The organism is Chromobacterium phragmitis (assembly GCF_003325475.1).
GTDB lineage: Bacteria > Pseudomonadota > Gammaproteobacteria > Burkholderiales > Chromobacteriaceae > Chromobacterium > Chromobacterium phragmitis.
Window position 1 is genome coordinate 1,406,878 of sequence record NZ_CP029495.1, and the last position, 897,947, is coordinate 2,304,824.

At 64.5% G+C, this 897,947-nt stretch carries 866 protein-coding genes, 16 tRNA genes, 6 rRNA genes, 1 other RNA gene, 5 pseudogenes and 3 riboswitches (1 of these 897 running past the window's edge); of the genes and pseudogenes, 481 read left to right on the plus strand and 413 right to left on the minus strand.

All coding sequences use genetic code 11. From position 1 onward, the window contains the following. Positions 1-76: 76 nt before the first annotated feature. Both aceE and DK842_RS06680 read right to left on the minus strand, forming a co-directional pair. Entirely contained in the window at positions 77-2,740 is a 2,664-nt protein-coding gene (gene aceE / locus DK842_RS06675; RefSeq protein WP_114060760.1) for a pyruvate dehydrogenase (acetyl-transferring), homodimeric type, read from the minus strand. 302 nt (positions 2,741-3,042) lie between these two features. Beyond that, positions 3,043-4,488, minus strand: a complete 1,446-nt coding sequence (locus DK842_RS06680) for a M48 family metalloprotease (protein WP_232538616.1) — start codon at positions 4,486-4,488, stop codon at positions 3,043-3,045. Positions 4,489-4,621: 133 nt separating this feature from the next. On the opposite strand from DK842_RS06680, the gene DK842_RS06685 reads away from it, so the two are divergent. Together DK842_RS06685 and DK842_RS06690 are read left to right on the plus strand one after the other, a co-directional pair. Further along, positions 4,622-5,605 (plus strand): DUF2804 domain-containing protein, encoded by a 984-nt coding sequence (locus tag DK842_RS06685; protein WP_114060761.1) that lies wholly within the window; start codon positions 4,622-4,624, stop codon positions 5,603-5,605. Positions 5,606-5,614: 9 nt separating this feature from the next. Beyond that, positions 5,615-6,373: a hypothetical protein gene (locus DK842_RS06690; RefSeq protein ID WP_114060762.1), complete on the plus strand. Its 759-nt coding sequence runs from the start codon at positions 5,615-5,617 to the stop codon at positions 6,371-6,373. Between the two features lie 55 nt (positions 6,374-6,428). On the opposite strand, the gene DK842_RS06695 is transcribed toward DK842_RS06690, so the two are convergent. Continuing rightward, positions 6,429-6,989, minus strand: coding sequence for an acetate uptake transporter (locus DK842_RS06695; RefSeq protein WP_114060763.1), 561 nt, complete (start codon positions 6,987-6,989; stop codon positions 6,429-6,431). A gap of 304 nt (positions 6,990-7,293) precedes the next feature. On the opposite strand from DK842_RS06695, the gene DK842_RS06700 reads away from it, so the two are divergent. From DK842_RS06700 to rlmH, 4 genes are all read left to right on the plus strand, one after another. Then, positions 7,294-7,875: a beta-class carbonic anhydrase gene (locus DK842_RS06700; RefSeq protein ID WP_114060764.1), complete on the plus strand. Its 582-nt coding sequence runs from the start codon at positions 7,294-7,296 to the stop codon at positions 7,873-7,875. Beyond that, the gene (nadD, locus tag DK842_RS06705; RefSeq protein ID WP_114060765.1) at positions 7,872-8,510 is read left to right on the plus strand and encodes a nicotinate-nucleotide adenylyltransferase; all 639 of its coding nucleotides are present in this window, start codon (positions 7,872-7,874) and stop codon (positions 8,508-8,510) included. The genes DK842_RS06700 and nadD overlap by 4 nt, the downstream gene beginning before the upstream one ends. Positions 8,511-8,588: 78 nt before the next feature. Continuing rightward, positions 8,589-8,957, plus strand: a complete 369-nt coding sequence (rsfS, locus tag DK842_RS06710) for a ribosome silencing factor (protein WP_114060766.1) — start codon at positions 8,589-8,591, stop codon at positions 8,955-8,957. Between the two features lie 66 nt (positions 8,958-9,023). Further along, complete coding sequence (gene rlmH, locus DK842_RS06715) at positions 9,024-9,494, plus strand: 23S rRNA (pseudouridine(1915)-N(3))-methyltransferase RlmH (RefSeq protein WP_114060767.1); 471 nt, start codon at positions 9,024-9,026, stop codon at positions 9,492-9,494. A 102-nt stretch (positions 9,495-9,596) separates the two neighbouring features. Here the strand turns inward: rlmH and DK842_RS24070 are convergent, their stop codons facing one another. From DK842_RS24070 to DK842_RS06745, 6 genes are all read right to left on the minus strand, one after another. After that, positions 9,597-17,453: a calcium-binding protein gene (locus DK842_RS24070; RefSeq protein WP_114060768.1), complete on the minus strand. Its 7,857-nt coding sequence runs from the start codon at positions 17,451-17,453 to the stop codon at positions 9,597-9,599. Between the two features lie 22 nt (positions 17,454-17,475). Next, positions 17,476-18,726, minus strand: a complete 1,251-nt coding sequence (locus DK842_RS06725) for a glycosyltransferase family 4 protein (protein WP_114060769.1) — start codon at positions 18,724-18,726, stop codon at positions 17,476-17,478. 1 nt (position 18,727) lies between these two features. Next, positions 18,728-20,149, minus strand: coding sequence for an HlyD family type I secretion periplasmic adaptor subunit (locus tag DK842_RS06730; RefSeq protein WP_114060770.1), 1,422 nt, complete (start codon positions 20,147-20,149; stop codon positions 18,728-18,730). Between the two features lie 6 nt (positions 20,150-20,155). Next, a complete protein-coding gene (locus DK842_RS06735; RefSeq protein WP_114060771.1) occupies positions 20,156-22,300 on the minus strand; it encodes a type I secretion system permease/ATPase in 2,145 nt (714 codons plus the stop codon). Positions 22,301-22,664: 364 nt separating this feature from the next. Beyond that, positions 22,665-23,723, minus strand: a complete 1,059-nt coding sequence (locus tag DK842_RS06740; protein ID WP_168194829.1) for a calcium-binding protein — start codon at positions 23,721-23,723, stop codon at positions 22,665-22,667. Positions 23,724-24,511: 788 nt separating this feature from the next. Further along, positions 24,512-25,387 (minus strand): LysR family transcriptional regulator, encoded by an 876-nt coding sequence (locus DK842_RS06745; RefSeq protein WP_114060773.1) that lies wholly within the window; start codon positions 25,385-25,387, stop codon positions 24,512-24,514. A 150-nt stretch (positions 25,388-25,537) separates the two neighbouring features. On the opposite strand from DK842_RS06745, the gene DK842_RS06750 reads away from it, so the two are divergent. Further along, positions 25,538-26,689: an MFS transporter gene (locus tag DK842_RS06750; protein ID WP_198414650.1), complete on the plus strand. Its 1,152-nt coding sequence runs from the start codon at positions 25,538-25,540 to the stop codon at positions 26,687-26,689. Positions 26,690-26,733: 44 nt separating this feature from the next. On the opposite strand, the gene holA is transcribed toward DK842_RS06750, so the two are convergent. The 6 genes from holA to DK842_RS06780 all read right to left on the minus strand — a co-directional run bounded on the left by holA (position 26,734) and on the right by DK842_RS06780 (position 32,919). Then, positions 26,734-27,738, minus strand: a complete 1,005-nt coding sequence (gene holA / locus DK842_RS06755) for a DNA polymerase III subunit delta (protein ID WP_114060775.1) — start codon at positions 27,736-27,738, stop codon at positions 26,734-26,736. Then, positions 27,719-28,273, minus strand: coding sequence for an LPS-assembly lipoprotein LptE (locus DK842_RS06760; RefSeq protein WP_114060776.1), 555 nt, complete (start codon positions 28,271-28,273; stop codon positions 27,719-27,721). Before DK842_RS06760 ends, holA begins: the two co-directional genes overlap by 20 nt. 135 nt (positions 28,274-28,408) lie before the next feature. Further along, the gene (leuS, locus tag DK842_RS06765; RefSeq protein ID WP_114060777.1) at positions 28,409-31,027 is read right to left on the minus strand and encodes a leucine--tRNA ligase; all 2,619 of its coding nucleotides are present in this window, start codon (positions 31,025-31,027) and stop codon (positions 28,409-28,411) included. 162 nt (positions 31,028-31,189) lie between these two features. After that, positions 31,190-31,573: a hypothetical protein gene (locus tag DK842_RS06770; RefSeq protein ID WP_145963985.1), complete on the minus strand. Its 384-nt coding sequence runs from the start codon at positions 31,571-31,573 to the stop codon at positions 31,190-31,192. Between the two features lie 64 nt (positions 31,574-31,637). Then, entirely contained in the window at positions 31,638-32,447 is an 810-nt protein-coding gene (locus DK842_RS06775) for a sulfite exporter TauE/SafE family protein (RefSeq protein WP_114060779.1), read from the minus strand. A 1-nt stretch (position 32,448) separates the two neighbouring features. Continuing rightward, positions 32,449-32,919, minus strand: coding sequence for an EVE domain-containing protein (locus DK842_RS06780; protein ID WP_114060780.1), 471 nt, complete (start codon positions 32,917-32,919; stop codon positions 32,449-32,451). A 121-nt stretch (positions 32,920-33,040) separates the two neighbouring features. On the opposite strand from DK842_RS06780, the gene DK842_RS23355 reads away from it, so the two are divergent. Then, entirely contained in the window at positions 33,041-33,208 is a 168-nt protein-coding gene (locus tag DK842_RS23355) for a YajG family lipoprotein (RefSeq protein WP_168194830.1), read from the plus strand. Here DK842_RS23355 and DK842_RS06785 read toward each other — a convergent pair. The 8 genes from DK842_RS06785 to DK842_RS06820 form a co-directional block, all read right to left on the minus strand. Beyond that, entirely contained in the window at positions 33,205-33,534 is a 330-nt protein-coding gene (locus DK842_RS06785) for a DUF1294 domain-containing protein (RefSeq protein WP_114060781.1), read from the minus strand. The genes DK842_RS23355 and DK842_RS06785 overlap by 4 nt on opposite strands. Next, positions 33,531-34,142 carry a 5-formyltetrahydrofolate cyclo-ligase gene (locus DK842_RS06790; RefSeq protein WP_114060782.1) on the minus strand — a complete coding sequence of 204 codons (612 nt, stop codon included), beginning with the start codon at positions 34,140-34,142 and terminating at the stop codon, positions 33,531-33,533. Before DK842_RS06790 ends, DK842_RS06785 begins: the two co-directional genes overlap by 4 nt. 14 nt (positions 34,143-34,156) lie before the next feature. After that, positions 34,157-34,339, minus strand: a non-coding RNA gene (ssrS, locus tag DK842_RS06795) — 6S RNA. A gap of 28 nt (positions 34,340-34,367) precedes the next feature. Continuing rightward, entirely contained in the window at positions 34,368-34,679 is a 312-nt protein-coding gene (locus DK842_RS06800) for a cell division protein ZapA (RefSeq protein WP_114060783.1), read from the minus strand. After that, the gene (locus tag DK842_RS06805; RefSeq protein ID WP_114060784.1) at positions 34,676-34,885 is read right to left on the minus strand and encodes a hypothetical protein; all 210 of its coding nucleotides are present in this window, start codon (positions 34,883-34,885) and stop codon (positions 34,676-34,678) included. The genes DK842_RS06800 and DK842_RS06805 overlap by 4 nt, the downstream gene beginning before the upstream one ends. A gap of 21 nt (positions 34,886-34,906) precedes the next feature. Then, positions 34,907-35,785 carry a cobalamin-binding protein gene (locus DK842_RS06810; protein ID WP_114060785.1) on the minus strand — a complete coding sequence of 293 codons (879 nt, stop codon included), beginning with the start codon at positions 35,783-35,785 and terminating at the stop codon, positions 34,907-34,909. Beyond that, positions 35,782-36,309, minus strand: coding sequence for a bifunctional adenosylcobinamide kinase/adenosylcobinamide-phosphate guanylyltransferase (gene cobU, locus DK842_RS06815; protein WP_114060786.1), 528 nt, complete (start codon positions 36,307-36,309; stop codon positions 35,782-35,784). Before cobU ends, DK842_RS06810 begins: the two co-directional genes overlap by 4 nt. Before the next feature lie 10 nt (positions 36,310-36,319). Then, positions 36,320-38,149: a TonB-dependent receptor domain-containing protein gene (locus tag DK842_RS06820; RefSeq protein ID WP_114060787.1), complete on the minus strand. Its 1,830-nt coding sequence runs from the start codon at positions 38,147-38,149 to the stop codon at positions 36,320-36,322. A 128-nt stretch (positions 38,150-38,277) separates the two neighbouring features. Next, a riboswitch (cobalamin riboswitch) is annotated at positions 38,278-38,480 on the minus strand. Positions 38,481-38,600: 120 nt separating this feature from the next. Between DK842_RS06820 and cobT the strand changes: the two genes are divergently transcribed. Genes cobT through cobS form a run of 3 tightly spaced genes read left to right on the plus strand, consistent with a single transcriptional unit; the run spans position 38,601 to position 40,953 of the window. Then, positions 38,601-39,635, plus strand: a complete 1,035-nt coding sequence (gene cobT, locus DK842_RS06825; RefSeq protein ID WP_114060788.1) for a nicotinate-nucleotide--dimethylbenzimidazole phosphoribosyltransferase — start codon at positions 38,601-38,603, stop codon at positions 39,633-39,635. Next, positions 39,632-40,234 carry a histidine phosphatase family protein gene (locus DK842_RS06830; RefSeq protein WP_114060789.1) on the plus strand — a complete coding sequence of 201 codons (603 nt, stop codon included), beginning with the start codon at positions 39,632-39,634 and terminating at the stop codon, positions 40,232-40,234. Before cobT ends, DK842_RS06830 begins: the two co-directional genes overlap by 4 nt. Then, a complete protein-coding gene (gene cobS / locus DK842_RS06835) occupies positions 40,222-40,953 on the plus strand; it encodes an adenosylcobinamide-GDP ribazoletransferase (RefSeq protein ID WP_114060790.1) in 732 nt (243 codons plus the stop codon). The genes DK842_RS06830 and cobS overlap by 13 nt, the downstream gene beginning before the upstream one ends. 223 nt (positions 40,954-41,176) lie before the next feature. On the opposite strand, the gene speB is transcribed toward cobS, so the two are convergent. The 19 genes from speB to recQ form a co-directional block, all read right to left on the minus strand. After that, positions 41,177-42,145 carry an agmatinase gene (speB, locus tag DK842_RS06840; protein ID WP_011134045.1) on the minus strand — a complete coding sequence of 323 codons (969 nt, stop codon included), beginning with the start codon at positions 42,143-42,145 and terminating at the stop codon, positions 41,177-41,179. A 205-nt stretch (positions 42,146-42,350) separates the two neighbouring features. Next, complete coding sequence (locus tag DK842_RS06845) at positions 42,351-43,157, minus strand: YoaK family protein (protein WP_114060791.1); 807 nt, start codon at positions 43,155-43,157, stop codon at positions 42,351-42,353. Between the two features lie 97 nt (positions 43,158-43,254). After that, positions 43,255-44,061 carry an SPOR domain-containing protein gene (locus DK842_RS06850; RefSeq protein WP_114060792.1) on the minus strand — a complete coding sequence of 269 codons (807 nt, stop codon included), beginning with the start codon at positions 44,059-44,061 and terminating at the stop codon, positions 43,255-43,257. Then, a complete protein-coding gene (locus DK842_RS06855) occupies positions 44,061-44,774 on the minus strand; it encodes a type III pantothenate kinase (protein ID WP_114060793.1) in 714 nt (237 codons plus the stop codon). Before DK842_RS06855 ends, DK842_RS06850 begins: the two co-directional genes overlap by 1 nt. After that, positions 44,771-45,736 (minus strand): biotin--[acetyl-CoA-carboxylase] ligase, encoded by a 966-nt coding sequence (locus DK842_RS06860; protein ID WP_114060794.1) that lies wholly within the window; start codon positions 45,734-45,736, stop codon positions 44,771-44,773. The genes DK842_RS06855 and DK842_RS06860 overlap by 4 nt, the downstream gene beginning before the upstream one ends. Further along, positions 45,733-46,233, minus strand: a complete 501-nt coding sequence (gene rfaE2 / locus DK842_RS06865; RefSeq protein ID WP_114060795.1) for a D-glycero-beta-D-manno-heptose 1-phosphate adenylyltransferase — start codon at positions 46,231-46,233, stop codon at positions 45,733-45,735. Before rfaE2 ends, DK842_RS06860 begins: the two co-directional genes overlap by 4 nt. Before the next feature lie 122 nt (positions 46,234-46,355). Next, positions 46,356-46,913, minus strand: a complete 558-nt coding sequence (locus tag DK842_RS06870) for a GspH/FimT family pseudopilin (protein ID WP_145963986.1) — start codon at positions 46,911-46,913, stop codon at positions 46,356-46,358. 10 nt (positions 46,914-46,923) lie between these two features. Beyond that, complete coding sequence (locus DK842_RS06875; RefSeq protein ID WP_114060797.1) at positions 46,924-47,331, minus strand: type IV pilin protein; 408 nt, start codon at positions 47,329-47,331, stop codon at positions 46,924-46,926. 10 nt (positions 47,332-47,341) lie between these two features. Then, complete coding sequence (locus tag DK842_RS06880; protein WP_114060798.1) at positions 47,342-50,992, minus strand: pilus assembly protein; 3,651 nt, start codon at positions 50,990-50,992, stop codon at positions 47,342-47,344. Positions 50,993-50,999: 7 nt separating this feature from the next. After that, positions 51,000-51,560, minus strand: a complete 561-nt coding sequence (locus tag DK842_RS06885; RefSeq protein WP_114060799.1) for a pilus assembly PilX family protein — start codon at positions 51,558-51,560, stop codon at positions 51,000-51,002. After that, positions 51,557-52,621 carry a PilW family protein gene (locus tag DK842_RS06890; protein WP_168194831.1) on the minus strand — a complete coding sequence of 355 codons (1,065 nt, stop codon included), beginning with the start codon at positions 52,619-52,621 and terminating at the stop codon, positions 51,557-51,559. The genes DK842_RS06885 and DK842_RS06890 overlap by 4 nt, the downstream gene beginning before the upstream one ends. Beyond that, positions 52,618-53,058 (minus strand): type IV pilus modification protein PilV, encoded by a 441-nt coding sequence (gene pilV, locus DK842_RS06895; RefSeq protein WP_168194832.1) that lies wholly within the window; start codon positions 53,056-53,058, stop codon positions 52,618-52,620. The genes DK842_RS06890 and pilV overlap by 4 nt, the downstream gene beginning before the upstream one ends. A 268-nt stretch (positions 53,059-53,326) precedes the next feature. After that, positions 53,327-53,441: ribosomal RNA gene (rrf, locus tag DK842_RS06900) — 5S ribosomal RNA — on the minus strand. Between the two features lie 125 nt (positions 53,442-53,566). Beyond that, positions 53,567-56,456, minus strand: a 23S ribosomal RNA gene (locus DK842_RS06905). A 255-nt stretch (positions 56,457-56,711) separates the two neighbouring features. Beyond that, positions 56,712-56,787: transfer RNA gene (locus DK842_RS06910), tRNA-Ala, on the minus strand. 86 nt (positions 56,788-56,873) lie between these two features. After that, positions 56,874-56,950 (minus strand) — tRNA-Ile (locus tag DK842_RS06915). Positions 56,951-57,132: 182 nt separating this feature from the next. Further along, positions 57,133-58,670, minus strand: a 16S ribosomal RNA gene (locus DK842_RS06920). The 16S, 23S and 5S rRNA genes sit together here with 2 tRNA genes alongside, the layout of an rRNA operon. Before the next feature lie 451 nt (positions 58,671-59,121). Then, a complete protein-coding gene (gene argJ, locus DK842_RS06925) occupies positions 59,122-60,339 on the minus strand; it encodes a bifunctional glutamate N-acetyltransferase/amino-acid acetyltransferase ArgJ (protein WP_114063653.1) in 1,218 nt (405 codons plus the stop codon). A gap of 77 nt (positions 60,340-60,416) precedes the next feature. Beyond that, the gene (recQ, locus tag DK842_RS06930; protein WP_114060802.1) at positions 60,417-62,213 is read right to left on the minus strand and encodes a DNA helicase RecQ; all 1,797 of its coding nucleotides are present in this window, start codon (positions 62,211-62,213) and stop codon (positions 60,417-60,419) included. 270 nt (positions 62,214-62,483) lie between these two features. Here recQ and DK842_RS06935 point away from each other — a divergent pair, with 270 nt between their 5' ends. Genes DK842_RS06935 through DK842_RS06950 form a run of 4 tightly spaced genes read left to right on the plus strand, consistent with a single transcriptional unit; the run spans position 62,484 to position 67,267 of the window. Then, complete coding sequence (locus DK842_RS06935) at positions 62,484-62,963, plus strand: surface-adhesin E family protein (RefSeq protein ID WP_114060803.1); 480 nt, start codon at positions 62,484-62,486, stop codon at positions 62,961-62,963. Between the two features lie 59 nt (positions 62,964-63,022). Next, positions 63,023-63,799 (plus strand): ParA family protein, encoded by a 777-nt coding sequence (locus tag DK842_RS06940; protein ID WP_114060804.1) that lies wholly within the window; start codon positions 63,023-63,025, stop codon positions 63,797-63,799. Between the two features lie 11 nt (positions 63,800-63,810). Beyond that, positions 63,811-66,387: a sensor histidine kinase gene (locus DK842_RS06945; RefSeq protein ID WP_114060805.1), complete on the plus strand. Its 2,577-nt coding sequence runs from the start codon at positions 63,811-63,813 to the stop codon at positions 66,385-66,387. Further along, positions 66,377-67,267: an ATP-binding response regulator gene (locus DK842_RS06950; protein ID WP_114060806.1), complete on the plus strand. Its 891-nt coding sequence runs from the start codon at positions 66,377-66,379 to the stop codon at positions 67,265-67,267. The genes DK842_RS06945 and DK842_RS06950 overlap by 11 nt, the downstream gene beginning before the upstream one ends. On the opposite strand, the gene DK842_RS06955 is transcribed toward DK842_RS06950, so the two are convergent. Then, complete coding sequence (locus DK842_RS06955) at positions 67,254-69,524, minus strand: DNA internalization-related competence protein ComEC/Rec2 (RefSeq protein ID WP_114060807.1); 2,271 nt, start codon at positions 69,522-69,524, stop codon at positions 67,254-67,256. The two genes, DK842_RS06950 and DK842_RS06955, sit on opposite strands and share 14 nt — an antisense overlap. A 168-nt stretch (positions 69,525-69,692) precedes the next feature. Between DK842_RS06955 and DK842_RS06960 the strand changes: the two genes are divergently transcribed. After that, a complete protein-coding gene (locus tag DK842_RS06960; RefSeq protein WP_114060808.1) occupies positions 69,693-70,280 on the plus strand; it encodes a phage tail protein in 588 nt (195 codons plus the stop codon). A gap of 100 nt (positions 70,281-70,380) precedes the next feature. Then, entirely contained in the window at positions 70,381-70,716 is a 336-nt protein-coding gene (locus tag DK842_RS06965) for a hypothetical protein (RefSeq protein ID WP_114060809.1), read from the plus strand. A gap of 62 nt (positions 70,717-70,778) precedes the next feature. On the opposite strand, the gene DK842_RS06970 is transcribed toward DK842_RS06965, so the two are convergent. The 6 genes from DK842_RS06970 to DK842_RS06995 form a co-directional block, all read right to left on the minus strand. Next, positions 70,779-71,306, minus strand: a complete 528-nt coding sequence (locus DK842_RS06970) for a GNAT family N-acetyltransferase (protein WP_114060810.1) — start codon at positions 71,304-71,306, stop codon at positions 70,779-70,781. A 40-nt stretch (positions 71,307-71,346) separates the two neighbouring features. Continuing rightward, complete coding sequence (locus DK842_RS06975) at positions 71,347-73,446, minus strand: HlyD family efflux transporter periplasmic adaptor subunit (protein ID WP_232538618.1); 2,100 nt, start codon at positions 73,444-73,446, stop codon at positions 71,347-71,349. 3 nt (positions 73,447-73,449) lie between these two features. Further along, positions 73,450-74,775 (minus strand): efflux RND transporter periplasmic adaptor subunit, encoded by a 1,326-nt coding sequence (locus DK842_RS06980; protein ID WP_114060811.1) that lies wholly within the window; start codon positions 74,773-74,775, stop codon positions 73,450-73,452. A gap of 3 nt (positions 74,776-74,778) precedes the next feature. Next, positions 74,779-75,519, minus strand: a complete 741-nt coding sequence (locus tag DK842_RS06985; RefSeq protein WP_114060812.1) for an efflux RND transporter periplasmic adaptor subunit — start codon at positions 75,517-75,519, stop codon at positions 74,779-74,781. Next, a complete protein-coding gene (locus DK842_RS06990) occupies positions 75,516-76,991 on the minus strand; it encodes a TolC family protein (RefSeq protein ID WP_232538619.1) in 1,476 nt (491 codons plus the stop codon). The genes DK842_RS06985 and DK842_RS06990 overlap by 4 nt, the downstream gene beginning before the upstream one ends. Positions 76,992-77,121: 130 nt before the next feature. After that, on the minus strand, positions 77,122-84,213 hold the full coding sequence (locus tag DK842_RS06995) for an Ig-like domain-containing protein (RefSeq protein ID WP_114060814.1): 7,092 nt from the start codon (positions 84,211-84,213) through the stop codon (positions 77,122-77,124). 212 nt (positions 84,214-84,425) lie between these two features. On the opposite strand from DK842_RS06995, the gene DK842_RS07000 reads away from it, so the two are divergent. After that, on the plus strand, positions 84,426-85,202 hold the full coding sequence (locus DK842_RS07000; RefSeq protein WP_114060815.1) for a class I SAM-dependent methyltransferase: 777 nt from the start codon (positions 84,426-84,428) through the stop codon (positions 85,200-85,202). On the opposite strand, the gene DK842_RS07005 is transcribed toward DK842_RS07000, so the two are convergent. From DK842_RS07005 to DK842_RS07015, 3 genes are read right to left on the minus strand one after another with little or no spacing between them, the layout of a single operon-like run. Beyond that, positions 85,194-85,541 carry an antibiotic biosynthesis monooxygenase family protein gene (locus DK842_RS07005; protein WP_114060816.1) on the minus strand — a complete coding sequence of 116 codons (348 nt, stop codon included), beginning with the start codon at positions 85,539-85,541 and terminating at the stop codon, positions 85,194-85,196. The genes DK842_RS07000 and DK842_RS07005 overlap by 9 nt on opposite strands. Further along, positions 85,538-86,632 carry a cytochrome P450 family protein gene (locus tag DK842_RS07010; RefSeq protein WP_114060817.1) on the minus strand — a complete coding sequence of 365 codons (1,095 nt, stop codon included), beginning with the start codon at positions 86,630-86,632 and terminating at the stop codon, positions 85,538-85,540. The genes DK842_RS07005 and DK842_RS07010 overlap by 4 nt, the downstream gene beginning before the upstream one ends. Next, positions 86,629-87,255 carry a DUF6058 family natural product biosynthesis protein gene (locus DK842_RS07015; protein WP_114060818.1) on the minus strand — a complete coding sequence of 209 codons (627 nt, stop codon included), beginning with the start codon at positions 87,253-87,255 and terminating at the stop codon, positions 86,629-86,631. The genes DK842_RS07010 and DK842_RS07015 overlap by 4 nt, the downstream gene beginning before the upstream one ends. A gap of 80 nt (positions 87,256-87,335) precedes the next feature. Here DK842_RS07015 and DK842_RS07020 point away from each other — a divergent pair, with 80 nt between their 5' ends. Continuing rightward, positions 87,336-88,049, plus strand: a complete 714-nt coding sequence (locus DK842_RS07020) for an ArsR/SmtB family transcription factor (protein ID WP_114060819.1) — start codon at positions 87,336-87,338, stop codon at positions 88,047-88,049. A gap of 149 nt (positions 88,050-88,198) precedes the next feature. Further along, on the plus strand, positions 88,199-88,696 hold the full coding sequence (locus DK842_RS07025) for a GAF domain-containing protein (protein ID WP_114060820.1): 498 nt from the start codon (positions 88,199-88,201) through the stop codon (positions 88,694-88,696). 71 nt (positions 88,697-88,767) lie between these two features. Here the strand turns inward: DK842_RS07025 and DK842_RS07030 are convergent, their stop codons facing one another. Together DK842_RS07030 and DK842_RS07035 are read right to left on the minus strand one after the other, a co-directional pair. Continuing rightward, positions 88,768-89,163 carry an acyl-CoA thioesterase gene (locus DK842_RS07030; protein ID WP_114060821.1) on the minus strand — a complete coding sequence of 132 codons (396 nt, stop codon included), beginning with the start codon at positions 89,161-89,163 and terminating at the stop codon, positions 88,768-88,770. A gap of 274 nt (positions 89,164-89,437) precedes the next feature. Further along, positions 89,438-89,737, minus strand: coding sequence for a DUF2325 domain-containing protein (locus tag DK842_RS07035; RefSeq protein ID WP_232538620.1), 300 nt, complete (start codon positions 89,735-89,737; stop codon positions 89,438-89,440). A 200-nt stretch (positions 89,738-89,937) separates the two neighbouring features. On the opposite strand from DK842_RS07035, the gene DK842_RS07040 reads away from it, so the two are divergent. The 3 genes from DK842_RS07040 (at position 89,938) to DK842_RS07050 (ending at position 92,343) form a co-directional block, all read left to right on the plus strand. Then, complete coding sequence (locus DK842_RS07040; protein ID WP_114060822.1) at positions 89,938-91,251, plus strand: Na+/H+ antiporter family protein; 1,314 nt, start codon at positions 89,938-89,940, stop codon at positions 91,249-91,251. 10 nt (positions 91,252-91,261) lie between these two features. Next, complete coding sequence (locus DK842_RS07045; protein ID WP_114063656.1) at positions 91,262-91,480, plus strand: SlyX family protein; 219 nt, start codon at positions 91,262-91,264, stop codon at positions 91,478-91,480. A gap of 356 nt (positions 91,481-91,836) precedes the next feature. Next, a complete protein-coding gene (locus DK842_RS07050; RefSeq protein WP_114060823.1) occupies positions 91,837-92,343 on the plus strand; it encodes a hypothetical protein in 507 nt (168 codons plus the stop codon). A gap of 48 nt (positions 92,344-92,391) precedes the next feature. On the opposite strand, the gene DK842_RS07055 is transcribed toward DK842_RS07050, so the two are convergent. Both DK842_RS07055 and DK842_RS07060 read right to left on the minus strand, forming a co-directional pair. Further along, positions 92,392-92,967 carry a GNAT family N-acetyltransferase gene (locus DK842_RS07055; protein ID WP_114060824.1) on the minus strand — a complete coding sequence of 192 codons (576 nt, stop codon included), beginning with the start codon at positions 92,965-92,967 and terminating at the stop codon, positions 92,392-92,394. Positions 92,968-92,986: 19 nt separating this feature from the next. After that, positions 92,987-93,904, minus strand: coding sequence for a DMT family transporter (locus tag DK842_RS07060; protein ID WP_114060825.1), 918 nt, complete (start codon positions 93,902-93,904; stop codon positions 92,987-92,989). 53 nt (positions 93,905-93,957) lie between these two features. Between DK842_RS07060 and dapC the strand changes: the two genes are divergently transcribed. The 9 genes from dapC to DK842_RS07105 all read left to right on the plus strand — a co-directional run bounded on the left by dapC (position 93,958) and on the right by DK842_RS07105 (position 100,693). Continuing rightward, positions 93,958-95,163, plus strand: coding sequence for a succinyldiaminopimelate transaminase (gene dapC, locus DK842_RS07065; RefSeq protein ID WP_114060826.1), 1,206 nt, complete (start codon positions 93,958-93,960; stop codon positions 95,161-95,163). Between the two features lie 67 nt (positions 95,164-95,230). Beyond that, positions 95,231-96,052 (plus strand): 2,3,4,5-tetrahydropyridine-2,6-dicarboxylate N-succinyltransferase, encoded by an 822-nt coding sequence (gene dapD, locus DK842_RS07070; RefSeq protein ID WP_114063657.1) that lies wholly within the window; start codon positions 95,231-95,233, stop codon positions 96,050-96,052. A 347-nt stretch (positions 96,053-96,399) separates the two neighbouring features. Next, positions 96,400-97,218, plus strand: coding sequence for an ABC transporter ATP-binding protein (locus DK842_RS07075; RefSeq protein WP_168191837.1), 819 nt, complete (start codon positions 96,400-96,402; stop codon positions 97,216-97,218). Further along, positions 97,211-97,996, plus strand: a complete 786-nt coding sequence (gene mlaE, locus DK842_RS07080; RefSeq protein WP_114060827.1) for a lipid asymmetry maintenance ABC transporter permease subunit MlaE — start codon at positions 97,211-97,213, stop codon at positions 97,994-97,996. Before DK842_RS07075 ends, mlaE begins: the two co-directional genes overlap by 8 nt. A gap of 11 nt (positions 97,997-98,007) precedes the next feature. Continuing rightward, positions 98,008-98,475 (plus strand): outer membrane lipid asymmetry maintenance protein MlaD, encoded by a 468-nt coding sequence (gene mlaD, locus DK842_RS07085; RefSeq protein WP_114060828.1) that lies wholly within the window; start codon positions 98,008-98,010, stop codon positions 98,473-98,475. Between the two features lie 70 nt (positions 98,476-98,545). Then, on the plus strand, positions 98,546-99,175 hold the full coding sequence (locus DK842_RS07090; RefSeq protein WP_114060829.1) for an MlaC/ttg2D family ABC transporter substrate-binding protein: 630 nt from the start codon (positions 98,546-98,548) through the stop codon (positions 99,173-99,175). Further along, the gene (locus tag DK842_RS07095) at positions 99,175-99,462 is read left to right on the plus strand and encodes an STAS domain-containing protein (protein WP_114060830.1); all 288 of its coding nucleotides are present in this window, start codon (positions 99,175-99,177) and stop codon (positions 99,460-99,462) included. Before DK842_RS07090 ends, DK842_RS07095 begins: the two co-directional genes overlap by 1 nt. A gap of 2 nt (positions 99,463-99,464) precedes the next feature. Continuing rightward, positions 99,465-100,271, plus strand: a complete 807-nt coding sequence (locus DK842_RS07100; RefSeq protein ID WP_114060831.1) for an MlaA family lipoprotein — start codon at positions 99,465-99,467, stop codon at positions 100,269-100,271. Between the two features lie 83 nt (positions 100,272-100,354). Beyond that, positions 100,355-100,693, plus strand: a complete 339-nt coding sequence (locus tag DK842_RS07105; protein ID WP_114060832.1) for a zinc ribbon domain-containing protein YjdM — start codon at positions 100,355-100,357, stop codon at positions 100,691-100,693. Between the two features lie 58 nt (positions 100,694-100,751). Here DK842_RS07105 and ycaC read toward each other — a convergent pair whose 3' ends face one another. Both ycaC and DK842_RS07115 read right to left on the minus strand, forming a co-directional pair. Further along, positions 100,752-101,372: an isochorismate family cysteine hydrolase YcaC gene (gene ycaC / locus DK842_RS07110; RefSeq protein WP_114060833.1), complete on the minus strand. Its 621-nt coding sequence runs from the start codon at positions 101,370-101,372 to the stop codon at positions 100,752-100,754. A gap of 108 nt (positions 101,373-101,480) precedes the next feature. Then, positions 101,481-102,344 (minus strand): pirin family protein, encoded by an 864-nt coding sequence (locus DK842_RS07115; protein WP_114060834.1) that lies wholly within the window; start codon positions 102,342-102,344, stop codon positions 101,481-101,483. A gap of 119 nt (positions 102,345-102,463) precedes the next feature. Between DK842_RS07115 and DK842_RS07120 the strand changes: the two genes are divergently transcribed. Then, entirely contained in the window at positions 102,464-103,369 is a 906-nt protein-coding gene (locus DK842_RS07120) for a LysR family transcriptional regulator (RefSeq protein ID WP_114060835.1), read from the plus strand. 60 nt (positions 103,370-103,429) lie between these two features. Here the strand turns inward: DK842_RS07120 and murA are convergent, their stop codons facing one another. From murA to DK842_RS07145, 5 genes are all read right to left on the minus strand, one after another. After that, positions 103,430-104,683, minus strand: a complete 1,254-nt coding sequence (gene murA / locus DK842_RS07125; RefSeq protein WP_114060836.1) for a UDP-N-acetylglucosamine 1-carboxyvinyltransferase — start codon at positions 104,681-104,683, stop codon at positions 103,430-103,432. A gap of 13 nt (positions 104,684-104,696) precedes the next feature. Beyond that, positions 104,697-104,942 (minus strand): BolA family protein, encoded by a 246-nt coding sequence (locus DK842_RS07130; RefSeq protein ID WP_114060837.1) that lies wholly within the window; start codon positions 104,940-104,942, stop codon positions 104,697-104,699. Positions 104,943-104,972: 30 nt separating this feature from the next. Continuing rightward, on the minus strand, positions 104,973-105,728 hold the full coding sequence (locus tag DK842_RS07135) for an ABC transporter permease (RefSeq protein WP_114060838.1): 756 nt from the start codon (positions 105,726-105,728) through the stop codon (positions 104,973-104,975). After that, complete coding sequence (locus DK842_RS07140; protein WP_114063659.1) at positions 105,725-106,627, minus strand: ABC transporter ATP-binding protein; 903 nt, start codon at positions 106,625-106,627, stop codon at positions 105,725-105,727. The genes DK842_RS07135 and DK842_RS07140 overlap by 4 nt, the downstream gene beginning before the upstream one ends. 84 nt (positions 106,628-106,711) lie before the next feature. Next, a complete protein-coding gene (locus DK842_RS07145) occupies positions 106,712-107,359 on the minus strand; it encodes a TetR family transcriptional regulator (protein WP_114060839.1) in 648 nt (215 codons plus the stop codon). Between the two features lie 210 nt (positions 107,360-107,569). Here DK842_RS07145 and DK842_RS07150 point away from each other — a divergent pair, with 210 nt between their 5' ends. The 3 genes from DK842_RS07150 to DK842_RS07160 are packed head-to-tail and all read left to right on the plus strand — an operon-like array spanning position 107,570 to position 113,314. Next, on the plus strand, positions 107,570-108,757 hold the full coding sequence (locus tag DK842_RS07150; RefSeq protein WP_114060840.1) for an efflux RND transporter periplasmic adaptor subunit: 1,188 nt from the start codon (positions 107,570-107,572) through the stop codon (positions 108,755-108,757). A 20-nt stretch (positions 108,758-108,777) separates the two neighbouring features. After that, complete coding sequence (locus DK842_RS07155) at positions 108,778-111,921, plus strand: efflux RND transporter permease subunit (protein ID WP_114060841.1); 3,144 nt, start codon at positions 108,778-108,780, stop codon at positions 111,919-111,921. Further along, on the plus strand, positions 111,914-113,314 hold the full coding sequence (locus DK842_RS07160) for an efflux transporter outer membrane subunit (RefSeq protein WP_114060842.1): 1,401 nt from the start codon (positions 111,914-111,916) through the stop codon (positions 113,312-113,314). The genes DK842_RS07155 and DK842_RS07160 overlap by 8 nt, the downstream gene beginning before the upstream one ends. 114 nt (positions 113,315-113,428) lie before the next feature. On the opposite strand, the gene DK842_RS07165 is transcribed toward DK842_RS07160, so the two are convergent. From DK842_RS07165 to DK842_RS07265, 23 genes are all read right to left on the minus strand, one after another. Then, the gene (locus tag DK842_RS07165) at positions 113,429-113,998 is read right to left on the minus strand and encodes a DUF4376 domain-containing protein (RefSeq protein ID WP_145963987.1); all 570 of its coding nucleotides are present in this window, start codon (positions 113,996-113,998) and stop codon (positions 113,429-113,431) included. Positions 113,999-114,054: 56 nt separating this feature from the next. After that, positions 114,055-115,488, minus strand: a complete 1,434-nt coding sequence (locus DK842_RS07170; RefSeq protein ID WP_114060844.1) for a gp53-like domain-containing protein — start codon at positions 115,486-115,488, stop codon at positions 114,055-114,057. Next, positions 115,488-116,063, minus strand: coding sequence for a phage tail protein (locus DK842_RS07175; protein WP_114060845.1), 576 nt, complete (start codon positions 116,061-116,063; stop codon positions 115,488-115,490). The genes DK842_RS07170 and DK842_RS07175 overlap by 1 nt, the downstream gene beginning before the upstream one ends. 658 nt (positions 116,064-116,721) lie before the next feature. Then, entirely contained in the window at positions 116,722-117,189 is a 468-nt protein-coding gene (locus tag DK842_RS07180) for a hypothetical protein (protein ID WP_198414652.1), read from the minus strand. 9 nt (positions 117,190-117,198) lie between these two features. Further along, positions 117,199-117,939 carry a hypothetical protein gene (locus DK842_RS22915; protein ID WP_145963988.1) on the minus strand — a complete coding sequence of 247 codons (741 nt, stop codon included), beginning with the start codon at positions 117,937-117,939 and terminating at the stop codon, positions 117,199-117,201. Between the two features lie 100 nt (positions 117,940-118,039). Further along, complete coding sequence (locus DK842_RS07185; protein ID WP_114060846.1) at positions 118,040-118,786, minus strand: phage tail-collar fiber domain-containing protein; 747 nt, start codon at positions 118,784-118,786, stop codon at positions 118,040-118,042. Further along, a complete protein-coding gene (locus DK842_RS23655; RefSeq protein ID WP_232538621.1) occupies positions 118,783-119,484 on the minus strand; it encodes a phage tail protein I in 702 nt (233 codons plus the stop codon). Before DK842_RS23655 ends, DK842_RS07185 begins: the two co-directional genes overlap by 4 nt. After that, on the minus strand, positions 119,477-120,643 hold the full coding sequence (locus DK842_RS07195; protein WP_114060847.1) for a baseplate assembly protein: 1,167 nt from the start codon (positions 120,641-120,643) through the stop codon (positions 119,477-119,479). Before DK842_RS07195 ends, DK842_RS23655 begins: the two co-directional genes overlap by 8 nt. Positions 120,644-120,668: 25 nt before the next feature. Further along, positions 120,669-121,061 (minus strand): GPW/gp25 family protein, encoded by a 393-nt coding sequence (locus tag DK842_RS07200; protein ID WP_114060848.1) that lies wholly within the window; start codon positions 121,059-121,061, stop codon positions 120,669-120,671. Between the two features lie 36 nt (positions 121,062-121,097). After that, positions 121,098-121,835, minus strand: coding sequence for a phage tail protein I (locus DK842_RS07205; protein WP_114060849.1), 738 nt, complete (start codon positions 121,833-121,835; stop codon positions 121,098-121,100). An 86-nt stretch (positions 121,836-121,921) separates the two neighbouring features. Then, positions 121,922-122,521: a phage tail protein gene (locus tag DK842_RS07210; protein ID WP_145963989.1), complete on the minus strand. Its 600-nt coding sequence runs from the start codon at positions 122,519-122,521 to the stop codon at positions 121,922-121,924. A 15-nt stretch (positions 122,522-122,536) separates the two neighbouring features. Then, complete coding sequence (locus DK842_RS07215; protein WP_114060851.1) at positions 122,537-124,453, minus strand: phage tail protein; 1,917 nt, start codon at positions 124,451-124,453, stop codon at positions 122,537-122,539. A gap of 41 nt (positions 124,454-124,494) precedes the next feature. Continuing rightward, positions 124,495-125,172, minus strand: coding sequence for a phage baseplate assembly protein V (locus DK842_RS07220; protein WP_232538622.1), 678 nt, complete (start codon positions 125,170-125,172; stop codon positions 124,495-124,497). Continuing rightward, positions 125,169-126,215, minus strand: a complete 1,047-nt coding sequence (locus DK842_RS07225) for a phage late control D family protein (RefSeq protein WP_232538623.1) — start codon at positions 126,213-126,215, stop codon at positions 125,169-125,171. The genes DK842_RS07220 and DK842_RS07225 overlap by 4 nt, the downstream gene beginning before the upstream one ends. After that, the gene (locus DK842_RS07230; protein WP_114060853.1) at positions 126,212-126,427 is read right to left on the minus strand and encodes a tail protein X; all 216 of its coding nucleotides are present in this window, start codon (positions 126,425-126,427) and stop codon (positions 126,212-126,214) included. Before DK842_RS07230 ends, DK842_RS07225 begins: the two co-directional genes overlap by 4 nt. A gap of 3 nt (positions 126,428-126,430) precedes the next feature. Continuing rightward, positions 126,431-127,345 carry a phage tail protein gene (locus DK842_RS07235; protein WP_114060854.1) on the minus strand — a complete coding sequence of 305 codons (915 nt, stop codon included), beginning with the start codon at positions 127,343-127,345 and terminating at the stop codon, positions 126,431-126,433. 28 nt (positions 127,346-127,373) lie between these two features. Then, on the minus strand, positions 127,374-129,923 hold the full coding sequence (locus DK842_RS23360; protein ID WP_114060855.1) for a hypothetical protein: 2,550 nt from the start codon (positions 129,921-129,923) through the stop codon (positions 127,374-127,376). A 110-nt stretch (positions 129,924-130,033) separates the two neighbouring features. Beyond that, a complete protein-coding gene (locus tag DK842_RS24075; RefSeq protein WP_268877696.1) occupies positions 130,034-130,168 on the minus strand; it encodes a hypothetical protein in 135 nt (44 codons plus the stop codon). A 19-nt stretch (positions 130,169-130,187) separates the two neighbouring features. Next, positions 130,188-130,442 (minus strand): phage tail assembly protein, encoded by a 255-nt coding sequence (locus tag DK842_RS07245; RefSeq protein WP_114060856.1) that lies wholly within the window; start codon positions 130,440-130,442, stop codon positions 130,188-130,190. A gap of 170 nt (positions 130,443-130,612) precedes the next feature. Beyond that, a complete protein-coding gene (locus tag DK842_RS07250) occupies positions 130,613-131,137 on the minus strand; it encodes a phage major tail tube protein (protein WP_114060857.1) in 525 nt (174 codons plus the stop codon). 2 nt (positions 131,138-131,139) lie between these two features. Continuing rightward, complete coding sequence (locus DK842_RS07255; protein ID WP_114060858.1) at positions 131,140-132,567, minus strand: phage tail sheath subtilisin-like domain-containing protein; 1,428 nt, start codon at positions 132,565-132,567, stop codon at positions 131,140-131,142. Positions 132,568-132,569: 2 nt separating this feature from the next. Next, the gene (locus tag DK842_RS07260) at positions 132,570-132,764 is read right to left on the minus strand and encodes a hypothetical protein (protein ID WP_114060859.1); all 195 of its coding nucleotides are present in this window, start codon (positions 132,762-132,764) and stop codon (positions 132,570-132,572) included. After that, the gene (locus DK842_RS07265; RefSeq protein WP_168194833.1) at positions 132,761-133,219 is read right to left on the minus strand and encodes a Gp37 family protein; all 459 of its coding nucleotides are present in this window, start codon (positions 133,217-133,219) and stop codon (positions 132,761-132,763) included. Before DK842_RS07265 ends, DK842_RS07260 begins: the two co-directional genes overlap by 4 nt. 236 nt (positions 133,220-133,455) lie before the next feature. Between DK842_RS07265 and DK842_RS07270 the strand changes: the two genes are divergently transcribed. Together DK842_RS07270 and DK842_RS07275 are read left to right on the plus strand one after the other, a co-directional pair. Further along, positions 133,456-133,776, plus strand: a complete 321-nt coding sequence (locus tag DK842_RS07270; protein WP_114063661.1) for a Mor transcription activator family protein — start codon at positions 133,456-133,458, stop codon at positions 133,774-133,776. Positions 133,777-133,913: 137 nt separating this feature from the next. Then, a complete protein-coding gene (locus tag DK842_RS07275) occupies positions 133,914-135,068 on the plus strand; it encodes a branched-chain amino acid ABC transporter substrate-binding protein (RefSeq protein WP_114060861.1) in 1,155 nt (384 codons plus the stop codon). 125 nt (positions 135,069-135,193) lie between these two features. Here DK842_RS07275 and rrf (DK842_RS07280) read toward each other — a convergent pair. The 5 genes from rrf (DK842_RS07280) to DK842_RS07300 form a co-directional block, all read right to left on the minus strand. Next, a 5S ribosomal RNA gene (gene rrf, locus DK842_RS07280) occupies positions 135,194-135,308 on the minus strand. A gap of 125 nt (positions 135,309-135,433) precedes the next feature. Next, a 23S ribosomal RNA gene (locus DK842_RS07285) occupies positions 135,434-138,323 on the minus strand. A 255-nt stretch (positions 138,324-138,578) separates the two neighbouring features. Continuing rightward, positions 138,579-138,654 (minus strand) — tRNA-Ala (locus DK842_RS07290). An 86-nt stretch (positions 138,655-138,740) separates the two neighbouring features. Further along, a tRNA-Ile gene (locus DK842_RS07295) sits at positions 138,741-138,817 on the minus strand. A gap of 182 nt (positions 138,818-138,999) precedes the next feature. Continuing rightward, positions 139,000-140,537: ribosomal RNA gene (locus DK842_RS07300) — 16S ribosomal RNA — on the minus strand. Between the two features lie 507 nt (positions 140,538-141,044). Here DK842_RS07300 and DK842_RS07305 point away from each other — a divergent pair. Next, on the plus strand, positions 141,045-142,361 hold the full coding sequence (locus tag DK842_RS07305) for an MFS transporter (protein ID WP_168194834.1): 1,317 nt from the start codon (positions 141,045-141,047) through the stop codon (positions 142,359-142,361). A gap of 68 nt (positions 142,362-142,429) precedes the next feature. Here DK842_RS07305 and hslU read toward each other — a convergent pair whose 3' ends face one another. Together hslU and hslV are read right to left on the minus strand one after the other, a co-directional pair. Beyond that, positions 142,430-143,776, minus strand: coding sequence for an ATP-dependent protease ATPase subunit HslU (gene hslU / locus DK842_RS07310; protein WP_114060863.1), 1,347 nt, complete (start codon positions 143,774-143,776; stop codon positions 142,430-142,432). Between the two features lie 44 nt (positions 143,777-143,820). Continuing rightward, positions 143,821-144,372: an ATP-dependent protease subunit HslV gene (gene hslV / locus DK842_RS07315; RefSeq protein WP_011133956.1), complete on the minus strand. Its 552-nt coding sequence runs from the start codon at positions 144,370-144,372 to the stop codon at positions 143,821-143,823. Positions 144,373-144,514: 142 nt separating this feature from the next. Between hslV and DK842_RS07320 the strand changes: the two genes are divergently transcribed. From DK842_RS07320 to DK842_RS07350, 9 genes and pseudogenes are all read left to right on the plus strand, one after another. After that, positions 144,515-145,207, plus strand: a complete 693-nt coding sequence (locus DK842_RS07320) for an energy transducer TonB (RefSeq protein ID WP_114060864.1) — start codon at positions 144,515-144,517, stop codon at positions 145,205-145,207. After that, positions 145,204-145,881, plus strand: a complete 678-nt coding sequence (locus DK842_RS07325) for a MotA/TolQ/ExbB proton channel family protein (RefSeq protein ID WP_114060865.1) — start codon at positions 145,204-145,206, stop codon at positions 145,879-145,881. Before DK842_RS07320 ends, DK842_RS07325 begins: the two co-directional genes overlap by 4 nt. After that, on the plus strand, positions 145,868-146,278 hold the full coding sequence (locus DK842_RS07330; protein WP_114060866.1) for an ExbD/TolR family protein: 411 nt from the start codon (positions 145,868-145,870) through the stop codon (positions 146,276-146,278). The genes DK842_RS07325 and DK842_RS07330 overlap by 14 nt, the downstream gene beginning before the upstream one ends. 119 nt (positions 146,279-146,397) lie before the next feature. Further along, positions 146,398-146,565: a hypothetical protein gene (locus DK842_RS23870; protein ID WP_232538624.1), complete on the plus strand. Its 168-nt coding sequence runs from the start codon at positions 146,398-146,400 to the stop codon at positions 146,563-146,565. A gap of 65 nt (positions 146,566-146,630) precedes the next feature. Beyond that, positions 146,631-146,840 (plus strand): annotated as a pseudogene (locus tag DK842_RS24230) (TonB-dependent receptor plug domain-containing protein); the annotation flags it as partial. A 161-nt stretch (positions 146,841-147,001) separates the two neighbouring features. Next, positions 147,002-147,058 (plus strand): hypothetical protein, encoded by a 57-nt coding sequence (locus DK842_RS24235; protein WP_168191966.1) that lies wholly within the window; start codon positions 147,002-147,004, stop codon positions 147,056-147,058. Positions 147,059-147,145: 87 nt separating this feature from the next. After that, on the plus strand, positions 147,146-148,999 hold the full coding sequence (locus tag DK842_RS07340) for a DUF3857 domain-containing transglutaminase family protein (protein WP_114060867.1): 1,854 nt from the start codon (positions 147,146-147,148) through the stop codon (positions 148,997-148,999). Between the two features lie 186 nt (positions 149,000-149,185). Beyond that, positions 149,186-149,746 carry a PAS domain-containing protein gene (locus tag DK842_RS07345; RefSeq protein WP_114060868.1) on the plus strand — a complete coding sequence of 187 codons (561 nt, stop codon included), beginning with the start codon at positions 149,186-149,188 and terminating at the stop codon, positions 149,744-149,746. Beyond that, the gene (locus DK842_RS07350; RefSeq protein ID WP_114060869.1) at positions 149,743-151,161 is read left to right on the plus strand and encodes a methyl-accepting chemotaxis protein; all 1,419 of its coding nucleotides are present in this window, start codon (positions 149,743-149,745) and stop codon (positions 151,159-151,161) included. The genes DK842_RS07345 and DK842_RS07350 overlap by 4 nt, the downstream gene beginning before the upstream one ends. An 86-nt stretch (positions 151,162-151,247) precedes the next feature. Here the strand turns inward: DK842_RS07350 and DK842_RS07355 are convergent, their stop codons facing one another. Beyond that, positions 151,248-151,955 carry a class I SAM-dependent DNA methyltransferase gene (locus DK842_RS07355; protein WP_168194835.1) on the minus strand — a complete coding sequence of 236 codons (708 nt, stop codon included), beginning with the start codon at positions 151,953-151,955 and terminating at the stop codon, positions 151,248-151,250. A gap of 271 nt (positions 151,956-152,226) precedes the next feature. Continuing rightward, the gene (gene adh, locus DK842_RS07360; RefSeq protein WP_114060871.1) at positions 152,227-153,732 is read right to left on the minus strand and encodes an aldehyde dehydrogenase; all 1,506 of its coding nucleotides are present in this window, start codon (positions 153,730-153,732) and stop codon (positions 152,227-152,229) included. 274 nt (positions 153,733-154,006) lie between these two features. Between adh and DK842_RS07365 the strand changes: the two genes are divergently transcribed. Beyond that, a complete protein-coding gene (locus DK842_RS07365) occupies positions 154,007-155,839 on the plus strand; it encodes a sigma-54-dependent Fis family transcriptional regulator (RefSeq protein WP_232538626.1) in 1,833 nt (610 codons plus the stop codon). Positions 155,840-155,857: 18 nt separating this feature from the next. Here DK842_RS07365 and DK842_RS07370 read toward each other — a convergent pair whose 3' ends face one another. The 3 genes from DK842_RS07370 to DK842_RS07380 form a co-directional block, all read right to left on the minus strand. Next, positions 155,858-156,937, minus strand: coding sequence for a bifunctional transcriptional activator/DNA repair enzyme AdaA (locus DK842_RS07370; RefSeq protein WP_114060872.1), 1,080 nt, complete (start codon positions 156,935-156,937; stop codon positions 155,858-155,860). Next, positions 156,924-157,697, minus strand: a complete 774-nt coding sequence (locus DK842_RS07375; RefSeq protein ID WP_114060873.1) for an isocitrate lyase/PEP mutase family protein — start codon at positions 157,695-157,697, stop codon at positions 156,924-156,926. Before DK842_RS07375 ends, DK842_RS07370 begins: the two co-directional genes overlap by 14 nt. A 221-nt stretch (positions 157,698-157,918) precedes the next feature. Continuing rightward, on the minus strand, positions 157,919-158,623 hold the full coding sequence (locus DK842_RS07380; RefSeq protein WP_114060874.1) for a pseudouridine synthase: 705 nt from the start codon (positions 158,621-158,623) through the stop codon (positions 157,919-157,921). 100 nt (positions 158,624-158,723) lie between these two features. Between DK842_RS07380 and DK842_RS07385 the strand changes: the two genes are divergently transcribed. Continuing rightward, complete coding sequence (locus DK842_RS07385; RefSeq protein WP_114060875.1) at positions 158,724-159,707, plus strand: FUSC family protein; 984 nt, start codon at positions 158,724-158,726, stop codon at positions 159,705-159,707. Here DK842_RS07385 and DK842_RS07390 read toward each other — a convergent pair. Together DK842_RS07390 and DK842_RS07395 are read right to left on the minus strand one after the other, a co-directional pair. Next, complete coding sequence (locus DK842_RS07390; RefSeq protein WP_168194836.1) at positions 159,689-161,596, minus strand: sensor domain-containing diguanylate cyclase; 1,908 nt, start codon at positions 161,594-161,596, stop codon at positions 159,689-159,691. The genes DK842_RS07385 and DK842_RS07390 overlap by 19 nt on opposite strands. A 110-nt stretch (positions 161,597-161,706) precedes the next feature. Then, positions 161,707-162,591, minus strand: coding sequence for a diguanylate cyclase domain-containing protein (locus DK842_RS07395; RefSeq protein ID WP_114060877.1), 885 nt, complete (start codon positions 162,589-162,591; stop codon positions 161,707-161,709). Between the two features lie 102 nt (positions 162,592-162,693). Between DK842_RS07395 and DK842_RS07400 the strand changes: the two genes are divergently transcribed. Further along, the gene (locus DK842_RS07400) at positions 162,694-163,263 is read left to right on the plus strand and encodes a TetR/AcrR family transcriptional regulator (protein ID WP_114060878.1); all 570 of its coding nucleotides are present in this window, start codon (positions 162,694-162,696) and stop codon (positions 163,261-163,263) included. Here the strand turns inward: DK842_RS07400 and DK842_RS07405 are convergent. Further along, a complete protein-coding gene (locus DK842_RS07405) occupies positions 163,251-164,042 on the minus strand; it encodes a substrate-binding periplasmic protein (protein ID WP_198414653.1) in 792 nt (263 codons plus the stop codon). The genes DK842_RS07400 and DK842_RS07405 overlap by 13 nt on opposite strands. A 136-nt stretch (positions 164,043-164,178) precedes the next feature. Then, positions 164,179-165,594 (minus strand): DEAD/DEAH box helicase, encoded by a 1,416-nt coding sequence (locus tag DK842_RS07410; RefSeq protein WP_114060879.1) that lies wholly within the window; start codon positions 165,592-165,594, stop codon positions 164,179-164,181. Positions 165,595-165,826: 232 nt separating this feature from the next. Between DK842_RS07410 and DK842_RS07415 the strand changes: the two genes are divergently transcribed. Together DK842_RS07415 and DK842_RS07420 are read left to right on the plus strand one after the other, a co-directional pair. Beyond that, a complete protein-coding gene (locus tag DK842_RS07415; protein ID WP_114060880.1) occupies positions 165,827-166,486 on the plus strand; it encodes an MliC family protein in 660 nt (219 codons plus the stop codon). A gap of 75 nt (positions 166,487-166,561) precedes the next feature. Beyond that, positions 166,562-167,098 carry a YaeQ family protein gene (locus DK842_RS07420; RefSeq protein WP_114060881.1) on the plus strand — a complete coding sequence of 179 codons (537 nt, stop codon included), beginning with the start codon at positions 166,562-166,564 and terminating at the stop codon, positions 167,096-167,098. Here DK842_RS07420 and DK842_RS07425 read toward each other — a convergent pair. Next, positions 167,062-167,292: a hypothetical protein gene (locus DK842_RS07425; protein WP_114060882.1), complete on the minus strand. Its 231-nt coding sequence runs from the start codon at positions 167,290-167,292 to the stop codon at positions 167,062-167,064. The two genes, DK842_RS07420 and DK842_RS07425, sit on opposite strands and share 37 nt — an antisense overlap. 148 nt (positions 167,293-167,440) lie before the next feature. On the opposite strand from DK842_RS07425, the gene DK842_RS07430 reads away from it, so the two are divergent. The 3 genes from DK842_RS07430 (at position 167,441) to DK842_RS07440 (ending at position 169,021) form a co-directional block, all read left to right on the plus strand. Next, entirely contained in the window at positions 167,441-167,971 is a 531-nt protein-coding gene (locus DK842_RS07430) for a GNAT family N-acetyltransferase (RefSeq protein WP_114060883.1), read from the plus strand. A gap of 44 nt (positions 167,972-168,015) precedes the next feature. Then, the gene (locus DK842_RS07435) at positions 168,016-168,459 is read left to right on the plus strand and encodes a M48 family metallopeptidase (RefSeq protein WP_198414654.1); all 444 of its coding nucleotides are present in this window, start codon (positions 168,016-168,018) and stop codon (positions 168,457-168,459) included. 70 nt (positions 168,460-168,529) lie between these two features. After that, positions 168,530-169,021: a YgjP-like metallopeptidase domain-containing protein gene (locus DK842_RS07440; RefSeq protein WP_114063664.1), complete on the plus strand. Its 492-nt coding sequence runs from the start codon at positions 168,530-168,532 to the stop codon at positions 169,019-169,021. 142 nt (positions 169,022-169,163) lie between these two features. On the opposite strand, the gene DK842_RS07445 is transcribed toward DK842_RS07440, so the two are convergent. From DK842_RS07445 to DK842_RS07455, 3 genes are all read right to left on the minus strand, one after another. Further along, positions 169,164-172,253, minus strand: coding sequence for a TrlF family AAA-like ATPase (locus tag DK842_RS07445; RefSeq protein ID WP_114060884.1), 3,090 nt, complete (start codon positions 172,251-172,253; stop codon positions 169,164-169,166). Between the two features lie 114 nt (positions 172,254-172,367). Then, a complete protein-coding gene (locus tag DK842_RS07450) occupies positions 172,368-173,780 on the minus strand; it encodes a Shedu immune nuclease family protein (protein ID WP_114060885.1) in 1,413 nt (470 codons plus the stop codon). Between the two features lie 218 nt (positions 173,781-173,998). After that, positions 173,999-174,801, minus strand: a protein-coding gene (locus DK842_RS07455) for an IS5 family transposase (protein WP_114060661.1) whose coding sequence is annotated in 2 segments (ribosomal slippage) — positions 173,999-174,474 and positions 174,474-174,801 — 804 coding nt in all. Because the reading frame shifts where the segments join, the coding sequence is not laid out codon by codon here. Positions 174,802-175,030: 229 nt separating this feature from the next. On the opposite strand from DK842_RS07455, the gene DK842_RS23880 reads away from it, so the two are divergent. From DK842_RS23880 to DK842_RS07475, 4 genes are all read left to right on the plus strand, one after another. Next, on the plus strand, positions 175,031-175,162 hold the full coding sequence (locus DK842_RS23880; RefSeq protein ID WP_232538627.1) for a DUF45 domain-containing protein: 132 nt from the start codon (positions 175,031-175,033) through the stop codon (positions 175,160-175,162). A gap of 104 nt (positions 175,163-175,266) precedes the next feature. Next, positions 175,267-175,857: an alpha/beta hydrolase gene (locus DK842_RS07465; protein WP_114060887.1), complete on the plus strand. Its 591-nt coding sequence runs from the start codon at positions 175,267-175,269 to the stop codon at positions 175,855-175,857. A gap of 38 nt (positions 175,858-175,895) precedes the next feature. Further along, positions 175,896-176,840, plus strand: a complete 945-nt coding sequence (locus tag DK842_RS07470) for a substrate-binding domain-containing protein (protein ID WP_114060888.1) — start codon at positions 175,896-175,898, stop codon at positions 176,838-176,840. Between the two features lie 78 nt (positions 176,841-176,918). After that, on the plus strand, positions 176,919-177,461 hold the full coding sequence (locus tag DK842_RS07475; RefSeq protein ID WP_114060889.1) for a DUF2059 domain-containing protein: 543 nt from the start codon (positions 176,919-176,921) through the stop codon (positions 177,459-177,461). Here DK842_RS07475 and DK842_RS07480 read toward each other — a convergent pair whose 3' ends face one another. Further along, the gene (locus tag DK842_RS07480; RefSeq protein ID WP_114060890.1) at positions 177,462-177,680 is read right to left on the minus strand and encodes a hypothetical protein; all 219 of its coding nucleotides are present in this window, start codon (positions 177,678-177,680) and stop codon (positions 177,462-177,464) included. Positions 177,681-177,774: 94 nt separating this feature from the next. Between DK842_RS07480 and DK842_RS07485 the strand changes: the two genes are divergently transcribed. The 3 genes from DK842_RS07485 (at position 177,775) to DK842_RS07495 (ending at position 180,116) form a co-directional block, all read left to right on the plus strand. Beyond that, on the plus strand, positions 177,775-178,590 hold the full coding sequence (locus tag DK842_RS07485) for a substrate-binding periplasmic protein (protein WP_168194837.1): 816 nt from the start codon (positions 177,775-177,777) through the stop codon (positions 178,588-178,590). Between the two features lie 53 nt (positions 178,591-178,643). After that, positions 178,644-179,525, plus strand: coding sequence for an NYN domain-containing protein (locus tag DK842_RS07490; RefSeq protein WP_114060892.1), 882 nt, complete (start codon positions 178,644-178,646; stop codon positions 179,523-179,525). Positions 179,526-179,591: 66 nt separating this feature from the next. Continuing rightward, positions 179,592-180,116 carry a GNAT family N-acetyltransferase gene (locus DK842_RS07495; protein WP_114060893.1) on the plus strand — a complete coding sequence of 175 codons (525 nt, stop codon included), beginning with the start codon at positions 179,592-179,594 and terminating at the stop codon, positions 180,114-180,116. Here DK842_RS07495 and DK842_RS07500 read toward each other — a convergent pair. The 3 genes from DK842_RS07500 to pyrB all read right to left on the minus strand — a co-directional run bounded on the left by DK842_RS07500 (position 180,076) and on the right by pyrB (position 182,939). Next, complete coding sequence (locus DK842_RS07500; RefSeq protein ID WP_168191843.1) at positions 180,076-181,380, minus strand: chloride channel protein; 1,305 nt, start codon at positions 181,378-181,380, stop codon at positions 180,076-180,078. The two genes, DK842_RS07495 and DK842_RS07500, sit on opposite strands and share 41 nt — an antisense overlap. Positions 181,381-181,540: 160 nt before the next feature. Beyond that, positions 181,541-181,999, minus strand: a complete 459-nt coding sequence (pyrI, locus tag DK842_RS07505; RefSeq protein WP_114060895.1) for an aspartate carbamoyltransferase regulatory subunit — start codon at positions 181,997-181,999, stop codon at positions 181,541-181,543. A 19-nt stretch (positions 182,000-182,018) separates the two neighbouring features. Next, entirely contained in the window at positions 182,019-182,939 is a 921-nt protein-coding gene (gene pyrB / locus DK842_RS07510; RefSeq protein ID WP_114060896.1) for an aspartate carbamoyltransferase, read from the minus strand. A 436-nt stretch (positions 182,940-183,375) separates the two neighbouring features. Between pyrB and DK842_RS07515 the strand changes: the two genes are divergently transcribed. After that, on the plus strand, positions 183,376-184,590 hold the full coding sequence (locus DK842_RS07515) for an HD-GYP domain-containing protein (protein WP_114060897.1): 1,215 nt from the start codon (positions 183,376-183,378) through the stop codon (positions 184,588-184,590). Between the two features lie 143 nt (positions 184,591-184,733). Here the strand turns inward: DK842_RS07515 and DK842_RS07520 are convergent, their stop codons facing one another. Continuing rightward, entirely contained in the window at positions 184,734-185,459 is a 726-nt protein-coding gene (locus DK842_RS07520) for a 16S rRNA (uracil(1498)-N(3))-methyltransferase (protein WP_114060898.1), read from the minus strand. Positions 185,460-185,553: 94 nt separating this feature from the next. Here DK842_RS07520 and DK842_RS07525 point away from each other — a divergent pair, with 94 nt between their 5' ends. Further along, positions 185,554-186,345 (plus strand): inositol monophosphatase family protein, encoded by a 792-nt coding sequence (locus DK842_RS07525; protein ID WP_114060899.1) that lies wholly within the window; start codon positions 185,554-185,556, stop codon positions 186,343-186,345. A gap of 3 nt (positions 186,346-186,348) precedes the next feature. On the opposite strand, the gene DK842_RS07530 is transcribed toward DK842_RS07525, so the two are convergent. The 4 genes from DK842_RS07530 to DK842_RS07545 form a co-directional block, all read right to left on the minus strand. After that, positions 186,349-186,540 (minus strand): Lar family restriction alleviation protein, encoded by a 192-nt coding sequence (locus DK842_RS07530; protein WP_114063665.1) that lies wholly within the window; start codon positions 186,538-186,540, stop codon positions 186,349-186,351. A gap of 78 nt (positions 186,541-186,618) precedes the next feature. Next, a complete protein-coding gene (locus DK842_RS07535; protein ID WP_232538628.1) occupies positions 186,619-187,953 on the minus strand; it encodes an SGNH/GDSL hydrolase family protein in 1,335 nt (444 codons plus the stop codon). 230 nt (positions 187,954-188,183) lie between these two features. After that, positions 188,184-189,197: a class I SAM-dependent rRNA methyltransferase gene (locus DK842_RS07540; RefSeq protein ID WP_114060900.1), complete on the minus strand. Its 1,014-nt coding sequence runs from the start codon at positions 189,195-189,197 to the stop codon at positions 188,184-188,186. Between the two features lie 110 nt (positions 189,198-189,307). Next, positions 189,308-190,651 (minus strand): SGNH/GDSL hydrolase family protein, encoded by a 1,344-nt coding sequence (locus DK842_RS07545; protein WP_232538629.1) that lies wholly within the window; start codon positions 190,649-190,651, stop codon positions 189,308-189,310. 299 nt (positions 190,652-190,950) lie between these two features. Here DK842_RS07545 and DK842_RS07550 point away from each other — a divergent pair, with 299 nt between their 5' ends. Both DK842_RS07550 and DK842_RS07555 read left to right on the plus strand, forming a co-directional pair. Next, a complete protein-coding gene (locus DK842_RS07550) occupies positions 190,951-191,826 on the plus strand; it encodes an HD domain-containing phosphohydrolase (protein WP_114060901.1) in 876 nt (291 codons plus the stop codon). Between the two features lie 88 nt (positions 191,827-191,914). After that, positions 191,915-192,853: an alpha/beta hydrolase gene (locus tag DK842_RS07555; protein ID WP_114060902.1), complete on the plus strand. Its 939-nt coding sequence runs from the start codon at positions 191,915-191,917 to the stop codon at positions 192,851-192,853. 69 nt (positions 192,854-192,922) lie between these two features. Here DK842_RS07555 and gmhA read toward each other — a convergent pair whose 3' ends face one another. Together gmhA and DK842_RS07565 are read right to left on the minus strand one after the other, a co-directional pair. Continuing rightward, on the minus strand, positions 192,923-193,507 hold the full coding sequence (gene gmhA, locus DK842_RS07560; RefSeq protein ID WP_114060903.1) for a D-sedoheptulose 7-phosphate isomerase: 585 nt from the start codon (positions 193,505-193,507) through the stop codon (positions 192,923-192,925). 81 nt (positions 193,508-193,588) lie between these two features. Beyond that, entirely contained in the window at positions 193,589-194,341 is a 753-nt protein-coding gene (locus DK842_RS07565; RefSeq protein WP_168194838.1) for a S24 family peptidase, read from the minus strand. Positions 194,342-194,674: 333 nt separating this feature from the next. Between DK842_RS07565 and DK842_RS07570 the strand changes: the two genes are divergently transcribed. The 20 genes from DK842_RS07570 (at position 194,675) to DK842_RS07665 (ending at position 211,278) form a co-directional block, all read left to right on the plus strand. Beyond that, positions 194,675-195,094 carry a Mor transcription activator family protein gene (locus DK842_RS07570; RefSeq protein ID WP_114060905.1) on the plus strand — a complete coding sequence of 140 codons (420 nt, stop codon included), beginning with the start codon at positions 194,675-194,677 and terminating at the stop codon, positions 195,092-195,094. 82 nt (positions 195,095-195,176) lie between these two features. Further along, entirely contained in the window at positions 195,177-195,581 is a 405-nt protein-coding gene (locus tag DK842_RS07575; protein ID WP_114060906.1) for a M15 family metallopeptidase, read from the plus strand. Positions 195,582-195,583: 2 nt separating this feature from the next. After that, entirely contained in the window at positions 195,584-195,805 is a 222-nt protein-coding gene (locus DK842_RS07580; RefSeq protein WP_114060907.1) for a hypothetical protein, read from the plus strand. Next, positions 195,802-196,362, plus strand: coding sequence for a hypothetical protein (locus DK842_RS07585; protein ID WP_114060908.1), 561 nt, complete (start codon positions 195,802-195,804; stop codon positions 196,360-196,362). Before DK842_RS07580 ends, DK842_RS07585 begins: the two co-directional genes overlap by 4 nt. Then, positions 196,359-196,556 (plus strand): TraR/DksA family transcriptional regulator, encoded by a 198-nt coding sequence (locus DK842_RS07590; protein ID WP_114060909.1) that lies wholly within the window; start codon positions 196,359-196,361, stop codon positions 196,554-196,556. The genes DK842_RS07585 and DK842_RS07590 overlap by 4 nt, the downstream gene beginning before the upstream one ends. 10 nt (positions 196,557-196,566) lie before the next feature. Further along, entirely contained in the window at positions 196,567-196,782 is a 216-nt protein-coding gene (locus DK842_RS07595) for a hypothetical protein (protein ID WP_114060910.1), read from the plus strand. A gap of 57 nt (positions 196,783-196,839) precedes the next feature. Beyond that, a complete protein-coding gene (locus DK842_RS07600; protein ID WP_114060911.1) occupies positions 196,840-197,502 on the plus strand; it encodes a phage tail protein in 663 nt (220 codons plus the stop codon). 85 nt (positions 197,503-197,587) lie between these two features. Further along, the gene (locus DK842_RS07605) at positions 197,588-198,280 is read left to right on the plus strand and encodes a DUF1834 family protein (RefSeq protein ID WP_114060912.1); all 693 of its coding nucleotides are present in this window, start codon (positions 197,588-197,590) and stop codon (positions 198,278-198,280) included. A gap of 68 nt (positions 198,281-198,348) precedes the next feature. After that, the gene (locus tag DK842_RS07610) at positions 198,349-199,773 is read left to right on the plus strand and encodes a phage tail sheath subtilisin-like domain-containing protein (RefSeq protein ID WP_114060913.1); all 1,425 of its coding nucleotides are present in this window, start codon (positions 198,349-198,351) and stop codon (positions 199,771-199,773) included. A gap of 125 nt (positions 199,774-199,898) precedes the next feature. Further along, positions 199,899-200,273, plus strand: a complete 375-nt coding sequence (locus DK842_RS07615) for a phage tail protein (protein WP_114060914.1) — start codon at positions 199,899-199,901, stop codon at positions 200,271-200,273. 185 nt (positions 200,274-200,458) lie between these two features. Then, positions 200,459-202,471 (plus strand): hypothetical protein, encoded by a 2,013-nt coding sequence (locus tag DK842_RS22920; protein WP_145963990.1) that lies wholly within the window; start codon positions 200,459-200,461, stop codon positions 202,469-202,471. After that, positions 202,471-203,775 (plus strand): DNA circularization protein, encoded by a 1,305-nt coding sequence (locus tag DK842_RS07625; RefSeq protein WP_114060916.1) that lies wholly within the window; start codon positions 202,471-202,473, stop codon positions 203,773-203,775. Before DK842_RS22920 ends, DK842_RS07625 begins: the two co-directional genes overlap by 1 nt. Further along, the gene (locus tag DK842_RS07630; RefSeq protein ID WP_232538630.1) at positions 203,759-204,805 is read left to right on the plus strand and encodes a phage baseplate assembly protein; all 1,047 of its coding nucleotides are present in this window, start codon (positions 203,759-203,761) and stop codon (positions 204,803-204,805) included. The genes DK842_RS07625 and DK842_RS07630 overlap by 17 nt, the downstream gene beginning before the upstream one ends. A gap of 10 nt (positions 204,806-204,815) precedes the next feature. Next, positions 204,816-205,442, plus strand: a complete 627-nt coding sequence (locus DK842_RS07635; RefSeq protein WP_114060917.1) for a phage baseplate assembly protein V — start codon at positions 204,816-204,818, stop codon at positions 205,440-205,442. Between the two features lie 59 nt (positions 205,443-205,501). Then, entirely contained in the window at positions 205,502-205,852 is a 351-nt protein-coding gene (locus DK842_RS07640) for a phage GP46 family protein (RefSeq protein WP_031295414.1), read from the plus strand. Next, complete coding sequence (locus DK842_RS07645) at positions 205,852-206,940, plus strand: baseplate J/gp47 family protein (protein ID WP_114060918.1); 1,089 nt, start codon at positions 205,852-205,854, stop codon at positions 206,938-206,940. Before DK842_RS07640 ends, DK842_RS07645 begins: the two co-directional genes overlap by 1 nt. Continuing rightward, positions 206,937-207,515: a YmfQ family protein gene (locus DK842_RS07650; RefSeq protein WP_114060919.1), complete on the plus strand. Its 579-nt coding sequence runs from the start codon at positions 206,937-206,939 to the stop codon at positions 207,513-207,515. Before DK842_RS07645 ends, DK842_RS07650 begins: the two co-directional genes overlap by 4 nt. 103 nt (positions 207,516-207,618) lie before the next feature. Beyond that, on the plus strand, positions 207,619-209,466 hold the full coding sequence (locus tag DK842_RS23370) for a pyocin knob domain-containing protein (protein WP_168194839.1): 1,848 nt from the start codon (positions 207,619-207,621) through the stop codon (positions 209,464-209,466). A 10-nt stretch (positions 209,467-209,476) separates the two neighbouring features. Beyond that, positions 209,477-210,142: a hypothetical protein gene (locus tag DK842_RS07660; protein ID WP_114060920.1), complete on the plus strand. Its 666-nt coding sequence runs from the start codon at positions 209,477-209,479 to the stop codon at positions 210,140-210,142. A 176-nt stretch (positions 210,143-210,318) separates the two neighbouring features. Then, positions 210,319-211,278, plus strand: a complete 960-nt coding sequence (locus DK842_RS07665; RefSeq protein ID WP_114060921.1) for a phage tail protein — start codon at positions 210,319-210,321, stop codon at positions 211,276-211,278. Positions 211,279-211,336: 58 nt separating this feature from the next. Here the strand turns inward: DK842_RS07665 and DK842_RS07670 are convergent, their stop codons facing one another. From DK842_RS07670 to DK842_RS07680, 3 genes are read right to left on the minus strand one after another with little or no spacing between them, the layout of a single operon-like run. Further along, a complete protein-coding gene (locus DK842_RS07670) occupies positions 211,337-212,224 on the minus strand; it encodes a DMT family transporter (RefSeq protein ID WP_232538631.1) in 888 nt (295 codons plus the stop codon). After that, positions 212,224-212,868 carry an alanyl-tRNA editing protein gene (locus tag DK842_RS07675; protein ID WP_114060923.1) on the minus strand — a complete coding sequence of 215 codons (645 nt, stop codon included), beginning with the start codon at positions 212,866-212,868 and terminating at the stop codon, positions 212,224-212,226. Before DK842_RS07675 ends, DK842_RS07670 begins: the two co-directional genes overlap by 1 nt. Continuing rightward, positions 212,843-213,304, minus strand: a complete 462-nt coding sequence (locus tag DK842_RS07680; RefSeq protein ID WP_114060924.1) for a GNAT family N-acetyltransferase — start codon at positions 213,302-213,304, stop codon at positions 212,843-212,845. Before DK842_RS07680 ends, DK842_RS07675 begins: the two co-directional genes overlap by 26 nt. Before the next feature lie 196 nt (positions 213,305-213,500). Between DK842_RS07680 and DK842_RS07685 the strand changes: the two genes are divergently transcribed. Both DK842_RS07685 and DK842_RS07690 read left to right on the plus strand, forming a co-directional pair. Continuing rightward, complete coding sequence (locus tag DK842_RS07685) at positions 213,501-213,788, plus strand: superinfection immunity protein (RefSeq protein WP_114060925.1); 288 nt, start codon at positions 213,501-213,503, stop codon at positions 213,786-213,788. Between the two features lie 59 nt (positions 213,789-213,847). Beyond that, positions 213,848-215,041 carry an amino acid aminotransferase gene (locus tag DK842_RS07690; protein ID WP_114060926.1) on the plus strand — a complete coding sequence of 398 codons (1,194 nt, stop codon included), beginning with the start codon at positions 213,848-213,850 and terminating at the stop codon, positions 215,039-215,041. A gap of 56 nt (positions 215,042-215,097) precedes the next feature. On the opposite strand, the gene DK842_RS07695 is transcribed toward DK842_RS07690, so the two are convergent. From DK842_RS07695 to DK842_RS22925, 5 genes are all read right to left on the minus strand, one after another. Beyond that, entirely contained in the window at positions 215,098-216,078 is a 981-nt protein-coding gene (locus DK842_RS07695; protein WP_114060927.1) for a questin oxidase family protein, read from the minus strand. Between the two features lie 102 nt (positions 216,079-216,180). Beyond that, positions 216,181-217,284 (minus strand): KPN_02809 family neutral zinc metallopeptidase, encoded by a 1,104-nt coding sequence (gene ypfJ / locus DK842_RS07700; protein WP_114060928.1) that lies wholly within the window; start codon positions 217,282-217,284, stop codon positions 216,181-216,183. Positions 217,285-217,470: 186 nt separating this feature from the next. Beyond that, on the minus strand, positions 217,471-218,016 hold the full coding sequence (locus DK842_RS07705; protein ID WP_198414655.1) for a GNAT family N-acetyltransferase: 546 nt from the start codon (positions 218,014-218,016) through the stop codon (positions 217,471-217,473). Positions 218,017-218,258: 242 nt separating this feature from the next. Next, the gene (locus DK842_RS23375) at positions 218,259-218,399 is read right to left on the minus strand and encodes a hypothetical protein (protein ID WP_168194840.1); all 141 of its coding nucleotides are present in this window, start codon (positions 218,397-218,399) and stop codon (positions 218,259-218,261) included. A 346-nt stretch (positions 218,400-218,745) separates the two neighbouring features. Next, positions 218,746-219,120 (minus strand): hypothetical protein, encoded by a 375-nt coding sequence (locus DK842_RS22925; protein WP_145963991.1) that lies wholly within the window; start codon positions 219,118-219,120, stop codon positions 218,746-218,748. 180 nt (positions 219,121-219,300) lie between these two features. On the opposite strand from DK842_RS22925, the gene DK842_RS07710 reads away from it, so the two are divergent. Beyond that, positions 219,301-220,103 (plus strand): IS5 family transposase gene (locus DK842_RS07710; RefSeq protein WP_114060661.1). Its coding sequence is split into 2 segments (ribosomal slippage): positions 219,301-219,628 and positions 219,628-220,103, totalling 804 coding nucleotides; the frame shifts between segments, so codons are not numbered across the junction. Positions 220,104-220,449: 346 nt separating this feature from the next. Here DK842_RS07710 and hutH read toward each other — a convergent pair. The 5 genes from hutH to hutC all read right to left on the minus strand — a co-directional run bounded on the left by hutH (position 220,450) and on the right by hutC (position 226,910). Further along, complete coding sequence (gene hutH, locus DK842_RS07715; protein ID WP_114060929.1) at positions 220,450-221,982, minus strand: histidine ammonia-lyase; 1,533 nt, start codon at positions 221,980-221,982, stop codon at positions 220,450-220,452. Between the two features lie 105 nt (positions 221,983-222,087). Next, the gene (gene hutU / locus DK842_RS07720) at positions 222,088-223,758 is read right to left on the minus strand and encodes a urocanate hydratase (protein WP_114060930.1); all 1,671 of its coding nucleotides are present in this window, start codon (positions 223,756-223,758) and stop codon (positions 222,088-222,090) included. A 38-nt stretch (positions 223,759-223,796) separates the two neighbouring features. Then, positions 223,797-224,726 carry a formimidoylglutamase gene (gene hutG / locus DK842_RS07725; protein WP_114063670.1) on the minus strand — a complete coding sequence of 310 codons (930 nt, stop codon included), beginning with the start codon at positions 224,724-224,726 and terminating at the stop codon, positions 223,797-223,799. 65 nt (positions 224,727-224,791) lie between these two features. Further along, positions 224,792-226,033: an imidazolonepropionase gene (gene hutI, locus DK842_RS07730; RefSeq protein WP_114060931.1), complete on the minus strand. Its 1,242-nt coding sequence runs from the start codon at positions 226,031-226,033 to the stop codon at positions 224,792-224,794. 160 nt (positions 226,034-226,193) lie between these two features. Beyond that, entirely contained in the window at positions 226,194-226,910 is a 717-nt protein-coding gene (gene hutC / locus DK842_RS07735) for a histidine utilization repressor (protein ID WP_198414656.1), read from the minus strand. An 88-nt stretch (positions 226,911-226,998) separates the two neighbouring features. Here hutC and DK842_RS07740 point away from each other — a divergent pair, with 88 nt between their 5' ends. The 3 genes from DK842_RS07740 to DK842_RS07750 all read left to right on the plus strand — a co-directional run bounded on the left by DK842_RS07740 (position 226,999) and on the right by DK842_RS07750 (position 228,996). After that, the gene (locus DK842_RS07740; RefSeq protein WP_114060933.1) at positions 226,999-227,439 is read left to right on the plus strand and encodes an Mpo1 family 2-hydroxy fatty acid dioxygenase; all 441 of its coding nucleotides are present in this window, start codon (positions 226,999-227,001) and stop codon (positions 227,437-227,439) included. Between the two features lie 76 nt (positions 227,440-227,515). After that, on the plus strand, positions 227,516-228,367 hold the full coding sequence (locus DK842_RS07745; RefSeq protein WP_114060934.1) for a D-hexose-6-phosphate mutarotase: 852 nt from the start codon (positions 227,516-227,518) through the stop codon (positions 228,365-228,367). A 77-nt stretch (positions 228,368-228,444) separates the two neighbouring features. Beyond that, the gene (locus DK842_RS07750; protein WP_114060935.1) at positions 228,445-228,996 is read left to right on the plus strand and encodes a hypothetical protein; all 552 of its coding nucleotides are present in this window, start codon (positions 228,445-228,447) and stop codon (positions 228,994-228,996) included. Positions 228,997-229,019: 23 nt separating this feature from the next. On the opposite strand, the gene DK842_RS07755 is transcribed toward DK842_RS07750, so the two are convergent. The 7 genes from DK842_RS07755 to DK842_RS07780 all read right to left on the minus strand — a co-directional run bounded on the left by DK842_RS07755 (position 229,020) and on the right by DK842_RS07780 (position 234,727). Next, positions 229,020-229,352 (minus strand): hypothetical protein, encoded by a 333-nt coding sequence (locus DK842_RS07755; protein ID WP_114060936.1) that lies wholly within the window; start codon positions 229,350-229,352, stop codon positions 229,020-229,022. Positions 229,353-229,509: 157 nt separating this feature from the next. Next, positions 229,510-231,384 (minus strand): M3 family metallopeptidase, encoded by a 1,875-nt coding sequence (locus tag DK842_RS07760; protein WP_114060937.1) that lies wholly within the window; start codon positions 231,382-231,384, stop codon positions 229,510-229,512. A gap of 142 nt (positions 231,385-231,526) precedes the next feature. Continuing rightward, complete coding sequence (locus tag DK842_RS07765; protein ID WP_114060938.1) at positions 231,527-232,669, minus strand: AAA family ATPase; 1,143 nt, start codon at positions 232,667-232,669, stop codon at positions 231,527-231,529. Then, on the minus strand, positions 232,666-233,505 hold the full coding sequence (locus DK842_RS07770; RefSeq protein ID WP_114060939.1) for an RNA ligase family protein: 840 nt from the start codon (positions 233,503-233,505) through the stop codon (positions 232,666-232,668). The genes DK842_RS07765 and DK842_RS07770 overlap by 4 nt, the downstream gene beginning before the upstream one ends. A gap of 68 nt (positions 233,506-233,573) precedes the next feature. Further along, positions 233,574-234,068, minus strand: coding sequence for a GNAT family N-acetyltransferase (locus tag DK842_RS23380; protein WP_168194842.1), 495 nt, complete (start codon positions 234,066-234,068; stop codon positions 233,574-233,576). Then, the gene (locus tag DK842_RS23385) at positions 234,062-234,247 is read right to left on the minus strand and encodes a hypothetical protein (RefSeq protein WP_168191848.1); all 186 of its coding nucleotides are present in this window, start codon (positions 234,245-234,247) and stop codon (positions 234,062-234,064) included. Before DK842_RS23385 ends, DK842_RS23380 begins: the two co-directional genes overlap by 7 nt. A 177-nt stretch (positions 234,248-234,424) precedes the next feature. After that, positions 234,425-234,727 carry a hypothetical protein gene (locus tag DK842_RS07780; RefSeq protein WP_114060941.1) on the minus strand — a complete coding sequence of 101 codons (303 nt, stop codon included), beginning with the start codon at positions 234,725-234,727 and terminating at the stop codon, positions 234,425-234,427. 306 nt (positions 234,728-235,033) lie between these two features. On the opposite strand from DK842_RS07780, the gene DK842_RS07785 reads away from it, so the two are divergent. Both DK842_RS07785 and DK842_RS07790 read left to right on the plus strand, forming a co-directional pair. Beyond that, positions 235,034-240,070, plus strand: coding sequence for a retention module-containing protein (locus tag DK842_RS07785; RefSeq protein WP_168194843.1), 5,037 nt, complete (start codon positions 235,034-235,036; stop codon positions 240,068-240,070). Between the two features lie 84 nt (positions 240,071-240,154). Beyond that, a complete protein-coding gene (locus DK842_RS07790; protein WP_114060943.1) occupies positions 240,155-241,339 on the plus strand; it encodes a tetratricopeptide repeat protein in 1,185 nt (394 codons plus the stop codon). A 76-nt stretch (positions 241,340-241,415) separates the two neighbouring features. Here DK842_RS07790 and DK842_RS07795 read toward each other — a convergent pair whose 3' ends face one another. Then, positions 241,416-243,317, minus strand: coding sequence for a bifunctional diguanylate cyclase/phosphodiesterase (locus DK842_RS07795; RefSeq protein WP_114063671.1), 1,902 nt, complete (start codon positions 243,315-243,317; stop codon positions 241,416-241,418). 21 nt (positions 243,318-243,338) lie between these two features. Continuing rightward, positions 243,339-243,950, minus strand: a complete 612-nt coding sequence (locus DK842_RS07800) for a transglutaminase-like cysteine peptidase (RefSeq protein WP_232538632.1) — start codon at positions 243,948-243,950, stop codon at positions 243,339-243,341. A gap of 221 nt (positions 243,951-244,171) precedes the next feature. On the opposite strand from DK842_RS07800, the gene DK842_RS07805 reads away from it, so the two are divergent. The 4 genes from DK842_RS07805 (at position 244,172) to DK842_RS07820 (ending at position 250,026) form a co-directional block, all read left to right on the plus strand. Then, positions 244,172-245,653 carry a TolC family outer membrane protein gene (locus DK842_RS07805; RefSeq protein WP_114060945.1) on the plus strand — a complete coding sequence of 494 codons (1,482 nt, stop codon included), beginning with the start codon at positions 244,172-244,174 and terminating at the stop codon, positions 245,651-245,653. Positions 245,654-245,845: 192 nt separating this feature from the next. Next, complete coding sequence (locus DK842_RS07810; protein WP_114060946.1) at positions 245,846-248,014, plus strand: type I secretion system permease/ATPase; 2,169 nt, start codon at positions 245,846-245,848, stop codon at positions 248,012-248,014. A gap of 1 nt (position 248,015) precedes the next feature. Further along, positions 248,016-249,425: an HlyD family type I secretion periplasmic adaptor subunit gene (locus DK842_RS07815; RefSeq protein ID WP_114060947.1), complete on the plus strand. Its 1,410-nt coding sequence runs from the start codon at positions 248,016-248,018 to the stop codon at positions 249,423-249,425. Between the two features lies 1 nt (position 249,426). Continuing rightward, complete coding sequence (locus DK842_RS07820) at positions 249,427-250,026, plus strand: helix-turn-helix transcriptional regulator (protein WP_114060948.1); 600 nt, start codon at positions 249,427-249,429, stop codon at positions 250,024-250,026. 62 nt (positions 250,027-250,088) lie between these two features. On the opposite strand, the gene rarD is transcribed toward DK842_RS07820, so the two are convergent. After that, positions 250,089-251,000 (minus strand): EamA family transporter RarD, encoded by a 912-nt coding sequence (gene rarD, locus DK842_RS07825; RefSeq protein WP_114060949.1) that lies wholly within the window; start codon positions 250,998-251,000, stop codon positions 250,089-250,091. A gap of 364 nt (positions 251,001-251,364) precedes the next feature. Here rarD and DK842_RS07830 point away from each other — a divergent pair, with 364 nt between their 5' ends. Together DK842_RS07830 and DK842_RS07835 are read left to right on the plus strand one after the other, a co-directional pair. Beyond that, on the plus strand, positions 251,365-254,850 hold the full coding sequence (locus tag DK842_RS07830; protein WP_114060950.1) for an indolepyruvate ferredoxin oxidoreductase family protein: 3,486 nt from the start codon (positions 251,365-251,367) through the stop codon (positions 254,848-254,850). Positions 254,851-255,031: 181 nt separating this feature from the next. After that, the gene (locus DK842_RS07835; protein ID WP_114060951.1) at positions 255,032-255,595 is read left to right on the plus strand and encodes a hypothetical protein; all 564 of its coding nucleotides are present in this window, start codon (positions 255,032-255,034) and stop codon (positions 255,593-255,595) included. A gap of 12 nt (positions 255,596-255,607) precedes the next feature. Here DK842_RS07835 and DK842_RS07840 read toward each other — a convergent pair whose 3' ends face one another. Then, positions 255,608-256,504, minus strand: a complete 897-nt coding sequence (locus DK842_RS07840; protein WP_114060952.1) for a LysR family transcriptional regulator — start codon at positions 256,502-256,504, stop codon at positions 255,608-255,610. A 95-nt stretch (positions 256,505-256,599) separates the two neighbouring features. On the opposite strand from DK842_RS07840, the gene DK842_RS07845 reads away from it, so the two are divergent. After that, entirely contained in the window at positions 256,600-257,217 is a 618-nt protein-coding gene (locus DK842_RS07845) for a short chain dehydrogenase (protein WP_114060953.1), read from the plus strand. Positions 257,218-257,259: 42 nt separating this feature from the next. Here DK842_RS07845 and DK842_RS07850 read toward each other — a convergent pair whose 3' ends face one another. From DK842_RS07850 to DK842_RS07865, 4 genes are all read right to left on the minus strand, one after another. Next, complete coding sequence (locus DK842_RS07850) at positions 257,260-258,000, minus strand: NAD-dependent protein deacylase (RefSeq protein ID WP_114060954.1); 741 nt, start codon at positions 257,998-258,000, stop codon at positions 257,260-257,262. Positions 258,001-258,049: 49 nt separating this feature from the next. Further along, on the minus strand, positions 258,050-258,382 hold the full coding sequence (locus tag DK842_RS07855) for a nucleotide pyrophosphohydrolase (protein WP_114060955.1): 333 nt from the start codon (positions 258,380-258,382) through the stop codon (positions 258,050-258,052). An 81-nt stretch (positions 258,383-258,463) separates the two neighbouring features. Continuing rightward, positions 258,464-260,065: an NAD(P)-binding protein gene (locus DK842_RS07860; protein ID WP_114060956.1), complete on the minus strand. Its 1,602-nt coding sequence runs from the start codon at positions 260,063-260,065 to the stop codon at positions 258,464-258,466. Further along, positions 260,065-261,576, minus strand: coding sequence for a polyamine aminopropyltransferase (locus tag DK842_RS07865; protein WP_114060957.1), 1,512 nt, complete (start codon positions 261,574-261,576; stop codon positions 260,065-260,067). Before DK842_RS07865 ends, DK842_RS07860 begins: the two co-directional genes overlap by 1 nt. A gap of 61 nt (positions 261,577-261,637) precedes the next feature. Between DK842_RS07865 and DK842_RS07870 the strand changes: the two genes are divergently transcribed. The 5 genes from DK842_RS07870 to speD are packed head-to-tail and all read left to right on the plus strand — an operon-like array spanning position 261,638 to position 265,108. Next, positions 261,638-262,039 (plus strand): DUF350 domain-containing protein, encoded by a 402-nt coding sequence (locus DK842_RS07870; RefSeq protein ID WP_114060958.1) that lies wholly within the window; start codon positions 261,638-261,640, stop codon positions 262,037-262,039. Between the two features lie 38 nt (positions 262,040-262,077). Beyond that, the gene (locus DK842_RS07875; protein WP_198414699.1) at positions 262,078-263,112 is read left to right on the plus strand and encodes an SPFH domain-containing protein; all 1,035 of its coding nucleotides are present in this window, start codon (positions 262,078-262,080) and stop codon (positions 263,110-263,112) included. Between the two features lie 8 nt (positions 263,113-263,120). After that, positions 263,121-264,599, plus strand: coding sequence for a DUF4178 domain-containing protein (locus DK842_RS07880; RefSeq protein ID WP_114060960.1), 1,479 nt, complete (start codon positions 263,121-263,123; stop codon positions 264,597-264,599). Beyond that, positions 264,600-264,758, plus strand: a complete 159-nt coding sequence (locus DK842_RS23390; protein WP_168191696.1) for a hypothetical protein — start codon at positions 264,600-264,602, stop codon at positions 264,756-264,758. Continuing rightward, a complete protein-coding gene (gene speD / locus DK842_RS07885) occupies positions 264,755-265,108 on the plus strand; it encodes an adenosylmethionine decarboxylase (RefSeq protein ID WP_114060961.1) in 354 nt (117 codons plus the stop codon). Before DK842_RS23390 ends, speD begins: the two co-directional genes overlap by 4 nt. A gap of 51 nt (positions 265,109-265,159) precedes the next feature. Here speD and DK842_RS07890 read toward each other — a convergent pair whose 3' ends face one another. The 4 genes from DK842_RS07890 to DK842_RS07905 form a co-directional block, all read right to left on the minus strand. Then, the gene (locus DK842_RS07890; RefSeq protein ID WP_114060962.1) at positions 265,160-267,064 is read right to left on the minus strand and encodes a bifunctional 2',3'-cyclic-nucleotide 2'-phosphodiesterase/3'-nucleotidase; all 1,905 of its coding nucleotides are present in this window, start codon (positions 267,062-267,064) and stop codon (positions 265,160-265,162) included. A gap of 132 nt (positions 267,065-267,196) precedes the next feature. Beyond that, on the minus strand, positions 267,197-267,808 hold the full coding sequence (gstA, locus tag DK842_RS07895; protein ID WP_114060963.1) for a glutathione transferase GstA: 612 nt from the start codon (positions 267,806-267,808) through the stop codon (positions 267,197-267,199). A 102-nt stretch (positions 267,809-267,910) separates the two neighbouring features. Further along, positions 267,911-268,171 carry a VF530 family protein gene (locus DK842_RS07900; protein ID WP_114060964.1) on the minus strand — a complete coding sequence of 87 codons (261 nt, stop codon included), beginning with the start codon at positions 268,169-268,171 and terminating at the stop codon, positions 267,911-267,913. 61 nt (positions 268,172-268,232) lie between these two features. After that, a complete protein-coding gene (locus tag DK842_RS07905) occupies positions 268,233-270,476 on the minus strand; it encodes a TerB family tellurite resistance protein (RefSeq protein WP_114060965.1) in 2,244 nt (747 codons plus the stop codon). Between the two features lie 190 nt (positions 270,477-270,666). On the opposite strand from DK842_RS07905, the gene DK842_RS07910 reads away from it, so the two are divergent. The 3 genes from DK842_RS07910 (at position 270,667) to DK842_RS07920 (ending at position 273,368) form a co-directional block, all read left to right on the plus strand. After that, entirely contained in the window at positions 270,667-271,119 is a 453-nt protein-coding gene (locus DK842_RS07910; protein WP_114060966.1) for a Spy/CpxP family protein refolding chaperone, read from the plus strand. A 307-nt stretch (positions 271,120-271,426) separates the two neighbouring features. Beyond that, a complete protein-coding gene (locus DK842_RS07915; RefSeq protein WP_114060967.1) occupies positions 271,427-271,615 on the plus strand; it encodes a hypothetical protein in 189 nt (62 codons plus the stop codon). A 130-nt stretch (positions 271,616-271,745) separates the two neighbouring features. Next, positions 271,746-273,368: a methyl-accepting chemotaxis protein gene (locus tag DK842_RS07920; RefSeq protein ID WP_114060968.1), complete on the plus strand. Its 1,623-nt coding sequence runs from the start codon at positions 271,746-271,748 to the stop codon at positions 273,366-273,368. A 223-nt stretch (positions 273,369-273,591) separates the two neighbouring features. On the opposite strand, the gene DK842_RS07925 is transcribed toward DK842_RS07920, so the two are convergent. The 5 genes from DK842_RS07925 to DK842_RS07945 all read right to left on the minus strand — a co-directional run bounded on the left by DK842_RS07925 (position 273,592) and on the right by DK842_RS07945 (position 275,827). Continuing rightward, a complete protein-coding gene (locus DK842_RS07925) occupies positions 273,592-273,981 on the minus strand; it encodes a YkgJ family cysteine cluster protein (protein ID WP_114060969.1) in 390 nt (129 codons plus the stop codon). Between the two features lie 72 nt (positions 273,982-274,053). Continuing rightward, positions 274,054-274,590, minus strand: coding sequence for a P-loop NTPase family protein (locus DK842_RS07930; protein WP_114060970.1), 537 nt, complete (start codon positions 274,588-274,590; stop codon positions 274,054-274,056). Further along, the gene (locus DK842_RS07935; protein WP_114060971.1) at positions 274,587-274,940 is read right to left on the minus strand and encodes a nuclear transport factor 2 family protein; all 354 of its coding nucleotides are present in this window, start codon (positions 274,938-274,940) and stop codon (positions 274,587-274,589) included. Before DK842_RS07935 ends, DK842_RS07930 begins: the two co-directional genes overlap by 4 nt. A gap of 25 nt (positions 274,941-274,965) precedes the next feature. Then, positions 274,966-275,256 (minus strand): putative quinol monooxygenase, encoded by a 291-nt coding sequence (locus DK842_RS07940; protein WP_114060972.1) that lies wholly within the window; start codon positions 275,254-275,256, stop codon positions 274,966-274,968. A 115-nt stretch (positions 275,257-275,371) separates the two neighbouring features. Beyond that, positions 275,372-275,827, minus strand: coding sequence for an NUDIX domain-containing protein (locus DK842_RS07945; RefSeq protein ID WP_168194844.1), 456 nt, complete (start codon positions 275,825-275,827; stop codon positions 275,372-275,374). 139 nt (positions 275,828-275,966) lie between these two features. On the opposite strand from DK842_RS07945, the gene DK842_RS07950 reads away from it, so the two are divergent. After that, positions 275,967-276,269 carry a DUF6506 family protein gene (locus tag DK842_RS07950; protein WP_114060974.1) on the plus strand — a complete coding sequence of 101 codons (303 nt, stop codon included), beginning with the start codon at positions 275,967-275,969 and terminating at the stop codon, positions 276,267-276,269. Here DK842_RS07950 and DK842_RS07955 read toward each other — a convergent pair. Next, the gene (locus tag DK842_RS07955; protein ID WP_114060975.1) at positions 276,227-277,024 is read right to left on the minus strand and encodes a helix-turn-helix domain-containing protein; all 798 of its coding nucleotides are present in this window, start codon (positions 277,022-277,024) and stop codon (positions 276,227-276,229) included. The genes DK842_RS07950 and DK842_RS07955 overlap by 43 nt on opposite strands. Before the next feature lie 73 nt (positions 277,025-277,097). Then, entirely contained in the window at positions 277,098-278,279 is a 1,182-nt protein-coding gene (locus DK842_RS07960; protein ID WP_168194845.1) for an alkaline phosphatase family protein, read from the minus strand. Positions 278,280-278,462: 183 nt separating this feature from the next. Here DK842_RS07960 and DK842_RS07965 point away from each other — a divergent pair, with 183 nt between their 5' ends. Continuing rightward, positions 278,463-278,777, plus strand: coding sequence for a glycine zipper domain-containing protein (locus DK842_RS07965; RefSeq protein ID WP_114060977.1), 315 nt, complete (start codon positions 278,463-278,465; stop codon positions 278,775-278,777). A gap of 71 nt (positions 278,778-278,848) precedes the next feature. On the opposite strand, the gene DK842_RS07970 is transcribed toward DK842_RS07965, so the two are convergent. Continuing rightward, positions 278,849-279,853 (minus strand): MBL fold metallo-hydrolase, encoded by a 1,005-nt coding sequence (locus DK842_RS07970; RefSeq protein ID WP_114060978.1) that lies wholly within the window; start codon positions 279,851-279,853, stop codon positions 278,849-278,851. Positions 279,854-279,933: 80 nt separating this feature from the next. On the opposite strand from DK842_RS07970, the gene DK842_RS07975 reads away from it, so the two are divergent. Further along, entirely contained in the window at positions 279,934-280,866 is a 933-nt protein-coding gene (locus tag DK842_RS07975) for a LysR family transcriptional regulator (protein ID WP_232538633.1), read from the plus strand. Here the strand turns inward: DK842_RS07975 and DK842_RS07980 are convergent. The 8 genes from DK842_RS07980 to DK842_RS08010 all read right to left on the minus strand — a co-directional run bounded on the left by DK842_RS07980 (position 280,854) and on the right by DK842_RS08010 (position 286,833). Continuing rightward, entirely contained in the window at positions 280,854-281,150 is a 297-nt protein-coding gene (locus tag DK842_RS07980; protein ID WP_145963992.1) for a hypothetical protein, read from the minus strand. The two genes, DK842_RS07975 and DK842_RS07980, sit on opposite strands and share 13 nt — an antisense overlap. Before the next feature lie 157 nt (positions 281,151-281,307). Beyond that, positions 281,308-281,430: a hypothetical protein gene (locus DK842_RS24080; protein ID WP_269779789.1), complete on the minus strand. Its 123-nt coding sequence runs from the start codon at positions 281,428-281,430 to the stop codon at positions 281,308-281,310. Positions 281,431-281,479: 49 nt separating this feature from the next. Continuing rightward, positions 281,480-281,680 carry a DUF3079 domain-containing protein gene (locus DK842_RS07985; RefSeq protein WP_114063673.1) on the minus strand — a complete coding sequence of 67 codons (201 nt, stop codon included), beginning with the start codon at positions 281,678-281,680 and terminating at the stop codon, positions 281,480-281,482. A gap of 100 nt (positions 281,681-281,780) precedes the next feature. Continuing rightward, entirely contained in the window at positions 281,781-282,179 is a 399-nt protein-coding gene (locus DK842_RS07990) for an MAPEG family protein (RefSeq protein WP_114060980.1), read from the minus strand. A 30-nt stretch (positions 282,180-282,209) separates the two neighbouring features. Continuing rightward, the gene (locus tag DK842_RS07995; RefSeq protein WP_168194846.1) at positions 282,210-282,980 is read right to left on the minus strand and encodes a GNAT family N-acetyltransferase; all 771 of its coding nucleotides are present in this window, start codon (positions 282,978-282,980) and stop codon (positions 282,210-282,212) included. Positions 282,981-283,005: 25 nt separating this feature from the next. Continuing rightward, the gene (locus tag DK842_RS08000; RefSeq protein ID WP_114060982.1) at positions 283,006-284,061 is read right to left on the minus strand and encodes a linear amide C-N hydrolase; all 1,056 of its coding nucleotides are present in this window, start codon (positions 284,059-284,061) and stop codon (positions 283,006-283,008) included. Between the two features lie 143 nt (positions 284,062-284,204). Continuing rightward, positions 284,205-284,678, minus strand: a complete 474-nt coding sequence (locus DK842_RS08005; protein ID WP_114060983.1) for a GNAT family N-acetyltransferase — start codon at positions 284,676-284,678, stop codon at positions 284,205-284,207. Between the two features lie 178 nt (positions 284,679-284,856). After that, positions 284,857-286,833 carry a peptidase U32 family protein gene (locus DK842_RS08010; RefSeq protein WP_114060984.1) on the minus strand — a complete coding sequence of 659 codons (1,977 nt, stop codon included), beginning with the start codon at positions 286,831-286,833 and terminating at the stop codon, positions 284,857-284,859. Positions 286,834-287,040: 207 nt separating this feature from the next. Between DK842_RS08010 and DK842_RS08015 the strand changes: the two genes are divergently transcribed. The 8 genes from DK842_RS08015 (at position 287,041) to DK842_RS08050 (ending at position 298,608) form a co-directional block, all read left to right on the plus strand. After that, positions 287,041-288,738 (plus strand): methyl-accepting chemotaxis protein, encoded by a 1,698-nt coding sequence (locus DK842_RS08015; RefSeq protein ID WP_114060985.1) that lies wholly within the window; start codon positions 287,041-287,043, stop codon positions 288,736-288,738. Between the two features lie 767 nt (positions 288,739-289,505). Continuing rightward, a complete protein-coding gene (locus DK842_RS08020) occupies positions 289,506-290,921 on the plus strand; it encodes an OprD family outer membrane porin (RefSeq protein WP_114060986.1) in 1,416 nt (471 codons plus the stop codon). Positions 290,922-291,007: 86 nt separating this feature from the next. Then, on the plus strand, positions 291,008-292,264 hold the full coding sequence (locus DK842_RS08025; RefSeq protein WP_114060987.1) for an extracellular solute-binding protein: 1,257 nt from the start codon (positions 291,008-291,010) through the stop codon (positions 292,262-292,264). 73 nt (positions 292,265-292,337) lie between these two features. Then, on the plus strand, positions 292,338-293,207 hold the full coding sequence (locus tag DK842_RS08030) for a carbohydrate ABC transporter permease (protein WP_114063674.1): 870 nt from the start codon (positions 292,338-292,340) through the stop codon (positions 293,205-293,207). Positions 293,208-293,216: 9 nt separating this feature from the next. Then, positions 293,217-294,083, plus strand: a complete 867-nt coding sequence (locus DK842_RS08035) for a carbohydrate ABC transporter permease (RefSeq protein ID WP_114060988.1) — start codon at positions 293,217-293,219, stop codon at positions 294,081-294,083. Continuing rightward, positions 294,080-295,597 carry a beta-N-acetylhexosaminidase gene (nagZ, locus tag DK842_RS08040; RefSeq protein WP_114060989.1) on the plus strand — a complete coding sequence of 506 codons (1,518 nt, stop codon included), beginning with the start codon at positions 294,080-294,082 and terminating at the stop codon, positions 295,595-295,597. Before DK842_RS08035 ends, nagZ begins: the two co-directional genes overlap by 4 nt. 1 nt (position 295,598) lies before the next feature. Next, positions 295,599-296,714, plus strand: a complete 1,116-nt coding sequence (locus DK842_RS08045) for an ABC transporter ATP-binding protein (RefSeq protein WP_114060990.1) — start codon at positions 295,599-295,601, stop codon at positions 296,712-296,714. A 271-nt stretch (positions 296,715-296,985) separates the two neighbouring features. Beyond that, the gene (locus tag DK842_RS08050; protein WP_114060991.1) at positions 296,986-298,608 is read left to right on the plus strand and encodes a methyl-accepting chemotaxis protein; all 1,623 of its coding nucleotides are present in this window, start codon (positions 296,986-296,988) and stop codon (positions 298,606-298,608) included. A gap of 22 nt (positions 298,609-298,630) precedes the next feature. On the opposite strand, the gene DK842_RS08055 is transcribed toward DK842_RS08050, so the two are convergent. Next, the gene (locus DK842_RS08055) at positions 298,631-299,287 is read right to left on the minus strand and encodes a B3/B4 domain-containing protein (RefSeq protein ID WP_168191852.1); all 657 of its coding nucleotides are present in this window, start codon (positions 299,285-299,287) and stop codon (positions 298,631-298,633) included. Between the two features lie 159 nt (positions 299,288-299,446). Between DK842_RS08055 and DK842_RS08060 the strand changes: the two genes are divergently transcribed. Further along, positions 299,447-300,388, plus strand: coding sequence for a YopT-type cysteine protease domain-containing protein (locus DK842_RS08060; protein ID WP_114060993.1), 942 nt, complete (start codon positions 299,447-299,449; stop codon positions 300,386-300,388). 51 nt (positions 300,389-300,439) lie between these two features. On the opposite strand, the gene glpD is transcribed toward DK842_RS08060, so the two are convergent. The 5 genes from glpD to DK842_RS22930 all read right to left on the minus strand — a co-directional run bounded on the left by glpD (position 300,440) and on the right by DK842_RS22930 (position 306,669). After that, complete coding sequence (glpD, locus tag DK842_RS08065; protein ID WP_114060994.1) at positions 300,440-301,951, minus strand: glycerol-3-phosphate dehydrogenase; 1,512 nt, start codon at positions 301,949-301,951, stop codon at positions 300,440-300,442. A gap of 170 nt (positions 301,952-302,121) precedes the next feature. Then, positions 302,122-303,465 (minus strand): glycerol-3-phosphate transporter, encoded by a 1,344-nt coding sequence (glpT, locus tag DK842_RS08070; protein WP_114060995.1) that lies wholly within the window; start codon positions 303,463-303,465, stop codon positions 302,122-302,124. Between the two features lie 193 nt (positions 303,466-303,658). After that, positions 303,659-304,366, minus strand: coding sequence for an MIP/aquaporin family protein (locus DK842_RS08075; RefSeq protein ID WP_021474963.1), 708 nt, complete (start codon positions 304,364-304,366; stop codon positions 303,659-303,661). A gap of 108 nt (positions 304,367-304,474) precedes the next feature. Then, on the minus strand, positions 304,475-305,977 hold the full coding sequence (gene glpK, locus DK842_RS08080) for a glycerol kinase GlpK (protein ID WP_114060996.1): 1,503 nt from the start codon (positions 305,975-305,977) through the stop codon (positions 304,475-304,477). A gap of 389 nt (positions 305,978-306,366) precedes the next feature. Then, positions 306,367-306,669 (minus strand): hypothetical protein, encoded by a 303-nt coding sequence (locus DK842_RS22930; protein ID WP_145963993.1) that lies wholly within the window; start codon positions 306,667-306,669, stop codon positions 306,367-306,369. A 46-nt stretch (positions 306,670-306,715) separates the two neighbouring features. Here DK842_RS22930 and pyk point away from each other — a divergent pair, with 46 nt between their 5' ends. Together pyk and DK842_RS08090 are read left to right on the plus strand one after the other, a co-directional pair. Then, positions 306,716-308,122, plus strand: coding sequence for a pyruvate kinase (gene pyk / locus DK842_RS08085; RefSeq protein WP_114060997.1), 1,407 nt, complete (start codon positions 306,716-306,718; stop codon positions 308,120-308,122). A 118-nt stretch (positions 308,123-308,240) separates the two neighbouring features. Further along, positions 308,241-308,999, plus strand: a complete 759-nt coding sequence (locus tag DK842_RS08090) for a substrate-binding periplasmic protein (RefSeq protein WP_114060998.1) — start codon at positions 308,241-308,243, stop codon at positions 308,997-308,999. 3 nt (positions 309,000-309,002) lie between these two features. Here DK842_RS08090 and DK842_RS08095 read toward each other — a convergent pair whose 3' ends face one another. Beyond that, entirely contained in the window at positions 309,003-309,410 is a 408-nt protein-coding gene (locus DK842_RS08095) for an ester cyclase (RefSeq protein ID WP_114060999.1), read from the minus strand. Positions 309,411-309,575: 165 nt separating this feature from the next. Then, positions 309,576-309,947 (minus strand): VOC family protein, encoded by a 372-nt coding sequence (locus tag DK842_RS08100; protein ID WP_114063675.1) that lies wholly within the window; start codon positions 309,945-309,947, stop codon positions 309,576-309,578. A 129-nt stretch (positions 309,948-310,076) separates the two neighbouring features. On the opposite strand from DK842_RS08100, the gene DK842_RS08105 reads away from it, so the two are divergent. Beyond that, positions 310,077-311,285 (plus strand): winged helix-turn-helix domain-containing protein, encoded by a 1,209-nt coding sequence (locus DK842_RS08105; RefSeq protein WP_114061000.1) that lies wholly within the window; start codon positions 310,077-310,079, stop codon positions 311,283-311,285. Position 311,286: 1 nt separating this feature from the next. Here DK842_RS08105 and DK842_RS08110 read toward each other — a convergent pair whose 3' ends face one another. Then, on the minus strand, positions 311,287-311,646 hold the full coding sequence (locus DK842_RS08110) for an EthD family reductase (RefSeq protein ID WP_114061001.1): 360 nt from the start codon (positions 311,644-311,646) through the stop codon (positions 311,287-311,289). 156 nt (positions 311,647-311,802) lie between these two features. Here DK842_RS08110 and DK842_RS08115 point away from each other — a divergent pair, with 156 nt between their 5' ends. The 3 genes from DK842_RS08115 to DK842_RS08125 all read left to right on the plus strand — a co-directional run bounded on the left by DK842_RS08115 (position 311,803) and on the right by DK842_RS08125 (position 313,970). Further along, a complete protein-coding gene (locus tag DK842_RS08115) occupies positions 311,803-312,108 on the plus strand; it encodes a hypothetical protein (RefSeq protein WP_114061002.1) in 306 nt (101 codons plus the stop codon). 97 nt (positions 312,109-312,205) lie between these two features. Further along, positions 312,206-312,775: a PTS sugar transporter subunit IIA gene (locus tag DK842_RS08120; protein ID WP_114061003.1), complete on the plus strand. Its 570-nt coding sequence runs from the start codon at positions 312,206-312,208 to the stop codon at positions 312,773-312,775. 67 nt (positions 312,776-312,842) lie between these two features. Beyond that, positions 312,843-313,970: a GGDEF domain-containing protein gene (locus DK842_RS08125; RefSeq protein WP_114061004.1), complete on the plus strand. Its 1,128-nt coding sequence runs from the start codon at positions 312,843-312,845 to the stop codon at positions 313,968-313,970. Here DK842_RS08125 and DK842_RS08130 read toward each other — a convergent pair. The 3 genes and pseudogenes from DK842_RS08130 to DK842_RS24240 form a co-directional block, all read right to left on the minus strand. After that, positions 313,967-315,115, minus strand: a complete 1,149-nt coding sequence (locus DK842_RS08130; protein ID WP_114061005.1) for a GGDEF domain-containing protein — start codon at positions 315,113-315,115, stop codon at positions 313,967-313,969. The genes DK842_RS08125 and DK842_RS08130 overlap by 4 nt on opposite strands. 72 nt (positions 315,116-315,187) lie before the next feature. Further along, a complete protein-coding gene (locus DK842_RS24085; protein WP_114061006.1) occupies positions 315,188-315,763 on the minus strand; it encodes an aminotransferase class I/II-fold pyridoxal phosphate-dependent enzyme in 576 nt (191 codons plus the stop codon). Positions 315,764-315,839: 76 nt separating this feature from the next. Continuing rightward, positions 315,840-316,556, minus strand: a pseudogene (locus DK842_RS24240) (aminotransferase-like domain-containing protein); the annotation flags it as partial. Here DK842_RS24240 and DK842_RS24095 point away from each other — a divergent pair. The 4 genes from DK842_RS24095 (at position 316,494) to DK842_RS08160 (ending at position 318,870) form a co-directional block, all read left to right on the plus strand. Beyond that, positions 316,494-316,625, plus strand: coding sequence for a hypothetical protein (locus DK842_RS24095; protein ID WP_269779791.1), 132 nt, complete (start codon positions 316,494-316,496; stop codon positions 316,623-316,625). The pseudogene DK842_RS24240 and the gene DK842_RS24095 overlap by 63 nt on opposite strands. A 135-nt stretch (positions 316,626-316,760) precedes the next feature. Then, complete coding sequence (locus DK842_RS08150) at positions 316,761-317,807, plus strand: FAD-binding oxidoreductase (RefSeq protein ID WP_114061008.1); 1,047 nt, start codon at positions 316,761-316,763, stop codon at positions 317,805-317,807. A 33-nt stretch (positions 317,808-317,840) separates the two neighbouring features. Then, positions 317,841-318,524: a M24 family metallopeptidase gene (locus DK842_RS08155; RefSeq protein ID WP_114061009.1), complete on the plus strand. Its 684-nt coding sequence runs from the start codon at positions 317,841-317,843 to the stop codon at positions 318,522-318,524. A 10-nt stretch (positions 318,525-318,534) separates the two neighbouring features. Continuing rightward, positions 318,535-318,870 carry a gamma-glutamylcyclotransferase family protein gene (locus DK842_RS08160; RefSeq protein WP_114061010.1) on the plus strand — a complete coding sequence of 112 codons (336 nt, stop codon included), beginning with the start codon at positions 318,535-318,537 and terminating at the stop codon, positions 318,868-318,870. Between the two features lie 73 nt (positions 318,871-318,943). On the opposite strand, the gene DK842_RS08165 is transcribed toward DK842_RS08160, so the two are convergent. The 3 genes from DK842_RS08165 to thiC form a co-directional block, all read right to left on the minus strand. Further along, positions 318,944-319,183 carry a DUF2789 domain-containing protein gene (locus DK842_RS08165; RefSeq protein ID WP_114061011.1) on the minus strand — a complete coding sequence of 80 codons (240 nt, stop codon included), beginning with the start codon at positions 319,181-319,183 and terminating at the stop codon, positions 318,944-318,946. A gap of 93 nt (positions 319,184-319,276) precedes the next feature. Then, on the minus strand, positions 319,277-320,017 hold the full coding sequence (locus DK842_RS08170; protein WP_114061012.1) for a sporulation protein: 741 nt from the start codon (positions 320,015-320,017) through the stop codon (positions 319,277-319,279). 104 nt (positions 320,018-320,121) lie between these two features. Next, positions 320,122-322,020, minus strand: a complete 1,899-nt coding sequence (gene thiC, locus DK842_RS08175; protein ID WP_114063676.1) for a phosphomethylpyrimidine synthase ThiC — start codon at positions 322,018-322,020, stop codon at positions 320,122-320,124. A 77-nt stretch (positions 322,021-322,097) separates the two neighbouring features. Continuing rightward, positions 322,098-322,245, minus strand: a riboswitch (TPP riboswitch). A 323-nt stretch (positions 322,246-322,568) separates the two neighbouring features. Here thiC and DK842_RS08180 point away from each other — a divergent pair. The 5 genes from DK842_RS08180 to aac(6') all read left to right on the plus strand — a co-directional run bounded on the left by DK842_RS08180 (position 322,569) and on the right by aac(6') (position 326,321). Then, entirely contained in the window at positions 322,569-323,228 is a 660-nt protein-coding gene (locus DK842_RS08180) for a protein-L-isoaspartate O-methyltransferase family protein (protein WP_114061013.1), read from the plus strand. 2 nt (positions 323,229-323,230) lie between these two features. Beyond that, positions 323,231-323,557: a rhodanese-like domain-containing protein gene (locus tag DK842_RS08185; protein ID WP_114061014.1), complete on the plus strand. Its 327-nt coding sequence runs from the start codon at positions 323,231-323,233 to the stop codon at positions 323,555-323,557. A 111-nt stretch (positions 323,558-323,668) separates the two neighbouring features. After that, positions 323,669-324,391, plus strand: a complete 723-nt coding sequence (locus tag DK842_RS08190) for a uracil-DNA glycosylase (protein WP_114061015.1) — start codon at positions 323,669-323,671, stop codon at positions 324,389-324,391. Between the two features lie 81 nt (positions 324,392-324,472). Further along, positions 324,473-325,783 (plus strand): hemolysin family protein, encoded by a 1,311-nt coding sequence (locus tag DK842_RS08195; protein ID WP_114061016.1) that lies wholly within the window; start codon positions 324,473-324,475, stop codon positions 325,781-325,783. A gap of 73 nt (positions 325,784-325,856) precedes the next feature. Further along, a complete protein-coding gene (gene aac(6') / locus DK842_RS08200) occupies positions 325,857-326,321 on the plus strand; it encodes an aminoglycoside 6'-N-acetyltransferase (RefSeq protein ID WP_114061017.1) in 465 nt (154 codons plus the stop codon). Positions 326,322-326,327: 6 nt separating this feature from the next. On the opposite strand, the gene DK842_RS08205 is transcribed toward aac(6'), so the two are convergent. The 3 genes from DK842_RS08205 to DK842_RS08215 form a co-directional block, all read right to left on the minus strand. Continuing rightward, the gene (locus DK842_RS08205; protein WP_168194848.1) at positions 326,328-327,323 is read right to left on the minus strand and encodes a S66 family peptidase; all 996 of its coding nucleotides are present in this window, start codon (positions 327,321-327,323) and stop codon (positions 326,328-326,330) included. An 80-nt stretch (positions 327,324-327,403) separates the two neighbouring features. Continuing rightward, entirely contained in the window at positions 327,404-327,850 is a 447-nt protein-coding gene (locus DK842_RS08210; RefSeq protein WP_168194849.1) for a GNAT family N-acetyltransferase, read from the minus strand. Positions 327,851-327,907: 57 nt separating this feature from the next. Next, the gene (locus tag DK842_RS08215; protein ID WP_332835405.1) at positions 327,908-328,678 is read right to left on the minus strand and encodes a glycosyltransferase family 2 protein; all 771 of its coding nucleotides are present in this window, start codon (positions 328,676-328,678) and stop codon (positions 327,908-327,910) included. Between the two features lie 490 nt (positions 328,679-329,168). On the opposite strand from DK842_RS08215, the gene waaC reads away from it, so the two are divergent. Beyond that, complete coding sequence (waaC, locus tag DK842_RS08220; protein WP_114063677.1) at positions 329,169-330,128, plus strand: lipopolysaccharide heptosyltransferase I; 960 nt, start codon at positions 329,169-329,171, stop codon at positions 330,126-330,128. After that, positions 330,125-331,393 carry a lipid IV(A) 3-deoxy-D-manno-octulosonic acid transferase gene (waaA, locus tag DK842_RS08225; protein WP_114061021.1) on the plus strand — a complete coding sequence of 423 codons (1,269 nt, stop codon included), beginning with the start codon at positions 330,125-330,127 and terminating at the stop codon, positions 331,391-331,393. The genes waaC and waaA overlap by 4 nt, the downstream gene beginning before the upstream one ends. Before the next feature lie 55 nt (positions 331,394-331,448). Here the strand turns inward: waaA and DK842_RS08230 are convergent, their stop codons facing one another. Beyond that, complete coding sequence (locus DK842_RS08230) at positions 331,449-332,219, minus strand: transporter substrate-binding domain-containing protein (protein WP_114061022.1); 771 nt, start codon at positions 332,217-332,219, stop codon at positions 331,449-331,451. Then, positions 332,216-332,926 (minus strand): chorismate--pyruvate lyase family protein, encoded by a 711-nt coding sequence (locus tag DK842_RS08235; RefSeq protein WP_232538634.1) that lies wholly within the window; start codon positions 332,924-332,926, stop codon positions 332,216-332,218. The genes DK842_RS08230 and DK842_RS08235 overlap by 4 nt, the downstream gene beginning before the upstream one ends. Before the next feature lie 158 nt (positions 332,927-333,084). On the opposite strand from DK842_RS08235, the gene DK842_RS08240 reads away from it, so the two are divergent. From DK842_RS08240 to DK842_RS08255, 4 genes and pseudogenes are all read left to right on the plus strand, one after another. After that, on the plus strand, positions 333,085-333,687 hold the full coding sequence (locus DK842_RS08240; RefSeq protein ID WP_114061023.1) for a CBS domain-containing protein: 603 nt from the start codon (positions 333,085-333,087) through the stop codon (positions 333,685-333,687). An 80-nt stretch (positions 333,688-333,767) separates the two neighbouring features. Further along, positions 333,768-334,241: a DUF1203 domain-containing protein gene (locus DK842_RS08245; protein ID WP_114061024.1), complete on the plus strand. Its 474-nt coding sequence runs from the start codon at positions 333,768-333,770 to the stop codon at positions 334,239-334,241. Between the two features lies 1 nt (position 334,242). After that, a complete protein-coding gene (locus tag DK842_RS08250; protein WP_114061025.1) occupies positions 334,243-335,127 on the plus strand; it encodes a methylated-DNA--[protein]-cysteine S-methyltransferase in 885 nt (294 codons plus the stop codon). Between the two features lie 59 nt (positions 335,128-335,186). After that, a pseudogene (locus tag DK842_RS08255) lies at positions 335,187-335,965 on the plus strand (DMT family transporter). On the opposite strand, the gene DK842_RS08260 reads toward DK842_RS08255, so the two are convergent. Continuing rightward, a complete protein-coding gene (locus DK842_RS08260) occupies positions 335,962-336,825 on the minus strand; it encodes a LysR family transcriptional regulator (protein ID WP_114061026.1) in 864 nt (287 codons plus the stop codon). The pseudogene DK842_RS08255 and the gene DK842_RS08260 sit on opposite strands and share 4 nt — an antisense overlap. Positions 336,826-336,925: 100 nt before the next feature. On the opposite strand from DK842_RS08260, the gene DK842_RS08265 reads away from it, so the two are divergent. Next, entirely contained in the window at positions 336,926-337,348 is a 423-nt protein-coding gene (locus DK842_RS08265; protein ID WP_114061027.1) for an EamA family transporter, read from the plus strand. Here the strand turns inward: DK842_RS08265 and DK842_RS08270 are convergent. Both DK842_RS08270 and ompR read right to left on the minus strand, forming a co-directional pair. Next, positions 337,308-338,642 carry an ATP-binding protein gene (locus tag DK842_RS08270; RefSeq protein WP_168191855.1) on the minus strand — a complete coding sequence of 445 codons (1,335 nt, stop codon included), beginning with the start codon at positions 338,640-338,642 and terminating at the stop codon, positions 337,308-337,310. The two genes, DK842_RS08265 and DK842_RS08270, sit on opposite strands and share 41 nt — an antisense overlap. A 3-nt stretch (positions 338,643-338,645) precedes the next feature. After that, positions 338,646-339,377: an osmolarity response regulator transcription factor OmpR gene (gene ompR, locus DK842_RS08275; RefSeq protein WP_114061028.1), complete on the minus strand. Its 732-nt coding sequence runs from the start codon at positions 339,375-339,377 to the stop codon at positions 338,646-338,648. A 347-nt stretch (positions 339,378-339,724) separates the two neighbouring features. Here ompR and DK842_RS08280 point away from each other — a divergent pair, with 347 nt between their 5' ends. Both DK842_RS08280 and DK842_RS08285 read left to right on the plus strand, forming a co-directional pair. Beyond that, on the plus strand, positions 339,725-340,063 hold the full coding sequence (locus DK842_RS08280; protein WP_114061029.1) for a hypothetical protein: 339 nt from the start codon (positions 339,725-339,727) through the stop codon (positions 340,061-340,063). Positions 340,064-340,135: 72 nt separating this feature from the next. Next, positions 340,136-340,492 carry a hypothetical protein gene (locus tag DK842_RS08285; RefSeq protein ID WP_114061030.1) on the plus strand — a complete coding sequence of 119 codons (357 nt, stop codon included), beginning with the start codon at positions 340,136-340,138 and terminating at the stop codon, positions 340,490-340,492. Between the two features lie 6 nt (positions 340,493-340,498). Here the strand turns inward: DK842_RS08285 and DK842_RS08290 are convergent, their stop codons facing one another. Together DK842_RS08290 and DK842_RS08295 are read right to left on the minus strand one after the other, a co-directional pair. Then, the gene (locus tag DK842_RS08290; protein WP_114061031.1) at positions 340,499-341,473 is read right to left on the minus strand and encodes a quinone oxidoreductase family protein; all 975 of its coding nucleotides are present in this window, start codon (positions 341,471-341,473) and stop codon (positions 340,499-340,501) included. Between the two features lie 80 nt (positions 341,474-341,553). Beyond that, entirely contained in the window at positions 341,554-342,147 is a 594-nt protein-coding gene (locus DK842_RS08295) for a YqiA/YcfP family alpha/beta fold hydrolase (RefSeq protein ID WP_232538635.1), read from the minus strand. A gap of 173 nt (positions 342,148-342,320) precedes the next feature. Between DK842_RS08295 and DK842_RS08300 the strand changes: the two genes are divergently transcribed. The 3 genes from DK842_RS08300 to DK842_RS08310 all read left to right on the plus strand — a co-directional run bounded on the left by DK842_RS08300 (position 342,321) and on the right by DK842_RS08310 (position 343,803). After that, positions 342,321-342,728, plus strand: a complete 408-nt coding sequence (locus DK842_RS08300; RefSeq protein ID WP_114061032.1) for a hypothetical protein — start codon at positions 342,321-342,323, stop codon at positions 342,726-342,728. 99 nt (positions 342,729-342,827) lie between these two features. Next, the gene (locus tag DK842_RS08305; protein WP_114061033.1) at positions 342,828-343,283 is read left to right on the plus strand and encodes a MarR family winged helix-turn-helix transcriptional regulator; all 456 of its coding nucleotides are present in this window, start codon (positions 342,828-342,830) and stop codon (positions 343,281-343,283) included. 91 nt (positions 343,284-343,374) lie between these two features. Beyond that, positions 343,375-343,803 (plus strand): organic hydroperoxide resistance protein, encoded by a 429-nt coding sequence (locus tag DK842_RS08310; RefSeq protein WP_114061034.1) that lies wholly within the window; start codon positions 343,375-343,377, stop codon positions 343,801-343,803. A gap of 124 nt (positions 343,804-343,927) precedes the next feature. On the opposite strand, the gene DK842_RS08315 is transcribed toward DK842_RS08310, so the two are convergent. The 5 genes from DK842_RS08315 to DK842_RS08335 all read right to left on the minus strand — a co-directional run bounded on the left by DK842_RS08315 (position 343,928) and on the right by DK842_RS08335 (position 351,010). Next, entirely contained in the window at positions 343,928-345,445 is a 1,518-nt protein-coding gene (locus DK842_RS08315) for a sensor domain-containing diguanylate cyclase (RefSeq protein ID WP_114061035.1), read from the minus strand. Positions 345,446-345,550: 105 nt separating this feature from the next. Continuing rightward, complete coding sequence (locus tag DK842_RS08320) at positions 345,551-346,276, minus strand: LytR/AlgR family response regulator transcription factor (protein ID WP_114061036.1); 726 nt, start codon at positions 346,274-346,276, stop codon at positions 345,551-345,553. Next, the gene (locus tag DK842_RS08325; RefSeq protein ID WP_232538636.1) at positions 346,264-347,979 is read right to left on the minus strand and encodes a tetratricopeptide repeat-containing response regulator; all 1,716 of its coding nucleotides are present in this window, start codon (positions 347,977-347,979) and stop codon (positions 346,264-346,266) included. Before DK842_RS08325 ends, DK842_RS08320 begins: the two co-directional genes overlap by 13 nt. A gap of 66 nt (positions 347,980-348,045) precedes the next feature. Next, a complete protein-coding gene (locus DK842_RS08330) occupies positions 348,046-350,187 on the minus strand; it encodes a UvrD-helicase domain-containing protein (RefSeq protein ID WP_114061038.1) in 2,142 nt (713 codons plus the stop codon). Between the two features lie 64 nt (positions 350,188-350,251). Next, on the minus strand, positions 350,252-351,010 hold the full coding sequence (locus DK842_RS08335) for a substrate-binding periplasmic protein (RefSeq protein ID WP_114061039.1): 759 nt from the start codon (positions 351,008-351,010) through the stop codon (positions 350,252-350,254). Between the two features lie 122 nt (positions 351,011-351,132). Between DK842_RS08335 and metH the strand changes: the two genes are divergently transcribed. Genes metH through DK842_RS08345 form a run of 3 tightly spaced genes read left to right on the plus strand, consistent with a single transcriptional unit; the run spans position 351,133 to position 355,367 of the window. Beyond that, positions 351,133-354,846 carry a methionine synthase gene (metH, locus tag DK842_RS08340; RefSeq protein WP_114061040.1) on the plus strand — a complete coding sequence of 1,238 codons (3,714 nt, stop codon included), beginning with the start codon at positions 351,133-351,135 and terminating at the stop codon, positions 354,844-354,846. Between the two features lie 12 nt (positions 354,847-354,858). Beyond that, entirely contained in the window at positions 354,859-355,092 is a 234-nt protein-coding gene (locus tag DK842_RS23410; RefSeq protein WP_168194850.1) for a hypothetical protein, read from the plus strand. Further along, entirely contained in the window at positions 355,029-355,367 is a 339-nt protein-coding gene (locus DK842_RS08345) for a DUF2878 family protein (RefSeq protein WP_168194851.1), read from the plus strand. Before DK842_RS23410 ends, DK842_RS08345 begins: the two co-directional genes overlap by 64 nt. A gap of 72 nt (positions 355,368-355,439) precedes the next feature. On the opposite strand, the gene DK842_RS08350 is transcribed toward DK842_RS08345, so the two are convergent. The 4 genes from DK842_RS08350 to DK842_RS08365 form a co-directional block, all read right to left on the minus strand. Next, positions 355,440-356,699 (minus strand): MgtC/SapB family protein, encoded by a 1,260-nt coding sequence (locus tag DK842_RS08350; protein ID WP_114061042.1) that lies wholly within the window; start codon positions 356,697-356,699, stop codon positions 355,440-355,442. Between the two features lie 215 nt (positions 356,700-356,914). Continuing rightward, positions 356,915-357,283: a nuclear transport factor 2 family protein gene (locus DK842_RS08355; protein ID WP_114061043.1), complete on the minus strand. Its 369-nt coding sequence runs from the start codon at positions 357,281-357,283 to the stop codon at positions 356,915-356,917. Beyond that, complete coding sequence (locus DK842_RS08360) at positions 357,280-357,669, minus strand: VOC family protein (RefSeq protein WP_114061044.1); 390 nt, start codon at positions 357,667-357,669, stop codon at positions 357,280-357,282. The genes DK842_RS08355 and DK842_RS08360 overlap by 4 nt, the downstream gene beginning before the upstream one ends. Before the next feature lie 108 nt (positions 357,670-357,777). After that, the gene (locus DK842_RS08365; protein WP_114061045.1) at positions 357,778-358,470 is read right to left on the minus strand and encodes a helix-turn-helix transcriptional regulator; all 693 of its coding nucleotides are present in this window, start codon (positions 358,468-358,470) and stop codon (positions 357,778-357,780) included. 106 nt (positions 358,471-358,576) lie between these two features. Between DK842_RS08365 and DK842_RS08370 the strand changes: the two genes are divergently transcribed. From DK842_RS08370 to DK842_RS08380, 3 genes are all read left to right on the plus strand, one after another. Then, positions 358,577-358,846: a hypothetical protein gene (locus DK842_RS08370; RefSeq protein WP_114061046.1), complete on the plus strand. Its 270-nt coding sequence runs from the start codon at positions 358,577-358,579 to the stop codon at positions 358,844-358,846. A gap of 74 nt (positions 358,847-358,920) precedes the next feature. Next, complete coding sequence (locus tag DK842_RS08375; protein WP_114061047.1) at positions 358,921-359,538, plus strand: glutathione S-transferase family protein; 618 nt, start codon at positions 358,921-358,923, stop codon at positions 359,536-359,538. A 79-nt stretch (positions 359,539-359,617) separates the two neighbouring features. Continuing rightward, a complete protein-coding gene (locus tag DK842_RS08380; protein WP_114061048.1) occupies positions 359,618-360,289 on the plus strand; it encodes an O-methyltransferase in 672 nt (223 codons plus the stop codon). Positions 360,290-360,355: 66 nt separating this feature from the next. Here DK842_RS08380 and DK842_RS08385 read toward each other — a convergent pair whose 3' ends face one another. Further along, on the minus strand, positions 360,356-361,087 hold the full coding sequence (locus DK842_RS08385) for a BPSS1780 family membrane protein (RefSeq protein ID WP_114061049.1): 732 nt from the start codon (positions 361,085-361,087) through the stop codon (positions 360,356-360,358). A 239-nt stretch (positions 361,088-361,326) separates the two neighbouring features. On the opposite strand from DK842_RS08385, the gene tkt reads away from it, so the two are divergent. The 8 genes from tkt to moaE all read left to right on the plus strand — a co-directional run bounded on the left by tkt (position 361,327) and on the right by moaE (position 369,593). After that, a complete protein-coding gene (tkt, locus tag DK842_RS08390; RefSeq protein ID WP_114061050.1) occupies positions 361,327-363,315 on the plus strand; it encodes a transketolase in 1,989 nt (662 codons plus the stop codon). Between the two features lie 94 nt (positions 363,316-363,409). Then, the gene (gap, locus tag DK842_RS08395) at positions 363,410-364,420 is read left to right on the plus strand and encodes a type I glyceraldehyde-3-phosphate dehydrogenase (protein WP_114061051.1); all 1,011 of its coding nucleotides are present in this window, start codon (positions 363,410-363,412) and stop codon (positions 364,418-364,420) included. A gap of 250 nt (positions 364,421-364,670) precedes the next feature. Then, entirely contained in the window at positions 364,671-365,846 is a 1,176-nt protein-coding gene (locus DK842_RS08400; RefSeq protein ID WP_114061052.1) for a phosphoglycerate kinase, read from the plus strand. A gap of 112 nt (positions 365,847-365,958) precedes the next feature. Beyond that, positions 365,959-366,789 (plus strand): hypothetical protein, encoded by an 831-nt coding sequence (locus DK842_RS08405; protein WP_114061053.1) that lies wholly within the window; start codon positions 365,959-365,961, stop codon positions 366,787-366,789. A gap of 9 nt (positions 366,790-366,798) precedes the next feature. Further along, entirely contained in the window at positions 366,799-367,428 is a 630-nt protein-coding gene (locus DK842_RS08410; RefSeq protein ID WP_114061054.1) for a LysE family translocator, read from the plus strand. An 83-nt stretch (positions 367,429-367,511) separates the two neighbouring features. Then, positions 367,512-368,576 carry a class II fructose-bisphosphate aldolase gene (fba, locus tag DK842_RS08415; protein ID WP_114061055.1) on the plus strand — a complete coding sequence of 355 codons (1,065 nt, stop codon included), beginning with the start codon at positions 367,512-367,514 and terminating at the stop codon, positions 368,574-368,576. A gap of 299 nt (positions 368,577-368,875) precedes the next feature. Then, complete coding sequence (gene moaD / locus DK842_RS08420; protein ID WP_114061056.1) at positions 368,876-369,127, plus strand: molybdopterin converting factor subunit 1; 252 nt, start codon at positions 368,876-368,878, stop codon at positions 369,125-369,127. Between the two features lies 1 nt (position 369,128). Continuing rightward, complete coding sequence (gene moaE / locus DK842_RS08425) at positions 369,129-369,593, plus strand: molybdopterin synthase catalytic subunit MoaE (protein ID WP_114061057.1); 465 nt, start codon at positions 369,129-369,131, stop codon at positions 369,591-369,593. Positions 369,594-369,698: 105 nt separating this feature from the next. Here the strand turns inward: moaE and DK842_RS08430 are convergent, their stop codons facing one another. The 7 genes from DK842_RS08430 to DK842_RS08455 form a co-directional block, all read right to left on the minus strand. Next, complete coding sequence (locus DK842_RS08430) at positions 369,699-370,520, minus strand: class I SAM-dependent methyltransferase (protein ID WP_114061058.1); 822 nt, start codon at positions 370,518-370,520, stop codon at positions 369,699-369,701. 126 nt (positions 370,521-370,646) lie between these two features. Further along, positions 370,647-371,036, minus strand: coding sequence for a hypothetical protein (locus DK842_RS22940; RefSeq protein WP_145963995.1), 390 nt, complete (start codon positions 371,034-371,036; stop codon positions 370,647-370,649). 18 nt (positions 371,037-371,054) lie between these two features. Next, on the minus strand, positions 371,055-371,726 hold the full coding sequence (locus tag DK842_RS23660; protein WP_198414658.1) for an META and DUF4377 domain-containing protein: 672 nt from the start codon (positions 371,724-371,726) through the stop codon (positions 371,055-371,057). Between the two features lie 140 nt (positions 371,727-371,866). Next, positions 371,867-373,240, minus strand: coding sequence for an NAD(P)(+) transhydrogenase (Re/Si-specific) subunit beta (locus tag DK842_RS08440; RefSeq protein ID WP_114061059.1), 1,374 nt, complete (start codon positions 373,238-373,240; stop codon positions 371,867-371,869). A gap of 3 nt (positions 373,241-373,243) precedes the next feature. Further along, complete coding sequence (locus DK842_RS08445; protein ID WP_114061060.1) at positions 373,244-373,543, minus strand: proton-translocating transhydrogenase family protein; 300 nt, start codon at positions 373,541-373,543, stop codon at positions 373,244-373,246. After that, positions 373,536-374,705: a Re/Si-specific NAD(P)(+) transhydrogenase subunit alpha gene (locus DK842_RS08450; RefSeq protein ID WP_114061061.1), complete on the minus strand. Its 1,170-nt coding sequence runs from the start codon at positions 374,703-374,705 to the stop codon at positions 373,536-373,538. The genes DK842_RS08445 and DK842_RS08450 overlap by 8 nt, the downstream gene beginning before the upstream one ends. A gap of 385 nt (positions 374,706-375,090) precedes the next feature. Further along, positions 375,091-375,852, minus strand: a complete 762-nt coding sequence (locus DK842_RS08455) for a substrate-binding periplasmic protein (RefSeq protein WP_114061062.1) — start codon at positions 375,850-375,852, stop codon at positions 375,091-375,093. Positions 375,853-375,950: 98 nt separating this feature from the next. On the opposite strand from DK842_RS08455, the gene DK842_RS08460 reads away from it, so the two are divergent. From DK842_RS08460 to ybgF, 9 genes are all read left to right on the plus strand, one after another. Then, positions 375,951-376,928, plus strand: a complete 978-nt coding sequence (locus DK842_RS08460; protein ID WP_168194852.1) for a sensor histidine kinase — start codon at positions 375,951-375,953, stop codon at positions 376,926-376,928. Between the two features lie 61 nt (positions 376,929-376,989). Next, positions 376,990-377,580 (plus strand): TMEM175 family protein, encoded by a 591-nt coding sequence (locus DK842_RS08465; protein ID WP_114061064.1) that lies wholly within the window; start codon positions 376,990-376,992, stop codon positions 377,578-377,580. A 64-nt stretch (positions 377,581-377,644) separates the two neighbouring features. After that, a complete protein-coding gene (locus tag DK842_RS08470; protein ID WP_114061065.1) occupies positions 377,645-377,824 on the plus strand; it encodes a DUF3460 family protein in 180 nt (59 codons plus the stop codon). 61 nt (positions 377,825-377,885) lie between these two features. Then, entirely contained in the window at positions 377,886-378,551 is a 666-nt protein-coding gene (locus DK842_RS08475) for a class I SAM-dependent methyltransferase (RefSeq protein WP_114061066.1), read from the plus strand. 385 nt (positions 378,552-378,936) lie between these two features. Continuing rightward, on the plus strand, positions 378,937-379,350 hold the full coding sequence (locus DK842_RS08480) for a biopolymer transporter ExbD (RefSeq protein WP_021478825.1): 414 nt from the start codon (positions 378,937-378,939) through the stop codon (positions 379,348-379,350). Continuing rightward, positions 379,347-380,228, plus strand: coding sequence for a cell envelope integrity protein TolA (locus tag DK842_RS08485; RefSeq protein WP_114061067.1), 882 nt, complete (start codon positions 379,347-379,349; stop codon positions 380,226-380,228). Before DK842_RS08480 ends, DK842_RS08485 begins: the two co-directional genes overlap by 4 nt. Before the next feature lie 28 nt (positions 380,229-380,256). Further along, the gene (gene tolB, locus DK842_RS08490; protein ID WP_114061068.1) at positions 380,257-381,543 is read left to right on the plus strand and encodes a Tol-Pal system beta propeller repeat protein TolB; all 1,287 of its coding nucleotides are present in this window, start codon (positions 380,257-380,259) and stop codon (positions 381,541-381,543) included. Positions 381,544-381,556: 13 nt separating this feature from the next. Next, a complete protein-coding gene (locus DK842_RS08495) occupies positions 381,557-382,075 on the plus strand; it encodes an OmpA family protein (RefSeq protein WP_114061069.1) in 519 nt (172 codons plus the stop codon). 114 nt (positions 382,076-382,189) lie between these two features. Beyond that, positions 382,190-382,933 carry a tol-pal system protein YbgF gene (gene ybgF, locus DK842_RS08500; protein ID WP_114061070.1) on the plus strand — a complete coding sequence of 248 codons (744 nt, stop codon included), beginning with the start codon at positions 382,190-382,192 and terminating at the stop codon, positions 382,931-382,933. A gap of 69 nt (positions 382,934-383,002) precedes the next feature. On the opposite strand, the gene DK842_RS08505 is transcribed toward ybgF, so the two are convergent. After that, positions 383,003-383,770: a DeoR/GlpR family DNA-binding transcription regulator gene (locus DK842_RS08505; protein WP_114061071.1), complete on the minus strand. Its 768-nt coding sequence runs from the start codon at positions 383,768-383,770 to the stop codon at positions 383,003-383,005. A gap of 142 nt (positions 383,771-383,912) precedes the next feature. Further along, complete coding sequence (locus DK842_RS08510; protein WP_114061072.1) at positions 383,913-384,923, minus strand: zinc-dependent alcohol dehydrogenase family protein; 1,011 nt, start codon at positions 384,921-384,923, stop codon at positions 383,913-383,915. A 144-nt stretch (positions 384,924-385,067) separates the two neighbouring features. Between DK842_RS08510 and DK842_RS08515 the strand changes: the two genes are divergently transcribed. Both DK842_RS08515 and DK842_RS08520 read left to right on the plus strand, forming a co-directional pair. Next, positions 385,068-385,870, plus strand: a protein-coding gene (locus DK842_RS08515) for an IS5 family transposase (protein WP_114060661.1) whose coding sequence is annotated in 2 segments (ribosomal slippage) — positions 385,068-385,395 and positions 385,395-385,870 — 804 coding nt in all. Because the reading frame shifts where the segments join, the coding sequence is not laid out codon by codon here. 24 nt (positions 385,871-385,894) lie between these two features. Further along, a complete protein-coding gene (locus DK842_RS08520) occupies positions 385,895-386,806 on the plus strand; it encodes an AraC family transcriptional regulator (protein WP_114061073.1) in 912 nt (303 codons plus the stop codon). A 6-nt stretch (positions 386,807-386,812) separates the two neighbouring features. Here the strand turns inward: DK842_RS08520 and DK842_RS08525 are convergent, their stop codons facing one another. The 10 genes from DK842_RS08525 to DK842_RS08570 form a co-directional block, all read right to left on the minus strand. Then, on the minus strand, positions 386,813-387,508 hold the full coding sequence (locus DK842_RS08525; RefSeq protein WP_168194853.1) for an aspartate/glutamate racemase family protein: 696 nt from the start codon (positions 387,506-387,508) through the stop codon (positions 386,813-386,815). A 75-nt stretch (positions 387,509-387,583) separates the two neighbouring features. Next, positions 387,584-389,125: an EAL domain-containing protein gene (locus DK842_RS08530; protein ID WP_114061075.1), complete on the minus strand. Its 1,542-nt coding sequence runs from the start codon at positions 389,123-389,125 to the stop codon at positions 387,584-387,586. 120 nt (positions 389,126-389,245) lie between these two features. Further along, positions 389,246-390,625 carry an argininosuccinate lyase gene (argH, locus tag DK842_RS08535; RefSeq protein WP_114061076.1) on the minus strand — a complete coding sequence of 460 codons (1,380 nt, stop codon included), beginning with the start codon at positions 390,623-390,625 and terminating at the stop codon, positions 389,246-389,248. Between the two features lie 77 nt (positions 390,626-390,702). Further along, positions 390,703-391,443, minus strand: coding sequence for a substrate-binding periplasmic protein (locus DK842_RS08540; RefSeq protein ID WP_114061077.1), 741 nt, complete (start codon positions 391,441-391,443; stop codon positions 390,703-390,705). A gap of 172 nt (positions 391,444-391,615) precedes the next feature. Beyond that, a complete protein-coding gene (locus tag DK842_RS08545) occupies positions 391,616-392,350 on the minus strand; it encodes an amino acid ABC transporter ATP-binding protein (protein WP_114061078.1) in 735 nt (244 codons plus the stop codon). A 5-nt stretch (positions 392,351-392,355) separates the two neighbouring features. Next, complete coding sequence (locus DK842_RS08550) at positions 392,356-393,021, minus strand: amino acid ABC transporter permease (protein ID WP_114061079.1); 666 nt, start codon at positions 393,019-393,021, stop codon at positions 392,356-392,358. After that, a complete protein-coding gene (locus DK842_RS08555; protein ID WP_114061080.1) occupies positions 393,021-393,761 on the minus strand; it encodes an amino acid ABC transporter permease in 741 nt (246 codons plus the stop codon). Before DK842_RS08555 ends, DK842_RS08550 begins: the two co-directional genes overlap by 1 nt. A gap of 142 nt (positions 393,762-393,903) precedes the next feature. Beyond that, positions 393,904-394,803: a glutamate/aspartate ABC transporter substrate-binding protein gene (locus tag DK842_RS08560; protein ID WP_114061081.1), complete on the minus strand. Its 900-nt coding sequence runs from the start codon at positions 394,801-394,803 to the stop codon at positions 393,904-393,906. A 114-nt stretch (positions 394,804-394,917) separates the two neighbouring features. Then, a complete protein-coding gene (gene rsmA, locus DK842_RS08565; RefSeq protein ID WP_114061082.1) occupies positions 394,918-395,706 on the minus strand; it encodes a 16S rRNA (adenine(1518)-N(6)/adenine(1519)-N(6))-dimethyltransferase RsmA in 789 nt (262 codons plus the stop codon). 110 nt (positions 395,707-395,816) lie between these two features. Then, positions 395,817-396,983 (minus strand): Bcr/CflA family efflux MFS transporter, encoded by a 1,167-nt coding sequence (locus DK842_RS08570; protein WP_114061083.1) that lies wholly within the window; start codon positions 396,981-396,983, stop codon positions 395,817-395,819. A 276-nt stretch (positions 396,984-397,259) separates the two neighbouring features. On the opposite strand from DK842_RS08570, the gene DK842_RS08575 reads away from it, so the two are divergent. Beyond that, the gene (locus tag DK842_RS08575; RefSeq protein ID WP_114061084.1) at positions 397,260-397,856 is read left to right on the plus strand and encodes a Maf family protein; all 597 of its coding nucleotides are present in this window, start codon (positions 397,260-397,262) and stop codon (positions 397,854-397,856) included. 14 nt (positions 397,857-397,870) lie between these two features. Beyond that, complete coding sequence (gene rng / locus DK842_RS08580; protein ID WP_114063682.1) at positions 397,871-399,367, plus strand: ribonuclease G; 1,497 nt, start codon at positions 397,871-397,873, stop codon at positions 399,365-399,367. A gap of 638 nt (positions 399,368-400,005) precedes the next feature. On the opposite strand, the gene DK842_RS22945 is transcribed toward rng, so the two are convergent. From DK842_RS22945 to DK842_RS08585, 3 genes are all read right to left on the minus strand, one after another. Further along, positions 400,006-400,473, minus strand: coding sequence for a hypothetical protein (locus DK842_RS22945; RefSeq protein WP_145963996.1), 468 nt, complete (start codon positions 400,471-400,473; stop codon positions 400,006-400,008). A gap of 508 nt (positions 400,474-400,981) precedes the next feature. After that, positions 400,982-401,212 (minus strand): hypothetical protein, encoded by a 231-nt coding sequence (locus tag DK842_RS22950; protein ID WP_145963997.1) that lies wholly within the window; start codon positions 401,210-401,212, stop codon positions 400,982-400,984. A gap of 52 nt (positions 401,213-401,264) precedes the next feature. Next, the gene (locus tag DK842_RS08585; RefSeq protein WP_114061085.1) at positions 401,265-402,854 is read right to left on the minus strand and encodes an anti-phage dCTP deaminase; all 1,590 of its coding nucleotides are present in this window, start codon (positions 402,852-402,854) and stop codon (positions 401,265-401,267) included. 796 nt (positions 402,855-403,650) lie between these two features. Between DK842_RS08585 and DK842_RS08590 the strand changes: the two genes are divergently transcribed. Further along, complete coding sequence (locus DK842_RS08590; RefSeq protein WP_114061086.1) at positions 403,651-404,319, plus strand: BRO-N domain-containing protein; 669 nt, start codon at positions 403,651-403,653, stop codon at positions 404,317-404,319. 494 nt (positions 404,320-404,813) lie between these two features. On the opposite strand, the gene DK842_RS08595 is transcribed toward DK842_RS08590, so the two are convergent. From DK842_RS08595 to DK842_RS08605, 3 genes are all read right to left on the minus strand, one after another. Further along, complete coding sequence (locus DK842_RS08595; protein ID WP_114061087.1) at positions 404,814-405,317, minus strand: DUF2867 domain-containing protein; 504 nt, start codon at positions 405,315-405,317, stop codon at positions 404,814-404,816. 205 nt (positions 405,318-405,522) lie between these two features. Beyond that, positions 405,523-406,911, minus strand: coding sequence for an aminopeptidase P family protein (locus tag DK842_RS08600; protein ID WP_114061088.1), 1,389 nt, complete (start codon positions 406,909-406,911; stop codon positions 405,523-405,525). Between the two features lie 97 nt (positions 406,912-407,008). Next, complete coding sequence (locus tag DK842_RS08605) at positions 407,009-408,214, minus strand: benzoate/H(+) symporter BenE family transporter (protein ID WP_114061089.1); 1,206 nt, start codon at positions 408,212-408,214, stop codon at positions 407,009-407,011. Positions 408,215-408,346: 132 nt separating this feature from the next. On the opposite strand from DK842_RS08605, the gene DK842_RS08610 reads away from it, so the two are divergent. From DK842_RS08610 to DK842_RS08640, 8 genes are all read left to right on the plus strand, one after another. Further along, positions 408,347-408,676: a DHCW motif cupin fold protein gene (locus DK842_RS08610; protein WP_114061090.1), complete on the plus strand. Its 330-nt coding sequence runs from the start codon at positions 408,347-408,349 to the stop codon at positions 408,674-408,676. Positions 408,677-408,680: 4 nt separating this feature from the next. Then, complete coding sequence (locus DK842_RS08615; RefSeq protein WP_114061091.1) at positions 408,681-410,102, plus strand: aminotransferase-like domain-containing protein; 1,422 nt, start codon at positions 408,681-408,683, stop codon at positions 410,100-410,102. Further along, positions 410,099-410,611 (plus strand): GNAT family N-acetyltransferase, encoded by a 513-nt coding sequence (locus tag DK842_RS08620; RefSeq protein WP_114061092.1) that lies wholly within the window; start codon positions 410,099-410,101, stop codon positions 410,609-410,611. Before DK842_RS08615 ends, DK842_RS08620 begins: the two co-directional genes overlap by 4 nt. A 10-nt stretch (positions 410,612-410,621) precedes the next feature. Continuing rightward, positions 410,622-411,713, plus strand: a complete 1,092-nt coding sequence (locus tag DK842_RS08625) for an NAD(P)/FAD-dependent oxidoreductase (protein WP_114061093.1) — start codon at positions 410,622-410,624, stop codon at positions 411,711-411,713. 44 nt (positions 411,714-411,757) lie between these two features. Next, positions 411,758-412,522: a DeoR/GlpR family DNA-binding transcription regulator gene (locus tag DK842_RS08630; RefSeq protein ID WP_114061094.1), complete on the plus strand. Its 765-nt coding sequence runs from the start codon at positions 411,758-411,760 to the stop codon at positions 412,520-412,522. A 132-nt stretch (positions 412,523-412,654) separates the two neighbouring features. Next, positions 412,655-413,434: an EAL domain-containing protein gene (locus tag DK842_RS08635; protein ID WP_114061095.1), complete on the plus strand. Its 780-nt coding sequence runs from the start codon at positions 412,655-412,657 to the stop codon at positions 413,432-413,434. Positions 413,435-413,670: 236 nt separating this feature from the next. Then, positions 413,671-414,075 (plus strand): hypothetical protein, encoded by a 405-nt coding sequence (locus DK842_RS22955; RefSeq protein WP_145963998.1) that lies wholly within the window; start codon positions 413,671-413,673, stop codon positions 414,073-414,075. A 112-nt stretch (positions 414,076-414,187) separates the two neighbouring features. Next, entirely contained in the window at positions 414,188-414,673 is a 486-nt protein-coding gene (locus DK842_RS08640) for a hypothetical protein (protein ID WP_114061096.1), read from the plus strand. A gap of 158 nt (positions 414,674-414,831) precedes the next feature. Here the strand turns inward: DK842_RS08640 and DK842_RS08645 are convergent, their stop codons facing one another. Then, positions 414,832-416,049: an MFS transporter gene (locus DK842_RS08645; protein WP_232538637.1), complete on the minus strand. Its 1,218-nt coding sequence runs from the start codon at positions 416,047-416,049 to the stop codon at positions 414,832-414,834. A gap of 111 nt (positions 416,050-416,160) precedes the next feature. Here DK842_RS08645 and DK842_RS08650 point away from each other — a divergent pair, with 111 nt between their 5' ends. Beyond that, entirely contained in the window at positions 416,161-417,042 is an 882-nt protein-coding gene (locus DK842_RS08650) for a LysR family transcriptional regulator (RefSeq protein ID WP_114061097.1), read from the plus strand. Positions 417,043-417,131: 89 nt separating this feature from the next. Here DK842_RS08650 and DK842_RS08655 read toward each other — a convergent pair whose 3' ends face one another. Beyond that, positions 417,132-417,758: a bifunctional 4-hydroxy-2-oxoglutarate aldolase/2-dehydro-3-deoxy-phosphogluconate aldolase gene (locus DK842_RS08655; protein ID WP_021478905.1), complete on the minus strand. Its 627-nt coding sequence runs from the start codon at positions 417,756-417,758 to the stop codon at positions 417,132-417,134. Between the two features lie 64 nt (positions 417,759-417,822). Next, positions 417,823-419,655, minus strand: a complete 1,833-nt coding sequence (gene edd, locus DK842_RS08660) for a phosphogluconate dehydratase (RefSeq protein WP_114061098.1) — start codon at positions 419,653-419,655, stop codon at positions 417,823-417,825. A gap of 256 nt (positions 419,656-419,911) precedes the next feature. Between edd and zwf the strand changes: the two genes are divergently transcribed. The 6 genes from zwf to DK842_RS08690 all read left to right on the plus strand — a co-directional run bounded on the left by zwf (position 419,912) and on the right by DK842_RS08690 (position 426,238). Then, complete coding sequence (gene zwf, locus DK842_RS08665; RefSeq protein WP_114061099.1) at positions 419,912-421,390, plus strand: glucose-6-phosphate dehydrogenase; 1,479 nt, start codon at positions 419,912-419,914, stop codon at positions 421,388-421,390. A gap of 133 nt (positions 421,391-421,523) precedes the next feature. Then, positions 421,524-422,201 carry a 6-phosphogluconolactonase gene (gene pgl / locus DK842_RS08670; protein ID WP_114061100.1) on the plus strand — a complete coding sequence of 226 codons (678 nt, stop codon included), beginning with the start codon at positions 421,524-421,526 and terminating at the stop codon, positions 422,199-422,201. Next, a complete protein-coding gene (locus tag DK842_RS08675) occupies positions 422,182-423,219 on the plus strand; it encodes a glucokinase (RefSeq protein WP_114061101.1) in 1,038 nt (345 codons plus the stop codon). The genes pgl and DK842_RS08675 overlap by 20 nt, the downstream gene beginning before the upstream one ends. Then, the gene (hexR, locus tag DK842_RS08680) at positions 423,212-424,060 is read left to right on the plus strand and encodes a transcriptional regulator HexR (protein WP_114061102.1); all 849 of its coding nucleotides are present in this window, start codon (positions 423,212-423,214) and stop codon (positions 424,058-424,060) included. The genes DK842_RS08675 and hexR overlap by 8 nt, the downstream gene beginning before the upstream one ends. An 11-nt stretch (positions 424,061-424,071) precedes the next feature. Beyond that, a complete protein-coding gene (gene pgi, locus DK842_RS08685) occupies positions 424,072-425,715 on the plus strand; it encodes a glucose-6-phosphate isomerase (RefSeq protein ID WP_114061103.1) in 1,644 nt (547 codons plus the stop codon). 154 nt (positions 425,716-425,869) lie between these two features. Then, positions 425,870-426,238 carry a hypothetical protein gene (locus DK842_RS08690; protein WP_114061104.1) on the plus strand — a complete coding sequence of 123 codons (369 nt, stop codon included), beginning with the start codon at positions 425,870-425,872 and terminating at the stop codon, positions 426,236-426,238. Here DK842_RS08690 and thiE read toward each other — a convergent pair. Both thiE and thiD read right to left on the minus strand, forming a co-directional pair. After that, entirely contained in the window at positions 426,225-426,848 is a 624-nt protein-coding gene (thiE, locus tag DK842_RS08695) for a thiamine phosphate synthase (RefSeq protein ID WP_114061105.1), read from the minus strand. The two genes, DK842_RS08690 and thiE, sit on opposite strands and share 14 nt — an antisense overlap. Next, positions 426,832-427,677 carry a bifunctional hydroxymethylpyrimidine kinase/phosphomethylpyrimidine kinase gene (thiD, locus tag DK842_RS08700; protein ID WP_114061106.1) on the minus strand — a complete coding sequence of 282 codons (846 nt, stop codon included), beginning with the start codon at positions 427,675-427,677 and terminating at the stop codon, positions 426,832-426,834. Before thiD ends, thiE begins: the two co-directional genes overlap by 17 nt. A gap of 74 nt (positions 427,678-427,751) precedes the next feature. Here thiD and DK842_RS08705 point away from each other — a divergent pair, with 74 nt between their 5' ends. The 17 genes from DK842_RS08705 to DK842_RS08785 all read left to right on the plus strand — a co-directional run bounded on the left by DK842_RS08705 (position 427,752) and on the right by DK842_RS08785 (position 438,863). Continuing rightward, a complete protein-coding gene (locus tag DK842_RS08705; protein ID WP_011133707.1) occupies positions 427,752-427,916 on the plus strand; it encodes a rubredoxin in 165 nt (54 codons plus the stop codon). Further along, the gene (locus DK842_RS08710; RefSeq protein WP_114061107.1) at positions 427,916-428,737 is read left to right on the plus strand and encodes a M48 family metallopeptidase; all 822 of its coding nucleotides are present in this window, start codon (positions 427,916-427,918) and stop codon (positions 428,735-428,737) included. Before DK842_RS08705 ends, DK842_RS08710 begins: the two co-directional genes overlap by 1 nt. Before the next feature lie 5 nt (positions 428,738-428,742). After that, positions 428,743-429,087 (plus strand): MmcQ/YjbR family DNA-binding protein, encoded by a 345-nt coding sequence (locus DK842_RS08715; RefSeq protein WP_114061108.1) that lies wholly within the window; start codon positions 428,743-428,745, stop codon positions 429,085-429,087. Between the two features lie 29 nt (positions 429,088-429,116). Further along, positions 429,117-429,533 carry a CopD family protein gene (locus DK842_RS08720; protein ID WP_114061109.1) on the plus strand — a complete coding sequence of 139 codons (417 nt, stop codon included), beginning with the start codon at positions 429,117-429,119 and terminating at the stop codon, positions 429,531-429,533. 33 nt (positions 429,534-429,566) lie between these two features. Further along, positions 429,567-430,028 (plus strand): CYTH domain-containing protein, encoded by a 462-nt coding sequence (locus tag DK842_RS08725; protein WP_114061110.1) that lies wholly within the window; start codon positions 429,567-429,569, stop codon positions 430,026-430,028. Positions 430,029-430,100: 72 nt separating this feature from the next. After that, a complete protein-coding gene (locus DK842_RS08730) occupies positions 430,101-430,391 on the plus strand; it encodes a hypothetical protein (protein ID WP_114061111.1) in 291 nt (96 codons plus the stop codon). 82 nt (positions 430,392-430,473) lie between these two features. Then, positions 430,474-431,697, plus strand: coding sequence for a molybdopterin-dependent oxidoreductase (locus DK842_RS08735; protein WP_114061112.1), 1,224 nt, complete (start codon positions 430,474-430,476; stop codon positions 431,695-431,697). Continuing rightward, the gene (locus DK842_RS08740; RefSeq protein WP_114061113.1) at positions 431,694-432,011 is read left to right on the plus strand and encodes a cytochrome c; all 318 of its coding nucleotides are present in this window, start codon (positions 431,694-431,696) and stop codon (positions 432,009-432,011) included. The genes DK842_RS08735 and DK842_RS08740 overlap by 4 nt, the downstream gene beginning before the upstream one ends. 75 nt (positions 432,012-432,086) lie before the next feature. Next, positions 432,087-432,908 carry a CPBP family intramembrane glutamic endopeptidase gene (locus DK842_RS08745; protein ID WP_114061114.1) on the plus strand — a complete coding sequence of 274 codons (822 nt, stop codon included), beginning with the start codon at positions 432,087-432,089 and terminating at the stop codon, positions 432,906-432,908. A 124-nt stretch (positions 432,909-433,032) separates the two neighbouring features. Further along, positions 433,033-433,521, plus strand: a complete 489-nt coding sequence (gene purE / locus DK842_RS08750; RefSeq protein ID WP_114061115.1) for a 5-(carboxyamino)imidazole ribonucleotide mutase — start codon at positions 433,033-433,035, stop codon at positions 433,519-433,521. Continuing rightward, a complete protein-coding gene (locus tag DK842_RS08755) occupies positions 433,521-434,651 on the plus strand; it encodes a 5-(carboxyamino)imidazole ribonucleotide synthase (RefSeq protein WP_114061116.1) in 1,131 nt (376 codons plus the stop codon). The genes purE and DK842_RS08755 overlap by 1 nt, the downstream gene beginning before the upstream one ends. Positions 434,652-434,695: 44 nt before the next feature. Next, the gene (gene fos, locus DK842_RS08760; protein WP_114063684.1) at positions 434,696-435,112 is read left to right on the plus strand and encodes a fosfomycin resistance glutathione transferase; all 417 of its coding nucleotides are present in this window, start codon (positions 434,696-434,698) and stop codon (positions 435,110-435,112) included. Further along, positions 435,112-435,801, plus strand: coding sequence for a DNA alkylation repair protein (locus DK842_RS08765; protein ID WP_114061117.1), 690 nt, complete (start codon positions 435,112-435,114; stop codon positions 435,799-435,801). The genes fos and DK842_RS08765 overlap by 1 nt, the downstream gene beginning before the upstream one ends. Beyond that, a complete protein-coding gene (locus DK842_RS08770) occupies positions 435,801-436,679 on the plus strand; it encodes a phosphoribosylaminoimidazolesuccinocarboxamide synthase (RefSeq protein ID WP_114063685.1) in 879 nt (292 codons plus the stop codon). Before DK842_RS08765 ends, DK842_RS08770 begins: the two co-directional genes overlap by 1 nt. A 96-nt stretch (positions 436,680-436,775) precedes the next feature. Next, complete coding sequence (locus tag DK842_RS08775; RefSeq protein ID WP_114061118.1) at positions 436,776-437,357, plus strand: GNAT family N-acetyltransferase; 582 nt, start codon at positions 436,776-436,778, stop codon at positions 437,355-437,357. A 17-nt stretch (positions 437,358-437,374) separates the two neighbouring features. Continuing rightward, positions 437,375-437,911: a cysteine hydrolase family protein gene (locus DK842_RS08780; protein WP_114061119.1), complete on the plus strand. Its 537-nt coding sequence runs from the start codon at positions 437,375-437,377 to the stop codon at positions 437,909-437,911. A gap of 16 nt (positions 437,912-437,927) precedes the next feature. After that, positions 437,928-438,863, plus strand: a complete 936-nt coding sequence (locus DK842_RS08785; RefSeq protein WP_114061120.1) for an alpha/beta hydrolase — start codon at positions 437,928-437,930, stop codon at positions 438,861-438,863. Positions 438,864-438,917: 54 nt separating this feature from the next. Here the strand turns inward: DK842_RS08785 and DK842_RS08790 are convergent, their stop codons facing one another. Then, a complete protein-coding gene (locus DK842_RS08790) occupies positions 438,918-439,484 on the minus strand; it encodes a carbonic anhydrase (protein WP_114061121.1) in 567 nt (188 codons plus the stop codon). 183 nt (positions 439,485-439,667) lie between these two features. On the opposite strand from DK842_RS08790, the gene DK842_RS08795 reads away from it, so the two are divergent. From DK842_RS08795 to DK842_RS08805, 4 genes are all read left to right on the plus strand, one after another. Beyond that, positions 439,668-441,689 (plus strand): NADPH-dependent 2,4-dienoyl-CoA reductase, encoded by a 2,022-nt coding sequence (locus DK842_RS08795; RefSeq protein WP_114061122.1) that lies wholly within the window; start codon positions 439,668-439,670, stop codon positions 441,687-441,689. A 247-nt stretch (positions 441,690-441,936) separates the two neighbouring features. Continuing rightward, on the plus strand, positions 441,937-442,152 hold the full coding sequence (locus DK842_RS23665; protein ID WP_198414659.1) for a hypothetical protein: 216 nt from the start codon (positions 441,937-441,939) through the stop codon (positions 442,150-442,152). 9 nt (positions 442,153-442,161) lie between these two features. Then, positions 442,162-442,323, plus strand: a complete 162-nt coding sequence (locus DK842_RS23670) for a carboxymuconolactone decarboxylase family protein (protein ID WP_198414660.1) — start codon at positions 442,162-442,164, stop codon at positions 442,321-442,323. A 163-nt stretch (positions 442,324-442,486) separates the two neighbouring features. Continuing rightward, positions 442,487-443,479 carry an extracellular catalytic domain type 2 short-chain-length polyhydroxyalkanoate depolymerase gene (locus DK842_RS08805; RefSeq protein WP_114061123.1) on the plus strand — a complete coding sequence of 331 codons (993 nt, stop codon included), beginning with the start codon at positions 442,487-442,489 and terminating at the stop codon, positions 443,477-443,479. A 68-nt stretch (positions 443,480-443,547) separates the two neighbouring features. Here the strand turns inward: DK842_RS08805 and aroG are convergent, their stop codons facing one another. The 6 genes from aroG to DK842_RS08835 all read right to left on the minus strand — a co-directional run bounded on the left by aroG (position 443,548) and on the right by DK842_RS08835 (position 447,968). Then, entirely contained in the window at positions 443,548-444,609 is a 1,062-nt protein-coding gene (gene aroG, locus DK842_RS08810) for a 3-deoxy-7-phosphoheptulonate synthase AroG (protein WP_114061124.1), read from the minus strand. Between the two features lie 132 nt (positions 444,610-444,741). After that, positions 444,742-445,152: an RNA polymerase-binding protein DksA gene (gene dksA / locus DK842_RS08815; RefSeq protein ID WP_011133729.1), complete on the minus strand. Its 411-nt coding sequence runs from the start codon at positions 445,150-445,152 to the stop codon at positions 444,742-444,744. A gap of 285 nt (positions 445,153-445,437) precedes the next feature. Next, on the minus strand, positions 445,438-445,743 hold the full coding sequence (locus tag DK842_RS08820) for a c-type cytochrome (protein ID WP_114061125.1): 306 nt from the start codon (positions 445,741-445,743) through the stop codon (positions 445,438-445,440). An 81-nt stretch (positions 445,744-445,824) separates the two neighbouring features. Beyond that, entirely contained in the window at positions 445,825-446,406 is a 582-nt protein-coding gene (locus tag DK842_RS08825) for a YggT family protein (protein ID WP_114061126.1), read from the minus strand. Between the two features lie 9 nt (positions 446,407-446,415). Continuing rightward, positions 446,416-447,219, minus strand: a complete 804-nt coding sequence (gene proC / locus DK842_RS08830) for a pyrroline-5-carboxylate reductase (RefSeq protein WP_114061127.1) — start codon at positions 447,217-447,219, stop codon at positions 446,416-446,418. A gap of 53 nt (positions 447,220-447,272) precedes the next feature. Next, on the minus strand, positions 447,273-447,968 hold the full coding sequence (locus DK842_RS08835; RefSeq protein WP_114061128.1) for a YggS family pyridoxal phosphate-dependent enzyme: 696 nt from the start codon (positions 447,966-447,968) through the stop codon (positions 447,273-447,275). A gap of 130 nt (positions 447,969-448,098) precedes the next feature. On the opposite strand from DK842_RS08835, the gene DK842_RS08840 reads away from it, so the two are divergent. The 5 genes from DK842_RS08840 (at position 448,099) to thpR (ending at position 454,187) form a co-directional block, all read left to right on the plus strand. Further along, entirely contained in the window at positions 448,099-449,136 is a 1,038-nt protein-coding gene (locus tag DK842_RS08840; protein ID WP_114063686.1) for a type IV pilus twitching motility protein PilT, read from the plus strand. Positions 449,137-449,201: 65 nt separating this feature from the next. Continuing rightward, positions 449,202-450,338: a PilT/PilU family type 4a pilus ATPase gene (locus DK842_RS08845; RefSeq protein ID WP_114061129.1), complete on the plus strand. Its 1,137-nt coding sequence runs from the start codon at positions 449,202-449,204 to the stop codon at positions 450,336-450,338. A 28-nt stretch (positions 450,339-450,366) separates the two neighbouring features. Further along, positions 450,367-451,980 (plus strand): response regulator, encoded by a 1,614-nt coding sequence (locus DK842_RS08850; RefSeq protein WP_114061130.1) that lies wholly within the window; start codon positions 450,367-450,369, stop codon positions 451,978-451,980. Between the two features lie 37 nt (positions 451,981-452,017). Then, on the plus strand, positions 452,018-453,631 hold the full coding sequence (locus DK842_RS08855; RefSeq protein ID WP_114061131.1) for a response regulator: 1,614 nt from the start codon (positions 452,018-452,020) through the stop codon (positions 453,629-453,631). Between the two features lie 4 nt (positions 453,632-453,635). Next, entirely contained in the window at positions 453,636-454,187 is a 552-nt protein-coding gene (gene thpR / locus DK842_RS08860; RefSeq protein WP_114061132.1) for an RNA 2',3'-cyclic phosphodiesterase, read from the plus strand. On the opposite strand, the gene DK842_RS08865 is transcribed toward thpR, so the two are convergent. Beyond that, entirely contained in the window at positions 454,168-454,899 is a 732-nt protein-coding gene (locus tag DK842_RS08865) for a glycoside hydrolase family 16 protein (protein ID WP_114061133.1), read from the minus strand. The two genes, thpR and DK842_RS08865, sit on opposite strands and share 20 nt — an antisense overlap. A gap of 206 nt (positions 454,900-455,105) precedes the next feature. Between DK842_RS08865 and DK842_RS08870 the strand changes: the two genes are divergently transcribed. Next, positions 455,106-455,927 (plus strand): HDOD domain-containing protein, encoded by an 822-nt coding sequence (locus tag DK842_RS08870; RefSeq protein ID WP_114061134.1) that lies wholly within the window; start codon positions 455,106-455,108, stop codon positions 455,925-455,927. Between the two features lies 1 nt (position 455,928). On the opposite strand, the gene DK842_RS08875 is transcribed toward DK842_RS08870, so the two are convergent. Beyond that, positions 455,929-457,584, minus strand: coding sequence for an AMP-binding protein (locus DK842_RS08875; protein WP_114061135.1), 1,656 nt, complete (start codon positions 457,582-457,584; stop codon positions 455,929-455,931). Positions 457,585-457,791: 207 nt separating this feature from the next. On the opposite strand from DK842_RS08875, the gene DK842_RS08880 reads away from it, so the two are divergent. Continuing rightward, positions 457,792-458,376, plus strand: a complete 585-nt coding sequence (locus DK842_RS08880; protein WP_114061136.1) for a TetR/AcrR family transcriptional regulator — start codon at positions 457,792-457,794, stop codon at positions 458,374-458,376. 79 nt (positions 458,377-458,455) lie between these two features. Next, positions 458,456-459,319 carry an NAD(P)-dependent oxidoreductase gene (locus DK842_RS08885; RefSeq protein WP_114061137.1) on the plus strand — a complete coding sequence of 288 codons (864 nt, stop codon included), beginning with the start codon at positions 458,456-458,458 and terminating at the stop codon, positions 459,317-459,319. A 124-nt stretch (positions 459,320-459,443) separates the two neighbouring features. On the opposite strand, the gene DK842_RS08890 is transcribed toward DK842_RS08885, so the two are convergent. After that, positions 459,444-461,318 carry a ribonuclease catalytic domain-containing protein gene (locus DK842_RS08890; RefSeq protein ID WP_114061138.1) on the minus strand — a complete coding sequence of 625 codons (1,875 nt, stop codon included), beginning with the start codon at positions 461,316-461,318 and terminating at the stop codon, positions 459,444-459,446. Between the two features lie 117 nt (positions 461,319-461,435). Here DK842_RS08890 and DK842_RS08895 point away from each other — a divergent pair, with 117 nt between their 5' ends. Beyond that, positions 461,436-463,031: a GGDEF domain-containing protein gene (locus DK842_RS08895; protein WP_232538638.1), complete on the plus strand. Its 1,596-nt coding sequence runs from the start codon at positions 461,436-461,438 to the stop codon at positions 463,029-463,031. An 88-nt stretch (positions 463,032-463,119) separates the two neighbouring features. On the opposite strand, the gene DK842_RS08900 is transcribed toward DK842_RS08895, so the two are convergent. From DK842_RS08900 to DK842_RS08920, 5 genes are all read right to left on the minus strand, one after another. Next, positions 463,120-463,893: a nucleoside-specific channel-forming Tsx family protein gene (locus tag DK842_RS08900; RefSeq protein WP_114061139.1), complete on the minus strand. Its 774-nt coding sequence runs from the start codon at positions 463,891-463,893 to the stop codon at positions 463,120-463,122. A gap of 245 nt (positions 463,894-464,138) precedes the next feature. Further along, positions 464,139-464,456, minus strand: coding sequence for an MGMT family protein (locus tag DK842_RS08905; protein WP_114061140.1), 318 nt, complete (start codon positions 464,454-464,456; stop codon positions 464,139-464,141). Then, positions 464,456-465,106: an MBL fold metallo-hydrolase gene (locus DK842_RS08910; protein ID WP_114061141.1), complete on the minus strand. Its 651-nt coding sequence runs from the start codon at positions 465,104-465,106 to the stop codon at positions 464,456-464,458. Before DK842_RS08910 ends, DK842_RS08905 begins: the two co-directional genes overlap by 1 nt. Positions 465,107-465,173: 67 nt before the next feature. After that, positions 465,174-467,084, minus strand: a complete 1,911-nt coding sequence (locus DK842_RS08915) for a B12-binding domain-containing radical SAM protein (RefSeq protein WP_114061142.1) — start codon at positions 467,082-467,084, stop codon at positions 465,174-465,176. An 88-nt stretch (positions 467,085-467,172) separates the two neighbouring features. Continuing rightward, entirely contained in the window at positions 467,173-467,529 is a 357-nt protein-coding gene (locus DK842_RS08920) for a carboxymuconolactone decarboxylase family protein (protein ID WP_114061143.1), read from the minus strand. 113 nt (positions 467,530-467,642) lie between these two features. On the opposite strand from DK842_RS08920, the gene DK842_RS08925 reads away from it, so the two are divergent. From DK842_RS08925 to DK842_RS08935, 3 genes are read left to right on the plus strand one after another with little or no spacing between them, the layout of a single operon-like run. Further along, the gene (locus DK842_RS08925; protein ID WP_114061144.1) at positions 467,643-467,963 is read left to right on the plus strand and encodes an ArsR/SmtB family transcription factor; all 321 of its coding nucleotides are present in this window, start codon (positions 467,643-467,645) and stop codon (positions 467,961-467,963) included. Beyond that, the gene (locus DK842_RS08930) at positions 467,963-468,391 is read left to right on the plus strand and encodes a YeeE/YedE family protein (protein WP_114061145.1); all 429 of its coding nucleotides are present in this window, start codon (positions 467,963-467,965) and stop codon (positions 468,389-468,391) included. The genes DK842_RS08925 and DK842_RS08930 overlap by 1 nt, the downstream gene beginning before the upstream one ends. A 9-nt stretch (positions 468,392-468,400) precedes the next feature. Then, positions 468,401-468,823 carry a YeeE/YedE family protein gene (locus tag DK842_RS08935; protein WP_114061146.1) on the plus strand — a complete coding sequence of 141 codons (423 nt, stop codon included), beginning with the start codon at positions 468,401-468,403 and terminating at the stop codon, positions 468,821-468,823. Between the two features lie 123 nt (positions 468,824-468,946). On the opposite strand, the gene prfA is transcribed toward DK842_RS08935, so the two are convergent. Continuing rightward, complete coding sequence (prfA, locus tag DK842_RS08940) at positions 468,947-470,023, minus strand: peptide chain release factor 1 (RefSeq protein ID WP_114061147.1); 1,077 nt, start codon at positions 470,021-470,023, stop codon at positions 468,947-468,949. Continuing rightward, positions 470,023-471,276, minus strand: coding sequence for a glutamyl-tRNA reductase (hemA, locus tag DK842_RS08945; RefSeq protein ID WP_114061148.1), 1,254 nt, complete (start codon positions 471,274-471,276; stop codon positions 470,023-470,025). The genes prfA and hemA overlap by 1 nt, the downstream gene beginning before the upstream one ends. 401 nt (positions 471,277-471,677) lie before the next feature. Here hemA and DK842_RS08950 point away from each other — a divergent pair, with 401 nt between their 5' ends. Further along, a complete protein-coding gene (locus tag DK842_RS08950; protein WP_114061149.1) occupies positions 471,678-474,236 on the plus strand; it encodes a TonB-dependent receptor in 2,559 nt (852 codons plus the stop codon). A gap of 73 nt (positions 474,237-474,309) precedes the next feature. Here DK842_RS08950 and DK842_RS08955 read toward each other — a convergent pair whose 3' ends face one another. Then, positions 474,310-474,768, minus strand: a complete 459-nt coding sequence (locus tag DK842_RS08955) for a GNAT family N-acetyltransferase (protein ID WP_114061150.1) — start codon at positions 474,766-474,768, stop codon at positions 474,310-474,312. A gap of 98 nt (positions 474,769-474,866) precedes the next feature. Here DK842_RS08955 and parC point away from each other — a divergent pair, with 98 nt between their 5' ends. Genes parC through DK842_RS08970 form a run of 3 tightly spaced genes read left to right on the plus strand, consistent with a single transcriptional unit; the run spans position 474,867 to position 480,077 of the window. Further along, entirely contained in the window at positions 474,867-477,218 is a 2,352-nt protein-coding gene (gene parC / locus DK842_RS08960; protein WP_114061151.1) for a DNA topoisomerase IV subunit A, read from the plus strand. Continuing rightward, on the plus strand, positions 477,218-478,768 hold the full coding sequence (locus tag DK842_RS08965) for a sensor histidine kinase (RefSeq protein ID WP_114061152.1): 1,551 nt from the start codon (positions 477,218-477,220) through the stop codon (positions 478,766-478,768). The genes parC and DK842_RS08965 overlap by 1 nt, the downstream gene beginning before the upstream one ends. Further along, entirely contained in the window at positions 478,761-480,077 is a 1,317-nt protein-coding gene (locus tag DK842_RS08970; protein WP_114061153.1) for a sigma-54-dependent transcriptional regulator, read from the plus strand. The genes DK842_RS08965 and DK842_RS08970 overlap by 8 nt, the downstream gene beginning before the upstream one ends. Before the next feature lie 12 nt (positions 480,078-480,089). On the opposite strand, the gene DK842_RS08975 is transcribed toward DK842_RS08970, so the two are convergent. From DK842_RS08975 to DK842_RS23420, 5 genes are all read right to left on the minus strand, one after another. Continuing rightward, positions 480,090-481,469, minus strand: coding sequence for a radical SAM/SPASM domain-containing protein (locus DK842_RS08975; protein ID WP_168194854.1), 1,380 nt, complete (start codon positions 481,467-481,469; stop codon positions 480,090-480,092). A 166-nt stretch (positions 481,470-481,635) separates the two neighbouring features. After that, complete coding sequence (locus tag DK842_RS23415; protein ID WP_168191860.1) at positions 481,636-481,809, minus strand: hypothetical protein; 174 nt, start codon at positions 481,807-481,809, stop codon at positions 481,636-481,638. A 90-nt stretch (positions 481,810-481,899) separates the two neighbouring features. Then, complete coding sequence (locus DK842_RS08980; protein ID WP_114061155.1) at positions 481,900-483,201, minus strand: hypothetical protein; 1,302 nt, start codon at positions 483,199-483,201, stop codon at positions 481,900-481,902. Positions 483,202-483,236: 35 nt separating this feature from the next. Further along, positions 483,237-484,514, minus strand: coding sequence for a cupin domain-containing protein (locus DK842_RS08985; RefSeq protein ID WP_168194855.1), 1,278 nt, complete (start codon positions 484,512-484,514; stop codon positions 483,237-483,239). Positions 484,515-484,629: 115 nt separating this feature from the next. Continuing rightward, a complete protein-coding gene (locus DK842_RS23420; protein ID WP_168191861.1) occupies positions 484,630-484,788 on the minus strand; it encodes a hypothetical protein in 159 nt (52 codons plus the stop codon). A gap of 505 nt (positions 484,789-485,293) precedes the next feature. Here DK842_RS23420 and DK842_RS08990 point away from each other — a divergent pair. The 10 genes from DK842_RS08990 (at position 485,294) to DK842_RS09035 (ending at position 500,184) form a co-directional block, all read left to right on the plus strand. Next, entirely contained in the window at positions 485,294-486,544 is a 1,251-nt protein-coding gene (locus tag DK842_RS08990; RefSeq protein ID WP_114061157.1) for an HlyD family secretion protein, read from the plus strand. Position 486,545: 1 nt separating this feature from the next. Next, entirely contained in the window at positions 486,546-488,717 is a 2,172-nt protein-coding gene (locus tag DK842_RS08995; protein WP_114061158.1) for a peptidase domain-containing ABC transporter, read from the plus strand. 85 nt (positions 488,718-488,802) lie between these two features. Further along, entirely contained in the window at positions 488,803-490,080 is a 1,278-nt protein-coding gene (gene hemL, locus DK842_RS09000) for a glutamate-1-semialdehyde 2,1-aminomutase (protein WP_114061159.1), read from the plus strand. 151 nt (positions 490,081-490,231) lie between these two features. Further along, a complete protein-coding gene (locus DK842_RS09005; RefSeq protein WP_114061160.1) occupies positions 490,232-491,524 on the plus strand; it encodes a hypothetical protein in 1,293 nt (430 codons plus the stop codon). Positions 491,525-491,727: 203 nt separating this feature from the next. Next, entirely contained in the window at positions 491,728-493,053 is a 1,326-nt protein-coding gene (locus DK842_RS09010; protein ID WP_114061161.1) for a hypothetical protein, read from the plus strand. Between the two features lie 73 nt (positions 493,054-493,126). After that, complete coding sequence (locus DK842_RS09015) at positions 493,127-494,449, plus strand: hypothetical protein (RefSeq protein ID WP_114061162.1); 1,323 nt, start codon at positions 493,127-493,129, stop codon at positions 494,447-494,449. Between the two features lie 331 nt (positions 494,450-494,780). Further along, positions 494,781-495,875, plus strand: a complete 1,095-nt coding sequence (locus DK842_RS09020) for a hypothetical protein (RefSeq protein WP_168194856.1) — start codon at positions 494,781-494,783, stop codon at positions 495,873-495,875. A gap of 109 nt (positions 495,876-495,984) precedes the next feature. Next, the gene (locus DK842_RS09025; protein WP_114061164.1) at positions 495,985-498,717 is read left to right on the plus strand and encodes a DEAD/DEAH box helicase; all 2,733 of its coding nucleotides are present in this window, start codon (positions 495,985-495,987) and stop codon (positions 498,715-498,717) included. Positions 498,718-498,916: 199 nt separating this feature from the next. Continuing rightward, on the plus strand, positions 498,917-499,381 hold the full coding sequence (locus tag DK842_RS09030; RefSeq protein ID WP_114061165.1) for a hypothetical protein: 465 nt from the start codon (positions 498,917-498,919) through the stop codon (positions 499,379-499,381). Further along, entirely contained in the window at positions 499,378-500,184 is an 807-nt protein-coding gene (locus DK842_RS09035) for a DUF2145 domain-containing protein (protein WP_114061166.1), read from the plus strand. The genes DK842_RS09030 and DK842_RS09035 overlap by 4 nt, the downstream gene beginning before the upstream one ends. Here the strand turns inward: DK842_RS09035 and DK842_RS09040 are convergent. Beyond that, on the minus strand, positions 500,178-501,095 hold the full coding sequence (locus DK842_RS09040; RefSeq protein WP_114061167.1) for a DMT family transporter: 918 nt from the start codon (positions 501,093-501,095) through the stop codon (positions 500,178-500,180). The two genes, DK842_RS09035 and DK842_RS09040, sit on opposite strands and share 7 nt — an antisense overlap. Before the next feature lie 92 nt (positions 501,096-501,187). On the opposite strand from DK842_RS09040, the gene DK842_RS09045 reads away from it, so the two are divergent. The 5 genes from DK842_RS09045 to DK842_RS09065 all read left to right on the plus strand — a co-directional run bounded on the left by DK842_RS09045 (position 501,188) and on the right by DK842_RS09065 (position 507,209). Beyond that, on the plus strand, positions 501,188-502,087 hold the full coding sequence (locus DK842_RS09045) for a LysR family transcriptional regulator (protein ID WP_114061168.1): 900 nt from the start codon (positions 501,188-501,190) through the stop codon (positions 502,085-502,087). A 145-nt stretch (positions 502,088-502,232) separates the two neighbouring features. Next, positions 502,233-503,057, plus strand: a complete 825-nt coding sequence (locus DK842_RS09050; RefSeq protein WP_114061169.1) for a S1/P1 nuclease — start codon at positions 502,233-502,235, stop codon at positions 503,055-503,057. Positions 503,058-503,151: 94 nt separating this feature from the next. Then, positions 503,152-503,793, plus strand: a complete 642-nt coding sequence (gene pdxH, locus DK842_RS09055) for a pyridoxamine 5'-phosphate oxidase (RefSeq protein ID WP_114061170.1) — start codon at positions 503,152-503,154, stop codon at positions 503,791-503,793. 583 nt (positions 503,794-504,376) lie between these two features. Further along, positions 504,377-505,855, plus strand: coding sequence for a M4 family metallopeptidase (locus DK842_RS09060; RefSeq protein ID WP_114061171.1), 1,479 nt, complete (start codon positions 504,377-504,379; stop codon positions 505,853-505,855). Between the two features lie 103 nt (positions 505,856-505,958). Continuing rightward, on the plus strand, positions 505,959-507,209 hold the full coding sequence (locus DK842_RS09065) for a M28 family metallopeptidase (protein WP_114061172.1): 1,251 nt from the start codon (positions 505,959-505,961) through the stop codon (positions 507,207-507,209). Between the two features lie 112 nt (positions 507,210-507,321). On the opposite strand, the gene ppc is transcribed toward DK842_RS09065, so the two are convergent. Beyond that, entirely contained in the window at positions 507,322-510,018 is a 2,697-nt protein-coding gene (gene ppc / locus DK842_RS09070) for a phosphoenolpyruvate carboxylase (RefSeq protein WP_114061173.1), read from the minus strand. Between the two features lie 233 nt (positions 510,019-510,251). Here ppc and hemC point away from each other — a divergent pair, with 233 nt between their 5' ends. From hemC to DK842_RS09110, 8 genes are all read left to right on the plus strand, one after another. After that, positions 510,252-511,181, plus strand: a complete 930-nt coding sequence (gene hemC / locus DK842_RS09075) for a hydroxymethylbilane synthase (RefSeq protein WP_114061174.1) — start codon at positions 510,252-510,254, stop codon at positions 511,179-511,181. Between the two features lie 31 nt (positions 511,182-511,212). Beyond that, positions 511,213-511,743: a DUF1697 domain-containing protein gene (locus DK842_RS09080; RefSeq protein WP_168194857.1), complete on the plus strand. Its 531-nt coding sequence runs from the start codon at positions 511,213-511,215 to the stop codon at positions 511,741-511,743. Beyond that, positions 511,740-512,471, plus strand: a complete 732-nt coding sequence (locus tag DK842_RS09085; RefSeq protein WP_114061176.1) for a uroporphyrinogen-III synthase — start codon at positions 511,740-511,742, stop codon at positions 512,469-512,471. The genes DK842_RS09080 and DK842_RS09085 overlap by 4 nt, the downstream gene beginning before the upstream one ends. Continuing rightward, positions 512,468-513,505: a uroporphyrinogen-III C-methyltransferase gene (locus tag DK842_RS09090; RefSeq protein WP_114061177.1), complete on the plus strand. Its 1,038-nt coding sequence runs from the start codon at positions 512,468-512,470 to the stop codon at positions 513,503-513,505. Before DK842_RS09085 ends, DK842_RS09090 begins: the two co-directional genes overlap by 4 nt. Before the next feature lie 3 nt (positions 513,506-513,508). Beyond that, positions 513,509-514,717 (plus strand): heme biosynthesis HemY N-terminal domain-containing protein, encoded by a 1,209-nt coding sequence (locus DK842_RS09095; RefSeq protein ID WP_114061178.1) that lies wholly within the window; start codon positions 513,509-513,511, stop codon positions 514,715-514,717. A 362-nt stretch (positions 514,718-515,079) separates the two neighbouring features. Further along, positions 515,080-516,000, plus strand: a complete 921-nt coding sequence (gcvA, locus tag DK842_RS09100) for a transcriptional regulator GcvA (protein ID WP_114061179.1) — start codon at positions 515,080-515,082, stop codon at positions 515,998-516,000. Between the two features lie 88 nt (positions 516,001-516,088). Then, positions 516,089-517,672 carry an MDR family MFS transporter gene (locus DK842_RS09105; RefSeq protein WP_114061180.1) on the plus strand — a complete coding sequence of 528 codons (1,584 nt, stop codon included), beginning with the start codon at positions 516,089-516,091 and terminating at the stop codon, positions 517,670-517,672. After that, positions 517,665-518,090, plus strand: a complete 426-nt coding sequence (locus tag DK842_RS09110) for a MarR family winged helix-turn-helix transcriptional regulator (protein ID WP_114061181.1) — start codon at positions 517,665-517,667, stop codon at positions 518,088-518,090. The genes DK842_RS09105 and DK842_RS09110 overlap by 8 nt, the downstream gene beginning before the upstream one ends. Before the next feature lie 32 nt (positions 518,091-518,122). On the opposite strand, the gene DK842_RS09115 is transcribed toward DK842_RS09110, so the two are convergent. The 3 genes from DK842_RS09115 to cysE all read right to left on the minus strand — a co-directional run bounded on the left by DK842_RS09115 (position 518,123) and on the right by cysE (position 521,702). Continuing rightward, positions 518,123-519,670, minus strand: coding sequence for a sensor domain-containing diguanylate cyclase (locus DK842_RS09115; protein ID WP_114061182.1), 1,548 nt, complete (start codon positions 519,668-519,670; stop codon positions 518,123-518,125). 148 nt (positions 519,671-519,818) lie between these two features. Then, on the minus strand, positions 519,819-520,661 hold the full coding sequence (locus DK842_RS09120; RefSeq protein ID WP_114061183.1) for an isopenicillin N synthase family dioxygenase: 843 nt from the start codon (positions 520,659-520,661) through the stop codon (positions 519,819-519,821). 258 nt (positions 520,662-520,919) lie between these two features. Then, complete coding sequence (gene cysE, locus DK842_RS09125) at positions 520,920-521,702, minus strand: serine O-acetyltransferase (RefSeq protein ID WP_114061184.1); 783 nt, start codon at positions 521,700-521,702, stop codon at positions 520,920-520,922. Between the two features lie 131 nt (positions 521,703-521,833). Between cysE and DK842_RS09130 the strand changes: the two genes are divergently transcribed. Further along, a complete protein-coding gene (locus DK842_RS09130; RefSeq protein WP_114061185.1) occupies positions 521,834-522,499 on the plus strand; it encodes a tetratricopeptide repeat protein in 666 nt (221 codons plus the stop codon). On the opposite strand, the gene DK842_RS09135 is transcribed toward DK842_RS09130, so the two are convergent. Further along, on the minus strand, positions 522,469-523,329 hold the full coding sequence (locus tag DK842_RS09135) for an MBL fold metallo-hydrolase (RefSeq protein WP_114061186.1): 861 nt from the start codon (positions 523,327-523,329) through the stop codon (positions 522,469-522,471). The genes DK842_RS09130 and DK842_RS09135 overlap by 31 nt on opposite strands. A gap of 121 nt (positions 523,330-523,450) precedes the next feature. Here DK842_RS09135 and DK842_RS09140 point away from each other — a divergent pair, with 121 nt between their 5' ends. Next, on the plus strand, positions 523,451-524,236 hold the full coding sequence (locus DK842_RS09140; RefSeq protein ID WP_114061187.1) for a sulfite exporter TauE/SafE family protein: 786 nt from the start codon (positions 523,451-523,453) through the stop codon (positions 524,234-524,236). A gap of 2 nt (positions 524,237-524,238) precedes the next feature. Here DK842_RS09140 and cyaY read toward each other — a convergent pair whose 3' ends face one another. Beyond that, positions 524,239-524,559 carry an iron donor protein CyaY gene (gene cyaY / locus DK842_RS09145; protein WP_198414707.1) on the minus strand — a complete coding sequence of 107 codons (321 nt, stop codon included), beginning with the start codon at positions 524,557-524,559 and terminating at the stop codon, positions 524,239-524,241. Between the two features lie 86 nt (positions 524,560-524,645). Between cyaY and lptM the strand changes: the two genes are divergently transcribed. From lptM to DK842_RS09160, 3 genes are all read left to right on the plus strand, one after another. Next, positions 524,646-524,810: an LPS translocon maturation chaperone LptM gene (gene lptM / locus DK842_RS23675; protein ID WP_198414661.1), complete on the plus strand. Its 165-nt coding sequence runs from the start codon at positions 524,646-524,648 to the stop codon at positions 524,808-524,810. A gap of 91 nt (positions 524,811-524,901) precedes the next feature. After that, a complete protein-coding gene (locus tag DK842_RS09155; RefSeq protein ID WP_114061190.1) occupies positions 524,902-525,996 on the plus strand; it encodes a pyridoxal phosphate-dependent aminotransferase in 1,095 nt (364 codons plus the stop codon). Between the two features lie 53 nt (positions 525,997-526,049). After that, a complete protein-coding gene (locus tag DK842_RS09160; protein ID WP_114061191.1) occupies positions 526,050-526,472 on the plus strand; it encodes a hypothetical protein in 423 nt (140 codons plus the stop codon). Positions 526,473-526,480: 8 nt separating this feature from the next. Here the strand turns inward: DK842_RS09160 and DK842_RS09165 are convergent, their stop codons facing one another. From DK842_RS09165 to DK842_RS09180, 4 genes are all read right to left on the minus strand, one after another. Further along, positions 526,481-526,924, minus strand: a complete 444-nt coding sequence (locus DK842_RS09165; RefSeq protein ID WP_114061192.1) for an RES family NAD+ phosphorylase — start codon at positions 526,922-526,924, stop codon at positions 526,481-526,483. Further along, a complete protein-coding gene (locus DK842_RS09170; protein ID WP_168191863.1) occupies positions 526,921-527,385 on the minus strand; it encodes an antitoxin Xre/MbcA/ParS toxin-binding domain-containing protein in 465 nt (154 codons plus the stop codon). The genes DK842_RS09165 and DK842_RS09170 overlap by 4 nt, the downstream gene beginning before the upstream one ends. A gap of 70 nt (positions 527,386-527,455) precedes the next feature. Continuing rightward, positions 527,456-529,138, minus strand: coding sequence for a nicotinate phosphoribosyltransferase (locus DK842_RS09175; RefSeq protein ID WP_114061194.1), 1,683 nt, complete (start codon positions 529,136-529,138; stop codon positions 527,456-527,458). Between the two features lie 32 nt (positions 529,139-529,170). Next, on the minus strand, positions 529,171-529,983 hold the full coding sequence (locus tag DK842_RS09180) for a ribose-phosphate pyrophosphokinase-like domain-containing protein (protein WP_168194858.1): 813 nt from the start codon (positions 529,981-529,983) through the stop codon (positions 529,171-529,173). Positions 529,984-530,148: 165 nt separating this feature from the next. Between DK842_RS09180 and DK842_RS09185 the strand changes: the two genes are divergently transcribed. The 4 genes from DK842_RS09185 to DK842_RS09200 all read left to right on the plus strand — a co-directional run bounded on the left by DK842_RS09185 (position 530,149) and on the right by DK842_RS09200 (position 535,017). Continuing rightward, complete coding sequence (locus DK842_RS09185) at positions 530,149-530,847, plus strand: NUDIX hydrolase (RefSeq protein ID WP_114063688.1); 699 nt, start codon at positions 530,149-530,151, stop codon at positions 530,845-530,847. 50 nt (positions 530,848-530,897) lie between these two features. Beyond that, a complete protein-coding gene (locus DK842_RS09190; protein ID WP_114061196.1) occupies positions 530,898-531,935 on the plus strand; it encodes a YHYH protein in 1,038 nt (345 codons plus the stop codon). 136 nt (positions 531,936-532,071) lie between these two features. After that, positions 532,072-534,054, plus strand: a complete 1,983-nt coding sequence (locus tag DK842_RS09195) for a methyl-accepting chemotaxis protein (RefSeq protein WP_114073644.1) — start codon at positions 532,072-532,074, stop codon at positions 534,052-534,054. A 135-nt stretch (positions 534,055-534,189) separates the two neighbouring features. Next, positions 534,190-535,017, plus strand: a complete 828-nt coding sequence (locus DK842_RS09200; protein ID WP_145964000.1) for a hypothetical protein — start codon at positions 534,190-534,192, stop codon at positions 535,015-535,017. Positions 535,018-535,035: 18 nt separating this feature from the next. Here the strand turns inward: DK842_RS09200 and DK842_RS09205 are convergent, their stop codons facing one another. After that, complete coding sequence (locus DK842_RS09205) at positions 535,036-535,920, minus strand: LysR family transcriptional regulator (protein WP_114061199.1); 885 nt, start codon at positions 535,918-535,920, stop codon at positions 535,036-535,038. Between the two features lie 139 nt (positions 535,921-536,059). On the opposite strand from DK842_RS09205, the gene DK842_RS09210 reads away from it, so the two are divergent. Then, positions 536,060-536,926, plus strand: coding sequence for an MBL fold metallo-hydrolase (locus DK842_RS09210; protein ID WP_114061200.1), 867 nt, complete (start codon positions 536,060-536,062; stop codon positions 536,924-536,926). 48 nt (positions 536,927-536,974) lie between these two features. Here DK842_RS09210 and DK842_RS09215 read toward each other — a convergent pair. From DK842_RS09215 to DK842_RS09225, 5 genes are all read right to left on the minus strand, one after another. Further along, a protein-coding gene (locus DK842_RS09215; protein WP_114060661.1) for an IS5 family transposase occupies positions 536,975-537,777 on the minus strand; the annotation gives its coding sequence in 2 pieces (ribosomal slippage) (positions 536,975-537,450 and positions 537,450-537,777; 804 coding nt in all). 155 nt (positions 537,778-537,932) lie between these two features. After that, entirely contained in the window at positions 537,933-538,520 is a 588-nt protein-coding gene (locus DK842_RS22960; protein ID WP_145964001.1) for a hypothetical protein, read from the minus strand. A 60-nt stretch (positions 538,521-538,580) separates the two neighbouring features. Continuing rightward, positions 538,581-539,072, minus strand: a complete 492-nt coding sequence (locus DK842_RS22965; protein WP_145964002.1) for a hypothetical protein — start codon at positions 539,070-539,072, stop codon at positions 538,581-538,583. Beyond that, complete coding sequence (locus tag DK842_RS09220) at positions 539,072-541,240, minus strand: M23 family metallopeptidase (protein WP_114061201.1); 2,169 nt, start codon at positions 541,238-541,240, stop codon at positions 539,072-539,074. The genes DK842_RS22965 and DK842_RS09220 overlap by 1 nt, the downstream gene beginning before the upstream one ends. A 12-nt stretch (positions 541,241-541,252) precedes the next feature. Continuing rightward, entirely contained in the window at positions 541,253-543,877 is a 2,625-nt protein-coding gene (locus DK842_RS09225; protein WP_114061202.1) for a type VI secretion system Vgr family protein, read from the minus strand. A gap of 541 nt (positions 543,878-544,418) precedes the next feature. Between DK842_RS09225 and DK842_RS09230 the strand changes: the two genes are divergently transcribed. The 4 genes from DK842_RS09230 to DK842_RS22980 all read left to right on the plus strand — a co-directional run bounded on the left by DK842_RS09230 (position 544,419) and on the right by DK842_RS22980 (position 549,865). Next, positions 544,419-547,157, plus strand: a complete 2,739-nt coding sequence (locus DK842_RS09230; RefSeq protein ID WP_114061203.1) for a type VI secretion system Vgr family protein — start codon at positions 544,419-544,421, stop codon at positions 547,155-547,157. Positions 547,158-547,165: 8 nt separating this feature from the next. Then, positions 547,166-547,918, plus strand: coding sequence for a hypothetical protein (locus DK842_RS22970; protein WP_145964003.1), 753 nt, complete (start codon positions 547,166-547,168; stop codon positions 547,916-547,918). A 1-nt stretch (position 547,919) separates the two neighbouring features. Continuing rightward, positions 547,920-548,375 carry a P-loop NTPase family protein gene (locus DK842_RS22975; protein ID WP_145964004.1) on the plus strand — a complete coding sequence of 152 codons (456 nt, stop codon included), beginning with the start codon at positions 547,920-547,922 and terminating at the stop codon, positions 548,373-548,375. A gap of 968 nt (positions 548,376-549,343) precedes the next feature. Beyond that, positions 549,344-549,865, plus strand: coding sequence for a hypothetical protein (locus tag DK842_RS22980; RefSeq protein ID WP_145964005.1), 522 nt, complete (start codon positions 549,344-549,346; stop codon positions 549,863-549,865). 233 nt (positions 549,866-550,098) lie between these two features. On the opposite strand, the gene DK842_RS09235 is transcribed toward DK842_RS22980, so the two are convergent. The 3 genes from DK842_RS09235 to DK842_RS09245 form a co-directional block, all read right to left on the minus strand. Then, positions 550,099-550,482 (minus strand): DUF1484 family protein, encoded by a 384-nt coding sequence (locus DK842_RS09235; protein ID WP_114061204.1) that lies wholly within the window; start codon positions 550,480-550,482, stop codon positions 550,099-550,101. A 70-nt stretch (positions 550,483-550,552) separates the two neighbouring features. Beyond that, the gene (locus DK842_RS09240; protein WP_114061205.1) at positions 550,553-550,954 is read right to left on the minus strand and encodes a DUF1484 family protein; all 402 of its coding nucleotides are present in this window, start codon (positions 550,952-550,954) and stop codon (positions 550,553-550,555) included. A gap of 274 nt (positions 550,955-551,228) precedes the next feature. Continuing rightward, the gene (locus DK842_RS09245; RefSeq protein ID WP_232538639.1) at positions 551,229-551,549 is read right to left on the minus strand and encodes a DUF1484 family protein; all 321 of its coding nucleotides are present in this window, start codon (positions 551,547-551,549) and stop codon (positions 551,229-551,231) included. Between the two features lie 720 nt (positions 551,550-552,269). On the opposite strand from DK842_RS09245, the gene dcm reads away from it, so the two are divergent. From dcm to DK842_RS09260, 3 genes are read left to right on the plus strand one after another with little or no spacing between them, the layout of a single operon-like run. Further along, positions 552,270-553,370, plus strand: coding sequence for a DNA (cytosine-5-)-methyltransferase (dcm, locus tag DK842_RS09250; RefSeq protein ID WP_198414708.1), 1,101 nt, complete (start codon positions 552,270-552,272; stop codon positions 553,368-553,370). Between the two features lie 7 nt (positions 553,371-553,377). Then, a complete protein-coding gene (locus tag DK842_RS09255) occupies positions 553,378-553,899 on the plus strand; it encodes a very short patch repair endonuclease (RefSeq protein WP_114061208.1) in 522 nt (173 codons plus the stop codon). Next, positions 553,845-555,152, plus strand: coding sequence for a type II restriction endonuclease (locus tag DK842_RS09260; RefSeq protein ID WP_114061209.1), 1,308 nt, complete (start codon positions 553,845-553,847; stop codon positions 555,150-555,152). Before DK842_RS09255 ends, DK842_RS09260 begins: the two co-directional genes overlap by 55 nt. 101 nt (positions 555,153-555,253) lie before the next feature. On the opposite strand, the gene DK842_RS09265 is transcribed toward DK842_RS09260, so the two are convergent. The 4 genes from DK842_RS09265 to dnaA all read right to left on the minus strand — a co-directional run bounded on the left by DK842_RS09265 (position 555,254) and on the right by dnaA (position 561,763). Beyond that, entirely contained in the window at positions 555,254-556,336 is a 1,083-nt protein-coding gene (locus tag DK842_RS09265; RefSeq protein ID WP_145964006.1) for a hypothetical protein, read from the minus strand. A gap of 350 nt (positions 556,337-556,686) precedes the next feature. Continuing rightward, a complete protein-coding gene (gene gyrB, locus DK842_RS09270; RefSeq protein ID WP_114061211.1) occupies positions 556,687-559,077 on the minus strand; it encodes a DNA topoisomerase (ATP-hydrolyzing) subunit B in 2,391 nt (796 codons plus the stop codon). Positions 559,078-559,207: 130 nt separating this feature from the next. After that, positions 559,208-560,317 (minus strand): DNA polymerase III subunit beta, encoded by a 1,110-nt coding sequence (gene dnaN / locus DK842_RS09275; RefSeq protein ID WP_046155229.1) that lies wholly within the window; start codon positions 560,315-560,317, stop codon positions 559,208-559,210. Positions 560,318-560,359: 42 nt separating this feature from the next. Beyond that, positions 560,360-561,763, minus strand: a complete 1,404-nt coding sequence (gene dnaA, locus DK842_RS09280; protein ID WP_114061212.1) for a chromosomal replication initiator protein DnaA — start codon at positions 561,761-561,763, stop codon at positions 560,360-560,362. A gap of 330 nt (positions 561,764-562,093) precedes the next feature. On the opposite strand from dnaA, the gene rpmH reads away from it, so the two are divergent. The 5 genes from rpmH to mnmE all read left to right on the plus strand — a co-directional run bounded on the left by rpmH (position 562,094) and on the right by mnmE (position 566,139). Continuing rightward, positions 562,094-562,228, plus strand: a complete 135-nt coding sequence (gene rpmH / locus DK842_RS09285) for a 50S ribosomal protein L34 (protein ID WP_021477546.1) — start codon at positions 562,094-562,096, stop codon at positions 562,226-562,228. 4 nt (positions 562,229-562,232) lie between these two features. Beyond that, complete coding sequence (gene rnpA, locus DK842_RS09290; RefSeq protein ID WP_114061213.1) at positions 562,233-562,598, plus strand: ribonuclease P protein component; 366 nt, start codon at positions 562,233-562,235, stop codon at positions 562,596-562,598. Then, positions 562,574-562,783, plus strand: coding sequence for a membrane protein insertion efficiency factor YidD (yidD, locus tag DK842_RS09295; RefSeq protein WP_021477548.1), 210 nt, complete (start codon positions 562,574-562,576; stop codon positions 562,781-562,783). The genes rnpA and yidD overlap by 25 nt, the downstream gene beginning before the upstream one ends. Before the next feature lie 19 nt (positions 562,784-562,802). Continuing rightward, complete coding sequence (yidC, locus tag DK842_RS09300) at positions 562,803-564,440, plus strand: membrane protein insertase YidC (RefSeq protein WP_114061214.1); 1,638 nt, start codon at positions 562,803-562,805, stop codon at positions 564,438-564,440. 346 nt (positions 564,441-564,786) lie between these two features. After that, positions 564,787-566,139, plus strand: coding sequence for a tRNA uridine-5-carboxymethylaminomethyl(34) synthesis GTPase MnmE (gene mnmE / locus DK842_RS09305; RefSeq protein ID WP_114061215.1), 1,353 nt, complete (start codon positions 564,787-564,789; stop codon positions 566,137-566,139). Between the two features lie 28 nt (positions 566,140-566,167). On the opposite strand, the gene DK842_RS09310 is transcribed toward mnmE, so the two are convergent. From DK842_RS09310 to DK842_RS09360, 11 genes are all read right to left on the minus strand, one after another. Then, a complete protein-coding gene (locus tag DK842_RS09310; RefSeq protein ID WP_114061216.1) occupies positions 566,168-566,710 on the minus strand; it encodes a cytochrome b in 543 nt (180 codons plus the stop codon). A gap of 168 nt (positions 566,711-566,878) precedes the next feature. After that, positions 566,879-567,265, minus strand: coding sequence for a cytochrome b562 (locus DK842_RS09315; RefSeq protein WP_168194859.1), 387 nt, complete (start codon positions 567,263-567,265; stop codon positions 566,879-566,881). Positions 567,266-567,568: 303 nt separating this feature from the next. Then, positions 567,569-568,288, minus strand: a complete 720-nt coding sequence (locus DK842_RS09320; protein ID WP_232538640.1) for an ABC transporter permease — start codon at positions 568,286-568,288, stop codon at positions 567,569-567,571. An 8-nt stretch (positions 568,289-568,296) separates the two neighbouring features. Then, on the minus strand, positions 568,297-569,226 hold the full coding sequence (locus DK842_RS09325; RefSeq protein WP_114061219.1) for an ABC transporter ATP-binding protein: 930 nt from the start codon (positions 569,224-569,226) through the stop codon (positions 568,297-568,299). Beyond that, positions 569,223-570,362, minus strand: a complete 1,140-nt coding sequence (locus DK842_RS09330) for an ABC transporter permease (RefSeq protein WP_114061220.1) — start codon at positions 570,360-570,362, stop codon at positions 569,223-569,225. Before DK842_RS09330 ends, DK842_RS09325 begins: the two co-directional genes overlap by 4 nt. Positions 570,363-570,381: 19 nt before the next feature. Then, positions 570,382-571,299 (minus strand): glycine betaine ABC transporter substrate-binding protein OsmF, encoded by a 918-nt coding sequence (osmF, locus tag DK842_RS09335; protein WP_114061221.1) that lies wholly within the window; start codon positions 571,297-571,299, stop codon positions 570,382-570,384. 238 nt (positions 571,300-571,537) lie between these two features. After that, complete coding sequence (locus tag DK842_RS09340; RefSeq protein WP_198414662.1) at positions 571,538-571,786, minus strand: GIY-YIG nuclease family protein; 249 nt, start codon at positions 571,784-571,786, stop codon at positions 571,538-571,540. 37 nt (positions 571,787-571,823) lie between these two features. Continuing rightward, positions 571,824-573,407: a TerC family protein gene (locus DK842_RS09345; protein ID WP_114061223.1), complete on the minus strand. Its 1,584-nt coding sequence runs from the start codon at positions 573,405-573,407 to the stop codon at positions 571,824-571,826. Between the two features lie 132 nt (positions 573,408-573,539). After that, a complete protein-coding gene (gene ccsB, locus DK842_RS09350) occupies positions 573,540-574,685 on the minus strand; it encodes a c-type cytochrome biogenesis protein CcsB (protein WP_114061224.1) in 1,146 nt (381 codons plus the stop codon). Next, entirely contained in the window at positions 574,685-576,706 is a 2,022-nt protein-coding gene (locus DK842_RS09355; protein ID WP_114061225.1) for a cytochrome c biogenesis protein ResB, read from the minus strand. The genes ccsB and DK842_RS09355 overlap by 1 nt, the downstream gene beginning before the upstream one ends. Before the next feature lie 128 nt (positions 576,707-576,834). Next, positions 576,835-577,449, minus strand: coding sequence for a c-type cytochrome (locus DK842_RS09360; RefSeq protein WP_114061226.1), 615 nt, complete (start codon positions 577,447-577,449; stop codon positions 576,835-576,837). 91 nt (positions 577,450-577,540) lie between these two features. Between DK842_RS09360 and yihA the strand changes: the two genes are divergently transcribed. Then, positions 577,541-578,161 carry a ribosome biogenesis GTP-binding protein YihA/YsxC gene (yihA, locus tag DK842_RS09365; RefSeq protein WP_114061227.1) on the plus strand — a complete coding sequence of 207 codons (621 nt, stop codon included), beginning with the start codon at positions 577,541-577,543 and terminating at the stop codon, positions 578,159-578,161. Positions 578,162-578,363: 202 nt separating this feature from the next. Here yihA and DK842_RS09370 read toward each other — a convergent pair whose 3' ends face one another. The 3 genes from DK842_RS09370 to DK842_RS09380 form a co-directional block, all read right to left on the minus strand. Beyond that, the gene (locus tag DK842_RS09370) at positions 578,364-579,176 is read right to left on the minus strand and encodes a septal ring lytic transglycosylase RlpA family protein (protein ID WP_232538641.1); all 813 of its coding nucleotides are present in this window, start codon (positions 579,174-579,176) and stop codon (positions 578,364-578,366) included. 103 nt (positions 579,177-579,279) lie between these two features. Next, entirely contained in the window at positions 579,280-579,744 is a 465-nt protein-coding gene (gene trmL, locus DK842_RS09375; RefSeq protein WP_114061229.1) for a tRNA (uridine(34)/cytosine(34)/5-carboxymethylaminomethyluridine(34)-2'-O)-methyltransferase TrmL, read from the minus strand. 40 nt (positions 579,745-579,784) lie between these two features. After that, positions 579,785-580,381, minus strand: a complete 597-nt coding sequence (locus DK842_RS09380) for a ComF family protein (protein ID WP_232538642.1) — start codon at positions 580,379-580,381, stop codon at positions 579,785-579,787. Positions 580,382-580,593: 212 nt separating this feature from the next. Here DK842_RS09380 and bioB point away from each other — a divergent pair, with 212 nt between their 5' ends. From bioB to DK842_RS09430, 10 genes are all read left to right on the plus strand, one after another. Next, positions 580,594-581,577, plus strand: coding sequence for a biotin synthase BioB (gene bioB / locus DK842_RS09385; protein ID WP_114061230.1), 984 nt, complete (start codon positions 580,594-580,596; stop codon positions 581,575-581,577). Between the two features lie 113 nt (positions 581,578-581,690). Beyond that, positions 581,691-582,842 (plus strand): 8-amino-7-oxononanoate synthase, encoded by a 1,152-nt coding sequence (bioF, locus tag DK842_RS09390; RefSeq protein WP_114061231.1) that lies wholly within the window; start codon positions 581,691-581,693, stop codon positions 582,840-582,842. Positions 582,843-582,957: 115 nt separating this feature from the next. Continuing rightward, on the plus strand, positions 582,958-585,798 hold the full coding sequence (locus tag DK842_RS09395) for a bifunctional diguanylate cyclase/phosphodiesterase (RefSeq protein ID WP_114061232.1): 2,841 nt from the start codon (positions 582,958-582,960) through the stop codon (positions 585,796-585,798). Further along, on the plus strand, positions 585,788-586,405 hold the full coding sequence (locus DK842_RS09400; protein WP_114061233.1) for a class I SAM-dependent methyltransferase: 618 nt from the start codon (positions 585,788-585,790) through the stop codon (positions 586,403-586,405). The genes DK842_RS09395 and DK842_RS09400 overlap by 11 nt, the downstream gene beginning before the upstream one ends. A gap of 24 nt (positions 586,406-586,429) precedes the next feature. Then, positions 586,430-587,194: a pimeloyl-ACP methyl ester esterase BioH gene (gene bioH / locus DK842_RS09405; RefSeq protein ID WP_114061234.1), complete on the plus strand. Its 765-nt coding sequence runs from the start codon at positions 586,430-586,432 to the stop codon at positions 587,192-587,194. Next, positions 587,191-588,099 (plus strand): malonyl-ACP O-methyltransferase BioC, encoded by a 909-nt coding sequence (gene bioC, locus DK842_RS09410; protein ID WP_114061235.1) that lies wholly within the window; start codon positions 587,191-587,193, stop codon positions 588,097-588,099. Before bioH ends, bioC begins: the two co-directional genes overlap by 4 nt. Before the next feature lie 35 nt (positions 588,100-588,134). Continuing rightward, positions 588,135-588,686, plus strand: coding sequence for a GNAT family N-acetyltransferase (locus DK842_RS09415; RefSeq protein ID WP_114061236.1), 552 nt, complete (start codon positions 588,135-588,137; stop codon positions 588,684-588,686). A gap of 15 nt (positions 588,687-588,701) precedes the next feature. Further along, positions 588,702-589,601, plus strand: coding sequence for a patatin-like phospholipase family protein (locus DK842_RS09420; protein ID WP_114061237.1), 900 nt, complete (start codon positions 588,702-588,704; stop codon positions 589,599-589,601). Between the two features lie 84 nt (positions 589,602-589,685). Continuing rightward, positions 589,686-590,336, plus strand: coding sequence for a glutathione S-transferase family protein (locus DK842_RS09425; RefSeq protein WP_114061238.1), 651 nt, complete (start codon positions 589,686-589,688; stop codon positions 590,334-590,336). A gap of 188 nt (positions 590,337-590,524) precedes the next feature. Further along, a complete protein-coding gene (locus tag DK842_RS09430; protein WP_114061239.1) occupies positions 590,525-591,406 on the plus strand; it encodes a sterol desaturase family protein in 882 nt (293 codons plus the stop codon). A gap of 201 nt (positions 591,407-591,607) precedes the next feature. Here the strand turns inward: DK842_RS09430 and DK842_RS09435 are convergent, their stop codons facing one another. Further along, positions 591,608-592,318, minus strand: a complete 711-nt coding sequence (locus DK842_RS09435; protein WP_114061240.1) for a glycine zipper 2TM domain-containing protein — start codon at positions 592,316-592,318, stop codon at positions 591,608-591,610. Between the two features lie 349 nt (positions 592,319-592,667). Here DK842_RS09435 and DK842_RS09440 point away from each other — a divergent pair, with 349 nt between their 5' ends. The 3 genes from DK842_RS09440 (at position 592,668) to DK842_RS09450 (ending at position 597,268) form a co-directional block, all read left to right on the plus strand. Continuing rightward, entirely contained in the window at positions 592,668-594,038 is a 1,371-nt protein-coding gene (locus tag DK842_RS09440) for an amino acid permease (RefSeq protein WP_114061241.1), read from the plus strand. A 323-nt stretch (positions 594,039-594,361) separates the two neighbouring features. Then, a complete protein-coding gene (locus DK842_RS09445; protein ID WP_114061242.1) occupies positions 594,362-595,738 on the plus strand; it encodes an amino acid permease in 1,377 nt (458 codons plus the stop codon). A 216-nt stretch (positions 595,739-595,954) separates the two neighbouring features. Beyond that, complete coding sequence (locus tag DK842_RS09450) at positions 595,955-597,268, plus strand: sodium-dependent transporter (protein ID WP_114061243.1); 1,314 nt, start codon at positions 595,955-595,957, stop codon at positions 597,266-597,268. On the opposite strand, the gene DK842_RS09455 is transcribed toward DK842_RS09450, so the two are convergent. From DK842_RS09455 to DK842_RS09470, 4 genes are all read right to left on the minus strand, one after another. Beyond that, a complete protein-coding gene (locus tag DK842_RS09455) occupies positions 597,263-597,586 on the minus strand; it encodes an AzlD domain-containing protein (protein ID WP_114061244.1) in 324 nt (107 codons plus the stop codon). The two genes, DK842_RS09450 and DK842_RS09455, sit on opposite strands and share 6 nt — an antisense overlap. After that, positions 597,583-598,293, minus strand: a complete 711-nt coding sequence (locus tag DK842_RS09460; RefSeq protein WP_114061245.1) for an AzlC family ABC transporter permease — start codon at positions 598,291-598,293, stop codon at positions 597,583-597,585. Before DK842_RS09460 ends, DK842_RS09455 begins: the two co-directional genes overlap by 4 nt. Before the next feature lie 96 nt (positions 598,294-598,389). Further along, the gene (locus DK842_RS09465; RefSeq protein WP_232538643.1) at positions 598,390-599,079 is read right to left on the minus strand and encodes an AraC family ligand binding domain-containing protein; all 690 of its coding nucleotides are present in this window, start codon (positions 599,077-599,079) and stop codon (positions 598,390-598,392) included. Positions 599,080-599,164: 85 nt separating this feature from the next. Further along, positions 599,165-599,812 carry a MarC family NAAT transporter gene (locus DK842_RS09470; protein ID WP_114061246.1) on the minus strand — a complete coding sequence of 216 codons (648 nt, stop codon included), beginning with the start codon at positions 599,810-599,812 and terminating at the stop codon, positions 599,165-599,167. 187 nt (positions 599,813-599,999) lie between these two features. On the opposite strand from DK842_RS09470, the gene DK842_RS09475 reads away from it, so the two are divergent. From DK842_RS09475 to dinB, 3 genes are all read left to right on the plus strand, one after another. Next, positions 600,000-600,455, plus strand: a complete 456-nt coding sequence (locus DK842_RS09475; RefSeq protein ID WP_114061247.1) for a copper chaperone PCu(A)C — start codon at positions 600,000-600,002, stop codon at positions 600,453-600,455. A gap of 360 nt (positions 600,456-600,815) precedes the next feature. Beyond that, complete coding sequence (locus DK842_RS09480) at positions 600,816-601,115, plus strand: SelT/SelW/SelH family protein (RefSeq protein WP_114063690.1); 300 nt, start codon at positions 600,816-600,818, stop codon at positions 601,113-601,115. A 6-nt stretch (positions 601,116-601,121) separates the two neighbouring features. Beyond that, positions 601,122-602,249: a DNA polymerase IV gene (dinB, locus tag DK842_RS09485; RefSeq protein ID WP_114061248.1), complete on the plus strand. Its 1,128-nt coding sequence runs from the start codon at positions 601,122-601,124 to the stop codon at positions 602,247-602,249. A 1-nt stretch (position 602,250) separates the two neighbouring features. Here dinB and DK842_RS09490 read toward each other — a convergent pair whose 3' ends face one another. From DK842_RS09490 to DK842_RS09515, 6 genes are all read right to left on the minus strand, one after another. Further along, entirely contained in the window at positions 602,251-605,010 is a 2,760-nt protein-coding gene (locus DK842_RS09490; protein ID WP_114061249.1) for a M16 family metallopeptidase, read from the minus strand. 109 nt (positions 605,011-605,119) lie between these two features. Continuing rightward, complete coding sequence (gene rodA, locus DK842_RS09495; RefSeq protein ID WP_114061250.1) at positions 605,120-606,214, minus strand: rod shape-determining protein RodA; 1,095 nt, start codon at positions 606,212-606,214, stop codon at positions 605,120-605,122. Beyond that, complete coding sequence (gene mrdA, locus DK842_RS09500) at positions 606,195-608,135, minus strand: penicillin-binding protein 2 (protein WP_114061251.1); 1,941 nt, start codon at positions 608,133-608,135, stop codon at positions 606,195-606,197. The genes rodA and mrdA overlap by 20 nt, the downstream gene beginning before the upstream one ends. A gap of 14 nt (positions 608,136-608,149) precedes the next feature. Beyond that, on the minus strand, positions 608,150-608,653 hold the full coding sequence (mreD, locus tag DK842_RS09505) for a rod shape-determining protein MreD (protein WP_114061252.1): 504 nt from the start codon (positions 608,651-608,653) through the stop codon (positions 608,150-608,152). A 6-nt stretch (positions 608,654-608,659) separates the two neighbouring features. Continuing rightward, positions 608,660-609,568 carry a rod shape-determining protein MreC gene (mreC, locus tag DK842_RS09510; RefSeq protein WP_114061253.1) on the minus strand — a complete coding sequence of 303 codons (909 nt, stop codon included), beginning with the start codon at positions 609,566-609,568 and terminating at the stop codon, positions 608,660-608,662. A 61-nt stretch (positions 609,569-609,629) separates the two neighbouring features. Further along, positions 609,630-610,673 (minus strand): rod shape-determining protein, encoded by a 1,044-nt coding sequence (locus DK842_RS09515; protein ID WP_011137903.1) that lies wholly within the window; start codon positions 610,671-610,673, stop codon positions 609,630-609,632. A gap of 354 nt (positions 610,674-611,027) precedes the next feature. Here DK842_RS09515 and gatC point away from each other — a divergent pair, with 354 nt between their 5' ends. The 21 genes from gatC (at position 611,028) to moaC (ending at position 633,186) form a co-directional block, all read left to right on the plus strand. After that, entirely contained in the window at positions 611,028-611,315 is a 288-nt protein-coding gene (gene gatC, locus DK842_RS09520; RefSeq protein ID WP_114061254.1) for an Asp-tRNA(Asn)/Glu-tRNA(Gln) amidotransferase subunit GatC, read from the plus strand. An 82-nt stretch (positions 611,316-611,397) separates the two neighbouring features. Continuing rightward, positions 611,398-612,849: an Asp-tRNA(Asn)/Glu-tRNA(Gln) amidotransferase subunit GatA gene (gene gatA, locus DK842_RS09525; RefSeq protein ID WP_114061255.1), complete on the plus strand. Its 1,452-nt coding sequence runs from the start codon at positions 611,398-611,400 to the stop codon at positions 612,847-612,849. Positions 612,850-613,003: 154 nt separating this feature from the next. Next, positions 613,004-614,431 carry an Asp-tRNA(Asn)/Glu-tRNA(Gln) amidotransferase subunit GatB gene (gene gatB / locus DK842_RS09530; protein ID WP_114061256.1) on the plus strand — a complete coding sequence of 476 codons (1,428 nt, stop codon included), beginning with the start codon at positions 613,004-613,006 and terminating at the stop codon, positions 614,429-614,431. Between the two features lie 401 nt (positions 614,432-614,832). Next, positions 614,833-615,279, plus strand: a complete 447-nt coding sequence (mraZ, locus tag DK842_RS09535) for a division/cell wall cluster transcriptional repressor MraZ (RefSeq protein WP_048403606.1) — start codon at positions 614,833-614,835, stop codon at positions 615,277-615,279. Further along, positions 615,276-616,238: a 16S rRNA (cytosine(1402)-N(4))-methyltransferase RsmH gene (gene rsmH / locus DK842_RS09540; protein WP_114061257.1), complete on the plus strand. Its 963-nt coding sequence runs from the start codon at positions 615,276-615,278 to the stop codon at positions 616,236-616,238. Before mraZ ends, rsmH begins: the two co-directional genes overlap by 4 nt. After that, positions 616,235-616,507: a cell division protein FtsL gene (ftsL, locus tag DK842_RS09545; protein WP_114061258.1), complete on the plus strand. Its 273-nt coding sequence runs from the start codon at positions 616,235-616,237 to the stop codon at positions 616,505-616,507. Before rsmH ends, ftsL begins: the two co-directional genes overlap by 4 nt. Beyond that, entirely contained in the window at positions 616,507-618,258 is a 1,752-nt protein-coding gene (locus DK842_RS09550) for a peptidoglycan D,D-transpeptidase FtsI family protein (protein ID WP_114061259.1), read from the plus strand. Before ftsL ends, DK842_RS09550 begins: the two co-directional genes overlap by 1 nt. A 4-nt stretch (positions 618,259-618,262) precedes the next feature. Next, positions 618,263-619,744, plus strand: a complete 1,482-nt coding sequence (locus tag DK842_RS09555) for a UDP-N-acetylmuramoyl-L-alanyl-D-glutamate--2,6-diaminopimelate ligase (protein ID WP_114061260.1) — start codon at positions 618,263-618,265, stop codon at positions 619,742-619,744. Continuing rightward, positions 619,741-621,102 carry a UDP-N-acetylmuramoyl-tripeptide--D-alanyl-D-alanine ligase gene (locus DK842_RS09560; protein WP_114061261.1) on the plus strand — a complete coding sequence of 454 codons (1,362 nt, stop codon included), beginning with the start codon at positions 619,741-619,743 and terminating at the stop codon, positions 621,100-621,102. The genes DK842_RS09555 and DK842_RS09560 overlap by 4 nt, the downstream gene beginning before the upstream one ends. Before the next feature lies 1 nt (position 621,103). Then, a complete protein-coding gene (gene mraY, locus DK842_RS09565; RefSeq protein ID WP_114061262.1) occupies positions 621,104-622,189 on the plus strand; it encodes a phospho-N-acetylmuramoyl-pentapeptide-transferase in 1,086 nt (361 codons plus the stop codon). A gap of 11 nt (positions 622,190-622,200) precedes the next feature. Continuing rightward, entirely contained in the window at positions 622,201-623,565 is a 1,365-nt protein-coding gene (gene murD, locus DK842_RS09570) for a UDP-N-acetylmuramoyl-L-alanine--D-glutamate ligase (protein WP_114061263.1), read from the plus strand. Continuing rightward, complete coding sequence (gene ftsW / locus DK842_RS09575) at positions 623,562-624,719, plus strand: putative lipid II flippase FtsW (RefSeq protein ID WP_114061264.1); 1,158 nt, start codon at positions 623,562-623,564, stop codon at positions 624,717-624,719. The genes murD and ftsW overlap by 4 nt, the downstream gene beginning before the upstream one ends. A gap of 5 nt (positions 624,720-624,724) precedes the next feature. Beyond that, positions 624,725-625,834 (plus strand): undecaprenyldiphospho-muramoylpentapeptide beta-N-acetylglucosaminyltransferase, encoded by a 1,110-nt coding sequence (gene murG, locus DK842_RS09580; RefSeq protein ID WP_114063691.1) that lies wholly within the window; start codon positions 624,725-624,727, stop codon positions 625,832-625,834. Positions 625,835-625,844: 10 nt separating this feature from the next. Further along, positions 625,845-627,239: a UDP-N-acetylmuramate--L-alanine ligase gene (murC, locus tag DK842_RS09585; protein WP_114061265.1), complete on the plus strand. Its 1,395-nt coding sequence runs from the start codon at positions 625,845-625,847 to the stop codon at positions 627,237-627,239. A gap of 48 nt (positions 627,240-627,287) precedes the next feature. Beyond that, entirely contained in the window at positions 627,288-628,199 is a 912-nt protein-coding gene (locus tag DK842_RS09590) for a D-alanine--D-alanine ligase (RefSeq protein ID WP_114061266.1), read from the plus strand. Continuing rightward, complete coding sequence (locus DK842_RS09595; RefSeq protein ID WP_114061267.1) at positions 628,189-628,914, plus strand: cell division protein FtsQ/DivIB; 726 nt, start codon at positions 628,189-628,191, stop codon at positions 628,912-628,914. Before DK842_RS09590 ends, DK842_RS09595 begins: the two co-directional genes overlap by 11 nt. 19 nt (positions 628,915-628,933) lie before the next feature. Next, the gene (gene ftsA, locus DK842_RS09600) at positions 628,934-630,175 is read left to right on the plus strand and encodes a cell division protein FtsA (protein ID WP_114061268.1); all 1,242 of its coding nucleotides are present in this window, start codon (positions 628,934-628,936) and stop codon (positions 630,173-630,175) included. A gap of 99 nt (positions 630,176-630,274) precedes the next feature. Then, a complete protein-coding gene (gene ftsZ / locus DK842_RS09605) occupies positions 630,275-631,462 on the plus strand; it encodes a cell division protein FtsZ (RefSeq protein WP_114061269.1) in 1,188 nt (395 codons plus the stop codon). A 112-nt stretch (positions 631,463-631,574) separates the two neighbouring features. Continuing rightward, complete coding sequence (lpxC, locus tag DK842_RS09610) at positions 631,575-632,486, plus strand: UDP-3-O-acyl-N-acetylglucosamine deacetylase (protein WP_168191971.1); 912 nt, start codon at positions 631,575-631,577, stop codon at positions 632,484-632,486. 4 nt (positions 632,487-632,490) lie between these two features. After that, entirely contained in the window at positions 632,491-632,673 is a 183-nt protein-coding gene (locus DK842_RS09615; protein WP_114061271.1) for a hypothetical protein, read from the plus strand. 33 nt (positions 632,674-632,706) lie between these two features. Beyond that, positions 632,707-633,186, plus strand: coding sequence for a cyclic pyranopterin monophosphate synthase MoaC (gene moaC, locus DK842_RS09620; RefSeq protein ID WP_114061272.1), 480 nt, complete (start codon positions 632,707-632,709; stop codon positions 633,184-633,186). A 77-nt stretch (positions 633,187-633,263) separates the two neighbouring features. Here the strand turns inward: moaC and DK842_RS09625 are convergent, their stop codons facing one another. Next, on the minus strand, positions 633,264-634,136 hold the full coding sequence (locus tag DK842_RS09625; RefSeq protein WP_114063692.1) for an AEC family transporter: 873 nt from the start codon (positions 634,134-634,136) through the stop codon (positions 633,264-633,266). A gap of 408 nt (positions 634,137-634,544) precedes the next feature. Here DK842_RS09625 and DK842_RS09630 point away from each other — a divergent pair, with 408 nt between their 5' ends. The 4 genes from DK842_RS09630 (at position 634,545) to DK842_RS09645 (ending at position 639,473) form a co-directional block, all read left to right on the plus strand. Then, positions 634,545-635,990 carry an FAD/NAD(P)-binding protein gene (locus tag DK842_RS09630; RefSeq protein WP_168194860.1) on the plus strand — a complete coding sequence of 482 codons (1,446 nt, stop codon included), beginning with the start codon at positions 634,545-634,547 and terminating at the stop codon, positions 635,988-635,990. A gap of 221 nt (positions 635,991-636,211) precedes the next feature. Next, positions 636,212-637,264: an ATP-grasp domain-containing protein gene (locus tag DK842_RS09635; RefSeq protein ID WP_145964007.1), complete on the plus strand. Its 1,053-nt coding sequence runs from the start codon at positions 636,212-636,214 to the stop codon at positions 637,262-637,264. 52 nt (positions 637,265-637,316) lie between these two features. Continuing rightward, on the plus strand, positions 637,317-638,582 hold the full coding sequence (locus DK842_RS09640) for an MFS transporter (RefSeq protein WP_114061275.1): 1,266 nt from the start codon (positions 637,317-637,319) through the stop codon (positions 638,580-638,582). 24 nt (positions 638,583-638,606) lie between these two features. Then, positions 638,607-639,473: an arylamine N-acetyltransferase family protein gene (locus DK842_RS09645; RefSeq protein WP_145964008.1), complete on the plus strand. Its 867-nt coding sequence runs from the start codon at positions 638,607-638,609 to the stop codon at positions 639,471-639,473. 25 nt (positions 639,474-639,498) lie between these two features. Here DK842_RS09645 and DK842_RS09650 read toward each other — a convergent pair whose 3' ends face one another. From DK842_RS09650 to DK842_RS09660, 3 genes are all read right to left on the minus strand, one after another. Continuing rightward, a complete protein-coding gene (locus DK842_RS09650) occupies positions 639,499-640,104 on the minus strand; it encodes a hypothetical protein (RefSeq protein WP_114061277.1) in 606 nt (201 codons plus the stop codon). A 68-nt stretch (positions 640,105-640,172) separates the two neighbouring features. Continuing rightward, the gene (locus tag DK842_RS09655) at positions 640,173-640,679 is read right to left on the minus strand and encodes a CNP1-like family protein (RefSeq protein ID WP_168194861.1); all 507 of its coding nucleotides are present in this window, start codon (positions 640,677-640,679) and stop codon (positions 640,173-640,175) included. Positions 640,680-640,691: 12 nt separating this feature from the next. After that, complete coding sequence (locus tag DK842_RS09660; protein WP_114061279.1) at positions 640,692-641,456, minus strand: NRDE family protein; 765 nt, start codon at positions 641,454-641,456, stop codon at positions 640,692-640,694. Between the two features lie 123 nt (positions 641,457-641,579). On the opposite strand from DK842_RS09660, the gene DK842_RS09665 reads away from it, so the two are divergent. From DK842_RS09665 to DK842_RS09710, 10 genes are all read left to right on the plus strand, one after another. After that, on the plus strand, positions 641,580-641,810 hold the full coding sequence (locus tag DK842_RS09665; RefSeq protein WP_114061280.1) for a sulfurtransferase TusA family protein: 231 nt from the start codon (positions 641,580-641,582) through the stop codon (positions 641,808-641,810). A gap of 63 nt (positions 641,811-641,873) precedes the next feature. Next, the gene (gene pyrC, locus DK842_RS09670) at positions 641,874-642,908 is read left to right on the plus strand and encodes a dihydroorotase (protein WP_114061281.1); all 1,035 of its coding nucleotides are present in this window, start codon (positions 641,874-641,876) and stop codon (positions 642,906-642,908) included. Between the two features lie 421 nt (positions 642,909-643,329). Then, positions 643,330-644,946, plus strand: a complete 1,617-nt coding sequence (locus tag DK842_RS09675) for a peptide ABC transporter substrate-binding protein (RefSeq protein ID WP_114061282.1) — start codon at positions 643,330-643,332, stop codon at positions 644,944-644,946. A gap of 149 nt (positions 644,947-645,095) precedes the next feature. Beyond that, positions 645,096-646,016, plus strand: a complete 921-nt coding sequence (gene oppB, locus DK842_RS09680) for an oligopeptide ABC transporter permease OppB (RefSeq protein ID WP_114061283.1) — start codon at positions 645,096-645,098, stop codon at positions 646,014-646,016. Positions 646,017-646,030: 14 nt separating this feature from the next. Continuing rightward, positions 646,031-646,945, plus strand: coding sequence for an ABC transporter permease subunit (locus DK842_RS09685; protein WP_114061284.1), 915 nt, complete (start codon positions 646,031-646,033; stop codon positions 646,943-646,945). Between the two features lie 23 nt (positions 646,946-646,968). Next, positions 646,969-647,970 (plus strand): oligopeptide/dipeptide ABC transporter ATP-binding protein, encoded by a 1,002-nt coding sequence (locus DK842_RS09690; RefSeq protein ID WP_114061285.1) that lies wholly within the window; start codon positions 646,969-646,971, stop codon positions 647,968-647,970. Then, positions 647,963-648,952, plus strand: a complete 990-nt coding sequence (oppF, locus tag DK842_RS09695; protein WP_114061286.1) for a murein tripeptide/oligopeptide ABC transporter ATP binding protein OppF — start codon at positions 647,963-647,965, stop codon at positions 648,950-648,952. Before DK842_RS09690 ends, oppF begins: the two co-directional genes overlap by 8 nt. Before the next feature lie 105 nt (positions 648,953-649,057). Further along, positions 649,058-649,480: a DUF3224 domain-containing protein gene (locus tag DK842_RS09700; RefSeq protein WP_114061287.1), complete on the plus strand. Its 423-nt coding sequence runs from the start codon at positions 649,058-649,060 to the stop codon at positions 649,478-649,480. Positions 649,481-649,730: 250 nt separating this feature from the next. Further along, positions 649,731-650,459: a 2-phosphosulfolactate phosphatase gene (locus DK842_RS09705; protein WP_114061288.1), complete on the plus strand. Its 729-nt coding sequence runs from the start codon at positions 649,731-649,733 to the stop codon at positions 650,457-650,459. A 34-nt stretch (positions 650,460-650,493) separates the two neighbouring features. Then, complete coding sequence (locus DK842_RS09710; protein ID WP_114061289.1) at positions 650,494-650,841, plus strand: YbjQ family protein; 348 nt, start codon at positions 650,494-650,496, stop codon at positions 650,839-650,841. A 12-nt stretch (positions 650,842-650,853) separates the two neighbouring features. Here the strand turns inward: DK842_RS09710 and DK842_RS09715 are convergent, their stop codons facing one another. From DK842_RS09715 to DK842_RS09735, 5 genes are read right to left on the minus strand one after another with little or no spacing between them, the layout of a single operon-like run. Beyond that, on the minus strand, positions 650,854-651,759 hold the full coding sequence (locus tag DK842_RS09715; RefSeq protein ID WP_114061290.1) for a GNAT family N-acetyltransferase: 906 nt from the start codon (positions 651,757-651,759) through the stop codon (positions 650,854-650,856). After that, positions 651,756-653,018 (minus strand): phenylacetate--CoA ligase family protein, encoded by a 1,263-nt coding sequence (locus DK842_RS09720; protein WP_114061291.1) that lies wholly within the window; start codon positions 653,016-653,018, stop codon positions 651,756-651,758. Before DK842_RS09720 ends, DK842_RS09715 begins: the two co-directional genes overlap by 4 nt. Before the next feature lie 42 nt (positions 653,019-653,060). Next, positions 653,061-655,466 (minus strand): acyl-CoA reductase, encoded by a 2,406-nt coding sequence (locus tag DK842_RS09725; RefSeq protein ID WP_114061292.1) that lies wholly within the window; start codon positions 655,464-655,466, stop codon positions 653,061-653,063. A gap of 1 nt (position 655,467) precedes the next feature. Then, the gene (locus DK842_RS09730) at positions 655,468-656,598 is read right to left on the minus strand and encodes a LuxE/PaaK family acyltransferase (protein WP_114061293.1); all 1,131 of its coding nucleotides are present in this window, start codon (positions 656,596-656,598) and stop codon (positions 655,468-655,470) included. 29 nt (positions 656,599-656,627) lie between these two features. Continuing rightward, a complete protein-coding gene (locus DK842_RS09735; protein WP_114061294.1) occupies positions 656,628-657,884 on the minus strand; it encodes an MdfA family multidrug efflux MFS transporter in 1,257 nt (418 codons plus the stop codon). A gap of 297 nt (positions 657,885-658,181) precedes the next feature. Between DK842_RS09735 and DK842_RS09740 the strand changes: the two genes are divergently transcribed. Beyond that, on the plus strand, positions 658,182-658,943 hold the full coding sequence (locus DK842_RS09740; protein ID WP_114061295.1) for a CDP-diacylglycerol diphosphatase: 762 nt from the start codon (positions 658,182-658,184) through the stop codon (positions 658,941-658,943). 111 nt (positions 658,944-659,054) lie between these two features. After that, on the plus strand, positions 659,055-659,447 hold the full coding sequence (locus tag DK842_RS09745; RefSeq protein ID WP_114061296.1) for a VOC family protein: 393 nt from the start codon (positions 659,055-659,057) through the stop codon (positions 659,445-659,447). Between the two features lie 355 nt (positions 659,448-659,802). Here the strand turns inward: DK842_RS09745 and DK842_RS09750 are convergent, their stop codons facing one another. Beyond that, complete coding sequence (locus tag DK842_RS09750; RefSeq protein WP_114061297.1) at positions 659,803-660,579, minus strand: tRNA threonylcarbamoyladenosine dehydratase; 777 nt, start codon at positions 660,577-660,579, stop codon at positions 659,803-659,805. Between the two features lie 280 nt (positions 660,580-660,859). On the opposite strand from DK842_RS09750, the gene DK842_RS09755 reads away from it, so the two are divergent. After that, the gene (locus tag DK842_RS09755; protein ID WP_021475044.1) at positions 660,860-661,084 is read left to right on the plus strand and encodes a hypothetical protein; all 225 of its coding nucleotides are present in this window, start codon (positions 660,860-660,862) and stop codon (positions 661,082-661,084) included. A 127-nt stretch (positions 661,085-661,211) separates the two neighbouring features. On the opposite strand, the gene DK842_RS09760 is transcribed toward DK842_RS09755, so the two are convergent. After that, on the minus strand, positions 661,212-661,547 hold the full coding sequence (locus tag DK842_RS09760; RefSeq protein ID WP_114061298.1) for a darcynin family protein: 336 nt from the start codon (positions 661,545-661,547) through the stop codon (positions 661,212-661,214). Between the two features lie 102 nt (positions 661,548-661,649). Here DK842_RS09760 and DK842_RS09765 point away from each other — a divergent pair, with 102 nt between their 5' ends. From DK842_RS09765 to DK842_RS09790, 6 genes are all read left to right on the plus strand, one after another. After that, positions 661,650-662,255, plus strand: a complete 606-nt coding sequence (locus tag DK842_RS09765; RefSeq protein WP_114061299.1) for a TetR/AcrR family transcriptional regulator — start codon at positions 661,650-661,652, stop codon at positions 662,253-662,255. Between the two features lie 13 nt (positions 662,256-662,268). Further along, positions 662,269-663,297, plus strand: coding sequence for a low-specificity L-threonine aldolase (gene ltaE, locus DK842_RS09770; RefSeq protein ID WP_114061300.1), 1,029 nt, complete (start codon positions 662,269-662,271; stop codon positions 663,295-663,297). Positions 663,298-663,336: 39 nt separating this feature from the next. Further along, on the plus strand, positions 663,337-664,053 hold the full coding sequence (locus DK842_RS09775) for a substrate-binding periplasmic protein (RefSeq protein ID WP_168194862.1): 717 nt from the start codon (positions 663,337-663,339) through the stop codon (positions 664,051-664,053). A gap of 11 nt (positions 664,054-664,064) precedes the next feature. Next, entirely contained in the window at positions 664,065-664,292 is a 228-nt protein-coding gene (locus DK842_RS09780) for a hypothetical protein (RefSeq protein ID WP_114061302.1), read from the plus strand. A gap of 69 nt (positions 664,293-664,361) precedes the next feature. Beyond that, positions 664,362-666,395 (plus strand): prolyl oligopeptidase family serine peptidase, encoded by a 2,034-nt coding sequence (locus DK842_RS09785; RefSeq protein WP_114061303.1) that lies wholly within the window; start codon positions 664,362-664,364, stop codon positions 666,393-666,395. Positions 666,396-666,578: 183 nt separating this feature from the next. Then, a complete protein-coding gene (locus DK842_RS09790) occupies positions 666,579-668,594 on the plus strand; it encodes a M13 family metallopeptidase (protein ID WP_232538644.1) in 2,016 nt (671 codons plus the stop codon). A 55-nt stretch (positions 668,595-668,649) separates the two neighbouring features. Here the strand turns inward: DK842_RS09790 and DK842_RS09795 are convergent, their stop codons facing one another. The 7 genes from DK842_RS09795 to DK842_RS09825 all read right to left on the minus strand — a co-directional run bounded on the left by DK842_RS09795 (position 668,650) and on the right by DK842_RS09825 (position 676,054). Continuing rightward, positions 668,650-669,984 (minus strand): CsgG/HfaB family protein, encoded by a 1,335-nt coding sequence (locus DK842_RS09795; RefSeq protein ID WP_114061304.1) that lies wholly within the window; start codon positions 669,982-669,984, stop codon positions 668,650-668,652. Positions 669,985-670,011: 27 nt separating this feature from the next. Further along, the gene (locus DK842_RS09800) at positions 670,012-670,653 is read right to left on the minus strand and encodes a hypothetical protein (RefSeq protein WP_145964009.1); all 642 of its coding nucleotides are present in this window, start codon (positions 670,651-670,653) and stop codon (positions 670,012-670,014) included. A gap of 43 nt (positions 670,654-670,696) precedes the next feature. After that, on the minus strand, positions 670,697-671,758 hold the full coding sequence (locus DK842_RS09805; RefSeq protein ID WP_198414663.1) for a hypothetical protein: 1,062 nt from the start codon (positions 671,756-671,758) through the stop codon (positions 670,697-670,699). Continuing rightward, a complete protein-coding gene (locus DK842_RS09810) occupies positions 671,755-672,921 on the minus strand; it encodes a hypothetical protein (protein WP_145964010.1) in 1,167 nt (388 codons plus the stop codon). Before DK842_RS09810 ends, DK842_RS09805 begins: the two co-directional genes overlap by 4 nt. Before the next feature lie 236 nt (positions 672,922-673,157). Continuing rightward, a complete protein-coding gene (locus DK842_RS09815) occupies positions 673,158-673,688 on the minus strand; it encodes a YfaZ family outer membrane protein (protein ID WP_168191869.1) in 531 nt (176 codons plus the stop codon). A 137-nt stretch (positions 673,689-673,825) separates the two neighbouring features. After that, positions 673,826-674,455, minus strand: coding sequence for a YceH family protein (locus DK842_RS09820; protein ID WP_168191870.1), 630 nt, complete (start codon positions 674,453-674,455; stop codon positions 673,826-673,828). A gap of 66 nt (positions 674,456-674,521) precedes the next feature. Beyond that, entirely contained in the window at positions 674,522-676,054 is a 1,533-nt protein-coding gene (locus tag DK842_RS09825; protein ID WP_114061310.1) for a glycine betaine uptake BCCT transporter, read from the minus strand. Between the two features lie 394 nt (positions 676,055-676,448). On the opposite strand from DK842_RS09825, the gene DK842_RS09830 reads away from it, so the two are divergent. Next, a complete protein-coding gene (locus DK842_RS09830) occupies positions 676,449-677,195 on the plus strand; it encodes a TlyA family RNA methyltransferase (protein WP_114061311.1) in 747 nt (248 codons plus the stop codon). Positions 677,196-677,242: 47 nt separating this feature from the next. Here the strand turns inward: DK842_RS09830 and DK842_RS09835 are convergent, their stop codons facing one another. From DK842_RS09835 to DK842_RS09905, 15 genes are all read right to left on the minus strand, one after another. Further along, complete coding sequence (locus tag DK842_RS09835) at positions 677,243-677,719, minus strand: universal stress protein (RefSeq protein ID WP_168194863.1); 477 nt, start codon at positions 677,717-677,719, stop codon at positions 677,243-677,245. Positions 677,720-677,976: 257 nt separating this feature from the next. Then, complete coding sequence (locus DK842_RS09840; RefSeq protein ID WP_114061313.1) at positions 677,977-679,323, minus strand: glutamine synthetase family protein; 1,347 nt, start codon at positions 679,321-679,323, stop codon at positions 677,977-677,979. Between the two features lie 233 nt (positions 679,324-679,556). Then, complete coding sequence (locus DK842_RS09845) at positions 679,557-681,167, minus strand: methyl-accepting chemotaxis protein (protein ID WP_114061314.1); 1,611 nt, start codon at positions 681,165-681,167, stop codon at positions 679,557-679,559. A gap of 153 nt (positions 681,168-681,320) precedes the next feature. Continuing rightward, positions 681,321-682,715, minus strand: coding sequence for a DUF2252 domain-containing protein (locus DK842_RS09850; RefSeq protein ID WP_114061315.1), 1,395 nt, complete (start codon positions 682,713-682,715; stop codon positions 681,321-681,323). 248 nt (positions 682,716-682,963) lie between these two features. Further along, positions 682,964-683,332 (minus strand): hypothetical protein, encoded by a 369-nt coding sequence (locus tag DK842_RS09855; RefSeq protein ID WP_114061316.1) that lies wholly within the window; start codon positions 683,330-683,332, stop codon positions 682,964-682,966. An 81-nt stretch (positions 683,333-683,413) separates the two neighbouring features. After that, entirely contained in the window at positions 683,414-683,890 is a 477-nt protein-coding gene (locus DK842_RS09860) for a WbuC family cupin fold metalloprotein (protein WP_114061317.1), read from the minus strand. Between the two features lie 388 nt (positions 683,891-684,278). Continuing rightward, a complete protein-coding gene (locus DK842_RS22985; protein ID WP_145964011.1) occupies positions 684,279-684,914 on the minus strand; it encodes a hypothetical protein in 636 nt (211 codons plus the stop codon). A 15-nt stretch (positions 684,915-684,929) separates the two neighbouring features. After that, positions 684,930-686,189: a glutamate-5-semialdehyde dehydrogenase gene (locus tag DK842_RS09870; protein WP_114061319.1), complete on the minus strand. Its 1,260-nt coding sequence runs from the start codon at positions 686,187-686,189 to the stop codon at positions 684,930-684,932. Positions 686,190-686,274: 85 nt separating this feature from the next. Beyond that, the gene (locus DK842_RS09875) at positions 686,275-687,876 is read right to left on the minus strand and encodes a mechanosensitive ion channel family protein (RefSeq protein ID WP_198414664.1); all 1,602 of its coding nucleotides are present in this window, start codon (positions 687,874-687,876) and stop codon (positions 686,275-686,277) included. A 79-nt stretch (positions 687,877-687,955) separates the two neighbouring features. Further along, positions 687,956-688,366 carry a lysozyme inhibitor LprI family protein gene (locus tag DK842_RS09880; protein ID WP_114061320.1) on the minus strand — a complete coding sequence of 137 codons (411 nt, stop codon included), beginning with the start codon at positions 688,364-688,366 and terminating at the stop codon, positions 687,956-687,958. A gap of 76 nt (positions 688,367-688,442) precedes the next feature. Next, the gene (locus DK842_RS09885; protein WP_114063695.1) at positions 688,443-690,095 is read right to left on the minus strand and encodes an acid phosphatase; all 1,653 of its coding nucleotides are present in this window, start codon (positions 690,093-690,095) and stop codon (positions 688,443-688,445) included. A gap of 105 nt (positions 690,096-690,200) precedes the next feature. Beyond that, positions 690,201-690,629 carry a DUF721 domain-containing protein gene (locus DK842_RS09890; RefSeq protein WP_114061321.1) on the minus strand — a complete coding sequence of 143 codons (429 nt, stop codon included), beginning with the start codon at positions 690,627-690,629 and terminating at the stop codon, positions 690,201-690,203. Positions 690,630-690,726: 97 nt separating this feature from the next. After that, the gene (locus DK842_RS09895; protein ID WP_114061322.1) at positions 690,727-692,040 is read right to left on the minus strand and encodes an ABC transporter ATP-binding protein; all 1,314 of its coding nucleotides are present in this window, start codon (positions 692,038-692,040) and stop codon (positions 690,727-690,729) included. A gap of 13 nt (positions 692,041-692,053) precedes the next feature. Then, entirely contained in the window at positions 692,054-693,793 is a 1,740-nt protein-coding gene (locus tag DK842_RS09900; RefSeq protein WP_114061323.1) for an ABC transporter permease, read from the minus strand. A 354-nt stretch (positions 693,794-694,147) separates the two neighbouring features. Continuing rightward, positions 694,148-696,175 carry an alkaline phosphatase D family protein gene (locus DK842_RS09905; protein ID WP_114061324.1) on the minus strand — a complete coding sequence of 676 codons (2,028 nt, stop codon included), beginning with the start codon at positions 696,173-696,175 and terminating at the stop codon, positions 694,148-694,150. Positions 696,176-696,440: 265 nt separating this feature from the next. Between DK842_RS09905 and secA the strand changes: the two genes are divergently transcribed. Together secA and DK842_RS09915 are read left to right on the plus strand one after the other, a co-directional pair. Beyond that, the gene (gene secA / locus DK842_RS09910) at positions 696,441-699,152 is read left to right on the plus strand and encodes a preprotein translocase subunit SecA (protein ID WP_114061325.1); all 2,712 of its coding nucleotides are present in this window, start codon (positions 696,441-696,443) and stop codon (positions 699,150-699,152) included. A 262-nt stretch (positions 699,153-699,414) separates the two neighbouring features. After that, positions 699,415-699,942, plus strand: coding sequence for a DUF2087 domain-containing protein (locus tag DK842_RS09915; RefSeq protein ID WP_114061326.1), 528 nt, complete (start codon positions 699,415-699,417; stop codon positions 699,940-699,942). Positions 699,943-699,988: 46 nt separating this feature from the next. Here the strand turns inward: DK842_RS09915 and DK842_RS09920 are convergent, their stop codons facing one another. After that, positions 699,989-700,642 (minus strand): hypothetical protein, encoded by a 654-nt coding sequence (locus DK842_RS09920; RefSeq protein ID WP_114061327.1) that lies wholly within the window; start codon positions 700,640-700,642, stop codon positions 699,989-699,991. 105 nt (positions 700,643-700,747) lie between these two features. Next, positions 700,748-701,227, minus strand: a complete 480-nt coding sequence (locus DK842_RS09925; protein WP_114061328.1) for a TlpA family protein disulfide reductase — start codon at positions 701,225-701,227, stop codon at positions 700,748-700,750. A gap of 120 nt (positions 701,228-701,347) precedes the next feature. Here DK842_RS09925 and DK842_RS09930 point away from each other — a divergent pair, with 120 nt between their 5' ends. From DK842_RS09930 to DK842_RS09950, 5 genes are all read left to right on the plus strand, one after another. Then, positions 701,348-702,292, plus strand: coding sequence for a carbohydrate kinase family protein (locus DK842_RS09930; protein ID WP_114061329.1), 945 nt, complete (start codon positions 701,348-701,350; stop codon positions 702,290-702,292). Between the two features lie 183 nt (positions 702,293-702,475). After that, complete coding sequence (gene gshA / locus DK842_RS09935; RefSeq protein WP_114061330.1) at positions 702,476-703,762, plus strand: glutamate--cysteine ligase; 1,287 nt, start codon at positions 702,476-702,478, stop codon at positions 703,760-703,762. Between the two features lie 18 nt (positions 703,763-703,780). Continuing rightward, complete coding sequence (gshB, locus tag DK842_RS09940) at positions 703,781-704,725, plus strand: glutathione synthase (protein WP_114061331.1); 945 nt, start codon at positions 703,781-703,783, stop codon at positions 704,723-704,725. A 79-nt stretch (positions 704,726-704,804) separates the two neighbouring features. Beyond that, complete coding sequence (locus DK842_RS09945) at positions 704,805-705,185, plus strand: diacylglycerol kinase (RefSeq protein WP_114061332.1); 381 nt, start codon at positions 704,805-704,807, stop codon at positions 705,183-705,185. Positions 705,186-705,269: 84 nt separating this feature from the next. Then, entirely contained in the window at positions 705,270-705,638 is a 369-nt protein-coding gene (locus tag DK842_RS09950; protein WP_114061333.1) for a DUF1622 domain-containing protein, read from the plus strand. A gap of 1 nt (position 705,639) precedes the next feature. Here the strand turns inward: DK842_RS09950 and DK842_RS09955 are convergent, their stop codons facing one another. The 5 genes from DK842_RS09955 to DK842_RS09975 all read right to left on the minus strand — a co-directional run bounded on the left by DK842_RS09955 (position 705,640) and on the right by DK842_RS09975 (position 711,333). Then, complete coding sequence (locus tag DK842_RS09955) at positions 705,640-706,017, minus strand: hypothetical protein (RefSeq protein ID WP_114061334.1); 378 nt, start codon at positions 706,015-706,017, stop codon at positions 705,640-705,642. 248 nt (positions 706,018-706,265) lie between these two features. After that, positions 706,266-708,575 carry a type I DNA topoisomerase gene (gene topA / locus DK842_RS09960; RefSeq protein ID WP_114061335.1) on the minus strand — a complete coding sequence of 770 codons (2,310 nt, stop codon included), beginning with the start codon at positions 708,573-708,575 and terminating at the stop codon, positions 706,266-706,268. A 156-nt stretch (positions 708,576-708,731) separates the two neighbouring features. Further along, positions 708,732-709,190: a DUF494 family protein gene (locus DK842_RS09965; protein ID WP_114061336.1), complete on the minus strand. Its 459-nt coding sequence runs from the start codon at positions 709,188-709,190 to the stop codon at positions 708,732-708,734. Positions 709,191-709,219: 29 nt separating this feature from the next. Continuing rightward, positions 709,220-710,299 (minus strand): DNA-processing protein DprA, encoded by a 1,080-nt coding sequence (dprA, locus tag DK842_RS09970; RefSeq protein ID WP_114061337.1) that lies wholly within the window; start codon positions 710,297-710,299, stop codon positions 709,220-709,222. Next, positions 710,296-711,333, minus strand: a complete 1,038-nt coding sequence (locus DK842_RS09975; protein WP_114061338.1) for a LysM peptidoglycan-binding domain-containing protein — start codon at positions 711,331-711,333, stop codon at positions 710,296-710,298. The genes dprA and DK842_RS09975 overlap by 4 nt, the downstream gene beginning before the upstream one ends. A 125-nt stretch (positions 711,334-711,458) precedes the next feature. On the opposite strand from DK842_RS09975, the gene def reads away from it, so the two are divergent. The 8 genes from def to DK842_RS10015 all read left to right on the plus strand — a co-directional run bounded on the left by def (position 711,459) and on the right by DK842_RS10015 (position 720,021). Beyond that, a complete protein-coding gene (def, locus tag DK842_RS09980; protein ID WP_114061339.1) occupies positions 711,459-711,962 on the plus strand; it encodes a peptide deformylase in 504 nt (167 codons plus the stop codon). A 69-nt stretch (positions 711,963-712,031) separates the two neighbouring features. Next, positions 712,032-712,955, plus strand: a complete 924-nt coding sequence (gene fmt / locus DK842_RS09985; RefSeq protein ID WP_114061340.1) for a methionyl-tRNA formyltransferase — start codon at positions 712,032-712,034, stop codon at positions 712,953-712,955. Between the two features lie 42 nt (positions 712,956-712,997). Then, a complete protein-coding gene (gene htpX, locus DK842_RS09990) occupies positions 712,998-713,852 on the plus strand; it encodes a zinc metalloprotease HtpX (RefSeq protein WP_114061341.1) in 855 nt (284 codons plus the stop codon). 67 nt (positions 713,853-713,919) lie between these two features. Continuing rightward, a complete protein-coding gene (gene rsmB / locus DK842_RS09995; RefSeq protein WP_114061342.1) occupies positions 713,920-715,170 on the plus strand; it encodes a 16S rRNA (cytosine(967)-C(5))-methyltransferase RsmB in 1,251 nt (416 codons plus the stop codon). Then, a complete protein-coding gene (locus DK842_RS10000) occupies positions 715,157-715,729 on the plus strand; it encodes a DUF4390 domain-containing protein (RefSeq protein ID WP_232538645.1) in 573 nt (190 codons plus the stop codon). Before rsmB ends, DK842_RS10000 begins: the two co-directional genes overlap by 14 nt. Further along, positions 715,729-717,840 carry a sensor histidine kinase gene (locus DK842_RS10005; RefSeq protein ID WP_114061343.1) on the plus strand — a complete coding sequence of 704 codons (2,112 nt, stop codon included), beginning with the start codon at positions 715,729-715,731 and terminating at the stop codon, positions 717,838-717,840. The genes DK842_RS10000 and DK842_RS10005 overlap by 1 nt, the downstream gene beginning before the upstream one ends. Beyond that, positions 717,840-719,108 carry a sigma-54-dependent transcriptional regulator gene (locus DK842_RS10010; RefSeq protein ID WP_114061344.1) on the plus strand — a complete coding sequence of 423 codons (1,269 nt, stop codon included), beginning with the start codon at positions 717,840-717,842 and terminating at the stop codon, positions 719,106-719,108. The genes DK842_RS10005 and DK842_RS10010 overlap by 1 nt, the downstream gene beginning before the upstream one ends. A 148-nt stretch (positions 719,109-719,256) precedes the next feature. Further along, entirely contained in the window at positions 719,257-720,021 is a 765-nt protein-coding gene (locus DK842_RS10015) for a HesA/MoeB/ThiF family protein (RefSeq protein ID WP_114061345.1), read from the plus strand. Positions 720,022-720,372: 351 nt separating this feature from the next. Here the strand turns inward: DK842_RS10015 and DK842_RS10020 are convergent, their stop codons facing one another. From DK842_RS10020 to DK842_RS10040, 5 genes are all read right to left on the minus strand, one after another. Next, positions 720,373-720,858 carry a TlpA family protein disulfide reductase gene (locus DK842_RS10020; RefSeq protein ID WP_114061346.1) on the minus strand — a complete coding sequence of 162 codons (486 nt, stop codon included), beginning with the start codon at positions 720,856-720,858 and terminating at the stop codon, positions 720,373-720,375. 26 nt (positions 720,859-720,884) lie between these two features. Continuing rightward, positions 720,885-721,298 (minus strand): acyl-CoA thioesterase, encoded by a 414-nt coding sequence (locus DK842_RS10025; RefSeq protein ID WP_114061347.1) that lies wholly within the window; start codon positions 721,296-721,298, stop codon positions 720,885-720,887. A 34-nt stretch (positions 721,299-721,332) separates the two neighbouring features. Next, the gene (locus DK842_RS10030; protein ID WP_114061348.1) at positions 721,333-721,710 is read right to left on the minus strand and encodes a VacJ; all 378 of its coding nucleotides are present in this window, start codon (positions 721,708-721,710) and stop codon (positions 721,333-721,335) included. A gap of 13 nt (positions 721,711-721,723) precedes the next feature. Next, positions 721,724-722,557, minus strand: coding sequence for an energy transducer TonB (locus DK842_RS10035; RefSeq protein ID WP_114061349.1), 834 nt, complete (start codon positions 722,555-722,557; stop codon positions 721,724-721,726). A gap of 86 nt (positions 722,558-722,643) precedes the next feature. Continuing rightward, entirely contained in the window at positions 722,644-723,111 is a 468-nt protein-coding gene (locus DK842_RS10040) for a Dps family protein (RefSeq protein ID WP_114061350.1), read from the minus strand. Between the two features lie 76 nt (positions 723,112-723,187). On the opposite strand from DK842_RS10040, the gene DK842_RS10045 reads away from it, so the two are divergent. Beyond that, complete coding sequence (locus DK842_RS10045; RefSeq protein WP_114061351.1) at positions 723,188-723,484, plus strand: DUF167 domain-containing protein; 297 nt, start codon at positions 723,188-723,190, stop codon at positions 723,482-723,484. On the opposite strand, the gene DK842_RS10050 is transcribed toward DK842_RS10045, so the two are convergent. Next, positions 723,478-723,918, minus strand: a complete 441-nt coding sequence (locus DK842_RS10050) for an FxsA family protein (RefSeq protein WP_114061352.1) — start codon at positions 723,916-723,918, stop codon at positions 723,478-723,480. The two genes, DK842_RS10045 and DK842_RS10050, sit on opposite strands and share 7 nt — an antisense overlap. A gap of 31 nt (positions 723,919-723,949) precedes the next feature. Between DK842_RS10050 and cutA the strand changes: the two genes are divergently transcribed. The 12 genes from cutA (at position 723,950) to DK842_RS10110 (ending at position 731,696) form a co-directional block, all read left to right on the plus strand. Then, a complete protein-coding gene (gene cutA, locus DK842_RS10055; protein ID WP_232538646.1) occupies positions 723,950-724,264 on the plus strand; it encodes a divalent-cation tolerance protein CutA in 315 nt (104 codons plus the stop codon). A 133-nt stretch (positions 724,265-724,397) separates the two neighbouring features. Then, positions 724,398-724,473, plus strand: a tRNA-Lys gene (locus DK842_RS10060). 37 nt (positions 724,474-724,510) lie between these two features. Further along, positions 724,511-724,586: transfer RNA gene (locus tag DK842_RS10065), tRNA-Lys, on the plus strand. 27 nt (positions 724,587-724,613) lie between these two features. Beyond that, positions 724,614-724,689, plus strand: a tRNA-Lys gene (locus DK842_RS10070). 35 nt (positions 724,690-724,724) lie between these two features. Continuing rightward, positions 724,725-724,800, plus strand: a tRNA-Lys gene (locus DK842_RS10075). A gap of 40 nt (positions 724,801-724,840) precedes the next feature. After that, positions 724,841-724,916, plus strand: a tRNA-Lys gene (locus DK842_RS10080). 128 nt (positions 724,917-725,044) lie between these two features. After that, positions 725,045-725,542 carry a sigma-70 family RNA polymerase sigma factor gene (locus DK842_RS10085; RefSeq protein WP_114061353.1) on the plus strand — a complete coding sequence of 166 codons (498 nt, stop codon included), beginning with the start codon at positions 725,045-725,047 and terminating at the stop codon, positions 725,540-725,542. Further along, the gene (locus DK842_RS10090) at positions 725,539-726,504 is read left to right on the plus strand and encodes a FecR family protein (protein WP_114061354.1); all 966 of its coding nucleotides are present in this window, start codon (positions 725,539-725,541) and stop codon (positions 726,502-726,504) included. Before DK842_RS10085 ends, DK842_RS10090 begins: the two co-directional genes overlap by 4 nt. A gap of 90 nt (positions 726,505-726,594) precedes the next feature. Next, the gene (locus tag DK842_RS10095) at positions 726,595-729,501 is read left to right on the plus strand and encodes a TonB-dependent receptor (RefSeq protein WP_114061355.1); all 2,907 of its coding nucleotides are present in this window, start codon (positions 726,595-726,597) and stop codon (positions 729,499-729,501) included. Positions 729,502-729,588: 87 nt separating this feature from the next. Beyond that, complete coding sequence (locus DK842_RS10100) at positions 729,589-730,170, plus strand: biliverdin-producing heme oxygenase (protein ID WP_114061356.1); 582 nt, start codon at positions 729,589-729,591, stop codon at positions 730,168-730,170. After that, positions 730,167-731,264, plus strand: a complete 1,098-nt coding sequence (locus DK842_RS23430) for a TonB family protein (protein WP_114061357.1) — start codon at positions 730,167-730,169, stop codon at positions 731,262-731,264. Before DK842_RS10100 ends, DK842_RS23430 begins: the two co-directional genes overlap by 4 nt. Positions 731,265-731,366: 102 nt before the next feature. Continuing rightward, complete coding sequence (locus tag DK842_RS10110; RefSeq protein ID WP_114061358.1) at positions 731,367-731,696, plus strand: hypothetical protein; 330 nt, start codon at positions 731,367-731,369, stop codon at positions 731,694-731,696. Here the strand turns inward: DK842_RS10110 and DK842_RS10115 are convergent, their stop codons facing one another. Both DK842_RS10115 and pyrE read right to left on the minus strand, forming a co-directional pair. After that, complete coding sequence (locus DK842_RS10115) at positions 731,697-732,278, minus strand: DUF4124 domain-containing protein (protein ID WP_168191873.1); 582 nt, start codon at positions 732,276-732,278, stop codon at positions 731,697-731,699. It lies immediately after the preceding gene. Position 732,279: 1 nt separating this feature from the next. Continuing rightward, a complete protein-coding gene (gene pyrE / locus DK842_RS10120) occupies positions 732,280-732,924 on the minus strand; it encodes an orotate phosphoribosyltransferase (protein WP_114061360.1) in 645 nt (214 codons plus the stop codon). 74 nt (positions 732,925-732,998) lie between these two features. Here pyrE and DK842_RS10125 point away from each other — a divergent pair, with 74 nt between their 5' ends. Both DK842_RS10125 and DK842_RS10130 read left to right on the plus strand, forming a co-directional pair. After that, positions 732,999-733,775 carry an exodeoxyribonuclease III gene (locus tag DK842_RS10125; RefSeq protein ID WP_114061361.1) on the plus strand — a complete coding sequence of 259 codons (777 nt, stop codon included), beginning with the start codon at positions 732,999-733,001 and terminating at the stop codon, positions 733,773-733,775. Continuing rightward, positions 733,775-734,371 carry an alpha/beta hydrolase gene (locus DK842_RS10130; protein ID WP_114061362.1) on the plus strand — a complete coding sequence of 199 codons (597 nt, stop codon included), beginning with the start codon at positions 733,775-733,777 and terminating at the stop codon, positions 734,369-734,371. The genes DK842_RS10125 and DK842_RS10130 overlap by 1 nt, the downstream gene beginning before the upstream one ends. Before the next feature lie 69 nt (positions 734,372-734,440). On the opposite strand, the gene DK842_RS10135 is transcribed toward DK842_RS10130, so the two are convergent. Continuing rightward, complete coding sequence (locus DK842_RS10135; protein WP_114061363.1) at positions 734,441-735,280, minus strand: sulfurtransferase; 840 nt, start codon at positions 735,278-735,280, stop codon at positions 734,441-734,443. Positions 735,281-735,505: 225 nt separating this feature from the next. On the opposite strand from DK842_RS10135, the gene DK842_RS10140 reads away from it, so the two are divergent. Then, the gene (locus tag DK842_RS10140; protein ID WP_168191874.1) at positions 735,506-737,152 is read left to right on the plus strand and encodes a methyl-accepting chemotaxis protein; all 1,647 of its coding nucleotides are present in this window, start codon (positions 735,506-735,508) and stop codon (positions 737,150-737,152) included. Positions 737,153-737,159: 7 nt separating this feature from the next. On the opposite strand, the gene DK842_RS10145 is transcribed toward DK842_RS10140, so the two are convergent. Beyond that, positions 737,160-737,561, minus strand: a complete 402-nt coding sequence (locus DK842_RS10145; protein ID WP_114061365.1) for an HIT family protein — start codon at positions 737,559-737,561, stop codon at positions 737,160-737,162. 159 nt (positions 737,562-737,720) lie between these two features. On the opposite strand from DK842_RS10145, the gene DK842_RS10150 reads away from it, so the two are divergent. The 3 genes from DK842_RS10150 (at position 737,721) to DK842_RS10160 (ending at position 741,307) form a co-directional block, all read left to right on the plus strand. Continuing rightward, positions 737,721-739,037: a hemolysin family protein gene (locus tag DK842_RS10150; RefSeq protein ID WP_114061366.1), complete on the plus strand. Its 1,317-nt coding sequence runs from the start codon at positions 737,721-737,723 to the stop codon at positions 739,035-739,037. Positions 739,038-739,168: 131 nt separating this feature from the next. Beyond that, positions 739,169-739,423, plus strand: a complete 255-nt coding sequence (locus DK842_RS10155) for an acid-shock protein (RefSeq protein WP_114061367.1) — start codon at positions 739,169-739,171, stop codon at positions 739,421-739,423. Positions 739,424-739,690: 267 nt separating this feature from the next. Then, positions 739,691-741,307, plus strand: a complete 1,617-nt coding sequence (locus DK842_RS10160; RefSeq protein ID WP_114061368.1) for a glycosyl hydrolase family 18 protein — start codon at positions 739,691-739,693, stop codon at positions 741,305-741,307. A 60-nt stretch (positions 741,308-741,367) separates the two neighbouring features. Here the strand turns inward: DK842_RS10160 and DK842_RS10165 are convergent, their stop codons facing one another. The 8 genes from DK842_RS10165 to DK842_RS10200 form a co-directional block, all read right to left on the minus strand. Beyond that, positions 741,368-741,892, minus strand: a complete 525-nt coding sequence (locus DK842_RS10165) for a cysteine hydrolase family protein (protein ID WP_114061369.1) — start codon at positions 741,890-741,892, stop codon at positions 741,368-741,370. Positions 741,893-741,945: 53 nt separating this feature from the next. After that, complete coding sequence (locus DK842_RS10170; protein ID WP_114061370.1) at positions 741,946-742,917, minus strand: D-2-hydroxyacid dehydrogenase family protein; 972 nt, start codon at positions 742,915-742,917, stop codon at positions 741,946-741,948. A 40-nt stretch (positions 742,918-742,957) separates the two neighbouring features. Further along, positions 742,958-744,430, minus strand: a complete 1,473-nt coding sequence (locus DK842_RS10175; RefSeq protein ID WP_114061371.1) for a sensor domain-containing diguanylate cyclase — start codon at positions 744,428-744,430, stop codon at positions 742,958-742,960. Positions 744,431-744,646: 216 nt separating this feature from the next. Continuing rightward, a complete protein-coding gene (locus tag DK842_RS10180) occupies positions 744,647-745,444 on the minus strand; it encodes a MerR family transcriptional regulator (protein ID WP_114061372.1) in 798 nt (265 codons plus the stop codon). 99 nt (positions 745,445-745,543) lie between these two features. After that, positions 745,544-749,398, minus strand: coding sequence for a DUF3683 domain-containing protein (locus DK842_RS10185; protein WP_114061373.1), 3,855 nt, complete (start codon positions 749,396-749,398; stop codon positions 745,544-745,546). Between the two features lie 163 nt (positions 749,399-749,561). Further along, the gene (pdxA, locus tag DK842_RS10190) at positions 749,562-750,536 is read right to left on the minus strand and encodes a 4-hydroxythreonine-4-phosphate dehydrogenase PdxA (protein WP_114061374.1); all 975 of its coding nucleotides are present in this window, start codon (positions 750,534-750,536) and stop codon (positions 749,562-749,564) included. Then, positions 750,536-751,825: a peptidylprolyl isomerase gene (locus DK842_RS10195; RefSeq protein WP_198414666.1), complete on the minus strand. Its 1,290-nt coding sequence runs from the start codon at positions 751,823-751,825 to the stop codon at positions 750,536-750,538. The genes pdxA and DK842_RS10195 overlap by 1 nt, the downstream gene beginning before the upstream one ends. A 12-nt stretch (positions 751,826-751,837) precedes the next feature. After that, the gene (locus DK842_RS10200; protein WP_114061376.1) at positions 751,838-754,099 is read right to left on the minus strand and encodes an LPS-assembly protein LptD; all 2,262 of its coding nucleotides are present in this window, start codon (positions 754,097-754,099) and stop codon (positions 751,838-751,840) included. A gap of 73 nt (positions 754,100-754,172) precedes the next feature. Between DK842_RS10200 and amgK the strand changes: the two genes are divergently transcribed. From amgK to ruvC, 4 genes are all read left to right on the plus strand, one after another. Then, entirely contained in the window at positions 754,173-755,207 is a 1,035-nt protein-coding gene (amgK, locus tag DK842_RS10205) for an N-acetylmuramate/N-acetylglucosamine kinase AmgK (RefSeq protein ID WP_114061377.1), read from the plus strand. Positions 755,208-755,592: 385 nt separating this feature from the next. Continuing rightward, positions 755,593-755,925, plus strand: coding sequence for a hypothetical protein (locus DK842_RS22995; protein WP_145964012.1), 333 nt, complete (start codon positions 755,593-755,595; stop codon positions 755,923-755,925). 10 nt (positions 755,926-755,935) lie between these two features. Next, entirely contained in the window at positions 755,936-756,634 is a 699-nt protein-coding gene (murU, locus tag DK842_RS10210; RefSeq protein WP_198414667.1) for an N-acetylmuramate alpha-1-phosphate uridylyltransferase MurU, read from the plus strand. Further along, on the plus strand, positions 756,631-757,161 hold the full coding sequence (gene ruvC, locus DK842_RS10215; RefSeq protein ID WP_114061379.1) for a crossover junction endodeoxyribonuclease RuvC: 531 nt from the start codon (positions 756,631-756,633) through the stop codon (positions 757,159-757,161). The genes murU and ruvC overlap by 4 nt, the downstream gene beginning before the upstream one ends. 27 nt (positions 757,162-757,188) lie before the next feature. Here ruvC and DK842_RS10220 read toward each other — a convergent pair whose 3' ends face one another. Beyond that, positions 757,189-757,818 carry a hypothetical protein gene (locus tag DK842_RS10220; RefSeq protein ID WP_114061380.1) on the minus strand — a complete coding sequence of 210 codons (630 nt, stop codon included), beginning with the start codon at positions 757,816-757,818 and terminating at the stop codon, positions 757,189-757,191. A 132-nt stretch (positions 757,819-757,950) separates the two neighbouring features. Continuing rightward, entirely contained in the window at positions 757,951-758,706 is a 756-nt protein-coding gene (locus DK842_RS10225; RefSeq protein WP_114061381.1) for a trypsin-like serine protease, read from the minus strand. A 508-nt stretch (positions 758,707-759,214) separates the two neighbouring features. Here DK842_RS10225 and ruvA point away from each other — a divergent pair. Both ruvA and DK842_RS10235 read left to right on the plus strand, forming a co-directional pair. After that, positions 759,215-759,808 carry a Holliday junction branch migration protein RuvA gene (gene ruvA / locus DK842_RS10230; RefSeq protein ID WP_114061382.1) on the plus strand — a complete coding sequence of 198 codons (594 nt, stop codon included), beginning with the start codon at positions 759,215-759,217 and terminating at the stop codon, positions 759,806-759,808. Positions 759,809-759,863: 55 nt separating this feature from the next. Next, positions 759,864-760,658: a substrate-binding periplasmic protein gene (locus tag DK842_RS10235; RefSeq protein ID WP_114061383.1), complete on the plus strand. Its 795-nt coding sequence runs from the start codon at positions 759,864-759,866 to the stop codon at positions 760,656-760,658. A gap of 103 nt (positions 760,659-760,761) precedes the next feature. Here the strand turns inward: DK842_RS10235 and DK842_RS10240 are convergent, their stop codons facing one another. The 6 genes from DK842_RS10240 to ribB form a co-directional block, all read right to left on the minus strand. Next, on the minus strand, positions 760,762-761,109 hold the full coding sequence (locus DK842_RS10240) for a BON domain-containing protein (RefSeq protein WP_168194864.1): 348 nt from the start codon (positions 761,107-761,109) through the stop codon (positions 760,762-760,764). A gap of 283 nt (positions 761,110-761,392) precedes the next feature. Then, positions 761,393-762,733 carry a sigma 54-interacting transcriptional regulator gene (locus DK842_RS10245; protein WP_114061385.1) on the minus strand — a complete coding sequence of 447 codons (1,341 nt, stop codon included), beginning with the start codon at positions 762,731-762,733 and terminating at the stop codon, positions 761,393-761,395. Continuing rightward, entirely contained in the window at positions 762,730-763,221 is a 492-nt protein-coding gene (locus DK842_RS10250; RefSeq protein WP_114061386.1) for a hypothetical protein, read from the minus strand. The genes DK842_RS10245 and DK842_RS10250 overlap by 4 nt, the downstream gene beginning before the upstream one ends. Next, positions 763,218-764,621 (minus strand): sensor histidine kinase, encoded by a 1,404-nt coding sequence (locus tag DK842_RS10255; protein ID WP_114061387.1) that lies wholly within the window; start codon positions 764,619-764,621, stop codon positions 763,218-763,220. Before DK842_RS10255 ends, DK842_RS10250 begins: the two co-directional genes overlap by 4 nt. A gap of 79 nt (positions 764,622-764,700) precedes the next feature. Next, positions 764,701-765,411, minus strand: coding sequence for a riboflavin synthase subunit alpha (locus DK842_RS10260; protein ID WP_114061388.1), 711 nt, complete (start codon positions 765,409-765,411; stop codon positions 764,701-764,703). Between the two features lie 11 nt (positions 765,412-765,422). Next, positions 765,423-766,055, minus strand: a complete 633-nt coding sequence (gene ribB, locus DK842_RS10265; protein ID WP_114061389.1) for a 3,4-dihydroxy-2-butanone-4-phosphate synthase — start codon at positions 766,053-766,055, stop codon at positions 765,423-765,425. Between the two features lie 132 nt (positions 766,056-766,187). Next, positions 766,188-766,336: riboswitch (FMN riboswitch) on the minus strand. A gap of 77 nt (positions 766,337-766,413) precedes the next feature. On the opposite strand from ribB, the gene ruvB reads away from it, so the two are divergent. The 3 genes from ruvB to DK842_RS10280 all read left to right on the plus strand — a co-directional run bounded on the left by ruvB (position 766,414) and on the right by DK842_RS10280 (position 768,529). Next, positions 766,414-767,451 carry a Holliday junction branch migration DNA helicase RuvB gene (gene ruvB, locus DK842_RS10270; RefSeq protein WP_114061390.1) on the plus strand — a complete coding sequence of 346 codons (1,038 nt, stop codon included), beginning with the start codon at positions 766,414-766,416 and terminating at the stop codon, positions 767,449-767,451. 87 nt (positions 767,452-767,538) lie between these two features. Then, a complete protein-coding gene (locus DK842_RS10275; protein ID WP_114061391.1) occupies positions 767,539-767,955 on the plus strand; it encodes a hypothetical protein in 417 nt (138 codons plus the stop codon). Then, entirely contained in the window at positions 767,945-768,529 is a 585-nt protein-coding gene (locus tag DK842_RS10280) for a nucleotidyltransferase family protein (RefSeq protein WP_198414668.1), read from the plus strand. Before DK842_RS10275 ends, DK842_RS10280 begins: the two co-directional genes overlap by 11 nt. A gap of 42 nt (positions 768,530-768,571) precedes the next feature. On the opposite strand, the gene DK842_RS10285 is transcribed toward DK842_RS10280, so the two are convergent. The 4 genes from DK842_RS10285 to DK842_RS10300 form a co-directional block, all read right to left on the minus strand. Then, positions 768,572-769,645: an ABC transporter substrate-binding protein gene (locus DK842_RS10285; protein ID WP_114061392.1), complete on the minus strand. Its 1,074-nt coding sequence runs from the start codon at positions 769,643-769,645 to the stop codon at positions 768,572-768,574. Positions 769,646-769,739: 94 nt separating this feature from the next. After that, the gene (gene proB / locus DK842_RS10290) at positions 769,740-770,858 is read right to left on the minus strand and encodes a glutamate 5-kinase (RefSeq protein ID WP_114061393.1); all 1,119 of its coding nucleotides are present in this window, start codon (positions 770,856-770,858) and stop codon (positions 769,740-769,742) included. Positions 770,859-770,933: 75 nt separating this feature from the next. Then, entirely contained in the window at positions 770,934-772,436 is a 1,503-nt protein-coding gene (locus tag DK842_RS10295; protein WP_145964013.1) for a hypothetical protein, read from the minus strand. An 82-nt stretch (positions 772,437-772,518) separates the two neighbouring features. Further along, positions 772,519-773,865: an adenosylmethionine--8-amino-7-oxononanoate transaminase gene (locus tag DK842_RS10300; RefSeq protein ID WP_114061395.1), complete on the minus strand. Its 1,347-nt coding sequence runs from the start codon at positions 773,863-773,865 to the stop codon at positions 772,519-772,521. 30 nt (positions 773,866-773,895) lie between these two features. Between DK842_RS10300 and DK842_RS24100 the strand changes: the two genes are divergently transcribed. The 3 genes from DK842_RS24100 (at position 773,896) to DK842_RS10315 (ending at position 778,382) form a co-directional block, all read left to right on the plus strand. Further along, entirely contained in the window at positions 773,896-774,630 is a 735-nt protein-coding gene (locus DK842_RS24100; protein ID WP_269779794.1) for a pilin, read from the plus strand. A 54-nt stretch (positions 774,631-774,684) separates the two neighbouring features. Beyond that, positions 774,685-776,505, plus strand: a complete 1,821-nt coding sequence (locus tag DK842_RS10310; protein ID WP_114061397.1) for a PglL family O-oligosaccharyltransferase — start codon at positions 774,685-774,687, stop codon at positions 776,503-776,505. A 92-nt stretch (positions 776,506-776,597) separates the two neighbouring features. Next, positions 776,598-778,382 carry a PglL family O-oligosaccharyltransferase gene (locus DK842_RS10315; RefSeq protein ID WP_114061398.1) on the plus strand — a complete coding sequence of 595 codons (1,785 nt, stop codon included), beginning with the start codon at positions 776,598-776,600 and terminating at the stop codon, positions 778,380-778,382. A 79-nt stretch (positions 778,383-778,461) separates the two neighbouring features. Here the strand turns inward: DK842_RS10315 and rpoH are convergent, their stop codons facing one another. The 4 genes from rpoH to ftsY form a co-directional block, all read right to left on the minus strand. Next, the gene (rpoH, locus tag DK842_RS10320; protein WP_114061399.1) at positions 778,462-779,325 is read right to left on the minus strand and encodes an RNA polymerase sigma factor RpoH; all 864 of its coding nucleotides are present in this window, start codon (positions 779,323-779,325) and stop codon (positions 778,462-778,464) included. A 129-nt stretch (positions 779,326-779,454) separates the two neighbouring features. Then, positions 779,455-780,363, minus strand: a complete 909-nt coding sequence (ftsX, locus tag DK842_RS10325; RefSeq protein WP_114061400.1) for a permease-like cell division protein FtsX — start codon at positions 780,361-780,363, stop codon at positions 779,455-779,457. Further along, positions 780,360-781,013, minus strand: coding sequence for a cell division ATP-binding protein FtsE (gene ftsE / locus DK842_RS10330; protein ID WP_114061401.1), 654 nt, complete (start codon positions 781,011-781,013; stop codon positions 780,360-780,362). The genes ftsX and ftsE overlap by 4 nt, the downstream gene beginning before the upstream one ends. Before the next feature lie 55 nt (positions 781,014-781,068). After that, on the minus strand, positions 781,069-782,202 hold the full coding sequence (ftsY, locus tag DK842_RS10335; RefSeq protein ID WP_114061402.1) for a signal recognition particle-docking protein FtsY: 1,134 nt from the start codon (positions 782,200-782,202) through the stop codon (positions 781,069-781,071). 226 nt (positions 782,203-782,428) lie between these two features. On the opposite strand from ftsY, the gene rsmD reads away from it, so the two are divergent. The 49 genes from rsmD (at position 782,429) to rplQ (ending at position 815,591) form a co-directional block, all read left to right on the plus strand. Beyond that, on the plus strand, positions 782,429-782,983 hold the full coding sequence (gene rsmD, locus DK842_RS10340) for a 16S rRNA (guanine(966)-N(2))-methyltransferase RsmD (RefSeq protein WP_114061403.1): 555 nt from the start codon (positions 782,429-782,431) through the stop codon (positions 782,981-782,983). 109 nt (positions 782,984-783,092) lie between these two features. Continuing rightward, positions 783,093-783,344 (plus strand): YfhL family 4Fe-4S dicluster ferredoxin, encoded by a 252-nt coding sequence (locus DK842_RS10345; protein WP_114061404.1) that lies wholly within the window; start codon positions 783,093-783,095, stop codon positions 783,342-783,344. Between the two features lie 139 nt (positions 783,345-783,483). Further along, positions 783,484-783,568: transfer RNA gene (locus tag DK842_RS10350), tRNA-Tyr, on the plus strand. 53 nt (positions 783,569-783,621) lie between these two features. Next, positions 783,622-783,695: transfer RNA gene (locus tag DK842_RS10355), tRNA-Gly, on the plus strand. A 26-nt stretch (positions 783,696-783,721) separates the two neighbouring features. Then, positions 783,722-783,796, plus strand: a tRNA-Thr gene (locus tag DK842_RS10360). A 38-nt stretch (positions 783,797-783,834) separates the two neighbouring features. Continuing rightward, positions 783,835-785,025 (plus strand): elongation factor Tu, encoded by a 1,191-nt coding sequence (tuf, locus tag DK842_RS10365; RefSeq protein ID WP_114061405.1) that lies wholly within the window; start codon positions 783,835-783,837, stop codon positions 785,023-785,025. 7 nt (positions 785,026-785,032) lie between these two features. Beyond that, positions 785,033-785,108, plus strand: a tRNA-Trp gene (locus DK842_RS10370). A gap of 65 nt (positions 785,109-785,173) precedes the next feature. Beyond that, positions 785,174-785,530: a preprotein translocase subunit SecE gene (secE, locus tag DK842_RS10375; RefSeq protein ID WP_114061406.1), complete on the plus strand. Its 357-nt coding sequence runs from the start codon at positions 785,174-785,176 to the stop codon at positions 785,528-785,530. After that, the gene (nusG, locus tag DK842_RS10380; protein ID WP_011137745.1) at positions 785,530-786,063 is read left to right on the plus strand and encodes a transcription termination/antitermination protein NusG; all 534 of its coding nucleotides are present in this window, start codon (positions 785,530-785,532) and stop codon (positions 786,061-786,063) included. Before secE ends, nusG begins: the two co-directional genes overlap by 1 nt. A gap of 100 nt (positions 786,064-786,163) precedes the next feature. After that, entirely contained in the window at positions 786,164-786,595 is a 432-nt protein-coding gene (gene rplK / locus DK842_RS10385) for a 50S ribosomal protein L11 (RefSeq protein ID WP_021479134.1), read from the plus strand. 1 nt (position 786,596) lies between these two features. Continuing rightward, the gene (gene rplA / locus DK842_RS10390; protein WP_114061407.1) at positions 786,597-787,292 is read left to right on the plus strand and encodes a 50S ribosomal protein L1; all 696 of its coding nucleotides are present in this window, start codon (positions 786,597-786,599) and stop codon (positions 787,290-787,292) included. 177 nt (positions 787,293-787,469) lie between these two features. Then, positions 787,470-787,544, plus strand: a tRNA-Thr gene (locus tag DK842_RS10395). 86 nt (positions 787,545-787,630) lie between these two features. Beyond that, positions 787,631-788,125: a 50S ribosomal protein L10 gene (gene rplJ / locus DK842_RS10400; protein ID WP_114061408.1), complete on the plus strand. Its 495-nt coding sequence runs from the start codon at positions 787,631-787,633 to the stop codon at positions 788,123-788,125. 36 nt (positions 788,126-788,161) lie between these two features. Beyond that, complete coding sequence (gene rplL / locus DK842_RS10405; RefSeq protein ID WP_114061409.1) at positions 788,162-788,533, plus strand: 50S ribosomal protein L7/L12; 372 nt, start codon at positions 788,162-788,164, stop codon at positions 788,531-788,533. A 154-nt stretch (positions 788,534-788,687) separates the two neighbouring features. Next, positions 788,688-792,863, plus strand: coding sequence for a DNA-directed RNA polymerase subunit beta (gene rpoB, locus DK842_RS10410; RefSeq protein WP_114061410.1), 4,176 nt, complete (start codon positions 788,688-788,690; stop codon positions 792,861-792,863). A 57-nt stretch (positions 792,864-792,920) separates the two neighbouring features. Continuing rightward, positions 792,921-797,111 (plus strand): DNA-directed RNA polymerase subunit beta', encoded by a 4,191-nt coding sequence (gene rpoC, locus DK842_RS10415; RefSeq protein WP_114061411.1) that lies wholly within the window; start codon positions 792,921-792,923, stop codon positions 797,109-797,111. Positions 797,112-797,275: 164 nt separating this feature from the next. After that, positions 797,276-797,647 carry a 30S ribosomal protein S12 gene (gene rpsL / locus DK842_RS10420; protein ID WP_011137738.1) on the plus strand — a complete coding sequence of 124 codons (372 nt, stop codon included), beginning with the start codon at positions 797,276-797,278 and terminating at the stop codon, positions 797,645-797,647. Between the two features lie 111 nt (positions 797,648-797,758). Continuing rightward, positions 797,759-798,229, plus strand: coding sequence for a 30S ribosomal protein S7 (gene rpsG, locus DK842_RS10425; protein ID WP_011137737.1), 471 nt, complete (start codon positions 797,759-797,761; stop codon positions 798,227-798,229). A 27-nt stretch (positions 798,230-798,256) separates the two neighbouring features. Beyond that, the gene (fusA, locus tag DK842_RS10430) at positions 798,257-800,353 is read left to right on the plus strand and encodes an elongation factor G (RefSeq protein WP_114061412.1); all 2,097 of its coding nucleotides are present in this window, start codon (positions 798,257-798,259) and stop codon (positions 800,351-800,353) included. A gap of 82 nt (positions 800,354-800,435) precedes the next feature. Next, entirely contained in the window at positions 800,436-801,626 is a 1,191-nt protein-coding gene (tuf, locus tag DK842_RS10435) for an elongation factor Tu (RefSeq protein WP_114061413.1), read from the plus strand. A gap of 17 nt (positions 801,627-801,643) precedes the next feature. Beyond that, on the plus strand, positions 801,644-801,955 hold the full coding sequence (rpsJ, locus tag DK842_RS10440) for a 30S ribosomal protein S10 (RefSeq protein ID WP_011137734.1): 312 nt from the start codon (positions 801,644-801,646) through the stop codon (positions 801,953-801,955). Between the two features lie 157 nt (positions 801,956-802,112). Further along, positions 802,113-802,757: a 50S ribosomal protein L3 gene (gene rplC / locus DK842_RS10445; RefSeq protein WP_114061414.1), complete on the plus strand. Its 645-nt coding sequence runs from the start codon at positions 802,113-802,115 to the stop codon at positions 802,755-802,757. Continuing rightward, positions 802,757-803,377, plus strand: coding sequence for a 50S ribosomal protein L4 (gene rplD, locus DK842_RS10450; RefSeq protein ID WP_114061415.1), 621 nt, complete (start codon positions 802,757-802,759; stop codon positions 803,375-803,377). The genes rplC and rplD overlap by 1 nt, the downstream gene beginning before the upstream one ends. Continuing rightward, positions 803,374-803,682, plus strand: a complete 309-nt coding sequence (gene rplW, locus DK842_RS10455) for a 50S ribosomal protein L23 (protein WP_114061416.1) — start codon at positions 803,374-803,376, stop codon at positions 803,680-803,682. The genes rplD and rplW overlap by 4 nt, the downstream gene beginning before the upstream one ends. 11 nt (positions 803,683-803,693) lie before the next feature. Continuing rightward, positions 803,694-804,527 (plus strand): 50S ribosomal protein L2, encoded by an 834-nt coding sequence (rplB, locus tag DK842_RS10460; protein ID WP_114061417.1) that lies wholly within the window; start codon positions 803,694-803,696, stop codon positions 804,525-804,527. A 6-nt stretch (positions 804,528-804,533) separates the two neighbouring features. Continuing rightward, positions 804,534-804,812, plus strand: a complete 279-nt coding sequence (gene rpsS / locus DK842_RS10465) for a 30S ribosomal protein S19 (protein ID WP_011137729.1) — start codon at positions 804,534-804,536, stop codon at positions 804,810-804,812. Between the two features lie 9 nt (positions 804,813-804,821). Next, positions 804,822-805,151, plus strand: coding sequence for a 50S ribosomal protein L22 (gene rplV, locus DK842_RS10470; protein ID WP_011137728.1), 330 nt, complete (start codon positions 804,822-804,824; stop codon positions 805,149-805,151). A gap of 10 nt (positions 805,152-805,161) precedes the next feature. Further along, entirely contained in the window at positions 805,162-805,863 is a 702-nt protein-coding gene (gene rpsC, locus DK842_RS10475; protein WP_114061418.1) for a 30S ribosomal protein S3, read from the plus strand. After that, complete coding sequence (rplP, locus tag DK842_RS10480; RefSeq protein ID WP_011137726.1) at positions 805,847-806,263, plus strand: 50S ribosomal protein L16; 417 nt, start codon at positions 805,847-805,849, stop codon at positions 806,261-806,263. The genes rpsC and rplP overlap by 17 nt, the downstream gene beginning before the upstream one ends. Next, a complete protein-coding gene (rpmC, locus tag DK842_RS10485; protein ID WP_011137725.1) occupies positions 806,263-806,451 on the plus strand; it encodes a 50S ribosomal protein L29 in 189 nt (62 codons plus the stop codon). The genes rplP and rpmC overlap by 1 nt, the downstream gene beginning before the upstream one ends. Before the next feature lies 1 nt (position 806,452). Further along, positions 806,453-806,716 carry a 30S ribosomal protein S17 gene (gene rpsQ, locus DK842_RS10490; RefSeq protein WP_021478361.1) on the plus strand — a complete coding sequence of 88 codons (264 nt, stop codon included), beginning with the start codon at positions 806,453-806,455 and terminating at the stop codon, positions 806,714-806,716. A 208-nt stretch (positions 806,717-806,924) separates the two neighbouring features. Continuing rightward, complete coding sequence (gene rplN / locus DK842_RS10495) at positions 806,925-807,293, plus strand: 50S ribosomal protein L14 (RefSeq protein WP_011137723.1); 369 nt, start codon at positions 806,925-806,927, stop codon at positions 807,291-807,293. Positions 807,294-807,302: 9 nt separating this feature from the next. Continuing rightward, positions 807,303-807,617 (plus strand): 50S ribosomal protein L24, encoded by a 315-nt coding sequence (rplX, locus tag DK842_RS10500; protein WP_011137722.1) that lies wholly within the window; start codon positions 807,303-807,305, stop codon positions 807,615-807,617. Between the two features lie 9 nt (positions 807,618-807,626). Beyond that, positions 807,627-808,166 (plus strand): 50S ribosomal protein L5, encoded by a 540-nt coding sequence (gene rplE, locus DK842_RS10505; protein ID WP_043627125.1) that lies wholly within the window; start codon positions 807,627-807,629, stop codon positions 808,164-808,166. A gap of 4 nt (positions 808,167-808,170) precedes the next feature. Further along, complete coding sequence (gene rpsN, locus DK842_RS10510; RefSeq protein WP_103903478.1) at positions 808,171-808,476, plus strand: 30S ribosomal protein S14; 306 nt, start codon at positions 808,171-808,173, stop codon at positions 808,474-808,476. A gap of 15 nt (positions 808,477-808,491) precedes the next feature. Then, positions 808,492-808,887, plus strand: coding sequence for a 30S ribosomal protein S8 (gene rpsH, locus DK842_RS10515; RefSeq protein WP_114061419.1), 396 nt, complete (start codon positions 808,492-808,494; stop codon positions 808,885-808,887). 9 nt (positions 808,888-808,896) lie between these two features. After that, positions 808,897-809,430: a 50S ribosomal protein L6 gene (gene rplF, locus DK842_RS10520; protein WP_114061420.1), complete on the plus strand. Its 534-nt coding sequence runs from the start codon at positions 808,897-808,899 to the stop codon at positions 809,428-809,430. A 13-nt stretch (positions 809,431-809,443) separates the two neighbouring features. After that, positions 809,444-809,797 carry a 50S ribosomal protein L18 gene (gene rplR / locus DK842_RS10525; RefSeq protein ID WP_114061421.1) on the plus strand — a complete coding sequence of 118 codons (354 nt, stop codon included), beginning with the start codon at positions 809,444-809,446 and terminating at the stop codon, positions 809,795-809,797. Between the two features lie 13 nt (positions 809,798-809,810). Continuing rightward, a complete protein-coding gene (rpsE, locus tag DK842_RS10530) occupies positions 809,811-810,329 on the plus strand; it encodes a 30S ribosomal protein S5 (protein WP_071109264.1) in 519 nt (172 codons plus the stop codon). Next, positions 810,322-810,507 carry a 50S ribosomal protein L30 gene (gene rpmD / locus DK842_RS10535; RefSeq protein WP_043627110.1) on the plus strand — a complete coding sequence of 62 codons (186 nt, stop codon included), beginning with the start codon at positions 810,322-810,324 and terminating at the stop codon, positions 810,505-810,507. The genes rpsE and rpmD overlap by 8 nt, the downstream gene beginning before the upstream one ends. Positions 810,508-810,510: 3 nt before the next feature. Next, complete coding sequence (rplO, locus tag DK842_RS10540) at positions 810,511-810,942, plus strand: 50S ribosomal protein L15 (protein WP_047238189.1); 432 nt, start codon at positions 810,511-810,513, stop codon at positions 810,940-810,942. Positions 810,943-810,953: 11 nt separating this feature from the next. After that, a complete protein-coding gene (gene secY, locus DK842_RS10545) occupies positions 810,954-812,273 on the plus strand; it encodes a preprotein translocase subunit SecY (protein ID WP_114061422.1) in 1,320 nt (439 codons plus the stop codon). A 23-nt stretch (positions 812,274-812,296) separates the two neighbouring features. Further along, positions 812,297-812,515, plus strand: coding sequence for a translation initiation factor IF-1 (infA, locus tag DK842_RS10550; RefSeq protein WP_031296780.1), 219 nt, complete (start codon positions 812,297-812,299; stop codon positions 812,513-812,515). A 37-nt stretch (positions 812,516-812,552) separates the two neighbouring features. Beyond that, positions 812,553-812,666, plus strand: a complete 114-nt coding sequence (gene rpmJ, locus DK842_RS10555; protein WP_011137711.1) for a 50S ribosomal protein L36 — start codon at positions 812,553-812,555, stop codon at positions 812,664-812,666. Between the two features lie 83 nt (positions 812,667-812,749). After that, the gene (rpsM, locus tag DK842_RS10560; protein WP_114061423.1) at positions 812,750-813,112 is read left to right on the plus strand and encodes a 30S ribosomal protein S13; all 363 of its coding nucleotides are present in this window, start codon (positions 812,750-812,752) and stop codon (positions 813,110-813,112) included. A gap of 17 nt (positions 813,113-813,129) precedes the next feature. Continuing rightward, on the plus strand, positions 813,130-813,525 hold the full coding sequence (gene rpsK, locus DK842_RS10565; RefSeq protein WP_011137709.1) for a 30S ribosomal protein S11: 396 nt from the start codon (positions 813,130-813,132) through the stop codon (positions 813,523-813,525). 18 nt (positions 813,526-813,543) lie between these two features. Beyond that, the gene (gene rpsD, locus DK842_RS10570) at positions 813,544-814,164 is read left to right on the plus strand and encodes a 30S ribosomal protein S4 (RefSeq protein ID WP_114061424.1); all 621 of its coding nucleotides are present in this window, start codon (positions 813,544-813,546) and stop codon (positions 814,162-814,164) included. A 23-nt stretch (positions 814,165-814,187) separates the two neighbouring features. Next, on the plus strand, positions 814,188-815,171 hold the full coding sequence (locus DK842_RS10575) for a DNA-directed RNA polymerase subunit alpha (protein ID WP_043627098.1): 984 nt from the start codon (positions 814,188-814,190) through the stop codon (positions 815,169-815,171). A 24-nt stretch (positions 815,172-815,195) separates the two neighbouring features. Next, on the plus strand, positions 815,196-815,591 hold the full coding sequence (gene rplQ, locus DK842_RS10580) for a 50S ribosomal protein L17 (protein ID WP_103903487.1): 396 nt from the start codon (positions 815,196-815,198) through the stop codon (positions 815,589-815,591). 91 nt (positions 815,592-815,682) lie between these two features. Here the strand turns inward: rplQ and DK842_RS10585 are convergent, their stop codons facing one another. Continuing rightward, a complete protein-coding gene (locus DK842_RS10585) occupies positions 815,683-816,597 on the minus strand; it encodes a glutaminase (RefSeq protein WP_114061425.1) in 915 nt (304 codons plus the stop codon). Positions 816,598-816,630: 33 nt separating this feature from the next. Beyond that, positions 816,631-817,428: an MOSC domain-containing protein gene (locus DK842_RS10590; RefSeq protein ID WP_114061426.1), complete on the minus strand. Its 798-nt coding sequence runs from the start codon at positions 817,426-817,428 to the stop codon at positions 816,631-816,633. A 380-nt stretch (positions 817,429-817,808) separates the two neighbouring features. On the opposite strand from DK842_RS10590, the gene DK842_RS10595 reads away from it, so the two are divergent. Together DK842_RS10595 and DK842_RS10600 are read left to right on the plus strand one after the other, a co-directional pair. Then, positions 817,809-819,686: a methyl-accepting chemotaxis protein gene (locus tag DK842_RS10595; RefSeq protein ID WP_114061427.1), complete on the plus strand. Its 1,878-nt coding sequence runs from the start codon at positions 817,809-817,811 to the stop codon at positions 819,684-819,686. A 175-nt stretch (positions 819,687-819,861) separates the two neighbouring features. Beyond that, positions 819,862-821,505, plus strand: coding sequence for a methyl-accepting chemotaxis protein (locus DK842_RS10600; RefSeq protein WP_114061428.1), 1,644 nt, complete (start codon positions 819,862-819,864; stop codon positions 821,503-821,505). 65 nt (positions 821,506-821,570) lie between these two features. Here the strand turns inward: DK842_RS10600 and lnt are convergent, their stop codons facing one another. The 12 genes from lnt to DK842_RS10660 form a co-directional block, all read right to left on the minus strand. Next, on the minus strand, positions 821,571-823,061 hold the full coding sequence (gene lnt / locus DK842_RS10605) for an apolipoprotein N-acyltransferase (RefSeq protein WP_114061429.1): 1,491 nt from the start codon (positions 823,059-823,061) through the stop codon (positions 821,571-821,573). A 62-nt stretch (positions 823,062-823,123) separates the two neighbouring features. Next, complete coding sequence (locus DK842_RS10610) at positions 823,124-823,975, minus strand: HlyC/CorC family transporter (protein WP_114061430.1); 852 nt, start codon at positions 823,973-823,975, stop codon at positions 823,124-823,126. 3 nt (positions 823,976-823,978) lie between these two features. Next, positions 823,979-824,485, minus strand: coding sequence for an rRNA maturation RNase YbeY (gene ybeY, locus DK842_RS10615; protein WP_114061431.1), 507 nt, complete (start codon positions 824,483-824,485; stop codon positions 823,979-823,981). Continuing rightward, positions 824,472-825,431: a PhoH family protein gene (locus DK842_RS10620; RefSeq protein ID WP_114061432.1), complete on the minus strand. Its 960-nt coding sequence runs from the start codon at positions 825,429-825,431 to the stop codon at positions 824,472-824,474. Before DK842_RS10620 ends, ybeY begins: the two co-directional genes overlap by 14 nt. Next, on the minus strand, positions 825,428-826,099 hold the full coding sequence (locus tag DK842_RS10625) for an HAD family hydrolase (RefSeq protein ID WP_114061433.1): 672 nt from the start codon (positions 826,097-826,099) through the stop codon (positions 825,428-825,430). Before DK842_RS10625 ends, DK842_RS10620 begins: the two co-directional genes overlap by 4 nt. Beyond that, a complete protein-coding gene (locus tag DK842_RS10630) occupies positions 826,096-826,383 on the minus strand; it encodes a YciI family protein (protein WP_114061434.1) in 288 nt (95 codons plus the stop codon). Before DK842_RS10630 ends, DK842_RS10625 begins: the two co-directional genes overlap by 4 nt. A 79-nt stretch (positions 826,384-826,462) precedes the next feature. Then, the gene (gene miaB, locus DK842_RS10635; RefSeq protein WP_114061435.1) at positions 826,463-827,797 is read right to left on the minus strand and encodes a tRNA (N6-isopentenyl adenosine(37)-C2)-methylthiotransferase MiaB; all 1,335 of its coding nucleotides are present in this window, start codon (positions 827,795-827,797) and stop codon (positions 826,463-826,465) included. 31 nt (positions 827,798-827,828) lie between these two features. Continuing rightward, positions 827,829-828,209: a hypothetical protein gene (locus DK842_RS10640; RefSeq protein WP_114061436.1), complete on the minus strand. Its 381-nt coding sequence runs from the start codon at positions 828,207-828,209 to the stop codon at positions 827,829-827,831. A gap of 72 nt (positions 828,210-828,281) precedes the next feature. Beyond that, the gene (locus DK842_RS10645) at positions 828,282-829,490 is read right to left on the minus strand and encodes a cation:proton antiporter domain-containing protein (protein WP_114061437.1); all 1,209 of its coding nucleotides are present in this window, start codon (positions 829,488-829,490) and stop codon (positions 828,282-828,284) included. Between the two features lie 166 nt (positions 829,491-829,656). Beyond that, positions 829,657-830,358, minus strand: coding sequence for a S4 domain-containing protein (locus DK842_RS10650; protein ID WP_114061438.1), 702 nt, complete (start codon positions 830,356-830,358; stop codon positions 829,657-829,659). A gap of 69 nt (positions 830,359-830,427) precedes the next feature. Continuing rightward, a complete protein-coding gene (locus tag DK842_RS10655) occupies positions 830,428-831,372 on the minus strand; it encodes a DMT family transporter (RefSeq protein WP_114061439.1) in 945 nt (314 codons plus the stop codon). Continuing rightward, entirely contained in the window at positions 831,359-832,576 is a 1,218-nt protein-coding gene (locus tag DK842_RS10660; RefSeq protein WP_232538647.1) for a tetratricopeptide repeat protein, read from the minus strand. Before DK842_RS10660 ends, DK842_RS10655 begins: the two co-directional genes overlap by 14 nt. Before the next feature lie 108 nt (positions 832,577-832,684). Between DK842_RS10660 and DK842_RS10665 the strand changes: the two genes are divergently transcribed. The 4 genes from DK842_RS10665 (at position 832,685) to DK842_RS10680 (ending at position 838,126) form a co-directional block, all read left to right on the plus strand. Beyond that, positions 832,685-833,590, plus strand: a complete 906-nt coding sequence (locus tag DK842_RS10665; RefSeq protein WP_114061441.1) for a LysR family transcriptional regulator — start codon at positions 832,685-832,687, stop codon at positions 833,588-833,590. Between the two features lie 126 nt (positions 833,591-833,716). Further along, positions 833,717-835,414 (plus strand): hydrogenase maturation protein, encoded by a 1,698-nt coding sequence (locus tag DK842_RS10670; protein ID WP_114061442.1) that lies wholly within the window; start codon positions 833,717-833,719, stop codon positions 835,412-835,414. Positions 835,415-835,509: 95 nt separating this feature from the next. After that, on the plus strand, positions 835,510-836,370 hold the full coding sequence (locus tag DK842_RS10675) for an AraC family transcriptional regulator (RefSeq protein WP_114061443.1): 861 nt from the start codon (positions 835,510-835,512) through the stop codon (positions 836,368-836,370). A gap of 112 nt (positions 836,371-836,482) precedes the next feature. Continuing rightward, positions 836,483-838,126: an acyl-CoA dehydrogenase family protein gene (locus DK842_RS10680; RefSeq protein WP_114063699.1), complete on the plus strand. Its 1,644-nt coding sequence runs from the start codon at positions 836,483-836,485 to the stop codon at positions 838,124-838,126. A 376-nt stretch (positions 838,127-838,502) separates the two neighbouring features. On the opposite strand, the gene DK842_RS10685 is transcribed toward DK842_RS10680, so the two are convergent. Further along, positions 838,503-839,483, minus strand: a complete 981-nt coding sequence (locus DK842_RS10685; protein WP_114061444.1) for a glycosyltransferase — start codon at positions 839,481-839,483, stop codon at positions 838,503-838,505. A gap of 860 nt (positions 839,484-840,343) precedes the next feature. On the opposite strand from DK842_RS10685, the gene DK842_RS10695 reads away from it, so the two are divergent. Then, positions 840,344-841,675 (plus strand): tyrosine-type recombinase/integrase, encoded by a 1,332-nt coding sequence (locus DK842_RS10695; protein ID WP_114061445.1) that lies wholly within the window; start codon positions 840,344-840,346, stop codon positions 841,673-841,675. 53 nt (positions 841,676-841,728) lie between these two features. Here DK842_RS10695 and DK842_RS23000 read toward each other — a convergent pair whose 3' ends face one another. Next, the gene (locus tag DK842_RS23000) at positions 841,729-843,447 is read right to left on the minus strand and encodes a hypothetical protein (RefSeq protein WP_145964014.1); all 1,719 of its coding nucleotides are present in this window, start codon (positions 843,445-843,447) and stop codon (positions 841,729-841,731) included. Between the two features lie 307 nt (positions 843,448-843,754). On the opposite strand from DK842_RS23000, the gene DK842_RS10705 reads away from it, so the two are divergent. The 4 genes and pseudogenes from DK842_RS10705 (at position 843,755) to DK842_RS10720 (ending at position 848,100) form a co-directional block, all read left to right on the plus strand. Further along, entirely contained in the window at positions 843,755-843,943 is a 189-nt protein-coding gene (locus tag DK842_RS10705) for a DNA-binding protein (RefSeq protein WP_114061447.1), read from the plus strand. After that, on the plus strand, positions 843,940-845,445 hold the full coding sequence (locus DK842_RS10710; RefSeq protein WP_114061448.1) for a YfjI family protein: 1,506 nt from the start codon (positions 843,940-843,942) through the stop codon (positions 845,443-845,445). Before DK842_RS10705 ends, DK842_RS10710 begins: the two co-directional genes overlap by 4 nt. A gap of 648 nt (positions 845,446-846,093) precedes the next feature. Then, positions 846,094-846,705, plus strand: coding sequence for a YagK/YfjJ domain-containing protein (locus DK842_RS10715; protein WP_114061449.1), 612 nt, complete (start codon positions 846,094-846,096; stop codon positions 846,703-846,705). 463 nt (positions 846,706-847,168) lie between these two features. Further along, positions 847,169-848,100, plus strand: a pseudogene (locus DK842_RS10720) (IS5 family transposase). A 175-nt stretch (positions 848,101-848,275) separates the two neighbouring features. Here DK842_RS10720 and DK842_RS10725 read toward each other — a convergent pair. The 3 genes from DK842_RS10725 to DK842_RS10735 all read right to left on the minus strand — a co-directional run bounded on the left by DK842_RS10725 (position 848,276) and on the right by DK842_RS10735 (position 850,702). Continuing rightward, a complete protein-coding gene (locus DK842_RS10725; protein WP_043581279.1) occupies positions 848,276-848,779 on the minus strand; it encodes a DUF1269 domain-containing protein in 504 nt (167 codons plus the stop codon). 49 nt (positions 848,780-848,828) lie between these two features. Next, positions 848,829-849,482, minus strand: a complete 654-nt coding sequence (locus tag DK842_RS10730; protein ID WP_047238261.1) for a BON domain-containing protein — start codon at positions 849,480-849,482, stop codon at positions 848,829-848,831. A 323-nt stretch (positions 849,483-849,805) separates the two neighbouring features. Further along, positions 849,806-850,702 carry a slipin family protein gene (locus DK842_RS10735; protein WP_047238262.1) on the minus strand — a complete coding sequence of 299 codons (897 nt, stop codon included), beginning with the start codon at positions 850,700-850,702 and terminating at the stop codon, positions 849,806-849,808. 235 nt (positions 850,703-850,937) lie between these two features. On the opposite strand from DK842_RS10735, the gene DK842_RS10740 reads away from it, so the two are divergent. Beyond that, a complete protein-coding gene (locus DK842_RS10740) occupies positions 850,938-851,651 on the plus strand; it encodes a Crp/Fnr family transcriptional regulator (RefSeq protein ID WP_114063700.1) in 714 nt (237 codons plus the stop codon). Positions 851,652-851,659: 8 nt separating this feature from the next. Here DK842_RS10740 and DK842_RS10745 read toward each other — a convergent pair whose 3' ends face one another. The 3 genes from DK842_RS10745 to DK842_RS10755 all read right to left on the minus strand — a co-directional run bounded on the left by DK842_RS10745 (position 851,660) and on the right by DK842_RS10755 (position 853,083). Next, positions 851,660-852,058, minus strand: a complete 399-nt coding sequence (locus DK842_RS10745; protein WP_053006844.1) for a TraR/DksA family transcriptional regulator — start codon at positions 852,056-852,058, stop codon at positions 851,660-851,662. A 13-nt stretch (positions 852,059-852,071) separates the two neighbouring features. Beyond that, positions 852,072-852,287, minus strand: coding sequence for a hypothetical protein (locus tag DK842_RS10750; protein WP_114061450.1), 216 nt, complete (start codon positions 852,285-852,287; stop codon positions 852,072-852,074). Between the two features lie 232 nt (positions 852,288-852,519). Next, complete coding sequence (locus tag DK842_RS10755) at positions 852,520-853,083, minus strand: lipid-binding SYLF domain-containing protein (protein WP_047238264.1); 564 nt, start codon at positions 853,081-853,083, stop codon at positions 852,520-852,522. A gap of 271 nt (positions 853,084-853,354) precedes the next feature. Here DK842_RS10755 and DK842_RS10760 point away from each other — a divergent pair, with 271 nt between their 5' ends. Continuing rightward, positions 853,355-854,638, plus strand: a complete 1,284-nt coding sequence (locus DK842_RS10760; RefSeq protein WP_232538648.1) for an SAM-dependent methyltransferase — start codon at positions 853,355-853,357, stop codon at positions 854,636-854,638. A gap of 95 nt (positions 854,639-854,733) precedes the next feature. Here DK842_RS10760 and DK842_RS10765 read toward each other — a convergent pair whose 3' ends face one another. The 3 genes from DK842_RS10765 to DK842_RS10775 all read right to left on the minus strand — a co-directional run bounded on the left by DK842_RS10765 (position 854,734) and on the right by DK842_RS10775 (position 856,045). Continuing rightward, the gene (locus DK842_RS10765; RefSeq protein WP_080509379.1) at positions 854,734-855,063 is read right to left on the minus strand and encodes a BON domain-containing protein; all 330 of its coding nucleotides are present in this window, start codon (positions 855,061-855,063) and stop codon (positions 854,734-854,736) included. Between the two features lie 170 nt (positions 855,064-855,233). Beyond that, positions 855,234-855,452 carry a hypothetical protein gene (locus DK842_RS10770; protein ID WP_114061451.1) on the minus strand — a complete coding sequence of 73 codons (219 nt, stop codon included), beginning with the start codon at positions 855,450-855,452 and terminating at the stop codon, positions 855,234-855,236. A gap of 158 nt (positions 855,453-855,610) precedes the next feature. Continuing rightward, positions 855,611-856,045, minus strand: a complete 435-nt coding sequence (locus DK842_RS10775) for an FtsX-like permease family protein (protein WP_047249836.1) — start codon at positions 856,043-856,045, stop codon at positions 855,611-855,613. Between the two features lie 213 nt (positions 856,046-856,258). Here DK842_RS10775 and DK842_RS10780 point away from each other — a divergent pair, with 213 nt between their 5' ends. Further along, a complete protein-coding gene (locus DK842_RS10780; RefSeq protein WP_047238267.1) occupies positions 856,259-856,666 on the plus strand; it encodes a PRC-barrel domain-containing protein in 408 nt (135 codons plus the stop codon). Between the two features lie 241 nt (positions 856,667-856,907). Further along, complete coding sequence (locus DK842_RS10785; RefSeq protein ID WP_145964015.1) at positions 856,908-857,132, plus strand: hypothetical protein; 225 nt, start codon at positions 856,908-856,910, stop codon at positions 857,130-857,132. Between the two features lies 1 nt (position 857,133). Here DK842_RS10785 and DK842_RS23895 read toward each other — a convergent pair whose 3' ends face one another. After that, positions 857,134-857,409, minus strand: a complete 276-nt coding sequence (locus DK842_RS23895) for a hypothetical protein (protein WP_232538704.1) — start codon at positions 857,407-857,409, stop codon at positions 857,134-857,136. On the opposite strand from DK842_RS23895, the gene DK842_RS10790 reads away from it, so the two are divergent. The 3 genes from DK842_RS10790 (at position 857,377) to DK842_RS10800 (ending at position 858,822) form a co-directional block, all read left to right on the plus strand. Next, positions 857,377-857,472, plus strand: coding sequence for a lmo0937 family membrane protein (locus DK842_RS10790; protein ID WP_232538671.1), 96 nt, complete (start codon positions 857,377-857,379; stop codon positions 857,470-857,472). The genes DK842_RS23895 and DK842_RS10790 overlap by 33 nt on opposite strands. A gap of 91 nt (positions 857,473-857,563) precedes the next feature. Beyond that, positions 857,564-858,499, plus strand: a complete 936-nt coding sequence (locus tag DK842_RS10795; protein ID WP_047238269.1) for a DnaJ C-terminal domain-containing protein — start codon at positions 857,564-857,566, stop codon at positions 858,497-858,499. 5 nt (positions 858,500-858,504) lie between these two features. Next, positions 858,505-858,822 carry a chaperone modulator CbpM gene (locus DK842_RS10800; protein ID WP_047238270.1) on the plus strand — a complete coding sequence of 106 codons (318 nt, stop codon included), beginning with the start codon at positions 858,505-858,507 and terminating at the stop codon, positions 858,820-858,822. Here the strand turns inward: DK842_RS10800 and DK842_RS10805 are convergent. Continuing rightward, positions 858,819-860,135, minus strand: coding sequence for an NRAMP family divalent metal transporter (locus tag DK842_RS10805; protein ID WP_198414669.1), 1,317 nt, complete (start codon positions 860,133-860,135; stop codon positions 858,819-858,821). The two genes, DK842_RS10800 and DK842_RS10805, sit on opposite strands and share 4 nt — an antisense overlap. 132 nt (positions 860,136-860,267) lie before the next feature. After that, positions 860,268-860,438, minus strand: a complete 171-nt coding sequence (locus DK842_RS10810; RefSeq protein ID WP_076098031.1) for a CsbD family protein — start codon at positions 860,436-860,438, stop codon at positions 860,268-860,270. A 487-nt stretch (positions 860,439-860,925) separates the two neighbouring features. Here DK842_RS10810 and DK842_RS10815 point away from each other — a divergent pair. After that, a pseudogene (locus DK842_RS10815) lies at positions 860,926-861,885 on the plus strand (IS5 family transposase). A gap of 133 nt (positions 861,886-862,018) precedes the next feature. Here the strand turns inward: DK842_RS10815 and DK842_RS10820 are convergent. The 6 genes from DK842_RS10820 to DK842_RS10845 all read right to left on the minus strand — a co-directional run bounded on the left by DK842_RS10820 (position 862,019) and on the right by DK842_RS10845 (position 867,101). Further along, on the minus strand, positions 862,019-862,903 hold the full coding sequence (locus tag DK842_RS10820) for a DUF3396 domain-containing protein (RefSeq protein WP_168194865.1): 885 nt from the start codon (positions 862,901-862,903) through the stop codon (positions 862,019-862,021). A gap of 183 nt (positions 862,904-863,086) precedes the next feature. Beyond that, positions 863,087-863,887 (minus strand): IS21-like element helper ATPase IstB, encoded by an 801-nt coding sequence (istB, locus tag DK842_RS10825; RefSeq protein ID WP_114060181.1) that lies wholly within the window; start codon positions 863,885-863,887, stop codon positions 863,087-863,089. Continuing rightward, on the minus strand, positions 863,880-865,373 hold the full coding sequence (istA, locus tag DK842_RS10830) for an IS21 family transposase (RefSeq protein ID WP_114063594.1): 1,494 nt from the start codon (positions 865,371-865,373) through the stop codon (positions 863,880-863,882). Before istA ends, istB begins: the two co-directional genes overlap by 8 nt. A gap of 306 nt (positions 865,374-865,679) precedes the next feature. Continuing rightward, positions 865,680-865,756 (minus strand) — tRNA-Met (locus DK842_RS10835). 35 nt (positions 865,757-865,791) lie between these two features. Further along, positions 865,792-865,868, minus strand: a tRNA-Met gene (locus tag DK842_RS10840). Positions 865,869-865,943: 75 nt separating this feature from the next. Then, positions 865,944-867,101, minus strand: coding sequence for a class I SAM-dependent methyltransferase (locus tag DK842_RS10845; protein ID WP_114061453.1), 1,158 nt, complete (start codon positions 867,099-867,101; stop codon positions 865,944-865,946). 81 nt (positions 867,102-867,182) lie between these two features. Between DK842_RS10845 and DK842_RS10850 the strand changes: the two genes are divergently transcribed. The 21 genes from DK842_RS10850 (at position 867,183) to DK842_RS10950 (ending at position 886,181) form a co-directional block, all read left to right on the plus strand. Then, the gene (locus DK842_RS10850; protein ID WP_114061454.1) at positions 867,183-867,941 is read left to right on the plus strand and encodes a pteridine reductase; all 759 of its coding nucleotides are present in this window, start codon (positions 867,183-867,185) and stop codon (positions 867,939-867,941) included. A 76-nt stretch (positions 867,942-868,017) separates the two neighbouring features. Beyond that, positions 868,018-868,986 carry a tRNA 2-thiocytidine(32) synthetase TtcA gene (ttcA, locus tag DK842_RS10855; protein WP_114061455.1) on the plus strand — a complete coding sequence of 323 codons (969 nt, stop codon included), beginning with the start codon at positions 868,018-868,020 and terminating at the stop codon, positions 868,984-868,986. Continuing rightward, positions 868,976-869,776, plus strand: a complete 801-nt coding sequence (locus DK842_RS10860) for a polyamine aminopropyltransferase (RefSeq protein WP_114061456.1) — start codon at positions 868,976-868,978, stop codon at positions 869,774-869,776. Before ttcA ends, DK842_RS10860 begins: the two co-directional genes overlap by 11 nt. A gap of 205 nt (positions 869,777-869,981) precedes the next feature. Then, positions 869,982-871,292 carry a nucleotide sugar dehydrogenase gene (locus DK842_RS10865; RefSeq protein WP_406850480.1) on the plus strand — a complete coding sequence of 437 codons (1,311 nt, stop codon included), beginning with the start codon at positions 869,982-869,984 and terminating at the stop codon, positions 871,290-871,292. Between the two features lie 3 nt (positions 871,293-871,295). Further along, positions 871,296-871,877, plus strand: a complete 582-nt coding sequence (locus DK842_RS10870; protein ID WP_114061458.1) for a YdcF family protein — start codon at positions 871,296-871,298, stop codon at positions 871,875-871,877. Further along, positions 871,874-872,932: a Gfo/Idh/MocA family protein gene (locus DK842_RS10875; protein ID WP_114061459.1), complete on the plus strand. Its 1,059-nt coding sequence runs from the start codon at positions 871,874-871,876 to the stop codon at positions 872,930-872,932. Before DK842_RS10870 ends, DK842_RS10875 begins: the two co-directional genes overlap by 4 nt. Before the next feature lie 10 nt (positions 872,933-872,942). Next, positions 872,943-873,209, plus strand: coding sequence for a hypothetical protein (locus DK842_RS10880; RefSeq protein WP_011137673.1), 267 nt, complete (start codon positions 872,943-872,945; stop codon positions 873,207-873,209). Next, on the plus strand, positions 873,206-873,784 hold the full coding sequence (locus tag DK842_RS10885; protein ID WP_114061460.1) for an acyltransferase: 579 nt from the start codon (positions 873,206-873,208) through the stop codon (positions 873,782-873,784). Before DK842_RS10880 ends, DK842_RS10885 begins: the two co-directional genes overlap by 4 nt. Positions 873,785-873,882: 98 nt before the next feature. Continuing rightward, a complete protein-coding gene (locus DK842_RS10890) occupies positions 873,883-874,980 on the plus strand; it encodes a DegT/DnrJ/EryC1/StrS family aminotransferase (protein ID WP_114061461.1) in 1,098 nt (365 codons plus the stop codon). A gap of 4 nt (positions 874,981-874,984) precedes the next feature. Then, on the plus strand, positions 874,985-876,256 hold the full coding sequence (locus DK842_RS10895; protein WP_114061462.1) for a lipopolysaccharide biosynthesis protein: 1,272 nt from the start codon (positions 874,985-874,987) through the stop codon (positions 876,254-876,256). Continuing rightward, complete coding sequence (locus DK842_RS10900) at positions 876,253-876,834, plus strand: acyltransferase (RefSeq protein WP_114061463.1); 582 nt, start codon at positions 876,253-876,255, stop codon at positions 876,832-876,834. The genes DK842_RS10895 and DK842_RS10900 overlap by 4 nt, the downstream gene beginning before the upstream one ends. Beyond that, on the plus strand, positions 876,827-877,909 hold the full coding sequence (locus DK842_RS10905; protein ID WP_114061464.1) for a glycosyltransferase family 4 protein: 1,083 nt from the start codon (positions 876,827-876,829) through the stop codon (positions 877,907-877,909). The genes DK842_RS10900 and DK842_RS10905 overlap by 8 nt, the downstream gene beginning before the upstream one ends. Positions 877,910-877,914: 5 nt before the next feature. Next, positions 877,915-879,009, plus strand: coding sequence for a glycosyltransferase family 4 protein (locus DK842_RS10910; protein ID WP_114061465.1), 1,095 nt, complete (start codon positions 877,915-877,917; stop codon positions 879,007-879,009). 3 nt (positions 879,010-879,012) lie between these two features. Further along, positions 879,013-880,242, plus strand: coding sequence for a glycosyltransferase family 4 protein (locus DK842_RS10915; protein WP_114061466.1), 1,230 nt, complete (start codon positions 879,013-879,015; stop codon positions 880,240-880,242). A 16-nt stretch (positions 880,243-880,258) separates the two neighbouring features. Then, complete coding sequence (locus tag DK842_RS10920; protein WP_145964016.1) at positions 880,259-881,017, plus strand: alpha/beta fold hydrolase; 759 nt, start codon at positions 880,259-880,261, stop codon at positions 881,015-881,017. Continuing rightward, entirely contained in the window at positions 881,014-881,370 is a 357-nt protein-coding gene (locus DK842_RS10925; protein ID WP_145964017.1) for a lysozyme inhibitor LprI family protein, read from the plus strand. Before DK842_RS10920 ends, DK842_RS10925 begins: the two co-directional genes overlap by 4 nt. A gap of 47 nt (positions 881,371-881,417) precedes the next feature. Continuing rightward, complete coding sequence (locus DK842_RS10930; protein WP_145964018.1) at positions 881,418-881,918, plus strand: hypothetical protein; 501 nt, start codon at positions 881,418-881,420, stop codon at positions 881,916-881,918. 87 nt (positions 881,919-882,005) lie between these two features. After that, positions 882,006-883,169, plus strand: a complete 1,164-nt coding sequence (locus DK842_RS10935; RefSeq protein ID WP_114061470.1) for a DegT/DnrJ/EryC1/StrS family aminotransferase — start codon at positions 882,006-882,008, stop codon at positions 883,167-883,169. After that, positions 883,166-883,834, plus strand: coding sequence for a sugar transferase (locus DK842_RS10940; RefSeq protein WP_269779796.1), 669 nt, complete (start codon positions 883,166-883,168; stop codon positions 883,832-883,834). Before DK842_RS10935 ends, DK842_RS10940 begins: the two co-directional genes overlap by 4 nt. Beyond that, positions 883,831-884,298, plus strand: coding sequence for a GNAT family N-acetyltransferase (locus DK842_RS10945; protein WP_114061471.1), 468 nt, complete (start codon positions 883,831-883,833; stop codon positions 884,296-884,298). The genes DK842_RS10940 and DK842_RS10945 overlap by 4 nt, the downstream gene beginning before the upstream one ends. A gap of 2 nt (positions 884,299-884,300) precedes the next feature. Beyond that, complete coding sequence (locus DK842_RS10950; RefSeq protein WP_114063703.1) at positions 884,301-886,181, plus strand: polysaccharide biosynthesis protein; 1,881 nt, start codon at positions 884,301-884,303, stop codon at positions 886,179-886,181. Positions 886,182-886,213: 32 nt separating this feature from the next. On the opposite strand, the gene DK842_RS23435 is transcribed toward DK842_RS10950, so the two are convergent. After that, on the minus strand, positions 886,214-886,765 hold the full coding sequence (locus DK842_RS23435) for a hypothetical protein (RefSeq protein ID WP_168194866.1): 552 nt from the start codon (positions 886,763-886,765) through the stop codon (positions 886,214-886,216). A gap of 132 nt (positions 886,766-886,897) precedes the next feature. Between DK842_RS23435 and DK842_RS10965 the strand changes: the two genes are divergently transcribed. From DK842_RS10965 to DK842_RS10985, 5 genes are all read left to right on the plus strand, one after another. Beyond that, on the plus strand, positions 886,898-887,806 hold the full coding sequence (locus tag DK842_RS10965) for a LysR family transcriptional regulator (RefSeq protein WP_114061474.1): 909 nt from the start codon (positions 886,898-886,900) through the stop codon (positions 887,804-887,806). A gap of 149 nt (positions 887,807-887,955) precedes the next feature. Continuing rightward, positions 887,956-889,359, plus strand: coding sequence for an aspartate ammonia-lyase (aspA, locus tag DK842_RS10970; protein WP_114061475.1), 1,404 nt, complete (start codon positions 887,956-887,958; stop codon positions 889,357-889,359). 145 nt (positions 889,360-889,504) lie between these two features. Next, positions 889,505-889,858 (plus strand): hypothetical protein, encoded by a 354-nt coding sequence (locus DK842_RS10975; RefSeq protein ID WP_114061476.1) that lies wholly within the window; start codon positions 889,505-889,507, stop codon positions 889,856-889,858. 59 nt (positions 889,859-889,917) lie between these two features. Further along, entirely contained in the window at positions 889,918-890,157 is a 240-nt protein-coding gene (locus DK842_RS10980; protein ID WP_114061477.1) for a DUF2164 domain-containing protein, read from the plus strand. Between the two features lie 69 nt (positions 890,158-890,226). After that, positions 890,227-890,826 (plus strand): YdcF family protein, encoded by a 600-nt coding sequence (locus DK842_RS10985; RefSeq protein WP_114061478.1) that lies wholly within the window; start codon positions 890,227-890,229, stop codon positions 890,824-890,826. Between the two features lie 102 nt (positions 890,827-890,928). On the opposite strand, the gene DK842_RS10990 is transcribed toward DK842_RS10985, so the two are convergent. Further along, entirely contained in the window at positions 890,929-891,288 is a 360-nt protein-coding gene (locus DK842_RS10990; RefSeq protein ID WP_114061479.1) for a YggL family protein, read from the minus strand. Between the two features lie 185 nt (positions 891,289-891,473). Here DK842_RS10990 and DK842_RS10995 point away from each other — a divergent pair, with 185 nt between their 5' ends. From DK842_RS10995 to DK842_RS11015, 5 genes are all read left to right on the plus strand, one after another. Continuing rightward, entirely contained in the window at positions 891,474-893,225 is a 1,752-nt protein-coding gene (locus DK842_RS10995; protein ID WP_114061480.1) for a M30 family zinc metallopeptidase, read from the plus strand. Then, positions 893,225-893,530 (plus strand): hypothetical protein, encoded by a 306-nt coding sequence (locus DK842_RS11000; protein WP_114061481.1) that lies wholly within the window; start codon positions 893,225-893,227, stop codon positions 893,528-893,530. The genes DK842_RS10995 and DK842_RS11000 overlap by 1 nt, the downstream gene beginning before the upstream one ends. A 250-nt stretch (positions 893,531-893,780) precedes the next feature. Next, positions 893,781-895,457 (plus strand): M30 family metallopeptidase, encoded by a 1,677-nt coding sequence (locus DK842_RS11005; protein ID WP_145964019.1) that lies wholly within the window; start codon positions 893,781-893,783, stop codon positions 895,455-895,457. Between the two features lie 41 nt (positions 895,458-895,498). Continuing rightward, positions 895,499-895,768 carry a hypothetical protein gene (locus DK842_RS11010; protein ID WP_145964020.1) on the plus strand — a complete coding sequence of 90 codons (270 nt, stop codon included), beginning with the start codon at positions 895,499-895,501 and terminating at the stop codon, positions 895,766-895,768. A 113-nt stretch (positions 895,769-895,881) separates the two neighbouring features. Then, on the plus strand, positions 895,882-896,454 hold the full coding sequence (locus DK842_RS11015) for a HutD/Ves family protein (protein ID WP_168191876.1): 573 nt from the start codon (positions 895,882-895,884) through the stop codon (positions 896,452-896,454). 60 nt (positions 896,455-896,514) lie between these two features. Here DK842_RS11015 and ubiD read toward each other — a convergent pair whose 3' ends face one another. Continuing rightward, positions 896,515-897,947: the 3' portion of a 4-hydroxy-3-polyprenylbenzoate decarboxylase gene (ubiD, locus tag DK842_RS11020; RefSeq protein WP_114061485.1), read on the minus strand. Its footprint extends 43 nt past the window's final position; the window shows 1,433 of its 1,476 coding nt (coding positions 44-1,476); its start codon lies off the right edge, out of view — the gene reads right to left on this strand; the stop codon is at positions 896,515-896,517.

Sequence of the window (897,947 nt, forward strand, 5' to 3'; positions counted from 1 at the left end):
CCGGATATCCGCTACAGATTCGCTTGCCTTGCCAAAACGGAAGCTCCCGGCCTGGGCCGGGGCTTCCGTTCAGGAATTACACCTTCCAGCTCGGCAGCTTGTCAGTCTTGATGCCGTACTTGGCGATGGCTTCCGCCACCTTGGCGCCGTCGATCTTGCCGTCGCGGGCCAGGGCGGACAGGGCCGCCAGCGCCACGTGGTAGCGATCCACCTCGAAGAAGGAGCGCAGGTTGGCGCGGCTGTCCGAGCGGCCGAAGCCGTCGGTGCCCAGCACGACGTAGCGGCCCGGCACGTAGGCGCGGATCTGGTCGGCGTAGTTGCGGATGTAGTCGGTCGCGGCGATCACCGGGCCGCTGCGGCCGGCCAGCTGCTGTTCGACGTAGGAGGACTGGGCCTCGGCGGTCGGGTTCAGCAGGTTGTGGCGCTCGGCTTCCATGCCGTCGCGGCGCAGCTGGTTGAAGGAGGTCACGCTCCAGATGTCGGCGCCGATGCCGAAATCGGCCTTCAGCAGATCGGCCGCGGCCATCACTTCGCGCAGGATGGTGCCGGAGCCCATCAGCTGCACCTTGACCTTGGCGTCGCCGCCGTCCTGCAGCAGGTACATGCCCTTCAGGATGCCCTCTTCCGCGCCTGCCGGCATCGCCGGGTGAACGTAGTTTTCGTTCATCAGGGTCAGGTAGTAGAAGACGTCTTCCTGCTCGGCGTACATGCGGCGCATGCCGTCCTGCACGATCACGGCCAGCTCGTAGGCGAAGGTCGGGTCGTAGCTGATGCAGTTCGGGATCAGGCCGGCCTGGATGTGGCTGTGACCGTCTTCGTGCTGCAGGCCTTCGCCGTTCAGCGTGGTGCGGCCGGCGGTGCCGCCCAGCAGGAAGCCGCGGGCGCGCATGTCGCCAGCCGCCCAGGCCAGGTCGCCGATGCGCTGGAAGCCGAACATCGAGTAGTAGATGTAGAACGGAATCATCGGCTGGCTGCTGTTGGCGTAGCTGGTCGCCGCGGCGATCCAGTCGGCCATCGCGCCCGGCTCGTTGATGCCTTCCTGCAGGATCTGGCCGTCCTTGGATTCCTTGTAGAACATCAGCTGGTCATGGTCCTGCGGCACGTAGTTCTGACCCTGGGTAGACCAGATGCCGTATTGGCGGAACATGCCTTCCATGCCGAAGGTGCGGGATTCGTCCGGCACGATCGGCACCACGCGCTTGCCGACGTTCTTGTCCTTCATGATGGTGCCCAGCATGCGGACGAAGGCCATCGTGGTGGAGAACTCGCGGTCGCCCGAGCTTTGCAGCTGCGCGTCGAAGGCGGACAGTTCCGGCACCGCCAGCGGGTGGTTGACCGGCTTGCGGGCCGGCAGGTAGCCGCCCAGCGCCGCGCGGCGTTCGCGCATGTACTTCATTTCCGGGCTGTCTTCGGCCGGCAGGTAGTACGGCACCTTGGCCAGGTCTTCGTCGGACACCGGAATGCCGAAGCGGTCGCGGAAGTTGCGCAGGCTGTCCAGGTCCATCTTCTTGGCCTGGTGCGCGATGTTCTTGGCTTCGCCGGACGCGCCCATGCCGTAACCCTTGATGGTCTTGGCCAGGATCACGGTCGGACGGCCGTTGGCGTTGTAGGAGGCTTGGTGGTAAGCCGCGTACACCTTGTGCGGGTCATGGCCGCCGCGATTGAGATTCCAGATCTCTTCGTCGGACATGTTGGCCACCATTTCGCGCAGCTCCGGATACTTGCCGAAGAAGTGTTCGCGAACGTAAGCGCCGTCCTTGGACTTGAAGGTCTGATAGTCGCCATCCACGCACTCGTCCATGCGCTTCTTCAGCAGGCCCTTGGTGTCCATGGCCAGCAGCGGGTCCCAACGGGAGCCCCAGATCACTTTCAGCACATTCCAGCCGGAACCGCGGAAGTCGCCTTCGAGTTCCTGGATGATCTTGCCATTGCCGCGCACCGGGCCGTCCAGGCGCTGCAGGTTGCAGTTGATCACGAACACCAGGTTGTCCAGGCCTTCGCGGGCGGCCATGGCGATGGCGCCCAGCGATTCCGGCTCGTCCATCTCGCCGTCGCCGCAGAAGCACCACACCTTGCGGCCCATGGTCTTGGCCAGGCCGCGGCTTTCCAGGTACTTCAGGAAGCGGGCTTGGTAGATGGCCATCAGCGGGCCCAGGCCCATCGATACGGTCGGGAACTGCCAGAAATCCTTCATCAGCCACGGGTGCGGATAGGAGGACAGGCCTTGGCCGTCCACTTCCTGGCGGAAGTTGTCCAGCTGGTCGGCGGACAAGCGGCCTTCCATGAAGGCGCGGGAATACACGCCCGGGGCGATGTGGCCCTGGAAGTAGATCAGGTCGCCGTCCTGGTTTTCATTCTGGGCGCGCCAGAAATGGTTGAAACCGACGTCGTACAGCGTGGCGGAGGACTGGAAGGACGCGATGTGGCCGCCCAGCTCCAGATCCTTCTTGCCGGCGCGCAGCACCATGGCCGCGGCGTTCCAGCGGTTGATCGAGCGGATGCGGTGCTCCATCTCGTGGTTGCCCGGGGATTTGGCTTCTTTGCCGACCGGGATGGTGTTCTGGTAAGCGGTAGTGGCGTCGAACGGCAGGTGGGCACCGCGGCGGCGCGTGCGCTCGACCATGGTCTCCAGCAGGAAGTGGGCGCGTTCCGCGCCTTCGTTGTCCAGCACCGATTCCAGCGCTTCAGTCCACTCCTGGGTTTCCAACGGATCGATATCGTCAGGGAAAGTTGCAGCCATCTCTGGTCCTCACAGCGGGTGACATCGGGGACCGAGTCTCGAAACCGGCCGGTCCCGCGTTTTATGCTATCGGCTCAGAAGCGAGCCAATTATTTGATTTGCGATTATAAACGAACAGATTCGCAAATAAAAATGTTCATTTGCGAATAGGTGTAAAGCAACCCCGCCAGTGTACGACTGGATGGATTCGCAAAGGAATAGCCGTCGACGGCTAAGACGGCTGGAAGTCGCGAAAAAAACAGATGCTGCGCCGCATCATGTTGTTTTTTTGCGATAAGCCGCGCGATCCTGAAACCATTGTTTCAATTCCGCGCGGCTTTGCGTTCCTCCTTGGCCAGCCTGTCCACCTCCCGCAGACGGGCCTCCAGCATGGAACGGAGATAGAAATCATCGCCCTTGGCCTTGCTCGCCAACTGGTACTGCTCCTGAGCCGCGCCATAGCGTTGTTCGTAATAGAACGCATTGCCCAGCGCGGCGTGGTAGCGCAGCGGGTCCTGGTCGGCATACAGCTTGGCCTCGCGCCGGTACAGCGCCGGGTCGTCCCGCCTGTCGTTCAGCATCTGGGTCAGCAGCGTCAGCGCGGCCTTGCGGTCGCCGCCGTCCAGCGCCGCGTCCACCTGGGCCAGCCGCAGCGAAGCGCTGCGCGGAAAAGCCGCCAGGCCATTCCTGGCCGCGCGGGCGGCGGCGGCCCAGTCGCGGCCGTCGCGGGCGATCTCCACCTCCAGCCCGTACAGCATCGCGTTGTCCGGCAGCCTGGCCCGGGCCTTGGCCAGCGCCGCCGCGGCGCCGGCTCGATCATGCTGCAGCAGCCTGGCCCGGGCCAGGCCGTACCAGCTGGCGCCTTCGCTCAGATACAAGCCGCGCTGCAGCGCGCTGTTGTAATAAGACGCCGCCTCTTCCGGCGACAGGGTCAACACCCGCAGCTTCTCGCGCACCAGCAGATAGTCGACGCTGTCGGCGCGCATCTTCACCGGGTAGTCCAGCGCGCGGTTCTGCGCCTCGCTGATCCGCTCCAGCGTCACCGGGTGGGTGCGCAGGAAAGCGTAGGCGGAGTTGTCGCTGTAGCGGCTGGCCTGCTCCAGCCGCTGGAAGAAGGAGCCCATGTAGCGCACGTCGAACCCGGCGGCGGCCATGTATTGCATGCCGACGCGGTCGGCCTCGCGTTCGAAGTCTCGGGAAAACGCCAGCTGGCGCGAAATGGACAAGCCCATTCCGGCCGACACCGCGCCCACCGCGCCCTCTCCGTTGCCGGCCTTGGCCGCCAGCGCGGCGGCGACGATGGTGCCCAGCAGCAGCAAAGGGCTGGTGGCGCTGTTGGCCGCCTGCATCCGCGCGATGTGGCGCTGGGCGACGTGGGCTGTCTCATGGCCCAGCACGCCGGCCAGTTCGCCCTCGCTCTGGGTGGCCAGCATCAGGCCGATATTGATGCCGACATAGCCGCCGGGCATGGCGAAGGCGTTGATGCCGGAATCGGCGACGCAAAAGTAAGTGAAGCGCACGCCGGGCACCGCGGCGGCGGCGGCCAGCCGGCCGCCGACATCGTTCAGGTAGGCGTTGACCTCGGCGTCGTCCACCACGTCCCCGGCCTCGCGCATCGCGCGCAGCGCGTCGCGGCCGATGCGGGCCTCGTCGGCCAGGGACAGCGAGGCGTCCGACACCTCGCCCAGATCGGGCAGGTCGGCGCGGACAGTCAGCGGCTGGGCCAGGACGGAGGCCAGCAGCGCGCACAGCAGGCGGCGTTTCATCATGGCGCTATGATAGCCGCGATCCTCTCGCCATGGCATGCGCCGGATTGTGCGCAATGCTAAACATTTGTAGCAGGCTGCCACGGCGCGCGGATTCGGCTAGACTCGATCGCAATCCCCGCACCGGAGCCGCGCCATGCCCGCCTTGCCCTCCGCACCATCCCGCCTCGCGCTGCCGGACGGCCGCGCCGCCTTCGGCGTCTACCAGGGCATCGTGCCCGATCTGGACTGGCGGCTGGCACTGACGCCGATGCAGCGGCTGACCCGATGCCTGCGCCACAAACGCTGGCAATACGCGGCCCTCGCCCATGACGACTTCCTGATCGCCATGGCCGTCGTGGATGTGGGCTGGAACGGCACCGCCTTCTCCTATCTGTTCGATCGCCGCCAAGGCAAGGTGCTGGCCGCCGCCAGCGCCAACGGCCTGCCGGGCTACGCCGCCAAAGTGGAGAACCGCGCCTTTGGCGACGCCCGCTTCGAGCGCTTCGGCCAACGCTTCGTTTTCGAACGCGCCGGCGACGCGCTGCGCCTGCGCGTGGCGAGCCGCGGCCTGAGCCTCGAAGCCGAGATCGACCTGTCCGCGATGCCGCCGGTGCTGGCGGTGGTGGCCCCGGCCAACTACCTCGCCCACAGCACTCACAAGAGCGGCGGCCTGCCCGCGCGCGGCGAAGCGCGCTGCGCGGCCGGACGCTACGATCTATCCGCGGCGACCGCCTCGCTCGACTACTCCAACGGCCTGCTGGCGCGGGAAACCAGCTGGCGCTGGGCCAGCGCCCACGGCCCCGGCATCGGCTTCAATCTGCAACAGGGTTATATGGGCAGCGAGGAAAACGCGGTGTGGCTGGACGGCCGCCTGTGGCGCGTGGGCGCCGCCGACTTCGACTACCAGCCGGACGCCCCCTTGGCCCCGTGGCGCATCCGCAGCGCCGACGGGCTGGTCGACCTCGTTTTCACGCCGGAAGGCGCGCGCCGCGAGGACAAGAACCTGATCGTCGCCGCCAGCCGCTACGTGCAGCCAGTGGGCCGCTTCGACGGCGCGCTGATCGATCCGGACAGCGGCGCGCGCCACCCGGTGCGCGCGCTGGCCGGCGTGGCGGAAGACCATGTTTCGCGCTGGTAGGACACACAGATGCTGTTATTGAAATTGCTGCTGGTGCCGGCGTTGATCTGGCTGATCACCGCCGCCGCCAGAAAATGGGGGCCGGGCGTGGCCGGCGCGCTGGCCGGCTTCCCGGTGATCACCGGCTCCATTCTGCTGATCCTGACGCTGGAACAGGGCCCGGACTTTACCCGCCAGGCCGCGCTGGCCTCGGCGCTGGGCGCCGCCGCCAACGTGGTGTTCGGCATCGCTTACAGCTGGGCGGCCTTGCGCTGGCGTTGGCCGCCTTGCCTGGCGCTGGGCGTGGTCGGCTACGCGCTGGCAGTCGCCGCCAGCCCGTCGGCGGCGGCCGCGCCATGGCTGGCCGCCTGGCTGGCGCTGGCCTTTCTGCCGCTGGCGGGCCGGCTGTTCCCCGCGCCGCCGGCCGCGGCCGCGCAAGGCGCGCCGCGCGAAGCCGGCATGGCGCCGCGCATGCTGGCCGGCGCGCTGTTGGTGCTGATCATCACCAGCCTGTCGCACAGGCTGGGTCCTGCGCTCAGCGGCGCGCTGGCGGTGTTTCCGGTGCTGGCCAGCGTGCTGGGCGCCTTCACCCATGCCAGCGCCGGCCCCGCCGCCGCCATCCGCCTGCTGCGCGGCATGGTGCGCGGCTTCTACGCCTTCATCGCCTTCTGCCTGGCGCTGGCCGGCTCGCTGGGACAGCTGCCGGCCGCTTCCGCTTTTCTGCTGGCGCTGAGCCTGGCCGCGCTGGTGCAACTGGCTGTGATGTGGCTGGGGCGACATCGCCATTGAGCATCAAATGAAAAACGCCCCATGCGGGGCGTCGGAATGCGGGGCCGGATCGCGCTCAGCGCGCGCCCACCGGCCACACGGTGCGGCCGTATTGCTCGTTGAGCACGGTGGCCATTGCCAGATAGATGGCGCTGGCGCCGCAGACAATGCCCTCGAAGCCGGCGATCATGCCGATCAGCTTGCTGCCGGTGAAGTCGCGCGCCGCCAGCAGGAAGAACAGCACGGTCAGCGAGGCGAACACGAACTGCTTGACGCGCGGGTAGTTGACGGTGCCCACCAGCATGAACAAGGTGAACACGCCCCACATCAGCAGATACCAGCCCATGTAGCCTTCCGGCGTCGGATCGGCCAGGCCGGTCTTGGGCAGCACGATCAGCAGCACCAGGCTGAGCCAGAACAGGCCATAGGACAGAAAGGCGGTGACGCCGAAGGTGTTGCCGCGGCGGAATTCCATGATGCCGGCCACGATTTGCGCCAGGCCGCCGTAGCACAGGCCCATCGCCAGGATCATCGCGCTGATCGGGTAGAAGCCGGCGTTGTGGATGTTGAGAAGGATGGTGGTCATGCCGAAGCCCATCAGGCCCAGCGGGGCCGGGTTGGCCAGTTTTTCGTTCACGAAGCGCTCCAGAATAAGCAAGCAGTAATATTTAAAGAGGCGCGATTCTAGGCAAGCCGGCCGGCTGCGGCAAGGACATTCGTCAAACTCTGTATAATCAATGACAAGACAAAGCCAGGCTTGCAATCCCCGCCGCGGCCCCCACCTTCACCAGCCGGCTCAAGCGCGAATTTACGCCCCGCTCCAGCCGACTGGTGGTAGCATGCCGCCCGAACTAGAGCAAAACCTCCAGAGCGAATTCACCTGTGCGCCCGCCGGACGCACAGGTGAATCCGTCCCGATATCCGCACAGGAAACCGTAGCCATGGACCGACTGAATACCCTGCTCGAACACAACCGCGCCTTCGTGGAAAACCGCGAGTACGAGCAATACAAAACCGACAAATTTCCCGGCAAGGGCCTGGCCGTGCTGGCCTGCATGGACGCCCGCCTGGTGGAGCTGCTGCCCAAGGCCATGGGCCTGAAGAACGGCGACGCCAAGCTGATCAAGAACGCTGGCGCGTTGATCACCCACCCCTGGGGTTCGGTGATGCGCAGCCTGATCATGGCGGTGTACGAGCTGCGCGCCGACGAGATTTGCGTGGTCGCCCACCGCGATTGCGGCATGCGCGCGGTCGATCCGCAGCGCGTGCTGGAGCACGCGATGGAGCGCGGCGTGTCGGAAGACACCATCGCCACGCTGCGCGCCGCCGGCATCGACCTGGACGGCTGGCTGAAAGGCTTCGACAACGTATCCGACAGCGTGCGCCACACCGTGCAAACCATCCGCAACCATCCGCTGCTGCCCAAAGACGTTCCAGTGCACGGCATGGTGATCCACCCGTCCACCGGTCGGCTGGAGGTGGTGATCAACGGCTACGGCGACGAGGAAGCGCCGGCGGCATGAACGCCCGCGTCGGCGTGTTCGGCGGCACCTTCGACCCCGTCCACCACGCCCACCTGCGCATGGCCCGCGCCTTCGCCGGCGAGCTAGGCCTTGACCTCGTCAGGCTGATTCCAGCCGGCCAGCCCTATCACCGCGCGGAAGGTCCGCGCGCCAGCGCGGCCCAGCGCCTCGACATGGTGAAGCTGGCCATCGCCGGCGACGCCAAGCTGCTGGCGGACGGACGGGAAATCCGCCGCGCCCGTCCCGCCTATACCGTGGACACGCTGCGCGAGCTGCGCGCCGAGCTGGGCGCCGCCGCCGAACTGTGGTTCCTGATCGGCGGCGACTCGCTGGCCGCGCTGTCCTCCTGGAAAAATTGGCGTGAACTGTTCCGCCTCGCCAACCTCGCCGTCGCGATGCGGCCCGGCTTCGATCCCGCCGCCCTGCCCCCCGAAGTTTTCCAGGAATGGAAGACTCGCCAAGTCTCTGATTTTTCAAATCGAACAGCTTCCGGTACAATCCGCCCCCTGGCCCTGCCGCCGCTCGACCTGTCCGCCACCCGCTTGAGGGCGCTGCTGGCAGCCGACGAGCCGGTGGACGGCCTGATCGATCCCGCCGTGCTGGCCTATATCCGCCGGCAGCGGCTATACCGGTAAGGCAGCGCCTTACCCGCTCTTTTTGGTACCTCTTGCCGGCGCCTGTGCCTGCTATGTACCGGCACAGGAAAAGGAATCATGGAAATCCAAGAAATCAGCAAACTGGCAGTGGAAGCCCTGGAAGACGTCAAGGGCAAGGACATCATCGAACTGGATACCAGCTCGCTCACCTCGTTGTTCCAACGCATGATCGTCGCCACCGGCGACTCCAACCGCCAGGTGAAGGCGCTGGCCAACAGCGTGCAGGTGAAGCTGAAGGAAGCCGGCGTGGACATCGTCGGCAGCGAAGGCCACGAAAGCGGCGAATGGGTGCTGGTGGATGCCGGCGACGTGGTGGTGCACGTGATGCTGCCCGCCGTGCGCGACTACTACGACATCGAAGCGCTGTGGGGCGGCCAGAAGCCCAGCTTCGCGCCGGGCGCCGGCAAGCCGTGGTCGGCGGTGTAAGCCGGCTCACCTGAAGAGGGCGGGTTTTCCCGCCCTTTTGTTTTCTCCTCAGCCAACGTTTCCGCCATGAAGATCACCATACTCGCCGTCGGCACCAAGATGCCGCGCTGGGTCGACGAAGCCTATTCCGACTACGCCAAACGCTTCGGCCGCGACATTTCCCTTGAGCTGAAAGAGATCAAGCCGGAGAAGCGCGGCGGCGGCGTCACCGCCGAAAAGGGCATCGCCGCCGAACACGAGCGGCTGATGGCCGCCATCCCGCCGCGCGCGCGGCTGGTGGTGATGGACGAGCGCGGCAAGAACTGGACCTCGGTCAAGCTGGCCGAGGGCTTGAAAGACTGGATGGCGGGCGGCGACGACGTGGTGTTCATCATCGGCGGCGCCGACGGCCTGTCGCAGGAGCTGAAGCAGCGCGCCGACGTGCTGCTTCAGCTGTCGGCGATGACCTTGCCCCATGGCATGGTGCGGGTGATGCTGGCCGAACAGATCTACCGCGCCTACTCGATACTCAACAACCACCCTTATCATCGCGAATAGCGCACCACCGCTCTGCCATGAAAACAGCCCCGCGGCCTGAGCCGACGGGGCTGTCGTTTTTGCGGCTCCCGCCGCGCGCCAGACGCGGCAGGGACTAGACGCTTACTTCCAGCTGGACGCCATCACCGGCTGCAAGGCCGCCTGGTAATCGGCCGGCAGCGTCATCTGGCCCGCCGCCGGCGGGTTGAACGCCGCCATCGCGGTCACCAGCGCCTGCACCTGCGAAGCCGCCAGCGCCTTGCCGTCGCCAGAGCGAATGGTTTCCAGCTGGTTGGCGGCATTGCCGAACCAGTTGTCCACCACCACCTTGTCGCCGCCGCCGATCACGCTGACTTCCAGACTATTGTTCTGCTTGCGGAACCACAGCTGGCTGGCGTCGATGCCCTTGTCGAACTCCAGCGCGTCCTGCCCACCGGAATCCTGCACCAGATCCGCGCCGTCGCCGCGGCCGAAACGGTAGGTATCGTTGCCGTTACCACCATTCAGCGTATCGTTGCCCAGACCGCCCTTCAGCGTGTCGTTGCCTTCTTCGCCGTACAGGCCGTCATCGCCTGCTCCGCCTTCCAGCAGGTCGTTGCCGTTGCCGCCGTACAGCGAGTCGTTGCCGCCGTTGCCCAGCATCCAGTCGTCGACGTTGCCGCCGCGCAGCGTGTCGCCCAGCTCGGTGCCCACCAGCGGCACGCCTTGCTTCATCAGCTGGTCCGCCGTCCACTTCACGCCGCTGGCGAAGGTGATCTGCTCGACCCAATAGTTCCTGTCGGCAAACCAGTCCTTCACCGTCACGCTGTCCTGGCCGTTGATGTGGCGGAACACCATGTCGTTGCCGCTGCGAACCACCTGGATGTCGGTGTCCTTGATGTCGGCGCCGAAACGCAGCTCGTCGTTGTAGTCGCCGGCCCCGCGTCCTCCATTGTCCCTTTCGATGATCAGGTCCTGGCCATCGCCCAGATTGAACAGGTAGATGTCGCGCGCGTAGCTGCCTCGCAGCGTGTCGTTGCCGGCACCGCCTTCCAACACATTGTTCCAGCCTTGGGAGGCCGCGATCAGCAGGTCATTGCCCGCGCCGCCCCTCAGGGTGTCGCGTTCTTCGCCCCAGCCGCCGTCGCCGCCGAACAGCGTGTCGTCGCCCTCGCCGCCTTCCAGCAGGTCCGAGCCATTGCCGCCGTTCAGCGAGTCGTTGCCCAGACCGCCCTTCAGCGTGTCGTTGCCTTCTTCGCCGTACAGGCCGTCATCGCCTGCTCCGCCTTCCAGCAGGTCGTTGCCGTTGCCGCCGTACAGCGAGTCGTTGCCGCCGTTGCCCAGCATCCAGTCGTCGACGTTGCCGCCGCGCAGCGTGTCGCCCAGCTCGGTGCCCACCAGCGGCACGCCTTGCTTCATCAGCTGGTCCGCCGTCCACTTCACGCCGCTGGCGAAGGTGATCTGCTCGACCCAATAGTTCCTGTCGGCAAACCAGTCCTTCACCGTCACGCTGTCCTGGCCGTTGATGTGGCGGAACACCATGTCGTTGCCGCTGCGAACCACCTGGATGTCGGTGTCCTTGATGTCGGCGCCGAAACGCAGCTCGTCGTTGTAGTCGCCGGCCCCGCGTCCTCCATTGTCCCTTTCGATGATCAGGTCCTGGCCATCGCCCAGATTGAACAGGTAGATGTCGCGCGCGTAGCTGCCTCGCAGCGTGTCGTTGCCGGCACCGCCTTCCAACACATTGTTCCAGCCTTGGGAGGCCGCGATCAGCAGGTCATTGCCCGCGCCGCCCCTCAGGGTGTCGCGTTCTTCGCCCCAGCCGCCGTCGCCGCCGAACAGCGTGTCGTCGCCCTCGCCGCCTTCCAGCAGGTCCGAGCCATTGCCGCCGTTCAGCGAGTCGTTGCCCAGACCGCCCTTCAGCGTGTCGTTGCCTTCTTCGCCGTACAGGCCGTCATCGCCTGCTCCGCCTTCCAGCAGGTCGTTGCCGTTGCCGCCGTACAGCGAGTCGTTGCCGCCGTTGCCCAGCATCCAGTCGTCGACGTTGCCGCCGCGCAGCGTGTCGCCCAGCTCGGTGCCCACCAGCGGCACGCCTTGCTTCATCAGCTGGTCCGCCGTCCACTTCACGCCGCTGGCGAAGGTGATCTGCTCGACCCAATAGTTCCTGTCGGCAAACCAGTCCTTCACCGTCACGCTGTCCTGGCCGTTGATGTGGCGGAACACCATGTCGTTGCCGCTGCGAACCACCTGGATGTCGGTGTCCTTGATGTCGGCGCCGAAACGCAGCTCGTCGTTGTAGTCGCCGGCCCCGCGTCCTCCATTGTCCCTTTCGATGATCAGGTCCTGGCCATCGCCCAGATTGAACAGGTAGATGTCGCGCGCGTAGCTGCCTCGCAGCGTGTCGTTGCCGGCACCGCCTTCCAACACATTGTTCCAGCCTTGGGAGGCCGCGATCAGCAGGTCATTGCCCGCGCCGCCCCTCAGGGTGTCGCGTTCTTCGCCCCAGCCGCCGTCGCCGCCGAACAGCGTGTCGTCGCCCTCGCCGCCTTCCAGCAGGTCCGAGCCATTGCCGCCGTTCAGCGAGTCGTTGCCCAGACCGCCCTTCAGCGTGTCGTTGCCTTCTTCGCCGTACAGGCCGTCATCGCCCGCCCCGCCTTCCAGCAGGTCGTTGCCGTTGCCGCCGTACAGCGAGTCGTTGCCGCCGTTGCCCTGGATCCAGTCGTCGACGTTGCCGCCGCGCAGCGTGTCGCCCAGCTCGGTGCCCACCAGCGGCACGCCTTGCTTCATCAGCTGGTCCGCCGTCCACTTCACGCCGCTGGCGAAGGTGATCTGCTCGACCCAATAGTTCCTGTCGGCAAACCAGTCCTTCACCGTCACGCTGTCCTGGCCGTTGATGTGGCGGAACACCATGTCGTTGCCGCTGCGAACCACCTGGATGTCGGTGTCCTTGATGTCGGCGCCGAAACGCAGCTCGTCGTTGTAGTCGCCGGCCCCGCGTCCTCCATTGTCCCTTTCGATGATCAGGTCCTGGCCATCGCCCAGATTGAACAGGTAGATGTCGCGCGCGTAGCTGCCTCGCAGCGTGTCGTTGCCGGCACCGCCTTCCAACACATTGTTCCAGCCTTGGGAGGCCGCGATCAGCAGGTCATTGCCCGCGCCGCCCCTCAGGGTGTCGCGTTCTTCGCCCCAGCCGCCGTCGCCGCCGAACAGCGTGTCGTCGCCCTCGCCGCCTTCCAGCAGGTCCGAGCCATTGCCGCCGTTCAGCGAGTCGTTGCCCAGACCGCCCTTCAGCGTGTCGTTGCCTTCTTCGCCGTACAGGCCGTCATCGCCCGCCCCGCCTTCCAGCAGGTCGTTGCCGTTGCCGCCGTACAGCGAGTCGTTGCCGCCGTTGCCCTGGATCCAGTCGTCGACGTTGCCGCCGCGCAGCGTGTCGCCCAGCTCGGTGCCCACCAGCGGCACGCCTTGCTTCATCAGCTGGTCGGCCGTCCACTTCACGCCGTTGGCGAAGGTGATCTGCTCGACCCAATAGTTCCTGTCGGCAAACCAGTCCTTCACCGTCACGCTGTCCTGGCCGTTGATGTGGCGGAACACCATGTCGTTGCCGCTGCGAACCACCTGGATGTCGGTGTCCTTGATGTCGGCGCCGAAACGCAGCTCGTCGTTGTAGTCGCCGGCCCCGCGTCCTCCATTGTCTCTTTCGATGATCAGGTCCTGGCCATCGCCCAGATTGAACAGGTAGATGTCGCGCGCGTAGCTGCCTCGCAGCGTGTCGTTGCCGGCACCGCCTTCCAACACATTGTTCCAGCCTTGGGAGGCCGCGATCAGCAGGTCATTGCCCGCGCCGCCCCTCAGGGTGTCGCGTTCTTCGCCCCAGCCGCCGTCGCCGCCGAACAGCGTGTCGTCGCCCTCGCCGCCTTCCAGCAGGTCCGAGCCATTGCCGCCGTTCAGCGAGTCGTTGCCCAGACCGCCCTTCAGCGTGTCGTTGCCTTCTTCGCCGTACAGGCCGTCATCGCCTGCTCCGCCTTCCAGCAGGTCGTTGCCGTTGCCGCCGTACAGCGAGTCGTTGCCGCCGTTGCCCAGCATCCAGTCGTCGACGTTGCCGCCGCGCAGCGTGTCGCCCAGCTCGGTGCCCACCAGCGGCACGCCTTGCTTCATCAGCTGGTCCGCCGTCCACTTCACGCCGCTGGCGAAGGTGATCTGCTCGACCCAATAGTTCCTGTCGGCAAACCAGTCCTTCACCGTCACGCTGTCCTGGCCGTTGATGTGGCGGAACACCATGTCGTTGCCGCTGCGAACCACCTGGATGTCGGTGTCCTTGATGTCGGCGCCGAAACGCAGCTCGTCGTTGTAGTCGCCGGCCCCGCGTCCTCCATTGTCTCTTTCGATGATCAGGTCCTGGCCATCGCCCAGATTGAACAGGTAGATGTCGCGCGCGTAGCTGCCTCGCAGCGTGTCGTTGCCGGCACCGCCTTCCAACACATTGTTCCAGCCTTGGGAGGCCGCGATCAGCAGGTCATTGCCCGCGCCGCCCCTCAGGGTGTCGCGTTCTTCGCCCCAACCGCCTTCGCCGCCGATCAGCGTGTCGTCGCCCTCGCCGCCTTCCAGCAGGTCGGCTCCGTTGCCGCCGTTCAGCGAGTCGTTGCCGGCGCCGCCGAACAGACTGTCATTGCCGTCCGCGCCGATCAAAACATCGTCGCCGCCCAGGCCGAAGATCACATCGTTGCCCTTGCCCCCGGTCAGCGTATCCTTGCCCTCGGTGCCGGTCAGCGTCGCACCGGACAGGCTGAGCAGTTCCACCAAGCTCCAGTTGGCGCCGCCGGCGAAGGCGATGTGGCCGCCCCAGTTGGCGTTGACGGTCAGCGCGTTCTGGATGGTGATGCTGTCTTGGCCGTTGCGGTGCTTGAGGATCACGTCCAGGCCGCTGCGCACCACGACGATGTCGCTGACGGCGATGCCGACGCCGAAGCGGATTTCGTCGCCGGCGCTCCAAGCCGCCGCCGTATTGCTGCCGTCGAAGCGGATCACGTCCTGGCCGTCGCCCAAGTTGAAGATGTAGACGTCGCGTCCCGCGCCGCCATCCAGCACGTCGTTGCCGGCTCCGCCCTTGAGGGTGTCGTCGCCGCCCAGGCCGATCAGGGTGTCATTGCCTGCGCCGCCGTCCAGCACATCGTTGCCGGCTCCGCCCTGCAGCAGATCGTCGCCCGCGCCGCCGGTGATGACGCCGCAGGCCCACTGGCTGATCTGCGCCGAGGTCCAGCTGGTGCCGTCGGCGAAGATCACGCTGCCCACCTGGGCGGAAGTCGCGCCGAACCAGTTCTGGATCAGGATGGAATCGCTGCCGTTGACGTGCTTGAGGATCACGTCGTTGCCGGCGCGCACCACCACGATATCCGAAACCGAGATGCCCACGCCCAGGCGGATTTCGCTCTGGTGGCTGACGGAAACGTTGACCGAGTTGTTGATGATGACGTCGTTGCCGTCGCCCAGGTTGAACACGTAGATGTCGCGGCCCGCGCCGCCCTTCAGCGTGTCGTTGCCCCTGCCGCCTTCCAGCACGGCGCTGCCGCCTACGCTGATCAGCACGTCGTTGCCGGCGCCGCCTTGCAGCGTGTCGCTGACATTGCCGCCGATCAGGATATCGTTGCCGTCGCCGCCGACATGCAGACCGTTCGCCCACAGGCTGATCTGCACCGAAGTCCAACTGGTGCCATCGGCGAAGATCACGCTGCCCACCTGGGCGGAAGTCGCGCTGAACCAGTTCTGGATCAGGATGGAATCGCTGCCGTTGACGTGCTTGAGGATCACGTCGTTGCCGGCGCGCACCACCACGATGTCCGAAACCGAGATGCCTACGCCCAGGCGGATTTCGCTCTGGTGGCTGACGGAAACGTTGACCGAGTTGTTGATGATGACGTCGTTGCCGTCGCCCAGGTTGAACACGTAGATGTCGTGCGCGGCGCCGCCTTTCAGCGTGTCGTTGCCCTTGCCGCCTTCCAGCACCACGGTGCCGCCGACGCTGACCAGCACATCGTCGCCGGCGCTGCCCTTGATGGTATCGTTGCCGCCGACCACGATCAGCTTCTGCAGATCGGCCGCGCTCCAGCGGACGCCGTCGGCGAACACCACCTCGCCGGCCCAGCCCATCTTGTCTACCGCGCCGTTCTTGATGGTGATGCCGTCCTGGCCGTTGGCCAGCATCAGCACCAGATCATTGCCGGACTTCAACACCTTCACATCGGCCGCCTTGATACCCGCCAGGAAGCGGATCTGGTCGCCCTTGCTGTACTGCGCCATCTTGGCCGCAGCCACACCGTAGTTGATCTGGTCGCGGCCGCCGCCCAGGCCGAACTCGAACACGTCGCGGCCCTTGTTGCCCACCAGCACGTCGTTGCCGGAACCGCCGCGGAAGGTATCGTCGCCATTGCCGCCGATCAGCGTGTCGTTGCCGGCGCCGCCGTCGAGAATGTCCGCGCCGTCCTCGCCCTGCAGCAGGTCGTCGCCATCAGTGCCGTTCTGCATGCCCACCACGCGCTGGATCAGCTCCGCGCCCAGCCACACGCTGCCGTCGGCGAACACGATCTGGCCCTGCCAGCCGTGCTCGATGCTGAAGCCGCCCTGGATGGTGATGGAGTCGCTGCCATTGACGTGGAGCAGCACGATGTCGTCGCCCACTTGCTGCACGCGGATGTCGGACGCCGAAATGCCGACGCCGAAGTGGATCTCGTCATGCAGCGTCACCGCCACGTCCACATTGTGCGCGGCGATCACGTCATGGCCGTAGCCGGCCTCGAACACGTACACGTCGCTGCCGGCGCCGCCCACCAGGGTGTCGTTGCCGATGCCGCCGATCAGGGTGTCCGATCCGCCGTTGCCGATCAGCACATCGTTGCCCGCGCCGCCGATCAGCACATCGCTGCCTTCCCAGCCGGTCAGAGTGTCGTCGCCGTCGGTGCCGGTCAGCGTTACGCGCAGATCGGCCTGGGTCCAGACCGTGCCGTCGGCGAACACGATGCGCTCCACGCGGCTGCCGACTGCGGCGAAGTAGCCTTCCACCTTCACGCTGTCAATGCCGTTGGCGTGCTTGAGCACCAGGTCCATGCCCACCCGCACCGCAACCATGTCCTTGACCGCGATGCTCGCGCCGAAGCGGATTTCGTCCTGCACCGAGACATCCACGTTGGCCGTTTCGCGGATCACGTCCGCGCCGTCGCCCAGATTGAAGATGTAGACGTCGGCGTCCGCGCCGCCGATCAAGGTATCGTTGCCCTTGCCGCCTTCCAGCACATTGCGGCCGCTGCCGCCATCCAGCAGATCATCGCCATCGCCGCCTTGCAACGTGTCGTCGCCATCGCCCCCCAGCAAAATATCGTTGCCGCCCAAGCCGATCAGATGATCCTTGCCTATCCAGCCCTTCAACTTGTCCTTGCCCTCGGTGCCGGTCTGCACCAGCACCTGCTGCGCCAAGTCGGCGATCGTCCAGTTGGTGCCATCGGCGAAACGGATATTCTCGATCCAGAATGCCTTGCCTGCGAACCAGTTCTGAATGGTGACGGAATCGTCGCCATTGCGGAGTTGCAGCACCAGATCGTTGCCGATATGTTGCAAAACGATGTCTTGGGGCGCGATGCCGGCGCCGAAGCGCAGTTCGTCGCGATAAGCCGGGTCGGTGTCGGCCGCATCGGCCTTGTTCAGCGCGTTGTCCAGAATCAGATCGCGCCCGTCGCCCAGATTGAACAGGTAGACATCGCCGTCCACCCCGCCCACCAGCGTATCGTCGCCGCGGCCGCCGGCCAGCGTGTCATGTCCGTTGCCGCCAGTCAGGCTGTCGTCGCCGTCGCCGCCATCCAGCAAATTATTGCCGGGGCCGCCGTTCAGCGTATCGTCGCCGCCGTAACCGTTCAGGGTATCGTCGCCATCCCCCGCGCTGATCAGTTCTCCTTTATCGGTACCGTTCCACGTCTTGCCCGTTCCGGCGCCTGCATTGCCTTGCGAAGTCGTCATTTTTTACCTTTCTGTTATCGGACTACTGCCTAAACCAGGCATCGCTTTCCCGCGCGGCCACTCCATCCGCCACATCAGAAGCAGCGATGCCCAGCAAATTCCTGTAAGCGTCCAAGCCCTGCTCGACGCTGTACCGCTCCGCCGTCCGCCGCGCCTGCCGCCGCATTTCCGGCGCGTCCTCGCGCAACGCCTCTCTCACCCTCTCGATCAAGGCCTCCCGGTCGAAGAAGCCCACCAGATTTCCGTTCACGCCATCGCGGATCACTTCCCGCAGCGGCGCGGTGTCCGACGCCACGATGCGGCAGCCGCTGGCCATCGCCTCCAGCAAGCTCCACGACAGCACGAAGGGATAGGTCAGGTAGACGTGGACCGCCGACACCTGCAGCGCCTTGCGGTAGACCTCGTACGGCACCTTGCCGAGGAAGTGCACGCGGCTCGGATCGACGGGGTTTTCGCGCAGCAGCTTTTCGCGCCAATTGGCCGCGTCCGTCGGCGCGCTGCCGTAGCTGACGCCGTCGCCGCCGACGATCACTACCTGGCAATCGGGCTCGGCGCGCAGCAGCTCGGGCAGCGCGCGCATGAAGACGTGGAAGCCGCGGTAAGGCTCGAGGTTGCGCGCGACGTAGGTGACGATCTTCTGCCCGGCGCGCAGCGCGCGGCCGTTCGGCAGCGCCAGTTCGGCGGCCGGATCAGGACCCAGCAGCTCGGTGCGGATGCCTTCGTGCGCGACATGCAGCTTGTCGCGGTAAGCGGCCGGATGCAGGCTGTGCTGCCAGTGGGTGGGACAGATGCCGGCGTCGGCGTTTTCCAGGTTGAGCAGGTGCAGCGCGTTGCGGGCGCGCAGCCGCGCGGCGCCGTCCAGGCTGAGCGGGAATTCCCGGTCGAAGTCGGCGTCGGCGCCGTGGCCGTGGTAGAAGAATTCGCAGTAGTGGATCAGCCGCGCGTTCGGAAACAGGTCTTTCAGAAACAACGTCTCGCCCCAGCCGGGATGGGCGAGGATGACGTCGGGCCGGTAGCCGCGATTGGCCAAGGGCTGCAAGCTGCGCAGCACCGCCTGGCCGTGCAGCACCGCGTCCTCGTAGCTGTACAGATAGGGGTGGGCCTGGCGGCTGGGCTGGCGGTGCGGCTTGTAGCGCAGCAGCCGCACGCCCTGCAGGCCGGGCGCGGTGTCGCGCCCCACCGCCAGCAGGTCGATGCCTGGCCGGGTTTTCAGATCATCGGCGATGTGGCGCAGCTGGCCGGGGAAATTCTGGTGGATCAGCAGGATCTTCATCTCAACGCTCCCGCATGCCTTCGCCGACGTGCTCCTGCAGCGGGCTGAGGAAGTAGTCGATCACCCGGCGCTTGCCGGTCTTGATCTCGGCGCTGACCGCCATGCCGGCGCTCAAGTTGACGCGCGCGCCGTCTATCACCAGGTGGCTTTGCTTCAGCCGGATGCGGGCGGGAAACAGCAGGCCGCGCTTTTCGTCCTGTTGCGCGTCGTGGCTGACGGTTTCCACCACGCCGTCCAGATAGCCGTAGCGGGTGTAGGGAAAGCTTTCCACTTTCACCGTCACCGCCTGGCCGGGCCGGACGAAGCCGATGTCCTTGTTCTCGATCTGCGCTTCCACTTCCAGCGTCTCGTTGGCCGGCACCACGGCCAGCAAGGGCTGCGCTTCGGTCACCACGCCGCCGACGGTGTGGATGGCCAGTTGCTGCACGCTGCCGGACACCGGCGCGGTGAGCTGGGTCAGCGCCTGGCGGCGGCCGGTCTTCTTCACTTCCTCGCCGGACTGGGTGGCCTGCTCGCGCGCTTCGCGCAGCTTGTCCAGCGCGTCGCTGCGGAAGTTGGCGGTCAGCGCTTCCAGCTCTTCGCGCTGGCTGGCGATGGCGGCGGCCAGTTCCTGGATGCGGCTCTGCTGGCTGGCCAGGTCGCCCTGCTGCTCGATCCGCGCCTGCTGCTTGTCCAGGTAGGCGTGCTTGGAGATGAAGTTCTTGTCCAGCAGCTCCTGGTAGTCATGCTCGCGCGCTTCGGCCAGCCGCACCGTGCCCTGCAGCTTGATCACCTGCTGGCGGGTGGTGGACAGCTCGGCCTCGCGCTGGCGCAAGGTCGCCTGCAGCGCGTCGCGCTTGGCCTGGTAGGCGCGCCACTGGCCGACGGCCAGCGTTTCCTCGCTCAGTTGCTTGGCCGGGTCGACGCCGTCCAGCGTCTCCAGTTGCGGCAGCCGGCCGTTGTCCAGCGCCGCCAGCAGCGCCTGGTAGCGGGCGGCGGCCAGGCGCGCGGTTTCCAGCGCGTCGCCGGCCTTGCGGTTGTCGGCGCCGGCGGCGGTGGCGTCCAGTTCGATCAACAGCTGGCCGGCCTTGACCAGTTGGCCGTCGCGCACGTGGATGGCCTTGACCACGCTGGGCTCCAGCGGCTGGATGATCTTGGTGCGGCCGCCGCTGACAGTCTTGCCGCCGGCGACGGCGACGATGTCCAGCTGGCCGACCAGCGCCCACAGCAGCGCGCAGGCGAACAATGCCACGATCACGCGCATGCTCCAGCGCGGCAGGGGCGAGGCCGGGCTGTCGGTCAGCTCCAGGTGGGCGGGCAGGAAGGCCAGCTCGTCCTCGCTGCGCGGCTTGGGGTCGAGCTGGTGGCGGATGGACCAATGGTCGGCGAAGGCCTGGCGGTAACGCCGCAGGAAGCCGCGCATCGCTTCTATCTGATGTTTCATCGCGGCTTATCCTTGCTGCAGGCTGTGGAGATGGGCGTAGTAGCCGCCCGGTTTCTGCGCCAGCTCGGCGTGGCTGCCGGCTTCGACGATCACCCCCTTGTCCATCGCGATGATGCGGTGGGCGCCGCGCACGGTGGACAGGCGGTGGGCGATGATCAGCACGGTGCGGCCCTGGCAGATGGCGCGCATGTTCTGCATCACCGCGCGCTCAGACTCGTAGTCCAAGGCGCTGGTGGCCTCGTCCAGGATCAGGATGCGCGGGTTGCAGACCAGCGCGCGGGCGATGGCGATGCGCTGGCGCTGGCCGCCGGACAGGCTGGCGCCATGTTCGCCGACCATGGTGTCGTAGCCCTCGGCCAACTCCATGATGAAATCGTGGGCGCCGGCCAGCTTGGCGGCGCGGATTACCGCGTCCAGCGACATGCCCGGATCGGACAGCGCGATGTTGTCGCGCACGCTGCGGTTGAACAGCAGATTCTCCTGCAGCACCACGCCGATCTGGCGGCGCAGCCAGGCCGGATCGGCCAGGGCCAGGTCGTTGCCATCCACCAGCACGCGGCCGGATTCCGGCACGTACAGCCGCTGCACCAGCTTGGTCAGCGTGCTCTTGCCGGAACCGGAGCGGCCGACGATGCCCACCACCTCGCCGGCGCGGATGTCCAGGCTCAGCTTGCGCAGGATCTCCGGACCGTCCGGGCGGTAGCGGAACACCACTTGGTCGAACTCGATCTTGCCCTGGATGGGCGGCAGCGCCGCGCGGCTGGCCGGCAGCTCGGTGCGGGTGTTGAGGATGTCCCCCAGCCGCTCCACCGAGATGCCCACCTGCTGGAAGTCCTGCCACAGCTGGGCCAGGCGCACCACTGGCGCCGCCACCTGGCCGGCCAGCATATTGAAGGCGATCAGCTGGCCGACCGACAGATCGCCGCCGATCACCAGCTTGGCCCCCAGCCACAAGGTGGCCACCGTCACCAGCTTCTGGATCAGCTGCACGCCGTTCTGGCCGATATTGGCCAGCCGCGTCACCCGGAAGCCGGCGGCCACGTAGGCCGCCAGCTGGTTGTCCCAGCGCCGCGTCATGTGCGGCTCCACCGCCATCGACTTGATGGTGCCGATGCCGCCCACCGACTCCACCAGAAAGGACTGGTTGTCGGCGCCGCGGGCGAACTTCTCGTCCAGCCGCCGGCGCAGCACCGGCGTCAACAGCGCCGACCAGGCGGCGTAGCACGGCAGCGAGATCACCACGATCAGCGTCAGCCAGCCGCTGTAATAGAACATCACCGCCAGGAACACGAAGGAGAACAGCAGGTCCAGCACCGTGGTCAGCGCCTGGCCGGTGAGGAAGTTGCGGATGCTGTCCAGCTCGCGCACCCGCGCCACCGTATCGCCGACGCGGCGCGCCTCGTAATAGGCCAGCGGCAGCGCCAGCAGATGGCGGAACAAGCGCGCGCCCAGCTCCACGTCGATGCGGCTGGTGGTGTGGGCGAACACGTGGCCGCGCAAGGCGGACAACACCACATTGAACACCGACAGCGCCAACAGGCCGACGGCGATCACGTCCAGCGTGTTGAAGGCGCGATTGACCAGCACCTTGTCCATCACCACCTGGAAGAACAGCGGCGTCACCAGCGCGAACAGCTGCAGCACAAAGGACACGCCCAGCACCTCCAACAGCAGCTTGCGGTACTTGACGATGGCCGGCACGAACCAGGTGAAATCGAACTTGACCAAGGCCCCCGCCGCCGACGCGCGCGAGGCGACCACCAGCAGCCGGCCGTCGTAGCGCGCCGCCAGCTCGTCCAGGCTCAACACCGCGGGACGGCCCTGCTTCAGATCGTGGATCAAGACTTTGTCGCCGTCGCAGCGGGCGACGATGAAGTGCTCGCCATTGGCCGCCAGCGCCAGCGCCGGCAAGGCCATCAGGCCGATGCGGTCCAGCGGCTGCTGGACGATCTTGGCCTTCAGTTCCAGATGCTTGGCGGCGAGGAGGAGATCGGTTTCGGAGAAGGGTTCGGCGGAGCGGCCGAATTGGTGGGAAAGCTGCTCGGGGTCGGCGGCAATGCCGTGAAACTGGGCCAGCAGCACCAGGCCGAGCAAGCCGTGGTCCGGCGCTAATGCCCCCGCCGCGGCTTGGCCGCTAATAGGATCTGACATGTTTTTAATTGAACTGGCAAAAAGGATGGGGATTTGCAAAGGAAAATACCGGCTTTTCCTTTAAACAAAAATGTTAATTTTTACCAATTAAAAAATTGCCAATCCACCAGCGAAGTCAAACAAAGGCTGATTACCATAGAATTTCCATCTTTGATCAACCACCCCGAATCAGACAGGCCAAAACTACCCTCGTCATTCATTCCGTTTTATCGCTAGACCGGCACAAATCACGCCGCTGTTGATACGTATCACTACTTACATAGCTAAAACTCTAAATATCTCCTCCTCCATTCACCTGTCGCCAAAAATAAAAAACCACGCATCTGCATGCGTGGCTTTGCCATCAAACATCAAACCTGTTCAATTACTTCCAGCTGGATGCCATCACCGTCTGCAAGCCGGCCAGATAATCGGCAGGCAGCGTCATCTGACCGGCAGCCGGCGGATTGAACGCCGCCATCGCCGTCACCAACGCCTGCACCTGCGAAGCCGCCAGCGCCTTGCCATCGCCGGAGCGGATGATTTCCAGCTGATTGGCGGCACTGCCGAACCAGTTGTCCACCACCACCTTGTCGCCGCCGCCGATCACGCTGACTTCCAGACTGTTGTTCTGGCGACGGAACCACAGCTGATCGGCGTTGACGCCCTTGTCAAACTCCAGCGCATCCCGCCCGCCGGAATCCTGCACCAGGTCCGCGCCGTCGCCGCGACCGAAACGGTAGGTGTCATTGCCCTCGCCTCCGTTGAGGGTGTCGTTGCCCGCGCCGCCCTCCAGCCAATCGTCGCCCTGGCGGCCGTTCAGGGTGTCGTTGCCGGCCAGGCCGATCAGGTGGTCCTTGCCCATCCAGCCGGACATCGCCTCTTTGCGGTCGGTGCCGGTCTGAATGATCACCCGCTGCGCCAGATCGTCTATGGTCCACAGCGTGCCGTCGGCGAAGCGGATCTGCTCCACCCAGTAGCGCTTGTCGACAAACCAGTTCTGGATGGTGACGGAATCCTCGCCATTGCCATGCTGCAGCACTAGGTCATTGCCCACATGCAGCAGCTCGATGTCTTGCGGCATGATGCCCGCGCCGAAACGCAGCTCGTCGCGGTAGGCCGGATTGACGTCGGCCTCGTTGCGCTTCTCCAGCGCGTTGTCAAAGATGACGTCGTTGCCGTCGCCCAGATTGAACAGGTAAAGATCGCCATCCACGCCGCCAAACAGGCGGTCGTCGCCACGGCCGCCTTCCAGCATGTTATGTCCGGCATCTCCGAACAGGGTGTCGTTGCCGTCTCCGCCTTGCAGCGTGTCATCCCCCTCGTAACCGTTCAGCACGTCGTCGCCCGCTCCGCCGCTCAATACATCCGCCTGCGGCGTGCCTTCCCACTCCCCGCCTTCTTGTTCCATCACCGCGTCGGCGCTATTTTGCGAAGTCGTCATTTTTTGTGCCTTCTGATTGATTGATCGTGTTTTATTCTTCGTTCTCAGCGTGAGTCCGCGCGCTACCCCCGCGCGCGCCATCTTGGGCAAACGATGCCTGGGTCGAGTCAGACGCAAGCGTTCCGCCCGGCAATAATCGCTGGGTGTTTACCGGTAAAAGAGAACTGGACAGCAAAGACACGGCAGGCAAGCCGCTGAAAGAAAAGAGTCCGTGAAAAAGCTCAGGCCTGGGCCGGGAGGACCGAGTCGCCGCATGGACCTGGCATTGAAGCCGAGCAAGGTTTTCACTGACGGAATCAGACATGTTTCCACTGAAATGGACAATATTTCAGGTTGGCATTTTATAGCCCTGAATAGCAAAATCCGATCTAATGAAGGGTGTTAATTTTAACCTACGGTAATAATTCACAAAGCCAATGTCCATAAAGCTTCCGCCACGCTGCAATCCCACGCTCAGCGAGATGTGGAAACATCAATTTTACTCCAGCGATTCAGTTGATTAGCGCGCATGCCGGAGAATTAAACTTATCGCTCTAAATAAATAATCAAAGTAGCAGAAATAAAATAATATTAACAATTAGGTGAAATTACTTAGACGTTTGCGCATCACTACGCCGTAGAACACCCTGCCTGGCAAACCAGGATATTCATTCCGTCGCTCAGAAAAATCCCGCCTGACAAAACAGAAAACGGGCTTACGGCTTTCCTCCACAAAACATGCCAGCCCGAGCGGCATTCGATCCGTCCCCCGTCCGCCGCTGATTTATCCACAGCATCCCACCATTCGATTATTTATCCACAGACTGCCATCGGCCAATAAACGCCAGCCACGCCTGCAATCGCGCCGGCGCGCCACGCGACGATGGCCACAGCAAGCGCAATGGCGTTTCTTCGCCATGCTCGCTGCCCAGCAGGGGGCGCAGCGCGCCAGCAGCCAGCTCGCGGCGAATGGAAGCGTCCGGCAAGCAAGCGATGCCATGCCCTTGCAACGCGAACTCCAGCCTCGCATGCACGCTATTGCACACCAGCGATGTCGGCAAGGCCGCGCCCCCCACAGGCCAGGACTCCAGTTTGCCGCTGTTGGGCGAGCGATAGTGGATCAGCCGGTGAGCCGCCAGATCGCCAGCGTGCGATGGCTCGCCGCTGCGCGCCAGATAAGACGGCGCCGCCACCAGCAGGCGTTTGAAACCGGGCAACGGCAGGCTCCGCAGCTTGCCCTCCTCTGCCGCGCCCGCCCGGACCGCCGCATCGAAGCCCTCCTCGATCAAGTCCACATTGCGATCGCTGTAATCCAGCTCCAAGGCCAGCCGCGGGTGGAGATGCTGAAATTCCGACAATTGCGGCATCAGCAATCCGCCTATCGGCGGCAGGCTCAGACGCAACACGCCCTCGGGATCGTTTCGCGACTGCGCAGCCTCTTCCCGCATGGCGACCGCCTCCGCCAGGATGGCGCGAGCGCGCGCCAATGCCCTCTCCCCCTCCAGAGTCAGGGTCAGCGCCCGCGTGCTGCGGTGGAACAACCTCGCGCCAAGCGCCGCTTCCAAATGGCTGACCCGCTTGCCCACGGCCGACGCCGACACTCCCAGCACCCTGCCCGCGCCGACGAAACTCCCTTGCCCCGCCACCTCGACAAACACCGCCAACTCGCTCAATGACTCCGGCATAACCTCTCCTCCGCCCGCCAGTGCAGCCAGATTCCTGCCGTTCGGCTCCGCAAAGTGCGGCGGAGCACCCTGCTTTTTCCCCCTGAATGGAAGAACCTAATCTGGCCGGCCATCCACTCCGGCCCCATGCCGGCCACGAAGGTCGTCCCCATGTCCAATACCCGTTTGTCCTCCCCCGCGCTGCTGGCGCTGGCCGTCGCCGCCTTCGCCATCGGCACCGCCGAATTCGTGATCATGGGCCTGCTGCCCGCTATCGCCGCCGACTTGGCGATAGACCTGCCCCGCGCGGGCTACCTGGTTTCCGCCTACGCGTTGGGCGTGGTCGCTGGCGGGCCGCTGCTGGCCGGCATGGTTTCCCGCCATGAGGAGAAACGCGCCTTGAGCGGCCTGATGCTGATCTTCATCGCCGGCAATCTGGGCTGCCTGCTGGCCCCCGGCCTATACAGCCTGCTGCTTGCGCGCATCGTCACCGCGTTCAGCCATGCCAGCTTCATCGGTGCGGCCGCCGTGCTGGCCGCGAGGCTGGCGCCCGCCGGCATGGCCGGACGCGCGATGGCCTTGATGTTTTCCGGAATGACGCTGGCCAATATTCTGGGCGTGCCCGGCGGCGCCCTGCTGGGACAATGGGCCGGTTGGCGCGCCACCTTCGCCGCGGTGATGGCGCTGGGGCTGTTGGGGCTGTTGGGGCTGTTGACGCTGCTGCTGCTGCGGATCTGCCTGCCCGGGCAAGTCTGGCTGGCATTGGGCTGCAGCGTGCTGGCCTCCTGCAGCATGTTCAGTTTCTTCACTTACTTATTGCCGATATTGCGGACGCAAAGCGCTTTGCCGCCAGCGCAGGACAGCCAGGCGCTATTGCTGTGCGGCCTGGGCATCGCCGCAGGCGGCTGGCTGGGCGGCTGGCTGGGCGGCAGGCTGGCGGATTGGAGGCTGGCGCCCAGCCTTGCCGGCAGCTTATCGACGACAGGGCTCAGCCTGGCGCTGTTCCATCATTTCGCCGCGCAACAGTCCGTCGCCTTGGCGCTGGTGGCGGCTTGGGGCGCCGCGGCTTTCGCCGTATGCATGTTGCTGCAGGCCTGGATCATCCGCCTGGCCGGTTCGGCCGCGTCGCGCGCCTCCACCTTGAACATCGGCGCGTTCAACCTGGGCAATGCGCTGGGCGCCTGGGCAGGCGGCCTGGCCTTGGAGCATGGCTGGGGATTGTCCAATCTCAGCCTGCTGGCGGCGGCCTTCGCCTTGACCGCGCTGCTGGCCGCTTCCGCGCTGAGCGTCGCCCAAACCGCGCCCTCCCCGGCGCAGACATGAAAAACGGGCCGCGGATGCGGCCCGTTTCGGGAGAGATAGGACGGTCAGGCGGCAAGGCCGACGGCCAGCGCCCGCATGGTCTGCCAAGGCTCTCCCGGCTCGACGCCCTTGATCTGGCGATCAATGCGCGCGCACTCAGACAAGGCTGCCATCAGCTTGCGCGGGCCGATGCGGCGCAGCGCCGGCTCCGCCAGCTTCTGCTTCTCGCCCCATAGCCGGAGCTCGCGCGCCATGTCGCGCGGCTGGCGGCCATCTTTCAGGCCCTGCCGCAGCTTGAGCAGCATGCGGACGTCTTCCGCCAGCGACCACAACACCAGCACCGGCGCCTCGCCTTCGGCCATCAACCCGTCCAGCATCCGTGTCAGCCTGGGCGTGTCGCCGGACAGCCAGGCTTCGGACAGCTGGAACACGTCGAAACGGGCGACATTGGCCACCGCCGCCTGCAGATCGGCCAGGCTCAGCTCGCCCTTGGGATAGAGCAGCGCCAGCTTGTCCACCTCCTGGCGCGCGGCCAGCAGATTGCCTTCCACCCGGTCGACGAAGAACGCCAGCGCCTCCGCGCCCAACTGCTGGCCCTGGGCCTTCAGCCGGCGGGCAATCCAGCCCGGCAGCTCGGCGCGGCCCACCGGGCGCGCCTCCACCACTTGCGCCGCTTTTTCCAGCGCGGTGAACCACTTGCTCTGCTGCTGCGCTTTCTCCAGCTTGGGCAGCGTGATCAGGGTAATGGTGTCCTGCGGCGGCTGGGCGGCCAAGCGCTGCAGCGCCTCCGCGCCCTCGACACCCGGCTTGCCGCCGGGAATGCGGATTTCCAGCAGCTTCAGCGAGGCGAACAGCGACACGCTGGACATGGAGTCGGTGAGCTGCGACCAGTCGAAACCGGCCTCCACCGTCAGCACCTCACGTTCCTGGTAGCCGGCCGCCTGCGCGGCGCGGCGCACGGCGTCGGCCGCCTCCAGCGCCAGCAGCGCCTCTTCGCCATGCACCAGGTACAGCGGCGCCAGGCCTTTGCCCAGCGCCGCGCTCAGCGCGTCAGGGCTGAGGGACGGCATCGGGCTTCACGCTGATCGGACCCGCCAGCGGCGCGGCCGGCACTTTCAGATAAGCCATGCGACGCACGACCTGCTCGGCGGCGTCGCGGCGCGCGTCGGCCCACAGCAGGTCCTCTTCCTGCTGCTTGCCCAACACCTGATTATCCGAGTAGTTCAGGCTGCGGCGCACGGTCACCACCATGTCCGGCTCCACCGGCACGCCGCCTATCACCGTGCGCACCACCGCGGTATAAGTCAGCTGGTACTCGTTGATGCGGCCGCCGGTATTGATGGTCAGAATGTCCTTGGACTGATTCTCGCTGACCACGCTCACCACCGCCTGCGCGCCCTTGGGCGCAGGCATCACCGTCAGCTTGGGATCGCGCGCGAACACCGTGCGCAGATCCGGCTCGATGCTCTTGCCGCCGGCCTCCAGGAACATCGTGGAGAACGGCAGCGGCTTGAGCGTGCCGCCCAGGCCGCGCAGATGGAAGCCGCAGGCGGTGAGCAGCAAGGCCACGCCGGCCAGCAGCGCGTAGCGCAGAGTTTTTTTCATTGCATTCCCCATGGCGGATCACCCGCCAGTCAAAACGGCGCGGAAGCGTCTGCCCCGCGCCGCATAGCCGACATCGGCTCCAGAGTGGCTGGCAGCCCCTTACGCCGATCGGCATCAAGGGCTGGTTCCGCTGCGTTAGACGACGATGTTCACCAGGCGGCCCGGCACCACGATGATCTTCTTGGCCGGCTTGCCTTCCATGAACTTGATCACGTTTTCGTGCGCCAGCGCGGCGGCTTCGATCGCGTCCTTGGAGGCGTCCGCGGCCACGGTCACGCTGCCGCGCAGCTTGCCCGCCACCTGCACCATCAGCTCGATCTCGCTCTTCACCAGCGCGGCTTCGTCAACTTTGGGCCAGGCCTGGGCCAGCAGCTCGGTGCCCGGCTTCAGCTCGCTCCAGATGCCGTCGCAGACGTGCGGCACGATGGGCGACAGCAGCAGCGTCACGGCTTCCAGCACTTCCTGCGCCACGGCGCGGCCGGTCTCGCCTGTGGTGTCGGCCTTGTCGTAGGCGTTCAACAGCTCCATCACCGCGGCGATGGCGGTGTTGAATTGCTGGCGGCGGCCGTAATCGTCTGCCACTTTCTGGATGGTGCTGTGCAGCTTGAAGCGCAGCTCCTTCTGGCTGGCGTTCAGCTCGCCCGCTGCGTACGGCGCGGCCACGCCGGCCTCGACATGCTCGCGCGCGCTCTTCCACAGGCGCTTGAGGAAGCGGAACGCGCCTTCCACGCCGGCGTCGGACCACTCCAGGCTCTGCTCCGGCGGCGCGGCGAACATCATGAACAGGCGCGCGGTGTCGGCGCCGTATTTCTCGATGAATTCCTGCGGGTCCACGCCGTTGTTCTTGGACTTGGACATCTTCTCGATGCCGCCCACCACCACCGGCAGGCCGTCCGCGCGGTGCGTGGCCGCCACGATCTTGCCCTTGGCGTCGCGTTCCAGGATCACGTCCTGCGGCGCGATCCAGTCCTTGGTGCCGTTGGGCAGGTCGCGGTAGAAGGTTTCGCACACCACCATGCCCTGGGTCAGCAGGCTCTTGAACGGCTCGTCCGACGACACCAGGCCTTCGTCGCGCATCAGCTTGTGGAAGAAGCGCGCGTACAGCAGGTGCAGGATGGCGTGCTCGATGCCGCCCACGTATTGGTCAACCTGCAGCCAGTAGTCGGCGGCTTTCTTGTCCACCATCGCGGTGTCGCACTTCGGGCTAGCGTAGCGGGCGTAGTACCAGCTGGACTCCACGAAGGTATCCATGGTGTCGGTTTCGCGCTTGGCCGCGCCGCCACACTTCGGGCAGCTGGTTTCGTAGAATTCCGGCATCTTGGCCAGCGGGCTGCCTGCGCCGTCCGGAATCACGTTTTCCGGCAGCGTCACCGGCAGATCTTTTTCCGGCACCGGCACGTCGCCGCAGCTGGCGCAGTGGATGATGGGGATCGGGCAACCCCAGTAGCGCTGACGCGAAATGCCCCAGTCGCGCAGGCGGTACTGGGTTTTCTTCTGGCCGTGGCTCTTGGCCTGCAGGTCGCCGATGATGGCGTCGAACGCCGCCTGGTAGCCCAGGCCGTCGTACTTGCCGGAGTTGACCGTCTTCACGCTGTCATCCTTGGCGCCGTACCATTCCTGCCAGTTGGCGGCGTCGTACTCTGCGTCGCCGGACGCCAGCATAATCACCTGTTTGATCGGCAGCTGGTATTTGTTGGCGAACTCGAAATCGCGCTCGTCGTGCGCCGGCACGGCCATCACCGCGCCTTCGCCGTAGCCCCACAGCACATAGTTGGCCACCCATACCGGCAAGCGTTCGCCGGTCAGCGGGTGGATCACGAACAGGCCGGTGTCCATGCCCTTCTTTTCCATCTTGGCCATGTCGGCCTCGGCGACGGAGCCCGCCTTGCATTCGGCGATGAAGGCCTGCAGCTCGGCGTTGCCGGCCGCGGCCTGGGTGGCCAGCGGGTGCTCGGCGGCGACGGCGACGTAGGTGGCGCCCATCAGCGTGTCCGGACGGGTGGTGTAGACCTTCAATTCGCCGCCGTGGCCGATGCTGGCCTCGTCGTACGGGAACACCACGTCGGAGCCGTAGCTCTTGCCGATCCAGTTGCGCTGCATGGTCTTGACCTGCTCCGGCCAGCCGTCAAGCTGGTCCAGGTCTGCCAGCAGCTGCTCGGCGTAGTCGGTGATGCGGAAGTAGTACATCGGGATTTCACGCTTTTCCACCAGCGCGCCCGAACGCCAGCCGCGGCCGTCCACCACTTGCTCGTTGGCCAGCACGGTCTGATCTACCGGGTCCCAGTTGACCACGCCGTTTTTCTTGTAGATCACGCCCTTTTCGAACAGGCGGGTGAACAGCCACTGCTCCCAGCGGTAGTAGTCCGGCTTGCAGGTGGCCAGCTCGCGCTCCCAGTCCAGGGCAAAGCCCAGACTGTCCAACTGGGTTTTCATGTATTCGATGTTGGCGTAGGTCCACGCCGCCGGCGCGCCGCCGTTCTTCATCGCCGCGTTCTCGGCCGGCAGGCCGAAGGCGTCCCAGCCCATCGGCTGCAGCACGTTGAAGCCCTGCAGGCGCTTGAAGCGGGCCAGCACGTCGGTGATGGTGTAGTTGCGCACGTGGCCCATGTGCAGCTTGCCGGACGGATACGGGAACATCGACAGCGCGTAGTACTTGGGACGCGAAGCGTCTTCCACGGCCTTGAAGGCGGCAGTCTTCTGCCATTTCTGTTGGGCGGCGGCTTCCACCGCCCGCGGGCTGTATTGTTCTTGCATGGCGATCTTTGTCTGGACTCTGAAATACAAAAGGCGGGCTGCCCGGGGCGCGATCCGCGCGCATGCATCCGGTCAGCCCGTCCGCAAAATGATTGCCCCATTATAACGGCGTCTTCGCATCGGCGATAAGACCCAAAAAACAAATGCTTGGCGCGCCCGGTATCAGGGGCAGGCCTTGACGCCCCAGCCCTTGCGTCCGCGCCAGCAGGAGAAGTCTTCCTTCACCGCGCGCAGCGTCCAGACGTTTTCCTCGCGGCTGAGCTCAAAGCGCTGACGCACGCCCTTGACGCTGTCGTCCATCAGCCCTTCGCGGATCAGCGTGATGCCTGCCTGGTCGAAAGCCTCGGGCTTACTGGTCTGAATGACCTTGAGCGTGGCGTATTCGAAGCGGCCGTCCTCGCCCAGCCTATCCTTGGCGAAACGCAGCGCCACCTCCAGCGGCAGCTCGCCCGGCTGGCCGGCGAAGGGCAGCCGGCCCTCGTCGGTATATGCCCAGGCCGGCGCCGCCAGCGCCCCCACCATGCATGCCATCGCGATCTTCAACACGCGCCATCCCTCCGTGATCAAACCAGTTTCGACACGCGCGGACGGCACAAGGTTGCATGCGGCCTCAGCCGCGCAACAGGCTGTACAGCATCTGGCTGGCCATCACCGTCATCAACACGGCGAAAGCCTTCTTCAACCGCGCCACCGGCAGCCGGTGCGCGGCCTTCGCGCCGACCGGCGCCAGCAGCACCGTCATCAGCATCAACGCCAGCATCGCCGGCAGATAGATGAAGCCGGCCGATCCCGGCGGCAATCCCGCCGCGCCCCAGCCGCTGTACAAGTAACCGAGCGCGCCGGATACGGCGATGGGCCAGCCTAGCGCCGCGCTGGTGGCGATGGCGGCATGCACCGGCACATTGCACCAGCTCATGAAGGGCACGCTCATCGAGCCGCCGCCTATCCCCACCCAGCTGGACACCATGCCGATGGCGCCGCCGGCCATGCCCTGCCCGGCCGCGCCAGGCATCTCGCGCCCGCCCTTGGGCTGGCGGCCTATCATCATCTGCGCCGCCACCGCGTAGGCGTAGGCCACGAAGAACCAGCGCAGCGCCAGGCCGGATATCCAGCCGGCGACCAGGCTGCCCAACAGCGTGCCCGCCACCATCGCCGGCGCCATGCCGCGCACGATGCGCCAGTCCACCGCGCCCTTCTTATGATGCGCGCGCACGCTGGACAAGCTGGTGAACACCATCACCGCCAGCGAGGTGCCCACCGCCAGATGCTGGGCGTGCTCGCCGCCCAGACGCGCGGCGGACAGCACCGCCAGCACCACCGGCACGATGATCAGCCCGCCTCCCACCCCCAGCAGGCCGGCCAGAAAACCGGCTGCCGCCCCACAGGCCAGCAACGCGGCCCAAAGCTCCCACGACAGCATGTCAGCCCCCCTCCATGCCCAGCAGCTCCATCAAATACAACCACTCCTCCGCCGCCACCGGCGTGATCGACAAGCGGTTCCCGCGCTTAAGCACAGCCATGCCCTCCAGCGGCGGATGCTGGCGCAATTCGGCCGGCTGCAACAGCCGCGTCTTCCGGACAAAGCGCACATCCACGCACAGCCAGCGCGGACTGGCGGGGTCGGACTTGGGATCGTGATAGGGGCTGGCCGGATCGAACTGGCTGGAGTCCGGATGCGCGGCGGACGCCACTTCGGCGATGCCGGCGATGCCCGGCTCCGGACAGGACGAGTGCCAGAACAGCAGCAAATCGCCGGGCCGCATGTCGTCGCGCATGAAATTGCGCGCCTGGTAATTGCGCACGCCGGTCCATTCGAACAGCCGACGGGGTTCGGCGGCCAGGTGATCGATCGAGGTTTCGTCCGGTTCGGACTTCATCAGCCAGTAGCGCATGGGCAATATCTGTTAATCGCTGAGTGGATGGAGAAAGACTTGCTCAATCTTACTGGAAAGATTGCCTCGTATGCTGACGCTCATGAGACAGGCCCCCTGTCTGATGTCGAGGAGAGCGAAGATGAAACAATGGATTCTGGCCGCCGCCATGGCCAGCGGCCTCGCCGGCTGCGTAGTGGAGCCGCCGCGCGTCGCGATGGCGCCGGTGGTGGTGCGCCCCGCCGCGGTAATGGTGCCGGCCGCGCCGGTTTATTACTACGGCTACGGTCCGCGCCATGGTTGGCGCTAGGCGCGGCTACGCAGCCATAGCCAGCCCAGCGGCAAAGCCGCATTCGCCAGCGCGCCGAGCCAATACAGCGCCAGGAAAGGCTGCTTGCGGGTCTTGTGGCGGAAGGCGCGCTGCGCGAACCAGGCGGCAGGCCAGCCGCCGGCCAGATGCAGCAGCTGCAGCCTAGCCTCCGGAATGCGCCAGCGGCCGCGCAGCGCCGCGCGCTTGTCCAGCCAATAAGCCAGCAGCGTGGGCGCGGCCATCACGGCATACGGCAGCCACCACCACCAGGCCAGCCCGCCCAGCAAGCAGGCGACGAGCAAGGGCAGCAACAGCAGCAATATCATGCCCCCTCCTTCGGCAACGGCAAGCGGCGCAGGCCGGATTCGGTCAGCAGCCAGTCCAGCCTCACATCCCATGCCTCGCGCGGCACCGCGTCCACCAACTGGCAGTCGAAAGCCACGCCGACCAGCAGCGGCTTGCCGCTCAAGGCATGCCGGCGGCGGAAGGCCAGCGTGCTGTCATAGAAGCCGCCGCCCTGCCCCATCCGGTAGCCATCCCGGTCCACGCCCAACAGCGGCACGAACAGCAGGTCCAGCCGTTCGGCGCGCAGCCGCGCGCCGGCGTATTCGAGAATCCGATAACGGGGATGGAGATACCAGCGATCGGCGGCGTCCAGCCGGGTGAACCATAGCCGGCGGCCACGCCGGGGAATCTGCGGCAGATAGATTTTCGCGCCGCGCCACAGCGCCGCGTTCATCAATTCGGCCAAGTCCAGCTCGGAGCCGGCAGCCAGATAGCCGCCGATGCGCTTGCCGCGTTTCAACAAACGCGACGCATGGCGGGCGATGGCGCGCGCGGCGGCGGCGCGGCAAGCGGCCGGCAAAGCCATGCGCGCGCGGCGAAGCTGGCGTCTCAGCGCCGGTTTGTCGATTGCGGGATCAAAGGAGGCCATGGGAGGAAGGGGGGGAGACCCCCGCGAGTGCCGTTCGGGCTAAATTCGCTTGTACCCTGTTTCCAGGAGGGGCCGCCTGCCAGACATTTCGGGCGCGTCCACAAGGGACGCGGCACGCCCATGTCTCACGCTGGCAGCCAAAAGCGAACGCATTGGTACAAAGGAATTGTGTGCCGTCACGAACACCGCAGGGGATAAACTGACCTTTGGTGCGCCAGCGCCGTTTTAGAACAGCGGCTGCTGGCTTTGGCTCAGCGCCTGGTCGGCAGCCTCGCTCATGCCGCGTATTTTACGCTGAAACGCCGCCATCTCCAAGCCCTCTCCCACTTTTGTCTTCAACAAATCGTGGGCGATGTTCAGCGCGGCCATGATGGCGATCTTGTCGGCGTCCATCACCTTGCCGTGCTGCTGGATGGTGGCGATCTTGCCTTCCAGCAGGCGCACCGCCTCCAGCAGGGTTTCCTGCTCGCCTTGCGGCGTGCCGATGGTGAAATGCCTGCCCAGCAGCTCGATGTCGACCTGAACCACGTCGCTCATTGCTCATTCTCCGGCGCGGCGGGCAGGCGCGCCACCAGGGCCGCCACCCGACTGCGGGTTTCGTTGACGCGGAAGTTCAGCTCGGCGTTTTCCTTCAGCGCTTCGGACAGCGCTTCGGCGAAACGGCCATTCTGGACTTCCAGCTCCCGGATGCGGCCGATCAGCGCCGCGACTCGGGATTCGAGGTATTCCAGTTCATTGTCCATGGCGGCGAGGATAACGGGCGGCTATCGGGCCGTCAAACCCAGCCGCTGCCGCGCTGTGTCCAGCCGGGCACACAGTTGCTCGGCGCCGTCCACCAGCCGGGGGCCGGGGATGGCGATGGCGTCGCCGCTCAAGGCCAGCAACGCCCCGCTCGCCACCGCGGGCAGCGCCTGCCAGCGTTTCCACATCGCCAGCGTGGCGTCGTCTCCCGCCACGATGGCCTGCGGTTGCGCCGCCACTACGGCGGCGGTCGACACCTGCGGCGCGGGCAGCGGCAGATCGGCGAATACGTTGACGCCGCCGCAGACGCGGATCAACGCGTCGATATAGCTTTTGCCGCTGACGGTGAAGATGGGCGTCTGGCTCAACTGGTAGAACACTCGCACCGGCGCGCGGCCGCCGTAGCGCTGCCGCAGCGTCGCCAACTTTCGGCGATACCCCGCGGCCGCCCGGGCTGCCGCGGCGTCAGTGCCGGCCAGTTTGCCCAGCTCGACCATCTCCCTGGCCACGTCGTCCGGCTGCAATGGATGGCTGATGAACACCGGCACCCCCATGCGCCGCAGCCGCTCCAATTCGCGCGGCGTGCCGCCATCCTGCCAGGCCACCACCAGATCCGGCCGCTGGCGCAGCACCGCCTCCAGGCTGAAGCCGGTGAAACCGCCGACGCGCGGCAGTTTTTTCGCTGCCTCCGGGTGATCGCTGTAATCGACGGCGGCCACCACCTTGCCCCCGGCCCCGGCGGCGAACAACAGCTCGGTGGCGTGCGGCACCAGGCTGACGATGCGCGCCGCCGGCCGGTCCAGCGCGATGGCGTTGCCGGCGCCGTCCACGGCCTGAACCGCGGCCTGGCCGCAGGCGGACGCCAGCAATAGCGCCCAGCCGAATCGGCTCGCCAGCCTCATGCGGATGGCTCCTTCAAAACCAGCGGCAAGCCGCAGGCTACCAGCGTCACCCGCCGGCAGCGCGCCGCCGCCAGCTGGTTGAGCCGGCCCAGCTCGTCGACGAAGCGGCGGGTTTCGGCGTCGCTGGCCACCACGCCCCAGCCCACTTCGTTGGACACCAGCAACGCCTCGCCCTTGAGCCGCCCCAGCGCGGCCAGCAACGCGTCGCGCTCCACCGCGTACTCGGCCTCGTCGAAGCCTTGCTCGCCGAAGAAACGCATCAGCCACATGCCCAGGCAGTCGATCAGCAGCAGCCCGCCTGGCGCGTCATGGGCGGCGATGATGGCCGCCAGCCCGCGGCCGGCCTCCGCCACGCTCCAGTGCGCCGGCCGCTGCGCGCGGTGAAGCGCCACCCGGCGCGCGAACTCGGCATCGCGCACCTCGGCGGTGGCAAGGTAGCACACCGGGCCGCCATGCCGGCGGGCCAGGTCTTCGGCGTGGCGGCTTTTGCCGCTGCGGGCGCCGCCGGTGATCAAGTGGGGCATGGATGGCTCCTTACTGGCTGTAGCGCACGCCGATGAAGGCGCCCAGGCCGCCGGTGTTGTAGCCGTAAGCGGTTTCGTATTCGCGATCGAACAGATTGTCGACGCGGGCCGTCGCGGTCCAGTTCTTGGCGAAGCGGTAGTTGGCGAAGGCGTTGGTCACGCCATAGCCATGCAACATCGTATTGGAGCTCACGTCGTAACGTACGGAGACAACGCGCTGTTCGACGCCCGCAGTCCACAGGTTCCAATCTCTGCTGGCCGTGAAATTGGCGCTTTGCCGCGGACGCAGCGGCAACCATTGACCGGTTCCGCCATCCCTCGCATCCACCAACGTGACGTTCATGCCCAGACGCGTCCCTTTCAAGCTGGTCTCGGCCTCAAGCGTCACCCCCTTGATCAATGCCTTGTTCGCATTGCTTGGGCTCCAAAAGAAAGATCCCGGCGAAACCGGCGCCCAGATAATCATCTGGTCGACATCATTCCGGAACGCGGTTGCGCTGAATACATCCTGCCCCTTGCGATATTGCACGGCCAGCTCTGCATTACGCGATCGCTCCGGACGCAACGACGGATTCCCGCCATACGGCGAATACAGATCATTGAACGTTGGGGCCTTGTAAGCCGTGCCATAACCCGCGCGTGCCAGCCAGCCATCGGCAAAGCGGTAGCCATAGTCGATCTTGCCGGTTGTCTTGCCGCCGAACTGATCGTCGCGGTCACGCCTGACGCTGCCTTGCAACGCATGCCTGCCCACCTCCAGCTGGTAAGTCAGGAATACCGCCTTGGTGCTGCGGGTATTCTTGGTAAACACGCTGTCGCTGTCGACCTTCTGATTGCCGCGCATCGCTCCCACGATGAACTTGCCGATGCCCGTCGACACATCGTTTTGCCACAGCCACTCGTTCTGCGTGGTTTGGTACAGGCTGTCGCGCCGGCCGCCAGCCGCGTCGCTGAAGGTTTCTTGCTTGTCTTGTCCATGGCTGAATCGCAACGTGCTGGTCCAAACATCGGCAAACTGGTTCTTCGACTCAAGGCTCTGGCCAGTCAAACGAGTCTTGCCCCAATCCTGGCCCGTTCCATTTTGGTCAAAATCAGCCCTGGCAAAGCTCTGGAATAAACGCACCGTCAAATCATGGCCCGGCGCCACGGCCTGGGTCACATTCGCGCTGTAACTATCGTTGTTGTAGCCATCGCGATCCGGGTTGTAGCTGGAACTCTTGGGATTCGTCGCCGAAAAGCCGTCAGCTTGATCATGGCTCCACTGCAGGTTATAAGCGGTGCCGCCAGATTTGCCGCCCACTCCGGCGCTCAGCTTGCCGCTTCCTCGCGTGCCGGCCTCCACCGCCGCGTTGAAACGCGGCGCTCCCTCGCCCTTGCGGGTGAAGATTTGTATCACGCCGCCAATGGCATCCGCGCCGTACAAACTGGACCCCGGCCCGCGCAGTATTTCAATCCGCTCCACTTGCTCCAGCGGAATGTTCTGAATCGCAGTGGTGCCTAATGTCGCAGACGCAATGCGGATACCGTCCACCAGCACCACCGTGTGATTGGAGTTGGCGCCGCGCATGAAAATGCCGCTGGAAGCGCCTGGGCCGCCGTTGCTGGTAATCGTGATGGCCGCCTGGCGCGACAACACCTGCTGCAGCGTTTGCGCGCCGCTTTCCTCGATTTCGTCGCGGGTGATCACGCTGGCGTCGGCCAAGGTCCGGGACAAGGGTTGCGCGATGCGGCTCGCGGTGATGATCACCGGGTCGCCGACGAACTGGGGCACGCCGTCGGCCAGGGCCAGGCTGGAACAGGCCAGCGCCGTCAGCGCGGCGCAGGTTTGAAGCTCGAACATGTAAAGACACACTCCACGATAAGGGCAACGTTGAGTGCGAAGAGGGCAACAGCAGCAAAGGACGGCACGGCAGAGCCGGAACGCCTGTCGAATCGCCTCCCCGCGAAACTCCAGTAGTCCGCCGGCTTCCGGCCGGGGCGACGCAGGCCGGTCTCCGGGCTGGGCCTTGCCGGCGGCGCGCCTTCCCATCCTGCGGACAGTGGCCATGCGCCGCCTGGACGCTTGCGCGCCAGGCCTTACCGTTGCGGGGGCAGCGCCGGCTTCGCACCGGCTTCCCGTTTCATCCGAGCGCCGCCTGGCGGGCGCGAACACCTGCTGATCGGCGGATTATAACCCGCCGGACTTTTGGCGGCACCGGCCAAGCAGTAATATGCTTAGAGTCCAACCGGCGTCCCGCGCCGGCTCCCACTCAACGGCCGGACCATGTCCGCCTCCGCAGCAGGCCCATACCATGAACAGCAGCAAACCCCTGGATCTTTCCGCACGCAACGCCGCCCGCGCCCGTCAAGCCGTACTGACCAAGCCGCCCGGCAGCCTGGGCCTGCTGGAGGAACTGGCTTGCCGCTTCGCCGCCTGGCAAGGCCGGGCCCTGCCTGAGGCGTTGCGTCCGGCCATCGCCGTATTCGCCGCCGACCACGGCGTCACCGTGGAGGGCGTCTCCGCCTTTCCGTCTGCGGTCACCACCGAGATGGTGCGCAACTTCGCCAACGGCGGCGCCGCCATCTGCGTGCTGGCGCGCGCGCTGGACGCGCGGCTGGAGGTCGTGGACGTGGGCGTGGCCGGCGACGTGTCGGCGCTGCCCATCGTCCACGCCAAGGTGAAGCCCGGCAGCGCCAACCTGGCCAAACAGGCGGCGATGAGCGCGGAAGAAACCGAGGCCGCGCTGGAAGCCGGCCGCGCCGCCGCCCGCCGCGCGGCGGAGGCCGGCGCCAACCTGTTGATCGCCGGCGACATGGGCATAGGCAACACCACCGCCTCCGCCGCGCTGATCTGCCGCCTCACCGGCGCCAGCCCGGAGCTGGTGGTGGGCCGCGGCACCGGGATCGACGACATCGGCCTGGCCAACAAGCGCCGGGTGGTGAAGACCGCGCTGGCGCGCGTAGCCTGGGAAAACCTCAGCGGCTTGGACACCCTGTCCGAACTGGGCGGCCTGGAAATCGCCGCCATGGCGGGCTTTTACCTGGAAGGCGCGCGCTTGGGCGTTCCCCTGCTGGTGGACGGCTTCATCGCCAGCGCCGCCGCGCTGTGCGCCAAATCGATCGAGCCCTCGCTGCACGACTGGCTGCTGGCCAGCCACCGCTCGGCGGAGTCCGGCCACGAGCTGGCGCTGACCGCGCTGCAGCTGCACCCGCTGGTAGACCTGGGCATGCGGCTGGGCGAAGGCTCCGGCGCCGCCGTCTGCGTGCCGCTGCTGCAGATGGCGGTGAAGCTGCATGCGCAGATGGCCACCTTCGAGGAGGCCGGCATCAGCGGCAAATCGGCATGAACCCTTACACCCTGACCCTGCTGCGCCATGGCGACATTCCGCACGACGGCCGGCTGATCGGCCTGACCGACCTGCCGCTGACCGAACTGGGCCACCAGCAGCTGGAACATAGCTGGAAACGCATCAGCAACCTGGCGCCGGTCACCTGCATCGCCACCTCGCCGCTGCAGCGCTGCCGCGAGTTCGCGGTCAAGCAGGCGCTGGCCGGCTCGCTGACGCTGAAAGTGGACCCGCGCTTCGCCGAGATGGACTTCGGCGGCTGGGACGGCCAGCCGGTGGCCGATCTGGAGCGGGAGCACCCCGGCTGGGGCGCGGACCTGGCAAACGGCAGGCTGTCCCCGCCCGGCGGCGAAAGCTTCGAGCAATTCCGCACCCGCGCGCTGGCCGGCCTGGCCGACTGGATGACCGAAGCCCGAGGCAGCCACCGGCTGCTGATCACTCATGGCGGCGTGATCACGGTGCTGATGGCCGAGTTGCTGGGCACCGAATTTTCGGTGGCCAAGCTGATGACGGTGCAGCGCGGCGGCTTCGTACAGCTGTCGATGCTGGAAGGACATCCGGCCTACCTGCTGCGCCTGGAGTCCGCATGCGCGGACTGATCCTGGCGGTGCAGTTCCTGACCCGGCTGCCCACGCCGCAGCTGGCCGCGTTCAAACCCGAATGGCAGGCGGCCAGCGCGCGCTGGTTTCCCGCCGTCGGCCTCATCGTCGGCGCGCTGCTGCTGGCCTCGCTGCGCCTGGGCGGCCAGGTCGATCCCTGGCTGGCGGCGCTATTGGCGCTGCTGGCCTGGGTGATGGTCACCGGCGGCCTGCATCTGGACGGCCTGGCCGACCTCTCCGACGCGCTGGGCGCGGCCCACCGCTCGCGCGAGCGCTTTTTCGAAGTCTTGAAAGACCCGCACCTGGGCAGCTTCGGCGTCCTCTCCCTGATTCTGGCCATCGTCGCCAAGCTGGTCTTGCTGATGCTGATCGCCCGCCAGGGCGGCCCGGCCTGGGGCTTGCTGCTGGTTCCAGCCTGGGCGCGCGGCTTCGCCGTGGCCTGGTCCGCCACCTTGCCGGCCATCGCGCCCGGCAGCGGCGAGCGCTTCGCCTGGCAAAAAGACTGGGCCGGCATGGGCCTGAACCTGGCCGCGCTGCTGGCGCTGTCCGCCTGGCTGGCGCCGGCGCTGCTGCTGGCCCCGCTGGCCGGCCTGGTCTGGCGAGCCTTCCTGAAACGCCGCCTGGGGGGCATGACCGGCGACTGCCTGGGGGCGGGCGTGGAGCTTTGCGAAATCGGGATGCTGGGCTTGCTGCTGTGGCGGGTGCCGGGGTGGCTTTGATGCCCCGTCCGCAATCTGGGCGGCATCAGGATCGACAGGCAAACCTGATCTGAGTCCCCCGCGCGGGCATGATTTACACGGCGAGGCTGCCCGCCAGGCAGGCCAAGGGGTTCTTGGCGGCTACCGACCAGCCCTGTACGGTTAACCACCTTCGGCACCCCAACAAAAAATGCCGCGCGCCGGGACTCCAGCGCGACGGCATTTTCTTAAAACGGCCAACCGCTTACAGCGTGCCCGCCACCTTCTTGTTGCGCATCAGGCACAGCATGTCACAGGCGATGTGGGCGGCGGCGATGGCTGTGATTTCGCTCTGGTCGTAGCTGGGAGCCACTTCCACCACGTCCATGCCGACGATGTTCAGATCGCCCAGGTTGCGGATGATCTTCAGCGCCTGCGCGGTGGTCAGGCCGCCGGGTACCGGCGTGCCGGTGCCCGGCGCCGCGGACGGGTCCAGACAATCGATGTCGAAAGTCACGTAGACCGGCGCGTCGCCGATGGTCTTCTTGATCTCGGCGATGGTGGCGTCGACGCCGTTGTCGTGCACCCACGGCGCGCCCAGCACGTTCAGGCCCATGAAATCGTCGTTCCAGGTGCGGATGCCGACCTGCACCGACTTCTTCGGGTCGATCAGGCCTTCCTTCACCGCCTTGTAGAACATGGTGCCGTGGTTCAGGCTGTCCGGGCTGTCGTCCGGCCAGGTGTCGCAGTGCGCGTCGAAGTGCAGCAGCGCCAGCGGCTTGCCGTACTTCTCGGCGTGCGCGATCAACAGCGGGTAGGTGACGTAGTGGTCGCCGCCGAAGGTCAGCATCTTGGCTCCGGAGGCCAGAATGGTGCGGGCGTGCTCGATGATGGACGGCTTGATGGTCAGCGGATTGTGCGCGTCGAACCAGCAGTCGCCGTAGTCCACCACAGCCAGGTCTTCGAACGGATCGAAGCCCCACGGATACGGCTTCAGCTCGGCCAGCTGCACGCTGGCGGCGCGGATGGCCTGCGGGCCCATGCGCGCGCCGGAACGGAAGGTGACCGACAGGTCCAGCGGAATGCCGGACACCGCCACGTCCACGCCTTCCAGGTCGCGGCTGTAATTGCGGCGCATGAAGGACAGCACGCCGGCGTAGGTGTTTTCGATGGAAGAGCCATACAGGCCCTGACGGCGGATAGCGCCGTCGCCATAGATCATTTCATCACTCATGCCACTCTCCAGGCGAGAGTACGCCGCTGCGGTCAAACAATTGATTCCGCATGGTTTCGCGACGATTACCGTCCATCTTGCACAGCCGACGGCTTGAGGCTGCCGCGCCCCGTGGCGCGGAAAACCCGAAGTGTGCCGCGATGGCGCGACAGGTTCAAGTCAAGACTAAAAATAGACGGGGAAACGCCGCGAACGACAGCCCGATTCAGCCATGCTGCGCAGCCACGCGCGCGCGGCGCGCCGACCAGCGGCCGCGCCACCAGCGCCAGCGCAGCTTGACGTCATACCAGGCGGGCCGGAGGCCGAGCAGAAACAGGAACAGCGCCAAAGGCAGCGTGAAGCCGAAACCCAGGTGCTTGAAACCCAGCGCGCCCACCACGCCGCCGATGAAGAAGGCCAGCAGGATCAGCGCGTAGACGCGGAATTTCTTGCGATTGGAGCGCACCGCGGCCACTCTCGGGTTGGCCTGGCGGTTGTAATAGCTCATCTTGGCCAGTTCGATGCCCAGATCGGTGGCGACGCCGGTCATGTGGGTGCTGCGCAGCAGGCCGCCGGACAGCTTGGTGACGATGGTGTTGTGCATGCCCATGATGAAACACAACAGCATCACCGTCGGCGGCGTGAACAGACCCTTGTGCAGCGACAAGCCCGCGCCCAGCAAGCCGAACACCAGCAACAACAGCGCCTCCTCCATCATCGACACCCCGTAGCCGCCGCGCAGCCGCTGCCGCCTCGCCCACAGGATCAACCAGGTGCTGTGCATCGCGCCGCCGACGAAACAGCACAGCATCACCAGCAGCGACAACGCCAGGCGGATCTCGCCGGTAGCCCAGGCGTCGGCCATGCCGGACACGATGCCGGACACGTGCGAGGTGTAGCGGTGCACCGCCAGGAAGCCGCCGGCGTTGATGGCGCCGGCGATGAAGGCCATCGACCAGCCCAGCTGGCGCAATACCCTGTCGTTGAAGCGGCCGCGATCCAGCAGCCGGGTGATGTGAAAGTGTCTGGACATGTAATTAGGACAAGCAAAACGGCGACTGGTTGTCGCCGTTGGAATATTGCACCGCAACATGCTTGCCGGGCAAGCCGCTGGATCAAACTTTATCCAGCTAGCAACCCTTCAGCGGAATACCCGGCGTCAAGCGCTTCTGCAACGCCTGCAGCCGCTCGGCCTGCGCCGCGTCCAGATCTTTGAACGTTAGCGCACTCACCTTTGACGGCTGGTCCTTGGACTTCACCACCGCCTTGTCGTAGCCGGCCGCCTTCAACCGCGCCGCCAACGCTTTGGCCGCGTCCTCCTTGCCGAACAGGCCCAGCGACAGGTTGCCCTTGAATTCGGCATTGCTGACGATGTAGTTGTCGAAGCCCTTTTCCTTCATCTCCGCCGACAGGGTCTTGGTTTCGGACTGAGTGGCCAGCGGCGGGTAGTACACCCAGAAGCGGCCGGCGCCCTTGCTCTCTTCCTTGCTTTCTTCCTGCAACTGGCCGGACTTCAGCTTCAACTGCGGCACGCCCCCTTTGACCCTGGCCAGCAGGCTGTCGTTGAGGCCAGCCCAGCGGTAGCAAGCCGACGCCTCTGCCTTCCTGTCCGCCGCCGGTTTTTCCTGCGGCTTATCGGCCGCCTTGGCCGCGGGTTTCGAGGCCTCCGTTTTGCCCGCGGCTTTAGCCAGGGCCTGAGCCGCGCTGGCCGCCGCCTTGGTCTCATGCAAAGGCTGGGCGGCGGGCGCGGACGCGGCCGGCGCGCTGGCTTGCGCCTTGGGCGCGGACGCGTCCGGCCTCCAGTTGGCGGGCAGCAGTTTCACCTGCCCGGGACTGACTTCCTGGGCATGCACGTCCAGCGGCGGCCGCTGCTTCAGCGAGCCATACATCGCCACCACCAGATTCAGCACCACCACCAGCGCCACAAACCACTTCATCACGCGTTCGCCACCTTGAGTAAACCCATCAGCACCAGATTATCCACGATCTGCAACGGCGCCGCGAGCCATGGCGCGATGCGGGCGGCGTCGCCGCCGGTGAGAATCACCGTGGCCGGCGCGCGGCCGGTGCGCTCGGCCAGCCGCCGGCGCTGCTCGGCGATGGCGCCGCTCAGCGCCGCCATCGCGCCGCTGGCCAGCGCGTCCTGCGTGCCTTGCGGAAAATCCACCACCTCGCCGGCCTGGCGGTTCAGGTTGGCCGTTCCCTGGGCCAGGCTTTGCAGCATCAGGCCATGGCCGGGCAGGATCAGCCCGCCCAAGTAATCGCCCTCCTCGGTCAGGGCCTCCACCGTCAGCGCGGTGCCGGCGCAGGCGACGATGACGTCGCCTCTGCATAGTTCGCGCGCGGCCAGCACCGCCAGCCAGCGGTCCGCCCCCTGCTCGGCGGTGTTGCGATAATGGTTACACACGTCGCCGAAGCTGCGCTCTGCGTGCACGCGGTGCAGCGGGCACGGCGCGGCGGCGGCCAACGCGTCAGCCACGTCCTTCTTCGCCACCGACGACAGCCAGGCGCCTTCCAACGGCCGTCCGCGCCAGGCATCGGCCAGGCCGGCCAGTTCTCCGTGCTCGGCCGCGCCCTGCTCGACGCAGTCCGCGCCCTGGTACAGCGCCCACTTCACCCGGCTGTTGCCGGCGTCTATCAGTAATTTCATTGGCGCTCCCTGAGGCTGACCTCGCCGATATGGAAGGTCCGCACCCCTTGGGCCGTTTTCACCTGCAGCGCGCCGTTGTCGGCCACGCCGATGGCCATGCCGTCCACGGGCTCGCCGTGGGAAAAACTCAGCCGCACCGCTGCGTCGCGGTGCGCGCACAGAGCCCACCACTCCTCGCGCAGCGGCGCGAAGCCGTCGCGGTCGAAATCGGCCAGCACCTGCGCCAGCTCGTTGAGCAGCGCGGACAGCGTCCGGTTGCGATCCGGCTCGACGCCGGCGTGCGCCAGCGCGGCCACCGGCTGGTCCACCTCGCCAGGATCGGCGACGTTCAGACCGATGCCGATCACCGCCGCGGCAGGGCCCAACGCGTCGCCCGATACCTCGATCAGGATGCCGGCCAGCTTGCGGCCATCCAGCAACACGTCGTTGGGCCACTTCAACGCCACCGGCGCGCCCAACGCACGCAACGCCCGTCCGATCGCGACGCCCACCGCCAGCGACAGGCCCGCCAGCTCGGCCAAGCCGCGCTCGAAACGCCACAGCAGCGAAAAGGTCAGCCCGGAGCCCAGCCTGGCCTGCCAACGCCGGCCCAGGCGGCCGCGCCCGGCCGTCTGCAGCTCGCAAGCCAGCACCAATCCATGCAGGCCGCCGTTGCCGGCGCGCGCCATCAATTGCGAATTGGTGGAGTCCGTGCGCTCCGCCACCGCCAGCGTGTAGGTTTCCGCGGCGCGCTCAGACAGCCCAGCCCGCACGGCGGCCACATCCAGCCAACCGAACGGCTGCGCCAGCCTGTAGCCCTGGCCGCGAACGCTGAACACAGTCAGACCCAACTCGGATTCGACCGCATGCACCGCTTGCCATACCAGCGTGCGGGAACAGCCCAACGCCTGGGCGATGTCTTCGCCGGAGTGGAAACGGCCATCGGACAGATGGCGCAGCACCGCGAACGCGTGCTCGCTCACGCCTTGCCCTCGGCGGCGCGGATTCGCTGCAGCGTCTTAGTGGTGGAGGTATCGAACAAAAACGGAATGGAGTGGACCTGGCCGCCGCGCGCCAGCGTTTCGCTGCTGCCGACGATCTTGTCCACCGTCCAGTCCCCGCCCTTGACCAGAACGTCAGGTCTGACCTGCTCGATCAGCTCGGCCGGCGTATCGGTGTCGAACCAGGTGACCAGGCTCACGCTCTCCAGCGCGGCCAGCACCGCGGCGCGGTTCAGCTCGTTGTTGATCGGCCTGTCGTCGCCCTTGCCCTGCCGCCGCACCGAAGCGTCGGTGTTCAGCCCCAGCACCAGGCTGGCGCCCAAGGCGCGCGCCTGAGCCAGATAGGTCACATGGCCGCGGTGCAGGATGTCGAAACAGCCGTTGGTGAACACCAGCGGACGCGGCAGCGCGGCCAGGCGCTCGGCCAGCCGCTCGGGCGGGCAGACCTTGTCTTCAAACGACGGCGACGGGTAACTCATGCTTTTCCTTGCTCGGATGCCGGCGACGGCGGCATGGCATGCCGGGGCCGCCGCGGCGTCGTGAAACGGAATGGATCGCGAAGCATACCACCGTCCCCGGTAGCTGCCCAACTCGGAACGCGTCAAGGGCAGGCGAGCGCGGCGCCGGCCAGCGTGTAGCCCGCCCTGGAAGACTGCTGGATATAGCCCGTGCTCAACAAATTGAAGGACAAGGCGTAGCTCGCGCCGCGGCTGTCGCAGATGCGGAAGTCTCCGCTCTGGGCTGCCGCGACGTAGGGGGGCCGAGGGTTGAAGCTGACGCTGGCGATCGCCGCGCCGCCGGTGGTGGCGACGTTGATGGTAGGCGCGCCGGCGCTGAGGGGCCGCGCCTGCGTCAACACCATGCTGGCGCTGCCCTGCGGCAATTCAAGGATGGCCCAGCCGGCGCTCCAGCTGCCGCCGCATGTCGTCGGCGACGCCGCGTTGTACGGACAGACCGTCACCACGTCGTCGTTGCTGATGGATAGCGAGCGCGCCTGGTTCAGCGCGTTGATCAACTGGTCCCGCGTGCTGTTCAGCCTCTCGTTCTGGACGAATACCTGCCAAGCCGGCAAGGCGACGGTCAACAGCAGCACCGCCACGGCGATGGTCACCAGCATTTCCACCAGCGTGAAACCGCCTCCGCCCGCCCGCCCCCTCACGGCCCGCGCCTCAATGCGGCCAGCAGGCGTTGGAGGTATCCGCGCCCTGAGCGTTCTGGGCGCTGCGGCTGCCGCTGTTGCCGACGCTGAAGCTGTTGCAGCCGGTATCGGAGGCCTGGACGCCGGAAGACACCGCCGTGGCCGTCAGCGTATAGGTGCTGGCATTGGTGGACGAGGCGATCTGCACCTGGTAATAGCCGCTGGGAGACGCCGCCGTCACGGCGCAGGCCGCGTTGTTGTAAGCGAAATACTGCGCGTAGCACTGCTCCATCTGCGCCTGCGCGGTGGTCAAAGCCTGCCAGGCGTCGCCCCGCCTGGATTTCTGCACATAGCTGGAGTACATCGGATAGGCGATGGCTCCCAGAATGGCCACCACAGCCAGGGTAATCATCAACTCGACCAGCGTCACGCCTCGCATACGCTCCCCCTCACAAGATCTGCCACCATCCACTCCAAGAATAGTATTGCTGCGACGGGCTGCTGCTGGTGCAGCTGAGCTTGCCGTTGGCGCAATTGTTGCGGCTGGAGCTGTTGCCGCCGCCCACCAGGATGCTGGCGGTGAACCCTCCCTGGCTGGACATCACGAAGGCCGGGGTGGAGGCGAAGAAGCTGCCCAGCTGCACCCCAGACAAAGGTTGCTGGTTGTAGACGTCCTGCCCGTTGACGACGCCGTCGCCAGTGGCGTCGAGGAAGGGCTGGGCCGGGGGACCGCCGGTCGCGTAATTGGACGACATCAGGAAAGAAACGCCGCCGGCGGTGCACGGCGATGTCGGCGGCGAGAACGTGGTGTACACCACATTGCCGGCGAATATCTGCGGATTGGTCAGCATCCGGGTTCCGCTGCCGGCGAAACTCAGGTTGTAATACCAGCCGTACAGCGTCGGACAAGTGCGGCCGACCACGCAATTGAGCGGCGGGTTCGGACTCTGCCAGTTGTACAGGCTGGACGACACCGTGGTGCTGGGGAAGCCTGACACCGAGGTGGCGATGGCTGTCTCCGTCTGCTGCAGCAGATTGGATGGCGTCAAGCCGGTGATGTTCATATTGTCGTAAATCGCATAGAAGGACTGGGTGTTGCTATTGGTCAGATCGGCCTGCGCCAGCAATTGGCCGGTGCCGACATACACCATCATCCCTTTCTGCTTGGGAAAGTTAGGGTTGAGCGTCGCCGCCGGCGCGGCGGTGATGGGCTGATGGTTTCCGCTGCTGTCCGTAGCTGTGAACAACAGGCGCACCGACCAATTGGCCGGATTGGAGCTGGATACGTTGATCGCCCACAGATTGCCTTGCAGATCGCCGGCGTACACGGTGTCCACCGCAGCCCCTGCGTTGCCGCTGCTGTTGATCGCCACCACTTCGGACAAGCCCTGCGGCGCGCTGCTGTTGCAGGCCGCGGGCACTGCGCTGCACAGGTCTATCTTGGCCAGGGTGGCGCCGGTTTGCGGATTCACCGCGTAGAAAATGGCGTGATTGCCGCTGCTGGCGTAGCCGTTGCCGAAAAACACCGCGAAAGCGTTGCTCGCGCCGTTCAGCCTGGCGATGGTCGGCCTGCCATAGGAATAGCCCATGCCGCTGTCGCTGAACTCCCACAAAGCGGCGTTCGCCACCGCCGTCTCGGTGGTGAGACTGGATGGCGTGGTGATGTCCAACGCATAGATGGTCTTGCCGCCGCCGCCCAGCCCGCCCACCAGAATGGAATGCCAGGCGTTGTCGGAGAACTGCACGTCGCCGGCCTGCGGCGAACCATCGACGAAATAAATGTGGTTGCTGTTGTAAGAGGTGCCCGTCAGCTGGTACAGGTTGGCGAACACGCCATTGGGGATGAAAGCGAAGGCCTCGTTGCCGGTGCTGGCGTTGAGTGCGTGCACCATCCCGTCGTTGGCCCCGAAGTAAAGCATGGGCGCGCGATTGGCGTTATTGCTGATGAAGGTCTGGTAGCTGGTGTCGATATAAGGCCCGTCCGGCTTGGCGACATAGGCCGGCCCGCTGTCGACCACGTCGCCCAGCAGATGGCTGCGGCTGCGGAAGCCGCCGCCATTGCGCGCCTCTTGGGAAGCGTCTCCGCGCAGATAGTTGAGCCTCAGGCTGCCCTTGGTGTCGGATGGCTGCAACTGCGACTGCTGGGCGCTGTTGATGCCGGTCACCCCGGCGGCGGGCCAGCGGAAGGGCACGCCTCTGCCATTGGCCGCGTCCCAGGTGGCGATCAGACGCGCGCTCTGCCAACCGCTGCCGCCAGCCAGCGCATCCAGCTGCGTCTGCGCGCTCCAGCTGGCAGAACTGCTGACATTCAACCCGCTGCTGGTGCCCAGCGCGTAGGCGGACAGATCGCCGGTCCAGTCGCTGTACGGCGTGTCGCTGGGATTGAAGCTGGCCAGGAAGGCCTGGGTATTGGTGCTGAGCGTGGTGCTGTTCAGAGCCACCGACGCCTGGTCGTAACTGCCCTTCTGAATCTGCACCAGGATGGAGCCCAGCGCGTTGCTGAAAGCTGATGGATCCACCGCCGGATAATAGGCACCGGTGTTGCCCGCCACCGCCATCGCCGTCAGCGTTTGCGCCGCCGTCGGGTTGGTGGCGGGCGCCACCCCAGCGCCGAGGCCGATCACATAGGTCTTGATGCCGGCGCTGGCCAGGGTCTGGATCTGACTGATCGCATCCAGCAGCGCCTGATCGTTGGTCCCCCCCGTATTCAACGAGCCGTCGGCGTTGAAACTGGCGGTCACCCCATAGCCCGCGGCCGCGGCGCTGCCCGCCGGCGGCCAGTAATAGCCGTTCTTGTCCTGGGTGGGCAGGCCGTCCGTGATCAACACCACGTACTTCTGCGGCGCGCAGCCGCTGCTGGACGAAGTGCTGGTGAACGAGGTCTGCGCCGTCTTCAGCAAGGCGTAAATAGGCGACTGTCCCGCCGCCGCCTTGATTTCCGAGGTGCTGGTGGAGTTGGTCTCCGGCTGCAAGAAAGGCGAGAAGGAGTTGTAGGCGCTGGAGAGTTGGCTGGCTGACGGGCTGCCCAGATTGGTCATCGCCACATTGGTGGCGGCGGCGCTGTATGACTGCGACCCCCCGTAACCCCAGCCGCGCTGCGCGTACAGCACTTGCGGCGCGTATGGCACATAGCCGGCATTGGTGGGAGAGGTGCTCCAGCCGCCGCTGTTCGGCGCGACCTTGCTGTACGACACGGAAATCGAACCGTTTTTGTAACTGCTCAGCGAAAAATAGCTGTAGGGATTGCTGGGACTGACCGTGCCATAGGTCATGAACACCGGGTTAAGACTGGAAGCATACAGCACGTCGTTGATGCTGGCGTCGTCGCTGGTGGCTGCCACCGTCATGTACTGCGAGCCGCTCACCGTGCTGCTGCTCGCGCCCAGCGCGGTGACGATGGAGCCGCAATTGCTTTTCACCGTAGACGACGAGGACGAACTGTAGCCGTAGCATGGATTAAGGACCGTGTCGGTGCTGCTGGTGGCCGTCGGCGTGTTGGTGAAGCCGAAGCCTCCGGTCGGCGACATGTAATACACCCAGGTGGTGTACAAGGAGGTGCGGCTCATCTGATAAGACAGCAAGGCGAAATCGGTGGTGGCGAGATAGGTGTTCAAGATCGATAGAATGCCGGCCTTTGCCACATTCAGCCGCGACGGGCTGTTATCCGCCAGCTGGCCGCCGGACAAGGCCGCAGTGTACGGCTGCATGCTGCCCGCGGCTCCCCCGCTGACCGGCGGCGTGAAGTTGGACGGCACCGGGTAGTTGATCGGCGAAGCCGAACCGGTCAACCCGCTGACCGCGCCGGAGCCGGTCAACAACGCGCCGCCGCGGCCGGTGTAGCTTGTGGAAAAGCCACTGCTGCAATTGGCCCCGCTATTGCCGGTGCCATTGCAATAGGTGATGGTGCTGCCGTCCATCGATTCGGAATTGGTCACCGCGATCACCACTTGCGGCCGGGCCGGCGTGGTGATTGTCAGCGGCACCTGGGAAATGGCCAGCGTCGCCGTGGACCCGCCACCCCATGCCCAGAACGCCGCGAGCCCCGCCACCACGGTCAGCAGAACCAGGGCTACGCGCAATATCGGCACTCTTCGCGTCATCTCCGCCTCACTGAGTGAAAATGGCCTGCACCACGACAGGGCTGGCGCCGCTGCTGGTCGCCACTCTCGCCGTCACCCGGTAGTTGTTGCCACCGGCCTGTTGCCCATAAATGCCGCGGTTGCCGCAGCTGGTTCCCGCCCGGCAGGCGTCAGGCATGCTTTCCACCACGTAGCTGCTAACGATGCCGGCAACCGGCGGCGTGCCGGCATAACCCGCTATGGCCTTGGCGCTGTCGCTCCAGAACGAGGCGTTGTACAGATTTTGCTGCCATGCCGGCGTGGCGCTGGCATTGAACTGGTAATAGCCGTTATTGCCGGAGACGGTGAACGTCTGGCTGGAAAAGCCGCCTTGCAGCATCGAGGCGTAAGCCTGGCGCAGCGTCCCCTCCGCCAGTTCCAGATTGCTCTGGTACTGCGCATTGTTGCTGGCCATGTGCAATTGGCCCAAAGACTGGCTGCTGCCAGCCAAGCCCAGAATCATGATCACCAGCATGAAAATCAGCGCGACGATCAACACCACGCCCGCCTGATCGCCCCGCGAGCCATGAACATGTGGCAGAGTCTTCATAGACCGGCATTCCGCAATGAAACCGTCATCGTGTAGACATGGCGCAAACGGGTGTCGCAAGGCACCACCACCGTGCTGCCCAGCACAGTCCAGTTGGTCTGGTTCGCGCAACGTCCCCCGCCCGTTGCCGGAGCGGAACCCAATGGCCCCTCCAGCAAGGCTGCGATCCTCAAACTATTGACCTGGGCCCAGTTGCCGACCTGCCCGGCCGACAGATACTGCGTGGTCGCGCCAGGCGCGCTGCCCACGCCATACCATATCTGCAGCGCATCCACGCCCGGCACTACCGGCGTCAACTGCCAGCTGCCCGTCGTGCCGTCATACACCGCCTGATACAGCGCGCTTTGGGTGCCGGCGGCCTGGGCCACGAAATAAGCCGTCTGCGACAAGGGTGCCGCCACCGAGCCTACAGGGAAGTCCGCATCCAGCGCCTGGCGCAAATTGATCACGCTGTTGTTCCCCGCGCTGCCGATATTGCTGACTTGCATGATGGAGGAATGCCCGCAGTTGGAAACCGACAACAAATCGTTGGCGGCCACGCCTGAAGCAGACAGCGTCTGCAGGGCGGTGCTGCCCGCCGAAGCGTATGCATTCACCCAGACTGGCACCGAACCATTGGTCTGTCCGCTGAAAACCAGCACATCGCTGCCTTTGGCCACCAGTCCCTGCAGGCTGCTGTCCAGAGTCGGCGTCCAGTCGGTCAACGTGGCGTCGTTGCTCCCGTTCAGCGAGCTTAAGGTCAACGTGGATGAAGCCAACACCGCGTCGAACCCGATGACCGGAGTGTTGAAATTGCCCAGCAAACCATTCGCCGCCACCAGCGTATTCGAGGTGGTTGCGCCGGAGCAGCCGAAAAAACCCGCCGAGCGCGCGGTCTGCGAAATCACGCTAGACAAGGTGGCGCCAGCGTTTTGCAGCATGCCCTGGCCGGTATTCGTGGAATAATCCTTGCGCCCCCCCACCATGATGCCGATCAGCGAGGTCAGCAGCAGCAAGCCGATGGTGATCGCCACCATCAGTTCCACCAGCGAGAAACCGCTCCGCGCGCGCCTCGTCTTCACATGATGGTCCTCACCGTCACCGACTGCTGCGTTCCGCCGCTCACCGCGTTGCCATCCGTCCACCATATCTGCACAATTCGCTCACTGCCTCCGCCGTTGGTTGGCTGGTAAACGCTGCCGGTGCCGCCCGGCAGATTGTTCTGCACATCGCTTAGCCACTGGTATTTGTCGTAAGTCGCCATTGTCGCCGTGCTGCAGGCGGCAGTGGCGCAATCGCTCTGAAAGGTGGCAGGACTGGTGCCGGAAGCCACATCGTAGCTTCCCGCGCTGACCTGCGAGGAGTTGGCTCGCATACGGTCAATCATGTCGTAGGCATACTGATTTGCCATCTGGCGCAAGTAAGCGGAGCTGCTGGCCCGCTCTGCGTTCACCATCACTGCGATCGCCGCCAATACTCCCATCGCCAATACCAGCAAGGCGATCAAGACCTCCAGCATGGTGAAGCCTCCTATCCCGCGACTCGCTCGGCAACGCATCTCCATCTCCAGATGTAGCCCTGCTGTCAGCATAGGGCGTAGCCAAGCTCGAAGCCCTCTTGAACCGACCAAAGGGCTTGCGGCGGCGATGGACGGACTGGCTCCGAAGCCTGAGACATAAGCAACGCAGCCCCACCGGTTTCCCTGGCGGAGCTGTCGCTTGAAATAAGAATCTGGACGGGAGAAAGCACAAAGCCCAGCTCGATAGAGCTGGGCTTGTGTATGAGGCGTCTGGCGGTGTCCTACTTTCACATGGCGAATGCCACACTATCATCGGCGCTAAGATGTTTCACGGTCCTGTTCGGGATGGGAAGGCGTGGGACCATCTCGCTATGGCCACCAGACATAAACTGGCACAAACTGAAAGAAGCCTGAACCAGAGATGTTCTCTGATTCTGAATATTCGGTATCTGATCGTGTCGCACACACTCTATCTTCGTCACTTAGCTCTCTAAGTCACTCAAATGATAGGATCAAGCCTCACGAGCAATTAGTATCGGTTAGCTTCACGCCTCACAGCGCTTCCACACCCGACCTATCAACGTCCTGGTCTCGAACGACTCTTCAGGGAGGTCAAGCCTCCAGGGAAGTCTCATCTTCAGGCAAGTTTCCCGCTTAGATGCTTTCAGCGGTTATCTCTTCCGAACTTAGCTACCCGGCAATGCGACTGGCGTCACAACCGGTACACCAGAGGTTCGTCCACTCCGGTCCTCTCGTACTAGGAGCAGCCCCCGTCAAACTTCCAACGCCCACTGCAGATAGGGACCAAACTGTCTCACGACGTTTTGAACCCAGCTCACGTACCACTTTAAATGGCGAACAGCCATACCCTTGGGACCGGCTACAGCCCCAGGATGTGATGAGCCGACATCGAGGTGCCAAACACCGCCGTCGATGTGAACTCTTGGGCGGTATCAGCCTGTTATCCCCGGAGTACCTTTTATCCGTTGAGCGATGGCCCTTCCATTCAGAACCACCGGATCACTATGTCCTGCTTTCGCACCTGCTCGACTTGTCGGTCTCGCAGTTAAGCTACCTTTTGCCATTGCACTATCAGCACGATTTCCGACCGTACCTAGGTAACCTTCGAACTCCTCCGTTACACTTTGGGAGGAGACCGCCCCAGTCAAACTGCCTACCATGCACTGTCCCCAATCCGGATCACGGACCAAGGTTAGAACCTCAAACACACCAGGGTGGTATTTCAAGGACGGCTCCACCAGAACTAGCGTCCTGGCTTCAAAGCCTCCCACCTATCCTACACAAGTCTGTTCAAAGTCCAATGCAAAGCTACAGTAAAGGTTCACGGGGTCTTTCCGTCTAGCAGCGGGGAGATTGCATCTTCACAAACACTTCAACTTCGCTGAGTCTCAGGAGGAGACAGTGTGGCCATCGTTACGCCATTCGTGCGGGTCGGAACTTACCCGACAAGGAATTTCGCTACCTTAGGACCGTTATAGTTACGGCCGCCGTTTACCGGGGCTTCGATCAAGAGCTTGCACCCCATCACTTAACCTTCCGGCACCGGGCAGGCGTCACACCGTATACGTCCACTTTCGTGTTGGCACAGTGCTGTGTTTTTGTTAAACAGTCGCAGCCACCGATTCTCTGCGACCTGTCAAAGCTTCATCCGCAAGGGACTACACCTCAACAGGCATACCTTCTCCCGAAGTTACGGTATCAATTTGCCGAGTTCCTTCTCCTGAGTTCTCTCAAGCGCCTTAGAATTCTCATCCTGCCCACCTGTGTCGGTTTGCGGTACGGTTCTTGTGTAGCTGAAGCTTAGTGGCTTTTCCTGGAAGCGTGGTATCAGTCACTTCAGGTCCGTAGACCCTCGTCATCACTTCTCGGCGTTAAAGAAGAGCGGATTTGCCTACCCTTCACGCCTACCGGCTTAAACAGACTATTCCAACAGTCTGATGACCTAACCTTCTCCGTCCCCACATCGCACTACACAAAAGTACGGGAATTTTAACCCGTTTCCCATCGACTACGCTTTTCAGCCTCGCCTTAGGGGCCGACTCACCCTACGCCGATGAACGTTGCGTAGGAAACCTTGGGCTTTCGGCGAGCGGGCTTTTCACCCGCTTTATCGCTACTCATGTCAGCATTCGCACTTCTGATATCTCCAGCATCCCTTACGAGACACCTTCACAGACCTACAGAACGCTCCCCTACCACGCACAGTAAACTGTGCATCCGCAGCTTCGGTTATCAGTTTGAGCCCCGTTACATCTTCCGCGCAGGACGACTCGACCAGTGAGCTATTACGCTTTCTTTAAATGATGGCTGCTTCTAAGCCAACATCCTGGCTGTCTAGGCCTTCCCACTTCGTTTACCACTTAACTGATCATTTGGGACCTTAGCTGGCGGTCTGGGTTGTTTCCCTCTTGACAATGGACGTTAGCACCCACTGTCTGTCTGCCAAGCTCGCACTTTCCGGTATTCAGAGTTTGCCATGGTTTGGTAAATCGCAATGACCCCCTAGCCATAACAGTGCTTTACCCCCGGAAGTGATACTTGACGCACTACCTAAATAGTTTTCGGGGAGAACCAGCTATCTCCGAGTTTGTTTAGCCTTTCACCCCTATCCACAGCTCATCCCCTAGTTTTGCAACACTAGTGGGTTCGGACCTCCAGTGCGTGTTACCGCACCTTCATCCTGGCCATGGATAGATCACTCGGTTTCGGGTCTACGCCCAGCAACTAAAGCGCCCTATTCGGACTCGGTTTCCCTACGCCTCCCCTATTCGGTTAAGCTTGCTACTGAACGTAAGTCGCTGACCCATTATACAAAAGGTACGCAGTCACGGAACAAGTCCGCTCCCACTGTTTGTATGCATCCGGTTTCAGGTTCTATTTCACTCCCCTCCCGGGGTTCTTTTCGCCTTTCCCTCACGGTACTGGTTCACTATCGGTCGATCATGAGTATTTAGCCTTGGAGGATGGTCCCCCCATCTTCAGACAGGATTTCTCGTGTCCCGCCCTACTTGTCGACTGCCTAGTTCTTGCGATGCGTTTTCGTGTACGGGGCTATCACCCACTATGGCGGTCCTTTCCATGAACCTTCCACTAACGCAACTCATAACACAGTCAGGCTGTTCCGCGTTCGCTCGCCACTACTTACGGAATCTCGGTTGATTTCTTTTCCTTCAGCTACTTAGATGTTTCAGTTCGCTGAGTTCGCCTCCTCTGACCTATGGATTCAGTCAGGGATCTCCTTGCGGAGGGGTTTCCCCATTCGGACATCGCGGGATCAAAGCTCTATTGCCAGCTCCCCCGCGCTTTTCGCAGGCTTACACGTCCTTCATCGCCTATGATCGCCAAGGCATCCACCAGATGCACTTAGTCGCTTGACCCTATCATTTCAGTAACCTAAATTACCGCAACAACAGAGAGTGTTTGTGCGACGACTGCACCGCCCCTTTTGATATGGCGACGCAGCCTTAGATACAATCAAATACCCAAGATGACGATTCATTCAACATGCAGAATTAACTCCATGTCGTTTGTCTCGCCGTCTTTATATATTCGGCTTCTTCAGTTTGTTAAAGATCGGGCGTTTATACAACGCAAACAGAATCCAACTCTTCCGAATTCGATTTTGTTTGCGATGGTGGAGGATGACGGGATCGAACCGACGACCCCCTGCTTGCAAAGCAGGTGCTCTCCCAACTGAGCTAATCCCCCTCTTTTTGGGTGATGCTGCGTTGCTCAGTCGCTCATGTGCATAAGCACATGCCGCTCCTTCGCGCCTTGCCTGACCCAAAAAATACTGGTGGGTCTGGTAGGACTCGAACCTACGACCCCTGCGTTATCAACACAGTGCTCTAACCAGCTGAGCTACAAACCCAGTAGTCGTTTGATACCACATCCTTTTCGATCAAAATCCAGCAGATCCAGGCGAAAGCTGACGACGTGTACATCGAGTACACGAGGAAGCTTTCAACGCAGAGCTGCGCCGATTTTCATCGAAAATGCCCTTAACTTGAATAACCGATAGGCTGTAAGTACTTGGCAATCGCCATTCTCTAGAAAGGAGGTGATCCAGCCGCAGGTTCCCCTACGGCTACCTTGTTACGACTTCACCCCAGTCATGAATCCCACCGTGGTAAGCGGCCTCCTTACGGTTAGCCTACCCACTTCTGGTGAAACTCACTCCCATGGTGTGACGGGCGGTGTGTACAAGACCCGGGAACGTATTCACCGCAGCATGCTGATCTGCGATTACTAGCGATTCCGACTTCACGCACTCGAGTTGCAGAGTGCGATCCGGACTACGATCGGTTTTCTGAGATTAGCTCCACCTCGCGGCTTGGCAACCCTCTGTACCGACCATTGTATGACGTGTGAAGCCCTGCTCATAAGGGCCATGAGGACTTGACGTCATCCCCACCTTCCTCCGGTTTGTCACCGGCAGTCTCATTAGAGTGCCCAACTTAATGATGGCAACTAATGACAAGGGTTGCGCTCGTTGCGGGACTTAACCCAACATCTCACGACACGAGCTGACGACAGCCATGCAGCACCTGTGTTACGGCTCCCTTTCGGGCACCAAGATATCTCTACCAAGTTCCGTACATGTCAAGAGCAGGTAAGGTTTTTCGCGTTGCATCGAATTAATCCACATCATCCACCGCTTGTGCGGGTCCCCGTCAATTCCTTTGAGTTTTAACCTTGCGGCCGTACTCCCCAGGCGGTCAACTTCACGCGTTAGCTACGCTACCAAGGATTCAAACCCCCAACAGCTAGTTGACATCGTTTAGGGCGTGGACTACCAGGGTATCTAATCCTGTTTGCTCCCCACGCTTTCGTGCATGAGCGTCAGTGTCATCCCAGGGGGCTGCCTTCGCCATCGGTATTCCTCCACATCTCTACGCATTTCACTGCTACACGTGGAATTCTACCCCCCTCTGACGCACTCTAGTCGTGCAGTCTCCAATGCCGTTCCCAGGTTGAGCCCGGGGCTTTCACATCAGACTTGCACAACCGCCTGCGCACGCTTTACGCCCAGTAATTCCGATTAACGCTTGCACCCTACGTATTACCGCGGCTGCTGGCACGTAGTTAGCCGGTGCTTATTCTTCAGGTACTGTCATCCCCGCCAGGTATTAACCAGCGGGATTTCCTCCCTGACAAAAGTCCTTTACAACCCGAAGGCCTTCTTCAGACACGCGGCATGGCTGGATCAGGCTTGCGCCCATTGTCCAAAATTCCCCACTGCTGCCTCCCGTAGGAGTCTGGGCCGTGTCTCAGTCCCAGTGTGGCGGATCATCCTCTCAGACCCGCTACTGATCGTCGCCTTGGTGGGCTCTTACCCCACCAACTAGCTAATCAGACATCGGCTGCTCGTATAACGCGAGGTCTTTCGATCCCCCGCTTTCCCCCTCAGGGCGTATGCGGTATTAATCCGGCTTTCGCCGAGCTATCCCCCATTACACGGTACATTCCGATGCATTACTCACCCGTTCGCCACTCGCCACCAGGAGCAAGCTCCCGTGCTGCCGTTCGACTTGCATGTGTAAAGCATGCCGCCAGCGTTCAATCTGAGCCAGGATCAAACTCTTCAGTTCAATCTCAAGCAAATTTTCTGGCACGCAAGTTCAAAGAAATAAACAAGTATCTCTTGTCTCTTGCAGTGCAAGTATTTGGCTTTCACCAAGCACTTACACCTATCGGTTATTCGTTCTGTTAAAGAGCAGTGCTTTCGCTGCCTTCGTCACACCGGAGAACCGTTTCGTTCCCGCTGCTTCGTTCGCTGCGTCAGCTGAGGAGACGAACTATACCTGCGCCCTCACCCTCGGTCAACAGGTTTTTTGAGAAAAACATCAAAAATCCGAAAAATCGACAACAACCCTTTGATATAAAACACATCACGCAGAAAGCCTTCTTTCCACAGGCTGCCGCGCTTTGCCGTGCCAGCACTCGCTCAGCCCATTTTGCCAACGGAAAATTGAAAAAGCCGCGATATTTCGCGGCTTTTTTCTATATGAGGATATTTTGCAATTTATCTAGCGCGCTCCGCTAGCTGCGGTAGTCGGCATTGATACGCACATAGTCATAGGAGAAGTCGCAGGTCCAGACCTTGCCGCTGGCCGCGCCGCGCCCCAGCTCCACCCGCACCGTGATTTCGCTCTGATTCATCACCGCCTGGCCCTGCTCTTCCTTATATGTCGGATTTCGGCCGCCATCGCAAGCGACCAGCACATCGTCGAGATATAAGGCGAGACGATCGACATCCAGATCGGCCACGCCGGCGTAGCCGATGGCGGCCAATAATCGTCCCAGGTTCGGATCGGATGCGAAGAAGGCGGTTTTCACCAGCGGAGAACGGGCGATGGCGTAGGCCACGTCCTTGCACTCGGCCACCGAACGGCCGCCATTCACTTCCACGGTGATGAACTTGGTAGCGCCTTCTCCATCGCGGACGATGGCTTGGGCCAGTTCGATCGCCACTTCCAGCAGCGCCTGCCTCAACTGCTGGTAAGCGGGCTGCTCGTCGGAGTCGATCAGCGCGGCCTCGCTCTTGCCGGTGGAGATCAGGATGAAGCTGTCGTTGGTGGAGGTGTCGCCATCCACGGTGATGCTGTTGAAGGATTGGTCGGCCACCTCGCGCACCAGCTGGTTCAGCAGCGGCCGCGTGATCGCCGCGTCGGTGGCGACGAAGCCCAGCATGGTCGCCATATTCGGGTGGATCATGCCGGACCCTTTGGCGATGCCGGTGATCGTCACCGCCTTGCCGCCGATTTCCACCAAGCGGCTAGCCGCCTTGGCGATGGTATCGGTGGTCATGATGGCTTCGGCCGCTTCGGTCCAGTCGGCCTGATGCAGCGTCGGCAACGCAGCGATGATCTTGTCCGCCGGCAACGGCTCCAGGATCACCCCGGTGGAGAACGGCAGCACCTGCTCCAGCTGCAGTTGGTGCCGGTCGGCCAGCGCCCGGCAAACCGACAGCGCGCGGTTGTGGCCGTCCACCCCGGTGCCGGCGTTGGCGTTGCCGGTGTTGACCACCAGCGCGCGAATCTGCACCCCGGCGGCCAGATGCTCCTGGCACAGCCGCACCGGCGCCGCGCAAAAACGGTTGCGGGTGAACACGCCGGCCACGGTATTGCCCTTGTCCAGCTTGACCACCAGCACATCCTTGCGGCCAGGCGTCTTGATGCCGGCCGAGCCGACCAGCAGTTCGACGCCGGCGACTGCCGGCAATTGGCTGGCTTGCGGGGGATTCAGATTCACCGCCATGAAATTCTCCTGCATTTATATATATGCGACAGATTGTATAAGAATTTCGCCACTCATGGCTGGGCAAATCATTTGGCCTATTCCTGCGCCTCGCGCAAGCAGTTCAAGAGCGCCTCGCCATAGCGCGCCAGTTTCAGTTCGCCCAAACCGTAAATGCGCTGCAGGCCGGCCGGGCTGTCCGGCCGCTTTTCCACCAGATCGCGCAGCGTGCGGTCTGAAAACACCGCGTAGGCCGGCACATTGTGCTCGTCGGCCACCTGCCGGCGCCAGCGGCGCAGCGCCTGCCACAGCCGCTCCTCGCGCTCGGTGCGCAGCCAGCGGTCGGCGCCGCCGCTGCCGCGAGACTTCTTCTCGTCGGCCAGCGGCCGCAGATAGATGCTCTGCTCGCCCTTCAACAGAGGCCGGCAGGCATCCGTCAACACCAGCGACTGGCCGCGGGCGATATCCACCTGCACCAACTGGCGCGCCACCAGCTGGCGGACGATGGAGCGCCACCAACGCTGGTTCATGTCTTTGCCGATGCCGTAGGTGCTGAGCTGATCATGGCGATGGTGGCCGATGCTCGGATTCTGCCGTCCCAGCAGCACATCGATGACGTGGCCGGTGGGGAAGCGTTGCCCCACTCTATAGATGCAGGACAGCAGCTTGCGCACCGGTTCGGTGGCGTCGTAAGTGATGGGAGGATGCAGGCAGTTGTCGCAATGGCCGCAGGGTTTGCTCGCCTCGCCGAAGTGCGCCAGGATGTGCTGGCGGCGACAGCCGGCGGTTTCGCAAAATGCCAGCATCGCGTCCAGCTTGGACAGCTCCACCTGCTTCTGCAATTCGGCCATCTCGCCGCCTTCTATCATCTGCCGCAGTTGCACCACGTCGTTGAATCCGTAGCACAGCCAACTGGCCGACGGCAGTCCATCGCGGCCGGCGCGGCCCGACTCCTGATAAAAGTTTTCCGGGCTCTTGGGCATGTCGATGTGGGCGACGAAGCGCACGTCCGGCTTGTCGATGCCCATGCCGAAGGCCACTGTGGCCACCATCACGATGCCGTCCTCGCGCAGGAACAGCCGCTGATTCGCCTCGCGCTCCGCGTGGCTCATGCCGGCATGGTAGGCCAGCGCCTCGATGCCGTTCTCCCGCAGCCATTGCGCGGTGTCCTCCACCCGCTTGCGCGACAGGCAGTAAACGATGCCGGTGGCGCCCTGATGCTCCTGGCGGATGAAGTCCAGCAATTGCTTCTTGGCGTTGTGCTTCTCCACCACCTGGTAGAACAGGTTGGGCCGGTCGAAGCTGGACAGGAACACCCTGGCCTCGGCCAGCTTCAGATAATGGATGATGTCGAGCCGGGTCTGCTCGTCGGCGGTGGCGGTCAGCGCGATGCGCGGCACCAGAGGGAACTGTTCGGCCAGCATGCCCAGTTGCTGGTATTCCGGCCGGAAATCGTGTCCCCAATGGCTGACGCAATGCGCTTCGTCGATCGCGAACAACGCGACTTTCAAGCTAGCCAAAAATTCCTGAAAGCGCGGCGTCAGCAAGCGCTCCGGCGCCACATACAGCAGGTCCAGCGTGCCGGCTCGGGCCTGGCGGGCGATGTCGCGCGCCTCGTCCGGGCCAGTGGCGGAATTCAGGCAAGCGGCCGCCACGCCCAGCTCCTGCAACGTCGCCACCTGGTCCTGCATCAGCGCGATCAGCGGCGACACCACGATGGCGACGCCGTCGCGCAGCAAAGCCGGGATCTGGTAGCACAGGCTCTTGCCGCCGCCGGTAGGCATCAACACCAGCGCGTGGCCGCCGTGGGCCACCTGTTCGACGATCTCCTGCTGCTGCCCGCGGAATTCCGGATAGCCGAAAATATGATTGAGGATGGAGACTGCGTCGTGCATGCCGGAATGGGAGTGGGGCTGGGAAAGCGCCATTGTACGGCAAGGCGCGCCCCGGGACGAGCCGGGCAAAAAAATGGCCGCCAGGTTGTGGCGGCCTCAAGTTGGATGGAGACAATGTGAAACGAAGAGGAAAAATGCTCTCGCACTACGAAAGACCGGCGGCGGCGCGGTAAAGTTCCAAACTTTTTGCAAAAATCTGCCCCTCCGCCGCAAACAGTTTTCCCCGGCCCGCCGCTATGCGACACTGGCGCCATCTTCTTGGAGACATTCATGCGCACTCTCTTCACGCCCTTGCTCGCTCTGCTTCTGCTGGCAGGCTGCGCCACCGCGCCCCAACCGGGCACCCCGACGCAATCGGTCAAACCTGCGGCCGCCACCCCGGCCCCGGCCAGCGCAGACTGGCAGAATCTGGGTGTTTCTCCCAACGGCAACATTCTGAACGAACTGGACCTGTTGTCGATCAAGCGCCAAGGCTCGCTGGTGACGTTCCGCGACCGCAAAACCATCTTCAACCTGAAGAAGGAAAATTTCCTGACCACGCCGCGGCACAAGACCTCGCTCAACGTCTGGCAGATCGATTGCGCACAACACACCTTCCGCTTGCTGGGCATGACCTTGTTCGATGAAAACGGCCGCCAGATCGCCGCCTTCTCCTATAATGACGCACAGATAAAATCCATGCCGGTGGTGCAGAACTCCGCCAGCTACCAGCAAATGCTGCTGGTTTGCAAAGGACAGCCAGGCTTCTGAGCGCGGCAGCCCCAGTCTGGCCGCGCCGGCCCCCGCACCGCCCAACAACAGGAGCCTTCATGACCATCCGACGCGTGGTATTCAACCAGAAGGGCGGGGTGGGCAAATCCACCATCGCCGTCAATCTGGCCGCGGTGGCGGCCAGCCGGGGCCGACGCGTGCTGCTGATCGATCTGGATCCCCAAGGCAACGCCAGCCACTATCTGCTGGGCGCCGCCGCAGGCGAAGCCGGCCCCAGCGTAGCCGACCTGTTCCAGCAAATGCTCAGCATCTCGCTGTTCGGCAAAGAGCCGCACGAGTTCGTCCGCGAATCCGGGATAGACGGCCTGGCGTTGCTGGCCTCCCACCCGGAGCTGGCTGAGCTGATGGCCAAGCTGGAATCGCGCTACAAGATGTTCAAGCTGAAGGAAGCGCTGGATTTGCTGGCCCCGCGCTACGACGAAATCTGGATAGACACGCCGCCGGCGCTCAATTTCTACACCCGCTCGGCGCTGATCGCCGCCGACCGCTGCCTGATTCCCTTCGATTGCGATGCGTTCTCGCGCCACGCCCTCTATAACCTGAAAGAAAGCGCGGATGAGATTCGCGCCGACCACAACCCCGATCTGTTCATCGAAGGCATTGTGGTCAACCAGTTCCAGCCGCGCGCCAGCCTGCCGGTGCGGCTGGTGGACGAATTGAAGGCGGAAGGCCTGCCGGTGCTGGCCTCGCCGCTGTCGGCCTCGGTCAGGATCCGCGAGTCCCACCAGGCCGCTCGACCCATGATCTACCTGGACCCGCGCCACAAGCTGTCCCGTGAATTCGAGGCCCTGTATCAAGAGTTGACCGATCGCTGACGAGGAGCCCCATGCCGAGGTTGAACCGCCTCAGCTCCCTGCTGCTATGCTGCCTGCTGGGCATGGGCCTGCTGCTGGGCGAATACGGGCTGCTGCTGGAGCATGATCGGGAAGAACGCCAGCAGCAACTGCAGCATTGGGGCGCCTTAGGCACCGGCATCGTCGTGTTGCAGATGCAGAACGCGCTGGAACATTCCCGCGTGCTGGCGCAGCAGTTGGCGAGCGACCCTGGCCGCGGATTGACCGAGCTCGCCCGCCGCGTCGTCCGCGACGACAGCGTCTTCGCCGGCATCGGCACGGTGGAGCTGGTGGAGCAAAACCGCCGCTCGGCGTTCGAGAACCGCATCGCCACCAGCATACGCATCCTGCAAAACCATCATTTGCAGGCTAGCCCCATCCAGCTTCAATACTATCCGGTGGCCAGCTACCTGCCCGACGACGCCAACGCGCTGCCCCAGGGGCTGGATCTCAGCCGCAGCGGCAATGCCAAGTGGGTGCTGGACCTGGCCCGACGCAGCGATCTGCCGATGCTGCTGTCCGGCCAACCGCTGGATTCGGGCTCGTCTCGCCTGGACGTGGTTACCCGCCTGGGCAACGACCACACTCTCCTGCTGCTTCACCTGCGCCAGGACAAGCTGATCCAACCCATCAGCAATGAACTGATCAGCGGCAACCCGTTGCACCATGTCCGGCTTCTGGTTTGGGGCAAGAGCCAACCGGACCGGCCTCTGCTCGACTCGTCTCCCGGACGGCCGCTGCCCACCGACTCGCCCATCTTCTCACGACACAGCACCTTGGGCGGCGCGGAACTGCAGCTGGGCGCCTACGCGCTGCGCCCAGTGCGCGCTCAGCTCGGCCCCGTCGCTTGGTCCATACTGGCCGCCTCCGCGCTCATGCTGGCCGCGCTGTTGCTGATGCAGCACCGCCAATTGCGCGCCCAGCTGCGCGAAGAGGCCCAAGCCGAGCAGCTGCGTCAGCAGTTGCTGGAAAACGATCGCACCCTGCGCGAACAGATCAGCGACCGCGAGCAATCGGAACAGGCGCTGGCGCAAAGCGAGGCCAGGCAACGCGCCATCCTGCAGGCGAGTTCGGACGCCATCATCCTGATAGACCGCAGCGGCCACATCATCCAGGCCAATCCCGCCGCGGCCAAACTGGTGGAGCAAAGCGCCCAGTCGTTGGAAAACCTGCCGGTGGGCGTGCTGTTCCCCGAACTCTACAACGCCTCGCCCGAACATGCCTTCGAACATACGGCCCAGCGCCATGAAGGGCGCCCGTTCGAAGCCCATCTTTCCCGCAGCGATGCCCAGCATTTGCCGGTGGAGCTGTCCCTGAGCCGGGTGGTGATGCCAGATGACTGGTTCTACGTCACCGTGTGCCGCGACATTTCCCGTCGCAAGGAGCAGGAAGAAGCGCTGATCAAGCTGAAAAACAGCTTGGCGGAGCAGGTAGAGGTGCAAAGCCGCCAATTGGCGGCGCTGCTGGACGCCAGCCCGCTGGCGATGGCCTATATCGTCGATCGCCATCTGCGCCAGGTGAACCACGCCTTTCTGGAGCTGTTCCAGCAACAAGGCATGGACGTCATAGGCCACCCCACCATGCACTACTTCGAGAACCCGGAGCAATGGGAACGCACCGGCAAGGCGCTGTACAGTCTGCTCAATGACGGCAAGGTGGTGCAGACCGAAGTCAAACTGCGCACAGGCAAAGGCCAGTTGTTCTGGTGCCGGCTGCATGGCCGTGCGGTGAACCCCTCGGTGCCCAAATTGGGCACCATCTGGGTATACCAGGACATTTCCGCCCAGCGCGCGGTGGAAGAGACGCTGCGCCACGCCAAGATACTGGCCGAGGAGACCAGTCGCGCCAAGACAGAGTTCCTGGCCAATATGTCTCACGAGCTGCGAACGCCGCTGCACGCCATCCTGGGCTTCACGGAAATGGGCCAGCTGCGCGCCCAGGGCATGGGCGAAACCAAGCTGGAACAATACTTCGCCCGTATCAACACCAGCGGCAGCCGACTGCTGACCCTGCTCAACGACTTGCTCGACATGGCCAAGATGGAGGTGGGCAGAATGGAGTACGCGATCGGCCGCGGCAATCTGACCCAGTGCTTGCGCGAGGCCGGCGACGAAATGACCCCGCTGGGCGCCCGCAACCAGATTCAGCTGCAACTGGTTTGCGAACCTGACCTGCTGATCGCCGACATCGATCCCTTCCGCATGGGCCAGGTGATACGCAACTTGCTGTCCAACGCGATCAAGTTCAGTCCCCCCGGCTCCGAAATACGGATCCAGGCGCATCAGGTCGAACGCGAGGGACAAGACTGGATCATGGTCAGTGTGGAGGACTCAGGTCCCGGCATTCCGGACAAGGAGCTGGAAACCATCTTCGACAAATTCATCCAGAGCAGCACCACCAAGACCGGCGCCGGCGGTACCGGCCTGGGACTGGCCATCTGCCGGGAGATCCTGCATGCCCATCACGGCTGGATCACCGCCGGCAACTTGCCGGGCGGCGGCGCCATCTTCACATTCGCCATCCCCCGCCATTTTCAGCTCATGAAGGAGGAAGACTCCGATGCCACATAAACTCCTGCTCGTCGACGACGAGCCCTTCAACCTGGAATTGATGGCGGAACTGCTGCAGGACGCCGGCTACGAAACCCAGCAAGCCGAAAACGGGGAGATCGCCTGGGATATCCTGGCGCGGGAAGGCGAGCAGTACTCGACCGTGCTGCTGGACAAGATGATGCCGGGCATGAGCGGTTTCGACGTGCTGAAGAAGATCAAGGCGGAGCCCAGGCTGGAGTTCCTGCCCGTGATCATGCAGACGGCGATGGGCGCTGCCTCCAGCGTGCAGGAGGGGCTGGCTGCGGGCGCATTCTACTACCTGACCAAGCCGTTCTCCCGCGACATGCTGCTGGCCATCGTCGAAGCCGCGGTAGGCCACTGGGACCGCTACGCCCACTTCCGCGAGCTGGCCAATCTGCACGTGGACGCGCTGCGCCACCTGCGCTCCGCCACGTTCCGCTGCCGCAGCCACCGCGAAGCCCAGGCCGTCACCGCCCTGCTGGCCAAGACCTGCCCCCAACCGGAGCGGGTGGCGACCGGCCTGTTCGAACTGCTGGTCAACGCCATCGAGCACGGCAATCTGGAGATCAGCTACGAGCAAAAAAGCCAGCTGATGGCCAGCGGCGACTGGGAGCAGGAACTGGATAATCGGTTGCGCTCCCCAGCCTACGCCGAGCGAGAAGTGGCGGTGGAGTTCGTTCATCAAGGCGATCGGGTCCAGTTCGCCATCGAGGACATGGGGCCGGGATTTGATTGGGCCTATTACCAGGATGCCGAGCCGGCATCGCTGATGAACAGCCATGGCCGCGGCATCCTGATCGCGCGCAAGCTGTCCTTCGACGACCTGCATTACCAGGGCAAGGGCAACCGGGTGGTGGCGACGGTCAGCCTGGCGTGACCGTTTCTCCGCAAGCCCCTGCATCGCGCCAATAACGAGCCTCCTCGCGCCGCAGGCAGCGCCAGGCCAGCTCCCGGCCCATGTCCAGCGTCAGCGCGCCGTCCAGATCGGTCCGCAGTACTGTCGCGCCGGCTTGCCGCAAGCGCTCCAGCACCTGTGGATGCGGATGGCGATAACGATTCAGATGCCCGGCGCTGATCACCGCCACGCGAGGGCGGACAGCTTGCAGCCAGGACTCGCTAGTCGCGGTGCGGCTGCCGTGATGGCCGGCGATCACCGCGCTGCTGGCCAGCCTCAGATTATCCTGCGCCGCCAAGGCCTCCTCCAGTGCCGCCGGCGCATCGCCGCTCACCAGCAGCGCCTGGCGCGCGGTGGCCACACGCAACACGCAGCTGTGGGCATTGTCGTCATCCGCGCGCCATCCCGGCGGCGGCCCCAGCACATCGAAACGAACGCCGTCCCAAGCCCAGCCCTGCCCCTGCATGCAAGCGGAAGCCCCCGCAACGGTCTCCGGTTGCCCAGCCAGCACGCGCGCCGCCGGCAGTTCGGCTCGTACGCCAGCCGCGGCGCCGTCGTGATCGCTGTCATGATGCGACAACAGCAGCGCGTCCAGCTTGTCTATGCCCAGGCCGCGCAACTGAGGCAGCACCACCCGGCCCGCCTCGCCGGCGCCGGTATCGAACAACAAGGCGTGATCAGCCGTCTGCACCAGCACCGACAAGCCCTGCCCCACATCCAGCACCGTGGCCCTCATCGCTCCCCATTCCGGGCCTGGCGGACGATAAACCAGCAGGGGCAGCAACAACATGGCGGCCAGCGGCTTGCCCGGCACGCCTCGCGGCGCGATCAGCCAGACGCTGCCCGCCGCCGCCAGCGCCAACATCGCCCATGGCGCGCCGGCGACATGCCAGGCGGGCCCCCGCGCGCAAGCCTCCACCATCCAATAGAACCCCCGCACCAGCCATCCCGCCAGCGGCAGCAAACCGTCCCAAGGCAGGGCTACCGCCAACAGGGACACCGGCGTCAACAAGATGGAAACGTAAGGTATGGCCAACGCATTGGCCAGCGGCGACAGCAGGGGAAAGCCACCGAACAACGCTGCCAGCGGCACCAGGCTGGCCACGCCAGCCGCCCATTGCCCCGCAGCCGCGGCCCGCCAGCCCGCAGCCGGACGCCGCCGCGCCAGCGAACTGAGCATCAGGGCCGCGACGAGGCCGAAGGACAGCCACAGACCGGGCGTCAGCGCCGAGAACGGATCCAGAAACAACACCAGCGCCAACGCCAGCCACCAGGCCTGGAACGGCGACAACTGACGTCGCCACAGCAAGCAGGCGCTGCCCACCGCCAACATGAACAGCGTCCGCTGAGTCGGCACCGTGAAGCCCGCCAGCAGCGAATACAGCGCCGCCGCAGACAGCGCCAGCATCGCGGTCGCCACCCGTGGCGCGCGCAAGCCTCGAACATGCCGGAGCAGCCTGGCGCATGCCCAGGCGGCCAGCCCAGCCAGCATGGTGATGTGCAGACCGGATACCGATACGATATGGGTCAGGCCCGTGGCCGCAAACAGTCGCCAATCCTCACGCGCTATCCTCTGCTGCGCCCCCACGGTCAGAGCCGCCACCAACGCCGACTCGCGGCCAGAGCCTAGCACGCGTTCTATGCGGGCGACCTGGCCGCCGCGCCATTGATCGACCCAAGCCATCAAGTCATTGCGGTCCGGCAGGCGTTGTCTCGGTTTGGCGGCCGAGCCGCTGGCAAGCAGTCCCTCCGACCACAACCAGCGCTCGGAGTCGAAGCCGAAAGCATTGGCGCTGCCCCGCCTGGGCTTGAAGCGCGCGCTCAGCTGCCAGCGACTGCCCGGCGGCCAGTCTCGTTTCTGGTAGTCGTGCAACTGAACCCGCCCCGGCAATACCACGCCAGGCGTCAGGGTACGCTCCACCTCCAACACCAGCCGAACACCGTACTCTCCCGGATCGGACAACCCCCTGACGGTCGCCGTCAGCGCCACCGGCTTCTGCCACCACGCTGGCGGCAAAGCCTGCTCCAACCTCCATTGCGCGCGCAGCGCGGCATAACCCAATCCCAGCACGAAAACCAGCAGACACAAAACCGCCTCCCGCGCACCAGGCCTCAAACGCACCTGCCAGGCCAGCGCCGCAGCTATGGCAATCATCATGCCCAGCCACCCCATCCCGGGCAAGGCCGGCAGAAACGCGCAGGCGATGATGCCCGCTACCCAAGCCATCCATCGGGCCATGCCGGCCTCCGATCCCCTTCTTTTGTTGTTCGCTAAGTAAAACCACTAAACAAAACAAAGGACAATGTTGATTGAATTTAAAACCCAATGGGCTAAACCTATGTCAAGCGCAAGGCATTTCCCCCTGCCGGCACCCCGCCGACGGGATCATCTGACGAAGGAGCGAACGTGGAAGCTTATATCGGCAGCATTATCCCCTTTGCCTTTGACTACCCTCCGGTAGACTGGGCGCAATGCCAGGGCCAGACGCTGCAAGTCAGCCAGAATCAGGCCCTGTTCGCCGTGATCGGCAACCATTACGGCGGCAACGGCAGCACCACCTTCCAGTTGCCCAACCTGTGCGGACGGATGCCGATCAGCACCGGCCCGGCCCAGCCCACCTACAACCTGCCCTCCTACGCGATCGGCAACTTCGGCGGCCAGCAAACCGTCGCCCTGCTGACCGCCAACATGCCGGTGCACAACCATGGCACCTCCGCCGTCAACGTGAGCTTCCAAGCCAGCACCATTCCCAATCCGACGACCCCGGCCAGTTCCCCCAGCGCCAGCAACCCCTATCTGGGCGCGTCCGGCGGCGGCACCGGCCTGGCGACCATCTGGAGCCAGCAGCTGGAAAGTCCGGTCACCGTCAAGGGCTTGGGCTTGAGCGGCAATACCGACGTGGCCGGCGGCAACACCCCGGTCAGCGTGCTCAATCCCTATCTGGCGCTGAACTTCTGTATCGCGGTGCAAGGCCTGTTCCCGACCCGCCAATAAAACCCGCCAGACTCATCCACCATGCCGCCTGGCCACGATGTCAGGCATGCCAATCCGGCGGCGCGCGCGGCGCGCCGCCGGTGACTCAAGGGGAAGAAATATGCTGGACACGCTTAGCTGCGAAGACTTCGCGCCGCTGATAGGGCATAGCTGCCGTTTTCAGGCACACCCATTGCCGGAGTTGGAATTGAAAGTGCAATCGATCCGGCAGAAGCCCCTGTCCCAGGTTCCCGGCCGGGAAGGCGTCGAACGCACCCCTTTCGTCGTGGAGCTGGTCGCAGCCTCGCAGACTGATCTGGTCGACGCCGTAGGCCGCCTCAGCCTGCCCGCCGTCGGCGCGCTGCCCGAGCGCACGCTGGACAATGTATGGATCAGCCGCACCGGAGCGATGGGCAGAGACCGCAGCCACTGCTACTTCCAGCTCCCGTTCAACTGAAACCGCCCGCGCGAGCGCGGGCCATCGCAGCGGCGCCTGCCGGCGGCCCGCTCCGAAGCCGCTCAGCCAGCGCCCACCCTCGTCCGCTGAGCTTGCGGATGCCAAACCAGCTTGTCCGCCATCGCGCCGGCTTCCTCCATCACAAAACCCAATGACTGGTACACGCCGCGCGCCTCGCCATTGTGATGCCACACCACGGCGGCCAGCGGCGCGCCCACTTGCCTGGCCGCCTGTTGCAAGCCCTGCAGCACGGTCTTGCCATATCCCCGCCCTCTCGCTTCAGGCAACATGGCCAGGAAAATGATGCGCACCTCGTTGTGGCCGAAATCGACCATCACCGCCCCTACCGCGCTCCCCGCTTTCTCGACGATGAAATGCATCGCGTTCGGGTACTGCTGCCCGGTTCCCTGCTGCAATACCTGCAATTGCTGACGCTGCACGCTGTCGATCAGCTCGACGCCGCCGTCTATCCACTGCAAATCCGGCCGCGCGCTGCGGTAAATGCGTTCGATGCACGGCGCATCCAACGGCCCAGCAGGGCGCAGGGACAAATCGTGGCACAGCGAGGAGAAATTAAGTTCGGCAGCCATTTGGCATTCCTTGTCGTTAAATTAGAACGAATCGAATCACTCACAAGCCAGCCTCGCGCTCGAGCACCGCTCCCAGTCGCCGCCAACCCAACGCCAACAGGCTGTGACGCTCGCCGCTCAGCCGCGCCCAGCCGGAAACCTCGCGCGCAGGAGACGGCTGCCGGTCACACGCCTCCAGGCGTACCCGGAAAATGGCGCTCAACGGCACCAGCCCATGCTCGCGCTGCTCGACTGGAATCGTCCCGCCGTACAGGGACGCCAGCATCGGCTGGTCCAGGACCGGCAGGTTCAGCCTGTCGATCGGCCCCAGGCGACAAGCGACGGATAGATGCTCTCCGCTATCGGCGACAAAGCGCGCGGCGTCTCCCTGCCGCAGCCCGGCCAAACCTTCCTCGTCCACATAGGCCTCGCCCCGTACTCCGGCCAACCCGACGACCTGCATCAAACGCTCTCCCTGCGCCACCACTGTACCGGCGCGCAACGCATCGCTGACATCGGCCACCCGGCCAGGAAACGGCGCAGTCAACACCAAGCGCCGCCGCTGGCTCAACAAGCCTGCCACCTGCTGCCGGGCCGCCAGCCACTGCTGGCTCAAGGCCGTGCCCTTTTGCTGCAACTCGGCATTGAATGGCTGTTGCGCAACCTGCCAAGCCAAGTCCGCCTCCGCCACCCTCGCCAGAGCCAGCTGATGCTCCAGCTGAGCCGAATCCAGTCTGGCCAGCGGCTGCCCCGCCTTGACCATCTGTCCCTCCTTTACTGCCACCTCGGCCACCATGGCGGGCTCCGCCGCATACAGGCCCTGAGATTGCATCGCCTCCATCACCGCGGGGCTGGACACCTCCCTTCGCCACGGCAGAACGAGAAACAGCAAAGCCAAAGCAAGCAGCGCGACGCTGCGGCGGGTTTCGCTTCTCCAGCCCAGATCGCCGCGACGGCGCTGCCAGACAATCATCTCGGCAACGACAGGCCGGACGATGAACCACCCCAATTCGACAAACAGCAGCAGCAAGCCCAGGGCCTTGAAGAACATGTGGTAGACCAACAGCGCGATGGAGGTGAACAACACCAGGCGGTACAGCCAAGTTGCCCATGCGAACAGAACCAGCCCTCTCCTCCGTGCGATGGGGAAATGTTCCGGAACCGGATCATCCAGCCCCAGCAGCCAACGCCGCAGCTGCCAGCGCGCCAACGCAAAAGCCCGGATATGCAGATTGGGCACGCCCAGCCAATCGGACAGCAGGAAGTAGCCGTCGAAGCGCATGAAAGGACTGGAATTGACCGCCAGCGTCGCCAGCCAGGTGGTCGTGGCCAACAGGAAGGACCCGGCCCTCAACGGCCCCTCCGGCAATAGACACCAGGCGAGCGTGGCCAGCGCGGCCAATACCAATTCGGTCAACATGCCCGCGGCGCCGATCAACAGCCGCTGCCTGCGAGAAGGCAGCTTCCAGGCGTCATTGGTGTCGGTGTACAGCACCGGCACCATTACCAGAAAAGCCACCCCCATCGCCGGCACACGGCAACCGAAATGTCTGGCGGTCAGCGCATGTCCCAATTCGTGCGATATCTTGGCCAGGCTCAAAGACGCGGCGACGCCGAGCGCCGCCGACCAGCCGCCGTATGCGGAAAAAGTATGGGTGAATTCGTCCCAGCGCCGCGAAACCAGCGCCAAGCCCAGCAACGACAACGCAGCCATGCCCCACCAGAATCCAGGGCGAAACAGCCAGCCGCACCAAGGCAGCAAACGGTTGAGCCAGGCTTCCGGCCTGACCAGTGGAATTCGGAAAAACAGGTAATTTTTCAGCAGCCACATTGCATGGCCGGGCCTGCCCGCCTGACGGACCCGCCACAGCCAATCGCTATCCGCGCACTGCAATAGTTGATGCTGCGTCAGGAATTGCAGCAGCTGGGCCATGTCGTCATCTGTCAGGCGCAGCGTGGTCTCGGCGTTCACCGCCTCCAGCACAGCCGCGACGGCGCCCAGTTGCCAGCGCGACAGCATCTCGAAACTCGCCCAGCCCAGTTGGTAATAGCGATTGGCAGCCGGGTCATGCAGCATCCAGCTGGATGACCCGTCAGCCAGCTCCGGTCCCGCATGCAGCGTCAACTCTTGCCGCAGCGGCGGCAACGGCTTGGCCGCCATGCCCTACCAGCCCAGCCATTGCCGCGCGGCGGTCAGCGGCCGGCGCAGCGCGTAATAAAACAAGGGCACCCAGTCGCCATATACCCGGGCAGTACCCATCTGCCCCAGCAGCGGCAATCGCTGGCCGTCGACAAACCTGGCCTGCAGGCGATAAGCCAGCAGATTGCCCTCGCCGACCTCTGCCTTGTAAGCGATGCGCAACAGGGCAGCGTCGTAGGAGTGGAAGGGAGAGGCATTCGGGTACAAGGTCACCTGCCCGCCAGGCGAGAGGTCTATCGCCTCGGCGGCGGGCAGCCAGGCCGTCAGCTCCACCCTGGCGGGGTCTGCCAGCGTCATGACCCTCTCCCCCTGGGCAACAGCCTTGCCCAGCCAGTCGTTGCGATCGGAAAACACCACCACCCCATCCGCGGGCGCGGTGACATGCAGCCGCTTTAGCTCGCGGCGGGCGTAATCGGCGTTGATATCCTTTTCCTCCAGCCTGGCCTTGTCCTGCGCCAGTGCCATCTTCCCCTTGTCGTCAGTCAACGCCAGCTGGGCGCTGGCGCGAAAGCTTTCCTCGGCGGCTCTGGCTTCTTCCCTTGCCAGCGCGAGCTGGCTGGACAGGACGGTGGCGTCGAGATCGAACAGCGCCGCGCCTCGTTTGACCGGCTGGTTGGGCAGCACCGACACTTTCTCGATCACGCCCGTAACAGGCGCGCGCAGCAACAGGGGGGCGCTGGGCACCACCTCGGCCCGGGCAAGCACGCTCAGCCTAACCGGAAGGCAGGCGATCAGCAGAGCGGCGACCAGCGCGCGTCGCCGATGGCGGCCGGACTTCAACCAGTCCAAGGCCTGCGCTCTGACATTGCGCCGAGGCGCATGCTGGCGCAAGGCGTGGCCATAACCATGCGACAGTTCCTCGGCCAAGCGGATCTCGTATTCGCTCCACGCCAGATCGCGCGCCAGCAGCAGCGCGCCGTGCTCGCCCAGCCGCAGCCACAAGGCGTGCTCTGGCAGCCAGTGGGCCCACTCCTCAGCCAGCGCCTCGGGCAAGACGGCGGCGCTGAGAGATTGGCTGCTCCGGATCGCCCCTTCGCGCTCCAGATGGCGAAACAGGGCGGACAGCCATTGCAGATAGGGCGCGGTGGGGTCCGGCTCGGCCAGTCCGGACAAGGCGGCGACATGGTGGCGCAAGCCCCCGCGCCACAATGCCGCCTGACGATAGGGCAACAGCTGCAGGGTTTCGTTGACCATGACGAAGCCCAGCCTCGCGGCGCTGTCGGCCTCGCGGGCGCGGTGCAGCAATTGCAGCAGCGTCGCCAATTCCCGGCTGCGGTCGGCGTGTCCCATGGCCTATTTGAAGCTGGCCCAGCCGCTCATCCCGGGCAGCAGGTTGGCCGACTTGCCGTCTATCACGCCGATCGCCAGAATGGTCTGGCTGACAGGGTCGATCTGCGCGCCCAGACGCTCGATGCGCGCCGGAAAGCTGGCGCCCAACTCGTCCACCGCCACATTGAAGCGGCTGCCGGGCTTCAGCGTGGCCAGCCACTTGGACGGCACCAGCATGCGCAGCTCCAGCGAGTCGGCATCGACGATGTCCAGGATGGGATTGCCCGGATTCACGTACTGATGCACCGCGGCGCTGCGCTTGGCTACCCTGCCGTCGAACGGCGCGGCGATGCTGCACTTGGACACCAGGGTCTGCGCGTAACTGGCGTCGGCTGCCGCTTCTTTGGCCTTGCCCTGCGCCTGGGTCAGCTCCAGGGTGCCGACCGAATTGTACTTCGCCAGTTGGTTGTTCACCTTCAGCAGCTGGCTGGCCGCCTCCAGCGAAGCCTGCGCCTTGCGCAGTTGGGCGCGATAGCTGCTGCAGTCGAACTCCACCAGCGCCTGCCCGCGACGGAAGCTCCCTCCCTCCACCACCGGCATCGCGGAAATCTTGGCCGGTATCTCGCTGGACAGCGTCACCGCGTGCCTAGACATCAGTTGCACGCGGATGCGGCCGTCCGCGGCATTGATCGCGCTCCCGGCCGGCGGCGCGGCCTGGACAGCGAAGGGCAGCCCTACGCCCAAGCACAGCCAGACGCGCTTCATGGCTTGCCTCCGGACACCTCGCCCTGCCATTGGGTTTCCGCCCCTTTCAACGCTTGGCTCAGCGACGCCAGGTCATATCCCCGGGTGGTAGCCGGCAGCGGATCCAGCCCCAGGCTGGCGCCCATCAGGCCGTAGGCGTTCTGCAGATCGCCATACGACTGGTACAGCCGCAGCGTGGAGAACACCGCGTTGGCGTCGGCCAATATACCTTGCAGCCGCGCCGAAGCGCCGCTCTCCACCGCGTTGCGCGTCTGCTGGTAGATCGCCTGGTCTACGCCGTTCAACTCGCGCTCCAGTTCGTACTGCCGGGTCTTGCCGTTGAAATCCAGATAGGCGACATGAACCTGGGTCAGCACCGCCATGTTCAACGCCAGCCGCTGGGCTTCTCCCACCCGTTTCTGCGCGTCCGCCGCGCGGGTGATCGCCCCGGCGCTGAAAAGATTGAGCAGATTCCAACTGATGCGCAAACCGGCATCGCTCCAGGAATTGTTGACCAGGAACTTGTTGCTGTCGTAATGCTGGCCGACGCTGAACTCCAGCCCCGGCAGCAGCTTGGCGATCGCCTTGCGCGTTTCCAGCGCGCTGATTCGGCTGCTGTATTGCGCCTCCACCACCTCGGGCCGGTTCAGCAGCGCCATCTCCTCCATGCGATCGACATCCAGCCCCAGCGCCGGCACCGGCATGTCGGCGGGTGCCGCCACCTGGAAATCCTGTCCCGGCGACACGTTCATGATCGCGGCCAGCCTCGGTTTGGCCTGCGACAACGCGTTGCGCACCGCCGTCATCTGCCGGATCACATCCAGCAGCTGCCGCCGATAGTTGAGCGCATCCAATGGCGCGCGCAGCTTCTGCTTCTCCACCTGGCGCGCGTCTTCCAGCGCGGACTGGGCATCCTTCAACAAATCGTCCACCCGTCCCTGCAAACGCTGGGCACCGGCGGCCTGCCACCAAGCCTCCCGCACCTGCTGCATCAGCTGCTGCGCCACCTTGCGCTTGCGCTGCTCCAGGATCAGCACCCGGTCGGCCTGCTGCCGGGAGGAGAAATAGCTGACGCCGAAATCCAGCACGTTCCAGCTCAGGTTCAGATCGGCGGTGCGATCTCGCTTCTCGCTGGAGATGGACGGCACCAGCGACTGCTCCCCGGTAGCGACGTTCTGCGACGACGACGCGTTATCCTTGTTGCGGGCGGTGTAGCCGGCGGCCAACGCCAGCTTGGGCAGCATATCCAGGCTGGTCAGGTCCAGCTGCCGCTGCGACAGCGCCTCCTCCATCAGCTTGACCCGATAATCGAGGTTGTACTTCAACGCCCGCGCCATCGCCTCCTGCAGCGTCACCGGCGCCGTCAGCGCCTCCTGGCTGCCAAACATCAGCTGCCTGTCGGCCGCCAGCGTCGCCTGGCGCTCCGCCAGGCTCAACGGCTGCGGCGTCGCCGCGCAGCCGGCCAGAACCAGCGCGAGAACCAGCGGAATCAAATGGATACGTCTCTGACGCGGCCATGCCTGTAAGTCGGATTGCATGCTGCTGCCCCCTTGAGCGTTGTCGGTTGGCCAGGGCGTTCCCTGTCACTGCCTACGTACTGCGGCACCGCCTAGCAACTGCCGTTCATCCTTGCGTCTCCCCCTCCAACAATGCTGCCAGGCGTTGCTCGAATGCATGTTGGCCATGTTGCTCGAACTGCTGGTTGAGCGCCTGCTTGCCTGCCGCCGCGGCAGCCGCTTTGCCAGCCGGCGGCGTGGCGGCCTGCCGCTGGCCGAAATTGAGCTGGATGTGGCTATTGCCATGGTGGCCGCTCTTGTCCTGCACCTGGATGTCTATCGAAATGGACTTGTTCCAGCCCGCCGGCGCCTGTCCGGTGAATTTGCCGGATGCCGGATCAAACCTCAGCCAGGCTGGCAGCGGCTGGCCATTGCTCTGCCGGGCGGCGATGCTCAGGCTGGCGGAAGACTCCCGCGTAATGATGGTGGCCGGCGGCAGGGAAATGGTGAACGACTGCCCGGTCACCAGCGGCCGCACCCCCAGATCCGGATTCACCTGCAGCGCGATGGTCGGGTTGCTGGCTGTGCTGCTGATGAAAGACGGCGCGCTGCCGTTGGCGCTGCCGTTGGCGCTGTCGCCGGCGCCGAAAGTCGGCGTCAAGATGCCCGTGCCCAATCCCGTGGCAGTGGAGCCCAGGATGGTCTGACCCGTAGTGATGATCGCATTGCCGTTATTCGCGGTGGAGACGGAACTTCCGCTCACAGCCGCCAGTACGATGTTGGGCGTAATGGGTGGCAGTTGTATGGTGTTGGTGAAGGTAGGCGTGGTCGTCACCGTAACCGGCGCAACCGTGCTGACCGGCACCACTGGAGAGGCCAACTGGTAGGACGGCGCAGTCGCGGTTCCCTTCAACAGATTGCCGGCGGCGTCGCTGACCATATTGTTCTTGATCGTCAATGACAAGGATCCATCGCCGCCGACTCCCGACAACTCGACAACGTAGCTGGTCGAACTGAGCGACGTGACGCTGGCTACCGTGCCGCGCGCGCTGCCGCTGCTCACCACGCTTAGCGCGTCGGCAGTGAACGAAGCGACCGGCTTGGTGAATACCACTTGGTAAGACACGGTGCTGGCCGAAGTATTCAGCAAGCCGGATGCCGTAAGGCTCTGCACCTGCGGCGAGGCGGTGTCCACCGTGATGGCGTAGCTCGCCGACTGGCCGCTGATGTTGCCGGCCGCATCCACTGCCATGGCGCGAATGCTGTGATTGCCGTCCGCCAATGCGCTGCCGACGTTATAGCTCCATGCGCCGGTGCTGTCGGCGGTCGCGGTGCCGACTGCCACGCCGTCGATGTACACCGTCACCGTGCTGTTCGCTTCCGCGGTGCCGGTGATCGTCGGCTGGTTGTTGCTGGTGACGCCGTCGCTGTGGCTGCTGCCGGTGTCGCTGGCCGCGCTCAGGCCCAGGCCGGCCGGCGCGTTGGGCGCGCTGGTATCGACGGTGATGTTCTTGGCCGAGGACTGGCCGCTGACATTGCCCGCCGCATCGGTCGCCGTCGCCTTGAGGCTGTGGTTGCCGTCCGCCAGGCTGCTGGCCAGGTTGTAGCTCCACGCGCCGGTGCTGTCAGCGGTCGCGGTGCCCACCGCCGTCCCGTCCACGTACACCGTCACCGTGCTGTTCGCTTCCGCGGTGCCGGTGATCGTCGGCTGGTTGTTGCTGGTGACGCCGTCGCTGTGGCTGCTGCCGGTGTCGCTGGCCGCGCTCAGGCCCAGGCCGGCCGGCGCGTTGGGCGCGCTGGTATCGACGGTGATGTTCTTGGCCGAGGACTGGCCGCTGACATTGCCCGCCGCATCGGTCGCCGTCGCCTTGAGGCTGTGGTTGCCGTCCGCCAGGCTGCTGGCCAGGTTGTAGCTCCACGCGCCGCTGCCGTCCGCCGTCGCCGTGCCCACCGCCGTCCCGTCCACGTACACCGTCACCGTGCTGTTCGCCTCCGCGGTGCCGGTGATCGTCGGCTGGTTGTTGCTGGTGACGCCGTCGCTGTGGCTGCCGCCGGTGTCGCTGGCCGCGCTCAGGCCCAGGCCGGCCGGCGCGTTGGGCGCGCTGGTATCGACGGTGATGTTCTTGGCCGAGGACTGGCCGCTGACATTGCCCGCCGCATCGGTCGCCGTCGCCTTGAGGCTGTGGTTGCCGTCCGCCAGGCTGCTGGCCAGGTTGTAGCTCCACGCGCCGGTGCTGTCAGCGGTCGCGGTGCCCACCGCCGTCCCGTCCACGTACACCGTCACCGTGCTGTTCGCTTCCGCGGTGCCGGTGATCGTCGGCTGGTTGTTGCTGGTGACGCCGTCGCTGTGGCTGCTGCCGGTGTCGCTGGCCGCGCTCAGGCCCAGGCCGGCCGGCGCGTTGGGCGCGCTGGTATCGACGGTGATGTTCTTGGCCGAGGACTGGCCGCTGACATTGCCCGCAGCGTCGGTCGCCGTCGCCTTGAGGCTGTGGTTGCCGTCCGCCAGGCTGCTGGCCAGGTTGTAGCTCCACGCGCCGCTGCCGTCCGCCGTCGCCGTGCCCACCGCCGTCCCGTCCACGTACACCGTCACCGTGCTGTTCGCCTCCGCGGTGCCGGTGATCGTCGGCTGGTTGTTGCTGGTGACGCCGTCGCTGTGGCTGCTGCCGGTGTCGCTGGCCGCGCTCAGGCCCAGGCCGGCCGGCGCATTGGGCGCGCTGGTATCGACGGTGATGCTCTTGGCCGAGGACTGGCCGCTGACATTGCCCGCCGCGTCGGTCGCCGTCGCCTTGAGGCTGTGGTTGCCTTCGGTCAGGGCACTGGTCAGGTTGTAGCTCCACGCGCCGCTGCCGTCCGCCGTCGCCGTGCCCACCGCCGTCCCGTCCACGTACACCGTCACCGTGCTGTTCGCTTCCGCGGTGCCGGTGATCGTCGGCTGGTTGTTGCTGGTGACGCCGTCGCTGTGGCTGCTGCCGGTGTCCGTGCCGCTGGTGAGGCCGCTCACAACCGGCGCGCTGGGGGCTGAGGTGTCGATCGTCACCGAATACGCTGACGAAGTGGCGCTGTTGACGCCGCCGCTGCTCGCCATCGCCGTGATCGCATGGCTGCCGTCGGCCAGGCTGGAAGCGAAGTTGTAAGTCCAGGCGCCGGAACTGTTGGCGGTGGTGGTGCCGACGCTGACGCCATCGACATAGACGGTGACCGTGCTGCCTGCCGTCGCGGTGCCGGTCGCGGACGGCGTGTTGTTGCTGGTGACGCCGTCGGAGCTGCTGGAGCCGGTATCGGTGCCCGCCGTCAATCCGCTGACGCTGGGCGTGGGCAACTGGATCGCGATGCTGCGGGTGACCGTGGCGCTGTTGTTGGTGCCGTCGTTGACTGCGAAGCTGACCACCCGGGTGGAGGTATTCGGCGAGCCGGCGGTGTCGTTGTAGGTCACCGCCCGCAGCGCCGCCTGCCATTGCGCCACCGTCGCCGTCGCGCCGCTGGAGGTCAGCGTCAGCACGCCGGTGCCGCTGTTGTAGCTGGCGGCGATGTTCCCGTAAGTCACCGCGCTGCCATTGGTGAACGCCAGCACATCCTCGCCGCTGTGGAAGTTGCCGGTGATCGACACCGTCGCGCTGGCCAGCGTGGCGTTGTCCCGGTCCGACACGGTGATGCCGCTGTCCACCGCCACCGGCGTCGGCGTGCCGCTGACGGTATAGCTGCCGCTGGCGCCGGACACGGTGGCGATCGGCGTCTGGTCTGTGGCCGCCACCGTCACCGTGCGCGTCGCCGCCGAACTGGTCTTGGTGCCGTCGCTGACCGCGAAGCTCACAGTCCGCGTCGCCGTGTTCGGCGTGATCGCGCTGTCGGTGTAAGTCACCGCGCGCAACGCCGCCTGCCATTGCGCAACCGTGGCGGTGGCGCCGCTGGAAGTCAGCGTCAGCACGCCGGTGCCGCTGTTGTAGCTGGCGGCGATGTTGCCGTAAGTCACCGCGCTGCTGTTGGTGAAGCTCAGCGCATCTTCGCCGCTCTGGAAATTGCCGGTGATCGACACTGTCGCGCTGGCCAGCGTGGTGTTGTCCAAGTCCGATACCGTGATGCCGCTGTCCACCGCCACCGGCGTGGAGGTGGCGTTGTCCGCGGCGGCAAAGGCCGCGCTGCCGCCGCTGCTGGTCGCGAGCGGCGTTTGATCGGTGGCCGCCACCGTCACCGTGCGCGTCGCCGCCGCGCTGGTCTTGGTGCCGTCGCTGACCGCGAAGCTGACCGTGCGCGTGGCGGTGTTGGGCGTCACCGCGCTGTCGGTGTACTTGACCGCGCGCAGCGCCGCCTGCCATTGCGAAACGGTGGCGGTGGCGCCGCTGGAAGTCAGCGTCAGCACGCCGGTACCGCTGTTGTAGCTGGCCGTGATGTTGCCGTAGGTCACCGCGCTGGTATTGGTGAAGCTGAGCACATCCTCGCCGCTGTGGAAGTTGCCGGTGATCGACACCGTCGCGCTGGCCAGCGTGGCGTTGTCCAGATCCGATACCGTGATGCCGTTGTCCACCGCCACCGGCGTGGAGGTGGCGTTGTCGCCGGCTGCGAACGCCGCGCTGCCGCCGCTCGCCGTCGTCAGCGGCGTTTGGTCCGTCGCCGCTACCGTCACCGTCCGCGTCAGAACCGCGCTACTATTGCTGCTGCCGTCCGCTACCTGGAAGCTGACAGTGCGCGTCGCCGTGTTCGGCGTCACCGCGCTGTCGGTGTAGGTCACCGCCCGCAACGCCGCCTGCCATTGCGCCAGCGTGGCGGTGCCGCCGGCCGAGGTCAGCGTCAGCACCCCGGTGCCGCTGTTGTAGCTGCCGCTGATATTGCCCATGGTGCTGCCGTCGTTGGTGAAGGCCAGCACATCCTCGCTGCTGTGGAAATTGCCGGTGATGGACACCGTGCCGCTGGCCAGCGTGGAGCTGGCGTTGTCCGCGACGGTGATCGCGCTGTCCACCGCCACCGGCGTGGAGGTGGCGTTGTCGCCGGCCGTGAACGCCGCGCTGCCGCCGCCATCCGCCAGCACCGGCGCGGCGCTGACCGCCATGGTCACGCTGGAGGCGCTGCTAGTGCCGTCGCGACCGTCGTTGACCGTCACCTGTATGGTGCGGGTGGAAGTATTGGGAATGCCGGAGGCGCTGTCGCGGTACGTCAGCGCAGTCAACAGCGTGCCCACGCGCGAGGCGGTGGCGTTGCTGTTCAGGGTGACGATCAAATCATGGCCGCTGACGCCGTCGCCATTGGTGGCGATGGTGCCGATGGCCACGCCGCCTACCGATACCGTGCTGCCCACGCTGGTGCCGCTGGACAGCGTCACCGTGCCGGCGGTGCTGATGCCCAGCACGTCTTCGCCGCTCTGGCCGTTGGCGGAGAAGTGGGCGGTCACGTTGCCGCCGTTGAAGCTGGTGGTGTCGCTGTCGCTGACCGTGGCCGCGGTGCCGGTATCCAGGCTCGCAGCGCTGCCGCCGGCGTAATAGGTGTTGCTGTCGCCGTTCAGGTTGCTGATCACCGGCGCGCTGTCCGCCGCCACGGTGACGGTCTTGGTCACCGTGGAACTGGTGTTGCTGCTGGCGTCGGTGATGGCGAAACTGATGGTGCGGGTGCTGGTATTGGGGGATAGCGAGCTGTCCTGATAGGTCACCGCGCGCAAGGCTGCCTGCCATTGCGCGTTGGTGGCGGTGGAGCCGCTGGAGGTCAGCGTCAGCACCCCGGTACCGCTGTTGTAGCTGCCGCTGATATTCCCCATGGTGCTGCCGTCGTTGGTGAAGGCCAGCGTGTCCTCGGCGCTGTGGAAGTTGCCGGTGATCGACACCGTGGCGCTGGTCTGGGTCGAGGCCGCGGTATCGCTCAGCGACATGCTGCCGTCCACCGTCACAGCCGCGCCGGTGCCGGAGCTGTAGGCGCTGCTGCCGCCGCTGGCGGTCAGGGTCGGCCCGGGGAAGTGGAAGTTGACGGCGTTGATGCTGCCCACCCCGATCATGCCGGTGATGTTGTGGCCCGATGCCGCCAGCAGCCGGAAGGAATCGATGCCCTGAAAGGCGCTGTTGCCGGAAACGGTGAAAGTCACCAGCGTCCCCCCGCCCTGCAACACATCGCCCACCGATTGGGTCAAGGTCGCGCCGGACACCGCGGAGCCGTTCAGATAGCCGACCAGCTGGACGCTGCCGCCAGTGGTGCCGGAATCGTAGCCATTCAGCACCACGCCGATGGAGTTGAGGGTGAACAGACTGCCGTCGTTGGGTTTGACGCTCAGATAGGTGATGGGAATGGTGCCGTCGGAATAGCCGTCCACCGTTTCCGCGGTGCTGGGTTTCTCGACAATGATGGACTGGTTGCCGTTATTGGTCTGGCCCAGCTGCATGACGAAATTCCAGCCGTTCAGGTTGGTTGCGGTGTCCGTGCTGCCAGACGGGTTGTAGACTGCGCCGTCCAGGTTGTCGAAGGTGGTCGTTCCGGAAGTCGGCTGGGTCAACAGGCCGTGATAGTCGACCAAATTCAACGTGGCCACGTGAAGCCGGTCGGTCGAATACTCCAGCGTCCAGTCGCCGCCCAGGCTGGCATCGCCGGTGGCGTTGGTGGAGGCGGCTGTCACCCGGCCGCTTTCCCTGGCGATCGCGTTGACCAGCGCCGCGCCGTCGCTGCCTTCGGCCACGTCGCAGCCATACAGCAGGATATCGCCGCCGGGGCGCAAGGCCTGGCCGATGGCGGCCAGCTCGGCTTGATGGCTGGCGACATTGGCGGTGGTCAACTCGGTGGCGCCCAGCTGCAGATCGTTTTCCTGGCCGTGCGAAATGATGTGGATGGCGCTGTAGCCATGATGGCTTTGCGCCCACTCCGCGATCTGCGCCAAACCGTCCTTGCTGCTGTCCAGCACCACCACTTGGTAGTTGGCCGGCAATTGCGCGAGCAGGCTCTTCAAATTCACCACGTTGGATTCGACGAACACCACCTGCGGGCCATCCGCCTTGCCGCCGCGCTCCCCGGCCGCGTCGCGCTGCTGCGCGGTGGCGGCCAAGGCTGCCGCCGTTTCGCCGTGCCGCTGCTGGATGTCGGCATGCTGCGCGTCATGCGCCGGCTCAACGTGATGCGCCGCCTCGCCCACCGAGGCCGCCACCGCGCCGTCGAACATCATCCGCGGCTCCAGCGCCTGAAGAAGCAAACGGCTGGCTGGCCGAGCAGCCTGTTTGGCCGGTTCCCGGCCCGACGATTTCCACCATGCCATGATACCGCTCCCGCTGCGCCCGGCTGCCACCGGCACGTTTAAAATAAAAGGCCCCAGCTACAGAAATAGACTAGTTGCAAGCATAAAAAAATGTCGTATGGGTAAATGTCTTTTAGATAAATCTACTTAGTCCACGCCTTGGACCATGCCACATCCGCTTGCGGCGCATGCGCGCATCCCGTATCGTTCGCGGCAGTTTTCAAGGATTGCCGATGACCGCTACCCCGCTTTACTGCGCCGAACCCGCCCGTCTAGATACTGCCTTGCGCCTTTGCGAGCGTTTCACGCTGCCGCTGGTGAAACAACGCCCGACGGACGGTTATTGGCTGGAGCTGAACGGCGAGCGGCTGGAACTGCTGACGACCGGCAAACACGGCGCGGTGTACGCGGAGTTCGTCGAGGGCGCGGCGCGCCACCGCCGCGAGCAGGGCGGCGGCCGCGGCCAGCCGGTAGCCAAGGCGGTGGGATTGAAGGGCGCGAAGGAACTGCCCTATGTGGTGGACGCCACCGCCGGCCTGGGCCGCGACAGCTTCGTGCTGGCCACCCTGGGCTGCCGGGTGACCATGGTGGAGCGTTCGCCGGTGGCGGCGGCCTTGCTGGCCGACGCGCTGGAGCGCGCATTGCGCGACGAGACCACCCGCGACATCGCCGAGCGGATGACGCTGGCGCATGCCAATTCGCGCGATTGGCTGGCGGGCCTGCCCGAGGCGCAGCGGCCGGACGTGGTGTTCGTCGATCCGATGTTCCCGGACACCGACAAGAAAGCCGCCGCCGCCAAGAAAGACATGCAGGCGTTCCAACATGTGATAGGCGAGGATATGGACAGCGCGGAATTGCTGGCCGCCGCCATCGCCGCCGCCAAGGTGCGCGTGGTGGTGAAGCGGCCGCGGCTGGGCGCGCCCATCGCCGGCGTCAAGCCGTCGGCGGTGCTGGACGGCAAGTCCACCCGCTTCGACCTCTACGTGATCAAGGCGCTGGCCTCAGGCTGAGTGCGCCGCCCGGCTGTCCGCCGGCGCCGCCTCCCGCTCGTCCAGGCCGTAATCGCGCAGCACCGCCGCCACCCGCAGCCGGTAGCCGGCGAACAGGCCGCCTCGCCCCGCCGCCTGCGCCTCCCGGTGGGTTGCCAGATTGCGCCAGGCGGCCAATGCGGCTTCGTCGCGCCAGAACGACAAAGACAATAGCTTGTCCGGCTGGCTCAGGCTCTGGTAGCGCTCGATGGAGACAAAACCGTCCATCGACCGCAAATGCTCCGCCAGCCGCGCCGCCCAGGCCAGATAGCCGTCGCGGCCGCCTTCGGCCAGCGTCACCTCGAATATCACCGCGATCATCTGCCGTCTCCCGCGCCGAAGCGGCGCATTCTCACATTGGGCGGACCACGGAAAACCATCCCGCCGCCCAGCGCGCGCCAATCCGGACCGATCTCCTCCAGCGCCGCCAACGCGCCGCGGGCGATGGCCAGGGCCAGCCGCTCGCCGGGGCAGCCATGGCGGCCGCGGCCGAAATCCATAGACTCGCCGGGACCTGCCGGGTCCCGCGCCGCCGCGGCCAGCAACACCAGCACTTGATCGCCGGCCTTCAGCGGCTGGCCCGCCAGCGTCGCGTCCTCGGCGACGAAACGCCGCGTATGGTGCAACACCGGGTCGGCCCGCAGGCGGCGGCGCCATTCCCCGGCTTCGCGCCAATCCCATGGCCCTTCGCAGCGCCAGGCGATGCCGGCGGCCAGCAGGCCGGCTCCGGCGTCGCGGCTCTGGAACAGCGCGCCCAGCAAGTTGGCGCGCAGCGCATCCTCGCCCAACTCGCCAAATTCCTGTCGCCAGCGCGCCAGCCAGCCGGCGTCCTCCAGCGCGGCCAGCTCCGCATGGAGCGCCAGGCAGGCCGCTTCGCCCGCCTCTCGTTCCACCGCGCCGGCATCGGCAGCCACGGCGCGGCACCATGCCGCGACCTGCCCGGACAAGCCCAGCAAACTCCGCTCCGGCCAGCCCAGCAGCGAGGCCAAGGTGGCCGCCGGCAGGAAATCGACCAACGCGTCCAGCCGCGCGCCATCCGGCGCCGCGCCTGCCAGAAAGCCCCGCGCCAAGTCCCGCGCCCGGCGCTGCGCCCTCTCATCCTCCTGCGCGGCCAAACTAGCCGCCACCGCCGCGCGCAGCGGCGCATGGATGGGAGCTTCGCTCATGCGCAGCCAGCGTCCAAACGTTTCCCCCAGCGCCAATCCGGCCAAGGCCGCCGGCGCCGGCTCATCCAGCGGACGGACGCGGCAGGCGGGACAGGCCAGCACGGCCGACGCCGCCGCATGCGAAGCGGCCAGCCATAGGCCCAGGCGCTGGTCGCGCGCCCAGCCCTGGCGCGCCAGTTCCAAATAATAAGGATAAGGATCGCGGTGGCTGGCGGCGGCCAGCGCGTGCTCCGGCCAGGCGCTCATGCCGCGTCTCCCAGGTATTGCCGCCGCACCTGATTGACGCAGCGCTCGCGCGAGCTGGCGGCCCGCTCATGCGGCGCGAACGGCGCGGCCGCTTCATCCAGCAGCGCCACCGCGCGGTGCAACAGGGCTAGCTCGCCCGCCGGCAAGGCCGCGCGTGTCTGGCGAGCGGTCAGCCGGTCGATCACGGCGACGGCCGCGCCCTTGGCGGCGATCTCCTCCACCCGGGCATGGCGGGTGCACACGCCGTAGGTGCCGGCCAGGAAGTGCGTCCACTCTTCATCCAGATTCGCCTCCGCCGCATCGGCCAGCCCTTGCGCCGCCAGGCGCGCCCACTCCGCCCGATAACGCCGTTCGAAGCGCGCGCGCAGCGCGGCGGCGTCGGCTTGATCCGCCTCGACCAGCCATTCGGCCATCGCCAGCGGATACCAGGCCAATGCGCCGTCCAGCGAGCGCTCGCCGCAATACGACGTCACTACGCCCGAGCAGCGCAATGCGTAGGACGGCTGCGGCGCGCGGCCCTCGCGCTGCAGCCGCGTCAACCGCTCCCGTGACAGGCCGCAGCGATGCAACAGCTGCGGCTCGCTCAAAAAATGGTTTTGCAGATAATCCAACAAGACCTGCATGGCGAAACTCCTTGGCTAGCGCTTTCGATGCCGCTATCGTAGCCAGCCATCCGCCACGATGTTTCACGCTGGAGTGAACCATGATCCACAATGCCGACTTGCCCGACATCAGCCGCCTGGCCAGCCTGCTGGCCGATCCCGGCCGCGCCCGCATGCTGCTCATGCTGCTGGACGGCGGCAGCTACCCCGCCAGCGAGCTGGCGCGCCACGCCGGCCTCAGCGCCCAGGCCGCCAGCAATCACCTGGCCAAGCTGCTGCAAGGCGGCGCGCTCAAAGTGGAGCAGCACGGCCGCCACCGCTACTACCTGTTGGCCAACGCCGCCATCGCCCAGGCCCTGGAGGCGCTGAGCGCCGCCGCCCACGGCCATGACCTGGAGCGGCCGCGCGCGGCCAGCCCGGTCTCGCCGCCATTGCGGCTGGCGCGCACCTGCTATGACCACTTGGCCGGTCGGCTGGGCATCGCCATCGCCGATGCGATGCAGGCGGGCAACTTGCTGCTGCTGAACGAGGAAAGACAGTTCGAGATGACGGCCCGCGGCCGCGACTGGTTCGCCGCGACGCTGAATATCGTGGAACCGCAAGGCGGCCGCCGCCCGCAGGCGCGCGCCTGCCTGGACTGGAGCGAGCGGCGGCCCCACCTGGCCGGCGGCTACGGCGCGGCGCTGTGCCGGGAGTTTCTGGCGCGGAACTGGGTGGAACGGCGGCTGGACAGCCGCGCGCTGCGCGTCACCCCGGCCGGGCTGGCCTTTTTGCGCGAACAATGGAATATCCGGACAGAGGCGCTGATTGAATAAACCCGCATTCGATGCAAGCGAATGCCCTGCTTATTGGATTGTCCTATACTTGGCCCGCCGAGCCGCAGCGCGAAACCCGAGCCGCGCCCGCCTCAAGCAAGGCGCAGCCGCTTGCCTTTGACTCATGTATCGCACGCAGGAGAATCCGTATGCGGCCTCCCCCGCTGCCCAGCAATGAAGCTGAACGCGTTCAGGCGTTGCAAGAGCTTTTGATTCTCGATACTCCGCCGGAAGATAGATTCGACATCCTGACGACGTATTGCCGCTCGCGTTTCGATGTCGATATCGCTTTGATCAGCCTGGTAGACCGCGATCGGCAGTGGTTCAAGTCCCGCAGCGGCTTGAACGTGAGCGAAACGCCGAGAGAAATCAGCTTTTGCGGGCATGCGATCCTGGATACCGAGGTGATGGAGGTTCCCAACGCGCAAACAGATGAACGTTTTGCCGACAACCCCTTGGTCATCGGGGACCCCGGCATTCGTTTCTACGTGGGCGCGCCGCTGATTTTGTCCTCTGGATACTGCATCGGCACGCTCTGCATCATCAGCAAGCGTCCCAGGCAATTGGCCGAAGAAGACCGGGCGCACTTGCAGGCGCTTGCCCGAACGGTCGTCTCGGAGATTGAAGCGTCTCCCGCCCCCTGCTAACCGCCGGCCAAGCGCAAATCGCGGCGCGGCGCCGCTCCCCTTTCGACACACGGGCGGGCGCTGGCGACGGCTCAGGCCAGCAAGCGTTCGGCAAAACCCTCCGGAATCGCCGGGCGGCCGCGCTCGTTGATCGCGGTGCCGATCACCAGTCCTTCCAGCACCACCTTGCCGTCGGACGCGCGCACCACCTGCTGGCGGAAGCCGAAGCGCACCCGCGACACCGGCTCGAAAGCCACGGTGACGGCGAACTGGTCGCCGCTGGTCAGCGAGGCCTTGTAGTCCATCTCGGAACGCACCACGACCAGGTTGATCTTGTCCCGCGCCAGCTCGGCGAAGTCGATGCCCTTGGCCAGCAGAAACTCGTGGCGGGCGTGTTCCAGATAATTGAAGTAAACGCCGTTGTTGACGATGCCCTGCATGTCGCACTCGTAGTCGCGCACTTTGAATTCAACGGAAAAAACTGACATCAAGCGGATCCCTGTTGGCTGACGATGGAAGCGGCCGCGGCCGCGGACAAACGGCTTGGACGCAAACGGCGGGCGTCAGTTTCGCAGAACGGCGCGGCACAGGCCAGCGCGCCGGCGAAGCAGGGGATCCGGACGCGGCCGCCGTCCGCGAAGGCCGCGGCTCAGCGCTTGGCGGGCGCGGCGGGCTGCGCGCGCCGCCACTCCACCTTGGGCGGCGCCTGCTGCGGGGTTCGGCCCAGCAGCCAGGCCAGCCAGTTTTCATTGCCGGAGAAGATCATGGCAGCGGCCTCCAGCCATGGTGGCGCAGACGCTGCGCCACCGCCGTGGCGGAGCGGCGGCAAGCCAGCACCGGAATGCCCTGCGCGGCGGCCCGGTCGCGATAATGCCGCATCACATTGTGGCCGAGAAAATCGGTGAGCAGGATCAATACGTCCGGCCGTCCCGGCAGCGCCGCCCTGCGCTGGTGGGCGACATTGCGGCCGCAGACGTGGCGGGCGACGCGGATGCCATAGCATCGCAGCACCTCCGGGATATTGCCCAAGCTATCGGCTCCCACCAGCAGCGCTTCCATCATGCCCCCTCGCCTAGCGCGGATTCGAGTGATGCCTTGACTGTAAGACGCGCCAATAATATCTCAAAGAAATAATAAATTTTAATTCAATATTTTTTTGATATATAGAGCCAGTCCAGTCCGAATGCTGGACAAGCGCTGGCAAATCCATTAGCCTGCCCGGCCCGCGCAGACGCGCATAAGTCACTGATTTGTCTATACAAATGAATGCCGTTGTCCTAGCCGTGGGCGTCATGCTCACCCTGGCGCTGTTGCGCACCCACGTTGTCATCAGCCTGCTGCTGGGCGCCCTGATCGGCGGCCTGGCCGGCGGCCTGCCGCTGTCAGCCACCCTCGCCGCCTTCAACAACGGCATCACCGGCGGCGCGTCCGTGGCGCTGTCCTACGCGCTCTTGGGCGCCTTCGCCCTCGCCATCGCCAAATCCGGTCTGCCGCACGCGATGGCCGATCTGGCCGTCAAACGCCTGGAACACAGCGACGGCAAGGGCAAGCTGAAATGGGCGCTGATCCTGCTGCTGGGCGCGGTCAGCGTCGCCAGCCAGAATCTGGTGCCGATACATATCGCCTTCATCCCGCTGCTGGTCCCGCCGCTGCTGTACGCGATGGCTCGGCTGCACCTGGACCGCCGGCTGATCGCCTGCGTGATCACCTTCGGCCTGGTGACGCCTTACATGGTGTTTCCGGTGGGCTTCGGCGACATCTTCCTCAAGCAGATCCTGCTGGGCAACATCGCCAAGGCCGGCATGAGCGTGGAGGGCATCAACGTGATGCACGCGATGGCCATCCCGGCGCTGGGCATGGTGGCCGGCCTGGTCTGGTCGGTGCTGGTCAGCTATCGCAAGCCACGCCAATACTCATTGGGCAAGATCGAAAACGCCGAGCGCACCCATGCCCGCGTCAGCCGCAAGTCGCTGGCCACCGCTTTCGCCGCCATCGCCGCCGCCTTCTCGGTGCAGCTGTACACCGACTCCATGATCATGGGCGCGCTGGCCGGCTTCTTGCTGTTCCTGGCCACCGGGGTGGTGAAATGGAAGGATGCCGACGGACTGTTCAACGAAGGCATGAAGATGATGGCGATGATAGGCTTCACCATGATCACCGCCCAGGGCTTCGCCGAGGTGCTGAAGGCCACCGGTGAAGTGGGCTCGCTGGTCAGCGCCAGCGCCGGCCTGTTCGACGACAACCGCGGCCTGGCCGCCTTCGTGATGCTGGCGGTGGGCCTGGTGGTCACGCTGGGCATCGGCTCCTCGTTCTCCACCGTGCCCATCCTCGCCGCCATCTACGTGCCGTTGTGCCTGCACCTGGGCTTTTCGCCGCTCGCCACCGTCGCCCTCATCGGCACCGCCGGCGCGCTGGGCGACGCTGGTTCGCCGGCATCCGACTCCACGCTGGGTCCCAGCTCCGGCCTGAACGCCGACGGCCAGCACGACCACATCCGCGACACCGTTCTGCCCACCTTCCTGCACTACAATCTGCCGCTGCTGGCGGCGGGTTGGATCGCGGCGATGGTGTTGTAGAATGGCGGACATGGACGCCAATACCGATAACCGCATGGAGGCGCTGGAAGTGCGCCTCGCCTTCCAGGACGAGCTTCTGGACGCGCTCAACGCCACCGTCGCCCGCCAGCAGAAAGAAATCGACCTGTTGCAGCAGCAGATCCGCCTGCTGTATCAGCAGTTCCGCAACGCCCAGCCTGACGACGGCCCCGGCGCGTCGCCGCGCGACGACATTCCGCCGCATTACTGATAACCGCGGATGCCGCCTGGGCCGGCCCGCTTTGCCTCAGGCGCGTCTCCGGCTGTCGCCAGCGGCTCCTGGCCCAATCCCGCGGGCGAAAAGACCTGCGCGCAACCAATCGTGACATATACTAAAAAATGCAAAGCAATTGAAACAGGATTTCAATTGCCTGATCTTTATAGCACATATATTCCACAAAACTGCTGATAAAACAGTCAGTTCCTTCCCTGCGCCCCTCGCGTTACTCTCGCTTCGCCTGATCGCCGTTTTCGACCCGCCCGCTGGATGGCATGCATGAAGACTATCGATTCGGATACCTACGCAGTCCGCTTTTCCTGTCAACCATCAATCTCAGGAGCGCTGTCATGAGCCAGATCACCGCAGTCAATGTACCGGCCAAGAAGGAAATCGAAGCCAGCAACAGCATCATCAGCCAACTGAAGGACTATCAGTCCAAAAACTGGGCGATCGGCCTGAACGGCGACAACCTGGCGCCGGACGGATTTCTGGCTTTCTTCACCGAACGCCGCCTGCCCTTCGCCTACTACGTGCGCTCGCAAGGCGTCAGCGTCGGCGAGCCGTCCGCCTACCAGATCAACATCGACACCCTGAACCACTACGTCGCGCTGATCCGCAGCTCCGAAGGCCTGGCCGTGCACGGCGTGATCACCCAGCTGAACCACTACAAGTCGCAAAACTGGGCGATCGGCCTGAACGGCAGCACGCTGCAGCCGGACGACTTCCTGCCCTTCTTCGACACCCGCGGCGTGCCGTTCGCCTACTACGTGCGCAGCGGCGGCGTCGAGCTGGGCACCCCGGCCGCTTACGAAAACAACATCAAGGCGCTGCAACAGTATCTGAGCAGCCTGTAAACCGCAGTCCTCCGCCCCGCCGGCTGCCGCCGCGGGGCGGTTTCGCCGTCACTCCCGCTTGCGCCGCCGCGATACCGTCGCTTCTATGTTCTTGCGCCCTATCAGCCTCACCGGCTCCGGCATCGCCAGCCGCGGCTCGTCCTCCAGCCATTTGTACATCACCAGGCAGTCCACCAGCCCATGCGCGGCGTGGCGATATGCGCGCGGCAGCCGGCCGACAATGTCGAAACCCAGCTTCTGCCACAGCGCCACCGCCGCCTCATTGGTGGCCACCACGCTATTGAACTGCAGCGCCAGAAAGCCGCGCGCCCTCGCCCGGCGCTGCGAATGCTCGCACATCGCCCGCGCCACGCCCTTGCCGCGCGCCGCCGGCGCCACCATGTAGCCGCAATTGCCGACATGGCCGCCAGGCCCGGCAGCGTTGGCTTTGAGGAAATAGCTGCCGAGGATGGCGCCATCCTCTTCGGCCAGCCAGCTTTCCAGCGGCGCCTCGAACCACAGCGCGCGCGCGTCCTCCTGGCCCATGTCCGGATCGAAGGCGTAGGTTTCGCGCGCGGCGGCGATATCGCGGAAAATCGGCCAGAACGCGGCGAAGTCGCCCGGCGTCATCGGTCGGATCTGCATCCTGTCTCCTGTATTCATGTCATGCGCCGGCAGGCGGCGAGGCGCGATGGCGCGGAACCGGATGGGTCATCTTTCCCGACAGCAGGCTGGCGCCGGCGATCAGCGCGCCGCCCAGCCACTCCTGCGCCGACATCCGCTCGCCGGCCAGCAGGTAGGCGGACACCGCGGCGAACACCAGCTCCATCAGCATCAAGGTCATCGCTTGGCTGGCCGGCAGGATGGACACCCCATTCTGCGAAATCACGCTGGTGCACAGCAGCACCACCCCCAAAATGCACAGCAGCAGCCAGCTTTCGGCGGGGATCTCCAGCATCCTGTGCAGATCGCCGCTCCTCAGCAGGCTGACCGCCCCGATCAGCGCCACGCCGAACCATACCGTCGCCGACTTCACCGGCACCGGTATGCCCTGCGCCTTGCGGCTGACCACATTCCCCAGCGCGAAGGCCATGCCGCCCGTCAGCGCCAGCCACTCATAGCCATGGGTCAGCGGCAAACCGCCCGACAACAGCTCCGGCCGATAGATGAACACGCCGCAGCCCAGCAGCGACAAGCCCACCACGCCCCAGCCGCTGCGGGTCAGCCGCTCGTGCAACAGCAACCGCGACAATAGCGCGGTCCACAGCGGCGACAGGTAGAACAACAACAGCACCCGCATCACCTGCCCTTCTGCCACTGCCATCGTGTAACTGAAATTGCACCAGCCGAACAGCAGGGTCAGCAAGACCAACACCGGCTCGAAACGGAACTGGCGGCGATACAGATTGAAAAACAACGCCAGGCCCGCGGCAATGGTGATCAGGTAAATCGCCAGCGAGGCCATGGGCACGCTGACGCCCTGAGCGTTGAGGCTGCGGAACGGATACCACATCAGTCCCCACACCAGCGCCGTGGTGAGGATGCCGCTGGTGGCGAGAAATTTTTGTTTTACAGGTGTCATGGCTGTTCTTAAGATGATCGATTGCCTGTGCCGATTTTTGATGGAGAACCGCGTTGAATCCCCGCCTGGACCAATTGCACCCCTACCCGTTCCAGCGCCTGGCCGCGCTGCTGGCGGGCTGCCTGCCGCCGGACGAGCTGCCGCACATCAGCCTGGCGATGGGCGAGCCCAAGCATCCGGCGCCGCAATTGGTGAAGGATGCGCTGTGCGCCAACCTCTCCGGCCTGTCCGGCTACCCGGCGACGCAAGGCGCGCCGGCGCTGCGGCAGGCCTGCGCCGGCTGGGGGGAACGCCGCTACGGCGTGGCGTTGGACCCGGCGCGCGAGGTGCTGCCGGTCAACGGCAGCCGCGAAGCGCTGTTTTCGCTGACGCAATGCCTGGTGGACGCCAGCGGCGAGCGCAAGCCGGTGGTGGTCTCTCCCAATCCTTTTTACCAGATTTACGAGGGCGCGGCACTGCTGGCCGGCGCGGAACCGTACTACCTGAACTGCGAGGCGTCCCGGCGCTTCCAGCCGGACTGGGACAGCGTGCCGGACGAGGTCTGGGCGCGAACCCAGCTGCTCATCGTGTGCAGCCCCGGCAACCCCACCGGCGCGGTGATGGGCCTCGCGGATTGGGAAAGGCTGTTCGCGCTGTCGGACCGCTACGGATTCGTCATCGCCAGCGACGAGTGCTATTCCGAAATCTATTTCGACGAAGCGCCGCTGGGCGGGCTGTCCGCGGCGCGTCTGCTGGGCCGCGGCCTGGAGCGGCTGGTGATGCTGACCAGCCTGTCCAAGCGCTCCAACGTGCCCGGCATGCGCTCCGGCTTCGTCGCCGGCGACGCCTCCATCCTGGAGAAATTCCTGCTCTACCGCACCTACCACGGCAGCGCGATGAGCCTGACGGTGCAGGCGGCGAGCATCGCCGCCTGGAACGACGAGGCCCACGTCGAGTCCAACCGCGCGGCCTACGCCGCCAAGTTCGCCGCCGTCTTGCCGCTGCTGCGGCCGGTGCTGGAGGTGGGCATGCCGGACGCCGGCTTCTACCTGTGGGCCAAAGTGCCCGGCGGCGACGATGTCGCCTTCGCCCGCGCGCTGTTCGAGCGGCAGCACGTGACGGTGCTGCCGGGCAGCTTCCTCGCCCGCGACGCCCGCGGCGCCAACCCCGGCCGCGGCTATATCCGCATCGCGCTGGTGGCGGGACAAGAGGAATGCGTAGCCGCCGCGCAAAGGATTGTAGAATTCACCCAGACGCAGCGCGCCGCGATGCCGGCGTGACGCCCCGCCACAGGACCCAGAATTACAGATGACGACTTCGATTCACATTGCCAAAGGACTGAACCAGATGCATCCGATCCAGAGCCTGATCGAACAGGCGTTCGAGAACCGCGCCGAAATCACCCCCGCCACCGTGTCGCCGGAACTGAAGGCGGCCATCGAGCAAGTCATCGCCGAGCTGGACAACGGCCGCCTGCGCGTCGCCGAGAAGCAAGGCGGCGACTGGGTGGTCAACCAGTGGGTGAAGAAGGCGGTGCTGCTGTCCTTCCGCATCCGCGACAACGCGGTGCAGGACGACGGCGTCAACCGCTATTTCGACAAGGTGGACACCAAGTTCTCCGACTGGAGCCAGGCCCGCTTCCAGGAAGCCGGCTTCCGCGTGGTGCCGGGCGCGGTGGCGCGCAAGGGCAGCTTCATCGCCAAGAACACCGTGCTGATGCCGTCCTACGTCAACATCGGCGCCTATGTCGACGAAGGCGCCATGGTGGACACCTGGGCCACCGTCGGCTCCTGCGCCCAGATCGGCAAGAACGTGCACCTGTCCGGCGGCGTCGGCATCGGCGGCGTGCTGGAGCCGCTGCAGGCCAACCCGACCATCATCGAGGACAACTGCTTCATCGGCGCGCGCTCGGAAATCGTCGAGGGCGTGATCGTCGGCGAAGGCTCGGTGATCTCGATGGGCGTCTACATCGGCCAATCCACCAAGATCTACGACCGCGAAACCGGCGAGGTGATGTATGGCCGCGTGCCGCCGGGCTCGGTGGTGGTATCCGGCAACCTGCCGTCCAAGGACGGCAGCCACAGCCTGTACTGCGCGGTGATCGTCAAGAAAGTGGACGCGCAAACTCGCGGCAAGACCAGCATCAACGAGTTGCTGCGCGGCGTGTAACGCCTCCGCCCACGCCGGCCGCGCGGCCCCGCAACCGCGGCCGGTGTGCCATTATGGCAACACACCATCCTCATTTTCATGACGATAGATTTAAAAAGCCTCGCTTTTGCACGCCGTAACATGGCGATATTTGGCGCAAACTCGCCAACGCTATAAAATCCCTCTATTCGAGACCGGATAGTACGCTACCGCAAATCCCGGCCGGCCCTGCCCGCCATCCCAAGAGTAGCGGCATCTCCTCGCCCGCCGCGCGGTCCCGCTCTGCCGCATGGGGCGAACTCGGTTGAATTTAGCCGTCTTCGCGGGGTCTGATGATGGGCCCCACTTTCAAGCTGTTTGGAATTTTCGTGTCCACAGACCATTTCATCGAATTCAGGAACGTCAGCTTCGCCTACGGCGACCGGCCCATCCTGAAGCATCTGACTCTCAGCGTGCCGCGAGGCAAGCTGGTCGCCATCATGGGCGGCAGCGGCAGCGGCAAGACCACGCTGCTGCGGCTGATATCCGGCCAGATTCGTCCGCAATCGGGCGAAGTGCTGGTGGACGGCCGCGACATCGCGCGGATGAGCCAGTCCGAGCTGTACCAGCACCGCCGCCGCATGGGCATGCTGTTCCAGTTCGGCGCGCTATTCACCGACCTGTCGGTCGCCGACAACGTCGCCTTTCCGCTGCGCGAGCACACCAGGCTGCCGGAAAGCATGATCCGGGACCTCGTCACCATGAAACTGGAGGCGGTGGGCCTGCGCGGCACCCAGAAGCTGATGCCGGCCGAGCTGTCCGGCGGCATGGCGCGCCGGGTGGCGCTGGCGCGCGCCATCGCGCTCGATCCGCAGTTGATGCTGTACGACGAACCGTTCACCGGCCTGGACCCGATCTCGCTGGGGGTGATCGCGCTGTTGATCAAGAAGCTGAACGACGCGCTCGGCACCACCTCGGTGATGGTGACGCACGACGTTCACCAGTCGCTGGCCATCGTCGATCACGTGCTGTTCGTCGCGAACGGCCAGATCATCGCCCAGGGCACGCCGGACGAGGTCCGCAGTTCGGATTCGCCGTGGGTGCGCCAGTTCATCAACGGCGAGGCCGACGGCCCGGTGCACTACAACTTCCCCGCGGCCAGCACGCTGGCCGCGGATTTCGGTCTGCAAGGAGGCGAGCATGCTTGATTTCCTGACCTCGCCGCTGCGTCGCCTGGGCCACGCCACCATCAACGCCGTCTGGCGGCTGGGTTTCGCCGTCCGCTTCCTGGCCGCCATCCTGCTCAACAGCGGCCAGAGCCTGCTGCGGCTGCAGATGACGATACGCGAGATCTACTTCGCCGGCGTGATGTCGCTGATCATCATCGTGGTGTCAGGCTTGTTCGTCGGCATGGTGCTGGGCCTGCAGGGCTATACCACGCTGGCCAAGTTCGGCTCCGCCGACGCGCTGGGCGCGATGGTGGCGCTGGCGCTGCTGCGCGAACTGGGCCCGGTGCTGGCCGCCCTGCTGTTCGCCAGCCGCGCCGGCAGCGCGATGACCGCCGAGATCGGCCTGATGAAGACCACCGAGCAGCTGGACGCGATGAGCGTGATGGCGGTCAATCCGATGGCCCGCGTGATCGCGCCGCGCTTCTGGGCCGGCGTGATTTCCATGCCCATCCTGGCCGCGCTGTTCAACGTGGTGGGCATTTTCGGCGGCTATCTGGTGGGCGTGGTGATGATAGGCCTGGACGCCGGGACGTTCTGGTCGCAAATGCAGGGCAATGTGGATCTGCACTACGACGTGGTCAACGGCATCATCAAGAGCCTGGCGTTCGGCATCGCCGTCACGCTGATCGCCGTGTTCGAAGGCTACGACGCCACCCCGACCGCCGCCGGCGTGTCGGCCGCCACCACCCGCACCGTGGTCACCTCGGCGCTGGTGATCCTGGCGCTGGACTTCGTGCTGACCGCCTTCATGTTCTAGGAAAAAACCGAATGAAACGCTCTACCATTGATTTGTGGGTCGGCATCTTTGTCGCCCTGGGCATCGCCGCCGTCGTCTTCCTGTCGCTGAAGGTGGCCAATCTGACGCCTCAAAGCGCGTCGCAAACCTATGTCGTGTACGCCGACTTCGACAACGTCGGCGGCCTGAAAGTGAAGGCGCCGGTCAAGGAAGCCGGCGTGCTGGTGGGCCGCGTGTCGGACATCCGTCTGGACCCGAAGACCTACCGCGCCCGCGTCGCTCTGAACATCGACAAGACCTACCAGCTCAGCGACGACGTCAGCGCCTCGATCCTGACCTCCGGCCTCTTGGGCGAGCAATACATCGGCCTGCAGCAAGGCGGCTCGGAAACCAATCTGGCGCCCGGCGGCACCATCACCATCACCTCCTCGGCGCTGGTGCTGGAGCAGTTGATTGGCAAGTTCATGACCGGATTCGCCGGCAAAGACGCAAGCAAATAAGCGTCGCAAACGGGGCCAACCCTCCTCGCGGCACCGCGTGCCGCCTGACTCGTGAAAATGGAATGTCGCAATGAAGAAACTGTTTACTCTGTTCTGTCTGATGTTCGGCCTGTCTTCCGCCCAGGCGCTGGCCGCCGACACGCCGGTGGACATCATCAAGGACGGCTCGCGCCAGGTGCTGGACATCCTGAAGCAGGACAACGGCAAGAACACCAGGCAGATCCGCCAGCAAGCTGAAACCGTGGCGGTGCCGCTGTTCGACTTCCCGCGCATGACGGCGCTCGCCGTCGGCCTGGGCTGGCGCCAGGCTTCGCCTGAGCAGCGCAATGAGCTGACCCAGCAGTTCCAGACCCTGCTGGTGCGCACCTACTCCGCCACCATGACCCGCTTCAAGACCGCCCAGGTCAACGTGCAGCCCAACCCGGTGGCCGCCGCCGGCGGCAAGGACGTCACCGTCAAATCCAGCGTCACCCTGCCGGGCAACGGCAACCCGGTGGCCGTGGACTACGTGATGTACAAGGGCGACAAGGGCTGGAAGATCTACAACGTCAGCGTGGAAGGCGCCAGCCTCGTCACCGTGTACCGCAACAGCTTCAACGAGGAAATCCGCAAGAACGGCGTGGACGGCCTGATCAAGCTGCTGCAGGACAAGAATGCCGGCCCGGCGCCCGCCGCGCCGGCGGTCAAGGGCAAGGGCTGATGCTGAACGTCACCGCTCCGGGCGCGGCCAGCCTGGCCGGCCGCGTCGACATGGCCAGCTGCGCCGGCCTGGTCCGCCCGCTGACCCAGTTGGCCGCGCAAGGCCCGCTGCGGCTGGACTTGTCTGGCATAACGTCAGCCGATTCTGCCGCCCTGGCGCTGCTGTTGTCGGCTCGCCGCGCCGCCGAGGGCGCCGGCCACGCGCTGACGCTGTCCGGCATGCCCGCCGGCCTCGCCACGCTGGCCGGCTTGTACGATCTCGAACCTTTGCTTCGCGCCGGAGACTAACCATGCGCCCCGTCCAACTCCTGGCCGCTGCCACCCTGCTGGCTCTGGCCGGCTGCGCCAGCAACCCGACCACCGCCTACGACCCGTACGAGCCGTACAACCGCGCGATGTTCACGGTCAATGACAAGGCCGACCAGTGGGTGATCAAGCCGGTGGCGCAGGGTTACCAAACCGTCGTGCCGTCGCCGATCCGCACTGGCGTGGGCAACTTCTTCGACAACCTGAAGGATGTCTACAGCTTCGCCTTCAACATCCTGCGCGCCGAGCCGGAAAAAGCCGCCAACGACTTCATGCGCGTGGCGATGAACACCGGCTTCGGCCTGTTCGGCCTGATCGACGTGGCCACCCCGGCCGGCCTGAAGAACAACAAGACCTCGCTGGGCGACGTGATGTCGGCCTGGGGCTGGAAAAGCAGCAGCTATTTCGTGCTGCCCTTCTTCGGCCCGTCCACCGTGCGCGACAGCACCGGCCTCGCCACCTCCCTGGCCGGTCCCGGTCCGGAAAAGCTGGTCTATCACAACACCAACGAGGCCATCGCCTTCTACAGCGTCTACGGCATCAGCACCCGCGCCAGGTACCTGGGCGCGGAAAGCCTGCTCGACACCGCCGCGGTGGACCGCTACAGCTACACCCGCGATCTCTACATGCAGTTGCGCGCCAAACAGCTTGGGCAGCCGGACCCGACCCAGCCGGTGGACAACTTCAACCTGGACGATCTGATGAGCGGCGGCGACAGCTCCGCTCCCGCCGGCGAGCGCAAGGCCGCCGCTTCGGAGCCGGCGGCCGTCGCCGCCTCCGCCGCGCAATAATCGTCTACGCATGCAAGCATGCCGCTGCCGTTCCTCCCGGAGCGGCAGCTTTGTTTTTTCATCTTTCACAGTCAGGAATCACCATGAGCCAACTGCCCGCCTGTCCCCAATGCGGATCGGAATACACCTATCAGGACGGCGCGATGTTCGTATGCCCGGAATGCGCTCATGAATGGAACGAGCAAGCGGACGCGTCGGCCGAAGAGCAGCGCGTGGTGCGCGACGCCGTCGGCAATGTGCTGCAGGACGGAGACAGCGTCACCGTGATCAAGGACCTGAAGGTCAAGGGCTCTTCGCTGGTGGTCAAGGTGGGCACCAAGGTGAAGAATATCCGCCTGGTGGACGGCGACCACGACATCGACTGCAAAATCGACGGCATCGGCGCGATGGGGCTGAAGTCCGAATTCGTGAAGAAAGCCTGATCGAGAAAGACCAAGGGCGGCTCAGCCGCCCTTGGTCTGTCAAACCCTCTTCCCCGGCTTATTTCTGCTGGCTGGCGTAGCTGGTCATCAGATTGCGGTAGTCCGGGATGTGGGCGGCGAACAGCTGCCCCAGGCCGGTGATGTCATTGCGCCAATCGCGATGCAGCTCGCCCGCCACGCCGAACCAGCTCACCAATTGGGCGCCGGCGGCGGACATGCGGTCCCAGGCCGCCTGACGGGTCAGGTCGTTGAAGGTGCCGGAGGCATCCGTCACCACGAACACTTCGTAGCCGGCCTCGATGGCGGACAGCACTGGGAAAGCCACGCACACCTCGGTCACCACGCCGGCGATGATCAGCTGCTTCTTGCCGGTCGCCTTCACCGCGGCGACGAATTCCTCATTGTCCCAGGCATTGATCTGGCCAGGACGGGCGATGTAGGGCGCATCGGGGAAGCGCGCCTTCAGCTCTGGCATCAGCGGACCGTTCGGGCCGTTTTCGAAGCTGGTGGTCAGAATCGTCGGCAGCTTGAAATACTTGGCCGCATCGGCCAACGCCAGCACATTGTTGACGAAAGCGTCCGGCGCGATGTCCCGCACCAGCGACAACAAGCCGGCTTGATGATCCACCAGCAACACGGCGGCGTTGTGCTTGTCGAGACGGATATAGTTCTTGGTCATGTGAATTCTCCTTCGTGTGTGTCATCACCCGGCCCTCGGCCGGTCATGCTTGAAAGGCTTGCGCCGATGCCGCCATCCGGCCGCGCGCGGCGAATCTCGCCCTGAGTGTTACGCCATCCTGCCAAAATGGCCGGCCTCGAAATCGGCGAAGGCCTGCGCCAATTGTTCCTTGTCGCTCATGACGAAAGGCCCCTCGCCGACAATAGGCTCGTCCAGCGGCTTACCGCTCAGCAACAACAACTGGCCGCCAGCGGCGCTTGAGATCGCCAATCCGCGCCCTTCGCCGCCGATCACCACCATCTGGCCATAGCCGGCGCTTGCCTCGCCATTCACCGACACCTCGCCCTGCCTCACCACCAGCGCGCCGTTCCACCCATCTGGCAGCTCCAGCTCCACGCGGCTGGCCGGGTTTAGCGCAACGTCCCATAAATGCAACGGCGAGAAAGTATTGGCCGGCCCTTTGACCCCGGCGTGCTCCCCGGCAATCACCCGCAGGCTGCCAGCCTGGCCCGGCAACGGCACGACTGGAATTGCCGCAGCCGCAATCGCCTGATACGCCGGTTCCACCATCTTGCTCGCCGCCGGCAAATTGACCCACAGCTGGATCATTTCCAGCTCGCCGCCTTCGCGGGAAAAACGCTCGCCATGAAACTCTTCATGCAGCACGCCGCTGCCGGCAGTCATCCATTGCACATCGCCCGGCCCTATCGTGCCGCCATGCCCTGTTGTGTCTCGATGCGCCACTTCGCCTTGATACACCACGGTCACCGTTTCGAAGCCGCGGTGCGGATGCGCGCCGACGCCCCGCGGCGATGTCGCGGGCGGAAAGGTCTCGGGCCCCGCGTAATCCAGCAATAAAAATGGGCTGAGCTGCTTGCCGTGACTGCGATAGCTGAACAAAGTGCGCACCGGAAATCCATCGCCGACCCAGTGCGGCCGGCCTGGGGAATACACTCCGAGCAGTTGTTTCATTTGCGGCTCCTAGGCATCCGGCGCTTCGCCGTTTGCAGACATCATATTTCCCCTCGAAACAATGCGGAAGCCATTCAAATGGCATTACAATGTTCCAAAAATAGAACGATATCTCCCCGATGAACGATCTGAACGATCTGTATTACTACGCCCAGGTGGTGGAGTGCGGCGGCTTCGCCGCGGCCGGGCGCAAATTGTGCATGCCCAAGTCCAAACTCAGCCGTCATGTCGCCGCGCTGGAAGCGCGCCTGGAGGTTCGCCTGATCCAGCGCTCCACCCGCCACTTCATCGTCACCGAAGCTGGCCAGATGTTTTACGAGCGCTGCAAAGCCATGCTGACGGAGGCCGAAGCGGCGCTGGAAGCCATTTCCGCGCTCAAATCCGAGCCGCGCGGCCTGATTCGGCTAACGTGTCCCATCGGCCTGCTGCACATGCATGCGGGCGCCATGCTGGCCGATTTCATGGCCCTGCATCCGCACATCAGCGTGCAACTTGAAGCCAGCAACCGCCGCGTCGACGTCATGGCGGAAGGCATCGATGTCGCCATACGCGTGCGCCCCCCGCCGCTGGAAGACAGCGGTCTGGTGATGCGGGTGCTGTCGGACCGCGGCCAATGCCTGGTGGCCAGCCCGGAACTCGTGGCCCGCCACGCCCCACCTTTGTCGCCGGCCGATCTTCAGGGCTGGCCCAGCGTGATCCGCAGCAGTCCGCAAAAGACCTACCACTGGCAACTGCACGGCCCCCGCGACCAGGTTGTGATGCTCCATCACGCGCCGCGTCTGGTCACCACCGACATGCCCACATTGCGGCACGCCGCGCTGCGCGGAATCGGCATCGCCCAACTGCCTTTGCTCATGGTGCAGCAGGATATCGACGCCGGACGCTTGATCCGGCTGCTGCCGGATTGGCCGCCGCGGCGCGAGATCATCCATTTGGTATTTCCCTCTCGCCGAGGTTTGCTGCCGGTCGTACGGGCGCTGATCGACTATCTGGCCGAGCGCTATGCCGCATTGGAAGAAGACTGAATAAAGAAAAACGCCGCGGCCATCCGGCGCGCGGCGTTTTGACAGGCATCGAGAGGAGGATCAGCTGACGCGCTCGACCAGCGCGCCGACGGCGCCCAGCTTTTTCTCGATGTACTCGTAACCGCGATCCAGGTGGTAGATGCGGTCGATGATGGTTTCGCCTTCGGCCACCAGGCCGGCGATCACCAGGCTGGCGGAGGCGCGCAGGTCCGTCGCCATCACGGTGGCGCCGGACAGCTTGTCCACGCCCTTGACGATGGCGGTGTTGCCTTCCACTTCGATGTTGGCGCCCATGCGGTTCAGTTCCGGCACGTGCATGAAGCGGTTTTCGAAGATGGTCTCGGTCACCACGCCGGCGCCCTCGGCCACGCAGTTCAGCGTCATCAGCTGCGCCTGCATGTCGGTGGGGAAGGCCGGGTACGGCAGGGTGCGGAAGTTGACGGCCTTGGGGCGCTGCTTCATGTCCAGCGAGATCCAGTCGTCGCCGCACTCGATCAGCGCGCCGGTTTCGCGCAGCTTGTCCAGCACCGCCTCCATGCTCTGCGGCGCGGCGTTGCGCAATACCACGTGGCCGCGAGTCATCGCGCCGGCCACCAGGAACGTGCCGGCCTCGATGCGGTCCGGCATCACCGCGTATTCCACGCCGTGCAGCTTGTCCACGCCCTCGATCACCAGGCGGTCGCTGCCGATGCCGGAAATCTTGGCACCCATCGCCACCAGGCAGTGGGCCAGGTCGGTCACTTCCGGCTCGCGGGCGGCGTTTTCCAGGATGGTGGTGCCTTCGGCCAGGGTGGCCGCCATCAGCAGGTTCTCGGTGCCGCCCACGGTCACCATGTCCATCACGATGCGGGCGCCGCGCAGGCGCTTGGCGCGCGCCTTGACGTAGCCGTGCTCGATCGACACTTCCGCGCCCATCGCCACCAGGCCCTTGATGTGCTGGTCCACCGGCCGGCTGCCGATGGCGCAGCCGCCCGGCAAGGACACGGTGGCTTCGCCGAAGCGCGCCAGGGTCGGGCCCAGCACCAGGATGGAGGCGCGCATGGTCTTCACCAGCTCGTACGGCGCCACCAGGCTGTCCAGCTGCGAGGCGGTGATTTCCATCTCGTGCACATTGTCGGTCATCACCCGCACGCCCATGCCTTGCAGCAGCTTCTGGGTGGTGGCGATGTCGCGCAGCATGGGCACGTTGGTGAAGCGCATGGTGTCGGCGGTCAGCAGGCCGGCGCACAGGATGGGCAGCGCGGCGTTCTTGGCACCGGAGACGCGGATCTCGCCGTTCAGCGGGCCGTTGCCGGTGATTTTCAGTTTATCCATGATGATCTTGCTTTCAGGCTTGCTGTTTGGCCCACTCGTCCGGCGTGGCCGCCTTGACGATGGAGAGCGCGTGGATTTCGTTGCTGGCCAGGCGGCTGGCGATCACTTCCTTCACCATCCGGTGGCGGTCGATCAGGCGCTTGCCTTCGAAAGCCGCGGACACCACGGTGGCGTAGAAGTGGTGGCCGTCGCCCTCCACCTTGATGAAGGCGCAGTCTAGGCCGGCCTCGATGTATTGTTTGACTTGCTCTGGGGTCATCTTGATTGTCCGGTGCGAATATCGAATAGGTTAGTGGCGCAGCTTGTAGCCGGAGCGGATCAGGCCCAGCGCCAGCGCGCACAGCAGCGCGAAGCTGCCCGCCACCACGCCGGCCGACAGCCAGGGGCTGACGTCGGCCTGGCCGAAGAAACCGTAGCGGAAGCCGTCGATCATGTAGAACACCGGGTTCGCGTGCGACACGGCGTACCAGAACGGCGGCAGGCTGTTGATGGAATAGAACACGCCTGACAGGAAAGTCAGCGGCATGATCAAAAAGTTCTGGAAGGCGGCCAGCTGGTCGAATTTCTCCGCCCAGATGCCGGCGATCACGCCCATCGCGCCCAGCACGCCGCAGCCGAGCACGGCGAAGGCCAGCGCCCATAGCGGCTGGGCCGGCAGCGGCAGGCCGAACCAGGCGGTGACGGCGAGCACGCCGGCGCCCACCGCCAGGCCGCGCACCACGGCGGCCAGCAGGTAGGCGAAGAAGAACTCGGCCGCGGTCAGCGGCGGCAGCAACAGGAACACCAGGTTGCCGGTGATCTTGGACTGGATCAGGCTGGACGAGCTGTTGGCGAAGGCGTTCTGCGCCATCGACATCATCGCCAGGCCCGGAATCAGGAAGGCGGTGTAGCCGACGCCGGGATAGGCCTCGACATGCCGGGACAGCACGTGGGCGAAGATCAGCTGGTACATCAGCGCGGTCAGCACCGGCGCGGCGATGGTTTGGAACGCCACCTTCCAGAAGCGCACCAGCTCTTTCTTGAACAGGGTGAGGAAGCCTATCATGCCGCGCCCCCATTCATCATTTTGACGAACACGCTTTCCAGGTCCGTCTCCACCACGTTCAGTTCGCGCACATCCACGCCCGCCTGGCGCAGCTCGGCCAGCACGCCTTCCAGTTCGGACAGGTCGGCCAATTGCAGCACCGCGCGGCCGTCTTCGTCGCGCAGCTTGCGCGGCGCCAGGCTGGCCGGCAGCTCGCCCGCCAGCTTGAAGGCCACTTCGCGCCGGGCGCTGTGGGCCAGCAGCTTGTCCTTGCTCTCCAACGCCAGCAGCTTGCCCTTTTTCAGCATGGCGATGCGGCCGCACAGGGCCTCGGCCTCTTCCAGGTAATGGGTGGTCAGCACGATGGTGGTGCCGGCGCGGTTCAGCTCCTGCACGAATGTCCACAAGCTCTGGCGCAGCTCCACGTCCACGCCGGCGGTGGGCTCGTCCAGCACCACAACCGGGGGCCGATGCACCAGCGCCTGCGCCACCATGACGCGGCGCTTCATGCCGCCGGACAGCGCGCGCATATTGCTGTCGGCCTTATCGGCCAGGCCCAGCTTGAACAAGAGCTCGTCGATCCAGGCGTCGTTGCGGGAGAGGCCGAAGTAGCCGGACTGGAAGCGCAGCGTCTCGCGCACCGACAGGAAGGGATCGAACACCAGCTCTTGCGGCACGACGCCCAGCGCGCGCCGCGCCTGGCGGTAATCGCGCACCACGTCGCTGCCCATCACCCGGATGCTGCCGCTGTCGGGGCGGGCCAGGCCGGCCAGCGCCGAGATCAGCGTGGTCTTGCCGGCGCCGTTGGGGCCGAGCAGCGCGAAGAACTCGCCGGGCTCCACGGCGAAGCTCACCCGGTCCAGCGCCTGCAGCTGGCCGTAGCGCTTGCTGACGACCTCGATTTCAATTGCGTGGGACATGAAAACCATGACGCCACCAGTGCGATGCCATATCGATAAGGCCGCGCTAGTGGCTTGAGAAAAAAGCGCAATTATAGCGCCGGCTCAGCCGCAAGTGGTAAGTTGTTCCATCACCGCGGGCAGGAAAATGCCGCGGTACAAATATTGCAACAACCGGCTGGCCGCCAGGGTGGCGTCCGGCCCCGGGCTCTCCACCAGCAGGCGGTTCATCAGGCCATCGTGCAGCGACTGCAATGCCACCGCCACTTCGTCCGGATCGATGCAGTCATAAGTCTGCCCCCGGCTCTTGGCGGCGCTCACCACCTGGCTTAACAAGCCGCGCGCCTCGTGCATGTGGGCGACGCATTCTTCGTGGATCGGCGCCAGCTCGCCGACGTGCTCGCTGCGCATGAACAGGATCAGCAGAATGCGCCTGACCTGCGGATTGCGCTCGATCAGTCCCAGCAGGCGGTGGCTGTGCTGCCACAGCGCTTGCGCCGGGTCAGTGTTGGCGACAAGCAACAGTTGCTCGCGCATATGGTCGAAACTCGGCGACACCCTATCCAGCATCGCCCGGTACAGATCCAGCTTGTTCTGGAAGTGCCAGTACACCGCGCCGCGGGTCAAACCTGCGGCGGTGGCGATTTCCGCCAGCGTGGTGCGCGACACGCCCTGCTCGCTGAACAACTGCTCGGCGGCATCCAGCAGCTGCTGGCGGGTCTGTTCCGCTTCCTCACGTGTTTTCCGTGCCATCCCTGGTTCTTTACACTAGTACTAATTAATGAATTTTAACGCTTGTCTCTAGTCGATATCGCAAAGCTGTTACATCGCTCGACATTTCTTCATTTTACATACAGACGCGTATGTATGTAAAATGCGGAAGCTCGGGATATGACAACTCAGACCATTCCCCTGATAACAATCAATCAATCTTCCGGATTCTGCTTTCGAGGACTCGAAATCATGCAAGCAAGTGCAGTTTTCCCGCGCGCCGCGCGCGGACTGATGCTGGGCGTCGTGGCCGCCAGCCTGGCGGCCTGCGGCCAGAAACCCGACGCCCACGCCGGCGGCGCGATGCCGCCGGTGCCGGTGGCGGTGATCAAGGTGCAGCCGGCCGACGTGCCGGTGTCGTATGAATTCGTCGGCCAGGCGGCCGGCTCGCGAGAGGTGGAAGTGCGCGCCCGTGTGGGCGGCATCCTGCTGAAGCGCGCCTACGCCGAAGGCAAGCCGGTGAAGGCCGGCGACCTGCTGTTCCAGATCGATCCCGAGCCGTTCAAGGCGGCGCTGGACCAGGCCCGCGCCAATCTGCAGGTGCAGCAGGCCCAGCTGTCGCGCACCAAGCAGGATTACGACCGCATCATGCCGCTGTTCAAGGAGAACGCGGTCAGCCAGAAAGACCGCGATGATTCGGTCGCCGCCTACAACGCCGCCAAGGCCTCGGTCGCCGCCGCGCAGGCGCAGATGGAGCAGGCGCAGATCAACTTGGGCTACACCCGCGTCACCGCGCCGATCTCCGGCATCACCAGCCAGGAGGCGCGCTCCGAGGGCAGCCTGGTGGCCACCAGCGCCGACGCCAGCCTGCTGACCAAGATTTCGCAGCTGGACCCGATCTACGTCAACTTCAGCATGTCCGACAGCGACATGCTGAACCTGCGCAAGATGCAGCACGCCGGCAAGCTGAAGCTGGCCAACGGCGGCGGCTTCGAGGTGCAGCTGAAGCTGCCGGACGGCAGCATGTACGGCAAGACGGGCCACCTGAACTTCACCGACAGCCTGGTGGACGCCACCACCGGCACCATCCGCTCCCGCGCCAGCTTCGCCAACGCGCAAGGCGGCATCCTGCCGGGCCAGTTCGTCCGTGTGCAGCTGAACGGCGCGGTGCGCACCGCCGCCATCACCGTGCCGCAGCGCGCGGTGCTGACCACGCAGCAGGGCAAGATGGTGTGGGTGGTGGGCGCCGACAACAAGGCCGCGCCGCGTCCCATCGTCACTTCGCAGGAAGTGGGCCTGAACGTGCTGGTCGAGCAGGGCCTGAAAGCAGGCGACCAGGTTGTGGTCGACAACATCATCAAGCTGCGTCCGGGCGCCGAGGTCAAGCCTCACCCGTTCCAGGCCGACGCCAGCGCGCCGGCCGCCGCGGCCAAGCAGTAATCCCAGAGGGAACCTGATACATGTTTTCCGCTTTTTTCATCCGGCGACCGATCTTCGCCAGCGTGATCTCCATCGTGATCATGCTGGCGGGTCTGGCCGCCATCAAGGCGCTGCCGATCGAGCAGTACCCTGAAATCGTGCCGCCGGTGGTGAACGTCACCGCCAGCTACCCGGGCGCTTCCGCCGAGGTGATCGCCAATACCGTGGCCGCCCCGCTGGAGCAGGCGATCAACGGCGTGGACGACATGCTGTACGTGCAGTCCAACAGCGCCAGCAACGGCACGCTGTCGCTGACCGTGTCGTTCAAGATCGGCACCAACCCGGACCAGGCCACCATCAACGTCAACAACCGCGTGCAATCGGTGTTGTCCCAGTTGCCGGAAGAGGTGCGGCGCCAGGGCGTCAACGTGCGCAAGAAGTCCAACACCTTCCTGCAGGTGATCTCGCTGTTCTCCCCCGACAACAGCCATGACACGCTGTTCATCAGCAACTACGCGCTGCTCAACGTGGTGGACGAGCTGAAGCGGGTGCCGGGCGTGGGCGACGTGGTCAACTTCGCCGGCCAGGACTACTCGATGCGGATCTGGCTGAAGCCCGACAAGCTGGCCCAGCTCAAGCTGACGCCCAGCGACGTGGCCGCCGCCATCCGCGAGCAGAACTCGCAGTTCGCCGCCGGCAAGCTGGGCGCGGAGCCCACGCCCAAGAAACTGGACTTCACCTACACCGTGACCACCCAGGGCCGCCTGTCCGAGCCGGAAGAGTTCGAAAACATCATCGTGCGCTCCAATCCGGACGGCTCGGCGGTGAAGCTGAAGGACGTGGCCCGCGTGGAGCTGGGCGCGCTGTCCTACGACTTCCACGGCAAGCACAACGGCAAGCCCACCATTCCGATCGGCATCTTCCTGGCCCCGGGCGCCAACCAGCTGGCCACCGCGCAGGCGGTGGAAACCGAAATGCTGCGCCTGTCCAAGAGCTTCCCGACCGGCCTGTCCTACGGCATCCCTTACGACACCACCAAGTTCGTGGAAGTGTCGATCGAAGAGGTGTACAAGACACTGGGCGAGGCCATGGTGCTGGTGTTCCTGGTGGTATTCCTGTTCCTGCAAAACTGGCGCGCCACGCTGATTCCCTGCCTGGCGGTGCCGGTGTCCATCGTCGGCGCCTTCGCCGGCATGTACGCCTTCGGCTTCACCATCAACACGCTGACGCTGTTCGGCCTGGTGCTGGCCATCGGCATCGTGGTGGACGACGCCATCGTGGTGCTGGAAAACGTGGAACGGCTGATGACGCAGGAAGGCCTGTCTCCGCGCGAGGCCAGCCTGAAGGCGATGCAGGAAGTGTCCGGCGCGCTGGTGGCCATCGTATTGGTGCTGTGCTCGGTATTCATCCCGGTCGCGTTCCTGGGCGGCATTGCCGGCCAGATGTACAAGCAGTTCGCCATGACCATCGCGGTGTCGGTGGTGATTTCCGGCATCGTGGCGCTGACGCTGACCCCGGCGCTGTGCGCGCTGATCCTGAAGTCCGAACACCAGCACCAGAACCGTTTCTTCGAATGGTTCAACAACTGGTTCGACCGCCTGACCGAGCGTTACGCCGGCGGCGTGGCCTTCATCAACAAGCGCGCGCTGCTGGCCATCGTGCTGTTCGGCGGCCTGCTGCTGGGTTCCGCCGGCCTGTTCCGCATCATCCCGTCCAGCCTGGCGCCGGACGAGGACCAGGGCTATGTGCTGGCCGCCGCCTTCCTGCCAGACGGCGCGTCGCTGACCCGCACCGCCGCCACCATGGACAAGCTGGACGCCATGATGGCGGGCAACCCGGCAGTGAAGGACCGGATGAGCTTCGCCGGCTTCGACATCCTGTCCGGCGGCAACAAGACCAACGCCGGCGTGTCCTTCATCACGCTGAAACCGTGGAATGAACGCAAAACGCCGGAACTGTCGTCGATGGCGGTGGTGAAGGACGTGTTCGGCAAGGGCGCGATGGGCATCACCGACGGCATCGTGCTGGCCTTCAACCCGCCGCCGATCTCCGGCATGTCCAATACCGGCGGCTTTGAGGCCTATGTGCAAGACCGCGCCGGCCGCACCCCGGCCGAGCTGGGCGACATCACCAAGAAAATGGTGGCCGCCGCCGCCAAGCGCCCGGAGCTGAAGGGGGTGCAAACCACCTTCTCCGCCAGCGTGCCGCAGGTCTTCGTCAAGCTGGACCGCGACAAGGCCAAGGCGCTGGGCGTGCCGGTGAACAGCGTGTTCGACACCATGCAGAGCACCTTCGGCGCGCTGTACGTCAACGACTTCAACAAGTTCGGCCGCACCTTCCGCGTGCAGCTGCAATCCGAAGCGCCGTTCCGCACCAAGGTAGACGATCTGCGCAACGTCTACGTGCGCTCGCAGACTGGCCAGATGATCCCGCTGACCGCGCTGGTGACCATCCAGCAAACCACCGGCCCGGAAACGCTGGAACGCTTCAACGTGTTCCCGGCGGCCAAGCTGGTGGGCGGCCCCGCGCCGGGCTACAGCTCCGGCCAGGCGCTGACCGCGCTGGAGGAAGTGGCCAAGGAAACGCTGCCCGAGGGCTATAGCCTGGCCTGGACCGGCTCCGCCTTCCAGGAGAAATCCACCAGCGGCTCCTCCACCCTGGTGTTCGCCTTCGGCATGATCATGGTGTTCCTGATCCTGGCGGCGCAGTACGAACGCTGGAGCCTGCCGATCTCGGTGCTGATGGCGGTGCCGTTCGCCGTGTTCGGCGCGCTGATGGCCAACTGGATGCGCGGCCTGGCCAACGACGTGTACTTCCAGGTGGCGCTGGTGACGCTGATCGGCCTGTCGGCCAAGAACGCGATTCTGATCGTCGAGTTCGCGGTGCAAAAGCTGGAAGAAGGCATGGACCTGATGGAGGCCGCGCTGCAGGCCGCCCGCCTGCGCTTCCGCCCCATCGTGATGACCTCGCTGGCCTTCGTGCTGGGTTGCGTGCCGCTGGCCATTTCCAGCGGCGCCGGCTCCGCCAGCCGCCATTCAATCGGCACCGGCGTGATCGGCGGCATGCTGGCCGCCACCTTCATCGCCACCTTCTTCATCCCGCTGTTCTTCATCCTGATCATGAAGCTCAGCAAACAGAACAAGCCTCAGCCAAACGCCGAGGCCGGAGGAAACGCAGATGCTTAAGCGCGCCCTGATCCCCGTCGCCGTCGCGCTGGCGCTGTCCGCTTGCGCGGTGGGCCCCGACTACAGCCGGCCCAAGGTCGAGCTGCCGGCGGCCCAGGCCGGCGCCCAGGCGCCGGCGGTGGACGCCGACTGGTGGAAACGATTCGACGACCCGACGCTGAACCAGCTGATCGAAGAAGCCGTCAAGGGCAACCTCGATCTGCAGGCCGCCGCCGCCCGCGTCGAACAGGCCGCCGCCCAGGCCGGCATCGCCCGCGCGGCGCTGCTGCCGGCCCTGAACGCCAACGCCGGCTACCAGCGCGGCCGCAGCTCCCGCGAACTGGCCAACCCGGCCTCGCCGCTGATCAGCGACGCCCGCTCGGCCAACCTCGCCGCGTCGTGGGAGCTGGACCTGTGGGGCAAGCTGCGCCGCGGCAACGAAGCGGCGCGCGCCGGCTACCAGGCCAGCCGCTACGACCGCGACGCCGCCCAGCTGGCGCTGTCGGCCCAGGTGGCGCAAACCTACTTCCAGATGCGGGCGCTGGACGCCCAGCTGGACATCGCCAAGCGCACGCTGCAAAGCCGCGAGGAGTCGCTGAAGCTGCAGACCAAGCGTTTTCACGGCGGCCTGATCTCCGAGCTGGACCAGCGCCAGGCCGAGGTGGAAGCCGCGTCGGCCCGCGCCTCCGTGCCGCAGATCGCCCGCTCGCTGGAACAGACCGAAACCGCGCTCGGCGTGCTGCTGGGCCACAGCCCCAAGCAATTGGCGGAAGGCGGACTGGTCCGCGGCAAGGACATCAACAGCCTGGCCAGCCCGCCCGACGTGCCGGCCGACCTGCCGTCCAGCCTGCTGGAGCGCCGGCCGGACGTGGCCTCCAGCGAACAGCAGCTGATCGCCGCCAACGCCCGCATCGGCGTGGCCAAGGCCGCCTACTTCCCCAGCATCAGCCTGACCGGCGCGCTGGGGTCGCAGAGCCTGTCGCTGGACAGCCTGTTCACCGGCCCCACCCGCACCTGGAGCTTCGCCGGCAACCTGGCGGCCCCCATCTTCAACTTCGGCGCCACCGGCTACAACGTGGACGCCGCGACGGCCGGCCAGAAGCAGGCGCTGGCGCAGTACCAGAAGACGGTGCAGTCGGCGTTCAAGGACGCGCTGGACTCGCTGGCCGCCAACGGCGCCGCCCGCGACATCCTGCAGGCGCAAACCACCCAGGTCACCGCGCTGAACCGGACGCTGAAGCTGGCCGGCCTGCGCTACGACAACGGCTACGCCAGCTATCTGGACGTGCTGGACGCGCAGCGCAACAGCTTCCAGGCCGAGCTGAACCTGATCAACGCCAAGCTGGACAAGCTGAACGCCACCATCGGCGTCTACAAGGCGCTGGGCGGGGGGTGGGAGGCAGACAAGCGGTAGGCGGCGCGCGGCTCTTATCCGCATGCCACCCTGCGGAAAGGCTTACCAACCTTTCGTAATGAAAAGCCCCGCGGCCGCGGGGCTTTTTTATGGCGCGAGCACCAATAGCTGACGTTACTTCCAAGCCACTTCCTGGACTGCCTGAGCGGTAACCGCCGCCTGCACCCGCGACACTCGCTCGGCATAGCGTTGCTGCAAAGCGGTGCGAAATGCCAACCAGTCCCGATTCACACTCTGCACCTGCGCGGCGGTATGAGGCCGAAACGCCCACTCTCCTTTCCCATCGGCGCACCACAACGGCGTGCTCCAACTGGCCGGCTGCCCTTGCGCCGCCGACAATGCAGACAACAAGTTGTTTTGGTCGGTCAATTGGCTGCCGTAAGCGTTGGGCTGCGCCCCTAGCGCCGTTGACGCGAAGCCGGCGATGATGGCCAATTCGCACGCCGCCTGCAGCCGTTGGCACTGGATTCGCTGCGCCAGCCGCAACTGCTCCGCCTCCGAGGGCGGAACCGGCGCAAACAACGTGCCGTCCACAACCGTCCAGCCCGGTTGGCTCAGGCATGTTTGCCATTGTTCATCGGTAATAGAGATAACGTTCTCTCCATCTTTTGGCGGGGAATCGATAGAATCATAAAACGCTGTAATTTCCCCACTCTCATTAAATGCTGCGATTTTCTGTCCCATTCTATACCTCAAATAATTAAGCTGAAATAACAAACCCCTGGTTACCCTATAAAACATCAATAACCAATTGCAATCCAAGTTGCTGGCGCGGTTGCCGCCGCCACGGCTCCACTCGTAATACGATATTGGGCATTGCTGACGACAAACACATTAAAGAATTCCGAGTGATTTGTATCCAGATACGAACTCACCGTCATGGAAAAGACGCCATTTGGAAAGCCGATGGCAAAATTGCCTGTATATGAAGTTGCGCCGGCGATAGCAGGCGTCTTGCCCCACTGCAACAACATGCCATTTGGCAAATACTGATAGCCCGTCAGCGCCAATGCACTAGCAAATTGCCCATATGCGACAGCGTGGGCAGCCGAAGTCGCATTTGCCACGCTGAAAGTATTCGAGCCATTTCCATTTATGGCTGCGGCGTCGGTGATGCCATATCCAACCAACGAGTTGGGCATGCCGCTGGCGATCTTGGACCAATCCAGCGCCGGCACGTCCGCCGCCGCCATCGCCCGCCCCGCCGTCACCCGGCCCATCGCGTCCACCGTCACCATCCCGTAAGTGCCGGCCGCTACGCCGCTGTTGGCCAACGCCACGGTGGGATTACCCGCCTTGCCGTCGCCATTGCTAACGGCGATGCCCTGGCCGGCGGCCAGGCTGCGCACTGTCGCCGCGCCGAGGCCGGTGTTGACGTAAAGGCCGGCCGCGCCTTTCAGGTTGGCCAACGCGGTCAGATCGGGACTCGCGGGCTGGGCGTCGGTGATGCCGTAGCCTGCCAGCGTGGTCGCCTTGTCCGCCTTGCCGCTGTTGCTGCCATCGACGGCAGACTTGAGATCGCTCTTGCTGACGGCATCCGCAATGCCATAGCCAGCCAGCGTAACCGCCTTGTCTGCCTTGCCGGCCAGCTTGCCGTCCACCGTCGACGAAAACTTGGGATCGTTGTTTACCGCAGCGGCCAGTTCTTGCAGCGTGTTCAGATTCGCCGGCGCGCCCGATACCAAACCGCTCACCGCGTTTTGAAGATCGGTTTTGCTGGCGCCATCGGCAATGCCATACCCCGCCAGCGTGGCCGGCTTGCCGGACGCGATCTTGCTCCAGTCCAGCGCCGGCACGTCATCCGGAACGATGGCGCGGGCGGTGGTGACGCGGCCTTTCGCGTCCACCGTCACCATGCCGTAGTCGCCCGGCGCCACCCCGCTGTCGCGCAGGGTCATCGCCGCGCTGGCGTTGCCGCTGCCATCAAAGACGACATTCCAGCTGCCATCGCCGGTCATTTCTATCTTCCGCGGCGTTTTCAGCCTGTCGGCGTATTCAGCGGTCAGCGCGCCGGAAACCAGATCATCGATCTGTTTTTTCAGGAACGCGGTGCGGTTAGCCAGCTGCTTGGCTTGCAGGTTGTCGATGCCGTCCGGCCCGGCCAAGACCGGGTCGGAGGTTTCCAGTTGATACACGCCCGCCTCCCAGGCGGGTTTTTCTTGCAGATTGGCCATCAGGCAGTCCCTCGGTTGAATTGCTTGTTGCGGCGGATGACGCCGTTGTGGCGATTGGCCACGGCTTGGTACTCCAGGCTGGCCAGCTGGCAGCGCGCCGGCGCATACAGCGCCAGCATGCGGCGCAGCTGAGCAGCTTGGTCGTTGGTGATGGGCTGGCTCAGCAGCACCCGGTATTGGTTCCAGCTGTTCGGGTCGCCATGGACGTAGTAGCCGTTGCGGCGGATGAGCCCGTTGCGCTGCTGGCCGGCCAGGCCCTCGATCAGCTCCACTTCGCCCAGGCCCAGGCGGCGGATCGCCTCGCGGATCGCCCACGGCGTGCCCTTGTAGCGATGCAGTTCGTTGGCGCTGTGCAGCAGCGCGCGGCGGGCATCGTCGGACTCCGCCAGCGTCCAGCCTTCCTCGCCGTGGATATGGAATTGCTCGGCCAGCAGCGGCAGCAGGTCCGGCCGCACGGTGTCGATCAGGTTGACCAGGAACACCGACAGATCAAGGTCCGACACCCGCTCGGTGAGCCGGGACAGCGGCCCGAAGCGCTGGTCGCGCGCCAGGATGGAGGGGATGGCGTCAGTCATCGCGCGCGCCTTCTGGCAGGGGATATCCGCCCGTCGCCGCTTGACGGCGCGGGCGAAGGCCGGGTTGCAGATGCATGGAGACCTCCTTGTGCTTGAACGGGGATGAGGGATGGGACGGAGCGCTTGCGCGGTCCGCGAATGGAAAGGGAGGAATGGCGGCGGAACGGCCGCCGGAGAAAAGTCAGCGGGCGTGCATAGCCACGCGCAGCACGGCCAGCGAACGGAAGCGGCAATGCAGTTGAGCGGGTTCTGGCTGGCTAGGCGCTTGAGGATGGGGTGGTTGATCGGATTGGTAATGCGGGGATGACGCGCGCGCATCAGGCGCGGAGAAATGAGAGGGGAGCATGGGTGGGCCCCTGAAAGCCGAAAAGGGGAAAATCGGGGAAGGGTTTGTCGCCGGGACGGCGAAAAAGAGAACGGCAGAAAGAAGCTGAAAGAGAGAGTCCGTGATCATCACCAGGGGATGAGGCAAACGGCGAAATCAGGAGACAAAAAGCTGGAGAGGATGGACAAGCAGATTTTGAGAAGCATTGAGGGGAGCCGCCGGGCACGGGAGAGAAACCCGGCGGCAATCGGCTCGGGGGATAAGCCGACTGGATGCGAAGACAACGCGGGGCAAGCTTAGGCCAAGCCCCTTGGCGCGCCTAAGCCCATGTGCTTACAAATCGATGCCTGCGTTTTGCTTGGCCAAAAGGTAAATCGCATCGGTAGTGGCGACCACAACCGCTTTCGCCGCTTCATGATTCTCCGTCGCCAGCGCGCGGGCCTTGCCCTTCAGCCGCAGATCGCGGATTTCGTACATCGCGTCGTCCCACATCGCCGCCTTGCGCAGAATGCTGTCCGCAGCCTCCTTGGGCGCCAGCTTCGCCGCCTCCGCCCAGCTCTTCACGCTGCGGGGCATCTCACCTTGATAATCCGCTGCCTTGAATGCCGCCGCCTCGCTGGCCGCGCGGGCATACTCCAGCACGCGGAACGAGTCGCTCAAGATTCGCCGACGGGCGAAATCGGCGGCCTCATCAATCAACATGCCCGTGGCGGCCTTTGCTGCGCCAAATGGCAGTTGATCGAACTCGTAACCCGCGTAAGTCATATCTCCGTAAGTCACGGTAATATTATAAAAATTCATATCCACTCCTTATAGATTTTTCAAATTAGTTCTAGCATTCACCAACGTCGCAGGATCTGTCTTTGCTGCGACTTGATGAATATATTTCCCGCCAAAATTTTCTGGAAAACCAACACCATTACACTGCAAAACCAAGAAGCTAGTAGGGCAGCCGATTAAAGACCCAATAAAATCATCGGGAGCAATGACATTACACAAATTCAACTTCAAAGACACAATTGACTGCCCACCATTCATAGCAGAATTCACGAGTGAATTACTATGACTATTTGGAGGTATGGGAGTTACTCCCTTAGCGGATGGCAATACAATATCGACTGAATTGATTTCCACCTGCCCACCTCGAAAGCAGCCAAATCGCCCAAGGACTGACTCCATATTCCCTGGATAATAATCTACTAATAGCCTTACTCTCGGCTGACGATCTGCTATTGATCTTAGCCACAGATATCGCCCATCTACGTTTATACTTTTTTTAAGAACGTAGTCTTCCAACAAAACAACATCGCAAACGCCCCCCACAGGAGTCAAATCCAATGCTTTTTGCATTGATGCTAGCGGATTTTCCTTACCACCTACATTGCTATCCGATCCTGACAAAGCATCAACATAGTAGGTTCTTTTATTCTGAGGAATAGTGGCTACAGCCCTCTCCACCGCCTTATCTATTTCCTGACGCTTCCCAATAAAGGTGCTGATCAAGCCATTCGTCGCCGTCACCAGCTCGGCAATCTTTCCTTCCAAACTCATAGTCATCCCCTGAGGTTAGGTACATCAAAACGGTGCGATATCCTGACGATGCCGGCGAAACTCCATCCAAACTCGGCTCGCCATGTTTATGTATTGGTATTCAACCTGCCTGCAGCGCCAGCTTGCGTTGCAAGATGGCTTGAGCCTGCTCCTGGCTGCGCAGCCAGTCGTCGCGGGTCACTCCGCGCCGGGATTCGTCGATCTGCGCGGCGGCGAAAGCCGCCATCCATTCCTGCCACTCCAGGCGCGCGGCCTGCTGCTGGGCCTCCATCCGGGACAGCTGCTGTTGCAGCAGGTCCAACTGGCGGCTGAATGTCCGTTGCTGCCTATCTTGCAGCTGGAGCAGGTCGTCCCGCGCCACGCCGCGGCCGGATTCGTCGATCTGGGCGGCGGCCAGCGCCGCCAGCTCGCCCGCCAGCGCCAGATTCAGCCCCGCCCCGGTGGATTGCACGGTCACGCAGTCTGCCGGCACGCCGGACAGCGCCAGGTCGTAGGCCAGCAGCAGCTGCATGCCGGCCTGCTTGTAGGCCAGGGCCTGGGTCGGGTGGGACCAGATGGCCAGCGGCTGGCCGCCTTCCAGAATGAAAGCGACTTCGCGGATCCAGAATTCCTTGTCGTCGTCGGCCAGCGCGGTGAGATGCAGCTGGCGCGGGCCTTCGCTCTTGCCGTCGGCGATCGGGTAGCGGGCGCGCTCGCGCTTCAGCTTGGCCTGGCCGGCGCTGGGCGCGTAGCCCTCGTCGCCCAGCGCGACATGGGTGATCCGCAGCTGGACGCCGTCCTGGCTGGCCAGCTGGATGGCCTTTAGGCCGCTATCCAGAATGATGGGGATCAGCGGGGTGCTGCTCATCGGTTTACCTCCATATTGGCGCGCACCACGGCCAGCGGCTGGATGGCCCCGGCCAGGCGCAGCGTTGCGAAAAACGGCTTGGCCGGCGGCGGCTCGCAGGCGGCTTCCACCCGCCGCAGCGCGCGGCCCTGCAAAGCGCCGGCCAGGCGCAGCGGCTGGTCGAACGCGGCGCCCAGCCGGAAGCGATAGGCGCTGCGCGCCGGTTTCACTTGGTCCACCATGCGCCGCAGGCGGCGATACAGCTCGGCGTTCAGCACCGGTTCGCCCGGCATCAGGTTGTCATTGACCCAGGCCATCAGATCGAAGGTGTGGGGCTGGCCGGCCTGCTTTTCCTGCCACCACTCGGTCAATTCCACCTGCACGCCCAGCACCCGGAACACCTCGTTCACCGCCCATGGCGTGCCCTTGTAGCGGTGCAGTTCGATCGCGCGCTTGATCAGCTCGCGCTGTTGCGTCTCGCCGGCGGCCAGCAACCAGCCTTCGTCGCCGGACACGTGGAACTGCTCGGCCAGCAGCGGCAACAGCTTGGGCTGCGCGCAGTCCACCAGGTTGACCAGCAGATCCAGGGTGTCGAAGCAGCCTTGCGTCTGCGGATCGGCTTCGTCCGCACGCGGCACGCCCAGGCGGCGGGTCAGCTCGGCCAGCGGGCCGAAGCGCGCATCCCGCGCCAACAGGCCCGGCATCGCGTCCTTAGCCATTGTCGAGGGTATCCAGGCTGATGCCGTCTACGCCGTTGACGCAGCGCGCCCAGCCGTAGGACGGCACTTTGCGCGCGGCGGAGGGCTGTTTCAGATCCACCTGGTACACGCCCGGCACCGACAGCGCCGCCACCAGCTGCGAGGGCACGATGTCGTTGCCCAGCTGCGCCTGCTGGTTTTGCAGATAGGCCTGCAGCGAGTCCCGCGCGCGCTGCAGCACCTGTTTGGCGTCGGAGCCGGCGTAGAGCTGAAGGCTGGCCGCGACCTGATAGTCGAACGCCACCGGCGGCTTCACCAACACCTTGTCGGTCAGCGGCCGCACCCGGTCCGCGCTGCAGGTGTTGGCCACTTTTTGCAGCAAATCGGCACTGGGCAGGCCGCCGGCAGTCAACGGGTACAGCCACACCTCGCCCGGCTGCGGCACGTCCTCCGGCTTGCCGCCCTCCTCCATCTTGCCGGCGCTGATCACCGCCACATCGACGATGCTCTGGTCCGCGCGCAGCGCATGGTGGCGGTAGGCGGCGGCGCTGCCGGCCACGCTGAACGATTCCGGCGCCAGACGGATGCGCTGGCGCAGCCGCTCGTCGTCCTCGGCGTCGGCGCCGCCAGCGCTGACTTCCATGTTCTTCACCGTCACCGTCACGCGCAGATCGTCCACCAGCTGGCTGATGGCGCCCGGCTCCTGGCCATTGCCGTCCATGCCCGGCTCTACCGCCTGCACCGCCAGCGTCACCGACGTTTCCTGGTCTGGCAGAATCCTCGCCTTGGCCTGCTCCAGCGTCTGGAACTGGATGTCGCCGCGGCCGGCCACCAGGGTTTTCGGCTCGATCACCACGTCTTGCGGCTGGCCCGGCGCGAAGGTGAAGGTCACCTTGCAGCGCGCAGGCTGCGCCGGCAATCGGGCCACGCCCACCAGCTCGCCCAGGTAATCCAGCATCGGCGCGCGGGCGAAGGCCAACAGGTTTTGCCGGCCGGCGTCGTTGAAGGCGGCGCGGGCCACGCTTTCGCGGTAGGCGATCAAGTCGATCAGCAGCCGCTCCACCTGGCCCGGATACAGCGTCTTGCCGGCCATGTTCTGGTAGGCAGTGATCAACTCATTGGTGATTTTCTGCGGATCGTCGTCGATAAACTTGGGAAGATCGGTCATCGTCTGGTTCATTGCGCTTATCCTCTATCTGTCTGGCTCACAGCCTGAGTTCGGTTTCGCGGATCACGCCGTCGGCCAGCTTCCATTGCGCGCACAGGTGAGCGCTGCCGTCGGCCGCGACGCTGAACAGCACCTTCAGCAACTGGACGCGCGGCTCGCCGTGCAGCGGATGGCTGATCGCCGCCACCGCCTCCCTCACCACATGCGGCCGGGCCCGGTCTACGGGGTAGTCCAGATAGCGGAACAGATCGCTGCCAAACTCCGGCCGCAGCGGATCGCTGCCCTTGGGCGTGCCCAGGATGATCCGCAGCGCCTGGTGGATGTCGTCCAGGTTTTCCACGATGTCGGCGACATTGGCGCCGGGCTTGGCGCCGCTAGGCTGCAGCGCCGGTTGCCAGTGCAGGGATGAGATGTCGGTTAGCTGTGTCATGGTGTCTATGGTGCCAAAGCGCCGCGGACGCGGCTTTTAAAGGGATTTAGGGAAAAAGTCGAAGGCGCGGGGATAGAGGGTGACCGCCTCTCGGCACGGCAGCGCCATGCCCCAGCGCAGCGGCGCCTGCCCATCCAGCCGCTCGCGCCGCCACGGCAGGATGGAGGCGGTTTCCGCGACGCCGTGGGCCGCGGCCAGCCGCAGCGGGCCTTGCCGCGCCAGGCCGCGCAGCGCCCGCGGGTAGACACTGGCCACCTCGCCGCCTGCGGAAACCGCGGCGACGGCGGGCAGCCGCTCATGCAGCTCCACCCGCAAATCCAGGCTCTCCAGCCGGGAGCGGGCGTTGCGGTACTGGTCCAGCATCTGCCGCAGCGCTTGATAGGCGGCTTCGCCCAGGCCGCGGCCGGACAAGTCGAGATCCACCTTGAAATGGAAGGGCCGGCCCTGGTACTCGAACCACTCGCTGACGCGGCCGTCCAGGTCCAGCGTGGCCAGCACCTGCCGCAGCGCCCAGCGGGTGCCTTTGTAGCGGTGCAGCGCTATCGCCTGCTTGATCAGATCGCGCCGCTGCGCGTCGCCGGCGGCCAGTTGCCAGCCTTCGTCTCCGGCCACGTGCAGCTGCTCGGCCAGCAGGGGCAGAAAATCGGCCTCCACCTGGTCCACCAGGTAAACCAGGAAAGGCGCCAGATCGATGCGTTGCAAGCGCCGGCTCAGCTCGGCCGGCAACGACAGCCGCGTGTCGCCGGCCAGCACATTGGGAGTGATGTCGGTCATCGGATAACCTTGGGAAGGGCGCGCCGACCGAATGGCCGGGCATGGGGAAAACAGAGAACCGGCGGCGCGCGGCCGCCGGCCGGGGATCAGACGCCCCGGGAGAACAGCTTGAAAGAGGAATGCCAGAAGCCGCCGGCATGGGCCGCGTCGCCTGCCGGCTCGGCCAACGCGTCCGGCGACTCGGCCAGCTGCCGCAGCTTGGCCAGCGCGTCCTCGGCCGCCGCGCGGGCGGCATCGGCGTCGGCCGCGTTGCGCACCGCCTCCTTGCCCGCCAGGCGCAGCGCGCGGATCGCGGCCAGGGCCTGGCCGCCGGCCGCGGCCTTGGCCAGAATGCCGTCGGCGGCATCCTTGCCGGACAGGCCCTTGGCGTCGGCCCAGGCTTTCACCATAGGCGGCGCGTCGCCCTTGCAGCCGCCGTCTTTATAGGACTGGGCCTCGGCGGCGGCCTGCCGGTATTCCAACGCGCGCAGCTCGCTGCCGACATACAGCTGGCTGGCGGCGTCGGCGGCGGCGTCGATCTCCCGCAGCAGGCGCGGCAACAGCTGCGCCGGGCTTTCCGCCGGCGCCGGTGAGTTTCCATGGCCCAGCCAGGCTTGGTAATCGGCCCAAAAACGATGGCCTTGCGGAATATGCGCGCCGTCTGCGATGCGGATGATCACATCCGCGCGATCGCTCAATTGATACATGGTCTTGTTCTCCATTTACAGTTCGGCGTCGGCAGTCCAGCGGGACTGTATGATTGCATCATTCGCATTCGATGGAATAAAAGCTGCGGCACCACAAGTAAAACCATCCATCAGCTTGTCTTGATTGGTGTTGTAAATCAGTCCGATGCCAGCCACATCCGGAGTGGGCGATCCATTGTTAGTAGCAATCCCTTGACCTGGCACGCCAGTAACCGGATGTCTGAATGCAATGGCGGGAAAAGTTCTTTTGCTTTGCTTGAAAGACACCCATCCAACACTGTCATCCCCGCCCATATAGCGGGCCACCGCGTAGCCGGTCTCGTAATAACGCTGGCACAACGCTAACTCCTCTCCAGGCAAGCGCCGCTCAAACGGCGTCGCCACCGGCCCCTCCTCCAACTGCACCTGGGCGATGTCGAACGCGCCGGTTTGCGCGGCGGCGATGGCATTCAACTCAGGAAGCGCATCGCTATACGAAAGGCCGATAAACACGCTCAGACAATCATCGCCTTGGCTACCAATGGCACGCCCCTGCAAGCTGGGCGAGGTGAATGTGAAACTGAAACGCTGCCAAGCACTGCTCAGATTTGCCGCTGTGCTATTCAACGCGCGGTTTTTGACCGCCTCGACATAAGGCGCGCTGAACCACTGCTCGACATAAGCCAAGATGGAGCAAGGCTTGTCGGCTTTGGCCCAGAAGCTCAACGTCAGCTGCTTGCCGGAAAAACGGCGCAGGCTCTCGACGCGCTGGTTGATCTGGCAGTATTCCCGGACCTTGGATGAAGGGGCCTTGGCCAAGGTTAAACGCAGAAAAGAAGTGGCTCCGCCAAGCGCCTCGGTATCCGCTACGCTGGCATCCATCTTTGCCATCGTCACCCCAGGCAAGCCACTACCCAAATCCATCAGCCAGCGATCAGCGGAACCGTATCCGGTTGTCGTCTGGCTCAAGCCGCGCTGCCAAATGTCGAAGCCGCCATTGATCAGCAAATTGCGCCGGTAAGCCTGCACCGGGAAGGTCTGCGCCGGATCGAAGGCCACCAGTTGCGAGCCGCCCAGCACCTCGCCGCGCGCGCCCACCGTCACCCGGTTGTAGCTGCCGGCGGACACGCCGGTGTGGCCGGAAACCCGTTCGAAGGACAACGGCGTCTTGCCCAGCGTTACCGGCGCGCCGGCGTCCAGCAATTGCCAGATCGAGCCGCCGTTGGCCGCGCCCTGCTCCACCGCGACGAACAGCCCCGGCGTCACTTCCAGGCTGATGTCGGCGTCGGCGGCGCGCGCCCAGTTGCCGGCGCCGGCCACATAGATGCCGTTGTCGGCGCCGGCGGCCTGGTTCTTGACCAGCACCCGGTCGCCCAGCTGCAGCGCGACGCCGTCCACCGTCTGCAGGCCGGTCAGCGCGACGGGGCCGGTGGTGGCGGCGCGGACCGACGGCTTGCCGTCCAGCTTGGCCAGCTCCTCGGCGATGCGTTGATCGACGCTGCCGCGGGTGGCCAGCACCACGCTCGGGTCCACCATCAGCGTCACCGCCGCGGCATTGGACACTTCCAGGATCATCCGCACGTAAAGCTGCTTGTTGGCGCCGTCGGCCAGCACCGGCTTGTAGCTCTCCGGGAACTTGCCCACCGCGAACAGCGCGCCGTCGGCGTCGAACACGCCCACTTCGCGGATGGTGAAGCCGCCCACCTGGTCCGGGATCACCAGCTCGGCCACGATCCAGTTGGGATTGGCCGGGTCGGTGGACAGGTGGTTGAGGCCGGCGCGCCAGGCCTCGCTCTTCAGCGCGGTCTGGCTTTCGCTAGGCGTGTAATACGCGCCGCCATCGCCCTCGCCCACCGCCATCTGGCTGAGCTTCAGCGGCGCGCCGCCGCTGGCGGCGGCAGCCAGCTTGGCCTTGCCGACGGCGGTGAGCAGGGTGAAGAAATCGTTGTTCATCATGGTCTCCAGTCAAACTGCGAATAAGATGGCGCCGCGGCTCAGAGCGGCGGGCTAGTCGGGCCGTGCGCGCCCATGTGGTTGTGTCCCACCAGGCTCTTGCCGCTGGCCGTGACGTCGCCGCTGACGCTGACGCTGCCGCTCACCGTGGCCCCGCCGCCGCCGGACACCGCCAGGCCGCCCTGGCCGGCGATCGCCCCCTGCACGGTCAGCGTGCCGCTGATCTCGGTGGCCGGCGCGTCGATGCTGACCTTGCTCCCGGCCTTGACGGTGACGGTCTGGCCGCCATCTATCGTGATGCTGGAAGCCGCCTTGATCTGCACATCGGCCAGGGTATCCACCACTACATGCTTGATGCCGCCGCTGACGGTCAGCTGGTTCTGCCGCCGGTCGTATTCCAGCACCGCGCCGTCGGCGAAGCGGCGCTGCCATTTCTCCTGGCTCGCCACCGGCACCGCGTCCGCCTCGGAGTAGATCGCGCCCAATACCACGCCGTCTTCGCCGCGGGCGTCCATCAACACCGCCACCTGCTCGCCGACATCCGGCAGCCAGTAGTCCTTGTCTTTCAGGCTTTTGCGGCTGAGCACCGGCAGCCAAGCGGTGAGCAGTTGGCCCAGCTCCGGCAGCCGCACCCGCACCCGCTGGGTGGGGGCGTCATGCTCGGCCACGCTGCCGAATTTCAGCGTGGCCAGCGCGTCTGGCAGGGAAACATCGTTCATTTTTTCTCCTTGGCCGCGGCGGGCGCCGCGCGTTTCAGGTCCAGTTCGCAGATGTAGCCCTCTTGCCGCGACAGCCGGTGGCGGGCGCGCTCGATCAGGTAGCGGCCGGACAGCTTGCCGAAGCCCGCCAGCTCGATGTTGCGGCCGGCCGCCAGCTGCGGCGAGCCGTCCAGGGTGACGCTCATCTCGGTGCGCGCCAGCTGGCGGCGCTCCATCTCGGCCTTGGCCTGCACCAGCGCCTGCGCGCGCCCGCCGGATTTGCGGGTGAGCTTGACCACATCGGCGCTGCTGGCCTTACCGCCGGGCGATCGCGCGTCGGCGCCCACCCGCGCCGTCTGCAGCTTGCGCTTGTGCGGGTCGTGGTAGCTGACCTCCACCGCGCTGGGTACTTGCGACAGCTGGTCGCGCGCGCGCCAGGAGATCAGGTCGGACGGCGCGTAGCGGCGCACGCTGGCCGACTCCACCAGCTCGGCGCGCTTCCAGAACACCAGCTTGCGGTTGTTGTCCATCACCTTGCAGACATAGCCGTAATGGCTGGACACCCGCTGCAGGAACTGCAGGTCGGTCTCGTGGTACTGGGTCAGGCGCTCGATGTCCACCGCCTCGATCTTGCCCTCCAGCTTCATGCCATGGCGCTTGGCGATGCGCTGGGCCAGCGCCTGCAGCGTCAGCTTGTCGTAGGCGCGGCCCTCCGGCGTGCGCAGCGGATGCTGGACCCCGGTGGCCAGCGCGCGGATGTGGACCACGGACGGCGGCGCGCTGTAATTGACCTCGTCCACGTCGAAGCTGCCCAACGCCGCCAGCGCCGCGCCGCGGTAGCCCAGCTTGAAGTCCAGCGTGGCCCCCTTGTCCGGGTACCAGCCGTTCAGCCAGCGGCCGTCGCAGTCCTCCAACTCCACCTCCAGCTCGTCCGACTCGCCGGACAGATGGTCGGTGTAGCTGATGTTGAGCGCGTACTGGGCAATGTCGGCGGTGATGGACTTGCCGTTGTAGCTGAGCTCGAACACCGGCGCCGCCACATCCTGGATGCGGCTGTCCATCATGGCCGCCTCCACGGCGGCAGCTCGTCTTGCGCCGCCTCGTCCCGCGCCTCCAGCAACGGTATGGCCAACTGGGTGCCGGCCGGCAGCGTCTCGCAGATCGGCGCCTGCGGGTTGGCCGCGATCAGCATCACCAACTGGCCGACGTCGCCGTAATAGCGCCAGGCGATCTGGTCCCAGCGCTCGCCTTCCTGACAGATGTGTTTGAGAAACATGGTTCACTCCAGAATGCGGCGCAGCACCGCCTTGGCGGACAGCTTCGCCATTTCGATGTCGCGGCTCGGCCAGTTCTTGTCGATGTCGCGGACCGTCGCCTCGGCCTTGGCCAGCTTGTCGGCCACGTTGTCCAGCGTGCAGCCCTGCATCGAGTCGGCCAGCGCGCCCAGTTGGCGGCCCATCTGCTGAAACTGCGGAATCAAGGGCTTGATGGTCTCAGCCAGCCGCGAATACGGCTGGATGAACTGATTCAGTTTCTCCACGCCCTGGGCGATGCCGGGCACCGCGGTCTGAACGTCCTGCAGCACGCCCGGCACCCGGGTGAGCGCCGACAAGGGGTCGCGCCGCGCCAGATCCTTCAGCTCGCGCACGTCGTTGACCACCTTGCGCGCCTTGACTGCCATGGTCTTCACCTGGGACAGCGCCTTGCTCAGGCCGGACAAATCCGGCTTGAAGCCGGCGCCGGCCAGCGTCTGCCCCAGCTTGACCTGCGGCAGGCCGCTGACGCTGCCCAGCAGGCCGGGCTTGGGCGCGGGAGCCTGCTGGCCGCGGAATTCGCGCAGCGACAGCTGCGCCTCCACCGCCAGCAGATTGCCGCTGCGGTCGCTCTGGCGGCCGGTGCTGGACAGTTCGGTGATCACGAAATGCCCCTTGTGATCGCCGTTGCCCAACACCAGCGCCAGCGCCTGGTGCGCCTGGCGCGCGGCGTGCAGCCGCTGCAGCTCGGCATCCGGCTGGCAGTAGGCGGCGTGCAGCACCAGATCGATGCGCACCTCATCCAGCCGGTCGCCGACAAACTGCAGCACCGGCTTGCCGCCTATCCGCGCGTGCTCTGCGTAATCGCTGCCGCCGCGCTGCTCCAGGCCGTCGAAATAACTGATCAGGTCGAACTCGATGTCACCCAGTACCGCGTACATCGTTGGCTCCTTTCTTCATGAATGCCTCTCATCGCGCCGCGTAGCTGCGTCGCTGCTTGTCGGCGTCGTAGCGCTTCATCATTCGCTCGAACTCGGCGAAGGACAGCTGCATCGCTTGCTGGACCTGCTGCTTGGTGCCGGCCGGCGACGCGCCGTTGACGGTGATTTGCGGAGAGAAGGTGATGTTGAACACGGAAGGCGCCGCCGCCGGCTTGGCCGCGGTCTTGCTGACCGCCTGCTGGATGCGCTGCAGCTGCTGCGTCTGCTTCTCCTGCGCCTGGGCGCTCGGCGCGGACGCCGGCTTGACCGGCTTCGGCGGCGGACTCGGGGGCATCGTCGGCTTGGGAGGCACGGCCGGCTTTGGGGGCGTCGCAGGCTTTGGGGGAACCGCTGGCGAGGCCGGGACGGCAGGCTTGGCCGTCGGCGCGGCAGACGGTTGAGACCTCAGCTTCTCCACCTCGGCGCCTGCCTTCTTGCCCAGCCATTCGCCGCCATACTGGCCGATGATGCCGCCGACAATGCCGCCGATCGCCGTGCCGACCACCGGCACGATGGAGCCGATGGCGGCGCCGGCCGCCGCGCCGGCCAAAGCGCCGCCCGCTCCGCCTGTGATGCGGGCGTATTCCGCCCGTTTCTGCTGATCGTTAAGCTTGGACTGGTTGACCGAAAAGATTTCCAGCCCCGCCGTCGCCACCGTCAGCGCGACGTTGGCGTGCTTGGCCAGACTGCTGCCCACCTTGAGCAGGGGCGCGGCCTTGTCGAGCCCGCTGGCGGCGACCTGGGCCAGCTTGGCCGGCGCCTTGGTTTCCGACACCATCGCCATCGCGCGGCCCAACAAGCTTGCCTTGCCGGTCGGCAAGCCAGGCAGTTTCGGCTTGAAAGCCGCGGCTTTCAGCGAATTGCCGGCGCGATAGCTGCGGCTGGGCGGGCTCGATGGCTTGGGCGACGGCGGTTTCGGCGCGGTCCGGCCCCTCTCGCCGCGGCTGGCGTAGCCAGGCGGCCTTCTATCGGCTGCCGCATTGCCTTTGCCAACGCCTGGTTGAGCGGGCCGATTCGATGCCGCCGGCCCCTTGTTGCGGGACGAGCCAGTCTTCTTGCCCTTGAGCCAGGCTTTCCTGGCCGGGTCGGAAATAGGCGGTTTCTTGCCCTGCCCCGCGCCGCCCTTGCCAGGCCCGCCCTGTCCTTTGCGGTCCGGCGCGCCGCCCTTCTTGTGCTTGCGCCACTCGTCGCCCGGCCTGCCGGGCAGTTTCGGCCGCCTTCCGCGCCCTCCGCCCTTCTTCTTGTACTTTTTCCAGGTATCGCCTCGCTTGTGACTGCCGCCCTGTTTGCGCTGCCCGCCGGACTTGCCTCCTTTATCTCGTTTCTTGCGCCGATCCCGCTTCCGGCGCTTGTCGTCTTTCTTGTCGTCTTTCTTGTCGTCTTTCTTGTCGTCTTTCTTGTCGTCTTTCTTGTCGTCCTTCTTGTCGTCCTTCTTGTCGTCCTTCTTATCGTCCTTCTTGTCGTCCTTCTTGTCGTCCTTCTTGTCGTCCTTCTTGTCGTCTTTGCGGTCATCGCCCGAGTCGCCGGAACCATCCGACTGGCCGTCCGAGCCTTCGTCGTCGCATTGGCAGGTGCATTTGCACTTGCACTCCTGCATCGCGTCGCCGGGCTTGTCCGACGGCAAATCGCCGCCCGGCTTGCCGCCGCCATCCTCGAACAGGACCTTGACCGCCTCCCACACTTTCTCCAGCGTGCTGCCCTGGGTTTCGACATAGCGGCGCAATACCTGGCCCGCCTTGTCGCCGAACGCCTCCATCGTCTTGCCGAATTCTTCCGCTTTCTTCAGGCCGCCCAGGATCGAATCCACCGAGGGGAGCTTGCCGCCCAGCGCCTGGTTCAGCCGAGCGTGCACCGACTCCAGCGCCTTGCGGCCGACGCCCGAGGACAGGATTGCATGCGCCTTGCCGCTGACATCGGCCAGCGCCTTTCCTGCCTTGCTGATGCCATCGGCAACGCCTATCAACTCTTCCGCCGTTGGCAGCCTCAGCGCGTCCAACGACAGCTTGGGCAGCCGCCACCCTCCTGCGGGGTCGGCGTCGCCGCTTGCGCCGCCATCGCGTTTGCCGCCTTCCTTGCCGCCGCTCTGGCCGGGCTTCGGCCAGCAGTCAGCGGGCATCTGGCGGACGCTCGCGTCCTGCTCGTGCCGCTTTTGATCGATTTGCTCCTGGATCAGCCGCACAGTGGCTTTCAGCCGGATGGAGGTCAGCACCTCGATCCGGCTTTTCTGTTCGATGCGCAGCGTGCCTTGCAAAGCCTGGCCGCGCCGCAAGCTGGCCTGCCAGGCCTCGTGCTGGCGGGTCAGCCGCCCCAACGTGGACTCCAGTTGCCGGTGCTGGCGCTCCAGTCCGGCCAGATCCAGGCCGGCATAAGCCCGGCGGGTGCGTTCGACATGGCCGGCCAGGTCCTTTTGCGCGTCGGACAGGCGCAGGCTGCACTTGCGCAGATCGTCCATCGCCGCGCGGGCGGAGCGGAAAGCGTTGTCGAACACCCCGGACAGCGTCGCGCCCACCTTAAGGCCGATGAAAAACTCGCTTACCATGGTGATTGCCTGTGGTTTTGGGATGAGAAGAAAGAGGGATCGGCCCCGTCCCGGCTGGCGGGAGGCGGCCGATCTGGAAAGGATTCGGGCTGGGCGCGGCAGCGGCCGCGCTAGAAGGCGTCCAGCAGTTGCTGCTGGCGCTCGCTGCGGCGCAGGGCTTCCCGTTCGGCGGCTTCGCACCAGAACCAGTAGTCGTCCATGGCCAGCGCGTCGATTTCCGACGGCGGCAGGCCCAGCACCGTCAACAGAACTTCGTCGAAGGACTTAAGCGTCGGCGGATCCGCCCACCATTTCGCGAAAGCTGTCGGCCAGCGCGCGGCTGTCGGCGATGTCCAGCTGGTCGATGTCTTCCAGCGTCAGGCCGGTCATGCGGGCGAACAGGAAGTCCTCTTGGTCGGCATCGTCGTCGCTGTGGTGGCTGGCGGCCTTCAGATCGGCGCGCTTCAGGCGGGAGATTTCCAGCGTGTCGATGCGTTGGCCGGCGGCGTTGGTGAACGGGTATTTCAGCTTGATCTGCATGATGGCTCCTTGAAGCGGGTTGGGATGCCGTCATTTTCCGGCAGCCCGTATCCGGGGTATGCGAAAGCGCTTTAGGGATTCGCTTTAAAAGCGGCCGGCGGAGCCGGGAGGCGCCCTCCCCGCCAGCCGCGCCCAGTCGCCCGCGGACCAGGTCCGCGGGACAGCCGGGATTAGCCGCCGATGTTCTGGCGGTACAGGTCCAGCATGTCGCTGCCGCCTACGCGGAAGATGTTGGCCATGTAGTCCAGCTCCAGGATGTCCTCGCCGTCCACCACCTGCTTGACGTAGGTAGCGGTGAAGGCGGAGCTGAAGTCGGCGTTTTCATGCTGCTTGAAGGTGCCCAGCGGGTTCTTCTTGAACATCACGGTCAGGAAGGTGACCAGGCTCACCTGCTGCAGGCGGCCTTGCGAACCATAAGTCTCGATGCTGGAGCGGGCTTGCAGCTGCACCGCCTGGAACGGGTTGGCGATGATCTTGGCCACGTCCTTGTACAGCGAGTTCCACTTGATCTCGCCCTCCAGCTTCTCGAAGCCGGCCGGCAGCTCGATCTTGCCGACCATGCCCAGCGCCTTGTGCTCCTGCATGATGGCGGACACGTCCGGCAGCTTGATCTCCTCGGCGCGGCCCAAGAGCGAGTTGCCGTTGATGTAGATGTTGGCGTTGGTGATGCGGTTGATTTCAATCTTGCCGGCCATGATTAATTGCCTCCTTTCAGGCTGAGCAGGTATTCCGAAGTGATCTCGGTTTCAAAGGTCAGGCGTTCCAGCGGCGGGGCCACGGTGTACTTGTAGCTGATCAGCAGGTGGCCGGCGGACAGCTCGGCCTGCGGGTTGCGGGCCGGGTCGAACCAGGCCTTGAAACCCAGCAGCGCGCCGTCGCCGATCAGCTTGCGGCCGTAGCCGTTCACCGATTCCACCAGCGCGTCGATGGTGGCCTGGTTCAGCGGCATGTCGATGAACTGCTGGCTGAAGTAGCGGATCGACTCGTTGATCACGTCGCCGGTGCGGCGCACGTTTTCGAAGTTGCGCATGTGGCTGACGGAGGGCCAGGCCGCGGTGCGGTTGCCCCACAGGCGGAAGCCGGAACCATAGCTGCTGAACACGGTGGTGATGCCCTGCTCGTTGAGCTGGTTCACCTCGCAGTTCGGGTCGTCGATCATCGCCGACAGCTGGCGCTCCACGCCGATCACGCCGGCCAGCTGCTGGTTGGAGCTGGACCACCAGAAGCCCTTGTCGTTGTCCACCTTGGCGCGCAGGCCGGCGGCGCGGGACGACAGCGGCTCGTAACGCAGGCCGCCGTTGCCGTCGGCCACCATCACGTGCGGGTAGCACAGCCGGACGCGGTCGCTGGAAGTGTTGAAGCCGATGGTGCCCGCCGGGCCGCGGCCGGACAGCGCTTGATCAAAGGTGGTGCCAAGCGGCGCGTCGACATAGGCGATGGCGTCCAGCTTGTCGGCCATGGCCGCCATTTCCGCGGCGACGGTGTTTTGGGTGCAGAAGCCCGGGGCGATCAGCAGCTTGGCGAAGAAGCCGAACTTGTTGTAGGTGTCCTGCAGCGCCTTGATGCCGGTGCGGTTGCCGGCGGCGTTGACGGCGCCGATGATGTCGGCGGCGGTCACCTTGGACGGGTCGGCGTAGTCGTAGCCGACGCTCAGACTGGCGCCGGCGGCGATTTTGCCAGTCTTCACGCGGGTGATCTTGCCGTAGGCCGCGTCCAGCGCGTAGTCCTGGCCGACGACGTAGGCGGTGTTGCCGTCGGCGCTCTTGACCACCACGTTGGCCACTGCCGGGTTCTTCAGTCGGACGCTGTCTGTGGCCGGATCCAGGGCGATGCCTTCCTCCTTGGCCGTAGACTTGTGCGTCGCCGGGTCCAGCACGTTGATCACCACCACGGTGCCTACGCCGTGATCGTAGATCGCGGTCAGCGCCTGCGGAATGGTGAAGCCCGGCAGCTGCGGGCCGAAAGCCGCCGCGTCTTTTTCCGACAGGGTCAGCGTGGTGGAGTTGACCGCGCCGGCCGGCGCGGTGCCGATCAGGCCGATCACCGCCGACTTGACGGTGCGCACCGGACGCGGGCCGCGTTCGACTTCGATGGTTTCAACGCCATGCAGATAGTTTGCCGCCATGCTTACTCTCCTTGTTCAGCGGTATGGGAAGGGATGGGCTCGCCTGCGGGCTGGGCGCTCAGATAGCCCAGCGCCACCAGGGTGCGGGTGTAGCTGTGCGCTTCCGGCATTTCCACCTCCTTGCCGGGAAACAGCATGATTTCCTGGCCGTCGCCCAGGGTGACGCCGCTGATCGGACCGGAATACAGATACTTCATGGTTGCTCCTCGTTTGAGACTGCGTTAAGCATGATCACGGACTCCGGGTCGGCCTCCGCCACCTGCAGGGTGTCGGTGGCCAGCGTGATGGCGTAGCGCGCCACGCCGTCGCGATAACCCAGGAAGTTTTCCGACAACAGCCACGCCGGCTGGCAATCCGGCGGCGCGAAGCCCAGGCAGGCGCGCCGTATCGCGTCCAGCGCATCGCAGTCCCCCATCCCGGCGTCGCGCTGGTTCAGCAGCACCGTGATCGTCAGCTGCAGCGTGCGCAGTTGGCCGTAACCGTCATGCAGCGGGCCGAACTGGCTGCCGCGCATGCACAGCAGGGCCACGCCCTGCGGATGCGCCAGCGGATAGTCGTCCTCGGCCCCGGCGAAATACTCGACGGTCAATTGCGGCGCCGCGCCGCGCAGACGCGCCAACAGCGCGTCGACAATCTGGGAAGTGCTTGCCACGACGAAACTCCAGATAGAGAAGGGAAAGAGACGCGCGGGAACCGCGCCCGGATTGCCGGCCAGCGTGCAGCCGCTTGCCGGATGTGGCGAAGAATGCAGGAAGGAGGGGGAGGCTTTCTTGTAGCCGCCGTTACTAAATGCGGCGCTGACATCGCGCTGACACCGGTCTCCGGCCGCCGCGCGCGAGAAATGGAACAATGACAGCCATCAAAACAAGCAAAGAAGCGGGAGCGCGCATGCAGGCACAACTTCGCAGCAAGGGACCGGAACTGCTGGCAGACCTGACCGACCACATCACCGCGGCGCTGCGGCAGCTGGCGAACACCGAAGACAGGCAGGCGGAAAAGATCGCCCAGGAGATCACCCGCCGCATGGCCCAGCACTGGGGCGGCCAAAACGTCTATTTCCCGCTGGGAAAGAGCGGAAAGTCCGCCGAACGCGACCGCCAGATCCTGGCGGACTTCAACGGCTCCAACCATGCCTCGCTGGCGCAAAAACACGGCATCTCGGTGCAATGGGTATACAAGATCATCAAGAATGCCCGCCGCGCGGCCTGAAGCCGTGACCTCTCTCTCCCACGACAGGCTCTGCCGCCGGGCCGATTGACAAAAGCGGGATCGGCCGACACAGTAAGCTCACGCCATCACACCGGCGCAATATCAAAATAAACAAAGAGCATCAGGAGAGATTCATCATGAAAACCCGACACAGTCTGCTGCTGTGCACCTTGGTGGCAGGCGTCGCCGCCTGTAACAAACCCGCCAGCCAGGCGCCTCAACAGGAGCAGGCCGCCGCCGGCGCGACAGTGGTCAAGATCGGCACCGCCAACCCGCTGACCGGTCCCTTCGCCCACTGGGGACGCGACGCCGACAACGGCGTCAAGCTGGCGGTGCAGGAGGCCAATGCCGAAAAATTGACCCTGGACGGCAAGCCGGTCACCTTCGAAGTGGTTTCGGAAGACGACCAGGCCGATCCCAAGGTCGCCACCCAAGTCGCCCAGCGCATGGTGGACGCCAAGGTCGCCGGCATCGTCGGCCACCTGACCTCCGGCGCCGCCATCCCCGCCTCCCGCATCTACGCCGACGCCAGCATCCCGATGATTTCGGGTTCGGTCACCAGCCCATCGTTCACGCAACAGGGCTACCACAACACCTTCCGCCTGATCGCCAACGACCTGCAGCAAGGCCAGGCGCTGGCCAAGTACGCGGTGGACAAACTGGGCGCCAAGCGCGTCGCCATCATCGATGACCGCACCACCTACGGCCAAGGCCTGGCCGATGACTTCGCCAAGTCCGCCGAACAGGCCGGCGCCAAAGTGGTGAAGCGCGAATTCACCACCAACACCGCCACCGACTTCATGGCGGTGCTCACCTCGATCAAGGGCGAGAAGCCGGATCTTCTGTTCTACGGCGGCATGGACGCCCAGGCCGGCCCGATGGTGAAACAGATGGCCAAACTCGGCATCAAAGCCGCCTTCATGGGCGCCGATGGCGTCAACACGCCGGAATTCGCCAAGCTGGGCGGCGACAGCGCCGAAGGCAGCTACGCCTCCAGCGCCGGCGCGCCCAAGGAGAAGCTGCCCGGCTACGGCGAGTTCAGCCAGAAGTACAAACAACAATTCCAGTCCGACATCCAGGCCTATGCGCCGTACACCTACGACGCCGCCAAGGTGCTGATCGCCGCGATGAAGCGCGCCGGCTCGGCCGAACCAGCCAAGTATCTGCCGGAAATCGCCAAGACCGACTACCAGGGCGTCACCGGTCCGGTGAAGTTCGACGCCAAGGGAGACATCCAGAACGCCACCGTTTCGCTGTATCAGCTGAAGCAAGGCAAGTGGGTGGGGTTGTAAGCGTCGCTGCCTGACCGCAATAAAAAAACCCGCCAGGCAACTGGCGGGTTTTTCATGATTCGGCGACATTGCGGGGCCGCAAAGCACAAAGCCCAGCTCGATAGAGCTGGGCTTGTGTATGAGGCGTCTGGCGGTGTCCTACTTTCACATGGCGAATGCCACACTATCATCGGCGCTAAGATGTTTCACGGTCCTGTTCGGGATGGGAAGGCGTGGGACCATCTCGCTATGGCCACCAGACATAAACTGGCACAAACTGAAAGAAGCCTGAACCAGAGATGTTCTCTGATTCTGAATATTCGGTATCTGATCGTGTCGCACACACTCTATCTTCGTCACTTAGCTCTCTAAGTCACTCAAATGATAGGATCAAGCCTCACGAGCAATTAGTATCGGTTAGCTTCACGCCTCACAGCGCTTCCACACCCGACCTATCAACGTCCTGGTCTCGAACGACTCTTCAGGGAGGTCAAGCCTCCAGGGAAGTCTCATCTTCAGGCAAGTTTCCCGCTTAGATGCTTTCAGCGGTTATCTCTTCCGAACTTAGCTACCCGGCAATGCGACTGGCGTCACAACCGGTACACCAGAGGTTCGTCCACTCCGGTCCTCTCGTACTAGGAGCAGCCCCCGTCAAACTTCCAACGCCCACTGCAGATAGGGACCAAACTGTCTCACGACGTTTTGAACCCAGCTCACGTACCACTTTAAATGGCGAACAGCCATACCCTTGGGACCGGCTACAGCCCCAGGATGTGATGAGCCGACATCGAGGTGCCAAACACCGCCGTCGATGTGAACTCTTGGGCGGTATCAGCCTGTTATCCCCGGAGTACCTTTTATCCGTTGAGCGATGGCCCTTCCATTCAGAACCACCGGATCACTATGTCCTGCTTTCGCACCTGCTCGACTTGTCGGTCTCGCAGTTAAGCTACCTTTTGCCATTGCACTATCAGCACGATTTCCGACCGTACCTAGGTAACCTTCGAACTCCTCCGTTACACTTTGGGAGGAGACCGCCCCAGTCAAACTGCCTACCATGCACTGTCCCCAATCCGGATCACGGACCAAGGTTAGAACCTCAAACACACCAGGGTGGTATTTCAAGGACGGCTCCACCAGAACTAGCGTCCTGGCTTCAAAGCCTCCCACCTATCCTACACAAGTCTGTTCAAAGTCCAATGCAAAGCTACAGTAAAGGTTCACGGGGTCTTTCCGTCTAGCAGCGGGGAGATTGCATCTTCACAAACACTTCAACTTCGCTGAGTCTCAGGAGGAGACAGTGTGGCCATCGTTACGCCATTCGTGCGGGTCGGAACTTACCCGACAAGGAATTTCGCTACCTTAGGACCGTTATAGTTACGGCCGCCGTTTACCGGGGCTTCGATCAAGAGCTTGCACCCCATCACTTAACCTTCCGGCACCGGGCAGGCGTCACACCGTATACGTCCACTTTCGTGTTGGCACAGTGCTGTGTTTTTGTTAAACAGTCGCAGCCACCGATTCTCTGCGACCTGTCAAAGCTTCATCCGCAAGGGACTACACCTCAACAGGCATACCTTCTCCCGAAGTTACGGTATCAATTTGCCGAGTTCCTTCTCCTGAGTTCTCTCAAGCGCCTTAGAATTCTCATCCTGCCCACCTGTGTCGGTTTGCGGTACGGTTCTTGTGTAGCTGAAGCTTAGTGGCTTTTCCTGGAAGCGTGGTATCAGTCACTTCAGGTCCGTAGACCCTCGTCATCACTTCTCGGCGTTAAAGAAGAGCGGATTTGCCTACCCTTCACGCCTACCGGCTTAAACAGACTATTCCAACAGTCTGATGACCTAACCTTCTCCGTCCCCACATCGCACTACACAAAAGTACGGGAATTTTAACCCGTTTCCCATCGACTACGCTTTTCAGCCTCGCCTTAGGGGCCGACTCACCCTACGCCGATGAACGTTGCGTAGGAAACCTTGGGCTTTCGGCGAGCGGGCTTTTCACCCGCTTTATCGCTACTCATGTCAGCATTCGCACTTCTGATATCTCCAGCATCCCTTACGAGACACCTTCACAGACCTACAGAACGCTCCCCTACCACGCACAGTAAACTGTGCATCCGCAGCTTCGGTTATCAGTTTGAGCCCCGTTACATCTTCCGCGCAGGACGACTCGACCAGTGAGCTATTACGCTTTCTTTAAATGATGGCTGCTTCTAAGCCAACATCCTGGCTGTCTAGGCCTTCCCACTTCGTTTACCACTTAACTGATCATTTGGGACCTTAGCTGGCGGTCTGGGTTGTTTCCCTCTTGACAATGGACGTTAGCACCCACTGTCTGTCTGCCAAGCTCGCACTTTCCGGTATTCAGAGTTTGCCATGGTTTGGTAAATCGCAATGACCCCCTAGCCATAACAGTGCTTTACCCCCGGAAGTGATACTTGACGCACTACCTAAATAGTTTTCGGGGAGAACCAGCTATCTCCGAGTTTGTTTAGCCTTTCACCCCTATCCACAGCTCATCCCCTAGTTTTGCAACACTAGTGGGTTCGGACCTCCAGTGCGTGTTACCGCACCTTCATCCTGGCCATGGATAGATCACTCGGTTTCGGGTCTACGCCCAGCAACTAAAGCGCCCTATTCGGACTCGGTTTCCCTACGCCTCCCCTATTCGGTTAAGCTTGCTACTGAACGTAAGTCGCTGACCCATTATACAAAAGGTACGCAGTCACGGAACAAGTCCGCTCCCACTGTTTGTATGCATCCGGTTTCAGGTTCTATTTCACTCCCCTCCCGGGGTTCTTTTCGCCTTTCCCTCACGGTACTGGTTCACTATCGGTCGATCATGAGTATTTAGCCTTGGAGGATGGTCCCCCCATCTTCAGACAGGATTTCTCGTGTCCCGCCCTACTTGTCGACTGCCTAGTTCTTGCGATGCGTTTTCGTGTACGGGGCTATCACCCACTATGGCGGTCCTTTCCATGAACCTTCCACTAACGCAACTCATAACACAGTCAGGCTGTTCCGCGTTCGCTCGCCACTACTTACGGAATCTCGGTTGATTTCTTTTCCTTCAGCTACTTAGATGTTTCAGTTCGCTGAGTTCGCCTCCTCTGACCTATGGATTCAGTCAGGGATCTCCTTGCGGAGGGGTTTCCCCATTCGGACATCGCGGGATCAAAGCTCTATTGCCAGCTCCCCCGCGCTTTTCGCAGGCTTACACGTCCTTCATCGCCTATGATCGCCAAGGCATCCACCAGATGCACTTAGTCGCTTGACCCTATCATTTCAGTAACCTAAATTACCGCAACAACAGAGAGTGTTTGTGCGACGACTGCACCGCCCCTTTTGATATGGCGACGCAGCCTTAGATACAATCAAATACCCAAGATGACGATTCATTCAACATGCAGAATTAACTCCATGTCGTTTGTCTCGCCGTCTTTATATATTCGGCTTCTTCAGTTTGTTAAAGATCGGGCGTTTATACAACGCAAACAGAATCCAACTCTTCCGAATTCGATTTTGTTTGCGATGGTGGAGGATGACGGGATCGAACCGACGACCCCCTGCTTGCAAAGCAGGTGCTCTCCCAACTGAGCTAATCCCCCTCTTTTTGGGTGATGCTGCGTTGCTCAGTCGCTCATGTGCATAAGCACATGCCGCTCCTTCGCGCCTTGCCTGACCCAAAAAATACTGGTGGGTCTGGTAGGACTCGAACCTACGACCCCTGCGTTATCAACACAGTGCTCTAACCAGCTGAGCTACAAACCCAGTAGTCGTTTGATACCACATCCTTTTCGATCAAAATCCAGCAGATCCAGGCGAAAGCTGACGACGTGTACATCGAGTACACGAGGAAGCTTTCAACGCAGAGCTGCGCCGATTTTCATCGAAAATGCCCTTAACTTGAATAACCGATAGGCTGTAAGTACTTGGCAATCGCCATTCTCTAGAAAGGAGGTGATCCAGCCGCAGGTTCCCCTACGGCTACCTTGTTACGACTTCACCCCAGTCATGAATCCCACCGTGGTAAGCGGCCTCCTTACGGTTAGCCTACCCACTTCTGGTGAAACTCACTCCCATGGTGTGACGGGCGGTGTGTACAAGACCCGGGAACGTATTCACCGCAGCATGCTGATCTGCGATTACTAGCGATTCCGACTTCACGCACTCGAGTTGCAGAGTGCGATCCGGACTACGATCGGTTTTCTGAGATTAGCTCCACCTCGCGGCTTGGCAACCCTCTGTACCGACCATTGTATGACGTGTGAAGCCCTGCTCATAAGGGCCATGAGGACTTGACGTCATCCCCACCTTCCTCCGGTTTGTCACCGGCAGTCTCATTAGAGTGCCCAACTTAATGATGGCAACTAATGACAAGGGTTGCGCTCGTTGCGGGACTTAACCCAACATCTCACGACACGAGCTGACGACAGCCATGCAGCACCTGTGTTACGGCTCCCTTTCGGGCACCAAGATATCTCTACCAAGTTCCGTACATGTCAAGAGCAGGTAAGGTTTTTCGCGTTGCATCGAATTAATCCACATCATCCACCGCTTGTGCGGGTCCCCGTCAATTCCTTTGAGTTTTAACCTTGCGGCCGTACTCCCCAGGCGGTCAACTTCACGCGTTAGCTACGCTACCAAGGATTCAAACCCCCAACAGCTAGTTGACATCGTTTAGGGCGTGGACTACCAGGGTATCTAATCCTGTTTGCTCCCCACGCTTTCGTGCATGAGCGTCAGTGTCATCCCAGGGGGCTGCCTTCGCCATCGGTATTCCTCCACATCTCTACGCATTTCACTGCTACACGTGGAATTCTACCCCCCTCTGACGCACTCTAGTCGTGCAGTCTCCAATGCCGTTCCCAGGTTGAGCCCGGGGCTTTCACATCAGACTTGCACAACCGCCTGCGCACGCTTTACGCCCAGTAATTCCGATTAACGCTTGCACCCTACGTATTACCGCGGCTGCTGGCACGTAGTTAGCCGGTGCTTATTCTTCAGGTACTGTCATCCCCGCCAGGTATTAACCAGCGGGATTTCCTCCCTGACAAAAGTCCTTTACAACCCGAAGGCCTTCTTCAGACACGCGGCATGGCTGGATCAGGCTTGCGCCCATTGTCCAAAATTCCCCACTGCTGCCTCCCGTAGGAGTCTGGGCCGTGTCTCAGTCCCAGTGTGGCGGATCATCCTCTCAGACCCGCTACTGATCGTCGCCTTGGTGGGCTCTTACCCCACCAACTAGCTAATCAGACATCGGCTGCTCGTATAACGCGAGGTCTTTCGATCCCCCGCTTTCCCCCTCAGGGCGTATGCGGTATTAATCCGGCTTTCGCCGAGCTATCCCCCATTACACGGTACATTCCGATGCATTACTCACCCGTTCGCCACTCGCCACCAGGAGCAAGCTCCCGTGCTGCCGTTCGACTTGCATGTGTAAAGCATGCCGCCAGCGTTCAATCTGAGCCAGGATCAAACTCTTCAGTTCAATCTCAAGCAAATTTTCTGGCACGCAAGTTCAAAGAAATAAACAAGTATCTCTTGTCTCTTGCAGTGCAAGTATTTGGCTTTCACCAAGCACTTACACCTATCGGTTATTCGTTCTGTTAAAGAGCAGTGCTTTCGCTGCCTTCGTCACACCGGAGAACCGTTTCGTTCCCGCTGCTTCGTTCGCTGCGTCAGCTGAGGAGACGAACTATACCTGCGCCCTCACCCTCGGTCAACAGGTTTTTTGAGAAAAATGAGAGTTTTTCTATAAAATTTACATAATATTATGTTTTTAAACATAATTTTTCACTCCAAACTTCAAGAGAACTTAATGAAAGCCACGTGAAATGGGCTTTTTCTGGCAAACGCTTTCCAAGATTTCTTTTGAAATCGCCTAACTTTCCTCAATATTTTCCAAAAAATGGGCGGAATAGCCATTTTTCACTCGCCCGGATGTGACATTGTCATTTCATGTTAGTATCAAATGCCCCACAGCCAGGAGCGCGCCATGAACATTTCCCTTAGACAACGCATGCGCGGGCTGCCCGCCGGCTTCCGCCTGCTGATGCTCAGCGATGCGCTGAGCGGCCTGGCGATGGGCGCCGGCTACGTCAGCATCAGTTGGTGGGTGGTGACCATGGGCGGCGCGCGCGACATGGCCTGGTTCAGCGCGCTGACCGCGCTGGTGATGCTGATCGCCTTGCCGCTGACCGCGCCGCTGGGCGACCGCTTTCCCAAGAACCGGGTGATCGCCGTCGGCATCCTGCTGGCGATGCTGTCCGGACTGGCCCTGGCGGCGATGGCCTGGTGCGGTTTCTACCGTCTGTCCTGGGTGGTGGCCAGCGAATCGATGGCGATGTTCGCCTGGGCCATCGTGCTTCCCTCGATGCTGAGCATCGCCGCAGAACTGGTGCCCGCCAGCCGGCTGACCGACGCCTTGTCGCTGCAAAAAAGTTCACAGTCGGCGGGTAATCTGATCGGCCCGGTGGTGGGCGGCAGCCTGATGGCTTTCATGCCGGCCTGGCTGGCGCTGGGCGCTTACGCTGTCCTGCTGGCCATCGCCGCCGCCGGCGCGCTGCGCATTCAGGTCCCGCCCCGCGATTTGGCCAGCCTGCGCACGGAGGGTTTTCTCGATCAGGTGCGCAGCGGCCTTCGCGTGCGCTGGCGCATTCCGCTGGAGCGCAGCTGGGCTTTATGGGGCCTATTGGTGATGACCGCCTACTTCCCGATGGTGATCACGCTGTTGCCGATCAAACTGCACCAACTGGGTCTGCCCGCAATCTGGCTCGGGGCCTGTGAGGCGGCCGCCAGCGGCGGCCTGCTGGTGGGCTCGCTGTGGCTGACCCACCGCTTGCTGCGGCATTGCAGCCGGCCCCGGGCCCGCGCCTTCGCCATGTGGGGCTTGGCCGCAGTCTTCCTGGTGGTGGCGCTGACCGATCATCCTTATCTCATGCTGGCGATGTTCGCGATCGAAGGCGCGCTGCTGTCCGTCACCATGCTGGTCGGCCAGACCCACCGCACGCTGGCGGTGCCGGAAGCCTACCGGGCGCGGGTATCGGCGATCAACGTGCTGGTGGCCAAGCTGGGCGGCATGCTGGGGCCGGCGCTGGCCGGCATCCTGCTGGCCAGCTGGTCGCTGGACGCGGTCTATTTGTTCTTCGCCCTGTTTCATCTGCTGACCGTGCCGCCCATGCTGCGGCTGCCTGGCGTCAATCGCTTCCTGAGCCTCAGCCACGACGAGGCGAAGGACTGGTACCTGCGCCAGCATCCGGAGGCGTTCGAGCCCGTCTCGCCCGTCGCCGGCAAGCTGAAGCATCCTATATAAAGCAAAACGGCGGCCGTGACGGCCGCCATTTATACACACCTTATTATATAGGCGAGCGTTTCGCCCGATCAGAGCACGTAGCGCGCCAGGTCCTCGCGTTCGGCCACTTCGCCCAGCTTACTGTCCACATAAGCGCCGTCGATCTGGCACGCGCCCGACTTGGCGTCGAAAGCCACTTCCTCCAGCAGCTTCTCCATCACCGTGTACAGACGGCGGGCGCCGATGTTCTCGGTTTTCTCGTTGACCTGCCAGGCGATCTCGGCCAGGCGCTGGATGCCGGATTCCTCGAACGCCAGCTCCACGCCCTCGGTGGCCAGCAGCGCCTGGTATTGGCGCGTCAGGCAGGCGTTGGTGCTGGTCAGGATGGCCTTGAAGTCGTCGACGGACAAGGACGACAGCTCGACGCGGATCGGCAGGCGGCCCTGCAGCTCCGGGATCAGGTCGGACGGCTTGGACAGCTGGAAAGCGCCGGAGGCGATGAACAGGATGTGGTCGGTCTTCACCATGCCGTACTTGGTGGACACCGTGGTGCCCTCCACCAGCGGCAGCAGGTCGCGCTGCACGCCGGCGCGCGATACGTCGGCGCCGCTGTGGCCTTCGCCGCGGCTGGTGACCTTGTCGATCTCGTCGAGGAAGACGATGCCGTTCTGCTCGACATTCTTCAAGGCCTCGGCCTTCAGCTCCTCCTCATTGACCAGCTTGGCGGCTTCTTCGTCTATCAGCTGCTTGAAGGCATCCGCCACTTTCATCTTGGCGGTCTGCTTCTTGCCGGCTCCCATGCCCTGGAACATGCCTTGCAGCTGGCTGGCGAAGTCCTCCATGCCCGGCGGCGCCATCACATTCATCTGCGCTACCGGCGCGGCGATTTCCAGTTCGATCTCTTTATCGTCGAACTTGCCCTCGCGCAGCATCTTGCGGAATTTCTGGCGGGTGGCGCCGTCCTCATGCTTCTCCTCGGCAACCGGCTCCTCGGCGAAGAAGCCCGACGGCTGCTTGCGCGGCTGCGGCAGCAGCACGTCGAGGATGCGCTCCTCGGCGGCGTCCTCGGCGCGCACCCGGTTGCGCTTGATCGCCGCCTCGCGCGTGTCCTTGATCGCCACGTCCATCAGGTCGCGGATGATGGTGTCCACGTCGCGGCCGACATAGCCCACCTCGGTGAACTTGGTGGCTTCCACCTTGATGAAGGGCGCGCCGGACAGCTTGGCCAGGCGGCGGGCGATCTCGGTCTTGCCCACGCCGGTGGGGCCTATCATCAAGATGTTCTTGGGGGTGATCTCGCTGCGCAGCGGCTCGGCCACCTGCTGGCGGCGCCAGCGGTTGCGCAGGGCGATGGCGACGGCGCGCTTGGCCTTGTGCTGGCCGATGATGTGCTGGTCCAGTTCGTGGACGATTTCCTGCGGGGTCATTTGCGTCATGACGTTCTCCGCCCGGCCGCGATGGCCGGGTCTTGCATTCGGGGTCAGGCCTCGTCGTCCGGGCCCAGGGTTTCGATCAGGTGGTTGTGGTTGGTGTAGATGCAGATGTCGCCGGCGATCTCCAGCGATTTCTTCACCACCACTTCCGGCGCGAGGTCGGTGTTCTCGAACAGCGCGCGCGCGGCCGACTGGGCGAAAGCGCCGCCGGAGCCGATGGCGGCGATGCCCTGCTCCGGCTCCAACACATCGCCGTTGCCGGTGATGATCAGGGTGTGGTCCTTGTCGGCGACGATCAGCATCGCTTCCAGCCGGCGCAGCATGCGGTCGGTGCGCCAGTCCTTGGCCAGCTCCACCGCCGACACCAGCAAGTTGCCCTGATGCTTCTGCAGCTTGGCTTCGAAGCGTTCGATCAGGGTGAAGGCGTCGGCGGTGCCGCCGGCGAAGCCCGCCAGCACCTTGCCACCGTGCAGCTTGCGTATCTTGCGCGCCGTGGCCTTGATCACGATATTGCCCAGGGTCACTTGCCCGTCGCCGCCCAGCGCCACGCGCTCGCCGCGACGGACCGAAACGATGGTGGTTCCGTCGAACTGCTGCATATTGGTATTCCAGTGTATGGCGGCCGGCGATGTGCCGACCTTTGTCCGATATATGCAGGCGATCGCCGCGATTGCAAGCAGCTGGGGCGTTTCGATCAAGCCGCGCTAGAAAATGAGAATTGTTTGTATTATCATTTCAGCCATGAAATCCACCCCCATCCTGCAATATTCCGCCCTCGCCGGCGTGCTGGCCGCTCACGCGGCGGCGCTGCTGTGGCTGAATGGCATGGCCGCGCGCGAGCAGGCCGTCACTCCGCCCCAGGTGCTGAGGATGGAGATGGTTTCGCTGGCGCCGGCCGATCAGCCAGCGGCGCAAGCCAAAGCCGCGCCGGCCCAGCCGCAGCCCGCCAAACCGCAGGCCAAGCCCGCGCCCAGCAAGCCCGTCGCCCAGCCCAAGCCTGATCTGCAGCCGGTAAAGGCGCCGGCTGAAACGCCGGTTCCCGCCAAGGCGATCAGCGTGGCGGCGGCGCCGGCCGCGCCGGCCCCCGCGGCGGAAGCGCCGAAAAACGCAGGCGGCAAGCCGGACGGCCGCGACCTGCCGGTGACCGAGCCGCAATCCAGCGGCGGCTACCTGAAGAACCCGGCGCCGCCCTACCCGACGGTCTCGCGCGAGGAAGGCGAGGAAGGCACCGTGCGGCTGCGGGTGCTGGTCAGCGCCCAGGGCGCGCCGCAAGAGGTGTCGGTGCACGACAGCAGCGGCTTCCCGCGGCTGGACCGCGCCGCGCTGGCCGCGGTCAAGCGCTGGCGCTTCATCCCGGCCAAGCGCGGCGGCGAAGCCATCGCCTACCCCTTCATCGTGCCTATCGAATTCTCACTCAAGTCTGCCAATACATGAACGTACTGACCGTATTCCAACAAGGGGACGCCGTGCTGATCGCGGTGTTCATGATCCTGATCCTGATGTCGGTGCTCACCTGGTACCTGATCATCGTGCGCGGCGCGCAAACCCTGTGCCTGCGCCGCGCCAACCGCGAGGCAGAGGGCGCGCTGTGGGGCGCGTCCGACTGGAGCCACGCCGAGGCCGGGCTGCAAACCAGCAAGGGCCAGTTCGCCAATCTGGCGCGCGCCGGCATCGCCGCGCTGAAGCAATACCAGAGCCAGGCCGGCCGCGCGCTGGGCCAGGCCTGCGGCGTGGACGAGTTCCTGACCCGCGCCATCCGCAAAGCGCTGTCGCAGGAGATCGCCCGCCAGGAGTCCGGCCTGACCGTGCTGGCCTCCATCGGCTCCACCGCCCCCTTCGTCGGCCTGTTCGGCACCGTGTGGGGCATCTACCACGCGCTGGTCAACATCGGCCAGGCCGGCCAGATGAGCATAGGCGCGGTCGCCGGCCCGATCGGCGAGGCGCTGGTGGCCACCGCCGCCGGCCTGGCCGCCGCCATCCCGGCGGTGCTGGCTTACAACGCGCTCACCCGCGCCCAGCGCGTGATGTCGCAGGAGCTGGACTACTTCGCCCACGACCTGCACGCCCAGTTGCTGACCCAGTCCGGAGAAGGCCATGGCGTTCGGTAGTTTCAACCAGGGCCCCGCCGCGCCGATGGCCGAGCCCAACACCACGCCGCTGGTGGACGTGATGCTGGTGCTGCTGGTGGTGTTCATCATCACCACGCCGCTGCTGACCAACGCGGTCAAGGTGGACCTGCCGCGCGCCCAGGCCGCCGAGCATCAGGACAAGCCCGAGCAGATCCGCCTGGTGGTGGACGCCGCCGGCAAGCTGTTCTGGAACGACAAGCCGGTGGCCGAGTCCGAGCTGCCCGCCCGCTTCGCCGCCGCCGCCGCCGCCAATCCCGAGGTGGAGCTGCACCTGTCGGCCGACAAGGCCGTCCGCTACGAAACCGTGGCCAAGAGCCTGGCCGCCGCCCAACAGAACGGCGTCGGCAAGATAGGCTTCGTCACCACCGCGCCGTAAGCCCGCTCTTCGGCGCCCATGAGCAGGCCCGGAGACGGGGCCTGCTCATTTTGTTTTTCAGGGCCGGCGCGCCCGCGCGCCGGCCCGCATTCCGTGAAACACCCACAACAAGAGTCGATATGAAGCATCAGCCGCACCCCGCTCCCGCCATCCGTTCCGACAAGCTACCCGCCCGCGTCGCCGCCGGCATGCTGGCCGCCGCGCTGTCTCCCGCGCTGGCCCAGGCCGAAGCCGTCCAGCAACTGGACACCGTCAAAGTGGAGGCCGACCGCCTGCCGGCAGCCTGAAAGCCGAGTCCAGCGACATCGGCAAAACCCGCCAGAAACTGCGCGACATCCCGCAATCCATCACCGTGGTCAGCAAGCAACTGCTGGAGGATCAGGGCGCGGACAGCCTGAAGGATGCGCTGAAAAACGGGGCCGGCCTCACCTTCGCCGCGGGCGAAGGCGGCCGCAGCGGCGACCAGATGGTGTTGCGCGGCTTCGCCACCACCACCGACCTGTTCGTCGACGGCGCGCGCGACATCGGCCAATACAACCGCGACCTGTTCAATACCAAGAAAGTGGAAGTACTGAAAGGCTCCAGCTCCATGCTGTTCGGCCGCGGCTCCACCGGCGGCGTGATCAACCTGGCCGGCAAAAAGCCCTACGCCGGCAACGGCGGCGAGTTCGGCCTCATCCTGGGCACCGACCGCAAGCTGCCCGCCACGGCGAGACAGAGGAACTGGTTCGCCTCACCGCCGGCCACCACAACCTGCTCAGGATGTGGGCCGAACTCTAGCCGGCATCTTCGCCGCGTGGCACCATCGTCCGCACGGCCTCCCATCCATCCCGCCGCGCCCGGCGCGGCGGCCGCAACGGTTTTCACATGACGCCACTTTCCCCCTCCCGACTCGCCCTCGCCGCCGCGCTGCTCTGCGCCGGCCAGGCCCACGCCGCGCTGCAGCCCGCGTCGGAAGCGCCGCTGGCGCGCCGTTCCGACACCGTCTGCCGGCACCATGCCGACAACAGCCTGGACTGCGTGACGGAAAACCAGTTCACGATACTGAAGCCGGCAGGCAAAGACCTGCTGTCGCGCATCGACTTCACCTATCCGGACACCGACAAGCTGGACGTGCTGGACGGCGAGGTGCGCCAGCAGAACGGCCGCGTGGTGAAGCTGGACAAGTCGCAGGTGGAAACCCGCGCCGCGCCCAACCCCTACGCCGGCGTCAGCCGCGACAAGCAAACCTGGATCGCCTTTCCCGAGCTGGCGGTAGGCAGCGTGGTCCGCTACAAGATCCAGCGCCATATCGCCTCGCCGCCGCTGAGCCGCGAGCTGCTGCGCCGGCTGGATTTCGACGCCGAGCCGACGCGCGACGACAGTTTCCGCTTCGAGCTCTCCTCCACCCGGCCGCTGCTGTGGCGCGGCGAGCAGATGGACGATTTCCGCATCGAGCAAAGCGATGGCGGCAAACGCGTCGTGGTTGAGCAAAAAGCCCCGCGCTACCTCAACCTGACCAATGAATGGGACAACAGCGCGCTGCGCAGCTGGCCGCGGCTGAGCATCGCCACCAGCGCGTCGCCGCAGGACCACTTCGGCGTCTACGCCGGGCGCTACAACCAGATCCTGGCCGCCCCGCTGCCGCCGGCCGCCGCCGCCGAGGTGGCCGCCCAGCGCGGCAAACCCGCCGCCGAGCAAGCAGCCGCCTTCATGCGGCACATCAACCGCCATTACCGCTATCTGAACGATCAGCGCCTGGCCGAGCGCGGCCTAGTGCCGTTCACGCTGGCCGAGATCGAACAGCACGGCTACGGCGACTGCAAGGACCTGGCCACCTTGCTGACCGCGATGCTGCGCGCCGCCGGCGTCGAGGCCGAGCCGACGCTGGTGTTCCGCGGCAATTTCGCCGCCGAGCCGCTGCTGCCGGGCCTGGGCACCGTCAATCATATGATCGTGCGGGCGGTGGTGGACGGCAAACCGGAATGGCTGGACCCGACCAACCCCTTCTTCGTCCCCGACCGCATCATGCCGGACTTGCAGGACCGAACCAGCTACCGCATCGGCGGAGACGGCCAGGTGCGCGAGGAACGCATCCCGCCGCAGCCGGCGCGGCAAACCAGCCGCAGCGAACGGGTGGAGACGCTGAGCCGCGACGGCAGCGCGCGGGTCGCCATTCGCGCCGAAGTCTCCGGCTGGCCGCTGGTGCAGCTGGCGATGCAGGACCGCTACCAGGGCGCGGCCAGCACCGACCAGAGCCTGTGCCACGCGGTGAACAAGCAGGCGCGGGAATGCAAGGTGAGCCGCGCGGCCACCGGCTTCCTGCAGCCGGCGCGGTATCCGGTGAAGATGGACAGCGTGGATCTGCGCGCGGTGGAGAAGATCTCTGGCCTCTATCTGTACGACCCCGGCCTGCAGCATGACTGGGATGGTTTCGACAGCTATCTCGCCAACGGCAACCTGGCCGATGTCTACCTGGGCGACGCCGAAATCACCGAACGCGAAGTCACGCTGCGCGGCGCCCGCGCCATCCAGCCGCCGTTCAGCTGCCAGGCCAGCTCGCGCTGGTTCGACCTGTCGCTGCGGCAACAGAAAACCGCGGACGGCATCCGCTACCAGTACCGGCTGACCCGCAAGGCGCGCTGGCTGAGCCACGACGAAATCGCCAGCCCGGAATTCATCCGCTTCAACCGGCAGGCGCGCGCCTGCGCGATCCAGGCGCGTCAGATCATCAAGCTTTGAGTTCCGCCTCCATGCGCAAAGGGCGGCCTCGGCCGTCCTTTGTCATATCCGGCCGGCCAGAATCCTTTAAATTTACACGGATATTCGATAGAAATTGCCGGCAAACCTTGCCCGGCAATGCGCATAGCATGACAATGCCGGATTGGCAGCCATACTACTGACAGCAAGGTCACAGAGAAGCAAACCATGAAACAGACCGCAACAGGCCATGGCGGCGGACGCGAAGTGCAGCTGGCGCCGCACGAATTGATCGTCACCAAGACCGACCCCACCGGCCACATCACCTACGCCAACCGCGTGTTCATGCGCATCGCCGGCTATGCCGAGCACCAGTTGCTGGGCAAGCCGCACAATCTGATCCGCCACCCCGACATGCCGCGCGGCGCCTATCGGCTGATGTGGCAGACGCTGCAAGCCGGCCACGAATTCTTCGCGCTGGTGAAGAACGCCACCATAGACGGCAACTATTACTGGGTGCTGGCCAACGTCACTCCGGACTACGACCTCAGGGGCAAACTGCAGGGCTACTATTCGGTGCGCCGCCCGCCCAGCCGCTCCGCCATCGCCGCCATCGAGCCCATCTACGCCGAAATGCGCAAGATAGAAGCCGCCCACGGCAAGGCCGCCGCGCCGGACGCCTCGCGCGACTGGCTGCTGGCCCTGCTGAAGGAGAAAGGCAGCAGCTACCAGGACTTCATCCTGGCGCTGAACGCCGACGTATTGAAAGCCAAAGGAGTCGCCGGATGAGTTCTCCGCGCAAAACCACCCCCTTCCTGCGTTCGCATCTAGCCTGGGCGCTGGGCGGATTCAATCTGCTGGTCCTGCTATCCATAGTCGACGACTACCTGCTCCCCCCTGTCGCCAGCCATGCGATCGGCCTGTTGCTGATGATCGCCACCGTAGCGCTGTCCTACTGGCTGTGGAAGAAAAGCGGCCACATCTTCCTGCTGCTCAACACCCTGACCCGCCAACTGGGCCTGGCCTGCAGCGGCGAACTGCACCACCGCAGCACCCAGACCCGCGAAATGGGCGAGGTCGGCCAGGTGGCATGGCAGCTCAACGACTTCCTGGACTTGGTGGAAACCTATTTCAAGGAAATCAATACCTGCTTCCAGGAGATCAGCCAGGGCAATTTCAGCCGCCGGCCGCTGAGCCAGGGTCTGCCCGGCATCCTGTCCAGCTCGCTGGAAAGCGTCAACGCCGCCATTCAGTCCATGGCCGACAATGACGGCTTCGTGCGCCGCAACCGGCTGTCCTCGCAACTGGCCGCGCTGAACAATCCCCATCTGCGCCAGGATCTGGCCGGCAGCCAGCGCGATCTCGCCGCCATCAGCCAGGCGATGGACCAGGTGTCCCGCATCACCCGCGACAACGCCGCCGGCGCCCGCGTCAGCCTGGACAGCGCCAACGAGCTGTCCGGCCACCTGGACACCATCGCCGGCAGCGTCAGCAGCATGGATACCGCCAGCCAGATGCTGGCCCAGGAATGGCAGGGCATCGAGAGCTCGCTGGCCGACATCTCCGCCATCGCCGATCAAACCAACCTGCTGGCGCTGAACGCGGCGATCGAAGCCGCCCGCGCCGGCGAGACCGGCCGCGGCTTCGCCGTGGTGGCCGACGAGGTGCGCAAGCTGGCGGAGCGCAGCAAGAGCACCGCCAACCAGGTGCAGGACGTGCTGGATTCGCTGTCCAGCCGCATCGGCGACATGCAGGCGCAGGCCAGCGCCGCCGGCGGCGTGGCCGGCGAGGTGCAATCGTCGGTGGATTCGTTCCGCCAGCGCTTCTCCAGCCTGGCTGAGCAATCCGACCTGGTGCTGCGGCAGGTCAACGCGGTGCAGCAGAAGTCGCAAACCTCGCTGCAGAAAGTGGGGCACGTGATCTACAAGCAAAGCGCCTATCACGCGATCGAGGAGGCCCAGACCGACTCCCCGCCGCTGGAGCTGGAGCCTTGGCTGGAAGGCGACGGCGCGGCGTTGTTCGGCAGCGCCGCGCAGAACCTGCGCCCGTCGTTGTCGCTGCTGCGCCAGCAGGTGGACGCCGCCTTGCGCGCCGCCGGTCAGAACGGCCAGCTGGATGAAGCCGCCATCGTCGCCAGCATGCGGGCGGTGGAACAGGCCAGCGAAAAGCTGCAGGCCTCGCTGGAAGACCTGGCTGGACGCTGATCCGTCCGCCGACAGAAGCTGGGCGCCGCCCGGCTTTTGTTATTCTCCTCCCCTATCCCCGCTCGGCATCCTCGACGACAGCGGCGTCAATGCAGGCTGGGCAGCCGGTAGCGCAGCAGCCAGAAATGCTCGCGGCGCAACACAGCCATCTCGCTGACGCCATACGGCGCCAGCAGGATGCGGAACTCCGCCTCGGACGGAAAGTTCTTCAGCACCCGGTTGTCGCCGCCGTCGTGGCGGGGACGCCGCTGATAGCCGTTGCCGTCGCGGTCGTACTCCACAACCGGGTGCTGCGCGCCCTGCGCCTCGCTATTGTCCAGCAGCATCACCAGCGCGCCAGGCGCCAATGCCCGATGCAGCGCGGCCAGCGCCGGCTCGCGCCGCTGCCGCGGCAAATGGGAGAACCACAAGCCGGCGAAAGCCGCGTCGAACGGCTGAGGCGGGCTGGCCATCTCCTCGATCTCCCCCGCCTCGAACGCCGCGCCGGCCACGCCCGGCCGCTGCCGCGCCAGCGACAGCGCGCCGCGCGACGCGTCCAGCGCCAGATAGCCGCGCGCAGCCGGCGCCAGATACTGGGTCCAGTAACCGCTGCCGCAAGCCAGCTCCAACACCCGGCGGCCAACATATTGCTGCGGCAGCCAGCGCCGCAGCCAGGCCAGGTCCAACGCCCGCTCCGGCTGTTCATACACCGTGTCGTAGAAAGCCACGCGTTCGGCGTAGCCATCGTCTTCCTGATCCATCCCCAAGCCCTCGACCCACTCACCCGAATAGCATACCACGGGCCAGCCTTGCATTTTCACCACATTATTACGTAAATATTTTACGTATATCATTATAAAAATAATATCTGAACAAGCACTCTAGAACTAATCAATAATCCGGCCAGCCAAACCTCGGTCATAAACCACTCTTTCTCATATTGACCACGCCAGCGCTTCGCCCAAAAAAAACCCGCCGGCAAAACCGGCGGGCAGAGAGGAAACATTTGCGATCCATTGGCCACGCTTTACGCGGCTACGCCCTATGCGCCCGAGATCATGCGCGCCGCATTCGGACGCCCGGCGCTTAGAAAAAGCCCAGCTTGTCCTCGCCATAGCTGACCAGCAGATTCTTGGTCTGCTGGTAATGCTCCAGCATCATCTTGTGCGTCTCGCGGCCGATGCCGGATTGCTTGTAGCCGCCGAAAGCCGCATGCGCCGGGTAGGCGTGGTAGCAGTTGGTCCATACCCGGCCGGCCTCGATGTGGCGGCCCATGAAGAAGGCGGTGTTCATGTCGCGCGTCCACACGCCGGCGCCCAGCCCGTACAAGGTGTCGTTGGCGATGGCCAGCGCCTCGTCGCGGTCCTTGAAGGTGGTCACCGACACCACCGGCCCGAAGATTTCCTCCTGGAAGATGCGCATCTTGTTGTGGCCGTGGAACACCGTGGGCTGGATGTAGAAGCCGCCGGCCAGATCGCCATCCAGATGCGCGCGTTCGCCGCCGGCCAGCAACTGGGCGCCCTCGTCCCGGCCGATGGAAAGGTAGCTCTGGATCTTGTCCATCTGCTCGCGGGACGCCTGCGCGCCTATCATGGTGGCCGGGTCCAGCGGATTGCCCTGCTTGATGGCGGCGACGCGGGCCAGCGCTTTCTCCATGAAGCGGTCGTAGATGGACTCATGGATCAGCGCGCGGCTGGGGCAGGTGCACACCTCGCCCTGGTTCAGCGCGAACATCACGAAGCCCTCTATCGCCTTGTCGAGGAAGGCGTCGTCCTTGGCCGCTACGTCGTCGAAGAAGATATTGGGCGACTTGCCCCCCAGCTCCAGCGTCACCGGGATCAGGTTCTGGCTGGCGTACTGCATGATCAGGCGGCCGGTGCCGGTTTCGCCGGTGAAGGCGATCTTGGCGATGCGCTTGGAACTGGCCAGCGGCTTGCCGGCCTCCACGCCGAAACCGTTGACCACGTTGAGCACGCCCGGCGGCAGCAAGTCGCCCACCAGTTCCATCAGCACCAGGATGGACAGCGGCGTCTGCTCGGCCGGCTTCAGCACCACGCAGTTGCCGGCGGCCAACGCCGGCGCCAGCTTCCACGCCGCCATCAGGATGGGGAAGTTCCACGGGATGATCTGGCCCACCACGCCCAGCGGCTCGTGGAAGTGGTAGGAAACGGTGTTGGCGTCGATCTCGCCCAGGCTGCCCTCCTGCGCCCGCACGCAGGACGCGAAGTAACGGAAATGGTCGATCGCCAGCGGGATGTCGGCGGCGCGCGTTTCGCGTATCGGCTTGCCGTTGTCCCAGGTCTCCACCTCGGCCAGCAGGCCCAGATTGGCTTCCATCCGGTCGGCGATCTTGTTCAGGATGATGGCGCGCTCGGTCACCGGGGTATGGCCCCATTTGAAGCGCGCGGCATGCGCGGCGTCCAGCGCCAGCTCGATATCTTGCTCGTCGGAGCGCGGGATTTCGCACAGCGGCTTGCCGGTGATCGGCGTGACGTTCTCGAAATAGCGCCCGTTGACCGGCGGCACCCATTGGCCGCCGATATAGTTGGCGTAGCGCGCTTTCAGTTCGAATCCGGGCTTCAGGCTTTGCATCGCATTCTCCTCGTCTAGTTAGGCGGTGCGTCCAGCGGACCGGTTTGTTGCGCAAACCGCATGCCAGGATTTATCCGCATTGCATGGCAGCATCGCCAAGCGGCAGGCAGGGCGAAGCGCTAGGGGAACGCTTGCGGCGGCGCAACAAGCAACTGGGAAATCAGCCGCTTGCCGATGCGGGAAAAGCGGCCATAATCGGCGTCATTCCCCCACCAGACTGTCGCAGGCTGGCACAGCTGTCGCATGTCGACGGCACAGCCTGCAGGAGCCGCGCATGCCACCCAACGCTCGATTGCCGCTGGACGAAATCCGCCGCCGCTTCTTCGCCGGCCAGGCTTTGCCCGGCCAGGCGCTGCCGACCGACATCCTGCGCTCCTGGCAGCGCTGCCGCGGCATGGGCCTGGCCGCCGGCAGCCATGGCGGCGAGCGGCTGAGCGAAGCCGAACTGCGCGCGCGCCGCGAAGCCAACGCGGACTGGCTGGAGTCGGCGCGGCCGGCGCTGGCCGGCTTGTTCGCCCAGGCGCACGCGCAAGGACTGGCGCTAGTGGTGGCGGACAACCGTGGCTGGGTGCTGGAGCAGAGCGGAGACATAGACTTCCTCAACAAGGCGGAACGGCTGGCCCTGACCCCCGGCATGGACTGGAGCGAAGCCTCGCGCGGCACCAATGCCATCGGCACCGCGCTGGCGGCGCGGGACGGCGCACGGGTGCGCGGCGCCCAGCATTACCTGGAGCGCAACCGCTCGCTGTCCTGCGCCGCCAGCCCCGTGTTCGGCCCGCAAGGCCAGCTGCTGGGCGCGCTGGACCTCAGCGGCGCCAGCCGCAAGTTGGGCGACGCCCAGTGGATGCTGCTGCAGGCCGCCCGCGGCCAGATCGAATCCCAGCTGCTGGAAGAGGCCACGCGCGGCGGCTGGCGGCTCAGCCTGCATGCCGATCCCCGGCTGCTGGACGGTCCGGCCGCCTGCCAGCTGGTGTTCTCCGAGGACGGCAGTCTGCTCGCCGCCAACCAAGGCGGACTGGCGCTGTGCGGCCTGGAACCGGACGCCTGGCGGCCCCGCCATTTCGCCGCGCTGTTCGGCCAGAGCCTGGAGCACTGGCTGAGCCGAAACGGCGAGGCGCTGGGTTTGCTGCAAGCCGGCCCGCAGCGCTTCTCCGCCCGGCTGCGGCCGCCCCGCCGCCGCGGCGCGCCATCCCGGCCGACGCCGGCGCCCCATGATTCGACGCCGACGCTGGACGGCCTGCCTAACCCGCTGTTCGCCAGCGCGCTGAAACTGCTGGAGGCGGACATCCCGGTGCTGATCCTGGGCGAAACCGGCACCGGCAAGGACAGGCTGGCGCGGGCGCTGCACGCGGCCAGCAGCCGCCAGGCCGCGCCCTTCGTCGCCATCAACTGCGCGGCCATTCCCGAAGGCTTGATCGAGGCAGAGCTGTTCGGCTACCAGCCCGGCGCCTACACCGGCGCCAGCCGCCAGGGCGGCAAGGGCCGGCTGCGCGAAGCCGACGGCGGCGTGCTGTTTCTGGACGAGATAGGCGACATGCCGCCAAACCTGCAGGCGCGGCTGCTCAGAGCGCTGCAGGACAGGGAAGTGACGCCGCTGGGCGGCGGACCCGCGCGGCGAATCGACATCCGCCTGATCTGCGCCACCCATCGCGACCTGCGCGCGCGCGTGGCGGATGGCGGCTTCCGCGCCGACCTCTACTACCGTCTGTGCCATTACCCGCTGGCGCTGCCGCCCTTGCGCGAGCGCGGCGACGCGGCGGCGATCGCCCAGGCCATGCTGGACGGCATGGGCGCGGCCAAGCGCGGCATCTACTTGTCGCCGGAATTGGCGCGAGCCATCCGCGGCTACCGCTGGCCCGGCAATCTGCGCGAACTGTCCAACCTGCTGGCCACGCTGCTGGCACTGGCCGACGACGGCGCGGCGCTGGGCCTGGCGCATCTGCCCGCCGCGCTGCGCGAGGACATGGCGGCGCAGGGTCACGCGGTGGAGGACAGCGCCATCGCCGATCTGCTGAGCCGCTGCGGCGGCAACGCCAGCGCGGCGGCGCGCGCGCTGGGCATCAGCCGCTCCACCCTGTACCGGCGGCAGGGGAAAGTGGCTAAGTAAACAATGCCGCGTTTGCCATCAGTCCGAAATCAAGCATGCCAAGCTGCGGTCAAAAGCATGCCGCCGCTCATGTTCCAACAACCACTGCTTGCGGGCCAAGCCGCCGCCATATCCTGTCAGCGATCCATCCTTGCCCAGTACGCGGTGACAGGGAACGACGATGGCCACGCGGTTGGCCCCATTGGCGCGCGCCACGGCTCGCGCGGCCTCCGGCCTTCCGAGTCTCTCCGCCTGCCCGGCATAGCTGGCTGTTCCGCCATATGGAATGGTTTGCAAAGCCTGCCAGACTGACTGTTGAAACTCGCTGCCGGGCGTATCAAGCGCCAGCGTGAACCGGGAGCGCGTGCCAGCGAAATATTCCCCGACTTGACGCTCGGCCTGCCGCGTATGCCGGTTTTCGCCGGCAAGAATGCGCGCCCGCAAAAGCCGTTGCAGATCGCTCAGCTCAGTTTCCAGCATCTTGCGATCGACAAATTCCATCAGGCAGATTCCGCGCTCGCTAGCGCAGACGAACATGGGCCCCAGAGGCGTAGTGAAACGGTGAATGAGGATGATCTGGGCCGCCGCAGTCGGCGCGCGTCCTGTCAGCTTCTTGCAGGTGTAGCCAAAACCGCTAAGAGAGTCGTACCCGCTATCCAGGGCGGCATCGGTAGCGCAACGGCCCTCTTTCAACTCCGCCAAAGCCGAGTTGATCCGCAAAGAACGCTGGAAAGCCTGAAAGCTCATTCCATAATGCTGCTGAAACCAGCGCCGGATCCGCTCCGGGCCGATCCCAAGCTGCCTGAGCCGCCCATCGCTCAAGCGCTCCTTCGGGTGCTGGCGTAGCCAGTTGATCGCATCGGCAACATCAGAAGGCGCGGTATAAGCGTTTTCTGTCGGTTTGCACACCTTGCAGGGCCGGTAACCGGCATCAAGCGCGTCTTTCAAATCGGTGTAGAACACCACATTTTCCCGCTTAGGCTTGCGGGCTCGACAGGTGGCGATGCAAAACACACCCGTGGTCTTCACTCCCACGTAGAAAATACCGACATGATCCGCGGCTCGCTCAAGCAAAGCGCGATAGAAGCCATCAATCTGCCGGGGGTCAGTGACCTGCATGGTCGAATACTGCCTGAAACGATTGCGCGCTCTTCACCGCCCCCAAAAGCTGCCCCAGGGTTTGCTGCATGCGCTCATACAAGAAATTACCCATGCTGATGCGTTTGACGCCCAGCCTTGCCAGCGACTGAAACGATGGCAAGCCAGGCATGCCCATCACATTCAATGGCAATGGCACATCTGCCGCTATCGCCGCGATATCGGCCTCATCCGTCACCCCAGGCACAAATAAACCGTCTGCGCCGCCGGCGGCATAAAGCCGCCCGCGCGCAATGCTCTCTTGGCACGCATTTTCCATTCCAAGAAGATACGCATCGGTGCGCGCATTCAAGAACATCTCCACGCCGCCCGCCAGCAAGCCGGACCGTATCTCGCGCACGCGCCGGGAGAACGCCGCAGCCGCAACCATCTCCCTCCGACCATTGCGCGTTATGCTGTCTTCCAGATTGACCCCCGCCACGCCCATCTCCGCCAATCTGCATAAGTTGGCCACGATAGCCTCGGCGTTCTCGCCATAGCCCGCTTCCATATCAACGGTCAGCGGCAATCTGCTTGCCGTCCGCAAGCGAGCGGTCAGATCAAGGAGCTCGGAAAATCTCATACCCTCGCCATCGGGATAGCCCAGCATGTCGGAGATGGCGGCGCTGGAGGTGCCGATGGCGGCATAGCCTGCTGCCTCTGCCGCATGCGCGCTGGCAGCGTCCCAAACGTTGGCAAGCAGCAACGGTTCGACTTGATAATGCAGTTGGGCGAAGTCCATGACAGGCTCCTGTATTGAATACGGCGCCAGTATGTCTGCCCGGTCTTCCCCCCACAACCGAAAACCGGACAAGTATTTTGCCGGCCGACATGGCCGACCATGTACTGAAACCTGCGTGCGCAAACGCCATTGATCGCGCCGGAAATACCCGAAAGCGGTGCGACCGCGCATAAAAAAGGCGAGGATCGCCGATCCTCGCCTTTGCAGGGTTGCCGCTACGATCAGAAGCCGAAGGCCGCCAATTCTGCGCTAGTCAAATGCCGCCACTCGCCCGCCGGCAGATCGCCCAGGACGATGGCGCCCAGGCTTTCGCGGTGCAGCGCCTCCACCCGGTTGCTGGCCGCCGCCACCATCCGCTTCACCTGGTGGTACTTGCCCTCGGTGATGGTCAGCAAGATGGTGTGGGCGTCGAGCTGCTCCACGCTGTCGGCCGCGAACTCGCGCGCCTCGTCGTTGAGATACACGCCGCTCTGCAGCTTGGCGATCAGCTCCGGCGTCGCCTCGTGCTTCAGCGTGGCGCGGTAGACCTTGGGCACCAGTTTCTTGGGCGAGGAAAGCGCGTGGATGAACTGGCCGTCGTTGGACAACAGGATCAGCCCGGTGGTGTCCACGTCCAACCGCCCCACCGCGCTGATGTCCAGATTGGAAAACTGGTCCGGCAACAGCCGGTAGATGCTGGGATGGCAGTTCGGCTTGTGCGAGGTTTCATAATTGGCCGGCTTGTGCAGCAAGAGATACAGCGGGCCGCGCACCAGCGGCCACGGTTCGTCGTCCACCGCCAGGCTGGCGATGTCGGCCAGCTCGAACTGGGCGCGGTAGTTGTCCACCACCTCGCCGTTCACTTCCACCAGTCCGTATTCGATCAGCTGGCGGCATTCCTTGCGGCCGCCGAAGCCTTGTTGTTGCAACAGTCGATAGAGTTCCATGGCCGGATGGTAGCACGCGCGCCGCGCGCCTGCCCGGCTTGCCTGCGGCGGCCGCCAACGCCATAGTCTTCAAACAAGGGAGCCCGGGGGAAGGGAAAACATGCCTTACCAGAAATACGCGTTGCACGGCCTGGGCTGGGTGCGTTACCAGCGGCGACGCATCCTGCGCGCGGCGCTGTTCAGCGCGCTGCTGTTCGCGCCGGCGGCGGCGCTGACGCTGGCCGGCCATGGCGCGGGGATGTTCCTGTTCGCGCTGGCGGCCAATTACAGCGCATTCTGCATGATGCTGGCGCGGCGGCTGCAACCCTGGTCGCTGCTGGCGATACCCGGCCTATACCTGGCCGGCCGGCTATGCGCCGGCCAGCCGACGATCATGTTGCTCTTGCTGGCGGCGGGGCTGGCGCTGCAAGCGCTGAGCGCGCGCCGCGGCTTGCACAAGGGCGTGCAGTTCTGGCTGTTCGCGCTGCTGCTGGGAAACATGACGCCGGCGGCGGCGATTCCCCCCTGGCAAGAGGCGGCCTGGATGCTGCTGGGCGCGGCCTACGGCGGCGCGCTGGCCCGGCTGGGCATGCGGGACTGGTTTCGCGTGCTGCCGGCGGCCTCCGTCGCCGACGCGCGCCGCTACGCCTGGCATCTGCTGCCGTGGGGCCTGCTCGCCTGGCTGGCGGCCAGCTGGATGCGCGGCGCGCACGCGTGGTGGCTGCCCATCGCAGCCGTCGCCATCCCCGACCCGTCCCCCGAACGCATGCTGTGGCTGGCGCGCGAACGGACCATAGGCACGCTGGCCGGCGCCTTGCTCGGCGCCGGATTGTACTGGGCGCTGCGCGCGCTGGACGCCGCGCCCATCTGGCATGTGCTGGCCCTGGCCTCGCTTCAGGCGGCGACGTTGATCGCGATGCGGCACAGCTTCCGGGTGTTCGTCGCGCTGCTCACCGCGCTGGTGTTGTCGCTGCTGCCGCCTGGCCAGCTGGCCAGCGGCGCGCTGGAACGGGTGGAAGACACCTTGATCGCAGCCCTGCTGTTCGGCGCGCTGGCCTGGTTTCTGCGGCAGCGCAAGCCGCCGGCTCAGGACAACAGCGGCTGAAGCCGCTCGGCGACGCAAACGCGGTCGCGGCCCTGCCGCTTGGCCTGGTACAAGGCCTCGTCGGCCGCGCGCACCACGCTTTCCGCGTCTTCTCCGTGCAGCGGGCACAGCGCCAGGCCGATAGACAGCGTCACCGTCAGCGAATGGCCCATCGCCGCCACCGGTTGGCTGCTGACCATGCGCCGCAACCCTTCGGCCTTGGCGTAGGCCGCCTCCAGCGTGGCGCCGGGCAATAACACGAAGAACTCCTCCCCGCCGTAGCGGCAGACGATGTCGCCGCTGCGGAAGTGGTCGCTCAGGCAAGCGCCCAGCGCGGTCAGCACCGCGTCGCCGCAGCGGTGGCCGTAGCTATCGTTGACGCGCTTGAAGTGGTCGGCGTCCACCATCAGCACCGCCACCTCCCGATGCAGCGCCAGCATGTGCTCCAGCACCCGCGGCAGGATGTCGTCCAGGTGGCGGCGGTTGAACAGGCCGGTCAATGGATCGCGCAGCGCCTGCTCCCGCAGCCCTTGTTGCAGCTGTTCGATCTCGTCCAGATGGCGGCGCAGCGTGGCGTTGGCGTCATGCAGGCTTTGCTCCAGCCGCTTGCGCTCGCTGATGTCGTTGACGCCGTTGATCACATACCAGGTCTGCTCGCTTTTCACCATCTCGCAGGAGATCAACGCCCAGAATTGGCGGCCGCGCGCGTCGCGCAGCTTCACCTCCCGGTCTCGCACCAGCCCGTTGTCGCGCAGGGCGCGCGATACCCGGTCGCGCTCGGCCGGATCGACGTAGAAATCCTGCACCCGCAGCGGCCGCGCCGGATGCAGCTTGGCGCCGAACAATTCCTCGGCGCGGACATTGGCGTAAATCAGCTCCCCGTCCGCCAGCCGGTTCATCGCCAGCGGAAACGGCGCCGCGTCCGCCATCAGCCGCAGCCTCGCCTCGCTCTCCGCCAACTGGCGGGTGCGCTCGCCCACCTTGGCCTCCAGCGATTGCTTGGCCTGCAGCAGGCTGCGCTCCGCGTCGCGGCGCTCGGCCAGCAAGGCGCCAAACACCAGCAACGTCGCCGATTGAACGATGGCCAACACCGCGACGTTGAGCAGCGCGTGGTCGGCATCGTCCACCGCCAGCGCGCCATGGCCCAGGCGGACGCCGGCCAGCGCCGCGCCGACGATGGCCAGGGACAGACCGTGCGCCAGCGACAACCGGTCGCGGAACACCAGCCACAGCAACGGCAGGATCAGCAAATACGGCAGGATGGCGTGATAGCCGCCGCGCCCCTCTACGCCGCACCCCAGCAGCAAGGCCAGTCCCAGCGTCGCCGCGGCCAACATGGCCTCGGCGCGGCCGCCCGGGCCCTCGGCCCGGCCCAGTCGCAACAGACAGGGCGTCAAGGCCATCACCGCCGCTAGGTTGCCCATCCAGGCCTGGTAGGCATCGGCGAGCAAGGCCGCCGGATGCGCGCCTTGCTCCGGCAGCAATGCGAACGAACGGCCCAGCCCCGCCAGCGCGCTGGCAAGCAGCCCGGGGCCGAGCAGAAAAGCCAGCGCGCCGGAGACGCGTTGAAATATCGGCGGCCGTTTGCGGGCGGCCTGCGCGCCCAGCACCGCCGCCGCCGCGCCGCTGGCCGCCAACAGCAGGATATCGGCCCAGCCCAGGCCCGTTTCCCGCCAAGCCAGCCACGCCATGGCCAGCGCCGCGCCCGGCCACAGCCGCGCGCCGCCACGCAGCAGCAACGCCAGCGCGAAAGGCAGCCCCAGCTGCTGCAAGCCGGCTTGCCCAGCCGGCAGACTCCACCCCAGCAGCCAGCCCGCCCCGCCGCAGGCCGCCGCCGCGGCAAACTGTCCGCCAGCGTGCCGAGCCCACTGGCGCCAGCGCGGCCCATCAGACTGCGTAGCGTTTTCCATCGCGGCATCTATCCCAGCGCATTGAATATGCATATCAGATTAGACTGATCTTGCTTGCAAATCCATGGAATAAACGTAGCTTCTCAGGCTCAATCTTTCGTCCCGCCCAGCTACTCCATCATCCGCGACCTCGCCCGCTCCAGCGCCTGCTCCGGCGCGGCGTCCTCAGCCAGAGCCACAGCGACGCCGGCGCTCAAGCCGACATGGAGGCCGGGCGGCATGCCGGCATCGATAAGGCCCGCCTCCAGCGCCTCTTGGATGCGAGCCAGCACCACCTGCGCCTCGTTCTCGCCTGTTTCCGGCAGCAGCAAACCGAACTCCCGCTGCGCCAGCCTGCCGGCGATGTCGCTCTCGCGTATCGCAGCGACAATGGACTGAGCGACGATGCGCATCAGCATCTGCCCCACCAGCTGGCCGTAAGACGAGTTGAGGCGGCAGGGATCATCCGCCGCCAGCACAACCGCCGCCAGCGGCTTTTGCTGGCGAAAAGCCAGTTGCATCGTCTTGGCCCCGACATCGAAAAACATGTGCCGATTGAACAGGCGGGTGCACTCGTCCGACACCACCATCCGATACAGCGCGTCGCCGCGGAGGTGGCGACTGGAGACATCCTGCTGCAGCGCGGCGAAGTGGCTGAGTTCGCCGGCTTCGTCGAACAAGGGCAACAGATGCAGACGGGCCCAGTATGGCGTGCCGCTGCGGTGGTAGTTGAGCAGCTCCACCGTGGTCTCCCTGCCGTCGCGCAACGCCGAACTCAGTTGCAGCAGCGCGGCCGGATCGGTCTGCGGCCCCTGCAGCGCCCGCGGCGAGCGGCCCAGCAACTCGCAGGCGGCGTAGCCGCTCAGCCGGCACATGGCGGGATTGACATAAACGATGATGGGGCCGGGCGGCTGCAACGGCGCCACCTCGGTCACCATCACCGCGTCCTGGGCATGGTCGACGATCTGGCGGAACAGATTGAGCTGGAAAGGCATGGCGGCGGCCTGCGGCGGCAAGCGAGATGCTTTATTGATAGCAGCCGCGCCCCGCGCCAACCAGCGCCGCCGGCCGCGCACTCGTTTATATTACGGATGTCATGTGAACTGCCGGGAGACGGCATGCGCTATCCGGATTCGCACAAGGCCCAGACCCGCCGCCGCATCGTGGCCATGGCCGCGCTGCGCTTTCGCGCCGAAGGGCTGGCCGGCGTCGGCATCGCCAATCTGATGGCCGACCTGGGCCTGACCCACGGCGGCTTCTACGCCCATTTCGCCGGCAAGGACGAACTGGTGGCCGCCGCCTGCGGCGAGGCGCTGCGGCAAATGGCCCAGCAATGGCGGCAACGGCTGGAGAGCGCGGCAGACGGGACACGGCTGGCGGCGCTGGCCGAAGATTATCTCAGCCCCACCCACCGCGACTTTCCCGACTCCGGCTGCGCGGCGGCGGCGCTGGCCGGCGAGATCGCGCGCCAGAATCCGGCGGTCCGCCGCGACTTCGCCTCCGGACTGGAGCCCCTGATGGCCATATTGGACGACGCCCGCCGGCTCGACGGCGGCGGCATGGCGCCCGAAGCCAGCCTGGCCCTTATGGTGGGCGCGCTGCTGCTGGCGCGGGCGGTGCCGGACTCCGAGCTGTCGCGGCGCTTCCTGGATCAGGCGCGCGCCGCGCTCGCGGCTCAGCGCGGGTAGCCGCGCGGCTTCAGGCAGGCTTCCCGCGTTTCCTGCAGCAGACGCTCGAAATCGCCGCTGTCCTGCAGCGCCTTCAGGCCGCGGTTGAAACGCTCCACCAGTTCCTTGCCTTGCGCGTGCTTGCGCCAGATCACCACGTGCAGCGGCGCCGACCAGAACGAGCGGCTTTGCGGCTCCAGTTGCACCGCCTGCACCGGCGTGAAGTGATGGGCGATCAGGTAGCGGCCCACTTCCATGTCTATCGGGAACAGGTCGATGCGGCCCGCCAGCAACTTGCGCAGATTGACCAAGTCGTCGGGCGCGCTGTCCACCGACAAGGTGCCGTTCTTGGCCTCGGCGTCGAACTCGTCGGAATAGTAGTTGCCGACGGTGACGCCGACGCGGGCGCCCTTCAAATCGGCCCAACGGCTCCACTCCAGCCTGCGGCTCTTGCGCTGGTAGAACACCATGCGCGCCGACAACACCGGCAGCGTGTACAACAAGTCATGCTTACGCTCCGCCGTCGGCGCCCAGCCGAAGCTGCCATCCACCTGGCCGTTGCGGGCCGATTGCAGCGTGCGGTTGTTGGGGTAATAGCGAAAAGCGACATCGACGCCGCCGCGGGCGAAAGCTTCCTTCACCAGCCGCGACAGAATGCCGTCGTATGGCAGGCCCTGGCCCATGTACGGCGGCCATTCCTGATTGGAGAGCGTGATCTTGAGGCGTTGGGCAGCCTCAACCGGAGCCGCCAGCAACACGGCCCAGCTCAGGATACCCAGCGCCAGGCCGTGGTATCGCATTGTTTTCCCGATCTTGCAAAATGCCTGGAGCCGTCCTTGTTTTATATGCTGCGGACAGTCCCCAAGCGAGCATAACCGGCAATGCGATATGCATCAATGCGAACGCTGTCGGTGCAATTCACACCGACGCGCGCGCTCAGCGGTTTTTCGGCGGGCTGAACAGCGCGGACTTGGCCGCCGCCGGCTTGGACGAGCGCCCCTGGCCGCCGCCCTGGCCCTGGCGCGGGCCGCCGTTGCGGCCATGGCCGGCCGGCTTGCTTTCGGTCTGGTGGCGCGGCTTGGCCGGCGCGTTGCGTGGTTGGCCCTGCCCGTGGCCGTGGCGCTGGCCTTGTCCCTGGCCGCCGCGTCCCTGGCCTTGTCCGCGGCCGCGGGCGCCGCCGCCCATCGGAATCGGCTCCGGCTTGACGTTCAAGTCGGCTTCGAAGCCCGGCACGGTGAAACGCTCGATCGACATCTTGATCAGTTTCTCGATGTCGCGCAGGAAGCTGAACTCGTCGACGCACACCAGCGACAGCGCTTCGCCCGGACTGCCGGCGCGGCCGGTGCGGCCGATGCGGTGCACGTAGTCTTCCGGCACGTTGGGCAGCTCGAAGTTGACCACGTGCGGCAGCTGGTCGATGTCCAGGCCGCGCGCGGCGATGTCGGTGGCCACCAGCACTTGCAGCTCGCCGCTCTTGAAATCGGCCAGCGCGCGGGTGCGCGCATTCTGGCTCTTGTTGCCGTGGATGGCCGCGGCCGGGATGCCGATCTTGTCCAGCTTCTCGGCCAGGCGGTTGGCACCGTGCTTGGTGCGGGTAAACACCAGTACCTGGAACCAATTCTGCTCGCGGATGAGGTGGATCAACAGATCGGTCTTCTTATCCCGGTCAACCAGGTGTACCTTCTGGGTCACCAGTTCGTTGGTGGTGTTGCGGCGCGCCACTTCCACCAGCTTGGGGTTGTCCAGCAGCTTGTCGGCCAGCGTCTTGATCTCGTCGGAGAAGGTGGCCGAGAACAGCAGGTTCTGGCGCTTGGCCGGCAGCTTGGCCAGCACCTTCTTGATGTCGTGGATGAAGCCCATGTCCAGCATGCGGTCGGCTTCGTCCAATACCAGGATCTCGACGCCGGACAGGTCGACGGTCTTCTGGCCGACGTGGTCCAGCAGGCGGCCCGGCGTCGCCACCAGGATGTCCACCGGCGCGCGCAAGGCCTTGATCTGCGGATTGATGTTGACGCCGCCGAACATCACCAGCGACTTCAAGGGCAGGTATTTGCTGTAGGTGCGCACCGACTCTTCCACCTGGGCGGCCAGCTCGCGGGTCGGGGTCAGCACCAGCGCGCGCGGGCGGCCGGCATGATGGCTGGGCGAACGCATCAACAGCTGCAGCAGCGGCAGGGTGAAACCGGCGGTCTTGCCGGTGCCGGTCTGGGCCGCGGCCAACAGGTCGCCGCCTTGCAGTACCTGGGGAATCGCCTGAGCCTGAATCGGCGTCGGCGTGGTATAACCGGTGTCGGCCACCGCGCGCAGCAGCGGGTCGGCCAGGCCTAGGTCGGCGAAGGTAAGATCGGACATAATAAGCTCCTGCGACGGCCCATCGCAGGAACTGCGACCAATCCAGGCTGACGGGAAATAGAGGTTGAACGAAGATGAGAATGGCGCGCGGGACTGGTACTCGCACGAAGCGCCGCAGTTTACAGCCAATCGCCGGCGATGGGAACTCGCCGCCGCGCGCGGCCACCAAGAGCCAACGTCCGACCGCCGCCGGCGCCGGCTCGCCACTGATCGTCGTACTCAAGGATAGATTATGCCCGTAGTTCCATCTCGGCTGATTGGCTTGCTGCTGTTCGCGCCCGCGCTTGCCCTGGCCGGCAAGAGCGACCACCCGCGCCCCGGCGGCGAGGGCGCGCCTCTTGCCGCGCTGCCGCCCGTGGCCACCGACTTCCGCTGCGACCAGCCCGCCAATATGGTGGAAAGCATGGTGTGCCAGGACGATGGCCTGACCCGCCTCGACAACCGGCTGGAGAAAGTCTACGCCCAGGCGCTGAGCCAGGCCGAGCAGAGCCGCAGCGGCGCGCAGGCCAAGCTGATCGCCGAACAGAAGCGCTGGGTGAAGAGCTTGAAGGACTGCCTGAAGGACGAAGACCCGCACATGTGCCTGGGCGACACCTACATTCTGCGCATCACCCAGCTGCAGGCCACCTGGAACCTGGCGCAATCGCTGACGCCGCTGCGTTACCTGTGCAAGGGCGCGCCCGGCGCCACCATCCTCGCGACCTTCTACCGCACCCACCCGGCCACCGCCAAACTGGAGCGCGGCAACGCGATGGTGATCGTCCATCAGGGCCTGAGCGGCAGCGGCGCGCGCTACGAGGGACAGGGCGTGGAATTCTGGATCAAGGGCCGCGACGCCAGCGTCAACTGGCGCGGCGAAGCGCTGAGCTGCACCAGCCAACCCTCGCCTTGAAGGCGGACGGCGGTTAAAATCGGACGCCCTGCCGCAATGTCGCGCCGGGCGAACCCGATTCAGCGAAGACACCCCATGGCCCTGACCGCCACCATATACAAAGCCACCCTGACGCTGTCCGACATGGACCGCGGCTATTACGCCACCCACCAGCTGACCCTGGCCCAGCATCCGTCCGAAACGCTGGAGCGGATGATGCTGCGCATCGCCGCCTTCGCGCTCAACGCCAGCGAAACGCTGGCCTTCACCCGCGGCCTGTGCGCCGACGACGAGCCGGAGCTGTGGCAGAAGAATTACGCCGACGAGATCGAACTGTGGGTGGATCTGGGCGAGCCGGACGAGAAGCGGCTGAAGAAAGCCTGCTCCCGCTCCGAGCGCGTGGCGCTGTACAGCTACGGCGGCCGCGCCAGCGAGGTGTGGTGGAGCCAGAACGAGGGCAAGCTCGCCCGCCTGGACAAACTGGAAGTGTTCCGCATCGATTTCGACGCCTTGCAGGCGCTGGCTGCGCTGGCCGAGCGCAGCATGCAACTGACCGCCACCATCCAGGACGGCCAGTTGTGGATGAGCAGCGGCGATCAGTCGGTGCTGCTGGAGCCGCTGCGGCTGAAGTAAGATGCCAGCCAGTTCCCCATCCGCCGCCACAGGCCCGGCCGGACCGGCAGCCCCCCTCGGCACGCCTGCGCCAAGCGCCGCCTTTGGCGCAGGGTCTGCCCGCCGCCGCCGCCCGCCGGCAAGCGGCTGAGTATCGCCACGCCGGACGCCTCCCGGCAACTGCGGCGCAACGCGGTTCTCACGGGAATGGCCATCTCGCTCTCCTGGCGGCTTTGATTCGCCCACTCTAGGGCCGCGCGGCTCAATTTCCGGCAAAAAACGCGCCGTCCCGCATAAAGAACATATAAATTCACCCGCCCGCGCTATCATGTTCCACGTGAAACCCGCCCGGAAGCCCGCGCCATGCTGACCCTGCGCCCCGCCGCCGAAGCCGACATCCCCGTGATCGCCGCCTTGCACGCCGGCAGCTGGCGCGCGAGCTACCGCGGCATCCTGCCCGACGACTATCTGGACCGCCGCGCGGACGACGACAGGCTGGCGATCTGGCGCGGCCGCTTCGCCTCGCCGGCGCGGCTCTGGTTGCGGATCGCCTGCTGGAACGGCGAACCGGTCGGCTTCGCCTGCCTGCTGCCGGACGAGGCGCCGGAACTGGGCGTCTATCTGGACAACCTGCACGTGCGCGCCGATCAACAAGGCCGCGGCATCGGCCGGGCGTTGATGGCCGCCGCCGCGGCCGAGGCCTGCCGCGCCGCTCCGGGCCGCCCTCTCTACCTGTGGGTATACGAGCGCAACGCCGACGCCTGCGCCGTCTATGCCAGGCTGGGCGGCGAAGAGGCGGAACGCCAGGAAGTGGACACTCCCGCCGGCACCCGCGCCGTCGCGCTGCGCTTCAGCTGGCCGGACCCGGCGCGGCTCCTCCCCGCCGGGATTTGAGCGCGGGCAACACGGCGGGCCGCGCGGCGCTTACAATAAGCGCCATGCCCACCCTCAAATACCTGCCGCAATATCCGCCCGCCCTGGTTCTGCAGGCTCAGACGCTGTTCGACTCCGGCGAACTCGGCCCGCTGCTGCGCGACAAGTACCCCGATCGCCATGACGTGCAAACCGACAAGGCGCTGTATCAGTTCGTGTCCGAACTGAAGCAGCGCTATCTGAAACACGCGCCGCTGCCGGCCAAGGTGCTGTACGACAACCAGCAACATCCGCTGAAGGGCACGCTGGGCACCAACACCGCCATCTCCCGGGTGCAGGGCGGCCGACTGAAAAGCAAGAACGAAATCCGCATCGCCTCGCTGTTCCGCGAGTTGCCGCTGCCTTTTCTGCAAATGATCGCGGTGCACGAGCTGGTACGCACAAGTAATCTTATCTGCGGCGAGATGTGCAAGTTAACAAAAATGGACACCATTAGTCTTTTGCAATAGCGGTTGCCGCGGACATGGCCCAATCACAGAAAGTGTGTCCAGCGTCGACGCCACGCAGTACCATAGCGCCATGACCACGCTTCACTACCTCAACGGCTACCCCTCCGCGCTGCTCGAGCGCATCCACACCCTGCTGGAACAAGGCCAGCTCGGCACCTGGCTGGAGCACAAGTATCCGACGCGCCACGATATCCAGACCGACAAGGCACTGTACCAGTACGTGGCCGAACTGAAACAGCGCTACCTGAAAAACGCGCCCGCCGTGGCCAAGGTGCAATTCGACAACCAGCAGCATCCGGTAAAGGGCACGCTCGGCACCAACACCTTCGTGGCGCGCGTGCAGGGCGGCAAGCTGAAGAGCAAGAACGAGATCCGCATCGCCGCGCTGTTCCGCGATGCGCCGGAGGAGTTCCTGCGCATGATCGTGGTGCATGAGCTTTCACACTTAAAAGAAAAAGACCACAACAAAGCGTTCTATCAGCTGTGCTGCCATATGGAGCCGGACTACCACCAGTTGGAGTTTGATATGCGGGTGTGGCTGACCTGGCGCGAGCGCGCGTAAGTTGCTAATCGTTCCAATTGCGAATTCGTATTCCGGCCAAATACATCAGTAATTCTGATCTCAAACCCGCAAGTGATTGCATTATGTATTTCGATCAAATGCGCCACTTGTTCCTACCGTAAACTCGTCGGTGATTACGCAGTCAGTGGTACTTGCTGCTGCGATTGTTGAAGGCTGGCATTGTGCCTTCCAGTACATTAACGACATGCACATTGATCGCGGGGTTCTCGATTGCCCCCCCTAAATATGAAATCTTTGATGCATTCTTGCGATCGAATACCGACCAGATAACCTGCTCCGCATCGCACACCACCGCAAGGTTCGGGTTATGAGTGACCATTATAATCTGTCGCCGCTTCTTGGCTTCGGTCAAGACAGGGACAAGCAGACTAACAACTGTCTCGTTGTCTAGGTTCTCTTCGGGCTGATCCAGAATGATTGGGGAACGCCCCTTGTCAACGAGGAGGTAGAAAATGAGCAGCAGGGCACCACGTTGCCCAGGTGAAAGCTGTTCAATTTGAGCCTCCTGAAACAACAGAGAGTAACGTGGCTCAAGAAAAGGAAGGCCGAACAGCAAGTCGTAAACATCGCTTGCCACTTTATCTTTTCGTAAAATGGGGCCTATCCCAACAGAGTTTTTGCCGTTGGTTGCTGCAGCCACGATCTTATCGTGCAGTTGAGCAACAAAATCAAGAACGTCACCTCGCTTGTTGAAATCGAACTGTTCTGCGAGCTTCCGGATTGCTCCATAGCTTTCATCTTCGCCACGGAACTCACCCGAGTTTTGTTTGATTAGTGTGAACAGGGATGCGGCCACTACATCGGAAGAGCCGCCCAAGGTTGCTTGAAACTGAAGCTTGTATTCATCGCGAATGAGGTGATTGCTTTGAATTAAGTCCTGTACGGGCTTGAACAACTCTTCGCGTGCGCGCCGTTGAGCATCAAGAATATCGAAGATCTCGCCTGCAAGTTTGGCGCGCTGCTCGCGATGGCGGGTCAGCAGATCCGGGAGACTGTCTAGCTGTGCTATGCGTGCTTGAAGTCCCTTGAGCGTATCCGGTGCCTCCAGCGTACCCGTAAGATCCGCTAGCTTTAATTCCCAATCCTCGATTGCTTTCAAATTCTGCTGATACAAGAGTTGCGGCGCATTAAGTTTTGTTTCTAGAGCCATCTGCTCTGTCAATAGCTTCGTTTTTTCATCCTCGGCGCTTTCATTGGCAAGTTTAAGTTTCGCTTGCTCCTCATGGATGGTGGTTGCGAGCTGATCGAGCGGGTGATAATTGAGCGTCAAATTAACAAGATCACTCGCCAAGAGGCCGAGTGTGGTCAGATCCTTCGGCGTGTCATCAAGGAACTGTTTATATGAACGGTCAAGCAAGCGCAATCGCTCTCGCACGTTTTGGATGGCCTTAAGCTTTCCGGCAAGTATTAAATCATTGCTCGCATTTTTGGCAGCGGATTCTTCAATGTCTTTCAGCTTCCCCGAAATGTCCTCCAACGCGGTCGCAACCCCCTGCTGCTCAGAAGACAGCTCGGCCGCCGGCTTAGCTATAGGTGCTGGTTTTATCCTGTTGTGTTCATCGATTTGACGACTTTTTTGCGCAAGTAGCTCTTGTAAGGTGCCTCGCACTTCAGGCTGAAGCTGATCCTCAAATCCGGATATTTCCTGATTGAGCCTCCGCAGGTCTTTCCGGAATTCGATGAGCTGGTGCCGAAAGCCGCTTTCCTGCTGTTCAATAAGCTGGTCGAAATCGAGAGCACCGAGGCGAATTGCATCGCTTGCATGAGAAAAAATTACAGCTCTCAACTCATTCTCGAAAGCGTTCGAACGCCCAGATGCATGGGCATTACACAAATCCTCGAAGTGCCCTTGAGGGATATAGCGGACGAGTTCTACCTTGTCTTCTGGTGGGTCATCATTCAGATTGCGCTCCTCCGTGCGTGCATCAAGCCATTCGAGTGTCGCGACAAAGTTTTTCGCAGGATCGCCAGATTTACCTCTGAATCGTTCTTTCTTGAGAAAAGAAAAGTGGGCCTTCTGTCGTGAATTTCCCAATAGCGCAATAACATCAGCCAATGCACTTTTCCCACTACCCTTGTTCCCTATGATTGCCACGAGATCGGGGTTCAGAGGAAGGTTCGTTCCATCAAGCCATGAACTGGTAATCGCTGCTCCAGGTATTTTGGCTATCACCACTCTGTCAATGAAAAACGTTTTGTTCTCGACAATCTCGACTTGCTTGTGAGGACGCTCACCAATGAAGGAACGCTTTGCTGGTTCCATGATGGCCTGGAGTAGGCCACGAAAGGATGGATCAGCTTTGATCCAGGTTGCTTTTCCTGAGGGGAAATCGCCGTAACCTCGTTTGTTGTTATCCCCCTTTACGCCAACAAAACAATGCGCATCACTTCCTGACACAACTAGTCGTGGTACGTTGCCAAGCCCTTGCTGGAAGCTTTTTATAAATTTTGCATTCCCAGGGGTAACCTCCCCAACAAAGGCTCCGCGAAGATCAAGATTACGCGACTCGAAGATTGGCGATGTTTTACACAGACCAATGAAATAGGCGTAGTGGTCCTGCCACTTAACTTCTGCGAGGCCGTCACTCGTGTCGTAAGGCATGAAACCAATCGCATGCCCGTTGGGCACTTTCGCTATCGCAGTCTTATAACTATCGCAGTTTATCTCCGCAATCATTGACCCAGCCAGGAGTGCTTTTTCTTGGTCCGCATCAATCTCATCCTTCTTGTATCCGTGGACTTTCAACTTGTCTTCTGTGACGGTACGGGCGAGCAATACCAAGGATGCGTCAGATAAAGGCCGTGATATAACTTCGACCTGGAGAGCTGCTTTGAAATCTTGAAGAATCTGATCATCAACTTCATCGGAGAACAGTACATGCGCGTTGAGGCGAGTGTCCATCGGCGCCATAAGCCGCAGTTCGATACCAGGAAAGACGGTCTTTGTCAGTTGCGGTGCACCAGCCTCCTTCAAGCGTCGCCGAAGGGCAAACCATCCATCAAATGTCCAATAGTCCATTAAGGCAAATACTGCAGGCTCGGCTGCATTGAGTGCGGCAATCATCTCGTCAACAAGTGCGCGGTTCTCAGCGGAGTTGGGGTCCGCGTTAAATTTTTTCCCCTTCCAGTGAAAGGAAGCTGGGGTATGGATATGCAAATCCCACTGCCGCCATTCGGAGCCGCGCTGAAACAGATTTTTTCTTGCATCCATGTGCTATATCTCTCTACGCCTTTTTGTTTTGACTGAACCCAAGATAGAGGTCCGGCTGTATCAGTGCTGCTGGTATCTGCAGTGCGCTGCCCGTCCAGAGGCCATCTAACACCATTAGAACGGTACTGTTTCTTCGAAATCAGGTAACTGGAAAGCTTTTTGGAGCTCAGTCAGTCTTGTAAGAAGCTCGTCAAAGGTTATTACCACAACATCCGACAAGGCATTCCTGACCAATTCAAACGATTTTTTCTGTTGATGCTCTTGAGGTGTCACGCCGGCAATAATGATGCAACGCACCGCAAAGCTGTGGATATCATAGCGATTCATGGCGTTCTTCATGACTGGCAGTTCGCTTTGCAGCCTAAAGCGCTGATCCAATACCTGAGCAATAGCTCCACCTAAATCAGTAGATGGGCCGTATATATCATCCCCCCTATAAGGGGTTCTTCCGAGCAGTTCAGTATCAGGCTTCTTGATCTCAATCAGGGCAAGGTTTCCCGTGGAGACTGACGCACATAGAAAATCGGTAACTTTACCCCCGCTTCCATTGAGTCGCTTGCCGCCCGCATATGCCTGTCCTTGAACCACCATCGCAGGGATGGCAAACGCCAAGTTGAGGATGAAAGGGTTCGCTAGAAAGAAATTCTGCCACTTACTCTCAGCGAGCCCTCCTTCAAGCATTTCTTGATAGCGATTGATTAATTGTTTTAACGTAACAAGCTCGATATCGCTTTTTAACGCCAACAGCGTGTGTGCATCCGTTTCGGCCATCGCTGCCACACTGTCCTGTACCATCCTAATGGCGGCACGTCGATCTCGTTTGGAAAGAACAGCATGATCACGCCCGCCATTGGTCATTTCCGCTATCGCATCAGGCCTTAGCTTTTTGTTTTGGACTGGGAACTGTGCCGGGTCGGCTGCATGCAATAAAGTATGATAAGTGCTGAACTGCTTATCCCTACGGGCATCCCTCTGATAGCGAGATGCTATGCGGTTCAGTTCTTTTCTCAGTTCGTGAAATCGTCTTTCGCCGAGAATGTAAAGTGGAGGATCAAGCTTGGCATCATTTCCCCCATGGATCACCAAGGTGCTAACGCCCTCAATCTCGGCAACTGTCTCGCAAATCTGTCGATACTCCCAGAGAAGACCAAGACCGAACCGGAAATCCTTGGCGAATCCATCTGGCAGCTCCTCAAGCAGTTCAACAACCTCGTCGGTAGTCGTCGGTAGTTGGTAAGGCCCGACTTTCCTGCGACAGATGATGATGCGCTTAAGTGTGTCGTATTTTGGGAGCAAGTAGTCATCCCTATCCTGTCTGACATTGAGTGGCCAGATAGTCATCTCGTCAGGCGTCACATAAAGCAGCAATTCCTTGGGTGAATCGAGCGTGTGCTGTTCGGCAGGGACGTCAGTAAAGAAGACGTAAACTCCTCCATCCTCTTCCTTCTCGGCAGATTCAACGACCAAGAACGGGCCACCATCTGCGCGCTCGCGCTGATTGAAGGCTGAGGGTCTGAGCGAAGCCATTATCTATCCTTGATCGATTGCATGACGTTATTCTTTTACCATTATCTGATCAACTGCACTGCATCACAGTGACCACAGGCTTCCACCACTCCCGTTCTTGCCTGTGCGCAACACACATGCCGCCACTAGGTGAGCCAGACTCTCTTGCACAAAGAACAATTGCTATTGAGACGAACACCCAAGGAATGGAGACACTCTGAGGGCACAGTTAAGACCCGCTAACAAAACCTGTCGACAAATCGCAGACATATCAATGAGAAAGCCAGCTTGAGCAAGGCGTAATGCGTATCCAGCCGCCGTTCGAAGCGGATGCGCAACTTGCCGAAGCCAGCTAGCCAAGAATGGGTACGTTCTACCACCCAGCGGTGGCGACCTAGTCTCTCGCTGCTTTCCACCCCGCGCCGAGCAATTCGCACCAAGATTCCGCGTCGGCTCAGGTGTGCACGACAACGGCGGTAGTCATAGCCTTTGTCAGCATGCAGCTTGTAAGGCTTTTGTCTGGGCCGTCCTGGCAAGCCAGGAACGGCAGGAATCGCATCGACCAAAGTTTCGAAGACCATGGAGTCGTGCCGATTGGCGCCGGTAATGCTCAGCGCCAATGGCAAACCTCGGCGATCTACGATGATGTGCCGTTTGCTGCCGCATTTACCTCGATCGGTGGGGTTGGGGCCGGTCTCTTGGCCCCCCGGGGGCTGGCAACGCTAGCCCCATCAATGCTGGCCCGGCTCCAATCAATTTGATCGTGTTGGCGCAGTTGTATCAGCAGAGCCAGGTGTAGGCGGTCCCAAATGCCTTGCGCTTGCCAATCCCGCAGCCTTCGCCAGCAGGTCATCCCGCTGCCAAAACCGAGTTCCTGCGGGAGGTCCTCCCAAGGAATGCCGGTAGTGAGAACAAACAAGATGCCGTTGAGGGCAGCAAAATCATCCAGCCGCGGCCTCCCACCCCGGCGGGAACGCGGCGGCGGAGAGAGTAGCGGCTGCAATGACTTCCAGAGCTTCTGGCTGATGACTTTTCGTTGCATCTTCGCCAGGTGAGGGCATACGCATCTGGCATCAAGAGGTTTTGTTAGCGGCTCTTAGCCTAGGCCGGCAGCCCTCGCTGCGCCACACTATGACCGTCGGCAAGAAAAATGGACAGCTAGGCCACCAATAGTCCATTTCGTAGAATATTTAATGGACAAGCATCGGAGCTTTGACTCATTGATTTTATGTAGTTTTTATTTGTCCATTTCAAGATTACTTGGAAGTAAAATGGCCCACCTGAAAGTGCGCGACCATGACAAGGCCTTCTACCAGCTGTGCCAACACATGCTGCCGAATTACCACCAGTTGGAATTCGACTTGCGGCTGTGGCTGAACTGGCGCGAGCACCACGCGGACTGATCGCCGCCACTCATACTCCAAAAGAATAACAAAACAATTACTTATTATTTTTCAACATATTCAAGCCGCGCTACAGTCGGACCATCGTCTCCCGCGAGTCCGCCATGTTCGCCACCCTGCAACCGTTCGACCTGATCATCCAGTCCGGCTGGAACAATTCCGGCCCCCGCCATTGGCAAAGCCACTGGCAGCGCAGGCTGCGCGCGCGCCGCGTCGACAACGCCGACTGGACCAGGCCCATGCTGGAGGAGTGGATGGATGGGCTGGACGCGGCGCTGGACCGCTGCGCCAAGCCGGCGCTGGTGATCGCCCACAGCTTGGGCTGCGTCGCGGTCGCCCACTACGCGCAGCGCCGCCCCGAACGCATCGCCGGCGCGCTACTGGTGGCGCCGGCCGACGTGGAGCGCGCGTTCGCCCCAGCCGAACTGATGAACTTCGCGCCGGTGCCGCGCCGGCCGCTGCCTTTCCCGGCCAAGATCGTCGCCAGCAGCAACGACCCGTATTGCAAGACCGCGCGCGCCGCCCGGCTGGCCGGTTACTGGCAGGCCCCCATCACCTGGCTGCAGCATGCCGGCCACATCAATGCGGACTCCGGCCACCATCATTGGGAGGAAGGCTGGCCGCTGCTGCGCCAGCTCGCCTGGCGCGCGCGACGGCATCTGGAAACCAGGATGGTCTCGACAGCGACTGGATGAGCTAGACTGATACCAGTCAGACTCTCGTCCGTCCCGCCATGCAAGCTTCGCGCGTTTTCCTGCCAGCCCTGGCCCTGCTGGCCTTCGCAGCCCCAGCCCCCGCCGCCGGGCTATCCCGCATCGGCATCTCGCTGGGCGCGCTGGACAATCCGTTTTATCAAGCGCTGGCGCGCGGCGCGATCCAGGCCGCGCACCGGCTCAACCCGGCGGTTCGCATCACCTCGCAGTCGGCCAATTTCACGCTGGCGCAGCAGGAGCGGCAATTGCGCCAGCTGATCGACGACAAGGTAGACTTGATCCTGCTGGGCGCGGCCGACAGCCGCGCGGTGGCGCCGCTGGTGCGCCAGGCGCGGGCGGCCGGCATCACCGTGGTGGCGGTGGATGTGGATGCCAGCGACGTGGATGGCACCGTCAAGTCCGACAACCACCAGGCCGGCGAAATCGTCTGCCGCTATCTGGCCAAACGCCTGAACGGCCGCGGCACGCTGCTGATACAAGGCGGCCCACCGGTGTCCTCGGTCAGCGACCGCATCTCCGGCTGCCGCGCCGCGCTGGCCGCCTTCCCCCACATCCGGCCGGAGACCGGCGGCAACGGCCTGGGCTCCAGCCTGGGCGGACAGCGCGCGATGCAGGACGACCTGGCCCGGTTGCCCCGGCCCAATGCCGTGTTCGCCATCAACGACCGCCAGGCGCTGGGGGCGGAAAAGGCGCTGCGCGCGGCCGGCGCCAGCCAGGTGATGATCGGTTCAGTGGACGGTTCGCCCGACATCGAGCGCGCGCTGCGCCTCCCCGGATTGATCGTCGCCTCCGCCAGCCAATCGCCATACAAGATAGGACGCGAAGCGGTTCGGCTGGGCGTCAGGCTGCGCGGCGGCGACGCGTCCACGCGGCTGGTGACCGTTCCGGTTGCGCTGGTGACGCGCGACAACCTGTCCCGCTACCAGGGCTGGCAAGCCGCGATGCCCGCGCCCGACAAACCCTGACCGCATTGACTTTGACCTGGCAGCCCGGCGGTGTCACACTGCCGGCTCGACATCTTTCACCAGATCAAAGGATTTGCCATGTCTGCTTCCCGCTCGATCAAAGCCGGCATCGCCGCCCTGCTGCTGACCCTGCCGCTGCTGGCCCACGCCGATGCCGCCCAGGAAGCCGGAGCCAAGGAACTGGCCGCCACCCTGAACCTCGACAACATGCTGCCGGAACTGGCGCAACGCACCTCCGCCAGCGCGCTGCCGCTGCTGCAGGAATACTTTGTCAAGAACAAGATCAAGCTCACCGAGGCCCAGCAGAAGAAGGCGCAGGACGGCCTGAAGGGTTATGGCGACAACATCCACAAGCTGGCCGCCGACTACTTCGGCTCCGCCTCGGTCAAGGCCCAGTTCGAACAAACCGTGGCGAAGAACTTCAGCGCCCAGTTCAGCGCCGACGAACTGAAGCAGATCAACGCCTTCTACAAGAGCGCGGCCGGTCAGAAGTTCATGAAGCAGCAGCCGCAAGTGGTCAACGGCATCGCCGGCGAAACGCTGAAGAGCGCCGAGAAGGCGTTGCTGCCGAAAATGCAGGCCGCGGCGGAAACCTACGGCAAGACCATCGCCAAGAAGTAATCATTCCAGCATCAAGCTAAGCCGGCGCGCGCGCTCCAATGCCGCGTCGGCGCCGGCCGACTCGTCCTGCCACACCCACAGCCCTCCCCTCAAGTCCAGCATCTCCACCAGCCACAAACCATCGCCGTCCGGTAGCCCCACCCGGCGCGCCCGCACTGGCCTGCGATAATTGAACACCACCATGTCGCTGGTAGCCAGCGGCGCCTTCGCTCGTCTCATCCCGGCCTCCTTCGTCTCTCCGGGTTTCTACGCAAAAGCCATGCCACCATTCGCGCGCTATAACAGTGATAGTCCTCCCAGGAGCGCGACCGCGATGCGTCTGCCCATCGCCTGCCGTCTATTGCCGGCCCTGCTGTCTGCCTGCTGCGCAGCGGCGCCGAGGACGGTGACCATACTCACCGACAACGGCTATCCGCCGTACTCCTACGAAGCCGCCGGCGAGGCCCGCGGCATCTACAACGACATCCTGCGCGCGGCGTCGGAGCGGCTGCGCGGCTTTCGCATCGAACTGAAGCCCGTGCCCTGGAAACGCGGGCTGGCGGAACTGGAGGCCGGCCGCGCACTGGCGCTGTCCCCGCCCTATTACCGCCCGCGCGATCGTCCGTTCATGCAGCCCTACTCGACGCCGATGCTGAAGGAAAAGGTGGTGGTCTATTGCCGAACCGCCGTCATGGGCCGGCCGCGGCCCGCCTGGCCTGACGACTACCAAGGGCTGCGCTTCGGCAGCAACGCCGGCTTCCGCCTTGGCGGCGACGCGTTCTGGGCGCTTATCGGGCTCAACCGGATCATGCTGGAGGAGGCGCCGGACGCCCGCACCAATCTGATGAAAGTGATTCGCGGCCATCTGGATTGCTATTTGAACGACAAGCTGTCGATCGATCTGGAACTGGCGCGGCTGCAACAGCAGGGACTGTACCGCGAAAGCGAACTGCGGGAAGCCGCGACGGTATCGGAAGAACAAGGCTACGTCGGCTTCACCGACCGCGACGGCGGCCGCTTTCCCTACAAGCAGGGCTTTCTGCGCGAATTGAACCAGGCGCTGAGCGCGATGAAGCGCGACGGCAGCGTGGACCGCATCGTCGGGCGCGCGCTGGAAGCGGCGCGCACCCAGCCGCCGTCCAGTTTTTGACAGCCGAGAAAGCCCCGGCATAGCATGTGCTGTCGTCCAATACGAAAGACCCAATGGAAAACCGCAAACTGGCGGTGCTGATAGACGCCGACAACGCCCAATCCTCGTTGATCGCCGAGCTGCTGGCCGAGGTGGCCAAATACGGCACCGCCATCGTCAAACGCGCCTACGGCGACTGGACCACCACCCAGCTCAAGGGCTGGAAGGAAGTGCTGCACCAGTACGCCATCTCGCCGATCCAGCAGTTCGCCTACACCAAGGGCAAGAATTCGACGGATTCCGCGCTGATCATCGACGCGATGGACCTGCTCTACACCGGCAACTTCGACGGCTTTTGCCTGGTTTCATCGGACAGCGACTTCACCCGGCTGGCCACCCGATTGCGCGAAGGCGGACTGACTGTGATCGGACTGGGCGAGCAATCCAAAACGCCGCGCCCCTTCATCGCAGCCTGCGACAAATTCGTGTTCACCGAGATCCTGCGGCCGCCGCCGCCGGCCAAGCCCAAGCCAGAGGCGGCGGCAACGGCGGACAAGTCCAAGACCCGCGCCAGCCGCTCGCGCGCCAAGCCCGCGCCGGCCAAGGAACGCCACCCGCTGCAAGACATGTTCACTTCCGCCATCGAGGCAGTGGCGCGCGACAGCGGCTGGGCCGAGCTGTCCGCCGTCGGCTCCTACCTCGCCAAGAACGACCCCTCGTTCGACCCGCGCAACTGGGGGCATGGCCGCTTGTCGCAAATGGTGAAGAAGCTGGATTTCCTCACCGTGCAGGAAAGCCGAAACGGCTCCAAGCTGCACAGCGAGATCCGGCTGAAGCAGGACGCCGAGCCAGCCATCGCGGACGCGCCGGTCGAGGCGCCCCAGTTGCAGGAGGCCACCGCCGCGCCGGCGCGCAAGAAGCGCAGCCCGCGCAAGAAAACCCCCACCGCCGGCTGAAACGCTGGTACGTTAATTGCTCCGCCTTGACCCAAGGCCCCCGACGACCCCAAGCAAGGACAGAACATGCAGATTCGTGAAGCCAATCTGGAAGACCTGGCCGCGATACTCGACATCTACAACGAAGTGATCGCCACCACCACCGCCGTCTACAACGACGACCCGCTGACCCCGGGCGAATTCGCGGTGTGGTTCCAGGATCGCACCGCCGCCGGCTATCCGGTGCTGCTGGCCGAAGATGACGACGGCCGCGCGCTGGGCTTTTCCAGCTTCGGCGATTTCCGCACCCGCCCCGGCTACCGCTTCACCGTGGAGCACAGCGTGCACCTCACCGCCGACGCCCGCGGCAAGGGCATAGGCACCGCCTTGGTGCAGGCGCTGTTCCCGCGCGCCCAGGCGCTGGGCAAGCACACCATGCTGGGCGCGGTGGATGCCGACAACGAAGGCTCCATCCGCTTTCACGAGAAGCTGGGCTTCGTCCAGGTAGGCCGCCTGCCGCAGGTGGGATTCAAGTTCGGCCGCTGGCTGGACCTGGTCTACCTGCAGCGCTTCATCGACGAAACCAGCAGCGGCCCGGCCCCGGACGCTTGAGCGCGGCCTCGTCCTGATACAGAAAGCGGCCGCCCAACCGGCGGCTGATCCGGGCCGCCAGCCAGGCGGCCAACGCCACCGGCAGCAGCATCGAGTAGGCGCCGCTCAGCTCCATCAGCATCAACACCGCCAGCGCCGGCGCCCGCGCGGTGGCCGCCAGGAAGGCCGCCATCCCCACCAGCGGCGCGCCGCCCGCCGGCAGCCAACCCGGCAGCGCCAGGTTCAGCAATTGCCCGGCCAGCGCCCCACCGGCCGCGCCGGCGAACAGCATCGGCGTGAAGATGCCGCCCACCGCCCCCGATCCGCTGGTGGCGGCGGTGGCCGCCAGCTTGCACAACAACAGCGTCAACACCAGCTGCCAAGCCGGCGCGCTGACCAGCAGCCACGACACCGTGCTGTAGCCATTGCCCCACATCTGCGGCCAGAACCAGGCCAGACCGCCCACCACCGCCCCACCCAGCGCCATCCGCAACGGCAAACGCCAGGGCAGCCGGCCCAGCGCGTGCCGGCCCAGCTCCATCGCCGCCATGAACAAGGGCGAGGCGGCGCCCAGCAGCAGCGCCAGCAGGCAATAGCCGGCCAGCGCCAGATGGCTGGGCGCCGCCAACGGCGCGGTCTGGTAAAGAGGGTCGAGGCCGAACAGCCGGTCGACGGTGAGGCTGGCGGTCAACGCCGCCAGCAGCAAGGCCGGCAGCGCGCGCCAGTCCAGCCGCCGCCACACCACCTCGCAGACGAAAGCCACCGCCGCCAGCGGCGCATGATAGGCCGCGGCCCAGCCTGCGGCGATGCCGCAGGCCACCAGCAGCCGGCGCCGCGGCAGCGCCATCGGCAAGCAGCGGGCCAGCAGCGAACCGCCTTGCGCCGACAAGGCCACCATCGCGCCTTCGCGGCCGATGGAGCCCCCGCTGGCCACCGTGCACAGCGAGGACAGGCTGTTGACCAAGGTGCGGCGCAGGCTGAGCCTGCCATCGCCGACGCGCACCGCTTCCAGGTAGTCGCCTTCGGCCGCGCCGCGCAGCAGGTGGCGGCCCTGCTCCAGCACCAGCCCCGCCAATAGCCCGCCCACGATCGGCGCCAGCGCGCGCTGCCAGGGCGGCAGCCGGCTCGCCACCTCCACCAGGCCGCCGCCATGGCCGCCCAGCCCGCGTTCAATCGCATGCAATGCAAGCTGGAAGCCCAGCACCAGCAAAGCGCCCAGCGCGCCGCAGGCCGCCGCCAGCGGAAAGTCCAGGGCAAGTAGAGGGAAACGCCGCCACGGCCTCATGTCTTCATCGCTTCCACCGGGGCGCGGCCGCATTCGCGCGCCGCGCGTCGCAATAAATGAAAAGCGCCGCAGATCATCTGCGGCGCTCTCACTATTTTTCACAACCACTGTCGAATGCAGTGTTTTCTTGATATTTCTCTATTTCCACCCTTTGTACGACTTAGCGCACCTCTGCAACAATATCTCTACTGAACACCTTTTCGCAATACTTGCACTTCATTTTTGTGTCATGCGCCAGCGTTTTCACGTAGAAGACGCTGGTCACTGGCTCATTATGCGAAATGCAATTGGAATTGGGGCAGGAGAATATGCCCTCCACAGCGTCAGGCAGGGTCAATTTGTGCTTTTTGACCACTTCGAAGTTTTCAATGACGTTGACTGTCGCTTTCGGCGCGAACAGCGCCAGCTCATTGGCCTGTTCCTCGGTCAGCGCGATGTTCTCCACCTTGATCAGATCCTTGCTGCCCATGTGGCGGCTGACCAGGTTGAGGCCGACGGTCACTCGCTCGCCGGTTTCGGTCAGCTTGAACAGGCGCAGGATTTTGACGCCTTCGCCGGCCGGGATGTGATCGATCACGGTGCCTTGCTTCAGCGCTTCTACGGTGCGGGTGTATTGCATGATCTTTGTCCTTTCCTGATTACACGGTCTCGTTCAACACCAGCGACAGCAGCGCCTGGCGCGCGTAGACGCCGTTCTTCGCCTGCTCGAAGTAGTAGGCGTGCGGCGTGGCGTCGACGTCCACCGCGATCTCGTCCACCCGCGGCAGCGGGTGCAGCACCTTCATGCCGGGACGGGCGTTCTTCAACATCTCGGCGCGCAGCGCGTACTGGCCCTGTATCTTCTTGAACTCGGCCTCGTCGAAACGCTCGCGCTGCACGCGGGTCATGTACAGCACGTCCACCTCGGGGATCACGTCCTCCAGGCTTTCCGCCACCGTGTACGGGATGCCCTTCTCGTCCAGCTCCTCGCAGATGTAGTCCGGCATCGCCAGCACTTCCGGCGACACGAAGTAAAAACGCGCGCCGAACAGCGACAGCGCCTGCGCCAAGGAGTGCACGGTGCGGCCGTATTTCAGGTCGCCGGCAAAGGCGACGGTCAGGCCGTCCAGCCGGCCTTGGGTCTCGCGGATGGAGAACAGGTCAAGCAGGGTCTGGGTCGGGTGCTGGTTGGAGCCGTCGCCGCCGTTGATCACCGGCACCGCGGAAAACTCGCTGGCCAGCCGAGCCGCGCCTTCCTTGGGATGGCGCATCACCACGGCGTCGGTGTAGGAGCCGATGATCTTGATCGAGTCGGCCAGCGTCTCGCCCTTCTTGGCGCTGGTGTTGCCGCCATCGGCGAAGCCGATGATGTTGCCGCCCAGGCGTTGCACCGCGGTCTCGAACGACAGGCGGGTGCGGGTGGACGGCTCGAAGAAGCAGCTGGCCACCAGCTTGTCCTTCAGCAGATCGCCGCGCGGGCTCTGCTTGAGGCGAGCGGCGGTGTCCACCACCAGTTCCAGTTCCTCGCGGCTGAAGTCGGGTATGGAGATGATGTGCTTGCGGTACAGTGGATTGGCCATGTCGCTTTCCTCGTGTCTGGCGGTTGCGGGCGAAAAAAAAGCCCCTGTCTCAGGGGCTTTTTTTTGGGAATACGGGAATGTCGGGAACAGCTGCGCCGCGCAGCAACGCCGCCGCGCCACCCGCCTGGGTGTCGCTGAAGCCTTTTCGCTGCCGTGCTGCCTGTCTCATTACATCCGTTCCGAACAAAATTGCGGGAATATATCGCAATATCCCGTGTAACGGCAAGACCCCGCGGCCGAAACCACGGCGAAAACCGTCGCCGGCTGCGCGGGATCAAAAGCCGCCGCCCCCCCGCCCCGCCTTGCAAAACCCGGCGCCAGCGCTGATGCTGAAATATGCCGCCGTGTCCGTCAAAATGTATCGAGTTGACAGTTGGGGCGGTCAAACATAATGATTCGCTGAATTTCACTCCGCGGCAGCGAGCCGCCACGCGCCATGATCAAGTGCATCGACGTCAATGATCTGAAGGTCGGCATGTACATCCACGATCTCAACTGCGACTGGATGTCCCATCCCTTCTTGGTCAACCGCTTCAAAGTCTCCAACGAAAACGAGATTCAGAAGATCGTCGACGCCGGCATCCACGAAGTGTACATCGACACCCGCAAAGGCCTGGACCTGCCATCCGCCCCCAGCGCGGGCGAGGTGCGCAAGCAGTTGCAGAGCGAACTGATCGAGATCGCCAGCCGCCACAGCGCCGTGCCGCGCAAAGTGGAGGCGGCCGAGGAGTTCGGCCGCGCCCAGATGGTCCACAGCGAGGCGAACCTGATCGTGCGCGGCATCCTGCACGACGTGCGGCTGGGCAAGCAGGTGGAGCTGGAACAGGTGGAGCCGCAGGTGGAAAAGCTGACCGAATCCATCCTGCGCAACAACGGCGCGCTGCTGTCGCTGTGTCGAATCAAGGACAAGGACAACTACACCTTTCAGCATTCGGTCAGCGTCGGCGCGCTGATGGTCAGCTTCTGCAACGCTCTGGGCATGGGCAAGGAGGTGATACACCATGCCGGCATCGGCGGCATGCTGCACGATATCGGCAAGATGAAGGTGCCGGACACCATCCTCAACAAGCCGGGCAAGCTGACCGAGCAGGAATTCCAGGTGATGAAGTGCCACGTGGTGGAAAGCCAGAAAATCCTGCACGACACCCGCGGCATTTCGGAAACCGCGGTGCTGGTGGCCGGCCAGCACCATGAGCGCCACGACGGCAGCGGCTATCCGGCCGGACTCAAGGGCGACGAGATTTCGCAACTGGGCCAGATGGCCGCCATCGTCGACGTCTACGACGCGCTCACCTCGGACCGCTGCTATCACAAGGGCATGGCGCCCACCGACGCGCTGCGCAAGATTTACGAGTGGTCGAAATTCCACTTCAACCCGGAACTGGTGCAGGCCTTCATGCGCACCATCGGCATCTACCCGGTGGGCACGCTGGTGCGGCTGGAAAGCGGCCGGCTGGGCGTGGTGGTGGAACAGAACGAGAACAACCTGGTTTCGCCCAAGGTGAAGGTGTTTTTCAGCATCAAGAGCAACGCCCACATTGCGCCGGAAGTCGTCGACCTGTCGCGCAAGATGGGTTTCGGCGGCGGCGACAGGATCGTCAAGCACGAGTCGCCGGAAAAATGGAAGATGGACCCGCTGCGCTTCCTGTAGGGCGGCAGCCCGGCCGCGCCGGGCGTTCCGCCATCACCCGCAATCCATCGCGCTCAATCCCTAGCGCCAACCTCTGCGGACGGTACGATCCGCCAAACCTCATCGGCAGGCTATGGCGGAACGCCCGCCGGCGGGCTTCCGCCCTACTGGTAATCCCCCCATACCGCCTGCATCGCGCCTACGGCGGCCAGCGCCGCGGTTTCGGTGCGCAGGATGCGCGGGCCCAGCTTCAGCGGCGTCCAGCCGGCGGCCAGCGCCGCATCCTCTTCCGGCCCGGAAAAGCCGCCTTCCGGCCCCACCATCAACCAGCTGCGCGCCGGGCGCTCGGCCAGCTCGGCCAGGCTTCGATCGCCGCGCGGCGACAACACCAGCCGGACATCGGCCTGCTGCCGCTGCGCCAGCCATTCGCTCAGCGTCAGGATGGGCAGCACCTGCGGCACCGTGTTGCGGCCGCTTTGCTCGCAGGCCGAGATCACGATTTCCTGCCAGCGCGCCACACGCTTGTCGGCGCGCTCGCCGCTGAGCTTGACCACCGAGCGGCCGGCGGCGATGGGCTGGAACACCGCCACCCCCATTTCCACGCCTTTTTGCAACGTGAACTCCATCTTGTCGCCGCTGGAAATGCCCTGCGCCAAACCCAGCCAGAGCGGCGTTTCACGTGAAACCTCGTCGAAACGCTCGATCACGCACTGCGCGTCGCGCTTCAGCACCGAGGTAAGCGCGGCGTGGTATTCGCCGCCGCGGCCGTTGAACAGAGTAATGGCGTCGCCGGCGTTCAGCCGCAATACTTGGATATGACGCACCACAGCATCGGGCAGGGAGAGTTGCTGGCCGGCCGCGAGCTCGGCGTCTAGATAAAACCTGGGCATGGGATATTGAAAGTCGCTGTTGATACCGGTATTTTGCTAGGTTTGCCCCATTCGGCAAACCGCTTTCGCGCCGAAACGACGCAGGGAGAACAGGATGCAAGTGCTGGAACAGGTGATGCAACTGGTGCGCGACGTGGCCGCCCGCGAGGTGATGCCGCGCTTTTTGCGCGTCGGCAAGAGCCGCAAGGACGACGGCACCCTGTTCACCGAGGCCGATCTCGCCTGCCAGGGCGAGCTGCAGCGCCGCCTGCCCGCCATCCTGCCGCACCCGGTGCTGGGCGAGGAGATGGAGCGCGAGGAGCAGGATGCGCTGTGGGCCGCCAACCAGGATGGCCTGTGGGTGGTGGACCCGATAGACGGCACCACCAACTTCGTCAACGGCCTGCCCTATTTCGCCATCTCGGTGGGCCTGATGGTGGCCGGCAAAAGCGAGTTGGGCGTGATCTACAACCCGGTATCGGACGAGATGTTCTACGCCCGCCGCGGCCAGGGCGCCTGGCTCAACGGCCACCGGCTGCCGTTGAAGACCATCAACAACTGCATGGGCGACGCCATCGCCAGCGTCGAGGTCAAATACCTGCGCTCCGGCAAGCTGGCCGCCCGCATCGGCAGCGTGGCCCCTTGCGGCAGCCAGCGCAACATGGGCTCCAGCACGCTGGACTGGTGCTTCCTCGCCGCAGGCCGTTACGACCTCTACCTGCACGGCGGCCAGCGGCTGTGGGATTACGCCGCCGGCGCCGTCATCGCCGAGGAAGCCGGCGCGCGTCTCGCCAGCCTCAACACCGACGATTACTGGGACGACGTGATCTGGAAGCGCTCGGTGATAGGCGCCATCACCCCCGAGCTGTTCGCGCAGTGGCACCGCTGGGTGCGGGCCAACCAGTAAGCGCTATTTCAAACGGTTCCAGTTGAGAATCGCCTCCTTCTTGTTGTCGGCCTGGGCGCCGATCGCCGGGCAGTTGCCTTTGTCCGGGTAGCGGCTGCACTGCACCCAGATGCGGCGGGAGCCCGCCTTCACCAGTTCGGCGCGCGCGCCGCACTTGGGACAGGGTTGCGGGGTCAGGGGTGCGGTTTCCGTCATCGCCATTCTCTTTCGTTCTCAAGCAAAAAACGGGGCCCAGCGGGCCCCGTCGGTTTCGTCATTCAGCCTGAGCGAAGCTTAGCGTCTGCGCGCCTGGGCCGACAAGTTCAAGTTCTGCTTGCGCAGGAAGTCGGCCACCATCTGGCCCAGCAGCACGTGGGTGTGGGTGGTCGGGTGCAGATTGTCCCAGAACACGTAGGCGTCGGCGTTGGCGCACTCCGCGCGCGGCGTCTGCGGCAAGATGTACGGCAAGCTGGCATTGGCCGCCACGTTCAGGCAGGGCTGCGTGGTGTTGGTCACCTGGTACTTGGCCGGATTGGCCAGCAGATCGTTGAACATGCCGTAAGCGTCGAACAGCTTGAGCTTGAGCGCCGCGCCGTGCTTCTGCTGCAGATTGGCCACCAGCGTCGCCAGCTTGGCGTTGTAGTCCTTCACTTGCTGCGCCAGCTGCGGCGCCTTGCCGCTAGCCGAGCCGGACGGCGTGCGCGACAAATCGGGCAGGCTCAGCACCACGATGTTGCGGCCGCCGGCGGCGACGATCTTGTCCAAAGCCTTGCCCTGGTCGGCGATCACCTGATCCACGGCGCGGCCGTAGTTGAGCAGGTCGTTGCCGCCGATCAGCATGGTGAACAACGTGTTTTCCGCGCGGTAGTTCGGCGCCTTCTGCATGTACTGGGTCCAGGAGTCCACTTGCTGCAGCAGGCCCGGCACCACCAGGTGGCTGTCGGCGGCGGAGCCGCCAATCGCCCAGTTGTAGAACGGCAGCTTCAACTGATCGGCCAGATGTTCGACCCAGACGCGGCCGTTGCTGAAGCGGCCGATATACCAGCTGCTGGCCACCGGCAGCCGCCATTGCGAGGCGCCGTACATGTTCTGGGTGTCGGACAGGCTGTCGCCGAACACTACCATGCGGTTGATCGCATTGCCCTGGTTGGCGCTGTCCAGCGTCCAGATGGTGTGGTTGTACGACATCGCGTTGTTGGCGGCGGCGAACAGCGCCAGCGGACGGTTGATGCCCTGCTTCGCCAGCGTCTGCTGGCACGCCGCGCGCAGCGCGTCCTGGCTGACGTCGCTGTAGAACATGTTCTTCAGCGCGACGAAGCTGCCCGACCACCAGTAGCCATTGACGCGGTAGTAATCGCCGCTGGACGGATCCGTAGCCCACACGTAGTCGGTTTGCGGCTGGTTGGCCGCCGGACTCTTGCGGTAATAGCAGCGCAGATACGTGTAGGTGGCGCTGCCCGGTTGCGGTTTGGCCTGGCTGGAGGCGGCGCGCGCCTCGCTGCCGGACAAGGGCTTGCCGGCGGAAATCACGCCGTCCAGCTCTTCGCTGGGCGGCTGTTCGGACTGGGCTTGCGCGTGGCCGCAGGCCAGCGCGCCTGCCAGCAGTGACAGAACGATGGTTTTTTTCATGTATTCACCCGATACCTTGTTTGTTTTCAATGGAATGCCCGTCGCTGCCATCCAGTCGCGATTAAGGCGTTCGCGCCGGTCGGGGCTTCCTGGCAAGCAGGATATCAGTCGTTTACATTTAAAATAAAGTGTTAATTTTAAACAATTAAACTGATTTAATCGTCAGTTGTCCTGGCTCAAACATGAAAAAAGCCGCGCCATCGCGCGGCCCATTTCTTTGAGAATGACTCTCAAACACTAAGCAGCACAACCTTCAGCGGGTGTTTGCCATCCTGACTAGGGAAGTCCTCGTCCGGCGCGATCCACTCCGCCTCCCGCACTTCGCGGCCGGCTTTGGCCGCGCTGCGCTTCAGCGACTCCAGCCAGGCGTCGCCGTCCACTTCTGCAACATTATTGCAACAAACCAGCATGCCGCCCGGCGCGGTGGCCAGCAGCGCCGGCTTGAACAGCGCCTGATAGTCGTTGACCAAATCCACCACGCCGAAGGGGCTCTTGGAGTATCGCGGCGGGTCCAGGAACACCAGATCGAACTGGCGCGCCTCCAGCTTGGGGAAGGGAGGCATGCGTTTGCCGCGCACGCGGTCCGGCTGGCCGATGCCGGAAAGCTGGCGCACTGCCGCGAACACGTCGCTGTGCAGGCAGCGCGGACGGGTGGCCAGCAGGTTCAGCTTGGCGTTGGCGCGGCCGACGCTGAGGCTGGATTCGGAGAAATCCACGTTCAGCACGAAATTGGCGCCGGCCTTGGCCGCCGCCACGCCCACGCCGCAGGTGTAGGAGAACAGATTGAGCACGCTCTTGCCCTCGGCCAGCTGCATCACGCGGCGGCGCGCGGCGCGCAGGTCCAGGAACAGCCAGGGATCCTGTCCCTTGTGGCGCGCCTGGTAATGGAAGGCGACGCCGTTTTCGCGGATGGCCACGTCCTGCTCGGCCACCGCCTGCTCGGCCAGCGGCAGCGCGTTGCGCACGCGGGAGTTGGCCTCGCTGCGGTCGTTGTACACCAGCGCCAGCTCCGGCAGCGTCTCGCGGTAATGGGCGCGGATTTCCTCCAGTTCGGCGTCGGATAGCGACTGATGGAAGCTCTGCGCCAGGATTTGCTCGCCGTAGCGGTCTATGGTCAGGCCGGGCGCGCCCTCCACGCTGCCGTGGAACAGGCGGTAACAGTTGGTGTCTTCGGCGGCCAGGCGCTCGGTCAGCTCGGCGCGCGCCGCATCGGCGCGGCGAAGGAGTTCGGTCAGGGTGGACATGGGGGCTTTCGATTACGGTTCGGCCGGGCCGCAGGCATGCCTGCGGCCGGAGCAAAACCGAATTGTAAGCCCTGGCGGGCGGCGCGCCAAACGCCGCCCCAGGCCGCGCATCAGCGCTTGAGGTTGGGAAGGGCGCCGCCGGCGCCGAGATAGTCGGCCACCGCGTTGCCCAGCACCAGGTGGGTGTGGGTGGTCGGATGCAGAGTGTCCCAGAACACGAAGCTGTCCGCGTTGCCGCAGTTGGCGCGCGGCGACTGGCTCTGCATGTAGTTCAACGCCGAATCGCTGTTGATGTTCAGGCAGGACTGGGTTGTATTGACCACCTGATACTTGCCCGGATTGGTCAACACGTCATTGAACATCGCGTAGCTGTCGAACACGCGCAGGTTGAGGCTGCTGCCGTACTGGTCGCGCAACGAAACGGCCAGCGCGTCCAGCTTCTGGTTCAGATCCTTCACCTGCGCCGCGACCGTGGCCGCGCCGCCCTTCAGTTGGTACACCGGCGCGCGCGACACGTCAGGCAGCTTCAGCACCAGGATGTTGCGGGCTCCCGAATTGATCAGATTGACCAGCGCCTGCTTCTGCCCGTCGATCACCTTGTCCGGCGTGCTGCCGTAGTTGACCAGGTCGTTGCCGCCTATCCACATGGTGAACAGCGTGGTGGACGGGTTGTAGTTGCGCGCCTGCTTCATGTACTCCTGCCAGGACTGCACCTGCTGCACCACGCCCGGAATCACCAGCTTTTCAGTGGAAACGCCGGCGCCGCCTATCGCCCAGTTGTACAGCGGCAGCTTCAGCCGGTCGGCCAGGTACTCCACCCACACCGGGCCGTTGCTGAAGTGGCCGATATACCAGCTGTTGCGGTTGGGCAGCGTCCACTGCGAGGCGTTGTAGACGTTCTGGTTGTCGGACAGGCTGTCGCCGAAGGCGACGATCTTGTTGATGCGGCTGCCCTGCCCGGCCTGGTCGTTGGTCCACACCGTGTAGTTGAACGACATCGCGTTGTCGGCGGCGAACACCATGGCCGGCTGCGACGGCTTGCCTTTTTTGGCCAGCGTGCTCTGGCACACCGAGCGCAGCGTGTCCTGGCTGACGTCGCTGTAGAACATGTTCTTCCAGTCGAAAATGCTGCTGGACCACCAGTAGCCGTTCAGCCGGTAGTAGTCGCCGCTGGACGGATCCAGCGCCCATTCGTAGTCGGTTCCCGGCTGGGTATTGGCGGCGCTGGCGCGGTAGAAGCAGCGCACATAAGTGTAGGTGGCGGAACCGGGAATCGATCGGGCGGAAATGCCGGAGGCCGTCTGCTTGGGCAGGCCGCGCTTGAGCAGCTCGGCGCGGCTCAGCGGGCCCGACGGCGACAGGATGTGGGCGTAGCGCGGATCCGGCGCGCCATTGTCATTGCCGGCCCAGGCCAGCGAGGAAAGGGTCAATCCCAGCAGCAACCACGACTTCATTCGCACTCCTCCTTGTATTTTTCAACGCCGGGCCAGCGCCCGACGCCGTTTGCCGGGCAGCCCGGCATGGGGACAGTTCAATATGAGACGAGTCGCGCCATGAGCATGACGGACAAGGCAACATTAATTAGAAAAAATGATTTTTGTATATCGAGAATCGTGAAGTTATTTTGAAAATTGGATGAAAAGCTCTATTTGCTGTCGCGGTATCGCCAGCGCAGCATGTCCATCGCGTCATCCGCTGCCAGCCCTGCCGATATGCCATAGTGAAATGTCGCCACTCACGCCCGGAGGACGCCATGCAAGCCAGCCGCGAGCTGCTGAAAACCCTTTACACGATGGCCATGCTGGTGGAGGCCCGCGACGCCTATACCGGCGGCCATCTATGGCGCGTGTCGCGCTACAGCCATCTGTTGGCCGCCGACCTGCAACTGCCGCAGGACGAGGTGGAAAAGATCGCGTTGGGAGGATTCCTGCACGATCTGGGCAAAGTGGGCGTGCCGGACGCGGTGCTGAACAAGCCCGGCAAGCTCAGCGACGAGGAATACGAGGTGATCAAGACCCATCCGCAAGTGGGCGCGGACTTGCTGAAAGACCATCCGCTGGCGGAACTGGTGCTGGACGCGGTGCTTTGCCACCATGAAACGCCCGACGGCAAAGGCTATCCCAACCGCCTGGCCGGCAAGGCCATCCCGCTGGTGGCGCGCATCGTCGGCATCACCGACGCCTTCGACGCGATGACCAGCACCCGGCCTTATCGCGAGGGCATGCCGACGGAACGGGCGCTGGCCATCCTGCGCGACAATCTGGGCCGCCAGTTCGATGCCGAGCTGGGCGAGCGTTTCATCCAACTGGGCGAGGCGGGCCAGCTGGACCACGTGCTCGGCCACAGCGAGCCGGGCGTGCCGATGCAGCGCTGCCCTGGCTGCGGCCCCATCATCGCGGTGCCGTCACATACGCCGGATGGCGAAGAGATATTCTGTCCCCACTGCGCCGGAGGCTACCGGATCAGCCGCCGCGACAACGCGCTGGCGCTGAGCCCGACTGGCGGCAATGATCCGGTGCGCGCTCGGCGCCCTAGAGCCGACAACGAACTGATAGACCGGCTGCTGGCCGACAGCGGCAGGCTGCGCGCCCGCGGCAAGCCAGGCCTGTTGGAACTGCTGTTTGGCTAAACCTCAGCCTCTGGTCATAAGGATTGCCACTAAAATGCCGATGGTATAGTCTTGCAAAACAACAACATGCCACCGACAGGACGAATCCATGCACAGACTTCATCCCAATCTGCAGCCCTGGCTGGCCGAGCTCAACCGCCAGGCGGCCGACAAGCTGGCGGGAGGCTACAAGGCCACCGCGATCGGCGCGCGCGAAGCGCTCGCCCAGCTGACCGCGCAGATGGTGGCCCCAGGGCCGGACATCGCCTGGGTCAACGACGACCTGGTGCATGGGGGCGATTATCCGGTGCCGGTGCGCATTTACCATCCGGCCCCCGAGCAGTCCTTGCCGGTGTTGGTGTTCCTGCATGGCGGCGGCCACATGGCCGGCGGCGTCAGCGTCTACGACGGCATCAACCGCCGCCTCGCCGCGGCCAGCCGCCACATCGTGGTGGCGGTCGAGTACCGGCTGTCGCCCGACAATCCCTACCCCGCGGGACTGGACGACGCGATCAGCGTGGCCAGAAACGTGTGGCGCACGCTGGACGGGAGGCGGCTGAACTACCGCCGCCGGCTGTCGCTGGCCGGCGATTCCGCCGGCGGCGCGCTGAGCGCCAGCGTATGCGGCGTCGCGCAGCGCGACGCCAGCCTGGCCATCGCCCGCCAGGCGCTGATTTACCCTTGCGTAGATTACACGCTGACCCAGCCCTCGGTGGCGGAAAACGGCGAAGGCCTCTTCCTGACACGGGCCCGCACCGAATGGTATTTCGACAATTACTTCCAGCATGGAGAAGATCGACGCCAGGCTTCGCCGCTGTACTGGGACGTCAACGCCCGGCTGCCCGCGACGCTGGTCGTCACGGCCGGCTGCGACATCCTGCGCGACGAGGGGCGGCAATACGCGCGCCGGCTGCTGGATGCTGGCGTCCCGACCGAGCAACTGCACCTGGAGGACCAGATGCACGCCTTCCTCAATATGGAGGCGCTGGTGCCGGAAGTCTGCGCGCTGGCCTACCGCCGCATCGGCGACTTCCTCAACGCGGACTGACGCCCGGGCCGCGCCGTGACGCTTGTCAGCTTCCGGCGCGGGCAGCCCAGGCGCATGCTGGGCTTGCCGTCAGTAGTTTTCCGGGAAGAAGTGCCGCTCGGTCAGCTCGATCAGGATATGCAGCACTTTGATATGCAGTTCCTGCACGCGGTCGGCGTAGCTGCCGCCCGGGGTGTTGACGTACACATCCGCCAGCGGCTCCAGTTTGGTGCCGGCGCGGCCGGTCAGGATCACCACCTTGACGCCCAGTTCGCGCGCCGCTTCGGCAGCCCGGATCACGTTGCGGCTGTTGCCGCTGGTGCTCAGGCCGATCAGCACGTCGCCGGCGCGGGCATGGCTTTCCAGATAACGCGCGAAAATCTCGTCGTAGCCGTAATCGTTGCCGACGCAGCTGATGTGGCTGGGATCGCTGATCGCGATCGCCGCCATGCCGCGACGGTTGTCGCGGTAGCGGCCCGTCAGCTCCTCCGCGAAATGCATCGCGTCGCACATCGATCCGCCGTTGCCGCAGGAAAACACCCGGCCGCCGGACGACAAAGCGCCGATGATCGCCTGCGCCGCGTCCTGGATGGACGCCAGCGCCTGCGGATTGGCCAACAGATTGTCCAGCGCGGTCTTGGCTTCGCCCAAGCTGGCGCGAATATGGTCTTGCATGATGAATTCCGTTGCTTGATTCAGACTCTAGTGTACACCCTTGCCCAAACAATCAGGCAGCGTCCCTCTCGAAGCGCTGCCTCAGGCGATCTGGCGTCCAAACCACACTACCCGGCCGATGACTTCAAACTCGCCGGCGGAACGGGACAGATCCACGGTGAAAGTCTCATACAAGGGATTGGCGCTTCGCACTTGGACCGCGCCGCCTGGCAACCGCTGCAATTGCTTCACGAAAATGTCGTCGCCGATGCGGATCACGAACAGGCCTTCACCAGGATTCCGCTCCGCGGTATGCACCAGAATGGTATCCCTGTCCTCCAGCACCCCGCTCATGCTGTCGCCCTTAACGCTGATCACCACCAAGTCGCGCGGCGAGGCGTTCAAGTAGTTCTTCACCCAGTAGCGTCGGAACGCCATATAGAACATTGGCGCCTCTCCTGCCGCATCGGTTCCAAAACCCGCTGACGCTCTCAGGTTATAACGCGGGATAAAACAGAACTCCTCATGCACGCTGTCCGGCACTTCATGTTCTTCTTCCGCGTCCCCCCGCCCGGAAGACATGGCGGTCCTTGGCCCCGGCACGGCGGCTTCGCGGGCCGCGCCATCCAGGTCCTGCATAGGCCCTTCGCCGTAAAGCAGCCACTCCACGCGACAACCGCTGTTGGCCGCGATCTTCTGCGCGGTGCCTAGCCGCGGCACGCCTCCCTTGTACCACATGTTGGTGAATGATCCCTTGTTGAGACCATTGCGCGCCGCCCAGGCATAGGGCTTCTCGCTGCCTATCAGTCGCTCGAGGCGCTGCCGGAAATCGGATTGCTGTTGCACGTCTTCCATTTGGAACTCCATCGGTAATCCAGTACCGCTGAGGCAGCCTCAGAGTACCACCCCCCTGTCATTTATTCCAATTCGACTGACATGGGTAGTGACATCCCATCGCTTGTTTGGTTCAAAAAATGAAACTACAATAGCAATCATGCATCATAAGTAGTTCTACTAATTAGCAAGAATACTTAGAAAAGTGATAAAATACAGGCTGGCTATCGCTTAATTAGTTCTAAATTATTGCACAAAAAAGAACCGCAGATTATTGCTTGTTCTTAATCAAACTATAACCCATTTAGAACTAATTGTCTGCCAAGGCCTTTCCGAGACTCAGGAGCTTACGTGATGACTACCGCTGCGCAATATCCCGCTCTGCCCTCCACCATGCAACTGGTCGCTCAGCTGATTGGCATGCCGCGAACCTTGCAGTTGGTGCAGGCGCTGGGCGGCACCACCCTGCCGTTCTCCAAGAATCAAAGCCGCGCCGGACAGTTGCGCTTCGCGGCCTTGGCGGATGTGATCGGGCATGAGGCGGCGGAGCAACTGACCCACCATTTCGGCGGGGACATCCTTTATATCCCGCGCTGCAGCACCGCGCTGCGCCAGGCGCGCAATCAGCAAATGATCCGCGACTTCGACGCGATGCTGGTGGAAGGCTTGGGCGCCAACGAAGCCGTCGGCGTGCTGGCGATGCGCTATCGCCTCAGCGACCGCATGGTCTGGCGCGTGCTGAAAACCCCGCCGTCCGATCAGGAAGTGCACTAATCCCATCCTCCCGCCCAGCCGTGGGACCTCGACTCGCCCTCCCAATCCGCGCAACGCAGCCCATCAGGCATAGGAGATTCCCATGGCCAGCCGAGCCATTTCCGATCTGCACCCCCAGCTGCAACCGCTGGCGGAGACTTTCCTGCGGCTCTGCCGCGACCAAGGCGTGGACCCGCTGCTGATCTGCACCTGGCGCTCCGCCGACGAGCAGGCGCAACTCTACCGCCGCGGCCGCGAGCTTCCCGGCGCCATCGTCACCTACGCGCGGCCCGGCGAATCGGCCCATAACGCCATGCTGCACGGCAATCCGGCGTCCCGCGCCTTCGACGTGGTGCCGCTAAACGCCGGCAAGCCCATCTGCGACACCGACCACCCCCACTGGCAGGTGATGGGGAGGATAGCCCAGTCGCTGGGCCTGTACTGGCACGGCACGCTGGAAGCGCCGCAGCACGAGATCCCCCACTTCCAACTGTCACTGGAGAAATGAGCATGCGCCTAGCCGACCTGTTCCGCCATCCGCGCAGCCGCCGCCTCAGCCACAGCCGGCTATGGGCCAACATCGCCTGCGCCGCGGCCACCATCATGTTCCTGGTCAATGGCTGGCGCGGCGCGCTGAACGCCGAAATCTGGCTGATCTATCTGGGCGTGGTGGGCGGCTACTCCGCCACGCTGCGGCTGATCGCCGCCTACCGCGACCGGAGCCGGCCGTGATCCCCGCGTCCATGCTGCGGCTGGGCTCCGGCCTGCTGCTGCCGCTGCTCGCCGCGGCCGGCGGCTACGCGCTGGGTTGCGGCCAAAGCCGCCACTACTGGCAAACCAAGCTGCAAGCCGCCGTCGCCGAAATGCAGGCGGCCGACAGCCGCGCGCAACAACAACGCCAGGCCGCCGCGCTGGAACAGCAGCGTCAGTGGCGGCAACGCACCGATCAACTGGAAAGCCGATTGCTGCGGCAACAGCAGGCGCTGCAAGCGCAGCAGCGACGCCACGCGCAAAGGATAGACGATGTCACCCGCAACGATGGTTCCCGCTTTACTGGCCTTGGCCCTGACAGCCTGCGCCTCTACCGCCAGCTCCTCGGGTATTCCGACCCGCTGCCCGGCGCCCAGTCCCTACCTGCTGGCGCTGCCGCCCAAACCGCCGGCCCCGATGCCGGGCTACCGGCATCCGACCTCCTCGCCCACGCCGCCGACTACGGCGACTGGTGCCAACAACTGGAGCAACGGCTTGTCGCCCTGAAACAACTTTATTCACAGGAAACCACACCATGACCGATTTCTTCGACCGGGCCAGCGAACTGGAAACCGAATTCCGCGAGCAGGCGCTCGCCCGCCACTTCGAGCAATGGCGGCAAAGCGGCTACAGCCATTGCGAGGACTGCGGCGACCCCATTCCGGACGCCCGCCGCGCGGTGATGCCCAATAGCACCCGCTGCGTGCTATGCCAGCAACTGGCCGAGAAATGAGGGGTTTCACGTGGAACACGACAACCTGCTGGCCCTGGGCCGCATAGAAGGCAAGCTTGACATGATCGTCGCCCACCTCGCCAAACAGGACAAGAAGCTGGAAGAACTCGACGGCCGCCTGCGCGACGTCGAAGTCCAGGCCGCCAAGAGCGGCGCGCTGTCCGGCGCGCTGTCCGCCCTGCTGGTCACCCTGGCCGGCGAACTGCTCAAGCGACTGGTGCATTAACCCATCCTCCCTCCGCATTCCCCTACTGTCCCCGACACCTAAACCAAGGAGCCTCCCATGTCCCAGACCACCATCTGCATCAAACCGCAATTGCAATTCAACTTAGTCGGCCATGATGACGCCGCGCTCGCCGCTGACGGCAAAGGCGCGCAGTTTCAAATGAGCTCCGGCTGTTGCGGCCAGGCGGGAGGCGCCGCCGCGCAAAGCGTGCCTAGCGGCGCCATCATGCACTTCGCCATGGAAAAAGCGCCAGAAGGCTGGCTGAAGGCGGATGGCAAGGCCTATGCCAAGAAGGATTACAGCGCCTTGTTCAGCGCGATCGGCGACGTGTTCCGCGACGCGAAGAACACCGATGACGCCATGTTCAATGTGCCCGATTTGCGTAATGAATTTGTCCGCAGCTGGGACGACGCTGAACAAAAAGAACCAAAGCGGAAATTCGGCGATAAACAAGCGGCGACTTACATCCGAACAGCCGCATCCGATACTCGCGGCGCCGACTCCGATTCAGATTGGACCGTAGGGACAGCCTACGCCAATGCCGACGCATTGGACAAACGCCCCGCAGGCGCAGTGCACCCCAATGGCGGCGGCTTCGGCGACGTCCACAAAGACAATGGCTTGATCGCCCGCGGCAAAATGGTGGAAAACCCCGCCTGTTACGACTTCATCGCGGTTCGTCCCCGCAATATCGCCCTACTCGCCTGCATCAAGATCTGACCCCGCACTGACACCCCTCAGCTAAGCCTCCGCGCCGCCCGGCGTCACAATCCTCCCATCCTCACCATCGTTCCAAGGAGTGCCCATGTCCATGCTGATTTCCGTGCAAACCGCCATCGCCGACCGCCTGCGCCAGGGCATGGGCCGGATGGCGCGCGAAGTGGCGGCCGACCTAGACGAAACCGGCCTCTGCGGCCTGCAGCTGGCGCACGGCGATTACGCCAGCCGGCTCACGCCCGGCCAGTCCAGCCCGGCCATCAACCCGCAGGCGCTGGCTAGGCTCCCGGCGCTGTGGACCGCCGCCGGCGGCGTCACCTCCAGCCAGCCCCAAACCAGCCAACGCCTGCGCTACAAGGCCAACGCGCTGTTCACCGTCATCGTCGGCGACCGGCTGCAGGCTGACGCCAACTACGCCGGCGCCGGCGTCTGGCCGATGGTCTACGCAGTGCGCCGCCTGCTGGCGTCCCAGGACTTCGGCCTGGCGATAAACCCTCTGCTGCCAGAGAAAGTGCGGCCGCTGGGCCAAGCCCAGCGCGACAGCCAACCGTGGAGCCTGGTCGCCTGCGACTTCAGCACCTATTGGCTGGACGAAGCGCTGGACAACGGCCACTGGCCTGCGCCGCAGAAAGACGGCGACGCCGACCAGTTGTTCGCCCGCTTCGGCGGCAGGCTGGAGGACCCGGCCAAATCCTGGCAGAGCACCCGCCTGGACTACAGCCTGGCCGACAGCATCAAGGCCCAGGACGTGGTCGCCACCCCCGCGCCGCAACCGAAGTAAACCGCTTTCCCCTCGCCGCGCCAACCGGCGCGGCACCTCCCCAACCGCCTCACCAGGAGCCTTTCCTTATGGCTAGCGCCAACATCAGCTTCGACCAGATTCCGGCCTCCATTCGCAAGCCGGGCAAATATTTCGAGTTCAACACCAAACTGGCGGTGCGCACGCTGCCGGGCAATCCGCAGCGCGTGCTGGTGATCGGCCAACGCCTGGCCGACACCGCCGCGCAGCCGGCGCTGGCCGCGCTGGACGTGTTCAGCGACGAGCAGGCCGCCCAGGCCTTCGGCCGCGGCTCCAACGCCCACCTGATGGCGCGCGCCGCCATCAACGCCAACCCCTATCTGCAGTTGACCGTGATCGGCGTCGACGATGCCGCCGCCGGCGCCGCCGCTTCCGGCACCTTCACCTTCAGCGGTCCGGCCGCCGCCGCCGGCGTGCTGAGCCTGTTCATCGGAGCCGTCCGCGTCGACGTGGCCGTGGCCGCCGGCGACGATGCCGGCAAGATCGCCGCCAACGCGCAAGCCGCCATCGCCAAGCTGAGCGACCTGCCGGTGACCGCGTCCGCGGCCAAGGAAGTGCTGACCCTCGCCGCCCGCCACAAGGGCAGCATCGGCAACGGCATCGCGCTGAAGGCGCAGGAACAGATCGCCGGCCTCGGCGTCGGCATCGTCCCGATGAAAGGCGGCGCCGGCGATCCGGACCTCGCTCCGGCCCTGGCCGCTGTGGTGAGCGGCGGCCACCAGATCATCGCCAGCCCGTTCACCGGCGACGCCGCGCTGACCGCGCTGCGCAACCACCTGGACTTCGTGTCCGGCCCGCTGGAACAACGCGGCGCCATCGGCGTGATCGCCACCACCGGCGCGCTGGCCGACGCCTCCGCCTTGTCCGCCAAGCTGGACAGCGGCCGCATCACCGCCGCCTGGTACCGCGGCTCGGCCAAGCTGTCGGCCGACATCGCCGCCGCCTACGCCGCCGTGATCGCCAGCGAGGAAGATCCGGCTCGTCCGCTGAACACCCTGGAGCTGAAGGGCCTGGACGTGGTGGACCTGGCATCCCGCACCAGCCGCACCGAGCAGGAAAACGCGCTGTACAACGGCGTGACCCCGCTGGAAGTGGCCGCCGGCGACCGTGTGCAGATCGTGCGCGCCATCAGCACCTACACCAAGGACGCGCAAGGCGTGGACGACGTGTCGCTGCTGGACATCACCACCATCCGCACCCTGGATTACGTGCGCAAGGCTTGCCGCGAGCGCATCGCGCTGCGCTTCCCGCGCGAGAAGCTGTCCGACCGCACGCCGTCCAAGGTCCGCTCCGAGCTGCTGGACGTGCTGTACAAGCTGGAAGAACTGGAAATCATCGAACAGGTGGAAGCCAACAAGGCCGGCCTGATCGTCGAGCGCGACCTGCAGGACGTCAACCGCCTGGACGCCAAGATCCCGGTGGACGTGGTCAACGGCCTGCATGTGTTCGCCGGCCGCATCGACCTGCTGCTGTAAGCGCGCGCGGCGAGGCGGCTGATCCCGCAGCCCTCGGCCGCCCCGCCTCTCCCTCTTCCTTCACCCCCCCCAGCCGGCCGGGCCGCCGCCCGGCCGGCACATCCCGAATCGAAAAGGAAAGTCTCATGGCTTTGAAAGAATACGCAGGCTCCATCGTCCTGGAAGTGAACGGACAGGAAATCGACGTCATCGACCTCAACGTCAGCAGCCGCACCGGCCGCAAGGTAGTGAAGACCATGAACGCCACCGGCCGCGCCAAGGGCTTCGCCCGCGGCATCTCCGAATACGACCTGGCGGTCACCGTCTCCATCCCGCTGACCGGCGATCTGGACTGGGAAGCGATCGAAGGCGCCAAGCTGACCGAATTCCCGCTGGCTCCGGGCGGCAAGCGCACCAGCTACCTGGACTGCTTCACGCTGGAAGTCGGCGAGAAATACGGCGTGGAAAGCGAAGCCCGCCGCGATATCAAGCTGATGTCGCTGCGGAAGATTGTGGAATAAGTCCCTAATTATCTGGAGGAAAAACCAGATTAAAAAAGGAAGCCAAGTCATTTATGGCTCGGCTTCCTTACCTCAACATTGCATCCTCTAAATTATTGGATAGTTGAGCGATTAAAAATAACTCATATCCATAACAACAGGACGCGCTGCCATATTACTGGGTGAGCTCTTAGCTAGGAAAATAAATGTCAAAATATAAAATCATGCAATTTGCTGGCAAGTCAAAAGGCAATACACCAGTAACCCGCTTTGAAGACATGGCCAAGCACCATCCTGATTCTGGACATGAAAAAAACCGCCATTATGAAGAGATCCATGGCAAAGACGAAGAAGTTTCCATTTCCTCAAACAGGAAAAATATCAAGAAAGATTTCATTCTTTCTGATGAAAAAAACAGTAGAAATGTTTACGTTCCATCCCCTGTATCTGGATATGCGACATATGGGAAAAATTATGGGACCATCTTGATATATGATAAAGAAAAGGGCAAAGACAGAGTCTTACTTGCCAAGCTACATCACGTCAAACCAGGAACTACAACTTTCAAAAATGGCAGCAAAGTTGAATATGGGCAAGGGTTAGGCGTTCAATATGGGACTGGGGAGAATGGAAAAAAAGAATATGATGTCCACTCTCACGTAGAAACAGATGAGGAAACATACAAAAAATATATCTCCGATATTGTATCTGGAAAAATAAACTTAAGCGCCCCGTCTCAAGAAAAGAAACCTGCTAAAAAAGAAAATCAAGCTAAAAAACAGGAAAATCCTAATACACCACCTACACCTACACCTACACCTACACCTACACCTACACCTACACCTACACCTACACCTACACCTACACCTACGCCTAATACACAACCAACTAATAAAATGGGTGGTTCATTAGGTAATTTGATTGCAAAAGGAGAAGGAAATTACGGATCTTATAACCGCGGCAAGGCAGGCGACTCTCTTGGCAAGACTATAGATTTCTCAGCAATGAGTGTATCTGAAGTACAAAAACGGCAAAGCCTACCTGTTGGTGACAAGAATAGATTATTTGCCATTGGAAAATATCAAATAATACCAACAACAATGGCTGATGCTGTTAAGAAATTGAAATTAACAGGGAATGAAAAGTTAACGCCTGAGCTACAGGAAAAAATATTCTCCGAATACCTAATAGCAAAAAAAAGACCTCAAGTTAAAAATTTTATCACCGGAAAAGAGACCTCCCCAACTAAAGCTCAGACAGCGCTGGCAGCAGAATGGGCAAGTGTTGCAGACCCTAAAACTGGGCTCAGTCGATATGGAAAAGTAGGCCATAACAAGGCTTCCATTTCTGCAAACAGTACTAAAGAAGCTTTGGCCAAAATGAAAGAGGAATATGCCGCCAATATTAAAAATGGCATGTCTCCAGAGCAAGCTTGGCAGAAAGTAAATGGACTAGGTCTGATAGGCCAACCCCAAAAAAATAGCAACGATAACCATCAGGATAAAGCAGAGCCCATTCCATCTGAGGATAAAGGGAAAAAAACCAAACAACACACCGATACAGAAGCTGTGAAAAAGAAAGCAGCGGAGCAGGAGAAAGCCAAGCAGCGCGCCGATGCCGAAGCTGCGAAACAGAAAGCCGCAGAGCAGGCGAAAGCCAAGCAGCGCGCCGACGCCGAAGCTGCGAAGCAGAAAGCCGCAGAGCAGGCGAAAGCCCAGCAGCGCGCCGACGCCGAAGCTGTGAAACAGAAAGCAGCGGAGCAAGCGAAAGCCAAGCAGCGCGCAGATGCCGAAGCTGTGAAACAGAAAGCGGCAGAACAGACAAAAGCCAAGCAGCGCGCCGACGCCGAGGCTGGAAAACAGAAAGCGGCCGAACAGGCGAAAGCCAAGCAACACGTCGACGTAGAAGCTGTGAAGCAGAAAAAAGCTGAACAAGCTCAGACCAAGATCGAAGCTGCGGGAAAGAAAGAACCCGTTCAGCCCAAACAACCAGCCGCGGCGAAGCCGGCTCAAAAGCAGCCGGCTCAAGCCAAGCCCGCCCAACCAGCCAGCCCCGGCAATCTGGATGCCCAGCTAGCCCAGCTTGCCAGCCTGATCGGTCAGTTGAACACTGCGCTGGCCCCGCTGGCCAAGCCCATCCAAATCACCGTCGACGTGCAAAACGGCAACATCGTCGCCGCCGTCAACGCCGCCAACAGCCAACAACAAAGGAGGAGCTGATGTTCAGCCTCAATGTGTTCGCCGGCCTGTCCGCCGGCCCCCTGGTGGACGCCAGCTTCCGCGGCGTGCGCTTCGATTGCCTGAAAAGCGTGGACAGCGCGCAGCGCGACCAGGCGATGCACGAATACCCGTACAAGGACGGGGCCGACGTGGAGGACCTGGGCCGCAAGGCGCGCAAGGTGTCGCTGTCGGCGATGTTCTGGGGCAAGGACTACCAGCGCCGGCTGCGCCAGTTCGTCGCCGCGCTGGACGCCGCCGGCCCCGGCGAGCTGGTCCACCCGGTGTTCGGCAGCATGCCGCAAGCCCAGGTGGTGGATTACCAGATCAGCCACGACGCCGACGCCACCGACTCCTGCACCGTGGAGGTCAACTGGGTAGAGGCCACGCCGGGCAATCCCTTCTTCGCCGCCAAGAAGACGCTGCCGCAGGTGGATGCCATCTCGTCGCAGGTGGACAAGCTGCGCCAGATGGCTGGCGAGGCCTTTGCCAAGGCCCAGGGCCTGGTGGCCACCGCCAAGGGCGCGCTGGCCCGCGTCGCCGCGCTGCGCCAGCAACTGACCGCCACCGTCCGCCAATTGGCCGCGATGGCCAACCAGGCGGTGGCCCAGGTAACCGATCTGCTCGCCTATCCGCAGGCCTTCGTCGCCCAGGCCAAACAGCTGGTGGACGAGGCGGCCAACTGGCGCTTCGATCTGAAAGCGGAGATCGGCCCGCTGCCGGCGCTGAAAACCGCCGCCGAGATGTCGTCCGCCACGCTGGCCGACTGGAAGGCGTTGCGCCGCCGCCTGGAAGGCCTGCCGGACGCGGTGCGCCAAGGCATCTCGCCGATATCCGCCAGCGCCTCGCTGTCGGTGTGGAGCGACGACCAGCGACGCATCGACGCGCTGCTGCAGCTCAACGTGTCCACCAAGCTCGCCTCCGCCGCCGCCGGCATCTTCGCCAGCGAATCGCAGAAACCGACGCTGACGCCGCCGGCGTTGGAGCAGATCGCCGGCGACGTGCGCGCCTCGCTGCAAACCACCATCGACCAGTGGCGCGCCGCGCTGCCGGCCGAGGATGCCTACAAGGTGGTGGATGGCCTGCGCGAGCTGGGCCTGCAGGTGCAGCAAGGCGCCGCCGCGCTGATCGCCGCCAAGCCGCCGCTGCTGAAGCGCAAGGTGGAATCCGCCTGCAATCTGCGCCAGCTGGCCCACCTGTGGTATGGCGACAGCGAGCGCGCCGCCGAGCTGCTGCGGCTGAATCCGCAGCTGTCCCAACCCAACCATCTGACTCCGGGGACCCTGGTCTATGGCTACGCCCGCTAAGCAAACCGTCAGCCTGCAGATAGGCGGCCGCCAGCACGGCGACTGGACCCACTACTCGGTCGACTCCGACCTGGTCGTCGCCGCCGACGCCTGGCTGGTGTCGCTGGGCCTGCCCGGCGGCGTCTTCCCGCCCGACGTGGAACCGGGCGCGATGGTCAAGGTGCTGGTCGGCGGCGAAACGGTGCTGATGGGCCGCATCGACGACATCAACCACAGCGTCGCCTCCGGCAGCCATCAGCTGGCGCTGTCCGGCCGCGACCTGGCCGGCATGCTGCTCGACTGCAGCGCGCCGCTGTTCACCGGCAAGGGCATGACGCTGCAGGACGTGCTGGACAACGTGGTGAAGCCGCTGGGCATCGCCAGCATCCGCGTCGACGCCAAGGCCAAGGGGCAGATCGAGAAGATCAATGTCGATCCCGGCAACAGCGCCTGGGACGTGCTCACCCGCGCCGCCCAGGCCAACGGCCTGACCGCCTGGTTCGACCCGGACGGCACCCTGGTGGTGGGCGGCCCGGACTACAGCCGGCCGGCCAGCGCGCGGCTGATCCTGCGCCGCGACGGCAAGGGCAACAATGTGCTGAGCCTGGCCGAAACCCGCTCTCACGCGCAGCGCTATTCCGAGCTGACGCTATTGGGCCAGGGCCACGGCCAGTCGCTGACGCCCGGCCGCCACGCGATGCAACACCACGTCTTCGATTCCGGCGTCTGCTACCACAAGCCGCGCATCCAGGTGGAGCCGGATGCCGCCAGCCCGGCCGAGCTGGCCGCCCGCGCCGACAAGATGCTGGCCGACGCCCGCCTGGCCGGCTACACGCTGACCGCCACCGTGGCCGGCCACCGCGACAGCCAGGGCACGCTGTGGACGCCCGGCCAGCGCATCGAGGTGGAAAGCGAGCCGCATGGCATCAACGGCACCTATTTCCTGATGTCCCGCACCTTCGAAGGCGGCCGCGGCCAGGGCAGCGTCACCCGGCTGACGCTGAAGGAAGACAAGTGCTGGATTCCGGTAATGCGCGCCGGCAAGCAATAAGGAGAAAAACATGTGGCATGAAGTAGACCAACGCATCCGCCGCGCCTTCAGCAATGTGCGCCAGGGCTTCCGCGCGGTGCTCACCCATGTGGATAGCGACGGCGGCGTGCAGGCCGCGCAGGCCGACGCGCTGGCCGGCGAGCGGCTGCAGGACGCCGAGCTGTTCCAGCATTACGGCTACACCTCCAATCCGCCGCCGGGCAGCATGGCCATGGTGTTGCCGCTGGGCGGCCGCACCAGCCACAGCGTGGTGATAGCCACCGAGCACGGCAGCTACCGGCTGCAATCGCTGCAACCCGGCGAAGTGGCGCTGTACAGCGACGAAGGCAGCAAGATCGTGCTCAAACGCGGCAGGATCATCGCCGTGGAGTGCGACACCTTCCAGCTCGACTGCAAGACCTGGCAGGTCAACGCCAGCGAACAAGCCAGCTTCACCACGCCCACGCTGAACGCCAGCGCGCAGTTCGTCGCCCAGGGCCAGATCAGCGGCAACGGCGGCCTGGCCATCCAGGGCGGCGGCGGCGCCAAGGTCACCGGCAGCGTCAGCGCCAGCGGCGACGTGAAGGCCGGCGGCATCAGCCTGCAAGGCCACATCCACAACGGCGACTCCGGCGGCGTCACCAGCCCGCCCAAGTAAGCCGCGCCACTGACCCCCGTCCCCTGATCCTCCAACCGCCAAACCCGGAAAATCACGCCATGGACCCACTATTGGACCCCATCACCGGCGACTACGCCGGCGGCTCCACCGACACCCTCGCCAACGCTGTCTACCTGCGCCTGATGACCCCGCTGGGCGGCTGGTGGGCCGACCCCACGCTGGGCTCGCGCCTGCATGAGCTGTCCCGCAGCAAGGACAGCAGCCGCATCGACCTGTTGGCCTGCCAATACGCCGAGCAGGCGCTGCAGCCGCTGCTGCAGGACGGCCGCGCCAGCCGCGTCCAGGTGTCGTCGCAACGGCAAGGCCCCGGCCGGCTGCTCCTGAACATCGAAGTCGCCGAAACCGGCGGCCACATCCGCCATTTCCAACACCAAGTGAGGATAGCCTGATGCCTCTGTCCACTCCCGATTTCGCCAGCATCCGCGACACGCTGCTGCGCGACCTGCAAAACCTGCGCGCCGACGCCGACATCGCGCCGGACAGCGATTACTTCGTCCGCGCCAGTTCGGTCGCCAGCGCGGTGGAGGGCCTGTACCAGCACCAGAGCTGGATCGCCCGCCAGATCTTCCCCGACACCGCCGACAGCGAATACCTGGAACAGCACGCCCGCTTGCGCGGCATCGTGCGCAAGCCGCCTACCGCGGCCAGCGGCACGCTGCGCATCTACGGCACCGCCGGCGCCGTCGTCACCGGCAGCCTGCAACTGCGGGTGGGCGAGCAACTGTACGCCACCCCGGCCGCCAATCCGGACGGCAGCCCGTATTCGGTCAGATTGGACGACAACAAGCTGGCGGAGCTGCCCGTCTTCGCCAGCCAGGCCGGCAGTGCCGCCAATCAGCCAGACAATCTGCCGGTGGAACTGATGCAGGCGCCGTCCGGCGTCGGCGCCAAGGCGCTGCTGCTCAGCATGCGCAACGGTGTGGACGCGGAGGACGACGCGGCCTTGCTGGACCGGCTGCTGGAGCTGATCCGCCGCCCGCCGGCCGGCGGCAACAGGCACGACTACCGCCGCTGGGCGATGGAAGTGAAGGGCGTCTCCGCCGCCTACGTCTATCCGCTGCGCCGCGGCCTGGGCACCGTGGACGTGGTGATCACCGCCAACGGCGACCTGCCGTCGCAGGAAATCCTCGCCAATGTGCAGGCGCATATCGAAGACCTGCGCCCAGTCACCGCCAAGAGTTGCCTGGTGCTGGCGCCGACGCCGCGCCCGGTGGACATCGACGTCGCGCTCAATCTGGGCGGCGCGAACCTGGACGCGTTCACGCCGTTGCTGCAGCAAACGCTGCAGGCCTACTTCGCCGGCCTCGCCCCGGGCGAGCGGCTGGTCAAGAGCCGGATCGAGGCGCTGATCTCCGACCTGCCCGGCGTGCAGGACCGCCAGCTCAACTCGCCGGGCAGCAACGTCGATCCCGTCTCCGATCCGACCAAAGTGGAATGGCTGCGGCTGGGCAAACTGACAGTGGGGCCGCTGAAATGACGCCGCAACCGCCCTATCAAGACCTGCTGACCCGGCTGCTGCCGCCGGTCAGCTACCGCCCGGACGGTCCTCGCTTGCAAGCCGAACTGGCCAGCGAAGGCGCGGCGCTGGACCGCGTGCAGAACTCCGCCCGCCAGCTGGTCGGCGCCGTCACCCCGCAGCAAGCCGAAGCGATGCTGCCTGACTGGGAACGAATATGCGGCCTGACGCCGCAGTCCGACGCCACCTACCAGCAGCGTCGGCAAGCGGTGCTGGCCAAGCTGGCCGAAACCGGCGGCCTGTCCATCCCCTACTTCACCCGGCTGGCTGCCGGCCTGGGCTACAAACTCCAGATTGACGAGTTGCAGCCTTTCCGCGCCGGCGTCAACCGCGCCGGCCAGCCGCTGTGGAGCGAGGACATCCCCTGGGTGTGGCGCGTCACCGCCTTCGGCAGCAAGGTCCGCCCCTACCAGTTCCGCGCCGGCCAGTCGCTGGCGGGCGAACGATTGTGCGCCTTCGGCGACCCCAGGCTGGAAGAGCTGTTCAACGACCTCAAGCCGGCCCATACCTTCGTCTACTTCGCCTACCAGCCGTAACCGCCTTCAACCCCGCGCCACCCGCACACGTCCTCCCGTATTCCCCCCCGTCGACGCCGATTCCCATCGGCGCCTCCGTCCCATCCTTTTCCAGGAGCGCTTCATGCAAGACCAGATCAAGCCCGTTCCCACGCCGGACCAGAAGTTCCACGACGGCAATCCCGCCACCGGCGAGCTGGGCACCATCGTCTCCGCCGACTGGCTGAACACGGTGCAGTCCGCCCTCCAGACCACCCAGCAGGAACTGCTGTCCGTGATCGGCAGCAACAACGGCCAGCAAGCCGATCCGGCGCGCCAGGATCAGCTGCTGCAGGCGATCAAGCAGCTGGCCTGGGGCGGCAATGCCAAGCCGACTACCCTGGCGGGCTACGGCATCGCCGATGGCCTGACCCTGCGGCCGCAGTTGGGCGACAAGGTCGACTTGAACAACATCGCCGACGATGGCCTGTATCACAACCCACGCAATGCCTACGCCGCCAACGGCGCAAACTACCCAGTACCGTACGCCGGCCTGCTGTTCGTCTTTGCCGATGGCGCGATGGTCTATCAACAGTACCAGTGCTACAACAACGCCGGTTGCTGGTACCGCTGCCGCTATTTAGGCAACTGGAGCCAATGGCAGAAGCTGGCGGACGCCGCCACCACGCTGGCCGGCTACGGCATCACCGACGGCGCGACCAAGGCCGAGCTGAAGGCCGCGGTGGACGGGCTGGTCAGCGGCGCGCCGGGCGCCCTGAACACGCTGCAGGAACTGGCGGCGGCGCTGGGCAACGACAACAACTTCGCCACCACCATCACCAACAAACTGGCCGGCAAGGCCGACAAGTCCAGCTCGCTGGCCGGCTACGGCATCAACACGCTGGCACTGTCCACCGCCCAGACCGCGCAAATCATCAAAACCACGCCCAACGTCTACGACGGCAATATCTATACCAACGGCACCTTGGAACTGCGATCCACCGGCACCGACTTTCCCTCAATCGGCTTGCACCGGCCCGGCAATACTGCCGTTGCCTTGGTACATAAAGGTCATGGGAATGACTTATTGGTACTAAAAGAAAACTCCGGCGAGGAATACCGCGTCTGGCACTCTGGTAATGACAACTCCATCATCAAGCGTCGCCGCACCCAGCTTCATGCCGATGACAAGACCTCCCTCGATACGTCGATTACCGCTGGAGAAATGGGCTTCAACTACGGTACATCAAGCAACGTTACGGGACCCTACATCGCGTTCGGCGGATTGGGGGATGTCAATGGCAATCTAAACTACTCTTGTCAACTGACTGCGGACTATAGCAGCGGTTACGTGATGCGCTTTCGCACTCGCAACGATGACGCCAACCGCTGGAATCCTTGGCACACTCTAGTTCATGAAGATAGCTCCGTATTACTAGCAAAAGCCGACAAAGCCTCCACACTAGCCGGCTATGGCATCACTGACGCGGCCAGCAGAAATGAATTGAATGCCGCGGTTGACGGCGTAATCTCCCCAAGAAATACCCTGTTAACCACAGCGCGAACCACCGCCATCGTCAAAACCACACCCAACCAATATGACCAAAATATTTACGCCAGCGGCACCATGATGCTGCAGTCAACGGGAGATGATTTTCCATCGCTCGGCCTGCACCGTCCAGGAAAATCAGCCGTAGCGCTGGTTCACAAGAATTACGGCTCCGAAACCTTAGTACTCAAGGAAGCCTCTGGCGCAGAATATCGTGTTTGGCACTCCGGAAACTTCAATCCCGGCTCCTCCTTGGTACAAGATATCCGATTGGGTGCCCTGGAAGGCGTCAGGATCTGGAATGGACCTGGTTACTCCGACACTGCTGGGTATGTCATAACAGGCGTGGTCAATGACAACACCGACGCCTTCCCTGACGTAGCACAGCGCCGCCCATTGCAAAAACAGATTAACGGCACTTGGTATACCATTTCCTCTATCTAAGGCGATTCCCATGAGACAGCTACTTAACCTGAAACAATATATCCCTGACAATGCGATGCCGAATACGCTGTATCTTCGTGATGGCAATGGGGAAGACTGGTATGTATCCCAAAAGAAATTTTTCCCCAACTCGCTGAAAATAGTTTATGAGGCCGATGGTTCCATTCGCTCTTTAGCGCAGGATATTTCAACGCTCTGGCCTTGTGGGGCATCCCTGGTTGAGCTGGATGTCAACGATGTGCCTGCAGACTTACAGGAGCGCCAATTTGATTATCGTTATATCGATGGCAAGATTGTAGAAAGATCGCTGCAAGAAATATCCACCCGAGAGGCTGCCGCAATAGACAACATTGCTGCCCAGCTGTACAACGACTTGTCGCGATTCGACCAAGAGTACCAAATACGCGAAGTTGAGGCTAAAGAGCTGAAACAGTCCGGCTATAAGGCTACACCCGGAAACTATATGGCAGCATATATCCAGACAAGTGGCAAAAGCATACCGGATGCGTGCGAAACAGTACTGTCGAATGCCCAGACACTGCGCATACAAAAGGAACAACTAGCAACGGAACGAATGAAGAAGCTGGAACTATTCAAACAAACTACACTTCAGGATGTAAAAAAACTCTCACTGGAAATCATATCCAATCTCAAAAAGATCGCTAGTGGATCTTAAACCGTAGAGTCTAGAAACAGCCACTCCGAATTGGAGTGGCTGTTTCCCTTTAGCACTGACATCCGTCCACTGAGCCCCCACCTTCGCTTCCCGCACAATCAACGTCATTCCGAATCAGCGACATCAGTCATCGGCCCCAGCGGCCGATTTCTCTTTACCTGCGGGAGGCGCCCCACATGCAAAACCAGCTCAAACCCATCAACAGCTCGGACGGCCAGTTTCAGGATGGCAACCCTTATACCGGCGCGCTCGGCACCGTGGTCACTTCCGAGTGGCTGAACGGCGTGCAATCGGCGGTTCAATCCACGCAGCGCGAATTGCTGAAGCTGTTGCAAGACAGCAAACAGGAAATCGACTCCAGCCGCGATGACCAATTGCTGCAAGCGGTACGCAGCATCGCCTGGGGCGGCAGCAGCAAGCCAACCACGCTGGCCGGCTACGGCATCGCCGACGGCGCCAGCAAGACCGATCTGCAAAAAGCAATCAATGATCTGGTGGCCGGCGCGCCGGGCGCGCTGAACACGCTGCAGGAACTGGCGGCGGCATTGGGCAACGACGCCAACTACGCAGCCTCGATTACCAAGCAATTGTCGAATAAGGCCGACAAGGCCACCACGCTGGCTGGCTACGGGATTGCTGACGGCGCAACCTCGACTCAGGTCAACGCCGCCGCGCCGGCCGGCATGGTGGCCTACTTCGCGATGAAAGACGCGCCTGCCGGCTGGCTGATCGCCGACGGGCGGCCCGTTGCGCGCAAGGATTACCCGGCGCTGTTCGCCGCGATCGGCGGCCTCTATGGAAATGGCGATGGCTCGACGACATTTGGATTGCCCAACCTGTGCGGAGAATTCATCCGCGGCTGGGATATTGGTCGCGGCGTAGATGCCGGTCGAGCCATAGGTAGCGCCCAAACCAGCAGTTTCCAATCTCATAATCACATCGTGGTCACCCAGGAAGTTTTTAATCCCACTACGGCATTCACCATCAATGATAACTCCGGTGATGGAATCACATCCGCAGACAACTCTGGTCCAGGAGTCAGCAATCTTCGACTGGATCGCTATTTCACACAGAGTTCTGGGGGAAATGAAACCCGCCCCCGCAACGTCGCCCTGCTCGCCTGCATCAAATGCTGACGTGACCATCTGCGACGTTCCACGTGAAACCGCGCCTCCCGGCGCGGTTTTTCATGGCTCAGCGCAACACCACCAGCGCGGTGCCGGCGCAGCTGACCGCCGCGCCCAACCAGGCCAGAAGCGGCGGCGGATGGCGCAATACCACCCACAGCATCGGCAGGATCAATACCGGGCTCAGCGCCGACAAAATGCCTACCGTCGCGACGTTCGCATGCTGCAAGGCCAGCATGATCAGCGTCATGCCCAGGCCCAGCGCCACCAGCCCATTGAGCGCGGTCTGGCCCAGCATCCGCGGCGTGTACGGGCCGCGGCTTTTCGCCAGGCGCCAGCCGCTGAGCCACAGCAGATAGTGCGCGCCGCAGCTGACGCCCATGCGCAGCGCCGACGCGGTCACCGGCTCCAGGCCGGCCGCCATCGCCGGCTTGGCGAAGAAGGTGCCCAACGCCTGACACAGCGCGGCGGCAAGGCCCAGCGCGACGCCGGCGGCCAGCTTGTCGTTGCGCTCCCACACGTGGGCGTCCACCTCGCGCCGGCCGAAGGCCACCGCCAGCAGCACGCCGCCGAACACCAGCAGGCTGCCCAGCAGCGCGCCCGCGCTCAGGCGTTCGGACAGGAACAGCACGCCCAGCAGCACCGAGAACACCGAGTGGGTGGCGAACAACAATCCGGTGCGGCGCGGCCCCAGCCGGTTCATCGACGCGAACATCACCGTGTCGCCCAGGAAAATCCCGGCCAGACCCGACAACAACGCCGGCCACAATGCGGCCGCGCTGATGGAATGCCAGCCGCCGGTCAGCAGGCTGACGCCGCCCAGCGCCACGGTCAGCAGCGTCAGCCGCAACCGGGTGAAAGCGAAGGGGCCGAAATGGCGGGAAGGCGCGGCGCCGAGCAGTCCGCCCAACGCCCAGCAGCCGGCGGCGCCGACCGCGGCAAGGTCATACAGCATCATGCATCCAGTAAGTGAATTTCGATACGCTCTTTGTTCTTGCCGACATTGCGGCGTTTGAGCGCGATGCGCCCCACTTCGCCGCTGCGCTTGAGATGGGTGCCGCCGCAGGGCACGCGGGCGAAGCCGGGCAGCTCCCAGTAGCGGCGCTGCGCCGCCTCGTCGGAAAAGGCGCTGGCGATGGGCAGGTCGGCATCTATCCAGCGCTGCGCTTCGGCGGCGATGCCGGACAGCCAGGGCGTGATCGGCATGTCCAGCGCGAAGTCTATCCGCGCCTTGTCCTCGGCGATGTGGGCGCCTATCTTCTCCACGCCGTCCACCAGGCGGCAAACCACCTCCAGCACCAACTCCGCGGCGAAATGCAGCCGCATCAGCCGATAGCGGCGCGGCCAGTCTATCTCCACCGTCACGGCGTCCCCGGCTCTCAAGCCATGGCCGGCCTCCAGCGAGTACGCGATATCCGCGCCCTGCTTCTCCGCCCGCCGCACCGGGCGGCCGGCGATGCGGCCGCCGTCGCTCTCCTGGCCGCCCGAAAAGGCGTAGAAGATGGTGTCCTCCAGCCATACCCGCTCGCCGTCCACCCGGCTGACGCGGGTAAGCAGCGAAACCTGGTAAGGATCATTCCAGAACTGCTTGCGCGTCATCGCCCGCCGCCTTCCTCTGATATACGTCCTGATCCAGCCTCTCCATGATCCGCTCCGGCCGGTCCAGCGCGGTGAAGCCGTATTGCGCGTACAGGCCGTGGGCGTCGGCGGTGGCCAGCATCATCCGGCGCAGGCCGGCCAGGTCGGGATGGGACAGGATGGCCGCCACCAGCCGCTTGCCCACGCCCTGGCCCTGCCAGGCATCCAGCACGAACACGTCGGCCAGATAGGCGAAAGTGGCGCGGTCGGTGATCGCGCGGCCGAAGCCGATCAGTTGGCCGTCGTCGGCATAGGCGCCGAAACACAGCGAATGCGCCAGCGAGCGCTCGAACACCTCGCGCGGCAGCCCGCGCGCCCAGTAGGACTGCCCGGACAGATATTGGTAAATCCGCTCGCGGTCCAGCCGCTCAGGGGCGCTGTCTATCGCAATGGCCATGTCCGCTCCTTATCGCGCAGAAAGTCTCAGCCTAAACAAAGCGCCGCCGCCAAACAAGCGTTTGGCATATAAACGGCAAGCAAATGATCAATTCGGTTGAATTTATGGCATTTTACTGCGATTTCCCGCGATCAACCCGGTTGCCAGCGCGTGCAAAAACTCGCAGGATAAGAGTTTGTCCACGCCCGGGCCCGCCATGAATCCGCCGTTGCTGAGAAACCTGCTGTTCGCCCTGTTGATCGCCGTCTTCCTATTGTGGTGCGCCGGCAGCTGGGCCGGCATGCCGCTGCTGGTGGAGATCGCCATCTGGCTGGGCGACGCGCTGGTAATGGCTGGCGCCTACCTGGTGCCCACCGCCACCGCCGCGCTGGTGAAGAGCCCGCGGCTGCGGCAGGTGGCGCTGATCAACGTGCTGGGCGGCTGGCTGATCGTGCCGTGGATCGCGGCGATGGCGCTGGCGCTCAAGCGCGACGACCTGGCCTGATTTCAAGGCGACCCGCCGGCCTACAGCGCGGGCGCACGCAAACCAAGAGGAGAAGACTTGTGTTCCAACATGTAGACGCCTATGCCGGCGACCCCATCCTGTCGCTGGTGGAAGCCTTCGGCAAGGACCCGCGCGACCAGAAGGTCAACCTCAGCATCGGCCTGTACTACGACGAAGCCGGCCGCATTCCGCGCCTGAAAGCCGTGGAGCAGGCCGAGGCGCTGCTGGCCAGCCAGCCGCAGCCGCCGTGCACCTACCTGCCGATGGACGGCATGCCGGCCTACCGCAACGCCATCCAGACCCTGCTGTTCGGCGCCGACCACCCCGCGGTGACCAGCGGCCGAATCGCCACGCTGCAAACCCTGGGCGGCTCCGGCGCGCTGAAAGTGGGCGCGGATTTCCTCAAGCGCTATTTCCCGGCCTCCGGCGTCTGGGTCAGCGACCCCACCTGGGACAACCATGTCGCCATCTTCGAAGGCGCGGGCCTGGCGGTGGAGCGCTACCCCTACTTCGACCCAGCCACCCGCGGCGTGGACTTTCCGGCCATGCTGGCCAAGCTGCAGACGCTGCCGGCCAAGAGCATCGTGCTGCTGCATCCGTGTTGCCACAACCCCACCGGCGCGGACCTGACGAACGCGCAGTGGGACCAGGTGGTGGCCGTGGCCAAGGAGCGCCAGCTGATTCCGTTTATGGACATCGCTTACCAGGGCTTCGGCGCCGGGCTGGAAGAAGACGCCTACGCCATCCGCGCCATGGCGGACGCCGGCATCGCCTTCCTGGTCAGCAACTCCTTCTCCAAGATTTTCTCGCTGTACGGCGAGCGCTGCGGCGGCCTGTCCGTGGTCTGCGACGACGCGGCCGAAGCGGCGCTGGTGTCCGGCCAACTGAAGGCCACCGTGCGCCGCAACTACTCCAGCCCGCCGACGCACGGCGCCAAGGTGATCGCCGCCGTGCTGAATTCGCCGGAACTGAAGGCGCTGTGGATTTCCGAGGTCAACGAAATGCGCGATCGCATCCAGGCCATGCGCGGCGTGCTGGTGCAGGTGCTAAAGGAAGCGCTGCCGCAGCGCGACTTCGAATATCTGAAGGACCAGCGCGGCATGTTCAGCTACACCGGCTTCAGCCAGGCCCAGGTGGACCAGCTGCGCGAGCAGTTCGGCGTTTACCTGGTGGGCAGCGGCCGCATGTGCGTGGCCGGCCTCAACACCGCCAACGCGCCGTACGTGGCGGAAGCCTTCGCCAAAGTGCAATAGACGGAACGCCGGACGCCGGCTGGATGCCACGACGGCGGCCCGATGGCCGCCGTTTTTCATGCCCGCGCGCCGCGCCAGCCGTGCGCGGCCGTATCGGCCGCCAGCGCCAGCCAGGCCGCGTCGCCATCCAGTTCAGCCAACCGCAAGGCGCTGAGCGCCAGCTTGAGCGCATGCTCGTTGTCCTGCCGCCGCGCCTGGCGCCGGATCTCCGCCGCATCCGCCGGCCCGCCGCCGGAACGCTCCGGCAGCGTCGGACAGCCGCAATACACGTACACGCCCAGCCATGCCGCCTGCATCTGTCGCGCCGCTTCGTCCGGCACCTCGGCCAGCCCCTCCATCCGGGCCAGGCTGAGCAAAGCCTCCCATAGCGTGACCAGATGCAGCGCGTCGAAGTCGCGGCTGGCGAGAAACAGCCGCAACGCCAGTCGCCGCAGTTCGCGCGCGTCGGCCAGCAGGCCGGCGGGCATGCCGGCCGCCACCTCCGGCAACGCCAGCGCCAGCACGATGTCCTGCCAGATCAGCCGGCTTTCCGGCGGCAAGCGCGGCGGAGACGCCTGCCAACTCGCCAGCAGCGCCGGCAGCGAAAACTCGGCGCGATGCGCCTCCAGATCCAGCCGCAACCAGTGCGACAAGGCATAGGCCAGCGCGGCGTCCACCTCCTCCTCCACGCCGCCGCGGCGCGCGTAAGCCAGCCGGATCAAGCCATGCAGGCCGCCGCTGATCGGCGCGGACCACAACAGCCGCAGCCGCTCCGGCCACAACCGATGCCACTCGCCGTTGCGCCGCTCCCAGGCCAGCCGCCTTCTCCAGACGGCCTCGCTGCCGGAATCGCCCAGCCAGCCGCCGGCATCGTCGATATCCCTGCCGTCGTCGTCCAGCCGTTCCAAATGGCCATGCCGCCGCGCGCGTATGCGCAGCGCGCCCTCGTCCGCGCCCAATTCCGCCAGCGCTTGCAGCGCCATCGGCAAGTGATTGCTCAAGCCATTCTGATAGCCGCCGCTGTAAGGCAGCACTGCTTGCAATATGTCCCGCAACATTGTCAGCCATCCGTTTTTCAAACCGATAGTCTGCCGGGAGGCTTACCGGCATGCCAATTGGATTTCAAGATGCGGGCCATAGCATCCCGCTATGCACTTTCCTTAGAGCGACTTGACGCGAAACGTGTCGCAGGCCGCCATGTCGCCGCTGTCGAATCCGCGGCGGAACCAACGCATGCGCTGTTCGCTGCTGCCGTGGGTGAAAGCGTCGGGACGCACCGCCGCGCCGGCTTCTCGCGCCAAGGTATCGTCGCCGTAGTTGGAGGCGGCGCGAATGCCCTCTTCCTCTTCCCGGAACGCCAGCATATGGCGCTGGTTGGCGTAGTGGCCCCACACGCCGGCCAGGCAGTCTGCCTGCAGCTCTTGCCGCACCGACAGGGCGTTGGCCCGCTTCTTGCCGCCGCGCGACGCCTGCTCGTCCACCTTGTCGGAAATGCCCAGCAGCTTCTGCACGTGATGGCCTACCTCATGCGCCACCACATAAGCCTGGCCGAACTCCGCCTTGCCGCCCAATTCCTTGCGCATCGAGCGGAAGAAAGTGCTGTCGAGATAGACTTTGCGGTCCGCCGGGCAATAGAACGGCCCGATGTTGACATCGCCCTTGCCGCAGCCGCCGGTGCGGATGGAGCCGGTGTACAGCACCAGCTTGGGCGATTGGTAACTGAGGCCTTGCCGGCGGAACAAATCGCCCCAGACATCCTCGGTGTCGGCCAGGATCACTTTCACGAAAGCGGTGTCCCGCTTGTCCTTCTGCGCCCCCGCCGGCTTGGACTTGCCGGCAGGCGGCGCCAATTGCTGGGCGATCTCAGCCTGGCGCGGCGCGGCGGATGCGGCCTGGCTGCCGCCACTATCGGACGAGCTGCCGCCGAACAGCCACCAAACGCCGGCGATCGCCGCCAGCGCCACGCCTATCACCAGCATGCCGCCCAAGCTGGAGCCTGAAGAATCGCCGGACGCCTGGCTGGAACCGTAATCGCCGGCGGAAGCGGAAGAGCCGGCCTGGACATCCTCTTCCTCTTCGCCCTCTTCCTCTTCGCCCTCTTCCTCCTCGCCCTCTTCTTCCTCGCCGTCCTCTTCCTCGCCGTCCTCTTCCTCGTACTCTTCGTCCTCGTACTCTTCGCTGCCGTATTGCCCTTCCTCCGCCAGATCCACATCGGTGCGCAGGTCTTCCACATTGTCGCTTTCGCGTTTGCCTTGCCAGTGCATTTTCTCTCCCGTTCACGGACGATTCGCCCGCCACCCATCCTGCGGCAAGCATTGCGCGGATGAAATTCCACGTCATGAAAATGCAAGCGATTTTACTCTCTTGACGTAGCCGAGAAAATGCGAGGCGCTAGCGGCAATAAAAAAGCCGGCTCCAGAAGCCGGCTGTCTGATTTGAAAGCGGGTGCGTCACCAGACCTCGCCTGGCCGCCAGTCCGTCTCCAGCGAACCGCTCAGGTCCAGCGCGGACGGGGTATGGAACAATCGGTAAATCATCACTTCTTCTTCCGGCGTTTCCACCAGGCTGCCGTTTTCCTGATAGGCCAAGGGGCCCAGCCATAGCTCCCAGCCGCGGCGGGCGTAAAAATCGGCCTCGGACGGCGATAAGGCGGCGATGTCGTAATCGTCGCCTATCAATGCCGGGACGGCAGTCAGGGCCGCACTGCCATACCCCTTGCCCTGCAAGCCCGGCAGGGTGGCCATCGCCTCGATGTAGGCGGAGCGCAGCGGCGGCAGCCCTTCGACGCGCAGCTCGCGCGGCAGCCAGGCCACGTGGCTGACCAGCTCGCCCTCCTCGCTGACCATCAGATGGGTCGCGTCGTCGAGCAAGTCCAGATAAGGCGAAAAATCCTCCTCGTAAGCCTGCGTGCACAGGCTGAGAATGTGGTCGCGCTGCTGCGCGGTCAGGTCGCGGTTAGGCACCACCGCGAAGCTGAGCGAAGACATATGGGTCATGGCGGTCTCCGGTTGTTTGCAAAAGAGGGCCTGGGGCACCAGCCGCTTGAGACCCCTCGCCGCCGCCGGGGTTCAGCCAACCTGTCCTTCCATCCAGTTGATCGGATAGCGTCCGTCGGCGGCATGCGGTGAAACGACGAATACGTCCCATCCCGCGCCCGCGCGGCCCAGCCGCACTGGGCTGTCCTGCGGGAGGCCCAGGACCGGGCCAGCTCCGCGTCGTCGCCCAGCCGGCGCTGATCTTAGCGGTGCGGCCAACGCGCGTCCCGCCCGTCGCCGCTCAGATCATGCGGGCCCACCAGCCGCGTCAGCCGGCGCTTGAGCTCGCGCCAGCGCGAACCGTGGTCGGCGCCCCCGGCCGGCAGCGTCCAAATCGCGTGCATCCGGTCCGGCGGCAACACCCAGCCCTCGATCCGGAACGGGCTCGCCGCAACGCGACGCGGACCCTCTCGTTGGCAAGCACCGCATGCTGGCGCGTGGCGGACACGGTGAAGAAGCAGCAGGCTTCCGGACAGCGTTTTCGATTGGGACGGGGACATCGCATGCCCCAAGCAAAAAGCCCAGAGTAACGGAAACGGGAAGATGGGGGGACCGGCCGAAAGCCGGGGGGAGTGGCATGCCCAACGTTGGGTTTCGCCGCGCTCAGCGCCAACCTGCATGAAAACCAGTTTGCCACGTTAGTCTTTGACCCCGGAACACCACAACCGGAACAAGAACGTGCTTGGGTCATCAGCAGGATGACACATCAAGGTCCAGACGGATGGCAAGCATCAATCTGTTCAATGCATCGTCATGAGCTTGTTTTGAAGGATTCGGATTGGATCTCGCGATTGCATCCTGAAACTGCCAGAGCGCGAGGAGCACACTCTGGGAGGCAACTAGACCGATAGTATTTGCTGCCCTCGCCCAACGCTGTTGTGCCTCAGGAGTTGAATCCGTCCCCACAGTGCCACTGAGCGCATCCAGAAATTCTCGATAATGCTCCAGCTTCTGTTTCCTCCACTCAGCGTCCCGTTCCTTACGCTTTGTCAGAAAAAATGTTACCGCGGCGGCAAGGATGCTTGCCGCCGAAGTTATCGCTGCAACCAAAACTGGAGTATCCATCTCCAAACACCTCCGTCAACACGGGGACTCCGCCAAGCTACTGACCTAGCACTGTGTAGAACCGAACCAATGCGCCCACTTCCCCATCAGCGCAAGCCGGCTCCGAGACCCTTTCCAAGGTCTTAAGAGCCGCTAACAAAACCTCTTGATGCCAGATGCGTATGCCCTCACCTGGCGAAGATGCAACGAAAAGTCATCAGCCAGAAGCTCTGGAAGTCATTGCAGCCGCTACTCTCTCCGCCGCCGCGTTCCCGCCGGGGTGGGAGGCCGCGGCTGGATGATTTTGCTGCCCTCAACGGCATCTTGTTTGTTCTCACTACCGGCATTCCTTGGGAGGACCTCCCGCAGGAACTCGGTTTTGGCAGCGGGATGACCTGCTGGCGAAGGCTGCGGGATTGGCAAGCGCAAGGCATTTGGGACCGCCTACACCTGGCTCTGCTGATACAACTGCGCCAACACGATCAAATTGATTGGAGCCGGGCCAGCATTGATGGGGCTAGCGTTGCCAGCCCCCGGGGGGCCAAGAGACCGGCCCCAACCCCACCGATCGAGGTAAATGCGGCAGCAAACGGCACATCATCGTAGATCGCCGAGGTTTGCCATTGGCGCTGAGCATTACCGGCGCCAATCGGCACGACTCCATGGTCTTCGAAACTTTGGTCGATGCGATTCCTGCCGTTCCTGGCTTGCCAGGACGGCCCAGACAAAAGCCTTACAAGCTGCATGCTGACAAAGGCTATGACTACCGCCGTTGTCGTGCACACCTGAGCCGACGCGGAATCTTGGTGCGAATTGCTCGGCGCGGGGTGGAAAGCAGCGAGAGACTAGGTCGCCACCGCTGGGTGGTAGAACGTACCCATTCTTGGCTAGCTGGCTTCGGCAAGTTGCGCATCCGCTTCGAACGGCGGCTGGATACGCATTACGCCTTGCTCAAGCTGGCTTTCTCATTGATATGTCTGCGATTTGTCGACAGGTTTTGTTAGCGGGTCTAAGCCGCCCCCTGTTTGAGCGGGGCGATGCTAGCGCCCCGCGAGTTGGGCGGCGCCTTGGAAAGGGTTTTGGAGACGGGGTTTCGCCGCGCTGTTGGGGCGGCCTGGGGGCGTTGGGGGGCTGGCCGCACAGCCCCAACCTGCCCGCCGGGCGGAAGCGGTACCCAAGCCATCCCTCCCCGCTGCGGACACAAAACCCATACACATCACAACGAAGCCAGCCAACCCGGCTCATTCAACATAGCAGCCAAACAAAAAGGGCAAGCCTCCCGGCCTGCCCTTTCGATCCACCATTTGACGGTGCGTCGCCCTTTCGGGTGACGCACCCTACCCATCCACGTTACAGCGACGGCAACACCTCGCCGTCCACCAGGCCGTTGAAACGGCCGCTGGCTACCAACACCGCGGCTTTTTCGATATCCGGCGCGAAGTAACGGTCCTTGTCGTAGAACGACACTTGCTCGCGCAACATGCCCTTGGCCGTTTCAAGCTTGTCGCTGGTCTTGTTGGGCGCGCGGAAGTCTATGCCCTGGCAGGCGGCCAACAGCTCCACCGCCAGGATGCCGGCGGTATTGCCCGCCATGTCGCGCAGGCGGCGGCCGGCGAAGGTTGCCATGGACACGTGGTCTTCCTGGTTGGCGCTGGTAGGCAGGCTGTCCACCGAAGCCGGGTGGGCTAGCGACTTGTTCTCGCTGGCCAGCGCGGCGGACGTCACCTGGGCAATCATGAAGCCGGAGTTGACGCCGCCGTTGTTGACTAGGAAGGGCGGCAGCTTGGACAGATTGCTGTCGATCAGCAGCGCCATGCGGCGCTCCGACAACGAGCCGATCTCGGCGATGGCCAGCGCCAGGTTGTCGGCGGCGAAGGCCACCGGCTCGGCGTGGAAGTTGCCGCCTGACAGGATGTCGTTGTCGCCGGCGAACACCAGCGGGTTGTCGGACACGGAGTTGGCCTCCACGCGCAGCACTTCGGCCGCCTGGCGGATTTGCGTCAGGCAGGCGCCCATCACTTGCGGCTGGCAGCGCAGGCTGTACGGGTCTTGCACCTTGCCGCAGTCCTCATGCGATTGCTCGATCTGGCTGTGCGCCAACAAGTCGCGGTACAGGCGGGCGGCGTCGATCTGGCCTTGATGGCCGCGCACTTCGTGGATGCGCGCGTCGAACGGGGTGCGGCTGCCCAGCGCGGCCTCCACCGACAAGCTGCCGGCCACGGTGGCGGACACGTACAGGTCTTCGGCGGCGAACAGGCCTTCCAGCGCGAAGGCGGAGGACGCCTGGGTGCCGTTCAGCAAGGCCAGGCCTTCCTTCGGCGCCAGGGTGATCGGCTCCAGGCCGGCGGAGCGCATCGCCACCGCGCCCGGCACGCGCACCCCGTCGACAAAGGCTTCGCCCTCGCCGATCAGCACCGCGCTCATATGCGACAGCGGCGCCAGGTCGCCGGACGCGCCGACCGAGCCCTTCTGCGGGATCACCGGGTAGATCTGGCGGTTGAACAGGGTGACCAGGGCCTCGATCACCTGGCGGCGGATGCCGGAGAAGCCGCGCGCCAGCGAGTTGATCTTCAGCGCCATCACCAGGCGCACGGTGCTGGCGTCCATCGGCGCGCCGATGCCGGCGGCGTGCGACAGCACGATGGAGCGCTGCAGCAGTTCCAGCTCTTCCGGCGCGATCTTGGTGCTGGCCAGCAGGCCGAAGCCGGTGTTGATGCCGTAAACGGTGCGGCCTTCGGACAGCACCCGCGCCACGGTGGCGGCGGAGGCGTCGATGGCGGCGTGGCTGGACGGGTCCAGCTGCAGTTGCAGGCCGGTTTCACGTGAAACACGGCGCAGGTCGGCCAGCGTCAGTTGGCCCGGTACGATGTTGAGTATGCTCATGGCTTCTGTCTCTCTTGCTTCTTTGTTCTATTGCTTGCGCGCCGCGTGGCGAGCGGCGATGCGCATCGGGGCGGAAAGACCGCCCGGTTCGCCGCCCCCTCGCGCTTACTTCAGCATCGGCAGGTCCAGACCCTGCTCTTTGGCGCAATTCACAGCGATGTCGTAGCCGGCGTCGGCATGGCGCATCACGCCGGTGCCCGGGTCGTTGCGCAATACGCGGCCCAGCCGTTCGGACGCGGCATCCGTCCCGTCGCAGACGATGACCACGCCGGAATGCTGGCTGAAGCCCATGCCCACGCCGCCGCCGTGGTGCAACGACACCCAGGTGGCGCCGCCGGCGGTGTTGAGCAAGGCGTTCAGCAGCGGCCAGTCGGACACGGCGTCGGAGCCGTCGCGCATGCTTTCGGTTTCGCGGTTAGGCGAGGCGACCGAGCCGGAATCCAGGTGGTCGCGGCCGATGACGATGGGCGCCTTCAATTCGCCGTTCTTCACCATCTCGTTGAAGGCCTGGCCCAGGCGGGCGCGGTCTTTCAGGCCTACCCAGCAGATGCGCGCCGGCAGGCCCTGGAAGGCGATGCGTTCCTTGGCCATGTCCAGCCAGTTGTGCAGGTGCGGATCGTCCGGGATCAGCTCCTTCACCTTGGCGTCGGTCTTGTAGATGTCTTCCGGATCGCCGGACAGCGCCACCCAGCGGAAGGGGCCGATGCCTTCGCAGAACAGCGGGCGGACATAGGCCGGCACGAAGCCGGGGAAGTCGAAGGCGTTTTGCACGCCCTCTTCCAGCGCCATCTGGCGGATGTTGTTGCCGTAGTCCAGCGTGGCCGCGCCGCGCGCTTGCAGCGTCAGCATGGCGCGCACTTGCACGGCCATGGATTTCTTGGCCGCAGCGGTGATTTCGGCGGCGGCGGTCTTCTGCTTGTCGCGCCACTGGGCTACGGTCCAGCCCTGCGGCAGGTAGCCGTGCACCGGGTCGTGGGCGGAGGTCTGGTCAGTGACCACGTCCGGGGTGATGCCGCGCGCCACCAGTTCGGCGAACACGTCGGCGGCGTTGCCCAAGAGGCCCACCGACACCGCGCGGCCGTTCTGCTTGGCGTCTTCAACGATGGCCAGCGCCTCATCCAGCGTGGTGGCCTTGCGGTCCACGTAACGGGTTTTCAGGCGGAAATCGATGCGGGTTTCGTCGCATTCGACGGCAATCATGCTGAAACCGGCCATGGTGGCGGCCAGCGGCTGCGCGCCGCCCATGCCGCCCAGGCCGCCGGTCAGAATCCAGCGGCCTTGCGGCTTGCCGCCGAAGTGCTGGTTGGCGACGGCGAAGAAGGTCTCGTACGTCCCCTGCACGATGCCCTGCGAGCCGATGTAGATCCAGGAGCCGGCCGTCATCTGGCCGTACATCATCAGGCCCTTTTTATCGAGCGCGTTGAAGTGCTCCCAATTGGCCCAGTGCGGCACCAGATTGGAGTTGGCGATCAGCACCCGCGGCGCGTTTTCGTGGGTCTTGAACACCCCGACCGGCTTGCCGGACTGCACCAGCAGCGTCTCGTCGTCTTCCAGCCGCTGCAGGGTTTCCAGGATCTTGTCGTAGCATTCCCAATTGCGGGCGGCGCGGCCGATGCCGCCGTACACCACCAGGCTTTGCGGATGCTCTGCCACTTCGGCGTCCAGATTGTTCTGGATCATCCGGTAGGCGGCTTCAGTCAGCCAGCTTTTACATGTGAGCTGGTTGCCGCGCGGCGCGCGGATGTGGCGGGAAGCGTCAAAACGTGGGTCGGTCATGGTTCTCTCTCCTCTGTTTTCCTTGAATCGCGCGATCGTCAACGGCGCAGGTGGCGGCTCAGGCTCCAGGCCAGCCGCGCCGCCGCCTTGGCGCCATGGCTGTCGATATCGAATGCGGGATTGAATTCCACCAGGTCGGCGCCGGCGAGCTTGCCGCTCTTGGCGATGCGCGAGGCCAGCGCCTCCACCACGGCGATGTCGACGCCGTAGCCGGCCGGGGCCGACACCGCCGGCATCTGCGCCGCCGGCAGCACGTCCAGGTCTATGGTCAGGTAGACGGCGTCCACGCTGTCGAGAAACTCGGCCAGCTGGCCGCGGATGTCGGCCAGCTGCCAGCCGTTCATGTCGGTGTCCAGCCGCCATTCGGCGTTCAGCGCGCGGGCGGTGTCGAACAGCGCCTGGGTGTTGGCGGTTTCGGCCACGCCCAGGCACAGGTAGCGGAACACGCGGCCATGGCGGGCGCAGTCGGCGGCGATCTGCGCGAACGGCGTGCCGCTGGTGGCCTCGGGAGCCTCGCGCAGGTCGAAGTGGGCATCGAAATTGATTACCCCGATGCGTTTGTCCGGATGCGCGGCGGACAGGCCCAGCCAGTGGCCGTAGGCGGTTTCGTGGCCGCCGCCCAGCACCAGCGGCAGATGGCCGGCGGCGATCACTTGCGCCACTCGCTCGCCCAGGCGCTGCTGCGCGGCGGCCAGATCGCCATCGGCGCAGGCGACATCGCCGGCGTCGTACAAGGGCAAGGTCGGGTGCCAGGCCAAGTTGGCCAGCGCCTTGCGCAAGGCCTGCGGGCCGGCGGCCGCGCCGACGCGGCCCTGGTTGCGGCGCACGCCCTCGTCGCAGGCGAAGCCGATGATGGCGATGCCGAGCGCGCCGCTCTCCGGCAGCGGCTGCACCGCCTGGTGCCAGCGCTTGGCCGCCTCGCCTTCGGCCGCGTCCACGCGGCCGGTCCAAACCTTCATGTCCACCATCTGCATGCTTCCTTTATTGCCGTCCCGGCCGGAAGCGCGCTGGCGTCCGGCGGGCCGAACGGTGATCAGTCTATAGATTGCGCCGCGCCGCGGAACACGCGCTGCTTCAGCAACGGCACGCCCACGCTGTAGGCGATTTCGGCCGGGTGGCCGATGTCCCACACCAACAGGTCAGCCACGCAGCCGGCGGCCAGCCGGCCGTGGGTGTCGCCACGGCCCAGCGCGCGCGCCGCGTGGCGGGTGACGCCGGCCAGCGCCTCTTCCGGCGTCAGGCCGAACAAGACGCAAGCCTGGTTCATCGCCAGGCGGATAGACGCGAACGGGCTGGTGCCGGGGTTGAGATCGGTGGACACCGCCATGGCCACGCCGGCGGCGCGCAGCTTGTCCACCGGCGGCTTCTGCGTCTCGCGCAGGAAATAGAAAGCGCCGGGCAGCAGCACCGCCACGGTGCCGGCGCGGCGCAGAGCCTCCACGCCGGCGTCGTCCAGGTATTCGATGTGGTCGGCCGACAAGCCGCCGAACTCGGCCACCAGCTCCGCGCCGTGCAGATTGGACAGCTGCTCGACATGGCCCTTCACCTTCAGGCCATGGGCGCGCGCCGCCTCGAACACGCGGCGGGTTTGCGCCGGGCTGAAGCCGACGGATTCGCAGAACGCGTCCACTGCCTCGGCCAAGCCGGAGCGGGCGACGACTGGGAGGATGGATTCGACCACCAGATCGACATAGCCATCGGCGTCGCCGGCGTATTCCGGCGGCACCGCGTGCGCGGCCAGCAAGGTGGCGGCCACCTCCACCGGCAGCGAATCCTGCAGCCGGCGCGCGGCGGCCAGCTGCTTCAGCTCGTCGGCCTGGGTCAGACCGTAGCCGGACTTGATCTCCACCGTGGTCACGCCCTCGGCCATCAAGGCCTTCAACCGCGGCAGGCTGGCCAGGGCCAGCTCTTCTTCGTCCAGCCAACGGGTGGCGCGGACGGTGGAGACGATGCCGCCGCCCTCGGCGGCGATCTGCTGGTAGGGCACGCCGGCGAGCCGCTTTTCCCACTCCGCCGCCCGGCTGCCGCCGTACACCAGATGGGTGTGGCAGTCGATCAGGCCCGGCGTGATCCAGCGGCCCTGCAAGTCGAACACCTCGCCGTCGAAAGACGCGGCGTCCGCCTCGGCCTGCGGCAGCACCGCCTCGATGTGGCCGTCCCGCAACAGCAAGGCATGGCCTTCCAACGCGCCGTAAGGCGCGGCGTGGGCCGGGTCCATGGTGGCCAGCCTGGCGTTGAGCCACAGGCTGGGGCGGTGAGCTTGAATCGGCGGCATGACAGTCTCGCGCAGTGATTTGTATATACAATTACGCGCATGGATTGGCGCTGTCAAGCCAACCGTTTGTAAAAACTTCTACAAATCATTGATGTTGCACGGCAATAAAAAAGGCTGCCGAGCGGCAGCCTTGTTCGCATCGCTTAATTGTATATACCGTTTACTTCTTCACTCGCGTTTGCGAGCGCAGCTTGTAGCGCAGCCCCGGATGGGTGAGCCGGGCGAAACTGACCAGCTTCTTGTGCGACCACGTCCGCCTCAGCACCAGCAGGCAAGGTTCGGCCGCGGCGATGCCCAGCAGCGTCTGCTCGGCCACGCCCGGCAGCACCGCTTCCACGCTATGCTCGATATCGGTGAGCGGGCAGCTTTGCATCAGGTAGTCGTTGGGCGTGCGCTCGGAAAAGTCCTGCTTCAGATAGTCCGGCGCGAATGCCGGATTGACGTAGCGGTCTTCCAGCTGGATGGGCACGTCGTCCTCGCAATGGACGATCAGCGAGTGGTAGACGATGCCGCCCGCGCGCATGCTGAGCCGCAACGCCACCTCTTCGTTGGCCGCCGCAGCTTCCAGCAGGATCACCTGGCCGCTGTGGCGATGGCCGCGCGCCTCGATCTCGGCGGCGATATTGTTGATGTCGAGCAGCGGCGATTCCGCCTTGCGCTCGGCCACATAGGTGCCGTCGCCGGCGAAGCGCAGCAGGATGCCGGCCTCGGCCAGATCGCGCACCGCCTTGTTGACCGTCATCCGGGACACGCCGAACTGGCGCGCCAGCTCCAGTTCCGGCGGAATCTTGCAGCCGGGCAGGAAATGGCGGTCGCGGATGCCGGACAGAATGTAGTCCTTGATGCGCTGGTAACGGGGTTGGGCGGAGTCTGACACCGTGGCTCCAATCGTACGGGAATGGCTGATTGTAGCGCGGACGGCCGCGATGCTGGCTGATCCAGCGCAGATAAAGGGAGGCGAAACCATGATGACCTTGCCCCAATGGCTGGCGGCCTACGATGAAAGCCACCGCCATCCGTTCAACATCGCCATGCACAAGCTGTGCGTGCCGCTGATCGTCCTATCGTTGCTGGGCATGCTGACGGCGCTGCCCGGCCCGCTGCCCTGGGCCTGGCTGGCGACGCTGGCCGTCGTCGCCTGGTATTGGCGGCTGTCGCCGCGGGCGGCGCTGGTGATGGCCATATTGGGCGGCTTGGCGCTGCTGTCGCTGGCTTGGCTGCGAGACGCCGGCCTGCCGCTGGGCCAGGCGTCGCTGCTGGTGTTCGTCCTGGCCTGGATAGGCCAGTTTTGGGGCCACGCGCGCGAAGGCAAGAAGCCGTCGTTCACCCAGGATCTGCAATTCCTGCTGATCGGCCCCTTGTGGACGCTGCGCGCCGTGTGGCGGCGGCTGGGTCTGATCGATTGAAAAGCGGATCCGCCGCAGCACGGCGCGGCCGGCGCGCGCTATCATCGGTCTTTTCCCGATTCCGATGGAGCGCGCGATGTTCCTTCCGCAAGGCCTGAGCCTGGCCCCCCTGGCGCCCGGCGTCGAGCAGATCCTGATGGCCGGCGACGGCTTTTCCGCCCGCATCGCCCTGTTGGGCGGCCAGTTGATAGATTACCGCCGCGACGGCGACGCGCCGCTGCTCTACCTGTCGCCGCGAACCGCGTATCAGCCGGGCAAGGCGATACGCGGCGGCGTGCCGGTGTGCTGGCCCTGGTTCGGCCCGCATCCGTCCGACGCCTCCCTGCCGGCGCACGGCGTCGCGCGCCAGCAGGTATGGGCCTTGCGCGAAGCAGGCCGCGACGGCAACGTGTTCCACGTGAAACTGGACGGCCCCCGCCACGGCGGCCTGGCCGCGGAACTCGCTTTCCGCATCGGCCCGGACGGCGTCGAGATCGCGCTCGACACCCGCAACGACGGCGAAGCCGCGCAAACCGTCAGCGCCGCGCTGCACAGCTACTTCGCGGCGTCGGACATCGATCACATCAGCCTGCTGGGACTGGAGGGCGCGCCGGCGCACGACAAGGTGGCCGACGCCCGCATCGCCATGCCGGCCGGCCCTTTCCGCTTCGACGGCGAAGTCGACCTGATCGCGTACGCTGACCGCGCCGTCACGCTGCGCGACGCCGGCTGGCGGCGCGGCGTCGTCGTCCAGCCGGAAGGCTCGGCCAGCGCCGTGGTGTGGAACCCGGCGCCGGCCAAAGCCCAACGGCTGGCCGACCTTCCGGATGAGGACTGGCGCCGCTTTGTCTGCGTCGAAACCGCCAACGCCGGCGAGGACGCGCGGACGCTGGCGCCGGGCGAGCGCCACCGGCTGGCTTGCCGCCTGCATTTCTCTTGTCACGACTAGGGGTTATAATCGCCCGTTCGAGACCGCCGCCGCGAGTCAGCTCCGGCGGCGCTTCCCAGGCAACCCGGACCTCCGCAATGGCACGACCCGACAAGATTTCCCGCTTTCTTCCGCTCACCTTTGCCAATGGCAACAGCGTGCGCCGCTTCGGCAAGCATTGCCCGCAATGCCGCGCCATGGTGGGCGCCGAGCATATGGAAGGGCTGGCCAGCCTGATGCACGGCAAGATTTACCTGTCCGCCGAAGCCTGCTGCCCGCAATGCGAGCAGCGTTTCCCGGTGGCCTGCGTGATCACCGAGGACAAGCGCGTGCACCGCGTGCTGCTGCCCTTGTGGATCTTCCGCCTGTGGATGAAATCCGCCACCCGCCACGACCCGCAGCCCAGCGACAATGACCGCTGGGAGCTGGAACAGGCCGACAGCGCGCCCAAGGGCCTGACGCTGCCGGCCGACGCCGAGGTGGTTCGCTCGGAGGAAATCCTGGGCCGCTTCCAGGGCGAGCCGATCTGCGCCTGGATCGAGTACCAGGGCCAGCGTTTCGTGTTCGACCGCGCCGCGCCCGACAACAACCAATCCCTCAGCGCCAGCGAACTGCTGCTGGAAGGCCGGCTGATCTACCGCCAGCAATAAGGCCGCGCGCCCGCCAAGGCGAGTCAGAGCTTGTCCTTGCCATCCGCCGTCCGGCCCACGCCTGCACCCGGCGGCGGATTCGGCGCCTTCCGCGGCGTCACGCCGCATGCTTGGGCCAGCATGTCCAACGCTTGCGATACGGCCGCCATCGCCTGATACGCATCGGCGGTCCCTGCCGCGCCGCCATTCGCCTCGCGCTTTTTGGCGTCGGCCCGCCATTTGCGGATGATCTGGCCCAGCATCGCTCGCTGGGCCTGCAGAATCTCCAGCGCCTGCTCGTCCGCCAATGCGCCCTCTCCTTCCTGCAACGCTTTGCCGGCGCGCACGCACCTCACTTCGCTTTGAATCATGCTCATTGCTTGGTCTCCGAACATCCCCGCGCTGAAACGCGCATTTCCGTCATGCCGCCATCCACCCCGCGCGCGGAGCCAGCCACCGCGATTGGCGGTCGACGGCGTCGCCAGCATGTGAAACGGCCGGACACGGCCGGCCGTTTCGCATTTCAAACCGTACTCACTTCACGCTGGCCGGATAATGGCCAGCCACCCAGCTTTCGAAGCGGTCGAACATCGCCGCGTCGCCTTCCGCGTTGTCGGCGATCCGCTCCGCGCCGTGCACCAGGCGGATATGCGCGTCCAGATCGGCCGGGTATTGCGCCGGATAGTCGCGGGCGGCGGCTTCGGCGATCAGCCGCTGCGCCTCGGCCCAGGCCTCGGCCGCGCTCTGGTTGCAGCTGTCTGCCAGATAGCGCGCGTTGAACGGCTCGCCGGTCAGGCGCACCAGGGTGGCGTTGTGGTTGATGCTGTTGCCCGGGCCCCAGTAGTGCTCGGCCAGCAGCGGGCCGATGGCCGGGTTGTCGGTCAGGTAGCCGAACTTGCCGATGAAGTAGGCGCGGGTCTGGTACACCGCCATATTGGCCAGCAGATAGCCGTGATAGGCGGCGGCCGATTCCTGGTTCAGCAGGTGCGGAATCGCCATCAACGGGCGCGGGCTGACGTCCACGCCCAGGATGCGCTTCTCGCAATCGCGCGCCAGCCGCAGCACGCGCTCGGCGGAGAGTTCGCTCTCCGGCAACGCGTACAGCGCGCGTTCGAAGTAAGCGACGACGGCGATGGAGCGCTCGGCATAGGCGGCGAACGGCTGCGTCGCCTCGATGCGCGCGCGGATCAGCTCGTCCGGGATGGCCTCGCCCTTGCTATCGCGCGCGTAGCGCTTCAGCCAGTCGGCGTCTTCCAGCAGGCTGTCGCAGAACATGCTCTGGGTTTCGGCGTAAGCCATGGAAGTGGGCGCGAACTCCTGCGAGAAGCACGGCGAATTCTGCGTCACATTGGCGAAGTGCGCGGCATGGCCGCCTTCGTGGAACAGGGTGTTGATGGCGCGCGCGCCGCTGCCCACCTGGTCCGGCTTGGCCTCGGCGGTGAAGTTGATCTGGCCCGGCACCCACTGGACGCCGTCATAGAAGGCCGGGATCGGGCCGTGGCAGAAGCCGTTCTGATACTTGCCCTCGCGCTCCACCAGATCCAGCTGCATGGTGGCGCCGCGATACTGGATGCCCAGGCGGCGGAAGCTCAGCACCCAGCGCTCCACCGCCTTGGCGAAGGGCAGGTAGGGGTCCATCTGGCGGGTCACGTCGCCGCTCATGTGGAAGCGCAGGTTGTGGCCCGACAGCGCGTCCGCGCCGTGTTTGGCCTGCAGATCGTCCAGCGCGCGTTGGTTGGCGTCGCGGGTGCGCGCCTCGAAATCGTCCAGAATGGCGAACAGCTGATCCGGCGTCATCTGCTCGTTTTTCTTGACCTTGTATTCGAAATAATCGGCGTAGCCCAGGCTGCGCGCCAGCGCGTTGCGCTTGCTCACGATGGCGAGGAAGCCGTTGTCCAGCGCCCAACGCTCCAGCGCCAGGTAAGCGTCCAGCGAGCTCTTGCGCGCCGCCTCGTCGCGGTTGGTGCCCAAGTTGGTGCTGAGCATGCTCAGCGTCGCCTCTTCGCGCTCTCCAGCCTCGTTGAGGTGATGCATCTTGTAAGCGCGGCGCTTGGCGAACAACGCGGACTCCAGCTCCACCAGCTCGGTCATCAGTTGGCGCGCTTCGTCGCTTTCAATGATGTTGCTGTCGAACAGCGCCAGCCAGCCCTTGAAGCCATGCAGCAAGGCGTCGCGCTCGGCATCGGCCGGCAAGGCCTGCAGCTCGGCGATGGCGTCCTTGGCGCGCGCCAGCCGCGCCGGGCTGGAAATGAAATCCTTGTAGGCTGCCTCGGCGCGGACGAAGCCTGCGTCGTCGTCGGACACCGCCATATAGGTGTCCCAGAACAGGTCTTCCTTGGCCTTGTGCACGGCCAGGTACTCGTGGTTGAGCGCGTCGAACTCGCGGCGCAGCGCTGCCAATGCGGTCATTGCCTTTGTCTCCTGATTAGAATGGCGCAGCCGCTGAAAACGACAACGGCATGCATGAGCAAGTTTCATTTCAGACTGTCAGCAAGGTCAAGCGAATACTGAACTTTGTCGTCAAATAGCATGATTCTTGCGCATTGCTCGCTCAGCAGGCCGGACGATATTCGACGCGGTGCGCCTCGGTCGCCAGCGGCACTTCCCAGTGGCTGAGCATGCGGTCTATCGCCTGGTTGGGCAGCGTGCTGTCGCGGCGGCTGTTGCGCGCCTTGATTTCGCGCTCGCCGTGCTCCAGATAAATGATGCTGACCTCGGCGTGATAGGCGTACAGCAAGTCCAGCGTCTTCTTGCGCATGCGCTCGGACAGATGGGTGGCGTTCCAGATGAACGGCGCCTGGCTTCTCAGCAGCGCCTTGGCCCGGTCCACCGCCAGATGCACGGCGGCGCCAGCGCGCGGGCCGTGTTTCAGCCCCAATTCGGCGCGCGCGTCATCGTAGGAAATCACCGGCAATCCGCCGCCCTCCGCGCGCGTCCAGCTGTCCTTGCCGGAGGCCGGCAAGCCGGACAGCATCACCACCCGGGAACCGGAAGCCTGATAGAACGGGTAGTCGGGCGCGATGCCGCCGCCGGCGCGGAAATAGGCGATGCGGGTATGCTCGTCGGCGAAGGCGCGCGGCGCGTCCAGGCAGCCCTCCTCCCTAGCCAGCTCTCGAAACAGCTCGATATCGTCCAACACCTTGCGCTGGTCGGCGCAGACCCGGCCCAGCATGTCCGCCTCGGCCAGCGCCGCCAGCTCGCGCAGCGATACTTCCCAGGACAACTTGCGCGCCAGATATTCGGCGTCATGGCCGCTGCGGTCGCCGCGTATCGCGTAAAACGGCAGCAGGTGCGCCGCCACCAGGCGGCACACCCGCTCACGCAAGGCGAACGGCACGCCGGCTCGCCACATCAGCACCCGCGCGTCCACCGCGCCGCGGCGGGAATGGCCGGCGCTGGTGACGCGGCCATCCGGCTGCGTCACCGTGCACGGCGGCTTGGCGATGTCGTGCAGCAAGGCGGCGTAAAACAGGACGAAGCGCCGCTCGGCGTCGCCATTCCAGTAATCGGGCAGCTCCAGCATCCGCTCGCATACCATGCGGGTGTGGGTCCATACATCGCCTTCGGCATGATGAACCGGGTCCTGCGGCGTGGCGTCCAGCTCGCGCAGCGCCGGTATCGCCAGCCGCAGCGCCTGCCAGTCCGGCTCGCCGGCCGCCGGCGTCAGCGCGGCCAGGTCCTGATAGCTCGTCATCGCGGCTCTCCCGGCCAAGCCCAGTCCGCCGCCTCGCGCTCGGCGAACAGGTCGATCCCCGTTGCCAGCTGGTTGGGCACGATGGGCCGCGACTGCCAGTGGCTGTCGTTATCGGCCATGGTCTGCAGGAAATCGGCGCGCACCCATTTGTAGCGCTCCACGGTTTCCTCGCCCTCCTCCACCTTGATGTACAGGCCTTCGGCCAGATCGGAGGCTTCGGTTTCGGCCAGCGCGCGCTCGGCGTCCAGTCCCTGCCGGCGGGCGGCCTGCCGCAAGGCGTCGCGCCAGGCCGGCGATTTGGCCAGGGACGGCCGGATCAGCGCCAGCAGATCAGAAAGACGGCGCGGCGCCGGACCGGCATACAGCACCGGCACCGATACCACCGGCGAGCGCGCCTGCTGCGCCAGCACGCGGCGGCGCGCCGGCGTGGACAAGAAGCGGCCGGTTTCGGCGTCGTACAGATCGAACTCCAGAAAAAGATGCGGCAAGCGGTCGTAAAACACCGTGTGCTTGGCATGCATCCACTCGCCGTACATCAGGTAGCGCGCGCCCAGCAGCCCGCGCAGGCGCGCCTCGTGCGCGGCCGCCCAGGTTTTGAACAGCGCGAAATGCTTCTCGCGGCCGCCGCCGCTCAGGTAATGACCGCGGCTCTGCAGCCGCATTGCGCCGTCTTCGGCGAAGCGTAGGCCGGCGTTGGCGCCGTCCATTTTTTCTTCCACCACGATGTGGCGGCCCAGCAGCGCCGCATACGGCGTCTGGTCTCGGTCCTCGTCTCCCGGCTGCAGGCGCGAGCCTTGCAGATGCGGGGTGCGGGGATACTTGATGATGGTATCCATGATCAGGGTCTTTTCTTGTTGTTATCGAATGGCGCGCGCCCTCCCGGACCGCGCCTGGCCCGCCGCGCTCAGGCGGCGAGCAGCAAGTCCAGCCGGCGGCCGTCGCGCAGCGGCTGCATGTCGAAGCCCAGCTTCCGCGCCAGCGACAGCATCGCCACATTGCCGGGCGCGCAATGGGCGCGGATGCGGCGGCACGCCAGCCGCTCGCGGCCGAAGGCCAGCATCAGCCCCGCGGCTTCAACCGCGTAGCCTTGCCGCCAGGCGGCTTCGGCCAGCTCGATGCCGAATTCGGCCTCGCCGGCGTCCACGCCGCGCAGGCCGGCCGAACCGATCAGCGCGCCGTCGGCGCGGACGATGGCCAGCTGCCAATCGCGGCGCGGCGACTGTCTTTGCTGCGCCAGAAAGCCGCTCAGCAAGCGCGCGCTGAAGTCCGCGCGCGTCTGCTCCACCGCGTAATGGCGGCCGAAAGCGGCCCCGCGGCGCACTGCTAGATACGCGTCCAGATCCGACGGCAGGAAATCGCGCAGCCGCAGCCTGCCGTTCGGCTCGGCCAAGGTCAGCATGAGCCATGCTCCAGCCGGCGTTGGTCTACGCGCTGTTCCAGCCGCTGCCTGCGCAGTTGCTCTTGATCCGCCAGCAGTTGTCGCCGCGGCGTTTCGGTGTAAAGGGTGGACGGGGAAACGGGCTCGTCGCCGAGCATGTCGCGCAGCAAGTGGCGCGACAGGATAAAGATCGATGCCATGATGGCGGTACCTGTAAAGAGCGATGAAAGAGCGAGGAGCTGCGCGCGCCGGGCGGCGCCGCGGCTCCGATATGTTCCCGCGCTCAGGGCGCTTTTCAGGATGCGCGAAGGCGGGAGCGCGCAGTCTGCTCCCGCCGATGGCCATTCGTCAAGCATAAGCGGGCAAGCGGGCCGGACTCACCACCGCCGGCGAATCTCCCGGACCGGCGCGCGCGCGGCGCGCCAGCGCCACAGTCCGGTGCGCAACGCGGCATCCATCAGGCCCAGTTGCAGGCCCACCATCACCGCGTACAGCAGCATGCCCCAGCCCACCGGCATCCACGGCACCGCCCACTCGCTCAAATGCGGATACAACAGCCAGGCCAACAGCAGGCCGGCAACCAAGGTGAGCTCCACCGCGCGCCAGGAGCGCGTGCGCAGCGCCAGCCGGACGCCGATGTCGGTCAGAAAGAACACCAGGCAGAGCAGGTAGAGTTCCATTGTCGATTCCCCGAAACCGCGGACGGCGTCGCCGCGGGATGGCTCCGCTGTCCTACATTATCCAGCGCCTGCCGCCTCCCGCGATTCCGGCGCTTCGCTCCCCCTGTTATGCGGTTTATAGCCAAACCCGTCCAAACTACCAGTCCTGTTCTGCATGCAAATGATCTATGTAACCGGCATTGGCGAATCACATTGTCAGACAAAATACGAAAAGCATCGATTCCATAGCGCTTCAGTACAATGTTCTCTCTCTCCCGGCCTCACTATTCTGCGAGGGTCGGCAAACCACCCTCCAGGAGCCACCACATGGCCACCAGCACCCAAGGACACATCCTCGCGCTGCAAGGCAGCGTCAAGGCAATCGGCATCGACGGCAAAACACGCCTGCTGAAAGTGGGCGACATCCTGCTCCCCGGTGAGCAGCTGCAGCTGGAGAACGGCGCCGCCATCGACATCGGCCGGACCGACGGCCAGACGATTCACATCGACGGCACCCGCCAAGTGACGCTGACCGAAGAAGTGCTGCGCCCGCAGCATGCCGACGCCACCGAAGCCGCCATCGCTCCGCTGGCGCCGGAAGCCCAGCAGATTCTCGCCGCGCTGGACAATCCCAACCCGGGCCCCAACGCCAATCCTTTCGACAATCTCGACCCCGCCGCCGCCGGCCTGAACGATCCGGGCGGCGAGAACAGCGGCCACTCCTTCATCCGCATCGGCCGCATTTCGGAATCCCTCTCCAGCCTGTCGCTGGACAGCGCGCCGGTTTCAGCCGCGGCGACGCAGTCCTCTCTGGCCGCGGCCAATGCAACGCCGGACTCGCCGCCGTTCTTCACCAACGCCAACGGCGCGCCGCTGGGCAGCGATCTGAACGTCACCACCAAGGAAGACACCCCGGTCAGCGGCGCGCTGACCGCCAGCGATCCGGACGGAGATCCGCTCACCTTCGTCAAAGGCTCCGATCCCGCCCATGGCGTGGTCATCGTCAATCCCAATGGCAGCTGGACCTACACCCCGGGGCAGGACTACAACGGCAACGACGCCTTCACCGTCACCGTCAACGATGGCCGCGGCGGCACCGCCACCGTCACCGTCAATGTCGGCGTCACTCCGGTCAACGATCCCCCGGTCTTCGGCGGCAACGATCATGGCGTCGTGGTCGAGGATGACGTCACCCAGGTCAGCGGCACCCTGGTGGTCAAAGACCCCGACGCGGGCGAGTCCGGCTTCCAGCCGCAGGCCGACATCACGGTAGACTACGGCACCTTCCATTTCGACAGCGGCACCGGCCAGTGGACCTTCACCCTGGACAACGCCAAGGCCCAGGCGCTGACCAACGCCGACCGTTTCGACCGCGCCTTCACCGTCCAGTCGCTGGACGGCACCACCCATACCGTCACCGTCACCATCCAGGGCAAGGACGATGCCGCCATCATCACCGGCGACAACGGCGCCGTCACCGAGGACAAAAACGTCTCGGCAAGCAACACCCTGGACTACGACGGCAAGCTCAACATCGTCGATCCCGACCAAGGCCAGGCGGTGTTCAACGCCGCCCGCGTGGACAGCCAGGCCGGCAATCTCGGCAGCCTCACCATCGATGCCGCCGGCAACTGGCACTACAGCGTCGACAACGCCAAGGTCCAATACCTGGGACAGGGCGATACCCGCACCGAGTCGTTCACCGTCTACTCGCAGGACGGCACGTCCCACAACGTCGTCGTCGTCGTCAACGGCGTCAACGACCCCGCCAAGATCGGCGGCGCTGGCGACATCGGCGACGGCACCGTCAAGGAAGACACGCCGGCCCAAACGGTGGCCAGCGGCAAACTGACCGTGGCCGATGTCGATCAGGGCCAGGCCCAACTGCAGCCCTCCCAGCAAGTCACCGACTACGGCACCTTCCAGGCCAGCGCCGACGGCACCTGGACCTTCACCATCAACAACGGCAGCGACAAGGTGCAGGCGCTAGGCGAGGGCGACACCGTTCCGCTGCAATTCACCGTCACCTCCAAGGATGGCAGCGCCACCTCCGTGGTCACCATCCATGTGCTGGGCACCAACGACGCCGCCGTGATCGGCGGCGCCGACAATGGCACCGTGATAGAAGACAAACTATTGGATGTGGGCGGCTCGCTCACCGTAAAAGATGTCGATCAAGGGCAATCGTTCTTCCAGGCGCAATCCGGCACCAAAGGCACCTACGGCACGTTCAGCATCGACGCCAGCGGCAACTGGAAGTACGACCTCAACAACAGCGACCCCGCAGTCCAAGCGCTCAACCAGGGCGAGTCCCGCATCGAATCCTTCACGGTCAAGAGCGCTGACGGCACCCCCTCCACCGTCACCGTCACCATTCTCGGCACCAACGACCCCGCGATCATCACCCCGCACACGCCAGACGACGGCCATGGACAGGTCAAGGAAGACACCGTCCTCACCACCCAGGGCAAGCTCGACGTCACCGACGTCGACACCGGACAAGCGTTCTTCCAGGCGCAAAACAACACCACCGGCACCTACGGCGCGTTCAGCATCGACGCCAACGGCAACTGGCATTACAACCTCAACAACAGTGATCCCATCGTCCAGGCACTGAATGAAGGCGAGTCCCGCATCGAATCCTTCATCGTCAAGAGCATCGACGGCACCACCTCCACCGTCACCGTCACCGTCGTCGGCACCAACGACATCCCGGTGTTCTCCGGCGCCGACCACGGCGCCGTCACCGAGGACCTCAACGTCTCCGCCGCCAACACCCTCGACTACATCGGCAAGCTCAACGTCGTCGACCCCGACCAGAACCAGTCGGCAATCGACCCCAGCCGCGTCGGCAGCCACGCCGGCAACCTCGGCAGCCTCACCATCGACGACGCCGGCAACTGGCACTACGCCGTCGACAACGCCAAGGTCCAGTATCTGGGACAGGGCGACACCCTCACCGAGGTCTTCACCGTCTATTCCAAGGACGGCACGGCCCACGACATCACCGTCATCGTCAACGGCGTCAACGACATCCCGGTATTCTCCGGCGCCGACCATGGCGCGGTTACCGAGGACTTCAACGTCTCCGCCGCCAACACCCTCGACTACATCGGCAGGCTCAACGTCGTCGACCCCGACCAGAACCAGTCGGCAATCGACCCCAGCCGCGTCGGCAGCCGCGCCGGCAACCTCGGCAGCCTCACCATCGACGCCGCCGGCAACTGGCACTACGCCGTCGACAACGCCAAGGTCCAGTATCTGGGACAGGGCGATACCCTCACAGAGGTCTTCACCGTCTATTCCAAGGATGGCACGGCCCACGACATCACCGTCATCGTCAACGGCGTCAACGACATCCCGGTATTCTCCGGCGCCGACCATGGCGCGGTTACCGAGGACTTCAACGTCTCCGCCGCCAACACCCTCGACTACATCGGCAAGCTCAACGTCGTCGACCCCGACCAGAACCAGTCGGCAATCGACCCCAGCCGCGTCGGCAGCCGCGCCGGCAACCTCGGCAGCCTCACCATCGACGCCGCCGGCAACTGGCACTACGCCGTCGACAACGCCAAGGTCCAGTCTCTGGGACAGGGCGATACCCTCTCCGAGGTGTTCACCGTCTATTCCAAGGACGGCACGGCTCACGACATCACCGTCATCGTCAACGGCGTCGACGACCTTTCCGTCATCACTGGCCAGGATCAGGGTAGCGTCACAGAAGACCTGAATGTTTCCGCCGCCCAGACGCTGGACTACGCCGGCAAGCTCGACATCACCGATGTCGACCAGCACGACAAGCCTGCCTTCGACCCCTCCCGCATCGACAGCCAAGCCGGCAATCTTGGCTCACTCGTCATTGACGCCGTCGGCAGCTGGCACTACCAAGTCAACAATGCAGATGTCCAGTATCTCGGCCAGGGAGAAACCAAGCTTGAAACCTTCACCGTCTACGGCATAGATGGCTCCAGCCATGCCATCACCGTCATCGTCAATGGCGTCAACGATATCCCGGTGTTCTCCGGCGCCGATCACGGCGCCGTCACCGAGGACCTCAACGTCTCCGCCGCCAACACCCTCGACTACATCGGCAAGCTCAACGTCGTCGACCCCGACCAGAACCAGTCGGCAATCGACCCCAGCCGCGTCGGCAGCCGCGCCGGCAACCTCGGCAGCCTCACCATCGACGCCGCCGGCAACTGGCACTACGCCGTCGACAACGCCAAAGTCCAGTATCTGGGACAAGGCGACACTCTCACCGAGGTGTTCACTGTCTATTCCAAGGACGGCACCTCCCACGACATCTCCGTCATCGTCCACGGCGTCAATGATTCCGCTTTGTTCACGGGCAACTTTACTGGAACCATATTCGACAACAGTCAAAACGCTCCTGTGAAAGGACATATCAACGTATTCGACGTCGATCAAGGCCAGTCGAGTTTCCAATCTCAAAACGATGACGTTCGGCAATATGGCACTTTCACATTCAACAATGTGACTGGCGACTGGACGTTCACCGTTAACGATGCCGCCAAGGCACTCACTTATGGACATAATCAGTCATACACCTTCACTGTCACGTCCTTCGACGGCACCACACAAGACATAGCAATCACCATTATTGGAACGAACAACCTTGCTCCCATCAGCGGCAACGTCCAGGGAGCCGTGACCGAAAATCCTGCCACCGGCATCGCGCTCGAAGCCTCTGCTCCGAACAAAGCAACATCCTCCTCCCATCATGCCGACGCGGTTTCACGTGAAACCAGCAACGTCGTCGCCGCGGCCGGCCACGCCAAAGCTGGCTCCGGCGAGCTCGCCGCCGCTGAGAACCATCCGTACGGCGCGGCTAGCCATGAGTCCAGCATCGTCTACGGCGCGCAGAAAGCCGCCGATGCCGCCGGCGACAGACCAAGCCCATCCCTCGCCCACGACGCGCCACAGTCCGCCGACAGCCGCGTCAGCCACGCCGCGCCGGACAGCCACCACCCGGCGGCAGCCGATGCCGGGGCTCGCGGCGGCGCGGGCATCGACACCTTCAAATGGACGCTGGGCGAGCCAAGCGCCGCCGCCAAGCCGGAGCCGGCGCGGAACGGGGTGGCCGATCACGGCCCGCGGGGCGAGAAGGACGCGCTGGACCTGAAGGACTTGCTGCCGGAAGGCGGCCACCGCGCGGCGAGCCTGGACAGCTATCTGAACGGCCACAAGGAAGGCGCGGACGCGGCGGCGGAGGCCCGCCACCCGAGTCCGGGCGCGCCGGCGGCGCCAGGGCCGGAAAGCGTCGAGCTGGCGCACGCCGCCGTGCTCAGCGACGCGCAGCTGCTGAAAAACCTGCTGGGCCACGGCCAGCAACACGCCGAGTAAGGCCTGGTTTCGGTTGCCGCGCCACGCCCCCCGCCCGCGGCGGGGGGCTTTTCCGCCTTCGCCCGCCAGACCCAGGAGAATGCCATGACAGCCGCCCCCTCCGCTTGGGACCCCGGCGCCCACGCCAGCTGGCAAGCCGGCAAACCGCAGGAGGCCGTCGCCTTGACGCTGGCGGCCGTGAACCGCCACGGCCGCAAGAAACCGGTAGACCTTGTGCTGCAACTCGCCTACTACCTGTTTCTGGCCGGCCAACACCACGCCGCCGCCCAAGCGCTGGCCCAGGTGCGCCCCGACTATCCCGACAACCGGGAAGTCCTGCTCAATCTGGGCGTTTCCCTGGCCCGCAGCCAACAATACGAGCAGGCCATCCCGACGCTGCAAGCCTACCTCGCGCATGATCCCGGCGATGCGCTGGTGCACGCCACGCTCGGCACCTGCTTCCACCGGCTGGGCCGTCTGCAAGAGGCAGCGGAAGCCGGCTCGCGGTCGCTGGCGTTATCCGACAGACGGCATGGCGCGGCGCCCGTCGGCTGGCGGCTGCCCGATGCCGATCCAGCGGCCTTCGCTGCGGGGAAAAGCCAGGTCATCGCCTTTTCATTGTGGGGCGGCAACCCCCGCTACCTGCGCGGCGCCATCGACAACGCGCTGGCCGCCCCCCAGGTCTACCCCGGCTGGCGGCTGCGTTTTTATCTGGATGAAACGGTGCCGGAGGACGTCCGGCGAGAGCTGGCCGCGCTGGGCTGCGAACTGGTGCTGGAAACGCCGGGGCAAAGCCTGCGCCAACGACTGACCTGGCGCTTCCAGGCGGCAAACGACCCGCAAGTGGGCCGTTTTCTGGTGAGGGATGCCGACTCCGTCATCGGCCCGCGCGAAAAGCTGGCGGTCGACGAATGGCTGGCATCCGATCGCTGGTTCCATGTGATGCGGGACTGGTGGACGCATACCGACCTGATCCTGGCCGGCATGTGGGGCGGCGTCGCCGGCGCGCTGCCGCCGCTGGACACGCTGCTGGCCGGTTATCGCTCAGGGCATATGGAAACCCCCAACGTCGATCAATGGTTCTTGCGGGACAAGGTCTGGTCTTACGTCCGCCTCAGCTGCATGGTGCATGACCGTTGCTTCGCGTCCCATGCGGCCCGCCCCTGGCCCGGCCCGCGGCCGGAGGGCAACCGCCATGTGGGCCAGGATGTCTTCGCCAGCCAGCGGGACAGCCAGGAACGGCGGCTGGCGGCATGGATCGGCAAGCTGCCCAGCTTGGCGATCGGCTGAAGCCTGCCCGCGCTTGTCCATGCCGCGCCAGCATGGCTCCGCGGCCGGCTTCGGCCGCCAAGCGCCGCTCCCCAGCTCAGCGGATGGCCGGTCCGGTCAGGCCATCGACGCGCAGCTCCAACAGTGTCCTGGCATCCTCCTCGCTGGCCACGCCCTTGGCCACCAGCTTGGCGCCCATCAGCGACGTCATGCGCTGCACGCCCGTCACCAATACTTGCCGCCCCTGATCCTGATGTATTCCCAGCGTCAGCGCGCCGTCCAGCACCAGATAGTCGATGCCGGCCTGGTTCAGCCTCGCCACCAGCTCCAGCCGGTGGCCGCGGATTTCCACCGCCAGCATGTGGCCGGCATCCTTGATCGCCGCGCCGAAGGCCAGGAAGGCGTCCCAATGCTCGTCCAGCCCGGTTTCGTCGAACTCGAACGCCACCGTGGCTCGGCCGCCGCGCAGAGCATCCAGCGTCCGGCTGCGAAAGTCCTTGTCCGCCAGCGACGCCGGCGACATATTCACCGCCACCCGCGCCGCCGGCGCGTCGGCCAGCGCCAGCCTCAGCGCCTCCAGATCGATCAGATGAGTCAATCCCAAGCGCAAGCTGTGCGACACCAGCCGCAACGCGTTGATCTCCGGCAAACCGTCCCGCGCGGGACAGTACAGCATGCCTTCCTGCCACAGCGGCGCGCGCTGCGCGTCCCTCACCGGAAACCAGCGCAGGCTAAAATGGCGCTGATGGCAGCCGGCTTCGATCAGCGCCCGCCAGTCCCACTCGCTGCCCACATCCGGCCCCCCGCCCTCGACCCGCCGCCACTGGTTGTCTCCCGCCGCCTCGGCCTGGGCCAGCGCCTGGCTGGCGCGCGCCAACAGGCTGGCCAGGCTGTCGCCCCGCGCGATGCCGCACACGCCGACATGCCCGACGCCGTCCTGATCGCACAAGCCCATTCTTTGGTACAGCGCCAGTTGATCGCATAGCGTAGCCGCCAGCTGCCTCGCCGCCTCCGCCTCCAATTCCGGGCAGAACACGGCGAAATCTGCGCCACGCAAACGCGCCGCCAGCCACCCCACCCGCTTGGCGGCCAGATCGTTCAAATCGCTCGCCAGCCGCTTGAGCAGAACATCCGCCCGCTCGCCGCCCAGGCGCTGGTTCAGCTCGGCCAGCCCCGACAAACGCAACAACAACAGGCACCCGCTCAGGTTTTCTTCTTCCGCCAAGGCGCTGGCCACCGCCTGTTCCAATGCTTCCCGGTTGGCCAGGCCTGTCACCGGATCGGACAGCCGCTCGCGGCGCAGCCGCTCCATGTCGGAAGACTGGTCTTGCAAATAGGACTGCAGCCCTTCCACCATCTGGTTCATCGCCAACACCACCCGCGCCAGCTCCGGCACCTTGGGCTCGGTCATGCTCTGAAAGCGGCGCGCGCTGACCGCGCTCGCCTGGCTCACCACCCGCTGCAGATCTCGCCGCAGCTTGAAGATGTCGATGGAGCCCAGCAACCCGGCCAGCAGGCCGGCGCCCAGCAGCCACATCATGGTCTGCAGCGCGCCTTGCCACAGCGACTCGTAGGCATAGCTCAACGCGGCCTCCACCCGGATCTCGCCGGCCTGCAGCCAGCCGGCGGTCACCAGCGCGCTCCCCGGCTGCGGGGACAAGGGCAGCAATGTCTGGAACCACTCCGGCGCGGCCGGGAACACCGCCTGGTTCACGCGGTCCACCAGCACTTTTCCATCCGCGCCGCGCCAGCGGATGTGGTGAAAATACCCCTGGTCGAAAGTCGCGTTTATCAGGGTTTCCGCCATCGCCTTGTCCGCCTTGTGCTGGGTGATCATCAAGGCCAGCGAATTGGCGGCATTGGCGTTTTGCCCGCTCAACTGCTGCTCCAAATAACGGCGGGCATTGTATAAGTCGGCCAGCAGAGCCCCCGTCAGAGACAAGACCACCAGCAGCACCAGCAGCAGCCAAAGCCGTTGAATCAGGGAAAGGTTTTTCATCGCGCCGCCCATCTCGTCGAATCAGAAAGTGAAGCCTTCGTTTTTCATCTTGTCCATCACCTGCCGCCAGCGGGTCAGCTTGGACACGTCGCTGCTGCGGGAGCCCACCCACAGGCCCTGGGCATTGAAACTGAATACCGGCAGCAAGTCCGGGCGCTGGGAAGCGGGGTCGATCGACGTCACCAGGCTGTCCAGGATCAGCGGCTCGGCGCTCGGCGTGGCGTAATACGCCAGCACCATGTGCGCCTGGCTGATCGTGCTGCCGGGCCCGCCTATCCTCGCCTTGACGTAGACAAGGCGCAGTTTGTCGGGCGAGACGCCCAATACCAGCAAGGAAATGTACTTGCCGATGCTGAAGTCTTCGCAGTCCCCCGCGCCCTTGCCGAACATTTCCAGCGGCGTCGCCCAATAGTCCTGAACCCCCCAGTTGTCTATGTCCTCGCGGTACAGGATGCGCCGGTTGAAAAACTGGTTAACCTCCGAAAGCTTCTGCCTCTCCTCAGCCCCCTGCAGGCCGCCCAGCAGCTGGTTCCATTCGCGGTACAACGCCGCGGCGCGCGGCCCGTAACGCGCGGCGGCGCGCTCCGTAGGCAGGCTGGCGGCCGCCACGCACAAACCTGCCAGCAGCAACATGACAGGCAGCAGCCAACGCCGCGGACGACTTGGCCGCCGTCTGAAAACAGGCATGACGAGCTTCATGTTCATTCCACGCCGGCTAATGAAGGCCACTGTAGCAGATAGGGAAATTATACTCCCTTCCGCAAAAATACTCATTTGACATTCTTAACTTATGATTTAACCTGAATGATGTAAGACTTAAAAATATCAGCCCTTGCGCCCGGAGACTATTAACCATGCAACGCTTACAAAAAAGACAGATTCATCTGGCAGTGGCAGCCTTGCTCAGTTTGTCGGCCTCGTTGGCTCAAGCCACCAGCCTGCGTGAAGTCGTGGAAAAAACCGTCGCCAGCAATCCGGATGTCCGCTTCCGCTTCCACGAATTCCGCTCCGCGGCGGAGGAAACCGGCATCGGCCGCGCCGGCTACATGCCTACGGTGGATGTGTCCTACACCTACGCCCGCGAAAACAACAAGGAGCCGTTGATCAACAACGGACCGCAGATAAAAGAGGACTTCACCCGCAAGGGCTGGTCGGCCGACCTCACCCAGAACCTGTTCCAAGGCTTCCAGACCATGAACACGGTGAGCCAGCTGGAATTCAGCAAGCGCGGCAAGTACTACGACTTCGTGGATGCTTCCGAGCAGCAGGGCCTGGAAGCCGCCCGCGCCTATCTGGACGTGCTGCGCTACCGCCAGTTGCTGGATTTCGCCAAGGAAAGCTATGGCGTCCATAAAGGCATCTACGACCAGATCGAACAGAAAGTGAAGGCCGGCGTTGGCCGCCGCGTCGACTTGGAGCAGGCTGCCGGCCGGCTGGCGTTGTCCGAGACCAATATGATCAACGAGACCTCCAATCTGCACGACGTCTCCGCCCGTTACTCCCGTCTGATAGGAGAGGAGCCGCCTACCGACATGGCGCCGGCGCCCTCCTTGCAGGACAAGCTGCCGCGCGATCAGGACCTGATGCGGACCGCCGTGCGGAGCAGCCCGGCCTATCTGTCCTCCGTCGCCAATCTGCGCGCCGCCCAAAGCGATCTGAAGGTCAAGAAAGGCGCCTTCTCCCCCACGCTGGACCTGCGCGCCCACACCGAGAAAACCGACAATCTCGACGCCATCTACGGTCGTCACGACAAGCAGATGGTGCAGCTGGTGTTCAACATCAACCTGTTCCGCGGCGGCGGCGACAAGGCCCGCCTCGGCGTGTCGGCCGAGCGCTACAATTCGGCGCTGGACCTGCGCGACAAGACCTGCCGCGACCTGCAGCAGACGGTGCGCATCGCCAACAACGATGTGCACAAGCTGAACGAGCAGATGGGCTACCTGCGCCAACATGCGCTGTCCACCGAAAAGGCGCGCGACGCCTATCTGAAACAGTTCGACATCGGCCAGCGCACTTTGCTGGACGTGCTGGACAGCGAAAACGAGCTGTATGACTCCAAACGCTCGCTGGCCAACGCCGAATACGACGGCAAGCTGGCCCAGGCCCGCGTGCTGGCGGCCTCCGGCCTGTTGCTGCCCAGCCTGCAGCTGAAGCCTATCGAACAGCAGTCGTTCGAATCCGACGACGCCGAGCAGCAGGAAGCCTGCAGCACCGCCTACACGCCGCCCCAACCGTTCAACACCGCCGGCATCCCCGTCCATCCTTATGTCTCCAGCACAATGGCCGATGCGCCTCCAGCGCCGATCAAAAAATCCGGCAAGGCCGTGAAACATTGAAACTTGGCAGCCCGCGCCCACAAGACCCGCCACGCGGGTCTTTTGGCCATTCGGCGGTCCGCCACGACATGAGACTGCCCGCCGCGGAACGACTTGCCGCGGCAAATTCCCGGCGCTGGAGACCTGCCCCGCAGGCTGTTTCCAGTCGTTCATCCCGGCATGATTGCCGGCCATATCCATGGGAGTGGAAGCATGGCTTCCGAAATATCCAATCCTGACACCGCGCGGCCGTTAAGCGAACAAGCCACCCACCTCGACCCCCTGCTCGACTGCCTGTTCTCGTTGGCCCGCGGCTATGGCATCACCGCCACCCGCGAGTCGCTGGTGGCCGGCATCCCGCTGGTCGACAACCGGCTGTCGCCGTCGATGTTCGCCCGCTCGGCGCGCCGCATCGGCCTGTCCACCCGCGTGGTGCGCCAGCCGCTATCCAGCTTGCGCCAGCCGCTGCTGCCTGCCGTGCTGCTGCTGGAGAACAATACCGCCGGCATCCTGCGCGAGATTCGCGACGGCGTCGCTTTCCTCAGCATGTCCGAGCTGCCCGACGCCGTCGTCGAGATTCCGCTGGAGGATCTGCAACACAGCTTCGAGGGCATCGCCATCCTGGTGAAGCCCCGCTTCCAGTACGAAAAGCGAGCGCCGGAGCTGGCGGAAATCCGTTCCCGCCACTGGTTCTGGCGCACCATCTACGGCAGCCGCTCCCTGTACCGCGACGCCTTGCTCGCCGCCTTCCTGATCAATGTGTTCGCGCTGGTGATACCCATCGTGTCGATGGCGGTCTACGACCGCGTGGTGCCCAATATGGCGCTGGAAACGTTATGGGTGCTGGCGATAGGCGCCGCGCTGGTGCTGGTGTTCGACTTCCTGCTCAAGCTGACCCGCGGCTACCTGATCGATCTGGCCAGCAAGCGCATCGACGTCGCGCTGTCCGCGCTGATCATGGAGCGGGTGCTGGGCATACGGATGGAGTCGCGGCCGGCGTCGGTGGGCGCGTTCGCCGCCAATCTGCGCGCCTTCGAGACCGTGCGCGACTTCATCGCCTCGGCCTCCATCACCGCGCTGATCGACGTGCCCTTCGTGCTGATTTTCCTGGTGGCCATCCTGTGGATTTCGCCATTGATGGCGGTGCCCATGGTGCTCGCCATTTTCTTCATGCTGGTATTCGCGCTGCTGGTTCAGGAAAGAATGCAGGCGCTGGTGGAAACCACGCTGCGCGCCGCCTCGCAGCGCAACGCGTATCTGGTGGAAAGCCTGTCGGGCCTGGAAACGGTCAAGGTGCTGGCGGCAGAGGGCGTGCTGCAGGGCAAGTGGGAGCAGGCGACGCTGTTCCTCGCCCAGGTCGGCTCGCGGCTGAAAATCCTGGCCGCCTCCACCATGAACTTCGCCGGCTTCATCCAGCAACTGCTGTCCGTCGCCATGCTGGTGCTGGGCGTGTACGAGATCATGGCCGGCAACGTCTCCATGGGCGGCGTGATCGCAGCGGTGATGCTGTCCAGCCGCGCGATGGCGCCGCTGAGCCAGGTGGTGAGCCTGCTGACCCAATACCACAACGCCAAGACCTCGCTGGTCTCGCTGGACGGCTTCATGAAGATGCCGGTGGAACGCGAAAAGGACGCGGCTTTCTTCCACCGCACCAGCTTCCGCGGCGACATCGATTTCCACAATGTCTCGTTCTGCTATCCGAACAATCCTATGGTGGCGCTGCGCGAAGCGTCGCTCACCATCAAGGCCGGCGAGCGCGTCGCCATCATCGGCCGCGTCGGCTCCGGCAAGAGCACCATCCAGAAGATGATATTGGGCCTCTACCAACCGATGGAAGGCGCGATCCGCATCGACGGCATGGACATCAAGCAGATCGACCCGGCCGAGCTGCGCCGCCAGATCGGCTACGTGCCGCAGGACCCGGTGCTGTTCTACGGCACCATGCGCCAGAACATCGCCATGGGCTCGCCGCACGCCTTCGACGCCAGCATCGCCGCCGCAGCCGAGCAGGCCGGGTTGACCGAGTTCATCAACAGCCACCCGCAAGGCTTCGACATGCTGATCGGCGAGCGCGGCGAATCCCTGTCCGGCGGCCAGCGCAAGGCGGTGACCATCGCCCGCGCGCTGCTGAACTCCCCGCCCATCCTGCTGTTGGACGAGCCGACCAGCAATATGGACCACAGCACAGAGGCGCAGATCCACCAGACGCTGGCTCGGGTATCGGCGGGCAAAACCATGCTGCTGATCACTCATCACAACGCGCTGCTGGACCTGGTGGACCGGCTGATCGTGGTCGACCACGGCGCCATCGTCGCCGATGGTCCCAAACAGCAGGTGATCGAGGCGCTGCAACAAGGCAAGATCGGAAAGGCGGGCGCTTGAAATGGAAATGAACTGGAAACAACGGGTGAACGGCTGGGTGGAGCGCGGCCAGGAACGCACCGGCCCGTACTGGGACAAACTGATGGATTGGGCCTCGGCCCGCGACCTGGCCGACCGCAACGACTTCGCCGCCGACGCCGACTGGGCCATCCTGCAACAGAGCCCCGGACGGCCGCGCATCTTCGTCTGGAGCATGCTGGGCTTCTTTTTCGTCGCCTTCCTGTGGGCGGCCTTCGCCAAAGTGGACGAAGTGTCCCGCGGCGAGGGCAAGGTGATTCCGTCTAGCCAGAACCAGCACCTGCAGAGCCTGGACGGCGGCGTGGTGTCGCAGATCCTGGTCAAGGAAGGCCAGGTGGTGCAGAAGGGACAGTTGCTGCTCAAGGTGGACAACACCCGTTTCGTCTCCTCGCTGGAGGAAAACCAGGCGCAATACCTGGCCCTGCAAGCCAAGACCGCGCGGCTGAAGGCGCTGGCGGGCGGCACGCCGTTCGAGCTGCCGCCCAAGGTGATGCAGCTGGCGCCGGACATCGCCAAACAGGAAATGGACCTGTACAACTCCAAGCAGATGGAACTGAACGCCAGCGTCGGCATCGCCCGCCAGCAACTTGCCCAGCGCAGCCAGGAGCTGAACGAGGTGCGCGCCCGCTACACCCAGGCATTGTCCAGCTACGATCTGACGATGAAAGAACTCACCGTCACCCGGCCGCTGAAGGAGTCCGGCGCGGTATCCGACGTCGACCTGTTGCGGCTGGAGCGCGACGTCGCGCGCTTCCGCGGCGAACGCGACCAGGCCGCCGCCCAGATGCCCAAGATCCAAGCCGCCATCGGCGAAGCCCAGCGCAAGATCCAGGAGGTGGAGCTGGCGATGCGCAACACCGCCAGCGCCGAGTTGTCCGACACCATGGCCAAGGCCAGCAGCCTGTCCGCCGGCAGCGTGGCGCTGGCGGACAAGGTAAAGCTGTCGGAGATCCGCTCGCCGGTGCGCGGCGAGATCAAGCGGTTGTTCATCAACACCATCGGCGGCGTGGTGCAGCCGGGCAAGGACATCATCGAAATCGTGCCGATCGACGACTCGCTGCTGCTGGAAACCCGGATCACGCCGCGCGACATCGCCTTCCTCCATCCCGGCCAGAGCGCGGTGGTGCGATTCACCGCCTACGACTTCACCATCTACGGCGGCATGGAAGGCAGCGTGGCCGAAATCGGCGCCGACACCATCACCGACGAAAAGGGCAACGCCTTCTACATCGTCAAGGTCAAGACCCACGGCTCGCTGCTGGGCAAGGAAAAACTGCCCATCTTCCCCGGCATGGTCGCCCAGGTGGATATCATGACCGGCAAAAAGAGCGTGCTGTCCTATCTGCTGAAGCCGGTGTTGCGCGCCAAGGCGGAAGCGCTGCGGGAGCGCTGACATGGGCCACCTGCTGTTCACCGCCAGCTCGGTGCTGGCCGGCTACTGGGAAGACGCGCTGGGCGAGGCGAGGCGCTGCGAGCGCCTGCCCGTCCCGCCTCGGGACAGGGACGCCGCGCTGTGGCTGGACCTGGCCAGCCTGGGCGCCGCCCAACAGGGCGCCGACTGGCCGAACCTATGCCGATGCTACCGGGTGGTGGCGCTCAGTTCGGCGCCCAACGACGCCGAGGGCATGCACTGGCTGCAATTGGGCGTATCCGGCTACGCCCACGCCTACGCCGGCGCCGACGAGTTGCGCCAGATCGCTGCCAGCGTCGCCGCCGGCGGTACCTGGCTGGGACGCAGCCTGCTGCTGCAGCTATGCCAGCGCTTCGGCGCGCTGGTGCCGCCGACCGAGCGGGCCGACTGGCGGGAACGGGTGTCCAGCCGCGAAGCGGAGGTGATCGCCATCCTGAAACAGGGCCGCTCCAACAAGGAGATCGCGCGCGAGCTGGACATCGCCGAGCGCACGGTCAAAGCCCACCTCACCGCCATTTTCCACAAATTCGGCGTAGAGGACCGTTTCCAGCTGCTGCTCAAGCTGACCCAGTCCGCGCACTGAAACGGTGCGCCGCGCGCAAAAACGGCCATCCGCTGGATGGCCGTTTTTCATGGCGCCACGCATCAAACCGGCTGCCGCCGCCTGCCGCGCCACAAATCGCGCACCCCCACCGCCGAATACAGCAGCAGCGCGCTCCAGATCAGCGCGAATCCCAGCGCCCGGTCGACGCCGAACGGCTCGCCGAACAGCAGCACCCCCAGCGCCAGCTGGATGCTGGGGCCGATGTACTGGATCAAGCCCACGGTGGCCAGCTTCAGCCGGCGCGCGCCGGCGGCGAACATCAATAGCGGCACCGCGGTCACCACGCCGGCCCCGATCAGCAGCGTGCTGCGCAGCGCGTCGGCATGGCCGAAAGCGCCCTCGCCCCGCCACTCGAACCATAGCAGCGCCGCCAGCGCCAGCGGCGACATCAGGAAGGTTTCCAGCGCCAGCCCCGGCAGCGACGCCAGCGGCGCCATCTTGCGCAGCAGGCCATACAGGCCGAAGGTGGCGGCCAGCGACAGCGCGATCCACGGCAGCGAGCCGGCGCTGAAAGTCAGCCAGGCCACGCCGGCTCCCGCCAGCCCCACCGCCAGCTTCTGCGGGCGGCTCAGGCGCTCGGACAGCACCAGCCGTCCCAACAGCACGTTGACCAGCGGGTTGATGAAATAGCCCAGGCTGGACTCCACCACGTGGCCGGCATTCACCGCCCAGATATAGATCAGCCAGTTCAACGACAGCACGCTGGACGACAGCGCGAAAACGCCCAGCTGCCGCGGCCGTCGCAGCGCGGCGGTCACGCCGTCCCACTGCCGCAGCGCGGTCAGGACCAGCGCGACGAACAAGGCCGACCACACGATGCGGTGGCACAGAATTTGCAAAGCCGGCACCGAGTGCAGCGGCTTCCAGTAAAGCGGAAACAGGCCCCAGCAGATGAAGGCGCCGACGGTGTACAGCACGCCGCGGCTATCGCCGGCGGAAGATGAAGAGGACATGCGATTCTCTGCGACACGGAATATTCCAGTTTGCAGCTTACCCGCTTTGCTTTGCCGCCATAACCATCATCTTCTGCACAATCAGTTTACAAACATTTAACAAAGCCGGATTTTGCTGCACTGGCACATAAACCGCATCCGGACGGCATGGCTCGCGATCCTTTTGACGTTGACGTAAACGTAACCTATAGTCGGCGACATTAGGGTGAACACTCTAAGCTGCGACAGCCGCGCATACCCTGGGCACAAGGTATAAAAATAAAGAGTCCCCGGCGGGAGCCGTCACAGCCGCCGCCCGGAACCCGTCGCCCACAAGGCGGCCGCGGGCTGATCGCCACAAGCGAGCACGACAGGAGGAGAAACCATGTCAATCCGCCACGCAGACCTGGAAGAAAAATACACCGCCCCCACCGGCCAGGTTCTGATGACAGGCATTCAGGCGCTGGTGCGCCTGCCCATGCTGCAACAGCAACTGGACCAGGCCGCCGGCCTGAATACCGCCGGCTATGTCACCGGCTACCGCGGATCGCCGCTGGGCAACGTCGACCAGACCATGCTCAAGGCCAAGAAGCACCTGGACGAGCACCAAGTGGTGTTTCATCCCGGCCTCAACGAAGACCTGGCCGCCACCGCGATCTGGGGCACCCAGCAAGTGAACATGTTCGAAGGCGCCAAATACGACGGCGTCTACTCGATGTGGTACGGCAAAGGTCCGGGCGTGGACCGTTCCGGCGACGTGCTCAAGCACGGCAACGTGGCCGGCACCTCGAAACACGGCGGCGTGCTCTTGGTGTGCGGCGACGACCACGCGGCCAAATCGTCCACCTTCCCGCACCAGTCCGACCACATCCTGGCCGCCAGCATGATCCCGGTGCTGTCTCCGTCCGGCGTGCAGGAAGTGCTGGACCTGGGCCTGCATGGCTGGGCGATGAGCCGCTACTCCGGCTGCTGGGTAGCGATCAAGGCGATCACCGACACCATCGAGAGCTCCGCCATCGTCGACATCTCGCCGCAGCGCTTCGAATTCAAGATTCCCAAGGACTTCCCGATTCCCGAGGACGGCCTCAACATCCGCTGGCCGGACACCCCGCTGGCGCAGGAAAAGCGCGTGCTGCACCACCGCCTGTACGCGGCGCTGGCTTACGCCCGCGAGAACCAGCTCAACCGCGTGATGCTGGACTCGCCCAAAGCCCGCCTCGGCATCATCACCTGCGGCAAGAGCTACCTCGACGTGATGCAGGCGATGGACGACCTGGGCATAGACGAAAAACTGGCCGCCGACATCGGCCTGCGCATCTTCAAGGTGGGCATGGTGTGGCCGCTGGAGCCGGAAGGCGTCCGCCATTTCGCCGAGGGACTGGAGGAAATCCTGGTCATCGAGGAAAAGCGCCAGATCATCGAATACCAACTGAAGGAACAGTTGTACAACTGGCGCGACGACGTTCGCCCGCGCGTGGTGGGCAAGTTCGCCGAAAAGGGCGAATGGGCGCTGCCGCACGGCGACTGGCTGCTGCCGGCCGCCGGCGAGCTGACGCCGGCCATCATCGCCCGCGCGCTGGCCAGCCGGCTGGCGCTGATCTTCGACAGCCCGGTGATCCACGACCGGCTGAAGTTCTACGACGATAAAGAGGCCCAGCTGGTCAAGCCGCGCGAATCCATCGCCCGCGTGCCGCACTACTGCTCCGGCTGCCCGCACAACACCTCCACCAAGCTGCCGGAAGGCAGCCGCGCCGTGGCCGGCATCGGCTGCCACTACATGGCGCACTGGATCAGCCCGGAAAACACCAAGACCTTCACCCAGATGGGCGGCGAAGGCATCACCTGGCTGGGCCAGGCGCCGTTCACCACCACCCGCCACATTTTCACCAATCTGGGCGACGGCACCTACTTCCACTCCGGCATCCTGGCCATCCGCGCCGCGGTGGCCGGCAAAGTGAACATCACCTACAAGATCCTGTACAACGACGCGGTGGCGATGACCGGCGGCCAGCACGTGGACGGCTACCTGGACGTGCCGATGATGACGCGCCAGCTGGCGGCCGAAGGCGTCAAGCGCATCGTCATCACCAGCGACGACCCGGACAAGTACCAGAACGCGCAGGGCATGGCTCCCGGCATCGACGTGTTCCACCGCCGCGAACTGGACCGCGTGCAGCGCGAGCTTCGCGACACCGAGGGCGTGACCATCCTGATCCACGACCAGACCTGCGCCGCCGAAAAGCGCCGCCGCCGCAAGCGCGGCGAATTTCCCGACCCGGCCAAGCGCGCCTTCATCAACGAACGGGTGTGCGAAGGCTGCGGCGATTGCAGCAAGAAGTCCGGCTGCCTGTCGGTGCTGCCGCAGGAAACGCCGCTGGGCCGCAAGCGCAAGATCGACCAGTCCAGCTGCAACAAGGACTACTCCTGTGTCGAGGGCTTCTGCCCCAGCTTCGTCACGGTGGAGGGCGGCAAGCTGAAGAAGCCGGCCGGCGCCAGCGCCGATCTGGCCAAGATGCCGCCCCTCCCCGAGCCCCAGATTCCGCAGGTGCATGAGCCGTTCGGCATCATGGTCACCGGCGTCGGCGGCACCGGCGTGGTCACCATCGGCCAGGTGCTGGGCATGGCGGCGTATCTGGACAACAAGGGCGTCACCGTGCTGGACATGGCCGGCCTGGCGCAGAAAGGCGGCTCGGTGTGGTCGCACGTGCGCATCGCCGACAGCCAGGAAAAACTGCACGCGGTGCGCATCGCCGCCGGCGACGCCAACCTGGTGCTGGGCTGCGACCTGGTGGTGACCGCCGCCGAGGAAGCGCTGGCCAAGATGCGCGAAGGCTTCAGCCACGTCATCGTCAACAACTACGAATCGCCGACCAGCGGTTTCCTGAAAAACCCAGACCTGCGCTTCCCGGCCAAGGCGATGAAGGACGCCATCGTCGAATCGGTCGGCGCCGGCCGCTTCAACGAGGTGAACGCCAACAAGCTGGCCACCGCGCTGATGGGCGACGCCATCGCCAGCAATATGTTCATGCTCGGCTACGCCTGGCAAAAGGGCCTGGTGCCGGTATCGCTGGAAGCCATCATGGAAGCGGTGCGGCTCAACGGCGCCGCGGTGAAATTCAACCAGGACGCCTTCAGCTGGGGCCGCCACGCCGCGCACGACCAAGCGCGCGTGGAAGCGCTGGTGACGCCTAGCGCCGTGGTGGCGTTCGTTCCACGTGAAACGCCGGACGCGGTGGTGCATCACCGCGCCACCCTGCTCGCCGCCTACCAGAACCAGGCGCTGGCCGAACGCTACAAAACCCTGGTGCAGCAAGTGCGCCAGGCCGAGGAAGCGGCCCAGCCAGGCAGCAGCGCGCTGACGCTGGCCGCCGCCCGCGCCTACTACCATCTGCTGGCCTACAAGGACGAATACGAAGTGGCGAGGCTGTACAGCGACGGCGAGTTCCTGCGCGACGTGGCCAGCCAATTCGATGGCGACTACAAGCTGCGCTTCCACATCGGCGTAGCCTGGCTCACCGGCGGCCAGGCGCGCAAGATCCCGTTCGGCCCCTGGCTGATGCCGGCGATGAAGCTGCTGGCCAAGTTCCGCTTCCTGCGCGGCAGCGCGCTGGACCCGTTCGCCTGGCAGGCCGATCGCAAGCTGGAGCGGCGGCTGATCGCCGAATTCGAGCGCGAGCTGCCCGCCGTGCTGGCCAAGCTGAACCCGGACGCGCTGTCGCGAGCGACGGAATGGGTGAAAGCCTGGGAAGGCGTGCGCGGCTTCGGCCACATCAAGCTGGCCAACTACCAGCAAGCCCGCGCGCGCCAGGCGGAGCTGCTGGGCCAGTCCAGCCAGCCGGGCAAGCCGGCCGCCAAGGCCGCCGTGGCCTGATCCAGATGGTTTCCGCAGTGTTGGGCGTCGGCGCTTGCCGGCGCCTTTTTTCCATCCATCGCCTAAAATGACATTTGATTATAACGGCCGACCTATCCGCCTCCGCGCCTGCTGCAAGCCGCTCCGGATATTGCCGCGCCTCGCTCCGCCAACGCCCCCACGCCCTTCAGGGAGAAAATCCATGTCCACTCCGCTGCGCAGCCTTTTCCTCGCGTCCTTCGGCCTGCTGCTGGCCGCCTGCTCCACCACCCCGCCGCCGCAATTGACGCAGCCCGGCTGCGTTGGCGGCGTGGCGCCTCCGCCCGCCGGCATGCGCGCCGCGCAAAACGCCGAGCTGCTGGCCAAGGCGGTGGGCGTGCCCGGCAAAGGCGGCCTGTGCGAAGGCGCCGTCTATCAGCAGGACGGCGCGACTGCCGGCGCCATCGTCTACCGGGTATGGGACAGCGCCAAGCCAGGCTCCCGTCTGGGCCGCTGGTGGTCATTCCACAAGCCGCAAGGCACGGTCGCCCAATACCAGGCAGCCAACGCCATCTGCCCGGCCTGGAGCCAGCTCAACAGCGTGGTTCGTTGCCAGTTGAAAGCCGGCGCGCAAGTGGCGGTGGGCCCGGGCCAGAGCGCCGACTGCGCGCCCGATCCCGCCTTGCCGCCGTCGCCGGTCAATCAGGTATATGTTCCCAACAGCAGCCCGGACGCGATCTTGGTGGAAAACTGCGAAGACGAGGGCGCGTTCCCGGCGGCGCTGTGATTAGTGTGGCGCTCAGCCGCCGAACCAGCGGACGAAGAAGTCGATCAGGGCGCGAGACTTGGCCGGCTGCGGCGTTTTCTTGGGATACACCAGGTAGACCGGCCGCGCCGGCGTCTCCCAGCCGGCCAGCACCCGCGCCAGCCTGCCGCCTTGCAGCGCGGGCGCGGCGACGAAATCCGGCAAGCGGGCGAAACCGGCGCCCGCCTCGGCCAAGCGCTGGTTCAAACTGTAATCGCCAACCTGCAGCCAATGCGCCACCTCAACCTCCTCGGCCCGCCCATCCCGCTCGAACAGCCAGCGCGCGCCGCCATGGTAGCGGCTATGCACCACGCAAGGCCGCCGCGCCAGGTCGGCCGGCTCGGCCGGCGCGCCGCGTTCTGCCAGCAGCGACGGCGCGGCCACCACCCAGTCGCGGGTCAGGAACAACTGGCGCGCCACCAGCTGCGGCGGCAGCGCCCGGCTGGAACGAATGGCCAGATCGAAGCCTTCTTCTTCCAAGTCCCGCTCGGCCACGCTGACGTCCAGCTCCACCGAAATGCGCGGATACTGTTGATGAAAAGCCAACAATAGTTCGGCTCCGAACGCGCCGGCGAACATCTGCGGCACCGTCAGCCTCACCGTGCCGTCCGCATCGCCGCTCAAGCCGCGCACCGCCGCGGCCGACTCCCGCAGCAAGGCCCGCAGCCGGCGGCAGTAGCCGAGATAGGCATGGCCGGCCTCGGTCAGCGTCAGCTTGCGGGTGCTGCGAAACAGCAGCTGCGCGCCCAATAGCGCCTCCAGCCGGCTCAGTTGCTTGCTGACCTGCGACTTGGAGGTGGCCAGCCGCTCCGCGGCGGCGGTGATGCTGCCCGCCTCCGCCACTTCGAGGAAGGCCAGCGCCAATTCGGACGAGGGTTCGATTGTTTCCATAGTGATTCCAATGCTTCCACGTTTGCCCAGTTTTTCCAAGCCGCGCGCGCGCCTAAGCTGGCGGCTCCTCCACTCAAAGCTGAAAGGAAAACGAGATGAAGATCCTGCTGATAGGCGGCAGCGGCAATATCGGCCGCGCCATCGTCGACGAACTGGCCGGACGCCACGAAATCATCACGGCCGGCCGCCATCACGGCGATATCCAAATGGACATAGAAAACGAGCAAAGCATCATCGAGATGTACCGCCGGCTGCCCCGGCTGGACGCGGTGGCGGTGGCCACCGGCGGCCGCAACGGCCACGTGGGGCCGCTGGCCGAGATGAGCGCCGAACGCTACCGCGTCGGCCTCGACTCCAAGCTGATGGGCCAGGTCAACGTGGTGCTGCGCGGCATCGAGAAGCTCAACGATGGCGGCTCCTTCACCCTAGTGGGCGGCGCCTGGCAGCCGCAGGCCATCGCGCCGCTGCTGAGCAACGTCTACATGGCCAACGCCGCGCTGGAGGGCTTCGTCAACGCCGCCGCGGTGGAGTTGCCGCGCGGGCTGCGCATCAATCTGGTCAGCCCCTTGCTGCTGGCGGAGTCGGAAGCGGAATACGGGCCGCTGTTCCGCGGCGTGCCACTGGTGGAAGCGCGCCAGGCGGCGCGCGCCTATAGCCTGAGCATGGAAGGCGCGCAAACCGGCCAGACCTATCGGCTGGGTCGATTCGACTGACGCCCGCCGCCGGCCGGGCGGCATCGCCCGGGACTGTCCACCTCAGGATGCCGCGGACAAGCGGCCGCAGGTCTCGCCGATGCCGCCTTGAACGCAAAGATCGAACAAGGCGTCGAAGCGGGTCGGCGTGTAATTGATCAGCGCGCAGGGAATGCCGGCCTGCGCCGCCTCCACCGGAATCAAGTTGACCGGAGACACCTCCAGCGACGATCCCATCACCAGCAGCAGATCGGCGTTCAGCGCCGCCTGGAACGCCACGTCGATCAAGGGCACCGCCTCGCCGTACAGCACCACGTCCGGCTTCAGCGCCGCCCCGCAGCGGCGGCATAGCGGCAGTTCGTGCTGCTGCACATAGTCCAGCCCATGCGGCGCGCGGCAGTCCGGACAGCTGGCGGTCAACAAGGTGCCGTGCAGCTCCAGCACGCGCCGGTTGCCGGCGCGGCCGTGCAGGCCGTCTATGTTTTGGGTGAGGATGGTGACTTCCTTGCCGTCCGCCTCCAGCGCGGCGAGATAGCGGTGGCCGGCGTTGGGCTGGTAACCGCCCACCAGCTTGATGCGGAAGATGTCGCGGAAGACGCGCCAGAAGCCGGCGGGATCGCGGCGGAAGTAGTCGATGGAGATCGCCTCGGCCAAGCTCATGTCCTTGGACCACAGGCCATTGGCGGAGCGGAAATCGGGGATGCCGGATTCGGTGCTCATGCCGGCGCCGGTCAGCACCGCGATGCGGTTCGCTCCGTCCACCAACTGCCGCAGGTACTGCAATTGCTGCTCTGTCGCGCCCATTCACCGCATCCTTGCCGCCGGCCACACCATGGCCACTATAGCGTAAGGGTCAAGGCGCAGGATATTTTATTGCATTCTTGACCATCTTATCTCGAACGGCCTCATCCAGATCCACGCCCGTCACCATCGCCAACCGCGTCAAATACAACAACACGTCGGCGATCTCCTCCTGCAGATGGATGAATGCGGCGGGATCGTCGCGCAGCCGAGCGGCCGCGTCGTCGTCCAGCCACTGGAAGATCTCGGCCAGTTCGCCCACTTCGCCCACCAGCGCCAGCAGCAGATTGCGCGGCGAGTGGTGGCGGTTCCAATCGCGCGCGTCGGCGAAGCGCTGCAACGCGTCGGTCAAGCCGCGGGTGTCGATCAATGTTTCATCATTCATGCCATCGCTCCGGTTTCACGTGGAACATCAGTGGTTTGTCGCCGCGGATTCCGCCATTCGGCATCACGGCGCCTGTCGGGTTCAAGCCAGTATCTTGCGCGCCGCCCGCTCGCCCCACCACGCCGCCTCCTCGAACAGCGACAGGCCGCTGAGATCGGAGTGGGCGAACAACAGCGGGCCATCCGCCTCCCGCAGCGCCAGCAAGCCGGGGTTGGACAGGAAGCCGGGCGCGGGACTGGCCATCGCGTGGCCGCGCAGCGTCATTTCCGCCTGCCGCAGGTTCTTGCGGAAACGCCAGCCATACACCTCGGACAGATCGGCGGCGGCGAGGTCGAACAGCGCGTCGGAGTCGGCCCGCTCCAGCCAGCGCCGCGCGGCCATGGGGTCGCCGCCGGCGAAGGCGTGATAGGCGGTGAACACGCTGCGCTCCGGCTTGGCGGCGCGGATCAGCTGATGGGTGGACACCACGAAGCCCAGGCTTTGGCTGCCGTAGACCACATTATCCCAAGCCAGCGGCATGTCATGCGGTTCTTCGGGAAAGCGGTCGATCAGAAAATTGGCCGTCAGCCACGACGCGCGCGGCGGCAAATGGCGAGATTGAAAGCCCAGGGACGGCAAAGCGTCGCACAGATGCGCGGCGACGAACAAGGGCGTCGCCACGACCACTCGCTCGGCGCTCAGCCGCCGGCTGCCCCCCTGCCCGTCCAGGTAATCCACCTCGGCCCGCCCTCGTCTCTCCCTTATCCTCCAGGCCGCGCCATCCAGCTGCCGCGCCGCGCCGATGCGCGCGCGCATGTGGCGCATCACCGGGTTCAATCCATCCGGCCAAGTCAGCACCGCGCCTTCCTCGGCATTGGCGGCCAGGCCGCCCCGGCTGCAGAAATAATGCAGGCCGGCCCAGGCGGACACCTGCGCCGGCCGTGCGCCGTAATCGTCGCGGCAGCAATAGTCCAGATACCAGCGCAGGCCGGGCGCGCGGTAGCCGTTGGCGTCCAGCCAGGCGGCGAAGCTGATCCGGTCCAGCGCGGTCCAGGCCGGATCGCGCGAGGACAGCGCCAGCGGAATGCAGAAGGCCTTGCGCCCGTCCGCGCCGCGCGCCGCGCGCAGCCGGCCCATCTCGGCCAGGAAGCGCGCCTGCTCCGCCAATTCCGCCTTGCCCATGCCCAGCCTGGGCAGCAGGCCTTCCTGCCAGCGGCCATCCCGCCACAGCCGCTCGTCCGGCGCGTGCACCGTCACCCGCTCGTCGAAGCGCGGCCGCTCGGCGTAGGGGGCCGCCTCGATCACGCCCATCTCGGCCAACAGCTCGCGCACATGGGTCGATTCCCGCGACGGCAGCGGCAGATAGTGGGCTCCAGTCGGATAGCGGCATTCGCCGAAGGCGCCGCCGGCGGCGTTGCCGTCCGGCTCCGGACCGTTCAGCACCAGCACGTCGTCCAGGCCTTCCTTGCGCAAGCGCCAGGCGGCGAACAAGCCGGCGGCCCCGCTGCCCACCACCGCTACCCGGCAGCGCCGCTCGCCCGCCGGTTCAGGCGGCGTCAGCCCGGCGCGCAGGCGGTGGCCCTCGTCCATGCCGGGCCGGTTGAGCCGGACCGGCAGGCCCAGCCGCAACACCCGCTCGCAGCCTTGCATCAAGGGCAGTCCGGCCAGCGCCGCCGCCAACCGCAACACCTCGCGCCGCCGCATCAACGCAGCACCTGCGACCAGTCTTGCTCGAAGTAATGCACCAGTTGCTGGTTGTTCAGCTCGTTGGGTTTCACGTCCCAGCGCCGCATGTCGGGGGGGAAGAAGAACATCTGGCGCGTGGTTTCTTTGTCCAGGAAGCGCAGCGGCACCGGGAAGCGCTCCGGCGGCGCATAGCCCGGCCGCTTGGCGGCGATGATGAAGCCCCACTCGCCGAAGGACGGCACGTAGACATGGTAGGGCGTGGTATGGAAGCCGGCCTCGCGCAGCGTGGCGTCCACGCTCCAGTAAGAACGCGGCGCGTTGTACGGCGAAGTGGACTGCACCACCGCCAGGCCGTTTTCGGCCAGGTGGCGCGCCAGCAGCCGGTATATCGGCGTCGAATACAGCTTGCCCAACGCGAAGTTGGATGGATCGGGGAAGTCGACGATCACCGCGTCGTAGCTGCCCTCATGGTGTTCCAGCCAGCGCGCGGCGTCGTCGTTGACCACGGTCACGCGCTTGTCGGCCAGCGAGCCCTTGTTCAGCGCCAGCAGCGGCTCGGAGCGGCTGAACAGCCGCGTCATCGCCGGGTCCAGGTCCACCAGGGTGACATGGACGATGCCGGGATATTTCAGGATTTCGCGCACCGCCAGGCCATCGCCGCCGCCCAGCACCAGCACGTTGCGCGCCCATGGCAGCCGCGCCAGCACCGGATGCACCAATGCCTCGTGGTAGCGGTACTCGTCGCGGCTGGAGAACTGCAGATTGCCGTTGATGTACAGCCGCATGTCGTTCTTCCACTTGGTGATCACCAGCCGCTGGTAGGGCGTGGTCTCGGCATGGATGATCTCGTCGCCGTACACCGCCTTCTCGCTCCAGTCGGTCAGCCGGTCCGAGGTGGCGAACATCGCCCCCAGGATCAGCAGCACCACGCCGCTGCGCGCCAGCTGCAGTCCGGGCCGGGCCAGCTCGCGCTTGAAGCTGTGGCAGGCCCACAGCGCCACCCCGGCGTTGAGCAGGCCGAACAGCAGCGCGCTGCGCGCCAGGCCCAGCTTGGGCGCCAGCAACAGCGGAAACAGCAGCGACACCGCCAACGCGCCCAGGTAATCGAAGGTGAGCACCCGGCTCACCAGGTCGGCGAAGTCGGTCTGGCGCTGGTTCAGCACCCGCATCACCAGCGGGATCTCCATGCCCACCAGCACGCCTATCGAGAACACCAGCGCGTACAACACCAGCCGGAACGGCTCGCCGGCCAGCGCGAACACCACGAACAGCAGCGAGGCCGACACGCCGCCGATCAGGCCCACCAGCAGCTCGATCTCGACGAAGGCGTCCAGCAGCCGCTCCTCCTTCACGTATTTGGACAAATGGGAGCCGGCGCCCATCGCGAACAAGTAACAGCCTATGATGGAAGAGAACTGCAGCACGGTGTCGCCCAGCAGGTAGCTGGCCAGCGCGCCGGTGATCAGTTCGTAGGCGAGGCCGCAGGAGGCGACGATGAAGACGGAGAGGATCAGCAGGCGGTTGCGCATCGAATTGTCATTGCGGGTAAAATAGCCGTCATTATATGCCCTAGCCTGCGAGGACACCGTTATGTTTGCCGGACTCCTGCCCGCCTTCCTGGCCTATCTGACCTACCTCGGCAGCGGCCTGGCGCTGCTGGCGCTGTTCGCCTGGCTGTACTGCAAAATCACGCCGCTGGACGAATTGAAGCTGATCCGCGACCACGGCCACGCCGCAGCCGTCTCCTTCGCCGGCGCCCTGCTCGGCTTTTCGCTGACGCTGGCTTCCAGCGCCTGGCACCTCAACGACTGGCAAAGCTTCATGACCTGGGCGCTGCTGGCGATGCTGGTGCAAATCCTGGTCCACCTGGTGGTGGCGCGCTGTCTGAAGGACCTGACCCGCGCGCTGATAGACAATAACCTGGCCATGGGCATCCTGGCCGGGTCCATCCACTTGGCGGTCGGCTTGGTCAACGCGGGCAGCCTGTCCTGACGCCGCGTCCATTCATTTGACGGAGTAGCAAAATGAGCCTGATGTCTTTCATCCAGAAACAGTTCATCGACATCCTGGAGTGGCAGGAGGACGAGGACGGCGTGCTGGCCTGGTGTTATCCGATGCAGGACAACGAAATCCAGTACGGCGCCAGCCTCACCGTGCGCGAGTCGCAAATGGCGGTGTTCGTCAACGAAGGCAAGATCGCCGACGTATTCGGCCCCGGCATGTACAAGCTCACCACCCAGACGCTGCCGGTGCTCACCTACCTGAAGAACTGGGACAAGCTGTTCGAATCGCCCTTCAAGTCCGACGTCTACTTCTTCAGCACCCGGGTGCAGCTCGGCCGCAAATGGGGCACCGCCCAGCCGGTGACCATACGCGACAGCGACTTCGGCATGGTGCGGCTGCGCGCCTTCGGCATCTATTCCTACCGCATCGCCGATCCCAGAACCTTCTACACCGAGGTCAGCGGCACCCGCGAACTGTACACCTGCGACGACATGGAGCAGCAGCTGCGCAACCAGGTGATCGCCACCATGACCACCACGCTGGGCGGCAGCGGCGTGCCCTTCCTCGACATGGCCGGCAACCAGGGCCTGATGGGCGAGAAGATACGCGAATCGCTGCTGGCGGTGTTCCAGCGCTACGGCCTGGCGCTGGACAGCTTCGCGGTGGAGAACATCTCGCTGCCGGAAGAGCTGCAGAAGGCCATAGACAAGCGCATCGCGATGGGCATGGCCGGCGACCTCAACCAGTACACCCGCTACCAGGCGGCGGAAAGCCTGCCGCTGGCCGCGCAGAACGAAGGCGGCCTCGCCTCGCTCGGCGCCGGCCTGGCGGCGGGCGTCGGCGTCGGCCAGCTGATGGGCCAGGCGCTGCAACAGGGCCTGCAGCAACCGGCGCCGGCCCAGCCCGCCCCGGCCGCGGCACCGCAGGAAGCCGCCGCGCCCGCCGGCGACAACCCGCAGGCCAAGCTGGCCCAGCTCAAGGCCCTGCTCGATCAAGGCCTGATCACCCAGGCCGACTACGACGCCGCCAAGGCCGACGTGCTGAAGAAACTGGTGGGTTAAGCCGACGCATGTACCGTATCGCCTGCCCCTCCTGCGGCGCCGACGTCTCGTTCCGCGCCGCCAGCTCCGTGCTGGCGGTGTGCGAGTATTGCCGCAGCACTCTGGTCCGCGACGCCGACAGCGTGCGCGACATCGGCAAGATGGCCGAACTGCTGGACGACTACTCGCCGCTGCAGATCACCAGCGCCGGCCGCTTCATCGACCGCAACTTCAGCATCGTCGGCCGCATCCAGCTGCGCTACGACGCCGGCGTATGGAACGAATGGTATCTGCTGTTCGACGACGGCAGCGGCGGCTGGCTGTCGGAAAGCGTCGGCCAGTACGTGCTGACGCTGCCGCTGGGCCCGATCGATCAGGCTCCGGCCTTCGACAGCCTCGCCCCCGGCCAGCGTTACCGCCACGGCAGCCACGACTTCGTCTTTTCCGACGTGCGCCAGGCCCAATGCGTAGCCGGCGAAGGCGAGCTACCGTTCCGCGTCGGCGACGGCTGGCAGGCCCGGGTGGCCGACGCCCGCTGCCAGCAGCAATTCCTGACGCTGGACTACTCCGACGACCCCGCCCGTCCCGAGCTGTTCCTGGGCCAGGCGGCGACGCTGCCGCAGCTGAACATGCAGCTGCTGCGCGACAACCGGATGATCCAGGAGAAAACCGGCAAGCTGAAGGGCAGCGTCGCCACGCTGGCCTGCCTCGGCTGCGCCGCGCCGCTGGACTACCGCGCCGGCGCCGCCGCCCAGCTCACCTGCGGCCATTGCGGCAGCCAGACCGACGTCACCGGCGACGTCGCCACCGTGATCGGCCTGCACAAGGGGGGCGGCCAGGCGCCGGCGCTGACGCTGGAGCTGGGCGCCACCGCCCAGATCGAGCGCATTCCGTGGACGCTGACCGGCGTAATGGTGTGGCGCGAGGACGAGGACGCGTCCAGCGAATGGAGCGAATACCTGCTCTACAACGTCGACAAGGGCTTCCGCTGGCTGGTGGAAAGCGGCGAGGGCTGGTTCCTCGGCGCGTTGATGGACGTGTGGGTGGACAGCGAGCGCGGCGGCTACGCGGCGCTGGGCCAGCAAACCTTCTCCCGGGCCTGCCCGGACTACCGCGCCAGCGTGGCCTACGCCGCCGGCGCCTTCCCCTGGCGCGCCAAGCTGGGCGACAGCATGCTGCTCAGCGAATACCAGTCATCCGACCGCAAGCTGAGGCTGTCGCGCGAGATGAACGCCCAAGAGCTGGTGTGGACCCGCAGCGACCGCGTCGAGGACGCGGCGATAGGCGGCTGGTTCAACCAGGGCCCCATCGCCTCGCGCTACGCGACAGGCGCGGCCGCCAGCCCCGGCAAGCTGAAGATCGCGTTGACGGCGACGCTGGTCCTGTTGTTCATCAATTTGCCGATGGCGGCGCTGGGCGGCCATTTCGGCGGCCGGCTGCTGGTCAGCTTCATCGCCGTGGCGCTGCTGGCGATGCCCTTGTTCCAGTCGGCAACAGAAGAAGAATGAATGTCACCGCAAACCTATAAAGCCTATTGCGTGCTGATCGTGATCATCACCACCGTCGTCAACCTGCTCAATCTGGGCGACGGCCTGGGCAGCGGCGGCTCCTCGCGCAGCTGGGGCAGCGGCCACAGCTCCGGCTGGAGCAGCGGCGGCCACAAATGAGCCAACCATTGGGCCGCCATCTGCTGGCGGACTTCCACGACTGCCCGCCGGCGGCGCTGGCCGATCCGGCGGCGATGGAAAACGCCTTGCGCGAGGCGGCCCGCCTGGCCGGCGCCACGGTGCTGGCCGGCCATGTCCACCACTTCGGCGGCGGCCAGGGCGTGACCGGCATCCTGCTGCTGATGGAGTCCCATCTCAGCGTCCACACCTGGCCGGAGCACGGCTACGCTGCGCTGGACCTGTTCATGTGCGGCGAGCCGCAGCTGGAAGCCGCCCTCGCCCATCTGGCGGCCGCGCTGCGGCCCGGCCGCCAGGAAACCCGCCAGGTCGAGCGCGGCCGGCTGCCATGAAAAACGGGGGCCTGGCCCCCGTTTCGCGTTCCCGATCAAACGGCTCTCCGCTTACTCCGCCAGCTCCAGCGTCACCGAGCCGTCGCCGTTGTCCCTCACCAGCTTGAACGGCTTCCGCTCGGCCAGGTAACGCAGCGCGCCGGCGCCGGTGTCGAAACGCAGGCCCACGCCCGCCACCGGCAGCACCCGCCAGTTGTCGCCCTGCCCCAGGTCTATCGTCTTCTTGCTGGCGAGATAGGCGGCCAGCGCCGCGCGGTTCTCGTCCGGCGCGTCCACCACGATCTTGTCGGCGGTGATGCCCGGGAAGTTGCCGCCGCCGCTGGCGCGGTAATTATTGGTCACCACGATGAAGCGCTGCGCCGGGTCGATCGGCTTGCCGTTGAAAGTCAGGTTGACGATGCGATGGCTGTCCGGCGCGGCGAGCTTGCCGTCGCCGTCGTAGCGCGCCGGGCGGGTGACGTCGATCTGGTAGCTGACGCCGTACAGGCTGTCGAAATTGTAGGAGCGGAATTCCGGATGGATCAGCGCCTGCGCCGCCGCGCCCTTGGGGTCGATGCGATTGAACTGGCCGGCCGACATCTCCAGCCACTCGCGCACGTCGGCGCCGGTGATCTTCACCGCCTTGATGGTGTTGGGATAGATGTAGAGGTCGGCCAGGTTGCGGATGGCCAGCTTGCCGGCCGGGATGTCGGTGTAGTAGCTCCAGCCCTGGCGGCCGCCTGCCTTGAACGGCGCGGCGGCGGACAGGATGGGCAGCTTCTCGTATTCGGTGCCCTGCAACGCCCGCTGCATGTACCAGCGCTGCGCCTCGGCGACGATGGCCACCGACGGATCGTCGGCCGCCTGGGCGAAATAGCTGTAGATCGGCCGGCGGGTGGCGGCCACCTCGCCGCGCACGTAGTCCAGCGTGTCCGCGTGCTCCTGGCCGATCAGTCCCTTCACCCGCGGATCGGCATCCGCCAGCGGCTTCTTTGCCTGCTTGTCGAAAATGGGCCTGAGCGCGGCCTGCTTGCCGACGACGCGCCACTTGCCGTCCGCCTGCTCCAGCGTCAGGTCTATCACGCCCAAATGATCTCCCCAGCGGCCCGGCATCGTAGCCGGCACGCCGTGGATGGTGCCGGCCTGCAGATCCACGCCGGGATAGCCGGCGAAGGCGGCAGATGGAAACTCGGCGTGGGCGTGGCCGAACAGGATGGCGTCTATGCCCGGCACCTCGGCCAAGCCGGACACCGCGTTCTCGGCGAAGCGCGGCAGCTCGCCCTTTTCGAAGCCGGAGTGCGGCACCGCGATCACCACGTCGGCGCCGGCGGCGCGCATCTTGGGCACGTAGTCTCGCGCGGTCTCCAGGATGTCGCGCACCGTGACCTTGCCCTGCAGATTGTTCTTGTCCCACTGCAGAATCTGCGGCGGGACGAAACCGATCACGCCCACGGTCAGCGCCTGCGTCTTGCCCTCGTCATCCTTCACCTCGCGCTTGAGCAGCGCGTAAGGCGTGAACATCGGCTGCCCGGTCCTGGCATCCAGCACATTGGCGTTGACGTAGGGGAAGGCCGCGCCTTTCAGCGATTGCTGCAGGAAAGGCAGGCCGTAGTTGAATTCGTGGTTGCCCAGATTGCCGGCATCGTACTGCAAGGCATTGAGCACCTTGTAGGCCGGATGGGTTTCGCCCGCCCGCAGCGGCTTGACCCTGGCCACCAGATCGCCCATCGGGCTGCCCTGCAGCAAGTCGCCGTTGTCGATCAACAGGCTGTTGGGCGCTTCGGCGCGGGCGGCGGCGATCAGGCTGGCGGCGCGTTCCAGCCCGAAGTCGGCCGCCGGCTTGTCCTGGTAGTAGTCGTAGGCCAGCAGGTTCATGTGGACGTCCGAGGTTTCCAGCACCCGCAACTGGACCGGAGCGGCCCAGACGGAGATGGCGAAAGCGGCGGCGAAAGCGGCGGACAAGGGCGCGAGTTTCATCGGGAAGGGCCTTTTCTGTGTTTTTATCGCGTCCGCATTATACGCCCGGCCAGCCCCGTCTCTCCGCGCAAAGCGCCGCGCAAAAAAAGCCCGGCACGGGCCGGGCATCGCGTCACCGCGCGGACAGTCGCTTTACTTGAGCAGACCTTCCGCCTTCAGCGCCTGCTGCGTCGCAGGCAGCGCGGCCACGCGCTTGAGGAAGTCCAGCAACGCCGGATAGTCGGCCAGCGAACGCTGCAGATACTGCGCCCAGGACAGGCAAGTGAACAGGTAGGCATCGGCCACGCTGAACTGTCCGCCCAGCAGATAAGGCGTCTTTTCCAGTTGCGCCTGCAACAAGGCGAAGCGCGGCTGCAGCCTGGACCATGCGTCGTCCTTCACTTCATCGGTCTTGCCGAAGAAAATGGGGGAGAAATTCTTGTGCACCTCGGTGGAGATGAAGTTCAGCCACTCCTGCAGCCGGTAGCGCGGCAGCGTGCCGTTGGCAGGCGCCAGCTGCTTGTCCGGCGCCTGGTCGGCGACGTATTGCATGATGGCCACGCCCTCGGTCAGCAATTCGCCGTTGTCCAGTTGCAAAGCCGGCACATAACCCTTGGGATTGATGGTGGAGAAGACCGCTCCGCTGGCGGTGGTGTGCGGCGTATCGCTCAGGCTGACCGATTCCGAATCGAATCGCAGGCCGCTGGCGAACAACACGATGTGGGAGGCGAGCGAGCAGGCGCCGGGGGAGTAGTACAGTTTCATCGCAATGCTCCTGTGGGAAGGATGGGACAAACCGCAACCGCGCCAGCCTGGGCCAAAATCATGCCGATTGCAACCCCCTTCCCCGCGGGTCTCGCTCTCCCTTCAACTGGATTTCTTGCCGAACAGCCGCGGCCGATTGTCCGCCGGCCTGGACTTCATTTCGACATACAGCGCCTCCACCTTGGCGCGCGCCCACGGCGTGCGGCGCAGAAACGCCAGGCTGGACTTGACGCTGGGATCGTTGCGGAAGCAGCGGATATCCACCCGCGCCGCCAGTCCGTCCCAGCCGTAATGCGCTTGCAGCTGTTCCAGCATCATTTCCAGCGTAACGCCGTGGGTGGGGTTGTTGGCCTGGCCGCTCATCGAAAACATCCTGTAAAAGCAAAAGCGGCGAGTGTAAGCCGCCGCCCGCCGCCTGGCAAAACTACTTGGCGGCCGTCTTTTTGCGTCCGCCCGTTCGCCGGGGCTTCTTCAGCTCCACGCCGGCGCCGGGGTCCGGGACTTCGCCCTGGGTCACGCCCATCGCCAGCGCCACCCGCCCCAGCCGCTGCTGCTTCTCCACGCTGATCGGCCCGGCGGCGGCCAGCAGCAGCATCACCAGCTCCAGCGCCATCGCCCGCTGCTCGTCGCCGGGCAGCAGATCCCGGATGGTGGCCAGCGCGCGCTTCTCATCGTTGCGCACCAGCCAGGTCTGGCGCCGCACCGCCTGCTTGAATTCCTCCAGCGACAGCTCCTCGCCCAGGCCGGTGTCCTGCATCACGCGGCGTATCGCGTTGAACGGCCGCACGTCGACCACGCCGTTGCCGATGGCGACATAGATCAGCAGCCGCAGGAAGCCGTCCACCGCGCCGCCCTCGGAATAATGCTGCTCCAGCTCGCGCCGCTTCAGCCTCAGCATTTCGTCGCGCTCCCAGCCGCCGTGGTAGCCGCGCACGCGGTAGGGCCGATGCGGATGCAGCCCCACCAGCGCGGCGGTCAGCGGCGCGTCGTAGACGGCGCGGAAGGTCATTTCCTTCAGCGCGTCGCGCTGGTCGCGCCAGCCGTCCAGCCAGCTCGCGGTCCAGTCGGACACGGTCTGCTGCCATTGCCAGAACGGATTGTCGCCGGCCACCGGCTTGCGTTCCGCCCTCACCTTGTCCGCCCATTCCGCCAAGCCGGTCAGCAACGGATTGCGGCTGGAGAACCAGCGGCGCTCGAAGCGCGACGGGTGCATCTCGCGCAGCCAGTGCGCAGTTTGCGGCGTGGTACTGGCCTGCAGCCACGGCGACACGAAGCAGTCGTACAGCTGCTGGTTGATCTCGGCCACCCGCTTCACCACCTGGAACGCGCGCTCGCCCTCGCGGCCGTCGCCCAGCGCCAGGATGTCCTCCACCTCGCGCGGCTCGAAGCGGATCACGTAGCGGCCCTGCAGGTACTGCAGGCCGGGCATTTCCGGGTAGGTGTCGGTGATCACCGCCTCGTAAAGGCCGGGCGGCAGCACGTCGATCAGGTCCAGGGCGCTGGCCAGCTCGCTGTGCTCCTTGTTGGCGACGCCGGCGGACACGAAGATGCCGAGGTGGCCGATCTGCTCGTGCAGGCAGTAGACGATGGTCTGCTCGTTGCTGCGGATGTCGGCCACATCCTTGTACAGATCGGCGATCCAGAACAGCGCCTGCTGCGGCGGCGTGATGTTGTCGCCCCAGGACGCGAACACGATGATGGGCGAGCGGATCTGCCTCAAGTCGATGCGGGTGGCGCCGTCCTCCAGATACACCTCGCCGCGGCTCAGCCGATTGCCAACGAACAGGTTCTGGCTGATCCACTCCATCTCCTCCTTGTTGAGCAGGTAGTGGCCGCCCCACCAGCGCTCGAACTCCAGGAAGCGATGACGCTCCTTGTCGATGTTGGAATACAGGTGGTAGCCCTTTTTCCAATAGGTGTTGGCCGGGTCAAGCTGCTCGAAATTGGACACCAGGTGCGCGCCGTCGAACTGGCCATGGCCCATATCGCCGGTCAACGAGGCCAGCCAGGTGCCGCCCAGCATGCCGCCCTGGTAGCGCATCGGATTCTTGCCAGCCACGCCGGCCCAATAGGACAACGGCGAGCCGGCCAGCAAGATGGGGCCGACGTCCTGCGGCGACGACGCCGCCACCATCGCCAGCGCCCAGCCTCCCTGGCAATTGCCGATCACGAACGGTTTGCCGGCGGTGCTGGGGTGCAGCTCGCGCACCTTCTGCATGAAGGCCTTTTCCGCCCGCCACACGCACTCTATGGTCTGGCCGGGCACCGGCACTGGGAAGAACATCACGAAATAGCAGGAATGCCCTTGGCGCAGCGCGATGCCGATCTCGCTGTCCATCTTGAAGCCGCCGATGCCCGGCCCGTGTCCGGCGCGCGGGTCTATCACCACGAAGGGCCGCAATTCTGGGTCGGCCGGCGGGCAGTTGGCCGGCGGCCGGATCGCCGCCAGCGCGTAATTGACCGGCTCATCCAATTCGCGGCCGTCGACAATGATGTCGTAGTCGAATACCAGCACCGGCGGGTTGCCGGACGCAGAATGCTCCAGATAGGTGTCGCCGCGCTCGCGCAGCACGTCGCAGAACAGCAGGCCGCGCTGAGCGGCGTCGGCCCAGTAGTCCACCCACTGCTGGCCCCACGACCACCATCCCCCCTTGTCGCTCTCCGCCATGCCGATCTCCCGGTTGTCAGCAGCTTTCACTGTAGCCCACGGCCGCGGCCGCAACCGCTCGATGGCAAGAGTATCAAGCAGTTATTGCAGGTTAATAGTCATAAACATATGCCCCCTTCACAGCAAAACTCGCCAGACAATTGCGTCCGATACTGCAGCCATCGATAGCTCAACGCGAAGGAAAACCGTCATGACCAAGCTGCTCACCTCCCTGCTCGTCTCCGGCCTGCTTTTGGCCGGCTCCGCCGCCGTCCACGCCGAAGACGCCGCGCCCGGCATGCCCGAACACGGCGCGCGCATGATGGACCCGGCCAAACGCGACGCGATGATGGCCAAGCGCATGCAGGCGCTGCACGACAAGCTGAAAATCCAGCCGAACCAGGAGGCCGCCTGGCAAACGTTCGCCGCATCGATGAAACCGGAAAAGATGGAAAAACCGCCGATGAGCGACAAGGCGACCGCGCCGCAACGGATGGAAGACATGATGCAGCGCCAACAGGCCCACATGCAGCAGCGCCTGGACGCGCTGAAAGCCTTCTACGCCCAACTGACGCCGGAGCAGCAGAAGATCATGGATCAAATGCATGGTCCGCGCGGCAAGGAGCCGCGCCACAAGAAGGGCGCCCCGCCGGCCAACGGCTGATCGCGCGGCGGCCCTGCCCTCGCCGGCCGCAAGCCCGCTACGACATCTCCTACCAGCAAATGCATGTGCGCCAAGGGCAACCCGTTGCCCGGCCAGGCGGGCCTATCCGCCTCCGCCTCGCCAATGTCATCCCCGGAAGTGAAATGGAATCCATTTCGAATGACATTAACATGCTGAAACAAAAAGGGAATTTGCCGAAATACATTCGGTCGAATTGATATTAATACTGAAAGTACGCCCGCTACCTTTCCGGGGCAGCAATAGGAAAAACAGGGCGATCCATTCAACAACATCAAAGGAATCCGCCATGCTCAGACTGATCATGCCCACGCTGGCCTTATTGCTGGCCAGCGCTTTCGCCAGCGCCCAAGACGCCAATGTCCGCCCCTTCGACAACCCGCGGGTTCCGCCCAGCGTGCCCATCTCGATGCAGGACATGAACCCGTCTCCTCCCGCGCCGGCTCCGACGCCGCAGACGACAAGCCCGCAGCAATAATCCCCTCAATCCGCCGGCCAAGCCGGCGTTTATTTTGCCTGCTCCCGCGCGACAATGTCGTTGACATGGCCAAAACCGCTCGCCTGGCCTACAAACACGAGATGGACAATCCTTCCGAACGGGACGAGCAATGGGCAATCTTTCGATCAAGTGGCAAATGGTCCTGCTGGCCTGCTGCAGCTTGGCCGCCAGCCTCATCGTCGGCATCGTCGGCTATTTCAACACCGGCCACCTGTCCAACACCATAGGCCAGCTGCTGGAAGGGCAATCCTCGGTGCGCAGGCAGATGGACGCCGACATGATGCACGACGCCATCCACGCCGATGTGCTGGCCATGCTATTGGCGGTCAAAGAGGCGGATGCCAAGCGCCAGCCCCCGCTGCAAAAGGACAATCAAGAGCATAACCAGCGTTTCCTGAAGGCGATGCGGGAAAACCAGGCCCAGTATCCATCCGGCGAAGTCAATCGCAAGCTGACGGAAATCCTGCCCATCATCCAGCGTTACACCGAAAGCGCCGCCTTCATTCTGGCCAACGCCTTTTCCCATCCCGCCGAGGCAGAACAGCGGCTATCGCCTTTCCTGCGCGATTTCGAAACGCTGGAAGACATGATGGAGAAGGTATCTGACGCGATAGAACAGGAGTCGAAAAAGCAGAACGACCAGGCGATGAGCCAGGTCGACAACGCCGCCGTCCTGACCGTGGCGGTCGCCTTGCTCTCCGCGCTGCTGCTGGCCATCCTGTGCTACTGGGTGGGCGTGTCCCTGCTCCGCCCCGTGCAGGCCCTGCACAAAACCGCACAAGCCGTGCACCGCGACGGCAATCTGTCGCTTCGCGTCGGCATCCGCCAATCCAACGAAATCGGCACCGCCATCGCCGCCTTCGACCGCTTGCTGGACTCGCTGCACAATGTGGTGGGGACGGTGGGCAGCACCTCGGAGTCGCTGGGCGGCTCTGTGCGGCAAATCACCGAAGTGGTGGACAAGGTGGAGCAGAACGCCTCGCTGCAGAACGCCTCGGCCAATACCGTATCCCAATCCATTTCCGAGCTGACCGATCAACTGGTGTCCGCATCCTCCGAGGCCGATGCCACGCTGCGCATCGCCGCCGAAGTGGGCCACTTTTCGCTCAAGGGCAACCAGGCGATGCAGGAAACGGTGGAAAATATCCGGCGGCTGGCGGACACGGTCAGCCAGAGCGCCCAGGAGATCGGCGAGCTCACCGCCAACATCCGGCAGATCAACGGCATGGTCGACACCATCCGCGACATCGCCGACCAAACCAATTTGCTGGCTCTGAACGCGGCGATTGAAGCCGCGCGCGCCGGCGAAACCGGCCGCGGCTTCGCCGTGGTGGCCGACGAGGTGCGGGCGCTGGCCGAACGCACCACCCTGGCCACCGGGGAAATCGTCGGCGTGATAGACAAGCTGCACGCCAGCGCCGACTTGGTCACCGCCAGCATGCAGGACAGCGTCAGCCGGGTGGAGCAAGGGGTCAGCCTCGCGTCCCAGGCGGGCAGCATGGTCAACCAGATCGGCGAGCAGGCTCGCAGCGCGGAACAGCGCATCCACGACATCTCGCGCATTCTGGAAGAGCAGCGCAATTCCGGACAAAGCATCGTGGAGACCGTGCAGCAGGTTTCCTCTCTGGCCGGCACCACTTGCCATTCGGTCGGCGAGGTGCAGCAGGAACTGGAGCGGCTGACCCTGCACTTCCAAAGCCTGGATCAATCCATACAGCACATGCGGGTGTAAGCGCCCCGATTCGTTACCCTCCATGCCTTCCTGAACAAGCTGAAGAAGGCGCCGGCCATCAGCCGTTGTTCCACGTGGAACGCTTCGCTCTCACGTCCGCGAGCCCAACGCTTGGCCTTCGGATGCCGGGCGCCGAGACCACTCCTGCCGCGGCCTGCAACGGCGGATCAATGGCTTCCGCAGCGGCCCCGCCATTTTTGGCAACTGGGCAAGATGAAGCGGCTTACTTGGCGCGCGGACGGCTGTCGCGGGTATAGGCGCAAAAGCCCGGCTTGGGGCCGATCTTGGGATGGTTGCGGCAGGTATTGGGGCGGCGCTCGTAAATGGTGCAGCGCCGGGTCTGCGCATCCAGATACAGGCAGTCGCCATTGGCGCGCTGCGCCAGCGTGAACAGGCTGTTCTTGAAATTGAAATGCTGGATCACCCGCTGTTTTTCCAGCCGCTTGGCGATGTTCTTGATCGGCTCTTCCAGCTCGAACGCGTCCACCACGCCGATGCGCACCAGATCCGGCAGCTTCACTTCCACCGGCATCGTGCAACAGGACGCCATGCAGTCGCCGCACAGGCCGTTCTTGTACTTGATCCAGGTTTCCAGGCGGTTGATGTCGGCCACGGCTCGTCCTTAACACATTGAATACGCGAAACTTTCCCATCGCGGGAAAGCGCGCATTCTACGGACGATGGCTCACGCCGGCAAGATGCCCGCCAACAGCCGCCTGGCCTCGGCCGGGCTGCGCGGCGCCAGCCAAGCCGCTCCGGCATGGGCATCCCGCAAGTCCGACAGCGCCAGGCGGCGGCGGCGGCAGTAGCCGCGCCACATCCACAGCAGCAGGGAATTTCGCGAAAACAGCGCGCCGCGCAGCGTCTCGCGGTTGCCGTGCGCCAGCGCCTCCCGCCGCCAGGCCCGGCGCAGGCTGCGCCGGACGATGCGCCAGGCCAGCAGCGAGCGGGGATAGTCCAGCCAGATCACCAGCTCGGCGCGCGGCAGCAAGCGCTCCAGCGCCGACGCGTAGCTGCCTTCCGCCACCCAGCGCGGCTGAGCCGCCAGCGCCTCCACATCGGAGGAGAACGCATCGCGCCGCGTCCAGCCCGGCCCCCAGAACCAGGCGTCCAGCTCGGCCAGCGGCGCGCCCGAGGCGGCGGCCAGCCTGGCCGCCAGCGTGCTCTTGCCGGCGCCGCTGCCGCCTACGATCAATACCCGGCCGGGCAAGGGGGCGGTCATTGGTAATGCGCCGCCGCGCGCTGGATTTTCCCTGCCTCGTCCAGCCACAACACCTCGGCCGCCAGGCCGCGCGCGGCGCGGTAATGTATCGTCAGCGAATCGGCTCCGGTCAGCGTGGCCAGATGCTCGAAACGCAGGTCCGGCAGCCGCCGCAGCGCCTCGGCCCAGTAGGCGGCCACCGCCGGCTTGCCTTGCAGCCGGCCGGACGGCTCGCCGGCCATCTCGGCGATGTACGGCGAGCTCATTTCGAAATCGTCGCGGTAATGCGCCAGGATGCGCGCCAGATCATGGCTGTTCCAGGCGTCTATCCATTCCCGCGCCAGTGCCTCGGCGAATGACTTGTCCAGCATCGGCGTGACCTTTTCAGACCTGGGCCTAAACGGCCAGCAGCGTGGATGGATGGGCGGCGCGCCTGGCGCGCGGCAGCACCTCGGGCAGATAGATAGTCTGGATCGCGTCCAGCTTGCCGTGCGCCTCCCAGTGCGCGCGGCTTTCCCAATGCTCGACCAGCACGAACACCTTGGGATCGGCCTCGGAATGGTAGGCCTCCCACAGCAGGCAGCCGGGCTCGGCCAGGCACAGCGGCCGCATCCGCGCCAGCGCGGCGGCGATGGCCGGCGCATCGGCCTCTGTTTTCGCTTGCAGCGTCACAATCAAAGGAAACATCGCGCCCTCCACGCCATCAGCCAGGCAAAACCGCCTCGGCTTCGATCTCGATCAAACATTCCGGCAGTTGGCCGAAATCGCAGGAAGGCGGACCATCCGCCCCCCGCCGTCCATCTCAATAAAACGCCATCCGCCGCAGGCCGACATAGCGCGGCGCGGTGAAACCCTGCTCCCGATCGCGCCAGTAGTCGCTCAGCAGCATCGGCGGGAACACGGTTTTGCCGGCGAAGTCGTCGCGCGACAGCCAGGCCGCCTCGACAATATGCTCGCGAGTCGCCTGTTCCGCGCCGCAATCGATTTCGCCGCCCTGCAGCGCGCCGATGAACCAGAATTTGCATTCGCGGGTTTCCGGGCTGGCGAACTCCTCGACGTAGGCCAGTTGCCCAACTTCCACCCGCAGCCCGCACTCCTCCAACACCTCGCGGCGCGCGGCGTCGGCCAAGGGCTCGTCATCAATCGCGCCGCCCCCCGGCGCCACCCAGAAATCGTAGATCCCCGGCTTGCAGTGGCGGACCATCAGTATCTTGCCTTCGCGCTCGATGATCGCGCCAGCGGCGATTCTATGTTTCATGCCGCCTCCCCAAACGAAACAGCATAGCACCGACATTATTCCATTGAAATATCAATGCCAGCGGCCGCACGTTTTTCCAAGATCGCCGGGCGAGTCGCCGCTTAAGCTCGGGCTTCCACACCCAGCAAAGGAAATCGTCATGCCATTGAAAGCCGCCTTCATCTTCATCGCCCCCCACGGCGACCCTCAACGCCATCGCGCCCTCACCGCGACGCCGGAAGTGGAGGTCATCACCCTCGCCGTCTCCAGCTACCGCCAGGCCGGCGAAGTCGCCCGGGAACTGGCGGAGCAAGGCTGCGCCGCCATCGAGCTGTGCGGCGGCTTCGGCCACCAGGGCGTCGCCATCGTCGCCGCCGCGGTCGGCGAACTGGCCGCGGTCGGCGCGGTGCGCTTCGATCCTCACCCCTTGCTCGGCCACCGCTCGGGCGACGAACTGGCCTGAGCGCCGCTCAACGGGGAATAAAACAGCGGCAGCGCCGGGTCGCGCAACAGACGCGCCGGCGGCTGTCCGCCGAAAGCCAGCGCGTCGCGGTGCAGATGGGATTGGTCGCAATAGCCATGCTCCCAGGCCAGACCGGCCAGGGAAGGCCTGGGCTGGAACGCGGCATCGCGCAGAAAGCGTTCGAAGCGGCACAGCCGGTGGAACAGCTTGGCGGTCACGCCCTGGCTGGCGTGGAAGCGGCGGGACAGACCGAACCGTCCCTCGCCCGTTCCCGCCGCGTGCTCGCCCAACGCGAAGCCGGCGCTGTCGGCGAACATCTTCCGCGCCAGCAGCCGCATCCGCTCCAGCTCCGGCTCCGGCCGCAGCCGCGCCCTTAAAAAACGGCCGGCCACCTCGCACTGCGCGTCGAAATCGGCGGTCCCCATCCGCGCCCACCCGTCTCCGGCCTCCGGCCACGCGCGTTCCGGCGGCGTGACCTGATCCACCATTTCCGCCAGCGGAAGGCGGCAAAGCTGCGGCAGCGCGCCGGCGTGGAAGCGCACCACGAACACCGAGCCCGCCGGCCGCGCGACGCGCAAGATGCGCCGGCGGGGGCACAGCAGCCCAGGCCCGCCATCCGCGCCCAGCCACAGCTCCGCGCCGGTGCCGGGCAGCAACGTCAATATCCCGGGGTCGCCCGCCTCGAAACGATAACGGCGATAGCTATGCACCCATGGCTCCAGCCCCGGCTCGGGCGGGCGTTGCAACGTCTGCATCGGCGATTTCCTGAAAGAAGCGGCGGCCAGTCTGCCGGCAAGCCGGCCATCGCCGCTTGCAAAAATGTGCCGCTCAGGGCCGTCGGACGATCAGCGGAATCGCCTGCTCGTCCGGATGGACGCCGGCATGCACGCCGGCCAGACGCAACGGTTTCTCGCCCGGCAACGTGTCGCGCAGATTCCAGCCCGGCTTGGCGATCAGCGTCACATCGCCGCAGTGCCGCGCCAAGTCCGGCCGCTGGGGCCCGGGCCCAAATGCGCCTGCGGCCAGCAAGTCGCGGCTTCTGACCGCCCAACAGGCATGGCCCAACCGCTCGCGCGCCAATAATAGGAAACGTTCCGCGCAAGCCGGCTTGACGTGGCAATACGCCAGCCGCGTCTCGCCGGACAAGGGCAGCGCCAGCAATCCGTAAAGCTCGGCATCGGCATCCACATCCGCCCAACACTCGGGCGCCGCGGCGACGAAACCATGATCGGCGATGGCCACCATCGCCGCGTCGCAGGCATCCGCCTGCGGCAGCAGCGCGGCAAAATGCGCGTCTATCTCGGCCAGCAAGACGCGCGCGGCCGCCGCATCCGGCCCCTGCTCGTGCATCAAGGTGTCCAGTTGCGGCAGATACAGGTAATGAAAGGCAGGCCCCGCACCATTCACCCCCCGCGCCAACTGGGCGAAGCCATCGGCCAGGCCTCCATAGGCCACGCGCGGCGCGCGGCCGGCATGGAAGCGGCTGCTGGGGCTCTCGGCGATGAAGTCCGGCAAGTAGAGGAACGCTGGACGCCCCAGCCGGTCAAAGAGGGGCCGCGCGCGGTAAAGGGTGTCCGCGCGTCTTTGCTCCCCCCCACCGCGACTCGCCGGATAGCGCGCGTACAGCGGCAGCGGCGCGATGATTTCCTCGCCGTGCAGCTGGTGCCAGCCGATCAGGCCATGCTCGGCCGGCGCGCTTCCCGTCAGCACCGTGGTGACGGCGGCCGCGGTGGTGGGCGGAAACACGCTGCTGATCGTTTCGCGCTGATGCGCGCGCAGGCGGCTGTCCGGGCCGAGGCTCGCCAGCTGCGCGGCGCCCAGGCCGTCGATCAGGATCAGGCAGACGTGGCGATGGCGGCCGATGCCGGCCAAAGCGGCCGATGCCAGCGGCGCATGGCCCAGATCGGGCCCGCCCAGTTCCCGGCTCAGCGTCTGCATCAGATTGAGCAGGCCGCCGCCTTGATAATCGGCCCAGGCGGCGTCCGGGCAAAGGGAAGACAGATCGGCCATCGACGCTCCGCGGAAAAGGGAAAGGATGCGGTTCATTCTCGGCAGACGCCCCCAGTGCGTCAACGCGCGGTTTGGCGGCAAACTGAAATCCAAAACCCAACATTCGCTAACAATATGATACAGCCGGCCGCCGCATAAACCAGTATGCTGCGTCCAGTTCAAGTTTTTTGCAGGAGATATCGCATGAAGCGCGCATTTGTCATCATTTCCATCGGTCTGGCAGGCTTGTCCGCCATCGCGCAGGCGGACACGTCCACCATCGTCGGCGGCGCGCTGGGCGGCGCCGCGGGCGCGGCGGTGGGCGAAGCCGTGGGCGGCCGCAACGGCGCCATCATCGGCGGCGCGGTAGGCGGCGGCGCGGGCGCGGCCATCGGCCACGACTACGGCCGCAAGCCGGAACCCAAGAAGGACGATCGCCGCTACCGCAAGCACCGCCACCATCATCACGGCAAGGGGTACTTCTGTCCGCCGGGGCAAGGCAAGAAGGGCCGCTGCTAAGCGCGGCCGGCCGCAGTATCACTGCCTGGACAAGGCGCGCCGATCCAGGCAGTGCACGACCAGGATGGTCGCTAGCGGCGCAGTCCCTCCAGGCTGTAGCGCACCGGCTGCCAGAGATAGCCGTCGCCGGATCGCCGAACATGGCCGATGCCGGGAAAGCCGATGTGCGCGGCGGCCACCAGCCAGCCCTGGCGGGCGGCCTCGTCCATCCTCGCCAGCCGCTGCCGGGCGGCGGCGGCGGCGTCCACGTCGAAGCGTATGGTCACGCCGGGCTTGGCAAACTGCACGTCCTGCGCGTGGATCAAATCCCCCCATAACACCAGTTTCTTGCCTTCGCTCTCCACCAGGTACAGCGAGTGGCCCGGGGTATGGCCGGCCCCCGCCACCGCGCGGATGCCCGGCAGCAGCTCCGTCTCGCCGTCGAACGGCTTGAGCCGGCCGGCTTCGATGTACGGCCGCAGCGCCGCCTCGGCGTCGGCGAAGGCGTGGCGCTCTTCCTTCGCCACCTTGCCGGCGTTGGCCGGATTCAGCCAGAAATCCACATCCCGCTGGTCCACCCGGATGTCGGCGGCGGGGAACATCCGTTTGCCTTGCCGCGTCAGGCCGCCGGAATGGTCGGCGTGGATGTGGGTCAGCAACACGGTGTCGATGTCTTCCGGCCGGTAACCGGCCGCGCGGATGCTGTCCAGCAGCCTGCCGCCGTCTTTGCCAAACAAATCGCCGGCCCCGGCGTCCACCAGCGCCAGGTGGCTGCCGGTATGGATCAGGAAGGCGTTGATCGAGGTTTCCGCCCGCGTGCCCAAGTGGGCCTGCGCCAGCCGGCTCGCGGTGTCCTCAGGCGGATTGCGCAGCAACTGGTCCAGCGGAACCGCCACCGTGCCGTCGGACAGCGCAGTCACCTCGAACGCGCCCAGCATCATCCGATAGAATCCCGGCGCCTGAGTCCGGACCTGGGCGGGCGGTTGAACCGGCTGCGCCGCCTGGATGGAGGTGGCGCTCGCCGCCAACGCGGCGGCCAAGGGCAGCATGCGGATGGCGCGGACGGCGGCATGGTATGGTGTGGACATGAAGCGCATGGGGTATTCCTTTCCGGGAGGGGAGTTCAAGTGTCCCGATGATGCGGCGGCCGGCCATGCCATTCAAATCGATTGGACTGATGATGAGTATCAGGGAAAAAGATTTCCGCGGCGTGGACCTGAACCTGCTGGTCACGCTCGCCGTGCTGCTGCGCGAGCGCAGCGTGTCGCGTGCCGCGGCCTGCCTCCATCTGGGCCAGCCGGCGGTCAGCGGGGCGCTGGCCCGGCTGCGCGAGCTGTTCGGCGACGAATTGCTGGTGCGGGTGCCGCAGGGCATGGCGCCCACCGTCCGGGCGCTGGCTTTGCAGAGCGAGTTGACGCCCCTGCTGGAGCGGCTGCAAACGCTGCTGTTCGCCGAAGCCTCGTTCGAGCCGGCGTCCGCCGCGCGCGCGTTCTCGCTGGGCATGAGCGACTGGGTGGAAATCTGGCTGGCGCCCAAGCTGCTGCCGCGGCTGCGGGCGCTGGCGCCCAAGCTGCGAATCGCGCTGGAGACCACCGACCCGTTCACCGGCAGCGCGATGCTGGAGCAGGGCCGGATGGAGCTGGGCGTATCGGTGTTCGCCCCCGGCCCCGCCTGGCAGCAAACCCGGCCGCTGCGCTCGATGGGCTTCGCCGTCGTCTACGATCCCAAGCAGCTGCCGCTGCCCGCCCCGCTGAGCCTGGACGACTACCTCGCCCACCAGCACGCGCTGGTCAGCTACCGCGGCGCGCGCCAGGGCACCGCGGATCGGGCGCTGGCCGAGCGCGGCCTGTCGCGCGTGGTCAGCCACACCGCCTCCCGCTTCGCCTCGCTGCCGCCGCTGCTGAAAGCCCTGCCGCTGCTGGCCACCGTGCCGGAAGCGCTGGCCGACGAATGGGTCGCCAGCCACGGCCTCTGCGCCAGTCCGCCGCCGCTGGATCTGCCGCCGTTCACCGTCTCGCTGATCCGCCACGCCGCCAGCGGCGGCGACCCCGGGCTGGATTGGCTGGAAGCGCAGATACTGGGCATCGCCGGCGAAGCTCAGGCCGTCTGATCCGAGCAAGGCCTGATCCGCAGCCTGGGCCGCAACAACGGCAGATGGAAACGGCGGAGATTCAGCTCCCAATAGTCCCCGCCGCCGAAATCCAGCAACGCATGGCAGGGGCTCCTCCACTCGATGCCGCTTAGCAAGAATGAGCAGTACCACGCGCCTATCGACCGGCTGCATAGCTTCCGCAGCCGGAGATCCAGCAAGGTGAACACCGTCACCTCTTCAAACGGACAGTCAAAGTCGCTGATCAGCAGATAGCCATCGGCCAACCGGAACTGATGCGACAAGGATAGCCCCTTGAGCCGCGTGGAAGTCCGCCTGCCGTTCATCCATAACCAAGAATAGATTCGATCGGGCTGACTCTCAGGCGGCGGCTCCAAGCTGAAATCGCTTATCGGCTCCATACGGGCCCCGCTTCCGGACAAGCCGCCTTCGCGCAATGCGTCAATCGAGCCCCTCCGTTCCGTGATGGCCGCCCCAGGCCAGGTCGCCCTTCGTCCCGGCCAGCCCGGCGATGCCATCCTCCAGCAAGCGCATCCATGCCGAGCGCCATGCTTCGCCATCCATCGTCACGCGGCCTTTCGCAATTGAATCTCCGCAGCATACGCGTCCCAGCCTAGCGCGGCGATTCGCGTCTCGCCTCCAGGCCATTTTCCTCCGCTCCCGGCTCATGCCAATCTTCGCCGAAAATCTCCAGCGGATGCTGGGTGCGACTGCTGCCGTTGCCGCAAGCCATGTCCTTGGCCGGGCAATATTTGTCACATCCCCAGCAGATGCGCTCGGGGTATCGGGGGTGAATGGGAAATTTCTTGGCCATGGCCGCCACCATCATGCAAACCGGATCATTGTCGGCGCCAGCGCCGGCATCAGGCCTTGATCTGCATTAGGCAATCTCCCGACGCCATGCAGCGCGTCGCTCACAGGCGGAACAGCAGCCAGATCCACATCGCCAGCAGCAGGATGTTGGACGCCAGGAAAGCCAGGAAACGGTGTATCGGTTGATTGTAGGAAAGATGGATGGCGGAATGCGCGACGCGCGCCGCCACGTAGCACCAAGCCAATCCCAGCGGGACGGGCCCAGCCAGATTCTTGGCGATGACGATGGCGCCGAACACGTAGAACAGCACCGGCGCCTCGAACAGATTGGAGAAATTGCGCGCCAGCTTCAACTCCGCCTCCGGCGGCGCATCGCCCTGCATCAGACGGTAATAACCGCCCTTCACCCGCCCGGAGCGGGCGTTGGCGAAACGGCTGGAGCCGAGGCGGACGCCGACGAAAAAGGTCAGCAATACCAGCGCGAACATCGGGTAGATCATCGCTCTCTCCTGGTGGAAGTGCCCGACGCCTCAATCCAGGCGCGCCACCTCGCCGTTGTGCGGCGTCGCGTTTTCGTGAAACAGGTCTTCCAGGTATTGCGCCAGATCGCTGGCCGCCAGATCGTCGGGGATGATGAAGTCGGCCGGACGGCGCTTGCCGTCGCCGCCGCTCCAGAAGGCCCGCCAGCCGCCCTCTCGCCGTTCCACGGCCAAAACCTGGCCATAGACATTGAAGCGCAGCCGGCCTGCGGCGATGGAGGCCACCACCGCCCCGTTCTCTGGCGAGGCCCGCCAGTGAAAACGCAGCGTCCGGCTGCCGTCTTCTTCCCGCCACGCTTCGCCGCGCGCCATCCCGGCTTTGCACAACACCCGCTGCGAGGCCAGATTCTCCTCCGCCACAGTGGCGATGATATGGCGCAGCCCCCACTCGGCGGCGGCATGCTCTATCATCGCCGCGGCCGTTTCGCTGGCCAGGCCCCGGCCCCTGTGGGCGGGCAGGAACGCGTATTTCAGTTCCGGCTCCGCTTTGCCGCCAGGGTGGGCCAGGCCGCAAAAGCCCAGAGTGGCGCCATCGCCGCGGCTGACGACAGCGAACATGCCATAGCCGCGCGCCGCGTAATCGCGCCGCGTCACGTCCAGCCAGCGCAGGCAATCCTCCCGCGCCAACGCTTGGCCCTCGCCGACCCAGCGCATAGCCGCGGCGTCGCCATACGCCGCCAGCAGCGCATCGACATCGACGTCGCGCCAGCGGCGGACAAGCACCCGCTCGGTCTGGAACAGAATGTCCGATTGTGGCTCCATCATGCCCCCATGATATGGCGCCGGGTCAGAACAGCGCCTTGGCCAGCGGCTGAAAACGGTCGTTGACCTCGCCGGCCAGCCCTTCCTGGTCCGGATTCAAGATGTGCGCAACCTGCCCGCCGGAAAAATCTATCTTGTCCAAGTCTACCCGCAGCAGGCTAGGGCTGCTGGCCAGCTCGAAGAAATACTGCTTGTTGGTCAGGTCCGCCACCGTGCGGTATTCGGTGTCGTAGGTGGCGCCCGGCGTCTTGTACGGCGCGTTGAACGGCACCGAAACATTGCGCGCGATGGACAGGATGGACGCCACCGCCTGGCGCTGGGTTTGCGGCTCGCGCAGCGTATCGAGAAAATAGCTGGCGCGGATGAAGCGGTCCACCGGATTGACGTTGCCCGGCAGCGGCGTTTCGCGCGTGGCCTGGGAGAAGTCCCGCTTCTTCAGCTCCGCCAGTTGCCGCTCGTAGGGCGGATCGTTGGTCAGCACGCGATATTCACGGCCGTGGTAGATGTGCGGTTTGCCATCGATATACTGGATCAGCGCCGAATCGCCGCTGGCGTCTTCTATCGCCAGATGCAGCGAAGACTTGAAGCCGGCATATTCCACCATCACCGGCTGGATGGCCTGCATCGCCTGCAGCGCCTCGCTCACCGTGGCCGCGTTGTCCAGCAGATACTGGCCCCATAACCCGGCTTGCACGCCCTGCTTACCCGGCTCTCGCGCGCCGTAGTCGGTGGCTGTGAGAAACAGCAGATGCATGGCCAAACCCTTCTCGTTGACGCCATCCACCGCGCCGACGCCGTAGGCCGAGGTCACCACGCTGCCGTATTGGGACGTCCAGCGCGCCGCATTGTCCTTGACCACGGTGGCCGGCCCCAGCTTGCCGCCGTCGCGCGCCATGCCGCGCGGCAGGATCAGCAGCCTGGGTTGGGTGGACTCGGACCAGTCCATGGAACGGCTGGCCACCACCGCCTGTTGGTTGGTATTCCACAAGGCGCGGGTACAGGCGTCCGCAATGGGCGACCACAGCGCCAGCGAAGCGGTCGACGAAATCAACAGGCCATGCAAAGCGGTTTTTCTTTTCATTTCACCCTCTATTCCATTTTATTATCAAAACCTTATGGACAACACAGTCTTGGCCGAGGTTCCACTTAAGAAGGCAAAAACAGCAGACGGCGTTGCGCGTCACGGCGCACCGCGCCGAAATGACAGTAGTCGAGATAGCCCAGCTATCGCGCTTTGCCATAGGCGATCAGGTGCATGTCCGGCTTGATGGCTCTTGCCGGTCCCATGCGCGCATAACCCAGCTTTTCATACAAATGGCAATTGCCGGGCTCTTCCAAAATAGTATCGAGCCGCCAACCATGGCGAGGCTGATGCAAACGCTCCACCAGCCGCATCGCCGCCTGCGCGATGCCCTGTTTTTGAAAATCAGGCAGGATGAACAGCGGACTGATGCGGCATAGTCCTCTTTCGGGCAGATCCACCACCCGCAAGCCCCCGGCCACCCGATGACCCCGTTCGATCAGATAAAAACAGGAATGGGGTTGCTCAATCTTGTCCCGCAGTTTTTCCAGAGGCTCCATTGCCGGACTCATTTCATTATCTTGGTATTTCAACAACAGCGGCATGAATGACTCGACTTGCATGCCATGCAGCCGTTCCGCATCAGCCAGTCCCGCCTTTTTCAAAACCACACTCATAGCCGTTCCCATATCAAGTGGATTCGTCGCCTACTCGGTATACGGCATGCGGTAGAACACCCGGGGAAAGCCGAACCCTCTCCGCACAATATGCCAAAGGAGCAAAATAGAGAATCAGCTTGATAAAACAAAAGGGCAAGCCATCCTGGCTTGCCCTTGCTTGTCGGCGGTCGGCTATTTATTGCGGCCGCTGCTTGAAAAAGGTCATCGGCGCGGAAGCCGGAATCTCGCTTGGCGGCGGCGATTTCAGGATGTGCTTCTTCATCTTGCCCATCACGTGCATCTCGCAGGGGCGGCATTCAAACTTCAAGGTGTAGGTCTCGTCGCCGGACTTCAGGATCATCGGATCGGCGCGCACCTGGCCCATCACGCCCTTCACCCCCTTGGCCTGCTTCGGACACAGGTTGTAGGAGAAGCGCAGGCAGTGCTTGGTGATCATCAGGCTGACTTCGCCCTCTTCCTGATGCGCCTCGTAGGCCGGCTCGATCACTTCCACGCCGTGCTGCTTGTAGAAGTCCCAGGCCAGCGCGTTGTAGACGTTGGCCAGATAGCTCAGTTCCTTCTGCGGGAAGACCGCCGGCGGCTTGACGGCGGCCTTGCGCTGGGGGCGGACCCAGGCGGCGGCGCGGGCGGCTTCCAGCTTTTCCGCCGCGTCGCGGCGCAGGCCGTTGATCACCGAAGCCGGCACGAACCACGGCTGGCTCAGATTCAGCGCGACGTCGTGCGCCTGGAACATGGTGTTGCCCAGCTTGGCGGCAGCGTCGCGCAGGCTCTGCTCGGCGCGGGCGGCGTCCTTGGCCGGCTCCAGCGCCAAATCCACGCGGGCGCTGGCGCTGCAGCCGTCGGCGTCGGTATAAGTCAGTTCCAGTCCACTGGCGGTTTCCGACAACGCGCCCCACACGCCGACGCGGCGCTCGGCCGATTTCTTCAGCAGCGCCAGTTCCCAGGCGTGGTCGCGGTTGCGGCTGATGTCGACGCCCGGCTTCAGGCCAGCCAGCGCCGCCGGGTCGTTAGGCTCGCAGCGCCACAGCAACAGCCCGCCCTCGGCCTTGCCCACCTGCTTGACGGTGTTGAGCTGCATGCCCACCACTTCGCGCTTCTTCATGAAGTTGATGCCGTCGCCGTTGGACATCTGCTCGCTGGTGGCGATTTCCAGCCAGGCGTCGCCCACCTTGTGCACGGCGCCCAGGCCGACGCCGACGAACTTGGGCGAATCGAAGGCGCCGATGTCCTGCTTGCGGCCGGTGGCGAAGTAATCGGTGGCGCCGCGGTGGAAAGTCTTGTCCGGGTCCGGCGTGAAGAAGATTTCGCTCGTGCCGCTGGCGGCCGGCGCCAGCTCCGGGCGGCGCTCGAAAATCTCGTCCAACAGCAGGCGGTAATGGGCGGTGATGTTCTTGACGTAGGACACGTCCTTGTAGCGGCCCTCTATCTTCAAAGACCGCACGCCGGCGTCCAGCAGCGCTTCCAGGTTGGCGCTCTGGTTGTTGTCCTTCATCGACAGCAAATGCTTGTCGAAGGCCACCACGCCGCCCTTTTCGTCGGTCAGCGTGTACGGCAGCCTACAGGCCTGCGAGCAGTCGCCGCGGTTGGCGCTGCGGCCGGTGTCGGCGTGGCTGATGAAGCACTGGCCGGAGAAGGCCACGCACAGCGCGCCGTGGATGAAGTATTCGACGGTGGCGGAATCGGCCACGCGGTCGGCGATCTTCTTGATCTGCGGAATGGTCAGCTCGCGCGCCAGCACCACCTGGCTGAAGCCGGCGTCGGACAGGAAGCGCGCCTTGTCGGCGTCGCGGATGTCGCACTGGGTGGAAGCGTGCAGCTGGATCGGCGGCAAGTCCATCTGCAGGATGCCCATATCCTGGATGATCAGCGCGTCCACGCCGGCGTCGTACAACTGCCAGATCAGTTTGCGCGCGCCTTCCAGCTCGGCGTCGTGCAGGATGGTGTTCAGCGTGGCGAAGATGCGCGCGTGATAGCGGTGGGCGAAGGCGGTCAACCCGGCGATGTCTTCCACGCTGTTGCAGGCGTTGTGGCGCGCGCCGAACGACGGCCCGCCGATGTACACCGCGTCCGCGCCGTGCAGGATGGCTTCGCGGCCGATTTCGGCGGTTTTGGCGGGCGACAACAGTTCGACTTGATGCGGCAACAGGCTCATGGCGGTTCCGGGCTGATCGCTCTGGCGATCCAAAGATGGATGGGGGCGGAATTATAACGGAATCATGGGCTTATAGGTAGATGGCGCGTGTTGCGCCATTGCCTAGGTATGACTACCTAGAACCACTCATTCATATTGAATGGCCAAATGGCGGCTGCTAACCCGAAGAATATTGGAAATTGCATCCTCCATAACCGCGAGCCCGCCATGTTCAACGCCCTCACCATCGCCAAGCGCCTAGCCATCATGGTATGTGCGCTGCTTGCCATTCCCGTGCTGGTCGGCTGGTATGGCCTCCACACCCAGGAAGGCATACTGGGAGACTTCGCCACCACCTACAACGACCGCGTGGTCTGCCTGAAACAGCTGAAAACCGTCGGCGACGGCTACGCGGTGGGCATCGTCGACAACGCGCAGAAGCTGCGCAACCAGAGCCAGACCGCGGCCGGCTTCCTCGCCAACCTGCAAAAAGCCCAGGCCGACGTCAAACAGCAATGGGGCGACTACCGCTCCACCTATCTGACGCCGGAGGAAAAGCAGCTGGCCGATCAGGCCGAAGCGGCGATGGACAATGCCAACCGCAGCGTGGAAAAGCTGAAGCAGATCGCGCAAGCCGGCGACGCGGCGGCGCTGCAGCATTACGTGGATCAGGAAATGTATCCGGCGCTGGACCCGGTGTCGCAGCGCATCGCCGCGCTGGTGGACCTGCAGCTGCGGGTGGCGGCGCAGGAATTCGCCCAGTCCCGGCAGCGCGCCGCCTGGAGCCATGCCGCCAATATCGCGCTGATCATCATCGGCGTGGCGGTGGGCGTGCTGCTGGCATGGATCATCGTGCGCAATCTGCTGGCCGAGCTGGGCGGCGAACCGCGCGACGTCGTCGCGCTGGCGGGGCGCATCGCCGACGGCGATCTGGGCCAGAAGCTGGTGGTCAAGCCCGGCGACCGCCACAGCCTGGTCGCCTCGATGGCGCAGATGCAAAGCTCGCTGATCCAGCTGGTGCGCAATATGCAGGGCATCACCCTGAAGCTGTCCAACAGCGCCACCGAGCTTGCCGCCGCGTCGGAACAGGTGGCCAGCAGCGCCGAGGAGCAAACCCGCGCCGCTTCGTCGATGTCGGCGGCTGTGGAGCAGCTGTCGGTCAGCATCTGCTCGGTCAACGACAACGCCAGCGACGTGACCCAGGATTCGGTGTCCAACGGCGAGCTGGCGCAACAGGGCGAGGCCATCATCGACGAAACGCTGCAGACGATACGCCGCGTCGCCGAGCAAGCACGCTCGTCGCAGCAGCAGGCGGACCTGATGGGCAGCCGCTCGCAGGAAATCGCCAACGTGATCCAGGTGATACGCGATGTGGCCGAGCAGACCAATCTGTTGGCGCTGAACGCCGCCATCGAGGCCGCCCGCGCCGGCGAGCAAGGCCGCGGCTTCGCCGTGGTGGCCGACGAGGTGCGCAAGCTTTCTGAGCGCACCTCCCAATCCACCACCGAGATCAGCGGCAGCATCCGCGAGATGCTGGACAGCAGCCAGCACGTGGTGGACAACATCCATCACACCGTCGACCAGATGGAAGTGGGCCTCAGCCAGGCCACCCGCGCCCGCGAGGCGATCGCCGGCATCTCCGGCAACGTCGACCGGGTCAAGCAATCGCTGTCCACCATTTCCATCTCTCTGAACGAGCAACAGCAGGCCGGCACCAGCATCGCCGCCAATGTCGAGCAAGTGGCGCAAATGTCGGAGGAAACCAGCGCGGCGGCGACGCAAACCGCCGAGGCCGCCGGCCAGGTGGAACAGATGGCCGGCTCGCTGCAATCCGCGATCAGCCGCTTCAAGCTGCCGGCGGGCGGCCAGCCGCAGACAACGGACGCCACGCCCCAGGCGCAAGCCGCAGCCGCCTGGCAAGCCTGAAGCCGCTTGGCGGACGCCCGCCTGGACAAGCCATTTTCCCCGGGAGGCAACCCTCCCTTTACCTTCCTCTCTCTTTCCGCCCGCCCTGCGCGGGCGTTTTTCTATGCCGCCGCCGACACAACCGCAGATCCCGCGTTGCGCTGCCCGCGCCGGGCCAGGTTCGGATGCCCCGCTTGGCTTTGCCGGCGCGGCTTAGAGCGGCTAACAAAATTCAGTTTTACGCCTGAGGCAAGGCGCGCCGACGCAGACAGCACAAGGCGTACGCCAAGTCGGCGCAACGCAGCATCAGGATTTGTGTTGGCCGCGCTTGGCCAAGCCTGGCGACAGTATTCCCGTCAGGGAATGCGAACAGGCGCGCCACATCCGCGGCCAACGAAGACTCCCGCGGCGAAACCCGATCGCGTCAATTCGCCCATCCAATAATGCTGCATTGCAAAATTCGCAAAAAACAATTCCATTTTCACTTCTAATCATCGCCAACTGGTATTTGATTGGTTCATTTTCTCTCTCAATCAAATACCATTTCCAAAGCGCTACGCAAGGGACTTAAAATGCGATTGTTTGCTAATTAATAGTTTATTTATTGAAAACAATGATCATTAACAGCATTTTTATTAAATTAATTACCTTGCATGGCAACATTGCAACGCCATGACATTCCATTCCAACTGGAATTGTCTCATACCAATTGAAGACCAATATAAGACCATATATGGTGCACCCAGGACGTCCCACCTGAATTCGGCAATCGGACCTGGAGCAATATCATGCACAAGCAACGCGTCTTATTCCTGGTAGTTCTGGCCGCGCTATCCGGCCACGCCATGGCGGCGGAAGAATCTTCCGTTCCTCCCGGCAGCGACGGCCCGGCGTTGAAAGGCACCTCGCAAGCCATTCCGGAAAGCAATGTCTACGACTTGCTATCCAAGTCGGAAACCACGCTCAGCATCCAATATTACGGCCGCGATCGGCAGGCGCAGTGGGATGATCCCAGCAAGCAAAACCGCCACGACATCCACGTCAACGCGCTCAACCTGGGGCTGAATTTCAAATCCGGCTACGCCTGGGATCGCCTGGGCTTCGACGCCGCCGCCCATACCGCGATTCGCCTCGCCAACGGCCAAGGCTGGTCGGAAGTGCTGTACCACGATCTGAACGACACCAGCGACCCTGACGAAAACGGCGGCGGCAAGGACAAGAGCAGCGCGGTGCTGAGCCAGGCCGCGCTGAAATTCCGCCAGAACGGCGACGGCCAGGGATTCTCGGCGCGCGCTGGCTATACACCCATCAGCATCGGCACGCTGGGCACGTCTGGCGGCCTGCAGTCGCATGCCTATCGCGGTTTCGAAGGCAAATACAAGGCGGGCGATTTCGAAGCGGGTTACGGCTGGGCCGACCAGTTCCGCAACGAATGGGACACCCGCTTTCGCGACATGACCAACCAGTGGCACCAGAACCGCGCCCCTTACAGCGACGGCCGCAAGGTGGATTACGTCCACAGCATCGGCTTCCGCTACGCACCCGCCAATTATTTCGTCGACGTCGGCTTCGGGGAAGGCAAGGACTACCGCCGCAACGCGCAGATCGCCGCGTCCTACACCTGGACGCTGGGCGCAGACAAGCTGACCGCCACCGGTTACTACTTCACCGGCAAATACCAGACCGCGCTGTCCGGCATCGCCAATCCCAAGAACGAGTGGCACGCCAGCGGCAGCCTCAGCTACGCCACCGGCGGCTGGACGCTGATGGGAGGTTACGGCGCCACCCACGCCCCCGACTCCGGCGAGCTCAACTTCCGGCTGACGCCGTGGGGCAACTCCGACAACCGCAATTTCATCCAGACCTGGGGCCAGGACGATGACTTTGTCTGGGACGGCATGCGGGTCGTCAAGATAGGCGTCAGCTATGACTTCGCCAAGCTGGGCGTTCCCGGCTTGACCATGGGCGCCTCCGCCAACTACGCCAATCGCGTCAAAAACCAATACGACAGCGCGCGGCCGAACCTGGGCGACACCCACTTCAACGAGGTGGACTTGAGCGTGGCCTACACAGTGCAAGGCGGACCGTTCAAGGGCGCCAGCATAGGCGTCTACCCGGCCCAGCTGCGCACCCATGGCTTCACCGGCGACAAGAGCAACCGCAACGACGTGAAAGTGATCGCTTCCTACAGCAAAACCTTCTGATCTCAGCCGCAAGTGGCCGGTATGCCAGTACCGGCCATTTCGCCTATCGGCTCCGATAAGCCGAAGCCTCCAAGGAGAAACCGTCAATGAAGCTGAAAACCCTGAGCCTGTCGCTGCTGATCGCCGCCGGCCTCGCCGCGCCGCTGGCCGCCCACGCCGCCGACAAACCGGTGCTGGAAGTGTGGACCATGAGCCTGTCGCCCAAGTTCGACGGCTATTTCAAGGAGCTGGTCAGCAAGTACAACGCCCAACATCCGAATGTGGAAGTGAAGTGGACCGACTACCCCTGGGACGTGATCCAGGCCAAGTTCACCGCCGCCGTCGGCGCAGGCAAGCCTCCCGCGCTGGTCAACCTGAACGTGCCCTGGGCCTACGACTACCAACAGGAGAGCCTGATCCAGCCGCTGGACAGCGTGATCGACAAGAACCAGTACGTGGCCGGCGCGCTGAAGGACGTCACCTTCAACGGCAAGGTTTACGCCTTCCCGCACTACAACGGTGCCAACGTCATCACCTACAACGCGGCCCTGTTCAAGAAAGCCGGCCTGGACCCGAACCTGCCGCCCAAATCGTTTGACCAGGAGCTGCAGTACGCCAAGATCATCAAGGCCAAGACCGGCGTGGCCGGTTTCGCGCCGACCCTGGGTCCGACCAAGATCGAGGCGCTGCTGATGCAAAACGGCCTGGACGTGGTCAAGGACGGCAAACCGGCCTTCAACAGCCCGGCCCACGTCGCCTTCGTCAAGAAGCTGGCCGACGCCTACAAGGCCGGCGCGCTGCTGAAGGACAATCTGTTCTCGCAGGACAACTTCCAGGTGGCGATGGCAGCCTACAACAGCGGCCGCCTGGCCATGCTGGAGTCGACGCCCACCACGCTGACCCGCGTGCGCGACGAAGCGCCCAAGGTCTACCGCGACACCCGCGTCGCCGCCGCGCCGCTGGGCTCCACCGGCATCGCCGCCGGCGGCTGGATGTTCAACTTCGCCGTCGCGCGCAACGTGGACAAGGCGCTGCTGCCGGAAATCGGCAAGTTCGGCAATTACCTGACCAACGCCGACAACCAGCTGGCCTTCGCCAAGCTGGCCGGCACCCTGCCCACCGCGCGCAAGGCGGCGCAGGACCCGCATTTCCAGAAAGTGGCCAATAACGCCGGCCCGGCCGAACGCGCCGTCGGCATCGCCGCCGCCAATCTGGACAAGACCCGCACCCTGTTCCTGTCGGTGAAGAACGCCGACACGCTGTCGGCCAGGCTGTCGGCCGCGGTGGAAAAGGCTGTGACCGGCCGCCAGGACGTCAAGGCCGCGCTGGACGAGGCGGCCGCCTACTGGAACGGCAAGCTGTAAGCCGCCCGCTTTCCCCGTCCGCCGCCGCGCGCGGCGGGCAGGCGTTTTCGCAACCACACAGGGGATGCCGGCCATGCGCCATACCCGCAAGACCACCCTGCAAGCCTACCTGTTCCTGGCCCCGGCCCTGCTGCTGCTGGCCATCTTCTCTTTCTGGCCAGTAGGGTTCGGCTCCCTGCTCGCCTTCACCCGCTACAACCTGATAGACGCGCCGCAATGGGTGGGCTGGGACAATTTCCGCGATCTGTTCGGCGACGAGCTGTTTTTGTCGGCATTGAAAAACTCCGCGCTGTATCTCCTGGTGGTGCCGGTGATCCAGCTGCTGGCCATGCTGCTGGCAGTGCTGGTCAACAACAACCTGCCCGGCATCAAGCTGTTCCGCGCCGCCTACTATCTGCCGGTAGTCACCTCGGTGTCGGTGATCGGCATCATCTGGAACTTCATGTACACCGAGGACGGCGTGCTCAACGCCGCATTGCGCTGGCTGCATCTGATCAACGATCCGGTGGGCTGGCTCACCGATGACCACATCGCCTTGTTCGCGGTGATGTTCATCACCGTCTGGCGCGGCATCGGCTGGTATATGGTGTTGTACCTGGCCGGCCTGCAGGCGGTGCCGGCGGACGTGCACGAGGCGGCGCAGCTGGACGGCGCCAACCGCTGGCAGCGCTTCTGGCGCATCACCGTGCCTTTGCTCGCCCCCACCATCCTCTTGTGCTCCATCATGTCCATGCTGGCGGCGGTGAAGGCCTTCGAGGAGGTGCAGATCCTGACCAAGGGCGGGCCGATGCAGTCCACCTACACCGCGCTGTATTACGCCTACGAGTTCGGCATCAAATCGCTGAACTTCGGCCGCGCGCTGGCCGCCAGCCTGGTGATGTCGGCCTTCTGCATCGTGCTGGCCTGGCTGAATTTCCGTTACCTGCAACCGCGCGACCGCTGAGGAGGCGAGATGCATTCTTCCACCACCCTGCCCGTTCCGGCCGCCCGCGCGCGGCAGCGGCTGGACCGCCTGGGCAACCGCTCGCTCCATTATCTGGTGCTGGCCGCCATCGGCCTGATCACCGTCTACCCCTTCTGGTGGACGCTGGTGACGGCGCTGTCCGGCGACGGCGAAGTGTTCGCCTTCCCGCCGCCCTTGCTGCCCACGGCGCCGACGCTGGCCAACTTCCGCGAGGCCGTGTCCAGCATCGACATGCTGGCCTTTTACCACAACTCCTTCGCCATCACCGCGCTGACCGTGGCTGGCACGCTGCTGGTCAGCGCGCTGGCCGCCTACCCGCTGGCGCGCATGCCGTTTCCCGGCCGGCGGCTGGTGTTCGGCGCCATCCTGGCCACCATGATTCTGCCCAGCGAGGTCAACTTCCTGGTCAACTTCATCACCGTGTCCAAGCTGCAGCTGACCGACAGCTATAGCGGCGTGGTATTGCCGACCCTGGCCGGCGCGGTAGGCATCTTTTTGATGAAGCAGGCCTTCGAGGCGGTGCCGCAAGACCTGCTGGACGCCGCGCGCGTGGATGGCGCGTCGGAGTGGCAAATCTTCTGGAAGATCATGCTGCCGCTGTCGCGTCCGGCGCTGGCGGCGCTGACCATCCTCACCACGGTGTCGGCCTGGAACCAGTACATCTGGCCGTCCATCGTGATGTCCAGCCCGGACAAGTTCCCCCTGTCCGTCGGCGTGCTGTATCTGGCCGGCGCCTTCAGCTTCAAAACGCGGGTGGTGGCGGCCGGCGCGGTGCTGACCGTGCTGCCCATCCTGATCGTCTTCCTGTTCACCCAGCGCTACTTCCTGCGCGGCTTCGATGGAGCGGTGAAATGACCCTGAGCAAGGAACAACTGGAGCAACTGGCCGGCCGCTGCCTGATGGTGGACGTGGCAGGCCCGGTATTAAGCGAAGAAGAAGCGGCGCGGCTGCAACGCATGCGGGTGCGCGCCATCTGCCTGTTCCGCCGCAATGTGCCGGACGCCGCCTCTACCCGCCGCCTGGCGGCGGACCTCAAGCGCGCGCTGGGCGACGACATCCTGATCGCACTGGACCAGGAGGGCGGCGGCGTGATGCGCACGCTGTTCCTGCCGCAAGCGCCGGCCGCGATGGCGCTGGCCGCCGTCGGCGACGACGAGCTGGCCCGCCGCGTCGGCGGCGCGGTGGCGCGCGGGCTGAAGAGCCTGGGCGTCAACTGGAACTTCGCCCCGGTGCTGGACCTGAACAATAATCCGGCCAACCCGGTGATAGGCGAACGCTCCTTCGGCGCCGATCCCGCCCGCGCCGCCGCTCTGGCCCGCGCCTGGATGGAAGGCCATCTGGCCGAAGGCGTGGCCTGCTGCGTCAAGCACTTCCCCGGCCATGGCGACACCCATACCGATTCCCACCTGGACCTGCCGGTGGTGGACAAGCCGCAGGCCGAGCTGCGCGATTACGAACTGGCGCCGTTCAAGGCGCTGTCCGCCCACGCGCCGGCGCTGATGAGCGCCCACATCCGCTTCCCCAGCCTGGACCCGGAATGGCCGGCCACCTTGTCGCCCGCCATCCTCACCGGCCTGCTGCGGCGCGAGCTGGGCTTTGCCGGCGTAGCCATCACCGACGCGCTGAACATGAAGGCGATACGCGAGCGCTGGGGTCAGGCCGCCGGCTCGGTGCAAACCTTGAAAGCCGGCGCCGACCTGTCGCTGGTCTTGCAATTTCCGGAGGAAATGGAAGCCAGTTTCGAGGCGCTGCGGGCGGCCCTGCAAAGCGGCGAGCTGGCCCAGGCGCGGCTGGAAGAAGCCGCCGAACGGGTGGACGCCTTGATCCGCCGCTATCCCAGCCGCGACGATTACGACTACGCCGCCGAGCAGCGCGCGGCCGACGAAGCCTTGTTCGCCGACGCCTGGCGGCGCGCGTTGACGCCCTACGGCGACGCGCCCACGCTGCCGGCCGGCCAGCGGCTGCGGCTGGTGGTGCAGGATCAAGCCCCGTCCGACGGCGTGTCCGAAGCCGGCCTGTCCGCCAGCAAGCTGGTGGCCGCGCTGTCGCATCGCCACGCCTTGGAAGTGGTGCGCTTCCAGCAGCGCGCCGCGCTGGACTGGTCCACCTTGCCCCAAGACGGCGTATTCACCGTCCTGGCCTCCACCACGCGCGAGCGCTACGGCCGTCGCGAGCAGCAAACCTGGAAACCTGACTTGCATCTGGCATTATGGAACCCCTACGCCGCCGCCGACATCGCCGCGCCGGCCTTGATCAGCTACGGCTTCGCCGACGCCGCGCTGGAAGCCGTCAGCCGCCGCCTGGCCGGCGAGATCGCCGCCGCCGGCCGCCTGCCGGTGGAGCTGGGCCAACCCTATCAGGAGCAATGAGATGTCCCGACTCTCGCTGAAAAACATCCGCAAGGTTTACGACGACGGCAACGCCGTGATTCACGGCGTCAGCCTGGACATCCGCGACGGCGAATTCATGGTCTTCGTCGGCCCGTCCGGCTGCGGTAAATCCACCATGATGCGCATGATCGCCGGCCTGGAGGACATCAGCGCCGGCGAGCTGTGGATAGACGACAAATTGGCCAACGACATCGACCCGGCCAAGCGCGGCCTGGCCATGGTGTTTCAAAGCTACGCGCTGTATCCGCACATGACGGTGCGCGACAATATGGCCTTCAGCCTGAAACTGGCCGGCCACAGCAAGGCGGAAATCGACGCCGCCGTGCACCGCGCCGCGCTGACGCTGCAGATCGAACACCTGCTGGACCGCAAGCCCAAGGCCCTGTCCGGCGGCCAGCGCCAGCGCGTGGCCATAGGCCGCGCCATCGTGCGCAAACCCGGCGTGTTCCTGTTCGACGAACCGCTGTCCAATCTGGACGCGGCGCTCAGGGTGCAGATGCGCATCGAGCTGGCGCGGCTGCACCAGGAGCTGGGCAGCACCATGATCTACGTCACCCACGACCAGGTGGAGGCGATGACCCTGGGCCACCGCATCGCGGTGTTCAACGCCGGCCGCATCGAGCAGGTGGGCACGCCGCTGGAGCTGTACAACCGCCCGGCCAACCGCTTCGTCGCCGGCTTCCTCGGCTCGCCGAAGATGAACTTCATTCCCGCCCAGGCGCTGCGGCGCGACATCGCCGGCGTAGAGCTGCGGCTGCCCGGCGACTGCCGGCTGACCCTGCCCTTCGCCGAAACGGGAAGCGGCGAGCTGGCGCTGGGCGTCCGCGCCGAGCATCTTTACTTCGCCGAATCCGGCCTGCCGGCCACGGTGCAGCTGGTGGAGCATCTGGGCGACCAGCAGATCGTCTACCTGCGCCATGAAGGCGAAGGCGAGCCCATCGCGATGAAGCTGCCCGGCCACGAGGCCGAGCCGCGTCCCGGCGAGCGCCGCTGCCTGGCGCCGGATCCGCGCCATTGCCACCTGTTCGACGACGGCGGCCGGGCGCTCGCTCGCGTGGACGCATCGCTGCAGCAAGAAGCGGCGCTGATCGCGTGATGCCAGGATCAGCGGCGCTTATCCACAGCGCCGCTCAAACCGCCAACTTACCCACACCCCTCCGCCGCACACGCCCTGTCATTCTCGCAAAACCCGTAAACCTCGATTCGGCGAGATTATCCACAACGGTCTGGCAAATTCCGACTTGCCCACAGCCAATTCAATCACAGGAAAATCATGAAAAACCTTTGATTCGACTAAGTAATTATTCGTAAGACATGGCGAACTGCCCTACAACTAGAACAGCAATGTTCTTGTTCGGAGTATCACAATGGATCGCCAAACCTCTCTGGCCGGGCAACTGGCCGCCATCGTCGGCCTGGTGGTCGCCATTCTGCTGTTCTCCTCGCTGCTTTCGCTGTACCAACTGTGGGGCGGCATCCGCACCTTCCGCGACCAAGTGGCCGCCGACCAGCAAAGCGTGCAGCAGGTGCTGACCATGCAGGTGGACTTCAAGAAGCAGGTGCAGGAGTGGAAGGACACGCTGCTGCGCGGCCAGGATCCCGCCAAGCTGGCCAAATACTGGGGCAACTTCGAGAAGAAAGAACAGCAAGTGCGCGACGAGGGCAACGCGCTGGCGGCCCAGGCGCCGGACCCGCAGGCGCAGCAGTTGCTGCAGCAATTCGTCGCCGCCCACCAGAAAATGGGCGACGACTACCGCAAGGGACTGGACGCCTACAAGCAGGCCGGCGCCGACTTCAAAGCCGGCGACAAGCAGGTCGCCGGCATGGACCGCCCGCCGACCGAGCTGCTGACCCAGGCCAGCGACATGCTGGACAAGCGAGCCAAGGCCAACGCGATAGCGGCCGTCTCCAACGCCAACGCCGCGCTGTGGCGGGTCGTCGTCGTGATGGCCATCGGCACCGTGCTCGGCATCGCGCTGTTCCTGTACTACGTCCACCGCGTCATCGTCGCCCGCGCCCGCTCGCTGGTGGCGGACCTGACCCGGCTGGCCGACGGCGACTTCACCCAGCCGTTCCATCCGGGGCGGATGGATGAGATCGGCCAGATCGCCGCCTGCAGCGAAACGGTGCGCACCCACCTGGGCGCGTTGATCGCCGAACTGGTCAACGCCGCCAAGAAAGTGGGCGACACCAGCCACGAGCTGGGCCGCTCCGCCCGCTCGCTGGCCAGCGGCGCGGAAGCGCAGAACGACGCCATCGCCGGCAACGCCGCCTCGCTGGAGGAAATGGCCACCAGCATAGACACCATCGCCGACCAGACCGCCCGCATCAGCGACGACTCCCGCAACAGCGCGCAGAAAACCCGGGAAGGCTTGGACGAGGTGGAGCGGCTTCGCCGCCAGGCCGAGACCATAGACTCGGTGATGGGGCAGGTGGACCAGGCTTCGCAGGCCTTCCGCGACAGCACCCAGGCCATCGGCCAACTGACCAGCCAAATCCGCGACATCGCCGAACAAACCAATCTGTTGGCGTTGAATGCGGCGATCGAGGCGGCGCGCGCCGGCGAAATGGGCCGCGGCTTCGCCGTGGTGGCCGACGAGGTGCGCAAGCTGGCGGAAAACTCGGCCAAGGCGGCCAGCGAAATCAAGGCCGTGACCGAGCAGCTGAATCAGAACGCGCAATCGGTGGGCGGCACGGTGCAGAACGGCCTGGACGCCACCCGCCAGAGCCGCGACACCATGACCACGGTGATGAGCAATCTGCAGGCGGCCAACGACAGCGTGCAGGAAGCCAGCGGCGGCGTCGGCCAGATCCGCGACGCCATCGCCGAGCAAAAGAGCGTCTGCAACAGCATCGCCCAGCGCTTCGAAACCGTGGCGCAGATGGTGGCCGACAATTCGGAAGCCGCCGGCGAGCTGCACGGCGCGGTGGTCAGCCTCAACGGCCTGGCCGAACACATGCAAGGCATGGTCGGCAAGTTCCGCCTATAGCGCGGGCTCGGCGCGCCGCGGATCAGGCGGCGAAAACGGGGCTGGCGGCGTCCAGCCGGAAGCGCAACAGCGCGCCGGCATGCGGCGCCAGCTTTTCCTCCAGCCAGTCCATGCCGGCCTCGCCGGACGGAAAGCCGCCATCCGGCCGTTCGCTGACGAACACCGCGTTGCGGCTCTCCGCCGTCAGCTTGAAACGATCCGACTCCAGCCAGTTCAGGCAGCGGCACACCACCTCGCGCTCCCCGTTCAGCCAGGCCGCCTCGCCCGGCTGCGGCCGCTCGGCCTCGGTCCGGCCCAAGGGCAGGAAGCGTTCGTCGCCGCGCGCCAAATCCAGCGTCAACTCGCCGCCCAGCGGGTCCGCATCCTCGCCGCCGAACGGCGCCAGGCTGAGCAAGGACGCCTGGTTGTACAGGTCCACCAGCGGCAGGATGCTGCGCAGCTTGCCCTTTTGCGCCGCCTTCACCAGATATTCCAGCGAGCAGCGCGCCTTCTTGTCGCCCGGCAACTCGCGGTAGACGTCCTTCCAGCGCCGCAACAGCGCGTCCAGATCCACCTCGCTTTCCGGGAGCGACGGCGTCGTCGCCGGCAGCGCGGCGATATTCAAGTCCAGGGCCAGCAGCCCGCTCACTTCCATTTCCGGCATCCGGCTCAACAACGCCGGGCTCAACGCGATGCGCATCGTCCGCTCCTTCGTTTCCATCCCGCTCATGCTAGCCAAACCGGTGGCGGCAGTGAAACGAAAGCTTTTAATGGGTCATTAGCGCGGCGGCGAAATCTGCAAGACCCGGCCCGCACAAGCGCGGACACTGCGGGCATCCACACCTGAAGGAATGCCGCGATGCATGTCTCCTCCCTGGCCCCGGCGCAAGGCCTGGCCTCCCTGTCTCGCCGCGACGACTCTGCGGCGGCCTCCGCGTTGGCCGCCCGGCTCAGCGGGCTGGGCAATGTGCCGCTGGACCCGCCCGGTTTTCCCGCCGCGACGGTCAGCCGCCATGGCGGCGGCCTGTTCGACCGCATGCGCATGCTGCTGGCCAACCCTTTCGAGAAGACCTTGAACGCGCAGGGCGGCGCCGACCAGACCCTGATCTTCGACCAGAAACAGGCGGTGCTGACGCCCTGCCGCGCCGATTTGGCCAAGCTGGGCCTGACCGACATGAAAGAGGGCGTGTGCAACGGCTTGTCCTACACCTGGGCCGAAGAACAGCTGAAAACCGGCAACGGCGCGAACATGCTGCAATGGATAGGACAGGTGGCCGCCAGCGACAGCTTGGTCCATGGCCTTCGCGGCCAAGCCGCGCCGTCTCCGCACAGCCAGGCGCGCATTCCGTTGCTCAACCAGTTGAAGAAGATGCAGGACTTCCAGTTCAGCCAGTTCGCCAACACGGGCAGCGCCAAGCAGGACATGCGCAACTATCTGCAAGCGGTCCAAGATTGGAGCAGCCAGCGCGGCGTGACTGCCGGCGTGGACATCCTCAACCCCGGCGCGATGCCGGCCGAGCGCCAGCTGTGCGCGCGCCTGCCCGCGCATGGCGACGGCGCGCTGGTGTTCCGCACCGCCGAGCACACGATGGCCCTGTCCAGCCGCGGCGGCGTCTACAGCTTCTTCGAACCCAACTACGGCATGGCCAGCTTCCAGGACAAGAACCGCTTCGACGATTTCGTCGCCGCCTTCCTGCTGGCCGAAGGCCACAAGCCGCCGTTCATGCTGACCGAAATGAAGCTCGATCCCGCCGCCGCGCCATCGCCGACGCGGATGGCCATGCTGGCCGAGATCGGCTGAGACCATGAAAAAGCCCGGCGCAGGCCGGGCTGGGACAGGCAAACCAGGGCATCAGGCGCTCAGCGCCTCTCGCGGCGGCTGCGCGCGCGCGGCCAGCCAGGCATCCACCACCTCGGCGGCATTGGCCGGCAGGTGCAGCTTCAGCTTGGAGCGCCGCCACAGGATGTCCTCGCTGCGGGTCGCCCACTCGGCGTCGGCCAGATAGGCCAGCTCGGCTTCATACAGGCCCGGCAGCACCTCCTTGCCCAGGCCGTCCAGGTTGCCCGCCTTGCCGATCAGCTTGGCAACGCGGGTGCCGTAGGCGCGGGCCCAGCGCTCCGCCAACGCCTCCGGCAGCCACGGATGGCGCTGGCGCAGGCCTTGCAGGAAACGGCCGAAATCCGCGCCCGGCATGTCGCCGCCCGGCAACGGCGCGTCGGCGGTCCAGGTGGCTTTGCCGCAGCCCAGCAGCGGCGCCACCTTGTCCACCGCCTCCTCCGCCAGCTTGCGGAAGGTGGTGATCTTGCCGCCGAACACCGACAACAGCGGCGCGCCTTGCAGGTCCATTTCCAACGCGTAGTCGCGGGTGACGCTGGAGGCGTTGTCGGACGCGTCGTCCAGCAGCGGGCGCACGCCGGAATAGGTGGACAGCACGTCGTCCGGCGCGATCTGGCTGTGGAAATAGCGGTTGCTCATCTCGCACAGGTAGCGGATTTCGTCGCCGTCTATCGCCACCTCGTTCGGATCGCCCCGGTATTCGACGTCGGTGGTGCCGATCAGCGTGAAGTCCTTCTCGTACGGAATGGCGAAGATGATGCGCTTGTCCGGGTTCTGGAAAATGTAGGCGAACGGGTGGTCGAAAATCTTCTTCACCACGATGTGGCTGCCCTTGACCAGGCGGATGGACTTGCTGGACGGCATCGCCAGCTTGTCCTCGATCAGGCTCTGCACCCAGGGGCCGGCGGCGTTGACCAGCGCGCGGGCGCGCACTTCGAAGCGGCTGCCATCCTCCCGTTCCAGCGTGGCCAGCCAATGTTCGCCATCGCGGCGGGCGGCGACGCAGGCGGTGCGGGTGTGGATGCGGGCGCCGTGCTCGGCCGCGTCCATCGCGTTGAGCACCACCAGCCGCGCGTCCTGCACCCAGCCGTCGGAATAGACGAAGCCGCGCTTGAAGTCGGCCTTCAACGGACCGCCGGCCGGGTGGCGGGAGAAGCTGACGGTCTCCGAGCCGGGCAGCACTTCGCGGCGGGCCAGGTGGTCGTACAGGAATAGGCCGCAGCGGATCATCCACTCCGGACGCTGGTCCCGCGCGTGCGGCATCACGAAGCGCAGCGGCCAGATGATGTGCGGGGCGGCCTTCAGCAGCACCTCGCGCTCCTGCAGCGCCTTGCGCACCAGGCCGAACTCATAATATTCCAGGTAGCGCAGCCCGCCGTGGATCAGCTTGGTGCTGGCCGACGAGGTATGAGAAGCCAGGTCGTCCTTCTCGCACAGCAGCACCGACATGCCGCGCCCGGCGGCGTCGCGCGCGATGCCCGCGCCGTTGATGCCGCCGCCTATGATTACCAGATCGTAAATTTCCACTACGCGCCTCGCTGAAGTCCGGACTGGTCTGGCCAGCCACACTACCCAGAATAATTAAAAACGAACTAAAATTCAACATTAAATGTTCGTTTTGGGTTTTATATTGATCGTTTTACGTGCGAAATCTGTCTGTTTGGCGGCCTGCCGCTTCCTGGCCGCCGCATACACACTCAGGCCGCGGCCAACTTGTCCTGCCGATGGCCATGCCAGGTGGTCAGCCCCAGCAGCACGATGGCGGCGACGCAGGAACCGATCAGCAGCGCGAAGCCGCCGTCCCAGCCGAAATGGTCGACGGTGTAGCCGACCGCCGCGTTGGCGGCCACCGAGCCGCCCAGATAGCCGAACAGGCCGGTGAAGCCGGCGGCGGTGCCGGCGGCCTTCTTCGGCGCCAGCTCCAGCGCGTGCAGGCCCACCAGCATCACCGGGCCGTAGATCAGGAAGCCGATGGCGATCAGCGCCAGCATGTCCACGGTGGGGTTGCCGGCCGGGTTCAGCCAGTAGACGACGGTGGCCAGGGTCACCAGCGCCATGAAGAACACGCCGGTGGCGCCGCGATTGCCGCGGAACAGCTTGTCCGACATCCAGCCGCACAGCAGCGTGCCGGGGATGCCGGCCCATTCGTACAGGAAGTAGGCCCACGACGACTTGTCGACCGAGAAGTGCTTGACCTCCTTCAGATAGGTCGGCGCCCAGTCCAGCACGCCGTAGCGCAGCAGGTAGATGAAGACATTGGCCAGCGCGATGTACCACAGCAGCTTGTTGGGCAGGATGTACTTGCGGAAGATCTCGCGCGCGGTCAGCTCCTGCTCATGCTGGTCGCTGTAGTCTTCCGGGTAGTCGTTCCGGTAGGCCTCCACCGGCGGCAGGCCGCAAGACTGCGGCGTGTCGCGCATGGTCAGCCAGGCGAAGACGGCGACGCCGATCGCGGCGGCGGCCGGCACGTAGAAGGCGGCGCGCCAGTCGTTGAACCAGCCCATGCCCAGGATGAACAGCGGACCGATCAGGCCGCCGCCGACGTTGTGCGCGCAGTTCCAGATCGACACCACGCCGCCGCGCTCCTTCTGCGACCACCAATGCACCATGGTGCGGCCGCAGGCCGGCCAGCCCATGCCCTGGAACCAGCCGTTGAGAAACAGCAGCACGAACATCACCGCCACGCTGGACGTGGCCCAGGGAACAAAGCCCATCAGCAGGAACACGGCGGCGGACAACACCAGGCCGGCGCACAGGAACACGCGGGGATTGGAACGGTCGGACACCGCGCCCATCAGGAACTTGGACAGGCCGTAGGCGATGGCGACGCCGGACATGGCGAAACCGAGATCGCCGCGCGAGAAGCCCTGCTCCACCAGGTAGGGCATGGCCAGCGAGAAATTCTTGCGGACCAGGTAGTAGCCGGCGTAGCCGATGAAGATGCCGAGGAAGATCTGCCAGCGCAGCCGGCGATAGAGGGCGTGCTGCTGCTCGCCGGGCAGCGGGGGGAGATGTGGCGCGGGTTTGAACAGGCTGATCATTTACTTCTTTCCGAGTTGTGGTGCGGACAACCGCCATCCGCCGGCTCGGGCGAAACCATAAGGCGTCGCCCAGGGGGCGGATCGCTCCGGCGGGCCGCGCGCTCTGTCGGCGGCGGTTCCGCTTGGGCCAGTCTTGCGCTGGCTTGTGAAAACGCCGCCGTGCGGACACGGCGGCGTCGAAACAACTAGAACATCAAAGCGGCAGCGTGAAAGCCAGCGCCGCCAGCGCGCCGCCGATCAGCGAGCCGACCACCGGCACCCAGGCGTAGCCCCAGTCGCTGTCGCGCTTGCCGGGAATGGGCAGGATGGCGTGCATGATGCGCGGCGCCAGATCGCGCGCCGGGCTCATCGCGTAGCCGGTGGTGCCGCCCAGCGACACACCGATGCCCAGCACCAGCAGGGCCACCGGCAGCGCGTCGATCGCGCCCAGCGACATCTTGGGGGCCACCATCGACAGGATGGCGAACACCAGCACGAAGGTGGCGACGATCTCGGACACCAGATTGCCCGGCAGGCTGCGGATGGCCGGGCCGGTGCAGAAAGTGGCCAGCTTGGTGTCGGCGCAATCGGTGGTTTCATAGTGCTTGCGATAGATCAGCCACATCAGGCCGGCGCCGGCCATGCCGCCCAGCATCTGCGCGGCGACATAGCCCGGCACCTTGTCCCACGGGAATTTGCCGGCCACCGCCAACGCCACCGAAACCGCCGGATTCAGGTGGGCCCCGCTGATCGCCGCCACACTGAATACGCCGACGAACACCGCCATCGCCCAGCCGAAGGCCACCACGATCAGGCCGCTGTTATGGCCCTTGGTGTTTTTCAGCAATACGTTGGCCACCACGCCGTTGCCCAGCAGCACCAGCAAGGCGGTGCCGATGAATTCGCCCATCAAAGGATTCATGATTGTCTCTTTCCAACTTTATCTTGAGTTGCCCGCCGCTTGGCGCTGCGGGTCATGCCGTCATCGCCCGGGCACGGCCGGCAGCGAGTTGCGCCGGCCCGCGCGCCGTCAGTCTTGGTCGTCGGCCCACACCTTGGCGGCGTTGACCGCGCGTTGCCAGCCCTTGACGCTGGCGGCCACTTCGCCGGCCGGCATCGCCGGCTGGAAGCGGCGGTCCAGCTGCCACTGGCCCTGGATGTCGTCCACGCTCTTCCAGTAGCCGACGGCGAGGCCGGCCAGGTAAGCGGCGCCCAGCGCGGTGGTTTCGGTGATCTTGGGGCGCACCACGTTCACGGCCAGGATGTCGGACTGGAACTGCATCAGCAGCTCATTGACGGTGGCGCCGCCGTCGACGCGCAGCTCGGCGATGCTCATGCCGGCGTCGGCTTCCATCGCCTTCAGCACGTCGCGGGTCTGGTAGGCGATGCTGTCCAGCGCGGCGCGGGCGATGTGGGCGGCCTTGGTGCCCAGCGTGGCGCCGACGATGGTGCCGCGGGCGCTGGCGTTCCAGTGCGGCGCGCCCAGGCCGGCGAAGGCCGGCACCAGGTAAACGCCGTCGCTGTCCTTCACTTCCTGCGCCAGCGGGCCGACGTCGGCCGAGTGGCGGATGATGCCCAGGCCGTCGCGCAGCCACTTCACCACCGCGCCGCCGATGAAGATCGAGCCTTCCAGCGCGTACTGCACCTTGCCGTCCACTTTCCAGGCGATGGTGGTCAGCAGGTTGTTCTTGGATTCGATCGGCTTGTCGCCGGTGTTCAGCATCATGAAGCAGCCGGTGCCGTAGGTGTTCTTCACCATGCCCGGCGTGGTGCACTGCTGGCCGAACAGCGCCGCCTGCTGGTCGCCGGCGACGCCGGCGATCGGGATTTCGCGGCCCAGATGGGCGGCGTGGGTGTGGCCGTACACTTCGCTGGAGCTTTTCACTTCCGGCAGCATCGAGGCCGGAATGCCCATGATGTCCAGCAGCTCGGCGTCCCATTCCAGGGTGTGGATGTTGTACAGCATGGTGCGCGAGGCGTTGGACACGTCGGTCACGTGCACTTTTCCATGGGTGAAGTTCCAGATCAGCCAGCTGTCGACGGTGCCGAAAGCCAGCTTGCCGTCCCGGGCGCGGTCGCGCGCGCCGGGCACATTGTCCAGAATCCACTTGATCTTGCTGCCGGAGAAATAGGCGTCGACCAGCAGGCCGGTCTTGGAGCGGATCAATTCGCCCAGGCCGCGGGCTTTCAGCTCGTCGCAGAACTCGGCGGTGCGGCGGTCCTGCCAGACGATGGCGTTGTACACCGGCTGGCCGGTTTCGCGGTCCCAGACGATGGTGGTTTCGCGCTGGTTGGTGATGCCGATGGCGGCGATGCTGCGGCCGTCGATGCCGGCCTTGGCCACCGCTTCCGCGGCCACGCCCACCTGCCCGCCCCAGATTTCCTGCGGATCATGCTCGACCCAGCCCGGCTGCGGATAGATTTGGCGGAATTCCTTTTGCGCCAGCGATACGATGTCGCCGCCGCGGTTGAATAGGATGGCGCGGGAACTGGTGGTGCCCTGGTCCAGGGCCAGCACGTACTGATCGGTCATGACTTTCTCCTGTTTGCCGGTAAGGCGGCATGATGGACATGCCTGGGTATCGACGTTGCGCGAATGTTTGTTTTTTTGCTTATGACGTTCGTTTTATTTGCGGACAATTCTAGGCCTGATCAGAACCTTGTCAATCTTCCGGTAAAAAAAAATACATTTTCCGCGCCGCAACCAAACATCACCCCTATTCTGAAACCATTAAATTCCTTTGATATCAACATGATGAAAACTGTAATGCCGCGCTACATTTTCGCACCGCCCTGCGCCATCCAGGCGAAACCGGGAAAAATATCGCGGTGGACTGCCAGCCAATGCAATAACGGCAAGGCATGATGATGAATGGAAGGTAAAAAACGCCGATTCCGCAGCGCAGCAAGCCTTTTCATGCGTTACATGGCGATGTGGACAAACGAAAAAATAAGAAAATAATCGAACATAAAAACGAAAAACAATGCGCAGAACAATGTAGCGAAACGTTGTTTCGCCAACAAATGGCCGCCAATACGTAATCCTGCCGCTACAACGCAGTTATGGCAGCATTGACGCTGACGCCGGACCGCTTTTCCGCCGCGCCGAAAGCTTGGCGTTCGACCCAGCGCAAGAAAGCGAAAACGGCGATATGGCATCATCGCCGTCAGCGGGTAGGCGACGCGGCCCGCGATGCCTCCGCCGCCGGCAAGAGAAAGCCACACGCAAGGGTTCCAAGATCATCGGCCGCATGGGCCGCAAAGGACTGTCATGCTACGCAATACCAAAATACTCGCCACGCTCGGCCCCTCCTCCAGCTCCCCGGAAAAAATCCTGGAACTGGCCCGCTCCGGGGTCAACATCTTCCGGCTCAACATGAGCCATGGCAGCCATGACGACCACCGCGCCCGCCTGGCCGCCATCCGCGCCGCCGAAAAAGCGCTGGACCGGCCGATCGGCGTGCTGGTGGACCTGCAGGGCCCCAAGCTGCGCATCGGCAAGTTTCCGCAGCCGGCCACGGTGAAAACCGGCGACCGCTACGAATTCACGCTGGACGAGACCGACGGCGGCGCCGAGCGCGCCACCCTGCCGCACCCGGAAGCATTCGAGGCGCTGGAGCCCGGCCACCGCATCCTGGTGAACGACGGCAAGCTGGCGTTCGAGGTGACGGAAATGCATCCGCGCCGCATCGTCACCCGCGTCGCCGTCGGCGGCGAGTTGTCCAGCAACAAGGGCTTCAACTTGCCGCACACCGTGCTGCCGCTGTCGGCCATCACCGACAAGGACCGCAAGGACGCCGAGTTCGCCCTGGCCGAAGGGGCCGACTGGGTGGCGATGTCCTTCGTCCAGACCGCGGCCGACGTCAAAGAGCTGCGCGGCATCGTCGGCAAGCGCGCCGGCATCGTCGCCAAGATCGAGAAGCCGTCCGCGGTGGAGGATCTGGAAGCCATCGCCGAGCTGGCCGACGGCGTGATGGTGGCCCGCGGCGACCTGGGGGTGGAGTTGCCGCCGGAAGACGTGCCGGTGGTGCAGCGCCGCATCGTCCACCACTGCCGCCACTTGGGCCGCCCGGTGATCGTGGCTACCCAAATGCTGGAATCGATGATCACCGCGCCGACGCCGACCCGTGCCGAAGCCAATGACGTGGCCACCGCGGTCTACGAGGGCGCGGACGCGGTGATGCTGTCGGCCGAAACCGCCGCCGGCCAATATCCCGTGGAAGCGGTGCAGATCATGGACCGCATCATCCGCCGCGTCGAAGGCGCGCCCGATTACCGCAAGGTGATGGCGCTGGACTATAGCGCCGCCGACGAGCCGGATCGCACTGACGCCATCGCCGCCTGCGTGCGCAAGGTCAGCACGCTGCTGCCGGTCACAGTGGCGGTTGCCTTCACCACCAGCGGCGCCTCCTGCCTGTCGCTGGCGCGCGAGCGCCCGTCCACTCCCATCCTGGGCATTTCGCCCAGGCTGGAAACCGCCCGCCGGCTGACCCTGGTATGGGGCGTGGTGGCCTGGCATGGCCCTGACGCGGAAAACCTGGAAGACATGGTGGTGAAGACCACCTTCAGCGCCACCAAGCTGGGCCTGGCCGAGCAAGGCAAGCCGATGGTGATCATCGCCGGCGTGCCCTTCGGCACCCCCGGCTCCACCAATCTTTTGCGCATCGTCTACCCGTAAACGCAGCCGGCGTCGCCACAAAAACGGAGCCTAAGGGTTCCGTTTTTTCTTGTCCGCCAGCCTTCCCCCAGACAGGTACTATGCTGCAAGGGTGGCTTTTTTCCGGTACCTGAATCCCATGCGGCAGACGTTTTTCCGTATCGCGCTGGCGCTTTGGCTGGCCATGGCCGGCAGTGGCGGCCAGGCAGGCGAGCCGCCGGGGCTGATCGTGGACTTCGACGACAGCAACCCGCCGATGATGTACGCCGGCAAGCAGGGCGCGTCCGGGCTGTACCCGGCGCTGGTGGCGAAAATCTGCGAACGCGCCGGCATTGCCGTCACGCTGCGCGCCGGCTCCTGGCGAATGGCGCTGCAGGAGTTGCGCGAAGGCCGCGCCGCCGCAGGCGGCATCATCAAGACCGCCAGTCGGGAGAAGCTGTTCGACTTCAGCCATCCGCTGTACTACGAACGGGTGGTGATGGCCGCGCCCACGCATGCCCCTCCGTTCCGCAAGCTGGAAGACCTGTACGGCAAGCGGGTGGGGGTGATGGCGGGCTGGAGCTATGGCGACGCCTTCGACCTGGCCAGGAAGGACGGCAAGTTCGCCGCCTTCGACGGCGACAGCGACGAACAGAACCTGCGGCAGATGAAGCTGGGCAGGCTGGACGTGGTGCTGGGCATACGCGAGCCGCTGCTGCTGGCGCTGCGCAATGGCGGCTATTCCGGCTTCGCGCTGTCGAAGGAGGCACTGGTGACCAACCCCTCCTTCCTCGCCATCAGCAAGACTTCGCAACAGCAGGCCTTGCTGACCCGCTTCAATCTGGCGCTGGAGGAAATGCGCCGCGACGGCAGCTACGACAAGCTGGTTCGCGGCGTCTTCAACGCCCGCGACGAATGATCCTCAACCGCCGCGGATCTGGGCCAGCGCGCCGTACAAATCAGCGCAGCTCCAGTGTTCGGCGTACTTGCCGCCGCGCACCACCACGATGTCCATCGCGGAAATCGCGATGCGCTTGCCGCTGGCGGCCTGGCCGAAGAAGGCGCCGGTGTGGGTGGCTTCTATGGTCTTGCGCGTCACCACCTTGCCGTTTTCCTCGATCTGCTCGTGGATATGCACGCGGATGTCGGACAGCGCCGAATGCAGCATGCCGGTGAAGAAGCCGGCGAAGCCGTCCGGCCCCGGCGATACGCCGGGCGGCGCCGAATGGTTGACGAAGTCGGGCGCCACCAGCTCGGCGAACGCCGCCATGTCTCCGTTTTCTATCACCTCGCGGTTGAAGCGTTGAATCACTGCCTTGCTGCTATCCATGAGATCGCCCTGGGTATTGGCGCCGGCACTCGTCCGGCGTCAGGTTGAATCGCCGGCCACCCGGCAATGACGTTGAATTAAACGACAAGCGCCAACTCATTTCAATAACATAAAAAAGACAGTGTTCAAGCTATTCGACATCATGGCGGCCCATCTCCGGGAAAGTCAAAAACTGTAGCTGCTGACCTCCACCAAATTCCCGTCCGGATCGTTGAAATACACCGAGGTGATGGAGCCCATCGCGCCGCTGCGGGTAATGGGACCTTCGACGATGGCCACGCCCTCGCGCTTGAGATGTTGGATCACCTCAGGCAACGGCACGGAAGCGATCAGGCACAAATCGCCGCAGCCTATCGTCGCGTGGTTGCGCGTCTCCTGGCCCAGGATCTGCAGATTGATCTTCTGGTTGCCGAAACGCAGCGCGCGGCGGCCGTTGCCGAAAGTCACCGCCTCCAGCTTCAAAGCGCGCTGGTAAAAAGCCGCAGCCGCCTCGATGTCGCGCACGGTCAGGACGATGTGGTCGATATGGCTGATCATGGCCAGCTCCGGATTGAACGAACGGGCTGTCCACACTGCCACAAGCGCGCGGCCTTGTCATGCTCGCGGCATTCCATGCGAACGCTTGCCGCTGGTATAGTCTTCATTCCATCTTTTCCTTCCCTGGCCATGACTTTCCATCTTTCGCTGCAGCAAGCCCGCCACCTGCAACTAGCCGCCCAGGGCCTGCTGAGCGCGCCGCGCCGCAAGGCGTCCAAGGCCGACGCGCTGGCCGCCGTCAGACGCATGGCGCTGCTGCAGATCGACACCATCAGCGTAGTGGCGCGCAGCCCCTACCTGGTGTTGTACAGCCGCATCGGCCACTACGACCCGGCCTGGCTGGACCAGCTGCTGGCCGAAGGCGCGCTGTTCGAATACTGGGCGCACGAGGCCTGCTTCGTGCCAGTGGAGGACTATCGCCTGCTGCGCCACCGGATGCTGAACGCAGAGGGGATGGGTTGGAAGTTCTCTCAGCGCTGGTATGAACAGCACCGCGCCGAGGTCGAAGCCATCATCGAGCGCATCCGCGAACGCGGCCCGGCGCGCTCGGCCGATTTCGAACGCAAACACGGTAAAGGCAATGGCTGGTGGGACTGGAAACCGGAAAAGCGCCACCTGGAAACACTGTTCACGCTGGGCCGGCTGATGGTGAAAGAGCGGCGCGCCTTCCAGCGCGTCTACGACCTGGCCGAGCGCGTGTTGCCGGACTGGGACGACGCGCGCGACCTGCCCGCTCCCGAAGACGTCCGGCTGGAGCAAGTGCGCAACAGCTGCCGCGCGCTGGGACTGGCCAAGCCGGCATGGGTGGCCGACTACTACCGGCTCAAGCGCGCGCCCTACGGCGAGATGCTGCGCGGCCTGGCCGACCAGGGCGAGCTGATCCCGGTGAAAGTGGAGGGCTGGAGCCACGACGCTTTCGTCCACGCCAGCCTGGCCGCCGAACTGGAGCTGGCGGCCGCCGGCAAGCTAAGCAGCGGCAATACCGCCATCCTGTCGCCGTTCGATCCGCTGGTATGGGACCGCAAACGCGCGCTGGAACTGTTCGGCTTCGATTACAAGATCGAGTGCTACACCCCGGCGCCCAAGCGCAAGTATGGCTATTTCACTCTGCCGATACTGAACCGCGGCAAGCTCGCGGGCCGGCTGGACGCGAAGGCCCACCGCGCGCAGGGCGTGTTCGAGGTCAAATCGCTGCACCTGGAGCCCGGCGTGCGCGTCAGCCAGCGGCTGGCGGACGACCTGTCCTCGGCGCTGCGGCGGCTGGCCGCCTGGCATGGAACCGGCCGCCTGGCGATAAGCCAGGCCCCGGGCGACCTGGCCGCGCGCATCCTCGCCTGAGCTACTGCGCGTTGGCGTACCAGCCGCTGACGCCCGGCTGGCGCTCGTCGCAAAGCGCGACCTCGCTGTACTGGAAGAGCGGCTGGATGTCGGTGTAGTTGGGAACATCGCCCATGATGCGCGCGGCCACCGGGCCGAAAGCCTGCTGGAAGGTTTGCACCGAGTCGCACAGCAGCGTCGCCTGCGCGACGAAGCCCGGCGTGCTGCCGGCCTCGGCGCCGGACAGGCCGCGGTCCACCCGCACGCCTTTCAGCGCATGGCCCAGCAGCTGCTGCACCATGGGCATGTGCTGGCGTAGATAATAATCAAAGTCGAAATGCGCGCCGGGACGCTGGGGATAGGTGACGCTGACGGTGATCATCGCGGACTCCGTGGCGGTGAGGGGAAACCACAACTTACCTCCAAACACCAAGATTGCCAATGTCATCAACATCGAAGGCCCGCCCTTGCGCCAGTTGGGCGGAACTTGCTGCGCCGCGGCCGCTCTGTAGCAACATCGCCACCAAAGGACCCCGCCATGCGCACCATGATGATCGCCGCCAGCAGCGCCTTGCTGCTCGCTGGCTGCAACCAGCAACAAACCGCCCAGCTGCAACAAGCCGCCTCCGCCGCCATCGGCAGCGTGCACCAGGGCGTGGATACCGCCAGCGCGCCGCTGGGCCAATTGAAGGAACAAGCCAGCGCCGCCTTGGGCGCCGCCAAACAGGTGGGCGCCGCCGCCACTCTGCTCAATCCGGAACTGAAGGAGCAGGTGGACAAGCTGAAGGAGCAGGCCTCGGCGATCAAGGGCGCGATCCAGCCGCCCAAGGACGCCGACCAATAGCATTGACGGCATTTTGACGCCCGCCGGCCGCATCTTTAGCTTCCGTTTAGCCTCGTCGGCCTAGCATGAGCCTGCATCCCCAAACAGGAGAAAGACCATGCAAACCCTGGCCGACATCTGCCGCCGCGGCGATATCCTGCTGGACGTGGACCTGGCGGACGAACGCGAATTGTTCGAATTCATCGCCCGCCAACTGGGCCAACGCCACGCGTTGAGCGCGCCGTCGCTGCGCGCCGCGTTGCGGCAGCGCGAACAAACCGGCAGCACCGCGCTGGGCCACGGCCTGGCCTTGCCGCATGCCCGCATCGAGGGCCTGGCCGAAGTCCGCGCGCTGTTCATCGGCTTGCGGCGGAGCCTGGATTTCCACGCTCCGGACGGCGAGCCTGTCAGCCGGCTGCTGGCGCTGCTGCTGCCGCGCGATGCCCGCGCCTGCCATCTGAAACTGCTGGCCGAAATCGCGCGCATCTTCGGCGAACGTCCTTTCCGCGCCGATCTGCAAGCCTGCCGCAGCCCGGAGCAGGTGGATAGGCTGTTCCAGCGCTGGTCCGATCCCGAGCCCGGCAACGATCCCCATTTTTTGCTGGACAGCAACCGTTACTTCCTCGACGCCGAAGCCAGCCTGCGCCCCGATTTCAGCGTCCGCCGCAAGGTGACCGCCCGCTTCTGAGCGTGACAGCGCGAAAACGCCTTTGCTAGGATGAAGCGATGGCTTCATCTCCCCGCGACAGGCTCGCATGTCCAATTCCCTTCTGATCATGGTGTCGCTGGCCATCGCCAGCATCGGCCTCATCACCTGGCAGCACAGCGTGCGCTCCGACCTGATCCGGGCCCGGCGCCGCTGGCTGCAGGCCTCGCTGCTGCTGGCCGCCGGCATGCTGGTGGAAGGCTTTGTCGAACCCGGCAAAGGCGAGATGGTGCGCCTGGCGCTGGGCAGCGCCATGAGCAACGCCGGCATCGCGCTGCAGCTGACCATCATCGCCCGCGTCACCGGGCTCAAGCCGCCGCACTGGCTGTGGCTGGCCGTGGGCGCCCTCTCGCTGCTGGACAAGCTGCTGCCCTACCGCCCGCTGATGTCGGTGCTGGAAAGCGCCGAGATCCCGCTTCTCTACCTGGCGGCGGCTTGGCTGTACCAGCGCGCCGAGCGGCTGGTCAGCCATAACCGCTTCAGCCCCACCGCACTGCTGTTCCTGCTGGGCGCGCTGCTGTTCGTCTGGCGCGACGCCGGCGATTTCCTGCTCCGCGCGCAGGGCCTGCCCGACAGCATCGACTACCTGGACCGCCAGCACCAGCTGGCGCTGACCTTCGCCGCGGCGGCGCAGATCTGCGGCTCGGTGGGTTTTCTCAACATCGTGCTGCAGCGCCAGCACAACCGGCTGGAAGACGCGGCCAACCTGGACCCGCTGACCGGCGCCGGCAATCGCCGCGCGCTGCAGTACTGGCTGCGCACGCTGGAGGCGTCGGTGGAGCGGGTGTGCGTGGTGATGCTGGACATCGACCATTTCAAGCTGATCAACGACCGCTACGGCCATCCGGCCGGCGACGCGGTGCTGCAGACGCTGGCCGAGCTGTTGCGGCAAGGCATACGCGAAAACGACATGCTGATCCGCTACGGCGGCGAGGAGTTCTGCTTGCTGATGCCGGATGCCGATGCAGACGACGGCGCTCAGGCGGCGGAGAGGCTGCTGCGGGCATTCCGCGCGCAAACGCCGCTGCCCGGCCATCCGGAGCTGCGCGCCGCCTTTTCCGCAGGCGTCCATGAATGGCGCTGCCGGCAGCAGGATTTCGCCGACGCGCAACAAAAAGCGGACCAGGCGTTGTACCAGGCCAAGCAGGCAGGCCGCGGACAGGTGCGCCGGCTTTAACGTCCGGCCGCCGGCGCCGCCTCCCCCTCATCCTCGCCCAGTCCATTCTCTTCCGCCTTGCCCGCCCCCGCCTGGCGGCCCTCGCGCAGCCGATTGCGCTGCTTCATCTCGTACATGCGCTGGTCGGCCATTCCCACCAGCGACTCGGGCGACAGGAACTCCTCCGGCCCGGTTTCGACGCTACCCACGCTCAGGCTGATGTCCGGCTGCAGACCCGCCAGCTCCGCGCGCAGCCGTTCGACGAAGGTTTCCTCCGCCTGCTTCTGGTCGCAATTGGGCAGCACGATGCAGAACTCGTCGCCGCCGTAGCGGAAGCAGCCATCCTCCACCCGCGTGATGCGGTTGATGATTTCGCCCAGGCTGCGCAGGATTTCGTCGCCGCACTGATGGCCCAGGCTGTCGTTGATCAGCTTGAAATGGTCGACGTCCAGATACACCAGCGTCACCGTCTCGTTGCGCCGCTGCGCGCTGCGCAGCACCCGGGTCAGCGTTTCGTCCAGATAGCGGCGGTTGAGCAGTCCGGTCAGCGGGTCAGTGCGCGACAGTTCTTCCAGCTGGCGGGTGCGCACCGCCACCTTTTCCTCCAGCGAGCGGGCGTACTGCTCGGACTTGTTGCGGGAGGTCTCGATTTCGGCCACCAGGCTGCGGATATAGGTTTCGAACACCAGCGCCACATCGAACATCACCAGCTTGTCCACCGCAAGCAACGTGTGGCGCCTGACCTCGATGTCCGGAATCAGCTCGCTGATCAGATTGGACAGCAGCGTCTTCAGCGTCTGCACCGCCGCCAGGTACAACTTGGGCTCGACGCCGATGCGCTTGTGCACCAGGCCGATGCGCAAGCGGTTGTTTACGTACTCCAGATCGTAGACGCCGCTGAACAGGTCTATCACGTAGCGGCGCTGGGCATTGCGCAGCCGCTGCAGCGTATCGGCGTCGCCGATCAGCAGCGCGATTTCCGGGGTGCTGGTCTGCAGCTCGTAAAAGCGGGCGACCAGCTCGTCCAGATGCGACTCCACCAAGGCGCCGGCGGCGCGCAGCAGCAATTCGTCCCGCGGCTCCAGCGCGAACAGCTGCTTGCGTTGCTCGATTTCGAAATCGGTGATGCGCAGCTGTTCCAACAGGGTCTGATCGGTCTGTTTCATCCCGCTCCCCAGAGCACGGTATCCCTTAAAGCTATATGCCATCGGGCTGATATTCAATGCCCTTAGCCGGAATCAGGCCTTCCAGTCAGCCGCTTGTCCAAGCAAGGCCCGCGCCAGTCTCGCCACGCCCTGCCGCAGCCGCGCCTCTTCCAGGTCGGCGTAGCACAGCCGGATGCCGTGCACCGCCGCGCCGTCGCCGGTGAAGTGGCTGCCGGGCAGGATCTTGAGCCCGTGCCGCCGCGCGTCGGCAACCAGTCTGTCCATGTCCAGGCGCGGGTCCAGACGCAGCCAGATGGCGAGGCCGCCGGCCGGCAGGTCGAATTCGGCCAAACCCGCCAACTCGGCGCGCAAGGCCTCGATCAACGCCTCCCGCCGCCGCAGGTAGGTTCGCCAGGCGCGGCGCAGGTGGCGCTTCAGTTCGCCGCTGCCCATCAGCTCCTCCACCGCCAGTTCGGTCACCGGATTGCCCTGGCGGTCGATCAGCAGGATCTGCTCCACGCAGCGCGCCGTCAGCTCCGCGTCCGCCACCAGATAGCCGACGCGCAACCCGGGCGCCAGCACCTTGGACAGCGAGCCGACATAGACCACGCGCCGGCCGCCGGCCGCCGGGCAGCGTGGCCAGCGGCGGCATCGGCCGATGGGTGAAATGGAATTCGTGGTCGCAGTCGTCCTCGATGATGCGGAAGTCGTAGCGCTCGGCCAGCGCCAGCAACTGCAGCCGCCGCTCGGCCGGCATCATCACCGTGGTCGGAAACTGGTGATGCGGCGTCAAATACACCGCCTTTACCGCGTGGCGGCGGCACAGCGCCGCCAGCGCGTCGGGCCGCATGCCGTAATCGTCCATATCCACGTCCAGGCACGACGCCCCCTGGGAACGGAAGGCCGCGCGCGCCGACGGATAGCTGAGCCGGTCCAGCGCCACCGCGTCGCCGGGACGGAGCAAGGCCTTGCCGGCCAGGTAGATGCCCATGATGCTGCCGCGGGTCAGGCAGATATCGTCCAGCCCGGCGCTCAGCCCCCGCTCCATCGCCAGCATGTCCAGCAAGGCGCGCCGCAAGCGGGCCTCGCCGCGCGGATCTCCGTACGACAGCCTGCCGGAGCGGGCGGTGGCCACCAGCGCGCGGCGGTAGGCGCGGCCCAGCACGTCGAAGGGAATCAGCCGCGAATCGGGCACGTTCTCGGAAAAATCGATCACATCCTCCGCCGCGTCCTCGCCTGCGGCGTTGCCGGCCGGCGGCAGCGGCCCGCCCGCGGCCTCGCGCAGCGGAGGCGGCAATGAAGCGGCGACGAAGGTGCCGCGCCGTCCTTCGCAACTGACCCAGCCTTGCGCCGCCAGCTCCTCGTAGGCCTGCACCACCGTCTTGCGGTTCACCTCAAGTTGCACCGCCAGTTCTCGGCTACCGGGCAAGGCGCTGGCCGGCGCCAGCCGACCGCGCTGGATGGCATCGGCGATTTGCTGGGCGATCTGCAGATGCAGGGGCAGGGCGCCGCCTCGCGCCACATTCAATAACAAGGGCCAGGGACGAAGCATGCCGCTCTTCCTTCCATCTGGACCGGTCAATTTATAAAAACTGGATGTTTTTACCGGTCCAGAGCCTGGCTAGCATAAGTCCATCCGCATCACGGGCCAAGACGGGAGGGCCAAATGAGCGACCATTATTTTTACACCGTATCGGACATCCAGCCGCTGGGGCCGCAAGCGCTGCGGCTGAGTCTGCGCGCCGACGACGGACGCGGCATGCCGATCCGGGCGGGCCAGTTCTTCAGCCTGCGCCTGCCCGACGGCGCCGAGCGCAGCTACTCGCTGGCTTGCGCGCCGCGCGCCGACGGCGGCCTGGAGGCGCAGATCCGGCTGCGCGACGGCGGCCGCTGTTCGGAATGGCTGCGCCGCGAGGCGCTGCCGGGCCAGCGACTGCGGCTGACCGGCCCCTACGGCGACTGCGTATGGCAGCCGCCGGCGCCCGAAGAGCGGGTGCTGATGCTGGCCACCGGCACCGGCATCGCGCCCCTGTACGCGATGCTGGCCGAGTTAGACGCCGGCGGCGGCGACTGGCCGGAGATAGACCTGTACTGGGGCGCGGACCGACCGGAAGCGTTGTATCTGGAGAAGGAGCTCGCCGCGCTCGCCGCGCGCCGGCCGACCCTGCGCTTCATCCCAGTGTTGGCCGCCGCGCCGGCGGACTGGGTAGGCGAGCGCGGCCGGGTGCAGCATGCCGCCGCCGACCGACATCCCGATCTCTCCCGCGCCAGGGTCTACGCCTGCGGCGCGCCGGCGATGGTGGACGAAGCGCGCCGGCTGCTGACCGAGAGCTGCGGCTTGCCCGAGGCTCGCTTCCACGCCGACGCCTTCGCCCCGGCCCAGCCTATCGCGGCGAGCGGCGCGGAAACGCTCGCCATCCGCTGGCGGCGCGAGGATGGCCAATGGCTGGCGCTGCCCGCCACCGCCGGCAGCCGCCTGGCCGACGCGCTGGCCGCCGCCGGGCTGGTGCTGCCGGTATGCGGCGGCCAGGCCGCCTGCGGCGCCTGCCGCGTCGCCATCTCCCCCGATTGGCTGGAGCGACTGCCCGAGCCGGCGCGGCGGGAACAGCGGCTGCTGGCCGCGCTGGACGCGCCCCATCCGCGACACCGGCTGGCCTGCCAGATCACGCTGCACCCGGGGCTGAACGGCCTGCAGGCCGGCATCCGCCCCTGAAACAAAACCCTGAAACCACGCAAGGAGAGCCACATGCAAAAAACCTGTCTGCCGCAAGAAGCCGTGGGCGCAGCCTACGACCGCGAAGCCATGCTTGGCGTTCGCCGCCGCACGCTGGACGCCGTGCGCGGCATCGCCGCCAACATCCGTCCCGGCATGCAGGAAGAGGACGCGGTCGAAATGGCGCGCGACACGCTGGCCGACGCCGGCATGCTGCGCGGCTGGCACGACGTCTACGTCCGCTTCGGCCCGAATACGCTGAAGACATTCGGCGCGCCATCCGACCCCGGCGTGGCGCTGGGCGAGGACGACATCTTCTTCATCGACATCGGTCCGGTATGGCAACAATGGGAAGGCGACGGCGGCGACACTTTCGTCACCGGAACAGACCCGGAGCGCGCCCGCTGCGCGGCCGACGCGCGCGCCATTTTCCACGAAGTCAGAAGCCATTGGCTGCGGCAAGGCGCCAGCGGACAGGCGCTGTACCGCTACGCAGAAGATTGCGCCCGCCGCCGCGGCTGGGAATTGAACCTGGACCTGTCCGGCCACCGGCTGGCCGACTTCCCGCACGCCGCGCTGCACAACGGCGCGCTGGCCGACTTTGACCACGCGCCCAGCGAATCGCTATGGGTGCTGGAAATCCACATCCGCCATCCGTCCAAGCCCTATGGCGCCTTTTTCGAGGACATGCTGCTGGACGACAGCCACTTTGAATGAGAAGACCGACATGCCCAGACTGTTCTCCTACGGCACGCTGCGACAGGAAAACGTGCAATTGGCCACCTTCGGCCGGCGCTTGAACGGCCAGCCGGCGCGGCTGGCCGGCTTTCGCCTGGAAAGCGTGGCAATCCATGACCCGGCAGTGCTGAGCGCCAGCGGCAAGGCCCATCACCCCATTCTCCGCCGCGGCGGCGCGCCGCAAGACCAGGTGGACGGCGTCGTGTTCGAACTCAGCGACGCGGAGCTAGCCCAGGCCGACCGCTACGAGGTGGCCGACTACCGGCGCGTGGAAGCGGCGCTAGACAGCGGCGGGCTCGCCTGGGTTTACGTCGCCGCCGAATAGGCGCGGGCGCGGAAAACGGCGGGAGGCGGTTTATCCACAAGCCTCCGCCCGTTTTCGATTTTATCCACAGCCGCTAGGCTTCGCCTTGCTGCAGCAACACCGCCAGCTCATCCGCCGCCTCGCTCCATTCGGCGTCGCACTCCAGCGCCTGGCGCAGGAAAGCGGCCTGGGCCGGCGTCCAGAACGCGGCTTCGGCCAAGGCCACCCGCGGCGGCAGCGGATGGCTGGCGATGAAGGCGCGGATGGCTGCCGGCTCGTCCGGCAAGCCCAGCTGGCGGAACAGGCCGGGCAATAAATGGCTGCTGGTGTCCATCGCTGACTCCCTTGGCTGGTTTACCCCATCATGCTAGACCCCCGCCGCCGCTCCTGTCAGCGGCCAAAGCGGACTCTCTGGCCGACGCCGCGCTCACAGCCCCAGCCTGACCCGCAGTTCGGCGGTCCAATCCGCGTCTTCCCAATCCGGTTCCATCCGCAGGCTCAGGTAATGATCGTCGTCTCCGGCGTCGATTTCGATCAGCACATGGATGGCGCCGTAGCCGTCGGGAATGAAGGTGAGCTCGATCTCGTTCCAGTTCCAACCGGCGTCGCGCGGCCGCAATTCGAACTCCTGGTAGCAGCCCAGCGTGCTCGCCGCCTCGCCGGCGCGGACGGTGCCGGCCTCCACGTCGGCGCGGTGCAGCTCCCACCCCAGCCGCGAAAAAGCGCGCAGGATCGCTTCCATCTGCGGCGTGGGCTGAACTTGCAGCCTATCGTTGTCGGCCGCGTCGCGCGCCATGCCCAGCGCCAGATCGGTATGGATCCACACTGGCGGCTCGTCGCGCAACGCGGGGTGATGATTGACCGGAGTTTCGGCCGGCAGCGGCAGCTGGAATGGCAGCCGCCACTCGCAGCCGGCGGGAATCCGGCAGGGCCCGCTGATCGGCAGCCCGGCCAGCCACGCGGTTTCGCGCGTTTCCCGCCCCTCCCGCTCGCATTCCGTTTCGGTCAGCAGCAGCAGTTCGATCTTGGAAATGTCCTGGTCCACGCTACCGCCCTTGACCACGACCTCGCCGCGCAGAATCTCGCCCGGCCGCAGCCGTGGGTTGATCAGACGGGTGTCCACGGTGGCGCCGCCGATGCCGGCGGCCGCAAAAAGTGATTTCAACATGATTTTGTTCTTGGCAATCCGAGTGAAGGCGAGCCGGCGACAGACCGGCCCGTCGTCATCTTATGCCAATCAAATCCCGTGAAATACCAAAAAACGCTCATCACCTACACTTTGTCATACAGTTTGCCGCCGCCTTTGACGAACTCGATGGATTTTTCCCGCATGCCCTGCCGCAGCGCGTCCTGCTCGCCTATGCCTTGGCTGGCCGCGTACTCGCGCACGTCCTGGGTGATCTTCATGCTGCAGAAGTGCGGGCCGCACATGCTGCAGAAATGCGCCACCTTGGCGCTATCCTTGGGCAGCGTTTCATCGTGGAAGTCGCGCGCCTTGTCCGGGTCCAGGCCCAGGTTGAACTGGTCTTCCCAACGGAATTCGAAGCGCGCCTTGGACAGCGCGTTGTCGCGGATCTGCGCGCCGGGATGGCCCTTGGCCAGGTCGGCCGCGTGCGCCGCCAGCTTGTAGGTGATGATGCCCTCTTTGACGTCGTTCTTGTTCGGCAGGCCCAGGTGCTCCTTCTGCGTCACGTAGCACAGCATGGCGGTGCCGTACCAGCCGATCTGCGCGGCGCCGATGGCAGAAGTGATGTGGTCGTAGCCGGGCGCGATGTCGGTGGTCAGCGGCCCCAGGGTGTAGAACGGCGCTTCGCGGCACCATTCCAGCTCCTTGTCCATATTCTCCTTGATCAACTGCATCGGCACGTGGCCGGGGCCTTCTATCATGACTTGGACATCGTGCTTCCAGGCGATCTCGGTCAGCTCGCCCAGCGTTTTCAGTTCGCCCAGCTGCGCCTCGTCGTTGGCGTCCCAGGCGCTGCCCGAACGCAGGCCGTCGCCCAGGCTGAAGGCCACGTCGTAGGCCTTCATGATTTCGCAGATGTCCTCGAAGTGGGTGTAGAGGAAATTCTCCTGGTGGTGCGCCAGGCACCACTTGGCCATGATGGAGCCGCCGCGCGACACGATGCCGGTCATGCGGCCCGCGGTCATCGGCACGTAGGCCAGGCGCACGCCGGCGTGGATGGTGAAATAGTCCACGCCCTGCTCAGCCTGCTCGATCAGCGTGTCCTTGAAGATTTCCCAAGTCAGGTCCTCGGCCTTGCCATTCACTTTTTCCAGCGCCTGGTAAATCGGCACGGTGCCGATGGGCACCGGGCTGTTGCGCAGAATCCACTCGCGGGTTTCGTGGATGTTCTTACCGGTGGACAGGTCCATGATGGTGTCGGCGCCCCAGCGGATGCCCCAGGTCATCTTATCCACTTCTTCCGATATCGAAGACGTTACCGCGCTATTGCCGATATTGCCGTTTATTTTCACCAGGAAGTTGCGGCCTATGATCATGGGCTCGGATTCCGGGTGATTGATATTGGCCGGGATGATGGCGCGGCCGGCGGCCACTTCCTGGCGCACGAATTCCGGCGTGATCTCTTCCGGCAAATTGGCGCCGAAGCTCTGCCCCTTGTGCTGGCGCGTCATCAGCTCCAGTAGTCGCTGGTTGCCGGTGGCTTGCAGCGCGGCCACATAGGCGCGGCGGTTCAGGTTTTCTCGTATCGCGACGAACGCCATCTCCGGCGTGACGATGCCTTGGCGCGCATAGTGCATCTGGCTGACGTTGCGGCCGGCCTTGGCGCGGCGCGGCTTGCGCTGCAGATTGAAGCGCAGCTCGGCGAGCTTGGGGTCCGCCTCGCGGGCGCGGCCGTATTCGCTGGACAAGCCTGCCAGCTGCTCGCAGTCGCCGCGCTCGGCGATCCAGCCGGCGCGCAAGGGCGCGAGGCCGCTCTGGATGTCGATTCGCGCGGCCGGATCGCTGTACGGACCGCTGGTGTCGTAGACGTAGATGGGCGGGTTCTGTTCGCCGCCGAACTGGGTCGGCGTGTCGGCCTGGCGGATCTCGCGCATCGGCACTTGAATGTCCGGGCGGCTGCCGGCGACATAAATCTTGCGGGAGTTGGGCAAGGGCTGGATGGCGGCGGCGTCCACCACCATTTGCTTGTTCACGGGCGCGTTCATCGGGCGGGAGTCTCCAAAAGCGATGAAACGGCGCAAGGAGCGATCCGGCAAGGCCGGCTGCGGATATGGCGTGGCCATGGGGGCAGGTGACGCTTCCCTACGCCGGTATTATCCGGGTCAGGTTCCAAGGGTATTTCTCACCCGCGCTCCGTCATCCGCCGCCATCGCCTACACTTCGGTAGCCATCCGCGCCGAACGCCAGGCGCAGGACCCCTAGCGATGCCGTGTGAAGGTAAGGCAAATATGGGATAATCGCAAGCAATCTAGATTGTTGACAAAGCCTCTCGCCTTCGTGAAGGCTAGGCGCCCTTGCAGGTTTAAAAGGGCGGCATGCGTGCGAATTTTCAATTCGCTCAGCGGAGCGATTGGGATTCAATGGTCAGGCTGCGGACTCACGCGCTTATATGAAGAGGCCCGGCTCTGCCGGGTCCTGTAAAATCGCACCAATTTACTTTGTCAGCAGACTGTATCGTCATCACACGAGTCCTTGCCGCCGACGCTGTCCTCCATGGGCGGAGCGGACTCCCAGCCCTCCGGAGTTTAAGTTGATGGATTTCGAAAAAACCCGTTTCAACATGGTCGAGCAGCAGATTCGCCCGTGGGATGTTCTGGATACCAACGTGCTGGATCTGCTGTTTCACGTGAAACGCGAGGACTTCGTCGCCGACAGCCAACGCCAGTTGGCTTTCGTCGACACCGAACTGCCGCTGCCCAACGGCAGCAAGATGCTGCAACCCAAGATGGAAGCGCGACTGGTGCAGGACGCCACCATCCAGCCAAGCGACAAGATCCTGGAAATCGGCACCGGCAGCGGCTATCTGACCGCGCTGCTGGCCAAGATGGGCAAGCAGGTGGTGAGCGTGGAAATCGACCCGGCGCAAAAGGAACGCGCCGCGGCCAACCTGAAGAAAGCGGGCATCGCCAACGCCACCCTGGTGGAAGGCGACGGCGTGCTGGGCTTGCCGGAGCAAGGCCCTTACGATGTGATCGTGGTCGGCGGCTCCCTGCCCGTCGTGCCGCAGGAACTGAAGGACCAGCTGGCCGTCGGCGGCCGCCTGATCCTGGTGGTCGGCGATCTGCCGGTGATGGCTTGCAAGCTGATCGACCGCGAAACCGACACCAGCTTCCGCGAAACCACGCTGTTCGAAACCTGCGTCGAGCGACTGAAAAAGTTCGAGGCCGTCGAACCGGCCCGCTTCAGCTTCTGATCATGCTGCGCGAAATCACCGCCTCCGCCCTCGCCGCCCAGCTGGCTGATCCGCAGGCCAAGCGTCCGCTGCTGCTGGACGTGCGCGAGGGCTGGGAATACCAGCTCGCGCATATCGACGGTAGCGTCCACATCCCGATGAACCTGATTCCCATCCGGATGAGCGAGTTGCCGGACGACGCCACCATCGTCGCCATCTGCCACCATGGCATGCGCAGCGCCCAAGTGGCGCTGTTCCTGCAGAACGCCGGCTTCGACGACGTGATCAATCTGCAAGGCGGCATCGACGCCTGGTCGACCCAGGTCGATCCGGCCGTCGCCCGCTATTGAGCGCGCCGCGCCCCACGACACCGCCCCCGGGCGGTGTTTTGCTTTGGAACGAATCACGCCGCGCGCTTTCCAAATCACCTCAACCGCCCGCCAGCCGCTAAAGAGCCCTACATGCCTTCACTGAACTACCTCGCCCCAGCCTTCGCCCGCGTCCACCCGGATTGGGAGGCCGTGCTGCGACAGCCCGCCATCGCCGCCCGCCTGGCCGACATCGACCGCCAGCTGGCCCAGCAGATCGAGACCGGCAAAACCCTGTTTCCCCCGGCGCCGCAGGCCTTCAACGCGCTGAGCTTTGCCTCGCCGGCCGACGTCAAGGTGGTGATCCTGGGCCAAGACCCCTACCATGGCGACGGCGAGGCGATGGGCCTGTCGTTCTCGGTGCCGGATGGCATCCGCGTGCCGCCGTCCCTGCGCAACATTTACAAGGAGCTGGCGGCCGATCTGGGCCTGGGCGTGCCGGCCGGCGGCGATCTCACCCACTGGGCGCAGCAGGGCGTGCTGCTGCTCAACAGCGTGTTCACCGTCGAGCGCGACAAGGCCGGCAGCCATGGCAAGCTGGGCTGGCAAGCCGTCAGCGACGCGCTGATCGACGCAGTCAACCGCGACAACCCCGGCTGCGTGTTCCTGCTGTGGGGCAATTGGGCGCAGACCAAGGCCGAACGCATCGACGCCGGCCGCCACCTAGTGCTGACCGCCGCCCACCCTTCCCCCTTGTCCGCCAGCCGAGGCTTCCACGGCTGCCGCCACTTCTCCCAGGTCAATGCCTGGCTGATCGCGCGTGGCCGCCAGCCGGTGCGCTGGGCCGCCCCCGCCGCGCAAAACAGCCTGTTTTGAGCGCCATCCTCCGCCGCGGCGCTTTGCGCGGCGGAGCGCTTGCCCTAAGCTAGTAGCTCCCTCACTTCCCCCATCCTCACCGTGGAAATATTGCTGCTGCTGGGCCTGGTCTTGTTGAACGCCGTATTCGCGATGGCCGAGATCGCCATCGTCTCCTCGCGCAAAGTCAGGCTGCAGCAAAAGGCCGACGACGGCCACAAGGGCGCGCGCGCCGCGCTGGCGCTGGCCTCCGAGCCCACCCGCTTCCTGTCCACCATCCAGATCGGCATCACCTCGATCAGCATCCTGTCCGGCGTCTACGGCGAGGCGGCGCTGTCCGAGCACCTGCGCGCGTACCTAAGCGGCTACGCGCCGCTGGCGCCGTACGCCAAGCCGCTGTCGGTGGCGCTGATGGTGCTGTTCATCACCACGCTGTCGCTGATCCTGGGCGAGCTGGTGCCCAAGCGGCTGGCGCTGTTGAACCCGGAGCGGGTGGCGATGGCGCTGTCCCGCCCCATGCTGCTGCTGTCGCGCGCCAGCGGCCCGCTGGTGCAGGTGTTCAGCCGCGTCACCGACGGCCTGCTGCGGCTGCTGGGCGCGAAGAAGAGCGACGAGCCGTCCATCACCGAGGACGAAATCCGCACGCTGATGGAACAGGGCGCCGACGAAGGCGTGTTCGACCGCGCCGAGCAAGAACTGGTGGAAAACATCTTCCGCCTGGACAACCGCAAGGCGGCCTCGGTGATGACGCCGCGCCAGGACGTAGTGATCCTGGATCTGGAAGACGGCCCGGAACGCAACCGCGAGCTGCTGCTGCGCCACCCGTTCAGCCATTTCCCGGTTTGCCGCGGCGACACCGACCAGGTGATAGGCGTGCTCAACGCCAAGACCCTGCTGGACCGCCTGCTCAAGGGCCGGATGCTGGACTTCTCCGCCGAGCTGACGCCGCCGCTGTACGTGCCGTCCACCTGCTCGCTGATGCAGTTGCTGGAGCAGTTCAAGCAGGCGCGCAGCCACAGCGCGCTGGTGGTGGATGAGTACGGCGAGCTGGAAGGCCTGGTGTCGATCAATGACGTGATGGAAGCCATCGTCGGCGATCTACCGGCCATCGCCGGCGAAGATGACGAGATCGTGCAAAGGGAGGACGGCAGCTGGCTGGTGGACGGCATGGTGTCGCTGGACCGCTTCCGCGAGTTCTTCGAGCTGGAATCCCAGCTGCCCGGCGAAGCCGGCGGCAATATCCATACCCTGGCCGGCGCGGTGATGTACCAGCTGGGACGCGTGCCCAGCGTCACCGACCGTTTCGAGTGGAACGGCTTCAGCTTCGAGGTGGTGGACATGGACCGCACCCGGGTGGACAAGATCCTGGTGCAGCGCCATCACCTGCCTCAGCCGGAGTTCGAGTCGATATGATCAAGCCGCGAGAAACTTCTCCATCTAGTCGCGCCTCTCATCTAGCGCGTACCCAAACCACTCGCCCAACTTAATGAAAAATCCCTTAGCCGATATCCTGTTCGCCCCCTCCTGCCCAGCCCATCTCAATGACTGGCGGAGTCTGCGCGCCGCGCTGTGGCCAGACTGCCCAGCCGATGAACATCAGCGGGAGATTGATGCGCAAATCGCCGAGCCTGCCCGTTACGCGGCGTTCATCGCCATGGATGCGGCCGGCGGCGCGGTTGGGCTGATTGAGCTGGCTATTCGCCATGACTACGTCAATGGAACCCACCATTCGCCGGTCGGTTTTGTCGAGGGGCTGTATGTCGCACCGGAACATAGACGCGCCGGCGTCGCCGTGCGGCTTCTGCGCGCCGCCCAAGCCTGGGCGCGAGATCGCGGCTGCGTGGAGCTCGCTTCCGACACAGCCTTGGACAATATCGTCTCCCAAACCGCCCATCAGGCCCTGGGCTTCGAGAAAACCGAGCGCGTGGTGTTCTACCGGATGGCGCTGTAAACGCCCTCAGCGCGCCGCGCGCTGCGCCAGCCTGGCCTCCCCCTCACCGAACACCTCCAGCGTCGCCCAGGCGCCGTTGAGCAGGCTCCATTGCGGCGGCACGTGGCCGATGTCGGCATCCACCGCCACCTGATACGGCAAACCGTCCAAAGCGGCGCGCAACGCCCCCTCGTAGCCCAAGACATCGCCGTCGGCCGCGTCAGGGCCGCCGCTGCGGCCCAATACCAGTCCGGCGAGGCCATCCAGCGCGCCGGACAACCGCAGGCCCATAAGGGCCCTTAAAACGCCGCAGGGCGCGAGCTCGCAGTTTTCCAGGTACAGAATGGCCGGCTCCGCCTTGAACGCGTCCAGATCGAAATACGGCGTGCCCTGCAGCGCAACCAGCACGTCCAGGCAGCCGCCTATCAGCCGTCCCTCCATTTTTCCCGCGCCGCCGCCCAACAGGCGCGTCCGATTCGGAAATCGCCGGCCAGGCTCGCTCCAATGCCAATAATGTCCATGTTGCGACTGCTCAGGCGGCGTGCCGGCCTCCAGCGTCGCCAGCAGCGCTTCATGGCCGAACGCCCATTCCTTAAGCGGCAAATCCATCAGATTGGGTCCGTGCAGCGTGGCCCAGCCTGCCTGCAGCGTCAGCGGCGCCGTCAGCGTGGAGACGTCGGAGAAGCCGGCCAGCCATTTGGGCGGCAAGTCGGCCAAGGCAGCGAAATCCAGGCCCGGCAACAGCTCGATCGCCCGCTCGCCGCCCCAGGGCGGCAGGATGGCGCGGATCTCGGGATCGAACATGAAACGCTTGAGTTCCGCCAGCCGCGCCGCGGCGGGAGCGCTGGCATCGTGTTTTTCATCGCGCAGGCACTCTCCCTCCGCCACGCGATAGCCGCGGGCGCGCAATTCGTTCAGCGCGTCGTCCAGCCTGCCATGCAGCCGCGGATGGACGCCGGAGGAAAAGGCGGTGACGGCGATCGCGTCGCCGGGTTGGAGCGGAGCGGGAAAGCGAATGTCCATGGCTATGGTCCTGGCGATGGCGGGCAAAGAAAGCATGCGGACAACTGACCGCATGCCGAAAACGGATCCAGCGGCGGCGGTCAGCCCTGCCGCGGCAGATTGAGGGAAAACGTGATCGCGGTGCTGGCCTGCTGATAGCCCAGCCGTCGATAGAAGGCGTGAGCCCAGCTGCGGTGGATGCCGGAACGCAGCCGTATGCGCGGGTAGCCGCGCGCCTGCGCCCAGCGCTCGCAGGCTTCCAGCAGCATCCGGCCCAATCCCAGGCCGCGGCAGCCGGGATCGACGACGATGCCGCCTATCTCGACGTAACTGTCCGCTTCCAGGATATGGACGCCATGGCCGTGCGCCCAGCCCACCACCTCGCCGTCCAGCTCCGCCACCCAGACCCCGTTGTCGGGCTGGATGGACACTTTGGCGTAGCGGCCCGCCAACTGCTCGAAGCTGGTCGGGTAGTCGAGATCGCCGCACAGCCGCGCGACGGCGGCGATGTCGGCTTCCACCATTTCACGGATGAAGATCTGGTCCATTTGATCGGTTCCGAAGCAAAAACCCATGCTAAAGGAATCCGGCCGGCAAACCAAACGTCATTTGCGCAGCCGGCGCAGTTCGATCAGCTTCGCGTATTTGATGAAGCTGTTGCAGCAGCCGATGGCGATGTGCACCAGTCCGGGCAGGCCGTCCAGAAAGCCCAGGCGGACGAAATAGAACTTGAAGAAGCGCAACATCGGGCTGAGCAGCAGCTTGCCCGGACCCGCCTTCTTGCCGCGGGCGTGCAGCTGCTCGGCCTGCAGCGAGGTGTAGCGGTTCTGCTTGGACAGATACAGCGCGATGTCCTCGCCGGATTCGTGCATCAGGTCGCCGTCCAGCTTTTCCACAGCGTCTTCGCAGATCACGTATTCATGCACCGCGTCGTCCGACCAACGCGCGCGGCGGCGATCGAACAGGCGCAGCGACCAATCCGGGTAGCCCTCGCCGTGCTTCAGGAAACGTCCCATGAAACGATTGCAGCGCGGGAAGCGATAGGCGGCGGCTTGTGGATTCTCCAGCATCTTGTTGATAGACAAAGATAATTCCGGCGACAGGTACTCGTCGGCATCCAGGCACAGCACCCAGTCGTGGCTAGCCTGGCCGACCGCGAATTGCTTCTGCGGGCCGAATCCTAGCCATTCCTGGTGGATAACTTTGGCGTGATAGGTGGAAGCTATTGCCATTGTGTTATCGCTGCTGCCGGAATCCACAACCACGATCTCGTCCGCAAAGCTCACGCTCTGCAGACATTGTTCCAGTTGTTTGCCTGCATTTTTGGTGATGAGCACCGCGCTGACTGCTACTCGCATCTTTTCATGTATTCCCATTTATAAAATGAAGAAACTGGTAGAAGATGGCCCCTACCTGTTGATAAGTCATTTTATTCTTTTATTTTCAACGAATTGCGTTATCCGCTAACTTGTTGTCAGCCCATCGCGCAAGCAGGTGAGCAGTTGTGGATAACTTTGACGTTTGGGCAAAGGTTCCGTTTGTCCACAGCTCTCCATCCAGTTTTGCAGACAGGCTTGTGCATGGACTTTTTTGCTCGCAGCGCGTCTGTCCTCACCAGATTTTCATTAACGCAACTATAAAATGATGAAACTAATGAAGGTGGGCTTTTGGTGTGGACAATTGCGAAAAACCCCTCTGCTTCATAGGTTTGCCCTGTTGATAGGCATTGGATTATTGCATTGCACAATGGTCTGGCAAATTGTGGATAAATCTGGCCGGACTTATTCACAGCGGCTTATCCACAACCGGTCACGAGGGATTTTACTTGGTTAACCACAGGCCCGCTCGGGTACAATGCGCGCCATGATGAATGTGCTGATCGTGCGCACCTCGTCGATGGGCGACCTTATCCACACTTGGCCCGCCATCACCGAGTTGAAGACGCATTACCCGAATGTCCGGCTGACTTGGTTGGCGGAAGAGAGCTTTGCCGACATCGCCCGCCTGCATCCCCAGGTGGACGAAGTGCTGACGCTGAGTTGGCGCAGCTGGCGCCGGCGCTTGTGGCAACCTGCGGCCTGGCGCGAGCTGAAAGCCTTGAAGCGCAAGCTGCGGGACACCCATTTCGATCTGGTGCTGGACAGCCAGGGCCTGCTCAAGAGCGCGATACCGGCCCGCTGGGCGCAGGCGCCGCTGGCGGGGCTGGATTGGCCCAGCGCCCGCGAGTCGCTGGCCAGCCTGTTCTACGACAAGAAGCACAAGGTATCGCGGCTGCTGTCGGCGATAGACCGCAACCGGCTGCTGTTCGGCCTCAGTTTCGGCTACGCGCCGGACGGGCCGCCGCAATTCGGCATCCGCCGCGGCGAGCGGCCAAGCTGGATGCTCAGCGGCCGCTACGCAGTGCTGTTGCACGCGACCAGCCGCGCGTCCAAGGAATGGCCAGAGGCGAACTGGGTGGAGTTGGGAACCCAGTTGTCCGCCCATCACGACATGGTGACGGTGCTGCCCTGGGGCAACGACAGGGAAAAGGAGCGCGCCGAACGGCTGGCCGCGCGGCTGCCGGCCGCGGTGGTGGCGCCAAGGATGAGCCTGCTGGAGGCGGCCGGCTTGCTTGGCAACGCCTGCGCCGTCGTCGGCGTCGATACCGGCCTGGTGCACCTCGCCAACGCGCTGAACGTGCCGGTGGCGGCCATTTACACCGATACCGACCCGCAGCAGACCGGCGTGGTGGAAACGCCGTGGGCGACCAATCTGGGCAATATCGGCCAGTGCCCTACCGTGCAGGCCGTGCTGGAGGCGCTGCAGTCGCGGCGGGACTGGGCATGAGCTGGCAGCTGGCGCTGTACAACGGCTTGTGGCGGCTGCTGACGCCGCTGGCGCGGCGCTATCTGAAAAAACGGGCGCGCAAGGCGCCGGCCTATCGGGAACACTGGGACGAGCGTTTCGGACAGGCGTTGTCGCCCAAGGCGAAGGGCGCGATCTGGATACACGCGGTGTCGGTAGGCGAAACGCGCGCCGCGCAGCCTCTGGTGGCGGCGATCCGGCGCGAGTGGCCTGACGCGCCGCTGCTATTGACGCAGATGACGCCGACCGGCCGCGCCACCGCCGAGCAGCTGTACCCTGACGCCGAGGTGCGCTACCTGCCCTACGATTACCCGCAGGCCGCCGCCGATTTTCTGCGCGCCTACCGGCCGCGCTGCGGCGTGCTGATGGAAACCGAGATCTGGCCCAACCTGATCCACGCGGCGGCGGCGCAACAGGTGCCGCTGTTGCTGGCGAATGCCAGATTGTCGGAAAAATCGCTGAACGGCTATCGGAAAATAGCCGGGCTGATTTCTCCCGCCATTCGGAAATTTACCGCCATTGCCGCTCAAACGACTGAAGATGCCGACCGTTTGAAGAAATTGGGCGCGGAAAACGTAAGCGTCTGTGGCAGCAGCAAATATGATATTGAAGTGCCGCAAGCGCAGCGTCATCTTGCCGCCGCCTTCCGCGCGCGGCTGGGCGGCCGGCGGATGCTGCTGTGCGCCAGCACCCGCGAGGGCGAGGAGGCGCTGATTCTGGATGCCTGGCTGGCGGCCGGCGCGGCGACCGGCGACGCGCTGCTGGCCCTGGTGCCGCGCCATCCGGAGCGCTGGGACGAGGTGGAAAGATTGGCCGTCGAGCGCGGCTTGAAAACCCAGCGCCGCGGCGACGGCGCCGCCATCTCGGCCGACACCAGGGTGTGGCTGGGCGACAGCATGGGCGAGATGTTCGGCTATCTGGGCGCTTGCGATGTCGCTTTCATCGGCGGCAGCCTGTTGCCATTCGGCTGCCACAACCTGATCGAGCCGGCCCAGGTCGGCGTGCCGGCGTTGTTCGGACCGTCGGTATTCAACTTCCAGCAGGCGGCCGCCGATTCGCTGGCCGCCGGCGCGGGCCGCCAGGTGGGCGACGCGGCCGAGCTGGCGTCGGCCGCGCTGGCGCTGATGGATGATCCGGCCGCCGTCGAGGCGATGCGCCAGGGCGCGGCGCGTTTTCGCGACGCCCATCGCGGCGCCAGCGATCGGATGCTGGCGCTGATCCGCGAGGCGATGGCCGCCGCAAAATGAAAAACCGCCCGATTGGGCAGTTTTTTCAAGGAGGAGAGGGCGCGTTGGCGCGGGCTTAGCCGCCCAGCCACTTGGCCGACAGCCTGGCGAAGCCGCCGTCCTGCAGCCGTTGGCTCAGCCACTGGTCGACCCAGGCTTTCCAGCGCCAATCGTTGGGCAGCAGATAGGCCTTCTGCGAGAAATCGAATGGCTTGTCAGGGTGGATCGCGCACAGCTCCGGATGCAGCTTCTGCTGATAGCGGGTTTCCACCGCGTCGGTGACCATCGCATCGGCCTTGCCGTCGATGATTTGCTGGAAGATGCGGGTATTGTCGGGGAAAACCGTCAAAGCTGCGTCAGGCAGATGCTTGCGGGCGAAGCGCTCGTTGGTGCCGCCCGGATTGACCACCAGCCGGGTTTCCTTGCGGTTCAGCTGTTCCAGCGTCTGGAGGCGGGACGCGTTTTGGCAGCGGGCGATCGGCGTCTTGCCGTCGTTCAGGTAGGCGGCGGAATACAGCGCCTGCTTTTGCCGCTCCAGGCTGATCGAGATGCCGCTCATCGCGATGTCGAACTTGTCGTCGCGCTGGTCGCGCATCAACGTCGGCCAACTGGTGGGCACCAGTTTCAGCTTGACGCCCAGCGCGCGCGACAGATCCTCGGCCATGTCGATGTCCAGGCCGCGCCATTGGCCGCTGGCGGCGTCGCGGCCGCTGAACGGCAGATAATCGCCGGTGGTGCCGACGCGAAGCTCGCCGCGGGAGAGGATGTCTTCCAACCGGTCGGCCAGGGCGGCCGGGCTCAGCAGCAGCGCCGCCAGCGAGGCGGCCGCGAGTGCGCCGGCCCTCATTTGGCGGCTTCCTTGGGGTTCAGCGCAAAGGCGAACAGGTCGCGGCGATAGGTTTCCACCACCAGGCTGAACGGCGTGTTGCCGTCCTTGTACAGCACGGCGCGGTGCTGCAGCACATGTTCCGGGATCTCCAGGCCGCGTTTGGACTCTGCGGTTGGCAACGGGCGGCTTTCCCAGCCTTGCGGCAGCGGCGACCACAGCAGTTTCGCGCTTTCGGTGCGGCGGCTGAAGTTCAGCGCCTTGACCGCGGCGCCGAACGGGGTGTCGGTGGTGTCCAGCAGGCGGTTCATGTCGGCGGTCAGCCGCGACGGCACGTACCAGTTGTCGGCTTCGGACAGCACGCGCTCGCCGCAGGCCAGCTGCACGCGGCGATAGCCGATGGGCTCGTCGGCGCCCACTTGCAGCTGCCGGCGGATGTCGGCATCGGCCGGCTTGCGCGTGGCGGCGTCGCGCAGGGCGCGGATGCGCGGCTCGGCGGCCAGCTGGTGTTCGCCGCACCATTGCTGCAGCGTGCGGGTGGCGCTGGGATTGCTCAGCAGCGTGGCGTTCAGGCTTTGCAGCAGCGCCAGCGCCTTGACGCGGGTATCGGCGCCGTCCTGCCAGCCGGCGTAGGACCAGGCGTCGGCGCGCGCCTGGCCGGCGAGCAGCAGCGCGGCGGGCAGCATCCAGGCCAGCGCGCGCGCGGCGGTAGACTTCTTATGCTTCATGGTTTTTCGCGGACCTTAGGACAAAAACACTAAATAAACAGAATAGTAAACGCAAAGTTCCGCGCCGACTTGCAGATTCCGCTAAGTTGAGAACAGGGTCGACCGCACTGGGCGGGCCGGCCCTTGATCTTTTCGAGTCTGCCCTGCGAGGAGCCGCCATGGCTACAGATTATTCTCCCTTGCCCACTCTGACTCTGCCGCGCACCACCGACCTGGTGAGACTGGACCAGCGGCCGCATCCCCCGATAAGCATGAACAGCCCGGCGCTGAGCGCGATGACTGATCTGAGGCTGGTCAATCCGATAGGCATACGCGGCGACGCCGGTCTGCGCGAGGCTCACCAGCGCATGATCAGCCACGGCATCCGCCTGTTGTTCGTCCATGACCACGACGGCAGCCTGCTGGGCATCGTCACCGCCGTCGATCTGCTGGGCGAGCGGCCCATCCAGTGCATGAAGGAGCACGGCAAGCACCATGACGATCTCCAGGTGTCCGACGTGATGACGCCGCGCGCCCGGCTGGACGCGCTGCGGCTGGACGACGTGGCGTCGGCCAGCGTCGGCCAGCTGGTGGCCACCATGCAGCAGCTGGGCCGCCAGCACGCGCTGGTGGTGGAAGTGAACCCGGTCAACGGCCACCACGAGCTGTGCGGCCTGTTTTCCACCTCGCACATGGCGCGGCTGTTGGGCCGGCCTTTGTCTTTCATCCGCGTGCCGCAAGCCTTGTCCGAAATCCAGTACTCGCTGCTGTACACCGGCTGATTTCGGCAAGAATCGGGTCGCCGCCGACCAGCCGCCTCCCTAGACTTCAGGCATCATGACCTTTAGCGAAGGAGAAGGCGATGACATGGCGGATGGAAACGCTGGACGAGCGATTCATCGCGGCCGCGCGCGGCCGGGGCGTCGATGCCCTGGGCCAGCCGGCGCGGCGTTTGCAGGCGCGGGGAGGCGAGCCGCTGCGGGACGGCTTGCGCCGCGCCCGTCCCGGGGAGCGCTTGCTGCTGGCGAGCTATAGCCCTTTCCGGCTGATCGGGCCGTATCGCGAATACGGGCCGGTGTTTCTCGGCGCCGAGCCGGACCTTGAGACCTTGCCGTCCCTGGACGCGCTGTTGGAGGCAAGCGGCGGCTATCTGGGCGACAGCATGGCGCTGCGCGCCTACGATGCCGGGCAGTCGATGATCGAGGCGGCGGTGCTGCCGCGGGCCGAGCTCGCCGCTTGCCTGGCGCGATGGACGTCGCGGAGCGACATCGCCTTCGCCATGCTGCGCTACCCCGCCCATGGCTGTTACGCGCTGCGCCTGAACCGGGATGCCTGACATGGAAGCCATCCTGCCCGCGGCGGCGGAAAGCAGCCGCGATTACGCCCGCGTCCGCGACGCGATCCGCTATCTGGTCGCCCATGCCGACGCCCAGCCCAGGCTGGCCGATCTGGCCGGCGAGCTGCACCTGTCGGAATCGCGGCTGCAACGCTTGTTCACCCAGTGGGCCGGCGTCAGTCCCAAGCGCTTCATCCAGCAGCTGACCTGCGAGGCGGCCAAGGCGCGGCTGGCCGCTGGCGAGCCGCTGCTGCCGCTGTCGCATGAGCTGGGCTTGTCCGGAGGCGGCCGACTGCATGATCTCTTCGTCACGCTGGAGGCGATGACGCCGGGCGAATACCAGCGCGGCGGGGCCGGGCTGGACATCGGCTGGAGCGTGGAGGCCACCCGTTTCGGCCCGGCGCTGCTGGCGCAGACCGCGCGCGGCGTGTGCGCGCTGCAATTCGTCGCCGACGAAGCCGCCGGTGAGGCCTGGCTGCGCGGGCAATGGCCCAACGCCGCGCTGCGATGGCGGGAGGGACTGGGACGCGCGCTGTGCCGCCGGCTGTTCGATCCGCTGGAGGCCGCCGGCGGTCCGCCGCTGGCGCTCAGGGTGCAGGGCAGCAATTTCCAGATCCAGGTGTGGCGGGCATTGCTAGCCGTGCCGTACGGCGGACTGATAGGCTACGGCCAATTGGCCGCGGGCATGGGGCGGCCCAGCGCGGCGCGCGCGGTGGGCAACGCGGTGGGCGCCAATCCGGTGGCCTGGCTGATTCCCTGCCACCGCGTGATCCGCGCCGCGGGCGCGTTGGGCGGCTACCGCTGGGGCGAGGAGCGCAAGCTGGACCTGATAGGCTGGGAATGCGCCAGGCTGGCGGGCGCGGAGCGGGCGGCATGGACCGCCTGAGCGGAGAGCTCGCCTGGCTGACGCTGCTGGCGGCGCTGTGGGGAGGCTCTTTCCTGTTCATGCGGGTGGCGGCGCCGGTTTTCGGCCCCTTGCCCTTGATCGCGCTGCGGGTGGGCCTGGCCGCCTGCCTGTTGCTGCCGCTGTTGTGGCGGCGGGGTTTGTGGCCGCTGTGGCGGGACAATTGGCGGCCGGTCGCGGCGGTCGGCGTGTTTCTGACAGCGTTTCCCTTCAGCCTGATCGCCTGGGCGCAGCTGTCGTTGCCGGCCGGCATGGCCTCGGTGCTCAACGCCACCACGCCGTTGATGACCGCGCTGTGGGCGTGGCCGCTGGCGGGAGAGCGGCTGGCCGTTCCGCGCGCGGCGGGGCTGGGCCTGGGGCTGGTCTTGCTGGCGGGGCACGGCGCCCGCTTCGACATCCATTCCGGCTTGCCGGCGCTGGCGATGCTGGGCGCGACGGCCAGTTACGGCTGGGCCGGGCATATGGCCAGGCGCTGGCTGCCCGGCATGCCGCCGCTGGCGACCGCGGGCGGCGGCCTGTTCAGCGCGGCGCTGCTGATGCTGCCGTTGGCGTGGTGGACCTGGCCGGCGGGCCCGGCACCGCTCAAGGCCTGGCTGGCCGTGTTGCTGCTTGCGGCGTTTTGCACCGCGCTGGCCTACCTGATTTATTACCGGCTGATCAACCGGCTGGGCGCACCCGGGCCAGCGCCGTCACCTATCTGGTGCCGGTGTTCGGCGTGTTATGGGGGGCGGTTTTCCTGGGGGAGCGCGTCGGCGGCGCCATGCAGCTGGGCGCGGCGCTGATTCTGGGCGGCGTGTTGCTGCTGGGATGGCGGCGCTAGCCGGGCAGCCGGCTGAGTTCGCGGAAGAACAGCCGGCTCAGCGTGTCCAGCGCGGGGTCGCCGTCCCGCGCCGGCTGGCGGAACAGCGCCAGCGGCACGGGCGGCAAAGCCGGCAAGCTGTCGGGCGGCAGTGGGCGCAAGTCGTCGCCGGCCATGTCCGACAAGAGGGCGCCTACGCCCAGCCCCGCTTCCAGCGCCGCGGTCACCGCCAGCAGGCTGGAGCTTTCGAACACCACCCGATAAGGCCGTCCGGCCAAACCCAGCGCCTGCAGCATCGCGTCGCGCCAGCTGCAAGGCGCGGCGAACAGAACCAGCGGCAGCTCCGGCCCGTCTGGCATGGCGCCGCCGGCGGATAGCCAGGGCAGCGGGCATTCCATGGACCAGGCCGGCGGCTGTTCCAGCCCGCATAGCCTCGGATTGGCGATCAGCATGTCCAGCTCCCCCTGGCGATAGGCGGCGGCCAGTTCCCTCCCCGGCGCGACTTTGGCCTCCAGCTTCAGCTCGGGACGGACGGCGGCGAAATCCGCCAGCACCCGCGGCAAATGGCGGCTGACCACATCCTCGATCAGGCCCACTCGGCAGCGTTGCGGCGCGCAGGAGGCCGGTTCGGGCAGCATTTGCTCGGCCAGGCTGACGATGCGCTCGGCGAAAGGCAGCAGCGTTTTGCCGGCGGCGGTCAGCGTCACGCCGCGGGTGGAGCGTTGCAGCAGGAGCTGGCCGCAATGCTGCTCCAGCTTGCGCAATTGCAGGCTCAGCGCCGGCTGGGTTCGGCCTAGCGCGGCGGCGGCGCGGTTGATGCTGCCGTGGCGGGCCACCGCGGCCAAGGCGCGCAACAGGGAGGTGTCTAGATCGCTGGCCATATGATTTTCTTATAGCAGTCGCTCATTTTTCCAGTCTACCTATAACCAGGTCGAATGTTTAGCATCTTGTCTGAACGCGAACCATGGTTGGGAGAGGGAAATGTTTTTCGCCGCGATATTGCTGGCTGTGGCCGGCTCCGTGGTTTACCACTTGTCGATCAAGCAACTGCCGCAGGATTTGAATCCCTTCTTTTCGCTGGCGGTCAGTTACGGCCTGGCGCTGGCGCTGGCGCTATGCCTGGCCGGCATGTGGTGGCTGCCGGGCGGGCAGCGCGATCCGTCGGCGCTGGGCTGGAGCAATCTGGGCGTGGCGCTGGGCATCCTGGGCATCGAGATGGGATTCTTGCTGGCTTATCGCGCTGGCTGGAACCTGGGGTACGCGGCGCTCAGCGCCAATGTGCTGAGCGCCGCGTTGTTGCTGCCGATAGGCTACTGGCTGTTCCGCGAGAGCCTGTCGCCGGGCCGGCTGGCCGGCTTGGGGCTCAGCCTGGCTGGCTTGTGGATGATGCTGCGCTTTCGTTGAGCGGCAGGCGGATGGCCACCTTGAACGCGCCGTCCTCGTCGGTCAGCTCCAGCGCGCCGCCATGCTGTTTGACCACGCGCGAGACGATGGCGAGGCCGAGGCCGCTGCCGCCGTCGGTGCCGCGGTGCTCGGCCAGCCGCTCGAACGGCGCCAGCGCGGTTTCGCGCAGCGCGGCGGGGATGCCGTCGCCGTGGTCGATCACGCTGAGCATCGCGTCGCCGCCCGCCTTTTCCAGCCGGATGATGGCCGGCGGCCGGCCGTAGCGCCGCGCGTTCTCCAGCAGATTGCTCAGCAGTCGCTCCAGCGCCAGCGCGTCGGCCTTGAGCTCGATTTCGTCGCGGATGTCCAGCTGCAGCGGCATGTCCTCGCGGCGGAAGCGCGCGGCCACGCTGGCGGCCAGGTCGGCCAGCGCCACCGGCTCCAGCCGGCTGGTTTCCTCGGCGCGGGCGAAGTCGATGAATTGGCGGACGATCCGCGACAGCTCGTCGATGTCGGACAGCATGTCGTGCTGATCGGTGCTGGCCTCCTGCATCTCCAGCGTCAGCTTCAGCCGGGTCAGCGGCGTACGCAAATCGTGCGACAGGCCGGCCAGCATCAGCCGCCGCTCGCGCGCGGCGTTGTCCAGCGCCAGCGCCATGCCGTTGAAGTTGTGCGCCAAGAGCTGCATCTCGCGCGGGCCGGTTTCCGCGATGGCCTGCGGCATCGAGCCGCCCGCCAGTTGGCGGCTGGCCTGCACCACCTGGCTGATCGGCCGCGTGATGCGCCAGGCCATCAGCGAGGCCAGCAGCGTGGCGAAGGCGGCGGCCAGCAAGGACGCCTGCAGCATCGGGTTCAGCATCCGGTCGCGGTAGCGGCCGAAGGGGATCACCAGCCAGTAGGGCTGGTCCAGCACATGGACATGCACCCACAGCTCGCTGTGGTCGGGCCGGCGCGCGTAGTGCGCCTGCACCGGCTCGTTCAGGTCGTGCGACAGCCGCTGCGCCAGCATCGCGCCTATCTTGGGCAAGTCTTCGCTGAACTGCTGGCCGCGGTCGGCGTTGAACGGCAGCAAGCTGGGCAGGCCGGGTCGGTTGTAGTTGTCGAGGAAGGCCTGTCGCTCCTCATCCACCATGCCGGTCATCGAGTCCTCGAGAAAGGACAGCGTGTCCAGCACCTGGATGTACAGCTGGCGCTCCAACAGCTTGTGGCGCTCGTTGTTGGCCAGCCAGATGGTGAACAGCTGGGTGGTGATCACCACGGTGACCACCAGCAGCGCCAGCCGGAAGAACAGCGAGCCTAGCAGCTTGCGTAACAAGGCTTACTCCCTGGGCGAGCCGTCCGGCACGAACACGTAGCCGTAGCCCCACACCGTCTGGATGTAGCGCAGCTGGCCGTCGGCGTCGCCGTTTTCCAGCGCCTTGCGCAGGCGGGAGATGTGCACGTCTATGCTGCGGTCCAGCGATTCGCCGTTGCCCTTGCCCAGGGCCAGCTCCATCAACTGCTCGCGGGTCAGCGGGCGGCGCGGATGGCTGACCAGCACCGACAGCACCGCGAATTCGGCGCTGGTCAGCGACACCGGCTGGCCGGCGCGGCGCAGCTCGCGCTGGCCGAGGTTGAGCACGAATTCGCCGAACTCCACCACGTCGTCGGCGTTGTGCAGCGCGGCCAGCGCCGGCGTGGTGTGATGGCGGCGCAGCACCGACTGGATGCGGGCGGTCAGCTCGCGCGGGTTGAACGGCTTGGGCAGGTAATCGTCGGCGCCCATTTCCAGGCCCAGGATGCGGTCGATGTCCTCGCCGCGGGCGGTCAGCATGATCACCGGCAGCGATTCGCCCTGGGCCCGCAGCCGCCGCACCACCGCCAGTCCGTCCTCGCCAGGCATCATCACGTCCAGCACGATCAGGTCGGGGCGGTTGCGCGCCAGCTTGCGGTCCAGGTCCTTGGGGTCGGGCAGCGTCTCCACGATGTAGCCCTGCTGGGTCAGGTAGCGGGTCAGCAGTTCGCGCAGCTTGGCATCGTCGTCGACGACCAGGATTTTATTGTGTTCCATATGCTGTTCCTTAGAGTTCCGGCTGCCAGCTTAGCGCGGCCTGGCGCGCGCTGGGGCGCCTTGTTTTTACAGATGTTAAGCCGCCACGTCGCGATACAGTCGTTAACAATTGTGACCTCTCCATTGACGTCCGAGCAAACGCTTGCGCTTAAGCTGGAACAAATGGCCGGCGCGAAAGTCGTTTCAGGTGGGAAATATGCAATATTTTCATGACGCTGGCCAAATCCGCCCCTGCCGGGTCACGGCCACCCTCGCCGCCGCTCCGTGTCCGCCACCTTGTCGCGCCTGCCTTTGACCGTCCCGAGCGGCGATGGCAGCGCGGTCGATAGACAGGATAGAATGTCGACATGAAACGATATCTGATCATGCTTGCGCTGGGCTGCCTGTCAGTCCCGCCGCTGGCGCAGGCGCAGCCGCAGCCGCCGCACGGTCCTGGCAGACATGCCGAGGGCCGGCCGTCGGCGCGCGCGTGCGGCGACGATCAGCCATGTCCCAACAGTCGGCGGCTGCGCAATCTGCGCCAGCGGGAGGCGGCTCGCAACGGCGACATGGGTTTCGATCCGGTCCAGCATCAGTCCAACCGCCTGTTGCCGCCGCCGGACGGGCACGTCAAGTCAGTACCCAGCCGGCCTAATTTTTGGCAGGATAAACGGCGGCAGGAGCAGTTGCAAAACCAATCCGATTGATTCGTCGTCCGCTCGGGAAAGGACAAGGCAATGAGGCAAGGGGGAAGGCTGGGCACTGGCGGGCGGACGGGAATGGCTCTGCTGCTGTGCGGTTTGTCCATGCTTCCGTTCGAGTCGCGCGGGGCGGCAGAGGATTGCGCGGAAGCGCTCGCGCCCCAGCGCTGCCAGGCCAATTTGCTGGGGTGGCGAAGTTGCCAGGATGTGGCCGATGGCAAGCGGCGGGATTGCTTGTCCCGCTACACGCCGCCGTTGAGTTGCCAGCGGCAGCGCGACGCCAAGCGCTGCGAGGCGCTGGTGGCGGCCCAGGCCTCTTGCGAGGGCATGCTGGGCGCGCAACGGCGCGTCTGCATAGACGAACGCCTGCCGGCGGAAGCTTGCGGCCGCGGGGCCGGATGCGAGCGGCCGCCTGGATTGCCGCTGGCCGAGTAGCCCGGCTCAGGGCCGCAGGATGATGGAGCCGGTGGTTTGCCGGGCTTCCAGATCGCGGTGCGCCCGGGCCGCTTCCGCCAGCGGATAGGCGCGCGACGGCGCGAGCTTGATCGTTCCGTCCCGCAGCCGGCTGAGCAACGCGCCGGATGAGGCCTCCAGCTCGGCGCGGGTGGCGATGTAGTCGCCCAGCCGGGGACGCGTCAGGAACAGCGAGCCGCGGCGGGTCAGCTCCAGCGGCGATACCGCCGGCACCGGGCCGGACGCGTTGCCGAACGTCACCATCACGCCGCGCGGGCCCAGGCTGTCCAGCGAAGCTTCAAACGTATCCTTGCCCACCGAATCGAATACCACCGGCACGCCCTTGCCGCCGGTGATCTCCCGCACCCTCAGCGCCACATTCTCCTCGCGATACAGGATCACGTGCGCCGCGCCCAGCGCGCGCGCGATCTCGGCCTTGGCCGGCGAGCCCACGGTGGCGATGACGTGGACGCCCATCGCCGACAGCCACTGCAGGGCGATCTGGCCGACGCCGCCGGCGGCGGCATGCCACAGCACGGTCTGGCCGGGCTGTACCGGAAAGACGCGCTGCACCAGGTATTCGACGGTCATTCCCTGCAGCATCGCGCAGGCGGCGGTGTCGTCGGAAACGCCTTCCGGCAGTTTGACCAGATGCTCGGCGGCGATCAACCGCTCGGTGGAGTAGGCTCCCAGCGGGCCGCTGGCGTAGGCGACGCGGTCGCCCGGCCTCAGCCATGCCACGCCCTCCCCCACCGCCTCCACCACGCCGGCCGCCTCGCTGCCCAATCCGCTGGGCAAGCTCAATGGATACAGACCGCTGCGATAGTAGGTATCGATGAAGTTGACGCCGATCGCGGCATGGCGAATCCGCGCCTGGCCGGGGCCGGGCTGGCCGACCTGGACATCCTGCAGGCGCAGCGTTTCCGGGCCGCCGGTTTCGGCGAAGACGATGGCTTGGCTCATGGCGTTTCCTTTGCGTTGTGAGATGGCCAGTCTGCGCCCGCGCGGGGACGCGCGGCAAGACGGTCCGCTTGAACGGCCCGTCAAGCGGGCGTGGACAGTTGTCGGCGCCCCCAGGCGACAACCTGCGGCAATACCTTGGGCCAGTTGTTCAGCCTGTGGTCATCGCCGTTGAATACAGTTTGCCGGCTATGGCGGTAATGAACGGCCGCTTCGCGCCAGTCCAGCGTTTCGTCGCGGCTGCCCAGCAGCAGCCAGTAGCGTCCGTTATCGGGCGCGTCGGTCTTCTGCGCCAGCAGCGCGCGCAAGTCGTCGTTTCCCAGCGTGTAAACCTCCCCGGTGTAAGGGTTGGTCTGTTCGCCGCGGAAGCGCTCCAGGTCCCGGTCCGGCCGCACCGCCGGGTTGATCAGCGCCGCGGGCAGGCCGTGGCGCTCGGCGAGGTGGGTGGCATAGAAGCCGCCCAGCGAGCTGCCGATCAGCAAGGCGTCGGCCGGCAAGCCGGACAGCAGCTGTTCGGCTTGCCGGATCGCCTCGGCCGGGTGCGGCGACAGCCGCGGACAATGCAGAGAAATGTCGGGCGCGTGTTCGCGCAGCCAGGCGGCGGTTTCGCCCGCCTTCAGCGATTGCGGTCCGGAATTGAAGCCATGTAGATAGACGATGTGCATGATGTCGGCCAATTGGTAGTTGTCTCGATGGTACGACGCCGGCCCAGCTTTGTCTCGATGGCAAGTGCTTAATTTCCTTGTAAATCTGGCGTAAAAGCCGGCAACCGAAATGATCGAGCCATTGTCATGCCAATGAGAGCGATGCTCAAATAGGCGGAAAATCCAATTACAAGAGGAGAAACCACATGACCACCCTTCCGGTAAGCGGCCCCACCGTCGCCCCGCATTCGCTGGAGAGCCTGATCGTCGCCTGCGGCTATCTGCAGCACAGCGCGCTGCTGTTCGCCGAGGACATCAACGACGATCTGGCGCTGATTCGTTCCGGCTTTTGTCCGCGCCACCAGGTACAGCTGGACGCGCTGGGCGACATGCGGGTCAGCCAGGTTGTTCACGAGGAAGTGGACGCGCTGCTGCAGGACAGCCATACGCTGCGTTTCGCGCTGCACGAAATGCTGATGCAGTTTGGTCCCTCGGTCTGCAACGAAGCGCTGGCGCGCATCATACTGCAGGGCGTGCGCAGTCTGGGCGATTGGCATCAGGTGTGCCGTTCTTTGGCGGACCTGGGCCGCGGGCCGGTGAGGGCAGCCGCCTGACGCCTTTTGCGCGCCAGCCAGTGGCGGGCGCGCCGCTGTTTTCTGCGGGCTGGAAATTAATAGCTTGCAATTAAATAGTGCGCTATTTAATATGCGGACATGGAACGAGAAACACCCTGTCCGCAAGCGGACGACTTGCTCAAGCTGGACCAACAGCTGTGCTTCGCGCTGTATTCCGCGTCGCTGGCGATGAACAAGACCTATCGAGACAGCCTGAAACCGCTGGGCATCACCTATCCGCAGTATCTGGTGTTGCTGGTGTTGTGGGAACAGGACGAGCGCTCGGTCTCCGACATCGGCGACAAGTTGTACCTGGATTCGGCGACGCTGACCCCGTTGTTGAAGCGGATGGAGGCGGCTGGCTGGCTTGAGCGCAAACGCCTGCCGAGCGACGAACGGGTAGTGATCGCGAGCCTGACCGAGGCGGGGCGAGGCTTGCGCGCCTTGGCGCAGGAGATTCCGGCGCAGTTGCTGTGCCGCAGCGGCTTGGCGGCGGGCGACATCGCCAAGCTGAGGCAGTCGCTGTGCGATTTGCGCGACCAGTTGCTGCAATGAACCCATCCGAGTTTTGTTAATTTAATAGTGCACTATTTAATAGTGTACTATTTCAACCGCGACGGCCAAGAGCCGATGAAGGAGAAGCAAGATGAACCCACTGCAAAAAGTGTTGTACACCGCCGAGGCGACCGCCACCGGGGGCCGCGATGGCCAGGCCGCATCCAGCGACGGCGCGCTGAAAGCCAAGTTGAGCACCCCGCGCGAGCTGGGCGGCCTGGGCGGCGATGGCACCAATCCGGAGCAGTTGTTCGCCGCCGGTTATTCGGCCTGCTTCATCGGCGCGCTGAAAGTGGCCGCGCAGCAAACCGGCGTGCGTCTGCCGGCCGAGGTGTCGGTGACCGGCAAAGTATCGATCGGGCCGATCGCCCACGGTTTCGGCATCGCCGCCAAGCTGGCGGTGTCGCTGCCGGGCATCGAGCGCGAGGCGGGGCTGAAGCTGATCGATGCCGCGCACGGCATTTGTCCCTACTCCAACGCCACCCGCGGCAACATCGAAGTGGAGCTCACGCTGGTTTAAGCGCGGCTGACAGCCTGCCGATGTTAGCGATTGCCGAATGCCGCTAGCCAAGGCTGGGCCGATTCGGCGAAACGGGCTGACTGGATGGCGGCCCGTTTCGATTGGTCAATGAATCGGATGGCGATCAGCCCACGTTCTCGGATTGGCGGCTGGGCGATTGTTTGTTGCCGTACATCTTGCGGTCGGCCACCGCCAGCAGCTCGTCTATCAGCAGCCCATCCTCGGGATAGTAGGCGATGCCTATGCTGACGCCGACCAGCACGCGGTGATGGTCGACCTGGTAAGGCATCTGTATCGCCTGCTTCAGCCTCGCCGCCACCTTGTCCGCCTCGCGGTTGGACTCGATGTCCTCCATCAGGATCACGAATTCGTCGCCGCCGATGCGGGCGACGGTGTCCTCGTTGCGGACCACGTCGCGGATGCGGGCGGCTATCAGCTGCAGCACCCGATCGCCGACCACGTGGCCGTAAGTGTCGTTGACCGGCTTGAAGCGATCCAGGTCCAGGAACAGCAACCCCAGCCGCTTGCCGCTGCGGTCCAGCCGGGTGATCGCGTGCTGCAACCGGTCGTAGAACAAGTTGCGGTTGGCCAGGCCGGTCAGCCTATCGTGGTTGGCCAGATGGAACAGCTGCTGTTCGCGCTGGCGGCGGTTGTCGCTGCTGCGCACGAAACTGAAGCCAGCCAGTCCCAGTCCCAGTCCCAGAAGCAGCGACAGCGACAGCCATACCGCCCATTCGAACCAACCTATCTGCGCCCAACCTTGTTGCCAGCTCAGCGTCAGCCGCAACGGCTGGCTGGCGCCGCCCAGCAGCTGGCTGGTTTCCAGCCGCGGAAACAGCAGCTTCTCCAGCGCGCCGGGATGGGCGTCGCCCAGGCGCAGGGAGATGCCGGATTGGGGCTGCAGCGGATCGTCGCGATGGCGCAGGTTGATCTCCATGCCCGGAGGCAGCGCGATGTCGGTGGGCAGCAAAGAATCGGCGCGGATGAACAGCATCGCGAAATGCTGGGGCAGCAGTCCGATCAACTGGTCGTTTTGATGGTCGTCGACGCTGCGCAGCAGCGCATAGCCGGGATCCCCTTGCGGCGGCAGCCGCAGTTGGCGGGACAAGGCGGTGCGCCCGCTGTTGATGTTCTCTTGCAAGGCTTCGCGCAGTTGCGGCTGTTGCCAGATGTCTCTTCCCACCAGCCGCAGGTTGGCCTGGGACGGCGGCTCGGCGCGGGTCAGGGGGAAGTAGGCCTCCTGTTTGGGCAGCGGGCGTTTTTCATCGAAGCCGCGCAATCGATATGCGAGTCCGTAGTCCAGCTGCAGCGCGTGGCTGTAAGTGGCGGCCTGGCCGGCAGGCACGCGCTCGACGCGAGCCAGCGAGGTGATCTGGGGATAGCGGCGCAGCAGCTGGGAAACGAAGGGATGATTCTGGCGGCCGTCGCCGCGGTGATCGACTGAGCTGAAGGTGGCGTAGCTGTCGAGAATGGTTTCATTGGTGAGCAGACGCTGCTTGAGCTGCTCGGTCAACTGCTGCAACTGGCTGTTGAATTGCTGTTCTGCGCCCAGCAGGGAGCGGCTGGCGATGGACAGCGCCGCCAGCGCGCTCAGTATCAGCCATAGGACAAGGCAGCCGGCATAGACCAGTCTTGCGTGCATGTTAAAACCATCGACATATATTCAGCAATGAACGATTCTATAAGAACGGCTGCCTATTTTTTAGCAATAAATCGGGTAAAGCCGGTTTTAAGTAATAGTACGTAATCAATCGGATACGCTCAGCGCGGCGCGCAACGCGTGAATCTGTCGGCGGCTGACCGGCAGCGGCGTCGGAATGTCGCGCAGTCTGACAAGCCAATGTTCTTCGGCGCCGCCCTCGCCGCGAAACAGCTCTTGCACCGCGTGGCGCATCACCAGGCAATTGCGGTGGATCCGCAGCGCCTCTTCGCCCAGCCGCTGTTCCAGCGCCACCAGCGCGTCGTCCAGCAGATATTCGCCGTTTGGCGTGACTAGGGTGACGTATTTGAGCTCCGCCTTCAGGTAGCGCGCGTCGGCGAGAGGCACGTGGAGCAGGCGGCCGCGCTGGCGCACGGTGAAACCGGCGGCGCGCTTGCCTTCGCGCCTGGCCTGGGCTTTTTGCAGCGCCTGCTCCAACCGTTCGCGCCGCACCGGCTTGAGCAGGTAATCGGCGGCGTCCAGCTCGAAGGCCTCCACCGCGAAGTGATCGTGGGCGGTGGTGAACACCAGCGCCGGCGGCAGCGTGCGCTGCCGCAGCTGGCGCGCCAATGCCATGCCGTCAAGGTCGGGCATGCTGATGTCCAGCAGCAGCACGTCCACAGGGTGCGCCTCCAGCCAGCCGAGCGCCGAGCGGCCATCTTCCAGGCCATGGATATCGGCCACGCCGCAGTCGGCCAATAGCTGACGCAAACGTTCTCGCGCCAGCGCCTCGTCGTCCACTACCAGCACCCGCAGCCCGCTCACAGCGCCCATTGCGGCTTGTCCATCTTGTCCACCAGCACGCGCCAGGATTGCAATATTTTCTGGAACTTGTTGTTGGTGGGCGAGATTTCCTTCACCTTGGCCAGCAATTCGTAGGCGCGCCGCATATGGCTTTCGTGCCAGCCGTTCTGGCTGACGTAGGCGAGCACCGCGTTGACCAGGTTGAGCATGATCTGCACATTGTGGGGCATCTCCTCCAGCGCTTTGACGAAGCGTTCGATCGCAGCGTCGAACTGTCCGGATTGCGCCTCGCGCACCGCCTGGTTGTTCAGCTCCAGCACCGATTTGACGTTCTGGGCGATCAACTGGCGGCCGGCCTGTCCCAGGCCGATTTCCTCGAACATGTCGCCGAAGTGGGCCAGCATGTCCTCGTCGTCGTGGTGGTTGCGCACCAGGTATTCCATCACCGAATTGCCCTGAATGTCTCTTCCCTGCTGGTAGCAGGCGCGCGCGTATTCCAGTTGCGACTCCTCGCCCAGCTTGGAGGCCAGCTGCTTGAAGCGCTCGTCGGCGGCGCTCAACAGCTCGCGCGCCTTGTCGGCGTTGCCGTTCTTGGCTTGCAACTGGCTGTCCACCACGTTGGCCAGCCATTCGCCTTCCTCGTTGTAACGATAGTCGTGGCGCAGATTGGCCAGCGTGCGGCCGGCGTTGCTGTTGTCGCCGCGTGCCATCTGCACGCGTGCCAGCGCCGCGTAGTGGGTGGGGCTGCGGTGCCAGGTGTATTTGGCGATGTCCAGCGTTTGCTGGCAGGCGGTCTCGGCGGTGGCCAGATCCTTGTTCAGCACCGCCACCTGAGCCAGCTGCTGCAGGCGGCGGAACACCACCGGCGACATGTCGGCGGCGGTTTGCAGCGTGTGCTGGGCGCGGTTGAGGTCATGATGGCCGCGATAGAGCCGCGCCAGCCAATCGTAGGCTTCCATCACCTGGTTGTTGTCGGCCAGCACCGCTTCGAACAGCAGCCGCGCCTCGTCGTAGGACTTGAGTCCGGCCAGCGCCTTGGCCAGGCCCATCTTGGCCCAGGTGGCGGGCTTGATCCGCAGCACCTGCATATAGGCGTCGCGCGCGGTGTCGAAATCATTGATCTTCAGCGCCAATGATCCTTTGAGCCGCATGAAGTCGAAGGCGAACTCGCCGTTTTCCTCTATCTTGCGGCCGCAGGACTCGATGGCGGCCAGGTAGTCGTGGCGCAGAATGTTTTCGTCCACCAGCCTGAAGGCCTCGCGCTTGCGCATCGCCCGCTCCAACCGTTCGCGCAGCACCTCGCCGGTAAACGGCTTGAGCAGATAGTCGTCCGGCGCCAGTTCTGCGGCGGAGATCACCCGTTGCGCGCGGCGTTCGCCGGTGACGACCATGAATACGCAGGACTGCTTGAGCAGATTGCGCTCTCGGATTTCCTCGAACAGGTAAAGGCCGTCATAGCCGTTGCCCAGATCGTAGTCGCACAGCACCACGTCGAACTCGTACTTGGCCATTTTGGCCAGCGCGTCGCTGGCCTTGGATGCGTATTCGACCGAGTTGGCGCCGAAGGACGACAGGGTCATCGCCAGCGCCCGCTGCATCTGCGGCAGGCTGTCTATGATCAGGAACAGCCGCTTGGCGTAGGGATTCTCATAGGCGGCGCTGCGAGCGGGCGCCGCTTTCATGTGGTGGACTGGTTCCGGCGCCGCCGCCGGGGTGGGAGTGGTTTCGCTCATGACGCCTCGTCGGCTGGCTGTCCTGTGGTTTGCGAATGGCAGTGTCGGCGGCGCGCTTGCGATGGCTCAGGCCGGATTCAGTTTCGCGTAGCGCAGATCCAGCCATTTGACGCCGTGTTCGGCGAAATTGATCTGCAAGCGCACGTCTTCTCCGTTGCCCTCGGCGTCTATCACCACGCCGACGCCGAACTTGGCGTGGCTGACCGCCTGGCCGATGGACAGGCCGTAGGCGTTGTCCGCCTGCCGGCGCGGCATGGCTGCGGCGCGACGCGCCTGCTGCGGCGCAACGGGTGATTTCACTGTAGCAGACAGCGAATGGATCAGTTCGGCCGGAATCTCGTCGATGAAGCGCGACGGGATGGGGTAGCGGCTCTGGCCGTGCAGCATGCGGCTTTGCGCGCTGGAAAGATACAGCCGCTTGCGCGCGCGGGTGATGGCCACGTACATCAGCCGGCGCTCTTCCTGCAGGCCCTTGCCGTCCATCACGCTGTTCTCGTGCGGAAACAGGCCTTCTTCCAGGCCGCTGACGAACACGGCGTCGAACTCCAGGCCCTTGGCCGCGTGCACCGTCATCAGTTGCAAGGCGTCGCTGCCGGCGTCGGCCTGGTGCTCGCCGGCTTCCAGGCTGGCGGCGGACAGGAATTCGGTCAGCGCCTGTTCCGGCTGGTCAGGCAGGAAGCTGGCGGCGGCGTTGACCAGTTCGTCCAGGTTAGCCAGCCGCTCCTCGCCGTCCTTCTTGTCCTGCTCGTACATGTCGCGCAGGCCGCTGCGGTCTATCGCCAGGCTGATGGTTTCGGCCAGGCTGAAGTCGCGGCTCTGCTCGCGCATTTTCTCGATCAGCAAGACGAATTCGCCAATCTTGGCGGCGGTGCGGCCGCCGCCGCTCTGGCAGGCGGCCTGCCACAGGGTGACGCCTTGCTCGCGGCTGACCGCTTGCAGGTTTTCCACGCTGCGCGCGCCGATGCCGCGCGCCGGCACGTTGATCACGCGCAGCAAGGCATTGTCGTCGTCCGGGTTGGCCACCAGACGCAAATACGCCAGCGCGTGCTTGATTTCCTGGCGTTCGAAGAAGCGCAGGCCGCCATAGATGCGGTAGGGAATCTGGGCATTGACCAGCACGTGCTCCAGGATGCGGGACTGCGCGTTGGAGCGGTACAGCACGGCGATGTCGGACAACGCCAGGCCGTCGCGGTGCAGGTTCTTGGCCTCGTCGACGATGAACTCGGCCTCTTCGCCGTCGCTGCCGGACTGGAAGAATCGGATCTTGTCGCCCTCGCCGGCATCGGTCCACAGGCTCTTGCCCAGCCGGCCGTCGTTCTGCTCGATCAGCGCGTTGGCGGCGTTGAGGATGTTGCCCATGGAGCGGTAGTTCTGCTCCAGCCGCACCGGCTCGGCCACGTGGAAGTCGGACAGCAGCGCGCGCATATTGCCGACCTCCGCGCCGCGGAAGGCGTAGATGCTCTGGTCGTCGTCGCCGACGGCGAACAGCGCGCCGTGCTCGCCGGCCAGCAGCTTGAGCCAGGCGTATTGCAGGCGGTTGGTGTCCTGGAATTCGTCCACCAGGATGTGGGAGAAGCGGTTGCTGTAGTGCGCGCGCAGCGCCTCGTTGCGCGACAGCAGCTCGTAGCTTCTGAGCAGCAGTTCGGCGAAGTCCACCACGCCTTCGCGCCGGCACTGGGCGTCGTAGGCGGCGTACAGCTCGACCAGCTTGGCCTCGTAGGGGTTCAGCGCCGGCGGCAGCGACTCGGCGCGCACGCCGGCTTCCTTGCTGCCGTTGATGAAGCTTTGCACCGCGCGCGGCGGGTATTTTTCGTCCGACAGCTCCAGGCTTTTCAGCAGGCGTTTGATCGCGGCCTGCTGGTCGGCGGAGTCGAGGATCTGGAAGGTTTGCGGCAGGCCGGCGTCGCGGTAGTGGATGCGCAGGAAGCGGTTGCACAGGCCGTGGAAGGTGCCGATCCACATATTGCGGACATTGACCGGCGCCATCGCCGACAGCCGGGTCTGCATTTCGCGCGCCGCCTTGTTGGTGAAGGTCACCGCCAGGATGCCGGCCGGGGAGGTCTGGTCGGTGGACAAGAGCCAGGCGATGCGGGTGGTCAGCACCCGGGTCTTGCCGCTGCCGGCGCCGGCCAGTACCAGCGCGCTCTTGGCGGGCCAGGTGACGGCGCGCTTTTGTTCGGGATTCAGGCCGGCTAACAGATCGCTCATGTCGGGACGCTTTTTCGCTGCAAAAACGCCATTTTAGCATGCGTCCCGGCAGCGGCGGCCCGGCCTACTCCTGCCACAGATAGCGCGACATCAGCGTCTTCAGGCGGCCGCTCTTGTGCAGGCGCTCGATCGCCCGGTTCAGCGCATCCAGCTTGATCGGCGAATGCAGCGACAACGCGCACATGGTGGGCTGGGACGACACCACCAGCGGATGGATGCGGAAATTGGCGGCCTCCTGCGCGTGGCCGCGCGCCCACCAGACATAGGTGAGCTCGGTGACGACCGCGGCGTCGCTCAGCCTTTTTTCCAGCGATTTGAACAACAGGTCGAAGCGGGCTTCGGTGGTGCGCTCGCTGCGGTTGCTGGCCCACAGGTATTCCAGCGCGGGGTAATGGTAGCCATGGATGGTGCCGATGCGTTTGCCGGCCAGGTCGTCGAACTGGCGTATGGTAGGCTGGCTTTTCAGCGACAGCACGCGCTCTACCAGCGGATAGATTTCATGGCTCCAGCCCAAGCGGGCGGAGTTGCTGTACCAGTCCGGATTGGCGTTGCAGATGATGTCGACTTTTCCGGTTTCTATCGACGGCTCCACCCGGCGTCGCGCCAATAAGGTGAATTGCGGCTTCATGCCCATTTCGTCCGCCAGCAGCGTGCCCAGATCTCGGGCGAGGCCGCCGGTCAGAGCCGCCCCGTCCTCGGACAGCACGGCGATGGGCGCCGCGTCGGTATCCGAGACGCCGATTCGCAATGCAGATGGCTCGGCTTGGACCAGGGGAGAAAATAAAAGCAGCGGCAACAGCCATTTCTTATGCAAACTGGCCATATAGTTACTCTCTCAATATTCTATTGCCTGCGGTCTGACCCGGTGGATGGCGATGTTAAGATGATTTGAAGCATGCCGATCCGTATTTGATTTCGTTATTGGACAAAATACCAGCCAGCGCTATGACAAAACCATTACCCCATCCTGTCTTTCAGCACCTGTCGCAACGCATCCTGATCCTGGATGGGGGCATGGGCACTATGATCCAGCGTCATCAGTTGAGCGAAGCTGATTATCGCGGCGAGCGCTTCGCCGACTGGATCTGCGATGTCAAAGGCAATAACGACCTGTTGGCGCTGACCCGTCCCGACGTGATCGGCGGCATCCACCAGGCTTACTTGGACGCCGGCGCCGACATCATCGAGACCAACACTTTCAACGCCACTTCCATCGCCATGGCCGACTACCGGATGGAGGGGCTGGTGTGGGAGATCAACCGCGAAGCGGCCCGGTTGGTTAAGGACCTGTGCGCGGCGCAAACCGCCAAGGACCCGGCCAAGCCGCGCTTCTGCGCCGGCGTGCTCGGCCCCACCAACCGCACCTGTTCCATCAGCCCGGACGTCAACGACCCCGGCTACCGCAACGTCAGCTTCGACGAACTGGTGGAGAGCTACAGCGAGGCGATAGACGGCCTGGTAGCCGGCGGCGCGGATCTGCTGCTGGTCGAAACCATCTTCGACACGCTGAACGCCAAGGCGGCCGTGTTCGCCATTCATCAATACTTCGACGAGCGTCCGGACACGCCGCGATTGCCGATCATGGTGTCCGGAACCATCACCGATCAGTCCGGCCGCACGCTGACCGGCCAGACCACGGAAGCCTTCTACAACTCGCTGTCGCACGCCAACGCTGTCAGCTTCGGTCTCAACTGCGCCTTGGGCCCTGACTTGCTGCGGCCGTATGTCGAGGAAATGTCGCGGGTGTCGGCCACCTATGTCTCGGTGCACGCCAACGCCGGCCTGCCCAATGCCTTCGGCGGCTACGACCTGGAGTCGCAGGCGATGGGCGAGTATGTGCGGGAATGGGCGGAATCGGGCCTGATCAATATCGTCGGCGGCTGTTGCGGCACCACGCCGGAACACATCGCCGCCATCGCCCAGGCAGTGGCCGGCGTCGCGCCGCGCGCGCTGCCGGCCATCGAGGCCAAGTGCCGCTTGTCCGGCCTGGAGCCGTTCAATATCGGCGACGAAGACCTGTTCGTGAACGTGGGCGAGCGCACCAACGTCACCGGCAGCCGCGCCTTCGCCAAGCTGATCCTCAATGGCGACTACGCCACCGCGCTGGATGTCGCGCGGCAGCAGGTGGAAAACGGCGCCCAGGTCATCGACATCAATATGGACGAGGGCATGCTGGACGCCCACGCCGCCATGGTGCGCTTTTTGAACCTGATCGCCAGCGAGCCGGACATCGCCCGCGTGCCGATCATGATCGACAGCTCGAAGTGGGAAGTGATCGAGGCCGGCCTGAAATGCATACAGGGCAAGGGCATCGTCAACTCGATCTCGATGAAGGAAGGCAAGGACAAGTTTGTCGAGCAGGCGCGGCTGATCCGCCGCTACGGCGCGGCGGTGATCGTGATGGCCTTCGACGAGAAAGGCCAGGCCGACACCTACGCCCGCAAGATCGAGATTTGCGACCACAGCTACCGCATCCTGGTGGACGAAGTGGGTTTCCCGCCGGAAGACATCATCTTCGACCCCAATATCTTCGCCGTCGCCACCGGCATCGACGAGCACGCGCGTTACGGCCTGGACTTCATCGAGGCCACCGGCTGGATCAAGCAGCACCTGCCGCACGCCAAGATTTCCGGCGGCGTGTCCAACGTCAGCTTCAGCTTCCGCGGCAACAACAAGGTGCGCGAGGCCATCCACGCGGTGTTCCTGTATCACGCTATCCAGCGCGGCATGACCATGGGCATCGTCAATGCCGGCGCGCTGGAGGTGTACGACGAGGTCGACGCCGAGCTGCGCGAGCGCATCGAAGACGTGGTGCTGATGCGCCATCCCAAGGGCGGCGGTGACGCCACCGAGCGGCTGATCGAACTGGCCGAGAAGTTCAAGGGCGAGGCCGCCGGCGAGAAAAAGGGCGAAGACCTGGCCTGGCGCGCCCTGCCGGTGGAAAAGCGGCTGGAGCACGCGCTGGTCAAGGGCATCACGACGTATATCGTCGAAGACACCGAGGAAGTGCGGCAAAAGAGCGAGCGGCCGATCCACGTGATCGAAGGCCCGCTGATGGACGGCATGAACGTGGTGGGCGATCTGTTCGGCGCCGGCAAGATGTTTTTGCCGCAGGTGGTGAAGTCCGCCCGCGTGATGAAGGCCGCCGTCGCCCATCTGGAGCCCTTCATCGAGGAAGAGAAAATCCGCCTGGGTCTGGCCGACGCGCCGGCCAAGGGCGTGATCATCATGGCCACGGTCAAGGGCGACGTGCACGACATCGGCAAGAATATCGTCGGCGTGGTGCTGCGCTGCAATAACTACAAGGTGATCGACCTGGGCGTGATGGTGCCGTGCCAGACCATCCTCGACGCCGCGCGCGAGCATAAGGCCGACATCATCGGCCTGTCCGGCTTGATCACCCCCAGCCTGGAAGAGATGAGCCATGTCGCCAAGGAAATGCAGCGCCAGGGCTTCGACATCCCGCTGCTGATCGGCGGCGCCACCACCTCCAAGGTGCACACCGCAGTGAAGATCGCGCCGCATTATGCGCATCCGGTGGTGTACGTGCCGGACGCCAGCCGCGCGGTGGGCGTCTGCTCCAATCTGCTGTCGGACACGCTGCGCGACGGCTTCGTCGCCGAAAACCTGGCCGAGCAAGAACGCGCGCGCGAAGGCCACGCCAACAAGGCCAACCGCAAGGTGGTCTCGTTGGAGGCGGCCCGCGCCAACAAAGAGAGAATCGACTGGGCAGATTATGTTCCGCCCAAGCCGCGATGGCTGGGCGTGCGCCGCTTCGAGAACTATCCGCTGGCCGAGATCGCCGCCTACATCGACTGGACGCCGTTCTTCCAGAGCTGGGAGCTGGCCGGCCGCTTCCCGCGCATCCTGAATGACGAGATCGTCGGCGAATCGGCGCGCGCGCTGTATGAAGACGCCCAAGTCATGCTGAAGCGGATCGTCGACGAGAACTGGCTGGCCGCCAACGCGGTGATCGGCCTGTTCCCGGCCAATAGCGTCAATGGCGACGACATCGAAATCCGCAACCCGGACAACAGCGCCAGCCTGATGACCTGGGTCGGCTTGCGCCAGCAGCTGCCCAAAACCGACGGCAAGGCCAACTGGGCGCTGGCCGACTACATCGCTCCCCTGGACAGCGGCGTGGAAGACTACATCGGCGCTTTCGCCGTCACCGCCGGCATCGGCATCGAGCCGCATGTGAAGCGTTTTGAAGACGCCAACGACGACTACTCGGCCATCCTGCTCAAAGCGCTGGCCGATCGCCTGGCCGAGGCCTTCGCCGAGCTGATGCACGCCCGCGTGCGACGCGAGTTCTGGGGCTATGCCGCCGATGAGCAGATCGACAACGAAGGCCTGATCGACGAGCTCTACCGCGGCATCCGTCCGGCGCCCGGCTACCCGGCCTGCCCCGACCACACGGTGAAGACGGACTTGTTCAAGCTGCTGGACGCGCAGTCTATCGGCATGACGCTGACCGAAGGCTACGCCATGCTGCCGACTGCTGCGGTGTCCGGTTTCTATTTCAGCCATCCTCAATCGCGCTACTTCGGCGTCGGCAAGGTGGAGAAGGACCAGGTAACCAGTTACGCCGAGCGCCGCGGCGTCAGCATCGAGCAGGCCGAGCGCGATCTGGCGCCGAATCTGGGCTACGACGCCTAGGTCGCGGCAGCGATGAGGCCTTGGATCAAACCCGTTCTCGCCAGTCTCGCTTTCGGCGGCTGGTGGCTGCTGCTGACGCTGTGCCGTGACCGTTGGGTGATGGTGACGCTGGCCGCGGCGTTGCTGCTGTGGGAGGCCCTGCCTGGCGGCATGCGCGGGCGGGCGCTGGCTGCCTGCTTGACTTGGCGCTGGCGGCGTCCGGCCTGCTGCGTTTCGTCGGCGTCGGCGCGTTGCCGCTATGGATGATGGTGTGGTGGCTCAGTTTCGCCTGCTGGTGGCTGTGGCTGCTGCAATCCTGGCGGCCACGGCCGCGCTTGCTGATGTTGCTGGGCGCGGTCGCCGCGCCGTTGGCGCGCTACGCGGCGTTGGCGCGCTACGCGGCGTTCAAGTCGCAGGCGCTGCAGCCCGGCGTGGCCTGGTGGCTGCTGCTGCCCTTGCTGGCGCTGTTGTGGGGGTGGCTGCTGCCGCAGACGTTGAGGCTGGCGGCGCCGCGGATTGAGGGTAGAGCCCAGGCGGGTTAGGCGCGATCGGAACGCCAAGGCGCGCGACTGTGGATAACTTTCCGCGCGCGGCATGGCTGTGGGTAAGCCAGTTCATACCCAGGCCAGCGGCAGCAGCCCCAATCCGGCCAGCGCCAGCAGCAGCAGCAGGCTTTGTCCTCCCGCTTCGCGCGCGCCCAGTGCGCGGGCATAGATGCCCTTGGCGATATTGTTGGCCGCGGCGGCGATCAGGATGGCCGAGGCGGCTACCGGCAGCGGCATCAGCGCCGGCGTGGACTGGGTGATGCCCATGATGAAGGGGTCGACGTCGCTGACGCCCATCACCGCGGCCAGCGCGTAGACGCCGGACGATCCCAGATATTGGCTGGCCAGCCGGGTGGCGGCCAGCATGGCCAGGAACATCAGCGCGAACAGCAAGGCGGCGCCTAGCTCCAAGGGATTGCGCGGGCGATAGCCGCCGTTCTGGCCTGCCGGCGCGGCGCGGGCGCTTTTCGCCCACAGCCAGCCGCCCAGCAGCGCCGCAGCCGCCAGCGCGAGGAAGGGCAGCCACAGCCTTTGCAGCAGCGCGGGATTGAACAACGCCAGAAATACGCCCAGCCGCAAATACATGATGCCGGACGCCATCAGGATGGCGCCGGCGTACAGCCTGGGGGCGCCGGCCTCCACCGAGCGGCGCGCCAGCGCCACGGTGGCGACGGTGGATGAATAGGCGCCGCCGGCCAGCGCGGCCAGCAGCACGCCGCTGTGGTCCTGGCGCAGGCGCTGCAGCAGATAGCTGCCGTAGGACACCGCGCTGACGGCCACCACCACCAGCCAGGTCTGGAACGGGTTGACGTGAAAGCGGCCCAGCGGCGCGTTGGGCAGCAGCGGCAGGATCACCGCCGCCAGCAGCAGGAACTGGGTGACGGTGAGGATGTCGGCCGGATCGATGCGCCGGGCCAGGCTTTCCAGACCGCTCTTGAACTCCAGCAGCAACAGGCTGGCCACGGTCAGCGTGGTGGCCAGCCAGAACAGCTCGCGGAACACCAGCGCGCCTATCAGGTAGGTGGCCAGCGCCGACATCTGGCCGGTGATGCCGGCCAGGCCGGCGGCGTCCAGCTTGTGCCAGTAGGACAGCAGCAGGAAGGCGGCCACCACGACGAAGCCCAGCGTCAGCGGCAGCAACTCGCCGCCGGACAACGCCGCCATCGCGTAGCCGATCAGGCCGATCAGCGGGTAGGTTCGCACGCCGCCGAAGGCGTAGGGGTCGCCGTTGTGCTTGCGTTCTTCCCGCTCCAGGCCGAGCAGGAAGGACAGAAACAGCACCACGATGACCTGGGTGGCTTCGGGCGGCAGCCAGTCCGGGTAGATCATGTTCGCGCCTCCCGGCATGCGGACGAGGATGTCTTCAGCATACGCCGTCATCGGGCTTGGGGCTACGCGCGGACATGGGCAAGGCTGATGCGGGATGATCATGGCCGTCCTGTGGCGAAGATGCGCCTGTGGAGGACGGGCGGCAACCGCCGCGGTGAAACGCTGTGGGTAAATCGGAAAATAAAAGGCGGCTGTGGATAAGCGCGGCGGCCGGTTCAGGCGGCGGGAGTGTCCTGGCTGAACACATTGCGCCAACGGCCGTCGCGGCGCAGCCACAGCGAGGACACGAACATGGTTTCCCATTCGCCGCCGGGCTGACGCCAGCGGGCGCGGTAGCACAGCAGTCCGGCTTCGGGCGCGGCCCAGGCCAGCCGTTCCTGGTCCAGCCGATAGCCGGCGGCGGCGGGGCCGGCGCGCAGCGGCGCGACGTGCCCGTCCCGGTTGGCGAAGCCGCTGGGGTCGACCCCGACGAAGTCGTCTGCCAGCAACGCGGCGTCGGCGTCGGGATCGCCGGCGACGAAGGCCCGCCAGACGCCCTCTTCAAGCGACAGCAGGCATTCCAGCGTTGGCGATAGCGTTTTCACGAGGCATCGCCAGTCATTTCGACGAAGGCGAACACATAGCCATTGGGGTCCGGGAAATAGCAAACCCGGCAATGGTCGTCCTCATACTTGGCGATGATGTCGATCTTGTCGCCCACATGGTCCAGCTTGGCGATCATATCCTCCACGTACAGGTAGAACATCGCGCTGGCCGAAGTGTCGCGGGCGGGGAGCCGCGGCATGAAGGCATTGGCTTCGGCTACGGGTTGGACCATGAATAGCATGCGGCCGTTTTCGCTGATCATGTGCACGTTTTCGTGCTCGGAAATGCTGTCGCGCGTGACCCCGTAACCGAGAGACTCGAAGAAATCGAGGGTGGCGTCGATATCGAGCGCGGCGAGGCAGGCGGTGAAGGGCGCGTGGTTCACTTGAGGTCCTTTGCATATTGGGTGGGTGGCGCGGGAGCGAGGGGCCAGTCCGCGCTGTCGCTTTCGACATGGGATGAAGTCTAGTCCCCCCCTGCTGACAGCGTGCTGTCAGTGGCTCTCCAGCCGCCAAGCTTCCTGTTGCCGGCGCAGGAAGTCGGCCAGGCTGGCATGGGCCGGCGGCGGCGGCGTTTCGGTCCGCCGCAGGGACTGGATCCGGTCGACGCGGAAGCTGCGGTAATCGCCGCGCAGCGCGCACCAGGCCACCAGCGTCCATTTGCCGCCCCAGTACAGCAGGCCCAGCGGAAACACCGCGCGCCGGGTGCGCGCCTGCGCCAGGCTGAGATAGTCGATCTCCAGCGCCGCGCGCTCGGAAATGGCCTGCCGCAGCTGGTCCCAGCGCGCCTTGTGCGCGGCGTCGAAAGGCTCGGTGAAGGCCAGCACCGCGCCATCGCCGTCGCTGGCGCGCGCGTCGGGCAGGCTGGCGTAGATCTTGGCCAGCAGGCTTTGCGCCGCGCGGCTGAGGTCGTTGCCCACCGCGCGCGACAGCATGTCCATCGCCAGCGTCAGCGCTTCCAGCTCGGCCGAGGTCAGCGTCAGCGGCGGCAGCTCGAAGTTCTCGTCCAGCCGGTAGCCCACGCCGGCCTCGCCGTAAACCGGGATGCCGTTGACCGATAGGTCGTCGATGTAGCGGTAGATGCTGCGCGCCGACACATCCAGGCGTTCGGCCAGTTCCGCCGCGGTGATGGGCTGGCGGGCGCGGATCAGATTGACCAGTTGGAACAGGCGTTCGGCTTTGCGCATGGGAGATGGGGGGGATCGTCGGTTGCGGGGTTGCCAAGTGTAGCGCCAACGCGCGGGCGGCTACACTGAATCAAGGGCCCGGCGGGCCGTCATGCGGGAGGGGACCATGGACATGCTCAATCGCGAAAGCCTGTTGTGCCTGATGGAGGACGTGGAGTCGGAGGACCCGATCGATTACGCCGACTTGCCGTTCGATGAAAGCAATCTGCGGGAGCTGATCGTCGATTCGCTGCTGGAGCGGGAGCTGGTGTTCCGCGCCGAGGAGCCGGACGAGGCCAAGCGCATGCTGGTCTACCTGGCCGCCACCGCCCGGCTGACGCTGGAAAACATGGTGCTGCACGCCCGTTTGTTGCGGGCGGGGCTGGAGGACGCCTAGCGCCGCGACGGCGAAATAATCATACGGCATGAATCGGATTATACTGGCGGCTCTCCCTTCTCTAGGAAGCCGCCATGCTCCGCATTCTCGGCCGCAGCAGTTCGATCAACGTCCGCAAGGTGCTGTGGACCTGCCATGAAATCGGCCTCGATTACGAGCGTGAGGACTGGGGGCGCGGCTTTCGGCCTGTCAGCGATCCTGAGTTTCTGGCGCTGAATCCCTTCGCGCAAATCCCCGCGCTGGTGGACGGCGACACGGCGCTGTCCGAATCCAACACCATCTGCCGCTATCTGGCCGCCAAGCATGGCCGCGGCGATCTGTTGCCGGCCGATCCGGCCGGGCGGGCGCAAGTCGAGCGCTGGATGGACTGGCAGGCCGCCGATTTGAATCCCGCCTGGGTCTACGCCTTCCACGCGCTGAGCCGCAACAGCCCCGACCACCGCGATCCGGCGCGCATCGCCGACAGCGCGGCGGCGTGGAACAAACAGATGGCGGCGCTGGAGTCGCAATTGGGTGAGCGCTGGATTCTGGGGGACGCCTTCACCCTGGCCGACATCGCGCTGGGCCTATCCGTCCAGCGCTGGCTGCTGACGCCGTTCGACAAGCCTGCCTTGCCGAAAGCGGAAGCCTATTTCGAACGCCTGCGCCGTCGCCCCGCCTACCAGGCCCACGGCGGCGAGGGCGTGGCATGACGCGCGGACGGAGCCGGGTTTGGAGTTGAAGTTGTCCGCCGTCTTGAGGGCGGCCATTTATCGCTAAAAAAGAGGATGCATGATGCAAGACTTGCGCTGGAACGAAGTGGACGATTATTTCTGCCGACAGCTGGTTCATCAGGACGCCGCGCTGGAGGCGGCGCTGGCGGAAAGCGCCGCGGCCGGGTTGCCTGCGATCAATGTGGCGCCCAACCAGGGAAAATTCCTCAACCTGCTGGCGCGCATCCACGGCGCGCGGCGGATTCTGGAGATCGGCACCCTGGGCGGCTACAGCACGATCTGGCTGGCGCGCGCGCTGCCGGAAAACGGCCGCCTAGTGACGCTGGAGTACGAGTCCAGGCATGTCGAAGTGGCGGCCGCCAATCTGGCCCGCGCCGGCGTGGCCGGCAAGGTGGACATCATCCAGGGTGCGGCGGCGGACTCGCTGCAGCGGCTGATCGAAAACGGCGAACCGCCGTTCGATCTGGTGTTCATCGACGCCGACAAGCCCAATAACCCGGTCTATCTGGAGTTGGCGCTGCGCTTGTCGCGGCCGGGCACGGTCATCGTCGGCGACAACGTCGCGCGCCAGGGCGAGGTGGCCAACGCCGACAATCCCGATCCCGCCATCGTCGGCACCCGCCGCTTCATCGAGATGCTGGGCAGCCATCCGCGGCTGTCCGCCACCGCGATCCAGACCGTGGGCGGCAAGGGCTACGACGGTTTCGCGCTGGCCATCGTCGAGCGCTGAGGGGCGCGCGGATGGAAAAACGGGCAGGCGCCGCGAGGCCCTGCCCGTTTTCTTGTCGAGGAGGGCTTATTGTTGCGGGCCGAACACGTCGCGCCAGCCGGTGTAGGCGGTGACCGAGGCCACCGGAATCCACAGCAGCAGGCCCAGACCCAGCGGCAGCAGCGCCAGCACGCAGCTGACCATCAGCACCAGGCTGACCACCAGCAGCGGCAGCCAGTTGCGCAGGCCGGCCTTCAGGCCGGTGCGCAGCGCCGGCCAGGGATTGAGGCGGCTCAGCGCCACCAGCGCCGGGGCGAACCAGTAAGCCATGCCCAACAGCGCGCCGCCCACGCCGGCGACGATGACCAGCAACGCGACCGCGCCGGCGCCGATGCCGGTGTCGGAGATGCTGCCCTTGCCCAGCAGCGCCGTCATCAGCCCGCCGGACGCGCCCAGCGCCACCCCGGCGACGATGATTGCCAGCATCAGGCCGATCAGCATCGCGCCCAGCAGCAGCAGCGGGCCGGGCATCTGGCGGAAGGCGGCGAACAGGTCGGCCAGTTCCAGCTCCTCGCCGCGCTCGGACTTGGCGGCGGCCAGCACGAAGCTGGCGGCGAACACCGGGCCGATCAGCGCGCTGGCGAGATCGCCGAGGAGGGGGATGATGCTGAGGCCGATCTGGATCAGGATGTAGACCAGGGTCAGCAGCACCCAGGTCAGCGGCTGCAGACGGACGATCTGGAACGCCTCCACGAACCAGCGCCAGCCGCGTCCGGCGGCGACTTTGCGGGGGATGGGGAGGCTGTTGGGGTCTTGCATGGGGTTCTCCGTGGGCGCGCCGGGGCGCGGAATGTTGTTTGATTATGCCTTTGGATTGGCGTTGAGCAACGGGTATGCTTGATTGTACTCAATTCGCGGCGCGGCGGCCGGTTGCCGGGAAAGGCCTAAATCGGCGATAATCTTGCGGTTTTGCGACGGCGTGCCCCTGTCGCCAGCAGCATCGAGCGCGAGGGATGAACCGTCGTTCCGGTTCCCAATAGTCTTGAGGTTTTACCTGCATGGTTACCCGCACCGAGCTTGCCAACGCCATTCGCTTCCTCTCCATGGACGCTGTGGAAAAAGCCAAATCCGGCCACCCGGGCGCCCCGATGGGCATGGCTGACATCGCCGAAGTCCTGTGGCGCGATCATCTGAAGCACAACCCGGCCAATCCGGCCTGGGCCGATCGCGACCGCTTCGTCCTCTCCAACGGCCACGGCTCGATGCTGATTTACAGCCTGCTGCATCTGACCGGCTACGATCTCTCCATCGACGACCTCAAGAACTTCCGCCAGCTGCACTCCAAGACGCCGGGCCACCCGGAATACGGTTACGCGCCGGGCGTGGAAACCACCACCGGCCCGCTGGGCCAGGGCATCACCAACGCCGTGGGCATGGCGATGGCCGAGAAGATGCTGGCCACCCAATTCAACCGCGACGGCCACGACATCGTCAACCACCACACCTACGCCTTCCTGGGCGACGGCTGCCTGATGGAAGGCATCAGCCACGAGGCCTGCTCGCTGGCCGGCACCTGGGGCCTGAACAAGCTGATCGCCTTCTGGGACGACAACGGCATCTCCATCGACGGCCACGTCGAAGGCTGGTTCAGCGATGACACCCCGGCCCGCTTCGAAGCCTACGGCTGGCAGGTGATCCGCAACGTCAACGGCCACGATCCGGCCGAGATCTCCACCGCCATCGCCACCGCCAAGAAGAGCGCCGACAAGCCGACGCTGATCTGCTGCCGCACCACCATCGGCTTCGGCGCGCCCACCAAGCAGGGCAGCCACGACTGCCACGGCGCGCCGCTGGGCGCGGCTGAAATCGCCGCCGCGCGCGAAGGCCTGAAGTGGCCGCACGCGCCGTTCGAAATCCCGTCCGAGATCTACGCCGAATGGAGCGCCCGCGACCAGGGCGCCGTCGCCGAGATCGAATGGAACAAGCGCTTCGACGCCTACCGCGCCGCCCACCCGCAACTGGCCGCCGAGTTCGAGCGCCGCATGGCGGGCGAGCTGCCGGCCGGCTGGGCCGAAGCCCAGGCCGCAGCCGTCGCCAAGATCGCCGACGCCGCCCAGACCGTGGCCACCCGCAAGGCCAGCCAGATCGCCCTGGAAGCGTTCTCCCCGTCCCTGCCCGAGTTCGTCGGCGGCTCCGCCGACCTGACCGGCTCCAACCTGACCAATTGGTCCGGCAGCAAGTGGATCGACGGCGAAGGCAACGGCAACTACATCAGCTACGGCGTGCGCGAGTTCGGCATGGCCGCCATCATCAACGGCATGACGCTGCACGGTGGCCTGCGCCCGTACGGCGGCACCTTCCTGATGTTCAGCGAATACGCCCGCAACGCGCTGCGCATGGCCTCGCTGATGAAGATCAACCCGATCTTCGTGTTCACCCACGATTCGATCGGCCTGGGCGAAGACGGCCCGACCCACCAGCCGGTGGAGCAGACCGCCACCCTGCGCTACATCCCCAACCACCACACCTGGCGTCCGTGCGACACCACGGAAACCGCGGTGGCCTGGGCGCACGCGATCGAGCAGAAGCACACCCCGTCCAGCCTGGTGCTGAGCCGGCAGAACCTGCCTTTCGTCGCCCGCGACGAGGCGCAAGTGGCCGCCATCAAGAAGGGCGGCTACGTGCTGCGCGACGCCGCCAACGCCCGCGCGGTGCTGATCGCCACCGGCTCCGAGGTCGAGCTGGCGCTGAAGGCGCAGGAAACCCTGGCCGCCGAAGGCGTGCCGGTGCGCGTGGTGTCCATGCCGTGCACCAATGTGTTCGACGCCCAGGACAAGGCCTGGCAGCAGAGCGTGCTGCCGGCGGGCCTGCCGCGCGTGGCGGTGGAGGCCGGCCATCCGGACTTCTGGCGCAAGTACGTGGGCCTGGAAGGCGACGTGGTGGGCATGGCCACCTTTGGCGAATCCGCTCCGGCCGGCCAGCTGTTCAAGGAATTCGGCTTCACCGTGGAAAACGTGGTCGCCAAGATCCGCGCCGTTCTGCGTTAAGAAACAAACAGGCCGCCGGGGCGACTCGGCGGTCTTTTTTTGCCGTGCCGTGTAGTGCCGGCACTACAAGAAGCAGCCAGGAGAAGAAAGAAGCATGACCATCCGCCTCGCCATCAACGGTTACGGCCGCATCGGCCGCCAAGTTCTGCGCGCCATCTACGAAAACAAGTTGCACGACGATTTCAAGGTGGTGGCGGTCAACGCCTCCGGCGACCTGAACATCAATGCCCACCTGACCCAATTCGACACCGTGCACGGCCGCTTCCCCGGCACCGTGGAGCAGGATGGCGAGCATCTGATCCTGAATGGCGACAAGATTCCGTTCTTCAGCACCCGCAATCCGGCCGAGCTGCCGTGGAAGGCGCTGGATGTCGATCTGGTGCTGGAATGCACCGGCGCCTTCACCAGCAAGGAAAAGTGCCAGGCGCATCTGGACGCCGGCGCCAAGAAGGTGCTGATTTCCGCGCCGGGCGGCGACGATGTCGACGCCACCATCGTCTACGGCGTCAACCACGACACGCTGACGCCGGAGATGACCGTGGTGTCCAACGCCAGCTGCACCACCAACTGCCTGGCGCCGGTGGCCAAGGCGCTGCACGACGCGATCGGCATCAAGAAGGGCCTGATGACCACCATTCACGCCTTCACCAACGATCAGGTGCTGACCGACGTCAAGCACAAGGACTTGCGCCGCGCCCGCTCCGCCACCGACAACATGATCCCCACCAAGACCGGCGCGGCCAAGGCCGTCGGCCTGGTGCTGCCGGAACTGAAGGGCAAGCTGGATGGTTTCTCGGTGCGCGTGCCCACCATCAACGTGTCGCTGGTGGACCTGACGTTCACCGCCATGCGCGATACCTGCAAGGACGAGATCAACGAGATCCTGCAAGGCGCGGCCAAGGGCAGCATGAAGGGCATTCTGGGCTTCAACACCCTGCCACTGGTGTCCGGCGACTTCAACCACACCGAAGAGGCGTCCACCTTCGACGCCACGCTGACCAAGGTGACCGGCGGCAATCTGGTGAAAGTGCTGGCCTGGTACGACAACGAGTGGGGCTTCAGCTGCCAGATGCTGCGCACCGCGCGCGCGATGTTCGGCCGCTGACGCGGGCGGGAAACGGCGGGGCGGACGGCTGCGTATGCCATTCGCCCTGTTGTTTTGTTACACGACGCGCGCAAGAAATTTGATTGGTGTTAAAGTGACGCCGCCGAATCGGCATACACTGCCGGATAGGGGTGATCGACGATGGCGGCGCCGCCAGCGGAAATTTTGCAACACCGCGAGCGTCGACGACGGCTTGATCGCCCACGGTTTCGTCCCATCCCGTTCCGCATCCAACCGAGTGAGTGCAGCGATGAAATTCAACAAACTCTCCGAACAGAATCTTTCCGGCAAGCGCGTGCTGATCCGCGTGGACATGAACGTGCCGCTGAAAAACGGCGTGATCGGCGACGACACCCGCATCCGCGCCAGCCTGGCCACCATCCAACACTGTCTCAAGGCCGGCGCCGCGGTGATGCTGATGACCCACCTGGGCCGCCCGACCGAGGGCGAGCCGAAGCCGGAAGACAGCCTGGCGCCGGTGGTGGCCCGACTGTCAGAGCTGCTGGGCAAGCCGGTGCGCCTGATCGCCGACTTCCGCGCCGGCATCGAACTTGCCGCCGGCGAAGTGGCGATGCTGGAAAACATCCGCCTGAACAAGGGCGAAAAGAAGAACAACGAAGACCTGGGCCGCGCCTACGCCGCGCTGTGCGACGTGTTCGTCCACGACGCCTTCGGCACCGCGCACCGCGCCGAGGCTTCCACTCACGCCGTGGCCAAGTTCGCGCCGGTGGCCTGCGCCGGCCTGTTGCTGTCGGCCGAGCTCGACGCGCTCTCCAAGGCGCTGCAAGCGCCGGCCCGCCCGATGGTGGCCATCGTCGCCGGCTCCAAGGTATCGACCAAGCTGACCATTCTGGAAGCGCTGGCCGACAAGGTGGACCAGCTGATCGTGGGCGGCGGCATCGCCAACACCTTCCTGCTGGCCGAAGGCAAGGCCATCGGCAAGTCCTTGGCCGAAGCCGATCTGGTGGAAGACGCCAAGCGCGTGATCGCCAAGATCCGCGCCCGCGGCGGCGACGTGCCGCTGCCGTCCGACGTGGTGTGCGCCAAGGAATTCGCCGAAACCGCCGCCGCGACCACCAAGAATGTGGCCGAAGTGGCCGCCGACGACATGATCCTGGACATCGGCCCGGACTCCGCCAAGGAACTGGCCGCCATCATCGCCCAAGCCGGCACCGTGGTGTGGAACGGCCCGGTCGGCGTGTTCGAGTTCGACCCGTTCGGCAACGGCACCAAGACGCTGGCCCAGGCCATCGCCCAGTCCAAGGCGTTCTCGATCGCCGGCGGCGGCGACACGCTGGCGGCCATCGCCAAGTACGGCATCACCGACGACATCAGCTACATCTCCACCGGCGGCGGCGCTTTCCTGGAGTTCCTGGAAGGCAAGGAACTGCCGGCGGTGGCCATCCTGGCCGAGCGCGCGCACTAAGCGACAAGGCCATGCCGGCAAGCCGGCATGGCCTTTTTCCCATGATGCGCCAGGGACAAGGCAAGCGGCATCGGAGATAATGCCGGCCGTACCCATCACGCCAGGCACCAGAATGAGACAGAATACGAGCGCGCTGCTGTTGGCGGCGCTGTTGCCGGTCCTGCTGGCTGGTTGCGGCAAGAAGCAAATGCCGACCGATGCCGCTATGCCGTCCGGGGTGGAAGCGAGCTCGCCGTCCGGGCAGTCCCGGATAGGAGGCCATGGCGAGGACGGCAGCGAGTTGCAGCGGCTGGTCGCCCGCAATTTGCGGCATCAGCTGGCGCTGGCGGTGCCGGCCGGACAAGTGGAGGCGCGCTGGCTGGCGGTCCGGACGGAATGTCTGCGGTTGGGCTGTCTGCTGGAGGAGGCGGCTTACAGCCGCTACGACGACGAAGGCTACAACGGCGAGGCCCGCGTCAATGCTCGGTTGCCGCATGGGCAAGTGGAGCCCTATCTCGCTTTTCTGCGCAAGCAGGGCGTGTTGATGCGCCAGTCCAGCGAGCTGAACGCGCGCCGCCAGGAAATCGCCCAGCTGGAACAGGATGTGCGCGACGGCGCCAAGACCGCCAGGGACGCGTCCGCCGGCAAGAGCGCCGTCCTGCGCCAGGGACTGGCGGAGGTGGCGCGGCTGCAGGCCGAGCAGGCGGCGATTTCGGCCGCGGTGTTGAATACCCAGCCGGTGTCGGTGGAGTTGGCGCCGGAGCGGCCCGGCATCTGGCAGCGCAGCGCGCAGATGTTGTGGCAGAGCGCGCAGGCGCTGTTGACGCTGTGCGGCCTTGTGCTGCCGTTCGCGGCCGCCGGCGCGGCGCTGTGGTGGCTGGCCCGCCGTTTCGGCAAATCGCGGCGCGCGGCGGACGATAAGCGTAAGATTGAGGACGGAAACAGGGATACAAGCGGAAACTGAGGAGAAGAAATGTCCTGGCAAACCTGGCTGTTGTTCGTCACCACCGTGTTTTTCGTCTCCGCCACGCCCGGCCCCAACATGCTGCTGGCGATGACCCACGGCATCCATTACGGCGTGCGCCGCACCCTGATGACCTGTCTGGGGCTGATGAGCGCGCTGGGCCTGATCATGGCCGGCTCGGTGGCCGGCCTGGGCGCGCTGCTGGCCACGTCCGAGCTGCTGTTCTCCATCGTCAAGTACGCCGGCGCGCTGTATCTGGTGTACTTGGGCGTCAAAACCTGGCGCAGCCTGCCGCAGCCGGTGGCGGAGCTGGCCGAGGACGCCGGCGGCAAGCATGGACCGTGGGCGCTGTTCCGCCGCGGCTTCCTGGTGGCGATGAGCAATCCCAAAGCCTTCATCTTCTTTACCGCGCTGTTCCCGCAATTCATGAACGCGCATCTGCCGGAAGCGCCGCAACTGGCCATTCTGGCGACCACCTTTTTTCTGATCGAGTCCTGCTGGCAGCTGACCTACGCCGGCAGCGGCGCGCGGCTGTCGCGCTGGTTGAACAGCGCGCGCCGGCTGCGCCTGGTCAACCGCTTCAGCGGCGGCGCATTCGTCGGCGCCGGCCTGTTGCTGACCGGCCTGACTCGTCAATAAGCATCACGGCTGCCGATTCGCCATCGTCAGCCGTTTTTTTCGAACCGGCCCCGCCCGCCGCGGGGCTCTTGAGGGAGAGATTCATGGCACTCGTTTCCATGCGCCAGCTGCTGGACCACGCGGCTGAATTCAGCTACGGCCTGCCGGCCTTCAACGTCAACAACCTGGAACAGATGCGCGCCATCATGGAAGCCGCCGACAAGGTGGACGCTCCGGTGATCGTGCAGGCCTCGGCCGGCGCCCGCAAGTATGCCGGCGCGCCTTTCCTGCGCCACATGATCCTGGCCGCGGTGGAAGAATTCCCGCATATCCCGGTGGTGATGCACCAGGATCACGGCACCAGCCCGGACGTGTGCCAGCGCTCCATCCAGCTGGGCTTCTCCTCGGTGATGATGGACGGCTCGCTGAAGTCCGACGGCAAGACCCCGGCCGACTACGACTACAATGTCGGCGTCACCCGCACCGTGGTCAACTTCGCCCACGCCTGCGGCGTGTCGGTGGAAGGCGAGATCGGCTGCCTGGGCAGCCTGGAAACCGGCATGGCCGGCGAGGAAGACGGCGTCGGCGCCGAAGGCGTGCTCGACCACAGCCAGCTGCTGACCGATCCGGAAGAAGCCGCCCGCTTCGTCAAGGACACCGGCGTGGACGCGCTGGCCATCGCCATCGGCACCAGCCACGGCGCCTACAAGTTCAGCAAGAAGCCTACCGGCGACGTGCTGCGCATCGACCGCATCAAGGAAATCCACGCCCGCATCCCCAACACCCACTTGGTGATGCACGGCTCCTCCAGCGTGCCGCAAGAATGGCTGGCCATCATCAACCAGTACGGCGGCGAGCTGGGAGAAACCTACGGCGTGCCGGTTGAGGAAATCGTGGAAGGCATCAAGCACGGCGTGCGCAAGGTGAACATCGACACCGACCTGCGCCTGGCCTCCACCGGCGCCATCCGCCAGTTCATGGCCAAGAACCCGGCCGAGTTCGATCCGCGCAAATACCTGGCCAAGACCATCGAAGCGATGCGCGACGTCTGCATCGCGCGCTACGAGGCCTTCGGCGCAGCCGGCCAGGCCAGCAAGATCAAGGCGATCAACCTGGATACCATGGCCAACCGCTACCTGAAGGGCGAGCTCGCGCAAATCGTGCGTTGAGCGCCGGAAGACGATGACGGCAAGGGTTTGCAAACAGGATGTAAATGCGCTTGCAAGCCTTTGCTGGGGCAATGATAATTCATTTGTCATTTCAGGAATGGGATTGGTATGCCAATAAGGCCGCAACGGCTTGCGCGCGGCCAGCGGCGACACCGACTACCCGACCCGCCTACCCGGCGGGTTTTTTTTTGACCTGGAGCCCGAGCGCCGAAAAACGGACAAGGTTTGCGTGCCGGCATTGGCCGGCGGCGATGGTTTGCATACACTGCCGGTATTCGGAGCAGAATTTGGAGGGGCGCATGAAACTGAACCTGCTGTATTTCGCCCGCTTGCGCGAGACGCTGGGCGTGGAGAGCGAGCAACTGGAGAGCGAAGCGGCGACGGTGGCCGAGCTGCTGGCCGAGCTGCGCCAGCGCGGCCAGGTCTGGACGCTGGAACTGGCGCCGAACAAGGTGTTCCGCGTGGCGGTGAACCAGGAGATGGCCAGCCTGGAAACTTCGCTGGCCGACGGCGACGAAGTGGCGGTGTTCCCGCCGGTGACCGGGGGCTGAGATGACGGTCAACCACATCCGCGTGCAGGCGGAGGACTTCGACGTCGGCGCCGAAGTGAGGCGCTGGTCGGCCAACCCGGCGTGCGGCGCTGTCGTCAGTTTCACCGGCCTGGTTCGCGACTACGGCGACAGCCAGGATGTGGCGGCGCTGGAGCTCGAGCATTATCCAGGCATGACCGAGAAGGCGCTGGCCGACATCGTCCGCGAGGCGCGCCGGCGCTGGTCGCTGAAGGGCGTGACGCTGATCCACCGCGTCGGCCGGCTGGCTTTGGGCGACAACATCGTGCTGGTGGTGGCGGCCAGCGGACATCGGCGCGACGCTTTCGAGGCGGCATCCTTCCTGATGGATTACCTGAAGCGGCAGGCGCCGTTCTGGAAGTGCGAAATTCTGGCCGATGGCCGCCGCCACTGGGTGGACGCCAAGGCTAGCGACGAGGCGGCGGCCGCGCGTTGGGACGGCGCGTGAAACAGCCCGCGGCGCAGAGCGGGGGCTGGCTGCGCGACGGGCTTTGTTTCCCTGAAAGCGGCGTCCGATGAGGCGCTCGGACGGAAACGACAGGCGAGCCGCCGTTCAATAGGCGAAGCGCTCGCGCAGGTCCATCAGGTTCAATTCGTCCAGGATGGCCAACTGGCGCTCGCGGGCGCTGTTCTTGCCCTTGCCGGTTTTCTTGGCGATGATCAGCTCGTTCTTCATCGAATGCTCCCAGCCCACCAGCTCGGTCACAGTCAGCTGGTAGCCGCGCGCCTCCAGCTGCAGGCAGCGCAGCACATTGGTCAGCTGGCTGCCGAACTCGCGGGTGTGGATGGGATGGCGCCACAGCTCGGACAGCGGCGTCTTGCCGAAAGTCTCGTTCTTCTTCTGGCGCAGCACCGAAGCGACCTCGGCCTGGCAGCACGGCACCAGCACGATGTACTGCGCGTCCTTGGCCAGCGCGAAGCGGATGGCGTCGTCGGTGGCGGTGTTGCAGGCGTGCAGCGCGGTGATGATGTCCACCTGCTCCGGCAGCTCGGTCGAAGTGATGGACTGCTCCACCGTCAGGTTGAGAAAGCCCATGCGCTCGAAGCCCAGTCGGTCCGCCAGCTCGCGCGACTTGTCCACCAGCTCCTGCCGCGTCTCCACGCCGTAGACATGGCCGGCAGCCTTGTCCTTCAGGAACAGGTCGTACAGGATGAAGCCGAGGTAGGACTTGCCGGCGCCGTGGTCGGCCAGTGTCATCGCGCCTTTCTTCTCCAGCACGTCGGCCATCAGGGGTTCGATGAACTGGTACAGGTGGTAAACCTGCTTCAGCTTGCGGCGGGTGTCCTGGTTGATCTTGCCGTCGCGGGTGAGGATGTGCAGCTCTTTGAGCAGCTCCAGCGATTGCTGGGGTTTGATTTCGGGAATCAGGCTCATGGCGGCCTCCTGCAATTTCAATGCCGCGATTGTAGCAGAGCGGCTATTCAGCGCTCGAGCAGGGCCCTTTGCGGAACATGCGAATTTGGTTTGCAAAACATGAAAAATTCATATTTTGACTGGAAGTTAGAGCGCATTGATATCGAAATATGGCCGCACAGAAACCGGCAATTCGGGGAAACCAAGTGCAATCGAGAGGAAATAACGATGAAAGCCGTCTCGGACGACAAGCTTAGTTGCATCAGGTGGCTGGTGAACTTCTAAAGGAGGAAGTTCCAGGCCAGTAACCATCGCTCGTAGCAGCGAGATCGTTCGCTCTTCTCCAAGACCAACAATGCCTTTATTTCGTCGTGGCGCCGTGACGTCTGCAATGGAAACAAGTTGGTTTGGCCATGCAGGTGTGGATGAGGCGGAAAAGGAGGAGGCGGATCTTATAAAGCGATCCGCCCCGGCCTCGATCCACCAACGGTCAGGGATATCGAATTCGATATTTTCCACGGGATGATGGAAATGCATTGTGCTTTACTTTGTCAGTCAGTGTTTGACCACTTCCTGCTCCACCACCAGATCCAGAATCCAGCGGATGGAAGAAGCGTCGGCCGGCGGATTGTCCACCTTCACCTCCTTGATGCGCAGCCGGTAGGCTACGCCCGGCTCGGGCTGGAAGCCTTCGATCTCGCCGTAATGCAGCTGCCACGGCTGGTTCTTGTCCGCCCGCACCTGCAGGCATTGCATCGGCGCGACGCCGGTGCAGGCCTTGCGCTCCGGCGCGATGTAGATGAACTTGATCTCGCCTTCGGGCAGCTTTTCGAAACGCATCGCGTCTTTGCCCTCGCCCAGCTGCAGTTGTCCCTGCGCCAGCTTGGCCGGCATGCCCGCCTCCAGCTGGCGGCTCAGCGCGGCGTCGCGCTGCATCGCCTCCGGCGGACACATCATCATGGTGGCGGCCAGGGGTTTGGCGCTCAGCTTGCCGTTTTCCAGCGAGGCGGGGCCGAACATGCCGTTGCAGCCGGCGCGGATGGACAGGCGCTGCTCGTCGATCTGCAGCTTGGCGGCGGCGGGGCCGGCGTCGACTTGCCGCCATTCGCCTTTCAGCTGGGACAGGGACAGCGCGGGCGAGACGGCGGCCTGGCCCGGAGCGGTGGTGCCGGCGCAGCCGGCCAGCAATGCGGCGGCGAGCGCCGGCAAGATCAGACGGTGGGACATCGTGTCTCTCTGAATATAAATGAGATAGGACGCGGCAGGCCGGCGGGGGTTCCCTCTGCTTGCGCGCGCTCGGCGATTCGGGGCCGCCGGAAGCGGAAACGCCCGCCGGCGGCGGGCGTCGCGAACGGCCGCCGCGGCTGTCAGTGCACTGCGTTCTTCAGCAGGTCTTCCACCACTTTTTTCGCGTCGCCGAACACCATCATGGTCTTGTCCATGTAGAACAGCTCGTTGTCGAGGCCGGCATAGCCGGCGTTCATCGAGCGCTTGACCACCACCACGTTGCGCGCCTTGTGCGCTTCCAGGATGGGCATGCCGTAGATCGGGCTCTGCTTGTCCTTCTGCGCCGCCGGGTTGACCACGTCGTTGGCGCCGATCACCAGCACCACGTCGGTGGTGGAGAAGTCGGCGTTGATCTCCTCCATCTCCAGCACCTGCTCGTACGGCACCTCGGCCTCTGCCAGCAATACGTTCATGTGGCCGGGCATCCGTCCCGCCACCGGGTGGATGGCGTAGCGGACGTTGACGCCCTGCTCGTGCAGCAGGTCGGCGAACTCCTGCAGCGCATGCTGCGCCCGCGACACCGCCAGGCCGTAGCCGGGCACGATGACCACCTGGTCGGCATTGGCCATCAGGAAGGCCGCGTCCTCGGCGCTGCCGGCCTTGTAGGACTTGGCCGCGCCGTCGCCGGCCGCCGGGCCGGCCGCCGCTTCCGCGCCGAAACCGCCCAGCAGCACGCTGACGATGGAGCGGTTCATCGCCTTGCACATGATGTAGGACAGGATGGCGCCGGACGAGCCGACGCAGGCGCCGGCGATGATCAGCACCGGGTTGTTCAGGGTGAAGCCGATGCCCGCCGCCGCCCAGCCGGAGTAGCTGTTCAGCATCGACACCACCACCGGCATGTCGGCGCCGCCGATGGGGATGATCAGCGTCACGCCCAGGGCCAGCGCCACCGCCACCATGGCCAGGAAGGCGGCCTGGCTGTCGGTGAAGAAATAGGCCGCGCCGAAACCGACCATGGCCAGCGCCAGCAACAGATTGAGCGGATGCTGGCCGGCGAAGCTGATCGCCTTGGCGCCGAAGCGGCCGGACAGCTTGCCGTAGGCGATGACCGAGGCGGTGAAGGTGATGGCGCCGATGAAGGCGCCGATGAACAGCTCCACCTTTTGCACCGGCGTGTGCTCGACGCCGCCATGGAAGATGGCCGCCACCGCGATCAGCACCGCGGACAGGCCCACCAGCGAGTGCATCGCCGCCACCAGCTCCGGCATGCCGGTCATTTCCACCGTGCGCGCCTTCCAGCCGCCGATGACCGCGCCGGCGGCGACCGCGCCGCCTATCAGCGCCAGCACCGGCTTGTCCAGAATCAGCAGGGTGGTGAGCACGGCGATGGCCATGCCGGCGATGCCGTACAGATTGCCGCGCCGCGCCGACGCCGGGCTGGACAGCCCTTTCAGCGCCAGGATGAACAATACGGCGGCGACCAGATAAAGAACAGCCGAGACATTCTGCATCGCTTAGCTCCTGTTCTTTTTCTTGAACATGTCCAGCATGCGCTGGGTGACCAGAAAGCCGCCGAAGATGTTGATGCTGGCGAGGAAGATGGCGATGGCGCCCAGCACCGAGGTGACGGTGATCTGCTGGCCATGGATATCCACCACCTGCAGCATGGCGCCGACGATGATGATGCCGGAAATGGCGTTGGTGACGGCCATCAGCGGCGTGTGCAGCGCCGGGGTGACGTTCCATACCACGTGGTAGCCGACGAACACGGCCAGCACGAAGACGGTGAGACTGGTGAGGAAGGGATCAGCCATGTTGCGGCTCCTTGTCGTGTTGCGCCGCCGGAGCGGCCGGGCGCGCGGCGGCGCCGAAGCGCCGCTCGCCCTGATGGGTGATCAGGGTGGCGGCCACCAGGTCGTCGTCGAGGTCTATCTTCAGCCCTTCCGGCGCCAGCAACAGGCCGAGGAAGGTGTGGAGATTGCGCGCGTAGAGGCTGGAGGCGTCGGCCGCCAGCATGGCGGGCAGATTGAGCAGGCCCACCACGTGCACGCCATTGGGGGACAGGCAGGCTTCGCCGGCGCGGGTCAGCGCGCAGTTGCCGCCGGCCTCGGCGGCCAGGTCCACGATCACCGAGCCGTGTTTCATGTCCGCCACCGCGTCGGCGGACAACAGGCGCGGCGCCGGCTTGCCGGGGATCAGCGCGGTGGTGATGACGATGTCGGCGACGGCGGCGCGCTGGGCGATCAGCGCGTTTTGCCGTGTCTGGAACTCGGGCGTCATCTCGCGGGCATAGACGCCGTCGTTGGCCGCTTTCTCCTCGTCGCTCATCGGCACTTCGACGAACTTGGCGCCCAGCGACTCCACCTGCTCGCGGGTGGCCGGACGCACGTCGTAAGCCTCCACCACCGCGCCCAGCCGCTTGGCAGTGGCGATGGCCTGCAGGCCGGCGACGCCGACGCCCAGCACCAGCACGCGGGCAGCTTTCACCGTGCCGGCCGCCGTCATCAGCATGGGCATGAAGCGCGGGTAGTACTGGCAGGCCAGCAGCACCGCCTTGTAGCCCGCGATGTTGTTCTGGCTGGACAGCACGTCCATGCTTTGCGCGCGGGTGGTGCGCGGCAGCAGCTCCAGCGCGAAGGCGGAAACCTTTTGCTCCGCCAGCTGCGGCAGCAGTTCGTTTTGGTAAGGCGCCAGCATGCCGACCAGCGCGGCGCCCGGCTTGAGCGCGGCGATGTCGCCGGCATCCGGCATCCGCACCGCCAGCACCGTGTCGGCGGCGGCCAGCATAGGCTGCCGCTGTTCGGCGATGGCCGCGCCGGCGGCCAGGTAGGCGGCGTCGGGCAAGGCGGCGGCGAGGCCCGCGCCTCGCTCGACCGTGACGGCGTGTCCGGCGGCGACCAGCTTTTTCACCGTGTCCGGCGTGGCCGCGACGCGATGTTCGCCGGCCAGCCGCTCGGCTGGAATGACGATATGCATCTCAAATATCTCCTGATCAATGGATGGTGAAATCGGAAATGGGAACGGTCGTGCGCGGCAATGGAGACGATCGTTGGAAAATCATTAAATGCATGTTGCAGCGCATTATGCAAGGCATATATTGGCTACCGTATATCGTCTGACAGCCAGGATTCAACCGGGCGAATTGACATGCCTTCGGCATTGCGCGGCGCAATAAAAGGCATTGCAGCAGAGCCTTGTTTCCAACATGTGACAAACGGGTTGGAGACGCCGGTAGCTAGCCTACATGCAAATTAGATTTTTCTGATATTTTGAAAAATTCGACACTAGCGCCGGCCGGTCCGGACTGTAAAGCCGGGAAACCCGCCGATCAGGATGAAGTTTGCGCCAGATCAGCGCCGGCTCATTGACTCATGCCGCTGCCGCGGTAAAGGTCGAGACGGAAACGCTCCAGCGTGCCGTCGGCCTTCAGCTTGGCCAGGCCGGCGTTGAAGCGCGCCATCAGCTGCTCGTTGCGCGCGGAGCGCGGCATCAGCAAATGGCCGTACTGGATGCTGAACGGGCGAGACTCGGTGGTGACCAGATCATGCGCGCCGCGGGGAAAGGCGTCGGAAGAGAGCAGCTGCCAGCCGGTGAATTCGTCTATCGGGAACAATTCGATGCGGCCGGCCAGCATTTTCAGCAGATTGGTCTTGTCGTCGTTGGCCTCCTCCACCTTGAGCATGCCCTGCTTCGTCAACTGGCGGAATTCAGCGGTGTAGGTGTAGCCGCGAGTGGCGCCGAAGCGCAGCGCGCGCAGCTCCGGCAGTTTCTGCCACGAGGGCACGGTCACGTCCTTGCGGTGGAACAGCACTTCGCGGTGCTCGGAGAGCGGCGCGCTGTACAGGAATTCCTTGGCCTTGACCGGGTCGTCGAACCAGAACGAGCTGGCCTGGGCGTTGCCGTTGCGCAACGCTTCCAGCGCCCGCGCCCACGGCATGTACTCGAAGCGCACCTGCACGCCCTCGCGTGCGAAGGCTTCGCGCACCACCCGGTTGACGAAGCCCTCGCCGGGCAAGCGTTCGCCGGTCCACGGCGCGTACTCGCCGGTGGCGATCAGCAGCTCGGCCGCCAGCGCGCGGCCCAAGCCTAGGCAGAACAGCAACAGCAGCAACAGCGTTCTCATCGCTCCGCTCCCTGGTTCCGATGCCTTCAGTTATACACGGCGGCGGCGGTTTTCTCTGCCTCGCGCTATCATCGCAGCATCGCTCCCGGATGCCCGCCATGCCCCGCACGATCCCCACGCCGTTGCCGGATTTCCGCCAGCCCGGCGCGATGTTGCGCCTGTTGCAGCTGCCCGCGTTGCTGTTGTGCGCGGCAGGCGTGCTCGCGCTGGCCGGCGACCAGCCGCTGTGGCGCTGGCTGCAGGCGGCGCTGGCGCTGGTTCCCGGCAGCCTGCTGACGCTGGCGCTGTTGGCGTTGGCCAGCCCCTGGTTGCCGCGCCGCCGCTTCGGCGCGGCGTGGGCCGCGCTGATGGCCGGCGCCGGCTTCGCGCTGTGCCAATGGCGGCTGCAGGGCGATTGGCGCCAGGCCTGGCCCGCCGCGCTGCTGGCGATGGCGGCCATGCCGCTGTGGCTGCGCTATCTGGCGCTGCGCCAGCGCGCGCTGTCGCCGGCGCTGGCCGAGGCGCGGCTGACGGCGCTGCAGGCGCGCATCCGCCCCCATTTCCTGTTCAACAGCCTGAACGCGGCCATCGCGCTGATCCGCTCGCGTCCGCAACAGGCGGAGACCGTGCTGGAGAACCTGGCCGAGCTGTTCCGCGCGCAGATGGCCGCGCCGGACCGGGAGTCGACGCTGGCGCGCGAGGTGGAGCTGGCGCGGATGTACCTGGCGATAGAAGCCGAGCGGCTGGGGCCGCGGCTGACGGTGAGCTGGCGCATCGACGCGCCGCCGGACGCCGCGCTGCCGCCGCTCTTGTTGCAGCCGCTGGCCGAGAACGCGGTCTGCCACGGCGCCGAGCGGGTGCCGGGCGCGGTGGAGATCGTCATCGCCGCCCGCGTCGCCGCCGGCCAGCTGGAGCTGACGCTGGACAATCCGCTGCCGGAGGAACCCGCGCCTAGCGCCGGCAGCGGCATCGCGCTGTCCAATCTGCGCGAGCGTCTCGACCTGCTGTACGACGCCGAGGCCTCGCTGTCCACCGAGCGCCGCGACGGCCGCCATCTGACCCGCATCCGCCTGCCCTGCCGCCCCGCCCGCGGCTGAGCGTTGCCTGGGCCGCGCCGCCGCTCTACATTCCAGTCAGGACCATCCTCATGGAATCGATATGGAAAAGAATCGCCTGGAGGCGTTCAGCGACGGCGTGATCGCCATCATCATCACCATCATGGTGCTGGAGCTGAAAGCGCCGCACGGCACCGACTGGCAATCGCTGGCGCCGTTGCTGCCGGTGTTCCTCTGCTATGTGCTCAGCTTCGTCTACGTGGGGATCTACTGGAACAACCACCATCACTTCTACCACGCCGCCCGCCGCATCGACGGCCGCGTGCTGTGGGCCAATCTGCACCTGCTGTTCTGGTTGTCGCTGATTCCCTTCGTCACCGGCTGGATGGGCGAGAACCACTTCGCGCCGCTGCCGGTGGCGATGTACGGCGTCGTGCTGCTGATGTGCGCGATCGCCTGGTGGATCATGCAGCAGGCGCTGCTGTGCCTGCCCGGCAACCGCACCCGGCTGTCCGAGGCGCTGGGCGGCGACGTCAAGGGCAAGCTGTCGCCGCTGTGCTACCTGCTGGCGATCGCCGCCGCCTGGTGGCATACCTGGCTGGCCGGCGCGCTGTACCTGGCGGTGGCCTTGATGTGGCTGATCCCGGACCGGCGCATCGAGTGCATGCTGTACGGCGAGCAAGAGGCGGACTGAGCCGGCGTGGCGGCATGGCCGCGAATCGATTAAAATTGTCGGATCAGCCACCATGGAGGGTACGATGTACCAGTCCGAATTCACCCAGTTCATCAACGGCTTCCTGGAGAAGAATCCGGAAGTGGACAGCGAGCGCCGCGAGCTGCGCCTGACCCTGTGGGACCGCGACGTCAGCCTGGAAGACCAGCGCCGCTGGAAAGAATCCCGCGTGCCGCAGAAGCCTTACGTCTATCAGCCGGAATAAGCGCCATTCTCTCCGCGTCCAACGCCCCATGCGGGCGTTTTGTCTTTCTGGAAAGCCAAGCATGACTCGCCACACCGTCGCGCTCGATAGCGCCCTCTCCGGCTACCTGTTCGACATCGCCGTCGCTGAACACCCGGTCCAGCGCGAGCTGCGCGAATTCACCGCCGGCCACCGGCTGGCCAAGATGCAGATCTCGCCGGACCAGGGCCAGTTCATGGCCTGGCTGGCGCGGCTGATCGGCGCGCGCCGCTACCTGGAGATCGGCGTGTTCACCGGCTACAGCGCGCTGACCGTGGCGCTGGCGATGCCGGAGGACGGCGAGGTGGTGGCCTGCGACGTCAGCGAAGCCTTCACCGCCATCGCCCGCGACTACTGGGCCAAGGCCGGCGTCGCCGGCCGCATCGACCTGCGGCTGCAGCCGGCGCTGAACACCTTGCGCCAATTGCTGGACGACGGCCAGGCCGGCCGCTTCGACCTCGCCTTCATCGACGCCGACAAGCCGTCCTACCGCGACTACTACGAAGCCTGCCTTGAGCTGGTGCGCCCCGGCGGCGTGATCGCCATCGACAACATCTTTCTGTCCGGCCGCGTGGTGGAGCCCAAGCCGGAAGATCCGCCCGGCGTGCACCTGGTGCACGCTTTCAACGCCAGCCTCAAGGCCGACCCGCGCGTGCACATGTGCGTGCTGCCGATAGGCGACGGCCTGACGCTGTGCACCCGCCGTTAGGGGCTGTTGATGTTTGCTGAGCGGTCGCGCCGGGATGCGTTTTGCGGCGAATCGAGGCGTTTCGCGAGCCGCATAGTCATTCTCTGCCAGCGCGGAACAACGAAGAGTCGTCGCGAAAAGCGCCCGGCCCTGCGGGTTTGGCCGCTTTGGGACGGAAGCCGCGTTGCCCAGCCCTTGCATAGCTTGACTATGTGTCGGACTGTGCGCCTTGCTTCCGTCCCAAATCGGCGCAAACGCGATCCACTCACCAAACGTCAACAGCCCCTAGCCCGCGCGCATGAACTTTCGCCGCCGGCGGACGGTCTGTAACGTTTTGGCCACAGCGCCGGCCCCCGTGCCGGTGCTATGATGGCCGTTTGTTGACCGAGCCTACCCCGTCACCGTCATGCTGAACCGCCGCCCCCGCCGCCAGATGAACCAGATGAACGTCGTGCCCTATATCGACGTGATGCTGGTGCTGCTGGTGATTTTCATGGTCACCGCCCCGATGTTCACGCCGGGCGTGATCGACGTGCCCAGCGTCTCCGAGGCGCCCGCCATCGACGTGCGCCCGCTGGAGGTCACCGTGGACGCCGCCGGCAAGATCGAACTGGTGGACGGCGAGCAGAAGACCCGAGTCGATTCGCTGGACGATCTGGCCAGCCAGCTGCAGGCGCTGGCCGGCGCCGGCCAGCGCCCGGTTGCCATTTCCGCCGACGCCAATCTCAAGTACGCCGAAGTGGTGAAGATAGCCGACCGCCTGCATCAGGCCGGCATCAAGCGCGTGGCGCTGACCGTCAAGCAAATCAGCAAGCAATGAGCTCGCAAGCGTCCTCCTCTCCGCGCCCTTGGGCCTTCATCGCCTCGGCGCTGTTCCACGCCGGCGTGATCGGCCTGCTGCTGTGGGGCGGCCTGCAAACCACGCCGCCGCCCAGCCCGGCGCCGCTGGCGCTGGAGCTGTGGACCACCGCGCCGCCGCCTCCGCCGGCGGCGACTTCCCCGGCCGCTCCGGCGCCGCAGCCGGCGCCGGAACCCAGACCGGCGGCGGCGACGCCGCCGGCCGAGGTCAACCTGGGCAAGAAGAACGAGCCCAAACACGAGACGCCGAAACCGGAACCCAAGCCGGCGGCCGAACCCGAGCCGAAGAAACCCAAGCACGAGCCCAAACCGGCCGAGCCGGAGAAAAAAATCCCGGAAAAGGCCAAGCCGGCGGAAAAAGCGCCGGACAAGAAAGAAGCCAAGACCCACACGCCGCCCGCGGCCAAGCCGGGCCACAAGACCGCCAAGGCCTACAACAACGAGGCCGACGACCTGCTCTCCAGCCTGGACAGCTCGCGCACCAGCGGCAAGCCGAACGCGCGCAGCGACCAGGCCGGCAGCAAGCACGGCGTGGCCGGCGGCGCGGTCAACGGCTCCGGCGTCAACGCCGGCTGGATCGATCTGGTCAAGGCCAAGGTGACGCCGCTGGTGCAGGTTCCGCCGGGCATCGCCGGCAATCCGGCGGCGGTGCTGCGGGTGACGCTGCTGCCGACGCTGGAAGTCCGCGCGGTGCAACTGGTGAAAAGCAGCGGCGTTCCGGCCTATGATGATGCCGTGCAACGCGCGGTGTGGGAGGCCAAGACCTTTCCCAAACTGCCGGCGGGAGCCAACTTCAACGACGGCTACCGCACGTTTACCCTGACCTTCCGTCCGCGCTGAGCGGGCGAAACCCAGCCCTGAGGAAGCCATGCCGAGTTTGAAAGCCCTGTTGCGGGGCATGCTGGTGGCGGCGATGCTGGTCGCCGGCAGCGCCCGCGCCGAACTGAACATCGAAATCATAGGCGGCGGCGCCAGCCGCCACGCCATCTCCGTGCTGCCGTTCAAGGACGAAGCGCCGACCCAGGGCAACCTGACGCCGGTGATCCGCAACGACCTGGCGCTGTCCGGCGCCTTCCGCCTGATCGACCCCTCCGCCGTCGCCAACGTGCCGTTCGAACCGGCCGACATCCGCTATCCGCTGTGGCAGGCCGCCGGCGCCCAGTCGCTGGCGATCGGCAAGGTGGAAAGCGCCGGCGGCGGCCAGATCAAGATCAGCTTCCGGCTGATGGACGCGTCGCAGCGCAAGCAGCTGACCGGCGGCGAATTCACGGTAACGCCGGACCGCAGCCGCCAGGTGGCGCACGCGATCGCCGACATGATCTACGAGGCGATCACCGGCCAGAAGGGCTTCTTCAACACCCGCCTGGCCTATGTGCTGAAGTCCGGCCGCAACTACGCGCTGCAGATTTCCGATGTGGACGGCCAGCGCAGCCAGACCATCCTGCGCTCCAGCGAGCCGATCATCTCGCCCAGCTGGAGCCCGAGCGGCCGCCACATCGCCTACGTGTCCTTCGCCAGCCAGAAACCGGTTGTGTGGGTGCAGGACCTGGCCACCGGCCAGCGCCGCGCGGTCGCCAACTTCAAGGGCAGCAATTCCGCCCCGGCCTGGAGCCCGGACGGCAGCCGGCTGGCCGTGGTGCTGACCACCAGCGGCAACTCGCAGATCTACATCATCAACGCCGCCGGCGGCCCGGCGCGCCGCCTGATGTACAACGGCGGCATCGACACCGAGCCCACTTTCAGCCCGGACGGCGCCATGGTGTACTTCGTCTCCGACCGCAGCGGCAATCCGCAGATCTACCGGGTGCCGGTAAACGGCGGCGACGCCCAGCGCGTTACCTGGGAGGGCAATTACAATGTTTCGCCCAAATTGTCGCCGGATGGCAAGACACTGGTCTATATTCGACGTTCCGCCGGCAATTTCCGTGTGATGTCGCAGGATTTGGCAACTAATGACAGCAGGCAGTTGTCTGACGGTAGTTACAGTGAGCGCCCCAGTTTCGCGCCCAATGGCCGCATGGTGCTGTATTCCAGCGCCGTCGGCGGCCAGAGCGTGCTGTACGCGGCCACCGCCGACGGCAGCAGCAAGGTGAAGCTGGCCGTGCTCAATGGTGATGTTCAGGACCCGGCATGGGGTCCATTCAATAATCCTTGATGGGAGCCAAACGATGAACCTGAAACAACTCGCCCTCGCCACCGCCGTCGCCACGCTGCTCGCCGCCTGCGCCAGCACCAAGCCGGCGGAGACCCCGGCCGCGCCGGTGACCCAGGCCCCGACCACCCAGGCGCCGACGACGTCCGGCAGCGACCAGGGCCAGGTGGCGATGGACCCGCTGAACGACCCGAACAGCCCGCTGGCCAAGCGCAGCGTGTACTTCGCCTTTGACTCCTCCGCCGTGGAGGGCGATGGCAAGACCACCGTCGCCAACCATTCCGAATACCTGAAGGGCCACGACAAGAAGGTGATCATCCAGGGCAATACCGACGCCCGCGGCAGCCGCGAATACAACCTGGCCCTGGGCCAGCGCCGCGCCGAGAGCGTCAAGCGCGCGATGGAAGTGCTGGGCGTGAAGGACAGCCAGCTGGAAGCCGTCAGCTTCGGCAAGGAAAAACCCAAGGCCACCGGCCACAGCGACGCCGACTACGCCGAAAACCGCCGCGCCGACATCGTTTACCAGGGCCAGTAAGCGCCTAGCGGGCGGCATCGCCGCCCGCCCTCTCCTGCCGGATATCGGCGGCGGGCTGCCAAATGGCGGCCAAGCCGCTATGATGTCCGGCAATCTTCATCCATCGGAACGCCCATGAACCGCATAGCCATCAGTAGCGCGCTGCTGTTGATCCTGACCGGTTGCGCCAGCACCAGCGACCTGGAAGAAACCCGCCGCCAGCTGGCCCAGGTGAACCAGCAGGCGTCCACCCGCATCGCCGCCGTGGAAAACAAGCTGTCCAACGAGAAGCTGCTGGAAATGGTCGGCGCGGTCGAGACACTGAAGGCCGAGGTCGCCAAGCTGCGCGGCGACATCGAGGTGCTGAATTACAATCTGCAGACCACGCAGAAGCGCCAGAACGACCTGTACAACGACCTGGACGGCCGCCTGTCCCGCCTGGAGGGCCACGCCGCCGGCAAACAGGACGCCTCGCAGCCCGCCGCCCAGCAGGCCGCAGCCGGCGACAGCCAGGCCAGCCCCGACTACGACAAGGCGCTGAACCTCCTGCGCGCGCGCGACTTTCCCAACGCGATCAACGCGCTGTCGCTGTTCATCCAGCAGAACCCGCAGGCGCCGCAAGCGGCCGAGGCCAGCTACTGGCTGGGCGTCGCCCATACCGCGCTGCGCCAGTACGACGCCGCGATCGACATCCACCGCCGCTTTGTCGAGCAATACCCGAACAACCATTTCGCGCCGGACGCGCTGCGCAATATCGGCAACTGCCAGCGCGACCTGGGGCAGACGGACCAGGCGAAGAACACCTACCGCCGCCTGATCAAGCTGTACCCGAAAACCGACGCCGCGCAGAAGGCCAAGCAGGCGCTGGCCAGGATGTGACGGAAAAACCCGGCGCGGCCGCGCCGGCAAAGAAAAAGGGCGCCGTTCAGGCGCCCTTTTTTATTTCCATCAGGCTTCGGACAGCACCAGCCTGACGTTGTGCTCTTCCAGGAGCTTGGTCACCGGCTCAGGCGGCGTGGCGTCGGTGAACACGGTATGGAACTCGCTGATGTGGCCCATGCGCACCAGCGCGTTGCGGCCGAACTTGCTGTGGTCGGCCGCCAGGTAGCGGTGGCGGGCGTTGTTCATCATCGCCTGGGCGACGCGCACTTCGCGGTAGTCGAAATCCAGCAGCGAGCCGTCGGATTCGATGCCGGAGACGCCGATGATGGCGTAATCCACCTTGAACTGGTTGATGAAGTCCAGCGTCGCCACGCCGGTGATGCCGCCGTCCGACGCGCGCACGGTGCCGGAGGTGATCATCGCGGTGAAGTCCGGATTGGTGGACATGATGGAGGCGACGTGGATGTTGTTGGTGATGACACGCAGGCCTTTATGGGTGGCCGTCAGCGCCTGCGCCACCGCCTCTATCGTGGTGCCGATGCTCATGAACAGCGAGGCGTGGTCGGGGATGCTGCGCGCGATCATGTCGGCGATATGGGCCTTTTCGCTCTGGAACTTTCCTTTGCGCGCAAAGTAGTCCTCGTTCTCCACGCTGTTGCCGAGCGCGGCGCCGCCGTGATAGCGGCGAAGCAGATTGGCCTCGCACAGCTGGTTGATGTCGCGCCGTATCGTTTGAGGCGTGACGTCGAGCAGACGGGCCAGCTCTTCGATGGGCATGAAGCCGTTTTCGCGAACCAGCTGCAGGATTTTGTCGTGTCGTGGAGAGCGGCTCATAACTATTCGGAATCGAAAATCACGTTACTTTAGTAACATATTTTTCCCCCCGATAGCAAATGCGAACCGCAAATTTTCCAAGCTTTTCGTCCGCGCGCGGAAGCCGGCGGGACAAGGCCGCCACAGTGGCGGCCATGCCGGGTCAATGGCTTATCGCCACCTTGCCGAAGTGGCGGCGGGCGAGGAAATGCTCCCAGGCCGCGCGCGCGTCGCCGAACGGGAACACCCGGTCCACCACCGGCCGCAACTGATGCCTGGCGATGGCCCGCAGCATCGCTTCCATCCCCTCGCGGTGGCCGACCGCGATGCGCCGCAGCGTGGCCCCGCTGAGGAAGTAGCGCATGAAGTCCAGCTCCGCCGCGCCGTCGGCCAGAAAGCCGATCACCGCGATCTCGCCGCCCGGTGCCACCGCCGCCAGCGACTGCTCCAGCGTGCCCTTGCCGCCCACCTCGACCACCAGGTCCACGCCCAGGCCGTCGTTCAGCTCGCGCGCCCGCGCGCCCCATGCCGGCACGGCAAGGTAGTCGATCGCCTCGTCCGCGCCCAGCGCCTTCAGCCTGGCCGCCTTGTCTGCTCCGGAGGTGGTGGCGATCACCCGCGCGCCCATCGCCTTGGCCAGCTGCAAGGCGAACAGCGACACGCCGCCCGATCCCTGCACCAGCACCGTGTCGCCGGCCCTGACCGGTTGCGGGCCGGTCAAGGCGGTCCAGGCGGTTAGCGCCGCGCACGGCAGCGTCGCCGCTTCGGCCCAGTCGAGGTGATCCGGCACGCGGACCAGCGCCTCCTCGCTCACCACCTTGTATTCGCACAGCCAGCCATCCTGGTTGCTGCCGTACTGGCGCGCGCCCTGCTCAATGGGAAACGGGCCGCCGAACCATTGCGGGAAGAAGGTGTTGCACACCCGGTCGCCCAGCTGGAAACGGTTGCAGCCCTCGCCCAAGGCGACGATTTCGCCGGCGCCGTCGGACAAGGGAACCAACCCATCGCGCCAGCTCATCGGATACTGGCCGCGCAACAGCGCCAGGTCGCGGTAGTTCAACGAACTGGCGCGCACCCGCACCAGCGCTTCGCCGCGGCCGGGCGTCGGCATCGGCTCATCATGCCGCGCCAGGTGGTTCAGCGAGCCGAAACGGGAAAAACGGTAGCTTTGCATCGGGATATCCTTGGATAAAAATCACCGGGACATCTTGCCGCGCCGCGCCGGGATGATGAATGATTGGCCGTGCCCGTTTTTTCACCTTTAGAGCCGCTAACAAAACCTCTTGATGCCAGATGCGTATGCCCTCACCTGGCGAAGATGCAACGAAAAGTCATCAGCCAGAAGCTCTGGAAGTCATTGCAGCCGCTACTCTCTCCGCCGCCGCGTTCCCGCCGGGGTGGGAGGCCGCGGCTGGATGATTTTGCTGCCCTCAACGGCATCTTGTTTGTTCTCACTACCGGCATTCCTTGGGAGGACCTCCCGCAGGAACTCGGTTTTGGCAGCGGGATGACCTGCTGGCGAAGGCTGCGGGATTGGCAAGCGCAAGGCATTTGGGACCGCCTACACCTGGCTCTGCTGATACAACTGCGCCAACACGATCAAATTGATTGGAGCCGGGCCAGCATTGATGGGGCTAGCGTTGCCAGCCCCCGGGGGGCCAAGAGACCGGCCCCAACCCCACCGATCGAGGTAAATGCGGCAGCAAACGGCACATCATCGTAGATCGCCGAGGTTTGCCATTGGCGCTGAGCATTACCGGCGCCAATCGGCACGACTCCATGGTCTTCGAAACTTTGGTCGATGCGATTCCTGCCGTTCCTGGCTTGCCAGGACGGCCCAGACAAAAGCCTTACAAGCTGCATGCTGACAAAGGCTATGACTACCGCCGTTGTCGTGCACACCTGAGCCGACGCGGAATCTTGGTGCGAATTGCTCGGCGCGGGGTGGAAAGCAGCGAGAGACTAGGTCGCCACCGCTGGGTGGTAGAACGTACCCATTCTTGGCTAGCTGGCTTCGGCAAGTTGCGCATCCGCTTCGAACGGCGGCTGGATACGCATTACGCCTTGCTCAAGCTGGCTTTCTCATTGATATGTCTGCGATTTGTCGACAGGTTTTGTTAGCGGGTCTTAGTACCGGATTTCACCATGGACCTGCTGGAAGACATCTTCGCCGCGATGCGGGTGGAGAGCGCGCTGTACGCGCGGCTGGAAGCGAGCGCGCCGTGGGGCATAGACTTCGCCCACCAGGTGTCGGCGCGCTTCGGCATCGTTTCCCACGGCCGCTGCCTGCTTGACGGCGCGGGCCTGGATCAGCCGCTGCCGCTGGCGGCCGGCGACCTGTTCATCGTCAGCGGCGGCCAGCGCTTCCGCCTGATGGACGAGGCCGGCCGGGAGACGCCGCCATGCGAGACGGTATTCGCCGGCCGCTGCGACGGCGTGATCCGCTTCGGCGGCGACGGCGAGGAGACCGGCATCGTTTCCGGCCGCTTCGTGTTCGACGCCGCCGCCGGCGCGCCCTTGATGGACCTGCTGCCGCCGGTGCTGCACCTTCGGCTGGACGAGGAGCGGGCGCGGCTGCTGCGGGCGGCGCTGGAGATGATCGCGCGCGAGAACGCCGCCCCGGCGCTGGGTTCGCGGCTGGTGGTGCAGAAACTGGTGGACGTGCTGCTGATCGAGGCGCTGCGCATCCACTGCCTGTCCGGCCAAGGCGACGGCTGGCTGGGGGCGCTGGCCGACCGCCGGCTGTCGCCGCTATTGCAGGCCGTCCACTCCGACCTGGCCGCGCCGTGGACGCTGGAGAGCATGGCCGCGCGCGCCGGCATGTCGCGCTCGGCCTTCGCCCGCCATTTCCGCGCCCGAGTGGGCGATACGCCGCTGAATCATCTGACCGGCTGGCGCATTCAGCGCGCCCGGGCGCTGCTGCGGGGAAGCCGGCTTCCGCTGGCGGAAGTGGCGGCGCGAGTCGGCTACGACAGCGACGCCGCCTTCCAGCGCGCGTTCAAGCGGCTGACCGGCCTGCCGCCGGGCGAATACCGCCGCGCGGCAGGCGCGAGCTAAGCGGCGCTACGCGCAGGCGGCCGCCAACGCGGCCTCGGCCAGGACCAGGGTGGTGTCGATCGCCGGCACGCCGCAGTTGGCGTTGTTCAACACCAGCGGCAACTCGGTGCAGGCCAGCGCCACGCCGTCGCAGCCTTGGACCTTCATCGCCCCGACTACTTGCAGCAATGCGGCCACGGTGGCTTCGCTGGCGCCGCCGGTGGGTACCAGTTCGGCGAAGATCGCGTTTTGGATCAGCGCCTGTTGCGCTTCGTCCGGGATGACTTCCGTGATGCCGCGGGCGGCCAGCGGCGCCTGATACAGCCGGCGCGCCATGGTCCAGCGGGTGCCGAGTATCGCCACTTGCTTCAGGCCGCGCGCGGCGCAGGCCTCGGCCACCACGTCCAGCATGCTGATCAACGGAATCGGCGAGCGCGCGCGGATGTCGTCCACCACCAAATGCACGGTGTTGGCCGGGATCACCGCCAGTTCGGCCCCGGTGCCGGCCAAGCGTTCGAGCGAGCCGACGATGGAGTCCGCCACCCGGTCCCAGCGGTCATCGTCCTGCGCCTGGTGCACCACGCCGAAGTCGGACTGGTCCAGCACGAAGCGCGGATGGTGGTGGGCGGGAAAGCGCGCCGCGCACAGGCGGTGCGTCTTGGACAGGCAGTCTACGGCGCCGGGCACGGTGACGCCGGCGATGCCTATGGTTTTCGGGTTCATGGTTTCTGCGTGGGATAAGCGCCGCGGCGCTGAGCTGGTCAGTCTTCCCATGCGGCATGTTCGCCGCAGCGCCGCTCAGCGCTGCCAGGTGCCGCCCTGGCGCATGCGGCGGACGAACTCGTCCAGCGGCATCGGCCGGGCGATGTAGAAGCCCTGCAGCCAGCGCACGCCTAGCCGGCTCAGATAATCGTACTGTTCCGCCGTTTCCACGCCCTCCGCCACCGTCGCCAGGCCCAGCTTGGCCGCCAGTTCCGCCACGCTGTCGACGATGTGGGCGGACAAGCCGTCGCTGCCGATGCCGGCGACGAAGCTCTGGTCTATCTTCAAGCCGTCGACCGTCAATTGCTGCAGGTAGACCAGGCTGGAATGGCCGGTGCCGAAATCGTCCAGCGCCACCTTGACGCCCATCTGGTCCAGGCTGTGGAACAGCGCTTCCACCTCGGGCGTGATTTCCACCATCTCTCGCTCGGTCAGCTCCAGCGCCAGGACCGCGCCGCTGCCGGCCAGCCGGTCCAGCCAGCGGCGGCAATCGCGGATCAGGTTGCCCTCGCGCAGGTGGGCGGGACTGATGTTGACGCCAAGATGGAAATCCTCGGGCAGCGACAGCTTGGCCACTTTGGCGATCACCGCATCCATCATCCGTCGCGTCATCTCGACGATCAGCCCGCTTTCCTCGGCGCGGGGAATGAAGAGGTCCGGACGGATCAACCCCTCGCGCGGATGATCCCAACGCATCAACACCTCGGCGCCGCGCCAGTCGGCCATGCCCGGCCGCACCAAGGGCTGCAGATAGCCGACGAATTCATCATTGGCCAACGCTCGCCGCAACTCGCCGGTGAAGGAGGCGGGACGGCTCAGCAGCCAGTACAGCGTGCCGCCGGCAAGCAGGCCCAGCAGGAACAGCACCGCGGCCAGCAGCGCGTGGCGCGCCCACAGCAGGCGGTGCCAGGGCGGAATGTCATAGCCTGAGCGGATCAGGAACGGATAGCGGCCAGAGCGGCGGACGACCTGCTGCTGCCAGTTGGCGGGAGGCTGGCCGGTTCCCACCTGATGCGGGCCCAACCAGAGGCCGCCCACCTGCAGCAGCACCGGATCGTTGTCGCTGGCGTCCTGCAGCGCCAGCTGCAGATAGCGGCCGTCCACAGCCGCCACCGCGTCGCCGCGCTTGCCGTTCACGCGGTAATACAGCAGCGGCACGTCGGGCGTGACCGAGTTGCCGGCCAGCAGCTGGATGCGGCCATCCACGAAATCCCGCCGCGGCAGCGCCCAGTCGGTGCTGCCGCTCAAGGCAGAACAGTAGACCCTGTCCTTGATCAATAACGCGGCGCTGCGGACAAATGGCGCCACCGCCACCTGGCGGCGCAGCGGGTACACCGCCTGCTCGCAGGGGCCGCCCGCCAGCGGCAGCAAGACGCGCGCCGCATGGTCGGCCTGGTCCAAAATGCCCTCCACCAGTTCCATCGCCTGGCTCACCTGCTGCCGCGCGTTCGCCTGCAAGTCCTGCCGCTCTTGCCATAGCAGGGTGGGAACGGTCGCGGCGAGCGGCAACGCCGCCACCAGCAAGGCGAACAACACATGGGACAGACGATGGCGACGACGTGGCTGCAGGGGATTCATCGGCTCTCCGCGCGGCAATTCCACACATGCGGAATTGATAATTGATTTTAAATAATAAGTTTATTTTAAACCAAAAAATAAACCCTCCCGCAGGAGGGTTCGCGCGCGGTCCGAGATGGCTCAGCCCAGGCGGCCCCGATGGCGGGCGATCTGCGCTTTGACCTGGGCCGGGGCGGTGCCGCCGACATGGTCGCGCTGGGCCAGGCTGCCCTCCGGCGTCAGCACGGCGAACACATCGTCCTCGATCAGCGACGAGAACTCGCGCAGCTTGGCTAGCGGCAGGTCGGCCAGATCCACGCCCTGCGTCTCGGCGTGGCGCACCGCCAGCGCCACCACCTCGTGGCTGTCGCGGAACGGCAGGCCTCTCTTGACCAGATAGTCGGCCAGGTCGGTCGCGGTGGCGTAGCCCTGCAGCACGGCGGCTCGCATCGCCTCCGGCTTCACCGTCACGCCGCGCATCATGTCGGCGTAGATGCGCAGCGTGGTCTGCAGCGTGTCCACCGTGTCGAACAGCGGCTCCTTATCCTCCTGATTATCCTTGTTGTAGGCCAGCGGCTGCGCCTTCATCAACGTGATCAGCGCGATCAGGTGGCCGACGACGCGGCCGGACTTGCCGCGCACCAGCTCCGGCACGTCCGGGTTTTTCTTCTGCGGCATGATGGACGAGCCGGTGCAGAAGCGGTCGGCGATGTCGATGAAGCCGACGCGCGGGCTCATCCACAGGATCAGCTCCTCCGACAGCCGCGACAGGTGGAGCATGGCCAGGCTGGCGGCAGCGGTGAATTCGATGGCGAAGTCGCGATCGGACACCGCGTCCAGCGAGTTGTGGCAGACGTCATCGAAGCCCAGCAGGCCGGCGGTGTAGTGGCGGTCTATCGGGTAGGTGGTGCCGGCCAGCGCCGCCGCGCCCAGCGGCAGGCGGTTGACGCGCTTGCGGCAGTCCTGCATCCGCTCGGCGTCGCGGGCCAGCATCTCCACATAAGCCAGCAGGTGGTGGCCGAAGGTGACCGGTTGCGCCACCTGCAGATGGGTGAAGCCGGGCATCACGGTGGCGGCGTGTTGTTCGGCCAGATCCAGCAGGCTCTCTTGCAGATCGCCCAACAGGTGGACGGTGGCGTCGATCTCGCCGCGCAGCCACAGCCGGATGTCGGTGGCCACCTGATCGTTGCGGCTGCGGCCGGTGTGAAGGCGTTTGCCGGCGTCGCCGATGCGGTCGGTCAGCCGGCGTTCGATGTTCATGTGCACGTCTTCCAGGTCCACGCTCCACTCTAGCCGGCCGGCGCGGATCTCGTCGCGGATGTCCGCCATGCCTCGTCGGATCGCTTCCAGATCGGCGTCGCTGAGCACGCCGGATCGGTTCAGCATCGCGGCGTGGGCCAGCGAGCCTTCGATGTCCACTTCGGCCAGTCGGTAGTCGAAACCGATGGAAGCGGTGTAGTGCTTGACGAGTTCGGAAACCGGCTCGGAAAAACGGCCGGACCAAGCGTGCGAGTCTTGCATGGCGTAACGTCCTGCGGTGAGGGTGCGAAAACCCTACTATGCCAGCCGACACCGCGCGCGGCCAGCCCGGATTCTCCCTATCTGCCCGCGGCGGCCAGGATGCGGGCGACGCTGCCGTCCGCCATCATGCCGCGCAAGGCCTGTTCGATGCGAGCCTTGTCGGCTCGCAGCGGCGAGCGCCGCGCCAGCGCCAGCCGGTTGGGATGGCGGTCGTCCAGCGTCAGCGGCGCGCGCGTCACCCGCCCGGCGAACTCCGGCCGAGTGGCCAGCGCCGCGCCCTGGCTCGCGTTGACGATCAGCGCGTCGACGCGGCCGGCAGCCAGCTTGCGGAAACCGGACTCCATGCCCGGGCTGGCGTCGCGGCGGATGCGGAGGTCGCGATCGAAGCCCGCCTCGTAGCTCACGCCCTCCGCCACGCCCACCGTCAACGGCAACAGGTCATCGTAGCGGGCGAGCGCGCGCGGATCGCCGCGGCGCTGGTAAAACACCAGGTGGTTGCTGCTGGCGAAGGGCGGCTCCAGGAAATCCAGATAGGCCAGGCGCTCCGGCGTCGGCCTCACGCCTATCATCAGATCGGCGCGCCCCTGCCGCATCGCGGACAGACAGCGCGGCAGCGGGCATTGCAGAAAGCGCAGCGGCAGCTTCAGCCGTCCGGCCAGCGCGCGCACGATCTCGGTGTACGGCCCCGCCGGCTGGCCATGCGCGTCCAGCCGCTTCCACGGCTCGAACAGATTGTAGGCGAACACCAGCTCGCGCGCGCTCGCCAGCGCGGGCTGGAACGCCAGGCACAGCAATAGCAGGGCGATCAGTTTCTTCACGGCATTTGCTTGGAAATGTTTTCAGCAATGCTAGTGCCTAAGCGCCAGGCGCGGCGCTTTTATCGCCATTCCCAGCCGCCGCTGTTGCAAAAAAGCTCGCCCTCTCCCCAAGTCCGCCGGATAGTGAAAAGCCCGCGCCATGGCGCGGGCTTTTTTATGGCCGGATGGCCGCTCAGTGCTGCAGGATCTTGGACAGGAAATGGCGCGCGCGCTCGCTGCGGGCATCCAGATCGCCGAAGAACTCATCCTTCTTGCAGTCCTCGACGATGCGGCCCTGGTCCATGAAGATCACCCGGTCCGCCACGCGGCGGGCGAAGCCCATCTCGTGGGTCACGCACATCATGGTCATGCCCTCGTGCGCCAGCTCGGTCATCACGTCCAGCACCTCGTTGATCATCTCCGGGTCCAGCGCGCTGGTGGGCTCGTCGAACAGCATGGCGATCGGGTCCATCGCCAGCGCGCGGGCGATGGCCACCCGCTGCTGCTGGCCGCCGGACAGCTGGCCGGGATGCTTGTCGGCGTGCGCCCTGAGGCCCACGCGGTCCAGCAGCTTCAGGCCCTTGGCCATCGCCTCGTCGCGATTGCGGCCCAGCACCTTGATCTGGGCGATGGCCAGGTTCTCGGTGATGGACAGGTGCGGGAACAGCTCGAAATGCTGGAACACCATGCCGACGCGCGAGCGCAGCTTGGGCAGGTCGGTTTTCGGATCGCCGACCGAAATGCCGTCGACGACGATCTCGCCCTGCTGGAACGGCTCCAGCGCGTTCACGCACTTGATCAGGGTGGACTTGCCGGAGCCGGACGGCCCGCACACCACCACCACTTCGCCCTTGGCGACCTGGGTGGTGCAGTCGGTCAGCACCTGGAAGTCGCCATACCATTTGCTGACCTTGTTCAGCGCAATCATTGCAGTCATACAGCCAACCTTTGTTGCAGGCGCTTCACCAGGCGGGAGGCGCCGAAACTGATTACGAAGTAGACCATGCCGGCGAATATCAGGAATTCGTGCGGCAGGCCGACGATGTCGCCCTTGGAGCGGGCGGTATTCAGAAAGTCCATCAAGCCGACAGCGTATACCAGCGAGGTGTCCTGGAACAGGATGATGGACTGCTGCAAGAGCAGCGGCAACATCTTGCGCAAGGCCTGCGGCAGCACCACCAGCGCCATCACCTGGTGGTAGCGCATGCCCAGCGCGTAGGCGGCGCCGGCCTGGCCCTTGGGGATCGCCTGGATGCCGGCGCGGACGATCTCGGCGAAGTACGCCGCCTCGAACATCACGAAGGCCACCAGGCAGGAGGTGAAGGCGCCGACAGGCTCCAGGTTGCCGGTGATCCAGTTCAGCAGCATGGGCACCGCCAGGTAGAACCAGGAGATCACCAGCAGCAGCGGAATGGAGCGGAAGTAATAGATGTAGAACTTGGCCAGCGCCGACAAGGGCTTAACGTCGGACAGCCGCGCCAGCGCCAGGAAAATGCCCAGCGCCACGCCGCCCACCACGCCGCCCAGCGTCATCTTCAAGGTCAGCAGCATGCCCTGCGACAGGCCCGGCAGCGCCGGGATGATTTGGCTGAAATCCATTATTTGCCTCCCATCATGCCGGGCACCCTGAGTTTCTTCTCCAGCGCGTTCATCATCAGCATCAGGCTCATGTTGAGCGTGAAATAGATGATGGTGGACAGGGTGAAGGCCTCGAACAGGTTGGCGGAAAATTCAGCCGTCTGCTTGGTTTGCGCCAACAATTCCATCAGGCCGATCAACGATGCCACCGACGAATTCTTGATGATGTTCAGAAACTCGCTGGTCAACGGCGGGATGATGATGCGCGCAGCCTGCGGCAGCAGCACGTGGCGGTAGGTCTGGCCCAGCGAGAAGCCCATGGCCATCGCCGCGTTGCGCTGGCCGCGGGGCAGCGCCTCGATGCCGGTGCGCACCTGCTCTGCCACCCGCGCGGCGGTGAACAGGCCCAGGCACACCACGACGGACAGAAATTGCGAGGTGGCCGGCGCCAGGTCCTGTTTGAACCAGACCTGCGCGGCTTCGGGCAGCAGGTCCGGCACCAGGAAGTACCAGACGAACAACTGCACCAGCAACGGCACGTTGCGGAACAGCTCGACATAGGCGGCGGCCAGAGCGGCCAGCCCGCGATGCGGCAAGGTGCGCGCCACGCCGACCGCGGTGCCGACGACGAGCGCCACGATCCAGCCGGACAGCGCCACCGCCAGCGTCCAGCCCAGGCCGGAAGCGAACCAGCTCAGATAGATTTCGCTGCCGACCCCGGTGGGTTTGAAGAAGACTCCCCAGTCCCAGTGATAATTCATGCAACCACTCCCAGCCGCGCGGCCGGGGAGGCGGCGCGGCGATTGATGCCCCCGGCGGCCGCGGCCGCGCAGGGTGAAGCCGCCGCCCGCGCGAACGGGCGGCTACATTCAGGACTCAGGCCGCATTCGCGGCCAGGCAGGCTTATTCGGCGGGCTTGTCGGTCGGCTTGGCCAGCAGCGCCTTCAGCTCGTCGGACATCGGGAAGTTGAGGTTCAGGCCCTTGGGCGGAACCGGGCTGGTGAACCACTTGGCGTAGATCTTGTTCACTTCGCCGGACTTGAAGGTTTTTTCCAGCGCGGTGTCCACCACCTTCTTGAAGGCCGGGTCGTCCTTGCGCAGCATGCAGCCGTAGATTTCATACGATTGCGACTTGCCGGTCACGATCCAGTTGGCCGGGTTCTTGGCCTTGGCCATTTCGCCGTACAGCAGCGCGTCGTCCATCATGAAGGCGACGGCGCGGCCGGACTCCAGCATCAGGAAGGACTCGCCGTGGTCTTTGGCCGAGATCACGTTCATACCCATGTTCTTGCTGGCGTTCATCGACTTGATCAGGCGCTCGGAAGTGGTGCCGGCGGTGGTGACCACGTTCTTGCCCTTCAGGTCCGGGAAGTCCTTGACGCCGGAGGTCTTGGCGGTCAACAGGCGGGTGCCGATCTCGAAGATGCCGACGGAGAACGCCACCTGCTTGCCGCGTTCGGCGTTATTGGTGGTGGAGCCGCACTCCAGGTCCACGGTGCCGTTCTGCACCAGCGGGATGCGGTTTTGCGAGGTCACCAGGTTGTAGCGCACCTGAAGATTGGGCATCTTCAGTTCCTTCTTCACCTCGTCCACCACCTTGCCCGCCAGGTCCACCGAATAGCCGATGGGTTTCTGGTTGTTGTCGTAGTACGAGAAGGGGATGGAGGAGTCGCGGTTGCCCAGCACGATCACGCCGGAATCCTTGATCTTCTTCAGCGTGCCGGTCAGTTCGGCGGCGCCGGCGGGCAGCGCGGCGAGTGCGGCGAGGGTACATCCGACGATGGCGGAAGTGCGAATGCGCATGAGGTTTCTCCTTATAGACTCTCTTTGCGGGTAAAGCGGCGCCGCTCGAGGCGGCGCCTTGATCTTCTTTTTAGTTCTGCTTGTCCGACAGTATGCTGTTATTTTTTGTACGTGTCAGGATTGAATGTCTTTGTCAGACAAATGGTTTGCCAGGCGGACGTAATCCTCTACCGGCAGGTTTTCCGCGCGCAGGCCGGGGTCGATGCCCAGCGCTTCCAGATCGGCCATGTCCACCATGCCTTTCAGGTTGTTGCGCAGCGTTTTGCGGCGTTGGCCGAAAGCCTGGGTCACCAGTTTTTCCAGCAGCGCCTCGTCGCGGGCGACGCCGCAGCGGCCCGGGGCCGGGATCATCCGCACCACGGCGGAGTCCACCTTCGGCGGCGGCCAGAACGCCTCCGGCGGCACGAACAGGATGTTTTCCATGTAGAAGCGGTACTGCAGCATCACCGTCAGCCGGCCGTAGTCGGCGGTGGACGGCACGGCCACCATGCGTTCGATCACCTCTTTTTGCAGCATGAAGTGCATGTCGGTGACGCGGTTGCCGTAGGTCGCCAAGTGGAACAGCAGCGGAGTGGAGATGTTGTACGGCAGGTTGCCGACGATCTTCAGCGGCTTGTCGCTGACCGAGCCGAAATCGAAGGCCAGCGCGTCGCCGGCGTGGATGGTCAGCTTGTCGGCCGGGTGCTCGGCCTGCAGCCGCTCGATGATGTCGCGGTCGATTTCCACCACGTGCAGGTGCTTGAGGCGGGCCAGCAGCGGTTTGGTGATGGCGCCCAGGCCGGGGCCGATTTCGATCACGATGTCGTCCGGCTGCGGATTGACCGCGTGGACGATGCCGGCGATGACGCTGGCGTCTTGCAGGAAATTCTGCCCGAAACGCTTGCGCGGGATGTGCTTGCTCATGAATCTGCCAATCTTGGGAACAGCCGCGATTGTACTCGCGCCGCGGCAAATGTCCCAAGCGATTCAGGCAGTTGGCCCGCGCCCCGCCGCGGTCCGGCCGGCGAAAGGCGTCAGCCGCGCGCCGGCGCGCGCCATTGCAGCGCCAGGCAGAACAGGGACAAGGCCAGCACCGCGCCGCCCAGCGCCATCTCGCCCGCCACCGGCAGCGCCGCGAGGCCGGCCGACAGCGCCGACGCGAACAGCATCTGCGCGCAGCCCAGCAGCGCGGCCGCGCGCCCCGCCGCTTCCGCGAACGGCGCCATCGCCAGGCCCGCGGCCGGGCCCAGCGTCAGCGCGAAGCCTACGCTCAGCACCGCGATCGGCAGCATGTAGTGCCAGGCGCCAGGCTGCTTGGCCAGCGCCAGCAGCAGGACGCCGGCGGCCAGCAGGAAGCAGAGGCCCAGCAACAACACCCGCCGCGGCCCCATCTTGCCGATCAGGCCCAAGCCGACAAAGCTGGCCGCCATGACCAGCAGCGCGTTGCCGCCGAACAGCACGCCGAAGGTGGCGGCCGACAAGCCCTCCTTCACCAGCAGCACCGAAGGCGCCAGCGTCACGTAGCTGACGATCAGGCCCAGCGCGGTGCAGCTGCAGGCGCCGTTGCGCAGCAGCGCCGGATGGCGCAGCACCTGGCGAAAGCCCGGCCCGGCCGCGCTTTCCTGCCGCGCCGGCCTCGTTTCCGGCATCTGCCGCGCCAGCAGCGCCAGCGCGATCAGCGCCGACACCGCCAGGAACAGGAAACAGGACTGCCAGCCGTAGCGCTCGGTCATCACCCCGCCCAGCGCCGGCGCCAGCGCCGGCACGATGTTGAGCGCGCCGTTGAGCAGGCTGTAGCGCTGCGCCGCCGCGTGGCCGGAGAAGCAATCGCGGATGATGGTGAACGCGCACACCGAGCTGGCGCTGGCGCCCAGGCCCTGCAGCATGCGCGCCAGCATGAACACGCCCAGCGAATCGCTGAGGCTGGCCAGCGCCGAGCCCAGCGCGTACACCAGCAAGCCGCCCAGCGCCACCGGCCGGCGGCCGATCTTGTCCGCCAATGGGCCGAACAAGAGCTGCCCCAGCCCCAGGCAGAACACGAACACGCTGATGCTGGCCGACACGTCGGCCTGGAAATGGCGCTGCAGCGCCGGCAGCGCGGAAAGATACAGATCCACCCCCAGCGGGTTGAACAGAATCAGCAGGATGGCGGCGGCGGTGGCCGGGTTGGACTGGCGTAGGGCGAGGCTGGTTTGCGACATGGCGGGGCGATTCGGGCGGCGAAAGTCTACAGTTTATCAAACCCCGCCCATATCTCCAATTTGCATAAAACTAGCATTGATAAAAATAAACGGCATATCAGAAAAACAGAATGCTGCCGGCGCCTTACATTCGTTCACCAAATCGATCGCCGCGCAAATCATTGAATTCACTGGGAGACCGGCGCCTGCCGGCCTTCCGTTTCGCCGCGGTGATGGTTGGCGGGGGGCCGCTCTGGTAACCTAGGCGGCAGCCCAAGAACAACCGAGCAGCCTGACATGAGCACCAATGACACCCGAATATACCTGGCCTCCGGCAGCCCGCGCCGCCGCGAGATACTGGAACAGCTGGGCCTGCATCTGGAACGCATCCATGCCGACATAGACGAAACCACGCGGCCGGGCGAGGACGCCGTCGCCTACACCGAGCGGCTGGCGCGCGAGAAGGCCGAGGCCGGCTGGCGCGTGGTTTCCTCCTGCGGCCTGCCCGAGCGGGCGCTGCTGGCTGCCGACACCACGGTGACCCAGGACGGCGAAATCTTCGGCAAGCCGGAAAACGCCGACGACGCCCGCCGCATGCTGCGCGCCTTCTCCGGCCGCAGCCACCAGGCCATCACCAGCGTCGCCGTTATGCGGGGCGACAAGCTGCTCGTCAAAACCTCGGTCACCGACGTCCGCTTCAAGGCGCTGTCCGACGCCGAGATCGAACGCTACATCGGCAGCGGCGAGCCCTTCGACAAGGCGGGCGCCTACGGCATCCAGGGCAAGGCCGGCGTCTTCATCGAGCGCATAGAAGGCAGCTATACCGGCGTGATGGGCTTGCCGGTGCACGAAACCGCCCTGCTCCTGGCCGAATTCGGCTTCGAACTGCCATGAGCCGGGAGGGCGCCATGCTGCATCAATCGATACCGCTGCCGCGCGATCTGCCGCGGCCGCAAGAACAAATCCTGGTCAACATCACGCCGCAGGAAACCCGCGTCGCGGTGCTGGAAGACGGCGTGGTGCAGGAACTGCACGTGGAGCGCGCCGCCAGCCGCGGCATCGTCGGCAACATCTACCTGGGCCAGGTGAAGCGCGTGCTGCCGGGCATGCAGAGCGCCTTCATCGAGATCGGCCTGGAGCGCGCCGCCTTCCTGCACATCGCCGACGTGCTGGAGCAGCGCCAGCACCCTACCGAGCCGCAACGCATCGAGAAGATGCTGTTCGAAGGCCAGACCGTGCTGGTGCAGGTGATCAAGGACCCGATCGGCACCAAGGGCGCGCGGCTGTCGACGCAGATTTCGCTGGCCGGCCGCTTCCTGGTGCACCTGCCGCAGGAAGAGCACATCGGCGTGTCGCAGAAGATAGAAAGCGACGCCGAGCGCCATAGCCTGAAGGCGCGGCTGGAAAAGCTGCTGCCGGCGGACAGCCCCCGGGGCTACATCATCCGCACCAGCGCCGAAACCGCCCGCGACGACGAGCTGGCCGCCGACATCGGCTACCTCAGCAAGCTGTGGTCCGACATCCGGCAGAAGTCGCAGACCCTGCCGGCGCAAAGCCTGCTGTACGAAGACCTGCCGCTGGCGGTGCGGGTGCTGCGCGACATGGTCAGCGGCTACACCGACAAGGTGCTGGTGGACTCCAACGAGAACTACGGCCGCATGGTGGAGTTCGCCGAGCAGTACGTGCAGATCGCCGTCGACAAGATCGAGCGCTACGCCGGCGAGCGGCCGCTGTTCGAGCTGCACGGCATCGAGGCCGAGATCGACAAGGCGCTGGCGCGCCGCGTCAATCTGAAGTTCGGCGGCTACCTGATCGTCGACCAGACCGAAGCGATGACGACGATAGACGTCAACACCGGCGGCTTCGTCGGCAACCGCAATTTCGACGAAACCATCTTCAAGACCAATCTGGAAGCCACCCAGGTGATCGCCCGCCAGCTGCGGCTGCGCAATCTGGGCGGCATCGTCATCGTCGACTTCATCGACATGGACAACGACGAGCACCAGGCGGCGGTGCTGGCCGAGCTGGCCAAGGCGATGGCGCGCGACCGCACCCGGGTGACGCTGAACGGCTTCACCAGCCTGGGCCTGGTGGAAATCACCCGCAAACGCACCCGCGAGAGCCTGGCCCACATCCTGTGCGAGCCCTGCCCCACCTGTCAGGGCCGCGGCGAGATCAAGACGGCGCAAACGGTGTGCTACGAGGTGCAACGCGAGATCGTGCGCGAGGCGCGGCAGTACGACGCCAAGGGCTACCGCATCCTGGCGGCGCAGTCGGTGATCGACATGTTCCTGGACGAGGAGTCGCAGAGCCTGGCGATGCTGGTGGACTTCATCGGCAAGCCAGTGTCGCTGTCGGTGGAGTCCAGCTACACCCAGGAGCAGTTCGACGTGGTGTTGTTGTGAGGTAGGGCGGAAGCCCGGCATGGCCGGGCGATCCGCCGGCTCCATCTTCGTGGAGCGGGAAGGCGAGAACGGGCAATGGCGATGGGGCTGTTGCCCGTTTTGTTTTGCGCGGGGTATTGGCTGTGCGGGGGCTTATCTGTGGATAAAAGTGGATTTGGCGGATGGTTGTGGATAAGCTAGCTCATTGACGCCCCCATGCCGTACCCGCTTTCGAAAACTCTTTCGCGGAGCAGAGCAGAGTAGGGTACGTCACCCCGCAGGGGCGACGCACCGGTTGTGGTGTCGCGGTTTTGTGTCCGCTTCGCGGACGATGGATTTTGATGGCGGGGCTGCCCGCCGAGCAGGTCAGGGAGCTGTCTCGCCAGCTCCCCGACACCCCTAGGCGACCCCAGCAGCGCTGCGAAACCCCGTCTCCAAACCCATTCCCAAGGAGCCGCCGGAACTAGCCGCGCGCTAACGTCGCGCGGCGTCGAACAACCGGCGTCTTAAAACCTTGGGAATGGCTTCGAAGCCGGCTTGCGCTGATGGGGACATGGGGGCGTCGGTTCGGCTCCACTCGATTGTCCATATTCGCTCTGACGATGATCAGAACCAAGCCTACGACGTTCATTACTTTGATCAATTGGTACTTCGAAATTTCATGACTCCATATCATGCATCGGCATGCATTCCTTAATCGCCCTCTCTACCACAGCTTGATGAAGCAGATCATTCTCAACCGTTAGGAGCATACTTCCATTTTTAATAAAGCCATATCGAATCTGGCGACTTACTTTTTCAATACACTGCATCCCTGCTTGCTTTAATTTATCTGCTATTACCTTTGCCTCCCTTCCAGACAATTCTTCGAATTCCAAACAAGACTTCCCTCTCAATGTCTTCAACAACTCAGAAGCTGATAAGGCTTGATATGCTGGAATTATCTTTTTTAGAATTTTAATTTGGGAGATGGAAGGACCTGCTGTATCAAAATTCAATGATATCTGGCTTCTATCATCCCGAATTCGCCACAATACCCAACCTTCTTCAGACCCATCCCACAAATAGCTAAATTCCTCGACAGAGTGCGCATGTCTACATCTAGTATCAAACCCTGCCGAGGTCATATAAATATCCTGTTGGAAATAGAAAAATAGATTCTACAACAATTCTAGGCCACATCATCAATATCCTATTTTTCTTATAGCTATCTAATGGATAAGCATTCATAGTTTTGTGTCCGCTTCGCGGACGATTGATTTTGGTGCCGGTTCCGCCCGGCGAACGGGCCAGGGGCTGTACGGCCAGCCCCTTGGCAATCCCAGGCCGCCCCAGCAGCGCTGCGAAACCCCGCCTCCAAACCCATTCCCAAGGAGCCGCCGGAACTAGCGGGGCGCTAACGTCGCCCCGCGTCGAACAGCCGGCGGCTTAAAACCTTGGGAATGGCTTCGGAGCCGGCTTGCTCTGATGGGGATGGGGGCGCGTCGATACCGTCTTACTGGCTCGTGCTTTTGGTGGATATGTCGGGAAAAACGGGGAGCATGGGATACGCCTCCCATGCATGGTGACGCGCCTTGCTGCATGGACAAGCACAGTCCTACAAGGGAGGTAATTGGTTTAATTCTTAGAAAGTACCTACCACTTCAAATAAGACGCTCGCCGGCGTATCTTTTCAGTTATTTCAGCAGAATTTGGATCAAAATTCTTTAGCGATTCATCTGAAGGATTATTACTTTTATCCAAATAATCGCTAAGACAGATAACATTATCTATGCGTTTCGACAAGAGAGACACACTCTTGTCTTCACAAGGCTGATTAAAGAACTCAAATGCTTGTTGAAGAGGATTCTCAAAGATTTTTTTCATCTCTCGTATCCTTTTTAAGTTTTTACAATTTTATTGTAGAGAAAATACCTTGTCAAGACTTATTGAATTTTGCGTCAAACATAGTAGCAATTTTTGTCTCAAAATCAAGATATGAATCGCGATATTCTTTTGATACTTTTTCAGGAACCTCGTTGAGAATATCAACATAATCTTTAAATCGCCCTGTAGAATCCTTCCGTCCTGAATCTCGAGAAAACAAATCGTTAAATGCCCTAGGAGCAACTCCAGAAAAATGAATAAACTCCACTTTAGTGGAATGACTATCATGCTCAATTTCATCATCTTCAAAATCAACAACATTAATCGCATCTTGATGTGATGAAATAGCAAGACTCTTTGCATAAGGCTCAATGTAATATACTTTCTTAATACCAGCTGCAATGATATGGCGCGCGCAATTGTGACAGGGGAACGTTGTTGTATATAACAGTCCGTCTTGAGACATACCCCCGCCACTTCTAGATAGCGACACTAAAGCATCCATCTCAGCGTGTACCGCTCTAGAAAACTCAATTAAGTCACGAATCCCTGAGCTTACTTTTGCTGCATTAGATAGTTTTTCTACCCATCGTTCATCTTTAATTTTATTCTTTATTTCTTCACTCACCTCTGACGATAATGACAGCAGCTCATTTTTGATAGCATCATCCATACTATTCAGTCTCTCATCTTTCTGCTTATCATTCTCACAAATGCCTTTTTTATAGCACCGATTATCCATTTTTCCATTAGCATAATACAATCCGCCACCAGGACTTGGTACATCATTTGCACCTATAGCAATTACTCTTCCGTACTTATCTGTAATACAAGCACCAACTTGTCTAGAAAGGCAAGCCGACTTTGCTGCTGCTGAGAAAGCCACATACATAGCATGTTCATGAGATGTTGGAGTAATAGAATTTGAACCATGTATTAAATCAACAAAGCGAGCAATCTGTTTTTCTAATGCAGCCGGCTTTCCAAATGGATGCTGTAGGAAATAATCTGCCATTTTAAATGCTTTTTCTAGATGTTGCCCCCATTCATCTGGTTCCTTTTTGTCTCTGCTAATAATTGCATTAATATCATCTAATTTAGCCCCCTCCTCTAAAAGACGAGCTTCTCTCTGCTCTTGTAAACTCATCACTCCTAAAATATACAGATTTTTCCTGTAAACGAGCCTTAATAGCTTTATTTCATCAGGATGCTTAATTTGATCTATTATAAATGCAAAACGCTTTTCTCCATATTTTTCACTATCACTCTCATAAGACAATCGAAACCGATCAATTTTATTAATTGCATACTCTGCCAATACCTCAGTTTTATATTCTTTCCTCAATTCGTTCCCAGCCGTTTGATAAACTAGGTAACGTGACTCCTCCGACACGTCCACCGAATTGGAAGCAATACGCTCCTTAATAAATTCACTAATTTTTATTTTAAAAACTTTATAACCCAAATTGCAAAGCTTATCATCCAACCTTGTTGCAACGGCAAGAAGCCCTGACCCAACAGGCCCCATTAATGCAATAACAAGATCACGTGAGACTCTCTGCTCAAGCATTAAAGAGGACTGCTCACTAAGACTTTCTCTTTTCTCTGGAATCAACTTCAATATTCTCTGGGGGTTCGCCATAAATCAAACTACCTTATAAAATAATTACTGGCTATAATTTAAACTACAAAACCCATGGATACTCCATATTCACAGCATAGTTCGCGTATACCTAATTTCCTCGAAAATGTCCTATGTAAAAATGCTTAGCCATACTCGCTATCTTCCCGGATCACACCCCGAGGCCCATCACCATCACTCAAGCAGACACCCAGCAGAACCGAGCCAACTCCCCCCATCCCCTCAGCGCGACGCGAATTCGCCGGCGCCTGGCCGGGCGGTTTTTGGCCGGGGTTTCGCGCGGTGTGGGGCGGCCTGGGGGTGCCGGGGGGCTGGCCGCGCAGCCCCCCGGCCCGCCCTTTGGGCGGAACCGAAACGCTTCAAGGCAACAAGTTTTGGCCGCAATGATTAGCAGTCAAATCATTGATTACGCAGCAATACTTAGCACATTGACATGGAGATGGAGGCGGATTAGCTTGGAGGTTCTCTCAAAGCACAGCTGCACCCGCCCAGTTTGGCGGTATTATTACGCCTTCATTCCGCTACACGTGCGTCAAGCACGCCACTGCGATCAAGGGGGGTGTCGGGTATCCGTAAGGACCCGGACGGTCTGTGCCGTTGAGAGCGCCCCCACCCCGATACGGTGGACTTCTCATCTCAAAGCACAGGAGGCCACCATGGCCATGATTCGTTTCTCACCAGAAGCGCGTCGCGCTTTCAGACACTCTTCTCCTCCGACTGACTCAACGCGAACGCATTGCCACGCGCAGTTACAAGCTGGTTACCCAACGGCCAACTCGCATGGGGAGGCCCAGTCATGAACCACCACCTCGACCTCTCCGTAAACCTCCCCCTCCGCCTCGACTACGCCAAGAACTTCCCGCTGCGCGTCATCCGCCGCGAGGAGGGTTTCTGGTTTGTCGCCGCCGAAATCGCCGCCTCGATGAAGCAGGAAGTGGAAGATCTGCTGGCAACGCTGGAGCCACCCGCTGGCCGCTTATTGCTGCTGGCCGACGAGAATGAGCCGGTGCTGTGCCTATCCGAAGGCGAGCTGGACGAGGTAGTCAGAAGGATCAAGAAACCCGGCGCGCGGAGGCTGCGGCGCTGGTGGCAGGAGGAGACGCGGCCGGCTTTGCTGCATGAAGGCGGGCCGGCCACCACGGCGGAGAGCCTGCATCTGGCGCTGGCCTTGGCCGCCGAGGCGGCGCAGCAGGTGGGGCGGGCGGTGATGGAGGCGGTGCTGCGCGGCCCTGGGCCTTGGCAGCATTCGCGCTGGGTGGTGGCCTTGGATTACGAGCGCCACAACAAGCAGCGCTGGCCGCACGGCAAGCTGATCGGCCTGACCAGCTCCGTCGCCACGCTGGAGGGCTTGGCGGAGTTGATCGCCGAGCCGGGCAGGATGCCGGTGAACAATACCGATCTGGTCAAACTGGCTTCCGCCTGCCATTTGCGGCTGGCGGAGCGGATGGGGCGGATTGCGGGCTGATCCAGCGGGAGCGCGGTGCCAAAACGGGTCGCGCTTTTTTATTGGCTTTATGGCAAATGCTCAATTGATAGCCACCCTGTCCCCCTTCAGCGCGCGCCGGTCAAAAATCGCCCGGCCAGGCGCCCCGCGAGTTGGGCGGCGCCTTGGGAATGGATTTGGAGACGGGGTTTCGCAGCGCTGTTGGGGTCGCCTGGGGTTGTCTGCGTGCGAATCGTTGATTCGCTCAGCGATGGGGCTGGCGACACAGCCCCCTTGCCTGCTCGGCGGGCAGCCCCGCCATCAAAATCAATCATCCGCGGAGCGGATACAACACCATCCGATACCCACGGTGCGTCGCCCCTCCGGGGTGACGCACCCTACGGCGACAAGCAACCAGCCGCACAGCCCTCTTGCCTGCTCGGAGGGCAGCCCCGCCATCAAAATCCATCATCCGCGTAGCGGACACAACACCCAAAACGGCGCGCCGCCCCTACGGGGTGACGCACCCTACACGCCTAAACTCCCCGCCCCAACACCCGCGCCATCCGCCTCATGCTCGCCGCCACAATCAAATGATGAAACGGCGTCACCGTTGCCAGATACGTCTTTCCCAGCGCATTGTGCGGGCGCACCAGCGTGCTCACATGCAAGCGCTCCGGCTGCCACTGCAGTACCACCCGGAAATCCAGATGGCGGTCGTCCTCGCCCAGCACGGCGTCGCGCTCGCCCAGATGCAGCACGCGGAACACGCCCAGTTGCTGGCCGACATGAAAAGACTCGACGGAAGTAGAGGCCGCCTGGGCGGTTTTCAGGCCCAACGGCGACACCAGCCGGTCGCGCAGGATCATCAGCGCGCGGGCCCAGAGCGGCATCGCGGCGGAAAAGGCGCGCAACAGGCTGGCGGCGTCGGCCGCCGGCGCGCCGGGCGGCAGCGGCCGGCTGCGGCAATCCTGCCAGGGGTAGCGGTTGGCGGCGTCGGCGAGCAACGGGATGGCGGAAAAATCAGGCTGGGTGGTCATCGGTGTCTCCCTGGGTGGCGATGCCTGCCGCTTGGTCTGACAGGAATCTGGCGCGCGGGCCGATCTGCGGCGGAAGGGGCATGGCGGGCTGGCGCGAAATAGACTGACGTCATTGTGTCGCCGCCGCGGCCGGCCGGTCAATCCGAGCGGCGGATGCGAAAACGCCCCGCGGGGCGGGGCGTTTCTCGGCGCGCGGCAGGATGGCTTACACGTCCATCACCGCTTCCACTTCGTCCACCGTCTTCGGGATGGGCTCGCCCAGCACGCGGCTGCCGTCGGCGGTCACCAGCACGTTGTCCTCGATGCGGATGCCGCCGAAGTCGGCGTATTCGCGGAACTTGGCGAAGTCGATGTACTGGCTGTGGCGGCCTTCCTTCTCCCAGGCGTCGATCAGCGCCGGGATGAAATAAAGGCCCGGCTCCACGGTCAGCACCATGCCGGCCTTCAATGCCTTGCCCAGGCGCAGATAGCCCATGCCGAACAGCGGGCTGCGGGTGGTGCCGTCGCCGTAGCCCACCAGGTCCTCGCCCAGCGCTTCCATGTCGTGCACGTCCATGCCGATCTGGTGGCCCAGGCCGTGCGGGAAGGCGATGGCGTAGGCGCCGGATTCGACGATCTCATGCGCGTCGCCGCGGAAGAAGCCCAGGCGCAGCATGTGCTCCACCATCACGCGGGCGGACAGCTTGTGCACGTCCAGGTATTTGACGCCGGGGCGGATGGCGTCGATGGCCGACAGCTGCATGTCCAGCACGATATCGTACAGCTCGCGCTGGCGGGTGGAGAACTTGCCGCCCACCGGGAAAGTGCGGGTGATGTCGCTGGCGTAGCCGCCGCCGCTGGCGCAGCCGGTGTCGTTCAGCACCAGGTCGCCCTGTTGCAGCACGTGGTCGTGGTGGTGGTTGTGCAGCACTTCGCCGCGCTTGGAGAAGATGGACGGATAGGCCAGCTGCCAGTCGTGGCGGCGCATGATGCCTTCCATGATGCCCACCACCTGGTATTCCACCACGCCGGGCTTGGCGTTCTGCATCGCGGCGATGTGCATGGCGTGGGTGACGCCCAGCGCGGCTTCCATCTCGGCGATCTCTTCTTCGCCCTTGATCTCGCGCAGCTCCACCACCGCGCGGGTCAACTCGGGACAGAAGCCCGCCTTCACCTGGGCCGGATGCGTGTCCAGCAGGCGGCCCATCTCGATCATCGTTTCGCCGCGGTAGGGCGCCAGGTAGCGCACCGGACGGCCGGCGGCGCGGGCCTCGGCCACCGCTTGCGCCAGCTCGGCGTACGGGCGGCTCCGCTCCAGCGCCGCTTTCGCCGCGCGCTCGGCCAGGGACGGCAGCGGGCCGGTCCAGACGATGTCGGCCACGTCCGGGTCGTTGCCGAACAGCGTCGCTTCGCCGCTGTCGGCGTCGATGACGCCGGCCAGGCCCGGCTCGTTCAGGCCGAAGAAGTAGCGGAAGCTGGAGTCCTGCACGAAGGGCAGGGTGTTGTCGTGGTAGTTCATCGGCGAGTCGACGTTGCCGACGAACAGCAGCAGGCCGTTCAGGCCGGCTTGCTGGAGACCGGCGCGGCGCTGGGCGTAGACGGAAGGGGCGAACATGTTTTCTCCTTGTGCCGCTTGGCGGCCAGGCGAGCCGCCGCGGGTAGATTCAACCGCCTAAGTTATCACGCGCGGCCCCGGCCGGCCAGCCGCGGCCTTAGCGCGCGGCGGCCTTTGCGGCCTTTTGCGGCGCGGGTTTGACCGGGCTCAGCAGCCGACACAGCAGGCCGCCGGCCAACATCGCCCACAGCGGCGCGCCCAGGCCGGCGATGCTGACGCCGGAAGCCGCCACCACGAAGGTGAGCAGCGCCGCCTCGCGGTGTTCGCCGTCGGCCAGCGCCGCGCCCAGCGACGACGCCAGCGTGCCGAACAGCGCCAGCCCGGCCGCGGCCACCACCAGCGCCTTGGGCAGCAGCAGCACCCAGGCGGCCAGCGCGCCGCCCATCAGGCCCAGGCCGATGTAGAGCAGGCCGCAGAACAGGCCGGCCACGTAGCGGCGGCTGCGGTCCGGATGGGATTCCGGCCCGGTGCAGATGGCGGCGATGATGGCCGCCAGCGTGACGCCGTGGCCGCCCAGCGGCGCGGTCAGCAGGGAGGCGACGCCCAGCGTCGTCACCGGCGAACGGGCGGGCAAGTCGTAGCCGGACGCGCGCAGCACCGCCATGCCGGGGAGGAATTGGCTGGTCAGCGCCAGCAGGGCCAGCGGCAGGGCCAGGTTGACGAAGGCGCTCCACGACCACGCCGGCGGGGTGAACAGCGGGGCGGCCAGGCCTTGCCAGCTGCCGGCGGCCGGCGCGTGGATCTGTCCCAGGCTCAGCGCCACGCCGGCGGCGATGGCCGCCAGCAGCGCCCAGCGCGGGAAGAGGCGCCGGCCGATGAAGAACAGCGCCGCCATCGGCAGCACCAGCGCCAGATCGCGCGCCGCCTCGGCCACCACGTCGCCGACGAAGCGGAACAGGATGCCGGCCAGCAGCGCCGCCGCCAGCGCCGGCGGAAACAGCCGCATCAGCCGGTCGAACATGCCGCTGACGCCCACCAGCGTGACGATGGCGGCGGCGGCCAGGAAGGCGCCCACCGCTTCCGGGTAAGGCGTGCCGGGCAGCGCGGTCAGCAGCAGCGCCGCGCCAGGCGTGCTCCAGGCGGTGATCACCGGCGCTTTCCAGCGCCAGCTGAGCCAGGCGCCGGCCACCCCGGAGCCGATGGACACCGCCCACACCCAGGACGCCAGTTGCGGCTCGCTGAGGCCGGCCGACTGCGCGGCGTGGACGATGATCAAAAAGGGGCCGGAATAGCCGACCAGCAGGGCCAGAACGGCGGCCAGCAGGGTGGAAGGGGCGGCGTCGCGCCGCAGGGTTTGCCACATGGCGACTCTCCTGATGAAAACCAATGTCGCCAGCGTGCCACGCCCGCCTTGGCGCGGGCTCCCACAAGCGGGCCAAACAGTTTATGCTGGACCGCATCTGTTCTATATAACAGCCATCCTCAGGAGCCCCGCATGCAGCTGACCGGCATTCCCTTCGGCGTCACCGACTGGACCGATGTCCCCGCGACCGAGCATCCCGGCGAGCAGGGCCGCGCCTGCTGGCGCACCCGCCAGTTCGGCGACATCCGGGTGCGGATGGTGGAATACACGGCCGGCTACCTGGCCGACCACTGGTGCGAGAAGGGCCATATCCTGCTGTGCCTGGAGGGCGAGCTGCACACCGAGCTGGACGACGGCCGCGTCTTCGTCCTCAGCCCCGGCATGAGCTACCAGGTGGCGGATCGGGCCGAGGCTCATCGCTCCCGCGCGCCGCATGGCGCCAAGCTGTTCATCGTCGACTAAGCCCATGCCGCAATACCAGGACATCGCCCGGCTGCTGCAGGCCCGTCTGGACGCCGGCGAATTCCCGCCCGGCGGCAAGCTGCCCTCGGTGCGGCAACTGGCCGCCCATCACGGCGTCAACAGCCTGACCGCGCTGGCCGCCTACCGCTGGCTGGAGCAGAAGCAGCGGGTGGTGGCCCGGCCGCGCGCCGGCTTCTACGCCGCCTTGCCGGCGCGCGCCGAGGGCTTGGCCCAGGCGCCCGCGCTGCCGTCGCCTGCCACGCTGGTGGACGTGGACAGCCGCATGTCGCAGCTGGTGGCGCTGTCGGCGTCGGACGTGGCGGTGCAGCTGCACATGGCCGAGGCCCACCACAGCCTGTACCCGTCGGCGGAGTTGGCGCGGCGGCTGCAGCAGACGCTGCTGCGCCAGCCGGAGCTGATCGGCGCCTATCTGCCGGCCGCCCGCCACCAGCGGCTATGCCTGCAGCTGCGGCAGATGGCGTCCGGCTGGCAGCTGGAGGTGAAGCCGGACGAGATCCTGTTCTGCAACGGCATCACCGAGGGCATCAGCCTGGCGCTGCGCCATCTGACCCGGCCCGGCGACACGGTGGCGGTGGAGACGCCGGTGTATTTCGGCCTGCTGCAGACGCTGGCGGCGCTGGGACTGAAGGCGTTGGAGATTCCCTGCACGCCGGACGCCGGGCTGTCGCTGGAGGCGCTGGAATTCGCGCTGCAATACGGCCCGCAGGTGCGCTGCCTGGTGACGGTGACCAATTACCAGAACCCCACCGGCGCGCTGATGCCGGACGACAACAAGAAGCGGCTGCTGGCGCTGGCGCGCCGCCACGGCATCGCCGTCATCGAGGACGACGTGTTCGGCGAGCTGTACTTCGGCAAGCGCCGGCCGACGCCGCTGAAAGCCTGGGACCGCGACGGCGACGTGATCTACTGCGCGTCGTTCACCAAGAGCCTGGCGCCGTCGTTCCGGCTGGGCTGGTTGTCCGGCGGCCGCCACCACGCGGCGCTGGAGCGGCTGCGCGCCAGCAGCAGCCTGGTCAGCCCGGCGCTGCTGCTGGGCGCGTTGGGCGACTTGCTGGCCAGCGGCGACTACGCGCGCATCTCGCAACGGCTGCGCGCGCGGCTGGCCGAGCAGATGGAGCGGGTGGCCGACGCCGCGCTGGCCGCTTTCCCGCGCGGCACCCGGCTGCGGCGGCCGCAGGGCGGGCTGTTGCTGTGGGTGGAGGGGCCGGAGCGCCTGGACAGCGGCCGGCTGCTGGAGGCGGCGCTGAAGGAGTCGATCAGCTTCGCGCCGGGCATGCTGTTCTCGGCCGAGCCCCGCTTCCGCCACTGCCTGCGGCTGAACTTCGGCCAGCCTTGGGACGCGGCGCAGCAGGCGGCCATCGCCCGGCTGGGCGCGCTGGCCGCCGAACAACTGAGGACCACATGATAGAAAACGGCTTGCTGATCCGCCCGGCCGAGGCGGCCGAGCTGCCGCTGCTGGCGCGGATAGAACGCCGCGCCGCGCGGCTGTTTTCCCCGGACGATCTGCCGTCCGCCCTGTCCGAGCGCACGCTGCCGGCCGAGACCCTGAGCGCCGCCCGCGACGCCGGCCTGTTGTGGGTGGCGGACGACGCGGGCTGGGTGGTCGGCTTCGCGCTGGCGGAGATCGCGGACGGCCAGCTGCATCTGTCCGAGATGGACGTGGACCCGGACCACGCCCGCCGCGGCATCGGCTCGGCGCTGCTGCGGCACGCGCTGGCCCAGGCCTGGCTGCGCGGCTGCGCCGCCGTCACGCTCACCACCTTCGCCCATCTGCCGTGGAACGCGCCGTTCTACCGCCGCCACGGCTTTATGGAATTCGAGCCGCCGGCCGGCAGCGCGCTGGCGGACCAGCTGCGCGCCGAGGCGGCGGCCGGGCTGCGCAACCGCGTCGCGATGCGGCGCGCCCAGGCATGAGGACAGGCAGATGGACAGGATAGACACCGTCGTGATCGGCGCCGGCGTGGTCGGCCTGGCCGTGGCCAAGAGGCTGGCCGAGGCCGGGCGCGAGGTGGTGATCGTCGAAGCGGAGCAGGCGATAGGCCAGCACGCCTCCAGCCGCAACAGCGAGGTGATCCACGCCGGCCTGTACTACCCGGCCGGCAGCCTGAAGGCGAAGCTGTGCGTGGCTGGACGCGACCAGCTGTACCGCTATTGCGCCGAGCGTGCGATTCCTCACCGGCGGCTGGGCAAGCTGATCGTCGCCAGCCACGCAGGGCAATTGGCCAAGCTGGACGCGCTGGAAAAGCAGGCGCGCGTCAATGGCGTGAATGATGTCCAGCGGCTCTCTGCCGACCAGGCCCATGCGCTGGAGCCGGCGCTGGATTGCGCCGCTGCGCTGCTGTCGCCGTCCACCGGCATCATAGACAGCCACGCGCTGATGCTGGCCTTGCTGGGCGACGCCGAGGCCGCCGGCGCGCAGCTGGCGCTGGGCTCGCCGCTGGAGGGCGGCGCGGTCACCGCAGACGGCATCGCGCTGCGCGTCGCCGGCATGGCGCTGCTGGCGGACAAGGTGGTCAACGCCGCCGGCCTGTTCGCGCCCGATGTCGCCCGCTCGCTGGCGGGCTTGCCGCCGGAAACCATTCCCCAGGCCCATTACGCGCGCGGCGTCTATTTCTCGCTGCAGGGCCGCGCGCCGTTCTCGCGGCTGATCTATCCGCTGCCGGAGCCGGGCGGCCTGGGCAGCCATCTGACGCTGGACCTGGGCGGCCAGGCGCGTTTCGGCCCGGACGTGGAGTGGGTGGCCGGCGTGGACTACCGCATCGACCCCGCTCGAGCCGACGCCTTCTGCCAATCCGTTCGGCGCTGGTGGCCGCAGCTGCCGGACGGCGCGCTGGCGCCCGGCTACGCCGGCATTCGCGCCAAGATCGCCGGCCCCGGCCAGCCGGACGCGGATTTCGTCATCCAGGGTCCGCCAGCGCATGGCGTGACGGGCCTGGTCAACCTGTTCGGCATCGAATCCCCGGGGCTGACCAGTTGCCTGGCCATCGCCGACGCTGCGGCCGCGCTGCTCGATTAGAGCAAATCGCTTACAATCCCCGGCAAAGGGAGAATCCAACCAGCATGCTGATCCTGAACCAAAGACAACAAGAACTGCTGGACATGGTGAAGCGCGAAAGCTACGTCAGCGTGGAAAAGCTGGCCGACCATTTCGCCGTCACCCGCCAGACCATACGCCGCGACATTTCGCTCTTGGCCGAGCACCAGCAGCTGCAGCGCTACCATGGCGGCGCCAGCGTGCTGTCCAGCGTGGAAAACGTCGCCTATCAGGCGCGGCAGGTGCTGTGCATCGAGGAGAAGCGGCGCATCGCCGCCAGCCTGGCGCGGCACATCCCGGACAACGCGTCCTTGTTCATCAATCTGGGCACCACCACCGAAGAGGTGGCCAAGGCGCTGCACCGCCACCGCGGCCTGAGGGTGATCACCAACAATCTGCACGTGGCCGAGCAGATGTGCGACTACCCGGACTGCGAGGTGATCGTGCTGGGCGGCTCGCTGCGCAAGCGTGACCGCGGCCTGACCGGCGAAGCGACGGTGCAGATGATCCGCCAGTTCCGCGTCGACTACGGCATCATCGGCGTGTCCAGCATCGAATCCGATGGCACGCTGCGCGATTACGACTACCGCGAGGTGCGCACCACCGAGGCCATCATCCAGCAGTCGCGCCAGGTGTTCCTGGCGGCCGACCACAGCAAGTTCGACCGCCCGGCGCTGGTGGAGCTGGGCCGGCTGTCCCAGGTCGCCGCGCTGTTCACCGACAAGCCGGTGCCGGCGGGCATCGCCCGCATCATGCAGGAGTGCGGCACCCAGCTGCACATCGCGGAATAAGGGCCGTCGATCCGGCCCGAATCCCGCGCCGCGCGGGTCCGGAATACTGTGCAAGCTTTTGTTAGCGTCCCCGATTCCGCTAAGTGTTTTTGCTATGCTGAAGCATCGGACCCCCGCCAAGGCAGGTGCTTCATGCAGCCCACTCTCGGCGCGCAGGCGGGCAGCATGCTGTTCCGCGACGCTTCCGGCCGCTACTGCGCCAGCCTGGCCGGCTATCGCTTCCTGAGCGCGTTCCAGCCCATTTTTTACAAAGGCGGCAGCCTGTTCGGCCACGAGGCGCTGCTGCGCGTGGTGGACGAGGGCGGCGAATGGCATGCGCCTGACCGCTTCCTCGCCTCGCTGGCGCCGGACATGGCGCTGGAGGCCGACCGCCTGGCGCGGCTGATCCACGTGCGCAACTTCGCCCAGAGCGGCCAGGGCGGCTGCCTGTGCCTGAACCTGATGCCGGCCACGGTGCAGGAAGACCAGAGCGGCCGCACCCACCTGCCGCTGCTGAGCAGCATGCTGCAAAGCGTGGAGCTGGACAGCGGCGGCGTGATCTTCGAGTTGCCGGAATTCGAGGTGGAGCACCACGGCCAGCCGCTGCTGAACGGCATGCGCCACGCGGCGGAAATGGGCTTCGGCCTGGCGGTGGACGATTTCGGCGCGCTGCCCGCCCGCCGCGACAGGATGGGCGAGCTGAGCCCGGACATCATCAAGATCGACCGCAGCCTGCTGCTGGACCACATGGCGGGCCAGACGCAAAGACTGCCGGCGCTGCTGGAATTCGGCTGGCAGATCGGCAGCCGGATGCTGGTTGAAGGAATAGAAACCGCCGAGCAGCTGGAAGCGATGCGCGCGCTCGGCGTGGAGCTGTATCAGGGCTTCTTCCTGGGCCGGCCGGGCGAGTTGGCGGTGGTCCGCCAGCTGTAGCGCGCGCCCGCGTACTGTGGCCAACTCACAAAACATCAATCAATGATCCGTGGTGCAAGACACCGCTCCAGGCAAGTGGTGTGTTTCGTCCGAGTTTAGGTCCTTGCAAGAATCACACGGGCTGGCATTGCCATGATTTTAATATCAAAATTTTGACGGCATAATTTTTATGCACCACAATCTGGTGGTTTTCACCTGACGTTTCGGGTGGCTAATTACAAGTTAGGCGCTGTTACATGCACCGCTCTGTGAATCAATTGCTAGATGAGCTGCCCTCAACACGAGGCAATCCAATTGAAGTCGAGGGCATTCTTAACGTGCAGCCTGAGGGCTATGAGCTTCTTCACTATCCAAAGTCTGAGCGCCGTGCGAATGACGAAGTTAGTGGCCCAATCTATCGATCTAGTGTTTGGCTAGCTTTTGGCAATGGGAGCATTCAGCCCAATCATTCTGCTCTTGCTCATTGGCTTGGAAAAAGAGTTCGAGTGCATGGCATTGTTCAAACCACATCCAATCCTTCACCCGAGCGCAAGTTTCATCATCACGGTGGCTTTGGTCCTTATGGGGTCTGGTTGGCGCAATTAGAAGTTTTCTCAATTCAGCGGGTTACTTCGGAAAATCGGCATGAAAAAAGCGCCTAACCTTTCGGTCAACGTGACAGCCCAAAGCTGCGCTTTGGGTTCCCTCCATTGCTGCGCAGCTCTGGCGGCAGCTTACGTCTAGCATTAGCGTTCAAGGGAAGGAAACAGCGCCGTGGACTTTCACACAAAATCTGACATCGAAAGCTCAATCCTGCGGATAGATGAGTTGCTTGCCTGCGGCATATTCCAGCCGACCAATTCTCGTCATGTGCTCTTTCGGGCTGCATTCATCGAGCTTCTCATCGCTCTTCGTGACCTGATGTACAAGTCCGAAAAGCTCGGTCGACGCATTGCTTTCGCCGACGACGTCAAGCAGACCGAGAAAATCAAAGATGTCACCCACCTCATAAAGTACGTGAGGGACGCGCTTTGCCACCCAGACTCTGAGAATCACTACATCGAGGAGGGCATGAAGGCAACCTTCAACGTGGTCTTCGGTCAAGCGAGTTTGTTAAAAATCGGGGATTTTGAGCAATCATCAAAATACCATGACGACATATGCTTTTTCTTTGGCTCGCAGGGAATCTATCTCCAGCGCCACGTCGTCCGCGCATTCAACGAAGCCAAGGCCCACTTGCTTCCGCTAGTTGAAAACTAACAACCGCGCACCCCGGGTATTGCCAAGATGGGCATGGCTTGGCGGAACTCCCGGCTTTGCCGGGATTCCGCCCTACGGTTGAGGATTTCGAGTAGGGCGGATGCCCCGTTCACGGGGTGATCCGCCGCTCGCTGCGCCCCCATTAAGCGAAACCTCCATCAAACCGACACCTCCGCCGGGCTGGCCTTGGCCTGCCAGCTGTCGCCGCGCCTGTCCAGGCCCAGGCTGAACCAAGCCAGCAAGGCCAGCGCCGCGCCCAGCCACAAGGGCGCGCGCAGGCCCAGGCCGGCGTCCAGGCACAGGCCGCCGGCCCAGGCGCCGAACATCAGACCCAGATTGATCACCGCCATGTGCAGGCTGTTCGCCATCGCGCCGCTGCCGCCAGTCCTCACTACCCGCGCCACCATGGCCGGATTCATCGGCAGGCCGGCCGCGCCCAGCAGGAACACCGCCGCCGCCGTCAGCGCCTGCCATTGCGCGCCCTGGGCCAAAGCCAGCATCGTAACAAGCAGGGTCAGGATGCCGGCTTGCAGCACGCGGAGGGTGTGGCGGTCGGCGAGCCGGCTGGTGAGCAGATTGCCCAATACCGTGGCCGCGCCGTAGAGGCCGAACAGCCAGGGCACGCTGGGAGCGGCGAAGCCGCTGACCTGCAGGAATAAGGGCGCGAGATAGGTGAAGACGGCGAACACCGAACCTATGATCAGTCCGCTGGACAAATAGGCCGCCCACAAGGCCGGCTTGGCCAGCGCGCGCATTTCCTCTCCCGCCTCCTGGCGCGCCGGCGCAAGGCCGGCCGGCGTCAAGGCGGCGATGCCCAGCATGGCCAAACCCACCAGGCCCGCGACCAGCCAGAAGGACAAGCGCCAGCCCCAGCGCTGATCCAGCAAGGTCGCCAGGGGCAGGCCGGCGACGGACGCCAGCATCAGCCCGTTCAACACCAGGCCGGCGGCGCGGGCGATGCGATCCATGCCCACCAGCTCGCCGGCCAGCGCCAGGGCCACGCCGAAAAAGGCCGATTGGGCGATGCCGCAGACGATGCGCGACGCCAGCATCTGCGGATAACCGTCGGCCGTCGCGCCGATCAGCTGGCCGGCCAGGAACACCGCCAGCAGGCCGAGCAGCGCCGGCTTGCGCCGGACCGCGCGCAGCCGCCAGGTCAGCAGCGGCCCGCCGACCACCACGCTGGCGGCGAAGGCGGACACCAGATTGCCGACATCGGCCAGCGAGGCGCGGAAGGCCGTCGCCAGCGACGGCATCATGCCGGCCACCATGAATTCCGAAGTGGCCATCGCGAAAATGCACAGGCTGAGCAGATAGATGGCGGCGGGCAGCGGCGGCGCGCCGTCGCGCCCGGAACGGACTTTTGTTATCGGCATGGCAAAGCTCTTCGTGATGTCAGACCCCCATGCTAAAAGCGCGTCCATGACAGATAAATGGGTTAGCATGCCGCTCATAACGGAATTTATTTCCGCAATTCAGAGAAAACCATGGACAGAATGAGCGGAATCGAGCTGTTCGCCCAGATCGCGCGCCAGGGCAGCCTGGTGGCGGCCGGCCGCCAGCTGGGCCTGTCGGCGTCGGCGGTGGGCAAGGGGCTGGCGCGGCTGGAGCAGCGGCTGGGCGCGCGGCTGGTCCACCGCAGCACGCGGCGGCTGGCGCTGACCGCCGAAGGGCAGCAATACCTGGCGCGCTGCCTGCGCATCCTGGAAGAGGCGGAAGCCGCCGAGCGCGAGCTGCAGCAGGGCCTGGCCGCGCCCAGCGGCCGGCTGAAGGTGGGCGTGCCGCACGAGAGCGGGCTCTTGACGCCGCATCTGGCCGACTTCATGCGCCGCTATCCGCAGGTGGCGCTGGACCTAGACTACAGCGATCGGCTGGTGGACGTGATAGGCGAGGGCTTCGACGTGGTGGTGCGCGGCGGCGAGCCCGGGGATTCCCGGCTGGCCGCGCGGCGCTTGGGCAGCTACCACATGCGGCTGCTGGCCTCGCCCGGCTACTTGGCCGAATACGGCGCGCCGCGGACCGCGCGCGATCTGCAACACCACCGCTGCCTGCATTACCGGCTGCCCCACAGCGGCAAGCTGCTGCCATGGCCGCTGCTGGACGCCGAGGGGGAGGACGCCTCGCCGCCGGTCAGCGCCAGCTGCAATACCGGCGAGGCGCTGATCGATCTGGCCGTGCGCGGCATGGGCATCGTCTGCCTGCCGGACTTCTCCATCCGGCGCGAGCTGGCCGCCGGCGCGCTGGCGCAACTGGACGCGCCCACGGTGGCGCGCAGCGGAAACCTGTATCTGCTGTGGCCGGCGACGCCGACGATGCCGCCTCGGCTGCGCGCCTTCATCGACCACATGGCCGAGCGGGTGTTCGCCTGAGCAAGCTCCGGGTCCTGCGCCGCCAAGCCCAAGCGCGGCAATGAAAAATGCCGCCCGTGGGCGGCATCGATGCAGCGGCAGCGGGGTGCTTAGCCGGCGCTCAGCTGGCAGGCCTCGCGGGCCAGCGCGGTGATGCGGTCCCAGTCGCGGGCGGCGATGGCGTCGTCCGGCGTCAGCCAGCTGCCGCCCACGGCCAGCACATTGGGCAATGCCAGGTATTCCGGCGCTTTCTTGATGTCGATGCCGCCGGTCGGGCAGAAGCGCAGGTCCGGGAAGGGGCTGGCCAGCGACTTCAACAGCTTGACGCCGCCCACCGCCTCGGCCGGGAACAGCTTCAGCGTGTTGAAGCCTTCGTCCTGCGCCCACATCGCTTCCGACGGGGTGGCGATGCCGGGGATCAGCGTCAGGCTGGACGCGCGCGCCGCCGAGGCCAGCTCGCCGGAGAAGCCCGGGCTGATGCCGAACTGCGCGCCGGCGTCCACCGCCGCCTCCAACTGGGCGCGGTTGCGCAGCGTGCCGGCGCCGACGATGGCTTCCGGCACTTCGTCGCGCATGCGGCGCATCGCAGCCAGCGCCGCCTTGGTGCGCAGCGTCACTTCCAGCACCTTGATGCCGCCGTTCACCAGCGCGCGGGCCAAGTCCACCGCCACCGCGGCGTCGTTGACGATGATCACCGGAACCACCGGGCCCTGGCGCAGTACAGACAATGCATCCATTTCTATCTCCTGTTGGCGGACGGCGCTCGGTCCGCGCCGCCTTGCTGAATGATGGGATCCGCGCTCAGTTCCAGGCCGGGTGGCGGAAGCTCATCGCGCCGGCCTCGGCCTCGTCGGCGCCGTGGCGGAACACCGCGAACAGCTCGCGGCCCATGCCGTAATCGTTGTGCGACAGGTCGGCCTGCGCCTGCTCGCGCGCATCCCATTCCGCGGCGTCCACCCGCGCGGACAGCTCGCCGGTGTGCGCGTCGACGCGGATCAGGTCGCCGTCGCGGACCTTGCCGATGGCGCCGCCGGACAAAGCCTCCGGCGACACGTGGATGGCGGCCGGCACCTTGCCGGACGCGCCGGACATGCGGCCGTCGGTGACCAGCGCCACCTTGAAGCCGCGCTCCTGCAGGATGGTCAGCGCCGGGGTCAGCTTGTGCAGCTCCGGCATGCCGTTGGCGCGCGGGCCCTGGAAGCGGATCACAGCGACGAAGTCTTTTTCCAGCTCGCCGCGCTTGAACGCCGCCAGCATGTCGTTCTGGTCGTGGAACACCACCGCCGGCGCTTCCACCACGCGGTGTTCCGGCTTCACTGCCGACACCTTGATCACCGCGCGGCCGATATTGCCGGCCATCAGCTTCAGGCCGCCGTCGGCGGAGAAGGGATTGGACGCCGGGCGCAGCACGCTGTCGTCGCCGCTGACCGCCGGCGCGTCGCGCCATTTCAGCTCGCCGTTGTCCAGCCACGGCTCCCGGGTGTAATGCGACAGGCCGCGGCCCACCACCGTGCCCACGTCTTCGTGCAGCAGGCCGGCCGACAGCAGCTCGCGGATCACGAAGCCCATGCCGCCGGCGGCATGGAAGTGGTTCACGTCGGCCTTGCCGTTCGGATACGCGCGCACCAAAAGCGGGATGATGGCCGACAGTTCGTCGAAATCGTCCCAGTTGACATCGATGCCGGCGGCGCGGGCGATGGCGACGATGTGCATGGTGTGGTTGGTGGAGCCGCCGGTGGCCAGCAGGCCGACGATGGCGTTGACGATGGATTTCTCGTCGATCATCTCGCCCACCGGGGTGAACTGCTCGCCCTGGGCGGCGATCTGCTTGCCCTGAACGGCGGCGGCGCGGGTCAGCGCTTCGCGCAGCGGCGTGTTCGGGTTGACGAAGGCGGCGCCCGGCAGGTGCAGGCCCATGATCTCCATCAGCATCTGGTTGGAATTGGCGGTGCCGTAGAAGGTACAGGTGCCGGGACCGTGGTAGGACTGGCATTCCGACTCCAGCAACGCGTCGCGGCCCACTTTGCCTTCGGCGTACAGTTGGCGCACTTTGGCTTTTTCATCGTTGGCGATGCCGGTGGTCATCGGTCCGGCGGGAACGAATACCGCCGGCAGGTGGCCGAAGGTTAGCGCGCCTATCATCAAACCAGGAACGATCTTGTCGCACACGCCCAGATACAATGCGGCATCGAACATCTGGTGGCTGAGCGCCACCGCGGTGCTCATCGCGATCACGTCGCGGCTGAACAGCGACAGCTCCATGCCCGGCAGGCCCTGGGTCACGCCGTCGCACATCGCCGGCACGCCGCCGGCGAACTGGGCGGTGGCGCCGGCGGCCAGCGCGGCTTCCTTCAGCCAGGCCGGGAAGGCGGCCAGCGGCTGGTGGGCCGACAACATGTCGTTGTAGGAGGAGACGATGGCCAGGTTGGCGCGATGCTCTTCCTTCAGGTGGATCTTGACGGTGTCCGGCATCGCCGCGAAGGCGTGGGCCAGATTGGTGCAGGACAGCTGGGCGCGTTCCACCCGGCCCTGCTGGGCGGCGGCGCGCACGCGGGCCAGGTAGGCGTCGCGGCGCGCGCGGCTGCGCGCGATGATGCGGTCGGTAACGGCGGACAGGGTGGGATGCAAAGCCATGATGACGTTCCGTGTTGGATTTGAAACTGATGGTAGTTTTACTACACTCAAAAAGCAAGGTTCGCTACGACCCGCCAGCGGCGGCTCAGGGTGACTATCCTATTTCTTCTCAAGGATTTCCAGCGTAAGTAGCGGAATTTTGAGCCAAGACAAATGGTGTTGCAAAAGCGGCCACATCGTCTGTAGCGACGTAGACAGCGCGATGGCGGATGGTAATATAACTACATCTAACTACACTTCGAGATGGAAGATCAGGATGGAGACTCGTTCTAACCCTACCCCGGCCTTCGACATGGTGCTGTTCGGCGGCGCCGGCGACCTGGTGATGCGCAAGCTGCTGCCCTCATTATATCAGGCCCACAACGCCGGCCTGCTCAACGAGCAGGGCCGCATTCTGGCGCTGGGCCGCAAGGATTTGAGCCGCGACGATTACCTGGCCTCCGTCGAGAAGCAATCCCGCATCCATATCAAGAGCCACTTCGACGACGCGGCGTGGAAGAGCTTCTGCGACCGCATCGACTATCTGCGCGTCGACGCCTCCCAGGCTGCGGACTATCCGGCGCTGGCCGAGAAGATAGGCGACGACGCCGGCAAGGTGGTGGTCTGTTACCTGGCCACCGCGCCCAATCTGTTCGCCGGCATCTGCGAGAACCTGGCCGCCGTCGGCCTCAACCGCGGCAATGTGCGCGTGGTGCTGGAAAAGCCGCTGGGCACCGACCTTGACTCCTCCAACGAGATCAACGACGACGTCGCCCGCTTCTTCGTGGAAGAGCAGCTGTACCGGATCGACCACTACCTGGGCAAGGAGTCGGTGCAGAACCTGATGGCCATCCGCTTCGCCAACGCGCTGTTCGAGCCGCTGTGGCGCCGCGAGTGGATACACGATGTGCAGATCACCATCTCGGAAGAGCTGGGCGTCGGCAGCCGCGGCGATTTCTACGACGGCACCGGCGCGCTGCGCGACATGGTGCAGAACCACCTGCTGCAGCTGTTGTGCATCGTGGCCATGGAGCCGCCGGCCAACCTGGAGGCCGACGCCGTCCGCGACGAGAAGCTGAAGGTGCTGAAGGCGCTGCGCCCGTTCACCGAGCAGGAAGTGGCCACCAAGACCGTGCGCGGCCAGTACAAGGCCGGCGCCAGCGGCGGCCAGCCGGCGGTGGGTTATCTGGAAGAGGCCGGCATTCCGGAGCACAGCCAGACCGAAACCTTCGTCGCCATCAAGGCCGAGATCGACAACTGGCGCTGGGCCGGCGTGCCCTTCTTCCTGCGCACCGGCAAGCGGATGCAGGAGCGTCTGGCCGAGATCGTGATCAACTTCCGCGACGTGCCGCACCAGGTGTTTTCCGGCCCGCTGGGCGGCTGCCACCACGCCAACCGCATGGTGATCCGCCTGCAGCCGGACGAAAGCATCCGCCTGTACTTCCTGGCCAAGGAGCCGGGCGACACCATGCGCCTGCAGCCGGCCTACCTGGACCTGGACTTCTACAAGGCCTTCAAGGTGCGCCGCGCCGACGCCTACGAGCGCCTGCTGCTGGATGTGATCCGCGGCAAGCTGGCGCTGTTCATGCGCCGCGACGAGCTGATCGAGGCCTGGCGCTGGGTGGAGCCCATCATGGATACCTGGGCCGCCAGCAGCAACAATCCGCCCAAGCAGTACACCGCCGGCAGCTGGGGCCCGGCCGCGTCCAGCGCGTTGCTGTCGCGCGACGGCATCAGCTGGCACGAGGAGTGCTGAGTTCCTGATTGGCGCGTCGCCCAGCGGTGCGTCGCCCCTTCGGGGTGACGCACCCTACGGAACAAGACCAAACATCGGTGGGTCGCTCCATTAGGGTGACGCACCACGCCAACAAAACGACCGAGGTACGCGAATGAACTGGTTGGAATTTCCCGACGCCGCGCAACAGACCGACGCGCTGGCCAACAGCGTCGCCTCACGGCTTTCCGCCGCGATCAGCAGCCGCGGCCAGGCGGTGCTGGCGGTGTCCGGCGGCAAGTCGCCCATCCCGCTGTTCAAGCTGTTGTCCGAGATGGCGATAGACTGGGACCGGGTCACCGTCACCCTGGTGGACGAGCGCTTCGTCGCGCCGGACCACGCCGACAGCAACGGCGCGCTGGTGCGCGAGCACTTGTTGCAAGGCCGCGCGGCGCCGGCGCGCTTCCTGCCGCTGGTGCGCGCCGTCGCCAACATCGACGCCGAACTGGCGGCCGACAACCGCGACTTCATCGCGCCGGACGTCGCCATCCTGGGCATGGGCGAGGACGGCCACACCGCGTCCTTGTTCCCCGGCGCGCCGGAACTGGCCGCCGGCCTGGACCCGGCCAACCCGGCGCCCTTCCTGGCGGTGACGCCGCAAACCGCGCCGCACCGCCGCGTGTCGCTGAGCTACGCCGCGCTGCTGCAATCCGGCTGCCTGATCCTGTCCATCCAGGGCGCGAAGAAGCGCGAGGTGCTGGAAGCGGCCGCCCGCGGCCCCGACGACGCGCTGCCGATCAGCCATTTCCTGGCCCAGGACAAGGCGCCGCTCGATGTCTACTGGTCTGCCTGAAGCCTGGCCGCGGCTGCTGGCCGACATCGGCGGCAGCAACGCGCGCTTCGCGCTGGAAACCGCGCCCGGGGTGATAGAAGACATCCTGACGCTGCCCAACGACCGCTACCCGACGCTGGAGGCCGCGCTGCGCGACTATCTGGCGCAAACCGGCGCGCGCCGCGTCGCCCACGCCGCCATGGGCATCGCCAATCCGCTGAACGGCGACTGGGTGCAGATGACCAATTGCCGCTGGGGGTTCTCGATCGAGGCGACGCGCCGCGCGCTGGGCCTGACCACGCTGCTGCTGCTCAACGACTTCACCGCGCTGGCGCTGGCCCTGCCCCGGCTGCCGCGCGGCGAACTCTCGCAAATAGGAGGCGGCGAAGGGCGGCCGGATGCGCCGCTGGCGCTGATCGGTCCCGGCACCGGACTGGGCGTGTCGGCGCTGGTGCCGCACCAGGGCGGCTGGCGCGCGCTGTCCGGCGAGGGCGGCCACACCTCGTTCGCGCCGGCCAACGAGCGCGAGGTAGGCATCTGGCGCTACGCGTCCGCCCGCTTCGGCCACGTCTCCCACGAGCGGCTGCTGTCCGGCTCCGGCCTCAGCCTGTTGCACCAGGCGCTGTGCGCGCTGGACGGGGCCGGCGAGGCTGAACTGGCGCCGGCCGAAGTGAGCGCCCGCGGCTTGTCCGGCGCCGACGCGCGCTGCCGCGAAACGCTGGAAATCTTCTGCGGATTGCTGGGTTCGGCGGCCGGGAATCTGGCCTTGACCCTCGGCGCCCGTGGCGGGGTATACATAGGTGGTGGTATTGTGCCGCGTTTGAGCGGTTTTTTTGAACAATCCCCATTTCGCCGCCGTTTCGAGGACAAGGGACGGATGTCGGCCTACCTGGCCGACATCCCGGTATATCTGATTACCAGCGCCTACCCGGCCTTGCCGGGCGTGGCCGCCCATCTGGCGGACCATCTGGCGCCGCGCGCCCCGGTGGCGGCGTCCACCCCTCCTCGCGGCGGCACAGCAGGAGACATGCATGCTTGATCGCATTCGCGGCCAACTGGAACAGCTGTCCTCGGCCGAGCGCAAGGTGGCCGATCTGGTGCTGGAGCAGCCGTACACCGTGATCCAGGCCGCCGTCGCCGAGATCGCCAAGAACGCCGGCGTCAGCCAGCCCACCGTGATCCGCTTCTGCCGCACGGTCGGCTGCTCCGGCCTGCCCGACTTCAAGCTGAAGCTGGCCGGCAGCCTGGTGACCGGCGTGCCTTACGTCCATTCCAGCGTGCGGCCGGAAGACCCGACGTCCGAGATCGTGGCCAAGGTGTTCGACAACACCGTGTCGGCGCTGCTGAAGTGCCGCAACGACGTCAATCCGCAGGCGATAGAGGCGGCGGTGAGGCTGCTGACCGACGCCAACCGCATCGAGTTCTACGGTCTGGGCAACTCCGGCATCATCGCCGCCGACGCCCAGCACAAGTTCTTCCGTTTCGGCATTCCCACCGTCGCCTATTCCGACACCCACATCCAGATGATGGCGGCGTCTGTGCTGGGTCCGGACGACGTGCTGGTGGCCATCTCCAGCTCCGGCCGCACCATGGAACTGCTGGAAGCGGTGGATGTGGCCATCGCCTCCGGCGCGCGCGTGATCGCGCTGACCACCAGCGGCTCGCCGCTGGCGCGCCGCGCCACCGTGTCCCTGATCGCCGACACGCTGGAGGACAACGAAACCTACAGCCCGATGATCTCGCGCATCGTGCATCTGGTTCAGATCGACATCCTGGCGGTCAGCGTGGCCCTGCGCCGCGGACCGGGCCTGATCCGCCAGCTGGAAAAAACCAAGCACAGCCTGAAAAACCGCAGGCTGGACAATAAACAACCGGAATAGGACGAAACATCATGAGTGAACTGACCGAACTTCCGGCCTGGCAGGCCCTGTGGGACCACTTCGCCGAGGCCAAGCACCTGCACATGCGCGACCTGTTCGCCGCCGACCCAGGGCGGGCCGAGCGCTACTCGCTGGAAGTGGGCGGACTGTTCCTCGACTATTCCAAGAACCGCATCACCGACGCCACCCTGCTGGGCCTGATGGAGCTGGCGCGCGAAGCCGGCCTGCCCTCGCGCATCAAGTCCATGTTCAAGGGCGAGAAGATCAACCGCACCGAAGACCGCGCCGTGCTGCACGTGGCGCTCAGGAACCGCACCAACTCGCCCATCCATGTCGACGGCGAGGACGTGATGCCCCAGGTCAACTCGGTGCTGGAGCGGATGGGCAAGTTCGCCCACGCCGTGCGCTCCGGCGATTGGCTGGGCTTCACCAAGCAGCCGATCACCGACATCGTCAACATCGGCATCGGCGGCTCCGATCTCGGCCCGCTGATGGTCTGTAGCGCGCTCAAGCCCTTCGGCCATCCGCGGCTGAACATGCACTTCGTCTCCAATGTGGACGGCGCGCAGCTGAAGGAAACGCTGAAGAAGGTGCATCCGGAGACCACGCTGTTCGTGGTGGAATCCAAGACCTTCACCACCCAGGAAACGCTGACCAACGCGCTGACCGCGCGCGAATGGTTCCTGTCGCACGCCCGCGACGAAGGCGCGGTGGCCAAGCACTTCGTCGCCGTGTCCACCAATCAGAAAGCCGTGGCCGAGTTCGGCATCGACCCGGCGAACATGTTCGAATTCTGGAACTGGGTGGGCGGCCGCTACAGCCTGTGGTCGGCCATCGGCCTGCCCATCATGCTCTACCTGGGCGAGGAGAACTTCACCGAGCTGCTCAACGGCGCCCACATCATGGACCAGCATTTCATGAACGCGCCGTTCGAGCAGAACATGCCGGTGCTGCTGGCGATGATAGGCGTCTGGTACATCAACTATTACGGCGGCGGCAGCCATGTCATCGCCCCGTACGACCAGTACCTGCACCGGCTGCCGGCCTTCATCCAGCAACTGGACATGGAGTCCAACGGCAAGCAGGTGACGCTGTCCGGCCAGCCGGTGGATTTCGAGACCGCGCCCATCATCTGGGGCGAGACCGGCATCAACGGCCAGCACGCTTTCTTCCAGCTGCTGCACCAGGGCACCCACATTTCGCCGATCGACCTGATCGCCTCGCTGGAGAACCGCTCCAACCTGCCCGGCCATCACGAGATCCTGCTGGCCAACGTGTTCGCCCAGGCCGAGGCCTTCATGCGGGGCAAGACCGCCGAAGAAGTGCGCGCCGAGCTCGCCGCGCAGGGCCTGAAGGGCGAGGCGCTGGAAGCGCTGGCGCCGCACAAGGTGTTCGGCGGCAACCGCCCGACCAACACCCTGCTGATGAGCCGGCTGGACCCGCGCAACCTGGGCTCGCTGATCGCGCTGTACGAGCACAAGATCTTCGTCCAGGGCGTGATCTGGCACATCAACAGCTTCGACCAGTGGGGCGTGGAGTTGGGCAAGCAATTGGCCAAGACCATCCACGCCGAGCTGACCGGCAAGCTCGGCGGCGCCGAGCACGACAGCTCCACCAGCCGGCTGATCCAGCTGTACCGCAGAGTCAACGCCTGAGCCGGCCATCCGCATGAAAAAAAGCCCCTGTCATCGCATGGGGGCTTTTTCATTGGCGAAAGGTCGGGATATCCCTGATTGTCGGACAGATGAATCGCTGGTGAAATGGCGGCACAAGTCTGAACAATAATGGACTCAAGCAGCAATCATCGGGATGAGTAAGCTCCGCAGTACCGCGCTGGCCGGCTTCTTGCTGGCGGCCAGCCTGGCCGGCCACGCCGGCCAGGCCCTCCGCTTCAGCGGCGAATCCGCCGCCGTCACCCTCCACGGCACCGTGATCGGCCCCTTGCGTTCCGGAGACAAGGCCGAGGGAACATTCTTCCAGGCGTATCACCTGAAACTGGACCAGCCCTTGCGGCTGGACGACGGCGCCGCCTGCGGCGAGCAGGACATGCGCAGCCTGGCGTTGAGCCAGGAAGACATGGCGAAGCTGAAGGGACGCGCCGTCACCGTGCGCGCCCGCGTGTTTTGCCAGGAAGACCGCGCCGGCAGCTACCGGCTGGCCGACATCACCGTGCTCTGAACAGCCCCGACAGCGTTCGCGCGGCTGCCGCCGCGTCATCCGCGTCGAACAATCCCCCGATCACCGCGATCGCGTCGGCGCCGGCGGCGACTACCTGCGCCGCATTGGCCGGGGTGATGCCGCCTATCGCCACCATGGGCGCGCCCAGCGGCGCGGCTTCGGCGAACAGCGACAAGGGCGCGGCCGGCGCGCCGGGCTTGGTTCCCGATGGAAACACCGCGCCGAAGGCGACGTAGCTGGCGCCGTCCGCCAGCGCCGCGCGGGCGCGCGCCGCGCTGTCGTAGCATGACGCGCCGATCACCGCCTCCGGCCCCAGCGCCGCGCGCGCGGCGGCGATGCCGCCGTCGTCCCGACCCAGGTGGACGCCGTCGGCGCCCACCCGCTTGGCCAGCTCGACATCGTCGTTGACGATGAACAGCGCGCCGCGGCTGCGGCACATCGCGGCCAGCAAATCCGCTTGCCACAGCCGGCGCGCCGCGTCGGCGCTCTTGTCGCGGTATTGCAGGACGCGCGCGCCGCCGTCCAGCGCGGCGGCGGCCAGCTCCAGCAGCCGCTCGCTGTCGTCGCACTGCGGCGTGATCGCGTACAGGCCTTCAACCCTGGGCGGCATCGCCTTCCTCCTCGTCGTCGCCGCGCGCCCAGAACATGCGATCCGGCAGGAACTGGCCCATGCCCGGACGGAAGCCGTTGACCAGCGTCTGGTAGGTGTATTCCTGAGCCTCGCGCACCGCCTCCGGCAGCAACAGGCCGGTGGCCAGCATGCCGGCGATGGCCGAGGCCAGCGTGCAGCCGGAGCCGTGGTAGCTGCCCGGCAGCCGGTCCCAGTGGTCGGCGCGCACCACGCCGTCCTGGCCGTACAGGCTGTTGACCACTTCCTTGGTGTTTTCGTGGGTGCCGGTGATCAGCAGATAAGGGCAGCCCAGCGCCAGGATGCGCTCGGCGCACTGGTCCAGCGTCAGCTCCTCGTCTTCGTCCGGGTCGCTGCTGGCCAGGCGGCGCGCCTCCAGACTGTTGGGGGTGAGGATGGACACTTGCGGAATCAGCATGTCGCGCATCGCGCCTATCAGGTCTTCGTCGGCCAGCTCGTGGCCGCCGCCGCTGGCCAGCACCGGGTCAAGCACCACCGGGATGTCCGGGTAGTCGGCGATCAGCTGCGACACCACGGCGACGTTTTCCACGCTGCCCAGCATGCCGATCTTGAACGCCGCCACCGGCATGTCTTCCATCAGAAAACGGGCCTGGTCATTGACCCAGTCCGAGTCCAGCACCATCAAGTCGTTGACGCCGACGGTATCCTGCACCGTAATGGCGGTGATCACCGACAGCGGATGGCAGCCCAGGCTGGCCAGCGTCAGGATGTCGGCCTGGATGCCGGCGCCGCCGGAGGGGTCGGAACCGGCCAGGCTCAGCACCACGGGAGGGGAGGGAGGAGTGGTCAAGGGCGAACCTCTTCTGTTTTATTGCGGTGGCACGATTTAGAATACCCATTTTATCCGAACACGAGGGCGAAGCGATGCGTACTTGGATGTGTCTGATCTGCGGTTTCATCTACGACGAAGAAGCCGGCCGGCCGGAAGACGGCATCCCGCCGGGCACGCGCTGGGAAGACTTGCCGCCCAACTGGACCTGTCCCGATTGCGACGCGCGCAAGGACGATTTCCAGATGGTGGAAATCTGATGGCCAGGCCATGGCAACGCTGGCTGGGCGGCTCGCTGCTGGCCCTGCTGTTGGCCGCTTGCGCCCAGGTGAACACCACCGCCGGCGGCGCGGTGGGCGTCAACCGCAGCCAGAGCATGCTGCTGTCCAGCCAGGAAGTGGAGCAGATGTCGGCCCAGTCCTACGCCCAGGAGCTGCAAAAAGCCCGCGCGGCCGGCCGCCTCAACACCAATGCCGCGCAGACCGCGCGCGTGCGCCGCATTTCGCAGCGGCTGATCGCCCAGGCGCCCAATTTCCGTCCCGACGCCCGCAACTGGCGCTGGGAGGTGAACGTGCTGTCCACCGGCGACATGAACGCCTACGCGATGGCCGGCGGCAAGATCATGGTCTACACCGGCCTGATCGACAAGCTGAAGCTGAGCGACGCCGAGCTGGCCGCCGTGATCGGGCATGAGATTTCGCACGCGCTGCGCGAGCACACCCGCGAGAACATGAGCCAGGCCTACGCGCAGCAGATGGGCCTGGGCCTGGTGGGCGCGCTGGTCGGCCTCAACGACAGCCAGCTGAAACTGGCCTCGCTGGTGGGCGACGTCACGCTGTCCAAGCCGCATAGCCGCGCCATGGAGTCCGAGGCCGACATCATGGGCCTGGAACTGATGGCCCGCGCCGGCTACGATCCCAATGCCGCGGTCAATGTCTGGCAGAAGATGCAGGAGGCAGGAGGCGGCGGCGGGATGGAGTTCCTGTCCACCCACCCGTCCGGCCCCACCCGCATTCGCGACCTGCAGGCCCACATTCCGCAGGTGATGCCGCTGTACCTGGCCTCGGCCAAGCGCAAGTAGGCGCCATGCTCGCCGCCGCCCTGCTCGACGACATCCTGGCCTCCGCCCTGGCGCTGCCCGGCGCCGAGTACGACGTCAAATGGGGCGGCGCGCGGGTGGCTTCCATCGGCGGCAAGATGTTCCTGATCTGCGGCGGCGGCGCGCTCAGCTACAAGGTGCCGGACGACGACTTCCTGGCGCTGTCCGGCCTGCCCGGCATGCGGCCGGCGCCTTATCTGGCGCGGGCGCGCTGGGTGCAGGCGACCTCGCTGGAGGCGCTGGGCCCGGATGACATCCGCCGCGGCGTCGCCCGCTCGCGCGAGCTGGTGCTGGCCAGGCTGCCCAAGGCTCAGCGGCTGGCCTGGTCCTGATCCCTCTCATTTCAGCCCACGGGAAAACCATGAGCTATCTGTATCTGAAAGCCTTCCACATCTTCTTCGTGGTGTCCTGGTTCGCCGGGCTGTTCTATCTGCCGCGCCTATTCGTCAACCTGGCGATGGCGCGCCAGCCGGCGGAGTACGACCGCCTGCTGCTGATGGCCAGGAAGCTGTTTCGCTTCATGACGCCGCTGGGCGTGCTGGCGATCGGCACCGGCCTGCTGTTGTGGCTGGATTTCGGCATCTCCGGCGGCTGGCTGCACGCCAAGATGGCGCTGGTGGCGCTGCTGGCGGCTTACCACGGCTACTGCGCCAAGCTGGGCCGCGATTTCGTCACCCACAGCAACCGCAAGAGCCATGTCTGGTTCCGCGTGTTCAACGAGCTGCCGGTGCTGGCGCTGCTGGCGATCGTGATCCTGGTGGTGGTCAAGCCGTTCTGAGGCCGCGCGCCGACTTAACTTGAGGATGTCCCGATGGGATTGGAAATCGAACGCCGCTTCGTGGTGAGCGGCGACGGCTGGCGCGGCTTGGCGCCGGCCGTGCAGTACCGGCAGGGTTACCTGTCGGTGGAGAAAGAGCGCACCGTGCGGGTGCGGGTAGTGGGCGAGCAGGCCTGGCTGACGCTGAAGAGCAACATCAGCAACGTCAGCCGCCATGAGTTTGAATACGCGATCCCGTTGGCCGACGCGCAGACCATCATGGGCGCGATGTGCCCGATGGTGGTGGACAAGCTGCGCCACCGCATCGCACACGGCGGCTTCGTCTGGGAAGTGGACGAGTTCTTCGGCGACAACGCCGGCCTGGTGCTGGCCGAGATCGAACTGCCAAGCGAGGACACGCCGTTCGCCAAGCCGGATTGGGTGGGCGAGGAGGTGACCGAGGACGGCCGCTACACCAACGCCTACCTGTCCAAGCGCCCCTACCGCAGCTGGTAGAAGGGTGCGGCCGGGCGAACCAGTCCCGGCCGACCCGGTCTATACGAGTTTCGCCCGAAACGACGCAGACCGATGTCCACGCCTTCTTCCGACTGGATCCCAGCCGTCGCGCTGCTGGTCCTGTATGTTTTCACGCTGCTGTATTCGCTGTTCCAGAGCTGGCACCAGCGCCGGCTGTACTGGCTGGGCTGCGCGCTGCTGCTGGTGGGCGGCCTGATGCTGATGCTGCAGGCCGAGCCAGCCGCGCCAGCCTCCGGCGAGATGCCGCCCGGCTTCGGCCTGGGCGTGTGGGTGGCCGTCCTCGGCATCGCCGCCACCCTGGGCGGCGCGCTCACCCGCCGCTGGCGCGCGCGCCGCGGCTGAGCGCCTGTCCCTTTCTCCGGTAGACGGCCGCCGGCGCGGCTCCTAGCATCGCGCTGATCTCCCATCAGGTAAAGGCGCGGACATGGACGATGCGGCCAGCCGCCGGACACTGCTGAAAGCCGGCCTCGCCGCCGGCTGGCTGGGCCTGGCCGGCCGCGCGCGCGCCGCCTGGCTGGAGCAGAACTTCGACAACGGCTGGCGCGAGCTGGTCCCCTACCCGCAAAAGATGCCGCTGATGCGCATCACCACCCGGCCGGTGCATCTGGAAACACCGTTTTCCCAATTCGACCGCAGCCTGATCACGCCCAACGAGGCGGTATTCGTCCGCTACCACCTGGCCGGCCATCCGCTGGACATCGACCCCGACGCCCACTCGCTGGCCATCATCGGCGCAGTGAAGCGGCCGCTGACGCTGACGCAGGCCGACCTGAAAAAACGCTTCGAGACGGTGCGCCAGACCGTGGTGATGGAATGCGCCGGCAACGGCCGAGGCCTGTTCGAGCCCCGAGTGCCGGGCGCGCAACTGGGCAACGGCTCGATGGCCTGCGTCGAAATGGCCGGCGCGCGGCTGGCCGACGTGCTGGCCGCCGCCGGCGTGCTGGACGGCGCGCGCCAGATCGCCTGCCGCGGCGTCGATCAGCCGGCGCTGGAGCAAACGCCGGCCTTCGTCCGCTCGCTGGACCTCGCCGACGCGCTGCGGCCGGAGGCGATGATCGCCTGGGAGATGAACGGCCGGCCGCTGCCGGTGCTCAACGGCTACCCGATCCGGCTGGTGATGCCCGGCTTCTACGCCGCCTACTGGATCAAACACCTATCGCAGATCGAAGTGCTGGACCACGTATTCGACGGCTGGTTCTCCAGCCAGGCCTACACGGTGCCCGACACGCCGGACAACGGCGTGCCGCCCGGCAGCATGCCGGCCAAGACGGCGCGGCTGACCCGGCTCAAGGTGCGCAGCTTCGTCACCAATCTCGCAGACGGCGACATCGTCGCCGCGCCGGAAGGCCGGCTGGCGCTGCGCGGCATCGCCTTCGACGGCGGCAGCGGCATCCGCCGGGTAGAGGTGTCCGCCGACGGCGGCGCCGGCTGGCGGCAGGCCGAATTGGGGCCGGACGCCGGGCGCTTCGCCTTCCGGCCCTGGACGCTGACGCTGGACGGCGTGAAGCCGGGCCCGCTGACGCTGATGGCGCGCGCCGCCGCCAACGATGGCCAGACCCAGCCGCTGCTCCAGCCATGGAACCCGGGCGGCTACGCCCGCAACGTGGCCGAACGGGTGAAGATCGTCGTCGCGGAGACGAAGCGATGAGGGCCGCTCTGCTGGCCCTGGCGTCGCTGGCCGCCTCCGCCGGCGCGGTAGGCATCACATTGCCCAATGAGACGGCGATGCTGCCGGACAGCGGCCATCCCGGCTATCTGCCGGCGCTGCAGCGCTGCATGATCTGCCATTCCGCCGATTACATCGCGCTGCAGCCGGACTTCGACGAAGCGCGCTGGCGCGCCGTGGTCGACAAGATGCGGCAGGCGTTCAAGGCGCCCATTCCGCCGGAGGAGGTGGCGCCGATCGCCGCCTACTTGGCCGACGCCCAGCGCCGCCGGCTGCTGCGGCCGCATCCTCCCTAGCCCTGAGGAACCGTTTGGCCTCGCCGCGTCCAACCCTTATCATCGGGCGCTTGCCCATTCCGCGACGGAGCCGCCATGTTCACGCTTTCCTCCCTGACGCTGGCCGCCTACGGCCTGCTGGCGCTGGGACTGACCGCCGCCAGCCTGCGCCAGGAAGCGCCCGGCTGGATCGCCCTGATCACCAGCGCGATGCTGGCGCTGGCCGCCGGCCTGTTGCAGCCGCTGGGCGCGCTGGCGGTGACCGCCGTCGCCGGATTGACGCTGGCGTTGCGCCGCTACCCGCGACCGGAGCTGTACCTGGTGTGGATCGCCGCGCTGCTGGCGCTGGCGGTGCACGCGCTGCCCGGTTTCGACAATCCGCTGCTGTGGCAGGGCAAAGCCAGCGCCGACAGCGCGCCGTACCGGTTGTTCTGGAGCTACGACAAGGGCGTGGCCGGCTTGCTGCTGCTGCTGAATCTCGCCCGCGCGCCGCTGCCGCAGCGGCAACTGGGCTGGCCGGCGGCGGCGGTCGGCGCGCTGGCGCTGCTGTTCGTGCTCGGCATCGCCGCCGCCACCGGCGTCATCGGTTTCTCGCCGAAATGGCCGGCTTGGCTGCTGCCGTGGCTGTTGGCCAACTGTTTCCTGGTGTCGCTGGTGGAAGAAGCTTTTTTCCGCGCCGGCATCCAGCGCTGGCTGGAGCTGCGCACCGAGCCCTTCGCCGCGCTGATGGCGGCGTCGCTGCTGTTCGGCCTGGCCCACTTCGCCGGCGGCTGGGCCTGGGTGGGGTTGGCCACGCTGGCCGGCATCGGCTACGGACTGATCTACGCCGCCCGCCGCCAGCTGTGGCTGGCCGTGCTGGCGCATCTGGGCTTCAACACGCTGCACCTGTTGCTGTTCGCCTATCCGAAACTGGCGTGAAGGCGGGAATTCGAGACAGCTTTATTCTCTAACTATCTTGATCTGAAAATAAAAAACCATAACGGGCAGGGAGCGCAGTCGGGTAAAATCGCGGCTTCTTCGTCATTCTGCGAGCAGCGTTTCCATGATTGAAGTCGGCATCGTGATGGGTAGCAACAGCGACTGGGAAGTGATGCGGCACGCCGCGAGCATGCTGAAGCGTTTCGGCATCGCCTGCGAAACCCGCGTCGTCTCCGCCCACCGCACCCCGGACCTGTTGTTCCAATACGCGGAAGAAGCCGCGCCGCGCGGCTTGAAAGCCATCATCGCCGGCGCCGGCGGCGCCGCCCACCTGCCGGGCATGCTGGCGGCCAAAACCCCCGTGCCGGTGCTGGGCGTGCCGGTGCCGTCCAAATACCTGCGCGGCGAGGATTCGCTGCTGTCCATCGTGCAGATGCCCAAGGGCATACCGGTCGCCACCTTCGCCATCGGCGAGGCCGGCGCCGCCAACGCCGCGCTGTTCGCGGTGGCGATGCTGGCCGCCGCCCGCCCGGAGTTGGCCGAGCAACTGGTCGCCTTCCGCCGGGAACAGGAACAAACCGTGCTGGCGATGACGCTGCCGGAGGTTGAATAATGGCCGCCATCCTGCCGCCGGCGATGCTGGGCATACTGGGCGGCGGCCAGCTGGGCCGCATGTTCGCCGTGGCCGCCAAGACCATGGGCTACCGCGTCGCCGTGCTGGACCCGGACGAAAACGCCCCCGCCGCCGCCTTCGCCGACCGCCATATCCGCGCGCCGTACAACGACCCGGCCGCGCTGCGCGAGCTGGCCGACAGCTGCGCAGCCGTCACCACCGAATTCGAAAACGTTAACGCCGACGCGATGCGCGAGCTGGCGCGCCGCACCCGCGTGTCGCCGTCCGGCGATTGCGTCGCCGTCGCCCAGGACCGCATCGCGGAGAAAAGCTGGATCAACAAGGCCGGCCTGCCCACCGCGCCGTATCTGGCCATCGAGAGCGTGGAGGACATCCAAGTGGACCTGGCGCCCTACCTGCCCGGCATCCTGAAAACCGCCCGCCTGGGCTACGACGGCAAGGGCCAGGCGCGGGTGAAGACCGCGGCCGAGGCGCGCGCCGCCTACGCCAATCTGGGCGGCCAGGCCTGCGTGCTGGAAAAGATGCTGGACCTCAAGCTGGAAGTGTCGGCCATCGTCACCCGCGTCAGCGCGGCGCAGAGCGCGGTGTTCCCGGTGGCGGAAAACATCCACCAGGACGGCATCCTCGACGAATCCATCGTGCCGGCCCGCATCGCTCCGGCGCTGGCCAAGCAGGCGCAGGAGATGGCCCAGAAGCTGGCCGACGCGCTGGACTACGTCGGCGTGCTGGCGGTGGAGTTCTTCGTGTTGCAGGACGACAGACTGGTAGTCAATGAAATCGCCCCGAGGCCGCACAATTCCGGCCACTACACGCTCACCGCCTGTCTGACCGATCAGTTCCAGCAGCAGGTGCGCGCGATGTGCGGCCTGCTGCCGGGCCGCACCGACCTGCTCAGCCCGGTGGTGATGGTGAACCTGCTGGGCGACGTGTGGAAAGACGACGGCCACGAGCCCAACTGGGACGTGCTGGCCGAGGCCCCTAACGCCCAGCTGCACCTGTACGGCAAGAAGCAGGCGCGGCCGGGCCGCAAGATGGGCCACTTCAACGTGATGGCCGCCAGCGCAGACGAGGCGCTGGACCAGGCCAGGGCGTTGAAGGACACCTTGTAGCGAAAGAAATGGCGAGGCCGGCGGCTTCGCCATTTTTCATCCCGATGCAGCTGAACGGACTCAACCATCTGACCCTGGCGGTCGCCGACCTCGACCGGTCCTGGGACTTCTACCACGGCCTGCTCGGCGCCCGTCCGCACGCGCGCTGGGCCGGCGGCGCCTACCTGAGCCTGGGCGAACTGTGGCTGTGCCTGTCGCTGGACGCGCCCGAACCCGGCAGCGGCTACACCCATTACGCGTTCGACGTCGCGCCCGCCGATTTTCCGGCCTGGACCGAGCGGCTCAGCGCGGCCGGCGTCGGCGTGTGGAAAGACAACCATAGCGAGGGCGGCTCGTTTTATTTTCTGGACCCGGACGGCCACCGGCTGGAGCTGCACGTCGGCTCGCTGCAAAGCCGCCTCGCCGCCTGCCGCGCCCAGCCTTACCGGGACATGGTGTTCTTCGACCAGGAGGCCTGCTGATGGGCGCGATAGACGATCTGCGTGACGCGCTGGCCGCCGCCGCCGATCCGGCGCGCGCGCCGGCGATGCGCGCCTATATGCGCGACCGGTTCGACTTCCTCGGCGTCGCCGCGCCGGCCAGGCGCAAGGCTGCCGCCGCCTGGATCCGCTCGCAGGACGCGGCCGGCCCCGACGGCTGGCTGGAACTGGCCGACGCGCTGTGGCGGCAGCCGGAGCGCGAATTCCAGTACGTGGCGGTGGACCTGCTGGCCCGCCATGCCCCCGAATTGCCGGCGGCCGCCTTGCCGCGGCTGCTGGCGCTGGTTGCCGCCAAATCCTGGTGGGACACCGTCGACGGTTTGGCGGCCTGGATCATCGGCGAGCTGGTCCGCGCCCGGCGCGTGCTCCAAACCGACACAGACCGGCTGTCCGGCGACGGCGATTTCTGGCTGCGCCGCGTCGCCATCCTGCACCAGCTGTACTGGAAGCGCGACACCGACGCCGAACGGCTGTTCCGCTACTGCGCGGCCAACGCCGCCGATCCCGAATTCTTCATCCGCAAGGCGATAGGCTGGGCCTTGCGCGAATACGCCTATACCGACGCCGAGGCCGTGCGCGGCTTCGTCGCGTCCGCCGCGCTGTCGCCGCTGTCGCGGCGAGAGGCGCTGAAACGAATCCAACAGAAACCCCTGCCCGCGAAGGACGCATGATGACCGGACTCAACACCACCAACCTGACCAGCCTGAAAAAGATCTACTCCGGCAAGGTGCGCGATCTGTACGAGATCGACGGCCAGCGCATGCTGATGATCGCCACCGACCGGCTGTCCGCCTTCGACGTGATCCTGGATGACCCGATCCCGGCCAAGGGCCAGATCCTGACCGCCATCTCCAATTTCTGGTTCGACAAGCTCAAGGACGTGGTGCCCAACCACCTGACCGGCGACCAGCCGGAAGACGTGGTGGCGGCGGAAGACCTGCCGCAAGTGGAAGGCCGCGCCGTGGTCGCCAAGCGCCTGAAAGCGGTGCCGATCGAGGCGGTGGTGCGCGGCTACCTGGCCGGCTCCGGCTGGAAGGAATACCAGCAGTCCGGCGCCATCTGCGGCGTGGCGCTGCCGGCCGGCCTGCGCGAGGCGGACCAGTTGCCCGAGCCCATTTTCACGCCGTCCACCAAGGCGGCGGTGGGCGACCACGACGAGAACATCAGCTTCGCCCAGTGCGAGGCCATCGTCGGCAAGGAACTGGCGGCCCAGGTGCGCGACACTGCCATCCTGCTGTACAAGACGGCGGCCGAATACGCCGCCACCCGCGGCATCATCATCTGCGACACCAAGTTCGAGTTCGGACTGGACGAAAACGGCGTGCTGACGCTGATGGACGAGGCGCTGACGCCGGACTCCAGCCGCTTCTGGCCGGCCGACAGCTACCAGCCGGGCAGCAATCCGCCGTCCTTCGACAAGCAGTTCGTCCGCGACTGGCTGGAAGCCTCCGGCTGGAACAAGCAGGCGCCGGCCCCGGCCGTGCCGCTGGAGGTGCGCGAGAAGACCGCCGCCAAGTACCGCGAGGCGCTGGAACGCCTGGCCGGCTGAACGCCGCCGCCGCCGCCGGCCTTGCCGGCGGCATGTCTTGAGCATTGACTGGCATTGCGTCTAATATCGGGCATCCGTTTCAGATACCGCAATGTCATGACCATTCCGCAACCGATGCTGGCCACGGCCCGTCTCAGGCTGTTGCCCGCCGATCCGGCCCTGGCCGCATCCATGCTGGAGCACCAGCTGCGCAACCGCGAGCACTTCGCGCCCTGGGACCCGACGCCAGGCGAGCAGTTCTACACCGAAACCTACTGGACCATGCAGCTGCGCCAGCGCGCGCGCGACTGGGAGGACGGCGGCGGCGCGCGCTTCCTGCTGGCGGCCCAGGCCCGGCCGGAGCGGGTGATCGGCACCGTCAGCCTCAGCAATATCGTGCGCGGCGTATTCCAGGCCTGCCATCTCGGCTATGGCATAGACCACGCGCATCAAGGCCAAGGGCTGATGCGCGAGGCGCTGGAGGCGGCCATCGGCTTCGCTTTCGACGAACTGAAGCTGCACCGCATCCAGGCCAACTACCAGCCCGCCAATGTCCGCAGCGCGGCGCTGCTCAAGCGGCTGGGCTTTGTCGTGGAAGGCCGGGCCAAGGATTATCTGTATATCAACGGCGCCTGGCGCGACCACGTGCTGACCGCGCTGACCTGCCCGCATTTCGACAGCCGGGCGTTGCTCGGCTGAACACAATGGAGAAAATCATGAAGCAAGCCCTGTTGGTGATAGACGTGCAAAGCGGCATGTTCGACCAGGCGCCGTTTCCGGACGATATGGAGGCGGTGCTGGAGCGGATCAACGGCCTGGCCGAGCGCGCCCGCGCCGCCGGCGCGCCTGTGATCTGGGTTCAGCATGAAAGCCCGGCAGGCCTGCTCGGCCGCGGCGGCCCCGGTTGGCAATTGGCCGCCGGCCTGCGCACCGCAGATGGCGACCGCTACTTGGCCAAGACCACGCCGGATTCTTTTTTGCGCACCGAGCTGGACGCGCTGTTGAAGCAGCTGGGCGTGGAGAGCGTGGCGATCTGCGGCTACGCCAGCGAGTTCTGCGTCGACACCACCACCCGCAGCGCGCTGGCGCGCGGCATCCCGGTGACCCTGGCCGGCGATGCCCACACCACCCACGACAAGCCGCACGCCAAGGCCGCGGTGATCCGCGCCCACCACAGCTTCGCCCTCGGCAACCTGTCCAGCTTCGGCACGCCCATCGCGGTGAAGGACGCCGCCGACATCGCCTTCGATTGACCGCCAAAGGAAGCCCATGCGCCGCCTTGCCCTGACCGCCGCCGACGGCGTCGACATCCCCTTGTGCCGATGGCTGCCCGAGGGCGCGCCGCGCGCGGCGCTGCTGATTTCGCACGGCATGAGCGAGCACGCCGCGCGCTACGACCGTTTCGCCCAAACGCTGACGGCCGCCGGCTACGCGGTATACGCTCACGACCATCGCGGCCACGGCGCGTCGGCCATGCCGCGCGGCTTCTTCGCCGCCGACGACGGCTGGCGCAAGGTGGTGGACGATGTGGAGGCGGTGCGCCGCCACGCCGCCGCCGCGCATCCAGGGCTGCCGGTCGTCTTGCTTGGCCACAGCATGGGCAGCTTCATCGCCCGCGCGCACTTCCTGCGCCATGGCGACAAGCTGTCCGGACTGATGTTGTCGTCCACCGGCTATCGCCAGCGGCCGCTGGCCAGGCTGCTGGGCGCGCTGGCGCGCTTCCTGGGCCGCAGCGGCGGCTGGGACCATCCCAGCCGGCTGATGGCGGCGCTGGTGTTCGGCAGCTTCAATCTGGGTTTCCCGCCGTGGCGCACCAAGATGGAGTGGCTGAGCCGCGACGCGGCCGAGGTGGACGCCTACCTGGCCGATCCGGATTGCGGCTTCGATCCCGCGCCCGGCCTGTGGGCCGATCTGTTCGCCGGCATCGTCGAGCTGGAGAATGGCGAGGCGGCGGGCAAAGGCCTCAACCGCCGCTGCCCCATCCTGCTGTTCGCCGGCAGCCGCGATCCGGTCAGCCTGGGGCGGCTGGCGTTGGGCCAGCTGGAGATACGCTACCGCGACGCCGGCGCGCTGGACCTGCAAAGCAAGGTCTATCCCGGCGGGCGGCACGAGATGCTGAACGAGCGCAACCGCGAGGAAGTGGCGGCCGACATCCTGGACTGGCTGAACAGGATATCGGCGACGCGGGCCGCGTCAGCCGCTTGACGCGGCAGCTTGCCGGCGCGGCCCGCAGCCGGGGGGAGGGCGCGGCTGGCCGCGCTAGGATTCGATCAGATCCGCCTTGCCATCCAGGCCCATTAGATAGGTATCCACCGTCAGGTGCGGGTACTTGGCGGCGATTTGCCACTTCATGGCAGTCAGCGCCCGGGAGTGGATTTTGGACTCTTTCGCGGGATCCTTGGCAAAGTCTTCGCCGAACGCCACTTTGTAGGCGCCGCAGTCGCGATGGTCCAGCAATACCACCCGCTTGATGTGGTGCAGATCGATCGCTACGCCCAAGTGCTGCCAGAAGGTGGCGTTCCAGTCCGGAAATTTATCGGTAATGGCGGTCAACGATGCGCCGGCCAGCACGATGTGATCGTACTTGCCGCGCAGTCCCTGGCCATCCATGAATTCGCCGAAAGCGTGGACCAGTCGGTAATCCATGCAAGACAGCAACAAGGCGTCGGTGCCGCCGGCCGCCCAGCTGACGCGCGGCGCGAAGCTGCCCAGCAGCACGGCGCCGCCGCCCAGCGCGGCCAGTTTCAGAAAACCGCGGCGGCCCAGCTCGCGCTCCTGGAGCGGGGTCAGACAATCGCCGTGAGCGTGGCGCGATGATTCACACATCTTGTTCTCCTTGTCATGACGGAAAGTGCCGTCTCAGCGATTATAGATGCCTTCCCCGCGGCATCGCTGCGCGATGCCGTTGACAACTTACTTACCAGTAAGTATCTTGGCCGCAGGGTTGACATCGCCAGACGAATCAAAGGCTTGGACGCAACCGGGCCGACAACGACACGAGGAAGAAACATGAGCGCTTACCCGCACCTGCTGGCCCCGCTGGACCTGGGTTTCACCACGCTGAAAAACCGCGTGCTGATGGGTTCGATGCACACCGGCCTGGAAGAATCGCCGAACGGCTTCGAGAAAATGGCCGCCTTCTACGCCGAGCGCGCCAAGGGCGGCGTGGCGCTGATCGTCACCGGCGGCGTCGGCCCCAACCCGGAAGGCTGCGTGGCGGAAGGCGCGGCCCAGCTGTCCGACGCGCACGAAGTGCCGCAGCACAAGCTGATCACCGACGCCGTGCACGCGGCAGGCGGCAAGATCGCGCTGCAAATCCTGCACTCCGGCCGTTACAGCTTCCAGGAAAAGTGCGTGTCGGCCTCGCCCTTGATCGCGCCGATCAACTTCTACAAGCCGCGCGAGCTGTCCGACGCCGATGTCTGGCAAACCATCGCCGACTTCGCGCGCTGCGCCAAGCTGGCCCAGCAGGCCGGCTACGACGGCGTGGAAGTGATGGGTTCGGAAGGCTATCTGATCAACCAGTTCATCGCCCGCGCCACCAATAAGCGCGCCGACGACTGGGGCGGCAGCTTCGAAAACCGCATCCGCTTCGCCATCGAAACCGTCAAGGCGGTGCGCGAGGCGGCCGGCCCGGCATTCATCATCATCTACCGCCTGTCCATGCTCGATCTGGTGCAGGACGGCAGCAGCTGGGACGAAGTGGCCCAGCTGGCGCGCGAGATCGAAAAGGCCGGCGCGACGATCATCAACACCGGCATCGGCTGGCATGAGGCCCGCGTGCCCACCATCGCCACCATGGTGCCGCGCGGCGGCTTCGCCTGGGTGACCAAGAAGCTGATGGGCGCGGTGAAGATCCCGCTGATCACCACCAACCGCATCAACACGCCGGAAGTGGCCGAAGACATCCTGGCCAGCGGCTGCGCCGACATGGTGTCGATGGCGCGCCCCTTCCTGGCCGATCCGGACTTCGTCAACAAGGCGGCGGCAGGCCGCGGCGACGAGATCAACACCTGCATCGGCTGCAACCAGGCCTGTCTGGACCACATCTTCCAGGGCAAGCTGACCTCCTGTCTGGTCAACCCGCGCGCCTGCCGCGAAACCGAGCTGAACTACGAGAAAACCGCCGCGCCGAAGAAGCTGGCGGTGGTGGGCGCCGGCCCCGCCGGCATGGCCTTCGCCACCGTCGCCGCCGAGCGCGGCCATGCGGTGACGCTGTTCGACGCCGCAGCCGAAATCGGCGGCCAGTTCAACGTGGCCAAGCAGATTCCGGGCAAGGAAGAGTTCTACGAAACGCTGCGCTACTTCCAGCGCCGCATCGAAACCACCGGCGTGGAGTTGAAGCTGAACACCCGCGTCGCCGCGGCCGACCTCGCCGGCTTCGACGAAGTCATCCTGGCCACCGGCATCGCGCCGCGCACGCCGGCCATCCCCGGCGTGGATCACCCCAAGGTGCTCAACTATCTGGACGTGCTCAAGCACAAGCAGCCGGTGGGCAAGAAGGTGGCCATCATCGGCGCCGGCGGCATCGGTTTCGACACCGCCGAATACCTGACCCACGAGGGCGAATCCACCTCGCTGAACACCGAGGCCTTCATGCGCGAGTGGGGCGTGGACATGACGGGCGAAACCGCCGGCGGCCTGGCGCCGCAAGGCCCGCAGCCGCATAAGAGCCCGCGCGAGGTCTACCTCTTGCAGCGCAAGACCAGCAAGGTGGGCGAGGGCCTGGGCAAGACCACCGGCTGGATCCACCGCGCCAGCCTGCAGATGAAGCGCGTGCAAATGTGGTCCGGCGTCAGCTACGACAAGATAGACGATGCCGGCCTGCACATCACGGTGAAGGGCGAGCAACAAGTGCTGCCGGTGGACAATGTGGTGATCTGCGCCGGCCAGGACCCGCTGCGCGAACTGCAGCAGCCGCTGCTGGACGCCGGCAAGACCGTGCACCTGATAGGCGGCGCCGACGTGGCGGCCGAGCTGGACGCCAAGCGCGCCATCGACCAGGGCTCGCGGCTGGCCGCAGCCATCTGATCTCACCGGATCTTGCCTCGAAGCCCCCGCCTCGCGGGGGCTTTTCAATTGCAGAGCGTCCAGCCATCCCAGAACAGCCTTGGGGTCTGTGCTTTGCCCCGCCCGAAAGGCGGGAGCATGGCAGGCGGGGCATTGAAAACTCCGGGTTTGAACTGAGAATCTCGGCGGCTGCTTAATCCGGAGGCGGGCTTGGGCGACACTGAATGCCAGGTGCATTGGCATCGAACAGTCGACAAGGAGCGCAAACATGATTCGCCAAGACGCGAAGTATCGGCAGGGCCTGGAGTTGATCGAGTTTCTGCATGGCGGGCATACCGGAGGAGAGCGTGTGGCCGCCGTGGCGGAAATCAGCCCCGATTTCGCCGACATGGCCATCGCCTGGGCCACCGGCCACATCCTGAGCCGTCCAGGCTTGGACCTGTCCACCCGCGAGCTGATCCTGGTGGCGGCCTGCGCCACCTAGGGATTCGCGTTGACGCAGCTGGTGGCGCACGCCGAGGCGGCATTGCGCGCCGGCGCCACCCGACAACAAATACACGAAACCATTTCGCAGCTGACGTTCTATGCCGGCGGGCCGGCAGTCAGCAATGCGCTGGTGGCGCTGAAGCACGTGCTGGGCGAAGCCCAGGCCTGATCATGCCGGCCCGCTTCCCGTGGGCTCTTTTCGCCTGTCGTGGCGGCGATTGCGCCGATTGTCATTGTATTTTCAGCAATAATTTGCCATTTTCATCATGAACCCGTGAAAACCCGTCCTTCCCATCCCGCCGGCGTGGCCGGCATGTTTTCGAGGAGCGTTCATGAGACTCAGATTCCTGCTATGCCTGGCGCCGCTGATGGCGTCCATGGCCTGGGCGGCCGAACCGCTGCCCGCCTTTCACGGCGACGCGCGGCAGTCATCGGCGTCCGGCCTGTCCTCCGGCGCTTTCATGGCGCTACAGTACCAGGTGGCGTTTTCCGGCTCGGTGGTTGGCGCCGGCGTGGTGGCGGGCGGGCCATATTACTGCGCGCAGGGCACGCTGGCCGGCACGCCGGCCTGCATGAGCGGGCCGCCGCCCAAAGCCGCCCAGTTGCTGGCCAGCGCGGGGCAGTTCGCCGCCGCCGGCCGCATCGACCCCTTGGGCGAGTTGGCCAAGCGGCGGGTTTATCTGTTCAGCGGCAGCCAGGACAATACGGTGAAGACGCTGGTGGTGGACGCCGCCGCCGAGTTTTTCCGCCTGGCCGGCATGCCCGCCGCGCAGATCGCCTACGAGCGGCGGCTGCCGGCCGGCCATGCCCAGATCACACCGTCCTACGGCAACGATTGCGGCGCCACCGCCTCGCCCTATCTCAATCATTGCCAATGGCAGGGCAAGGGCTACGACCAGGCCGGACTCATCCTGCAGCACATTTACGGCGCGTTGCGGCCCAAAGCGCCGACGCCGGCCGGGCGCATCGTCGCCTTTGACCAGAGGCCCTACGCCGCGTCGGGCAGCAGCCTGGCCGACGAAGGCTATGTCTACGTTCCGCGAGCCTGCGCCGACGGCGAGGCCTGCCGGGTCCACATCGCGCTGCATGGCTGCCAGCAGTACGCAGGCAAGGTGGGCGACGCCTTCTACGCCAATGCCGGCTACAACGGCTGGGCCGACGGCAACCACATCCTGGTGCTGTATCCGCAAACCACGACGTCGGCGCAGAACCCGCAGGGCTGTTGGGACTGGTTCGGCTACACCGGCGCGGCCTACGCCTGGAAAAGCGGCTTGCAGATGAAGGCGATCAAGCAGATGGCCGACCACCTGGTATCGGCGCGCTGAGCGCGAAAATGGCCATGCCCCGCCTGAGCGGGGCATGGCCGCTGCAGTCGCCGAAAAGGGCGAGCCGCTTATTCGCCGCGGGCGCGGCGCGCCTTGACCGCGTCGGCCAGCTGGCGCAGCAACTTTTCGGTATCGTCCCAGCCCAGGCAGCCATCGGTGATGCTCTGGCCGTACTTCAGCTCGCAGCCCGGCTTCTGGTCCTGGCGGCCCTCCACCAGATGGCTTTCCACCATCACCCCGAAGATGTTTTGGTCGCCGCCGGCGATCTGGCCGGCGACGTCGGCGCTGACCTCCATCTGGCGGCGGTAGTCCTTGCGGCTGTTGGCGTGGCTGAAATCCACCATCAGCTTGTGCGGCAGGCCGACGGCGGTCAGCTCGGCGGCGGCGGCGCGCACGTGCTCGGCAGAGTAATTGGGCTCCTTGCCGCCGCGCAGGATCACGTGGCAGTCCGGATTGCCGCCAGTGGAGACGATGGCGGAGTGGCCGGTTTTGGTCACCGACAGGAAATGGTGCGGCACGCTGGACGAGCGGATGGCGTCGACGGCGATCCTCAGATTGCCGTCGGTGCCGTTCTTGAAGCCCACCGGGCAGGACAGGCCGGAGGCCAGCTCGCGGTGCACCTGGCTCTCGGTGGTGCGCGCGCCGATGGCGCCCCAACTGATCAGGTCGGCGAAGTACTGCGGCGTGATCATGTCCAGGAATTCGGTGGCGGCCGGCATGCCCATGCTGTTCAGCGTCAGCAGCAGGCGGCGCGCGATGCGCAGGCCGGCGTTGATGTCGTAGGACTCGTTCAGGTGCGGATCGTTGATCAGGCCCTTCCAGCCGACGGTAGTGCGCGGCTTCTCGAAGTAGACGCGCATCACCACCACCAGCTCGTCCGCCAGCGCCTGGCGCAGCGGCGCCAGCTTCTGCGCATACTCTACGGCGGCGTCGACATCGTGGATGGAACAGGGGCCGATCACCACCAGCAGGCGGTCATCCTCGCCGCGCAACAGGGCCGAAATCTCGCGACGGGTGTTGTAGATCAGCTCGGAGGCCGATTCGCTGATCGGCAGCTCATACAGGTGGGCGATCGGAGGAAGCAGTTCCTTGATTTCGCGGATTCTGACGTCGTCGGTCTGGCGTTGCATGCGGTAGTCCCTTGTGGCTATTTCGTTTTCTGCATAGCAGCAAGATAACCGGATTTGTCGACAGGTGACAACCGCCAAGCAAAAGCGCCACGGCCTGGCGGCGGTGGCGCTTGGTGTGGGAAGGAACGACGCTTAGTCGGCGTACTGGCGCTTCATGCGCTCGCGGCGCTCTTGCGCCTCCACCGACAGCGTGGCGGTCGGGCGGGCCATCAGGCGCTTCAGGCCGATCGGCTCGCCGGTGTCTTCGCAGAAGCCGTAGGAGCCGTCTTCGATCTGGCGGATGGACGCCTGGATCTTCTGCAGCAGCTTGCGCTCGCGGTCGCGGGTGCGCAGCTCCAGCGCGTACTCTTCTTCCAGAGTGGCGCGGTCGGCAGGATCAGGGGTCGCTTCCTGTTCCTGCAGGTGATTGGCAGTGGCGTTGGCGTTTACCAGCAACTCCTGCTGCATTTGCAACAACCGTTCCTTGAAGAATTCAAGGTGGTCGGCGTTCATGTAGTCATCGCCTTCCCAGTTGAGGATATCCTGTTCGGTCAGCTTGGCCATGTTTGGTGCTTCCAGCATAGAGTTGGCAACAGGCGGAGAAGATTACCGGCGGGATTATGTTTGCGCAACTGTATTAAGCGCGAATCCCAATAATTCACCGGCTGCCGCTAACTTTTTATATAGCCCGGTTCGGTACCGATAACAAGTCCGCCCAAATTGGCAGAAATTAATAGGAACGACGGTTTCGACCCCGCGTTCCCCAACAAGTTCAAAGGCGGCAATCGCCGCCTTTGAACGGTGGCGAGTCCGTTGCGGACTTGCCTCATGACAGAGCGGGCCCTGTGTTTATTTCTGGCTCAGCACCCACTTCACCAAGGCCTTCAAATCGGCGTCGGGAATATTCGGATGCGGCGTCATCGGCACCGGGCCCCAGACGCCGGAGCCGCCGTTTTTCACCTTGGCGATCAGCTTGGCCTCTGCGCCCTTGTCGCCGGCGTATTTCTTGGCCACGTCCTTGTACGATGGGCCCACCAGTTTCTTGTCCACCGCATGACAGGCGGTACAGCTGTATTTTTGCGCCAACTGCAGATTGGCCATGGCCGGCGCGGCGGCGATGCCCAGCAGCAGGGCGGCGAGCAAGGTTTTTTTCATGTGGTTCTCCCTATCGCGTTTCACGTGGCCGCCGCCCGTTTGGACGGCGGTTGTCAAAAGTATGACAAATAACCCGTTTCTTTATCCCATGACATTGAGTTGGGTCAAGAACACTGCTTCGAGCCAGTTGACCGGAGCGGCCAGAATCACCCACAGGATGATGGTCAGCGCCATCGGCGCCAGGTCGACGCCGCCGACCACCGCGCGGCGGAACGGCCGCAGGAACGGCCGGGTCAGGCTGTCCAACACCGGCGCCAGCGGATTGTAGGGATTGACCCAACTGAGCACCGCCTGGACGATCACAGCGCCCAGCAGCAGCTTCAGCGACAGCTGGAACACCGCCAGCACCGACCACAGCGACAGCACCATCCAGGCCTGCGGCAGCGCGAAGATTTCCGGCCGCCACCACAGCAGCACCATCAGCACCCGCGCCAGCAGGCACACCAGCCAGGCCAGCAGCAGGGTGGCGGTGTCGTAGCTGCGCACCGAGGGCACCAGCTTGCGGGTCGGCAGCACCAGGAAGTTGGTGGCCGCCACCACGAACTGGCACAAGGGGTGCTTGAACGGCGCGTGGGCCACCTGCAGGTAAAAGCGCAGCACCAGCACCAGCGCGAACAGGTCGGTCAGCACCTGGATCAGGGATTGCAAGGTAGAAACGAACATGATGCGGCATCACTCCTGGCTGAGTTCGCGGCCCATCTCGATCGAGCGGTCGCGGCAATCCATCGCGCCGGCGACGATGGCCGCCTTGACGCCTTCGGCTTCGAAGCGCGCGATCGCGCGCTCGGTGGTGCCGCCCTTGGACATCACGTTCCGGCGCAGTTCGGCTACCGGCAGCGGGCTCTGCCGCGCCAGCTCCACCGCGCCGTCGAAGGTGGCGAGCGCCAGCTCGCGCGCCTGAACTTCGCTGAAGCCGGCCTTCACCCCGGCCTCTATCAGGCTTTCGATGAAATAGAACACATAGGCCGGGCCGCTGCCGGAGACGCAAGTGATGTCGTCGATGCCGGTTTCTTCGCTCAGCCACACGGTGACGCCGGCGGCGCGCATGACGGTTTCGGCCGCCTCGCGGTCGGCGGCGCCCATCGCGGGGTCGGCGTACAGGCCGGACACCCCCTTGCCCACCATGGCCGGGGTGTTGGGCATCACCCGCACCACGCGGTCCGATCCCAGCCAGCGGCCAAGCGCGTCCAGCCGGATGCCGGCGGCGATGGATACCGCCAGCGCGCCGTTAAGCACAGGCGCCAACGCCAGACACAGCTCGCGCAGTTGCTGCGGCTTGACCGCCAGCACCACTACGTCGTCGGCGGAAAAACGCTCGGGCAGCGTTTGGCCGCCGCTGCAGCCGAAGTCAGCGGCCAGCTGGTCCAGTTTGTCCTGCTGATGCTCCACCACGTGGATGCGGTGGCCGCCCTGGCGGGCCAGGCCGCCGATGATGGCGCCGGCCATATTGCCGCCGCCGATGAAAGTGATCCGCATAGCGTCCCCTTGTGGATGCCTCGCCGTCCGGCGCGCGCCGGACGGCGTGGTGTTCAATGTTGGTAGTCGCGCTGGCCGAAGATGGCCGAACCCACCCGCACCAGAGTGGCGCCTTCGGCCACTGCGGCCTCCAGGTCGGCCGACATGCCCATGGACAGCGTGTCCAGCGCCAGGCCCTCGGCTTCCAGCGTTCGCTTCAGCTCGCGCAGGGCGGCGAACTGCGCCGCCAGCCGCGCCGCGTCCTCGGTCGGCTCCGGGATGCACATCAGGCCGCGCAGGCGCAGCCTGGGCAGCGCCGCCACCGCCCGGGCGAGCGAGGCGGCGTCCTCGGGCGCGCAGCCGCTCTTGCTGCTCTCGCCGGACACGTTGACCTGCACGCACACGTTCAGCGGCGGCAGGCCGTCCGGCCGCTGCGCCGACAGCCGCTCGGCTATCTTCTGCCGGTCTATCGAATGCGCCCAGTGCGCCAGCTCGGCGACGACGCGGGTTTTGTTCGACTGCAGGGGGCCGATGAAGTGCCATTCTATCTCCAGGCCGGCCAGCGCCTCGCACTTCTGTTGCAACTCCTGCACGTAATTCTCGCCGAAGGCGCGCTGGCCGCAGCCGTAGGCGTCGCGCACGTCGGCGGCGGGAAAGGTTTTGCTCACCGCCAGCAGCGCCACGCTCTCCGGCGCGCGGTCCGCGGCGGCACAGGCCGCGTCCAGACGTTGTCTGACGCGGGACAGGCGGGAAGAGAGGGAATCGCTCATATTGTTTTCATTTCCGTGAAGCGCCGGCCGGGGGATATCCGCCCGCCCGGCAAGCGCATACAATGGATTGCGGGCCGGCCATGCCAATGGGGAAACGGCGGGCGGCGACGATGTCATCGTGGAGGATTATATGGAAATTTCCGAGCTCCTGGCTTTTACCGTCAAGAACAAGGCCTCCGACCTGCACTTGTCCGCCGGCCTGCCGCCGATGATACGGGTCAACGGCGACATCCGCCGCATCAACCTGCCGCCGATGGACCACCATGACGTGCACGATATGGTGTACGACATCATGAACGACTACCAGCGCAAGATTTTCGAAGACACCTACGAGTGCGATTTCTCGTTCGAGCTGCCCGGCATCGCCCGTTTCCGCGTCAACTCCTTCATCCAGAACCGCGGCATGGCCTCGGTATTCCGGGTGATCCCGAGCAAGGTGCTGACGCTGGAGCAACTAGGCGCGCCCCGCATCTTCCAGGACATCGCCAACTACCCCCGCGGCCTGGTGCTGGTGACCGGGCCCACCGGCTCCGGCAAGTCCACCACGCTGGCGGCGATGATAGACTATGTCAACGAAAACGCCTTCTCGCACATTCTTACCGTGGAGGACCCGATCGAGTTCGTCCACGAAAGCAAGAAGAGCCTGATCAACCAGCGCGAGCTGGGCCTGCAGACCCACAGCTTCGCCAACGCGCTGAAAAGCGCGCTGCGCGAGGATCCAGACGTGATCCTGGTGGGCGAGTTGCGCGACCTGGAGACGATACGGCTGGCGCTGACCGCGGCCGAAACCGGCCACCTGGTGTTCGGCACCCTGCACACCAGCAGCGCGGCCAAGACCATAGACCGGATCGTCGACGTGTTCCCGGCGGGCGAGAAGGAAATGGTGCGCTCGATGTTGTCGGAATCGGTGCGCGCGGTGATCGCGCAGACGCTGCTGAAAACCAAGGACGGCGCCGGGCGGGTGGCGGCGCACGAAATCATGATAGGCACGCCGGCGATACGCAACCTGATCCGCGAGAACAAGATCGCGCAGATCAACTCGATGATACAGACCGGCCAGCAATACGGGATGCAGACGCTGGACCAGTGCCTGGCGGACCTGACCCGGCGCAATATGGTGTCGCCGGGCGAGGCGCGGGCCAAGGCCAGCAACAAGGACGCGTTCTGACGCCGCCGGGCCGACGGCCGCGATAGCGGGCTAGACTGAAAGCAGCTCACGCAGGAAACGACGCCATGGAAAAAGACCAGGCCTCCAAGTTCATCCACGACCTGCTCAAGCATGCGGTCGGCAAGAACGCCTCCGACATCTTCATCGCCGCCGAATTTCCGCCGGCGATGAAGATAGACGGCAAGATCACCCCGGTGGCGCCCCAGCCTTTGAGCGCGCTGCAAAGCAAGGAGCTGGTGCGGGCGGTGATGAACGACCGGCAGACCGAGGAGTTCGAAGCGAAGAAAGAAGCCAATTTCGCGATCAACCCGCCCGGCGTCGGCCGCTTCCGCGTCAGCGCCTTCGTGCAGCAGGGCATGGTGGGCATGGTGCTGCGCAAGATCAACACCGAGATTCCCACCTTCGACCATCTGAATCTGCCCGAGGTGCTGAAGGACATCGCGCTGATCAAGCGCGGACTGGTGATCTTCGTCGGCGGCACGGGCTCCGGCAAGTCCACTTCGCTGGCGGCGCTGGTGGACTGGCGCAACAGCAACAATCAGGACCACATCATCACGATCGAGGACCCGATCGAGTATGTGCACACCCATAAGAAGTCCATCGTCACCCAGCGCGAGATCGGCGTCGATACCGAGAATTGGGAGATCGCGCTGAAGAACACGCTGCGCCAGGCGCCGGACGTGATCCTGATGGGCGAGATCCGCGACCGCGAAACCATGGCCTACGGCCTGCAGTTCGCCGAAACCGGCCACCTGTGCCTGGCCACGCTGCACGCCAACAACGCCAACCAGGCGCTGGACCGCATCCTCAACTTCTTCCCCGAGGAGCGCCACCAGCAGGTGCTGATGGACCTGTCGCTGAACATGCGCGCCATCATTTCGCAGCGGCTGGTGCCGCATAAATCCGGACGCGGACGGGTGGCGGCGGTGGAGATCCTGCTCAACAGCCCGCTGGTGTCGGACATGGTATTCAAGGGCGAGATCGCCGGCCTGAAGGAGGTGATGTCGCGTTCGCGCGAGGCCGGCATGCAAACCTTCGACCAGTCGCTGTTCGAACTGTACGAGGCGGACTTGATCACTTACGAGGATGCGTTGCGCAATGCGGACTCCATCAATGACCTGCGCTTGAAAATCAAGCTGTACAGCGAAAGCGCGCGCAATCGCGATCCGCTGGAAGGCATAGACCACCTGGACATCGTCTGAGACCGGCGGCAAGCCGGCGTGCCCCATCATGCAATTCGACACCAATACCACCGTCCTGATCATCGAAGACTCCCAAACCGTGCGCCAGGGGTTGCGCACCATGCTGTCCATGGCCGGCATCACCCGCTCCGAAGCCGTCAGCAACGCCAGCGAGGCGCGCAACCGGCTGCGCGGCAAGAACTACGACGTGGTGCTGTGCGACTACAACCTGGGCGAGGGCATGGATGGCCAGGAGTTGCTGGAGGCGATGCGCAAGGGCGGCAACCTGCCCTTGTCCACCATCTGGATCATGATCACCGGCGAGCGCCATTATGAGCGGGTGGTGGCCGCCGCAGAGATGGCGCCCGACGACTACATCCTCAAGCCCTTCGCCTCCCAGCTGCTGCTGGATCGGATGAATCTGGCCGGCCAGCGCAAAACCTTTCTCTCGCCGGCGCACAAGCTGTTGTCCCAGGGCAAGGTGGAGCAGGCGATACAGACGCTGCTGCAACTGGCGCGCGAAACGCAGAATGCGCAATACCGGCTGGACGCCAAGCGCCTGGCCGCCGAGTTGCTGGTCAACGAAGGCCGCCAGGGCGAGGCCCTGTCCATCTATCAGGAGCTGCTCACCCAGCGCGTGATCCCCTGGGCCAAGATGGGCGTGGCGCGCATCGTCGCCGAGCAGGGCGAAACCCAGGAGTCCAACGCGTTGCTGCGCGAAATCATCGCCGACGCGCCGCGCTACACCGACGCCTACGACCTGCTGGCGCAGAACCTGATCGACGACGGCCAGTACCAGACTGCCGCCGTGGTGCTGGAAAAGGCGGTGGCGATCTCGCCGCGCAACTTCAATCGCCTGAAAAGCTGCGGCACCGCGCTGTTGCGCTGCGGCGATCCGGCCAAGGCTTCGGAATACCTGCAGCGGGCGGTGGAAATCGGCCGCAACAACACCTTCTTCGGCCCCGATGTGCTGGTGGATTTGTTGCAGGCTTGCAGCGAGAGCGGCCAGACTCAGCAGCTGGACCGGCTGCAGGCCGAGATCGCCGGCCGGCTGGACGAATTGCCCGGCGGCAGGCTGACGATGGCGGTATGCCGCGCGATGACTGCGCTGGCGCAGCAGCGGCCGGCCGACGCGCTGGCCCAGTTGCAAGGCGTGGCCGCCGATCTGCGCGCGCGCGACACCGACTTCGTCTCCGCCCAGCGTTTCCTGTCCGCCGCGGTCAGGCTGCCGGACGAGCTCAGCAGCGATCTGCCGCAGCAATGGGGACACGGCATCGCGCTGCGCTTCGCCGACGGCCGCCACGAGCTGGGCACGCTGCTGGAAATTTCCCACAAGCACGAGGCGGGCCACGCGGCCATCGAGCATGCCTACGAAACGCTGCAGCAGGAGAGCAACAAGGCGGTGGAACTGGCCGGCAACGGCAAGCTGGAAGAGGCCGCCGCCATGCTGTACCAGCTGTCGCAGGACACGCTGAACGAACGGATCAGCATGAACGCCTGCGCGCTGCTGCTGCGCAATTGCGAGAGCCGGCACAAGGCGAGCCGCGATTTCGCAGAAGAGCAGCGCCAGGTGCGGCGGCTGATAGACTGGCTGCCGGAAGACAACGAGCGGGTGCGCGGCTTCCTGCGCCGACTGCAGGCGCTGGACCCGGATTGCGAGTAAGCGCGCCCGCTTGAACCAGGCCAGCCAGAGACCCGACATGGCATTCGACGACAACACCAGCGTACTGATCGTGGACGACGCGCATACCATGGCACAGGGCATACGCTCCATCCTGGCACTGGCGGGCGTCACCCAATCCGAAACCGCCAGCCACGCCGGCGAGGCGCAGAGCCGGCTGCGCAGCCGCCGCTACGACGTGGTGCTGTGCGACTACAACCTGGGTCTGGGCATGAACGGCCAGGAGCTGCTGGAGGCGGTCCGCCGCGAAGGCGCGCTGCCGTTGTCCACGCTGTGGGTGATGATCACCGGCGAGCGCAATTACGGCCAGGTGGCCAGCGCCGCCGAAATGAGCCCGGACGATTATGTGCTCAAGCCCTTCACCGCCCAGCAACTGCTGGACCGGCTGGACGCGGCCGCCCAGCGCAAGGCTTTCCTCTCGCCGGCGCACCGGCTGCTGGACAAGGGCAAGGCGGAGCAGGCGATGGCGACGCTGGCCGACATGGCCGGCCAGGCCGACAACCGCCTGCGGCGGCTGGACGCGCAGCGGCTGCTGGGCGAGCTATTGGCGCGCGAAGGCAAACAAGCGGCGGCGTTGCAGCTGTACCGCGCGGTGCTGGAGCGGGACTCGCAGCCTTGGGCCAAGATGGGCGTCGCCCGCATCCTGGCCGAACAGGGCGACGGCGGCGGCAGCAACGCGCTGCTCGGCCAGGTGATCGTCGAAGCGCCGCGCTACACCGAGGCCTACGACCTGTTGGCGCAGAACCTGGTCGACGACGGCGACTACGCGCGCGCCGCCGGGGTGCTGGAAAAGGCGGTCTCGCTGTCGCCGCGCAATTTCAACCGCCTGCACCACTACGGCACCGCGCTGCTGCGCAGCGGCGATTCGACGAAGGCGGTGGAGCCGCTGCAGCGCGCGGTGGATATCGGACGCGGCAACAGTTTTTTCGGTCCGGACGCGATGGTGGACTTGCTGCAGGCGCGCTGCGAGAGCGGCCAGACCCAGCAGCTGGACCGGCTGCAGCACGACATCGCCTCCCGCCAGGCCGAGCTGTCCGGCGGCCCGCTGACCATGGCGGTGTGCCGCGCGCTGACCGCGCTGGCGCAGCAGCGGCCGCAACAGGCCGAAATCCACTTGGCCGAAGCCGCGGCCTGGATACGCGCGCCGGAAACCGATTTCGACAGCGCGTTGCGGCTGTTGTCCGCCGCCGCCAAGCTGCCGGAGGCGCATGGCGCCGGGCGCGCGCCTGACTGGGCGCGATCGGTGGCGCTGCGCTTCGCCGATGGCCGCCACGAGCTGGGCAGCCTGCTGGAAGTGGTGGCGCCGCAAGCGGCTTGCGGCGACGCGGTGCGCGCCGCCTACGCCGAGTTGCAGGAAAAAAGCCGCGCTGCGCTGGAGGAAGCCAACCAGGGCCGGCTGGAAGCCGCCGCCGAGATGCTGCACGGCGAGGCGATGGGGACGCTGAACCGCCGGCTGGGCATGTATGGCTGCGCGATGCTGCTGCGCATCGCCGAGAACCGGAACGAGGCCGGCCTGCCGCTGGGAACCGAGATGCAACGGCTGCGCGAGTTGCTGCACTGGCTGCCGCACAGCGACGAGCGCGTGCGCGGCTTCGTCAGGCGCCGCCAGGCGCTGATCCGCCACGAAGAATAGCGCCGTGCGAGCCTTCCTGGCCTGTTTGCCGCCGCCGGACTGCCTGGCGGCGCTGCAGGCGTGGCAGGCCGGCTTGCAAGAATGCGCAGGCGGCAAACCCCTGCCCGCGGCGCAGCTCCATCTCACCCTGGCGTTCCTGGGCGAGGCGACGCCGTTGCAGCTGCAGTCGGCCGCCGACTGCGCCGAGCGGGCGGCGGAGAGCCTGCCCGCCGCCCTCGTCCTGGACGCCTGCGGCAGCTGGCGCGATCTGGGCTGGTGCGGGCCGCGGCGCCCGCCGGACGATCTCAACCGCTGGGCGGAACGGCTGCGGGCCGATCTGCGCGCCGCCGGCGTCGCGACGGATGGCAGGCCCTACCGGCCTCACGTCACGCTGCTGCGCGGGCTGGCGCGGCCATTGCCGGCTCGGCGCCTGCCGCCGCTGGTCTGGCCGCTAGAAGAGGTGGTCTTGCTTGCTTCCGAGTTGCGCGCCGCCGGGGCCTGCTACCGGCGGCTGGATGGCTGGCGGCGGCCGGACGCGCGCCCCGGCGTAGCCGGCGCTATCGCGCGGCGGGAATGAACCTGAACTCCTGGATCACCACCTCCACCTCGCGGCCATCGGTTGGCGGCCGGCCCTGGAACAGCCACAGGTTGAGGTGCGCCGGCAACGGCTGCTGCGGCACGCGCAGCGAGGCGTCGGCCGGGGCGAAGCGCCAGTGGGCGATCGGGTAGCGGTCGCCGTCCTGAAATCCGTGCAGCGACTGGTATTCCACCGCCGCCGCGCTCCAGTCGAAGCGATGGGTGCTGTAGTCGCCGTTGAGGGAGAAATCGAAGCTGTAGGATGTCGGCTGCGGACCAGGGCGGGCCGGGTACACGGTGTAATTGCCCATCGGGCTTTCCGGACTGCCCCAGCGCGCGAACTCGATGTCGATCTCGTTGCTGCCGTCCGGACCGACATCCGCCGGCGGGTAGTTGAACAGGCCAAGCACCACGTTGGGATCGAATCGGTCCGGCCGGCCGATCAGCTTGAACTGATAGCGGCCGAAGCCGAGCCGCTGCCGCAGGTAGAGCTCGGCGGCGGTCCACTGGCCGCCGCGCTTGGCGATCTTCAGATGCAGCCGGCCCTGCGCGTCCAGCCAGACATTGTCCTCGCTCCACACGTTAGGGCCCGGGCCGCTGCTGCCCTGATTGCGCACCTCCCAGTCATAGCCGGAGAAACGGATGGTTTTGGCGGAGGCGGGCAAGGCCAGCGCGGCCAGCAGCGCGCAACCCAGCGGCAAGATGGTTTTCATGGCGACGGCTCCGATGAGGGGAGCCGCCATCTTGCCAGCAAACCGTCTGGCGGAGGGGGCTGCCTGTTCCTCCGGGCGGGCGGCGCCCGTCCATGGACGAACTTGGCCGCCTCTGCCGGACCGGCGGAGGAAGTGGAGCAGCTTTACTCTTCCCGGCCCGATTGCCTAAGCTCAAACCTGCGCAACCGGCAAGCGGGAGAGCATCGATGCAGGTGGGGGAAATCTTCGACAAGGCTTCGGGCAGGCTGCCCATGGTGCCCAAGGTGGTGCAGGAGCTGGTGGCCAGCTTCCACCGCTCCGACGTCAACATCAACGAGATCACCGAGATGGTGATCCATGACCAGGTGCTGAGCGCGCGGGTGCTGCGGCTGGCCAACAGCGCGCGCTTCGGCAGCAGCCGCCGGGTGGGCTCGCTGGACGACGCGGTGATCCTGCTGGGCTTCGACAATCTCAGGGTGCTGGTGATCGCGTCCGGCGTCACCGGCGCCACGCTGGGCATCAGCGGCTTCGACATGCAGGCGTTCTGGCAGCGAAGCTTCGCGATGGCCAACACCGCCAAGCTGCTGGCCAAGCTGGTGGGCATGGACACCCAGCTGGGCTATACCTGCGGCTTGCTGGCCAATATCGGCGAACTGGTGTTGTACGTGGCGGTGCCGGAACAGGCGCAGCAGATAGACCGCATCGTCGCCGGCGGCGCCGATCGCATCGCCACCGAGCGCATGCTGCTGGGCCTGGACCTGACCGAGCTGGGCGCGGAGCTGGCGCGGCGCTGGAATTTCCCGGACGAGATTCAGGAAGCGATCTACCGCCAGCACGACCTGCTGAACGAAGACGCCTCGCCGTTCGCGCTGCTGATCGGCCTGACTTCCTTCATCGTGTCCGGCTTCCGCCACGGCATGAGCGCAGAGGACATGCTGGCCAGCCTGCCGGAGCGGGTGCTGGAGCGGCTGACGCTGGACCGCGAGCTCATCGCCGACGCGATGGAGCCGCTGCGGCAATCCAGCACCCTGGTCGACGATCTGTTCTAGCTCAGGCCGGCTGGCGCAGCTCGCGCCGCAGGATCTTGCCGACGTTGGACTTGGGCAGCTCGTCGCGGAATTCGACGTGGCGCGGCACCTTGTAGGCGGTCATGTTGTCGCGGCAGTGTTGCAGCAGCGCTTCCGCCTGCAGCGCCGGGTCCCGGCGCACCACCACGATCTTCACCGCCTCGCCGGTGCGCTCGTCCGGCACGCCGATGCAGGCCACCTCGCGCACGCCGGGATGCTGGGCCACCACGTCTTCCACTTCGTTCGGGTACACGTTGAAGCCGGACACCAGCACCATGTCCTTCTTGCGGTCCACCAGCTTGAGCAGGCCGTCTGCGGTGCGCACGCCGATGTCGCCGGTGGCGAAGAAGCCGTCGGGGTGGAACACCTTGGCCGTCTCGTCTGGCCGCTGCCAGTAGCCGGCCATGATCTGCGGCCCGCGGATGCAGACCTCGCCTGGCTCGCCGTCCGCGACGCGGCGGCCGGCGTCGTCGCGCAGCTCCACCTCGGTGCCGGGCACCGGCATGCCGACGGCGCCGGTGTAGCGCGCGATGCCCAGCGCGTTGACCGATACCAGCGGCGAGGCCTCGGTCAGGCCGTAGCCCTCCAGCAGCGGCAGGCCGGTCAGCTGCTGCCAGCTCTCGGCCACCGCCTGCTGCACCGCCGCGCCGCCGCCTATCGCCACCCGCCAGCGGCTGAAGTCCAGCTTGGCGAAGCCGGGGTGGTGGACCAGCGCGTTGAACAGGGTGTTGACGCCGGTGAAGGCGTTGACCGGGTGGCGCGCCAGCTCCGCCACCAGCCCGTCCAGATCGCGCGGGTTGGTGATCAGCAGGCTGTTGCCGCCCAGACGGGTGATCAGCAGGCAATTCACCGTCAGCGCGAACACGTGGTACAGCGGCAGCGGCGTGGCCACCAGCGCCTGTCCCTCGCGCAGCGCCTCGCCCAGCACCAGCCGGGCCTGCTCCACGTTGGCCAGCAGGTTGCGGTGGCTCAGCATCGCGCCCTTGGCCAGGCCGGTGGTGCCGCCGGTGTATTGCAGGATGGCCAGCGCGTCCGGCGCCAGCCTGGCGTCGCGCCAGCGCGCGGCGTCGCCGCCGGCCAGCGCCCGGCGGAAGGGAATGGCGCCGGGCAGATGGTAAGGCGGCACCCGTTTCTTCACGCGGCGCACCACCGCGTTGACCAGCCAGCGGCGCGGCGCGGGCAGCATGTCGCCGACGGAGGCGACGATCACGTGCTGCAGCGCGGCGCCGGCGCTTGCCTGCTCCACCACCTGGGCGAAGTTTTCCAGCACCACGATGGCGCGGGCCTGGGAGTCTTCCAGCTGGTGCTTCAGTTCGCGCGCGGTATAGAGCGGGTTGACGTTGACCGCCACCAGGCCGGCGCGCAACACCGCGTACAAGGCCACCGGGTATTGCAGCAGGTTGGGCATCATCAAGGCCACCCGCTCGCCGGCGCAGAGGCCCAAGCCGCGGGTCAGGTAATCGGCCAGGCGGGCGCTCTGGCGGTCCAGCTCCTGGTAGCTGAGATCGCGTCCCATATTGTGGAAGGCGATGTGCTTGGGAAAGCGGGCGACGGTTTGCGCCAGCATTTCCCCCAAGGAGGCGGCCGGCAAGGCGTCTATCCGATCTGGGGTGGCCGGGTGGCGGGCGAAGTCCTGCATGTTTCCTCCTGCGTGTGCGGCGGGGGCCGCCTATATGGATCTTGTGATGCCGTACGAGTGCGAAGCGGCAGTTCGCAAAATAATGCAATGTCATTTCCATTTCAATCGGACGTCCGTCTGACAGGCAGGGAGCAGGCAGCAGGCGCTTGCCGCGGCGAGGCGATGCCGATATGATTTGGAATCATCGTTCCAGAATATTTTGTACGCATGAGACCCAAGGAGTTCGACGAAGACGCCGTGGCCGACGCCGCGATGCGCGTGTTCTGGCGGCGCGGCTACGCCGCCACTTCCATCCAGGACCTGGTGGACGGCACCGGCCTGTCGCGCAGCAGCTTGTACAACGCCTTCGACAGCAAGCATGGGCTCTACTTGCTGGCGCTGAAGCGCTATGGCGAAGTGGGTGCGGCCAACGCCGCGCGCCTGATGGCGCCGGAGCCCTTGCGGGAGCGGCTGCGAGCGCTGTTGATGCGGGTGGTGGAGGACGAGTTGCGGGAGCAAGCCGGCCCAGGCTGCCTGGCCGCCAACGCCGCGCTGGAGGCGGCCGGCCGCGATGCGGCGGTGGACGCCGCGCTGGCCGAGCATTTCCGCCAGCTTGAGGCCGCCTTGCTGCAAACGCTGACTGAGGCGCGCGACGCGGGCGAGTTGCCGGCCGCGCGCGAACCTCAAGCGCTCGCCCGTTTCCTGATGTGCACCATCCAGGGCCTGCGCGTATTGGGAAAAGGCACGGCGCGCCAGGACAGGGAGGCGCGGCTGAACGACGTGGTGGAGGTGGCGTTGTCCTGCCTGGCGTAAGCCAGGCGGCGCGCGGATTTTTTTTGCCCATTTTGAAACGATCATTCCAAAATTTATCGGCACACATGAGGAGAAAGACATGAGCCAAGCCCAACCCGCCGCCATCGCCGTGCTCGGCACCGGCATCATCGGCGCCGCCGTGGCGTGCAACCTTGCCCGCAAGGGCTTCGCCGTCCGCGCCTGGAACCGCTCGCCGGACAAGGCGCAGGCGCTGGCCGCCGACGGCGTGGCGGCATGCGCGGCCGCGGCCGACGCGGTTCGCGGCGCCGATGTGGTCATCACCGCCGGCAAGGACGGCGCGGTGGTGGCGGAGGCCATGCACCAGGCAGAGGCCGGGCTCGCGCCGGGCCAAATATGGCTGCAGCTGGCCACCATAGGCCTGGACGCGACCGCCGATCTCAGCGCCTGGGCGACGGCGCGCGGGCTGGTTTTCTACGATGCGCCGGTGGTCGGCACCCGTCAGCCGGCCGAGACCGGACAGCTGGTGATGCTGGCCGCCGGCCCTCTATCCCATCGCGAAACGGCGCAGGCCGCATTCGACGCCATCAGCCGCCGCACCGTCTGGATTTCCGAACGACCGGGCGACGGCAGCCGGCTGAAGCTGGTGATCAACAACTGGGTGCTGGCGCTGACCCACGGCGCGGCGGAAACGCTGGCGCTGGCGCAAGGCTTGGGACTGGACCCGGCCTTGGCGCTGGAAACCATCGCCGGGGGCCCGCTGGACGTGCCTTATCTGCAGTTGAAGGGCAAGGCGATGCTGGCCGGGGATTACACGGTCAGCTTCAGCGTGGACAACGCCGCCAAGGACGCCGGCCTGGTGCTCGCCGCGGCGGAGGCCGCCGGGGTCAGGATGGACGGCGCGGCGGCGGGGCTGGCCCGCTTCCAGCGCGCCATCGCCGCCGGCCACGGCGGCAAGGACATGGCGGCTACCTTCCTCGCCTGAGAGGCCAAGCCGACCCCTGATGCCGCGTCGCAGACGCTTGGCCAGCGGCGCCCAATCCAGGCAAACAAAAACCGCCGGGCCTTGCGGCGCGGCGGTTCGCTTTTCAGCATCGGAGCAAGCGGGCTCAGCCCTCTTCGTCTTCCAGGTCTTCTTCCACATGGTCCAGGCGGCCGATGTAGCGCAGCTCCACCTCCTGGGTCAGCAGGTCCACCTTGACCACCGACAGCTGGATGCGGTCGCCGCGGGCCAGTTCCGGCAGGCCCGGAATGCGCAGGCGCAGCGGCAGGCCGTCGATGCGGACCAGGTCTTCCTTGATCACGGCGGCGGTCGGCTCGGTGATGTTTTCCTGCTGCAGATACTTCAGGCACCAGTAGTATTCCATCTTGTCCTGGAAGGACAGATAGCCGCCGTAGGTGGCGTCGAAGTCGCGCAGGATGGCGAACAGCATGGCGTCGCCCTGGGCGAACTGCGGCTTTTCGCCGCGGATCATGGACGCCAGCTGGCGCTGGTTGATGAAGTCGCTGGCGCGGCGCAGCGGCGAGGTGCTCCAGGCGTACTGGGCCACGCCCAGGCCCGTGTGCGGCTCGGGGCGGGTGGTCATGCGCACCTTGCCCATGCTCTGGGCGCGGTACATGGCCGGGATGTCGGCTTCGGCCAGCATCCGGCCCCATTCGCTGTTGGCCAGGATCATCAGCTCGGACACCAGCTTGTCCATCGGCGCGCCGCGCTTGCGGATGGTGATGGACACGATGCCGTCGGCCACGTCGATGTTGTAATCGTGCTGCACCGGGCGCGTCGGGTCGTATTTGCCGCGTCGCTTCTCCAGCGCCTCGGCGAACTGCCACAGCCAGACCAGCTCGCGCTTGAACGGGTAGTCGACGCCCGGATCGTTGGCCAGCGTCTCCTCGTTGAATACCTGTTCCAGTTCGGCGTGGCGCAGGTTGGCGCCGATATGCACTTTCTCGATGCGGTTCTCGAACGCGATCGGCTCGAATTCCGGCGTCACCTCGACGTACAGCGAGAATGCCGGGCAATCCCGCCCTTCCTGCAAGGTGAAGGCCTGCACCACATCGTCCGGCAGCATGGTGATCTTGTCGCCGGGGAAATAGGCCGTGGACAGCCGCGACAGCACCATTTTCTCGATGTCGGAGTCCAGCGGCACGCCCAGCGTCGGCGCGGCGATGTGGATGCCCACGCGCTTGTTGCCGTTGGGCAGATCCTCGACCGACAGCGCGTCGTCGATCTCGGTGGTGTTGGCGTCGTCGATGGAGAAGGCGCGCGCGCTCGATACCGGCAGCTCCGGCGGCTCGCTCGGCGGCGCGTATTTGCCGAAGCCTACGCCTCTGGGGAAGAACTCCATCTGGAAGCCGGCCATCAGGTAGTCCGGCACCGACGGAATGCCGCCCACCTTGTCGGCCAGACGCAGCGGCGGCAGATTCAGCTCGCGGCTGGCCTGGTCGAAGGCCTTGAATTCCAGCGTGTTTTTGTCGGGTTTCCACAACAGCTGCATCAGTTGCGAGCGGATGGCTTCCGGCAGCGAGCCGGCTTTCAGCTCGCCCACCCAGCCGTCAATCTGCTCCTGCTCGCGCTTTTTGCGCTCGATGCCGGCCAGGGCGGCCTGCAGCGCGTCCTGCGGCGCCTTCTTGTAGCGGCCCTTGCCCTTCTTGTAGAAGTACATCGGCGCGCCGTGCAGGCGGCTGATCAGCGCCGCGGCCTCCACCGCGGACGGCTCGTGGCCGAAGTAGTCGGCGGCCAGATCCTGGTAGCCGAATTCGTCGTCGGGGCTGCATTCCCACAGGAAATCCAGGTCGATGTCGGCGGCCAGCTTTTCCGTCGCCGGCAGAAAATCCGCCAGCGGCGAACTAAACTCCAGAAAGACGTTGGCGCTCTTCAGTTTGGCGCGTTTGCCGTGCTGGGTGTCCACCTGCAGGCTGGCGTCGCTGCGCGACACGATGCTGCCAACCTTGAAATTGCCGCTCTCTTCGTAAAAAACGTTCATCAAAACTTGCCAGGCCGTTGAATTTAAGGGCGGATTATAACAGTTCGCCCAGGCGGCAGAGCCACAAACTTCGCTGCCGCGACAGCGGAATTCAACAGGAAACGGAAGCCGCACCCGATGAAACAGGCCGCGTCCATCCATCCTGGCCAGCGCATCCATCTGGCGAGGGAAATCGACCGCATCGGCTACATGCTGGTGTCGCGCTGGGAGCGGCCGCTGGCCGCGCATCTGTTGTCGCTGGTGACGCGGATGGAGACGCTGGTGCGCACGGTCAGCCTGAACGAGCTGGCCAAGGAGGCGCGAGCGTTGGCGGCGCTGCTGGAGGAATGGCTGCGGCAGCCGGAGGCCCTTCCGTCGGAACAGGAGCGCTACGGCGAGCTGCGCCACCAACTGGGCGTGGTCAGCCAGTTGGGGCTGATGGAGCGCCAGACCGGCCTGGCCAGCCTGGACGCGATGCTGCCGCTGGATGAGCCGCCGTCGCAGCTTTACATGTGGCTGCCGGAAGGATTGGATGACGGCCGGCTGCAACGGCAGCTGGCCTGTTTCGGCTTCGAAGTGACGGTGCTGTCGCAGGCGGCCAAGCTCGCCAAGGCGCTGCAAAAACAGGTGCCGGCCGCAGTGGTGGCCTTCGCCGACTTCACTCACAGCGACCCGGTGCTGCAGCTGGCGCAGGCGATCAGCAGCAATTGCCCGTTGGTGATCACCTCGCCGCGGCGCGATTTCCCCGCGCGGCTGGAAGCGGTGAGGCTGGGCGCCAGCGGCTTTCTGGATTGGCCGCTGCAGGCCAACCAACTGGTGGACATGCTCAGCTTCGGGGACATCGGCGAGCGGCGAGACCCCTTGCGGGTGCTGATCGTCGAGGACATGGCGTCTTTGGCCGGACTCTACACGCGGGTGCTGGCGGCCCATGGCGTGGAGGCCGTCAGCGAGACCAATCCGGAGAAAGTGCCGGAGCGGATCGAGCATTTGAATCCTGACCTGATCCTGCTGGACATGTACATGCCGCAGTGCAACGGCATCGAGCTGGCCAAGGTGATACGCCAACAGCGGCTGCTGGACGGCATACCCATCCTGTTTTTGTCGGTGGAGAAGCGGCAGAACGTGCAGCTGGACGCGCTGACGCTGGGCATCGACGGCTTCCTGACCAAGCCGGTGGCGCCGGAAGAGCTGGTAGTGACGGTGGTGAACCGCGCGCGCCGCTACCGCAAGCTGCGCTCTTACATCGCCAACGACAGCCTGACGGGCTTGCTCAACCATTCCCATTTGCATGGCCAGCTGGAGAGCGCCATCCTGCGCGCGCGCCGCGCCGGCCAGCCCTTGTCGCTGGCGATGCTGGACCTCGATTTCTTCAAGCAGGTCAACGACAGCTACGGCCATCAGGCCGGAGACGAGGTGCTGCTCAACCTGGCGCGCTTCCTGAAGGAGAGGCTGCGGCGCACCGATCTGGTGGGGCGTTACGGCGGGGAGGAGTTCGCCATCGTGCTGGCGGGCACGCCGGCGGACAAGGCGCGGCGGATGCTGGACGCGTTGCGACAGGATTTTTGCCTGCTGGAGCAGGGCGCGGGGGCGCGCGCGTTTCGCCAGTCGTTCAGCGTCGGCATCAGCTCGCTGGCCAGCGCCGACAGCGCGACGCAGCTGGTGCAGCAGGCGGATGAGATGCTGTACCGCGCCAAGGCGGCGGGGCGCAACCGGGTGGAGGCGCAGGAAGGCTAGCCAAACAAAAGCCCCCGCGGAGCGGGGGCGTTCAAGCGGCGGCCGGGCCGCCGATCCGCCTTCGAGAGGAAGGCGAAGAGTCCATCAATTACTTGATGTTGTACTTGATCGAGTAGATCACGGCATTTTGGTAGGCGGAGCTGCCCAGCTTCTGGTCAGCGTAGCGGTACTGGATGCCGGTGGTGACCGCTTTGGTAGGGGTCCACCACAAGGCGATGGCACCATTTTGGCCAACGCGGCTCTTGTAGTTTTCGGCGAATTTCTTGTCGCGGTTCAGCTCGGTTTCATGCCATTGGGTCAACATCAGATTCTGGCCGAAGGCTTGGAACGGATAGAGCATGACATAGCCAGTCATGTAGCCGTTGTTGCCGGAACCCTTGCCGTTGGAGTCCAGCTGATTGTGAACGCCGAAGAACGGTTTGATGCTCAGCGCGCCGAAGCTCAGATCGGTGCCCAGACCCAGAACGCGGTTTTGGGTAAAGAAATGATCATAGCCGCCGAAGCCATTGCCGCGGGTATCGTAGATATGGCCGTACAGCTGCACCGGCACGCCGCCGATTTCAGTCATGTTGTAACGGCCGACTACTTTGGTGGTGAAACGGCGGTCGCGGCCTTGAGTGTTGCCATTGCCCTTGCCCGGATTCTCGATGTCGAAGAAACCGTACAGTTCGCCCCACTTGGCGCCCAGGCCGCCTTCGGCTTCCAGGTAGCCAAAATCTTGCTTATAAGATTGCTGAGTAGTGCGATCCGACCAGTCCAGCCAGTTGGCGCTGACGTTTGCGAAAGAGTATTCACCACCGGCGTGAGCCAGTGCGGAGGCGGCCACCAGGGACAGGGCCAGCAGCGACTTGCGAGTATTCATTGTTTCACCAGACTATTTTCGTGTAGTAAGCATCCGACAGGCGTCGGCGAGCGCGCGCAGATTAGACGCAGAAATAACCTTATGCAAACAATTTGTCATTGATCTGTCGCTTTTCTGCAAAGAATCTTGGAATTGTTGTAATTGGATGACAGAAGAATTACATACTGTTGCCATAATGCCACATGGAAATAATTCCACGTGAAGATAAGTATCTGAGCAAGCGCCGGTTTCTGGTTTGTTTCAGGTCAAACCACCGCGTCGGGCCAACCGAAAATCCGCAGATCCACTTTGCCGCTGGCATTGAATTCCACCCCCTCCTCCTCCAGCAGCAAGCGCTGCCAATCGGCATGGTGGCTGCCCGGCCGGGACGGTCTGCCGCCGGCGCCCAGCACCCGGTGCCAGGGCGCGGCCACGCCTTCCGGCAGGTTGCCGAGCAGATGGCCGACATGGCGCGAGTGACGGGGATAGCCGGCCCGTTCGGCCAGCGCGCCGTAGGTGGTGACGCGGCCGGGCGGCACTTCGGCCAGCAGCGCCAGCACCCGGCGGGCGAAGTCGGGGGGCATCAGCGGTAGCGCGGGTCGGCGACGTAGGGATTGCCGCGCTTCTCCGCGCCCAGGGTGGTGAACGGGCCGTGGCCGGGGATGACCACGGTGTCGTCCGGCAGGACGAACAGTTTTTGCTGGATCGCGTCTATCAGCTGCTGATGATTGCCCATCGGGAAGTCGGTGCGGCCGATGGAGCCCTGGAACAGCACGTCGCCGGCCACCAGCACCTTGGCCGCCGGGCTGTGGAACACCACGTGGCCCGGGGTGTGGCCGGGGCAGTGGATGACGTTCAGCGTCTCCTCGCCGACGGTGACCGTGTCGCCCTCCTCCAGCCAGCGCTGCGGGGTCAGCGGCTCGCTGCGCGGAAAGCCGAACATCTGGCCCTGGGTGGGCAGCTGGTCCAGCCAGAAGCTCTCGCTGCGTTCGGGGCCCTCGATCTCCACCCCCAGCCTTTCCGCCAGTCTGGCGGCGCCGCCGGCGTGGTCGATGTGGCCGTGGGTCAGCAGCAGCTTCTCCACCGTCAGGCCCTGGCTGTCCACCCAGGCCTGGATGCGGTCGATGTCGCCGCCGGCGTCGACGACGGCCGCCTGGCGGCTGGCGTCGCACCACAGCACGCTGCAGTTCTGGGCGAACGGGGTGACCGGGATCACGTGGTATTTCAGGGCCATGGCATTGCTCGCGGCGGAATCTCAATCCGCCATTTTGTCACGGCCGGCGTCGCTTGGGGAGCGCCGCTTACTGGTACAGCGCGCGTTCGATGAAGTGGCGCGGCACCTTGGGCTTGGGCACCCGCGCGTCGAACCAGCCGCGCACGTCGCCATCCAGGCCGATGCCGTGCATGAAGTTGTACAGCGCCTTGTTCAGCGCCTTGCCCATCAGCTCGTGGTCGGTGCCGGTGGGGTCGATGAAGCCGACGTCGTTCTTGGCGAAGTCCCCCTTGGGCAACGGCACCAGCTGCACGCCGTATTCTTCCGGATTCTGTCCCACCGGCGAATGCACGGTGCAGGCGAAGCGGTGGAAGAAGCCGGACTGGATGCAGCCGTTGTCGAACAGCTGGCGCACGTATTCCAGCGCGTCCACCGTGTCCTGCACCGTCTGCGTGGGGAAGCCGTACATCAGATAGGCGTGCACCAGCACGCCAGTCTCGGCGAAGCCGTGGGTGACGCGCGCCACCTGTTCCACCGACACGCCCTTCTTCATCAGCTTGAGCAGCCGGTCCGAGGCCACTTCCAAACCGCCGGAAATGGCGATGCAGCCGGACTCGGCCAGCAGTTGGGCCAGCTCCGGGGTGAACGACTTCTCGAAGCGGATATTGCCCCACCAGGAGATGGAGACCTTGCGCCGCAGCAGTTCCTCGGCCAGCGCCTTCAGCATCTTCGGCGGCGCGGCCTCATCGACGAAGTGGAAGCCGGTCTGGCCGGTTTCGGCGATGATGGCTTCGATGCGGTCCACCAGCAGCTCTGCCGACGCTGTCTCGTAGCGCGAGATGTAGTCCAGCGTCACGTCGCAGAAGCTGCATTTCTTCCAGTAACAGCCGTGGGCGATGGTCAGCTTGTTCCAGCGGCCGTCGCTCCACAGCCGGTGCATCGGATTGAGCATGTCCAGCAGCGACAGATAGCGGTCTATCGGCAGGCCGTCCCAGGTGGGGGTGCCGGATTCGGAGAACGGCACGTCGGCTTCCTGCATATTGACGTAGCGCACCGCGCCGTCCTGACGCAAGAAGGTGCGAGAGAGCCGGCTGACGCCGCGCTTGCCTTCGAGGTGCTCCATCAGCGCCAGCAGCGGCTTCTCGCCGTCGTCCAAAGTCACGTAGTCGAAGTAGTCGAACACCCGCGGCTCGGCCAGCTCGCGCAGCTCGGTGTTGACGTAGCCGCCGCCCAGGCAGATTTTGATCTCCGGCCGATGGCGCTTGATGGTCTGGGCGATGCGGAAGGCCGCGTACACCGCGCCCGGAAACGGTACCGAGACCAGCACCAGCTGCGGCTGGTGCTGGTCCATGGCCGCTCGCGTCAGCGCGTCCAGGGTGTCGTCCACCCAGTTGGGCGCGGCCGCCAGCGCCTTGGCCAGCGGATCAAAGGTGGGCTGGGACAGCGCCAGGGATTCCGCGTAGCGGACGAACTCGAAGCGCGGGTCCACCGCCTCGCGCAGCACGTCGGCGATATCGTTCAGATACAGCGTGGCCAGGTGGCGGGCGCGGTCCTGGGTGCCCAGCGCGCCGAAGGCCCAGGCCAGCGGGTCGCCGCCGTCCGGATCGTCCGGGTCCACGTACACGTCAAGCGCGGCGAAGCGCGGCCCTTCCGGCAGGTAGTTGCGGCCGGCGATGCGGTAGGACAAGGTGGCGTCGCGGCCCTGCAGAAAGCCGATCACCGCGTCTATCGTCGCGGCGTAGCGATCATAAGAGATGTCGAACTGCATCATGCAGTCCGTGCGCTGGCGCATCGGGATGCGCCGCACGTGCTCGCGCAGCGTGGCCATGCCCTCTCTCGAGAACAGCTTCAACACCAGCGCCAGCGCCAGATCCTCCTGGAACGCGGCCACGCCGCGCGAGCGCAGGAAGCCGGTCAGGTAGGCGGTGGAGGGGTAAGGCGTGTTCAGCTGCGTCATCGGCGGGATGAGCGACAGCACGCGCAGGGAGCTGGCAGACATGGTGCGTGAAATCCGGGCGGTGGTTCAAAAAGCATAGCCGGGCGTAGGCCCGGCTGCGTGCGATTGTCCCACAGCGGACGATGCGAGACTAGGCGGTCTTGGCGCTGAACTGCTCGAAGGCGGCCAAAGCGTTGGCGGAATACATCAGCGACGGGCCGCCGCCCATGTAAACGGCCATGGCCAGCGTCTCCTCCACTTCCGTCTTGCTGGCGCCCAGCTTGACCAAGGCTTGGGCGTGGAAGCCCAGGCAGCCGTCGCAGCGCGCGGCCACGCCCAGCGCCAGCGCGATCAGTTCCTTGGTTTTCTTGTCCAGCGCGCCGTCGCGGGTGGCGGCGCGGGCCATGTCGTTGAAGCCCTGCATCACTTCCGGCACGTCGGCGCGCAGCGTGGCCAGGTGCTTGGAGATGGCGTGGGTCAGTTCCGGGTAGTTGACTTCGTGGCTCATGCTCGGGACTCCTTGTCGAAATGAGGCGGCTGTTCCGCCGACCAAAAAGGTTTATTGATTTATATAATATCAATTGATATATTGAAGTCAAGCCGTTCGCCAGAGAGTCCGCCATGAATCCAGTTTCTCCCAATCTCGTCCAGATGCGCGCCGCCGCCGGCCAGGCCTGCGGCCTGCTGCGCGCGCTGGCCAATGAAGACCGCCTGCTGCTGTTGTGCCAGTTGAGCCAGGGGGAGCGGTCGGTGGGCGAGCTGGAGGAAAGCGTCGGCATCCGCCAGCCTACGCTATCGCAGCAGCTGGGCGTGCTGCGCGGCGAAGGCCTGGTAGCGACCCGCCGCGACGGCAAGCGCATTTATTACTCGGTGGCCGACGCCAACGCATTGGCGGTGCTGGCCACGCTGTATCAACGTTTCTGCCCCGGGGAGGATGCCTGATGAGCATAGACTGGAGCCTGTTCACGCCGTGGAGCGCCTTGGCCGGCGGCGCGCTGATCGGCCTCGCCGCCGCTTGGCTGATCCTGTTCAACGGCCGCGTGGCCGGCATCAGCGGCATCGTCGGCCAATTGCTGGCGCCGGGAGAGGACAAGGACTGGCGACTGGCTTTCGTCGCCGGTCTGGTGTTGTCGCCGTGGCTGTACCGGCTGTTCGCCGCGCCGCCGGCCATCCAGCTGGATGGCCGATGGTGGCTGTTGATCGTGGCCGGACTGCTGGTCGGCTACGGCAGCCGCATGGGCTCCGGCTGCACCAGCGGCCACGGCGTATGCGGGCTGGCGCGGCTGTCGCCGCGCTCGCTGGCGGCGACGCTGGCCTTCATGGCCGCCGGCTTCGCCGCGGTGTGGCTGACGCGGCATTGGATGGGATAGGAGGTCAAGATGAAGCTTGTCAGCGCGTTTCTGGCCGGGTTGATCTTCGGCTTGGGTTTGATCGTGGCCGGCATGGCCAATCCGGCCAAGGTGCTGGGTTTTCTGGATATCGCCGGCCGTTGGGACCCGTCGCTGGCGCTGGTGATGGCGGGCGCCGTCGCCGTGGCGCTGCCGGCGTTCGCTTTGGCGAAGCGGCGGGATCGCGCGCTGCTGGGCGATGAAATGCAATTGCCGGCGGCGCGGCGCGTGGACCGGCGTCTGGTGCTGGGCAGCCTGGTGTTCGGCGCGGGCTGGGGGTTGGCCGGCGTTTGTCCGGGGCCGGCGCTGGTGCTGGCGGGCGCGGGTTTGCCCGGCGGGTTGCTGTTTCTGGCGGCGATGCTGGCGGGGATGGCGTTGCAGGGCTGGAGCGGGCAAAAGAAAAGGCCACGCTAGGTGGCCCCAAGTTTCGGAGAAAAAAATCCTTCCGGCACGGCGGTCCGGATGGACTGGGCCGCGCGAGCGACCCTCTTTTTCAGCCGATGATTCTAACGCCGACCAAGGCGCGCGGCAATCGCTTCAATCGCCCAGCGCGGCCAACAGCTCGGCCTGCTGCTCGGCGATCAGCGCGTCGGTCAGCTCCTGCAGGTCGCCGTCCATCACGTAATCGAGCTTGTACAGCGTCAGATTGATGCGGTGGTCGGTGATGCGGCCTTGCGGGTAGTTGTAGGTGCGGATGCGCTCGGAGCGGTCGCCGGAGCCGATCAGGCTCTTGCGCTCAGCCGCTTCCTTCTGGTTTTTTTCGCGAAGCTGGATGTCGTAGATGCGCGCCGCCAGCACCTGCATCGCGCTGGCTTTGTTGGCGTGCTGCGAGCGGCCGTCCTGGCACTCCGCCACAATCCCCGTCGGCAAGTGGGTGATGCGCACCGCCGAGTCGGTCTTGTTGATGTGCTGGCCTCCGGCGCCGCTGGCTCTGAAGGTGTCGATGCGCAGGTCGGCCGGGTTCAGCACCACTTCGGCGATCTCGTCGGCCTCGGCCATCACCGCCACCGTGCAGGCGGAGGTGTGGATGCGGCCCTGGGTTTCGGTGGCCGGCACGCGCTGCACGCGGTGGCCGCCGGATTCGAACTTCAGCCGCGAATACGCGCCCTGGCCCACCAGCCGCACGATCACTTCTTTGTAGCCGCCCAGATCGGACTCGCTGGCGGAGACGATCTCCACCTGCCAGCGGTTGCGCTCGGCGTAGCGGGTGTACATGCGCAACAGGTCGGCCGCGAACAGCGCCGCTTCGTCGCCGCCGGTACCGGCGCGCACTTCCAGGAAGATGTTCTTGTCGTCGTTGGGATCCTTGGGCAGCAACAGCTTTTGCAATTCAACGTCCAGCGCCGCCAGCTTGTCCTTGCCTTCGGCGATTTCCGCTTGGGCGAATTCCTTCATTTCCGGGTCGGCCAGCATCTCTTCGGCGGCGGCGATGTCGCCCTCGCACTGCCGATAGGCGGCGAAGGTTTCCACCACCGGCGTCAGCTCGGCGTGTTCGCGGGTGAGTTTTCTAAAGGCCTCCATGTCCTGGGTGGCCGTTTCGCTGGCGAGCAGGTGGGTTACCTCTTCCAGACGGTCGGCCAACTGGGCGAGCCTGGCCGCGATAGACGCTTTCATTACGACTCCGGGTGTAAACGGTAAAGCCGCGCGATGGTTTGAACCTGCGCGTCATGCTCCGCGCCGCTGCCCGAGGACAGGGCCTGGGTCGGCGGGTGCATCAGTTTGTTGGTCAGCTGGACGGACAGGGCCTCCAGCACTTTTTCCGGCGCGTCGCCGCGCGCCAGTTGCTTCAATGCGCCTTCCAGCGCGTGGCGGCGGGCGCGGTCGGCCTCGTCGCGCAGCGCGCGGATCAGCGGCACCGTCTCGCGTTTTTTCAGCCAGTCGGAAAACTCGGCGACGCGGGCCTGGATGATGGTTTCCGCCTCTTCCGCGGCGTTCTGCCGCGCCTCCTTGCCCACTTCCACGATGCCGGCGATGTCGTCGACGCTGTACAAGAACACGTCGTCCAGCGTGCCCACCTCAAGTTCGATGTCGCGCGGCACGGCGAGGTCCAGCATGAACATCGGCCGGTGGCGGCGCGCCTTGATCGCCCGCTCCACCATGCCCTTGCCGATGATGGGCAGCTGGCTGGCGGTGGAGGTCACCACCACGTCGTAGCGGGCCAGCGATTCCGGCAGCTCGGCCAGCGTGATCGCGTTGCCGCCGAATTGCTCGGCCAGCCGCTGGCCGCGTTCCAGCGTGCGGTTGGCCACGGTGATACAGGATGGATTGCGCGCGGCGAAGTGGGTGGCCACCAGCTCGATCATCTCGCCAGCGCCGACGAACAGTACGTTCAGTTCGGCGATGGACGGAAAGATCTGTTCGGCCAGCTTCACCGCCGCCGCCGACATCGACACCGAGCTGGCCCCCACCGCGGTGCTGGAGCGCACTTCCTTGGCCACGGCGAAGGTGCGCTGGAACAGGCCGTTCAGCAGCGTGCCCAGCGTGCCGGCGTGTTCGGCGCTGCGCACCGCGTCCTTCAGTTGGCCCAGGATCTGGGTCTCGCCCAGCACCATCGAATCCAGCCCGGACGCGACGCGGAAGGCATGCCGGGCAGCCTGCGACGCTTCCAGCCGATACAGATAGGGTTCCAGTTCGGTCCGGTTCAGCCCGTGGAACTGGCACAGCCAATCCAGGGCCGCGTGCGGGTCCGGGCTGCTGCAATAGATCTCGGTGCGGTTGCAGGTGGAGATGATGGCAGCCTCCCGCGCCGCCTGCGAGGCCAGCAGACTTTCCAGCGCGCGCGGCAGGGTATCGGCTGAAAACGCCAGCTTTTCCCGTATCGACAGCGGAGCGGTGTGATGGTTGAGTCCGAAGGCAAGCAGATGCATGGGCGAATGGCGCCGCAGACGAAAACAGGACATTTTAGCCTAAGTCGCCGGCGCCGTCCCGCGGGGCGTGGCGAAGATGCGCGCCGCAAGCGGATGCGGCGGCCACCTGGCAGGAAGGCGTGGGGCGGGCCCCCCGATCATGACAGCTTGTTGTTTTGTTGACACATTGCCGGGGAGCTGCAGCGGATCGATTCATATAGAAACACAATTGTCATCAATGAATTAACAGATTCGGCGGCTCCGCTCCGGGGGAGATGCGAACCAATGATCGGCAAATGATTTGCCATTGACATGTTTTAATGCCATTTTCATTTCTTCCGCAATGTTGCAGCGATGTGACAACTGCGGTCCAGATTTGCGCCCATGCAGCGCAAACACCGAGATGAGCAAAGGGAAATGAGATGAGAGTCAAGACTCTGGCCCAGGCGATCGCCGCGATCGGCCTGATGGGCAGCGGCTTCGCGCACGCTGCCGACGATAACCAATTGGAACGGGTGACGATCACCGGCTCCAACATCAAGCGCAGTATCAAGCAGGAAAAAGCGCTGCCGGTCACTATTCTGAAGACGGAAGATCTCGCCAAGCAGGGCCTGACCACGGTCGAGCAGGTGGTCAATAGCATTGCTGCAAACCAGTCGACGCAAGGCGCTTCCTACGCGGTGGGCGCCTCCACCGGTGGCGGTTCTTTCGCTAGCTTGCGTGGACTAGGCAACCAGTACACGCTGGTATTGCTGGATGGCCGCCGCATGGCTAACCAGGCTATCGACGGCACCTCGGCCGACCTTAACGCTATCCCGTTGTCGGTAATTGATAGGGTGGAGGTACTGCTGGATGGCGCATCCGCGATCTATGGCACCGACGCTATCGGTGGAGTGATGAACTTCATCACCAAGAAAAGTGTCAAGGGTTTGAATATTGGCGGAAGCTTCGCCAATCCTCAGCACGGCGGAGGCGATGAGAAGCGCCTCAATGCGTCCTATGGCTTCGGCGATCTGGGCCAGGACGGTTTCAACGTCTACGGCGCGATAGACTACCTGAAGCGCGATGCCGTGATGGCGAGCCAACGCGACTTTTCCAACAAGATCACTGCCGATACCGGCAGCAGCCCGAACGCTTGGCCGGGCAATTACGTGGACGGTGTGACCAAGACGTGGAAGAGCTCGAATACGGCGTGCCGCCCGCCGTACTCCCAGTTGGTTGATGGCATCTGCAAGGAGTACTACTCGCTTTATCCGGCGTTGTCGCCTGAGGTCGAGCAGGTTTCCGGCATTGTGCGCGGCACCAAGCGTTTGGGCGACAACCACGAGCTGTCGCTGCAATATACACGCACCGAAACGATTACCACCTCGCAAAACGCGCCGCTGCCAACAGGCGGCGAGATCACCCGGGCCAATGCGGTCGATCCGACCAAGCGCGATCTCCTTTATGTACGCACGGTGCCGCTTGGAAACCGCGAAACCGAGGCGAACTCGGTTACCCAGCGATTGCAGGTCAATCTGGAAGGCCTGGTGGCCGGCTGGGACTATCGCGCAGGTATCGGCCGTTCGGAAAATCTGGTGAAAGAGACGTTGACGTCCGGCTATGTCAGCAAATCCCGGATGCAGGCAGCAGTGGATGGTGGCGCATTGGATCCATTCGATTTGAGCGGCAATAACCTGGCGGCCTGGCGCGCGGTCGGCATCACCGGCCAGACCAAGGAGGCCAAGTCCACCATCGACATGGCCGACGCTAAGATCAGCCGAGAGCTGTTTCAATTGCCTGCCGGCATGGTCGGGGTTGCTTTAGGGGCCGAGGTGCGCCGCGAAAGTTTGAGCACGGTCTACAACAAGGCGATCACCCGCGACGCGCTCAGCACCGGCCAGAGCAAGACAGAGGACTCGATGGGCAGCCGTTCCGCCTATGCGGTTTTCGGAGAGGCGGATATCCCGGTGCTGAAGAATCTGGATCTGCAGCTCGCTACCCGCTACGACCATTACAGTGATACTGAAAGCTCGTTGAACCCCAAGGTGGCGTTCAAGTTCCAGCCCGATCCAAAAGTGATGTTCCGTGGCTCTGCCAGCAAGGGATTCCGTGCGCCGTCGCTATACGACATCTATCGACCCAACCAGTTGCAGTTGACCGGCACCAAGTTCGTCGACGCCGCCGCTTGTCCTAGCGGCTCGCCGCTGCCTGGCACCGATGGCACGGGTTGCAGCAAAATGCAGCGGGATAAGCGGGTGGGCGGCAACAAAAACCTGAGCCCGGAAAAGTCTTCCTCGCTGTCGCTGGGAATGGTGATCGAGCCAACCAAGGACTTCACCGCCAGTGCGGACCTGTGGTGGACGATGATCAAGGACCAGATCAATATTCTGGACGAAACGCTGATCCTCAACAATCCGGCCAAGTATGCTGACCGTTATGTGCGGGACGCCAACGGCAACTACCAGTACATCATTGACGACATTTCCAACCTGGGGAACATCAGCGCCTCCGGCGTGGATTTGCGCATGAGCTGGACGCTGCCCAAAACCTCGCTCGGCACCTTCATGGCGACGCTGGACGGTACCTATCTGGCCAAGTACGCGTACCAGAACGAAAAAGGTGGCGATTATACCAACAGCGTGGGGCGCTACGTGGACGCTGGCCCCAATTTCCGCTGGCAACATAATCTGACGCTTAGCTGGATGCGAGGAGCCTGGAGCGCGATCCTGTCGCAGAACTATAAGTCCGGCTATACCGATCAGAACGCTTCGGACAATTCCAAGGGCAGCAACCACATGGTCAAGCCCTACTCCACCTGGAATGTGTCCGGCACCTACGCTTTCAACAAACAGTTCACGGTGACTGCGGGGATCAAGAATCTGTTCGACCAGGAGCCACCGTACAGCAATCAGCAGCGGCTGACCCAACAAAACTATGATCCGCGCTTCACCGACCCGATCGGCCGCAGCTTCTTCCTGAAGGGCGCGTACAAGATGTAAGCCTGTTTCATCGACCGATGAAGAACAAAACGGACAGCTGGTGTGCTGTCCGTTTTTCATCGCGTTGCGCCGCTCATCCGCGCCGCATGTCCACATGCAGTATCCCGCCGTCGTCGTATGGCTCCGACACCGGTTCGAAGCCGAAGGCCGAGTACAGCGCGCTGGCCTCCACCTGGGCCGACAGCATGATGGGCTGGCCGGGATAGTGGGCCCGGCACTGCGCCACCGCCTGCGCCATCAGCGCCTTGCCCATGCCTTGGCCGCGGGCTTCCGGCGCCACCACCACCCGGCCGATGGCCGCCGCGTCCGGGTATTTTTCGCCCGGCGCGATCAGCCGGGCGTAGGCCAGCAGCCGGCCGGCGTCGTCGCGGCCGGACAGGTGCAGGCAGTGGGTGTCCACGCCGTCCACGTCGCCGTAGATGGACTGCTGCTCCACCACGAATACCTGGTCGCGAAGCTGCAGCGCTTGGTACAGCGCGCGCGGGGTGAAGTCGTCGAAACCGTGGCAGTGCCACGCTATCCTGTTTGCCATAGTAGAATCCCTCCCATTACCGGCTCGGTCGTCAGCGATGCTATAGCATTTAGCCCGAACGCGCGCCGCCATCCAGATCAAGACACTAGCATTTATATATGAACGACCACGATCTCTTCGATTCGCCGGCTCCGTCCGGCGACCTGACGCCGCCGCCTCCGGCCGCGCCGCAAGCCGACAGCGGCGACTGGATTCCGCTGGACCTGTACGCCGAGCGCGCCTACCTGGAATACGCGATGAGCGTGGTCAAGGGCCGGGCGTTGCCGGAAGTGGCCGACGGCCAGAAGCCGGTACAGCGCCGCATCCTGTACGCGATGCGCGACATGGGCCTGGTCCACGGCGCCAAGCCGGTGAAATCGGCGCGCGTGGTCGGCGAAATCCTCGGCAAATACCACCCGCACGGCGATAGCTCGGCCTACGAAGCGCTGGTGCGGATGGCGCAGGACTTCACCTTGCGCTACCCGCTGATCGACGGCCAGGGCAACTTCGGCAGCCGCGACGGCGACGGCGCGGCCGCCATGCGTTACACCGAAGCGCGGCTGACGCCCATCGCCGAGCTGTTGCTGTCCGAGATCGACATGGGCACGGTGGACTTCGTGCCCAACTACGACGGCGCCTTCGACGAGCCCTCGCTGCTGCCGGCCCGCCTGCCCATGGTGTTGCTCAACGGCGCGTCCGGCATCGCGGTGGGCATGGCGACGGAGATTCCGCCGCACAACCTGACCGAAGTCGCCAACGCCTGCCTGGCCCTGCTGGATGACCCGACGCTGGACACCGCCGCGCTGATGCGATACATCCCCGGCCCGGACTTTCCCGGCGGCGGCCAGATCATCACCCCGCAAGCCGACATCCAGTCCGCCTACGAAACCGGCCGCGGCAGCGTGCGCGTGCGCGCCAAGTGGGAAATCGACAAGCTGGCGCGCGGCCAGTGGCGCGCCATCGTCACCGAGCTGCCGCCCGGCTCCAGCGCGCAGAAGGTGCTGGCGGAGATCGAAGAGGCCACCAATCCCAAGCTCAAGGCCGGCAAGAAACAGCTGTCGCAAGACCAGCAGAACCTGAAGAAGCTGATGCTGGACCTGCTGGACCGCGTGCGCGACGAATCCGACAGCGAAAACCCGGTGCGGCTGGTGTTCGAGCCCAAGTCCAGCCGCCAGGACCCGGACGAGTTCATGAACATCTTGCTGGCGCAGACCAGCCTGGAGGGCAACGCCTCGCTGAACCTGGTGATGATAGGCCTGGACGGCCGCCCGGGTCAGAAGGGCCTCAAGCCGATTCTGAGCGAATGGATAGACTTCCGCCGCGCTACCGTCACCCGCCGCCTGGCGCACCGCCTGGCCCAGGTGGACAAGCGCATCCACATCCTGGAAGGCCGGATGATCGCCTTCATCCATATCGATGAAGTGATCCGGGTGATCCGCGAATCGGACGAGCCCAAGCCGGACCTGATCAAGGCCTTCGGCCTGACCGAGATCCAGGCCGAGGACATCCTGGAAATCCGCCTGCGCCAATTGGCGCGGCTGGAAGGGTTCAAGCTGGAGAAGGAGCTGTCCGATCTGCGCGAGGAACGCGAAGGCCTGCGCCACATCCTGGACACCCCGGACGCGCTCACCCGCCTGATCCGCGACGAGATTCAGGCCGACGCCGCCAAGTACGGCGACAAGCGCCGCAGCGAGATCAAGGCCGCCGAGCGCGCCGTGCTGACCCAGACCACCGCCGACGAGCCGGTGACGCTGATCCTGTCGCAAAAAGGCTGGATACGCGCCCGCGTCGGCCACAACGTGGAGCTGGAAACGCTGAGCTTCAAGGACGGCGACGCGCTGGCAGCGGCAGTGGAAACGCGCACAGTGTGGAACGCCATCGTGCTGGACCACAACGGCCGCGCCTACACCATCGATCCGGCCACGGTGCCGACCGGCCGCGGCGACGGCGTGCCCGTCGCCTCCCTGGTGGACCTGCAGGACGGTGCCAAGCCGGCGCAGCTGATCTCCGGCCCGGACGACGCCCGTTTTGTCGTCGCCGGCAGCGGCGGCTACGGCTTCATCGCCAAGATCGCCGACATGGCGGGCCGGGTAAAGGCCGGCAAAGCCTTCATCACCCTGGACGCGCAGGAAACGGTACTGGAGCCGGCGCGCCTGCCCGCCGCGCCGCTGGAGCAACTGCAATTGGTGGCCGCCAGCGACAGCGGCCGCCTGCTGGCCTTCCCGGCGGCGGAGCTGAAGGAGCTGGCCAAGGGCCGCGGCCTGATGCTGCTGGCGCTGGACGAGGGCGCGCGCATGACGGCCGTCGGCCTGGTGGCCGGCGACAAGGCGCTGCTGTCCACCACCTCGGTGCGCGGCAAGGTGGCGGATGAGAAGATCGCGCTGGAAGAGTTCCTCGCCAAACGCGCCAAAAAGGGCAAGCTGATGCCCAAGAAGTGGCTGGTGGGGGCCATCCGGGAGCTGCCGATGTGATGCGCCGGACAGCCCTGCCGCAAACGCTGAGTCCCCGCGCCGCGCTGCTGTTCGTCAACGGCTTCCGCGGGCTGTTGCTGCTGGTGCTGTTCACGCTGTCGCTGCTGTCCGGCGGCGACGGCCTGCCGATGATAGAGGGCGGGCCGCGTTTTTATCTGTGGAGCGGCGTCTATCTGCTGCTGATCGCGGTCTGGTTCCTGGTGCGCGAGGGACGGCTGGGACACACGCTGCAACTGACGCTGGCCATCGCCGCCGACATCGCGATGATGGTGTGGCTGATGGCGATGAACGACGGCATCCATGGCGGCTTCGGCCTGCTGCTGCTGCCTTATCTCGCTGCCGCCGGCCTCCTGTCCACCGGCCGTTACGCGCTGTTCTACGCCGCTATCGCCACGCTGGCGCTGCTGTGCTATTCCGGGCTGGAGCACTGGCTGGGACTGGCCCGCCCCTCCGATCTGTCTTATAGCGCCCTGCTCGCCTCCGCCTGTTTCGTCACTGCCATCGCCACCTGGCAGTTGGGCCGGCTGGCGCGCGCGTCGGAGGCGCTGGCGGTCCAGCGCGGCGGCGAGATCGCCAACCTCAACCACCTGAACGAACTGATTCTGCAAAGCCAGCGCGACGCGGTGGTGGTGTTGGACGAGGATGGCCGGCTGCGCCAGTTCAACCTGCAGGCCGAGCGTTATTTCGCCGGCCTGCAGCGCGGCTCGCCGTTGCCGGAGCTGTTGCCGCTGGTGCGGCGCTGGCGCGATGACGGTTGCCCGGCGCTGGCCACCCTGGTGCAGCAGAATGTGCGCGGCCGCCAGTTGGTGGGGCGGCTGGTGCCGGTGCCGGTAGGCGAGCTGCGCGGCGTGGTGCTGTTTCTGCGCGATATGGCGGACATGGCCGAGGAGGCCAAGCGGGTGAAGCTGGCGGCGCTGGGGCGGCTGACCGCCAACATCGCGCACGAGGTCCGCAATCCGCTGTCGGCGATACGCCACGCGGCGGATCTGCTGGCCGAGGACGAGTCGGACCCGACGCGATTGCGCCTGTTCGGCATCGTCCAGGACAACACCCGCCGCATCAACGGCATGGTGGAGGATGTGCTGACGCTGGGCCGACGCGACCGCGTCCGGCGCGAGGCCATCGAACTGGCGCCTTTCGTCGGCCAGTTGCTGGAGCAGTTTTCGCTGTCGCATCCCGGCGCCGCCGGCGCGGTGGCCTGCGAGCTGAGCGATGGTTGCCGGCTGAGTTTCGACCGCGACCACCTGGCCCAGATACTCGGCAACCTGCTGGCCAACGCCTGGCGGCACGGCAGCCGCGGGCCCGGCTCGGTGCGGCTGCAGGCCGGCGTCGCCGATAGCGTGTTGATCCTGCGCGTGATAGACGATGGCCCCGGCGTGTCCGAGGCCGATCAGGCGCGGCTGTTCGAACCCTTTTTCACCACGGAAAGCGCCGGCAGCGGCCTGGGGCTGTACATCGCCCGCGAGCTGGCCGAAGCCAACGACGCGCGGCTGGACTACAGCCCGCCCGGCGGCGTGTTCCGGCTGATATGCCATCAGGCCCATGACTAAGACTCTGCGCGTATTGATCGTCGACGACGAGCCGGACATCCGGGAACTCTTGGAGCTGACGCTGTTGAAAATGGGCCTGGCTCCGGTTTGCGCCGCCAACGTGGCCGAGGCCAAGGCCGCGCTCGACGGCGGCGGCTTCGACCTGGCGCTGACCGACATGCGGCTGCCGGACGGAGATGGCCTGGATGTGGTCAACCATATCGGCGAACGCGGGCTGGACCTGCCCATCGCCGTGATCACCGCCCATGGCAGCGCCGACAACGCGGTGCGGGCGATGAAGGCCGGCGCCTTCGACTACCTGCAAAAGCCGGTCAGCCTGGCGCAGTTGCGCAGCCTGGTGAAGAGCGCGCTGAAAGTGGAGGTCCCGTCTGCCAGACCATCCGCGCGGCAGCGGTTGCTGGGCGAGTCGCCGGCGATACAGGAGGTGTTGCGGCTGGCGGAAAAGCTGTCGCGCAGCCAGGCGGCGGTGTCTATCGGCGGCGAATCCGGCACCGGCAAGGAACAGGCGGCGCGGCTGATCCACGAGCTGGGGCCGCGCGCGGACAAGCCCTTCGTCGCCGTCAACTGCGGCGCGATCCCGGAAAGCCTGATGGAGAGCGAGTTCTTCGGCTATCGCAAAGGCGCCTTCACCGGCGCCGATGCCGACCGCGACGGTTTCTTCCAGCTGGCGCAAGGCGGCACCTTGTTCCTGGATGAGGTGGCCGAGTTGCCGCTGGCGATGCAGGTGAAGCTGCTGCGCGCGATCCAGGAGAAGGCGGTGCGCAAGCTGGGCGCCAGCCAGGAAGAGGCGGCGGATGTTCGCATCATCTGCGCCACTCACCGCGATCTGGCGGCGCGGGTGGAGGCGGGGCAGTTCCGCCAGGACCTGTACTATCGCCTCAATGTACTGCCGCTGCGCATGCCGCCGCTGAGAGAACTGCGCGACGATATCCCGCTGTTTGCCGATCGCTTGCTGCAGCGTTTCGGCGGCGCGTCCGCGCCGCGGCTGACTGCCGACGCGCGCCGCGCGCTGCAGGACCACGCCTACCCCGGCAATTTCCGCGAGCTGGAAAACATCCTGGAGCGCGCGGTGGCCTTGGCCGCCTCGCCTTCGCTGTCCCGCGACGATCTGCAGCTGACGCCCTGCGTCGAATACAGCCCGGAACCCGGTAGCGGCGAACCGCTGCAGGACTACCTTGACCGCGTCGAGCGCGAGGCCATCGTCAAGGCGCTGGAGGGCACCCGTTACAATCGCACCCAGGCCGCGAAGAAACTGGGCGTCACTTTTCGTTCCTTGCGTTACCGGATGGAGCGGCTGGGGGTGAAGTGACGAACGCTGGCGTCAGGCGATGGCCGGCGCCGGCTCGGACGTTCGCCGGCGCTTCCGCATCCAGTAGTCCAGCACCAGCCGTTCGGGCAGATTCAGCTTGAAAGATGGACAGCCGGTTTCGCCGTTGTACCACAGCTTGGCGCAGCCGCCGCCGCATACCGGAAACAGCGGGCAGCGCGGACACGGCGACATGCCGGTCTGGATGTCGGCGTACCATTCGCGGGTGACGGCCTTGTCGTTGCGGACCTGGTCGATGCTGCGGATATGCCCGATCTTGTATTTGGGCGCGTCGTACTTGGGCGTGTACGGAAATTCGTAGCAGGGGTAGATGTTGCCGTAGGCGTCGTAGACCTCGGCGTCTGGCATCACCACCATGCAGGGGGCGATGGTGCGGGCGGGCAGAATGCGGTCGAATTCGAATCCCCGCCGTATCGCGTGCTGCGTCCAGCCTATTTCCAGCGCGGCGAAGTCCGCCGCCGGCAGGCTGTCGCGGTCGGCCTGGTTGCCGCCCCAGTCCACCACCGGGCGAAAATCCAGCCCCACATTGCGCGCCGCCAGCCCCCGCTCGGCCAGCAGGTCTATCAGATCGGCAACCTTGCCCTGGTTGTGGCGGTTGATGTTGATGCGGATCGTGACGCCGCTGCGGTTGGCGCTGAATTCCGGCATGCCGGTCACGTCGACCAGGTTTTGCAGGATGATGTCGAAACTGCCGCCGCCGGCTTTGACCGGCCGCATCAGGTCATGGGCCTGGCCGATGCCGTCCAGCGTGATCTGGAAGCTGTTTACGCGATGCCGCTGCAGGCGCAGGTAGACGTCGGGTTTCAGGCTGAGCCCGTTGCTGACCATGGAGGCGAAGAAGTGGATCCCGGCCTGTCCGCATTGTTTGATCAACCGGCCGCTGATGTCCTCTATCTGCTTCAGCGCCAGGATGGGTTCGCCGCCATACCAGTTGATCGCCAGCTTGGCGTAGGGCTTGCGCCGCAGCGTGCCCATGATGCGGGCGACGATGCGGGCGGAGGTGTCGTCGTCCAGGTTCTTTTTGACGTGCTGCTGGCCGCAGTACACGCAGCCCAGCTGGCAATTGGCGGTCGGCTGCAGCGTCAGGCTGAGCGTGCCAACCTCGCTTATGGCCTGTCGGTTTTTCTCCAGCATGTCTCGGAATTCGTCGCGGGTTGGCGGGACCAGGACTTCGTCCTCCCGCAACTGGCGCAGCGTTGCCTCGTCCATTTTCGCGAACTCGCCGGCGAGCAGGCGCTGGTAGGTTTTTTCCTTGATCAGCAGCGATTTGCCGGTCCGGCTGGCGAACAGCAGACGCGAAGGGTCGGGGTGGTGGTCCGGACTCACCACGCCCGAGGCGATCAGGTATCGGGATAGAACGTATTCGCCTTCCATCGGGGACTCTCCCTGGTCATCGGTGCGGAAAGGCCCGCGGGGGAGCCAGGGCGGCCCGGCCACTGCCATGGCCTGGAGGGGGCCGCCCTGGTCGCAGGGCGGGCGACGGCATGCTGGGCAGAACCTTTCTGTCGCAAGCTGCCAGCCGCCAATCGGACGAGGCTGTCTAGCCGGAGAAGCCCTTGTCGCACCGGACGTAGCCGGAGTCGCATTGCGTCGGGTCTTCTTCCATTTCGCCGCCGGACACGAACTCCAGATCCTGGCCGCTGATTTCCTGGATGGCCGCGTCGGAGTCTCCTTCCAGCTCGTCCAGCATGGCTTGCAAGGTCGGATTCTTCATTCATTTCTCCCAAGTGGTGCGGGCCGCGAGTTTTGCGACATCAAGCCCGGATCGGTCGCATGGAAACGGGTGGCTTGCGCCGGCAGGCGCTCAGCCTGGCTCGATGTCGACGCCGTGGTAGCGGTGCAGCAGGCGCAGCAGGTAATGGACCTTTTTTTCCGCCAGCGGGTCGTCGACCATGGCGGCGATTTCCGCGATGGCGAACTTGCCGCCGCTGTTCAGCCGGTCGATGACGCCTTCCAGGCCGGGGAAGTTGCCCAGCGCGAGCTTGGTGCCGCGCACGTAGAGCTCGAAACGGCCGGCAGCCTGCGCAGGCATGCACCGCATCCGGTATGGCGCCGCCGCGGCGACGCGGCTGTCCGGCCGGATCTCGGGTTGGACCTCGCGGGGAATCGGGCTGTTGCGGTAGCCGCCGTTGCTGAACAGCGAATAGCGGAGGTCGCGGTAGGCGCCGCGCATCAGCGAGCGCAGATCGCCGTCTTCGGGCAGCGCCAGCAGCGACAGCGCGGCCTCCACCGTGCCGACGTCGTCTATCGGCCGTCGGTCTGCCTTGAGCATGATCTCGGAAGGGCGCAGGCAGGTTTCCCGGACCCGGTGCAACAGCTCGCAGGCGAAATCGTGGTCGGAGCGGTTGTAGAACCAGCAGGCGATGCCGATGGACAGTTCGTTCTGCATGCCCAGATGGAAGCGGTTTTCCGGCATGAAGTAGAGCTGGCCTGCGTGGAAGGTGTGGGCGGCCGCGCTGGGCAGATGGGGCGCGACATTCATATTGTTGAAGCGCTTTTCGTCTGGGGCAGTGACGTAGTCGTCGTCGTCCCAGGTGTACATGGTCTTGGAGCCGGGGCCGAGATGGAAATGGATCACGCTCTTGCCCGGCGAATCCTTGTGTATGCCCAGCGGCGTCAGGTCGTAATTGCCGATGAATATCGTGAACAGAATGCCTTCGGTCGGCATGCCTATCATTTTCAACGCCGGCTCCAGGATCAGCGCTATCGCTTGCGACAAGCCGGCGCTGAACTTCTCGCCGCGGTTCAGGATGATGCCGAATTTGCGTTCGCCGAATACGCGTCGGACCCAGCTCTCCACGTCTTCGTCCGCCAGCGGCGGCTGGGAGAAGTGTTCGTCCAGATCGTCTACTTGCCGGCCGTCCAGCCACAGGCGGTATCCATACTTGGTTTGGTGGATCCGCGCGACCTCGGCCAGAATGTCCAGCACCTGGCGGCGCATCAGCCGGACCTGTACCGCGTCCAGCGCGTCGGAGAAGACGCAGGGCTGGCTCATGTGCTTGTTCAGGGTCAGAAAGCGGGTCCACCAGTCGGCGTCGAACCGGCGCCGCAGGCGGGCGGGGGCAAGGCTGTCTTCCAGCGCGTCGTTCTCGCGGGGATAGGGCATGTTTGGATTCCCAGGCTCGGGTTGAGTGGCAAGCGTCAGTCCGATGGCGGTTCCAGCCGGCGAATGCCGCGCCAGCGGAGCAGTTCGCCTAATAGATGCAGTCCGATTTTTTCCGGCCACGCCGGGTCCAGCAGTTCCAGCAGTTCGGCCACGGCACAGGGCTGGTTCTGGTTGAGGCGGTCCAGCATCGCGATCAGGCCGGAGTGGCGATTCATTTCCAGTTTGTTGCCGCGCACGTAGACAGCCATCCTGCCTGGCATCGTATCGCGCGTCAGGATGCGGTAAGGCGTTTCCATCAGGACTTGGTCGTCAGCCTCCAGGCTTGCCTTGTCGTCTCGTGGAAACGGCGGATTGCGGTAGCCGGCATTGCTGGCCAGGCAGTGGCGCCAGTCCAGGTAGGCGAGGCGCAGCAGCTGATCGTAATCCCGGCCGCGGTATTCATCCGGCAGCCGCCTCTGGGCCAGGATGGCGTCCAGCGCGCGAGTGTCCTGCGGCGGCGACGGATCGTGGACGATGGCGCCGTCGGAGGCTGCCTGCAATTGCTTGAGCAGGAAGGCGTGCAGGTTGTCGGCCAGCATCTGGTTCGTGTGGGTGTATTGCCAGACGGTGATGCCAATGGAAAGCTCGCTCTGCGCGCCGATGTGAAATGTGCCTTCCGGCATGAAGAATAGGTCGCCGGATTCGAACCGGAAGGTTCTGGCATGCGGCTTGAGCGCGTTGAAGTCGCGCTCGGGAATGCCTTGCTCGTCAGTCAAGCGGCGGTATTGTTCCGGCTCCCATAGATACATGGTTTTGGCACCGGGGCCGACATGGAGGTGGATGACGTTCTCGCCGCGCTTGTCCTGATGGATGCCGAGCGGGGTTTTGTCGTAGTCGCCGATGAAGATGCTGAATTGGACGCCTTCCCGCGGCAGGCCGACTCTTTCGAACAAAGGCGCCAGCATCTGCGCGACCTCGCAAGACAGTCCGTGATGGAATTTTTCGCCGGCATTGAGAATGATGCCGAAAGGGGTTTGGGGAAACACCCGCCCACTCCAGCATTCCAGGCTTTCGCCGGCTTGAGGGGGGCTGTCGTAGATGCGGTTCATCTCATCGCTGTCGAGCAGGCGGCCCGCAGCGTATATACGTAAGCCATAGCGAGCGGTGCGCAGCCGCGCCAGCGTGGCCAGGATGTCCAGCACGGCTTGTCGGAACAGGGCGGCTCTGGCTTGGCCGAGCGCGCCTTTGAATACGACGGGGCAGCTCAGTTGCCTGGATTCCTTCAGGAAGACTTCCCACCATTCTGCGCTGAAGCTAGGGGCTGGTTCGCTCATCTGCTTTCCGAGTTCCTGCGTGCGGGAAAGGGACGCGCCCGGCCCCCTCGCGGCAGGCGGGCGCAGGCTTGGCTCCGCTGGGCGGAGCCAGAGGCGCGGTTCGTCTGAGCGCCTGTCATTGCGCCTTGTGAACGTGATCATGGTCCTCGTGCTGGGCCGCGCCGCCAGTCACGGAGCTTTCCTCCAGCGGGGACAGCACGGTGATGCCGAGGAGATCGGCGATCTCCTGATCCTGGTCCTGTTCGGTTTGGTCGATTTGCTTTTCGGTTTGCATCTTGATGACTCCTTTGCTGACGGTGAAACGAAGGGGGCTGCGGTCGCGCCATCGCTTCTTTGTCTCCGGCGGTCTCTATGGATTGGCTGGCCGTGGACGATTCAAACGATGACGTTGCACTATTGGCTGGCGGAGATAGGCGAACAACTGGGACAATTACGGATCAGGGAAAGCGGCGAGGCTGGCCGATATTGTCGGCATGCTGCAACAGCTCGGAAAACCAGGCCCAGCTTGGCGGGGCCTTCGGGAATAGCGGAAATCCGTTCGAAATGGCGGCTATTAATCTGTCCTAATGGACAGTGTGTCATGCATGAAACGCGTGATGAGAATTTAAAGAAAACATGAGTTTGCCGATCATGGCGCGCAAGGCCGCGTCAGGATGCTGCCGACATGTTATTCGAATAATGCTATCGTCCCGGTGCTCCGCCTGCCTCCTACTCTGCATGGCCGGGGACGCTGAACCAACGCATCCGCTCGCGCGGCATGCTTACTGAAAGCGATCTTCTTGTCACTCTTTCGCTCCGCCGCCCTCAGCCACGCCGCCGACCGGCGCTATGGCCGCATCGTGTTGCTGCGTCCCGCCAGCCTGGCCTGGCTGACCGGCGCGTTCGCGTTGATCGCCGTCGCCATCGCGCTGTTCTTCGTGTCGGCCAGTTATACCCGCAAGGCTCAGGTGTCAGGCGTGTTGCTGCCCAGCCAGGGCCTGATCCGGGTGCAGCCGGCGCAGGCCGGCGTGGTGGCCGAAGTCAAGGTGCGCGAGGGCCAGCAGGTGAGGGCCGGCGACGCGTTGTTCCTTCTCGGCAACGAGCGCGAGAGCGCCACCCGCGGCGACGCCGGCCGCGAGATCACCGCGCTGCTGCAGTCGCGCCGGGACAGCCTGGCCGGCGACCAGGCGATGCTGCGTCTGCAGTCCCGGCAGAAGCAGGAGACGCTGCGGCGCAAGGCGGACGACCTGGCGCGCGAGTTGCAGCGGATGGAGGAGCAGATCGGCCTGCAGCGGCGGCGGGTGGCGTTGGCCGAGGACACGCTGCAGCGCCACCGCAAGTTGCTGGCGTCCCAATTCATCTCCGCCGCCGCGCTGCAGGACAAGCAGGCCGAAGTGATAGACCAGCAGACCAAGCTGGCGGACCTGCAGCGCGCCCGCGCCGCTTTGCAGAGCGATCATGACGCGGCCTTGTCCGATCTGGGCGATCTGCAGCTGCAGGCCAAACGCGACGAGGCGGCGGCGCAGCGCGGCATGGCGGAGCTGGAGCAGGACCTGACCGAGAACGAAGCCAAGCGCAAATCGCTGGTGCGCGCGCCGCAGGCCGGCATGGTCAGCGGCATCGCCGTCCAGGCCGGCCAGAGCGTGGCGGCCGGCCAGACGCTGGCCAACCTGTCGCCGGCCGGCTCGCCCTTGGAGGCGGAGCTGTACGCGCCGTCGCGCGCCGCCGGCTTCGTCAAGCCGGGCATGGCGGTGCTGATCCGCTATCAGGCGTATCCCTACCAGAAGTTCGGCCAGTTCCAGGGCACGGTGCGCGAGGTGTCGCGCAGCGCGCTGCGGCCGGAGGAACTGTATCTGCCCGGCGGCCAGGGCGGCTCCGGCGAGCCGCTGTACCGGGTGCGGGTGAGGCTGGCGAGCCAGAGCGTCATCCTTTACGGCCAGCCGCAGGCTTTGAAGGCCGGCATGGCGCTGGACGCCAGCGTGCTGCTGGAGCGGCGCAAGCTGTACGAGTGGGTGCTGGAGCCGCTCTACAGCATCAGCGGAAAGGTGTGAGATGAGCCATCAGCAGCCGATTTTGCAGTTCTGGGGCCGCCGCCGCTTGCCGCTGTTGCTGCAGACCGAGGCCGCCGAATGCGGCTTGGCCAGCCTGGCGATGGTGGCCGGCTACTGGGGACACCGCATCGACCTGGCCAATATGCGCCGCCGTTTCTCGGTGTCGCTGAAGGGCTCCACGCTGAAGAGCCTGATCTCGATGGCGCAGGGCCTGGGCCTGGCGTCGCGGCCGCTGAAGCTGGAACTGCGGCACCTGCCGCAGCTGAAGCTGCCCTGCGTGCTGCACTGGGACATGAACCATTTCGTGGTGCTGAAGCAGGCGTCGGCGCGGCACATCGTCATCCACGACCCGGCGGTGGGCGAGCGCAAGCTGAGCCTGGACGAAGCGTCCAAGCATTTCACCGGCGTGGCGCTGGAGCTGACGCCGGACGCGTCCTTCCGCAAGGCGGAGGAGAAGCTGCAGTTCAGCCTGTTGTCGCTGATGGGGCGGGTGGATGGCCTGGGCGGCGGCTTGACGCAATTGCTGCTGCTGGGCCTGGCGCTGCAGGTGTGCGCGCTGGCCGCACCGTTCTATCTGCAGTGGGTGGTGGACGAGGCGCTGGTGGCGGCCGATCGCGACCTGATCACCGTGCTGGGCATAGGCTTTCTGCTGCTGGTGCTGTTGCAGACCGCGATCGGCGCGGTGCGCTCCTGGGCGACCACGGCGCTGGCCACCAGCCTCAATTTCCAGTGGCTGGGCAACGCTTTCGCCCACCTGATGCGGCTGCCGCTGCCGTGGTTCGAGAAGCGCCATCTGGGCGACATCACCTCGCGCTTCGGCTCGATCCAGACCATACAGAAAAGCCTGACCACCCAATTCGTCGAAGGGGTGATCGACGGCCTGCTGGTGATCGCCACGCTGATCGTGATGCTGCTGTACAACGCGCCGCTGGCGGCGGTGAGCCTGGCCGCGGTGGCCTTGTACGCGCTGCTGCGCTGGAGCATCTTCCGCGCGTTGCGGGAAGCGACGGCGGAGCAGATCATTCACGCGTCGCGGCAGAGCACCCATTTCATCGAGTCGGCGCGCGGCGCGCAGAGCGTGCGGCTGTTCGGCCGCCAGGAGGAGCGGCGCATCGGCTGGATGAACGCGCTAGCCGAGCAGTTCAACGCCGACTTGCGCATCGCCCGGCTCAGCCTGTCGTTCCAGACCGCCAACGCGCTGCTGTTCAACGCCGAGCGGGTGGTGGTGGTGTGGCTGGCGGCGCTGGCGGTGATGGACGGCCGCTTCTCGGTGGGCATGCTGTTTGCCTTTCTCAGCTACAAGGACCAGTTCAGCCAGCGCATCGCCGCGCTGATCGACAAGCTGTTCGAGCTGCGCATGCTGCGGCTGCACGGCGAGCGCGTCGCCGACATCCTGTTGACCGAGCCGGAGCCGGAGCTGAACGACGTCGAGATCGACCCGGCCCACGTCCAGCCGGCGATCGAGCTGCGCAACGTGTCTTTCCGTTACTCCGACAGCGAGCCCTACGTGCTGCGCGAGCTGAGCCTGGCGATTCCCGCCGGCCAGTGCCTGGCTGTCACCGGCGCGTCCGGCTGCGGCAAGACCACGCTGCTGAAGCTGGTCCTGGGCCTGGTGGAGCCGACCGAGGGCGAGGTGCTGGTGGGCGGCGTGCCGCTCAAGCAGCTGGGCCTGGGCAATTATCGCCAGTTGCTGGGCACGGTGATGCAGGACGACTTGCTGTTCTCCGGCTCCATCGCCGACAACATCTGTTTCTTCGATCCTCAGCCGGACCAGGAGCGCATCCGCCGCAGCGCCGGCCTCGCCGCCATCCACGACGAAATCATGGCGATGCCGATGAACTACAACACCCTGGTCGGCGACATCGGCTCCGGCCTGTCCGGCGGCCAGAAGCAGCGCGTGCTGCTGGCGCGCGCGCTGTACAAGCAGCCGCGGCTCCTGGTGCTGGACGAGGCCACCAGCCATCTGGACGTATGGAACGAGCAGCTGGTCAACGCCGCGGTGCGGGATATCGACATGACGCGCATCCTGGTCGCCCACCGACCGGAAACCATCGCCATGGCCGAGCGGGTGGTGGTGCTGGAGCAGGGACGCATCGCGCAGGATTCGCCGGCCGCGGAGAGGAAAACCGCCAGAGCCGGCGGTCCCGGCCGCGTCGACGATCATGTAGAATGATCGCGCCCGGCGGCACCCGCAGACGCACCGCCGCGCATCCCCATATTCCGCGGCGCGGCCCGCGCCGCCAGACAAGGAAAACCTCATGTCCCGCAATCTGGAACTGTTCGAACGTGGCAAGCAAGTGATCCCCGGCGGCGTCAACTCGCCGGTGCGCGCCTTTGGCCAAGTGGGCGGCACGCCGCGCTTCGTCGCCCGCGCCGAGGGCGCCTATTTTTGGGACGCCGACGGCAAACAGTATCTGGATTACGTCGGCTCCTGGGGCCCGGCCATCGTCGGCCACGCCCATCCGGAGGTGGTGAAAGCGGTGCAGGACGCGGCCGTGGGCGGCTTGTCCTTCGGCGCGCCGACCGAGGGCGAAGTGGTGATCGCCGAGGAGATCTGCAAGCTGCTGCCGTCGGTCGAGCAGGTGCGGCTGGTGTCGTCCGGCACCGAGGCGACCATGACCGCCATCCGCCTGGCGCGCGGCTTCACCGGCCGCGACCTGATCATCAAGTTCGAGGGCTGCTACCACGGCCACTCCGACAGCCTGCTGGTGAAAGCCGGCTCCGGCCTCTTGACCTTCGGCAATCCGTCCTCCGGCGGCGTGCCGGCCGATTTCACCAAGCACACGCTGGTGCTGCAGTACAACGACGCGGAGCAGCTGGCGCGCACCTTCGCCGAGATCGGCGACCAGATCGCCTGCGTGATCCTGGAGCCGATCGCCGGCAACATGAACCTGATCCAGCCGTCGCGCGAATTCGTCCAGGCGCTGCGCAGCCTGACGGAAAAACACGGCGCGGTGCTGATCTACGACGAGGTGATGACCGGTTTCCGCGTGGCCAAGGGCTGCGCCCAGGGCCTGCACGGCATCACGCCGGACCTGACCACGCTGGGCAAGGTGGTGGGCGGCGGCATGCCGCTGGCGGCTTTCGGCGGCCGCGCCGACATCATGGGCAAGATCGCGCCCTTGGGCACGGTCTACCAGGCCGGCACCCTGTCCGGCAATCCGCTGTCCGTCGCCGCCGGCCTGGCCACGCTGAAGCTGATCCAGCAACCGGGCTTCTACGAGACGCTGGGCAGCCGTACCGCGCGCCTGGCCCAGGGCCTGGCCGACGAAGCCAAGAAAGCCGGCGTAATCCTGTCCACCGACAGCGTGGGCGGCATGTTCGGCTTCTACTTCAGCGGCAGGGCGCCGAAGTCCTACGCCGAGGCCACCGGTTGCGACATCGAGCGCTTCAAGCGCTTCTTCCACGCCATGCTGGACGAGGGCGTCTACTTCGCGCCGTCGGCCTACGAGGCGGGTTTCGTCTCCATCGCCCACACCGACGAAATGATTGAACAGACCATTGCCGCTGCCGGCAGGGCCTTTGCCGGCCTTTAACCGGATGGGCGGTTGGGAGACAGGGAGCTTAGGCTCCCTTTTTCATTGGGGTGGATAAAACAATACGAATTGGTAGAATTCCCGCCGAATTCAAAAAACGATACGGACCGGAGAGGTCTGCGGGACATTGAGGCAGTTGAAGGGGAAACGGATGGAAAGGAAGACCAGGCTGCGGCTGGCCGTCGGCATCGCCGCGCTGGCGCTCGCCGCGTTGGCGGCCGGCTGGCTGTGGCGCGGAGACGGCATCCAGACGGAACGTCTGGATTTGAGGGCCGGAGAGGGCCGCCGGGAAGCGGCGGCCATCATGAACCGGGTATATGGCAGCCAGCAGCATGATGAGAAGCGGAACTGCTGGCGCTATCTGCGCGAGGACGGCGGCGACTATTGCCTGAAACCGCTGGCGTTGGATCGCGTAGAGGCGGGCAAGGCGCGCAGGTTGTATCTGTTCGCCAGCGGGCGCCGAGACGGCGCGCGCGACGAGGACCTGAGCGGGTTGGCCGGCGCCTTCGTCGTCGATGCCGACACCCTGTCCCCGATTGCCGGCAGCCGCGAACTGGACTTTCTCAATCACCGGGCTTCAGGGCCGGACCAGGTCCAGTTGCTGCAATTGTCTGGCGACGGCTATATGGGCTGGTTCGCGGCCGGCCGAGCCGCGCCCGGAGACGTAGCCGAGGAATTTCCCCATTTTTACGCGCCCAAGGACGACAAGGTGCTGGAAATCGGCGGCGAGGTGTTCGGCCGCGACGGCGAAACCGCCGACGGCGTGAAATTCGCGTACCAGCTGGACAGCGGCGGGAGCGATGCCAGGATGTATCCGCTGTCGCTGATCGTTCGCGACGGCAAGGACAAGCAGTTGGCCAGCTTTGATTTCCGTTTCGACCGCCGGCGCTGGGAATACGTTTGCGCCGATGTCGATTGCCGGGTGCGAGCCGGCCTGCCGGTCCGCCCCGAGCGGACGGGAAGAGTCCAGGGCGCGGAGGCCGTGGCGGCCGATGCCAGCGAGGCCTTGTTCGGCAAGGGGCGCAAGCTGTCTGAGACTGATTTGCGGGACGTGCTGGGCCAGATGGGCGTGAGTTACGTGGCGCAGGACGGCGCGGTGGGCTTCGTGGATCGGAACGGTTGCGACGCGCCCTACCCGCTGGATGCCCATTTCGAGCGCGACGGCGTGCAGGAGCAATTGTGGGTGCGCGGCGGCGATGGCTGCACCTCGGGCGATGTCGGCGGCTCGGTCTGGATTTTCGTCCGCGACGCAGGCGGCCGCCTGCGCGCCAATCTGGGCACGCCCGCCGCCGATGTGCGCCGCACCCGCGACGTATCGGCCGGCGTGCATGATCTGCGCGTCGGCGCGGCAGGCTTCTGCGACCGCATCTGGCGCTGGAACGGCAAAGCCTTCATCCACCTGTTGAACGTCCCCACCCAGGCGGGCGGCTGCGACAGCGCCTGATCCGTGATGAGACGGCGGCTTGGGCCGCCGTTTCGCATCAGGGATGCCGGTTCGCGTCTTGCTCGCAAGCGCGGGCGGCGGCCAGCTCATTCGCATCCAATGACAAGCACGCCATTCATTTTGCCTGATAAAATGACAATTAAAATTTTTTGACGCGCTTTTTTTCAATCGACATCAAGCAGTTCGGGTTGAGACGGAACCATATGGAAAACAAGAAAAAAATCGCCTTGCTGGCAGGTGCCGCTGTCTTGCTGATCGCCGCCGGCTTCGGCGGGTGGCGATACTGGAAATCGCATCAGGCGGTGCAAGTGGAGCGGCTGGCGTTGGATGGGGAATCCAGCCAAAAGACTATCGCCGGCATCATGAATCGCGAATATGGCAACAAGCATTACAACAGGGAAGAAGATTGCTGGAATATCGAGCATGGCAATCGCACCTATTGCATGAAGCCGCTGTCGCTGGATCGGGTGCGGGTGGATGGAGAAGACAGGTTTTATCTTCTGGCCGGTGGTTATCTGTGGGAGTCCAGCCATGCCGACAGCGATGGCCTAGTGGGGGCGTTCGTGTTCAAAGCCGATGGCAGCGAGCCGATCGCTTCCGTTCGAGCCTTGGCCTACGACAGCGTGGGCGGTGCCATGCCGGAGAACGTCAAATTGCTGCAACTCACGCGCAGCGGGCAGATGGGCTGGCTGATCCAGGGAGGCGGGGATCTCAATGGCGGGTACTCCTACCGCGAGCCGCATCTTTTCATGCCTAAGGATGGGAAGATCATCGATGCCGCTGGAGATCTGATCGGCGCGCAGGGCCAGGCGCAGGTGGCGCTGGACTTCGACTACCATGCCGATGCCAGTAAAACCGACGCCGAATATTATCCAATGTTGCTGACGGTTCGGGATGAAGCCAAGAAGGAAGTGGCCAGCTACCGTTTTCAGTTTGACAGAAGCAAATGGAAGTATGTCTGCGGCGACAAGACCTGCGGCGAGCGCGGCAGCCTTCCGCAGGATGATGAGGATGCCAATGGCGAGCCTATGGATAGCGACGATGGCGACGCGCCAGCCGATCCGCCGGCCAACGCCAATGCAGCCTTGTTCAGCGATGGCACCGAATTGTCGGCCGCCGACCTGAAGGACGTTTTGGCCGCAGTCAAAGCCACTTTCGTCGTGAAGGATTCGCAAACCTGGGGTTTTGTGACGGCCGAGTGCGTCAAGCCATTCCCTTTGTCGGCCGAAGTGGTCAAGGGTAATGAAGATAACCACAACATGCTGTGGCTGGAGGGCGGGAACAGCTGCACGTCCGGCAATACCGAGCACAGCATCTGGCTGTTCATTCGCGGAGAAGATGGCCATCTGCGCGCCAATCTGGGCCTGCCGGCCAAGCAGGCGACCGTCACCAACGATGCCAACGAGGGCTACAACGACATCCGCCTGTCGGGCAACGGCTTTTGCGAAGCGGTATGGCGCTGGGACGGCAAGCAATACGCCCACCTGAAGAATATCGCGACCCAGCCGGGAGGCTGCGGCGGCGAGTAACGCCAAGCGCCGGGACATTGCGCTCCCGAAGATGCGCGTCCGGGCTTCTCGCCCGGACCCCCAAGGATATTCCGTGAAATTGAATAAGAAACACTGGATCGCGCTGGCGGGATTCGCCATCGCATTAGTCTTGGGCCTGACGGCCTATCGCCTGCTGCACCGGCAAGCGGTCCGCGTCGAACGGCTTGCCGTGGATGGCGAACCTGGCCAGCAGCTAGCCAGCGACATCATGAACAGGATGTACGGCCAGGAGGCTTACGACGCCAAGGAAAAGTGCTGGAACATCGATCATGCCGCTGGCCAGGATGAGGAGGCCGCCACGTATTGCATGAAACCCCTGGCGCTAGACCGCGTGCACGCAGCAGGCGAGGATAGACTGTACTTGTTCGCCGGCGCAGATCGACCGGACGCCAGCCATATGGATACCGACGCGCTGGTCGGCGCTTTCGTAGTCGACGCCAAGACTCAAGAGCTGATCGCAGGTGACCGCGAGCTGTCATTCGCCAGCGGCTTTGCCAGCGCGCCGAATGAGGTGAAGTTGCTGCAACTGTCCGCAACCGGCTACATGGCTTGGTTTGCCGAAGGCGGCGACATGCATCAAGGCATTTCAGCCAGCTACCCACAGCTCTTCGCCCCCAAAGGTAAAAAAATCGTCGCGATCGAAGGCGAGCTGTTTGGCAAAGAAGAAGGCATGTCCGAAGAACTGAGCTTCGACTATGAGCCCGACGCCGCCAAGGCCGACAAGGAGGTATTCCCGCTGCTGTTGAGGGTCAGCGACGACAAGCATAAGCCATTGGCCAACTTCCGCTTCCGCTTCGACAGCCATAAGTGGCAGTACGTCTGCGCTGACCAAGCCTGTCGCGATAAGAAAGGTATTCCCGAAGCGAAACCGGAGACTTCGGAAGAGACGGACGACAGCCCGGCCCAGCCGCCGGCCAACGCCAACATCGCCTTGTTCAATGACGGCGCCGAGCTGTCCGCGGCGGACCTGAAAGACGTATTGGCTGCGATCGGCGCCGTCTATGTGGTGAAGGATCAAGACAACTGGGGTTTCGTCACTGAGAAATGCCACACGCCGTTCAAGTTGAGCGCCTCCTATCCCGAAGGTGAAAAAGACAGCCACAACGAACTGTGGATCACCGGCGGCAGCGCCTGCACCTCCGGCGCCACCGGCCAGAGCGTATGGCTGTTCATCCGCGGCGAGGATGGCCATCTGCGCGCCAACCTAGGCGTGCCCGCGACCAAGACTTCGTTGACCAGCGATGTCAACAACGGCCGCTACGACTTGCGTTTGGCGGGCAACGGTTTTTGCGAGGCGGTATGGAGCTGGGACGGCAGCCAGTATCAGCACCTGAAAAACATCGCCACCCAGCCGGGAGGCTGCGGCGGCGACTGAGCATGGCGGATCGGTCCGCTGCGGTTTCGGCATGCGGCCCCGATCCGTTACCCGCCGGGCTTGGCGCCCGGCAATTTTCCAAGGACCTTCCGTGAAATTGAACAAAAAACACTGGATCGCGCTGGCAGTGGCGGCCATCGCCTTATCGGGCCTGATAGGCGCGGCGTACTGGGTGATGACGCGAGGGGAGAGCCGCGTCGAGCGGTTGGCGCTGGATGGCGGGCCCGGGAAGCAATTGGTCCGCAGCGCCATGGATAAAATATATGGCCACTCGAACTACAGCCGAGAACGAGATTGCTGGACACTGACGCAAGACTACAACGAATTCTGCATGAAGCCGCTGGCCTTGGATCGAGTCGGCAGCGGAGCGGATGGCCGGCTGTATTTGTTCACTTCGGGGGATGGCTCTCACGAGGGCGAGGGGGGAGAGAGCCAATTCGCGGTGGTCGGCGCTTTTATCCTGAAAGAGCAAGGGCTGGATATTGTGGCTTCCAGCAATGGCATGAGCTTTGTCAATCACGATTTCAAAGGCCCCGACGCGGTCAAGTTGATATCTCTTTCCGCGACAGGCGACATGGCTTGGCTTGCGGAGGGCGCCATCTATAAATCCTATCCGCAGTTGTTTGCGGCCAAGGATAAGGAGGTGGTCGAGATTACCGGCGAGCTCTTCGGCAAACGCCGCGAGGAGCTGGAGCGGGCGGTATTCGAGTATCGAGCGGATCGCAACGAAGCCGGCGAGCCATTTTATCCGCTGCTGCTCAGTGCCAGTCAGCAAAAGGGAGGCTCAACGCAGGTATTCAAATTCATTTTCGATAACAAGAAGTGGGAATATGTTTGCGCGGACGATGCCTGCCGAGAGCGCTATCAGGCATGGCGGGATGAGGATTCCGATGATAACGAAGCCGAAGAAGAGCCTGCGTCGGATGCTCCGCCGTCCGATGCCAACGCCGCCTTGTTCGATGACGGCAACACGCTGTCCGATGCGGACTTGAAGGAAGTGCTGGCTGCCTTGGGCGTGAGTTATGTGATCAAGGACCAGGACACCTGGGGCTTCGTCACCGACAAGTGCCGCACGCCGTTCCGCCTGAGCGGCTGGTATACCAAGAACCATAAGGAAGACCATAACGAAATCTGGATACGGGGCGGGGACAGCTGCACCTCCGGCAGCGTAGGCCAGAGCATCTGGGCTTTCGACCGTGATGATGACGGGCATTTGCGCGTCAGCTTCGGCGTGCCGGCGACCAAGTTCGTCGTGGTGACCGATGGTCCGGATAGCGATTCGGACAATCCGTATCATGACATCCGCCTGTCCGGCAACGGCTTCTGCGAGTCGATCTGGCGTTGGGATGGCAAGCAGTACCAGCGCCTGCGCAACGAGGCGATGCAGCCCGGCGGTTGCGACCGCGAGCCGGCGGCGCAGCAGTAAGCGCGCGGCGGTGAAATAAACGGCGGCTTGGACCGCCGTTGTCTTTTGCGGCTTTGCAGCGCGGGCCGAATCCGGCAACATCGCCCCACCTCCCGTTCCTCGATGCGCAATGACCGAACCACAACCCTCTTCCCGCCTGATTTGGCGCCTGCGCCTGGCCGAATCCGGCGTCCAGTTGCAGCCGCTGCTGCAAAGCGCCGGCCCGGATGGCTGGAGCCGCGGCCGCGCCTGCTCTTTGGCCAGCCTGCTGCAGGAGCAGGCCGACGCGGTGCGGCCGCATGACCTGACGCTGTTGCGCCAGCTGCTGGCCCTGCTGGAGAGGCACGACGGCGACGCCGGCCTGATCGACGCCGCGCCGCTGTTGCCGGCGCTGGTCGATCATCCGCTGCTGTTCGACGCCGGCGCGCCGGCGCGGCGCCTCCGCGTCGAGGCCGGCCAGGCGGCGCTGCAGCTGGAGCGCGTCGGCGCGGAGCTGCGATTGAAGCTGCTGCCCGAGGGCCTGGCCAGCTGCGGCGGCCTGCTGTGGCAGCGGCCGCAGCCGGAGCGGGTATTGGTCTATCAACTGACCGACGAGCTGACGGCGCTGGCCGACCTGGTGGGCAACGGCCTAGCCGTGCCTTGGCAGGCGCGGCAGCGGGTGCTGGAGGCGATACGCGAGGTCGCGCCCGGCTTGCCGCTGGTGGACGCCAGTCCGCAATTCGATCCCGCCCAGCCCTGCGAGCCAGCCGATCCGACGCTGTACGCCTTGCTGACCCGCCAGCCGGAAGGCCTGCGCTTGCAGCTCAAGGTGAAGCCGCATCCGGCCGCCGCCTGGAGCGCGGCGGGACGCGGCGCGGCCGGACTGGTGCTGGACGTGGACGATGCCTACCGCCAATTCGCGCGCGATCTGGCCGAGGAGGCGCGCCGGCTGCGCGCGCTGCGCGAGGCCTGCCCGGCCATCGCGCGCGGCCATCGCGACGGCGACGGCTGGCTGTTCGCCGATCAGCACTCGGCCTTGTCCTTGTTGGCTCAATTGCAGGCGGCCGGCGAGGATCGAGTGACCTGTCTGTGGCCGCAGGGCGACAAGATCCGCCTGGCGGCCGCCGACGGCATGCCGCAGCTGAAGCTGAAAGTGAAGCGGCGCGGCGGCTGGCTGCAAGCCGAGGGCGAGCTGGAGCTGGACGACGGCCGCATCCTGACCCTGCGCCACCTATTGGCGGCGCTGGCCAATCAGAAGGGCAAGTATCTGCAGCTGTCCGACGGCGACTGGCTGGCCTTGTCCGGCAGCCTGGCCGAGCGTCTGGGCGAGTTGGCCAGGATGATCGATCACGCCGGCCCGGACGGGCTGGCCATCAGTCCGCTGGCCGGCCCCCGCCTGCAGGCGCTGGGCGAGGAGGCCGGCCAGTTCGACGGCGACGCCGGCTGGCAGCGACAGGCGGCGCGCTGGCGCGAGGCGACGGCATTCGAACCGCAAGTGCCGCCCACGCTCCACGCCACTTTGCGGCCATACCAGTTGCAGGGTTTCGCCTGGATGGCGCGGCTGGCGCACTGGGGCGTCGGCGCTTGCCTGGCCGACGACATGGGCCTGGGCAAGACGGTGCAGACGCTGTCCTTGCTGCTGACCCGCGCCCAGCTGGGCCCGCAGCTGGCGGTGGCGCCCACCTCGGTCGCGCTGAACTGGCTGGCCGAGGCCGCCCGCTTCGCGCCCAGCCTGCGCCTGCGCGCCTACCACCAGCAGCGGCGGCTGGACGATGTCGGCCCGGGAGACCTGGTCATCGTCAGCTATGGCCTGCTGCAGCGCGAGGCCGAGGCGTTCGGCGAGGTGCATTGGGCATCCGTGGTGCTGGACGAGGCGCAGGCGATCAAGAACCCGCAGAGCCAGCGCGCCCAGGTGGCGCAAAGCCTGCGCGCCGATTTCCGCCTGGCGGCCAGCGGTACGCCGGTGGAAAACCATCTGGGCGAGCTGTGGAGCCTGTTCCGCTTCATCGCGCCGGGATTGCTGGGGAATCTGGCGCAGTTCGAGCAGCGCTACGCCCAGCCGATCGCCGACGGCGACGAGACCGCGCGCGCGCAGCTGAAAGCGCTGATCCAGCCTTATCTATTGCGCCGAACCAAGCGCGAGGTGCTGACCGAGCTGCCGCCCAAGACCGAGGCCACGCGCCTGATCGAGCTATCCGAGCAGGAACGCCACGTCTACGAGGCGATGCGGCAGGAAGCCTTGGCCCGCGTGGCGGAGGCCGATCCGGCCGCCGGCGGCCAGACCATGCAGGCGCTGGCCGAGTTGACCCGGCTGCGCCGCTTCTGCTGCCATCCCAAGCTGGTACAGCCCGACAGCGCGCTGCCGGCCAGCAAGCTGGCGGCCTTCGCCGAGATCTGCGAGGAGCTGCTGGACAACGGTCACAAGGCGCTGGTGTTCAGCCAATTCGTCGACCACCTGGCGCTGGCGGCCGAGCACCTGAAGCAGCAAGGCATCCGCTTCCATTATCTGGACGGCGGCACCCCGACCAAGCAGCGCAAGGCCAGCATGGACGCATTCCAGGCCGGCGACGGCGATCTGTTCCTGATCAGCCTGAAGGCCGGCGGCACCGGCCTCAACCTCACCGCCGCCGACTATGTCATCCACCTGGATCCGTGGTGGAATCCGGCGGTGGAGGACCAGGCGTCCGATCGCGCCTACCGCATGGGCCAGCAGCGGCCGGTGACGGTGTACCGGCTGGTGGCGGCCGGCACCATCGAAGAAAAGATCGTCGAGCTGCACCGCGACAAACGCGCGTTGGCCGACAGCCTGCTGGCCGGCGGCGACGCCAGCGCCAGGCTGGACGGCGAGGCGTTGCTGGCCTTGCTGCGCGGGGAAGCCGGTTAACCGCTGCCGATGCAAGCCCTGATCCTGCGTCGCGCCGCTTGGCCCAGGGGGCCTGAGGTTTTTTGGCAGCGCCAAGCGGAGGCGCGCGGCGAGCGGGCTTTTAGGGGTTGAGAGCGATCAAGCATTTAGGCTGCCGGATTGCGCATTTGCAATCGTATTGGCATGATGGCGTCCATCTTCATGACAATAAGGTTGCATCATGACGCGTTATCCGCTGTTGGCCGGCGCTCTGCTGCTGGCTACCTCCATCTCCGCGTTCGCGGACTCCTCCATCGGCAACAATGGTTCGCAAACCATAGGCATGGGCGCCATTTCCATCCTGGCGGCGCCGGTGCTGAGCGTGGGCGCGGCATCCCAGGGGCGCGGCGAATCCGCGCTGGGGCCGGTGCTGGCGGTGACTGGCAGCGCCTATGTGATCGTCGGTATCGTCCAGGGCGCGGGCGACGTGGCCGAGCTGACGCTGGAGTCGGTGCAGGGCGGCGCCAAGCTGCTGGTGAAGGCAGCGGGATCGGCGGTGAAGGCATCCGGCGCGGCGGTCGGCGCATCGGTGCAGGTGACGGCGACGGCCAGCGGCACGCTGCTGGTGACTTCCGGCAAGGTGCTGGCCTTCATTCCCAACAAGCTGGGAGAGGCCTTGCTGGAGCATTCGAGGGTTCCGGAATGAAGCCGGCGCGCTTTCTTGCCGCGCTGGCACTGGCGCTGCCGGTCTGGGCTTTCGCCGGACAGAGCTGCGAAGAGAAGCCGCTGACGCCGGAAACCTTCCGGCTGGCGATGCAGACCGCGCAAACCGTGCAGCAGCGGCTGGACGCGCTGGACAGCGATGTGGTGGTGCTGGGCCGAATGGGCCAGGACCTCAGCAAGTACAATCTGCGCTACACCCACGCGGGCATCGTCTACCGCACCGCGCCGGATCGCCGCTGGCGGGTGGCGCATCTGCTGAACGACTGCGGCACCGACCGCTCCGACCTATGGTACGAGGGCTTGGGCAATTTCTTCCTCGACGACATGTTCCGCTTCGATTCGGTGGCGCTGGTGCCGCCGCCGCAGGTGGCCAAGCGGCTGCTGGAGCGGCTGAACCAGCCGGCGAGGCTGCGCGAGCTGCATACCGCGCGTTACAACCTGCTGGCCTATCCATTCTCCACCCGTTACGAGAATTCCAACGTCTGGGTGCTGGAGCAACTGGCGGCGGCGGAGAGCCGCGAAGCGATGGTGCGCAGCCGCGAGCAGGCGCAGATGTGGCTGAAGCTGAACGGCTACCAGCCTACCGAACTGAACCTGGGACCGATGACCCGCTTGGGCGGCCGCATGTTCAAGGCCAATGTCGCTTTCGACGACCATCCCAGCGAACTGCGTTACGCCGATCGCATCCAGACCGTGTCGGTCGACTCCATCATCCACTTCTTCGACGCGCGCGAGGAGGGCTGGAAGGTGGAGGAGATCGCCGGCGCGCAGCCTCGCCGCTACTGAGCCCGGCATGGCGTCGCCGCGAATGCCGGCGCAGCTTCCGCGCGGCGTTCGCGAGCGGCCAGCCAGGCTCCCAGGCTGACGCTGGCCAGGCCCGCCGCCAGGCTGGCGGTCAGCGGCTCGCCCAGCAGCGGCGACGCCAGCAGGCCGGCCAGGATCGGAATCAGCGCGAACAATACCCCCATCTTCACCGCGCCTAGGGCGGCGGCCGCGCGCAAGTAGAGCAGCATGGCCAGAATCGCCGCGCCCACGCCCTGGTACAGCGCTTGGAAAACCAGCATGCCCCACGGCGCTTCGGCCAGATGCTTGGGCAGCCACAGCAAATAAACCGGCAAGTAGAGCAGCGCGGCCATGATGGTGATGGCGCGTGTCAGCGGCCAGGCGGCGTACCCCCAGCGCCGCGCCAGTACGCCGAACGCCGCCCAGCTGATTGAAGCCGCCAGCAGCATCGCATCGCCGATCCATACCTGGCCGGAGCCGCCCGCGCCTAGCGTCGGCAGCGCGCTCAGCGCCAGCCCCAGCGCGATCAGCGCATAGCCGGGCAGTTTGCGCCGTTGCGGCCTTTCGCCCAGCAAGGGCCAGGCGGCCAGCGCCACCAGGAAGGGCTGCAGGCCGGGCAGCAACAGGCCGCCGTGCGCCGCAGGCGCGTATTTGAATGCGCAATAGGAGAACAGGCTGACCCCCAGTCCGCCGAGCAGGGTCAGCAGCCATAGCCTGGCATCGCGCAGCGCCCCGCGAGGCAGGCCGCCGAAAGCCAGCAGCACCAGCGCGGCGGTGCCGACGCGCAGCGCCAGGATATCGGTGCCGGCCAGCGCGCTCTTGCCTGCCAGCCGCGACACGATGTTGAAGCCGGTCCAGATCGCGACGGCGCCCGCCGCCGCCAGATAGCCCTGTCTGATGGTGAGTGAGGACATGTGTTTCTCCCGTAAGGTTTACCCATCCTAGTCCGCTTTTTTATTCATAAAAAATGAATTATTGTGATTGAAATTATCTTTAGGAGAGAATAATGGAGTTGGACGAGCTGAAGATTTTCCAGGCGGTTCTGCAGGAAGACGGCATCACTCGCGCCGCTCAGCGTCTGCACCGGGTGCAGTCCAATGTCACCACCCGTTTGCGGCAACTGGAGGAAAAACTGGGCGTGGCGCTGTTCTTGCGCGAAGGCAAGCGCCTGATTCCCACTGCCGCAGCCTGGCGGCTCAACGACTACGCCGAGCGGCTGCTCTCCCTGGCGGAGGAGGCCAGGCAGGCGATGGCGGATGACGCGCCCAGCGGCCGCCTGCGGCTGGGCGCGATGGAAAGCACCGCGGCGGCGCGGCTGGCGCCGGTGCTGGCCGAATATCACCGGCGCTATCCGGCGGTGCGACTGGAGTTGCAGACCGGGGAGTCGCGAGGGCTGACTGCCGCCGTGCTGGACGGCGGTCTGGATGCCGCGCTGGTCAGCGGCCCGCTGCAGGACGACAGGCTGACGCAGAGCGTGGTGGCGGTGGAAGAAATCGTGTTGGTAGGAGGGGCGTCGCAGGGCAAGCCGTCGCTGGCGGAGCTGGCCGACTCCACTTTGCTGGCTTTCGGCAGCGGCTGTTCTTATCGGCAGCGGCTGGAGCTGTGGCTGCGGCGGCAGGGCGTGCAGCCGCGCCGCATCGTCGAACTGGGCTCCTACCACGCCATGCTCAGTTGCGTCGCTTGCGGCATGGGTTTGGCGCTGCTGCCTCGGGCGCTGCTGGACAGCATGCCGCAGATGGCTGCGCAGGTGTCGACGCACGGGCTGCCGGACGACCTGGCCAGCGCGCCCACCTTGCTGATACGTCGCGTCCAGACGCACCAACCGGCGCTGCAGGCGCTGGAAAACATGCTGCTGGAGCGGGGTTGGCGGGGAGGAGACAGTTGGCCTAATCCAGTAAACACTTGATTTGAAAGATTTCGACTTCAAAAAATTAACCTTCAATTTATCTTTAAATAAAAATATTTATCTGTTTTTCATATTTGTCCCGTATGATGCGCCGCGCTGGCATGCCGCCAGCCGATAAAACAAAAGCAATCAACCGGGAGAAATCATGAAGAAGGCACTCGCACTGCTGTTGTCCACCGCATTCGCCGTCAGCAGCGCCCAGGCGCTGGCCTGGGGCCAGGAAGGCCACCGCATCACCGGCTACATCGCCCAGCAACTGTTGAGCAGCAAGGCCAAGGCCGAAGTTAAGAAGCTGATTCCCAATGCCGATTTCGCGCAACTGGCGCTGTACATGGATCAGCACAAGCAAGAGCTGAAGCAAACGCTGCCGGGTTCCGACCAGTGGCACTACAACGATGAGCCGGTTTGTGCCGGGGTGACGGAAGACGAGTGCCCGAACGGCAATTGCGCGTCCAACCAGATCGAGCGCTATCGCCAGGTATTGGCCGATCGCAGCGCCAGCAAGGCAGACCGCGCGCAGGCGCTGACCTTCCTGATCCACATGGTGGGCGATATCCACCAGCCGCTGCACGCGGCCGACAATCTGGACCGCGGCGGCAATGATTTCAAGGTGCAGCTGCCGGGCAGCAGCAAGGTCAGCAATCTGCACTCGGTGTGGGACACCGCGCTGGTGCAGCAGGAACTGAGCGGCGCGGACGAGAAGAGCTGGGCGCAGACCGATTTGCGGCAATACCAGCGCAACGTCGCCGACTGGCAGCGCGGCGGCGTGATGGACTGGGTGCATGAGTCCAACCAGTACGCTCGCGCCGACGTCTACGGCCCGCTGGCTGGCTTCAGCTGCGGCGCGTCGCCGTCCACGCCGGTCTATCTGGACAACACCTATCTGCGCGCCGGCGGCCTGCTGGTGGACCAACAGCTGGCCAAGGCCGGCGCCCGCATCGCCGCGGTGATCAATCAGGCGTTGAATTAATACGCGAGGACGGCCCCGCTTCTGGTGGCGGGGCCGTCCGCCCGCGTTTCACCCGCGGGCCGGATCGACTAAGATGGGCGGTCAAGGAGGAAACATGTCGCTGAACCTTGCCGATATCCGTCTCGAATATTCGAAGAAAGAACTCTCGCCCGACGACTGCCTGCCCGACGCGGTAGCCCAGTTCGAAGTCTGGCTGAACGAGGCGATCGCCGCCCAGGTGGCCGAGCCGACGGCGATGAACATCGCCTCGGTGGACCCCGACGGCAGGCCATCGTCCCGCATCGTCCTGCTCAAGGGCGTGGAAGACGGCCAACTGCTGTTCTACACCAATTACCACAGCCGCAAGGGTCAGGCGTTGGAGGCCAATCCCTATGTCGCGCTGAATTTCTTCTGGCCGGAGCTGGAGCGGCAGGTGCGGGTGGAAGGCAAGGCCGTGCCTGTGGCGCCGGAAGTGTCGGACGCTTATTTCGCCAGCCGCCCCTACACCAGCCGCCTGGGCGCCTGGGCCAGCGAGCAGAGCCGCGAAATTTCGTCCAAGGCGGTGTTGGTGACCCGCGCCGCGATGTTCGGCGCCAGGCATCCGATCCATGTCCCGCGGCCCCCGCATTGGGGCGGCTACGAGGTCGCGCCGGACCGGGTCGAGTTCTGGCAAGGTCGGCCCAGCCGTTTGCATGACCGTGTGGCATATGTCTTGCAACCGGACGGGAGCTGGCGGCGAGCTCGGCTGGCGCCTTGATTCTTCTTGGCCGCTCGCGCGGCCATTCTCTATTTGGCAACTCGATTGTCAACTGTCATATTTTTTCGAATTGGAGTGATTTTGAAAAATATGGCATGAATATTTTGTACTTCTTTTGTTTGCCGCAGAACATCACCTCACCATGGATTGCCTTGTCAGGCAATTGATCCAGCGCAGTCTTGATTCATAGGCATCAAGACAACTGCCCAAAAGTACAGATGCATCCCGGCAAGAAAAATCCAATACATAATTTATGCATTTGGGATTTATTGGGTCGGGATAGTCCGGGCTTGCCCGGCCGCGTGGCAGACGCGCCGCCCTCCATCCCATAGGCTAGGTCGCAGGCCGGTCCGGCAGCAATTGGACGGCGAGCGGCGGCAGCAAGCGATGCGCACGGGCACGACAGAACGGCTCCGGCGCGCCACCATCGCCTCCTGCCTCAGTTCGCCCTCCCTGAAGGCGCATCTCGCCGAGGGGTGACAGTCCGTCCGGAACGACCGCGGCTTCCGGTACCGCTGGCCAACAGCCGGCGGTGTTGAGCGGGACATACCCGGTCCCGTCCTGTCTACATTTGGAGTTCGTGATGAGAAAAGAGCAACTGATGCTGCGTGGTCTGGTACTGTCCGCCCTGGCTGTCTTCAGCTCGGCGGCGATGGCTGCTGAGCGTATCGATCTGGAACGACTGGGCAAAGCCCAGGCCAACAGCTCAGCCGCAGCTGCCTTCACCGGCGTCAACCAGGCCGATCTGAAGCCGCTGCGCAGCACGCAATTCGCGTCCGGCAAGGTGGTGACCCGCTATCAGCAGTTCTACCAGGGCGTGCCGGTATGGGGCCAGTCCGTGGTGGAGGAAAAGCCGGCGGCCGCGCTGAAGTCCGCCCAAGGCAGGCTGTCCGGCCACTACATCGCCGGCATCCAGACCGACCTGGCCTCCGCGAAGCCGACGCTGAGCGGCGCTCAGGTGCTGTCGCAGGCCAAGTCGCTGAAGTCCGGCGGACACCCTACTCGCAACGAGAAGGCTGAATTGGTGGTGCGCCTGAACGAGCGCAACGTCGCCGAGCTGGTGTATCTGGTGTCCTTCGTGGTCGACGATGGCAAGGAGCCGAGCCGCCCGACCTTCATCATCGACGCCAACAACGGCCAGGTGCTGAAGCAGTGGAACGGCCTGAGCCATGCCGAAGCCAACGGCCCCGGCGGCAACACCAAGACTGGCAAATACCTTTACGGCACCGATTACGGTCCGCTGATCGTCACCAGCGACTGCAAGATGGACAGCGGCAACGTGATCACCGTCAACCTGAACGGCGGCACCAGCGGCAGCACGCCGTACAAGTTCGCCTGCCCGACCAACACCTACAAGCAGATCAACGGCGCCTACTCGCCGCTGAACGACGCCCACTACTTCGGCAACGTCGTGTTCAACATGTACAAGGACTGGTTCAACCTGCGTCCGATCACCCAAAAGCTGTACATGAAGGTCCATTACAGCCGCAACTACGAAAACGCGTTCTGGGACGGCAGCGCCATGCACTTCGGCGACGGCTACCGGACTTTCTATCCGCTGGTCTCGCTGGATGTTTCTGCGCACGAAGTCAGCCACGGCTTCACCGAGCAGAACTCCGGCCTGGTGTATGACGGCCAGTCCGGCGGCATCAACGAGGCATTCTCCGACATGGCCGGCGAAGCCGCCGAGTACTACATGAAGGGCAAGAACGACTTCCAAGTGGGCGCGGAGATCTTCAAGAGCACCGGCGCGCTGCGTTACTTCGCCGATCCGACCAAGGACGGCCGCTCCATCGGGAATGCCAAGGACTACTACGATGGCCTGGACGTTCACTACTCCAGCGGCGTGTACAACAAGGCTTTCTACTTGATCGCCACCAGCGCCGGCTGGAACACCCGCAAGGCGTTTGAAGTGTTCACCGACGCCAACCGCCTGTACTGGGACGCCAACGCCACCTACAACAGCGCCGCTTGCGGCGTGGTCAAGGCGGCAGACGCCCGCGGCTACAGCAGCGCGGACGTGACCAAGGCCTTCTCCGCTGTCGGCGTAAGCTGCCAGTAAGCCGAAGCCGATGCGCGCCCCCGTTGCGGGGGCGCGTTCGGCGTTTTGCCGGCGTCTTGGTGCGGGTTCCGACGGCGCCGGCCTTCGCTCGGGAGTTCCAAACATGTTGAAACTGAGTCAAACCGCCCTGTTGGTGATGCTGGGCTTGGCCGGCGCCGCCCAGGCCCAGCCGGTCTGGATTTCGGTGGGGGATCAGGGCTACCGGCTGCTGCGCCAGCTGGATGCCGGCGTCAAGAGTCAGGAAAGCGGCAAGCTGGCCGCCAACGGTCGCCTGGCCAAGGGCGATGCCGCCGCGGAAACCGTGCACCTGGTGCAGGTGGACGAAGCGTTGCTGCCCAAGCTGTCCGATTCCATCCATGAAAATCTGCGTCATTGCGGCGGCTTCATCGTCCACCGCGATCTGCAGGACGCTCGCGCCGCTCTGAAGGGCGCCGCCGCGCCGTTGGCCGGGCTGGCAGCGCCCAGCTACGCGATAGACAACCAGGCCATCGTCAACAAGCTGCTGCCGCAGCTGCAGGACAGCAATGTGCTGGGCACCATCCAATCCTTGTCCAACTACCAGAACCGGTTCTATACCACCAGCCACGGCGTCAGCGCGTCCAACTGGATCGCCAGCCAATGGAAACAGCTGGCTGGCAGCCGTTCGGACGTGACAGTCGAGCAGTTCGCTCATGCCAACTGGCCGCAGAAATCGGTGATCCTCACCATCAAGGGCAGCGACAACGCGGCGGAAACCGTGGTGCTGGGCGGACACCTGGACTCCACAGTCGGCAGCGGCACCGGCGAGAGCAGCCGCGCGCCGGGCGCCGATGACGACGCCTCCGGCGTTGCCAGCTTGACCGAAGTGATCCGCGTGTTGATGGCCGGCAACTACCAGCCGCGCCGCACCGTCAAGTTCATGGCCTACGCGGCGGAGGAAGTGGGCCTGCGCGGCTCTGCCGATATCGCCAAGCGCTTCAAGCAGCAACAGGCCAAGGTCGTGGGCGCGCTGCAGCTGGATATGACCAACTATCAGGGCGACGCCGAAGACATTTTCCTGTTCACCGACTACACCAACGCCGCGCAGAATACTTTCCTCGCCAATCTGGCCAAATACTATCTGCCCACGTTGAAAGTCGGTTACAGCAAATGCGGCTATGCCTGCTCGGATCATGCTTCGTGGAACGCGCAGGGCTATGCGGCATCGTTCCCGTTCGAGTCCAGCTTCAACAATTCCAACCCCTACATCCACAGCCGCAACGACACGCTGGCCAGCATGGACAACCAGGCTGAGCATGCGTTGAAGTTCTCCCAGCTGGCGTTGGCCTACGCGGTGGAACTGGGCAGCGACGGGCCGGCGGCCAAGGCGCGCTGACCATTTTCCGCCGCGGCGGCGCTCCTGCCGCGGCGTTTGTGCCCGCGCGGAGCCGGCGTTGCCGGTTCCGCGTTTTTTTGCCCGCGGCCACCGCGGACGGGGCGCGCCCGGCTCAGCCGGTGTTGCGCAGGCCGGCGGAGGTGCCGTTGATGGTCAGGTGGATCGCGTACAGCGTGTCCTCGTCGTCCGGCTCGGCGCGCAGCTTGGCCAGCAAGTCGGCTTGCAGCAGGCCCAGCGCGTCGAGGAAGGGCAGCCGAGTTTCCAGGCTGCGCAGCAGCGTCGGGTTGCCTTCCAGCAGCTCGGCCTGGCCGGTGATGGCGAAGAAGGCGTCATGTGTTTTGCGCCACTCCGCCTCAATCGCGCCGAACAGCCGCGCCGCCAGCTCGCGGTCGGCCACCAGTTCGGAGAAACGGCGGGCAATGCCGAGATCGGCCTTGGCCAGCACCTGCTCCATATTGGACAGCATCACCTGGAAGAACGGCGAATGGCGGTACAGATGCTGCAGCCGGGACAAGCCGGCGTCGCCGTGCTTTTGCACGTAGGCGGCCACCGCGGAGCCGACGCCGAACCAGCCTGGCAGCATCAGCCGCGACTGCGACCACGAGAACACCCATGGGATGGCCCGCAGATCGCCGATGGCCGACAGGCTCTTGCGCGAGGCTGGCCGGCTGCCGATGTTGAGGCGGGCGATGGCGGTCACCGGCGTCGCCTCCAGGAAGTACTGCATGAAGCCTGGCGTTTCCACCAGCGCGCGGTAGGCGGCGAAGGCGCTGGCCGACAATTCGTCGAACAGCGCACCGTCCACCTCGCCGCCGGGGATGTTGCCCAGGCTGGCCTCCAGCGTCGCCGCCACCAGCGCCTCCAGATTGCGGCCGGCGATGGCCGGGTCGGAATATTTGGCGGTGATCACCTCGCCCTGTTCGGTGATGCGGATGCGGCCGGCGACGCTGCCTGCCGGCTGGGCGACGATGGCTTCGTAGGACGGGCCGCCGCCGCGGCCCACCGAGCCGCCGCGGCCGTGGAACAGCTGCAGCCGCGCGCCGGCGTCGGCGAACGCTTTCACCAGCCGGGTTTCTGCCTGGTAGAGCTGCCACTGGCTGGTCAGATAACCGCCGTCCTTATTGCTGTCGGAATAGCCCAGCATCACTTCCTGCACCCGTTCGCGGCTGGCCAAGAGCTGCTGGTACCAGGGCAGGGCGAACAAGGCGCGCATCACCGCCTCGCTGTTTTCCAGATCGGCGATGGTTTCGAACAGCGGCACCAAATTGACGCTGGCGCGCGGCGCGCCGTCTTCCAGCCGGATCAGGCCCGCTTCCTTGCACAGCAGCGCCAGGGCCAGGATGTCGCTGACGCTGGCGCAGTTGGAAATGATGCATTGGCCGATGGCTTCGGCGCCGAACTCGCGCTGGATGGCGGCCGCCTCGCGGAAGATGGCCAGCTCCTTCTCGGCCTGCTCGCCGTAGCGCAGGTAGGGCGAAAACAGCAGCCGCGGCGTGGAGAGTTCGCGGCTCAGCACCCGCACCTTCGCCGCCTCGTCCAGCGCCTGGTATTCCTCCAAACCGGCGGCGCTGAACAATTCCGCCACCACCGCGCCGTGCACCGCCGCGTGCTGGCGCAGGTCCAGCGGCATCAGGAAGAAGCCGAACACGTCCACGGCGCGAATCAATTGCTCCAGGCGCCCTTCGGCCAGCAACGCGCTGCCGTGCGCGCGCAGCGAGGCGGACAGGCCGCCCAGGTCCTGGATCAGCTCGCGGTGGTCGCGATAGGGCGCGCGTTCATCCCAGCGGCAGCTCAACTCCACGCCGCGGAGCCGGGCCGTTGCGCGAAGCCGGCCCTGCATCGTCGCCAGCGCGCGGCGATAGGGTTCTTCGGAGCGGCTGACCGCCTGGTCGGGCGAGTCGTCGGCCAGCGCCAGCACCGCGTCGCTGGCGACCACCAGCCGCGACGACAGCGACAACTCGCGGTATAGGCTTTGCAGCTCGCGCAGATAGTGTTCAAACGCTTGCTGCGCTTGGCGCGTCACCGCGTGGCGCAGCAAGCGGGCGTCGACATTGGGGTTGCCGTCCCGGTCGCCGCCTATCCAGCTGCCCACGCGCAGGAAGGACGGCAGCCGCGCTTCCTCGCCCCATAATTGGCCGATCTCGCGCTCCAGCCGGCGGTACAGCGCCGGCAGCGCCTCGAAGAAGGCCAGTGGATGATAGGCGACGCCGTTGGTGATTTCGTCGCGCACCGTCATTTTGAAATGGCGGATTTCGGAGGTCTGCCACAGCGCCAGGATCACGCGCTTGAGCTTGGCCTCCAGTTCGGCCCGCTCTTCCGGCGTCAGGTCCGGCGCGTTCAACTGCGACAGGAAGCGGCGCACCGCGCGGTGGCCGTCTAGCACGCTCTGGCGCTGCACTTCGGTCGGGTGGGCGGTGAGGATGGCGCCCACCTTGGCGTGGCAGAGCAACTGATGCAGCGAGTGGAAGCTGACGCCGTCCTGGCGCAGCCTCTGCAGCGCGCGCGGCAGGCTGCCCTGTTGCGGCGCGGAGCCTGCCAGCTGGTGGGCGCGGCGACGGCGGTTGTGGTGCAGGTCTTCGGCGATGTTGAACAGCTGCGCGTACAGGCCGCAGGCGCGCAGCAGCGAGGCGGCCGCCTCCGGCGCCAACTGCGGCAGCGGGTGGCTGCGCTCGTCGCCGCGGCGCAGCGCGATCGCCTGCACCGCGCCGGACACCACCGCGCCCTCCTGCTCGTTCACCACCTCGGCCAGCAGCCGGTCCAGACAGGCCAGGTCGGACCGCAACGGCAGGTCCTTGTCGTGTTCGCTCATGGTTTGGTCCCTGTGTTTGACTCGTCAGGCATGGCCACGGGGGACATGGCCATGCCTCACCGGTCAAAGGCAAACATTCATCATAAGCAGCTTGCGCGCCGTAGTGGACACGCTACGGCATTTTTCCGCGCTTCGCCTTGATCTTGCTGCGTCGCAGCAACAACCGGCGCAAGCCCATGACGGCCGCGTGGTAGAATCGAACCGTAATTACATCCCATCGGGAATCCGGTTTCATGGACAAGATCGTCATCGCCAGCCGCGAAAGCCGGCTGGCCATGTGGCAGGCCGAGCACATCCAGGCCCGGCTGCAAGCGCTGTACCCGCACCTCGCCGTCGAAATCCTCGGCATGACCACCCAGGGCGACCAGATTCTGGACAAGACGCTGTCCAAGATCGGCGGCAAGGGCCTGTTCGTCAAGGAGCTGGAGCAAGCCTTGATCGATGGCCGAGCCGATCTGGCCGTGCATTCGCTGAAGGACGTGCCGATGACGCTGCCGGACGGCTTCGCGCTGGCGGCGGTGTGCGAGCGCGAGGACCCGCGCGACGCCTTCGTCTCCAACCGCTACCAGAATCTTTCCGAGCTGCCGGCCGGCAGCGTGGTGGGCACCTCCAGCCTGCGGCGCGAAGCCCAGCTGCGGGCCCGCTTCCCGCAACTGGCGGTGAAGCCCTTGCGCGGCAATGTGCAGACCCGGCTCCGCAAACTGGACGACGGCGAATTCGACGCCATCATCCTGGCCGCCGCGGGCCTCAAGCGGCTGGGCCTGGCCGACCGCGTCAAGAGCGAGCTCGCGCCGTCGGAAAGCCTGCCTGCCGCCGGACAAGGCGCGCTGGGCATCGAGATCCGCCAGGACCGCGCCGACCTGATGACGCTGCTGGCGCCGCTGAACCACCCGGATACCCGCGCCTGCACCGCCGCCGAGCGCGCGCTGGCCAAGGAGCTGGGCGGCAGCTGCCAGGTGCCGCTGGGCGCGTTCGCCACGCTGGCCGACGGCGCGCTGACCCTGGGCGGACTGGTCGCCCATCCGGACGGCTCGGTGGTGCTGACCGCCAGCGCCAGCGCGCCGGCCGACTACGCCGAGGCGCTGGGCCGCGCGGTGGCCAAAAAGCTGATCGACGCCGGCGCGCGCCCGTTGATCGACGCGGTGCTGGCCGATCCGCGCTGACGGCGGCATCGCCATATCGATGGAGGCGGCAATGGAGTCCTGCGTCGCGCTGATCCGCGGCATCAATGTCGGCAAGGCCAAGCGCCTGGCGATGGCCGATTTGCGCCGGATGGCGGAGGCGCTCGGGGCCGAGTCCGTCGCCACCGTGCTCAACAGCGGCAACCTGGCCTGCCGCCATCGGTCCGCGCCGCGGCTCGCCGCCGGCCTGGAAGCCGCCATCGTCCGCGACTGCGGTTTTTCCGCTCGCGCGCTGGCGCTGGGCGGCGCGGAACTGGAGGCCATCGCCGCCGGAAACCCTTACGCCGATCTCGCTGCCGATCCCGCGCGTTTGCTGGTCGCGTTCCCGCTGGAGCCTTCGGCGCTGGCGGACTGCGCCGGGGTGGCGTACGACAAGGCCGGTCCGGAGCGGCTGCATGCCGGCGACGGTGCGGCCTATCTATGGTGCGCGGACGGCCTGAGAGACAGCCCGTTGGCCGCCGCCTTCGCCAAGCGGCTGGGCGAGCGCTTCACCATTCGCAACTGGGCCACCACGCTCAAGCTGCTGCAGGCCTTGCCGAGATGAAACGCGTCCTCGCCGCCCGCCCGCTGGCGCAGTGCGCAGGCCTGCTGGACAGGCTGCGCGCCGAAGGCTGGCAGGCCGGACGCCTGCCGTTGATGGAAATCGAGCCGCTGCCGAACGCGCTGGCGGCGCTGCCGGCGCAGGCCTCGCCGGCGGACACGTTGTTCTGGGTCAGCCCCAGCGCCATCGATGTCGGCTGGCCGGCGTTGGCGGACATGGATTTTTCCGGCAAGCGGCTGGCCTGCGTCGGCGCGGCCAGCGCCCGCCGGCTGGCCGATTTGTCCGGCCTGGCCGTGCTGCACCCACAGGCCGGCAGCGACAGCGAGGCGCTGCTGGCGTTGCCTGAGTTGGCCGATGTCTCGGGCCAGGACTGGCTGATCGTGCGCGGGCAGGGCGGCCGCGCGCTGCTGGCCGACGCGCTGGCCGAGCGCGGCGCGCGGGTGGGCATCGCCGAAATCTACCGCCGCGTCGACGGCGCGCCGGATTGGGCGGCTTTCGACGCCGCTCCGCCCGATGCCGTCATCATCACCGCGGGCGAAATGGTAGAGCAAATGTTCCGTCTGGCTGGCCCGCGCCGGACGGGGACGCTACAATGCCTGCTATATTGCGTGCCGCATCCGCGTATCGCCGAGCGCCTGGCCGCCTTCGGCGCGACACGCATCGTGACAACCCGGGCCGACGATGCCGCATTGGTCGCCGGCCTAAAAGAATGGTTCCGTCGTCACCCATGAGCGAATCCCAGATCCACGAAGCCGTCCCGGCCCAGCAGCCGGCATCCCGCAAGCGCCCCAATTTCGCCATCCTGGTGGCGATCGCCGCGCTCGGGGTTTCCGGCTGGCAGTTCTACACCACCCAGCAGCAGTTGGACTCGATGCGCCAGGAACTGGCGCGCCGGCTGGCGGAAGGCAGCGGCGCCGGCAAGGAGCAGCGCGCCATCGCCGAGCAGGCGATGCTGGCCGCGCGCGCCACCGACGGCAAGCTGGCGCTGGTGGAAGCGAGGGTCAACGAGTCTGCCGGCCAGTACGCGACGCTGAACGGCATGTATCAGGAGCTGACCAAGAACCGCACCGACTGGCTGCTGTCCGAGATCGAGCACACGCTGGCCATCGCCAGCCAGCAGCTGCAGCTGGCCGGCAATGTCAGCGCCGCGGTCTCCGCGCTGGAAATGGTGGACGCGCGGCTGTCCAAATTCGACCGTCCGCAGCTGATCGGCGTGAAGAAGGCGGTGGCCACCGACCTGGAAAAGCTGAAGGCGCTGCCCTATCTGGACAGCGTCGGCCTGACCGTCAAGATCGACCGGTTGATGCTGAGCGTGGACTCGATGCCGCTGGTGGTGGACGCGCACCGTCTGGGCGCTGCGCAGCCTGGCAAGCCGGCGCAGCCGCCGGCCACCGCGCCCTGGTGGGAGCGCCTGTCCGCCGAGATCGGCGGCAGCCTGGGCGAATTGATCCACATTCGCCGCATGGACAAGCCCGAGGCGCTGCTGTTGTCGCCGGAGCAGGCGTTCTTCCTGCGCGAGAACCTGAAGATGCGGCTGCTGGACGCGCGCCTGGCGCTGATGCAGCGCGACGGCAAGACCTACGCAGCCGACATCGCCGCCGCCCGCAGCTACGTGCAGCGCTACTTCGACCGCGACGCCGCCGCCACCACGCAGTGGCTGGCGACGCTGGGCGAGCTGGAAGGCGCGCCCCTGGACATCAGCCTGCCGGACATGAGCGCCAGCCTGAAGGCGGTGCGCGACGCCCAAGGCAACAGCGGGGAGTAAACGGTGAGATTCGCATTGTGGATTACCGGCCTGTTCGCGCTGGCCGTGCTGGTGGGGCTGGCCTCCACCCTGAATAACGGTTACGCCATCCTGTTCCTGCCGCCGTACCGGATGGAGGTGTCGTTCAATCTGATGATCGTGCTGGTGGTGCTGCTGATCGTCGTCACCCACATCGCGCTGCGGTTGATCGCGCTGGCGGCCGACCTGCCGCGCCAAGTGCAGCGCTTCCAGCGCCAGAAGAAGCTGAAAGCCGCCCGCCACGCGTTGCGCGAAGCCGGCATCGCCTTCTTCGAGGGCCGTTTCCAGAAGGCCGAGCGAGAGGCTTCCAAATCGCTGGGCGACGAGTACTCGGCCGAGAACCGCGCGCTGGCTCTGCTGATCGCCGCCCGCGCCGCTGGCGCCGCCGGCGACAACGGCAAGCGCGACGAGTATCTGGGCCAGCTGGACCAGTTGCCGGCGCGGCTGCAGTTGGCGCGCCATATGTTGGACGCCGAGCTGAAGCTGGAGGACAAGGACGCGCAAGGCGCGCTGGTGGCCATCGAGCGCGCGCGCGCGTTGTCGCCCAACTTGACCAACGCGCTGAGGCTGGAGCTGAAGGTGCGTCTGCTGCAAAAGCAGCCTGAAGCGGTATTGTCGCTGACCGAGAAGCTGTTGAAGGCCGACGCGCTGGAGCCGGAACAGGCCCGCCGCTACCGGCTGGCCGCTTACCAGCAGCAACTGGCCGGCCTGCTGTCCGAGCGCGAAGTGAAAGAGTGGCTGCGCCGCATTCCGGACGCCGAGCGGGCCAACCCGCAGCTGTTGCAGCAAGTGGTCGCCCATCTGATCAAGCTGCAGGAGTACGACTACGCCGCCACCCTGCTGGCCGGCGCGCTGGCCAGCGACGATTCCGAGTTGCCGGAGCTGGCGCGCGAACTGGGCCAATTGGCGGCTCATCTGAGCGTGGACAAGCGGCTGGATCTGTTGAAGAACGCCGAAAACTGGCTGAAGCAGCGCCCGCGCGACCATTGGCTGCTGCTGGCGCTCGGCCGCTTGGCGCAGGCGCAGCAGCTGTGGGGCAAGGCGCAAAGCTATCTGGAGGCCAGCGTGTCCATCCAGCCGACGTTGTGCGCGCACGCCGAGCTGGCCAAGCTGTTCGAGGCCATCGGCAAGGAAGACGCTTCGCAGTTGCATTACCAGAAGAGCCTGGAGCTGGCCTTGAGCCAGGGCTGCTGAGCGCGTACGGTCGCGCCGACCGCCATCCCCGCGATGCCGCCCGCCATTTGGCCGGCGGCATTTTTCATGCCCCGCAGGCAAAAAAATCGGACCCCGGGGGGTCCGTGCATGCCAACGTGGACTGGCAGACAATCAATCGATACGAGAGCGCGGCCGGCATCCTGTCTGACAATAAGGATGCCGAACGACGAAAGCTGTGCCAGAATCAACCATTATGCATGGCTGACCCCAGATCTATGCATGGCGCCTGCTCCCGCCGCGCCGGTTCCGGCCGCGACAACGTCCACCAGCATACGTTGAGGCGCGAGTTTGCACAAAGCAGTTAATCTCATGAAAACTATGAAGAAAAGGCATGTAACAGCATGAAGCTGCCTCCGCTGAATGCCCTGCGCGTGTTCGTCGTCGCCGCCGAGCACCTGTCGTTCACCCGCGCCGCCGCCGCGCTCAGCCTCACCCAGGGCGCGATCAGCCGCCATGTCCAGACGCTGGAGGAGTATTACGGCGCCACCTTGTTCACCCGCCAGGCGCGCGGCCTGGCCTTGACCGCCGAGGGCGAGGCGCTGGTGAAGCCGGCGCGGGAGGCGTTTCAGCTGCTGAATGAGGCCAGCGAGGCGCTGCGCCTGCGCCAGAGCGATTTGCGGGTTCGCATGCCGCCGACGCCGGCCATGCGCTGGGTGTTGCCCAACCTGGCGGATTTCCAGGCGCGCCATCCGGAGTACACGCTGCATCTCTTGACCCAGCTGATCCACAATAAGCCGTTCAACCGCGCCGAGTACGATCTGGCCGTGGTAGGGCTGTCCAGCCCGGAGGCTGCGCCCGATTTGCGGCTGGAGTGCATCTGCCGCGAGAAGCTGATTCCCGTATGCGCGCCCAGCCTGTTGGCCGGCAAGCATCCGCTGCATGTGCCGGACGATCTGAAACACCATACGCTGCTGCACCCGTGGCGCGACCAGAACACCTGGAAACGCTGGTTGAAACTGGCCGGCGTCAACGGCATCAACCCGGAGAGCGGCGTGACTTTCGACGCGCTGGAATACGCGCTGCACGCGGCGGTGGCCGGCATGGGCGTGACGCTGGCCCAGGCGTCGATGGTGACTCAGGACCTGGACAGCGGCCGGCTGGTGATCCCGTTCGATACCGTGCTGGAAACCGAGTGGGCCTACTACCTGGTGTATCCGCACGAGCTGGCGGAGCTGCCCAAGGTGCGGGCCTTCCGCGACTGGCTGGTGCACACCGTGGCCCACAGCGAGGAAGCCAGCTGGCTGACGCGGCAGGGCTACTGACGCTCAATATTTGTTAACCGCCGCGGCATGGCGAGCCCCACCGCCGCGGCGCATAATGATTGACATAGCAATTATTGCCATATCAATCATGAATGCTCTCCCCTCTTCATACGATGTGGACGCTGGCCTGAATTTTCGACAGCGCGTGCTGGCCATGCTGGGCCTGTGCTGCGTGCTGATCATGGTGGCGCTGGACCAGACTGTGGTCGGGACCGCTATGCCTACCGTGGTGGCCGATTTGCATGGCTTCGCGCTGTATGCCTGGGTCGGAACCTCCTATCTGCTGACCTCGGTCATCACGGTGCCCATCTTCGGCAAGCTGGGCGACGATCATGGCCGCAAGCCCTTCGTGCTGGCCGCCATCGTGTTGTTCACCGCCGCCTCCATGCTGTGCGGCCTGGCGCAGGACATGATGCAGCTGGTGCTGGCGCGCGCGCTGCAGGGCGTCGGCGGCGGCATGCTGGTGGCCACTACCTTCGCCTGCGTGCCGGATCTGTTTCCGGAAACCCGCGAGCGGTTGCGCTGGCAAGTGATGCTGTCCGCGTCTTTCGGCCTGGCCAACGCCGTAGGGCCGTCGCTGGGCGGCTTCCTGACCGAGTACTTCGGCTGGCGCTCGGTCTTCTTCGTCAATCTGCCGGTCGGCCTGGCCAGCCTGGGTTTCGTCTGGCGCTTTCTGCCGGTGATCCGCCACGCGGCCAGGCCTCCGTCGCGGCTGGATTGGCAAGGGGCGGTGCTGATCGCGCTGTTTCTCGGCTCGCTGCAACTGGCGGTGGAGTGGCTGCCGCAGCACAAGCCGCCGCTGTTGCTGGGCCTGCTCGCCGGCCTGGGCCTGGCCGCGCTGGCCACGCTGATCTGGTGGGAAAAGCGCAGCCCCAATCCGCTGTTGCCGCCCAGCATGCTGTCGCATCCAGGCCTGGCGCCGCTGTTCGGGCTGTCGCTGCTGATGGGCTTCGGCATGTTCGCGGTGATGTACTACGCGCCCTTGATGTTCCAGGCCGGTTTCGGCTTGTCGCCCAACCAGGCAGGCATTCTGGTGACGCCGCTGGTGGTATTCATCACCATAGGCAGCATGTTCAACGGCCGCATCGTGCAGCGCCTGCGCCATCCAACGAGGCTGTTGGGGCTGGGTCTTCTAATGTTCGCGCTGACCGCGGCGCTGCTGGCGCGGACCACGACGGCCACCGCCCACGGGCTGATCATCGCCAACATGATGCTGGGCGGTCTGGGGCTGGGCCTGTTGATGCCCAATCTGACCATTTTCGTCCAACAATTGGCGCCCAGGCGGCAGCTGGGCGTGTCGACCGCCATGCTGCAGTCGACGCGGATGGTGGGCGGCATGCTGGGCACCGCGGTGATGGGCGCGGTGGTCAGCCACCATTTCCAGCAGGGCGTCGCGTCCATGCTGGCTGCCCGACACGGCGAGGCATGGCGCGAACGGCTGTCCGATCCGCAGACGCTGCTGAACGCTGGCAGCCTGGCGCAATTCCGCCAGGCTGCGGCATCCGGCGCGGACGCGCTGCTGGCGGCCAGCCGCGAATTGCTGGTGTCGTCCATTCATTACAGCCAGTGGCTGGTGGCGGCGGGGCTGCTGCTGGGCTTGTGGCTGGTGCGCAAGGTGCCGGTGGTGGCGTTGGACGGCGCGGCGCCCGAAAAGGCGTTGAGCCATGAGTGAGCGCCAACCCAATCTCCTGCAGCAGCTGGGCCGCAGCAACCGCGCGATGTATGGCGCGTTCGAGGGCCAAGTAGGCCAGGCGCTGCCGCGCTGGCGCGTGCTGAAGGCGCTGGAGGAGCTGGGCACCGCCAGCCAGAAGCGGCTGGCCTGCCACCTGCAGATGGACCCCGGCGCGCTGACGCGGCAGCTGAAGCCGCTGGAGGCCGAGAAGCTGGTGAGGCGAAACGCCGATCCGGCCGACAACCGCCAGACGCTGGTGACGCTGGACGCGGCCGGCGAGGCGTTGCTGCGCGAGGCCGCGCCGCAGCGGCAGGCGTTCTTCGATCAGGCCTTGAGCGGCATCGACGCCGAGTCGCTGGAAACCGCGATGCGGGTGTTGCGGCAACTGGAGGAGCGTTTCCGAAGCATGGGCCGTTGAGGGCGCGCAACATCCGCCTTCCGCGTCCCGGCTCAGCGGCCGCCTTCCGCCGCGTCGCCGTTTCTGCCTGCGATCACCAGCCGGTTGCGACCCTGTTGCTTGGCTCGATAGAGCTCGCGGTCGGCGGCCTCTATCAATTGCCGGCTGTCCACCACTTCGCGCGGCTGCACGGTGGCGCCGCCGATGCTGATGGTGACGATGGCGGCCACCGAGGAACCGGCGTGCGGCAGTTGCAGGTCGCGCACCGCCTCCAGCACCGCCTCGCCGACGAAAGCGACGCCATCCTCGGCGGTGTCCGGCAGCAGGCAGACGATTTCCTCGCCGCCGTAGCGCGCCACCAGGTCTTGCGGCCGGCGCACGCTGCTGCGTATCGCCTGCGCCACCTCGCGCAAGCAATAGTCGCCGCTGACGTGGCCGTAGTGGTCGTTGTAGAGCTTGAAGTAGTCGATGTCTATCATCAACATGCCCAGCGGCGCGCCCAGCCGGCGCGCCCGGCGCCACTCCCCGTCAAGGCTTTCCTCGAAGCAGCGGCGGTTGGCGATGCCGGTCACCGAGTCCACCCGCGATAACGCCACCACTTCGGCGTGCGATTGTTCCAGCGCCAGGGTGCGAATGCGCACCTGTTGCTCCAGCTGCTCCTGCTGCCTGCCCAATTCCCGCTTGATGCGGCGTTGCTCGCTCATCAGCGCGGCGACGCACAGCGCCACCACGCTCAGGATGCCGACGTAGGTCTGCAGGATGATCAGAGTGCTATAGGCGGAAAAGCCCAAGTAGGGGCCGCCGCCGTGGCGGGTGCCCCACAGCGCGAGCATGGTGATCAGCAGCAGCGCGAGTGACACCTCCCGCGAGCTGAAGCGGAACGCGGCCCAGGCCACCAGCGGCAGCACCAGCATGTCCAAGGGGTAGGTGGTGTCCATTGTCGGATGCCACCAGACGAAGATGCTGGCGGTCAGCAGCGCCACGGTGCCGAAATAGGCCAGCAGTTCGTACCAGGCCTCCCGGGCCAGCCGCGGCCAGCCGTGGTGGTGGAGGTTCAGCAGCAGGCTGCCGAACAGCAGGGTGCCGCTGGCGTTGCTGAGCCACCAAAGGCCGCTGCGGGCCAGCAGCATGCGTTCCGGCGTCAGTCCGGCCAAATAGAGCGTGGAGACGGCTATCAACGTGCCCAATAGCGTGGAAGCGGCCACGATCAGGCAGAACAGCAGGCAGCGGCCGAAACTGTCCAGAGGATGGCCGGGGCCGATGTGGCGGCGCACCAGCCAAGTGCCGACCAGGGTCTGGATCAGGATGCCGGTTGCTGTACCCAGCGTCGGCGCCAGCCATTCCGCGCCGGGGATCTGGCCGGACCAGCGCCAGCCCTCGGCCAGCAAGGCGCCCAGCAATACGCCGGGCCATACGCGGGCGCCCAGCAGCAGCATGGCGGCCAGAGCCAGCGCAGGTTGCGGCCACAGCACATTGTCCATGCCCAGTTCCAGCATCAGCGCGCGCTCGCCTAGCCAGGCGGCAGCGCAATACAGCAGCGCCGTCAGCGTATTGAGCAGCCAGTCCGGAGTCGTCGCAGGGCGCGTGAGGGTGCCGCGCATAGTTTCCCTTTATCGATGGCGGGGCGAGAGCCGCCGCAGCTTGTTCTTCTTAGTGTCATCGTAGTTGGCGAATGCCGAAGCCGCAGGCGAGCCGACAAAAAAACGGCCGCAGTCTCGCTGCGGCCGTTTTCATCAGAACAGGGCTGGCTTACATTTTGACGCCCAGTTCGCGCAGGCGCTCGTCCAGATAGCTGCCGGCGGTGTGGCGGTCGGACAGCGTCACGTCCGGGCGGGGATGCAGGAACAGCGGCAGCGAGACGCGGCTTTTCCCGGCCCCCTCGCCAACGGGATTGACCACGCGGTGCTGGGTGGACGGGTAGTAGCCGGCGGAGGCTTCCTGCAGCATGTCGCCGATGTTCACCACCAGGGTGCCGAAATCGCAAGGCACGTCCAGCCAGTCGCCGTTCTTGTCCTGCACTTGCAGGCCCGGCTCGTTGGCGGCGGGCAGGATGGTCAGCAGATTGATGTCGCCATGGGCGGCGGCGCGCAGCGAGCCGGCCGGCTCGTCGCCGGTCAACGGCGGGTAGCGCAGCACGCGCAACAGGGTTTGCTGGCTGTCCTCGATCATATGGGACAGCGGCTCGCGGTAATTGGCGGCGATGTCGGCCGGGGTGTATTGCTGCACCCAGGACAACAGCTCGCGAGCCAACTGGTTGGCGATGCCGTAGTAGCGGTCGGCATCGGCCTTGAGCGAAGGCGGCACACGGCCCCACGGGTAGATGTGGAAGTATTCCTTGATGTCCTTGAGCGCGGCGCCCTTGGCCGTTTCCGACACTTCCGGCGAGAACCAGCCGTCCTGCTTTTCCACCGAATAGGCGTAGTCGAACTTCTCGTCGCTGTTGAAGAAGGCCAGCCAGTCGGCGTAGATCTTCTCGACCAGGTTTTGCGGGATGGGATGGTTGGTCAGCACGCCGAAGCCGGTTTCGTGCAGGGAACGGGTGAACTGCTCCGCGGCGTCCGCGGAGCGGTAGTCGACAACTCTGACGTTCATGGGGTGGTTTTCCTGATGAACCCGGCGCCGCCATGCAATATCGGGGCGGTCGCCGGCCGCGCGCATTGTAGCGGCTAAGCTACAGCCAGCCAAGCCGTTGGCATTGGCACTGTTGGAAAACTACCAAGACAGAGGGGGCACGCTGCGCGGCAGCCTCCGCCGTGCCTGGCTGTCGATGGAAAGCATCTTTCGCGGACGAGGCGGACGGATCGGGAGGCGAGGCCAGTTCCCGTCCATTGTATTTAAATTACAGGGCGCTTATACGCGCTGATCCATGTCCAGCGCCGGCGTGCCGGGGCAGGCCTGGGCCACCACCCGCGCCGGCACGCCGGCCACGGTGGCGTGCGCAGGCACGTCTTCCAGCACCACGCTGCCTGCGCCCACTTTCGCGCATTCGCCGACGCGGATATTCCCCAGCACCGTCGCGCCCGCGCCCAGCATCACGCCATCGCCTATCTTGGGATGGCGGTCGCCGCGTTCCTTGCCGGAGCCGCCCAGAGTGACGCCGTGCAGGATGGACACATTGTTGCCGATGACGGCGGTTTCGCCCACCACCAGGCCGGTGCCGTGGTCCAGCATCACGCCCTGGCCTACGCGGGCTGCCGGATGGATGTCGGCGCCGGTCACCTCGGAGATGCGGTTCTGCAGGAACAGCGCCAGCGTGGTCCGTCCCTGTTGCCACAGCCAATGGGTGATGCGCTGGCTCTGGATGGCGTGGAAGCCCTTGAAATACAGCAGCGGCGTGGAATAGCGGTCGCAGGCCGGATCGCGTTCGAAACAGGCGCGAATGTCGGCGCGCATCGCGGCGCTGACTGCCGGATCGGCCTGGAAGGCCTCGCGGAACAGTTCCAGCAGCGCGCGCGGATCCATCACCGGACTGGCGAGCTTGCTGGAGAGGTGGAAGGCCAGCACGTCTTCCAGCGTGGCGTGGCGCAGAACGGTCATGTGCAGGAAACTGGCCAACAGCGGTTCGTCGTCGACCGCCGCCAGCGTTTCGTCGCGGATGGCCGACCACAGTGGATCAACCAGGGTGGAACTCATCGGGGACTCCGGATAATGACATCTAGTCGGAATATTGTAGCCTGCCACAGGCCGCGCCGTCAGGCAAAGGCGACGCGATGTCAGGATATGGGCCGCGACTCGACCAATCGGCATGGACGGGGAGAACGGTCATGAGAACGGGAATGATGCTGGCGCTGTTGCTGGCCGCCTTGACGGCGCGGGCGGCGGCCCCCGAAGTGCCAGGCTGGCGAGATTACCAGGCCGGCCGCCTGGCTGCCGCCCGCATCGCCTTCTGGCAGGCGGCGGAGAACGGCGACCGGGTGGCGGCTTTCGATCTGGCGATGATGGATTGGAAGGGCGAGGGCGGCGCGGCGGACAAGGCGCGTGCGGTGTACTGGCTGAAGCGGGCGGCGGCGCTGGAGCTGGCGCAGGCGCAGCACGCGCTGGGCTTGCTGGCCGAGCGCGGCGACGGCGTGCCCAAGTCGCTGGCCGAGGCGACCCGCTGGTTCCTGCTTTCCGCCCGCCAGGGCTATCTGCCGGCCCAGATCGATCTGGGCACCCAGTATTTCCTGGGACGCGGAGCGGCGCAGGACGACCGGCTGGCCGCTTACTGGTACGAGGAGGCGGCCAAGCAGGGCGATGCCGGCGCGCAGTATCTGATCGCCAGCATGTACGAGCACGGCCAGGGCGTGAAGCGGGACATCCCGGCGGCGATACGCTGGTACGGGCGAGCGGCGGCGCAGGGCGACGTCGGCGCGCGGGCCAAGGCGCTGGACCTGGCCAAGCGCGAGAGCGCCGGCCGCGCTCAGAGCGCGTCCAGCGGCAGTTTCAGATAGCGGACGCCGTTATCTTCGGCTGGTGGCAACTGGCCCGCGCGGATATTGACCTGTATCGAGGGCAACAACAGCTGCGGCGCGGCCAGGGTGGCGTCGCGGGCCTGCCGCATCGCGACGAAGGCGGCCTCGTCCACGCTGTCGCGCGCGTGCAGATTGGCGGCGCGCTGCTCGGCCACGGTCGCGCACCAGGCCGGCTCGCGGCCGGCCGGCGGATAGTCGTGGCACAGCAGCAGCCGGGTGGCGTCCGGCAGCGCCAAGAGTTTGCGGATGGAGCGGTACAACTGGGCGGCGTCGCCGCCGGGGAAGTCGCAGCGCGCGGTGCCCACGTCCGGCATGAACAGCGTGTCGCCGACGAAGACCGCGTCCTCCACCCGGTAGCCGACGTCGGCAGGGGTGTGGCCGGGCAGCGCGATCACCCGCGCCTCCAATTCTCCGATGCGGAAAGTTTCGCCATCCTGGAACAGGTGGTCGAACTGCGAGCCGTCGCAGCGGAAGGCCGGCTCCAGATTGAACACGCGGCGGAAGATGGCCTGCACCTCGACGATGCGCGCGCCGACGGCGACGCGGCCGCCGGCCTGCCGCTTCAGATAGGGCGCGGCGGACAGGTGGTCGGCGTGGGCGTGGGTTTCCAGAATCCATTGCAGCGTCAGCCGCTGTTCGGCCAGGAAGGCCAGCAGCCGGTCTGCGCCGGCGCGGGAGATGCGGCCGGAGCGGAAGTCGAAATCCAGCACCGGGTCCACCACGGCGGCGTAGCCGCCTGGCTTGTCGTAGACGATGTGGCTGATGGTGCCGGTGGCGGCGTCGAAGAAGCTGGCGATCTGGGCGGTCATCTCGTCCTCCGGGGATGGCGCTTGCGGCGCTCTAAATAATATACTGTTATAAGTATATAACTTTTGTTGGTTTGATTATGGCAAATCGCATGGCCGGCGGCGCGGCCCTTCGGGAGACGCCATGTCGTTGACGCTGCTTCTGGGGGCGCTGGTGGGCGCGGTGCTGGGGCTGACCGGCGCCGGCGGCGGCATCCTGGCGGTGCCGGCGCTGATGGCGTCCCAAGGCTGGAGTGTGGCGCAGGCGGCGCCGGTGGCGCTACTGGCCGTGGCGGCCGGCGCGGCGCTCGGGGCCTGGGAAGGCTGGCGTCGGGGAGAAGTTCGCTACCGCGCCGCGGCGCTGATGGCGGCGAGCGGCCTGCCCGGCGCGGCCTTGGGCACCCGGGCCGCGCATTGGCTGCCGGCGGCCTGGCTGGCCGCAGGCTTCTCGCTGGTGTTGCTGATCGTCGCCTGGCGCGCCTGGCGCGGCGGCCAGGGCAGCTCCGGCAGCGGCGCGCTGTGCAGGGTGATGCCGGAGACCGGCCGGCTGGCATGGCGGCCGGCCAGCATCGCCGCCCTGTCCGGCGTGGGCTTGTTTACCGGTTTTCTGACCGGGTTGCTGGGCGTGGGAGGCGGCTTCGTCATCGTGCCGGCGTTGCGCCGGATCAGCGACCTGGGCATGCACGCCATCGTTTCCACTTCGCTGCTGGTGATCGCGCTGGTCGGCGGCGGCAGCGTGCTGTCCGCCTACTGGCATGGCGCGCGGCCGCCGATCTTGCCCACTTTGGCTTTCGTCGCCGCGGCGCTCGCCGGCATGGCGGCGGGGCGCTGGCTGATACGGCGGCTGGCGCCGCGCCAGGTGTCGCGCGGCTTCGCTTTGCTGGCCGCCGGCGTGGCCGCGGCCATGCTGCGCCATGCCGTCATGGGCTGAAATCAGCTGGCGAAGTCGAACGCCTCGCCGCTGCCGGCGCGGATGGCGTCGGCCAGCGTCGCGTAGAATTCCGCGCCGTCGCGGCTGGCGATCCAGTCTTCGCCGCGGCGGGCGAAATGATAGCCGCCGCTTCTGGCCGCGATCCACATTTCCTGGTTGGCGGCGTGGCGGTTGACGATCACCTTGTCGCCGCCGTCGAACTCGATTTCCAGCACATTGCCCTGGCGCAGGGTGTCGGCGTCCAGTCCGTGTTCGTCTATCGCCTGTTCGATGCGGTCGAAGATGGCATCGCTCAGTTGCAGGAATTCGCTTTCGGTCATGATGTTTCCCTGATGGCGCCGGCGGCGGCAACACCGTCCGGCAAGGTTTTGCTAGTATGCTGATTTTGCCACATCGGATTGCTCCCAGTATGCGTACCCTGCTCGCTTGCGCAAGTTTGACCCTGATCCTGGCCGCCTGCGGCTATAAAGGCCCGCTGGTGCTGCCGCAGCAGCCGGGCAAAGCGCCACATTCCTACCAGGCGGCCGAGCCGGACGCGGCGGCGCCGCGCGCGGATGCGTCTTCCGCCCGCTGATTTCGCCGCCATAAGGATATTTCCAAGCAATCGTTTGTCTGACCGGGCCTTGGCCTAGAATGGCCGTTGTCTCTTGGGAATAGGAGCCGCCATGCCCCACTACGCGCGTCATCTGGAACACCATACCATCGTCAATCCGTTTCCCGGCATCGCCAAGCTGGAGGCGGCGCTGGGCCGCAAGGTGGTCAGCCGCCTGGGGGCCAACGAAAGCATGGTGAAGCCGGCGTCGCCATTGCTGGAGCAATGGGGAGAGGCCTTGGCTGAACTGGCCCGGCTCTATCCGGACCCTTACGCGCTGGCCTTGCGCGAGCGGGTCGCCGCGCGGCTGGGGCTGGAAAGCAGCCAGGTGCTGTTCGATTGCGGCGCCGACAGCCTGATCCTGCTGGCGCTGCGGCTGCGCTGCAATGCCGGCGACGCGGTGGTGTGCAGCGCCGGCACCTATCCGGCTTTCCGCTACTTCGCCGAGGGCGTGGGCGCGCGCATTCTGGAGGTGCCCTACCAGACGCAAGGCGTGGGCCTGCGGCCCGATCTGGCCCGTCTGTGCGAAGTGGCGCACGCCGAGCGCGCGGCCGTGGTTTACCTGGCCAATCCCGACAATCCCACCGGCCACTACTGGCCGGCCGCCGACATCCAGGCGCTGCGCCAGCAGCTGCCGCCGCAGACGATGTTGATCCTGGACGAGGCTTATATCGATTTCTGCGCCTTGCCGGAGGACGCGCCGCCCGAGGGCGCGCTGGCCAATACGCTGCGGCTGCGCACGCTGTCCAAGGCCTACGCGCTGGCTGGCCTGCGCGTCGGTTTCGCGCTGGCGCCGGCCGAGATCATCGCCAAGGCCGACCAGATCCGGCCGCAGTACGCGTTGTCGGGCATCGCCCAGCATGCGGCGGCGATGGTGCTGGACGCGCCGGACTACGCCAGCCAGCTGGTGCAGGCCACGGTGCAGTTGCGCGACAAACTGGCGGACGCGCTGCGCGAACGCGATCTGACCGTGCTGCCCTCGCATACCAATTTCGTCAGCATCGTCTATCCCAACGCCGCCCAGTCCGAGGCCATCCAGCGCCAGCTGTTGAACGAGGGCATCGCCGTGCATCGGCCGCCGCACCCCGCGCTGCGCCATCTGCTGCGGGTGACCGCCCAGCCGCAAGCCTTGTCCAGCAAGGTTTTGGAGGGACTGGCCGGCCGCTGACGGGCATAGTTGCATTGACAGGAGTCAAGGCGAATGACATAAGCGATCGGGTGATGAAAACCGAATCGCTTATTTTTTCGAGGCGGCATGCAGCCCAATCTCCGGTTGCGGCCCGCATTGCCGCTATCCTGTGGCTGCTGGCAGGCTGCCATGCCGCCGCGGCCGGCCTGGTGAGGGCGGATGGCGAAAGCCGGCTGGCGCTGAGAGGCCGGGTGGAAGGGCCGCTGTCCAGCGGCAGCAAGGCCGAGGGCACGCTGTTCCAGGCCTATTACTTGAGATTGGCCCGCCCGCTGCGCCTGGACGACGGCGCCGCTTGCGGCGCGCAGACGATGCGCAGGCTGGCGTTGAACCAGGAAGGCATGGGGCGCTATCTGGGCCGGCGCGTTGCGCTGACGGCGCGGGTGTTCTGCCAGGAAGGGCGCACCGGCACCTACCATCTGGCGGACATCGAGATAGGCGACGCTGGCGGGCGCTGAGGCGCCGGCTAGCCTGGCCGCAGCCGCGCGTCCAGCGGCGCGGCGATGACGTCCAGAATCCGGCAGCGGGCGGCCTCCGGGTGCAGGGGATTGAGCAGCAGGTTGCGTCCGTCCACCGCCAGCGCGCTCGGCACCCTGAGCAGCGCGCTGGGGGCTTGCGCCAGCCAGGCGTCGCCCAGCAGGCGGGTATCCTCCTGGCGCGCCCGCCAATCCGGCGGCAGCGCGGCCGGGTCCAGGTCCAGCGCGCCGTCGTCGGGCAGTTCCACCTTCAGCAGCTGGAAGCTGGCCGGCAGCCGCCGCAGTTCGCTGTGCACCAGCATTTCCAGCATGGCGCTGGCGGCGTGGTCGGCCAGGTAGACGATGGGCCGGCCGGCGTGGTGCCAGCGGCCGTCGGCGCGCAGGCCGCCCAGGCCGCTGAGGTCGGCGTAACGGCTGATCCGCCAGCCGATCACGCCACGTAGCCCTCGTCTATCTGGATCAGCAGGTTTTCCACCAGCCGCGCGCCCTGTTCGGTTTGCGCCATTTGCAGCGGGCTTTGCTCATCGAGGCGGCGCAAGGGTTGGCGCAGCCAGCCGGCGGCCTCCTCGCCCAGCACCTGTTGCGCCAGCACCAGCAGGCTGGCAACCCGCACGCCGCGCTCGGATTCGTCGCGGCTCAGCTTTTCGTGCTTTTTGATGCGGTGGGATAGGGTGCGCGCCGGAATCACGAATTCCAGCTCCTTGCGGGTCAGTCCCTCGCCGGCGAGATGGTCGATCAGGCCGGTGTCGGCCCCGTCCGCCACATAGCGCGCCAGTTCCAGGTCGGAGCGCACCTTGTGACCGATGATGCGGGACAGGCGGGCGAAGCGCAGCGCGGGAGCGCGCGGCTGCTCCGGCAGTGCGTCGGCATCGGGCTTGAACAGGGCTTGGGACATGGCGGCCTCCATGGGCAATTGCCTGTTCAGTATCGGCATTTTGCCTGGGCGAGGCAAGCCCGCCCGGCGGTCATGCCGTCCAGTCCACGCTGCCCGGCTGCGGGCAAATCCATGATGCCTGCAGCCGCTGGCGGATTTCGGCCAGCGTTTGCTTGACCAGCAGTTCGCCATCGCGGAACACCGGCCGCAGCGCGCCGCCCTCGGCCTGGGCCGGGGTCTGCTGCTGATACAGCGCGTAACGACCGTTTTCTTCTTCCACCCGCAGCAGGCCGCGCGCCGATTTCTTGGTGCCGTCGTCGGTGGCCGGGTCTTTGTAGATGTCCACCGCTTCGCCGGCGACTTCGGCGTAGATCGCTTTCAGCGCGTAGCCGAAGGTGTCGCGCGAATTCATGCCGTAGACAAAGCTGCCGATGCCGAACACCACGTTGCCGGAGGCGAAGCCCTTGTCCGCCAGCCGCAGCAAGATGTCGCGGGCGCGCGGCAGGGTGATGGAGTCGCCGTAGATCAGGCCGACGCGGCTGTCCAGCATGCGGTAGCCGCGCTCGGTGACGCTGCCGCCGAAGATCTCCCACAGGCATTCCACCGCGCCCTTGCGCTCGGCTTCGCTGATCGCTTCGCCGGCCTGGGTCCGATAGCGGCCGTCCTCGCCGCGGATCAGCTCGTCGTCGAGGTAGCCGGTGAGAATCTTCACCGGATCGCCGGAGTCCGGGCGGAATACCACCTTGGCGTTGCCCAACGCGTCGGGCTGCCGCGCCAGGATGTCTTCTTTCAGTTCGCGGGCGATCACGGTGACCACGTTCCAGAAGTCGAAGGTGTCGCTGACGATGGACACCATGCCGGCCGGATAATCGCGGCTGACGAATTCGCGCACCACTTCGCGCTCGGCCAGCCGGCGCAGCGCCTTGTCGTCGAGAGCCTGGTTTGCCGGCATCCGCGCCAGCCGCTGCTGGGTCAACAGGATGCGCAGCGCCATCACGCTGTGCTCGGACGCGGGGATGGAGCCGCCCACCAGTTCGCGCTCGGCGTCGGCGCCGTAATGATCTTCCAGATAGTCCAGCGCCGGGATGGTGTCGGTGCCGGTGAAGGACAACAGGTGGCCGGCGCCGCAGCGCATCGCGTCGTGGACGCCGCTCATGCCGCGCATCGAAAAGTCATGTCCCTGCCAGGCGACGAAGTCCTGCGGCGCGCCGGTGAGGGCGGCGAAGTAAGTCAGCAGCTTGCGGAATTCGAAGGCGATGGTGGCCACGGTGGACGGCTTCCAGCTTTCGCAGCTGAACAGCGTTTCAAAGTAAGTGGCCACCCAGGGGAAGTCCGGATGGGTGTTGGAGAAGGTGACCGGCGGCACCTTGATGTCCACGCGCGCGCCTTCCGGCAGCGAGCGGATTTCCAGCGGCAGATGTCCCAGGTCGTGCAGCGCCTCCAGCCGGCCGCCATCCACCGCGCCGGCGCCCAAGGCGGCGTCCATGCGGCGTTGGTAGCGGCGCACCGCGTCAGCCTTGGGGCGCTGGAAGAATTCGCGGTTGAACAGGTCGATCAGGTATTCCTGGATGAAGCCCTGCAGGCCAAACCACACCACCTTGTCGTCGAACAGCTGGGGCAGCACCGGCGCGTACTTGGCCGAGCGCGGCGTGAAATTGGCCACCAGCCGGGTGGTTTCGCGCGGGTACATCGCCGGGTGGCCGGTCTTGTAGAAATCGGCCAGGTTGAACGGGACCAGCGGGTTCTTGTCTTGGGCGGTTTGGGGGGCGGTCATCATGGTTCTCCGTTATCTCTTCTTTTTCAGGCTTAAACGAGACGGCAGCGGGCATCGCCGCTCCAGTCGTTGCGGGCGAATACGGCGTCGAAATGCTCAAGCAGCCGGTCCAGGCCGCGGCTGAAGATGCCGTGGGTCACGTAGAGGTAGAGCGGCCCGGTCTGGCCGGACGCCGCCCGGCGCGCGGCGATGGCCTCGGCCAGGCCGACGAAGGTGCCGCCGCCGTCGCAGATGTCATCCACTACCAGCAACGGGCTGTCTGGCAGTTCGCCGTGCAATTCGATGCCACTGATCTTGCCGGTGACGGTGTCGCGGATTTTGTCGGCGCACACGGCGGGGCAGCCCAGCAGCTGCGCCAGCTTCAGGACACGCTTGCGGGCCCCCGCGTCCGGCGCCACCAGCGTGGCCGGGCCGATGGCTTCCAGCGCGCGGCGCAGCGCCGGCAGCGGATCTTCCACTTCCACCCGCTCCAGCAGCGCGGCGACCACGTCGCTGTGCGGGTCCTGGATCCGCACCCGGCTGTAGCCCTGCTGATTGATCAGATTGCAGAACACCTTGGCAGACAGCGCCTCGCCGGGATTGGCCACCCGGTCCTGGCGGGCGTAGGGCACATAGGGCAGGCAAAGCTCCAGCGGAATGCCGGGATAGGCCCGGCGCAGCGCGTCGGTGGCCAGCAGCAGGGAGATGATCGAGCCGGCGTCGCGCAGGTGGGCGCATAGGCTGAGCGAAGAGGCCGGCGCGCCGGTCTCCGCCGTGGCATGGATTTCGCCGCCGGGGAAAGTGAAGAAGTCCAGGCTCAGCGTTTGCGGCTGGCCATCAAGGTCGAGGTAGCTGGCGATGATCATCGGATTATCCTTGGCATGCGCGGCCGGCATTGCTGCTGGTGGCTGTTTGCCGCGCCTTCTTAGTTGTTAAATTCAACTAACATGCCTGCAGTATACGCATCCTTAGTTGAATAATGCAACTAAGTGGGCGAAAATACCGATGACAACAGACAAAATGGATACACCATGCGCCCATTACGCCCCCCCCCCATTGTCAGCGTGGACATCGTGCTGCTGACGCTGCATCAAGGCAGGTTGCAGGCGGCGTTGCACAAGCGGGGCAGAGCGCCGTTTCTGGCTTGCCTGGCGCTGCCGGGCGGCTATGTGCATCCGGAAGAAGACGCGTCGGCGGAAGAGACGGCTTTGCGGGTGCTGCGCGAAAAAACCGGCATCCAGCCCCGCTATCTGGAGCAGCTGCGCACCTTCGCCGGCGCGGCGCGCGATCCGCGCGGCTGGTCGGCGGCGATTTCCCACGTGGCCTTGATGCCGCACGAGGAATTGCGCCAGGCCGGCGACGAGATGTTCCATTTCTATGATGTGGACCAACTGCCGGAACTGGCCTTCGACCACGCCGAGCAGATCCGCGCGGCGGTGGAGCGGGTGCGCAACAAGGCCAGTTACTCCACGCTGCCGTGCTGGCTGCTGCCGGAATTGTTCACGCTGACCCAGTTGCAGCGCACCTACGAGCAGATCTTCGGCGAGACGGTGCCGCGCGGCACCTTCCGCTCGCGCCTGGGCATCAAGGTGGGAGAGATGCAGGCCGGCGAGGCGGCCGACCAGGCCGACATCCTGATCGCCACCGACCAGTTCCAGGGCGGCAGCCAGCGTCCGGCGCGGTTGTTCCGCGTCAACCGCCTCAGCCTGTTCAAGCGCGCCAGCTGGTAACTATCCTGTAAAGACGCGCGGGCTTCGCGCGCGGCCGCAAGGAGGATGCGATGCGTCGCCTGCCGCTTTGGCTGTTCTGCCTCGCCCTGCCTGTCCACGGCCATGAGGCGCGATGGACGCTGGACCCGCATCGTTTGCCGCTGGGCGACGGCCGCGTCAGCGCGTCGCCGCGCCAGGGCTATGTCTACGCTTGTCCGGGGCCGGCGCGCAAGCAGGGCGCCGAACATGCCGGCGACTGGCTGCGCGGCGACAGCTGGGATGCTACGGGTAAGCTGCAGGTGCGCGGCGCCGTGAGTTGGCCGCAAGCCAGTTTCGCCAGCGCGCTGGAGGGCTGGCAGCGGCTGCTGAGCGGCAACGCGCTGCCGGTGGGCGCGGTCACCGGCGAATTCCCTGTCGCGCGGGACGATCCGGCCTACCGGATAGACCGCAATCCCAACGCCATAGCCGCCCAGCCTATCGATTGGCGGGTGCCGCGCGATCCGCGCCCGGCGGCGCAGGCGAGCTGCGTGCCCATGGGGCCGGTGGGCATCATGCTCAACGGCGTGCTGCTGTTCAACGCGCTGGACGCCGCCCAGCGCGACGCTGTGGCGCATGAGGTGCAGGACCGCTGCAACGGCCATCCGGAGCGCAGCGGCAGCTATCACTACCATGGTCCCAGCCCTTGCGTGCCGGGCATGGATCAGCCCAACCGGCTGGTGGGCTATGCCCGCGACGGCTTCGGCATCTTCAGTCCGCTGGATGAGAACGGCCGGGAACTGCGCAACGCCGACCTGGACGCCTGCCATGGGAAGGTCAGCCGCATCCGCTGGGATGGGCGCATGGTGGAGATGTACCACTACGTGATGACCCGGGAGTACCCGTACAGCATAGGGTGCTTCCGCGGCGCGGCGCTGGCGGAGCGGCCAGGACCGGGTTTGAACGATCCCCCCGCCGATGCGCCCGGGAGGCGGCCGCCGCCGGAGGCTGTGCAAGCCTGCGCCGGCCTGGCCGAGGGCCAGTCCTGCCGTATCGCCACGCCCCGAGGCGAGGTGGTGGAGGGAGGCTGCCGCCGGCTGGCCGGGCTGCTGGCCTGCGTGCCGCAGCGGTAATCCTTGCCTTTGCGGCGGATAGGCATGGTGCTAATTTGAACGTTTGGGCAGAATATGCCGAATGAGACGAATGCAAGGCCGACTTTCTGCCCCCGCTCGCTGTGAGCGGTGCAGGGCCGGCCAAGGGGAAACCATAATGATCGCCACCATCAAGGGCAAGATACTGGCCGGCTCCGGCCTGTTGATCCTGATCGGTTTTATCGTGCTGGCGGGCGCCAACATCTACAACAGCTACCGCAACGCGGAAAGCGCGGTGCTGGACCATGCTCGCTTGCTGGCCGACAGCGAGGCCGGCCGCGTGCAGCGCATGCTGGGCAAAACCTACGATTCCGCGCAGGCGATGGCGGAGGCGGCCGCCGGCGTGAGGGCCGCGCTGCCGGCCAACGGCCGCTCGCTCCTGTCCGAGGTGGTGAAGCGCCAGTTGCCCAACAACCCGGACGCCGTCGGCTACTGGGTGGATTGGGAGCCCAACGCCTTTGACGGCCGCGACGCCGAATTCGCCGGCAAGCCGGAAAACGACCACACCGGGCGCTACGGCGTGTACTGGTTCCGCAAGGCGGGCAAGGTGGATGTGGTGTGGGGCGGCGATGGCGTCGACGAAAGCGCCTATTACACCGAGCCGCGCAAGACCGGCAAGCCGATGCTGACCGAGCCCTATGTCGATCCGGACGTCAAGATCCTGATGGGCACCCTCTCCTTCCCGCTCAACATCGGCGGCAAGGTGCTGGGCGTGGCCGGCTGCGACATCGCGCTGGGCCATCTGCAGGAAATGGCGGCCAAGGTGCGGCCTTACGACGCCGGCTTCATGAGCCTGTATTCCAACGGCGGCGTGCAGCTGGCCGGGCGCCAGGCGGGCTTGAACGGCAAGCCGGCGGTGGATCTGCCGGCAGAGGCCAAGGCGGCAATCAAGGACGGCCGTCCGGCCGAATACCGCAGCGAAGACGGCTTCCGCCACTTCATCATGCCCATCGTGGTCGGCGAGGCCGGCGCGCCGTGGGCGGTGCGCATCTCCATTCCCGAGGACGAGGCTTTCGCCCCGGTGCGCGCGGCCAGCTGGCAGTCCGCCTTCATCAGCCTGGGCATCCTGGCGCTGATCCTGCTGCTGCTGGGCGCCACGCTGAGCCAGCTGTTGCGTCCGCTGGGCCGATTGCAGGGCGCGATGAGCGAGCTGGCCTCCGGCAGCGGCGACCTCACCCGCGAGCTGTCCATCGCCAGCCGCGACGAGATCGGACAGGCCGCCGGCGCCTTCAATACTTTCACCGGCTCGCTGCGCCACATGATGCTGGACGTGCGCCGCCACGCCGGCGACATGCTGGGCTCGGTGCGCCAGCTGTCCGGGGACGTGGACCAGATCCGCGACAGCTCCGCCCGCCAGGCGCAGGCGGCCAACGCCACCGCCGCCAGCGTCGAGCAGCTGTCGGTCAGCGTCACCCACATCGCCGAATCGGCGCGAGTGGCCGAGCAGCGCGCCCGCGAGGCGGATACCCTGTCCAGCCAGGCGGCCGCCAACGTGGACGCCACCGCGGCGGAGATCGGCCGCATCGCCGGCACCGTGCGCCAGCTGGCCGATGTGCTGGGCGGCATGCAGCAGCGCTCCGACCGCATTTCCGGCATCGTGTCGGTGATTCGCGACATAGCCGACCAGACCAATCTCCTGGCGCTGAACGCGGCGATCGAGGCCGCCCGCGCCGGCGAGCAGGGCCGCGGCTTCGCGGTGGTGGCGGACGAAGTGCGCAAGCTGGCCGAACGCACCGCCAAGGCCACGCTGGAGATTTCCGATGTGATCCAGACCATGCAGAAGGACACCGCCCACGCGTCCGACAGCATGAGCGGCGCGCTGGAGCAGGTGGAGCACGGCGTGAGGCTGGCCGGCGAATCGTCGCAATCCATCCAGCAGATCAGCGGCCAGGCGCAGCAGGTGGTGCATGCGGTGGGCGACATCGCCGTCTCCACCGCCGAGCAGTCCAGCGCCAGCCAGGAGATCGCCCGCCACATCGAAAACATCCACGGCATGCTGCTGCAGACCGACGACTCCATCCACCAGGGGCAACAGGCCACGGTGGCGCTGGCGCGGCTGGGCGAGGAGCTGGAGAGCCTGATCGGCCGGTTCAAGCTGTGAGCGCTGGCTGGCGATGAGTCTTTTTTGAAAGCGGTCGGCGTCTGCCTATGCGAAAAAGAGGTTTTCCGCATAGGCAGGCACGTCATGTTCAGCGCGCTCAATAAAGCCCTATCGTCCTTTACCCACCGTGTCGGCATGTCCAACCAAGAGGCGGCCGGGTCGGGCGGCCGCCCTATCGGCCACATGTCGTTGAACGGCGCGGCGGTGGAGGTGAAGTCCACGCAATGGCCCAATGTCTATCAATTGGGCGACAGCGGCCGGCTCACTTTTTCCGCCGACCTGGTGAGCCATCGGGCGGCCAACGGCGAAATGCTGCTGAGTCACGACAATGCCGAAGGATTGGCGCGGATGTATGGCGAATGGCAGGAAGACCGTCTGACGCTGATGCGAGGCATATCGTCCAATCACTTTTCCTGGGACGGCATCGTGATGAATGGTTTGGCTGCCTCCGAAGGCTCGGATGACTTTCCCGGCGCGACGATGGGCGGCAGCGGGTCGCGTTGGCTGCCGACTTCGATGGGGTCGAGCGATGGCGCGTTGATGACTTCCAGCGGCATCGCCATCGGCAACCACAACCAAACCATGCGCGCCGCGATGAGCGCATCCCAGCCGCAGGACAATGTGTTGCTGGGCATGGTGCTGCGTTTCGATGCCGGGGCAAACCAAAACCTGGCAGTCCATTTCCTCAATCCCGGCGAAATCCTGGTGAAGGGGCCGGTTGAAAATCAGGACTTCGCCATTTCTCATCTGGTGGTCAGCGACGTTTCCAATCCGGCCGGCTTCGGCGCCATGCGCTACGAGGGCACGGCCTGGGATGCCGACCTGATGCCGGCTGCCTTGTACGACCCGAGCGGCAAGCATGGAGAAACGGGACGCCAGGTGACCCAGGATTGGATGGATCGCAGCGCCGCCAAGATAAACGAATTGCAGCAACGCCGCCTTTTGTGGCGGGATGTTGACTAAGCGCGGCTGGGGCCGGCGCTAGACCTTCAGCGCTTCGATGAAGCGCGCCAGCGCCGGATTGCCTGCCTCCTGTTTCCAGACGAAGCATAGCGGCAGCGGCACCGACAGATTCCGCAGCCGGTAAAACCGCACCTGCGCCGGCGGGCGCGCCAGATTGGCGGCATTGACGATGGCCGCGCCGACGCCGGCGCAGACCAGCGACAGCATCGCCGCCTCGGTGGGTTGTTCCTGCACCACGTCCAGCCAGATGCCGGCCTGCTGGCAGGCGCTGAACAGGCGGTCGTGGTATTCGGGATAGACCGCGCGGGGGAAAGAGACGAAGGGCCGCCCGGCCAGCGCGCGCAAGTCGAAAGGCTGCGCCTCGTCGTGCTCTATTTGCCAGGCGCGGGGCAGCGCCAGCACCACGTCCTGCGTCAGCAGCGGCAGCGCGTCGAAGCCATCCGGCAACGGGCCCAACTGGTAGACGAAGCCGCCGTCGAGCGCATTCTGATCGATGGCGGCGAACTGTTCCGGGCTGTTCAGCGTGGACAGCGACAGGCTCACGTCCGGCGTTTCCGCCTGAAAACGTTGCAGTGCCTGCGGCACCACGCCATCCCAACCGGTGTTTTCCACATAGCCCAGCCGCAGCTGGCCGGCCGCGCCGTCGGCCACCCGGCGCGCGCTTGCGCCGGCTGCGTCAAGCGCGGCCAACATCCGGCGAATGTCGCGCAGGTAGCTGTCGCCCGCCGGCGTCAGCCGCAGCCCGCGGGGGGAGCGCGTGAACAGCGCGAAGCCCAGCTCTTCCTCCAAGTCCTGGATCTGGCGCGTGATGGCCGGCTGGGTGATGTGCAGCCGCTCGGACGCGGCGCGCATGCTGGCGTGCTCGGCCACCGCCGCGAAATAACGCAGATGCCGCAGCTCCATGATGATCTTTCCAATGCAGTGATGCCTAAAATTTATCACAAATTCATAAATCGGCATTGGAAGGCATGGGTACTTTCCGGGATAGTAGAACGCTACCCGGCGCCGCCCAGGCGGCGCATCGACGATCAAGAGAGCCACGATGAACGCCCAAACCTACCGCATCGGCAATGCGCGCGTAACGCGCGTGACGGACACCCTGCTCACCGGCATCACCCCGGGCTACCTGTACGCGGACTGGCGCGATGGCGTGCTGGCCGAGCAGCCGCAGCTGCGCGCGCTGTTCGACGACAGCGGCGAGCACATCATCCTCAGCGTGCATACCTGGGTGGTGGAGCTGGGCGGTAAGGTGTTCCTGATCGACACCGGGCTGGGCAATGACAAAGAGCGTCCGTTCAACGCGCTGTTCCACCGGCTGCGCACGCCGTTTCTTGAGCGTCTGGCGATGCTGAACATCCAGCCGGAAGACGTGGACCATGTGCTGCTGACCCATCTGCATGCCGACCATGTCGGCTGGAACACAAGGCTGGCGGACAGCCGCTGGGTGCCCACTTTTCCCAATGCCCGTTACGCGATGCCGCAGGGTGAACTGGACTTCTTCGCCACGCCGGAGGCCGACAAGCGCCGCATGGTGTTTGACGACAGCGTGGCCCCGGTGCTGGCCTGCGGCCAGGGGATTGGCATCCATGCGGGAGGGGACGATTACGATGAGGCCTTCCATTTCCATCCCACGCCCGGACATTGCGCCGGACACATGTCCATCACGCTGCATTCCGCCGGCGAAACCGCCATCTTTACCGGCGACGCGATGCATTCGCCGGTGCAGGTCTACCACCCGGAGTGGAACTCAGCCTTCTGCCGGGAACAAGACGGCGCGCGCGCTTCCCGCCGTTGGCTGCTGGAATACGCCAGCGAGCACGAAGCCACCGTGTTCACCGCTCACTTTGGCGCGTCGTCGGCTGGTGTGGTGAGCCGGGAGGGGGATGGTTATGGGTGGCGGTTTCTGTGAGTGGGCACAATACCCCATGAGTATCGATGTCTGCAGTATTAAGACCCGCTAACAAAACCTGTCGACAAATCGCAGACATATCAATGAGAAAGCCAGCTTGAGCAAGGCGTAATGCGTATCCAGCCGCCGTTCGAAGCGGATGCGCAACTTGCCGAAGCCAGCTAGCCAAGAATGGGTACGTTCTACCACCCAGCGGTGGCGACCTAGTCTCTCGCTGCTTTCCACCCCGCGCCGAGCAATTCGCACCAAGATTCCGCGTCGGCTCAGGTGTGCACGACAACGGCGGTAGTCATAGCCTTTGTCAGCATGCAGCTTGTAAGGCTTTTGTCTGGGCCGTCCTGGCAAGCCAGGAACGGCAGGAATCGCATCGACCAAAGTTTCGAAGACCATGGAGTCGTGCCGATTGGCGCCGGTAATGCTCAGCGCCAATGGCAAACCTCGGCGATCTACGATGATGTGCCGTTTGCTGCCGCATTTACCTCGATCGGTGGGGTTGGGGCCGGTCTCTTGGCCCCCCGGGGGCTGGCAACGCTAGCCCCATCAATGCTGGCCCGGCTCCAATCAATTTGATCGTGTTGGCGCAGTTGTATCAGCAGAGCCAGGTGTAGGCGGTCCCAAATGCCTTGCGCTTGCCAATCCCGCAGCCTTCGCCAGCAGGTCATCCCGCTGCCAAAACCGAGTTCCTGCGGGAGGTCCTCCCAAGGAATGCCGGTAGTGAGAACAAACAAGATGCCGTTGAGGGCAGCAAAATCATCCAGCCGCGGCCTCCCACCCCGGCGGGAACGCGGCGGCGGAGAGAGTAGCGGCTGCAATGACTTCCAGAGCTTCTGGCTGATGACTTTTCGTTGCATCTTCGCCAGGTGAGGGCATACGCATCTGGCATCAAGAGGTTTTGTTAGCGGCTCTAAGGTTGGTAGATAGTTGACAGAATGATTTGTGGAAATTGTTACTTGTGGTGGTGTAGATCTATTAAGATGGGATAAATTAGATTTGTAGTTATGCTTTATTAATTCCAGTCAACTTTTAATGATAAGAAAAACTGCTCTAAGGCATTCAGCATTGTCATGTCATCTAGGTCGTTTGGTTTTGCTTTGTAAGCGGCATATACAGAGTAGACATCTTTTTTTGAAAAATAAAAATCCTTTTCTATCAAATTAACACCTCCTTCTTTGTTTTGATTGATAAAAGTATCTATCCATACATCACCGGTTAAATTTCTCACTAGATAGCTCTGATAGATGATTTTTGTACTTTCTCCTTTTGTATCATTAAGTGCCGCTATGGTTGAGTGCGCGCTATCGAGTTGATAGCTTTCACTTGGAAAATTAAGTTTTACAATCTTCTTTCCATTTTTTATTTTTATTTTTAGCTTATTCATGCAGTTGGGCTGAGTTGATTGTGATCGGATAAATCCATTGTCTAAAGTTTTTATTGAAATGAAACTGAACATGCCATTGCAGTAGCGAATCTGACCTGCTGCGACAGCGCTATTAGATATAAGAAATAAGAAAGACAATAATAGCACTAAGCCTAACTGCCATAGAGAAACCCTAGTGATTGTTAGGAAGAGGTCATTGCTACTGAATAGTTGCATCGATGCTAAATCTATCTTATAAATAGTCGTGCATGCGAGATTGCTGAATGACTTGGAGTGTCACCATTCTTTTTCAAAAATGCGGCTAATTATTAAAGAGGCATTTTTCTTACTCATCGAGCCGTTAAATTCTAGCATGAGGCATTTTTGAAAATTAGGGTACGTACATGCATAGTAAGTGTTATCTTTACTTTTTTGGCCATCACCGAAGATAGAATTGGAATGAATTACTTGCAATGGTTTACTGCCTGCTATTTTAAACTTGCTATCGATATGTGTTATGTATCTTCCAGTGTTGGCAGGGGTGATAAAGTCATTCTTTAGTTTCAGGTCAAAATTAGTATAGGCCTTTTCTCCATAGCTTATCGATCCTTGCATTTTTATTCTCTTCCCATGAGTATACCCAGTGATGTCGATTTTTTCTTTGCTACAATTGGCTATTGTAACTGTTTCTAATTCGGGGAAGAGGGCGTCACATTGAGTGTCGGCCTGGATAGTTACAGATACAATGGTTATAATTGAGAAGAGTAATATCTCTGGAAATTTTCCCATTATTTAACCCTCCGGTATTCAAAGTCTTTAGGGAAGTTGCCATCTGAGAACTGAGGACTATCTTGCAGCACCATAATTGCATTTATATAAGCAAAGTGTCTATCGATGAGGCCATTCATATTGTCAGGAGGGTCTCTCTGTATTTGTCCTGGTAGATTTACTGAGGCAGCGCATTTCGCAAATGATCTAGAGTAATACCAATTTTTTATACCTTTATTGGTTTTTATTGTTTTTAGATAGTTGGTTGATGCTTCGTCGGCATATAGATTAGAATTTTCTTTGGGAGATGCAGTCCATACCCAGTATGCTCCTGCGCTGTTTGATGCATGGAAACTAGATGTGGCTACTTCTTCTCTCCAATTTAATTCTATTTGAGTGGGAGGTGTTTTAGGGGTTTTGCCGCAGAATAAGAAGTACTTATAGTAGTTATTGTTCCCTCCATTAATGTTTCCGTTTGGATTCGTTAATTGTAAAAAACCACGGCCATACCATCCGTTGTGTAATGTTGGGCTGTTTCCATTTCCTTCTTTTGTCGTGCTTAACCATTGTGTTTCTTGTATTGCATTGCCAAGGAAGCAAGCGGTTCTCATTATGGTTTTTCGGATGAGGAATTTAGACAGTGCCTTGTTCAAGGATACATAGTGATTCTTTATAAACGGTGTCGACGCATTGGGGCTCTCCCAGTAAGCTGGCTTGTCAGATTTGTGTGATCCTTTTTTACGAATAACATTTTTAGGAATCAATTGTTCCCATTCTTTTGGACTGAGCCATTCAACGTCTCTAAACTGCATAAGAATGGTTTGGGGAGGTAGGTGCCAGTGTGTAGAGGGAATATCTAATGAAGCCTCCTCCCAGAAGGACTGTGCCTCCACGTATGCTTTGAAATCACCATACATCTCCTCTGTCATGGGCTCATCCAATACGTCGCTTTTTTTCTTCAACCAATCATATCGCGTATCAATCTGTCCCTTTTCCCACTCCGTTGGGAACTTGCAGATCGCACGTGAAAGCCGGGATTGTATCTTTGCATCTCCGAGCGCTGCTGCTAGGGCATCGGCAGTCAATTTCTTTCCCGAGTTACCTACAATCCACTTTTCAAGTGCTGGGGAGTTGCACTGGCTATCAGGTGTTGGATCGTCGTCAATCAAGCTCCAGCCTGACCAGTGAGGGAAGTCGGCATCGCTGAACTTCTTGATCGCCGCCGCATTTAGATCGACCCAACCTTGCCCGCCTGGATAGTTGACTTTGTGCCAGTGCGGAACGGCTCCCGCCGCGATGGGGGTTTCGTTCTCAGTATTGATAACACGGCCAAAACGGAGCAGTTCATAAGCGGCGCTGGGCGCGATATGGAAGGCGTCGCCTAGGGCTGCCGCTTTGCTGTAGAGGTTGTATTCGTATTTATCATCGCTATTGGCCAGTGGCTGGTCTAACTCAATGTATAAGCTTTCTTGCTGTGGGTCTTCCTGGCGGGTGGTCAACAAGCACTTTCCTCGCTCGAATCGCATCGTCACGAACAAAGGCACCGTGGAGGTATGCACTGGCACTCCGCTGTCGGTGGGCGCTTGCGGCGAGGCAATCGATGCGTAGAACAGTGTGCCGGGCGGCAGGTAGAAATGCATGTCGCCGTAGATGATCTTGTCCCGGCCATCCGTGCTGATGTCCAGCTTGCCCGAGCTTCTGCCGACGATCTTTTTCAGGTTGGCGTCGTCGCAAATGATTTCCAGATGAATGGCATTCTTGCCATTGCAGCTGCCTACGCTGCCCAGGCTGTCCTTCCGGTTCACCGGCTGTTTGTTTTTGACGAAAACTTCCTTCAGATGCATGTAGATGGAGTAGTACTCGATCTGGCCATCCGGGCCCTCGCCTATTTCCGTGCTGTGCTTGATCACCACGCAGCCGTTGTCGGTTTCTCCCTGGTAAGCCAGCGGTTTTTTGTCGGCATCGGGCGAGGGCGTTCTCTTATATACGACCACGCCGTCGGCGATGGCACGCACCGGTTCGCCGTGCGCACCGGTGTCCGTATGCTCGATGTGCTGGCCGCCATGCCACGCCATGCGGCTGGCGATGGGAAAGCCGCCACGAGAGGAGAACGGCATCAGGCTGGCAAGCCATTGCTCATCGCTGGCGTTGCCCTGGGGCGTTTTGAGAATGGGAGGGCTGATAATCATGCTGGTATCCGCTTATTCCGAGAACGGATGGGTATTGGGAGGGGTGTACTTGTCTTTGGGGAGCGTTGGCAGCGGAGGGTTCATGCTGGCCGGCCCGCTCAAATCATGGCTGGCGCCCTTGACGCTGACGGTGCCGGGGCAATGCACCTCGATATTGCCACCGACGATGCGGATGTAGCCGCTGCCAGCGGTGAGCAGGATTTCCTTTTTAGCGTTGACAACAACCCGTTCCTTGCAAGAAGTAATCGTCACATCCTGATCTGCCGTGATTTCCATCATGTCGCTCTGCGCCTGCACCTGCACCTTGCCCTTCGCCGCGATCAGCTTCAGCGCCACCTTGTCTTTCACCCCCGCCACGAACAGGCTGATGTGCTGGCCGACGTTGTGCAGCCAGCGTCGGCCGGTGGTGTGGTTGGCGTCGCGCTGGGCGACTAGATTCAGGTTCTGGCCGGCGGAGACGGTCTGGCTTTGTTCGGTGAGGGCGGCGATGCCGGCCGGGCCGGACAGGATCAGCAGCGGCTGCTGGCCGGCTTGATCCTTGGCGGTCTTGCCGTCCTTGTCGGTGTTCGATCCCGCTTCCCAGGCCTTCAGCGCGTCGGCGTGGTGTTGCAGGTGGCCGTCGCTCTTCTTGCCGGCCTTGGCGTTGTCCGGGCTGATCTCGTCGGGGCCGGTTTCCATGGCGTCGGCCAGTTGGCCGGCGGCGGTTTCGGCCAGCGCTTGGCTGAGGGAGAGCGCGGCGTCGAGCTGGCTCTGCGCGTGTTCTCTGGCGAGCTGTTTGCCGCCGGCGCCGTTCTGCGCCTCGGTGGACAGCAGCAGGCCGTGGGCGGCGCGGATGGCGCCGTGATTGTCGGTGCGCAGTTCGAAGCCGTCGCCGCGCGGCTGGGCTTTGCCGTTGCTGCGCGGATGGGCGAGGTAGCCCTGGTTGAGCTGGGTTTTGCCCGGTTCGCTGGACAGCTTGGCGCGCACTTCGCCGGGGGTGTCGTCGAACAGCAGCTCGTTGTAGCCGCCGCCCTGATGTTCTTTGGATTTGATGCCGGACAGGGTCTTGTTGGCGGGCAGGCTGCCGGCGCCGCTGAAGTCGGGCGTGGGGTGGCTGCCGTTGTACAGCACGCCGGTGATCAGCGGGCGGTCGATGTCGCCTTCGATGAAGTCGACCAGCACTTCCTGGCCGATGCGCGGGATGAACTGGTGGCCCCAGCCGGCGCCGGCCGACGGCATGGCGACGCGCAGCCAGCAACTGGATTTGTCGTCGAGGCCGGCGCCGATGGCGGGGTGCTCTTCCGGCCGCTGCCAGTGGAACTGCACCTTGATCCGGCCCTGGGCGTCGGTGTGGACTTCCTCGCCGGCGGGGCCAACCACGGTGGCGGTCTGCACGCCGCGAGATTTCGGCTTGGCGTGCTCGGTATCGGCAAACGCAGGCGTCAGTGGAATGCCGCGGCGCTGGGTTTGGATTGAGGTGGCGAAAGGGGGGGTGTTCTGGTCTGCGCCGATATGTTGCGCCAAGTCTGTCGGCAGGTTGTTGCGGACCTGGAAGCTTTGAGCGGTGACGACGAATTCTCGGCTTTCCGCCGCATCGCCGTCATGCGCGGGATGGTCGTCCAGACGAAACCACTCGCCCGGCAGCAGTCCGCGCACCGATCCGCTGCCGCTGAAGGATTTGGCCTGCAGGTCGTTGGCCTGCTGCCGCAGCTCGGCATAGCGGCCCAGTTGTTCCTCGTCGCCGGCATAGTAAAGGCCAGGCGCGTCGTATTGCGTCAGGCTGCTTTGCAGGGCTTGGCCGGTTTGGCCCTGGTCGATATGGCTGTCGTCGCGGTTTTGCTGAGTGTAGACCGGCTTGTAGTCGTAGCTGGCCAGCGCCGTGCCGCCCGGCACGATCTGGCGCGCGGCCTCCCAGCCGGTGAGGCCATCCTCTTCTTCTGTCGCATCGCTGCGGTGGAAGCGCACTCGTTCCAGTTTGGAACCCGGCAGACTGTGGGCATCGTCAAAGATGGCCAGTTCCACCTGCGGGCTATTTCCTCGCGACGCTTCGCTACCTCGCTCGGTCACTTCATCCAGATGAACGAATCGCCAGGCGTAGCCTTCCTCATGCAACAGCCTGACGATGAAATCGAAATCGCTCTCGCGATACTGCAGCGTGTAGCTGCGCGGCGATGCCGGCTTGACCTGGATGTCCAGCGTCTGCGCTCGGGCGAAGGCGGGGTTGGCAGCCTGATGCTCCGAGAGGATCTGTTTGACGATGTCCGGCACCGTCATGTCCTGGAACACCCGGGAGGTGCGGCGATGGCGCAGCAGCGCGATCGGCGGCTCGATGGTCAGTTGGTACTGGGAAAAGCCGCCGTCGGAGCCCAGCAGCCTGGCCTGGCTGACCACGCCGCAACGGATGGTCTCGCCTCCGTCCGCATCGGCAATGCCAATCCGGGCCGGCAGGCCCAGCAGCGTCTTGAGTTCGATATTGTCGTCCGGCGACAGGCAGCTCAGCGTGTATCGGTATGGCCGGGACAGGCCTTCCTCGCCGTCCAGGCTAAGCGGCAGCAGCCGTTCGGCAGCGAGGTGGCCGCTGCCAAGCTCCAGCGTCAACAAACGGTTTTCCTGGCCAAAGGCAGAAGCAAAGCTGGCCAACAATGCATTCAGATCCATTGCCATTCCAAACGAAAAACCCTCAGTGGAGGATATGTTATTGAACAGAAACAAGATTCAGATTCTATTGAAACGGTAAAGGCTGTAACAAGCGGGGTTAGGGCGGAAATCACCATGATGTGACGAAAGGACAGGTGTCGACGTCCCAGAGCAAGCCAACACAAATGGTGGAAATCTCAGGGCCTTGCTTGCGGCACCAATGGCTTTAGGCGATAGAAGCTGCATGGCCGCTACCATTTTGTGCAGGCAGGCCTTTGAGTAGAGCCGCCAACAAAATCTCCGATACTGCGGTGTGTCGACGGGTTGCACCGTTTGTATTACCTGCGCCGGCATGCCTTGTCTCATACGTTTTCCTTCTTGGCTGGCGGCTGTTGGTGTGATTCGTGGTGAGAAAGCACCTTTACACCTGACTTTTAGGCCAGGTTGGTGGGGGTATGTGAATCGTTGGATTGTTTGCATTTATTGCAAAAACATAAAATGGCGGCCGGTCTCAATTCTTTGAAATTTAAACCTTCTTGGTTTTAATTTTTACCTAGACACCATGAACCTTGACAGCCTCCTTGCCAGTTTCGCCTCCGCTTTCAATCAAGATCAACGTTTGCTAACCCTGGAGCTTGGCACCGGCCAGATAGCCGCCGAGCAGTTGCTGCCACTCAGCCTGGACGGCGAGGAAGGGGTGTCCCGGCCATACCGATACACGCTGAGCTGCCTGTCGCCGGACGGCAATATCGAACTCAAGACGCTGCTGGGCCTGCCGGCCCGGATTGGCATTGCCGATGCGGACGGAGGCGAGACCATCCGCTGCGGCGTGGTCAGCCAGGCCAGGCTGCTGGGCTCCGACGGCGGCTTTTCCCAGTACCAGCTGACCATCGAGCCGCCGATCGCGCTGCTGCGCCATCGCCGCACCTCCCGCGTGTTCCAGGACATGACGGTGCCGGACATCGTCCAGCAGATCGTCCACGAGCATCAGGCGGCCAACCCGGTGTTCGCCCGCGCGCAAGCCCTCGAGTTCAAGGTGGGGCCGGCCCAGCCCCGCAGTTATTGCTTACAATATCGCGAAGACGACTTCAGCTTCATCGTCCGCCTGCTGCATGAAGAGGGCTATGCCTGGCGCTTCGAGCACCTGGACGGAGACAGCCCCCAGGTCAAGCTGGCGGTGTTCGACGACGTCTACAGCCTGCCGCCGGCCGAAGTGGAGCGAGTGCGCTTCCACCGCAGCGACGCCACCGAAGAAGAGGACGGCCTCACCGACTGGAGCGCCAGCCGCCGGATCGTCCCCGGCAACGTGGCGCTGGCCACCTTCGACTACCAGCCGGTGTCCACCCAGCACACCGGCGACAGCAGCCAGATCGACCAGGGCCAGGGCGGCCAGGCGCTGCAATCCAGCCTGCAGGACTACGACCCGCAAAGTCTTTACTACGCCGGCGACGCCGAGCAGCTCAGCCACTACGCCCGGCTGCGGCAGCAGGCGCACGACCGGCTGGCCAAGCAATTCGAAGGCGCCGGCTCCATCCGCGGCCTCACCGCCGGCCAATGGTTCCGCCTGGACGACCACCCGGCGCACGACGGCGACAGCCACGAGCAGCGCGAATTCGTCGTCACCGGCCAACGCCTCCAGGCGCGCAACAACCTGCCGACCGACCTGAAAGCCATCCTGCCGGCCGGCGAACCCGCCGACGCCCCATTTAGCACCCAGATCCAGGCCCAGCGCCGCGGCATCCCGCTGACCCCGGCCTACGCCGGCACCGAATCGGCCAAGCCCACCAGCCTGGGCGTGCAGACCGCCACCGTGGTCGGCCCCGCCGGCGAAGAAGTCCACACCGATGCCCAGGGCCGGATCAAGGTGCAGTTCCACTGGCAGCGGCCGGAAGAACACCCCGCCATCGGCGCCGGCCTCGACGACAAATCCTCCTGCTGGCTGCGCGTCGCCATGCCATCAGCCGGCGCCGGCTGGGGCCACCAGTTCATCCCGCGCATCGGCCAGGAAGTGCTGGTCGACTTCATCGAAGGCGACATCGACCGCCCGCTGATCACCGGCGTGCTGTACAACGGCAGCCACCCCACGCCCGACTTCAGCGGCGCCGGCAGCCTGCCCGCCAACAAGACCCTGTCCGGCATCAAATCCAAAGAACATCAGGGCGGCGGCTACAACGAGCTGCTGTTCGACGACACCCCCGGCGAAGTGCGCGCCAAGCTGAGCTCTGAGCCCGGCAAAACCCAGCTCAACCAGGGCTACCTCGCCCATCCGCGCAGCAACGGCAAAGCCCAGCCGCGCGGCGAAGGTTTCGAACTGCGCACCGACCACCACGGCGCCATCCGCGCCGCCCACGGCCTGCTGCTGTCCACCGAGGCGCAAAACGGCGCCGGCGGCAAACAGCTCGCCAGAGAACACGCGCAATCGCAGCTCGACTCGGCCCTCAGCCTCTCGCAAGCGCTGGCCGAAACCGCCACCGGCCAACTGGCCGACGCCATGGAGACCGGCCCCGACGAGATCAGCTCGGACAACGCCAAGGCCGGCAAGAAGAGCGACGGCCACCTGCAACACCACGCCGACGCGCTGAAGGCCTGGGAAGCGGGATCGAACACCGACAAGGACGGCAAAACGGCGAAAGACCAAGCCGGCCAGCAGCCGCTGCTGATCCTGTCCGGCCCGGCCGGCATCGCCGCCCTCACCGAGCAAAGCCAAACCCTCAGCGCCGGGCAAAACCTCAACCTCATCGCCCAGCGCGACGCCAACCACGCGACCGGCCGGCGCTGGCTGCACAACGTCGGCCAGCACATCAGCCTGTTCGTGGCGGGGGTGAAAGACAAGGTGGCGCTGAAGCTGATCGCGGCGAAGGGCAAGGTGCAGGTGCAGGCGCAGAGCGACGCGATGGAGCTGACGGCGGATAAGGACCTCTCCATTACCTCGGTCAAACAGAAAATCCAGTTCAACGGCAAACAGGAAATCCTGCTGACCAGCGGAGGCGCATATGTGCGGATCAAGGGCGGCAAGATCGAGCTGCACGCGCCGGGCACCGTCAGCTTCAAGGGGGCGAGCCATGATTGGAGCGGGCCGGCGAGCAAGAAGGTAGAAATGCCTTATCTGCCAGGGATGAAAATTTTTGATGAGCAGTTAGTTTTGAAAGATGAAAGTGGGACTCTTCTTAAGAAGGTTGGATATGAGCTTGAGTTAGAGTCTGGAAGGATAGTAACTGGAGTGACTGATGAGGATGGTAAAACTGAGCGTATAGAAAGCACAGAGCCATTGAAGATACAAAATCTTAAAATTATTTATTGAGAGCAAAAATGAAATTTTGCGAAAGTGGGTGTTTTTCATTTGGTGAGGCTGTTCTGAATCAGAAGATTAGTATTAAGACAAATGACGAGAGTATTGGTGAGTCTTCTGTTACAGTCAAAGTCAATGTTGGTCGCCCTCTTACAAAAGGCGAGATTGAGATGTGTCAAGGCATATTTAGGGACTCAATTGACTATTCAGTTGTAAGGATCGTTAAAGCAATACATAAAACTCAGGTAGGTAGAACGCGACCAGCTGTCATTTCTGATCCTAGAAAGCCATGTATATATTTTCCGCCAAAATATGATAACGACCCAAGAAATAGTCATTATTATCAAGATGATTTTTTTACTCCCGCAGGAAATCAGTCTCAGGTCAGGGATGCTAAGATTCTATTTATGCATGAAATGACGCACATATGGCAAAGGATGAGATGGCGGAATTACTCATTAGAACAGCCAAGTGTGCTGGAGGCTGATGCGGGAGCATGGTATTATGATAAAATTGAAAAGAAAGAGAAATTAGATTTATATTATTTGCCATGGAAGGATGCAAATTCGCCAAGAGTGTTTTCCCAGTATAATCATGAGCAGCAGGCCGAAATAGTCGCTAATTACTATGATATTGAATTTTTGAAGACGCCGGGGATACCTGTGAAAAAAGTGAAGTATATGAGAGATGCAATTTCGTCTTTGCTAGTTAATCCCCGCAACTGGAACCTTCTTCCATTTAATGCAAACATCAATATTTTTGGGAAGGATTGAAATGGCAAGTCGTTTTTGTATTTTATTTTTTCTTCTTTTGGCGAGTGGTTGTGGCAAGTCAGATAAGAAAGATGAGTCTGATTTTGAAAATATCAGAGCTAAGCCGGTGATTTATGTGAAAAAAACTGATTCTGCGCTAATTTTTGATACGAGCGATGGTGTTAAAGAGATTGCTGGATCATTAGATGGTGAGAAGATTAAAATATTGACAATTTCAGTCACGCGGTCACGTAATGGCGTGTCAGATGATTTTGGATGGGTTGTTGTAAATAATTCCAACCCTCTTGAAAATTGTTCAGTAGAGCTTCCGACTATTTTCGAATATGGGAAAAAGTTTAATAGTTGCTTGGAAGTTAGACGGGCAGATAAGTATGATAAAAGCTTTGATTATAAAGTGGTGGTTACTGGTTTTTCAAACAAAGAGGGTGAGATAGAATTTTCTGCTGTTGATAGATAGTTGTATGTATATTTCTATTCTGGTGCGGCTTTGTTGCATAAATGAAATTAGTTGCGCTTTTTGTCTGATAAGTTACTGAAAATTGCCGCAATATGAGCGCAACTTTTTACAAAAAACACAGTAATTTATTGGCATATTTTTTGATTTATGCAACAAAGCCGGGCAAGTGCAATTGGTCCAATTCAATATGCTGCTGTGGAAAAATCAGGTATTGAAATAATATTCAAATTTTCCAGTGCTGACCCTGGATTGTCCAGAAATCTGAGTCGTTTGAATTGCCTGATAGGCAACGCGTCAGTGGGGAACTTCATTGAACTGGATCATGGGATAAATTGGACGGGAGCGATTGAGGATGCAGGTCAGGAGATAGGACTATTTTTTTTACAAAGCTAGCGGCATTGCTAATATGGTAGATGATGGTCGGTGGTCTCTTCCATCCGCTGATAAAATTGCACAAGCGCTATCTGATAAAAAAATCGTACGCTGCCGAGTCGTGCAAGGAAGTTATGTTGGCAAGCCTGTCGTTTCACCGGAAATGGTTGTGCCAGCAGAAAATATTATGGAGTTACATCAGAATTGATTGATGCTGCGCGATAAGCATGGCTAATAAACTGATAGAGTTGAGCCAAAAATGGCTTATAAAAAATCCACTCCGCCATCTGGCCGAGCGGGATTCTTACAGCATTCGTCCTTGTAATAGGTAGTGGGCTTGTAGTAACTCCTGATACAGTGGAGTGATGAGGCTGAATAGCTGGCACGAGAGTACAGGGATGGTATCGGCTGGGTGCCGAGAGGTTGGCAGCGACTGTATGCTCCCGCTGTGGCGGATTGGTACTATGGGGTTATTCGATGTTGCGGTCCTGTGCAGCCCGTAATTTTACCATCGGTTAGAGTCTGAATCTCATCGCCTAGAACGATATCAACCACATTGTATGCCGGTGCTGAAATAGCGATATAAGGAAGTGCGTATGAGAAAGTCGTTTAAAACTTTGAGCATAGGCTCCATTCTTATAGTCATAATTCTTGCTGTCCTGTTTGGAGCAATGGGTAGAGGTAAAGATAAATATTTTGAAAAGCAATCTAATGAAAAAGACTTAAGTGTGATAGAGCAAGATATTTCTAAAGATGGTGTAATAAAGTTTGATGGAAATGACTTTGATATAGCCATTATGAATGGCGATCCGCAACTTGATATTAGTATTGGCGTTCAGGGTTATTCTCAAGACTCTACAGAAAAGGGTTTGTATTCACTTTTGGTTAAGATTGGGTGTTTTCAAGATGTTAAAAAATTTACTATAGGGTTTGATGGTAATTCATTGAGGTTGAAAGGCCATAATTGCCCGGTTGATGAAGCTAAAGCTTTGGGCGAAATTCAGGCTTCGGATTGGGATAATTTTAATAAGTTCACGGTCTACTACATGTATGGTGGTGGTGGACGACTATCTGGGACTTCATTCTGCAAGCAAGGAACTGGATATTCTCCGTGCTAAGGTCGGTATATTTGAGCGTGATATCGCAAGCTGCTGAGGGTAGCTTTAAAAAGACATGAGATTACATCTTATTAGATACTGATTTAGTAAATTTAGGAAGTAGAATGGCTTGCCTGCGCTTGTGTAGTGAAATTGAGTAGACTTTTGATGTCGCGCAGCTAGCTTACGTGCCAGGCTATCTGCCTGTGCGCAAAACAAAAGCCAACCCGCCATCCGGCCGGGTGGGCTTTTTGCTACACCCGGCCTACCAGCTGGTAGCGGGCCAGCAGCAGTTCCTGGTGCAGCGGGGTGAGCAGGCTGAACAGCTGGCGGGCGGGGAATGGGGTGCCGTCTGCCAGGCGGAGCAGGTCTAGTAGCGATTGCATCCCTTCGCTGGTGCGGGCCAGGGTTTGGTTGCTGGTGCTGAGGGCTTGTTCGATTTCCTGGTTGAGCTCCGCCAGCCTTTCCACTAGCAGGCGCAGGGCGGTGGGGCTGTGGTGGGTGAGCGGGTTTTGCAGCTTGGCGATGATCTGATCCAACTCCACCAGCGCCGCTACGGTGGCGGGGAGGTGGTTGGGTTTGTTCGTGTCGGCGTCTTGATTGAATGTGGGCGGCACTAGCGGGGTGATGTTGGACATGCGTTTTCCTCCATGACTGGATAGCGGAAACCGCCGGGCCTGCGTGTGCGGGCCCGGCTGGCTTGTGCGTTTACAGCGCGCGGGTGAGCAAGTGGAGCGGCTGGTCCATACGCTTAACCAGCGGCTCAAGCAGCTCTTTCAGCCGGCTGGATGGCAGGCGCACGTCGTCGCCCAGGCATGAGAGCAGGTCCATCATGGATTCCAGGCCCAGCTGGGCGTGGGCCAGGTGGGGGATGGATGCCCTTACCGCGCCCTCCATCTCCCGGCACAGGTGGGCCAGCTGTGCCACCGGTTGGCGCAGGCTGGCTAGATCGGGGTCGGCCAATTGCGCCTGCAGCTGGGCAAAAATGTGGTTCAGCTTGGCCAGCGGCGCGGCTGGGTTGGATGGCCGCAGGTGGTGGTGTGGCCCGTGGCCACGTGCCTGGGGGCGGATGTGCACGGTAAACGGCGCAAATTCAGTGGGGTGGGACATGCGTATCCTCCAGCGAGAAAGTCCGCCCGCCCGGGCGCGAGCCAGCGCCTGTCCGGCCTGCGGCCGGGGAAAGGCCAACGCGCGCGGGCGAGCGGCAAGTCAGTGCGTCCCGTGCAGGGGCGGAGAAAGCGGCGAGGGCGGAGCGGTGCCTGATGCGCAGGCGGCGAGGGGCGCGGTGGGTGAGTGCGCCCCCAAGGTGCCGCCACGCCGCTGCCCACCCCAACACGGGGTTCTCAGCGGCCGCCGTGCCCGGATGGGCCGCGGCGGCAGCGGCTTACAGCACGCTGGTGAGCCGGCTGAGCGACGCTTCCATCCGCTTGTCCAGCGGCGCCAACAACTGCAGCAGGCGGCTGGAAGGCAGGCGCGCATCGTCGCCCAGCGCGGACAGCAGGCCCAACAACGCCTGCAAGCCCAGCTGGCCGTGGGCCAGGTGGCAGATGGTTTCCACCACCGCGTCCTCAATGTCGCGGCACACATGCGCCAGCTGCGCCGCCGGCACGCGGGCGCAGGCCTGCGGCTTGCGGGCAAGCTGGTCCTGCAAGGCGGCAAAGGCATCATGCAGCCTATGCATGGCCAGCAGGCTGGGCTGAGACAAAGAGGCAGACGCCCCGGAACGGAGCAAAGGGCTGGAGGATACGGCAGAGTGAGACGCACTGCGGGAAATGCTGGTCATGGCAGAACCCTTTTCAAGATGGATGCTCACCCCTGCCTTCCCGACGCCAATCGGGGGTGGCAGGCGCATGGCAGGATTGGCGTACCGGCCATCTTGAACCCGGCGTGTCTTGCGACACTCCCACCACGGCCCGCCATAAATTGCGCGTAGCAATAGTGTGAGGACCGGTGCTTTCGCCGCGGTCCGCCAAGATGGTGTCGGGACGCCAATCCCGGTGCCGCTATTGAACAGCACGGGAGGATTATCTAGCGGGGAGTCTTGCTAGGCAAGCGAAGAAGTACGTATTGGCAAGTGTTGTGAAGTGCGATGCAGAGGAATCCCAAGCGGTGTCTAGGTAAGTGAGAGTGATTAACCGTATTGATTCAGTACATTGCACAGTCAAGACCTCAATTTTACCTAGCCATTCCCTCCCCTACTGGATAAAATGTGTGTATTTCAGGACGATATGTCCGGTTTTTGTCCCAGAGAAGATCAATGAACGCATCAGACACTCTCCACGTCAAGGCCATGCTGGCGGAGGTTCGACAGCTGCGCAGCCAAGCCGAGATTGCGGCAACACTCAAGGTGGATGTGCGTACCATCCGCCGCTGGGAGGCTGGTGACTGTGAACCACCGTCTTTCTTGGTGCATGCTCTGCGCCAGATGTTGCCACCCTCTCTCCCCTTTAACCAAGACGGAGCCGACTTTACTTTCATTGACCTGTTTGCTGGCATTGGTGGCATCAGACAGGCTTTTGAAAGCATTGGCGGACGCTGTGTATTTACAAGCGAATGGGACAGTTACGCCCAGAAAACCTACGCCGAAAATTACAACCGTGACCAGCATGTTCTGAACGGTGACATCACCCAAGTCAATGCTGGTGACGTGCCAAATCATGACGTTCTGTTGGCTGGATTTCCCTGCCAGCCATTTTCCATTGCAGGAGTTTCCAAAAAGAATGCGCTGGGCCGCGCCCACGGTTTTCAGGATGAAACCCAAGGTACGCTTTTTTTCGATGTGGCCCGGATCATTGACGAAAAGCGTCCGCGTGCTTTTCTGCTTGAAAATGTGAAAAACCTGTTGTCCCATGACAAAGGCCGTACTTTTGACGTGATCCGTCGCACCCTGAGCGAGGAGTTGGGATATCACATTCATTACAAGGTGATAGATGGTGCCCATTTCACCCCGCAGCACCGTGAGCGTATCCTGATTGTTGGTTTCCGCGAACCGGTGGCCTTCGATTGGGATGCCTTGCCATTGCCTCCCAAGGGTAATATCCGGCTGGGGGAGATCCTGCACCGTACGGATGGTAGTGAACCCTTGTTACCTTGGGATGGGGACCGCTTTTTTGACCATGCAGCCCGCAAGGTGCAGGACAAATATACTCTTACGCCAAAGTTGTGGGCGTACTTGCAAGCCTATGCAGAGAAGCACCGGGCCAAGGGAAATGGTTTTGGTTTTGGGTTGGTGGGTGCCGACAGTGTCACTCGCACCCTGTCTGCCCGCTATTACAAGGATGGCTCGGAAATCCTCGTATATCAGGGAGAGAACAGGAATCCCCGTCGTTTGACTCCGCGAGAATGCGCACGGCTGATGGGCTTCCCAGACACATTCCGTATCCCGGTCTCTGATACCCGCGCTTACAAGCAATTCGGCAATTCGGTTGTAGTGGATGTGATGGCACATACGGCCCGGTTGATGCACCAGTTCCTGATTTTGGAAACGCTGGAACCGGAGCTACCGCTCCAGGCTGCAATGGCCTGACCTCCTGATGGCTGATATCGTTGACAAGGCTACCCGCAGTCGGATGATGTCGGGTATCCGTGGCAAGAACACCAAGCCTGAATTGTTGATACGCAAGGCCTTGCATGCGCGGGGCTTTCGTTACCGGTTGCACAACAAGAATTTGCCAGGTAAGCCGGACCTTGTATTTCCCAAATACAAGGCGGTGGTGTTTATCCATGGCTGTTTCTGGCATGGGCATGACTGCCACTATTTCAAAGTACCACAAACCCGTACGGCTTTCTGGCTGGAGAAGATCAACGGCAACAGGGAAAGGGATACCCGACAGCTGATGCAATTGAGGCTGGCAGGCTGGCGCATTCTTGTGGTCTGGGAGTGTGCAACACGAAAGAAGGAACCATCAGGAAATGACATACTGATTGACTGTATTTCCAACTGGTTGATAATGGGTACTTGTGACGCACATATCGAAGAGACCGGCATCCAGCCCCTGCCATGTTTGACGACCGAATCAGTGATTATACAGAAGGCGTTGCTGCCAAATACCTGAGTGCCGTGGATGCAGAGCCCGGCAAGTCCAACCAGCATGAAATTGGCGGCCTGCCAGCAGCCGGTTTCCGCGAATGGCTGGGCACTCCCGGCAAGCAAGAGGTATACCGCTTCCGCGCTCGCCAGATCTACATTTCCGATGATGATGACGAACCAGTTATCTGCGATAGTCACGTCACTTGGTACGACTGCCGACGAAGGGTGCTCCACCGAGGCCCGGAATACCGCCTCTACTACTATGATAGCCCGGTCACTGCCCGCATCAGCGAAGGAGATTTCTTTCTGGTGGCCAAGCTGCGCGAAGATGCCCTGCCGCTGCAGGATGTGTTCCTGCCGCTGGACGGGGCCGATCTGAAGCCCGGCAGCCTGCTGATGGTGTTTGCACCGGCCGGCAGCGCGGCTGAGCGGCAACTGCGCATCCTGTTTGGCTTGGGCGAAATCGGCGAACGCTTCAAGGCGGGCGAACTGGATGCCGGCAGCCTGCTGTTGCCACTGCGGATGATGCTGGAAGCGCTGGGCATCGAACTGAACAAGCCCGACCACTCCGACGACGAATGGACCGAACGCCTGCTGGACACCTTTGGTGGCAAGGCCTTTCCGGCCACCGCTGCCTTTTCGGCCTTCGCCCGCGACAGCATCGCCGATCATACCAATCCGCTGGCAGATCCGGATGGCACACTGATGGAGTGGATGGAGCAGGAAGAAAAACTGTTCCGCCTGTACGAACGCCAGCTGGTACAGGCTCAGCTGCGCGCCGGCTTTGGTGAGCACGGCGATGATGTGGATGCTTTCATCAACTATTCCCTCAGCGTGCAGAATCGCCGCAAGTCACGAGTAGGCCATGCCTTCGAAGGTCATTTGGACACACTGTTCCGTCTTCATGGCTTGCAGTTCCAGCAAGGTCGTGGCAAAGGCAACGTTACCGAAAACAACGCCCGGCCGGACTTCATGTTTCCCTCCTTTGCAGCCTACCACGACCCGACCTTTCCGGCAGAGCAGCTGTTGATGCTGGGTGCCAAGACCACCTGTAAGGACCGCTGGCGGCAAGTCCTAAGTGAAGCAGGCCGCATCATGCCCAAACATCTGGTTACTCTGGAGGCCTCGATCAGCGAGGCGCAGACCGACGAGATGGCCTCCCACCAGCTTCGACTCGTGATACCCACCAGCATCCATACTACTTACACGTTACGACAGCAGGATAGATTACTGGATTTGCAAGAGTTTATTCACGAGGTAAAAGCTGCGCAGGTGTGAAGTGAGGGGACGGGCTATCGCCATACATCCACCCAATGAGACTCATTGGGTGCAATGCGTTCTAAGCACTAACGAGGAGGGCAACACGCGTAGTGCTTATCTCACTGTTTCGAGACGGCACGCAAACGACGCAGCCATGCCTCATTGACAGGCGAGAGTTGGTTTCCCTTCATGAGCACTGCAATTTTTCCCGCGATGTCCGTCGCCCTATCAGAGAAGAGCCCGAGTGAAACAAACTCCACAGCCTGCGCACATTTGTAACTGACCTCGGATTTGCCGTTCGCCGATGTGTAATTCTTCGACTTGTACGTTGGGCGCTTACTGATCTTTGCGATGATCTCCTCGCCTAGCACGATAGCGACGAGCGCTGTGCGCTCACGCATCTTCATGTCGCCCAAGAGATACATAGACCCGATCTTTGTAGTCCAATACGGTTTAACAAGTACCGTATGCAGACAGCGAATATTGGCCCCGGCAAGCATGCCGAGTACAGAGAGCTCACCTTCGTTGATGCCGAAGTACAAGCCATACAAATCAATTGGGAATTTATGCTTAATCTCAAGAACCCACACATCCTCACCGACCACAAGGACGCGGTCAAGATTCCAAACATTTCGGAAGTACGGCTGAATCGCGCAATTGATGAAAATGCGCGGGAGAACAACACGATCACCGAGATAATCACCGTAATGGCTTGAGATATAGCCCCAATAGGCTTGTTTTTGGCGGTTTTTGTCTCGAACTGCTTCTGCTACTTCAAAAGGTTTCATTTGACCACCGGATAGCTCGTACATGAGCTCATGCAGCGCCCGACTTTTCCCGACTTTACGCCCCTTGCTCACCCGTACAGCATCGAAGCGGCCTTCGCTATACATCACGTAGTATGGAACGAAACATCTCTCGAGCGCGATGAAATACCGGCCCAAACCCTTGCTTTTGCTTCTTACCCATACAAACACGAGCCATCGCTCTTTCTCGCGCCCTGTATCCACGACGACTGTATCTACGTCAAGCTGGGTGATCGCATTACCGGTAGCCTCGGGTATACTCTCTACGATCTGGTCGAATAGTGACTCCACAACCAGCCCCTCAAGCAATGTATGCTTATCGCTGCTGAGGATCTCGGCCGCTATTTCGGTATCGTGGTAATTGAGTAGAGACAACGGTCCCCAAGGTGTATTCATTCTAGTTTAACTTGTGATCAAACATGCGTATGCGCATGATATATGAAGTATGCCCGCTTCTCTAGGCGCTTTTGAGCGGCAGCTGGACTGGGTCGGTTTTCAGATTGCACGGTAGTCAGTTGGTTCGAGGACATGGCGGCGCATCTTAGTCTGTCCCGATAGGGAGTGGCGACTTTCTGCTCTTGGCTTGAGTGGCAGCTATGGTTGAAGAGCAGCTACTATCATGACTTGGTACCAAAAAAATGGCCTCCAATCTTGGAGGCCGTCCTTCTTACCGCACAGGCTGTGCGTGAAATCCCAAACATCTAGAAAAGTGGGAAAAATCTAGATCTTCGTGGGATCCTACAAACTTACACGTCGATGTTCCGCGCAATCAGCGCATTGCCTTCGATGAACTGCCTGCGCGGCTCCACTTCGTCGCCCATCAGGGTGGTGAACACGTCGTCCGCGCCCATCACGTCTTCGATGCGTACCTTGAGCAGGCGGCGCACGGCCGGGTCCATGGTGGTTTCCCACAGCTGTTCCGGGTTCATCTCGCCCAGGCCTTTGTAGCGCTGGATGTTCATGCCCTTCTTCACTTCGGCCAGCAGCCAGTCCAGCGCTTCGCCAAATTCGGCCACCGGTTTGACGGTTTCGCCGCGCTTCACGTGGGCGCCCTGGCGCAGCAGGCCGCCCAGCAGGCTGCCGGTCTTCTTCAGCTCGGCGTAGTCGCCGCTGTCCAGGAAGTTCTGGTCCAGCACCGTCACCAGCACGTTGCCGTGCAGCTTGCGGATGATCTTCACCAGGTGGCCGTCGTTCTTTTCATCGCGCAGCAGCTGCAGGTCTATGGTTTCGGCCGGCAGGTGCTTGGAGAGTTCGGCCACGGTGTGGTCGGCCTGTTGTTGGCTTTCCAGCGACAGCGGGCCGGTTTTGAGCATGGCTTCCAGCACCAGCGGGTCGATGACGCGGCTTTCGCGTTCCATCACCGCGCGGGCCAGCAGGAACTGGCGGGCGATTTCGCCCAGGGTTTCGCCGGACAGGGCGGCTTCGCCTTCGGCCGGGATCAGTTCGGCTTTTTCCAGCGCCAGTTGCAGCAGGTATTGGTTGAGTTCGCCGTCGTCTTTCAGATAGCGTTCTTGCTTGCCGTGCTTGGCCTTATAGAGCGGCGGCTGGGCGATGTAGATGTGGCCACGTTCCACCAGCTCGGTCATCTGGCGGTAGAAGAAGGTGAGCAGCAGGGTGCGGATGTGCGCGCCGTCCACGTCGGCGTCGGTCATGATGATGATGCGGTGGTAGCGCAGCTTGTCCGGGTTGTACTCGTCCTTGCCGATGCCGCAGCCCATGGCGGTAATCAGCGTGGCCACTTCCTGGCTTTGCAGCATTTTGTCGAAGCGGGCGCGTTCCACGTTCAGGATCTTGCCCTTCAGCGGCAGAATGGCCTGGAATTTGCGGTCGCGGCCTTGCTTGGCGGAGCCGCCGGCGGAGTCACCCTCCACCAGGTACAGTTCGCACAGCGACGGGTCTTTTTCCTGGCAGTCCGCCAGCTTGCCGGGCAGGCCCAGGCCGTCCATCACGCCTTTGCGGCGGGTGATTTCGCGGGCCTTGCGCGCGGCCTCGCGGGCGCGGGCGGCTTCCACGATCTTGCCGCAGATGATCTTGGCGTCGTTGGGGTTTTCCAGCAGATAGGTTTTCAGCGCTTCGCTGATCACTTCGTTTACCACCGGGCCGATTTCGCTGGAGACCAGTTTGTCTTTGGTCTGGCTGGAGAACTTGGGGTCCGGCAGCTTGACGGACAGCACGCAGGTGAGGCCTTCGCGCATGTCGTCGCCGGTGGTGTCCACCTTGGCCTTTTTGGCGGCTTCGGTTTCTTCGATGAACTGGTTCAGCGTGCGGGTCATCACCTGGCGCAGCGCGGTCATGTGGGCGCCGCCGTCGCGCTGGGGGATGTTGTTGGTGAAGCACTGGACGCTCTCTTGATACGAGTCGTTCCATTGCATCGCCACTTCCACGCTCATGCCGTCCTTCTCGCCGATGCCGTAAAAGACTTTCGGGTGCAGCACGGTCTTGTTGCGGTTCATGTATTCCACGAAGCCGGCCACGCCGCCGGAGAAGGCGAAGTTTTCTTCCTTGCCGCTGCGCTTGTCGATCAGCTGGATGCCCACGCCCTGGTTCAGGAACGAGAGCTCGCGGATGCGCTTGGCCAGGATGTCGAAGTGGAATTCGATGTGGCCGAAGGTTTCCACGCTGGCGAAGAAGGTGACCTCGGTGCCGCGGTGGCTGGTATGGCCGGTGACGGTGAGCGGGGCCACGGCGTCGCCGCGGCGGAATTCCATCTCGTGCACCTTGCCGTCGCGCCAGATCTTAAGCCGTAGCCAGTCGGACAACGCGTTCACCACCGATACGCCCACGCCGTGCAGGCCGCCGGAGATCTTGTAGCTGTTGCTGTCGAATTTGCCGCCGGCGTGGAGGATGGTCATGATCACTTCCGCCGCCGACCGCCCTTCTTCCGGGTGGATGTCGGTGGGGATGCCGCGGCCGTTGTCTTCCACGGAAACGGAGTTGTCCGGATTGATGGTGACCTTGATGGTGTCGGCATGGCCGGCCAGCGCCTCGTCAATGGCGTTGTCCAGCACTTCAAACACCATGTGGTGCAAGCCGGTGCCGTCCTGGGTGTCGCCAATGTACATGCCGGGGCGCTTGCGCACCGCATCCAGGCCTTTAAGCACCTTGATACTGTCCGCGCCGTATTCTTGTTCGCTCATACTCAAACCTTCCAAATGGCGGCGGCTGCGCTGTGAGGCGGGCCGCGCCGGTCATTCTTGAGAGCCGCCCGCCCGGGGGAGGGGGCTCTTTAACCCGGTGGGCGGCTGGGCCGCCCGCTCCGTTCTACATTTAGATGCGCATCGGCATCACGATGTACTTGAAGTTGCTGACATCCGGAATGGTGAACAGCGCGCTGCGGTTGGAGTCGCCAAACGCCAGCTGCAGGGTGTCGGCCGGCAGATTGGTCAGCACGTCCAGCAGGTAATTGATGTTGAAGCCGATTTCCAGCGTGCCGCCCTGGAAGGCGATTTCCAGTTCTTCCTCGGCTTCTTCCTGTTCGCTGTTGGTGCACAGGATGGACATCTTGCCCGGCGCCAGCACCAGGCGCACGCCGCGGAATTTCTCGTTGGCCAGGATGGCGGCGCGTTGCAGCGCGTGCAGGAATTCCAGCCGTTCGATCAGGAAGATCTTTTCGTTGTCCAGCGGGATCACGCGGTTGTAGTCGGGGAACTTGCCGTCCACCACTTTGCTGATGATCACGGTGGCGCCGAAGCTGAAGCGCACCTGGTTGGCCAGCACTTCGATCTTGATCTCGTCGTCGCTGTCTTGCAGCAGCTTGTACAGCTCGATGATGGTCTTGCGCGGCAGGATCACCTCGGCCTTGGGCAGGGTGGCGGTGACGTCGGCGCTGGCGAAGGCCAGGCGGTGGCCGTCGGTGGCCACCAGGCGCACCTGGTTGCCATCGGTCTGCATCAACAGGCCGTTGAGGTAATAACGGATGTCCTGCACCGCCATCGAGTACTGCACCTGGGATATCAGGCGCTTCAGCTCGCGCTGGGACAGCGAGAAGCTGGATTCGCCGGCGCTGCCCACGGACAGCAGCGGAAAGTCTTCCGCCGGCAGGGTTTGCAGGTTGAAGCGGCTCTTGCCGGCCTTCAGCACCAGGCGGCCGCCGTCCAGCTGTTCCAGCGTGACGGTGGCGTTGCCGGGGATGGCGCGCAGGATGTCCTGCAGCTTCTTGGCCGAGGTGGTGAGACGGAAATCCTCGCCCGGCAGCTCGTCGCTGCTGGCGGTGGTGATCTGGATTTCCAGGTCGGTGGCCAGGAAGCCTACCTGTCCGCCCTTTTTCTCGATCAGGACGTTGGACAGGATGGGCAGCGTGTGGCGACGCTCGACAATGCCGGTGACTGCCAGCAAGGGCTTGAGCAGGGCATCGCGTTCGGCTTGCAGGATCAGCATGTGGCGGGCTCCCAATGAATGGTGAAGAGTCGGATCATGGTTTTAATTGCGCAGCATCGACAGCAGCGCTTCGTAATCGTGTGCGATGTCGGCGTCGTTGGCGCGCATCTCGGTGATGGTCTTGCAGGCGTGCAGCACCGTGGTGTGGTCGCGGCCGCCGAAGGCGTCGCCGATATTGGGCAAGGACAGCTGGGTGAGCTCCTTGGCCAGGGCCATCGCCACCTGGCGCGGGCGGGCGATGTCGCGGCTGCGCTTCTTGCTGTGCATGTCGGACAGCTTGATCTTGTAGTACTCGGCCACCGTCTTCTGGATGGCGTCCACGGTCACCTGGCGGTTGCCGGCGGCCAGGATGTCCTTCAGCGCTTCCTTCACCAGCTCCAGCGTGATGTTCTGGTTGGTGAAGCGGGCGTAGGCCACCACGCGCTTGAGCGCGCCTTCCAGCTCGCGGACGTTGGAGCGCACGTTCTGGGCGATGAAGAACGCCACGTTGTGCTCCAGCTTGATGCTGTCGGCCTCGGCCTTCTTCATCAGAATGGCCACGCGCATCTCCAGCTCCGGCGGCTGGATTTCCACGGTCAGGCCCCAGGAGAAGCGCGAGATCAGCCGCTCTTCCATGCCTTCTATCTGCTTGGGGTAGCTGTCACAGGTCATGATCACCTGCTTGCCGCCCTCGATCAGCGCGTTGAAGGCGTAGAAGAACTCTTCCTGGGTGCGGTTCTTGCCGGCGAAGAACTGGATGTCGTCAATCAGCAACAGATCCAGCGAGTGGTAGTAGCGCTTGAATTCATCAAAGGCCTTGTGCTGGTAGGCGCGCATGATGTCGGCCACGTAGCGTTCGGCGTGGATGTAGCGGATCTTGGCCTGCGGGTTCTTCTGGAACACGTGGTTGCCGATCGCCTGGATCAAGTGAGTCTTACCCAGGCCCACGCCGCCGTAGACGAACAGCGGGTTGTAGGCCTGGTCGCCCGGATTCTCGGCGATCTGCATCGCCGCGGCGCGCGCCAGCTGGTTGCCCTTGCCGGTCACCAGCGTGTCGAAGGTGAACGAAGGGTTCAGGCGCGTGCTTTCATGGCTGCCGCCAATGGCCTTCACCGCCGCCTGCTTGGCGGGCGACGGCGCGGCCGGGGCGCTGGCCGCGGCCTTGGCCGGCTCCTTGGCCTTGGGCTGGATGCCGCTGGCGGCCGGCTGCGCAGGCTTGGACACCGGCGCGCCCAAACGCAGCTCCACCGGGCATTCGCCCACCAGTTCCACGGCCAGTTCCTCGATGCGCGGCAGGAAGCGGTCCTTGATGAACTGCATGATGAAGCGGTTCGGCGCGAACAGCGCAATGCCTTCGTCGCCGGCTTCGGCGGTCAGCGGCTTGATCCAGGTGTTGAACTGTTGCGAAGACAGTTCGGCCTCCAGGCGGGCGAGGCAAGCAGGCCAGAATTGATCCAGTTCAGTCATTACATACCAAGTGAAAGCGAAAAACCCGCTGCCGGCGCGTGGCTTGCAACAGCGGGAAATGCCGCGCGCGGCGCGTGTTTCGCGCGCGCGAGCGACGGAAAGTTCGGCATGGAAGCGGCCGGCTGACTGCGGTGTTTCAAACGCTGCGGGCCAGCGGGGCCCTGAGTGCGTTCATTTGTTGTGCAGCCGGACGGCAACGGTAAACCTAGACATTCTAACGGTTTTTTGCAAAGTTATCCACAGGGCTGGAGAAAATTCCTCGTTGACAAACGGACGATTATCGAGTCAAATCACGCGTTTATTTCCGTTTCGAAACAGGAAACCCATATCATGAAACGTACTTACCAGCCTTCCAATACCCGTCGCAAACGCACTCACGGCTTCCTGGTCCGCATGAAGACCCGCGGCGGCCGCGCCGTCATCGCCGCTCGCCGCGCCAAGGGCCGCAAGAAGCTGGCCGTCTAAGCCCTTGTCGGCTTACCGCTTTCGCCGTGCGCACCGGCTGTTAAAAACGGATGAGTTCTCATCCGTTTTTAGTTTGCGGCAACAGCGCAGCAATGCGTTCTTCCAGGTGTTCGCCCGTCCCAACGGCCTGGACCATCCCCGCGTGGGCCTGGTGGTCGGCAAGAAGGTGGCCAAGCGGGCGGTACGCCGCAACTATATCAAGCGCTGCGTGCGCGAGTGGTTCCGCCTGAACCAGCAAGGCCTGGACGGCGTGGACTACGTGGTGCGCGCCAAGACGGCGTTTACCCGCGAGCAGCGCGCCGAAGCTGTAACGGCTTTGCAGGCGTTGTTTGCTAAACTGGCACGATGTCGCGCATCCTCATCCTCCTGATCCGTTTCTACCAGCTGGCTATCAGCCCGTGGTTGGCGCCGCGTTGCCGCTTCCAGCCCACCTGTTCCGGCTACGCGATCGAGGCGGTGAGAAAACACGGCGCGCTCAAGGGCGGCTGTCTGGCCGCCAGACGCATCTGCCGTTGCCACCCCTGGGGCGGCAGCGGCTATGACCCGGTTCCCTGAACTTTCCGGTATCGAGAAGATGGACTCCAAGCGACTGATAATCTTTGTTCTACTGTCCGTGGGCATCCTGTTTGGGTGGAATGAATATTTCATGCCCAAGCACACCCCGCAGCAGCAAGCGGCCAAGACCCAGGCCGCGACCGGCGCCGCCAATAATGTGGCGCAGCCGGCCGACGCCAACAAGCTGACCCGCGGCCAGCGCATCCAAGTCAAGACCGATCTGGTCGAAGCCGAGATCGATACCGTGGGCGGCGACCTGCGCTCGCTCAAGCTTTTGAAGCACGGCGCGGCGGAGGATCACAACCAGCCGTTCCAGCTGTTCCAGGACGACGGCAAGCGCACCTATGTGGCGCAAACCGGCCTGGTTGCCGCCAGCAACCCGGCGCTGCCCACCCATAAAACCGTATTCACCGCCGACAAGCCCAGCTACGCGCTGACCGGCGACAAGCTGGAAGTGAAGCTGACCGCGCCGGACGCCAATGGCGTCAAGGTGAGCAAGGTTTACACCTTCACCAAGGGCAGCTACGAGATCGGCGTCCGTTACGACATCGTGAACGGCGGCGCCGCGCCGCTGGCGCCCACCGCCTACTATCGCCTGCTGCGCGACAGCCAGGCGCCGGAAGGCGAAGGCCGCATGGCCCACACCTACACCGGCCCGGCCGTGTACACCTCTGAGCACAAGTTCCAGAAGGTGAGCTTCGACGATCTGGCCAAGGGCAAGGGCGACTACGCCAAGACCACCGCCGACGGCTGGGTGGCCATGCTGCAGCACTACTTCATGTCCGCCTGGATCCTGAAGCCGCTGGATGGCGCCTCCGTGTGCAAGGATGAGCGCTCCTGCCGCTTCGAGTTGAAGGAAACCGCCGGCCTGAACTCCGCCGCCGCGCTGGTGGACTACGCCACCGTCGCCCCGGGCAAGAGCCTGAGCGTGTCCGTGCCGCTGTACGCCGGTCCGGAAGAGTACAACATCATCTCCAAGCTGGCTGACGGCATGGAGTACGCCAAGGACTTCGGCATCTTCTACATCTTCGCCTCGCCGCTGTTCTGGCTGCTGGTGAAGCTGCATGGCCTGGTGAGCAACTGGGGCTGGGCGATCGTGCTGCTGACGCTGACGGTGAAGGCGGTGTTCTACCCGCTGACCGCCGCGTCCTACCGCTCGATGGCCAAGATGAAGGCGCTGGCGCCGCGCCTGGAGCGCCTGAAGGCGCAGCATGGCGACGACCGCATGAAGTTCCAGCAGGCGGTGATGGAGATGTACAAGACCGAGAAGGTCAATCCGCTGGGCGGCTGTCTGCCCATGCTGATCCAGATCCCGGTGTTCATCGGCCTGTACTGGGCGCTGCTGGCCTCCGTGGAACTGCGCGGCGCGCCGTGGATCCTGTGGTACACCGACCTGGCTCGCCCGGACCCGTACTACATCCTGCCGGTGATCATGGCGGCCACCATGTTCCTGCAGACCTTCCTGAACCCGCCGCCGGCCGACCCGATGCAGGCGAAGATGATGAAGATCATGCCGCTGGCCTTCTCCGCCCTGTTCTTCTTCTTCCCGGCCGGCCTGGTGCTGTACTACGTGGTCAACAACGTGCTGTCGATGACCCAGCAATGGTTCATCAACAAGCAGATCGAAAAGAGCAACAAGGCCGCGCTGCAATCGTAAGCGCATCGCCTGAATTGCTGATCGAACCCGGCCACTGGCCGGGTTTTTTGCTGGATAATTGAACAGGAGCAGCTAACAGAGCGCCTGATCCTGCGTTGCGCCTCCTTGCCGTACCATGTGTACTGTCTGCGTCGGCGCGCCTTGGCTCAGGCGCTCTGTTAGCCGCTCCAAATGAATTCGCCGCGGGCATGAAGCCGGCGCGGAGCATGAGCGCAAGGCGGCCGCCCCATGTGGCTGGTTTTCCCCTCCCTGGCGGGAGAAGGCCAGAGATAAGGGGACGACGCACCTCCAACCGCCTGCCCATGTTCCAGCCCACCATCCGCGGCCAAGCATCGAAGGAATGCCGATGAACCTCAGCTACACCCCCGCCACCATCTGCGCCGTCGCCACCGCTCCCGGACGCGGCGGCGTCGGCGTGATCCGCGTCTCCGGCAAGGACTTGCTGCCGTTCGCGCAGGCCATCTCCCATGGCAAGACGCCCAAGCCGCGCTACGCCACTTATACCGACTTCTTCGACGGCCACGGCCAGGCCATAGACAATGGCCTGCTGCTGTTCTTCCCCGGCCCCAACAGCTTCACCGGCGAAGACGTGATCGAGCTGCAGGGCCATGGCGGGCCGGTGGTGATGAAGATGCTGCTGGCGCGCTGCGTGGAACTGGGCGCGCGGCTGGCAGAGCCGGGCGAATTCACCAAGCGGGCCTTCCTCAACGACAAGCTGGACCTGGCTCAGGCGGAGAGCGTGGCCGACCTGATCGACGCCAGCAGCGAAACCGCCGCCCGCAGCGCCTTGAAGTCGTTGAAGGGCGCGTTCTCGCGCCAGGTGCACGGCCTGGTGGACGAGCTGATCAATCTGCGCATGCTGGTGGAGGCGACGCTGGACTTCCCGGAAGAGGAGATCGACTTCCTCAAGCAGGCCGACGCCATCGGCCGGCTGCGCCGGCTGCGCGCCACGCTGGTGGGCGTGCAGGCCACCGCCAAGCAGGGCGCCATCCTGCGCGAGGGCATGCACGTGGTGTTGGTGGGCCAGCCCAATGTCGGCAAGTCCAGCCTGATGAACGCGTTGGCCGGCGACGACATCGCCATCGTGACGGATATCGCCGGCACCACCCGCGACACGGTGCGCGAGGAGATCGTCATCGACGGCGTGCCGGTGCACGTGATCGACACCGCCGGCTTGCGCGACACCGACGACGTGGTGGAGAAGATCGGCATCGAGCGCACCTGGCAGGCGGTGGAGCGCGCCGACCTGGCCCTGGTACTGACCGACAGCCGCCACGGCCTCACCGACGAGGTGCAGGCCATTCTGGCGCGCATCCCGGCCGGCCTGCCGCGCGTGCACGTCTTCAATAAGGTGGACCTGACCGCAGATGCGCCCGGCATCGCCGATGAGGACGGCCACCCGCTGGTGCGCCTGTCCGCCAAGACGCATCAGGGCGTGGACCTGCTCAAGGCCAAGTTGCTGGAAATGATAGGCTTCAGCGGCGCCGACGAGGGCGTGTTCCTGGCCCGCCAGCGCCACCTGGACGCCATCGCCCGCGCGGCGGATCATCTGGAGCTGGCCGAGGCCGACTGGGAGCAGGTGGAAATCTTCGCCGAAGAGCTGAGGATGGCGCAGAACGCCTTGTCCGAGATCACCGGCGAATTCAGCGCCGACGATCTGTTGGGCGTGATTTTCTCCCGCTTCTGCATCGGCAAGTAAGCGGTAGCCGGCTTCGCGGCGGATGGAATCAGCCGCCGCGCTGGCGCTTGGGGCCGATGGGCAGCATCCGCGCCAGGCCTTGGCCGGGATGGGCGAGCTGGTGCCAGAGCGCGGCGGCGATGTGCAGGCCGATCAAGGCGGCGAACAAGGTGGCCGTGGCCGCGTGCAGGTCGCCGAACAGGTGGGACAGCTGCCGGTTTCTTTCCACCAGGGTCGGCAGCGCCCAGCCGAGCGCGCTCAGGCCGTGGCCGGCGGCATTGGTTTTCAGCCACCCGAGTAAGGGGATGGCGATCAGGCACAGATACAGCAGCCCGTGCGCCAGCTTTTCCCCCAAATGCGGCAATGAGCCTGCCGGATTGACCGAAGCCGGCAACCGGCGACGCACGCGCATCGTGTTGACGATCCGCAGCAGGGCGAGCCCCAGGATCGCGATCCCCAGCGCCCTATGCGCGGCCATCAACGCTTCCATATCGTCAAGCAGCCAGCCAAGCGCGAAATTGGCGCCGACCAGCGCGGCCAGCAGCCAATGCATGGCGCTGACGGTCCAAGGGTAACGATGGTGGGTGGACATCTCATTCTCCCCGGTTTGGGAAACGATTAAGAGTGGTTAACAACAATCCTGATGCGCCGACTGGGCGTACTCCTTGTACTGTCCGCATCGGCGCGCCTTGCCTCAGACGTAAACTGAATTTTGTTAGCCGCTTTAAGCCCGAATCCGCGCGACGGCACGCCGTCCGCGTTAATTGAGCAAGCGGTGGTAATGCTTCCTGGTCTGGTTGGCGGCCTGCAGCGACTGTTTGGCCGCCGCCAAGTCGCCGGTGTGGGCCAGTTGTTCGGTCTTGTCCAGATTGGCGCTCAGCGCGCGCATGCCTTCACGGTAGTCGGCCGGATTGTCGGCGTAGGGCAGCTTCCCGGCCTTGTCCGCATCGTTCCGCAAACGCGCCAGATAGCGGGAGAATTCCGGCATGCTGGCGCTGCCCAGCGCGCCGTTCAGCGCCGTTTTCATGTCTTTCATCAGGACTTTCAGCTCGCCGGCCTGGGCGGGCGCGGGGGCCAGCAGCGTGAGCGCCAGCAGAATGGAGCTCAGGGCGGCAAGGGATGGTTGGTGTTTTCTCAAGGCGCTCATGGGGTCCTCGCGCAAGTTGTCTGAGCGGCGGCGGAAAGCCGGCGATCCGCGCCGGGGCATCCGGCGTTTCCCGCAGCATAGCCAGCGAGACTTACGCGAAACTTAAGAACGGCCGGCCAGTCCAGGGACTTTGCAAGATTTTGTTAGCGGGGCGAAAGCCGTCTGCCGGGCTGGAGGAGCGGGGCCGCATGCGCGCGAAGCCGCTCCCGCGGTGTTGGCCGGCAGGATTGCGGCTCGCGGCATGCTTATCCACAACGGCGCGCGGACGCCGTTTTTATCCACAGCGTGGCCCGGCCGATTCGCTCAGGCCTGGCGCTGCGGCGTCAGCCACTCCCCCAGCCACTGAAACACCTGGTCGACGACGATGGCCAGCAACGCCACCGGCAGCGCGCCCTGGATCACGTAGGCGGTGTTGAAGCCGGACAGGCCGACGATGATGGGCAGGCCCAGCGTGCGCGCGCCGACGGTGGAGGCCAGCGCGGCGGTGCCGATATTGATCACCATCGCGGTGCGCAGGCCGGCCACGATCACCGGCGCGGCCAGGGGCAGTTCCACCCGCCACAGCATTTGCCGCGGACTCATGCCCATGCCGCGGGCGGTTTCCAGCGCGTCCTCCGGCACCGATGCCAGGCCGGCCAGCGCGGCGTGGGTGATGGGCAGCAGGCTGTACAGCGCCAGCGCGGCCAGCGCCGGCGCGGCGCCGAAGCCGATCAGCGGCACCGTCAGCGCCAGCACCGCCACCGGCGGAAACGATTGGGCGATGGACAGCAGCGTTTCCAACAGCGGGCGGAAATCGCGCCCGGCGGGCCGGCTGGACCACAGCGCGGCGCTTATCCCCAGCAGGGCCGCCGTGCCGCCGGACAGCGCGACAATGGCCAGATGCGCCAGCAGCAGCTCGCCGAAGCCGTCCTGCAGATACAGAGGACGGTCCAGTTCGGGAAACCAGTAGTGAAACAATGGCGCGCTGCGCGGCAGGCCCAGCAGCAGCGCGGCCAGGGCCAGCGAGCCGGCGATCAGCCCCACGCGCCGCCTCATTCTGATGCGCCCAGCAGGTCTTCGAAGCACAGCGCGCCCACTTCCGCTCCCGTGGCATCGATCACCGGCAGCGCCGCCGCGCCCTGGACGATGAATGCCGACAGCGCCTCGCGCAGCGTGGCGTCGGCGCGCAGGGCGGGACCGGCGGCGCGCTCGCCCGGGCGCAGCCTATCCGCCACGCGTAGCAGCCCCAGCAGCCGCACGCCGGCTTCGTCCGGCTGGAAGAAACCGCGGACGAAATCGTTGGCGGGATGCAGCAAGATGTCGCGCGGGCTGCCCTGCTGCTGGACGCGGCCCTGGTCCATCACCGCGATGCGCTGGCCCAGCAGCAGCGCCTCGTCGATGTCGTGGGTGACCAAGATGATGGTCTTGCCGGACAGCCGGTGGATGCGCGCCAGTTCCTGTTGCAGGCTGGCGCGGGTCACCGGGTCCAGCGCGCCGAAGGGCTCGTCCATCAGCAGCAGGTCGGGATCGGCCGCCAGCGCCCGCGCCACGCCGACGCGCTGCTGCTGGCCACCGGACAGCTGGTGCGGGTAGCGGCGGCGGAAGTCGGCGGGGAGCCGCAGCAGCGCCAGCAATTCGTCCACCCGCGCCAGTATCCGCGGACGCGGCCATTTCAGCAGTTGCGGCACGGCGGCGATGTTCTGCTCGACGGTCCAGTGCGGGAACAGGCCGACGGACTGAATCGCGTAGCCGATATGGCGGCGCAGCCGTTCCGGCGGCTGGGCGCGGATGTCGCGGCCGGCGATGCGGATCTCGCCGCTGTCCGGCTCGAGCAGCCGGTTCAGCATTTTCAGCAGGGTGGATTTGCCGGAGCCGGAGGTGCCCACCAGCACCGCGAATTCGCCTGCGGCGACGGTCAGCGACAAATCGGTCACCGCGGGCGCGCCGTGGAAGGTTTTGTTGACGTTGGCGATTTCAATCATCGGGGTACGGGTTCCAGCCGGGAGGCCAGCAGTTTGAAGGCGGCGTCGCAGCACAGGGTGAGCAGCACGATGGGCAGCACGCCCAGCAGCACTTGATCCGGCGCGCTGGCCGACAGGCCCTGGAACAGGATGGCGCCGAAGCCACCGGCACCGATCAGCGCCGCCACCGCGGCCAGGCCCACCGCCTGCACCGTGGTGACGCGCAGGCCGGCGATGAACACCGGCAGCGCCAGCGGCAGCTCCACCCGGCGGAAGATCTGCCACGGCGACATGCCGATGCCGCGCGCGCTGTCGCGGGCGGCGGCCGGCACTTGGCGCAGCGCGGCCAGCGTGCCGTGGGTCATCGGCAGCAGCGAGTACAGCGTCAGCGCGGTCACGGCCGGCGCCAGGCCGACGCCGGCGATGCCCGATTGCGGCCACAGCCGTCCCAGCCAGGCCAGCGGCGCGATCAGCAGCGCGAACAAGGCCAGCGAGGGAATGGTCTGCAAGGTGTTCAATAGCGGGAACAGCCAGGCCTCCGCGCGCGGCCGGCGGAAGGCGGCCAGTCCCAGCGCCGCGCCCAGCAGCGCCGCGGGCAGCACCGAGAGCCCTACCAGCTGCAGATGGCGCAGCAGCGCCTGGCGGAAGGCGTCCGGATCGTTATGGTATTCGCGCAGCAGCGCCAGCGCGTCAAGTTGTCCGTATGCCAGCAAAGCCAGCGCCGGGATGCAGGCGGCGCAGATCGCCAGCGCGCGGGCGGGGGAACTCAAGGCCAGGCCGCGCAGAGATTCGGCCAGTTGCAGGCAGGCGGCCAGCTGCAGCAGCCAGAAACCTGCGCCGAAGGCGGTGCGGGCCAGCGAGTCGGGATCGCCTCCTCCCAGCCGCGCGGCTTCGCCGCCGGCCAGCCACAACAGCCCATTGGCCAGCAGCGCGGCGCACAGCGCCAGCAGGCCGTGCGTCCGGCTGGAGGCGGGCAGCCAGGGCGACAGCAGCAGCGGCAGCGCCGGAACGATCAGCCAGAACGCGCCGGGCAGCGCGGGCAGGTACAGCCCCTGGCCGCTGAGCAGGCGGTTGGGCGCGTGGCTGAGCAACGGGCTGCAAAAGCCGGCCAGCCACAGCAAGGCCAGCGCCAGTTGCATCCGGTTGCGCATCCGCATCAGGCGAGCGCCGCCAGGATCACTGGACGAATCCCTTGCGCTTCAGGTAGCCGGCGGCTACCTGGCGCGCGTTGCGCCCTTCCAGCGCGATGCTGGCGTTGAGTTTCTGCAAGGTCGCCTCGTCCAGCGACTGGAACACCGGCTTGAGCCAGGCGGCGATGTCCGGATGGCGGGCCAGCGCGTCGGCGCGGATGATGGGCGTCGGCGCGTACACCGGCTGCACGCCCTTGGGATCGGCCAGCGCCACCAGGCCCAGCGCGGCCACCGGGCCGTCGGTGCCGTAGGCCATCGCCGCGTTGACGCCGGAGGTTTGCTCGGCCGCGGCCTTGATGGTGGCCGAGGTGTCGCCGCCGGCCAGCGCCAGCAGCTGTTCCTGGCGCAGCTTGAAGCCGTAGGCGTTCTGGAAGGCGGGCAGCGCGTCCGGTCGTTCGATGAATTCCGCCGAGGCGGCCAGCTTGAAGCGGCCGCCGCGGCCCAGCCAGGCGCCCAGGTCGGCCAGCGTGCGCAGGCGGTTGGCGTCGGCCACGTCGCGGCGAACGGCGATGGTCCAGGTGTTGTTGGCAGGGGCCGGGGCGAGCCAGACGATGCGGTTCTTGTCGTAGTCCAGCTGCTTGACGCGCTGGTAGCCGGCGGCGGCGGATTTCCACGCCGGATTCTTTTCGTCGGAGAAAAAGAAGGCGCCGTTGCCGGTGTATTCGGGGTAGATGTCGATTTCGCCGGCGGCGATGGCGGTGCGCACCACCTTGGTGTTGCCCAGCGACAGCCTGCTCTCGGTCTTGACGCCATGGGCGGCCAGCACCTGCTGGATGAGGTTGCCGAGCAGCGCGCCCTCGGTGTCTATCTTGGAGCCGACGCGGACGGCGTCGGCCGCGCCGGCGGCGGAAGCCAGCAGGATGCCGGCCAGCAGCGCGGCGATGCGGGACATGCGGTTTGACATGGCTTTCCCCATGGTGGACTGGACGCGGTTGCCGCCGCCGTCGCGCAGCGGACGACATGACAACGGCGTCCACTATACCGCCCATCGGGAGGAGGAGGCCAGCCTGGCGCCGCCAACCTTCCCTCTGGTCCATCGTTGCGGCTCTTTGACGCACGGCGGACGCGGATCGGTCCAGCTTCTCTGCGCGGTTTCGTCGATGGCGGTCAGGGGGCCCGCATGGCCGCTTGAAGCGGCGGGCTCAGTCTGGGATCAAGGCATCGCCATGCTGGGCCAGGAAATCCCGTTTGGCGGCGGCGGAGAGCCGCTTGAACGCGTGCTCCGCCTGCAGCGCGGCGGAGCGGCCCGGGTATTCGATCACCAGTTGGACGGCGATGGGAGGGTTGATGCGGGTGTAGCGCGCGCCTTTGCCGGCCAGGTGCTGGCGAAAGCGGCGCGCCACGTCGGTGCTGACGCCGGTGTAAAGCGCGCCGTCCAGGCAGCGCAACACATAGAGAAACCAGGGCCGTGGCGGCCCTGGCTCATGCTCAGATGGAGGCGTCGAAGCCATCGGTCAGCGGGCTGATCAGCACGCGCTCGGTGCGGTTGCCCTTCTGCGCGGTGACGCGCAGCTTCCATTCGCCGACGGTCACTTCGTCGCCTTCGCGCGGGATGCGCTCCAGGCAGTCCATCAGCAGGCCGGCCACGGTATGGAAGTCTTCGTCTTCGAAATCGCCCAGCGTCAGGTACTGCTCCAGCGTGACGAGCTCCAGGCTGCCTTCCACGTCGTAGCCGCCGTCCGGCTGGACGACGATGGCCGGCAGCTCGTGGCGCTCGTGTTCTTCCGGAAACTCGCCGGCGATCGCCTCCATCAGGTCTTTCTGGGTGACGATGCCTTCCAGGCTGCCGAATTCGTTGACCACGAAGGCCATGTCGGCGGCGTGCTGGCGGAAGCTTTCCAGCGCCTTCAGCACGGTGACGGTTTCCGGCAGCACCAGCGGCTGGCGCAGCGCGGCGTCGATATCCAGCGGCCGGCCGTCCAGCAATTGGGCCAGCAGGTCCTTGCGGGCGACGATGCCCAGCGGCTCGTCTATGCTGCCGTCGCGGATCACCACCAGGCGGGAGTAGGGGCTGTCGCGCAGCGCCTGGCGCTGTGCCGCCTCCGGCTGGCTCAGGTCCAGCTTGTGGATGTCGGCGCGGGGGGTGGCGATCACGCGGATCGGCCGTTCTGCCAGCGTCAGCACGCTGTGTATCATCGCGCGCTCGTTGTGGCCGAAGGCGGTGTCTTCCACCGGCTGCGGGCCGGCTTCGGGCTTGGCTTCTGCCTGGGCGGCCTCGGACAGGCGGCTGCCCATCAGGCTCAGCACCGCGTTGGCGGTGCGCTCGCGGAAGCTCTGGCTGCGGTTGAGGTAGCGGATGCGGTTGGCTTGCGAGACTTGGTTGAACGCTTCGATCAGCACCGAGAAGCCGATGGCCGCGTACAGATAGCCCTTGGGAATGTGGAAGCCGAAGCCTTCCGCCACCAGGCTGAAACCGATCATCAGCAGGAAGCCCAGGCACAGCATCACCACGGTCGGGTGGGCGTTGACGAAGGCGGTCAGCGGCTTGCTGGCGGCGATCATCAGGACCATGGCGATGACGACGGCCAGCATCATCACCGGCAGGTGTTCGGACATGCCGATGGCGGTGATCACCGAGTCGATGGAGAACACCGCGTCCAGCACCAGGATCTGCGCCACCACGGTGGCGAAGGACGCGTAGGCGCGCTGCGCGCCGCCTTGCACGTGCTCTACTCCCTCCAGCCGCTCATGCAGCTCGGTGGTGGCCTTGAACAGCAGGAACACGCCGCCGCCCAGCATGATCAGGTCGCGTCCGGCGAAACTGACGCCCATGACCGAGAACAGCGGAGTCGTGAGCGTGACCAGCCAGGAGATGCTCGCCAGCAGGATCAGGCGCATCACCAGCGCCAGCGACAGGCCGATGACGCGGGCGCGGTCTCTTTGTTCCGGCGGGAGTTTTTCGGCCAGGATGGCCACGAAGATCAGGTTGTCGATGCCCAGAACGATTTCGAGAATGATCAGGGTCAGGAGGCCCAGCCAGGCGGCGGGGTCGGACAGCCATGAAAAGTCCATGATGGTGTAACGTGTTCCTTGAGTGATAAAAAAACGATAAAAGCGCTACAAGGATACCAAATGCCAGCGCCAATGATGGGGAAAATGCGAAAAGCCCGGCGCGCGGCCGGGCTTGGCTCGGGCGGACGCCGCCTACAGGCCGCCGTAGGAGTGCAGGCCGGACAGGAACATGTTGACGCCGAGGAAGGCGAAGGTGGTGACGGCCAGGCCTATCACCGCCCACCAGGCCAGCGGCGCGCCGCGCCAGCCCTTGACCAGCCGGATGTGCAGCCAGGCGGCGTAGTTCAGCCATACGATCAGCGCCCAGGTTTCCTTCGGATCCCAGCTCCAATAGCCGCCCCAGGCGTCGGCCGCCCACATCGCGCCCAGGATGGTGGCGATGGTGAAGAACAGGAAACCGACGGAAATGGCCTGGTACATCATTTCGTCCATCACTTCGGCCGCTGGCAGACGGTCTTTCAGCCAGCCTTTCTGCACCAGCAGCTGGCCCACGCCCAGCATCGCCGCCAGCGAAAAAGCGCCGTAGCCGACGAAGTTGGCCGGCACGTGTATCTTCATCCACCACGACTGCAGCGCCGGGATCAGCGGCTGGATGCCGTGGGCTTGGCGGTCGAAGCTGTACCACAGGATGAAGCCCACCGCGGCGCTGATCACCGGCAGCACCAGCGCGCCGGCTTGGGCGGCGGCGAACTTGGCCTGGTAATACAGATACATCAGCGCGGTGATCAGCGTGAACAGCACGAAGACTTCGTACAGGTTGGACACCGGGATGTGACCGACGTCCGGCGCGATCAGGTAGCTTTCGTACCAGCGCACGAACAGGCCGGCCAGCCCCATCACCGAGGCGGCCCAGGTCAGGCCGGCGCCCATCCGCGCCAGCTGCGCCGAGCGGCGGGCCAGGCCTATCCAGTACACGGCAGTGGCCAGGAAGAACAGCGTGCACATCCACATGATGGCGGATTGGCTGGCCAGCGCGTATTTGAGCCAGAACGCGCTCTGGCCGCGGGCCAGGTCGTGCTGGTACAGCTGGATGCCCAGCAGGGCCACGCCGCCCGACAGCGGGAAGAACCAGCGCCAGGCGGGCCAGAACCAGCCCAGGGCGACCAGGCCCAGCGCCGAGCCGGCCAGGATGGCCTGTTCGTAGACGTCCATCGCGTGGCGGTAGAGCGAGAAGGCATAGCCAGCGGCGACGGCGATCAGCAGCGCGTATGCCCAGTCCCGGCGGTCCAGCCTGCGCCACAGCGGCAGGCGGTCGTATGTGGTGGTTGCCAGTTCCATCAGATTCCCCGTGTCAGCTGTTTGATCGCGTCGAGGTGACGCTGGAAGTCGGTGTCCAGATCGCGGTTATGGCGGTTGGAGGTCATCGCCACCCGCAGTTTGCGGCCATCGATGCGTATCCACAGGCGCAGTTCGCGCACATAGAACATTAGCACGATGCCGAGCACCAGCAAGACCGAGCCCAGGTAGACCAGCGTCTTGCCGGGCGAGCGGGTCAGCTGCAGGCCGGACGATTGCACCTGGTCGAAGCCCTCCAGCTGCAGGAACACCGGCGAGCCGTAATCCTGCAGCGCGCTGGCGGCCACCAGGCCGTCCAGCAGGAAGCGGTAGTGGGCGGCGTCGGCTTGCAGCGGCTTGACGCCGGCTTTCTCGTCGGCCACCGCCATCACGTCCACCACCGCGCCCTGCAGGATCTTGATGTAGGTTTGCGCCACCGCCTGCCGCTTGTCGGCCGGCACCCGCTCGTCGAGGAACTGCTCCAGCGCAGTGAAGCCGCCGGCGGCGAAGCGCTCCAGCACGCCCTTGACGCTGTCGCCGAACTGCTTGGCCAGCTTGTCGTCTATCACGCCGCCCTGCTGCGCCTTGCGCGCGGCGCGCGCGGCGATCTCGCCGTACAGCGCCGGGTCGCGCAGCGCGGCATAGAGGCGCATGAAGCGGTCCAGGCCCATGTCGTCGTCCAGCGGGATGCGCAGGTACTGGAAGGGCTCGGCCGGCGTCTTGCGCATGCCGGCCATCATGTAGCTGGCGCCTTCCTGTTCTATCGGCGCCATGTAATGGACGTATTCCACCGCCTGGCCCTGGGCGTCGCGCAGCTTGAAGGTGATGGAGGGGCCGTAGTTCTTCAAGTCCTTGTGCTGCTTGACCTCGCGCGCGTCGTGCATGCGCTGCGTGAGCGTGGGATCGGTCTCGCCGGGTTTGGCCACGTTCTCGATGTTGAACACCCTGAGCTCGCCGAACTCCAGCGAATAATCCTTGCCGTTGGCGAGCAGCGGCTGGCGGTTCATCGACAACCCCTTGAGCGCGGTCGGCGCGGCGCCGGGCGCGGCCAGGTTCCAGGCCTTGAGCCGCAGCGGGGAGCCGCCGTCGCCGAAGCTGGACTGGTAGATGGCCACGCCGTCCACGATCAGCGGATGGTTGACCTTGACCGTGGCCTCGGTGGTCTTGCCGCTGGCCTTGTCGGTCACCACGATGTCGCTGGCGAACAACTTGGGCATGCCGTTGCTGTAGTAGTCGACGTGGAACTTCTTCAGCGAGACGATGAAGGGCAGTTCCTGCACCAGGTAGCCGTTGCCGGAATTGAGGAAGGTGACGTCGGCGCTCTTGCCCTCTGCGACGGTGACGGTGCCGCGGAAGGACAGGTTGGACGGCCCCAGCCGGCTCTGCTCCGGAATCTGGCTTTGCGGGACGTCCCGGGTTTCCGGCACGACGCGGCCGGCCATTTCGGCCAGCTTCAGCGGCAGGTTGCCGTCCAGCAGGCCGCCGACGCAGATCACGATCAGCGCGATGTGGGCGAGGAAATAGCCCAGTTTGCCGGCGGCGCCCTTTTTGGCGGCGATCAGCTTCACGCCGCCGTCGCGCTCGGCTTCGCGCCAGCGGAAGCCCTGGCCGTGCAGATAGCCCAGCAGCGTGGCCGCGTGCGCTTCTTCAGCCTCGAAGGCCTGGCTGTGGGGCATCGCCGCCAGCGAGTTGTCGCTGGCCTTCTCGCGATAGCCGCGCATCTGCTTGATGAAGCCCGGACCGTTGCGGATGATGCACAGCGTGGTGGACAGCACCAAGAAGGCCAGAATGATCAGGAACCAGGCAGAATGGTAGACGTCGTACAATCCTAGCATCTCGAAAGCCTGGAACCAGAACTGGCCGAACTCGAAAGCGTAATTGGGATAGGGTTCGTTCTGCTTGAGCACGGTGCCGATGATGGAGGCGATGCCGAGCACGGTGAGCAGCCCGATGGCGAAGCGCATCGAGCTGAACAGCTCGTACAGCGCGCGGGACAGGGTTTGGCGGCGGTGTGTGGGTTTCATTATTATGGACAGGAAAAGGGAAGCCCTTCCGGGGCTTCCCTTTTGAACGGACCGGAGCGGCAAAGTTGCGCCTGGCCGCGCGGACGCTGCCGCGCGGCATGTCGGGCTCCGGCTGCTGGGGGCACGGCTTAGCGCAGGCCGGAAATGTACTCGGCCACCGCCTTCATTTCAGCATCGGTCATCCGGCTGGCGATGTCGGTCATCATCAGGTTTTTGCGGTCGGTGCCGGCCTTGAAGTCGGCCAACTGCTTGGCGATGTAGCCGGCGTGCTGGCTGCCGATGCGCGGGAACTGCTCGGGCAGGCCCTTGCCGGACGGACCGTGGCAAGCCATACAGGCGGGCACATGGCTGGCGGCGTTGCCGACGCGGTAGATCTTGGCGCCCAGCGGCATCAGCTCCTTGTTGGCCGCCTCGCGGTCCTTGGGCTTTTGCTGGCTGAAGTAGGCGGCCAGATTGTGCATGTCGTCGTCGGACAGGGTGGCGGTCATGCCCAGCATGGTCGGGTTCTTGCGTTCGCCGCTCTTGAAGGCCTTGAGCTGGCTATACAGATATTGATGGCTCTGGCCCGCAATGGTCGGATTGGCCGCTGCGACGCTGTTGCCGTCGACGCCATGGCAGGCCGCGCATACGGCATCCACGATCTGCTTGCCTTTCGCCGGGTCACCCTTGACCGCCGGAGTGGCTGCCAGCACGTTGCCGGCCAGGGTTAGGGATGCCATCGCCAACAGCATTTTACGTCTCATGGTCGCTCCTTAGGGTGAGCCCCTAAAATATCTGTAAAAGTAGCAATTCCAAACCTGTTATTCTATACCAATTGATTTCAACCTTACTACCATGTCGATTTTTCAAAACGCCCGGTTTTATACCACTGTCAACCACATGAAGGACCTGCCGGCCACCCGCGCCGAGGTCGCTTTCGTCGGCAGATCCAATGCCGGCAAGTCCAGCGCCATCAACACCCTGGCCAACCGCACCCGGCTGGCCTACGTGTCCAAGACGCCGGGCCGCACCCAGCACATCAACTTTTTCGAGCTGGGCGACGAGTGCTTTCTGGTGGATTTGCCGGGCTACGGCTACGCCGAAGTGCCCGAAGCGGTACGCGCCCACTGGGTGGAGCTGCTGGGCCGCTACCTGCAGACGCGGCAGAGCCTGATCGGCCTACTGTTGATTATGGACGCCCGCCACCCATTGAAAGAGCTGGATCGACGCATGCTGGAATTTTTCCGCGTCGCGGGGCGGCCGGTGCATATCCTGTTGTCCAAGGCTGACAAGATGTCGCGCCAGGAGCAGAACAAGGTGCTGGCGTTGGTGAAGCGCGAGCTGGCCGATTATCCTTCGGTCAGCGTGCAGATGTTCTCCAGCCTGAAGAAGACCGGGGTGGAAGAGGTGGAGCAGGTGGTGAAAGGCTGGTTCGACGCGCTGCCGCCGCAAGACGACGGCATGGAGGAACTTTGAGCGATGGCCCGCGCCTAAGCTTGCAGGTGCATCGCACCTCCCGCTTGGCTCCCTGAGCGGGGCCTGAATCGTTGCTATCCAGGCTTTTGCCCCGGCTGACTTGGCCGGGGCTTTTTATTGGCCGTGGGGGGCGGGCATGAAAAAAGGCGAAGGATGCACCTTCGCCTTTTGCCCTGTTGCCATACGATTCAAGCGTGGCGCATCACAGACTGGTGATGACGGTCTCCACGTGCAGGTTCTCTGCCGCGCTGCGCACTGCCTCGTCCGAGGAGAACGGTCCCAGGCGCACCTTGTACACGCCCTGCTGGTTGACGATGCCGAGCTTGGAGTCGTACTTGTCATCCATCTCGGACAGCGTCTTCTGCAGCGCCGCTTCGGCGTTGGCCAGCGTATTGAACGAGCCCAGCTGCAGATATTTCGGATTGTCTCCCGCCCTCAACTCGCGGTTGGCCGGTTGCGTCACCGGCTGAGCGGAGGCGGAGTAGGTATTGCCCTCCGCCGGCCAGACGCGGTCGATCGCGATCTTGGCGCTGCCTTGCTGGATGAAGCCCAGTTTGAAGGCGGCGGCGTAGGACAAGTCCATCAGGCGCTTCTTGTGGAACGGGCCGCGGTCGTTGACGCGCACCACCACCGACTTGCCATTGGTCAGATTGGTCACCCGGGCGTAGCTCGGGATAGGCAGAGTCGGATGCGCGGCGCTCATCGCGAACATGTCGTAGCGTTCGCCGGACGACGTCTTGCGGCCGTGGAACTGCTTGCCGTACCAGGAGGCACGGCCGACGGCGTGATACGGCTTTTCACGCACATCGGGACGGAAGCTCATGCCCAGCGCCGTGTAGGGCAGGTTGGCCGACTTGATCAGCGGCTCGTCCTGCGGAACGGCGTCGGGAACCAGATTCAGGTTGACCGGGATATGATCGGCCGGACCGTCGTTCTGGAAATAAGCTCCGTTTTTGGCAACGGACTTCTTGTTAGCCGGCGAAGCCGACTGGTTTGTGGCACTGGCCGTCTTCACGGTGGAACAGGCCACAAGCACGAGACTGACAAATAGAAGCCACAGCCATCGGAGAACAGGTTGCATAAACCTCCCTATGCTGTTGGGCCAACCTTGTGAACTGCTATACCCCCCCTTCGAAACCGATCTGGCGCCAAGCCTCGAACACCGTTATCGCGACGGCGTTGGAGAGATTGAGGCTTCTCGACTCGGGACGCATCGGCAAGCGAATCCGTTGCTGTGCCGGCAGGGCAGCCAGCACATCTTGCGGCAAGCCGCGGGATTCGGGACCGAACAAAAAAACGTCCCCGGGTTGGTAGGCGATCCGGTCATGGCGCGTGGCGCCCTTGGTCGTCGCGGCGAAAATCCGCCGTCCCTGAAGCGAACGCAGGCATGCGTCCCAGTCTTCATGGACGACGAGACGCGCATACTCGTGGTAATCGAGTCCCGCTCGCCGCAACTTGGCATCCTCAAGCGGGAAGCCCATGGGTTTGACCAGATGCAGTTCACAGCCGGTGTTGGCACATAAACGAATCACATTGCCCGTGTTGGGCGGAATTTCCGGCTGAAATAGAACAACAGTGAACATCGTTGGCAGGCTGGATTGTTCCAAGGAATCAAAATCTTGGTCAAGTTTTTGGGGAAAACGCCCGGGCAAGCACCCATGCGTCGACCCGTTCCGCGCCCTGTTTTTTGATCATTTTAGACAAGGCGGAGAGGGTTGCGCCGCTGGTGGCGACGTCGTCGACTATGGCAATGGAAAGCCCGTCGCACCGGCATTTTACGCCGAACGCATGGCGAACGTTTCGCAGTCTTTCGGCGCGGCCGAGCGAGGCCTGCGGCAAAGTGTTGCTTTTTCGCCAACACAGATTGTCCGAAAAACGGCTGTTTATTGTATCAGCGAACGCTTTGGCAAGCTCGGAACTCTGATTGAAGCCTCTTTCGGCAAGTCGTTCATTTGCCAGCGGAACGGGAATGACAAGATCGTACCTTGGGGCTTGACAGCGGGCGTAATCAGTGAAAAGTCCACATAGCGCGCCCGCCAGCTGCAGCCGTTTTCCGTACTTGTAGGCATGAATCAGATGGCTCAGGGGGTAGCCAAACAGATAGGGAGCGTGTAGCGCGTCGAAGCCGGGCGGCCGGTGCTGGCAATGGCCGCAGAGCGCGCCGCAGACTGTCGGTTCCGCGCAACGCGGACAGTGCTCGGCCGGCATCGCCGGCAGCATCGCGCGGCAACCGCCGCACAGGCCGTCACGAGCGCTTCGACATCCGCACAACACGCAAATTTGATTAATTATTGTGCAATTGTCAATTATTAACCTTCTGATGTTTGACAGCATGGCGGGCGGCCCCCAAGATTTTGTCGCCTGCCCATCGGAGCAGGATGACGAGCTGTATGGTTCGCAGTGAAAATGACAAACAGTTTTTGGAGCATACGATGCATTCTGCCACGATGGTGTTCAAGCGCCCGTCCACACCTCACCCGGAAAAGACCGCCTGGAGCGTGGACGACGTGGAGGCCCTGCTGGGCCTGCCCTTCATGGAGCTGCTGTTCCGCGCCGCCGAGATTCATCGCCAGTTTTTCGACCCGACCAAGGTGCAGCTGTCGACGCTGGTGTCCATCAAGACCGGCGGCTGTCCTGAGGATTGCGGCTACTGTCCGCAGTCGGTGCATCATGACACCCCGGTGGAGGATGAGCCGATGATGACGGTGGACGAGGTGGTGGAGGCGGCCCGCCAGGCCAAGGCCAACGGCGCCGGCCGCTTCTGCATGGGCGCAGCCTGGCGGGGCCCCAAGGATGCGGATCTGCAGAAGACGCTGGAGATGGTGCGAGAGGTGAAGGCGTTGGGCCTGGAAACCTGCGCCACCTTCGGCCTGCTGCGAGAAGGGCAGGCCGAGCAGCTGAAAGATGCCGGACTCGATTACTACAACCATAACCTGGACACCGCGCCGGACAAGTACGCCGACATCATCCAGACCCGCGAGTACGAAGACAGGCTGGATACATTGGGCAAGGTGCGCCAAGCCGGGCTGTCGGTGTGTTGCGGGGGCATCGTCGGCATGAACGAAACGCGCCGCGACCGCGCCGGCCTGATTGTGCAGCTGGCGAATCTGGACCCGCAGCCGGAGTCGGTGCCGGTCAACAATCTGGTCAAAGTGGTGGGTACGCCGCTGGAGGGCGCCGGGACGCTGGACTGGACCGAGTTCGTGCGCACCATCGCGGTGGCGCGGATCACGATGCCGGCCAGTTACGTCCGGCTGTCGGCCGGGCGGCGGGAAATGGACGAGGCGACGCAGGCGCTGTGCTTTCTGGCCGGCGCCAACTCCATTTTCTATGGCGACAAGCTGCTGACCACCGGCAACCCCGATGTGACGGCGGACCAGATGCTGATGGCCAAACTGGATCTGTACGCATTATAAGATTAAGAAACATTAGTGATTCTGTGCTGTCAGCTGAAATGCAAACATATATAGTGTGACGTGCCGGGGCGGCTTGCCGCGGTTCTGTCCATATAAAGAAACCGGGGGCAAGCATGCGTTTACAAGATCTTTCCGCCGCGCTGGAGGAACTGCAAGGCCAGCACAGGCTGCGTTGTCGGACAGTGTTGGCGTCGCCGCAAGGCGTAGAGGTCGAAATCGATGGCCAGCATTACCTTTCTTTCGCCAGCAACGACTATCTTGGCCTGGCGGATCATCCCGCCTTGGTTCGGGCCTTGCGGGAAGGGGCGGACCGATGGGGGGCCGGCAGCGGCGCGTCCCATCTGCTGACCGGGCACAGCCTGGCGCATCAGCAGGCGGAGGAGGCGCTGGCGCGCTTCGTCGGGCGCGAGGCCGCCTTGTTGTTCGGCTCCGGCTACGCGGCCAATCTGGCGGTGATCACCAGCCTGGTGGGGCGCGGCGACGCGGTGTTCGCCGACAAGCTGAACCACGCCTCGCTGAACGACGGCTGTCTGCTGTCGCGCGCTGACTTCCAGCGCTTTCGCCACAACGACGTCGAACATCTCGCGCAGCTGCTGGCCGACAGCAAGGCGCCGACCAAGCTGATCGCGGTGGACGCGGTATACAGCATGGACGGCGACCAGGCGCCGCTGCCGGCATTGCTGGAGCTGGCCGAGCGTTTCGACGCCTGGCTGTACGTCGACGACGCGCACGGCTTCGGTGTGCTGGGCGACGGCAGGGGATCGGCTGCCGCGCATGGCCTTCGCAGCGAACGTCTGATCTACATGGCGACGCTGGGCAAAGCCGCGGGCCTGGCCGGCGCCTTCGTCGCCGGCAGCCAGCCGTTGATGGACTGGCTGGTGAACAAGGCGCGCACCTATATTTTCACCACAGCCCAGCCGCCCGCGTTGGCGGCCGCGGTGGAAACCAGCTTGCGGCTGATCGCCGAAGGCGGCGAGCGGCGCGAGCGGTTGCGGCAGCTGGCGGCCCTGTGCCGGCAGCGGCTGGAGGGCTCGCCTTACGCTGGCGATTCCACCACGCCCATTCAGCCCTTCCTCGTCGGCTCGGACGAGCGCACGGTCCGGCTGGCCGCCATGCTGCGCGACCGCGGCTATTGGGTGCCGGCGATCCGTCCGCCCACGGTGCCGGAAAACGGCGGGCGGCTGCGGATCTCGTTGTCGGCGAACCATGAGCTTTCCCAATTAGACGCATTACTGGATGTGATGCTGCAGTTGGCCGAGGATTGAGGCTGACTTGTGTCGGCGGCGTCCGCGCCACAGGAAAACACCGCAGCCCGGGGCATTTGTCCCGGGCTTTGGTTTGGCTCAGGACTTTGGCGGCGCGTCGTACTACGATACTGACATGAAGAGTGTGGCTGAATATCTGGACAGTCCGGAACAGGCGGCCGATCGCGCCTTGTGTTTATTGAGAGACGCGGGCGGCATGTCCGCGGCGGCGGTGTGGGCGCAGAGCGGCGGGACGTGGCGGCGCTTGGCCTGCATGGGCGATGCCGACGCCCTGCCGGATGGGGCCGCCTTGTCCGCCGGAAAGCGCCCGCCCGCCGGGGTGAGCGGTTTGGCCTTGCGCGGCGGGGATGCGACCCTGGGCTGGCTGAGCTGGCGCGGGACGGCCCCGGCTTGCTTGGAGGCGGTGGCGGCCCTGCTGACGGGATATCTGCGCTGCGAAGCGCTGCGGGCGGAGCAGGCGGCGGCGCGGACCGCAAACGAGACCATGCTGGAGATCAGCTTGCTGGCCGGCGAATGTCCCGCGCTGGATCGTCTCTTGCCGCGATTGCACCGGCTGATGCAGCGGCTGATGGACGCCGACAATTTCTACATCGCGCTGCGCGACGAAGATTGCGCCGCGCTGCATTTTCCCTTCTACGCGGACCGGCGAGATCCCGCGCCGCCCGATCCCGATCAAGTCTTTCCTCTGGCAGGCGACCAGGTGTCCCTGGCCGCCTGGTTGTTGCGGGGGGGCGCGCCGATGGTGTTGACCGGCGAGCGGATCGAGGCGCTATGCGCGCAGGAGAGCCTGGCGCGGCCGGCGCAACTGCCGGCTTTCTGGATGGGCGCGCCGCTGCGCAACGCCGCGGACGAGTTGATAGGCGCGGCGGTGTTGCAGCGCTATGAGGACCAGCCGCCGCTGACCTCGGCCGAGCAGCAGCTGTTCATGTTCGCCGCCCGCCATGTCGGCTTCGCGCTGGATCGCGTGTTGTACCACGGCAGGCTGGAACGGCAGGTGGCGCTGCGCACCAGCGAGCTGGAGGGCGCCAATGCCAGACTGCGGGCCGAGGTGGCTATCCGCAAGCGCGCCGAGCAGTTCCAGGACGTGTTGTTCCGGATCGCCGAGCTGTCCAATACCAGCCTGTCGCTGGAAGCTTTCCTCAGCGGCCTGCACCGGTTGTTGGGCGAGATGGTGGCGGCGCGCAATTGCGTGGTGGCGCTGTACGACATGGGCCGCGATCTGATCAGTTTCCCTTATTGCTCCGACGAGTACGCGCCGGCGCTGAAGCCGCGCAAGCCGGGCAAGGGCTTGATCGAGCAGGTGCTGCATAGCGGGCGGCCGCTGTTGCTGGACCCGTACGGCGGCATGCGGGGCATGGCGGCGACGCAAGGCGGGATGCCGCCCAAGAGCTGGCTGGGCGTGCCGCTGTACTGCGACCACGAGCTGCTGGGCGTGCTGGCGGTGCAAAGCTACGACGCCGACGTGGTCTACACCTTCCGCGATCAGGAAGTGTTGGAGTTCGTCGCCAACCACATCGGCGCCGCGCTGGCGAGGGTGCGGGCGCTGGAAGGCCTGCAGCAGGCTTACGCCGACCTGGAGCAGCGGGTGCGCGAGCGCACCAGCGAGCTGGACGCGGTCAACGCCCAGCTGGAATTCGACAGCCTGCACGATCCGCTGACCAAGCTGCCCAACCGCAATTACTTTTCCAAGGCGCTGCGCCGGGCCTGGGATGCTTACGTCGACGGCGGTGAACGTTTCGCCGTGGTGTTCATCGACCTGGATCGCTTCAAACTGGTCAACGACACGCTAGGCCATCTGGCCGGCGACCACCTGTTGTTCGAGGCCGGCGCCCGCATTCGCTCCTGCCTGCGCCATTACGATTTCCTGGCCCGGTTGGGCGGCGACGAGTTCGCGGTGCTGATGTTCGGCATGGACGCGGTGGAGGAGTGCGAGGTGATCGCCCGCCGCATCGTCAGCGAGTTCGAGCGGCCGGTGGTGCTGGCGGGGCGCGAGGTGTTTTCCACCGCCAGCGTCGGCGTGGTGCTGGCCGACCGCGAGCATTACCACAAGGCCGACGACCTGCTGCGCGACGCCGACCACGCGATGTACTGCACCAAGCAACAGGGCCGCCAGGGTTATACCTTGTTCAGCCACCAGCTGCGGATAGACCAGGCCGACCAGCTGGCGCTGGAGACCGAGCTCCGGCGCGCGCTGGAGGAGGAGGGGCAGTTGGTGCCCTACTACCAGCCATTCGTCGCCGCCGCCAGCGGCGAGCTGGCCGGCTTCGAGACGCTGGTGCGCTGGCAGCATCCGCAGCGCGGGCTGGTGTCGCCCGCGGCGTTCTTGCCCATCGCCGAGGAAAGCGGACTGATCACCCGGCTGGACCGCTACATGATCAACGCTGCTTGCGCCCAGTTGCAAGCCTGGCGGGCCGAGGGTTTGGCGGGCGAGGACATCGCGCTGCACATCAACCTGTCGTCGGCCAATTTCCGCGACCCGGACCTGGTCGGCTGGATAGGCGAGCGCATCGCCCATTACCGGCTGCCGCCGGCGATGCTGCACCTGGAAATCACCGAAAGCGCGCTGATCGACCAGCCGCAGGCCGCTGCCACCGCGATGCAGGCGCTGCACGGCCTGGGCGTCAGGCTGGCGCTGGATGATTTCGGCACCGGTTACTCGGCGCTGTCCTATCTGCATCGCTATCGTTTCGACGTGTTGAAGATCGACCAGTCCTTCGTGTTCGATCTGGACCGCAAGCAGGAGTCGGTGGCCATCGTCCGCGCCATTCTGGCGTTGGCGCGCGCGCTGGATCTGGAGGTAGTGGCCGAAGGCGTGGAAACCGCCAGCCAGCGGGACAAGCTGACCGAGATGGGCTGCGGCATGCTGCAGGGCTATTATTTCGCCGCGCCGGCCCCGGCCTGGGCGCTGGACTGGGACAAGCTGGCGCGTTTCAAGGAGCCGGGCGATGTGGCGTGAGTGCGCGACCCGTTTCAACCGCTGGCGCTACGATCTGTACGCCCCGGTCTACGACAAGGTGGCGCAGGGCTTCGCCCGCCATCGCCGCCGCGCGATCGGCCTGCTCAACCCGCAGCCGGACGAGCGCCTGCTGCTGGTGGGCGCCGGCACCGGCCTGGATCTGGATTACCTGGTGCGCTGCCGCCATGTGGCCGCGATCGACATCGCGCCGGCGATGCTGGAGCGGCTGCGCGAGCGGGCGGTCAAATTGGGCATGGAAGTGGACGCCAGGGTGATGGACGGGCAGAAGCTGGACTATCCCGACGGCTGCTTCGACGCGGTGGCGCTGCACCTGGTGCTGGCGGTGATTCCGGACCCGCAGGCCTGCATCCGCGAGGTGGAGCGGGTGCTGAAGCCGGGCGGTCGGGTGGTGGTGTTCGACAAGTTTCTGGCCGACCGCCGGCGCGCGCCGCTGTGGCGGCGGGCCGGCAATGTGCTGGCCCGCATCGTGGCCACCGACATCAATCGTCGGCTGGGCGACATCGTCGCGGTTACCAAACTGCAACCTTTTCACGACGAAGATGCCGGTCTTGGAGGTTTCCTTCGCATCGTACTCTTGCGAAAATAACGTTTTCGCCCAATTTGACCGTTCATGAATCTGTTTGTCGAAACGCTGGGCCAGGGGCCGGACGTGGTCATGCTGCACGGCTGGGGGCTGCATGGCGGCGTGTTCTCCCGCGTGGCCGAACAACTGGCGGCGCGTTTCTGCGTCCACCTGGTGGACTTGCCCGGCCACGGCGCGTCGCCGGCGCTGCACCGTTTCGACGCCGACGCGGTGGCCGACCTGGTGGCTTCCCACTTCCCGCTGCCGGCGCAAGTGGTGGGTTGGTCATTGGGCGGCCTGATCGCCCAGCACTGGGCCGCCCGCCATCCGGCTCAGGTGAAGAGCCTGTCCCTGATCGCCACCAGCCCGCGCTTCGTCCGCGACGACAGCTGGCCGCACGCGCAGGAGCGCAAATCGATAGAAGCCGTCGCGCAAAGCCTGGACGGCGCCTTCGAACAGACGCTGGAGCGTTTTCTCGCCTTGCAGATGATGGGCGCGCCGGCGGCGCGCGACACCTTGAAGGCGCTGCGCGGCGAGCTGTTCTCGCATGGCAGGCCGCAGGGCCTGCTGCCGGCGCTGGAACTGTTGCTGCAGGCCGACGCGCGCGCGCTGGCCGGCCGCATCCAGTGTCCGACGGCGCTGTTCTACGGCGCGCGCGACGCCATCACCCCGATCGGCGCCGGCCGCTGGCTGGAAGCTTCGCTGCCCGACGCCGTCCTTTACGAATTTCCGCAAGCGTCGCACGCGCCCTTCCTGTCGCATGAGCAGGATTTCGTGCGCGCGCTTGCCGAGCATCTGGAAACCCAGGCATGAGTGAAGCGTTTTACACCGACAAGGCGCGCGTGCGCGCCTCGTTTGAAAAGGCCGCGGCCAGCTACGATTCCGCCGCGGTGCTGCAGCGCGAAGTGTCCGACCGCATGGCCGAGCGTCTCGACTACATCAAGCACCAGCCGGCGATGATTCTGGATGCCGGCGCCGGCACCGGCTATGGCGCGGCCGAGTTGCGGCGGCGCTACCCGCAGGCGAGGGTGATCGAGCTGGACCTGGCGCGCGCGATGTTGCTGGCCTCGCGCGAACGCGCCCGCGAAGGCGACGGCCTGCTGAAGAAGCTGTTCAAGCCCAGCGCGCCGTGGCAGATCAACGCCGACATCGAACGCCTGCCGCTGGCCGACGCCAGCGTGGACATGATCTGGTCCAACCTGACCATCCAGTGGGTCAACGTGCCGGACAAGATGTTCGCCGAGCTGCGCCGCGTGCTGAAGCCGGAAGGCCTGCTGATGTTCTCCACGCTGGGGCCGGACACGCTGTCCGAGCTGCGGGGGGCTTTCGCCGGCGTGGACGGCGCCACCCACGTCAACCAGTTCATCGACATGCACGACATCGGCGACGCGCTGATGCGGGCCGGTTTCGCCGAGCCGGTGATGGACATGGAGAAAATCGTGCTGACTTACGGCGACGCCAAGTCGGTGATGCGCGATCTGAAGGCCATCGGCGCGCACAACGCCACCGCCGGCCGCGGCCGCGGCCTGATGGGCAAGGCGGCCTGGCGCAAGGTGGAAGAGGCTTATGAGCAGCATCGCCGCGACGGCAAGCTGCCGGCCAGCTACGAGGTGGTGTACGGCCATGCCTGGAAGGGCAGCGGCAAGAAGCTGGCCAAAATGAGCGAGGATGGCCGGCAAGTGATCGAATTCGTCAAGAAAGCGCCGCGGGCCGATTGACCGGAAACCGGCGGCGCGCGCAGGAGAAAGCCGTGATGAGAGTGGAAATCCGCAGCGCCCGTCCCGATGACGCGGCTTGTCTGGCCGCGCTGTCGATACAGGTATGGCTGAATACCTATTTGATCGGCGGCGGCATCCGCCGCGGCATCGCCGATTTTGTGCTGTCCGAATTTTCGCCGGAAGCGCTCAAGGCCTTGATCGCCGATCCGGCGCGCCATCTGCTGCTGATGGAAGATGACGGCCATCTGCTCGGCTATGCGCAAATGAAATTGGACAGCGCGTGCCAGGGCTGCGATTTCCCGACGCTGGAAGTGGAACGGCTTTATCTGCTGGAAAGCCATGTCGGCAAAGGTCTGGGCAGGCGGCTGATGGATGCTGCGCGGCAATGGGCGCGCGCCCAGTCTGGCCAGCCGCGCCTGTGGCTGACGGTGTGGCACGGCAATGCGCGCGCCATCGCCTTCTACCGCCGCATCGGCATGGCTGTCCATGGCGAAACCCATTTCGAATTGGAGGGCGCGCAGCATCTGAATTACGTGATGCTGGACCCCGCGCCCGTTGGGGTGGCCTCCGCGGCCGCCGTTGTCTGAAAGACCGATGCAATCATGATGAGCAAGAAACTTCTGCGTCCCGCGCTGCTGGCCGGGGTCGCCTCTTTATTGTCCGCCTGTATTTCCACCTCGACTCCGAACGCCGCGCAGCCGGCTGCGGCGCCGGTCAAGCCCAAGATCGCGCTGGCGCTGGGCGGCGGCGCGGTGAAGGGCTTCGCCCACATCGGCGTGATCAAGGTGCTGGAGGGCGCGGGCATCACGCCGGACATCATCGTCGGCACCAGCGCCGGCAGCGTGGTGGGCAGCCTGTACGCGTCCGGCCTTAACGGCATGCAGCTGCAGCAGCGCGCCATCGCGCTCGATCAGGCCGATCTGACCGACTGGACGCTGTCCACCAAGGGGGTGATCAAGGGCGAGAAGCTGCAGAACTGGATCAACGCGCAAGTGGGCAACCGCCCGCTGGAGAAGCTGAGCCGGCCGTTCGCCGCGGTGGCCACCGAGCTGGACTCCGGCCGCCGGATCGTGTTCCGCACCGGCAACACCGGCCAGGCGGTGCGCGCTTCGGCCAGCATCCCCAACGTGTTCCTGCCGGTGAAGATAGGCGGCAGGAGCTATGTCGACGGCGGCCTGGTCAGCCCGGTGCCGGTCAGCGCCGCGCGCGAGATGGGCGCGCAGTTCGTCATCGCCGTCGACATCACCGGCCGTCCCAAGGCCGGCCGCGCCACGGGTTTCCTGTCCATGCTGGATCAGAGTCTGAGCATCATGAATGGCCCGGCGCTGGCGCAGGAACTGAAACAGGCCGACGTGGTGATCCATCCCAATGTGCTGAACATCGGCGCGGCGGAGTTCGAAGCCCGCAACCAGGCCATCCTGGAGGGCGAGAAGGCGGCGCAGCAGATGTTGCCGCAGATCCGCCAATTGTTGCAGCAAAAGAGCGTGGCGCTGGCTAAATAAGGGAATAGGCTGGATGATGTAGTCCGCGCGCCGCCGCCTTGCCCGCGCCGCGGCGCTTACGAACCCATCGTTATTGGAGTCGGCATGATCAAACTGCATGGTATCCCGCTGTCGCCCTACTACAACAAGGTGAAGATCGCCTTGCTGGAGAAGGGCGTCAATTTCCAGGAAGTGGTGACGACGCCCTCGCAGGAGGATGAGCTGCTGGAAAAGAGTCCGATGGGCAAGATTCCCTACGTCGAAATCAACGGCCATCCGCTGGCCGAGTCCACCGTGATCCTGGAGTGGCTGGAGGATGCCTATCCCACCGCCTCGCTGCTGCCGCCGACGCCGAATGGCCGCGCGCTGGCGCGCGAACTGACGGCGATGCTGGAGTTGTACGTGATGCAGCCTGCCAGCCCGCTGATCCGCCACATGTTGAAAGGCAGCAAGCCGGACGCGGCCAAGTGCGAGGACATCCGCCAAGCCTTGGCGCGCGGCATCGGCGCGGTGGCGAAGCTGGCGCAGTTCCGGCCTTGGCTGGCCGGCGAAGACTTCAGCTTCGCCGATCTCAGCGCCGCCGGCGTCTTGCCGGTGGTGGCGCGGCTGAGCCAGAGCTTTCTCGGCGAGGACATGACCCAGCGGCTGGAAGGCTGTCCCGACTACCTGCGCCGGCTGGGCGAGCGGCCCAGCGTGGCTCGGGTGTGGACCGAGCGCGACGTATCGCTGGCCGCGCTGATGGCCCGCCGCGACTGAATGCGGCATCCGCGGCCGCAGCTGCGGCTGCCAGGCGGCTATCTCCGATGATTCGGGATAGCCGCTTTTGATATGGCGTTCCCGCCACAGCGCGCCGGGAAAGCGCGCCGACCGGATGGCGGCGATTGACAGCCCTACATGCATAGAGCTTAAACTTCAATCAAGTGTTTGCTCCATGGTGTCTCGCAATGAACTTTCCGGTTGAGCTGATTCTGCTGGCGCTGGCGCCGGTATTCCTGTTGTTCGTCGCCTGGGAGCTGTGGCTGTTCCGCCGCCAGAGGCGGCTTGGGCTGTACAACTGGCGCGACTCGCTGTGCAGCGCGGCGCTGGGCCTGCTGCATCAGGGGGCGGACAAGCTGGCCTGGGTGCTGGTGCTGCCGTTGTACGGCTGGATCTACCAGCATCGGTTGTTCGATTTTTCTCCCGGATGGCTCAGCTTCTTCCTGCTGTTCATCGGCCAGGACTTCCTTTATTACTGGTTCCACCGCGTCAGCCACCGCGTGCGCTGGTTATGGGCGGCCCACAGCGTCCACCACAGCTCGACGCGGATGAATTTCACCACCGCTTTCCGCCAAAGCCTGATGTATCCGCTGGCCGGCATGTGGGCGTTCTGGTTGCCGCTGGCCTGGCTGGGCTTTCCGCCGGAGCAGGTGGTGGCGGTAGTGCTGCTCAACCTGGCCTTCCAGTTTTTCGTCCATACCCAGGCCGCGCCCAAGCTCGGCTGGCTGGAATACGTGTTCAATACGCCGTCGATACACCGCGGTCATCATGCCAAGAACCCGCGCTACATCGACCACAACTACGCCGGCGTGCTGGTGATCTGGGATCGGATGTTCGGCACCTACGCCGAGGAACTGGCCAGCGACCCGTGCGACTACGGCACGGTCAAGCCGGTGAATAGCTTCAATCCGCTGTGGGTGAGTCTGGCGGAGTGGCGAGACATGCTGGTCGAGGCCTGGCGGGCTGATGGCTGGCGCGACCGGCTGGTGTTGCTGTTCGGCCCGCCGGAGGCGGCGGAGAAGGTGGCTGAGCGGCAGCGCGCGGACGGCGCGAGGCGGGCGGCGGCCTGAGAACCTGTTCAAAGTCAGCTGCGCTTCGGCGATACGGCGTTGAAAACAAGCTCAAAATGCTCATGTACCATTTGTACATTCCGCTTTTTCGCTTGTTTTCGCCTTGTCTCGCTCTTGCTCGCGAGACTTTGAACAGGTTCTGAAGCGCGCGAGCAAAAAGGCCCGGCAGCGCCGGGCCTTGCCTTGGCGGATGAGCCGGAATCAGATCAGCAGCTTGCCGTCCTTGGCCGGCAGCGTCTTGCCCTTCGGCTTCTCGTCCATGCGCACGGTGCCGGTCTTGCCGTCCAGCGAATAGCGCACGTTGTAGCCGATGATCTTCTCGGTCTTCACCTCCTCGGTATTGCAGATGGTGCGGGTGCTGTTGACCTGGTCGCGCCGCTGCATGCCCTCTTGCACCTGGTTGCCGGCATAGCCTCCGGCCAGCGCGCCGATCACGGTGGCGGCCTTCTTGCCGTTGCCGCCGCCCACCTGGTTGCCCAGCAGGCCGCCGACCACGCCGCCGATCACCGAGCCGGCGATGCGGTTTTCATCCTGCACCGGCGCCTGGTGCACCACCTGCTCCTGATGGCAGACCTGCTTGGGTTCGGTGCCGGCCTCGCGGATCGGCGTTACCGCCAGGATCTTGGCGTGGGTGGCATGGACCGGCTTGGCCGGCGCCGGTTTGGCGTTCATCTTGGGCGCGGCGGCGGCAGCCGGCGTGGACGCTTGCGGCGCGGGTTGGGCGAGCGCCGACGAGGCGGCGCTGGGCGCCAGCGTCTGGAGCGCGGGGGCCGAGGCCTGGGCCAGAGGCGCGCTGGCGACGGCGGCGGTTTCCGGCTTCGACGACTTCAGCGCCTGGATGCCGGCCACGCCCACCGCGCCGAGCGCGATGCCGCCGCCGAGCACGCCGGCGATCAATACGGATTGTTTCATTGTTCTCTCCCTGATGTGACGCACAAGGTCACCTGATGGCTTCGACTGTGATTATCGACAAACAGTTGCAAGACTTGTGTTTGCCAATTGTCACTGCGGGTAACGGAACGTTCGTGCCGGAAATGGCGGAGCGGAGCAGACAATTCGCAGCTAGATAGGCACGATTCAGCAATTTATGGTTTGAAATTGCAAAATATAGGGAATTATATTTTTAATATGCAATCAATGGGCATATTTTGGGCATTTATATTGTATCCAGTCGTTTGACGGCAATGCCGTGCCGGTGTTTAGATGAACGCGCACCCGTTCGGGCGCGCGTTTGGCGTCCGCACCTCAAGGAGAATTCACTGTGAGCGAAGCCCACACCGGTTTGCAGCGCGAGCTGAAAAACCGCCATATCCAGCTGATCGCGCTGGGCGGCGCCGTCGGCACCGGCCTGTTCCTCGGCTCGGCCAGCGTGCTAAAGTCCGCCGGCCCCTCGATGATTCTCGGCTACGCGATCGCCGGCTTCATCGCCTTCCTCATCATGCGCCAGCTGGGCGAGATGGTGGCCGAGGAGCCGGTCGCCGGCTCGTTCAGCCATTTCGCCTATCGTTACTGGGGCCGCTTCCCCGGCTTCCTGTCCGGTTGGAACTACTGGGTGCTGTACGTGCTGGTGAGCATGGCGGAACTGACTGCGGTCGGGGCCTATGTCCAGTACTGGTGGCCGCACGTGCCCGCCTGGCTGACCGCGCTGGTGTGTTTCGTCTGCATCAACGGGATCAATCTCGCCAACGTCAAATCCTACGGCGAGACCGAGTTCTGGTTCGCGCTGATCAAGGTGGCGGCGGTGATCGGCATGATCGCCTTCGGCGGCTATCTGCTGTTGTCCGGCACCGGCGGCCCGCAGGCCTCGGTCAGCAATCTGTGGAACGACGGCGGCTTCTTCCCGCACGGTGTCAAAGGCCTGTTCATGATGATGGCGGTGATCATGTTCTCCTTCGGCGGCCTGGAGCTGATCGGCATGACCGCGGCCGAAGCGGCCGATCCGCAGAAGACCATTCCCAAGGCGGTGAATCAGGTGATCTACCGCATCCTGATCTTCTATATCGGCTCGCTGGTGGTGCTGCTGTCGCTGTATCCGTGGAGCAAGGTGGCCGCCGGCGGCAGCCCCTTCGTGATGATCTTCGAGCAGATCGGCGCCGGCTTCACCGCGCATGCGCTGAATTTCGTGGTGCTGACCGCGGCGCTGTCGGTGTACAACAGCTGCGTCTACGCTACCAGCCGCATGCTGTTCGGTTTGGCCAAGCAAGGCAACGCGCCCAAGGCGCTGGGCTCGCTGGACAAGCGCGGCGTGCCGGTGAACGCCACCCTGTTCTCCGCCGTGGCGACCTTCGCCTGCGTGATCCTGAACTATTTGCTGCCGGGCGAGGCGCTGGGCCTGCTGATGTCGCTGGTGGTGGCCGCGCTGGTGACCAACTGGGCGATGATCAGCCTGACCCACATGAAGTTCCGCCGCGCCAAGGCCGGCCAGAAGCTGGTGTTCCCGTCGCTCTGGCATCCGGTTTCCAACTGGGTCTGCCTGGCCTTCATGGTGATGATCCTGGGCATTTTGCTGTTCACCCCGGGAATGGAAGTGTCGGTGTACGCGTTGCCGATCTGGCTGGGTGTGTTGTGGCTGGGTTTCCGCATGAAGCGCGCGCCGCAGCCGGACGCCGAGCTGGCGCGCCAGCTGCCGTAAACCACGGGGCCGGCCAAGGCCGGTTTCGCGACGCCGGGCCGCCCCAAGGGGCGGCCTTGTCATTGGGTCTTCGCAGGCTACTGATAAGATTGGACCATTTGTCCAATTGTCTCCGAGTGAGAACGACGCGCATGCGAGCCGTGATCACTCTTTTGACGCATTGCCTGGAGTTGTTTTAATCTTTAGTTAATTGGCACTGATTAGTACATATTTTGAACGAGTTGTGCGTTTGGTTTTAGACGTATTGTCTGATTTTGGGCGATTCCCGATAAGCTCCCTGTTTCCAGCGCCGTTCCCATTCACCCACATATGGAGGCGCCAAGGTGAGCGTTCCCTCGACTTCCGGCGGTTTGAAGCGCGAGCTGAAAAACCGGCACATTCAGTTGATCGCATTGGGCGGCGCCATCGGCACCGGCCTGTTCCTCGGTTCGGCCAGCGTGCTGAAGTCCGCCGGCCCCTCGATGATTCTCGGCTATGCGATCGCCGGCTTCGTCATCTTCCTGATCATGCGCCAGTTGGGCGAAATGCTGACCGAGGAGCCGGTGGCCGGCTCGCTCAGCCATTTCGCCGGCCGCTACTGGGGCCGATTCCCGGCTTTCCTCGCCGGCTGGAACTACTGGGCGCTGTATGTGCTGGCGGGCATGGCGGAACTGACCGCCGCCGGCGAATACGTCCGCTACTGGTGGCCGGAGGTGCCGACCTGGCTGACCGCGCTGGTCTGCTTCGCGGCGATCACCGGGGTCAATCTCGCCAGCGTCAAATACTATGGCGAGACCGAGTTCTGGTTCGCGCTGATCAAGGTGGGCGCGGTGATTTCAATGATCGCGTTCGGCGGCTACCTGCTGCTGTCCGGCACCGGCGGCCCGCAGGCTTCGGTCGGCAATCTGTGGAACGACGGCGGTTTCTTTCCGCACGGCTCCGGCGGACTGTTCATGTCGATGGCGGTGATCATGTTCTCTTTCGGCGGGCTGGAGCTGATCGGCATGGCCGCCGCGGAGACCCGCGATCCGCAGAAAACCATTCCTCGGGCGGTCAACCAGGTGATCTACCGCGTGCTGATCTTCTACATCGGTTCGCTGGCGGTGCTGTTGTCGCTGTACCCGTGGAGCAAGGTGGCCGCCGGCGGCAGCCCCTTCGTGATGATCTTCGACCAGATCGGCGTTGGTTTCGCCGCGCACGCGCTGAACTTCGTGGTGCTGACGGCGGCGCTGTCGGTGTACAACGGCGGCGTTTACGCCACCAGCCGCATGCTGTTCAGCATGGCGGAGCAGGGCAACGCGCCGCGCGGCCTGGGCAAGGTGGACACGCGCGGCGTGCCGGTGAACGCCACCCTGGCTTCGGCGCTGGCCACCTTCGTCGGCGTGATCGTCAACTATCTGCTGCCCAGCGGCGCGCTGGCGCTATTGATGTCGCTGGTGGTGACGGCGCTGGTGATCAACTGGGTGCTGATCAGCCTGACCCACCTGAAGTTTCGCCGCGCCCGCGCCGGCAGCCGCTCGCTGTTTCCGGCGCTGTGGCATCCGTTCGCCAACTGGCTGTGCCTGGGCTTCATGGCGGCGATACTCGGCGTGATGCTGCTCACGCCCGGCATCGCGGTGTCGGTGTACGTGCTGCCGTTGTGGCTGGGCCTGCTGTGGCTGGGTTTCCGGTTGCGCCGGCCGCCGCGCGCCGAGGGCGGGCTGGCGGCCGAGAATGCCTGAGCCGGCATGCCGGACTTGACGCCGGAGGGCGCAAGACGGCATGCTTGGACAATGATGAAGCAGATTATTGCATTCCAGACCCAATATTGGTGGTGGCGCGGCTAACCGGCGCGCCAGGAGTGTTTGCATCCGCTTTCCGGGCCGCCGTCATGGGCGGCCTTGTTGTATCCAGCTTCATCCCGTGCGGCGGCGAAATATTCTGACTCAGGAGTTGTCATGCCTCGCACGCAATGGGGTTCCCGCCTCGGTTTCATTCTGGCTTCGGCCGGCGCCACGGTGGGCCTCGGTTCCATCTGGAAATTTCCTTACGTTACCGCCATGAACGGCGGCGGCGCCTTCCTGCTGGTCTATCTGCTGTTCACCTTCACTCTCGGACTGGCCCTGCTGCAGGCCGAGCTGGCGATAGGACGGGCCGCAGGCTGCGGCGCGGTCGGCGCTTTCGCCAAGCTGGGGACGCCGCGCTGGCGGCTGATCGGTTATGGCGGCGTGCTGTGCTGTTTCCTGGTGTTCGCCTTTTACAGCGTGGTCGGCGGCTGGACGCTGGGTTATCTGCTGCGCGCGGTGGACGGCCGGGTGATGAGCGACGATGTCCACGCGCTGGGTGCGCTGTTCGGCCAGTATGTCGGCGACCCGGTGGAGGCATTGCTGACCCACGCGCTGTTCGCCGGCCTGACGCTGCTGGTGGTGGCCGGCGGCATCCAGAAGGGCATCGAGCGCGCCGGCAAGCTGCTGATGCCGCTGTTGTTCCTGCTGATGCTGGCGCTGATCGCCCGCGCCTTGACCTTGCCCGGCGCGATGGCCGGCGTGGAGGCACTGTTCCGGCCGGACTTCGCCAAGCTGACGCCGTCCATGCTGGTGGAAGCGCTCGGATTGGCATGCTTTTCGCTGTCGGTGGGCGCCGGCTGCATGCTGGCCTATGGCTCTTATCTGGGGCCGGATACCCGGCTCGGCAACTCCGCGCTGTGGGTGACGGGGCTGACCGCGCTGACCTCGGTGCTGGCCGGGCTGATGATTTTTCCGGCCATCTACGCCTTCGGTCTCGACCCTCAGGCCGGCCCCGGGCTCACCTATATGGTGATGCCGGCGGTATTCAATCATCTGCCTTACGGCCAGCTGTTCGCGGTGGTGTTCTTCGCGCTGCTGCTGATGGCGGCGCTGACCTCGGCGGTGTCGCTGCTGGAGGTGGTGGTGATCCTGCCGATAGACGAGTTCGGCGTCAGCCGGCGCAAAGCCACGCTGGCGGTGACCCTGTTGGTGTTTCTGGCCGGGGTGCCGGCGGCGCTGTCTTTCGGGCCGCTGGCCGACTACAAATTGTTTGGCCGCAATGTGTTCGAGTTGATGGATTACGCCGCGTCCAACGTGCTGCTGCCGCTGGGCTGCATCGGCACCGCGCTGTTCGCCGGCCGGGTGGCGTGGCCGGCGGTCAGCGAGCAACTGCGCCTGTCCGCGCCAGCGGCGCTGCTCATGCGCGTCGCCTGCCGCTGGCTGGCGCCGCTGATGATAGGCTTGGTCTTGGCCTACAACCTATAGCAGCCAGCGCAGCGCGCCGTAGACGGCGAAGCTGACCACGATGGCCAGCAGCGTCTTGCCGTTTTTCCAGGCGACGGCGATGGCGACGACGGTGCCGACCAGATAGGCGTTATGCCAGGACAGGTCTATGCTTCCGGCCGGCGCCAGCGCCATCGGCGCCACCAGCGCCGACAGCACCGCCGCCGGCACGTAGTGCAGCGAGCGGTTCAGCCAGCCGGGAAAGGCCAGCCGCTGGCCGAAGACCAGGAAACTGGCGCGTATCGCCAGCGTGGCGGCCAGCATGCCGATGATGGCCGCCCAGTGTTGCCATGAGTTCATGCCGCCTCCCGTTTCTGTCCGCGTTCAAGCAGCATGCCGGCGGCGACGCCGGCCAGCGCCGCCAGCATCAGGTCCAGCTTGTAGGGCAGGCCGCGCGCCAGCAGCGCGACCGCGCCCGCGGCCAGCGCCGCGGCCAGCGTCGGCCGCCTCTTCAACTGCGGCGCGACGATGGCGGCGAAAGTGGCCACCATCGCGAAATCCAGTCCCAGTCTGTCCAGTCCCGGCACCGAGCGGCCCAGCGCCACGCCGGCCAGCGTCCATAGCTGCCAGTTCAGATACATGGACAGCGACGATCCCAGCCAATACCACTGGCCGCCGTCCGCGCCCAGGCTGCGGAAGCGGTGCTCGACCACGGCGAAGGTTTCGTCGGTGAGCCAGAACGCCAGCGGCCAGCGCCAGGCCAGCGGCCAAGGCCGGGCGTACGGCAGCAGCGTGGCGCTGTACAGCGCGTGGCGCAGGTTGACGACGAAGGTGGTCAGCCAGATCACCGGCAGGGCGGCGCCGGCGGAAACCAGGCTGACGGCGATGAACTGCGAGGAGCCGGCGAAGACCAGCAGCGACATCGCCGCCGTGGCGGCGGGCGACAGTCCGGCGGCGATGGCCAGGGTGCCGAAGATCACGCCGAACGGCGCCGCGCCCACCATCATCGGAATGGTGTCGCGCGCGCCGTCCAGCAGCCAGCGGCGGCGGTCGGATAAGGAGGGCATGGATGAGTCCTGCGTGCGGCGGGGCCGGACATCGGCCCTCTGTTCCTGATGATGGAGCAGGCCGTCCGGCCTGTCTTGAACGATTTTGCGGCCGGCTCAGCGGGCGCGCGCCACCCGCAGCTGGTTGCGCCAGGCCACCGGCGGCAGACCGGTCTCGCGCTTGAACTGGCGGCACAGCTGCCAGGGCGACAGGCCGACGGCCGCCGCCAGTTGCTGCAGCGAGTGGTTGGCGGCGGGATCGTCGGCCAGCATCTGCCTGACGGTTTCCACGGCGCCGGGGGCGGATGCCTGCTCGTCCGGGCGCAGCCGCATGTATTTGACCAACACCTCGCTGAACACCGCGGCCAGCGCCGATTCGCGCCGCAGCGCGTCGCGGCTGTCGCGCAGCAGCAGGTGCAGGCTGTCCAGCCGGCGCGCCAGGCCGGGGTCGATCACCACGGTGTCGCGGAAATAGGGCAGGCCCGCCTTACCGTTCAGGTCGGCGGCCAGGCCGCCTATCATGTCGACGCCGGGATAGAAGCCGCGATAGGCCCAGCCGTTTTCGTGGGCGGTTTCGCCGGTGTGCACCTCGCCGGGATTGATCAGCACCAGCGCGCCGACGCCGGCGCGGTGCAGGCCGCCGCGGTGGCGGTAGGACTGCGCGCCCAGGGTCAGCGTGTTGACGACGAACTGCTCGTGGAAATGGGGCGGGAAGGTCCGCTCGGCGTATTGCGCGTCCAGGCACTCCAGCGCGCCGAGGTCGTCGGCGCGGAACAGTTCGGAGCGTTCGGCGGAAAGGGCGGGCATGGCGCGGACCTGCGGTGAGGGTCCGCCCATTGTGGCAGAGGCGGCGCGGCTTGTGCGCGCCGGCTTGCTTGGCTTGGGCGCCGCCTCAGGAGCCGGCCATGAAGGTGCGGATGCCGGAGCCGACGAATTGCACGCCGATGCAGATCAGCAGGAAGCCCATCAGCCGGGTCATCACCTCGCGGCCGCCGCGGCCCAGCCGCTCCGAGATCAGCAGCGACGACTTCAGCGTCAGCCACATGCCGGCGCAGGTCAGGCCGATGGCGGTAAAGGTCATGAAGAAGGCGATCGCCTTGGCCGGCAGCGTGGCCAGTTCGGCGATTTCGGTGGAGATGCCGATCACCACCGCGATGGTGCCGGGGCCGCTGATGCCGGGCATGGCCAGCGGGAAGAAGGCGTAGTCCTCGCGCTCGCCGGACTGTTTGGGCGCCTGGCCGGGGTCCTGCGACAGGAACAGCATGCGGTAGCCCAGCACCGCCACCACGAAGCCGCCGGCGATGCGCAGCGCGCCGTAGGAAATGCCGAAGGCGGCCATGATCAGGTTGCCGGCCAGCAGGCTCACCAGCATGATGGCGCCGGCGAACACGCAGGCGCGCTTGGCCTGGGATTCGCGGCGCATGTCGCTCATTTCGCGGGTCAGCGTGATGAACAGCGGAATCTTGGACAGGGGGTTGGTGATGGTGATCAGGCTGAGCAGACCGCCAAACAGGAATTGCAGCGACAGGGTTTTGAACATGGCGTGGAATCGGGTATCTAGCCCGACGATTGTAGAGGCTTGCGCGGGCGGCGGGTAGCTGGCCGGCGCGCTTTAAACCGACGGCATGAAAAGGTGTGGCGGGACGCAGACGACTGCGGCAATTTGTCGCGCCGGAGCGGCGGCCGGCCATGATACAGTGGCCCCATTTTTGATCGGAGACTCCGCGATGAAACGTTTCGCCGCCGCCTTGTTCGCTCTGTGCCTGTCCGGCCTGGCCGCCGCCCACTCCTTCCAGCTGGGCGCCATTCACATCGGCCATCCGTGGAGCCGCGCGATGCCGGCAGCCAGCCCGACCGGCGGCGTCTACCTGTCGCTGGAGAACCAGGGCAAGACCGAGGACAAGCTGGTGTCGGCCAGCACGCCGCGCGCCGAGCGCGCCGAGCTGCACACCCATGTCAACGACAACGGCGTGATGCGGATGCGCAAGGTGGAAGGCGGGGTGGCGATCGCGCCGGGCCAGACCGTCAAGTTCGCGCCGGGCAGCTACCACGTGATGCTGATGGGACTGAAGCAGCCGCTGAAGGTGGGCGACCGCTTCCCGCTGACGCTGAATTTCGAAAAGGCGGGCAAGGTGGATGTGCAGGTGGTGGTGCAGGAAGGCAACGACGACCACGCGCACTGATAGCGCTACCAAGCATCGCTCGCAGCAGCTTGCGGCCGTTTTCGGCGGCAAGCTGCTGTTTTTTTGGGGAATGGCCGACGTTGCGCCGAAGTTACATGCTGCTTCGCAGCAATGCTAAGGCCGACCATTCCGGGCTTTACAGTCCGGCCTCGGCTGGGCACACTGGCCCGAGCAACACCGTTTGAACAAGACGACTATCCGCGACGCCGGCCCCCGACTCGGCACTGCGCCAAGTCTGCCTGACAAAAGAGAACGATGGAGGAGACGGGTGTCCGCACCCGCAAAACAAGCTGCAAACAGGGGGTCGGCGCCACTTTTTGCGCTATGCTGTCGTTTTGTCTCCTTCCCGCCTTTCCCATCATGCATCCGTCCGACACTTCCGCCGCGCTTCCCCGCGTCGTCATTCATTATTGCACCGGCTGCCGTTGGCTATTGCGCGCCGGCTGGCTGGCGCAGGAGCTGCTGACCACCTTTGAGAAAGAGTTGTCGGAAGTGGCGCTGCGCCCCGGCAGCGGCGGCGTGTTCCGCGTCGAGGTGGACGGCGAGCCGTTGTGGGATCGCAAGCGGGATGATGGCTTTCCCGAGCTCAAAGTCCTCAAGCAGCGGTTGCGCGACCGCATCGCCCCGGACAAGCCGCTGGGGCACAGCGATCGTCCCTGAGCCTTGATGAACGCCCCGCAACGCAAGATCATCCACGTCGACTGCGACTGCTTCTACGCCGCCATCGAGATGCGCGACGACCCCTGCCTGCGGGATGTGCCGCTGGCGGTGGGCGGCCGGCCGGAGACGCGCGGCGTGGTCGCCACCTGCAATTACATCGCCCGCCGCTACGGCGTGCATTCGGCGATGTCGTCGGCGCGCGCGCTCAGGCTGTGCCCGGAACTGGTGATCCTGCCGCCGGACATGGCGCGCTACCGGCTGGCCAGCCAGCAGATCATGGCCATTTACCAGCGCTACACCGACGTGATCGAGCCGCTGTCGCTGGACGAGGCCTATCTGGACGTCACCGGCCAGCCGCACGAGCAGGGCAGCGCCACCTTGATGGCGGAGGCGATACGGCGGCAGATACGCGAGGAGGTGGGCATCACCGCCTCGGCCGGCATCGCGCCCAATAAATTCCTGGCCAAGGTGGCCAGCGACTGGAACAAGCCGGACGGCCAGTTCCTGATCCGTCCGCGCGACATCGACGCCTTCGTCGTCACCTTGCCGGTGGAGAAGATACACGGCGTCGGACGCGTCACCGCCGAACGGCTGCACCGGCTGGGCATACGCAGCTGCGGCGATCTCAGGCGCTGGTCGCCCGCCGATCTGTTCCGCCATTTCGGCAGTTTCGGCGAACGGCTGCTGGCGCTGTCGCAGGGCCGCGACGAGCGGCCGGTGTCCACCGACCGCAGCCGCAAGACGATCAGCGTCGAGGAGACTTACGCGCAGGATCTGCCCGACCTCGCCAGCTGCCTGGCCAAGCTGCCGGAGCTGGCGGATCGGCTGCAGGCGCGGCTGGCGCGCAGCGGCAGCCCGGCGTTCAAGGGTTTGTCGGTGAAACTCAAGTTCGACGATTTCAGCCAGACCACGGTGGAACAACCGGGCTACGGGTTGTCGATGGCGGCGTTAGGCCAGTTGCTGCGCACCGGCTACGCCCGCGGCGCCCGCCCGGTGCGTTTGCTGGGCGTAGGCGTGAAGCTGGCCGACGACTTCGACCTGCCGCGCCAGCTGCGGCTGTTCGGCCGCGACGGCCGGCCGCTGCCGGACAGCGCGCCGGCCGGCGAGGAAAGCCCGCCGGCGGAACCAGCCTAGGCTATTTGCCGGCGGCCGGCTTGGCGGAGAAGTCGCCGGCGTAGACCTGGGTCAGTTGTTCCGGCTTCAGGTGCTTGCGCAAGGCGGCGTTGACGTCGGCGACGGTCAGCTTTTCCAACTGTTCCAGACGGCTCTGGATATAGGCCATGTTCCGGCGCTGCTCCATGTGCTCCTCCAGCAGGCTGGCCAGCGAATCGTCCTCGGCCAGCATCAGCTTCAGCGTTTGCGACAGCGCGCGTTTGGCGTTGGCGAGTTCTTGTTCGCTGACGCCGTCGCGCAGCAGGCGGGACAGCTCCTCGCCGACGCCCTGCTTCAGTCTGGCCAGGTTTTCCGGCGCGTAGCTCGCCTCCAGGTTCCACCAGCCGCTTTCCACGCGGCTGGAAGCGCTGACGCCGCTGCCGGCGCCGTAGCTGATGCCGTCGCGTTGGCGCAGGCGCTTGACCAGCCTGGACTCCGGTCCGCCGCCCAGGATGTAGTTGCCCAGCATCAGCGGCACGTAGTCCGGCGTGTCGTCGCGCAGCGCCAGCGGCATCGTGGCGGCGTACACCGCGTTGGCCTTGTCCGGCGTTCGCAGGGTGATCGCGTCCGGCTGGACCGAGGGCCGCAGCGGGTCCAGCTGGCGGTAGGGCGCCGGGCTGGTCCAGCCGCCGAAGCGTTGTTCCAGCTGGGTCTTGACCGCGGAGGCGTCGAAGTCGCCGACCAGGGCCAGCCTGGCGTGGCTGGCGCCGTAGAACTGCTGGTGGAAGCGCCGCAGGTCGTCCAGGCTCAGCGCGTTCATGATGGCCTGGCTCTCGTCCAGCGTCGGGCGGTAGCGGAAGTCGTCCTGGGCGTAGGCGTTCAGTTTCTGGTCCAGCGCTTGTTCGGCCAGCGCGCCCGGCTCGTGGCGGGAGCCGTCGATGCCGACCTGGGCCTGCTGCTTGAGCTGGGCGAGCTCGCCGGCCGGGAAGGCCGGACGCTGCAGCAGCTCGGCGATCAGATCGATCAGCTGCGGCAGGTGCTCGCGGGTGGTCTTGAAGCGCACCGCGACGCCCTGGCCGGAGAGGCCGATGCTGATGCCGGCCTGAAGCGCGTCCAGCTTGTCGGCGATGGCGGCGCGGTCAAGCGATTGGCTGCCGCGCGCCAGCATGGCGGCGCTGATGCCGGCGGCGGCATGGCGGCCGCGCAGCGAGTCCTCGTCGCCGAAGCCGAAGAACCAGTTGCCGCTGACGGTGGCGCCGCGGGTTTTCTTGGCCAGCAGCGCCAGTTCCGCGCCGTTGGACAGCTTGGCGCGCTCGGTGCGGGCGTCGATATGGGACGGCGTGGGATCGAAGGCCTCGCCCTGCTCCAGCGCGGGTTTGCCGCGATAGCCGTCCACCAGCTTGGCCACGTCCGGCGCGGCGGGAATGCTGGCGCGGTCCGGCTGGGCGGCGGGAATGAATTGGCCGAAGCTGCGGTTGTCGCGCTTGAAGTAGTTTTCCGCCGCTCGCTGCGCGTCGGCGACGGTCAGCGCTTCGATGCGGTCGCGCTGCAGGAAGAACAATCTCCAGTCTCCGGCGGCGATGGCTTCGGACAGGTGGATGGCCAGGCCTTGCGGATTGCGCAGCGTCTGGTCGAACTGGTTGAGCAGTATGGTTTTGGCGCGCTTGAGTTCGGCCTCGGTGATCGGCTGAGAGCGGATGTCCTCGATGGCGGCCTGGAAGTCAGGACGCAGCTTGGCGAGGGTCTGGTTCTTGCCCAGCTCGGCGTAGAAGATGATGTAGCCGCCCTCGGCCAGGCTGTAGGGCATGGCGCCGATATTGACGGCCAGGCCTTTCTGGCTCAGCGCCGCGTGCAACCGGCCATTGGGCGTGTCGCCCAGGATCAGCGCCAGCGCCTCGATCGCCGCGCTGTCGGGATGGCTGGCCGGCGCGGTGCGGTAAAGCAGGGCCGCCAGGCTCACGTCGCCGACGCGGCGCACGGTGACCTCGCGCTCGCCGTCGCGGACCGGCTCTTCGGTCCAGGTGGGCGCCAGCGCGCGCGCCGGACGGGGAATCTTGCCGAAATGGCGCTGAACCATGGCCAGCGCGGCGGCGGGCTCGAACTTGCCGGCGATGACCAGCACCGCGTTGTCCGGCTGGTAGTATTTGCGATAGAAGGCCCGCAAGTTCTCGATGCGGACTTTTTCCACGTCGGAGCGCGCGCCTATGGTGTCGTGGCCGTAGTTGTGCCAGTCGAAGCTGATCGCGGCCAGTTGCTGGGTCAGCGCGGAGGCCGGGCTGTTTTCGCCGCGTTCCATCTCGTTGCGGACGACCGAGAACTCGGTGTCCAGATCGCTCTTGGCGATCTTGCTGTTGACCATGCGGTCGGCTTCCATCGCCAGCGCCCAGTCCAGGTTGGCGTCGCCGGCGGGGAAGCTTTCGTAGTAGTTGGTGCGGTCGAAATAGGTGGTGCCGTTGAACTGCATGCCGCGCCGAGACAGCTCGGTCATCAGGTTGCCGCTGCGGGGCGTGCCTTTGAACAGCATGTGTTCCAGCAGGTGGGCCATGCCGGTTTCGCCGTAACCTTCGTGGCGGCTGCCGACCAGATAGGTCAGGTTGACGGTGGCGGTGGGCTTGGAAGCGTCAGGCGCCAGCAGCACGCGCAGGCCGTTGGCCAGCCGGTATTCGCTGATTCCTTCCACGCTGGCGTAGGGCGCGGCGGCGCGGGGGGCTTGTACGGCGGTCGGGGTGGGCGTTGCGAGGGCGGGCAGGGACGGCGCCAGGGCGAGCGCCAGCAAAAGGCTGAGGGTTTTCAATCGTGTCATCGAGAATGCGGTAGTGGTGGCAATAAAAATAATGATTCTTATTTAAAATGCACGGAATAGGCCAGTCATGTCAAATGGACTGGCATTTTCCGCCCTTCTCTCCGCGCGATCAGCGCCGCAGATTGCTGATGCCCATCAACATGCCCATGCCGATGAACAGCGTCACGGTGGCGGTGCCGCCATAGGACATGAAGGGCAAAGGCACGCCCACTACCGGCAGGATGCCGGACACCATGCCCATGTTGACGAAGGCGTAGACGAAGAAGGACATGGTGATCGATCCCGCCATCAATCTGCCGTACAGCGTCTGGGCGCTGGCGGTGATCATCATCGCTCGGCTCAGGATCAGCAGGTAGAGCACCAGCAGCACAGCGTTGCCAGCCAGGCCGAATTCTTCGGAATAGACGGCGAAAATGAAGTCCGTCGTCCGCTCCGGGATGTAATCCAGGTGGGTTTGGGTGCCGTTGAGCCAGCCCTTGCCCCAGGGGCCGCCGGAGCCGATGGCGATCATGGACTGGATGATGTGGTAACCGGTGCCCAGCGGGTCGGTAGTGGGGTCGATCAGCGTCAGCACCCGCTTGCGCTGGTAGTCGTGCAGATGGTTCCAGACGACGGGCAGGCTGGCGGCGGCCATCACCGCGCCGGCCAGAATCACTTTCCACGGCAGTCCGGCGAAGAACAATACGAAAAAACCGGCGGCGGTGATCAGCAGCGCGGTGCCGAGATCAGGCTGCTTCAGCACCAGGCCCACCGGCACCAGCATGATGGCGGCGGCGATCAGGTAATGCCACCAGCGCAGCGACAGCTCGTATTTCTGGAAGAACCAGGCCAGCATCATCGGCAGCGCGATCTTCAGGATTTCCGACGGCTGGATGCGGGTGATGCCCAGGCTCAGCCAGCGGGTGGAGCCGTTGACCGTGATGCCCTTGAAGTGCACGGCGATCAACAGCAGCACGCCCAGCACATAGATGGGCGGCGCGAAGTTCATCACGCTTTGCGGCCGCATCCGCGCGATCACCCACATCACGGCCAGCGCCATCGCGGTGTAGATCAGCTTGTTGTCTATCTTGTCGAAAGACTGGTTGTTGGCGGAGTAGAGCAGCACCATGCTGACCGCGAAGATCAGGCCGAGGAACAGCATCAGCCAGCCGTCGAGCGGCTCGCGGATTTGTTGCCAGATGTGTTTAATCAGCGGCGTCTTCACGTACGTCTCCGTTTTCCATCGGCACGGTCTTGAGCAGGCCGGCCAGGTCGCTGCGGATCTTGCCGGTCAGGTAGAAGTCGAACAGGCCGCGGGCCACCGGCGCGGCGGCGGCGGCGCCGAAGCCGGCGTTCTCCACGATGATGGCCACCGCGATCTTGGGTTTTTCCACCGGCGCGAAGGCGATGAACCAGCTATGGTCGCGGTACTGCTCGGCCAGCGCGGCGGCGTTGTACTTGGCGCCCTGCTTGATCGCCACCACCTGGGCGGTGCCGGTTTTACCGGCCATCGAGTACTGCAGGCCGACGCCGACGCGGGCGCCGGTGCCGGAAATCATCACGTTGCGCATGCCTTCCTTGATGTAGTCGAAGTACTCCTGCGGATATGGCAGCTGCTTGACCGGGCGCGGCTCGATCTGGCGCACGGTGCCGGTCTGGGAGTCCACCACCTGCTGCACCAGGTGAGGCTTGAACACCGCGCCGCCGTTGGCCATGATGGCGGTGGCGTTGGCCATTTGCAGCGGCGTGTAGGCGTTGAAGCCCTGGCCGATGCCGATGCTGACCACGTCGGCCGGATACCAGCGCCGCACTTCGGGTTTGTAGCGGGCGAAGCGCTTGGCTTTCCATTCTTTGGACGGCAGCACGCCGGTGGCTTCGCCGTCCAGATCGATGCCGGTCCTGCTGCCCAGGCCGAAGGAGCCGACCACCGGGTGGATCTTGTCTATGCCCATGTCCCAGGCCAGCTTGTAGAAGAAGGTGTCGCTGGACACGGTGATCGCGCGCTGCAGGTTGACCATGCCGTTGCCGCTTTTTTTGCTGTCGCGGAACTGGTGGCTGGAGCCTGGCAGGGTGAAATAGCCGGGCGCCGGGCGGATGTCGTGCATGCCTATGCTGTGGGTGACCAGCGCCGCCATCGCCATGAAGGGCTTGAAGGTGGAGCCGGGCGGGTAGGTGCCGCGCAGCGCGCGGTTGATCAGCGGCTTTTGCCAGTCGGCGTTGAGCGCGGTCCAGGTCTGGGTATCGATGCCGTCGATGAACAGGCTGGGGTCGAAGCCCGGTTTGGACAGGAAGGCCAGCACGCCGCCGGTATTGGGGTCGATCGCCACCAGCGCGCCGCGCCGCGCGCCGAACAGCTTGTCAGCCACCTCCTGCAGCCGGATGTCCAGCGCCAGCTTCAGCGTGTTGCCATTGACCGGCGGCGTGCGGCGCAGGCTGCGTACCGCGCGGCCGCCGGAGTCGGTTTCCATTTCCTCGAAGCCCACCTGGCCGTGCAGGTCTTCCTCGTACACCGCTTCCAGGCCGGTTTTGCCGATGTAGTTGGTGCCCTTGTAGTTGGTGGTCTTGTCCTCTTCCTCCAGCCGTTCCTTGTCTCGTTGGTTGATGCGGCCGATATAGCCCAGCACGTGGCTGGTCATCTCTTTGTAGGGATAGTCGCGGAACAGCCGGGCCTTGACTTCGACGCCGGGCAGCTCGTAGCCGTGGGCGGCCACGCGGGCGGCCTCCTCGTCGGTCAGCTTCACCTTCAGCGGCACCGCTTCGAAATTCTTGCTTTCGCCCAGCAGCTTCTTGAACAGCTTCTCGTCGCGGGGGCTGACGTCGGCCAGCGTTTTCAGCTTGGCGACAGTGGCGGCGAGGTCGGGAATCTTGCTGGGGGTCAGCTCCAGCGTGTAGGCCGAGTAGTTGCGCGCCAGCACCACGCCGTTGCGGTCCAGTATCAGGCCGCGGCTGGGCAGGATGGGCACCAGCGAGATGCGGTTGTTCTGCGCCAGCGTGGAGAAATGGTCGTGCTGCAGCACCTGCAGCCAGACGAAGCGCGCGAGCAGCACCAGAAACATCAGGATGATCAGCGCGTAGGCGATGATCAGCCGCAGCTCGAACTGGGCTTCTTCGGACTGCGGGTTTTTGAAACGGTTGGGGCGGCGCATGGATCAGTCGGGTTTCATGCCGTGTGGTGGCGGTAGGGAATCAGCATCAGCTTGGTCAGCAGCGGCCACAGCAGCGCGCCGATCAGCGGCGGCAGGAAATAGCTCCAGCCGACGAAGGCGGAGCCGGTCAGCATCCGCGCCACCACCATGATCAGCTGGTTGGTCAGCATCAGCCCCAGGACCACCAGCGCCTGCTGGCCCAGGTTGAACATCACCAGCTGGCGCTGGCGGGACAGGGCGAGGAAGGCGGTGACGGAGTAGGCCAGCGCGTGCTGGCCGAACACGCCGGCGGTGGTCACGTCGGCGACGATGCCCATCATGAAGGCGATGCCGATGTTGACTCGCCGCGGCTGGTTGATCACCCAGTACAGGATCAACAGGCCGATGAAGTCCGGCAGCCAGCGCGTGCTGCCGTGCGGCAGCGGCACCAGCTCGATCAGCACCGCGATCACGAAGGTGGTCAGGATGAAGCGGCGCTTGACCGGCTTGAGCAGTTCCTTGGGACGGTCCAACGACATCTGGGCTTACTCCTCGTCGGCGGACTTCTTGCCGCCCTTGGTCTTCTTGTCCGGCGCCGGCGCAGGCTCCGCCGGCCGCGGCCGGGTCTCCTTGGCCTGCATCACCAGCACGTAGCGGGTCTGCTGCACGCCGGCCAGCGGCAGCGTGCTGACGCGGGTGAAGGCGGCGCCCGGATTGCGCTCCACCTTGCTCACCACTGCGACCGGGATGCCTTCCGGATAAATGCCGTCCAGGCCGGAGGTGACGATGCGGTCGTTTTCCTTCACGTCCGCGCTTTGCGGCAGGTAGCGCAGTTCGATGCCGCCACCGTAACCATAGAGGATGGCGCGCTCGCCGGTGCGAGCCACCATCACCGGCACCATCTGGTTCTTGTCGATGATCAGCGTCACTTCGGCGGTCAGCGGCTGCACGCGCGTCACCTGGCCCAGCAGGCCGCGCGAATCCACCACCGGCTGGCCGGCCTGCAGCTTGGCGTCGTCGCCCTTGTCGATGATGATCTTGTAGGAAAACGGGTCGCGCCCGGTGTACAGCGTCTCGGCGATCTGAGCCGAATCGTCGCGTTGCGGACGAATGCCGTTCAGCTGGCGCAGTTCGTTCAACTCGCGCTCCAGCGTCTGCAGCCGCCCGAGCTGGGCCGCCATCTGCAGTTGCTTCTCGCGCAGTTCGGTGTTTTCCTGCTTCAGCTCCGCTTGCGAGGTCAGGTAGTCGCCGGCGTGGCGCATCGCCTGGGCCGGCATGTTGACCGCGCGCTGCACCGGGTACAGCGCCAGCGACAGCGCCTCGCGCGCCTGCTCCATCAGGCCGTAGCGGCTATCGCCGATCAGCAAGGCGATAGACGCGACCACGCTCATGGCCAGGCGCGCAGCCGGAGGCGGCCCGGAGCGGAAGAAGCTTGGGGTGTTGGCGAAATCCATGGCCACAGCCACCGCGCCTTGACGGCGCGGCGTTCGCTCGGGTTAGTTCGTTGCTGGAAGTTTAAGGCACGTTGGTGAAAATGGTGCCGATCTTGTCCATTTTCTCCAGCGCCTTGCCGGAGCCGCGCACCACGCAGGTCAGCGGTTCTTCGGCCACGAATACCGGCAGGCCGGTCTCTTCCGCCAGCAGGCGGTCGATGTCCTTCAGCAGCGCGCCGCCGCCGGTCAGCACCATGCCCTTCTCGGCGATGTCGGCGCCCAGTTCCGGCGGGGTTTGCTCCAGCGCGATCTTCACCGCGGAAACGATCTGGTTCAAGGGTTCGGTCAGCGCTTCCAGGATTTCATTGGAAGACACGGTGAACGCGCGCGGGATGCCTTCGGCCAGGTTGCGGCCCTTGACTTCCATTTCGCGCACCTCGGCGCCCGGGAAGGCGGAGCCGATGGTTTTCTTGATTTCCTCGGCGGTGGTTTCGCCGATCAGCATGCCGTAGTTGCGGCGGATGTAGTTGATGATGGCTTCGTCGAACTTGTCGCCGCCGACGCGCACCGAGTTGGAATAGACCACGCCGCCCAGCGAGATCACGCCCACTTCAGTGGTGCCGCCGCCGATGTCCACCACCATGGAGCCGGTCGGCTCTTCCACCGGCAGGCCGGCGCCGATCGCGGCCGCCATCGGCTCTTCGATCAGCTCGACCCGCCGCGCGCCGGCGGCCAGGGCCGAGTCGCGGATCGCCTTGCGTTCCACCTGGGTGGAGCCGCAGGGCACGCAGATCACGATGCGCGGGCTGGCGGCGAAGAAGCGGTTGGGGTTCACCTTCTTGATGAACTGCTTCAGCATTTGCTCGGTGACGGTGAAGTCGGCGATCACGCCGTCCTTCATCGGACGGATGGCCTGGATGCTGCCCGGGGTGCGGCCCAGCATGCGCTTGGCTTCCAGGCCGACGGCCAGGATCGATTTCTTGTTGGTCGGCGCGTCGTTGTGGATGGCGACGACCGAGGGCTCGTCGAGGACGATGCCCTTGCTGCGCATGTAAATCAGGGTGTTGGCGGTGCCGAGGTCGATGGCGAGGTCGTTGGAGAAGTATCCGGTCAGCGAACGAAACATTGGGCGGTCCTGGTCAGTTTTCGTCAGTGGCGGACGCCGGCGGCGTCCGTAAAAATCCAGTTTAATCTGTAGCAGGCCCGTCTCCCCGCCTTTTTAACAGGGGTGGCAACTATTCACCGTCATCCGGCGCGGCGCGGGGGCGCATCCTTGCGCCGGCGCGGCCCTTTCCGGAACGGTTTTTGCCGGCGGCGCCCGGCGGCGGAGCTGGCCTGCGTTTCTTGGCCCCGGCGCAAGCTTTCATGGGGTGGAAAATGCCCCCGGAATGCGTCGCGGCGCAATGTCGATCTTGGGAGAATCAAACGGGGTATGATACCCTATAAAGCTTGAAATATTAAAGGTTTTAACGAGGAAGCCATGTCGCTGACGCATCAGGATGTCGCACGGATCGCCAAGCTTGCCCGCATCAATGTGAGCGAGGCGGAAATCGCCGCCACCGCGGACCAGCTCAACAATATTTTCGGCCTGATCGAGAAGATGCAGGCCGTGGACACCGCCGGCATCGAGCCGATGGCTCACCCGCAGGACGTTTCGCTGCGCCTGCGCGACGACGTGGTGACGGAAGCCAACCGGCGCGAGGCCTTCCAGGCGGTCGCGCCGCAAGTGGAAAAAGGCCTGTTCCTCGTTCCCAAAGTGATCGAGTAAGCCTGTGAGCCGTCCCGGCGCGATTGGTTCCCGAAAAATCGCCGGCGGGGCCCGACTATTCGGATAGCAAGATTTGATTGAAATGACACAAGCCACCCTCAAGCAATTGTCGCAACAGTTGGCGGCCAAGCAAGTCTCCAGCGTGGAGCTGGCCGGCCAGTATCTGGATCGCATCGAAGCGCTGAACCCGAGGCTCAACGCCATCGTCACCGTTGACCGCGAGAAGACGCTGGCCGAGGCGAAGGCCGCCGACGTCCGCCTCGCGGCCGGCAATGCCCACGCGCTGACCGGCGTGCCGCTGCTGCACAAGGATCTGTTTTGCCAGCAAGGCTGGAAGACCAGCTGCGGCTCCAGGATGCTGGACAACTTCGTTTCTCCGTACAGCGCCCATGTGGTGGAGCAATGCGCCGCCGCCGGCATGGTGACGCTGGGCCGCGCCAATATGGATGAATTCGCGATGGGTTCGTCCAATGAGAACTCGTTTTACGGCGCGGTGAAGAACCCGTGGGATCTGAGCGCCATCCCGGGCGGCAGCTCGGGCGGCTCGGCCGCCGCGGTCGCCGCGCGCCTGGCGCCGGCGGCCACAGCCACCGATACCGGGGGCTCCATCCGCCAGCCGGCCAGCCATTGCGGCGTCACCGGCATCAAGCCGACCTACGGCGTGGTGTCGCGCTACGGCATGGTGGCCTACGCGTCTTCGCTGGATCAGGGCGGCCCGATCGCCCAGACCGCCGAAGACTGCGCGCTGATGCTGAACGTGATGGCCGGCTTCGACGAGCGGGACTCCACCAGCCTGGAGCGCGCCAAGGAAGATTATGCGCGCGATCTGAACCAGTCCTTGGCTGGCCTGAAGGTGGGCTTGCCCAAGGAGTACTTCGCCGCCGGCCTGGACGCCGATGTCGCGCGGGCCGTCGACAATGCCGTGGCCGAACTGAAGAAGCTGGGCGCGGAGGCGGTGGAGATCGCGCTGCCGAACACCGAGCTGTCGATCCCGGCCTATTACGTGATCGCGCCGGCCGAGGCCTCGACCAACCTGTCCCGCTACGACGGCGTCCGCTACGGCCACCGGGCCAAGGAATACAAGGACCTGGTGGAAATGTACGAGAAGACTCGCGCCGAAGGCTTCGGCGACGAGGTCAAGCGCCGCATCCTGGTGGGCAGCTATGTGCTGAGCCATGGCTACTACGACGCCTACTACCTGAAGGCGCAGAAGATCCGCCGCCTGATCGCCAATGATTTCCAGGCCGCGTTCCAGCAGTGCGACGTGATCCTGGGGCCGGTGGCGCCGACCGCCGCCTTCAATATCGGCGAGAAGTCCGGCGATCCGGTGCAGATGTACCTGTCCGACATTTACACCTTGTCGGTGAATCTGGCCGGCCTGCCCGGCATGAGCGTGCCGGCCGGCTTCGCCGCCAACGGCCGACCGATCGGCCTGCAGATCATCGGCAATTACTTCGCCGAGGCCAAGATGCTGAACGTCGCGCACCAGTTCCAGCAGGCGACAGACTGGCACGCCAAGGCGCCGGCGCTGTAATGCCGGCGGCTGCGCGACGCGAATGCCGCGTAGGGCGCGCCGTGTTGAATGTTTGCTGCCTGCGCGCGCCTGGTCTTCGCGCCGCTCGCGCGGGCTCAGAATTTAAGTTTCCATGGGTGCGGCTGCGCCCTGGCATGAAAAGGATTTTCCGACCATGAAATGGGAAGTCGTCATCGGTATCGAGGTGCACGTGCAGCTCAATACCGCCTCCAAGATTTTCTCCGGCTCCAGCACCGCCTTCGGCGCGGAACCGAACACCCAGGCTTCGGCCGTGGAGCTGGCGCTGCCCGGCGTGCTCCCGGTGCTGAACCGCGCCGTGGTGGACAAGGCGATTCGCCTGGGCCTGGCGCTGGACGCCAAGATCAACCAGAAGAATGTGTTCGCGCGCAAGAACTACTTCTATCCCGATCTCCCCAAAGGCTACCAGATCAGCCAGATGGACCTGCCCATCGTCGAGCACGGCCAGCTGAAAATCCTGGTCGGCGATCAGGAAAAAGTCATCGGCGTGACCCGAGCCCACATGGAAGAAGATGCCGGCAAGAGCCTGCATGAAGACTTCCAGGGTCTGTCCGGCATCGACCTCAACCGCGCCGGCACCCCGCTCTTGGAAGTGGTGTCCGAGCCGGACATGCGTTCGGTCGACGAGGCGCTGGCCTACGTCAAGGCCTTGTACACGCTGGTGACCTGGCTGGGCATCTGCGACGGCAATATGCAGGAAGGCAGCTTCCGCATGGACGTCAACGTGTCGGTGCGTCCGGAAGGCCAGAAGGCATTCGGCACCCGCCGCGAGATCAAGAACCTCAACTCCTTCCGCTTCCTGGAGCAGGCCGCCAAGTACGAAATCCAGTGGCAGATCGACACGCTGGAAGACGGCGGCAAGGTGCAGCAAGCTACCGTGCTGTTCGACCCGGACAGCGGCGAAACCCGCATGATGCGCAGCAAGGAAGACGCGCATGATTACCGTTACTTTCCGGACCCGGACCTGCTCCCGGTGCGCATCTCCGACGAGCAGATCGCCCGCATCCAGGGCGAAATGCCGGAGCTGCCGGGCGCGATGCAGGGCCGTTTCGTGGAAAGCTACGGCGTCTCCGCCTACGACGCGGCGCTGCTGACTTCCAGCCTCAAGCAGGCGGAGTATTTCGAAGCCGCGGCCAAGGCATCCGGCCAGGGCAAGCTGGCCGCCAACTGGATCAACGGCGAAATCGCCGCGCGCCTGAACCGCGACGGCAAGGACATCGCCGACTGCCCGATCTCTGCGGAGCGCCTGTCCGGCCTGATCGCGCGCATTGCCGACAACACCCTGTCCAGCAAGCTGGCCAAGCAGGTATTCGACGCCTTGTGGGACAGCGATCTGTCCGCCGATGACATCATCGAGCGCGACGGCTTGAAGCAGGTGTCCGACGTCGGCGCCATCGAGAAAATGGTGGAAGAAGCCATCGCCGCCAACCCCAAGGCGGTGGAGGAATTCCGCGCCGGCAAGGAAAAGGCGCTGAACGCGCTGGCCGGCCAAGTGATGAAAGCGTCCAAGGGCAAGGCCAATCCGGCCCAGGTGCAGGACATCCTGCGTCAGAAGCTGTCCTGATCGCTGGATCGCGAGCGGCGACATGGCGGCCATAGCGGCCGTCATGTCGTTTTTTAAATACATGGGTAAAAATTGCCGCGGTTAATGTGTTGCTTTTCCTGAAGATGCTTGTTGTTCAAACAGTTCCATCGGCAATTATTGCCGCCCTGTTGCATTCCTTGCGACTCGCAATGTTCACATCCCACTTTTACTGGCGGATTTAAGTCTCTGATTTGTTTCAGATTCCGTTTTGAAGCGCGCCCGTAAGTCATTGTCTCAAAAGGCGAATTAGAAAAACCCTATGTTGACCGTAGGGCGGTTCTTTCTTATAGTGGCGGAAAGTGGGGTAAAGTGGGTGAAAGTGGGGAAATTCTTCCCCCAGAGCGACGGCTCTGTTTTCTCGGTCAGCGGGTTCTCAAATCATGATTGGTGGCGTCAGCATCTTGTCTCTCGATAGCAAGGGGCGCTTGGCTATTCCGGCCAAGCACCGCGAGACGCTGCTGTCCGCGTTTGGGCACAAGCTGGTCGTCACCCTCGAATCCCAGGACCACCTGCTGCTGTACCCCGAACCCAACTGGCGCCCGGTCGAGGCCCGTCTGCTGGCTCTTCCCACCGGCAATCCCACCCTGAAACGCTATCAACGACTGGTGCTCGGCCATGCCGAAACCCTGGAGATGGATTCCGCCGGCCGCGTCCTGCTGCCGGCCCGCCTGCGCGAACTGACCGCGCTGGACAAGGACGTTGCCCTGGTAGGCATGGGCAATCGATTCGAACTGTGGAATGCCGAGGAATGGGACAGCCAGACCGCTGACGCGCTGGCCATAGACCCTGCCGATTTGGCGCAACACCTTGGAGATTTCACGCTGTGAGCACCCCCACCTTCGTGCACCGCACGGTATTGCTGACCGAAGCGGTCGACGCCCTCGCCATCCGCCCTGATGGCGTCTACGTTGACTGCACCTTCGGTCGCGGAGGCCACAGCCGGTTGATCCTGTCGAAGCTAGGCCCCTCAGGCCGGCTGATCGCTTTCGACAAGGACTTGGAGGCCATCGCCGTCGCCGACAGGCTGGCGGCGGAAGACTCCCGCTTCAACATCGTGCACAACGGTTTCGAGACGCTGTCCGCCGAACTCGCCCGCCTGGGCGTGGCCGGCGTCGACGGCGTGCTGATGGACCTGGGCGTGTCGTCGCCGCAGATCGACGACGGCAGCCGCGGTTTCAGTTTCCGCTTCGACGCGCCGCTGGACATGCGTATGGATACCACCCGCGGCGTCACCGCCGCCGAGTGGTTGGCAACGGCCGACGAGGCCGATATCAGAGAGGTCATCAAGACTTATGGTGAAGAGCGGTTTGCTCGCAAGATCGCAGCAGCCATTGTTGCGCAACGGGGGGAAATCCCCATCACGACCACCCGCGAGCTCGCTGTGCTCGTTGGGCAAAACGTCCGTACTCGGGAACCGGGTCAAGACCCGGCTACGCGCACCTTCCAGGCGATCCGGATCTTTGTGAATCGGGAGCTGGACGAACTGAAGGCGGTATTGCCGCAGGCTGCCCGCCTCTTGAACGAGAACGGCCGCTTGGCGGTGATCAGCTTCCACTCGCTGGAGGACCGCATCGTCAAGCAGTATCTGCGCGACGTCAGCAGCGAGGAAAAGCTGCCGGCCTGGGCGATGGTGCGCGCGGCCGACATGGCCAAGCCGCCGATCGATCTGGTCGGCAAGGCGATTCGCGCCGGCGACGAGGAAGTGCGCGAGAACCCGCGCGCGCGCAGCGCCATCATGCGCGTGGCCGAGCGCACCGCCGCGCCGTGGCGGGAGGTCGACGCATGAACAAGCTCAACGCGACGCTATTGGCGATGGCCGTGTTCTCCGCCTGGTCGGTGATCACGTCCACGCATGTGTCGCGCAAGCTCTACAGCGACTTGCAGAAGGAAACCAAGTCCGCGCAGCAGCTGGAGGTCGAGTTCGGCCAGCTGCAGCTTGAGCAGAGCACCTGGGGCGCGCACGCGGTGATAGAGAAGGCTGCGTCCACTCGCCTCGACATGCACACGCCCGATCCGCGCCAGATCCAGGTGATCTCGGCCAAGGGGGCGCTGTGATGCGCGCCGGTTCCAGCTACAGCGTCCGCACCCGTCCCGCGCCGGCCAGCCCGGCGTTGCGGATGACCAGCGTGCGGGTGCGCTGCGTGCTGCTGATGCTGGCCTTGCTGTTTCTGGCGCTGATCGCCCGCGCGGTCTATCTGCAGGTGGTGCAGCAGGACTTCCTGCAGAATCAGGGCGAAGCCCGTTTCCGCCGCACGCTGACGCTGGAAGCCAACCGCGGCGTGATCACCGATCGCAACGGCGAGCCGCTGGCCATCAGCACGCCGGTGCAGACCATTTGGGCGAGTCCCGCCGACATGGAGCCGGTGCCGCCTGCCAAATTGCGCGAACTGGCCGGCCTGCTCGATCTGTCGCCGGAAGAGTTGTCGGCCAAACTGTCCGACCGCAAGAAAGAGTTCGTCTACATCAAGCGCCAGATCAGCCCGGAGCTGGCGGAGAAGGTGATGGCGCTGGGCGTGCCAGGCATCGCCAAGCAACAGGAATTCCGCCGCTTCTACCCGACCGGTGAAATCATGTCCCACATCATTGGCTTCACCGGTGTGGATGGCAAAGGCCAGGAAGGCGTCGAGCTGGCGCGCGAGAAGATGCTGTCCGGCAAGGACGGCCGCCGCGTGGTGTTGAAGGATAGGCGCGGCCACATCATCGAAGACGTGGCCGCCATCGAGCCGCCGCGCGACGGCCAGAAGCTGGCGCTGGCGGTGGACCAGCGCATCCAGTACCTGGCCTACAGGGAGATCAAGGCCGCGGTGGAGGCGAACAAGGCGAAGGCCGGCAGCGTGGTCGTGCTGGACGCGCACAGCGGCGAGCTGCTGGCGCTGGCTAATTTCCCGTCGTTCAACCCCAATAATCGGGTCGGCGTGACGCCGGAAATGATGCGCAACCGCGGCGTGATCGACTTGTTCGAGCCTGGCTCCACCATGAAGCCGTTGTCGATCTCGCTGGCGTTGGAGCATCACAAGGCCAGCCTGAAAACGGTGCTGGACACGCACAGCTACATGATAGGGCCGGCCACCATCCGCGATGTGTCGCCGCAAGCCAGCCTGGACATCCTCGGCATCATCCAGAAATCGTCCAATGTCGGCACCAGCAAGCTGGCGCTGATGAGCAGTCCGGAGGAGTTCTGGAAGCATTACGACGCGCTGGGCTTTGGCCGCGCGCCTGAAACCGGCTTTCCCGGCGAGGCCGGCGGCCGCCTGCGGGATTGGCACAAGTGGCGGCCGATCGAGCAGGCCACCATGTCTTTCGGCTACGGCGTGTCGGTCAGCCTGATCCAGATGGCGCGCGCCTACACCATCTTCGCCAACGACGGCGTGATGTTGCCCATCTCTTTGTATCGGACGGCGAATCCGATGCCGGGCAAGCGAGTGCTGGACACCGGCACCGCGCATGAAATGCGCGATCTGCTGATCGCCAACAGCCAGCCGGGCGGGGGCGCGGTCAACGGCCGCATCATCGGTTACAGCATCGGCGCCAAGAGCGGCACCGCGCGCAAATTGGAGGGCCGCAGCTACGTGGCCAACAAGCACCGAGCGCTGTTCATGGGCTTCGCGCCGGGCCATGCGCCCAAAGTGATCGTGGCGGTGATGATAGATGAACCCTCGGCGGGCAAATATTACGGCGGCGCGGTGGCAGCGCCGGTGTTCGCCAATGTGGCCGGCGGCGCGCTGCGGACGTTGAACGTGCCGCCCGACGAGCCATCCAACAACACTTTATTGCCGGAATCGACCCCGGTTCCGGCGGATTTCTAAGATCATGAAGAGCCGTTTGACTGCGTTGCCGGATTGGGATCCGGCCTTGTTGCAACAGCTGGGCCTCCCCATCAAGCGGGTAGAGGCCGACAGCCGCCGCGTGCTGCCGGGCGACGTGTTTCTCGCCTGCCGGGGCGAGTACGTCGACGGCCGCGATTTCATTCCCGCCGCGCTGGAAAAAGGCGCTGCCGCGGTGCTGTGGGACGACGCCGACGGCTTTGTCTGGAAAGCCGAGTGGCAGGCGCCCAATTTGGCGGTGCCCAATCTGCGCGAGCGCGCCGGCATCGTCGCCGCCCACGTGCTGGGCCAACCGTCGCGCGATCTGACCGTGGTCGGCATCACCGGCACCAACGGCAAGACCTCCATTTCCCATTGGCTGGCGCAGGCTTTCTCGCTGCTGGGCCAGAAAGCGGCCTTGATCGGCACCGTCGGCAACGGCTTCTATGGCCAATTGACCGAAACCACCCACACCACGCCGGATCCGGTGACGGTGCAGCAGAAGCTGGCCGAGTACCGCCGCCAGGGCGCGCACGTGGTGACGATGGAAGTGTCCAGCCATGGCCTGGACCAGTTCCGCGTCAACGGCGTCGAGTTCGCCACCGCGGTGTTCACCAACCTGACCCGCGACCACCTCGACTACCACGGTTCGATGGAAGCCTACGGCGAGTCGAAGAAGAAGCTGTTCTTCTGGGAAGGCCTGAAACACGCGGTGATCAACGCCGACGACGCTTTCGGCCGCCAGTTGGCCGCCGGGATCGATCCTAAGCAGACCCGCGTGGTCACCTACGGCCTGGAGCAGGGCGATGTGCGTCCGCTGGCGCTGGCCGCCACGCTGGAAGGCCTGCAGCTGACCGTGGCCACGCCGTGGGGCGCGGTCGACGTGCGCACCGGCCTGGTCGGCCGCTTCAACGCCGCCAATCTGCTGGCCTGTCTGGCCACGCTGTGCGTCAACGGCGTCAGCCTGCGCGACGCCGCCGCGGTGATGGCGCGCATCCAGCCGGCGCGCGGCCGCATGCAGAGCGTGGGCGGCGCGCATGAGCCGCTGGTGGTGATCGATTACGCCCATACCCCCGACGCGCTGGAAAAAGCGTTGGCCACGTTGTCAGAGATCCGCCCCGCCGGCGGCAGGCTGTTCTGCGTGTTCGGCTGCGGCGGCGACCGCGATCCCGGCAAGCGTCCGATGATGGGCGCCATCGCCGAAAAGCACGCCGACGTGGCGGTGCTGACCAGCGACAACCCGCGCAGCGAGGACCCGCAGGCCATCATTCGCGATGTGCTTTCCGGCATGGATGCCGCCAAGACGCACGTGGAGGCCGACCGCGAGGCCGCCATCCACTGGGCGGTGGGCCAGGCCAGGGTGGGCGACGTGGTGCTGGTGGCCGGCAAGGGCCACGAGGAATACCAGGACATCGCCGGCGTCAAGCGGCCGTTCTCCGACTTCCGCGTGGCGGAAGAAGCGCTGACCGCGTGGGGAAAGCCGCGATGATGACGCTGAGCCAAGCCGCCCGCTTCGCGCAAGGCCGCCTGATCGGCGCCGACGGCGAAGTGCTGCGCGTGATCACCGACAGCCGCCAGGCGCAGCCGGGCGACCTGTTTGTCGCGCTCAAGGGCGAGCGTTTCGACGCCCATGATTTCGTCGCCGAGGTGGTGGCCAAGGGCGCCGCCGCGCTGGTGCGCGACGGCTTCGAATTGGCCGGCGCCAGCCTGATCCAGGCGGGCGACGACACCCGGCTGGCGCTGGGCCGCCTGGCCGCCGGCTGGCGCGAGACGCAGCCGGCCGTCCGTATCGGCGTCACTGGCTCCAACGGCAAGACCACGGTCAAGGAAATGCTGGCCGCGATTCTGCGCGCCCACGCCGGCGACGACGCCGTGCTGGCCACCGCCGGCAATTTCAACAACGACATCGGCCTGCCGCTGACGCTGCTGCAACTGAAGCCGCAACATCGCTACGCGGTGATCGAGATGGGCATGAACCATCACGGCGAACTCCGCTACCTGACCGGGCTGACCCGGCCGCAGGTGGCGCTGGTCAATAACGCGATGCGCGCCCACTTCGGCCATTTCGGCTCCACCGAGGACGTTGCCCGCGCCAAAGCCGAAATTTTCGAAGGCCTGGCCGACGGCGGCGTGGCGGTGGTCAACGCCGACGATGCCAATCTGCCGCTGTTCCGCGCGGCCGCAGGCGGCCATCGCCAGCTCAGCTTCGGCCTGGAGCAGGCTGACGTGAGTGCGCGCGGCCTGGTCCTGTCGGCGCTGGGCAGCCGCTTCACGCTGCGCTCTCCGGCGGGTGAAGCGGAGATTTCGCTGCCGGCCCCGGGCGAGCACAACGTCAGGAACGCGCTGGCCGCTGCCGCCGTCGCCTTGGCGCTGGACGTGCCGCTGACCGCCATCGCCCAGGGACTGGCCGCCTTTGGCGGCGCCAAGGGACGTCTGCAGATCAAGCAAAGCCCGCGCGGCCTGACCGTGATCGACGATAGCTACAACGCGAACCCGGATTCGATGAAGGCCGGCATCGACGTGCTGGCCGGCCTGCCTGGTCCGCGCTGCTTCGTGATGGGCGATATCGGCGAGCTGGGCGAGGCTGCGCCGGCGCTGCATGCCGAAGTCGGGGAACACGCGCGCCTGCGCGGCATCGAACAGCTCTTCGCGCTGGGCGAGGCCTCGCGGCGCGCGGTGGCCGCCTTTGGCGAGACGGGACAAGGTTTTGATTCGATTGACGAGCTGTTGGAGTGCCTGGATAGCCGGCTGGCGTCGGGTACCGCCGTTCTGGTCAAGGGGTCGCGCTTCATGCGCATGGAACGGGTGGTGGAACACCTGATGCAAGCAAAGAAAGAAGGAGTGTAAGGTGCTGCTCTGGCTAGCTGACCTGTTGGGCTCGCATATCCGGGCCTTCAATGTTTTCAACTACACCACGCTGCGCGCGGTGATGGCGGCGCTGACCGCGCTGGCCATCTCGTTGTTGATGGGGCCTTGGGTGATCCGCAAACTGACCGAGTTGAAGGTGGGCCAGGCGGTGCGCAACGATGGTCCGCAGACCCACCTGGTCAAGGCCGGCACGCCGACCATGGGCGGTTCGCTGATCCTGCTGGCGATCACCCTGACCACGCTGTTGTGGGCTGACCTGTCCAACAAATACGTGTGGCTGCTGCTGGCGGTGATGCTGGGCACCGGCGCGCTGGGCTTCTACGACGACTGGCGCAAGGTGGTGTACAAGGACCCCAAAGGCGTGTCCGCCAAGTTCAAGATGGCGTGGCAGTCGGCCATCGCCATCGGCGCCGGCGTGTTCCTGATCGCCACCGCCAAGCTCCCGGCGTCCACCGAGCTGATCGTGCCCTTCTTCAAGACCGTCGCGTATCCGCTGGGCGCGGTGGGTTTTTGCGTGCTGACCTATTTCGTCATCGTCGGCACCTCCAACGCCGTCAATCTGACCGATGGACTGGATGGCCTGGCGGCGCTGCCGACGGTGCTGGTGGCGGCCGGCTTGGCGGTTTTCGCTTATGTCGCCGGCCATGCGGTGTTCTCCAAATACCTGGGCTTGCCCTTCATTCCCGGCGCGCACGAGGTGGTGGTGTTCTGCGCGGCGATGTGCGGCGCTTGTCTCGGCTTCCTGTGGTTCAACGCCTATCCGGCCCAGGTATTCATGGGCGACGTCGGCGCGCTGGCGCTGGGCGCCGCGCTCGGCGCAGTGGCCGTGATCGTGCGCCAGGAGATCGTGCTGTTCTTCATGGGCGGTCTGTTCGTGATGGAAGCGTTGTCGGTGATGATACAGGTGACCTCGTTCAAGCTGACCGGCAAGCGCGTGTTCCGCATGGCGCCGCTGCATCACCACTATGAGCTGAAGGGCTGGAAGGAAACCCAGGTGGTGGTGCGCTTCTGGATCATCACCATGATGCTGGTGCTGGTCGGCCTGTCGACGCTGAAGCTGCGCTGAGGACGGATGAGATGGATTACGCCAATCGACATGTGACGGTGGTGGGGCTGGGGGGCTCGGGCCTCGCGGCCGCGCGCTACCTGGCCGCCCACGGCGCGAGCGTGCGCGTGGCCGACGCCAAACCGTCCGCCGAGCGGCTGGCCGAGCTGGAGCGCCATCTGCCGGGCGTAGAGGTGATTGTCGGCGCGTTCGACGACGCCACCTTCGCCGGCGCCGACCTGCTGGTGGTCAGCCCCGGCGTGCCGTTGGCCAATCCGGCCATCGCGGACTTCCGCCGCGCCGGCGGCGAAGTGGTCGGCGATATCGAAATCCTGGCGCGGGCGATCCGGGGCGACGGCAGCAAGGTGATCGCCATCACCGGCTCCAACGGTAAGAGCACGGTCACCAGCCTGGTGGGCCATTTGTGCGAGGCCGCCGGACTGGACACCGTCGTCGCCGGCAACATCGGCCTGGCGGTGCTGGAAGCGCAGCTGGAACGCGAGCAGAGCGGCAAGCGCCCCGATGTGTGGGTGCTGGAGCTGTCCAGTTTCCAGCTGGAGTCGACATTCACGCTGCAGGCCGACGCCGCCACGGTGCTGAATATTTCCGAGGACCACCTCGACCGTTACGCAGATTTGCTGGACTACGCGCACGCCAAGACCCGGGTATTCAACGGCACGGGCGCGCAGATATTGAACAAGGACGATGCGCTGGTGCGCGCCATGGTCCGCCCCGGCCATGCGCTGAAGTGGTTCTCGCTGCAAGGCGAGGCCGATTACGCGCTGGCCGTGGAAGAGGGCCGCTATTGGCTTAGCGTGCAGGGCGAGAAAGTGTTCGACTGCGCCGAGATGCAGCTGCAAGGCCTGCACAACGCCGCCAATGCGATGGCCGGGCTGGGCCTGTGCCAAGCGATAGGCCTGTCGCTGGACACGCTGCTGCAGGGATTGAAAACCTTCCGCGGACTCGAGCATCGCGTCGAGCTGGTAGACGAATTCGGCGGTGTCGCGTTTATCGATGATTCCAAGGGCACCAATGTCGGCGCCACTGAGGCGGCGCTGAATGGCATGACCCGCCCCGTGGTGCTGATCGCCGGCGGCGACGGCAAGGGCCAGGATTTCGCGCCCTTGAGGCCGGCGTGCCAGCGCATCGCGCGCGCGGCGCTGCTGATCGGCCGCGACGCGGACAAGATTGAGCAGGCGCTGGGGGGAAGCGGGCTCACGCTGGAGCGCTGCGGCACGCTGGAGGAGGCAACCCGCCGCGCGGCGGCGATGGCCCAGCCGGGCGACGTGGTGCTGCTGTCGCCTGCTTGCGCCAGCCTGGACATGTTCCGGAATTATGCGCATCGGGCGCAGGTGTTCATCGATACCGTCGCCGCGGTGAAGGCGGAGCGGGCATGATCCGCAATCCGGCCAGCCGCTATACGGCGATCACTCCCTTGGACGAGGCCTTGGCCTGGGCGCTGGCGTTATTGCTGTCCATCAGCCTGGTGATGGTGTATTCGGCGTCCATCGCCTATGCGGAAGCCGACGCGGCGACGCAGAACCGTTACTTCTACCTGATCCGCCACGTGGTGTTCATGGTGATCGGATTGTCGGCGGCGTTCGCGGCGTTCCAGATACCGACGTCTTTCTGGCAAAAGTACTCGGGAAAGATTTTCCTGATCGGGCTGGTGATGCTGGTGCTGGTGCTGATTCCCGGCATCGGCAAGGTAGTGAACGGCTCGCGGCGCTGGATCAACCTGTTTGTGCTGAACCTGCAGCCGTCCGAGGTGATGAAGCTGGCCACAGTGCTGTACGCGGCGGATTACACGGTGCGCAAGAGCCACTTGTTGCACAGCATCAAGGAAGGCTTCGCGCCGATGTTCGCGGCGATGGTGGTGGTGGCTTTCCTGCTGCTGCGCGAGCCGGACTTCGGCGCGCTGATGGTGGTGATGAGCATCGCGATGGGCGTGCTGTTCCTTGGCGGCATCAATATGCGCATCTTCTCCGGACTGGCGGCGATGGCGGTGGTGGCCATCGTGCTGTTGATCATCTCCTCGCCGTACCGGCTGAAGCGGGTGCTGGGCTTCATGGACCCGTGGGACGATCCCTACGGCAAGGGCTACCAGCTGTCCCACTCGCTGATCGCCATCGGCCGCGGCGAGTGGTTCGGCGTGGGGCTGGGCGGCAGCATAGAGAAATTGTTTTACCTGCCGGAAGCGCACACCGACTTCATCATGGCGGTGATCGCCGAAGAGTTCGGCTTCGCCGGCATCTGCGTGGTGGTGGGGCTGTACGCCTGGATCGTGCGTCGCGCCTTCCACATCGGCGTGGAGTCGAAAAAGCTGGAGCGCTACTACCAGGCGCTGGTGGCGCAGGGCATCGGCATTTGGCTGGGCATCCAGGTGTTTTTCAACATCGGGGTGAACATGGGCCTGCTGCCGACCAAGGGTTTGACGCTGCCGCTGATGTCGTTCGGCGGCTCGGCGATGCTGATGAATTTGATCGCGGTGGCGGTGCTGCTGCGGGTTGACTATGAGAATCGGCGCATCATGCGCGGTTACAAGGTTTGATGAAGATGGCGAATCGCACGGTCATGGTGATGGCGGCTGGCACGGGTGGACACATCGTCCCCGGCCTCGCCGTGGCCAAGGAATTGCAGCAGCGCGGCTGGCAGGTGGTGTGGCTGGGCACCCGCCGCGGGATGGAGAACAAGCTGGTGCCGCCGTCCGGCATTCCGCTGGAGCGGCTGAATTTCCACGGCGTGCGCGGCAAGGGCCTGCTGGGCTCGGTCAAGGGCGCGCTGCAACTGGCCGGCGCGTTCTTCAGCAGCGCGGCGCAGATTTTCCGCCATCGCCCGGACGTGGTGCTGGGCATGGGCGGCTATGTCTGCCTGCCTGGCGGCGTGATGGCCGGCCTGCTGTGGAGGCCGCTGGTGCTGGTCAACGCCGATGCCAGCCTGCTGCTCAGCAACAAGGCGTTGCTGCCGTTCGCCAAGAAGCTGGCCTGCGGCTTTGACGGCAGCGCGGCGACAGCGCCCAAGGCGCTGGTCACCGGCAACCCGGTGCGGCGCGAGATCGAGTCCATCGCCGCGCCGGCCGAGCGTTTCGCCGGCCGCAGCGGTCCGCTGAAGGTGCTGGTGGTGGGCGGCAGCCTGGGCGCCAAGGTCTTGAATGAGGCGTTGCCGCAGGCGATGGCCAAGCTGCCGGCCGACAAGCGGCCGCAGTTGACGCACCAGACCGGCGAGGCCAACTTCGCCGCGGTGGAGGCGGCCTACCAGGCAGCCGGCCTGTCCGGCGCAGTGGAGCTGCTGCCCTTCGTCGACGACATGCCTAAGCGCCTGGCCGAGTGCGATCTGGTGATCTGCCGCGCAGGCGCGATCACGGTGAGCGAGCTGTGCGCGGCCGGCGTGCCCAGCATGCTGGTGCCGCTGGTGGTGTCCACCACCAGCCATCAGCGCGACAACGCGGAATGGATGGCCGGCGCAGGCGCCGCCTGGCATCTGCCGCAAAAGGAATTGAACGCCGACGGGCTGGCAGGCCTGTTGGCGACGCTGGACAGAGACCAACTGCTGGAAAAAGCCGAGCGCGCGCGCGCGCTGGCCCGTTCCGGCGCGGCCGGCCGGGTGGCCGACTTGTGCCAGCAGCTGGCCGGGGATAGAACGGACGCCGACAGAGCGTCCCAGTAGAGACACAGACATGAAACACAGGGTCAAACACATACATTTCGTCGGCATCGGCGGTGTAGGCATGTGCGGCATCGCCGAGGTGCTGCACGGTCTGGGCTACACCGTGTCCGGTTCCGACATGGCCGACGGCGCCACCACCAAGCGGCTGGCGGCGGAGGGCGTTCGCGTGTTCTTCGGCCACGACGCCACCTATATGGAAGGCGCCGACGTGGTGGTGACTTCCACCGCGGTGAAGGCTGACAACCCGGAAGTGCTGGCGGCGCGCGACAAGCGCATCCCGGTGATTCCGCGGGCGATGATGCTGGCCGAGCTGATGCGCTTCAAGCAGGGCATCGCCATCGCCGGCACCCACGGCAAGACCACCACCACCAGCCTGACCGCGTCGGTGCTGGGCGCGGCCGGTCTGGACCCGACCTTCGTCATCGGCGGCAAGCTGACCGCGGCCGGGACCAACGCCAAGCTGGGCCTGGGCGAATTCCTGGTGGCCGAGGCCGACGAGTCGGACGCGTCCTTCCTGCATCTGACCCCGGTGATGGCGGTGGTGACCAATATCGACGCCGACCACATGGACACCTACGATCACAGCTTCGACAAGCTGAAGCAGGCTTTCGTCGATTTTCTGCAGCGGATGCCGTTCTACGGCCGCGCGGTGCTGTGCGTCGACGACCCCAATGTCCGCGAGATCCGCGAGCGGGTGACCAAGCCGGTCACCACCTACGGTCTGGACGATTCGGCCGACATCTACGCCGAGAACGTGCGCGCCGCAGCCGGCCAGATGCATTTCGACGTGGTGGTGAAGAACGGCGCGATCACCCGTTTCCCGGTGGTGCTGAACTTCCCGGGCCGCCACAACGTGCTCAACGCCTTGTCCGCGATCGCCATCGGTCTGGAGTGCGGCGCCAGCATCGAAGCCATCCAGCAGGGCTTGTCCGAGTTCGCCGGCGTCGGCCGCCGCTTCCAGCGTTACGGCGAGGTGAAAGCCAAGGACGGCGGCAGCTTTACCCTGATCGACGACTATGGCCACCATCCAGTGGAAATGGCCGCAACGCTGGCAGCGGTGCGCGGCGCCTTCCCGGGCCGCCGGCTGTTGTTGGCTTTCCAGCCGCATCGCTATACCCGCACCCGCGATTTGTTCGAAGACTTCGTCAAGGTGCTGTCCGGCGTCGACGCATTGCTGCTGGGCGAAGTGTACGCCGCCGGCGAAGCGCCGATCGTGGCGGCAGACGGCCGGGCGCTGGCGCGCGCGGTGCGCGTGGGCGGCAAGGTAGAGCCGCTGTTCGTCGAGGCCATCGCCGACCTGCCGCAGGCCATTCTGGACGCGGCGCAGGACGGCGACGTGGTGGTGACCATGGGCGCGGGCTCGGTCGGCGCGGTGCCGGCCAAGGTCGTGGCGCAGGCGGTTTGACAGAATTTCCGCCCGCGCCGCCGGCGCGGGCTTGTTGAGGACAGATAGATGAAGCAGTACGGCAAAGTGGCGGTGTTGATGGGCGGGAGCTCGTCCGAGCGCGAAGTGTCGCTGATGAGCGGCGCCGGAGTGCTGGCGGCGCTGCAGTCCAAGGGCGTGGACGCCCATCGGTTCGATCCGTCGGAAAAGCCGTTGTCGGCGTTGAAGGAAGAAGGTTTCGACTGCGTGTTCAACATCCTGCACGGCCCCTTCGGCGAGGATGGCACCGTGCAGGGCGCGCTGGAAGCGCTGGCCGTGCCGTACACCGGCTGCGGCGTGATGGCCTCGGCCATCGCCATGGACAAGTGGCGCACCAAGCTGTTGTGGAAGGGCGCGGGCTTGCCGATCCCGGCTTTCGAACTGCTGGACGAGAGCAGCGATTTCGATGCGATCGAAAAGGCGCTGGGCCTGCCCATCTTCGTCAAGCCGTCGACCGAAGGCTCGAGCATCGGCGTGACCAAGGTGAAGCGGCCGGGCGAGTTGCGCGCGGCGTTTGAAGAGGCGCGCAAGTACGACGACGTGGTGATCGCCGAGCAGTTCATCGGCGGCGGCGAATACACCTGCGCGGTGATCGGCGAGACGGCCTACCCGACGATCAAGATCGAGCCGGCCACCGAATATTACGACTACCAGGCCAAGTATTTCCGCGACGACACGGTCTACCGTTGCCCGTCCGGCCTCGCGCCGGAAGTGGAGGCCCGGGCGCGCGAGCTGGCTTTGAAGGCGTTCAAGGTATTGGGTTGCCGCGGCTGGAGCCGGGTGGACTTCCTGATGGACGACGCGGGCGAGATTTATCTGCTGGAAGCGAATACCAGCCCAGGCATGACCAGCCATAGCCTGGTGCCGATGGCGGCGCGGGCGGAAGGCATCGCTTACGAAGACCTGTGTCTGAAGGTATTGGATACGGTGCATGTGGGATAACCATCAGCTGCTCAGGGGCCTGGCCAATCTGATGCTGGGCGCCGCGGCGCTGATGCTGCTGTACGCGGGGGGATTCTGGCTGACGCACGCGCCAGTGTTCCCGGTGAAGAAGATACGGATACAGGGCGACATGAACCGGGTGACGGCCGAACAGCTGAAATTCATCGCGGAGCACGAACTGTCCGGCACCTTCTTCACGCTGGATATCGACAAGACGCGAGCCGCCTTCGGCAAGTTGCCGTGGGTGCGCGATGCGCAGGTGAGACGGCGCTGGCCGGACGCGCTGGATATCACCGTGGAGGAGCATGCGGCGCTGGCGCGCTGGGGTGAGAACGGCTTGGTCAATACCCGCGGCGAGCGTTTCGACGCCGCCACCGACGCCAAGCTGCCGGTGTTTTATGGTCCGGCCGGAGCGGAGAAGGACATGACGGCGATGCTGACGCAAATGCGCCAGGCGCTGCAGCCGTCTGGCCTGGCGCCGCGCGAGCTGTGGCTGTCGTCGCGGCGGGCGTGGAAAGTGGTGCTGGACAACCAGTTGCAGTTGGAGCTGGGACGTAATGACGCGGTGGCGAGGGCGGAGCGCTTCGCCACCTACTGGAAGAGCGAGTTGGCGCGGTTGCCGTATCACATCGAATACGTCGACCTGCGCTACCCGAACGGATTCGCCGTGCGGATGCCCGATTACAAGGCGCCGCCGGCCAAGGGAAACAAGTAATTAGGCGTTGGAGCGACAGGTGAGCAAACCCAAGGAAAGCAAGAACATGCTGGTCGGCCTGGACATCGGCACCTCCAAGATCGTGGCGATCGTGGCCGAGGTGCTGGAAGACGGCCAGCTCAATATCGTCGGCATGGGCCACACCCCGTCGCGCGGCCTGAAGCGCGGCATGGTGGTCAATATCGAATCCACCGTGCAGGCGATCCAGCGCGCGCTGGAAGAGGCCGAGCTGATGGCCGACTGCAAGATTCACGAAGTGTTTGTCGGCATCGCCGGCAGCCACATCAAGAGCGTGAACTCGCATGGCATGGTGGCGATCAAGGACCGTGAAGTCACCAAGATGGACATCGATCGCGTGATCGAGACCGCGCGCGCGGTGACCATCCCGCCGGATCACCAGGTGCTGCACATCCTGACCCAGGAATACAGCATCGACGGCCAGGAAGGCGTGCGCGAGCCCTTGGGCATGAGCGGCGTGAGGCTGGAAGCCAAGGTGCACATCGTCACCGGCGCGGTGTCTGCCGCCCAGAACGTGACCAAGTGCGTGCGCCGCTGCGGCCTGGAGGTGTCCGACCTGGTGCTGCAGCCGATGGCGTCGGCCATCGCCGTGCTGTCCGAGGACGAAAAAGACCTGGGCGTGTGCCTGATCGACATCGGCGGCGGCACCACCGACATCGCCGTCTACGTGGGCGGCGCCATCCGCCACACCGCGGTGATCCCGATCGCCGGCGACCAGATCACCAACGACATCGCCATGGCGCTGCGCACCCCGACCAAGGAGGCCGAGGACATCAAGATCCAGCACGGCGTGGCGCTGGTGGGCATGGCCGACCCGGCGCAGATGATAGAAGTGCCGGGCGTCGGCGAGCGCGGTCCGCGCCAGATGTCGCGCGCCACGCTGGCCGAAGTGGTCGAGCCGCGCGTTGAAGAATTGTTCCAGCTGGTGCAGCAGGAGCTGCGCCGCAGCGGCTTCGAGGAAATGTTGTCGTCGGGCATGGTGCTGACCGGCGGCGCCAGCCTGATGCCGGGCATGGTGGAGTTGGCCGAAGAGGTGTTCCATCTGCCGGTGCGCGTCGGCGTGCCCAAGTACGTCGGCGGCCTGGCGGAAGTGGTGAAGACGCCGCGCTTCTCCACCGGCGTGGGTCTGCTGTTGTATGGCAAGGATCAGATTCAGGGCTATGCCGGCCCGGTGAAGTCGGAATCGGCTGGCGTGGGCCAGATGTTCTCGCGCATGAAGGCGTGGTTCGGCAGCAATTTCTAAGCATTGAGGGCGGCTGGCCTTGGGCCGGTTGCGATTCGACCAGGTAGTTCGGGCGCAGTGAAGAAGCAGTGGATTGGCTCATCATTTGAGGAGAGGAAAATGAGCGGAATGGTATTCGAAGTGATGCAGGAAACGGCCAACTCGGCCGTCATCAAGGTGATCGGCGTGGGCGGCGGCGGCTGCAACGCCATCGACAACATGATCACCGGCAACGTGCACGGCGTGGAGTTCATCTGCGCCAACACCGACGCCCAGTCGCTGCAGCGCAATAGCGCGCCGCAGAAACTGCAGCTGGGCACCAACCTGACGCGCGGCTTGGGCGCCGGCGCCAATCCGGAAGTGGGCCGCAGCGCGGCGCTGGAAGATCGCGAACGCATCGCGGAAATCCTGCGCGGCGCCAATATGGTGTTCGTCACCGCCGGCATGGGCGGCGGTACGGGTACAGGGGCTGCGCCCGTTGTGGCCGAAGTGGCCAAGGAAATGGGCATTCTGACCGTAGGCGTGGTCACCCGTCCTTTCGAACACGAAGGCAAGCGCATGAAAGTGGCGCAGAACGGCATTGAGGATCTGAAGAAGCATGTCGATTCGCTGATCGTCATCCCCAACGAAAAGCTGATGGAAGTGCTGGGCGAGGACGTGACCATGCGCGAAGCCTTCCGCGCCGCCGACGACGTGCTGAAGGGCGCCGTGGCCGGCATCGCCGAGGTGATCACCTGCCCCGGCCTGATCAACGTCGACTTCGCCGACGTGCGCACCGTGATGGGCGAGATGGGCCTGGCGATGATGGGCTCCGCCTACGCTTCCGGCATCGACCGCGCCCGCGTGGCCGCGGAACAGGCCGTGGCCAGCCCGCTGCTGGACAACATCACGCTGGAAGGCGCGCGCGGCGTGCTGGTGAACATTTCCACCGCCCCGGGCTGCCTGAAAATGAGCGAGTACCGCGAGATCATGGGCATTATCCGCCAGTACGCGGACGAGGATGCGCAGATCAAGTTCGGCACCGCCGAAGTGGAAGACATGCCGGAAGACACCATCCGGGTGACCTTGATCGCCACCGGCCTGGGCCAGAAAAAGGCGGCGCGCCACGAGGATCGACCGGAATACATCAAGATCGTCAAAACCGGCACCGACGACCGCGCGGTGGACGTGATGAACTACGAGGACCTGGACGCGCCGGCCATCATGCGCACCGGACGCCGCCGCGCCAACCCGTCGCTGGACTTTTCCAATCCGGAAGTCAGCGAGAGCTACGACATCCCGGCCTTCCTGCGCAAGCAGGCGGACTGAGCGGAGGAATCGGATAGATAAACGCTATTCATGTCAGCGAATCAATCAATAAAGCATAGCCTGGCGCTATGTTAGAATCGGTTATTTCCGATTGATTGAGTAGCCTGAAATGATCTTGCAGCGCACGCTGAAGCAAGCGATCAGCGCCACGGGCGTCGGTCTGCATTCCGGCGAGCGGGTGAAACTCACTCTGCTGCCGGCGCCGCCCGATACCGGCATCGTCTTCCGCCGCACCGACTTGCCCGAGCCGGTCGACGTGAAGGCTATACCTTCGCTCGTCAACGACACGCGCCTCTCCTCCACGCTGGTGACGGACACCGGCGTGCGTGTCGGCACGATCGAACACCTGATGTCGGCGTTCGCCGGCTTCGGCATCGACAATCTGGTCGTCGAGGTGACGGCGGCGGAAATCCCCATCATGGATGGCTCCGCCGCGCCGTTTCTTTACCTGTTGCAGACGGCCGGAGTGGTCGACCAGCCCAAGAAAAAGCGTTTCATCCGCGTCAAGCAGACGGTCGTGGTGGAAGACCGCGGCGTGTGGGTCCGGCTGGACCCGCACGACGGCTTCAAGATCACGCTGTCGATCGAGTTCAACCATCCGGCGTTCAATCGCGCGCCGCAGACGGTGGAAGTGGACTTCGCCCAGCATTCCTATACCGACGAGATCAGCCGCGCCCGCACTTTCGGCTTCATGCACGAGGTGGAATACATGCGCAACCACGGCCTGGGCCGAGGCGGCAGCCTGGACAACGCCATCGTGATCGACGACGAATACGTTCTCAATCCGGAAGGCCTGCGCTTTCCGGACGAGTTCGTCCGTCACAAGATACTGGACGCGATCGGCGACCTCTATATCGTCGGCCATCCCTTGATCGCCGCGTTTTCCGGCCACAAGTCCGGCCACGCGATGAACAACAAGCTGCTGCGCAAGCTGCTGGATACGCCGGAGGCCTGGGAGTTCGTCAGCTTCGACGACCCGCTGGACGCGCCGTCCAGTTTCCATCAGCTGCCGCCGCAGGACTGAGGCGGTGTTCGGTTTCTGGCGGCTGTGGCTGTTGGCGACGATACTGGCGATAGGCGGGGCGCTGCTATGCTTCGCGCTCACTCACGATCGCCGCTACCTGCGCCGGGTGCTGGCCATTGTCCGTTGGAGCGGGGGCCTGCTGGTCATTGTTACCTGCTTCTGGCTGATTTTCCGCCTGCTGCGCTGAGCGCGGCGGGCGTTTTCATTTGAAGGGCACGCGATGACGCGACTCACCCATTTCGACGACGCCGGCCAGGCCCATATGGTGGACGTCGGCGCCAAGGAGGCGACCGCCCGCCGCGCGGTCGCCGAGGGTTTTATCCACATGTTGCCGGCTACCTACGCGTTGGTGAGGAGCGGTGGACACAAGAAGGGCGACGTGCTGGGCATCGCCCGCGTCGCCGCCATCATGGCCGCCAAGAAAACCTGGGATCTGATCCCGCTATGCCACCCGATCGCGCTGACGCGGCTGGCGGTGGATTTCACGCTGCAGGACAGCGAATCGGCGGTGCGGATAGAGGTGACGGCGGAATGCCAGGGGCAGACCGGCGTCGAGATGGAGGCGCTGACTGCAGTCAATATCGGCCTGCTGACCATCTACGACATGTGCAAGGCGGTGGATCGCGGCATGGAGATCACCGGTGTGCGGCTGCTGGAGAAGGACGGCGGCAAGAGCGGCGGCTGGCGGGCCGGGAGTTAGCCGGGATGGAGGAAACCGCCGTCGGGACATGGCCTTGATTGGACGGCGCCGCGGTAGTCCCGCGGCGCGTTGGCTTGTTATAGCAATAGCACCGCAGCCACGTAGGCGCCGATGGCGGCAATGCTGATGCAGGTGCCGCAGGCGATCAGACTGGCTGATCGCCCGCTCTTCATATAGTGGGTTTCCAGCACGATGATGTTGGCGGCCGGCGGCAGCAGGCACATCATATATAGAGCGGCCTGATTTTCCAGCACCAGTCGGATATCCAGGCTTCGGCATAGCATGATAAACAGACATACCAGCGCGGCAATAGCGGCGGCTCGTAGAATCGATATTTTCAGCGCTTGGCTGAAATCAGCCATTTTCAGGCGAGTGGCGGATAACCAGATGCCTAGAATGGACATTCCGAGAAAGCTCATCAGGAATTTTAGCACTTCATAAACAGGCCGGGCATGAGCTTCCAGTTGCGGCCCAAACGGAATGCATCCCACACCTACCAATAGCGCCCATACCGGCGGCGCTTTCAATGTTTCCAGCATTCGTGTTTTCAGATTGCTCCCTTGAGCCATCAATCCGACACCCACAGAATTTCCCAATAGCGAGCTGCCGACATAAGCGGCGATGAAAACCATGGCCGCGCCATCGCCAAATAAAGTGCTGGCGATTGGCATGCCTAGCCAACCAATGTTCAAGTAACTGAAGCACAGGTTATGCACCGGGTCGCGGGTTTTGATTCGACTGAGTAGCAGGAGGCTGATCATCATCACCATCATCCCCGCCATCACGGCGAATACGCCGGGCCGGTGGGTGGCGATGTTGTAGATGATCACTAGAGGAATCACCAACTTGGTCAGCAATGCGGAGGCGCGCCCCTTTATTTCAAACGACGTGCGGCCAAGGCCAAGGCCCATTAGCAGGTATAACAGTGGGGCAAATAAGGAAATCGACATGCTGGGCATCAAGTTAATGTTTCAAAAGGTGATATCCATCGAATGGTGAATACCTGTCGGTAGCGGGTCAGGGCTTGGACGAGATAAACCATTAGGATAAATGGAAGGCGAATATATCATAACAATGGCATTGTTGTGCAAGTGCTTGCGTAATGGCTACGGCTTGCCTATGCGCTGATTGCGCGCAATAGCTTGGGTGGTGGAGTAATGGCTTCCTTAGACTGAGGCCGCTGCCGTTATTGATTGAGCGGCATTTTATTCTAATAAATGAAATTATCCGCTATTAATATTCAATTAATTCCAAAAATTACAATATTCATAACGAATAATAATGGCAGCAAAAATTCCGATTGACATTATATGACTATGAAATAAAATTGGCGATCCTCACAAATCGTGATCATAAAATTGTTTGATATCGCAATAGTCGGCGTGGGTGCGACGGGTGTCAGCCTACTGAAACAAATTCAGGATGAAGCGTACTCTGCGGGACTTCACAAGGTGAGAGTCGCGCTGCTTTCTCCCCAAGCGGAATTTGCCCGTGGCAAGGCGTTTGGCGACGCAGCCTCCATCCACAAGGTGAATACCCCTCCCTGGATGTTGTCCATCTCGGATCAAGAGCCGACAGGATTCGCGCAGTGGATGGCGGGAAAAGGGCGGAACGGGGAGCTCTATCCAAACCGATTGACCTACTCCGATTTTCTCAATGAAACCTACCAGGATGTTGTTGAGTCGGGCTTGCTGGATATCTACGAAATCCATGAGCAGGTCGAGGATCTGCTGCCAGAGGGCGGCGGCTACCGGCTGATGTCGACGAGAGGAACACTGGCGATAGCCAAGCGCGTTGTCTTGTGCTTGGGATCTCTCCACGGTAGCCACTTCCCGAAGTTTCGGGCATTGCCTGGCTTCATTGATCACCACAGCCAATTCGAACAGGTTCCCGACGGCCGCGTGCTGATCGCCGGTTCGGGATTGACGGCGATTGATGCGCTGCGCTCGCTGCAAAGCAACCAGAATCGTGAAATTCATCTGTTCTCGCGCCATGGTTATGCGCCGACTTGCCTGACGGCTAGCAATCGCTATGAACCACGGCACTTGACTTGGAACAATCTGCTGCGCGGAGGAGAGGGCGGGGTTCGCCTTGATCACTTTATCGGGTTGCTCAAGCAGGAGAGGGACAGCTTGCGAGGTGGCGATGAGCGCGATCACGCGATGCGCATTCTGCGGCATGAAGGCGAGGCGGCCTACTTCGAATATTTGATGGCGCGCTCGGCGGAAGCGAATTTGCCTTATCAGGATATCTTGGTATCCACCCGGCCTTATATGCACAAGCTTTGGCAAGCCATGCCCGTGGAGGACCGCTTGTCTTTCCATCTCAATTTCGGCGCGGCCTGGGCTGCTTGGCGTCATCCGATTCCATATGAGGTGGTGGGAGAATTGGCCGCCGCGGCTGACGAAGGCAGGCTGCGCATCCACAAGGCCGCTTCGACGCCTGTATGGGAGAGGGGCGAGTTCGTCATGCGGACCGACGACGAAGAAATCATCCGCTCAACCGTGATGATTGATGGCACCGGCGGTTCTAATCGGCTGGATGGCATTGAGGCGCCTTTGGTGCGAAACCTGCTGGCCCGGGGCCTTGTCGAGGCCCATCCATGCGGCGGCATCGACATCCACCCCATGACTTTCGAATGCCGTTATGGCGGCAGGCCGACCCGCCGTCTTTACAACCTGGGACCGTTGAATAAAGGCAGTCTTTTTTCTACCAACGCTTTTTGGTTCAACGCACGCTGCGCTGGCCAGTGGGCGCGGCAATGGATAATCGACGTCGCTGCCGAGGATGCCGCCTGGATCTGATAGCGGTTTTGTCGCGGATTGCGGAAGTCAAGAGAGAAATAAACATGCAAGTTATTTTTGTGGGCACTAAAAACTTCGAGTTCTTTTCGCGCGAGCTGATTGAACGATTCGACAAGATCATTCTTGCCGCGCACTCGCAGGCACTGCCATCGTAGCTAGAGAGCGCATCCACGGTTTTGCGGGTGGACGAGGTATGCGATCCGCATTCGAAAACCCTGTGCTTGGATCTGGAACAGGCGATCGGGGTTCTGGCGCCCCTGGTGAGCGGGGATGCCGCCGTCAAAATATTTTGCAACCAAGAAGCGAATATGGAGGTGGCCGACCGCTTGCGCGAGCGCTTTGGCTTGCACGACCACCTTGCGGGAAAGGTGGAGCACTTTCGGGACAAGCTCGCCATGAAGCACATTATTCAAAGCGCTGGTTTAAGGGCTCCGGTATACGCCGAGCTCATGCCGGATGTCGGCGCGGAGGCGTATGCCGATCTGAGACAAGCATTACGAGGCAAATTCATCGTCAAGCCGCGCGCTTCAGTGGGAAGCAGGGGCGTTTACAAGATAGACAAACCCGCCGATTTCGAGCGATTCCTGTCGGAGGCGGCGGGTGATGATTGCGAGTATGAGGCGGAAGAGTTCATTGATGGGGATCTGTACGAGTTCGATCTGGCCATTCAGAACGGGGAACCGATCTACAGCGCAGTCAGCCGTTACAGCTGTCCAATGGCGGACTTGCAGGAAGGGCGCACTCTTGGCTCCATCATGGTGGGACGAAATGAGCCGCTGCATGCGCGCATCGTCGCTTTCGGCTTGCAGTGCGCGCGCGCGTTGGGCGCTGACAATGGCTGTTTTCATATGGAATTGTTCCACTCGGTGGCCGATGAGCTGGTATTCCTGGAAGTCGCGGCTCGTTCACCGGGGTTGATGACCGTGCCTGCCTACCACTCCTGGGAAGGGGTGAATCTGTATGACATAGAGCTGATGATCCAGTCCGGACAGGATGCGTCCCGCCTGGGCCAAGCCGCCGTCAGTCACCAAAGCCGACCCGCATTCTTTGTGGTGTTTCCCAAGGTGGGCGGCACGATCCGTGAACTGGGCAAGCCTGAACTGGATTGCGACATCGACATGGATTGGCGCGTTCATGTCGGACAAAGAGTCGAGGCCACGACCACCAATATCGATTTTGCCGGCAAGGCCTTTGTCCGGGCGGATAGCGAGGCGGAGGTCCGTCAAGCTTTCCAGCACTTGGTAGGCGAATTCATCCCGGTTTCCTACTTGTAAGCGACTCTTTGCGGGCGAGCATGGTTCGCCCGCTCTGTCATCAGGATGTTTGATGCCGCACGCCAGAATCAAAACTCCGCTTTTCCAGCCATTGCGCCATTCCCGCTTCCGGGACCTATGTCTGGCCAACTTCATCTCCAATATCGGCGCATGGATGCGGATATTCGCCACCGGCTGGTTGCTGGCCAAACAGTCCCAGGATCCCAGCGCCGCGGTGCTGGCCCAGACGGCCAATCAGGCGCCGATATTTCTGTTTGCGCTGTTTGGCGGCGTATTCGCAGATCGGATGGACCAGGACCGGTACCTGATGCTGGTGAATCTGCAGATGCTGGTTGCCGCGGCGTTATTGGCTGTGGCTGCACTGGGCGATGCGCCATCGGCGACCGTGATTATATCGTTGACTTTCGCTCTGGGAGCCGGGGCCGCTTTCAAAGTATCGGCTTGGCAGGCGTCAATGTCGTCATTGGTGCAGCCAGACGAAATTGAAGCCGCGGCCACGCTGAATGGGCTCAGCTACAATCTCGCGTCCATCATCGGTCCTATCCTGGGAGGCTGGCTGTTCAGTCTGACCGGTCCCGCCGCATTGTATCTGGCGAACGCGCTCTCTTTCGTCGGCTTGATCGTGTTGCATTGGCGCGTGCTTGGCGGAGACAAGAGCTCCGTTCCATCTGCTGGAGCAAGCCAGGGATCTTTTCTCGATTCCTTGGTCGATGGGGTGCGGCACAGCTTCGCTTCACCTGTTTTCCGTAGAATCCTCGGCCAAACGCTTTGTCTTTTCTTCGCGATTTCCATTTTCCAGTCCCTGCTGCCTATCTACGTCAAGAACATGCTTGTCGGCAGCGAGGCCGCTCTTGGCTGGTTGATGGCGGCTTTTGGCGCCGGCGCAGTCTCCTCAGCCTTTGCATTGCCGCAATTGCGCTATCTGCTGAAGCGTGCGCATCTACTGGGATTGGCCACGGCGGTTTATGGCGCGATGCTGTTGTATTTCGGTTGGGCCCCATGGCTATATTCGTTGCTGCCGGCGGCTTTCGTCGCTGGCTTTTCCTGGGCCGGGATGGTGTCCACGATGAACTCCCGAGCCCAGGCGGTATTTCCCCCAGCCATGCGCGCGCGCGCGCTGGCGGTCTACTCTTTGGTTTTCTCGGGCGCGTTAACGGTAGGCGGTCTCGCTTGGGGATGGATCGCCACGATATTTGGCATCGGCTTCGCCTTCAAGGCTGCGGGCATGGCCATGCTGGCGATTTCCGCGTACGGCTGGTTGCGACAGCCCGCGGCTAAGGAAGGCTTGCAGTCCGCGACCGCCGAGGCGGACAACTGAGTCCAGCCGGCTGGTTTTTTCCTAATGTTCTTCAATCTGATTTGTAGAGCCGAAATGCATCGACATCATCCGCTTCGCCCGCACCTGGCCGAACGTGTTTTGGAACGGCTGGGATTCAGCGCGCCCCCAGCCGTTGATCCAGAGGGGCTAGCTTTGGTTTACCGGCAATGGTGTCGCCATATCCCGTTCGACAACATCCTCAAGCGCATACAAACCGCATCTTCCAGCCATCGCCCGCTTCCGGGAGCCGAGCCTGATGATTTCTTCGAAACCTGGCTGCAGGTTGGCACGGGCGGGACTTGCTGGGCCGGGAACGGCGCGTTGTGTTCCTTGTTGCAGGCATTGGGCTTTCCGGCGGCCCTGGGCATTTCGATGATGGTGCCGTCGTCTTTGGCCGAGCCTGCTCCGGATATGCCCAAGCATGGCACGGTGGCGGTGGTTTTTGACTCGGCGCCGCCGTTGATCGTTGATCCGACCATGCTGCACGGCCAACCGATTCCGCTGGGCCTATCGAATCGGCCGGATCCTCTGTGGGGAGGGCATAATCGGCTGGTGGCGGGGCAATGGCATCTGGACTGGAAGCCTTTGAGCCGGCCCAGGGTGTATTGCCGTATCGAGCGTTTGGATGCCACTTCCGCTGATTTCGCTTATTGGCACGAGTACAGCCGTGACTTGAGCCGTTTCAATCAAGGCGTGATCATTCGCCTGGCGCGGCCGGACAGGATCGACGGCATTGTTAAAGGAAACCGTGTTTCGCGCGGCCTCAATGGCGTTGAGACGTCACGACCGCTGTCGAGGCAGGAGCTGCTGGGCAGCTTGGTGGAGGAGTTTGGCATCTCGGAGGCGCTAGCCGCGCAGTTGCCACCCGATGAATTGGATGCGGCGGTCTGACAGGTTGTGGGCGCTTAGGCATGCGCTACATGCCGGTTTGCAGCTTCAATTGCGGCATCAGCGGATAGTCTTCGGAGCGGCGACTGGGCGGGTGGACTTCATGCCAGCGGTCCCGGCGGTTCCATTCGTACAGGCCGCGGCCCAGTTGCAGGTGCAGGTAGACATGCTGGTAGCGCGAGCGTTCCAGCATGTCATGGGTCAGCTGGTTCAGCTCCGGAATCGAAATGAACAGCAGCAGGGTGGACGACATGGTGCCGTGTTCGACGGTGCCGGTCGCCAGCAGCAGGTGAAGCTGATGGCCGCTCGGCACGTGGTAGTCCTTGCCCACCTTGGCCTCGATGCGGCAGGCGACGTCCAGCGCGTTGGCGGGCCGGGTGAACATCCAGCCTATGCCGCCTGCCGCCTGCTGGGCCTGTTGTATTTCTTTCTTGCGGGCATTGCGCCGGGCATACTCGCCGGCCAGCACCTCGGTCACTTCTATGGCGAGAAAACGGCCGTCCGACAACGAGACGCCGACATCCGGCGCCGGACATTTCAGCGACTTCACGTCGAGAGGATCAATGCCTTTTTGCGCGAACAGCCGCCTGACCCATTCCCTTTCCCGGGTTTCCTGCAGAGTTTGCTGATCCATCGGCGCCTACGCGAATGCAAGACAGATGTTTCATCTTAGAACATCCGTCGCAGGCGTCAGCCACGGACTCAGCGGGCGCCGCGCAGCGCGGATATCGCCTGGGCGGCGTCGCGCGGCGCGCTGTTGGACGGGCACATCAGCGAGCGTTGCTCGCGCCTGAGCTTGTCGGCGCTGTTGATCGTCTGCCACTGCGGCCGCATGGCTTCGATCCAGCGGTGGTTGATGCTGTCGCCGAAGGCATAGGCCTTGTACTGGTTTTCCTTGCACAGAATGCCCTCGACGCTGAGGTTTTCCACGCCGCTGGGCGTCAGCACCCGGCTGACGAAGCGGACTACGCCGTCGCCGGCCACGCTGAAGGTTGTCGCGTCGACGAAGAAACGGTTCTGCTGCAGCCAATCAGGCTTGACCTCGACCCAGTCAGGGTTTTGCGGATAGTCGGGCAACGCGTAGTCCTGCTCGGCCCACGGCTTTTCTTCCTCGAAGTTGATGTTCTTGTTGATGCGGTCGTTGCCGGCCAGCGCCGGCAGGCCGAGGCTCAGCGCCAGCAGGGCCGGCAAGAGGGCGATGCGTTTCAATGGAATGCTCCGTCAGCGCGCCTGGCCGGCGCGCAGGTTGTAATGTCGGCGGCCGGTCTCGCGGCCGGCCAGCCCCCAGCTGCGCTCGGAAATGCCGATATCGCCGCGGGTGGACACGGTCAGCAGCATGGAGGCGCGGGTGCCGTAGTCGCGGCCCTGGATGAAGATCGGCGACAGCGTCTTCTCCAGCGCCAGGCCGATGCGGGTGTTGGGCAGATGGCCGGGTCCGGCCGGCGTCGGATCCGCCAGCGCGGCGTAGGCCTGGTCTTCAGTCGGCGGGCGGCCGAACTCGGACAGGTATTCCGCCAGCCGCTTGCTCTTGTGCCACGGGGTGTCCAGCGTGGCGTTGGACAAGGTGTGGATGCCTGGCGTCACGCGGGCGATCTGGCGGCCGGGGCTGTGAAAGAAGAACAGGTCGGACGTGCTGCCGAACAGCAGATTGAACGGCGCGTAGCGATGGCTTTCGGCGCGCAGCCAGTCGGCGAAGGCGAACGGGTCCTCGTCGCCGGCGACGAAGCGCTGCACCAGCTCGCCGCGCGAGCGCTCCGCCTTGGGCGGAAAGCCGTCGCGGAAATTGGTGACCGCGGCGAAGCGGTTGCGCCCGTCCACCATCAGCCAGCTGCCGCCCGATTGCAGGTCGCGGCCGCCCAGGGTATTCGGGTATTCCGGCCACCAGTCCAGAGGCTCTGCGGGGCGGGCGTAGTATTCGTCGCGGTTGGCCAGGAGGACCAGCTGGCCCATGCCCGGCGTTTTGTAAGCGAAAGCGATGATGCACATTTGCGGTGACCGATTTGGGTAAGGCTTGACGACTGGCGTAAACTATACGGCTGCGGCCCGCCCATGCGAGGCCGGCCGCCGCTCCACTCATTGTAACCCGATATGGCTGAAGGATACCGGCCCATGACTCCCGACAAGCATATTGATCTTTCCGGCCTGAACTGCCCGCTGCCGATACTACGCGCCAAGAAGGCGCTGGCCGATATGGAAAGCGGCGCGGTGCTGGAAGTGATCGCCACCGATCCGGGCGCGCCCAAGGATTTCGAAGCCTTCTGCCGCCAGACCGGCAACGGCCTGCTGGAATCGACCACCACCGGCGAAGGCAAGTTCCGGATGGTGCTCCGGCGCAAGTAGACATTCCTGGCGATGGTTTTCCATCGCCATTGTTTTATCCCTCGTTACGGCAAGCCATCCACCATGCAGACTCTCTCCCTGATCCGTCCCGACGACTGGCACTTGCACCTGCGCGACGACGCCGCGCTGGCCGCGGTGCTGCCCGACACCTGTCGCCAGATGGGCCGCGCCATCGTGATGCCCAATCTGAAGCCGCCGGTCACCACCGTGGCCGCCGCCGCCGCCTATCGCGAGCGTATTCTGGCCGCGAGGCCGGCCGGCAGCGCCTTCGAGCCGCTGATGACGCTATACCTGACCGACAAGACCAGCGCCGATGAAGTGCGCAAGGCCAAGGCCAGCGGCTTCGTCCACGGCGTCAAGTTGTATCCGGCCGGCGCCACCACCAATTCCGACCACGGCGTCACCGACATCGCCCTCGCGATGCCGGCGCTGGAGGCGATGGCCGAAATCGGCCTGCCGCTGCTGGTGCACGGCGAGGTCACCGGTGCCGATATCGACGTATTCGACCGCGAGGCGGTGTTCATCGAGCGGGTGATGAAGCCGTTGCTGGCCAGGCTGCCGAAGCTGAAGGTGGTGTTCGAGCACATCACCACCCGCGAGGCGGCAGAGTTCGTCGCCGCCGCGCCGGCCCATGTCGCCGCCACCATCACCGCCCACCATTTGTTGATGAACCGCAACGCGCTGTTCGTCGGCGGCATCCGTCCGCATCACTATTGCCTGCCGGTGCTCAAGCGCGAGCTGCACCGCCAGGCTTTGGTCAAGGCGGCGACATCCGGTTCGGCCAAGTTCTTCCTCGGCACCGACAGCGCGCCGCACGCCAGGGGCGCCAAGGAGTCGTCCTGCGGCTGCGCCGGCATGTACACCGCCAACGCGGCGATCGAACTCTATGCCGAGGCTTTCGAAGCCGCCGGTGCGCTGGACAAGCTGGAGGCCTTCGCCAGCCTGAACGGGCCCGCCTTTTACGGGCTGCCTGCCAATCCGGACCGCGTCACGCTTGTCAAGGAAAGCTGGATCGTGCCTGCCGAATTGCCGTATCCCGGCGACAGGCTGGTGCCGTTGCGCGCGGGAGACAGCGTGGCCTGGCGGCTGCAGGGCTAACGGCTGAGCGAGGCATCCGAGCCGCCCTTGAGGGCGGCTCTTTTTATTCCAGGCGGATGAATTGATCGAATAATTGGAAAATGCCAGATCAATCTATTAGCCAACTGTTATCTTGATGGTTTCAGAGGCTGGGTTTTGGTCTCGGCGCATGAATTTTACTTGGGCTAGGCAATAGCATTTTACATGCCTTGATGCCATAAGCGTAAAATGATATGCATCGGCAAGCCGTTGATTTGCATCGTCAGACTATTGTCAGACAAATTTTCCTTTTTGAGAAAAATGAATAGCATATTGTGCTCGTTGGGGCTTGATGGAATCAAAACCCTCTGCGCATAATCGTCGAACCCACTCTGGATACAATAGAGTGAAAAAATTCGAAAACCCGTTTAGCGCGGGATGCTACAGAATCAGGAGAGTAGAGATGTCGAACAAGCAATCGCTGCAGGTGATCGCCGCCGCCGTCGCATTGGCCATGGCTTCCGGGGCCGCGCTGGCCGCCAAGGTTCCTGCCGGCGTCAAGCTGGCCGCCAAGCAGGAGCTGATCCGCGGCAATGGCTCCGAGCCCGAGTCGCTGGACCCGATGGTGGTGGAAGGCGTGCCCGCCAACCTCATCACCCATGACCTGTTCGAGGGCCTGACCGCCACCGACAACGACGGCACGCTGCAGCCTGGCGTGGCGGAATCCTGGAAACAGACCGCGCCCACCACCTGGGTGTTCCACCTGCGCAAGAACGCCAAGTGGTCGGACGGCAGCAACGTCACCGCCGACGACTTCGTCTACGGCATCCGCCGACTGGTGGATCCGAAGCTGGCCGCGCCGTATGCCGGCACCTTCGGCATCTTCTTCGAGAACGGTCCCGACATCGTCGCCGGCAAGAAGCCGGCCTCCGCCATCGGCGTGAAGGCGCTGGACAAGTACACGCTGGAAGTGAAGACCGCCTTCCCGGTGTCCTACCTGCCGGAACTGATGTCCAACGCCCAGCTCGGCCCGGCGCCGAAGGCTGTGATCGACAAGTACGGCAAGGATTGGGTGAAGCCGGGCAAGATGGTTTCCAACGGCCCCTTCGTGCTGAAAGACTGGCAAGTCAACAGCAAGGTCGTCGTCGAGAAGAACCCGCAGTACTGGGATGCCAAGAACGTGCAGCTGACCAAGGTCACCTTCCTGCCGATCGAAGACCAGAACGCCGAGGTCAAGTTGTACCAGTCCGGCCAGATGGACATGACCTACCAACTGCCCCCGGGCGTGTTCCAGCAATTCAAGACCACCATGCCCAAGGACTTGAAGAACAACACCATCCTGGGCCTGCGCTATTACAGCCTGAACAACCGCGATCCGCTGATGAAGGACATCCGCGTGCGCAAGGCGCTGTCCATGGTGGTGGACCGCGATCTGCTGGCCAGCAAGATCACCGCCGACGGCCAGCAGCCGGCTTACAGCGTGATGGTCAAGGGCGTGCACGGCGCGCAGCCGTCCACCTACGACTGGGCGAAGTGGCCGATGGCCAAGCGCGTGGATGAGGCCAAGAAGCTGTTGGCCGAAGCCGGCGTCAAGCCGGGCACGACCGTCAAGCTGTCTTACAATACCAGCGACTACCACAAGAAAATGGCCATCTTCATGGCGTCCGAATGGAAGTCCAAGCTGGGACTGAACACGTCCATGGACAACACCGAGTTCAAGGTGTTCCTGAAGAAGCGCCATGATGGCGATTACCAGATCGCCCGCAACGGATGGCTGGCCGACTATAACGACGCCACCACCTTCCTGGCGCTGGTGCAGTGCGGCAACACCCAGAACGACAACTTCAACTGCAACAAGAAGGCGGAAGAGCTGATCAAGCAGGGCAACGAGTCCACCGATCCGGCCAAGCGCACTCAACTGCTGACCCAGGCCACCAAGGTCGTGATGGACGACTACCCGATGATCCCGGTGCTGCAGTACACGCTGCCTAGACTGGTGAAACCGTATGTCGGCGGCTACTCGCTGAAGAATACGGCTGACCGTTACCGCAGCAAGTACTTCTACATCGCGCAGCACTAAGCCGTTACGGGGGCGGATGCCCCCGCGCCGAGGCCGGCTGTCCCTTCCGGGGCCGCCGGCCGATGATTGTGGTGTCATCATCGCCAGCCCTCCCGGCTCCGCCGGGCGGCCGCCGGCCGCCGGCTGGGCGATGATCCGGAGTTTCTCGTATGTGGTCTTACACTTTACGCCGCGTGTTGGTAACCATTCCGACCGTATGGGCCGTGATCACGGTCTGCTACCTGCTATTGCACATGACCCCCGGCGGTCCGTTCGATGGCGAACGCAAAGTCTCCGCCGAGGTGCTGGCCAATCTGCAGGCGAAATATCACCTCGACCTGCCGCTGTGGAAGCAATATCTCTATTACCTGAACAGCCTGCTGCACGGCGATCTGGGCGCGTCGTTCCGCTACGCGGACTGGAGCGTCAACGACCTGGTGGCCAACGCGCTGCCGGTGTCGGCCGCCATCGGCGGCAGCGCCATCGTGATCTCGCTGTTCATCGGCGTGCTGCTCGGCACCATCGCCGCCCTGCGCCAGAACAGCCCCATCGATTATCTGGTGATGCTGGTGGGCAGCATGGGCAGCGCCTTCCCGTCGTTCATTATCGGCCCGGTTCTGGTGCTGGTGTTCGCGGTGACGCTGCGCTGGCTGCCGTCCGGCGGCTGGAATGATTTCGCCCTCTCTTACATGGTGTTGCCGGTCGCGCTGCTGACCTTCATCAACGTGGCGACGATAGGCCGCGTGATGCGCGGCAGCCTGATCGAGGTGATGAACAGCAACTTCATCCGCACCGCCCGCGCCAAGGGCTTGCCGATGCGTGTCATCGTGCTGCGCCATGCGCTGAAGCCGGCGCTGATGCCGGTGGTGACGCTGCTGGGGCCGCTGGCGATCTCGTCCATCACCTCCGCGGTGGTGACCGAGTCCATCTTCTCGCTGCCCGGCCTGGGCAAGCTGATCGTCAACGGCGCCTCCAACCGCGACTACACGCTGGTGCTGGGCCTGGTGGTGCTGGTGACCATCATCACCGTGGTGTTCAACCTCCTCGTCGACCTGGCTTACGCCATGCTCGACCCCAAGATCCGTTATTGAGGGGGGAGCCCGCAATGATGAAAAGCAAGCAAGCCGCGGCCGTCGCGGCATTGGAAAGCGGACTCGCCGAAGCGGCGACCGAGGGCCGCAGCCCGTGGCGCGACGCCCGCGTCCGCTTCTTCCGCAACAAGGCCGCCGTGGTCAGCCTGGTGATCCTGAGTCTGATCACGCTGTCCTGTATCTTCGGACCGATGTTTTTGTCCAATGGTTACGCCGATACCGACTGGGATGCGATCAGCCTGGCGCCCACGTTCCAAAACATGCACTTATTCGGCACCGACGATCTGGGCCGCGACCTCCTGGTGCGCACCCTGATCGGCGGCCGCATCTCGCTGATGGTGGGCGCGCTGGCCACGCTGGCCGCGGTGATCATCGGCGTGCTGTGGGGCGCCACCGCCGGTTTCCTCGGCGGCAAGATCGACAACCTGATGATGCGGATCGTGGACATGATGTACGCGGTGCCCTACCTGCTGATCGCCATCCTGATGGTGACGCTGCTGGGCCGCGAGTTCTACCTGGTGGTGCTGACCATCACCATCCTCGGATGGATGGACATGGCGCGCGTGGTGCGCGGCCAGACGCTGGCGATCAAATCCAAGGAGTACATCGAGGCCGCCCACGCCATCGGCGTGTCCACTCCCGTCATCATCTTCCGCCACATCGTGCCCAACCTGTTGGGCATCGTGGTGATCTATACCACGGTGACGGTGCCGGGCGTGATCCTGACCGAGTCGGTGCTGTCCTTCCTCGGCTTGGGCGTGCAGGAGCCGATGACCAGCTGGGGCGTGTTGATCGGCGACGGCACCAAGGTGATGGAAACCCATCCCTGGATGCTGCTGTTCCCCGCCGGCATGTTGTCGTTGACGCTGTATTGCGCCAACTACATCGGCGACGGCCTGCGCGACGCGCTGGACCCGAAAGACCGCTGACCCCAGGATAGACGAGGCAAGCCATGAGCATTTTGAAAGTCAACAACCTCGGGGTTCAGTTCCAGACCAACGACGGCGTGGTCAACGCCGTCAACGGCGTGAGCTTCGAGCTGAACAAGGGCCAGACCCTGGGCATCGTCGGCGAGTCCGGCTCCGGCAAGAGCCAGACCATGCTGGCGATGATGGGCCTGTTGGCCAAGAACGGCCAGGCCAGCGGCGAAGCGCTGTTCCACGGCCAGAACCTGCTGACGCTGCCGACCCGCGATCTCAACCGCATCCGCGGCGACCGCGTGTCGATGATCTTCCAGGACCCGATGACCTCGCTGAACCCCTACCTGACGGTGGAGCGGCAGATGACCGAGGTGCTGGAGCTGCACAAGGGCATGAGCCGCCGCGACGCGAAAAAGCGCGCAATCGAGCTGTTGGACGCGGTGCGCATTCCAGAAGCCGCGCGGCGGGTGAATATGTACCCGCATGAATTTTCCGGCGGCATGCGCCAGCGGGTGATGATCGCGATGGCGCTGCTGTGCGAGCCGGAGCTGCTGATCGCCGACGAGCCGACCACCGCGCTGGACGTGACGGTGCAGGCGCAGATCCTGTCGCTGCTGAAGGACCTGCAGCGCGATTTCGGCACCGCCATCATCATGATCACCCATGACTTGGGCGTGGTGGCCGGGCTGTGCGAAAACGTGCTGGTGATGTATGGCGGCCGGGCGATGGAGTACGGCCGCGCCGACGACATTTTCTACCATCCGAGCCACCCTTACACCATAGGCCTGCTGGGCGCGCTGCCGCGGCTGGATCACGACGATTCGGCGCTGGTCAGCATTCCGGGCAATCCGCCGAACATGGCCAGCATGCCCAAGGGCTGTCCGTTCAGCGAACGCTGCGCGCACGCTGTCGCGCGTTGCGCCGGCGAACTGCCGCCGCTGGCGGCCAATCCGCTCAACCCGCAGATTCTGCGCGCCTGTCACAAGCCGGCGGAGGAACTGGTGCAAGCCGCCGAGGAGGTGACCCATGTCTGACAACAAGCAAGCGCTGCTCTCGGTGCGCAACGTCAAGGTGCACTTCCGGGTCAAGAGCGGCGACGCCTGGCCGTGGAGCCCGAAGAAAACGCTGAAGGCGGTGGACGGCGTCAGCTTCGACCTCTATCCCGGTGAGACGCTGGGCGTGGTGGGCGAATCCGGCTGCGGCAAGTCCACCCTCAGCCGAGCCATCCTGAACCTGATTCCGGCCACCGACGGCGAGATCGTGTGGATGGGCCAGGACCTGCGCAAGGGCAGCCCGAAAGACTGGTTGAATGTGCGCAAGGACATTCAGATGATCTTCCAGGACCCGCTGGCGTCGCTGAACCCGCGGATGACCATCGCCCAGATCATCGGCGAGCCGCTGCGGGTGCATAAGCCGGAGCTGTCCGCCGACGAAGTACTCAAGCGCGTCAAGGCGATGATGAAGAAGGTGGGCCTCAGGGAGCAGATGATCAACCGCTACCCGCACGAGTTCTCCGGCGGCCAGTGCCAGCGCATCGGCATCGCCCGCGCGCTGATCCTGGAGCCCAAGCTGATCATCTGCGACGAGCCGGTGTCGGCGCTCGACGTGTCGATCCAGGCGCAGATCATCAATCTGCTGAAGGAACTGCAGCGCGAGATGGGCCTGGCGCTGATCTTCATCGCCCACGACCTGGCCGTGGTCAAGCACATCTCCGACCGCATCCTGGTGATGTACCTGGGCCGAGAGATGGAGCTGGCGCGGAAGCACGCGCTGTACGACGTGCCCTCGCATCCGTACACCCGCGCGCTGCTGTCGGCGATACCGGTGCCGGATCCGAAGCTGGAGCGGAACAAGACCATTCAGATTCTGCAGGGCGACTTGCCCAGCCCGATCAACCCGCCGTCCGGCTGCGTGTTCCGCACCCGCTGTCCGCAAGCGGAGGCGCGTTGCGCGCAGGAGGTGCCCAAGCTGCGCCGCCTGAGCGAGGAGACTCAGGCCTCCTGCCTGTTGGCTTGACGTTAGCAGCGTCCATCAGTGCGAGCGCCGCCGGCTTAGCCAGGCGGCGCTTTTTTTCCATGGCTGTTATGCTGAAGTGTCACCTTGCTGAAAAGGAGTTCGATCATGGGTAGCCATCTTGTCTCTGCGCTGGGCTGCGCGTTTCAGACCCGGCAATGGCAGGAGCAGAGCCTGTTGCAGGCGGAGGGCGCGGGCGAGCTCAAGCGCGCCAGCATCGTCAACGAGTTGAGCGGGCCGTTGCAGGGAGAGGGCAGGCTGGAGTACCAGCTCTTGTATCCCACGGATCCGGATGGGGAGGTGATCTTCACCGGCTTCGAGCGAGTGACTGGCGACTGGGACGGCTTGAGCGGCAGCTTCGTGCTGCGCCATGACGGCGTGTACTCGTCCCGCAGCGGCGCGCGGGCCACGTTGCAGGTGCTGGAGGGCAGCGGCAGCGGAGGGTTCGCCGGCATCAGCGGCGAAGGGCGCCTGTTCGCCAAGGCTGGCGAGCGCAACGGCGAATACACCTTGATGCTGAAGCGGGGCTGAGTCGGCCAACTGTTGGGAAACCAACAGCGGAACGCGCCGTTTCGCTTCCTTTCCCGGCGAGCCGCCTGTTTTGTTTTGAATTTTCCCGCGCCAATAGTTAATCTTCGGACCTTACTGATAAAAACATGGCGTCGTCAGCGCGCCAGGGACAAGGGGCCGCGGCTTGGCCGCGGCAGTATCGAAGAGTCGACGGAAACACCGCCTCCGGCGCAAGCCGCGGGCGGTTTTCCACATGGATCGGGAATGTGGGATGCATTACGCGCAACAAGAATATTCGGTGCGATTGCAGTGGGGTTTGCCGGCGGTTCAGCACCTGAGCGGGCGGGCGGCCCATTGCGTGATCGTTGACGTGCTGTCGTTCAGCACCAGCGTCGACATCGCTTGCGGCAACGGCGCCGAGGTGTTGCCCTATCGTTTCAAGGCCGCGGGCGCTGTGGACTTCGCTTGCGAGAACAAGGCGATGCTGGCGGCGGAGCGCAGCCATAGCCAGCCATCGCTGTCGCCGGGCTCGCTGTGCGATCTGAAGGCGGGCAGCCGCCTGGTGCTGCCGTCGCAGAACGGCGCCGCGCTGAGCCTGGCCAGCGAGTCCGCGAGCACCCTGGCGGGCTGTCTGCGCAATGCCGCAGCGGTGGCGGACTACATCGAACAGGCGGGCGGCGATGTGCTGTTGGTCGCCGCCGGCGAGCTTGGACCGGACGGACGCCTGCGTTTCGCCTATGAAGATTTCATCGGCGCCGGCGCCATCATCCAGCGGCTGCGGGTCAGCAAGTCGCCGGAGGCCTTGGCCGCCGAGGCGGCGTTCGAATTGGCGCGGCCAGACCTGGAGCGCCATTTGCAGGGCGCGGCCTCCGGAGCGGAGCTGGTGGCCAGGGGCTTCCCTGACGATGTGACGCTGGCGGCGCAGTTGAACATCAGCGCCTGCGCGCCGGTGCTGCTGGACGGCGCCTACCGCGCCGGCCGCGAACTGGCCGCCGCCTGAGCGGTCGTACCGTCTTCATACTTTGGAGAGTCCCATGCTGCCAGCCCAAATGGTCACTACCGCCTTCGAACTGCCCGGCTACCGGGTGACAGCCAATCTGGGCGTGGTGCGCGGCATCACCGTGCGTTCGCGTTCGGTGGTGGGCAATTTCTTCGGCGGACTGCAGTCGCTGTTCGGCGGCAACATCACCATCTATACCAGCTTGTGCGAGCGGGCGCGCTCGGAGACCTACGCCGAGATGTGCCAGCACGCGCAAGCGCTGGGGGCCGACGCGGTGATAGGCATGCGTTACGACGCCACCGAGGTGATGACCGGCCTCACCGAGGTGCTGTGCTACGGCACCGCGGTCAGGCTGGAGCCGCTGCCGGGCCGCGGCGGCTGACTCCGCGCCTGGCTAGCCCAGCCGGCGCAGGCGTTCCGCCTGCTCGTCGCAAAAGCGGATCTCACGCGCGGACGCGCCGCGCAGCCACAGCAGCTGCCAGCCGCCGGATGCCGCCGGCAACAGTCCGCCGAAGCGGAAACCCGCTTCGCGCAGTTGCGTTTCCCGCGCCAGCGCCTCCTGGTTCGCCGGCAGCTTCAGGTAGATCAGCTGGCTGGCGGGCAGCGCGGCGATTTCGGCCAGCCGCGCCGGGGTCGGCTGCCCGGCGGTCAACTCCAGCCGCTGGCCATGGCGCGCCAGCGCGAGGCCGGGCAAGTTGGAGCTTGAGACCGCGCCGCTCTCTTCCCCCAAGGCCTGCCGCAACGGCGCCAGCCATTCCTTCCAATTTTCCGGCCAGTCCAGCCGCGGCAAGGGCCGCGGTTTCAGCGGCAAGCAGCCGAACAAGATGCTTTCCGGCTCCGGCCCGGCGAACGGCGTGTCGATGTAGTCCGGCAGCAGCGCGGTGTTGTGAAAGCCCAGCGCGCGCGCGACATACTGGCTGCGCGGATGCGCGCACACCTGCTTGATCGTCAGCAGCTCGATGCCGAGACCAGGGGCCGCGGCGCGCAGATGGCGGCCCAGCAGGCTGGCGATGCCCTGGCCGCGCGCGTCCGGGTGCACCACGTTCATCGCCAGTTCGGCCTGGCCGGGCCGGGCCGGATCCAGCCACAGCGCGGCATGGCCCAGCAGCCGGCCGTCGTGGATCGCGACCGCCGAGCGCCATTGCCCGCTGGCGTTGCGTTGCTCGATCTGGCTGGGAAGATAGACATCGGCGTAGAAATAGCGGTCGTCGTAGATGGCCCGGAACAGCGCGCTGATGCCGGCGGCGTCGGACGGCTGGTAGTCGCGGGCCCAGGCGGCTTGCGGATGGCGTGCGCTCATGCGATGGCCTCCTCAGGCTGGTAGTCGCGCAGATCGGCCACCCGCATCAACTTGCCGGAGCGGGGGTGGGTACGCATCTGCGCCGGGGCGGTTTGTTCCAGCTCCAGACGCAGCTGATCGGCGGCGCACAGCGCGGCGATCGCCGGTTGCTGCAGCAGCAGCGCCTGCCGCAGCGCGGACAGATCCAGCGGCGCGCGCGCCGCCAGCAGCAGGCGCAGGCAGTCGCGGCCGAGCCGGCGCGAGATCTGCAGCTGCCAGGCCAGCAGTTCGCCCTGGCGGCTTAGCGCGGCGCCCAGTTCGTCCGGAAACAGCGACAGCGTGCCGACGCGGACGCGGTGGCCGTTTCCGGCGCGGCCCAGCAAGGCGAACTTGCGGTTCGGGCCCGGCGGCTCGCGCCAGCAGGCCAGGTCGCCGCTGGGGTAGCGTATCACCGGCATCAGCCGGCGCTGCAGATTGGTCACCAGCAGCAGGCCGGGCTGGCCGGGCTCGTCTATCGGCTCGCCGCTGTCCTCGTCGACGATCTCGATGGCGCTGTCGCCGTCGAACACCCGGTGCTCGCCGTGGATGCAGTCCGGGTCGGCGTAGCCTATCAGGCCGGCGTCCACGCTGGCGCAGCCTATCGAGCCGATGCGAGCCTGCGGGAATACCTGTTTCAGCAGCGCGATCTGCTCGCCGAATAGGCTTTCGCCGGCGTAGAGCACGGTTTCCACGCCGGGCAGGGCCAGCGCGTTTTCATCCAGATAATGGGCGAAGCGCAACAGCTGCGCCGGCACGCCGGCCAGAACATTGATCCGGTGAAGGCGGATGGCGTCGACGAGCGCGTCGTCGTCGACATTGCAGGTGAACGGAAATTCCAGCACCGGCACCGGCGAGCGCGACAGCGCGTCGTGGGTGAACAGCAGGCTGGTGTAGAGGTCGCCGGCGAAGAACAGGTTGGCGACGCGGTCGCCGGGGCGCAGCTGGCGGGCGAGGCCGGCGGCGAAGGTTTGGACGAAGGCTCGCCATTCGTCGGTGCTGAACACCGACAGCTTGCCGTCGCCGGTGGAGCCGCCGGTTTTGAAGACATGGCCGCCGACAGGGGCGGCGGTCAGCGCCGGCCAGCGCGACAGGTCTTGAGAGTCGCGCCAGTAAGCTGCGGGGTCGACCGGCGGCAGGTCGGACAGCCGCCAGCCCCGGGCTGGCAAGCCGCGGTAGAGCGCGCGGTAGTATGGCGAATGGTTGCGGGCGTGGTCGACCAGCGATATCAGATTCGGATTCATAATTATGTGTGTACATGCCGGCGCGGCCGCGCCGGCCGGGTTTCATCGTCTCAGGTCCAGCACCAGCGGAGTTTTGCCGCTGTGCGGATGGCGGCGGAATTCGGCGGCGGGCGTGGCGGTCACTTCCAGTGTGAGCAGGCCGCCGCCCACCACTTCGTTCAGCATCGGCTCTTCCAGCAGCCGGGCGCGGATCGCCCACGGGTCGCCGTCGGCCAGCAGCCGGATGCGGTCGCCGCCGCTGTCGGCGTTGTCCACCAGCCATTGCATCGGCAGGCCGATCTTGTCGGTCAACGCGGATGGGTTGACGAAGATGGTGCCTACCCGCAACAGCGATCCGTGGCGGCCGGTCAGGCGGAAGCGCGGCGCGGCCAGGCCGCAGGGGCAGAGGCCGGGCAGCCACTGGCCCAGATCGCCCAGGTCGTAGCGCTCCACCCGCTGCGCTTCGCGTTCCCGCGAGGTGAACACCAGACGGCCGACGGCGCCGGGCGCGGCGGGCCGATCGCTGTCGGTTTCCAGGATTTCCAGCCACTGAGCTTCGGCCAGCAGGTGGAATTCGCCGTCGCCGCCGTGCGGGCAGGCATGCCCCAGCGGGCCGGCGTCCACCGAACCGTACATCGCCGAGCGGATCAGCTCCACGCCGAAGCTGCCGATGTAGGCGCGCTGGCCGTCGCTGATGTGCTCGCCGCCGCAGAACACCTTGCGCACGCCGCCGTAGCGGCGCAGCACCTTGTTCTCGCATTCGAACAGCCGATGCAGGGTGCCGGGCATGCCGATCAGGGTGTTGATCTTCTGCTCGACGATGAAGTGGGCGATCTCGCTGAAATCGTCGTCCGAGGGGCCGCCCATCGGATACTGCGCGACGCCCAGCCGCTCCAGTATCGAGAAGAAGCTGAGCATGCCGCCGTACATCTTGCCGCCGTACAGCAGGTTCATCACCCGGTCGGTGGATGGATTCAGGCCGGCGGCCAGCATGCCGTCGGCGGCGGCGCGCATGTGGTGGCGGTAGTCGCGGTAGCTGACGCCGGCCAGTTTGGGCGCGCCGCTGCTGCCGCCGCTGCGGAAGAACAGCTGGGCCTTGTCGTTGGCGGGCTGGCTCTGAAAGGCGGCCTTGTCCATCAGCGGCAGCGCGGCCAGGCCTGCGGGCTCGGCCGGCGGCGCGTCCAGATGGGCGTGGCCGGGCAGGGCGGCGGCGTCCAGACTGACCGACACCCGGCGCGACAGCCGCTGCAGCGCGTAGACGCCGTCATGCGGCTCGCCATGGTAGCCGTCGTGCATGCGGCCGGCCGGCGCGACGCGGCTGACGCCGGCGGCGAGCAGCGCGCGGCTCAGTTCCGGCAGCTGCGCGGCGGGCGCGATCAGGCCGCAGCTTTGCAGATGGGTGCGCCATGGACGCAGGATGGCGGCGAGCGCGGCGCGCGGCGCCGGCCGCAGCTCCACGGTGCGGAACAGCGGCGACGGCGCCAGCTCCTGGCTCATGTTCCAGGCCAGCCGCCAGCCCTGGCCGGACAGCACCTGGCCTTGGCCATCGGCGAAAGCCTGGTCCAGCTTGTGGAAAGCCATCCGGGTGCTGATCTCGGCGGCTTCCTGCAGGTCCGGCGTCAGCGCGGGCCACAGCGGCGCGCGGCGGGCGAGCGCGGCGGCCAGCCGGCGCGCCATGTCGTGGATCACGGCGGGGTCGTCGCTGTCCACCAGCAGCGCCTGCGGGCTGGAGCAGGCCTGCTGGTCGAGGCGGCAGACGTCGTCGGCCAGCGCGTCCAGCGCGATGTCGCTGGCGGCGGCCGGCTGCAGATAGGCGAAGCTGACGCGGTGTCCCCAGTCTATCCAGCGGCAGCCCGGCGGCAGCTGGGCGCGGATCGCGGCCAGCGCGGCGTCGCCGCCCCAAGCCGACACGCCGTCGGCATGGGCCATCAGCCGGGAGAGCTCGCCGCTGGCAGCGGGCAGCACCGCCAGGCGGGCGGCCAGCTTGCCGCCGGCGTCGTGGCTCAGGAATTCCGCCATCAGCCGGGCGCTCAGGCCCTGATCGCTGCCGCTGGGGCGCAGCCAGTTGATGTTGCCGGCCAGCAGGCCTTCCAGCGCCGCCATGAACGGCAGGAGCGCGGCGTTGGACGGCGTCACGTGCAGCACCAGGCCCAGCGGCTGCCAGGCTTCGAAGCGGGCTTCGCGGTAGTCTGGCCGGCGCAGCGAGAACGGCCGCTCGCCCAGTTCGCGCTCCAGCTTGGCCCGCAGCGTTTCGCGTCGGCAGAGGGCGGCCAGTTCGGCGCGGGCCGCCGCGTCCAGCTGCGGATGATGCTCGGTCCGGGTCAGGGCGTCGGCGAAGCGCTCGGCGCAGGACAGCACAGTCTCGACGTCCAGCGGTTCGGCCAGGGTGCCGGCCAGGCGGCCGCTCAGCGCGGCCAGCGCCGCGTCGAGGTCGATGTCGGCGCGCAATGCTCCATCAATCAGATACATGTCAGGACTCCTTGATCAGTTCGGATGCGGCCAGCGCGCAGCTGCGGCTCTTGCTGGTTCCGGCGCGGCCCAACAGCTCGAACCAGTCGGTGGCCAGGCCGCAGCCGCAGCGTTCTGCCGGCTGCAGCACGGCGAGATCGCTCAGCAGCATGCTGTGCGCGGGGCTGGAGGTGATGTAGGGCGAGGCCAGGTGCAGGAAGCCGGCCTCGCCGTAGGGCAGCCGCGCCAGCGTGGCGGTGTCGCGCGTCCAGGCGCGGGCCCAGCTGGGCACGTGGAAGCGGTGGCGCGGGCACTCGTTGTAGGGCACCGGGTGCTCGACCGAACCGTAGCCGTCTCGGCAACGCTCGTCCGGCAAGCCTAGTTGCTCGCCCAGCCGGCGATAGAGCTCGGTCTTCGATATCGCCTTGTCGGCATGGGTTTTCCAGCCGCCGCCGAGGAGGACCAGCGATTCCGGATGCAGCGCCAGCGGCGGCAGGCCCATGTCGCGCATCCGCTCCAGCGTGAACCACAGGAAGGCGGGGAAGCCGAGGATGCGCACCGGCAGGCCTTCCTCGGCGAACTCCTGCAGCGCGCGCACGGTGCCGAAGGGATCGAACTCATTGGCCTTGCCGTTGTGGCGCAAGGCGTAGACGGCGCGGTTCACCGGCGCGTATTTGCTGAGGAACTGGTCGGTGTAGGCGGTGCCCAGCGTGATGGCGCCGGCCGGCTCGTAGCTGAGCAGCAGGTAGTTGCAGCGCTGCTCCGGGGTGTTCCAGCCGTAGTAGTCGAAAATGCGGTCCACCATGCGCTGGGCGGCGCCGATGCTGCGCTCGTCGTAGCGCATCCGGCTTTTCTGGCCGGTGGTGCCGGAGGAGGTGAGCTCCAGCGCGTTCTCGCCGGTTTTGCTCAGCAGCAGCCGGCGTTTGAAGTAGTTGGCGAAGATGGGCGGCAATTGCGACCAGTCGGACAGGCTGGCCAGCCGTTCCGGCGTGAAGCCGTTCTGCTCCAGCCAGCGGCGGTAGCCGGGGCTGTGCTCGCAGTGGTAGTCGACCAGTTCGCGCATCGCGGCGTCGAACAGGCGGTCGCATTCGGCGTCGGCGCGGTAGGGATGTTCCAGCGCGCACAGCGCTTCTACATGGGAAAGCGTGGTCATGGCGGTTCCTGTGATGGAGAAAACGGGCGTCAGGCGGCGACGGGGGCCGGCTGCGGGCGGCGCAGCAGCAGCCATAGCGGCGGCAGGGCGAGCAGCGAGGCCAGGCTGACGCCGGCGGCGAAGCGGGCCGGACTGTCGCCGGCGTCCAGCAGCGCGAGGACGACGCTGCCGCCGCCCAGCATCGCGGTGGACAGCATGCCCAGCATCGCGGCGACGCTGCCCTTGGCGTTGTCGCTGCAGTACAGGGTCAGCCGGTACAGGGTGGCGTTGCCGAGGCCCAGGCCGAAGGCGTAGACGGCCAGGCAGGCGACCAGCGCCGGCAGCGAGGGGGGCAGCGGCGCGCTGAGCCCGGTCAGCAGCAGCCCGCCGGCCATCGGCCACAGCGCCAGCCGCAGCAGGCGGGACAGCTCCATCCGGCCGGCCAGCCGGTTCAACAGCAGATTGCCGGCGATCATCGCGGCGAACACCGGCAGCTGCCACAGGCCGTACGCCAGGCCGCTGTAGCCCAGGCTGCGGATCAGCAGCAAGGGCGACAGGCCGATCCAGGCGATCAGCGGCAGGGTCAGCAGGCCCAGCGCCAGGCTGCCGCAGACGAATTCCCGGTGTTTCAGCAGCGCCAGATAATTCGCCAGCGCCACGCCCAGCCGCAGCGGCACCGGCTGCTGGGCCGGGCCGTCGCGCCGCGGCGCGCCCAGCGTTTCCGGCATCCAGCGCCACAGGCCCAGCGCCACCAGCGCGGAGGCCGCGCCGAGCAGGGCGAACAGCTGGCGCCAGGACAGGACCTCCAGCAGCAGGCTGCCCAGCAGCGGGCCGGCCAGCGGCGACAGCAGCGCGATATTGGCCAACAGGGCCATCAGCCGCACCGCGTCGGCCTCGGCGAAGGTTTCCTGCAGCGCCGGATAGCTGACCACCACGATGAAGCCCAGCGCGATGCCCTGGGCAAAGCGCAGCAGGTTGAACCAGGCGATGTGCTGGCTGCCGGAGGCGGCCAGGCAGGCGAGCGCGAAAATCAGGGTGCCGGCCAGCAGCGTCGGGCGGCGGCCGAAGCGGTCGGACAGCGGGCCGATCAGCCACTGGAAGGCGATGCCGCCCAGCAGAAAAGCGTTGAGCGCGGTGGGCACATGGCGGCTGTCGGCGGAAAGGTCGGCGGTGACGCGCAGCATGGCCGGCATCACCATGTCGCTGGCGAGGTAGGTCAGCAGTTCGAAGGCGGTGAGCAGCAGACAGAACAGCAAAGCCTGGCGGCGGGTGATGTGAAGCAGCGGACGGAATGATTCTTCTGGCATGATTGTTGCAGTTTTCGCGGTATGACGGGTATGTGGCAGCGCGTCGGCATATTCCGGCGCGGAGGGCGCCACAATAGGTCAAGTGGCCAGATTTAAACCCTGTCCTTTGGGATGGTTTATTACTGTTTATGCTGTTTTGTGGTGAATTGTGGAAATATCAGGTCGCCAATCTGTATTTGTTTGGAATCATTTTCGGCAATCTGCCAACATCATTGGCATGAGTTTTTACTCGAAACCGGCTTCGGCTATCATGCTGCGAATTAAGACGCATTCGAACCATTTCATGACAGGGCAGGGATGAGAAAAAGAATCTGGCTGGGCGGCGGATTGGCGGGTTTGCTGATCGCCGGCGCGTCCTATTACGCGCTGGCCGACAGCGACGCGCTGTGGCGCATCGTCGGCGGGCAATGCGTGCCGGCCCAGCAAGGCCAGGGCCGGCCGGGCCCCTGCGCCGAGGTGAAGCTGGATCAGGGCGTGGCGGTGCTGAAAGACCGCAATGGCCCGTTGCAGTATCTGCTGATTCCCACCGCCAAGGTCAGCGGCATCGAGAGCCCCGCGTTGCTGAGCGACGGCGCGCCGGACTACTGGCGCGAAGCCTGGCGCGCGCGCGGCTATCTGGACGCCCGCCGGGGCCAGCCGCTGCCGCGCATGGCGCTGTCGTTGACCATCAACTCGCAATACGGGCGCAGTCAGAACCAGCTGCACATCCATATTTCCTGCACCGACGCCACGGTGCGGCAGCAGGTGGACGATCTGGCCGATGGCCTGCAGCGCAGCTGGCGGCAGCTGCCGGTGGAATTGAAGGGGCATGCGTACTGGGCGCGGCGGGTCGATGCAGACGGCGCCGGCGATCCGGTTGGCGACGCTTTCCAGCTGTTGGCCAACGGCGTGCCGGGGGCGAGCGCCGAGATGGGCCGCTACGGCATGGCGATGCTGCCGGCTCGCTTCGACGACGGCGAGGGCTTCGTGCTGCTGGCCACCCGCGCCGACCTGTTCGAAATCAACCGCGGCTCGGCCGAAGAGCTGCAGGACCACGGCTGCCGGATTCTGCAGCCGTGATAGCCATCCCCGCGATGGCGGCGGATGGGGGTATCATCGCGGCCTGGCCGGGGCGCGGCGCAGGCTGGCGGATGTTCCGCCGGCGGCGGCGCCTGGCAGCGGAGAGAGAGCATGAAGCAGAGTTTGGCGCTGGTGTCGCTGGTGGTGGCCGATTACGACGAAGCCATCGCGTTTTTTGTCGGCAAGCTGGGTTTCGAGCTGACCGAAGACAGCTACCAGGCGGAACAGGACAAGCGCTGGGTGGTGGTGACGCCGCCGGGCTCGGCGGCCGGACTGCTGCTGGCCCAGGCTAGCAACGACATTCAGCGCGCGGCGATCGGCAACCAGGCCGGAGGCAGGGTGTGGCTGTTTCTGAACACCGATGATTTCTGGCGCGATTACGAGCGCTACCGCGCGGCCGGCGTCGAGTTCACCCGCCCGCCGCTGGAGCAGGATTACGGCACGGTGGCGGTGTTTCTCGACCTGTGCGGCAATCAGTGGGATCTGATTCAGAGCAAGGGCTGAAGCTGCGTGCTTTTCGCTAGGTCCCAAGCATGGGGGCTGGTTTATTAGGCTGATGTGTCCGCTGCGCGGACGATGTTTCAGGTGGCGGTTCCGCCCGCCAGACGGGCCAGGGGCTGTGCGGCCAGCCCCTTGGCGATCCCAGGCCGCCCCTGCCGCCCGCGAAACCCCGGCAAGAAAGCATCTGGCCAGGCGCCGCCGAAACTAGCCGCGCGCTAGCGTCGCGCGGCGTCGAACATATCGGCGGCTTAACACCTGGCCAGACGCTTTTTTGCCGGCGCGTCCTGAAGGGGAAATGGGTGCGTTGCTAACGGTCTGCGCGGAATGGAAGACTCAGAAACCGCTAGTCAGGCTTGGCTTATTTTCTGGCCTTGGCCAGATCGGTCAGCACCCGCGACGCGGCGAACAGGCCGAAGCTGGCCGTCACCACCATGCCGGCGCCGAAGCCGGCGCAGGACAGGCCTTGCGGTCCGCGCGCGTCTCCCGCCTCGCAGGCCTGGGCCTGCGGGTAGACCAGCTGCTCGGTGGAGTAGACGCAGGGCACGCCCATTTTCTTGCCGTCGCGGGCGAAGCCGTGGCGACGGCGCAGGTTGTAGCGCAGCTTGGACAACAGCGGGTCTTGCGTCACCTCGGACAGGTCGGCCAGCTTGATCTTGCTCGGGTCCATCTGCCCGCCGGCGCCGCCGGAGACGATGAAGCGCTGGCGCTTCCCGGCGCACCAGGCGGCCATCGCCGTTTTCACCTTCAGGCTGTCGATGCAGTCGACGATGTAGTCGTAGCCCTGGCCCAGCATCTCGTCCATATTCTCTTCGGTGACGAAGTCTTCTATCTCCGTCACCTCGCAGGCCGGGTTGATGGCTTTGACCCGCTCGGCCAGCGCTGTCACCTTGGCCATGCCGTACAGCGGGTCCAGCGCCGGCAACTGGCGGTTGGTGTTGGATTCGGCGACGTTGTCCAGGTCGATCAGCGTCAGGCGGCCGATCGCGCTGCGGGCCAGCGCTTCCACCACCCAGGAGCCGACGCCGCCTACGCCCACCACGCAGACATGGGCGCGGCCGAAGCGCGCGAGCGCGTCGTCGCCGTACAGGCGGGCGATGCCGCCGAAGCGGCGGTCTAGATCGGCGGAGTGGTCCATCGGGATAACCTGTTGCGCAAAAACGGCCAAGGATAACCAAGGCGAGGGCGGGGTGCCAGTCCGGGCGCGGCCTGGCGGCGGCGGCGGCGTTCCGGGTGTGGCGTTTCTGGCTCCGCGTGAAGAATTTTTTACAATCCAACTGCTTGATAGATTGGAACCTTTTCCCGGTTGCCCTATCTTCTCCTATACGCGCCGGTTTCGCCGGCCGCGTTCCGAGACCGGTACGAATTGCCGTCGGCAGGTCCTCTGCCGGTCGACTCTCAGTTCTAGGGAGAATCCGATGAAGCAGCAAAGGTTCGACATCGATCTGGATAAGCATTACAACGCCACCGTGGTCATCGCCTGCGAGGAGTGCGGGCGAGAAACCCGCCAACATCTGAAGGCCTTGTTACCCGACCATGCGCTGCGCTGCAGTTGCGGCGCCGACATCACGATGGCCACGCCGGACATCCAGAAGGCGGAGCGTCAAGCCGACGCGATCCGACAATCGTACCGAATCCACTGAACGGCCTAGACTGACAATCCGTTGAATGCAAGACGCCGGCCTTCCGCGCCGGCCTTATCAGGCCAAGCCTGAATCTCCGATGCATGTCCGATGACGGCGGCCCCAGCGGCCGCCGTCGGTATTCGGCCTATTGCGCCAGCTGGGCGTCGTAGTCGCGGAAACCGTTCTCCACCGCCGGGATGATGTCGACGAACTCGAAATAAGGCTCGGTCACCACCCGGCTGTCTCGCAGCGCGTCTATCAGATAGTAGAAAGCCGTCACCGACTCGGTCTCGAACATCGCCACATCGCTGCAGCGGGTGGTGAAGGCTTCGGCGTCGAACCAGCGCATGCGCACCTCGGGATAGCGGGCGTAGATGGGTTTCAGCGTGTCCTCTTCGAAGCGGCGGCGCTCCGGCCGGCTCAGCCGCAGCCAGTTGGGATGGACGCGCAGCAGCGCGAAGAAAGTCATGGTCTTGGACATGGCGAGACTCCAGTAGGGAATGAGGATGCGGCGGGCCGGCTCCGCTCAGCCATTAATGTAGGCGCGCTTGCGATGCCGGAAAACTCGTGTTTAGCTTGGTCCATGCCAGACATTCCGCAGCCGCGCAAAACGCCGCTCCAGGCCCGCTCCCGCCATGCCGTCGCCGCCATTTTGGAGGCGGCGGCTCGCATTCTGGCCCGCGACGGCTATGCCGCGTTCAACACCAACCGCGTCGCCGAGGAGGCCGGGGTCGGCATCGGCTCGCTCTACCAGTACTTTCCCAACAAGCAGGCGCTGGTCGCCGCCTTGCATCGCCGCCATGGAGAAGAGACCTTGGCGGCGCTGGATCGCGCCTTGGCTGACACCGCCGGCCAGCCGCCGCGCGAACGGCTGGCGGCGATGGTGGTCGCCGCGCTGGATCTGCATCGGCGCGAATTGGGCCTGCACCGGGTGCTGGAGCGCGAATGGCCAGCCTTCGACGAGCCGCCGGCCAGCAACCCGCTGGACCAGGCGCTGCGCGAGCGGATGGAAGCCTGGCTGGCCGAATCCGGCCTCGATCCCGCCAAGGCCGGCACCTTGCTGCGCATGGCGGACAGCCTGACGCACGGCCTGTTGCTGGATGCCGACCCGGGCGCAGCGGGCCTGGAACACACGATCACCGACGCGCTGGCGGGTTTTTTGGGCTTGCCGGCGCGGCCACACACTTGAGGAGAAGCCCATCATGCAGAAGATAGACCTGCGCAGCGACACCGTGACCCAACCGACCCCGGCCATGCGCCAGGCCATGTTCGACGCCCCGCTGGGCGACGACTGTTACGGCGACGACCCCACCGTGCTGAAGCTGGAAGCGCTGGCCGCCGACAAGCTGGGCAAGGAGGCCGCGCTGTTCGTGCCCAGCGGCACTTTCGGCAACCAGCTAGCGCTGTTCACCCATTGCCGCCGCGGCGACGAGGTGATCATCGAGGACAACAGCCACATCGTCTCGCACGAGGCCGGCGCGGCGGCGGTGATCGCCGGCGTCCATATGCGCGCGGTGGAAGGCGTCAACGGTTTGATGGCGGTGGAGCAGATCGAGCGCCGCATCCGCGTCGGCGACGACATCCACGAGCCGCGCACCGGCCTGATCTGCCTGGAAAACGCCCACAGCAACGGCCGCGTCTTGCCGCTGGCCGCCATGGCCGACACCGCCGCGCTGGCGCGCGAATACGGCGTGCCGGTGCATCTGGACGGCGCGCGCGTGTTCAACGCCGCCGCCAGCCTGGGCTGCGATGCGCGCGAGGTGGTCCGCCACGTGGACAGCGTGATGTTCTGCCTGTCCAAGGGCCTGGCCGCGCCGGTGGGCTCCATGCTCGCCGGACGCGAGGATTTCATCGAACAGGCGCGCCGCAAGCGCAAGCTGATGGGCGGCGGCCTGCGCCAGGCCGGCGTGCTGGCCGCGCCGGGCATCCTGGCGCTGACCGAGATGGCGGCGCGGCTGGATGAGGACCACGCCAACGCCCGCTACCTGGCCGAGGGCCTGGCCAAGCTGCCCTGCGTGGACATCAATCCGGCCGACACCCACATCAACCTGGTGTGGTTCCGCTTCAACGCCGACATCGACTCCGCCGAGTTGATGGCCGCGCTGGAAGAGGCCGGCTTCCTGGCCAACCCGCCGCACATGGGCATGATGCGCCTGGTCACCCACTGGCAGGTGAGCCGCGCCGACATCGACCGTCTGCTGGAGGCGATGCAGCGCGTGCTCAGCGACTGAGGCCTATAACCAGTAGATAGACCGATGGGAGCAGGCCGCATGCGGCAACGCTTGATGTTCGGCGGGCTGCTGGCGGCCGTTTGCTTGCGCCCGGCGTTTGGATTGGCCGATGGCCTGGCGCAGGTGCGCATCTACACCGACGACGATCCGCCCTATGTGATGGTCAGCCCGTCCGGACAGGTGATGGGCGGCACTACGGTGGAGAAGGTGACGCGGGTGATGCGCAGGCTGGGCCTGCCGTTCGGCGCGCTGCAGGCCGCGCCGTGGGCGCGCGCCTACCAGGAGGCGAAAACCCGGCCCTACGCGATGGTGTTTCCCATCGCCAGGACCCGGGAACGGCAGAAGTACCTGGACTTCACCTTCAAGATTCTCGACACCGACGTTTATTTCTACCGGCTGGCCGCGCGCAACGACATCCAGCCGCGAACCTTGGACGAGGCACGCAAGTACCGCGTCTGCGTGGTGCTCAACGACTACCGGCACGAGTTTCTGGCGGAGCAGGGCTTCGCCCGGCTGGAGGTGTCGCCGGACGCCACGCTCAACGTCAAGAAGCTGGCCGCCGGCCGTTGCGACCTGCTGCCTTCGTCGGAAAACGGCATCGCCAGCAAGCTGAAGGCGCTGGGGCTGGAGCGCGCACAGGTGGCGCGCGGCATCCGGCTGGACAAGCTGGACAGCGGCCTGTACGCCGCATTCAACAGGGACACCCCGCCTGAGGTGATCGCCCGCTTTAGGGCCGCCGCCGCCGAGGAACCTTGAGGGAGAACGCGATGCGCCGCCGCTATGGGTGGCTGTGCTGCCTGTTTGCCCTGCCGGCCTGGGCCGATCTGCCGCTGGACCGGCTGCGCGCCGACGCGCCGCGCGAGCTGATGCTGCTGGATGGCGGCTACAGCGAGGGCGACCCGTGTCAGCCCTGGGCCTGGCACGGCTACAACGGCATCGAGGCTAGGGCGCTGGGTCTGGCCGGCGCGTGGATGCTGGCGCATGGCAAGCATTGAGGCGATTTGGCAGCGGCGCGCGCCGGTGCTAACCTCGCCGCCATTCATTGATTTCTTATCTATCGCGCCATGACCCCGTCCCAAGACCACCACGCCTGGCTGGAAAGCCTGGATTCCAAACGCGCCGCCGCCTGGGTGGCGGAGCAGAACGCCCGCACCGAAGGCGTGCTGGACGCCGACCCGCGCTTTGACGGCCTGAAGGCCGACATTCTGGCCCATCTGCGCGACACGCGGCAGATTCCATACTTCGCCGAGCACGCCGGCTGGCTGTACAACTTCCATCAGGACGAGGCGCATCCGCGCGGCATTTACCGCCGCTCCACCCTGGACGACTACCGCGTCGGCAGCCAGGACTGGCAGACGGTGCTGGACATCGACGCCTTGGCCGACGCCGACGGCAAGGACTGGTATCTGGACGGCGTGTCCCACTGCACGGTGACGCCGCAGCGGGCGCTGGTGCATCTGACCAACGGCGGCGGCGACGCCACCGTGGCGCGCGAATACGATGTCGAAGCGCGACGCTGGGTGGAGGGCGGCTTCAGCTTTCCCGAGGGCAAGAACCACATCGCCTGGCGCGATCCGGACAGCGCCTTCGTCTGCCCCGGCTGGAAGGGCGCGCCGCTGACCCGCGCCGGCTACCCGCGCGAGGTGTGGCTGGTGGAGCGGGGAGAAGACGGCCAGCATGGCTGGACCCAGCTGTTCGCCGCGCCGGAAGACGCGATGATGACCGCGGCCTGGCGCTTCCTGGACAGCGACGGCAGCGCGCTGGACTTGGCCGAGGTGTCCGACGGCTTCTACCGCAAAACCTATTACCTGATCGACGGCGGCCTGGAATTGCACGCGCTGCCGCTGCCGCCCAAGGCGGAGATCGAGGCCTATATCGCCGGCGATTTCATCGTCAAGCTGGCCGAGGACTGGACCTGGCAGGGGACGAACTATCCCAGCGGCAGCCTGCTGGCGGTGAGGCTGGCCGGCCTGCTGGGCGAGGGCCCCGCGCCGCAGACCTTGCAAGCGCCCGAGCCGCGCCTGGCGGTGGCTATGGTGGAAACCACGCGCAGCCGGCTGCTGGTCAACCTGCTGGACAACGTCAAAAGCCGCATGCTGTGCTTCGCCAAGCAGGACGGCGAGTGGGTGCGCCAGCCGCTGAGCCTGCCGGAGGACGGCGTGATCGAAATCGCCGACCAGCCGTGGCAGAGCGACGTGCTGTACTACAGCTACAGCGACTTCCTGACGCCCTGCGGCCTGTACCGTCTCGATCTGGAAAACGGCGCGAGCGAATGCCTGCGCCGCCAACCGGAGGCCTTCGACCCCGCGCCCTATGTGGCCGAGCAGTGGCAGGCGACGGCGCCGGACGGCGAGAGAATTCCTTATTTCGTGGTGCGTCGCCGCGATGCGCCTTTCGATGGCTCCACGCCGACCTTGCTGTACGGCTACGGCGGCTTCGAGGTGCCGATGCTGCCGTATTACATCGAAAACTTCGGCCCGCACTGGCTGGGCCAGGGCGGCGCTTTCGTGCTGGCCTGCATCCGCGGCGGCGGCGAGTTCGGCCCGCATTGGCACCAGGCGGCGCAGGGGCCCAAGCGGCAGGTCAGCTTCGATGACTTCATCGCGGTGGCGGAAGACCTGATGGACCGCCAGCTGACCTCGCCGGCCAAGCTGGCGATAGAGGGCGGCAGCAACGGCGGCCTCTTGGTGGGCGCGGCGATGGCGCAGCGGCCGGAATTGTTCCAGGCCGTGGTGTGCGAGGTGCCTTTGCTCGACATGCTGCGTTACACCGAGCTGTTGGCCGGCGCCAGCTGGATAGACGAGTACGGCGATCCGGAAGACGAAGCCGAGCGCGAAGCGCTGGCGGCGTACTCGCCGTATCACCATCTGCGCGCCGACGCACGCTATCCATTGGCCCTGTTCACCACCAGCGCCAGCGACGACCGCGTGCACCCGGGCCACGCGCGCAAGATGGTGGCGCGCTTGCGCGAGCTGGGCCACGACGCGCTGTTCTACGAAACCGATGGCGGCGGGCACGCCGGCAACGCCGGCCAGGAAGACACGGCGAAAGAGCTGGCGCGGGTGCTGGTGTATCTTTACCAGCGGCTGTGCGACTGATCCGCGAGGTTGGATGAGAAGGGGCGCGCAAGCGCCCTTTTTCGTTTGCGGCATCCTGTCCGGCGCGGGGCGCATGGGGAATGCTGTTTGCATTCTCAGGATTGCCGGCGAGGGAAGCGGGGGCGTACCATCGGCTCAGGCCGGCTCGCCGCCGGCCATCGCAAAGACAATAAGAGGAAAACCATGCAAGGGAAGAGATTGCTGCCGCTGGCCATGCTGTTGAGCCTGCCGGCGGCCTGGGCCGGAGGGCTGGATTACGGCGCCTATGGCGTCGATTTCAAGGGAATGGACCGCAAGGTGCGGCCGCAGGACAATCTGGCGCTATACGCCAATGGCGGCTGGATGAAGCGCACGCCGATACCGGCCGAGCGCTCGTCCATCGGCGTGGCGGAGCTATTGTACGAGCGCAACCAGCAGCGGGTGCGCGACCTCATCGAGCATGCCGACTCCGCGGCCTCCGCCGACGCGCGCAAGATCGCCGATCTTTACCGCAGCTTTCTTGACGAAAAGACCATCGCCCGCCGCGGCCTGGCGCCGCTGAGACCGAAGCTGGCGGCCATCGCCGCGCTGGACAGCGCCGACGCGGCCATCGCCTACATGGGTCGGCTGCAGGACCAGCCGGAGGACACGCCGTTCCGTTTCTATGTCGGCCAGGACAACAAGAACTCGTCCGCCTATCTGGCTGGTGTCTACCAGTCCGGCCTGGCGATGGACCGCGATTATTACCTGGAGCCGTCGGCCGACTTCGCCGCCGCGCGCAAGGCCTACCAGGCCTATCTGGCCAAGCTGCTGACGCTGGCCGGCGAGAAGGACGCCCAGCCGCGCGCCGCCGCGGTGTTGGCGCTGGAAACCCGGCTGGCCAAGGCGCAGTGGAGCAATGTCGACAACCGCGACGCGCAAAAGACCTACAACAAGACCGGCGCGGCAGAGCTGGCCGGCAAGTTGTCCGGCTATGATTGGCCGGCGCTGCTGAAGGACGCGCAGCTGTCCGCCGCCGCCGATCTCAACCTGGACCAGCCCAGCTACCTGGAGCAGCTGCCTGGCCTGCTGCGCGCCACGCCGCTGCCCGTGCTGCGCGACTACCTGGCGCTGCGCACGCTGGACGCCTACGCGCCCTATCTGGACAAGCCGTGGGCGGCCGCGCGCTTCGACTTCTACGGCAAGGCGCTGGACGGCCGTTCGGCCGACCGGCCGCGCTGGAAGAAGGCGGTGACGCTGGTGAACGAGGGCATGGGCGAGGCGGTGGGCAAGCTGTACGTGGCCAAGTACTTCACGCCGGAAGCCAAGCGCCAGGCTGACGAGCTGGTGCGCAACTTGCTCAAGGCTTACGACCAGAGCGTGGACACGTTGGACTGGATGAGCGCGGAAACAAAGAAGGAGGCGCACCAGAAGCTGTCCAAGTACGTGACCAAGATAGGCTATCCGGACAAGTGGCGGGACTACGCCAGCCTGGAGATCCGCGCGGACGACCTGATCGGCAACGTCGAGCGCGTTTCCGAGTTCAACTACCGCCGTCAGGCCAGGCACCTGGGCCAGCCGGTGGATCGCGCCGAATGGGGGATGACGCCGCAGACGGTCAACGCCTATTACAACCCGGCCAACAACGAGATCGTGTTTCCGGCCGCCATTCTGCAGGCGCCGTACTTCGATCCCGCTTTCGATCCGGCGGTCAACTACGGCAGCATCGGCGCCACCATCGGCCACGAGATCAGCCACGGCTTCGACGACCAGGGCCATCTGTTCGATGGCGACGGCAATATGCGCAACTGGTGGACGGCGGCCGACGAGGCGCACTTCAAGGAGGTGACCGCCAAGCTGGTCAAGCAGTACGGCGGCTACGAGCCGGTGAAGGGCCACAAGGTCAACGGTGCGCTGACGCTGGGCGAGAACATCGCCGACAACGCCGGCCTGGAAATCGCCTACAAGGCGTACCGGATCGCGCTGGACGGCAAAGAGGCCCCGGTGCGCGACGGCCTTAGCGGCGACCAGCGCTTCTTCATCGCCTTCGCGCAGTCCTGGCGCGGCAAGAGCCGCGACGCGGCCACGCTGAAGCAGCTGGTGTCCGATCCGCACACGCCCGATTTGTGGCGCGCTTTCGGCACGGTCCGCAACCTGGACCCGTTCTACCAAGCCTTCCAGGTCAAGCCGGGCGACAAGATGTACCTGCCGCCGGCGCAGCGCTTCCATCTTTGGTGGTGAAAAAAGCCGGGCTCCATCGGGAGCCCGGCTTGGCGGGACAGGCGGCAGGCGTTGCCTACCACTTGTCCTTGTCGGCGTCGAACATGCCGGCGGCCGGCTTGTGCTTCTTGCCAGCCGCTTTCTTGCCGGATGCGGCCGGCGCGGAGGACTCGGCCTTGGCCGCCGCCGCCGGCGGGGCGAGCTCGCGCAGTTGCAGGCCGCCGGGCGGGATCTGTTCCAGCGGCATCTTGACGTTTTCCAGATGCCCCTGGGACATGGTCGGCATCACCTTGTCGACCACCACTTCGCAGCAGTCGAACTCGGCGCGGCCCAGCGACTGGCCGGTTTGCGGGTCTTTCACTTCCTGGCCCAGCGATACCAGCTTGTAGCGCGCGCCTTCGCGGACGGACTGGCCGCCCTGGCTGAGGATCACGTTGTTGCCGGTACGCGAGGCCACGGTGACGGGGAAGGTGCGGACCAGGATGGCGCCGACGATGCGGTCCACGATCTGGCCTTCCATGCCGCGGCGGATGGCGTCGGCCGAGCCATCGCCCTGCTTGCCGGCGTCGCCGGACAGCATGTTGGACAGCTGGACCTGCCGGTTGGCGACATGGATCACCCGCTGCGACAAGTTCCATCTGGCCTGCTTCTTGTCGTAGTCGAACGCGGTCAGGTGGCCGGTCCAGATCAGATCGGCGCTGAGCGCCTGGCTGATCTTGGAGCGTTCCGCCGAAGGCGTCTGGCCGGAGCTGATCATGTCCAGCTCCTGCTGCACGTCGTCGCCCAGCTCGCGGTCCAGCACCGAGAAGCGGCCGGTGTTGGCCAGCGCGTCCAGCGTCTGCTGGTGGATCTCGCGGGCCACCTGCTCGGCCGGCACCGCGATGCCCGCCAGCTTGAAGGATTCGCGCTCGATGTACACCGGACCCACCACGATCTTCAGCTTGCCGGCGGACGCCGGCTGGACGAACTTGGCGATCTTGGCTTCGATGCTCGCCTTGTAGTTCTTGCTCAGCAGGCCGGGCTCTTCCATCTTGACCAACTTGAAGCCGGTGACCACGCCGCCGGACTCTTGGGCGACGTATTCCGCGAACGCGTGCGCGCTCAGTTGCCTGGCGTCCTTGCCGGCCGCCACGGACAGCGTCGCCTTGACTTGCTCGGAAGCCAGGTCGAAGGAGGCGCCGTTGACCTGCTTGATCGCCAGCTTGAGCGCCTCTTCCACTGCCTCCGCCGGGCTGGCGCCGATGCCGGTGGCGGCGCTGTCCACCGATTCAAGCTTGCCCGCGTCGGGCTGAGCCTGGATCGGCGCGCTGGCCGCGGCCGGCTTGGACTCGGACGCGGCCTCTTCCTTGTGGGAGCACGCCATCAGGCCCAGGGCCAAGGTGGCGGCGCCCATCACGTATCGCAACTTCATGTCGTTTCCTTGGCCGGTTTCACCGACTTAGAGAGCCTGGGTGGCATCCTTGGGAACCGGAATGTCGTGGCTCTTGGCGAAGCTGACGGCTTGCTTCAGCGCCTCGTACAGGTTCTTGGAGTTGCCCGGCAGGTTGGTGACGATGTAGGCGCCGGAGGACAGCTTGGGCAGGTCCAGCGGGGAGGCGGAGGCCAGCGCGTCCTTGAAGCCGCTGAGCTGGTTGGCCATCTTGGTGTACTTCAGCACTCCCTTGGCCAGCGAGCCCAGGCCTTCGGCGTAGGCTTTCTTGGCTTCGGCGTCCAGCTCGGTGCCGGCGCTCTTTTGCTGCTCGCTGATCGCCTTGGCGACGGCGCTTTGCGCGGAATCGGCCTTGCTCAGGCTGTCCTTGGTGGCGCCGGAGGTCAGCGCCTCGGCTTCGGCCTTGGCCAGCGCGGCGGCGTCTTTCGCGCCCAGCGCGGAGGCCATCAGCGATTGGGCCATCAGCACTTGCTTGTTGGCGCCGGTGTAGGATTCGACCAGTTGCTGCTGCTGGCCGACCAGGTCGGCGCCGCTGCTGCTGTTGCCGGAGCCGCCGGCCAGGCTGGTGACGGCGTCGAACATGCCGGCGTGGGCGGGTACGGCGGCGAGGCTCAGGGCGGCGAGGGCGGCCGCGATCAGGGTTTTGCGCATTTTCATCTCCGGATGCATTGTCGTTGGGTGAATCGGTTCTGGTTTATTTGATGCCGGCGTTGGTCATCTGGCTCAGCAACTCGCGGGCGACGTCTTCGGCGGCCTTCTTCAGCGCGTTGACCTGGGCTTCTTCTTCGGTGGGGCCCAGGCCGGCCGCCTGGATCGGACCGACTTCGGCCTTGGTTTCCGGGATGGCGTCGCTGGCGTCCAGCAGCTTGCCGGTGGCGGCCACCGATACGCGGAACAGGCCGGTGGCCGGATCGGTGTCGGCCAGGCGCACGTCCAGCGTGCCGTAGGCGATGTACGGCACCTTGGCGTTCTGCAGGCCGGCGGCCACATTGCGCTCGGTTTGCGGCTGCAGGTCGTTGCCGGACTTGAAGTCGGTTTCCACGCTCTTGATCTTCAGCAGGCCCTTGCTGTACGGCTCCAGGTAGGCGGCGTCCACCACCTTGAAGCCGGCGCCGGCGAACACGCCGTTGAACACGCTCTTCAAGTAGTTGCTGGGGAAAATGGCATAGGTTTTCTTGGTGGCCTTGCGGGTGGTGCTGCCGCCGGTCTCCACCGATTCGCGATACTGGCCGCCTGAGCGGCTGGCCTTGCCTTGGGCTTTCACTTCAACGGCCTGGTATTCGCGGTCGTCGAAACGCTGGGAGCTGTCGGTCTGGCGGGAGACGAAGATGAAGGTCAGCTTGGACTTCTGGCCGCCGTTGGCCGCCTGGGCGACGGCGGAGGACGCCTTGACCGCGTTGTTCAACTGCGACACGTTGAGCGTGGCGCGCAGCGTGACCGTGTACTGGCCCATGTCGGGGCGGTCTTCCTCGTTCAGGATCGCGGTTTCCAGGATGTAGCGGTCCGGGTCGGCTTTCACTTTCTCGCGGATGGCGTCTAGGTTCTGCGACTGGGCGTCGCCCGCCTCGGCGTAATACTTGTCGATGGCCTTCAGTTGCGCCTGGAGCACCGCTTGCGCGCGCACTTCGGGCGTGACCTTCTTGCCGAACAGCGAGGATTCGTATTTGACAGTGGCCTGACCCTTGGCCGTGGCGGTGGCCGCCAGCGCCTGGGCGCCGAACAGCATCATGAATGCGATCAGAAAACTACGGATCATTTGCAGGCTTTCAATAATTGTTGCGTGGAGTGGATCTGCTTGTCGATGTCGGAGGCGGCGGTGGACGACTTCAGCCAGTCGCTGCGATTGCCGGCCAGGTTGTCGGCCAGCTTGGCGAACAGTCCCTTGATGGCTTCGTGGTAGGCGGGAAAGTCGTCGATGGTGTCCTGCGATGCCGGCACCAGCTTGACTTCGCCGTTCTTGAAGTCGGCATCCAGGTAGTTCTTGCCGGACACGGGCTCCTGAATGTTGACGTGGGCGTAGGCGCCGTAGATGTAGCTGGTTCCGGCCGGCACTTCGCCACTCTTGATGTGGCGGAATTTGGGGATGTCCAGCGTGATGGCGTAATCGGCTTCCGGCAGCTTGAGCATGAACACATCGCCTTCGGACACCCGCATGGACAGGGTGTTGCCGATGGCGTAGCCCTTGGTGTAAGGCAGCAGCGGCACGCCGGTCTTGCTGGACAGGTTTTCCGCGAACAGGTCCGCGGCCCAGGTTTCCGCGGTGCCGGGCGTGCGGGCCAGCTCGGGAGGCAGCTCCTTGCGGGCGTCGTCGCCCAGGCGCACCTTGGCTACCTGCAGGAAACGCGGCACCTGGTCCGGAACGGTCGCGTCGCGCATCACGTCGGCGAAGCGCTGCAGGATGCCGGGCTTGTCCTGGTCGCCGTAATACAGCGTGGCGAAGCGTTCCTGCATCTCGCGCTCGTTGGGGTAATGATCGATCAGGTCGAGGTAGGCGAAGCTCAGAGGATAGGAGCGCAGCACGGTCATGCTCTTGAAGTCGAAGAACATCGCCTGGGCTCGCACCTGGGTCATCAGCTTGGCGACATCGCCGAAGCGCTCCGCGGAGACAGTCTCTCCCGTGATCAGCAAGGTGGCGACGACGGCCTGGTCTTGGCCTTTCAGCGAGGTCAGTCCTTGCGGGTTCAGCTCGAAGTGCCTGGGCTTGTCGGCGGCCAGCTTGGCCGCCAGCTGCTTGTTAAGAGCGTTGCCGCGCGAGGCTTGGGCTTTTTCCAGCCTCAGGCTGTAAGGGAAGCGGGCGGGGATGGATTTGCTGTCGCCCGAATAGGACAGACCGGCAAAGGTGACGCTGGCGGCCTGGCTGGCAGATGCTGCCAGCAACAGGCCCGCGACCAGCCATAAGGAGCGTAGCGTGGGTATCAAGAAAGCATTCCTTTCGCAATCCATGCGCATTTTGAGCATGAATTTTAAACATGTGCCATATGAGAAGCGGCACAGTATACGTTAGGAATAATCTTTTTTGAATATTGTAAATGACGGCGATAGGGCGCTGGCCTTGATCGCGAACAAAAGCGTCGTTTTTTCGGGGGAGAAGGAGGGCGGCCGCCCCGCGGCTCGGCAGCGCGGGGCGGATGCCTAGACGTGAAACGCGGCGGCGATCAGAAGCTGATGCCGGCGCCGAGGTAGGCGCCGTCCGCCAGCTTGCGGCTGCGGCTATCGTTGTCGCGGCGGATGTCGAAGTAGCGGTAGCCGGCTTCCAGGCTGAGCGGGCCGAACGCGTTCCAGCGCACGCCGGCGGCGTAGTCGTTGACGCGGTTGACGCTGCCGCTGGAAAGGCCGCTGGGCGCATAGTAGGCCTGGCCGAACAGTTTGACCTTGGGCGCGAGATCGAAGCTGGCGCGGCCGCCGACCAGCGCGGCGGTGGCGGAGCCGCTGTCCGGCGACAGCGCCATCAGCTTGCCGCCGCCGGCCACGGTCAGCGGGCCCAGCGGCAGCGCGAACTCCAGGCCGGCGCCGCCGGCGCTGCCCTTGTGGTCGTCGCGCAGGTAGTCCAGGTTGAGGCCGAGGCCGAAGCCGTCCGGGGTGCGGGTGAATTGCTGGGCGCCGTTGCCGGCGCCGAACATGTAGTCGGCGGCGTGGGCGCCGCCGGCGAGGCCGGCGAGCGCCAGGGCGAGTGCGAAATGCTTCATGCGGTGATTCCTGTTGGTTCGACTGACAACAGGTAGTGACTGATTTCTAAAAAACAAGTTCATTCGCAGAGTCGGCATGCGTGGGCGCCATGCATGAAAAAACCCGGCATCGCCGGGTTGCCGGGCAGCGGGGCCGCTCAGCCGTTCAAGCGTTGCTCCAGCGACAGCACCATGGCTTTCAGCGCCGCCACTTCCGCCTCCAGCGCCGCCACGCGTCCGGTCAGGCCCACGTCTATCATTTCGCAGGCCTGGACCGGAACGATCTGCGGCTCGCCGCACAGCAGATGGCACCAGCGCGCCTCGCGCTCCCCGGGCTGGCGCTCCAGCTTCATCACCAGCGGCGGGTACTTGTCGGCCAGCGCGTTCAGCGCGGTTTCCACTTCGTCCGCGCCGGAGAAGCCGTAGATGCGGCCGGAGCGGGCGCGGATCTCGGCGCCGGTCTGCGGGCCGCGCAGCGTCAGCAGGCATAGCGCGGCCAGACGCGCGCCGTCGATGTTCCATTCGTAATTGAGGCGATGCTCGTACTTGGCCACCCGGCTGCCGGCCGGCAGCCGCTCGGCCACCAGCTTCTTGGCGATCAGCGCGTCCAGCGCGGCGCTGGCGTCGGCCTCGGACAGCTGCATCACCGGCTCGCGGCTGGTCAGCTGGTTGCAGGCCCCGACCAGCGCGTTCAGCGTCAGCGGGTAGGCGTCGGGCGTCAGCGCCTGCTTTTCCAGCAGCGCGCCCAGCACGCGCACCTCTATCGGGTCGAGTTGATGCGTGTCCATACATCCTCCATGGCGAGACAATGCTGTCATGATCGCATCAAATCCGCCGGCCGTCCCGCCGCATGGTCAATCCTGCTGGCGTTTTTCCAGCGCCTCCAGCTGGCGCAGGCGGCGGATTTCGCGCAGGCGGCTGTCGTGCTCCTCCTCGTCCAGCGCGCGGTACAGCGACACCGCCATGCCTATCATGATCAGCATGAAGGGCAGCGCGCTGACGATCAGCACCGCCTGCAGCGCCTTCAGGCCGCCGCTTTGCAACAGCACCAGCGCGATGGCGGCCAGCAGCACGCCCCAGATCAGCTTGACGCGGTGGCTGGGGTTCAGATCGCCGCCGCTGGTGAACATGCCCAGCACGAAGGTGGCGGAGTCGGCCGAGGTGACGAAGAAGATGATCACCAGCGTCATCGCCAGCAGCGACAGCAGGCGGCCGCCGGGCAATTGTTCGAACATCACGTAAAGCGCGGTGGAAACGTCGTTCTTGACCGCGGCCACCAGATCGGCGCCGCCGAACAGCTGCAGGTCCAGCGCGGTGCCGCCGAAGGCGGAAAACCAGACGAAGCTGGCCAGCGCCGGGACCAGCAGCACGCCGACGATGAACTCGCGCACGGTGCGGCCGCGCGAGACGCGGGCGATGAACATGCCGACGAAAGGCGCCCAGGTGACCCACCAGGCCCAGTAGAACAGCGTCCAGTTGGCCATCCAGGTGCCTTGGGTGAACGGCGTCATGCGCAGGCTGGTGCTGGTCAGATTGCCCAGATAGTCGCCCAGCGTGGTGGTGAAGGTGTCGAAGATGAAGCCGGTGGGGCCGAGCAGCACCACGGCCAGGAACAGCAGGATGGCCAGAATGATGTTGAGATTGGACAGCCACTTGATGCCGCGCGACAGGCCGGTCAAGGACGACAGCAGGAACAGCGCGGTGGCGATGACGACGATGGCCACGGTCAGCGAAGGGGACGGCGTCAGGCCGAACAGCATTTCCAGGCCGCTTTCGATCTGCAGCGTGCCGAAGCCCAGCGTGGTGGCGACGCCGAACACGGTGGCCAGCACCGCCAGCACGTCGATGGCGACGCCGACCGGGCCGTCGACGCGGTCGCCCAGCAGCGGGCGGAAGGCGGCGCTGATCAGGCCCTTCTGGCCGCGGTTGAACTTGAAATAGGCCAGCGCCAGCGCGGTCAGGCTGTACACCGCCCACGGGTGCAGGCCCCAGTGGAAGAAGGCGTGGCGCATCGCCAGCCGCGCGGCCTCGGCCGACTCCGGCGCGGTGGACGCGCTCGCCGGCGTGGCGAAGTGGGACAGCGGCTCGGCCACGCCCCAGAACACCAGGCCGATGCCCATGCCGGCGGAGAACAACATGGAAAACCAGCTCAGGCGGGAGAATTCGGGCTCGTCGTCCTCCTTGCCCAGCCGGATGTGGCCAAAGCGGCCGAAGGCCAGGTAGAGGGCGAACAGCAGGAAGCCGAACACCGACAGCAGATAGAACCAGCCGAAGCGGGAAATGGTGAAGCTCAGCCACTGGCTGGCGGCATGGGTCATGTGTTCCGGGGCGATGGCGCCCCAGAGCGCGAACAATACGGCGAACAACAAAGACAGGCGTAGGACCATCGGCACTCCTTGCATGGCGGCGCGCTGCCCCGCGCGGGGACGCTGCCGTGATGGATGGTGAACGTGAGACGCGGCTAGGGCCGCGGGCGAGGCCGGCAACCGCCGGCGCGAGAGCCCCGCCCGGGCGAGAGCCGGACGCTGGCGGGGCGAGACAGCATGGGTGGATAATCCGGCGCCGTCTGGCGCGGGATGTCCTGTTCATGATAATGAACGATGGCTGAATAGTTGAACAAAATCAATCAATTGCTTTTTAGACTATCATTATTAGCGTTTTCTTGTAAACATTCGCAATGGTTTTTTACATATGACGAGCGGGCCGGGGGCGCCGCTTGACAGCGAGTGGCGGCTTCGCCAACCTGTCGCGTTCATTGGAAGACGGCTGTCGGGAGCGAACATGATTCGAGTGGATGTTTTATTGGTGGAACAAGGGCTTGCGGCTTCGCGCACCGCGGCGCAAAACCTGATCGCGGCCGGCCGCGTCAGCTGCCAGGGCGCGCCGGTGAGCAAGCCCAGCCAGAAGTTTCCGCCCCACGCCGAATTCGCCGTGGTCGCCGACGAGGCGGACCGCTACGTGTCGCGCGGCGGGCTGAAGATGCAGGGCGCGCTCGCCGCGTCCGGGCTGGAAATAACGGGCTGGACCGCGCTGGATGTCGGCCAGTCCACCGGCGGGTTCACCGACTGCCTGCTGCAGTCCGGCGCGCGCCGGGTGGTGGGCGTGGACGTCGGCCACGACCAGTTGCACCCGCGGATGCGGGAAGACGCGCGGGTGCGCTATTTCGAGGGCGTCAACGCCCGCGCCTTGGACCGCGCGGCGCTGCTGGCCGCCAATGAAGGCGATGGCTTTGATCTGATGGTGTGCGACGTGTCTTTCATTTCCTTGAACCTGGTGCTGCCGTCGGCGTTGCCCTTGCTGAAGCCGGGCGGCCGCCTGCTCAGCCTGGTCAAGCCGCAGTTCGAGGTGGGGCGCGAGGGCTTGTCCAAGGGCGGCATCGTCCGCGACGAAAGCCTGTACCCGCAAGTGAAGGACAAGATAGACAGTGTGTTGGCCGGGCAGGGCATGCAGACGCTGGCCTGGTTCGACAGTCCGATCACGGGCGGGGACGGCAATCGCGAGTTCTTCGTCCACGCCGCGCGGCGCTGAGCGCGGCAAGGCCCGCGCGAGGCGGGCCTGGAAAGCCGGCGCGGGGGTTACTCGACGCGGATGTCGTCGTCCTCGGTGCTGCGCACCACCAGCAGCGGGCATTGGCTGCGGCGCAGGATGTCCTCGGCGAAGCTGCCCATGAACAGGTGGGCAAGGCCGCTGCGGCCGTGCGTGCCCAGCACGATCAGGTCGGCTTGCTGGGCGCTGGCGTATCCGATCAGCAGATCGGCCAGATCATGGCCGCCTTCCCAGCTTTTCTCCAGATGGCTGACGACATTGCCGAGGCCGGCGTTGCGTGCGATTTCCTGTGCGCGGGCCAGCGCCTCCTGGCCTTGCTCCAGCGCCAGATCGTAGCCGGGATCGCCGGCGTAGACGCCCAGGCTGTCAACGGCCAAGTCGCGCAGGCTGGCGACGTGGATCAGCGTCAGGCGCGCTTCGGTGAATTTGGCGACGCGGATGGCTTCGCGCAGGGCCTTGTCGGAGTTGTTGCTGCCGTCTATCGCGGCGATGATGTGACGATACATGGTCTTGCTCCTTCGCAAACTGCTGCCGGTGGGATGCTTATAGCATACCCCGATGGGGGCGGCAGTGTCTCGCCGGGTGAGCGCGGGTATTGATCCAGGGCAATGAAACGAATGTTTCATGGGCGAGGGCGGGCCAGGGGCTGGCGACGCCGTCCCCTGGCCCGTCTGGCGGTCGGACGCGCCGAGAAAATCCTTGTCCGCGAAGCGGACTCCTTGCCCCGCCGCGGCCAGCCCTGCCTCCGCGCAGGGCGATCCGGCTAAACCAGAAATCCCAGATACTGGCGCTCCCAGGTGCTGACCTGACGGTGGTAGTCGGTCAGCTCCACCTCCTTCACCGCCAGATAGCCGCGGCTGAAATCCGCGCCGAACAGCGATTCGGCGCAGCCGGCGGCCATCGCCGCGCAGGCGGCGTCCAATGTGGCGGGCAGGCTGGCGGCTTGCTGCTTGAACACATTGCCGTGCGCGGCCTCGTCCGGGATGAGGCCCTGCTCGATGCCGGCGAGGCCGGCGCCCAGGCTGGCGGCCAGCGCCAGGTAGGGGTTGGCGTCGCAGCCGGGCAGGCGATTCTCCACGCGGCGCGCTTCGGGGCCCGACACCGGCACCCTGAGGCCCACCGAGCGGTTGTCCAGCCCCCAGCTGAGGTTGACCGGCGCCGCCATGCCCTTGACGAAGCGGCGGTAGGAGTTGGGATTGGGGCAGAACATCGGCATCAATTCCGGCAGGAAGCGCTGCAGGCCGGCGATGAAGCCGAAGAAGACCTGGCTTTCCGAGCCGCCGGCGCCGCTGAACACATTGCGGCCGGCTTGATCCACCACGCTCTGGTGGATGTGCATCGAGCTGCCGGGCTCGCCGGGCAGCGGTTTGGCCATGCAGACGGCGCTGAGGCCGTGGCGCTGGCCGATCTCCTTCAGCGCGGTCTTGAACAGGAAGGTATCGTCGGCCAGTTTCAGCGCGTCGCCGTGCTTGAGATTGATCTCGAACTGGCTGGGGCCCATTTCGTGCACGCAGGTGTCGGTGGCGATGCCGAGCGTCTCGCAGGCTTGGTACAGCTCGTCGAAAAACGCTTCCAGTTCGCCCAGCGCGGAGAAGCCGAAGGCGTCGAAACCGGCCTCGCGGCGGCCGCCGGGCAGGCGGGGAGGCTGGAAGGGCCGGGCCGGGTCCTCGTGGGCGGCGAACAAGTAGAACTCCAGCTCGGGCGCGACGATGGGCGTCCAGCCACGCGCGGCATAGCGTTCCAGCACCCGCTTGAGCACCGAGCGCGGCGCCAGCGGCGACAGGCTGCCGTCGTGGTCGACGCAGTCGCAGATCACCAGCGCGCGCGGCGTCCTGGCCCACGGCACCGCCTTGAGCGTGCCGTAGTCCGGCGCCAGCGTGACGTCCGGGTCGTGCTCGCCGTAGTAGCTGTAATCGGGGAATTCGCCGATGCAGCTTTGCAGCGGCACCGCTCGGGCGATGCGCAGCTGCTGCCCCTGGATGAAGGCGGCGGCGGGCAGGGTCTTGCCACGGGGGAACCCGTGGACGTCGGCAAAGGCAAGCTCGACGTCTCTCACTTTGCGCTGTTGCAGCCATTCGGCTAGGCCTGCGGGCAGGCGGACATCAGACATACATTTCTCCACTGAGCGTGCGGGATTCCTGTCCGTCCTCGGTGTTGTTCTTGCTGTCATGGAGCATGTGTCCGCAGTCATTATGCCAGCCGCAACGGCGGCGGCAAGTGCGGCGATGCGCCGCGCCGCCGGCAACGGGAGAGAGGGCGGCCCCGACACCCGCTTTCAGCGGGGCCGGCCGCGTTTTCCCGGGGCGGGGGCGAGGTTCTCGTCCCGGGCGGAGATGGCGCCCGTCAGAGGCGGAAGCGGCTGACGGTCTGATGCAGATTGGACGCTTGCTGATCGATGGCGCGCACCGCTTCCACCGCGTGGCTGACCGAGTTCTGGGTTTCTTCCACTACGCCGGCCACCTGTTCGACGTTGCCGGCGATGTTGGTGCCGGCTTGGCTTTGCTCGCCCATCGCCACCACCACGTTGTGCACGTGCTCGAGCGCCGTGGTCGCCTGCTGGCTGATCGACTCCAGCGTTTCCGCCGCCTGCTGCACCTGGTCGACGCCGGCCTGCACCGCCGGGCGGATTTCGTCCATGCGGCCGGAGACGTTGCCGGTTTCGTTGATCACCGCCTGCACGATGCTGCTGATTTCGTCGGTGGCGGTGGCGGTGCGCTCGGCCAGCTTGCGCACCTCATCGGCCACCACGGCGAAGCCGCGGCCCATTTCGCCGGCGCGGGCGGCCTCGATGGCGGCGTTCAGCGCCAGCAGGTTGGTCTGGTTGGCGATGTCGCGGATGGTTTCGGCGATGCTGCTGATGCTGCGGCTGCGCTCGGCCAGCTGGCCCACCATGTCGCTGGCGCCGTGGATCTGGTCGGCGATCTGGCGGATGCCGTCGGCGGCGTTGCCGGCCAGGGTCTTGCCTTCGCTGGCCAGTTGGGCGGTGTCGCGCGCGCCGGCCTCGGTGTCGCGGGTGCTGGCGCTGACGTGGTCTATGCTGACCGACAGCTGTTCGATGGCGGCGGCGGCAGAGGTGGTGGACGAGCTGGCGATGCCGGACACCTCATGCACCTTGTCCATGTCGCTGGACAGCTGGTGGCAGGAGTGGTTGATGCTGGAGGTGGCGCGGCCGATCTCGTCTATCATCTGCCGCAGTTTGCCGCGCATGTCGCCCATCGCGCCCAGCAGGCTGTCGGGTCCGCCCTTGACCTGGATGTCGATGCTGAGGTCGCCGTCGGCGATCGCTTTGACCACGTCGGCGGCGTAGCCCGGCTCGCCGCCCAGCGACTGCAGAATGGAGCGCGACATCCAGCCCACCAGCGCGCCCAGCGCCACCACGCAGATCGCGGCCACCGCCAGCAGGGTGCGGGCCTCGCTCCAGAACAGCTGGTCGATGTCGTCGATGAAGATGCCGGTGCCTATCGTCCAGTCCCAGGGATCGAAGCGGAACACGCCGTTGAGTTTGGGAAACTCCTGTTCGCCGCTGCCCTTGCGCTTGGTCTGGATCACCAGCACGCCGTAATGCGAGTCCTTCATCGCGTCGTCGTAGGCCTCTACCGTGGTGCGGCCATCGGGCAGCTTGCTGCCCATGTCAACCTTGCCGACGCGGTCCTTGCTGGGATGGAACAGCACGCGGTGCTCGCGGTTGCGGCCGAAGAAGTAGATGTCGTCCACCTTGAGCGCGGACAGCGCGGCGATCGCCTGCTTCTGAGCCTCGGCGCGCGGCATGCCCTTGGCTTCCAGCTGCTGGAAATGGGTGAGGCTGTTCTCCGCCATTTTCAACAGGTGGACGATCTGGTCGCGTTTTTCCTCGTGCAGGGTGGCGCGAGTGGACAGCAGCGCGACGGTGGACAGGCCCAGCAACGCCAGCAGGCTGGCGATGATGATGATGATCAGGCGGGTATTCAGCTGCATTTTCGACACTCGGAGTAGGGGAACAAACCGCCGGCGACGCGGCGGCGGCGCGGTCCGCTTTCGGGCGGGCCTCGCCGGCTGATTATGCGTTTCTGTTGTTACAGTCTAGTTCAGAGCGCAAATATCAACATTGCAATTTTCCCTAATCCCGCGTCATGCCTGGGAGATTGGCAAGCGGCCGGAGCGCGCGGCGGCGTCGAACAGCGCGTAGTCTTTTTCCACTTGATCCGCGTAGGCCTGCGCGTAGTCCGCCAACGCCTGGTCGAACTTGTCGGACTGCCCCAGATAGCCGGCGATCTCGGCCGCGCAGCCGCCGGACTTGGCGTGGGCGCGCGCCAGCGTCCAGGCGCAGGCCTGGCCGTAGCTGGCCAGTTCCTCGGCATTGGAGAAGGTTTCCAGCGCCGGGGCGGCCTTCATGTCGCGCAGCTGGCGCATGTAGAAATGGCGATCGTCGGCGCCCTGAGTCCAGCCCAGGAACAGGTCGCTGGTGGCCTGCATCAGCCTTTGGCCGAACACCACGCGCTTGCCCTGGTTGCCGTGCGCGCAGGGCTGGGTGAACGGCTCCAGCACCGATGGCCGCGCCTCCTTCAGTTGCAGGAACAGCGGCTGGTCGTAGTCGTCTTGCAGCAGCAGCGCCAGGCAGCGGGTGCCGACGCTGCCCACGCCGACCACCTTGAATGCGGCGTCCACCAGCCGGAAGCGCTGCAGCAATTCGCGGCGGTCTTCCTTCAGCGTGTCGATGTAGCAGTTCAGCAGGCGCTGGATCTTGGCCTTGCTGTCGCCGCCCAGCCAGTCGTCGCAGGCGGCCAGCGGACTGTCATGGTCGTCCAGATGGAAGATCACCGGCGGATTGTCGCGCAGCCGCAGGCCGCCGTCTCCCAGGTCGGCCATCTTGGGCAGCAGCCTTTCCTGGGTTTGATTGCGCGCCTTGTTGGCTACCTTGTTCAACTGTTGGCGCATGCCTTCGTCGGTGGCTTCGGACAGCAGTTGCTCGAAGCCGACGCGGCAGTACCACAGCTCCAGCTGGCTCATCTGCGAGAAGCCCGCCAGCCGGCGGCGGTAAGTGCCGGCCAGGCGCAGCGCGGTTTCGCGGGCGGCGGATTCGTCGAAGCCGCGGCCGCGCGCGGCCAGCACTAGGCTGACCGCCAGCCGCTTCAGGTCCCACTCCCAGGGGCCGGGATGGGTCTCGTCGAAATCGTTGATGTCGAATACCAGTTGCCGTTCGGGAGAGGCAAAGAAGCCGTAGTTCATCAAGTGGGCGTCGCCGCAGATCTGCAGCCGCAGCCCGCTGTCTGGCCCGGCGGCGAGGTCGGCGGCCTGGATCATCGCCGTGCCGCGGAAAAAGGCGAACGGCGACGCGCGCATCCGCGCGTAGCGCAGCGGCACCAGCGCCGGCACCCGGCCTTGAGAGGTGGACTCCACCAGCGCCACCACGTCGCGCTCGGGCGCGAGGCTGGGTTCGGACTGGCTGGCGCGGGGGCAGCCGCCGCGGCGGGCTTTGCCGTCGGCGTAATGCTGGTCGTACTTGGGATGGGAGGCGTTGGACATGGGCGGCTCCGTCTGTGGCGCATGCCGTCAGTGTAACCGCTGGATGCGGGCATGGCGGAATCCGGGCGAGGAATCTTGTCCACAGCTTGTTCTGAAATTGTCCACACTATGCACAGCGCGCTGTGGATGGAATGGCTTGCCCACAATGGCGGAACGGGAATGAGGGAAATGCCCCTTGTTATGCACAAGGCTGTCCCAAGATATCCAGACTATCCACAGCGCGCTGCGGAAGTCTGGATTTATCCACATCATTTGCCGGCGCAGAGATGGATTTGTTTCTTCCAAGCGGGGCTCAGCGGCATGCCGTTCAGCCGGACTTCCAGCCTGCTGCCCTCGCCCTTGGGCTGGACGTCCACGCGGGTGCCGGACACGTCGCTGACCGGATTGCGCAGCGTCAGGCTGCGGCTGCCGTCGCCCTCGTCGCGGCGTTCGACGAAATCGTCGGGAATGTGCAGTTTCTGCAGGCCTTGCTGCAGGCAGTCGGCCACTTGCTGCGGCGGGCGCTGGCTGCTCAGGCTGAGCGAGGGAGCGGCGCGCAGCGGCGTGGCGCAGGCCAGCAGGGAAAGAGAGATGACGAGGGGGAGAACGGCGCGGAACAGGAACATCGGCTTCGGCATGGGTTGGTGACACAATGCCTGTTGGTGCGTCCGCCGCCGCCATGGGTTCCGGCGGCCGCAGCGGCAAGATGTTAAGCGATGTTACGCGAAGCGGTCGCCGGGCTGGCAGCGGCGCAGGAAGGCCAGCATGTCGGCGACGCGGGCGTCGCCCTCGGCCGGCGCCCAGGCGGCCACATCGGCTTCGGGCAAGGGAAGATATGGGCCGCGCTTCACTTCGAATACCACGCTGCCCGGCTGCAGCGATACTACCGCGTGCCAGACGCCGGCGGGCATCTCGAACACTCGGGCGCCATCTGCGCCCAGTCGGTGGCGAGCGACTACGGTTTCGCCGGCGGCGTCGAATTCGATCCAGTCCAGCGAGCCGGACAGCATGATCAGCAGTTCCGGGCTGCCCGGGTGGCGGTGCGGCCGGACATAGGTGTTCGGCTCCATGGCGATGGCCAGGCGCTGGATGCTGTCTTCCAGCTGCTCGTGCAGATTGTGGTGGGCGCGCAGGCGCGGCGCACAGGCGGCCTTGGCGGACAGGCCGGCCAAGTCTTGAGTCGTCAGGGTTTTCATTTTTGGGCGCGAGCGTGAAAAACTAAAGCGCGATTATGGCGCGAAATGGGGGCGTTGTGTCCGAACGCGTGGCGTTACCGCAGGGGCATGGTGGGAAGAGGCCGCTACGAGGTGGTTTTGTGTCCGCTGTGCGGACGGATGATTTTCATGGCGGGGCTGCCCGCCGGGCAGGCAAAGGGGCTGAACGGCCAGCCCCCTTGCAACCCCAGGCCGCCCCTGCGACCGCGAATTCCCGTTCCGTTGACGGATGGCAAGGCGCCGTCGAACTCGCCCCGCGCGAGCGTCGCGGGGCTCAAACATGCAACGGCTTAAAACCTTGCCATCCGCCAACGGAACGGCGCGGGTCGGAAGGGGGAGGTGGTTCGACGGTAGGTGGTCCGGGGATGAGTTATGGAAGAGAATCGATTAAGTGGTAAGTCGCATCGACAAAAGATGGGATTACCAACAAATGGACCCATGATTTCCCCTTGTTACGGCCAGAAAGACGAATATTTCCAGATAAATAAGTCCACAGGATTGGAGTTGGCCCCAATATATTTGCATCGGAGGACTCTCTATTTTGAAGTGAGAAGTCATCCATATTGTAATAATCCATGGCATGCCCGCCTGTTTGCTGAAATCGTTGAACATCAATTTGGGCGGCATGCAGAATTTTATTGCACACCTCTCTTAGTGGAAGGTGTTGCTGACCATTTTTCAAAGATTTCTCATCGTCGAATATCGTGCACCAGTGCTTATTATGGTTATCCTTGCAAATATTCTCGTATGCGATATATCGAGGATCTTGGAGAGGAAGGGTTTTCATCTGATCATCCAAAGTACGAATGCAGATAGCGAGATTCAGCAGCGCATGTGTTATTTCTCTTTGGAAGAACTGTGCTTCTAAGCATGATGCAGGGTCGCTGCGATCGTTTGGGTCGGAGAGGCTGGCAATGGTTTTGCTAGCGTAGAAAAGACAAAGAAGACGATAAGCATTGAGCTTGATCGTCTCCTTGTCGAACGCGTAGCGGTCTGGCTGGCTCATGGCATGAAGTAAGACTTACTGCCGGATCTGCCCATCGCCCAGCACGATCCATTTCTGGCTGGTGAGTCCATTGAGGCCGACCGGGCCGCGGGCGTGGATCTTGTCGGTGGAGATGCCGATCTCCGCGCCCAGGCCGTATTCGAAGCCATCGGCGAAGCGGGTGGAGGCGTTGACCATCACGCTGGCCGAATCCACTTCGCGCAGGAAGCGGCGGGAACGGCCGTAGTCTTCGGTGACGATGGCGTCGGTGTGATGGCTGCCCCAGTGGTTGATGTGCTCGATCGCTTCGTCCATGTCCTTCACCACCTTGACCGCCAGGATGGGCGCCAGGTATTCGGCGGCCCAGTCCTCCTCGGCGGCCGGCACGATCTTGTCGCCCAGGATCACACGGGTGCGTTCGCAGCCGCGCAGCTCCACGCCCTTCTCCCAGTAGGCCTCGGCCAGGCGCGGCAGGATGAATTCGGCGAACGCGCCGTGCACCAGCAGCGTTTCCATGGTGTTGCAAGTGCCGTAGCGGTGGGTCTTGGCGTTGACGGCGATGTTGAAGGCCTTGTCCGGGTTGGCGGTGTCGTCGATATAGACGTGGCAGTTGCCGTCCAGGTGCTTGATCACCGGCACGCGGGCTTCGGCGCTGATGCGCGCGATCAGGCCCTTGCCGCCGCGCGGCACGATCACGTCCACGTATTCCGGCATCGCGATCAGCTCGCCCACCGCGGCGCGGTCGGTGGTTTCCAGCACCTGCACCGCCTCGGCCGGCAGGCCGGCCATGCGCAGGCCTTCGTGCACGCAGGCGGCGATGGCCTGGTTGCTGTGGAAGGCCTCGGAGCCGCCGCGCAGGATGGTGGCGTTGCCGGATTTCAGGCACAAGCCGGCGGCGTCGGCGGTGACGTTGGGGCGAGCCTCGTAGATGATGCCCACCACGCCTAGCGGCACCCGCATCTTGCCCAGCTGGATGCCGGACGGCCGATAGCACATGTCGTCGATCTCGCCCACCGGGTCCGGCAGGGCGGCGATCTGGCGCAGGCCGTCGGCCATCGCCAGCGCGCCCTTGGCGGTCAGGGCGAGGCGGTCCAGCATCGCTTCGTCCAGGCCGGCCTTGCGCGCGGCGTCCAGGTCCTGTTGGTTGGCGGACAGGAGCTTGTCCTGGTCGCGGACGATGGCGTCGGCGATGGCGTGGAGCGCGGCGTTCTTCTGGTTGGTGTCGGCGCGGGCCAGCAGCCGCGACGCCCTGCGAGCGGCCTTGCCCAATTGCTGCATGTATTCTTTGACGTTCATGACGGGTGCCCTGCGTGTTTTTGGATTGTTTGCAGCTTAAACCAAAGCGAGGACAGCGAACAGAGACTATCCGAATGCAGATTGGCTATTGTCCGGCAGGCGGCTCCCGCCAGCGCTCGGCCGGCACCACCAGCGGCTGGCCGGGCTGCTCGACGAAGTGCGGCGACATGATCTGCACGCCGAACTCGTTGAAGGCGTCCAGGATCTGGCCGTGCAGCGCGTCGCGGACGGCGGGCGCCAAGGCGCCGCGCGCCAGCCTGGCCTGCAACTCGTATTCGATGTAAAAGTCTTGCAGCGCGAGCTTGCGCACCCGCGGCGGCTCGGCCGGGTCGATGCCGGCCGTGCGGCGCGCGGCCAGCTCCAGCAGCGCTTCCACCTGCCGCCACGGCGTGTCGTAGCCTATGGTGACGCGGGTAGCGATCATCGCGCCGTCGGCCCCGTCGTGGCGGCTGTAGTTGTTGACCAGTCCGCCCACCGCCACCGCGTTGGGGATGGTGATCTCGAATCCCTGGCCGGTGCGCAGTTTGGTGGACAGTGCCGACAGCTCGCTGACGGTGCCTTCCGCCTCGCCTATCCTCACGTAGTCGCCGGGCCGCAGCGCGCGGGAGTAGATCAGCACCAGTCCGCTCATCGCGTGGTTCATCAGGCCGGCCGACCCCAGCGTCACCATCAGGCCGAAGAACACGCTGACGCCCTTGAAGGCGTCGCTGCCGGCGCCGGGCAAATAGGGATAGGCGACGATCAGCGCGAACAGCCACAGCACCGCCGACGCCAGCCGGCGGGTGGCGCCCACCGTCTCCGCGTGCAGGCCGGGCAGCTCCAGCTGGCCGCGCTCCACGATGCCGAACAGCAGCCCAAGGCCGCGGCCGATCAGCCGGGTCAGCAGGAAGATCACCGCGACGATGGCGAGGCCGGGCAGCGCCGACAGGCAGTCGTCGGCGATGGTGGACAGCAGATGGTAAAAGGCGCTGGCCAGCTTGCGGCCCAGCGGCCGGGTGTAGGGGAACAGCGCCAGCGTGTAGCCAAGCCAGGCATAGCCGGCGACGAGGGCGGACAATAGGGCGGTGATGTCAACCAGCTGCCGCTCCGCCGCCAGCAGGAAGCGCCGCAGCGGCAGCCGGCCGGCCAGCAGCGGCAGCCTGCCCGGCGGCGACTGGGCCAGACGCCGCCGCGAAGCCGCGCGGGCGCGGACGATCAGGTACAGCGCGGCGGCGAACAGGATGGAGGCGAGCAGGGCCAGCAGCGAGGACTGGACGATGCGCTGCGGCGAGCGCCGCTCCAATACCGCCAGCCTCAACTCGTTCAGCCGGTCGCGGACCAGGGCGCCGGCCTGTTCCAGCGTCAACTGGTCGCCGGGGTCGAGGTCGCCCTCCAGGATGGTGAACAGAGGCTTGCCGCGCATGCTCAGCGCCAGTCCGCGCAGCCTGCCGTCGTCATAGGGCGCGGCCGTCACGGGCTGGCGCAGGTCTTCCGGCTGCATCGCGGCCAGTCGCTCCAGCGTGCGTTGCAGCCTTTGCTCGGGCGTCAGGCTGCCCTGGTCGGCGAGAAACAGGAAAACGGGGCGATTGTCCAGCACCAGGGTGCGGGCCTGGTCGGCGGCGGATGGCGAGGCATGGGGTTCGGCGGCGTGGACGAGCAGGGGGAGGGACAGCAGCAGCGACAGCAGGAGGCGGCGAATCTGGGACATGGCGGCTCCGGGCGGCGGCGATGATATCTGCATCATCGCACAGCCGCCGCCGTCCGGCATCCTCCCGCGGGCTCGGCGGTCAGAGCGGCTCGGCTTGCAGCTTGGCCAGTTCCGCGGCGCGGGCGGCGGTGGAGGCCAGCTCGCAGTCGGCCGCCACCAGCGATTCGGCGGTGCCGCCGTCGGGATCGACATAGGCGCTGCAATTGGCGGCGCGGTATTTCAGCCATAGCCGCTGCGCGGTCTGCAGCCTTTGCCGGCGCTTGGCCGGCAGCGCGGCCATCAGCTTGCGGTAGTTGTCGTTCAATTGCTTGTCCTGGCGCGCGTGCTCGGCGGCGATGCAATCCAGCATGCCGACGGTGACGCCGCCTGTCTGGTCCATGCATTGGTCGTAATGATGGCTGTACATCGTCTCTTCGGCGCAGGCGAAGGCGCGGATGGACAGGAGGCCGAGCAGCAGCAGGGCGGACAGGCGTAGGACGTATCGAGTCATGTTTTGATGGTTTTCCAAGGTGCGCACGCGGAATAGCAGGGGAAGCCGGCCCGCGGAGGCGAGCCGGCCATGGGGCTTAGAGCTGCAGCGCGCCGGTCAGGTCGCCCGGCGGCTGCGCGCCGCGCTCATGGAAGGCCTGGTTGCGCACCTTGACGCCTTCCAGCTCCGGCAGGCCGTGCAGGCGGCTGATGAAGCGGATGATGGAGGTGGTGTCGTAGAAGGTGTGGTCGACATGGCCTTTTTTGGCGAACGGCGACACCACGATGGCCGGGATGCGGCTGCCCGGGCCCCAGCGGTCGCCTTTGGGCGGGGCCACGTGGTCCCACCAGCCGCCGTTCTCGTCATGGGTGATCACCACCACCATGTTCTTCCACTGCGGGCCGCTCATCAGGTGCTGCAACACGTTGGCCACGTGGCGGTCGCCGCTTTCCACGTCGGAGTAGCCGGCGTGCATGTTGAGGTTGCCCTGCGGCTTGTAGAAGGCGACCGCCGGCAGCTTGCCGGCGACGGCGTCGGCGATGAAGCGGTTGCTGATCGGGCTGTCGCCCAGGCCGCCGTCGCGCAGGTGTTTTTCGCGGGCCGGGGTGCCGGGCGCGTAGTTCTTGAAGTAGTTGAACGGCTGATGGTGGTATTGGAAGTTGGGCGTGTCCGGACCGCCCTTGCCTTCCAGCGCCGCCTGCCAGCTGCCGCCGTACCAGGCCCAGCTGACGCCCTTGCGCGACAGCAGGTCGCCGATGGTGTCGTAGGTTTGCGGCGGCAGGGTGTTGGCGTCGGCCGGGTCGGCGTAGCGCTTGTCGCCGCCTTCGGCCGGCTTGACGTAGCTGGGCTGGAACGGGGGGGCCATGGTGTTGACCGCGTAGCCGTCCGGCGTGATCGCGCCGTTGTTGACGAATTGCGGCGGGCCGTCCATCGCCGAACTGGGCGCTTTCACCTTCAGCTTGTAGCCCTTGGGGCCGTCGTCCAGCACCGCGATCTTCTTTGCCGCCGCGGTGTCCTTGGCGTTGAAGTATTCCGGCGTGCGGGCGGAGATCAGGAACTGGTGGTTCAGGTAGGAGCCGCCGAAGGCCGCCATGAAAAAGTTGTCGCACAGCGTGTATTGCTGGGCGATCTTCCACTGGTTGAGATTTTTCGCGGTTTCGCCGTAGTAGCCCATCACCAGCGCGCCGGAATCGGCCCAGGCGACGAACTGGTCGTTCCGGCCGCCGTTGATCTGCATCTGGTTCTGGTAGAACAAATGCCACAAGTCGCGGGTGATCACGCCTTCCGGCAGCGGCTCGCCATCGGCGTCTTTCAGCGGGAACGGGCCGTTGGCCAGGTTCTGGATCTTGTCTTCTTCTATCAGGTAGTACTTGCCGCCCACGGTCTGGCCGCGCTGCACCATGCCGCCCCAGATCTTGGGCAGGTTTTTCAGTTTGGAGCCGTCGCGGTCCAACTGGACACAGGCTTCGGCCGGCGCCTTGGACAGCGGGTGCTTCACGCCGGGGAAGTTGCCGTACAGATTGTTGAAGCTGCGGTTTTCCAGATAGATCACCACCACGTTCTTCACGTGATGGCGCAGCTTGGCGTCCAGCGGGCCGTGGGCAGCCGGGGCGGCTTCGGCGCTTTCGCTGAGGGCGGCGGGCAGCGCGGCGGCCGCGCCGATGGCGGCCAGACCTTCGAACAGCCGTCGGCGCGAGGGGTCTTGCGGCGCGGTTTCGGGAGTGGTTTCGGGCGTATCGTGTTCGGACATGGCGGTCATCCTGATGGTGCTGGACGTTCAGCGGGAACTCGCCACTTTACTCCGCTTTGATGTCGATCTGAAGCCGTTCAGGCATTCGGCATGCCGGAGGGCGGCTCAACCACGCCGCTGATGGGCGATCAGCCGGGCCAGCGCCGCCCGCACCATGGGGTTGTCTATGCAGGATGCCGCCTGCTCCATGCCGTCCAGCGCGTTTTCGCTGATGGCCAGCGTTTTCGGCTTCTTGGGACGAAGGATCTGCAGCGCCACTTTCACCCGTACCTTGGACGCGATGTAGCCTTGCTTGGCCAGTTGCGGCAGCAGGCCGGGCGCGGTCATGCGCAAGCGGGCGGCGACGATGCCGTTGTCGGCGTGGATCACCAGTTCGTCGTCGCGGATGCGCACCGCGCGGCAGGCCTCGGCCATCGGCTGTGGAATCAATTTCTTGAAGGCGCGGTCCAGCGCCATCAGCTCGCGGGCGGCGGCGGTGAGGCGGGCCAGGGTCTGGTCCTGGCTGGCGATGTCGTTGAGCGGGCGTCCGGACATGAGAAAGAATAAGGTGTCGATGCCGCATTGTAGCATTGGGCGGACGCGGCGAAGAAAGCGAACGCCGCGGGGCGTCCGCCATGCCGCGCGGAAGGGTTTACTGGCCGCCTTCCACGTCTTCCAGGCTGAAGGTTTCGGTGTGGTCGTTGTAGGAGAAGATCTCGGCGTAGCGGCCCCAGCTGATTACCGTGTCCAGCGTTTCCTCGGCGGACTGGTCGGACAGAGAATCCTCCAGCTCCTGGGCGAAGCGGGGGCGCGGCGCGCGCTGGCCGGGGCGCTCCTGCAGCACCTTGCGGATGTGGGCGGCCATCGGCACGTGGCGCAGCAGGTGCTCGGCGAACAGCACCTTGCGCTCCTGGGTGCCGTAGTCGGCGAAATGCTTGCCGGCGGCGGTGAGCAGGATGTCGCCGTCCTTCAGTTCGACGAAGCCCAGGTGCTCCAGGATTTCCGCCACCGGGAACAGGTCGTCCACTTCCAGCCGCAGTTTCTCGGCGATTTCAGGCATGTCGGCCTTGCCGAAGTAGGGCGCTTGCGCCACTTCCTCGATCAGGCCGGCCATCAGGTTGGTGGACACCTCGGGCAGCGGACTGCCGATTTCCAGCGGCAGCTTGTGCAGGGTATGGGCGCTGCGGCGCGCGGTCATCAGCGCGTAGATGTCGTCCACCATCTTGCGGAAGGCCGGGTCCAGACGATTGCGGCGGTGCGGGAACGGCACCTTGATCTCGGCTACCACGCGGCCGGGGTTGGACGACAGCACCAGGATGCGGTCGCACATGAACACGGCCTCTTCGATGTTGTGGGTGACGATCAGCACCGACTTGATCGGCAACTGGCCCTCGCTCCACAGGTCCAGCATGTCGGTGCGCAGCGTCTCCGCGGTCAGCACGTCCAGCGCCGAGAACGGCTCGTCCATCAGCAGCAGGCGCGGATTCACCACCAGGCCGCGGGCGAAGCCGACGCGCTGGCGCATGCCGCCGGACAGCTCGCGCGGGTAGGCGTTTTCAAAGCCGTCCAGGCCGATGAGGTCGATGGCGGCCAGCGCGCGGCGGCGGCGTTCCTTGGCGTCCACGCCCAGCGCCTCCAGGCCGGCCTCCACGTTTTGCAGCACGGTCAGCCAGGGGAACAGCGCGAAGGTCTGGAACACCATGGCCACGCCTTCGGCCGGGCCCTTCAGCGGCTTGCCCTGGTAATTCACTTCGCCGCTGCTTTGCTGGATCAGGCCGGCGATGATGCGCAGCAAGGTGGACTTGCCGGAGCCGGAGCGGCCCAACAGGCCGACGATCTCGCCCTCGCGCAGCGTCAGGTTGACGTCGTCCAGCACCTGGATCTCGTCGCTGCCCTTGGAGAAGCCGCGGCAGACGTTTTTCAGCTTGAAGATTTCCTGTCCCAAGGCGGTTTGGTTGGTCGTCATGCTTGGGGCCTCCTTAGTTGAGACGGAGTTTGTTTTCGGCGATGGCGTACATCGGACGCCACAGCAGGCGGTTGAACAGGACGACGAACAGCGACATCACGCTGATGCCCAACAGAATCTTGGGGTAGTCGCCGGCGGCGGTGGTCTGCGCGATGTAGGCGCCCAGGCCGTGGGCGGCCAGCTTGTCGTCGCCCCAGGACACGAACTCGGACACGATGCTGGCGTTCCACGCGCCGCCGGACGCCGTGATCGCGCCGGTGACGTAGTAGGGAAAGATGCCCGGCAGCATGACCTTGCGCCACCATTGCCAGCCGCGGATGCGGAAGTTGGCGGCGGCTTCCTTGAAGTCGTTGGGGAAGGCGGTGGCGCCGGCGATCACGTTGAACAGGATGTACCACTGGGTGCCCAGCACGATCAGCGGCGACAGCCAGATGTCCGGATTCAGCTTGAAATGGACGATGAACACCACGAACACCGGGAACAGCAGGTTGGCCGGGAAGGCGGCCAGAAACTGGGCCAGAGGCTGCACCTTCTCAGCCAGCGCCGGCCGCAGGCCGATCAGCACGCCCAGCGGCACCCAGACCACCGACGCCAGCACGATCAGCAGGCTGACGCGCAGCAGGGTGATCAGGCCCAGGCCGAATACTTTCAGCACCTCCCAGGCGCCGACCTCGGTGGCGATGAAATGCACCATCTTGCTGGCGGCGGCGAAGGCGAGCAGCCCCACCAGCGCCCACCACAGCACGTCGATGCCGCGCGACACCGGGGTATGGTCCTGGGAGTGGATGCCTTTGGGCAGGCTGATGTTGAGCTTGAGGCGGGCGGCGGTTTTCATGAGCTTGCCGAAAGGCTTGAGCAATTGCTGGATGAAGCGGGTGCGCTGGATCAGGTTCAGCACCCACGATTCCGGCGCGGCCTGGCTCATGGTGTCCTCCAGCCGGAACTTGTCGGCCCAGGCCACCAGCGGGCGGAACAGGAACTGGTCGTAGATCAGGATCACGATGGACATGGTCAGGATCACCCAGCCGACGGCGGCCAGGTCCTTGTTCTGGATCGCCATCGCCAGGTAGGAGCCGACGCCGGGCAGCATCACGGTCTTGTCGCCGACGGTGATGGCTTCCGACGCCACCACGAAAAACCAGCCGCCGGACATGCTCATCATCATGTTCCAGATCATGCCGGGCATGGCGTACGGCACTTCCAGCTTCCAGAACTTCTGCCAGGCGGACAGCCGCAGGTTGACCGAAACCTCCTGCAGGTCGCGCGGCACGGTGCGCAGGCTCTGGTAGAAGCTGAAGGTCATGTTCCAGGCCTGGCTGGTGAAGATGGCGAAGATGGCCGCGCACTCCGCGCCCAGCACCCGTCCCGGGAACAGCGCCAGGAAGAAGGTGACGGTGAACGAGATGTAGCCCAGCACCGGCACCGATTGCAGGATGTCCAGTATCGGCACCAGCAAGAGGCCGGCGCGGCGGCTCTTGGCTGCCAGCGTGCCGTAGATCAGCGTGAAAACCAGCGCCGCGGCCATGGCGGCCAGCATGCGCAGCGTGGTGCGCAGCGCGTATTCGGGCAGATTGCCGGGATCCAGCGTGATCGGAGCGGTTTGCAGCGCGGCCAGCGGGGCCCAGGTTTCGCGGATGCCGGTGGTGGCCACCAGCAGAAAGCCGAGTATCAGCGGAAACGCGATCAGGTCCCAGCGGTTGGGAATCAGCCGCCGGGCGGTGGCGGGCATGAAGTGGCGGACGGCGGTGTTCATCGGGCCTCTCCGTTTTCTATCGGTTATGGCGGCGGGCGGCGCGGGGCCCGCTTGCATTATGACAACTCTGGAGCGGTTGTCGGCTGGTGTCCGCGAGGTTTGGCATGCGCTTTCGGCCGGGCTGGATGCGGCCGCCATGCCCCAGCCGTACTGGAGAGCTTGCTGTCGGTCGCGGGGGCGCGATCCGCCCCCGCTTTCAGGGCATGGATGCTAACAGAGAAGCGATAAAACAAATGTTAAAAACGGCGGCGGTTTGTTGGGATTTTGTGACGAAATGTACTGATTGCAAGCGATGTGCGCGGCCGGCGCGGCGGTTGTCCCGTCAGGGGCCGCGCCGGGGAAAGGGACAGGAGCTTACAGGACGTTGACGGCGGGAACGCCGGCCTGCACTTCCACCGTCTGGACGCTGGCGGTGGCCGGCGACGGCGCGACGCCGTTCGCCAGCTTGGCCACCTTGTGGAAGGCGCAGCTGAGCTTGGACGGCGTCAGCGTCACCAGCGCGTAGCCCTGGGCATCGGTGTCGACGTATTTGAGCCAGGGATTGAATTGCTGCAGCGTGCCGCTGAAGGTGTTGACCGTCTGGCCGTTCGCTGTCTGGTAGATCAGCGGCGCGGCCTTGGCGAAGGCCGGCACGGTGTCCACCACGTTCTTGAAATAGCTGAAGAAGGAGTTGCTGGAGACGCCGGCGGTGACCAGATCCACCATCACCGGCGTTGGGCTGGCGGCGTCGTAGTCGTCCATCACGGACCCGGCGAAGAAGGCGTGGATGTCGCCGGTGATGCCCACCACGTTGCCGATGTTGTTGTTCTTCAGGAAGGCCATCAGCGCCTTGCGTTCGGCGTTGTAGCCGTCCCACTGGTCGGCGTTGAGGATGTACTGGTTCAGCAGCATGGACGGCGGCAGATTGCCGTCAAGAGACGGCTTCACCGCGGCGGCGAACACCGCCGCGCTGATCGCTCCGCCGCTGAGGCTGGCGAGCAGCGGCTGGGTATTGGCGTAGCTGGGCACCGGCGTCGCGCCGCTGACGTCGGCGGCCAGCAGGTCCTGGTACAGCGCGCCGGCGAGCTGCCGCTGCTGGGCGGGGCCGAGATTGAGGCCGAAGCCTTGCGCCAGCGCGGCCGACAGGCCTTGCTGCAGCAGGCCGGCCACCGCCATGGTGCCGTCCACGCCCATGCGCAGCAGCGACACCTCGTTGCCCCACAGCTTCCAGGCGGTGTTGGCGCCTTGCATCTGTTGCTGCCACCAGGCGCGCTGGGTGTCGCCGAGTATGGAGACGTTGAGCAGATTGCCGCCGGCGGCGGCTATCTTGGCGGCTTCCATTTGCTGCAGCGAGGTCTTGGGCACGAAGTAGCGGCTGCCGATTTCGCTGCCGGCCAGGCTTTCCGGCACGATGTGGTCGGAACGGTACAGGCGCTGGTCGGTCATCACCAGCGTGGCCAGGTTGCCGAAGGCGAAGCTGCGGTAGATCTGGATGTTCTGGAACGAGGGGTTGGACAGATTGATGCTGACGTCGGCCGGCGTGTATTCGAACCAGGCCTGGTTGGCGCCGCGGCGGCGCGCCGTTTGCGGGGTGGCGTCGTCGGCGACGCTGTATTCCTGCCTGTCCTGCCAGCAGTCGTCGGAGAACTCGTGGTCGTCCCAGATCGAGATCACCGGGAAGCTGGCGTGCAATGCCTGGATGCGCGGATCGGCGCGGTAGCTCTTGTACAGATAGCGGTAGTCGGCCAGCGTGGTGGCGTAAACGGCGCCGTCGGCGCGCGGGGTGCCGTTGGGCAGCTTCAGCGGCGGATGGCGGGTTTCGTTGTTGCCGGTCTGGAAGCCGGCGCCGACGGTTTCGTAGATGTAGTCGCCGACGTGCATGACGAAGTCCAGATCCTGCTGGACCAACTCGTCGAAGGCGCCCCAGTGGTTGACGCTCCAGTCCTGACAGGTGATGTAGGCGAACTTCAATTGCGACAGCGGCGCGCCGGCGGCGGGCGCGGTCTTGGTGCGGCCGGCGGCGCTGACGTTGCCGCTGAGGAAGCGATAGTAATAGCGGGTGGCGCTGGCCAGGCCGGTCACCTTGTGGCGTATCGTGTAGTCCCAGTCCGGATACGCGGTCAGCGCCTGGTTGACCAGCAGGTTGGAGAAATCGGCCCGGTCCGACAGCTGCAGGGTAACCGACAGCAAGTTGGTGCCGTCGCCGCCGTCGACGCGGGTCCACAGGATGACGCTGTCCGGGCGCGGGTCGCCGGACGCGACCCCCAGGCCGAAGCCTTTGCCCGCTATTTGCTGGCGCTGGCCAGGACCGCTGTTGTCGCTGCCGCCGCCTCCGCCGCAGCCTGTCGCGGCCGCCGATACCGTCAGAAAACTGCCCCACTTGAGGAATTGCCGCCTATCCATCGTTTCTCCCAAGACTGTCGCTTGTTGTAGGAATGAATAAAGTTGCGGATTATCGCGGGTCAATATTTAAGTTGCATGAATGGTACGGTCAATTGAATCGAGTGTTTGCTCTATTGTTGCGTGGCGTAAAACCAACAACGATTTCCCGACTCACATCTTGATGTGGCGCATGGATGCCCCCATAACCTTGTCTGCGAATGTGCTACACTTTTCAGCATTTTTTGCGGACACTCCCAACGGCCCGCTGGTTTCTGGATTCGACTACATGATTTCTTCGCTACTCAAGAAGGTGTTCGGCAGCCGCAACGATCGTCTGCTGAAGCAATATCGCCAAACCGTGGCGCGCATCAACGCGCTGGAGCCGGCGATGCAGGCGCTGTCCGACGACGCGCTGGCCGCCAAGACCCAAGAATTCCGCGACCGCCTGTCCAAGGGCGGCACGCTGGACGACCTGCTGCCCGAGGCTTTCGCCGTTTGCCGCGAGGCCTCGCGCCGCGTGATGGGCATGCGCCACTTCGACGTGCAGCTGATCGGCGGCATGGCGCTGCACCAGGGCAAGATTCCCGAAATGAAGACCGGCGAGGGCAAGACCCTGGTCGCCACGCTGGCCGTCTACCTGAACGCGCTGTCCGGCGACGGCGTCCACGTGGTGACCGTCAACGACTACCTGGTCAGCCGCGACGCCGGCATCATGGCGCCGCTGTACAATTTCCTCGGCCTGTCGGTGGGCGTGAACCTGTCGCAGATGGCCCATGACGACAAGCAGGCCGCCTACGCCTGCGACATCACCTACGGCACCAACAACGAGTTCGGCTTCGACTACCTGCGCGACAACATGGTGTTCAGCGTCGACGAGAAGGTGCAGCGCAAGCTGTCCTTCGCCGTGGTCGACGAAGTGGACTCCATTTTGATCGACGAAGCCCGCACGCCGCTGATCATCTCCGGCCCGGCCGACGACAACATCGACATGTACCAGCGCATGAACGCGGTGCCGCCGCTGCTCAAGCGCCAGGAAACCGAAGAGGGCGAGGGCGATTACTGGGTGGACGAGAAGGCCCACTCGGTGCTGATGTCGGAAGCCGGCCACGAGCACAGCGAGGAAATCCTCACCCGGCTGGGCCTGCTGAAGGAAGGCGACAGCCTGTATTCGGCCACCAACATCACGCTGATGCACCACCTGATGGCCGCGCTGCGCGGCCACGCGCTGTTCCACAAGGACCAGCATTACGTGGTGCAGGACGGCGAGGTGGTGATCGTCGACGAATTCACCGGCCGCCTGATGGCCGGCCGCCGCTGGTCCGACGGCCTGCACCAGGCGGTGGAAGCCAAGGAAGGCGTGGAGATCAACCGCGAGAACCAGACGCTGGCCTCCATCACCTTCCAGAACTATTTCCGCCTGTACGGCAAGCTGTCCGGCATGACCGGCACCGCCGACACCGAGGCTTACGAATTCCAGAGCATCTACAACCTGGAAACCGTAGTGATCCCGACCAACAAGCCGATGATCCGCAAGGACTCGCAGGACAAGGTCTATCGCTCGGCCAAGGAAAAGTACGAAGCCATCCTGGCCGACATCAAGGATTGCCACGAGCGCGGCCAGCCGGTGCTGGTGGGCACCACCAGCATCGAAAACTCCGAGCTGGTGGCCAATCTGCTGGCTCAGGCCAAGCTGCCGCATAACGTGCTGAACGCCAAGGAGCACGCCCGCGAAGCCGACATCGTGGTGCAGGCCGGCCGTCCCGGCATGATCACAGTGGCCACCAATATGGCCGGCCGCGGCACCGACATCGTGCTGGGCGGCAATCCGGAGCCGGAAATCAAGGCCGTTCGCGCCGACGACAGCCTGTCAGACGACGAGAAGAACGCCAAGGTCGAAGCGATCCGCGCCGAGTGGAAGCAACGCCACGCCACGGTGCTGGAAGCCGGCGGCCTGCACATCGTCGGCACCGAGCGCCACGAGTCCCGCCGCATCGACAACCAGCTGCGCGGCCGTTCCGGCCGCCAGGGCGACCCGGGCTCTTCCCGCTTCTACCTGTGCCTGGAAGATCCGCTGTTGCGCATCTTCGCCTCCGAGCGCGTCGCCGCCATCATGGACCGGTTGAAGATGCCGGAAGGCGAGGCGATCGAGCACCCGTGGGTGAGCCGCTCGATCGAGAACGCCCAGCGCAAGGTGGAAGGCCGCAACTTCGACATCCGCAAGCAATTGCTGGAGTACGACGACGTCGCCAACGACCAGCGCAAGGTGATCTACCAGCAGCGCAACGAAATTCTGGTGGAAGAAGACGTGTCCGACGTGGTGGTGAACATGCGCGAAGGCGTGATCTCCGACCTGGTGGACATCCATCTGCCGCCGGAATCGCTGGAAGAGCAATGGGACCTGGCCGGCCTGGAGAAGACGCTGGAAGCCGACTTCTTGCTGCAGGCGCCGGTGGCCGAATGGCTGAAGGCGGAGCAGAATCTGGACATCGAGCAGATTCGCCTGCGCATCGTCGACATGGCCGCCGCCGCCTACCAGACCAAGGTGGAGCTGGCCGGCGACGGCGTGATGCGCCAGTTCGAGCGCAGTCTGGTGCTGCAGATGCTGGACACCCACTGGCGCGAGCATCTGGCCGCCATGGACCACTTGCGCCAGGGCATCCACTTGCGCGGCTACGCGCAGAAGAACCCGAAGCAGGAATACAAGCGCGAGGCGTTCGAACTGTTCGCCGACATGCTGGAGCGGATCAAGCGCAGCGTGGTGCAAGTGCTGATGACGGTGCAGATCCGCGGCCAGGAAGACGTGGACGCGGTGGAGCCGCACGCGCTGCCGGACTTCGAGATGCAGCATGCCGAGCCTGGCTCCGCGATGGGCGACGACGAGGACAATCCGCTGTCGCCGGAAGCGCTGGCCGCCCAAGGCCTGCGCATCAACCGCAACGACGCCTGCCCTTGCGGCAGCGGCAAGAAGTACAAGCAGTGCCACGGCCGCCTGGCTTGACGCGCTGATCGCCGCCGATGAAAAAGCCGACGTTCGCGTCGGCTTTTTCTTTATTCGCGCCGGGCGAGGCTTGGCGGCGGCCGCGCCATGGTGATAGCATGGCGGCGGGTCAACAGTTCACCCAGGCGTCGCCGGCGATTTCGCCACGCTAAACCTGTCTTGGCAGCAGCACTCTCTCACGCTTGGCTCGAACCTCGTGCCAGGCCGCAACGGCGACCGCGGCAGTCCTTCCCGACCTTGGCACGCAGACAGGATTCGAACCATGTCTCGCATCGTTTATCCGTTTTACAGCAGCGACATCTCGTCTCTGGCCCGTTCTTTGAAACAGCAATGGGCGGAGCAGGCCGGGGCGCCCGGCCATCTGCAAATCCTCAACATGCTTGCCCGCTCAGCCGGCTTCCAAAACTTTCAGCATCTGCGCGCCGAGCATGAGCGTCCGGCGCCGGTTGAGCTTCAAGCCGCATCGGCGTCTACCCAACGGCTGTTGCGCCACTTCGACGCCGAAGGCCGATTGATGCGTTGGCCGAAGAAATTCAGCGAGCAGCGCGCCTGCCTGTGGGCCTTGTGGGCCGGCTTGCCGCGCGGCGAGGAATGGGACGAGCCGGCTGTCAATCAGGCCATCCGCGCGCTGGAAGCCTTTGGCGACCATGTGCTGATCCGGCGGGAGCTGGTGGAGGGCGGCTGGATGGGCCGAACCGACGATTGCCGGCGCTATTGGCTGCTTGACCCGGCGGCGCCGGCGGAAATGGTGGAGTTGTTGGAGAGAGTTGGCCTGAGAAGAGCGGCCTAGTAGGGCGGAAGCCCGGTATTGCCGGGCGTTCCGCCAATGTCTCTGCTTATGACGCGTCTGGAGTGCTAGTAGGGGGAGGGAAGTAGGCGGTCATCATGGATTGGATGATAACGATCCAGGGAATGATATCGGCGCACAGTTCGTCGCATAATTCGGGTCTGTTCAGAATTTTTGATACAGCATGGCCTGCTTTCCCTTCGCTGAGAGAGACCATGTTCCATGGAGCAGAGTCTGGTTTCGCATGAAGTAGACTGTTCATCGTCTCGGTTAGCTTGTTCCCAGGAGTGATCAAGTCGCGACTTTGTTGCTTTTGGATGGACTCCATCATTTTGGCAAGACTAGGGGCTCCTTTTCTCGTATGCCATCCTTGATTCCATTTCTCGATATCAGCTGGAAAGTAGTGGAAGTAGAGAAGGAGGGTAGCGCGTTCCACAACTGCACGGAGTAGAACGTGGGCTCCGAACAGGTAGCCTTGCCGTATCAGTTCACGTATGGAGAGTGTGATGCTTAGCGCTTGAGCGATAACTTGACATGCCATGTGCTGGCAGTCGGTCAGCGTGCAATGGTGAGAGGCGGGGGCCAGACTGGAGTTCAGTTCTAAAATGGAGCTGATCATTTGGTCAAAATGCATGAGCAGTGTTCGACCGAGATAGGGTTCGTTGTCTGGGGTGAATATGATGGGAGGTGTTACGACATCCATGATTTGGTTCCTAGATCGGCACGTCAGATCGCGGGATGTATCGCCTCCTTTATGTATGGCACAAGCGAAGGAATGCCCGGCATTGCCGGGCGACCGAACTACTTTTTATAGATACGGCTTCACCGCCGCTTCCAGTTTCTTTTCGTCCAGCTTGCCGGTCAGCGTCGCCGCCACCTTGCCCTGGCGGTCCAGCACCAGCGTATACGGCAGGCCGCCGGTCTTGTTGCCCAGGCCGCGCATCAGGTCCAGCGTGTCGTCGTTGCCCAGCAGGATCGGGTAGCCGATCTTCAGCTGCTTGACGAAGGGCTCCACCTGTTCCTTGCTGTCCAGCGCCACGCCCACCACTTCCACGCCTTTGGGCGCCAGCTTCTTGCGCAGGCTGTTCAGCATGGGCATCTCCTCGCGGCAGGGGCCGCACCAGGTCGCCCAGAAGTTCAGCACGGTCACCTTGCCCTTGTAGGCGGACACGGCCACCGGCTTGGCGTTGAGGTCGGCGAAGCGGCTTTGCTCCAGCGAGGGTGCCGCCTGGGCGGCCAGCGGCAGCGCGGCCAGCAGCAGGGAGGCGAACAGGCGTTTGGTGTTCATCGGCTTTTCCTGTGATGTCATTGGAATTGTCTTGGATTTCCGCAACTTGCGGCGATCCGGGGATGATCGAAAAATAAACTTTATGTTAAAATGTTCGATTGATTACTTTGCGGAGTGGGCATGTCTATCCTCGTCTGCGGGGCGCTCGCATACGATACCCTGTTCTCGTTCCATGGCCGATTCGACAGCCAGATCCTGCCGGATCAGCTGCACAAGATTTCGACCACTTTCCTCGCTCCGACGATGCGCCGCGAATTCGGCGGCATGGCCGGCAATATCGCTTACAGCCTGTGCCTGCTGGGCGAGACGCCCATCGTGATGGGCGTGGTGGGAGAGGACTTCGAGCCATACCGCCAGCACCTGAAGCGCGTGGGCGTGGACGACCGCTTCATCCGCCTGATCCGCAAGCAGTATACCCCGCAATGCTTCGGCATTGCCGACAAGGACGGCAATCAACTGATGGCCTTCCATCCAGGCGCGATGGACTTCGCCACCGAGAACCACGTGTCCGACATCCAGGACCCGATCGAGCTGGCCATTCTGTCGCCCGGGGGTTACACCGCCTTCATCCAGCACTCGCGCGAGCTGGCGGCGGCGGGCATCCCGTTCATCTTCGATCCGGGCCAGGAGCTGCCGCTCTTGTCCAGCGACGAGATTCGCGAGATCGTCGATCTGGCCAGCTACGTGGCGATCAACGACTACGAGAGCGAGCTGATGCGCGAGCGCGCCGGCCTGACTGTCGACGACCTGCGCAAGAAGGTGAAGGCGCTGATCGTCACCCGCGGCTCCAAGGGCGCGGAAATCTATGTGGACGACACCATCCATCTGATCCCGCGCGTGCAGATGCCGATCAAGCCGGTGGATCCGATGGGGTGCGGCGACGCCTTCCGCGCCGGCTTGCTGTGGGGCATCAGCCGCGGCGTGGACTGGAAGGTCACCGGCCGCCTGGCCAACGTGATCGGCGCGATCAAGGTCACCACGCCGGGTTGCCAGAACCACTTTTTCGATTGGGATTCGCTGAAGGATCTCTATTTCCAGGCCTATGGCGAGGAGTGGCCGCTGTAAGCCGCTGGCGCGCCGGGAACGGCGCTGCTACAACGATAGGGCCGATGCCGCTTCGTCCTTCCGGGCAAGCGGCATTTTCGCGTCCGGGGCCGGGACCTGCCGCGAGCCGGCTTCCGCGCACTTGAATAAGATTGTCGCCACCCCCACCTTTAGCGAATTCAACGTCCGTTCCAAGGGGATATCATGCCACCTGTTCCGCATCTGGCCACCGCACTCACCGGTCCGCTTCACGAGCTGGAAAGCCGCATCCTGGCGGCCCAGCCGCAGATCGAGCACTGGTTCCGCAGCCAATGGCATGCGCATGCCACGCCGTTCTACGGTTCGGTCGACCTGCGCAACAGCGGCTTCAAGCTGGCGCCGGTGGACATGAACCTGTTTCCGGGCGGCCACAACAACCTGAACCCGGAGTTCCTGCCGCTGGCGGTGCAGGCGGCGCAGAGCGCGGTGGACAAGGTGTGCCCGGAGGCGCGCAGCATCCTGCTGATCCCGGAAAACCACACCCGCAACACCTTCTACCTGCAGAATGTCGCCACCCTGGTTCACATTTTCGAGCAGGCCGGCCTGAAGGTGCGCCTGGGTTCGCTGAATCCGGAAATCGCCGAGCCGACCGAGCTGGTCGCGGCCAATGGCGACAAGCTGACGCTGGAGCCGCTGGAGCGCCGCGGCAACCGCCTGGTGTTGGCCGACGGCTTCAACCCTTGCGTGATCCTGCTCAACAACGACCTGTCCGGCGGCATTCCGGACGCGCTGCAAAATCTGGAGCAGACGCTGCTGCCGCCGCTGCACGCCGGCTGGGCGGTGCGGCGCAAGACCAATCATTTCCAAGCCTACGACAAGGTCTGCGACGATTTCGCCAAGCTGATCTCCATTGACCCGTGGACCATCAATCCGTACTTCGCCAGCTGCGGCGGCCTGGACTTCCATGCGCGCACCGGCGAGGAGCAATTGGCCGAAACCGTGTCGCAGATGCTGGAGAAGATCCGCGTCAAGTACCGCGAGTACGGCATCGACAACGACCCCTTCGTCATCGTCAAGGCCGACGCCGGCACCTATGGCATGGGCGTGATGAGCGTGAAGAGCCCGGACGAGGTGATCGGCCTCAACCGCAAGGCGCGCAACAAGATGTCGGTGGTCAAGGAAGGCCTGGAAGTGTCCGAGGTGATCGTCCAGGAGGGCGTGTACACCTTCGAGACCGTGAACGAGGCGGTGGCCGAGCCGGTGGTCTACATGATGGACCGCTACGTGATCGGCGGCTTCTACCGCGTGCACACCGGCCGCGGCATCGACGAGAACCTGAACGCGCCGGGCATGCACTTCGTGCCGCTGTCGTTTGAAACGGCCTGCCTGCCGGACCGCAAGGGCCTGCCGGACTGCGCGCCCAACCGCTTCTACGCCTACGGCGTGATCTCGCGGCTGGCGCTGTTGGCCGCCTCGCTGGAACTGGAAGCCACCGACCCGGACGCCGAATAACTCCGCTGGAGCACAGACATGCGCATTCTGTTCATTGCCGACCCGCTGGAACACTTCAAGATCTACAAGGACACCACCTTCGCGATGATGGAGGAGGCGCACCGGCGCGGCCACGCGATCAGCTTCGCCGAGGCGCATCAGCTGTCGGTGGAGGGCGGCCGGCTGTTGGTGGACGCCTGCGACCTCGCCGTCACCGAGGACCGCCCGCAGTGGTACAAGTTGGGGCAGACGCTGCGCCAGCCGCTGACCGCCTTCAGCGCGGTCATCATGCGCAAGGACCCGCCGTTCGACATGGAATACCTGTACGCGTCGCAGCTGTTCACGCTGGCAGAGGCGCAGGGCGTCAAGGTCTTCACCAGCGGCCAGGCGTTGCGGGACTTCAACGAGAAGCTGGCGATCCTGAACTTCCCGGGGCTGACCTCGCCGACGCTGATCAGCGGCGAGGCCGCGCGGCTGCGCGCCTTCGTCAAGCAGCATCAGGACGTGATCCTGAAGCCGCTGGACAGCATGGGCGGCGACAGCATCTTCCGCGTCAAGCCGGACGATCCCAACCTGTCGGTCATCATCGAAACCATCACCTGGCGCGGCAAGCGCACGGTGATGGCGCAGCGCTACATCCCTGAAATCCGCGACGGCGACAAGCGCATTCTGGTGATAGACGGCGTGCCGGTCGACTACTGCCTGGCGCGCATCCCGGCGGCGGGGGAAACCCGCGGCAACCTGGCGGCCGGCGGCCGCGGCGAGGCGCGGCCCTTGTCTGCCCGCGACCGCGAGATCGCCGAGACGGTGGGGCCGGAGCTGAAGAAGCGCGGCATCCTGCTGGCGGGCCTGGATGTGATCGGCAATTACCTGACCGAGGTCAACGTCACCAGCCCCACCTGCTTCCGCGAGATCATGGACCAGACCGACATCAACGTCGCCGGCCTGTACATCGACGCGCTGGAGCGGCGCTGCCAGCACTGAGCGCTTGGCCGGGGCGGCGCGAGCCGCTACCATGCCGGTCTGTTGCAGCCGGCGCGGCCGGCAAGATCGTGGAGCGAAGATGGGAAAATTGCAGGAAAGCCCGTTCAAGGGCAAGACGGGGATCACCCGGCTGATCAACGCCTTCGGCTACTCGCTGGACGGCTTGAAGGCGGCGTTGCGGCATGAGGACGCCTTCCGCCAACTGAGCCTCCTGGCGCTGATTCTGATTCCCATGGCCTTCGTCGTCCACGCCACGCCGCTGGCGCGCGCGCTGCTGGTGGCCAGCAGCCTGGCCACGCTGATCATCGAATTGCTCAATTCCGCCATCGAGGCGGCGGTCGATCACACCTCGCTGGAACGCCACCCGCTGGCCAAGCGCGCCAAGGACATGGGCAGCGCCGCCCAGCTGCTGGGCTTGATCAATCTGGCCACGGTCTGGGGCATCGTGTTGTTCGGCTGAGGGAACCGACGGCGTCCGACAGGTTCAGACAAACAGGCCCCGGCTAAGCCGGGGCCTTTGTCATGTGCGGAACAGGAGAAGGCGATGTGGATATCCCCGCAGCAGGCCGGCGCGGAAGAGCTGGTGCAGAATCTGGTGTTGTGGCTGAAATTGGCGGTGGAGGCCGGCGGCGCGTTGGCGATCGCGGCAGGGGTCTTGCTGGTGGCGGCCCGAGCCGCCAGGCAGCGCCTGGCGGGCCGCGGCGGCGACTACAACCAGCTGCGGCTGACTTTCGCCCGCTTCCTGGCGCTGGCGCTGGAGTTGCAGCTGGCGGCCGACATTCTGTCCACGGCGGTGGCGCCCAGCTGGGACCAGATCGGCAAGCTCGGCGCCATCGCCGTGCTGCGCACCGCGCTCAACTATTTCCTGGCGCGCGAGATCCGCGAGACCGAAGCCGGGCGCGCGGCGGCCTGAGTCATGGCTGGCGGCGGTACAGATAGCCCGGATAGACGCGGATGCAGCCGGGCTCTTCCGGCACTGCGCCCTGTTCGCCCAGCAGCTGCCAGCGCGAATCGCGCGCGATCAGCGTGCGGTAGACCGGGCTGCCGGCGCGGTAGAACATCAGATCCTGGCCGCGGAAGGCGTCCAGCGGCAGCAAGGGCCGCTGCGACGCCGGAATCAGCATCGCGGTGGTGTGCGCGGCCATGTCGGCGATCTGCTCGCGGTCGGCCGCGGACAGGCCGAGGAAAGTGATCAGGAAGGCGACCGGCAGGATCAGGTATTCATGGCCGGCGAGGCCGAGCAGGGTGAGGATGGCGGCCCCGGTGAACAGGAAGTGGCTGCTGACTTTCATGATGCGGCGATCTCGAAAAATAAAGCGCCGCCAGCCGGAGCGTCCGGCATATCGGGGCGGCGCGCGCCGGAGATTCGGCGCTGGGGTTCCGTGATCATAGTCCCGCGCTGGCCGGGTATCGAAATAAAATCATAGAGTTATGGATGATGTCGGTTTGAGGCCTTGCCAGGCGAGGCCGGGCCGCGCGGACCAAAAACGCAACGGCGGGCGCAAAAAAACCGCCCCGAAGGGCGGTTTCTTCAAGGCGCTCACGCCTCTTCGGCGGGGGCGGCTTCCTTGCCTTCCGGCGGCGCGATCTGCTCGGCGTAGCCGCATTCCTTCTGCGGGCACACCTTCTCGGTGCCGCGGCGCTTGGTGGTCTTGATCGTCAGGATCGGCCAGTTGCACTTCGGGCACGGTTCGGCGATCGGCGGGTTCCAGGTCGCGTACTTGCACTTGGGATAAGTGTTGCAGCTGTAGAACAGCTTGCCGTAGCGGCTCTTGCGCTCGATCAGCTGGCCGGTCTTGCATTCCGGGCAGGTGACGCCGGTTTCGCGCGGCTTTTCCAAGGGTTCGATGTGCTTGCACTTGGGGTAGTTGGCGCAGCCGATGAACTTGCCGTAGCGGCCCTTCTTGATGTGCAGCTCGCCGCCGCAGTCCGGGCAGGAGCGGCCCTCGATCACGGTCGGCGCTTCGGCTTCTTCCGCCGCCTGCTCCGCTGTCTCGCCCATATTGCGCGTGTAATCGCAATCCGGGTAGCCGGTGCAGGCGATGAAGCGTCCGCGCTTGCCGAACTTGATCGACAGCGGCTTGCCGCATTTCGGGCAGGCCTCGTCCAGGCTTTCGGTGGTGACTTCGGCGCGGGAAATGCTTTCTTTTTCGTCGATCTGCTTCTTGAAGCCCTTCCAGAAGCTGTCCATCACCGGCACCCACTGGCGGCCGCCGTTGGCGATCTCGTCCAGCTGGTTTTCCAGCTTGGCGGTGAAGTTGTAGTCGACGTACTGCGCGAAGTGCTCGGTCAGGAATTTGTTGACGATGTCGCCGGTGTCCGTGGGCAGGAAGCGCTTCTTGTCCAGGATCACGTATTCGCGGTCCTTCAGCGTCGAGATGATGCTGGCGTAGGTGGAGGGCCGGCCGATGCCGAACTCTTCCAGCGCCTTCACCAGGGACGCTTCGGAGAAGCGCGGCGGCGGCTGGGTGAAGTGCTGGTCGCCGTACAGCTTGTCCACCGGCAGGTCTTCGCCTTCGGTCAGCAGCGGCAGCTTGGCGTTGTCTTCGTCCTCGGCGTCATCCACGTCCTCTTCGTACACGGCGAGGAAGCCGGCGAAAGTCTGCACCTGGCCGCTGGCGCGGAACACGCCTTCGCCCACCAGGATGTCCACGCTGGTGGTGTCGAACTTGGCCGGCGCCATCTGGCAGGCCAGCGTCCGCTTCCAGATCATGTCGTACAGCTTGAACTGGTCGGTGGTCAGGAAGGGCTTGACCATTTCCGGCGTGCGCAGGATGGAGGTCGGGCGGATGGCTTCGTGCGCTTCCTGGGCGTTCTTGGCCTTGCTCTTGTACACCGCCGGGTTTTTCGGCAGGAAGTCGGCATCCCATTTCAGGCCGATGTAGCCGCGGATTTCCTCCACCGCCTCATTGGCCAGCGCCACCGAGTCGGTACGCATATAGGTGATCAGGCCGACGGTGCCCTGGCCGATGTCCATGCCCTCGTACAGCTGCTGCGCGGTGCGCATCGCGCGGTCGGTGGTCATGCCCAGCTTGCGCACGGCTTCCTGCTGCAAGGTGGAGGTGGTGAACGGCGCGGCGGGGCTGCGCGATTTCTTTTTCTTTTCGATGCTGCCCACGGTGGCCGGCAGGCCTTGCAGGCGCGCCAGCACCGAAGCTTGCTCGGCCTCGTTGGGGATGTCGAACTGATCGAGCTTCTTGCCGGCCAGCTGCGTCAGCTTGGCGCTGAACTTGGTGCGGCTCTTGTGGCTGTCCAGGTGTACCGACCAGTATTCCTGCTGCACGAAGGCCTTGATCTCGTTCTCGCGCTCGCAGATCAGACGCAGCGCCGGGCTTTGCACGCGGCCGGCGGACAGGCCGCGGCGAATCTTCTTCCACAACAGCGGCGACAGGTTGAAGCCCACCAGATAGTCCAGCGCGCGGCGCGCCTGCTGCGCGTCCACCAGGTCCTGAGCGATGTCGCGCGGGTTCTGGATGGCGTCCAGCACCGCGTTCTTGGTGATTTCGTGGAACACCACGCGCTGGGCGGTCTTGTCCTTCAGCAGCTTCTTGCTGTTGAGGATTTGCACCAGGTGCCAGGAAATGGCCTCGCCTTCGCGGTCCGGGTCAGTCGCCAGGTAGACGTGGTCGGCCTCGCGCACCGCGCTGACGATGGCGTCCACGTGCTTGCTGTTGCGCGCGATCAGTTGGTACTTCATCGCGAAGTCTTTTTCCGGATCGACGGCGCCGTTTTTCGGCACCAGGTCGCGCACGTGGCCGTAGGAGGCCAGGACCTCGAAGTCCGGGCCCAGGTATTTTTTCAGCGTTTTCGCCTTGGACGGCGATTCAACGATCAGGAGGCTGGTGGGCATATTATCTTTTCAGCGAAATTCAAGGCCGGACGCGCCCGGCCGACACATCTTGTTATATCCGTCAAACAAAACAAGAGCGCAAGGGCGCTCTTGAATACTCAATTGGGGCTCGATCAATCGGCGGCATGTTAAGCCCGCCGCATCGAGGCTGACAAGCTATTGCATGGTTGGTTCGCCATGCACCGCTTCCAGCAGCGCCTCGCCCAGCAAGATGGGCAGTTCGGCCTGTTGCGCCCACAACATCATCAGCACCAGCAATTTGGCGGTGTCGACGTCCAGGTCCTCGACATCCAGCTCCAGCAGGCGGTCGATCACCATCTCGCGCTGGGCGGGGCTGAGCGCGTCGTTGTCCTCTAGGAACTGGATCAGGCCGCGCACATCGGCGGGAAGATATTCCAGCTCGCTGTCGGCGTAGACGCGCAGGCCGCTGCCTTCGTCGGCGCCCAGGTAAGGTTCGACGCTGGCCTCGCTGACGCTGTCCAGCCAGTCCAGCGCCTCGCCGATGTCGTCGTCTTCGAAGCCGACGGCGTTCAGCTGGCGGGTCAGGGCGGAACGGTCGCCGAAGGCGGCCGGGTCGCTGTATTGCTCGAATAAATAGGTGAGTACGTCAAACATCGGTATTTTTCATGAAGAACGCTGGGCGTTCAGAGTTGTGCCAGCCGCTGGAAGCGGCCGCCCGGCAGGCTGGCCACCTGGCCGGATAGCTCAAGTTCGAGCAGCATCGCGTAAACCTCCCCGGGAGTCAACCCGAGCGTCCCGGCCAGCGACTCGGCGAGCACCGGTTCCCAGCCCATGCCGCGCAATAGCGGCGGCGCGTCGGGGGCTTCCCGCGAGCCGGCAGCGGGCGGCGCGGCCGCCAGGCGGCCGATCTCGTCCAGCACGTCGTCCACGCTTTCCACCAGCCGCGCGCCGTCTTTGATCAGCCGGTGGCAGCCGCGGGCCTGGGCGCTGTGGATGCTGCCGGGAATCGCCATCACGTCGCGGTTGTTCTCCATCGCCAGCCGGGCGGTGATCAGCGAGCCGGACGCGGTGCCAGCCTCCACCACCAGGCAGCCGCGCGCCAGGCCGGCGATCACGCGGTTGCGGCGCGGGAAGTGGCCGGGCAGCGGGCCCATGCCCAGCGGGAATTCGGACAGGATCAGGCCTTCGGCCGCGATGCGGTGCGCCAGCTGGCGGTTGGACGCCGGGTAGACGCGGTCGATGCCGGTGCCGATCACCGCGATGGTGGACGCGGGGTGCGGCAGCGCGCCCTGGTGGGCGGCGGCGTCGATGCCGCTGGCCAGCCCGCTGACGACGGCGTAGCCGTGGCCGGCCAGCGCGGAGGCGAAATCTTCCGCATTGCGCTTGCCCTGCGGCGTGGCCGCCCGGCTGCCGACCACGGCCAGCATCGGCCGCGCCAGCAGTTCGCGGCGGCCGCGCGCGAACAGCAGCGGCGGCGGCGACGCGGATTCGGCCAGTTGCGGCGGGTAGTCGTCGTCCAGCAGGGTGAGCAGGTGGCAGCCGTCTGCCTCGGCCCAGGCCAGCGCCGCGTCGGCGGACTCGGCGGCCGCGCCGTCCTGCAGCGCCTCGGCGGCTTCGCGGCCTATCAGCTTTTCAGTCTGGGCGGCGCGGGCCGCCGCCGCGTGCTCGGCGGAGCCGAACGCGTCTATCAGCTTGAGAAAACCCACCGGTCCGATGCCGGGAGTCAACGCCAGCGTCAGCCAGGCCCGCAGATTCGCGCTCATGGCTCTTCCGGCGCGGCGACGCTGTCGCCGACATAGACCGCGCCGTCGCTGTCCAGCACCAGCGCGTAGGAGACCTTGTCGAACACGCGGTAGACGAACAGCGCGCCAGCTTGTTCGGTGGGCAGCTGCGCCTCCCGTTTTTTGCCGGCGGCGTCGACGATGGAGATGGCGTTGCCTTTCTTGTAGATGCCGAACACCAGGCCGGGCGCCATCTGGTTGCGCGTGCCCAAGTTCAGCGCCACGGTGGAGTATTGGGCGGCGCCGCTGATGCCCTGGTAGACGGCGATGATCTTGCCGCGCAGGTTGTCGTCCGGCCGACGCGGCGCGTAGTTGACCAGCGCGGTCTTGGGCGCGCGCACCAGATGGTCGCCCACCAGCACTTCTCCGGCCACCTTGCGCACGGTGAGCGTCTGGATGTCGGGCCGCAGCTTGTCTACCGCCAGATCGCCACCATATACCGCTTCTACCCCCAGCACTTCCTTGCTGTCGGGGTCCACCAGTTGCTTGCCCAGCCGGTAGGCTTGCCAGGTGCCTTTCTCGGTCACGCCGCTGGCGTAGACCCGATCGCCCTGGGTGATGCTGATCCGCTCGTCGGGGCCGGCCACCAGTCTGGGGCCGGTGACGAACTGGGCGGGGTCGACCACCAGCGGCCGCGCGAGAAAGGGCTCTATCGCCTCGGCGGGTATGCTGGCGATCGCCTGGTCCTGCTCCTCGGGCCTGGACCGCGGCGACAGCTTGACCTCGCGCTGCTCGCCATCGGCCAGGCTGAGCCTGGGCTGGCCGTTGACGTAATCGAGCGCCAGCACGTTGCCCGGGTAGATCCAGTGCGGGTTGCGGACTTGGTCGCGGTTCATCCGCCACAATTCCGGCCAGCGCCACGGGCTTTGCAGATAGCGGCCGGCGATGCCCCATAGCGTGTCGCCCGGCGCCACGGTATAGCGGGACGGCGCGTCGGGCTTGACCGTCAATTCGCCGGAAAAGGCGGGAAAGGCAAGCCCCAGCAGCAGGGCAAGCGATATAATGCGTTTACGCATGCAAGGAATCCCATTATTGATGCCGGCGCGCCAAGGCGCGGCGCCGGTACGGAACGAAGCTGCGTCGGACCGCTCTATTATCGACGCGGGCGCGGCAATACGACAACTTGGAGTGAGTGGATAGAATGGCGCTGTTGAACATTTTGCATTACCCGGACGAAAGACTGCACACCGTGGCCAAGCCGGTGGAGGTCTTCGACGCCGCGTTGCAGCAGCAGATCGACGACATGTTCGAAACCATGTACGAGGCCAAGGGCATAGGCCTGGCCGCCACCCAGGTGGACTTCCACTACCGGCTGGTGGTGATGGACATCTCGGAGGAGCGCGACGAGCGCCGCGTGTTCATCAATCCCGAAATCATGGAGAAGGACGGCGAGACCGTCTATGAAGAAGGCTGCCTGTCAGTGCCCGGCATCTACGACAAGGTGACCCGCGCCGAACACGTCAAGGTGAAGGCGCAGGACCGGAACGGCAAGCCGTTCGAGCTGGAAGCCGATGGCCTGCTGGCGATCTGCATCCAGCACGAGCTGGACCATCTTAACGGCGTGGTGTTCGTCGAACGCTTGTCGCAGATGAAGCAGCAGCGCATCAAGACCAAGCTCAAGAAGCGCGAAAAACAGAATATGTAGGCGGGCCGAAAGGCCAGGGCAGAGCGGCGCTGCGGGACGGCGCCGTTGTCGTTAGCGGGAAACAAGCACATGAAACTGATTTTTGCCGGCACGCCGGAATTCGCCGCCGCCGCGTTGCGGCAACTGATCGCCGCCGGACACGAGATTCCGCTGGTGCTGACCCAGCCGGACCGTCCGGCCGGCCGCGGCATGAGGTTGAAGCCTAGCCCGGTCAAGGAGGTGGCGCTGGCCCATGGCTTGCGCGTGGCGCAGCCGGAAAAGCTGCGCGGCAACCTGGAAGCGCAGCAAATGTTGCGCGACGTCGGCGCCGACCTGATGGTGGTGGCGGCCTACGGCCTGATTCTGCCGCAAGACGTGCTGGACATTCCGGCGCGCGGCTGTCTGAACATCCACGCCTCCCTGCTGCCGCGCTGGCGCGGCGCGGCGCCCATCCAGCGCGCCATCCTGGCCGGAGACAAGGAAACCGGCATCACCATCATGCAGATGGACGTGGGCCTGGATACCGGCGACATGCTGAGCATCCACCCGGTGGCCATCTCCTCCGACGAAACCGCGGCCACGCTGCATGACAAGCTGGCGGCCTGCGGCGCGGACGCCATCGTCGAGACGTTGGGGCGGCTGGACGCCATCGCGCCGCAAAAGCAGCCGGAAGAGGGCGTCACCTACGCCCAGAAGCTGTCCAAGGCCGAGGCGGAAGTGGACTGGAGCCTGCCGGCGGAGGACGTGGCCCGCGCCATTCGCGCCTACAATCCGGCGCCGGGCGCCTTCACGCAGCTTCACGGCGAGCCGCTGAAGCTGTGGCTGGCCAGCGCGGAGGCCGGTTCCGCCGAGCCGGGCGAAGTAGTGTCCGCGGACGCCGACGGCGTGCTGGTGGGGGCCGGGCAGGGCCTGGTGCGGCTGGCCGTGCTGCAGGCCGCGGGCGGCAAGCGGCTGGCGGCTCGCGATTTTGTCGCCGGCAAGAGTCTGCCGAGGGGAACCCGGCTAGGCGTTTGACGCACTAAGTTGCTGGCCAACCCGCAGTTTAGAGAGGAGAGCATGAACGACAACTGGCTGAAGACCACGCTGCTGATGGCCGCGATCATGGCGCTGTTCGTCCTGATCGGCGGCATGCTGGGCGGCAAGGGCGGCATGCTGCTGGCGCTGCTGTTCGGCGGCGGCATGAATCTGTTCGCCTGGTGGAATTCCGACCGCATGGTGCTGTCGATGTACAACGCGCAGGAAGTGGACGCCAACAGCGCGCCCGAATTCTACGGCATGGTGGCGGAACTGGCGCAGCGCGCCGGCCTGCCGATGCCGCGCGTCTACGTGATCCACGAGGAGCAGCCGAACGCCTTCGCCACCGGCCGCAATCCGGAAAACGCCGCGGTGGCCGCCACCAGCGGCATCATGCGCCTGCTCGACTACCGCGAACTGCGCGGCGTGATGGCCCACGAGCTGGCCCACGTCAAGCATCGCGACACCCTGATCTCCACGCTGTCGGCCACCATGGCCGGCGCGATCTCCGCGTTGGCCAACTTCGCCATGTTCTTCGGCGGCCGCGACGAGAACGGCCAGCCGGTGGGCCTGCTGCCGCGGCTGGCGGTGGCCTTCCTCGCCCCGGTGGCGGCTAGCCTGATCCAGATGGCCATTTCACGGGCCCGCGAGTTCGAAGCCGACCGCGGCGGCGCCGAAATTTCCGGCGATCCGCTGGCGTTGGCGGCGGCGCTGCAAAAAATCGAATATTATGCCCAGGGCATCGCCATGCCCGCGGCCGAGGCGCATCCGGAAACCGCGCAGATGATGATCATCAATCCGCTGTCCGGCGGCGGAGTGGGAGATTGGTTCCGCACCCATCCTCATACCGCCGACCGCATCGAACGGCTGCACGCGCTGGCGCGCGGCGGCCATTAGCGCCAAGCCTTTGACACGACCCGCGGCCAGTCCCTCGGACTGGCCTTGTTTCATCGAAAGACACACCATGCATCAAATCCAGCAACTGGCCGCCGAGATTCTGGCCCGCATCGAGGCCGGCACCACTCTCACCGAAGCGCTGGCCGACGCCCACCGCCAGGCCGGCAAGCTGACGCCGGCCGAACGCGGCGCGCTGCAGGACCTCAGCTACGGCAGCCTGCGCCATCTGGGCGTGCTGCGCCATTGCCTGCGCCAATTGGTGCCGCACCCGGTGCCGGAGCCGCAGATCGAGCGCCTGCTGTTGATCGCGCTGTACCAGCTGCAATACACCCGCGCCGCCCAGTACGCGGTGGTGCACGAGGCGGTGACGCTGGCCGGCATGATGGCGCGCGGCAAGTTCAAGGCGCTGGTCAACGGCGTGCTGCGCAACTTCCAGCGCCGCCACGACGAGCTGTTGGCGAATGCGGCCGCAGACGAGGTGGCGCAGGCCAATCATCCCGATTGGTGGGTGGCGCGGCTGAAAGAGGCCTATCCCGAGCAATGGCGGGACATCCTCGCCGCCAGCAATGTGCATCCGCCGCTGACGCTGCGGATCAACCGCCGCCGCTCCACGGTGGAAAACTATCTGGCCAAGCTGGAAGCCGCCGGCCTGGAGGCCAGCGCGCTGGGCGACGACGCGGTGCAGCTGTCGCGCCCGGTAGCGGTGCGCGACCTGCCGGGTTTCGCCGACGGCCTGGCCTCGGTGCAGGACGAAGGCGCGCAGCGCGCCGCGCACTGGCTGGATCTCAAGCCCGGCATGCGGGTGCTGGACGCCTGCGCCGCGCCGGGCGGCAAGACCGGCCATATGCTGGAGCTGGCCGACGTGGAGCTGACGGCGCTGGACATCGACGAGACGCGGCTGGTGCGCGTCAATGACAACCTGCGAAGGCTGGGACTGTCCGCCCAACTGATCGAGGCCGACGCCTCGCGGCCGGATGAATGGTGGGGCGGCCGTCCTTACGATCGCATCCTGGCCGACGTGCCGTGCTCGGCCTCCGGCGTGGTGCGCCGCCATCCCGACATCAAATGGCTGCGCCGTCCGGGCGATTTCGCGGCGCTGGGCGAGCAGCAGGCGGCGATGGCCGACGCGCTGTGGCCCTTGCTCGCCAGCGGGGGGAAAATGCTATACGCTACCTGCTCGATTTTTCCCGAAGAAAACCGCCAGCAATTGGAAGGCTTCCTGAAGCGCCACCCGGACGCGGTGTGCCTGAAGGACGAGCAATTGCTGCCTTGTGAGCGAAATGACGGCTTCTATTACGCGCTGCTTGAGAAACATTAGCCTGCTGCTGGCGTTGCTATGCGGCCTGCTGCCGCCGGCGCTGGCGGACACCATCGCGTCCCGCCGCGCCGAGGCGGAGGTCATGGCTGACGGCACCTTGTCCGTCAGCACCCGTTTCCTCACCAAACTCACTCCCAGCCTCAGCGAGGCGCTGGAGCAGGGGGTGTCGCTGGGATTTCGGCTGGAATTCCAGCTGACCAAGCCCCGCACCACTTCCTATTACCTTTCCCTGCGCGAGTGGTTCGATCCTCACGCCCAGGTCGCGTTCAAATTGTCCTACCAGCCGCTGACCGGCCGCTACCGCGTCAGCATCGGTAGCCTGTCGAACTATTACCCCACGTTGCGCGAAGCCTTGGCCGCCATCGGCGCGATCCAGGGCTGGCGCGTGCTCAATGCCGGCACGCTGGACCCGAAAAAACCGGGCCAGGTGGCGGGCCAGGTGCGGCTGCTGCTCGATATCGGCGATCTGCCCAAGCCGTTCCAGATGAACGCGCTGGGCTCCGATGACTGGTCGCTGGACTCCGGCTGGATCAAGCTGGATGTCAAGGACGCCGGCTGATGCGCTACGCCACCATCGCGATGGCGACGCTGGGCGCCATCCTGCTTTACCTGTTGGCGGTGGCCACCGGCAACGCTTCCAAGCTCAATGATTACTACTGGTGGGTGTTCGGCCTGAACAGCCTGCTGCTGCTGGCCCTGCTCAGCGTGGTGGGCCGCCAGCTGTGGCGGCTGCGGCAGCGGGTGAAGAACCGCGTGTTCGGGGCCAAGCTGACGCAAAAGCTGGCGCTGATGTTCGCCGGCGTCGCGCTGGTGCCGGGTTTGCTGGTGTTCACCGTGTCGGCGCAATTCCTCACCCGCAGCATCGAAAGCTGGTTCGACGTGCGCGTCGAGGCGGCGCTGGACCGCGGGCTGGTGCTGGGGCGCAGCGCGCTCAATTACGTGCTGGACGATGTCGGCCGCAAGGGGCGCATGGTGCAGGAGGAGGTGGAAGCCTTGCCGGACGGGGTGTTGCCAGTGCGGCTGGAGCGGCTGCGCGAGCAGCTGGGACTGAAGGAAATCGCCGTCTTCAACCGCGCCAACGGCCAACTGCTGGCCTTCGCCGGCGGCGACGCGCGCCGTTTGCCGCAGGCGCCGAGCCACGAGGCGCTGCGGGCGGTCAAGCTGCGCACGCCGCAGCAGAGCATAGAAAACGATAACAACAGCGGCCTGGCGCTGAAAGTGCTGCTGGCCTACCGCGCGCCGGGAGAGCAGACCCGAGTGTTGCAGTTGCTGCAGGCGGCGCCGGCCGACATCAGCCGCGACGCCGAGCAGATCGAAAGCGCGCGCTCCGAATACCGCCAGCTGTTGTTGGCGCGGCAGGGGCTGCGCACCTTTTACATGCTGACGCTGGCGTTGGCGGTGCTGCTGGCGCTGACTGCGGCGCTGGCCTTCGCGCTGTTCTTGTCCGAACGGCTGTCGGCGCCCTTGTCCGAGCTTGCCGCGGGGACCCGGGCGGTGGCGCAAGGCGACTTTTCCAAGCGCCATCCCGTCTATCGCCGCGACGAGCTGGGCATGCTGACCACGCTGTTCAACCGTATGACGCAGCAATTGGACGAGGCCAGGCAACTGGCGGAAAAGAACCGCGGCGAGCTCGAAGGCGGCAAACTTTATCTGGAAAGCATACTGGCCAATTTGTCGGCCGGCGTCATCGCTTTCAGCGGCGATTGGCAGATCCGCGCCGCCAATACCAGCGCTTCGCGCATTCTGGGCGTCGATTTCAGCGATCTGGCCGACCACCGCTTCCCGGAGTGGGGCGCGGTGATTCCGGCGGTGTCCACGTTGGTGGACACGGTGATGCAGCACGCCGACGGCGACGTGGAGAGCGACTGGCAGACCCAGCTAGGCTACGAAACCGCCCAGGGCGAGCGCGCGCTTTTGGTGCGCGGCGCGCGGCTGCCGGAGCATTCCAGCGACGGCTACGTGCTGGTGTTCAACGACATCACCGAACTGGCGCGCGCCCAGCGCGACGCGGCTTGGGGCGAGGTGGCCAAGCGGCTGGCGCACGAGATCCGCAATCCGCTGACGCCGATCCAGCTGTCTGCCGAAAGGCTGGCGATGAAGCTGGCGGACAAGCTGGAAGGCGCCGACGCCGACATGCTCAAGCGCTCCACCGACACCATCATCAAGCAGGTGGGCGCGCTCAAGGGCATGGTGGAGGCGTTCCGCGATTACGCCCGCGCGCCGCGCATCAAGCTGGTCAAACTTGATCTCAATCAGGTGATCCGGGAGGTGATGGCCCTTTACGAATCCAATCCTGCTGTTAAGATTGCGCTGGACGATGTTCCGCTGATGATCATGGGAGACGCCGCCCTGCTCAGGCAGGTGCTGCACAATCTGATGCAGAACGCTCAGGATGCGGTCCTTGACGTTGGCATCCCGATGATTCAAATTAGCAGCCGACAAGAAGAAGGAAACGCGCTCGTCAGCGTGGAGGACAATGGCTCGGGCTTCAATCCGGACATCCTCAGGCGCGCGTTCGAGCCATACGTGACCAGTAAAGCCAAGGGAACCGGTCTTGGACTGGCCGTGGTCAAGAAGATTATGGAAGAACACCATGGACAGGTCATTTTGGGGAGCGCCGGGCGGAATGGCGCGCGGGTCCTTCTTTCCCTGCCATTGCTGGAGGCCTAATGCGTAGCAGCGATATTTTGATTGTGGACGACGAGATCGGCATCCGAGAGTTGCTCTCCGAGATCCTGCAGGACGAAGGTTATACCGTGGCCCTGGCGGAAAACGCCGAGGTAGCCCGCCAATTGCGCAACCAGACCCGCCCCGCGCTGGTGTTGCTGGACATCTGGATGCCCGATTGCGACGGCGTCACCCTGCTGAAGGAATGGGCCAAGTCCGGCCTGCTCAACATGCCGGTGGTGATGATGTCAGGCCACGCCAGCATAGACACCGCGGTGGAAGCCACTCGCATCGGTGCCTTCGATTTCCTCGAAAAGCCGATCGCGCTGCAGAAGCTGCTGACCACGGTGCAGCGCGCGCTGAAGTACGGCGACATGCAGGCCAATACCTCGCTGAATCTGGACAAGCTGGGCCGCAGCGAGCCGATACAGGAATTGAAGCGCCAGCTGGAGCGCGTGGCCAAGGTCAAGTCGCCGGTGCTGTTGACCGGCGAGTCCGGTTCGGGCTTTGAGCTGGTGGCGCGCTTTTTCCATCAGGGCAACACGCCGTGGGTGACGCCGGCCAAGCTGGAGCAGCTGGCCGACGCGCCGCTGGAGCTCTTGCAGAAGGCCAACAACGGCGTGCTCTATCTGCCGGAGATCGGCCAGTACAGCCGCCGCGTGCAGCAGGGCCTGCTGTTCCTGCTGTCCAAGCTCGATCGCTTCAACGTGCGCCTGATCTGTTCCTGCAGCCGTCCGCTGCAGGAGCTGCTGGTGGACCCGGAGTGCGACAACCGCCTGCTGACCGCGCTGTCCAGCGTGATTGTGCCGATTCCGCCGCTGCGCGAGCATTCCGAAGACATCACCTTCATCGCCGAGCAGATCCTGGTGGAGCTGGTGGAGTCCAAGCAGGTGCCGGCGCGCAAGCTGACCACCGCCGCGCTGAACGCCATGCGCCAGTACGACTGGCCGGGCAATCTGGAGCAGCTGCGCAGCATCATCAAGAGCCTGGCGCTGACCGCCGAGTCCGACGAGATCGACGCCGCCGAGGTCAACAAGGTGCTGGCCCAGTTCCGCCACGAGAAGCCGGTGGAGGAGTCGGGCTTCGACTTCAACATCCCGCTGCGGGAATTGCGCGAACAGCTGGAGCGCCGTTATTTCGAGTACCACATCTCGCTGGAGAACGGCAATATGAGCCGGGTGGCGCAGAAAGTGGGCCTGGAGCGCACTCACTTGTACCGCAAGCTGAAGCAGCTGGGCATCAAGTTCGCCCGCAAGGTGGCGGAGGAGTAAGGCAAAACGCCTGATATCGCGTTGCGGCAATGTTGGGCTTCGCTCAGCCCAAGCTAAGAGGCGCGCCTAGTTCCGGGTGTTTTGTACGGACGCAATCGCTTATCGACGCCAGCCTTCCCGGCTGGCGTTTCGCATTTGGGAGCATCACATGGAATTCGAACGCGATCTGGACGATGAGGCGTTGCTGCGTTACAGCCGCCATATCCTGCTTCCCGAGATCGACATCGCCGGCCAGCGCCGGCTGCTGGCGGCGCGCGCGCTGATCGTCGGCGCCGGCGGCCTGGGTTCGCCGGCGGCGCTGTACCTGGCTGGCGCCGGCGTCGGCCGGATCGCCATCGTCGACGACGACGCCGTGGAGCTGTCCAATCTGCAGCGCCAGATCGCCCACGACACCGCCAGCCTGGGCCAGGGCAAGGCCGAGTCTGCGGCGCGGAGGATGGCCGCGATGAACCCTTCGATCGAGGTCAGGCCGCTGGCCGAGCGCCTGTCAGGCGAGCGATTGATCGAAGAAGTCGCCGCGCACGACCTGGTGCTGGATTGCTCGGACAATTTCGCCACCCGCCACGCGGTCAACCGCGCCTGCGTGGCCGCCAGGGTGCCGCTGGTGTCCGGCGCGGCGGTGCGCTTCTCAGGCCAGCTGGCGGTGTTCGACAGCCGAGATGCGGCGTCGCCGTGCTACCACTGCCTGTTCCCGGACGAGGGAGAGGCCGGCGACGGCCCGTGCGCGACGTTTGGCGTGCTGTCGCCGCTGGTGGGCGTGATCGGCAGTTTGCAGGCGGTGGAGGCGGTCAAGCTGCTGGCCGGCGTTCCGCCGGCGCTGGGCAAGCTGACCCTGTACGACGCGCTGAACGGGAGCTTCAAGCAGATCCGCGTGCCGCGCGATCCTGCTTGCGCGGTGTGCGGGGAATTGTAGGGCGGAAGCCCGGCTTGCCGGGCGTTCCGCCTGATGCATAGATGGCTGGCGATGGCGACCATAGGGTTGCAAGAAAATTTAAACAGGAGCGCTGGATATGGAGCCCCCATGGATCAGGTATCCCAAAATACCTTTGGGATCCATTGGATGGAGAATGGGTGGGGGTGAAGTGTATTGGTATGCGTTCAGGGAGTGGTACTCGTCTCTACTAGAAGATGAGCGTTTAGCTTTTATTGCCTCATTCCCTGAGCCAACTGGATGGCAGGGCTTTTATGAGCGTATTGTTCCCAGATAAAGATAGGCAGTGAGGCAGGCGGAACGCCCCCGTAGGGGGCTTCCGCCCTACGTGGATTACAGATGCTGCTCGATCAGCTTGCGCACTTCGGGGAAGTTCATCACCCCGACGTAGCGCTTGATGATGTTGCCCTGCTTGTCGATCAGGAAGGTGGTGGGCGCCAGCTGGATGTCGCCGAAGGCCTTGGCTGCGTCGCCCTGGGTATCCACCGCGACGAAGAAGGGCAACTGGTACTTGGCGACAAAGCTTTGCACGTAGTTGGGCGGGTCGTAGCTCATCGCCACCGCCACCACGTTGAGGCCCTTGCCGGCGTAGTCCTGGTGCAGCTTCTTGATCTCCGGCATTTCCTCCACGCAGCCGGGGCAACTGGTGGCCCAGAAGTTGACCAGCACCACCTTGCCCTTCAGCGACGAGGTGCTGGCGGTCTGGCCGGTCAGCGAGGTCAGTTTGACCTCGGGCGCCGGATTGCCGGCGAACAGCAGCGAGTACGCGACGCCGGCCGCCACCAGCAGCGCCGCCAGGATCAACACACCTTTCTTCATTTCATTTTCCCGATCGTCATTCCGGCTTAGGCAGACTTGGCCTGTATCAGTTCCATCGCTTCTTTCAGCGGGCCTTCCAGCACCACGGCCTTGTTCGCGCGGGTGTCGAACACCACGAAGGTGACGTCGGCCTGGGAGACCAGGGTGTCGCTGCCGTCCAGCAGCACGCGCTGGTGGATCACCGCGCTGCGGTTGCCTATCGATTTGACGCCGGTTTCGATGACCAGCGTCTCGCCCATGGTGGCCGGGCGGGCGTAGTCGATGTTGATGTTGACCACGGCCAGCCCCAGGCCGCTTTGCAGGAATTGCGGCAGCGCGCCGCTGTCCTCGAAGCAGTTCCAGCGCGCTTCTTCCAGGAATTCCAGGTAGCGGGCGTTGTTGACGTGGCCGAACAAGTCCAGATGATAGCCGCGGACCTTGATGCGGGTTTCGTGCGCCATGTGTTTTCCCCTCTTTAGTGTGTTGGCGTGGTATTTAATCGGCGAGGCCGTCCAGGTCCAGAGGCGTGAACGCTTCGCGCTCCAGCGGCTCCGGAACCAGGTCAGTCAGCACCGAGTGGATTTCCACCTTGAACCATTGCTGGAACAGGTTGGGGCTGATGTTCTGCGGCCACAGGCTGTCGTCCTCGCACCAGTCGGCCAGCTCGGCCTCGAACAGCTGGCGGTAGCTTTGCTGGACGTAGCGGCGGGCGGCGTCGGCCTCCTCTGCCGGCGGGATCAGCAGCGCGTTGCAGTCGGCGGCCAGCGCCTCCAGCGTCAGCTGCGGGTCGATGCCGCCGGGCAGGCTTTTCAGCCAGTCGAGAAACGGGGCTTGCGGGCGCAGCAGGGCGATGCTGCGGTTGACTTCGAACATGGTGTTTCCTTGATCAATGGCTGGATAAGAGGTTGTCCCGGGTGAACACGAACTTCTGGCTGATGCGCAGCGAAGGGCTGCGCGCCAGCGCCGGCGGGAACGGCGGAAACGGGGAGGAAAGCTCGACGATGCGCTGGGCGGCCTGGTCCAGCACCGCGCTGCCGGACGAGCGGCTGACCCGCTGTTTCAGCAGCGCGCCGTCGGCGGCGATGGTCACTTCCAGCGTCACCGCGCCGTGCAGCCCTTGGCGCCGCGCGTCTTCCGGGTAATTCAGGTTGCCGATGCGCTCCACTTTCAGCCGCCAGTCAGCCTGGTAGCGCGCCCATGGGTAACCGCGGGCCGCCTCGCCCAACTGGTCGCCTGGCTGGCCGCTCTCGCGGTCGCTGTCGGCGGCGGCGTTGTCTCCGCCGCGCGACAAGGCGCCGACCTGAGCCAGCAGCGAACCGGTGCTGATCTGGCCGCTGGGCGGCGCGGACGGCACTTTCGCCGGCGCGGGCGACGGGCGGACGATGGGGTTGGCGGGAGCAGGCGGCATGGGCGCTTCCTCGGCCGGTCGCGGACGAGGCGCTTCGCTGCGGCTGAGCAGCTGGGCGGGCTCCGGACTGTTGCCGGAGCCGGCGTGGTCGGCTTCCGCCGCGCGCGCGGTAGGCGGCGGAACGGGCGCCGGATGGCGGATCAGGCGTATGCTGATTTGGCCGGCCGCCGGCGGGCTCTGCGGCTCGGGCGCGCTCCGGCCGCCGCCCAGGCTGAACAGCAGCAGGTGGGCCAGCAGCGACGCGGCCAGCGCCAGCCACAGCAGCGGGCCGCTGGACGCGGATGGGCGGGAGCGGTGAAGGTGATCGGCCATCGCGGTTTCCGGAGATTGCCAGAGTGTAGCACGCGGGCAAGCAAAAACGCCGCGCGGAGGCGGCGTTCGGCGTTTGGCCGGGGCGCTTATTTTTCCAGCAGGCTGCGCAGCATCCAGGCGGTTTTCTCGTGCACCTGCAGGCGCTGGGTCAGCAGGTCGGCGCTGGGCTCGTCGGAGGCGCGCTCCACTACGGCGAAGACGCTGCGGGCGGTGCGGCAGACGGTTTCATGGCCGTCCACCAGTTGGCGGATCATGTCCTCGGCCTTGGGCGGCGCGCCGGCGGCCTCCGGAATGGCGGTCAGTTTGGCGTAGTCGGCGTAGCTGCCCGGCGCGTAGTGGCCCAGCGCGCGGATGCGCTCGGCGATGGCGTCCACCGCCAGCGACAGCTCGTTGTACTGGGTTTCGAACATCAGGTGCAGAGTGTTGAACATCGGCCCGGTGACGTTCCAGTGGAAGTTGTGCGTCTTCAGGTACAGGGTATAGCTGTCCGCCAGCAGGCGGGATAGGCCGTGGGCGATTTCCTGGCGGTCTTGTTCATTGATGCCGATATCCATAACGATGCTCCTTTTTGGCGGCGCTGCTTCCAGGCCGCGTTTTGGACTACACTTCCCGTTTTGAGCGGGAAATGGGATGAAACCTTGGTTGTCTTGCCAGGACGGCCACGTCCGGCTGACCTTGCACGTGCAGCCCGGCGCCAAGAAGACCGAGGCGGCCGGCGAGCACGGCGATTGCCTGAAGATACGACTGGCTGCTCCGCCGGTGGACGGCAAGGCCAACGCCGCGCTGCTGGCCTGGCTGGCCGAGCGCTTCGGCGTGGCCAAGCGCGACGTGGCGCTGCTGTCCGGCGACAAGAGCCGGCACAAGGTGGTGCGGATAGACTGCGGCCTGGACGCCGCGGCCGCGCTGGACCGTTTGGGCGTTCACTGAATGCGGCGTCCGGGAGGCGTGGTCTCGTCGACGCGGCTGTATTCGCCCTCGATGACGTCGCTGCCGCCGGCGGGGCCGGCGCCGGGCGCGCCGCCCGGCGTGCGCAGCTGGATGTCCGGGCCCTTCAGCGGCAGCAGCAGCAGGATGGCGGCAATATCGCTGAGCAGGCCGGGCAGCAGGAAAAGCAGGCCGGCCAGCGCGTAGCGCAGCGGCCATAGCAGCGAATACAGCGACACCTTGTCGCCTTGGCGCATCACGCTGCCCAGCGTCAGCAGCGCGCCCAGCTTCTGGTTGCGCAGCATCCACAGGCCCAGCATCGAGGACAGCACCACCAAGAGGAACACCGCCAGGCCGCCGATGCGGTCGGCCAGCGCCACCAGGGCGGCGATTTCGGCGAACGGGTAAATCAACAACAGCAACGGGAGTGCGCGCATCTTGAATTCGATTCCATCTAACGATTGTTTATTGATTGTCTGCAACGCGCCGGACGCGGAAGCCGCCGAGCGCATCGCGACGACGCTGGTGGCGGAGCAACTTGCCGCCTGCGTCAATATTCTGGCCCCCTGCCGCTCAGTGTACCGCTGGCAGGGCGAGGTGGAGCGGGCGGAAGAGATTCCGCTGCTGATCAAGACCCGCGCTGACGCGTATCCGCAACTGGAGGCGCGGCTGGCGGCGCTGCATCCGTACGATGTGCCGGAGATCGTCGCGCTGCCGGTGGCGCGGGGATTGCCCTCTTACTTGACATGGGTATCGGACAGCGTGATTTCAAGTGGGGGATGAGCCTGAGGCACAGTATGGTGGGACTGGCTTCGCCCGCTGTTCGTTCCCATGCCGGCCGGTTGTCCGCATAAAAAAAATTAGCGGTACGGCTTGACGGGTCTGAAACGTTTCATTATAGTTGCGAGCTCTCGATGGGTCGTTAGCTCAGCTGGTAGAGCAGCGGACTTTTAATCCGTTGGTCGCAGGTTCGAATCCCGCACGACCCACCAGAGAAAACTTGGTAAAGTGTAGTAGCGTGTCCCGGACGGGTCGTTAGCTCAGTTGGTAGAGCAGCGGACTCTTAATCCGTAGGTCGAGTGTTCGAGCCACTCACGACCCACCATCCTAGACATGCCGCCGTACGTTGTGCGGGTCGTTAGCTCAGCTGGTAGAGCAGCGGACTTTTAATCCGTTGGTCGCAGGTTCGAATCCCGCACGACCCACCAATCAAGTTCATTTCTGTCTTCAGTGCAGACCGGATGGGTCGTTAGCTCAGTTGGTAGAGCAGCGGACTCTTAATCCGTAGGTCGAGTGTTCGAGCCACTCACGACCCACCACCATCCCTGCACCTCCTCCCGACATGAAAATCTACCGAATGGGTCGTTAGCTCAGCTGGTAGAGCAGCGGACTTTTAATCCGTTGGTCGCAGGTTCGAATCCCGCACGACCCACCAGAATTCCAGATAAGCCCGGACTGCGTCCGGGCTTTTCGCGTTTCCGGTTCGGATATTGATGATAACGATAATTGTTATTATTTGTTGGCTTGCGGTATGCTGCGCCCTTTTCTCAACGGGCGACGCAGGTGTTGGACAGCTATTATCGCGAATTGCTCAATTTTCTCACCCGGGCCACCGGCTCGCGACACCGCGCCGAAGACGTCGCGCAGGACGTCTATCTGAAAGTGCTGAATCTGCAATCGCCGCGGCGGGCGAACGGCGGCGCGTCGGTGCGCTCGCCGCGGGCGCTGCTGTACGCGGCCGCGCGCAACCTGCTGATAGATGGCCATAGGCGCGAGCAGGCGCGGCCGCCGCTCGACGAGATCGACGCCAATCTGGCCGCGCCGGCGCATTGCGAGCCGGAGCGGAGGCTGGCGGCGCGCCAGCAACTGGCGCTGCTGGAACAGGCCATCGCCGCGTTGCCGCCGCGCTGCCGACAAGCCTTCGTGCTGTTCAAGCTGGATGGATTGAGCCAGGCCGAGATCGCCGCCGAAATGGGCATCTCCCGCAATATGGTGGAAAAGCACATCATCAACGGCATGCTGGCGTGTAAGCGCGCGCTGGAGCGGGAGGGAGAGCGATGAGGCGGGATGGAGAGGCGGCGAACCAGGAGTCGGCCGACGCGGAGGCCGCGCGCTGGCGGCTGAGGCGGCGCGAGGGGCTGGACGAAGCGGGCAGAGCGGCGCTGGCGGCCTGGCTGGACGCCTCCGGCGAACATCGCCGCGCCTACGCCGCGCATGCGAGGGTGGACGCCTTGCTGGCGGAAATGGGGCCGCAGCGCAGAGAGCGGCTCGCCGCCCGCGGCGCTTCCCGAGGCCGGCGGGGATTGTTGGCGGCGTGCGCCGGCGTGCTGCTCGCCTGTTCGCTGGCTTGGCAATGGCGGGCGACGCAGCCGCAATGGCGCGACGCGCTGGCGAGCGCCCGCGGCCAGCTGCTGGAGCGAGGGCTGGCGGATGGCAGCCGCGTCTGGCTGGACGCGGATGGCAAGGCGATGCTCGCCTACTACGCCGACCGCCGCGAGGCGAGGCTGGATCGCGGCCAGGCGATGTTCAGCATCGCGCGCGATCCGGAGCGGCCGTTCATTGTGGAGGCCGGCCCGCTGCGGGTGAGGGTGTTGGGCACCCGCTTCGCGGTGCGAAACCTGAGCGGCCGGGTGGAAGTGGCGGTGGCGCACGGCAGGGTGGAGGTGGCGGAGCAGGGCGGAGAGGGACGGAAATGGCTGCTGACCGACGGCCAGCGTGCGGTTTGGCGCGATGGCGAATTGCGGCCGGACAGTCCGGTGGCGCCGGCTTCGGTGGGGGAGTGGCGCACCGGGCGACTGGCGTTTTCCAACCGGCCGCTGGCCGAGGTGTTGGCAGAGTTCGAGCGCTATGGCCCCACCGGGCTGAGGCTGGCGCGGCCGGCGCTGGGGCGGCTGCGGCTGAGCGGCAGTTTCGCCAGCCATGACGCCGCCGCCTTTGCCCGCGCTTTGCCTGGCGTATTGCCGGTGGCGTTGCGGCGGGTTGGCGAGACGATGGTGATCGAGGCGCGCGCGCCGGGCGGCTGAAAAAATGCGGGGCGGACGTCAGGATAGGACGGCACGCCGCGTCATCATGGATGAGAACAATTATTAATTCCATCTGTGAGGTAGTCCGCCATGTCGATTTTCCGTCCGGGCACCGCCGCCGGCTTGCTGCTGGGCCTGGCCTGCGTCCAGCCGGCGCAGGCTCAGGCGCGCGTCGTCGCTTTCCAGATCGCTGCGCAGCCGCTGGCGGGCGCGTTGCAGCAGCTTGCCAGCCAAGCCGGCATGAATCTGCTGTTCGATCCCGCCTTGGCAGATGGCCGGTTATCCACAGGCCTGCAGGGCAGTTATACGGCGCGCGACGCGCTGCGGCGCTTGCTGGATGGCAGCGGGCTCACCGCCAGCCTGAGGCCGGAAGGCATCGTGATCCAGGCGGCGCCGTCCCGCGGCGGCGCGGTGGCCATCGGCGCGCTGCGGGTGCGCGGGGCCAGCAGCGCGCCTGGCTCGCTGGCCGAAGACGAGATCTCGCTGTTCGACCGCCCCTACGCCAAGCCGGGTTCGTCGGCGTCCATCACCCGCGAGCAGATCGAGCGCTTCCGCGGCACCTCGCCGGCCGACATGTTCAAGGGCGTGGCGGGCGTGCAGGTGGGCGAGAGCCGCAACAGCGGCTCGGTGGACGTCAATGTGCGCGGCCTGCAGGGCCAGGGCCGGGTGCCGGTGACGATAGACGGCAGCGTGCAGTCGGTGACCGCTTACCGCGGCTACGCCGGCGTCGCGGACCGCAGCTATGTGGACCCGGACCTGATAGGCGGGGTCACCGTGGACAAGGGGCCGGGGCTGTCGGCGCAAGGCGCGGGCGCGATCGGCGGCCTGGTGAAGATGGAGACGCTGAAGGCCGAGGACATCCTGTTGCCGGGCGAGCGCCGCGGCGCGCGCCTGCGCGGCGGCCTGCAGAGCAACAGCGCCGCGCCGCCGGCCGAACTGCGCGCGACGCCGCGCCGGCATAGCCCGGCGCTGGACGGCCGCGCCGGCCACGGCAGCGTCGCCGCCGCCTTGCGCGAGGACCGCTACGAGCTGGTGGGCGCCTTCGCCTACCGCGACATCGGCAATTATTTTTCCGGCAAGCATGGCTACCAGCGCTATGTGGTGAAGAACGACTGGCTGTCGTCGGGCACGCAGAGCGATGTCGGCGTCACCCGCATCTTCAAGGCCGGCGAGGAAGTGCTCAACACCGCCAACCGCAGCCGTTCGCTGTTGCTGAAGGGCACGCTGAAGCCGGATGCCGAGCGTTCGCTGGAGCTGGGCTTTCGCCGCTACGACAGCGATTACGGCGAGATCATGGCGTCGCAGATCCTCCGCAACGACGGCGATTCGGTTCCGCAGTGGCCGCGCAGCCAAGTCAAGGTGGACGCCTACACCGCGCGCTTCAAATGGCAGCCTGCCGACAACCCGCTGCTCAAGCTGCAGGCCAATCTGTGGCGCACGGAAATGGACAGCCGCGCCTACAACGGCGACGTGTTCCGCAACCCCACCCAGGGCAAGCCGCGGCCGGGCTGGGGCGACTGCGACGCCTGCATCGATTTTTCCTATCTGGCGCCTGAGCAAGCGCAGCGCACCGGGGCCGACCTGAGCAACACCTCGGTGTTGCGCACCCGGCTGGGCGCGCTGAAGCTCGATTACGGGGTGTCGCTGCAGCATGAGCGGCTGGCGCCGGGCAAGGGCTTCATCCGCGACGAGGACGACATCCTCAACAACCGCAATCTGCGCGACGGCAGCCGCGACGAGCAGAGCGCCTTTGTCGGACTCAACTGGGCGCCGGCGGACTGGCTGAGCGTCGATCTGGGCGGCCGCTATCTGCGCTTCGCCACCCGGGACAACAATATCGAAGTCAAGCGGGAGGATACCTACCGCACCACGGAAAAGGTGGCTTATCTCTACAGCGAGGATACCTTCGAATATCTGGGCCAGGCGACATGGAGGCCCGACGCTTCCGGCCAGTTCACCGACGCCACCAATCCCTTGCTGCAGGCCGGCGCCACCTACTCGGCCGCGGACGGCCAGCAGCGGCCGCTGGCGGGCGTCAAGGTGGACCAGGCGGCGGTGGCATGGCAAGACAACCAGGAGCTGGCGTCGCGCCGCTACCATCGCGGCCAGCCTTACCGCCGCAGCGACAGCGGCTTCGCGCCGTCCTTCGGCGTCAATCTGAAGCTGAGCCCCTCGGTCATCGGCTATCTGCGTTACGTGGAAGGGTTGCGCATGCCCAGCTTGATGGAGTCGACGCTGGGCTCGTCCACGCCCTTCCTGGGCGAGCTGAAGCCGGAGCGCAGCCAGAACTGGGAAATCGGCGTCAGCGTGCTGAAGGACGGCCTGCTGAGCGGCGACGACCGTTTCCGCTTCAAGCTCGCCTATTTCGACAACACCACCCGCGACTACATCACCCGGCGGCCGATTCCTGACAAGCAGCCGTGGGAACAGAATTTCAGCATGGTGAACATGGATCGCTACCAGCTGTCCGGGGTGGAGCTGCAGTCGTCTTACGACGGCGGCGCGCTGTTCGGCGAGTTGTCCGCCACCTATAACCGCAAGACGCGGATATGCGACCGCGCGTCGGCGGAGTATTTCCGCAATAGGTCCGAGCGGATGGCGAACGCGCCGGAGTGCACCCCCAGCGGCTTCTCGACCAGCTATGTCCGCAACCATATCCCGCCGCGGCTGAACCTGAATCTGACGCTGGGCGGCCGCGCCTGGGACCGCAAGCTCAGTTTCGGCGGCCGCGTGGTCTACAACAGCGAGCCGGTGGCCAAGCAGGGCGCCAGCGTTAAGGACACGCCATGGGAGAGCTGGAACGGCACCGCCGACCAGGTGCTGACCCGCGCCTACACGCTGGTGGACGTGTTCGCCAGCTATAAGGTTTCCAAAGGGGTCAGCGTCGATTTCGCCATCGACAACCTGACCGACCGCTATTACCTGGACCCGCTGGCGCTGAGCCTGATGCCGGGGCCGGGACGCACCGCGCGGCTGAGCGCCAGCTGGCAGTTCTGAGCCGCGTTTTCGAATCAAACAAAAATGGTTATCATTCACTTTTGAAAAAACGCCGCTGGCCGGCGGCTTCAGCACAGGAAAACAAGCATGAACATGACGATGGAACGCACCCGCACCCAAGACCTGAAGGCCCGCACCCACTCCACCCACGACCAGCTGGATCAGCGCATCATGGACAACCAGCCGTTCGCCAGCCGCGACAACTACGCCCGCTTCCTGGACGCGCAATACCGCTTCCTGCGCGACGCCGACGCGCTGTACGACAACCCGGAGCTGGCCAAGCTGTTCCCCGACCTGGCCGAGCGCCGCCGCTACCACAGCATCGCCGCCGACATGGGCGACCTGGGCCGCCCGCTGCCGCACCTGGCGGAAGCGCCGATCAGCGGCGCGCTGGACGTGGCCAGCGCCATGGGCTGGCTGTACGTGGTGGAAGGCTCCAAGCTGGGCGCGGCCATTCTGTACAAGCTCGCCGGCAAGCTGGGTCTGGACGAGGCCTTCGGCGCCCGCCACCTGGCCGGCCACCCGGACGGCCGCGCCCGCCACTGGCGCGCGTTCACCTCGGCGCTGGACGGCTTGGCGCTGGACGATGAGGCCGAATCCCGCGTCACAGCCGGCGCGGTGGCCGCCTTCGCCTGCATGAACGGCCATCTGGACCGGGTGTACGCTTGAGCGCGGCGCGGCACCCGGCGGTGCGCTGGCTATACCTGCTGGGCGGCTGCGCGATGGTGGCGCTGGCGGTGATAGGCGCTTTGCTGCCGGTGATGCCCACCACCATCTTCCTGATATTGGCGCTGGCCTGTTTCAGCAAGTCCTCGCCCCGGCTGGAGCAGAAGCTGCTGGACCACCCGCGTTACGGGCCGGGGCTGCGGCGCTGGCGCGAGCAACGCATCGTGCCGGTCAAGGCCAAGTGTTTCGCCGCGCTGGGCATGGGCGGCGGTTTCGTCGCTCTGCTGCTGTCGCGTCCGCCGCATTGGGTGCCCTGGCTGGTGGCGGCAATAGAGCTGGCGGTCTTGCTGTATCTGCTGAGCCGCCCGTCCCGTCCGGACGATCCGGCGGGCTGGCGCTTGGGTCCCCGCGGCTGGCGCTGCCTGGCCTTGCTGCTGTGCGTCGCCCTGCATCTGGCGGCGCTGACCGCCGGCCTGTGGTGGCCCGGGCGGCAGAAGGCGGCCACCGCGCCGGCGGAAACGCCGGCGATGCAGTGGCTGGCCGGCGGCGGCGATCCGGTCCCAGCCGAGCGGCGGATATCGGAACGCGCCAGCGCGGCCGCATCCGCTTCCCGGCGCGCGCCCAGCGAGCGGCAGGCGGGGGTGGCGCCGGATGCGCGCCGGGCGCCGGCGACCCGCGCCGCCGGGCAGCCGCTTCCGGCGGTGAATCAGGAACCGCCTTCGCCCAAGGCGGCGCAAGACCAGCAGCCCAGCCAGGCCGCCGCGCCGAGACCGGCGTCGCGGCAGAGCGACAGCGCGCGCGCCAGCCAAGGCCGCGATAGCTGGGAAGCGCGGGTGCTGGCGAGGCTGGAGCGCTATCGGCAATACCCGGCCGCCTCCCGGCTGCGCGGCGACGAGGGCACGGTGTATCTGAGCCTGAGAGTGGACCGCGAGGGGCGGGTGCTGGCGGCGCAGCTCAGCCGCGGCAGCGGCCATCCGACGCTGGACCAGGCCGCTCTGGACACCGCCTACCGAGCGGCGCCGCTGCCGCGTATTCCCGAGGGCTTGCCGGACACGCTGGAGCTGGCGGTGCCAGTGGAATATTTCCTCGACGCCTAGCGCCGCCGATCCTGGCGTTGATCCCGCGCCGCCGCCTTGCCGCGCCCCGCGCAGGGCCGGCTTGACGCATAATGTCGGCTGACAGCCACAAGGGGGAGTGCCATGAACAAACTGATGTTGAGCGCGCCGCTGCTGGCGGCGCTGATGGCCGGCGCGGCCTGGGCGCAGAGCGCCGACGAACAGCTGTTGGCCGCGCAGATGGCTTTCCAGCAGGCGCAGAGCCAACAAAGCCAGGCGGATGGCCGGCTCAAGGCCGCGCAGGAAGCGAAAACGACTGCCGAGCAGCGTCTGGCCGGCGCCCAAGCGGCGCTGGACAAGGCCAATGCCGAACTGGCGGCGGCGACCGACGCGCAGGCGCGGGGCCAGCAGACGCTGGACCAGGCGACCCAGACGCTGAACCAGGCGTGGCAGCGCAAGGAAGGCGGCCAGTAATCAGGGGTTGAGCTGGCGATAGCGGTCGAGATCCTGCCGCATCTTGCGGCGGAAGTCGTCCAGCTCCGCGCGCTTGGCCGCCATTTGCCGCTGCAGCTCCCGCTGCGACTGGCCCAGCGCTTGCTGGTCGCGGACGGCGGCTGCCGGCGGCGGCTGCCGGTTGGCGCGGCTGCGTTCGATGTCCTGGCGCAGTTGGCGCTGTTGCAGCGCCAGGCCCTGGTCGCGCAGCTCCAGCGCGCGGTAGGCGGATTGCAGCACGGCCAGCTGCCGTTCCCGGTCGGCCTGAAGGTCGGCCAGCGTCGGGTAGCTTTGCGCCAGCGCCTGGTCGTGGCGCGAGGCTTCCAGCGCCTGGCGCTTGCGCTGCGCCGATTCGGCGGCGGACGCTTCGCGCGCCCGGCGCTGGGCTTCGCTTTCAGCCGGCTTGCTGACCGCGCCCTGCTTGTTCAGTTCGGCGACGCCGCGGCTTTGGCCTTGCAGCGGCGGCGCGTCGCTGTAGTGCGTGTTGCCGGCTTCGTCCACCCACTTATATACGCCGGCGTGGGCTAGCGAACACAGCAGCAAGCATCCGGCAAACGCTTTCATGTCAGGCGTCGACTCCGTATCGAGCGCGGTAGGCGCGCACCGCGTCGAGGTGGGCGGCCAGCTCCGGGCTGTTTTCCAGGAAACCCAGCACATCCTTCAGCGTGGCGATGGCGACCACCGGCAGGCCGTGCTGCTGGGCCACTTCCTGCACCGCCGACAATTTGCCCTGGCCGCGCTCCATCCGGTCCAGCGCGATGGCGACGCCTGCCGGCTCGGCGCCGGCGGCGCGGATCAGCTCTACCGATTCGCGCACCGAGGTGCCGGCCGAGATCACGTCGTCGATGATCAGCACCTTGCCTTGCAGCGGCGCGCCGACCAGGGTGCCGCCTTCGCCGTGGTCCTTGGCTTCCTTGCGGTTGTAGGCGAAAGGCACGTTGCGGCCCTGCTCGGCCAGCGCCATGCCGGCGGCGGCCGCCAGGATGATGCCTTTATAGGCCGGGCCGAACAGCATGTCGAACGCGATGCCGCTGCCCAGGATGGACTTGGCGTAGAATCGCGACAGGTTCAGCGTGGACAGGCCGTCGTTGAACAGGCCGGCGTTGAAGAAATACGGCGACTTGCGGCCGGCCTTGGTGATGAACTCGCCAAACTTCAGCACCTGCTTGTCGAGTGCAAAACGAATAAAATCCTGACGGAAGTCGCTCATCCTTATTCCTTATCGAATCGTTAACTGTTTGAACGGCTGAAAAAAACCGCCGCAAGCATAGCACGGGAGACATAATGCTTCGAATCGTTTCCGCCAACCTCAACGGCATCCGCTCGGCGGACAAGAAGGGCTTTTTCGACTGGCTGGCCGGCATCGGCGCCGACTTCGTCTGCGTGCAGGAGCTGAAGGCGCAGGCGGGCGACCTGTCCGAGCGGATGCGCAATCCGGATGGGCTGGCCGGCTATTTCCACTACGCCGAGAAGAAGGGCTACAGCGGCGTCGGCGTCTACACCCGCCACCCGCCGGACGCGGTGGTGGAGGGCTTGGGCGTGGACTGGATAGACGCCGAAGGCCGCTTCCTGCAACTGGATTTCGGCAAGTTGTCGGTGATTTCGCTGTACCTGCCGTCCGGTTCCAGCAGCGACGAGCGCCAGCAAGTGAAGTTCGATTTCCTCGACGTGTTCATGCCGCACCTGGAAAAGCTGCGCGCCGACGGCCGCGACATCGTGATCTGCGGCGACTGGAACATCGCCCACAACGAGATCGACCTGAAAAACTGGAAGGGCAACCTGAAGAACTCCGGCTTCCTGCCGGAGGAGCGCGCCTGGATGACCGACCTGTTGGGCCGTGTCGGCTGGCGCGACGCCTGGCGCACACTGTATCCGGAGGTTCCCGGCTACACCTGGTGGAGCAACCGCGGCCAGGCTTATGCCAAAGACGTCGGCTGGCGCATCGACTACCACATCGTCACGCCGTCGCTGATGGAGCTGGCCGAGTCCGCCAGCGTGTACAAAGAGGAAAAATTCTCCGACCACGCGCCGCTGATCGTCGACTACCGGCGGAGCCTGTGATGTGGGACGACGATGATGTCACGCTGCTGACAGTGCCGGGTTGGGGCGATTCCGGCGATACGCACTGGCACGGCTATTGGGAGAAAACCTACCCGCTGGCGCGCCGAGCGGCGCAGCGCGACTGGCTGTACCCGACCCGCGACGAATGGGTGGCCGGCCTGGCCACGGCGGTGGCGGACATTCCGGGGCAGCTGGTGATCGCCGCCCACAGCCTGGGCTGCCATACGACGGTCGCCTGGCTGCTGCAGGCCTCGCTGCTGGAGCAGCGCAAGGTGAAGGGCGCGCTGCTGGTGGCGCCGCCGGCGATTCCGCTGACCGACGAGCGCGCCCGCGCCAGCGGCGAGCTGCCGGAGGGCGCGCCGCTGCCGACCTTCGCCGGCTTCGAGACGCTGCCGGAGCGCAAGCTGCCGGTGCCGGCGCTATTGGTGGCCAGCCGCGACGATCCCTTCTGCGATTTCGAAGAAGCGCGGCGAATGGCCGCGCTGTGGGGGGCGGCATTCGTCGACGGCGGCATGGCCGGCCACATGGGCAGCCACGCCGGGCTGGGCAGCTGGCCGGCCGGGCAGAGGCTGCTGCAGCGCTTGATTCTGGGATAGCGGCAAGCTTTTCCCAAGAAATCCGAAACAGGAAGCCCGGCTTGGCCGGGCTTTTTCATGGCGCGGCGCTCAGCGCTCCACCGGCCGCGACGGGTCGCTGCACCATTCGCTCCAGGAGCCGGGGTAGAGCCGGCTGCCGCGGAAGCCTGCGATTTCCATCGACAGCAGGTTGTGGCAGGCGGTGACGCCGGAGCCGCACTGATGGACCACGGCGGCGGGATCGAAACCCTCGCCCAGCAGCGCCTCCCATTCGGCGCGGAGCTGTTCGGCCGGCTTGTAATGCTGCTCTGCGGTCAGGTTGTCCATGAAGAAGCGGTTGGCGGCGCCCGGGATGTGGCCGCCCACAGGATCTATCGTCTCGCCTATGCCGCGGAAGCGCTGCGGGCTGCGGGCGTCGACCACGGTGAAGCGCTTGTCGTCCAGGTTGGCCAGCACGTCGGCCGCCTCCAGCGGCCGCTGCAGGCCCTGGCGCATGACGTAGCGGCAAGGGCGGCGCTGCGGCTTTTCCTGGGAGAGCGGGCCGCCGGCGGCCAGCCAGGCGGCGATGCCGCCATCCAGCACCGCCACTTTGCCGTGTCCCAGCCAGCGCAGCAGCCACCAGGCGCGCGCGGCGTACTGTCCGGTTCCATCGTCGTATGCGACCACCTGCGTGCCTTCGCCCACGCCCAGCGCGCCGAGGTCCACCGCCAGCCGCTGGCCGTCGGGCAACGGGTGGCGGCCGTTCTGGCCATTCTTGCTGCCGGACAGGTGGTAGTCGAGGTGCAGGTAATGCGCGCCGGGGATATGGCCGCGCTCATAGGCGGCATGGCCGTAGTCGGGGTCGTCCAGCTGGAAGCGGCAATCCAGCACGATCAGCGATTCGCCAGGCGCGTCCATCAGCTGCCGCGGGCTAATCAGCGTGGTGTACATGATTTTCGGCCTTGTTGTGGGGGAGGTCATCAGCCTATGTTCATAACTGCGGGTTTGGCAAGCGGCGTCTGGCCGGATGTCCAGGCGCGGCCGGCGCGGAGGCGATGCCGCGGGGAATTTTCACAGCCGGAATGGATTAGCACTAGTATCAAATGAGTGCTTAATTTAAAGGCTTACAATTTCAAACCTAATTCTTAAACCAAATTCAAAGACGGGGAAGTCATGTTGAGCCAATTTTCAATCGGCCAGCGCATCGCGGCGCTGGCGTCCTGCCTGTTGCTGGCGGTGGGCATCGTCGGCGGCGTAGGCTGGTGGTCGCTGGACAAGATCAATCGCGAGCTGACCGCGCTGTTCGATCAGAAACTCGCGTTCCGCCACCAGATGGACGATTTGCAGCGCACCATGCTGCATATCCGCCAGGACGAGAAGAACATTTTCATCAGCATCGGCAATCCGGCCAATTCCGACCAGAGCATACAAACCAACAAGCAGCTGCTGGACAAGCACATCGCCGAGTTCAAGAGCGAGGTCGGCAAGGCCAAGGGCATGCCGATGGCGGCTGACCACCAGGGCGAGTTCGACGGCATGCTGGACGGCATGGCCGGCTACGAGCAGGGCATGGGCGGCCTGTATCAGAAGATCACCCAGGGGGAGATCGCGGTGGCGAATGTCGGCGACGCCGGCATCGCGCCGTTCAAACCCAAGCTGTACGCGGCGCGCGACGCGCTGGACAAGCTGAGCAAGCTGGCCGACGACAGCGCGCAGCAGGCGGAAGCGGATCTGGAAACCAGCATGCAGCGAACCCAAGGCGGCATGATGACGGTGCTGGCGTTCGCGCTGCTGATCGGCGTGGCGCTGGCCTGGGTGATCGTCCGTTCGATCACCGCGCCGCTGCGGGCGATGCAGGACAGCATGCGCCACGCGGCCCAGCATAACGATCTGACCATAGCCGTGGACCAGAAGGGGCGCGACGAGGTCAGCGAAACCGGCCGCGCGCTGGCGCAGCTGCTGGCGAATCTGCGCGCCTTCATCGGCCAGACCCGCGAGGACGCCAAGCAGGTCAACGACACCGCCCACGCGCTGTCGGAAGTATCGCACCGCATCGCCGAAGCGTCGCGGGTGCAAACTGACGCCTCTTCGTCCACCGCCGCCGCGGTGGAGCAGATGACGGTGAGCATCAACCTGGTGGCCGAGCACGCCACCGAGATGGCCGGCGAGGCCAAGAGCAGCATGAGCGCAGCGGTCAGCGGCAGCGAGACCGCGGGCGAGGCCGCCGGGCAGATGCAGGAGATCGCGCGGGTGATCGGCCGGTCGGAAACCATCATCAACGGCTTGAACCAGCGCTCGGACGAGATCGGCAACATCGTCGACGTGATCCACGACATCGCCGAGCAGACCAATCTGCTGGCGCTGAACGCGGCGATCGAGGCGGCGCGGGCCGGGGAGATGGGCCGCGGCTTCGCGGTGGTGGCCGACGAGGTGAGAAAGCTGGCCGAGCGCACCGCCCAGGCCACCGGCGAAATCTCGGAGAAAATCCAGGCGGTGCAGGGCGACACGTCCACCGCGGTGTCCAGCATGCGCGAGGCGGCGGAGCGGGTGTCCAGCGGCGTGGCGCTCAGCGAGCAGCTCAGCGAAAAACTGGAGCAGATCCGCGCGCTGTCCTCGGGCTTGCTGGACAAGACCAGCGAGATCGCCGCGGCGATGCGCGAGCAGAGCACGGCCAGCAACGAAGCGGCCAAGAACGTGGAACGCATCGCCAATATGGGCGCGGAGAACGGCCAGTCGGTGGAGTCGTCGTCGGCGATGGCCAATCAGCTGTCGGGTCTGGCCCACGGCCTGGACGAGGCGATCAGCCGTTTCCGCACCTCTTGAGCGGGACTCAGCCGGTCCGCAGCGCCTGGCGCAGGCGGCCGGCCAGGTCCGGCCCGCCGCGCGCCGGCGCCTCGCGGCGCGGCGCGGCCCAGATCGGGCTGGGGAAGTGGGCATCGTCCTCGAAGCGCGGGATCACGTGCCAGTGCAGGTGGGGCACCACATTGCCCAGGCTGGCCAGGTTGATCTTGGCCGGCCGCATGGTCTGGCGGATGGCCGCCTCGGCGCGCCATACCCAGTCCATCAGGTGCTGGCGGTCGGCGGCGGAGAGGTCGGTCATCTCCTTGACATGGCTCTTCCAGACCACGCGGCAGAAGCCGGGATAGCCCGGCTCGTCCACCAGCACCATCCATAGTTTGTCGTCCTGGTACAGCAGGTCGCCGGCAGGCTGCCGGCACAGTTCGCATTGCATGTTCATCCTCCGATGGTTGTCCCGATTGTACCCGCGGCGGCCGGCAGAACGGTGGGCGAAAACGGCTCTGTTATACTGGACATCAAATCCATGCGTTCAGTCTCGCGAATCGGGTGGTCTTATTCGCGGCAGGGCGCCAGCACTTGTTCGGGACCTATCGTGAGCCTTGCAAACAATCTTTCCATCATCCTCCTGCTGATCGCCGCCAGCGCCTTTTTCTCGGTGTCGGAGATTTCCCTGGCCGCCGCGCGCAAGATCAAGCTCAGGCAGCTGGCGGAAGAGGGCAATGTCAACGCCGAGCGGGTGCTGGAGCTGCAGCAGCAGCCCGGCCACTTTTTCACCGTGGTGCAGATCGGCCTCAACGCCGTCGCCATCCTGGCCGGCATCCTGGGCGAGGCGGCGTTCACGCCTTACTTCGCCGCGCTGCTGCACTTGCTGACGCCGGCGGGCTGGGTCGAGCATCTGAGCTTCATATTGTCTTTCGCCGCGGTGACTTCGTTGTTCGTGCTGTTCGCCGACCTGATGCCGAAACGGCTGGGCATGGTGGCGCCGGAGCGCATCGCGCTCCTGGTGGTGCGGCCGATGATGTTCTGCGTCGCCTTGTTCCGGCCGCTGGTGTGGCTGTTCAACGGTCTGGCGAACGTGTTTTTCCGCATGCTGGGCGTCCCTACCGCGCGAGCCGAAGACCTGACGCCGGCCGACTTGCTGGCGATGATGGACGCCGGCGCCGAGGCCGGCGTGCTGCAGCAACGCGAGCACCATCTGATCGAAAACGTGTTCGAGCTGGAAAGCCGCACCGTGCCGTCGTCGATGACCGCTCGCGAGAGCATCGTCTATTTCACGCTGCACGAGGATGAGGCCAGCATCAAGCAGAAGATCGCCGAACACCCGCACACCAAGTTTCTGGTGTGCGACGGCGTGATCGATTCGGTGATCGGCTACGTGGATTCCAAAGACATCCTGATGCGGCTGATCAACCAGCAGAGCCTGTCGATGAAGCGCGAGCTGACGATACGCAACGTGCTGATCATTCCCGATTCGCTGACCTTGTCCGAGCTGTTGGAGCGCTTCAAGGCCTCGCGCGAGGACTTCGCCGTGGTGATGAACGAATACGCGCTGGTGGTGGGCGTGATCACGCTCAACGACCTGATGAGCACGGTGATGGGCGACCTGGTCAGCCAGTTCCAGGAGGAGCAGATCGTTCGCCGCGACGACCGCTCCTGGCTGGTGGACGGCGCCACGCCGGTGGAAGACGTGCTGAGGGCGCTGGATATCGAGTCTTTCCCCGACGACGAGAACTACGAAACCATCGCCGGCTTCATGATGTACATGTTGCGCCGCATTCCCAAACGCACCGACAGCGTGGAGTTCGAGGGCTACAAGTTCGAGGTGGTGGACATCGACAACTACCGGATCGACCAGCTGTTGGTGACGCTGATCCCGCCGGCGCCGGCCGAGGAAGAGTCCGCCCGCTGACATTACGATTGGTTACACCTGCTTACACGCGGCTCACAGACGAGGCGGGGCGGCCTGCCTAACATGGGTTCAAGGACGCCGGAAACGGCGCCTAAGAAAAAATCCTTACACTCGGATTCGGGAGATTGACCATGAAGAAACTGACCGCCCTCATGCTGGCCGCAGCTCTGGGCCTGGGTTCCGCCGCCACCTACGCCGCCGAAGCCTCCGCGCCCGCCGCCAAGGCCGCCGCTCCTGCCAAGCATCACCACAAAAAGCATCATAGCAAGAAGCACCACGCCAAGAAGGCCAGCTCCGCGCCGGCCGCGCAAAAGGCGCAGGCTGCCAAGAAGCACGCCAAGCATCACCATCACAAGAAGCATCACCACGCCAAAAAGGCGGCTTGATCCGCCCGGTCGACACCGGATGCGAGGAAAGGAGGCTTAAAGCCTCCTTTTTGTTTTTCCCTTCTTTTGTAAGAAACTGTTGTATATCTGCCATTTAGTATCAATAAAACCTGTACTAAATGATGGCTGGTTCGGACTGTTCTTGTATTTGGGTCTGGATATTCGATTCTGATACCAATGTAATACCACATGAGGCGTTCATGTCGGTGTCGCATCGGCAGGAGCGAATTCCTCCGCCGTTCACTCATCGAGAAGGGGAGAACCACCATGATGCATTTCCCATTGTCGCGCGCGCTGCTGGCAGCCGGCGCCGCCTTAGCACTCTCGCAAGCGGTTTGGGCCGCGCCGTCATGCTCGCCGTGGGCCAGCGGCAAGATCTATAACGCCGGCGACTACGCCACCTTCAACGGCAAGACCTGGCGCGCCAGCTGGTGGACCCAGGGCGAGCAGCCGGGGAGCAGCCAGTGGGGCGCGTGGCAGGAGCGCCCGGCCAGCGAATGCGTGCCCGACGGCGGCGATCCCGGCACTCCAGGCACGCCGGGCAGCGGCGTGCCGCCCGAGCCCAAGCCCACGGTCGGCCGCCATGTCGGCTCCTACTTCACCCAGTGGGGCATCTACCAGCGCAATTACAAGGTTAGCGATCTGGTGAAATCGGGCGGCGACAAGCAGCTGACCTTCCTCAATTACGCGTTCGGCAACGTCTACGCCGACGGCAAGTGCGGCATGGTCACCCGCGCCGAGAATGGCAACGGCGACGGCGGCGATGCCTGGGCCGATTACCAGCGCTCTTTCGGCGCCGGCGAGTCGGTGGACGGCAAGGCCGACAGCTGGAACGATCCGCTGCGCGGCAATTTCAACCAGCTGCGCAAGCTGAAGCTGGCCAATCCTTCGCTGAAAGTGCTGATTTCGCTGGGCGGCTGGACCTGGTCGAAGAACTTCGGCAAATTCGCCGCCACCGACGCCGGCCGCAAGGCGATGGTCAGTTCGTGCATCGACCTCTACGCCAAAGGCAACCTGCCGGTCGGCGAAAATGCCGGCGGACAGGCCGCGGCGCTGGGCGTATTCGACGGTTTCGACATCGACTGGGAATACCCGGGCGGCGGCGGGTTGCCCACCAATACAGTCGATCCCAACGACAAGCAGAACTTCACCTTGTTGCTGGCCGAGTTCCGCAACCAGTTGAACGCGCTGTCCACCGCCAACAAGCGCCGCTACTACCTGACGGTGGCGATCGGCTCCGGCGTCGACAAGATCCGCAACACCGAGCCGGACAAGTACAGCGCCTACCTCGACTGGATCAATGTGATGACCTATGACTTCCATGGCGGCTGGGACGCCAAGGGGCCGACCAACTTCCAGTCCAACCTCTACCGCGATCCGGCCGCGCCGGTGACCGGCGACCAGGTCTATTACAACGTCGACGACGCGGTGAAGACCCTGGTGGGCGCCGGCGTGCCGCGCGCCAAGATCAACGTCGGCCTGCCGTTCTACGGCCGCGGCTGGGCCGGCGTGGCAGCCGGGCCCAAGGGCGACGGGCTGTACCAGGTGGCCACCGGTCCGGGCAAGGGCACTTACGAGCAGGGCATAGAAGACTACCGCGTGCTCAAGGGCCGCAGCGCCAAGACCTTCACCCATCCGGTGACCAAGCAGTTCTGGACCTATGACGGCAACGAGTTCTGGAGCTACGACGATCCGGCCACGCTGCGCGCCAAGCTGGACTACGTGCGCCAGCAGCAGCTGGGCGGCGTGTTCAGCTGGTCGCTGGACGGCGACGACGCGCAGTCGACGCTGCTGAAGACCAGCGCCGAAGTACGGCTGGATGCGGCCACCGCCGCCCAGCGCCGCGCGGCGGCGGCGGCGAAAGCCAAGGCGGTGAAGAAGTAAGCGGGGGAGGATGGAAAAACGGCGGGGCATGCCCCGCCGTTTTTCATTGCCTGCCCGGATTCACAGCTCGGCCGCCGGCAGCACCCGCAGCGGCAGCGGCGTGGCGCTGGAGGCTTGCCAGACGGCGTTGAAGTGGTCGATTACCTGCTCGCCGCTCAAGGCGAAGGCGCTGAGGGTGGTATGGCCGTCGGCGATGGCGGTGACTTGATAGCCGCGCGACACCGCGTTGCGCACCGTGCTGTCGACGCAGAAGTCGGTGGCCGCGCCGCCTATCCACAGCTTGCTCGCGCGCTGCGCCGACAGCAGTTGCGCCAGATCGGTGTCGCAGAAGCTGTCGCCGTAGTGTTTGTAGACGATGGCGTCGCCGTCCTGGCGCGCGAGCCGGGGATGCAGCTGCCAGGCGTCGGAGCCGCGCGGTAGGTCGTCCTCCTCGTGCTGGACGAAGATCACCGGCATGCCGCGCTGGCGGGCCTTGGCGATGGCGAGGTTGAGATTGTCGAGCACACTGTCGAGGCGGGCGGCGCGCAGTTCCCCCTCGACGACGCCGACTTGGACGTCAATGATCAGCAGAGCGGTATCGGACATGGCTTTTCTCCTGGATGGGTGCTGCCGGCAGGCGGCGCCTGCGGCATGGGGCTTCAGATCAAGGCTTCCGGGTTCAATACATGCGATGTGTCGCCGTCGAAGAAGCGGACGGCGTTGCGATAGGCGATCTCCAGATATTGGCGGTAGCTGTCCGCTTCGGCATAGCCCAGATGCGGCGTGCACAGCACGTTGGGGCGGCGCAGCAGCGGATGGCCGGCGTCATAGATCGGTTCCTGCTCGAACACGTCGAGCGCGGCGAAGCCGGGGCGGCCGGCGTCCAGCGCCGCCTCCAGCGCGCCGGGCGCGATCAGTTCGGCGCGGCTGGTGTTGACCAGCAGCGCGTCCGGCTTCATCGCCGAGAGGTCGGCGGGGGTCACATTGCCGGCGGTGGCGGGGAGCAGCCGCTGGTGCAGGGTGACGATGTCGGCATCGGCGAAGAAGGCCTCGCGGCTGGCGGCGGGCCGGCAGCCTTCCTCCAGCGCCTCTGCGCGCGCGCGCTCGCTGCCCCAGACCAGCACGTCCATGCCGAAGGCGCGGCCGTAGCCGGCCACCAGCTTGCCGATCTTGCCGAAGCCGAGAATGCCCAGCGTCTGGCCGCGCACCGCATGGCCCACCGGACCCTGCCAGAGGCCTGCGCGCAGGCTGGCCATGTTCTCCTCCAGCCGGCGGCGCGCCGCCATGATCAGCAGCCAGGCCAGCTCCGCCGGCGCGTGAGGCGAGCCGCTGCCTTCCACCACCGCGACGCCGGCGCGGGTGCAGGCGTCCACGTCGATGTTGCGGGCGAGCTTGCCGGTCTGGCTGACCAGCTTCAACGCCGGCATCCGCGCCAGCAGCGCGGCGTCCACCACGGTGCGTTCGCGGATCAGCAGCAGCGCGTCGGTTTCGGCCAGGACGGCGTCCGTGTCCGGCTGCCGGGACAGGTCGCCGACGCTGGCGCAGCGGTAGCCGGGGTTCTGGCGCAGTTCGGCCAGCTCGGGGCCGATGTTCTGGTAGTCGTCGGGGATCAGCAGCTGGATGGAGGGCATGGGCGGACTTCGCGATGAAAGTCCACAGTATAAGCATTTATCATGCGATGGGCTCGTCCAGCGGATGGTAAGGCTGGGCATGGCAGACGCGGTTGCGGCCGCCTTGCTTGGCGGCGTACAGCGCGAGGTCGGCGCGGGCGACCGCCGCCTCCAGCGTCTCCGGCGGCAGCCATTGGCACAACCCTATGCTGATGGTGATTGTCAGCGCTTGGCCCGATGCGTTCATCACGTGGCGGGCGACGATGTTGCGCAGCCGCTCGGCCAGCGCGTCATCCTCGCCGTGGCTGGTGACCAGCGCGACGAATTCCTCGCCGCCCCAGCGTATCAGCAGGTCGCCGCCGCGCAGCTGGGTGCGCAACAGCTCGGCGATTTCGCGCAGCACTTGGTCGCCCACCTGATGGCCGTGCTTGTCGTTGACCTGCTTGAAGTGGTCGATGTCTATCATCAGCAGCTGGGGCTCGGCGCTGGCGCGCTGGCAGGCGCGCAGCCATCCCGGCAGCAGTTCCATAAAGGCCAGGCGGTTCAGACAACCGGTCAGCGGATCGGTGGTGGCCATCTGCCGCATCCGCTGCTGGTGGTGCTGCAAGGTGGCCACCACCGCGATCAGCACCAGCAGCAGGATGGCGGTGTTGATGGCCAGATTGATCTGCAGCGCGGCGTGCAGCGGCTGCAAGGCGCGGGTTTCGTTCTGCTCCACCAGCAAGTGCCAGCCCAGTTCCGGCAACAGGCGGCTGGTCAGCAGGTAGCGATTGCCGTCGCGGCTGTATTCCAGCTTTTGCGGCTCGGCTCCGCCGGCGAGGATGGCGGAGGCCAGATCGCCCAGACCGGGCTGCTCGGCCAGCTTGCGCGGCGCGGCGCCTGAGCTGTCCAGCACGATGCGCCCGCTTTGATCGATGAAGTAGATGCGGCGCTGGAAGCGTTGTTCGTGCGCGGCCAGCTGCGCGCTCAGCTCCATCTGCGGCAGACCGACGCCGATCACGCCCAGCAGCTTGCCTTTGCCATCCAGCATCCGGTGGTTGATGAACAAGGTGGTCTTGCCGCCATTGGTCATGTCCTCGTCCAGCGCGATGTCGTAGGCTTGTTTGGTCTGGCGGCTATGGAAATACCAGCGATCCTCCCGGTCGGCGGGCGACACGGTTTTCAGCACGCCGCCGGCGTAGTAGTAGCGGTGGGTGGATTCGGACACCAGAAAGCTGCCGGTGATGCCGTAACGGCCGTTGATGGCCGCCAGGTAGCGAGCGACGCGATCGGGGGCGCGCTCGCCTTCTTTCAGCCAGTCCAGCAGGAAGGTGTCGTTGGCCATCAGCGAGGCGACGGACAGCGGGCGCAGTATGCTTTTGTCTATCTCGGAAAAGATGGTGTCGCCGGTCAGCGGCAGGCCTTGTTCGACGATGCCGTGGCGGATGTCCTGGCTGCCCTGCTGATAGTACAGGCCGGCGTTGACGACGATGCCGGCCAGCAACAGCAAGGCGACGATGATGGCCAGTCGGTAGCGAGAGAATGGGCCGGACACGGCAGCCTTTCCGCGTGGTAAGTACTTACACTATTGAAGATAGGCGCTGGAAGGGCGCGCGTCATTGCCGCTTGCGGGAGCCGGCCTCGGCGAGACCGGCCGTTCGCGGTCGCGTCGAGGCTGGAAGGGGGCGTAACGGTCGGCGTGCGGCGGCATGGTCGGGCGCTCCGTGGAGAAGGCCGACAATGTAACACGCCGAATATGGCTTTGCGATTTTCAGGCGCGGATCGGAATGTAGAGTTCGGTCAGCGAATCGGGATGGTCCGGCGCCAGGAAGCGCTCGTCCATGTATTCGAACTCTATGCCCTCGGCGGCTTCCAGCCCGGCCGCCGGCAGCCAGCTGCCGTGGATGGCCTGGAAGGTGGCGGGCAGGCCGCTGACCGGGCCGACGTGGCGGAAGCGGGCGTAACGCTGGGCCGGCACCTCCACGGCGGCCATGCCGTCCGGCACCGGCGCGTCAGGCGGGCTTTGCAGCGCGGCCAGGTAGCGCCAGCCGCCGTCCGGCAAGGGCTGGCACAGGCCGTAGCTGCCGCCGGGACGGGCGTCGGCGATTTCATGCTCGCGTTGCAGGAAGCGTTGCCACAGGGCCGGGATGTCGCCTTCGTCCTGAGGGCTCCAGGCGAGGCCGACGACGCGGAAGGCGGGCAAGATGACGATTTCAGGCGTTTGCATGGCGGTCTGGCTCCATTCGGGTTGGTCGAGTCGGCGCTGAATGCGCGCGATCCGCTGCCGCCGCTCCTCGATTTCGCCCTGCAGCCGCGCGGCGTGTTCGCGCAGCGCTTGGCGCAGGGTTTCCTCATCGGCGCCGCGCAGCCGGGCGATGTCGTCCAGCGACAGGCCCAGCTCGCGCAGCATGACGATGCGGCCCAACTCGGCCACCTGCGCCGGCAGATAGTAGCGGTAGCCGTTGCCGCGGCCGGTCAGGGCCGGGCTGAACAGGCCTATGCTGTCGTAATGGCGCAGCGTCTTGGTGCTGAGGCCGTGGCAGCGGGCAAGTTGTCCGATGGTGAGCATGAGTCGTGGATGGCGGGTGCGGATGGAGCCAGTGTGGACCTTGCCCCTGGGGCAAGGTCAAGGCCGGCCTCCTCCGTCAGGAGGAAGCCGGACGCGCGTTTACAACAAGACTCTTTCGACGCCGCCGTCGCGGGCGCGGGCCACGTATTCCGGCAGCCAGTTTTCGCCCAGAACATGGCGGGCGATTTCCACCACGATGTAGTCGGCCTCGGTGCCGGTGTCGTCGTTGTAGCGCGACAGACCCTGCAGGCAGGACGGGCAGGAGGTCAGGATCTTCACCGGCTTGGCCGGCGGCTGGCCGCCGGTCAGCGCCGCCAGGTTGTTGTGGATTTCTTCCTCCTTGCGCGCGCGCACCTGGGTGGAAATGTCCGGCCGGCTGGCGGCGAAGGTGCCGGCCTCGCCGCAGCAGCGGTCGGTCAGCGGCACGCCGCCGCCCATCAGCTCGTTGACTACCTTGAGCGGCTGGTGGGTCTTCATCGGCGTGTGGCAGGGGTCGTGGTACAGATACTGCTGGCCGGAGATGCCGTCCAGCTTCACGCCCTTCTCCATCAGGTATTCATGGATGTCGATGACGCGGCAGCCGGGGAAGATGTCCTCGAAGCGGTAGTGCGCCAGCTGGTCGAAACAGGTGCCGCAGCTGACCACCACGGTCTTGATGTCCAGATAGTTCAGCGTGTTGGCCACGCGGTGGAACAGCACCCGGTTCTCGGTGGTGATGGCGTCGCCCTTGTCCTGATAGCCGGCGCTGGTCTGCGGGTAGCCGCAGCACAGGTAGCCCGGCGGCAGCACGGTCTGCGCGCCGACATGCCACAGCATGGCCTGGGTGGCGAGGCCCACCTGGCTGAACAGCCGCTCCGAGCCGCAGCCGGGGAAGTAGAACACCGCCTCGGCGTCTTCGGCCGCCTTGGGGTTGCGGATCACCGGCACCACGTGCGGATCTTCCACGTCCAGCAGCGCGCGCGCGGTTTTTTTCGGCAGGCCGCCCGGCATCGGCCGGTTGATGAAATGGATCACCTGCTGCTTGATCGGCGCCGGGCCGACGGTGGACGGCGGCTGCTTCTTCTGGCCGCCGATCAACCCAAGCCGCTTGCCGAACTGGTTGCCCAGGCGCTGCGCCTTGTAGCCGACGCCGACCAAGCCGGCGCGTATCGTCTTGACCGTGGCCGGGTCCTTGGCGGTGAGGAAGGCCATGCCCAGCGCGGTGCCGGGGTTGAACTTCTTCTTGCCGGCCTTGCGCAGGAAGTTGCGCATGGCCACCGACACATCGCCGAAGTCTATCTTCACCGGGCAGGGCTTGACGCAGCGGTGGCACACCGTGCAGTGGTCGGCCACGTCGGACAGCTCCTCGAAGTGCTTCAGGCTGACGCCGCGGCGGGTCTGTTCTTCGTACAGGAAGGCCTCGGTCAAGAGGCCGACGCCGAGTATCTTGTTGCGCGGGCTGTACAGCAGATTGGCGCGCGGCACGTGGGTGGAGCACACCGGCTTGCACTTGCCGCAGCGCAGGCAGTCCTTGATCGAGTTGTTGATCTCGCCGATGTCGGACTGCTCCAGGATCAGCGACTCCGCGCCCAGCAGAGAGAACGACGGCGTGTAGGCCAGCGCCAGGTCCGCGCCCGGCAAGAGCTTGCCGCGGTTGAAGTGGCCGTTGGGATCCACCTGTTGCTTGTAGGCGCGGAACGGGCCGATTTCGTCGTCGCTGAGGAATTCCAGCTTGGTGATGCCGATGCCGTGCTCGCCGGAGATGACGCCGCCCAGCGAGCGGGCCAGCGCCATGATGCGCACCACCGCCTGGTGGGCGGTTTGCAGCATGCGGTAGTTGTCGGAGTTGACCGGCAGGTTGGTGTGGACGTTGCCGTCGCCGGCGTGCATGTGCAGCGCCACGAACACGCGGCCGCGCAGCACGTGCTGCTGCAGCTCGCGGATGGCGGCGCGGATGCCGGCGGCGGCGGCGCCGGAGAAGATCTGTTCCAGCTCGGCCAGCACTTCGCGTTTCCAGCTGACGCGCAGGACGAAATCGCGCAGCGCGTGGAACACGGTGTCCGGTTGGGCGGCGCGGTCTTCCAGCGGCGCGTCCGGCCAGCGGGCGGCGTATTCGTGGAAGGGCGCGTCCATATGATCCAGCAGCCATTGCCAGCGGTCGCGGTTGACGGCCAGCATGGACAGCGCGGCGGCGCGGCGGTCGCCGATCAGCTCTTCCGACGGCAGGTTGGTGTCCATCTTGTCCACCGGCAGCCGGCCGTGGAAGTACTCGGTCAGCGTGTCCAGCAGCTCGATCTTGTTGGCGATCGACAGTTCGATATTGATGCGTTCGATGCCGTCGCTGTAATCGCCGAGGCGCGGCAGCGGGATCACCACGTCCTCGTTGATCTTGAAGGCGTTGGTGTGCTTGGCGATGGCCGCGGTGCGGCTGCGGTCCAGCCAGAAGGTCTTGCGCGCCTCCGGCGTCACCGCGATGAAGCCTTCGCCGTGGCGGGCGTTGGCGATGCGCACCACCTGGCTGGCGGCTTCGGCCACCGCGTTTTCGTCGTCGGAGACGATGTCGGCGATCAGCACCATCTTGGGCCGGCCCTTGCTCTTGGCCTTGGTGGCGTAGCCGACGGCGCGCACATAGCGCCAGTCCAGGTGTTCCAGGCCGGCCAGCTGCACGCCGGCCGCAAGGCAAGCGCCGCCGGGCTTGAACAGGTCGGTGATCTCGACGATGGCCGGCGTGGCCTCGGCCACGGTGCCGAAGAACTCCAGGCACACGGTGCGGGTGTGTTTCGGCATCTTGTGCAATACGAAGCGGGCGCTGGTGATGATGCCGTCGCAGCCTTCCTTCTGCACGCCGGGCAGGCCGGCCAGGAATTTGTCGGTGACGTCCTTGCCCAGGCCCACCTTGCGGAAGGCGCTGCCGGGAATGACCAGGTCGCGGCTGTCCAGCACGGTCTGGCCGTCGTCGGCCAAGCGCGACACGCGAAAGCGGGCTTCGGCCACATCGTGGATCTTGCCGTAGTTGTGGCCGATGCGTTCCACCAGCCGCCAGTGGCCGTCCGGGTCCACCATCTTCCAGCTGGCCAGATTATCCAGCGTGGTGCCCCACAGCACGGCTTTCTTGCCGCCGGCGTTCATCGCGATGTTGCCGCCGATACAGGAGGCCTCGGCCGAAGTCGGGTCCACCGCGAACACCAGGCCGGCGGCCGCCGCGGCTTCGGACACGCGGGCGGTGACCACGCCGGCGCCGCAGGAGATGGTGGCGCGCGGGCCCGAGAGCCCCGGCAGCTCGATGTGCTCGACGCCTAGGTGGCGATCCAGCTTTTCGGTGTTGATCACCGCGCTCATCCGGTCCAGCGGCACCGCGCCGCCGGTGTAGCCGGTGCCGCCGCCGCGCGGGATGATGGTCAAGCCCAGCTCGATGCAGGCGCGCACCAGCGGCGCCATTTCTTCTTCGCTGTCCGGGCTCAGCACCACGAACGGGTACTCCACGCGCCAGTCGGTGGCGTCGGTGACGTGGGCGACGCGCGACAGGCCGTCGAACAGGATGTTGTCGCGGCGGGTCAACCGGCCCAGCCGCTTCAGCACGCGGGCGCGCAGTCCGCGGGTTTCGTCGAATTGGCGCTCGAATTCGGCCACCGCCTCGCGCGCGGCGGCGATCATGCGCTGCACCTTGTCGTTGCCGTCGCGGCGTTTTTCGATTTCGGACAGGCGGTGGCGCATGGCTTCCACCAGCGCGGACAGACGCTTGGGGTTGTCCAGCAGGTCGTCCACCAGATAGGGGTTGCGGTCCACCACCCAGATGTCGCCCAGCACCTCGAACAGCATCCGCGCGGAGCGGCCGGTCTTGCGCTCGCCGCGCAATGCATCCAGCAATTGCCACATCGGCTCGCCCAGCAGGCGGATGACGATTTCACGGTCGGAATACGAGGTGTAGTTGTACGGGATCTCCCGCAATCGCTGTTCGCTGGTGATGGCTGTCATGTGTCCGCAAGCTTTGATTCTTTAGAGGAATGCCTGCCAGTGTAGCCCAATTGTTGCGATGCGAAAAACCCAAACGGTATGGGGTTTTGCCTCTCGACCTGAAGAATTTTGAAATGAGGGATTTTGTCTGACAGCCAGGCGGCGGCGCGCCGGGCGATTGGGATCAGCGCGGGGAGAGCGCGGCGGCCAGGCGCACAGCCTCCAGCAGGCTGCCCGGATCGGCGCGGCCGCTGCCGGCCAGGTCGAGCGCGGTGCCGTGGTCGACCGAGGTGCGGACGATGGGCAGGCCCAGCGTGATGTTGACGCCTGCGCCGAAGCTGGCGTGCTTGAGCACCGGCAGGCCCTGGTCATGGTACATCGCCAGCACCGCGTCGGCCTGGGCCAGCTTGTCGGGATTGAACAGCGTGTCGGCCGGCAGCGGGCCGATCAGATTGATGCCTTCGGCGCGCAGCGCGTCCAGCGCCGGCTCGATGATGTCGATTTCCTCGCGGCCCATGTGGCCGCCTTCTCCTGCGTGCGGGTTGAGGCCGGCCACCAGGATGCGCGGCTTGGCGATGCCGAACTTGCGGGTGAGGTCGGCGTGCAGGATGTGGATCACCTCGTCCAGCAGCGGCGCGGCGATCGCGTCGGCGACGTCGCGCAAGGGCAGATGGGTGGTGGCCAGCGCGACGCGCATGCCGCCGCCGGCCAGCATCATCACCACTTTTTTCGTCCCGGTGCGTTCCGCCAGGTATTCGGTGTGGCCGGTGAAGGGCACGCCGGCTTCGTTGATCACGCCCTTGTGCACCGGCGCGGTGACCATGGCGGCGAATTCGCCGGCCAGGCAGCCGTCTATGGCCGCGTCCAGCGTGTTCAGCACGTAGCGGCCGTTGGCTGGATTCAGCTTGCCGGCTTCCGCCGGGGCGGCCAGCGGCATGTGCAGCACCTCCAGCGCGCCGGCGGGCGCCGGCTGGCCGGCGCGGTAGTCGGCTAGCTCCGTCTCCAGGCCCAGCGCCGCGGCGCGCCCGGCCAGCAGGCCGCGGTCGGCGATCGCCACGCAGCGGACCTCCGGTGCCAAGGCCGGCAGCCGCAAGACCAGATCGGGGCCGATGCCGGCCGGCTCGCCGGCGGTGACGGCCAACACGGGCCTGTCAGCCATCACTTCTCGTCCAGGTGTTCTTCGACGAAGGCGGAGTCGCGCAACTGGCGCACCCAGTCGGTGTAGGCTTGCTCCATTTTGCGCGCGCGGATCTGCTGCTTGACCGCCATCTTTTCATGATCGCTGGACACGTCCTGATTGCGCTTGCCCTCCACCAGGATCAGGTGCCAGCCGAACGGCGTGCGCACCGGCTGCGACACTTGGCCTATGGGCAGAGATACCATGGCTTTCTCGAATTCCGGCACCAGATCGCCCAGGTTGACCCAGCCCAGATCGCCGCCTTTGGCGTTGCTGCCGTCTTCCGAGTACAGCTTGGCCATGTCGGCGAATTTGGCGCCGCGCATGATGCGGTCGCGCACTTGGTCGATGCGGGCTTTGGCGTCGGACTCGGACACCGCCTCGTTGGTGCGGATCAGGATGTGGCGCGGATGGTATTGCTCCACCATCATCGGCGCGCCGCCGCTGCGCTTGTCGACCAGCTTGAAGATGAAGAAGCCTTGCTGGGTGCGGATCACATCGGTGTCGGCGCCGGTTTTCATTTGTTCCAGCATCTGCACGAATTCCGGCGGCAGCGAGGTGGCCGGGCGCCAGCCCATGTCGCCGCCCTTGAGCGCGTTGGGCGCGTCGGAATAGGCGGCCGAAACCTTGGCGAAGGGCTGGCCGGCGGCCAGCTCGGCCTGGGCCTTGTGCACCTTCTGCGACAACGCGTCGATCTGCTTGGCGTCGGCGCGCTCCGGCACGGCGACCAGAATGCTGGCCAGGTGGTATTCGGTGCGGTTGGCGCTTTGGGCGCTCTTCAGCGCCTGCTCCACTTCGTTGTCGCTGACCGAAACCTTGGACGCCACTTCGCTGTCTCGCAGGCGGGCGATGGTCAGCTCGCGGCGGATGTCGCCGCGCAGGCGGTCCATGGTGATGCCGTCCTTGGCCAGTTGGGCTTTCAGGCCCGCCTCGCTCAGCTTGTTTTGCTTGGCGAGGTTGGCCACCGCCTGGTCGACGGCCTCGTCGTCTATCTTCAGGCCGCCGCTGGCCGCGTACTGCAGCTGCACTTCTTCCGTGATCATCTGCTCCAGCACCTGGCGCTCCAGCACGTCGCGCGCCGGCGGCGCGACTTTCTGCGCCTCCAGTTGCTTGATCGCGTCGTTGACGCGCGTCTGCAGCTCCTGCCAGGTGATCACGTTTTTGTTGACCACGGCGACGATGCGATCCACTTCGCGTACCGGGGTGACGGGGGCCGCCAGCGCGGTATGCATCACGCTGGCGGTCAACAGGGCAAGCAGAGTCTTTTTCATGGTCAGGCTTTGTTACTGGTTAGTCTTGGTGTAGCCGGGCACGGCCAGACGCAGGGTGCTTTCCACGCCGCTGTTGCCCAAGGCGCCCAGGCCTCTGAGCTCCAGCTGGAAGAACCACGCGTTCTTGGTGGTGGTCGGGTCGGAAACGTAGCGTTGATTGTACATCCGCAGCGACCAGCATCCGTCGTTGTACTCGAAGCCGGCCAAGCGCTCAATAGGCTTGCGCTCGATCAGCGAATAATTGTAGCGGCCGATCGCGTACCAGCGGCGGGCGATCGGCCATTGCGCGGCCACGTCCACCTGGCGCAGCGGGCCGGTGATCGAGGCGTTGTCCAGCAACTGCTCGTTGCGGCCGTAGCGGTAGCGGACGCTGGCGACTTTGCCGGCGGCGGGGTTGTAGCGCAGCTGGGCGTTGTAGCGTTCGGTCAGGCCCAGTTGCTGGTTGTATTGATAGCTGCTGTCGAAGCGCCAGTCGCGGGTCAAATCGCCTCCCGCCGCCAGCAGCAGATCGGAACTGGGCTGGTTGGCGGTTTGGGTGACATCGTCCTTCATGTAGAAGCGCTTGCCTATCGCCAGCCGCAGCCGCTCCAGGCCATTGCTCTGGTCGATGAAGCGGCTGGTGAGCGCAGTGGTGACCTGGTTGGCGCCGTTGATGCGGTCGTAGCCGGAGAAGCGGTTTTCGTTGAACAGCTGGGCGAAGTTCAGGTCGTTGACCGACGTGTCGAACATCGGCAGCGACAGCTGATCGGAATTGTTGGGTATGTTGACGTAGAACAGCCTGGGTTCCAGCGTCATCAGGTGGTCGCGGCCCATGAACTGGGTGTCGCGGTCGAAATACAGGCCGGCGTCGGTGCTGAAGATCGGCAGCGTGCGAGTGCGGGTTCCTTGCGGACTCGACCCGTAAGCATCGAGATTGTATTCGGTGAAATTGACGCCGATTTTGGGACGGATGAAGCCCCAGCTGCGATCAAAATTCCAGCTCAGGCTGGGATAGAGGACAAAACGGTCGCCGGTTTGCAGGCTGGGATGATCGAAGCGAGTCAGATCGGCCAGCAGGTTGGCGCTGAATCCGGCAGGCAGGCTCTGATTCGCGTTGAGCGTCAGCTGCGGCATCCGCGCGTAAGGAATGTCTTCCGACGACGGGTTGATGGTCAGATTCTGGTAATGCTGGACGCGCAAGGTGGTGGTGGCTGAGCCGCCGCTCCAACCCGTTGCGTAGTTCAGCGAGGCTTCCTGCGTCAGGTTGACATTGGAGGCGATGGCGACCTGATCGCCGAAATCCTTGAAGTAGTTGCGGTCGGATACCGAGTTGTAGTCGAGCCCGAAACTCCAGCCATTGCCGAAATTCTGCGAGTGGGCAATGCTCCAGGCGTTGCGGGACTCGCCGGTCAATTTGTCCTTGGGCAATTGCTCGGTATAGATGCGGCCGCCGTAGCCGGGTTGCAGATAGCGGAACTCGCCGGCCAGCATATTGCCGTGCTTGACGTTGATGTGCGGCGTGATGGTGGCATCGTAGTTGGGCGCGATGTTCCAGTAATAAGGCAGCGAGAATTCGGTGCCCGAGCTGCCGGTCTTGAACGTCGGCATCAGGAAGCCGGACTTGCGGTTGCTGTTGAGCGGGAAGTCCAGCCAAGGGGAATACAGGATGGGGACGCCGTAGAACTGCATCCAGGCGTTGCGGGCGACGCCGACGCCGGTGTTGTAATCCAGGTCGGTGCGGGACGACTTCAGGTACCAGGCCTCGTCGCCCGGGTCGCAGGTGGTCATCCGGCTGCCGTAGACGCGGTATTGGTTCTGGCCCTGGAAGTCCACTTGGCTGCCATCGCCGTGCAGGGTGACGGGCTTGGCCGGCAGACCTCCGCTCGCTGGCTTGGGCGCGGTCTGGTTCTGCCTGGCCATCGAAAACACCGGATTCATGCCAGTGCCGCTATAGGTATCGACGTTGTAGTCCAGCGTGGTGCCCGAGATCACGTCTTCGCCTCGGGTCATGCGGAAACGGTCGCCGGCTTTGACCTGGTTCTTGGTCTGGTAGTAGTCCAGCCAGTCGGACTCCACCTTCTGGTCGTCGCGAGTCACCACCACGTTGCCCTTGGCGTGCAGGATGACGTTCATCTCGCCGTCCACGTCGTCGGCATGGACCAGCGTCTGGCCCGGCTCCTTCGGCGGCGCGGGAATGGCGATCGGTTGCTCTTCGTCGGCGAAGGCGGCGGGAGCGTTCAAGGCAAAGGCGGCGGCAATGGCCAACGCCAGCGGATTCAGTTTCTGTCTGTGCATGCACAAAGCCATATCGTGGGGGCAGTGGCCGGTATAAAATCGCTCAATTCTATCAGCACCACGATAAAGCGACATGCAAAGACAGGAACAGCTCAAGAAATGGCTGGCGCAACAGTATCCAGGCGACGACATCCAAGTTGAATTCGCCGCGGCCGACGCCGACTTCCGCCGCTATTTCCGTGCAATCTGGCCCGACGGCGCAAGCCGCATCGTGATGGACGCGCCGCCGGAGCACATCGGCACCGACGCTTACGTCAAGGTGCGAGACATCTTCTCCATGGTGAAAGTGCCCGAGATTTACCTGCGCGACCGCGAACAGGGCTTCATCGTGATGGAAGACCTGGGCAAGGTGACCTTCCTCGCCGCGCTGCTGCACGATGAGCGGGCCTTCGTTCATCGCCACCTGCTGCTGGAAGCGCTGGACACCTTAGTGGCGCTGCAGCAGGGCAGCCGGCCGGATGTGTTGCCGGAGTATGACGAAGCGTTGCTGACGCGGGAGCTGAACCTGTTCCCGGAGTGGTACTGCGCCAAGGAGTTGGGCAAGCCGTTGAATTTCAAGCAGCGCCAGTTGTGGGACGCCGGCGTCAAGGCTTTGCTGCCGGCGCTGCTGGCTCAGCCCAAGGTCTTCGTCCATCGCGACTTCATCGTCCGCAATCTGATGCTGACCTCCGGCGCGCCCGGGGTGCTGGACTTCCAGGACGCGGTGTACGGCCCGATCAGCTACGATGCGGTGTCGCTATTGCGCGACGCTTTCATCGAGTGGGAGGAAGAGTTCGTGTTGGATCTGGCCATCCGCTACTGGGAGAAGGCGCGCGCCGCCGGCCTGCCGGTGCCGGAAGGCTTCGACGACTTCTACCGCGCCTTCGAATGGATGGGCGTGCAGCGCCATCTGAAGGTGGCGGGCATCTTCGCCCGCCTGCACCACCGCGACGGCAAGGACAAATATCGCGCCGAAATCCCGCGCTTCATCAAATACCTGAAGCGAACCACGCGCCGCTACAGTGAACTGGCGCCGTTCTACCAGCTGCTGGTGGACTTGGTGGGCCGCGATGAAACCGACGAGGAGCTGCAGTCCAGCTACCCGGTGCTGGGCGTGAAGGGCAGCTAAAGATACTTTTCCACTTTGTGTGTTTGCACAGTGTTAGCAGATTTAGTGTCCGCTACGCGGACGATAATTGGGAGCCGGTTCCGCCCGGCAAACGGGAAAGGGGGCTGTGCGGCCAGCCCCCTTTCGACCCCAGGCCGCCCCCGCAGCCCGCGAAACCCCGACAAAAAAGCGTCTGGCCAGGAGTCGCCAAAACTAGCCGCGCGCTAGCGTCGCGCGGCGTCGAACAAGTCGGCGACTTAAAACCTGGCCAGACGCTTTTTTGTCGGCGCGTGCTGAAAGGGGTGGGGGAGCATCGCAACTAGTCTAGTTGGGGGGGCGATAGTGATTCCAGACATTCCAATCACCCATTTTGGAGTTTTAATTTTGATAGGAAGAGAGGGTTTTGATGGATGCAAAAATAGAAAGAATCATCCAGTGGCTTTGTGAGCTTATGGCTGAAAAGGGGTATTCTCAGTCAGACAGGGGGGCAGATAAGGTTGTTTGTGAACGCAATTATGGCGAAACCTTCACAATTCAGATATCCCAATGCACTGCATCGTTTGAGCCTGATGTGTTCGCGAAACTAGTTTTGGAGAAAACTCATCATCCTTGCAAGCCCGGAGAATCATTTCCTACATTAACCGTATTTATTGCTGAGAATGGCGAAGCGTATTACTTCGTTGGGGGCCAGCGTTATGGCCTCGAACCCATGAATTTTAGTATCGTGATGAAGTTATAAGCGCTTGTATATGAAAGCTATGATTCTTGCCGCGGGCCGCGGCGAACGCATGCGGCCCTTGACCGACCACACGCCCAAGCCGCTGCTGACGGCCGGCGGCAAGCCGCTGATCCAGTGGCATATCGAGCGGCTGGCCCGCGCCGGGGTGACGGAGCTGGTGATCAACCACGCCTGGTTGGGCGCGCAGATTGAAGACGCGCTGGGCGACGGCTCGCGCTTCGGGGTGTCCATCGTCTACTCGCCGGAGGGCGAGGCGCTGGAGACGGCCGGCGGCATCGCCACGGCCCTGCCGCTGCTGGGAGACGCCCCTTTCATCGTGCTCAACGGCGACGTGTTGAGCGATTTTCCGCTTGAGCGGCTGGCCGAGGCGGCTGGGCGCCTGGATGGCGGATCGACGCTGGCCCACCTGGTGCTGACGCCCAAGGCGGGCTACAAGACCGGCCGCGATTTGACGTTGCGCGGCGACGGCAAAGTCGCCGCCTGCGAAGACGGCGACATCCCGTACACCTTCTGCGGCCTGGCCGCCTACCATCCGGTTTTTTTCCGGGAAGTGAAAGCCGGCGCGGCCAGCCCGCTGCTGCCCTGGCTGCTGGCGGCGATGGAGCGGGGCCAAGTCCGCGGCGAACTACAGACTGGCCTGTGGCTGGACGTGGGCACGCCGGAGCGGCTGGCCGAGGCCGACCGCGTCGCCGCCGGCTGGACTACATGAGCCGGCGCATACTCGGCATCGACCCCGGCAGCCTGATCACCGGCTTCGGCGTCATCGACGTGGTGGGCAACCAGCGCCATTACGTCGCCTCCGGCGCCATCCGCGCCAAGAGCGGCTCGCCGCTGGCCGAACGGGTCAAGGTGCTGGTTGAGGGCATCCACCAAGTCATAGACACCTACCAGCCGACCGAAGCGGCATTGGAGCGCGTGTTCGTCAACGTCAACCCCGCGGCCACCTTGATGCTGGGCCAGGCGCGCGGCGCCTGCATGACGGCGCTGGTGCTGAAGGATTTGCCGGTGGCGGAATACACGGCGCTGCAGGTCAAGCAATCGGTGGTCGGACAGGGCAAGGCACCGAAGGAGCAGGTGCAGTACATGGTGGTGCGCATGCTCAACTTGTCCGGCACGCCGCAGGCCGACGCCGCGGATGCGCTGGCGGTGGCGCTGACCCATGCCAACCACAGCGGCGGCGCCATCGGCAAGCTGGCGCTGCGCGGTCTGAAAGTGCGCGGCGGCCGGCTGGTGTAGCGGCGGGCCTTGGGCCGAGGCGGGCTGTCAGCCTTTGGGGGCGCGCATGTGCAGGCCGAAATAGACGGTCTGGTCCCAGTGGCCGGTGAGCCCGGCCAGATATTGCGCGGCGCGGAAGATATCGGCCGATCGGCAACACCCGGCGCTGACATAGCCGCGATATAGCCCGTGATTGGGATCGAACACCCAGATGTAGTCGCTGCCCTTGTAGACGCCGACAGCATGGCCGGAGGCGGCGCCGCTGCGCATCAGATTGAGGAACAGCGCGTCGCCGTGCGCCATGATGTCTTCGATGATGTGTTGCCAATCTTGAGCGCTGGCGCCATGGGCGTTGGCGGAATAGTGGCTGCAGGCGACGCCGAAGCTTTCTCCGCCCTGATGGTCGGCATCGTGGCGGTGTCCGGCGATGGAAGGCAGGATGTGCCGCTCCAGATAGGACACGAAGCGAAACAGGTACGCGCCGCTGTCGAATTGCCGGTACAGCGCATCCGCATCCCGGGTGGAGGGAAGAAAGTCGCCGGCGCTGCTGCCCCTATTGAATTTCCCCACCCGCTCCTGAATATGCTTCAACCAGAGGCAGACTGCGGCTTCGCAGACGCCGGCGGCATTGGCGCCTTGTCCGCTGTTGTCGAACGATTCATGCAGGGACCATGCCATCGCATTTCCTTTCATTGCGGGGTGGATGGTGAGGCGCCGCATCACCGGATGCGGCGCAAACCATTCGCCTCGATTCGTGAATCAACAGTCATGATCCAGGGACGGGGCCGCTCGCGCGGCGGATGCCGGATCTCATCGACGCCGGCGGTCGCTCGGCCATACCCAGTCGCCTGGCGGCGTTGTCTGGGCCCCGCTCGGGCTCAACACTTCCGACCATGCCTGGATAGCGCTGGCGTATTTGCACAGCGCGGCGAAGGCGGACACCTTGCCGGCATTGCCGTTGTATACCCCCACTTGCACGCCCTTGGACGACAGCAGCGGGCTGCCGGAATCGCCGCCGCGGCCGACGTTGCCGTTGGCCAGCAGGGACACGCCGTTGGCCAACGGCGAGGGGCCCAGGCGGACGACGTTGGCGACGCTGACCTGCATCAGGCTCTGCCCCAGTTGATAGCCCTGATCGTCCATGCGGCGCTGCGCCTGCATCGCGCCGATGCCGCTGGCGCAGTTTTCCTGGGCCACGACCGGGACGATCTTGGCGCCGTTGCGGCCGGCGATGGGCTGGGACAACTTCAGCAAGGCCAGATCGACAGCCACGCCGTGATGGTCGAACTTGATCCAGTTGGGCTGGGCGTTGTCGCGCCGGGCGCTGGCCTGGTTCTCGAAATTACGGCCGTAATAGGCGGTGACGCCGGCCCAATTGTCCAGGATGCAGTGCGAGGCGGTCAGCACCAGATCCTTTCCCACCAGAGAGCCGCCGCAGATATTGCGGCTGCCATTCTGGTTTTGAAAATCCAGCTTGATGTAATTGGTTTCCTGCGGCGAAAACGGCGCGGCGACGGAGAGCTGGGATAGGGAAAGCAGGCATGAAACGACAAACAGTTTTCTCACGGAGTCATTCCTGGTTGACGAGAAATCAAGATGGCCATGCGGCCATTTTCAAAACAAGCCCTGCAAGGACGGAGAGATATGCCTAGTATTGATATTCTTGATTCTCAATGGTTTTGCCTTGCTGATTTATTATGCCCAGTTGAAATGGCTGCGAAAGGGGTGAGTTGGGTCTGGGATGAATTTTTGGAATGACATTAGATTTTTGTTTTCACGGCTTTTTGAATGGAAAGCCGAGAAAGCGGCTAAATATCAGCCTGTGGCAGCGGCGGGGCGAAGTGAAATAGCCCTCCTGTTAATATTCACCGACCGACGATTTTAAAATCGTACGAATTTGATTTATTTCAAGCGTAGTTATTTTTGAATATTTAAATATGCTTTCATGGCATATGGAAGTTAGTGGATAGGGATTTCCGCCGTGCGGGGCGGGAGCGGCGGCGCGGGCGCGGCTTGTGGGATAATGCCGGCAGCCGCGCCAGTCCGGCGCGGGCCTGATTGCGAGAATGCCAAGATGATCGGACGTCTTTCCGGAAAACTGATCGAAAAATTGCCGCCGCAAGTGGTGGTGGACGTGAACGGCGTGGGTTACGAAGTGGACGTGCCGATGACCACCTTCTACCAGCTGCCGGCGCTGGGCCAGCCCTGCACCTTGTTCACCCACCTGGCGGTGCGCGAGGACGCCCATCTGCTGTACGGCTTCGCCAGCAAGGAGGAGCGGCAGACCTTCCGCCAGCTGATCAAGGTGACCGGCATCGGCGCCAAGATCGCGCTGGCCATCCTGTCCGGCATGACCGCCGACGAACTGGCGATCGCCGTCGCCAGCGAGGACATCAAGCGCTTGTCGGCGGTGCCGGGCATCGGCAAGAAGACCGCCGAGCGGCTGGTGCTGGAGCTGCGCGGCAAGCTCGCCACCGGCGGCAACCTGACGGTGCCGGGCGGGCTGCCGTTCGCCGCCACGCCGGACGAGAAGAGCGACATCGTCAACGCGCTGCTGGCGCTGGGTTACAACGAGAAGGAAGCGGCGGCCGCCACCAAGAGCCTGCCGGCCGATGTCAGCGTCAGCGAGGGCGTGCGCCTGGCCTTGAAGAGCCTGATGAAGGTCTGAGGCCTATACTGTCGGTGCGGCGTCTTGCCTCGCCGCGTCGACATAGGGGGCGGATATGGCGTGGCGATGCGCGGCGGCGGCGCTGGCGACGGGACTGGGCCTGGCGGCCCAGGCGCAGGCCTTTCACTGTCCCGATCACCCCATCCGTCTCGCGTTTTACCCGATAGGCCTGTTCTACGCCGACCGCAACGGCCTGGACTGGGATGTGGCCGAGGAATTGCGCCGCCGCAGCGGCTGCCGCTTCGAATACGCGGTGATGCCGCGGGCCCGCATTTGGCGCGAGCTGGAGGCCGGCAGGCTGGACATCACGCTGTCGGCGATTTCCACGCCGGAGCGCGAGCGCATTTACTGGTTTCTCAATTACATCCAGCTCAAGCAATACGTGTTGTTGTCGCCCAAGCTGCCGGCGGGCATCGATTCGATGGAGAGCTTCATCCTGACCGGCGCGCCCTGGCGTTGGGCGATTGTCCGCAGCTACAGCACCAGCGAGTATTACGATCCGCTGGTGGCCAAGCTGGCGGGCATGGGACGCTTGGTGGAAGTGCCGTCCGAAGATTTCCTGTATCGCCTGCTGGCGCAGAACCGGGTGGCCGGCATATTCTCCACGCCCATGGTCTACCGCGAGAAACTGCGCGAGTTCAATCTGGACGACCGCGTGCGGGTGGCCGACTGGGATCAGGTTTCCAGGCCCAGTCCGCGCGGCATTGTATTCACCAAGCAGACATTTCCGGAACCGGACATCCGTCAGTGGCAGGCGCTGGTGGAGAAGATGAACCGGGACGGCACCATGCGCAAGCTGATCGGTCGCTACATGAATCCGGCGGAGACGGAAACGGCGCTATGGCGTTGAGGCGAGGCAAAAAAACGCCCGCCTCGCGGCGGGCCAAACAGATGCGGGACGGTTGCCGTCGGATGAACGGCGGCACGGGCTCGCGCGGAGCCCGTCGGCGGGTTTAGCCCGCGGGCAGCAGGTTGACCTGGCTGCGCACGCTCTTGACGCCCGGCACGCGGGACACCTCCTCGGCGATGCGGGCGACCGCGTCCTGGCTGGGCGCGGTGCCGCTCAGCACCACGTCGCCGTTGTTGACCTGGGCTTCGATCTTGGCACCCAGCTGGCCGGCGGCCTTGGCCACCACGTCGTTGATCTGGCGGCCGAGCGCGGCGTCGGCGGCGCTGGCGGCCGCGTGCTTTTGCGCGGCGGCCTCTTGGGCCGGGGCGCTGGCGGGCTGCGATTGTTCGGCGAAGCTGGCGCCGGCGTACAGGGCGGGGATCAGGCTGGCGAGGATCAGGGCTTTGCGCATGGTTGGAATCTCCTTGAGGGGGTGAGGCGGTAACGGTTGCCGCCGAGCCGGACGGGGTCCGGCGGAATCGGCGCTCAACCGCGCTTGTCCCCCATAACGCAAACGGCGTGCCAGGTTTGATTTATCGTTACATATCAACATGTTGCCTGTTTTTGGCCCTGGGGGAGGGCCTGAGCGGGCGACGATCTGTCGCCTGTCGGCGACAGCCAGGCAGGTTATTCCTGAAAATGCCTTTCAGATCAATGCGATGCGCTTGTCTCCATTCGGCGACGCCGCGCCGCGTTCAGGCATCCTTGAAGGCGGCGGCGTTCAATTCGTGCTTTTGCAGCAGACGATAGAACTCGGTGCGATTGCGGTCGGCCAGGCGGGCGGCGTCGCTGACATTGCCGCCGGTCAGCCGCAGCAGGCGCTCCAGGTAGCCGCGCTCGAATTCGCGCCTGGCTTCCGCCAGCGTCGGGATGGAGCGGGCTTCGCCGGCCACCGCCTTTTCCACTTGGGCCAGGGTCAGCAGCGGTCCGGCCGCCAGCACGCAGCATTGTTCCACCACATTGGCCAGCTGGCGGATGTTGCCGGGCCAGCGCGCGGAAGCGAGATAGGCCAGCGCGTCCGGGGCGAAGCCGGCTACCGCCTTGCCGTAGCGCGCCGCCACCTGCAGCAGGAAGTGCTGGGCCAGCAGCGGGATGTCTTCGCGCCGCTCCGCCAGCGGCGGCAGCGTCAGCGTCACCACCTTGAGCCGATAGTAAAGGTCCTCGCGGAACTGGCCGTCTGCGATGCGGGCGGGCAGGTCGCGGTGGGTGGCCGACAGCAGGCGGATGTCCACCGGCACCGGCTGGCTGGCGCCCACCGGCCGGATCTCGCGATCCTGCAGCGCGCGCAGCAGCTTCACCTGCAGCGGCAGCGGCATGTCGCCGATCTCGTCCAGGAACAGCGTGCCGCCGTCGGCCTGGCGGATCAGGCCGTCTCGGCGGGCGGCGGCGCCGGTGAACGCGCCTTTTTCGTGGCCGAATAATTCGCTTTCCAGCAGGTTTTCCGGGATCGCGCCGCAGTTGACGGCGATGAAGGGCTTGCCGGCGCGGCGGCTGGCCTGGTGGATGGCGCGGGCCAGCACTTCCTTGCCGCTGCCGCTCTCGCCCTGCAGCAGCACGCTGGCGTCGGTGGCGGCTACCATCCGGGCCTCGCTCAACAGCTGTTCCATCGCCGGTCCGCGGCTGACGATGCCGGCGCGCCAATCCTCTTCGGCCTCGCGGCCGCCGGCGGACAGCGCCAGGCCCTGCGCCACCTTGTCCAGCAGCAGCTGGCCGTCGAACGGTTTTTCCAGGTAGCAGAACACGCCGCGGCTGACCGCCTCCACCGCGTCGGGCACGGTGCCGTGGGCGGTGAACAGGATGACCGGCAGCGTGGGGTAGCGGCGGCGGGCGGTTTCGAACAGTTGCAGGCCATCCATGCCGGGCAGCCGCCAGTCGGTGAGCAGCAGGTCGGCGCGGCGCGCGGCCAGCGCGGTCAGCGCGGCCTCGGCATCGGGCAGCGCTTCCACTTCGTGGCCGGCGGCTTCCAGCCGCAGGCGGACCAGACACAGCAGGTCGGGATCGTCGTCGACCAGGACGACGCGGGCGGGGGCGGTCATCGCTTGCTTCCTCCATTCAGCCCATTGGGCTTGGGCAGGTCCAGCTCCAGCCGGCGCAGCGCGTCAAGCTTGGCGGCCTGATCGTCTATCCGCTTTTGCTGATCGCGCAGCTGCTGTTGCAGCCTGTCGTTCTGTTCCTGCTGCCGCAGCAGGGCCTGAGCTTGCTGCCGCTGCTGGCGGGCCAGCGCGGCGCTGGCTGGCGACAGGCTCTTGTCGGCCAGCAGCTTGTCCAGGTCGCCGGAGAGACGGGCGGGATCGGCGCGGCTGGCGCGCAGCACGCGCAGCAGCCGGTAGCCGTCGCAGGCCTCGTAGCCTTGCCAACGTTGGCGCAACGCGTCTTCCGGCGCATCCAGCGAGATCAGCAGCGCGTCGCCGCCCGGGCAATAGCGTATCGGCGCGGCGGCGGGCCGTCCTGGCGCGGCGCAGGCGGCCAACAGCGGCAGGGCCAGCAGCGGCAGCCAGCGGCGTGGGATCAGGAGGGGATTCATGTTGACTCCGGTTCAGGCCAGTGGAGGCGGAAGCGCGCGCCGGGGCCGTCGGCCAGCAGGCTCAGGTCGCCGCCCATCAGCTGCGCGTAGCCGCGCGCCATGGTCAGGCCGAGGCCGCTGCCGGGGCGTTCGCCGTCGGGCGCGGGGCCGCTCCAGAAAGGTTCGAAAATCTTGTCGCGCAGCGCGCCGGGCACGCCTGGGCCCTGGTCCGCCACTTCCAGCCAGGCCTGGCCGCGGGCGCGGCCGCAGCGTAGCGTCAGCCGCCCGCCAGCGGGGCTGTGGCGGATGGCGTTGAGCAGCAGGTTGTCGACGATGGTTTCCACCTTGGAGGCGTCGCCGCGAACCTGGCTGGCCACGCTGTCCAGTTCGATCGTCAGCCGCTTGGCCTGCCATAGCGGCTGGCAACTGGCCAGCCTCGACTCCAGCAGGCTGGATAATGAGAACGACGACAGGTGCAGCTCGGAGGACAGCCAGGGGCCGGCGTCCTGTTTCAGCAGCGCTTCCACCCGCTGGCGCAGCGTCAGCGCGTTGTTGCCCAAGATGCCGACGATGCGGCTTTGTTGGGCATTGAGCGGGCCGGCCACCTGCTCGCGCAGCAGCGCGGCGGCCTCGTGTATCGACGCCAGCGGCGTTTTCAACTCATGCGACACCTGGCGGAAGAAACGGGTTTTCTGTTGCTCCAGCTCCACCAGGCGCAGGTCCAGCTGCGCCAGCTCCCGGCTCAGGCGCTGCAGGTCGGCGGGGCCGGACTGGCGCCATTCCAGCTGGCGGGCGCCGCCGGCCAGCCGGGCGATGCGGCGCTGCAGGCCGCGCAGCGGCGCGTGGATCAGCAGGGTGAAGAGCAAGGCCAGCAACACGGCGGCGGCCAGCGCCAGCCAGGCCAGGCGGTTGGCTTGCTGCCGCATCCGCTCGATGTCGCCGCGCCAGCTGGCCTGCCGCGTTTCGCCGGCGGCGGCCAGCGCCTGCTGCTGCCGTTCCAGCCGCTGGTTGAGCTCGCGGAACAGCGCGTCGCGCTGCCGGCGCTGGACGGCGGGAAGGGCGGGCAAGCGGGAGGCGAGATCGAGGATGGCGTCGATGTCGGGCAGCGCTTCCGCCGGCGCGTCCAGCCGCAGTGTTTGCTGCGCGCGCAGCAGTTCGCCGCGGGCCTGGCTGGCTGTCTGGGCCAGTTTGCGGTCGCGCAGGATCAGCGCCTGGCGGCTGGCCCGCTCGAACTGCACCGCCTGTTCTTGCGACAGCCTGGCGATCTCCTGCCAGCGCTGGCCTTGCCGCTGGTGGCGCTGGGCGCTGTCGGCGGCCAGGCCCAACGCATGGCGCAGCTGCATCAGCGCGGCGGCGGGAATCAGCGCCACGCCGAGGAAACCGGCCAGCAGCAGGGAGCGGAAGGAAAGGAAACGGAGCATGGCGTTGGGCGTTGAAGAAAACAGGGGCGCGGATGCGCCCCTGTTCTGCAGACAGGCCGGCAGCCGATTGGTTCGCCGCTTAATGGGCGGCCAGCGCCGGACGGCGCGGGGAGGCGCGCAGCAGCGCGGGCGCCAGCTCGTCCAGCTTCGGCGCCAGCAGCGGCATCAGCGCGGCCAGCTTGTCTTCCAGCGCCTCGCGCATGGTGTCGACCAGCACCTGGGTCTCGCGCTCGATCTCCAGATTGAGCCGGCTGCCGGGGGGCTTGGCGGCCAGCGCGGTGGCGCGGCGGGTTTCCGGGATCAGCCACACCTCGATCCAGCCGGCCTGCTTGTCGATGTCGGCGATGGTCAGGCTGACGCCGTTGAGCGCTACATAGCCTTTGGCGAACAGGTAGCGCAGCGCGCCGGAGGGCACCGTCAGCCGCAGGCACAGGTTGTCGCTGTATTCGCGCGTTTGCTCGATCACCGCCTGGTAATCGACGTGGCCGGACAGCGAATGGCCGCCGATTTCGGCGCCGGCGCGCATCGCGCGTTCGGCGTTGACCGCGTCGCCGATCCGGCAGTCGGCCAGCGTGCTGGTGACCAGGGTGGGCAGGATCAGGTCGAACTCGACGCGGTCGCCGCGCGGCGGGGCGGCGGCGGTCAGGCAAGCGCCATCTATCGACACGCTGCCGCCTTGCGCGAGTCCGGCGCAGAAGCCGGCGGGGAAGTCGACGGCGATGCGGCGGCTGGTTTCGCCGTTTTCGATGGCGGCGACGCGGCCGATGGCTTGAGTGATGCCGGTGAACATGTTTCTCCTCCTCAAGCCTGTTCGCGCAGCAGCCATTCGGCCAGCTCGGCGACGGACAATTGCGGCAGGCCGTGGCGCTCGGCGTAATCCTGCACCTGCCGGCCGCGCATCATGGTGCCATCCGGATTCATCAACTCGCACAGCACCCCGGCCGGGCTGAAGCCGGCCAGCCGCGCCAGCTCCACCGAGGCCTCGGTGTGGCCGCGGCGCTCGCGCACGCCGCCGGGGCGGGCGACGATGGGGTAGACGTGGCCGGGCCGCACCAGGTCGCTGGGCTTGGCATCCGGCGAGATGGCGGCGCGCATCGTCGTCACGCGGTCGGCGGCGGACACGCCGGTGGTGACGCCTTCGGCCGCCTCGATGGCGACGGTGAAGGCGGTGCCGTAGCGGCTGCCGTTTTCGGCGGCCATCGGCGGCAGATCCAGCTGGGCGGCGCGTTCCGGCGTAAGGCACAGGCAGACGATGCCGCTGCCGTCGCGGATCATCCGAGCCATTTCCGGCACGGTGAGCATGTCGGCGGCCAGGATCAGGTCGGCTTCGTTTTCGCGGTCGGCGTCGTCGGCGACGATGACCGGCAGGCCGCGGCGCAAGGCGTCGAGCGCGGCGTGGACGCGCAGGGAAAGGATATCGGTATGGGCGTTCATGGAAACGGTCCTCAAATAATGGATTGAGAAACACGTCCCGTGGGCGTGAAGCGGATAGCGTGCGGCTATCCGGCGCGATAAACGCGCGGATACGACACAGTTTTCCAGCCGCGGGCGCGGATGGATGGCTGGCGTCGTCTTCTTTCATCCGGACTATGACCGTCGGCTCTGGCGTTTCACCAGATCTGCTGACCCTTCGCCGTGCGGCGAAGGCGCTCGCGGGCTCGGCGCTCGCGCGCCATACCGCCGGTGGGGAATCGCACCCCGCCCCGAAGACGTTGGCCGCACAGCGCGGCCAGCGGCGAGTATAGCGCGGTGTTAGAATGTCGGCAGCAAGATTCATCCCGAGAGTTCCCCGATGATAGAAACCGACAAGCTGTTCGGCGCCGCGCCGGAGCGCCGCATCGTCACCCCGCAACGCGCGTCCGACCAGGAAGAGGCGCTGGAGCGCGCGCTGCGGCCCAAGCTCTTGGACGAGTACGTGGGCCAGAAGAAGGCGCGCGAGCAGCTGGAGATCTTCATCGAGGCGGCGAAGAAGCGCGGCGAGGCGCTGGACCACGTGCTCTTGTTCGGCCCGCCGGGCCTGGGCAAGACCACACTGGCCCACATCGTCGCGCGCGAGATGGGCGTCAACCTGCGCCAGACGTCCGGCCCGGTGCTGGAGCGCGCCGGCGACCTGGCGGCGCTGCTGACCAATCTGGAGCCGCACGACGTATTGTTCATCGACGAAATCCACCGCCTGTCGCCCGTCGTCGAGGAAATCCTCTACCCGGCGCTGGAGGATTACCAGATCGACATCATGATAGGCGAGGGGCCGGCGGCGCGGTCGGTGAAGATCGACCTGCCGCCGTTCACTCTGGTGGGCGCGACGACGCGCGCCGGCATGCTGACCAATCCGCTGCGCGACCGCTTCGGCATCGTCGCCCGGCTCGAGTTCTACACCGCCGAGGAACTGACCCGCATCGTCAGCCGCTCCGCGGGCCTCTTGAACGTGCAGCTTTCCGACAACGGCGCCTTCGAAGTGGCCAAGCGCTCGCGCGGCACGCCGCGCATCGCCAACCGGCTGCTGCGCCGGGTGCGCGACTACGCCGAGGTGAAGTCCGACGGCGTGGTGACGGCCGAGGTGGCCGACGCCGCGCTGGCCATGCTGGACGTGGACCCGGCGGGCCTGGACGTGATGGACCGCAAGCTGCTGCAAGCCATTCTGGAGAAGTTTTCCGGCGGGCCGGTGGGCCTGGACAACGTCGCCGCGGCGATAGGCGAATCCACCGACACCATAGAAGATGTGATCGAGCCCTACCTGATCCAGCAGGGCTATCTGCAGCGCACGCCGCGCGGCCGGATGGCCACCGCCCAGGCCTGCCTGCATTTCGGCCTGCCGGTGAAGGACGCCTGAATTTGCGCCGCCGCAATGGAGGATTCCGGTGAGCGGCATGCAATGCGCGTACAATGAAGTGGTTGACGGCTTCGCAAGCGAGAAATCATGTTTTACGTGTTGTTCACCAGCATTCTGATCGTGGTGGGGGCCACCGCGGTGTCCGCCGCCCGTTTCTTCGATCCCGCGGTAGGCAAGATCCTGGGCCGCACCCTGGGCCAGGAGCTGGCCGACGCCTGGCGCAAGTACGTGTTCTTCGCCATCGTGGTCAGCGGCATTTCCGGCGGTGTGCGCCAATGGTCGCTGCAGCAATATCTGCCTCCCGCGCCGGGCAAGGGCACCACCCAGCTGCCGCTGAGCGGCGAACGCTGGCTGCTGGAGTTGTTCCAGGCCTTCATCAGCACGCTGCAGTCCATCGCCTGGGTGGTGCTGTTGTTCTTCCTGTGCGCGATGCTGGCCTACGCCATCATGCGCGCGGTGGAGTATCGCCGCGAAGAGGCCGGCCACCCGCGCGATGTCGAGTGAGGGCTGCCTCGAACAACGGCTGACCGGGCTGGTCCTGGCTTCGCCTTGGCTGATGCGCGGCTTGCGCGCGGCGCGCGGGCTGGGCCTCTCCGACTGGTGCATAGGCGCCGGCGCGGTGCGCAGCCTGGTGTGGGACGCGCTGCATGGCTTCGCGTCCGAGCCGTCTGCCTTGTCCGATATCGACCTGGCGTATTTCGACGCTGAAAACCTGTCGCCCGATCATGAGGCCGCGCTGTGGCGTCGGCTGGCGTCCGCCGATCCCGACCTGCCCTGGGAGGTGACCAACCAGGCGGCGGTGCATGGGTGGTTTGCCGATCACTTCGGCTATCCGGTCGAGCCCTTGCCGTCGCTGGAGGCGGCGGTGGCGAGCTGGCCGGAATACGCGACCGCGGTCGGCGTCGCGCTGAATGCCGATGACAGCCTGCGCATCATCGCGCCCTTCGGGCTGGACGATCTGTTCGGCATGGCGGTGCGGCATAATCCGGCCAGGGCCAGCCGGGAAACGTATCGGCAGCGGGTGGCGCAAAAGCGCTATGCAGAGCGTTGGCCGCGGGTGACGGTCGTTCTGGAATGAAAAACGCCGGCGCGAAGCCGGCGTTTCGCATGGGACAGGCGCTCAGCGGCCGACCTTCACTTGCGACCACAGACGGTTCAATTCGCGGCGGGATTTGATGTCCAGATCCTTCAGCGCCACGTACTTGCCCTTGGACGGGTCCAGCATGATCACCGGGTTGGCCTTGATCTGCGGCTTGAAGAAGGCTTCCGCGGCCTTCACCGGGTTGGTCGCGCCGATCAGGTTGGAGATTTCCGACGCGTTCTTGCCATCCAGCATGAAGTTGATGAACTTGTGCGCCAGGTCCGGACGCGGCGCGTCCTTGAGGATGGTCATATTGTCGATGGCCAGCACATTGCCTTCCTGCTGCGGACGATAGGCCAGCTCGAACGGCCGCTTGGCGTTCTTGGCGTCCTGCTGGGCCTGGAACAGATCGTTGGAGTAGCCCAGCGCCACCCAGATGTTGCCGACGGTCAGTTCCTTGATGTAGCTCTGATTGTTGAATGCCGCCCAGTAAGGCTTGGCCTTGCGTATCACCTCCGCGGCGGCCTTCCAGTCGGCCGGATTCGCCGAGTTGGCATCCTTGCCCAGATACATCAGCGCGGCGGCCATCAGTTCGCGCTGGCTGTCCAGCACGGTGACCTTGCCCTTGATCCTGGCCAGCACGGCGGGATCGAACACCAGGCTCCAACTGCCGGCCTTGGCCTCGACGCCGGCTTTCTTCAATTGGGTGGCGTTGTAGCCCAGCAGCGTCAGCGACACCACGGTGGGCGCCGCGTAGCGATTGCCCGGGTCGAAGGGCTGATTGAGCGCCAGGTAGCCGTTGTTCAGGTTTTTCCAGTTGGACAGTTTGCTCTTGTCCAACGGCTGCAGCTTGCCCTGTTTCAGCAGGGTGTTCACCGCGAAGGCGGTGGGAAACACCATGTCGTAGCCCTTGGCTCCGGCGGCCAGCTTGGCCAGCATCTCTTCGTTGTCGCCGTAGTAGTCCTGCACCAGCCTGCACTTGCACGATTGCTCGAAGCGCTTGGCGGTGTCCGGCGACAGCGCGTTGTTCCAGTTGTAGATGTGCAGCACGTCTTCGGCTGCGGCCGAACCGCAGGCCACCGCCAACAAGGCGGCCAGGGCAATCTTGTTCATATACGGAAAATCCTTGTCGATTATTTGGGTATGGCAAAAACTAACCCCTGCCAGGCAGGGGTCGGGTAAAACCTGTTGCTGCGCGGGCGCGGCGTCAGAGCGCCACCATATTGTCGCGGTGGATCAATTCCGGCTCGACGATGTAGCCGAGCGCGGATTCGATCTCGCGCGTGCTCTTGCGCATGATCTGGCGCGCCTCGTCCGAACTGTAGTTGACCAGGCCGCGCGCCACCTCGTTGCCGGCGGCGTCGACGCAGGCCACCGCCTCGCCGCGCAGGAAATCGCCCTCCACCGCGCTGACGCCCACCGGCAGCAGGCTGGTGCCGCGCTCGCGTATCGCCAGCGCCGCGCCGTCGTCCAGCAGCAGTCGGCCGGCCAGCTTCAAGTGGTCGGCCAGCCATTGCTTGCGCGCGGCCATGCGGTTGGTGGCGGCGACCAGCTGGGTGCCGATGGCTTCGCCGTCGGCCAGGCGCGACAGCACGTGGGACTCGCGGCCGGAGGCGATCACGGTGGCGGCGCCGCTGCGGGCGGCGCGTTTGGCGGCCAGGATCTTGGTGATCATGCCGCCGGTGCCGACGCTGGAGCCGGCGCCGCCGGCCATCTCTTCCAGCCGCTCGTCGCCGGCCTCGGCCTCGTGGATGAACTCGGCGTCCGGATGCTTGCGCGGATCAGCGCTGTAGAGGCCTTTCTGGTCGGTCAGGATCACCAGCGCGTCGGCTTCGATCAGGTTGGTGACCAGCGCGCCCAACGTGTCGTTGTCGCCGAAGCGGATTTCGCTGGTGACCACGGTGTCGTTCTCGTTGATGATGGGCACCACGTTGAGGTTGAGCAGGCTCACCAGCGTGGAGCGGGCGTTCAGGTAGCGGGTGCGGTCGGCCAGGTCTTCATGGGTCAGCAGAATCTGCGCGGTGCGCAGGCCGAAGGAGCGGAAGGCGCTCTCGTACGCCTGGCACAGACCCATCTGGCCGACGGCGGCGGCGGCCTGCAATTCATGCACGCCTTTGGGGCGCACCGTCCAACCCAGACGCTGGCAGCCTTCGGCGATGGCGCCGCTGGAAACCAGCACCACTTGCTTGCCGCGGCGTTTGAGTTCGGCGACTTCTTCCGCCCAGCGCGCCAGCGCGTTCAGGTCCAGTCCCCTGCCATCGTTGGTTACCAGGCTGGAGCCTACTTTGACCACGATACGGTCGGAAGCGTGAATCACCGAGTGCATCAACAGACCTCTCCATGAAAGCCAATCATTATAGAGAGGGGAGTGTACCCGAAAAAGTCCGGGACTTGCTTCAGGTCAAAATTGATCGCTGGCGCGGTATTCCATCAGCTGGAAATGCGGGGATTGCTGATGCAGCTTGGAAACACGGACCATTTGCTCGCCGCAGCCGTCGCGCAGCCTAAACTCGCGCAACTGGCTGAAGGGACGGCCCGGCAGCAACAGCAGCGCCGGCCTGTCCTGATCGGCGTTCAGGCACAGGCCGCGCTGAAAGCTGTCGCCGCTGTGGGTGATGCTGGGCATGGCCAGCACCGGACGCGGCGCCGGTCCCAGGATTTCCACGCCGCATTCCACTTCCTGGCCGCTGGGCTGCATCAGCACCCAGCGCACCGCGCACAGCTGGCTGTCGGCGGGATTGTCCGGCGGCGCCAGCAGCAGCGTTTCCCCAGCGCGCAGCGGTTGTTCGCGCGGCAAGCCGCGCAGCAGGTAGCCGGAGGCGCTCTGGTTGACGACGCTCATCAGAATGGGGGAGGGCGGCGGCCGCAGCCGGGCGCTGTCTTCGTCGTCATCCGCGCCGGCGGGGCGCCAGCTGTCGCCGTTGACGCGGTGCCAGATGCCGGCGATGCCGGCGATCACTTCCGCCATCTGCTGGGCGTCTTCGCGGCCATGCTTGCGGCGGCGCGGGTGCTGCCATTCCTCCAGCAGGCCGCCGAGCAGTTGGACTTCATTGTTCAGCACAGCCGATGCCGCGCCGTTGGCGGTTTTTCTCAGTTGCTCCAGGCTGCGGCGCATCGAGCCCAGCGCCGGCGCGAGTTCGAGCAGGTAGCGGGAGGAGGGCTCGGCGGAGGGTTTGAGCGGCAGGAAGCGCGGCGGAGCGTCGGTTTGCAAGTCCAGCACATAGCCCTGGCGGGGCTCGGCCAGTTGCGCGGCCGGCAGCAGCTCTACCTGGCGGGCGAGATCGTAGGCCAGTTGCCGGGTCAGTTGCTGATCTGCCGGAGACAGGCGGTTGGTGGCGGTCAGCCCAAGAAGCAGGATCTGGCGGTAGATGACGGCCAGCGCGTCGTCTCCGGCTTGCGCCTTGTCCAGCCAGCCGTTCTGCTCCGCCAGCGCGTACAGCTGGTGGCAGTCCAGCCAGAATCCGCCGGACAGCGGGCAATAGTTCTGCTGGCTGATGTTCAGATACTGGCGCGCCGCCATCATCGTGTAGAGCAATAACTCTACCTTGGGCTGTTCCCGCTCCAGCAAGGCGTGGCGCGCCAGCTTGTCGTTCAGCGTCTGCTTGAAGGCAAGGAACAGGTTGGCGAACAGTTTGACGCTGATGACGGCCAGCAGCCTGGTTTTGGGAGTGGCCAGCGCGTCGCCGTGAAGGCTCTCGTTCTCCAGCAACGGGTAGTAACGATCCAAGGCCTTCAGGTAGAGCTTGAGCAGCTTGTAGCGCTGCATCGGGTCCAGCGGCGTGCGGCCCAGGTGGTAGAGGCCCTGGCCCAGCAGCTTGCCGCACTCGGCCAGGTCGGTGTAGGGGAGGCGATCGAGCCAGGCGGCGACGCTGGCAGGCTGGGTGTCGACGAGTTGCGGGTCCATATCCTTCTTCGTCAAGACGGGCGGCGGCATCCCGTAAGTTTGGCCGGACGCGCCGCGGATGTCGGAGCCGGACCCGCGCGGATCAGGGAAGCGCGGTCGGGTCGGCGGCGGCGCTCTCGCCTGCCTGCACCTCATCCAGCGCGGCGAAGGCGGCATTGGCCAGCCAGTCCATTTCTTCGTGATTCAGCGTGTACGGGGGCATGAAGTAGACCGTCTTCCCTATCGGCCGCAACAGGCACCCGCGTTTCAGCATGGCCGAAAAATAAGCCAATGCAAAGTCCGAACGCGTTGTATCCACGTCGAAGGCCCAGATCATGCCCCGGTGGCGGAAATGGCGGACATCGGCGCGCGCCGCGATGGGCGCCAGGCGCGCGTTGAACGCCTCGGCCTTGGCGCGGTTGGCCGCCAGCGCGTCTTCGTCTTCGAAGATGTCCAGCACCGCCAGCGCCGCCGCGCAGGCGAGCGCGTTGCCGGTATAGCTGTGCGAGTGCAGGAAGCCGCGCGCCACGTCGTCGTGGTAGAAGGCCTGGTAGATTTCATCCCGGGCCAGCACGCAGGACAATGGCAGGAATCCGCCGGTGATGCCCTTGGACAGGCACAGGAAGTCCGGGACGATGCCGGCTTGCTGATAGGCGAAGAAGCTGCCGGTTCGGCCGAAGCCGACCGCGATCTCGTCGGCGATCAGGTGGACCTGGTAGCGGTCGCACAGCCGGCGCAGCTCGGTCAGGTAAATGGGGTCGTGCATCGCCATGCCGGCCGCGCCCTGCACCAGCGGCTCCACGATCACGGCGGCGATTTCGCCGCCATGCTTGGCCAGCAGGTTTTCCAGCGAGCGCGCGGCGCGCAGCGCGACGTCGGCGGCAGTCTCGCCCGGCGCGGCCTGTCTGGCGTCCGGCGATGGGGCGCGCAGGCCGGGCTTGAGCAAGTCGGCGTAGGTGGACGAGAACAGCGGCACGTCGGTCACCGCCAGCGCGCCCACGGTTTCGCCGTGGTAGCTGTTCTCCAGGCTGACGAAGCGGATCTTGCCGGGCTGGCCGCTGTTCTTCCAGTAGTGGAAGCTCATTTTCAGCGCGATCTCGGTCGCGCTGGCGCCGTCTGATCCATAGAAGGCATGGCCAAGGCCGGACAGCGCGGCGAGGCGCTCGGACAACTCCACCACCGGACGATGGGTGAAGCCGGCCAGCATCACGTGCTCCAGTTGGTCCAACTGGTCCCGAATCGCCTGCTTGATGCGAGGATGGCCGTGGCCGAACAGATTGACCCACCAGGAGCTGACGCCGTCCAGATAGCGCTTGCCGTCGAAGTCGGTCAGCCAGACGCCGTTCGCGCTGGCGATGGGCACGATGGGCAGGCGTTCGTGGCGCTTCATCTGGGTGCAGGGATGCCATACGGCGTTGAAACTGCGCTCCAGCCAGGCTTGGTTGCTCATGCGGCGGCTCCGGTGTGGGGTGGGAGTGCGATGCTAGCACAGTCCGAACGGGCAGTCGGGGGTGACGAAAAACGGCAGTTTCTGACCTATGTTGACAAGGCCGTGCCCGCGCGGCGGCTGGGAATGCGCGCCGCGCGCGGGTGGCATGCTTCGTGCTGGACGGCTATGCACAATATGACGGGACAAACCCGCATTTTCTTTGAAGATGAGACGGAGGGCGCGGCAACGCGATGCTTTCCGCTTTGGCTAGGCTTGGCTAACTGGGAGTTCAACATGAAGAAACAACGCATGCAGCAAGGCTTCACCCTGATCGAGCTGATGATCGTGGTGGCCATCGTCGGCATTCTGGCCGCGATCGCGATTCCTGCGTATCAGGATTACACCAAGCGGGCGCGGGTGTCGGAGGGGCTGTCGCTGGCCTCCGCCGCGCAAACGGCGATTGCGGAATACTATTCGTCGCAAGGAGCGTTTTATTCCAGCGGTAGCGCGCCTTTCAATACCGGTTATGGTTTGGCGGCGGCTACCAGCATCACCGGCTCGTCTGTTTCCCAGGTTGCCGTTCAGGCGAATGGCGTCATTCAGGTAACCTTCAATAACACGGTTTCCAATGGCTCGATTATCGAACTGGTGCCGGTGGTGGGCACCGGGTCTGTCACCTGGGTCTGCACCTATACCGGCAGTTCGGCTGCCGCTTCGAATGCGATAGCCATCAATAGCGCCAATCAGCTTTCTAGCGGCTGGGTGCCGTCCACTTGCCGCATTTGATCTGAGTGGACTTCATTTCAAGAGGCGCGGGTGCGCCTCTTTTGGTTTGCTCTCATGAATAATAAAACGGCGATTCTGTTTTTTGCGGGGCTTTTTGTCATCCCGTTTCTCAATGCGGCGCGCCTCAGCCCATTGCAGGATTGGTGGACGAACGCGTTGGTTTTACTGACCGTTGGAGGCGCGGCTGTCTGGGTCTTCAGGAAAAGGGCATCGGAGCTGGAGATTCCGTGGATTAATGCATTCTTGCTGGTTTTTCTCTTGTACGTCATCTTTTCTGGCGTGATCCATGGCAGCTACACGGTGACGCTGCAGATGGCCGGCGTCATGTTGACGCTGCTGCTGTTGTGCCAGTCGGCGCAAGGCTTGAAAGGGCGGCATGGCGTATTGGCTTTGTTGGCCTGGTCGTTGCTGCTTGGCGGGGGCGCGCAAGCGGCGTTCGGCCTCTTGCAAGTGACAGGGCTGGCTTATCATTTCGACGGGTGGGTGGTATTCCAGTCCAAAGGTCCATCCAGCTCGGTGATCGGCAATATCGGCCAGCGCAATCAGTATGCCAACTATTTGACCTTGAGCATGCTGGCTGCCTGCTATCTGTGGGGGGAGAGGCGCCTCCGGGGAGGCGCCGCTTTTGCGGCATTGACCGTGTTCAGCCTGCTGATCGCATGGTCCGGCGCCCGGCTGCCCTTGGCCTATGGTCTGGGGCTGGCTTGCCTGGCCTGGTATTGGCATCGACGGGCCCGGCAAAATGAGGCCGTAAGCCGCATGGCCGCCGCGATGGCGTTGTCGGTGACGATGCTGGCATTTTGCCAGGTATTCGCGCACCCATTGGTGGGGTGGCTGCAGGCCGTAGGCCTGGACGCCAATATCCAAAGCGGCGCAGACCGAATCCTGGATGCCGGTTTGGGGGCCAGGCGCCGCGTCGAGTGGGCCAAGGCCTGGCTCATGTTGAAAGACCATCCGCTTCTGGGTTGCGGCTTGGGAGGCTATGCATACCAGTCCGCATGGCTGGAAGCATTTGGCGGGTTCCCGAAGATTGCGGAAAACACCTTGTTTACGCATAGCCATAATCTGATTTTCCAGCTGCTGGCCGAGACCGGCGTCGTCGGCAGCCTCATCATCCTGTCTGGCTTGGTTTTTTGCCTGCTGCCATATTTTTATCGCGGCGCGCAAAACTCGGGCAATCTGTTCCTGATAGGCGCGGCTTTTGTCATCCTTTGCCATAGCCAGTTCGAGTTTCCACTATGGTATCTGCCTTTTCTCGCCTTGCTGGCCTTGGTTTGCGCGCTGTCTCCCAGGAGGGGCTTTTCCGCCAGGCTGGATACGGCCTTGCTGCAATGGAGCGGGGTGGCGGCTGGCGCCTGCCTGATGCTGTATGTCTTGTCGGGCGCATGGGTGTTCTGGACGCTGACGCAATATAACCATCCTACGGCGGATGTGAAAACCAATCAGGAGCGCGTGGCGCGCTTGCAGAACATCGCGCTTTTGCCATGGTGGCAGGATGCGGCGAATCTGGTGCTCATTAACTATGTGGAGCCCTCCAGATCGTATTCCGATGCCAAGCTCCCCTATTTTGAGCAACTGGCCAGATTTCAACCGTATTCCGCCGTGCTATTCAAGCTTGCCATGCAGCAGGCGCTCGCCGGGGAGCAAGAAAAAGCCAGGGTCTCCATGGCCATGGCGATTGCCAACTACCCTGGCGAGGTGCTGCGCTTCGTCTATTTTCTGCGAGCGGCGAATGATCCGGCGCTGGAAGGGCTGATTCGGATGACGCAAGCGGCGGCCAGGGCGTATGCGTTGCATGGCGTAGATACCGAGGAGGGGCGCGTGGCGGCGGTGATGGTGGTTTCCGCGCCGGTGACGCGAGGCCCGCTATTCTGAATGATTGTAACGCTTGGACACACTTGGCCGGTTTTTTGCGGTTGCCGCATACGGTATCCTGTCGGTCTCGTTGTCTTAGACATCCCGTCCACATGAATTTTCAGAAGATTTCCGAGCGCTTGGCGTTGTTGGCTTTGTGCCTGATCGCCATTGTGCCCTTCGCCTCGCGCGTCCATTTCGTTCCCCTGCCTCAGTGGTTCGGCGAGATCAATGTGATCTGGCTGCTGCTGGCCGCCTGCGTATTTTTGTTGCCCGGCCTGAGGCTATTGGATGGCATGCCGCGGGCGGGATGGTGGTGCCTGCTGTTGGCCGGCGCCTGGGCGGCGCAACCGCAGTTCGTTCAGCTGCTGTTTCCCGGGATGAGCTATGTCACCGCGCTGGCCTGGCTGTCCTCAGCCCTGCTGGCCTCGGTCGTGGTTTCGCTGCGCGGCGCCTTCGGCGACCGCGAGTTCGCAGTGTGGCTGGCGCGAGCGATCATCGTCGGCGGGCTGGTGCAGTCGCTGATCGGCACCGCTCAGCTGACCGGCCTGGCGCCGATGCTGGGCCTGTTCTACGATGGCTCCCACCCCACCAGCAACATCTTCGGCCATATCGGCCAGCGCAACCAATACGCTCATTATCTGATGTGGTCGGTAGTGTCCGGCGTTTACCTGTTCGCGGTGAGCCGACTGGGCAAGGGTTGGCTGATCGCGCTGGTGTTGTGGATGGCGCTGATGCTGGGTTGGGCGGGTTCGCGCACGATTCTGCTCTACCTGGTGGCGCTGTCCGCGCTGGCCGGCCTGTGGCACTGGCGCAGCCGCGACGAGGCTTCCCGCCGGATGATGCTGGCGATGTGGTCCGCCTCGGGCGCCATCCTGGCCGCGCAGTTCGCGCTGCCGCTGTTCAACCACCTGATTTCGCTGTTGACCCACGCCGACGTCGAGAACGCGTCCGGCGTGGCGCGGCTGGCCGCCAACGGCGACGACATGGGCGCGCGCCGTTTCGCCGAAATGCACAAGGCCTGGCTGACCTTCCAGGCGCATCCGCTGTGGGGCGTGGGCTGGTCGCAGTACGCGGCGGAGAGCGTGCGCCTGCAGCCGCTGCCGCAATTCGCCGCCGCGGGCTACAACAGCGGGTTGTTCACCAACGCCCATAATCTGCTGATGCAGTTGCTGGCCGAGATGGGCGGCGTGGTCACCGCGCTGGTGGTCATCGGCTTCGCCTGGGCGGTGCTGCCCTTCTTCCGCCGCCAAGCCGAGCCGGAGGGCGTGCTGGCCCTGGGTTGCCTGGCGGTGACGCTGACCCACAGCATGCTGGAGTATCCGTTGTGGTACTACTATTTTCTGGCGATGCTGGTGGTGTTCATGGCGATGGCTCCGCGTGACGGACGCCTGCTGGCCTGGCCGTTGCGTCTGCCGCTGCTGGCGGCGCTGTGCTGGGTGGGCTGGCTGTCGATCAGCACCTCGTCGATGTTCTGGGAGCTGGTCAATCTATACACGCCGACCGGCAACGCGCAAAAGGACGCCAAGCGCGCCGAGCGGCTGATCGAGATCGTGGAGACCAAGCCCTTGTTCGCCTATCACGCGCTGTATACGGTGGATGATTACCTGCCGGTGAACCGGGACAATCTGAAGCAGAAGCTGGCGCTGGAAAACCGCCTGACCGAATTCCGCCCCTATCCGGACGTGATGCTCAAGCGTGCGCAGCTGGAAATCCTGGCCGGAGAGCGCGCCAAGGCAGAGGCGACGCTGCGCACCACGCTGGCGTCCTTTCCCACCTATGCCGGGCAGTTCCTGGAGACGCTGGGCGAACAGGATCCTGCCTGGGAGCCGTTGCGCGCGATCTGCCGCGAAGCCTACGACAAGCTGCCGGCCAAGTTCCAGACCTTGCCGGAGTGACAGGCGCCTCTCCGCCTTGCGGCGGGCAACAAAAAAGCCAGCTCGACGAGCTGGCTTTTTCTTTGGCGGGCTACGGCGCTTATTGATCCAGCACCACGCCTTCGCTGAGCGCGGCTTTCATCTTGCCCAGCGCCTTGGCTTCGATCTGGCGGATGCGTTCGGCGGAGACGCCGAACTCGGCGGCCAACTCGTGCAGCGTGGCGCCGCTGTCGTCGGCCAGCCAGCGCGCTTCCACGATGCGGCGGCTGCGCGCGTCCAGCGTGGACAGCGCGTATTCCAGGCCTTCCGACTGCAGATGGTCGAAGGCGCGGCGTTCCAGCGCGCGGGTCGGCTCGCTGTGGCTGTCGGCCAGCCAATCGATCGGCGCGTAGCTGTCCTCATCGTCGTTGTCGGCCAGCAGCGACACATCCTGGCCGGTCATGCGAATCTCCATCTCGCGGACTTCCTCGGGCTTGACGCCCAGGTCTTCGGCGATGCTTTTGGCTTCCTGCTCGGACAGTGCGGAGAAGCCGCTCTTCATGCTGCGCAGGTTGAAGAACAGCTTGCGCTGTGGCTTGGTGGTGGCGATGCGCACCAAACGCCAGTTGCGCAGGATGAATTCGTGGATCTCGGCCTTGATCCAGTGGATGGCGAACGAGAACAGGCGCACGCCGCGGCCCGGCTCGAAGCGCTTCACGGCCTTCATCAGGCCGATATTGCCCTCCTGGATCAGATCGGCCTGCTGCAGGCCGTAGCCGGCGTAGCCGCGCGAGACGGACACCACCACGCGCAGGTGCGACAGCACCATCTGCCGCGCCGCTTCCAGGTCGTTTTCCTGCTGGAAACGGGTCGCGAGCTCGGTTTCCTGTTCCGGCGTCAGCATGGGAATGCTGTTCACGGCCTGGATGTACTGCTCCAGGCTGCCGCTGGTCGACGGGACCGGAAGGGCAAATGTTGTGTTCATTGCGATGGCTACCTCCTTGGGTAGTGCTATGTTAGCACTCGTGTATGGAGAGTGCTAGCAAGGAAAGGTTCCCGAGTCAATGATATTTAACAATCGACTTGATAGTCGAAACCTTTCGCTTGTCATGATTTACTTGGGCTCGACCTTGCGCAGATGATGGTCGGCCGCCAATCGAGCGCCCAGCATCGCCAGCGCGGCGGAGACGCTGATCAGTGCCGCGAGCTCCGGCAGATTCAGCGAGCGCAACTCCACCCGCTCGCCGTACAGCAGGGCGAATTCGCGGATGGCCGGGTTGGCCATCGCCGCCAGCCAGCTGGAGAGTCCCCAGGCCAAGAGCGCGGCCAGCACGCCCTGCCACAGGGCGTGGTACATGAATGGACGACGGATGAAGCTGTCGGTGGCGCCGATCAGCTTGGATACCTCGATCTCGTCCTGGCGCGCCAGGATCTGCATCCGGATCGCGTTATGGGTGACCAGCACCAGCGCCAGGCCCAGCGCGGCGGCCAGGAACCAGGTCAGCTTGGCGCCCATTTCCACCATGCCGTACAGGCGTTTGGCCCAGCTGGCGTCGAATTGCGCCAGTTCCACCATCGGCAAGCCGGACAGTTCCTTCTGCAGCATGTCGAGCTCGCGCGGTTCCAGTGTTTTCGGCGTCACTACGAAGGCATCCGGCAGAGGATTGCCTTCCAGGCCGTCTGACAGGCCGGCAAGCCCGTTGCGTTTTTCCAGGTCTTGCAGCGCCTGGGTCTTGCCGACGAAGGTGAAGCCCTTCACCTTGGGGTGATGGGACAGCGTGCTGTCGACGGCGGCGATGTCGGCCTGCTCGGCGGCCTGCTCCATGAATAGCGTGATCTGCGGCGTGGCGGTGAGGCGGCCCACCCAGTCCTGCACGCTGCTGACGGCGAGGTAAAGGGACAAGGGCAGCGCCAGCGCCAAGGCCAGCATCAGCAGGGTCAGAAGGCTGCCGAAGGGTTGGCGCAGAATCTTGGCCAGCGCCTGCTTGGCGCTTTGCCAGTTCAGGTAGAGAAAGTGTTTCATGCGGCGAACTGTCCTTCCCTCAGGCGGATGATGCGGCGGCCGTAGTCTTCCATCAGGGTTTCGTCATGGGCGGAGATCAGCACGGTGACGCCCACTTGGTGGAAGGACTTGAACAGCTCCATGATGTCCAGCGCGTAGGCGCGGTCCAGGTTGGCGGACGGCTCGTCGGCCAGCAGGATGCTGGGACGGTGCACCACGGCGCGGGCGATGCACAGCCGCTGTTGCTCGCCGCCGGACAGGCGGATCGGCATCATTTTTTCCTTGCTGAGCAGCCCCACCTTGTCCAGCGCGGCGCGCACGCGTTTGGCGGCGTCGCGGCGGTCGAAGCCTATGATGTCCAGCGGCAGCATCACGTTGTCGAACACGCTGCGGTCGAACAATATCTTGTGGTCCTGGAATACCATGCCCAGGTGTTGGCGCACATAGGGCACCTGGCTTGAGCGCAGCTTGGAGAGGTTCTGGCCGTTGACCAGCACGCCGCCGCTGGTAGCGCGTTCGATGCCGGCGATCAGCTTCAGCAGGGTGGACTTGCCGGCGCCGGAGTGGCCGGCCAGAAACACCATCTCGCCGGTTTCTATCGTGAACGACAGGTTCTTCAGGGCTTCGTTGCCGCCGGGATAGCGCTTGGTGACCTGGTCGAACTGTATCATGTGGTTTCCCGCTTGTTGGCTGAGAAAGGCGGCCCGTGGGCCGCAGGCTGTGTTTTTATTCGAACAGGGCGTCGATGTAGTCGCGGCTGTCGAAGGGGCGCAGGTCGTCTATGCTCTCGCCTACGCCGACAAAGCGCAGCGGAATCGGCCGCTGCTTGGCGATGGCGGCGATGACGCCGCCCTTGGCGGTGCCGTCCAGTTTGGTCAGGATCAAGCCGGTGAGACCCAGCGCGTCGTCGAAGGCCTTGACCTGGTTGACGGTGTTCTGGCCGATATTGGCGTCTAGCACCAGCACCACCTCGTGCGGCGCATCGGGCAACGCCTTCTGGATCACGCGCTTCACCTTTTTGATTTCCTCCATCAAGTGCAGCTGCGTCGGCAGGCGGCCGGCGGTGTCGGCCAGCACGATGTCGATGCCGCGGGCGACGGCGGCCTGGATCGCGTCATAGCACACGGCGGCGGAGTCGCCGCCTTGCTGCGCGATCACGGTGACGTTGTTGCGCTCGCCCCAGGCGATCAACTGCTCGCGCGCGGCGGCGCGGAAGGTGTCGCCGGCCGCCAGCAGCACGCTCTTGCCCTGGCTTTGGTAGTACTTGGCCAGCTTGCCGATGGAGGTGGTCTTGCCGGCGCCGTTGACGCCGGTCATCATGATTACGAATGGCTTCTTGCCTTCCACGTTCAGCGGCACTTCCAGCGGGCCGATCAGGTCCTGCAGCGAATCCTTCAGCGCGCCCTTCAGTTCCGACGCGTCTTTCAGTCCCTTCAGCGACACCCGCTCTCGCACATCGCCCAGCAGATGGACGGTGGCATCCATGCCCATGTCCGCGGTCAGCAGCACCGTTTCCAGTTCTTCATACAGGTCTTCGTCTATCTTGCCGCCGCCGAATACGCCGGCCAACGACTTGCCGAGCTTGTCGCGGGTTTTGGCCAGACCCGCCTTCAGCCGTTCGGTCCAGCTCATTTTCTTCAGCGGGGCGGGCTCGGCCGGCGCGGTAGGAGCCGGCAGAGGCTGGGCGGGCACAGGGGGGGCGATGGGCGCGGGTTCGGCATCATGGGCGGGGATCGCCGCGAGTACGGCTGCCTGCGGCGCCGGCGCGACGGGGGGTGTCGGTTCCAGCGCGTCAGCCACCGGCGTTTCGATCAGCGGCGTTTCCGCCGGTTTGGGTTTTTTCTTGAAGAAGCTAAACATGCGTCAATGAGCCAGAAAAGCGGTAAATGGCTAAATTGTATCCTCAAACGCCGCCGAGCACAGGATTGGCTGGCGCGAAGGCGAGGGTGAACTGAAAACATATATAAGGAATGGGCGGAAATTTTCGCCGCCCGCGCGACAGATTCCGCGTCCGCCGCGCGGGAATGAGGCGCTAAAGTCCTGATCAGGTTAAACTCTCGCGCTTGTCCCAAGAGTTTAAGCTTTCATGAGTCAGACACGTAACAAGGTCAGAATCATCGGCGGCGATTTCCGCCGTCGTCTATTGCCCTTTCCGGAGGCCGAAGGCCTGCGTCCGACGCCGGACCGGGTGCGCGAAACGCTGTTCAACTGGCTGGGCCAGGATTTGTACGGCAAAAACTGCCTGGACCTGTTCGCGGGTAGCGGCGCGCTCGGCTTCGAGGCGGCATCCCGTTCGGCGCGCCGGGTGGTGATGGTGGAGAAGTCGCGCAAGGCTTACGAGTCGCTGCAGGATAATCGCCGCCAACTGCAAGCCGACGCGATCGACGTGGTCGCGGGCGATGCGCTGTTGTACCTGAAGAACAGCCGCGAAACCTTTGATGTCATCTTCCTGGACCCGCCGTACGATTCCGACTTGCTGGAGCAGGCGCTGCCGCTGGCGCTGGCGCGTCTATCGGAAGAGGGCGTGCTGTATATGGAGGCCAGGCAGTGGCCGGAGGCCTTGCCCGACGGCGCGGAGACGTTGCGGCGCGGCAAGGCTGGCACCGTCCAGTATGGCTTGCTGGGGCGGAGCGCCGGCTAGCCGGCACGCCGCGCGGAGTTGGCGCCTATATGGATATAACCAGCGCGAACTTGCGACCCCGGGCGGCGGGTGACAGAATTCATGTTGTGGAATACCTGAGGAAATTACTATGTCTTTGATGATTACCGACGAATGCATCAACTGCGACGTCTGTGAGCCGGAGTGCCCGAACAACGCGATCTCCCAGGGCGAGGAGATCTATCAGATCGATCCCAATCTGTGCACCCAGTGCGTGGGCCACTACGATGAGCCGCAGTGCCAGCAGGTCTGTCCGGTGGACTGCATCCCGCTGGATCCGTCCCATGAGGAGACTCAGGAGGCGCTTCATCAGAAATATTTGAAGATTTCCGGTCAGGCCTGAGTTGGCTAAGTGCTTGATGCAAAATGAAATGCCCCGTCTTCGTCGGGGCATTTTTTATTTTCGGGCGAAAAAACGCGGATTTTTTTGCGAAAGGTGTTGACGACCAGGCAGGCCATCTATAATATTCGGGTCTCTTTCAGGAGGGATTCCCGAGCGGTCAAAGGGATCAGACTGTAAATCTGACGGCTCTGCCTTCGAAGGTTCGAATCCTTCTCCCTCCACCAGAATTAGATGAAGCGCTTGGCAGTGAAGTTAAGCTGTCTTGTTGTAAAGCCAGGCGGGTGTAGCTCAATGGTAGAGCAGAAGCCTTCCAAGCTTACGACGAGGGTTCGATTCCCTTCACCCGCTCCAAGCGTTTGATATAGCCTGTTTTAAGGGCCCATGTAGCTCAGGGGTAGAGCACTCCCTTGGTAAGGGAGAGGTCGGCAGTTCAATTCTGCCCATGGGCACCACCAATTTATTTGCTTGTTTCGTATTCAGGAAATTTGCCATGGCTAAGGAAAAGTTCGAGCGGACCAAACCGCACGTAAACGTCGGCACCATCGGTCACGTGGACCATGGTAAAACCACTCTGACCGCTGCTATCACCACCATTCTGTCCAAGAAGTTCGGTGGCGAAGCCAAGGACTACTCCCAGATCGACAGCGCGCCGGAAGAAAAGGCTCGCGGTATCACCATCAATACCGCGCACGTTGAATACGAAACCGAATCCCGCCACTACGCCCACGTAGACTGCCCGGGCCACGCTGACTATGTGAAGAACATGATCACCGGCGCGGCTCAGATGGACGGCGCGATCCTGGTTTGCTCGGCCGCTGACGGCCCGATGCCGCAAACCCGCGAACACATCCTGCTGTCCCGCCAGGTTGGCGTGCCGTACATCATCGTCTACCTGAACAAGGCTGACCTGGTTGACGACGCCGAGCTGCTGGAACTGGTGGAAATGGAAGTGCGCGATCTGCTGTCTTCCTACGACTTCCCGGGCGACGACACTCCGATCGTGACCGGCTCTGCTCGTCTGGCGCTGGAAGGCGACCAGTCCGAAATGGGCGAACCGTCCATCTTCCGTCTGGCCGACGCTCTGGACTCCTACATCCCGACTCCGGAACGCGCCATCGACAAGCCGTTCCTGCTGCCGATCGAAGACGTGTTCTCGATCTCCGGCCGCGGCACCGTGGTGACCGGTCGCGTTGAGCGCGGCATCGTCAAGGTCGGCGAAGAGCTGGAAATCGTGGGTCTGAAAGACACCGTGAAGACCACCTGCACCGGCGTGGAAATGTTCCGCAAGCTGCTGGACCAAGGTCAGGCTGGCGACAACGTTGGCGTGCTGCTGCGCGGCACCAAGCGTGAAGACGTGGAGCGCGGCCAGGTTCTGGCCAAGCCGGGTTCGATCACCCCGCACACTGATTTCTCTGCTTCGGTTTACGTGCTATCCAAGGATGAAGGTGGTCGTCACACTCCGTTCTTCGCGAACTACCGTCCGCAGTTCTACTTCCGCACCACCGACGTGACCGGCGCGATCACGCTGGCTGAAGGTGTGGAAATGGTAATGCCGGGCGATAACGTGGAAATCACCGTTGCCCTGATCGCTCCGATCGCCATGGAAGAAGGTCTGCGCTTCGCTATCCGCGAAGGTGGCCGTACCGTTGGTGCCGGCGTGGTTGCTAAGATCATCAAGTAAGGTTTAAAGGCCAGTAGCTCAATTGGTAGAGTATCGGTCTCCAAAACCGAGGGTTGGGGGTTCGAGACCCTCCTGGCCTGCCAATTAAGACCAGCCGGCGCGATGCGCCGGTTGGTCTTTTGTCGCATGTGTGCGAGAGAAAATCGACATGGAAATGCAAGATAAGATCAAGTTGTTCCTGGCTGGTCTTGTGGTGGTCGCCGGCATTGTCGGCTTCTACCTGATCCCGGATGGCCAGGGCCTGTTGCGCGCGCTGGCGTTTGCCGCCTCCATCGTGCTGGCTGCCGGCGTGGTGTGGACCTCCGCCCCGGGTAAGGGTTTGGTCGTGTATGCGAACGAGTCCATGGTCGAGGCCCGCAAGGTGGTATGGCCGACGCGCAAGGAGGCGACCCAGGTGACGCTGATGGTGTTTGTATTTGTCACCGTCCTGGCGCTCTTCATGTGGCTGGTGGATTCCAGCTTGTCCTGGTTGTTTTACGATGTGATTCTCGGTCGAGGTAGATAATGGCAAAGCGCTGGTATGTGGTACACGCTTACTCTGGTTTTGAGAAGAGCGTGCAAAAAGCGCTGCGTGAACGTATCGAGCGTTCCGACATCGCAGACCAATTTGGTCAGATTCTGGTGCCGGTGGAAGAGGTCGTGGATGTCAAGAACGGCCGCAAGTCCATCACCGAGCGCAAGTTCTTCCCTGGCTACGTGCTGGTGGAGATGGAGATGACCGACGATACCTGGCACCTGGTGAAAAGCACGCCCAAGGTCACCGGTTTTGTTGGCGGCACGGCCAATCGCCCGGCTCCGATCTCCAAGAAAGAGGTTGAGGCCATCATGCAGCAGATGCAGGAGGGCGTGGAGAAGCCGAAGCCGAAGGTGCTGTTCGAAGTGGGTGAGAAGGTCCGCGTCATCGATGGTCCGTTCAATGACTTCAACGGCAGCGTCGACGAGGTGAACTACGAGCGCAACAAGCTGCGCGTGTCGGTTCAGATCTTCGGTCGCGACACGCCGGTGGAGCTGGAATTCAGCCAGGTGGAAAAGCTGTAAATTTCTGCTTGTCAATGTTGGCGAAGGCGTGTAAAGTGTTGCGCTTTCGTCTGGGAAGCGAAGTGATCTTCGCGTTATACCCATTTTAGGAGTTTTAATCGTGGCAAAGAAAATTGTCGGCTACATCAAGCTGCAAGTCGCCGCTGGCAAAGCCAACCCGTCGCCCCCGATCGGTCCGGCTCTGGGTCAGCGCGGTCTGAACATTATGGAATTCTGCAAGGCGTTCAATGCTCAAACCCAGGGCATGGAACCCGGCATGCCGATTCCGGTTGTGATCACCGCTTACGCGGACAAGTCCTTCACCTTCACCATGAAGACGCCGCCGGCGACCTTCCTGCTGAAGAAGGCTGCCGGCATCAAGTCCGGTTCCGCCAAGGCTCACGTGGACAAGGTTGGCAAGGTAACCCGCGCTCAGCTGGAAGAAATCGCCAAGACCAAGCAAGCGGATTTGACCGCTGCTGATCTGGACGCCGCTGTTCGCACCATCGCCGGCTCTGCCCGTTCGATGGGTCTGGAAGTGGAGGGCGTGTAATATGGCTAAGATCTCCAAGCGCCTGCAAACTCTGAAGGCTACCGTCGATCGCAACAAGCTGTACGCTGTTGATGAAGCTATTGCCCTGGTTAAGGCTGCCGCCACCGCCAAGTTCGACGAGTCGATCGACATCGCCGTGAACCTAGGCGTGGATCCGCGTAAATCCGACCAGGTCGTCCGTGGCGCTGTTGTGCTGCCGCGCGGCACTGGCAAGAGCGTGCGCGTTGCCGTGTTCGCTCAAGGCGCCAACGCTGAAGCCGCCAAGGCTGCCGGCGCTGACGTGGTGGGTTTCGATGATCTGGCCGAGCAAGTCAAGGCCGGCAACCTGAACTTCGACGTCGTGATCGCTTCCCCGGACGCCATGCGCGTTGTGGGTCAGCTGGGCCAAATCCTGGGTCCGCGCGGTCTGATGCCGAACCCGAAGGTTGGCACCGTGACCCCGAACGTCGCCGAAGCCGTGAAGAACGCCAAGGCGGGTCAGGTTCAATACCGTACCGACAAGGCGGGTATCATTCACGCCACCATCGGCCGCGCTTCGTTCGAAGTTGAAGCTCTGCGCGAAAACTTCTCCGCTCTGGTGGATGCCCTGGTGAAAGCCAAGCCGGCAGCCTCCAAGGGCGTGTATCTGAAAAAGATCGCCGTTTCCAGCACCATGGGCGTCGGCGCTCGAGTAGATACCGCTACCGTCAGCGCCTAATCGCTGCCGGAGCATGACGGGCGGCGAAAGCCGCCTCGTCGAAGGCTTTGGGCTGGCGGGCTTGCCCGCCGGATTGTCAAAGACCGTAGGTGCCGCAAGGCTTAATCGCAAAACTGTCGCAAGACGATCGAGCATCCTACGCAGATGGTGTACCCGAAACAGGCTTCTTAAGTTCAAGCTCATGTAGCTCAGGGGTAGAGCACTCCCTTGGTAAGGGAGAGGTCGGCGGTTCAATTCCGCCCATGAGCACCAGTTCTTTTTGATGTCTCCTGATACAGGTCGCCGCTGCAAAGCGAGACGAAAATCCTTTCGTCTCATTTCAGTCTAGGAGGTAGACCTTGAGTCTCAATATCGAAGATAAAAAGGCGGTCGTAGCTGAAGTTGCTGCTCAACTGGCAGAAGCTCAGACCCTCGTTATCGCTGAATATCGGGGCATCGAGGTTAGCAGCATGACCAAACTCCGCGCTCAGGCGCGCGAGAGCGGCGTTTACTTGCGCGTTCTGAAGAACACGCTGGTGCGTCGCGCCGTGGAAGGCACTCCGTTCGCCGGCCTGGCTGACCAAATGGTCGGTCCGCTGGTTTACGCCGTTTCCGCCGACCCGGTTGCTGCTGCCAAGGTGCTGCATCAATTTGCCAAGGCTGACGACAAAATCATCGTCAAGGCAGGTTCCTACGATGGTCAGGTGCTGAACGCCGCTCAGGTTGCTGAGCTCGCGTCCATCCCGAGCCGCGAAGAACTGCTGTCCAAGCTTCTCTACGTTATGCAGGCTCCGGTCGCTGGCTTCGCCCGCGCGCTGGCTGCATTGGCCGAGAAGCAAGCCGAAGCCGCTTAACTTATTTGATTCTTATAGAATTCAGGAGATTTTCACATGGCAATCACCAAAGAAGACATCCTCGAGGCCGTTGCTGGTCTGACCGTGATGGAACTGAACGACCTGGTTAAGGCGTTCGAAGAGAAGTTCGGCGTTTCCGCCGCTGCTGTCGCTGTTGCTGGCCCGGCTGGCGCTGGCGCTGCCGCTGCTGAAGAAAAGACCGAGTTCGACGTCGTCCTGACCGGCGCCGGCGACAACAAGGTTGGCGTGATCAAGGTTGTCCGCGCTATAACCGGCCTGGGTCTGAAGGAAGCCAAGGACCTGGTCGACGGCGCTCCGAAGAACGTGAAGGAAGCCGTGTCCAAGGCTGAAGCCGATGACATCGCTAAGCAACTGATCGAAGCCGGTGCCAAGGCTGAAGTCAAATAATCTTCTTTGAAAAAAGAAGGTGAGGCTGGCGGAGAAATCCGCCAGCCTTATTGCGCTTGTAGTTGGCGGAAGCGAAGAAAGTAAAAGCCAGCAATATACTAGGCGTGGCTGCTGACTTTTGGTTTCTTGCGCCACCCACCTCGATGGAGACTCTATGAGTTATTCGTTTACTGAGAAGAAGCGTATTCGTAAGAGCTTTGCGAAACGTGCCAGTGTTCTCGACGTCCCCTTCCTGTTGGCGACCCAGATTGATTCCTACACCGAATTTCTCCAGCTGGGAACGCCGCTGGATGAGCGCAAGGATGTGGGTCTTCAGGCTGCGTTCAAGTCGATCTTTCCGATCGTCAGCCATAACGGCTATGCCAAATTGGACTTTGCTCATTACGTCTTGGGCGAGCCTCCGTTCGATGTGCAGGAATGTCAGTTGCGCGGCATCACCTTTGCCGCCCCGCTGCGCGCGCGCATTCGGCTGACCATTTTCGACAAAGAGTCTTCCAAGCCGGTAGTGAAGGAAGTGCGTGAGAACGAAGTGTACATGGGCGAAATCCCGCTCATGACCGCGAACGGCTCCTTCATCATCAACGGCACCGAACGCGTCATCGTCTCCCAGCTGCACCGCTCCCCGGGCGTGTTCTTCGAGCACGACCGCGGCAAGACGCACTCGTCCGGCAAACTGCTGTTCTCCGCTCGCGTGATTCCTTACCGCGGCTCCTGGCTGGACTTCGAGTTCGATCCGAAGGACCTGCTGTACTTCCGTATCGACCGTCGCCGCAAGATGCCGGTGACCATCCTGCTGAAGGCGCTGGGTTACAGCAACGAAGAAATCCTGTCCGAGTTCTACAGCTTCGACACCTTCTATCTGACCAAGTCCGGCGTGTTCATGCGCGTGGTTCCGGATCGTCTGAAGGGCGAAGTGGCCAAGTTCGACATCGTGGCCGCCGACGGCAAGCTGATTGTCGCCAAGGACAAGCGCATCACCGCCAAGCACATCCGCGACATCCAGACTGCCGAGCTGGACCGCATCGAAGTGCCGGCCGACGCGCTGCTGGGCAAGATGCTGGCGCACAACGTAGTGAATCAGAACACCGGCGAAGTGCTGGCGCGCGCCAACGAAGAAGTGACCGAAGAAATCCTGGCCAAGCTGGCGCTGGCCGAGGTGGAGCAGGTCGAGGTGCTGTTCACCAACGATCTGGACCAGGGCGCTTACATCTCGCAGACCCTGCGCACCGACGACATCCAGGATCAGACCCAGGCTCGCGTCGCGATCTACCGCATGATGCGTCCGGGCGAACCGCCGACCGAAGACGCGGTGGAAGCGCTGTTCCAGCGCCTGTTCTTCAGCGAGGAAACCTACGATCTGTCGCGCGTGGGCCGCATGAAGTTCAGCTCCCGCACCTATCAGTACAAGTTCGACGACAAGACTCCCGAATGGTTCAAGGAACTGATCGGCGAGAAATTCGCGCCGCGCCGCGACGTGATGGACGGCACGCTGGCGACCGAGGACATCGTGTCCGTGATCGCCATCCTGACCGAGCTGCGCAACGGCCGCGGCGAAGTGGACGACATCGATCACCTGGGCAACCGCCGCGTGCGTTCGGTGGGCGAACTGGCCGAGAACCAGTTCCGCGCCGGCCTCGTCCGCGTCGAGCGCGCGGTCAAGGAGCGCCTGAATCAGGCCGAGTCCGACAACCTGATGCCGCATGATCTGATCAATGCCAAGCCGGTGTCCGCCGCGATCAAGGAATTCTTCGGTTCCTCGCAGCTGTCCCAGTTCATGGACCAGACCAACCCGCTGTCGGAAATCACCCACAAGCGCCGCGTATCGGCTCTTGGCCCGGGCGGTCTGACCCGCGAGCGCGCCGGCTTCGAAGTGCGCGACGTGCACCCGACCCACTACGGCCGCGTGTGCCCGATCGAAACGCCTGAAGGTCCGAACATCGGCCTGATCAACTCGTTGTCCGTGTTCGCGCGCACCAACGAGTTCGGTTTCCTGGAAACGCCGTACCGCAAGGTGGTGGACAGCAAGGTCACCAACGAGATCGACTATCTGTCGGCGATCGAGGAAGGCCGCTACGTGATCGCTCAGGCCAACGCCGAGCTGAGCAAGGACGGCACGCTGATCGACGAGCTGGTGACCTGCCGCGAGAAGGGCGAAACCATTCTGGCGACCCCGGACCGCGTGCAGTACATGGACGTGGCCACCGGCCAGGTGGTGTCCGTGGCCGCCTCGCTGATTCCGTTCCTGGAGCACGATGACGCCAACCGCGCATTGATGGGCGCCAACATGCAACGCCAGGCCGTGCCGTGCCTGCGTCCGGAAAAAGCCTTCGTCGGCACCGGCATCGAACGCTCGGTGGCAGTCGACTCCGGCACCACCGTGGTCGCCCGTCGCGGCGGCGTGGTGGACTATGTCGACGCCGGCCGCGTGGTGGTCCGCGTGAACGATGAAGAAGCGACCGCTGGCGAAGTGGGCGTGGACATCTACAACCTGACCAAGTTCACCCGTTCCAACCAGAACACCAACATCAACCAGCGTCCGATCGTGAAAGTGGGCGACCACATCGCGCGCGGCGACGTGGTGGCCGACGGCGCCTCCACCGACCTGGGCGAATTGGCGCTGGGTCAGAACATGACCATCGCCTTCATGCCGTGGAACGGTTACAACTACGAAGATTCGATCCTGATCTCGGAGAAGCTGGTCGCCGAAGACCGCTACACCTCGATCCACATCGAAGAGCTGTCCGTGGTTGCCCGCGACACCAAGCTGGGACCGGAAGAAATCACCCGCGACATCCCGAACCTGTCCGAACGCATGGCGGGCCGTCTGGATGAGTCCGGCATCGTCTACATCGGCGCGGAAGTCGAAGCCGGCGATGTGCTGGTGGGCAAGGTGACGCCGAAGGGCGAAACCCAGCTGACGCCGGAAGAGAAGCTGTTGCGCGCGATCTTCGGCGAAAAGGCCTCCGACGTGAAGGATACCTCGCTGCGCGTGCCGACCGGCACCGTGGGCACGGTGATCGACGTGCAGGTGTTCACCCGCGAAGGCATCGAGCGTGACAAGCGCGCCCAGTCCATCATCGACGCCGAACTGAAGCGCTACCGCCTGGACCTGAACGACCAGCTGCGTATTTTCGACAACGACGCCTTCAGCCGTATCGAGCGTCTGATTGTCGGCAAGGCAGCCAACGGCGGTCCGAAGCGCCTGGCCAAGGGCACCGTGATCGACCAGGAATACCTGAGCGGCTTGCCGACCAAGCACGACTGGTTCGACATCCGCATGGCTGACGAAGACATCGCCAAGCAGCTGGAGCTGATCAAGGAAAGCCTGGCGCAGAAGCGCGAAGAATTCGATCTCAAGTTCGAAGACAAGAAGCGCAAGCTGACCCAGGGCGACGAGCTGCCGCCTGGCGTGCAGAAGATGGTCAAGGTTTACCTGGCCGTGAAGCGCCGCCTGCAGGCCGGCGACAAGATGGCGGGCCGCCACGGCAACAAGGGTGTGGTCTCCCGCATCCTGCCGGTGGAAGACATGCCGTACATGGGCGACGGCCGTCCGGTCGACATCGTGCTGAACCCGCTGGGCGTACCGTCGCGTATGAACATCGGCCAGATTCTGGAGGTGCACCTGGGCTGGGCCGCCAAGGGGATCGGCGAACGCATCGACCGCATGATCAAGGATCAGCAGTCGGCGGCCGAGATCCGCGGCTACCTGGAGCGCATCTATAACGAAACCGGCAAGGCGGAAGAAATCGCCGGCCTGAGCGACGAAGAAGTGGTGCAGCTGGCTCGCAATCTGAGCAAGGGCATGACTTTCGCGACGCCGGTATTCGACGGCGCGAAGGAGGCCGAGATCAAGCACATGCTGGATCTGGCGTATCCGGACGGCGACGAGCTGACCGACAAGATGGGCTTCAACGAGTCCAAGACCCAGATGGTCCTGCATGATGGCCGCTCCGGCGAAGCCTTCGACCGCAAGGTCACCGTGGGCGTGATGCACTACCTGAAGCTGCATCACTTGGTCGACGACAAGATGCACGCCCGTTCCACCGGCCCGTACTCGCTGGTGACCCAGCAGCCGCTGGGCGGCAAGGCGCAGTTCGGCGGCCAGCGTTTCGGTGAGATGGAAGTGTGGGCGCTGGAGGCTTACGGCGCCGCTTACACCCTGCAGGAAATGCTGACGGTGAAGTCGGACGATGTGACCGGCCGTACCAAGGTCTACGAGAACATCGTCAAGGGCGAGCACAAGATCGACGCCGGCATGCCGGAATCCTTCAATGTATTGGTGAAGGAAATCCGCTCGCTGGGCCTCGACATGGACCTGGAACGTTATTGATTGGGTAATAGGGCGCGGCGGTAAGTCGCCGCGCCTGTCCCCTGAACTGGAGACGCAATGAAAGCTTTGCTCGATCTCTTTAAGCAAGTTACGCAAGAAGAAGAGTTTGATGCGATCAAGATCGGCATCGCCTCGCCTGACAAGATCCGTTCCTGGTCTTATGGCGAAGTCAAGAAGCCGGAAACGATCAACTACCGCACCTTCAAGCCGGAGCGCGACGGCCTGTTCTGCGCGCGCATCTTCGGACCGGTCAAGGATTACGAGTGCTTGTGCGGCAAGTACAAGCGCCTGAAGCATCGCGGCGTGATCTGCGAGAAGTGCGGCGTGGAAGTGACGCTGTCCAAGGTGCGCCGCGAGCGCATGGGCCACATCGAGCTGGCCAGCCCGACCGCGCACATCTGGTTCCTGAAGTCGCTGCCGTCGCGTCTGGGCATGGTGCTGGACATGACGCTGCGCGACATCGAGCGCGTGCTGTACTTCGAAGCGTTCGTCGTGACCGATCCGGGCATGACCCCGCTGCAATACCGCCAGCTGTTGACCGAAGAGGACTTCCTGGACAAGGAAGACCAGTACGGTGAAGAATTCGTCGCCATGATGGGCGCCGAGGCGGTCAAGGAGCTGCTGAAAAAGCTGGACCTGGACAGCGAGATCGAAACCCTGCGCCGCGAGCTGGAAGCCACCAACTCCGACACCAAGATCAAGAAGATCGCCAAGCGCCTGAAGGTGCTGGAGGCGTTCCAGCGTTCCGGCATGAAGCCGGAGTGGATGATCCTGGAAGTGCTGCCGGTGCTGCCGCCGGAGCTGCGTCCGCTGGTGCCGCTGGACGGCGGCCGCTTCGCGACCTCCGACCTGAACGACCTGTACCGCCGCGTCATCAACCGGAACAACCGTCTGAAGCGCCTGCTGGAGCTGCGCGCACCGGACATCATCGTGCGCAACGAAAAGCGTATGCTGCAGGAATCGGTTGACTCGCTGCTGGACAACGGCCGTCGCGGCAAGGCGATGACCGGCGCCAACAAGCGTCCGCTGAAGTCGCTGGCCGACATGATCAAGGGCAAGGGCGGTCGTTTCCGTCAGAACTTGCTGGGTAAGCGCGTCGACTACTCCGGTCGTTCCGTGATCACCGTGGGCCCGACCCTGCGTCTGCATCAGTGCGGCCTGCCGAAGAAGATGGCGCTGGAATTGTTCAAGCCTTTCATCTTCCACAAGCTGGAAGTGATGGGCCTGGCCTCCACCATCAAGGCGGCCAAGAAGCTGGTCGAGCAGGAAGTGCCGGAAGTGTGGGACATCCTGGAAGACGTGATCCGCGAGCATCCGGTGCTGCTGAACCGCGCGCCGACCCTGCACCGTCTGGGCATCCAGGCGTTTGAGCCGGTGCTGATCGAAGGCAAGGCCATCCAGCTGCACCCGCTGGTTTGCGCGGCGTTCAACGCCGACTTCGACGGTGACCAGATGGCCGTTCACGTGCCGCTGTCGCTGGAAGCGCAGATGGAAGCGCGCACCCTGATGCTGGCCACCAACAACGTGCTGTCCCCGGCCAACGGCGAACCGATCATCGTGCCGTCGCAGGATATCGTGTTGGGTCTGTACTACATGACCCGCGACAAGGTAAACGGCAAGGGCGAAGGCATGGTGTTCGCGGACACTAAGGAAGTGCATCGCGCTTACGAAACCCGTCAGGTCGAACTGGCTACCCGCATCACCGTCCGCCTGCGCGAGTGGGAAAAGGACGAACAGGGCGAGTTCCAGCCGGTGATCAAGCGTTACAACACCACCGTTGGCCGCGCGATCCTGTCTGACATCCTGCCGAAGGGCCTGCCGTTCGAGCACATCAACAAGGCGCTGAAGAAGAAGGAAATCTCGAAACTGATCAACGTTTCGTTCCGTCGTTGCGGCATCCGCGACACGGTGATCTTCGCCGACCAGCTGATGTACACCGGTTTCGCCTACTCCACCCGCGGCGGCATCTCGATTTGCGTGGACGACATGCAAATCCCGGCCAAGAAGGTCGAGCTGCTGGGCGAGGCGAACAAGGAAGTCAAGGAAATCGAGGAACAGTACCGTCAAGGTCTGGTGACCCAGGGCGAACGCTACAACAAGGTAGTGGACATCTGGGGCCGCACCGGCGACAAGATCGCCAAGGCCATGATGGACGAGCTGTCCAAGCAGAAGGTGCTGGACCGCGAAGGCAAGGAAGTGGACCAAGAGTCCTTCAACTCCATTTACATGATGGCCGACTCGGGCGCGCGGGGTTCCGCAGCCCAGATCAAGCAGCTGGCCGGCATGCGGGGTCTGATGGCGAAGCCGGACGGCTCGATTATCGAAACGCCGATTACCGCCAACTTCCGCGAAGGCCTGACCGTACTGCAGTACTTCATCTCCACTCACGGCGCGCGTAAGGGTCTGGCGGATACCGCCTTGAAGACCGCGAACTCCGGTTACCTGACGCGTCGTCTGGTCGACGTGACCCAGGATCTGGTGGTGGTGGAAGACAACTGCGGCACGACCAACGGCTTCACCATGAAGGCCGTGCTGCAAGGCGGCGACGTGATCGAAGCGCTGCGCGACCGCATCCTCGGCCGCGTGACCGCGGTTGACGTGGTGGATCCGTCCACCGGCGAAACCGTGATTGAAGCCGCCACGCTGCTGGACGAGCAGATGGTCGACCTGATCGACAGCCTCGGCATCGACGAAGTCAAGGTTCGCACCGCCATCACTTGCGACACGCGCTACGGTTTGTGCGCCAAGTGCTACGGCCGCGATCTGGCGCGCGGCAAGCAAGTGAACGCCGGCGAAGCCGTGGGCGTGATCGCCGCTCAGTCGATCGGCGAACCGGGCACCCAGCTGACCATGCGTACCTTCCACATCGGTGGCGCGGCGTCTCGAAACGCGGCCGCCAGCCAGGTGGAAGGCAAGTCGAACGGCACCGTCCGCTTCTCCAGCCAGATGCGCTATGTGGCGAACACCAAGGGCGAGCTGATCGTCATCACCCGCTCCGGCGAAGTGGTGATCCACGACGACATGGGCCGCGAGCGCGAGCGCCACAAGGTGCCGTACGGCGCGACCCTGATGGTGACCGACGGCCTGCAGATCAAGGCCGGCACGGTTCTGGCCACCTGGGACCCGCACACTCGTCCGATCATCACCGAGTACGCTGGCCGCGTGAAGTTCGAGAACGTGGAAGAAGGCAACACCGTAGCCAAGCAGACCGACGAAGTGACCGGCCTGTCCACGCTGGTGGTCATCGATCCGAAGCGCCGCGCCGGTTCGCAGTCCAAGATGCTGCGCCCGTTGGTGAAGCTGCTGGACGACAACGGCAACGAAGTGAAGCTGGCCGGTTCCGACGCGTCGGTGTCGATCACCTTCCAGGTGGGTGCCATCATCACCGTGCGCGATGGTCAGGACGTGGGCAAGGGCGAAGTGCTGGCCCGCATCCCGCAAGAATCGTCCAAGACCCGCGACATTACCGGTGGTCTGCCGCGCGTGGCCGAGCTGTTCGAAGCCCGTTCGCCGAAGGATGCCGGCATGCTGGCCGAGGTGACCGGCACCGTTTCGTTCGGCAAGGACACCAAGGGCAAGCAGCGCCTGATCATCACCGACCTGGAAGGCAACGGTTACGAAAACCTGATCCCGAAGGACAAGCACGTGCTGGTTCACGACGGCCAGGTGGTGAACCGCGGCGAATCCATCGTCGACGGTCCGGTCGATCCGCACGACATCCTGCGTCTGCAGGGCATCGAGGCGCTGGCTCGCTACATCGTTCAGGAAGTGCAGGAAGTGTACCGACTGCAGGGCGTGAAGATTAACGACAAGCACATCGAGGTGATCATTCGCCAGATGCTGCGTCGCGTCGTGATCTCCGACAGCGGCGACACCGAGTTCATCCAGGGCGAGCAGGTGGAACGCGCCGACGTGCTGGAAATGAACGACAAGATGATGGCCGAGGACAAGGAATGCGCGCAGTACGAAAACGTGCTGCTGGGCATCACCAAGGCCTCGCTGTCGACCGACTCGTTCATCTCCGCGGCTTCCTTCCAGGAAACCACGCGCGTGCTGACCGAAGCGGCCATCATGGGCAAGAAGGACGACTTGCGCGGTTTGAAGGAAAACGTGATCGTCGGCCGTCTGATTCCGGCCGGCACCGGTCTCGCCTACCATCGCACCCGCCGTCGCCAGAACCTGGGTCTGGACGCCGCCGAGTCGCAGCTGTTCGATCCGGCTCCGGCCGCGCTGGAAAGCGACGACTAACACCGGCCTAGCGGCCTAGTGTTGAAAAAACGCTGCTCCATCAACGGTTAACGTTGGCGGGGCGGCGTTTTTTATTTGACGCTGGGGCGTTGACTAAAATATAATCCTCCGTCCTTTCTGGAGGCGTGTTGCTTCCGGGAAGCTTCAACTAGGAACTGATAGTAATGCCAACCATTAACCAACTCGTTCGCAAGGGCCGCGTCGCCATCACGGCGAAGAGCAAGGTGCCTGCGCTGGAAGCCTGCCCGCAGAAGCGTGGCGTGTGCACCCGTGTTTACACCACCACTCCGAAGAAGCCGAACTCGGCTCTGCGTAAAGTGTGCAAGGTGCGTCTGACCAACGGTTTCGAAGTGATTTCGTACATCGGCGGTGAAGGCCACAACCTGCAGGAACACTCCGTGGTGCTGATCCGCGGCGGTCGTGTGAAGGACTTGCCGGGTGTGCGTTACCACACCGTGCGCGGTTCCCTGGACACCGCAGGCGTGAAAGATCGTAAGCAAGCTCGCTCCAAATACGGCGCCAAGCGTCCCAAGTAATTGGTACGCACTCGAGGCGGCCTGATCAACACTCAGGGTCGTCTAGTAAGTGACTGCTCCATTGGGTAGTCATGAGCAAGTTGAGCTCAACTGAATATTTAAGGAAGTAACATGCCACGTCGCAGAGAAGTCCCCAAGCGTGAAATTCTGCCGGATCCGAAGTTCGGTTCCCAGGATCTGTCCAAATTCATGAACGTTGTCATGATCGACGGCAAGAAGTCTGTTGCCGAACGCATCATCTACGGCGCTCTGGAGCAGATCGAAAAGAAAACCGGTAAGAACGCTATCGAAGTGTTCAATACCGCACTGTCCAACGCCAAGCCGGTGGTGGAAGTGAAAAGCCGCCGTGTAGGCGGTGCAAACTATCAAGTTCCTGTTGAAGTCCGCCCGTCCCGTCGTATGGCTCTGGCCATGCGCTGGCTGCGCGACGCCGCTCGCAAGCGCGGCGAGAAGTCCATGGACCTGCGCCTGGCTGGTGAATTGATCGACGCGGCCGAAGGCCGTGGCGGCGCTATGAAGAAGCGTGACGAAGTGCACCGCATGGCAGAAGCCAACAAGGCCTTCTCGCACTTCCGTTTCTAAGCTTTACCAATTATTAAGGTGTAAGCCGTGGCAAGGAAAACCCCCATTGAGCGTTACCGTAACATCGGTATTTCCGCTCACATCGACGCCGGTAAGACGACGACTACCGAGCGTATTCTGTTTTACACCGGTGTAAACCACAAAATCGGTGAAGTGCATGATGGCGCCGCCACCATGGACTGGATGGAGCAGGAACAGGAGCGTGGCATCACCATCACCTCCGCTGCGACCACTACCTTCTGGAAAGGTATGGCCATGCAGTTCCCGGAGCACCGCTTCAACATCATCGATACCCCGGGACACGTGGACTTCACCATCGAGGTGGAGCGTTCCATGCGTGTTCTGGACGGCGCCGTGATGGTGTACTGCGCCGTGGGCGGCGTGCAGCCGCAGTCTGAAACCGTTTGGCGTCAGGCTAACAAGTACAAGGTTCCGCGCATCGCGTTCGTGAACAAGATGGACCGTCAAGGCGCCAACTTCTTCCGCGCGGTCGAGCAAGTGAAGACCCGCCTGCGCGGCAATCCGGTGCCCATCGTGGTGCCGATCGGCGCCGAAGACGGCTTCACCGGCGTGGTCGATCTGCTGAAGATGAAGGCCATCATTTGGGACGAAGCCTCGCAGGGCATGAAGTTCGAATATGGCGACATCCCGGCCGATCTGGTTTCCGTGGCCGAAGAGTGGCGCGAGAAGATGGTCGAAGCCGCTGCCGAAGTCAGCGACGAGATGATGGACAAGTACCTGGGCGGCGAAGCGCTGTCCGAGGAAGAAATCATCGCCGGCCTGCGCGAGCGTACCCTGAAGTGCGAAATCCAGCCGATGCTGTGCGGTTCCGCGTTCAAGAACAAGGGCGTGCAGCGCATGCTGGACGCCGTGATTGAGCTGCTGCCGTCGCCGACCGAAGTTCCGTCCATCAAGGGCGAAACCGACGGCGTGGAAGCCGAGCGTCACGCTTCCGACGACGAGCCGTTCTCGGCTTTGGCGTTCAAGCTGATGAACGACCCGTACGTGGGCCAGCTGACCTTCTTCCGCGTCTACTCCGGCGTGGTGAAGTCCGGCGACACCGTGCTGAACTCGGTCAAGGGCAAGAAGGAACGCATCGGCCGTATCGTGCAGATGCACGCCAACGACCGTAAGGAAATCGAAGAAGTGCGCGCCGGCGACATCGCCGCCGCCATCGGCCTGAAGGAAGTCACCACTGGTGAAACCCTGTGCGCCGTTGACGCGGAAATCATTCTGGAGCGCATGGAATTCCCGGATCCGGTGATCCACGTTGCCGTTGAGCCGAAGACCAAGGCCGACCAGGAAAAGATGGGCGTGGCCCTGAACCGCCTGGCCAAGGAAGATCCGTCGTTCCGCGTGCGCACCGACGAAGAGTCCGGCCAGACCATCATTTCCGGCATGGGCGAACTGCACCTGGAAATTCTGGTTGACCGCATGAAGCGCGAATTCGGCGTTGAAGCCAACGTCGGCGCGCCGCAAGTGGCCTACCGCGAAACCATCACCAAGACCGTTACCGACGTGGAAGGCAAGCACGTCAAGCAGTCCGGTGGTAAGGGTCAGTACGGTCACGCCGTGATCACGCTGGAACCGTCCGGCGAAGGCAACGGCTACAAGTTCGTCGACGAGATCAAGGGCGGCGTGATTCCGCGCGAATTCATCCCGTCGGTTGACAAGGGTATTCAAAACACCCTGGGCAACGGTATCCTCGCCGGCTTCCCGGTGGTGGACGTGACCGTGCGCCTGACCTTCGGTTCCTACCACGACGTCGACTCCTCGCAGATCGCGTTCGAACTGGCGGGCTCGCTGGCCTTCAAGGAAGCCATGCGCCGCGCCGGTCCGTGCATTCTCGAGCCGATGATGGCCGTGGAAGTGGAGACGCCGGAAGAGTACATGGGTGACGTGATGGGTGACCTGAACCGTCGCCGCGGCATGGTCCAAGGCATGGACGATGACGGTCTGGGTGGCAAGAAGATCAAGGCCGAAGTTCCGCTGGCCGAGATGTTCGGCTACTCCACCGACCTGCGTTCGGCTACTCAGGGTCGTGCGACCTACTCCATGGAGTTCAAGCACTACTCCGAGGCTCCGAAGCACGTCGCCGAAGCTGTAATGGCTGCTAAGAAGTAATGCGCGCTGTGGCTGGCCTGGGTCATAACAGAAAGCCCGGCCGGCCCTGATCTAATGTTCTTTAATTAAGGAATTTTGCAAAATGGCAAAAGAAAAGTTTGAGCGGACCAAGCCGCACGTAAACGTAGGCACCATCGGTCACGTGGACCACGGTAAGACCACCTTGACCGCCGCTATCACCACCATTCTGTCCAAGAAGTTCGGTGGCGAAGCCAAGGACTACTCCCAGATCGACAGCGCGCCGGAAGAAAAGGCTCGCGGTATCACCATCAATACCGCGCACGTTGAATACGAAACCGAATCCCGCCACTACGCCCACGTAGACTGCCCGGGCCACGCTGACTATGTGAAAAACATGATCACCGGCGCGGCTCAGATGGATGGCGCGATCCTGGTTTGCTCGGCCGCTGACGGCCCGATGCCGCAAACCCGCGAACACATCCTGCTGTCCCGCCAGGTTGGCGTGCCGTACATCATCGTCTACCTGAACAAGGCTGACCTGGTTGACGACGCCGAGCTGCTGGAACTGGTGGAAATGGAAGTGCGCGATCTGCTGTCTTCCTACGACTTCCCGGGCGACGACACTCCGATCGTGACCGGCTCCGCTCGTCTGGCGCTGGAAGGCGACCAGTCCGAAATGGGCGAACCGTCCATCTTCCGTCTGGCTGATGCTCTGGACTCCTACATCCCGACTCCGGAACGCGCCATCGACAAGCCGTTCCTGCTGCCGATCGAAGACGTGTTCTCGATCTCCGGCCGCGGCACCGTGGTGACCGGTCGCGTTGAGCGCGGCATCGTCAAGGTCGGCGAAGAGCTGGAAATCGTGGGTCTGAAAGACACCGTGAAGACCACCTGCACTGGCGTGGAAATGTTCCGCAAGCTGCTGGACCAAGGTCAGGCCGGCGACAACGTTGGCGTGCTGCTGCGCGGCACCAAGCGTGAAGACGTGGAGCGCGGCCAGGTTCTGGCCAAGCCGGGTTCGATCACTCCGCACACCAAGTTCGAAGCGTCGGTGTACGTGCTGTCCAAAGACGAAGGCGGCCGTCACACTCCGTTCTTCGCGAACTACCGTCCGCAGTTCTACTTCCGCACCACCGACGTGACCGGCGCGATCACGCTGGCCGAAGGCGTGGAAATGGTAATGCCGGGCGACAACGTGGAAATCAAGGTTGAGCTGATCGCTCCGATCGCCATGGAAGAAGGTCTGCGCTTCGCTATCCGCGAAGGCGGCCGTACCGTTGGCGCCGGCGTGGTTGCCAAGATTCTCGCTTAATCGGACCGGAGATTTTCATGTCTAGCCAAAAAATCCGCATCCGCCTGAAAGCGTTCGATTACAACCTGATCGATCGTTCCGCCCAGGAAATCGTTGAAACCGCCAAGCGCACCGGCGCCGTTGTCAAAGGCCCGGTTCCGCTGCCGACCAAGATCGAGCGTTTCAACGTTCTGCGTTCCCCGCACGTGAACAAGACTTCCCGCGACCAGCTGGAAATCCGCACTCACCTGCGTCTGATGGACATCGTAGACCCGACCGACAAGACAGTTGATGCTCTGATGAAGCTCGACCTGCCGGCCGGTGTGGATGTGGAAATCAAGCTGCAATAATCGCCGAACAGGAGAGGATTGCACGCTAAGTGCTTGCGATTCTTGAATTTTCTGTGATACATTAGCGGACTCGCCATTTTGGCGAGTCCGTTTTTGTTTTTCTGTCGTGTTTTTTATGCCGGTCAATCGTAATCGGCGCCTGCAAAAGGAAATAAACATGAGTTTAGGTCTTGTCGGTCGCAAAGTCGGCATGACCCGCATTTTTGCCGAAGATGGCGCATCCATCCCGGTAACTGTGCTGGACATGTCCGCTAACCGCGTCACGCAAATCAAAACTGCCGAAACCGACGGCTACACCGCCGTCCAAGTAACCTTCGGTTCCAAAAAGGCTAGCCGCGTAGTCAAGGCTGCCGCTGGTCACTTCGCCAAGGCTGGCGTAGAAGCTGGTGAAGGCCTGGTCGAGTTCGCTCTGACCGCCGAAAACCTGGCCAACTACAAGGCTGGCGACGCAATCGCCGTTGAGATCTTCACTGTTGGCCAGCTGGTTGATGTAACCGGCACGTCCAAGGGTAAGGGCTTCTCCGGTGTGATCAAGCGTCACAACTTCTCCTCCAACCGTGCTTCCCATGGTAACTCGCGTTCGCACAATACGCCGGGTTCCATCGGTCAGGCTCAAGATCCGGGCCGCGTTTTCCCGGGCAAGCGCATGGCCGGTCAGTACGGTAACGTGAAGAGCACTGTACAGTGCCTCGAGATCGTTCGTGTCGACGCGGAACGTCAACTGATCCTGGTTAAGGGCGCAGTCCCGGGTGCCAAGAACGGTCAAGTTGTCGTGCGTCCCAGCGTGAAGGCGGGTGCGTAATGGAATTGAACGTAATCAATACCCAAGGCAAGGCTGTTGGCAGCCTGCAAGTGTCCGAATCTCTGTTCGGCCGCGAATACAACGAAGCTCTGGTTCACCAAGTCGTGACTGCGTTCCTGGCGAACGCTCGCAGCGGCAACCGTGCCCAGCTGACTCGTGCCGAAGTGAAGCACTCGACCAAGAAGCCGTTCCGTCAGAAGGGCACTGGTAACGCTCGTGCCGGTATGACCTCCACCCCGAACCGTCGTGGCGGTGGCCGTGCCTTCCCGAACAAGCCGGACGAGAACTTCACTCAGAAGGTTAACCGCAAGATGTTCCGCGCTGGCATGGCAGCTATCCTGTCTCAGCTGGTGCGCGACGAGCGTCTGATCGTGGTTGACGAGCTGTCCATCAACAGCCCGAAGACCAAGGAATTCGTTGGCGCGGTTCAGCCCATGGGTCTGGAGCAAGCCCTGTTCATCACGGGTGAACTGAGCGAAAACCTCTATCTCTCTTCGCGTAACCTGCCGAACGTGCTGGTTATCGAAGCTCAGCAAGCTGATCCGTACAGCCTGCTTCGCTTCAAGAAGACCGTGATCACCCGCGACGCCGTGAAGCAACTGGAGGAGCAGTGGGCATGAACCAAGAACGTCTGTTGCAAGTAATCCTTGCTCCGATCGTTTCCGAGAAGAGCACCATGATTGCTGAGAAAAATCAGCAAGTGGCGTTCCGCGTTGCCAAAGACGCGACCAAGCCGGAAATCAAGGCTGCCGTCGAAATGCTGTTCAATGTAAAAGTTGATGGCGTTTCCACTGTGAACGTCAAGGGCAAGGTTAAGCGTTTCGGCCGCAGCACGGGTCGTCGCAGTGACTGGAAAAAGGCCTACGTTAGCCTGGTCGAGGGCCAAGAACTGGACCTGACCGCTACCCCGGCCGCGGCGGAGTAAGGAGATAGAGCATGCCTATCGTTAAGGTAAAACCGACTTCCGCGGGTCGTCGTGCAGTCGTCAAGGTGGTAAGCCCGGACCTGCATAAAGGCGCTCCGCACGCTGCCCTGGTAGAGAAGAAAAACTCCACCGGCGGTCGCAATCACAATGGCCACATCACCACGCGTCACCGCGGCGGTGGTCACAAGAAGCACTACCGTCTGATCGACTTCCGTCGCAACAAGGATGGCATCCCGGCGAAAGTGGAACGCATCGAATACGATCCGAACCGCACCGCCCATATCGCCCTGTTGTGCTACGCCGATGGCGAGCGTCGCTACATCATCGCCCCGCGTGGCGTGAAGGTTGGCGCCGTGCTGTTGTCCGGCTCCGAGGCTCCGATCAAGGCCGGTAACGCTCTGCCGATCCGCAACATCCCGGTGGGTACCACTATCCACTGCGTGGAAATGCAACCCGGCAAGGGCGCTCAGATGGTTCGTTCCGCTGGCGCTTCTGCAATGCTGCTGGCTCGCGAAGGCGTGTACGCTCAACTGCGTCTGCGCTCTGGCGAGATCCGCCTGGTGCACGTCGATTGCCGTGCGACCGTTGGCGAAGTGGGTAACGAAGAGCACTCCCTGCGCAAGCTGGGCAAGGCTGGCGCGACCCGTTGGCGCGGCATCCGTCCGACCGTTCGCGGTACGGCGATGAACCCGATCGATCACCCGCACGGTGGTGGTGAAGGCCGCACTGGCGAAGGCCGCGTACCGGTTAGCCCGTGGGGCACTCCGGCCAAGGGCTTCCGTACCCGTCGCAACAAGCGTACCGACAACATGATCGTACGCCGTCGCTATTCCACCAAAGGGTAATTGACAATGGCACGTTCGCAGAAAAAAGGCCCGTTCGTTGATCTGCACCTCCTGAAGAAGGTGGATGCGGTGCGGGCAACCAGCGACAAGCGTCCGATCAAGACCTGGTCGCGTCGTTCGACCATCCTGCCGGACTTTATTGGTCTGACCATCGCTGTGCACAACGGTCGCACTCACGTTCCGGTCTATGTTTCCGAAAACATGGTCGGCCACAAACTGGGTGAATTCTCTCTGACTCGTACCTTCAAAGGCCATGCTGCCGACAAGAAGGCGAAGAAGAAGTAAGGTGAAGCGATGAGAGTATCTGCAAATCTGAAAAGTGTTCGCCTGTCGGCTCAAAAGTGCCGCCTGGTAGCGGACCTGGTTCGCGGCAAGTCCGTCGATCAGGCGCTGAATATCCTGGCCTTCTCCCCGAAAAAGGGTGCGGTCATCATCAAGAAAGTGCTGGAATCTGCCATCGCTAACGCCGAGCACAACGAAGGCGCTGACATCGACACCCTGCGTGTCACCAGCATCTTTGTTGACAAGGGCGCTAGTCTGAAGCGTTTCACTGCCCGTGCTAAGGGTCGTGGCAATCGCATCGAAAAGCAGACCTGCCACATTTCCTTGACCGTTGGCAATTAAGGGGTAAGAAATGGGTCAGAAGATTCATCCGACGGGATTCCGTCTTGCCGTTAACAAAAACTGGTCTTCCAAGTGGTTCGCGTCCTCGCAGAACTTCCCGGAAATGCTGAAGCAGGATATCGAAGTTCGCGAATTCCTGAAGAAGCGTCTGGGTCATGCTTCGGTTGGCCGCGTAACCATCGAGCGTCCGGCCAAGTCCGCCCGCATCACCATTCACAGCGCCCGTCCGGGCGTCGTGATCGGCAAGAAGGGCGAGGACATCGAGATCCTGAAGCAGGAGCTGCAAAAGCGCCTGGGCGTGCCGGTTCACGTGAACATCGAAGAAGTTCGCAAGCCGGAGCTGGATGCGCAAATCATCGCCGACGGCATCGCTTCCCAGCTGGAGAAGCGCGTGATGTTCCGCCGCGCCATGAAGCGCGCCATGCAGAACGCCATGCGTCTGGGTGCCGAAGGCATCAAGATCATGTCGTCCGGCCGTCTGAACGGTATCGACATCGCTCGTAGCGAGTGGTACCGCGAAGGCCGCGTGCCGCTGCATACCCTGCGCGCCGACGTGGACTACGCTACCTCCGAAGCCAAGACCACCTACGGTATCATCGGCATCAAGGTATGGGTGTACAAAGGCGAGCTGAAGCCGGGCCAAGTTGTAGCCGCTCCGGCAGCTCCCGAGAAGAAAATGAGAAAGGGTGCCCGCAATGCTGCAGCCAACTAGACTCAAGTACCGTAAACAGCACAAAGGCCGTAACACCGGTATCGCCACTCGTGGCAACAAGGTGAGCTTTGGTGATTTCGGTCTGAAGGCTATTGGTCGTGGTCGTCTGACCGCGCGTCAGATCGAAGCTGCGCGTCGTGCGATGACCCGTCACATCAAGCGTGGCGGCCGCATCTGGATCCGTATCTTCCCGGACAAGCCGATCACCTCCAAGCCTGCCGAAGTCCGTATGGGCGGGGGTAAGGGCTCTCCGGAGTACTATGTGGCTGAGATTCAGCCTGGCAAGATGCTGTACGAAATGGATGGCGTATCCGAGGAACTCGCTCGCGAAGCTTTCCGTCTGGCCGCAGCTAAGCTGCCGATCGCCACTGTGTTCGTAACCAAACAGGTAGGTCAGTAATGAAAGCGTCCGAACTGAAAGCCAAAACTGTTGACGAGCTGAAGGCGGAACTGCTGAGCCTGCTGAAGGCCCAGTTTGCGCTGCGCATGCAGCACGCTACTCAGCAACTCGCCAAGACCTCTGAACTGAAGAAAGTGCGTCGCGACATCGCTCGCGTGCGTACCGTTCTGAAAGAAAAGGCAGTTTAAGATGAGCGAAACCAAAGTAGTACGTACGCTGACCGGTGTTGTGGTCAGCGACAAGATGGATAAGACCGTGACCGTTCTGGTCGAGCGCAAAGTCAAGCACCCGATCTACGGCAAGATTATCCGTCGCTCCAAGAAGTTCCACGCGCACGACGAAAACAACGAGTTCAAGGCAGGCGATCTGGTGATCATCAGCGAGTCCCGCCCGCTCTCGAAGACCAAGTCGTGGGTGGTAACTGGCCTGGTTGAGAAATCTCGTCAGGTATAAAGCTTGCAGAGGGCTGCGTCCCTCTGTATAATGGCCATCTCCTGCGCTCCATCTGCGCAGGAGTTCCGCCCTTACGGGGTCCAAAACTGGCCGTTTGACACGCCACAGAATGATCTGTGGCGTTTCCGCTGTTCGAGTCTGGCGAAATTGCCCAGGCTAACGGCAGTGGAAAGTGACGGATAAAGTTGGATTAGAAAGGTAATCTCAAATGATCCAAATGCAGACCATGCTTGAGGTCGCTGACAACACCGGTGCGCGTCATGTGCAGTGCATCAAGGTGCTGGGTGGCTCCAAGCGTCGCTATGCTAGCGTAGGTGACATCATCAAGGTGAGCATCAAGGATGCCGCTCCGCGTGGTCGCGTCAAAAAAGGCGACGTATACAATGCGGTCGTGGTACGCACTGCCAAAGGCGTGCGCCGTCCGGATGGCTCTTTGATCAAGTTCGACAGCAATGCTGCCGTTCTGCTCAACAACAAGCTTGAGCCGATCGGCACTCGTATCTTCGGGCCCGTTACGCGTGAACTGCGTACCGAACGCTTCATGAAGATCGTATCGCTGGCTCCTGAAGTGCTGTAAGGAGGTCACATGCGCAAAATTCGTAAAGGTGATGAAGTCGTAGTAATCACCGGCAAAGACAAAGGCAAGCGCGGTACCGTCCTGCGTGTTCTGGAAACCAAGCTGGTCGTGGAAGGCGTCAACGTCGCCAAGAAGCACCAGAAGCCGAACCCGGTACGTGGCGTAGCTGGTGGCATCGTTGAGAAGACCATGCCCATTGACGCTTCTAACGTCGCGATTTTCAATCCGGCAAGCCAAAAGGCTGACCGCGTAGGCTTCAAGGTTCTTGAAGACGGCCGCAAGGTGCGCGTGTTCAAGTCCAGCGGCGAAGTTATCGGCGCCTAAGGAGCAAACATGGCACGTCTCTACGATTTCTACAAAGACAGCGTAGTGCCGGAACTGATGAAACAGTTCGGCTACAAGTCGATCATGCAAGTTCCGCGTATCGAGAAGATCACCGTGAACATGGGCGTGGGTGAAGCTGTTGCCGATAAAAAGGTAATGGAATTCGCCGTGGGCGACCTGGAAAAGATCGCCGGCCAGAAGCCGGTCGTCACCACCGCTCGCAAGTCCATCGCCGGCTTCAAGATCCGCGACAACTACCCGGTAGGTTGCAAGGTGACTCTGCGTCGCGAACGCATGTACGAGTTCCTGGACCGCCTGGTCACCATCGCGCTGCCGCGCGTTCGCGACTTCCGTGGTGTGTCTGCCAAGTCCTTCGATGGCCGCGGCAACTACAACATGGGCGTTAAAGAACAGATCATCTTCCCGGAAATCGAGTACGACAAGATCGATGCTCTGCGTGGTATGAACATCACTATCACCACCACGGCGAAGACTGACGAAGAGGCCCGCGCTCTGCTGGCCGCGTTCAAGTTCCCGTTCAAGGGTTAAGCACATGGCACGACTTGCACTGATTAACCGTGAAGAGAAGCGCGTCAAGCTGGCAAACAAGTTCTCTGCCAAGCGTGAGGCCCTGATCGCCACCATCAACAACCAGAACCTCTCGGAAGAAGAGCGTTTTGCCGCCCGTCTGCAACTGCAGCAACTGCCGCGCAACGCTTCCCCGGTACGCCAGCGTCGTCGCTGCGCCGTGACCGGTCGTCCGCGTGGTGTGTTCCGTAAATTCGGTTTGGGTCGCAACAAGCTGCGTGAGATCGCCATGAAGGGTGAGATTCCGGGTGTTGTGAAGGCCAGCTGGTAATAGGAGACACATAGAATGAGCATGCACGATCCTATTTCCGATATGTTGACCCGCATCCGCAACGGCCAACACGCTTCCAAAGTCAAGGTTTCCATGCCTTGCTCGAAGCTGAAGGTTGCGCTGGCGCAGGTGCTGAAAGAAGAAGGCTACATCGAAGACTTCGCCGTTGCCGGCGAAGAGAAGAAGCCTGTTCTCGATATCCAGCTCAAGTACTACGCTGGCCGTCCGGTGATCGAGCGCATCGAGCGCGTATCCCGTCCTGGCCTGCGCGTGTACAAGGGCTCCACCGAAATCCCGAAGGTCATGAACGGTCTGGGCGTGGCGATCCTGTCCACTTCCAAGGGCGTGATGACCGATCGCAAAGCGCGCGCGGCCGGCATCGGCGGCGAACTGCTCTGCGTCGTGGCGTAAGGGGGTCAAATGTCTCGCGTAGCTAAGAATCCGGTAGCCATTCCGGCCGGTGTCGAAGTGAAGTTCGGCGCCGCAGAAGTGACTGTGAAGGGCGCCCTGGGCTCCCTGAGCACCGCTCTGTGCAACGACGTGGAAGTGAAGCTGGACAATGGCCAGCTGACTTTCGCCGCCAAGAACGACAGCAAGTTCGCTCGTGCCATGTCCGGCACCCTGCGCGCGCTGCTGAACAACATGGTGAACGGCGTATCCAAGGGCTTCGAAAAGAAGCTGCAGCTGGTGGGCGTGGGTTACCGCGCTCAGGCTCAAGGCGATACCCTGAACCTGTCTCTGGGTTTCTCGCACCCGGTGGCTCACAAGATGCCCGCTGGCATCAAGGTTGAGACCCCGACTCAGACCGAGATCTTGGTCAAGGGCGCTGACAAGCAGCTCGTGGGCCAGATCGCAGCCGAAATCCGCGCTTACCGTTCGCCGGAGCCTTACAAGGGCAAGGGTGTTCGTTACGCCGATGAGGTTGTGGTTCTGAAAGAAACCAAGAAGAAGTAACTGAGGCACTGACATGGACAAGAAACAGACTCGACTCCGCCGCGCACGCAAAACCCGTGCCCGGATCGCGGAGCTCAAGATGGTGCGTCTCTCTGTACACCGCACCAATAGCCACATTTATGCCCAGATCATCGACGAGACCGGCAACAAGGTTCTGGCCAGCGCTTCGTCGCTGGAAGCCGATGTTCGCGCCGCGATGGCCAATGGTGGCAACGTGGCGGCCGCAGCCGTGATCGGCAAGCGCATTGCCGAAAAGGCAAAGGCCGCTGGCATCGAGCAAGTCGCTTTCGACCGTTCCGGTTTCAAATACCACGGTCGCATGAAGGCACTGGCTGACGCCGCTCGCGAACACGGCCTCGTATTCTAATTCGGAGTAAAGAATGGCTAAGCACGAAATGGAAGATCGCGGCGACGGTCTGGTCGAGAAAATGATCAGCGTCAACCGCGTCACCAAAGTGGTCAAGGGCGGCCGTATCATGGCTTTCTCCGCCCTGACCGTGGTTGGTGATGGCGACGGCGGTATCGGCATGGGTAAAGGCCGTTCCAAGGAAGTTCCGGTTGCCGTACAAAAGGCGATGGAACAAGCCCGCCACAACATGGTTAAGATCCCGCTGAAGAACGGTACCCTGCAGCACACCGTCATCGGCAAGCACGGTGCCACCACCGTCTTCATCCAGCCTGCCAAAGAAGGTACTGGCGTGAAGGCCGGCGGCCCGATGCGCGCGATCTTTGACGCAATGGGTGTTCACAATGTTTCGGCCAAGATTCACGGCTCCACCAACCCGTACAACGTGGTGCGTGCGACCCTGAACGGCCTGAGCAACATCAACACCCCGGCGCAAATCGCCGCCAAGCGTGGCCTGAGCGTCGAGGACATCCTGGGGGTGGGTCATGAGTAACGCCAAGACTGTCAAGGTCACTCTGGTAAAGAGCCTGATCGGTCGCCTGGAGTCTCACAAGGCCTGCGCCCGTGGTCTGGGTCTGCGTAAGATCCGCCAGACCGTAGAAGTGCTCGATACCCCTGAAAACCGTGGCATGATCAACAAGATCAGCTACCTGCTCAAATTCGAGGGCTAAGAGATGCTGCTGAACACCGTACAACCGGGCGTCGGCGCCAAGCATGCCAAGCGCCGTGTCGGCCGTGGCATCGGCTCCGGCCTGGGCAAGACTTGCGGCCGCGGCCACAAGGGTCAGAAGAGCCGTGCCGGTGGTTTCCACAAGGTGGGCTTCGAAGGCGGTCAAATGCCGCTGCAACGTCGTTTGCCGAAGCGCGGCTTCAAGTCGCTGACGGCTCGCTTCGTTTGCGAAGTTCGCTTGTCCGAACTGAACCTGCTGCCGGTCGATGAAATCGATCTGCTGGCTCTCAAGCAAGCCGGTCTGGTGTCCGCTCAGGCGCAAGTTGCCAAAGTGGTCCTGTCCGGCAAGGTTGAGCGCGCGGTCAAACTGCGTGGTATCAGCGTTACCGCTGGCGCCCGCGCTGCCATCGAGGCTGCCGGCGGCAGCATTGAATAAGGCATAAATTTGTGGCGAATACTTCTCTAGTGGCCAATGCCAATAAGTTTGGTGATCTGAAGCGTCGTATCTGGTTCCTGATTGGCGCGCTGATCGTTTATCGCATCGGCGCCCATATTCCGGTTCCGGGTATCAACCCTGCCGAACTAGCGAAGTTGTTCCACGCACCGCAGACGGGCCTGCTCGACATGTTCAACATGTTCTCGGGCGGTGCCCTGTCGAGGTTTACGGTATTTGCCCTGGGCATCATGCCGTACATCTCGGCTTCCATCATTCTGCAGCTTGCGGCCGAGGTTATGCCTAGCCTGAAGCAGCTGAAGAAGGAAGGCGATGCGGGACGTCGCAAGATAACCCAGTACACGCGTTATGCCACTGTCGCGCTCGCAACTTTCCAAAGTTTCGGCATCGCGGCGATGTTGTATAAGCAGCCTAATCTGGTGATGACTGCTCAGTGGGAGTTTTATCTGACAACCGTGGTGTCCCTGGTCACCGGAACCATGTTCCTGATGTGGTTGGGTGAACAGATCACCGAGCGGGGTATCGGCAACGGTATCTCTCTGATCATCTGCGCGGGTATTGCTTCGGGTGTTCCCGGGGCGATTGGTAAAACCCTGACTCTGGTTAGTCAGAATAGCTTGTCCATTCCGTTTGCTATCCTGCTGTTTGCCGCGGTGGCGCTGGTTACCTTTATCGTTGTGTACGCCGAGCGCGGTCAACGAAAGGTGCTGGTCAACTACGCCAAGCGCCAGGTGGGCAATCGCGTCATGCAGGGCCAGAGCACGCATTTGCCGCTCAAGCTCAACATGGCGGGGGTGATTCCTCCGATCTTCGCCTCCAGCATCATCCTGTTCCCGGCCACCATTCTTGGTTGGTTTGGCCAGGGTGAGCACATGGCTTGGTTGAAGGGCGTGGCCGACAAGCTGCACCCGGGTCAGCCGATCTATGTGTTGCTGTACGCGGCGGCGATCATCTTCTTCTGCTACTTCTACACGGCGTTGGTATTCAACCCGAAGGAAACGGCGGACAACCTGAAGAAGAGCGGGGCGTTCATCCCGGGCATCCGTCCAGGTGAGCAGACTTCTCGTTACATCGAGAAGATCATTCTGCGGCTGACGCTGATCGGTGCGATCTACATCACGCTGGTCTGCCTGTTGCCGGAGTTCCTGATCCTGAAGTGGAACGTGCCGTTCTACTTCGGTGGTACGTCGCTGCTGATTCTGGTCGTGGTGACGATGGACTTCATGGCGCAGGTTCAGTCCTACGTGCTGTCGCATCAGTACGAGAGCTTGCTTAAGAAGGCCAACTTCAAAGGCAACGCCCTTACCCGCTGACATACGAGTTGACACTGGGTTATATGGCTAAGGAAGACACTATCCAGATGCAGGGCGAGATCTTGGAAAATTTGCCCAGCGCAACTTTCAAGATCAAGCTTGAAAATGGACACGTGGTACTCGGGCATATCTCTGGGAAGATGCGGATGCATTACATCCGCATCCTGCCAGGCGACAAGGTGACTGTGGAGTTGACTCCATACGATCTGTCCCGGGCCCGCATTGTGTTCCGTGCGAAGTAACGCATTCGCTCTTTTTTGGATTTGAAAGGATCTGAACATGCGAGTACAGCCTTCTGTAAAGAAGATTTGCCGTAATTGCAAAATCATTCGTCGCAATCGCGTGGTACGCGTGATCTGCACGGACCCGCGTCACAAGCAAAAGCAAGGCTAACATTTGTTAGTCTTCGATTTGCGTGATACAATCGCAAACTTTTCAAGGTCTTATTTCAAGGTCTTAAGGCTTAAGGAAAGAGTATGGCCCGTATTGCAGGGGTAAACATCCCCAATCATGCGCATGCCGTTATCGGCCTGCAGGCAATCTTCGGCGTCGGTCAGACTCGCGCGCAGCACATTTGTGCCGCAGCCAGCGTGAATCCCTCCACCAAGGTGAAGGATCTGACTGAAGCTGAAATGGAAGCTCTGCGTGATCAAGTGGCTAAGTTCACTGTTGAAGGTGACCTGCGTCGCGAAATCACCATGAGCATCAAGCGTCTGATGGACATGGGCTGCTACCGCGGCTTCCGCCATCGTCGCGGCTTGCCGTGCCGCGGTCAGCGCACTCGCACCAATGCTCGCACTCGCAAGGGTCCGCGCAAGGCGATCGCCGGCAAGAAGTAAACTAAGGAACACAGATAATGGCTAAAGCAAACACAGCTGTCCGTGTACGTAAAAAAGTGCGCAAGTCTGTTAGCGAAGGCATCGTGCACGTGCACGCTTCGTTCAACAACACCATCATCACTATCACCGACCGTCAAGGCAATGCACTGTCTTGGGCTACCTCTGGCGGCGCTGGTTTTAAGGGCTCGCGCAAGAGTACACCCTTTGCCGCTCAGGTAGCCGCAGAGCACGCTGGTAAAGTTGCCCAAGAATATGGTGTGAAGAACCTCGAAGTTCGTATCAAAGGCCCGGGCCCGGGTCGTGAATCCGCTGTTCGCGCACTCAACTCGCTGGGTTTCAAGATCACCAGCATCTCCGACGTGACGCCGGTACCGCACAACGGTTGCCGTCCGCCCAAAAAACGTCGTATCTAATTCGGAGAGTGTGAGAACATGGCACGTTATATTGGCCCGAAGTGTAAGCTCGCTCGTCGTGAAGGCACCGACCTTTTCCTGAAGAGCGCGCGTCGTGCACTGGATTCCAAATGCAAACTGGACGCGGCTCCTGGTCAACACGGCGCCCGTCGCGGCCGCCTGTCCGACTACGGCGTCCAGCTGCGTGAAAAGCAGAAAATCCGCCGCATCTACGGCGTACTCGAGCGTCAGTTCCGCAACTACTTTGCGGAAGCTGTGCGCCGCAAGGGCTCCACGGGTGAAAACCTGCTGAAGCTGCTTGAGTCCCGCCTGGACAACGTTGTATATCGCATGGGCTTTGGCTCCACTCGCGCCGAAGCGCGCCAGCTGGTTAGCCACAAGGCTATCGTTGTGAACGGCCAGGTTGTGAACATTCCGTCCTACCAGGTTAAAGCCGGTGACGTAGTGTCCGTCCGCGAAAAGGCCAAGAAGCAGGCTCGCATCGTCGAAGGCCTGGCTCTGGCTGAGCAAGGTGGCTTCCCGTCTTGGGTGTTGGTTGACTCCAAGAAAATGGAAGGCACTTTCAAATCCGCTCCGGAACGTTCCGAACTGTCTAGCGATATCAACGAACAACTCGTTGTGGAATTCTACTCCAAGTAATCGCTAGCTCTTAGGGAATGACTATGCAAAACAGCGCTTCGGAATTTCTGAAACCTCGTCTGATCGATGTTCAGCCGGTTTCCGCCACTCACGCTCGCGTGTCGATGGAACCGTTCGAGCGCGGCTACGCCCATACGCTGGGCAATTCGCTGCGCCGCATCCTGCTGTCGTCGATGCCGGGCTATGCTCCGACCGAAGTGACTATCGCTGGCGTTTTGCATGAGTATTCCGCGCTTGATGGCGTGCGGGAGGATGTCGTCGACATCCTTCTCAACCTCAAGGGCGTAGTGCTTAAGCTGCATGGTCGCGACAGTGTCGTGCTGACCTTGAAAAAGGAAGGCGAGGGCGCTGTCTTGGCTAGCGATATCGAGCTGCCGCATGATGTGGAAGTGATCAATCCGGAACACGTGATTTGTCACATCTCCGCAGGCGGCAAGATCGACATGGAGGTCAAGGTGGAGAAGGGCCGCGGCTATCAGCCGGTGTCCGTTCGCACCAGCCATGACGACAACCGTTCCATCGGTACCATCCAACTGGACGCTTCCTTCTCGCCGGTTCGCCGCGTGAGCTTCGCTGTGGAAAGCGCCCGTGTGGAACAGCGTACCGACCTCGACCGCCTGGTTCTCGACATCGAGACCAACGGCGTGATCGAGCCGGAGCAGGCTGTGCGCAACGCAGCCCGCATCCTGATGGATCAGCTGTCGATCTTTGCCGACCTCCAAGGCACAGCGGTTGAAGAAGTCGTTGAAAAGGCGCCGCCGATCGATCCGATCCTGCTGCGTCCGGTAGACGATCTTGAACTGACGGTCCGTTCGGCCAACTGCCTGAAAGCAGAGAACATTTATTACATCGGCGATCTGATCCAGCGCACCGAAACCGAGCTTCTGAAGACTCCGAACCTCGGCCGCAAGTCGCTGAACGAGATCAAGGAAGTTCTCGCTTCCAAGGGCCTGACTCTCGGCATGAAGCTCGAGAACTGGCCTCCGGCTGGTCTGGAAAAGCCGTAAGTTTGAGACTAAAGGACATTAACAATGCGTCATCGTTACAGTAATCGTAAACTGAACCGCACGACCAGCCATCGTCTGGCGATGCTGCGCAACATGGCCAACTCGCTGCTGAAGCACGAAGCAATCGTGACCACGCTGCCGAAGGCCAAGGAACTGCGTCGTGTGGCCGAGCCGCTCATCACGCTCGGCAAAAAGCCGTCTCTCGCCAACCGTCGTCTGGCGTTCGACCGCACCCGTGACCGCGAAATCGTGGTTAAACTCTTCGACGTGCTCGGCGCGCGCTACGCTACCCGCAATGGCGGCTACGTGCGCATCCTGAAGTACGGTTTCCGCAAGGGCGACAACGCCCCGATGGCTCTGGTTGAGCTGGTGGACCGTCCGGAAGAATCCGTTGCCGTGGAAGACAACTCCGCCGAGTAATCGACGAAGTTGCCGAAAGAAGCCAGCTCTCAGGAGCTGGCTTTTTTCATGCCTGATAAACGGCTCCGCTCGCGCGGGGCCGTTTTCGCGTTCAGAAGATGGAAAGACCGGTGGCTGTGGTGAAGCGGTCCAACGCCTCCAGGCCGAGCACGGAGTTGCCGCGCGCATCCAGTTGGGGACTCCACACCGCGATGCTCATTTTGCCCGGAATGACGGCCAGCAACCCCCCGCCGACGCCGCTCTTCACCGGTAGGCCGACGCGGTAGGCGAATTCTCCGGCGGCGTCGTAAGTGCCGCAGGTGAGCATGACGGCGTTCACCTGTTTGGCTTGGCTGCGGGTCAGGTAATGTCGCCCGGTTTGGGGCGAGGCGCCGTGGTTGGCCAGGAACAGGCCGGCGCGGGCCAACTCGCGGCAGCTCATCGCGATGCTGCAGTTATGGAAGTACTGGTTGAGCACGGTTTCTACCGGCTGTATCAGGTTGCCGTAGCTTTTCATGAAGTGGGCCAGCGCGGCATTGCGGTCGCCGTGCTCGCGTTCGGAGGCGGCGATGGTCTCATCGGCAGACAGCGCGGCATTGCCGGATTCCGCGCGCAGCCAAGCGAGCAGGTGGGAGTGGGCGTCGCCGAAGTGCCCGATGGCGCGGTCGGTGACCACCAGCGCCCCGGCGTTGATGAAGGGGTTGCGCGGAATGCCGTGCTCGTATTCCAACTGCACCAGCGAATTGAAAGGATTGCCTGATGGCTCTTTGCCGACGTGGCGCCAAAGCTTCTCGCCATCGGCTTGGAGCGTCAGCGCCAGCATGAAGGCTTTGCTGATGCTTTGAATGGAGAAGGCGACATCGGCGTCGCCGCAGGCGTATTGCCGGCCATCCAGCGTTTGGATGGCGAAGCCGAACTGGCGTGGCGGCACCGACGCCAGCGCCGGGATGTAATCGGCCACCTTGCCCTGGTCGTAGAAGGGCAAGGTTTCTTGCCGGATATCTTCAATGAGTGCTTGCAGATTCATTGACAGATTGTAAGCACTTGCCGGCAGCCCAGTCTAGAAGCTGTAATGCTGTTCCAGAACCTCCACTGTCGCATCCAGTTCAAGCACCCCTGCGTTGCGTGCGCGCAAATTCATGCCGAAGCAGACGCCTTCCTCAAGGCGGCGGGTGCGAACCAGCGTCTGCAGCGGTTCGCCATCAGGACTTTTCTCGCCGGAGTCCGGGTTGACGGTGGTCAGCACGCAGCGCGCGCAGGGCTTCATCACGTCGAACTCCACCTCGCCGATGCGAATGAGCTGCCATTCGTCCTCTTCCCAAGGATACGCGCCGGTCACTACCAGATTGGGGCGAAAGTGGCGCAGGGTGACAGGGGAGGAAAGTTGACGGTTCAGATCGTCCAGCGAGGCCTGATTGACCAGCAGGAAGGGGTAGCCGTCGGCGAAGCTCATTTTTTCAGGTCCGCCCTTGAAGGCGCGGTTGGATTGGGCGCCCAGCCACAGCAGCCGACAGTCGCAGCCGAGCAGGTCGGCGAACCAGGCGTCGACACGCTCGTCTCCGTGCCAGGCCTGGAAGCCGTCTTTCCAGACCTGGGCTGGATGCGGGCGGGTATAGACGGTGGCCATCGCGAAGATGGGTGGTTTATCCGCCGCGTGCAGCAACACGCCGCCGGGCAGCAGCTCCGCGCGGACGGTCACCAGCCGGGGATGGGCGCGCGCGGTGATTTGTTGGCCATCGGGTGTGACCAGCAACCATTCTCGATCATGGAGCAGCCCGAGTTCGCCTGCGTAAGCGCGCTCGAAGGCGACGCCGCGGCAGGACTTCACCGGGTGGACGAACATGGCGCTCAAATGCATGGCGGTCTCCGCTGTCTTGTGTGGCGGCATGCTAGCACGATGCGGCTGGCATTGGGGGGAGTTCGGCATTTTCAAAGCGTGACTGAAAATGCTGCCGGCAAGTTGTAACGTTGGCATTGCATATCTGTGATCGGCAATTTACATTTGGATACCACGTATGCATTGTCCGACTGTCGCGTCATGATGGGCGCGAGAGGTCGAGTCGGGCGATAAGCGGTGCGGCATTGCCATGAAATTACAGTAGAGAGGGAATCTCGCGTTGAGCTTTGTGCGGATACGGACTAAACCAGAGTAGTGCGGGAACAAGACAATAGCGCCGATTGCCGCGGCCAAGCGGCAAAGTCGGCCTTGCAAGTGATTGGGGATGAGGAGGAAGTGCAATGCGTTCTTTGCGTGTCAAATTGATCGCAGTGATAGCCCTGCTGCTGGTATTGCTGGGCGCAGTGATTACCGTGCTGGTTTATGGCCAGATGCGTAATGAGATCGTCCGCGGGGTGGACAACGAACTGAGCGGCACCTCCAAAGGCTACTCCGCGCTGGTGAGCAGCTGGTACAAGAGCAAGGTGGGCGTGGTGATCGCCGCCAATCCGCTGGTGGGCACAGCCGATCCGCGGCCGACGTTGGCGCGGATGAGCCAGGCGGGCGGCTTCGACATGACTTATATCGGCACCGCCGATCATGTGATGATCCGTTCCGACATGAAGCCGCAGCCGCAGGGCTACGATCCGGTGGCCCGCCCTTGGTATCAGCAGGCGGCGGCGGCCGGCCAGCCTGGCGTCTCCGATCCCTATGTCGACTTCGACACCAAGAAGCTGGTGGTGACCTTCGTGTCCCCGGTGAAGGACGGCGGCGCGCTGAAGGCCGTGGTGGGCGGCGACATCTTCATCGACGACCTGGTCAAGACCGTGTTGTCGGTCAAGCTGCGCGGCAACGGCTATGCCTTCCTGGTGGACCGCAGCGGCAAGGTGATCGCCCACCCGGACGCCAGCCTGACCTTGAAGCCCTTGTCCGAAAAGGTGCCTGAACTGACCGGCGGCCGTCTGACCGAGCTGGCTACCGACACCAAGATGGCCACCATCAGCATTGGCGGGGAAGACAAGCTGGTCGAGGTGCAGCCGGTGGAAGGCACCAATTGGCTGCTGGGCGTGGTGACCGACGAGTCGGTGGTCACCGGGCCGCTGAACACTCTGCTGTTGACCGTGGCCGGCATCGGCGCCTTGTGCGTGGTGATCCTGATCCCGGTGGCCAGCGTGCTGCTGAGCAAGATGCTGGCCGGTCTGGGCCGCCTGCGCAACGCGATGCTGGAGATCTCCCAGGGCGAGGGCGACCTGACCCGCCGCATCGAGGTGACGGGCCAAGACGAAATCGCAGAGACCGCCACCGCGTTCAACCGCTTCGTCGGCCAGTTGCAGAAGATGTTCATCGCGGTGAAGGAAGAGGCGGAGCGGGTGACCGGCGGCGTGGAGAGCGTGACCCAGACCGTGGACAAGGTGGCGCACGACTCGCGGCAGATCGCCGACGTGTCCAGCTCCAACGCGGCGACGCTGGAGGAAATCACCGTCAGCATCTCGCACATCGCCGACGCCGCGCGCGAAGCGGACGGCCTGGTCAACCATACCGGCCAGGTGTCGAGCGAGAGCGCGCACGGCATGCAGCAGATTTCTCAGGAAATGAACAGCACGGTGGAGGCGGTGAAGGGTTTGTCCAGCATGTTGTCCTCGCTGGATCAGCGGTCGCAGCAGATCAGCGGCATCACCAACGTGATCAAGGACATCGCGGACCAGACCAACCTCTTGGCGCTGAACGCGGCGATCGAAGCGGCGCGCGCCGGAGAGATGGGCCGCGGCTTCGCGGTGGTGGCCGACGAAGTGCGCAAGCTGGCTGAGCGCACCGGCCAGGCCACGGTGGAGATTTCCGGCATGGTCAGCACCATCCGCGAGGAAACCAGCCAGGCGGTCAGCAATATGCAGCGCACCGTCAGCTCGGTGGATGGCGGCGTGGAGCTGACGCTGGGCGCGGTGGAGCGCATCGAGCAGATCCAGAAAGCGATGGAGGAGGTGATGGCCAAGATGAACGAGATCACCCTTTCCACCAGCGAGCAGCACAAGGCGACCACCTTGATCGCGCAGAGCACCGAGCAGATCAACGGACGCATCGTCGACAGCGACGACGCGCTGCAAACCGTGCGCGACACGCTGTCCGAGTTGTCGCATTCTGCCAGCAGCATGCGGCAGCTGTTCTCCAGCTTCCATGTCTGAGCCTTGCGCATGGCGAACAGCCCGGCTTGGCCGGGCTTTTTCTTGCCCGCGGCGCAGAGACTTGATCCGAATGGGCAAATCCGCGTGGCGGGGCGCGTCGGCGGTTCCTAGAATAAGTTACGAGTGCGAATATCAAAATAAGCACGGATGCATCGGGTTGGGGAAGGAGCGGGAAATGGCAAATATAGGCTTGAGCCTGAAGGCGCGGCTTGTCGGCTTGATGGCGTTGATGGTGGTAGTGGTGTGCGGCTTGGGCGTGGTGTCGGTGTACAACCAGCGCTCGGTGATGCTGCAAGACCGGCAGGACAAGGTGCGCAACCTGGTCGAGAGCGCGGTGGGCCTGGTCTCCAGTTACGAGAAGATGGTGGAGGAAGGCAAGCTCAAGGAGGCGGACGCCAAGCGCATGCTGTCCAAGGCCTTGAGTTCGATGCACTACGAGAAGGCGGATTACTTTTTCGCCTACGACTCCGACTGGAACTATGTCGCCCACGGCGCCAAGCCGGGGTTGATAGGCAAGAACCTGGCCGGGGTGAAGGACCCTAACGGCATCGAGCTGAAAACGCTGTTCCAGAATGCGATTTCCTCGCCAGGAGGCGGCGGCTATGGCGAGTATGTTTGGAGCAAGCCTGGTTTCGATACGCCTCAGCCCAAGATTTCCTATGTCACCACCACGCCGAAATGGCACTGGATCATAGGCACCGGCATTTATCTGGACGATGTGTCCGCCGCGTTCCGGCATGAGCTGTTGTGGCTGGGCGGCGTGCTGAGCGTGGCGCTGCTGGTGCTGCTGGGCATGGGCGGCATGATACTGCGCAATGTGCTGAGCCAGCTCGGCGCCGATCCCCAGGATACGGTGGCGGTGGTCAAGCGCATCGCCGCCGGCCAGCTGGGCGAGGAGGTCATGGTGCGCCCGGGAGACGAAGACAGCCTGATGGCGGCGGTGGGCGCGATGCAGCGTGAGCTGGAGCGGCTGGTGCGCGACATCGTCGCCGGCGCCAACAAACTGTCTCAGGTCAGCAGCGAAGTGACCGGCGAGGCAGAGGCGGTGGGGCGCGGCTCCGAACAGCAGAGCGCGGCGGCTACCGCGATGGCGGCCTCGATCGAGGAACTGACCGTCAGCGTCAACCACATCTCCGACCGCTCGCAGGACGCCCGCAATCTGGCCAACGAGTCCGGCACGCTGTCGAAAAGCGGCGGCGCGGTGATCGCCGAAGCGGTCAGCGAGATGCGCCGCATCAATGACGCGGTGGATCAGACATCGGGCATCATCACCAGCCTGGCGGACAAGACCCAGACCATCTCCACCATCATGCAGGTGATCAAGGACATCGCCGACCAGACCAATCTGCTGGCGCTGAACGCCGCGATCGAGGCGGCGCGCGCTGGAGAGATGGGCCGCGGTTTCGCCGTGGTGGCGGACGAGGTGCGCAAGCTGTCCGAGCGCACCGCGCAGGCGACGCAGGAAATCGCCAGCATGATCCAGGATGTGCAGCAGGGCGCCGAGCATTCCCGCAACAGCATGGAGGAGGCTGTGGCGCGGGTGAAGGCGGGACTGGATCTGGCGGAGCAGGCGGGTTCCGAGATCGCCCGCATCCAGGACAGCGCCAATGGCGTAGTGTCGGTGATTGGCGATATTTCCCACGCCTTGCAGGAACAGAGCGTGGCCAGCCAGACTATCGCCCAGCATGTGGAGCAGATCGCCCACAGCGCCACCAGCAACGCGACCGCCTCCAAGTCGGCGTCACAGGCCATCCACAATATGGACCAACTGGCGGCCAATCTGCGGCAGCTGGTGTCCCGTTTCACGGTGCGGGGTTAAGCGGGGCGGAGAGTATGCTGGGGAAAAAGGCCCGGCCGCGCGGAGCGGGCCGGGCCTTTTCGCGGCTAGTGCCGGCCGCGGCGGCGCCAGCCCAGCGCCAAGGCCAGCGCCAGCAGCGCGAGGCAGCCGGCGACGACCGGCAGATTGCCGGCGCGCATGTACGGCGTCAGGCCTTGCCGGCCTTGGGCGAAGCCGGTCAGCACCTGGGCGGTGAACGGCGCGGCGACGGCGGAGATTTCGCCGTCGGGCCGGATGATGGCGGTCATGCCGTTATTGGTGGCGCGCAGCATGTAGCGGCCGGTTTCCAGCGCGCGCGCCTGCGACAGCTGCAGGTGCTGGCTCATCGCCTCGCTCTTGCCGAACCAGGCCAGATTGCTGACGTTGGCCAGGATGTCGGCGCGGGCCGCGGGGCCGATCAGTTCTTCGCCGAAGCTGTCTTCGTAGCAGATATTGAACGCCACCTTGTGGCCGGCCAGCTGCAGCGGGGCTTGATCTGCGCCGCCGCGGCTGAAGCCGGACAGCGGCATGTCCATGTGCTGGTAGATCCAGCCGATCAGGCCCGGCAGCGGCACGAACTCGCCGAAGGGCACCAGATGGTCTTTGGCGTAATAAGGCATTTGGGGATCGGACAGGGCCGTCACCGCGTTGAGGTAGCCGCGGCCGTCTCGTGTGCGGCGCGGCACGCCGCTGGCCAGCGCCATGCCGGAACGGGAGGCCTCGCCGCGCATCATCGACAGGTAGCCGGAAGGCAGGTCGTCAAGGAACAAGGGCAGCGCGGTTTCCGGCAGGATCATCAGGTCGGCGCGAGTCATCGCCACCTGGCGATAGTAGGTGAGCAGCGAGTTTTCCAGGTTCTCCGGCGACCACTTCAGCTCTTGCGCGATATTGCCTTGAGCCAGCGCCACCGTGATCGGTTTGCCGGTCGGCGTGGTCCATTCCATGTCGCGCAGCCAGAAGCCGCTGCCCCAGACCAGCGCCGCGGCGATCAGGATGCCGATGCGCTGCCGCATGCCGGCGCGCGCCAGCATGGCCAGGGCGCCGGCCGATAGCGCCACCAGATAGCTGACCAGATGGATGCCCCCCAATGGCGCGTAGCCCGCCAGCGGGCTTTCGGTGATCTGGGAGTAGCCGGCGGCGCCCCAGGGGAAGCCGGTCATCACCCAGCCGCGCAGCCATTCGCCCAGTTCCCAAGCGGCGGGGAAGGCCAGCAGCCAGCGCACGCCGGGCCGGGGATCGATGCGGCAGGCCAGCCAGGACGCCAGGCCGGGATACAGCGCCAGATAGGCCGGTAGCAGCAGCACCAGCGGCGCGGCGATCCAGGCCGGCAGGCCGGCCACGTCGTGCAGGCTGTCGTAAATCCAGCGGAAATTGCTGACATAGGCGCCCAGGCCCCAGGCATAGCCCAGCCAGAACGCTCGGCGCGGCTCGCGCTGCAGCAATTCGATCAGCGCCGCCAGGCTGAGCGGCATCAGCCAGAACAAGCGATAGGGGGCGAAGGCAAACAGGGTGAGGGCGCCGGCCAGCGCGGCGGCCAAAAGCAGGATCAGAGTTCGCATGGGGCTTGTTGCAGTGGAAACGGGGAGCGCAGCCGGCGGCGCCGGCTGCATTCAGCATAGCCTTATTCGGCCGCGTCGGCGGAGGCTTGAATGCGCTCCACCAGCAGGCTGTCAAGGCGGCGGCTGTCGGCGCGCAGCACGGTGAAGCGCAGGCCGGCGGCTTCGATCTTCTCGCCGCGCTTGGGCAGGTGGCCGGTCAGCGAGATCACCAGGCCGCCGACGGTGTCGACGTCGTCGTCGGCGTAGTCGGTGCCGAAGTAGTGGTTGAAGTCTTCGATTTCGGTCAGCGCCTTGACGCGGTAACGCTCGTTGCCGCGCACCGGCACGATATCGTCTTCGTCGTCGTCGATGTCGTATTCGTCCTCGATGTCGCCGACGATCTGCTCGATCACGTCCTCGATGGTCACCAGGCCGCAGACGCCGCCGTACTCGTCCACCACCACCGCCATGTGGTTGTGGGTGGCGCGGAAGTCGCGCAGCAGCACGTTCAGCGGCTTGGATTCCGGCACGAACACCGCCGGGCGCAGCACGTTCTTCAGATTGAAGGTGGACGGCGCATGGAAGTAACGCAGCAACTCTTTGGCCAGCAGGATGCCTTGCACGTCATCCTTGCTTTCGCCTATCACCGGGAAGCGCGAGTGGCCGGAATCGATCACGGTGGGCAGGAAGCGGGAGATGGGGTCGTCGATGTTCAGCACGTGCATCTGGCTGCGCGGGATCATCACGTCGCGCACGGTCAGCTCGCTGACCTCCAGCACGCCTTCGATCATGCCGAGCGCCTCGGCGTCGAGCAGGTTGCGCTCGAAGGCATTATGCAGCAGTTCGATCAACTCCTCGCGGTCTTCCGGCTCGCGCAAGAGCATGGTGGACAGGCGTTCAAGCCAACTGGGTCGCGGTTTACTGGGGTCTTCCATTTCTTAGATGTGCTCCTCGTGATAGGGATCGGGATATCCTAGCTGTTTAACGATGACGGTTTCAAGCGCTTCCATCGCTTCGGCCTCTTCGTTCTCTTCGTGGTCGAAGCCTTGCAGGTGCAGCATGCCGTGCACCAACAGGTGGGCGTAGTGGGCCATCAGGTCTTTGTTTTGCTCGGCGGCTTCCTTTTCCACCACCGGCGCGCACAGCACCAGATCGCCGAACAGCGGCAGGCCGGGCACTTGCTCGCCTTCGTTCAGGGCAAAGGACAAAACGTTGGTCGCATAATCCTTGCCGCGATAGTCGTTGTTGAGCTGACGGCCTTCAGCGGCGTCGACGATGACGATGCTGACCTGCGCGGCTTTGACGTCGCGGCGCAGCGCGGCCTGGCAGGCGCGGCGGATCAGCGCCGGCTCCGGCAGGATGGCGGCGTCGCTGCGCACGTCCAGGGTCAATTCCAGCCGCTCGGCCAGGCGGGCCAGCAGCGGATTGCGTTTAGCTTTTTTCATCTTGCTTGCTTTGATAGGTGTCGTAGGCGTCGACGATTTTCTGCACCAGCGGATGGCGCACCACGTCGTTGCTGTTGAAATGGTGGAAATGGATGCCGCGCACCTGGCCGAGGATGCGCTCCACCTCCACCAGGCCGCTCTTCTGATGGCGGGCCAGGTCGATCTGGGTCACGTCGCCGGTGATCACCGCCCTGGAGCCGAAGCCGATCCGGGTCAGAAACATCTTCATCTGTTCCGGCGTGGTGTTCTGCGCCTCGTCCAGGATGATGAAGGCGTGATTCAGCGTGCGGCCGCGCATATAGGCCAGCGGCGCGATCTCGATCAGGTTTTTCTCGAACAGCCGGGTGACGCGGTCGAAACCCATCAGGTCGTACAGCGCGTCGTACAGCGGCCGCAGATACGGGTCCACCTTCTGCGCCAGGTCGCCGGGCAGGAATCCCAGCTTCTCGCCGGCCTCCACCGCCGGGCGCACCAGCACGATGCGCTTGACCGCGTCGCGCTCCATCGCGTCCACCGCGCAGGCCACGGCCAGATAGGTCTTGCCGGTGCCGGCCGGGCCGATGCCGAAGGTGACGTCATGCTGCTGGATGGCTTTGATGTAGCGCGCCTGATTCGGCGTGCGGCCTTTGAGGTCGCCGCGGCGCGTGGCCAGCACCGGCGACTCTTCCTGTTCCGCCGTGTCCTGCTGCTGGCGCAGCTCCACCAGGGTCAGCTGCACGTCGTCTATCGAGATGTCTTGCTCTGCGGCCAGCAGATAGAGCCGGGTCAGCGCCTCCACCGCCAGCTTGGCGGCCGGGCCCTGCGCGCGGAAGGTTTCGCCGCGGCGCTGGACCGCCACGTCCAGGCCGGTTTCAACCTGTTTCAGGTTTTCGTCCAGCGGGCCGCACAGGCGCGACAGCCTGTCGTTGTCCACCGGGTTGAAGCTCAGGGATTCGCTCGTGCTCATGCGTTGTGCAATTGTTCGCTTAATTGTTGAAAAACGGCGGCGTGGCCGCCTGGAGAAACCAAGCGGGCCGCCATGCCCAGCCGCCGCGCCGGTTCGATGTCGCGCTCGGGATCGTCGCCCACCATCAGGCATTCCGCCGGCGCCAGGCTCTCCAGCGCCAGCGCGTGGCGGAATATGCGTTCGTCGGGTTTGGCCGCGCCGGCCACGTCCATGGTGACGACATGGCGGAAATGGCCGGCGATGCCCAGGTGCTCCAGTTTGGCCTGCTGTTGCTCCGCGCCGCCATTGCTGACCACAATGCGGATCAAGTGGCGGGTGGTCTCGAGAAACGCCCGCGCGCCTGGCGTCAGCCGGCGGTGGCGGCGGTAGGCGTCCATATAGGGTTGGAACAGCCGCGCGGCTTCGTCTTCGGCGATATGCGGCAGGCCGAGAAAGTCGCGCAGTCGCTCGTGCCGCTGTTGCGCTATCGTCAGCTCGCCGGCCTCGAAGCGCCGCCAATGGCGGTCGACGCAGGCGCGCCAGCGGCGGAACAGCTCGGTTTCGGATTCGGCGAAACGGGCGGCATGCGGCCCGATGAAGGCGGAAAACGCCTGATGGGTGGCGTGGCTGTCGTCGAACAGCGTGTCGTCCAGGTCCAGCAGCAGGGCCTTGATGCCGCTTGCGTTCATGCTTTCTTCAGGCTTTCCAGCCCGGCGGCCGCCATGCTGGGCGCGAACTCGATGATGTCGTGGCGGGCGACGCCGCCCTTGGCGAACGGGTCTTCGGACAGACGAGCCTCCAGCGCCGCGCGTTCGCCGCTCGCCAGGATGACGCCGCCGTTGCGCGGCACCTTGCGGCCGGATGCCAGGAAAACGCCGTCTGCGTAGCCGCGGTCCAGCCAGGCGGCATGGGCATGCAGTAGCGCGTCCACCTCGGGCAGCGGGGCGATATATTTTAGCGATACGACGAACATCGGCGGTTCTCCGCGTGGCGACGGAACACAGCATACGCCGGCCTGGGCCGGGACGGTAGCGCATCCGCCGCCGGCACGGTCATGCGCTTTCGCTGGTCATCACCTCGCCGGCCAGTGAGTGCGGGAAGGCGGCGGTGATCTTGACGTCTATCATCTGGCCCAGCAGGCGCGGATGGCCGGCGAAGTTGACCACGCGGTTGTTGGCGGCGCGTGCCGCCAGCATGGTGGCGTCCTTCTTCGACACATTCTCCACCAGCACGCGCTGCACGGAGCCGACCATGGACTGGTTGATGGCGAAGCCCTTGGCCTCGATCACCTCGTTCAGCGCCTCCAGCCGGCGCACCTTTTCCGCGTGCGGGGTGTCGTCCTGCAGGTTGGAGGCCGGCGTGCCCGGGCGCGGACTGTAGATGAAGACGAAACTGAAGTCGAACTCGCAGTCGCGCACCAGTTTCAGCGTCTGTTCGAAGTCGGCCTCGGTCTCGCCGGGGAAGCCGACGATGAAGTCCGAACTCAGGCACAGATCGGGCCGGATGGCGCGCAGCTTGCGGATGATGGACTTGTATTCCAGGCCGGTGTAGCCGCGCTTCATCGCCATCAGGATGCGGTCGGAGCCGCTCTGCACCGGCAGGTGCAGGTGGGAGACCAGCTTGGGCAGCCTGGCGTAGCAATCGATGATGCGCTGGCTGAATTCGCGGGGGTGGCTGGTGGTGAAGCGGATGCGCTCCACGCCCGGCACTTCGTGCACGTATTCCAGCAGCAGCGCGAAGTCGGCGATCTCGCCGTCGCTCATCAGGCCGCGATAGGCGTTGACGTTCTGCCCCAGCAGCGTGATTTCCTTGACGCCCTGGGCCGCGAGGCCGGCGATCTCGGTCAGCACGTCCTCGAACGGGCGCGACACTTCTTCGCCGCGGGTGTAGGGCACCACGCAGAACGAGCAGTACTTGGAACAGCCTTCCATGATGGAGACGAAGGCCGCGCCGCCATCCACCTTGGCCGGCGGGATGTGGTCGAACTTCTCGATCTCGGGGAAGGAAATGTCCACCTGCGAGCGGCCGCTCTGCTTGCGGCTTTCGATCAGGTCCGGCAGCCGGTGCAGCGTCTGCGGGCCGAACACCACGTCGACATACGGCGCGCGCTTGACGATGGCGTCGCCTTCCTGGCTGGCTACGCAGCCGCCCACGCCGATGATCAGGTTGGGGTTGGCTTCCTTCAGCGGGCGGATGCGGCCCAGGTCGGAGAACACCTTTTCCTGGGCTTTTTCCCGCACGCTACAGGTGTTGAACAGGATGACGTCGGCGTCTTCCGGGTTGTCCGTCTTGACCATGCCTTCGGCGCTGCCCAGCACGTCCGCCATCTTGTCGGAATCGTACTCGTTCATCTGGCAGCCGAAGGTCTTGATGTATACCTTCTTCATTGCTACTCGGTTTTCCAGCTTGTATTCGGTTTCAGGGTTGGATCTGGGCCTGGCGCTGTTTTTGCGCCGCGATCTCGTCATCGCCCAGTACCCAGATGCGGTTGATGTTGCCTTGCTGATCGAAGGTCACGCCGATGGCGCGGCCTTTCAGAGCGTTCAATTGCCCGCTCAGCAGGAAACGGTTGTGCTCGTCGAACACGCGCAGACCGGGAGACAGCGCGAAATGCTGCGGCTCGGCGGCGATCAGCGCTGACAGCCTCTGCAGCAGCGTGCGGTCGGCGCGGACGAACTCGATGCCCGAGTCGTCAACGTCCGCGAGTTTGCCCATCACCAGGCTGTCGGGCAGCAAGCGGCCGGCCGAGGCGGGCAGGGCAAGGCAGAGCAGTGACAGCGTGGCGATGAATTTTTTCATAGCAATTTGAACGCGTTGCGCGCGATTCTATCATAGCCGGCGGCGGAGCCGGCCAAATGTTTACGGCATGGCTCAGGCTTCGGCGGCGCTTTCCGCGCGGCGGCCATAGCGTTCGGCCAACACGAACATCATCGGGTTGAACAGGATGGAGACGATGGCGCCGGCCAGGATCAGCGCCTGGCCGCGCGCGCTGAGCAGGCCCAGGGTCATGCCGAGCCCCGCCAGGATGAAGGAAAATTCGCCGATCTGCGATAGGCTGGCCGCGATGCGCAGGCTGGTGCGGTGGCTGCGGCGGAACAGCCGCACGATGCCGTAGGCGGCCAGCGACTTGCCGAGCACGATGATCAGCACGGTGGCCAGCAACACCGCGGTGTCATTCAGCAGCACTTCCGGATCCAGCAGCATCCCCACCGACACGAAGAACAATACGGCGAACGCTTCGCGCAGCGGCAGCGATTCCTCGGCCGCGCGGTGGCTGAACGGCGATTCGGCCATCACCATGCCGGCGAAGAAGGCGCCCAGCGCGAACGAGATCTGAAACAACTGGGTGGCGCCGTAGGCCACGCCCAGCGCGGTGGCCAGCACGCCCAGGCGGAACAGTTCGCGGCTGCCGGTATGGACGATGCGCTCCAGCATCCACGGGATGAAGCGGCGGCCCACCACCAGCATCAAGACGACGAAGGCGGCCACCTTGGCCACGGTCAGCGCCAGCGTCCAACCCAACTGGGCCAGCGTCGGCGCGGCCTGGCCGCCGCTGAGCGCGCCGGCGAAGGCGGGCAGCAGCACCAGGGTGATCACCATCACCAGGTCTTCCACCACCAGCCAGCCTACGGCCACCTTGCCGTCCTCGCTGTCCAGCCAGCCGTGTTCTTCCAGCGCGCGCAGCAGCACCACGGTGCTGGCCACCGACAGCGCCAGGCCGAACACCAGGCTCTCGCCCAGCGGCCAGCCCAGAAACTGGGACAGCCCCATGCCCAGCAGGGTGGCGACGGCGATCTGCACCAGCGCGCCGGGCACGGCGATGGATTTCACCGCCAGCAGGTCCTTGATCGAGAAGTGCTGGCCCACGCCGAACATCAGCAGGATCACCCCCAACTCCGCCAATTGCGGCGCCAGCGCGGTATCAGCCTGGAAGCCCGGCGTGAACGGGCCGACCAGAATGCCGGCCGTGAGATAGCCCACCAGCGGCGGCAGCCTGAGGCGCAAGGCCAGCGCGCCGAGCGCGAAGGCGAAGACCAGGCCGCCGACAATGGTGGTGATCAAGGGGGTGTCGTGGGGCATGGGCGGAATTCCGGTCGAATGTTTGGATGGTATAAAGACGAAATATCGGAAGTCTAGTTCCGATAAATTTAATTTTTCTATTCAAGCTTCATGCCGGCGTGGGGCGAGCGGACTGCTCAAGCCGGCGGTGCCAGGGCACCGCGCGGCGAGGCGGAGGAGAAGGGGCTCAGAAGCGCTCGAAAGGCTGCAGGTAACGCCATTGGCCCGGTTGCAGCGAGCCCAGCGCCAGGCGGCCGATGCGGATGCAGCGTGCGCCGCGCAGGCGGACGCCCAACTGACGGCCGATCTCGTCGAGGAGGCCGGCGCGCGGAGCGTAAACGGCGCAGCGCAACTGATGGTCGCTCTGGCGGCTGATCTTGCACTGGCGCAGCGGTTTGCCGCCCAGGCGGATGGCGGCGACGCGCTTTTTCAGCTCTTCCGCGGCGGGGGCCCGTTCCACTTGCAGCAGGAACTCCATTTCGCACTCGGCCAGATGGCGCGGCAGTTTTTTATCCTGGGTCAGGACCACCAGGCCATGGCACAGCTCATCGACGGCGCCGAAGGCCGCCAGATGCTGGCGATGGCGCGCCAGCCAGACTTGCTCGGAGGCATCTTGCGGCGAGCGGCTGTCGGGTCCCAGCAACTGCGCCGGCGGCGCATCCTCGTCAGCCGGACGGTTCAGCAGCATCGTCACCGGCAGCGTCGCCAAGGCTTGCGGCTGGCCGGCCAGCGTGATGTGCTGCTCCGGTCCCACGCGCGCGCCCAGCGTGGCGACGACGGCGCCATCCACCTTGACCAGCCCCTGCTCGATGCAGGCGTCGGCCTCGCGCCGCGAGCACAGTCCCAGTTCCACCATGCGCTTGGACAGGCGCACTTTCGTCTCGTCCATTGTTCACATCCTCGTCAAACGGACGGCGATTATCCGTTGCCAGCCTCCCGGCTGGCAACGGTCGGGGCCTCAAGCGGAGCGGGGCGGGAGCAGGGCGCGCCAGCCTGGGCCGGAAGCCTTGTTGCCAAGCACGATGCCGGCGATGGCCAGCGCGCCGCCAACCGCCATCTCCAGCGACAGGCGCTCGCCCAGCAAACCCGCGCCCAGTAGCACCGCGCTGAGCGGATTCAGCGCGATGAACACGCCGGCGCGGGTGGCGCCGATGCGGCGGATTCCATCGTAGTACCAGATATAGGCCAACGCCGAGCCCAGCGCGCCCAGATAGAGCAGCCCACCCCATTGCGCGGCGTCCAGTTTGGCGATGGACGCGAGGCTGGCGTCGCCGTGTCCCCAGGCGGCCAGCCACAGCATCGCTGTGCCCAGCAAGATGGACCAGGTGACGGTCTGCAGCGGCCCCAGCGTTTGCGACAGGCCGCGCGAGCCGACGCTGTACGCGACCCAGCAGGCGACGCAGCCCAGTATCAGCAGGTCTCCGCTTGCGCTGGCCGCGCCGACCAGCGCGTCGGGATTCTTGCCGACGATGACCAGCCCCGCGCCGGCCAGGCATAGCACAACGCCGGCCAGCTTGAGCGGCGGCAAGGCTTCCTTCAGCAGCAGGAAGGAGGCCAGCGCGATCATGGCCGGATTGAGCGCGACGATCAGCGAGGCGCGGGCGGCGCCGATGTGCTGCAGGCCATAGAAGAAGAACAGGTTGTAGCCGAACACGCCGAACAGGCCCAGCAGGACCAGCCTGAGCATTTGTCCGGCCGCAGGGCGGACCAGCGGCGTGCGCGTCAGCGCCAGGCAGCCCAGCAGCGTCGCGCTGGCGATGGTGAAGCGCAGACAGGCGGCCAGCAGCGGCTGCAGGCCGCCGGCAAGCTGCCGGCCTGCGATGAAGGTGCCGCCCCAGATCACGGCGACCAGCACCAATTGCAGATACAGCCGGGGCGACGCATCGCGCTCAGGCTGGCGCATGGTTTGCCTCTAGGCCGGCCTGCCGGCGTTGACAGGCCAGAAGGGTCAGCGGCAGCAGCTCGCGCTGCGCCCGGCTGCCGCCAAGCACGCTCCAATGCGGCTGCGCCGCCTGCAAGGTGAGCAGGCTGTCTTCGACGCGGCCTTCGGCGAAATGCAGGATGCCCTTGAGCACGGTGAGGCCGGTTTGGTGGGTTTGCGGGTCCAGGCCGAAGCCGTCGCTTTCCGCGATCAGTTTTTCGATCAGCACAGGCTGGCCGCTGGCGGCGAAGGCCAGCGCCGCGTGCAGGCGATGGAAGTGGGACATCGACGCGCCTATGCTGCCGCTCCACAGGAAGGCCAGCTGTTGCCAGATGTCGTCGAAGCGGGAGTCGTCTGGATGGTTGAGGCGGTAGCGCCACAGAAAGGCCACGGCGTCCAGATCCTGCTTGGCGAAGCGGCTGTCCTTCAGCGCGTACATGTCATGGAAGGTGTGTACCGACCGCTCTGTCTGCTGGCTTTTCTCATAACCGATCGCCAGGTGCCAGTAGACATGCATGCGCATGCCGGGGTTGTCTATCCACTGTTCCTTGCGTTGCTCGAGGAAGATGCACAGTTCCTTCCAGCATCCCTGCTCGTGCAACGCATGCGCGACCGCGTGGATGCCATAGATGTTGTCGGCTCGATGGCGTAACGACTCCAGGCCCAGTTTCAGTGCCTGGGCCGGGTGACCGGCCTCGACGGTGACGAAGGCCTTGATCGATAGGTAATAGGAGTAAAGAGGGTGATCTTCGCCGATATGGCTGTCGCAGCGTTCCAGGTCCGGCATCAGCTCCGGCGTTTGGCCGGTGCAGAAGTCGAACATGTGGGTGAAGAACAGCGCCACGATGTCGCTGGGGTAGGCGTCAATATGCTGTCGAAATAGATGGCGGGCCCGGGGATAGTCGAAGCTTACCCAGGCGCGGAAGGCGGCCACCAGCAGGCGCAGCTCGGGTGAGTCGGCTTCTTTAGGCTTCAGCTGCTGCAGGCAGAGTGTGAATTTGTACAGGTCTTTCAGTTCGCAGGAGGTGATGGCGTCGAAACCGACCAGCAGGCGGCGATATGTGGCCCGGATGGGCGTATCCGCTTGCAGGTGCTCCGGTATACCGCGCAGCGACAGGAAGTGGCTGTTGATTTCCGGCCAGATCAGGGAGGCGCCGCCGGTGGCGGCATAGTCGGATTGAGTCATGGTATCGGATTCCATGGCGGGCTGAAGGAAGCTAGTTTAAGTAGGCATATTCTTATGCCAAATGCGATTCATGGTAAAATGAGTCATTACTCATGATGGGGCGAGACGATGACGCTGACTCAGCTGGAAATTTTCGCCCTGGTCGCCGAGATGCAGGGTTTTACCGCCGCAGCTGTGCGGCTGGGGATTTCGCAGTCCGGCGTGTCTCACGCGGTACGCGAGCTCGAGCGCGAGCTGGGCGTGGAGTTGCTGCAGCGGCGGCAGGGCCGGGCGGAACCGACCGATATCGGCCTGCAAACTTTGGAGCGGGTCCGTAGCATTTTGGGCCTGGCCGAGGCGATGCGGCAGGAGGCGGCCGATGCGCGCGGCCTGCGCCGCGGCACGCTGCGCATCGGCTCCTTTGGGCCTACCTCGTCGTTGCGGCTGCTGCCTCTGTTGCTGGCGGGCTATCGACACGAGCATCCCGGCATCGAGGTCTATGTCGACGAAGGTCCGGACGAGCTGGCGCTGCAATGGCTGCAAGCGCGGAGGGTGGATATCGCCTTCGCGGCATTGCCGGACGCCAGATTCGCCACCTGCCCGCTGGTCGAGGACCAGATGGTGGCGGTGCTGCCCGCCGGCCACGCGCTGGCGGCGCGGGAGAGGGTAGCGCTGGCCGATCTGTGCGCGGAGCCGTTCGCGTTGACCGGCGCGGGCTCGGGCGAGATGGTCAGCCGCCTGTTCCTGGCCGAGCGTCTGCGGCCCGACGTCCGCTACCGCTGCGGGCAATTGCTCAGCACGCTGGAGACGGTGGCGCGCGGCGACGCGGTCTCGGTGGTCGCGGAGCTGTCGCTGCCGTCGCGGCGCTGCGCCGATGGCTACGTCACCCGGCCGTTGCAGCCCGAGGTGCGGCGCCAGGTGGGGTTGGCGATGCTGGACGAGGAGCGGGCGAGTCCGGCGGCGCGTGCCTTCATGGCTATGGCGGCTCGGCTGCGGCGCGAAGGCGGTTTGGCGCAGGCGCAGCCGGGAGCGTGAGTTGGACTGGCCTTTGGGTCAGGCTGCAAATGACGTGGGCATTTAAATTGTTTTCAGTCAAATAGTCCCGCTTCGGGGCGGCATAGCATCCGGCGCTTGTGCTAAGTCCAACTGCGGGAGAGCCCCTTGCAAGCCCTGAGAATCGTTCTGTTGTCCACTGCCTTCAATGGCCTGACCCAACGCGTCTGGCTGGATTTGCGCGAATCCGGCCACCATCCCAGCGTGGTGCTGTTCACCGATGCCGACGAGGTGGCGAAGCAGGTGGCGGCCGCGAGGCCGCAACTGGTGATCTGTCCCTTTTTGAAAGACCGGGTGCCGGAAGCGTTGTGGCGCGGCAGCGGCTTCCCGGTGGTGATCGTGCATCCCGGCATCATGGGCGACCGCGGCGCTTCGGCGCTGGATTGGGCGATCATGGATGGCGAAACGCGCTGGGGCGTAACCGCGCTGCAGGCGGTGGCGGAGATGGATGCAGGGCCGGTATGGTCCAGCCGCGAATTCGAGTTGCCGCCCGGCATCCGCAAGTCCGAACTTTACAATGGGCCGGTCAGCGATGCCGCGATCTTCTGCATACGCGACGTGGTGGAGAAATTCGTCGCCGGCTTCCGGCCCCAGCCGGTGGATTACGCCGATCCCCAGGTGCGCGGCCGCTTGCGCCCTAACCTGAAGCAGGCTGACCGCGCTTTCGACTGGCGGGAGCCGGCCGCCGCGATCAAGCGCCGCATCGACGCCGCCGACGGCCAGCCTGGCGTGCTGGCCGAGCTGGCTGGCGGGCGCTACTTTGTCTACGACGCTCATCTCGACCATCGCGCAGGCGAGCCGGGACGGATTCTGGCCGTTCACGACGACGCGGTGCTGGTGGCTTGCGGCGAGGCCAGCCTGTGGCTGGGCGCGCTCAGGCGGCAGCCGGCGCCGGGAGAGGAAACCTTCAAGCGGCCGGCGCGCCATGAGCTTGGCCGCTTGCTGGATGACGCGCCGCGGCTGGAGTGGGCGGTGGACTCCCATCCTCATTGCGAGGAAAGCTATCAGCCGATCCGTTATCGGCAGGTCGGCCAAGTCGGCGAGCTGACGTTCGAGTTCTACAACGGCGCGTTCAGCACCGAGCAATGCCAGCGGCTGACGCGGGCGCTGCAGTGGGCCAAGCGCCAGGATACCCGGACGCTGCTGATACGCAGCGGCCGGGGCAGCTTCTGCAACGGCGTCCATCTCAACGTGATCCAGGCGGCGGAGCATCCGGGAGAAGAGGCGTGGCGCAACATCCAGGCGATAGACGACGTTTGCCTGGAAATCCTGACTGCGCCGCAGTTGACCGTTGCCGGCATCGCCGGCAACGCCGGCGCCGGCGGCGTGATGCTGGGGCTGGCCGCCGACGTGGCTCTGGCGCGGCAGGGGGTGGTGCTGAATCCACACTATCAGACCATGGGTCTGTATGGTTCGGAATACTGGACCTACACTTTGCCACGCGCGGTGGGCGGCGAAACCGCAGCCCGTTTGTGGAAAGACTGCCTGCCGATCGGCGCGCGCCAAGCGTGGCGGTTGGGCATGCTGCAGGATATCGGCCCGCGCGACCCGCAAGCCTTCTCCCGCTGGTTGCTGAGCGAGGCCGCGGGGGCTGCGCGGCGCTGGCCGGAGCTGGCGCGCCGCAAGGAGGCGCTGGATGTGTCCCGGCTGGCGCAATGCCGGCGCACGGAATTGGAGGAAATGCGGCTGGACATGCGGGAGAACCGCAATCAGTTCGCCGAGCGCTGCCAGGGCTTCGTGCTGAAGCGGCGCGCCTGCCGCACGCCCGAGCGGCTGATCGAAGACTGGGCGCGGGGCGACGGCTGAGGCATGCCGCCGCATCCGGCGGGCGTCGAATAGAGCAAGCCGCGTCAAGACCGCCGCGGCGCGCTCAGGCATAGTGGCCGCCATGGAGGACGAGCATGGACAAGGCGGACCGCCACGAGCGGCGTTTCACAAAAGTGCTGGATTACATCGCCAGCCATCTGGACCAGCCGCTGGATGTGGCGCGGCTGAGCCAAGTGGCCCATTTCTCTCCCTTCCATTTTCACCGACAGTTCTCCGCGTATCTGGGGATGGGCGTCGCCCGCTACATCCTGATGCAGCGGCTGCGCCGGGCATCATATTGGCTGGCGTTCCAGCCGCGGCGCAAGATCACCGCCATTGCGCTGGACTGCGGATTCGAAAACCCCGAGACGTTTTCGCGCGCTTTCCGGCAGGCGCTGGGCCTTTCGCCCAGCGAATTCCGGCGCTGTCCGGATTGGCCGGACTGGCATTTGCGGATGACGCCCCCGGTCAGAAAAGGAATGGAAAACATGGAAGTCAAAATCGTAACCGTCGCGCCGGCCATGGTGGCGGCGTTGGAACATCTGGGGCCGCCGGAACGCGTCAACGACAGCGCGCTGCGCTTCATCGAGTGGCGCAAGGAGAGCGGCTTGTCGCCGGTGCCGGGCAGCCAGACTTACGGCATTGCCTACGACGACCCGGAAGCCACCGCGCCTGAGCGTTTTCGCTTCGACATCTGCGGCAGCGTGTCCGCACCGGTGCCGGCCAACGCGCAGGGCGTGACAACCAAGGAAATACCGGGCGGGCGCTGCGCGGTGGTTCGCCATGTGGGATCGCACCACGATCTGAGCGAGGCCGTCTGGTATCTGTATCGGGAATGGTTGCCGGACAGCGACGAGACGCCGCGTGACTTCCCGGTGTACTTCCACTATCTGAACCTGGCCAGCGACACGCCGGAGCACTTGCTGCAGACCGATGTCCTTCTGCCCTTGCGCTGATGCGCTTTGTGCCGGCTGTCGGCCGCGGCCCGTTCCGCTAAGCTGAAGGGATCAAGCAAACGTCCATTTGAGCGCCGCTTTCCAGCGGCGCTTTCTTTCGGGAGCGGGGCGCATGATCTGGCAAACCCATGCAGTGAGCAATCAGTATGACGAGCTGCAAGACTACAATCTGTTTGATACCGATCCGGCGCTGAAAGAGGCGCTGGCGCGCGCTGGCACCGGCTGGGCGACTGGCTGGCTGGCAACCTACGGCGAGAGGCTGGGCCGCGCCGAAACCTTCGAACTGGCCGAGCGGGCCAATCATTCCCCTCCTCAATTGCAAGCCTTCGATCGCCGCGGCCGGCGCCTTGACCGCGTGGATTTCCACCCGTCCTGGCATGCGCTGCTGGCGCTGTACCGCGCCCAGGGGCTGGTGTCGCTGCCGTTCGAGAGCGAGCGTCCCGGCCGCTGGACCGCTTTCCTGGCAGGCTTCTACCTGCATGGCCAGGTGGAGGCCGGCACTTTGTGTCCGGCCACCATGACTCAGGCGGCCATTCCCTTGCTGCGCAAAGAGCCGGCGTTGTGGCGGCAGCTGGGCGACAGGCTGCTCAGCCGCGATCACGACGAGCGCGATCTGCCCGTCGAGCGCAAGCGCTCGGTCTGGATAGGCATGGGGATGACGGAGAAGCAGGGCGGCTCCGATGTGCGCGCCAATGCCACCTCGGCGACGCCGGTGGGCGCCGGAGGCCGCGGCGGCGAATACCTGCTGCGCGGCCACAAGTGGTTCTTCTCCGCGCCGATGAGCGATGCCCATCTGGTGGTGGCGCAGACCCGCGACGGCGGCCCGTCCTGCTTTTACGTGCCGCGCTGGCTGCCGGACGGCGGCCGCAACGCGGTGGCGATCCAGCGCCTGAAGGACAAGGTGGGCAACCGCAGCAACTCCAGCAGCGAGGTGGAGTTCCATGACGCCTGGGGCCTGCTGATGGGCGAGCCCGGGCGCGGCATTCCCACCATCATCGAGATGGCCGCCCATACCCGGCTCAACTGCGTGATCGGCAGCGCCGCGGTGATGCGGCAGGGCGTGGTCCAGGCCATCGGCTACGCGCGACGGCGCATGGCGTTCGGCAAGCCTCTGGCGGAGCAGCCGCTGATGCGCGCGGTGCTGGCCGACCTGGCGCTGGAAAGCGAGGCGGCGCTGTGGCTGGCGGCCCGATTGGCCGAAGGCTTCGAGAACGAGGAGCCGGCGTGGAAGCGCATCGCCACGCCGGCCGCCAAGTTCTGGGTGTGCAAGCGCGCGGTGGAGATGGCGGGCGAAATCATGGAAGTGTTCGGCGGCAACGGTTATGTCGACGCCGGGCCGGTGTCGCGGCTGTTTCTCGAAGCCCCGGTCAATTCGATATGGGAAGGCTCGGGCAATGTGATGTGCCTGGATGTGCTGAGGGCGATGCAGCGCGAGCCCGAGGCCTGGTTGCGTTTGCTCGATGAGCTGGAGAGGCTGGCTGGCGACGAGCGCCGGCTGCTGGCCGCGCTGGCGGACCTGAAGGCGATGGCGGCGCTATCGCCGCCGGAACTGGAGGTTCAGGGCCGGCGCTTCGCCCAGCAACTGGCGCTGACGGCGCAGGGCTGCCTGTTGCGCGAGCGCGCGCCGCAGGCGATGGCTGACGCCTTCATTTCCAGCCGTCTGTCTGACAGCCATTGGGGCCGGGTGATGGGCGCGCAGGACGCCAGGGCCATGGATGTGGTCTTCTTGCTGGGGCGGGCGTTGCCGGCGGGGTGATCGGGGCGCGCCGCTGTGGATGAAATGACGATCTGGCGTTCCTTGTGGATAAGTCGAGTCGGCAGTGCCGGCATGTCTCCAGAACGCTAACTTCCAGTGATCGCCATGCTATCGCCTCGGCGCTGCCGCTTGCTTGTGGCGGCCGCCTTGGCTGACACTGCGCTTGATCACGTTTTGGACCGGGCATTTGAGTTGCCGGCGCTGGACAAACCCATGCCGACGGCGATCCGTTGCGCAAGGGGGCGTCGATCATCGTCATCCGCAGGCCGATCTGGATTCGCCATGCCGTTGCGGGGCGGGAGGGCTTTCGTTTTGCGCGGGCCACCGAGAAAGGGTCGTTCTCGGCAACGCTTGCGTTGCCGGGCGACGCAGTCGGTCAGGCCTTCGCCGCCATGGCTTTGAGCAGCAGCCAGGCCCGGGCTATCCTCCAGGCTTCCTTGGCGCTGCGGGCTTCGCGCAGCAACAATTTGAAGGGTATCTTTTGCATGGCTTCGCACGCCAAAGAGCGCCGCGTCTGCATATCTTGCACCCTCTTGCGGAACAAGCCGAGCAGGTGCCCGCATTCGCGGTTTGCTTGCAAGAATAGCGCTTTGCGCAAAGCTCCCTTGGTCTCCCTGCCAGTTTTCACGATTTCGCCTATCAGGAACAGATAGCCTCGGATGCGGCGTGCGACTGCCGCCGCATCGGTATTGTGCATGATTGATGCCGGGTTGTGCCGGTAGCCGTAGCAGGGTTCTGCGGCGAAATAGATTCTTTCCGCGGCAAGCGCCAATTCCATGGTCCAGAGCACATCTTCGTGTATGACGCCTTCGGGGAAGGCGATCGCATGGGATGCTAAGAAATCGCGACGGATGAACTGTAGCCAACAGTAATGCGGCCATTCGTTTTGCGCTACGGCGTGGGTTATCCAGGATTCTCCATCGAGGCATGCGCCCCATGGCTGCTGGGTGAAGAGCATTTCTCGTTTCTCGGCCGGATCCTTGTCAAAGGAGAAAGCGTTTCCGATCAGGACGTCCACTTCATGCCGCTCTGCAAGCGACTGCCAATATCGCAATGTCTCGGGCGCGACCCAGTCGTCCGCATCGGCAAAACAAAGCCAATCGCCCCGAGCATGGCTGATCGCGATGTTGCGGGCCTTGCTCGGACCGCCGTTGGGCGTGTCGATGACCATCAATCTAGAATCGATGTTCGACCATTTTTCCAGAATGGAGAGCGAGCCATCGGTAGAGCCGTCGTTGACTGCAATGACTTCAATTTCGCGAATGTCTTGATCGAATAGGCTCTGCAGCAAGTGATCCAAATGTTTGGAAGCGTTAAAAACCGGAACGATAACGCTTATTTGAGGCGTGGTATTCATGATGTCTTAATATGATGCCCTGCGGTATTTGAATATCGGCCTACATTGCGAGACGCTTTACATTGCGTTTGGGCTGCTTGATGGCAATCTGAAAAGCACGCGGAGCGATGAGGCGTTGGATTTCATCGATCCGGATCATGCTGGTTTTGAGCGTGTCGCTCGATCAGCGTCACGCTAAGGGCTTTGAGCGCGGCATGACGATAACCATGCGAAAAAATGGGGACGCCAGCCAAAGCAAGGCCTTGAGATCGCTGGTTGGATGATACGGGAAAATATCGTTCAAAGCAGGGACTCTGGTTCTTCATGCGCATCGAGGAGAGTGAGTCAGATATCCGGCTGCGATGTCGATGCCGCAGCGGTTGAATGATAGCAGTGCTCAGCCGACAACGGCGCTTTCATTCGGGGGCGGTACGCGTGATCTGGAAAACCCATAGAGATGTGGGAGCCGTGCCTGAAGTGGTTTTTGTGCTGAATGTGATTGTATTTGTATGGAATGATGGAGCGCTAGGGCGCTGCCCGCGTTTCACGCATGCATGGCTGATGCTTCGAGCGATGCCGCATTCTACATGCTTCTCGAGAAGCAAGCGCTGGAGACGGGATAGGGATGAAAGGAAAAAGGGGCTGCCCGCGAAACGCGGCAACCCCTTTGTGCTTTGGTGGCGAATCAGGGACTCGAACCCCGGACCTGCGGATTATGATTCCGCAAATTTAATTGATTCACTTTGGTTGATATTTGTTGATTTTAACTCCTAACATCAGGAAATATAAGGAATTAATCTGGGTTTGGCCTGTTGTTGCTGTTGACCGGCAATGACTGACTACCTTAGTATTTGCCTACATATTGCCTACATGGAGTGGTTGTGAGCAAGCAAAACTTTACTGCTGCACGGGTCGAGGGCTTTCAGTGCGAAGCAGGCAAGCAGCAGACAATTTACTGGGATGCCAAGACTCCGGGGTTTGGGTTAAGAGTCACTTCCAAGGGGGCAAGGGCCTACATTTTCGAGTCACGCTTGTTTGGAAAAACAGTCCGCATGACCATCGGCGATGCCCGTGCTTGGGAGCTTGGTAGAGCTAGAACTGAGGCCGCACGGCTGCGTACTTTGATTGATGATGGCAAGGATCCAAGAGAGGTTCGCGCAGAGCAACAAGCCGCACATGAAGCCCGAAGAGCTGAGTCTTTAAGGCATGACCTACTTGTTAGAGAGGCTTGGGATCAATATTTGGAGGTGCGTAAGGAAAAGTGGTCCGACCGGCACTATTTGGATCACCTGCGTCTTTCAGAAACTGGCGGCCGGTCTGCTAAGAAAGGGGGGCGCCAAATTGTACCAGGCCCACTTGCCGCGCTGATGGTGCTTAGACTGTCAGAGTTGACTCGAGAAACGGTAGACGCTTGGCTGGGGGAAGAGGTCAAAATCCGTCCCGCAAGGGCTAGGTTGGCTTTTTCGTTGTTGAAGGCTTTCATCACTTGGAGCCAAGAACAACCGGAATATGAGGGGTTGGCCTCTCCTGAGGTTTGTACGAACAAGCGGATACGTGAGCATTTGCCGAAACAGCAGATCAAAGTTGACTGCTTGCAACGGGAGCAACTGACAGCGTGGTTTGCTGCTGTTCGATCACTAAGTAACCCTGTGATTGCCACCTATTTGCAAGCTTTGCTGATTACCGGCGCGCGGCGAGAAGAAATGGCAGGGCTACGCTGGGAGGATGTGGACTTCAAATGGCGTAGCCTATCGATTGCGGACAAGGTTGAGGAAAATGGCCGTGTTATCCCATTGACACCATATCTATCAAGCCTTCTGCAAGACTTGAAGCGCCTTAATGAGGCACCGCCTAACAAACGCATACTGATGAAACTGGAGCAGCAGGGCAAATCCTGGCAACCTTCGCCGTGGGTTTTTTTTAGTACGACATCCGCAGACGGTAAAATCGCGGAACCACGCATTGCCCATCGTAGGGCTCTTCTTGAAGCGGAACTCCCTCATCTTACCATTCATGGCTTGCGCCGCAGTTTCGGCACGCTTGCTGAGTGGGTAGAGTGCCCTACGGGCATAGTCGCTCAAATCATGGGGCACAAGCCTAGCGCTATTGCTGAAAAGCATTACCGTCGGCGGCCTATAGATCTATTACGTGTTTGGCATGACAAAATCGAGATGTGGATACTTGAGCAGGCTGGGATCGTTACTAGCCGGTAGGAATTTGGTCACATGGAGGCTTTCTCAACAAAGAGAAAGCCATCCAGTGTGTTTTACTGCACGTCTGCCAGATCTCTGGCGCATTGTTCACAGTCTATTTTTTTTAAGATTTCAATCTTTTCGACGTCTGTAAGCTTCAGGTATCGATTTATTGCCTCACCAGCTAACGAGGTCTCTGCACGGACTCTGTAGCTTCCATCCTGAATCAGCTCAATCAAATTAAATTTGTTGAGCAAACCATTTATACCTTTTAATGCATCGTACAAGTCCATTTCAAACGCTTTGACTGGCTTCATGAGCATCAAGGTTTTGGGCAAGGAATATTCTGTTGCAAAAAATTCCCCATTATCTAGTTTTGCGAAAATGTGCTGTAAGATTTTGTCTAACCCCATCAATGGATTGCATAGTCCTGTATCTATTCTTCCACTCCTAATGTCTTGATTGAACGAGTGTATCGCCTTGGCTACATTGTAATCCGTGGTATATGGCCTACTTAGAGGCTCGGACCCAAATGGCGTATCACACAGCAAAGCAAGTTCGTTTTCGATTGGAGAGTTTTCCATAAGCACCATCGCTAGCGGTTCCAGACTTTGATGCGGAATGCTGTCGCTCATTTTAATTTTTAGAGCCAACAGTACACTGGCGATTTTAGCGGCTGGTAGACCATATTGGTAGTTCTTCGTCGTGAACAAGAAAGCCTTTTCGAACTGTCTTATGTAAGAGTCGTTGACTCGGTGTCTTTCAAAATCCCAGCGGAATTTAAACAGAGCCGCCATCGGTAGAAATGCCCGATTGGAGTATCGAATCAGATCCCCTAGTGTGCGCGACACCTCATTAGGCAGGTTTTCTGGATCAACATAACCAATCGATTCAAAGTAAAATTCTATAATTGCGTAGAAATCATCATTCTGTAAAAAATCAAAGTTGTTTTCATCAATGTCTGGATTGCACACATAGTGCTGGCATAGTTTTCGATGGCTTTCAAAAAGTTTTTCTGTATTGGGAAACACTGCTGGACTTATTTTTTTACTTAACGCTTTAAACGTTTTAAATACCACTTTGGCGGCAAGTAGTTTAAGTCTTGCTTGTTGCACAATTTCCTTGGATTTCTCTTCGCCGATTGATTCGCATATCTCGGTACTAAGGCTGGCAAGCATGTTTTCAATAGATTGCGACTTCGGGAATGAGCGATGATCAATCCGTCCCATCGCAATCTTGAAATCTGGACATTCAATGCCGCCTAGCAGCTCAGAGATGTCCATCTTTAGTTGTTTGACGCAAGCTACTTCAGGCTGGTCTTGTTGTGCTACCCCTGCTAAGTAATACAGGAGTTCACGTGCAAATACGATGCCTAGAACGTCTCGACAATAATGTAGTAAGGATATGATTTGCGGCAAAGCCACCAGCCAGAAAAAACACACGTCTCCGTGCGTACGCGACTTAGGCGAGTAAATAGGAATGGATTTTAAATGGGAAAGCATGTTTTCAAATTTCAAAAAGCATGCTTTTAAAAAGAAACGGTCTTTATCTTCCACTTGGCATATGTCAAAGATGCCCGTCACAACTTCAGTATGAATTGTCTGCCGTCGCAGCATGCTGCGCGACTCGGACATTTGCCGTGGCCGCGCTCCTTTTTTGCCGTCTTTGTTCAGATCAAAAATGATGGATATCGCTTGGATAAAATCAGCATAGCAGGGGGTAATAATTTTCTCTTTCCCCCCAAGTTCAAGCATCATCTTAAAAAACTCTTCAGCGTTTTTTTGTTTTTCCATGTTCACTAGCGCCTTACAACAATGTGATAACCAGCGAATCGGCATGCTACGTATGCCATTGATTATGCTGCCGTCCGATCGATCAAAACTGCCTATAACGATTGGTACTACGTCCTCTTCAAATGCCTCATAGGGACGAAGGTCCTAATACTAACTCACCAAACCGCCTCCTGACCGCATGCCTTGACGTGTCTCCGCAGATTTCCGGGTGTGTCGCGTTGCCCCCGTTCGTATCCTGGCTTCGCTTCAACGGGGATCAACGACAGAAGAGCTGTCCCCACCCTTCACCCTTTTAGGAGACTTTCAGATGAGTCAGAGTCAGTATCTGAATACTAACGAGTTTGCAAGTGGGCTTTCATTGCGCCCGCAGACGATTCGCAAGCGTTTCGCCGCTACGGGCAGCTACTTTGGCGTTCGGCCAGTCAAGCTGCCGAATGGCCAATTGCGCTGGCCTACAGATGCTGTCGAACGTTTGATGAAAGGGAACGCTGCATGAAACCTAGCAATTCTTCCCTGCCGCGCCAAAGCTACTTTCCTATGCTGACCTTGCCGAAGAAGCTCCAGAGTGCGGTTTGTGCTACGCAAGCACTGATTCAAGCACCGGACTCGATGGTGGCTACGCTGGGCATCGCAGTCATGTCCGAAGCCCTGCAAGGCCTGGGCAGCGTGCAGATCCCGAATGGGCCGCTTTGCCCTCTGTCGAACTGGGTGTTGATCATTGCCGACACGGGCGTGGGGAAAACGCCTTCTTTGAATATGATGCGCAAGCCGCTGGTTGAATTTGAAAATGCAAGGCATCGGCAGTATGAGCAAGCGATGGCAGACTTCCAAGCAGAACATCGTGCATGGGATCTGGAACGGGCCGAGTACGAACAGGCATTGCGCAAGGTGGTTCGGAAAGGAGGGGACATGCATGCCTGCAAGCAGCGCTTGACCCAGCATATGGCGGAAGAGCCGAAGCGTCCAGGCAAGACCATGCTGACCTATCAAGATGCCACGCCTGAAGCCTTCTGCCAGGGGCTGTGCGATCACTGGCCGAATGCGAGCTTGGTAAACGATGAAGCCGCCAGCTACTTCAACGGCCATATGGGGCAGGCGATGGCGATGCTCAATCAGCGCTGGGAGATTCAATCGCTGTCCATTGAGCGGGTTTCGCGGGACAAGCCCATGTTCGTGCAAGATCCCCGCGTGGCACTGATTCTGGCGATTCAACCTGGCCCCTTTGAGCGATACATGGAGCGCAGTGGACAGGAAGCGCGCGAACTGGGAGCGATGTCTCGCTTTCTGGTATGCCGCCCCGACAACAATCAAGGCGACCGTTATGTGGGTCCGATCGAAATCGATCCGCAAGAGCTGAGCGGTTTTCATGATCGTGTGACGCAGTGTTTGCAAGACAGCATAACTGCTGATGGCGAGCCCTTGCTGGAAAAACGCGTCTTGACCTTTAGCCCGGAAGCGGCCCGGCGTTACCATCAGATACGCGAGCAAATTGAGGTTGCCATGCGTCCTGGCCAGAGCTTGGCGAATGTGAAGGATTACGCGGCCAAGACGCCGCGCCACTTGGCTAGATTGGCAGGCGTGTTCGAGTATTTCGAAAGCGGTCATACCATCATCAGCCTGGACATGCTGGAGCGAGCCTATGCCGTGATGACCTGGTACATCAATGAGTACATCCGCGTTTTTGTACCGCCGCCGGAGTACCCGCAGGAACAGCAGGACGCGGATAGACTGCAACCGTGGTTGCACCAGTTCGCCCAGAAGCGTTGCAACCGCTACTTGGTCAAGAACGACATCCGCAAGCATGTGCTGAGCGAGTTGCGCGACAAAGCGCGTTTGGAGCGGGCGCTTGGCGTGCTGCGGCAGCGTGGTTGGATTAAGGAGTGGTTGGTAGGGAAGATAGGTTTGATCGACATGATGCCTAATCTCTACGGTGATCCAGTAGCGCTGAACATGGCATTGAATACCTATCGCACCTCCCGCTGCAAGCCTACCTTCTGATCCTGCGCGATTGCGCCAGCTGCGGTCTGGCCGCAGCGGCGCAGGCGGCGCTGGCAGATCTCAACCGGTGACCTTGATGGTTGCCGGTTTTTTTTTGCCTCATTCCGATGCTTTATCCACATTAAGCTAAATACCGAATTCTGATCCAGTTCTTTTTTGATATGTGCGAATGCGCAACAAAAAACATGGTGAATGCCGCGTTGACTTGGATGGAGCAGCGTATATTCCTGGGCAAGTGAGTCTTATATTAATTTTTGGGGATTGACGCCACTGCGGGTTGGCTGGTTTACTAGTTGTTAAATAATTCTGCGAGGATGAGGTCTCGCAATAGTAGCTATTTTTTTGATTAAACTAGAAATGGAAGCTAATAACTCTGTATATTAACCTGTTTTATTAATTGCCCGCCCTGAGGACATTTTTGAAATCTTCATACAAGGAGTTCCTGCATTTTTTAATGTAGTTCATTCTGGTATATGTTTATTATTGGATTATTCATTTCTTTTCATTAAGAAGAGAGGTGCTTGCCTAGGCAGCTGTCTTGATAATCAAAGCCATGGCAGTAATTGACAAGCCATGGGTCATTAATAAGCAAGTTAAATTATTATTTGTTATCCCTATTCATTGAGAGGAGCAAGTAAAGGGATCTCTATGAATATTTCTTTTCAACCTGACTATGCATTTTCTGAGGTAAATTGCCAGAGTGCGATCAATTTCATCTTGAACTGCAAACGTAATGGCTACAAGAGAGTCATGGCAGTGCGTGTGGACTTTCTGATAAAAGACCAGTTTCAGCAGGGCATGTCTGTGTTTGAGATTCAGGATTACAAGATAAGGCTTTGGAACAATCGTCGTGGGAAGCCTAGCATCTTTGAACATTGCCTGGGTTGGGTATGGGCTTTGGAGTACACGGAAGAGGCTAGCTATCATTACCACTGCTTGTTTGTGTTTGATGCCGATAAGGTTCAGGCGGATGCGTACTATGGTGACCAGATAGGTGAGTATTGGATGGCCATATCGCAAGGCAAGGGGTGCTACAACAACTGCAATCGGAATAAGCAACAGTACTATCATCTTGGTGTTGGGAGGATACACTTGGACAGCGAAAAGGAGCTGAGCAATCTTTGCAATGCCGTTATCCCATATCTTGCCAAGAACGATGATCAAGTGCGATCTGCGATTGATTGTGATGCGATGGCAATGGGTGTATTGCCTATGAGAGTCCGGACCTTTGGCTGTAGTAATAACTTAAAGCTTTGGTAGATTGCCCTACAGATAGTGATGTGTTGGTGGGGAAATAGTCCAGTGTTTTGCTACAAACTTTGCAGATAGACTGCCAGGTTGTTCAAATCATCCTCATCGAGTCCATGAATAATGGCTTGCATTGCCACCGCGGAGGGGCGTTGGCTGGTAGAGAAAACATGCAGTTGCTTGAGTAGGTAGGCAGCATGCTAGCCCGCTAGACGGGGAGCCTGCTCGGTCCCCTCTGCTTGATTACCATGACAGGCAAAGCAGGCAGGTACGGCATCACCTTTTCCATGCAGGAAAATTTCTTTTCCTGCCGCAATTTTCGCAGCCTCACCACCGGCCGCGTTGGGCTGAGGCTTCTGTCCTGCGAAATAGGCGGCCACACCTGCGATTTCCGCATCGTTAAGTCCTCCGGCGACACCCCACATGGGCGCTGTTGCACAAATCCTTCTCCACCGCAGCTTGGTAGGATAGCGGCATGACCAAGCCCGCTCCAAAACGCTATCGAACGACCAGCTGGAACGCCTACAACCAAGCCCTGATCCAACGCGGCTCTCTGTCCGTTTGGCTGGACACGAGCATGTCATGGCAGGCCGCTCCTCGTGGCAAACGCGGACGGGCGCAGACCTATAGCGATGTGGCTATTCATTCTGTTTGACTATCAAGAACCTGTTTGGACTGCCTTTGCGGCAGACCATCGGTTTCATCCAAAGTCTGCTCAAGCTGGCCGGCTTAGGCTGGGGCGCCCCCGACTACAGCACGTTGTCCAGACGGCAGCAGACGCTGCAGGTCAGAATTCCCTATCAGAAAAGTTCAGGCGCGCTGCATCTGCTGGTGGATAGCACCGGCATCAAGATGCTGGGCGAAGGTGAGTGGAAAACCAAGAAGCATGGCGCGGAATATCGCCGGCAGTGGCGCAAGGTGCATCTGGGCATCGATGCGGAAACCCTGCAGATCCGCGCCATCGAGGTGACAGATAACCGCCAGGGCGATGCGCAAATGTTGCCTTCGCTCTTGGCACAAATCCCCGCAGATGAGCCGATAGCCTGTGTGAGCGGCGATGGGGCTTTCGATACCAAGGCATGTCACGAGGCGATTGCCGCGCGGGGCGCGATCGGGTGCATTCCGACCCGCAAGAATGCGAAACCATGGAAAGGAAACTCGCTGGGTGTGCTGGCTCGCAACGAGATCCTGCGGGCGACCAAACGACTAGGCCGGGCGATCTGGAAGCGTTGGAGCGGCTACCATCGCCGCAGCCTGGTGGAAACCAAGATGCATTGCTTCAAACGGTTGGGTGAAAGGGTGACGGCCCGTCGCTTCGATAGCCAAGTGGCAGAGCTGCAAGTACGCGCTGCCATCTTGAACCGTTTCAGCATGCTGGGCCGTCCATACACGGTGGCGGTGGCATAAGTCCGCTTGGGAAAAGGGGAAACTCGCCCTGTTCAGGATTTATGCAACAGCGCCTCTGAGATGCAACAGCTAGCTTGCTCCCTGATTTACTTACGGGTTATTGAGAAATTTTGTTATCGGCTCTAAATGGGTGTTGAGATTCCGATAGCGCGGTAGCTATATGGTGCTACTCGAATTAGGCTTCTTTCCATCCCGTCGAAATATCTAGAATGGCATGCGCTTTGGCAACGTCGGCTTCTCCACCGTGTATCACCAGCACATATTTATCGGCTTTCAGCGCGGTTTCGTATTTCACTGCCTGTTCGGCGTTAATGCCAACTCGGGTCAGCGCAGCGCCTAATGCGGATACCCCGCCCACAATCGCCGCGCCTTCCAGGGCACCGACCAGTGCTGCAACAACCGGGCCGGCCATGGCAACCATTCCCACGCCAGGCAAAAAGAAAACCGCGGGAGCAAGCAGTAATCCCCATAAACCACCCCAAAATGCGCCTATGCCTCCCCAGGCTTTCATTTTGTCGCCTACGGTATAAAAACCGACCGGGTTTTCCTCGCTGTGGTAGCCTTTCCCAATGACAGATAGTTTTTTTACGTCGAAACCACCTTTGCTTAGCAGGCGGATGGCATCCTCCGCTTCTTGATGGGTGTTGTAAACATAAACTGGGGATTGTGCTGAGCTCATGATATTTCCTTTAAGGATGCATGATTTAAAATGCCTTTGTCATATTGATCTAGATTGCTACCTTGATTCTATTGATCACCTGATGTACGCCCGGCATGCCCCAGGCGGCATGATCGGCTAATTCGCGTTCAGACCAGCTATGCACTGAACCATTCAGAATCACATCTGATCCCTGAATGGTTACGGAAATGCTGTCCATATCGGCTATGGCCCGGCGGCGAAGCGCATTTTCCACACCACCCTTCACCTCGTTCATGGATAGTTTGGGGCGGATGGCGATATTGTCGCTCACGCCGGTGACACCCAGTAAATGTCGTACCATCCGTGTAGCGATTTGGCGCTGATAATCCCATTCCACCGTTCCAGATAGCGTGACCCAACCCTTTTCCACCATGACTTGCAAACCTTCTTTAGGTATTTCAGCCATTTGTTGCAGTAGATTGGCGACTGATCGGGATATATCGGCATCGTCACGCCGGTCTGCATTCGGTAATTGGACATCCATTTCAATGGCCAGCGCTTTGACGCCGGCTACGCGCAGCGCCGCGCGCTCCGCTGCCCATTTTTCGGCATAACTGCTGACATGTCCGGTTAGCGTTACCGCGCCATCACTAGCAGATACGCCTACATGGGTGGCATTGATAGATGGGTCCCAATTAAGTTCCGCTATTACATCCTGTTGTAATTGCATATCGTTTTTCATCGCATGATCTCCAGGCAGCCATTAAGAATCTGTAGATTGGCATTCGGTTTTTGGATGGTCTGTTCGATAACGTACATAGGGGAAAATCAGGTTGGTGACGTCGATTGGGGGATGACTAAGCAGATATTGATCTGAAGAGGTTGGATACTAGCAGTATGCTGAATGCGAAGAATGGGCCGGCCGGGTAGCGTTTTTGTGCAGCGCCTCGCGTGGGTTGTCCTATTTCCGGCGATTATATTGCGCGAGGCGGCACCGAATTCCGATCAGGAATAATTAGTGGGTGGTCGATGTGGTCTATCAAACAGCGTTTCAAATACCGGACTTTATTTCAATGCGGTGGATTCGACCGGGTTGGCGTGGTTGGCGGAGGCGTGGGGCGTGGCCTGTCGCTTGGAGGCGCGGCTTGTGCCAGCGGCGACCATTGGATTCAGGCTGTCCACCATGGTGCTCGGGATCAGAATGGTGGTGCCGCGCTCCTTGGTGGTTTCGTAGATGATGTTCATTGCCCGCAATTGCAGCGCGGCCGGGTGGTCGGCATAGACATTGGCCGCCTCGACGAACTTGTTGGCGATTTCGGCTTCGGCGGACCCCAAGATGATGCGGGCCTGCTTTTCTCGTTCGGCCTGCGCCTGACGCGACATCGAGTCCTGCAACGCCACTGGTATGGCAACGTCGCGGATTTCCACTGAGCGCACCGTAATGCCCCATTCCGCGGTCTTTTCGCCTATCTTGCGGCACAGTTCCTGGTCGGTGCTGCGGCGGTCGCTCAGCAGCACGCCCAGCATCGATGAGCCTATCATTTCACGCAGCGAGGTCTGCGCCACGCGGTCTATAGCCTGGCGATAATCAGTGATGGCCAGCGCCGCCTTTTGCGCGTCATGGACATGCCAGAAGATGATGGCATCCACGTTCACTGGCACCGTGTCGCGGGTCAAGGCCTGTTCGGCATTAAAGGCGGTGGTCTGGATTCTTTCGTCTATGGTTGCCACCACGTTGTCTACCACCGGGATGATCAAGAACAGGCCCGGTCCGCTGACTCCGCGCAATTTGCCGGCGCGCAACACCACACATTTTTGCCAGGTATTGGCCATGCGTAAGGATTGCGACACGATGGCGGCGGCCACCCATAGCACAATGGCCGGCGCTAGATAGCCCTGGAAATTGGCCAGCGCGCCTAGTAGGAACAAGGTGGTGATAATGAATAAGGTGATGGGGTTCATGGCGATGCTCCTGGCGGCGCGTTCCATCCGGCAGACACCGGCCGCAGACGGACACGGATCGTAAACAGCTTGTGACAGTGCTTAAGAATTGGCGCTTTTCCCGCGATTGATCTGTACGCTGTCACACATAGCGCGCAATGATTGGCAGCCATAGTAAAGATTAACGGCATTGCATATGCTGGATAATTGCCGATTCATGCGAGCCGGCCCAGCGCGCGCTCACTCGGGAGGGATGATGACCATCGACGATAATCCTAGGCGGAATGGTTTGCTGGCCGGATTGCCGGAGGCTGAGTGGTTGCGGCTGCGCCCGCATCTGGAGCCGGTAGAAATGCCCTTGGGCAAGGTGCTGTATGAGCCGGACTGCGCGCTGAGCCATGTTTACTTTCCAACGACAGCGATCGTGTCGCTGCTGTATGTGATGGAGGATGGGGCTTCGGCGGAAATCGCGGTGGTGGGCTGGGAGGGGATTGTCGGCATCGCCCTGTTCATGGGCGGGGAGACCACGCCCAGCCGCGCCGTGGTGCAAAGCGCCGGCTATGGCTATCGCTTGAAAGCGCAGGCTTTGAAAGACGAGTTCAATCGCGCGGGGCCGATGATGCATCTGCTGCTGCGCTATACCCAGGCCTTGATCACCCAGATGGGACAAACCGCGGTCTGCAATCGCCACCATTCGCTGGATCAGCAATTGTGCCGCTGGCTGCTGTTGAGCCGGGATCGCTTGGCCGGGGACGAGTTGGTCATGACCCAGGAGTTGATCGCCAATATGCTGGGCGTCCGCCGCGAGGGCGTGACCGAAGCCGCCCTGAAGTTGCAGAAGGCCGGTTTGATCCGCTATGTGCGGGGGCATATCACCATTCTCGATCGTTTTGGGCTGGAGCAGCGCACCTGCGAATGCTACGAAGTGGTGAAGAAGGAGTATCAACGCCTGTCCGGGCCGCTGCCATAGCAGAATAGCTAGCTCCGTTTTTGCCAGGCTTCCAGTTTTTCCTGAGCAGCGCGCGATAGCGTAGCGGTGGGTTGAGCCTTAAGGCGGTCTATTCCGATGGGCTCGCCGCTGACTGCGCAGTAGCCGTAACTGCCGTCGCGTATGCGTTGCAAGGCTTGATCTATCCGCTGCAATTGCAGTTTTTCCCTCTCTTGAACCGTCAAGTCCATCCTATGCTCCTCTGCCTGTTGGCCGCGTTCGTCTGCGTCGGAGATCGCAAGGAAGCTTTGCAGATGGCGCTCCGTTTCCCGGCTGGCGCGCAGCAAGGCATCGCGCGCCTGCAATAGTTCGGCTTCCAACGCCATCAGTTGTTGCGGCGAAAGGCTGTGGTCGACAGCGCTTGGCGCGGAGGACGAGGTGTCTGTCATGGCATCACTCCCATCAGCGGCGATGCAGGAGGGGAGCGATGGTGGATTGCGACGGCGTGGCGGCAGCCTCTTGCCCATTGCTCTCCCTTTCCAGCCGCATGGCTTCAGACTCCGCCATCTCGTACAAGGGATAGATATGCGAAGGCGGAGGATGCTGGGCATTGTGGACAGACCTGCCAACAAAATGTCCCGCGGTGTTGCGTTCGGTTTTGATGTGGTATCTGGGCATGGGAGACTCCTTCACGCGTGATTCGTACTCGGCTTCAAGGTTGAGCGCCTGCGATGGAACAGAGTTCAGTACTGCCGAGCGTGCGGCAAGGATGGGTAGCGGTCTGTGCGTTGGAGCGCACATGCCAAATCATTTGGCCTGGCGCCGCATGGTTTCTGGAGCCGGCGCGCCGCCCTTGGCCGTGCCGATGGTACGACGAGGCGGCGCAAGGCGGCATCAGATTGGGATGGGCTTAACGCTTGATGAGCGAAATCTTGGTGCCTTCTATGCTCAGGCTGGCCATCAGGCCTTCCTGGTCGAAGATGAAGGCATAGGCGTCGTTGCGCAATGTCGTCGAGCTCAAGTTTTTCGCCGTGCCGGCATCAACCACGACTACGCTGGGGCCGGTGCCGATTTCCCAACCCATGGACTTTTTCAGATAGCGGACGGCTTTCTGATTCATCAGAAATACTACATAGCCATAGGATTCCGCGCCTGCCTGCCATCCCCAGGATGCGGTGACTGAGTTGTAGTAGCCGTTGGGTTGGCCTCCTTCCAGCAGCACGCCTTCGCCGTATGCGCCGCCAAAGATCAGCCCGGCTTTGACAATCTTGGGAAACACCAGGATGGCGGAGGCCTTGTGGGAGAGACTTTCCGCCGCAGGGCTCGTTTGATACAGCATGTGCAGCGATTGCAGGGCGGCCTCATCCAGATCGCGCGCCGATTCGGCCAGGGTATAGGCGCTAGCCAGACACAGCATCAGCCCGGTGGCGGCCAGCAATAGGGCTTTCTGTAGATTGTGTAGGGGATTGATCATGGTGGAACTCCTTGAAAGGGGTCTGAGACTCTCCTCGAATGCTATGGCGTAAAGTTAGGGTGCTTTGTTTCGTAAGCCATGGACATGGTGAGTTTCAGTGCCCATCATATTCGGCAGCGGTGGCGGCCACTGTTCGCCAGCGAACATAACCGACTGTCAATAACGACAGTTGCTATGTGCGTAAGCGCACATATCAATCGCACCCTATCGGGTTATTTTGCCACAGCCTATGCTGCGTCCCGCGCGCCAGCGCGCACGGGACCATGCCGATATGCATGCGCAGGGCAATCTTGGTTTCTTCATCAAAGGAGGCCGGATCATGGCTTGGCAGAATGATATGGAGCAATGGGCGCAACAGATACGACAGCGCAATCCGTTTGCGGCGAGATTGGTTTGGGATGACAGGCAGATCGATTTTGGCGCTTTCGAGCGGCCATTGGTGACGCTGTACGTCAGGGAAGCCTCCGCGCTGCGTTACTTGTTGTCGCCTAGCCTGGATGGTTTGGGCGAAGCTTATGTGCGTGGGGTTTTCGATGTGGAGGGCGCGCTGGATGACATCATAGACTTGGCCTATTCCTTGTCCCGTGGCAGCGACAGCCGCCTTAAGGCGATTGCCAGCTATTTCCGCCACTCGCGCAAGGCGGATCGGCAGGCCATCCAGTACCACTATGATGTGTCTGATACGTTCTACACCCTATGGCTGGACCCGCTGATGGTGTATTCCTGCGCTTATTTCGAAACCGGCGAGGAGTGCCTTGCCGAGGCGCAAGTCAAGAAAATGGATCATATCCTGACCAAGTTGAAGCTGACGCCGGGACAGACCCTGCTCGACATCGGCTGCGGCTGGGGCGGGCTGGTGATGCGGGCGGCGCAACGCTTTGGCGCGCATTGCCTGGGCATCACGCTGTCGCAGAATCAATATGAAACGGCGACAGCCAGGGTGCGCGCCGCGGGCCTGCAAGACCGCATCGAGATCCGCTTGCAGGATTATCGGGACACCCAAGGCCAATTCGATCGCATCGCCAGCGTGGGGATGTGCGAGCATGTTGGTCTCAAGGGCTTGCCGGATTACTTCAGCCGGATCCACAGCCTGCTGCGCGATGACGGGATGGCGCTGAATCACGGCATCACCCTATCCAGCGCGGATAGCCTGGAGGTGCCGTTCGGTGCTGGCCGCTTCATTGAGAAATATGTCTTCCCCGGCGGGGAGCTGCCACATATCGGAGAGGTGCTGCGCACCATGCAGCAGGGCGGGCTAGAGGCGCTGGATGTGGAAAATCTGCGCCGCCACTATGCCAAGACCTTGTCGTGCTGGACAATGAATTTTGAAAACCAGAGCGTTCGCATCCGCCAGGAAGTGGGCGAGGAGAAGTATCGTATCTGGCGGGTATATCTTTCCGGCTGCGCCTACGCTTTCCGCCATGATGTGGTGAGCATCTACCAAGTGCTCTGTCATAAGGCTGGCCGTCATGCCGATGGTTTGCCGTGGTCGCGCCAGTATATGTATGCGCATGGCGATGCAGAGGCAGCAACCATGCCCTCCCCAAACGGATGAGGCAGGATCGGTCGGGGTGGGACGGATTATTGCGAGTCGTGAACTCGCATGTAGTTGATGATGACCCGGACCTCCTTGACGCCCAGCGTCAGATCTCAGGCCCGGTCAACCTCGGCCTGGGTATCCACCTGCCCGCTCAGCATGACTCGACCGTTATCGGTTTCCACTCGTATTTCGTACGAGGTCAGATCAGGATCGCGGAACAGCTCGGCTTTGACTTTGCCAGCAATCATGGCGTCCGAGACATAGCTGCTCACCTCGGTGCCTTCGGCATAGGTATCGCCCATGGTTTGCGTCGAGGCGGGCGGGTTGTCCGGCATGGTGCTGACGGTATTGCCGCGGGCGCCTGCAGAAACGGTGATCAGCGCGGCGTAGGCAAGAAACAGAGTAAAGCGGCTTGCGCGTTGCATGGATGGGGTAAGCATGATCGACTTCTTTTGCTCAACCGTAGATCGCCCCGCCTAGGGCGGAGCGATCGCTGTGTCTGATTCGCGGCCAGACAGTCAACCATTGCGGGAGCCAGTGGCGCGCTACCCTGATCCGGGATCAGCGCTCAAGCCGGCTGTCGGCGCTGAGGTTTGCTGTGACTGCGCGTTCAGGCCTTGGGTGGGGTATAGCCAGGAGGGCTTTCGTGAGCCAGCCCGGTTTGGCCGCCAGCCTGCTTGGTAGGAGCGCGCGGAGCGGCGTCGCTGGCAGGATGCTGTTGGCCGGTGGTTTGGGTGGGGCCGACGCCTGGCTTGGCGCTGTCAGCGCACGGCTTTGGGGCCGCGGCGGCATCCTTGGGGGAGGCATTCTGCTGCTTGTGCTTGTCCATGGTGACCTCTTTAGCTATCCAACTTCCCGCAGGATTGCGAGGCGTTGGCAGGCTGACTTTGGGGCTTAAGCGGGCAGATGTCGGTGCGTTATCCAACATAGATAGTAAGCCGGCTCGAAAAAACCGGTTTTGCGAATCATGGCGGCGCTGGATTGCGCTTAGGCGCGGAAGATGTCGAATGTTTCAATCTTGAGCACTCGGCGGATGGCGAAATATCTGGAGATGGCGGCGATGATCCCCACCATGCCAAAGGCCAGCGCCAGGTTCCAGAAGGTGATAATGGTCGCGTAGTTGGGCAGCTGCGAGCGGGCGAGGGTGATCAGCCGCGTGATCAGCCCTATGCCCAGGCCAAAGCCGGTGACCGCGGTGAAAGTAGCCATGAACAGAATCATCACCACCAGCTCGCCTCCTTTTTTGGCACCGATGACCTTGAGGGTGCCGCATTTCTCCAGATTCTCCAGGATGAAGCTGTAAAACGTCTGGCCGGAGATCGACAGCCCGACGATGAGGCTGATCACCGTCATCAGGTATTGCTTGCGCTGATTGTCGATGGCGTAGTTCCAGGCGCTGGCGCGGACAGTGGTAAGTGACAAGCCTGCGTGGGTTAGCGAACAGACTGCCCTGCCACCCTCGCTCAGGATATAGCAAGGCGAGCCGGGTCTGCTGTCCGGCCGGGCAAGGAATTCAGTGCCTCCGGTTTTTTACGGCGAAGCAGCAAGTTGCCTTCGATGTTCCTGAATGGTTGCTAGCCCGCTCGTTTAGATGGGCTGAGCTGGGCACGGCGGGGCTTCGCTATGGAGACGATCATGAACTATGCAGAGCGCGATATTTACGGGGTGTACCGAGTGAAAGTCCATACGCAGTTAGCGGAGCAGGTGGAGCTGATGGCGGTGAATGAGCTGATCGGCAGCGACGTTTACAACCAGCGCAATGTGTTTCTGGGCGATATCAAGGAAATCATGCTGAACGTGAAAACGGGCTGCATCGCGTATGTGGAATTGTCGATTCGCGGATTGCTGGACCTTGACGGCAAAAGGGTGGCCGTGCCGTGGAGTGCCTTCATGTTTGATGCCGCGAATAATCGCTTGGTGGTGAGTGTGGATCGTTTGCATTTGTGGCAGGTCCCTGACATTGAAGTGCACAAGTGGCTGCATGTGAACCAGCCAACGCCTTTGCCCGACAAGGCGGCCGACTATGGCCGCGGACTCGACTAAATAATCCGGATGTGGCCCTGGCTCCCTTGCTGCAGGTTTTACAGCTTGTGGCAGCGCTGTCACGAAGAGGCGTCTGGGCTGCAATCCTATTGCCATGTCGCGCGCATTGGCCAGCCACGAGTAAGCCATACGCATCCCCACTTAGTTGGATAGTGCACAGACAGTCTGCTACCTAACATTCATGGTAAGGATGCCGACCTCTTGCAATGTCGCGGGCGGTTTGCTTCATAGGAGCATGATCATGGACCCGCTTGTTCAACACGATAGCGATGGCGACATGTTCTGGTTGCCTGAAGAAGATATCAAGTCGCTACCCGAAACTTGGTTACCGACGCGGAAGATACTGCCGGGCTCCACCGAGTACTTCAGTTTCACCACCGAGATCTACGACCCGTTTGACGAGGTGATTCTGCACGATTTGGACCAGTACGAAACGGTTGACGGCGATTGGCCGATGGATGACTGAATCAGCAGCCGGCGAGTTTGGCGCGCAACTCAACGTTACATCCCGCGGCGGTCGGTCGCTGCCACAGTGGGTTGCGCGACAGGCGATGCCAGAACGCTTGGGCGGTTTGACCGTGCGCCACAATTCCTTTGATGGCAGGCGTAATGTGGACTGCGTTTACCTTCCAGTTTCGACGTGTGTCCGGGAGAATGCCATGTTTGAAATTGTCATTGTCACCTTGCTGATCTTGTGGGCCTTGGGTTTGTTGACGGCTTTCACAATGGGAGGCTTCATCCATATTCTTTTGTTGTTGGCAGTCGTGGCTATACTGGTGCGTTTTATCCAAGGTCGGCCGTTATAAGGTGCCAAATAATGGAGTTGATCATGCCGCGCGGCGTGTCGCTTAGCCAGGCAATCATGAGACGATGGGTCCGCAGCCTGAGCGCGCAGCCATGAAGTTCCACGACTATTACGAAACGCTGGGCATTGCGCGCACCGCCACGCAGGATGAGGTCAAGCAGGCATATCGCAAGCTGGCGCGGAAATTCCATCCGGACGTCAGCAAAGAGGCCGATGCGGAGACGCGATTCAAGGAACTCGGCGAGGCCTACGCGGTATTGAAGAACCCTGAGAGGCGCGTCGCCTATGATTTGATGGGCGGCGATCTGAAAAGCGGACAGGACTTCCAGCCGCCGCCTGACTGGGACAGCGGCTTCGAGTTTCATGGCCGCGATTTCGGCGGCGGCACGGCCGATCAGGACGATTTCTTCGAGTCCTTGTTTGGCCGGCGCGCGCGCGGCGGCGGGCACCGTCATGCCCATGGTGTCGGTCGGGATCATCACGCCAAGGTGCAGATTGATCTGGAAGATGCCTACCATGGCTGCCAACGTAGCGTGGAGTTGCGCATGCCGACCCAGACTGCCGACGGCCATGTGGTGCTGCAGACGCGCACCTTGTCGGTGGCCATCCCCAAAGGCATACGGGCGGGGCAACATCTGCGCCTAGCCGGGCAGGGAGGCGCGGCGCCCGGCGGCGGGCCGGCCGGCGACTTGTATCTGGAAATCGAATTCAAGCGCCATCGGCTGTTTCGTGTCGAAGGGAGCGATGTGTTCTTGGATCTGCCGGTGTCGCCGTGGGAGGCGGCGCTTGGCGCATCCGTAGAAGCGCCCACGCCTGATGGTCCGGTTCAGCTCAAGATACCGCCGGGATCCCAGGCCGGGAAACAATTGCGCCTGAAGGGGCGAGGCATTCCTGGCGCCGTGCCGGGCGATTTATATGTGGCGCTGACGATAGTCTTGCCACCGGTGGCGGGCGAGCGGGAGCGCGCTGCCTACCAGGCCATGGCTCATGCCTTTGACTTCAATCCGCGCAGCGCGTTGAAAGGATAGCCATCATGAATCAGAACCAGCCGGCAGTGACTCAGGGCGTGGTGGTGGAGGAGCAACTGGAGCTGACGCTGCTTGAACTGTGCCAGGCCAGCCATGCCGAAGAGGCCTTTGTTATCCGCTGGGTACGGGAGGGCGCGCTGGAGCCGCAGGGCGAGTCGCCGCAGAATTGGCGTTTCCGTGGCGATGCCTTGCGGCGCGCGCGGGTGGCCTGGCGCTTGTCGTGCGATCTAGAGATCAATCCCTCTGGCGTGGCGCTGGTGCTGGATCTGCTGGACGAGCTGCAGGCCTTGCGGGCGCGTCTGGATCGGACTGGCAAGCACTAGCCAGGCATCAGCATGCGCACCACCGCGGCCCCCATCACCAGCGTTGCGATCCAGACCAGAATGGTCATAGGCCGGCTGGCGGTGTATGCCCCCATCACCGATTTTTTGGAAACCAATATGATGATCACCACCATCAAAGGCACGGCGACGACACCGTTGATGACTGCGCTCCAAAACAGCGCCTTCATCGGGCTGATCGGCGAGTACTGGATGCCGAGCCCCAGCAGCATGCTGACGGCGATGATGCTGTAAAAACCGCGAGCGTCGCGCACCTTGCGCTCCAGCCCTTCTTTCCAGCCCATCACCTCCGAGGCCGCATACGCTCCCGCGCCGGCCAGGACCGGCACGCCGATCAGGCCGACCCCAATAATGCCCAAGGCAAACAACAGGTAGGCGGCATTGCCCGCCAGCGGGCGCAATGCGCTGGCGGCTTGCGCGGCAGTGGTGATGTCGGTGATGCCCGCGCTATGCAGCGTGACCGCGGTGGCCAGGATGATGAAGAAAGCGGTGATGTCCGAATAGAACATGCCGCTCCAGGTGTCCCAGCGTATGCGGCGCAACTCCGACGCCGCGACGCGCTTATCCAAGATCAGCGCGCGGCTACCCTTGATGGCCAGCATGTCCTCGACTTCTTCCGATGCCTGCCAGAAAAACAGATAGGGGCTGATGGTGGTGCCAAATACGCCTACTACCACGGCGGCGGCATTGGCATTGGGCGTGAAGCGCGGCCAGACCGTACGCAGAGCGACTTCTGACCATGGCACATGCACGGTGAAAAGAACCGCGGTGTAGGCCAGCAGGGTGAGGGTCAGCCATTTGAGAAAGGACACATAGCGATGATAAGGGACGAACATTTGCTGCAGCAGGATGGCAAAGACGAAAATAGTGGTCATCAGGTGGCGGTTCAGGCCGGAGATCAATTCCGTCACTTCTCCCATGGCGGCAACGTCTGCCGCGATGTTTAGAATATTGGCGATCAGCAGCAGCACGATCAATATCCGCAACACCAATGGCGAGAAGGCGTCTTTGATGTTGGCGGCCAGTCCTTTGCCAGTGACGCGGCCCATATTGCCGCACATCGATTGCACGGCAGCCATCAGCGGAAAGGCCAGCGGCATGGTCCATAGCATATTCAGGCCGAATTGCGCGCCGGCCTGCGCATAAGTGGCGATGCCACTTGGGTCGTCGTCCGCCACGCCGGTAATCAGTCCCGGGCCGATCCGCGCCAGTGGATGGGCCTTGATACGCTGCCACAGCGGTTGCCGTTTGCGAGTCTGAGCGGCCTTGCGAATTGTCATGGGCGCATCCTCCACCGATTGCGGGCGCGGAGATGAGGCGGCCCCATCGCAAGCCATCGCCTTGCCAAGTCAGAGTTCGCTGCAGCCCGTCGATGCCTGATTTGCTGTCGTCAGCATGGCGAGCCGAGGTTGGCTTATGCAAATAGTCTACTTTTTAAGCTCATCTTTCAGTTTGCCCATGTCGGACTGGGCTTCGCCCAGGTTTTTCTCCTGGGTGCCTTTTTCTTCCAGGTTCTTGTTGTGAATGACCTTACCGGTGGCTTCCTTGATGCTGCCGGCGATCTCCTTGAATTTTCCCTTGATCTGATCCTTGTTCATGGCGTTCTCCCGTTGGTTTGGACGCGATTGCAAGACAGTACGCAGTGCGTGTGGCCCAGCAATACCCTATGAGCGTAAGCGCGAATGCGGGCGGGGTATGTACGGGAGCGCACATATTCTCGGGAAAATTGGAGAGGCGGCCTTGGTCGATATTCAGCCTAAGGGAAAGCCAGGAAAAAAGGATTTTCATGCTTTTGGCTAGATGGGTGATGTAGCTGCGCGGCAGTCTTGCGGCTGCGAGGCGCTAGTCGTCCCGGGTAGGGTGTTGGCATCAGTAGAATCATGTGGTTAGCCAAGTTTTGGGCGGGAGTGTAATTCCTCAATCGCTTTCCAGAAGGGGAAAACCTGTTGGACTAGAATGTCTTGACTCACTGATATTTCACCTTGTCTGCCAAACCAACATGGAAGGTTATCGCTGCAAAATAGATGTCTAGTTTATATGGGCTTTGTTGCATAACCCCGCCACCAGCTGCGGTATGCTAAGGCGATGAACACCGCAGCACCCCAGAACAAGAAGCCCAAGCAACGCTACACGACCACCAACTGGCATGACTACGACGCGGCGCTGACCGCACGCGGATCGCTGCTGGTTTGGCTCGATAAGGACATGCAATGGCTGGCCCAGCCAGCTGGTAACAACGGCCGGCCAGTCAAATACACCGACGCGGCCATCCAGCTTTGTCTGAGCATTAAATGCTTGTTCAATCTGCCATTGCGCCAGCGTCTGGGCATGGTGCAAAGCCTGCTGTAGTTAGCGGGACTCGACTGGCCTGCGCCGGACCACTCCACCGTATGCCGTCGCCAGCGCACTTTGCAGGTCAAGATCCGCTATCGCCGCAGCACTGGCCCACTGCATCTACTGGTTGACAGTACAGGCATTCAGTTTCTTGGCGAAGGTGAGTGGAAACGCAAAAAACATGGTGCCGAATATCGTCGGTAGTGGCGCAAGGTACACCTGGGCATCGATGCAGAAACGCTGGAAATCCGGGCCATCGAGGTGACTGGCAATGGTGTGGGAGACGCACAGATACTGCCGGATTTGTTGATGCAGCTGCCGGCGGATGAACCCGTTGCCACGGCGACGCTAGATGGCGCTTATGACACCCAGGGCTGTTACGCAGCGCTACTTGAGCGGGGAATTATGCCGGTGATTCCGCCGCGCAAGAATGCGAAGCCGTGGAAGTCGAAAATTGCCGGTAGCGAAGTCCGCAACGCTGCGATTGCAGCGTGCAAACGCTTGGGGCGAAGAATCTGGAAACGCTGGAGCGGCTATCACCGGCGCAGTCTGGTGGAAACAAAGATGCACTGTTTCAAGCGACTGGGCAGTCGGGTGATGGCACGTACCTTTGATCGGCAGGTGGCGGAACTGCAAGTGCGCGCGGCACTATTGAACCGCTTTACCGCCCTGGGCTGCCCGAAGACCGTGGCGGTAGCGGCGATGGGGTAAATCCACCTTGGGAAAGGGGACCCTCGTTCTTGTGTGGGGTTATGCAACAAAGCCGTTGTAGACTGCGATTGAAGTGCCGTCCATCATGATAAAGACATTTTTTGAGGACGGCCTTCCCGCCGTGTTAATCGATCTATGAAGCCGATTGGTTTGTCTCTTTGTACCAGATCGTCGCACCGTAGCTGGAGTCGTGAAAGGCCGGCATGATGTCCCCCTTCTGGAATGGCTGCCGCGAGTCAGTTCGAGCCGGCGTCCACCAGATTCCGCCTTCAGGACATGCGTTTCCACCTTCGCAACGTAGCCCACTGGCAGGTGCCTCGGCTGGCATTGTCGGTACGGGCTCGGCATCATCAAAACGTGCATACCACTCGAGCGTGTTGGCTTTAGTGAAACCTTCCGCATCGTCCATGCAGGTATGCAACTGCTCGGGATTCGGAACGCGGATTGGCTTGAGCACCTGGTTAACCGCCACATAGGCGGGTGGGTGGCCGTTTTCAGGTGCCCCGACATCCGGCAATACCCCGGCCTGGACGATCAGCCTGCCGTTGTTGGTTTCTTGTACGCTGACGTCGGGCAATTGGAGTTGCTGCTTGAGCACGTCGATACCGCCAAGTTGCTCGATATAGCGAGGCCCAAGCAATGTCAGCCAGCTGACGCCTTTGATGTGGTCCGACAGGTTGTCCCCGTCAATCAGTGCGGACGAGTCGACCATCAGTCCACTGTAGCGCTGCGCTATTTGAAATTCGTAGGGTTGGAATTGATGGCGATCATAGGGGAGATTGCAGGCCAGACCCGCATAGCCATGGTCAACATCCAGCGTTTCGCAGAAGTAACGCACCCACTCCCTAAACTTCTGCTCGCCGTCCGCATCGGCTAGCAATTGCCATGGCAGCATGATCTTGACGCAAGACATGGCGCCATAGGGATCGCTCTCGGCATTAGAGGTCAGCGCTGAAATGGAATACTCGGCAGCGACTTCGCCGTTTTTCTCACTTTGCAGAACCCAGAAAACAGCCAAGCCTGTCCGCTGCGCGTCCGATATTACCCAACTCTGCGCGTTGAATTTTACCCAGGGAGGAAAGCCACTTCCGTCTAGGGGTGGCTGTGGATAAGTCTAATACATTCCAGTAGCCTGATTCAGTTCGATGTCACCAATACCGAGGGCTTGGTGCTGTGACCCTCACCCCCGGTAGATCAGTACCTAGAATGGCTCTGCTTCGTCAGCCCCTCCTAGCCGCGTTTTCTCCCTGGCCTTGATTCTCGATTTCGCCGTATCGCTGCTATGACGGAACCGATAGGACTCGTTACCCGTCTCGACGATATGGCAGTGGTGCGTCAATCGGTCGAGCAAGGCTGTCGTCAGCTTGGCATCGCCAAACACGCTGGCCCATTCGCCGAAGGTCAGGTTGGTGGTAATCATCACACTGGTGTGCTCGTACAGCTTCGACAGCAGGTGGAACAGCAAGGCCCCACCTGCCTGGCTGAATGGCAAGTAACCCAGCTCGTCCAGAATCACCAGGTCAACCCGCATCAACGCGAACGCCAGCTTGCCCGCCTTACCCGCCGCTTTCTCCTGCTCCAGCAAGTTGACTAGATCCACGGTGGAGAAGAAGCGTACCCGTTTGCCGTGGCGCGTAATGCCAGACACGCCCAATGCGGTGGCAAGGTGTGTTTTGCCGGTACCCGTGCCACCAATGAACACGACGTTATGTGCACTCTCGCTGAACGACAGGTCTGCCAGCTCGGCGATCAAATGCTGATCCACCTTAGTCTGACTGAAGTCGAACCCCGCCAGGTCGCGATGCGCAGGAAACCTGGCGGCGTGCATCTGGTAGCTGATTGACCGCATGGCGCGGTCGGTTTCCTCTGCGGCCAGCAGGTGTTCAATCAGCCAGCGCGATGACTCGATAGCGCTTTGGGCATCTTGCGTGACGATCTCATCCCAGGCGCCGGCCATGCCGTAAAGCCGCAATGCCTTTAGCTTGCTCGCGATCTCATCCATGGCGGGCTCCCGTGCGCAGGCTGTCGTAGCGTTCTGGATCAGCCAGCGGCGCTTCCTGGACGGCGAGCTGCGTTTCCGCCTGCTCCGGCATCGGCGACTGCTTGAGCCGGTTTAGTACGTTCTCGATGTGCTCGACGCTCGGGTTACCCGACTCCAGTACCAGCTCGACGGCAACCAGCACGACCTCCAGCCCCGAGCGTGGCACCGCCGCCAGCAGTTTGGCCATGACGCGGTCACCGCCTTCGCGCTTGAGTAATAGCCGTCGCAGCCGCTGTAACGGATCTGGCAGGTCGGCGAATGGCGCACCGTTACGCAGAGCGCCGGGCTTACGCTCGATCAGCGGGAGGTAGTGCTGCCAGTCGTAACTCGTGTGGTGGCTGCCGAACCGGCGCGCGTGGGTGGCCACGATAGCGTCGTTGGCCACCAGGTCGATCCGCTCAGGGTAAACATGAATGCTCACCATCTGGCCGACCAACTCACAGGGTGCTGAGTAACGATTGCGGTCGTAGTGCACCAGGCAGATGCTGTTGACCTTGCCCAGCGTCTCCACGTAGCCGTCGAATGGCGTGACCATCGGCATCAGCTGTGGCTGCTCATGTTCCAGCATCTCGGCGATGGTGAGGCCATCGAACTCACCATGGCGCAGCTCCTGCCATAGCGTGCGGCAACGACTAAGCAACCAGACGTTCAGTTCTGCAAAGCTACTGAACCGTTGCTTGGCGGCCTCTTGCCAGATGCGCGGGCGACTGTCCTGCACATTTTTCTCGACGACGCCTTTCTCCCAGCCGGAAGCGACGTTGCAGAAGTCCGGATCGAACAGGTAGTGCGATGCCATCGCGGCGAAGCGGGTGTTGACCGCTCGTGCCTTGCCACGTTTGACCTTGTCGACGGCAGTCTTCATGTTGTCGTAGATGCCGCGGCGCGGAATGCCGCCGAGTGCCGTGAATGCGCGGGTGTGGGCATCAAACAGCATCTCGTGGCTTTGGGTGGGATAGGCCTGCACAACGAAGGCGCGGCTGGCGCATAGCTTGAGGTGCGCCGCCATGATCTTGCGCCAGATGCCGCCGATCACCAGACGCTCCTCGCTCCAGTCGAATTGGAAAGCCTCACCCAGCTCAAAGCGCAGTGGCACGTACGCCTTGGTTTGGCTCGTGCCACCACCAGCCCGCCACTGTCGGATGAAGGCCATCACTCGGCTGTAGTCGCCGGAGAACCCTGCTGCCTTGAGCTCGGCAAAGAGCTTGAGCGCGCTGCGGCGCTCGCGCTTGGGACGGTGTAAGTCCGTCTCCAGCATTTTGGTGAGCTGCACCGCATACGGTGCGATCTTGGTTTCAGCGGGTTTCCGCTGGTACTTCGGCGCCGTGCCTTCCGCCGCCTTGAGCCAGTGACGGATCGTTTTGCGGGTCAGCCCAGTTCGCCGCTCAATTTCAGATAGCGATAGGCCATCTCGGTAGAACAACCTGCGAACAATGCCCAGTTCTTTCATGGTGATCACTCCATTCTCCTGCTGAAAAATTCAGCAGGGGGATTGAACACCCTGGGTAGTTTTGAACGCGCACTAGCTCCTGAAAACTGGGTAATTTTCTATGCGTACGCACAATTCTTGCTCAAAACGCGTTGACGATGATCGTTGATGGCCTAGTGATGCGTTTTTTTGCAGAGCGGGCAGGAGTGTGATGTAGGCATGTATTAGGATGGATTTACGCGGACTGTAAATGCCTACATAGTGCCTACATGAGTTTGAAATGCATCAAGGGGTTACGAGAAAAATCTCGTAACCCCTTGATGTTATTGGTGGCGAATCAGGGACTCGAACCCCGGACCTGCGGATTATGATTCCGTCGCTCTAACCGACTGAGCTAATTCGCCGAGAGAACCCGCTCGCGCGTTTTCTCGTCAAACTGTGGTGGCGAATCAGGGACTCGAACCCCGGACCTGCGGATTATGATTCCGTCGCTCTAACCGACTGAGCTAATTCGCCACATTTCGATGCTTGCGCACCGAGACGCGAAATATACGCATCGCCCCATGCGCTGTCAAGCCCTGTTTGGAAAAATCACAGCGTGTAGCAGCGGTCGCCGCGGGCGAAGCCCAGCCAGTCTATGGAAACGCCCTTGCCGAAGCCCATCGCCTTGAAGGTTTCGCCCATTTCCTGCGGCGACAGCAAGCGCTGTGCCGCCTTGGCCACCGGCAGATAGCTTTTCACGTCGTTGGCGTCCAGCGACTGCAGCCGGTCCACCAGGCCGCAGTTGACCAGAAACTGCGCCTGGCTGGTATAGCCTATCAGGTCCAGGCCGGCATCGATGCCGCTTTGGGCGACGGCGCTGAAGTCGACGTGGCAGGTCAGGTCCATCAGGCCGGGCAGGTAGAACGGGTCCTGCACCGTGTGGTGGCGGTAGTGACCCAGCAGCGTGCCCATGCTGCGCTCCGGGTGATAGTACTCGGACGCGGCGTGGCCGTAATCGATCATCAGGATGGCGCCGCGGCGCAGCGCGCCGGCGACGGTGGCGATGAAGCCGCGGTTGGCCAGGCTGATCTCGGTTTCGTAGCGCGGGATGTCCGGCACCAGCTGCGCGGCCAGCTCGGCCAGCGCGGCGTTTGCGAAGTCGCGGTCTTCGTAGGCGAAAGCGCCGTCGCGGATGGTGACGCCGCGCTGGCGAAGCTGGCGGTTTTCGTCGCGGAACGCCATCTCGCAGGGCATGGCGTCCAGCAATTCATTGCCGATGACGATGCCGTCTATGGCGTCCGGCAGGCGGCTGGCCCATTCGACGCGGCCGGCCAGGTGCGGCAGCGCGGCGCCGATGTTTTCGCGCTGGCGTTCCATCAGGTCCGGCGACAGGTCCAGGATCACGTATTTTTGCGGCAAGCAGCCCAGCGCTTCCAGTTCGGCCAGCAGGTCTATCGCCAGCTTGCCGGTGCCGGCGCCGAATTCGTAGATGGCGCCGGCGGTCTGCGGCAGCAACTCGGCCAGCTGGCGGGCCAGCGATTGGCCGAACAGCGGCGTCAGCTCCGGCGCGGTGATGAAGTCGCCCTCCGCGCCCAGCTTGCTGCTGCCGGCGGCGTAATAGCCCATGCCGGGCGCGTAGAGCGCCAATTCCATATAATCCGAAAAGGGTATCCAGCCGCCGGCGTCGGCGATGGCCTGGCCGATGCGGCCGCATAGGGCCTGGCTGAGCGCCAGCGCTTCGGGGCTGGCGGCGGGAAGGGTGGTCATGGTGGTCGTCCTGCTACAATGTGGCGCGATTGTGGTGCAAAGCGCCGCGCCCGTGAAGAGGCAATTCTAAACGAGGAAGCAATGCTGACAGAGCGACAACAAGATGAACGCGTGGTTTTGATCACCGGCGGCGCGCGGCGGGTGGGCGCCGGCATCGCCCGGCTGCTGCATGGCCGCGGCGTGCGGCTGGTTTTGCATTACCGCGGCTCCCGCGCCGAGGCGGAGGCGTTGGCGGCGGAGTTGAACGGCAAGCGGCCGGACAGCGTCGAACTGGTCCAGGGCGACCTGTTGGATATCTCCGGCTTGCCGAACTTGGCCGGCCGCGCGCTGGCGGCATTCGGCCGCGTCGACGGTTTGGTCAACAACGCCTCCAGCTTTTTCCCGACCGAGATCGGACGGATAGACGAGGCGGCCTGGCATGATCTGATGGGCAGCAACTTGAAGGCGCCGCTGTTTCTGAGCCAGGCGCTGGCGCCGGAACTGACGCGGCGCGGCGGCGCCATCGTCGGCATCGCCGACATCCATGTGGAGCGGCCGATGGCGCGCCACGTGGTGTACAACCTGGCCAAGGCCGGCCACGCGCAGCTGATCCGCAGCCTGGCGATCGAGCTGTCGCCGGCGGTGCGGGTCAATGGCGTGGCGCCGGGCGTCAATCTGTGGCCGGAGAGCGAGGCGTCGTTCAGCGTGGCCGATCGCGCGGCGATCGAGGCCACCATTCCGCTGCGCCGGGCCGGCGTGCCGGAAGACATCGCCCGGGCGGTGGCCTTCCTGCTGTTGGACGCGACTTACGTCACCGGCCAGATCCTGGCGGTGGACGGCGGCCGCAGCATCGTATTGTGACGCCGTTTCGCCGCCATGGATTTTGGCGGCGGGAGGCGGTAAAATCTCCTGTTTTTCAATTTCTTAGCCGTACTCCATGTCCGAACAGAACGCCGCGCTCGACGACAAGGCCAAGAAGGCCGCGTTTGAAGGCAATAAACTGGCCAAGCGCCTGCGCCACCATGTCGGTGACGCCATCAATGATTTCAACATGATCGAAGAGGGCGACCGGGTGATGGTCTGCCTGTCCGGCGGCAAGGACAGCTACACCTTGCTGGACATTCTTCGCAGCCTGCAGAAGTCCGCGCCGATCCACTTCTCCATTGTCGCGGTCAATCTGGACCAGAAGCAGCCGGGCTTCCCCGAACATGTGCTGCCGCAATACCTGGAGTCCATCGGCGTCGAGTATCGCATCGTCGAGGAGGATACTTACTCCATCGTCAAGAAGCTGGTGCCGGAAGGCAAGACCACCTGCAGCCTGTGCTCCCGCCTGCGCCGCGGCATCCTGTACCGCGTGGCCGACGAGCTGGGGGCGACCAAGATCGCGCTGGGCCACCACCGCGACGACATCCTGCACACGCTGTTCCTGAACATGTTCTACGGCGGCAAGATGAAGGCGATGCCGCCCAAGCTGGTGTCCGACGATGGCCGCCACATGGTGATCCGCCCGCTGGCCTATTGCCGCGAGAAGGACATCATCCGCTACGCCGATTGGAAAGAATTTCCGATCATCCCGTGCAATCTGTGCGGCTCGCAGCCCAATCTGCAGCGCCAGGTGGTCAAGGAGATGGTCAACGACTGGGACAAGCGTTTCCCCGGCCGCGTGGAGAGCATGTTCCGCGCGCTGCAAAACGTGGTCCCGTCTCACCTGGCCGATGCCAAGCTGTACGATTTCGCGTCGTTGAAAACCGGCGACGCGCCGTTCGCCGACGGCGACACCGCCTTCGACAAGGAAGAGTTCCGCGATCCGGCTCCGGATGCCGCCGATGCGGCCGAGGGAACATCGCAGAAGCGCACCATCAGCATTCTGGATTCCCGCCCGAAGGAGCAAGGCTGTGGCGCGTAGGGCCTTGCATCCGTTCCGCCGCCGCGTGCGGCCGGCGGTGGAGGCGATGCCGGAGGTGGAAATCTCGGAAGAGGGCAATATCCGATCGCTGCATCTGGGGTCCGAAACCATCCAGAGCTCGATGGACCTCGACGATCCGCCGGATCTGGTGCTCAGCTACAGCCGAGCGATGATGGGTTTCCTGCTGTGGAACGACGACCCCAAGCACATCTTGCAGATCGGCCTGGGCGGCGGCTCCTTCGCCCGCTTCATCGACGAATACCTGCCGGACGCGGTCAGCGTGGCGGTGGACATCAACCCGCAGGTGATCGCGGTGGCGCGCGCCTTTTTCCAGCTGCCGGAGGAGGGCGATTTCTTCGAGATCGTCGAGGCCGACGGCGCCGACTACGTGAAGATTTTCCGCGGCTCCACCGACGCCATCCTGGTGGACGGCTTCGACGGCCTGCAGATCGTCGACGCGCTGACGACGGAAGACTTCTTCGAGGACTGCAAGCGGGCCTTGAGTCCAAAAGGCGTGTTCGTCACCAACTGGTGGAGCGGCGACAAGCGCTACCAGGTTTTCATCGAGCGGCTGCTGAACGTTTTCGAGGGGCGGGTGATCGAACTGCCTGCGGCGACACACGGCAACGTCGCGGTGATCGCCTTCCGCCAGAGCCCGACGTTGACGCAATGGGAAGCGCTGAAGAAGCGCGCCGACGAGCTGGAGGGGCGCTTCGGGCTGGAATTCGGCGAGTTCGTCAACCGGCTGAAGCAGACCAACCAGCAGACTGCCGGCCATTTGCTGATCTGAGCCAGAACAAATCCGCCGCGAAAAGCGGCGGATGGTTACGTTTGCTTACCCAAATGCCGCGGCGCTGCGGCGTATAATGCCAAGTTGCGCGTGAGCCGGACGTTGGGGCTGGATCATGCGACGCATTGCCGCATTGCTAGTGCCGAATGACCGGGCGGCAGACGGGTGTCTGCCGTTCAAGCTTTTACATCCTATTGGGACACTTATCGTGATGAAGCAGAAACTGCTCAATCGTATCGCGGACAAATCCGCTGTGATCGGCATCGTGGGCCTGGGCTATGTCGGCCTGCCGCTGATGCTGCGTTTCGCCGAGGTCGGCTACAAGGTGCTGGGCTTCGACATCGACCAGAGCAAGGTTGACGCCCTGATGGCGGGCAAGAGCTACATCGAACACATTGGCGCCGACAGCATCGCCACCGCCCGCGAGCGCGGTTTCGAAGCCACTACCGACTTCTCCCGCGCGCCGGAAGCCGACACGCTGATCCTGTGCGTGCCGACGCCGCTGAACAAATACCGCGAACCGGACCTCAGCTTCGTGCTGGACACCATGGACAGCCTAGTGCCCTATCTGCGCGAAGGCCACCTGGTGTCGCTGGAATCCACCACCTACCCGGGCACCACCGACGAAGAGCTGCTGCCGCGCATGGAATCGCGCGGCTTCAAGGTGGGCGACAATGCTTTCCTGGTGTTCTCGCCGGAGCGCGAAGATCCGGGCAACCCCAACTTCACCACCCGCACCATTCCCAAGGTGTGCGGCGGCTACAGCCCGGCCTGCCAGGAAGTCGGCGTGGCGCTCTATAGCGCGGTGATCGACAAAGTGGTGCCGGTGTCGTCCACCCGCGCCGCGGAAATGACCAAGCTGCTGGAGAACATCCACCGCGCGGTCAATATCGGCCTGGTCAACGAGATGAAGATCGTCGCCGACAAGATGGGCATCGACATCCACGAAGTGATCCGCGCCGCTGCCACCAAACCCTTCGGCTTCGTGCCTTACTACCCGGGCCCGGGCCTGGGCGGCCACTGCATTCCGATCGACCCGTTCTACCTGACCTGGAAGGCGCGCGAATACGGCGTCAACACCCGCTTCATCGAGCTGGCGGGCGAAGTGAACAGCGCCATGCCCGATTATGTGGTCTCGAAAGTGGCCTCCGCGCTGAACTTGCGCAAGAAAGCGATCAACGGCAGCCGCGTGCTGGTGCTGGGCATCGCCTACAAGAAGAACGTGGACGACATGCGCGAAAGCCCGTCGGTGTTCCTGATGGAGAAGCTGCGCGACCTGGGGGCGGAAGTGTCCTACAGCGATCCGCACGTGCCGGTGTTCCCGAAAATGCGCGAGCATCATTTCGAGCTTTCCAGCGTGGCTTTGACGGCCGAGTCCATCGCCGGCTATGACTGCGTGCTGCTGGCCACCGACCACGACAAGTTCGACTACGAGCTGATCAAGGCCAAGGCCCAGCTGGTGGTGGACAGCCGCGGCAAATACCTGGAGCCGGCAGCCAACATCGTCAAGGCTTAAGACATGAAACGCTTTCCCCGGCCAGGCGCATGGCTGGCCGCGTTCGGCTTGCTGACGCTGCTGGCGGCGCTGGCGGCGGTGCCGCTGATACGCTATTCCAAGAGCTGGCTGGTGGCCGAGGCGCCCCAGCCGCGGGCGGACTGGATCGTGGTGCTGGGCGGGGAGAGCGGGCAACGCGTGATCGGCGCGGCGGAACTGTACCATCAGGGTCGCGCGCCGTTCGTGTTTGTCAGCGGCGAGGGCGATTGCGAGCTGATCGTCCGGCGGCTGGTGATGGCCGGCGTGCCGCGCGGGAAGATAGGTTATGAATGCCTGTCCCGCAATACGCAGCAGAACGCCGAATTCACCCACCGGGCGCTGGCCGTGTATGAGCCCAGGCATGTGACGCTGGTGACCTCGTGGTTTCATTCCCGACGGGCGCTGGAGACTTTTCGCCGCGCCTGGCCGCAGGTGGACTGGGGCATGCACGTGGTGTACCCGGGCAACGATTTGTACCACAGCCTGGCCTTGTACGACGCAGGCGCGGTATTGACCGAATATTTGAAGATACTGGTGTATTCAGTACGTTATTGGACGTTCAGATGATAGTGACTCCTCCGATTGCCGATCGCAAGATCCGCTTCGCTCTGGTTGGCTGCGGCCGCATCGCCAACAACCACTTCGGCGCGCTGGAGAAGCATGCCGACCGCGCCGAGCTGGTCGACGTGTGCGACATCGACCCGGCGGCGCTGCAGGCCGCTGTCGAGCGCACCGGTGCCCGCGGCCACGCCAGCCTCACCGACATGCTGGCGCAAACCAGTGCCGACATCGTGATTCTGACCACGCCGTCCGGCCTGCATCCGACGCAGAGCATCGAGTGCTCCGAGGCGGGTTTCCATGTGATGACGGAAAAGCCGATGGCCACCCGCTGGGAGGATGGTCTGGAGATGGTCAAGGCCGCCGACAAGGCGAAGAAACACCTGTTCGTGGTCAAGCAGAACCGCCGCAACGCCACGCTGCAGCTGTTGAAGCGCGCGATGGAGGAAAAACGCTTCGGCCGCATCTACATGGTCAACGTCAATGTGTTCTGGACCCGGCCGCAGGAGTATTACGACGCGGCCGGCTGGCGCGGCACCTGGGAGTTCGACGGCGGCGCCTTCATGAACCAGGCCAGCCACTATGTCGACTTGCTGGACTGGCTGATCGGCCCGGTGGAGAGCGTGCAGGCCTACACCGCCACCTTGGCGCGCAACATCGAGGTGGAAGACACCGGCACCGTCAGCGTCAAGTGGCGCTCCGGCGCGCTGGGCAGCATGAACGTCACCATGCTGACCTACCCGAAGAACCTGGAAGGCAGCATCACCATCCTGGGCGAAAAGGGCTCGGTGCGGGTGGGCGGCGTGGCCGTCAATGAAATCCAGCACTGGGAGTTTTCCGAGCCGCACGAGATGGACGAGGATATCAAGCAAGCCAGCTACGCGACCACCAGCGTCTACGGTTTCGGCCATCCGCTCTATTACGACAACGTGATCAAGACCATGCGCGGCGAAGCCACGCCGGAGACCGACGGCCGCGAGGGCCTGAAGTCGCTGGAGCTGCTGATCGCGATGTATTTGTCCGCCCGGGACGGCCGCCGCGTCAGCCTGCCGCTGGATTACTAAGGCGGACAGCATGTTCAGAAAGATAGTGGATGGCGCACTGTGGGGCCTGGGATTCTGGTTGGTCGGTGGCGTTTTGATGTTGATATTTTCTTCTTTCGGGACGCATGTCGAAGCCCAGAAGCAAGTTTCAGCGGTATCGGCGCAGCAACGGGATGCCGAGCGCCAGCGGGCCCGCTATGAGGACTTGATGAGTCGTCAGGAAAAGGCGATGGTTCGTTCGGAGCAGCAATTGACTCGCCTGGACAAGCTTTTGGAAAAATGGGAGCGGCAGAAATGAGCCAGGTTCACATCCACCCCTCCGCCATCGTAGACGAAGGCGCGCAAATCGGCGAAGGCACCCGCGTCTGGCACTGGGTGCACATCTGCGGCGGCGCCAAGATAGGCAAGGACTGCTCCTTCGGCCAGAACGTGTTTGTCGGCAACGACGTGCTGATTGGCGACAACGTCAAGGTGCAGAACAATGTGTCGATTTACGACGCGGTGACGCTGGAGGATGACGTGTTCTGCGGCCCGTCCATGGTGTTCACCAACGTCAACAATCCGCGCAGCCACGTCAACCGCAAGAATGAATACCGCCGCACCGTGGTGAAGAAGGGCGCCTCCATCGGCGCCAACGCCACCATCGTCTGCGGCCACACGGTGGGCGAGTACGCCTTCATCGGCGCCGGCGCGGTGGTCACCCGCGACGTGCCGGCCTACGCGCTGATGGTGGGCGCGCCGGCCAAGCGCATCGGCTGGATGTGCGGTTGCGGCGAGCGGCTGTCCAACGACATCGGCACCCATACCTGCCCGGCTTGCGGCATCCATTACGAGGTCGGCGGCAATCACTGCACGCCGATCCGGCACGACTGACGGCGCCGCCGGCTTGAGGCCGGCGGCTTCCGCCATCGTCCAAGGCGCGGATCGCCCGCGCGCATTTTCCAAAATACCGATTCGAGGTTGATCCTCTCATGTCCATTCAGTTCATCGATCTGAAAGCGCAGTACCAGCATTTGAAAGCCGACATCGACGCCCGCATCCACGCGGTGCTGGACCACGGCCAATACATCATGGGTCCGGAAGTGAAGGAGCTGGAAGCGCAACTGGCGGCCTACACCGGCGCCAAGCACGCCATCGGCGTCTGCGACGGCACCAAGGCGCTGCTGATCGCGATGATGGCCTTGGGCATCGGCCCCGGCGACGAGGTGATCACCACCCCGTTCACCTTCATCGCCACCGGCGAGATGATCGCGCTGTTGGGCGCCAAGCCGGTGTTCGTCGACATCGACCCCGTCAGCTACAACCTGGACCCGAGCCTGCTGGAAGCGGCGATCACGCCGCGCACCCGCGTCATCATGCCGGTCAGCCTGTACGGCCAGGCTGCGGATTTCGCCGCCATCAACGCCATCGCCGGCAAGCACGGCATCCCGGTGATCGAGGACGGCGCGCAAAGCTTCGGCGCCAGCCAGCACGGCAACAAGTCCGGCAACCTGTCCACCATCGGCTGCACCAGCTTCTTCCCCAGCAAGCCCTTGGGCTGCTACGGCGACGGCGGCGCGGTGTTCACCAGCGACGACGCGCTGGCGAAGAAGATCCGCGAGATCCGCGTGCACGGCCAGGATCGCCGCTACCACCATCCGGTCATCGGCCTGAACGGCCGCCTGGACACCATCCAGGCCGCGGTGCTGCTGGCCAAGCTGCCCAGCTTCGCCGACGAAGTGGCCGCCCGCGAGCGCATCGGCGCGCGCTACAGCGAGCTGTTGAAGGATGTGGCCCGGGTGCCGGTGATCGGCGCCGGCAACACCCACGTCTACGCGCAATACACCATCGAGGTGAACGAGCGCGACGCGGTGCAGGCCAAGCTCAAGGAGCTGGGGGTGCCGACCGCCGTCCACTACCCGATCCCGCTGCACCTGCAGCCGGCCTTCGCCCATCTGGGCCAGGGCGAGGGCAGCTTCCCGCTGTCCGAGGCCGCCGGCAAGCGCGTGATGAGCTTGCCGATGCACCCCTTCCTGACGGAGGAGGCGCAGGACGCCATCGTCGCCGCGGTGAAGAAGGCGCTGGGCTGAGCGGATGGCGTGGTTGCCGTCGCTGCGCGTGCCTAAAAGCGGCTTCATCCGCCACATCATCACCCTGGTGACCGGGGCGGCGGTGGCGCAGGTGGTGCCGCTGCTGGCGTCGCCGCTGATCACCCGCCTGTACGACCCGCACGAAGTGGGCATCCAGGCGGTGTACGTGTCATGGATGTCCACGCTGGCGGTGCTGGCCACCGCCCGTTACGAGATGGCCATCGTGCTGCCGGCCGAGGAAAAGCGCGCGGTCAATCTGATGGGCTTGTCGTTGCTGTGCGCCAGCGCGCTGGCCTTGCTGATCGGCATGGTGGTGTTGATGGGCGGCCATTCCCACATCGCCGCCCATCTGGGCGCGCCGGAGCTGGAGCCGTGGCTGGTGTTGCTGCCGTTGTCGGTGTGGCTGGCCGGGCTGATGCAGGCCTGGACCAACTGGAACAACCGCCACCGCCGCTACCAGGCCAACGCCAATGGCCGCATGACCCAATCCTTCGGCATGGCCGGCACTCAGGTGCTGGCCGGCTGGCTGGGCGCCGGCGCCGGCGGCCTGATCCTGGGCCAGTTGGCCGGACAGATCGGTTCCTTGCTGGCGCAAAGCTGGCAGGACCTGAAAAATCGGCTCGGCTGGCGCCGCGATGTCAGCCGCCAGGACATGCGCGAGGCGGCGATCGCCTACATCGAATTTCCCAAGATCAACGCGCCGCACGCGCTGAGCACCGCCTTGCTGGATTCGGCGACGCTGGCGGTGCTGACCGTGCTGGCCGGCACCTCGGCGGTCGGCTTCTACGGCCTGATGATGCGGGTGCTGAAACTGCCGGCGGCTCTGATTGGCCAGGCGGTGGCGCAGGTCGCCTACCGCGAGCTGGCGGAGGCGCGCAATCTGGGCAAGCCCTTGCGGCCCATTCTGCGCAAGATGATGCTGACGCTGTTCGGCATGTCGCTGTTTCCGTTTTTGGTGATCCAGATTTTCGGCGAGCCCTTGTTCACGCTGGTGTTCGGCCGCAACTGGGCCGACGCCGGCCGCTACGCCGAGGCGATGTCGCTGTACATCCTGTTCCATTTCGTCGCCTCGCCCTTGGGCATGGTGCCGCCGGTGATCAATCGCCAGCGTTTCGCTTTCTTCCTGTCTCTGGTGCAGGCCGTGCTGTTCCTGGGGACCTTGTGGCTGGGCTTCCATCTCTGGCAGGATGCGGTGCCTACTTTCCAACTGGTCTCGGTGGTGATGGCCGGTTATTTCCTCGCGTATTTCTTCTGGCTATATAAGGCGGCACGATGAACTGGAATGGACTCTTCAGCCGCATCCGCTTCCGGCTGTCGGCATGGGTGCGGCCGCGCATGGTATACGGCTTCCAGCGCGGCGACGGCGTGTTCCTGAAGCGCACCCGCGTCTCCAACATGACGCGCATCGAACACATGGACAAGCTGATGATCGACGACAATGTCTACATCGGCCATTTCAACCTGATCGACGCTTCCGGCGGCCTCTACATCGGCGAGGGCTGCCAGATCACCAACTACGTGTCGGTGCTGACCCACTCCAGCCATGTGGCCATCCGGTTGTACGGGCGCGAGTACCTGATGCGGGACAACCATGTCGGCTATCTGAAAAAGCCGACCAAGCTCGGCAAGTACAGCTTCATCGGCCCGCACTCGGTGCTGATGCCGGGCGTCGAATTGGGCAAGGGCAGCATCGTGTCGGCCTACAGCTTCGTGCAGGCCGGCGCGTATCCCGATTTCGCCATCCTGGCCGGCAACCCGGCAAGGGTGGTGGGCGACACCCGCGAGGCCGACGCCGAATGGCTGGCGCAAAACCCGGAGCTGCATCATTTGTACGAGGCCTGGGCCCATGACTGACAAGATCGCCCGCCTGCTGGTGGCGGGCTCGGCCTCCATCCATACTTGGCGCTTCTTGTCGGGCATCGCGCCGCATGTGGATGAATTGTACCTGGCCTGCAATGGCGAGGTTCCCGCCGACAAGCGGCCGGTCAATCTGAAGGGCGAGCTGCGGCTGGATTTTAGCCTGAAGGCCTGGTCCAGCGCCGGCAAGCTCAAGCGCTGGATCGCCGAAGTGAAGCCCGACGTGGTCCATGTCCACCAGGCCAACAGCGTGGCCTGGCACGCGCGCCGCGCGCTGGCGGGGTCGAACATCCCGATGCTGCTGACGGCCTGGGGCTCGGATGTGCTGCTGTTGCCGGAGCAGAACCGGCTGATGCGCGCCATGGTGCGCGGCAATCTCAAGGCCGCCGCCGCCGTCACCTCGGATTCGTTGCACATGGCGGCGAAAATCCGCGAGCTGGCCGGCGACTGCCGCATCGCGCTGCTCAATTACGGCATCGACGCGCTGCCGCCCGAACCCGTCGTCGCCGCCAAGAAGAAACAAGTCTTGTCCTGCCGTTTGCATAAACCGCTGTACCGCATCGACGCCATCCTCAAGGGCTGGGCCGAGGTGGAGGCGAGCGGCCGCTTGGGCGACTGGAATCTGGTTGTCGCGGCTAGCGGCAGCGAGACGGACAACTTGAAACGGCTGGCCGCGTCTTTGAATCTCAAACGCGTCGAGTTTGCCGGCTTTGTCGACAGCGCCACCTTGGGCCGGCTCTATGCGGAGTCGCGGGTTTTCGTCAGCGTGCCGCGTTCCGACGCCACCAGCATCAGCCTGTTGGAGGCGATGGGCCACGGCTGCCTGCCGCTATTGTCCAATCTGCCGGCCAACGGCGAATGGGCGATAGACGGCCTCAACGGCGTGATTGCCGAAGACGTGCGCCGTTTGGGCGCGCAGATGCTGCGGGCGATGGAGGCGGCGTCCGACGATGCCGCCCTGGCCCGCGTGGCCGAAACCAATCGCGGCCTGGTGGCGGCCAAGGCGCTGCACCAGGCCAATATGGCCGGCTTCGCCGATTTGATCCGCGAGCTGGCCGCCAACAAGGTTTGAACCTGATGAAAATAGCCCACCTGACCTCCGCCCATCCGCGCCACGACATCCGCATCTTCGTCAAGGAGTGCAGCTCGCTGGCGGCGGCCGGCCATGAGGTGACGCTGATCGTCGCCGACGGCCAGGGCGAGGAAATCCGCAACGGCGTCCGCATCCACGATGTCGGCCCCAAGACCGGCGGCCGCCTGTCGCGGATGACCGGCACCGTCAAGCGCGTCTACCAGGCCGCGCTGAAGCTGCGGCCGGACGTGGTGCATTTCCACGATCCGGAGCTGATTCCCGCCGGCGTGCGACTGAAGCAGGCCGGCATCAAGGTGGTGTACGACGTGCACGAGGACGTGCCGCGCCAGATCCTGGCCAAGCACTGGATACCCGGCGCGGTGCGCCCGCTGGTGTCCGGCGGCTTCGAGACGCTGGAAGACTGGGCTGGGCGCCGCTTCGACGCCATCGTCACCTCCACCCCGCACATCCGCAAACGCTTCGAGAAGCTGGGCGCCAAGGCGCTGGACGTGTGCAACTTCCCGATACTGGAAGAGCTGGTGCGCGACACGCCGTGGGAAAGCCGCCGCAACGAGGTGTGCTACATCGGCGGCATCAGCCGCATCCGCGGCATCGAGCCCATCGTCGCCGCGCTGCCGGGCACCTCCACCCGGCTGAACCTGGCCGGGCCGTGGAGCGAGAGCGACCTGCGCGCCAAGGTGACGGCCGAGCCGGGCTGGGCGCGGGTCAACGACCTGGGCGTGCTGGACCGCAAGGGCGTGGCCGAGGTATTGGCCAGAAGTAAGATCGGCCTGGTGACGCTGTTCCCCACGCCCAATTACGTCGACGCGCTGCCGATCAAATTGTTTGAATACATGGCCGCCGGCATGCCGGTGATCGCCAGCGACTTCCCGGTGTGGCGCGAGATCGTCGACGACGCCGGCTGCGGCGTGCTGGTCGATCCGCAGGACGCGGCCGCCATCTCCGCCGCCATCAACGAGCTGCTGGGCGACGAAGCGCGCATGCGCGCGCTCGGCGAGTCCGGCAAGCGGGCGGTGCTCAATAAATACAGCTGGGCGGCCGAGGCCGACAAGCTGATCAAGCTGTACGCGACGCTGTAAACCATGAAAATTCTCTACATCAATCACTACGCCGGCAGCCCGCGCCACGGCATGGAATTCCGCCCCTATTACCTGGCGCGCGAATGGGTGCGGGCCGGGCACGAAGTGAACATGCTGGCGGCCGACGTGTCGCACCTGCGCCAGTCCCATCCGCAAGTCGACGACAAGTACCGCGACGAGGACATCGACGGCATCCGCTACACCTGGTGCAAGACCCGCCCCTACGAAGGCAACGGCGTCGGCCGGGTGCTGAACATCTTCAGTTTCCTGGCCAAGGTGATGGGCCTGTCCAAGCGCTATCTGAAAGAATGGAAGCCGGACGTGGTGATCGCCTCGTCCACCTATCCGCTGGACACCGTGCCGGCCGCGTGGATCGCCAACAAGACCGGCGCGCGGCTGGTGTACGAGGTGCACGACCTGTGGCCGCTGACGCCGGTGGAAGTGGGCGGCATGTCGCCCAAGCATCCTTTCATCCGCCTGCTGCAATGGGCCGAGGATTTCGGCTACAAGCGCGCCGACACCGTGGTGTCGATGCTGCCCTGCGCCAGGGACTACATGATGGCGCACGGCATGGCGCCGGAAAAATACGCGGTGATTCCCAATGGCGTGGATGTGGCCGAATGGCAGGGCGAGGCGCTGCCGCTGTCGGCCGAGCACCGGATGCGGCTGGCGGAATTGAAGGCCCATGGGCGCTTCATCGTCGGCTACGCCGGCGGCCACGGCCTGGCCAACGCGCTGGATTATCTGCTGGAGGCGGCGGCCTTGATGCAGGACGCGCCGGTGACCTTCGTGCTGGTGGGCGACGGCCCGGACAAGGAGGCGCTGGCGGCGCGCGCCGCCGAGCTGAGGCTGAACAATGTGATGTTCCTGCCGTCCATCGCCAAGCGCAGCGTGCCGGCCTTTCTGGCCGAGTGCGACGCGCTGTACATCGGCTGGCGCAAGCTGCCGATCTACCGTTTCGGCATCAACCCGAACAAGCTGTTCGACTACATGATGGCGGGCAAGCCGGTGATCCACTCGGTGGAGGCCGGCAACGACATGGTGAAGGACGCCGGCGCGGGGCTGAGCGTGGGCGCGGAAGACCCGGCGGCCATCGCGGATGCCGTCAAGCGCATGGCGGTGCTGCCGCTGGCCGAGCGCGAAGCGATGGGCGCGGCCGGCAAGGCCTATGTGCTGGCCAACCACGATTACGCGGTGCTGGCGCGGCGCTTCCTGGCGGCGGTGAAGTTGTAGGCTTCCGATCTATGGGGTGAAAGCTTTGAGACTGGATTACGCAGAGTTCGGCGCGGGACAACCGTTATTGTTGCTGTTGGGTTTCGGCATGGGGCATGAGGATGCCATCGAGCTGGGCTATGCGGCGGCGATGAAGAACCGCTGCCGATTGATCTGCGTTTCTCCGCGCGGGCATGGAACGAGTCCCGCGCCTGGAGAGGTTTCCGCATATGGGCTGGAAGCCATCGTGTCCGATATCGCGCAGGCATTGGATGGCTTGCAGGTGGAAAAAACGGCGGTATGGGGATATTCCCTGGGCGCCAAGCTGGCGCTCGGACTCGCGGCTTGGCATCCGCAGCGGGTTGAGCGGATGCTGCTCGGAGGTTTCGAGACCCAGAGCGTTTTTTCGCCGGAGACCGATATCGTGCTGGAGGCCTTGCGCCAAGGCGGCGAGGCCTGGCGCGATCTGTGGCGCCGGCTGATGCCGGTGCCGGCAGGGATGGCGGAGCGGTTGGCCGCCGCGGACAGGAAAGCGCTGCAGGCGCTGCGATTGGCGGAGAAAGAGTGGCCGGATATGGGAAGCCTGCTGGGGCAATGCGAGATGCCGGTGGCGCTTTACGCCGCAGATCGCTGCTTTGCTCGCGCCAACATGGCGGCGCTGGCGGAGGCTCACGGGCTGGCTTGCGCCATCTTGCCGGGCTGCGATCATTTTTCCTTGTTGGCGGAGCCCGCGCGCGTGGCGGCTGCGGTCAATGAGCAGATAGTCGTGCTGCAAGAGACAGAAAGAAAACCATGATGAAGAATATTTGGATGGCGGCGATGGCCGCTTGCATGGGCGTGGTAGCGTTGCCAGCCCAGTCCGCCGGCTTCAACTGCGCTTACGCCAAGCTGAAGGTGGAAAAAATGATTTGCGCCGACGCCGAGCTGTCGGCCCTGGACTCGGAATTGGCCAAGCGCTTCACCGCGATTCAGGATGAGACCAAAGGCATCGACGGCGATACCGGCAAACGGCTGGATCCCTATGGCAAGGAGCAGGTACGCTGGCTGAAGGAAGTGCGCAACACGTGCGAGGATGCCTTGTGCGTGCGCGACGCTTACAAGAAGCGGTTGAAGTACTTCGCCAAGGTTGAGAAGGATTTGGGCCTGTAAGTCTTAATGGGGCGACATGATTGATTTGTCTGGATAGAGGCAAGGCGATGAAGAGGTTTCGAGTATTGGGATGGGGGCTGTCGCTAGCGGCAGCTTGTCTGATCGCGCAGGGCGCGGCGGCGGATGGCCTGGCCAGAGTGAAGAAGGATGGCGCGCTTTATCATTATGCCGGCCAGGTGCAATTGAGCGGGAGTTACGATTACTCCAGGGATGAAAACGCCATGAGCGCCGTCGGCGACCAGTTCTGCTTCAGCCCGGATAAGGGGTCGGCGCGCAAAATTCCCCGCGAGCGGGGCGACGACAGAGATCGCTGGTTTTGCTTCGAAAACGACAAGCAAGCGCGAACCATGCTGGAGGTGGACAAGCTCCTGAAGGACAAGCGGGTTTGCAGCTTGAGAGGCAAGGCAACCATCGAGGTGGACCACTACATCGCCGATCTGACCGATGGGACCGAAGCCAACGATACCGCGCGCCTGCTGCGGGTGGTCAGGCTGGCGCCGGCAAAGACCACGCCTTTCGTCAAAGACACCCTGCATTGTCGTGAATAAGCCTGCGCCGGACCTGTTGGCGCGGTCCTGCGCAGTTTGAATGGAAGAGGCCGCTCTCGCCGAGCGGCGTGACAGAGAGATAGTGAAATGAGCGAAACCAAGTTCCTGCCGTTCGCCTTGCCGGACATCGGCGAGGAAGAGATCAATGAAGTGGTCGACGCGCTGCGTTCCGGCTGGGTGACCACCGGTCCCAAGACCAAGCAGTTCGAGGCCGATTTCGCGGCCTTCCTGGGGGATGGCGTCGAGGCCATCGCCGTCAACTCCGCCACCGCCGGCCTGCACCTGGCGCTGGAGGCGATCGGCATCAAGGAAGGCGATGAAGTGATCGTGCCGTCCTACACCTTCACCGCCACCGCCGAAGTGGTGCGCTATCTGGGCGCGCATCCGGTATGCGTGGATGTGGACGCCGCGACGTTCAATATCCGCCCGGACGCCATCCGCGCGGCGATCACTGATAAAACCCGCGCCATCATTCCGGTCCACTTCGCCGGCCTGGCCTGCGAGATGGACGAGATCATCGCCATCGCCCGCGAGCATGGGCTGAAGATCGTCGAGGACGCCGCCCACGCCATGCCCACTTACTACAAAGGCAAGCTGGTGGGCACGCTGGATTCGGACGTCACCGTGTTCAGCTTCTACGCCAACAAGACCATGACCACCGGCGAAGGCGGCATGGTGGTGTCCAAGAACAAGGACATCATCGCTCGTTGCAAGGTGATGCGCCTGCACGGCATCAGCCGCGACGCCTTCGACCGCTACGTGTCCAAGACCCCGGCCTGGTACTACGAAGTGGTGGCCCCGGGCTACAAGTACAATATGCCGGACACCGCCGCGGCGATGGGCATCCATCAGTTGAAGAAAATCCGCGGCTTCTACGAAAAACGCGAAGTCATGGCCCAGCGCTTCGACCGCGAGCTGGCGGATCTGCCGCTGATCCTGCCTGCGCGCGCCAAGGACGAGGGCAGCAACCACGCCTGGCACCTGTACCCGGTGCGGATCAAGCCGGAGGCCGGCGTGTCGCGCGACGATTTCATCGCCAAGATGGCGGAGAAGGGCATCGGCTGCTCGGTGCACTTCATCCCGCTGCACCGCCAGCCGGTATGGCGCGACGGCTACCAGCTGACCCGCGAGCAATTCCCGGTGGCCGACGCCGCGTTCGAAGCCGAGGTGACGCTGCCGCTGTACACTCGGATGACGGACGATGACCAGACCCGCGTCATCGCCGCCGTGCGCGAGATTCTGGGCGCATGAGCCAGCGGTTGGAAAAAGAGGGCGGCGAACTGCTGCCGCCTTGCTGCCGGCCGCGCCGCCACGGCTCGCGGCTGCTGAAGCGGCTGTTCGACATCGCCGCTTCCGGAGCGGGCCTCGCCGTGCTGGCCTTGCCGCTGTTGGCGGTGGCGTTGTGGGTGAAGCTGGATTCGCCGGGGCCGGTGTTTTTCCGCCAGGTGCGGGTGGGGCGGGGCGGCGCGCTGTTCCGCATTCATAAATTCCGCACCATGCAGGTGGACACCGAGCGCCAGGGCCAGCTGACCGTCGGCGCCGATTCGAGAATCACCGGCGCCGGCCGTCTGCTGCGCAAGACCAAGCTGGACGAGCTGCCGCAGCTGCTGGACGTGCTGTTCGGCGACATGAGCCTGGTCGGCCCGCGGCCGGAGGTGCCCAAATACGTGGCGCACTATCCGGAGGATGTGAAGGACATCGTGCTGTCGGTGCGCCCCGGCATCACCGACTGGGCGTCGATCCGGATGATCGATGAAAACGAGATACTGGGCCGCGCCGCCGATCCTGAGCGCGCCTATATCGACGAAGTGCTGCCGGAAAAACTGGCTTACTACGTGCGTTACGCCGAGACGCATAGCCTGTGGGAAGACATCCGCATCATCGTCGCCACTTTGATGAAGATCGTCAGCCGATGACCCTCGCCATCCGCGCCGCGCAAGCCGCAGACGCCGGCGCGCTGGCAGGCATTTATCTGGCCTGCCGCCGCGAGATGCCGTACGCGCCGCTGGCGCATGGCGACGCGGCGGTGCATGCCTGGTTCGCCGACGCGCTGCTGCCGGCGGGCGATGTCTGGCTGGCGGAGCGGGATGGCGAGATCGCCGGCTTCGCCGCTTGCTCCGAGCGGGATGGCCAGTTTTGGCTGGATCAGTTGTATGTCGCCGCGCGGCATCAACGCTCGGGCGTCGGCCAGGCTTTGATGGAACAGATTTTGACGGGGCGGCCGCGGGCCTGCCGCCTGCAGGTGTTCCAGGCCAATGCCGGCGCGCGGCGCTTTTACGAGGCGCACGGCTTCCAATTGCTGAGCCTGGGCGACGGCCACGATAACGAGGAACGCTGTCCAGACGCGCTGTACCAATGGCGGCCGGATACGAAAGAATGACCATGTTTGAAAAATTGCTAGCCTTCTCCCGCCACAACAAGATGGCGATGCTGGCGCTGATGGACGCGCTGTTGCTGCCGCTGGCCTTGTGGAGCGCGGTGTTCCTGCGCCTGGGCGGTTATTGGGACCCCAAGCTCAATCCGCATCTGTGGATCTTCATCGTGCCGCCGCTGTGGGCCATCCCCATCTTCGTCAAGCTGGGCCTGTACCGCGCGGTGCTGAAATATCTGGACGACAAAATCATCTTCACCGTGTTCAGCGGCGTCACCTTGTCGGTGCTGGTGTTGCAGGCGGTGATCCAGATGTTCTCGATCTGGGCCATGCCGCGCGCCTCGGTGGTGATCTTCTGGGTGTTCGCCATGGCTTATATCGGCGGCAGCCGCTTTCTGCTGCGCGGCCTGGTGCGGCGCATCGACGCCACCGACGCGCCGCGCGATCCGGTCATCATCTACGGCGCCGGCCGCGCCGGCGTGCAGCTGCTGTTGGCCTTGCAGGCCGGCCGCGAATACCGGCCCATGGCCTTCGTCGACGATAATCCGGCGCTGCGCCGCCACACTTACCGCGGCGTGGCGGTGCACGCCCCGGACGAGCTGCCGCGGCTGATCAAGGACACCGGGGCCAAGTGCATCCTGCTGGCCATGCCCTCGGTGGGGCGCGGCCGCCAGCGCGAGATACTGGAATCGCTGGAAAAGCTGCGGGTGCCGATCAAGCGCCTGCCGGGCATGGCGGACCTGGTCTCCGGCGAAGCGCGGGTGGAGGAGCTGAAGGAAGTGGAGATCGAGGACCTATTGGGCCGTGATCCGGTGCCGCCCAAGGCCGAGCTGTTGGCGCGCAACATCAAGGGCAAGGTGGTGATGGTCACCGGCGCCGGCGGTTCTATCGGCTCCGAGCTGGCGCGGCAGATCGTCAAGAACCGGCCGGCGCGCATCGTATTGTTCGAGCTGTCTGAGTTCGCGTTGTACAGCATCGACCAGGAACTGGCGCAACTGGCGCCCAAGATTCCGCGCACGCCGATACTGGGTTCGGTCACCGACTACGACAGGCTGAGCCAGGTGATGCGCGCTTTCCAGGTGGAGACGGTCTACCATGCCGCAGCCTACAAGCATGTGCCCATGGTGGAGCACAATCCGGTGGCCGGCATCGTCAACAACGCCTTCGGCACCGATACCACCGCCCGCGCGGCGGAGGACTGCGGCGTCGACACCTTCGTGTTGATCTCCACCGACAAGGCGGTGCGTCCCACCAATGTGATGGGCGCCACCAAGCGCCTGGCCGAGCTGACACTGCAGACGCGCCATGCGCGCGGCAGCCGCACCCGCTTCGTGATGGTGCGATTCGGCAATGTGCTGGGCAGCTCGGGATCGGTCGTTCCGCTGTTCCGCCGCCAGATACTGGCCGGCGGTCCGATCACGCTGACCCACGCCGACATCACGCGTTACTTCATGACCATACCGGAAGCGGCGCAGCTGGTGATCCAGGCCGGCGCGATGGGCGACGGCGGCGATGTGTTCGTGCTGGACATGGGCGAGCCGGTGAAGATCATCGACCTGGCGCGGCGCATGATCCACTTGTCCGGCCTGGAGGTGAGGGACGAGGGGCAACCGGACGGCGACATCGAAATCCTGGTGACCGGCTTGCGTCCGGGCGAGAAGCTGTACGAGGAGCTGCTGATAGGCGACAACGTGCTGGCCACCGATCACGCCCGGATCATGCGCGCGCAGGAATACCACCTGTCCGAGGACGAAATGGCCTCGTTGCTGGCGCGGCTGCGCGAGGCCTGTCAGCGCCTGGACGCGCCGGAGGCATTCGCCCTGATGCAGGAGGCGGTGCATGAATTCCAGGCCGCAGAGGCCACCCAGGACTGGGTGACGCTGCAGAGCTGATCGCTCCTCCTCCCGAAATCAACGGCTGCAAGCTACCACTTGCAGCCGTTGTCTTTATCGAAGGCGTCTTTCAGCAGCAGGGGGGCGGCCAACAGGCCCAGGCCGGCGTAGGCGTTTTTGCAGTCGGCGCGCTGCGCGCGGTCGATATTGCGCGCCAGCCGCGCTTTCTCCGGATTCTCCGGCAGAGGCTTGGCGGCGGGGTCTTCCGGCGCGAGCTGCCGTACTTGTTGGCGCAAGCCTTCCAGCGTTACGCGGGTTTCGCCCATGCCGGCGCTGGCCGCGGCTTTGCCTGAGGGCGCGGATGCCGGCGCCGCGCGCGACAGGGACGCGTTTCGAACCGGCGCGGCTTGGCGGGCATGCCGGGGGGCTGGCGTTTGCGCTTGGCGTTCCGGCGCTTTGGCTGGCAGCAGGCGGGCATGGATGGATGGGATGCTTACCCTGAGCGGGGGCGCGGGGACGGGCTGCGGCGTGGAACGCATCGAGGGCAACGCCAGCAGCGCCAGCAGATGCAGGCTAGCGCTGGCGGCAATGGCCAGCGCGCGGCCGGACCAGGGGGCAGCCGGAGGAGAAAGGACGGCATTCATGTCGGGGTGGCGGGTTGCGGCGTCATCGGCAAAATGGTTGTCATGGCGAGGATAGTCTGATGATAGAGCGCCGCGGCGCCGGAAAGTGCCGCGCCGGTGTAACATCTGGCATTCCCAATCTGGACGACGGCGATGGAAACCCGCTGGCTGGAAGATTTTTTGGTATTGGCCGACACCGGCAGCTTCACCCGCTCGGCGGAATTGCGCCATCTGACGCAGCCGGCCTTCTCGCGCCGCATCCGCGCGCTGGAAAGCTGGCTGGGCGCCGATCTGATAGACCGCACGACTTATCCGACCAAGCTCACCGCCGCCGGCAAGCTGCTGCGCGAGCAGGCGGTGCCGCTGTTGGCCCAGCTCAACACCGCCCGCACCACGCTGCGCGGCCTGCAGCCCCTGCCGCAGGGCACGCTGGAGTTCGCGGTGCCGCACACCCTGTCGTTTTCCTACTTTCCCAAGTGGCTGACCGGGGTCGAGGCCGGCTTCGGCCAGTTGTCCTGCCGCTTGCAGGCCAGCAATGTCCATGACGCGGTGCTGTCCTTCGTCGAAGGCGGCAGCGATCTGCTGATGTGCTACCACCATCCCAAGCAACCGGTGGAGCTGCAGGACGCTCGCTACGGCGGCCTGCGGCTGGGCGTGGAGCGGCTACGGCCGTATTCGATCGCCGCGGGAGGCGAACCGGCGTACCCGTTGCCGGGGAGGGCCGAGGCGCCGCTGCCTTTTCTGGGCTACGCCAGCAACGCCTATTTCCGGTTGATGAGCGACTTGCTGCTGGTTGGCGGGCCGGAGCCGGCGCATCTGTCCTTGCGCTACGAGACCGACATGGCGGAGGGGCTCAAGCAGATGGCGTTGGCCGGGCATGGACTGGCGTTTTTGCCGGAGAGTTCGGTGGCGGCCGAGCGCGCGTCCGGTTTGCTGGCCGAGGCCGGCGGCGAGGCGTGGAGCGTGGAGATGGAGGTGAGGCTGTATTGCGACCATCGCCGAGGCCGCGCTGCGTTGGAGGATTTGTGGGAGTACCTGGCGGCGCGCTACCCGGCAGTCTGAGTCGGGAGCCGCGCTCGGCGGACATGGCGCAAGGTTATGCATTTCCTGCATGATCCCATCCGCATTCGGAATTGGCCAAGCGGACGGGGCAGGAATAGAGTGCGGGGCATTCCAGGCCGCGATGACGGCCGCACCGAGGAGACCCGCAGATGATGACCCGCATCGAACACGATTTGCTCGGCAACCGCGATGTGCCGGCCGACGCCTACTGGGGCGTGCACACTTTGCGCGCCATCGAGAATTTCCCGATCACCGGCCAGACCATCGCCGGCTACGGCGACCTGATCCGCGCGCTGGCCTGCATCAAGCAAGCCGCCGCCCAGGCCAACCGCGATCTCGGCATCCTGGAGCCCAAGTTGGCTCAGGCCATCGTCGACGCCTGCGAGGAGATCCGCGCCGGCAAGCTGCATGATCAGTTCGTCGTCGACGTGATTCAGGGCGGGGCGGGCACCTCCACCAATATGAACGCCAACGAGGTGATCGCCAACCGCGCGCTGGAGCTGCTGGGCCACGCCAAGGGCGAGTACCAATATCTGCACCCGAACGAGCACGTCAACCTGTGCCAAAGTACCAACGACGTGTATCCCACCGCGCTGCGCCTGGCCGCCTTCTGGGGCGTGCTGAAGCTGGTGTCGCGCATGGAGGTGCTGCGCAAGTCCTTTGAAGACAAGGCTGAAGAATTCAAGGACATCCTGAAGATGGGCCGCACCCAGCTGCAGGACGCGGTGCCGATGACGCTGGGCCAGGAGTTCCAGACCTACGCCGTGATGCTGGGCGAAGACGAGCAACGCCTGAAGGAAGCCAGCACGCTGATGCTGGAGATCAACCTCGGCGCCACCGCCATCGGCACCGGCATCACCGCGCATCCGGATTACGCCAAGCTGGTGTGCCAGCACCTGTCCGAGCTGATCGGCAGCCAGCTGATCACCGCGCCCAACCTGATCGAAGCCACCCAGGACTGCGGCGCCTTCGTTCAGCTGTCCGGCGTGATCAAGCGCGCGGCGGTCAAGCTGTCCAAGACCTGCAACGACCTGCGCCTGCTGTCGTCCGGTCCGCGCGCAGGCTTCGGCGAGATCAATCTGCCGGCGCGCCAGGCTGGTTCGTCCATCATGCCGGGCAAGGTCAATCCGGTGATTCCAGAGGTGGTGAGCCAGGTGGCGTATGAAGTCATCGGCAACGACGTCACCATCACCCTGGCGGCCGAAGCCGGCCAGCTGCAGCTGAACGCCTTCGAGCCTGTGATCGCCTACAGCCTGTTCCGCAGCGCCGGCCACCTGGCCAATGCTTGCGACACGCTGACCGAGCACTGCGTCAAGGGCATCACCGCCAACCGCGAGCGCCTGCGCCTGAGCGTGGAAAACTCCATCGGCCTGGTCACCGCGCTGAACCCGGTGATCGGCTACGAGGCCGCCACCCGCGTCGCCGCCGAGGCCCATGCCAACGGCAGCAGCGTGGCCGAGGTGGTGCTGGCCCATGGCCTGCTGACCCGCGAACAGCTGGACGACATCCTGCAGCCGGACATGCTGACCCGGCCGCGCTGGGTGACGCTGTAAATTCTCTTTCCTTCCTTTGTTTGACTCGTGCTTGCCGGCGCCTTGAGCGCCGGTTTTTTTTGGCCGCGCTCACGCAGGCTTGGCGTTTGCGTCCGCCGAAAGGCGTGGTTATAAAGAAATGGTGCGGTGCACAATTGGGGGCGGGATGCGATACTGGCTATGGTGGAGCCTGGAGTTTCCCCTGCGCAGCGGCGGCTGCCTGCTGGAGGATTGGCGTTGCCAGCAGCGTTTCTGGCGCTCCACCCTGTTTTACGGCTGGCGGGTGGCGCGCAGCGGGGCCAGCTGGCAGGCGCAATGGGAGCGGATCGCGCGGCGGGCCTGCGCCGACGGCATCGCGCTGTGCCACGACAGCGCGCCGGCGCGTTTTCGGCTGTGGCGGCGCGCTTGCCGCCATCTGGGGCCGCTGGATGGAGCGGAATGGGAGCGCTGCCTGCGGCGCAGCGAGAGGGCATGGCTATCCGGCTGGGTGGGAGTGGGGCGGGCGTGCTCGCGTCTGTGAGCCGCCGTCGCCAAGACCGGCGCGCTCGGCGATAATCGCGTCTTTTGCCGGAGACCGCGATGGCTAGCCCGCGCTTTCTCAGCGATGCCCAGTTGCAACAGCTGGCGCCGCAGCTGCAGCATTACCTGTCCGAACAGCTGGCGGTGGACATCGGCAATTTCGATGCCCGCTTTCTGCTGGATTTCATCGCCGAGAGGGTCGGCAGCGAGATCTACAATAAAGCGCTGCAGGATGCGCAGACCGCGCTGGCGGCGCGGATGGAAAGCCTGCAGGCGGCGATCTGGGAATTGGAGCGCTAGTCTGGCTGCCCGCTGCGGCGGCATTGAGGTTACAATCGAATCGTCCCTTCCTTTTGACTTGCGGTGCCGATGCTCTACTTGCGCTTGATGATGAGAGGCTTCCTGCTGGCTGTGCTGCTAGTGGTGCTTGGCTTCGCCTATGTCGCGTGGAGCATCGTCGACTACGGCGAAACCGACGAGGCGCCGACAGCGGACGCGGCGCTGGTGCTGGGGGCCGCCGCCTGGGGCAACAAGCCCTCGCCGGTGTTCCGCGAACGCATCAACCACGCGGTCAAGCTCTATCAGAGCGGCAAGGTGCGCTGGATCATTTTCACCGGCGGCACGCCGGAGCCCGGCTATCCGGCCGAGGCCGACGTGGGCCGAGAGTTCGCCGTCCGCCAGGGAGTGCCGATGACGGCGATGCTGGTGGAGAATCAGTCGCGCAACACTTGGCAGAACCTTTCCAACGCCCGCGAACTGGGCGGCCAGTTCGGCATCCGTTCCTATCTCTTGGTCAGCGACCCGCTGCATATGCGCCGCGCGGTGTTGATGGCCAACGACTTGGGACTGCGCGCCTATCCGGCGGCCACCCAGTCCAGCCGCTTCCGCACGCTGGCCAGCTGGTCGCGTTTTCTCGCGCGCGAGACCTGGCTTTATGTCGGCTATCGCGTGTTCAGGCAGCTGTCCTGATGGACTGTGGATAAAACCACGAATCGCGCCGGCCTGTGGATAGCCGGCGCGCAAGAAAAAAGCCAGCTCGATGAGCTGGCTTTTTCGCGCCCGGGACAGCCGTCAGGCGGTGTGCCACAGGTCGATCAGCTCGCTGGCTTCCAGCGACTTCACTTCGGCGCGGGCTTTCAGCCAGGCCACCAGATCGGCGCGCAGCGCGTCGTCGATCTGCACGCCGCTGATCGGGAAAGCCACGCCTTCCAGGCGGTTTTTGCCGTCGAAATGGCCGCCGAAGCTGATGCCGGCTTCGTCGAAGCGGGTCAGCCAGCCGTCCAGCAGGGCGTCGGCGTCCGCGCCGTCATGCAGTTCGGCCACCAGGTGGAAACCCAGCTCGCGGAATTCGCCTACGCGCATTTTCTTGCGCTGGCGGGCGTTCAGGCGTTTCAGGCGCTGGGCGGAGTTGGGGTTGCGCGGGATTGCCATGGTCTGTCCTTGTTCGAAAAATGCGCTGAATGATAGCAGGTTTGCCGGCGGGGGATGCCGCCGCCGCCAAGGCGACGCCATTTGTCTGACGATTAATTGTAATAAATTGACGTTGTGTTGATTTATGTCATGTGGCTAATATCAAGATTCTGTTTCTAAATTAACCACAAAAAGACGACAAAGTGATGAAAGAGATCAAACCGACAGTCCTGGCATCCGTGATCATGAGCGCCCTGCTGACCGCTTGCGGCGGCGGGGGAGGGAGCGGCGGCGCCAGTGCCGCAAATGGCGCTGGCGGATCGCCATCCGCCGCATTCCATCAACGCAGCAGCAGCGGGTTGGAGGTGGGGACGCTGGACTGCGCCGGCGCCAGCTGCAAGGTGCCGGCCAGCGGTGGCGCTGCCTTGTCCGGATCGGTTTACCGCTACAGCAACGCCACCAACCGCGACCAGACGATACAGTTGGCCGGCCCTGTGACGTCCGCTTGGCAAGCGGAGTTCGTCCGCATCAGCGGCGGGGATACCTCCACCCAGTTCCGGATGGCCGGGGCCAATCTGCGCGGTGCCAGCAGCGCGGCCGCGGACCGCCTGGAGGCGGAAAGCCAGGCGGTGTTGAACGCGGTGGCCAAGAACAGCCGCGACGGCGCGCTGCAGCGCCTGCAGCTGCAACATTCGGCCAAGCTGAGCGGCGCGCAGGCGGCGCTGCAGCAGCAGGCCTATGCGCTGGGCGACGTCCGTACCTGGCACGACATGGACGGCGATAGCCCGACCACCTTGAAGGCGGTGCGCGACCTGCCCAACGGCGGCGGCAAAGTCTATGTCTGGGGCCAGAGCGGCTTGGATGTCGCGGTCAGCAACGCCCAGGCCGATGCGTTGGCCGAGCGCTTCGCCGGCAGCGTCTACCCGCTGGAAGCCAGCGTGGTCAGCGAGCCCTGGGGCAACGACATTCACCCGGGTTGGCGCAGCCTGGCCCTGCCCGGCGACACCAAGGACGTGCACCTGGTGCTGAGCCGGCTCAACGATCCGGCCAAGTCCAGCGGCAGCCGCCTGCTCGGCTATGTGCGCTGGACCAACGCGCTGCTGGCCTCGGCCGCGTCCAGCCTGTGCCAGGGCGACGCCGAGTGCGCGGACGTGATCGGCAAGAGCAACCAGGCGCTGGCCACCTTCATCGATCTGGATACCTTCGCCAAGGCGGATAGTCCGGGCAATTGGTCGATGAAGGACAACGGCCCCAGCCTGGCGCTGTCGACGATGGCGCATGAATACCTGCACGTGCTGTACGCCTACAACAAGATACTGCGGCAGAAGCCGGGTTCGCCGTCGGGCACGGTATGGGAAAACGAGCTGGCGGCGCAGACCATGGGTTACCTGGTGTCGGCCGACACCTATACCGGCGGCCGCGGCCGCGACGCCAATTCGCACCCTGACCTGCGTCCGCGCGGCGACTTCGAGCAGTTCCTGAACAAGCCGGCATGCAATCTGAAAGGCTGGAGCGTCGCCGCCGAGAATTACACTTGCTATCCGAAGGCGCTGGCGCTGGGCATGCAGATGCTGCACCAGTTCGGCCCTGGCGTGATGAAGCCGTGGGTGACCGGCTCCAGTACCGGCGAGCGGGCGCTGAACGATGGCCTGCGGGCGGTGGGCGGCGGAGATTACAGCAGCCTGCTGCAGCGGCTGACCACCACGCTCAGCCTGGGCGCGCTCAGCCAGGACGTGGCGGGTTTCGGTTTCCCGGCCAAGACCATCACGCTGGCCGCTAATCAGTACTTCCCGCTAGGCAAGGACCTGCAACTGCCGGCGGTGCGCTTCCAGGCCGGCGAGGTGGGCTGGGGCAGCGATCGCGGCCAGGAAACCTGGCGCCAGCCGCTGGCCGTGTCGCGAGGCGTGGCCCGGATCACGGTGCCGGCCAATAGCCATCTGTTGCTGGTGAAACCTTAATGCGACGCGCGCTGTGGCTGCTGGCGCTGCTGCCCTCGCTGCTGGCGATGGCTTCGCCGCCTTGGGAGCGGGGAGTGCTGGTGGAGGTGGGCGCGTATCCTTTGGTGAAACTGGGCATAGAGCGCAGCGACGGCGAAGTGTTGGCGATACGCGCGGCTGAGCCAGGCAAAGGCCTGGATCGGGCCGCCGTGAACACCTTGCGCCGGCAACTGGGCCAGCGTGTCCGCTACCGGGCCGCCGCTTACGCCAGCAGCCCGGTTTACGGCAGAGAGGTGATTTTGAGCCAGGCAGAATCGGATCGTTAGATTTTTAGTCGTGGCGACACCTGGACGACATCACGTCGTCTGGGTGTTTTTCATTTCAGATTGCTCTGGGCGAGTAAGGTTTCCATAACCCGGGCAATCAAGACATTCAGAGCGAACTAGCTTTCGCGAGCTGGGCATAGGCTTCTTAATGGGACGAATAGATTGACCGAAACCGGACATTGCCTCTATGCTGATTGCCCATTGTTTTATTTAGTATTTTATTAATTATTTTAATATAACGTAAAGTAAAATGTTGAATAAAAAACAAAATCTATTGGTTCTTTCTGTGATGGCCGCGGCACTTTCCGGATGCGGCGGCGGCGGCGAGGGCAGTTCTTCATCATTCACGCAAAAATCCCAGATTTCCGGCGATTTGAATTGCCAAACCAGCGCGTGCTCCATGCCCGCCGGCGCGGCGACCGATCCCGCGGGGAAGGTATACCTGCTGCAGAACGCCAGTAATCAAGAGGCGACAGTCACCATTGATGGACCGCTGACGAATAGTTGGGATGCGGTGATGACCAGAATCAGCAGCGATACGGCAGGCAATGGCCGCATCGGCGGCGGCGCTCGCGGCGGGGATGGCGCGGCTGATGCGATTTTGGCTCAGAAAATGCAGGTGGTTTACGATAATATCGCCACATACGCCGGGATTTCTCAGCGTGCTCAGGCGCGCATGAAACTGGAGAAGCGTGTAAGCGCTTCGGCCCGATATGCGCTCAATGACAGCCGCGCATGGTATGACAGCATCGGCAGCCGCACGTTGAATACCACGATGAAGGCCAGCGCGGCATTGCCAAACGGCGGCACTGTGTATGTATGGGCTCAAGACGATGCGGCGGCGGTCACGGCTGAGCAGGCGAATTTCTTGGCCGAGCGTTTCGCCAACAGCGTATATCCGATCGAATCCGCGGTGATCAGCGAGCCTTGGGGATCTGTGGCATCGACCTGGCGCGCCATCTCGCTCGATAGCGGCACCAAGGATGTGCATCTGGTATTGGCGCAGTTGAATCAGCCGGCCAACGCATTCAAGGGCTTGATGGGATACGTGCTCCCCACCAATGCTCTATTGAAGTCGGTGGCCCTCGATCCCGCTTGCGCGACGGAGGATTGCAGTCCGTTCGCCAACAGCAACGAGGCGCTGGTAACCTTCCTGAACGTTGATACTCTGGTGGCGAAGGATGATGGCCAACTTTGGAGTCAGAACGGCAGAGGCCCGGCATTATCGCTTTCTACCTTGGGCCACGAATATCAGCATTTGCTGTACAGCTATAACAAATTGTTCCGCCAAAACATTACCGGCGCCACGACTTGGGAAAATGAACTCGCCGCGCAGACCATGGGGTACTTGGTCGCGGCCGATACTTACCATGGCGGCCGAAGCAATGGCCCGGATGCCCATCCCGATTTGGGCGCAGGTAGCGACTTCACCCGTTTCTTGGCATCGCCCGCATGCGACTTGAAGCGTTGGCCGGCTTTGAGCAGCGATGCTTCCGGCGTGTCTTGCTACCCCAAAGCGCTGGCGACTGGCATGTTGATGCTGCATCAATATGGCGCAGGCGTGATGAAGCCATGGGTAACGGGCGCCAATGTGGGGGAGAAGGCATTGAACGACGGCCTGGCCTCGGTAGGGGGCGGCAACTATGGCAGCCTGATGCAGCGCCTGTACACCAGCCTGCTGCTGGCGGACTTCCCGACATGGGCTGCGGGCTATGGTTTCCCTGCCAAGCAAGTGACGTTGCCTGCCAGCCCTTATCTGATCGGCGGCAAGGCCATTTCGCTGCCTGAGGTTCGCGTCGGCAAGCAAGAGGTTCAATTGACAATGGACTCGACCCAAGAGGCATACCGCGTCACATTGATTCCCATGGGAGGAAAGGTGACCATCGCCATGCCTGCCAATTCACGACTTAGCTTGGTCAAGCGATGAGGCTCCTGGCGTCTATCTGTTTGCTCGCGTTAAGCGTTCCGATGTCGTGGGGAATGGGAGGGACGCCGTGGGAGCATGGAACGCTGGTCAGCGTCGGCAACGCGCCGTTCAATCAGCTGGCGATCCAGCGCCGAGATGGCGCGATGCTGGTTGTTCAGCCTAGCCGCGAAGCGGGCGCGCTGGACAAGCAGGCATTGGACAAGTTCGCGGTGCGCACCGGCGATAATGTGCGCTTCCGCGTCTTGCGCAATGCGCGCAGCAAGCTGTCTGGCGAGATGGTCGTGTTGAGCCAGATGGAACTTGAGCGCTGAATGAGCGTGGATTGAACCTGGAACCCGGCGTTGGAAAGCGCCGGGTTTTTCATGCCATCATGAACGTGGCGCGGTCGAGGATGAATCATAGATCGCGACAACAGGAGCGCTGCATGGCCAATGTTTTGACGCCGGACCGATTCCTCATGATGCCATGGGCCAACGGCGGCGGCCGCACTCTGGAGTTATACCGTTTGCCGCATCCGGAGCGGCGCGACGCGTTCGCATTGCGGATGTCTGTCGCCGAGGTGGCCCAGGGCGGGCCGTTTTCCCATTTTGCCGGCGTGGACCGCTGGCTGGGCTTGCTGGAAGGCGAGGGCATGGCGCTGAGTCTGGCGGATGGCCGGCAGTTGACGTTGGACGCGCCGGGCCAGGTGGTGGCGTTCACCGGCGAGATCGGCACCCAGTGCCGCCTGCTGGGCGGCCCTTTGCATGATTGCAACCTGATGCTGGCTCGGGACTGGGGACGCGGCGATCTCTCGCGGCTATCGCCGGCCGATGGCGAAACGGTGCGGCTGGCGGTGGCTGACATGGCCCTGCTGTATTTGCAGCTCGGGGAATGGCGCTGCGAAGGCGAAGCGCTGCCGGATGGCGGCCTGCTGTTGCTGGAGCGCGAATCTGTCAGCCTGAGCGCAAGCGGCGGCGCGGTCGCATGGCTGGCCATTGTGCATCGTTTGGCGGCGTGAGGTCCGCGCGGACATGAAAAAAGCCGGAGGCCTGTCCGGCTTCTTGTCGGCAGGCGATCGTCACAGCCCCAGTTCGGTCCAGATTGAGTCCACCCGTTGCTTGACCGCGTCGTCCATCACGATGGGCGTGCCCCATTCGCGGTGGGTCTCTCCCGGCAGCTTGTTGGTGGCGTCCAGGCCCATCTTGCCGCCTAGGCCGGAGATCGGGCTGGCGAAGTCAAGGTAGTCGATGGGCGTATTCTCGATCAACGTGGTGTCGCGCACCGGGTCCATCCGGGTGGTGATCGCCCAGATCACTTCCTTCCAGTCTCGGGTATTGACGTCGTCGTCCACCACCACGATGAACTTGGTGTACATGAACTGGCGCAGGAAGCTCCAGCAACCCATCATCACGCGCTTGGCGTGGCCAGGGTACTGCTTCTTGATGCTGATCACCGCCATGCGGTAGCTGCAGCCTTCCGGCGGCAGGTAGAAGTCCACGATTTCCGGAAACTGCTTTTGCAGGATGGGCACGAACACCTCGTTCAGCGCCACGCCCAGAATCGCCGGCTCGTCCGGCGGCTTGCCGGTGTAGGTGCTGTGGTAGATCGCGTTTTCGCGCATGGTGATGCGATCTATGGTCAGCACCGGGAAGCTGTCCTGCTCGTTGTAATAGCCGGTATGGTCGCCGTATGGGCCTTCCATCGCCATGTCGTTGGGGTGGATGTGGCCTTCCAGGATGATCTCCGCCCGCGCCGGCACTTGCAGGTCCGAGCCTATGCATTTCACCAACTCGGTGCGGCTGCCGCGCAAGAGGCCGGCGAACTGGTATTCGGACAGCGTGTCCGGCACCGGCGTCACCGCGCCCAGTATCGTCGCGGGGTCGCAGCCCAACACCACCGCCACCGGATAAGGTTTATCCGGGTTTTGCTGGCGGAACTCGCGGTAATCCAGCGCGCCGCCGCGGTGGGCCAGCCAGCGCATGATCACGCGATTCCTGCCTATCACCTGCTGGCGGTAGATGCCGAGGTTCTGCCGTTTCTTGTTCGGTCCGCGGGTGACGGTGAGGCCCCAGGTGATCAGCGGCGCCACATCGCCCGGCCAGCAATGCTGAATGGGCAATTTTTCCAGATCCACCGCCTGGCCTTCCCAGACGATGTCCTGGCAGGGCGCTTTCTTGATTTCCTTGGGCGCCATGGACAGCACCTGCTTGAGCAGCGGCAGCTTGTCCCAGGCGTCCTTCAGGCCCTTGGGCGGCTCCGGCTCCTTCAGATAGGCCAGGGTCTTGCCTATCTCCCTGAGCTGCATCACATCTTCCGCGCCCATGCCCATCGCCACGCGCTCCGGGGTGCCGAACAGATTGGCCAGAACAGGAAAGTCATAAGCGCGGCCTTCGAGGCGCGGCTGTTCAAACAGCAGCGCCGGTCCGCCGGCTTTCAGCACCCGATCGCCTATCTCGGTCATCTCCAGATGTGGCGAGACCGGAGAGCTGATGCGCTTCAGCAGCTGTTTTT

Excerpts from the sequence above, each read along its gene's own strand:
- aceE (WP_114060760.1), bottom strand. The coding sequence starts at position 2,740 with ATGGCTGCAACTTTCCCTGACGATATCGATCCGTTGGAAACCCAGGAG.
- DK842_RS06680 (WP_232538616.1), bottom strand. The coding sequence starts at position 4,488 with ATGATGAAACGCCGCCTGCTGTGCGCGCTGCTGGCCTCCGTCCTGGCC.
- DK842_RS06685 (WP_114060761.1), top strand. The coding sequence starts at position 4,622 with ATGCCCGCCTTGCCCTCCGCACCATCCCGCCTCGCGCTGCCGGACGGC.
- DK842_RS06690 (WP_114060762.1), top strand. The coding sequence starts at position 5,615 with ATGCTGTTATTGAAATTGCTGCTGGTGCCGGCGTTGATCTGGCTGATC.
- DK842_RS06700 (WP_114060764.1), top strand. The coding sequence starts at position 7,294 with ATGGACCGACTGAATACCCTGCTCGAACACAACCGCGCCTTCGTGGAA.
- nadD (WP_114060765.1), top strand. The coding sequence starts at position 7,872 with ATGAACGCCCGCGTCGGCGTGTTCGGCGGCACCTTCGACCCCGTCCAC.
- rsfS (WP_114060766.1), top strand. The coding sequence starts at position 8,589 with ATGGAAATCCAAGAAATCAGCAAACTGGCAGTGGAAGCCCTGGAAGAC.
- rlmH (WP_114060767.1), top strand. The coding sequence starts at position 9,024 with ATGAAGATCACCATACTCGCCGTCGGCACCAAGATGCCGCGCTGGGTC.
- DK842_RS24070 (WP_114060768.1), bottom strand. The coding sequence starts at position 17,453 with ATGACGACTTCGCAAGGCAATGCAGGCGCCGGAACGGGCAAGACGTGG.
- DK842_RS06725 (WP_114060769.1), bottom strand. The coding sequence starts at position 18,726 with ATGAAGATCCTGCTGATCCACCAGAATTTCCCCGGCCAGCTGCGCCAC.
- DK842_RS06730 (WP_114060770.1), bottom strand. The coding sequence starts at position 20,149 with ATGAAACATCAGATAGAAGCGATGCGCGGCTTCCTGCGGCGTTACCGC.
- DK842_RS06735 (WP_114060771.1), bottom strand. The coding sequence starts at position 22,300 with ATGTCAGATCCTATTAGCGGCCAAGCCGCGGCGGGGGCATTAGCGCCG.
- DK842_RS06740 (WP_168194829.1), bottom strand. The coding sequence starts at position 23,723 with ATGACGACTTCGCAAAATAGCGCCGACGCGGTGATGGAACAAGAAGGC.
- DK842_RS06745 (WP_114060773.1), bottom strand. The coding sequence starts at position 25,387 with ATGCCGGAGTCATTGAGCGAGTTGGCGGTGTTTGTCGAGGTGGCGGGG.
- DK842_RS06750 (WP_198414650.1), top strand. The coding sequence starts at position 25,538 with ATGTCCAATACCCGTTTGTCCTCCCCCGCGCTGCTGGCGCTGGCCGTC.
- holA (WP_114060775.1), bottom strand. The coding sequence starts at position 27,738 with ATGCCGTCCCTCAGCCCTGACGCGCTGAGCGCGGCGCTGGGCAAAGGC.
- DK842_RS06760 (WP_114060776.1), bottom strand. The coding sequence starts at position 28,273 with ATGAAAAAAACTCTGCGCTACGCGCTGCTGGCCGGCGTGGCCTTGCTG.
- leuS (WP_114060777.1), bottom strand. The coding sequence starts at position 31,027 with ATGCAAGAACAATACAGCCCGCGGGCGGTGGAAGCCGCCGCCCAACAG.
- DK842_RS06775 (WP_114060779.1), bottom strand. The coding sequence starts at position 32,447 with ATGCTGTCGTGGGAGCTTTGGGCCGCGTTGCTGGCCTGTGGGGCGGCA.
- DK842_RS06780 (WP_114060780.1), bottom strand. The coding sequence starts at position 32,919 with ATGCGCTACTGGCTGATGAAGTCCGAACCGGACGAAACCTCGATCGAT.
- DK842_RS23355 (WP_168194830.1), top strand. The coding sequence starts at position 33,041 with ATGAAACAATGGATTCTGGCCGCCGCCATGGCCAGCGGCCTCGCCGGC.
- DK842_RS06785 (WP_114060781.1), bottom strand. The coding sequence starts at position 33,534 with ATGATATTGCTGCTGTTGCTGCCCTTGCTCGTCGCCTGCTTGCTGGGC.
- DK842_RS06790 (WP_114060782.1), bottom strand. The coding sequence starts at position 34,142 with ATGGCCTCCTTTGATCCCGCAATCGACAAACCGGCGCTGAGACGCCAG.
- DK842_RS06800 (WP_114060783.1), bottom strand. The coding sequence starts at position 34,679 with ATGAGCGACGTGGTTCAGGTCGACATCGAGCTGCTGGGCAGGCATTTC.
- DK842_RS06805 (WP_114060784.1), bottom strand. The coding sequence starts at position 34,885 with ATGGACAATGAACTGGAATACCTCGAATCCCGAGTCGCGGCGCTGATC.
- DK842_RS06810 (WP_114060785.1), bottom strand. The coding sequence starts at position 35,785 with ATGAGGCTGGCGAGCCGATTCGGCTGGGCGCTATTGCTGGCGTCCGCC.
- cobU (WP_114060786.1), bottom strand. The coding sequence starts at position 36,309 with ATGCCCCACTTGATCACCGGCGGCGCCCGCAGCGGCAAAAGCCGCCAC.
- DK842_RS06820 (WP_114060787.1), bottom strand. The coding sequence starts at position 38,149 with ATGTTCGAGCTTCAAACCTGCGCCGCGCTGACGGCGCTGGCCTGTTCC.
- cobT (WP_114060788.1), top strand. The coding sequence starts at position 38,601 with ATGAACAGCAGCAAACCCCTGGATCTTTCCGCACGCAACGCCGCCCGC.
- DK842_RS06830 (WP_114060789.1), top strand. The coding sequence starts at position 39,632 with ATGAACCCTTACACCCTGACCCTGCTGCGCCATGGCGACATTCCGCAC.
- cobS (WP_114060790.1), top strand. The coding sequence starts at position 40,222 with ATGCGCGGACTGATCCTGGCGGTGCAGTTCCTGACCCGGCTGCCCACG.
- speB (WP_011134045.1), bottom strand. The coding sequence starts at position 42,145 with ATGAGTGATGAAATGATCTATGGCGACGGCGCTATCCGCCGTCAGGGC.
- DK842_RS06845 (WP_114060791.1), bottom strand. The coding sequence starts at position 43,157 with ATGTCCAGACACTTTCACATCACCCGGCTGCTGGATCGCGGCCGCTTC.
- DK842_RS06850 (WP_114060792.1), bottom strand. The coding sequence starts at position 44,061 with ATGAAGTGGTTTGTGGCGCTGGTGGTGGTGCTGAATCTGGTGGTGGCG.
- DK842_RS06855 (WP_114060793.1), bottom strand. The coding sequence starts at position 44,774 with ATGAAATTACTGATAGACGCCGGCAACAGCCGGGTGAAGTGGGCGCTG.
- rfaE2 (WP_114060795.1), bottom strand. The coding sequence starts at position 46,233 with ATGAGTTACCCGTCGCCGTCGTTTGAAGACAAGGTCTGCCCGCCCGAG.
- DK842_RS06875 (WP_114060797.1), bottom strand. The coding sequence starts at position 47,331 with ATGCGAGGCGTGACGCTGGTCGAGTTGATGATTACCCTGGCTGTGGTG.
- DK842_RS06880 (WP_114060798.1), bottom strand. The coding sequence starts at position 50,992 with ATGACGCGAAGAGTGCCGATATTGCGCGTAGCCCTGGTTCTGCTGACC.
- DK842_RS06885 (WP_114060799.1), bottom strand. The coding sequence starts at position 51,560 with ATGAAGACTCTGCCACATGTTCATGGCTCGCGGGGCGATCAGGCGGGC.
- pilV (WP_168194832.1), bottom strand. The coding sequence starts at position 53,058 with ATGCTGGAGGTCTTGATCGCCTTGCTGGTATTGGCGATGGGAGTATTG.
- argJ (WP_114063653.1), bottom strand. The coding sequence starts at position 60,339 with ATGGCGGTGAATCTGAATCCCCCGCAAGCCAGCCAATTGCCGGCAGTC.
- recQ (WP_114060802.1), bottom strand. The coding sequence starts at position 62,213 with ATGCACGACGCAGTCTCCATCCTCAATCATATTTTCGGCTATCCGGAA.
- DK842_RS06935 (WP_114060803.1), top strand. The coding sequence starts at position 62,484 with ATGCGCACTCTCTTCACGCCCTTGCTCGCTCTGCTTCTGCTGGCAGGC.
- DK842_RS06940 (WP_114060804.1), top strand. The coding sequence starts at position 63,023 with ATGACCATCCGACGCGTGGTATTCAACCAGAAGGGCGGGGTGGGCAAA.
- DK842_RS06945 (WP_114060805.1), top strand. The coding sequence starts at position 63,811 with ATGCCGAGGTTGAACCGCCTCAGCTCCCTGCTGCTATGCTGCCTGCTG.
- DK842_RS06950 (WP_114060806.1), top strand. The coding sequence starts at position 66,377 with ATGCCACATAAACTCCTGCTCGTCGACGACGAGCCCTTCAACCTGGAA.
- DK842_RS06955 (WP_114060807.1), bottom strand. The coding sequence starts at position 69,524 with ATGGCCCGATGGATGGCTTGGGTAGCGGGCATCATCGCCTGCGCGTTT.
- DK842_RS06965 (WP_114060809.1), top strand. The coding sequence starts at position 70,381 with ATGCTGGACACGCTTAGCTGCGAAGACTTCGCGCCGCTGATAGGGCAT.
- DK842_RS06970 (WP_114060810.1), bottom strand. The coding sequence starts at position 71,306 with ATGGCTGCCGAACTTAATTTCTCCTCGCTGTGCCACGATTTGTCCCTG.
- DK842_RS06975 (WP_232538618.1), bottom strand. The coding sequence starts at position 73,446 with ATGGCGGCCAAGCCGTTGCCGCCGCTGCGGCAAGAGTTGACGCTGCAT.
- DK842_RS06980 (WP_114060811.1), bottom strand. The coding sequence starts at position 74,775 with ATGGGACACGCCGACCGCAGCCGGGAATTGGCGACGCTGCTGCAATTG.
- DK842_RS06985 (WP_114060812.1), bottom strand. The coding sequence starts at position 75,519 with ATGAAGCGCGTCTGGCTGTGCTTGGGCGTAGGGCTGCCCTTCGCTGTC.
- DK842_RS06995 (WP_114060814.1), bottom strand. The coding sequence starts at position 84,213 with ATGGCATGGTGGAAATCGTCGGGCCGGGAACCGGCCAAACAGGCTGCT.
- DK842_RS07000 (WP_114060815.1), top strand. The coding sequence starts at position 84,426 with ATGACCGCTACCCCGCTTTACTGCGCCGAACCCGCCCGTCTAGATACT.
- DK842_RS07005 (WP_114060816.1), bottom strand. The coding sequence starts at position 85,541 with ATGATCGCGGTGATATTCGAGGTGACGCTGGCCGAAGGCGGCCGCGAC.
- DK842_RS07010 (WP_114060817.1), bottom strand. The coding sequence starts at position 86,632 with ATGAGCGCCTGGCCGGAGCACGCGCTGGCCGCCGCCAGCCACCGCGAT.
- DK842_RS07015 (WP_114060818.1), bottom strand. The coding sequence starts at position 87,255 with ATGCAGGTCTTGTTGGATTATCTGCAAAACCATTTTTTGAGCGAGCCG.
- DK842_RS07020 (WP_114060819.1), top strand. The coding sequence starts at position 87,336 with ATGATCCACAATGCCGACTTGCCCGACATCAGCCGCCTGGCCAGCCTG.
- DK842_RS07025 (WP_114060820.1), top strand. The coding sequence starts at position 88,199 with ATGCGGCCTCCCCCGCTGCCCAGCAATGAAGCTGAACGCGTTCAGGCG.
- DK842_RS07030 (WP_114060821.1), bottom strand. The coding sequence starts at position 89,163 with ATGTCAGTTTTTTCCGTTGAATTCAAAGTGCGCGACTACGAGTGCGAC.
- DK842_RS07035 (WP_232538620.1), bottom strand. The coding sequence starts at position 89,737 with ATGATGGAAGCGCTGCTGGTGGGAGCCGATAGCTTGGGCAATATCCCG.
- DK842_RS07040 (WP_114060822.1), top strand. The coding sequence starts at position 89,938 with ATGAATGCCGTTGTCCTAGCCGTGGGCGTCATGCTCACCCTGGCGCTG.
- DK842_RS07045 (WP_114063656.1), top strand. The coding sequence starts at position 91,262 with ATGGACGCCAATACCGATAACCGCATGGAGGCGCTGGAAGTGCGCCTC.
- DK842_RS07050 (WP_114060823.1), top strand. The coding sequence starts at position 91,837 with ATGAGCCAGATCACCGCAGTCAATGTACCGGCCAAGAAGGAAATCGAA.
- DK842_RS07055 (WP_114060824.1), bottom strand. The coding sequence starts at position 92,967 with ATGCAGATCCGACCGATGACGCCGGGCGACTTCGCCGCGTTCTGGCCG.
- DK842_RS07060 (WP_114060825.1), bottom strand. The coding sequence starts at position 93,904 with ATGACACCTGTAAAACAAAAATTTCTCGCCACCAGCGGCATCCTCACC.
- dapD (WP_114063657.1), top strand. The coding sequence starts at position 95,231 with ATGCATCCGATCCAGAGCCTGATCGAACAGGCGTTCGAGAACCGCGCC.
- mlaE (WP_114060827.1), top strand. The coding sequence starts at position 97,211 with ATGCTTGATTTCCTGACCTCGCCGCTGCGTCGCCTGGGCCACGCCACC.
- mlaD (WP_114060828.1), top strand. The coding sequence starts at position 98,008 with ATGAAACGCTCTACCATTGATTTGTGGGTCGGCATCTTTGTCGCCCTG.
- DK842_RS07090 (WP_114060829.1), top strand. The coding sequence starts at position 98,546 with ATGAAGAAACTGTTTACTCTGTTCTGTCTGATGTTCGGCCTGTCTTCC.
- DK842_RS07095 (WP_114060830.1), top strand. The coding sequence starts at position 99,175 with ATGCTGAACGTCACCGCTCCGGGCGCGGCCAGCCTGGCCGGCCGCGTC.
- DK842_RS07100 (WP_114060831.1), top strand. The coding sequence starts at position 99,465 with ATGCGCCCCGTCCAACTCCTGGCCGCTGCCACCCTGCTGGCTCTGGCC.
- DK842_RS07105 (WP_114060832.1), top strand. The coding sequence starts at position 100,355 with ATGAGCCAACTGCCCGCCTGTCCCCAATGCGGATCGGAATACACCTAT.
- ycaC (WP_114060833.1), bottom strand. The coding sequence starts at position 101,372 with ATGACCAAGAACTATATCCGTCTCGACAAGCACAACGCCGCCGTGTTG.
- DK842_RS07115 (WP_114060834.1), bottom strand. The coding sequence starts at position 102,344 with ATGAAACAACTGCTCGGAGTGTATTCCCCAGGCCGGCCGCACTGGGTC.
- DK842_RS07120 (WP_114060835.1), top strand. The coding sequence starts at position 102,464 with ATGAACGATCTGAACGATCTGTATTACTACGCCCAGGTGGTGGAGTGC.
- murA (WP_114060836.1), bottom strand. The coding sequence starts at position 104,683 with ATGGATAAACTGAAAATCACCGGCAACGGCCCGCTGAACGGCGAGATC.
- DK842_RS07130 (WP_114060837.1), bottom strand. The coding sequence starts at position 104,942 with ATGACCCCAGAGCAAGTCAAACAATACATCGAGGCCGGCCTAGACTGC.
- DK842_RS07135 (WP_114060838.1), bottom strand. The coding sequence starts at position 105,728 with ATGATAGGCTTCCTCACCCTGTTCAAGAAAGAGCTGGTGCGCTTCTGG.
- DK842_RS07140 (WP_114063659.1), bottom strand. The coding sequence starts at position 106,627 with ATGTCCCACGCAATTGAAATCGAGGTCGTCAGCAAGCGCTACGGCCAG.
- DK842_RS07145 (WP_114060839.1), bottom strand. The coding sequence starts at position 107,359 with ATGGCACGGAAAACACGTGAGGAAGCGGAACAGACCCGCCAGCAGCTG.
- DK842_RS07150 (WP_114060840.1), top strand. The coding sequence starts at position 107,570 with ATGCAAGCAAGTGCAGTTTTCCCGCGCGCCGCGCGCGGACTGATGCTG.
- DK842_RS07155 (WP_114060841.1), top strand. The coding sequence starts at position 108,778 with ATGTTTTCCGCTTTTTTCATCCGGCGACCGATCTTCGCCAGCGTGATC.
- DK842_RS07160 (WP_114060842.1), top strand. The coding sequence starts at position 111,914 with ATGCTTAAGCGCGCCCTGATCCCCGTCGCCGTCGCGCTGGCGCTGTCC.
- DK842_RS07165 (WP_145963987.1), bottom strand. The coding sequence starts at position 113,998 with ATGGGACAGAAAATCGCAGCATTTAATGAGAGTGGGGAAATTACAGCG.
- DK842_RS07170 (WP_114060844.1), bottom strand. The coding sequence starts at position 115,488 with ATGGCCAATCTGCAAGAAAAACCCGCCTGGGAGGCGGGCGTGTATCAA.
- DK842_RS07175 (WP_114060845.1), bottom strand. The coding sequence starts at position 116,063 with ATGACTGACGCCATCCCCTCCATCCTGGCGCGCGACCAGCGCTTCGGG.
- DK842_RS07180 (WP_198414652.1), bottom strand. The coding sequence starts at position 117,189 with ATGAATTTTTATAATATTACCGTGACTTACGGAGATATGACTTACGCG.
- DK842_RS22915 (WP_145963988.1), bottom strand. The coding sequence starts at position 117,939 with ATGAGTTTGGAAGGAAAGATTGCCGAGCTGGTGACGGCGACGAATGGC.
- DK842_RS07185 (WP_114060846.1), bottom strand. The coding sequence starts at position 118,786 with ATGAGCAGCACCCCGCTGATCCCCATCATTCTGGATAGCGGCCTAAAG.
- DK842_RS23655 (WP_232538621.1), bottom strand. The coding sequence starts at position 119,484 with ATGGCTAAGGACGCGATGCCGGGCCTGTTGGCGCGGGATGCGCGCTTC.
- DK842_RS07195 (WP_114060847.1), bottom strand. The coding sequence starts at position 120,643 with ATGAACCAGACGATGACCGATCTTCCCAAGTTTATCGACGACGATCCG.
- DK842_RS07200 (WP_114060848.1), bottom strand. The coding sequence starts at position 121,061 with ATGACACAGCTAACCGACATCTCATCCCTGCACTGGCAACCGGCGCTG.
- DK842_RS07205 (WP_114060849.1), bottom strand. The coding sequence starts at position 121,835 with ATGACCGACATCACTCCCAATGTGCTGGCCGGCGACACGCGGCTGTCG.
- DK842_RS07210 (WP_145963989.1), bottom strand. The coding sequence starts at position 122,521 with ATGTATCAATTGAGCGATCGCGCGGATGTGATCATCCGCATCGCAGAC.
- DK842_RS07215 (WP_114060851.1), bottom strand. The coding sequence starts at position 124,453 with ATGAACAACGATTTCTTCACCCTGCTCACCGCCGTCGGCAAGGCCAAG.
- DK842_RS07220 (WP_232538622.1), bottom strand. The coding sequence starts at position 125,172 with ATGAACGATGTTTCCCTGCCAGACGCGCTGGCCACGCTGAAATTCGGC.
- DK842_RS07225 (WP_232538623.1), bottom strand. The coding sequence starts at position 126,215 with ATGATGGACAGCCGCATCCAGGATGTGGCGGCGCCGGTGTTCGAGCTC.
- DK842_RS07230 (WP_114060853.1), bottom strand. The coding sequence starts at position 126,427 with ATGTTTCTCAAACACATCTGTCAGGAAGGCGAGCGCTGGGACCAGATC.
- DK842_RS07235 (WP_114060854.1), bottom strand. The coding sequence starts at position 127,345 with ATGTACGCGGTACTGGGTGACATCGAGTTCGACCTGATCAGTTATTTC.
- DK842_RS23360 (WP_114060855.1), bottom strand. The coding sequence starts at position 129,923 with ATGGTAAGCGAGTTTTTCATCGGCCTTAAGGTGGGCGCGACGCTGTCC.
- DK842_RS07245 (WP_114060856.1), bottom strand. The coding sequence starts at position 130,442 with ATGCAGATCAAGCTGAAATACCCGTTCACCAACGCCGCCGGCCAACGC.
- DK842_RS07250 (WP_114060857.1), bottom strand. The coding sequence starts at position 131,137 with ATGGCCGGCAAGATTGAAATCAACCGCATCACCAACGCCAACATCTAC.
- DK842_RS07255 (WP_114060858.1), bottom strand. The coding sequence starts at position 132,567 with ATGGCGGCAAACTATCTGCATGGCGTTGAAACCATCGAAGTCGAACGC.
- DK842_RS07260 (WP_114060859.1), bottom strand. The coding sequence starts at position 132,764 with ATGAAGTATCTGTATTCCGGTCCGATCAGCGGCGTCACCCTGGGCGAC.
- DK842_RS07270 (WP_114063661.1), top strand. The coding sequence starts at position 133,456 with ATGCAGGCACAACTTCGCAGCAAGGGACCGGAACTGCTGGCAGACCTG.
- DK842_RS07275 (WP_114060861.1), top strand. The coding sequence starts at position 133,914 with ATGAAAACCCGACACAGTCTGCTGCTGTGCACCTTGGTGGCAGGCGTC.
- DK842_RS07305 (WP_168194834.1), top strand. The coding sequence starts at position 141,045 with ATGAACATTTCCCTTAGACAACGCATGCGCGGGCTGCCCGCCGGCTTC.
- hslU (WP_114060863.1), bottom strand. The coding sequence starts at position 143,776 with ATGACGCAAATGACCCCGCAGGAAATCGTCCACGAACTGGACCAGCAC.
- hslV (WP_011133956.1), bottom strand. The coding sequence starts at position 144,372 with ATGCAGCAGTTCGACGGAACCACCATCGTTTCGGTCCGTCGCGGCGAG.
- DK842_RS07320 (WP_114060864.1), top strand. The coding sequence starts at position 144,515 with ATGAAATCCACCCCCATCCTGCAATATTCCGCCCTCGCCGGCGTGCTG.
- DK842_RS07325 (WP_114060865.1), top strand. The coding sequence starts at position 145,204 with ATGAACGTACTGACCGTATTCCAACAAGGGGACGCCGTGCTGATCGCG.
- DK842_RS07330 (WP_114060866.1), top strand. The coding sequence starts at position 145,868 with ATGGCGTTCGGTAGTTTCAACCAGGGCCCCGCCGCGCCGATGGCCGAG.
- DK842_RS23870 (WP_232538624.1), top strand. The coding sequence starts at position 146,398 with ATGAAGCATCAGCCGCACCCCGCTCCCGCCATCCGTTCCGACAAGCTA.
- DK842_RS07340 (WP_114060867.1), top strand. The coding sequence starts at position 147,146 with ATGACGCCACTTTCCCCCTCCCGACTCGCCCTCGCCGCCGCGCTGCTC.
- DK842_RS07345 (WP_114060868.1), top strand. The coding sequence starts at position 149,186 with ATGAAACAGACCGCAACAGGCCATGGCGGCGGACGCGAAGTGCAGCTG.
- DK842_RS07350 (WP_114060869.1), top strand. The coding sequence starts at position 149,743 with ATGAGTTCTCCGCGCAAAACCACCCCCTTCCTGCGTTCGCATCTAGCC.
- DK842_RS07355 (WP_168194835.1), bottom strand. The coding sequence starts at position 151,955 with ATGCAAGGCTGGCCCGTGGTATGCTATTCGGGTGAGTGGGTCGAGGGC.
- adh (WP_114060871.1), bottom strand. The coding sequence starts at position 153,732 with ATGCAAAGCCTGAAGCCCGGATTCGAACTGAAAGCGCGCTACGCCAAC.
- DK842_RS07365 (WP_232538626.1), top strand. The coding sequence starts at position 154,007 with ATGCCACCCAACGCTCGATTGCCGCTGGACGAAATCCGCCGCCGCTTC.
- DK842_RS07370 (WP_114060872.1), bottom strand. The coding sequence starts at position 156,937 with ATGCAGGTCACTGACCCCCGGCAGATTGATGGCTTCTATCGCGCTTTG.
- DK842_RS07375 (WP_114060873.1), bottom strand. The coding sequence starts at position 157,697 with ATGGACTTCGCCCAACTGCATTATCAAGTCGAACCGTTGCTGCTTGCC.
- DK842_RS07380 (WP_114060874.1), bottom strand. The coding sequence starts at position 158,623 with ATGGAACTCTATCGACTGTTGCAACAACAAGGCTTCGGCGGCCGCAAG.
- DK842_RS07385 (WP_114060875.1), top strand. The coding sequence starts at position 158,724 with ATGCCTTACCAGAAATACGCGTTGCACGGCCTGGGCTGGGTGCGTTAC.
- DK842_RS07390 (WP_168194836.1), bottom strand. The coding sequence starts at position 161,596 with ATGGAAAACGCTACGCAGTCTGATGGGCCGCGCTGGCGCCAGTGGGCT.
- DK842_RS07400 (WP_114060878.1), top strand. The coding sequence starts at position 162,694 with ATGCGCTATCCGGATTCGCACAAGGCCCAGACCCGCCGCCGCATCGTG.
- DK842_RS07405 (WP_198414653.1), bottom strand. The coding sequence starts at position 164,042 with ATGCGATACCACGGCCTGGCGCTGGGTATCCTGAGCTGGGCCGTGTTG.
- DK842_RS07410 (WP_114060879.1), bottom strand. The coding sequence starts at position 165,594 with ATGTCCGATCTTACCTTCGCCGACCTAGGCCTGGCCGACCCGCTGCTG.
- DK842_RS07415 (WP_114060880.1), top strand. The coding sequence starts at position 165,827 with ATGCCCGTAGTTCCATCTCGGCTGATTGGCTTGCTGCTGTTCGCGCCC.
- DK842_RS07420 (WP_114060881.1), top strand. The coding sequence starts at position 166,562 with ATGGCCCTGACCGCCACCATATACAAAGCCACCCTGACGCTGTCCGAC.
- DK842_RS07425 (WP_114060882.1), bottom strand. The coding sequence starts at position 167,292 with ATGGCCATTCCCGTGAGAACCGCGTTGCGCCGCAGTTGCCGGGAGGCG.
- DK842_RS07430 (WP_114060883.1), top strand. The coding sequence starts at position 167,441 with ATGCTGACCCTGCGCCCCGCCGCCGAAGCCGACATCCCCGTGATCGCC.
- DK842_RS07435 (WP_198414654.1), top strand. The coding sequence starts at position 168,016 with ATGCCCACCCTCAAATACCTGCCGCAATATCCGCCCGCCCTGGTTCTG.
- DK842_RS07440 (WP_114063664.1), top strand. The coding sequence starts at position 168,530 with ATGACCACGCTTCACTACCTCAACGGCTACCCCTCCGCGCTGCTCGAG.
- DK842_RS07445 (WP_114060884.1), bottom strand. The coding sequence starts at position 172,253 with ATGGATGCAAGAAAAAATCTGTTTCAGCGCGGCTCCGAATGGCGGCAG.
- DK842_RS07450 (WP_114060885.1), bottom strand. The coding sequence starts at position 173,780 with ATGGCTTCGCTCAGACCCTCAGCCTTCAATCAGCGCGAGCGCGCAGAT.
- DK842_RS23880 (WP_232538627.1), top strand. The coding sequence starts at position 175,031 with ATGGCCCACCTGAAAGTGCGCGACCATGACAAGGCCTTCTACCAGCTG.
- DK842_RS07465 (WP_114060887.1), top strand. The coding sequence starts at position 175,267 with ATGTTCGCCACCCTGCAACCGTTCGACCTGATCATCCAGTCCGGCTGG.
- DK842_RS07470 (WP_114060888.1), top strand. The coding sequence starts at position 175,896 with ATGCAAGCTTCGCGCGTTTTCCTGCCAGCCCTGGCCCTGCTGGCCTTC.
- DK842_RS07475 (WP_114060889.1), top strand. The coding sequence starts at position 176,919 with ATGTCTGCTTCCCGCTCGATCAAAGCCGGCATCGCCGCCCTGCTGCTG.
- DK842_RS07480 (WP_114060890.1), bottom strand. The coding sequence starts at position 177,680 with ATGAGACGAGCGAAGGCGCCGCTGGCTACCAGCGACATGGTGGTGTTC.
- DK842_RS07485 (WP_168194837.1), top strand. The coding sequence starts at position 177,775 with ATGCGTCTGCCCATCGCCTGCCGTCTATTGCCGGCCCTGCTGTCTGCC.
- DK842_RS07490 (WP_114060892.1), top strand. The coding sequence starts at position 178,644 with ATGGAAAACCGCAAACTGGCGGTGCTGATAGACGCCGACAACGCCCAA.
- DK842_RS07495 (WP_114060893.1), top strand. The coding sequence starts at position 179,592 with ATGCAGATTCGTGAAGCCAATCTGGAAGACCTGGCCGCGATACTCGAC.
- DK842_RS07500 (WP_168191843.1), bottom strand. The coding sequence starts at position 181,380 with ATGAGGCCGTGGCGGCGTTTCCCTCTACTTGCCCTGGACTTTCCGCTG.
- pyrI (WP_114060895.1), bottom strand. The coding sequence starts at position 181,999 with ATGCAATACACCCGCACCGTAGAAGCGCTGAAGCAAGGCACCGTGATC.
- pyrB (WP_114060896.1), bottom strand. The coding sequence starts at position 182,939 with ATGGCCAATCCACTGTACCGCAAGCACATCATCTCCATACCCGACTTC.
- DK842_RS07515 (WP_114060897.1), top strand. The coding sequence starts at position 183,376 with ATGATCAAGTGCATCGACGTCAATGATCTGAAGGTCGGCATGTACATC.
- DK842_RS07520 (WP_114060898.1), bottom strand. The coding sequence starts at position 185,459 with ATGCCCAGGTTTTATCTAGACGCCGAGCTCGCGGCCGGCCAGCAACTC.
- DK842_RS07525 (WP_114060899.1), top strand. The coding sequence starts at position 185,554 with ATGCAAGTGCTGGAACAGGTGATGCAACTGGTGCGCGACGTGGCCGCC.
- DK842_RS07530 (WP_114063665.1), bottom strand. The coding sequence starts at position 186,540 with ATGACGGAAACCGCACCCCTGACCCCGCAACCCTGTCCCAAGTGCGGC.
- DK842_RS07535 (WP_232538628.1), bottom strand. The coding sequence starts at position 187,953 with ATGAAAAAAACCATCGTTCTGTCACTGCTGGCAGGCGCGCTGGCCTGC.
- DK842_RS07540 (WP_114060900.1), bottom strand. The coding sequence starts at position 189,197 with ATGTCCACCCTGACCGAACTCCTTCGCCGCGCCGATGCGGCGCGCGCC.
- DK842_RS07545 (WP_232538629.1), bottom strand. The coding sequence starts at position 190,651 with ATGAAGTCGTGGTTGCTGCTGGGATTGACCCTTTCCTCGCTGGCCTGG.
- DK842_RS07550 (WP_114060901.1), top strand. The coding sequence starts at position 190,951 with ATGCAAGCCAGCCGCGAGCTGCTGAAAACCCTTTACACGATGGCCATG.
- DK842_RS07555 (WP_114060902.1), top strand. The coding sequence starts at position 191,915 with ATGCACAGACTTCATCCCAATCTGCAGCCCTGGCTGGCCGAGCTCAAC.
- gmhA (WP_114060903.1), bottom strand. The coding sequence starts at position 193,507 with ATGCAAGACCATATTCGCGCCAGCTTGGGCGAAGCCAAGACCGCGCTG.
- DK842_RS07565 (WP_168194838.1), bottom strand. The coding sequence starts at position 194,341 with ATGGAAGACGTGCAACAGCAATCCGATTTCCGGCAGCGCCTCGAGCGA.
- DK842_RS07570 (WP_114060905.1), top strand. The coding sequence starts at position 194,675 with ATGACTACCGCTGCGCAATATCCCGCTCTGCCCTCCACCATGCAACTG.
- DK842_RS07575 (WP_114060906.1), top strand. The coding sequence starts at position 195,177 with ATGGCCAGCCGAGCCATTTCCGATCTGCACCCCCAGCTGCAACCGCTG.
- DK842_RS07580 (WP_114060907.1), top strand. The coding sequence starts at position 195,584 with ATGCGCCTAGCCGACCTGTTCCGCCATCCGCGCAGCCGCCGCCTCAGC.
- DK842_RS07590 (WP_114060909.1), top strand. The coding sequence starts at position 196,359 with ATGACCGATTTCTTCGACCGGGCCAGCGAACTGGAAACCGAATTCCGC.
- DK842_RS07600 (WP_114060911.1), top strand. The coding sequence starts at position 196,840 with ATGTCCCAGACCACCATCTGCATCAAACCGCAATTGCAATTCAACTTA.
- DK842_RS07605 (WP_114060912.1), top strand. The coding sequence starts at position 197,588 with ATGTCCATGCTGATTTCCGTGCAAACCGCCATCGCCGACCGCCTGCGC.
- DK842_RS07610 (WP_114060913.1), top strand. The coding sequence starts at position 198,349 with ATGGCTAGCGCCAACATCAGCTTCGACCAGATTCCGGCCTCCATTCGC.
- DK842_RS07615 (WP_114060914.1), top strand. The coding sequence starts at position 199,899 with ATGGCTTTGAAAGAATACGCAGGCTCCATCGTCCTGGAAGTGAACGGA.
- DK842_RS22920 (WP_145963990.1), top strand. The coding sequence starts at position 200,459 with ATGTCAAAATATAAAATCATGCAATTTGCTGGCAAGTCAAAAGGCAAT.
- DK842_RS07625 (WP_114060916.1), top strand. The coding sequence starts at position 202,471 with ATGTTCAGCCTCAATGTGTTCGCCGGCCTGTCCGCCGGCCCCCTGGTG.
- DK842_RS07630 (WP_232538630.1), top strand. The coding sequence starts at position 203,759 with ATGGCTACGCCCGCTAAGCAAACCGTCAGCCTGCAGATAGGCGGCCGC.
- DK842_RS07635 (WP_114060917.1), top strand. The coding sequence starts at position 204,816 with ATGTGGCATGAAGTAGACCAACGCATCCGCCGCGCCTTCAGCAATGTG.
- DK842_RS07640 (WP_031295414.1), top strand. The coding sequence starts at position 205,502 with ATGGACCCACTATTGGACCCCATCACCGGCGACTACGCCGGCGGCTCC.
- DK842_RS07645 (WP_114060918.1), top strand. The coding sequence starts at position 205,852 with ATGCCTCTGTCCACTCCCGATTTCGCCAGCATCCGCGACACGCTGCTG.
- DK842_RS07650 (WP_114060919.1), top strand. The coding sequence starts at position 206,937 with ATGACGCCGCAACCGCCCTATCAAGACCTGCTGACCCGGCTGCTGCCG.
- DK842_RS23370 (WP_168194839.1), top strand. The coding sequence starts at position 207,619 with ATGCAAGACCAGATCAAGCCCGTTCCCACGCCGGACCAGAAGTTCCAC.
- DK842_RS07660 (WP_114060920.1), top strand. The coding sequence starts at position 209,477 with ATGAGACAGCTACTTAACCTGAAACAATATATCCCTGACAATGCGATG.
- DK842_RS07665 (WP_114060921.1), top strand. The coding sequence starts at position 210,319 with ATGCAAAACCAGCTCAAACCCATCAACAGCTCGGACGGCCAGTTTCAG.
- DK842_RS07670 (WP_232538631.1), bottom strand. The coding sequence starts at position 212,224 with ATGCTGTATGACCTTGCCGCGGTCGGCGCCGCCGGCTGCTGGGCGTTG.
- DK842_RS07675 (WP_114060923.1), bottom strand. The coding sequence starts at position 212,868 with ATGACGCGCAAGCAGTTCTGGAATGATCCTTACCAGGTTTCGCTGCTT.
- DK842_RS07680 (WP_114060924.1), bottom strand. The coding sequence starts at position 213,304 with ATGGCCATTGCGATAGACAGCGCCCCTGAGCGGCTGGACCGCGAGCGG.
- DK842_RS07685 (WP_114060925.1), top strand. The coding sequence starts at position 213,501 with ATGAATCCGCCGTTGCTGAGAAACCTGCTGTTCGCCCTGTTGATCGCC.
- DK842_RS07695 (WP_114060927.1), bottom strand. The coding sequence starts at position 216,078 with ATGTTGCGGGACATATTGCAAGCAGTGCTGCCTTACAGCGGCGGCTAT.
- ypfJ (WP_114060928.1), bottom strand. The coding sequence starts at position 217,284 with ATGCACTGGCAAGGCAAACGCGAAAGCGACAATGTGGAAGACCTGCGC.
- DK842_RS07705 (WP_198414655.1), bottom strand. The coding sequence starts at position 218,016 with ATGACCCATATGTCTTCGCTCAGCTTCGCGGTGGTGCCTAACCGCGAC.
- DK842_RS23375 (WP_168194840.1), bottom strand. The coding sequence starts at position 218,399 with ATGCACGCGATTTGGACGCTGCCGGCCGGGGGCGCCGACCACGGTTCG.
- DK842_RS22925 (WP_145963991.1), bottom strand. The coding sequence starts at position 219,120 with ATGGATACTCCAGTTTTGGTTGCAGCGATAACTTCGGCGGCAAGCATC.
- hutH (WP_114060929.1), bottom strand. The coding sequence starts at position 221,982 with ATGAGCATACTCAACATCGTACCGGGCCAACTGACGCTGGCCGACCTG.
- hutU (WP_114060930.1), bottom strand. The coding sequence starts at position 223,758 with ATGACCGACCCACGTTTTGACGCTTCCCGCCACATCCGCGCGCCGCGC.
- hutG (WP_114063670.1), bottom strand. The coding sequence starts at position 224,726 with ATGGTGGACATGAAGGTTTGGACCGGCCGCGTGGACGCGGCCGAAGGC.
- hutI (WP_114060931.1), bottom strand. The coding sequence starts at position 226,033 with ATGCCGCCGATTCAAGCTCACCGCCCCAGCCTGTGGCTCAACGCCAGG.
- DK842_RS07740 (WP_114060933.1), top strand. The coding sequence starts at position 226,999 with ATGATGACCTTGCCCCAATGGCTGGCGGCCTACGATGAAAGCCACCGC.
- DK842_RS07745 (WP_114060934.1), top strand. The coding sequence starts at position 227,516 with ATGTTCCTTCCGCAAGGCCTGAGCCTGGCCCCCCTGGCGCCCGGCGTC.
- DK842_RS07750 (WP_114060935.1), top strand. The coding sequence starts at position 228,445 with ATGGCACGACCCGACAAGATTTCCCGCTTTCTTCCGCTCACCTTTGCC.
- DK842_RS07755 (WP_114060936.1), bottom strand. The coding sequence starts at position 229,352 with ATGAGCATGATTCAAAGCGAAGTGAGGTGCGTGCGCGCCGGCAAAGCG.
- DK842_RS07760 (WP_114060937.1), bottom strand. The coding sequence starts at position 231,384 with ATGACCGCATTGGCAGCGCTGCGCCGCGAGTTCGACGCGCTCAACCAC.
- DK842_RS07765 (WP_114060938.1), bottom strand. The coding sequence starts at position 232,669 with ATGACGAGCTATCAGGACCTGGCCGCGCTGACGCCGGCGGCCGGCGAG.
- DK842_RS07770 (WP_114060939.1), bottom strand. The coding sequence starts at position 233,505 with ATGGATACCATCATCAAGTATCCCCGCACCCCGCATCTGCAAGGCTCG.
- DK842_RS23380 (WP_168194842.1), bottom strand. The coding sequence starts at position 234,068 with ATGCTGACCTTGGCCGAGCCGAACGGCAGGCTGCGGCTGCGCGATTTC.
- DK842_RS23385 (WP_168191848.1), bottom strand. The coding sequence starts at position 234,247 with ATGGCATCGATCTTTATCCTGTCGCGCCACTTGCTGCGCGACATGCTC.
- DK842_RS07780 (WP_114060941.1), bottom strand. The coding sequence starts at position 234,727 with ATGGAACTCTACCTGCTCTGCCTGGTGTTCTTTCTGACCGACATCGGC.
- DK842_RS07785 (WP_168194843.1), top strand. The coding sequence starts at position 235,034 with ATGGCCACCAGCACCCAAGGACACATCCTCGCGCTGCAAGGCAGCGTC.
- DK842_RS07790 (WP_114060943.1), top strand. The coding sequence starts at position 240,155 with ATGACAGCCGCCCCCTCCGCTTGGGACCCCGGCGCCCACGCCAGCTGG.
- DK842_RS07795 (WP_114063671.1), bottom strand. The coding sequence starts at position 243,317 with ATGAAAAACCTTTCCCTGATTCAACGGCTTTGGCTGCTGCTGGTGCTG.
- DK842_RS07800 (WP_232538632.1), bottom strand. The coding sequence starts at position 243,950 with ATGTTGCTGCTGGCAGGTTTGTGCGTGGCGGCCGCCAGCCTGCCTACG.
- DK842_RS07805 (WP_114060945.1), top strand. The coding sequence starts at position 244,172 with ATGCAACGCTTACAAAAAAGACAGATTCATCTGGCAGTGGCAGCCTTG.
- DK842_RS07810 (WP_114060946.1), top strand. The coding sequence starts at position 245,846 with ATGGCTTCCGAAATATCCAATCCTGACACCGCGCGGCCGTTAAGCGAA.
- DK842_RS07815 (WP_114060947.1), top strand. The coding sequence starts at position 248,016 with ATGGAAATGAACTGGAAACAACGGGTGAACGGCTGGGTGGAGCGCGGC.
- DK842_RS07820 (WP_114060948.1), top strand. The coding sequence starts at position 249,427 with ATGGGCCACCTGCTGTTCACCGCCAGCTCGGTGCTGGCCGGCTACTGG.
- rarD (WP_114060949.1), bottom strand. The coding sequence starts at position 251,000 with ATGTCCTCTTCATCTTCCGCCGGCGATAGCCGCGGCGTGCTGTACACC.
- DK842_RS07830 (WP_114060950.1), top strand. The coding sequence starts at position 251,365 with ATGTCAATCCGCCACGCAGACCTGGAAGAAAAATACACCGCCCCCACC.
- DK842_RS07835 (WP_114060951.1), top strand. The coding sequence starts at position 255,032 with ATGTCCACTCCGCTGCGCAGCCTTTTCCTCGCGTCCTTCGGCCTGCTG.
- DK842_RS07840 (WP_114060952.1), bottom strand. The coding sequence starts at position 256,504 with ATGGAAACAATCGAACCCTCGTCCGAATTGGCGCTGGCCTTCCTCGAA.
- DK842_RS07845 (WP_114060953.1), top strand. The coding sequence starts at position 256,600 with ATGAAGATCCTGCTGATAGGCGGCAGCGGCAATATCGGCCGCGCCATC.
- DK842_RS07850 (WP_114060954.1), bottom strand. The coding sequence starts at position 258,000 with ATGGGCGCGACAGAGCAGCAATTGCAGTACCTGCGGCAGTTGGTGGAC.
- DK842_RS07855 (WP_114060955.1), bottom strand. The coding sequence starts at position 258,382 with ATGAATGATGAAACATTGATCGACACCCGCGGCTTGACCGACGCGTTG.
- DK842_RS07860 (WP_114060956.1), bottom strand. The coding sequence starts at position 260,065 with ATGCGGCGGCGCGAGGTGTTGCGGTTGGCGGCGGCGCTGGCCGGACTG.
- DK842_RS07865 (WP_114060957.1), bottom strand. The coding sequence starts at position 261,576 with ATGCGCAACCGCCTGCTGATCCTCTCCGTCTTCATCGTCGCCTCCTGC.
- DK842_RS07870 (WP_114060958.1), top strand. The coding sequence starts at position 261,638 with ATGTTTGCCGGACTCCTGCCCGCCTTCCTGGCCTATCTGACCTACCTC.
- DK842_RS07880 (WP_114060960.1), top strand. The coding sequence starts at position 263,121 with ATGTACCGTATCGCCTGCCCCTCCTGCGGCGCCGACGTCTCGTTCCGC.
- DK842_RS23390 (WP_168191696.1), top strand. The coding sequence starts at position 264,600 with ATGTCACCGCAAACCTATAAAGCCTATTGCGTGCTGATCGTGATCATC.
- speD (WP_114060961.1), top strand. The coding sequence starts at position 264,755 with ATGAGCCAACCATTGGGCCGCCATCTGCTGGCGGACTTCCACGACTGC.
- DK842_RS07890 (WP_114060962.1), bottom strand. The coding sequence starts at position 267,064 with ATGAAACTCGCGCCCTTGTCCGCCGCTTTCGCCGCCGCTTTCGCCATC.
- gstA (WP_114060963.1), bottom strand. The coding sequence starts at position 267,808 with ATGAAACTGTACTACTCCCCCGGCGCCTGCTCGCTCGCCTCCCACATC.
- DK842_RS07900 (WP_114060964.1), bottom strand. The coding sequence starts at position 268,171 with ATGAGCGGCCAGGCCAACAACCCCACCCACGGCGTTACGCTGGAAATG.
- DK842_RS07905 (WP_114060965.1), bottom strand. The coding sequence starts at position 270,476 with ATGGCGGAGAGCGACAAGGGGGGATGGTGGTCGTGGGGCCAGCAGTGG.
- DK842_RS07910 (WP_114060966.1), top strand. The coding sequence starts at position 270,667 with ATGACCAAGCTGCTCACCTCCCTGCTCGTCTCCGGCCTGCTTTTGGCC.
- DK842_RS07915 (WP_114060967.1), top strand. The coding sequence starts at position 271,427 with ATGCTCAGACTGATCATGCCCACGCTGGCCTTATTGCTGGCCAGCGCT.
- DK842_RS07920 (WP_114060968.1), top strand. The coding sequence starts at position 271,746 with ATGGGCAATCTTTCGATCAAGTGGCAAATGGTCCTGCTGGCCTGCTGC.
- DK842_RS07930 (WP_114060970.1), bottom strand. The coding sequence starts at position 274,590 with ATGACCGCCCCCTTGCCCGGCCGGGTATTGATCGTAGGCGGCAGCGGC.
- DK842_RS07935 (WP_114060971.1), bottom strand. The coding sequence starts at position 274,940 with ATGCTGGACAAGTCATTCGCCGAGGCACTGGCGCGGGAATGGATAGAC.
- DK842_RS07940 (WP_114060972.1), bottom strand. The coding sequence starts at position 275,256 with ATGTTTCCTTTGATTGTGACGCTGCAAGCGAAAACAGAGGCCGATGCG.
- DK842_RS07945 (WP_168194844.1), bottom strand. The coding sequence starts at position 275,827 with ATGAAACATAGAATCGCCGCTGGCGCGATCATCGAGCGCGAAGGCAAG.
- DK842_RS07950 (WP_114060974.1), top strand. The coding sequence starts at position 275,967 with ATGCCATTGAAAGCCGCCTTCATCTTCATCGCCCCCCACGGCGACCCT.
- DK842_RS07955 (WP_114060975.1), bottom strand. The coding sequence starts at position 277,024 with ATGCAGACGTTGCAACGCCCGCCCGAGCCGGGGCTGGAGCCATGGGTG.
- DK842_RS07960 (WP_168194845.1), bottom strand. The coding sequence starts at position 278,279 with ATGGCCGATCTGTCTTCCCTTTGCCCGGACGCCGCCTGGGCCGATTAT.
- DK842_RS07965 (WP_114060977.1), top strand. The coding sequence starts at position 278,463 with ATGAAGCGCGCATTTGTCATCATTTCCATCGGTCTGGCAGGCTTGTCC.
- DK842_RS07970 (WP_114060978.1), bottom strand. The coding sequence starts at position 279,853 with ATGCGCTTCATGTCCACACCATACCATGCCGCCGTCCGCGCCATCCGC.
- DK842_RS07975 (WP_232538633.1), top strand. The coding sequence starts at position 279,934 with ATGATGAGTATCAGGGAAAAAGATTTCCGCGGCGTGGACCTGAACCTG.
- DK842_RS24080 (WP_269779789.1), bottom strand. The coding sequence starts at position 281,430 with ATGGATGGCGAAGCATGGCGCTCGGCATGGATGCGCTTGCTGGAGGAT.
- DK842_RS07985 (WP_114063673.1), bottom strand. The coding sequence starts at position 281,680 with ATGGCCAAGAAATTTCCCATTCACCCCCGATACCCCGAGCGCATCTGC.
- DK842_RS07990 (WP_114060980.1), bottom strand. The coding sequence starts at position 282,179 with ATGATCTACCCGATGTTCGCGCTGGTATTGCTGACCTTTTTCGTCGGC.
- DK842_RS07995 (WP_168194846.1), bottom strand. The coding sequence starts at position 282,980 with ATGGAGCCACAATCGGACATTCTGTTCCAGACCGAGCGGGTGCTTGTC.
- DK842_RS08000 (WP_114060982.1), bottom strand. The coding sequence starts at position 284,061 with ATGAAAAGAAAAACCGCTTTGCATGGCCTGTTGATTTCGTCGACCGCT.
- DK842_RS08005 (WP_114060983.1), bottom strand. The coding sequence starts at position 284,678 with ATGAGTGTGGTTTTGAAAAAGGCGGGACTGGCTGATGCGGAACGGCTG.
- DK842_RS08010 (WP_114060984.1), bottom strand. The coding sequence starts at position 286,833 with ATGAGCCTGTTGCCGCATCAAGTCGAACTGTTGTCGCCCGCCAAAACC.
- DK842_RS08015 (WP_114060985.1), top strand. The coding sequence starts at position 287,041 with ATGTTCAACGCCCTCACCATCGCCAAGCGCCTAGCCATCATGGTATGT.
- DK842_RS08020 (WP_114060986.1), top strand. The coding sequence starts at position 289,506 with ATGCACAAGCAACGCGTCTTATTCCTGGTAGTTCTGGCCGCGCTATCC.
- DK842_RS08025 (WP_114060987.1), top strand. The coding sequence starts at position 291,008 with ATGAAGCTGAAAACCCTGAGCCTGTCGCTGCTGATCGCCGCCGGCCTC.
- DK842_RS08030 (WP_114063674.1), top strand. The coding sequence starts at position 292,338 with ATGCGCCATACCCGCAAGACCACCCTGCAAGCCTACCTGTTCCTGGCC.
- DK842_RS08035 (WP_114060988.1), top strand. The coding sequence starts at position 293,217 with ATGCATTCTTCCACCACCCTGCCCGTTCCGGCCGCCCGCGCGCGGCAG.
- nagZ (WP_114060989.1), top strand. The coding sequence starts at position 294,080 with ATGACCCTGAGCAAGGAACAACTGGAGCAACTGGCCGGCCGCTGCCTG.
- DK842_RS08045 (WP_114060990.1), top strand. The coding sequence starts at position 295,599 with ATGTCCCGACTCTCGCTGAAAAACATCCGCAAGGTTTACGACGACGGC.
- DK842_RS08050 (WP_114060991.1), top strand. The coding sequence starts at position 296,986 with ATGGATCGCCAAACCTCTCTGGCCGGGCAACTGGCCGCCATCGTCGGC.
- DK842_RS08055 (WP_168191852.1), bottom strand. The coding sequence starts at position 299,287 with ATGCGCATCGCGTTGAGCCCGGCGTTGTTGAGCCGGATGCCGGAAATG.
- DK842_RS08060 (WP_114060993.1), top strand. The coding sequence starts at position 299,447 with ATGCATGTCTCCTCCCTGGCCCCGGCGCAAGGCCTGGCCTCCCTGTCT.
- glpT (WP_114060995.1), bottom strand. The coding sequence starts at position 303,465 with ATGATCAGCCTGTTCAAACCCGCGCCACATCTCCCCCCGCTGCCCGGC.
- DK842_RS08075 (WP_021474963.1), bottom strand. The coding sequence starts at position 304,366 with ATGAATCCTTTGATGGGCGAATTCATCGGCACCGCCTTGCTGGTGCTG.
- glpK (WP_114060996.1), bottom strand. The coding sequence starts at position 305,977 with ATGACCGATCAGTACGTGCTGGCCCTGGACCAGGGCACCACCAGTTCC.
- pyk (WP_114060997.1), top strand. The coding sequence starts at position 306,716 with ATGCTACGCAATACCAAAATACTCGCCACGCTCGGCCCCTCCTCCAGC.
- DK842_RS08090 (WP_114060998.1), top strand. The coding sequence starts at position 308,241 with ATGCGGCAGACGTTTTTCCGTATCGCGCTGGCGCTTTGGCTGGCCATG.
- DK842_RS08095 (WP_114060999.1), bottom strand. The coding sequence starts at position 309,410 with ATGGATAGCAGCAAGGCAGTGATTCAACGCTTCAACCGCGAGGTGATA.
- DK842_RS08100 (WP_114063675.1), bottom strand. The coding sequence starts at position 309,947 with ATGATCAGCCATATCGACCACATCGTCCTGACCGTGCGCGACATCGAG.
- DK842_RS08105 (WP_114061000.1), top strand. The coding sequence starts at position 310,077 with ATGACTTTCCATCTTTCGCTGCAGCAAGCCCGCCACCTGCAACTAGCC.
- DK842_RS08110 (WP_114061001.1), bottom strand. The coding sequence starts at position 311,646 with ATGATCACCGTCAGCGTCACCTATCCCCAGCGTCCCGGCGCGCATTTC.
- DK842_RS08115 (WP_114061002.1), top strand. The coding sequence starts at position 311,803 with ATGCGCACCATGATGATCGCCGCCAGCAGCGCCTTGCTGCTCGCTGGC.
- DK842_RS08120 (WP_114061003.1), top strand. The coding sequence starts at position 312,206 with ATGCAAACCCTGGCCGACATCTGCCGCCGCGGCGATATCCTGCTGGAC.
- DK842_RS08125 (WP_114061004.1), top strand. The coding sequence starts at position 312,843 with ATGTCCAATTCCCTTCTGATCATGGTGTCGCTGGCCATCGCCAGCATC.
- DK842_RS08130 (WP_114061005.1), bottom strand. The coding sequence starts at position 315,115 with ATGAAACAGACCGATCAGACCCTGTTGGAACAGCTGCGCATCACCGAT.
- DK842_RS08150 (WP_114061008.1), top strand. The coding sequence starts at position 316,761 with ATGAGCGACCATTATTTTTACACCGTATCGGACATCCAGCCGCTGGGG.
- DK842_RS08155 (WP_114061009.1), top strand. The coding sequence starts at position 317,841 with ATGCAAAAAACCTGTCTGCCGCAAGAAGCCGTGGGCGCAGCCTACGAC.
- DK842_RS08160 (WP_114061010.1), top strand. The coding sequence starts at position 318,535 with ATGCCCAGACTGTTCTCCTACGGCACGCTGCGACAGGAAAACGTGCAA.
- DK842_RS08165 (WP_114061011.1), bottom strand. The coding sequence starts at position 319,183 with ATGGACACCAGCAGCCATTTATTGCCCGGCCTGTTCCGCCAGCTGGGC.
- DK842_RS08170 (WP_114061012.1), bottom strand. The coding sequence starts at position 320,017 with ATGTTGAAATCACTTTTTGCGGCCGCCGGCATCGGCGGCGCCACCGTG.
- thiC (WP_114063676.1), bottom strand. The coding sequence starts at position 322,020 with ATGAACGCGCCCGTGAACAAGCAAATGGTGGTGGACGCCGCCGCCATC.
- DK842_RS08180 (WP_114061013.1), top strand. The coding sequence starts at position 322,569 with ATGGATTTCGAAAAAACCCGTTTCAACATGGTCGAGCAGCAGATTCGC.
- DK842_RS08185 (WP_114061014.1), top strand. The coding sequence starts at position 323,231 with ATGCTGCGCGAAATCACCGCCTCCGCCCTCGCCGCCCAGCTGGCTGAT.
- DK842_RS08190 (WP_114061015.1), top strand. The coding sequence starts at position 323,669 with ATGCCTTCACTGAACTACCTCGCCCCAGCCTTCGCCCGCGTCCACCCG.
- DK842_RS08205 (WP_168194848.1), bottom strand. The coding sequence starts at position 327,323 with ATGGACATTCGCTTTCCCGCTCCGCTCCAACCCGGCGACGCGATCGCC.
- DK842_RS08210 (WP_168194849.1), bottom strand. The coding sequence starts at position 327,850 with ATGGACCAGATCTTCATCCGTGAAATGGTGGAAGCCGACATCGCCGCC.
- DK842_RS08215 (WP_332835405.1), bottom strand. The coding sequence starts at position 328,678 with ATGGGAATACATGAAAAGATGCGAGTAGCAGTCAGCGCGGTGCTCATC.
- waaC (WP_114063677.1), top strand. The coding sequence starts at position 329,169 with ATGAATGTGCTGATCGTGCGCACCTCGTCGATGGGCGACCTTATCCAC.
- waaA (WP_114061021.1), top strand. The coding sequence starts at position 330,125 with ATGAGCTGGCAGCTGGCGCTGTACAACGGCTTGTGGCGGCTGCTGACG.
- DK842_RS08230 (WP_114061022.1), bottom strand. The coding sequence starts at position 332,219 with ATGAGGGCCGGCGCACTCGCGGCCGCCTCGCTGGCGGCGCTGCTGCTG.
- DK842_RS08235 (WP_232538634.1), bottom strand. The coding sequence starts at position 332,926 with ATGAAGCATAAGAAGTCTACCGCCGCGCGCGCGCTGGCCTGGATGCTG.
- DK842_RS08240 (WP_114061023.1), top strand. The coding sequence starts at position 333,085 with ATGGCTACAGATTATTCTCCCTTGCCCACTCTGACTCTGCCGCGCACC.
- DK842_RS08245 (WP_114061024.1), top strand. The coding sequence starts at position 333,768 with ATGACATGGCGGATGGAAACGCTGGACGAGCGATTCATCGCGGCCGCG.
- DK842_RS08250 (WP_114061025.1), top strand. The coding sequence starts at position 334,243 with ATGGAAGCCATCCTGCCCGCGGCGGCGGAAAGCAGCCGCGATTACGCC.
- DK842_RS08260 (WP_114061026.1), bottom strand. The coding sequence starts at position 336,825 with ATGGCCAGCGATCTAGACACCTCCCTGTTGCGCGCCTTGGCCGCGGTG.
- DK842_RS08265 (WP_114061027.1), top strand. The coding sequence starts at position 336,926 with ATGTTTTTCGCCGCGATATTGCTGGCTGTGGCCGGCTCCGTGGTTTAC.
- ompR (WP_114061028.1), bottom strand. The coding sequence starts at position 339,377 with ATGGAACACAATAAAATCCTGGTCGTCGACGACGATGCCAAGCTGCGC.
- DK842_RS08280 (WP_114061029.1), top strand. The coding sequence starts at position 339,725 with ATGAAACGATATCTGATCATGCTTGCGCTGGGCTGCCTGTCAGTCCCG.
- DK842_RS08285 (WP_114061030.1), top strand. The coding sequence starts at position 340,136 with ATGGCTCTGCTGCTGTGCGGTTTGTCCATGCTTCCGTTCGAGTCGCGC.
- DK842_RS08290 (WP_114061031.1), bottom strand. The coding sequence starts at position 341,473 with ATGAGCCAAGCCATCGTCTTCGCCGAAACCGGCGGCCCGGAAACGCTG.
- DK842_RS08300 (WP_114061032.1), top strand. The coding sequence starts at position 342,321 with ATGACCACCCTTCCGGTAAGCGGCCCCACCGTCGCCCCGCATTCGCTG.
- DK842_RS08305 (WP_114061033.1), top strand. The coding sequence starts at position 342,828 with ATGGAACGAGAAACACCCTGTCCGCAAGCGGACGACTTGCTCAAGCTG.
- DK842_RS08310 (WP_114061034.1), top strand. The coding sequence starts at position 343,375 with ATGAACCCACTGCAAAAAGTGTTGTACACCGCCGAGGCGACCGCCACC.
- DK842_RS08315 (WP_114061035.1), bottom strand. The coding sequence starts at position 345,445 with ATGCACGCAAGACTGGTCTATGCCGGCTGCCTTGTCCTATGGCTGATA.
- DK842_RS08320 (WP_114061036.1), bottom strand. The coding sequence starts at position 346,276 with ATGGGCGCTGTGAGCGGGCTGCGGGTGCTGGTAGTGGACGACGAGGCG.
- DK842_RS08325 (WP_232538636.1), bottom strand. The coding sequence starts at position 347,979 with ATGAGCGAAACCACTCCCACCCCGGCGGCGGCGCCGGAACCAGTCCAC.
- DK842_RS08330 (WP_114061038.1), bottom strand. The coding sequence starts at position 350,187 with ATGAGCGATCTGTTAGCCGGCCTGAATCCCGAACAAAAGCGCGCCGTC.
- DK842_RS08335 (WP_114061039.1), bottom strand. The coding sequence starts at position 351,010 with ATGGCCAGTTTGCATAAGAAATGGCTGTTGCCGCTGCTTTTATTTTCT.
- metH (WP_114061040.1), top strand. The coding sequence starts at position 351,133 with ATGACAAAACCATTACCCCATCCTGTCTTTCAGCACCTGTCGCAACGC.
- DK842_RS23410 (WP_168194850.1), top strand. The coding sequence starts at position 354,859 with ATGAGGCCTTGGATCAAACCCGTTCTCGCCAGTCTCGCTTTCGGCGGC.
- DK842_RS08350 (WP_114061042.1), bottom strand. The coding sequence starts at position 356,699 with ATGATCTACCCGGACTGGCTGCCGCCCGAAGCCACCCAGGTCATCGTG.
- DK842_RS08365 (WP_114061045.1), bottom strand. The coding sequence starts at position 358,470 with ATGCGCAAAGCCGAACGCCTGTTCCAACTGGTCAATCTGATCCGCGCC.
- DK842_RS08370 (WP_114061046.1), top strand. The coding sequence starts at position 358,577 with ATGGACATGCTCAATCGCGAAAGCCTGTTGTGCCTGATGGAGGACGTG.
- DK842_RS08375 (WP_114061047.1), top strand. The coding sequence starts at position 358,921 with ATGCTCCGCATTCTCGGCCGCAGCAGTTCGATCAACGTCCGCAAGGTG.
- DK842_RS08380 (WP_114061048.1), top strand. The coding sequence starts at position 359,618 with ATGATGCAAGACTTGCGCTGGAACGAAGTGGACGATTATTTCTGCCGA.
- DK842_RS08385 (WP_114061049.1), bottom strand. The coding sequence starts at position 361,087 with ATGCAAGACCCCAACAGCCTCCCCATCCCCCGCAAAGTCGCCGCCGGA.
- tkt (WP_114061050.1), top strand. The coding sequence starts at position 361,327 with ATGGTTACCCGCACCGAGCTTGCCAACGCCATTCGCTTCCTCTCCATG.
- gap (WP_114061051.1), top strand. The coding sequence starts at position 363,410 with ATGACCATCCGCCTCGCCATCAACGGTTACGGCCGCATCGGCCGCCAA.
- DK842_RS08400 (WP_114061052.1), top strand. The coding sequence starts at position 364,671 with ATGAAATTCAACAAACTCTCCGAACAGAATCTTTCCGGCAAGCGCGTG.
- DK842_RS08405 (WP_114061053.1), top strand. The coding sequence starts at position 365,959 with ATGAGACAGAATACGAGCGCGCTGCTGTTGGCGGCGCTGTTGCCGGTC.
- DK842_RS08410 (WP_114061054.1), top strand. The coding sequence starts at position 366,799 with ATGTCCTGGCAAACCTGGCTGTTGTTCGTCACCACCGTGTTTTTCGTC.
- fba (WP_114061055.1), top strand. The coding sequence starts at position 367,512 with ATGGCACTCGTTTCCATGCGCCAGCTGCTGGACCACGCGGCTGAATTC.
- moaD (WP_114061056.1), top strand. The coding sequence starts at position 368,876 with ATGAAACTGAACCTGCTGTATTTCGCCCGCTTGCGCGAGACGCTGGGC.
- moaE (WP_114061057.1), top strand. The coding sequence starts at position 369,129 with ATGACGGTCAACCACATCCGCGTGCAGGCGGAGGACTTCGACGTCGGC.
- DK842_RS08430 (WP_114061058.1), bottom strand. The coding sequence starts at position 370,520 with ATGAGCCTGATTCCCGAAATCAAACCCCAGCAATCGCTGGAGCTGCTC.
- DK842_RS22940 (WP_145963995.1), bottom strand. The coding sequence starts at position 371,036 with ATGCATTTCCATCATCCCGTGGAAAATATCGAATTCGATATCCCTGAC.
- DK842_RS23660 (WP_198414658.1), bottom strand. The coding sequence starts at position 371,726 with ATGTCCCACCGTCTGATCTTGCCGGCGCTCGCCGCCGCATTGCTGGCC.
- DK842_RS08440 (WP_114061059.1), bottom strand. The coding sequence starts at position 373,240 with ATGCAGAATGTCTCGGCTGTTCTTTATCTGGTCGCCGCCGTATTGTTC.
- DK842_RS08445 (WP_114061060.1), bottom strand. The coding sequence starts at position 373,543 with ATGGCTGATCCCTTCCTCACCAGTCTCACCGTCTTCGTGCTGGCCGTG.
- DK842_RS08450 (WP_114061061.1), bottom strand. The coding sequence starts at position 374,705 with ATGCATATCGTCATTCCAGCCGAGCGGCTGGCCGGCGAACATCGCGTC.
- DK842_RS08455 (WP_114061062.1), bottom strand. The coding sequence starts at position 375,852 with ATGAGAACGCTGTTGCTGCTGTTGCTGTTCTGCCTAGGCTTGGGCCGC.
- DK842_RS08460 (WP_168194852.1), top strand. The coding sequence starts at position 375,951 with ATGCCCCGCACGATCCCCACGCCGTTGCCGGATTTCCGCCAGCCCGGC.
- DK842_RS08465 (WP_114061064.1), top strand. The coding sequence starts at position 376,990 with ATGGAAAAGAATCGCCTGGAGGCGTTCAGCGACGGCGTGATCGCCATC.
- DK842_RS08470 (WP_114061065.1), top strand. The coding sequence starts at position 377,645 with ATGTACCAGTCCGAATTCACCCAGTTCATCAACGGCTTCCTGGAGAAG.
- DK842_RS08475 (WP_114061066.1), top strand. The coding sequence starts at position 377,886 with ATGACTCGCCACACCGTCGCGCTCGATAGCGCCCTCTCCGGCTACCTG.
- DK842_RS08480 (WP_021478825.1), top strand. The coding sequence starts at position 378,937 with ATGCTGAACCGCCGCCCCCGCCGCCAGATGAACCAGATGAACGTCGTG.
- DK842_RS08485 (WP_114061067.1), top strand. The coding sequence starts at position 379,347 with ATGAGCTCGCAAGCGTCCTCCTCTCCGCGCCCTTGGGCCTTCATCGCC.
- tolB (WP_114061068.1), top strand. The coding sequence starts at position 380,257 with ATGCCGAGTTTGAAAGCCCTGTTGCGGGGCATGCTGGTGGCGGCGATG.
- DK842_RS08495 (WP_114061069.1), top strand. The coding sequence starts at position 381,557 with ATGAACCTGAAACAACTCGCCCTCGCCACCGCCGTCGCCACGCTGCTC.
- ybgF (WP_114061070.1), top strand. The coding sequence starts at position 382,190 with ATGAACCGCATAGCCATCAGTAGCGCGCTGCTGTTGATCCTGACCGGT.
- DK842_RS08505 (WP_114061071.1), bottom strand. The coding sequence starts at position 383,770 with ATGAGCCGCTCTCCACGACACGACAAAATCCTGCAGCTGGTTCGCGAA.
- DK842_RS08510 (WP_114061072.1), bottom strand. The coding sequence starts at position 384,923 with ATGCAAAGCTACCGTTTTTCCCGTTTCGGCTCGCTGAACCACCTGGCG.
- DK842_RS08520 (WP_114061073.1), top strand. The coding sequence starts at position 385,895 with ATGGACCTGCTGGAAGACATCTTCGCCGCGATGCGGGTGGAGAGCGCG.
- DK842_RS08525 (WP_168194853.1), bottom strand. The coding sequence starts at position 387,508 with ATGAACCCGAAAACCATAGGCATCGCCGGCGTCACCGTGCCCGGCGCC.
- DK842_RS08530 (WP_114061075.1), bottom strand. The coding sequence starts at position 389,125 with ATGAATCCCCTGCAGCCACGTCGTCGCCATCGTCTGTCCCATGTGTTG.
- argH (WP_114061076.1), bottom strand. The coding sequence starts at position 390,625 with ATGCAAGACTCGCACGCTTGGTCCGGCCGTTTTTCCGAGCCGGTTTCC.
- DK842_RS08545 (WP_114061078.1), bottom strand. The coding sequence starts at position 392,350 with ATGATTGCGCTGAACAAGGTCAGCAAATGGTATGGCGACTTCCAGGTG.
- DK842_RS08550 (WP_114061079.1), bottom strand. The coding sequence starts at position 393,021 with ATGGATTTCAGCCAAATCATCCCGGCGCTGCCGGGCCTGTCGCAGGGC.
- DK842_RS08555 (WP_114061080.1), bottom strand. The coding sequence starts at position 393,761 with ATGAATTATCACTGGGACTGGGGAGTCTTCTTCAAACCCACCGGGGTC.
- DK842_RS08560 (WP_114061081.1), bottom strand. The coding sequence starts at position 394,803 with ATGCGCATTCGCACTTCCGCCATCGTCGGATGTACCCTCGCCGCACTC.
- rsmA (WP_114061082.1), bottom strand. The coding sequence starts at position 395,706 with ATGAGCAAGCACATCCCGCGCAAGCGTTTCGGGCAGAATTTCCTGCAA.
- DK842_RS08570 (WP_114061083.1), bottom strand. The coding sequence starts at position 396,983 with ATGTCGCAAACCAGCCTCGCCCTACGCCAGTCCAACCCGGCCACCGCC.
- DK842_RS08575 (WP_114061084.1), top strand. The coding sequence starts at position 397,260 with ATGAGCACCAATGACACCCGAATATACCTGGCCTCCGGCAGCCCGCGC.
- rng (WP_114063682.1), top strand. The coding sequence starts at position 397,871 with ATGCTGCATCAATCGATACCGCTGCCGCGCGATCTGCCGCGGCCGCAA.
- DK842_RS22945 (WP_145963996.1), bottom strand. The coding sequence starts at position 400,473 with ATGACCTCGGCAGGGTTTGATACTAGATGTAGACATGCGCACTCTGTC.
- DK842_RS22950 (WP_145963997.1), bottom strand. The coding sequence starts at position 401,212 with ATGAAAAAAATCTTTGAGAATCCTCTTCAACAAGCATTTGAGTTCTTT.
- DK842_RS08585 (WP_114061085.1), bottom strand. The coding sequence starts at position 402,854 with ATGGCGAACCCCCAGAGAATATTGAAGTTGATTCCAGAGAAAAGAGAA.
- DK842_RS08590 (WP_114061086.1), top strand. The coding sequence starts at position 403,651 with ATGAACCACCACCTCGACCTCTCCGTAAACCTCCCCCTCCGCCTCGAC.
- DK842_RS08595 (WP_114061087.1), bottom strand. The coding sequence starts at position 405,317 with ATGACCACCCAGCCTGATTTTTCCGCCATCCCGTTGCTCGCCGACGCC.
- DK842_RS08600 (WP_114061088.1), bottom strand. The coding sequence starts at position 406,911 with ATGTTCGCCCCTTCCGTCTACGCCCAGCGCCGCGCCGGTCTCCAGCAA.
- DK842_RS08605 (WP_114061089.1), bottom strand. The coding sequence starts at position 408,214 with ATGTGGCAAACCCTGCGGCGCGACGCCGCCCCTTCCACCCTGCTGGCC.
- DK842_RS08610 (WP_114061090.1), top strand. The coding sequence starts at position 408,347 with ATGCAGCTGACCGGCATTCCCTTCGGCGTCACCGACTGGACCGATGTC.
- DK842_RS08615 (WP_114061091.1), top strand. The coding sequence starts at position 408,681 with ATGCCGCAATACCAGGACATCGCCCGGCTGCTGCAGGCCCGTCTGGAC.
- DK842_RS08620 (WP_114061092.1), top strand. The coding sequence starts at position 410,099 with ATGATAGAAAACGGCTTGCTGATCCGCCCGGCCGAGGCGGCCGAGCTG.
- DK842_RS08625 (WP_114061093.1), top strand. The coding sequence starts at position 410,622 with ATGGACAGGATAGACACCGTCGTGATCGGCGCCGGCGTGGTCGGCCTG.
- DK842_RS08630 (WP_114061094.1), top strand. The coding sequence starts at position 411,758 with ATGCTGATCCTGAACCAAAGACAACAAGAACTGCTGGACATGGTGAAG.
- DK842_RS08635 (WP_114061095.1), top strand. The coding sequence starts at position 412,655 with ATGCAGCCCACTCTCGGCGCGCAGGCGGGCAGCATGCTGTTCCGCGAC.
- DK842_RS22955 (WP_145963998.1), top strand. The coding sequence starts at position 413,671 with ATGCACCGCTCTGTGAATCAATTGCTAGATGAGCTGCCCTCAACACGA.
- DK842_RS08645 (WP_232538637.1), bottom strand. The coding sequence starts at position 416,049 with ATGCCGATAACAAAAGTCCGTTCCGGGCGCGACGGCGCGCCGCCGCTG.
- DK842_RS08650 (WP_114061097.1), top strand. The coding sequence starts at position 416,161 with ATGGACAGAATGAGCGGAATCGAGCTGTTCGCCCAGATCGCGCGCCAG.
- DK842_RS08655 (WP_021478905.1), bottom strand. The coding sequence starts at position 417,758 with ATGGATGCATTGTCTGTACTGCGCCAGGGCCCGGTGGTTCCGGTGATC.
- edd (WP_114061098.1), bottom strand. The coding sequence starts at position 419,655 with ATGGCTTTGCATCCCACCCTGTCCGCCGTTACCGACCGCATCATCGCG.
- zwf (WP_114061099.1), top strand. The coding sequence starts at position 419,912 with ATGGAGACTCGTTCTAACCCTACCCCGGCCTTCGACATGGTGCTGTTC.
- pgl (WP_114061100.1), top strand. The coding sequence starts at position 421,524 with ATGAACTGGTTGGAATTTCCCGACGCCGCGCAACAGACCGACGCGCTG.
- DK842_RS08675 (WP_114061101.1), top strand. The coding sequence starts at position 422,182 with ATGTCTACTGGTCTGCCTGAAGCCTGGCCGCGGCTGCTGGCCGACATC.
- hexR (WP_114061102.1), top strand. The coding sequence starts at position 423,212 with ATGCTTGATCGCATTCGCGGCCAACTGGAACAGCTGTCCTCGGCCGAG.
- pgi (WP_114061103.1), top strand. The coding sequence starts at position 424,072 with ATGAGTGAACTGACCGAACTTCCGGCCTGGCAGGCCCTGTGGGACCAC.
- DK842_RS08690 (WP_114061104.1), top strand. The coding sequence starts at position 425,870 with ATGAGTAAGCTCCGCAGTACCGCGCTGGCCGGCTTCTTGCTGGCGGCC.
- thiE (WP_114061105.1), bottom strand. The coding sequence starts at position 426,848 with ATGCCGCCCAGGGTTGAAGGCCTGTACGCGATCACGCCGCAGTGCGAC.
- DK842_RS08705 (WP_011133707.1), top strand. The coding sequence starts at position 427,752 with ATGCGTACTTGGATGTGTCTGATCTGCGGTTTCATCTACGACGAAGAA.
- DK842_RS08710 (WP_114061107.1), top strand. The coding sequence starts at position 427,916 with ATGGCCAGGCCATGGCAACGCTGGCTGGGCGGCTCGCTGCTGGCCCTG.
- DK842_RS08715 (WP_114061108.1), top strand. The coding sequence starts at position 428,743 with ATGCTCGCCGCCGCCCTGCTCGACGACATCCTGGCCTCCGCCCTGGCG.
- DK842_RS08720 (WP_114061109.1), top strand. The coding sequence starts at position 429,117 with ATGAGCTATCTGTATCTGAAAGCCTTCCACATCTTCTTCGTGGTGTCC.
- DK842_RS08725 (WP_114061110.1), top strand. The coding sequence starts at position 429,567 with ATGGGATTGGAAATCGAACGCCGCTTCGTGGTGAGCGGCGACGGCTGG.
- DK842_RS08730 (WP_114061111.1), top strand. The coding sequence starts at position 430,101 with ATGTCCACGCCTTCTTCCGACTGGATCCCAGCCGTCGCGCTGCTGGTC.
- DK842_RS08735 (WP_114061112.1), top strand. The coding sequence starts at position 430,474 with ATGGACGATGCGGCCAGCCGCCGGACACTGCTGAAAGCCGGCCTCGCC.
- DK842_RS08740 (WP_114061113.1), top strand. The coding sequence starts at position 431,694 with ATGAGGGCCGCTCTGCTGGCCCTGGCGTCGCTGGCCGCCTCCGCCGGC.
- DK842_RS08745 (WP_114061114.1), top strand. The coding sequence starts at position 432,087 with ATGTTCACGCTTTCCTCCCTGACGCTGGCCGCCTACGGCCTGCTGGCG.
- purE (WP_114061115.1), top strand. The coding sequence starts at position 433,033 with ATGATTGAAGTCGGCATCGTGATGGGTAGCAACAGCGACTGGGAAGTG.
- DK842_RS08755 (WP_114061116.1), top strand. The coding sequence starts at position 433,521 with ATGGCCGCCATCCTGCCGCCGGCGATGCTGGGCATACTGGGCGGCGGC.
- fos (WP_114063684.1), top strand. The coding sequence starts at position 434,696 with ATGCAGCTGAACGGACTCAACCATCTGACCCTGGCGGTCGCCGACCTC.
- DK842_RS08765 (WP_114061117.1), top strand. The coding sequence starts at position 435,112 with ATGGGCGCGATAGACGATCTGCGTGACGCGCTGGCCGCCGCCGCCGAT.
- DK842_RS08770 (WP_114063685.1), top strand. The coding sequence starts at position 435,801 with ATGACCGGACTCAACACCACCAACCTGACCAGCCTGAAAAAGATCTAC.
- DK842_RS08775 (WP_114061118.1), top strand. The coding sequence starts at position 436,776 with ATGACCATTCCGCAACCGATGCTGGCCACGGCCCGTCTCAGGCTGTTG.
- DK842_RS08780 (WP_114061119.1), top strand. The coding sequence starts at position 437,375 with ATGAAGCAAGCCCTGTTGGTGATAGACGTGCAAAGCGGCATGTTCGAC.
- DK842_RS08785 (WP_114061120.1), top strand. The coding sequence starts at position 437,928 with ATGCGCCGCCTTGCCCTGACCGCCGCCGACGGCGTCGACATCCCCTTG.
- DK842_RS08790 (WP_114061121.1), bottom strand. The coding sequence starts at position 439,484 with ATGTGTGAATCATCGCGCCACGCTCACGGCGATTGTCTGACCCCGCTC.
- DK842_RS08795 (WP_114061122.1), top strand. The coding sequence starts at position 439,668 with ATGAGCGCTTACCCGCACCTGCTGGCCCCGCTGGACCTGGGTTTCACC.
- DK842_RS23665 (WP_198414659.1), top strand. The coding sequence starts at position 441,937 with ATGATTCGCCAAGACGCGAAGTATCGGCAGGGCCTGGAGTTGATCGAG.
- DK842_RS08805 (WP_114061123.1), top strand. The coding sequence starts at position 442,487 with ATGAGACTCAGATTCCTGCTATGCCTGGCGCCGCTGATGGCGTCCATG.
- aroG (WP_114061124.1), bottom strand. The coding sequence starts at position 444,609 with ATGCAACGCCAGACCGACGACGTCAGAATCCGCGAAATCAAGGAACTG.
- dksA (WP_011133729.1), bottom strand. The coding sequence starts at position 445,152 with ATGGCCAAGCTGACCGAACAGGATATCCTCAACTGGGAAGGCGATGAC.
- DK842_RS08820 (WP_114061125.1), bottom strand. The coding sequence starts at position 445,743 with ATGAAAAAAACCTTGCTCGCCGCCCTGCTGCTGGGCATCGCCGCCGCG.
- DK842_RS08825 (WP_114061126.1), bottom strand. The coding sequence starts at position 446,406 with ATGTTCGTTTCTACCTTGCAATCCCTGATCCAGGTGCTGACCGACCTG.
- proC (WP_114061127.1), bottom strand. The coding sequence starts at position 447,219 with ATGCGGATCACTTTCATCGGCGGCGGCAATATGGCCGGCGCCATCATC.
- DK842_RS08835 (WP_114061128.1), bottom strand. The coding sequence starts at position 447,968 with ATGAGCGATTCCCTCTCTTCCCGCCTGTCCCGCGTCAGACAACGTCTG.
- DK842_RS08840 (WP_114063686.1), top strand. The coding sequence starts at position 448,099 with ATGGAAATTTCCGAGCTCCTGGCTTTTACCGTCAAGAACAAGGCCTCC.
- DK842_RS08845 (WP_114061129.1), top strand. The coding sequence starts at position 449,202 with ATGGAAAAAGACCAGGCCTCCAAGTTCATCCACGACCTGCTCAAGCAT.
- DK842_RS08850 (WP_114061130.1), top strand. The coding sequence starts at position 450,367 with ATGCAATTCGACACCAATACCACCGTCCTGATCATCGAAGACTCCCAA.
- DK842_RS08855 (WP_114061131.1), top strand. The coding sequence starts at position 452,018 with ATGGCATTCGACGACAACACCAGCGTACTGATCGTGGACGACGCGCAT.
- DK842_RS08865 (WP_114061133.1), bottom strand. The coding sequence starts at position 454,899 with ATGAAAACCATCTTGCCGCTGGGTTGCGCGCTGCTGGCCGCGCTGGCC.
- DK842_RS08870 (WP_114061134.1), top strand. The coding sequence starts at position 455,106 with ATGCAGGTGGGGGAAATCTTCGACAAGGCTTCGGGCAGGCTGCCCATG.
- DK842_RS08875 (WP_114061135.1), bottom strand. The coding sequence starts at position 457,584 with ATGCAGGACTTCGCCCGCCACCCGGCCACCCCAGATCGGATAGACGCC.
- DK842_RS08880 (WP_114061136.1), top strand. The coding sequence starts at position 457,792 with ATGAGACCCAAGGAGTTCGACGAAGACGCCGTGGCCGACGCCGCGATG.
- DK842_RS08885 (WP_114061137.1), top strand. The coding sequence starts at position 458,456 with ATGAGCCAAGCCCAACCCGCCGCCATCGCCGTGCTCGGCACCGGCATC.
- DK842_RS08890 (WP_114061138.1), bottom strand. The coding sequence starts at position 461,318 with ATGAACGTTTTTTACGAAGAGAGCGGCAATTTCAAGGTTGGCAGCATC.
- DK842_RS08895 (WP_232538638.1), top strand. The coding sequence starts at position 461,436 with ATGAAACAGGCCGCGTCCATCCATCCTGGCCAGCGCATCCATCTGGCG.
- DK842_RS08900 (WP_114061139.1), bottom strand. The coding sequence starts at position 463,893 with ATGAATACTCGCAAGTCGCTGCTGGCCCTGTCCCTGGTGGCCGCCTCC.
- DK842_RS08905 (WP_114061140.1), bottom strand. The coding sequence starts at position 464,456 with ATGCCCCCCGACTTCGCCCGCCGGGTGCTGGCGCTGCTGGCCGAAGTG.
- DK842_RS08910 (WP_114061141.1), bottom strand. The coding sequence starts at position 465,106 with ATGGCCCTGAAATACCACGTGATCCCGGTCACCCCGTTCGCCCAGAAC.
- DK842_RS08915 (WP_114061142.1), bottom strand. The coding sequence starts at position 467,084 with ATGTCTGCCAGCTCCCTGCGCGTGCTGTCGCTCATCCCGCCGATGACG.
- DK842_RS08920 (WP_114061143.1), bottom strand. The coding sequence starts at position 467,529 with ATGAGCCACGAAGTCAACTACCCGGAACTGACCCACGCCATCTCCAAG.
- DK842_RS08925 (WP_114061144.1), top strand. The coding sequence starts at position 467,643 with ATGAATCCAGTTTCTCCCAATCTCGTCCAGATGCGCGCCGCCGCCGGC.
- DK842_RS08930 (WP_114061145.1), top strand. The coding sequence starts at position 467,963 with ATGAGCATAGACTGGAGCCTGTTCACGCCGTGGAGCGCCTTGGCCGGC.
- DK842_RS08935 (WP_114061146.1), top strand. The coding sequence starts at position 468,401 with ATGAAGCTTGTCAGCGCGTTTCTGGCCGGGTTGATCTTCGGCTTGGGT.
- prfA (WP_114061147.1), bottom strand. The coding sequence starts at position 470,023 with ATGAAAGCGTCTATCGCGGCCAGGCTCGCCCAGTTGGCCGACCGTCTG.
- hemA (WP_114061148.1), bottom strand. The coding sequence starts at position 471,276 with ATGCATCTGCTTGCCTTCGGACTCAACCATCACACCGCTCCGCTGTCG.
- DK842_RS08950 (WP_114061149.1), top strand. The coding sequence starts at position 471,678 with ATGAGAGTCAAGACTCTGGCCCAGGCGATCGCCGCGATCGGCCTGATG.
- DK842_RS08955 (WP_114061150.1), bottom strand. The coding sequence starts at position 474,768 with ATGGCAAACAGGATAGCGTGGCACTGCCACGGTTTCGACGACTTCACC.
- parC (WP_114061151.1), top strand. The coding sequence starts at position 474,867 with ATGAACGACCACGATCTCTTCGATTCGCCGGCTCCGTCCGGCGACCTG.
- DK842_RS08965 (WP_114061152.1), top strand. The coding sequence starts at position 477,218 with ATGCGCCGGACAGCCCTGCCGCAAACGCTGAGTCCCCGCGCCGCGCTG.
- DK842_RS08970 (WP_114061153.1), top strand. The coding sequence starts at position 478,761 with ATGACTAAGACTCTGCGCGTATTGATCGTCGACGACGAGCCGGACATC.
- DK842_RS08975 (WP_168194854.1), bottom strand. The coding sequence starts at position 481,469 with ATGGAAGGCGAATACGTTCTATCCCGATACCTGATCGCCTCGGGCGTG.
- DK842_RS23415 (WP_168191860.1), bottom strand. The coding sequence starts at position 481,809 with ATGAAGAATCCGACCTTGCAAGCCATGCTGGACGAGCTGGAAGGAGAC.
- DK842_RS08980 (WP_114061155.1), bottom strand. The coding sequence starts at position 483,201 with ATGCCCTATCCCCGCGAGAACGACGCGCTGGAAGACAGCCTTGCCCCC.
- DK842_RS08985 (WP_168194855.1), bottom strand. The coding sequence starts at position 484,514 with ATGAGCGAACCAGCCCCTAGCTTCAGCGCAGAATGGTGGGAAGTCTTC.
- DK842_RS23420 (WP_168191861.1), bottom strand. The coding sequence starts at position 484,788 with ATGCAAACCGAAAAGCAAATCGACCAAACCGAACAGGACCAGGATCAG.
- DK842_RS08995 (WP_114061158.1), top strand. The coding sequence starts at position 486,546 with ATGAGCCATCAGCAGCCGATTTTGCAGTTCTGGGGCCGCCGCCGCTTG.
- hemL (WP_114061159.1), top strand. The coding sequence starts at position 488,803 with ATGTCCCGCAATCTGGAACTGTTCGAACGTGGCAAGCAAGTGATCCCC.
- DK842_RS09005 (WP_114061160.1), top strand. The coding sequence starts at position 490,232 with ATGGAAAGGAAGACCAGGCTGCGGCTGGCCGTCGGCATCGCCGCGCTG.
- DK842_RS09010 (WP_114061161.1), top strand. The coding sequence starts at position 491,728 with ATGGAAAACAAGAAAAAAATCGCCTTGCTGGCAGGTGCCGCTGTCTTG.
- DK842_RS09020 (WP_168194856.1), top strand. The coding sequence starts at position 494,781 with ATGAAGCCGCTGGCCTTGGATCGAGTCGGCAGCGGAGCGGATGGCCGG.
- DK842_RS09025 (WP_114061164.1), top strand. The coding sequence starts at position 495,985 with ATGACCGAACCACAACCCTCTTCCCGCCTGATTTGGCGCCTGCGCCTG.
- DK842_RS09030 (WP_114061165.1), top strand. The coding sequence starts at position 498,917 with ATGACGCGTTATCCGCTGTTGGCCGGCGCTCTGCTGCTGGCTACCTCC.
- DK842_RS09035 (WP_114061166.1), top strand. The coding sequence starts at position 499,378 with ATGAAGCCGGCGCGCTTTCTTGCCGCGCTGGCACTGGCGCTGCCGGTC.
- DK842_RS09040 (WP_114061167.1), bottom strand. The coding sequence starts at position 501,095 with ATGTCCTCACTCACCATCAGACAGGGCTATCTGGCGGCGGCGGGCGCC.
- DK842_RS09045 (WP_114061168.1), top strand. The coding sequence starts at position 501,188 with ATGGAGTTGGACGAGCTGAAGATTTTCCAGGCGGTTCTGCAGGAAGAC.
- DK842_RS09050 (WP_114061169.1), top strand. The coding sequence starts at position 502,233 with ATGAAGAAGGCACTCGCACTGCTGTTGTCCACCGCATTCGCCGTCAGC.
- pdxH (WP_114061170.1), top strand. The coding sequence starts at position 503,152 with ATGTCGCTGAACCTTGCCGATATCCGTCTCGAATATTCGAAGAAAGAA.
- DK842_RS09060 (WP_114061171.1), top strand. The coding sequence starts at position 504,377 with ATGAGAAAAGAGCAACTGATGCTGCGTGGTCTGGTACTGTCCGCCCTG.
- DK842_RS09065 (WP_114061172.1), top strand. The coding sequence starts at position 505,959 with ATGTTGAAACTGAGTCAAACCGCCCTGTTGGTGATGCTGGGCTTGGCC.
- ppc (WP_114061173.1), bottom strand. The coding sequence starts at position 510,018 with ATGAGCGAACACGACAAGGACCTGCCGTTGCGGTCCGACCTGGCCTGT.
- hemC (WP_114061174.1), top strand. The coding sequence starts at position 510,252 with ATGGACAAGATCGTCATCGCCAGCCGCGAAAGCCGGCTGGCCATGTGG.
- DK842_RS09080 (WP_168194857.1), top strand. The coding sequence starts at position 511,213 with ATGGAGTCCTGCGTCGCGCTGATCCGCGGCATCAATGTCGGCAAGGCC.
- DK842_RS09085 (WP_114061176.1), top strand. The coding sequence starts at position 511,740 with ATGAAACGCGTCCTCGCCGCCCGCCCGCTGGCGCAGTGCGCAGGCCTG.
- DK842_RS09090 (WP_114061177.1), top strand. The coding sequence starts at position 512,468 with ATGAGCGAATCCCAGATCCACGAAGCCGTCCCGGCCCAGCAGCCGGCA.
- gcvA (WP_114061179.1), top strand. The coding sequence starts at position 515,080 with ATGAAGCTGCCTCCGCTGAATGCCCTGCGCGTGTTCGTCGTCGCCGCC.
- DK842_RS09105 (WP_114061180.1), top strand. The coding sequence starts at position 516,089 with ATGAATGCTCTCCCCTCTTCATACGATGTGGACGCTGGCCTGAATTTT.
- DK842_RS09110 (WP_114061181.1), top strand. The coding sequence starts at position 517,665 with ATGAGTGAGCGCCAACCCAATCTCCTGCAGCAGCTGGGCCGCAGCAAC.
- DK842_RS09115 (WP_114061182.1), bottom strand. The coding sequence starts at position 519,670 with ATGCGCGGCACCCTCACGCGCCCTGCGACGACTCCGGACTGGCTGCTC.
- DK842_RS09120 (WP_114061183.1), bottom strand. The coding sequence starts at position 520,661 with ATGAACGTCAGAGTTGTCGACTACCGCTCCGCGGACGCCGCGGAGCAG.
- cysE (WP_114061184.1), bottom strand. The coding sequence starts at position 521,702 with ATGAGTTCCACCCTGGTTGATCCACTGTGGTCGGCCATCCGCGACGAA.
- DK842_RS09130 (WP_114061185.1), top strand. The coding sequence starts at position 521,834 with ATGAGAACGGGAATGATGCTGGCGCTGTTGCTGGCCGCCTTGACGGCG.
- DK842_RS09135 (WP_114061186.1), bottom strand. The coding sequence starts at position 523,329 with ATGACCGCCCAGATCGCCAGCTTCTTCGACGCCGCCACCGGCACCATC.
- DK842_RS09140 (WP_114061187.1), top strand. The coding sequence starts at position 523,451 with ATGTCGTTGACGCTGCTTCTGGGGGCGCTGGTGGGCGCGGTGCTGGGG.
- lptM (WP_198414661.1), top strand. The coding sequence starts at position 524,646 with ATGCGTACCCTGCTCGCTTGCGCAAGTTTGACCCTGATCCTGGCCGCC.
- DK842_RS09155 (WP_114061190.1), top strand. The coding sequence starts at position 524,902 with ATGCCCCACTACGCGCGTCATCTGGAACACCATACCATCGTCAATCCG.
- DK842_RS09160 (WP_114061191.1), top strand. The coding sequence starts at position 526,050 with ATGAAAACCGAATCGCTTATTTTTTCGAGGCGGCATGCAGCCCAATCT.
- DK842_RS09170 (WP_168191863.1), bottom strand. The coding sequence starts at position 527,385 with ATGTCCCAAGCCCTGTTCAAGCCCGATGCCGACGCACTGCCGGAGCAG.
- DK842_RS09175 (WP_114061194.1), bottom strand. The coding sequence starts at position 529,138 with ATGACCGCCCCCCAAACCGCCCAAGACAAGAACCCGCTGGTCCCGTTC.
- DK842_RS09180 (WP_168194858.1), bottom strand. The coding sequence starts at position 529,983 with ATGATCATCGCCAGCTACCTCGACCTTGATGGCCAGCCGCAAACGCTG.
- DK842_RS09185 (WP_114063688.1), top strand. The coding sequence starts at position 530,149 with ATGCGCCCATTACGCCCCCCCCCCATTGTCAGCGTGGACATCGTGCTG.
- DK842_RS09190 (WP_114061196.1), top strand. The coding sequence starts at position 530,898 with ATGCGTCGCCTGCCGCTTTGGCTGTTCTGCCTCGCCCTGCCTGTCCAC.
- DK842_RS09195 (WP_114073644.1), top strand. The coding sequence starts at position 532,072 with ATGATCGCCACCATCAAGGGCAAGATACTGGCCGGCTCCGGCCTGTTG.
- DK842_RS09200 (WP_145964000.1), top strand. The coding sequence starts at position 534,190 with ATGTCCAACCAAGAGGCGGCCGGGTCGGGCGGCCGCCCTATCGGCCAC.
- DK842_RS09205 (WP_114061199.1), bottom strand. The coding sequence starts at position 535,920 with ATGGAGCTGCGGCATCTGCGTTATTTCGCGGCGGTGGCCGAGCACGCC.
- DK842_RS09210 (WP_114061200.1), top strand. The coding sequence starts at position 536,060 with ATGAACGCCCAAACCTACCGCATCGGCAATGCGCGCGTAACGCGCGTG.
- DK842_RS22960 (WP_145964001.1), bottom strand. The coding sequence starts at position 538,520 with ATGCAACTATTCAGTAGCAATGACCTCTTCCTAACAATCACTAGGGTT.
- DK842_RS22965 (WP_145964002.1), bottom strand. The coding sequence starts at position 539,072 with ATGGGAAAATTTCCAGAGATATTACTCTTCTCAATTATAACCATTGTA.
- DK842_RS09220 (WP_114061201.1), bottom strand. The coding sequence starts at position 541,240 with ATGATTATCAGCCCTCCCATTCTCAAAACGCCCCAGGGCAACGCCAGC.
- DK842_RS09225 (WP_114061202.1), bottom strand. The coding sequence starts at position 543,877 with ATGGATCTGAATGCATTGTTGGCCAGCTTTGCTTCTGCCTTTGGCCAG.
- DK842_RS09230 (WP_114061203.1), top strand. The coding sequence starts at position 544,419 with ATGAACCTTGACAGCCTCCTTGCCAGTTTCGCCTCCGCTTTCAATCAA.
- DK842_RS22970 (WP_145964003.1), top strand. The coding sequence starts at position 547,166 with ATGAAATTTTGCGAAAGTGGGTGTTTTTCATTTGGTGAGGCTGTTCTG.
- DK842_RS22975 (WP_145964004.1), top strand. The coding sequence starts at position 547,920 with ATGGCAAGTCGTTTTTGTATTTTATTTTTTCTTCTTTTGGCGAGTGGT.
- DK842_RS22980 (WP_145964005.1), top strand. The coding sequence starts at position 549,344 with ATGAGAAAGTCGTTTAAAACTTTGAGCATAGGCTCCATTCTTATAGTC.
- DK842_RS09235 (WP_114061204.1), bottom strand. The coding sequence starts at position 550,482 with ATGTCCAACATCACCCCGCTAGTGCCGCCCACATTCAATCAAGACGCC.
- DK842_RS09240 (WP_114061205.1), bottom strand. The coding sequence starts at position 550,954 with ATGTCCCACCCCACTGAATTTGCGCCGTTTACCGTGCACATCCGCCCC.
- dcm (WP_198414708.1), top strand. The coding sequence starts at position 552,270 with ATGTTGCCACCCTCTCTCCCCTTTAACCAAGACGGAGCCGACTTTACT.
- DK842_RS09255 (WP_114061208.1), top strand. The coding sequence starts at position 553,378 with ATGGCTGATATCGTTGACAAGGCTACCCGCAGTCGGATGATGTCGGGT.
- DK842_RS09260 (WP_114061209.1), top strand. The coding sequence starts at position 553,845 with ATGTTTGACGACCGAATCAGTGATTATACAGAAGGCGTTGCTGCCAAA.
- DK842_RS09265 (WP_145964006.1), bottom strand. The coding sequence starts at position 556,336 with ATGAATACACCTTGGGGACCGTTGTCTCTACTCAATTACCACGATACC.
- gyrB (WP_114061211.1), bottom strand. The coding sequence starts at position 559,077 with ATGAGCGAACAAGAATACGGCGCGGACAGTATCAAGGTGCTTAAAGGC.
- dnaN (WP_046155229.1), bottom strand. The coding sequence starts at position 560,317 with ATGCTGATCCTGCAAGCCGAACGCGATGCCCTGCTCAAGCCCTTGCTG.
- dnaA (WP_114061212.1), bottom strand. The coding sequence starts at position 561,763 with ATGACTGAACTGGATCAATTCTGGCCTGCTTGCCTCGCCCGCCTGGAG.
- rpmH (WP_021477546.1), top strand. The coding sequence starts at position 562,094 with ATGAAACGTACTTACCAGCCTTCCAATACCCGTCGCAAACGCACTCAC.
- yidD (WP_021477548.1), top strand. The coding sequence starts at position 562,574 with ATGTCGCGCATCCTCATCCTCCTGATCCGTTTCTACCAGCTGGCTATC.
- yidC (WP_114061214.1), top strand. The coding sequence starts at position 562,803 with ATGGACTCCAAGCGACTGATAATCTTTGTTCTACTGTCCGTGGGCATC.
- mnmE (WP_114061215.1), top strand. The coding sequence starts at position 564,787 with ATGAACCTCAGCTACACCCCCGCCACCATCTGCGCCGTCGCCACCGCT.
- DK842_RS09310 (WP_114061216.1), bottom strand. The coding sequence starts at position 566,710 with ATGTCCACCCACCATCGTTACCCTTGGACCGTCAGCGCCATGCATTGG.
- DK842_RS09315 (WP_168194859.1), bottom strand. The coding sequence starts at position 567,265 with ATGAGCGCCTTGAGAAAACACCAACCATCCCTTGCCGCCCTGAGCTCC.
- DK842_RS09325 (WP_114061219.1), bottom strand. The coding sequence starts at position 569,226 with ATGATTGAAATCGCCAACGTCAACAAAACCTTCCACGGCGCGCCCGCG.
- DK842_RS09330 (WP_114061220.1), bottom strand. The coding sequence starts at position 570,362 with ATGCGGATGCGCAACCGGATGCAACTGGCGCTGGCCTTGCTGTGGCTG.
- osmF (WP_114061221.1), bottom strand. The coding sequence starts at position 571,299 with ATGTCAAACCGCATGTCCCGCATCGCCGCGCTGCTGGCCGGCATCCTG.
- DK842_RS09345 (WP_114061223.1), bottom strand. The coding sequence starts at position 573,407 with ATGGACTTTTCATGGCTGTCCGACCCCGCCGCCTGGCTGGGCCTCCTG.
- ccsB (WP_114061224.1), bottom strand. The coding sequence starts at position 574,685 with ATGGAACTGGCAACCACCACATACGACCGCCTGCCGCTGTGGCGCAGG.
- DK842_RS09355 (WP_114061225.1), bottom strand. The coding sequence starts at position 576,706 with ATGAAACCCACACACCGCCGCCAAACCCTGTCCCGCGCGCTGTACGAG.
- DK842_RS09360 (WP_114061226.1), bottom strand. The coding sequence starts at position 577,449 with ATGAGACGTAAAATGCTGTTGGCGATGGCATCCCTAACCCTGGCCGGC.
- yihA (WP_114061227.1), top strand. The coding sequence starts at position 577,541 with ATGTCGATTTTTCAAAACGCCCGGTTTTATACCACTGTCAACCACATG.
- trmL (WP_114061229.1), bottom strand. The coding sequence starts at position 579,744 with ATGTTCACTGTTGTTCTATTTCAGCCGGAAATTCCGCCCAACACGGGC.
- DK842_RS09380 (WP_232538642.1), bottom strand. The coding sequence starts at position 580,381 with ATGCTGCCGGCGATGCCGGCCGAGCACTGTCCGCGTTGCGCGGAACCG.
- bioB (WP_114061230.1), top strand. The coding sequence starts at position 580,594 with ATGCATTCTGCCACGATGGTGTTCAAGCGCCCGTCCACACCTCACCCG.
- bioF (WP_114061231.1), top strand. The coding sequence starts at position 581,691 with ATGCGTTTACAAGATCTTTCCGCCGCGCTGGAGGAACTGCAAGGCCAG.
- DK842_RS09395 (WP_114061232.1), top strand. The coding sequence starts at position 582,958 with ATGAAGAGTGTGGCTGAATATCTGGACAGTCCGGAACAGGCGGCCGAT.
- DK842_RS09400 (WP_114061233.1), top strand. The coding sequence starts at position 585,788 with ATGTGGCGTGAGTGCGCGACCCGTTTCAACCGCTGGCGCTACGATCTG.
- bioH (WP_114061234.1), top strand. The coding sequence starts at position 586,430 with ATGAATCTGTTTGTCGAAACGCTGGGCCAGGGGCCGGACGTGGTCATG.
- bioC (WP_114061235.1), top strand. The coding sequence starts at position 587,191 with ATGAGTGAAGCGTTTTACACCGACAAGGCGCGCGTGCGCGCCTCGTTT.
- DK842_RS09415 (WP_114061236.1), top strand. The coding sequence starts at position 588,135 with ATGAGAGTGGAAATCCGCAGCGCCCGTCCCGATGACGCGGCTTGTCTG.
- DK842_RS09420 (WP_114061237.1), top strand. The coding sequence starts at position 588,702 with ATGATGAGCAAGAAACTTCTGCGTCCCGCGCTGCTGGCCGGGGTCGCC.
- DK842_RS09425 (WP_114061238.1), top strand. The coding sequence starts at position 589,686 with ATGATCAAACTGCATGGTATCCCGCTGTCGCCCTACTACAACAAGGTG.
- DK842_RS09430 (WP_114061239.1), top strand. The coding sequence starts at position 590,525 with ATGAACTTTCCGGTTGAGCTGATTCTGCTGGCGCTGGCGCCGGTATTC.
- DK842_RS09435 (WP_114061240.1), bottom strand. The coding sequence starts at position 592,318 with ATGAAACAATCCGTATTGATCGCCGGCGTGCTCGGCGGCGGCATCGCG.
- DK842_RS09450 (WP_114061243.1), top strand. The coding sequence starts at position 595,955 with ATGCCTCGCACGCAATGGGGTTCCCGCCTCGGTTTCATTCTGGCTTCG.
- DK842_RS09455 (WP_114061244.1), bottom strand. The coding sequence starts at position 597,586 with ATGAACTCATGGCAACACTGGGCGGCCATCATCGGCATGCTGGCCGCC.
- DK842_RS09460 (WP_114061245.1), bottom strand. The coding sequence starts at position 598,293 with ATGCCCTCCTTATCCGACCGCCGCCGCTGGCTGCTGGACGGCGCGCGC.
- DK842_RS09465 (WP_232538643.1), bottom strand. The coding sequence starts at position 599,079 with ATGCCCGCCCTTTCCGCCGAACGCTCCGAACTGTTCCGCGCCGACGAC.
- DK842_RS09470 (WP_114061246.1), bottom strand. The coding sequence starts at position 599,812 with ATGTTCAAAACCCTGTCGCTGCAATTCCTGTTTGGCGGTCTGCTCAGC.
- DK842_RS09475 (WP_114061247.1), top strand. The coding sequence starts at position 600,000 with ATGAAACGTTTCGCCGCCGCCTTGTTCGCTCTGTGCCTGTCCGGCCTG.
- DK842_RS09480 (WP_114063690.1), top strand. The coding sequence starts at position 600,816 with ATGCATCCGTCCGACACTTCCGCCGCGCTTCCCCGCGTCGTCATTCAT.
- dinB (WP_114061248.1), top strand. The coding sequence starts at position 601,122 with ATGAACGCCCCGCAACGCAAGATCATCCACGTCGACTGCGACTGCTTC.
- DK842_RS09490 (WP_114061249.1), bottom strand. The coding sequence starts at position 605,010 with ATGACACGATTGAAAACCCTCAGCCTTTTGCTGGCGCTCGCCCTGGCG.
- mrdA (WP_114061251.1), bottom strand. The coding sequence starts at position 608,135 with ATGCGCCGCCCCAACCGTTTCAAAAACCCGCAGTCCGAAGAAGCCCAG.
- mreD (WP_114061252.1), bottom strand. The coding sequence starts at position 608,653 with ATGTCGTTGGACCGTCCCAAGGAACTGCTCAAGCCGGTCAAGCGCCGC.
- mreC (WP_114061253.1), bottom strand. The coding sequence starts at position 609,568 with ATGGATTTCGCCAACACCCCAAGCTTCTTCCGCTCCGGGCCGCCTCCG.
- DK842_RS09515 (WP_011137903.1), bottom strand. The coding sequence starts at position 610,673 with ATGTTTCGTTCGCTGACCGGATACTTCTCCAACGACCTCGCCATCGAC.
- gatC (WP_114061254.1), top strand. The coding sequence starts at position 611,028 with ATGTCGCTGACGCATCAGGATGTCGCACGGATCGCCAAGCTTGCCCGC.
- gatA (WP_114061255.1), top strand. The coding sequence starts at position 611,398 with ATGACACAAGCCACCCTCAAGCAATTGTCGCAACAGTTGGCGGCCAAG.
- gatB (WP_114061256.1), top strand. The coding sequence starts at position 613,004 with ATGAAATGGGAAGTCGTCATCGGTATCGAGGTGCACGTGCAGCTCAAT.
- mraZ (WP_048403606.1), top strand. The coding sequence starts at position 614,833 with ATGATTGGTGGCGTCAGCATCTTGTCTCTCGATAGCAAGGGGCGCTTG.
- ftsL (WP_114061258.1), top strand. The coding sequence starts at position 616,235 with ATGAACAAGCTCAACGCGACGCTATTGGCGATGGCCGTGTTCTCCGCC.
- DK842_RS09550 (WP_114061259.1), top strand. The coding sequence starts at position 616,507 with ATGCGCGCCGGTTCCAGCTACAGCGTCCGCACCCGTCCCGCGCCGGCC.
- DK842_RS09555 (WP_114061260.1), top strand. The coding sequence starts at position 618,263 with ATGAAGAGCCGTTTGACTGCGTTGCCGGATTGGGATCCGGCCTTGTTG.
- DK842_RS09560 (WP_114061261.1), top strand. The coding sequence starts at position 619,741 with ATGATGACGCTGAGCCAAGCCGCCCGCTTCGCGCAAGGCCGCCTGATC.
- murD (WP_114061263.1), top strand. The coding sequence starts at position 622,201 with ATGGATTACGCCAATCGACATGTGACGGTGGTGGGGCTGGGGGGCTCG.
- ftsW (WP_114061264.1), top strand. The coding sequence starts at position 623,562 with ATGATCCGCAATCCGGCCAGCCGCTATACGGCGATCACTCCCTTGGAC.
- murG (WP_114063691.1), top strand. The coding sequence starts at position 624,725 with ATGGCGAATCGCACGGTCATGGTGATGGCGGCTGGCACGGGTGGACAC.
- murC (WP_114061265.1), top strand. The coding sequence starts at position 625,845 with ATGAAACACAGGGTCAAACACATACATTTCGTCGGCATCGGCGGTGTA.
- DK842_RS09590 (WP_114061266.1), top strand. The coding sequence starts at position 627,288 with ATGAAGCAGTACGGCAAAGTGGCGGTGTTGATGGGCGGGAGCTCGTCC.
- DK842_RS09595 (WP_114061267.1), top strand. The coding sequence starts at position 628,189 with ATGTGGGATAACCATCAGCTGCTCAGGGGCCTGGCCAATCTGATGCTG.
- ftsZ (WP_114061269.1), top strand. The coding sequence starts at position 630,275 with ATGAGCGGAATGGTATTCGAAGTGATGCAGGAAACGGCCAACTCGGCC.
- moaC (WP_114061272.1), top strand. The coding sequence starts at position 632,707 with ATGACGCGACTCACCCATTTCGACGACGCCGGCCAGGCCCATATGGTG.
- DK842_RS09625 (WP_114063692.1), bottom strand. The coding sequence starts at position 634,136 with ATGTCGATTTCCTTATTTGCCCCACTGTTATACCTGCTAATGGGCCTT.
- DK842_RS09640 (WP_114061275.1), top strand. The coding sequence starts at position 637,317 with ATGCCGCACGCCAGAATCAAAACTCCGCTTTTCCAGCCATTGCGCCAT.
- DK842_RS09645 (WP_145964008.1), top strand. The coding sequence starts at position 638,607 with ATGTTCTTCAATCTGATTTGTAGAGCCGAAATGCATCGACATCATCCG.
- DK842_RS09650 (WP_114061277.1), bottom strand. The coding sequence starts at position 640,104 with ATGGATCAGCAAACTCTGCAGGAAACCCGGGAAAGGGAATGGGTCAGG.
- DK842_RS09660 (WP_114061279.1), bottom strand. The coding sequence starts at position 641,456 with ATGTGCATCATCGCTTTCGCTTACAAAACGCCGGGCATGGGCCAGCTG.
- DK842_RS09665 (WP_114061280.1), top strand. The coding sequence starts at position 641,580 with ATGACTCCCGACAAGCATATTGATCTTTCCGGCCTGAACTGCCCGCTG.
- pyrC (WP_114061281.1), top strand. The coding sequence starts at position 641,874 with ATGCAGACTCTCTCCCTGATCCGTCCCGACGACTGGCACTTGCACCTG.
- DK842_RS09675 (WP_114061282.1), top strand. The coding sequence starts at position 643,330 with ATGTCGAACAAGCAATCGCTGCAGGTGATCGCCGCCGCCGTCGCATTG.
- oppB (WP_114061283.1), top strand. The coding sequence starts at position 645,096 with ATGTGGTCTTACACTTTACGCCGCGTGTTGGTAACCATTCCGACCGTA.
- DK842_RS09685 (WP_114061284.1), top strand. The coding sequence starts at position 646,031 with ATGATGAAAAGCAAGCAAGCCGCGGCCGTCGCGGCATTGGAAAGCGGA.
- DK842_RS09690 (WP_114061285.1), top strand. The coding sequence starts at position 646,969 with ATGAGCATTTTGAAAGTCAACAACCTCGGGGTTCAGTTCCAGACCAAC.
- oppF (WP_114061286.1), top strand. The coding sequence starts at position 647,963 with ATGTCTGACAACAAGCAAGCGCTGCTCTCGGTGCGCAACGTCAAGGTG.
- DK842_RS09700 (WP_114061287.1), top strand. The coding sequence starts at position 649,058 with ATGGGTAGCCATCTTGTCTCTGCGCTGGGCTGCGCGTTTCAGACCCGG.
- DK842_RS09705 (WP_114061288.1), top strand. The coding sequence starts at position 649,731 with ATGCATTACGCGCAACAAGAATATTCGGTGCGATTGCAGTGGGGTTTG.
- DK842_RS09710 (WP_114061289.1), top strand. The coding sequence starts at position 650,494 with ATGCTGCCAGCCCAAATGGTCACTACCGCCTTCGAACTGCCCGGCTAC.
- DK842_RS09715 (WP_114061290.1), bottom strand. The coding sequence starts at position 651,759 with ATGAGCGCACGCCATCCGCAAGCCGCCTGGGCCCGCGACTACCAGCCG.
- DK842_RS09720 (WP_114061291.1), bottom strand. The coding sequence starts at position 653,018 with ATGAATCCGAATCTGATATCGCTGGTCGACCACGCCCGCAACCATTCG.
- DK842_RS09725 (WP_114061292.1), bottom strand. The coding sequence starts at position 655,466 with ATGTATCTGATTGATGGAGCATTGCGCGCCGACATCGACCTCGACGCG.
- DK842_RS09730 (WP_114061293.1), bottom strand. The coding sequence starts at position 656,598 with ATGACCACGCTTTCCCATGTAGAAGCGCTGTGCGCGCTGGAACATCCC.
- DK842_RS09735 (WP_114061294.1), bottom strand. The coding sequence starts at position 657,884 with ATGCCAGAAGAATCATTCCGTCCGCTGCTTCACATCACCCGCCGCCAG.
- DK842_RS09740 (WP_114061295.1), top strand. The coding sequence starts at position 658,182 with ATGAGAAAAAGAATCTGGCTGGGCGGCGGATTGGCGGGTTTGCTGATC.
- DK842_RS09745 (WP_114061296.1), top strand. The coding sequence starts at position 659,055 with ATGAAGCAGAGTTTGGCGCTGGTGTCGCTGGTGGTGGCCGATTACGAC.
- DK842_RS09750 (WP_114061297.1), bottom strand. The coding sequence starts at position 660,579 with ATGGACCACTCCGCCGATCTAGACCGCCGCTTCGGCGGCATCGCCCGC.
- DK842_RS09755 (WP_021475044.1), top strand. The coding sequence starts at position 660,860 with ATGAAGCAGCAAAGGTTCGACATCGATCTGGATAAGCATTACAACGCC.
- DK842_RS09760 (WP_114061298.1), bottom strand. The coding sequence starts at position 661,547 with ATGTCCAAGACCATGACTTTCTTCGCGCTGCTGCGCGTCCATCCCAAC.
- DK842_RS09765 (WP_114061299.1), top strand. The coding sequence starts at position 661,650 with ATGCCAGACATTCCGCAGCCGCGCAAAACGCCGCTCCAGGCCCGCTCC.
- ltaE (WP_114061300.1), top strand. The coding sequence starts at position 662,269 with ATGCAGAAGATAGACCTGCGCAGCGACACCGTGACCCAACCGACCCCG.
- DK842_RS09775 (WP_168194862.1), top strand. The coding sequence starts at position 663,337 with ATGCGGCAACGCTTGATGTTCGGCGGGCTGCTGGCGGCCGTTTGCTTG.
- DK842_RS09780 (WP_114061302.1), top strand. The coding sequence starts at position 664,065 with ATGCGCCGCCGCTATGGGTGGCTGTGCTGCCTGTTTGCCCTGCCGGCC.
- DK842_RS09785 (WP_114061303.1), top strand. The coding sequence starts at position 664,362 with ATGACCCCGTCCCAAGACCACCACGCCTGGCTGGAAAGCCTGGATTCC.
- DK842_RS09790 (WP_232538644.1), top strand. The coding sequence starts at position 666,579 with ATGCAAGGGAAGAGATTGCTGCCGCTGGCCATGCTGTTGAGCCTGCCG.
- DK842_RS09795 (WP_114061304.1), bottom strand. The coding sequence starts at position 669,984 with ATGAAGTTGCGATACGTGATGGGCGCCGCCACCTTGGCCCTGGGCCTG.
- DK842_RS09800 (WP_145964009.1), bottom strand. The coding sequence starts at position 670,653 with ATGCGCAAAACCCTGATCGCGGCCGCCCTCGCCGCCCTGAGCCTCGCC.
- DK842_RS09805 (WP_198414663.1), bottom strand. The coding sequence starts at position 671,758 with ATGATCCGTAGTTTTCTGATCGCATTCATGATGCTGTTCGGCGCCCAG.
- DK842_RS09815 (WP_168191869.1), bottom strand. The coding sequence starts at position 673,688 with ATGAAGCATTTCGCACTCGCCCTGGCGCTCGCCGGCCTCGCCGGCGGC.
- DK842_RS09820 (WP_168191870.1), bottom strand. The coding sequence starts at position 674,455 with ATGGACACGCATCAACTCGACCCGATAGAGGTGCGCGTGCTGGGCGCG.
- DK842_RS09825 (WP_114061310.1), bottom strand. The coding sequence starts at position 676,054 with ATGGTCCTACGCCTGTCTTTGTTGTTCGCCGTATTGTTCGCGCTCTGG.
- DK842_RS09830 (WP_114061311.1), top strand. The coding sequence starts at position 676,449 with ATGATTCGAGTGGATGTTTTATTGGTGGAACAAGGGCTTGCGGCTTCG.
- DK842_RS09835 (WP_168194863.1), bottom strand. The coding sequence starts at position 677,719 with ATGTATCGTCACATCATCGCCGCGATAGACGGCAGCAACAACTCCGAC.
- DK842_RS09840 (WP_114061313.1), bottom strand. The coding sequence starts at position 679,323 with ATGTCTGATGTCCGCCTGCCCGCAGGCCTAGCCGAATGGCTGCAACAG.
- DK842_RS09845 (WP_114061314.1), bottom strand. The coding sequence starts at position 681,167 with ATGCAGCTGAATACCCGCCTGATCATCATCATCATCGCCAGCCTGCTG.
- DK842_RS09850 (WP_114061315.1), bottom strand. The coding sequence starts at position 682,715 with ATGTCCAACGCCTCCCATCCCAAGTACGACCAGCATTACGCCGACGGC.
- DK842_RS09855 (WP_114061316.1), bottom strand. The coding sequence starts at position 683,332 with ATGCCGAAGCCGATGTTCCTGTTCCGCGCCGTTCTCCCCCTCGTCATC.
- DK842_RS09860 (WP_114061317.1), bottom strand. The coding sequence starts at position 683,890 with ATGAAAACCCTGACGACTCAAGACTTGGCCGGCCTGTCCGCCAAGGCC.
- DK842_RS22985 (WP_145964011.1), bottom strand. The coding sequence starts at position 684,914 with ATGAGCCAGCCAGACCGCTACGCGTTCGACAAGGAGACGATCAAGCTC.
- DK842_RS09870 (WP_114061319.1), bottom strand. The coding sequence starts at position 686,189 with ATGAACGTCAAAGAATACATGCAGCAATTGGGCAAGGCCGCTCGCAGG.
- DK842_RS09875 (WP_198414664.1), bottom strand. The coding sequence starts at position 687,876 with ATGTCCCAGATTCGCCGCCTCCTGCTGTCGCTGCTGCTGTCCCTCCCC.
- DK842_RS09880 (WP_114061320.1), bottom strand. The coding sequence starts at position 688,366 with ATGACTCGATACGTCCTACGCCTGTCCGCCCTGCTGCTGCTCGGCCTC.
- DK842_RS09885 (WP_114063695.1), bottom strand. The coding sequence starts at position 690,095 with ATGTCCGAACACGATACGCCCGAAACCACTCCCGAAACCGCGCCGCAA.
- DK842_RS09890 (WP_114061321.1), bottom strand. The coding sequence starts at position 690,629 with ATGTCCGGACGCCCGCTCAACGACATCGCCAGCCAGGACCAGACCCTG.
- DK842_RS09895 (WP_114061322.1), bottom strand. The coding sequence starts at position 692,040 with ATGACGACCAACCAAACCGCCTTGGGACAGGAAATCTTCAAGCTGAAA.
- DK842_RS09900 (WP_114061323.1), bottom strand. The coding sequence starts at position 693,793 with ATGAACACCGCCGTCCGCCACTTCATGCCCGCCACCGCCCGGCGGCTG.
- DK842_RS09905 (WP_114061324.1), bottom strand. The coding sequence starts at position 696,175 with ATGGATAGGCGGCAATTCCTCAAGTGGGGCAGTTTTCTGACGGTATCG.
- secA (WP_114061325.1), top strand. The coding sequence starts at position 696,441 with ATGATTTCTTCGCTACTCAAGAAGGTGTTCGGCAGCCGCAACGATCGT.
- DK842_RS09915 (WP_114061326.1), top strand. The coding sequence starts at position 699,415 with ATGTCTCGCATCGTTTATCCGTTTTACAGCAGCGACATCTCGTCTCTG.
- DK842_RS09920 (WP_114061327.1), bottom strand. The coding sequence starts at position 700,642 with ATGGATGTCGTAACACCTCCCATCATATTCACCCCAGACAACGAACCC.
- DK842_RS09925 (WP_114061328.1), bottom strand. The coding sequence starts at position 701,227 with ATGAACACCAAACGCCTGTTCGCCTCCCTGCTGCTGGCCGCGCTGCCG.
- DK842_RS09930 (WP_114061329.1), top strand. The coding sequence starts at position 701,348 with ATGTCTATCCTCGTCTGCGGGGCGCTCGCATACGATACCCTGTTCTCG.
- gshA (WP_114061330.1), top strand. The coding sequence starts at position 702,476 with ATGCCACCTGTTCCGCATCTGGCCACCGCACTCACCGGTCCGCTTCAC.
- gshB (WP_114061331.1), top strand. The coding sequence starts at position 703,781 with ATGCGCATTCTGTTCATTGCCGACCCGCTGGAACACTTCAAGATCTAC.
- DK842_RS09945 (WP_114061332.1), top strand. The coding sequence starts at position 704,805 with ATGGGAAAATTGCAGGAAAGCCCGTTCAAGGGCAAGACGGGGATCACC.
- DK842_RS09950 (WP_114061333.1), top strand. The coding sequence starts at position 705,270 with ATGTGGATATCCCCGCAGCAGGCCGGCGCGGAAGAGCTGGTGCAGAAT.
- DK842_RS09955 (WP_114061334.1), bottom strand. The coding sequence starts at position 706,017 with ATGAAAGTCAGCAGCCACTTCCTGTTCACCGGGGCCGCCATCCTCACC.
- topA (WP_114061335.1), bottom strand. The coding sequence starts at position 708,575 with ATGCCCACCAGCCTCCTGATCGTTGAATCGCCGTCCAAGGCGAAAACG.
- DK842_RS09965 (WP_114061336.1), bottom strand. The coding sequence starts at position 709,190 with ATGTTTGACGTACTCACCTATTTATTCGAGCAATACAGCGACCCGGCC.
- dprA (WP_114061337.1), bottom strand. The coding sequence starts at position 710,299 with ATGAGCGCGAATCTGCGGGCCTGGCTGACGCTGGCGTTGACTCCCGGC.
- DK842_RS09975 (WP_114061338.1), bottom strand. The coding sequence starts at position 711,333 with ATGCGTAAACGCATTATATCGCTTGCCCTGCTGCTGGGGCTTGCCTTT.
- def (WP_114061339.1), top strand. The coding sequence starts at position 711,459 with ATGGCGCTGTTGAACATTTTGCATTACCCGGACGAAAGACTGCACACC.
- fmt (WP_114061340.1), top strand. The coding sequence starts at position 712,032 with ATGAAACTGATTTTTGCCGGCACGCCGGAATTCGCCGCCGCCGCGTTG.
- htpX (WP_114061341.1), top strand. The coding sequence starts at position 712,998 with ATGAACGACAACTGGCTGAAGACCACGCTGCTGATGGCCGCGATCATG.
- rsmB (WP_114061342.1), top strand. The coding sequence starts at position 713,920 with ATGCATCAAATCCAGCAACTGGCCGCCGAGATTCTGGCCCGCATCGAG.
- DK842_RS10005 (WP_114061343.1), top strand. The coding sequence starts at position 715,729 with ATGCGCTACGCCACCATCGCGATGGCGACGCTGGGCGCCATCCTGCTT.
- DK842_RS10010 (WP_114061344.1), top strand. The coding sequence starts at position 717,840 with ATGCGTAGCAGCGATATTTTGATTGTGGACGACGAGATCGGCATCCGA.
- DK842_RS10015 (WP_114061345.1), top strand. The coding sequence starts at position 719,257 with ATGGAATTCGAACGCGATCTGGACGATGAGGCGTTGCTGCGTTACAGC.
- DK842_RS10020 (WP_114061346.1), bottom strand. The coding sequence starts at position 720,858 with ATGAAGAAAGGTGTGTTGATCCTGGCGGCGCTGCTGGTGGCGGCCGGC.
- DK842_RS10025 (WP_114061347.1), bottom strand. The coding sequence starts at position 721,298 with ATGGCGCACGAAACCCGCATCAAGGTCCGCGGCTATCATCTGGACTTG.
- DK842_RS10030 (WP_114061348.1), bottom strand. The coding sequence starts at position 721,710 with ATGTTCGAAGTCAACCGCAGCATCGCCCTGCTGCGCCCGCAAGCCCCG.
- DK842_RS10035 (WP_114061349.1), bottom strand. The coding sequence starts at position 722,557 with ATGGCCGATCACCTTCACCGCTCCCGCCCATCCGCGTCCAGCGGCCCG.
- DK842_RS10040 (WP_114061350.1), bottom strand. The coding sequence starts at position 723,111 with ATGGATATCGGCATCAATGAACAAGACCGCCAGGAAATCGCCCACGGC.
- DK842_RS10045 (WP_114061351.1), top strand. The coding sequence starts at position 723,188 with ATGAAACCTTGGTTGTCTTGCCAGGACGGCCACGTCCGGCTGACCTTG.
- DK842_RS10050 (WP_114061352.1), bottom strand. The coding sequence starts at position 723,918 with ATGCGCGCACTCCCGTTGCTGTTGTTGATTTACCCGTTCGCCGAAATC.
- DK842_RS10090 (WP_114061354.1), top strand. The coding sequence starts at position 725,539 with ATGAGGCGGGATGGAGAGGCGGCGAACCAGGAGTCGGCCGACGCGGAG.
- DK842_RS10095 (WP_114061355.1), top strand. The coding sequence starts at position 726,595 with ATGTCGATTTTCCGTCCGGGCACCGCCGCCGGCTTGCTGCTGGGCCTG.
- DK842_RS10100 (WP_114061356.1), top strand. The coding sequence starts at position 729,589 with ATGAACATGACGATGGAACGCACCCGCACCCAAGACCTGAAGGCCCGC.
- DK842_RS10110 (WP_114061358.1), top strand. The coding sequence starts at position 731,367 with ATGAACAAACTGATGTTGAGCGCGCCGCTGCTGGCGGCGCTGATGGCC.
- DK842_RS10115 (WP_168191873.1), bottom strand. The coding sequence starts at position 732,278 with ATGAAAGCGTTTGCCGGATGCTTGCTGCTGTGTTCGCTAGCCCACGCC.
- pyrE (WP_114061360.1), bottom strand. The coding sequence starts at position 732,924 with ATGAGCGACTTCCGTCAGGATTTTATTCGTTTTGCACTCGACAAGCAG.
- DK842_RS10125 (WP_114061361.1), top strand. The coding sequence starts at position 732,999 with ATGCTTCGAATCGTTTCCGCCAACCTCAACGGCATCCGCTCGGCGGAC.
- DK842_RS10130 (WP_114061362.1), top strand. The coding sequence starts at position 733,775 with ATGTGGGACGACGATGATGTCACGCTGCTGACAGTGCCGGGTTGGGGC.
- DK842_RS10135 (WP_114061363.1), bottom strand. The coding sequence starts at position 735,280 with ATGTACACCACGCTGATTAGCCCGCGGCAGCTGATGGACGCGCCTGGC.
- DK842_RS10145 (WP_114061365.1), bottom strand. The coding sequence starts at position 737,561 with ATGCAATGCGAACTGTGCCGGCAGCCTGCCGGCGACCTGCTGTACCAG.
- DK842_RS10155 (WP_114061367.1), top strand. The coding sequence starts at position 739,169 with ATGAAGAAACTGACCGCCCTCATGCTGGCCGCAGCTCTGGGCCTGGGT.
- DK842_RS10160 (WP_114061368.1), top strand. The coding sequence starts at position 739,691 with ATGATGCATTTCCCATTGTCGCGCGCGCTGCTGGCAGCCGGCGCCGCC.
- DK842_RS10165 (WP_114061369.1), bottom strand. The coding sequence starts at position 741,892 with ATGTCCGATACCGCTCTGCTGATCATTGACGTCCAAGTCGGCGTCGTC.
- DK842_RS10170 (WP_114061370.1), bottom strand. The coding sequence starts at position 742,917 with ATGCCCTCCATCCAGCTGCTGATCCCCGACGACTACCAGAACATCGGC.
- DK842_RS10180 (WP_114061372.1), bottom strand. The coding sequence starts at position 745,444 with ATGCTCACCATCGGACAACTTGCCCGCTGCCACGGCCTCAGCACCAAG.
- DK842_RS10185 (WP_114061373.1), bottom strand. The coding sequence starts at position 749,398 with ATGACAGCCATCACCAGCGAACAGCGATTGCGGGAGATCCCGTACAAC.
- pdxA (WP_114061374.1), bottom strand. The coding sequence starts at position 750,536 with ATGGCTGACAGGCCCGTGTTGGCCGTCACCGCCGGCGAGCCGGCCGGC.
- DK842_RS10195 (WP_198414666.1), bottom strand. The coding sequence starts at position 751,825 with ATGAAAAAGACTCTGCTTGCCCTGTTGACCGCCAGCGTGATGCATACC.
- DK842_RS10200 (WP_114061376.1), bottom strand. The coding sequence starts at position 754,099 with ATGCACAGACAGAAACTGAATCCGCTGGCGTTGGCCATTGCCGCCGCC.
- amgK (WP_114061377.1), top strand. The coding sequence starts at position 754,173 with ATGCAAAGACAGGAACAGCTCAAGAAATGGCTGGCGCAACAGTATCCA.
- DK842_RS22995 (WP_145964012.1), top strand. The coding sequence starts at position 755,593 with ATGGATGCAAAAATAGAAAGAATCATCCAGTGGCTTTGTGAGCTTATG.
- murU (WP_198414667.1), top strand. The coding sequence starts at position 755,936 with ATGAAAGCTATGATTCTTGCCGCGGGCCGCGGCGAACGCATGCGGCCC.
- ruvC (WP_114061379.1), top strand. The coding sequence starts at position 756,631 with ATGAGCCGGCGCATACTCGGCATCGACCCCGGCAGCCTGATCACCGGC.
- DK842_RS10220 (WP_114061380.1), bottom strand. The coding sequence starts at position 757,818 with ATGGCATGGTCCCTGCATGAATCGTTCGACAACAGCGGACAAGGCGCC.
- ruvA (WP_114061382.1), top strand. The coding sequence starts at position 759,215 with ATGATCGGACGTCTTTCCGGAAAACTGATCGAAAAATTGCCGCCGCAA.
- DK842_RS10235 (WP_114061383.1), top strand. The coding sequence starts at position 759,864 with ATGGCGTGGCGATGCGCGGCGGCGGCGCTGGCGACGGGACTGGGCCTG.
- DK842_RS10240 (WP_168194864.1), bottom strand. The coding sequence starts at position 761,109 with ATGCGCAAAGCCCTGATCCTCGCCAGCCTGATCCCCGCCCTGTACGCC.
- DK842_RS10245 (WP_114061385.1), bottom strand. The coding sequence starts at position 762,733 with ATGACCGCCCCCGCCCGCGTCGTCCTGGTCGACGACGATCCCGACCTG.
- DK842_RS10250 (WP_114061386.1), bottom strand. The coding sequence starts at position 763,221 with ATGAATCCCCTCCTGATCCCACGCCGCTGGCTGCCGCTGCTGGCCCTG.
- DK842_RS10255 (WP_114061387.1), bottom strand. The coding sequence starts at position 764,621 with ATGCTCCGTTTCCTTTCCTTCCGCTCCCTGCTGCTGGCCGGTTTCCTC.
- DK842_RS10260 (WP_114061388.1), bottom strand. The coding sequence starts at position 765,411 with ATGTTCACCGGCATCACTCAAGCCATCGGCCGCGTCGCCGCCATCGAA.
- ribB (WP_114061389.1), bottom strand. The coding sequence starts at position 766,055 with ATGAACGCCCATACCGATATCCTTTCCCTGCGCGTCCACGCCGCGCTC.
- ruvB (WP_114061390.1), top strand. The coding sequence starts at position 766,414 with ATGATAGAAACCGACAAGCTGTTCGGCGCCGCGCCGGAGCGCCGCATC.
- DK842_RS10275 (WP_114061391.1), top strand. The coding sequence starts at position 767,539 with ATGTTTTACGTGTTGTTCACCAGCATTCTGATCGTGGTGGGGGCCACC.
- DK842_RS10280 (WP_198414668.1), top strand. The coding sequence starts at position 767,945 with ATGTCGAGTGAGGGCTGCCTCGAACAACGGCTGACCGGGCTGGTCCTG.
- DK842_RS10285 (WP_114061392.1), bottom strand. The coding sequence starts at position 769,645 with ATGAACAAGATTGCCCTGGCCGCCTTGTTGGCGGTGGCCTGCGGTTCG.
- proB (WP_114061393.1), bottom strand. The coding sequence starts at position 770,858 with ATGCACTCGGTGATTCACGCTTCCGACCGTATCGTGGTCAAAGTAGGC.
- DK842_RS10295 (WP_145964013.1), bottom strand. The coding sequence starts at position 772,436 with ATGGACCCGCAACTCGTCGACACCCAGCCTGCCAGCGTCGCCGCCTGG.
- DK842_RS10300 (WP_114061395.1), bottom strand. The coding sequence starts at position 773,865 with ATGAGCAACCAAGCCTGGCTGGAGCGCAGTTTCAACGCCGTATGGCAT.
- DK842_RS24100 (WP_269779794.1), top strand. The coding sequence starts at position 773,896 with ATGCTAGCACAGTCCGAACGGGCAGTCGGGGGTGACGAAAAACGGCAG.
- DK842_RS10310 (WP_114061397.1), top strand. The coding sequence starts at position 774,685 with ATGAATAATAAAACGGCGATTCTGTTTTTTGCGGGGCTTTTTGTCATC.
- DK842_RS10315 (WP_114061398.1), top strand. The coding sequence starts at position 776,598 with ATGAATTTTCAGAAGATTTCCGAGCGCTTGGCGTTGTTGGCTTTGTGC.
- rpoH (WP_114061399.1), bottom strand. The coding sequence starts at position 779,325 with ATGAACACAACATTTGCCCTTCCGGTCCCGTCGACCAGCGGCAGCCTG.
- ftsX (WP_114061400.1), bottom strand. The coding sequence starts at position 780,363 with ATGAAACACTTTCTCTACCTGAACTGGCAAAGCGCCAAGCAGGCGCTG.
- ftsE (WP_114061401.1), bottom strand. The coding sequence starts at position 781,013 with ATGATACAGTTCGACCAGGTCACCAAGCGCTATCCCGGCGGCAACGAA.
- ftsY (WP_114061402.1), bottom strand. The coding sequence starts at position 782,202 with ATGTTTAGCTTCTTCAAGAAAAAACCCAAACCGGCGGAAACGCCGCTG.
- rsmD (WP_114061403.1), top strand. The coding sequence starts at position 782,429 with ATGAGTCAGACACGTAACAAGGTCAGAATCATCGGCGGCGATTTCCGC.
- DK842_RS10345 (WP_114061404.1), top strand. The coding sequence starts at position 783,093 with ATGTCTTTGATGATTACCGACGAATGCATCAACTGCGACGTCTGTGAG.
- tuf (WP_114061405.1), top strand. The coding sequence starts at position 783,835 with ATGGCTAAGGAAAAGTTCGAGCGGACCAAACCGCACGTAAACGTCGGC.
- secE (WP_114061406.1), top strand. The coding sequence starts at position 785,174 with ATGGAAATGCAAGATAAGATCAAGTTGTTCCTGGCTGGTCTTGTGGTG.
- nusG (WP_011137745.1), top strand. The coding sequence starts at position 785,530 with ATGGCAAAGCGCTGGTATGTGGTACACGCTTACTCTGGTTTTGAGAAG.
- rplA (WP_114061407.1), top strand. The coding sequence starts at position 786,597 with ATGGCTAAGATCTCCAAGCGCCTGCAAACTCTGAAGGCTACCGTCGAT.
- rplL (WP_114061409.1), top strand. The coding sequence starts at position 788,162 with ATGGCAATCACCAAAGAAGACATCCTCGAGGCCGTTGCTGGTCTGACC.
- rpoB (WP_114061410.1), top strand. The coding sequence starts at position 788,688 with ATGAGTTATTCGTTTACTGAGAAGAAGCGTATTCGTAAGAGCTTTGCG.
- rpoC (WP_114061411.1), top strand. The coding sequence starts at position 792,921 with ATGAAAGCTTTGCTCGATCTCTTTAAGCAAGTTACGCAAGAAGAAGAG.
- rpsL (WP_011137738.1), top strand. The coding sequence starts at position 797,276 with ATGCCAACCATTAACCAACTCGTTCGCAAGGGCCGCGTCGCCATCACG.
- rpsG (WP_011137737.1), top strand. The coding sequence starts at position 797,759 with ATGCCACGTCGCAGAGAAGTCCCCAAGCGTGAAATTCTGCCGGATCCG.
- tuf (WP_114061413.1), top strand. The coding sequence starts at position 800,436 with ATGGCAAAAGAAAAGTTTGAGCGGACCAAGCCGCACGTAAACGTAGGC.
- rpsJ (WP_011137734.1), top strand. The coding sequence starts at position 801,644 with ATGTCTAGCCAAAAAATCCGCATCCGCCTGAAAGCGTTCGATTACAAC.
- rplC (WP_114061414.1), top strand. The coding sequence starts at position 802,113 with ATGAGTTTAGGTCTTGTCGGTCGCAAAGTCGGCATGACCCGCATTTTT.
- rplD (WP_114061415.1), top strand. The coding sequence starts at position 802,757 with ATGGAATTGAACGTAATCAATACCCAAGGCAAGGCTGTTGGCAGCCTG.
- rplW (WP_114061416.1), top strand. The coding sequence starts at position 803,374 with ATGAACCAAGAACGTCTGTTGCAAGTAATCCTTGCTCCGATCGTTTCC.
- rplB (WP_114061417.1), top strand. The coding sequence starts at position 803,694 with ATGCCTATCGTTAAGGTAAAACCGACTTCCGCGGGTCGTCGTGCAGTC.
- rpsS (WP_011137729.1), top strand. The coding sequence starts at position 804,534 with ATGGCACGTTCGCAGAAAAAAGGCCCGTTCGTTGATCTGCACCTCCTG.
- rplV (WP_011137728.1), top strand. The coding sequence starts at position 804,822 with ATGAGAGTATCTGCAAATCTGAAAAGTGTTCGCCTGTCGGCTCAAAAG.
- rpsC (WP_114061418.1), top strand. The coding sequence starts at position 805,162 with ATGGGTCAGAAGATTCATCCGACGGGATTCCGTCTTGCCGTTAACAAA.
- rplP (WP_011137726.1), top strand. The coding sequence starts at position 805,847 with ATGCTGCAGCCAACTAGACTCAAGTACCGTAAACAGCACAAAGGCCGT.
- rpmC (WP_011137725.1), top strand. The coding sequence starts at position 806,263 with ATGAAAGCGTCCGAACTGAAAGCCAAAACTGTTGACGAGCTGAAGGCG.
- rpsQ (WP_021478361.1), top strand. The coding sequence starts at position 806,453 with ATGAGCGAAACCAAAGTAGTACGTACGCTGACCGGTGTTGTGGTCAGC.
- rplN (WP_011137723.1), top strand. The coding sequence starts at position 806,925 with ATGATCCAAATGCAGACCATGCTTGAGGTCGCTGACAACACCGGTGCG.
- rplX (WP_011137722.1), top strand. The coding sequence starts at position 807,303 with ATGCGCAAAATTCGTAAAGGTGATGAAGTCGTAGTAATCACCGGCAAA.
- rplE (WP_043627125.1), top strand. The coding sequence starts at position 807,627 with ATGGCACGTCTCTACGATTTCTACAAAGACAGCGTAGTGCCGGAACTG.
- rpsN (WP_103903478.1), top strand. The coding sequence starts at position 808,171 with ATGGCACGACTTGCACTGATTAACCGTGAAGAGAAGCGCGTCAAGCTG.
- rpsH (WP_114061419.1), top strand. The coding sequence starts at position 808,492 with ATGAGCATGCACGATCCTATTTCCGATATGTTGACCCGCATCCGCAAC.
- rplF (WP_114061420.1), top strand. The coding sequence starts at position 808,897 with ATGTCTCGCGTAGCTAAGAATCCGGTAGCCATTCCGGCCGGTGTCGAA.
- rplR (WP_114061421.1), top strand. The coding sequence starts at position 809,444 with ATGGACAAGAAACAGACTCGACTCCGCCGCGCACGCAAAACCCGTGCC.
- rpsE (WP_071109264.1), top strand. The coding sequence starts at position 809,811 with ATGGCTAAGCACGAAATGGAAGATCGCGGCGACGGTCTGGTCGAGAAA.
- rpmD (WP_043627110.1), top strand. The coding sequence starts at position 810,322 with ATGAGTAACGCCAAGACTGTCAAGGTCACTCTGGTAAAGAGCCTGATC.
- rplO (WP_047238189.1), top strand. The coding sequence starts at position 810,511 with ATGCTGCTGAACACCGTACAACCGGGCGTCGGCGCCAAGCATGCCAAG.
- infA (WP_031296780.1), top strand. The coding sequence starts at position 812,297 with ATGGCTAAGGAAGACACTATCCAGATGCAGGGCGAGATCTTGGAAAAT.
- rpmJ (WP_011137711.1), top strand. The coding sequence starts at position 812,553 with ATGCGAGTACAGCCTTCTGTAAAGAAGATTTGCCGTAATTGCAAAATC.
- rpsM (WP_114061423.1), top strand. The coding sequence starts at position 812,750 with ATGGCCCGTATTGCAGGGGTAAACATCCCCAATCATGCGCATGCCGTT.
- rpsK (WP_011137709.1), top strand. The coding sequence starts at position 813,130 with ATGGCTAAAGCAAACACAGCTGTCCGTGTACGTAAAAAAGTGCGCAAG.
- rpsD (WP_114061424.1), top strand. The coding sequence starts at position 813,544 with ATGGCACGTTATATTGGCCCGAAGTGTAAGCTCGCTCGTCGTGAAGGC.
- DK842_RS10575 (WP_043627098.1), top strand. The coding sequence starts at position 814,188 with ATGCAAAACAGCGCTTCGGAATTTCTGAAACCTCGTCTGATCGATGTT.
- rplQ (WP_103903487.1), top strand. The coding sequence starts at position 815,196 with ATGCGTCATCGTTACAGTAATCGTAAACTGAACCGCACGACCAGCCAT.
- DK842_RS10585 (WP_114061425.1), bottom strand. The coding sequence starts at position 816,597 with ATGAATCTGCAAGCACTCATTGAAGATATCCGGCAAGAAACCTTGCCC.
- DK842_RS10590 (WP_114061426.1), bottom strand. The coding sequence starts at position 817,428 with ATGCATTTGAGCGCCATGTTCGTCCACCCGGTGAAGTCCTGCCGCGGC.
- DK842_RS10595 (WP_114061427.1), top strand. The coding sequence starts at position 817,809 with ATGCGTTCTTTGCGTGTCAAATTGATCGCAGTGATAGCCCTGCTGCTG.
- DK842_RS10600 (WP_114061428.1), top strand. The coding sequence starts at position 819,862 with ATGGCAAATATAGGCTTGAGCCTGAAGGCGCGGCTTGTCGGCTTGATG.
- lnt (WP_114061429.1), bottom strand. The coding sequence starts at position 823,061 with ATGCGAACTCTGATCCTGCTTTTGGCCGCCGCGCTGGCCGGCGCCCTC.
- DK842_RS10610 (WP_114061430.1), bottom strand. The coding sequence starts at position 823,975 with ATGGAAGACCCCAGTAAACCGCGACCCAGTTGGCTTGAACGCCTGTCC.
- ybeY (WP_114061431.1), bottom strand. The coding sequence starts at position 824,485 with ATGAAAAAAGCTAAACGCAATCCGCTGCTGGCCCGCCTGGCCGAGCGG.
- DK842_RS10620 (WP_114061432.1), bottom strand. The coding sequence starts at position 825,431 with ATGAGCACGAGCGAATCCCTGAGCTTCAACCCGGTGGACAACGACAGG.
- DK842_RS10625 (WP_114061433.1), bottom strand. The coding sequence starts at position 826,099 with ATGAACGCAAGCGGCATCAAGGCCCTGCTGCTGGACCTGGACGACACG.
- DK842_RS10630 (WP_114061434.1), bottom strand. The coding sequence starts at position 826,383 with ATGTTCGTCGTATCGCTAAAATATATCGCCCCGCTGCCCGAGGTGGAC.
- miaB (WP_114061435.1), bottom strand. The coding sequence starts at position 827,797 with ATGAAGAAGGTATACATCAAGACCTTCGGCTGCCAGATGAACGAGTAC.
- DK842_RS10640 (WP_114061436.1), bottom strand. The coding sequence starts at position 828,209 with ATGAAAAAATTCATCGCCACGCTGTCACTGCTCTGCCTTGCCCTGCCC.
- DK842_RS10645 (WP_114061437.1), bottom strand. The coding sequence starts at position 829,490 with ATGCCCCACGACACCCCCTTGATCACCACCATTGTCGGCGGCCTGGTC.
- DK842_RS10650 (WP_114061438.1), bottom strand. The coding sequence starts at position 830,358 with ATGGACGAGACGAAAGTGCGCCTGTCCAAGCGCATGGTGGAACTGGGA.
- DK842_RS10655 (WP_114061439.1), bottom strand. The coding sequence starts at position 831,372 with ATGCGCCAGCCTGAGCGCGATGCGTCGCCCCGGCTGTATCTGCAATTG.
- DK842_RS10660 (WP_232538647.1), bottom strand. The coding sequence starts at position 832,576 with ATGACTCAATCCGACTATGCCGCCACCGGCGGCGCCTCCCTGATCTGG.
- DK842_RS10665 (WP_114061441.1), top strand. The coding sequence starts at position 832,685 with ATGACGCTGACTCAGCTGGAAATTTTCGCCCTGGTCGCCGAGATGCAG.
- DK842_RS10675 (WP_114061443.1), top strand. The coding sequence starts at position 835,510 with ATGGACAAGGCGGACCGCCACGAGCGGCGTTTCACAAAAGTGCTGGAT.
- DK842_RS10680 (WP_114063699.1), top strand. The coding sequence starts at position 836,483 with ATGATCTGGCAAACCCATGCAGTGAGCAATCAGTATGACGAGCTGCAA.
- DK842_RS10685 (WP_114061444.1), bottom strand. The coding sequence starts at position 839,483 with ATGAATACCACGCCTCAAATAAGCGTTATCGTTCCGGTTTTTAACGCT.
- DK842_RS23000 (WP_145964014.1), bottom strand. The coding sequence starts at position 843,447 with ATGGAAAAACAAAAAAACGCTGAAGAGTTTTTTAAGATGATGCTTGAA.
- DK842_RS10705 (WP_114061447.1), top strand. The coding sequence starts at position 843,755 with ATGAGTCAGAGTCAGTATCTGAATACTAACGAGTTTGCAAGTGGGCTT.
- DK842_RS10710 (WP_114061448.1), top strand. The coding sequence starts at position 843,940 with ATGAAACCTAGCAATTCTTCCCTGCCGCGCCAAAGCTACTTTCCTATG.
- DK842_RS10715 (WP_114061449.1), top strand. The coding sequence starts at position 846,094 with ATGAATATTTCTTTTCAACCTGACTATGCATTTTCTGAGGTAAATTGC.
- DK842_RS10725 (WP_043581279.1), bottom strand. The coding sequence starts at position 848,779 with ATGAGCTCAGCACAATCCCCAGTTTATGTTTACAACACCCATCAAGAA.
- DK842_RS10730 (WP_047238261.1), bottom strand. The coding sequence starts at position 849,482 with ATGAAAAACGATATGCAATTACAACAGGATGTAATAGCGGAACTTAAT.
- DK842_RS10735 (WP_047238262.1), bottom strand. The coding sequence starts at position 850,702 with ATGAACCCCATCACCTTATTCATTATCACCACCTTGTTCCTACTAGGC.
- DK842_RS10740 (WP_114063700.1), top strand. The coding sequence starts at position 850,938 with ATGACCATCGACGATAATCCTAGGCGGAATGGTTTGCTGGCCGGATTG.
- DK842_RS10745 (WP_053006844.1), bottom strand. The coding sequence starts at position 852,058 with ATGACAGACACCTCGTCCTCCGCGCCAAGCGCTGTCGACCACAGCCTT.
- DK842_RS10750 (WP_114061450.1), bottom strand. The coding sequence starts at position 852,287 with ATGCCCAGATACCACATCAAAACCGAACGCAACACCGCGGGACATTTT.
- DK842_RS10755 (WP_047238264.1), bottom strand. The coding sequence starts at position 853,083 with ATGATCAATCCCCTACACAATCTACAGAAAGCCCTATTGCTGGCCGCC.
- DK842_RS10760 (WP_232538648.1), top strand. The coding sequence starts at position 853,355 with ATGCATGCGCAGGGCAATCTTGGTTTCTTCATCAAAGGAGGCCGGATC.
- DK842_RS10765 (WP_080509379.1), bottom strand. The coding sequence starts at position 855,063 with ATGCTTACCCCATCCATGCAACGCGCAAGCCGCTTTACTCTGTTTCTT.
- DK842_RS10770 (WP_114061451.1), bottom strand. The coding sequence starts at position 855,452 with ATGGACAAGCACAAGCAGCAGAATGCCTCCCCCAAGGATGCCGCCGCG.
- DK842_RS10780 (WP_047238267.1), top strand. The coding sequence starts at position 856,259 with ATGAACTATGCAGAGCGCGATATTTACGGGGTGTACCGAGTGAAAGTC.
- DK842_RS10785 (WP_145964015.1), top strand. The coding sequence starts at position 856,908 with ATGGACCCGCTTGTTCAACACGATAGCGATGGCGACATGTTCTGGTTG.
- DK842_RS23895 (WP_232538704.1), bottom strand. The coding sequence starts at position 857,409 with ATGGATGAAGCCTCCCATTGTGAAAGCCGTCAACAAACCCAAGGCCCA.
- DK842_RS10795 (WP_047238269.1), top strand. The coding sequence starts at position 857,564 with ATGAAGTTCCACGACTATTACGAAACGCTGGGCATTGCGCGCACCGCC.
- DK842_RS10800 (WP_047238270.1), top strand. The coding sequence starts at position 858,505 with ATGAATCAGAACCAGCCGGCAGTGACTCAGGGCGTGGTGGTGGAGGAG.
- DK842_RS10810 (WP_076098031.1), bottom strand. The coding sequence starts at position 860,438 with ATGAACAAGGATCAGATCAAGGGAAAATTCAAGGAGATCGCCGGCAGC.
- istB (WP_114060181.1), bottom strand. The coding sequence starts at position 863,887 with ATGGATGAGATCGCGAGCAAGCTAAAGGCATTGCGGCTTTACGGCATG.
- istA (WP_114063594.1), bottom strand. The coding sequence starts at position 865,373 with ATGAAAGAACTGGGCATTGTTCGCAGGTTGTTCTACCGAGATGGCCTA.
- DK842_RS10845 (WP_114061453.1), bottom strand. The coding sequence starts at position 867,101 with ATGACCACCCTTCCCGCCGCCAGCCCCGAAGCGCTGGCGCTCAGCCAG.
- DK842_RS10850 (WP_114061454.1), top strand. The coding sequence starts at position 867,183 with ATGCTGACAGAGCGACAACAAGATGAACGCGTGGTTTTGATCACCGGC.
- ttcA (WP_114061455.1), top strand. The coding sequence starts at position 868,018 with ATGTCCGAACAGAACGCCGCGCTCGACGACAAGGCCAAGAAGGCCGCG.
- DK842_RS10870 (WP_114061458.1), top strand. The coding sequence starts at position 871,296 with ATGAAACGCTTTCCCCGGCCAGGCGCATGGCTGGCCGCGTTCGGCTTG.
- DK842_RS10875 (WP_114061459.1), top strand. The coding sequence starts at position 871,874 with ATGATAGTGACTCCTCCGATTGCCGATCGCAAGATCCGCTTCGCTCTG.
- DK842_RS10880 (WP_011137673.1), top strand. The coding sequence starts at position 872,943 with ATGTTCAGAAAGATAGTGGATGGCGCACTGTGGGGCCTGGGATTCTGG.
- DK842_RS10885 (WP_114061460.1), top strand. The coding sequence starts at position 873,206 with ATGAGCCAGGTTCACATCCACCCCTCCGCCATCGTAGACGAAGGCGCG.
- DK842_RS10890 (WP_114061461.1), top strand. The coding sequence starts at position 873,883 with ATGTCCATTCAGTTCATCGATCTGAAAGCGCAGTACCAGCATTTGAAA.
- DK842_RS10895 (WP_114061462.1), top strand. The coding sequence starts at position 874,985 with ATGGCGTGGTTGCCGTCGCTGCGCGTGCCTAAAAGCGGCTTCATCCGC.
- DK842_RS10900 (WP_114061463.1), top strand. The coding sequence starts at position 876,253 with ATGAACTGGAATGGACTCTTCAGCCGCATCCGCTTCCGGCTGTCGGCA.
- DK842_RS10905 (WP_114061464.1), top strand. The coding sequence starts at position 876,827 with ATGACTGACAAGATCGCCCGCCTGCTGGTGGCGGGCTCGGCCTCCATC.
- DK842_RS10910 (WP_114061465.1), top strand. The coding sequence starts at position 877,915 with ATGAAAATAGCCCACCTGACCTCCGCCCATCCGCGCCACGACATCCGC.
- DK842_RS10915 (WP_114061466.1), top strand. The coding sequence starts at position 879,013 with ATGAAAATTCTCTACATCAATCACTACGCCGGCAGCCCGCGCCACGGC.
- DK842_RS10925 (WP_145964017.1), top strand. The coding sequence starts at position 881,014 with ATGATGAAGAATATTTGGATGGCGGCGATGGCCGCTTGCATGGGCGTG.
- DK842_RS10930 (WP_145964018.1), top strand. The coding sequence starts at position 881,418 with ATGAAGAGGTTTCGAGTATTGGGATGGGGGCTGTCGCTAGCGGCAGCT.
- DK842_RS10935 (WP_114061470.1), top strand. The coding sequence starts at position 882,006 with ATGAGCGAAACCAAGTTCCTGCCGTTCGCCTTGCCGGACATCGGCGAG.
- DK842_RS10940 (WP_269779796.1), top strand. The coding sequence starts at position 883,166 with ATGAGCCAGCGGTTGGAAAAAGAGGGCGGCGAACTGCTGCCGCCTTGC.
- DK842_RS10945 (WP_114061471.1), top strand. The coding sequence starts at position 883,831 with ATGACCCTCGCCATCCGCGCCGCGCAAGCCGCAGACGCCGGCGCGCTG.
- DK842_RS10950 (WP_114063703.1), top strand. The coding sequence starts at position 884,301 with ATGTTTGAAAAATTGCTAGCCTTCTCCCGCCACAACAAGATGGCGATG.
- DK842_RS23435 (WP_168194866.1), bottom strand. The coding sequence starts at position 886,765 with ATGAATGCCGTCCTTTCTCCTCCGGCTGCCCCCTGGTCCGGCCGCGCG.
- DK842_RS10965 (WP_114061474.1), top strand. The coding sequence starts at position 886,898 with ATGGAAACCCGCTGGCTGGAAGATTTTTTGGTATTGGCCGACACCGGC.
- aspA (WP_114061475.1), top strand. The coding sequence starts at position 887,956 with ATGATGACCCGCATCGAACACGATTTGCTCGGCAACCGCGATGTGCCG.
- DK842_RS10975 (WP_114061476.1), top strand. The coding sequence starts at position 889,505 with ATGCGATACTGGCTATGGTGGAGCCTGGAGTTTCCCCTGCGCAGCGGC.
- DK842_RS10980 (WP_114061477.1), top strand. The coding sequence starts at position 889,918 with ATGGCTAGCCCGCGCTTTCTCAGCGATGCCCAGTTGCAACAGCTGGCG.
- DK842_RS10985 (WP_114061478.1), top strand. The coding sequence starts at position 890,227 with ATGCTCTACTTGCGCTTGATGATGAGAGGCTTCCTGCTGGCTGTGCTG.
- DK842_RS10990 (WP_114061479.1), bottom strand. The coding sequence starts at position 891,288 with ATGGCAATCCCGCGCAACCCCAACTCCGCCCAGCGCCTGAAACGCCTG.
- DK842_RS10995 (WP_114061480.1), top strand. The coding sequence starts at position 891,474 with ATGAAAGAGATCAAACCGACAGTCCTGGCATCCGTGATCATGAGCGCC.
- DK842_RS11000 (WP_114061481.1), top strand. The coding sequence starts at position 893,225 with ATGCGACGCGCGCTGTGGCTGCTGGCGCTGCTGCCCTCGCTGCTGGCG.
- DK842_RS11005 (WP_145964019.1), top strand. The coding sequence starts at position 893,781 with ATGTTGAATAAAAAACAAAATCTATTGGTTCTTTCTGTGATGGCCGCG.
- DK842_RS11010 (WP_145964020.1), top strand. The coding sequence starts at position 895,499 with ATGTCGTGGGGAATGGGAGGGACGCCGTGGGAGCATGGAACGCTGGTC.
- DK842_RS11015 (WP_168191876.1), top strand. The coding sequence starts at position 895,882 with ATGGCCAATGTTTTGACGCCGGACCGATTCCTCATGATGCCATGGGCC.